841 protein-coding genes, 6 tRNA genes, 1 other RNA gene and 1 riboswitch (1 of these 849 only partly in view) are annotated in these 922746 nt (G+C 62.3%); of the genes, 428 read left to right on the top strand and 420 right to left on the bottom strand.

The window, feature by feature from the left end; all coding sequences use genetic code 11:
- Window positions 1-349: 349 nt before the first annotated feature.
- Window positions 350-1645: a tyrosine--tRNA ligase gene (tyrS, locus tag EGJ68_RS00005; RefSeq protein ID WP_123032542.1), complete on the bottom strand. Its 1296-nt coding sequence runs from the start codon at window positions 1643-1645 to the stop codon at window positions 350-352.
- A 158-nt stretch (window positions 1646-1803) separates the two neighbouring features.
- On the opposite strand from tyrS, the gene EGJ68_RS00010 reads away from it, so the two are divergent.
- The gene (locus EGJ68_RS00010) at window positions 1804-3228 is read left to right on the top strand and encodes a peptidoglycan DD-metalloendopeptidase family protein (protein WP_123033948.1); all 1425 of its coding nucleotides are present in this window, start codon (window positions 1804-1806) and stop codon (window positions 3226-3228) included.
- Between the two features lies 1 nt (window position 3229).
- Window positions 3230-4366, top strand: a complete 1137-nt coding sequence (locus tag EGJ68_RS00015) for an anhydro-N-acetylmuramic acid kinase (RefSeq protein ID WP_269845654.1) — start codon at window positions 3230-3232, stop codon at window positions 4364-4366.
- Between the two features lie 17 nt (window positions 4367-4383).
- Here EGJ68_RS00015 and erpA read toward each other — a convergent pair whose 3' ends face one another.
- The 4 genes from erpA to argC form a co-directional block, all read right to left on the bottom strand.
- The gene (gene erpA / locus EGJ68_RS00020) at window positions 4384-4737 is read right to left on the bottom strand and encodes an iron-sulfur cluster insertion protein ErpA (protein WP_027950439.1); all 354 of its coding nucleotides are present in this window, start codon (window positions 4735-4737) and stop codon (window positions 4384-4386) included.
- 68 nt (window positions 4738-4805) lie between these two features.
- Complete coding sequence (locus EGJ68_RS00025; protein WP_123032543.1) at window positions 4806-5240, bottom strand: bactofilin family protein; 435 nt, start codon at window positions 5238-5240, stop codon at window positions 4806-4808.
- Complete coding sequence (locus EGJ68_RS00030) at window positions 5227-5979, bottom strand: DUF6776 family protein (protein WP_158283432.1); 753 nt, start codon at window positions 5977-5979, stop codon at window positions 5227-5229. The genes EGJ68_RS00025 and EGJ68_RS00030 overlap by 14 nt, the downstream gene beginning before the upstream one ends.
- Before the next feature lie 7 nt (window positions 5980-5986).
- On the bottom strand, window positions 5987-7018 hold the full coding sequence (gene argC, locus EGJ68_RS00035) for an N-acetyl-gamma-glutamyl-phosphate reductase (protein ID WP_123032545.1): 1032 nt from the start codon (window positions 7016-7018) through the stop codon (window positions 5987-5989).
- A gap of 141 nt (window positions 7019-7159) precedes the next feature.
- Here argC and EGJ68_RS00040 point away from each other — a divergent pair, with 141 nt between their 5' ends.
- The 4 genes from EGJ68_RS00040 to EGJ68_RS00055 all read left to right on the top strand — a co-directional run bounded on the left by EGJ68_RS00040 (window position 7160) and on the right by EGJ68_RS00055 (window position 10657).
- Window positions 7160-7579 carry a CopD family protein gene (locus EGJ68_RS00040; protein WP_123032546.1) on the top strand — a complete coding sequence of 140 codons (420 nt, stop codon included), beginning with the start codon at window positions 7160-7162 and terminating at the stop codon, window positions 7577-7579.
- Between the two features lie 91 nt (window positions 7580-7670).
- Window positions 7671-8951 carry a glutamate-1-semialdehyde 2,1-aminomutase gene (gene hemL / locus EGJ68_RS00045; RefSeq protein WP_123032547.1) on the top strand — a complete coding sequence of 427 codons (1281 nt, stop codon included), beginning with the start codon at window positions 7671-7673 and terminating at the stop codon, window positions 8949-8951.
- A 15-nt stretch (window positions 8952-8966) separates the two neighbouring features.
- Window positions 8967-9974 (top strand): porphobilinogen synthase, encoded by a 1008-nt coding sequence (hemB, locus tag EGJ68_RS00050; RefSeq protein WP_123032548.1) that lies wholly within the window; start codon window positions 8967-8969, stop codon window positions 9972-9974.
- A gap of 8 nt (window positions 9975-9982) precedes the next feature.
- Window positions 9983-10657 carry a delta-aminolevulinic acid dehydratase gene (locus EGJ68_RS00055; protein WP_233248616.1) on the top strand — a complete coding sequence of 225 codons (675 nt, stop codon included), beginning with the start codon at window positions 9983-9985 and terminating at the stop codon, window positions 10655-10657.
- Window positions 10658-10663: 6 nt separating this feature from the next.
- Here the strand turns inward: EGJ68_RS00055 and EGJ68_RS00060 are convergent, their stop codons facing one another.
- On the bottom strand, window positions 10664-11284 hold the full coding sequence (locus EGJ68_RS00060; RefSeq protein ID WP_233248617.1) for an NUDIX hydrolase: 621 nt from the start codon (window positions 11282-11284) through the stop codon (window positions 10664-10666).
- 80 nt (window positions 11285-11364) lie between these two features.
- Between EGJ68_RS00060 and EGJ68_RS00065 the strand changes: the two genes are divergently transcribed.
- The gene (locus tag EGJ68_RS00065) at window positions 11365-12843 is read left to right on the top strand and encodes an ATP-binding cassette domain-containing protein (protein WP_123032550.1); all 1479 of its coding nucleotides are present in this window, start codon (window positions 11365-11367) and stop codon (window positions 12841-12843) included.
- On the opposite strand, the gene EGJ68_RS00070 is transcribed toward EGJ68_RS00065, so the two are convergent.
- On the bottom strand, window positions 12840-13277 hold the full coding sequence (locus EGJ68_RS00070; protein ID WP_123032551.1) for a tetratricopeptide repeat protein: 438 nt from the start codon (window positions 13275-13277) through the stop codon (window positions 12840-12842). The genes EGJ68_RS00065 and EGJ68_RS00070 overlap by 4 nt on opposite strands.
- Window positions 13277-15556, bottom strand: coding sequence for a penicillin-binding protein 1B (mrcB, locus tag EGJ68_RS00075; protein WP_233248618.1), 2280 nt, complete (start codon window positions 15554-15556; stop codon window positions 13277-13279). Before mrcB ends, EGJ68_RS00070 begins: the two co-directional genes overlap by 1 nt.
- Window positions 15557-15621: 65 nt before the next feature.
- Here mrcB and EGJ68_RS00080 point away from each other — a divergent pair, with 65 nt between their 5' ends.
- The gene (locus EGJ68_RS00080) at window positions 15622-16620 is read left to right on the top strand and encodes an adenosine kinase (protein WP_123032553.1); all 999 of its coding nucleotides are present in this window, start codon (window positions 15622-15624) and stop codon (window positions 16618-16620) included.
- Between the two features lie 32 nt (window positions 16621-16652).
- Here EGJ68_RS00080 and EGJ68_RS00085 read toward each other — a convergent pair whose 3' ends face one another.
- The gene (locus tag EGJ68_RS00085; RefSeq protein WP_123032554.1) at window positions 16653-19043 is read right to left on the bottom strand and encodes a DNA polymerase II; all 2391 of its coding nucleotides are present in this window, start codon (window positions 19041-19043) and stop codon (window positions 16653-16655) included.
- Window positions 19044-19113: 70 nt separating this feature from the next.
- On the opposite strand from EGJ68_RS00085, the gene EGJ68_RS00090 reads away from it, so the two are divergent.
- Window positions 19114-19458, top strand: a complete 345-nt coding sequence (locus tag EGJ68_RS00090; RefSeq protein WP_123032555.1) for a pentapeptide repeat-containing protein — start codon at window positions 19114-19116, stop codon at window positions 19456-19458.
- A 9-nt stretch (window positions 19459-19467) separates the two neighbouring features.
- Here the strand turns inward: EGJ68_RS00090 and EGJ68_RS00095 are convergent, their stop codons facing one another.
- Entirely contained in the window at window positions 19468-20505 is a 1038-nt protein-coding gene (locus EGJ68_RS00095) for a DUF2333 family protein (protein ID WP_123032556.1), read from the bottom strand.
- A 27-nt stretch (window positions 20506-20532) separates the two neighbouring features.
- Entirely contained in the window at window positions 20533-21000 is a 468-nt protein-coding gene (locus EGJ68_RS00100) for a copper chaperone PCu(A)C (protein ID WP_123032557.1), read from the bottom strand.
- A 152-nt stretch (window positions 21001-21152) separates the two neighbouring features.
- Between EGJ68_RS00100 and EGJ68_RS00105 the strand changes: the two genes are divergently transcribed.
- The 5 genes from EGJ68_RS00105 (at window position 21153) to prmA (ending at window position 26323) form a co-directional block, all read left to right on the top strand.
- Window positions 21153-22865: a protein-disulfide reductase DsbD family protein gene (locus EGJ68_RS00105; protein WP_123032558.1), complete on the top strand. Its 1713-nt coding sequence runs from the start codon at window positions 21153-21155 to the stop codon at window positions 22863-22865.
- 238 nt (window positions 22866-23103) lie between these two features.
- Window positions 23104-23547 carry a type II 3-dehydroquinate dehydratase gene (gene aroQ / locus EGJ68_RS00110; RefSeq protein ID WP_123032559.1) on the top strand — a complete coding sequence of 148 codons (444 nt, stop codon included), beginning with the start codon at window positions 23104-23106 and terminating at the stop codon, window positions 23545-23547.
- Between the two features lie 25 nt (window positions 23548-23572).
- Window positions 23573-24034 carry an acetyl-CoA carboxylase biotin carboxyl carrier protein gene (accB, locus tag EGJ68_RS00115; protein ID WP_123032560.1) on the top strand — a complete coding sequence of 154 codons (462 nt, stop codon included), beginning with the start codon at window positions 23573-23575 and terminating at the stop codon, window positions 24032-24034.
- A gap of 43 nt (window positions 24035-24077) precedes the next feature.
- Window positions 24078-25430: an acetyl-CoA carboxylase biotin carboxylase subunit gene (gene accC, locus EGJ68_RS00120; protein WP_123032561.1), complete on the top strand. Its 1353-nt coding sequence runs from the start codon at window positions 24078-24080 to the stop codon at window positions 25428-25430.
- Entirely contained in the window at window positions 25430-26323 is an 894-nt protein-coding gene (gene prmA, locus EGJ68_RS00125) for a 50S ribosomal protein L11 methyltransferase (protein WP_123032562.1), read from the top strand. The genes accC and prmA overlap by 1 nt, the downstream gene beginning before the upstream one ends.
- 11 nt (window positions 26324-26334) lie before the next feature.
- On the opposite strand, the gene EGJ68_RS00130 is transcribed toward prmA, so the two are convergent.
- Entirely contained in the window at window positions 26335-27174 is an 840-nt protein-coding gene (locus EGJ68_RS00130; RefSeq protein WP_123032563.1) for an SDR family NAD(P)-dependent oxidoreductase, read from the bottom strand.
- Between the two features lie 137 nt (window positions 27175-27311).
- Here EGJ68_RS00130 and dusB point away from each other — a divergent pair, with 137 nt between their 5' ends.
- The 5 genes from dusB to coq7 are packed head-to-tail and all read left to right on the top strand — an operon-like array spanning window position 27312 to window position 32161.
- Window positions 27312-28298: a tRNA dihydrouridine synthase DusB gene (gene dusB / locus EGJ68_RS00135; protein WP_123032564.1), complete on the top strand. Its 987-nt coding sequence runs from the start codon at window positions 27312-27314 to the stop codon at window positions 28296-28298.
- Window positions 28295-28603 (top strand): DNA-binding transcriptional regulator Fis, encoded by a 309-nt coding sequence (gene fis / locus EGJ68_RS00140; protein ID WP_123032565.1) that lies wholly within the window; start codon window positions 28295-28297, stop codon window positions 28601-28603. Before dusB ends, fis begins: the two co-directional genes overlap by 4 nt.
- A 17-nt stretch (window positions 28604-28620) precedes the next feature.
- The gene (gene purH, locus EGJ68_RS00145; protein ID WP_123032566.1) at window positions 28621-30195 is read left to right on the top strand and encodes a bifunctional phosphoribosylaminoimidazolecarboxamide formyltransferase/IMP cyclohydrolase; all 1575 of its coding nucleotides are present in this window, start codon (window positions 28621-28623) and stop codon (window positions 30193-30195) included.
- Window positions 30196-30209: 14 nt separating this feature from the next.
- Complete coding sequence (purD, locus tag EGJ68_RS00150) at window positions 30210-31493, top strand: phosphoribosylamine--glycine ligase (protein WP_123032567.1); 1284 nt, start codon at window positions 30210-30212, stop codon at window positions 31491-31493.
- Window positions 31494-31516: 23 nt separating this feature from the next.
- Window positions 31517-32161: a 2-polyprenyl-3-methyl-6-methoxy-1,4-benzoquinone monooxygenase gene (gene coq7, locus EGJ68_RS00155; protein WP_123032568.1), complete on the top strand. Its 645-nt coding sequence runs from the start codon at window positions 31517-31519 to the stop codon at window positions 32159-32161.
- 61 nt (window positions 32162-32222) lie between these two features.
- Here coq7 and EGJ68_RS00160 read toward each other — a convergent pair whose 3' ends face one another.
- Entirely contained in the window at window positions 32223-32651 is a 429-nt protein-coding gene (locus EGJ68_RS00160; protein WP_123032569.1) for an OsmC family protein, read from the bottom strand.
- Between the two features lie 120 nt (window positions 32652-32771).
- On the opposite strand from EGJ68_RS00160, the gene crp reads away from it, so the two are divergent.
- Window positions 32772-33416: a cAMP-activated global transcriptional regulator CRP gene (crp, locus tag EGJ68_RS00165; protein ID WP_123032570.1), complete on the top strand. Its 645-nt coding sequence runs from the start codon at window positions 32772-32774 to the stop codon at window positions 33414-33416.
- On the opposite strand, the gene trpC is transcribed toward crp, so the two are convergent.
- From trpC to EGJ68_RS00180, 3 genes are read right to left on the bottom strand one after another with little or no spacing between them, the layout of a single operon-like run.
- Window positions 33413-34216, bottom strand: coding sequence for an indole-3-glycerol phosphate synthase TrpC (gene trpC, locus EGJ68_RS00170; protein ID WP_123032571.1), 804 nt, complete (start codon window positions 34214-34216; stop codon window positions 33413-33415). The genes crp and trpC overlap by 4 nt on opposite strands.
- Window positions 34216-35262: an anthranilate phosphoribosyltransferase gene (gene trpD, locus EGJ68_RS00175; RefSeq protein WP_123032572.1), complete on the bottom strand. Its 1047-nt coding sequence runs from the start codon at window positions 35260-35262 to the stop codon at window positions 34216-34218. Before trpD ends, trpC begins: the two co-directional genes overlap by 1 nt.
- Window positions 35262-35855 (bottom strand): anthranilate synthase component II, encoded by a 594-nt coding sequence (locus EGJ68_RS00180; protein WP_199227884.1) that lies wholly within the window; start codon window positions 35853-35855, stop codon window positions 35262-35264. The genes trpD and EGJ68_RS00180 overlap by 1 nt, the downstream gene beginning before the upstream one ends.
- A 285-nt stretch (window positions 35856-36140) precedes the next feature.
- Here EGJ68_RS00180 and EGJ68_RS00185 point away from each other — a divergent pair, with 285 nt between their 5' ends.
- Window positions 36141-38459 (top strand): TonB-dependent receptor, encoded by a 2319-nt coding sequence (locus tag EGJ68_RS00185; RefSeq protein ID WP_123032573.1) that lies wholly within the window; start codon window positions 36141-36143, stop codon window positions 38457-38459.
- Between the two features lie 61 nt (window positions 38460-38520).
- On the opposite strand, the gene EGJ68_RS00190 is transcribed toward EGJ68_RS00185, so the two are convergent.
- From EGJ68_RS00190 to EGJ68_RS00210, 5 genes are read right to left on the bottom strand one after another with little or no spacing between them, the layout of a single operon-like run.
- On the bottom strand, window positions 38521-39402 hold the full coding sequence (locus EGJ68_RS00190; RefSeq protein WP_123032574.1) for a class I SAM-dependent methyltransferase: 882 nt from the start codon (window positions 39400-39402) through the stop codon (window positions 38521-38523).
- The gene (trpE, locus tag EGJ68_RS00195; RefSeq protein WP_123032575.1) at window positions 39399-40889 is read right to left on the bottom strand and encodes an anthranilate synthase component I; all 1491 of its coding nucleotides are present in this window, start codon (window positions 40887-40889) and stop codon (window positions 39399-39401) included. The genes EGJ68_RS00190 and trpE overlap by 4 nt, the downstream gene beginning before the upstream one ends.
- Window positions 40886-41566 carry a ribulose-phosphate 3-epimerase gene (gene rpe / locus EGJ68_RS00200; protein ID WP_123032576.1) on the bottom strand — a complete coding sequence of 227 codons (681 nt, stop codon included), beginning with the start codon at window positions 41564-41566 and terminating at the stop codon, window positions 40886-40888. Before rpe ends, trpE begins: the two co-directional genes overlap by 4 nt.
- A 55-nt stretch (window positions 41567-41621) precedes the next feature.
- Complete coding sequence (gene murU / locus EGJ68_RS00205) at window positions 41622-42317, bottom strand: N-acetylmuramate alpha-1-phosphate uridylyltransferase MurU (RefSeq protein WP_123032577.1); 696 nt, start codon at window positions 42315-42317, stop codon at window positions 41622-41624.
- Window positions 42314-43342 carry an aminoglycoside phosphotransferase family protein gene (locus tag EGJ68_RS00210; RefSeq protein ID WP_123032578.1) on the bottom strand — a complete coding sequence of 343 codons (1029 nt, stop codon included), beginning with the start codon at window positions 43340-43342 and terminating at the stop codon, window positions 42314-42316. Before EGJ68_RS00210 ends, murU begins: the two co-directional genes overlap by 4 nt.
- 43 nt (window positions 43343-43385) lie before the next feature.
- Here EGJ68_RS00210 and EGJ68_RS00215 point away from each other — a divergent pair, with 43 nt between their 5' ends.
- The 5 genes from EGJ68_RS00215 to EGJ68_RS00235 all read left to right on the top strand — a co-directional run bounded on the left by EGJ68_RS00215 (window position 43386) and on the right by EGJ68_RS00235 (window position 50931).
- A complete protein-coding gene (locus EGJ68_RS00215; RefSeq protein ID WP_123032579.1) occupies window positions 43386-45791 on the top strand; it encodes an LPS-assembly protein LptD in 2406 nt (801 codons plus the stop codon).
- Complete coding sequence (locus EGJ68_RS00220) at window positions 45781-47061, top strand: peptidylprolyl isomerase (protein ID WP_123032580.1); 1281 nt, start codon at window positions 45781-45783, stop codon at window positions 47059-47061. Before EGJ68_RS00215 ends, EGJ68_RS00220 begins: the two co-directional genes overlap by 11 nt.
- Before the next feature lie 73 nt (window positions 47062-47134).
- Window positions 47135-48124, top strand: a complete 990-nt coding sequence (pdxA, locus tag EGJ68_RS00225; protein ID WP_408609900.1) for a 4-hydroxythreonine-4-phosphate dehydrogenase PdxA — start codon at window positions 47135-47137, stop codon at window positions 48122-48124.
- A 124-nt stretch (window positions 48125-48248) separates the two neighbouring features.
- Window positions 48249-49517, top strand: a complete 1269-nt coding sequence (locus tag EGJ68_RS00230) for a hypothetical protein (protein ID WP_123032582.1) — start codon at window positions 48249-48251, stop codon at window positions 49515-49517.
- Entirely contained in the window at window positions 49510-50931 is a 1422-nt protein-coding gene (locus EGJ68_RS00235) for a hypothetical protein (protein ID WP_123032583.1), read from the top strand. Before EGJ68_RS00230 ends, EGJ68_RS00235 begins: the two co-directional genes overlap by 8 nt.
- A gap of 24 nt (window positions 50932-50955) precedes the next feature.
- On the opposite strand, the gene EGJ68_RS00240 is transcribed toward EGJ68_RS00235, so the two are convergent.
- From EGJ68_RS00240 to EGJ68_RS00275, 8 genes are all read right to left on the bottom strand, one after another.
- On the bottom strand, window positions 50956-52047 hold the full coding sequence (locus EGJ68_RS00240) for a DUF1972 domain-containing protein (protein WP_123032584.1): 1092 nt from the start codon (window positions 52045-52047) through the stop codon (window positions 50956-50958).
- Window positions 52048-52387: 340 nt separating this feature from the next.
- Window positions 52388-53326 carry a sulfotransferase family protein gene (locus EGJ68_RS00245; RefSeq protein WP_158283433.1) on the bottom strand — a complete coding sequence of 313 codons (939 nt, stop codon included), beginning with the start codon at window positions 53324-53326 and terminating at the stop codon, window positions 52388-52390.
- A 13-nt stretch (window positions 53327-53339) separates the two neighbouring features.
- Window positions 53340-54371: a sulfotransferase family protein gene (locus EGJ68_RS00250; protein ID WP_123032586.1), complete on the bottom strand. Its 1032-nt coding sequence runs from the start codon at window positions 54369-54371 to the stop codon at window positions 53340-53342.
- Window positions 54341-55258 (bottom strand): NAD-dependent epimerase/dehydratase family protein, encoded by a 918-nt coding sequence (locus tag EGJ68_RS00255; RefSeq protein ID WP_123032587.1) that lies wholly within the window; start codon window positions 55256-55258, stop codon window positions 54341-54343. The genes EGJ68_RS00250 and EGJ68_RS00255 overlap by 31 nt, the downstream gene beginning before the upstream one ends.
- Complete coding sequence (locus tag EGJ68_RS00260) at window positions 55255-56469, bottom strand: glycosyltransferase (protein ID WP_123032588.1); 1215 nt, start codon at window positions 56467-56469, stop codon at window positions 55255-55257. The genes EGJ68_RS00255 and EGJ68_RS00260 overlap by 4 nt, the downstream gene beginning before the upstream one ends.
- Window positions 56447-57340, bottom strand: a complete 894-nt coding sequence (locus EGJ68_RS00265; RefSeq protein WP_158283434.1) for a hypothetical protein — start codon at window positions 57338-57340, stop codon at window positions 56447-56449. Before EGJ68_RS00265 ends, EGJ68_RS00260 begins: the two co-directional genes overlap by 23 nt.
- Window positions 57341-57690: 350 nt before the next feature.
- Window positions 57691-58551: a sulfotransferase family protein gene (locus EGJ68_RS00270; RefSeq protein ID WP_123032590.1), complete on the bottom strand. Its 861-nt coding sequence runs from the start codon at window positions 58549-58551 to the stop codon at window positions 57691-57693.
- The gene (locus EGJ68_RS00275; protein WP_123032591.1) at window positions 58551-59894 is read right to left on the bottom strand and encodes an oligosaccharide flippase family protein; all 1344 of its coding nucleotides are present in this window, start codon (window positions 59892-59894) and stop codon (window positions 58551-58553) included. Before EGJ68_RS00275 ends, EGJ68_RS00270 begins: the two co-directional genes overlap by 1 nt.
- A 442-nt stretch (window positions 59895-60336) precedes the next feature.
- Between EGJ68_RS00275 and EGJ68_RS00280 the strand changes: the two genes are divergently transcribed.
- Together EGJ68_RS00280 and EGJ68_RS00285 are read left to right on the top strand one after the other, a co-directional pair.
- Window positions 60337-61455: an undecaprenyl/decaprenyl-phosphate alpha-N-acetylglucosaminyl 1-phosphate transferase gene (locus EGJ68_RS00280; RefSeq protein ID WP_123032592.1), complete on the top strand. Its 1119-nt coding sequence runs from the start codon at window positions 60337-60339 to the stop codon at window positions 61453-61455.
- Complete coding sequence (locus EGJ68_RS00285) at window positions 61452-62774, top strand: Wzz/FepE/Etk N-terminal domain-containing protein (protein ID WP_123032593.1); 1323 nt, start codon at window positions 61452-61454, stop codon at window positions 62772-62774. Before EGJ68_RS00280 ends, EGJ68_RS00285 begins: the two co-directional genes overlap by 4 nt.
- On the opposite strand, the gene EGJ68_RS00290 is transcribed toward EGJ68_RS00285, so the two are convergent.
- Both EGJ68_RS00290 and EGJ68_RS00295 read right to left on the bottom strand, forming a co-directional pair.
- Window positions 62725-63441, bottom strand: coding sequence for an ABC transporter ATP-binding protein (locus EGJ68_RS00290; protein ID WP_233248620.1), 717 nt, complete (start codon window positions 63439-63441; stop codon window positions 62725-62727). The genes EGJ68_RS00285 and EGJ68_RS00290 overlap by 50 nt on opposite strands.
- Window positions 63438-64211, bottom strand: coding sequence for an ABC transporter permease (locus EGJ68_RS00295; RefSeq protein ID WP_123032594.1), 774 nt, complete (start codon window positions 64209-64211; stop codon window positions 63438-63440). The genes EGJ68_RS00290 and EGJ68_RS00295 overlap by 4 nt, the downstream gene beginning before the upstream one ends.
- 157 nt (window positions 64212-64368) lie before the next feature.
- Between EGJ68_RS00295 and rsmA the strand changes: the two genes are divergently transcribed.
- Genes rsmA through EGJ68_RS00315 form a run of 4 tightly spaced genes read left to right on the top strand, consistent with a single transcriptional unit; the run spans window position 64369 to window position 67645 of the window.
- Window positions 64369-65157, top strand: coding sequence for a 16S rRNA (adenine(1518)-N(6)/adenine(1519)-N(6))-dimethyltransferase RsmA (gene rsmA, locus EGJ68_RS00300; RefSeq protein WP_123032595.1), 789 nt, complete (start codon window positions 64369-64371; stop codon window positions 65155-65157).
- Window positions 65154-65585, top strand: a complete 432-nt coding sequence (gene apaG, locus EGJ68_RS00305; protein ID WP_233248621.1) for a Co2+/Mg2+ efflux protein ApaG — start codon at window positions 65154-65156, stop codon at window positions 65583-65585. The genes rsmA and apaG overlap by 4 nt, the downstream gene beginning before the upstream one ends.
- Before the next feature lie 9 nt (window positions 65586-65594).
- Complete coding sequence (locus EGJ68_RS00310) at window positions 65595-66431, top strand: symmetrical bis(5'-nucleosyl)-tetraphosphatase (RefSeq protein WP_123032596.1); 837 nt, start codon at window positions 65595-65597, stop codon at window positions 66429-66431.
- The gene (locus EGJ68_RS00315; protein WP_123032597.1) at window positions 66428-67645 is read left to right on the top strand and encodes a multifunctional CCA addition/repair protein; all 1218 of its coding nucleotides are present in this window, start codon (window positions 66428-66430) and stop codon (window positions 67643-67645) included. The genes EGJ68_RS00310 and EGJ68_RS00315 overlap by 4 nt, the downstream gene beginning before the upstream one ends.
- A 4-nt stretch (window positions 67646-67649) precedes the next feature.
- Here the strand turns inward: EGJ68_RS00315 and folK are convergent, their stop codons facing one another.
- The 3 genes from folK to tsaD form a co-directional block, all read right to left on the bottom strand.
- Window positions 67650-68165, bottom strand: coding sequence for a 2-amino-4-hydroxy-6-hydroxymethyldihydropteridine diphosphokinase (gene folK, locus EGJ68_RS00320; protein WP_123032598.1), 516 nt, complete (start codon window positions 68163-68165; stop codon window positions 67650-67652).
- A complete protein-coding gene (gene folB / locus EGJ68_RS00325) occupies window positions 68162-68524 on the bottom strand; it encodes a dihydroneopterin aldolase (protein WP_123032599.1) in 363 nt (120 codons plus the stop codon). The genes folK and folB overlap by 4 nt, the downstream gene beginning before the upstream one ends.
- A 129-nt stretch (window positions 68525-68653) precedes the next feature.
- On the bottom strand, window positions 68654-69679 hold the full coding sequence (gene tsaD / locus EGJ68_RS00330) for a tRNA (adenosine(37)-N6)-threonylcarbamoyltransferase complex transferase subunit TsaD (RefSeq protein WP_123032600.1): 1026 nt from the start codon (window positions 69677-69679) through the stop codon (window positions 68654-68656).
- Window positions 69680-69917: 238 nt separating this feature from the next.
- Between tsaD and rpsU the strand changes: the two genes are divergently transcribed.
- The 7 genes from rpsU (at window position 69918) to EGJ68_RS00365 (ending at window position 76648) form a co-directional block, all read left to right on the top strand.
- Entirely contained in the window at window positions 69918-70133 is a 216-nt protein-coding gene (gene rpsU, locus EGJ68_RS00335) for a 30S ribosomal protein S21 (protein ID WP_027950376.1), read from the top strand.
- Between the two features lie 34 nt (window positions 70134-70167).
- Window positions 70168-70623, top strand: a complete 456-nt coding sequence (locus tag EGJ68_RS00340; RefSeq protein WP_123032601.1) for a GatB/YqeY domain-containing protein — start codon at window positions 70168-70170, stop codon at window positions 70621-70623.
- A 117-nt stretch (window positions 70624-70740) separates the two neighbouring features.
- Window positions 70741-72582, top strand: coding sequence for a DNA primase (gene dnaG / locus EGJ68_RS00345; RefSeq protein ID WP_123032602.1), 1842 nt, complete (start codon window positions 70741-70743; stop codon window positions 72580-72582).
- A 121-nt stretch (window positions 72583-72703) separates the two neighbouring features.
- Window positions 72704-74515: an RNA polymerase sigma factor RpoD gene (gene rpoD / locus EGJ68_RS00350; RefSeq protein ID WP_123032603.1), complete on the top strand. Its 1812-nt coding sequence runs from the start codon at window positions 72704-72706 to the stop codon at window positions 74513-74515.
- 73 nt (window positions 74516-74588) lie between these two features.
- Window positions 74589-75599 carry a glycosyltransferase family 2 protein gene (locus EGJ68_RS00355; RefSeq protein ID WP_123032604.1) on the top strand — a complete coding sequence of 337 codons (1011 nt, stop codon included), beginning with the start codon at window positions 74589-74591 and terminating at the stop codon, window positions 75597-75599.
- A 140-nt stretch (window positions 75600-75739) separates the two neighbouring features.
- Window positions 75740-76486, top strand: coding sequence for a hypothetical protein (locus tag EGJ68_RS00360; RefSeq protein WP_123032605.1), 747 nt, complete (start codon window positions 75740-75742; stop codon window positions 76484-76486).
- Window positions 76487-76571: 85 nt separating this feature from the next.
- Window positions 76572-76648 (top strand) — tRNA-Ile (locus tag EGJ68_RS00365).
- 37 nt (window positions 76649-76685) lie between these two features.
- Here the strand turns inward: EGJ68_RS00365 and EGJ68_RS00370 are convergent.
- Window positions 76686-78917, bottom strand: a complete 2232-nt coding sequence (locus EGJ68_RS00370; RefSeq protein WP_123032606.1) for a hypothetical protein — start codon at window positions 78915-78917, stop codon at window positions 76686-76688.
- A gap of 228 nt (window positions 78918-79145) precedes the next feature.
- On the bottom strand, window positions 79146-79604 hold the full coding sequence (locus EGJ68_RS00375) for a nuclear transport factor 2 family protein (protein ID WP_199227885.1): 459 nt from the start codon (window positions 79602-79604) through the stop codon (window positions 79146-79148).
- Window positions 79605-79748: 144 nt separating this feature from the next.
- Here EGJ68_RS00375 and EGJ68_RS00380 point away from each other — a divergent pair, with 144 nt between their 5' ends.
- A complete protein-coding gene (locus tag EGJ68_RS00380; protein ID WP_123032607.1) occupies window positions 79749-80363 on the top strand; it encodes a DUF4136 domain-containing protein in 615 nt (204 codons plus the stop codon).
- Window positions 80364-80383: 20 nt separating this feature from the next.
- On the opposite strand, the gene EGJ68_RS00385 is transcribed toward EGJ68_RS00380, so the two are convergent.
- From EGJ68_RS00385 to EGJ68_RS00395, 3 genes are read right to left on the bottom strand one after another with little or no spacing between them, the layout of a single operon-like run.
- On the bottom strand, window positions 80384-80932 hold the full coding sequence (locus tag EGJ68_RS00385) for a DUF2058 domain-containing protein (protein WP_123032608.1): 549 nt from the start codon (window positions 80930-80932) through the stop codon (window positions 80384-80386).
- Between the two features lie 48 nt (window positions 80933-80980).
- Entirely contained in the window at window positions 80981-81826 is an 846-nt protein-coding gene (yghU, locus tag EGJ68_RS00390; protein WP_123032609.1) for a glutathione-dependent disulfide-bond oxidoreductase, read from the bottom strand.
- Window positions 81827-81829: 3 nt separating this feature from the next.
- Window positions 81830-82627, bottom strand: a complete 798-nt coding sequence (locus EGJ68_RS00395; protein WP_123032610.1) for a hypothetical protein — start codon at window positions 82625-82627, stop codon at window positions 81830-81832.
- A 161-nt stretch (window positions 82628-82788) separates the two neighbouring features.
- On the opposite strand from EGJ68_RS00395, the gene EGJ68_RS00400 reads away from it, so the two are divergent.
- Window positions 82789-83502 (top strand): YebC/PmpR family DNA-binding transcriptional regulator, encoded by a 714-nt coding sequence (locus EGJ68_RS00400; RefSeq protein WP_123032611.1) that lies wholly within the window; start codon window positions 82789-82791, stop codon window positions 83500-83502.
- Window positions 83503-83508: 6 nt separating this feature from the next.
- On the opposite strand, the gene EGJ68_RS00405 is transcribed toward EGJ68_RS00400, so the two are convergent.
- From EGJ68_RS00405 to EGJ68_RS00420, 4 genes are all read right to left on the bottom strand, one after another.
- The gene (locus tag EGJ68_RS00405; RefSeq protein WP_158283435.1) at window positions 83509-85254 is read right to left on the bottom strand and encodes a DUF885 domain-containing protein; all 1746 of its coding nucleotides are present in this window, start codon (window positions 85252-85254) and stop codon (window positions 83509-83511) included.
- 64 nt (window positions 85255-85318) lie between these two features.
- Complete coding sequence (kynU, locus tag EGJ68_RS00410; protein ID WP_123032613.1) at window positions 85319-86548, bottom strand: kynureninase; 1230 nt, start codon at window positions 86546-86548, stop codon at window positions 85319-85321.
- Window positions 86545-87411, bottom strand: a complete 867-nt coding sequence (locus tag EGJ68_RS00415) for an alpha/beta hydrolase family protein (protein ID WP_123032614.1) — start codon at window positions 87409-87411, stop codon at window positions 86545-86547. The genes kynU and EGJ68_RS00415 overlap by 4 nt, the downstream gene beginning before the upstream one ends.
- On the bottom strand, window positions 87408-88016 hold the full coding sequence (locus EGJ68_RS00420; protein WP_123032615.1) for a hypothetical protein: 609 nt from the start codon (window positions 88014-88016) through the stop codon (window positions 87408-87410). The genes EGJ68_RS00415 and EGJ68_RS00420 overlap by 4 nt, the downstream gene beginning before the upstream one ends.
- 102 nt (window positions 88017-88118) lie before the next feature.
- On the opposite strand from EGJ68_RS00420, the gene EGJ68_RS00425 reads away from it, so the two are divergent.
- The 3 genes from EGJ68_RS00425 to EGJ68_RS00435 all read left to right on the top strand — a co-directional run bounded on the left by EGJ68_RS00425 (window position 88119) and on the right by EGJ68_RS00435 (window position 91985).
- A complete protein-coding gene (locus EGJ68_RS00425; RefSeq protein ID WP_123032616.1) occupies window positions 88119-89063 on the top strand; it encodes a cyclase family protein in 945 nt (314 codons plus the stop codon).
- Between the two features lie 67 nt (window positions 89064-89130).
- Window positions 89131-90516 (top strand): glycerophosphodiester phosphodiesterase family protein, encoded by a 1386-nt coding sequence (locus EGJ68_RS00430; RefSeq protein WP_158283436.1) that lies wholly within the window; start codon window positions 89131-89133, stop codon window positions 90514-90516.
- Between the two features lie 14 nt (window positions 90517-90530).
- Window positions 90531-91985: a sulfatase family protein gene (locus EGJ68_RS00435; RefSeq protein ID WP_123032618.1), complete on the top strand. Its 1455-nt coding sequence runs from the start codon at window positions 90531-90533 to the stop codon at window positions 91983-91985.
- Here EGJ68_RS00435 and EGJ68_RS00440 read toward each other — a convergent pair.
- Window positions 91972-92988 carry an NADP-dependent oxidoreductase gene (locus EGJ68_RS00440; RefSeq protein WP_123032619.1) on the bottom strand — a complete coding sequence of 339 codons (1017 nt, stop codon included), beginning with the start codon at window positions 92986-92988 and terminating at the stop codon, window positions 91972-91974. The two genes, EGJ68_RS00435 and EGJ68_RS00440, sit on opposite strands and share 14 nt — an antisense overlap.
- Before the next feature lie 186 nt (window positions 92989-93174).
- Between EGJ68_RS00440 and EGJ68_RS00445 the strand changes: the two genes are divergently transcribed.
- Window positions 93175-95226 (top strand): BCCT family transporter, encoded by a 2052-nt coding sequence (locus EGJ68_RS00445; RefSeq protein WP_123032620.1) that lies wholly within the window; start codon window positions 93175-93177, stop codon window positions 95224-95226.
- Here the strand turns inward: EGJ68_RS00445 and EGJ68_RS00450 are convergent.
- On the bottom strand, window positions 95223-96443 hold the full coding sequence (locus tag EGJ68_RS00450; protein WP_123033955.1) for a lytic murein transglycosylase: 1221 nt from the start codon (window positions 96441-96443) through the stop codon (window positions 95223-95225). The two genes, EGJ68_RS00445 and EGJ68_RS00450, sit on opposite strands and share 4 nt — an antisense overlap.
- A 140-nt stretch (window positions 96444-96583) precedes the next feature.
- Between EGJ68_RS00450 and EGJ68_RS00455 the strand changes: the two genes are divergently transcribed.
- Window positions 96584-97756 (top strand): PQQ-dependent sugar dehydrogenase, encoded by a 1173-nt coding sequence (locus EGJ68_RS00455; RefSeq protein ID WP_123032621.1) that lies wholly within the window; start codon window positions 96584-96586, stop codon window positions 97754-97756.
- 78 nt (window positions 97757-97834) lie between these two features.
- Window positions 97835-98080, top strand: a complete 246-nt coding sequence (locus tag EGJ68_RS00460) for a TIGR02647 family protein (protein ID WP_027950356.1) — start codon at window positions 97835-97837, stop codon at window positions 98078-98080.
- Window positions 98081-98121: 41 nt separating this feature from the next.
- Here the strand turns inward: EGJ68_RS00460 and EGJ68_RS00465 are convergent, their stop codons facing one another.
- A complete protein-coding gene (locus tag EGJ68_RS00465) occupies window positions 98122-98982 on the bottom strand; it encodes an SDR family oxidoreductase (protein ID WP_123033956.1) in 861 nt (286 codons plus the stop codon).
- A gap of 187 nt (window positions 98983-99169) precedes the next feature.
- Between EGJ68_RS00465 and EGJ68_RS00470 the strand changes: the two genes are divergently transcribed.
- The 3 genes from EGJ68_RS00470 (at window position 99170) to EGJ68_RS00480 (ending at window position 101383) form a co-directional block, all read left to right on the top strand.
- Entirely contained in the window at window positions 99170-100048 is an 879-nt protein-coding gene (locus EGJ68_RS00470) for a DUF1295 domain-containing protein (RefSeq protein WP_123032622.1), read from the top strand.
- A gap of 67 nt (window positions 100049-100115) precedes the next feature.
- Window positions 100116-100655, top strand: a complete 540-nt coding sequence (locus EGJ68_RS00475) for a YaeQ family protein (RefSeq protein WP_123032623.1) — start codon at window positions 100116-100118, stop codon at window positions 100653-100655.
- Window positions 100656-100747: 92 nt separating this feature from the next.
- Window positions 100748-101383, top strand: a complete 636-nt coding sequence (locus EGJ68_RS00480) for a thermonuclease family protein (RefSeq protein ID WP_123033957.1) — start codon at window positions 100748-100750, stop codon at window positions 101381-101383.
- Window positions 101384-101411: 28 nt separating this feature from the next.
- Here EGJ68_RS00480 and nei read toward each other — a convergent pair whose 3' ends face one another.
- Window positions 101412-102233 (bottom strand): endonuclease VIII, encoded by an 822-nt coding sequence (gene nei / locus EGJ68_RS00485; protein WP_123032624.1) that lies wholly within the window; start codon window positions 102231-102233, stop codon window positions 101412-101414.
- 184 nt (window positions 102234-102417) lie between these two features.
- Here nei and EGJ68_RS00490 point away from each other — a divergent pair, with 184 nt between their 5' ends.
- The 5 genes from EGJ68_RS00490 to EGJ68_RS00510 are packed head-to-tail and all read left to right on the top strand — an operon-like array spanning window position 102418 to window position 108435.
- Entirely contained in the window at window positions 102418-103437 is a 1020-nt protein-coding gene (locus EGJ68_RS00490) for an ABC transporter permease (RefSeq protein WP_027950351.1), read from the top strand.
- 3 nt (window positions 103438-103440) lie between these two features.
- A complete protein-coding gene (locus tag EGJ68_RS00495; RefSeq protein WP_123032625.1) occupies window positions 103441-104508 on the top strand; it encodes an ABC transporter permease in 1068 nt (355 codons plus the stop codon).
- Between the two features lie 25 nt (window positions 104509-104533).
- A complete protein-coding gene (locus EGJ68_RS00500; protein ID WP_123032626.1) occupies window positions 104534-106486 on the top strand; it encodes an extracellular solute-binding protein in 1953 nt (650 codons plus the stop codon).
- Between the two features lie 3 nt (window positions 106487-106489).
- The gene (locus EGJ68_RS00505; RefSeq protein WP_123032627.1) at window positions 106490-107461 is read left to right on the top strand and encodes an ABC transporter ATP-binding protein; all 972 of its coding nucleotides are present in this window, start codon (window positions 106490-106492) and stop codon (window positions 107459-107461) included.
- Complete coding sequence (locus EGJ68_RS00510; RefSeq protein WP_233248622.1) at window positions 107458-108435, top strand: ABC transporter ATP-binding protein; 978 nt, start codon at window positions 107458-107460, stop codon at window positions 108433-108435. Before EGJ68_RS00505 ends, EGJ68_RS00510 begins: the two co-directional genes overlap by 4 nt.
- A 254-nt stretch (window positions 108436-108689) precedes the next feature.
- Here the strand turns inward: EGJ68_RS00510 and EGJ68_RS00515 are convergent, their stop codons facing one another.
- Together EGJ68_RS00515 and EGJ68_RS00520 are read right to left on the bottom strand one after the other, a co-directional pair.
- A complete protein-coding gene (locus EGJ68_RS00515) occupies window positions 108690-110336 on the bottom strand; it encodes a WS/DGAT/MGAT family O-acyltransferase (protein WP_123032628.1) in 1647 nt (548 codons plus the stop codon).
- Between the two features lie 61 nt (window positions 110337-110397).
- On the bottom strand, window positions 110398-111795 hold the full coding sequence (locus EGJ68_RS00520) for an MFS transporter (protein ID WP_199227886.1): 1398 nt from the start codon (window positions 111793-111795) through the stop codon (window positions 110398-110400).
- Between the two features lie 111 nt (window positions 111796-111906).
- Here EGJ68_RS00520 and EGJ68_RS00525 point away from each other — a divergent pair, with 111 nt between their 5' ends.
- The 5 genes from EGJ68_RS00525 (at window position 111907) to EGJ68_RS00545 (ending at window position 117451) form a co-directional block, all read left to right on the top strand.
- Entirely contained in the window at window positions 111907-113304 is a 1398-nt protein-coding gene (locus EGJ68_RS00525) for a M20/M25/M40 family metallo-hydrolase (protein ID WP_123032630.1), read from the top strand.
- A gap of 101 nt (window positions 113305-113405) precedes the next feature.
- Window positions 113406-113945, top strand: a complete 540-nt coding sequence (locus tag EGJ68_RS00530) for a peptidoglycan-binding domain-containing protein (RefSeq protein ID WP_158283437.1) — start codon at window positions 113406-113408, stop codon at window positions 113943-113945.
- A 107-nt stretch (window positions 113946-114052) separates the two neighbouring features.
- Window positions 114053-114910 (top strand): ion transporter, encoded by an 858-nt coding sequence (locus EGJ68_RS00535; RefSeq protein ID WP_123032632.1) that lies wholly within the window; start codon window positions 114053-114055, stop codon window positions 114908-114910.
- 187 nt (window positions 114911-115097) lie between these two features.
- Window positions 115098-116585: a SulP family inorganic anion transporter gene (locus tag EGJ68_RS00540; protein WP_123032633.1), complete on the top strand. Its 1488-nt coding sequence runs from the start codon at window positions 115098-115100 to the stop codon at window positions 116583-116585.
- Between the two features lie 14 nt (window positions 116586-116599).
- Window positions 116600-117451: a universal stress protein gene (locus EGJ68_RS00545; RefSeq protein WP_123032634.1), complete on the top strand. Its 852-nt coding sequence runs from the start codon at window positions 116600-116602 to the stop codon at window positions 117449-117451.
- A 31-nt stretch (window positions 117452-117482) separates the two neighbouring features.
- Here EGJ68_RS00545 and EGJ68_RS00550 read toward each other — a convergent pair whose 3' ends face one another.
- Entirely contained in the window at window positions 117483-118304 is an 822-nt protein-coding gene (locus tag EGJ68_RS00550) for a sulfite exporter TauE/SafE family protein (RefSeq protein WP_233248623.1), read from the bottom strand.
- Between the two features lie 195 nt (window positions 118305-118499).
- Here EGJ68_RS00550 and EGJ68_RS00555 point away from each other — a divergent pair, with 195 nt between their 5' ends.
- Window positions 118500-119111 carry a fumarylacetoacetate hydrolase family protein gene (locus EGJ68_RS00555; protein WP_233248624.1) on the top strand — a complete coding sequence of 204 codons (612 nt, stop codon included), beginning with the start codon at window positions 118500-118502 and terminating at the stop codon, window positions 119109-119111.
- Window positions 119112-119195: 84 nt separating this feature from the next.
- Complete coding sequence (locus EGJ68_RS00560) at window positions 119196-119747, top strand: HNH endonuclease (protein ID WP_123032636.1); 552 nt, start codon at window positions 119196-119198, stop codon at window positions 119745-119747.
- A gap of 6 nt (window positions 119748-119753) precedes the next feature.
- On the opposite strand, the gene gcvT is transcribed toward EGJ68_RS00560, so the two are convergent.
- Window positions 119754-120863, bottom strand: coding sequence for a glycine cleavage system aminomethyltransferase GcvT (gene gcvT, locus EGJ68_RS00565; protein WP_123032637.1), 1110 nt, complete (start codon window positions 120861-120863; stop codon window positions 119754-119756).
- Between the two features lie 191 nt (window positions 120864-121054).
- On the opposite strand from gcvT, the gene EGJ68_RS00570 reads away from it, so the two are divergent.
- From EGJ68_RS00570 to EGJ68_RS00585, 4 genes are all read left to right on the top strand, one after another.
- Window positions 121055-121582 carry a shikimate kinase gene (locus tag EGJ68_RS00570; protein ID WP_233248625.1) on the top strand — a complete coding sequence of 176 codons (528 nt, stop codon included), beginning with the start codon at window positions 121055-121057 and terminating at the stop codon, window positions 121580-121582.
- A 342-nt stretch (window positions 121583-121924) separates the two neighbouring features.
- Complete coding sequence (locus EGJ68_RS00575; protein ID WP_027950336.1) at window positions 121925-122146, top strand: PA3496 family putative envelope integrity protein; 222 nt, start codon at window positions 121925-121927, stop codon at window positions 122144-122146.
- A 113-nt stretch (window positions 122147-122259) separates the two neighbouring features.
- Window positions 122260-124137, top strand: a complete 1878-nt coding sequence (locus EGJ68_RS00580) for a B12-binding domain-containing radical SAM protein (protein WP_123032638.1) — start codon at window positions 122260-122262, stop codon at window positions 124135-124137.
- 29 nt (window positions 124138-124166) lie between these two features.
- Window positions 124167-124373 carry a type II citrate synthase gene (locus EGJ68_RS00585; RefSeq protein ID WP_123032639.1) on the top strand — a complete coding sequence of 69 codons (207 nt, stop codon included), beginning with the start codon at window positions 124167-124169 and terminating at the stop codon, window positions 124371-124373.
- Window positions 124374-124389: 16 nt separating this feature from the next.
- On the opposite strand, the gene EGJ68_RS00590 is transcribed toward EGJ68_RS00585, so the two are convergent.
- On the bottom strand, window positions 124390-125739 hold the full coding sequence (locus EGJ68_RS00590; protein ID WP_027950333.1) for a glutamine synthetase family protein: 1350 nt from the start codon (window positions 125737-125739) through the stop codon (window positions 124390-124392).
- Window positions 125740-125851: 112 nt separating this feature from the next.
- Here EGJ68_RS00590 and EGJ68_RS00595 point away from each other — a divergent pair, with 112 nt between their 5' ends.
- The 5 genes from EGJ68_RS00595 (at window position 125852) to EGJ68_RS00615 (ending at window position 131714) form a co-directional block, all read left to right on the top strand.
- Complete coding sequence (locus EGJ68_RS00595) at window positions 125852-127135, top strand: NAD(P)/FAD-dependent oxidoreductase (protein WP_123032640.1); 1284 nt, start codon at window positions 125852-125854, stop codon at window positions 127133-127135.
- Between the two features lie 7 nt (window positions 127136-127142).
- Complete coding sequence (gene epmB, locus EGJ68_RS00600; RefSeq protein ID WP_123032641.1) at window positions 127143-128165, top strand: EF-P beta-lysylation protein EpmB; 1023 nt, start codon at window positions 127143-127145, stop codon at window positions 128163-128165.
- Between the two features lie 219 nt (window positions 128166-128384).
- Window positions 128385-130574, top strand: coding sequence for a catalase/peroxidase HPI (katG, locus tag EGJ68_RS00605; protein ID WP_123032642.1), 2190 nt, complete (start codon window positions 128385-128387; stop codon window positions 130572-130574).
- Between the two features lie 17 nt (window positions 130575-130591).
- Window positions 130592-131059, top strand: a complete 468-nt coding sequence (locus EGJ68_RS00610) for a Dps family protein (RefSeq protein WP_123032643.1) — start codon at window positions 130592-130594, stop codon at window positions 131057-131059.
- Between the two features lie 145 nt (window positions 131060-131204).
- On the top strand, window positions 131205-131714 hold the full coding sequence (locus tag EGJ68_RS00615; protein WP_123032644.1) for a nuclear transport factor 2 family protein: 510 nt from the start codon (window positions 131205-131207) through the stop codon (window positions 131712-131714).
- A 5-nt stretch (window positions 131715-131719) separates the two neighbouring features.
- On the opposite strand, the gene EGJ68_RS00620 is transcribed toward EGJ68_RS00615, so the two are convergent.
- The 4 genes from EGJ68_RS00620 to EGJ68_RS00635 all read right to left on the bottom strand — a co-directional run bounded on the left by EGJ68_RS00620 (window position 131720) and on the right by EGJ68_RS00635 (window position 136588).
- A complete protein-coding gene (locus EGJ68_RS00620; RefSeq protein WP_158283438.1) occupies window positions 131720-132937 on the bottom strand; it encodes a cytochrome P450 in 1218 nt (405 codons plus the stop codon).
- Window positions 132938-132981: 44 nt separating this feature from the next.
- On the bottom strand, window positions 132982-133341 hold the full coding sequence (locus EGJ68_RS00625) for a DUF3127 domain-containing protein (protein WP_123032646.1): 360 nt from the start codon (window positions 133339-133341) through the stop codon (window positions 132982-132984).
- Between the two features lie 176 nt (window positions 133342-133517).
- Window positions 133518-135014: an AMP-binding protein gene (locus EGJ68_RS00630; RefSeq protein ID WP_123032647.1), complete on the bottom strand. Its 1497-nt coding sequence runs from the start codon at window positions 135012-135014 to the stop codon at window positions 133518-133520.
- Between the two features lie 86 nt (window positions 135015-135100).
- Window positions 135101-136588 carry an AMP-binding protein gene (locus tag EGJ68_RS00635; RefSeq protein WP_123032648.1) on the bottom strand — a complete coding sequence of 496 codons (1488 nt, stop codon included), beginning with the start codon at window positions 136586-136588 and terminating at the stop codon, window positions 135101-135103.
- A gap of 79 nt (window positions 136589-136667) precedes the next feature.
- Here EGJ68_RS00635 and EGJ68_RS00640 point away from each other — a divergent pair, with 79 nt between their 5' ends.
- The gene (locus EGJ68_RS00640; protein ID WP_158283440.1) at window positions 136668-137840 is read left to right on the top strand and encodes a cytochrome P450; all 1173 of its coding nucleotides are present in this window, start codon (window positions 136668-136670) and stop codon (window positions 137838-137840) included.
- An 8-nt stretch (window positions 137841-137848) separates the two neighbouring features.
- Here EGJ68_RS00640 and EGJ68_RS00645 read toward each other — a convergent pair whose 3' ends face one another.
- Genes EGJ68_RS00645 through EGJ68_RS00660 form a run of 4 tightly spaced genes read right to left on the bottom strand, consistent with a single transcriptional unit; the run spans window position 137849 to window position 141989 of the window.
- Entirely contained in the window at window positions 137849-138361 is a 513-nt protein-coding gene (locus EGJ68_RS00645) for a ferritin-like domain-containing protein (protein ID WP_123032650.1), read from the bottom strand.
- The gene (locus EGJ68_RS00650) at window positions 138358-139212 is read right to left on the bottom strand and encodes a thiamine pyrophosphate-dependent enzyme (protein WP_123032651.1); all 855 of its coding nucleotides are present in this window, start codon (window positions 139210-139212) and stop codon (window positions 138358-138360) included. The genes EGJ68_RS00645 and EGJ68_RS00650 overlap by 4 nt, the downstream gene beginning before the upstream one ends.
- Window positions 139209-140906, bottom strand: coding sequence for a 2-oxoacid:acceptor oxidoreductase subunit alpha (locus EGJ68_RS00655; protein WP_123032652.1), 1698 nt, complete (start codon window positions 140904-140906; stop codon window positions 139209-139211). The genes EGJ68_RS00650 and EGJ68_RS00655 overlap by 4 nt, the downstream gene beginning before the upstream one ends.
- Before the next feature lie 3 nt (window positions 140907-140909).
- The gene (locus EGJ68_RS00660) at window positions 140910-141989 is read right to left on the bottom strand and encodes an NAD(P)-dependent alcohol dehydrogenase (RefSeq protein WP_123032653.1); all 1080 of its coding nucleotides are present in this window, start codon (window positions 141987-141989) and stop codon (window positions 140910-140912) included.
- Between the two features lie 196 nt (window positions 141990-142185).
- Between EGJ68_RS00660 and EGJ68_RS00665 the strand changes: the two genes are divergently transcribed.
- The 4 genes from EGJ68_RS00665 (at window position 142186) to EGJ68_RS00680 (ending at window position 148632) form a co-directional block, all read left to right on the top strand.
- Window positions 142186-145974: an EAL domain-containing protein gene (locus EGJ68_RS00665; RefSeq protein ID WP_123032654.1), complete on the top strand. Its 3789-nt coding sequence runs from the start codon at window positions 142186-142188 to the stop codon at window positions 145972-145974.
- Window positions 145975-147287: 1313 nt separating this feature from the next.
- Window positions 147288-147434 carry a hypothetical protein gene (locus EGJ68_RS18050; protein ID WP_158283441.1) on the top strand — a complete coding sequence of 49 codons (147 nt, stop codon included), beginning with the start codon at window positions 147288-147290 and terminating at the stop codon, window positions 147432-147434.
- Window positions 147435-147581: 147 nt separating this feature from the next.
- Entirely contained in the window at window positions 147582-148100 is a 519-nt protein-coding gene (locus EGJ68_RS00675) for a hypothetical protein (protein WP_123032656.1), read from the top strand.
- 76 nt (window positions 148101-148176) lie between these two features.
- Window positions 148177-148632: a hypothetical protein gene (locus EGJ68_RS00680; protein ID WP_123032657.1), complete on the top strand. Its 456-nt coding sequence runs from the start codon at window positions 148177-148179 to the stop codon at window positions 148630-148632.
- 185 nt (window positions 148633-148817) lie between these two features.
- On the opposite strand, the gene EGJ68_RS00685 is transcribed toward EGJ68_RS00680, so the two are convergent.
- From EGJ68_RS00685 to bioB, 12 genes are all read right to left on the bottom strand, one after another.
- On the bottom strand, window positions 148818-149012 hold the full coding sequence (locus EGJ68_RS00685) for a ribbon-helix-helix domain-containing protein (protein WP_123032658.1): 195 nt from the start codon (window positions 149010-149012) through the stop codon (window positions 148818-148820).
- 675 nt (window positions 149013-149687) lie between these two features.
- Window positions 149688-149927, bottom strand: coding sequence for a hypothetical protein (locus EGJ68_RS00690; RefSeq protein ID WP_123032659.1), 240 nt, complete (start codon window positions 149925-149927; stop codon window positions 149688-149690).
- Between the two features lie 211 nt (window positions 149928-150138).
- The gene (locus EGJ68_RS18445; RefSeq protein ID WP_123032661.1) at window positions 150139-150360 is read right to left on the bottom strand and encodes a helix-turn-helix transcriptional regulator; all 222 of its coding nucleotides are present in this window, start codon (window positions 150358-150360) and stop codon (window positions 150139-150141) included.
- Between the two features lie 148 nt (window positions 150361-150508).
- The gene (locus tag EGJ68_RS00705) at window positions 150509-151231 is read right to left on the bottom strand and encodes a hypothetical protein (protein WP_123032662.1); all 723 of its coding nucleotides are present in this window, start codon (window positions 151229-151231) and stop codon (window positions 150509-150511) included.
- A gap of 13 nt (window positions 151232-151244) precedes the next feature.
- Window positions 151245-152507, bottom strand: a complete 1263-nt coding sequence (locus EGJ68_RS00710) for a tyrosine-type recombinase/integrase (protein WP_123032663.1) — start codon at window positions 152505-152507, stop codon at window positions 151245-151247.
- A 193-nt stretch (window positions 152508-152700) separates the two neighbouring features.
- A tRNA-Pro gene (locus tag EGJ68_RS00715) sits at window positions 152701-152777 on the bottom strand.
- A gap of 82 nt (window positions 152778-152859) precedes the next feature.
- Window positions 152860-153066, bottom strand: a complete 207-nt coding sequence (locus EGJ68_RS00720) for a DUF3094 family protein (protein WP_123032664.1) — start codon at window positions 153064-153066, stop codon at window positions 152860-152862.
- Between the two features lie 133 nt (window positions 153067-153199).
- Window positions 153200-154999, bottom strand: coding sequence for an acyl-CoA dehydrogenase C-terminal domain-containing protein (locus EGJ68_RS00725; RefSeq protein WP_123032665.1), 1800 nt, complete (start codon window positions 154997-154999; stop codon window positions 153200-153202).
- 172 nt (window positions 155000-155171) lie between these two features.
- Entirely contained in the window at window positions 155172-155843 is a 672-nt protein-coding gene (gene bioD / locus EGJ68_RS00730) for a dethiobiotin synthase (protein ID WP_123032666.1), read from the bottom strand.
- The gene (bioC, locus tag EGJ68_RS00735) at window positions 155840-157417 is read right to left on the bottom strand and encodes a malonyl-ACP O-methyltransferase BioC (RefSeq protein ID WP_123032667.1); all 1578 of its coding nucleotides are present in this window, start codon (window positions 157415-157417) and stop codon (window positions 155840-155842) included. Before bioC ends, bioD begins: the two co-directional genes overlap by 4 nt.
- The gene (gene bioF / locus EGJ68_RS00740; RefSeq protein WP_233248626.1) at window positions 157410-158579 is read right to left on the bottom strand and encodes an 8-amino-7-oxononanoate synthase; all 1170 of its coding nucleotides are present in this window, start codon (window positions 158577-158579) and stop codon (window positions 157410-157412) included. The genes bioC and bioF overlap by 8 nt, the downstream gene beginning before the upstream one ends.
- A gap of 11 nt (window positions 158580-158590) precedes the next feature.
- Complete coding sequence (gene bioB / locus EGJ68_RS00745) at window positions 158591-159625, bottom strand: biotin synthase BioB (RefSeq protein WP_123032668.1); 1035 nt, start codon at window positions 159623-159625, stop codon at window positions 158591-158593.
- 77 nt (window positions 159626-159702) lie between these two features.
- On the opposite strand from bioB, the gene EGJ68_RS00750 reads away from it, so the two are divergent.
- Window positions 159703-160422, top strand: a complete 720-nt coding sequence (locus EGJ68_RS00750; protein ID WP_123032669.1) for a ComF family protein — start codon at window positions 159703-159705, stop codon at window positions 160420-160422.
- 50 nt (window positions 160423-160472) lie between these two features.
- A complete protein-coding gene (locus tag EGJ68_RS00755; protein ID WP_123032670.1) occupies window positions 160473-161459 on the top strand; it encodes a serine/threonine protein kinase in 987 nt (328 codons plus the stop codon).
- A gap of 67 nt (window positions 161460-161526) precedes the next feature.
- Here the strand turns inward: EGJ68_RS00755 and EGJ68_RS00760 are convergent, their stop codons facing one another.
- On the bottom strand, window positions 161527-162255 hold the full coding sequence (locus tag EGJ68_RS00760; RefSeq protein ID WP_123032671.1) for an acyltransferase: 729 nt from the start codon (window positions 162253-162255) through the stop codon (window positions 161527-161529).
- Window positions 162256-162357: 102 nt separating this feature from the next.
- Between EGJ68_RS00760 and trmB (EGJ68_RS00765) the strand changes: the two genes are divergently transcribed.
- Together trmB (EGJ68_RS00765) and cysE are read left to right on the top strand one after the other, a co-directional pair.
- Complete coding sequence (trmB, locus tag EGJ68_RS00765; protein ID WP_233248627.1) at window positions 162358-163008, top strand: tRNA (guanine(46)-N(7))-methyltransferase TrmB; 651 nt, start codon at window positions 162358-162360, stop codon at window positions 163006-163008.
- Window positions 163009-163036: 28 nt separating this feature from the next.
- On the top strand, window positions 163037-163879 hold the full coding sequence (cysE, locus tag EGJ68_RS00770) for a serine O-acetyltransferase (RefSeq protein ID WP_123032673.1): 843 nt from the start codon (window positions 163037-163039) through the stop codon (window positions 163877-163879).
- 8 nt (window positions 163880-163887) lie between these two features.
- Here cysE and hemE read toward each other — a convergent pair whose 3' ends face one another.
- From hemE to EGJ68_RS00820, 10 genes are all read right to left on the bottom strand, one after another.
- Window positions 163888-164958: a uroporphyrinogen decarboxylase gene (gene hemE, locus EGJ68_RS00775; protein ID WP_123032674.1), complete on the bottom strand. Its 1071-nt coding sequence runs from the start codon at window positions 164956-164958 to the stop codon at window positions 163888-163890.
- Window positions 164959-164989: 31 nt separating this feature from the next.
- Window positions 164990-166411, bottom strand: coding sequence for an FAD-dependent oxidoreductase (locus EGJ68_RS00780; protein ID WP_123032675.1), 1422 nt, complete (start codon window positions 166409-166411; stop codon window positions 164990-164992).
- 21 nt (window positions 166412-166432) lie between these two features.
- The gene (gene gltB, locus EGJ68_RS00785; RefSeq protein WP_123032676.1) at window positions 166433-170875 is read right to left on the bottom strand and encodes a glutamate synthase large subunit; all 4443 of its coding nucleotides are present in this window, start codon (window positions 170873-170875) and stop codon (window positions 166433-166435) included.
- Between the two features lie 120 nt (window positions 170876-170995).
- The gene (aroB, locus tag EGJ68_RS00790) at window positions 170996-172096 is read right to left on the bottom strand and encodes a 3-dehydroquinate synthase (RefSeq protein WP_123033962.1); all 1101 of its coding nucleotides are present in this window, start codon (window positions 172094-172096) and stop codon (window positions 170996-170998) included.
- A gap of 68 nt (window positions 172097-172164) precedes the next feature.
- Window positions 172165-172686: a shikimate kinase AroK gene (aroK, locus tag EGJ68_RS00795; RefSeq protein WP_084639025.1), complete on the bottom strand. Its 522-nt coding sequence runs from the start codon at window positions 172684-172686 to the stop codon at window positions 172165-172167.
- Window positions 172687-172703: 17 nt separating this feature from the next.
- A complete protein-coding gene (gene pilQ / locus EGJ68_RS00800; RefSeq protein ID WP_123032677.1) occupies window positions 172704-174863 on the bottom strand; it encodes a type IV pilus secretin PilQ in 2160 nt (719 codons plus the stop codon).
- A 23-nt stretch (window positions 174864-174886) separates the two neighbouring features.
- Window positions 174887-175414: a pilus assembly protein PilP gene (locus tag EGJ68_RS00805; RefSeq protein ID WP_408609901.1), complete on the bottom strand. Its 528-nt coding sequence runs from the start codon at window positions 175412-175414 to the stop codon at window positions 174887-174889.
- Between the two features lie 7 nt (window positions 175415-175421).
- Window positions 175422-176036 (bottom strand): type IV pilus inner membrane component PilO, encoded by a 615-nt coding sequence (locus tag EGJ68_RS00810; protein WP_123032679.1) that lies wholly within the window; start codon window positions 176034-176036, stop codon window positions 175422-175424.
- 3 nt (window positions 176037-176039) lie between these two features.
- Window positions 176040-176606 (bottom strand): PilN domain-containing protein, encoded by a 567-nt coding sequence (locus EGJ68_RS00815; protein WP_123032680.1) that lies wholly within the window; start codon window positions 176604-176606, stop codon window positions 176040-176042.
- Window positions 176606-177670: a pilus assembly protein PilM gene (locus tag EGJ68_RS00820; protein WP_027950635.1), complete on the bottom strand. Its 1065-nt coding sequence runs from the start codon at window positions 177668-177670 to the stop codon at window positions 176606-176608. The genes EGJ68_RS00815 and EGJ68_RS00820 overlap by 1 nt, the downstream gene beginning before the upstream one ends.
- Window positions 177671-177846: 176 nt before the next feature.
- On the opposite strand from EGJ68_RS00820, the gene EGJ68_RS00825 reads away from it, so the two are divergent.
- Window positions 177847-180303, top strand: coding sequence for a penicillin-binding protein 1A (locus tag EGJ68_RS00825; protein ID WP_123032681.1), 2457 nt, complete (start codon window positions 177847-177849; stop codon window positions 180301-180303).
- A gap of 43 nt (window positions 180304-180346) precedes the next feature.
- On the opposite strand, the gene EGJ68_RS00830 is transcribed toward EGJ68_RS00825, so the two are convergent.
- Entirely contained in the window at window positions 180347-181600 is a 1254-nt protein-coding gene (locus EGJ68_RS00830; RefSeq protein WP_123032682.1) for a malic enzyme-like NAD(P)-binding protein, read from the bottom strand.
- 173 nt (window positions 181601-181773) lie between these two features.
- Window positions 181774-181989 carry a 50S ribosomal protein L31 gene (rpmE, locus tag EGJ68_RS00835; protein ID WP_027950632.1) on the bottom strand — a complete coding sequence of 72 codons (216 nt, stop codon included), beginning with the start codon at window positions 181987-181989 and terminating at the stop codon, window positions 181774-181776.
- A 176-nt stretch (window positions 181990-182165) separates the two neighbouring features.
- Between rpmE and EGJ68_RS00840 the strand changes: the two genes are divergently transcribed.
- The 15 genes from EGJ68_RS00840 (at window position 182166) to EGJ68_RS00910 (ending at window position 196125) form a co-directional block, all read left to right on the top strand.
- Window positions 182166-184364, top strand: coding sequence for a primosomal protein N' (locus tag EGJ68_RS00840; protein ID WP_123032683.1), 2199 nt, complete (start codon window positions 182166-182168; stop codon window positions 184362-184364).
- A 112-nt stretch (window positions 184365-184476) separates the two neighbouring features.
- On the top strand, window positions 184477-186162 hold the full coding sequence (argS, locus tag EGJ68_RS00845) for an arginine--tRNA ligase (RefSeq protein WP_123032684.1): 1686 nt from the start codon (window positions 184477-184479) through the stop codon (window positions 186160-186162).
- The gene (locus EGJ68_RS00850; RefSeq protein ID WP_123032685.1) at window positions 186163-186729 is read left to right on the top strand and encodes an SPOR domain-containing protein; all 567 of its coding nucleotides are present in this window, start codon (window positions 186163-186165) and stop codon (window positions 186727-186729) included.
- A gap of 78 nt (window positions 186730-186807) precedes the next feature.
- On the top strand, window positions 186808-187347 hold the full coding sequence (hslV, locus tag EGJ68_RS00855) for an ATP-dependent protease subunit HslV (RefSeq protein ID WP_027950629.1): 540 nt from the start codon (window positions 186808-186810) through the stop codon (window positions 187345-187347).
- 9 nt (window positions 187348-187356) lie between these two features.
- On the top strand, window positions 187357-188685 hold the full coding sequence (gene hslU, locus EGJ68_RS00860) for an ATP-dependent protease ATPase subunit HslU (protein WP_123032686.1): 1329 nt from the start codon (window positions 187357-187359) through the stop codon (window positions 188683-188685).
- Between the two features lie 14 nt (window positions 188686-188699).
- On the top strand, window positions 188700-189092 hold the full coding sequence (locus EGJ68_RS00865; RefSeq protein ID WP_123032687.1) for a gamma-butyrobetaine hydroxylase-like domain-containing protein: 393 nt from the start codon (window positions 188700-188702) through the stop codon (window positions 189090-189092).
- 57 nt (window positions 189093-189149) lie between these two features.
- Window positions 189150-189899, top strand: a complete 750-nt coding sequence (ubiE, locus tag EGJ68_RS00870) for a bifunctional demethylmenaquinone methyltransferase/2-methoxy-6-polyprenyl-1,4-benzoquinol methylase UbiE (RefSeq protein WP_123033964.1) — start codon at window positions 189150-189152, stop codon at window positions 189897-189899.
- Between the two features lies 1 nt (window position 189900).
- The gene (locus tag EGJ68_RS00875; RefSeq protein WP_123032688.1) at window positions 189901-190545 is read left to right on the top strand and encodes a ubiquinone biosynthesis accessory factor UbiJ; all 645 of its coding nucleotides are present in this window, start codon (window positions 189901-189903) and stop codon (window positions 190543-190545) included.
- The gene (ubiB, locus tag EGJ68_RS00880; protein WP_233248628.1) at window positions 190542-192209 is read left to right on the top strand and encodes a ubiquinone biosynthesis regulatory protein kinase UbiB; all 1668 of its coding nucleotides are present in this window, start codon (window positions 190542-190544) and stop codon (window positions 192207-192209) included. Before EGJ68_RS00875 ends, ubiB begins: the two co-directional genes overlap by 4 nt.
- 43 nt (window positions 192210-192252) lie before the next feature.
- Window positions 192253-192660 carry a phosphoribosyl-AMP cyclohydrolase gene (gene hisI, locus EGJ68_RS00885; protein ID WP_123033966.1) on the top strand — a complete coding sequence of 136 codons (408 nt, stop codon included), beginning with the start codon at window positions 192253-192255 and terminating at the stop codon, window positions 192658-192660.
- Window positions 192657-192977, top strand: a complete 321-nt coding sequence (locus EGJ68_RS00890; protein WP_123032689.1) for a phosphoribosyl-ATP diphosphatase — start codon at window positions 192657-192659, stop codon at window positions 192975-192977. The genes hisI and EGJ68_RS00890 overlap by 4 nt, the downstream gene beginning before the upstream one ends.
- A 33-nt stretch (window positions 192978-193010) precedes the next feature.
- The gene (gene tatA / locus EGJ68_RS00895; protein WP_123032690.1) at window positions 193011-193238 is read left to right on the top strand and encodes a twin-arginine translocase TatA/TatE family subunit; all 228 of its coding nucleotides are present in this window, start codon (window positions 193011-193013) and stop codon (window positions 193236-193238) included.
- A gap of 9 nt (window positions 193239-193247) precedes the next feature.
- The gene (gene tatB / locus EGJ68_RS00900) at window positions 193248-193628 is read left to right on the top strand and encodes a Sec-independent protein translocase protein TatB (RefSeq protein WP_123032691.1); all 381 of its coding nucleotides are present in this window, start codon (window positions 193248-193250) and stop codon (window positions 193626-193628) included.
- Window positions 193625-194377 carry a twin-arginine translocase subunit TatC gene (tatC, locus tag EGJ68_RS00905; RefSeq protein ID WP_123032692.1) on the top strand — a complete coding sequence of 251 codons (753 nt, stop codon included), beginning with the start codon at window positions 193625-193627 and terminating at the stop codon, window positions 194375-194377. Before tatB ends, tatC begins: the two co-directional genes overlap by 4 nt.
- Complete coding sequence (locus EGJ68_RS00910) at window positions 194377-196125, top strand: ABC transporter transmembrane domain-containing protein (RefSeq protein ID WP_123032693.1); 1749 nt, start codon at window positions 194377-194379, stop codon at window positions 196123-196125. Before tatC ends, EGJ68_RS00910 begins: the two co-directional genes overlap by 1 nt.
- A 180-nt stretch (window positions 196126-196305) precedes the next feature.
- Here EGJ68_RS00910 and EGJ68_RS00915 read toward each other — a convergent pair whose 3' ends face one another.
- The 5 genes from EGJ68_RS00915 to EGJ68_RS00935 form a co-directional block, all read right to left on the bottom strand.
- Entirely contained in the window at window positions 196306-197670 is a 1365-nt protein-coding gene (locus EGJ68_RS00915; RefSeq protein ID WP_123032694.1) for an NAD(P)(+) transhydrogenase (Re/Si-specific) subunit beta, read from the bottom strand.
- A gap of 2 nt (window positions 197671-197672) precedes the next feature.
- On the bottom strand, window positions 197673-197954 hold the full coding sequence (locus tag EGJ68_RS00920; protein ID WP_123032695.1) for an NAD(P) transhydrogenase subunit alpha: 282 nt from the start codon (window positions 197952-197954) through the stop codon (window positions 197673-197675).
- A 1-nt stretch (window position 197955) separates the two neighbouring features.
- Window positions 197956-199098 carry a Re/Si-specific NAD(P)(+) transhydrogenase subunit alpha gene (locus EGJ68_RS00925; protein WP_123032696.1) on the bottom strand — a complete coding sequence of 381 codons (1143 nt, stop codon included), beginning with the start codon at window positions 199096-199098 and terminating at the stop codon, window positions 197956-197958.
- 305 nt (window positions 199099-199403) lie between these two features.
- Window positions 199404-200060 (bottom strand): ChrR family anti-sigma-E factor, encoded by a 657-nt coding sequence (locus EGJ68_RS00930; RefSeq protein WP_123032697.1) that lies wholly within the window; start codon window positions 200058-200060, stop codon window positions 199404-199406.
- A 13-nt stretch (window positions 200061-200073) separates the two neighbouring features.
- Window positions 200074-200673: a sigma-70 family RNA polymerase sigma factor gene (locus EGJ68_RS00935; RefSeq protein ID WP_233248629.1), complete on the bottom strand. Its 600-nt coding sequence runs from the start codon at window positions 200671-200673 to the stop codon at window positions 200074-200076.
- A 199-nt stretch (window positions 200674-200872) separates the two neighbouring features.
- On the opposite strand from EGJ68_RS00935, the gene EGJ68_RS00940 reads away from it, so the two are divergent.
- The 3 genes from EGJ68_RS00940 to EGJ68_RS00950 are packed head-to-tail and all read left to right on the top strand — an operon-like array spanning window position 200873 to window position 204154.
- The gene (locus tag EGJ68_RS00940; protein WP_123032699.1) at window positions 200873-202132 is read left to right on the top strand and encodes an NAD(P)/FAD-dependent oxidoreductase; all 1260 of its coding nucleotides are present in this window, start codon (window positions 200873-200875) and stop codon (window positions 202130-202132) included.
- Window positions 202129-202884 (top strand): DUF1365 domain-containing protein, encoded by a 756-nt coding sequence (locus EGJ68_RS00945; RefSeq protein WP_123032700.1) that lies wholly within the window; start codon window positions 202129-202131, stop codon window positions 202882-202884. The genes EGJ68_RS00940 and EGJ68_RS00945 overlap by 4 nt, the downstream gene beginning before the upstream one ends.
- A 1-nt stretch (window position 202885) precedes the next feature.
- Window positions 202886-204154, top strand: coding sequence for a class I SAM-dependent methyltransferase (locus EGJ68_RS00950; RefSeq protein ID WP_123032701.1), 1269 nt, complete (start codon window positions 202886-202888; stop codon window positions 204152-204154).
- Here EGJ68_RS00950 and EGJ68_RS00955 read toward each other — a convergent pair.
- Genes EGJ68_RS00955 through EGJ68_RS00965 form a run of 3 tightly spaced genes read right to left on the bottom strand, consistent with a single transcriptional unit; the run spans window position 204130 to window position 209008 of the window.
- Complete coding sequence (locus tag EGJ68_RS00955) at window positions 204130-206427, bottom strand: ATP-dependent DNA helicase (protein ID WP_123032702.1); 2298 nt, start codon at window positions 206425-206427, stop codon at window positions 204130-204132. The genes EGJ68_RS00950 and EGJ68_RS00955 overlap by 25 nt on opposite strands.
- Window positions 206420-208102, bottom strand: a complete 1683-nt coding sequence (locus EGJ68_RS00960; protein ID WP_123032703.1) for a VRR-NUC domain-containing protein — start codon at window positions 208100-208102, stop codon at window positions 206420-206422. Before EGJ68_RS00960 ends, EGJ68_RS00955 begins: the two co-directional genes overlap by 8 nt.
- A gap of 6 nt (window positions 208103-208108) precedes the next feature.
- Window positions 208109-209008: a DMT family transporter gene (locus EGJ68_RS00965; RefSeq protein ID WP_123032704.1), complete on the bottom strand. Its 900-nt coding sequence runs from the start codon at window positions 209006-209008 to the stop codon at window positions 208109-208111.
- A gap of 125 nt (window positions 209009-209133) precedes the next feature.
- On the opposite strand from EGJ68_RS00965, the gene nhaC reads away from it, so the two are divergent.
- On the top strand, window positions 209134-210624 hold the full coding sequence (gene nhaC, locus EGJ68_RS00970) for a Na+/H+ antiporter NhaC (RefSeq protein ID WP_123032705.1): 1491 nt from the start codon (window positions 209134-209136) through the stop codon (window positions 210622-210624).
- Window positions 210625-210626: 2 nt separating this feature from the next.
- Window positions 210627-211100 (top strand): acyl-CoA thioesterase, encoded by a 474-nt coding sequence (locus EGJ68_RS00975; protein ID WP_123032706.1) that lies wholly within the window; start codon window positions 210627-210629, stop codon window positions 211098-211100.
- Here the strand turns inward: EGJ68_RS00975 and epmA are convergent.
- Entirely contained in the window at window positions 211071-212030 is a 960-nt protein-coding gene (gene epmA, locus EGJ68_RS00980; protein WP_123032707.1) for an EF-P lysine aminoacylase EpmA, read from the bottom strand. The genes EGJ68_RS00975 and epmA overlap by 30 nt on opposite strands.
- A gap of 21 nt (window positions 212031-212051) precedes the next feature.
- Window positions 212052-212621, bottom strand: coding sequence for an elongation factor P (efp, locus tag EGJ68_RS00985; protein WP_123032708.1), 570 nt, complete (start codon window positions 212619-212621; stop codon window positions 212052-212054).
- 151 nt (window positions 212622-212772) lie between these two features.
- On the opposite strand from efp, the gene EGJ68_RS00990 reads away from it, so the two are divergent.
- Window positions 212773-214608, top strand: coding sequence for a GTPase (locus tag EGJ68_RS00990; RefSeq protein WP_158283442.1), 1836 nt, complete (start codon window positions 212773-212775; stop codon window positions 214606-214608).
- On the opposite strand, the gene serB is transcribed toward EGJ68_RS00990, so the two are convergent.
- Window positions 214588-215826, bottom strand: coding sequence for a phosphoserine phosphatase SerB (serB, locus tag EGJ68_RS00995; RefSeq protein ID WP_123032710.1), 1239 nt, complete (start codon window positions 215824-215826; stop codon window positions 214588-214590). The genes EGJ68_RS00990 and serB overlap by 21 nt on opposite strands.
- 130 nt (window positions 215827-215956) lie before the next feature.
- Between serB and EGJ68_RS01000 the strand changes: the two genes are divergently transcribed.
- A complete protein-coding gene (locus EGJ68_RS01000; protein ID WP_123032711.1) occupies window positions 215957-217204 on the top strand; it encodes a hypothetical protein in 1248 nt (415 codons plus the stop codon).
- Window positions 217205-217223: 19 nt separating this feature from the next.
- Here the strand turns inward: EGJ68_RS01000 and EGJ68_RS01005 are convergent, their stop codons facing one another.
- From EGJ68_RS01005 to EGJ68_RS01025, 5 genes are all read right to left on the bottom strand, one after another.
- Window positions 217224-217955 (bottom strand): SDR family NAD(P)-dependent oxidoreductase, encoded by a 732-nt coding sequence (locus EGJ68_RS01005; protein WP_123032712.1) that lies wholly within the window; start codon window positions 217953-217955, stop codon window positions 217224-217226.
- Between the two features lie 127 nt (window positions 217956-218082).
- Entirely contained in the window at window positions 218083-219816 is a 1734-nt protein-coding gene (locus tag EGJ68_RS01010) for an N-acyl-D-amino-acid deacylase family protein (RefSeq protein WP_123032713.1), read from the bottom strand.
- Between the two features lie 120 nt (window positions 219817-219936).
- Window positions 219937-220599, bottom strand: coding sequence for a TetR/AcrR family transcriptional regulator (locus tag EGJ68_RS01015; RefSeq protein WP_123032714.1), 663 nt, complete (start codon window positions 220597-220599; stop codon window positions 219937-219939).
- Window positions 220600-220602: 3 nt separating this feature from the next.
- Window positions 220603-222855, bottom strand: coding sequence for a DNA topoisomerase IV subunit A (gene parC, locus EGJ68_RS01020; RefSeq protein WP_123032715.1), 2253 nt, complete (start codon window positions 222853-222855; stop codon window positions 220603-220605).
- A gap of 75 nt (window positions 222856-222930) precedes the next feature.
- Complete coding sequence (locus tag EGJ68_RS01025; protein WP_233248630.1) at window positions 222931-223776, bottom strand: cyclic nucleotide-binding domain-containing protein; 846 nt, start codon at window positions 223774-223776, stop codon at window positions 222931-222933.
- Window positions 223777-223871: 95 nt separating this feature from the next.
- Here EGJ68_RS01025 and EGJ68_RS01030 point away from each other — a divergent pair, with 95 nt between their 5' ends.
- Window positions 223872-224441, top strand: a complete 570-nt coding sequence (locus EGJ68_RS01030; RefSeq protein ID WP_123032717.1) for an FKBP-type peptidyl-prolyl cis-trans isomerase — start codon at window positions 223872-223874, stop codon at window positions 224439-224441.
- A 2-nt stretch (window positions 224442-224443) separates the two neighbouring features.
- Window positions 224444-224896, top strand: a complete 453-nt coding sequence (locus tag EGJ68_RS01035; RefSeq protein ID WP_233248631.1) for a GNAT family N-acetyltransferase — start codon at window positions 224444-224446, stop codon at window positions 224894-224896.
- Here EGJ68_RS01035 and dtd read toward each other — a convergent pair.
- Both dtd and typA read right to left on the bottom strand, forming a co-directional pair.
- Window positions 224883-225329, bottom strand: coding sequence for a D-aminoacyl-tRNA deacylase (gene dtd / locus EGJ68_RS01040; protein ID WP_123032718.1), 447 nt, complete (start codon window positions 225327-225329; stop codon window positions 224883-224885). The genes EGJ68_RS01035 and dtd overlap by 14 nt on opposite strands.
- Before the next feature lie 15 nt (window positions 225330-225344).
- Complete coding sequence (gene typA, locus EGJ68_RS01045; protein ID WP_123033968.1) at window positions 225345-227156, bottom strand: translational GTPase TypA; 1812 nt, start codon at window positions 227154-227156, stop codon at window positions 225345-225347.
- A gap of 413 nt (window positions 227157-227569) precedes the next feature.
- Here typA and glnA point away from each other — a divergent pair, with 413 nt between their 5' ends.
- The 5 genes from glnA to trmL all read left to right on the top strand — a co-directional run bounded on the left by glnA (window position 227570) and on the right by trmL (window position 232849).
- Entirely contained in the window at window positions 227570-228976 is a 1407-nt protein-coding gene (glnA, locus tag EGJ68_RS01050) for a glutamate--ammonia ligase (RefSeq protein ID WP_123032719.1), read from the top strand.
- 133 nt (window positions 228977-229109) lie between these two features.
- On the top strand, window positions 229110-229649 hold the full coding sequence (locus tag EGJ68_RS01055; protein WP_158283443.1) for a DUF4124 domain-containing protein: 540 nt from the start codon (window positions 229110-229112) through the stop codon (window positions 229647-229649).
- 255 nt (window positions 229650-229904) lie between these two features.
- Window positions 229905-230972 carry a nitrogen regulation protein NR(II) gene (glnL, locus tag EGJ68_RS01060; protein WP_123032721.1) on the top strand — a complete coding sequence of 356 codons (1068 nt, stop codon included), beginning with the start codon at window positions 229905-229907 and terminating at the stop codon, window positions 230970-230972.
- Window positions 230956-232365: a nitrogen regulation protein NR(I) gene (gene glnG, locus EGJ68_RS01065; protein WP_123032722.1), complete on the top strand. Its 1410-nt coding sequence runs from the start codon at window positions 230956-230958 to the stop codon at window positions 232363-232365. Before glnL ends, glnG begins: the two co-directional genes overlap by 17 nt.
- Window positions 232366-232384: 19 nt before the next feature.
- Window positions 232385-232849 carry a tRNA (uridine(34)/cytosine(34)/5-carboxymethylaminomethyluridine(34)-2'-O)-methyltransferase TrmL gene (gene trmL, locus EGJ68_RS01070; RefSeq protein WP_123032723.1) on the top strand — a complete coding sequence of 155 codons (465 nt, stop codon included), beginning with the start codon at window positions 232385-232387 and terminating at the stop codon, window positions 232847-232849.
- 53 nt (window positions 232850-232902) lie between these two features.
- Here trmL and secB read toward each other — a convergent pair whose 3' ends face one another.
- Genes secB through EGJ68_RS01085 form a run of 3 tightly spaced genes read right to left on the bottom strand, consistent with a single transcriptional unit; the run spans window position 232903 to window position 234144 of the window.
- A complete protein-coding gene (gene secB, locus EGJ68_RS01075) occupies window positions 232903-233418 on the bottom strand; it encodes a protein-export chaperone SecB (RefSeq protein WP_027950586.1) in 516 nt (171 codons plus the stop codon).
- 24 nt (window positions 233419-233442) lie between these two features.
- A complete protein-coding gene (grxC, locus tag EGJ68_RS01080; RefSeq protein ID WP_123032724.1) occupies window positions 233443-233721 on the bottom strand; it encodes a glutaredoxin 3 in 279 nt (92 codons plus the stop codon).
- 9 nt (window positions 233722-233730) lie between these two features.
- Window positions 233731-234144 carry a rhodanese-like domain-containing protein gene (locus EGJ68_RS01085; RefSeq protein WP_123032725.1) on the bottom strand — a complete coding sequence of 138 codons (414 nt, stop codon included), beginning with the start codon at window positions 234142-234144 and terminating at the stop codon, window positions 233731-233733.
- A 243-nt stretch (window positions 234145-234387) separates the two neighbouring features.
- Between EGJ68_RS01085 and gpmI the strand changes: the two genes are divergently transcribed.
- The 5 genes from gpmI (at window position 234388) to EGJ68_RS01110 (ending at window position 240153) form a co-directional block, all read left to right on the top strand.
- Window positions 234388-235944, top strand: coding sequence for a 2,3-bisphosphoglycerate-independent phosphoglycerate mutase (gpmI, locus tag EGJ68_RS01090; protein ID WP_123032726.1), 1557 nt, complete (start codon window positions 234388-234390; stop codon window positions 235942-235944).
- Window positions 235945-235948: 4 nt separating this feature from the next.
- Window positions 235949-237109: a murein hydrolase activator EnvC family protein gene (locus EGJ68_RS01095; protein ID WP_123032727.1), complete on the top strand. Its 1161-nt coding sequence runs from the start codon at window positions 235949-235951 to the stop codon at window positions 237107-237109.
- Window positions 237110-237195: 86 nt separating this feature from the next.
- Window positions 237196-238503 (top strand): S41 family peptidase, encoded by a 1308-nt coding sequence (locus tag EGJ68_RS01100; RefSeq protein WP_123032728.1) that lies wholly within the window; start codon window positions 237196-237198, stop codon window positions 238501-238503.
- 3 nt (window positions 238504-238506) lie between these two features.
- Window positions 238507-239340 carry a divergent polysaccharide deacetylase family protein gene (locus EGJ68_RS01105; RefSeq protein WP_123032729.1) on the top strand — a complete coding sequence of 278 codons (834 nt, stop codon included), beginning with the start codon at window positions 238507-238509 and terminating at the stop codon, window positions 239338-239340.
- A 3-nt stretch (window positions 239341-239343) separates the two neighbouring features.
- Complete coding sequence (locus tag EGJ68_RS01110; RefSeq protein WP_199227887.1) at window positions 239344-240153, top strand: DUF3667 domain-containing protein; 810 nt, start codon at window positions 239344-239346, stop codon at window positions 240151-240153.
- 55 nt (window positions 240154-240208) lie between these two features.
- Here EGJ68_RS01110 and EGJ68_RS18450 read toward each other — a convergent pair whose 3' ends face one another.
- The 5 genes from EGJ68_RS18450 to EGJ68_RS01135 form a co-directional block, all read right to left on the bottom strand.
- Window positions 240209-240463: a cysteine-rich CWC family protein gene (locus tag EGJ68_RS18450; RefSeq protein WP_199227888.1), complete on the bottom strand. Its 255-nt coding sequence runs from the start codon at window positions 240461-240463 to the stop codon at window positions 240209-240211.
- A gap of 27 nt (window positions 240464-240490) precedes the next feature.
- Window positions 240491-241201, bottom strand: coding sequence for a pseudouridine synthase (locus EGJ68_RS01120; RefSeq protein WP_123032730.1), 711 nt, complete (start codon window positions 241199-241201; stop codon window positions 240491-240493).
- Between the two features lie 10 nt (window positions 241202-241211).
- Window positions 241212-241481, bottom strand: a complete 270-nt coding sequence (locus tag EGJ68_RS01125; RefSeq protein ID WP_123032731.1) for a hypothetical protein — start codon at window positions 241479-241481, stop codon at window positions 241212-241214.
- A gap of 23 nt (window positions 241482-241504) precedes the next feature.
- The gene (locus tag EGJ68_RS01130) at window positions 241505-242011 is read right to left on the bottom strand and encodes a nitroreductase family deazaflavin-dependent oxidoreductase (RefSeq protein ID WP_199227889.1); all 507 of its coding nucleotides are present in this window, start codon (window positions 242009-242011) and stop codon (window positions 241505-241507) included.
- Window positions 242012-242125: 114 nt separating this feature from the next.
- Window positions 242126-242581 carry a MarR family winged helix-turn-helix transcriptional regulator gene (locus EGJ68_RS01135; protein WP_233248632.1) on the bottom strand — a complete coding sequence of 152 codons (456 nt, stop codon included), beginning with the start codon at window positions 242579-242581 and terminating at the stop codon, window positions 242126-242128.
- Window positions 242582-242791: 210 nt separating this feature from the next.
- On the opposite strand from EGJ68_RS01135, the gene EGJ68_RS01140 reads away from it, so the two are divergent.
- Window positions 242792-244345, top strand: a complete 1554-nt coding sequence (locus EGJ68_RS01140) for an amidohydrolase family protein (protein WP_123032733.1) — start codon at window positions 242792-242794, stop codon at window positions 244343-244345.
- Window positions 244346-244581: 236 nt separating this feature from the next.
- Here EGJ68_RS01140 and EGJ68_RS01145 read toward each other — a convergent pair whose 3' ends face one another.
- From EGJ68_RS01145 to EGJ68_RS01150, 3 genes are all read right to left on the bottom strand, one after another.
- Window positions 244582-244971, bottom strand: a complete 390-nt coding sequence (locus EGJ68_RS01145; RefSeq protein ID WP_123032734.1) for a RidA family protein — start codon at window positions 244969-244971, stop codon at window positions 244582-244584.
- A gap of 100 nt (window positions 244972-245071) precedes the next feature.
- Window positions 245072-245296 (bottom strand): hypothetical protein, encoded by a 225-nt coding sequence (locus EGJ68_RS18055; protein ID WP_158283444.1) that lies wholly within the window; start codon window positions 245294-245296, stop codon window positions 245072-245074.
- A gap of 507 nt (window positions 245297-245803) precedes the next feature.
- On the bottom strand, window positions 245804-246466 hold the full coding sequence (locus EGJ68_RS01150; RefSeq protein ID WP_123032735.1) for a YoaK family protein: 663 nt from the start codon (window positions 246464-246466) through the stop codon (window positions 245804-245806).
- A 179-nt stretch (window positions 246467-246645) separates the two neighbouring features.
- On the opposite strand from EGJ68_RS01150, the gene EGJ68_RS01155 reads away from it, so the two are divergent.
- Window positions 246646-248427 carry an SLC13 family permease gene (locus tag EGJ68_RS01155; protein WP_123032736.1) on the top strand — a complete coding sequence of 594 codons (1782 nt, stop codon included), beginning with the start codon at window positions 246646-246648 and terminating at the stop codon, window positions 248425-248427.
- Between the two features lie 21 nt (window positions 248428-248448).
- Here the strand turns inward: EGJ68_RS01155 and EGJ68_RS01160 are convergent, their stop codons facing one another.
- Window positions 248449-249216, bottom strand: a complete 768-nt coding sequence (locus EGJ68_RS01160; protein WP_233248633.1) for an EAL domain-containing protein — start codon at window positions 249214-249216, stop codon at window positions 248449-248451.
- Between the two features lie 122 nt (window positions 249217-249338).
- Here EGJ68_RS01160 and frdA point away from each other — a divergent pair, with 122 nt between their 5' ends.
- The 6 genes from frdA to frdD all read left to right on the top strand — a co-directional run bounded on the left by frdA (window position 249339) and on the right by frdD (window position 256301).
- Window positions 249339-251162 (top strand): fumarate reductase (quinol) flavoprotein subunit, encoded by a 1824-nt coding sequence (gene frdA / locus EGJ68_RS01165; RefSeq protein WP_233248634.1) that lies wholly within the window; start codon window positions 249339-249341, stop codon window positions 251160-251162.
- Entirely contained in the window at window positions 251159-251911 is a 753-nt protein-coding gene (locus EGJ68_RS01170; protein ID WP_123032737.1) for a succinate dehydrogenase/fumarate reductase iron-sulfur subunit, read from the top strand. The genes frdA and EGJ68_RS01170 overlap by 4 nt, the downstream gene beginning before the upstream one ends.
- A 146-nt stretch (window positions 251912-252057) precedes the next feature.
- Complete coding sequence (locus tag EGJ68_RS01175; protein WP_123032738.1) at window positions 252058-254172, top strand: TonB-dependent siderophore receptor; 2115 nt, start codon at window positions 252058-252060, stop codon at window positions 254170-254172.
- Window positions 254173-254188: 16 nt separating this feature from the next.
- A complete protein-coding gene (locus EGJ68_RS01180; protein ID WP_199227890.1) occupies window positions 254189-255301 on the top strand; it encodes a PepSY-associated TM helix domain-containing protein in 1113 nt (370 codons plus the stop codon).
- 245 nt (window positions 255302-255546) lie between these two features.
- Window positions 255547-255954: a fumarate reductase subunit C gene (locus EGJ68_RS01185; RefSeq protein ID WP_123032740.1), complete on the top strand. Its 408-nt coding sequence runs from the start codon at window positions 255547-255549 to the stop codon at window positions 255952-255954.
- 2 nt (window positions 255955-255956) lie between these two features.
- Window positions 255957-256301: a fumarate reductase subunit FrdD gene (gene frdD / locus EGJ68_RS01190; protein ID WP_123032741.1), complete on the top strand. Its 345-nt coding sequence runs from the start codon at window positions 255957-255959 to the stop codon at window positions 256299-256301.
- 15 nt (window positions 256302-256316) lie between these two features.
- Here the strand turns inward: frdD and hisF are convergent, their stop codons facing one another.
- The 4 genes from hisF to hisB are packed head-to-tail and all read right to left on the bottom strand — an operon-like array spanning window position 256317 to window position 259071.
- Entirely contained in the window at window positions 256317-257090 is a 774-nt protein-coding gene (hisF, locus tag EGJ68_RS01195) for an imidazole glycerol phosphate synthase subunit HisF (RefSeq protein ID WP_123032742.1), read from the bottom strand.
- A gap of 3 nt (window positions 257091-257093) precedes the next feature.
- Window positions 257094-257828 carry a 1-(5-phosphoribosyl)-5-[(5-phosphoribosylamino)methylideneamino]imidazole-4-carboxamide isomerase gene (gene hisA / locus EGJ68_RS01200; RefSeq protein WP_123032743.1) on the bottom strand — a complete coding sequence of 245 codons (735 nt, stop codon included), beginning with the start codon at window positions 257826-257828 and terminating at the stop codon, window positions 257094-257096.
- Window positions 257822-258472: an imidazole glycerol phosphate synthase subunit HisH gene (gene hisH / locus EGJ68_RS01205; protein ID WP_123032744.1), complete on the bottom strand. Its 651-nt coding sequence runs from the start codon at window positions 258470-258472 to the stop codon at window positions 257822-257824. The genes hisA and hisH overlap by 7 nt, the downstream gene beginning before the upstream one ends.
- Window positions 258473-258477: 5 nt before the next feature.
- A complete protein-coding gene (gene hisB / locus EGJ68_RS01210) occupies window positions 258478-259071 on the bottom strand; it encodes an imidazoleglycerol-phosphate dehydratase HisB (protein ID WP_123032745.1) in 594 nt (197 codons plus the stop codon).
- A 276-nt stretch (window positions 259072-259347) separates the two neighbouring features.
- On the opposite strand from hisB, the gene arsS reads away from it, so the two are divergent.
- Both arsS and EGJ68_RS01220 read left to right on the top strand, forming a co-directional pair.
- Window positions 259348-260307 carry an arsenosugar biosynthesis radical SAM (seleno)protein ArsS gene (gene arsS, locus EGJ68_RS01215; protein ID WP_123032746.1) on the top strand — a complete coding sequence of 320 codons (960 nt, stop codon included), beginning with the start codon at window positions 259348-259350 and terminating at the stop codon, window positions 260305-260307.
- Window positions 260308-260356: 49 nt separating this feature from the next.
- A complete protein-coding gene (locus tag EGJ68_RS01220; protein ID WP_123032747.1) occupies window positions 260357-262519 on the top strand; it encodes an FAD-dependent oxidoreductase in 2163 nt (720 codons plus the stop codon).
- A 37-nt stretch (window positions 262520-262556) separates the two neighbouring features.
- On the opposite strand, the gene EGJ68_RS01225 is transcribed toward EGJ68_RS01220, so the two are convergent.
- Window positions 262557-263423, bottom strand: coding sequence for an alpha/beta hydrolase (locus tag EGJ68_RS01225; protein ID WP_123032748.1), 867 nt, complete (start codon window positions 263421-263423; stop codon window positions 262557-262559).
- 112 nt (window positions 263424-263535) lie between these two features.
- Here EGJ68_RS01225 and mutY point away from each other — a divergent pair, with 112 nt between their 5' ends.
- Window positions 263536-264582, top strand: a complete 1047-nt coding sequence (mutY, locus tag EGJ68_RS01230) for an A/G-specific adenine glycosylase (protein ID WP_123033974.1) — start codon at window positions 263536-263538, stop codon at window positions 264580-264582.
- A 15-nt stretch (window positions 264583-264597) separates the two neighbouring features.
- Window positions 264598-264873, top strand: a complete 276-nt coding sequence (locus EGJ68_RS01235; RefSeq protein ID WP_123032749.1) for an oxidative damage protection protein — start codon at window positions 264598-264600, stop codon at window positions 264871-264873.
- Here the strand turns inward: EGJ68_RS01235 and EGJ68_RS01240 are convergent, their stop codons facing one another.
- From EGJ68_RS01240 to EGJ68_RS01255, 4 genes are read right to left on the bottom strand one after another with little or no spacing between them, the layout of a single operon-like run.
- Window positions 264874-265995, bottom strand: coding sequence for an AI-2E family transporter (locus EGJ68_RS01240; RefSeq protein WP_123032750.1), 1122 nt, complete (start codon window positions 265993-265995; stop codon window positions 264874-264876). It abuts the gene before it with no gap.
- Complete coding sequence (locus tag EGJ68_RS01245) at window positions 265992-266291, bottom strand: hypothetical protein (RefSeq protein ID WP_158283445.1); 300 nt, start codon at window positions 266289-266291, stop codon at window positions 265992-265994. Before EGJ68_RS01245 ends, EGJ68_RS01240 begins: the two co-directional genes overlap by 4 nt.
- Window positions 266260-266772 (bottom strand): hypothetical protein, encoded by a 513-nt coding sequence (locus EGJ68_RS01250; protein WP_123032752.1) that lies wholly within the window; start codon window positions 266770-266772, stop codon window positions 266260-266262. Before EGJ68_RS01250 ends, EGJ68_RS01245 begins: the two co-directional genes overlap by 32 nt.
- On the bottom strand, window positions 266769-267068 hold the full coding sequence (locus EGJ68_RS01255) for a glycine zipper domain-containing protein (RefSeq protein ID WP_123032753.1): 300 nt from the start codon (window positions 267066-267068) through the stop codon (window positions 266769-266771). The genes EGJ68_RS01250 and EGJ68_RS01255 overlap by 4 nt, the downstream gene beginning before the upstream one ends.
- 162 nt (window positions 267069-267230) lie before the next feature.
- Between EGJ68_RS01255 and EGJ68_RS01260 the strand changes: the two genes are divergently transcribed.
- The 4 genes from EGJ68_RS01260 (at window position 267231) to EGJ68_RS01270 (ending at window position 270378) form a co-directional block, all read left to right on the top strand.
- Window positions 267231-267306, top strand: a tRNA-Phe gene (locus EGJ68_RS01260).
- 767 nt (window positions 267307-268073) lie between these two features.
- The gene (locus EGJ68_RS18060) at window positions 268074-268688 is read left to right on the top strand and encodes a hypothetical protein (protein WP_158283446.1); all 615 of its coding nucleotides are present in this window, start codon (window positions 268074-268076) and stop codon (window positions 268686-268688) included.
- Between the two features lie 159 nt (window positions 268689-268847).
- Window positions 268848-269306: a hypothetical protein gene (locus tag EGJ68_RS01265; RefSeq protein WP_123032754.1), complete on the top strand. Its 459-nt coding sequence runs from the start codon at window positions 268848-268850 to the stop codon at window positions 269304-269306.
- A 19-nt stretch (window positions 269307-269325) separates the two neighbouring features.
- Window positions 269326-270378, top strand: a complete 1053-nt coding sequence (locus EGJ68_RS01270; RefSeq protein WP_158283447.1) for a catalase family peroxidase — start codon at window positions 269326-269328, stop codon at window positions 270376-270378.
- Window positions 270379-270412: 34 nt separating this feature from the next.
- Here EGJ68_RS01270 and EGJ68_RS01275 read toward each other — a convergent pair whose 3' ends face one another.
- The 5 genes from EGJ68_RS01275 to EGJ68_RS01295 form a co-directional block, all read right to left on the bottom strand.
- A complete protein-coding gene (locus EGJ68_RS01275; protein ID WP_123032756.1) occupies window positions 270413-271426 on the bottom strand; it encodes an LLM class flavin-dependent oxidoreductase in 1014 nt (337 codons plus the stop codon).
- 172 nt (window positions 271427-271598) lie between these two features.
- The gene (locus EGJ68_RS01280; RefSeq protein WP_123032757.1) at window positions 271599-271880 is read right to left on the bottom strand and encodes a sulfotransferase; all 282 of its coding nucleotides are present in this window, start codon (window positions 271878-271880) and stop codon (window positions 271599-271601) included.
- A gap of 380 nt (window positions 271881-272260) precedes the next feature.
- Complete coding sequence (locus tag EGJ68_RS18455; protein ID WP_199227891.1) at window positions 272261-272362, bottom strand: hypothetical protein; 102 nt, start codon at window positions 272360-272362, stop codon at window positions 272261-272263.
- Between the two features lie 81 nt (window positions 272363-272443).
- On the bottom strand, window positions 272444-273019 hold the full coding sequence (locus EGJ68_RS01290) for a gamma-glutamylcyclotransferase (RefSeq protein ID WP_233248636.1): 576 nt from the start codon (window positions 273017-273019) through the stop codon (window positions 272444-272446).
- 233 nt (window positions 273020-273252) lie between these two features.
- Window positions 273253-273762 carry a DUF4124 domain-containing protein gene (locus EGJ68_RS01295; RefSeq protein WP_158283448.1) on the bottom strand — a complete coding sequence of 170 codons (510 nt, stop codon included), beginning with the start codon at window positions 273760-273762 and terminating at the stop codon, window positions 273253-273255.
- Window positions 273763-273938: 176 nt separating this feature from the next.
- Here EGJ68_RS01295 and EGJ68_RS01300 point away from each other — a divergent pair, with 176 nt between their 5' ends.
- The 8 genes from EGJ68_RS01300 to EGJ68_RS01335 all read left to right on the top strand — a co-directional run bounded on the left by EGJ68_RS01300 (window position 273939) and on the right by EGJ68_RS01335 (window position 281425).
- Window positions 273939-275126, top strand: a complete 1188-nt coding sequence (locus EGJ68_RS01300; protein WP_123032760.1) for an acyl-CoA dehydrogenase family protein — start codon at window positions 273939-273941, stop codon at window positions 275124-275126.
- 43 nt (window positions 275127-275169) lie between these two features.
- The gene (locus EGJ68_RS01305; protein ID WP_123032761.1) at window positions 275170-276261 is read left to right on the top strand and encodes a Rieske 2Fe-2S domain-containing protein; all 1092 of its coding nucleotides are present in this window, start codon (window positions 275170-275172) and stop codon (window positions 276259-276261) included.
- Between the two features lie 85 nt (window positions 276262-276346).
- Entirely contained in the window at window positions 276347-276775 is a 429-nt protein-coding gene (locus tag EGJ68_RS01310; RefSeq protein WP_123032762.1) for a potassium channel family protein, read from the top strand.
- On the top strand, window positions 276775-277263 hold the full coding sequence (locus EGJ68_RS01315) for a GNAT family N-acetyltransferase (protein WP_123032763.1): 489 nt from the start codon (window positions 276775-276777) through the stop codon (window positions 277261-277263). Before EGJ68_RS01310 ends, EGJ68_RS01315 begins: the two co-directional genes overlap by 1 nt.
- Before the next feature lie 83 nt (window positions 277264-277346).
- Window positions 277347-278432 (top strand): sensor histidine kinase, encoded by a 1086-nt coding sequence (locus EGJ68_RS01320; protein ID WP_123032764.1) that lies wholly within the window; start codon window positions 277347-277349, stop codon window positions 278430-278432.
- On the top strand, window positions 278432-279235 hold the full coding sequence (locus EGJ68_RS01325) for a LytR/AlgR family response regulator transcription factor (protein ID WP_123032765.1): 804 nt from the start codon (window positions 278432-278434) through the stop codon (window positions 279233-279235). Before EGJ68_RS01320 ends, EGJ68_RS01325 begins: the two co-directional genes overlap by 1 nt.
- 81 nt (window positions 279236-279316) lie before the next feature.
- Complete coding sequence (locus tag EGJ68_RS01330; protein ID WP_123032766.1) at window positions 279317-279703, top strand: DUF6394 family protein; 387 nt, start codon at window positions 279317-279319, stop codon at window positions 279701-279703.
- Window positions 279704-279709: 6 nt separating this feature from the next.
- Window positions 279710-281425 (top strand): potassium channel family protein, encoded by a 1716-nt coding sequence (locus tag EGJ68_RS01335; protein WP_123032767.1) that lies wholly within the window; start codon window positions 279710-279712, stop codon window positions 281423-281425.
- Here the strand turns inward: EGJ68_RS01335 and selD are convergent, their stop codons facing one another.
- The 4 genes from selD to EGJ68_RS01355 form a co-directional block, all read right to left on the bottom strand.
- A complete protein-coding gene (gene selD, locus EGJ68_RS01340) occupies window positions 281426-283630 on the bottom strand; it encodes a selenide, water dikinase SelD (RefSeq protein WP_123032768.1) in 2205 nt (734 codons plus the stop codon). It lies immediately after the preceding gene.
- Window positions 283624-284727, bottom strand: a complete 1104-nt coding sequence (mnmH, locus tag EGJ68_RS01345; RefSeq protein WP_123032769.1) for a tRNA 2-selenouridine(34) synthase MnmH — start codon at window positions 284725-284727, stop codon at window positions 283624-283626. The genes selD and mnmH overlap by 7 nt, the downstream gene beginning before the upstream one ends.
- Window positions 284728-284735: 8 nt before the next feature.
- A complete protein-coding gene (gene rdgC / locus EGJ68_RS01350) occupies window positions 284736-285641 on the bottom strand; it encodes a recombination-associated protein RdgC (RefSeq protein WP_123032770.1) in 906 nt (301 codons plus the stop codon).
- A gap of 113 nt (window positions 285642-285754) precedes the next feature.
- Window positions 285755-286027: a hypothetical protein gene (locus tag EGJ68_RS01355; protein WP_158283449.1), complete on the bottom strand. Its 273-nt coding sequence runs from the start codon at window positions 286025-286027 to the stop codon at window positions 285755-285757.
- Between the two features lie 212 nt (window positions 286028-286239).
- Between EGJ68_RS01355 and EGJ68_RS01360 the strand changes: the two genes are divergently transcribed.
- Window positions 286240-286680 (top strand): VOC family protein, encoded by a 441-nt coding sequence (locus EGJ68_RS01360; protein ID WP_123032772.1) that lies wholly within the window; start codon window positions 286240-286242, stop codon window positions 286678-286680.
- Window positions 286681-286697: 17 nt separating this feature from the next.
- Here EGJ68_RS01360 and EGJ68_RS01365 read toward each other — a convergent pair whose 3' ends face one another.
- On the bottom strand, window positions 286698-287399 hold the full coding sequence (locus EGJ68_RS01365) for a glutamine amidotransferase-related protein (RefSeq protein WP_123032773.1): 702 nt from the start codon (window positions 287397-287399) through the stop codon (window positions 286698-286700).
- Window positions 287400-287519: 120 nt separating this feature from the next.
- Here EGJ68_RS01365 and EGJ68_RS01370 point away from each other — a divergent pair, with 120 nt between their 5' ends.
- The 3 genes from EGJ68_RS01370 to EGJ68_RS01380 are packed head-to-tail and all read left to right on the top strand — an operon-like array spanning window position 287520 to window position 291460.
- Window positions 287520-288107, top strand: a complete 588-nt coding sequence (locus tag EGJ68_RS01370; RefSeq protein ID WP_199227892.1) for a phosphatase PAP2 family protein — start codon at window positions 287520-287522, stop codon at window positions 288105-288107.
- Window positions 288107-289180, top strand: a complete 1074-nt coding sequence (locus EGJ68_RS01375) for an MJ1255/VC2487 family glycosyltransferase (RefSeq protein WP_123032774.1) — start codon at window positions 288107-288109, stop codon at window positions 289178-289180. Before EGJ68_RS01370 ends, EGJ68_RS01375 begins: the two co-directional genes overlap by 1 nt.
- A gap of 33 nt (window positions 289181-289213) precedes the next feature.
- On the top strand, window positions 289214-291460 hold the full coding sequence (locus EGJ68_RS01380) for a tetratricopeptide repeat protein (protein ID WP_233248637.1): 2247 nt from the start codon (window positions 289214-289216) through the stop codon (window positions 291458-291460).
- Between the two features lie 18 nt (window positions 291461-291478).
- Here EGJ68_RS01380 and EGJ68_RS01385 read toward each other — a convergent pair whose 3' ends face one another.
- The 4 genes from EGJ68_RS01385 to EGJ68_RS01400 form a co-directional block, all read right to left on the bottom strand.
- Window positions 291479-292069: a YceI family protein gene (locus tag EGJ68_RS01385; protein WP_123032775.1), complete on the bottom strand. Its 591-nt coding sequence runs from the start codon at window positions 292067-292069 to the stop codon at window positions 291479-291481.
- 96 nt (window positions 292070-292165) lie between these two features.
- Complete coding sequence (gene parE, locus EGJ68_RS01390; protein ID WP_123032776.1) at window positions 292166-294061, bottom strand: DNA topoisomerase IV subunit B; 1896 nt, start codon at window positions 294059-294061, stop codon at window positions 292166-292168.
- 83 nt (window positions 294062-294144) lie between these two features.
- Window positions 294145-294984: a 3',5'-cyclic-AMP phosphodiesterase gene (cpdA, locus tag EGJ68_RS01395; protein WP_123033978.1), complete on the bottom strand. Its 840-nt coding sequence runs from the start codon at window positions 294982-294984 to the stop codon at window positions 294145-294147.
- A 5-nt stretch (window positions 294985-294989) separates the two neighbouring features.
- The gene (locus EGJ68_RS01400; protein ID WP_123032777.1) at window positions 294990-295454 is read right to left on the bottom strand and encodes a DUF1249 domain-containing protein; all 465 of its coding nucleotides are present in this window, start codon (window positions 295452-295454) and stop codon (window positions 294990-294992) included.
- 203 nt (window positions 295455-295657) lie between these two features.
- Between EGJ68_RS01400 and EGJ68_RS01405 the strand changes: the two genes are divergently transcribed.
- Window positions 295658-297079, top strand: a complete 1422-nt coding sequence (locus EGJ68_RS01405; RefSeq protein WP_123032778.1) for a TolC family outer membrane protein — start codon at window positions 295658-295660, stop codon at window positions 297077-297079.
- A gap of 37 nt (window positions 297080-297116) precedes the next feature.
- Window positions 297117-297734: a class I SAM-dependent methyltransferase gene (locus EGJ68_RS01410; RefSeq protein ID WP_123032779.1), complete on the top strand. Its 618-nt coding sequence runs from the start codon at window positions 297117-297119 to the stop codon at window positions 297732-297734.
- Between the two features lie 6 nt (window positions 297735-297740).
- On the opposite strand, the gene EGJ68_RS01415 is transcribed toward EGJ68_RS01410, so the two are convergent.
- The 3 genes from EGJ68_RS01415 to EGJ68_RS01425 are packed head-to-tail and all read right to left on the bottom strand — an operon-like array spanning window position 297741 to window position 300818.
- Window positions 297741-298817 carry a prenyltransferase/squalene oxidase repeat-containing protein gene (locus EGJ68_RS01415; protein WP_123032780.1) on the bottom strand — a complete coding sequence of 359 codons (1077 nt, stop codon included), beginning with the start codon at window positions 298815-298817 and terminating at the stop codon, window positions 297741-297743.
- Window positions 298814-299530, bottom strand: coding sequence for a class I SAM-dependent methyltransferase (locus EGJ68_RS01420; RefSeq protein WP_123032781.1), 717 nt, complete (start codon window positions 299528-299530; stop codon window positions 298814-298816). The genes EGJ68_RS01415 and EGJ68_RS01420 overlap by 4 nt, the downstream gene beginning before the upstream one ends.
- A complete protein-coding gene (locus tag EGJ68_RS01425; RefSeq protein WP_123032782.1) occupies window positions 299517-300818 on the bottom strand; it encodes a glycosyltransferase family 4 protein in 1302 nt (433 codons plus the stop codon). Before EGJ68_RS01425 ends, EGJ68_RS01420 begins: the two co-directional genes overlap by 14 nt.
- Window positions 300819-301049: 231 nt before the next feature.
- Here EGJ68_RS01425 and rfbA point away from each other — a divergent pair, with 231 nt between their 5' ends.
- From rfbA to EGJ68_RS01440, 3 genes are read left to right on the top strand one after another with little or no spacing between them, the layout of a single operon-like run.
- Window positions 301050-301955, top strand: coding sequence for a glucose-1-phosphate thymidylyltransferase RfbA (gene rfbA / locus EGJ68_RS01430; protein WP_123032783.1), 906 nt, complete (start codon window positions 301050-301052; stop codon window positions 301953-301955).
- Window positions 301945-302493: a dTDP-4-dehydrorhamnose 3,5-epimerase gene (rfbC, locus tag EGJ68_RS01435; RefSeq protein ID WP_123032784.1), complete on the top strand. Its 549-nt coding sequence runs from the start codon at window positions 301945-301947 to the stop codon at window positions 302491-302493. Before rfbA ends, rfbC begins: the two co-directional genes overlap by 11 nt.
- A 35-nt stretch (window positions 302494-302528) precedes the next feature.
- Window positions 302529-303305, top strand: coding sequence for an SDR family NAD(P)-dependent oxidoreductase (locus tag EGJ68_RS01440; protein WP_123032785.1), 777 nt, complete (start codon window positions 302529-302531; stop codon window positions 303303-303305).
- A gap of 4 nt (window positions 303306-303309) precedes the next feature.
- Here EGJ68_RS01440 and rfbB read toward each other — a convergent pair whose 3' ends face one another.
- Genes rfbB through EGJ68_RS01470 form a run of 6 tightly spaced genes read right to left on the bottom strand, consistent with a single transcriptional unit; the run spans window position 303310 to window position 311756 of the window.
- Window positions 303310-304377 carry a dTDP-glucose 4,6-dehydratase gene (rfbB, locus tag EGJ68_RS01445; protein ID WP_123032786.1) on the bottom strand — a complete coding sequence of 356 codons (1068 nt, stop codon included), beginning with the start codon at window positions 304375-304377 and terminating at the stop codon, window positions 303310-303312.
- Window positions 304370-305251, bottom strand: coding sequence for a dTDP-4-dehydrorhamnose reductase (gene rfbD, locus EGJ68_RS01450; protein WP_199227893.1), 882 nt, complete (start codon window positions 305249-305251; stop codon window positions 304370-304372). The genes rfbB and rfbD overlap by 8 nt, the downstream gene beginning before the upstream one ends.
- Window positions 305248-306093: an alpha/beta hydrolase gene (locus tag EGJ68_RS01455; protein WP_199227894.1), complete on the bottom strand. Its 846-nt coding sequence runs from the start codon at window positions 306091-306093 to the stop codon at window positions 305248-305250. Before EGJ68_RS01455 ends, rfbD begins: the two co-directional genes overlap by 4 nt.
- Window positions 306094-306109: 16 nt before the next feature.
- Complete coding sequence (locus tag EGJ68_RS01460; protein ID WP_123032787.1) at window positions 306110-307048, bottom strand: branched-chain amino acid transaminase; 939 nt, start codon at window positions 307046-307048, stop codon at window positions 306110-306112.
- A 2-nt stretch (window positions 307049-307050) separates the two neighbouring features.
- Window positions 307051-309951: a bifunctional [glutamate--ammonia ligase]-adenylyl-L-tyrosine phosphorylase/[glutamate--ammonia-ligase] adenylyltransferase gene (glnE, locus tag EGJ68_RS01465; protein ID WP_123032788.1), complete on the bottom strand. Its 2901-nt coding sequence runs from the start codon at window positions 309949-309951 to the stop codon at window positions 307051-307053.
- 23 nt (window positions 309952-309974) lie between these two features.
- The gene (locus EGJ68_RS01470; protein WP_123032789.1) at window positions 309975-311756 is read right to left on the bottom strand and encodes a GspE/PulE family protein; all 1782 of its coding nucleotides are present in this window, start codon (window positions 311754-311756) and stop codon (window positions 309975-309977) included.
- 135 nt (window positions 311757-311891) lie between these two features.
- Here EGJ68_RS01470 and EGJ68_RS01475 point away from each other — a divergent pair, with 135 nt between their 5' ends.
- From EGJ68_RS01475 to argA, 4 genes are all read left to right on the top strand, one after another.
- Complete coding sequence (locus tag EGJ68_RS01475) at window positions 311892-312572, top strand: TIGR00153 family protein (protein ID WP_123032790.1); 681 nt, start codon at window positions 311892-311894, stop codon at window positions 312570-312572.
- A 9-nt stretch (window positions 312573-312581) separates the two neighbouring features.
- On the top strand, window positions 312582-313859 hold the full coding sequence (locus tag EGJ68_RS01480; protein ID WP_123032791.1) for an inorganic phosphate transporter: 1278 nt from the start codon (window positions 312582-312584) through the stop codon (window positions 313857-313859).
- Window positions 313860-313946: 87 nt separating this feature from the next.
- On the top strand, window positions 313947-315098 hold the full coding sequence (argE, locus tag EGJ68_RS01485; protein WP_123032792.1) for an acetylornithine deacetylase: 1152 nt from the start codon (window positions 313947-313949) through the stop codon (window positions 315096-315098).
- Window positions 315099-315203: 105 nt separating this feature from the next.
- Window positions 315204-316508, top strand: a complete 1305-nt coding sequence (gene argA, locus EGJ68_RS01490) for an amino-acid N-acetyltransferase (RefSeq protein WP_123032793.1) — start codon at window positions 315204-315206, stop codon at window positions 316506-316508.
- Here argA and EGJ68_RS01495 read toward each other — a convergent pair.
- The 4 genes from EGJ68_RS01495 to EGJ68_RS01510 are packed head-to-tail and all read right to left on the bottom strand — an operon-like array spanning window position 316500 to window position 322131.
- On the bottom strand, window positions 316500-316826 hold the full coding sequence (locus EGJ68_RS01495; RefSeq protein ID WP_123032794.1) for a DUF3240 family protein: 327 nt from the start codon (window positions 316824-316826) through the stop codon (window positions 316500-316502). The genes argA and EGJ68_RS01495 overlap by 9 nt on opposite strands.
- The gene (locus EGJ68_RS01500; protein ID WP_123032795.1) at window positions 316819-319887 is read right to left on the bottom strand and encodes an efflux RND transporter permease subunit; all 3069 of its coding nucleotides are present in this window, start codon (window positions 319885-319887) and stop codon (window positions 316819-316821) included. Before EGJ68_RS01500 ends, EGJ68_RS01495 begins: the two co-directional genes overlap by 8 nt.
- A gap of 1 nt (window position 319888) precedes the next feature.
- On the bottom strand, window positions 319889-320908 hold the full coding sequence (locus tag EGJ68_RS01505; RefSeq protein WP_123032796.1) for an efflux RND transporter periplasmic adaptor subunit: 1020 nt from the start codon (window positions 320906-320908) through the stop codon (window positions 319889-319891).
- Window positions 320905-322131 carry a TolC family protein gene (locus EGJ68_RS01510; protein ID WP_123032797.1) on the bottom strand — a complete coding sequence of 409 codons (1227 nt, stop codon included), beginning with the start codon at window positions 322129-322131 and terminating at the stop codon, window positions 320905-320907. Before EGJ68_RS01510 ends, EGJ68_RS01505 begins: the two co-directional genes overlap by 4 nt.
- 191 nt (window positions 322132-322322) lie before the next feature.
- Between EGJ68_RS01510 and ilvD the strand changes: the two genes are divergently transcribed.
- Window positions 322323-324167 carry a dihydroxy-acid dehydratase gene (gene ilvD, locus EGJ68_RS01515; protein ID WP_123033981.1) on the top strand — a complete coding sequence of 615 codons (1845 nt, stop codon included), beginning with the start codon at window positions 322323-322325 and terminating at the stop codon, window positions 324165-324167.
- A gap of 34 nt (window positions 324168-324201) precedes the next feature.
- Entirely contained in the window at window positions 324202-324888 is a 687-nt protein-coding gene (locus EGJ68_RS01520; RefSeq protein WP_158283450.1) for an FkbM family methyltransferase, read from the top strand.
- Window positions 324889-324903: 15 nt separating this feature from the next.
- Here the strand turns inward: EGJ68_RS01520 and EGJ68_RS01525 are convergent, their stop codons facing one another.
- The 6 genes from EGJ68_RS01525 to EGJ68_RS01550 all read right to left on the bottom strand — a co-directional run bounded on the left by EGJ68_RS01525 (window position 324904) and on the right by EGJ68_RS01550 (window position 331190).
- Complete coding sequence (locus EGJ68_RS01525; RefSeq protein ID WP_123032799.1) at window positions 324904-325656, bottom strand: cytochrome b/b6 domain-containing protein; 753 nt, start codon at window positions 325654-325656, stop codon at window positions 324904-324906.
- Between the two features lie 85 nt (window positions 325657-325741).
- A complete protein-coding gene (locus EGJ68_RS01530) occupies window positions 325742-328180 on the bottom strand; it encodes a penicillin acylase family protein (RefSeq protein ID WP_123032800.1) in 2439 nt (812 codons plus the stop codon).
- Between the two features lie 11 nt (window positions 328181-328191).
- Window positions 328192-329067 (bottom strand): DUF6279 family lipoprotein, encoded by an 876-nt coding sequence (locus EGJ68_RS01535; RefSeq protein WP_123032801.1) that lies wholly within the window; start codon window positions 329065-329067, stop codon window positions 328192-328194.
- Between the two features lie 23 nt (window positions 329068-329090).
- The gene (locus EGJ68_RS01540; protein ID WP_123032802.1) at window positions 329091-329531 is read right to left on the bottom strand and encodes a VOC family protein; all 441 of its coding nucleotides are present in this window, start codon (window positions 329529-329531) and stop codon (window positions 329091-329093) included.
- A gap of 5 nt (window positions 329532-329536) precedes the next feature.
- Window positions 329537-330487, bottom strand: a complete 951-nt coding sequence (locus EGJ68_RS01545) for a pyridoxal-phosphate dependent enzyme (RefSeq protein ID WP_123032803.1) — start codon at window positions 330485-330487, stop codon at window positions 329537-329539.
- Between the two features lie 19 nt (window positions 330488-330506).
- Window positions 330507-331190 carry a hypothetical protein gene (locus EGJ68_RS01550; RefSeq protein WP_123032804.1) on the bottom strand — a complete coding sequence of 228 codons (684 nt, stop codon included), beginning with the start codon at window positions 331188-331190 and terminating at the stop codon, window positions 330507-330509.
- Window positions 331191-331254: 64 nt separating this feature from the next.
- On the opposite strand from EGJ68_RS01550, the gene EGJ68_RS01555 reads away from it, so the two are divergent.
- Together EGJ68_RS01555 and cuyB are read left to right on the top strand one after the other, a co-directional pair.
- Window positions 331255-332601 (top strand): alanine/glycine:cation symporter family protein, encoded by a 1347-nt coding sequence (locus EGJ68_RS01555; protein WP_123032805.1) that lies wholly within the window; start codon window positions 331255-331257, stop codon window positions 332599-332601.
- A gap of 12 nt (window positions 332602-332613) precedes the next feature.
- A complete protein-coding gene (gene cuyB, locus EGJ68_RS01560; RefSeq protein ID WP_199227895.1) occupies window positions 332614-333336 on the top strand; it encodes a cysteate racemase in 723 nt (240 codons plus the stop codon).
- Here the strand turns inward: cuyB and leuA are convergent.
- On the bottom strand, window positions 333318-334991 hold the full coding sequence (gene leuA / locus EGJ68_RS01565; protein WP_123032806.1) for a 2-isopropylmalate synthase: 1674 nt from the start codon (window positions 334989-334991) through the stop codon (window positions 333318-333320). The two genes, cuyB and leuA, sit on opposite strands and share 19 nt — an antisense overlap.
- A gap of 354 nt (window positions 334992-335345) precedes the next feature.
- Here leuA and EGJ68_RS01570 point away from each other — a divergent pair, with 354 nt between their 5' ends.
- The 6 genes from EGJ68_RS01570 (at window position 335346) to EGJ68_RS01595 (ending at window position 340195) form a co-directional block, all read left to right on the top strand.
- Window positions 335346-335825, top strand: coding sequence for an EVE domain-containing protein (locus tag EGJ68_RS01570; protein ID WP_123032807.1), 480 nt, complete (start codon window positions 335346-335348; stop codon window positions 335823-335825).
- Complete coding sequence (locus EGJ68_RS01575) at window positions 335822-336310, top strand: Lrp/AsnC family transcriptional regulator (protein WP_123032808.1); 489 nt, start codon at window positions 335822-335824, stop codon at window positions 336308-336310. Before EGJ68_RS01570 ends, EGJ68_RS01575 begins: the two co-directional genes overlap by 4 nt.
- A gap of 112 nt (window positions 336311-336422) precedes the next feature.
- Complete coding sequence (locus EGJ68_RS01580; protein WP_123032809.1) at window positions 336423-337205, top strand: SDR family NAD(P)-dependent oxidoreductase; 783 nt, start codon at window positions 336423-336425, stop codon at window positions 337203-337205.
- A gap of 36 nt (window positions 337206-337241) precedes the next feature.
- Entirely contained in the window at window positions 337242-338462 is a 1221-nt protein-coding gene (locus EGJ68_RS01585; RefSeq protein ID WP_123032810.1) for a multidrug effflux MFS transporter, read from the top strand.
- Window positions 338463-338532: 70 nt separating this feature from the next.
- Entirely contained in the window at window positions 338533-339540 is a 1008-nt protein-coding gene (locus EGJ68_RS01590; protein ID WP_123032811.1) for a cysteine synthase A, read from the top strand.
- 34 nt (window positions 339541-339574) lie between these two features.
- On the top strand, window positions 339575-340195 hold the full coding sequence (locus EGJ68_RS01595; protein ID WP_123032812.1) for an NADPH-dependent FMN reductase: 621 nt from the start codon (window positions 339575-339577) through the stop codon (window positions 340193-340195).
- A gap of 19 nt (window positions 340196-340214) precedes the next feature.
- On the opposite strand, the gene EGJ68_RS01600 is transcribed toward EGJ68_RS01595, so the two are convergent.
- The 4 genes from EGJ68_RS01600 to EGJ68_RS01615 form a co-directional block, all read right to left on the bottom strand.
- Window positions 340215-341408 carry a GGDEF domain-containing protein gene (locus tag EGJ68_RS01600; protein ID WP_158283451.1) on the bottom strand — a complete coding sequence of 398 codons (1194 nt, stop codon included), beginning with the start codon at window positions 341406-341408 and terminating at the stop codon, window positions 340215-340217.
- A 24-nt stretch (window positions 341409-341432) separates the two neighbouring features.
- Window positions 341433-342089 carry a thiol:disulfide interchange protein DsbA/DsbL gene (locus tag EGJ68_RS01605; protein WP_123032814.1) on the bottom strand — a complete coding sequence of 219 codons (657 nt, stop codon included), beginning with the start codon at window positions 342087-342089 and terminating at the stop codon, window positions 341433-341435.
- A 111-nt stretch (window positions 342090-342200) separates the two neighbouring features.
- Window positions 342201-342836 (bottom strand): c-type cytochrome, encoded by a 636-nt coding sequence (locus EGJ68_RS01610; RefSeq protein ID WP_123032815.1) that lies wholly within the window; start codon window positions 342834-342836, stop codon window positions 342201-342203.
- A 35-nt stretch (window positions 342837-342871) separates the two neighbouring features.
- On the bottom strand, window positions 342872-343165 hold the full coding sequence (locus EGJ68_RS01615) for a c-type cytochrome (protein ID WP_027949943.1): 294 nt from the start codon (window positions 343163-343165) through the stop codon (window positions 342872-342874).
- A 115-nt stretch (window positions 343166-343280) separates the two neighbouring features.
- On the opposite strand from EGJ68_RS01615, the gene yihA reads away from it, so the two are divergent.
- Window positions 343281-343952 (top strand): ribosome biogenesis GTP-binding protein YihA/YsxC, encoded by a 672-nt coding sequence (yihA, locus tag EGJ68_RS01620; RefSeq protein WP_123032816.1) that lies wholly within the window; start codon window positions 343281-343283, stop codon window positions 343950-343952.
- A 156-nt stretch (window positions 343953-344108) separates the two neighbouring features.
- On the opposite strand, the gene polA is transcribed toward yihA, so the two are convergent.
- The 5 genes from polA to EGJ68_RS01645 are packed head-to-tail and all read right to left on the bottom strand — an operon-like array spanning window position 344109 to window position 349863.
- Window positions 344109-346841 (bottom strand): DNA polymerase I, encoded by a 2733-nt coding sequence (gene polA / locus EGJ68_RS01625; RefSeq protein ID WP_123032817.1) that lies wholly within the window; start codon window positions 346839-346841, stop codon window positions 344109-344111.
- Window positions 346842-346862: 21 nt separating this feature from the next.
- On the bottom strand, window positions 346863-347525 hold the full coding sequence (locus EGJ68_RS01630) for an SCO family protein (protein WP_123032818.1): 663 nt from the start codon (window positions 347523-347525) through the stop codon (window positions 346863-346865).
- 13 nt (window positions 347526-347538) lie between these two features.
- Window positions 347539-348438 carry a heme o synthase gene (cyoE, locus tag EGJ68_RS01635; protein WP_123032819.1) on the bottom strand — a complete coding sequence of 300 codons (900 nt, stop codon included), beginning with the start codon at window positions 348436-348438 and terminating at the stop codon, window positions 347539-347541.
- Window positions 348439-348447: 9 nt separating this feature from the next.
- On the bottom strand, window positions 348448-349110 hold the full coding sequence (locus tag EGJ68_RS01640; RefSeq protein ID WP_123032820.1) for a hypothetical protein: 663 nt from the start codon (window positions 349108-349110) through the stop codon (window positions 348448-348450).
- Between the two features lie 3 nt (window positions 349111-349113).
- Entirely contained in the window at window positions 349114-349863 is a 750-nt protein-coding gene (locus EGJ68_RS01645) for an SURF1 family protein (RefSeq protein ID WP_233248638.1), read from the bottom strand.
- 92 nt (window positions 349864-349955) lie between these two features.
- Between EGJ68_RS01645 and EGJ68_RS01650 the strand changes: the two genes are divergently transcribed.
- Window positions 349956-350210: a DUF2909 domain-containing protein gene (locus EGJ68_RS01650; RefSeq protein ID WP_199227896.1), complete on the top strand. Its 255-nt coding sequence runs from the start codon at window positions 349956-349958 to the stop codon at window positions 350208-350210.
- 5 nt (window positions 350211-350215) lie between these two features.
- Here the strand turns inward: EGJ68_RS01650 and EGJ68_RS01655 are convergent, their stop codons facing one another.
- From EGJ68_RS01655 to coxB, 4 genes are read right to left on the bottom strand one after another with little or no spacing between them, the layout of a single operon-like run.
- Window positions 350216-351187, bottom strand: a complete 972-nt coding sequence (locus EGJ68_RS01655; RefSeq protein WP_123032822.1) for a cytochrome c oxidase subunit 3 — start codon at window positions 351185-351187, stop codon at window positions 350216-350218.
- Window positions 351188-351231: 44 nt separating this feature from the next.
- On the bottom strand, window positions 351232-351792 hold the full coding sequence (locus EGJ68_RS01660) for a cytochrome c oxidase assembly protein (protein WP_123032823.1): 561 nt from the start codon (window positions 351790-351792) through the stop codon (window positions 351232-351234).
- Window positions 351793-351823: 31 nt separating this feature from the next.
- Window positions 351824-353386, bottom strand: a complete 1563-nt coding sequence (gene ctaD, locus EGJ68_RS01665; RefSeq protein WP_123032824.1) for a cytochrome c oxidase subunit I — start codon at window positions 353384-353386, stop codon at window positions 351824-351826.
- Between the two features lie 15 nt (window positions 353387-353401).
- Entirely contained in the window at window positions 353402-354505 is a 1104-nt protein-coding gene (gene coxB / locus EGJ68_RS01670) for a cytochrome c oxidase subunit II (RefSeq protein ID WP_233248720.1), read from the bottom strand.
- A gap of 371 nt (window positions 354506-354876) precedes the next feature.
- Between coxB and EGJ68_RS01675 the strand changes: the two genes are divergently transcribed.
- On the top strand, window positions 354877-356202 hold the full coding sequence (locus tag EGJ68_RS01675; protein ID WP_123032826.1) for an MATE family efflux transporter: 1326 nt from the start codon (window positions 354877-354879) through the stop codon (window positions 356200-356202).
- A gap of 99 nt (window positions 356203-356301) precedes the next feature.
- Window positions 356302-357531, top strand: a complete 1230-nt coding sequence (locus EGJ68_RS01680; protein ID WP_123032827.1) for a cytochrome P450 — start codon at window positions 356302-356304, stop codon at window positions 357529-357531.
- Between the two features lie 54 nt (window positions 357532-357585).
- Here the strand turns inward: EGJ68_RS01680 and cuyA are convergent, their stop codons facing one another.
- Window positions 357586-358596, bottom strand: a complete 1011-nt coding sequence (gene cuyA, locus EGJ68_RS01685) for a D-cysteate sulfo-lyase (RefSeq protein ID WP_123032828.1) — start codon at window positions 358594-358596, stop codon at window positions 357586-357588.
- Between the two features lie 227 nt (window positions 358597-358823).
- Between cuyA and EGJ68_RS01690 the strand changes: the two genes are divergently transcribed.
- Entirely contained in the window at window positions 358824-361118 is a 2295-nt protein-coding gene (locus EGJ68_RS01690; RefSeq protein WP_123032829.1) for a TonB-dependent receptor, read from the top strand.
- A gap of 16 nt (window positions 361119-361134) precedes the next feature.
- On the opposite strand, the gene EGJ68_RS01695 is transcribed toward EGJ68_RS01690, so the two are convergent.
- Window positions 361135-361395, bottom strand: coding sequence for a YheV family putative zinc ribbon protein (locus tag EGJ68_RS01695; protein WP_123032830.1), 261 nt, complete (start codon window positions 361393-361395; stop codon window positions 361135-361137).
- A gap of 78 nt (window positions 361396-361473) precedes the next feature.
- On the opposite strand from EGJ68_RS01695, the gene EGJ68_RS01700 reads away from it, so the two are divergent.
- A complete protein-coding gene (locus EGJ68_RS01700; protein WP_123032831.1) occupies window positions 361474-362031 on the top strand; it encodes a gamma carbonic anhydrase family protein in 558 nt (185 codons plus the stop codon).
- Between the two features lie 40 nt (window positions 362032-362071).
- Here the strand turns inward: EGJ68_RS01700 and aroE are convergent, their stop codons facing one another.
- The 5 genes from aroE to EGJ68_RS01725 all read right to left on the bottom strand — a co-directional run bounded on the left by aroE (window position 362072) and on the right by EGJ68_RS01725 (window position 366778).
- Entirely contained in the window at window positions 362072-362911 is an 840-nt protein-coding gene (gene aroE, locus EGJ68_RS01705; protein ID WP_123032832.1) for a shikimate dehydrogenase, read from the bottom strand.
- A 42-nt stretch (window positions 362912-362953) separates the two neighbouring features.
- Entirely contained in the window at window positions 362954-363859 is a 906-nt protein-coding gene (gene hemF / locus EGJ68_RS01710; protein ID WP_123032833.1) for an oxygen-dependent coproporphyrinogen oxidase, read from the bottom strand.
- Between the two features lie 75 nt (window positions 363860-363934).
- Window positions 363935-364492, bottom strand: coding sequence for an L-threonylcarbamoyladenylate synthase (locus tag EGJ68_RS01715; protein WP_123032834.1), 558 nt, complete (start codon window positions 364490-364492; stop codon window positions 363935-363937).
- A gap of 33 nt (window positions 364493-364525) precedes the next feature.
- Entirely contained in the window at window positions 364526-365668 is a 1143-nt protein-coding gene (gene dprA / locus EGJ68_RS01720; RefSeq protein WP_123032835.1) for a DNA-processing protein DprA, read from the bottom strand.
- Window positions 365669-365743: 75 nt separating this feature from the next.
- Window positions 365744-366778 carry a LysM peptidoglycan-binding domain-containing protein gene (locus tag EGJ68_RS01725; protein ID WP_123032836.1) on the bottom strand — a complete coding sequence of 345 codons (1035 nt, stop codon included), beginning with the start codon at window positions 366776-366778 and terminating at the stop codon, window positions 365744-365746.
- A gap of 217 nt (window positions 366779-366995) precedes the next feature.
- Between EGJ68_RS01725 and def the strand changes: the two genes are divergently transcribed.
- From def to EGJ68_RS01750, 5 genes are all read left to right on the top strand, one after another.
- Window positions 366996-367502 (top strand): peptide deformylase, encoded by a 507-nt coding sequence (def, locus tag EGJ68_RS01730; RefSeq protein ID WP_123032837.1) that lies wholly within the window; start codon window positions 366996-366998, stop codon window positions 367500-367502.
- 1 nt (window position 367503) lies between these two features.
- Window positions 367504-368478, top strand: coding sequence for a methionyl-tRNA formyltransferase (fmt, locus tag EGJ68_RS01735; protein WP_123032838.1), 975 nt, complete (start codon window positions 367504-367506; stop codon window positions 368476-368478).
- Complete coding sequence (gene rsmB, locus EGJ68_RS01740) at window positions 368478-369776, top strand: 16S rRNA (cytosine(967)-C(5))-methyltransferase RsmB (protein WP_199227897.1); 1299 nt, start codon at window positions 368478-368480, stop codon at window positions 369774-369776. Before fmt ends, rsmB begins: the two co-directional genes overlap by 1 nt.
- Before the next feature lie 85 nt (window positions 369777-369861).
- Window positions 369862-371238, top strand: a complete 1377-nt coding sequence (gene trkA / locus EGJ68_RS01745; protein WP_123032839.1) for a Trk system potassium transporter TrkA — start codon at window positions 369862-369864, stop codon at window positions 371236-371238.
- Window positions 371239-371248: 10 nt separating this feature from the next.
- On the top strand, window positions 371249-372697 hold the full coding sequence (locus tag EGJ68_RS01750) for a TrkH family potassium uptake protein (RefSeq protein WP_123032840.1): 1449 nt from the start codon (window positions 371249-371251) through the stop codon (window positions 372695-372697).
- 10 nt (window positions 372698-372707) lie between these two features.
- Here EGJ68_RS01750 and EGJ68_RS01755 read toward each other — a convergent pair whose 3' ends face one another.
- Genes EGJ68_RS01755 through djlA form a run of 3 tightly spaced genes read right to left on the bottom strand, consistent with a single transcriptional unit; the run spans window position 372708 to window position 375383 of the window.
- Window positions 372708-373472 carry a hypothetical protein gene (locus EGJ68_RS01755; protein ID WP_123032841.1) on the bottom strand — a complete coding sequence of 255 codons (765 nt, stop codon included), beginning with the start codon at window positions 373470-373472 and terminating at the stop codon, window positions 372708-372710.
- On the bottom strand, window positions 373469-374560 hold the full coding sequence (locus EGJ68_RS01760) for an endonuclease/exonuclease/phosphatase family protein (protein WP_123032842.1): 1092 nt from the start codon (window positions 374558-374560) through the stop codon (window positions 373469-373471). Before EGJ68_RS01760 ends, EGJ68_RS01755 begins: the two co-directional genes overlap by 4 nt.
- Before the next feature lie 37 nt (window positions 374561-374597).
- A complete protein-coding gene (gene djlA, locus EGJ68_RS01765; protein WP_123032843.1) occupies window positions 374598-375383 on the bottom strand; it encodes a co-chaperone DjlA in 786 nt (261 codons plus the stop codon).
- 124 nt (window positions 375384-375507) lie between these two features.
- Here djlA and glyQ point away from each other — a divergent pair, with 124 nt between their 5' ends.
- From glyQ to EGJ68_RS01780, 3 genes are read left to right on the top strand one after another with little or no spacing between them, the layout of a single operon-like run.
- Window positions 375508-376452 (top strand): glycine--tRNA ligase subunit alpha, encoded by a 945-nt coding sequence (gene glyQ / locus EGJ68_RS01770; RefSeq protein WP_123032844.1) that lies wholly within the window; start codon window positions 375508-375510, stop codon window positions 376450-376452.
- A complete protein-coding gene (gene glyS / locus EGJ68_RS01775) occupies window positions 376449-378536 on the top strand; it encodes a glycine--tRNA ligase subunit beta (RefSeq protein WP_123032845.1) in 2088 nt (695 codons plus the stop codon). Before glyQ ends, glyS begins: the two co-directional genes overlap by 4 nt.
- A 54-nt stretch (window positions 378537-378590) precedes the next feature.
- On the top strand, window positions 378591-379892 hold the full coding sequence (locus tag EGJ68_RS01780) for a DNA recombination protein RmuC (protein ID WP_123032846.1): 1302 nt from the start codon (window positions 378591-378593) through the stop codon (window positions 379890-379892).
- Here EGJ68_RS01780 and EGJ68_RS01785 read toward each other — a convergent pair whose 3' ends face one another.
- From EGJ68_RS01785 to EGJ68_RS01835, 11 genes are all read right to left on the bottom strand, one after another.
- Window positions 379893-380228, bottom strand: a complete 336-nt coding sequence (locus tag EGJ68_RS01785) for a hypothetical protein (protein WP_144079855.1) — start codon at window positions 380226-380228, stop codon at window positions 379893-379895.
- Between the two features lie 224 nt (window positions 380229-380452).
- Window positions 380453-380836 (bottom strand): hypothetical protein, encoded by a 384-nt coding sequence (locus EGJ68_RS01790; RefSeq protein ID WP_123032848.1) that lies wholly within the window; start codon window positions 380834-380836, stop codon window positions 380453-380455.
- Window position 380837: 1 nt separating this feature from the next.
- Window positions 380838-384080 (bottom strand): response regulator, encoded by a 3243-nt coding sequence (locus EGJ68_RS01795; protein WP_123032849.1) that lies wholly within the window; start codon window positions 384078-384080, stop codon window positions 380838-380840.
- Window positions 384070-386211 carry an Hpt domain-containing protein gene (locus EGJ68_RS01800; RefSeq protein WP_123032850.1) on the bottom strand — a complete coding sequence of 714 codons (2142 nt, stop codon included), beginning with the start codon at window positions 386209-386211 and terminating at the stop codon, window positions 384070-384072. The genes EGJ68_RS01795 and EGJ68_RS01800 overlap by 11 nt, the downstream gene beginning before the upstream one ends.
- Window positions 386204-387313 (bottom strand): methyl-accepting chemotaxis protein, encoded by a 1110-nt coding sequence (locus EGJ68_RS01805; protein WP_123032851.1) that lies wholly within the window; start codon window positions 387311-387313, stop codon window positions 386204-386206. Before EGJ68_RS01805 ends, EGJ68_RS01800 begins: the two co-directional genes overlap by 8 nt.
- Complete coding sequence (locus EGJ68_RS01810) at window positions 387310-387870, bottom strand: chemotaxis protein CheW (protein ID WP_158283452.1); 561 nt, start codon at window positions 387868-387870, stop codon at window positions 387310-387312. The genes EGJ68_RS01805 and EGJ68_RS01810 overlap by 4 nt, the downstream gene beginning before the upstream one ends.
- A gap of 1 nt (window position 387871) precedes the next feature.
- Window positions 387872-388282, bottom strand: coding sequence for a response regulator (locus EGJ68_RS01815; protein ID WP_123032853.1), 411 nt, complete (start codon window positions 388280-388282; stop codon window positions 387872-387874).
- A gap of 105 nt (window positions 388283-388387) precedes the next feature.
- Window positions 388388-389023 carry a hypothetical protein gene (locus EGJ68_RS01820; RefSeq protein ID WP_123032854.1) on the bottom strand — a complete coding sequence of 212 codons (636 nt, stop codon included), beginning with the start codon at window positions 389021-389023 and terminating at the stop codon, window positions 388388-388390.
- Window positions 389016-390272: an AAA-type ATPase lid domain-containing protein gene (locus EGJ68_RS01825; protein ID WP_123032855.1), complete on the bottom strand. Its 1257-nt coding sequence runs from the start codon at window positions 390270-390272 to the stop codon at window positions 389016-389018. Before EGJ68_RS01825 ends, EGJ68_RS01820 begins: the two co-directional genes overlap by 8 nt.
- A gap of 6 nt (window positions 390273-390278) precedes the next feature.
- Complete coding sequence (locus tag EGJ68_RS01830; protein WP_123032856.1) at window positions 390279-390986, bottom strand: TSCPD domain-containing protein; 708 nt, start codon at window positions 390984-390986, stop codon at window positions 390279-390281.
- Window positions 390987-391000: 14 nt separating this feature from the next.
- The gene (locus EGJ68_RS01835) at window positions 391001-393148 is read right to left on the bottom strand and encodes an adenosylcobalamin-dependent ribonucleoside-diphosphate reductase (protein ID WP_123032857.1); all 2148 of its coding nucleotides are present in this window, start codon (window positions 393146-393148) and stop codon (window positions 391001-391003) included.
- A 377-nt stretch (window positions 393149-393525) separates the two neighbouring features.
- Here EGJ68_RS01835 and EGJ68_RS01840 point away from each other — a divergent pair, with 377 nt between their 5' ends.
- A complete protein-coding gene (locus EGJ68_RS01840) occupies window positions 393526-394737 on the top strand; it encodes a thiolase family protein (RefSeq protein ID WP_123032858.1) in 1212 nt (403 codons plus the stop codon).
- A 2-nt stretch (window positions 394738-394739) separates the two neighbouring features.
- Window positions 394740-395141, top strand: coding sequence for a Zn-ribbon domain-containing OB-fold protein (locus tag EGJ68_RS01845; RefSeq protein ID WP_123032859.1), 402 nt, complete (start codon window positions 394740-394742; stop codon window positions 395139-395141).
- Window position 395142: 1 nt separating this feature from the next.
- On the opposite strand, the gene EGJ68_RS01850 is transcribed toward EGJ68_RS01845, so the two are convergent.
- Both EGJ68_RS01850 and EGJ68_RS01855 read right to left on the bottom strand, forming a co-directional pair.
- The gene (locus tag EGJ68_RS01850; protein ID WP_123032860.1) at window positions 395143-395916 is read right to left on the bottom strand and encodes a sulfite exporter TauE/SafE family protein; all 774 of its coding nucleotides are present in this window, start codon (window positions 395914-395916) and stop codon (window positions 395143-395145) included.
- Window positions 395913-396407: an MOSC domain-containing protein gene (locus EGJ68_RS01855; protein WP_199227898.1), complete on the bottom strand. Its 495-nt coding sequence runs from the start codon at window positions 396405-396407 to the stop codon at window positions 395913-395915. Before EGJ68_RS01855 ends, EGJ68_RS01850 begins: the two co-directional genes overlap by 4 nt.
- 353 nt (window positions 396408-396760) lie before the next feature.
- Here EGJ68_RS01855 and EGJ68_RS01860 point away from each other — a divergent pair, with 353 nt between their 5' ends.
- The 4 genes from EGJ68_RS01860 to EGJ68_RS01875 all read left to right on the top strand — a co-directional run bounded on the left by EGJ68_RS01860 (window position 396761) and on the right by EGJ68_RS01875 (window position 401095).
- Window positions 396761-397321 carry an outer membrane protein gene (locus EGJ68_RS01860; RefSeq protein ID WP_158283453.1) on the top strand — a complete coding sequence of 187 codons (561 nt, stop codon included), beginning with the start codon at window positions 396761-396763 and terminating at the stop codon, window positions 397319-397321.
- Between the two features lie 221 nt (window positions 397322-397542).
- Window positions 397543-398829, top strand: a complete 1287-nt coding sequence (locus EGJ68_RS01865; protein WP_123032862.1) for a helix-turn-helix domain-containing protein — start codon at window positions 397543-397545, stop codon at window positions 398827-398829.
- A 411-nt stretch (window positions 398830-399240) separates the two neighbouring features.
- Window positions 399241-400578: a S41 family peptidase gene (locus EGJ68_RS01870; protein ID WP_158283454.1), complete on the top strand. Its 1338-nt coding sequence runs from the start codon at window positions 399241-399243 to the stop codon at window positions 400576-400578.
- A gap of 16 nt (window positions 400579-400594) precedes the next feature.
- Window positions 400595-401095 (top strand): hypothetical protein, encoded by a 501-nt coding sequence (locus EGJ68_RS01875; protein WP_158283455.1) that lies wholly within the window; start codon window positions 400595-400597, stop codon window positions 401093-401095.
- A gap of 27 nt (window positions 401096-401122) precedes the next feature.
- Here the strand turns inward: EGJ68_RS01875 and gyrB are convergent, their stop codons facing one another.
- From gyrB to dnaA, 4 genes are all read right to left on the bottom strand, one after another.
- Window positions 401123-403540: a DNA topoisomerase (ATP-hydrolyzing) subunit B gene (gyrB, locus tag EGJ68_RS01880; RefSeq protein ID WP_123032865.1), complete on the bottom strand. Its 2418-nt coding sequence runs from the start codon at window positions 403538-403540 to the stop codon at window positions 401123-401125.
- Between the two features lie 156 nt (window positions 403541-403696).
- On the bottom strand, window positions 403697-404803 hold the full coding sequence (gene recF / locus EGJ68_RS01885) for a DNA replication/repair protein RecF (RefSeq protein ID WP_123032866.1): 1107 nt from the start codon (window positions 404801-404803) through the stop codon (window positions 403697-403699).
- Between the two features lie 9 nt (window positions 404804-404812).
- Window positions 404813-405919 carry a DNA polymerase III subunit beta gene (gene dnaN / locus EGJ68_RS01890; protein WP_123032867.1) on the bottom strand — a complete coding sequence of 369 codons (1107 nt, stop codon included), beginning with the start codon at window positions 405917-405919 and terminating at the stop codon, window positions 404813-404815.
- 25 nt (window positions 405920-405944) lie between these two features.
- A complete protein-coding gene (gene dnaA, locus EGJ68_RS01895; RefSeq protein ID WP_123032868.1) occupies window positions 405945-407435 on the bottom strand; it encodes a chromosomal replication initiator protein DnaA in 1491 nt (496 codons plus the stop codon).
- Between the two features lie 529 nt (window positions 407436-407964).
- On the opposite strand from dnaA, the gene rpmH reads away from it, so the two are divergent.
- From rpmH to EGJ68_RS02055, 32 genes are all read left to right on the top strand, one after another.
- Entirely contained in the window at window positions 407965-408099 is a 135-nt protein-coding gene (gene rpmH / locus EGJ68_RS01900; RefSeq protein WP_027949988.1) for a 50S ribosomal protein L34, read from the top strand.
- A gap of 15 nt (window positions 408100-408114) precedes the next feature.
- Complete coding sequence (gene rnpA, locus EGJ68_RS01905; RefSeq protein ID WP_123032869.1) at window positions 408115-408519, top strand: ribonuclease P protein component; 405 nt, start codon at window positions 408115-408117, stop codon at window positions 408517-408519.
- Window positions 408519-408755 (top strand): membrane protein insertion efficiency factor YidD, encoded by a 237-nt coding sequence (yidD, locus tag EGJ68_RS01910; RefSeq protein WP_123032870.1) that lies wholly within the window; start codon window positions 408519-408521, stop codon window positions 408753-408755. Before rnpA ends, yidD begins: the two co-directional genes overlap by 1 nt.
- An 8-nt stretch (window positions 408756-408763) precedes the next feature.
- Entirely contained in the window at window positions 408764-410491 is a 1728-nt protein-coding gene (yidC, locus tag EGJ68_RS01915; protein ID WP_123032871.1) for a membrane protein insertase YidC, read from the top strand.
- A gap of 57 nt (window positions 410492-410548) precedes the next feature.
- The gene (gene mnmE, locus EGJ68_RS01920; RefSeq protein WP_123033986.1) at window positions 410549-411904 is read left to right on the top strand and encodes a tRNA uridine-5-carboxymethylaminomethyl(34) synthesis GTPase MnmE; all 1356 of its coding nucleotides are present in this window, start codon (window positions 410549-410551) and stop codon (window positions 411902-411904) included.
- A 493-nt stretch (window positions 411905-412397) separates the two neighbouring features.
- Entirely contained in the window at window positions 412398-414296 is a 1899-nt protein-coding gene (mnmG, locus tag EGJ68_RS01925) for a tRNA uridine-5-carboxymethylaminomethyl(34) synthesis enzyme MnmG (RefSeq protein ID WP_123032872.1), read from the top strand.
- A 1-nt stretch (window position 414297) separates the two neighbouring features.
- Entirely contained in the window at window positions 414298-414951 is a 654-nt protein-coding gene (rsmG, locus tag EGJ68_RS01930) for a 16S rRNA (guanine(527)-N(7))-methyltransferase RsmG (RefSeq protein WP_123032873.1), read from the top strand.
- A 25-nt stretch (window positions 414952-414976) separates the two neighbouring features.
- A complete protein-coding gene (locus tag EGJ68_RS01935; protein ID WP_123032874.1) occupies window positions 414977-415780 on the top strand; it encodes a ParA family protein in 804 nt (267 codons plus the stop codon).
- 11 nt (window positions 415781-415791) lie between these two features.
- Window positions 415792-416685 carry a ParB/RepB/Spo0J family partition protein gene (locus tag EGJ68_RS01940; RefSeq protein ID WP_123032875.1) on the top strand — a complete coding sequence of 298 codons (894 nt, stop codon included), beginning with the start codon at window positions 415792-415794 and terminating at the stop codon, window positions 416683-416685.
- Between the two features lie 237 nt (window positions 416686-416922).
- A complete protein-coding gene (locus EGJ68_RS01945) occupies window positions 416923-417294 on the top strand; it encodes an ATP synthase subunit I (RefSeq protein ID WP_158283456.1) in 372 nt (123 codons plus the stop codon).
- Between the two features lie 3 nt (window positions 417295-417297).
- The gene (gene atpB, locus EGJ68_RS01950; protein ID WP_123032877.1) at window positions 417298-418176 is read left to right on the top strand and encodes a F0F1 ATP synthase subunit A; all 879 of its coding nucleotides are present in this window, start codon (window positions 417298-417300) and stop codon (window positions 418174-418176) included.
- A gap of 39 nt (window positions 418177-418215) precedes the next feature.
- Window positions 418216-418452: a F0F1 ATP synthase subunit C gene (gene atpE, locus EGJ68_RS01955; RefSeq protein ID WP_027949997.1), complete on the top strand. Its 237-nt coding sequence runs from the start codon at window positions 418216-418218 to the stop codon at window positions 418450-418452.
- Between the two features lie 72 nt (window positions 418453-418524).
- The gene (locus EGJ68_RS01960) at window positions 418525-418995 is read left to right on the top strand and encodes a F0F1 ATP synthase subunit B (protein ID WP_027949998.1); all 471 of its coding nucleotides are present in this window, start codon (window positions 418525-418527) and stop codon (window positions 418993-418995) included.
- A 13-nt stretch (window positions 418996-419008) separates the two neighbouring features.
- Window positions 419009-419545: a F0F1 ATP synthase subunit delta gene (locus EGJ68_RS01965; RefSeq protein WP_123032878.1), complete on the top strand. Its 537-nt coding sequence runs from the start codon at window positions 419009-419011 to the stop codon at window positions 419543-419545.
- A gap of 16 nt (window positions 419546-419561) precedes the next feature.
- On the top strand, window positions 419562-421106 hold the full coding sequence (gene atpA / locus EGJ68_RS01970; protein ID WP_123032879.1) for a F0F1 ATP synthase subunit alpha: 1545 nt from the start codon (window positions 419562-419564) through the stop codon (window positions 421104-421106).
- A gap of 15 nt (window positions 421107-421121) precedes the next feature.
- Complete coding sequence (gene atpG, locus EGJ68_RS01975; RefSeq protein WP_123032880.1) at window positions 421122-421985, top strand: F0F1 ATP synthase subunit gamma; 864 nt, start codon at window positions 421122-421124, stop codon at window positions 421983-421985.
- A 77-nt stretch (window positions 421986-422062) separates the two neighbouring features.
- Window positions 422063-423460, top strand: coding sequence for a F0F1 ATP synthase subunit beta (gene atpD / locus EGJ68_RS01980; protein ID WP_123032881.1), 1398 nt, complete (start codon window positions 422063-422065; stop codon window positions 423458-423460).
- A gap of 23 nt (window positions 423461-423483) precedes the next feature.
- Window positions 423484-423912, top strand: coding sequence for a F0F1 ATP synthase subunit epsilon (locus EGJ68_RS01985; RefSeq protein ID WP_027950003.1), 429 nt, complete (start codon window positions 423484-423486; stop codon window positions 423910-423912).
- 175 nt (window positions 423913-424087) lie between these two features.
- Window positions 424088-425455 (top strand): bifunctional UDP-N-acetylglucosamine diphosphorylase/glucosamine-1-phosphate N-acetyltransferase GlmU, encoded by a 1368-nt coding sequence (glmU, locus tag EGJ68_RS01990; RefSeq protein ID WP_123032882.1) that lies wholly within the window; start codon window positions 424088-424090, stop codon window positions 425453-425455.
- 3 nt (window positions 425456-425458) lie between these two features.
- Window positions 425459-427288 (top strand): glutamine--fructose-6-phosphate transaminase (isomerizing), encoded by a 1830-nt coding sequence (glmS, locus tag EGJ68_RS01995; RefSeq protein WP_123032883.1) that lies wholly within the window; start codon window positions 425459-425461, stop codon window positions 427286-427288.
- An 86-nt stretch (window positions 427289-427374) separates the two neighbouring features.
- Complete coding sequence (locus EGJ68_RS02000) at window positions 427375-428376, top strand: ArsJ-associated glyceraldehyde-3-phosphate dehydrogenase (protein ID WP_123032884.1); 1002 nt, start codon at window positions 427375-427377, stop codon at window positions 428374-428376.
- Window positions 428377-429606, top strand: coding sequence for an organoarsenical effux MFS transporter ArsJ (gene arsJ, locus EGJ68_RS02005; RefSeq protein ID WP_123032885.1), 1230 nt, complete (start codon window positions 428377-428379; stop codon window positions 429604-429606).
- Between the two features lie 61 nt (window positions 429607-429667).
- Window positions 429668-430351: a response regulator transcription factor gene (locus tag EGJ68_RS02010; RefSeq protein WP_123033987.1), complete on the top strand. Its 684-nt coding sequence runs from the start codon at window positions 429668-429670 to the stop codon at window positions 430349-430351.
- A gap of 40 nt (window positions 430352-430391) precedes the next feature.
- Complete coding sequence (locus EGJ68_RS02015) at window positions 430392-431615, top strand: sensor histidine kinase (protein WP_158283457.1); 1224 nt, start codon at window positions 430392-430394, stop codon at window positions 431613-431615.
- Between the two features lie 120 nt (window positions 431616-431735).
- The gene (locus EGJ68_RS02020; RefSeq protein WP_123032887.1) at window positions 431736-433418 is read left to right on the top strand and encodes a phosphoethanolamine transferase; all 1683 of its coding nucleotides are present in this window, start codon (window positions 431736-431738) and stop codon (window positions 433416-433418) included.
- A 38-nt stretch (window positions 433419-433456) separates the two neighbouring features.
- Complete coding sequence (locus EGJ68_RS02025; RefSeq protein WP_123032888.1) at window positions 433457-435409, top strand: LTA synthase family protein; 1953 nt, start codon at window positions 433457-433459, stop codon at window positions 435407-435409.
- A complete protein-coding gene (locus EGJ68_RS02030; protein ID WP_233248639.1) occupies window positions 435409-435813 on the top strand; it encodes a diacylglycerol kinase in 405 nt (134 codons plus the stop codon). Before EGJ68_RS02025 ends, EGJ68_RS02030 begins: the two co-directional genes overlap by 1 nt.
- Before the next feature lie 136 nt (window positions 435814-435949).
- The gene (locus tag EGJ68_RS02035; RefSeq protein WP_233248640.1) at window positions 435950-436342 is read left to right on the top strand and encodes a disulfide bond formation protein B; all 393 of its coding nucleotides are present in this window, start codon (window positions 435950-435952) and stop codon (window positions 436340-436342) included.
- 118 nt (window positions 436343-436460) lie between these two features.
- Window positions 436461-437291, top strand: a complete 831-nt coding sequence (locus EGJ68_RS02040; protein WP_123032889.1) for an enoyl-CoA hydratase/isomerase family protein — start codon at window positions 436461-436463, stop codon at window positions 437289-437291.
- A 10-nt stretch (window positions 437292-437301) separates the two neighbouring features.
- Window positions 437302-438933, top strand: a complete 1632-nt coding sequence (locus EGJ68_RS02045) for an acyl-CoA synthetase (protein WP_123032890.1) — start codon at window positions 437302-437304, stop codon at window positions 438931-438933.
- Window positions 438934-438977: 44 nt separating this feature from the next.
- Window positions 438978-440795 carry an acyl-CoA dehydrogenase gene (locus EGJ68_RS02050; RefSeq protein WP_123032891.1) on the top strand — a complete coding sequence of 606 codons (1818 nt, stop codon included), beginning with the start codon at window positions 438978-438980 and terminating at the stop codon, window positions 440793-440795.
- An 82-nt stretch (window positions 440796-440877) separates the two neighbouring features.
- Window positions 440878-441792: a hydrogen peroxide-inducible genes activator gene (locus EGJ68_RS02055; RefSeq protein ID WP_123032892.1), complete on the top strand. Its 915-nt coding sequence runs from the start codon at window positions 440878-440880 to the stop codon at window positions 441790-441792.
- A 55-nt stretch (window positions 441793-441847) separates the two neighbouring features.
- On the opposite strand, the gene EGJ68_RS02060 is transcribed toward EGJ68_RS02055, so the two are convergent.
- Both EGJ68_RS02060 and EGJ68_RS02065 read right to left on the bottom strand, forming a co-directional pair.
- Window positions 441848-442216, bottom strand: a complete 369-nt coding sequence (locus EGJ68_RS02060) for a hypothetical protein (protein ID WP_123032893.1) — start codon at window positions 442214-442216, stop codon at window positions 441848-441850.
- 71 nt (window positions 442217-442287) lie between these two features.
- Window positions 442288-443310: an SPOR domain-containing protein gene (locus EGJ68_RS02065; RefSeq protein ID WP_123032894.1), complete on the bottom strand. Its 1023-nt coding sequence runs from the start codon at window positions 443308-443310 to the stop codon at window positions 442288-442290.
- A 127-nt stretch (window positions 443311-443437) separates the two neighbouring features.
- On the opposite strand from EGJ68_RS02065, the gene uvrD reads away from it, so the two are divergent.
- Entirely contained in the window at window positions 443438-445588 is a 2151-nt protein-coding gene (gene uvrD, locus EGJ68_RS02070; protein ID WP_123032895.1) for a DNA helicase II, read from the top strand.
- An 89-nt stretch (window positions 445589-445677) separates the two neighbouring features.
- On the top strand, window positions 445678-446847 hold the full coding sequence (locus EGJ68_RS02075) for a TRAP transporter substrate-binding protein (RefSeq protein WP_123032896.1): 1170 nt from the start codon (window positions 445678-445680) through the stop codon (window positions 446845-446847).
- Here the strand turns inward: EGJ68_RS02075 and EGJ68_RS02080 are convergent, their stop codons facing one another.
- The 3 genes from EGJ68_RS02080 to EGJ68_RS02090 are packed head-to-tail and all read right to left on the bottom strand — an operon-like array spanning window position 446848 to window position 449160.
- The gene (locus EGJ68_RS02080) at window positions 446848-447240 is read right to left on the bottom strand and encodes an acyl-CoA thioesterase (RefSeq protein ID WP_027950023.1); all 393 of its coding nucleotides are present in this window, start codon (window positions 447238-447240) and stop codon (window positions 446848-446850) included.
- Window positions 447241-447286: 46 nt separating this feature from the next.
- Window positions 447287-448648: a TRAP transporter large permease gene (locus EGJ68_RS02085; protein ID WP_123032897.1), complete on the bottom strand. Its 1362-nt coding sequence runs from the start codon at window positions 448646-448648 to the stop codon at window positions 447287-447289.
- The gene (locus tag EGJ68_RS02090; protein WP_123032898.1) at window positions 448648-449160 is read right to left on the bottom strand and encodes a TRAP transporter small permease subunit; all 513 of its coding nucleotides are present in this window, start codon (window positions 449158-449160) and stop codon (window positions 448648-448650) included. Before EGJ68_RS02090 ends, EGJ68_RS02085 begins: the two co-directional genes overlap by 1 nt.
- A gap of 101 nt (window positions 449161-449261) precedes the next feature.
- Between EGJ68_RS02090 and yaaA the strand changes: the two genes are divergently transcribed.
- Both yaaA and EGJ68_RS02100 read left to right on the top strand, forming a co-directional pair.
- Window positions 449262-450041 carry a peroxide stress protein YaaA gene (yaaA, locus tag EGJ68_RS02095; RefSeq protein ID WP_123032899.1) on the top strand — a complete coding sequence of 260 codons (780 nt, stop codon included), beginning with the start codon at window positions 449262-449264 and terminating at the stop codon, window positions 450039-450041.
- A 44-nt stretch (window positions 450042-450085) separates the two neighbouring features.
- Window positions 450086-451549 carry a flavin-containing monooxygenase gene (locus EGJ68_RS02100; protein WP_123032900.1) on the top strand — a complete coding sequence of 488 codons (1464 nt, stop codon included), beginning with the start codon at window positions 450086-450088 and terminating at the stop codon, window positions 451547-451549.
- A 6-nt stretch (window positions 451550-451555) separates the two neighbouring features.
- Here the strand turns inward: EGJ68_RS02100 and EGJ68_RS02105 are convergent, their stop codons facing one another.
- From EGJ68_RS02105 to EGJ68_RS02115, 3 genes are read right to left on the bottom strand one after another with little or no spacing between them, the layout of a single operon-like run.
- Window positions 451556-452725, bottom strand: coding sequence for a GNAT family N-acetyltransferase (locus tag EGJ68_RS02105; RefSeq protein WP_123033990.1), 1170 nt, complete (start codon window positions 452723-452725; stop codon window positions 451556-451558).
- A 5-nt stretch (window positions 452726-452730) separates the two neighbouring features.
- Window positions 452731-453603, bottom strand: a complete 873-nt coding sequence (gene ubiA, locus EGJ68_RS02110; protein WP_123032901.1) for a 4-hydroxybenzoate octaprenyltransferase — start codon at window positions 453601-453603, stop codon at window positions 452731-452733.
- A 33-nt stretch (window positions 453604-453636) separates the two neighbouring features.
- Window positions 453637-454263 (bottom strand): chorismate--pyruvate lyase family protein, encoded by a 627-nt coding sequence (locus EGJ68_RS02115; RefSeq protein WP_199227900.1) that lies wholly within the window; start codon window positions 454261-454263, stop codon window positions 453637-453639.
- Window positions 454264-454495: 232 nt separating this feature from the next.
- Between EGJ68_RS02115 and EGJ68_RS02120 the strand changes: the two genes are divergently transcribed.
- Both EGJ68_RS02120 and EGJ68_RS02125 read left to right on the top strand, forming a co-directional pair.
- Window positions 454496-455866, top strand: a complete 1371-nt coding sequence (locus EGJ68_RS02120; RefSeq protein ID WP_123032903.1) for an FAD-dependent oxidoreductase — start codon at window positions 454496-454498, stop codon at window positions 455864-455866.
- Window positions 455867-455904: 38 nt separating this feature from the next.
- Window positions 455905-456441 carry a DUF1415 domain-containing protein gene (locus tag EGJ68_RS02125; RefSeq protein ID WP_269845658.1) on the top strand — a complete coding sequence of 179 codons (537 nt, stop codon included), beginning with the start codon at window positions 455905-455907 and terminating at the stop codon, window positions 456439-456441.
- A 6-nt stretch (window positions 456442-456447) separates the two neighbouring features.
- Here EGJ68_RS02125 and recG read toward each other — a convergent pair whose 3' ends face one another.
- The gene (gene recG / locus EGJ68_RS02130) at window positions 456448-458535 is read right to left on the bottom strand and encodes an ATP-dependent DNA helicase RecG (protein WP_123032905.1); all 2088 of its coding nucleotides are present in this window, start codon (window positions 458533-458535) and stop codon (window positions 456448-456450) included.
- Window positions 458536-458691: 156 nt separating this feature from the next.
- Here recG and EGJ68_RS02135 point away from each other — a divergent pair, with 156 nt between their 5' ends.
- Together EGJ68_RS02135 and EGJ68_RS02140 are read left to right on the top strand one after the other, a co-directional pair.
- The gene (locus EGJ68_RS02135; RefSeq protein WP_123032906.1) at window positions 458692-459591 is read left to right on the top strand and encodes a Rossmann-fold NAD(P)-binding domain-containing protein; all 900 of its coding nucleotides are present in this window, start codon (window positions 458692-458694) and stop codon (window positions 459589-459591) included.
- Window positions 459578-460018 carry a hypothetical protein gene (locus EGJ68_RS02140; RefSeq protein WP_123032907.1) on the top strand — a complete coding sequence of 147 codons (441 nt, stop codon included), beginning with the start codon at window positions 459578-459580 and terminating at the stop codon, window positions 460016-460018. Before EGJ68_RS02135 ends, EGJ68_RS02140 begins: the two co-directional genes overlap by 14 nt.
- On the opposite strand, the gene EGJ68_RS02145 is transcribed toward EGJ68_RS02140, so the two are convergent.
- From EGJ68_RS02145 to EGJ68_RS02165, 5 genes are all read right to left on the bottom strand, one after another.
- Window positions 460015-460398 carry a RidA family protein gene (locus EGJ68_RS02145; protein WP_123032908.1) on the bottom strand — a complete coding sequence of 128 codons (384 nt, stop codon included), beginning with the start codon at window positions 460396-460398 and terminating at the stop codon, window positions 460015-460017. The genes EGJ68_RS02140 and EGJ68_RS02145 overlap by 4 nt on opposite strands.
- Entirely contained in the window at window positions 460395-462548 is a 2154-nt protein-coding gene (spoT, locus tag EGJ68_RS02150; protein ID WP_123032909.1) for a bifunctional GTP diphosphokinase/guanosine-3',5'-bis pyrophosphate 3'-pyrophosphohydrolase, read from the bottom strand. Before spoT ends, EGJ68_RS02145 begins: the two co-directional genes overlap by 4 nt.
- Before the next feature lie 35 nt (window positions 462549-462583).
- Window positions 462584-462844 (bottom strand): DNA-directed RNA polymerase subunit omega, encoded by a 261-nt coding sequence (gene rpoZ / locus EGJ68_RS02155; protein ID WP_123032910.1) that lies wholly within the window; start codon window positions 462842-462844, stop codon window positions 462584-462586.
- Window positions 462845-462961: 117 nt separating this feature from the next.
- Window positions 462962-463582 carry a guanylate kinase gene (gmk, locus tag EGJ68_RS02160; protein WP_123032911.1) on the bottom strand — a complete coding sequence of 207 codons (621 nt, stop codon included), beginning with the start codon at window positions 463580-463582 and terminating at the stop codon, window positions 462962-462964.
- Window positions 463583-463667: 85 nt separating this feature from the next.
- Window positions 463668-464522 (bottom strand): YicC/YloC family endoribonuclease, encoded by an 855-nt coding sequence (locus EGJ68_RS02165; protein WP_123032912.1) that lies wholly within the window; start codon window positions 464520-464522, stop codon window positions 463668-463670.
- Between the two features lie 191 nt (window positions 464523-464713).
- Here EGJ68_RS02165 and rph point away from each other — a divergent pair, with 191 nt between their 5' ends.
- Window positions 464714-465433, top strand: a complete 720-nt coding sequence (gene rph, locus EGJ68_RS02170) for a ribonuclease PH (protein WP_123032913.1) — start codon at window positions 464714-464716, stop codon at window positions 465431-465433.
- 6 nt (window positions 465434-465439) lie between these two features.
- Here rph and EGJ68_RS02175 read toward each other — a convergent pair whose 3' ends face one another.
- Window positions 465440-466204: an exodeoxyribonuclease III gene (locus EGJ68_RS02175; protein WP_123032914.1), complete on the bottom strand. Its 765-nt coding sequence runs from the start codon at window positions 466202-466204 to the stop codon at window positions 465440-465442.
- Between the two features lie 118 nt (window positions 466205-466322).
- On the opposite strand from EGJ68_RS02175, the gene pyrE reads away from it, so the two are divergent.
- The 3 genes from pyrE (at window position 466323) to EGJ68_RS02190 (ending at window position 469349) form a co-directional block, all read left to right on the top strand.
- Window positions 466323-466967, top strand: coding sequence for an orotate phosphoribosyltransferase (gene pyrE, locus EGJ68_RS02180; RefSeq protein ID WP_123032915.1), 645 nt, complete (start codon window positions 466323-466325; stop codon window positions 466965-466967).
- A 37-nt stretch (window positions 466968-467004) separates the two neighbouring features.
- The gene (locus tag EGJ68_RS02185; protein ID WP_233248641.1) at window positions 467005-467676 is read left to right on the top strand and encodes a hypothetical protein; all 672 of its coding nucleotides are present in this window, start codon (window positions 467005-467007) and stop codon (window positions 467674-467676) included.
- A 113-nt stretch (window positions 467677-467789) separates the two neighbouring features.
- Window positions 467790-469349 (top strand): arylsulfatase, encoded by a 1560-nt coding sequence (locus EGJ68_RS02190; RefSeq protein WP_123032917.1) that lies wholly within the window; start codon window positions 467790-467792, stop codon window positions 469347-469349.
- Window positions 469350-469431: 82 nt separating this feature from the next.
- On the opposite strand, the gene slmA is transcribed toward EGJ68_RS02190, so the two are convergent.
- From slmA to coaBC, 4 genes are all read right to left on the bottom strand, one after another.
- On the bottom strand, window positions 469432-470070 hold the full coding sequence (gene slmA / locus EGJ68_RS02195; protein WP_123033991.1) for a nucleoid occlusion factor SlmA: 639 nt from the start codon (window positions 470068-470070) through the stop codon (window positions 469432-469434).
- 84 nt (window positions 470071-470154) lie between these two features.
- Window positions 470155-471057, bottom strand: a complete 903-nt coding sequence (gene argB / locus EGJ68_RS02200) for an acetylglutamate kinase (protein ID WP_123032918.1) — start codon at window positions 471055-471057, stop codon at window positions 470155-470157.
- 45 nt (window positions 471058-471102) lie between these two features.
- Window positions 471103-473664 carry a phosphomannomutase/phosphoglucomutase gene (locus tag EGJ68_RS18290; protein WP_123032919.1) on the bottom strand — a complete coding sequence of 854 codons (2562 nt, stop codon included), beginning with the start codon at window positions 473662-473664 and terminating at the stop codon, window positions 471103-471105.
- Window positions 473657-474862, bottom strand: coding sequence for a bifunctional phosphopantothenoylcysteine decarboxylase/phosphopantothenate--cysteine ligase CoaBC (gene coaBC / locus EGJ68_RS02210; protein ID WP_123032920.1), 1206 nt, complete (start codon window positions 474860-474862; stop codon window positions 473657-473659). Before coaBC ends, EGJ68_RS18290 begins: the two co-directional genes overlap by 8 nt.
- A 102-nt stretch (window positions 474863-474964) precedes the next feature.
- Here coaBC and radC point away from each other — a divergent pair, with 102 nt between their 5' ends.
- The 5 genes from radC to EGJ68_RS02235 all read left to right on the top strand — a co-directional run bounded on the left by radC (window position 474965) and on the right by EGJ68_RS02235 (window position 477525).
- Window positions 474965-475639 (top strand): RadC family protein, encoded by a 675-nt coding sequence (gene radC / locus EGJ68_RS02215; protein WP_027950177.1) that lies wholly within the window; start codon window positions 474965-474967, stop codon window positions 475637-475639.
- A gap of 140 nt (window positions 475640-475779) precedes the next feature.
- Window positions 475780-476016, top strand: coding sequence for a 50S ribosomal protein L28 (rpmB, locus tag EGJ68_RS02220; RefSeq protein WP_027950178.1), 237 nt, complete (start codon window positions 475780-475782; stop codon window positions 476014-476016).
- Window positions 476017-476042: 26 nt separating this feature from the next.
- Window positions 476043-476198, top strand: coding sequence for a 50S ribosomal protein L33 (gene rpmG / locus EGJ68_RS02225; protein ID WP_027950179.1), 156 nt, complete (start codon window positions 476043-476045; stop codon window positions 476196-476198).
- 66 nt (window positions 476199-476264) lie between these two features.
- Window positions 476265-477077 carry a bifunctional DNA-formamidopyrimidine glycosylase/DNA-(apurinic or apyrimidinic site) lyase gene (mutM, locus tag EGJ68_RS02230; RefSeq protein ID WP_123032921.1) on the top strand — a complete coding sequence of 271 codons (813 nt, stop codon included), beginning with the start codon at window positions 476265-476267 and terminating at the stop codon, window positions 477075-477077.
- 58 nt (window positions 477078-477135) lie between these two features.
- Entirely contained in the window at window positions 477136-477525 is a 390-nt protein-coding gene (locus EGJ68_RS02235) for a hypothetical protein (protein WP_199227901.1), read from the top strand.
- Here EGJ68_RS02235 and coaD read toward each other — a convergent pair.
- Window positions 477522-478004: a pantetheine-phosphate adenylyltransferase gene (gene coaD, locus EGJ68_RS02240; protein WP_123032922.1), complete on the bottom strand. Its 483-nt coding sequence runs from the start codon at window positions 478002-478004 to the stop codon at window positions 477522-477524. The genes EGJ68_RS02235 and coaD overlap by 4 nt on opposite strands.
- Window positions 478005-478078: 74 nt before the next feature.
- Complete coding sequence (rsmD, locus tag EGJ68_RS02245) at window positions 478079-478675, bottom strand: 16S rRNA (guanine(966)-N(2))-methyltransferase RsmD (protein ID WP_123033993.1); 597 nt, start codon at window positions 478673-478675, stop codon at window positions 478079-478081.
- Window positions 478676-478748: 73 nt separating this feature from the next.
- Here rsmD and ftsY point away from each other — a divergent pair, with 73 nt between their 5' ends.
- The 6 genes from ftsY (at window position 478749) to trmB (EGJ68_RS02275) (ending at window position 483599) form a co-directional block, all read left to right on the top strand.
- Window positions 478749-479906 (top strand): signal recognition particle-docking protein FtsY, encoded by a 1158-nt coding sequence (gene ftsY / locus EGJ68_RS02250; RefSeq protein ID WP_199227902.1) that lies wholly within the window; start codon window positions 478749-478751, stop codon window positions 479904-479906.
- Window positions 479903-480565 (top strand): cell division ATP-binding protein FtsE, encoded by a 663-nt coding sequence (gene ftsE, locus EGJ68_RS02255; RefSeq protein WP_123032924.1) that lies wholly within the window; start codon window positions 479903-479905, stop codon window positions 480563-480565. The genes ftsY and ftsE overlap by 4 nt, the downstream gene beginning before the upstream one ends.
- Window positions 480562-481536, top strand: a complete 975-nt coding sequence (gene ftsX, locus EGJ68_RS02260) for a permease-like cell division protein FtsX (RefSeq protein ID WP_158283458.1) — start codon at window positions 480562-480564, stop codon at window positions 481534-481536. Before ftsE ends, ftsX begins: the two co-directional genes overlap by 4 nt.
- Before the next feature lie 91 nt (window positions 481537-481627).
- Window positions 481628-482482, top strand: coding sequence for an RNA polymerase sigma factor RpoH (rpoH, locus tag EGJ68_RS02265; RefSeq protein ID WP_027950186.1), 855 nt, complete (start codon window positions 481628-481630; stop codon window positions 482480-482482).
- Window positions 482483-482532: 50 nt separating this feature from the next.
- Window positions 482533-482910: a DUF423 domain-containing protein gene (locus EGJ68_RS02270; RefSeq protein ID WP_123032925.1), complete on the top strand. Its 378-nt coding sequence runs from the start codon at window positions 482533-482535 to the stop codon at window positions 482908-482910.
- Window positions 482910-483599 (top strand): tRNA (guanosine(46)-N7)-methyltransferase TrmB, encoded by a 690-nt coding sequence (gene trmB / locus EGJ68_RS02275; protein ID WP_123032926.1) that lies wholly within the window; start codon window positions 482910-482912, stop codon window positions 483597-483599. The genes EGJ68_RS02270 and trmB (EGJ68_RS02275) overlap by 1 nt, the downstream gene beginning before the upstream one ends.
- 31 nt (window positions 483600-483630) lie before the next feature.
- On the opposite strand, the gene hemW is transcribed toward trmB (EGJ68_RS02275), so the two are convergent.
- Genes hemW through EGJ68_RS02315 form a run of 8 tightly spaced genes read right to left on the bottom strand, consistent with a single transcriptional unit; the run spans window position 483631 to window position 489759 of the window.
- The gene (gene hemW, locus EGJ68_RS02280) at window positions 483631-484776 is read right to left on the bottom strand and encodes a radical SAM family heme chaperone HemW (RefSeq protein ID WP_123032927.1); all 1146 of its coding nucleotides are present in this window, start codon (window positions 484774-484776) and stop codon (window positions 483631-483633) included.
- Complete coding sequence (gene rdgB / locus EGJ68_RS02285) at window positions 484776-485399, bottom strand: RdgB/HAM1 family non-canonical purine NTP pyrophosphatase (RefSeq protein ID WP_123032928.1); 624 nt, start codon at window positions 485397-485399, stop codon at window positions 484776-484778. Before rdgB ends, hemW begins: the two co-directional genes overlap by 1 nt.
- The gene (locus EGJ68_RS02290; protein WP_233248642.1) at window positions 485399-485830 is read right to left on the bottom strand and encodes a DUF4426 domain-containing protein; all 432 of its coding nucleotides are present in this window, start codon (window positions 485828-485830) and stop codon (window positions 485399-485401) included. The genes rdgB and EGJ68_RS02290 overlap by 1 nt, the downstream gene beginning before the upstream one ends.
- Before the next feature lie 10 nt (window positions 485831-485840).
- Window positions 485841-486431 carry a methionine biosynthesis protein MetW gene (metW, locus tag EGJ68_RS02295; RefSeq protein WP_123032929.1) on the bottom strand — a complete coding sequence of 197 codons (591 nt, stop codon included), beginning with the start codon at window positions 486429-486431 and terminating at the stop codon, window positions 485841-485843.
- Complete coding sequence (gene metX / locus EGJ68_RS02300) at window positions 486431-487567, bottom strand: homoserine O-succinyltransferase MetX (RefSeq protein ID WP_123032930.1); 1137 nt, start codon at window positions 487565-487567, stop codon at window positions 486431-486433. Before metX ends, metW begins: the two co-directional genes overlap by 1 nt.
- A 10-nt stretch (window positions 487568-487577) precedes the next feature.
- Window positions 487578-488165 carry a YggT family protein gene (locus EGJ68_RS02305; protein WP_123032931.1) on the bottom strand — a complete coding sequence of 196 codons (588 nt, stop codon included), beginning with the start codon at window positions 488163-488165 and terminating at the stop codon, window positions 487578-487580.
- Window positions 488162-488995, bottom strand: coding sequence for a pyrroline-5-carboxylate reductase (proC, locus tag EGJ68_RS02310; protein ID WP_123033996.1), 834 nt, complete (start codon window positions 488993-488995; stop codon window positions 488162-488164). The genes EGJ68_RS02305 and proC overlap by 4 nt, the downstream gene beginning before the upstream one ends.
- A gap of 59 nt (window positions 488996-489054) precedes the next feature.
- Window positions 489055-489759 carry a YggS family pyridoxal phosphate-dependent enzyme gene (locus EGJ68_RS02315; protein WP_123032932.1) on the bottom strand — a complete coding sequence of 235 codons (705 nt, stop codon included), beginning with the start codon at window positions 489757-489759 and terminating at the stop codon, window positions 489055-489057.
- A gap of 122 nt (window positions 489760-489881) precedes the next feature.
- Between EGJ68_RS02315 and EGJ68_RS02320 the strand changes: the two genes are divergently transcribed.
- Complete coding sequence (locus EGJ68_RS02320; protein WP_027950197.1) at window positions 489882-490916, top strand: type IV pilus twitching motility protein PilT; 1035 nt, start codon at window positions 489882-489884, stop codon at window positions 490914-490916.
- Between the two features lie 24 nt (window positions 490917-490940).
- The gene (locus tag EGJ68_RS02325) at window positions 490941-492074 is read left to right on the top strand and encodes a PilT/PilU family type 4a pilus ATPase (RefSeq protein WP_123032933.1); all 1134 of its coding nucleotides are present in this window, start codon (window positions 490941-490943) and stop codon (window positions 492072-492074) included.
- Window positions 492075-492077: 3 nt separating this feature from the next.
- On the opposite strand, the gene ruvX is transcribed toward EGJ68_RS02325, so the two are convergent.
- The 9 genes from ruvX to EGJ68_RS02370 all read right to left on the bottom strand — a co-directional run bounded on the left by ruvX (window position 492078) and on the right by EGJ68_RS02370 (window position 500758).
- On the bottom strand, window positions 492078-492530 hold the full coding sequence (ruvX, locus tag EGJ68_RS02330) for a Holliday junction resolvase RuvX (RefSeq protein ID WP_123032934.1): 453 nt from the start codon (window positions 492528-492530) through the stop codon (window positions 492078-492080).
- Window positions 492523-493107 (bottom strand): YqgE/AlgH family protein, encoded by a 585-nt coding sequence (locus EGJ68_RS02335; protein WP_123032935.1) that lies wholly within the window; start codon window positions 493105-493107, stop codon window positions 492523-492525. Before EGJ68_RS02335 ends, ruvX begins: the two co-directional genes overlap by 8 nt.
- Before the next feature lie 52 nt (window positions 493108-493159).
- Window positions 493160-494005: an energy transducer TonB gene (locus tag EGJ68_RS02340; protein WP_233248643.1), complete on the bottom strand. Its 846-nt coding sequence runs from the start codon at window positions 494003-494005 to the stop codon at window positions 493160-493162.
- Window positions 494006-494017: 12 nt separating this feature from the next.
- Entirely contained in the window at window positions 494018-494971 is a 954-nt protein-coding gene (gene gshB / locus EGJ68_RS02345; protein ID WP_123032936.1) for a glutathione synthase, read from the bottom strand.
- Between the two features lie 85 nt (window positions 494972-495056).
- Window positions 495057-495794, bottom strand: coding sequence for a 16S rRNA (uracil(1498)-N(3))-methyltransferase (locus EGJ68_RS02350; protein WP_123032937.1), 738 nt, complete (start codon window positions 495792-495794; stop codon window positions 495057-495059).
- A 10-nt stretch (window positions 495795-495804) separates the two neighbouring features.
- Window positions 495805-496632, bottom strand: a complete 828-nt coding sequence (metF, locus tag EGJ68_RS02355) for a methylenetetrahydrofolate reductase [NAD(P)H] (protein ID WP_123032938.1) — start codon at window positions 496630-496632, stop codon at window positions 495805-495807.
- Between the two features lie 7 nt (window positions 496633-496639).
- The gene (gene ahcY, locus EGJ68_RS02360; protein ID WP_123033998.1) at window positions 496640-498031 is read right to left on the bottom strand and encodes an adenosylhomocysteinase; all 1392 of its coding nucleotides are present in this window, start codon (window positions 498029-498031) and stop codon (window positions 496640-496642) included.
- Window positions 498032-498590: 559 nt separating this feature from the next.
- Complete coding sequence (gene metK, locus EGJ68_RS02365) at window positions 498591-499745, bottom strand: methionine adenosyltransferase (protein ID WP_123032939.1); 1155 nt, start codon at window positions 499743-499745, stop codon at window positions 498591-498593.
- Window positions 499742-500758, bottom strand: coding sequence for an ArsR/SmtB family transcription factor (locus tag EGJ68_RS02370; RefSeq protein WP_123032940.1), 1017 nt, complete (start codon window positions 500756-500758; stop codon window positions 499742-499744). Before EGJ68_RS02370 ends, metK begins: the two co-directional genes overlap by 4 nt.
- A 183-nt stretch (window positions 500759-500941) precedes the next feature.
- Between EGJ68_RS02370 and tkt the strand changes: the two genes are divergently transcribed.
- From tkt to EGJ68_RS02395, 5 genes are read left to right on the top strand one after another with little or no spacing between them, the layout of a single operon-like run.
- Complete coding sequence (tkt, locus tag EGJ68_RS02375; RefSeq protein ID WP_123032941.1) at window positions 500942-502945, top strand: transketolase; 2004 nt, start codon at window positions 500942-500944, stop codon at window positions 502943-502945.
- 4 nt (window positions 502946-502949) lie between these two features.
- Entirely contained in the window at window positions 502950-503969 is a 1020-nt protein-coding gene (locus tag EGJ68_RS02380; RefSeq protein WP_233248644.1) for a glyceraldehyde 3-phosphate dehydrogenase NAD-binding domain-containing protein, read from the top strand.
- Between the two features lie 27 nt (window positions 503970-503996).
- The gene (locus EGJ68_RS02385; RefSeq protein ID WP_123033999.1) at window positions 503997-505148 is read left to right on the top strand and encodes a phosphoglycerate kinase; all 1152 of its coding nucleotides are present in this window, start codon (window positions 503997-503999) and stop codon (window positions 505146-505148) included.
- Window positions 505149-505185: 37 nt separating this feature from the next.
- On the top strand, window positions 505186-506241 hold the full coding sequence (gene fba, locus EGJ68_RS02390) for a class II fructose-bisphosphate aldolase (RefSeq protein WP_123032943.1): 1056 nt from the start codon (window positions 505186-505188) through the stop codon (window positions 506239-506241).
- 23 nt (window positions 506242-506264) lie between these two features.
- Window positions 506265-507200: an alpha/beta hydrolase gene (locus EGJ68_RS02395; RefSeq protein ID WP_158283459.1), complete on the top strand. Its 936-nt coding sequence runs from the start codon at window positions 506265-506267 to the stop codon at window positions 507198-507200.
- 200 nt (window positions 507201-507400) lie between these two features.
- Here EGJ68_RS02395 and EGJ68_RS02400 read toward each other — a convergent pair whose 3' ends face one another.
- Complete coding sequence (locus EGJ68_RS02400; protein ID WP_123032945.1) at window positions 507401-507997, bottom strand: YhgN family NAAT transporter; 597 nt, start codon at window positions 507995-507997, stop codon at window positions 507401-507403.
- A 124-nt stretch (window positions 507998-508121) separates the two neighbouring features.
- On the opposite strand from EGJ68_RS02400, the gene EGJ68_RS02405 reads away from it, so the two are divergent.
- The 3 genes from EGJ68_RS02405 (at window position 508122) to EGJ68_RS02415 (ending at window position 511542) form a co-directional block, all read left to right on the top strand.
- Entirely contained in the window at window positions 508122-509267 is a 1146-nt protein-coding gene (locus EGJ68_RS02405) for a transglutaminase domain-containing protein (protein WP_123032946.1), read from the top strand.
- 158 nt (window positions 509268-509425) lie between these two features.
- Window positions 509426-510580, top strand: a complete 1155-nt coding sequence (locus EGJ68_RS02410; RefSeq protein ID WP_123032947.1) for an aspartyl/asparaginyl beta-hydroxylase domain-containing protein — start codon at window positions 509426-509428, stop codon at window positions 510578-510580.
- Window positions 510577-511542 carry a class I SAM-dependent methyltransferase gene (locus EGJ68_RS02415; RefSeq protein WP_123032948.1) on the top strand — a complete coding sequence of 322 codons (966 nt, stop codon included), beginning with the start codon at window positions 510577-510579 and terminating at the stop codon, window positions 511540-511542. Before EGJ68_RS02410 ends, EGJ68_RS02415 begins: the two co-directional genes overlap by 4 nt.
- A 38-nt stretch (window positions 511543-511580) precedes the next feature.
- On the opposite strand, the gene EGJ68_RS02420 is transcribed toward EGJ68_RS02415, so the two are convergent.
- The 7 genes from EGJ68_RS02420 to serA all read right to left on the bottom strand — a co-directional run bounded on the left by EGJ68_RS02420 (window position 511581) and on the right by serA (window position 521611).
- On the bottom strand, window positions 511581-511871 hold the full coding sequence (locus EGJ68_RS02420) for a hypothetical protein (protein WP_123032949.1): 291 nt from the start codon (window positions 511869-511871) through the stop codon (window positions 511581-511583).
- A gap of 135 nt (window positions 511872-512006) precedes the next feature.
- Window positions 512007-514853 carry a TonB-dependent receptor domain-containing protein gene (locus EGJ68_RS02425; RefSeq protein WP_199227904.1) on the bottom strand — a complete coding sequence of 949 codons (2847 nt, stop codon included), beginning with the start codon at window positions 514851-514853 and terminating at the stop codon, window positions 512007-512009.
- Between the two features lie 269 nt (window positions 514854-515122).
- Entirely contained in the window at window positions 515123-515593 is a 471-nt protein-coding gene (locus EGJ68_RS02430; RefSeq protein WP_123032950.1) for a hypothetical protein, read from the bottom strand.
- 14 nt (window positions 515594-515607) lie between these two features.
- Window positions 515608-518580 (bottom strand): TonB-dependent receptor, encoded by a 2973-nt coding sequence (locus EGJ68_RS02435; protein WP_123032951.1) that lies wholly within the window; start codon window positions 518578-518580, stop codon window positions 515608-515610.
- Between the two features lie 96 nt (window positions 518581-518676).
- On the bottom strand, window positions 518677-519666 hold the full coding sequence (locus EGJ68_RS02440) for a FecR family protein (RefSeq protein WP_123032952.1): 990 nt from the start codon (window positions 519664-519666) through the stop codon (window positions 518677-518679).
- Between the two features lie 127 nt (window positions 519667-519793).
- Window positions 519794-520306 carry an RNA polymerase sigma factor gene (locus EGJ68_RS02445; RefSeq protein ID WP_233248645.1) on the bottom strand — a complete coding sequence of 171 codons (513 nt, stop codon included), beginning with the start codon at window positions 520304-520306 and terminating at the stop codon, window positions 519794-519796.
- Window positions 520307-520381: 75 nt separating this feature from the next.
- Entirely contained in the window at window positions 520382-521611 is a 1230-nt protein-coding gene (gene serA / locus EGJ68_RS02450) for a phosphoglycerate dehydrogenase (protein WP_123032954.1), read from the bottom strand.
- 110 nt (window positions 521612-521721) lie between these two features.
- Here serA and EGJ68_RS02455 point away from each other — a divergent pair, with 110 nt between their 5' ends.
- A complete protein-coding gene (locus tag EGJ68_RS02455; protein ID WP_233248646.1) occupies window positions 521722-523122 on the top strand; it encodes an FAD-binding oxidoreductase in 1401 nt (466 codons plus the stop codon).
- Window positions 523123-523130: 8 nt separating this feature from the next.
- Here the strand turns inward: EGJ68_RS02455 and rpiA are convergent, their stop codons facing one another.
- Window positions 523131-523805 (bottom strand): ribose-5-phosphate isomerase RpiA, encoded by a 675-nt coding sequence (gene rpiA, locus EGJ68_RS02460; protein WP_123032956.1) that lies wholly within the window; start codon window positions 523803-523805, stop codon window positions 523131-523133.
- A gap of 156 nt (window positions 523806-523961) precedes the next feature.
- Between rpiA and ilvA the strand changes: the two genes are divergently transcribed.
- Window positions 523962-525494: a threonine ammonia-lyase, biosynthetic gene (gene ilvA / locus EGJ68_RS02465; protein ID WP_123032957.1), complete on the top strand. Its 1533-nt coding sequence runs from the start codon at window positions 523962-523964 to the stop codon at window positions 525492-525494.
- A gap of 293 nt (window positions 525495-525787) precedes the next feature.
- The gene (locus EGJ68_RS18065) at window positions 525788-525934 is read left to right on the top strand and encodes a hypothetical protein (protein ID WP_158283460.1); all 147 of its coding nucleotides are present in this window, start codon (window positions 525788-525790) and stop codon (window positions 525932-525934) included.
- On the opposite strand, the gene EGJ68_RS02470 is transcribed toward EGJ68_RS18065, so the two are convergent.
- The 4 genes from EGJ68_RS02470 to EGJ68_RS02485 all read right to left on the bottom strand — a co-directional run bounded on the left by EGJ68_RS02470 (window position 525921) and on the right by EGJ68_RS02485 (window position 527285).
- Window positions 525921-526526: a 5-formyltetrahydrofolate cyclo-ligase gene (locus EGJ68_RS02470; RefSeq protein ID WP_123032958.1), complete on the bottom strand. Its 606-nt coding sequence runs from the start codon at window positions 526524-526526 to the stop codon at window positions 525921-525923. The two genes, EGJ68_RS18065 and EGJ68_RS02470, sit on opposite strands and share 14 nt — an antisense overlap.
- A gap of 8 nt (window positions 526527-526534) precedes the next feature.
- A non-coding RNA gene (ssrS, locus tag EGJ68_RS02475) (6S RNA) lies at window positions 526535-526714 on the bottom strand.
- Window positions 526715-526755: 41 nt separating this feature from the next.
- Window positions 526756-527079 carry a cell division protein ZapA gene (locus tag EGJ68_RS02480; protein ID WP_027950225.1) on the bottom strand — a complete coding sequence of 108 codons (324 nt, stop codon included), beginning with the start codon at window positions 527077-527079 and terminating at the stop codon, window positions 526756-526758.
- Window positions 527076-527285, bottom strand: a complete 210-nt coding sequence (locus EGJ68_RS02485; protein WP_027950226.1) for a TIGR02449 family protein — start codon at window positions 527283-527285, stop codon at window positions 527076-527078. The genes EGJ68_RS02480 and EGJ68_RS02485 overlap by 4 nt, the downstream gene beginning before the upstream one ends.
- A gap of 172 nt (window positions 527286-527457) precedes the next feature.
- Here EGJ68_RS02485 and EGJ68_RS02490 point away from each other — a divergent pair, with 172 nt between their 5' ends.
- From EGJ68_RS02490 to EGJ68_RS02515, 6 genes are all read left to right on the top strand, one after another.
- Window positions 527458-528069 (top strand): UPF0149 family protein, encoded by a 612-nt coding sequence (locus EGJ68_RS02490; protein ID WP_123032959.1) that lies wholly within the window; start codon window positions 527458-527460, stop codon window positions 528067-528069.
- Window positions 528070-528105: 36 nt separating this feature from the next.
- A complete protein-coding gene (pepP, locus tag EGJ68_RS02495; protein WP_123032960.1) occupies window positions 528106-529428 on the top strand; it encodes a Xaa-Pro aminopeptidase in 1323 nt (440 codons plus the stop codon).
- Window positions 529425-530666, top strand: a complete 1242-nt coding sequence (ubiH, locus tag EGJ68_RS02500; RefSeq protein WP_123032961.1) for a 2-octaprenyl-6-methoxyphenyl hydroxylase — start codon at window positions 529425-529427, stop codon at window positions 530664-530666. The genes pepP and ubiH overlap by 4 nt, the downstream gene beginning before the upstream one ends.
- Window positions 530659-531894 (top strand): UbiH/UbiF/VisC/COQ6 family ubiquinone biosynthesis hydroxylase, encoded by a 1236-nt coding sequence (locus tag EGJ68_RS02505; protein ID WP_123032962.1) that lies wholly within the window; start codon window positions 530659-530661, stop codon window positions 531892-531894. The genes ubiH and EGJ68_RS02505 overlap by 8 nt, the downstream gene beginning before the upstream one ends.
- 111 nt (window positions 531895-532005) lie before the next feature.
- Window positions 532006-532395 (top strand): glycine cleavage system protein GcvH, encoded by a 390-nt coding sequence (gene gcvH / locus EGJ68_RS02510; protein WP_123032963.1) that lies wholly within the window; start codon window positions 532006-532008, stop codon window positions 532393-532395.
- Complete coding sequence (locus EGJ68_RS02515; RefSeq protein ID WP_123032964.1) at window positions 532392-533591, top strand: class I SAM-dependent rRNA methyltransferase; 1200 nt, start codon at window positions 532392-532394, stop codon at window positions 533589-533591. The genes gcvH and EGJ68_RS02515 overlap by 4 nt, the downstream gene beginning before the upstream one ends.
- Here EGJ68_RS02515 and EGJ68_RS02520 read toward each other — a convergent pair.
- Window positions 533572-534228: a histidinol-phosphatase gene (locus EGJ68_RS02520; RefSeq protein WP_123032965.1), complete on the bottom strand. Its 657-nt coding sequence runs from the start codon at window positions 534226-534228 to the stop codon at window positions 533572-533574. The genes EGJ68_RS02515 and EGJ68_RS02520 overlap by 20 nt on opposite strands.
- A 109-nt stretch (window positions 534229-534337) precedes the next feature.
- On the opposite strand from EGJ68_RS02520, the gene EGJ68_RS02525 reads away from it, so the two are divergent.
- Together EGJ68_RS02525 and ptsP are read left to right on the top strand one after the other, a co-directional pair.
- Complete coding sequence (locus EGJ68_RS02525) at window positions 534338-534832, top strand: RNA pyrophosphohydrolase (protein WP_123032966.1); 495 nt, start codon at window positions 534338-534340, stop codon at window positions 534830-534832.
- An 11-nt stretch (window positions 534833-534843) separates the two neighbouring features.
- Complete coding sequence (gene ptsP / locus EGJ68_RS02530; protein WP_123034001.1) at window positions 534844-537114, top strand: phosphoenolpyruvate--protein phosphotransferase; 2271 nt, start codon at window positions 534844-534846, stop codon at window positions 537112-537114.
- On the opposite strand, the gene EGJ68_RS02535 is transcribed toward ptsP, so the two are convergent.
- The gene (locus tag EGJ68_RS02535; protein ID WP_123032967.1) at window positions 537092-537898 is read right to left on the bottom strand and encodes an NRDE family protein; all 807 of its coding nucleotides are present in this window, start codon (window positions 537896-537898) and stop codon (window positions 537092-537094) included. The genes ptsP and EGJ68_RS02535 overlap by 23 nt on opposite strands.
- A 150-nt stretch (window positions 537899-538048) precedes the next feature.
- On the opposite strand from EGJ68_RS02535, the gene lgt reads away from it, so the two are divergent.
- From lgt to EGJ68_RS02585, 10 genes are all read left to right on the top strand, one after another.
- Window positions 538049-538861, top strand: coding sequence for a prolipoprotein diacylglyceryl transferase (lgt, locus tag EGJ68_RS02540; protein WP_123034002.1), 813 nt, complete (start codon window positions 538049-538051; stop codon window positions 538859-538861).
- Window positions 538858-539691 (top strand): thymidylate synthase, encoded by an 834-nt coding sequence (locus EGJ68_RS02545; RefSeq protein WP_123032968.1) that lies wholly within the window; start codon window positions 538858-538860, stop codon window positions 539689-539691. The genes lgt and EGJ68_RS02545 overlap by 4 nt, the downstream gene beginning before the upstream one ends.
- A gap of 2 nt (window positions 539692-539693) precedes the next feature.
- Window positions 539694-540221 carry a dihydrofolate reductase gene (locus EGJ68_RS02550; RefSeq protein ID WP_123032969.1) on the top strand — a complete coding sequence of 176 codons (528 nt, stop codon included), beginning with the start codon at window positions 539694-539696 and terminating at the stop codon, window positions 540219-540221.
- A gap of 249 nt (window positions 540222-540470) precedes the next feature.
- Window positions 540471-541259 (top strand): DUF3450 domain-containing protein, encoded by a 789-nt coding sequence (locus tag EGJ68_RS02555; RefSeq protein WP_123032970.1) that lies wholly within the window; start codon window positions 540471-540473, stop codon window positions 541257-541259.
- Window positions 541256-542647, top strand: coding sequence for a MotA/TolQ/ExbB proton channel family protein (locus EGJ68_RS02560; RefSeq protein WP_123032971.1), 1392 nt, complete (start codon window positions 541256-541258; stop codon window positions 542645-542647). The genes EGJ68_RS02555 and EGJ68_RS02560 overlap by 4 nt, the downstream gene beginning before the upstream one ends.
- A 14-nt stretch (window positions 542648-542661) precedes the next feature.
- On the top strand, window positions 542662-543183 hold the full coding sequence (locus EGJ68_RS02565) for a MotA/TolQ/ExbB proton channel family protein (RefSeq protein ID WP_123032972.1): 522 nt from the start codon (window positions 542662-542664) through the stop codon (window positions 543181-543183).
- Window positions 543184-543208: 25 nt separating this feature from the next.
- Window positions 543209-543613: an ExbD/TolR family protein gene (locus tag EGJ68_RS02570; RefSeq protein WP_027950242.1), complete on the top strand. Its 405-nt coding sequence runs from the start codon at window positions 543209-543211 to the stop codon at window positions 543611-543613.
- 5 nt (window positions 543614-543618) lie between these two features.
- Entirely contained in the window at window positions 543619-544035 is a 417-nt protein-coding gene (locus tag EGJ68_RS02575) for an ExbD/TolR family protein (RefSeq protein WP_123032973.1), read from the top strand.
- A gap of 5 nt (window positions 544036-544040) precedes the next feature.
- Entirely contained in the window at window positions 544041-544646 is a 606-nt protein-coding gene (locus tag EGJ68_RS02580) for an energy transducer TonB (protein ID WP_123032974.1), read from the top strand.
- Window positions 544647-544651: 5 nt separating this feature from the next.
- Complete coding sequence (locus tag EGJ68_RS02585) at window positions 544652-545989, top strand: tetratricopeptide repeat protein (RefSeq protein ID WP_123032975.1); 1338 nt, start codon at window positions 544652-544654, stop codon at window positions 545987-545989.
- 72 nt (window positions 545990-546061) lie between these two features.
- Here the strand turns inward: EGJ68_RS02585 and EGJ68_RS02590 are convergent, their stop codons facing one another.
- From EGJ68_RS02590 to EGJ68_RS02610, 5 genes are all read right to left on the bottom strand, one after another.
- Entirely contained in the window at window positions 546062-546268 is a 207-nt protein-coding gene (locus EGJ68_RS02590) for a cold-shock protein (RefSeq protein WP_027950246.1), read from the bottom strand.
- A 210-nt stretch (window positions 546269-546478) separates the two neighbouring features.
- Window positions 546479-547453 (bottom strand): glucokinase, encoded by a 975-nt coding sequence (locus EGJ68_RS02595; protein WP_123032976.1) that lies wholly within the window; start codon window positions 547451-547453, stop codon window positions 546479-546481.
- Entirely contained in the window at window positions 547450-548898 is a 1449-nt protein-coding gene (pyk, locus tag EGJ68_RS02600) for a pyruvate kinase (protein ID WP_199227905.1), read from the bottom strand. The genes EGJ68_RS02595 and pyk overlap by 4 nt, the downstream gene beginning before the upstream one ends.
- A complete protein-coding gene (glpQ, locus tag EGJ68_RS02605) occupies window positions 548895-549941 on the bottom strand; it encodes a glycerophosphodiester phosphodiesterase (RefSeq protein WP_233248647.1) in 1047 nt (348 codons plus the stop codon). Before glpQ ends, pyk begins: the two co-directional genes overlap by 4 nt.
- Window positions 549942-549954: 13 nt before the next feature.
- Window positions 549955-551415, bottom strand: a complete 1461-nt coding sequence (locus EGJ68_RS02610) for a coniferyl aldehyde dehydrogenase (RefSeq protein WP_123032978.1) — start codon at window positions 551413-551415, stop codon at window positions 549955-549957.
- Between the two features lie 223 nt (window positions 551416-551638).
- Between EGJ68_RS02610 and EGJ68_RS02615 the strand changes: the two genes are divergently transcribed.
- The gene (locus EGJ68_RS02615) at window positions 551639-552028 is read left to right on the top strand and encodes a hypothetical protein (RefSeq protein WP_233248648.1); all 390 of its coding nucleotides are present in this window, start codon (window positions 551639-551641) and stop codon (window positions 552026-552028) included.
- 111 nt (window positions 552029-552139) lie between these two features.
- On the opposite strand, the gene EGJ68_RS02620 is transcribed toward EGJ68_RS02615, so the two are convergent.
- The gene (locus tag EGJ68_RS02620) at window positions 552140-552847 is read right to left on the bottom strand and encodes a TetR/AcrR family transcriptional regulator (RefSeq protein ID WP_123032979.1); all 708 of its coding nucleotides are present in this window, start codon (window positions 552845-552847) and stop codon (window positions 552140-552142) included.
- Window positions 552848-552973: 126 nt separating this feature from the next.
- On the opposite strand from EGJ68_RS02620, the gene EGJ68_RS02625 reads away from it, so the two are divergent.
- The 8 genes from EGJ68_RS02625 to EGJ68_RS02660 all read left to right on the top strand — a co-directional run bounded on the left by EGJ68_RS02625 (window position 552974) and on the right by EGJ68_RS02660 (window position 562725).
- Window positions 552974-554422 (top strand): sodium:solute symporter family transporter, encoded by a 1449-nt coding sequence (locus EGJ68_RS02625; RefSeq protein ID WP_123032980.1) that lies wholly within the window; start codon window positions 552974-552976, stop codon window positions 554420-554422.
- Between the two features lie 123 nt (window positions 554423-554545).
- Window positions 554546-556795: a TonB-dependent receptor gene (locus tag EGJ68_RS02630; protein ID WP_123032981.1), complete on the top strand. Its 2250-nt coding sequence runs from the start codon at window positions 554546-554548 to the stop codon at window positions 556793-556795.
- Window positions 556796-556856: 61 nt separating this feature from the next.
- Window positions 556857-558410: a class I adenylate-forming enzyme family protein gene (locus EGJ68_RS02635; RefSeq protein ID WP_123032982.1), complete on the top strand. Its 1554-nt coding sequence runs from the start codon at window positions 556857-556859 to the stop codon at window positions 558408-558410.
- 4 nt (window positions 558411-558414) lie between these two features.
- Window positions 558415-559281: an alpha/beta fold hydrolase gene (locus EGJ68_RS02640; RefSeq protein WP_123032983.1), complete on the top strand. Its 867-nt coding sequence runs from the start codon at window positions 558415-558417 to the stop codon at window positions 559279-559281.
- A 69-nt stretch (window positions 559282-559350) separates the two neighbouring features.
- A complete protein-coding gene (locus EGJ68_RS02645; protein WP_123032984.1) occupies window positions 559351-559734 on the top strand; it encodes a nuclear transport factor 2 family protein in 384 nt (127 codons plus the stop codon).
- Window positions 559731-560186 carry a YbaY family lipoprotein gene (locus EGJ68_RS02650; RefSeq protein ID WP_123032985.1) on the top strand — a complete coding sequence of 152 codons (456 nt, stop codon included), beginning with the start codon at window positions 559731-559733 and terminating at the stop codon, window positions 560184-560186. Before EGJ68_RS02645 ends, EGJ68_RS02650 begins: the two co-directional genes overlap by 4 nt.
- An 83-nt stretch (window positions 560187-560269) precedes the next feature.
- On the top strand, window positions 560270-560569 hold the full coding sequence (locus tag EGJ68_RS02655; RefSeq protein WP_158283461.1) for a hypothetical protein: 300 nt from the start codon (window positions 560270-560272) through the stop codon (window positions 560567-560569).
- A gap of 35 nt (window positions 560570-560604) precedes the next feature.
- Window positions 560605-562725 carry a TonB-dependent receptor gene (locus tag EGJ68_RS02660; RefSeq protein ID WP_123032987.1) on the top strand — a complete coding sequence of 707 codons (2121 nt, stop codon included), beginning with the start codon at window positions 560605-560607 and terminating at the stop codon, window positions 562723-562725.
- Here EGJ68_RS02660 and EGJ68_RS02665 read toward each other — a convergent pair.
- Window positions 562713-563228 (bottom strand): GNAT family N-acetyltransferase, encoded by a 516-nt coding sequence (locus EGJ68_RS02665; protein ID WP_123032988.1) that lies wholly within the window; start codon window positions 563226-563228, stop codon window positions 562713-562715. The genes EGJ68_RS02660 and EGJ68_RS02665 overlap by 13 nt on opposite strands.
- A gap of 128 nt (window positions 563229-563356) precedes the next feature.
- Between EGJ68_RS02665 and EGJ68_RS02670 the strand changes: the two genes are divergently transcribed.
- The 3 genes from EGJ68_RS02670 to EGJ68_RS02680 are packed head-to-tail and all read left to right on the top strand — an operon-like array spanning window position 563357 to window position 565923.
- A complete protein-coding gene (locus EGJ68_RS02670; RefSeq protein ID WP_123032989.1) occupies window positions 563357-563920 on the top strand; it encodes a UbiX family flavin prenyltransferase in 564 nt (187 codons plus the stop codon).
- A 43-nt stretch (window positions 563921-563963) separates the two neighbouring features.
- A complete protein-coding gene (locus EGJ68_RS02675) occupies window positions 563964-565178 on the top strand; it encodes an MFS transporter (RefSeq protein WP_233248649.1) in 1215 nt (404 codons plus the stop codon).
- On the top strand, window positions 565159-565923 hold the full coding sequence (locus EGJ68_RS02680; protein WP_123032991.1) for an SDR family oxidoreductase: 765 nt from the start codon (window positions 565159-565161) through the stop codon (window positions 565921-565923). The genes EGJ68_RS02675 and EGJ68_RS02680 overlap by 20 nt, the downstream gene beginning before the upstream one ends.
- A gap of 6 nt (window positions 565924-565929) precedes the next feature.
- Here the strand turns inward: EGJ68_RS02680 and EGJ68_RS02685 are convergent, their stop codons facing one another.
- Window positions 565930-566676, bottom strand: a complete 747-nt coding sequence (locus EGJ68_RS02685) for a cupin domain-containing protein (RefSeq protein ID WP_233248650.1) — start codon at window positions 566674-566676, stop codon at window positions 565930-565932.
- Between the two features lie 125 nt (window positions 566677-566801).
- On the opposite strand from EGJ68_RS02685, the gene EGJ68_RS02690 reads away from it, so the two are divergent.
- Entirely contained in the window at window positions 566802-567776 is a 975-nt protein-coding gene (locus EGJ68_RS02690; protein ID WP_123032992.1) for a 2-hydroxyacid dehydrogenase, read from the top strand.
- An 11-nt stretch (window positions 567777-567787) separates the two neighbouring features.
- Here EGJ68_RS02690 and EGJ68_RS02695 read toward each other — a convergent pair whose 3' ends face one another.
- The 5 genes from EGJ68_RS02695 to gor are packed head-to-tail and all read right to left on the bottom strand — an operon-like array spanning window position 567788 to window position 574694.
- Window positions 567788-568669, bottom strand: a complete 882-nt coding sequence (locus EGJ68_RS02695) for an AraC family transcriptional regulator (protein ID WP_123032993.1) — start codon at window positions 568667-568669, stop codon at window positions 567788-567790.
- Window positions 568666-569550, bottom strand: coding sequence for a DUF4340 domain-containing protein (locus EGJ68_RS02700; protein ID WP_123032994.1), 885 nt, complete (start codon window positions 569548-569550; stop codon window positions 568666-568668). Before EGJ68_RS02700 ends, EGJ68_RS02695 begins: the two co-directional genes overlap by 4 nt.
- On the bottom strand, window positions 569547-572381 hold the full coding sequence (locus tag EGJ68_RS02705) for a Gldg family protein (protein WP_123032995.1): 2835 nt from the start codon (window positions 572379-572381) through the stop codon (window positions 569547-569549). Before EGJ68_RS02705 ends, EGJ68_RS02700 begins: the two co-directional genes overlap by 4 nt.
- Complete coding sequence (locus tag EGJ68_RS02710) at window positions 572378-573316, bottom strand: ABC transporter ATP-binding protein (RefSeq protein WP_123032996.1); 939 nt, start codon at window positions 573314-573316, stop codon at window positions 572378-572380. Before EGJ68_RS02710 ends, EGJ68_RS02705 begins: the two co-directional genes overlap by 4 nt.
- A 19-nt stretch (window positions 573317-573335) precedes the next feature.
- The gene (gor, locus tag EGJ68_RS02715) at window positions 573336-574694 is read right to left on the bottom strand and encodes a glutathione-disulfide reductase (protein WP_123032997.1); all 1359 of its coding nucleotides are present in this window, start codon (window positions 574692-574694) and stop codon (window positions 573336-573338) included.
- Window positions 574695-574806: 112 nt separating this feature from the next.
- Between gor and EGJ68_RS02720 the strand changes: the two genes are divergently transcribed.
- A complete protein-coding gene (locus EGJ68_RS02720; RefSeq protein ID WP_123032998.1) occupies window positions 574807-575847 on the top strand; it encodes a DUF481 domain-containing protein in 1041 nt (346 codons plus the stop codon).
- A 1-nt stretch (window position 575848) separates the two neighbouring features.
- On the opposite strand, the gene EGJ68_RS02725 is transcribed toward EGJ68_RS02720, so the two are convergent.
- The 3 genes from EGJ68_RS02725 to EGJ68_RS02735 all read right to left on the bottom strand — a co-directional run bounded on the left by EGJ68_RS02725 (window position 575849) and on the right by EGJ68_RS02735 (window position 578871).
- A complete protein-coding gene (locus EGJ68_RS02725; RefSeq protein WP_123034006.1) occupies window positions 575849-576925 on the bottom strand; it encodes a 3-deoxy-7-phosphoheptulonate synthase in 1077 nt (358 codons plus the stop codon).
- 81 nt (window positions 576926-577006) lie between these two features.
- Window positions 577007-578440 carry an MFS transporter gene (locus EGJ68_RS02730; RefSeq protein WP_123032999.1) on the bottom strand — a complete coding sequence of 478 codons (1434 nt, stop codon included), beginning with the start codon at window positions 578438-578440 and terminating at the stop codon, window positions 577007-577009.
- Between the two features lie 35 nt (window positions 578441-578475).
- Window positions 578476-578871 (bottom strand): TFIIB-type zinc ribbon-containing protein, encoded by a 396-nt coding sequence (locus EGJ68_RS02735; RefSeq protein ID WP_123033000.1) that lies wholly within the window; start codon window positions 578869-578871, stop codon window positions 578476-578478.
- A gap of 197 nt (window positions 578872-579068) precedes the next feature.
- On the opposite strand from EGJ68_RS02735, the gene EGJ68_RS02740 reads away from it, so the two are divergent.
- Both EGJ68_RS02740 and EGJ68_RS18070 read left to right on the top strand, forming a co-directional pair.
- Window positions 579069-579698 carry a c-type cytochrome gene (locus EGJ68_RS02740; RefSeq protein ID WP_123033001.1) on the top strand — a complete coding sequence of 210 codons (630 nt, stop codon included), beginning with the start codon at window positions 579069-579071 and terminating at the stop codon, window positions 579696-579698.
- A gap of 144 nt (window positions 579699-579842) precedes the next feature.
- Complete coding sequence (locus tag EGJ68_RS18070) at window positions 579843-580454, top strand: hypothetical protein (RefSeq protein WP_158283462.1); 612 nt, start codon at window positions 579843-579845, stop codon at window positions 580452-580454.
- Window positions 580455-580505: 51 nt separating this feature from the next.
- On the opposite strand, the gene EGJ68_RS02750 is transcribed toward EGJ68_RS18070, so the two are convergent.
- Window positions 580506-581606, bottom strand: a complete 1101-nt coding sequence (locus tag EGJ68_RS02750; protein ID WP_123033003.1) for a PQQ-dependent sugar dehydrogenase — start codon at window positions 581604-581606, stop codon at window positions 580506-580508.
- Window positions 581607-581669: 63 nt separating this feature from the next.
- Between EGJ68_RS02750 and EGJ68_RS02755 the strand changes: the two genes are divergently transcribed.
- Window positions 581670-582113, top strand: coding sequence for a hypothetical protein (locus tag EGJ68_RS02755; protein ID WP_123033004.1), 444 nt, complete (start codon window positions 581670-581672; stop codon window positions 582111-582113).
- A 19-nt stretch (window positions 582114-582132) separates the two neighbouring features.
- On the opposite strand, the gene hemN is transcribed toward EGJ68_RS02755, so the two are convergent.
- Both hemN and EGJ68_RS02765 read right to left on the bottom strand, forming a co-directional pair.
- Complete coding sequence (gene hemN / locus EGJ68_RS02760) at window positions 582133-583551, bottom strand: oxygen-independent coproporphyrinogen III oxidase (protein ID WP_123033005.1); 1419 nt, start codon at window positions 583549-583551, stop codon at window positions 582133-582135.
- 85 nt (window positions 583552-583636) lie between these two features.
- Complete coding sequence (locus EGJ68_RS02765; RefSeq protein ID WP_123033006.1) at window positions 583637-586498, bottom strand: S8 family serine peptidase; 2862 nt, start codon at window positions 586496-586498, stop codon at window positions 583637-583639.
- A gap of 233 nt (window positions 586499-586731) precedes the next feature.
- Here EGJ68_RS02765 and EGJ68_RS02770 point away from each other — a divergent pair, with 233 nt between their 5' ends.
- The 4 genes from EGJ68_RS02770 to EGJ68_RS02785 are packed head-to-tail and all read left to right on the top strand — an operon-like array spanning window position 586732 to window position 590635.
- Entirely contained in the window at window positions 586732-587964 is a 1233-nt protein-coding gene (locus EGJ68_RS02770) for an amidohydrolase family protein (protein WP_123033007.1), read from the top strand.
- On the top strand, window positions 587961-588926 hold the full coding sequence (locus EGJ68_RS02775; RefSeq protein WP_123033008.1) for a Rieske 2Fe-2S domain-containing protein: 966 nt from the start codon (window positions 587961-587963) through the stop codon (window positions 588924-588926). The genes EGJ68_RS02770 and EGJ68_RS02775 overlap by 4 nt, the downstream gene beginning before the upstream one ends.
- A 1-nt stretch (window position 588927) precedes the next feature.
- Complete coding sequence (locus EGJ68_RS02780) at window positions 588928-589809, top strand: SDR family NAD(P)-dependent oxidoreductase (protein ID WP_027950282.1); 882 nt, start codon at window positions 588928-588930, stop codon at window positions 589807-589809.
- A 43-nt stretch (window positions 589810-589852) separates the two neighbouring features.
- Entirely contained in the window at window positions 589853-590635 is a 783-nt protein-coding gene (locus EGJ68_RS02785; protein ID WP_123033009.1) for an acetoacetate decarboxylase family protein, read from the top strand.
- Window positions 590636-590701: 66 nt separating this feature from the next.
- Here EGJ68_RS02785 and katG (EGJ68_RS02790) read toward each other — a convergent pair whose 3' ends face one another.
- A complete protein-coding gene (gene katG / locus EGJ68_RS02790) occupies window positions 590702-592918 on the bottom strand; it encodes a catalase/peroxidase HPI (RefSeq protein ID WP_123033010.1) in 2217 nt (738 codons plus the stop codon).
- 271 nt (window positions 592919-593189) lie between these two features.
- On the opposite strand from katG (EGJ68_RS02790), the gene EGJ68_RS02795 reads away from it, so the two are divergent.
- Both EGJ68_RS02795 and EGJ68_RS02800 read left to right on the top strand, forming a co-directional pair.
- Window positions 593190-594377: a GGDEF domain-containing protein gene (locus EGJ68_RS02795; protein ID WP_123033011.1), complete on the top strand. Its 1188-nt coding sequence runs from the start codon at window positions 593190-593192 to the stop codon at window positions 594375-594377.
- 66 nt (window positions 594378-594443) lie between these two features.
- Window positions 594444-595643 (top strand): iron-containing alcohol dehydrogenase, encoded by a 1200-nt coding sequence (locus EGJ68_RS02800; RefSeq protein WP_123033012.1) that lies wholly within the window; start codon window positions 594444-594446, stop codon window positions 595641-595643.
- Window positions 595644-595708: 65 nt separating this feature from the next.
- Here the strand turns inward: EGJ68_RS02800 and EGJ68_RS02805 are convergent, their stop codons facing one another.
- Together EGJ68_RS02805 and EGJ68_RS02810 are read right to left on the bottom strand one after the other, a co-directional pair.
- Window positions 595709-596602: an alpha/beta hydrolase gene (locus tag EGJ68_RS02805; protein ID WP_123033013.1), complete on the bottom strand. Its 894-nt coding sequence runs from the start codon at window positions 596600-596602 to the stop codon at window positions 595709-595711.
- Between the two features lie 24 nt (window positions 596603-596626).
- Complete coding sequence (locus EGJ68_RS02810) at window positions 596627-597889, bottom strand: MBL fold metallo-hydrolase (RefSeq protein ID WP_233248651.1); 1263 nt, start codon at window positions 597887-597889, stop codon at window positions 596627-596629.
- Here EGJ68_RS02810 and EGJ68_RS02815 point away from each other — a divergent pair.
- Window positions 597873-598757 (top strand): DMT family transporter, encoded by an 885-nt coding sequence (locus EGJ68_RS02815; protein WP_123033014.1) that lies wholly within the window; start codon window positions 597873-597875, stop codon window positions 598755-598757. The two genes, EGJ68_RS02810 and EGJ68_RS02815, sit on opposite strands and share 17 nt — an antisense overlap.
- 15 nt (window positions 598758-598772) lie before the next feature.
- On the opposite strand, the gene EGJ68_RS02820 is transcribed toward EGJ68_RS02815, so the two are convergent.
- From EGJ68_RS02820 to EGJ68_RS02830, 3 genes are all read right to left on the bottom strand, one after another.
- Entirely contained in the window at window positions 598773-600353 is a 1581-nt protein-coding gene (locus EGJ68_RS02820) for an AMP-binding protein (RefSeq protein WP_123033015.1), read from the bottom strand.
- 18 nt (window positions 600354-600371) lie between these two features.
- Window positions 600372-601331: an alpha/beta hydrolase gene (locus EGJ68_RS02825; protein ID WP_123033016.1), complete on the bottom strand. Its 960-nt coding sequence runs from the start codon at window positions 601329-601331 to the stop codon at window positions 600372-600374.
- A 151-nt stretch (window positions 601332-601482) separates the two neighbouring features.
- Entirely contained in the window at window positions 601483-602517 is a 1035-nt protein-coding gene (locus EGJ68_RS02830; RefSeq protein ID WP_123033017.1) for a medium chain dehydrogenase/reductase family protein, read from the bottom strand.
- A gap of 190 nt (window positions 602518-602707) precedes the next feature.
- On the opposite strand from EGJ68_RS02830, the gene EGJ68_RS02835 reads away from it, so the two are divergent.
- The 3 genes from EGJ68_RS02835 to EGJ68_RS02845 are packed head-to-tail and all read left to right on the top strand — an operon-like array spanning window position 602708 to window position 605613.
- Complete coding sequence (locus tag EGJ68_RS02835) at window positions 602708-604321, top strand: glycerol-3-phosphate dehydrogenase/oxidase (RefSeq protein WP_233248652.1); 1614 nt, start codon at window positions 602708-602710, stop codon at window positions 604319-604321.
- A 50-nt stretch (window positions 604322-604371) separates the two neighbouring features.
- A complete protein-coding gene (locus EGJ68_RS02840) occupies window positions 604372-604743 on the top strand; it encodes a DUF805 domain-containing protein (RefSeq protein WP_123033020.1) in 372 nt (123 codons plus the stop codon).
- Between the two features lie 12 nt (window positions 604744-604755).
- Window positions 604756-605613, top strand: coding sequence for a putative RNA methyltransferase (locus EGJ68_RS02845; protein ID WP_233248653.1), 858 nt, complete (start codon window positions 604756-604758; stop codon window positions 605611-605613).
- Window positions 605614-605646: 33 nt separating this feature from the next.
- Here the strand turns inward: EGJ68_RS02845 and EGJ68_RS02850 are convergent, their stop codons facing one another.
- Entirely contained in the window at window positions 605647-606495 is an 849-nt protein-coding gene (locus EGJ68_RS02850; RefSeq protein WP_158283463.1) for a hypothetical protein, read from the bottom strand.
- Window positions 606496-606695: 200 nt separating this feature from the next.
- On the opposite strand from EGJ68_RS02850, the gene EGJ68_RS02855 reads away from it, so the two are divergent.
- Window positions 606696-607094 carry a DUF6165 family protein gene (locus tag EGJ68_RS02855; RefSeq protein ID WP_123033027.1) on the top strand — a complete coding sequence of 133 codons (399 nt, stop codon included), beginning with the start codon at window positions 606696-606698 and terminating at the stop codon, window positions 607092-607094.
- 68 nt (window positions 607095-607162) lie between these two features.
- Here the strand turns inward: EGJ68_RS02855 and EGJ68_RS02860 are convergent, their stop codons facing one another.
- Window positions 607163-608257: a glycosyltransferase family 9 protein gene (locus EGJ68_RS02860; protein WP_199227906.1), complete on the bottom strand. Its 1095-nt coding sequence runs from the start codon at window positions 608255-608257 to the stop codon at window positions 607163-607165.
- 92 nt (window positions 608258-608349) lie between these two features.
- Here EGJ68_RS02860 and EGJ68_RS02865 point away from each other — a divergent pair, with 92 nt between their 5' ends.
- The gene (locus EGJ68_RS02865; protein ID WP_158283464.1) at window positions 608350-609066 is read left to right on the top strand and encodes a 3-deoxy-D-manno-octulosonic acid kinase; all 717 of its coding nucleotides are present in this window, start codon (window positions 608350-608352) and stop codon (window positions 609064-609066) included.
- 22 nt (window positions 609067-609088) lie between these two features.
- Window positions 609089-610111, top strand: a complete 1023-nt coding sequence (locus EGJ68_RS02870; RefSeq protein WP_123033028.1) for an NAD-dependent epimerase — start codon at window positions 609089-609091, stop codon at window positions 610109-610111.
- Here the strand turns inward: EGJ68_RS02870 and EGJ68_RS02875 are convergent.
- Window positions 610084-611175, bottom strand: coding sequence for a glycosyltransferase family 4 protein (locus tag EGJ68_RS02875; protein WP_123033030.1), 1092 nt, complete (start codon window positions 611173-611175; stop codon window positions 610084-610086). The genes EGJ68_RS02870 and EGJ68_RS02875 overlap by 28 nt on opposite strands.
- A 125-nt stretch (window positions 611176-611300) precedes the next feature.
- Here EGJ68_RS02875 and EGJ68_RS02880 point away from each other — a divergent pair, with 125 nt between their 5' ends.
- A complete protein-coding gene (locus tag EGJ68_RS02880) occupies window positions 611301-613316 on the top strand; it encodes a glycosyltransferase (protein WP_123033032.1) in 2016 nt (671 codons plus the stop codon).
- On the opposite strand, the gene EGJ68_RS02885 is transcribed toward EGJ68_RS02880, so the two are convergent.
- The 3 genes from EGJ68_RS02885 to lpxL are packed head-to-tail and all read right to left on the bottom strand — an operon-like array spanning window position 613301 to window position 616333.
- A complete protein-coding gene (locus EGJ68_RS02885) occupies window positions 613301-614377 on the bottom strand; it encodes a CDP-glycerol glycerophosphotransferase family protein (RefSeq protein WP_123033035.1) in 1077 nt (358 codons plus the stop codon). The genes EGJ68_RS02880 and EGJ68_RS02885 overlap by 16 nt on opposite strands.
- A 48-nt stretch (window positions 614378-614425) precedes the next feature.
- Window positions 614426-615325 carry a lysophospholipid acyltransferase family protein gene (locus tag EGJ68_RS02890; RefSeq protein ID WP_123033037.1) on the bottom strand — a complete coding sequence of 300 codons (900 nt, stop codon included), beginning with the start codon at window positions 615323-615325 and terminating at the stop codon, window positions 614426-614428.
- A 60-nt stretch (window positions 615326-615385) separates the two neighbouring features.
- Entirely contained in the window at window positions 615386-616333 is a 948-nt protein-coding gene (gene lpxL, locus EGJ68_RS02895) for an LpxL/LpxP family Kdo(2)-lipid IV(A) lauroyl/palmitoleoyl acyltransferase (protein ID WP_123033038.1), read from the bottom strand.
- 131 nt (window positions 616334-616464) lie between these two features.
- On the opposite strand from lpxL, the gene waaA reads away from it, so the two are divergent.
- Window positions 616465-617754 (top strand): lipid IV(A) 3-deoxy-D-manno-octulosonic acid transferase, encoded by a 1290-nt coding sequence (gene waaA / locus EGJ68_RS02900; protein WP_123034010.1) that lies wholly within the window; start codon window positions 616465-616467, stop codon window positions 617752-617754.
- Here the strand turns inward: waaA and EGJ68_RS02905 are convergent.
- From EGJ68_RS02905 to EGJ68_RS02915, 3 genes are all read right to left on the bottom strand, one after another.
- Window positions 617751-618284: a chalcone isomerase family protein gene (locus tag EGJ68_RS02905; RefSeq protein ID WP_123033039.1), complete on the bottom strand. Its 534-nt coding sequence runs from the start codon at window positions 618282-618284 to the stop codon at window positions 617751-617753. The two genes, waaA and EGJ68_RS02905, sit on opposite strands and share 4 nt — an antisense overlap.
- A gap of 7 nt (window positions 618285-618291) precedes the next feature.
- A complete protein-coding gene (locus tag EGJ68_RS02910) occupies window positions 618292-618843 on the bottom strand; it encodes a DUF2878 domain-containing protein (protein WP_123033040.1) in 552 nt (183 codons plus the stop codon).
- 65 nt (window positions 618844-618908) lie between these two features.
- A complete protein-coding gene (locus EGJ68_RS02915; protein WP_158283465.1) occupies window positions 618909-619493 on the bottom strand; it encodes a nuclear transport factor 2 family protein in 585 nt (194 codons plus the stop codon).
- Window positions 619494-619722: 229 nt separating this feature from the next.
- Here EGJ68_RS02915 and EGJ68_RS02920 point away from each other — a divergent pair, with 229 nt between their 5' ends.
- From EGJ68_RS02920 to EGJ68_RS02940, 5 genes are all read left to right on the top strand, one after another.
- Window positions 619723-620385: a TetR/AcrR family transcriptional regulator gene (locus EGJ68_RS02920; RefSeq protein WP_123034011.1), complete on the top strand. Its 663-nt coding sequence runs from the start codon at window positions 619723-619725 to the stop codon at window positions 620383-620385.
- 141 nt (window positions 620386-620526) lie between these two features.
- The gene (locus tag EGJ68_RS02925; RefSeq protein ID WP_123033042.1) at window positions 620527-621552 is read left to right on the top strand and encodes a zinc-dependent alcohol dehydrogenase; all 1026 of its coding nucleotides are present in this window, start codon (window positions 620527-620529) and stop codon (window positions 621550-621552) included.
- A gap of 37 nt (window positions 621553-621589) precedes the next feature.
- Complete coding sequence (locus EGJ68_RS02930) at window positions 621590-622888, top strand: alkyl sulfatase dimerization domain-containing protein (RefSeq protein ID WP_199227907.1); 1299 nt, start codon at window positions 621590-621592, stop codon at window positions 622886-622888.
- Between the two features lie 33 nt (window positions 622889-622921).
- Window positions 622922-624181: a sulfotransferase family protein gene (locus tag EGJ68_RS02935; RefSeq protein ID WP_233248654.1), complete on the top strand. Its 1260-nt coding sequence runs from the start codon at window positions 622922-622924 to the stop codon at window positions 624179-624181.
- A 4-nt stretch (window positions 624182-624185) separates the two neighbouring features.
- A complete protein-coding gene (locus EGJ68_RS02940) occupies window positions 624186-624938 on the top strand; it encodes an SDR family NAD(P)-dependent oxidoreductase (protein WP_123033044.1) in 753 nt (250 codons plus the stop codon).
- A 64-nt stretch (window positions 624939-625002) separates the two neighbouring features.
- Here EGJ68_RS02940 and EGJ68_RS02945 read toward each other — a convergent pair whose 3' ends face one another.
- The gene (locus EGJ68_RS02945; protein ID WP_123033045.1) at window positions 625003-626364 is read right to left on the bottom strand and encodes an aminotransferase; all 1362 of its coding nucleotides are present in this window, start codon (window positions 626362-626364) and stop codon (window positions 625003-625005) included.
- Between the two features lie 207 nt (window positions 626365-626571).
- On the opposite strand from EGJ68_RS02945, the gene EGJ68_RS02950 reads away from it, so the two are divergent.
- The 6 genes from EGJ68_RS02950 to EGJ68_RS02975 all read left to right on the top strand — a co-directional run bounded on the left by EGJ68_RS02950 (window position 626572) and on the right by EGJ68_RS02975 (window position 634800).
- Window positions 626572-627921 (top strand): glutamine synthetase family protein, encoded by a 1350-nt coding sequence (locus tag EGJ68_RS02950; protein WP_123033046.1) that lies wholly within the window; start codon window positions 626572-626574, stop codon window positions 627919-627921.
- 107 nt (window positions 627922-628028) lie between these two features.
- A complete protein-coding gene (locus EGJ68_RS02955; RefSeq protein ID WP_123033047.1) occupies window positions 628029-628739 on the top strand; it encodes a carbonic anhydrase family protein in 711 nt (236 codons plus the stop codon).
- 146 nt (window positions 628740-628885) lie between these two features.
- Window positions 628886-631351, top strand: coding sequence for a TonB-dependent receptor (locus EGJ68_RS02960; RefSeq protein ID WP_158283466.1), 2466 nt, complete (start codon window positions 628886-628888; stop codon window positions 631349-631351).
- A gap of 9 nt (window positions 631352-631360) precedes the next feature.
- Window positions 631361-632278, top strand: coding sequence for a tyrosine-protein phosphatase (locus tag EGJ68_RS02965; protein ID WP_123033049.1), 918 nt, complete (start codon window positions 631361-631363; stop codon window positions 632276-632278).
- Window positions 632279-632379: 101 nt separating this feature from the next.
- The gene (locus EGJ68_RS02970; RefSeq protein ID WP_123033050.1) at window positions 632380-633564 is read left to right on the top strand and encodes an acyl-CoA dehydrogenase; all 1185 of its coding nucleotides are present in this window, start codon (window positions 632380-632382) and stop codon (window positions 633562-633564) included.
- Between the two features lie 87 nt (window positions 633565-633651).
- Window positions 633652-634800 (top strand): alpha/beta hydrolase family protein, encoded by a 1149-nt coding sequence (locus tag EGJ68_RS02975; RefSeq protein WP_123034013.1) that lies wholly within the window; start codon window positions 633652-633654, stop codon window positions 634798-634800.
- 2 nt (window positions 634801-634802) lie between these two features.
- On the opposite strand, the gene EGJ68_RS02980 is transcribed toward EGJ68_RS02975, so the two are convergent.
- The 9 genes from EGJ68_RS02980 to EGJ68_RS03020 form a co-directional block, all read right to left on the bottom strand.
- On the bottom strand, window positions 634803-635630 hold the full coding sequence (locus EGJ68_RS02980; RefSeq protein ID WP_123033051.1) for a M48 family metallopeptidase: 828 nt from the start codon (window positions 635628-635630) through the stop codon (window positions 634803-634805).
- Window positions 635631-635721: 91 nt separating this feature from the next.
- Complete coding sequence (locus EGJ68_RS02985; protein WP_123033052.1) at window positions 635722-636810, bottom strand: Rieske 2Fe-2S domain-containing protein; 1089 nt, start codon at window positions 636808-636810, stop codon at window positions 635722-635724.
- A 102-nt stretch (window positions 636811-636912) separates the two neighbouring features.
- Complete coding sequence (locus EGJ68_RS02990) at window positions 636913-638241, bottom strand: NTP/NDP exchange transporter (protein ID WP_233248655.1); 1329 nt, start codon at window positions 638239-638241, stop codon at window positions 636913-636915.
- Window positions 638238-639170: an aldo/keto reductase gene (locus tag EGJ68_RS02995; protein ID WP_123033053.1), complete on the bottom strand. Its 933-nt coding sequence runs from the start codon at window positions 639168-639170 to the stop codon at window positions 638238-638240. The genes EGJ68_RS02990 and EGJ68_RS02995 overlap by 4 nt, the downstream gene beginning before the upstream one ends.
- A gap of 75 nt (window positions 639171-639245) precedes the next feature.
- Entirely contained in the window at window positions 639246-640079 is an 834-nt protein-coding gene (gene pbpG, locus EGJ68_RS03000) for a D-alanyl-D-alanine endopeptidase (protein ID WP_123033054.1), read from the bottom strand.
- Window positions 640080-640159: 80 nt separating this feature from the next.
- Window positions 640160-641164 (bottom strand): NAD(P)H-dependent glycerol-3-phosphate dehydrogenase, encoded by a 1005-nt coding sequence (locus EGJ68_RS03005; RefSeq protein ID WP_123033055.1) that lies wholly within the window; start codon window positions 641162-641164, stop codon window positions 640160-640162.
- Entirely contained in the window at window positions 641161-643506 is a 2346-nt protein-coding gene (locus EGJ68_RS03010) for a glycerol-3-phosphate 1-O-acyltransferase (RefSeq protein WP_123033056.1), read from the bottom strand. The genes EGJ68_RS03005 and EGJ68_RS03010 overlap by 4 nt, the downstream gene beginning before the upstream one ends.
- A complete protein-coding gene (locus EGJ68_RS03015) occupies window positions 643503-645188 on the bottom strand; it encodes an HAD-IB family hydrolase (RefSeq protein ID WP_123033057.1) in 1686 nt (561 codons plus the stop codon). Before EGJ68_RS03015 ends, EGJ68_RS03010 begins: the two co-directional genes overlap by 4 nt.
- Before the next feature lie 77 nt (window positions 645189-645265).
- Window positions 645266-645721 (bottom strand): nuclear transport factor 2 family protein, encoded by a 456-nt coding sequence (locus tag EGJ68_RS03020; protein WP_123033058.1) that lies wholly within the window; start codon window positions 645719-645721, stop codon window positions 645266-645268.
- 153 nt (window positions 645722-645874) lie between these two features.
- Here EGJ68_RS03020 and EGJ68_RS03025 point away from each other — a divergent pair.
- A tRNA-Val gene (locus EGJ68_RS03025) sits at window positions 645875-645951 on the top strand.
- 238 nt (window positions 645952-646189) lie between these two features.
- Entirely contained in the window at window positions 646190-648364 is a 2175-nt protein-coding gene (locus EGJ68_RS03030) for a glutamine synthetase III family protein (protein WP_123033059.1), read from the top strand.
- An 83-nt stretch (window positions 648365-648447) separates the two neighbouring features.
- On the opposite strand, the gene EGJ68_RS03035 is transcribed toward EGJ68_RS03030, so the two are convergent.
- From EGJ68_RS03035 to EGJ68_RS03045, 3 genes are all read right to left on the bottom strand, one after another.
- Window positions 648448-648714, bottom strand: coding sequence for a hypothetical protein (locus tag EGJ68_RS03035; RefSeq protein ID WP_123033060.1), 267 nt, complete (start codon window positions 648712-648714; stop codon window positions 648448-648450).
- Window positions 648715-648776: 62 nt separating this feature from the next.
- A complete protein-coding gene (locus EGJ68_RS03040; RefSeq protein WP_123033061.1) occupies window positions 648777-648944 on the bottom strand; it encodes a DUF1328 domain-containing protein in 168 nt (55 codons plus the stop codon).
- Between the two features lie 75 nt (window positions 648945-649019).
- The gene (locus tag EGJ68_RS03045; RefSeq protein WP_123033062.1) at window positions 649020-649667 is read right to left on the bottom strand and encodes a BON domain-containing protein; all 648 of its coding nucleotides are present in this window, start codon (window positions 649665-649667) and stop codon (window positions 649020-649022) included.
- 450 nt (window positions 649668-650117) lie between these two features.
- Here EGJ68_RS03045 and EGJ68_RS03050 point away from each other — a divergent pair, with 450 nt between their 5' ends.
- On the top strand, window positions 650118-650366 hold the full coding sequence (locus tag EGJ68_RS03050; protein WP_158283467.1) for a PRC-barrel domain-containing protein: 249 nt from the start codon (window positions 650118-650120) through the stop codon (window positions 650364-650366).
- 37 nt (window positions 650367-650403) lie between these two features.
- On the opposite strand, the gene EGJ68_RS03055 is transcribed toward EGJ68_RS03050, so the two are convergent.
- From EGJ68_RS03055 to EGJ68_RS03085, 7 genes are all read right to left on the bottom strand, one after another.
- The gene (locus tag EGJ68_RS03055) at window positions 650404-651762 is read right to left on the bottom strand and encodes a sigma-54-dependent transcriptional regulator (RefSeq protein WP_199227908.1); all 1359 of its coding nucleotides are present in this window, start codon (window positions 651760-651762) and stop codon (window positions 650404-650406) included.
- Window positions 651756-652631 (bottom strand): crotonase/enoyl-CoA hydratase family protein, encoded by an 876-nt coding sequence (locus tag EGJ68_RS03060; RefSeq protein ID WP_123033064.1) that lies wholly within the window; start codon window positions 652629-652631, stop codon window positions 651756-651758. The genes EGJ68_RS03055 and EGJ68_RS03060 overlap by 7 nt, the downstream gene beginning before the upstream one ends.
- Before the next feature lie 9 nt (window positions 652632-652640).
- Entirely contained in the window at window positions 652641-654251 is a 1611-nt protein-coding gene (locus EGJ68_RS03065) for a tRNA-dihydrouridine synthase (protein ID WP_123033065.1), read from the bottom strand.
- Window positions 654252-654368: 117 nt separating this feature from the next.
- Window positions 654369-655859, bottom strand: coding sequence for a protein adenylyltransferase SelO (locus EGJ68_RS03070; protein WP_123033066.1), 1491 nt, complete (start codon window positions 655857-655859; stop codon window positions 654369-654371).
- Between the two features lie 18 nt (window positions 655860-655877).
- Window positions 655878-657386 (bottom strand): DHA2 family efflux MFS transporter permease subunit, encoded by a 1509-nt coding sequence (locus EGJ68_RS03075; protein ID WP_233248656.1) that lies wholly within the window; start codon window positions 657384-657386, stop codon window positions 655878-655880.
- A complete protein-coding gene (locus EGJ68_RS03080; protein ID WP_123033067.1) occupies window positions 657383-658450 on the bottom strand; it encodes an HlyD family secretion protein in 1068 nt (355 codons plus the stop codon). The genes EGJ68_RS03075 and EGJ68_RS03080 overlap by 4 nt, the downstream gene beginning before the upstream one ends.
- A gap of 6 nt (window positions 658451-658456) precedes the next feature.
- On the bottom strand, window positions 658457-658900 hold the full coding sequence (locus EGJ68_RS03085; RefSeq protein ID WP_123033068.1) for a MarR family winged helix-turn-helix transcriptional regulator: 444 nt from the start codon (window positions 658898-658900) through the stop codon (window positions 658457-658459).
- Window positions 658901-659117: 217 nt separating this feature from the next.
- Here EGJ68_RS03085 and EGJ68_RS03090 point away from each other — a divergent pair, with 217 nt between their 5' ends.
- A complete protein-coding gene (locus tag EGJ68_RS03090) occupies window positions 659118-660986 on the top strand; it encodes an N-acyl-D-amino-acid deacylase family protein (protein WP_123033069.1) in 1869 nt (622 codons plus the stop codon).
- Between the two features lie 10 nt (window positions 660987-660996).
- Here the strand turns inward: EGJ68_RS03090 and EGJ68_RS03095 are convergent, their stop codons facing one another.
- The gene (locus EGJ68_RS03095) at window positions 660997-662853 is read right to left on the bottom strand and encodes an AsmA family protein (RefSeq protein WP_158283468.1); all 1857 of its coding nucleotides are present in this window, start codon (window positions 662851-662853) and stop codon (window positions 660997-660999) included.
- A gap of 74 nt (window positions 662854-662927) precedes the next feature.
- On the bottom strand, window positions 662928-665603 hold the full coding sequence (locus EGJ68_RS03100) for a TonB-dependent receptor (protein WP_123033071.1): 2676 nt from the start codon (window positions 665601-665603) through the stop codon (window positions 662928-662930).
- A gap of 125 nt (window positions 665604-665728) precedes the next feature.
- Between EGJ68_RS03100 and EGJ68_RS03105 the strand changes: the two genes are divergently transcribed.
- The gene (locus tag EGJ68_RS03105) at window positions 665729-666049 is read left to right on the top strand and encodes a DUF6482 family protein (protein WP_123033072.1); all 321 of its coding nucleotides are present in this window, start codon (window positions 665729-665731) and stop codon (window positions 666047-666049) included.
- Between the two features lies 1 nt (window position 666050).
- Entirely contained in the window at window positions 666051-667403 is a 1353-nt protein-coding gene (ppnN, locus tag EGJ68_RS03110) for a nucleotide 5'-monophosphate nucleosidase PpnN (protein WP_123033073.1), read from the top strand.
- Here the strand turns inward: ppnN and EGJ68_RS03115 are convergent.
- The 4 genes from EGJ68_RS03115 to EGJ68_RS03130 form a co-directional block, all read right to left on the bottom strand.
- A complete protein-coding gene (locus EGJ68_RS03115) occupies window positions 667391-670306 on the bottom strand; it encodes a diguanylate cyclase domain-containing protein (RefSeq protein WP_123033074.1) in 2916 nt (971 codons plus the stop codon). The two genes, ppnN and EGJ68_RS03115, sit on opposite strands and share 13 nt — an antisense overlap.
- Window positions 670307-670465: 159 nt before the next feature.
- On the bottom strand, window positions 670466-672625 hold the full coding sequence (locus EGJ68_RS03120) for a PQQ-dependent dehydrogenase, methanol/ethanol family (protein WP_123033075.1): 2160 nt from the start codon (window positions 672623-672625) through the stop codon (window positions 670466-670468).
- Between the two features lie 134 nt (window positions 672626-672759).
- Window positions 672760-674373, bottom strand: coding sequence for a Na/Pi cotransporter family protein (locus tag EGJ68_RS03125; protein WP_123033076.1), 1614 nt, complete (start codon window positions 674371-674373; stop codon window positions 672760-672762).
- Window positions 674361-674816 (bottom strand): acyl-CoA thioesterase, encoded by a 456-nt coding sequence (locus EGJ68_RS03130; RefSeq protein ID WP_123033077.1) that lies wholly within the window; start codon window positions 674814-674816, stop codon window positions 674361-674363. Before EGJ68_RS03130 ends, EGJ68_RS03125 begins: the two co-directional genes overlap by 13 nt.
- Before the next feature lie 299 nt (window positions 674817-675115).
- Between EGJ68_RS03130 and EGJ68_RS03135 the strand changes: the two genes are divergently transcribed.
- From EGJ68_RS03135 to mmsB, 5 genes are read left to right on the top strand one after another with little or no spacing between them, the layout of a single operon-like run.
- A complete protein-coding gene (locus EGJ68_RS03135; RefSeq protein WP_123033078.1) occupies window positions 675116-676534 on the top strand; it encodes an aldehyde dehydrogenase family protein in 1419 nt (472 codons plus the stop codon).
- A gap of 12 nt (window positions 676535-676546) precedes the next feature.
- The gene (locus EGJ68_RS03140) at window positions 676547-677707 is read left to right on the top strand and encodes an acyl-CoA dehydrogenase family protein (RefSeq protein WP_027950956.1); all 1161 of its coding nucleotides are present in this window, start codon (window positions 676547-676549) and stop codon (window positions 677705-677707) included.
- A complete protein-coding gene (locus EGJ68_RS03145) occupies window positions 677704-678492 on the top strand; it encodes an enoyl-CoA hydratase (protein ID WP_123033079.1) in 789 nt (262 codons plus the stop codon). Before EGJ68_RS03140 ends, EGJ68_RS03145 begins: the two co-directional genes overlap by 4 nt.
- 10 nt (window positions 678493-678502) lie before the next feature.
- Window positions 678503-679615, top strand: coding sequence for an enoyl-CoA hydratase/isomerase family protein (locus EGJ68_RS03150; RefSeq protein ID WP_123033080.1), 1113 nt, complete (start codon window positions 678503-678505; stop codon window positions 679613-679615).
- 20 nt (window positions 679616-679635) lie between these two features.
- Window positions 679636-680526 (top strand): 3-hydroxyisobutyrate dehydrogenase, encoded by an 891-nt coding sequence (gene mmsB, locus EGJ68_RS03155; protein WP_123033081.1) that lies wholly within the window; start codon window positions 679636-679638, stop codon window positions 680524-680526.
- A 65-nt stretch (window positions 680527-680591) separates the two neighbouring features.
- Here the strand turns inward: mmsB and EGJ68_RS03160 are convergent, their stop codons facing one another.
- The 9 genes from EGJ68_RS03160 to EGJ68_RS03205 all read right to left on the bottom strand — a co-directional run bounded on the left by EGJ68_RS03160 (window position 680592) and on the right by EGJ68_RS03205 (window position 692515).
- A complete protein-coding gene (locus tag EGJ68_RS03160; protein WP_123033082.1) occupies window positions 680592-681074 on the bottom strand; it encodes a type IV pilin protein in 483 nt (160 codons plus the stop codon).
- 126 nt (window positions 681075-681200) lie between these two features.
- Window positions 681201-682679, bottom strand: coding sequence for an amidohydrolase family protein (locus EGJ68_RS03165; RefSeq protein ID WP_123033083.1), 1479 nt, complete (start codon window positions 682677-682679; stop codon window positions 681201-681203).
- A 488-nt stretch (window positions 682680-683167) separates the two neighbouring features.
- Complete coding sequence (locus EGJ68_RS03175) at window positions 683168-683644, bottom strand: type IV pilin protein (RefSeq protein WP_123033085.1); 477 nt, start codon at window positions 683642-683644, stop codon at window positions 683168-683170.
- Entirely contained in the window at window positions 683644-688419 is a 4776-nt protein-coding gene (locus EGJ68_RS03180; protein WP_123033086.1) for a PilC/PilY family type IV pilus protein, read from the bottom strand. The genes EGJ68_RS03175 and EGJ68_RS03180 overlap by 1 nt, the downstream gene beginning before the upstream one ends.
- Window positions 688420-688448: 29 nt before the next feature.
- Window positions 688449-688952, bottom strand: coding sequence for a hypothetical protein (locus EGJ68_RS03185; protein ID WP_123033087.1), 504 nt, complete (start codon window positions 688950-688952; stop codon window positions 688449-688451).
- Between the two features lies 1 nt (window position 688953).
- Window positions 688954-690111, bottom strand: a complete 1158-nt coding sequence (locus EGJ68_RS03190; protein ID WP_123033088.1) for a PilW family protein — start codon at window positions 690109-690111, stop codon at window positions 688954-688956.
- Entirely contained in the window at window positions 690108-690674 is a 567-nt protein-coding gene (gene pilV / locus EGJ68_RS03195) for a type IV pilus modification protein PilV (RefSeq protein WP_123033089.1), read from the bottom strand. The genes EGJ68_RS03190 and pilV overlap by 4 nt, the downstream gene beginning before the upstream one ends.
- Window positions 690665-691318 (bottom strand): GspH/FimT family protein, encoded by a 654-nt coding sequence (locus EGJ68_RS03200; protein WP_123033090.1) that lies wholly within the window; start codon window positions 691316-691318, stop codon window positions 690665-690667. Before EGJ68_RS03200 ends, pilV begins: the two co-directional genes overlap by 10 nt.
- Window positions 691319-691603: 285 nt before the next feature.
- Window positions 691604-692515: an AEC family transporter gene (locus EGJ68_RS03205; protein WP_123033091.1), complete on the bottom strand. Its 912-nt coding sequence runs from the start codon at window positions 692513-692515 to the stop codon at window positions 691604-691606.
- 146 nt (window positions 692516-692661) lie between these two features.
- Between EGJ68_RS03205 and EGJ68_RS03210 the strand changes: the two genes are divergently transcribed.
- From EGJ68_RS03210 to recD, 4 genes are read left to right on the top strand one after another with little or no spacing between them, the layout of a single operon-like run.
- Entirely contained in the window at window positions 692662-692862 is a 201-nt protein-coding gene (locus EGJ68_RS03210) for a hypothetical protein (protein ID WP_123033092.1), read from the top strand.
- A gap of 14 nt (window positions 692863-692876) precedes the next feature.
- Window positions 692877-696161, top strand: coding sequence for an exodeoxyribonuclease V subunit gamma (gene recC, locus EGJ68_RS03215; protein ID WP_123033093.1), 3285 nt, complete (start codon window positions 692877-692879; stop codon window positions 696159-696161).
- A complete protein-coding gene (gene recB / locus EGJ68_RS03220) occupies window positions 696154-699606 on the top strand; it encodes an exodeoxyribonuclease V subunit beta (RefSeq protein ID WP_158283472.1) in 3453 nt (1150 codons plus the stop codon). The genes recC and recB overlap by 8 nt, the downstream gene beginning before the upstream one ends.
- Entirely contained in the window at window positions 699603-701372 is a 1770-nt protein-coding gene (recD, locus tag EGJ68_RS03225) for an exodeoxyribonuclease V subunit alpha (RefSeq protein WP_123033095.1), read from the top strand. The genes recB and recD overlap by 4 nt, the downstream gene beginning before the upstream one ends.
- Before the next feature lie 166 nt (window positions 701373-701538).
- Here recD and EGJ68_RS03230 read toward each other — a convergent pair whose 3' ends face one another.
- Entirely contained in the window at window positions 701539-705588 is a 4050-nt protein-coding gene (locus EGJ68_RS03230) for a hypothetical protein (RefSeq protein WP_158283473.1), read from the bottom strand.
- Between the two features lie 255 nt (window positions 705589-705843).
- Here EGJ68_RS03230 and EGJ68_RS03235 point away from each other — a divergent pair, with 255 nt between their 5' ends.
- Together EGJ68_RS03235 and EGJ68_RS03240 are read left to right on the top strand one after the other, a co-directional pair.
- Entirely contained in the window at window positions 705844-707523 is a 1680-nt protein-coding gene (locus EGJ68_RS03235) for a M28 family peptidase (protein ID WP_123033097.1), read from the top strand.
- A 23-nt stretch (window positions 707524-707546) separates the two neighbouring features.
- Window positions 707547-707909: a YajD family HNH nuclease gene (locus EGJ68_RS03240; protein WP_123033098.1), complete on the top strand. Its 363-nt coding sequence runs from the start codon at window positions 707547-707549 to the stop codon at window positions 707907-707909.
- A 24-nt stretch (window positions 707910-707933) separates the two neighbouring features.
- Here EGJ68_RS03240 and EGJ68_RS03245 read toward each other — a convergent pair whose 3' ends face one another.
- The 5 genes from EGJ68_RS03245 to EGJ68_RS03265 all read right to left on the bottom strand — a co-directional run bounded on the left by EGJ68_RS03245 (window position 707934) and on the right by EGJ68_RS03265 (window position 713852).
- Complete coding sequence (locus EGJ68_RS03245; RefSeq protein ID WP_123033099.1) at window positions 707934-709331, bottom strand: phosphotransferase family protein; 1398 nt, start codon at window positions 709329-709331, stop codon at window positions 707934-707936.
- Window positions 709331-710596: an acyl-CoA dehydrogenase family protein gene (locus EGJ68_RS03250; RefSeq protein WP_123033100.1), complete on the bottom strand. Its 1266-nt coding sequence runs from the start codon at window positions 710594-710596 to the stop codon at window positions 709331-709333. The genes EGJ68_RS03245 and EGJ68_RS03250 overlap by 1 nt, the downstream gene beginning before the upstream one ends.
- A 129-nt stretch (window positions 710597-710725) precedes the next feature.
- Window positions 710726-711676: a methylmalonyl Co-A mutase-associated GTPase MeaB gene (gene meaB / locus EGJ68_RS03255; RefSeq protein ID WP_123033101.1), complete on the bottom strand. Its 951-nt coding sequence runs from the start codon at window positions 711674-711676 to the stop codon at window positions 710726-710728.
- The gene (locus tag EGJ68_RS03260; RefSeq protein WP_123033102.1) at window positions 711676-712101 is read right to left on the bottom strand and encodes a cobalamin B12-binding domain-containing protein; all 426 of its coding nucleotides are present in this window, start codon (window positions 712099-712101) and stop codon (window positions 711676-711678) included. The genes meaB (EGJ68_RS03255) and EGJ68_RS03260 overlap by 1 nt, the downstream gene beginning before the upstream one ends.
- Window positions 712101-713852 (bottom strand): methylmalonyl-CoA mutase family protein, encoded by a 1752-nt coding sequence (locus EGJ68_RS03265; protein ID WP_123033103.1) that lies wholly within the window; start codon window positions 713850-713852, stop codon window positions 712101-712103. Before EGJ68_RS03265 ends, EGJ68_RS03260 begins: the two co-directional genes overlap by 1 nt.
- Window positions 713853-714033: 181 nt before the next feature.
- On the opposite strand from EGJ68_RS03265, the gene EGJ68_RS03270 reads away from it, so the two are divergent.
- Window positions 714034-714918, top strand: coding sequence for a helix-turn-helix transcriptional regulator (locus EGJ68_RS03270; protein ID WP_123033104.1), 885 nt, complete (start codon window positions 714034-714036; stop codon window positions 714916-714918).
- Between the two features lie 28 nt (window positions 714919-714946).
- On the opposite strand, the gene EGJ68_RS03275 is transcribed toward EGJ68_RS03270, so the two are convergent.
- Together EGJ68_RS03275 and EGJ68_RS03280 are read right to left on the bottom strand one after the other, a co-directional pair.
- On the bottom strand, window positions 714947-715714 hold the full coding sequence (locus EGJ68_RS03275) for a crotonase/enoyl-CoA hydratase family protein (protein ID WP_123033105.1): 768 nt from the start codon (window positions 715712-715714) through the stop codon (window positions 714947-714949).
- A 471-nt stretch (window positions 715715-716185) separates the two neighbouring features.
- On the bottom strand, window positions 716186-716530 hold the full coding sequence (locus tag EGJ68_RS03280) for a putative signal transducing protein (protein ID WP_123033106.1): 345 nt from the start codon (window positions 716528-716530) through the stop codon (window positions 716186-716188).
- A gap of 254 nt (window positions 716531-716784) precedes the next feature.
- Between EGJ68_RS03280 and EGJ68_RS03285 the strand changes: the two genes are divergently transcribed.
- Window positions 716785-717408 carry a hypothetical protein gene (locus EGJ68_RS03285; RefSeq protein ID WP_158283474.1) on the top strand — a complete coding sequence of 208 codons (624 nt, stop codon included), beginning with the start codon at window positions 716785-716787 and terminating at the stop codon, window positions 717406-717408.
- Between the two features lie 208 nt (window positions 717409-717616).
- On the opposite strand, the gene EGJ68_RS03290 is transcribed toward EGJ68_RS03285, so the two are convergent.
- From EGJ68_RS03290 to EGJ68_RS03305, 4 genes are all read right to left on the bottom strand, one after another.
- A tRNA-Arg gene (locus EGJ68_RS03290) sits at window positions 717617-717693 on the bottom strand.
- Between the two features lie 134 nt (window positions 717694-717827).
- Window positions 717828-718448, bottom strand: coding sequence for a DUF4136 domain-containing protein (locus EGJ68_RS03295; RefSeq protein WP_123033108.1), 621 nt, complete (start codon window positions 718446-718448; stop codon window positions 717828-717830).
- Between the two features lie 111 nt (window positions 718449-718559).
- The gene (locus tag EGJ68_RS03300; protein ID WP_123033109.1) at window positions 718560-719612 is read right to left on the bottom strand and encodes a DUF3080 family protein; all 1053 of its coding nucleotides are present in this window, start codon (window positions 719610-719612) and stop codon (window positions 718560-718562) included.
- Window positions 719613-719714: 102 nt separating this feature from the next.
- Window positions 719715-720350, bottom strand: coding sequence for a glutathione S-transferase family protein (locus EGJ68_RS03305; protein ID WP_123033110.1), 636 nt, complete (start codon window positions 720348-720350; stop codon window positions 719715-719717).
- Between the two features lie 142 nt (window positions 720351-720492).
- Between EGJ68_RS03305 and EGJ68_RS03310 the strand changes: the two genes are divergently transcribed.
- From EGJ68_RS03310 to EGJ68_RS03335, 6 genes are all read left to right on the top strand, one after another.
- Window positions 720493-720918, top strand: coding sequence for a c-type cytochrome (locus EGJ68_RS03310; RefSeq protein WP_123033111.1), 426 nt, complete (start codon window positions 720493-720495; stop codon window positions 720916-720918).
- A gap of 145 nt (window positions 720919-721063) precedes the next feature.
- Window positions 721064-722206, top strand: a complete 1143-nt coding sequence (locus tag EGJ68_RS03315) for an efflux RND transporter periplasmic adaptor subunit (protein ID WP_158283475.1) — start codon at window positions 721064-721066, stop codon at window positions 722204-722206.
- On the top strand, window positions 722206-725349 hold the full coding sequence (locus tag EGJ68_RS03320) for an efflux RND transporter permease subunit (protein ID WP_123033113.1): 3144 nt from the start codon (window positions 722206-722208) through the stop codon (window positions 725347-725349). Before EGJ68_RS03315 ends, EGJ68_RS03320 begins: the two co-directional genes overlap by 1 nt.
- A gap of 136 nt (window positions 725350-725485) precedes the next feature.
- Complete coding sequence (locus tag EGJ68_RS03325) at window positions 725486-726472, top strand: AraC family transcriptional regulator (protein WP_123033114.1); 987 nt, start codon at window positions 725486-725488, stop codon at window positions 726470-726472.
- A gap of 182 nt (window positions 726473-726654) precedes the next feature.
- Window positions 726655-727425 carry a class II aldolase/adducin family protein gene (locus tag EGJ68_RS03330; protein WP_123033115.1) on the top strand — a complete coding sequence of 257 codons (771 nt, stop codon included), beginning with the start codon at window positions 726655-726657 and terminating at the stop codon, window positions 727423-727425.
- 9 nt (window positions 727426-727434) lie between these two features.
- Window positions 727435-728364 (top strand): TauD/TfdA dioxygenase family protein, encoded by a 930-nt coding sequence (locus EGJ68_RS03335; RefSeq protein WP_123033116.1) that lies wholly within the window; start codon window positions 727435-727437, stop codon window positions 728362-728364.
- Window positions 728365-728381: 17 nt separating this feature from the next.
- On the opposite strand, the gene EGJ68_RS03340 is transcribed toward EGJ68_RS03335, so the two are convergent.
- A complete protein-coding gene (locus tag EGJ68_RS03340; protein ID WP_199227909.1) occupies window positions 728382-728783 on the bottom strand; it encodes a ubiquitin-like protein in 402 nt (133 codons plus the stop codon).
- A 26-nt stretch (window positions 728784-728809) separates the two neighbouring features.
- Window positions 728810-730807, bottom strand: coding sequence for a DNA helicase Rep (rep, locus tag EGJ68_RS03345; protein ID WP_123033117.1), 1998 nt, complete (start codon window positions 730805-730807; stop codon window positions 728810-728812).
- Between the two features lie 174 nt (window positions 730808-730981).
- Here rep and EGJ68_RS03350 point away from each other — a divergent pair, with 174 nt between their 5' ends.
- Window positions 730982-733015, top strand: a complete 2034-nt coding sequence (locus tag EGJ68_RS03350; RefSeq protein ID WP_123033118.1) for a PhoX family protein — start codon at window positions 730982-730984, stop codon at window positions 733013-733015.
- A gap of 45 nt (window positions 733016-733060) precedes the next feature.
- Here the strand turns inward: EGJ68_RS03350 and EGJ68_RS03355 are convergent, their stop codons facing one another.
- The 6 genes from EGJ68_RS03355 to EGJ68_RS03380 all read right to left on the bottom strand — a co-directional run bounded on the left by EGJ68_RS03355 (window position 733061) and on the right by EGJ68_RS03380 (window position 739882).
- The gene (locus tag EGJ68_RS03355; protein WP_123033119.1) at window positions 733061-734263 is read right to left on the bottom strand and encodes an acetyl-CoA C-acyltransferase; all 1203 of its coding nucleotides are present in this window, start codon (window positions 734261-734263) and stop codon (window positions 733061-733063) included.
- The gene (locus EGJ68_RS03360) at window positions 734260-735492 is read right to left on the bottom strand and encodes an acetyl-CoA acetyltransferase (protein ID WP_123033120.1); all 1233 of its coding nucleotides are present in this window, start codon (window positions 735490-735492) and stop codon (window positions 734260-734262) included. The genes EGJ68_RS03355 and EGJ68_RS03360 overlap by 4 nt, the downstream gene beginning before the upstream one ends.
- Window positions 735489-737168 carry a class I adenylate-forming enzyme family protein gene (locus EGJ68_RS03365; RefSeq protein ID WP_123033121.1) on the bottom strand — a complete coding sequence of 560 codons (1680 nt, stop codon included), beginning with the start codon at window positions 737166-737168 and terminating at the stop codon, window positions 735489-735491. The genes EGJ68_RS03360 and EGJ68_RS03365 overlap by 4 nt, the downstream gene beginning before the upstream one ends.
- 3 nt (window positions 737169-737171) lie before the next feature.
- Window positions 737172-738086, bottom strand: a complete 915-nt coding sequence (locus EGJ68_RS03370; RefSeq protein ID WP_123033122.1) for an NAD(P)H-dependent flavin oxidoreductase — start codon at window positions 738084-738086, stop codon at window positions 737172-737174.
- Between the two features lie 105 nt (window positions 738087-738191).
- Window positions 738192-738986, bottom strand: a complete 795-nt coding sequence (locus EGJ68_RS03375; protein ID WP_123033123.1) for a DUF1295 domain-containing protein — start codon at window positions 738984-738986, stop codon at window positions 738192-738194.
- A complete protein-coding gene (locus EGJ68_RS03380) occupies window positions 738983-739882 on the bottom strand; it encodes an SDR family NAD(P)-dependent oxidoreductase (RefSeq protein WP_123033124.1) in 900 nt (299 codons plus the stop codon). The genes EGJ68_RS03375 and EGJ68_RS03380 overlap by 4 nt, the downstream gene beginning before the upstream one ends.
- Before the next feature lie 165 nt (window positions 739883-740047).
- On the opposite strand from EGJ68_RS03380, the gene EGJ68_RS03385 reads away from it, so the two are divergent.
- The 5 genes from EGJ68_RS03385 (at window position 740048) to EGJ68_RS03405 (ending at window position 747337) form a co-directional block, all read left to right on the top strand.
- The gene (locus EGJ68_RS03385) at window positions 740048-741574 is read left to right on the top strand and encodes a carotenoid oxygenase family protein (protein ID WP_123033125.1); all 1527 of its coding nucleotides are present in this window, start codon (window positions 740048-740050) and stop codon (window positions 741572-741574) included.
- Window positions 741575-741693: 119 nt separating this feature from the next.
- The gene (locus EGJ68_RS03390) at window positions 741694-744015 is read left to right on the top strand and encodes a TonB-dependent receptor (protein ID WP_123033126.1); all 2322 of its coding nucleotides are present in this window, start codon (window positions 741694-741696) and stop codon (window positions 744013-744015) included.
- 159 nt (window positions 744016-744174) lie between these two features.
- Entirely contained in the window at window positions 744175-745116 is a 942-nt protein-coding gene (locus EGJ68_RS03395) for a winged helix-turn-helix transcriptional regulator (protein WP_123033127.1), read from the top strand.
- 74 nt (window positions 745117-745190) lie between these two features.
- Entirely contained in the window at window positions 745191-746882 is a 1692-nt protein-coding gene (gene paaN / locus EGJ68_RS03400; protein WP_123033128.1) for a phenylacetic acid degradation protein PaaN, read from the top strand.
- Between the two features lie 26 nt (window positions 746883-746908).
- Entirely contained in the window at window positions 746909-747337 is a 429-nt protein-coding gene (locus tag EGJ68_RS03405) for a nuclear transport factor 2 family protein (RefSeq protein ID WP_123033129.1), read from the top strand.
- Between the two features lie 22 nt (window positions 747338-747359).
- Here EGJ68_RS03405 and EGJ68_RS03410 read toward each other — a convergent pair whose 3' ends face one another.
- Entirely contained in the window at window positions 747360-748862 is a 1503-nt protein-coding gene (locus EGJ68_RS03410; protein ID WP_123033130.1) for a YifB family Mg chelatase-like AAA ATPase, read from the bottom strand.
- Between the two features lie 49 nt (window positions 748863-748911).
- Complete coding sequence (locus EGJ68_RS03415; RefSeq protein WP_123033131.1) at window positions 748912-749172, bottom strand: accessory factor UbiK family protein; 261 nt, start codon at window positions 749170-749172, stop codon at window positions 748912-748914.
- Window positions 749173-749477: 305 nt separating this feature from the next.
- Between EGJ68_RS03415 and EGJ68_RS03420 the strand changes: the two genes are divergently transcribed.
- The 3 genes from EGJ68_RS03420 (at window position 749478) to EGJ68_RS03430 (ending at window position 751857) form a co-directional block, all read left to right on the top strand.
- The gene (locus tag EGJ68_RS03420; RefSeq protein ID WP_123033132.1) at window positions 749478-750152 is read left to right on the top strand and encodes a TorF family putative porin; all 675 of its coding nucleotides are present in this window, start codon (window positions 749478-749480) and stop codon (window positions 750150-750152) included.
- 62 nt (window positions 750153-750214) lie between these two features.
- Window positions 750215-750553 (top strand): P-II family nitrogen regulator, encoded by a 339-nt coding sequence (gene glnK / locus EGJ68_RS03425; protein WP_027949730.1) that lies wholly within the window; start codon window positions 750215-750217, stop codon window positions 750551-750553.
- 32 nt (window positions 750554-750585) lie between these two features.
- On the top strand, window positions 750586-751857 hold the full coding sequence (locus tag EGJ68_RS03430) for an ammonium transporter (protein WP_123033133.1): 1272 nt from the start codon (window positions 750586-750588) through the stop codon (window positions 751855-751857).
- 60 nt (window positions 751858-751917) lie between these two features.
- Here the strand turns inward: EGJ68_RS03430 and EGJ68_RS03435 are convergent, their stop codons facing one another.
- Window positions 751918-752934 carry an alpha/beta fold hydrolase gene (locus tag EGJ68_RS03435; protein WP_233248657.1) on the bottom strand — a complete coding sequence of 339 codons (1017 nt, stop codon included), beginning with the start codon at window positions 752932-752934 and terminating at the stop codon, window positions 751918-751920.
- A gap of 102 nt (window positions 752935-753036) precedes the next feature.
- On the opposite strand from EGJ68_RS03435, the gene glnT reads away from it, so the two are divergent.
- Both glnT and EGJ68_RS03445 read left to right on the top strand, forming a co-directional pair.
- Entirely contained in the window at window positions 753037-754389 is a 1353-nt protein-coding gene (glnT, locus tag EGJ68_RS03440) for a type III glutamate--ammonia ligase (RefSeq protein WP_123033134.1), read from the top strand.
- A 135-nt stretch (window positions 754390-754524) separates the two neighbouring features.
- A complete protein-coding gene (locus EGJ68_RS03445) occupies window positions 754525-755136 on the top strand; it encodes a TetR family transcriptional regulator (RefSeq protein WP_123033135.1) in 612 nt (203 codons plus the stop codon).
- Here EGJ68_RS03445 and EGJ68_RS03450 read toward each other — a convergent pair.
- The 5 genes from EGJ68_RS03450 to EGJ68_RS03470 are packed head-to-tail and all read right to left on the bottom strand — an operon-like array spanning window position 755119 to window position 759655.
- Window positions 755119-755913, bottom strand: a complete 795-nt coding sequence (locus tag EGJ68_RS03450) for an ABC transporter ATP-binding protein (RefSeq protein ID WP_123033136.1) — start codon at window positions 755911-755913, stop codon at window positions 755119-755121. The two genes, EGJ68_RS03445 and EGJ68_RS03450, sit on opposite strands and share 18 nt — an antisense overlap.
- Complete coding sequence (locus tag EGJ68_RS03455; protein WP_123033137.1) at window positions 755913-756935, bottom strand: ABC transporter substrate-binding protein; 1023 nt, start codon at window positions 756933-756935, stop codon at window positions 755913-755915. The genes EGJ68_RS03450 and EGJ68_RS03455 overlap by 1 nt, the downstream gene beginning before the upstream one ends.
- A gap of 28 nt (window positions 756936-756963) precedes the next feature.
- Window positions 756964-757770, bottom strand: a complete 807-nt coding sequence (locus tag EGJ68_RS03460; RefSeq protein WP_123033138.1) for an ABC transporter permease — start codon at window positions 757768-757770, stop codon at window positions 756964-756966.
- A 6-nt stretch (window positions 757771-757776) separates the two neighbouring features.
- The gene (locus tag EGJ68_RS03465; protein WP_123033139.1) at window positions 757777-758790 is read right to left on the bottom strand and encodes a fatty acid desaturase; all 1014 of its coding nucleotides are present in this window, start codon (window positions 758788-758790) and stop codon (window positions 757777-757779) included.
- Window positions 758783-759655 carry a sugar phosphate isomerase/epimerase family protein gene (locus EGJ68_RS03470; protein WP_123033140.1) on the bottom strand — a complete coding sequence of 291 codons (873 nt, stop codon included), beginning with the start codon at window positions 759653-759655 and terminating at the stop codon, window positions 758783-758785. The genes EGJ68_RS03465 and EGJ68_RS03470 overlap by 8 nt, the downstream gene beginning before the upstream one ends.
- A gap of 403 nt (window positions 759656-760058) precedes the next feature.
- Window positions 760059-760162, top strand: a riboswitch (guanidine-I (ykkC/yxkD leader).
- 63 nt (window positions 760163-760225) lie between these two features.
- Here EGJ68_RS03470 and EGJ68_RS03475 point away from each other — a divergent pair.
- From EGJ68_RS03475 to EGJ68_RS03510, 8 genes are all read left to right on the top strand, one after another.
- Window positions 760226-761266: a putative urea ABC transporter substrate-binding protein gene (locus EGJ68_RS03475; protein ID WP_123033141.1), complete on the top strand. Its 1041-nt coding sequence runs from the start codon at window positions 760226-760228 to the stop codon at window positions 761264-761266.
- Between the two features lie 59 nt (window positions 761267-761325).
- Window positions 761326-762144: an ABC transporter permease gene (locus EGJ68_RS03480; protein ID WP_123033142.1), complete on the top strand. Its 819-nt coding sequence runs from the start codon at window positions 761326-761328 to the stop codon at window positions 762142-762144.
- Window positions 762144-762920, top strand: coding sequence for an ABC transporter ATP-binding protein (locus tag EGJ68_RS03485; RefSeq protein WP_123033143.1), 777 nt, complete (start codon window positions 762144-762146; stop codon window positions 762918-762920). The genes EGJ68_RS03480 and EGJ68_RS03485 overlap by 1 nt, the downstream gene beginning before the upstream one ends.
- Before the next feature lies 1 nt (window position 762921).
- Window positions 762922-763641 carry an urea amidolyase associated protein UAAP1 gene (locus tag EGJ68_RS03490; protein WP_123033144.1) on the top strand — a complete coding sequence of 240 codons (720 nt, stop codon included), beginning with the start codon at window positions 762922-762924 and terminating at the stop codon, window positions 763639-763641.
- 10 nt (window positions 763642-763651) lie between these two features.
- Window positions 763652-764293, top strand: a complete 642-nt coding sequence (locus tag EGJ68_RS03495; protein ID WP_123033145.1) for an urea amidolyase associated protein UAAP2 — start codon at window positions 763652-763654, stop codon at window positions 764291-764293.
- A gap of 72 nt (window positions 764294-764365) precedes the next feature.
- Window positions 764366-767977: an urea carboxylase gene (gene uca / locus EGJ68_RS03500; RefSeq protein ID WP_123034018.1), complete on the top strand. Its 3612-nt coding sequence runs from the start codon at window positions 764366-764368 to the stop codon at window positions 767975-767977.
- Window positions 767974-769779 (top strand): allophanate hydrolase, encoded by a 1806-nt coding sequence (gene atzF / locus EGJ68_RS03505; RefSeq protein ID WP_123033146.1) that lies wholly within the window; start codon window positions 767974-767976, stop codon window positions 769777-769779. Before uca ends, atzF begins: the two co-directional genes overlap by 4 nt.
- A gap of 92 nt (window positions 769780-769871) precedes the next feature.
- Window positions 769872-770210, top strand: coding sequence for a P-II family nitrogen regulator (locus tag EGJ68_RS03510; RefSeq protein ID WP_027949744.1), 339 nt, complete (start codon window positions 769872-769874; stop codon window positions 770208-770210).
- A gap of 32 nt (window positions 770211-770242) precedes the next feature.
- Here EGJ68_RS03510 and EGJ68_RS03515 read toward each other — a convergent pair whose 3' ends face one another.
- The 6 genes from EGJ68_RS03515 to lptM are packed head-to-tail and all read right to left on the bottom strand — an operon-like array spanning window position 770243 to window position 774979.
- On the bottom strand, window positions 770243-770953 hold the full coding sequence (locus tag EGJ68_RS03515) for an HAD family hydrolase (protein WP_123034019.1): 711 nt from the start codon (window positions 770951-770953) through the stop codon (window positions 770243-770245).
- Between the two features lie 4 nt (window positions 770954-770957).
- Window positions 770958-771872, bottom strand: a complete 915-nt coding sequence (gene xerC, locus EGJ68_RS03520) for a tyrosine recombinase XerC (protein WP_123033147.1) — start codon at window positions 771870-771872, stop codon at window positions 770958-770960.
- Window positions 771869-772576 carry a DUF484 family protein gene (locus EGJ68_RS03525; RefSeq protein WP_123033148.1) on the bottom strand — a complete coding sequence of 236 codons (708 nt, stop codon included), beginning with the start codon at window positions 772574-772576 and terminating at the stop codon, window positions 771869-771871. The genes xerC and EGJ68_RS03525 overlap by 4 nt, the downstream gene beginning before the upstream one ends.
- Before the next feature lie 39 nt (window positions 772577-772615).
- Window positions 772616-773446 carry a diaminopimelate epimerase gene (gene dapF / locus EGJ68_RS03530; RefSeq protein ID WP_123033149.1) on the bottom strand — a complete coding sequence of 277 codons (831 nt, stop codon included), beginning with the start codon at window positions 773444-773446 and terminating at the stop codon, window positions 772616-772618.
- Between the two features lie 13 nt (window positions 773447-773459).
- Window positions 773460-774710: a diaminopimelate decarboxylase gene (gene lysA / locus EGJ68_RS03535; protein ID WP_123033150.1), complete on the bottom strand. Its 1251-nt coding sequence runs from the start codon at window positions 774708-774710 to the stop codon at window positions 773460-773462.
- Window positions 774711-774724: 14 nt separating this feature from the next.
- Window positions 774725-774979 (bottom strand): LPS translocon maturation chaperone LptM, encoded by a 255-nt coding sequence (gene lptM / locus EGJ68_RS18460; RefSeq protein ID WP_408609889.1) that lies wholly within the window; start codon window positions 774977-774979, stop codon window positions 774725-774727.
- A gap of 69 nt (window positions 774980-775048) precedes the next feature.
- On the opposite strand from lptM, the gene EGJ68_RS03545 reads away from it, so the two are divergent.
- Window positions 775049-776053, top strand: coding sequence for a DUF3187 family protein (locus tag EGJ68_RS03545; RefSeq protein WP_158283476.1), 1005 nt, complete (start codon window positions 775049-775051; stop codon window positions 776051-776053).
- A 40-nt stretch (window positions 776054-776093) separates the two neighbouring features.
- Here EGJ68_RS03545 and argH read toward each other — a convergent pair whose 3' ends face one another.
- The gene (argH, locus tag EGJ68_RS03550) at window positions 776094-777497 is read right to left on the bottom strand and encodes an argininosuccinate lyase (RefSeq protein ID WP_123033152.1); all 1404 of its coding nucleotides are present in this window, start codon (window positions 777495-777497) and stop codon (window positions 776094-776096) included.
- A gap of 113 nt (window positions 777498-777610) precedes the next feature.
- Between argH and EGJ68_RS03555 the strand changes: the two genes are divergently transcribed.
- The 6 genes from EGJ68_RS03555 to EGJ68_RS03580 all read left to right on the top strand — a co-directional run bounded on the left by EGJ68_RS03555 (window position 777611) and on the right by EGJ68_RS03580 (window position 783629).
- Complete coding sequence (locus EGJ68_RS03555; protein ID WP_123033153.1) at window positions 777611-778669, top strand: sensor histidine kinase; 1059 nt, start codon at window positions 777611-777613, stop codon at window positions 778667-778669.
- Entirely contained in the window at window positions 778666-779394 is a 729-nt protein-coding gene (locus EGJ68_RS03560) for a LytR/AlgR family response regulator transcription factor (RefSeq protein WP_123033154.1), read from the top strand. The genes EGJ68_RS03555 and EGJ68_RS03560 overlap by 4 nt, the downstream gene beginning before the upstream one ends.
- 90 nt (window positions 779395-779484) lie before the next feature.
- Window positions 779485-780417 (top strand): hydroxymethylbilane synthase, encoded by a 933-nt coding sequence (gene hemC / locus EGJ68_RS03565; RefSeq protein WP_123033155.1) that lies wholly within the window; start codon window positions 779485-779487, stop codon window positions 780415-780417.
- Complete coding sequence (locus EGJ68_RS03570; protein ID WP_123034021.1) at window positions 780407-781183, top strand: uroporphyrinogen-III synthase; 777 nt, start codon at window positions 780407-780409, stop codon at window positions 781181-781183. The genes hemC and EGJ68_RS03570 overlap by 11 nt, the downstream gene beginning before the upstream one ends.
- A complete protein-coding gene (locus EGJ68_RS03575) occupies window positions 781180-782379 on the top strand; it encodes a uroporphyrinogen-III C-methyltransferase (protein ID WP_158283477.1) in 1200 nt (399 codons plus the stop codon). The genes EGJ68_RS03570 and EGJ68_RS03575 overlap by 4 nt, the downstream gene beginning before the upstream one ends.
- A gap of 2 nt (window positions 782380-782381) precedes the next feature.
- On the top strand, window positions 782382-783629 hold the full coding sequence (locus EGJ68_RS03580) for a heme biosynthesis HemY N-terminal domain-containing protein (protein WP_123033157.1): 1248 nt from the start codon (window positions 782382-782384) through the stop codon (window positions 783627-783629).
- An 8-nt stretch (window positions 783630-783637) separates the two neighbouring features.
- On the opposite strand, the gene ubiD is transcribed toward EGJ68_RS03580, so the two are convergent.
- The 3 genes from ubiD to trxA form a co-directional block, all read right to left on the bottom strand.
- Entirely contained in the window at window positions 783638-785143 is a 1506-nt protein-coding gene (ubiD, locus tag EGJ68_RS03585; protein ID WP_123033158.1) for a 4-hydroxy-3-polyprenylbenzoate decarboxylase, read from the bottom strand.
- A gap of 80 nt (window positions 785144-785223) precedes the next feature.
- The gene (rho, locus tag EGJ68_RS03590) at window positions 785224-786492 is read right to left on the bottom strand and encodes a transcription termination factor Rho (RefSeq protein WP_123033159.1); all 1269 of its coding nucleotides are present in this window, start codon (window positions 786490-786492) and stop codon (window positions 785224-785226) included.
- A 245-nt stretch (window positions 786493-786737) separates the two neighbouring features.
- Window positions 786738-787064: a thioredoxin TrxA gene (gene trxA / locus EGJ68_RS03595; RefSeq protein ID WP_027949757.1), complete on the bottom strand. Its 327-nt coding sequence runs from the start codon at window positions 787062-787064 to the stop codon at window positions 786738-786740.
- Between the two features lie 159 nt (window positions 787065-787223).
- Between trxA and EGJ68_RS03600 the strand changes: the two genes are divergently transcribed.
- Window positions 787224-787490, top strand: coding sequence for a GIY-YIG nuclease family protein (locus tag EGJ68_RS03600; RefSeq protein ID WP_233248658.1), 267 nt, complete (start codon window positions 787224-787226; stop codon window positions 787488-787490).
- Here EGJ68_RS03600 and EGJ68_RS03605 read toward each other — a convergent pair.
- A complete protein-coding gene (locus EGJ68_RS03605) occupies window positions 787474-789372 on the bottom strand; it encodes an ABC-F family ATP-binding cassette domain-containing protein (protein WP_123034023.1) in 1899 nt (632 codons plus the stop codon). The genes EGJ68_RS03600 and EGJ68_RS03605 overlap by 17 nt on opposite strands.
- 51 nt (window positions 789373-789423) lie before the next feature.
- On the opposite strand from EGJ68_RS03605, the gene EGJ68_RS03610 reads away from it, so the two are divergent.
- Window positions 789424-789912 (top strand): TIGR02444 family protein, encoded by a 489-nt coding sequence (locus EGJ68_RS03610; protein WP_123033160.1) that lies wholly within the window; start codon window positions 789424-789426, stop codon window positions 789910-789912.
- A 76-nt stretch (window positions 789913-789988) separates the two neighbouring features.
- Window positions 789989-790756, top strand: coding sequence for an FKBP-type peptidyl-prolyl cis-trans isomerase (locus EGJ68_RS03615; protein ID WP_123033161.1), 768 nt, complete (start codon window positions 789989-789991; stop codon window positions 790754-790756).
- Here EGJ68_RS03615 and EGJ68_RS03620 read toward each other — a convergent pair whose 3' ends face one another.
- The 3 genes from EGJ68_RS03620 to gshA form a co-directional block, all read right to left on the bottom strand.
- A complete protein-coding gene (locus tag EGJ68_RS03620; RefSeq protein WP_123033162.1) occupies window positions 790757-791245 on the bottom strand; it encodes an Rsd/AlgQ family anti-sigma factor in 489 nt (162 codons plus the stop codon).
- A gap of 84 nt (window positions 791246-791329) precedes the next feature.
- A complete protein-coding gene (locus EGJ68_RS03625) occupies window positions 791330-791824 on the bottom strand; it encodes a disulfide bond formation protein B (RefSeq protein WP_123034024.1) in 495 nt (164 codons plus the stop codon).
- Window positions 791825-791858: 34 nt separating this feature from the next.
- Window positions 791859-793448 (bottom strand): glutamate--cysteine ligase, encoded by a 1590-nt coding sequence (gene gshA, locus EGJ68_RS03630; RefSeq protein WP_233248659.1) that lies wholly within the window; start codon window positions 793446-793448, stop codon window positions 791859-791861.
- A 345-nt stretch (window positions 793449-793793) separates the two neighbouring features.
- On the opposite strand from gshA, the gene EGJ68_RS03635 reads away from it, so the two are divergent.
- Window positions 793794-795350 carry a ShlB/FhaC/HecB family hemolysin secretion/activation protein gene (locus tag EGJ68_RS03635; protein ID WP_233248660.1) on the top strand — a complete coding sequence of 519 codons (1557 nt, stop codon included), beginning with the start codon at window positions 793794-793796 and terminating at the stop codon, window positions 795348-795350.
- A gap of 192 nt (window positions 795351-795542) precedes the next feature.
- A complete protein-coding gene (locus EGJ68_RS03640) occupies window positions 795543-796685 on the top strand; it encodes a PilT/PilU family type 4a pilus ATPase (RefSeq protein WP_123033165.1) in 1143 nt (380 codons plus the stop codon).
- A 19-nt stretch (window positions 796686-796704) separates the two neighbouring features.
- Here EGJ68_RS03640 and EGJ68_RS18075 read toward each other — a convergent pair whose 3' ends face one another.
- From EGJ68_RS18075 to moaA, 4 genes are read right to left on the bottom strand one after another with little or no spacing between them, the layout of a single operon-like run.
- Complete coding sequence (locus tag EGJ68_RS18075) at window positions 796705-796911, bottom strand: hypothetical protein (protein ID WP_158283479.1); 207 nt, start codon at window positions 796909-796911, stop codon at window positions 796705-796707.
- Between the two features lie 7 nt (window positions 796912-796918).
- Entirely contained in the window at window positions 796919-798373 is a 1455-nt protein-coding gene (locus EGJ68_RS03645) for a vWA domain-containing protein (RefSeq protein ID WP_233248661.1), read from the bottom strand.
- Window positions 798366-799307 carry an AAA family ATPase gene (locus tag EGJ68_RS03650; RefSeq protein WP_123033166.1) on the bottom strand — a complete coding sequence of 314 codons (942 nt, stop codon included), beginning with the start codon at window positions 799305-799307 and terminating at the stop codon, window positions 798366-798368. The genes EGJ68_RS03645 and EGJ68_RS03650 overlap by 8 nt, the downstream gene beginning before the upstream one ends.
- A gap of 21 nt (window positions 799308-799328) precedes the next feature.
- Entirely contained in the window at window positions 799329-800339 is a 1011-nt protein-coding gene (gene moaA, locus EGJ68_RS03655; protein ID WP_123033167.1) for a GTP 3',8-cyclase MoaA, read from the bottom strand.
- A 109-nt stretch (window positions 800340-800448) separates the two neighbouring features.
- On the opposite strand from moaA, the gene EGJ68_RS03660 reads away from it, so the two are divergent.
- The gene (locus tag EGJ68_RS03660) at window positions 800449-801519 is read left to right on the top strand and encodes an SMP-30/gluconolactonase/LRE family protein (protein ID WP_123033168.1); all 1071 of its coding nucleotides are present in this window, start codon (window positions 800449-800451) and stop codon (window positions 801517-801519) included.
- On the top strand, window positions 801516-802895 hold the full coding sequence (locus EGJ68_RS03665) for an SLC13 family permease (protein WP_123033169.1): 1380 nt from the start codon (window positions 801516-801518) through the stop codon (window positions 802893-802895). Before EGJ68_RS03660 ends, EGJ68_RS03665 begins: the two co-directional genes overlap by 4 nt.
- A gap of 43 nt (window positions 802896-802938) precedes the next feature.
- On the opposite strand, the gene EGJ68_RS03670 is transcribed toward EGJ68_RS03665, so the two are convergent.
- Entirely contained in the window at window positions 802939-803418 is a 480-nt protein-coding gene (locus EGJ68_RS03670) for a peroxiredoxin (RefSeq protein ID WP_123033170.1), read from the bottom strand.
- 51 nt (window positions 803419-803469) lie between these two features.
- On the opposite strand from EGJ68_RS03670, the gene EGJ68_RS03675 reads away from it, so the two are divergent.
- Window positions 803470-804153: a class I SAM-dependent methyltransferase gene (locus EGJ68_RS03675; RefSeq protein WP_123033171.1), complete on the top strand. Its 684-nt coding sequence runs from the start codon at window positions 803470-803472 to the stop codon at window positions 804151-804153.
- Here EGJ68_RS03675 and EGJ68_RS03680 read toward each other — a convergent pair.
- From EGJ68_RS03680 to EGJ68_RS03690, 3 genes are all read right to left on the bottom strand, one after another.
- Window positions 804131-804793, bottom strand: coding sequence for a TetR/AcrR family transcriptional regulator (locus tag EGJ68_RS03680; protein WP_123033172.1), 663 nt, complete (start codon window positions 804791-804793; stop codon window positions 804131-804133). The two genes, EGJ68_RS03675 and EGJ68_RS03680, sit on opposite strands and share 23 nt — an antisense overlap.
- 22 nt (window positions 804794-804815) lie before the next feature.
- Entirely contained in the window at window positions 804816-805289 is a 474-nt protein-coding gene (locus tag EGJ68_RS03685) for a phasin family protein (protein ID WP_233248662.1), read from the bottom strand.
- Window positions 805290-805461: 172 nt separating this feature from the next.
- Window positions 805462-806037 carry a hypothetical protein gene (locus tag EGJ68_RS03690; protein WP_123033173.1) on the bottom strand — a complete coding sequence of 192 codons (576 nt, stop codon included), beginning with the start codon at window positions 806035-806037 and terminating at the stop codon, window positions 805462-805464.
- A gap of 227 nt (window positions 806038-806264) precedes the next feature.
- Between EGJ68_RS03690 and EGJ68_RS03695 the strand changes: the two genes are divergently transcribed.
- Window positions 806265-807458 (top strand): efflux RND transporter periplasmic adaptor subunit, encoded by a 1194-nt coding sequence (locus EGJ68_RS03695; protein WP_123033174.1) that lies wholly within the window; start codon window positions 806265-806267, stop codon window positions 807456-807458.
- Window positions 807459-807460: 2 nt separating this feature from the next.
- On the top strand, window positions 807461-810586 hold the full coding sequence (locus tag EGJ68_RS03700) for an efflux RND transporter permease subunit (RefSeq protein WP_123033175.1): 3126 nt from the start codon (window positions 807461-807463) through the stop codon (window positions 810584-810586).
- A 52-nt stretch (window positions 810587-810638) separates the two neighbouring features.
- On the opposite strand, the gene EGJ68_RS03705 is transcribed toward EGJ68_RS03700, so the two are convergent.
- Both EGJ68_RS03705 and hslO read right to left on the bottom strand, forming a co-directional pair.
- Entirely contained in the window at window positions 810639-812198 is a 1560-nt protein-coding gene (locus EGJ68_RS03705) for a phosphoenolpyruvate carboxykinase (RefSeq protein WP_123033176.1), read from the bottom strand.
- Window positions 812199-812344: 146 nt separating this feature from the next.
- Entirely contained in the window at window positions 812345-813241 is an 897-nt protein-coding gene (gene hslO / locus EGJ68_RS03710; protein ID WP_123033177.1) for an Hsp33 family molecular chaperone HslO, read from the bottom strand.
- Between the two features lie 203 nt (window positions 813242-813444).
- Between hslO and EGJ68_RS03715 the strand changes: the two genes are divergently transcribed.
- The 3 genes from EGJ68_RS03715 (at window position 813445) to EGJ68_RS03725 (ending at window position 815576) form a co-directional block, all read left to right on the top strand.
- On the top strand, window positions 813445-814311 hold the full coding sequence (locus tag EGJ68_RS03715) for a TIGR03619 family F420-dependent LLM class oxidoreductase (RefSeq protein WP_123033178.1): 867 nt from the start codon (window positions 813445-813447) through the stop codon (window positions 814309-814311).
- Between the two features lie 83 nt (window positions 814312-814394).
- Complete coding sequence (locus tag EGJ68_RS03720) at window positions 814395-815270, top strand: DMT family transporter (protein ID WP_123033179.1); 876 nt, start codon at window positions 814395-814397, stop codon at window positions 815268-815270.
- Window positions 815271-815300: 30 nt separating this feature from the next.
- A complete protein-coding gene (locus EGJ68_RS03725; protein ID WP_123033180.1) occupies window positions 815301-815576 on the top strand; it encodes a polyhydroxyalkanoic acid system family protein in 276 nt (91 codons plus the stop codon).
- Here EGJ68_RS03725 and EGJ68_RS03730 read toward each other — a convergent pair.
- Both EGJ68_RS03730 and EGJ68_RS03735 read right to left on the bottom strand, forming a co-directional pair.
- On the bottom strand, window positions 815569-816702 hold the full coding sequence (locus EGJ68_RS03730) for a patatin-like phospholipase family protein (RefSeq protein WP_123033181.1): 1134 nt from the start codon (window positions 816700-816702) through the stop codon (window positions 815569-815571). The genes EGJ68_RS03725 and EGJ68_RS03730 overlap by 8 nt on opposite strands.
- Window positions 816629-817630: an AraC family transcriptional regulator gene (locus tag EGJ68_RS03735; RefSeq protein ID WP_123033182.1), complete on the bottom strand. Its 1002-nt coding sequence runs from the start codon at window positions 817628-817630 to the stop codon at window positions 816629-816631. Before EGJ68_RS03735 ends, EGJ68_RS03730 begins: the two co-directional genes overlap by 74 nt.
- A 110-nt stretch (window positions 817631-817740) precedes the next feature.
- On the opposite strand from EGJ68_RS03735, the gene EGJ68_RS03740 reads away from it, so the two are divergent.
- Window positions 817741-818922 (top strand): ferritin-like domain-containing protein, encoded by a 1182-nt coding sequence (locus tag EGJ68_RS03740; protein ID WP_123033183.1) that lies wholly within the window; start codon window positions 817741-817743, stop codon window positions 818920-818922.
- A gap of 69 nt (window positions 818923-818991) precedes the next feature.
- Here the strand turns inward: EGJ68_RS03740 and rpsT are convergent, their stop codons facing one another.
- A complete protein-coding gene (rpsT, locus tag EGJ68_RS03745) occupies window positions 818992-819261 on the bottom strand; it encodes a 30S ribosomal protein S20 (RefSeq protein ID WP_123033184.1) in 270 nt (89 codons plus the stop codon).
- A 160-nt stretch (window positions 819262-819421) separates the two neighbouring features.
- On the opposite strand from rpsT, the gene EGJ68_RS18385 reads away from it, so the two are divergent.
- Window positions 819422-820060 carry a TetR/AcrR family transcriptional regulator gene (locus EGJ68_RS18385; protein ID WP_158283480.1) on the top strand — a complete coding sequence of 213 codons (639 nt, stop codon included), beginning with the start codon at window positions 819422-819424 and terminating at the stop codon, window positions 820058-820060.
- Between the two features lie 12 nt (window positions 820061-820072).
- Window positions 820073-821071, top strand: a complete 999-nt coding sequence (locus EGJ68_RS03755) for a tyrosine-protein phosphatase (protein WP_123033186.1) — start codon at window positions 820073-820075, stop codon at window positions 821069-821071.
- Here EGJ68_RS03755 and EGJ68_RS03760 read toward each other — a convergent pair whose 3' ends face one another.
- Together EGJ68_RS03760 and EGJ68_RS03765 are read right to left on the bottom strand one after the other, a co-directional pair.
- The gene (locus EGJ68_RS03760; RefSeq protein ID WP_123033187.1) at window positions 821072-821344 is read right to left on the bottom strand and encodes a hypothetical protein; all 273 of its coding nucleotides are present in this window, start codon (window positions 821342-821344) and stop codon (window positions 821072-821074) included.
- Between the two features lie 275 nt (window positions 821345-821619).
- The gene (locus EGJ68_RS03765; protein ID WP_027949782.1) at window positions 821620-821841 is read right to left on the bottom strand and encodes a hypothetical protein; all 222 of its coding nucleotides are present in this window, start codon (window positions 821839-821841) and stop codon (window positions 821620-821622) included.
- 173 nt (window positions 821842-822014) lie between these two features.
- Between EGJ68_RS03765 and EGJ68_RS03770 the strand changes: the two genes are divergently transcribed.
- Both EGJ68_RS03770 and dinG read left to right on the top strand, forming a co-directional pair.
- Window positions 822015-823184: a 1-acyl-sn-glycerol-3-phosphate acyltransferase gene (locus tag EGJ68_RS03770; RefSeq protein WP_123033188.1), complete on the top strand. Its 1170-nt coding sequence runs from the start codon at window positions 822015-822017 to the stop codon at window positions 823182-823184.
- On the top strand, window positions 823178-825310 hold the full coding sequence (dinG, locus tag EGJ68_RS03775; RefSeq protein WP_123033189.1) for an ATP-dependent DNA helicase DinG: 2133 nt from the start codon (window positions 823178-823180) through the stop codon (window positions 825308-825310). The genes EGJ68_RS03770 and dinG overlap by 7 nt, the downstream gene beginning before the upstream one ends.
- A gap of 87 nt (window positions 825311-825397) precedes the next feature.
- Here dinG and EGJ68_RS03780 read toward each other — a convergent pair whose 3' ends face one another.
- Window positions 825398-826771, bottom strand: coding sequence for a VOC family protein (locus tag EGJ68_RS03780; RefSeq protein ID WP_123033190.1), 1374 nt, complete (start codon window positions 826769-826771; stop codon window positions 825398-825400).
- A 327-nt stretch (window positions 826772-827098) separates the two neighbouring features.
- Complete coding sequence (nhaR, locus tag EGJ68_RS03785; protein ID WP_123033191.1) at window positions 827099-827989, bottom strand: transcriptional activator NhaR; 891 nt, start codon at window positions 827987-827989, stop codon at window positions 827099-827101.
- Window positions 827990-828158: 169 nt separating this feature from the next.
- On the opposite strand from nhaR, the gene purE reads away from it, so the two are divergent.
- The 5 genes from purE to EGJ68_RS03810 are packed head-to-tail and all read left to right on the top strand — an operon-like array spanning window position 828159 to window position 831345.
- A complete protein-coding gene (purE, locus tag EGJ68_RS03790; protein WP_123033192.1) occupies window positions 828159-828656 on the top strand; it encodes a 5-(carboxyamino)imidazole ribonucleotide mutase in 498 nt (165 codons plus the stop codon).
- Entirely contained in the window at window positions 828653-829747 is a 1095-nt protein-coding gene (locus EGJ68_RS03795; protein WP_123033193.1) for a 5-(carboxyamino)imidazole ribonucleotide synthase, read from the top strand. Before purE ends, EGJ68_RS03795 begins: the two co-directional genes overlap by 4 nt.
- A gap of 1 nt (window position 829748) precedes the next feature.
- Entirely contained in the window at window positions 829749-830693 is a 945-nt protein-coding gene (locus tag EGJ68_RS03800; protein WP_123033194.1) for a sodium-dependent bicarbonate transport family permease, read from the top strand.
- 2 nt (window positions 830694-830695) lie between these two features.
- Complete coding sequence (locus EGJ68_RS03805; RefSeq protein WP_123033195.1) at window positions 830696-830998, top strand: P-II family nitrogen regulator; 303 nt, start codon at window positions 830696-830698, stop codon at window positions 830996-830998.
- 29 nt (window positions 830999-831027) lie between these two features.
- Window positions 831028-831345, top strand: coding sequence for a YqcC family protein (locus EGJ68_RS03810; protein ID WP_123033196.1), 318 nt, complete (start codon window positions 831028-831030; stop codon window positions 831343-831345).
- Window positions 831346-831449: 104 nt separating this feature from the next.
- Here the strand turns inward: EGJ68_RS03810 and fadA are convergent, their stop codons facing one another.
- From fadA to EGJ68_RS03840, 6 genes are all read right to left on the bottom strand, one after another.
- The gene (gene fadA, locus EGJ68_RS03815; RefSeq protein ID WP_123033197.1) at window positions 831450-832625 is read right to left on the bottom strand and encodes an acetyl-CoA C-acyltransferase FadA; all 1176 of its coding nucleotides are present in this window, start codon (window positions 832623-832625) and stop codon (window positions 831450-831452) included.
- Between the two features lie 27 nt (window positions 832626-832652).
- Window positions 832653-834800 (bottom strand): fatty acid oxidation complex subunit alpha FadB, encoded by a 2148-nt coding sequence (gene fadB, locus EGJ68_RS03820; protein WP_123033198.1) that lies wholly within the window; start codon window positions 834798-834800, stop codon window positions 832653-832655.
- A 190-nt stretch (window positions 834801-834990) separates the two neighbouring features.
- The gene (locus EGJ68_RS03825) at window positions 834991-836898 is read right to left on the bottom strand and encodes an SLC13 family permease (protein WP_123033199.1); all 1908 of its coding nucleotides are present in this window, start codon (window positions 836896-836898) and stop codon (window positions 834991-834993) included.
- A 17-nt stretch (window positions 836899-836915) separates the two neighbouring features.
- On the bottom strand, window positions 836916-837863 hold the full coding sequence (locus EGJ68_RS03830; RefSeq protein ID WP_123033200.1) for a haloalkane dehalogenase: 948 nt from the start codon (window positions 837861-837863) through the stop codon (window positions 836916-836918).
- A complete protein-coding gene (locus EGJ68_RS03835; protein WP_123033201.1) occupies window positions 837860-838837 on the bottom strand; it encodes a PA2778 family cysteine peptidase in 978 nt (325 codons plus the stop codon). Before EGJ68_RS03835 ends, EGJ68_RS03830 begins: the two co-directional genes overlap by 4 nt.
- Window positions 838834-839208 carry a PA2779 family protein gene (locus EGJ68_RS03840; protein WP_123033202.1) on the bottom strand — a complete coding sequence of 125 codons (375 nt, stop codon included), beginning with the start codon at window positions 839206-839208 and terminating at the stop codon, window positions 838834-838836. Before EGJ68_RS03840 ends, EGJ68_RS03835 begins: the two co-directional genes overlap by 4 nt.
- Window positions 839209-839378: 170 nt before the next feature.
- Here EGJ68_RS03840 and EGJ68_RS03845 point away from each other — a divergent pair, with 170 nt between their 5' ends.
- Complete coding sequence (locus EGJ68_RS03845) at window positions 839379-840089, top strand: NUDIX hydrolase (protein ID WP_199227910.1); 711 nt, start codon at window positions 839379-839381, stop codon at window positions 840087-840089.
- A 32-nt stretch (window positions 840090-840121) separates the two neighbouring features.
- Here EGJ68_RS03845 and EGJ68_RS03850 read toward each other — a convergent pair whose 3' ends face one another.
- The 5 genes from EGJ68_RS03850 to EGJ68_RS03870 all read right to left on the bottom strand — a co-directional run bounded on the left by EGJ68_RS03850 (window position 840122) and on the right by EGJ68_RS03870 (window position 846927).
- Window positions 840122-840307 (bottom strand): hypothetical protein, encoded by a 186-nt coding sequence (locus tag EGJ68_RS03850; protein ID WP_123033203.1) that lies wholly within the window; start codon window positions 840305-840307, stop codon window positions 840122-840124.
- A 51-nt stretch (window positions 840308-840358) separates the two neighbouring features.
- A complete protein-coding gene (locus tag EGJ68_RS03855; RefSeq protein WP_123033204.1) occupies window positions 840359-841606 on the bottom strand; it encodes a ribonucleotide-diphosphate reductase subunit beta in 1248 nt (415 codons plus the stop codon).
- Window positions 841607-841658: 52 nt separating this feature from the next.
- Window positions 841659-844541 carry a ribonucleoside-diphosphate reductase subunit alpha gene (locus tag EGJ68_RS03860; RefSeq protein ID WP_123033205.1) on the bottom strand — a complete coding sequence of 961 codons (2883 nt, stop codon included), beginning with the start codon at window positions 844539-844541 and terminating at the stop codon, window positions 841659-841661.
- Window positions 844542-844831: 290 nt separating this feature from the next.
- The gene (gene argF / locus EGJ68_RS03865; RefSeq protein WP_123033206.1) at window positions 844832-845743 is read right to left on the bottom strand and encodes an ornithine carbamoyltransferase; all 912 of its coding nucleotides are present in this window, start codon (window positions 845741-845743) and stop codon (window positions 844832-844834) included.
- Window positions 845744-845772: 29 nt separating this feature from the next.
- On the bottom strand, window positions 845773-846927 hold the full coding sequence (locus EGJ68_RS03870; protein WP_123034027.1) for an aspartate aminotransferase family protein: 1155 nt from the start codon (window positions 846925-846927) through the stop codon (window positions 845773-845775).
- A gap of 318 nt (window positions 846928-847245) precedes the next feature.
- Between EGJ68_RS03870 and grxD the strand changes: the two genes are divergently transcribed.
- From grxD to lipB, 12 genes are all read left to right on the top strand, one after another.
- Window positions 847246-847575 (top strand): Grx4 family monothiol glutaredoxin, encoded by a 330-nt coding sequence (gene grxD, locus EGJ68_RS03875; protein ID WP_123033207.1) that lies wholly within the window; start codon window positions 847246-847248, stop codon window positions 847573-847575.
- A 110-nt stretch (window positions 847576-847685) separates the two neighbouring features.
- Window positions 847686-848942: a glutamate-5-semialdehyde dehydrogenase gene (locus tag EGJ68_RS03880; protein ID WP_123033208.1), complete on the top strand. Its 1257-nt coding sequence runs from the start codon at window positions 847686-847688 to the stop codon at window positions 848940-848942.
- Window positions 848939-849616: a nicotinate-nucleotide adenylyltransferase gene (gene nadD, locus EGJ68_RS03885; RefSeq protein ID WP_123033209.1), complete on the top strand. Its 678-nt coding sequence runs from the start codon at window positions 848939-848941 to the stop codon at window positions 849614-849616. Before EGJ68_RS03880 ends, nadD begins: the two co-directional genes overlap by 4 nt.
- A 20-nt stretch (window positions 849617-849636) precedes the next feature.
- Window positions 849637-849972 carry a ribosome silencing factor gene (rsfS, locus tag EGJ68_RS03890; protein WP_027949802.1) on the top strand — a complete coding sequence of 112 codons (336 nt, stop codon included), beginning with the start codon at window positions 849637-849639 and terminating at the stop codon, window positions 849970-849972.
- A complete protein-coding gene (gene rlmH, locus EGJ68_RS03895) occupies window positions 849972-850442 on the top strand; it encodes a 23S rRNA (pseudouridine(1915)-N(3))-methyltransferase RlmH (protein ID WP_123033210.1) in 471 nt (156 codons plus the stop codon). Before rsfS ends, rlmH begins: the two co-directional genes overlap by 1 nt.
- Window positions 850443-850477: 35 nt before the next feature.
- On the top strand, window positions 850478-852358 hold the full coding sequence (gene mrdA / locus EGJ68_RS03900) for a penicillin-binding protein 2 (RefSeq protein WP_123033211.1): 1881 nt from the start codon (window positions 850478-850480) through the stop codon (window positions 852356-852358).
- Window positions 852351-853496: a rod shape-determining protein RodA gene (rodA, locus tag EGJ68_RS03905; RefSeq protein WP_123033212.1), complete on the top strand. Its 1146-nt coding sequence runs from the start codon at window positions 852351-852353 to the stop codon at window positions 853494-853496. Before mrdA ends, rodA begins: the two co-directional genes overlap by 8 nt.
- Window positions 853497-853522: 26 nt before the next feature.
- Window positions 853523-854515 (top strand): lytic murein transglycosylase B, encoded by a 993-nt coding sequence (gene mltB, locus EGJ68_RS03910; protein ID WP_123034028.1) that lies wholly within the window; start codon window positions 853523-853525, stop codon window positions 854513-854515.
- A complete protein-coding gene (locus EGJ68_RS03915; RefSeq protein ID WP_123033213.1) occupies window positions 854512-855336 on the top strand; it encodes a septal ring lytic transglycosylase RlpA family protein in 825 nt (274 codons plus the stop codon). The genes mltB and EGJ68_RS03915 overlap by 4 nt, the downstream gene beginning before the upstream one ends.
- A 72-nt stretch (window positions 855337-855408) precedes the next feature.
- Entirely contained in the window at window positions 855409-856572 is a 1164-nt protein-coding gene (locus EGJ68_RS03920) for a D-alanyl-D-alanine carboxypeptidase family protein (protein WP_123033214.1), read from the top strand.
- Window positions 856573-856581: 9 nt separating this feature from the next.
- Complete coding sequence (locus EGJ68_RS03925; RefSeq protein ID WP_123033215.1) at window positions 856582-856851, top strand: YbeD family protein; 270 nt, start codon at window positions 856582-856584, stop codon at window positions 856849-856851.
- A 2-nt stretch (window positions 856852-856853) separates the two neighbouring features.
- The gene (lipB, locus tag EGJ68_RS03930; protein ID WP_199227911.1) at window positions 856854-857489 is read left to right on the top strand and encodes a lipoyl(octanoyl) transferase LipB; all 636 of its coding nucleotides are present in this window, start codon (window positions 856854-856856) and stop codon (window positions 857487-857489) included.
- Here the strand turns inward: lipB and EGJ68_RS03935 are convergent.
- From EGJ68_RS03935 to EGJ68_RS03965, 7 genes are all read right to left on the bottom strand, one after another.
- Window positions 857476-858732, bottom strand: a complete 1257-nt coding sequence (locus EGJ68_RS03935) for a cytochrome P450 (protein WP_123033217.1) — start codon at window positions 858730-858732, stop codon at window positions 857476-857478. The genes lipB and EGJ68_RS03935 overlap by 14 nt on opposite strands.
- 39 nt (window positions 858733-858771) lie before the next feature.
- Entirely contained in the window at window positions 858772-859674 is a 903-nt protein-coding gene (locus EGJ68_RS03940; protein WP_123033218.1) for an MBL fold metallo-hydrolase, read from the bottom strand.
- A 41-nt stretch (window positions 859675-859715) separates the two neighbouring features.
- The gene (locus EGJ68_RS03945; protein WP_123033219.1) at window positions 859716-860783 is read right to left on the bottom strand and encodes an LLM class flavin-dependent oxidoreductase; all 1068 of its coding nucleotides are present in this window, start codon (window positions 860781-860783) and stop codon (window positions 859716-859718) included.
- Window positions 860784-860851: 68 nt separating this feature from the next.
- Window positions 860852-863050, bottom strand: a complete 2199-nt coding sequence (locus EGJ68_RS03950) for a TonB-dependent receptor (RefSeq protein WP_123033220.1) — start codon at window positions 863048-863050, stop codon at window positions 860852-860854.
- A gap of 65 nt (window positions 863051-863115) precedes the next feature.
- Window positions 863116-864732: an AMP-binding protein gene (locus tag EGJ68_RS03955; protein ID WP_123033221.1), complete on the bottom strand. Its 1617-nt coding sequence runs from the start codon at window positions 864730-864732 to the stop codon at window positions 863116-863118.
- 13 nt (window positions 864733-864745) lie between these two features.
- A complete protein-coding gene (locus EGJ68_RS03960) occupies window positions 864746-865423 on the bottom strand; it encodes a TetR/AcrR family transcriptional regulator (RefSeq protein WP_123033222.1) in 678 nt (225 codons plus the stop codon).
- Window positions 865424-865450: 27 nt separating this feature from the next.
- Window positions 865451-866626, bottom strand: a complete 1176-nt coding sequence (locus EGJ68_RS03965; RefSeq protein WP_199227912.1) for an iron-containing alcohol dehydrogenase — start codon at window positions 866624-866626, stop codon at window positions 865451-865453.
- A 156-nt stretch (window positions 866627-866782) separates the two neighbouring features.
- Here EGJ68_RS03965 and EGJ68_RS03970 point away from each other — a divergent pair, with 156 nt between their 5' ends.
- Genes EGJ68_RS03970 through EGJ68_RS03985 form a run of 4 tightly spaced genes read left to right on the top strand, consistent with a single transcriptional unit; the run spans window position 866783 to window position 870633 of the window.
- Window positions 866783-868417 (top strand): acyl-CoA mutase large subunit family protein, encoded by a 1635-nt coding sequence (locus EGJ68_RS03970; protein WP_123033223.1) that lies wholly within the window; start codon window positions 866783-866785, stop codon window positions 868415-868417.
- Window positions 868418-868427: 10 nt separating this feature from the next.
- Entirely contained in the window at window positions 868428-868814 is a 387-nt protein-coding gene (locus tag EGJ68_RS03975) for a cobalamin B12-binding domain-containing protein (protein ID WP_123033224.1), read from the top strand.
- Window positions 868815-868830: 16 nt separating this feature from the next.
- Window positions 868831-869808, top strand: a complete 978-nt coding sequence (gene meaB, locus EGJ68_RS03980) for a methylmalonyl Co-A mutase-associated GTPase MeaB (protein WP_158283481.1) — start codon at window positions 868831-868833, stop codon at window positions 869806-869808.
- A 24-nt stretch (window positions 869809-869832) separates the two neighbouring features.
- Entirely contained in the window at window positions 869833-870633 is an 801-nt protein-coding gene (locus EGJ68_RS03985) for an enoyl-CoA hydratase/isomerase family protein (RefSeq protein WP_123033226.1), read from the top strand.
- Between the two features lie 8 nt (window positions 870634-870641).
- Here the strand turns inward: EGJ68_RS03985 and EGJ68_RS03990 are convergent, their stop codons facing one another.
- The 4 genes from EGJ68_RS03990 to EGJ68_RS04005 all read right to left on the bottom strand — a co-directional run bounded on the left by EGJ68_RS03990 (window position 870642) and on the right by EGJ68_RS04005 (window position 876712).
- The gene (locus tag EGJ68_RS03990) at window positions 870642-871172 is read right to left on the bottom strand and encodes a response regulator transcription factor (protein ID WP_123033227.1); all 531 of its coding nucleotides are present in this window, start codon (window positions 871170-871172) and stop codon (window positions 870642-870644) included.
- On the bottom strand, window positions 871165-872487 hold the full coding sequence (locus EGJ68_RS03995) for an ATP-binding protein (RefSeq protein ID WP_123033228.1): 1323 nt from the start codon (window positions 872485-872487) through the stop codon (window positions 871165-871167). Before EGJ68_RS03995 ends, EGJ68_RS03990 begins: the two co-directional genes overlap by 8 nt.
- Window positions 872488-872567: 80 nt before the next feature.
- Entirely contained in the window at window positions 872568-875657 is a 3090-nt protein-coding gene (locus EGJ68_RS04000) for an efflux RND transporter permease subunit (protein WP_123033229.1), read from the bottom strand.
- Complete coding sequence (locus EGJ68_RS04005) at window positions 875657-876712, bottom strand: efflux RND transporter periplasmic adaptor subunit (RefSeq protein ID WP_158283482.1); 1056 nt, start codon at window positions 876710-876712, stop codon at window positions 875657-875659. Before EGJ68_RS04005 ends, EGJ68_RS04000 begins: the two co-directional genes overlap by 1 nt.
- Before the next feature lie 163 nt (window positions 876713-876875).
- On the opposite strand from EGJ68_RS04005, the gene EGJ68_RS04010 reads away from it, so the two are divergent.
- Entirely contained in the window at window positions 876876-878453 is a 1578-nt protein-coding gene (locus tag EGJ68_RS04010; RefSeq protein ID WP_123033230.1) for a peptide chain release factor 3, read from the top strand.
- A 3-nt stretch (window positions 878454-878456) separates the two neighbouring features.
- On the opposite strand, the gene EGJ68_RS04015 is transcribed toward EGJ68_RS04010, so the two are convergent.
- The 5 genes from EGJ68_RS04015 to EGJ68_RS04035 form a co-directional block, all read right to left on the bottom strand.
- Window positions 878457-878942, bottom strand: coding sequence for a glutathione peroxidase (locus EGJ68_RS04015; RefSeq protein WP_123033231.1), 486 nt, complete (start codon window positions 878940-878942; stop codon window positions 878457-878459).
- A gap of 86 nt (window positions 878943-879028) precedes the next feature.
- Window positions 879029-880210, bottom strand: a complete 1182-nt coding sequence (locus EGJ68_RS04020; protein WP_123033232.1) for an acyl-CoA desaturase — start codon at window positions 880208-880210, stop codon at window positions 879029-879031.
- Between the two features lie 69 nt (window positions 880211-880279).
- Window positions 880280-881107 carry an endonuclease/exonuclease/phosphatase family protein gene (locus EGJ68_RS04025; RefSeq protein ID WP_123033233.1) on the bottom strand — a complete coding sequence of 276 codons (828 nt, stop codon included), beginning with the start codon at window positions 881105-881107 and terminating at the stop codon, window positions 880280-880282.
- Between the two features lie 106 nt (window positions 881108-881213).
- Window positions 881214-882557, bottom strand: a complete 1344-nt coding sequence (locus EGJ68_RS04030) for a glutamine synthetase family protein (RefSeq protein ID WP_123033234.1) — start codon at window positions 882555-882557, stop codon at window positions 881214-881216.
- Window positions 882558-882658: 101 nt separating this feature from the next.
- A complete protein-coding gene (locus EGJ68_RS04035; protein WP_123034031.1) occupies window positions 882659-883507 on the bottom strand; it encodes a helix-turn-helix transcriptional regulator in 849 nt (282 codons plus the stop codon).
- Window positions 883508-883648: 141 nt separating this feature from the next.
- On the opposite strand from EGJ68_RS04035, the gene EGJ68_RS04040 reads away from it, so the two are divergent.
- Window positions 883649-884704 carry an AraC family transcriptional regulator gene (locus tag EGJ68_RS04040; RefSeq protein WP_158283483.1) on the top strand — a complete coding sequence of 352 codons (1056 nt, stop codon included), beginning with the start codon at window positions 883649-883651 and terminating at the stop codon, window positions 884702-884704.
- A gap of 4 nt (window positions 884705-884708) precedes the next feature.
- On the opposite strand, the gene EGJ68_RS04045 is transcribed toward EGJ68_RS04040, so the two are convergent.
- Complete coding sequence (locus tag EGJ68_RS04045; RefSeq protein WP_123033236.1) at window positions 884709-885326, bottom strand: transglycosylase SLT domain-containing protein; 618 nt, start codon at window positions 885324-885326, stop codon at window positions 884709-884711.
- Window positions 885326-887038, bottom strand: coding sequence for a proline--tRNA ligase (locus tag EGJ68_RS04050; protein ID WP_123033237.1), 1713 nt, complete (start codon window positions 887036-887038; stop codon window positions 885326-885328). Before EGJ68_RS04050 ends, EGJ68_RS04045 begins: the two co-directional genes overlap by 1 nt.
- Window positions 887039-887346: 308 nt before the next feature.
- On the opposite strand from EGJ68_RS04050, the gene EGJ68_RS04055 reads away from it, so the two are divergent.
- The 16 genes from EGJ68_RS04055 to EGJ68_RS04130 all read left to right on the top strand — a co-directional run bounded on the left by EGJ68_RS04055 (window position 887347) and on the right by EGJ68_RS04130 (window position 899150).
- Window positions 887347-887781, top strand: coding sequence for an HU family DNA-binding protein (locus EGJ68_RS04055; protein WP_123033238.1), 435 nt, complete (start codon window positions 887347-887349; stop codon window positions 887779-887781).
- 194 nt (window positions 887782-887975) lie between these two features.
- The gene (locus EGJ68_RS04060) at window positions 887976-888278 is read left to right on the top strand and encodes an FmdB family zinc ribbon protein (protein ID WP_123033239.1); all 303 of its coding nucleotides are present in this window, start codon (window positions 887976-887978) and stop codon (window positions 888276-888278) included.
- A 45-nt stretch (window positions 888279-888323) separates the two neighbouring features.
- The gene (aspS, locus tag EGJ68_RS04065) at window positions 888324-890102 is read left to right on the top strand and encodes an aspartate--tRNA ligase (RefSeq protein WP_123033240.1); all 1779 of its coding nucleotides are present in this window, start codon (window positions 888324-888326) and stop codon (window positions 890100-890102) included.
- Window positions 890103-890195: 93 nt separating this feature from the next.
- Window positions 890196-890714 carry a crossover junction endodeoxyribonuclease RuvC gene (gene ruvC / locus EGJ68_RS04070; protein ID WP_027949824.1) on the top strand — a complete coding sequence of 173 codons (519 nt, stop codon included), beginning with the start codon at window positions 890196-890198 and terminating at the stop codon, window positions 890712-890714.
- Between the two features lie 15 nt (window positions 890715-890729).
- Window positions 890730-891344, top strand: coding sequence for a Holliday junction branch migration protein RuvA (gene ruvA, locus EGJ68_RS04075; RefSeq protein WP_123033241.1), 615 nt, complete (start codon window positions 890730-890732; stop codon window positions 891342-891344).
- Window positions 891344-892402 (top strand): Holliday junction branch migration DNA helicase RuvB, encoded by a 1059-nt coding sequence (gene ruvB / locus EGJ68_RS04080; RefSeq protein ID WP_123033242.1) that lies wholly within the window; start codon window positions 891344-891346, stop codon window positions 892400-892402. The genes ruvA and ruvB overlap by 1 nt, the downstream gene beginning before the upstream one ends.
- Complete coding sequence (gene ybgC / locus EGJ68_RS04085) at window positions 892399-892812, top strand: tol-pal system-associated acyl-CoA thioesterase (protein WP_123033243.1); 414 nt, start codon at window positions 892399-892401, stop codon at window positions 892810-892812. Before ruvB ends, ybgC begins: the two co-directional genes overlap by 4 nt.
- Before the next feature lie 15 nt (window positions 892813-892827).
- Window positions 892828-893538, top strand: coding sequence for a protein TolQ (gene tolQ, locus EGJ68_RS04090; RefSeq protein ID WP_123033244.1), 711 nt, complete (start codon window positions 892828-892830; stop codon window positions 893536-893538).
- Window positions 893539-893576: 38 nt separating this feature from the next.
- Window positions 893577-893969, top strand: coding sequence for a protein TolR (gene tolR / locus EGJ68_RS04095; protein WP_123034033.1), 393 nt, complete (start codon window positions 893577-893579; stop codon window positions 893967-893969).
- Window positions 893966-894757 (top strand): cell envelope integrity protein TolA, encoded by a 792-nt coding sequence (gene tolA, locus EGJ68_RS04100; protein ID WP_233248663.1) that lies wholly within the window; start codon window positions 893966-893968, stop codon window positions 894755-894757. Before tolR ends, tolA begins: the two co-directional genes overlap by 4 nt.
- On the top strand, window positions 894757-896058 hold the full coding sequence (gene tolB / locus EGJ68_RS04105; protein ID WP_123033245.1) for a Tol-Pal system beta propeller repeat protein TolB: 1302 nt from the start codon (window positions 894757-894759) through the stop codon (window positions 896056-896058). Before tolA ends, tolB begins: the two co-directional genes overlap by 1 nt.
- 50 nt (window positions 896059-896108) lie before the next feature.
- A complete protein-coding gene (gene pal / locus EGJ68_RS04110) occupies window positions 896109-896633 on the top strand; it encodes a peptidoglycan-associated lipoprotein Pal (protein ID WP_123033246.1) in 525 nt (174 codons plus the stop codon).
- 14 nt (window positions 896634-896647) lie between these two features.
- Complete coding sequence (gene ybgF, locus EGJ68_RS04115; RefSeq protein WP_123033247.1) at window positions 896648-897604, top strand: tol-pal system protein YbgF; 957 nt, start codon at window positions 896648-896650, stop codon at window positions 897602-897604.
- Window positions 897605-897617: 13 nt separating this feature from the next.
- Complete coding sequence (queE, locus tag EGJ68_RS04120) at window positions 897618-898313, top strand: 7-carboxy-7-deazaguanine synthase QueE (RefSeq protein WP_123033248.1); 696 nt, start codon at window positions 897618-897620, stop codon at window positions 898311-898313.
- Window positions 898297-898998, top strand: coding sequence for a 7-cyano-7-deazaguanine synthase QueC (gene queC / locus EGJ68_RS04125; RefSeq protein WP_123033249.1), 702 nt, complete (start codon window positions 898297-898299; stop codon window positions 898996-898998). Before queE ends, queC begins: the two co-directional genes overlap by 17 nt.
- A 76-nt stretch (window positions 898999-899074) precedes the next feature.
- A tRNA-Lys gene (locus tag EGJ68_RS04130) sits at window positions 899075-899150 on the top strand.
- Between the two features lie 23 nt (window positions 899151-899173).
- Here EGJ68_RS04130 and EGJ68_RS04135 read toward each other — a convergent pair.
- The 3 genes from EGJ68_RS04135 to surE (EGJ68_RS04155) form a co-directional block, all read right to left on the bottom strand.
- Entirely contained in the window at window positions 899174-900268 is a 1095-nt protein-coding gene (locus EGJ68_RS04135) for a tyrosine-type recombinase/integrase (RefSeq protein WP_123033250.1), read from the bottom strand.
- Window positions 900269-900483: 215 nt separating this feature from the next.
- Complete coding sequence (locus EGJ68_RS04145; RefSeq protein WP_123033251.1) at window positions 900484-901350, bottom strand: phage integrase N-terminal domain-containing protein; 867 nt, start codon at window positions 901348-901350, stop codon at window positions 900484-900486.
- 1719 nt (window positions 901351-903069) lie between these two features.
- Window positions 903070-903849, bottom strand: a complete 780-nt coding sequence (gene surE, locus EGJ68_RS04155; protein ID WP_123033253.1) for a 5'/3'-nucleotidase SurE — start codon at window positions 903847-903849, stop codon at window positions 903070-903072.
- 120 nt (window positions 903850-903969) lie between these two features.
- Here surE (EGJ68_RS04155) and EGJ68_RS04160 point away from each other — a divergent pair, with 120 nt between their 5' ends.
- From EGJ68_RS04160 to EGJ68_RS04185, 6 genes are all read left to right on the top strand, one after another.
- On the top strand, window positions 903970-905214 hold the full coding sequence (locus EGJ68_RS04160) for a thiolase family protein (protein ID WP_123033254.1): 1245 nt from the start codon (window positions 903970-903972) through the stop codon (window positions 905212-905214).
- Window positions 905211-906749: an AMP-binding protein gene (locus tag EGJ68_RS04165; protein WP_123033255.1), complete on the top strand. Its 1539-nt coding sequence runs from the start codon at window positions 905211-905213 to the stop codon at window positions 906747-906749. Before EGJ68_RS04160 ends, EGJ68_RS04165 begins: the two co-directional genes overlap by 4 nt.
- Window positions 906750-906838: 89 nt before the next feature.
- Complete coding sequence (locus EGJ68_RS04170) at window positions 906839-907561, top strand: GntR family transcriptional regulator (protein ID WP_123033256.1); 723 nt, start codon at window positions 906839-906841, stop codon at window positions 907559-907561.
- Between the two features lie 211 nt (window positions 907562-907772).
- Window positions 907773-908513, top strand: a complete 741-nt coding sequence (locus EGJ68_RS04175) for an SDR family NAD(P)-dependent oxidoreductase (protein ID WP_158283484.1) — start codon at window positions 907773-907775, stop codon at window positions 908511-908513.
- A gap of 222 nt (window positions 908514-908735) precedes the next feature.
- The gene (locus EGJ68_RS04180; protein WP_158283485.1) at window positions 908736-909518 is read left to right on the top strand and encodes an SDR family NAD(P)-dependent oxidoreductase; all 783 of its coding nucleotides are present in this window, start codon (window positions 908736-908738) and stop codon (window positions 909516-909518) included.
- A 259-nt stretch (window positions 909519-909777) separates the two neighbouring features.
- Window positions 909778-910416 carry a GntR family transcriptional regulator gene (locus tag EGJ68_RS04185; protein ID WP_158283486.1) on the top strand — a complete coding sequence of 213 codons (639 nt, stop codon included), beginning with the start codon at window positions 909778-909780 and terminating at the stop codon, window positions 910414-910416.
- 42 nt (window positions 910417-910458) lie between these two features.
- Here EGJ68_RS04185 and EGJ68_RS04190 read toward each other — a convergent pair whose 3' ends face one another.
- The 9 genes from EGJ68_RS04190 to EGJ68_RS04230 form a co-directional block, all read right to left on the bottom strand.
- Window positions 910459-911652 (bottom strand): thiolase family protein, encoded by a 1194-nt coding sequence (locus EGJ68_RS04190; RefSeq protein WP_123033260.1) that lies wholly within the window; start codon window positions 911650-911652, stop codon window positions 910459-910461.
- Window positions 911653-911656: 4 nt separating this feature from the next.
- Window positions 911657-913111 carry a pyruvate carboxylase gene (locus EGJ68_RS04195; protein WP_123033261.1) on the bottom strand — a complete coding sequence of 485 codons (1455 nt, stop codon included), beginning with the start codon at window positions 913109-913111 and terminating at the stop codon, window positions 911657-911659.
- A 6-nt stretch (window positions 913112-913117) separates the two neighbouring features.
- Complete coding sequence (locus tag EGJ68_RS04200; protein WP_123033262.1) at window positions 913118-914485, bottom strand: acetyl-CoA carboxylase biotin carboxylase subunit; 1368 nt, start codon at window positions 914483-914485, stop codon at window positions 913118-913120.
- Between the two features lie 8 nt (window positions 914486-914493).
- Window positions 914494-915021 carry an acetyl-CoA carboxylase biotin carboxyl carrier protein gene (gene accB / locus EGJ68_RS04205; protein WP_123033263.1) on the bottom strand — a complete coding sequence of 176 codons (528 nt, stop codon included), beginning with the start codon at window positions 915019-915021 and terminating at the stop codon, window positions 914494-914496.
- A 1-nt stretch (window position 915022) separates the two neighbouring features.
- A complete protein-coding gene (locus tag EGJ68_RS04210) occupies window positions 915023-916804 on the bottom strand; it encodes a pyruvate, phosphate dikinase (RefSeq protein WP_123033264.1) in 1782 nt (593 codons plus the stop codon).
- 2 nt (window positions 916805-916806) lie between these two features.
- Window positions 916807-917412, bottom strand: a complete 606-nt coding sequence (locus EGJ68_RS04215) for a hypothetical protein (protein WP_123033265.1) — start codon at window positions 917410-917412, stop codon at window positions 916807-916809.
- Between the two features lie 3 nt (window positions 917413-917415).
- Window positions 917416-918900 (bottom strand): class I adenylate-forming enzyme family protein, encoded by a 1485-nt coding sequence (locus EGJ68_RS04220; protein ID WP_123033266.1) that lies wholly within the window; start codon window positions 918898-918900, stop codon window positions 917416-917418.
- 2 nt (window positions 918901-918902) lie between these two features.
- On the bottom strand, window positions 918903-920459 hold the full coding sequence (locus EGJ68_RS04225) for a hypothetical protein (protein WP_199227913.1): 1557 nt from the start codon (window positions 920457-920459) through the stop codon (window positions 918903-918905).
- Window positions 920460-920536: 77 nt separating this feature from the next.
- On the bottom strand, window positions 920537-921298 hold the full coding sequence (locus EGJ68_RS04230) for a PEP-utilizing enzyme (protein WP_123033268.1): 762 nt from the start codon (window positions 921296-921298) through the stop codon (window positions 920537-920539).
- Window positions 921299-921681: 383 nt separating this feature from the next.
- Between EGJ68_RS04230 and surE (EGJ68_RS04235) the strand changes: the two genes are divergently transcribed.
- On the top strand, window positions 921682-922491 hold the full coding sequence (gene surE, locus EGJ68_RS04235) for a 5'/3'-nucleotidase SurE (RefSeq protein ID WP_123033269.1): 810 nt from the start codon (window positions 921682-921684) through the stop codon (window positions 922489-922491).
- Window positions 922492-922553: 62 nt separating this feature from the next.
- Window positions 922554-922746, top strand: partial view of an efflux RND transporter permease subunit gene (locus EGJ68_RS04240; RefSeq protein WP_123033270.1) — the beginning only. The gene runs 2237 nt beyond the window's last position; 193 of the gene's 2430 nt are visible here — the first part of the coding sequence; its start codon is at window positions 922554-922556; its stop codon lies off the right edge, out of view.

Here is a 922746-nt window from a genome sequence, read left to right on the forward strand (position 1 = left end):
TGTCTTCGTTTCTTTGTTAAATAGCCCAGGGCCGCCGGGGCCGTGGTGTCCGCCAAGATACTCTCTTCAGCGGGGACGCGTATTATACCGATGAGCCGCTTGTTGGCAACAGCTTTTTGCAAATTTTTGCGCAGAGCCAATGCCGAGACTTCATCTTACTTATACCTTCTAACCAATTGAAAGGCTTGAAGATCTAAGCTCCTCTCCGCCGTGCCGCGTCAGGGTCACTGCGAAGGGAGGCGAACTATACGCAGCCCCCCGGTAACGCGCAATACCCAAGACGAAAAATAAGTTGAAAAACTCACCTGCACCTTGGCCACTAATTGCTCAACCCGCACAGCCAGCGGCTTCAGCGGTAGAACAGGTGATATTTCTTTTTGCCCAGACGCACCACGAAATAGCGGCCATGGAGTGCATGAGTCGGCTCGAACACCGCCGCAGGGCTCTCATTTTCAGCCCAACCGACCGGGCTGCCATTGCAGAGCACGGCGTTGCGTATGAGTGCATCCTTGACCTGCTTGCCGGAGGCCGCCATGCCTGCCTCAGTCAGCAGCTGGGTCAGCGTGGCCGGCAGCGCATCCGCGGCCGGCAACTCGGATGCAGGCAGGCCATCAAGGCGCAGCTGCTCCAGGTCCGTCGCTGACAGGCTCGCCAGGTCGTCATTGAACAATGCCTCGGTAATGCGTTGCGCCGCGGCCAGACCCTCATCTCCGTGGACCAGCGCGGTCACTTCGCGCGCCAAAACGGCCTGCGCTTCAGGGCGCCCCTGGCGCTGCTCATCGGCCTGCTGCAACGCATCGATTTCCGCCACAGGCAGGAAGGTGAAGTACTTCAGGAACCGGTAAACGTCCACATCCGCCGTGCCCAACCAGAACTGGTAGAAGGCGTAGGGCGAGGTTCGAGCCGGATCCAGCCACACCGTCCCGGACTCCGTTTTGCCAAACTTGGTGCCGTCAGCTTTGGTAATCAACGGCATGGTGAGGCCGTATACCGCGTTGCCGTACATACGCCGGGCGAGATCAATGCCGCCGGTAATGTTGCCCCACTGGTCAGACCCGCCAATTTGCAGCCCACAACCATAGCGCTGACTGAGTTCCGCGAAGTCGAATGACTGCAGAATCATGTAGGTGAACTCGGTGAAACTGATGCCACTGCCTTCACGCTCGATGCGCTGCTTGACTGACTCTTTCTGGATCATGGCATTGACCGAGAAGTGCTTGCCGACATCCCGCAGGAACGTGAGCACATCCATGTCCCGGGTCCAGTCCAGATTATTGACCACAACGGCCGACGCCTCACCGGCATCGAAATCGACGAAACGGGACACCTGCTGGCGAATCTTGTCGACCCAGCCGGCAATAACGTCGGGCGTATTGAGTTGCCGCTCAACCGCCTTGAACGAGGGGTCCCCTATCAACCCTGTGGCGCCACCGACCAACGCCAGCGGGCGGTGGCCCGCCAACTGAAAGCGGCGCAGCATTAAAAGAGGCACCAGCGAGCCGATATGCAGGCTGTCCGCAGTGGGATCAAAACCACAGTAGAGCGTACGCACGCCGCCATCAAGCCAGCCGGGCAGCTGGTCTTCACCGGCTGCCTGGAATATGAGGCCGCGGGCTCGCAGGTCGGTCAACAGGGCACTGCTCATCAGGCAACTCCTGGATATAGTAGAGGAAGGTATGAATGGGGGCGCAAACCATACAATAAGGTTCTCAAAAAGCAAGACGTTAAGTGCGCCCACCCCCTGTCAGCCGCCAAAAATCTTTTATATACTCAAAGGCCTACAAAGCACAGCTCATAACGTTTATGCAGAAATCGGGAAACTTTCGCGGGGCCACGGTCAACCCGCCAGCAAAGCAGGCACCACACCGCAAGCACCTGATTGCCGTCGGGGTGTTATCGGTCCTGGTGGCCGCAACCACCATCCTCACCCCATCAGGTGACGTCGCCGCCAACCGCGAGGACCGGGATGACCTCGGCATGGCGCTGGAAGCCGATGTGCTGGCGCCCATCGTGGTCGGTGAGGCGACGGAGACGTCGCCAGTACCCTCCGCCTCGGCTATCCCCGCCGAGCCCGTCATCGCTGCAGTGGACACACAGCCTGACTGGCGCGAAGAGACCGTCCGCCGAGGCGACAATCTGTCGCTGATTTTCAAACGCGCCGGTTTTAATTCGTCGGATGTATACCGGGTCGTCAACGAGGCCCCCGAGGGCAAGGCGCTGTCGCGGATATACCCTGGCCAGACCATCGCTTTCCTGGCAGCCGAAGACGGCAGCCTCAAGGCGGTGAAGCACGTGATTTCCCCTCTCGAGTCCGTTACCTACCAGCGCCGTGAGGCAGGTTTTGATACGGAACGTGAGATCCGCCAGACCGATATCCAGGAAACCTGGGTCAGCGCCGAGATCACCTCGTCCCTGTTCATGGCCGGCCAGGACGCCGGACTGTCCAGCGGACTGATCATTGAGCTCGCCAATATCTTCGGTGGCGTCATCGACTTTGTACAGGATCCACGCAAGGGCGACACCTTCCACGTCATTTACGAAGAAGTGCTCCTCGACGGCGAAAAATACCAGGACGGCACCATCCTCGCCGCTTCGTTCACCAACAAGGGAAAGACCTTCAACGCGTTCCGCTTTGAAGACCAGGACGGCCACGTTGCCTACTACAACGAGGAAGGCATCAGCATGCGCAAAGCGTTCCTGCTGGCCCCGGTAGACTTCACCCGCATCAGCTCCAATTACAACCCGCGCCGACTGCACCCCATCTACAAGACCACGCGACCTCATCGCGGCACGGATTACGCAGCGCCCACGGGTACACCCGTGTACGCAGCCGGTGACGGACGAGTTATCAAGTCCGGCTTCACCCGGGCCAACGGCAACTACCTCTTCGTGCAACACGGTGACCGCTATGTCACACGCTACCTGCACCTGCACCAGCGCAAGGTGAAGCAGGGGCAGCGCGTGATGCAGGGCCAGGTTATCGGGTCGGTTGGCTCGACCGGGGCCGCCACCGGGCCTCACCTGCACTATGAATTCCTGATTGACGGTCAACATCGCGACCCGCGGAAAGTGCACCGGGAACTGCCCAAGGCAAAAACCCTGGCAGCGGCCGAGTTACCGGCTTACCGCAGCGCCATTGCCGATGCCTCGCAGCAGCTTGCCGGGCTGCAGGAGGATCGTCGACTCGCCATGCGCAGTAACGACAGCAGCACCGCCGCCGCGCGCTGAGGTGTCCGGCGGCGACCTGTGCATAGGGCTCATGTCCGGGACCAGCATCGATAGCATTGATGCTGTCCTTGCCCGCATTTCTGATCACGGGCTTGAAATACAGGCGACGCTGGAGCACCCCATTACGCCCGTACTGCGCCAGGCAATCGCCGACATCAGCCAGCCGGGCGACAACGAAATTGAACGCATGGGTGTGCTGGACCGCCAGCTGGGCGCTGCCTTTGCAGAGGCCTGCGATGCCCTGCTGCAGCGCGCCAGGGTGCAGGCCGCCGACATCATGGCGATCGGCAGCCACGGCCAGACCATTCGGCACCGGCCGCCCTCAGCAGGCAACGACACGGCGTTTACCCTCCAGATCGGCGACCCGAACACCATTGCCGAGCGCACCGGCATCACCACAGTCGCGGACTTCCGACGCCGCGATGTCGCCGCAGGCGGCGAAGGCGCTCCCCTTGCGCCCGCTTTTCACGCGGCCGTGTTCGCCAAAACGAACGTGAACCGGGCAATCATCAATATTGGCGGTATCGCCAATATCAGCCTGCTCGCGGGCGACGCACTACTCACGGGTTATGACACGGGGCCGGGAAACACGCTGCTGGACCACTGGGTGCACCAGCACCGCGGCGAGCGCTACGACCGCGACGGCGCCTGGTCTGCAGAAGGCACGGCACACAAGCCACTCCTGGAGCAACTGGGCACACACCCCTATCTCGCTTGTCGAGGCCCGCGCAGCACCGGCAAGGAAGCGTTCAACATGGCGTGGCTGACTGACTGCCTCGGCGCGGCACCCGAGGCCAGCCCCCAGGATGTGCAGGCGACCCTCGCGGAATTTACCGCGCAATGCATAGCTGACAGCATTCTCGACAGCGGACTGCCTGTGCAGGAGGCTTACGTGTGCGGCGGCGGCGCCTACAACACCGACCTTATGCGCCGACTCTATCGGCGTCTGCAGCCCGCGCAGCTCTATTCAACGGCGGAACTGGGGCTGGCACCGGAGTGGGTGGAGGGTGCCGCGTTTGCCTGGCTGGCGTGGAGAACGCTGCATGGAGCCAGCGGCAACGCCGCCGCCGTGACCGGTGCCGAGGGCGCGCGCGTCCTCGGTGGCATCTATCCTGGCGCGGAACGTCTACGCCGCTGAAGAGCGGCCAGCAGGAGTCAGATAGAAAATGATGCGCCGCAACCGCAGGTGGTCGTGGCATTGGGGTTGTTTATGACGAAGCGCGCACCTTCCAACCCCTCGGTGTAGTCAACCTCCGAGCCGACGAGATACTGAAAGCTCATCGGGTCGACCAACACAGAAACACCTTCCCGTTCGATCACGGTATCGTCTTCCGCGCCGCTGTCCTCGAATGTAAAGCCGTACTGGAAACCCGAGCAGCCGCCGCCGGTAATGTAGACACGCAGCTTCAGCGAAGGGTTTTCCTCCTCCTCCACCAACTCGCGCACCTTGTTCACGGCACGGGCGGTCAGATTGATCCCGGCGGGATTGAATGCTTCAGCTACCGACATACCTTTCTCCGGGGCACACGTTCCCCCGCAATGACCATAATGACACTATTATGGTAAGTCCGACTATTTTAGTCAACTTTAGCAGCGGCGTCCTGCTGCCCAAGAAACACTGCCGCGGGTGCCGCGGAGGCCTCTTCCGGCTCCATACAGTGCAAGAGGCGCCCATTGACTTCCGCGCCCGCCGCCATCTCGATAATGTGGTAGTGCACATCCCCGGAGACGCGCGCGCGCGGCGCCAGCTCCAGATGGCTGGTCGCATGCACGGCCCCTTCAACGGCGCCGTTAATCATCACCCGGGGGGCGCGGATTTCACCCTGGATGCGGCCGGCCTCCACCAGGCGGACCACCGCATCGGCACCCGGCGCAGCGAGCACATCGCCCACCACTTCGCCCTCGATTTCCAGATTGCCACTGAAGTGAATGGTGCCAATAAACCGTGTATCGCGAGATATCAGCGTCGTGCCTCCGGCGACTGCGGACGTCCCGCGTTTATTTCCCCACATGTGTAAACCTCTCCTGTACCTGCCACGGATATTGCTCGCGCACTTCCGCCTTGCGCGGTGCGGTCACGGTCGCCACAACGCTGACGGCCTGCGGTTCAAAGCCTTCAGGCAACACAAGGTCGCCCTCTATCGACTGGAAATAGCGAAAACGCAGGGGCAGCACGCTATGCTCGATATCGGGGCTCAACTCAAACAGCGGATAACTGCGCGCCTGACCCGCCTGCTGACCGGTAATCTCAGCATAAAGGTCCCCTTGCAGGGTACTGTGTTTGCGCGCCTCCTGCTGCGCCACAATGCGGAAGCCGTAACGACCGGGCTCATCCCGCAGCACCAGCTCAATCGAACGCAAGCTGAAACCCTGGGCAATTTCACCGGGGGTCATCAGGCTGCGATAAAAGCGCACCCCCTCCTCCAAGCCGGCGATCAACTCCTTCTGCTCGGCCAGTTCTTGGCGCACAAGCTCCAGTGCGGCGCGGTCCACGTCATGCCGCGCGGCCATCACACCCACCTGCCGATTCAGCTCCGCGCTGTCCGCCAGGGCGGCGCGCAGTGCCTTGCCCTGCTCACGGTATTTCACCGGATCAATGCCAGAGCCACTGAATGCGGCCTGACGACCGAGTAGAAACCCCGCCAGCAACACGATTGATGCGGCAAGGGCCAGCCCCAGAACCACGAATTGATGATGCCGGACATGGTAGCGCCGCACCACCGTGCGGTAGCGCTCCGCGCCACTGCTCACAGACACCTCAAGGCAACAAACCCACCTGCTGCAGACCGCGGGTTTCCGGCAGGCCGAACATGATATTCAGGCACTGCACCGCCTGTCCGGAAGCGCCTTTCACCAGGTTGTCGATCGTGGACAGCACCACCACGGTATCGCGGCCCTGCGGCACATTGATGGAAAGCTGGCAGCGGTTGGCGCCCTTGACTGTACGCGTTTGCGGGAACACGCCAGCCGGCAGGACATCGACGAAAGGCTCCCCGGCATAGTACTCCTCAAAGAGAGCCTGCAAACCCTCGGCGGGCTCGCGCAGGCGCGCAAACAACGTCGCATGAATACCCCGCACCATTGGCAGCAGGTGCGGTACGAAGGTGACCGCGACCGACTCCGTCGTGGCCTCCGCCAGCCCCTGTTCAATCTCTGGCAGGTGGCGGTGACCACCCACCCCGTAGGCCTTGAAACTGCCCGAGATCTCGGTCAGCAGGTTATCGATTTTGGCCTGACGCCCTGCGCCGCTGGCGCCGGAGGCGGCACTGGCTATGAGACTACCGGGGTCAACCTTGCCCGCCGCCAGCAGCGGCAACCATCCAAGCTGAATGGCGGTAGGGTAGCAGCCGGGGCAGGAAAGCAGTTGCGCGTCGCGAATTTTCTCGCGGTGGACTTCGGGCAGCCCGTACACGGCGCGCTCCAGCAACTCGGGGCTGGCATGGGGTTCACCGTACCAGCGCGACCACAGCGCGGCATCGCGAATACGGTAATCTGCGGACAAATCGATAACGCGCGTACCCGCCGCCAGCAGCTCGGGCACCGTATGCATGGCCACATTGTGCGGTGTGGCAAAGAACACCACATCGCACCCCGCCAACAGCGCCGCATCGGGCTCTGCGAAGATCAGGTCGTAGATGCCACGGAGGTTCGGATACAGATCGTCCACCCGGCGACCCGCCTCGGCGCGCGAGGTAATCGCGACCACCTCCACATCAGCGTGAGACGCCAGCAAGCGTAACAACTCAACACCGGTGTACCCGGTGCCGCCCACAATACCTGCCCTGATCATTCGCCCTCCTGAAATACAACACATTCAACAGACCCGCGCAGGCGGCCTGCCAGCAAACAGCTTAGTATAAGAGCAAATTCACCGCAGATAACTGTTAATATTGGTTTTCCACCGCAACCCTGGCTCACGGACTCGCCCTGCATGCTATGGCTCAAGGCATTTCATCTGATTTTCATGGTCTGCTGGTTCGCCGGCCTGTTCTACCTGCCGCGCATACTGGTGTACTTCGCTGCCAGCCCGGATGCGGCCACCCGCGCCCAGTTGGCGGTCATGGCACGCAAGCTCTACCGCTTCGTCACCCCGTTCATGGTGCTCACAGTCGCCTTTGGCCTGGCGCTGATCGGCACCAACCCGGGCTACTATCTGGCGAGCGCGTGGCTGTGGCTGAAACTGGCCGGCGTGGTGTGCCTGATACTGTACCATCTGCAGTGCGGTCGCTATGTGCGTGAGGCAAATGCCGACAGCAACCGGCACGGCCATGTGTTCTACCGCTTCTTCAATGAGATTCCAGTGCTGTTTCTCTTCGCCATCATCATTCTGGCGGTTGTGAGGCCGCTTTGACGGAAGCCGGGCAAGGTTGTCTATACTGCCAGCGAACCGCAATAATCCGCGCGCATACCACCCGCAATCACAGGAACCAGGAACCGACTGCATGACCACATCACAGCAACTTTTCGAGCGCGCCCTGCAGCACATCCCGGGGGGTGTGAACTCCCCGGTACGCGCCTTCAAGGCGGTGGGCGGCACCCCCGTGTTCGTCGACAGTGCAGACGGCGCTTACCTGTACGACTGCGAAGGGAAACGCTACATCGACTACGTGCTGTCCTGGGGGCCGATGCTCATGGGCCACAATCACCCACACGTGCGTGAAGCGGTTATCCGCCAGGCGGCCAAAGGGCTCAGCTTCGGCACACCCACCGAGCTGGAAATAGAGCTCGCTGACCGCATCTGCGACATCATGCCCGGCATGGACCTGGTGCGCATGGTCAACTCGGGCACGGAAGCCACCATGAGCGCCATACGCCTGGCGCGGGGCTTCACCGGGCGCGACACCATCGTGAAATTTGAGGGTTGCTATCACGGGCACTCGGATTCACTGCTGGTGAAGGCGGGCTCCGGGGCACTCACCCTGGGCGTACCCAGCTCACCCGGTGTGCCCGCCGCACTGGCCGACCACACCATGACCCTGACCTACAACGACATTGATGGCCTGCGCCGCGCCTTCGCCGAGCACGGCGACAGCGTCGCCTGCATTATTGTGGAGCCGGTTGCCGGCAACATGAACTGTATTCCCCCGCAGCCGGGCTTTCTGGAGGCACTGCGCGAGGTGTGTGATGCGCACGGCAGCGTGCTGATTCTGGACGAGGTCATGACCGGGTTCCGTTTCGGCCTGCAGGGCGCTCAGGGCTTCTATGGTATTGACGCGGACCTCACGTGCCTGGGCAAGGTGATCGGTGGCGGTATGCCAGTGGGTGCGTTCGGCGGCAAGCGCCACATCATGGAACAGATTGCACCGCTGGGGCCGGTTTACCAGGCCGGCACGCTTTCGGGCAACCCCATCGCCATGGCGGCGGGCCTGGCGACCATGGAGGTTATCTCAGCTCCCGGTTTCTACGAGCCCATTTTCGAGCGCACGACGCAACTCTGTCGTGGCATGGAGCAGGCCGCAGCGGAGGCCGGGGTGCCCTTCACCACGAATCACGCAGGCACCATGTTTGGCGGCTTCTTCACCAATGCCGCCAATGTCAGCAACTATCAGCAGGTGATGGCCTGCGATGGTGCCGCTTTCAACCGCTTCTTCCACCTGATGCTGGAGGCCGGGGTGTACCTCGCGCCGGCGTCCTACGAGGCCGGCTTTACCTCCGCGGCCCACAGCGACGACGATATCGAACAGACCCTCACCGCGGCGCGCAGCGCGTTCGCCGGCCTCTGACCGGAGATTCCTGCCATGTTCCAGAGCCCCAGGGGCCCATTCCCCGACACCCGCATGCGGCGGCTGCGTGCGCACGCGTTCTCCCGTCGTATGGTGCAGGAGCACGCACTCAGCCCCGCGGACCTGATCTTCCCCGTGTTCGTGCTGGAGGGGCGCCAGCAGCGGCAAACCGTTGCCTCGATGCCAGGCATCGAACGCCTGAGCATTGATCTGCTCACCGACCTCGCGCGCGAAGCACATGGCCTCGGCATTCCCGCACTGGCGCTTTTCCCGGTCGTCCCTGGCGAGCACAAGAGCCTGCAGGCCGAGGAAGCCTGGAACCCCGACGGTCTCGTGCAGCGCACAGTCAAAGCGTTGAAAGATGCCGTGCCAGACCTCGGCGTAATCACCGATGTTGCGCTGGACCCTTACACCACGCATGGCCAGGACGGCATCATCGATGCGCAAGGCTACGTGCTCAACGACGTCACCAGTGAAGCGCTGGTGCAACAGGCCCTCTCCCATGCCGAAGCCGGCGCCGATATCGTGGCCCCGTCGGACATGATGGACGGTCGCGTGGGCGCGATACGCCGTGTGCTTGAGCAGCACAATCACCCCAACACACTGATCATGGCCTATGCGGCAAAATATGCCTCGGCTTACTACGGGCCATTCCGCGATGCAGTCGGGTCCGCCGGCAACATCAAGGGGGGCAACAAATTCAGCTACCAGATGGATCCTGGCAACAGCGATGAGGCGCTGCACGAATGTGCCCTCGACCTCGCCGAAGGTGCCGACATGATCATGATCAAGCCCGGCATGCCCTATTTGGATATCGTGCGCCGGGTCAAGGATACCCTGCAGGCGCCGACCTTTGCCTATCAGGTGAGTGGTGAATACGCCATGCATATGGCGGCCTTCCAGCAGGGGTGGCTGGCACAGGAGCCGGTTATGCTGGAGTCACTGCTGGCCTTCAAGCGCGCGGGCTGTGACGGCATACTCACCTACTTCGCGCTGCAGGCGGCACGCGCGCTACAGGCCTAGCCACCGGCATGAAAAAGCGGTGGTGGCACACCAGCAGGCTGACGGCTCTGGCCATCGCCCTCGCAGCCAGCGCTGCACTCGCGGGCGGCGCGGCTAAAGACACCAACGACAGCGCCCCCATGGCGCCAGAGGCATCCTGCCTGTGCCTGTGGCAGGGCGGTTTCGCGGATGTACAGGCGACCACCGACCTGGTGGCGACGGTGACCGTGGTCCAGGGCAAGGGCAATTCACTCGACCTGACCGTGGACACCATCCTGCGCGGGCGCGAATACAATGAGACGATTCGGCTGTGGCTGCAGGCGCGTGATTACTGCCGCCCCGAAGCCGAACTGTTCCCCGCCGGCAGTCGCTGGGTCATGGCGCTGCAGCGCATCACAGACACCGTTCCCGGCGGCTTTGACCCGCTGACCCCGAATATCAGCTACGGCCGGATTGGCGACTACACCCTGTCCAGCTGCGGCGGTTACTGGCTGCAGCTGCATGACGGGCGGGTGACCGGGAACCTGGTGGATGCGCCGCGCTGGGAACACGAGCCGAAAATGACACCCGTTTTGCTGGAGCTGTTGAGCGCCTATATCCGCGGCGAGGTGAGCCGTGAAGCCTTGCAGGAAGCGAGCCGCGAGGACCCCGCCCTGCGGGAGTTGATGCTCGACACCAGCGAATTCCTGCGCGACGTGCGCTGAGCGCGACTAGCGCCTGCGCCAGCTGCGGCGCCGCTCGCGGCTGCCTTCGACGAGGTCCATCAGCTCATCCAGCATCGCCAGCGACAGGCCCCATATACGGTATTTGCCGTAGAGGTAGCAGGGCATGTTCAGGGTAATGCGGTTACGTTGCCAACGCATGGTGTCGCGGTTGGCGTTGTCGAGAAGAAACTCCAGCGGCACCCAGACCACTTCGGCCACCTCGTAATTCAGCTGGAAGTGTGCGTTGCGATCCATGCGGAACACAAAAGGACTCACCGCCATGCCCAGCGCGCTCCGGCGGGGCCGCGCATTGAGGTCGGACAGCCGCCCGATACAGCGCGCCTGCCGGGCCAGGTCCAGCCCCACCTCTTCCTGCGTCTCACGCAGCGCCACCGCGTAGCCGTGAGCGTCACCCGGATCCATACGTCCACCGGGGAACGCCATGTGCCCGGACCAGGGGTCCCCCTCCCTTTCCGCGCGCTTGATCATTAGAATGTGCAGCTCACCCTCTCGCACCTGCAGAACGAGCGCCACTGCCGAGCGCTTCATCAAAGGCCGCAACCACGGCCGGCCCGGCCGGTGTGCGGCCAGGCGGTTTTCGATCATGTGCAGCAGAGAGACAGACACCGGCGGAATCCTGCAGACTGGCCCGTGATTAAGCCAGCCGAGGCACGCCATGACAAGCCGCCGACAACCGGGAAACCCGCATGACCGATCAACAGACACTGCTTGAATTGCGCGATATCAACCTCGTCTACCGCGCACAGCCGGCCCTCAGGCAACTCAACTGGACATTGCAGAGCGGCCAGCACTGGGCCTGTGTGGGGCCAAATGGCAGCGGTAAAACCAGCCTGGCCCGCATACTCAGCCACCAGGCCACGCACTTCTCGGGCAGCTACCACAGCTCGGAGCAGCTGCTCGCCAACGGGGTTGCCTACGTGTGTTTCGAGCAGGCCCAGGCGCTGTGCGCCCGGGACCGCAAGCTGGATGACTCTGAGTACCGCGCGGACGCCGCCGATCCCGGCACACGTGTGCGGGATATCATTCTGGACGGCAAACCTGCCGATGAACAGTTTCAGGCCTGGATAACCCGGCTGCGCATCGAGCACATTCTGGACCGCGGCCTGCGCTTTATTTCCACGGGCGAGATGCGTAAAACGCTGCTGGTGCGCGCCCTGCTCAGCAATCCGGCACTGCTGATACTCGACAGCCCGCTGGATGGCCTGGATCACGCCAGCCAGCAGGCCATGCACACAGCCATCGAAGCCCTGCTAGAGGGGCAGCAAAGCCTGCTTATCCTGTGCCGGCAACTGGAGGATATTCCCCGCGCCGTAGATCAGGTATTGGTTCTGGATGACGGCCAGGTGTTGTGTCAGGGCGCACCGGATGAGGTAATGGAACGCGCGGAAGTACAGCAGCTGCTGGCCCCGCCTCTGCCGCCGTTCACCGCCTTGCCGGCACCGGCACCACGCCCCTACCAGCTGCCTGAAGGCCCGTTACTGGAGCTGCGCAATGTGGGCGTGCGCTACGGTGAGCTGACCGTGCTGCAACAGCTCAACTGGCGCTTCGACCGCCACCAGCATTGCTGCGTTTCCGGGCCCAACGGCTGCGGCAAAACCACCCTTCTCAGCCTCATTACCGGCGACAACCACAAGGCCTACGGGCAGGACATCACGCTCTTTGGCCGCAAGCGCGGCAGCGGCGAAAGCATCTGGGAGATCAAGCAGAAGTACGGTCAGCTCGACACACAGTTACAACTCAATTTCGCCCGCTCCATGAAGGTGGTAGAGGTCGTGGTATCCGGGTTCTTCGACAGTGTGGGGCTGTTTGATGACTGGGGCGATCTGCAACGGCGCGGCGCTGAGGCATGGCTCACTGCATTGGGTATCGGTGACCTCGCGGGTCACAGCTACGACACCCTGTCCTTCGGCCTGCAACGCATGGTTTTGCTGGCCCGGGCCATGGTGAAGTCGCCCCTGATATTACTGCTGGACGAGCCTACCCTGGGACTGGATGGCAGCCACCGCAGGCGGCTGCTGCAGGCAATAGACCACATCGCGGCGCACAGCGACACCCAGATCATTTTTGTCAGCCACTCTGCCGGCGATATTCCCGCCTGCATCAATCAGCACCTGCGCTTTGAGCCCTCCACCGAGGGCTTTCAGGTGATCTGCGAAAACCGCTAGCGCGACAAGGCCCGCAACGCCGCGCACTCACTCTCGCTGCGGCAGTACAGGGTGCCGCGGGCGGCTGTTGCGCGGGCCTGCTCTGTCTGGCCCTGTGCGGCGTAGGTGCGGGCCAGCTCCAGGTAGAGCTCTGCGCTGTGGGGGTCGATACGTTGGGCGCGTTCGAGCAGGGACAGTGCGCCATTGTAGTCGCCCCCGGCGCTCGCGGCGCGTGCCTTGCCAAGCAGCCCGCCGTAGGCCGCGACAGCGTTGGGCTCAGCCGCCGGTGGCGGTTGTGGCGCAACCGGGGGTCGCTTGTCCTCTTGCACCACACCCGGTTCGGGACGCGTCTCTATCGGTGCCGGGCCCTGCGGCGTGGAGTAGATGCTACAACCGGACAGTACCAGTAACCCCGCCAGCAAGGTGCTTCGGCGCAGCCATATCACGCAAGACATCAGGAATTACCCCCAAAGAGCGACTGAAACCAGTCGCGAATCGTGTTGCTTTTGCTCCCGGCGCTGCACTGCGTGCGCTCGCGGGGTTCAGAACCCACCACGAAAGGCATGAGACGCGCACCGGGACAACCCTCCCCCGTCAGGTAGCCGGTTGTGCTGTCTATCCATTGCGGCTGCATATCCTCCGGCATGCGATAACCGAGGGAACGCTGGCTGGCATTGGCCATGAAGTGCGACCAGACTTTCAGTGCACCCGTGCTGCCCGTAAGGCCGGTCGCGCTGTTGTCGTCGCGCCCCACCCAGGTCACCGCCAGCAGATCGCCGGAAAATCCGGCAAACCAGGAGTCACGACCCTCGTTGGTGGTGCCGGTTTTGCCAGCCGCCTGGAAGCTGTTGTCGAGGTAGGCGTAGGCACCGCGGCCGGTGCCCTCACGCAGCACCTCGCGCAGCGCATAGTGCAATAGGTGCACCGCCTGCAGGCTGACTGTGCGGTCATACTCAAGCGGATAGCGACGCAGGGGCTCACCGTCGGCATCGACAATTTCACGGATACTGCGCAGCGGCATGCGGAATCCGCCGGCGGCGATGGTCTGGTACATGGCGGCCATGTCCATCGGCGAATATTCGCCGGCGCCGAGAGTGAGCGCCGGCACTTCCGGAATATCGCCCTCCAGGCCAAGCCGCCGCATCATGTCGGCGACCCGGTCTATGCCGATATCCAGGCCCAGGCGCGCCGTCGCCAGGTTGTAGGAATTGGCCAGGGCGCGATGGAGTAAAACCTGCCCGTGGGCCTGGCGGTCAAAGTTGCGCGGCTCCCAGACGTCACCATTGGGCACGGGGACACGCAGGGGGGTATCTGCCAGGGGCGTAGCCAGCGTGTAGCGGCGCGGTTGCTCCAGCGCCGCCAGGTAGACCGCCGGTTTGAGCAGGGAGCCGGCAGGCCTGCGCGCGTCCAGGGCGCGATTGAAGCCGGCATAGCGCACTTGTCGCCCTCCCACCAGGGCAGCCACCTCTCCGCTGTCGAAGCGGGTGACCACCGAGGCGGTTTCCAGCTTCCCGGCACCGTCGACCTGCTGCAGGATCGCGGTGCTGCTGCGTTCCATCTGGCGCTGCAGCAGCGGGTCGAAGCTGGTGAAGATGCTCAGGCCCAGGGTAGTGAGATCCTCCTCCCGGTATTCCAGACGCAACTGCCGGCGCACCAGGTCGAGAAAGGCCGGAAAGCTGTCGCGCACACCACTGCGGTTGTTGAGGTCCAGAGGCATGCCCTGGGCCACAGTCGCCTGCTCGCGAGACACCAGACCCTGCTCCACCATCACCTCGAGCACCACGTTGCGGCGCGCCTTGGCGCGCTCCGGGTTGCGCAGGGGGTTATAGAGTGACGGTCCCTTGATCATGCCCACCAGCAGCGCCTGCTGGTGCAGTCCCAACTGCTGCAGCGGCCGGTCGAAGTAATGCCGGGCGGCCAGGGCGAAGCCGTGGATGGCGCGCGGCCCCTCCTGCCCCAGGTACACTTCGTTCAGGTAGCTCTCAAGAATCTGCTCCTTGCTGAAATGCAGCTCGAGCAGCACCGCCATCACCACTTCGGTCAGCTTGCGCACAATCGTGCGCTCCGGGGTGAGGTAGTAGTTCTTGACCAGCTGTTGGGTGATCGTGCTGCCACCGGCCACCACCTGCCCGGAGCGCAGGTTGCTCAGCGCGGCGCGGGCAATACCGGTCAGGGAAAAGCCCCAGTGTTGGTAGAAACGCTGATCTTCCACCGCCAGCAGGGTGGCGCGCAGGCTCTCGGGCACGTCGTCCAGACGCACCAATATGCGGTCCTCGCCGTGGTGCGGATAAATGCCGCCGATCTGCACCGGGTCCAAACGCATCAGGTCCACAGTGCCGTTGGCGTCACGCAGCACCGCAATACGGTTGCCCTGCACTTCCAGGCGCACCAGCCGCGAAGGCTCGCGCTCCCCGGGAAAACTGAACCCCCGGGTATACAGGTCGAAGCGATTGCCCGCTCGCGACACATCCCCGGGGCGCCGCGCTGTGCCCTGCTTGCGATAGCCCAATACCTGCAGCTCCCAGGCGAGGTCGTCAGCAGACAGGGCAGCCCCCGCGAACAGCTCCAGCGGGCGGGCATACACCTTGGCGGGGAGCTCCCACATCTTGTCGGTAAACGTGGAGGTGATACGCACATCAAGATAAATCACCACCAGCAGGCCGAGGGCGCAGGCAGCAAAAAACAGCTTGAGGAATGGACGACGGGTTCTGGCCATGGGAGGAGTGTAACGCACGCCCGCTTTCATTTGACTGGGGGATCGGGATAATAGCGGCCTGAACCGGAGGGAGCCACAGGCACATGAAGAAATACACGATCTACGGCATGGGTGCAGCCCTGGTCGACACCGAAATCCAGGTGCAGGACACCGAACTTGATGCCATGGGGGTCGACAAGGGCCTGATGACACTGGTCGACGAGTCCCGCCAGGCCGAACTGCTGGCGCAGCTGGAGGGCCACCTGGTGAAAGCGAGCCACGCCAGCGGCGGCAGTGCGGGCAATTCCATGATCGCGGCCGCCCAGTTCGGTGCTCCCACTTTCATGAGCTGCAAAGTCGCCGACGACGCCGATGGCGCCATCTACGTGCAAGACCTCGAACAGGCCGGCGTGGCTCACAGCATGGCCCAGCGGCCAGCCGGCACCACCGGCAAATGCCTGGTACTGATTTCCCCGGATGCCGAGCGCAGCATGAACACCTTCCTCGGTATCAGCGAAACCCTGTCGGTTGAGCAGCTGGACTCCGGGGCACTGGCTGACTCCGAGTACCTGTATATTGAAGGCTACCTGGTCACCTCAGACACCGGGCGCGCCGCCGCCATCCGTGCCCGGGAGTTGGCCGAGGCAGCGGGCGTGAAGACGGTGCTGAGCTTTTCCGATCCGGGCATGGTGGAGTTCTTCCGCGAGGGCCTGCAGGCAATGATCGGCACGCAGCTCGACCTGGTATTCTGCAACCGGGACGAGGCCCTGTGCTGGGGCGACACCGACGACCTGATTACGGCGATGGAGCGTCTGAAGCCGGTGGCGCGTCACTTTGTCGTCACCTGCGGGGCCGACGGTGCCCTGGCCTGGGACGGCGACACGCTGCACGAAATCCCACCCCACCGGGTGCAAGCGGTGGACAGCAACGGCGCGGGTGACATGTTTGCCGGTGCCTTTCTCTACGCCATTGGCCGGGGCGAGGACTATGCCACGGCGGGCCGCTTTGCCAGCCTCGCCGCTGGCTCGGTGGTCGCCCGCTACGGCCCGCGGCTGCCGGCGGCTGACTACCCGGCCCTGCGTGCCGAATTCTTCGGCGACTGAACGGCGTCCTCGGGCGCGGTGACGAGACAGGCTCAGAACAGATCCATCTGGCGTCCGGTAACGGTGGCGAAGGAGGTATCGAGAAAGCCAAGGATACCGTCCACGACCGGCGCCAGCTGCCGCTCCAGATAATGCCCGTAGTCCAGCGGCGCCGAGTGCGCCGCCGCGGGTTCGGGCCCGGCCGCGGTGATCACGTACTCCACCCAGTCACCGCGCGCCGGTGGCGGCAGGCCGTGGTCCGCGTAGCGACGTGCCGCCTGCACATGCGGCGGTACGTTGCGCTCGTAGTCCACCAGGCGACGGCGCAGACGTTTACGATAGACAAGATCTGCATCGTGCTCTCCCGCCAATACAGACGCGACCAATTGCTTCAGATAGTCCTCCCAGGGCTGGTCGAGGAACACACGTCGATACAACGCCTGCTGGCAGTCGCGGGCGAGCCGGGTCCAGTCGGTGCGGACGTTTTCCAGCCCCTTGAAGACAACACGCTCATCACTCCCGGTACCCACCAGCCCCGCGTAGCGCTTCTTCGAACCTTTCTCCGAACCGCGAATGGTCGGCATGAGAAACCGCCGATAGAGCGTTTCAAACTCCAGCTCCAACGCGCAATTGAGCGCGAACTCGCTGTGCAATCGGCGTTGCCACCACTGGTTGAGGTCGCGCTGCAGGTTGCGGCCGGCGGCCTCGGCATCTTCGTCGCAGCCAGCATCGGCGATCCACACGAACACAGAATCCGTGTCACCGTAAATCACCTGATGCCCAAAAGCTTCGATGCGCTCCCGGGTCTGCAACAATATCTCGTGGCCGCGCCGCGTGATACTGCTGGCGAGGCGGGTATCGAAAAAGCGACAGCCCGGGCTACCCAGCACGCCGTAGAACGAGTTCATGATGATCTTGATCGCCTGCGCCAGCGGCACGTCCCGGGCCAGCTTGGCGGCGTCCCGCTGCTGCCAGAGCGTTTCGATGAGCGCCGGCAGGATATGGCCCTCGCGGGAAAAACGTGCGCCAGCGAAGCCCGGCACCGTCGCCTCGCCCTCTTCCTCGGCCAGTCCGAGCGCGAGACCCAGCGGGTCGATACAAAAAGTGCGGATAATACTGGGGTACAGGCTCTTGAAGTCCAGCACCAGCACATGCCGGTAGAGACCGGGCTGCGACTCCAGAACAAAGCCTCCCGGGCTCGGATCCTGCTCGCGCTGGGCATTGGGGGCGACATAACCGGCCCGGTGCAAACGCGGCAGGTACAAGTTGTCGAAAGAGGCCACAGAGCCGCCGAGACGATCCGGGTTCAGACCCGTCATCGCACTGCGCGCAACGACAAAGTCCAGCAGGCGCGTGTGAGCAAATATCTCCGACACCAGCTCACAGTCGCGCAGGTTATAGGCCGCAAGCTGTGCCTTGTCCTCCCGGAACAGCCGCCCGATTTCCTCGCCGCGCCCCGCGCCGTGCAGCAGCTTGCCGGCACCGAGCAGTTCGCGGGCCACCGCATCCAGGGCGAAACTCTCGAAACGGTAGAAAGCCGCGCGTAGCAGCTCAATGCCGTCGAGCAACAGCCGTCCCGACAGGCGGGCTGCACGCCGCTCGCCGTCTTCATCCAGCGTACGCCAATGAATAGCCGTACCCGCGCGCCCCAGGCGCAGAGGCATATCCAGTGAATCGGCAAGGCGTTGCAAGTACCAGGCATCAAAGTTGACCACGTTCCAGCCGATCAACACGTCTGGGTCCACCTCCTCGATGAAGGCAAGAAAACGTTCCAGCACCGCGCGCTGTGTGGGCAGGGTTTCGACATGCTCGCCGACGTTGCCCGTGCCCACCATGAACACCCGGCGCAAGGCCGCCGCCGGCCCTGAAGCGGCGTCCGCCGCAGAGGTGACATGTACGGCGATGGAATACAGCTGGAGCCCCTGCATGGCGGTTTCAATATCAAAGGAGGCCATGGACAACTGCGGACGCACGGCGGCGGAGCGCAGCAAGGGGTCGCGCATGTAACTGTAGCCGTTGCGCCGCTCAAGTGGCCCGTGCAACTGCACGCCACCGGCAATAAAACGCTCCATCAGGTACCGATCAGCGGGGTTGATGTCCGCTTCCAGCGGTTGCGCGCCGCGCTCCTGCAACCGATCGGCGAGCGTGCGTGACTGGCGGTACGTGGGGCTGTACACGCCGACCACAGGCTGTAGCGCGAAATTGCGCAGACGCAGGGGCTTCAGTTCCACGCCCGGCTGCAGTAAAAGCAGCGCCCGGTGCTGGTCCGCCTCGTCCTCGGCGAGGAAAAATACGGCGCGTTCGCCGCGAATTTCCACCTGTACCGGGCCCTGTGGGGTCGCCAGCCACAGTTCGACTATCAGGCCTGCGGGGCTGTCGCGCCACTGCCGGGTGAGCAAAAAACCGCCCAATTCCACGGGCTGTTGACCCGGCGCGCTAGGCATAACGCAGCCGGTAGCTTAAGCTACCGAGCATCACATCAACTGGCACATGCCCGCCCTCTGGAAGATCACAATGAGTAAACCTGAAATCAAACAAGACCCGCTCTACCGGCTGTTGCGCAATGAAGACATCAAGGGCTTCAACGAGCAGCGAGACGCACTGGACACGCGCGAGCTGCGCAGTGGCGACTACCGCGGACGGGATCTGCGTAACATGAACGCGCGCGGGCTGGATTTCAGCAACTCCTATTTCCGCAACGCGGACCTCAGCGGTATCGACTTCCGGGAAACCAACCTCGAGGGCGCCAGCTTGCTCGACGCCAAGCTCTCGGGAACCTATTTCCCCGAGACGATCAGCGCAGACGAGATCCGGCTTTCCCTGGATACTGGCACCCGGCTGCGCTACGACCGCCGCTAAGCGCCCCCGCTAGCCCTGTGCCAGCAGGTCGCGCAGGTCAATCATGGCGGTGTTGGCCCGGCTGATATAAGACGCCATCACCAGTGAGTGATTGGCCAGCAGGCCAAAACCGCTGCCATTGAGAATCATCGGGCTCCACACCATGTCCTGGGTAGCCTCAAGCTCACGGATGATCTGCTGCACGCTGACCTGCGCGTTTTTGTTGGCCAGCACATCCGCGAAGTCCACCTCCACCGCCTTGAGGAAGTGAATCAAGGCCCAGGCCGTACCCCGCGCCTCGTAGAATACATCGTCTATTTCCAGCCAGGGGGTGCTGACCAGCATCTCCGCGGGCGCGGGTGTTGACTGGCGAGCGTTGTCATCCCCGGCCAGATCAGTGTTCAAACGCCGCTGCCCAACGCTGGCGCTGAGCCGCTGGGACAGGCTGCCGAGGCGGGAGCTCACGCTGGCAAGCCAGTAGCGCAGGTTATCGGCGCGCGCATAAAACTGTGCGTCGCTGTCGTCGTCATCCTCAAGGCGCACCAGATAGCTGTGCAAATACTTCACCCCGTCGCGGTACTGGGCTTCAGTCGCGGGCAGAATCCAGCTGTCGGAATTGAAGTTGAGCTGGGGCTCGGCGAGGGACAGATCAGGGTCTTCGCGCGACTGGGACTGCGAGCGGCTGAATACTTCGCGCATTGCGCGCGCCAGATCCCGCGATTGAATCAGCACACCGAATTCCCAATTGGGGATATTGTCCAGCCACACACCGGGCGGAGCGACATCGTTACTCAGGTAGCCACCGCGCTTTTCCAGCAGTGTTTCCATGGCGCCAATCAGCGCCGCGGTAGTGGTGGAGCCCACGGCCACATCACCCGCCGAACGGGTTGAATAGGCATTGGCTCGCTCGGTCACATCAAAGGGGGTCGGGGTCAGGCTCCAGTAGGCCCCCACCAGCACCGCCAGCACCAGGTAAACCAGTACCGCAGCACCCAGGCGCCGCAACCAGACACCACCCGGCGCCGCTCCGTCACGCCAGTTGGCAACGCGATCCCGCAATCCTGTCATGGTCGTTTCTCCCTGGCCCGCGGGCCGTCAGTGATGCCGGTGTGAGTCGTGCCCCTGAGGGGCCGCATCGCGCCGCGTCTCGGCGGACGTGCAGATTGGCACACCGTCGATGGTCAGGCACAGCTCCACCGCGTCGCCAACCGCCGGCATGGCGGTCAGGTCGAGCAACATGAGGTGCAGGCCACCGGGGGCGAACGCCCGCGACGCCCCTGCCGGAATCCGCACCACCGACTGCTGCTGCATGCGCATCATGCCGTCGACTTCCAGGGTTTCGTGCAGCTCCACGCGCCCGGCGATGGCGGCACTGGCAGCGGTCACTTCAATGACCTCAGCGCCGGTATTGCGCACCACCAGATACGCGGCTGTGCGCGTCTGCGTCGGCGGCAGTGCTCGCACCCAAGCGTCCTCAAGCAGCGCTTGGGCGAGTGCCCCGGGAGCGACCGGCAGTGCAAATACCGCCAGCAACAATGCGGCACGGATACCCTTCTGACTCACTTTTTTACTCCTGCAATGAAACTATCACAACCCGACAGGCTCAGATTATAACACTTGCGCACCGGGCGGTTGCCGGCAATTCGTTGGGCCGCCCGGCTCAGGCTGCTACAATCGCGACGCGGCATGCGGCCGCCACCGTAGAAGGATTCTTCATGCGTTTTCTGCTTGCCAGCCTGCTCTGGTTGTCCAGCGGGCTGGCCCTGGCCCAGCTGCCCACTGGCGCGCCGGCGGCGAACCCCTTTGCACAGCCCGATTTCCTGCCGGTGGAGGAAGCCTATCAGCTGGCGGTGGAGGCTACACCCGAGGGCCGCCTGCGGCTCCACTGGCGTATCGTTGAGGGCTACTACCTCTATCGGCACGCCTTCGAATTTCGCCTGGAACACGCCGGCAAACCCCTTGCCACAGAGGCGGATGTGCCGTCCGGCCTCGCCCGCAGCGACGAATTTTTCGGTGATGTAGAGGTGTACTACAACGAGGTAGACGTGCGCCTCGACACGCAGGAGCCGGTCACGTTTGCCAGGCTGACGGTGCAATCCCAGGGCTGTGCGGATGCCGGACTGTGCTATCCACCACGCACGGAAGTGTTCGACATCGATTTCGCCAGTCGCCAGGTGAGCCCGGTGGCCCAGGCCCCCGCGCTGCCCGCCACCAACAACGCCACCGCCGCCAACACCCTGTTGAGGTTGCCGTATATGCTGCTGCTCGCCTTTCTCGGCGGCGCCATCCTCAACCTCATGCCCTGCGTATTCCCGGTCCTGTCGCTGAAAGTGCTCGGTTTCGCCAACAGCAGCCGCCACGAGCGTCTGCAACACGGCTGGCTGTACACCCTCGGGGTGGTCGCCAGCTTCCTTGCCGTGGCCGCCGTGCTGATTGGGTTGCAGACAGCCGGGCAGGCCGTGGGCTGGGGATTCCAGTTGCAGTCACCGGGCTTCGTCATCGCGCTCGCCTATCTGTTCCTCGCCATGGGCCTTGCCCTGTCTGGCATGATCCAACTGGGCAACAGTGTGATGAACCTGGGGGGCAGCCTGGCCGGGCGACAGGGATCGGTAGGCAGTTTCTTCACCGGGGTGCTCGCCGTGGTGGTTGCAAGCCCCTGCACGGCACCCTTCATGGGCACGGCGCTGGGATTTGCGCTGACGCAACCCGCACTGGTGTCGCTGTCCATCTTCTTTGCACTGGGGGCGGGCATGGCAGCACCACTGTTGCTGCTGAGCTACAGTGGCCGGGCGCGCGACTGGCTGCCACGGCCCGGCGCCTGGATGGAAACACTGAAACAACTGCTCGCCTTCCCCCTGTACGCCACGGCCATCTGGCTGCTATGGGTGGCAGGGCGACAAACCAGCGTGGACACCATGGCTGCAGCCCTGAGCGGTGGCCTGCTGCTCGCGTTGGGACTGTGGTTGTGGCAAGGCGGGGCGGCACGCAAGCTGCTCGCGGTGGCCTGCCTGCTGGGCGCCGTTGCGCTGGGACTGTGGCGGATTCCGGCGCCCGAGGCCACGGTAACGGCCGGGGATACCGTGCTCGTATGGTCGGAGCAGGAAGTCGAGCGCCAGCGCCGTAGCGGTCGCCCGGTGTTCGTTGACGTCACCGCTGACTGGTGCATCACCTGTATTGCCAATGAGCAGGGTGTTCTCTATACAGACGCGGTGCAGGCGGCGTTCAGCGAGCATAATGTTGCGTTCCTGGTGGCTGACTGGACCAATTACGATGCCGATATCGCCAGTTACCTGCGCAGCCACGGCCGTTTCGGTATCCCGCTGTACGTACTCTACCCGGCGGACCCGGCTGCTGCAGCGGTTCTCCTGCCACAGGTGCTGACGCGCGGCACGGTCATCAGCGCGCTGGAGGGCCTTTCAGCAATTTAGGCCCAGATCGCCCCATTTTCCTCACCATTTACTGACATTTCCCTGCTTTTCGCCTACTTTCAGCAAACTGGCGCAGAATGCGCGCTGCGCCGTCGCCATCTCCCGGAAAGAGGAAAAAATCGGCTAAATAGCGGCTAACATCCTCTATTTTCTAAAAAATGCTGCGCGAACATGGACAGCCAGCGGTTTTTCAGCCAGACTTCGCTGAGACGGGTTACGAGCATACGGGCAGGTAAACATGGCCACCATTCTGGTTTTACACGGTCCCAACCTGAACCTCCTGGGGGAGCGTGAACCAGCCGTTTACGGCCACACCACGCTGGCGGACATCAACAACAGGCTGACCCATGTGGCAACGGAGCAGGGGCACCACCTGCTGGCCATGCAAAGCAACGCCGAATACGAGCTGATCGAGCGCATCCACGATGCCCGCCGCGAAGGGGTGAACTTCATCCTCATCAACCCCGCCGCATTCACCCACACCAGCGTCGCTCTGCGCGATGCGCTGGCCGCCGTCGCCATACCTTTCATAGAAGTGCACCTGTCCAATACCCATGCCCGGGAACCCTTCCGCCAGCACTCCTACTTTTCAGACCTGGCGGTGGGCGTGATCTGTGGAATGGGCGCGCACGGCTACGAACTCGCATTGCTGGCGGCCCTGCAGCGCCTGGAACAACCCTGAAACAAAAACCAGAGAGAGCCCTATCATGGACATTCGCAAAGTTAAGAAGCTGATCGAATTGCTGGAAGAGTCCAACATCGATGAGATTGAAATCAAGGAGGGCGAGGAGTCTGTCCGCATCAGCCGCAACAGCGCACAGCCGCTGATGGCGGCCTACGCGCAGCCCCCCGCGCCTGCGCCCGCACCGAGTGCGCCGGTGGCAGCGGCGGCCCCCGTTGCAGAGGCCTCGGCCCCCAGCGCACCTGCTCACAGCGGCAATGTTATCACCTCGCCGATGGTGGGCACCTTCTATCGGTCACCATCGCCCACGTCGGCCGCTTTTGTTGACGTAGGCCAGAGCGTCAAGGTCGGCGATGTCCTCTGCATCGTTGAGGCCATGAAAATGATGAACCAGATCGAGGCAGACAAGTCCGGCACCATTGAGGCAATCCTGGTCGACAACGGTGAGGCGGTCGAATTCGAACAGCCTCTGTTCTCCATCGTCTGACACAGCCCCCGGCGCCTGCGCGCCGCAAGCAGAGGAATACATCATGGCCAAGCTGGAAAAGGTTCTCATCGCCAATCGCGGTGAGATAGCCCTGCGGATTCTTCGAGCCTGCAAGGAGATGGGCATCAAGACCGTAGCGGTGCACTCCAAGGCAGATCGCGAGTTGATGCACGTGCGCCTCGCGGATGAATCAGTCTGTATCGGCCCCGCGGCCTCGACTGCAAGCTACCTCAACGTCCCGGCCATCATCAGCGCCGCCGAGGTGACCAATGCAAGCGCCATTCACCCGGGCTACGGGTTTCTGGCAGAGAACGCCGACTTCGCGGAGCAGGTGGAGAAAAGCGGCTTCATCTTTATCGGCCCGAAGGCTGACACCATCCGCCTGATGGGTGACAAGGTATCGGCCATTGACGCCATGAAGAAGACCGGCGTGCCCACAGTGCCCGGTTCTGACGGCCCACTCACGGACGATGCGGAGCGCACACTGGATATCGCCCGGCGCATTGGCTATCCGGTGATCGTCAAGGCTGCCGCTGGCGGCGGCGGCCGCGGCATGCGGGTCGTGCATAATGAAGCGGCGCTGCTGAACTCGGTACAGCTCACCCAGGCGGAGGCCGCGGCGGCCTTCGGCTCCGGCGTCGTTTATCTGGAGAAATTCCTGCAGAAACCGCGCCACGTGGAAGTGCAGGTGATCGCTGACGGCCAGGGCCACGCCATTCACCTGGGCGACCGCGACTGCTCCTTGCAGCGGCGCCACCAGAAAGTGCTGGAGGAAGCGCCGGCACCTGGCGTCGACGAGCACCTGCGTGCGCAAGTGGCTGAAGCCTGTGTGAATGCCTGTATCGAAATCGGCTACCGCGGTGCCGGCACCTTCGAATTTCTCTACGAAGACGGCGGCTTTTACTTCATTGAGATGAACACCCGGGTGCAGGTCGAACACCCTGTCACCGAGCTGATTACCGGCATCGATATCGTGCGTGAACAACTGCGTATCGCCAGCGGCCTGCCCCTTTCCGTCACCCAGGAGCAGGTCGCCTTCCGCGGACACGCGTTCGAGTGTCGCATCAATGCCGAAGACCACCAGACGTTCATGCCCTCGCCAGGCAAAGTCACCACGTTTCACGCGCCCGGTGGCCCCGGCATTCGCGTCGATTCCCACCTGTATGACGGCTATACGGTGCCGCCCTTCTACGACTCACTGATCGCCAAGATCATCAGTTACGGCGAGGACCGCGAGATCGCCCTGGCGAGAATGCGCCAGGCGCTCGATGAATTGGTTATCGAAGGTATTCGCACCAACACGGCACTGCATCGGGAACTGGTTCGGGACCGCTCCTTCCAGGCTGGCGGAGTAAGTATTCACTACCTTGAAAGCAAGCTGGAAGACTGGAACTAGTGAGCTGGCTGCAACTTCGACTGGACACCAGCCCGGCGCTGGCAAACGCGCTTGAGGAGCATTTGCTGGCGGCAGGTGCGGTGGCGGTGACCATGGAGGACAACGCTGACCAGCCGGTGCTGGAGCCCGGCGTGGGCGAGACCCCACTGTGGCAACAGACCCGGCTCACGGGCCTGTTTCCCGCCGATACCCACATGCCCGCGGTGCTCGCCCGCATCCCTGAAGCGCTGCTGCAGGGATGCAATCAGCGGGTGGAAATCCTGGAAGACAAAGACTGGGAGCGCGAGTGGATCAGCCACTACCAGCCCATGCGTTTCGGCCAGCGCTTGTGGGTGTGCCCAAGCTGGATGGACCCGCCGGAGCCGGACGCCGTCAACCTGCTGCTCGATCCGGGTCTGGCGTTTGGCACTGGCACGCACCCGACCACCGCATTATGCCTGGGCCAGCTTGAACAGCTAACGCAACCGGGTCAGACCGTGGTCGACTATGGCTGTGGCTCTGGCATCCTGGCGGTGGCCGCCCTCAAACTCGGCGCCGAGCGCGGCCTGGGTGTGGATAACGACCCGCAGGCACTGGTCGCGAGCCGCGAGAACGCCAGGCGCAACAGCATTGCCGAGGAACGCTTCACGGTCACCCTGCCGGATGTGCAGACCAACGCCGCCTGGCGGGGCCAGGCCGATGTGGTAGTGGCAAACATTCTTGCCGGGCCGCTGGCGGAGCTTTCAGATACGCTGCTCAGCCTGCTCAAACCGGGGGGCACCCTGCTGCTGTCCGGCCTGTTGCAGAACCAGGCCGCCGTGTTGTGCACACATTACGCACCCCGCCTCACCCTGCACGTGGCAGGAGAGCGCGAGGACTGGGTTTGCCTGCAGGGCACGCTGCCCGCCGCCTGACCACTCGCAAGTCAGCCCTCGCGGCCCAGAACCCCCGCCATCGCCTCCTCGCCGAACAGATGGGTCAGCCCACCGGTCATGTCGGGGTGCCGCCGCAGGCACTGGCCGCCATCCACATTGAAGCACTGCCCGGTCACCCAGGACGACTCGGGACCCGCCAGATAGCGAACACTGGCGGCAATATCTTCCGGTTCTCCGGGACGCTGCAGGGGTATCTGCTCTTTGAACGCCTGAATCATCTCGGGGCTGGCAAACAGATCACCCGTGGCATCACTGCGTGTCAGCCCCGGGCGTACCGCGTTGATACGCAGGCCCAGATAGGAAAGCTCGTCAGCGGCGGAACGCACCAGGCCTTCCAGCCCAGCCTTGCCCGCGCAGTAGGCCGACAGCCAGGGAAACGGCATGCCTGCTGTGGTTGAGGAAATGCATACGATGCTACCGCCGCGCGCCATCACCGGCGCCGCGTGTCGTACCGCGAGAAAAACGGATCCAATATTCAGGTCCAGCTCCTGGCGCAAGCCATCCAGGTCCTGCAGCAGCAGCGGCTTGAAGCCACCACCGCCCACCGTGGGTACCACAATATCCAGGCGTCCGGCTATGGCGTGCGCCATATCCACCGCCCTGCAGACATCATCCTGTTGCAGCGCATCGCCGGGGCAGAGACTGACCTGTCCGCCCGGCACCGCCTCCAGCAACGCCTGGCGCACTGCCTGCAGTGCCTCCTCCCGGCGCCCCATCAATACCACAGCCGCCCCGTCCGCCAGCAGGGCGCGTGCGCACGCAGCGCCGATACCACCGGCACCACCGGTTACCAGAGCTGTTTTACCCTGCAAAGCATTCACTGTCGTCATAAGTCATCCTTATTGATTATTGGCTGCAACGATCCCGAGTTTAACGCGCAACACACATCCACCACAGTGCGCTTTAACCCCGCGCCACGGTGGCGTATCATACGCTGCTTCCTGAAGCGACCTCACAGCCTCCCCCAATGCCGCGAATCGGGCCCTACACACTCACCAACGCCGTTGCCCTGGCGCCCATGGCGGGCGTAACCGACCTGCCGTTCCGGCAACTGTGCGCCCGGCTCGGTGCCGGCCTGGTGGTGTCCGAGATGGTCAACAGCAATCCGCGTCTGCGCAACACGGACAAAACCCGCCTGCGCACGCGCCACGACGCTGAAATCGAGCCGCGCTCGGTGCAGATCGCCGGCAACGATCCGCAGCAGATGGCCGAGGCGGCACGCTACAACGTTGCGCTGGGCGCGCAGCTGATCGACCTCAATATGGGCTGCCCGGCAAAAAAGGTCTGCCGCAAGGCGGCCGGCTCTGCGCTGCTGGCTGATGAATCGCTGGTGGAAAGTATTCTGCGCGCCGTGGTGGCCGCCGTGGCCGTGCCAGTCACACTCAAAATACGTACCGGCCCCGCGCCGGAATCGCGCAACGGTGTGAGCATCGCGCGTATTGCCGAGGATGCCGGCATCGCCGCCCTCGCCGTGCATGGCCGCACCCGCGCCTGTGCATTTCGCGGCCACGCGGAATACGACACCATCGCCGACATCGTGGCGGCGGTCGATATGCCGGTCTACGCCAACGGCGATATCGATTCCGCCGAGAAAGCCGAGGCCGTGCTCCGCCACACCGGGGCCGCCGGAGTCATGATCGGCCGCGCCGCCCAGGGCCGCCCCTGGCTATGCGGGCAGATCGCCGGGCGACTGGCCAGTGGCGTGACACCTTCCGCGCCGTCACTGGAACAACAAGTCGCCCTGCTGCACAACCACGTTCGCGCCCTGCATGCTTTCTACGGCGACTTCCTCGGCCCGCGCATTGCACGCAAGCACGTTGGCTGGTTCCTGCAACACCAACCACAGTGGCTGGCACACCGGGCCGCCTTCAACGCCCTGACCGACAGTAGCGCCCAGCTTCACATGATTGATTGTCTCTTTACGCGCACCGGCGCAGAGAACCTTGCAGCATGAAAGACCTCGAACCACCCTCGCTACATCCCGACACCCAGCCCGCCAGCGCTCACCCCGAGCCCGCACCCGAGCGACTGCACGATGCCGTGGCGCGCGCCGTGGGCGAATACCTTGAAGCGCTGGATGGCCAGTCGACAACCGACTTCTACAATCTGGTACTGGCCGAGGTGGAGGCACCGCTGCTGCGCGCGGTCATGGACTACACCCGCAACAACCAGACCCGGGCGTCCCACATGCTGGGGCTGAACCGCGGCACGCTGCGCAAGAAACTCAAACAGTACCAACTCATTTCCGACAAAAGCTGACAGGCAACCCAAAAACCATGAGCGACTCTCACCTCGTACCCGTTCGACGCGCACTCATCAGCGTCTCCGATAAAACCGGCATCGTCGAATTCGCCACCGAACTGCAGGCGCTCGGCGTGGCGCTGCTCTCGACCGGCGGCACCTATCGCCTGCTGCGCGACAGCGGCCTTGAGGTCACCGAAGTGGCAGACCACACCGGCTTCCCGGAAATGATGGACGGACGCGTGAAGACCCTGCACCCGAAGATCCACGGCGGCATACTGGCGCGGCGCGGGCAAGATGACGCGGTAATGGCCGAGCATGGTATCGACGCCATCGACATGGTGATCGTCAACCTCTACCCCTTCGAGGCCACGGTCGCCAAGCCGGATTGCACCCTGGAAGACGCGGTGGAGAACATCGACATTGGCGGGCCCACCATGGTGCGCGCCGCGGCGAAGAACCACCGCTGGGTAAACATTGTGGTCAACGCCGGCGACTACACACGCATCATCGAGGAAATGCGTACCCATGAGGGCGCCACCACACTGGCAACCCGCTTCGACCTCGCCATTCGCGCCTACGAGCACACTGCAGCCTACGACGGCGCCATCGCCAATCACTTCGGCAAACTCGCCCCCGGCGGTTCGCCGGTGTTCCCGCGCACGTTCAACACCCAATTCCACAAGGCACAGGAGATGCGCTACGGCGAGAACCCGCATCAGAAGGCCGCCTTCTACGTTGAGGCACAGCCGGCCGAGGCCGGCATCGCCACCGCCCGGCAACTGCAGGGCAAGGCGCTGTCCTATAACAATGTGGCGGATACCGATGCCGCGCTGGAGTGCGTGAAAAATTTTGCCGAACCCGCCTGCGTCATCGTCAAGCACGCCAACCCCTGCGGTGTTGCCGTGGCCGCAAACCTGCTGGAGGCGTACAACCTCGCCTTTGCCACCGACCCCGAATCTGCCTTTGGCGGCATTATCGCCTTCAATCGCGAGCTGGATGCCGAGACGGCGCAGGCCATTGTGGAACGGCAGTTCGTAGAGGTGATTATCGCGCCCGCGGTCAGCGCCGGGGCACAGGAGGTAGTGGCGGCCAAGCAGAATGTGCGGGTGCTCGCCTGTGGCAACTGGAGCGACAGCCAACCGGCCCTGGACTACAAGCGGGTGAACGGTGGCCTGCTGGTGCAAGACCGCGACCTGGGTATGGTTGAGCGTGGCGATTTGCGCATTGTCAGCAAGCAGCAACCCACGCCGCAGCAGATGCTGGACCTGCTGTTCGCTTGGAAAGTCGCCAAATTCGTCAAATCCAACGCCATCGTCTACGCCACCAATGGCCAGACGGTGGGTGTGGGCGCCGGGCAGATGAGCCGCGTGAATTCGGCGCGCATCGCCGCCATCAAGGCCGAGCACGCGGGCCTCGCCGTGCGTGGCTCAGTGATGGCGTCCGACGCGTTCTTCCCCTTCCGCGACGGCATCGACAACGCTGGCAAGGCAGGTATTGCGGCGGTTATCCAGCCAGGTGGCTCCATTCGTGACGAGGAAGTCATTGCCGCCGCTGATGAACACGACATGGCCATGGTGTTTACCGGCATGCGCCATTTCCGCCACTAAGCGAGAGAGCATTGATGAAGATTCTGGTGATAGGCAGCGGTGGCCGCGAACACGCGCTCGCCTGGAAGGCCGCACAGGGCGACACCGTCGATTGTGTTTACGTCGCGCCCGGCAATGCTGGCACCGCAACGGAACCGGGGCTGCACAATGTGGCCATCGACAGCATGGACTTTGCCGGGCTCGCCGGGTTTGTTGAGTCCGAGGGCATTGCGCTGACGATCGTCGGGCCCGAGGCACCGCTGGTCGCCGGCATAGTCGATTATTTCAGTGATCGCGGCCTGCGCTGCTTCGGCCCGCGCAAAGGTGCAGCGCAGCTGGAGGGCTCCAAGGCGTTCACCAAGGACTTCCTCGCCCGCCACGGTATTCCCACCGGGGCCTACGCCAACTTCACCGAACTGGAACCTGCGCTCGCCTACCTGCGCGGCCAGGGTGCGCCCATTGTGGTGAAAGCGGATGGGCTGGCGGCAGGCAAAGGCGTGATCGTTGCCGAAACCCTCGCCGAGGCCGAGGCCGCCGTCACCGACATGCTCTCGGGCAACGCCTTTGGCGATGCCGGCTGCCGCGTGGTGATTGAGGAGTTTCTGGCAGGTGAAGAGGCCAGCTTTATCGTGATGGTGGATGGCAAGAACGTGCTGCCCATGGCCACCAGCCAGGACCACAAACGCATCGGCGATGGCGACACCGGCCCCAACACGGGCGGCATGGGCGCCTACTCGCCGGCACCGGTCGTCACCGATGCCGTGTTCCAGCGGGTGATGGATGAGGTCATCCTGCCCACCGTGCGCGGCATGGCTGCCGAAGGCAATGACTACACAGGGTTTCTTTACGCGGGGCTGATGATCTCCTCCAGCGGCGTCCCCAAGGTGATCGAATACAACTGCCGTTTCGGCGATCCGGAAACGCAACCTATTATGCTGCGCCTGCAATCCGACCTCGCCGGCCTGTGCAATGCCGCCCTGGACGGGCACCTGGACCGCGCCACCGCCACCTGGGACCCGCGCTGCGCTATTGGTGTGGTACTGGCCGCCGGCGGCTACCCGGGCGACTACGCCAAAGGTCTGCCCATTACCGGGCTGGACCACCCTTTCCCGGAGACGGTCAAGGTGTTCCACGCCGGTACTGCCCTCGCGGGCGATGAGGTGGTCACCAATGGCGGCCGGGTGCTCTGCGTCACTGCGCTGGGCGAGGACATCGCCGCCGCCCAGCAACGCTGCTACGACGCCGCGCAGTATATTCACTGGGACGGCGTCACCCGGCGCAACGATATTGGTTGGCGGGCGATCGCCCGCTATAGTTAGCCTCCACCGTGAGGGAGCGTGCCATGCACAGCCGACAACTGACCTTCATTGATCGCCTGCTGGGCGAGGCCGACACCGTACTGCGAACCCTGAGCAACCGGGGCCGACCGGCCACGCGGCCGTCACCTGCAGATGGACACCGCGACAGCGCGCTCAACCCGGCCCAACGCAGCCATGTGGCCGGTCTCATGCGGGTCAACCACACCGGTGAAGTGTGCGCGCAAGCGCTCTATCAGGGGCAGGCGCTCACGGCGAAACTGCCCACGGTGCGCGAAGACATGCGCGAAGCGGCACGCGAGGAGGAAGACCACCTGGCCTGGTGCGCCCAGCGCCTGCAGGAACTCGGCAGCCGCCCCAGCCACTTGAACCCGGCCTGGTATGGCATGTCATTTCTGCTCGGCGCCAGCGCCGGCGCAATCGGTGACAAGTGGAGCCTGGGCTTCGTTGCTGCAACCGAGGAACGGGTCTGCCGCCACCTGCGCGATCACCTGCAACAACTCCCGGCGGACGACCGCAAATCCCAGTTGATTCTGCAGAAAATGCTGGAGGATGAAGAACGGCACGGGGAGAACGCCCTCGCCGCAGGCGGCGCCGAGCTGCCCGCACCGGTCAAGGACCTGATGAGCGCCGTTTCCCGTCTGATGACCCGCAGCAGCTACTACCTGTAACAGGGCACGCGCGGTTTACCTCACCGCTGCCCACCAAGATGTGGGCAGCCACGATGCCGCCTCAGGCGGCAGCAAACGCCTCGATGGCAAAACTGTGGCTCATCGCCACGCCCGCAGCGCCCAGCATGATCGACGCCGAGCAGTACTTTTCCGCCGACAGCTCGACCGCGCGCTGCACCTGCTTTTCCTTCAGCGCCACGCCCGTGACCACGAAGTGCATGTGAATGCGCGTGAACACGGCGGGTACGGCATCCGCCCGCTCGGCCTCTATTTCCACACGGCAATCGACAACCTGCTGCCGGGACTTCTGCAGCATGCTCATCACATCAAACGAGGAGCAGCCGCCCACGCCCAGCAACAGCATTTCCATGGGACGCGGCCCCAGGTTGCGCCCACCGAGGTCCGGTGGGCCGTCCATCACCACGCTGTGCCCACTGCCGGACTCGCCCAGGAACATGACCCCGTCCACCCACTTCACGGTTGCCTGCATCGCACTACGTCTCCTGATTTCACGTCGCCGCGAGCTTAGCACAGGGGTTTACGTTTTACTTGCCGCAGGCGTGGGGTAATATTGGTGGCTAGGCCGTGTAAGACAACAGGAAACCACAGCATGCTCAAGCATCAGGTCACCAGTGCCATTCCAGGGGTCGAGAACTTCCTTCGCCACTGCAATCGCTCCATCTACCGGGCCAAGCATGCCATCCTGCAGGAGGGCGCCGACTGTGACCGCCTGTTCCTGATTCTGGACGGTTCGGTGTCGGTGATGGTGCAGGACGAGAACGATGCCGACCACATGATGGTGGTGAGCTACCTGAACGCCGGGGATTTTTTCGGCGAAATGGGGCTGTTCGGCGCCAGCGAGGAAGTGCGCAGCGCCATGGTTGTGGCGCGCGAGCAGTGTGAAGTGGCGGAAATATCCTACGCGCGCTTCCACCAGATCCGCAGCCACTACCCGGATATTCTGTTCGCCATCGCCAACCAGATGGGTATGCGCCTGCGGCAGACCACACGCAAGCTCAAGGACCTCGCTTTTGTCGATGTTTCCGGGCGCATCGCCCACACGCTCATCGACCTCTGCAAACAGCCCGATGCCATGACACACCCCGACGGCATGCAGATCAAGGTGACCCGCCAGGAACTCGGCAAGATCGTCGGTTGCTCGCGGGAGATGGCCGGGCGGGTCCTGAAAAACCTGGAGGAGGAGGGCCTGGTGGCTGTCTCCGGCAAGACCATGGTGGTGCTGGGCACCCGCTAGCCGGGGAAGAACATCGCCCGCAGTTTCTCACCGGGCTCAGGCGCACGCATGAACGCCTCACCCACCAGGAAGCTGAATACACCCGCCTCTTGCATAACAGACACGTCGTCCGTTGTGTGTATGCCGCTTTCGGTGACCACCACGCGGTCAGCCGGAATATGCGGCAGCAGGCCAAGCGTGGTATCGAGCGTCGTCTGGAAGGTATGCAAATCACGGTTGTTGATGCCCAGCAGGGGCAAGCCGAGGTCAAGGGCGCGCTCCAGTTCGGCGCGATCGTGCACCTCTACCAACACGTCCAGCCCGTAGTCTGCTGCCGCAGTCGCGAGTTCGCGCATTTGCGCGTCCTCCAGCGCCGCGGCAATCAACAGCACCGCATCGGCACCGATGGCCCGCGCCTCCACGACCTGCCACACGTCCACCGTGAAATCCTTGCGCAACACGGGCAGCGCACAGGCCGCGCGCGCCTGCTGCAAAAAGGCATCACTGCCCTGGAAGAAGTCGACATCCGTGAGCACCGACAGACAGGCCGCCTTGCCACTTTCATAGCTGCGAGCAATCGCGGCCGGATCAAAATCAGCGCGAATCACGCCCTGGCTGGGCGAGGCTTTTTTCACCTCGGCAATCACCGCGGGCTGTGCCGCATTGACGCGCTCCCGCAGCGCCTGCACAAAGCCCCGCGGCGCTGATTGCTCGGAGATACGCGACTCAAGATCTGCCAGGGAGTCGCGCCGACGCCTTGCCGCCACCTCCTCGTGTTTGCGCGCCAGAATCTGACGCAGAATCGTTGGTGCAGCAGCCATCAGGCGTGGCCTCCCTGGCTCATCATCTGCGTGAAATCGATAAACTCTTTCATTTTTTCCCTTGCTTGACCCGTCGCGATCAGGTCCTCGGCCAGCGCCACGCCATCGGCAATCGTAGCCGCGAGTCCGGCGACATAAATGGTGGCACCGGCATTCAGGGCGATCATCGCTGCCGCCTTCTGCGCCGCGGGTGTGTCGCGGCCCGCGAGCGCTGCGCGAATCAGCGCTGCCGACTCCTCTGCGCTCGTAACAGACAGCCCGTCGAGACTCTGGCGCTCGAGTCCAAAGTCTTCGGGCGCAATACGATAGGTTGCAATGTTACCGCGCACCAGCTCCGCGACTGCGGTGCCGCCGCTCAAGGTGATTTCGTCAAGACCACCTTCGCCGTGCACCACCAGCGCATGCTCGCTCCCCAGGAGTTTCAACACTTCAGCGAGAGGCCGGCACAGGTCGGGGTCGAATACACCGATCACCTGGCGGCGCACACCTGCGGGATTGGTCAACGGGCCCAGCACATTGAACAGGGTGCGCATGCCCAGTTCACGGCGGGGGCCGATGGCGTGGCGCATCGCGGCGTGGTGCGCAGGCGCGAACATGAAGCCCAGGCCCACACTGTCGATCGCCCGGGCGACCTGCGCCGGGGTGAGATCCAGGGGCACACCCAGGTTTTCCAGCAGGTCGGAGCTGCCCGAGGTACTCGAGACAGAGCGATTGCCGTGTTTCGCCACCTGCGCTCCAGCCGCCGCCACCACGAAGGACGCCGCTGTCGAGACGTTGAACAGGTTTGCACCGTCGCCACCGGTGCCCACCAGATCCACGAGGTGCTCTCCCGTCACCTGCACCGGCGTAGCCAACTCGCGCATGACCTGCGCGGCACCGGCGATCTCGTCGGTGGTTTCACCTTTCATGCGCAGCGCGACCAGCAGAGCGCCGATCTGGGCATCCGTGGCGCCCCCGGACATGACCACACGCATCACGTCCGCCATCTCATCGCGTGCGAGCGACTGGCGCTCAACCAGACGGGCGAGTGCTTCCTGTAATGTCATCAACGGGCCTCCAGTTGCAGGAAATTGCGCAGCAGGTCGTGCCCGTGCGCAGTGAGAATCGATTCGGGGTGGAATTGCACGCCCTCCAGCGCATACTCGCGATGCCTGAGGCCCATGATTTCATCCACTTCCCCGTCGGCAGTTTCCGTCCAGGCGGTGACTTCCAGGCACGCCGGCAACCCGTCGCGCGCCACCACCAGGCTGTGATACCGCGTGGCTTCAAAGGGCTGGCTCAAGCCGTGAAACACACCCTGCCCGCGATGATGGATCAGGGACGTCTTGCCGTGCATCACCTGTCGCGCACGCACCACGCGGCCACCGTAGACCTGCCCCAGGCTCTGCATGCCCAGGCACACACCGAGAATGGGCAGCTTGCCGGCATATTCGCGGATAACGTCCATGGAAATACCCGCCTCGTTGGGCGTGCAGGGGCCGGGCGAAATCACGACCCGGGTGGGGGCAATGGCCGCCACATCGGCAACAGTGATTTCATCGTTGCGCACCACCTGGACCTCTGCACCGAGCTCGCCAAGGTACTGGACGATGTTCCAGGTGAAGGAGTCGTAGTTATCGATCATCAAAATGTCTGGCATGGTCGTCCCTTGCGGCGTGGGGCCGCAGTTTACCATGCCTCAAAGGTAGGCGAGCAATGTCCTTGCCGGTCAGCCAACCGGCCACAGGCGTCCCGGGTACTGTCCGATCAGACCCGGCGTCGCAGGCGGCAACCGCCTAACACAATAAGGTGACATGCGTATATTTATTCACTGGCATGTACTTTTTTTAAAACCCTGCCTACTATACGGCCGACCCGGGTTGCCCAACCGAACCCCGGGGTCGAATAAGCCGAAAATTTACTGCGGAATAGAGTTGACCATAATATGAGACAGAAAAAGGCCTACACACCAGCGCGAAAAACACTCCTGGCAGTTGCCGTGACCACGGTGGCGACTCCCGTTCTCGCGCAAATGCAGCTCGAAGAGATCATTGTTACGGCACAAAAGCGCACCGAATTGGTGCAGGACATCTCCGCAACAGTCAACGTGGTGACCGGAGAAGCCATTGAACGCTTTTCCGCCCTCAGTTTCATTGACCTGGAGCAACAAACCGCCGGTGTCACACTGTCGGCGCCGAACGCGCGCAACTCCAATATCTCGATGCGCGGTATCAGCATTGACCCGGAAGCCGGCGCCGCCAGCGCCGTGGACGTATACTGGAACTCGGGCATTGTGCGAGCAGACAATGCTTTCACCCAATTGTACGATCTCGAGCGTGTGGAAATCCTGCGTGGCCCCCAGGGCACGCTACAGGGTGCAACGTCACCGGCCGGCGCCATCAACATCATCACGCGCCGTCCAGACCTGTTTGAAACCAATGGCTATGTGCAGATGACCGTCGGCGACAACGACGGCCTGAACACGCAGGCTGCCTGGACGGGCCCGCTGATTGAAGGAAAGCTCGGCGTGCGTGTTGCCGGGGTTTACGACACCAACAATTCCAGTGATGTCAACAACATCACCAGCGGGCTGGACGACCCGGAGGCGGAGTCAAAATCCGGTCGCATCACCGCGAACTGGCTCCCCACCGATGATCTCGACGTAACGCTGGTATGGCAGTATCTCGATCGCTACATTGAGGACAGTAAAGCGGTTTCCGGTGTAGATGCCCTCGGCGAACGTCCCACGCTGAATGACGATGACAGAATTGCACTGGGTAAATACAACAATTTTGGTGAAATCAAATACGACCTCGCCAACCTGCTGGTGAACTGGACCGTGGGCGATCTCGAGCTGGCTTCGGTGACCGCCTATCAGAACTCGGATAAACCAGCCGGTACAGAAAACGACCGTGCGCACTATGTCACCAACCCGGAAGCCCTGACACACCAGAACACGCTGACCGCAGTGGAGAGCTATTCCCAGGAATTCCGCCTCAGCTCGTCGGGCAATGACTTCTGGGATTATATCGTCGGCGTTTATTACAACGAACAGAACACGACGACGCAGTTCAGCAGCAACACCACGATTACCGACGGACCGGAAATCTCCTTCCTCAGCTCGGGTGTATTGCCGGTCGATGGCAAGGAGCTGGCTGTATTTACCTTCAACACCTTCTACCTGACCGACGCCTTGCAGCTGGAAGCGGGCTTGCGCTGGACCGATTATGATCGCTTCCGCGCCAGCACCATCAACTATGACTCGCTCAATTATCTGCCACCTGCCCTGCTGCCTTTCGCGCCACTGGTGGAATCCAGTATCGCGGCGGCTTTCCCGATCGAAGGCGTTTCCGAACGCAACCAGAAAGGTGACGAGACGGCGGTAACCGGCTCACTGAAACTTCGCTACGCGCTGAATGACGATGTTTCGGTCTACGGTGCCTACAACCGCGGCTATCGCCCCAGCGGCATTTCCATTACGCCCAGCCCGAACGTGGTATTCCTGCCCAACGGCGAGGACGACCTGTTGCATGACGAAGAAACCAGTGATGCGATCGAAGTGGGCTTCAAGAGCCGCCTGCTCGATGGCCGCGCCACCTTGAACGGTGCCGTGTATTACCAGCAGTTCGATGGCTACATCGGCTTCACACGCGGTATCCAGGTGCTGGATGACTCCGGGGCCCCGGTCGACATCGTCGGCGGCTTCATCTTTAACGGCGACGCCACCACCTACGGTGTGGAGTTTGACGGCCGACTGTTGATCACAGAGCAATGGGTTACCGGCGCCAGCTTCAGCTACGCCAAAGGTGAATGGGACGATGGTGCAAGCAAACCCTGCAACCAGCGCGAGCCCGGCGAAGTGCTCGGGTCCTGTGACATCAAAGGCGACCCCATCGGTGGCGAGCCCGAGCTGTCCCTGTCGCTCAACTCCGAGTACACCTGGCCGCTGGAGTCGACTGAGGTCTACCTGCGCGGTTTGTACAAGTTCACCGATGAGCGCCTGAATACGGAAGCCTCAGCCGGTATCGGCGCCGTACGTGAGAGCTTCGATTCCTACAGCATCTTCAACCTGTACGCCGGCTGGCGCAGCGCGGATGCCAGCTGGGATGTCTCGGTATTTGCGAAGAACCTGCTGGATGATGAAACCGTCAACTACCAACAGGGCCCAGACCAATATGACCTGGCACTCAGCGGCGGATCCTACACGCAAATCAACCTGGTGCCCCAGCGCACCTTCGGCGTGACCGCACGGTATAACTTCTAAGCGTCAGCTCAACTCACCCCGCTAGCGTTCCATCGCCCCGCCCGCAAGGCGGGGCAGTGTTCTAGCGGGGCTTTTCCAGCACCAACACATCCTGAAAAAACGCACCCGGCACCTCTTTCCAGTTGCCCGGGTAGTGCGCTGCCACCTTCAATTCGTTGCTGCCAAGCAGGCTGTCCAGCCCCGCGGGGGTAATGCCTATGGCTTCCTCGGGCACCTCCACCCAGCTCGGACAAAGCCAGTCGGAGGCGCCGTAGGCGGGCTGATCGAACACCCAGCGCTCAAGAGGCGTGGCGTGAAAACGCGCAGGGGCTCCTGCGGCGCGCGGCAGGCTCGCAGCGTAATCCTCGTCCAACAGGAACACGGTCACCAGCGCCTTGCCGCCGGGCTCCAGCACACGTGCCAACTCTGCCATATAGAAGCGCGCATCCCGCTCATTGAAATGCGTCCACACCGAGAGGGCTGTTACCAGCTGCTGACTCGCGTCGGGCACTGGCCAGGGCACGCCGACGGCTGGCTGACCGGGGGCGTAGAAGGGGTTTGCCGTGTCGAGGTGCAGGAAGCGGTAGTGATCTCCACTGTAGTGCTGACGGCAGAATTCAAGCTGCTCGGCGGCTACATCCAGGCCCGTGTAGAGGCCACCGTTGCCCAGGAACGGCTCGCAGGCAATCGCCAGCAGGCCGGAACCGCAGCCGGCATCAAGCAGGCGCAGGTCCTGCCGCCAACCCATGTGCTGGCCAATCAGCGTCTGGAAAATACCGATGACATGCGCCCATTCAGCATAGGCATACTTGCCGCCCCGACGGCGCTTTTCCCCGGGTATCAGGCGCAGATTGCGGGTGCGTAGCACACGCGCCTGATCCTGCGGCAGGTAGGCAGCGTCAAGCAGGCCGTAGGGATTGTCGCAGCGTGCCAGCAGGGCTTGCAGCTGCTCCCGGTCGTTCACGGTGACTCAAGCCCCGCCAACACCATGGAGGCTGCGCGGAACATGGCACGCGCCTTGTTGTGCGTTTCCTTCCACTCCAGCCGCGGCACCGAATCCGCGACCACGCCCGCGCCCACCTGCACATACAGTGTGTCGTTCTTGATGACCGCGGTACGAATGGCGATCGCCGTATCCATCTCACCCGCCCAGGATAAGTAGCCGACCGCGCCGCCGTACACACCGCGCTTCACCGGCTCCAGTTCGTCGATGATTTCCATGGCGCGGATTTTTGGCGCGCCACTCAGGGTGCCGGCAGGCAGTGTTGCCCGCAGCACATCGATGGCCGACTTGCCGGGCGCCAGCTGACCACTGACATTGGACACAATATGCATGACATGCGAATAGCGCTCCACAGCCATTTTATCGCTCAGCGCGACAGAGCCGATACGCGCGATGCGGCCGATGTCGTTGCGGCCCAGGTCAATCAGCATCAGGTGCTCGGCGATCTCCTTGGGGTCCGCCAGTAACTCCGCTTCCAGTGCCTTGTCCTCGGCTTCACTGTGTCCGCGGCGGCGGGTGCCCGCCAGTGGGCGCACAGTCACCTCGTTATCCTGCAGCCGCGCCAGAATCTCGGGGGACGACCCCACAATGTGGAAGTCACCCAGATCCAGGTAGTACATATAGGGTGAGGGGTTCAGGTTGCGCAGGGCGCGGTACAGGTTCAGCGGTGGCGCGCTGAACGGCACCTGCAGGCGCTGCGAGGGCACCACCTGCATGACATCGCCCGCCAGCACATAGTCCTTGATGCGTTCCACCACCTGCGCAAAACCCGCCTCATCGAAATGCGAGCGGGCGGACGCCTCCAGTGCATCACTGTTGGCACCGGCCAGCGCCACGTCAGGCAATGACGGCATGGGCTCGCGCAAGCGCAGCGCCAACCCGCGCAAACGCGCCTGCGCTGAGGCCAAGGCGGAAGGCTGTTCCGGGTCCGCGTTGACGATCAGGCGAATGGTGCCCGACAGGTTGTCGAAGACCAGCACTTCCTCGGACACCATGAGCAGAATATCGGGATTGCCCAGCTCGTCGGCGGGCGCGCTGTCGCGCAGGCGCGGCTCCACGTAGCGCACGGTGTCGTAGCCGAAATAGCCCACCAGGCCGCCGTGGAACACTGGCAATCCGGCATCCGGCGCGCTGCGGTAGCGCTGCTGGAATGCCTCGACATAGTCCAGCGGGTCGGTTACGTCAGCCCGCTCCACCACTGCGCCATCCACCAGCACTTCCACCCGGTTTCCAAACACCCGCAACAGGGTGCGACAGGGCAGGCCGATAATGGAGTAGCGCCCCCATTTCTCCCCGCCCTGCACCGACTCGAAGAAGTAGGAATAGGCTCCTTCACCCAGCTTGCGGTAAGTACTGACCGGTGTTTCCAGGTCCGCCAGCACCTCAATGCTAACCGGAATCCGGTTGTAGCCCTGTGCCGCCAGGGCATTAAAGTCCGCTTCGTTCATTCCGGCTGTTGCACCTCAGCCAGCGCCGCCCGCATGTCCGCAATCACGGCGCGGTAGTCGGGCGCGTTGAAAATGGCCGAGCCGGCGACGAAGGTGTCTGCACCTGCCGCGGCGATGTCGGCGATATTGCCTGTTGTCACCCCGCCATCGATTTCCAGCCGAATGTCGTAGCCCGAGGCATCGATCAGCGCCCGCGCCTCGCGCAATTTGTCCAGGGTACCCGGAATGAAGGATTGACCACCAAAGCCAGGGTTGACGGACATCAGCAGAATCATATCCACCTTGTCCATCACATAGCGCAAGGCCTCAAGGCCGGCATGAGGGTTGAAGACCAGCCCACTCTTGCAGCCCGCATCGCGAATCATTTGCAACGAGCGATCAACGTGGGTTGAGGCATCGGGATGAAAGGTAATGTAGCTTGCCCCCGCTTCGGCAAAATCGCCGATCAGCCGATCCACCGGGCTCACCATCAGGTGTACGTCGATAGGCGCGCTGACACCGTGCTTGCGCAGGGCCTTGCACACCATCGGGCCGATGGTGAGATTAGGTACATAGTGGTTGTCCATAACGTCGAAGTGCACCACATCGGCGCCTGCGGCGAGCACTGCATCCACTTCTTCCCCGAGACGGGCAAAATTCGCCGAGAGAATCGACGGTGCAATCAGGTAATCGGCCATGTACTGGCTCCGGTATCAGGACAGGCCGCTATTCTAGCTGCTAAGTGCAGACAGATCATCCCGTGCCGCCACTGGCCGCGCTGAGCCTCGCGTCCAGTGTCTGCAAACGCTCGGGCGTACCGACATCAGCCCAGGCGCCGACAAAATGTTCGCCTGACACACGCTTACCGGCAATCGCGGCATCCAGCAGGGGCCGCAAGGGCCGTTTGCCCGGCGCCATGCCGACAAAGAAACCGGGGCTGAAAACGCCGATACCCGCGTAGGTCAGGCCTGCGGCCTCGGGCGGCCGGGCCACTACGCGGCCCGCTGCCGTGAGCTGAAAATCACCCAGCGGGTGCTGCGGTGGGTTGTCGACCAACACGAGATGCGCAGCGTCAGCGGGCAAGTGCGTGTGGGTCAGCAAGCGCTGTAGCGGGTATTCGGTCCACACATCGCCGTTCACCACCAGAAACGGGGCCTCCCCCAGTAGCGGGAGCGCACGCTGTATGCCCCCCGCCGTCTCCAGTGGTTCCGGCTCACGGGAGTAGCGGATACGCACACCCCAGCGCCTGCCATCGCCGCACCAGTCGATAATCTGCTGCCCCAGGTGCGCGACATTGATCACCAGATCATCCAGGCCGAGCGCGGCGAGCGCCTCGATATGGTAGGCGATCAAGGGCTGGCCACCCACCTGCAACAAGGGTTTGGGGGTATGCTCGGTCAGGGGCCGCATGCGCTCGCCAAAGCCCGCAGCCAGAATCATCACCTTCATCCCCGACTCCAGGGCTGACGCCGGATAACGGGCAGCAAGCGGCGCTCAAACCAGGCGCCCGCCACATCCAGCGCCGCATCCTCCCCGGCATACAGCGTGAAGGCTTCCTGCACGTAATCGACCACCCGGGGCAGATCCTGTAAATACTGCGTCTTGCCCTCGCGCAGCGCCAGCCGGGCAAAGGTCCCCAACACTTTCAGGTGCCGCTGCAGGCCCATCCAGTCAAACCAGCGCAGGAACGTAGCGTCGTCTACCGCCGGCAACAGCGCGGCGTCACACAGGGCATCGCGGTAGGCCAGTGCCCAGCCCACCACCCGCTCCCGGGGCCAGCGGACGTAACAATCCTTGAGCAGGGAAACGGCGTCGTAGGTGGCGGGCCCGAGCACCGCGTCCTGGAAATCGATCACGGCGAGCTGCCCATCCCCTGTGCACATCAGGTTGCGGCTGTGAAAGTCCCGGTGCACCAGCACCCTTGGCTGGGCCAGGGCGCTACCGATAAGCAGGCCGTCCAGCTGCGCCAGCAGCGCCAGCTCGTCCTCCGAGAGCGACAAACCCAGTAACGCGGTCACGAACCATTGCGGGAACCGTGCCAGCTCCTCAGCCAGCAGCACATTGTCATAGGCAGGCAGCGCCAACGCATCGTTGGCCAGGTTTGCCATGCGCTGCTGCACGGCCAGCGCGCGCTGGTAATAGTCGTCCACAGAGTCGACCGTCAGGACATCCTGCAACAGGCGATCGCCCAGGTCCTCCAGCAGCATATAGCCCTGTTCGATATCCGCCGCCAGTAGCCGCGGAACGCGCACGCCCCCCGTTTCCAGCTTTTGACGGATGGCGAGAAATTCGCGGTTCTTCTGCGTTGCCGGCGGCGAATCGACGGCCATGTAGCGCTGCCCGGGTGTGTGCAGCCGGAAGTAGCGACGCTGACTGGCATCCCCTGCCAGCGGCTGCAAGACGGCCTCCCCGGCAGCCCCCACCGGCAACACATTCAGGGCCCAGGGCAACAGCCCGCTTGGCGGTAGAGACATCGGACGCTCCCGCAATGAAAAAGACCCGGACAAGCCGGGGGCGATGCATTATCATCCCGTTTTACGCCAGAAATTGCACCTAAGCCTGATGATTCCGCCCTCGCAAACTCCCGAACGCTCCCGGTTGCGCCACCTCGCTATTGTGCTTGGCCTGCTTGCCATGGGCGCGGTAGCCGATGATGCAAAGGAACTGGATTGGGTGTCCACAGGGGAGACGCCCGAGGCGGAGCGGGACGCGCAGTGCCTGCGTTGCGGCGGCCGCTATGTGGACCCACTGGCGGAGTCGGACCCGGACGACAGGCCTGAAATCTCCGACATCCGGGCCCGTGCCACCGAGTCCGAACTGCAGGGCGACGATGTCTACCTGCGTGGTGGTGTCAGTGTCGACCAGGGTTATCGGCAATTGCGCGGCGAAGACGGCTATTTCGATCGCGCCGAACGCGAAGGCACCGTGAGTGGCGGCATCACCCTGCGCGAACCGGGGGTGCTACTGCGTGGCGAAGAGGCGAGCTACTCCGCCAACAGCGGTGAAGCCAGTATCCGCGACAGCGAGTTCGTACTGCACGCGCAGCACCTGAACGGCAGCGCCGCACAGTTGCGGCGCGCGGCGGACGGCACGCTGTACATCCATGATGGACGACTCTCCTATTGCGCGCCGGATGACGAAGAGTGGGCGATGCGCGCCGACAGCATCAAACTCGACCTGGTAGAAGGGCTGGGCACGGCAACCGGCGCCAAGCTGGACGTGGCGGGAGTACCCGTGCTCTACCTGCCCTGGGTGCGCTTCCCACTGGACGACCGCCGGCGCAGCGGCCTGTTGTGGCCGGACATCAGCTCCGACACCAACGGCGGGCTGGACCTCGCCGTGCCGGTTTACCTCAACCTGGCCCCCAACTACGACGCGTTGTACACCCCGCGCTTTATTCAGGAACGCGGGCTGAACCACGAAATTGCAACCCGCTATCTGAGCCGCAACACCGGCATGTGGTCGGTGGGTGGCACCTGGATGGGCAGCGACGACCGCTACGCCCGCGAACGTCCGGATGCCGGCGACGACTCACGCTGGCTGGCCAACGTCCGCCAGAACGGGCTGTTCGAGCAGCGCTGGCGCTCGCGCATCGACTACTCGCGGGTGAGCGATGTCGATTACTTCAAGGACCTCAACACCTCCAATCTCGACACCAAGCGCCAGACCAGTCTGTTGCAGCTGGGGTCACTGGACTATCTCGGTGACCAGTGGCTGATCGGCCTGGAGTTACAGGAGTTCCAGTCCCTCGCCGACGACCTGGACAATGATTACCAGAAGCTGCCGCAGATCACGGCACGCTACCGCAACGAGAACACCCCTTTCAATATCGCCCCCATCTTCCTCTCCCAGTACTCCTACTTCGACTCCAACGAGGACGTGGTCACCGGCCAGCGAGTGTACATGGAAGGCGGCGCGGTCTATCCCATGCTGTGGCAGTACGGCTTTCTCAACTCCACTGCCAAGTATCGCTACCTGGAGTACGAGCTGAACGATAACGGGCCACTCGGCGACGACAACCCCTCAGCGGGCTCGGCGCTGGCCAGCCTCGATGGCGGCCTGTTCTTTGAGCGGTCCACCAGCCTGGCCGGCAAGCCGCTGCTGCAAACACTGGAGCCGCGCGCCTACTACCTGATCAGCGAATACGACGACCAATCGACACAACCCGACTTCGACAGCGCCGAGCTCACCTTTACCTATAACCAGCTGTTCCGGGACACCCGCTTTTCCGGACGCGACCGGCTGGACGATGCCAACCGCCTCTCCCTCGGCCTCACCACGCGCTATATCAGCGCCGAAGATGGCCGCGAGTACCTGAGCGCCAGCGTCGGGCAGATATTCTACCTGCGCGACCGACGCGTGCGCCTGGATCCGGATGACACGGCGCTCGATCAGTCCACCTCCGAGATGGCCGCAGAGGTGACATTCACTCCGAACAAGCGCCTGAGCCTGCGCAACAGCCTGGTGTGGGACCCCGATAGCGGCAACATGAACGCCGGCAGTGCCTACGCCAGCTACCGGCGTTCCGACAACGCCCTGTTCAATGTGGGTTACTCCTACCGTCGCCCCGTCAACCTGGTCGACAGCGATATCGTCACGGAACAGGCGCACCTGTCCGCTTACTACCCTGTGAACAACCGCTGGAGCGTATTCGGCGCCGTCAACTTCAGTGTTGAGGGCAGCACGAGCGTGGAAGATATGGTCGGAATCGAATACGATAGCTGCTGCTGGCGCGTGCGCCTGCTGCATCTGCGCTACATCGATACGGCGCCGGGCCAGGATCCGGATTTCACTGATCCCAGCCTGGAGCGGCGCTACTCCACACAGGTCCAGGTCCTGCTGAAGGGCATGGGCGGCTTTGGCAGCCGGGTCACCGACCTGCTTGAAGACATGATTCGAGGTTTTGACGAACGTGACTATTAAATCCGCACTGTTGGCCGCGGGGCTTGCCGCGACACTGCTCATTGCCGGCCAGACGCAAGCTCAAACCCAGATTCTCGATCAGGTGGTGGCCATCGTCGACGACGATGTGATCATGGCCAGCGAGCTGCGCGAGCGCGTTGCCGCCATTACCCAGAGCCTGGAAGCGCGAGACGTCGAAATGCCTCCGGAAGACGTCTTGATCCGTGAAACACTGGACAGACTAATCCTGGAGAGCATCCAGCTGCAGCTTGGCAACCGGGTGGGCGCGCGTATCTCGGACGCCCAGCTGAACCAGGCCATGGAGCGCGTCGCGGCGCAGAACCGCATGAGCCTCGCGGACTTCAGCGCAGCACTGGAGCAGCAGGGCCAGTCCTACGCCGCCATGCGTGAGCAGGTACGCCGGGAAATGATCATCCAGCGCGTGCAGGCCGGCAACGTGAACCAGCGCATCCAGATATCCGAGCAGGAAGTCCGCAACTTCCTCGCATCGCCCGAAGGCCAGAAACTGACCCAGCCGGAATACCGTATCCTCCACGCACTGCTGCCGCTGCAGGAAGATGCACCGGCCGACGAGGTGGATGCCGCGCGCAGCTACCTGAATGGCCTGCTGCAACGCATTCGCCGCGGCGAAGCCTTCGACCAGGTGATTTCCTCCAACGATGGTCGCTACCCGTTTTCCGGCGGCGACCTGGGCTGGCGCAAGCTGGAAGACCTGCCCAGCCTGTTCAGCGACGTCGCCCCCGGCCTTGAGGTGGGCGCCACATCAGACCCGATCCGCAGTCCCTCGGGCTTGCACCTGATCAACCTCGCGGATATGCGCGGCGGCGAGCAAATGGTCAACCAGACCCGTGTGCGCCACATCCTGGTACAGCCATCCGAAATCATGACAGACGAGCAGGCCGAGGCCCGCGCAGAGGAATTGAGAAACCGTATCCTGCAGGGCGAGGACTTCGCCGAGCTGGCAAAAGAGTACTCCAAGGACATCGGCTCTGCTGCCGAGGGCGGTGACCTGGGTTGGACCACACCGGGGCAGATGGTGCCCGAATTCGAGGCTGCCATGGCCGATACCGCCGTTGGGGAGATATCCGAGCCGGTAAAAAGCCAGTTTGGCTGGCACATCCTGGAAGTGATGGAGCGCCGCGAGCAGGACATGACTGCCCAGGCCATCCGCAATCGCGCCACCGAAGCACTGCACCAGCGCAAGTACGACGAAGAGCTGGACGCCTGGCTGCGCAAAATCCGCGATGAAGCCTTCGTCGACATCAAGTAAGCACCGCGTGGCAACCCCCAGAATTGCCATCACCGCCGGGGAGCCGGCGGGCATCGGGCCCGACATTGTCGCGATGATGGCGCAGCAGGCATGGCCCGCTGAACTGGTGGTGATCGCCGACCCCGAACTTCTGCGCCAGCGGGCGCAGACGCTGGGTTTGCCCCTCACGCTGCAGACAGTGGACTTCTCTGCCCCCGCCAGAGAACAGGCGGCAGGCACTTTGACCATATTGCCTGCGGTCGGCACCGACCCGGACGCTGCGCATGTGAATGCAACGGGTTTGATCGCTCCGACCCTGGCAGCGCCCGTAGAGCCCGGCATTTTGGATCGCAATAACGCCGCCTATGTGGTGAAAACCCTGGAGCTGGCGGCGGACGGCTGCCTGGCAGGGGCCTTCGATGCCATGGTCACTGCGCCCGTACAGAAATCCATTATCAATGATGCTGGCATCCCCTTCAGCGGCCACACGGAGTTTCTCGCCGCAAGGACAGCAACCGAGCACGTAGTCATGCTCCTCGCTGCCGGCGAGTTGCGCGTGGCGCTGGCCACCACGCATCTGCCACTGGCTGATGTCCCCGCTGCAATCACCAGCGACTCACTGGCGCGTACCCTGCGTATTCTGCACGCAGACTTGCAAGGCAAGTTCGGGATTGACCAGCCGTGCATCGCGGTGCTGGGCCTCAACCCCCACGCGGGTGAAGGGGGTCATCTGGGCGGCGAAGAGATAGAGGTGATTACGCCGTTGCTGGAGCGGTTGCGCGCCGAGGGCATGCACCTGCTTGGGCCCTTGCCTGCGGATACGGCCTTCAGCCCCAAGTTGCTGGCACAGGCGGACGCTTACCTGGCCATGTTTCACGACCAGGGGCTGCCGGTGTTGAAGTATGCGGGCTTCGGCAATGCGGTGAATATCACGCTGGGGCTGCCGATTGTGAGGACCAGTGTGGACCATGGGACGGCGCTGGATTTGGCGGGGACGGGGCAGGCGAGTGACGGGAGTTTGCGGGCGGCGTTGGGGTTGGGGATTGAGTTGGCCGGAAAACGAGACACAGGCGCATCGCCATAAGAATTTTACTGTAAGCTTCTGGGAAGATGAGCATCACATCCATGTCAGCACGGCAGCGACAGACCCGGCAGCTACTTATGCAAAGTATCGGCATTACCCTTAGAACTCTGCGTCCAAAGCCACGATGAATACGCCAATAAGCAATCGCGAGTTTCTGCAAGCCCTTGGACTTGCGCTAACCTCTATCGCGGCCAGCGCAGCCCTGCTACTTCCGGCCTACCTGTTACTCGTGCCTGTACTCCACCCAGAGTTCAAGCCCTACATCGATCAGCAAAAGGCAGATGCGATTACGATCCCCGGCAACCTCTTCCGACCGGTGGTGTTCGGGGATGGCGGCCTTGAAGGCTCGGTCGCAGTCATCAGTGAACTGGCTGAAATAGCGCCCGAAGATCACGCAGTGCTGGTGCACCGGCGTCTGTTCCAGGCTGACCAGTTTCCCTTTCTTCGTTACCACATTGAAGGCCGCAACCCGGCACTGCGTATCATGTTGTTCTGGCAAAGAGCAGACACGCCCGGGGAAAATCACTTCGCGGAGCTGGATTATTCAGGAGATGGGCCGCAACTTCACAACCTGCTACGTAACGAAGAGTGGCGGGGGACGATTACCGAACTGGCGGTGGGGTTTTTTGGGGATTTGCGCGGGGGTACGGTCAAACTCCACCGCGTGGAGCTGATGCCCTACAGTCACAGCGGAATTCTGCGGACGGTGTGGGCAGAGTGGACTGCGTTTGCGCCGTGGGACCAACGCTCAATCAATGCCTACCGCGGAGTGCCCAGTGGAGCATTGATGTATCCGGTGCCGGCAATAGCCATTTGGCTGGCAACCAGCATGATCGTCATCCTGCTGCTGCGCCAGTTTACCCGTCGTGACAATCAATCGTCCCCCCTCTGGCTGCCCGCAATCCTTGCCACCGGGCTGGCGTGGGCATTTCTGGACGGCCTCTGGCTGCAGCAGCTTTTCCGTCAGAACACTGAAACCCGCCACCTATTCGCGGGCAAGGCACTGCATGAGAAAAAGCTGGCGGATTGGGATGGGGAGTATTACGCGGCAGCCCATGTAATCAAGCAACAATTGGCTATCTCGGATGCCATAGTCTCGATATACCGAGACCGGGAGCAGAGAGCTTTTGCGGAAAGGCTGCGCTTTCATCTGCTTCCAGAGGTGAAGACCTCCATACTGCCCACGATCACCCCTTGGCTGGCCCATAAAGCCAATGAAGAGTTTGACCACGTTATCATCCTGACGGGACCGGAAAGCACCGTACAAACGGATGCCGAAGTGCAAAGGGTCCTAACTAACCAGAATACAGCGAGGTGGGAACGCGTCTTAGGCGACGGCCCGGTAGCCCTGTACGCTACTCACCGTAAAGCAGGAAAGGCTACCCATGACTAGCACTCTACCTGCGATACTGGTTGCCCTATTACTACCCTGGCTACTCGGCTGCCAGCTGGCCAGGTGGCTGATGGGCGCAACGCACCCTCTGTCCAGTTGTCTGGGATATGGTTATCTGCTGGGATTGCTGCTGGTGACGTGGACGATCAAAGCCTGCGACGCGCTCGCTCTGCCACTGCAATTCTGGTCAATTACGGCCGTACTATTGCTGACGACAGGCGTAGCCTATGGGGCCCTATATCGCTATGGAGGTTCCACCTATTCAGCCGCTGGCCTCCAACCTGCGCGCCCACCTAAACACCTCCCCTCCCTCTGGAAGATCGGCATCGTTGGCATGCTGAGTCTGGCTACCGTAGGCCACTTCGTCGGGGTCACCCATGAGCTTCTGTTGAGGCCGACATTCCCCTGGGATGCCTGGAGCTCTTGGCAGCCGGAGGCGATCCAGTACTTTGACCACCGATCGCTATACGCACCTGTAGATACGAATCGCAACTATGGCGAACTGACGACACTCACGCTGCTGTGGATGATGCTAGCCAGTGGTGAAACCCACCAGCCACTGTTGCACCTACCTTGGCTTTGCATCTATGGCGCACTGGGTTTGGTCGTTCATGGCCACTTGCAAGAGCGCTGCGGAGCGCTTGGCGCCGCAGTCGGTGGTTATTTGGTGCTGAGCCTGCCCTATCTCAACATACACACTGCCCTGGCCGGCTATGCGGATATCTGGATCGCGGTCATCTTCACGGCGGGTATCCTCTCGCTGCACAGGTATCTGCAAACCCGTCGTATCGGAGAATTGGCCCTCTTCCTGCTCATGATCATCGTTTGCGCCCAGTCCAAACGGGCAGGCGCCGGTTTTGCCATCGCACTGCTGGGCGTAGCAGCCATCACCTGGATGCTCCATGCCAAAAGGATCGTCGCATTACTGATTGGCAGTCTAGGCGCTCTGGGGTTGGCCGTGCTTGTATTGGTTATTACCGGGAACCTTGACCTGGAGATTCCACTCAGCCCCTCACGCACCTTGACGTTCTCCGCTAGCGAGTTACGGGTCACGGACCTATTCTTCTTCCACCTATCCGCGGAATGGCACCCAGAATCCTTTGTCCAAGCAATATTCCAGTATTCCAGCTGGCACCTGACCACCTGGTACTGGTGCGCAACTGCGCTACTGATGGTTGCCCTGCGCCGGTGGCAGGCAATGGCCAGTCCTGAAAGTCTCGGCATATTGCTGGGCCTGGGGGTGACTCTGCTGTTTTTCTATCTGGAGCCAAGATCGGCTCTTGACCAAACCCGACTATCCCGGGTACTGCTATACCTGTTGCCACTGGCCATCGTGATGTTTATCAGCCAAGCTTCTTGGGTGGCATCGCGTGCAACAATTCCGGCGATGCGGCAAGGCCTGGAACGTCAATAACAGGCTGGGGCACGCGCAGCCAGTTCAGACTCGTTCGATGAGGTCAAAATAAGCACGCCCCACTTGCTCCCAGGTATAACGCCGCCGGGCGATTTCGATCATGGCACAGCCTATCTCGCTAGCGCGTGCGGGGTCCAGGCCCTCGACCTCTTCAACCAGCGCCTGGGCGCTACTGAAATAGGCGGCGCGATCTTCTGTCGTACACCGATTGAAACGGCAGCCATGGGCAACGACCGGAATGCCGAAATGCATCATCTCGACAAGCGATGGATTCGTGCCTCCTGCCGAGTGCCCATGCACGTAGGCTCGCGCCCCGTCGCGTATCCAGCGTAAATGCCCCGGATCATAAATCGGATCGAGCAGACACAGATGGGGCGAGGCACCGAAACGCGCTCGCAGACCGCGGCCATACTCACTCTTGCCCCAATTGCCAACAAAGACCAGCGGTCGATCGGGCATGCGGACGAAGGCCTCGAGAATCATGGTGATGTTGTTCTCGGGCTCGATTCGGCAGAGTGAGAGCGTATAACCCTGCGGCAACACCAGCCCAGGCACCGCGACCGGCTCCGCTCCCAGGGCATGATCACCGCCATAAGCAATGACGTGACACTCCGTGTCATAGATTTCACGTACATATTCTGCAATTGCGGTATTATCGGCGATAACAACATGCGACCAACGCACAGCGGCCCACTCTGACCAGCGTAGAATGAGCCTAGCGATCCCGGTCCACTTCTCGCGTTTCCATTCGACCCCATCGATATTAGTGACTATACGGCTGCGCGAAAACGCCCGCAGAAACGGCAGGACGAGCGCGCCCGATACCCCGAGCAGAAGGATCACACCCGTCCGCCGCCGCACTGCGTCAATGAGCGACAAGATATCGTAGGCTATCGACTGCGGACCATTGGCATCAAGGCTGATATAACGCAAATTGGCCCCTTGAAACCGGGCAGGACGCGTCTCGAATGCCCTCGCCGAACAATATACGCTCAATGTCGCATCGATATCATGCCGCGCATGAAAGCGCACAAGGTTTTCCGCGAGTGTCTCAAATCCGCCATAGTTTCCGGGTACACCCACCGTGCCAAGGATGCTCCAATCCGCTCTGCTCATCACGGAGGCTCGCTCACGACGAGTGCGCCCAGAATGGGAAATTCGCATTCCACCTTGGTAGCGGCAAGGGAAAGCGGCGTTTGCACATAATCCAGAAAAGCCTCACCGTGACCAAGCTTCGCTAATTTCCCTAGTCGGTGGGAGGTCGCCGGAGGTGTCATGCAAGCCACTTCATAGATACGTGCAGCACGTTCTCAGGAAAGCGCCTCAGCAGGCGCAACCCCGTCGCACATCGTGACGATCCACTCGCATGCGACCATGAGACTACCTCCTTTAGAGGAAGGTTGCGTAGGCTGATCCAGGGGAACTGAAAACCTCCAGTTTTCCAAAAATATCATTATCACACTAATGATGTCTCAGTGAGCCACTTCGGAAAAGAATCTGACACCATCTGCGTAGGCAAGGTGATCAATTGAGCGCGGAGCGCTGCATTTGATGGTGCGTAATATTTGGTTAGACGATCTGATATATGCTGGCTCTCTGCTATGTCTACTTGGGTAGGTCTCTCATTCAATTTGGCGTATACACTTGAAATTCCAAGCTTAAGGCCTGGATGACGATTTAAGATCGGAGCGAAAGTGCCATATGCTCGTAGCGCGAACGCATGCATCCATGCATTCTTGTGGTCTCGAGTCTTGTTTTCCTGCCTAAACTCCATATGCTTAAAATAGTTGGAATCTATATCGGCAAAAACTGATAAATCTTGCAAGTAACGGTTCGGATCCTCCATGAGATTCTCAAAAAACGTTATCCTGATGCGCTGACCAAAAGTTTCGATCCATGGATCTAAATAGTCAGCGTATTTGCCGCCTTCGAGCCCGAACCAAGGGTCATTAGCGCGAACCGCTAGAGCTTCCTTTGTCAACTTTTCGCAATCCGATAGGTACTCGGTAATTGTTACGCCGCGATCTAATTTCTGCAACGATTTCATATAATGAAAATGGGAGAAGAAGCGCGTTACCGGGTCACGAAACAAGACAACGATCTTCACGTTTGGTAGGTGTGTGTTAATTTCTCTTGCGACTGCGGCCCCTCCGTTGAAATATCCCGGTGTGCTCTCGATTATTAACCGCTCGTGGGCGCAGTGCGAGAAATAGCGAGAATAATCAGAAAAAGGTAATGGTCGCTCGTTATAGCGAAGCGGTAAAAAGTGGCATGTTTCCTTAATTGAGGAAGAGCATACTTGCGGATGCCCCGACAGGTAGCGAAACAGTGAGGTTGTTCCTGCCTTTGTTACACCAGCCACAATCAAATTCGGAATGATTTGTCGATTCGGCATACCCATATACTTGCTAGGCGTTTAGGCGTCGAATTATTGTTTTGGAGAGGCTTTGGAAGCGCCTCGTGTTCATAATTAAATTTGCCAGAATCTTGAAGGGTAAACTAAACGCCGCACAAACCCTACCCAAAATACTTGCACGACTATTAGAGCATTCATATCCACGATACTCCATTATTACGCTCAGCCGCTTTTCACAAATTTCGATTTCTGTACTGCTAAGTCCACCGATTTTCCAGGCTCCTATTCGCGAAGCGTCAAAGCCGAAGGAAAATGTTTCATCTTGATTGGCAGATGAACCCTCGCGCCGCACATTTAGCATCGAAGATTCGTAATTAATTCCAAGCTGTCTGCAAAGCAATTTTAAACCTTTTTCGGGGTCTTGTAACAGTTGCTCGTATTTTATCTCAAAAAAGCGATCGCTGACTTTAAGTTTATCAGCTTGGCGCATCACTGCTCCCCACAGTCGAGAAGTCATAGATGGATGATAACTGCCCCATGCCACGAGTGATCTCTTGATTGGAATTTTGCTGTCCGTGAGAAAGCGGCGACGCCAGCGGTTCTTTTGAGAAAGCATAACGTCTCGAGGATCCCTATATATGTGAATCACACAAGCGTCAGGAAAGGCTCGCAAAATTTTAGATGCGGTAAAGATGTATCTGGGAGTTTGTTCGCAAAATATCTGCTTGCCAGCTTTTTTCGTCTCGTACTGGAGCAAGGTTTTGTATAGTATCATTTGGTTTTTAATGTCATGTTTTTTAATTATTTTTTTAACCTCGGCTTCAAATCGAACCGGTGACCCCTCACAAAAAACCCCATCGCGTATTGTTGTCATAATGCGCGAGCCAAATGCTACGAGCTTATCCTCAGACGCTATAAAGTTTGAGGACATATCTTTAGGGTCTATTAAACGCTCAAAGACTTGGAGTTCAGGGAACGTATAAACTCGGCTGTGGTTTCCGAGCACATTACCCAGCATCGTCGTCCCGCTGCGGCTGTTACCGACAACGAAGATCATTTTGCCTGCTCTCGGATCCAGTGCCATGTGTCCTCTATTCCACGTTCAAGTGAGATTTTAGGCTGCCAGTCAAGACGACTGCGGATCGCAGAGATATCGAGCACCACGCGTGGGACGTCGAAGCCACGTCCGGGCCGGAATGTGGGGATGACCTGCCGACCCGTCACCTCTGCGATGATTTCGAGAACTCTGCGGATGGATTCGCCTTCGCCGCTTCCTGCGTTGAATATCCCTGTCAGATTCGATTTGCCGCATTGCGCGCAGAGCTCCGCAAGGTCGGAGACGTGGATAAAATCGCGGACGACACTGCCATCACCCCAGATCTGTATTGGCTCATCATGCGCGATGCGCGACAAGAAGGTGCCGATCACACCCTGAACCCCGCCATGTCCCTGACGCGAACCATAGGGGTTCGATGGCCGCAGGATCATCGGCGAGAGACCATGCAAATGCGACTCCATCAGGATATATTTCTCGATCGCGGATTTCACCACCCCGTAGGAGCTAATCGGGCGCTCAGGATGCGACTCACTCACCGGGTTCGTTTCGGGTGGGCCATAGATAGTGCCCCCTGACGAAAGGTAGACCAAGCGCCTCACCTCGGCGTTGCGCATCAGTTCGAGCAGGCGCACGGTCCCGATCAGGTTGCCTTGGATATCAGCCACAGGATCAAGATTGGAGGTCGACGGGACCGACGTACTGAGGAAGTGATAGACCACATCCACATCGACGAGCGCCTCGGCCAATGTGGCGGTGTCGGCGAAGTCGCCCCTCCGGAAATCCACCGCCGCTGGAGAAGGGCGAAACCGCTCCGGCGTGCGGTCGTAAACTCGCACAGCGATCCCTTGCTTAAGCAGGCGATCCACGAGATGTGACCCGATGAAGCCGCTGCCGCCAATCACCAGACCTCTCATCGGGCCACCTTTTTGTAGATCCGGTGTAGATCTGCATAAATCCTTGTGTCGTTGAATTGCGCGGCCACATAGCTTTGAGCCGCCGCTCCCATCTCAAGCAGCGTCGTGTCCGGCAGAGCGCAGACCCCGCGCATACATGTCCGTAGCGCTTCAGCGTCAAGAGGGTCAAACAGCCAGCCATGCGCTCCATCTCCGACGAGTTCGGGAATGCCGCCGCGCTCGGCCCCGATCACCGGCTTGCCTGCAGCAAAGGCTTGCAGGATGACATAGGGAAAATTCTCGTGCCAGAGTGAGGGTACGACCACGGCGCGCGCGCCGCGCAGCCATTCCTTGAGTGTCTCGCCCCAGGCTGGGCCGACCACGCGCACATTGTCGAGCGTCTGCGCGACCTGTTCGAGCGCTGCTCGATCGGGCCCGTCGCCGACGATGACGACGGGTACATCGGGTGCCCGCTGCGCCGCCTTTACAAGCACATCCACGCCCTTTTCTTCGATCAGCCGCCCGAAATAGAGCATATAATCCCCAGCGTGTAAGGTCACGTGATGGGCTGTGGCGTCAAACGGGTTGCGCAGGAAATCCATGGCCACCCGTCCCTTGCCCCAAAACTCCTCGGTCTTGTCGGCCATGAAGCGGCTGGCAAAGAGAAAGCAATCCACATTCTTCCGCCACAGGTCGAGTCGACTATGCACATAACCCTCCAGCATGGATACCGCGCTCACTGCAACACTGTCATGGCAGCAGCGGTTGCGCAAGGCGCTGTGAAACCGACCACCCTTGCAATCTTCGCACAGGTGTCCGTGATGGAACAGCTTGTAATTTGGACAGATGTGTTTGTAGTCGTTGCACGACAGCACCACGGGAACACGCGCCTCGCGAGCCGCGTCCAGAATCCCGGGGGTGAGGCGACCGTAGATGGCAAAGGCGTGCACGATGTCTGGGCGGAAATCGGCGATCAACCGAGCCATCGCATCCCGCGCGTTGCGGTTGTAGATCACACGGGGGACTCGTGCGATCTTGGACAGCAGATTACCGCCGGCATAATGAGCGACCTGCGGGAAATACGCGGCATGGGGGGCGTCGAGTCCGTCCTCGGCACAGGAAAACCGCGCCACCTCATGCCCGTTCGCCTCCAGCAGTCGCCCGATTTCGTGACAAAATACCTCGGCCCCGCCTTGCACGGTGTAGTTGTTATGGGCGAGGAGGATACGCATGGTTATTTACCTTTGCTCGATCGCAGAAATCAGAAATCAATAAAAACAAGAACAGGAAATAAAGACTAAAAAAGAAGTCAGAAGCCACAGTCCTAAAAAAGCTCATATATAATATCAAAAATACCAAAAACAAAACTTGGAGGGTAGGCCGGCGAGCTCTCAGGGCGTATTTAATAGTCAAATAAACAAGAAATACGTAAATTAATAATCCGAGAAAACCATATTCACCAAGTATGGCTCCAAACCCACTGTCGAAGACCCCTGTCATATCAACTACGGTTGACCAATGCGATATACCAATAATAACGTAAGCTGCGGAGCCTTGTGACATTGAAGATCCGAACATTCCACCACCAACGCCGAACGGGAAAAACTCCGTCGCCAAAGACCAGCCCCCGAAGAGCATGGCGGCGCGAATATAACGCAGATCCCCAGATAAAGTATTCTCTATTTTAAAGACGGTCTCTTCAAATGCTATAAACTGGGAAAGAAAACCCAAAACCACTATAATTCCAAAAGATGCCACGGCAATCTTCTTTGGCACGGAGATGCGCGCGGATAAAATCAGAAAAGCAAAAACAATAGCCACCAGAAACGTTACTGATCGAGATTCGGAGAATAGAAGCAGAAAAAAGAACAGTGAAGCTGTCAATAAGCTTCTTTTATAAAAAACAAAATATAGTAGCAGCACACTAGACGCAGCCGCGGCTCTGTTGGCGTTGAGAGAAAAGCCCATTAAGCGAGATACGTCTAATTCGTATGTTGTACTTGGGAGAAGGCCTTGGAAGAAGCTGGGAAACAATAGAGAACTTAAACAGCCAACAACATGAATAAACGCAAACACCTTTATTGCGGGCTCCAAGTCGGACATTGTCACATACCGGGCTAAAAAAAATATCAGTATAAACTTCGAGAAAATAATTGAGCTAACAACGGATTTTGATAAAGAAGGGTCCAATGCACCTAAACTGGAGATAATCGTGAATAACATCACGCTTAAGAGAAAGCTGAGGTGACTTATTTTTATTCTAAAGTTTATAATCGTCGACGCAGTAACTGAAGCAGCTAAAACTAAAACTAAAACGTCAAAAAGGAGTCTAAAAGGCAGATCGGTAACTCTCGAAAGAAAGACCTGAAAATATACTAGCAGAATGATGAATAGTATCAATAATGTCTTCGACGCAATTCTTTTCTTGACAGGTGCGATATCTGCTTCGATTATCATTGCTTCCGCGTCACTTTTTTTGTAATGAGCAACTTCGTTTCCTCGGCAACGTAGACGCTTTTAATATCCACCACACCCTTTGAAAATTTCTTAGAAATGATCCGCCCCATTGGCCTCAATATTCTGTAAATTACAGGGCGATGTATCGTTTTCATCGCGAGCCAGCGTCTTACATCTTTATATACCCTATGAAGCCTCGGGCATTTATATGAGTACGTCTTGTTGCTGTGGCTCATGACAATGCTCTCCGGGTGAGCGAGCCCGACGAAATCGCAAACACGGTTCACCACCTGCTCCGGATCTTTTCCTAGACCGTCAAAGTCAAGGACAAGCAAGTTGTTTCCAAAGGCCTTGCGCCAGAGGCCGATGTAGTGATCTGCTCGGCAATGATCCAGGGCACGCCACTGAACCTCGGTGTTTTCCGTAACGCCTTCTGCGTTCTGTTTCGCCACATAAGTATCGAATGTCATCTCTGCTGGTATCATCCCGCGACCTTGAAAGAAGCGGTAGGCTGAAATCATGCGTTCTATCGGGTCGCGCACAACGATGACGGCCTTGGTATCAGGATGCAAAGATGACAGGCGCAATGGCGTCTCGCATCCAATGTAGTCGGGGCTGGCGTCTAGCAGAACGGGCCTTTCCGGATTCTGGAAAAGGGTCAGGTATTCATCGAGATTTTTTCCATCGAAGCGTATTGGCGCGTTGAGCGGGTACTCAGGATCAAGAAAAAAACGCAATTCCTTTAGTTTTCCAGCTGCAATCCGGGGATGCTGAGCTAACCAGTCAAAAAGCGAAGTGGTCCCGGCTTTTGGCTGTCCTGCTATCAGAAGGATTGTCTTGCCGTCCAACTGGGCCATCAATGGCGCCCCACTGGAAAAACGGAGACCCCCAAACGTAGCCTGATCACCACCGTCGAATATATATTCATACTCGCGACCGCCACCGCACTCGCAATTGCCGCGCCGATCATGCCATGCTCAGGGATCAGCAACACGGCGCAGCCGAACATGAGCAGCATAGACAGCATCGATGCGTTGCTAATATCCCGCTCGTGTGCCGTCATCATCAAGAGATAGCCCACCGACCCGGTAATCGTGTTCACCGCCTGTCCCAACGCCAGGATCGCCAGCGCGGTGCCGCCCTTGACGAAATCCGGACCGAACAGCCCCATCACCCAATCCCCGGCAAAGATCAGCAGGACAAAGAGCGGGCTTGCCGCCAGCGTGATGAGCAGGGCAAAGCGGCGGGCTAAGCAGCCCAGCATCCCGATCTCTCCTCGCACGTGAAGTTCCGCGAATTTCGGTGCGATCACAGTGTTCACGGCCGTCAGAAAAAAAGTCACCAGCATCGCCACCCGCGTGGCCGCGCCAAAGATCCCGGCCTCTTCCGCCGTGCCCCATATGCCAAGCAAAAATAGCGGTGCCCAGGGCAGGATGCCGCGGTTAATGATTGACATGGTCCAGAGCGGGCGGCAGCTTTGCCAAAGCGTCGCGCGTTCGAAGGCCGGGGTGGCGGCACCGACACCCGCCACGTTCGCGCGCCACATCGCCCAGCCGATCACCGCCGCCGTCCCGGTCCCGAGCACATAGGCCATCGCCGCACCCGGCACGCCGAAGGCTGTCACCAGCGGCCAGATCAGCACCAGCGCGACCCCAGGGTAGAACACCCCCGAGACCAACATCGAATTACGGATGCGTTTGAGCCCCTTAAGACTCTCGGCCAAGAGGGTCATCGTGGCAAAGCTGAAAATCCCAAGGCTCATGACCCGCAGCGAAGGAGCCAATGCAGGCTCGCCAAAGACATAATCCGCTATCCACGGGGCCAGCATGAGGACCAGCCCCGCCGCCGCAAGGCTCGTGCCCGCCGCTATCCGTATTCCTATCCGGAAGACGCCGAGCACCCTGTTCCAGTCGCCGCTACTCGCGCCGGCAGCGACAAAGCGCAAAAGTGTGTTGTCGAGCCCAAGTTTCGACAACACCGCTCCGATCATGACTACCGACAACGCGAGAAAGTAGAGTCCCGCCCCTTCGGTACCCAGCAGCCTTCCGATCGCCACGTTGAGGGCAAAGGCGAGGCCCGCCCCTACCGCTCTTAGCAGGAAAGCCAAGGACGCGCCCATGAGCACTTCGGCAGTATGATCGTCCAGCCTGATGAAGAACTGCCTTCGAATACGCTGAGCTGCTTCTATCAGAGGCGACATAGTAGTTAGCTGTGATCATGTAATGGGTTCACCGATGGGCTATTACGGCCAATCGTTGGTAGACAGTGGAGACTAGCATGAGGCTTAAGCCAACTGTACCAGTTTGGCCATGGCAATTGATCGCTGCTTGGTCCCCTGATGTCTTGGGAAAAAGGGCTCGGGCTCGGTCACTTCCTGCCAGCGCCCCTGCCGCCGCTTGCGCCGCCGGATTTTCGGCAGGCACACACCACAACCTGCCGCTCAAAGTTCTCGCGGGCAGCAACCTTCATGCGCGGGCGCGTCGCCTCTGCATACCATTGTCAGCCAGAGTCAATCATGCAGTCAGTTGTCTGCCTGAATCCCTCGATTCTCCTGTATCTACAAGTGACTTACAAACATACTGTGTTGGTCATTTCGCAAACCCAACGGTATATTCCCAACGAAATCAGCATCACAACATCCCATGTCGCCAATGCTACTCCAAGCCACGCTCTCCTTCTGCCTGACGCTGTTCTGCATCTGGGCCCTGAGCCCCATTGCCACACGTCTGGGACTGGTGGATGCCCCCAATCACCGCAAACAGCACGAAGGCTCCATCCCGCTGGTGGGTGGCATCGCCATCTACCTGGCACTGCTGGTAGCCACTCTCCTATGGGGGCAGACGCAGGGGGGCAACGAGGGGCCGAGAACCGACATAATTTATGTTTTCTTGGCGGCCGGGGGCATGCTGGTGGTACTGGGAATACTGGATGATCGCTACAATCTGAGCGTGCTTACCAGGGTCTTGGCCGAAATCGGCGTGGCACTTTTCCTGATCGAAAGTCTGAACCTGCGGTTGTCCAACCTCGGCGATTTCGCGGGGTTGGGCAAGGTCAAGCTCAGCGCTTGGCTCAGCTACCCCTTCACCGTGCTGATCATCTTCGTAGTGATCAACGCCTACAATATGCTAGACGGCATGGACGGCCTGCTGGGAATAATCGTACTGATCACGATTTTTGCTTTCCATTTGTTCAGCGGATTGCCGCCCGGCCTGATTACGATTATTGTGAGCGCCGCATTGGTGGCGTTCCTCATCTCTAACCTGGGGCTGGCACCGTTCATCCCGAAGTCCTTCCTGGGCGACGCGGGTTCCAAACTGCTGGGCTTCATCGTTGTAGCCCTGACGCTGTCTGTTACGTCCGCCCAGATCGGCCAGGTTCGCTATCTACAGCCGGTTACCGCCGTGTATCTCCTGGGCCTGCCCCTGTTCGACATGGCCTTTACCACACTGCGCCGGCTACAGAACGGCAAATCCCCGATCCGAGCGGACAATACTCACATCCACCATCTGCTGCGGGCACTGGGATTGTCGGAAAAGCGAGCATTGCTATTGATCTGTAGCGTGGGTGCTTCCATCCCTCTTCTCGGCCTGATGCTGGCAAGGGCGAACACGCCGGAATCCTACCAGTTCAGCATTCTGGTGGGTGCCTTTATCCTGTACTGTATCGTCATGAGCCAGGCTTGGTATGTAGCGAGCAAACGGACGCAGCAGGTTTCAATAAACCAGGTCACCATTGAACTCAATCACACGGACAACGAATGACGCAACCCGGCAACCATCCTTCGCTATCGCAGCCACCGCTGCCCGCATGGGCCGATGACGAAATCGACCTGTTCGAGCTCGTCGTAGGCCTGTGGCGGCGCAAGTGGGTGGTGCTCGCCGTGATCGCGGTGGCGCTCGCGCTCGCAACAGCCTATCTTTTGCTTACCACCCCTGTGTACGAATCCTCCACCCGCCTGCGCCCCCCCCTCGCCTCGCAGCTTGCAGCCATCAACGAAACCGGTCAGTTGACACTTAGCCCTGAAGAAGCCTTCGGCCGCGTCATCTTTGAAGCGCGGGCCATAAGCACGCAACGGCAGGTTTTTGATGCGTTCAGTGAGCGCCTTCTGCCGCCGAGTGGGCGCACTGATGCTCTGAAAGAGCAATATTTTCTACTCCAGTTCCTTCCGGCTTCCTCGGCTAAGGTTGATGGTTTAGCCAAAAATGATGTTTTGGCGGAAACCACAGTCGCCATCACGTTTAAGCACGCTGACAGCCAGTTGACCGCCGATATCTCCAATGCGCTCGCGACCGCCGCACGCAGCCGAGCTCGTGAAGGTGTGCTGGATGACTTGCGAGTAGTCATGGAAACCCGCGTCCGGGCCCTGGAATCCCGTATCGTCCTCGGCGCTGATGAGCTCAAGAGGAACGATCAAGACACGGTTGTGCAACTGGAGGAGGCGGATGAACTGCGCCGGAGAGAACTAGAGGACCAGATTGCCGCCCTGACCCGCAAAACCCGTCAATTGCGACTGGACAAGGTCACCGAGCTGAAGGAGGCTCTGGCCATTGCTCGCGACCTGGGAATAGAAGACCCGGTAACAATGCACATGATGTCAAACCGCGACGGCGGCAATGAATCCGTGGCTTTCCGGGCGGAGCTTTCGGACGGCACACGGGACCCCCTCTATCTGCGCGGCAGCCGCATGCTGGAGGCCGAACTTGCCGCCTTGGAACAAAGAACGTCGGATGCTCACATGGAGCCGCGCCTGCGGGATCTGCAGGAGCAGCTGGATCTGCTGGAGAAAAATCGCCGCATTGAGCTGCTGCAAGGCCGAGAGAACTATGAGGCGCTAGCCGAGAATACCGGTGCTCTGCGCGCGGAAATCACCCAGTTGCGTAATTTCCTTGCGGCAAGCTACGCCGATGTAAAGATGGCCAGAGTGGACAAAGAGGCTGTTGCGCGCAAAACGCCGATCCGACCCAAAAAGGCACTGACGGTGGCGATTGCACTCGTTGCGGGCACAATGCTCGGCGTATTGATCGCTCTGGTTATGGCCGCCGTGCAGAACCGCCGCCAGGCTGCCGATACCGCGCAATAACCTCCTCAGGGGCACCCTCAGCACGCAGTTGCCCCTGCTCAATCCACACTGCCCGGTCACAAAGCGCCTTTAGCTGACCTTCGGCGTGCGACACGAACACAACGGTCTGCTCGCCGCCCAGGCGCTGCTGCATGGCGCCCAGCGCCTTGTCGCGAAACTGCGCATCCCCCACGCTCAACACTTCGTCAATCAGCAAGATGTCCACCCGCGTGAGCAGGCCACTGGCAAACCCCAACCGGGCGCGCATGCCGGAGGAATAGGTTTTCACCGGCTCCTCGAAGGAGTCACCCAGTTCAGTGAACTCGCGAATCTCGTCGAGGCTGGCCAGGGCGTCGCGTTTGCTCACACCCTGCAGCATGGCGGAGAGCAAGGCATTGTCGCGGCCAGAGAGGGAATCCTGAAAGCCCAGCCCCAGGCTGAGCAGTGCGCAGCTGGCCCCCGCGCGGCGGCGAATCAGCCCCTGGCGGGGCTCGATGATGCCGGCCATCAGGCGCAGCATGGTGGTCTTGCCGGCCCCGTTGCGGCCGACAATACCCAGGGTATCCCCCGGCATCACGCGCAGCGATACATTGTCCAGTACATGGTGCAGTCCGTGATCAAAGCTGCTCTTGCGGGCCATATAGTGGTGGGATACGCCCACCAGCTCCAGCATGGGCTGCCCGCTCATGAGGTGATCACCCGCAGCGCAATGAACCGGCTGTGGCGACGCAGCAAAAACAGCCCGGCCAGGGCCGCCAGCAGCGCAACACCGCCCACAATGGCCAGGTGCACCGCATTGGGTGCTACACCGGCCAGCATGATCTGCCGGTAGGCATCAAGCAAGAACGCCAGCGGATTCAGCGTGAGCACCCAGTACGTCATGGCGGGGTCCAGATCACGCGGGTCCCAGAACACGCCGGAGGTAAACATGAGAAAAATCGTCGCCATCGATATGAACACGTGGAAATCGAACACCCAGCACACCAGATAGGCGGCGAACAGGGAGCAGGCCACAATCAGCAGGTAGTTCACGAGCATCACCGGCAGCAGCCAGCCCCACACCAGGGATGGGGTATAGCCTTTGGCAAAGAGCACCACGAACAGCAGGAGGAATACAGCCGCCTGCTTGTAGAGGCCCTCCTGAATGGTGGCCAGGGGGAACAGGCTCTTGGGAATATCCACCCGGCCGACGAGCCCCTTGCTGCCCAGAATGCTGCGCGAGGCCTGGTTCAACGACTTGGAGAACCAGACAAAAGCCAGCTGACCACACATCAGGAACACCACAAAATCTTCCTTGCGATTCTGCAGGATAAGCTCGAAGACCACATAGAACACCAGCACATACAGGAGGGGTTCCAACACCCACCAGACGTAGCCGAAAAAATAACGGGATGCATCGGCCTTCAGGGACAGGCGCGCCATGGTGTCGATGAGAGTGGCGTAGTGCGAGAGTGTCATGCGGACATCGGGTAGCTGGTGGATAACGGGCGGCAGTATAGCAGCCGCTGCAGGTGATGTGCGCGACTGCCGGGCGTGCTGCGGACCGCCCCGGGCGCACGATGCGCCACAACCTGAATGCGTACACTTTGGCGCGCAGGGCCCGTACAATGCCCCCATGAAAACTGCCCACACTCCCCGCAAACGCTTCGGCCAGAACTTCCTGCAGGATGCGGGCGTCATCGCCGGCATCGCCAACGCCATACATCCACAGGCCGGCGAACACGTGGTGGAAATCGGCCCCGGCCAGGGTGCACTGACGGCGGCGCTGATCAACCGCGACATACGCTTCGACGTGGTGGAGCTGGACCGCGACCTGACCACAGGCCTGCTCGCCGCCTTCAGCATCTACCCCGGCTTCAAGCTGCACAGCGCAGACGCACTGGCCTTCGACTTCGCCTCGCTGGCGCGCGATGGCGTGCCGCTACGCGTTGTAGGCAACCTGCCCTACAACATTTCCACGCCACTGCTGTTTCGCCTGCTGGAATTCGCGCCGCTGGTGCAGGATATGCATTTCATGCTGCAACTGGAGGTCGTCAACCGCCTGGCCGCTGCGCCGGGCAATAAGCACTGGGGTCGCCTCGGCATCATGGCCCAATACCATTGCGCGGTGGAGCACCTGTTCGATGTGCCGCCGGAGGCCTTCTATCCGCCACCGAAAGTACAATCTGCCATCGTCAGGCTAACCCCGTACCAACAATCGCCGTGGCCAGAGTGTGACGAAGACAACCTGCGCCGCATTGTTCAGTCCGCGTTCGCCCAGCGCCGCAAAACCCTGCGCAACAATTTAAAAGGTATACTCGCGGACCAACAACTGGAGCAGCTCGGGATCGACCCTGGCGCGCGCGCCGAGACGCTGGAGCTGCTGGACTTTATCCGCCTGGCCAACCACCTGAGCGACGAATGAAAAGCATGGAAACCAACGCACCTGGCACTTTCGACCCCAATCTGGTGAACATTGATGTGGTCACCAGCTATCTTGCCCGCCACTCCCGCCCGGCGGACCAGCAATACACCTTTGCCTACACCATCACGATTCGCAACACCGGCAGTGAGCCGGTACAACTGCTCTCGCGGCACTGGATCATCACTGACGCCGACGGCAGCCAGCAGGAAGTGCGCGGAGAGGGCGTGGTTGGCGAACAACCGGTGATACAGCCGGGCGCCTATTTCCGCTACACCAGCGGCACAACGCTCGCCACGCCCGTGGGTTTCATGGAGGGCAGCTACACCATGGTCGTTGCCACAGGGCATGAACAGAAAGTGGACAGCTCCCACCGCTTTGATGTGCCGATTCGCGCCTTCACCCTTCACACCCCGACCGCGTTGAACTGAGGTTTCGGGGTGGCAACCTATGCAGTCGGTGACATACAGGGGTGCCTGCAGCCGCTCAAACACCTGCTCAAGCGCGTGCAGTTCAACCCCGACCGCGATGTGCTCTGGTCAGTCGGCGACATCGTCAACCGCGGGCCCAAGTGCCTGAAAACACTCCGCTTTCTGTACGATATGCGCGACAATCTGGTGATGGTGCTGGGTAACCATGATCTGCACCTGCTGGCGGTTGCAGCCGGGGTACGGTCGCCCTCCCCCTCTGACACACTGGGCAAGATCCTCGCCGCGCCGGACCGCGACAGACTCATGAACTGGCTGGCCCACAGGCCACTGCTGCACTACGAGCACGGCTACACCATGGTGCATGCGGGTATCCCGCCGCAGTGGAGCGTGGAAGACGCCATGCACCGCGCCTGGGAGGTGGAGGCGGTACTGCAGAGCCCGGACTGCATCGCGTTTCTTGCCGCCATGTACGGCAACGAGCCGGCCGTGTGGTCGGATGAACTGCAGGGTATGGACCGACTGCGGGTGATCACGAACTACCTGACGCGCATGCGCTACTGCAGCAAAAAGGGCGTTCTTGACCTGGTCAGCAAAGGGCCCATCCCCAACCCGCGGCCTGAGGGCGACAGCAGAAAAGTCTCCCCCTGGTTCAGCCACAAGAAGCGCAAGACGGCAGGGGACAAAGTCATTTTCGGGCACTGGGCATCCATCGAGGGCTCGACTGACAGCCCGAATACCATTGGCCTTGATACCGGCTGCGTCTGGGGCGGCGCCATGACCCTGTACAACCTGGATAGCGGCGAGCGCACCTGCTGCCCGTGCAAGAATGGACGCTGCCGCAAGTGAACACCTACCTGGTCGGCGGTGCGGTGCGCGATGCGCTGCTGGACTACCCCTGTAGCGAACGCGACTGGGTGGTGGTAGGGGCAACACCCGAAACCCTCCTCGCCCAGGGCTTTCAACAGGTGGGCAAGGACTTCCCCGTGTTTCTACACCCTGAAACAAAGGAAGAGCACGCGCTGGCTCGCACAGAGCGCAAGCAGGGGCACGGCTATACCGGCTTTGCCGTACATTGCGACCCGGCGGTGACGCTGGAAGAGGATCTGCAGCGTCGCGACCTGACGATCAACGCCATGGCCCAAGACGAAGCAGGACACATTATTGACCCCTACGGCGGGCAGGAGGACCTGCGCCGGCGTGTGTTGCGCCACGTGTCCGACGCTTTCGTGGAAGATCCGCTGCGGGTACTGCGCACAGCGCGTTTCGCCGCCCGCTATGCCCACCTCGGTTTTTCGGTAGCGGCGGAAACGCTGGAATTGATGACGGAGATTGTGAATCAGGACGAATTGGCGCATCTGCCGGCGGAACGCGTGTGGGTCGAAACGCAGAAAGCCCTCGGCGAGCGTAGCCCCGACATCTTCATTACCGTACTCCGCGATTGCGGCGCGCTGCGTGCCCTGTTGCCCGAAGTGGACGCCCTGTTCGGCGTGCCGCAAAGCCCGCAGCACCACCCCGAGGTCGATACGGGCCTGCACACGCTGATGGTGTTGCAGCAGGCGGCGCAGCTGAGCCCGGCCGCCGACGTGCGCTTTGCCGCCCTGCTCCACGACCTCGGCAAGGGCATCACACCACAGGCCGAGTGGCCGCGGCATATCGCACACGAGCAGCGTGGTATCGCCCTGGTGCGCGATGTCTGTGAGCGCTTGCGCGCGCCCAATCAGTACCGGGACCTGGCCCTGCAGGTCTGTGAGTTTCACCTGCTCTGCCACCGCGCGCAGGAGCTGCGCGGCAAAACGCTGCTCAAACTGCTGCGCGGCACCGGCGCACTGCGTCAACCGGACCGGTTCGACGCTTTTCTGGCGGCCTGTGAAGCAGACGCACGCGGGCGTGCCGGCAGTGAAATGAAGGCGTATCCGCAGGCGGACTACCTGCGCGAAGCCCTGCGCCGGGCGCGGTCGGTGAGCGCCGAAGGCTTCGTGGCGCAGGGGCTCAGCGGCAAGGCCATCGGCGAGGCGCTGGCGGCGGAGCAGACCCGGCTGCTCGACGACATGCGCCAATAAGCCGCTACTCTGCCCGGGATATCCACCGCCCCTGCCAGGCAAAATCCACCCGTACGAGTGTCTGACTTTGCTGCTGGTAGCCGCGCCAGAGCGTCGCATAGCTCAGGCCATTGCCCGGGTGCAGGGCGGTCGGCGCCAGTTCGGCCAGGGGGCGCAAAACAAAAGCGTTGTCGAGAATCTCCCCGCGCGGCAGGCTGATGCCGTCGTGCTCACCCACGAGGTCACCGTAGGTGAGGATATCGATATCCAGGCGGCGGGCAGAAAAGCGGGTCGCGTTTAAAGGGCGTCCGTGCTCAGTCTCGATCTGCCGCAGACGCGCCGCCATGGTGGCGAGGGGCAGGGTGGTATCTACCGCGACCACCATGTTCAGAAAAGGCTGGCCATCAAAACCGATGGCCGCGCTGTCGTAAACCGGCGACAGCTCGAGCGCACCAAACAGGGCCTGCAGGGCATCCAGGCCAGCTACCAGGTAGCGCTGACGCTCTATATTACTGCCGAGCCCGAGGAACACCTGCGTCACGCCGGCATAACCCCGCGCTCAATCAGTACACCCACATCCCGCGCCTGCAGCACGGCGCCGGGCTTGCACACCCGCAGGCGCAGCCAGGGTACGGCGAACTCCGCCAACACCCGTTCAGCGAGCTGCTCGGCGAGCGCTTCCAGCAACTCGAAGCGCGAGGCTTCAACCAGGTCGATCACCCGCTGCGACACCGCTGCGTAGTCCAGCGCGCGCTCGATGGCGTCGCCCTCGGCTGCTGGCCGGTTGTCCCAGGCCATCTCAAGGTCGATCAGGAGGGTTTGGCGGATACCGCGCTCCCAATCGTAAACGCCGATCACGGCATCGGCGCGCAGTTCGCGGACAAAGACGATGTCTACCACCGGGGCTGTTCCGGCGCCGCGCAGGGGCGAGTACAAGTATCTCGGGGCATAGTGAGGGCCTTGAAAATGCAGTAGGGCATGATACTGGCATCATCGACGCCCGGCCAGTAACCGCCCCCCAGGTACAAACTAAAGCGGGGCCAACTCGGTCATCGGCCAGCGCGGCCGCACGGTTGTGGCGGGGCCATCCACCTGCCCTGCCGCCAGCCGCTGGGCGCCGGCATAGGCAATCATGGCGCCATTATCGGTGCAGAATTCTGGGGCCGGGTAGAAAACACGGGCGCCCACCTTGGCCAGCGCGGCCTGCAACTGTGCCCGCAGGTTGCGGTTGGCGCTGACACCACCCGCCATAACCAGCGTTGACAGCCCCTCCTGCTCCAGCGCGCGACGACACTTGATCACCAGCGTGGCGACAACCGCTTCTTCGAACGCGCGGGCAATATCGCACTTGTCCTGATCAGTCAGGCCGGTCGCGTCGCGGCAGGCATTCACAGTATTCAGCGTGAACGTTTTGAGGCCACTGAAGCTGAAGTCGAGACCCGGGCGATTCACCATGGGGCGGGGGAAATCAAAGCGCGCCGCATCGCCCGATTCAGCCAGGCGGGCAATGTGTGGACCACCGGGGTAGGGCAGGCCGAGCATTTTGGCCGCCTTGTCAAAGGCTTCACCTGCGGCATCGTCAAGCGATTCACCCAACAACCGGTACTGGCCAATACCATCGACGCGCACCAGCTGGGTGTGCCCCCCGGAGACCAGTAGAGCGACAAACGGGTACTGCGGATGCTCGTCCTCCAGCATGGGCGCCAGCAAGTGGCCTTCCATATGATGCACACCCAGCGCCGGGATGTTCCAGGACCAGGCCAGTGTCTGGGCGAGGGTGGCACCCACCATCAGGGCCCCCACCAGTCCGGGGCCTGCCGTGTAGGCAATGCCATCCAGTTCCTCGGGAGCAGTAGCCGCGTCGCGCATGACCTGGTGCACAAGCGGCAGTGCCTTGCGCACATGGTCACGCGAGGCCAGCTCCGGCACCACGCCACCATACTCGACATGGATATCCACCTGGCTGAACAGGGCGTGCGCCAGCAGCCCACGCCGGGTATCGAAGATGGCCACGCCGGTTTCGTCGCAGGAGGTCTCCAGGCCCAGAATTCGCATTGCAGCTCCCTATTTTTTGCAGGCTGCGATAATAGCGGGTTGCCGGCGCGGGCGCGAGGCGCACTGTACCCGGCGGGGCCCGCCGGCTGGCAACCCGGGACCCTGCCAGGCCGCCCGGAACCCGCCTCATCGGGCTTTGCAAATGCGGCCACTTGGGTATAGAATGCGCGACCTTTTACGGCTCTACGCCCCGGAAGGGGTGCTCAGGCCACGAATAGACTACACAGGTAAAGAGTTAATGCCGCATATCAAATTGAAGGAAAACGAGCCCTTTGACGTCGCCCTGCGCCGTTTCAAGCGCTCCTGTGAAAAGGCTGGCGTACTGGCTGAAGTACGCAAGCGTGAGCACTACGAGAAGCCCACAACCACCCGCAAGCGCGCTGCAGCCGCTGCGGTAAAGCGCCACCTGAAGAAGCTGTCACGGGAAAACCGCAAGCGCGTCCGCTTGTATTGATCCCTTCCCCGGCAGCACCCAGGCACCTTCGCCCATGAGCAGCGCCACACTCACTGAAACCGTCAAGGCCGCCATGAAAGCGGCCATGAAGGCACGTGACAAGGAGCGGCTCGGCACTATCCGGCTGATGCAGTCGGAGTTCAAGCGCATAGAAGTTGACGAGCGCATCGAAATCGATGACGCCCGCGCCCTCGCCGTTCTCGACAAAATGATCAAGCAGCGCCGCGACTCGGCGCAGCAGTATCAAGCAGCCGAGCGCCCCGAGCTCGCCGCCCAGGAAGAGCGGGAAATTACTGTCATTCAGGAATTCCTGCCCAGCCAGCTGAGCGATGCCGAGCTCGACGCGTTGATCGATGCTGCCATCGCTCGCGCCGAGGGCAGCGGCATGCAGGCCATGGGGCCTGTGATGGCGGAGCTCAAGCCACAACTGCAGGGCCGCGCGGATGTCGGCGCAGTCAGCAAGCGGGTCAAGGCGCGACTGACCGCCTGACCGGCCGCCATTGCGGCCCGATCGACACTCATAATCTGCCGTCCGCCTGCACACCGCTGACAACCCTCCGCCACCGTGCTTCAATGGCCGGCTACACTGAGCACTGCTGACCCTCTGATGGCCGGACGCATTCCACAAAAGTTCCTCGACGACCTGCTCGACCGCGTGGACATCGTGGAAGTGATAGACCGCCGGGTGAAACTGAAGAAAACCGGCAAGAACTACAGCGCCCGCTGCCCCTTTCACGAGGAAAAAACCCCCTCTTTCAGCGTCAACCCCGACAAGCAGTTCTACTACTGTTTTGGCTGCGGTGCCGGCGGCAATGCCCTCGGCTTTGTCATGGATTACGAGAACATGGACTTCCCCCAGGCGGTGGAGACGCTGGCCGGCAGCCTGGGCCTGGAAGTGCCTCGGGAGCAGACGCGCCCGGGCAGCTCGCAACCGAGCCGCGAGGAGACCGGAAAGCCACTGTATGCGCTGCTGGAACAGGCCGCACGCTACTATCAGAAGCAACTGCGCACCCACCCCGAAGCCAGCCGCGCCGTCACCTACCTCAAGCAGCGCGGCCTCACCGGTGAGATTGCCAAGCGCTTTGACTTGGGCTTCGCCCCGCCAGGCTGGGATAACCTCCTGCAAGCCCTGGGCAGCAGCGAGGAGCAGCGCAAACTGCTGCTCGAGGCCGGCATGCTGGTGCAGAACGAGGCCGGGCGCACCTATGACCGTTTTCGGGACCGCGTCATGTTTCCCATCCGGGATCAGCGTGGCCGCATTATCGCCTTCGGCGGCAGGGTGCTCGGTGACGACAAGCCCAAGTACCTGAACTCGCCCGAAACCCCGGTTTTCTCCAAGGGACGTGAGCTTTACGGGCTCTACCAGGCGCGCCAGGCCAACCGCAAACTGGAGCGGGTACTGGTGGTGGAAGGCTACATGGATGTGATCGCGCTGGCGCAGCACGATATCACCCAGGCCACAGCGACTCTGGGTACCGCCACCAGCCAGACCCACCTCGAGCGGCTGTATCGGCTGACCCCGGAAGTGGTGTTCTGCTTCGACGGCGATGCCGCAGGGCGCAAGGCGGCGCTGCGCGCTCTGGAGACCGTCCTGCCGTGCATGGAAGACGGCCGCCAAGCGCGCTTCCTGTTCCTGGATGAAGGCGAGGACCCGGACACACTGGTGCGCAAGCTCGGCAGCGAGGCCTTCCGCGAGCTGGTCAAGCGCGCCACACCGCTGGAGGCCTTCCTGTTTGACGCGGTGAGCGAAGGGCTGGATACGGCCACTCTGGAAGGGCGCGCACGCCTGAGCAAACTCGCTCTTCCCTGGCTGCGCCAACTCCCCGACGGCGTGTTCCGTCAACTCATGTTCCGCGCCCTCGCCGAGCGCACCGGCCTCACCGTGGCCGAACTGATGCATCTGGAGGCACCGCCAGCGCCCCCCAGCGCGCCGCCGCATGAGCCGCCGCCAAACGAGGAGACAGGGAGCCGGGGCCCGCGGCAGCGCAGCCCCACCAGCCGCGCGCCGCTGGGCTATTCGAACCTGGCGCAAGCCGCGATCGCCCTGCTTCTACATCAACCGGATATCGCGCCGCGCGTGAAACTGGAACCACTCACAGCGCTGGAAGGCGAGGACATCGTGCTGCTGCGCGAGCTGCTGGACCTGCTGCAGCGCCGCCCCGACTCCAATACCGCCATGCTGCTGGGCCACTGGTACGGCACGCCCGAAGGTGAACTGCTCAGCAGGCTGGCGGGAGAGGAGCGCCTGATCCCCCGCGAAGGGATTGAAAAGCAGTTCACCGATACCCTGGCGACACTGGTACAGCGGCCCCAGCGCAGCGAACTGTCGGCCCGGGTCGACAAACTGAAAGCGACCAACTACGCTGAAATGAGCGAAGCGGACAAGCAGCAACTCCGGGACTTGCTCAAGGAAAAGCAGCGCCTCGACGAGGCACGCAAAAAGTCCTGAACCCGCCACCCACGTGAACGCGCTGCAATTATTACCGGGGATTGCACTGGAGGGGAGGCTCCGTTCCGGCTATAATTTCCGGCTACGTTTTTTTTGTATTTTATTCGAAGGTGTCCGCCGAATGACCAACGCCGCCCAACAGCAGTCCCGGCTCAAGGATCTTATCGCCCGAGGCAAGGATCAGGGCTACCTGACCTACTCCGAAGTCAACGATCACCTGCCCGAGGATATTTCCGATCCGGATCAGGTTGAAGACATCATTCAGATGATCAATGACATGGGCATTCAGGTGTTCGAAGTGGCACCGGACGCCGATGAACTGCTGATGACCGAAGGCGACAGCTCTGCCGATGACATCGCCGCGGCAGAAGCCGCTGCGGCACTCGCCGCCGTGGAAACAGAAGCCGGTCGCACCACTGACCCCGTGCGCATGTACATGCGCGAAATGGGCACCGTTGAGCTGCTTACCCGCGAAGGCGAGATCGTGATCGCCAAGCGCATCGAAGAAGGTATCCGCGAGTTGATGGCGGCCCTCGCCCACTACCCAGGCGCCGTCAAGCAGATTCTCGATGAATACGATCAGGTCACTCGCGAAGAGCGCCGTCTCGGCGACGTGATGATCGGCTATCTTGACCCGGCAGACCATGTGCCGTCCGCTGCGGAAGTGGCGGAAAGCAACAATAACAATGATCAGGACGATTCCGATGAGGAGACCGAGTCCGGCCCCGATCCGGTAGAAGCGAAAAAGCGCTTCACGGCCCTCAAGCGCCAGTTCACGAAAACCGAAAAAGCGATTGCTGCCAAAGGCCGCAACGACAAAACCACCATCAAGGAAATGGAAAAGCTGGGCGAGCTGTTCAAGTTCTTCAAGCTGACACCGCGGGTGTTCGATCCCCTGATGGAGTCGCCGCGCGCCGTGCTGACTGCCGTGCGCGAGCAGGAACGCCAAATCATGACCATCGCTATCCGCGACTGTGGCATGCCGCGCAAGGATTTCATTACCACGTTCCAGGGTGCCGAGTCGGATCTCAAATGGATCACGCGGCAGACAAAGGGCAAGAAAGACTATGTCCCCCGCCTCACCGCACAGAAGGACACCATTCTGCGCTTGCAGCGCCGCATTATTGCCGTGGAAGAGCAGTGCGGCCTGTCGGTAAACGAAATCAAGGACATCAACCGCCGCATGTCCATGGGCGAGGCCCGTGCGCGCCGCGCCAAGAAAGAAATGGTCGAGGCCAACCTGCGCCTGGTGATCTCCATCGCCAAGAAATACACCAACCGCGGCCTGCAGTTCCTCGACCTCATTCAGGAAGGCAACATCGGCCTGATGAAGGCCGTAGACAAGTTCGAATACCGTCGCGGCTACAAGTTCTCCACTTACGCCACATGGTGGATACGCCAGGCGATTACCCGCTCGATTGCCGACCAGGCGCGCACCATTCGCATACCGGTGCACATGATCGAGACGATCAACAAGCTGAACCGGATTTCACGCCAGATGCTGCAGGAGATGGGCCGCGAGCCCACGCCGGAAGAGCTTGGCGAGCGCATGGATATGCCCGAAGACAAAGTGCGCAAAGTCCTCAAGATCGCCAAGGAACCCATTTCCATGGAGACCCCCATTGGTGATGACGAAGACTCGCACCTGGGCGACTTCATCGAGGACAGCACGATCAGCTCGCCCATCGAGGCCGCCACGGGCCAGGGGCTGCAAGAAGCCACCAAGGATGTTCTGGCGGGCCTGACCGCGCGGGAGGCCAAGGTGCTGCGCATGCGTTTCGGCATCGACATGAACACCGACCACACGCTGGAAGAAGTGGGCAAGCAATTCGACGTAACCCGCGAGCGAATCCGCCAGATAGAAGCCAAGGCGCTGCGCAAGCTGCGCCACCCCACACGCTCGGACTATCTGCGCAGCTTCCTGGACGAGTAACCCGCAAGGCTGTTGCGGCGGGCCATGGACGGCTTGCCGCCAGTGCCCCCCGCCGTACCGCTGGAGCCTGAACATGCCCCTCTCCCTGTGCATGATCGTCAAGGACGAAGCGTTTTTCCTTCACGATTGCCTGGCCGCTGCCGCCCCCCACGTCGACGATCTGGTTGTGGTAGACACCGGCTCCACAGACGACAGCAAAGGCATCGCTGCCGAATTCACCGACCGTGTATTCGATTACACCTGGCACGATGACTACGCCGCCGCACGCAACTACTCCCTGGAGCAGGCACGCTGCGACTGGATTCTGGTACTGGACGCAGACGAACTCGTCACCCCGGATGACTTCGCCGCGCTGCGCCGGCTGACCGAAAGCACAACGCAGGATGGCTTCTTCCTGCAGCAGCGCAATTACAACAACGACCAGTCGGCTTTTGGCTGGCAACCGGCGCAGGATCTGACGCTCAGCCGTGGTTTTACCGGCTTCACCGTCAACCCCATTCTGCGCCTGTTCCGCAACCAGCCCGACATTCGCTACGCCGGCAGCATCCACGAGACCGTTGACGCGGCCATAGCGGAAGACCGACAAGGGACGCTCGATACGCCGATTCACCACTATATCGATGCCAATCCTGCGCGCCCGCGCAGCGCACGCTCACTGCGCTATCTGGAATTGATGGAGCGCGAACTGGCGGCTGCACCCAGCGGCAGGCTCTACAGCATCGCCGCAACCAGCGCCATGTATCACGCCAACGACTTCGCACGCGCGCGTGACTATTTTATACGAGCCGCGGAAATGGGCTATCGCCCCGGCCACAGCCTCGAAGGCGCGGCGGAGGCCTGCTACCGTGCACAGGACTTCGGTGCCGCCAACGACCTCTACCAACGCGCTGACGCCGCCGGGCACCGCACGCCCTCCATGTGCCTGAACCGGGCCAACCTCGCCGTCAAGGCGGGGGATCATCAACGCGCGGCAGCACTGCTGCAGACGTGCCTGGATCTGGGCGGCTTGAGTGCGGAGATCAATGCCGTGATTCAGCGCAATATCGAAGGCCTGCAGGCACACTCGGGCAAGCATAGCGCCTGAGCAAAACACTCTGCGACCAGCCACCACCGCGTCCTGCGGCTGGCCGCAAATTGACACGCCCCCTTCATGACCTACGCTTAATGCATGCCGATGTGTGTCTCACTGGCATAGCCCTCATAACAATTACAGGAAATAGTGGCATGAAATCAGTCATTTATACCGTAACAGCAGCGCTAGCCATGGGCGGCGCCACAGCAGCACCGACTCTCGCCCAAAACGCCATGAGCGCACAACCCGTTGAACTCTATGCCTGCACCTTCAAGGAGGGAAAGGGATTTGGCGACCTCGAGAACGCCAACAAAGGGCTGAAAAAGTGGGCATCCAAACACAGCCGCGGCTATAACGCCTGGATGATCACCCCTCAGTTTCGTGCCGGAGAGGAAGCCTTCGACGTCGGTTTTATTGGCGCATACGCCAACGCCGAGGACTTCGGCTCACAGATGGATAAATGGGTAAATGAATCGGGAGAGGTCTCACAGGCGTATGTCGACGCCCTGGACTGCAGTCACGGATTGATGGCGTCCTATACCGTTCTGGAACCCGAGGGAGGCCCCGATGGCGGGGTCGTCTGGTTTGCTCGCTGTTCCCTCAACGATGACAGCAGTATGGCCGACGCGATGGCCGGCCACACAATCGTCAGTGACATGATGGTGGATATGGAGGCGCCCGGCGCGAGCTGGATGTTTGCGCCATCTCTGGGCGGTGGTGACGCCGAATTTGACTATTACCATGTCGCCGCCTGGCCATCCTATCCGGCGCTGGGCAAAGCTTTTGAGGCGTACATGAACGGCGGCGGAATAGCCCGGGCCAACGCCGCAATGGCCGATGTGGCACACTGCAGCTCGCCCAACCTCTACGATGCCGTGAAACTTGTTGCTGCCCCCTAGACAGTCAGACCCGCCGCAATCATAGGTCCATTCGGGGCTGTGACTGCGCCGGGTTCTTCTTTATAATCCCACCCCTTGCTTTATCGGGCCTATAGCTCAGTTGGTCAGAGCAGTCGACTCATAATCGATTGGTCCCAGGTTCAAGTCCTGGTGGGCCCACCAATTTCACAGTGTCTATTCTCGGCGGATAGGTGACAGTTTATTCCGATCCATAGCGATTCCGGCCGGGTGGAATTCGGCAGACGACAGCCGCCACGCTCAACAGCAGCAAAGCGAGCCACAGGGGCGGTAATGTCGGCACTGCTGTCGGGCGCTCATCTGATAACAGCAGAATCACGCCGCTAAAATTCGAGTCCAGAGCCCCTGTTAAACGGGTTGTCAGAGGATACGAGGCATCGAGCCGCTGCTCGCGGGTCGATAGCGTGATGTCCTCGGTATTGAGTCCACCACTGAGGGGATCAAAAGTCACCCTTACCAACCGCGGTTTGTAAAGTGGCGTCTCTAGGTCGATCGCCAGCACCGCCGGTTGGGACGCGCATGCCCCATCGGTCCCGATACCCGCAGTACTGGCAATGGAAACGCCGAAATTGATCTCGCTGGGCCGGATACCATTGTCCGGCGCGCCGTTAATGGCATTAATCAATTCCCGCTCAATCGGGCCATCACCATAGACCAGCACCCCGGTTCTTCCCGCCGACGTAACATCGCAGAACTCCACAGAGAATCCATCCTCGAGAGTCACTGTAGTGGCTCCAATGGGCGTGTTCTGTGGCGCCACAGAAAGGGAAATCAGCTCCCAGCCGCCATCCAACTTGTCAGTGCCCGAACCGTTATCCTGTAGCAGGTTGAATGGGTTCGCGGTGCCAATAAGCAACTCGTCTCCATCCGCCACCATGGTCCTGATGCCGTAGTTCGCGGCATTCCCGAGACCATTGAGACTCTCGGCAAGTGCGGCACTGTCTGGCGTATTGAAAAAGTACAGATCAGCGCCGGTAAACGTGCCCAGAGCAGCGTTAGCGAGCAGCCCGGTCGGCAGCCCCGACACGGATTGGGGCAACGTGAAGATACCGCTCGCGTCCATCGTACCGACCCAAAGGCGATCGTCGAAGACTGCCATTGTCCACGTGTAATTGTTGGCGAGATTGCCGAAGCCTGGAAGCCCGCGCAGAATTGGCCCCAAATTGTTGGCTTCGGTATTCCACTCGCCCGTGCTCACATCAAGAACGGGCATCGCCTCGTAACCGTAAAGCACGTCGATTTGGGGGCTACCGGCACCGAAACCCGTGCCCCGAAATATACTGATCGCCCGCTCGCTGTTGAGAATGTCTTCGGTGGTGGGCGCCCGGGGCGTTGTTGGCGTTGCGATTGTTCCAAGGACGGAAGCATGAGCCAAGGTGCTGGTGCCCGGCACGTGCATGGAACCCCAAAACAAAAAACCGTCAAAGGAGGCGAGTGCGCCCAGACCGTAAACAGCAGCTGTGATGGGGTCAGCCTCGTAATCGTTCACAGAGAATTGTTCAGTCCATAATGTAGCGTCACTGGTGTCTAGCTGGCCATCCGCATCAATGAGCGGGCTCATATAGAGAGCAGCATTCGTTGTACCTGCGTCTGGCCAGGTCGTCACAAAAATTCGGCCCTCGTGCTCCACCAATTCCCCAACCTCAGAACCGGTTTCCCCTACCTCCTCGAAACTCAGTGGCGTCGCCGCGTTGCCTGTCCAGCGAAGCACTCTTCCCGTTCCATCAGTAAACCCAACGCCGGCGTACAGTTCATCCTGAATGAATCTGAATTTTCGAATGTTGGTGTAGTCAGGAAAATTCCCACTTGCAATGAACGCGTCGGTTGCCGAATCAAAGGCAAACACATTGATACCACCTGCGAGGGAGACGCCGGCGAAAAGCACGACCCCATCCTTTTCACCCGCAGCGCGTATTCCGATGGTCTGCTGTAATCGACCCTCATCCGATGCATCCACGTCGAGAGCCAGCAGCGAATCAACTGCACGATCAAAAACATAAAGGCTTGGTACGCGAGCATCACCCAGCGCAGCAGGCAATGGTGGGCTGGAGGCGCTGTCGCCAAACTCACAAGCATAGGCATCGTTGTCGACAGGGGTCGTGGTGTCCAGAAATGTGCCCAAAACGAGACACAGAGTATTTGCCACCGTACCGAAGTAAATCTTGTCACCAACAGGAACCATTCCCCAGACATACGCCTCGTTGGTCTTGCTGTCTGCGATGCCGGCATAATCCTCATCGGGAACGGCCGAAGCCAGCACGGTAGCGGTGGTGGTGATACCACTCGACCGCTCTGACAGCAACACTTCACCATTGCCCGTCTGCGCCGCAACGGAGCCATTGAGCAGGCCCTGAGCGAGTACAGCAACGATTGTTACAAGGGGAATTTTTTTGACGACGGCGGGTATAAGCATGAATCTCTCTCTAAGGACAACCCGGCGTTGACGTCAGTTTCTAGAAGTGCGGCCAAGGAACGAAAACGAACATACACGTGACGGGGAAAGCAATCAACCGAAGAGGCGCTTCAAGGTTCTGTGTAACGAGCAAGGAGACAATTAAACGCACTGACTCGCTTCGCATTCGATCATCAAATCCATCAGAACCCGACCAAATCCTCAGTAAATGATAAAGAGACTCTTTTTTTATCGATGAGCCTGCGTCTCCACATGCAGCCTGCTCAACCGAATCGCACTGATGCGCCAGCTGCCCTGCCACAGCACGTAGCGCTCGTGGTAATGACCGTAGCCGTGCAGGTAGCGAAACGGCAGCGCTGAGCCTGGGCCGGGCCAGAGTTTGTCCTCCATCGCCCAGATACCCGTTGCCTCGGTGGGTGACAGGACCTCGATTTCCGGCGAATGCCCGTGGTGCACGGTAATCACGTCCTGCAGCGCAGGTGCGAGCCCCGCAACGTATTCCGCGGCACCGCAGATAAGCTGGGAATCATCGCGCTGGCCGCTGGCGTCGCGCATATCAGCCACCAGGTCCGGCGTGAACACCGCCTCGTAGCCCGCCCAGTCCTTGCAGTCCAGGGTACGAAAATAGCGGCCCTTGAGCTGATGTACCGCGTGGACGATGAGCATCCGTTCAAGTTCTGTCATCATTTTTTTCTCCATTCACGCTGTGCCCGCAACAACCTCGCACTCGAGGTGACCTGATTATGCCCGGTGCTGCGCTCACATGGCACTGAACGCAGCGCAACGCTATGATGACCTACTCGCCTGCCAACAACCCAGGAACCCAAGGTCATGTCTCACCGCTTTCCGTACCCTCTGTGGCCCGGCGCCGCGTTCATGGCGCTGCTGTTGGCCCTCACCGCGTGCAGCAGTCAACCAACCTTCACCGTTGACTATGCCGATGACACAGACTTCAACAGCTTTCGCAGCTACCGCTGGTACGATGACATTCACGGCTCCGAGCTCGCCGGGTACCGGCAGTACAACAGTTCCGACAAGCGCGTACGCACCTATGTCGACCGCGAACTGAAAGCCCACGGCCTGCGCGAGAGCACCACGGAACGCGCCGACCTGTGGGTGAACTACCACATTTCCAAAGAGCAGCAGATGCGGATTGACAGTTTCAGCCGCTACCCGTCAGCGGGTATGCACGGCGGAGTGGGTGTGGGCACCTATGGCTCGGCGGTGAGCCTGGGCTACAGCTCCGGCCCGAGCGTCAGAACCTACAAGGAAGGCACAGTCGTGCTGGATATTATTGATCCGCGCAGCAGCAAGATCATCTGGCGCGGCATCGCCGAGGGCCGTCTGAAAGAGAACATGTCGATCAACGACAAGAACCGTGTGGCTTCCGAGGTTGCCAGCGAACTGCTGGCCGACTTCCCGCCGAGCCCTGCGCCCGCCCCATAACAGCGGGGGCACCTGCGCCATCACCACATGAGGTCGTCGGGTATCTCGTAGTCCTTGTACCAGTCCTGCTCCTCGGCGCTGAGGCCCGTAGCGTCCGCCTCGCTGCAGATAATCACTCGCGCGGCATCGCGTTCGGCAATTTTCTCGGCGATGGGGCGCGGCAGCATTTCGTACTGATCACCCTGTTTGACAATGGCGACGTTGCCCGCTGCCAGCTGCTTCTGATCCATACTGGTGACGTAGAGCTTCTTCACGCGGGTGCCATCGGTGAAATTGAAGCCCACATCACCCTTGCCACGCGGCAGTTTGTGGTTGGCGACCAGCTGCTTGATCTGCGCGTTGATCGCCTTGCGCGATGCCTCAGCATTACGCGCCTCGTTCAGCTCACGGTCGCGTTCAGCCTTGCTCGCCTGTGCCAGGCGTGCAGCCTCACGGGTTTCCTCTGCCGGGTCATGCCCACCACGGCGCGCCACATTGGCCTGCTTGCGCTTGTCCTTGGCCAAACGCTTGGCCTTGGCCGTATCCGCGAGGCCCGCCTGCAACAATTGATCCTGTAGTGAACCCGCCATCAGACCCGGCCTCCCACACCGCGACAACACCTGCTTGACCCCATCATGCTACTCATCCAGATCCTGCGCCGAATGGCGTTCGGGGTGGCGTTTCTCCTCGTCACCCCAGACGCGGTTCACCCGGCGCCCGCGCTGCACCGCGGGCCGCTCGGCAATGTCCCTGGCCCAGCGGTTAACGTGTACATAGGAGTCCACATCAAGAAACTCTTTCGATTCATACAGGTTGTCGAGCATCAGGCCGCCATACCAGGGCCAATTCGCCATGTCGGCGATGGTGTAGTGGTCGCCACAGAGGAAGCGCCGCTCAGCGAGGTTGCGGTCCAGCACGTCGAGCTGACGCTTCACCTCCATGGTGAAGCGGTTGATCGGGTATTCGAGTTTCTCCGGCGCATAGGCATAAAAATGGCCAAAACCACCGCCCAGGTAGGGCACACTGCCCATCTGCCAGAACAACCAGGAAAAGCATTCCGCACGAGGGCCGGCGTCTTCCGGCAGGAATTCGCCGAATTTCTCCGCCAGGTAGAGCAGTATCGCGCCGGACTCGAACACCCGCGTGGCCGGGTCGGTGCTGCAATCCAGCAGTGCGGGAATCTTGGAGTTGGGATTGACCTCGACAAAGCCGGAACCGAACTGATCGCCCTCAAGGATGTTGATCAACCAGGCATCATATTCCGCGCCCTGGTGACCCAGTGCCAGCAACTCCTCCAGTAACACCGTCACTTTCACACCGTTCGGCGTGGCAAGGGAGTAGAGCTGCAGCGGGTGTTCGCCGCGAGGCAGTGTGTGGTCGTGCGTGGCACCTGCGATGGGCCGATTGATATTGGCAAACCGGCCGCCATTGCCGGGCTCCCAGGTCCATACGTTGGGTGGCACGTACTCGTTTGACTCACTCATGCCTTACTGCTCCTGTGGTTGCTGCGCCGCGGCGGGAACCCGCAACGGGTGTTGATAGACGCCGGCGTTGCCGGTACTGCGCTGGGTAGCGGTGACCTGCAGCTCGAAATCGCCCGCACCGTGCAGGGTGAGCGTGCCGGAAAATTCGTTTTCGACCCCGGTGAATGCCAGGGCTTGCTGTGCCACAGGCTGACCCGCCTGCAACACCTGCAGCACCACGCTGAAATCACTGACCGGCCAGAGGCCGTCGCGGTCGAGAGGGCACCCGCAGAGCATGGTGACCTGGGCGGTAACGGTAAGCGCCTGCGCGGCGAGCTGGTAGTCGACCAGATCCACAATCAGCCCGGACATATGCAGAATCACCGGACGCTGCGCGCGATCTTCACCCGGCAACAGCCACAGGCTCAGTGCTGTCGATTGCGCGCTTTGTGCTACGCCCAAGGGCCCGGTCACGACAATCTCCACCCGGGTAGGCCGCGCAAGCGCCAGTTCGGCATTGAAGCTCGCCGGTTCGCCTGTTGTCACCGAATGCCCACGCACTTGCGGCTCTTGCATCAGGGCAGCGGTATCTCCGGTGCCGCCCTCCAGCGGACCGTGCGCCAGGACCTCGCCGGTTGCCGCCGCGCGCACCTGCACCTGCAGCCCGCCCACCTTGCTGCCGATAAACTTGGCATCGTCACTACGTACCAGCACTTTCAGTGGCGTAAGCACGCCATCTTCTGCTGCCCACGCCTGTGGCTGCAGGATCAGCAGCACCAGGCAGGCAAGCGCCTGCAATGTCACTGGCATGCGGTTTTTCATAGGCTCCTCCATGTGCGCTGCGCGCAGCGTTGCCGCCGTAGTCTAGCAGGCTCGCGGGAGTCCGTAACCGGCAGTTTCGCCTGACCAAGGGGGCCGGTGCTTGTCAAGCCCCCGGGGGCAGGCCCTATAATGCGCGGCTCTGTGACTAACGGGACCAGCACATGGGCCGCGCCTACCAGAACCGCAAAGACTCCATCGCCAAGACATCCGACGCCAAGGCCCGGGTGTACAGCAAGTACGCTCGGGAAATCTACGTCACCGGCAAATCCGGCGGCACCGACCCGGATGCCAACCTCGCGCTGCGCAGCCTGCTTGAGCGCGCACGCAAGGACCAGGTACCTGCGCATGTGATCGAAAAGGCGCTGGACAAGGCCACCGGGGGCGGCGGCGAAGACTTCTCGGTCGCCCGCTATGAGGGTTTCGGACCGGGTGGCACCATGGTGATTGTGGAATGCCTGACCGACAACCCGAACCGCACCTTCGGCGATGTGCGCCACTGCTTTACCAAAACCAAGTGCAAGCTGGGCACACCGGGTAGCGTGAGCCACCTGTTCGACCACAGCGCCATTCTGGTTTTCCCGGGGGATGACGAGGAAGCCGCCCTGGAGGCGCTAATGGATGCCGATGTGGACGTGACCGACATTGAGTGCGAGGAGGGACGCGTCAGCGCCTTCGTACCCCATACCGAGCACTTCAAGGCCCGCCAGGCGCTACTCGACGCCTTCAGCGAGCTGGAGTTTGAAGTCGACGAGGTACAGTTTGTCCCCCAGGCGTCGGTGGCACTTGAGGGCGAGGATGCGCAGGTCATGGAGCGCCTGCTGGATATGCTCAACTACCTGGACGATGTGCAGAACGTCTATCACAACGCCGCCTGAGCACGCTCACAGGGCGGCGCGCTGAGCCTCAATCCAGTCTTCGACCACGTCTTCCAGAATCGCAATCGCGACAGAGCCATTCCCGACTACAACGTCGTGGAAAGCGCGCAGATCAAAGTCATTACCCAGCGACTCCTGCGCCCGCGCCCGCAGCGCCTGAATGCGCAACTCGCCTATCTTGTACGCCGTGGCCTGGCCGGGCCAGGTTATATAGCGGTCCACTTCCGATACCACCTCTGCCTCTGACAGCGCGGAGTTTTCCAGCAGGTAGTCGATGGCCTGCTGGCGCGACCAGCCAAACGCGTGCAGGCCGGTATCGATGACCAGCCGGTTGGCGCGCCATATCTCATAGGTCAGGCGCCCGAAGTCACTGTGCGGGTTGGTGTAGAAGCCCATCTCCTTGCCCAGGCTTTCAGCGTATAAACCCCACCCCTCGCCGAACGCAGCGTGATACAGCGGGCGGCGGAATGCGGGCAAATCAAGCTCCAGCGCCAATGCCGACTGGTGGTGATGACCCGGCACGGCCTCGTGCAGGGTCAGCGCCTCCAGTGCGTACAAGGGCTGCGACTGAAAGCTGCTGGCATCGATGAAGTACACCCCGGCGGTGCGCCCGTCTGCGGGGCCACTGACGTAATAGGCACCGCGCCCCGGTGCATTGCGGATTTCATAGGTATTGCGTGCGAGGTGGCCGAAAAAGCGCGGCATCATGCCATCGGCGCGCTTGGCCACCAGGGCGGTTTTCTCCATCAGCTCCTGAGCGGAGCCAGCGTAGGATTCAGGGGCCGCGCGCAGTTGGTCGAGGAAGCCGCGGAAACTGCCCTCAAAGCCAGTGCGGGTGATGATCTCCGCCATTTCACTGCGGATACGCTCGGTTTCCCGCAGGCCCAGCTGGTGGATCTCCTCCGCGCTCAGGTCCGTCGTGGTGAAATAATTCAGAAGGTACGCATAGTAGGCGTCGCCACCCGGTACGCTGGTAATGCCCACCTGTTCACGACACGCCGGCAGATAGCGGTCGCGGTAAAAGGCAAGCAGTTCGCGGTAGGCGGGCAACACGGCGTTGGCGACAAGCGCCTTCCCGCGATCGCGCAAGCGTGCATGCTCGCTGTCCGGCACGGCATCGGGCAGCGCAATAAAGGGCGCGTACAGGCTGCTCTGCTCGGGGCTTGCCACCAGCAGCTCGGCAATGCTCGCCTCCACACCGCCCAGCGCACCGCAGTGCTGCGTGAACCCGCTGTTCACCCCGGCCTGCAGCGCGGCCATCTGCTCGCGGTTGTAGCGCGGGAAGTCGGCAAGACTGACCAGGTACTGTTCGTAGTCCGCAAGCGTCCCAAAGGGCATGTTCGCCGGCGCATTGGCGAAGTAACTGTGGTAACCGAACAGGCTGGTGATAGGGAACAGGTGGTCCTGGTAGCCGTAGCTCGCGCGTTCCGTCTCACGCTCGTAGCGGAACAGTCGCGCGCTGATGGCATCCTGGCCGGTGAGCGCGCCGGCATCAATTCCGTCCAGCCGCTCCAGCATCTCTGCATTGAACTGGCGACGCCGTTCGCGGCCCGCCGGGCTCAGGTCGGGTAATTTGCCTGCGGGGCGGAAAGCGTCCGGGTCGGTACGAAAGAACACCTGCTCCTGCGTCGCGCGCGCCCAGTAATCATCCAGCAGTGTGTGCAGTTGCTCGCGGGCCTCCGCCGTCCAGGCAAGCGGTGAAAAAAAAGCAACGGCAATGAGCAGGGCTCGGTGGCGCAATAAGCAGGGCATGGCAGTCTCCGGCAGGCAGGGTCGCGGCAGCGGCAGGATAGCAGCAGCCGGGACGAGAGGGTATTCAAGTGACCCGGGGGCGCTCACTGAAGCGTGCATCGCGGTAGGCCTCGGTGGCGAGAATGTGCCGCAACCGGTCAAGCGCATAGGCCACGTCAGAGAAGCTGTTGTACAGCGGTGCAAACCCGAAACGCACCACGTCCGGCTCACGGAAATCGACAATCACCCCGGCGGCAATCAGGGCCTGGGACACGCCCCAGGCCTGAGGGTGCGACAGCGCCACCTGACTGCCACGGCGCGCCGCATCCCGCGGCGTCAGCAGGCGCAGCACCCCACCGTGCAGTTCTTCCTGCAGGCCGTCGATGAAATAGCTGGAGAGCGCAAGCGACTTTGCGCGCAGGGCGGTCATCGACACACCCGCAAAACAGTCCAGAGCTGTGTCCAGGGCGGCCATACCGAGGATGCCCGGGGTCCCGGCAAGGTAGCACTGCACCCCCGCCGCGGGGCGATAACCCGGCTCAAAGGCAAAAGGCTGCGCATGTCCCAGCCAGCCACACAGCGGCTGCGCCACCTGGTTTTGATGACGCGATGCCAGGTAGACGAAGGCCGGCGCGCCCGGCCCGCCATTGAGGAACTTGTAGCCGCAGCCCACCGCCATATCCACCTGCCACGCATCCAGTTCAATCGGCAGCACACCGGCGCTATGGGCCAGGTCCCAGAGGACAAGGATGCCCCGGTCATGCGCCGCATGCGTCAGGGCCTGCATATCGAGCAGGCGTCCGTCGCGGAAATTCACCTGAGTGAGCATGACCACGGCGACATCCTCGTCCATGGCGCTGATCAACTGCTCCGGCGGCACATTGCGCACCGAGCAGCGCGCCGTACCGAGCAGGTCACTGATGCCCTGGGTGAGGTACAGATCGGTGGGGAAGTTGCCCTCTTCGCTGAGAATCACGGTGCGCCCGGGCCGCAACTGCAGCGCGGTGGTGAGCAGCTTGAACAGGTTGACCGAAATACTGTCGCAGCAAATTACCTGCCCGGGACCAGCGCCGAGCAGCCCGGCAATTTTTTCGCCAACGGCAACCGGCATCCCGATCCAGTCGTGGCGATTCCAGCTGCTGATGAGATCCTGGCCCCACTCGTCGCGAACTAACTGCGCCAGCCGCGCCGGTACGGCAGCCGGCAGCACACCGAGTGAGTTACCGTCGAGGTAGACGGTGTCTGCGGGCAGCTGAAAACGCCCGCGCAGATACCCCAAGGCATCGTCTGCATCCAGTGAGGTGGCGTCTTTCATGGTTGCTCCAGCACATCGTTCAGTGCCCGCACAAGCGCGGGGAAAGCGGCTGTACCCGGGTGAATCAGGTCGAAATGGCCCGCTCCCTCCACAACCCGCATGTCAGCTGCGGTGATCGCCCGTGCCTGCGTGAGAGGCACAATGGGGTCGGCACTGCCATGCAGCAGAATGGTCGCCTGCGGCAGGGTCAAGTCCCGCGGGGACGCGGCAGCATAATGCGCGGGCACCTGGTCGGGCTGTCCGCCGAGAAAGCGCACAGCGGCCTGCTGGCAGCTGTTATTGCCCGCTGCATAGTCGTGAAGGTCGGTGATGGCCGCAAGCCCGACGACCCCGCGCACCCGCAGGCCAGCCTCGCCATCGCCGGGTAACGCTGCACTCGCCCACAGCGCGAGCTGACCGCCCGCGGAGTGCCCGGCAAGCACCACGCGTTGCAGGTCCACATGGGCCGGGCGCAGTTCACGCAGCGCCTTAACCGCCACCAGCACATCCTCGGCACTGCCCGGCCAGCCGCCGCCGGGCTCACCCAGCCGCCGGTATTCAGGCGCCCATACCGCGAAACCCGCCGCGGCAAGCGCGCTGGCCAGCGGCGCGATATGTGCCACGTCGTACGCCTGCAGCCAGCAACCGCCGTGCACCAGAACCACCACCGGGGCCGGTTCATGGGCAACAGACGCCCGCCAGAACCGGGCGTACTGGCTCTGTGCCTCACCATAGGCAAACTGCCCACTGTGCGGTGCTGACGGTGTTGCCAGCACCTCGGCAAAGCCCACGGGCATGGCGACCTGCTCAGCGCTCGCAGTCGCTGCCAGCCAGGTCAGCGGGATATGCAGCAGAAGCGCCTGCAGGCGGCAACGCAGGCTCACGGGGCACAGCGATACAGGCCGGGATTACGTACCTGCATCACCCCGTTGGCCTGGTGCACAAAGCCCACGTTCATCCGCGTGGCCGTTGCCGGGACACTCACCGGGATACGTACCGTGAACCAGTCCGTCTGCCCCAGATGCGGCTCGTGCTCCAGGGTGCTCTCCAGCATCAGGCGGTCACCTCCCATCACCGGGTCAGGGTCGCCCCAGATAAGAATCTGCGCACCGCCGCCACGCTTGAAACCGTGGATAACCTCATGGGTATCCAGCGCCAGTTTCAGCTCCGCCTGAAACAGCAACTGCTCGCCTCGCAAGGGACGGGCTCTGGGGGCCTGGCTGAACTTGAACCACGGCTGGGTGGCAATTTTCTCGATCGTCAACACGCCGTCATCCACTTGCGTGGTGAAAGAGGGCTCGCCGGCGTGCTGTGAGCCGGACCAGGGGCGCCGGGAACCGCTTTCACCCTCACTGGCAAAACCCGGATTGCCCAGCAGGTTCTCGCTCATATCGCAGGCGCTCACCGCCGGGGCTGAGGCCTGGGGCACCGGCGCACCCGCCTGGCAGGCGGCCAGTAGCGCGGACAGCAGCGCAACAATGATTTTCATGACGGGTGAATCCTCTTGGTCGACGGGGTCAGGCACCGTATGCTATCCCAGAGCGGCTGAGGACTACAGGCCGCAACGATAACAAGACTGAGGAACCTCGGCATGCAAGCTTCACGCAAGGCTCAACTGCGAACACTTCTGGCAGCACTGTTGCTCACCACCCCGGCACTGGCGGATGACTGGTACCCCTCTCGCCACGGCGCGGATGACACTCTGGGCGCCATCAACTTCCTCTCACCGGAGATTGTCGTGGAGGCCGCGCGGCTGGTTACCACCGGTAAAACCTACGCCCTGGGCGTACCGACAGGGCCAAACTCACCCGCCTACGGGCCGCGCCGCTACGCCATGACAGTGCTGCAGCTGGATGACGGCCTGGGCACACCGATGGCATCGAATCGCATTACCTCCAACGACGACCTGCTGCAAACCTGGATGGGCATCGGCAGCCAGATCGATGGCCTCGGCCACCTCGGCATCGATCATCGCTACTACAACGGCAAGCACGCCAGCGAATTCGTCACGGTGACTGGCCTGACCACGTTCAGCATCGACCGCCTGCCTCCCATCGTCAGCCGCGGCGTCCTCTTGAACATGGCCGCGCACTTCAACCAACCCGTGCTGGATGCTGGCACTGTGTTCAACAGTGACGACATCAAGGCCGCCGCCAGCGCCCAGAATGTGCGCCTGAAACAGGGTGACGTGGTGCTGTTCCATACCGGCTGGCTGTCTATCGCCGACAGCGACCCGGCCCGATTCATGGCGGGCGAACCCGGCCTCGGTGAGGACGGCGCGCGCTACCTGGGAGAGCTTGGCGTGGTGGCGGTCGGGGCCGACACCTGGGGGCTCGACGCCCTGCCCGGCGACAAAGCCGATGAACTGTTCCCGGCACACCAGGAACTGCTCGCACGCCAGGGCGTTTACGTGCTGGAAAACATGGACACGCGCGCCCTGGTGGCGGACCAGGTGCAGGAGTTCCTGTTTGTGCTCGGGCAGCCGCGCTTTGTCGGTGCCGTACAAGCCATCATCAACCCGGTCGCTATTCGCTAACGAGACGCGAGAGATTGTCACGGAAATTGCGTAGCGTCATGCGCCTCCTGCCAAGGAACCCTTCACTGTGAATACATTCCGATCGCTGTTTTTTCCTGTCGTCATTGCTTTACTGGCTGGCTGCTCCGATGGCAGTGATAGGCCGCCACCGCCACCAGTGGCGCCCTCATCTCTGAGCATAGCGCCCACCGCCATCCCCGAGGGTGCGCCCGGGGAAATGAATGCGCTCCGCTTCCGGGTCAGCATGACCGAGGCTCAGCCGGCCCCCGTGCGTGTGCGTTACCGCACAGAGGCCGACAGCGCACAGCCCGATATCGACTTCCTGCCTGCCGACGGTGAAGTCACCCTCGAGCCGGGGACACTCAGCGCCGCTATCACCGTTGATGTGTTTGGCAACGCCGCTGACGAGCCGGCCAAGACGCTGCGCCTGGTTTACACCGTTGACGGCAACGCCGAAGCCACCGGGGAGGCGGCGCTGGGCACCATCGCCAACGACGATGCACAGTGCACAAGCCCGGCGCTGAAAGAACCCAATCCCTGGCGCGTGTTCGGCGCCGATCCGCTCAACTACGCGCACCGTGGCGGTGTTATCGACTTCCCCGAAAACACGCTGTATGCCTACGCCGAGGTGGCCACGATTGGCGCCGACGTGCTGGAAATGGACGTTTACCAGACCCTCGATAACGAACTGGTGATTCTGCACGACCTGAGCGTGGATCGCACGACCAATGGCCAGGGGCAGGTTGTGGACCTGACGCTGGCTGAGCTACGCGAGCTCGACGCCGCGTACTGGTTTGTGCCTGGCGCTGGCACACCGCGCGATCGGCCGGAGGCCGACTACGTGTTTCGCGGTATCGCCACCGGCGATCGCCCGCCACCCGCCGGATACAGTCGTGAAGATTTCCGTATCCCCACCCTGGAGGAGGCACTACAGCGCTTTGCGGGGAGTCTGCTGAACGTGGAATTGAAACCCGACCTGGACGGCATCGGCGACTACGAACAACAGATCGCAACCTTGCTGCTGCGCTACGGGCGCACAAGCGACATCATCGCGGCGTCATTCGTCGACGAAGCCGCCACGGCCTTCAAGCAGGCTGCGCCCTGCATCCCCACCTCCGTACCACTGGGCCAGGGCACTGGTCTGGTACTGGCCGCACAGGGGCCCGGCATAATCCCGCCGGTGCCGGAGCACGTTTCCTTCCAGGTGCCACCTGACACCAGCCAGATTACCGGCGACGGGCAGCTGCCCGACGGCTTTTTCCTGCAGGTTGTGAACGAGGATTTTGTTGCCGACGCACACGCCGCCAACCTGGCCGTTCAGGTGTGGACCATCAATGCCTGCGAAGACATGCTGCAGATGATGGCGCTGGGGGTCGATGCTATAATGACTGACCGTCCCGTGCTCCTGCAGTCCCTGCTGGACACACCACCTTCTGAACGCCGCTGCGACTGACGAGAACCCATTCCATGCACCGCCTCTCCTGGCTACCCGGCCTGCTGCTGTGGCTTTGCGCGGCGGCACCAAACGCTGCGGGCATCAGTCTGCCAGAACAGAACTTCTCGCCAGTGCAGGCGCAGCGCCTGAACATTGTGCTTATCACCGCGGACGACCTGGGCAAGTCTCTCGGCGCCTACGGCGATCCACTGGCGCAGACACCCAACCTGGACGCGCTGGCGGCCCAGGGTGTGGTCTTCGAGCGCGCCTGGGTCACGCAGGCATCCTGCAGTTCATCGCGGGCATCCATGCTCACCGGGCTCTATCCACACCAGCACGGACAGATCGGCCTGGCCGGTCAGCATGAAGAATTCCGCTTGCGACCAGGGCTCGCCACACTGCCCGGCTTGTTGCGCTCGGCGGGTTATTTCAACGGTATTATCGGCAAGCTTCACATCGACCCGCCCGCGGCGTTTCCGTTCGACCGGCGCTGGAACGACCAGAACGGCGCCATAGAAAGCCGCGATGTGCGCCGCGTCGCCCGGGTGGCGGGCGACTTTGTCCGCCAGCGAGGCACAAAGCCCTTTTTCCTCTACGTGAACTACTTCGATCCGCACCGCCCCTACGACAGCGAGGCAGACCAGTTCCTGGGGCTGCCCGTCGCCCCCTATACCGCCGAGGATGCTACCCCGCTGCCATTTCTGGGTATCGACAGCCCGCAGATTCGCAGCGAAGTCGCCTCCTACTACAACGGCATCAGCCGGCTGGATACCGGGGTGGGGTTGCTACTCCAGGAACTGAAGCGCGCGGGGGTGCTTAACCGCACCGTGGTGGTCTTTGTCAGCGACCACGGAGCGCCCTTCAGTCGCGCCAAAACCACTGCCTACGAGGCGGGCGTGGCCGTGCCGCTGTTCATTCACTGGCCGGGCACCAGCCGCGCGGGACTGCGCAGCGAGGCGCTGGTATCGACGGTGGACCTGATGCCCACCCTGTTGGAAGCTGCGCGGATAACCCCGCCGCGCACCGAAGGTCGCTCATTGCGCCCACTACTCGGCGGCACTACACCCGCGCAATGGCGCGGCGTATTGTTTGCAGAGTACAACGCGCACGCACCGGAGCATTTCTACCCACGGCGCGCCGTGCGCACGGCGCGTTACAAGTTGATCCACAACCTCGACAGCGCCTGCCGCAACCCCCTGAGTTATATCGGCAATACACGCCTGAGCCCTACGGTGCGCCCGGCACCCGGCTGGAACCCGACCTACCGCAACCTGTTCCACCCGCCGGAATTCGAACTCTATGACCTGCACAACGATCCGTTCGAAACCAGCAACCTGGCGCAGAAACCGTCTCAGGCGCAGCGCCTGGGCAATATGCAGGCGGCGCTGATGCAGTGGCGCCAGCGCACCGGCGACCCGCTGCTCAACCCGGGGGAAATTGCCCGCCTGAAGAGTGCACTGGGCGTCGGTTGCGTCAGTCGTCGCTGACCCGCACCACCAGCTTGCCCCTGTTGCCGCCGTCGAACAGCAGGTTGACCACCTCGGGGGCCTGCTCCAGGCCATCGATCACGGTTTCCTGATGCTTCAGGCGGCCCTCGAGGTACCACGTTGCCAGCTCTTGCGTAGCGGCTGGGAAACGGTCCATGAAGTCAGAGACAATGAAGCCACGCACTTCAATACGACGCATGAGGATGGATGAGAAATCCGCGCGCATCGGTTCGCCGCTGTTGTAGCCGGAGATCATGCCACACAGGGGCATGCGCCCGAACAGGTTCATCCGCGCCATCACCGCTTCCATGATCTCGCCCCCCACGTTCTCGAAATTGACGTCGATACCGTCCGGAGTGGCTGCCGCCAGCTGTTCACGCCAGTCGCTGGCTTTGTAATCCACCGCCGCGTCGAAACCGAGTTCATCCAGCAGATAGCGGCACTTCTCTTCGCCGCCGGCAATCCCGACAGCGCGGCAGCCGCGAATCTTCGCGATCTGCCCGACCACCGAACCGACCGCACCGGCAGCGGCGGACACCAACACTGTCTCTCCGACCTGGGGACGGCCCAACTCCAGTAAGCCGAAGTACGCAGTCAGCCCGGTCATACCGCAGGCACCGAGCATCGCCGACAGCGGAATGGGCAGGTTGGCGGGCAGTACCGCCATGGCATTCTCCCCCTCATCAGCCAGGCAATAGTCCTGCCAGCCAGTCAGGCCCATGACATGATCGCCCACCTGATAGCGGTCGGACTCGGACTTCACCACCACACCAATGCCGCCACCGCGCATCACTTCACCAATGGCAACCGGCGGCATGTACTGGTCCATGTCACTCATCCAGATACGGTTGGTCGGATCCAGACTGAGGTATTGCACCCGCACCAGTGCCTGCCCCGGGCCCGGTTCAGGCGCGGGTTGGGTGGCAAAATCGAAATGGCTGCGCTCAATGCGGCCAGTGGGGCGCGCCTTGAGGCGGAATTGGCGGTTCTCGGGAACAGTCATCGGGGGTCTCCGTTATCAACTCGAACGCCCCGGCAGGAACGCAGGGGAGCAGGCGAAGCTGCACAGTAACAGAATTGCCCACTGCGCCCCACTTTGCCGCGGTACACCTGTGCGGCCCCGTCTGCTACCCTGCTTGGCGCTCCCGTGAATTGAGTCCGACCTTGAGTGCGGGCTGAGGAACCCTGCATGAACGAGGCGCAAACCGCCGTAATACCCCGCTCTACAGTCCTGCTTCCGGTGTTTATTCCGGCGCTCGTGGTGATTGTGCTGCTTGTTGTCGGCACTATCAGCAGCCCGGATCTCGCGGGACAATTGTTCAGTTCGTCCCTGGCCTGGATTACCACCACCTTCGGCTGGTTTTACATGTTGTCGGTGGCATTCTTCCTGATGTTCATTGTTGTGGTGGCCTTCAGTAGCTGGGGCAATATCAAGCTGGGGCCAGACCACGCCGACCCGCAGTACAGCTTCCCCGCCTGGTTCGCCATGCTCTTTTCCGCGGGCTACGGCATTGCGCTGCTGTTTTTCGGCGTCGCCGAGCCCGTGCTGCATTACTCATCCCCACCCGCGGGCGCCGCAGAAACGGTGAACGCGGCGCGCCAGGCCATGCAGATTGCCTTTTTCCACTGGGGCTTTCACATCTGGGCCATTTACGGGCTGGTGGGCCTGGTGCTAGCCTATTTTGCCTTCCGTCACGGCCTGCCCCTGTCCATCCGCTCGGCGCTCTACCCGCTGATCGGCGACCGTATCCACGGGCCGATCGGCCACGCGGTGGATGTGTTCGCGATCCTCGGCACCATGTTCGGCATTGCCACCACGCTGGGGCTGTCGGTCGCGCAGATCAACGCCGGCATCAACTACCTGTGGCCGCAGATTCCCGTCAACGTCACCGTGCAGATCATCGCCATCGTGGTCATCACCGGGCTGGCGATCTTTTCCGTGGTGGCCGGCATGGACAAGGGCGTCAAGCGGCTATCCATCCTCAACATGGCACTGGCAGTGGCGCTGATGTTGTTCGTGTTCAGTGTGGGCCCCACGGTGCACATTCTGGAGAGCTTCCTGCAAAACACCGGCAGCTACCTGAACCACATCGTCGAGCGCACTTTCAACCTGCAGGCCTATTCGCGCAGTGACTGGATTGGCAACTGGACCCTGTTCATCTTCGGCTGGACTATTGCCTGGGCGCCCTTCGTCGGCCTGTTCATTGCCAAAATCAGCCGCGGTCGCACCATCCGGCAATTTGTCGTGGGCGTGATGTTCGTACCCACGATATTCACCTTCATGTGGTTTTCCATCTTCGGCGACACCGCCCTGCACCTGATCATGAACGAGGGCTATCACACCTTGATCGGCGAAGTGCAGGCAGACCATGCCGTGGCGCTGTTCAAGCTGTTCGAACGGCTGCCCTTTTCTGCAGTGGTCTCGTTCCTGACGGTGATTCTTATCGTCACCTTCTTTGTCACCTCCTCAGACTCCGGTTCACTGGTGATTGATTCCCTCGCCTCAGGGGGCGCTCCTGTGACGCCGGTTTGGCAGCGCGTGTTCTGGGCCAGCAGCGAAGGCGCTGTCGCGGCGGCGCTCCTGCTCGCCGGCGGCCTCGGCGCACTGCAAACCATGACCATCGCCAGTGCCCTGCCGTTTTCCCTGATCATGATTGCCGCGGCGCTGGGCATGTGGCGTGCGCTGGTCATTGAGGGCCACCACCACACCAGCCTGAACACCGGCGTGCAAACCCGCCTGTCCGGCACCACAGGCCGCGGCCTGTGGCGGCGACGTTTGGCGGGGCTGGTTACATTCCCCGGCAGGGAAGACGTTGAGCAGTTCGTTACCACGACTGTGCGCAAGGCCATGTGGCGTGTACAGCGCGAACTCGACAAGCAGGGCTGGCACGCAACGCTGCATGAAGAGGAAGCGCCCGCCCGGCTGTGGCTGGAGGTGACCAAAGAGGAGGCCGTGGACTTCATCTACGAGATTCGCCTGCTGGAGCACAGCCTGCCCCACTACGCGTTCCCGGAGATGACACATCACGGCGCGGACGTTGCGCATTACTACCGCGCCGAAGTGTTCCTGCGCCGGGGCGGACAGTCCTATGACATCTACGGCTTCGACCAGCACGACATCATCACGGACATCCTCGACCAGCTGGAGAAACACCTGCATTTCCTGCATATCTCCCCAGCCAGCCTGCCCTGGAACATGGCCGAGCACGATGACATGTTACGGCCGACGCTGGAGAGCTAGCCCTCCCCCGCAGGCTCCTGCATGGTGCCGTGTGCTGCCTCCTGCAGGCGCTGCTGGATCTCCGCGCTGGGGTACCCATCAGCCACGGCGCCCACGCTGCGCTGGAAGCGACTGAGGGCGGCGCGTGTTCCCGAGCCGAACAGGCCGTCCTCGGCGCCGGCGTCGAAACCCAGTGCATTCAGCCCCTGCTGCAGAGCCAGCACATCCGCGCGCGCCAGCGGCTGCTGCCCCCCCGGCGGCGCCTGCTGCAGAGGCCCGGCGCCGGCGATACGGTCTGCCAAATGCCCCACCGACAGGGCGTAGGACTCGGAGCGGTTCCAGCGCATGATCACGTCGAAATTGTCATACACGAGAAACGCCGGTCCCGACGCGCCGGCGGGTACCAGCAGCGACGCCTGCAGCTCCGCGGTGGGCAGGGCTGCGCCGTCACTGCGCATCACCCCCAGACGCGCCCACTCGGCGAGCGGCAAGGCCTCGCCGGACAGTGCCAGCTCGTAGCGAAACCCCGCTGGCAGACGCACTTCACGGCCCCAGCGCAGCGCTGGAACCCAGCCCAGATCGCGCAGGAAGCGCGCGCCGGACGCCAGGGCGTCGCGCTCGCTGCGCCACAGGTTGATTTGGCCATCGCCGTCTCCGTCAACCGCATAGCGCAGATAGTTGGAGGGCATGAACTGGGTGTGTCCCACAGCGCCAGCCCATGAGCCTTGCATGTCGACAGGGCTCAAGCCCTCCCGCTCCAGCAACTGCAGTGCGGCGATGAATTCAGTGCCAAAGAAATCGGCGCGGCGGGTGTCGCAGGCCAGGGTCGCCAGTGAGTCGAGCGTGGGCATGCGGCCGAGATAGGAACCGAAATTGGTCTCCAAACCCCAGAAGGCGACGAGGTAATGACCGGGTACGCCGTATTCCCGCTGTAGCTGTGCAAGGAACTCGCGGTGTTGCGCGTACAGCGCCCGCCCCTGCTCGATGCGGCTCTCGGACACCCGCGCATTGAAATACTGGGCGAAGGTCTGGACGAATTCCGGCTGCTTGCCGTCCAGCTCCAGCACACGCGCCTGCTGCTGCAGCGTAGGCACCACATCATCCACAATCTGCGCTGCCACTCCAGCTGCTCGCGCCTGTCCCTGCAGGGCCTCCAGGCAAGCCGCAAAACCTTCTTCCGCCCGGACCGAAACACAGCCCAGCAGGCAAACTACAACAACAACCGCGCGCAACAACATGACACCACACATCCGGAACGATTACCGACGATACTTACACCCGCAGGTACAGGAAGCAAGATCCATCTGGCCTTGGGAGACTTCGAGAATCCGTACACAAGTCGCTATACTGTGCTCCGAACTGTCACTGAGAGAGACTCATGCGAGCCCTAGCCAGAACACTACTCCCCTGCGCCCTGCTGCTGTTTGCCGGCGCTGCCTCCGCTCAATCTCAGGAAGTCCGCCATTCCACTTACCATGACTACCGCATAGTGCCGGTGGTGGACGGCTTGGTTCGCCCGTGGTCCATGGCGTTCCTGCCCGGCGGCGATATGCTGGTGACAGAACAGCCGGGGCGCCTGCGCGTTGTGCGCGAGGGCCGCTTGCTGGAGCAGCCTGTGAGCGGCGTGCCGGAGGTCTTCTACGAGGGCCAGGGGGGCCTGCTGGATGTCGTTCTGCACCCGGACTTTGCCAGCAATCGTCTGCTCTATCTGTCCTACTCGAAGCCGCTGGAGGATGAAGAGTCCACCACGGCGGTCATTCGCGGCCGCTATAGCAATGGCGCACTGAGCGATGTGGAAGAGGTTTTCGTGGCGCAGTCCCGCGGCCGCGGGCACTACGGTTCCCGCCTGGCGTTTGACGAGCAGGGCTATCTGTTCATCAGCGTGGGCGACCGCCAGGTACCGCCCACAGGCGACCTGGCCGCGCATCCCGCACAGCAGCTCTCGGATCATCACGGCGTGATCGTCCGTTTGCACGACGACGGTCGCATACCTGCCGACAACCCGTTCGTGCAGGACGCCAAGGCACTGCCGGAGATCTGGAGTTACGGCCACCGCAACCCGCAGGGCATGGCCCTGGATCGCGCGAGCGGCACCCTGTGGATCACCGAGCACGGCCCCCAGGGGGGCGATGAGCTGAACCGCATTACACCCGGCGCAAACTACGGTTGGCCTGTGATCGGCTACGGTGTCAACTACGGCGTCGGCACCACCATTCACGCCACCACACACGCAGACGGCATGGAACAGCCGCTGAAGATCTGGGTGCCCTCGATTGCCACCTCCGGCCTGGCACTGTACCGGGGCAGCGCCTTCCCCAACTGGGACGGGTACCTGTTTGCCGGCGGCCTGTCCGGACAGCAACTGACATTGCTGGGCATGGAGGACGGCAAGGTTGTACACGAGGAGACCCTCGCGCGCGACATCGGGCGCCTGCGCGACGTGCGCACCGGACCGGACGGATATCTCTACCTCGCGCTGGACGATAGAGGTGCGAAACCCTCGGCCATTGTGCGCCTGGAGCCGGTGCCCATTGCGCAGCGCTTCGAGTGACTCGCATTCGCAACCGCTGTGCGCGCGGCCACGGCGTATTTCCGCTATGCTGAAAGCCCGCTCATACGAGAGAAGACCATGACCCTGCCCAGAGAACAGATAGAGGAAATCGAATTGCTGCTGAAGTTCGACCTGAGCAGCGCGCAAGTGGGCCTCAAGGTGCACAGCAATGCGAATCCGGAGATGATTGCGGCGGCGCAGCGCCTGTACGGCAAGGGCCTGATCGACCAGGAAGATGGCGGCTTCCTCACGCCACTGGGGCACGAAGCCGCCGAACACCTGCAATTCGTCGCGCAGATTCTGGGGGCCCCCACCACTGCATAAGCGCCGCGCAGCGGCCCCACTGCCTGTGGCAACCCCGACGTCTAGGGGCGGCTGCGCGCCAGCACCTCAGTAGCCATGCCCTCAAGGACCCTGAATGTCGCCAGTGGGTCCTTGCGCTTCAATTCCAGCAGGCCCATTTCTGGCCCATTGCCCACCTCGATTTCTTCCGTGCCGTTGCAGAAGCCCTGCAGTATCACCCGGGCACATTCGACGACATCCATGCCATTGTCGACATCGTCTTCAACATCGCCCGCCTCGGCGCCACTGCCTGTCAGCGCCTGTCGGGCAATATCGGTGCGAATGTAACCCGGCACTATGGTCGTCACCTTGACACCCAGGTGCGCCACTTCGGTGCGCAAGGCGTCAAAGAAACCCATTACTGCATGCTTGACCGCACAATAGCCGGTGCGCAAAGGCGCCCCCACCTTGCCGGCCACGCTGGCCGTGACTGCGATACGCCCCTGGCCGCGCGCAACCATGTGCGGCAGCACCTGTTTGGTCAGGGCAATCTGCCCCAGCACGTCCACCTCGAACAGGCGGCGATAGACGTCAAGGTCTGTGTCCAGGCAAATCGAGCGCTGGGAAATACCCGCGTTGTTGATCAGCAGATCAATCTGGCCGAAGTGCGCCAGCACGCCATCGACCGCGGCCGGCATGGCCTCGGCGGCGGCCACATCCAGCGGCTGCACGAGCACATCGTTGGGGAAAGCTCCCGCCTCAATGCACTGTTGACGCACTGACTCCAGCCTGTCACGGCGGCGCGCCGACAACACCAGCCGCGCACCTGCGGCAGCAAACTCGACAGCCAGCGCCGCCCCAATGCCACTGGAGGCGCCGGTAATCCACACGACCTGTTCAGCAAACACCTCGGCAGGGGCAGGCGTTGAAGGAGCATCTGTCATGAGCATTCCTCGATTGGAGAACAGCCCGCATTATCTCCGTGAACACCCGCGCAGGGCAAAACTTTCGGCCGGCCCTGCCTGGAGCGGCCCTGCCTGAAGCGGCCCTGCCTGAAAATGCCTGTGCTAGTCTTGCCCTTCAGGATGGGCGCCGAACACGGGGCCCCACGAGCACTGCGGAGATACCGGCATGGGGCAAACACTGCTACGTTTTGGCGTTGTTCTCGGTCTCGGCCTGGGTATGGCCGCCGCGGGCAGCCACACCGGCACGAGCTGGCAGGGAATACCGGTGTTCGCCCTGTGTGCATTGCTGGCGTTCACAATCCAGTGGCTGGCCTTCCTCCCTGCCTGGCGACTGCAAACCGAAGCCTTCTACGACCTGACCGGCGCCCTCACCTACCTGTCAGTCACCTGGCTGGCCGTGGCCCTGACACCCGACCAGAACGCGCTGGGCCTGTTGCTGGCAGGCTGCATCAGCCTGTGGGCACTGCGCCTGGGCAGCTTCCTGTTTCTGCGCATTCGCGCCGATGGCAAAGACTCCCGCTTCGACCGGATCAAGCCCTATGCCGGCCGTTTCCTGTTCACCTGGACCCTGCAGGGGCTCTGGGTGGTGATTACGGCCGGCTGCGCACTGGCGGCCATCACCAGCGGGCGTGCAGCCGAACCCGGAGGCCTGGCGATCACCGGGTTCGCCCTATGGCTGTTCGGCTTTGTGGTGGAGGTGGTCGCCGACCAGCAGAAGCGGCGTTTTCGACACACAAACGGCGAGGAGCGCTTCATCAGTACAGGGCTCTGGGCCTACTCCCGCCACCCCAATTACTTCGGTGAGATCCTCCTCTGGCTGGGCATTGCACTGATGGCCCTGCCGACACTTGCAGGCTGGCAGTGGGCCACGCTGATCTCACCGCTGTTCGTGTTTCTGCTGTTGACCCGGGTCAGCGGCATACCGCTGCTGGAGCGCAAGGCGGAACAACGCTGGGGGCAAAACCCGGACTGGCAGGCCTACAAGGCGCGGACACCGGCGCTGGTACCACGCCTGCGCGCCCGCAACACCGTGCCGCGTGCCTGAAGTGCCGCGTGCCTGAGCCGCTGCGCTGGGCTATAGTGCCCACCCGCCTCACGAGCAGTTCCGTACCATGGCCCTGAAATCGACCATTTTCAAAATGGACCTCAACGTCGCCGACCTCGACCGTCACGTCTATGGCGATTTTCCACTCACACTGGCGCGCCACCCCTCGGAGACTGAGGAGCGCATGATGCTGCGCGTTCTGGCGTTTGCCCTGCATGCCAACGAGCAGTTGAGCTTTGGCCGCGGTATCAGCACCGACGACGAGCCCGACCTGTGGCAGAAAGACCTCACGGGTAGCATCGAGCTGTGGATCGAGCTCGGCACGCCCGACCCTGACCGGTTGCGCAAGGCCTGTTCGCGCGGGCAGAAAGTGATTCTATACACTTACGGCGACCGCGCGGTACCGGTGTGGTGGCAGAAGCACGGCGCCGCCCTGGAACGGTTCAAACATCTCAGCGTCTGGCAGGTTGACGACAGCAGCCTGCGCAGCCTGGCAGACATGGCCCGCCCGGGGCTGCAGTTGCAGTGCACCATCAGTGACGGCGAAATCATGGTGAGCAGCGAAGGGGAGACCCTGAGTATGACGCCGAGCTCGCTGAAGGCCTGAAACCCAGTGCCGTGCCGCCGTGCGCTCGCGCCAACGGCTGCGGTATAGTGCCACCTGACCCGACACACGCCACGCCTATGAAACGCTTCTCCATGCTCTCCCCCCGTAATCTGGTGCGCATCGCCGTGGTGTTGCTGGGCCTCAGCCTGTTCCAGCTCGCGACCGACGGCGAAATCAACTGGCACAGACAGGCACTGGACACATTCTCCGGCACTCGTGGAGAAGACACTGGCTGGGGCAAGGCGGTGGACTCGCTGGAAACCGCAGGCGCCGCGCGCGAGGGGCAAGCGCCCACACAGTTCGACCTCACCGGCCGCGTGGTCAGGATCGCCGATGGCGATACCCTGTCGCTGCTGGATGCAGGCAACACGCAGCACAAGGTGCGTTTTTACGGCATTGACGCACCCGAGAGGGACCAGCCCCACGGCGATCGCGCCCGGGAGGCGCTGGTCGCGCTGGTGTCGGGAAAAAGCCTCGGCGTGGTGGTCATTGAAGAGGACGACTACGGCCGCAAGGTCGGCACGGTATATGCCGAAGGGCGCAACGTGAACCTGGCAATGGTGCAGCAGGGCCACGCCTGGTGGTATCAGTATTTCGCGCGCCAGGAGCACGCCCTGGAGGCCGCCGAACGCGACGCGCGCTCGGCGCGACGAGGTCTATGGGCGGCCGATGATCCGATGCCACCCTGGGACTGGCGACGCCAACAGCGCCTGAACAGCAGCCGCTAGCAAGCGGGTGCAGCTCGCCCGCCGGCCATCACTCCACTTGGCATACAGGGCAGAAGTAAAGGCGCCGGCTATTGAACTCCCTGCGAACAATGCGGCTGCCGCAGCGGTAGCAGGGTGACTCCGCACGCCCAAACACGGCAAACCGGCGCTGCTCCCACTCCAGCGCACGGCGCTGCAGCGATCGCGCCAGCGGTGCCGCCAGGGTCACGCCTCCCGTGTGGTAGCTGCGCCGACTGATAGCCAGCGTCGCGCGCGCCAGTCGGCCACGCTCACCGGGGCTCAGGCTCGCCGCCCGCCGCAGCGGATGGAGGGAAGCTGCATGCAGGATTTCGCTGCGCAAATAATTGCCGATGCCGGCAAGGAAACCCTGGTCCAGATACAGGCTGGCGAGTTTGCGGCCGGTGAATTGCGGGCTCTGCAGGCGCTGCGCTATCGTCCGCCAGGCAAGGTCCGCGGCCATGATGTCGGGGCCCAGACGGGCCAGAAAAGGATGCAGCCCGAGCTCCTCTACTGGCCATACGCTGATATCCGAGGCGCTGTAAAGAATGGCGGAGTCAGTTGCGGTTTGCAGCAACAGGCGCAGGGAACGCCTGCTCTCGGGCAACGCGTGCCCTGACACCACGCGCCAGACCCCGTAGAGCTGATTGTGTGAATACACGGTGAGACCGTGCTCGAAGTGCACCAACATGGCCTTGCCCCGGGTTTCCACTGCCTGCACCCTGTGACCCTGCAACTGTGCCGCCACTTTTTGCAGGCGCGGCAAACCGACCCGCACGGTTTCCACCCTGCGCCCCTCCAGTACAGCAGCAATCCTGTCCGCCGCACGTCGGATCTCAGGGCCTTCTGGCATCGTTTACCTCTATCCCTACAGGGTGTTTTCACACCGCCCACAATGTCATGGCTTACGCGGCAGGCGCCAGAGCGGATGAGATCGCGACCAACGCTTTGCCCGAGGGTGGCTTTGTGGCACCATCCAACGTCACGCTGGCGCACCGTACAGCAGGGAACACGACCGAGGCGACACCGGACATCGCATGCGCGACTACTTTCTCAGACGCCTGTTGCTCGTTCCCCCCACACTCATTGGCGTGACCATTATCGTCTTCGCCATTACCCGCCTGGTGCCGGGCGGCCCGCTCGAACGCGCCATCATGGAAACCCAGCAGATGAACCTGTCCGGCGGCGGCTCGCAAATGGCGGGGCAGGGTATGGCCATTTCCGAGGCACAACTGGATCGCCTGCGTGAGTACTACGGCTTCGACAAGCCCGTACTGCAGAGCTACGCCGCCTGGCTGGGCAAGGTGCTGCGCGGGGATCTGGGCAGTTCCTATCGCTACAACGAGCCGGTCTGGGACGTGATCAGTGAACGCTTTCCCGTGTCGCTCTACTACGGGCTGGTGACCCTGGTGATCACCTACGCCGTGTGCATACCCCTGGGCATTCTCAAAGCCATACGCCATCGCACCTTTGTCGACAATATCAGCTCGGTGCTGATCTTCATCGGCTATGCCATTCCCGGCTACGCCCTGGGCTCACTCCTCATACTGCTGTTTTCGGTACGCCTCGATTGGTTTCCCATGGGTGGGTTCGTCAGTTACGACTTTCGGGACCTGTCCCCGGGGGCACAGGCGCTGGACCTGCTGAGCCACTCGATACTGCCCCTCATCTGCTACCTCGTGGGCAGTTTTGCGCTGGTCACGCTGCTACTCAAAAACCACCTGATGGACAACCTGGCGGCGGACTATATACGCACCGCAATCGCCAAGGGGGTCTCGTTCCGGCAATCGGTCACCCGTCACGCCGTGCGCAACTCGCTGATCCCCATCGCCACCACCTTCGGCCAGAACATCACCCTGCTGGTCTCCGGCTCATTCCTCATTGAAACCATTTTCGATATCGACGGCTTTGGCTTGCTGGGCCTGACCGCCATCCTCGATCGCGACTACCCGGTGGTCATGGGCGTGGTACTGCTGGCCAGCCTGTTGCTGCTGATCGGCAACATTCTCTCGGACATTCTGGTCGCGCTGGTCGATCCGCGGATACGGTTCCAGTAGACCGTGCTGAACCTCACCCCACAAACGCGCAAGAAGCTCCGGCGCTTTCGGCAGATCAAGCGCGGCTACTACAGTTTCCTGATCCTGGCGGGCCTCTCGGCACTGCTCGCCTGCGGCGAACTGCTGATCAACAGCCGGGCCCTGGTGGTCAGCTACCAGGGCGAGCTGTATTTCCCCACTTACGGTGACTTCCATCCGGGTACCGACTTCGGCCTCGACTACCAGTACGAAACCAACTACCGTGAATTGCAGACGCGCTTTGCCGCGGCCGATGAGGGCGACTGGCTGCTGCTGCCTCTGGTGCCCTACAACCCCTACGAGAACAATGCCGCCGGCGGCGTGTTCCGACCCCTGCCACCCAGCGCTGAAGCGCAGCATTACCTCGGCACCGACACCACCAGCCGCGACATCCTGGCGCGGCTGTTCTACGGCACCCGCATCGCGCTGCTGTTTGCCCTCGGCTTTACGCTGTCCGTCTACCTGATTGGCATCGCCATAGGGTGCGCCATGGGCTATTTCGGTGGCATTTTCGACCTCGCACTGCAGCGGGTGATTGAAATCTGGTCCAACGTGCCCTTCCTGTACATGGTCATTATCATTTTCTCGGTCATTCCCTCGACGGTGGCGGTGCCAACCCGCATCAGCATTCTGCTGCTGGTGATGGTGCTGTTCTCCTGGACGGGCATGACGTACTACATGCGCACTGAAACCTACAAGGAAAAGGCCAGGGACTACGTGGCGGCCGCGCGCATTATCGGGGCCTCCAACACGCGTATCATCTTCCGCCACATCATGCCCAACGTGCTGTCGACACTCATCACCTTCATGCCTTTTACAGTGGTAGCGGCCATTTCCGCTATCACAGCGCTGGATTTCCTGGGTTTCGGGCTGCCCGTGCCCACGCCCAGCCTGGGCGAGTTGCTCAAACAGGGCACCGCCAACCTGCGCACCGCACCGTGGATCGTGATCTCAGCCTTTGGCACGCTGGTGGCACTGCTGACGCTGGTGACCTTTATCGGCGAAGCCATCCGCGAATCATTCGACCCAAAGACCTTCTCCGTTTACCGCTAGGGCCAACGCACATGAGGAACCTGCCATGAGAAAAATCCTGTACTGCCTGCTGCTGGGCCTGTGCGTTGCGGGCTGCAGCGAATCGCCCGAGGAACAACCGGATAACGCTGACAGCACTGGCGCTGCCGATGTCACGGCAGAGGTCGAGGCCTTCTACGCCGCCAACCCGGATTTCTTCAGCTTCAAGAGCCCGGCTGACTTACCCACTGGCCTGGTGTGGGAAAACAACGACCATCTGCCCGAGATCGGCTCACCCGAGGCGGTGAAGGGCGGCACGCAGAACGCCGCGCTACAGGACTTCCCACGCACATTGCGTACGGTAGGACCGGATTCCAACGGCGGCTTCCGGACTTTCCTGCTCGACGACACCACCATGACCATGGCCCATGTGCACCCGGACACGCGAGACCTCTACCCCGGCCTGGCCGAATCCTGGGCAATCGATGAGGAATCGCGCACGGTATACGTCAAGCTGGACCCGGCAGCCCGCTTCTCCGATGGCGAGGCCATTACCGCGGACGACTTCCTGTTCATGTTCTGGTTCTACCGCTCGCCCTACATCATGGCGCCCTGGTACAACAACTTCTACAGCACCACCTACAGCAACATCACCCGCTACGATGACCACACCCTGTCCATTACTACCCGCGAGCTGAAGCCTGACCTGGACGAGCGCGTGTTGCTGCTGCGGCCCATCCCCCAGCACTTCTACACGGATATGGGTGAGGACTTCGCCGAGCGCTACCAGTGGCGTTTCGAGCCCACCCCCGGCGCCTACGTGGTGCGCCCGGAGGATGTGCGCAAGGGCCGCTCCATCGCCCTCACACGCAACAAGGACTGGTGGGCGAAGGACAAGAAATACTGGCGCTACCGCTTCAACCCGGACCGCATCCAGTTCACTGTCATCCGCGACGACGCCAAGACCTTCGAAGCATTCAAACGCGGTGACATCGACCAGTTCGGGCTGGGCCTGGCGGAGTACTGGTACGAAAAGCTGCCCGACAGCGACCCTGATGTGCAGGCCGGCTATATCCACAAGGTGATGTACTACAACCAGCGCCCGCGCCCCAATTTCGGCCTGTGGATCAACACGGCGCAGCCCCTGCTGAACAATCAGGACATCCGCCTGGGCATCAATTACGCGACCAACTGGAGCCTGGTGATTGAAAAGTTCTTCCGCGGTGACAACACGCGCATGAACACCTCCCACGAAGGGTTTGGCGAATTTACGCACCCCACCATCACCGCCCGCGCGTTTGATATCGACAAGGCACAGGCGCACTTTGCGGCGGCCGGTTTCAACACACGCGGTGCCGATGGCATTCTGGTCAATGCCGAGGGCCAGCGCCTGGCCTTCACTCTCTCGACCGGCTACGAGAGCCTGCGTGATGTCTTGACCATATTACGTGAAGAGGCCGCCAAAGCCGGCCTGGAGCTGCGTATCGAGGTGCTGGACAGCACTGTTGGCTGGAAGAAGGTGCAGGAAAAACAACACGACATTTTCTTCACCGCCTTCGGCGTCTTCCTTGAGCTGTACCCCCGTTTCTGGGAGCACTACCACTCGGACAACGCGTACGACAAAGCCTTCCTCGAAGACGGCAGCGTCAACCCCGAACGCAAGCTGAAAACCCAGACCAACAACCTGGAGAGCTTCGCAATCGCGGAGATGGACGCGCTGATTGAGCGCTATCGGCGCTCCAGCGACCAAGACGAAATGGTCCGGCTCGCGCATCAGATGACTGAACTGCATCACGCCCACGCCTCCTTCGTCCCCGGCTTCTACCAGGGTTTCTTCCGCATTGGCCACTGGCGCTGGCTGCGCTACCCCGAGGGTTTCTCCCAGAAACACGCCGCGGGCCCGGGCGATGCTTTCGTGCACTGGATCGACACCGACATGAAAACGGAAACAGAAGCCGCCCGCCGCGAGGGCAAGGCCTTCGACCCGGTTATTACCGTGTACGACCAGTGGGCGGAGTGAGCCGTGGCGCTGCTTGAAGTCGATCAGCTGATCACCGAATTCGCCACCGATGAAGGCCTGGTGCGCGCGGTTGACGGTGTCAGTTTCGAAGTTGAGGCAGGCGCCACGCTGGGCATTGTTGGCGAATCGGGCTGCGGCAAGAGCGTGACCGCGCTGTCGATGATGCGCCTCCTGCCGCAGCCCATGGGGCGCATTGCCGGGGGCAGCATCACCTTCCAGGGCACTGACCTCACCCGGCTGGACATTCCCGCGATGGAGAAAGTCCGCGGGCGGCGCATCGGCATGGTGTTTCAGGAACCGATGACCGCACTGAACCCTGTGCACACCATCGGTCGCCAGCTCACCGAGGGCATGTTACTGCACAAGGTCTGCGAGCCCGCCAATGCCCTGCGCGCCGCCGCCGATATGCTGGATCGCGTGGGTATTCCCTCGCCAGACCTGCGCTTGGGCGAATACCCCCACCAGTTGTCCGGTGGCATGCGCCAGCGGGTGGTGATCGCCATGGCGCTGGCCTGCGAGCCGGACCTGCTGATTGCCGACGAACCCACCACCGCACTGGATGTGACCATTCAGGCACAGATCCTGGAATTGATCGCCGACCTGCAGCGCCGCATGGGGATGGCGGTGATCATGATCACCCATGATCTCGGCGTGATTGCGGAAACCTGCGAGCAGGTGGTAGTGATGTACGCGGGCAAGGTCGCGGAACAGGGCAGTGTCTTTGATATTTTCGACCGCCCGGCACACCCCTACACCCGCGGCCTGTTGGCGTCCATTCCAAGGCTGGAAACGCCGGCAAAATCGCGCCTGGGCGTCATTGAGGGCATGGTGCCCGGGCTGCGCGACCTGCCCATCGGCTGCCGCTTCGAAAACCGCTGCGAGCACGCCATCGACCGCTGCCGGGAGCAGGTACCCGCAGCGGAACTGGTAGCCGCGGGGCATACGGTCAGTTGCCTGCGGTGGCAAGCACTGTGAGCGCGCCACTGCTGGAGGTAAACAACCTGCACATGCACTTTCCCGTGCGCGAGGGCCTGTTCCTGCGTGCCCGCGCCTTCAACCGCGCGGTCGACGGCGTATCATTCAGCATCAACCCGGGCGAAACCCTCGGCCTGGTGGGCGAATCGGGCTGCGGCAAGTCGACTCTCGGCCGCTGTATCACGCGCCTCTACAAGCCCACTGGCGGCAGTATCCACTTCGCCGGACAAGACATCACGCAGATGCGCGCGCGCCGCCTGCGCCCGCTGCGCCAGGACATCCAGATGATCTTCCAGGACCCGATGGAGTCGCTGAATGCGCGGCACACCGTGGGCGACATTCTGGAGGAACCGTTCATTGTGCATGGCATCGGCGACCGCCTCTGGCGGCGCAAGCGGGTCGCGGAACTGCTGAACATCGTGGGTCTGCCGGCGCGTTCAGCCACACGCTTTCCCTTCGAGTTTTCCGGGGGCCAGCGACAGCGTATCGGCATAGCGCGCGCCATCGCCCTGAACCCGAAGCTGGTGATCTGCGATGAACCGGTATCGGCGCTGGACGTGTCAATCCAGAGCCAGATCCTCAACCTGCTGGTGGATCTGCAGCGGGAGTTCAACCTCGCCTACCTGTTCATCGCTCACGACCTCGCCGTGGTCAAGCATGTGTCTGACCGGGTGGCAATCATGTACCTGGGGAAAATCGTGGAAACCGCTGCCGGTGAAACGCTCTATCGGGAGGCGGCACACCCTTACACCCAAAGCCTGATTGCGGCGATTCCCGTTCCCGACCCGCACCGACGCGCACAGCGTGAGGTGTTGCATGGCGACGTGCCCTCACCCATCAACCCACCACAGGGCTGCAGCTTTCACCCGCGCTGCCCGCGCGCCGAGCCCCGCTGCAGCGCCACCGAGCCCGTGCTCGCCCCGCTGGCCGACACACATCTGGCGGCCTGCCATCTGCTCGCACGCGATGGCTGAACACCGCCACCTGATCGGGCAGCGCGCCGATCCCGTATACTGCCCTGCACTCTGGAGACTATGACATGACTGAGAACCACAGGGCTGAGAACGCCAGCAAGCCCACCCCCAAACAACATCCCCGACTACCGTGCCGTGGCTGCTTGCCCGATTGCCGCAACTATGCCCTTTGCGAGGGTGCGCCGTGGCGCATTGCGCCCGATGGCACCCTCAGCGCACCGCTGCACCGCGGGCCGGCATACAGCGGCCAATAGCTAAGCCCTCGGTTTGCGTGGGCCACGACTGGCGGCGGCCGCAGGCACTTTCCTGCCCTTGGGGACCGCCTTTCCGGGCGCCGGTTTTTTCCGTATGGGCTTTGTGGTCGCGCGAGTCACAGCATCCTTTTTGACTTTCGTGCGACCCGGGCTTGCCTGGCCAGGGGGCACGCTCGATTTTGTTTTGGCCGCGGGCTTTTTGCGTGCCGTTGCCTTTTTCCTGCCCCCGCGCAGGGGAGCTTCGGCGGCGGCCTGCAACTCCTGGTAGGCGCGCTGCAAGCACAGCTCATAGAACCCGGGGTCCGGCATCATGGCCCGGCACGCCTGAAACGACACCGCAATCTGGCCATCGTAGCTGGTTACCGCGTGAAACAACCCCATGTTGTCGATGCAGGGGCCCAGCCCATAGCTGCGCACCACGTGTGCACCACGCATATACAAAGGTACCTGCGGGCCCGGCACGTTGGTCACGATCGTATTGAAAATCGGCTTCATGCCCGCCATCAGGCCGGAACCCAGCGCCGCCCGCACACCCAGCGCAGCCAGCTCGGCGGGCAGGCTGTGCGTCATGTCAGTCATGAAACGGGCACCCACTGCCTCGTGGTAGGCCTTGGAGCCCACAGCGTCCCGGTGCACGCTGCGCAGCCGCTCCAGGGGGTCGGCCACATCGGACCCCAGCGGCACCGTCATCATCGACACCTGGTTGCCGCCGGTTTTTGCCTCATCGAGGCTGCGCACATTGACCGGTGCGCCGGCCACCAGGCTCTTCGCGGGCAATTCCCTCTTGTCCATAAGGTACTGACGCAAGGCCCCACCCACAATGCTGAGAATGGCATCGTTGACCGTGGCACCGGGCACGGCCTCGCGGGCCTTGCGAATCACCGCGAGGTCGAAGTCGGCGGCGCCAAACACACGGTGCGGCGATACCGCCGCATTAAAACGGGTGCGCTCCTTGTCGCCCAGCGTGCGGAATTTCTTCGCCTTGACCCCCTCGTGCACACGCCGCCAAGCCGGAATACCCTGCCCCACCATGCGCGCCAGGCGAAACGGCGCTTTCATATTGGCCTTGTAGGCGCGCCACAACATCTCCGCCTGGCTGGGTGGTGAATCCAGCAGCGGCGGCGCTGCGGGGCGCGGCGGCGGAGGCGTGGCGGTGAAATCGTGCAGCGCGGAAATCAGCTCCACACCGGAGGCGCCATCTATGGCGGCGTGGTGTACTTTGAGCAGCATGGCATAGCAGCCCGGCGGCAGGCCCGCCACATTGTCCAGCCCCTCAATGATATAGGCCTCCCACAAGGGGCGCGCCCGATCCAGGGGGCGGGCATGCAGGCGCGCCGCCAAAATAGAAAGCTGTCGCCAGTCGCCCGGCTTGGGCAGGGCAATGTGCCGCACATGAAATTCAAGATCGAAGCGATCGTCGTCCACCCAGTAGGGCTGGTCCAGGTTCAGTGGCACCATGGCCAGCTTGCGCCGAAACACCGGGGAACGGTCCAGCCGTTCCGCAAAGGTCTGGAGGATATCCTTGAAGCGCACCACATCGCGGCCGGTAGTGGCGGGATCATAAATCAGCAACGGCGCGATATGCATTGGTGAGTTGTTCATTTCCGCATACAGAAACGTTGCGTCGAGCCCACTGAGTTGGTGCATGTCGTGCCTACTCCCGGTCAAATACGGGCCGCCTGCTGCGCGCCCTGCTGTGAGTATAGCCTCAGTCGCGACGCTTGCGCGTCACCGTCAACCAGTCCAGGACGATGCCTGCCCCCGGGGTGAAGCGCGAGATCCTGTACACAACCTGCAGCAAGTCCGGATGCTGGCGCACACGCAGCTCCACGGAGCGGGGGATAAACCAGGCCAGGATAATCCCGCGCAGCAACCCGGACACCAGAAAGATCAACACCACCGGGTGCAGGGGTTGCCAGCTGGCGGGCAACCAGGCGGCAATCTCGGCAAGGTGGCCGGCGAGGTAGCCGCCAAACAGGGCCCCACAGAAAATGCCCACCGCACCCAGTGACGACTGCACTGCGGCGTAGCTGGCGAAATCCGCCCGCGGTGGGCGCAGATCGTAGAGGTAGTTCGCCGTACTCAGGGTAAAGCCGCCCCAGGCCAGCCCCGACAACACCTGCACCAGGAGCAGGTAGCCAAAGTCGCTGGATACAAGCCAGAGTGCCGGCACCACCGGCAACAGCAAGCTGCTCGACACCATCACCCAGCGGTTGCCCCAGCGGTCACAGATGCGCCCCCACACAGACAGGGTGAAGAATTGCGTGAGGATGGCGACCCCGGTATTGGCGGCGAACTGCCAGTAAGTGAAGTTCAGGTCGCGCAACATGTACACGCTGAAAAACGGGGCCGAGATGGCGACCGCCGACTGCATGCCGGCGATGAACAGGCTGTATTGATAGAAGGTCTTGTCGCGAAATGCCTCGCGCACCCGGCTCAGGGTCGTGGTAAAGGATATCGCGGCGCGCTCGCCACTGTGGTCGGGGTCGTGCATGCGACGTAGCTGGTGGGCGGATGTGCTGCGACCCACTGCCGCGAGCAAGAACAGGGCGCCGAAACAGAGCCAGGCCAGATCGTAACGCTGGAACAGACCGAGCAGGGCGCCGCCGCCAGCAAACACGGTAAAACTGGTAATCATTGTCAGCCGTGTGCGCCCGGCGAAGAAAGCGCCGCGACGTCGCGGCGGCACCACACTGCCCATCCAGCCGCGCCACTGGGGCTGCACAAAGTTGGCACTGGCCTGGTAAAGCATGGCAAAACCGATCAGCCAGGTCACGGCGTTGTCGGGCCGCAACAGCGCAATACCCGCCATGCCCAGCACCGCCAGCGCTTGCACGACCACGCCGGTGACGATAGCCCGGCGGCGCGAGAACCGTGGACACAACCATACCGATAACAACTGGAACAGCGCCCCGGCCAGCTGCGGGGCCGCCATCAGCCAGCCCATCTGCGCCAGGCTGGCACGCAGGGAGACCGCAAAAGCACCGAGGTAGTTATCGCAGATGCCGGTCATCACGGAACTGGAGACAGCGTCGCGGCGCGAGCGCGACAAGGTATCGCGCAGCCAGACATTGCGCCGCTGGGTGGCAGGAGGCGTTGTGTTCACGGAAATCCTCGATCAGTCACCGAATAGCATACGCCAAAACCTGCACACGACCAGCGGCAGAGCGCGGTGAATGTGCTAACCTTTTTCACAACAGCCCGCAGAGAAACTGTCATGACCCTTCGAAATTTGATCAGCGGCGCCTGCCTCGCGTTGCTCGCCACACAAACCGTTGCGCAAGGCGACGATGAGCACGCGCGCAAGGCGTTTGAAATCTACAAAACGATTGTTGAAGTGGATACCTCAAAGGCCCAGGGCAACACGCCGCGGGTGGCCCGCTACCTGGCAGACGAACTCATCGCGGCGGGATTCCCGGAAGACGATGTGCGGGTGGTGCCAAAAGGCGATTTCGCCACGCTCATCGCCACCTACCGGGGCGATGGCAGCGCCGGCCGCAAGCCCATTCTCTTTCTCGGCCACCTCGATGTGGTCGAGGCACTGGCAGAGGACTGGGAGCGCCCGCCCTTCAGCCTGACCCAGGATGATGTGAACTACTACGCGCGGGGCAGCATCGACAACAAGTTTGGCGTGGCACAGCTGACCGCCACCTTCATTCGCCTGCGTCGCGAGGGTTTTGTGCCGGATCGCGACCTCGTCCTGGCGTTTTCGGGGGACGAGGAAAGCGGCATGACGACCACGCGCATGATGGCCTACGAAATGCCGGAGCTCGCCGAGGCCGAGTTTGCCCTGAACTCCGATGCCGGGGGCGGCGACCTGGATGCGAGTGGCAAGGCCGTGAGTTACAAGATTCAGGCAGCGGAAAAAACCTATGCCACCTGGGAGATTACCGTGCGCAACCCTGGCGGCCACAGCAGCCGGCCGCGGGACGACAACGCCATCTATGAACTGGCCGACGTCATCAAGGCCATTGAGGCCCATCGCTTCCCGGTCATGTGGAGCGAGATGACCCTATCCTATTTCCAGAATATCGGCGAACAACTTGGCGGGGAACTCGGCGAAACCATGGTGCGCTTCGCCTACAACCCGGACGATGAACACGCCGCCGAGCAGCTGCGTACCGAGCCGTCCTACGTGGGTTCTACCCGCACCACCTGCGTGGTGACCATGCTGCGCGCCGGACATGCGGAAAACGCCCTGCCCCAGTCCGCCACCGCCACGGTGAATTGCCGCATATTTCCCGGCGTCAAGGCTGCGGACATCCAGGCGGAACTGGAAGCGGTGGTCGCCAACACCGGCGCCGAATTCGAACTCCTGGCAGAGGCAACGGAAAGCCCCATTTCAGAATTGCGCGCCGATGTGGTTGCGGCGGTGGGCAAGGCCGTACACAGCCGTCATCCTGACCTGCGGATTATCGCCTACATGTCGTCCGGTGGCACCGATGCCATGCACTTTCGCAGCGCAGGCATACCCACCTGGGGTGTGGGCAGCATTTTCATGAACCCCGACGAGATGTACGCCCACGGGCTCAACGAGCGCGTGCCGATCAAAGCCTTTGACGAAGCACTGGATCACTGGAGTATCATCATCCGCGACCTGACCGGCGCCGAATGAGCCGCGCAACTGCAGGCACCACCGTACTTACCGCCCGCGGGCAATCAAGAGGTCATGACACCATGCGTCAGCCGCAGCCATGCACACCACAACCCTCCCGAATGCGAGGCGTAACACGGGCACTCGCCGCACTCACCCTGCCGCTTCTGGTGGCAACGGCACATGCCGATGCCCTGATCCAGAGCATCGAAACCGACCTCACCGCCCTCGGCTACCAGACAGGGCCTGTGGATGGCGTGGAGACCGTGGAGACACAGATCGCCATTTCCCAGTTCCAGGCGGACAATCAGCTTGAGGTGACCGGAACCGCAAGTCCGCAGCTGGCCGGCATCATCAAGTCCAAAACCAGTAGCGGCACCGCCAGCGCGCAGGCGGCGGCCCCGGCCGAAACGGAGCAGGAATGCCTGCAACGCAAGGTCGCCGAAGCCGAACAGGCAAAGCAGCAGAAAAAGGGGTTGATGAGCCTGTTCAACACCGTGTCGCGCACCGCCTCGCGCTACGGTGGCGGCAGCGAAATCGCCAGTGATATCTCCGAGGCCAGCCGGGACATTGCTGACGCCAATGCGACGAAAGAGGATTTCGAGCAGGCCGCGCGGGACCTGGGACTGTCACAGGGCGAGATTGACAGCTGCCGCAACTGAGCCCGCAGCCCCTGAAACTCCGCTTCCGCCGCGCGCACAGGCGACTGTTCAAGGCGGTCGCCGCACTCTAGAATCCCCCGCTCACAGATCGACTCAGGCAACACCCCATGTCCAGCGCTTCCCTCTCCTCCACCGGCTCCGGTCTGCTGCGGCGCATTGAATCGAGCCGCCTGTTCCAGGGTGCGGTCATTGCCATCATTCTGCTGTCCGCATTGACCATCGGTGCAAAGACCTACGACCTGCCGCCGCTGGCGGAGCGTTCACTGGGTTTCCTGGACACGGCCATCACCCTGTTTTTCCTTCTGGAAATCCTGTTTCGCTTCGCGGCCTGCCCCGACAAACGGCGCTTTTTCCGCGATGGCTGGAATATTTTCGACACCCTGGTGGTGATCGGCAGCCTGATACCCCTGGACAACTCACAGGCCGTGCTGCTGGGGCGACTGCTGCGGGTCTTCCGGGTACTGCGTCTGGTCTCCGTGGTGCCCGAGCTGCGTTTCCTGATCAATTCGTTGCTCAAGGCCATACCGCGCATGGGCTACATCGCCCTGCTCATGTTTATCATTTTCTATATCTATGCGGCGGTGGGTTCCATGCTGTTCGCCGAGGTGGACGAAACACTGTGGGGCGATGTCGCCATTGCCATGCTCACGCTGTTTCGCGTGGCCACCTTCGAGGACTGGACGGATGTCATGTACGCCACCATGGAAGCCTATCCGCTCAGCTGGTTCTACTACCTGACCTTCATTTTTCTCACCGCATTCATCTTCCTCAACATGATGGTGGGGGCCGTGTTGGGTGTGATGACCGCTGAACAAAATGCCCGTGAGGCACAGCAGGCCCACGATGAGCGCGACCTGATTGTGCAGCAACTGAACGACGTGCAAGAACAACTGCGCCTGCTCACCGCTGCCGTGGAACAGGGCCGGGGGACAGCCAGCCCTGAAAAGGTCCCGCTCAAGGACTAGACGACCCTTGCGGCTGCACAACAGACTGCCGGGCAATCCCGGTAGAAGTTCACATCGCAGTGGCGACCCCCGGCTGGTTGCCGGATAATCCGCCCCCTCCAACACTGCCGACAACCACCCGGAGCTGCAACGCGCCGGGGCACACTGTTTTCGGCGCTCACCCACTGCTGGCAAGAAGACCGAAAGCATGCTCGACACCATAAAACAGGACTGGCTGGGCAACGTGCGGGGCGACCTGCTCGCCGGCCTCGTTGTTGCACTGGCGCTGATACCCGAAGCCATCGCCTTCTCTATCATCGCCGGCGTGGACCCGAAAGTGGGCCTGTATGCCTCTTTCTGTATCGCTGTGGTGATTGCCTTCACCGGCGGCAGGCCGGGAATGATCTCCGCCGCCACCGGCGCCATGGCCCTGCTGATGATCACGTTGGTCCGGGAGCACGGTCTTGAGTACCTGCTGGCCGCCACCGTATTGACGGGTGTGCTGCAGATTGCCGCGGGCTATTTGAAACTGGGCTCGCTGATGCGCTTCGTGTCGCGCTCGGTGGTCACGGGCTTCGTCAACGCGCTGGCCATCCTGATTTTCATGGCGCAGGTACCGGAGCTCACCGGGGTGACCTGGCATGTCTACGCCATGACGGCCGGCGGGCTCGGCATCATCTACCTCTTCCCGTGGCTGCCGGTGGTGGGCAAGCTCGTGCCCTCACCGCTGGTGTGCATTCTCACCCTGACCGCAATCGCGCTGCTGCTGGGCCTGGATATCCGCACGGTGGGCGACATGGGTGACTTGCCGGATACCCTGCCGGTCTTCCTCTGGCCGGATGTGCCTCTGTCGCTGGACACCCTGCGCATCATTTTCCCCTATGCCGCCGCACTGGCCGTGGTCGGCCTGCTGGAGTCGATGATGACCGCCACCATCATCGACGACCTCACCGACACCGAGAGCGACAAGAATCGCGAGTGCAAGGGCCAGGGCGTCGCCAACATCGGCGCCGGCCTGCTGGGCGGCATGGCGGGCTGCGCCATGATCGGCCAGTCGGTGATCAACGTGAAATCGGGTGGGCGCGGCCGCCTGTCCTGTTTTGCCGCCGGCACGCTGTTGCTGATCATGGTGGTGTTCCTGGATGACTGGATCAGCCAGATTCCCATGGCAGCGCTGGTGGCGGTGATGATCATGGTGTCGATCGGCACCTTCTCCTGGGATTCGCTGCGCAACCTGAAGTCACACCCGCTGTCTTCCAGTATTGTTATGGTTTCCACGGTTGTCGTGGTAGTGAGCACTCACAATTTGGCGCTCGGAGTGCTGGTGGGCGTACTCCTTGCCGCCCTGTTCTTCGCCAACAAGATCAGCCGCTTCATGCTGGTGCGCTCCGCCGATGCCGGCGACGGACACCGCATCTACACGGTCATCGGTCAGGTGTTCTTTGCTACCGCGGACGGCTTTACCGCAGCATTTGACTTCAAGGAAGCATTGGAGCGTGTCACTATCGACGTCAGCGGTGCACATTTCTGGGACATTACGGCCGTGTCGGCCCTCGACAAGGTAGTGATCAAATTCCGCCGCGAAGGTGCGGTGGTGGAGGTGATCGGCATGAACGCCGCCAGCGCCACCATTGTCGACCGCTTCGGCGTACACGATAAACCCGATGCCAGCGACCCGCTGCTGGCCGGACACTGACCGGGGAGATGGCCATGCACACCATTATTGCCTGCATCGACGGCTCCGCCAGCACCGAGGCCATCAGCCTCGCCGGGGCCTGGGCGAGCCAGCGACTGGAACAACCCCTGACACTCCTGCACGCGCTGGAAAAGCCCGCTACGCCCCCCGCAGCGGACCTGTCCGGCGCCATTGGCCTGGGCAGTCGCGAGCATCTGCTGGAAGAACTGACCGCACTGGATGAGCGGCGGGAGCGACTGGCCCTGGAGCATGGCAAGCACCTGTTACAGGCCGCCGAGGCGACCGCCAGGGCTGCCGGTGCCGCCGAAGTCACCCAGCGCCAGCGCCACGACGACCTGGTTGGCTCACTGGCGGAGCTGGAAGAGGAGGCGCGCCTGGTTATTCTCGGTCGCCAGGGCGAGGACCACGCCGCTGAGCAGCACGCCATCGGCTCTCATCTGGAAAGTGTGGTGCGCCGCATTCAGCGGCCTATCCTCGTTACCTTGCGGGCGTTTCGCCCACCGCGCTCGTTTATGATTGCCTTTGATGGCAGTGCCACGGCACAAAAAGCCCTGAGTCGCGTGGCGGGCAGCCCCCTGCTGGCCGGTCTACCCTGCCATCTGGTGTCGGTAGGACCACTATCAGACGAGCAACAGCACCAGGTAAACGAGGCGACAGCAACCCTTTCCAGTGCCGGTTTCAGCGTGACCACCGCAACACTGGAGGGCGAAGTGCAAACCGCACTCAACCGCTACCACCGCGAGCAACAGGTGGACCTGATGGTTATGGGGGCCTGGGGCCACTCGCGGATTCGCCAGTTCTTTGTCGGCAGCAACACCACACGCATGCTGAGCCAGGCGGAAATGACGCTGCTGCTGTTGCGCTAGCCGCGCAGCGAGCTGCCGCAAAGTTGCGCCATTAGAGCGCGCGGTACAGCATGCGGCTGGCCACCAACACCAGAAACACGCCAAAGGCCAGATTGAGGTGACGCGCGCTGAGCCGGTGCGCCAGCCTGGCACCCAGTGGCGCCGCCAACACCGTCATAGGGGCGATGCAGGCGAGGCCGGGCAGGCTGACAAACCCCAGGCTCCCCGGCGGCAGCCGGTCGTCACCCCAACCGGTTGCCACATAGGCCAGGGCGCCGGGCAGGCTGATCAGTAAACCAAACAGGGCGGAGGTGCCCACCGCGCGGTGTATGCCGTGACCGAGCAGAGTCAGTACTGGCACGCTGAAGGTCCCGCCGCCGATACCCATCATGCTCGACAGGCCGCCGATACCCAGTGGAAAAAGTCGCGCCAATCCACCGGGGGACAGTTCGCGTCCGGGCGCGGGATTGCGACCACCGAACAGCAGCATGCGCAGGCCCAGCAGAATCGCCACGCCACCAAACACCAGTGCCAGCACATTGCCGTGCAGCCGTGAAGCGAGCCAGGCACCGAACACCGCGCCGCAAAAGATCAACGGCCCCCAGCTGCGGGCAAGCCGGAAGTCCACCGCGCCACGCTGGTGGTGTGCCCGCGCAGAGGATAGCGATGTCAGCACAATGGTCGCCAGCGATGTGGCGACGGCGATATGCATGCGGATTGCCGGGTCGACCCCCAGCGCACCCAGCGCGGTATCCAGCGCCGGCACGATCACGATACCCCCACCGACGCCAAGCAGGCCCGCCATGACACCCGCCAGCACCCCGGTAGCCAGCATTGTCAGCACCAGTGGCGCCCAGTTCATCCACTCCGTCATTGCCCGCGTTCCTGTTACCCGGCTTGCGGTGAGCCCGCATAGCGCGCGAGCGAGACGTCGAGTTTACACCATGCGCCAGGTCATGGCCTCGATGAGCAAGGGCCTGTTGCCCGCGAAGGCAACTGCCCTGTATTGCGCAAGGCGCCTGGGTGGACCATGCTGCATAGCCTTAGCCCCGCAGCAAGGACTCTTCGCGTGCACAGTATTTGCCTCAACCAACGTTTCCTCCAGCCTTCGAAGATCGTCTGTATCGGCCGCAACTACGCCGCGCACATCAGTGAGCTCGGCAACGACGTGCCCGATGACATGGTGGTGTTCATCAAGCCCAATTCCGCTCTGGGTGACACACTGTATGCCGAGCGCGGGGAGCCCTTGCACTACGAAGGCGAAATCGTGCTGCTGTGGGAAGCCGGCAGCTTCAGTGCGGTCGGCTTCGGGCTGGACCTCACCCGGCGCGCCTTGCAAAGCACGCTGAAAGCCAAGGGATTACCCTGGGAACGCGCCAAGGCCTTCGATGGCGCGGCCCTCTGCAGTGAGTTCGTCGCACTCAACACGCCGCTGGAAGCTCTGGCACTGGAACTGTATGTCAACGACAAACTGCGTCAGGCGGGCAACGTGGGCATGATGCTCTATCCGCCACCCGCAATTCTGGCGAACCTGGTGGACTTCCTCACCCTGGAGGATGGCGACCTGGTAATGACGGGCACCCCCGCCGGCGTGGGCGAGGTGCGGCGTGGTGATCGATTCCACGGCCGCATACTGGCGGGTGACACGCTGCTGGTAGAGGGTCGCTGGACAGCCCGCTAGCCAGTTCCCACTGCCGGCATTCTGCGCGATTGTAAATGTCGCGTATGTTGGGTAGCTTTAGGGGACCCCACGGAGTGGCGACCCATGCAAAACATCCTGAAACTGGACGTCGCAGGACAACCACGCGGTTGGCTCAGCGCACAGGAGGCGGTGTCTGCGTACGCGCGCGGCGACGTTGTCTACGGCATCGGCGAGCCGCTGCCGCCCATGTTCGGTGGCATTCAACGTCTCACCGGGCAGCGCTCAACCATTCACCTGCAGCCCATCATCGCGCTGCAGGGGCGGGTTCGGCCCGGGTTCAGCCTGCCGCTATGCAACCGCACACTGTTCCGACGCGATGAGCACCGCTGCCTGTATTGCGGCCTGCAGTTTTCGCGGGCGGAGCTGACCCGGGACCACGTGCTGCCGACATCCCGCGGCGGCGATGATCGCTGGGAAAACGTGGTGGCGGCCTGTCGCCGCTGTAACTGGGCCAAGGACAATCGCACGCCGGAAGAGGCGGGCATGCCGCTGCTCGCCGTGCCGTTCCGACCCAATACCTGGGAGTGGCATTTCCTCAGCCGTGACCGGGTACTGGCCGACCAGATGGACTATCTGTCACAGCAGTTTCGCGCGCCGCGCGACTGGGCGCACTGAGCGCCTTCAGCCGCGAAAGTAGCGCTGGGGCACGAAGGGCATGCTGACCACCGTGACCGGCAGCGCCTTGCCACGTACATCGACCGCCAGCCGGGTGCCGGGCTCGCCCAGCGAGCGCTGCACGTAGGCCATGGCGACAGGTCCGCCCAGCGTGGCGCCAAACCCCGCCGAGCACACTTCCCCCACCTGCTGCCCTTGTTCATCGAGCACCGCCTGACCCTCGCGTACCGGCCGCTTGCCCTCTACCTGCAACCCCACGCGGCGCAGCGGCGGCTTGTTCTCGATCAGTTCGAAGACACGCTGCGCACCCGGAAAGCCACCGGCGCGCGCGCCACCGGGACGGCGTGCCTTGCCCACCGACCAGAGCAGCCCGGCCTGTACCGGGTCGATGGTCGGGCTCAACTCATGACCGTACAGGCAGAGGCCGGCTTCAAGCCGCAGGGAATCGCGCGCACCCAGCCCTACCGGTGCCACCCCGGGTTCGGCTAACAGGCGGCGGGCGATGGCCTCGGCGTCTGCGGCAGGCAACGATATCTCGAAGCCGTCCTCTCCGGTATACCCGGAGCAGGTGATATACACCTCTACGCCATCCAGCACGGCGGATTGTCCGTGCATGAAGGTCAGCGAGGCGAGTTCGGGGCACAGTCGACAAAGCACCTCGCGTGCGCCAGGCCCCTGCAGGGCGAGCAGGGCCTGCTGCTCGAGCACCTCGAGTGTCTGGCCCCGAAGGTGGGCCTGCACATGGGCGATGTCCTGCGCCTTGCAGGCGGCGTTGACCACCAGGAAAAAGGTGTCCGGCCCCCACCGGGTAATGATCAGATCATCGCGCACCCCGGCGTCATCGTTGGTGAACAGGGCATAGGTCTGGCAATGCTCGCCCAGCCCGACCACATCGGCGGGAACGAGCGTTTCCAGCAATTCAGCGCTGCCCGCCCCGCGCAACACCAGCTGCCCCATGTGCGAGACATCAAACAGCCCGGCTGCCCGGCGGGTATGCTGGTGTTCGCGGATAATGCCATCCGGGTACTGCACCGGCATGTCGTAGCCTGCGAAGGGCACCATGCGGGCGCCCAGTTCCCGGTGCAGTGCGTCGAGCGGAGTATGCTGCAATGTCATCGGCATGCCTTGTGTGATTCGTCCAGGAAACCAGCCAGCACTCTACCCAGTGGCCCGCAGCCGCGCAACAAAACGGCGCCAGATGCAGCCGCCCACAACCGCGCGCCTCGCGAGTGCGCGCCGCGCGGGTGCCACTTCCCAGCGGCCCGGCGCCAGCGGATAATGGTCCCTCACGCGCAACAGGATTCCCCGTGCACGACTCGGTACCACAAACCATCAGCCTTATCGGCATGCCGGGTGCCGGCAAGAGCACCGTAGGCGTACTGCTGGCCAAACTGGCCGGGCTGGACTTCAATGACACCGACCTGGCCATTCAACGGCACGCCAACGCCACCCTGCAGGAGATCGTCGACGCGCAGGGATATCTCGCACTCAGGGCACTGGAAGAAGAAGTGCTTCTCACCGTACCCCTGGCGCACAGCGTCATTGCCACCGGCGGCAGTGTGGCCTACAGCCCCGCCATCATGCAGCGCCTGCGCGCAGCGGGGCCGGTGGTGTACCTGCAGGTCGAGCTTGCAACACTTTGCCAGCGCATAGCGGCCGCACCGCCGCGAGGCATCGCCAGCGACAGCGCGCACAGCTTCGCCGATGTGTTCCGGGAGCGCACACCTCTCTACGAACGCTATGCCAGCCACACCGTTACAGCCAAAGATGGCGACCCGCAATCCACGGCGCAGCAGATCCTGCAGCTTCTGACAGCGGCCGCGTCGGCACACTGACCACGGACGCCACCGAACACGTCCAGGCACACAACGGACAGCCCGCAACGGCGCCTGTTACCTGTCTGCGCCGGCGCTGGCACGGTGGCATGCGCTTTGCAGAGTGCTGCGCATGGTGGCCCGTTAACTATCGGTCAGGGAAGACAGACTACAGGGACGTAGCCTCGCGTACAGGGACAGCCCGGGAAGGGCACGGGCCACCACACTTACCCGAAACCTCCGCCGGGGGCCTCGCAGGCGCCGGAATTTTGTTATAAATGCCACAAAATTTTGATTTACTCGCCGAAAACGCTGAGTGATATTGCGCCGAAATCGAGGCTGTAAATCATCAGGAGGTGATTTATGACTGAACGCACGCAGGAACAGGCAAACTCCGACAGCCTGGACGACATATTCGAACCCGCGCTGCTGGACATGAGCGACGACGACTTCGACGATGCTATCCCGGTATCCACCGAGAAGCAGCGCCTCGCGGAGAAGCGCCGGCGCGCGGAACAGCGGATTGAACAGCGTCGGCTGCGCGAAGAACTGGGCTACTACGACCTGGAACTGGGCGACTTCTAGCACACACCGGTGGGCGCGGATCAGCGCCCACCGCGTCTCCCGGTTGCCGAAATTCTGGGCATTGCTCCCGCAATTCGCTACATTGCAACGTCACTCTTGCTGGAGCACGCCGCGTGCAGCGCCCCGTCTGGCTACTGAGCATGGACTCAGAGCAATTCAATGCCCCGCCCACCACCACCGCGGGCCTGTCATCTTACTACCGGCGCTACGGCGCTCGCAGTGCCGAAACCCATATCGACCTGGTTCACTTCCAGCACGCCGATGACATTGAGCGCTGGCTCGGCGCGTGGTCCGCGACCGGGCCAGCACAGGTGCGCGCGGCTGCCGCGGCGGGCCTGCGGCCCACACTCGGCTTCAGCGTCTATACGTGGAATGCGGCCGAATTTCTGGCGCTGGCTCGCCAGCTGCGCCAGCTGGCACCGGAGCTGACCCTGATTGCCGGCGGCCCACACGTACAGCAGGCAGAGGACTACGTGGGTGAAGAGGCCCTGGACGTTGTATTCCTCGGCGAAGCCGAGGTGACTCTGCAGGAGTTCCTCGACAGCGCAACACCGGCCGACTGGCCGCAGATCAACGGACTTGCCTACCTGCAGGAGGGTGCCGTGGTACGCACGGCGCCCCGCGAGCGCTGCCGCGAACTGGATACCTTCCCCTCACCCCTTGATGTGCTGGAACTGACCCACCCGGATGGCCGCCCGCGGTATGACGCCATCGCCTACGAAACAAGCCGCGGCTGTCCTTTCAAATGCGCTTTCTGCGAGTGGGGTACCGGCGCCATCGGCAGCAAGATGTACCAGTGGTCGCTGGACCGTGTGCGCAGCGACTGGGAAAAGATTGTTGCCGCCGGTATCGCCAATATCTGGCTGGCGGACTCCAACTTCGGCGCCCTCAAGCAGGATCTGGCAAAGGCACAAATGATCGTGGAACTGAAAGATCGAACAGGGCTGCCGCGCAGCTTCGCCACATCCTGGTCAAAGAAGCACAGCCGACAGGTGCAGGAAATTGCCCTGCTGCTGCACCGCAACCAGTTGCTGCCCCACTATCAGCTCGCCCTGCAGACCCTCACGCCCGAGGCGCTGCGGCTCAGCAACCGGCAGAATATGAGCGCCAATGAGTACCAGCCAATTGCGCGACAAATGTCCGAACAGGGCGTGCCGATCGCTGCCGAACTCATCTGGGGTCTGCCGGGTGACAACCTGGCGGATTTCGAGCGCAATCTGGATACGCTGCTGGCGACGTTCCCCAACATCAACATTTTTGGCTATACCTTGCTCCCCGGCACCGAATTCTATGCGCGGCGCGAGGAATATCGCATCGAAGCCATTCCCGTCGCCGGTTATGGCAAGGCGAAGGGTGAATACGTGGTGGGCTGTCACAGCTTTTCACGCGATGAGGGCGAGGAGGGCTATTTCCTCATCAGTGCCCACATCCTGCTGGTACACGGCTATATCATGCCACTGACCACGCGGCTGCTGGCGCTTGCTGGTGCCGTGCCGGTATCACCGCTGCTGCGCGAATGTCTGCGCGCCATCATCGCCGTGGTACAAAGCGAGTTGTGTGAGCTGGACCCGGGTGATCGCATGGCGGTTTATGAACAGCGCAACGCCATTTATCTGGCGGCGCTCGCCTCTCCCGAGCTGCTCTACAGCACGCTCACACAGGTGATCGCGGCGCATTGCCGCGCGCATGGACAGAATCCGCAGCCCGTATTGCAGGTACTGGCGCTGGACCGCGCCCTGTGCCCCCGGGTGGGGCCAGAGCAGGACACGCTCGAGCACTTCGACTTCGCCGCCGACCAGGTGCAACAGGCGCTCTCGGCCATGAACCTGCCGGGGGAGAGCCTGGCACAGGAGCCCTGCACCCTGCGCGTCCGGCACCCGGGCGGCGTGGGTGACATCCTGCGCGATGCCGATGGTGGCAGCTGGTTGCGCGGGGTTGTGCTGGCTCGTGAAGATAGCACTTCAGCTACACTGGCAGTCGCGCTAGCATAGGCGGGTATTCACAGGGGAGTTGTTGGGTCATGCCAGAATTGAAACGCGAAGTCCGGCCGGTGGAAGTCAATTATGTGTGCGATGCCTGCGGCAAAGGCATGATGGCGGCCTGCGGCGACATGGACCCGAAAACCGGTAACATCGACCACCGTTGCATGATCTGCAACCACCAGCAGGTTTTCACCTGGCGCCCCTACCCCCGTATCGAGCACATCGGGCTCGACGAGAAACTCTAGGCCACCAGGGCTGACACTACACCTGCAACAGCAGGTGCTCGCGCTCCCAGGAGCTGATCACCCGGTTGAACTCCTCGAACTCGTCCAGCTTCACCGCGGCATAGGCTCGCAGGAAAAGATCGCCAAACATGTCCTGCAATTCTGCCGTGTTGTGCAGGTTGCGCAGGCCTTCCTCGAGTGTACGAGCTACCGCCACATCGTCTTCGTTTGCCGTGCCCTGGTGCGGCTCGGTGGGGCTCAGCCCCTGCTTCATCCCCAGATAGCCGCTGGCCAGGGTGGCGGCAATGGCGAGGTAGGGGTTGGCATCGGCACCCGGGAACCGGTTCTCCACCCGGGTCGCCTCAGGCGGCCCCCAAGGCACTCGAAAGGCGGTGGTGCGGTTGTCCATGCCCCAGTTCAGGTTGATCGGGGCGGCAATTTCCGGCGCCAGACGGCGATAGGAGTTCACATTGGGGGCGTACAGGCTTATCAGCTCCGGGGTGTAGCGCTGCAGACCGGCAATGTAAGACAGAAACGCCGGCGTGTGCTTGCCGTCGCTGTCGACAAAAATATTCTCGCCGCTGCCGGCGCGCACCACGCTCTGGTGAATGTGCATGGCGCTGCCGGGTTCGCTCTGCATGGGTTTGGCCATGAAAGTCGCGTACATGCCGTGCTTGTGTGCAGTTTCACGCACCGTGCGCTTGAACACAAACACCTGGTCGGCGAGGGACATGGCGTCGCCGTGCAGGAAATTGATTTCCATCTGTGCCGCGCCATTCTCATGGATCAGCGTGTCCACCTGCAGTTTCTGTTCGTCGGCGTAATCGTACATGTCCTCGACAAAGTCCTCGAACTCGGTCACGGCATCAATGCTGTAGGACAGTCGCGCCGACTCGCGACGGCCTGAACGCCCCTTGGGTGGCATCAGCTCGTAATCCGGGTCGGTATTCTTGGCCACCAGGTAGAATTCCACTTCGGGTGCCACCACCGGCTGCAGCCCCTCCGCTGCATACAGGTCGAGGATATGGCGCAGTACATTGCGCGTCGACAACGGGTGGCGCTCGCCCGAGCGTTTGTAACAGTCGTGGATAATCTGCGCCGTGGGCTCACGCGCCCAGGGCACCACCCGCAGCGTTGCCGGGTCCGGCTTGAGGATCATGTCCGCATCGGTGGGCTCGACGAAATCCCAGTGGTCATCGGAGTACTCCCCGGTGACGGTCTGGATCATGATGCTTTCCGGTAATTTGGGGTTACCCATACTCAGGAACTGGTGCGCGGGGATGAACTTGCCACGCGCATTGCCGGTCATGTCGGGGACCAGACACTCGACTTCCGAGATCTTGTGCTGCTTCAGCCATTCGTGAATGGCCTGGGTGTCGGTGCTCATACACATTCCATAGTGGGCAAGCGCTTGAGTTTGCAGCACTGCCTGCGGCGCCGCAAGGGCCTGACCGCCGGCAAAATGCGGCTTTTGGCGCAACATTCCGTATAATCACCGCATGCAATCCCGATCCCACATCGACTCCTGGTACGCCGCCACGGCCAACCTGAGCCTGTCCTTTCCCCCGCTGCGCGGCGCGGCCACGGCGGACGTGTGTATTGTGGGCGGCGGCTACACCGGCCTGTCGGCTGCCCTTCACCTACGCCAGCGCGGCTACAGCGTTATTTTGCTGGAAGCCAACCGACTGGCGTGGGGGGCATCGGGCCGCAACGGCGGGCATGTGGGCACAGGCCAGCGCGCCGGGCAGGCACAACTGGAAAAGTGGGTGGGCCAGGCGCAGGCACAGGCGCTGTGGCAGCTGGGGCTGGAAGCGGTTGAGACCGTGTGTGACCTGGTCGCCGAGCACAACATCGATTGTGACCTGCGCAGCGGCAATCTGCATGTCGCCTCCAAGCCCGGCGATGCCGCTGAACTCGCCGCCGAGGTCGACCACCTGAACCGGGTCTACCACTACGACGACCTCCGCTACGTGGAAGCCGATGAGCTGGCAGGGATGACCTCCGGGCAGGGTTTCCATGGCGCAACGCTGGACAGCGGCGCACGCCATCTGCACCCGCTCAACTATGCACTGGGGCTGGCACGCGCCGCCGCCGACGCCGGCGCCACCCTGCATGAAGGGAGCCGGGTGACGCACTACCGGGAAAACGGCAAAGTGCAGGTGTCCACCGCGGCAGGCAGCGTCAGCTGCGATTACCTGGTGCTGGCCTGCAATGGCTATCTGGAGCGCCTGGAGCCGCGAGCGGCTGGCCGCATCATGCCCATCAACAACTACATGCTGGCGACCGAGCCGCTGTCGGACGCGCTGGCGGCACGCCTGATTCGGGATGACTGCTCCATGTCAGATACGCTGTTTGTGGTGAACTACTGGAAGCTGTCCGCCGATCGCCGCCTGCTGTTCGGTGGCGGTGAATCCTACAGCCGGCGCTACCCGGCGGACATCAAGGGCTTTGTACGCAAGTACATGCTGCGTATCTATCCGGAACTGGCGCAAACCCGCATCGACTACGGCTGGGGCGGCACACTCGCTATCACGCTCAACCGCATGCCCGATTTCGGTCGGCTGTCCCAGGGCGTGTTTTACGCCCATGGCTATTCCGGGCACGGCGTACCCACCGCTACTCTGGCGGGCAAGCTGCTGGCAGAAGTGATCAGCGGCAGCGCCGAGCGCTTTGATGTCATGGCCAGCGTACCCTCGCCGCGCTTTCCGGGCGGCACCCTGCTGCGCTGGCCCGGCCTGGTGGCCGGCATGCTTTTCTACAGTTTGCGCGACCGGCTGGGCTGAGCAGCACATGTCGTCCCCGATCCCCCTGCACAACACACTGGCCTCCGGCACCGACTGGCAGGCCGCGCTGCGCGACCTGATCAGCTCACCCGCTGAACTCTGCGCCGCCCTGGAGATCCCCCCCGCGGCACTGGGCTGGAGTGAGGCAGCTCGCCAATCCTTCCCGTTGCGTGTACCGCGCGCCTTCGTGTCGCGCATGCGGCGGGGCGACCCACGGGACCCCCTTCTGCTACAGGTGCTTGCCGGGGCTCAGGAAATGCAACCAGCGCCGGGGTTCAGCGCCGACCCGACCGGTGAAACCGGCAACGCCAACCCGCATCCGGGCATTATTCACAAGTACCACGGGCGCGTATTGCTGATCATCACCGGCAGCTGCGCCATTCATTGCCGGTATTGTTTCCGCCGGCATTTCCCCTATGCCGATAACCAGAACAGCCGCAGCGAGTGGTCTACCGCGCTGGAGTATATCGCGCGGGATGAGAGCATCAGCGAAGTCATATTGAGTGGCGGCGACCCGCTGATGGCCAACGACAAACAACTGGCAGCACTGGTGACACAGATTGCCGGCATTGCGCACGTACGCCGCCTGCGGGTGCACACCCGCCTGCCGATTGTCATCCCCCAGCGGATCACCGAAAGCCTGCTGCAGGTCCTCACCCCCTCACGTTTGCAGAGCACGGTGGTGGTACACAGCAACCACGCCAATGAAATCGACACCGAGGTGGCAGCGGCCTTTGCTCGCCTGCGCGCAGCGGGCATCACCCTGCTCAATCAGGCGGTGCTGCTGGCAGGCATCAACGACTCGACGGCAGCGCAGGTCGCACTCAGCGAACGCCTGTTTGAGGCGGGCGCACTGCCCTATTACCTGCACCTGCTCGACCGGGTGGACGGCGCCGCACACTTTGAAGTGGACCGCGCACAGGCCCTGGCGTTGCACCGGGAGATGGCTGCACGACTGCCCGGCTACCTGCTGCCACGGCTGGTGCAGGAGGTTCCCGGGGCGCCCTCCAAACTCGATGTAGGGACCTGATACAGCACACGCTGCACTCCTGCACTCCTGCGCTCCTGCGCTCCTGCGCTCCTGCACTCCTGCGCTCAGCGGCCCTTTAGTAATCCTGTAAAACAGTACATTAATTTCTTAATAATCAATTTTATAGGACACATAATCCGTGCCATAGTCACTAAGCACCTCAAGGCAACGTATCGAGCGTTTCCATCAACAATTGCCAAGGTGCGGGAGGGATTAGCAATGAGCAAAACAGCGTCAGATCAAGCGGGCAAATGCCCGGTCATGCACGGCGGCAGCACCAGAATGGGCGATTCACCCATGGCCTGGTGGCCGGATGCACTCAACCTCGACATTCTCCATCAACACGACCGCAAGACGAACCCGCTGGGCGAGTCGTTCGATTATGCAGAAGAATTCAACAAGCTGGACCTGGCCGCCCTGAAGGGCGACCTGCACGCGCTGATGACCGACAGTCAGGCCTGGTGGCCTGCCGACTGGGGCCACTACGGTGGCCTGATGATTCGGATGGCGTGGCACGCCGCGGGCACCTACCGCATCGCCGACGGTCGCGGCGGCGGCGGCACTGGTAACCAGCGTTTCGCCCCCATCAACAGCTGGCCGGACAACGTGAGCCTGGACAAGGCGCGCCGTCTGCTCTGGCCTGTGAAGAAGAAATACGGCAACCGCATTTCCTGGGCCGACTTGATCATCCTGGCGGGCACCATGGCCTATGAGTCCATGGGACTGAAGATCTACGGCTTCGCCGGCGGGCGCACCGATATCTGGCACCCGGAGAAGGACACCAGCTGGGGTTCCGAGCAGGAGTGGCTGGGCAAGAGTAACGAGCGCATGCATAGTGACCGTCAGGACACGCTGGACAACCCGCTGGCGGCGGTGCAAATGGGCCTCATCTACGTGAACCCGGAAGGCGTTGACGGCCAGCCCGACCCACAGAAAACCGCCCATGACGTGCGCCTCACCTTTGCCCGCATGGCAATGGACGACGAGGAGACGGTGGCACTGACCGCCGGCGGCCATACCGTGGGTAAATGCCACGGCAACGGCGATGCCTCGGTTCTGGGCCCCGACCCGGAGGGCACCGACTTCGACGCACAGGGCCTGGGCTGGCACAACCCAACCCGCACCGGCTACGGTCGCGACACCGTCACCAGCGGCATTGAAGGCGCTTGGACCACGCACCCCACACGCTGGGACAACGGCTACTTCTACCTGCTGTTCACCTATGAATGGGAACTGAAAAAGAGCCCCGCCGGTGCCTGGCAGTGGGAGCCCATCGATATCAAGGAAGAGGACAAACCGGTCGATGTTGAGGACCCGTCCATCAGATTGAACCCCATCATGACCGATGCCGACATGGCCATGATTGTCGACCCGGCCTACCGCAAGATTTCCGAGCGTTTCTACAACGACCCGGCTTATTTCTCCGACGTGTTCGCACGGGCCTGGTACAAGCTCACACACCGCGACCTGGGACCGCGCAGCCGCTACCTGGGCCCGGATGTGCCGCAGGAGGACCTGATCTGGCAGGACCCGATACCCTCGGTGGACTATGCATTGGATGCCGCAGAAATTGCCGACTTGAAGCAGCGCTTGCTGAACAGTGGGCCCAGCGCGGCGGAGCTGATCGCCACCGCCTGGGACAGCGCACGCACCTTTCGCGGCTCGGACTTCCGCGGCGGTGCCAACGGCAGCCGCATCCGGCTGGCACCGCAGAAGGACTGGGAGGGCAATGAGCCGGAACGCCTGCAGAAGGTATTGGGTGCGCTTGAGCACGTGCGGGCGGGCCTGACCAAACCGGTAAGCATGGCTGACCTGATTGTGCTTGCCGGCAGCGCCGCTGTCGAACAGGCCGCACACGCTGCAGGGGTGAAGGTGACCGTGCCGTTTGCGCCCGGCCGCGGTGATGCCAGCGCAGAGTTGACCGACGAGGATGCTTTCGCCGTGCTGGAGCCGATTCACGATGGCTTCCGCAACTGGCTGCAGCGCGACTACAGCGTGTCCGCAGAACGCCTGTTGCTGGACAGGGCTCAGCTGATGGGCCTGACTGCACCGGAAATGACGGTGCTGATCGGCGGCATGCGTGTTCTGGGCACCAATCATGGTGGGCGTGCCCACGGCGTACTGACAGACCGCGTCGGCGTGCTGAGCAACGACTTCTTCGTCAACCTCACCGACATGCGGTATATGTGGAAGCCTACCGAAAACGGTGACTACACAATCTGCGATCGGCAAACGGGGGAAACCCGCTGGAGCGCCACGCGCGTGGATCTGGTGTTCGGTTCCAACTCCATCCTGCGGGCTTACGCTGAGGTGTACGCACAGGATGACAACAGGGAAAAGTTCGTCCACGACTTCGTCAACGCCTGGACCAAAGTCATGAACGCAGATCGTTTCGACCTGAAAAACTGATTAAAGGAGTGACACACATGACCGACATTGATATTGGCATCTCCAGTTCCGACCGTGCCCGTGTGGCGGAAGGCCTCAAGCGGTTGCTGGCAGATTCCTATACGCTCTACCTGCAAACCCATAACTTCCACTGGAACGTGACCGGACCGCAGTTCCGTGAGTTGCACCTCATGTTCGAGGAGCACTACACCGAGCTGGCTACCGCGGTAGATGACATCGCTGAGCGAATTCGCACGCTCGGCGAGGTTGCCCCGGGCACCTACAAGGCCTTCGCGGAACTCAGCTCCATCCAGGAAGTGGATGGTGTGCCTGCAGCCACTGACATGATTGAAATACTCAACCGTGGGCACGAGCAGGTGGTCAAAACCTGCCGCAATGCACTGGGGCCGGCACAGGAGGCGGATGATGAATCGTCCGCCGCGTTGATCTCCGACCGCATGCGCATCCACGAAAAAACCGCATGGATGCTGCGCGCAATGCGCTGAAATCCTGGCAGGTAACACTGCACCAACCTCTGCCCCGTGGTTCAAGAAATTGCCGGGGCAGAGGGTTCCCGTGCCGCGCCAATTACAGCCGAGGACGTATCCGGTAAGCTCGTAGCGAGAACGTTTTCACGCCGAGGAAACCACCATGTCCAACCACAGCGCCGCCCCGCAGGCCTCTCTGCAGACTCTGCTCGACAAGCAGGCCATTCGCGAACTCAAATACCGCTACCTGAATGCCTGTGATGACAAGGCCCCCGAGACCGTAGCGGCCTGCTTCGCGCCTGGCCCGGTGGCGATCAACTTTGGCCACATCGGTGAATTCGCCAACCGCGAGGATTTTGTCGCCGTGTTTGTGGCGTTAGGTTGCCATGAACACATCGTTGACATGCACCACGCGGAAAACATGATCGTGGAGATGACCGGCGCGGACAGTGCCAGCGCGCGCGTCGGCCTGCGCTTTCACAGCATCAATACGCGGGACCAAACGACCGTACAACTCGGCGGCTTCTACAATGACGAATACCGCCGCATCAATGGTGAGTGGCTGATCAGCGCCAGCACTTTCACCGTGCGCTCGGCGCTCATCACTGATTACAGCAGCGGCAGTGACGCCGTAGTCTGGGCAGGCAACCAGATGCCGTCGCAGGCCGCCTGAGCGCGCTACTCCCCTGGCAGCACCTGATCGAACAGCACCGGCAGTTCCCGCACGCCACGCAGTACCGCCCCCTGCGGCCCGGGCTGCGCCGGGTCCGCCAACCGCAGCCCCGGCAAGCGGGCCAACAACGCACTCAGGGACACCTCAATTTCCGCGCGGGCCAGGTGCGAACCGAGGCAGAAATGCGGACCGCCACCAAAGGTGACCGATTTGTGATGGGCACCCCGGTCGAGCCGAAAGGTGTCGGCATCGGCAAACACCGCCGGGTCGCGATTGGCCGTGGCGTTGCCGTACAGCAGTGGTGAATTTGCGGGAATGGTGACACCCGCCACAACAATCTCCCGCTCGGTGTAGCGCGGCTGCAGGCAAACCGCCCCATACAGCCGCAAACCCTCGTCCACGGCTGCCGTGTGCAGGGCTGGCTCGGCCTGCAGTTGCTGGCGCAAGGTATCGTCCCGCAAAACCGCCCAGAGCAGGCTGCCTAGCGACAAGTACGTGGTGTCTGCGCCGGCCGGGAAAATGAGGCGCACGAAAGAAAAAATCTCCTCATCCGTGAGCTGTTTGCTCTCCACCTCGGCAGTCGCCAGCAGGGAGAGCAGGTCATCACGGGGATGGGCGCGACGCTGTCGCACGATGGGTGCGAGGTACGCGGTGATTGCAGCGCGTGCCTCAAGCGCCAGCCCGGGATTCCAGGGGAACTGGAACAGGCCCTGTAACCACTGGTGCAGCTCGGGCTCATCTGCCACCGGAATGCCCAGCAGGCCGGTAATCACCTTGAAGGGGTAACGGTGGGTATAGGCCGCCACCAGGTCCACGCCGGTCTGGCCTGTCAGGCCGTCGATCAGCTCATCCGCCAATGGCCGCAGCAGCGTACTGATGCTGCGCCGTATGGCACCCGGGTGAAACGCACCGGATACCAGCAGGCGGTTGACGCGGTGTTCATCACCCTCCATGCAGAGCAGCGTCTTGCCCTGGGCGGGTTCGGAATGCCTGCGGTAGGCCCGGGCGGCGGGCACGCCCGCCTCGTTGCGATAAAGCGCGGACACATCATCGTGACGCAGAACAATCCAGGCGGTTTCACCCAGGTAGTTGACTGGTACCACGCGCTGGCCGGCAGCGCGCAGCTCAGCCATAAGCGGGTGGAAATCGGGCAGCGGATCAATCGCAAAGTCGATTTCCGGGAAAAACCGTTCACTGGCGGTGACACAGGTGCCGGTGCTCATGCTCTTATGCTCTTCTGGCCCCATCAGGGCCTATCATGCACCGCCTAGAACGGAATGTCGTCATCCGTTGGGCCCGGGTCACCAGCCTGGTAGGGCATCCCCGCGTAGTCATCCTGGCCCTGATTCTGTGCTGGTGCGCCGGCGGCGCTGATCTTCCAGCCCTGCAGGTTGTTGAAATACCGGCCGTTGTACTCCCGTCCGCGAATATCGAAGGTTACCGTCACTTCCTGACCAGGCTGCAAGCCCTCAAGCAGGCTGATCTTGTCCTGCACGAATTCCAGGCTGATGTCCTGGGGATACTTCCCGTCCTCAACCGTCACGACCATTTCACGCTTGGTAAAGCCGCTGTTGAAGGTTTGGGGTTCCTGAATGAGCTTGATCTTGCCGGTGAGGTCGTAGGCCACGCGAGTGGGACTCCTTGAGTGGGGTTGAAACATTCGGCCATTACGCCGCAGCCGTGAGACTGCAGGCGCATTCGAAACAGGCGCCGATGTACAGAGTGTTCCAGTTTAGTGGGACGTAGGCAGGATGTGTAGGGCGCGGGCCAAATTGATGGAGCGAAACGCGGCGCAGCCCGATCTCACTCGGGAAACAACAGCATTCGCAAGCGCTTGCGGTCAATCTTGCTGGTGCCCGATTGCGTGCGTGGAAACCTGTCGACCAGGGCAAAGCGCACCTCGCCCCACTGCGAGAACTCCTGCCCCACGTGGTCAAGGCGGTCCTGGCTGGGCATTTCGGGGGCCTCCATCGCGACCACCGCCTCGGGTTCACCGGCCGCATTAACACCCGCAAACAGGCAGATGTAATCGACCTGCAGAATATTCTGTAGATTCGCCTCAATGGGTGCTACCGCGATTTTTTGCCCCCCAAGATTGACCACATCAGCGGCACGACCCAGCACACGAATCCTGCCATCTTCACGCCGTATCGCGAGGTCACCCGGATAAAAATAGCCCCCGCGAAACACAGCATGCGTTGTTTCTGGATCGCCCAAATAGCTCTGCGCATCCAGTTCCGTCAGCTTGATGCGCAAGTTGCCCACTTCATTGGCTGCACAGCGTTCATGCAACTCATTCTCTACCTCAACCTGACGCGTTCCGTGCGATGTGAACCAAGGTCCAGCTGCTGGCGTTTCCAGCTCTTCAAACAAAACACCAATATTCAACTCTGTGCAGCCATAAATACTGCGCACACGAAAAAACCGGGCGAGTGTTTTCGTCACCTTGGCCGATGTGAAGCCGCCGCCTACTGAGACGGCGGGCAGAGGGGTAAATTGCTCCGCCACCTCCTGCAAGGCGTCACTCTGGCTGAGGGTCATGGCTTGATCGGGGAGCAGGGTCGTATTGGTAAAACCGCTGGCAATCATTTTTTCCGCCCAGTCTGGACGCTGCTCGAAAATAACAGTGGCACCACAAGACCACACAGCAGGAGGCATCTTGAAGCCAATGGCAGTCCACAAGCCAAAGCCGAGCATATGATATTTGGTTGAGCTGTCGAACGCCTGATGGGCCCGCCGCTCTCTGTCCGATTCACGCTGCGTACGGCCAGGCTTGAACACCTTTTTATATTTTCCCGTTGTTCCCGATGTATAAAGAATATGCCCGTATTCACCCGCACTTTCTGCCAAGGCAGGCACGTCGAGTGCGCTGGAAGTCTCATAGAACGGCTTGTTCATCGCATAAATAGGGGCCAAGTCCGCCCCCTTCGGCACAGCCCCCTCTGCGGTACTGACGACAATGGCACGCATGCTCCCAACCTCAAGTGAGGCGAGTACATCCAGCGATGCGGCGCAAATCGTCGTGTACCCAAGCGCCTGCAAGGCAATGGTTGCCACCCAACAGTCCGCAAGGTCGTGTATTCTGATCGCCACTGTTCCCGGCGCTGGAGGAACAGACGCTGCGAATTCCCTTGATGCCCTGCCAATAGCACCGGCAAATGCAAGGTATGAGATTGGGTTTCCATTGTGGATGACAGCTGGCGAGCCAGGGGTCTGGGATGCAAAATCGAAAATGTACTCTGCAATGAACATGTGGTTTGCCTGCAAAGCCAACTCATTAATTAGAGGGACATTGTACATCGCACTCGCCCACTGACTGGAACTGTGGTGAGTGCGCCATCAGCCGCAACATCCGCATGAAACAGTTTGTGCCAAGCGGGCTGCCGTTAGTCGGGAAAAACGAGACTCCGCAGACGCTTGCGGTCAATTTTGCTGGTACCGGATTGGGTGCGAGGGAATGCGCTCAGCAGGGCAAAGCGCACCTCGCCCCACTGCGAGAACTCCTGCCCCACGTGGTCAAGCCGGTCCTGGCCAGGCAATTCGGGGGCCTCCATCGCGATCACCGCCTCAGGCTCACCGGTCGCCGCCATCCCGGCGAACAGACACACATAATCGACCTGCAGGATGTCCTGCAGGTTGGCCTCAATGGGCGCGACAGCCACTTTTTGCCCGGCCAGGATCACCACGTCGGCCGCACGCCCCAGAATACGAAAGGCCCCATCCTCACGCTGTACCGCGAGGTCACCGGGATAAAAGTACCCCTTGCCGAATGCCCCATCGGTGGCTTCCGCGTCGTCCAGGTACCCATCGGCATCCAGTTCAGTCAGCTTGACGCGCAGTCGCCCCTCTTCGTTGACTGCGCTCACCTGCCCCTGGTCATTCTCCACTTCCACCACGCGGGCACCCGTAGACTTCATCCAGCTGAGGTGTGCCGGTAGCGAGTAATCGTGATACAGCACACCCAGCCCCACCTCCGTACACCCGTACGAATTGACAAGGTCAAAGTACTGGCCAAGCACGGCGGTCACCTTCGCCGACACGAAGCCGCCGCTCATCGCAAAAGCGGGGCGAGCACCCTGCCGGGGCGGCAGGCTTCGCAGACTTGCGCATTCACTCAGCTTCAGCGCCTGGTCCGGCAGTAACGTTGCCCGTGTTACCCCACTGGTGACAAATGGTTCAGGCCAGTCGCTGCGCTGGTCGAGAATCGCCGTACCCCCCACTGACCACACGGAAGAGGGTGCCTTGTAGCCATTACCGGTCCACAACCCAAAGCCCAGCGCGTGATACCGGGTTGAACTGTCGTAGGCCTGAAAGCCGCATCGCTCGCGGTCGGCCTCTCGCTGTGTGCGGGCCGGCACCAACACCTTCTTGTACTTTCCTGTTGTGCCCGAGGTATAGAGAATATGCCCGCAAGCCTGCACATCCTCCGACAACTCCGGAACATCAAAGCCCTGCGCATCGTCAAACAGGGGCCGATCCATGGCATACACCGGTGCCAGACCTTGTGCGGCCTGCACATCCTCCTCAGAGGCACTGACGATAATGGCCCGCAGATTCCTCACCTCGAGCGAAGTCAGCACATCCAGCGATGCAATACAGATCGTGGTATATCCCCGCGCCTGCAGCGCAAGCGTTGCCACCCAGCAGTCCGCGAGGTCATGTATCTTGATCGCCACGGTGCCGGAGGGCAACGCTATCTGTTGTGCAAGCTCTGTGCTGGCCCGGGCAATCGCGCCGGCAAACGCCCGATAGCTTATCGCCTTGCCGTTGTGGATGAGCGCGGGCGCGGTCGGGGTGCGCGAAGCAAAGTCGAAAATGTACTGGGCGATGAACATGGGTGTCTCTACAAACGGCTCACGGGTTGAGCACGCCATTTTACACCGCCGCGTGGCCAATGACCCAGAACACTGCTAATTTAGGGGTAGATAATAGATCCGCTGGAGATCTATGCCCATGCCTGCCGCCGAACTGCACGATTTTGCCTACGAGGACTTCGCCGGGAATGCCCTGCACACCCTGTTGCGGGAAAATCGCGAGCGCGGCCCGGTGCAGCCCGCACTGTTCGGCGGGGAACCCGCTTTTCTTATCTGCGGCCACCAGGCGCTGGCGGAGGCCTTTCGCGACAACAATCAGTTCCCGCCCGCCGATGCCTACCGCATCACGATAGAACCCGTGCAAGGCGTCACCTTCCAGACCATGGAGGGAGCGCAGCATCGGCTGTACCGACGTCTCGCCACGCCCGCATTCCAGTCGCGCGTGGTGGACGCCATGGAGCAGGACGGTCTGGCTCGCATAGCCCACGAACTGATTGATCGGCTCGGCACGCGTCGCAGCGCCGACTTTGCACACGATTTCACCCACCGGGTGGCGTTTGCCGTGATCAGCCGTATGCTCGGCATTCCCACTGACAGGGAGGATGATTTCCGCGACTGGGCGGTGGGCTTTCTCGAATTCCCGCGCGACCCCGTGCACTCGCGCAAGTGCGCCGAACAAATCACACACTACCTGCTGCCCATTCTGGCTGAGCGCAGGCGTGCGCCCCGCGACGACATTCTTTCCGGCCTTGTGGCGGCGGAGGTGGATGGACGCAGGCTTACTGACGAGGAAATTCTCGCGCACATCCGCCTGTTGTTCAGCGCAGGCGCCTCGACAACCACGGATGCTCTGGGCAACCTGGTCTATACGCTGCTGGCAGAACCAGCGCGCTGGCAAGCACTGTTGGCCGAACCCGCGCTCCGCGCAGGGGCGATTGAGGAACTCCTCCGCTGGGAGACACCGGTGGCGATATTGCCACGGCTATCGGCGCCCCGCACTGTTGTCTTCCACGGCACAGAGATCCCTCCGGCTACCTTTTGCCTGTTTGCGATCGCCGCGGCCAACCGGGACCCCGCGGTGTTTGATCAACCAGACGTGTTCGATATGCACCGGGACAGCAGCAAGAAGCTGCTCAGCTTCGGCCCCGGTCCGCGCCTGTGCCCGGGCATGCACCTGGCGCGGCGGCAGCTCGCCGTGGCGCTGGATGTCATACTCGAGCGCTTGCCGGGCCTGCACCTGCTGGAGCCGGAGGACGCAGTGCCGCGAGGGGCTATTCTGCGTGGGCCGGCGCGACTGGCGGTGGGGTGGTAGACCCACCCTCAGGCAGGCAACTGTGGGTCATCTTCATCCAGCCGGTGATGCTCTGCCGGCTCGTCAAGTTGGGCAATCATTGTCTGCAGCGCCGCCGCGTGTTGCTCTTCCTCGGCGGCGAACCCTGCCGCCACGCGCCTGGTTTCCGAGCACAGACTATCGCTTGCTACCTGCCGGTAATACGCCGCCGCATCCTGCTCCTTATGCAAAGCAAGGTGCATGGCCTCGACAAGGCTCATACGATAGTGCAGCGCCTCGTAACTGGCGCTCTCCGGTGCCTCGGGGTCGGGCCAGGCATACTCCCAGGGCTGCAGCTGCGGCAGCACGTGGTCGCCGGCAAGTTCCGCCACCTCCTCCAGGTGTTGCCCCGCTTCGCAGGCCATGCGCTGGAAAAACGCGGCAGCGTCGCCATTGTGGTGTGCGGCCAGCGATTCGGACAGCTCCAGATAACGCTCCCGGGCCTCACTCTCAAGGGCCAGTGAGTGCGCCAGAAATGTTGCCAACTCGGTATGCAACGTCATTGCGCCGCAAAGGCCGCGGCAAGCGCAGCCAAAGCCTCGTTCTCGTTCTTGTTCTTGTTCTTGTGAATATGCAAGGGGGGTGGCCAGGTTGCACGCGGCTCGCGGTAGAGCAAGCCCGTCGCAAACCCGTCGTCCGCCAGAAACAAGCGCGCCGCCAGATCCGCACTATCCAACGGAGGCTCGCTGCGTTCATGCACGATGGCCTTCCAGTCAGTCTGTTCCGGACAGAACGTGATGCATTGCGAGAGGACATGGATAAAACTGAAGCCCTCAAACTCAATTGCCTCTGCGATCAGCTTCGCCATCTGGTTGGGGTTGCCGGAATAAGCGCGGGCAATCCACGGGGCGCCGGCGGCCAGGGCAATCGCCGCCGGCTTGAAGGGCCGCACGCCCGGCCCATGGGGCGTCAGCTTGCTGTGATCCCAGTCCATGGGGGTGGTGGGTGAGGCCTGCCCTTTGGTCATGCCGTACACCTCATTATCCATGGCGATATACACCAGGTTCACGTTGCGCCGGCAGGCATGCAGGAAGTGATTGCCACCGATTGAAAAGCCATCCCCATCGCCGCCGAGGGCGATGACGGTAAGTTCAGGCCTCGCGACTTTCAGGCCCTGCGCAACAGCAAGGCCCCGCCCGTGCACGCCGTGAAAGCCGTAGGCATCCACATACGCCGGCAAGCGCGACGAGCACCCGATGCCCGAAACCAGCACACTGTTGTCTTTGTCGATGGCAAGGGCCGCCATGGCCTTGGTAATGGCGTTGAGTACGGAGAAATGACCGCAGCCGGGGCACCAGATCGGTTTTACTGCCGATTTGAAACTCTTTGGGCTTACCGCAATGGGTTCGTTCATGCGTCCTGCCTTGCGCCGACCGCTTCGGCGATCGTGTGTGGATTGAGGGGCACGGGGCCGGGAATCGCCAGGCTTTCCAGCGGCAGGTCCAGGCGGCCTTTCAGGTAATGGTAAAGCTGCGCACTGTGATTCTGTTCCACCACGACCACACGCGAGCACCCGGCCAGGGCAAGCTCCAGGCCAGAAACGGGCAGCGGTGAAAGCAGTCGCAAGGCGACCGTGCGCACCGGCGCGCCCTGCTCAGCGAGCCGCGCAGCGGCCTCGTCGAGGGCGGCGCTGGCGGAGCCGAAGCTGACCAGAGCCGTATCACCCTTGCCGACACAGCGTCCCCAGTCCGGGCCGTAATCGAATGACTCCAGCTTCCGGCGGCGCTTGTCGAGCTGCTCGCGGTGATCCGATGCACGTGCCGAGGGTGTGCCGCGCTCGTTGTGTTCCAGGCCATCCGCCGTGTAGCGCGCATCAGCATCCCCGGGATGTGCAAGCGTGGAGACACCGCTCGCCGTGAGCCGGTACCTCAGATATTCATCGGTTGTGGATGGCGTGGGTTCCGCTGCCGCCAGAGCCGCGGGCAGCCTCGGGGGCGCAACCACGGCAGTGGACTGGCCGAGAAACTGGTCCGACAACACAATGGCGGGCACCTGCAGAGCCTGCGCGAGTTGCACCGCCCAGGCGGTCGCAGACGCACAATCCGGTATATCGAGTGCGGCCAATACCAGGTGCGGCGCATCGCCGTGAAGACCGTGCAAGGCGATATCGAGATCGGCCTGCTCCGATTTTGTGGGAATACCCGTGGACGGGCCGCCCCGCATCACATTAAGCAGCGTGAGCGGTGTTTCACTGGCAACCGCCAGACCGAGACTTTCACTCATGAGTGCCAGACCGGGGCCCGAGGTGGCGGTAAACGCCGGCACACCGCCAAACGCCGCACCGATGGTCATATTAATCGCTGCCAGCTCATCTTCTGCCTGCATCAGATGACCGCCCACGGCCTCCAGCCCGCCGGCCAGCCATTCAAGGGCATCCGAGGCCGGCGTAATCGGATACGCGGCGGCAAACCGAACCCCGGCTGACAGCGCGCCGAAGCCCGCCGCCTGATTGCCCGTAAGGCACCAGGCGCCGCTGGCATCACGAGCAGGCAAAGGCCTATCGATGTCTTTGGACGCGGCGTAACCCGACGCAATGCAGGCTCGCGCACCATCGCGGTAGGCCTCCGGTTTATTCGCCAGTTTTGCCAGGGCCTGTTCCAGCAAAGCACTCATGGGCAGGCGCAACAGATGCCCCAGCAAGCCGGCGGCCACCATGTTCATGCGGCCCTCGGGGTGACTGCTGCTGGCGAGCTGTGCGAAAGCGTGGTGTATCACAGGCAAGCCCCTGAGGGATGCGGGAATGCGCTCGCTGTCTTCACAGATCACCACCGTGTCCGGGCCGGCAATGATCTCATCCTGAAAGCGGTCGAAGTTCACCCAGTCCAGGGCCACAATGATGTCGTAACGGCCGGCGGCGGTGTAACGCTCGTGATCGGTAAACTTGAGTAGCGCGGCAGCCTCGCCACCGCGAATCTGGGGGCCGAACGCCTTGCGCAACAGCCCCCGTCCGCCACAGCGCGCCCAGGCCTTGAGCAAAAGCTCACCACAGGAGATCACTCCGGCACCACCCGCGCCGGTGATGGCTATCGACAACTGCGTGTCGCCCACGCTTTATCGACCCATGCTGAGCGCGATCTTCAGCACACCGTCACGCTGGTGCGAAAACAGGTCATAGGCCGCGACGATATCATCAAGCGCGTAGCGGTGCGTCACCATGGGCTTCAAATCCAGCCTGCTGGACTCGATCACACTCATCAGCCGCCGCATTCTCTCCTTGCCGCCGGGGCACAGGCTGGTGACGATCCGGTGATCGCCCAAACCGGCGGCAAAGGCACCGAGCGGTATGCTGAGGTCGGTTGAATACACACCGAGGCTGGACAGCGTCCCACCCGGCTTCAGCACACGAAGCGCCGACTCGAAGGTCTGCTGTGTGCCAAGAGCCTCGATGGCTGCATCGACCCCGCGCCCACCGGTGATGTTGAAGATCTCTGCCACCACGTCCACCTTGCGGAAATCCAGCGTGATATCGGCGCCCATCTGTCGGGACATCGCCAGCCGCTCATCGATGCCGTCAACCGCGATAATTAGCCCGGCTCCTTTCAGCCGGGCGCCCGCGGTTGCACACAGGCCGATAGGGCCCTGCGCAAACACCACCACAATGTCGCCAATGTTGATACCGGCGGACTCGGCGCCGGCAAAGCCGGTGGACATGATGTCCGGGCACATCAGCACTTCTTCATCGCTGAGCCCGTCCGGTACCGGCGCCAAATTGGCCTGGGCATCGGGCACCAGAATATATTCCGCCTGGGCACCATCAATGGTATTGCCGAAGCGCCAACCACCCATGGGTTTGTAACCATGGGCGTGGTGGCCGCCATCCTGTGATGGGCAACCATCCTGGCACGCATAGGACGTGTAACTAGGGCAGATGGCACCGGCGATCACCCGCTGGCCCTCGCGGTAACCCCGCACATTTTTCCCGAGCTTTTCGATAACGCCCACGGGTTCGTGCCCAACGGTAAGCCCACTCTCAACCGGGTATTCCCCTTTGAGAATATGCACATCGGTGCCACAAATGGTGGTGGTAGTCACTCGCATCAGGGCATCGTTATCACCGACATCCGGTATGGGCTTGTCCTGGATCTCAATTCTGCCCGGTTCCACAAACACTGCCGCTTTCATCATTACCATGACCGCACGCTCCTGGTTGCCTGTACTTTCAAGCTAGCAAGCGTTTTCAAGCGCCGCAAACGGGGAAAGGCTTTCCATTGATGCAGATCAGGAGGAGTGCTTTGCTGACCCGCAGAGGCAGAATTTTGACCTGCGCTAAGCCCGTCAGTCATGAATGCTAGCTCCCTCGGTGGTGTAAAATGGTCAACCTTCCTTTATGGATGAGGATTTCGTGGACGCTCGCGCCTTTACCCCAAGCAGTCTTGCCAGGCTCGCTCTTGCTGTAGTTCTCTGGTGCTTGATAGCAGGTGCCGCCTCAGCACCTGAAAAAATGGTGTTCAACCTGCTCAGTCGTGACGAGGGGCTGTCGCAAGTCACGGTCAACGATATTTTTCAGGACTCCCGGGGGTTTGTCTGGTTTGCGACCGAAAATGGCCTCAATCGCTATGACGGTCGCAATGTGCTGCAGTTCCAAGCAGACCCGGCCGATCGGGGCGCAATTGCCAACGATTTCGTCTGGTCTATCGTCGAAGATGCCGCCGGCGATCTGTGGCTGGCAACCGAGGGTGGGGGGCTGGTCCACTGGCAACGCGCTAGCGAAACCTTCAACAACATCGTGGTGCCTGGGGAAGATCTGGACCCCAGAAAACGGTTCGCTCGTCAGGTGATGATCGATAGCGCTGGCTCGCTGTGGGTTGGCACTCGCGGAGCAGGCCTGCTGCGGTTTGATGGCCGGGGAGAATTTTCAAACCATTACCCATTGGGGAGTGAGCAACAGTCTTCGGCAGAGGACGATGTTATTTACGCGCTGCTGGAAATAGCGGCGGGAGAATTTCTGGTGGGGGCCAGTAGCGGCCTCTACAGCTTCATGCTCGAAACCGGAGCCTTTGAAAAATTGCCGGGAAAATACGTCGACGTCTCTACACTATATATCGACGGAAAAGGCCACCTCTGGATTGGCACGTTGGAACAGGGGCTGGTGCGGAAAAACCTCAAAACCGGAGAAGAGCTGGCTTTTAATACCGGCTCCTCGCCGCCTGCCAGGCTGGCCAACAATGAAGTCCGCGATGTACAGGAAGACGCGGAGGGTCGCATATGGGTTGCGACACACGACGGCTTGCATCTGTTTTTGGGGGAGGCGCACGGCTTCCAGGTGTATCGTCAAAATGACCGGGACCGGCATAGCCTTTCCGACAATCAAATCATGTCGTTGCACCAGAGCGAAGACCACGTGTTGTGGGTGGGCACACGTCTAGGCGGCGTAAACCGGTGGAATCCCGATAGCTGGAAGCTGGGCGCCCTGACTCCGCCAGCACTGGACAATGCCGCGGTACTGGCATTTGAAGATGCTGGAATAGACGATACCTGGGTCGGAGCTTTCACTACCGCACTGCTTCAGCTGAGTGCAGAAGGAAAAGTCCTTAGAAAATTTGATCACGATAGCGGGTATGTCGAACGCGGGAATGCACCGGTATCGGCACTTTTAACAGACAGTGAAAGCCGCCTCTGGATTGGCACAATGGGAGAAGGTCTGCAGATGTATCTGCCGGACCAGAACCAATTGCACGCGCTGCGCCATGACCCCGCAGATGACCAAAGCCTGGGTGCAGATAGCGTGATGAGTTTGTACGAGGATAGCCAGCATCGCATTTGGGCCGGCACATTTGGCGGTGGCTTGTCTTTGATAGATCCCCAGACATTAACCGCGACACGCTATGTTCAGGGCACGCGGATCAGCGCTATCCGTGAAGATAGTTCCGGTGCTTTGTGGCTGGGGACGGATGGCGAGGGGCTGATTCGGCTTGAGCCAGACTCAGGCGCCGTTCACAGATTCCGGCACTCGGCGGATACCGCCGGAAGCCTCGGTTCTGATCTGATATTTTCCCTGCATATATCGCAAGACAGGTCCCTGTGGATAGGCACCTCCGGCGCCGGGCTGGTTCGGCTACTCGACACCGAGGATTGGAACCGGGAGCCCGTTTTCGAGCACCTGACCACAGGAAGAGGTTTAGCCAACAATGTGATCTACGGTATTTTGGAGGACTCGCAGAGACAACTCTGGCTGAGCTCAAATCGCGGCCTTATGCGCTTCAACCCGGAATCAGGGAGCATTCGCTATTTCCCTCGGGCAATTGGTTTGCAGAACGAAGAGTTCAATTTCGGCGCTTACCACAAGCGCCGAGACGGGCGGTTTTTATTTGGCGGAACTGGCGGCTACAACGCGTTCGACCCCATGGATTTTGGTGACCTTGATCAAGGGCCGAGAATTGCCCTCACGAGAATTGAAGTGGCCAACAAACCCCTTCAGCCCGTCGCAGCACTGGCGCGCAGCGGAGGACTGGAGCTTGATTACGACGAGAATGCGATCACTTTCGAATATGCGGCGCTCAGCTTTCTGGCTCCGGAAAGTAATCTCTATTCCGTGAAACTTGAAGGATTCGATCAAGACTGGACAGCGCCCAGCAAACGCATGCACAGCACCTACACCAATCTGGATGCTGGTCGTTATGTGTTCCAGATACGTGCCGCGAACGGCTATGGCGCCTGGAGCAAAACCCCGTTTGAGGTGGGAGTGGTTATTAACGCGGCGCCCTGGGCAACGCCGCAGGCTTATTTTGTCTACTGTGTGTTGATCAGTGCCTTGTTATACGGCTTTTTCCGTTGGCGGTTACGGGTTATCGAGCGCGAGGCCCGCATTCGCCAGCTGGCATTTTATGATCGTCGTACCGGTTTACCGAACCTTGACCTGTTTACGCAGCGAACGGCGGCGGCATTGAGCGAAACCCGCGAGGATGAGCGTTCCCTGGTGGTCATTACACTCCGACTCAAGACAATCGCAAGGCTACGAAATATTCTGGGCCTTGGCTCAGTGGATGAACTGCTGAGTACCGTAGTGCCGCGACTGACACAGCAATTGTTCGGGAGCGGACAATCGACCACAACATGCGACCTGGCTCGGATAAGCGAAACTGAGCTGGCGGCCTATGTCCTGTTAGACGACCCGAAAAGTGAAGCGGGCATCTGGGCAAACCGCTTATGCAAGGCGATCTCCAGCCCTATTTATCATGATGGTCGCCAACTGCATGTTTCGGTATTTGCAGGTATCGCCACATTTCCACAGGACGGGACCACCGCAACCAAATTGATAGAGTCTGCCAGCACGGCCGCTCAGGATAACGATGTCGGGCAAGCGGAGAGCTTTGCCTTCTACGATCGCAGCATGACCAAGCGCGCGATCGAGTTGCTCAGTTTGGAGAGCGACCTGCGCCAGGCCATTCGCGAGGATTCACTGGAATTGTATTTGCAGGGCAAGTTCGATTGTGCCGGCGTGCTTGTTGGCACAGAGGCGCTTTGCCGATGGAAGCACCCCGAGCGAGGCAGCATTTCGCCGGGCATTTTTGTGCCCCTTGCGGAAGAATCTGACCTCATCATGGAACTGGATGCGTGGGTGATCGGGCAGGTCTGGCGTCGCTTGCACCATTGGCAGACAAAATACCGGAACGTGTTCAGCATTGCTGTCAACGTGTCGGCGGATACTTTTGTCACGGGCCGCATTTTCGCTGTTCTGGAAAGACTCAGGGACCAGTATCCACTTGACCCTTCGTTGCTGGAAATCGAAATCACCGAATCGGTACTCGCCAGTGACCTGGAGAGAGTGACGAAAGCATTACTGCGCATCAAAGATCTGGGGCACATGCTCTCTCTGGATGACTTTGGCACCGGCTATTCTTCATTGACCTATCTGCAGCGATTCCCCATCGATAAACTCAAAATCGACCAGGCATTTATTCGGGATATCGAAACAAAGACTGACCAGCAGGCCCTGTGCAAAGCCATTATCGCATTGGCGCAAAGCCTGAACCTGCAAACCATTGCCGAGGGCGTCGAGACACAGACACAACAGGACTTGTTGGTGTCACTCGGCTGCGATCGGTTGCAAGGCTTTCATCTTCACCGGCCGGAGCCGATTGCTGACTTTGAACGACGTTTTTCCACTAGGGTATGATTCAGGAATCGGTTGGGCGGGCATCGATCAGATAGATAGATCACGCCTGTGAGGTGCCGAATAGGATTGACCGTGGGTCATTTTGAGTGGGCGTTGCGGCGTTCGGCGGGGACCATCGACCGAGGATAGACAACGGGGTAAATGGTCGGTGTGAGATGGCCCGAATAGTAGCCATAACCCATTGTTTTAATTGATTTCAGGTATCGAAAAGTTTAACAAGTACCCCCAAAAATACCCCCAAGTCTTTTTGTCACCACCTTTTCACGCCAGCCGGTCGGGGGTCTCAACCTTAGCATTCCTTAACTTAACTATATCTCCGTCATAGACCTGTGCTCCCCATTTTGGAAGCGTATAAGTGAGGCTCCCCCGGCGATGCCCAGCCTAGACACTCCGGGTCTTGAGGCTCCCGACTATGCGAGTGGTTTAAGTTACAAGTGTCTGGACAGCTATCGCACTGCGTGCGGGATTGGCTCGCTGATTTATGTTATTTTCAGGTTAATTCTAATAACAGGTCAGCCCCTATGAGCGGTGAATTATTCCAGATAGCCTTTACTTTGGTATTCCAAATCCCATTGGCGTTGGTGGTTTGGGGGTGGGGTCGAAGATACGATAAACGCTATGTTTTGGCCACCATACTAACTTTGATACCTTTAATTGGTGTGTTCTATTTTTATTGGTACATCTACAAAACTGTCCGCTACCTGTTGGACATGGCGCGTCCCGAACCCATGGGGTGACAACAACCTGCGCTTTCCTAATGAAACTAGCTAAGGTTCTTTGAAAGCGTTTCATTTCGCGGGGGCGCTGAGTCGCGGTATTCTGCTAGATACCTTCACCCGGTTGCCTGGTTGTTGTTTATGACTGAACAAAGGTACTCCCCAGCACCAGCCGCACGGGGGCGCGGAGTCGTGAATAACGGGAGTTTTTCGGTACTGCTAGGGGGTGGTGGTTCATGCCCGCCGTTCGCTCGAACAATGCAACCACATAGTGAAAAATCTCATATATGGCGGGGCTTTACGCTTCCTAGCCCCCGTAGCGTCAAACTGTCCGGGAGTACCTTCGGACACGTCCGGTCATGTTCGCCGGACACCTGTATTTTGAAAACTGAATTTTTACGGCGAGAAAAAAGACTACCCACGCGGTTTTGCTGGTGAAGCCCTTTTGACTTTTACCCACCCACCGCCGTGCGGCGCGCACAAAAATAGTACAGATTAGTGTGACAGCGACTATAGGCGCGGTTTCCGGTATGCCGGTCAATCACTTTCTGCCTACCCCCCCCCGGCGGTGGACTATGCTGGTGCTACACTCAAACCATGAAACCAGCCAACAACAAGCCCGCTCAGACACGCCAGGAAGCCGCTGAACGGCGCTCCCATCACAAGCTCATCGCGTGGGTGTTCCTGCCGGGCGCTCTGCTGGGCTTCGGAGCGGCTGTACTGGTGATGGATCGGTGGGGCTAGAGACGCACCGCTATGCAAAACAAATATTGTCCCAACTGTGGCGCGCCTCTCGATAAGCCGGGCAGCCTCTGCCGAGACTGCCTTGGGATTGGTGAGCCTAGCAATAAAGCTGAAGATACCAAGCGCATCAGACGGAGTGCAGGGGGTATGCCACGCTGGTTACGCAGATTGCTTCGAGGATCAGTAATCATTCTCTTGCCCTTTGTTTTGGTAGGGGGCGCGTTGTTCGTCGCAATAACTACCGAAAACAAACGAAGCCAGGCGCAGAGTGCGGAATACGAAGCCAAAAAAGCAGAGCGCATAGCCGGAGAGGAAGCAACCCGAGCAGAAATTGAGGAGCGCAGGCTAGCCAGTTCTGAAGAGGAGGCTGAGTGCAAGGCTGACTGGCAGTGCTGGGCAGAGCGTCATTCACTCAGGGCCATTCTGTCTTGCCAGCCGCAAATTGAGAATCAGGCAAAATATGATTTCCGTTGGACGGATAGCTGGCTTCAGCCGAAGTTCTCACGCGTTAGTGCAACAGAGAAGAAAAATATCTTTGTTTACTCAGGGGACAGTTTGCAGTTGCAGAATGGCTTCGGCGCATGGGAAAACCATATCTATCGGTGTCGCTACAACGTCGAGGCTGAAAATGTAGACTTCGTTGAGGTCAAGCCGGGCCGTCTATAATCTCCGCCCGTGCGTCTAGCATCTAGATAGAAAAATATTGCCCCCGACCGAGGGGTCATGCAGACAAGGACTTGCCATGAATACGGAACTAAATTTCGCTCTGCTCGCGGTCCTTCTAAGTACCATAGTTTATTTTCAATTGAAGGACTTCAGAACTCAGTCTATTGAACGAACAGCAGCATTGAACCGGATTTATGAAATTGCAGCACGACTAGATCACTACGAAATCCAACTGGCAATTAGTGGACGCGAGCTTAGGATAATCCTGATGCAGGAGCATAGACCTGAGAAGCTGGAGGAAGCTGAAAATCTGCACGGAAAGCTTCACAATGTCAGAATGCAAATCCTTTTCTTAAAAGCAGACTTAAAAGAGCTATCTCAATTCCTAGACATTAAGAGCGACAACTATGAAATAACAGGTGCTTTCAAAAAAGCCGCGGAAATCGAGAAAAAATCGGAAAACTTGCTTGAAGAGGCTGGTATCTGGAGCCGCCGCTCCATCTTGGTTTCTGCTACAAACAGTAAGCAGTGACAGCCAGATCCTTCAGTGTAACAAGGTGGCGATTGAAGAAACGGCGACGCTCTTTATGGAGTTAAACAGATTTTCTAAGATGAGTACTGCGTTTAGGAGCGTGGCATACCTTGAAAGATGTCCCCAAGTACCCCTCCCGCGTAACTCCCTTTTTATGGGCTGAGAAAATCATCACTCTAAGCCTTTTATGGCTTCTGAAAATCATCACTCTGACAGCGCACTAACTCGCGCTCGATAGCCAGGCGCACGAACTCCGAACGGTTGCGGTGCTGGTGGTGACTGCCCTGCGCCATGACTCTATCCACGGCGGCAACGGTGGCCGACTCCACGGATACAATCAGGCGTTCGGGGTTTCTCAATCGACGTGGGTTAGTGCTCACGGCTTCAACTCTCCTGTGCCAGGGTATCTCCGGTAGAATTTATGGCGATAGGCGACTCAATTCTGCACCCGCCCGCTTGCCATTGACTGCTCTGGAGCTCCATTGAAAGGGGTACCCCCTTGGTAAATATATAAAGGCGTCCACGTTATGGACTAAGCGGTGCCCACCCATCGGACCCGTTTCTGGACCGACTGGTACCTTCCAGCGTCGTCCCGCGCCCTTTGTCGTCCCCGTTTATGGACCGAGCCTAGTCCATGTTCTGGACTGGGTGTTTTGATAGCTTCCAATGAGAATTGCCTCGGCGGCTTATTTGTCGGCGGCACCTCTAACTTACCCTCGCAATCATGTATCTGCACCCATGCCAGCGCATACAAAGCGCATTGCCCGCCAGGATTGGTAAACTTGCCCTCCCGCGTTTTTACTATCAACTCAGCATTCAATAGCTCTGCTACCGCCCGGCTGATTGTCTGCCGTGAACGCCAACCTCGCTTGCTCAGCGTCGAGTATGCGACCTGTAGATCGCCGTTATTCCTGCCGTTGAATTGGCATGCCAGGTCCATCAGCAGCTTTGCGCCAGCGCCAGACAGGTTGCAATAATCTGGATGCTCCCAAACCACACGGGGCAGCGCACCATGACCCGCTCCACTACCCGCACGCCCCTTTGACTTTGTGTAACTACGCCCCATGATCGCCACCACTGCGCCGAAGTATCAGCACGAGGTTGTCCGGCTCACTATCGTAAAGCTCCACTAGCGGGTCCCCGTTCATGATGCGCTGGCGTGCTTCCTGCTCACTATCCGCAGAAACGGCAACATGCACTATCGTTGTGTGACGCGCCTCGAAAACGTAGGTAAACTTGCCGTGGCTGTACTGGTTAGCGCCCTGTGCCGGGGCGCTGGCTTCTCCCTCTCTCATCTCCCCACCTCCACCACCTGCAAGCCGTCCAATTTGGCCTCGGAATCGACTGAATCAGCGCGACTAGCGGCATACCCCTTACTGATGGGCCGGTGAGCGTAAAGCGGGCATTTGGGGGACGTACACGCGCTGATTTGCTGTCGCCAGTTACCCTCCGCCATTGGGTCATAGATACACTCGCGGCACTTATCGTTGATTGCCTTACGCAAGCTCATACAGCCCCCTTCACTTGGTCGCGCTCAGCGATACGGGACGCTATCCAAGTTTGCACCTCAGCAGCCACCCATGCGGATGCGCGGGTACCTATCTTCACGGGACGCGGGAATGTTCCTGCCTGAATTTCAGCGTAGATTGCACTGCGCTTTTTGCCGGTCGCGCTTTCGACTTCCGGCAGGCGCAATAGCGTAGTGGAGTTGTTCGGTTGTATTGCCATGCTTCCGGCCCTCCGTGGGCGTTATTGGATACATGGACAGGATGACGCTAAACCCGAGGGCAGATAATTAGCGAAAAATATGGGAAGTTACGTTTTTTGTGCTAATCCTCCTATTAAAGAATATTCTGTCGACCGCGACCTACGGATATCAAAAAATATTGTCCGCTTCGGTTTCCTTTGGTACTCCCTTCGTACACCTAACGACATCCGCAGCAGTAAAAGTACAGTCGAACAGAAACGAGGTAATATCTGCGACAATTTCTCGCTTCCACTGCCCCGTCTTCCGCATGATATGTCTCGAAAGTACTCTAACAAAGTAAACGCGGTCTGCCTTGCCCCCCCTTACCTGAGTTAAATGAGCTGGATCGTAGTGGAAGCTCTCCATTATAGCTTCCCGCATAGCCATAATTGGTTTCAAAGGATCATTCTGGGGCATTATGCTTTCCAGCTTAGTGATAAGACCCTCCTCCCCACCCTGACTACTACCCCCGCTTATAAGATCAAAGTAAGACTCATCGGGTATACATAATCCGGCTGGCATGTTTATCCAAAGGTCTTGTAACTCATCCAATTTACGGACAAACGATTCTCTCCAGGTGAGCACTTCGGCCTGAGTACCATACTTTTTATCAGTGAATTTTCTACAGCAAATAATCAGCACGAATAAGTCTTGTTGGCCGCGCACCGGGTCGCCTTCAAAAAACCTCCCAGCTCGACGCCAGACATGAGAAAGACTTGGTGAAATCAAAGCTTGATATGCTTCGTTAGCGTGCTTGATCTCTAAATCATGAGGATCATCAGGGTAACCTTCTATCACCGATCTCGCGTAATCGTAGGTTTGGGCCTCCAACCATTCCGGGCAATCGTTCATGAGAGAATCCTTTCTATAAAGAGTTGTCAGGTCGGCGGTTTTCTAGCGCACCAAATTCACCCACCACAACATTACCACCCTGAGCCTGCACCCGGAGCACATCAAGGTAGTCTGCCCACCCCTGCATCATGGTACGGCGGCCTTCTATGTGACTGGTGCGGTTGTAGGCTCTACCATTGGCATCGCGGACGGCGTGCGCTAACTGGTGCTCTATCCAGTCCACCCTATACCCCAGCGTTTCATCTAGCAGCGTGCGCGCCATTGCACGGAAGCCGTGCGGTGTCATGGTGTCCTTGTCGTAGCCGATAGTACGCAGCGCAATTCTGACAGCGTTATCAGACATACAGCGACTAGCACCCCTCGCACTTGGGAAAACATAACGCCCCCGGCCAGTCAGCGGTTGCAGCTCCCGCAGTATCTCCTGAGCCTGAGCCGATAGCGGCACAACATGGGGCAGCTTCATTTTCATTCGTTCGGCGGGCAGCTCCCACTGTGCGGCGTCCCAATTTATCTCTGCCCATTCCATTGCGCGAATCTCTCCGGGGCGCTGAAACAATAGTGGAGACAACAGCAGTGCAGCCTTAACCGTCGGCGTGCCCTCGAAGCCGTCCATAGCCACCAGCAGCTTACCGACGCCAGCAGGGTCAGTAATGGCGGCATGGTGCTTTTTAGCTCGCTTGGGGGTTAGTGCGCCTTTCAGGTCGGCGGATGGGTCACGCTCCGCCCTGCCGGTGGCGACGGCGTAACGGAACACCTGTCCGGCGGTTTGCTTGGCACGGTGGGCAATGTCATACGCGCCCCGGCTCTCAACACGGCGTAGTGCCGCCAGTAGCTCTGGTGCGGTAATAGATGCGATGGGCCGGGCACCTAGCGGCGGGTATAAGTCTTTTTCGAGAATGCGGCCTGTGCGGTCACGATAACTAGCTGACTTGGTGGGCATTACTTGGTTGAACCACTCACGGGCCACAGCTTCAAAGCTATTGGATGACGCTAGGTGTTGAGTCAGCTTCTCAACCTTGCGCTGATTGCCGGGGTCAATACCTTCCGCCAGCTTTTCGCGTGCCTCTTGGTGGCGCTTGCGCGCCGTCGCCAGGCTTACGTCGGGGTATACCCCAAGTGACAGCAGCTTTTCCTTACCAGCGAAGCGGTACTTGTAGTGCCACAGCTTACCCCCGGCAGGCTTCACCAGCAGGAACAGCCCGCCCCCGTCCGCCAGCTTGCGCGGCTTCTCCGTTGGCTTGGCCTGTTTCACCTCGGTTGCTGTTAGCTTTGCCATACCCTGCACTCCCGTTGAAGGTGCGCCGATTTGGGGGTATCGCACTTGGGGGTATGCAAAGTACCCCCAGAATTACCCCCACTTTTTGAGGATTCTACCGAATACCCCCGGACGGCTATGGAATGAGTATATACAAAAAAGCCCTGATTCACAGGGCCTTAGGGACGTTTGCGGATGTTGTTGGATGGGTAAATGGTCGGTGTGAGAGGATTCGAACCTCCGACCCCTTCGTCCCGAACGAAGTGCGCTACCAGGCTGCGCTACACACCGAGTTTTTGAGGAGCGCAAATATACCAGAGCCCCGTGCGGGAACCAAGGGCCTCTCAGTTGCGCCGGGCCTGCTCGCTTAACTTCAGTAGATACCAGCCCACTTGGCAATCAGCTGACTCATCAGGCTGAAGCCGACCACCACCACCATCAGCAGCACCAGCAGCCTCATGGGCTTAAACGGCTTGCGCTCTACCGAATTCACGCCGCGGGTGACGAATTCATCCACCTTCGCCTGATCTTCAGGGTACAGGCGAGGCTGGTTATCTGGTTGGGCATTTTGATCCGACATCACATCCTCCCGGTAGCAGGTAACATATTCTCCCCGCATGCCGCGGAAATGTCACGCGTCTGCCATGGTCTCGCCCAGATCAGATGGCGCAATGGCCCGCGGCAGAACGCACGGGCCAAACGCCGGGCCAGAATCAGCCGGCCACATCAAACAACGCGTCGGGCATATCCATGAGGTTTTCGGCGCCGGAGAGCAGTGCCTGCTTGTGCGCGAGCGTACGCGGCAGCAAACGGTCGAAGTAGAATCGCGCGGTCAACACCTTGGCCTCATAGAAGGCGGTATCACCGTCGGCAGCGGCCATTTTCTGCCGCGACAGCACGGCCATGCGCGCCCAGAAGTACGCGAGTGTGACGTAGCCGCTGTACATCAGGTAATCAACCGCGGCGGCACCCGCTTCATCCGGATTCTGCATCGCTTTCTCGCCAATTTTCAGCGAGAGCTCCAACCACTCGTCCTTGTAGGTCTTGAGGGCGCTGGTGAACTGCTCATCGGCCGCATCGGTGTTGGCGTCGCAGAAGGCGCCGATGATCTCGGTGAAGCCCATCAGCAGCTTGCCACCGGAACCAAGTACCTTGCGTCCAATCAGGTCGAGCGCCTGAATGCCGGTGGTGCCTTCGTAAAGCATGGCGATGCGTGCGTCGCGCACAATCTGCTCCATGCCCCATTCCTTGATGAAGCCGTGGCCGCCGTACACCTGCACGCCCAAATTGGCCGCTTCATAACCGGTTTCGGTCACAAACGCCTTGGCAATAGGTGTCAGCAGCGCCAGCAGCTCGTCAGCCGCCTTGGCGTCGTCCTCACTGCCGGTGTGCACGATATCACCCTGCTGGGAAAGGAAATACAGCAACGCGCGGCTGCCTTCCACAAAGGCTTTCTGCGTGAGCAGCATGCGGCGCACATCGGGGTGCACGATGATGGGGTCAGCGGGGCCATCCGGGTTTTTCGGGCCAGTGAGGCTGCGCATGGCCAGGCGGTCGCGGGCGTAGGCCAGCGCACCCTGGTAAGACAGTTCACCGTGGGCCAGGCCCTGGATCGCGGTGCCGATACGCGCGGTGTTCATGAAGGTGAACATGGCATTCAGGCCGCGGTTGGGTGGGCCAATCAGGTAGCCGGTTGCGCCGTCGAAGTTGAGCACACAGGTCGCGGAAGCTTTGATACCCATTTTCTTTTCAATGGAGGCGCAGTGCACACCGTTGCGCTCGCCCAGGCTGCCATCGTCGTTCACGTTGAACTTGGGCACAATAAACAGGGAAATACCCTTGGTGCCTTCGGGCGCATCGGGGAGGCGCGCCAGCACAATGTGAACGATGTTCTCCGCCATGTCGTGCTCACCGGCACTGATGAAGATTTTGGTGCCGGAGATGGCGTAGCTGCCATCTGCCTGAGGCTCGGCCTTGGTGCGCAGCAGGCCGAGGTCGCTGCCACAATGAGCCTCCGTGAGGCACATGGTGCCGGTCCAGCCACCCTCGACCAGTCGCGTCAGGTACTTCTGTTTCTGCGCCTCATCGCCATGCTCTTCGATCGTTTTGATGGCGCCGTGGCTGAGACCGGGGTACATCAGCCAGGACCAGTTGGCGGTGCCGGCGAGTTCGTTGGCGACAATGCCAAGCAGGTCGGGCATGCCCTGGCCGCCGTAGGCGGTATCGGCAGCCAATGCCGGCCAGCCGTTAGCCACGAATTGCTGGTAGGCCTCGGGAAAACCCTTGGGTGTGGTGACAACGCCATCCTTCCAGCTGCAACCTTCTTCATCACCCGGCTCGTTGAGCGGTGACAACACGTTCTCGGCGAACTTGGCGCCCTCTTCCACGATGGCATCCATCAGTTCTTGCGTGGCTTCTTCATAGCCAGGCAGGCGCTTATACAGAGCCTCGGATTCAAGCAACTCGTTCATCACAAACCGGATATCCCGGAGCGGCGCTTTATACTGCGGCATGCTGTTACCTCGCAATGCAGGTGGACCCATGTTTTCGGTGCTCACATTTTGCGCGAATTACAACCGAAGTCAAATATCTTTTGCAGAATTTGCCAGGCAGCGCACAGTGGCGAGTGAACAGCCCATACCGGTAGCTGGTGCTGAGAGGAGCGCGCCGAACACAGCCCGAAAGTTATAAAAGTGGCTTTATATCAATATGTTGCGCGGCAGCCTCGGGGTCGAAAGGCGACAGGTGGGGCAGCTCACCCAGCAGGGGCGCCGGCAACAGTTGACGCAATGTGTCCACATTTTCCTCGTGGCAGGACATGCGCTCGCCGGGCTGATTGGCCACCCAGCCAGCCAGACGCAGGCCATCGGCGCGGATGGCTTCGGCGGTGAGCAGGGCGTGGTTGATACAACCGAGACGCATGCCCACTACCAGGATCACATCACTTCCCAGTGCCACAGCGAGGTCAGCCAGGGTTTCACGCGGGCCCAGTGGCACGCGCCAGCCGCCGGCACCCTCCACCAGCACCAGGTCCGCTCCGCTGGCAAAAACACCCCGACAGAGCCCCGCCAGGCGCTCCACCTGCAGGCGCTTGCCCACGCGCGCCGCGGCGATGTGGGGAGCAATGGCGGGCTGCAGGGCCACCGGATTGACCTGCTCGTAGGGCAGGGACATATTCATGGCCGCCTGCAACGCGAGCGCGTCTTCATTGTGCCCCTGCGCGTCACAGCCCGCTGCCACCGGCTTGACTGCTGCGGTGCGCAGCCCCCGCGCCCCGGCCGCGTGCAGCAGCGCGCAACTGACCGCTGTCTTGCCCACTTCGGTGTCGGTGCCGGTCACAAAATACCTGCGGCTCATGGCTTCTCCAGTGTCCCGTAGATGACATCATAGGTGGCGGGCAGCCCACTGGGCTCGCGCCATGTTTCGTAGGCCCGCACCATGGCCGCAAGGCGCTGGCGGCCAGTCAGGCCGGACGGGCGCTTGCTGTTCATATTGTGCGCACCCAGCGTTTTCAGCTCGTGCAGGAGTTCCGTCGCCTTGTCATAGCGCAGCACGATGCGCTCGCTCTGCAGCGTGAGACGCACGCCGGGGGTGGCATCGGCGGCGGCCTGTAGCAGTGCCGGCGGCAGAAAGTCATTCACATGCTGGCCGCCGTCCGCCGCCGCCCAGGCCTGTCGCAACTCGTGCAGGGTCGCCGGGCCGAGGGAGCTGAAAAAGCACCGCCCACCGGCAGCCAGTACCCGGGCCAATTCGGCAAACAGCAGGTCCGGGCGGTAGCACCACTGAAAGGCCAGGCTGCTGAACACAAGGTCTATGGAACCCGCTGCCAGGGGTAAAGCTTCGGCATCCCCGGCGACCCAGGCGGTGCCCTCGGGGTGCTGGGTACGCGCCCAGGAGAGCATGCCCTGAGCGAGGTCCAGGCCAATATAATCGGCCTCCGGATAGCGCGCGGCCAGCTGTGGCTGGAAGTAGCCTGTACCACAGCCGAGGTCCAGCACTGTGGCGGGGGGGCTGCCAAGCGGAGGATGTAGACGAAGCAAGCGCTCACCCACATCACGTTGCAAGGCGGCAACGCTGTCATAGCGCGGTGCGGCGCGGCTGAAGGATTGGGCAATCGCCTGCTTACTGACCGGCGCCTGCTGGGCTGCCAGCGTGGCTTCGGTGCCGGGGGCCTCGTACGCAACAATACGCTGCAGGGCACTTGCCAGCGCAACCGGCGCCGCGAGGGGCAGCGCGTGGCATGTGCCCGGCCAGGTCTCTACGGAGGCCGCTGCTGTTCCCGCCAACAGCTCACGCAGGCGCTCACCAATGACGTCAGGCACCAGCGCATCCGCGCCGGCAAGCAAATGCTGCTGCGGGCAGGTCAGCGCGGGGAGCACGCTGCGCATATCCAGCTCCGCCAACCACTGCAAGCCCGCAGCCAGCGCGGGCGTGGACCAGCCAGTACTCTGCGCGGCCAGCTGACGGGCCAGTGCCCGCTCCTCGGCATGCCCCTGGCACTGCAATGTGATGAAACGACGTAAGGTACGCGCAGGATTGCGCGCCAGCTCATGCTGAAAACTCGCCAGCTCTGGAGGCGCCACACCCGGCCAGCTGCCCTCGGCACTGAATCGCGGGTTACTGGCCACGGTGACCAGCCCGCTTGCGCGCTGCGGCGCCTGGGTTGCCAGCGCAGCCGCCAGCTGCCCGCCCAGCGACCAGCCAACGTATACGGCCCGCGATGGCGCAAGGGCCAGCACCTGGTCCACCACCTCGTGCACCGAGGCAACAGGACGCCAGTCAATCAAAGTCACGTTCGCCCAGCCACGCAGGGCAGCGAGCAAGGGGCGCCAGCAATCACTGCTGCCCGCCCAACCGTGCAGCAGCACCAGGTCTACCGATGAGGGCTGATTCGCGCGCAGGTACTCGGCGGTGACGGGTACATCAGGCACCTGACCAGCACTCCGCCAGCGCGTCCAGCAGCGCGCTGACCTGCGCCGGGGAGTGCGCGGCAGTCAGTGTAATACGCAGGCGCGAGGTGCCGGTGGGCACCGTGGGCGGGCGAATGGCACTGATCAAGAAGCCGCGTTCACGCAGGCGCTGGCTGAGACGCATGGCGCGCTCGGGGTCACCCACCAGCAGCGGCTGGATCGCACTGGATGACGCCATCAGCGGCAAGCCACTCTGCGCGGCGCCGCGGCGAAACAGGTCGATCAGCTGCTCAAGGTGCGTGCGGCGCCAGGCTTCCTCACCCAGCAGTTGCAACGCAGTGAGGCTCGCGGCTGCCAATGCGGGTGGCATGGCGGTGGTGTAGATGTAATTCCGTGTGGACTGGATAAGCGCCTCGATGAGCAGTTCGCTGCCCGCCACAAACGCACCGGAGGTGCCCAGTGCTTTGCCCAGGGTTGCCATCAACACCGGCACATCGCGCTCAGTCAACCCTGCCGCCTGCAGGCTGCCGGCACCACTCGCGCCGTGTACACCGAAGCCGTGGGCATCATCGACCATCAGCCAGGCCTGGTGGCTGGCGCAGGTGGCCGCCAGCTCTGCCAGCGGTGCGGTGTCGCCGTCCATACTGAACACGCCGTCAACGGCAACCAATGCGGGTCCGGGGGCCGCGCCGAGTTTGCGCGCCAGGTCGGCGCAGTCGTTGTGTGCGAAACGGCGCAGCCGTGCGCCGCTGTGCAGGCCACCATCCAGCAGGGAGGCATGGTTCAAACGGTCCTGGAGTACGGTATCACCGGGCTGCAACAGGGCCTGCAGCACGCCGGTATTCGCGGCGTAGCCGCTGGAGAACAACAGCGCCCGCGGCCTGCCGGTAAACGCGGCGAGGGCCTCTTCCAGTTCGCGGTGCGGGCCGCTGTGGCCACACACCAGGTGCGATGCCCCGCTGCCCACTCCCCAGCGCTCGGCAGCAGCGCGCAGGCTGGCAATCACCTTGGGGTGGGCAGCAAGGCCGAGGTAGTCGTTGCTGCAGAAATTGATGTACTCGCGCCCGGCGAGCCGCACCGCCGGCCCCTGCGCCGACTCAAGGGTCAGGCGCTGGCGATACAGTCCGGCCGCACGGCGCGCCTCCAGCACCGCCCGCAGACGTTGCGGAAAGGCCTCCTTCACGGCGTCGGCGGCTAGTGCGCCACCGCGGCTGCGTCGTAGAACTGGGGCGTCGGCACCGCGGGAGCACTGTCCACCTCGCGCTGCTCCGGACGAATGCCCAGACGCTGGAATAACGCCATGTCGGCATTCGCCTGCGGGTTCGGCGTGGTGAGCAGCTTTTCGCCGTAGAAGATGGAGTTGGCGCCGGCAAAGTAGGCCAGTGCGTGCATCTGCTCGTTCATTGACTCGCGCCCGGCGGACAGGCGCACGTGTGACGCGGGCATGAGAATGCGCGCCACCGCAATGGTGCGAATAAAATCAAAGGGATCCAGGTCTGCCTCATCCGCCAGCGGCGTGCCCTCTACCCGCACCAGCATGTTGATGGGCACGCTTTCGGGGTGCTCGGGCAGGTTGGCCAGTTGCTGCAGCAGGCCGGCGCGGTCGCGCTGCGACTCGCCCATGCCCACAATGCCGCCGCTACACACTTTCATGCCCGCCTCGCGCACATGGCCGAGCGTATCGAGCCGATCGTTATAGGTGCGTGTCGTAATCACTTCCCCGTAATACTCAGGAGAGGTGTCGAGGTTGTGGTTGTAGTAGTCGAGACCGGCCTCTGCCAGCTCCCTGGCCTGCGCCTCGGTAAGCATGCCCAGAGTCATGCAGCTCTCCAGGCCCAGTTCGCGCACCCCTTTGACCATGGCCACCACATAGGGCATGTCGCGCGCCTTGGGCGAGCGCCAGGCGGCGCCCATACAGAACCGCGTCGCGCCGCTGGATTTCGCCGCCTGCGCCTGCGCCAGTACTTTCTCCACCTCCATCAGCTTTTCCGCTTCCAGCCCGGTGTCGTAACGGTTGCTCTGCGGGCAGTAGGCGCAATCCTCGGGGCAGGCGCCGGTTTTGATGGAAAGCAGCGTGCTCACCTGCACCTCGTTCGGGTCAAAATAGGCGCGGTGCACGCTGTGCGCGCGAAACAGCAGATCGTTGAAAGGCAGCGCCAGCAGCGCCTCGATGTCTCCGCGGCTCCAGTCGTGGCGAAGGGGTGCGGGCGCGGTGGCAGGAGCATTCATGACGGATATCCATGGCAATAGACTAGAACACGACATGATAAGCCGCGGCGGCGCGCTGTCAACCTGGAGCGTGACCTTTGGTTGACAGATGGGGCCGCCGGCTGCTGGACGGGCTGTTTCCACAGCTTTGCCTGTTATGCCGGCTGCCGAGCGCCAGCCACCTGCCCCTGTGCGCCTGTTGCGCCGCGCAGCTGGTGGAAAACCACGCGTGCTGTCGCTGCTGTGCGCTGCCGCTGCCGGACGACAATACGGAGTTGTGCGCGGCCTGCCTACAACGCCCGCCGGCCCTGGACCGGGTTATCGCGCCCTTCCTGTACGAGCCGCACCTCGGCTACATCATCGCTCGATGGAAGTTCCAGCGGGAACGGCGCCTGAGCGGTTTGCTGGCGGAACTCTGGCTGTCCACGGTGGAACCACCGCGGGACCGCGACTTGCTACTGCCTGTGCCGATTCACTGGCGCCGGTTACTGGGCCGCGGTTTCAACCAGGCCACGCTGCTGGCAATGGCACTGCAGGACCGCGACCCCGGCCTACGGCCACTGCCGCTGCCCGTGCGCGTGCTGCGCCGGACGCGCGCAGCGCCCGCTCAAGCCACCCTCACGGCACACCAACGCGCGCACAATCTGCGCGGTGCGTTTGCCCTGGGGGCGTCAGTAAATGGACAGCGCATTGCCGTGATCGACGATGTGATGACCACCGGGGCCACCGCCGAAGCCATCGCCAGGTTGCTGAAGAGCGCCGGCGCAGCGGATGTGCAACTCTGGTGCCTGGCTCGCACCCCGCCTCCGGCGACCTGATACACTGCGCGCGTCGCACCGCTGGCCGCGGTGGAGCCTGGAGCACCCTGATGACCCCTGCCGAACACCCTTACGATCGCCTGTCACCCGACTGTGTTATTGATGCCGTCGAGTCCGCCGGTTACCTCTGCGACGCGCGCCTGCTGGCGCTGAACAGCTATGAAAACCGCGTCTATCAGGTAGGCATTGAGGACGCACAACCACTGATTGCCAAGTTCTATCGGCCGGGGCGCTGGACGGACGAGCAGATTCTGGAAGAACACGCCTTCAGCCTGGAGTTGCAGGACGCGGAAATCTCCGTGGTCGCACCACTGGTTGACGCCTCCGGCAACAGCCTGCACCGGCACGAAGGCTTTCGCTTTGCGCTTTTTCCGCGCCGCGGCGGCTACCCGCCGGAACTGGATAACATGGACAGCCTGCTGGTGCTGGGCCGCACGCTGGGCCGCATCCACACTGTGGGCGCCAGCGCACGCTTCCAGTACCGCCCCACACTCAGTGTCGAGAACATGCTCACACACAACCGCGGCTACCTGTTGGAGCACTTTATTCCCCGCGACCTGCAGCCGGCCTACGACAGCCTCACCCGCGACTTGCTGGCGGTGGTTCTGCCACTGTACGGCGAGGTGCAGGACGAAGACCTGATCCGCGTGCACGGCGACTGCCACATCGGCAACATACTCTGGCGCGACAACTGCGCGCACTTCGTCGACCTGGACGACTGTTGCATGGCACCCGCGGTGCAAGACCTCTGGATGTGCCTGAGCGGCGAGCGTCATGAACGCGAGCTGCAGCTGGCCGAGCTGATAGAGGGTTACAACGAATTCGGTGATTTCGCACCGCGCCAGCTGCGCTGGATAGAAGCACTGCGCACCCTGCGCCTGGTCAACTACGCCGCCTGGCTGGCCCGCCGCTGGAGCGACCCCGCCTTTCCGCGCAGCTTCACCTGGTTCAACACCGAGCGCTACTGGGCGAGCCACGTGCTGGAGCTGCGCGAACAGCTCGCGGCGCTGCAGGAAGAGCCCCTGCGCCTCCTCTAGCGCAGGGCCAACGTGTGGGGGTGCGGCCGGCCAGGTGCGGCCGGCCAGGGGCGGCACGCGGAATAAACTACCTCCCCGACGCTCCGGCGGGATAAACCACCGACCACAGCCAGCGCAGCAGCGAATTCTCGCGCAGCACCTCGCGGTCAACCGCATCAAAGAACGCCTCCGCGCCCGCCGGGTCGGCAAACAGATCCATACGGGTGGTAAAACCGCGTTGCGGGTCCAATTCCTTTACCACCCGCGCCGGGTTCCCGGCTACCACCACATTCGCCGGCACATCCCGGGTCACCACGGCCTGCGCCGCCACCACGCTGTTGGCACCAATGGTGACGCCCTTGAGCACGGTGGCGTGATCACCCAGCCAGACGTTGTCACCAATATGTACCGGGGTGGGCTCCGGGGCGCGCGCCGTGCGGTCGTACAGCGTGTGCCAATCCGAATCCGTGATGTAGGACCCGTTTGCCATCATCACCCCATCACCAAGCACGATTTCGTCACTGGCACTGAGCCGAGCGCCCGGGCTCATCAACACACAGTCGCCAATCTGAATACGTCCCTGTCCCGCCTCGCGGCCCCACACGCCTATCTGCACCCGGTGCATGGGCTCCCCGATCGCTGTGAAACAGCGCCCGATTCGAATATTGGCGCCGGAAATATGCACGTACCAGGGCTTCATGATGGTGTGATGCGACCCCAACTCGGTGCAGCGCGGGCGCAGGAAGTAATCCGCATACCAGCGCCGGTAGCGCAGGTAGAGTTGTTTTAGCCAGTATGGGCGCAGGTCCTGGTGCATGGTGCAATTCCCTGTTGGGTCGTGGTAGCGCGGCGATTTATGATGACAACCCCGCTGGCGCAACTCAAGCGCCCGCCTCACTGTTACAGGAGCCGACCCCGCGTGCAAGCTTCATCCCGCCCGGTCATCAGCAACCAGCAGGGGCTGCACCCGCGTCTGGCACAGACCGTGCGCCGCCACCTCGAACAGCCCTGCCTGAGCCCGCTGGCCGCTCATAACAGGGCCGCGTGGGACACGCTGGCACAGCAGCTGGCAAGCGACCCGCGGCCGCTGGTGCTGGATTCCTTCTGCGGCACAGGCATGAGCACCGCGCAGCTGGCCACCGCGCACCCGCAGCACCTGGTCATCGGCATCGACCGCTCCGCGCACCGGCTGGCACTGCACCAGGGCGAGCACGGGCAGTATGTGTTGCTGCAGGCGGAGTGCGAGCCGCTGTGGCGGGAACTGGCAAGGGCCGGGTACCGCGTGGATTTTCACTACCTGTTATACCCCAACCCCTGGCCCAAGGCGCGCCACCTGCAGCGGCGTGTTCACGGCCACCCGGGTTTTGCCGACCTGCTGGCGCTGGGCGGCCGCGTGGAGCTGCGCTCCAACTGGCCGCTTTATGTGGAGGAATTCGGTGTGGCGATGCACCTTGCCGGGGTTCGGGGCTGTGTACAGACGGTGCCCGAGGCCCCGCCCCTGACGCGCTTTGAAGACAAGTACCGGGCCAGCGGCCACACGCTGTGGCGGTATCAGGGGCGTATACGCTAAAGTATGCGCCCGGAAACGAGGAACTGACATGCCCATCAGGAAAGCCGATCCAGTCTGGGACCGGATAGTGCGCGAAACGCAGCAGCATGCGGCGGAAGAACCGATACTCGCCAGCTATCTGCACGCCACCATTCTCAACCACAACAACCTGGAGTGTGCACTGAGCTTCCATCTGGCCACCCAGCTGGACAGTCCAACCGTGTCCTCCCTGTTGTTGCGCGAGGTGATTCTCGAAGCACTCAAGGACGATGCCAGCCTGCGCAAGGCCATTCGCGCCGACCTCCTTGCGGTCGAAGAACGTGACTCCGCCTGCCAGGAAATCTACATACCCTTCCTGTATTTCAAGGGCTTTCATGCCCTGCAAACACACCGCGTGGGTCACTGGCTGTGGCAGCGCGGACGCCACTCCCTGGCGCTGTTCTTCCAGAACCGGGTGGCGGTGGAGTTCGCCGTGGATATTCACCCGGCAGCCAAACTGGGCAGCGGCATCATGCTGGACCATGCCACCGGCCTGGTGATTGGCGAAACTGCCGTGGTCGGCAACGATGTTTCGATCCTGCAATCCGTCACTCTGGGGGGCACGGGCAAGGAACACGGTGACCGGCACCCGAAAATCGGCAACGGTGTGCTGATCAGTGCCGGGGCAAAAATTCTGGGCAATATCCGGGTGGGCGACGGCGCCAAAGTGGGTGCCGGCAGCGTGGTGCTGGACGAAGTGCCACCGCATACCACCGTGGCGGGCGTGCCGGCCAAGGTGGTGGGCAAGCCGGCATCACAGTCACCCGCGCTGGAAATGGACCACAGCTTCTGCTGCGACCCCGAGCAGGAACTCGCCTGCGACGACGCGGCCCAGGCGCAACGCCAGCGCTGACGCGGCCCTCAGTCGTTGTGGTGGTACTGGGGCGAGAACTCCTGCACCGCATCCACAAAGGCAGTAACGTGATCCGGGTTCACACCCGGCGTGATGCCGTGGCCCAGGTTGAACACATGGCCGGGGCCGTGGCCATAACCCGACAGTATGCTCGCTACCTCCTCACGGATACGCGCTGGCGAGGCATACAGCATGGAGGGGTCCATATTGCCCTGCAGGGCGACCCGGTCGCCCACCTGGGCGCGCGCTGCGCCAATGTCCGTGGTCCAGTCGATTCCCACCGCCTGCGCGCCGGCATCGGCGATGGCGGGCAGCCACTGGCCTCCACCCTTGGTGAAGATGATCACCGGCACTTTGCGCCCATCGGCCTCGGTAGGCAGGCGGCTGACGACGCGCTGCATGTACTTCAGTGAGAATTCCTTATAGCCGGCAGCACTCAGGGAACCACCCCAGGTGTCGAAGATCTGCAGCGCCTGGGCGCCGGCATGCACTTGCTCGGTCAGGTAATCGGCCACCGCATCGGCCAGCAGCGCCAGCAACTGGTGCATGAGTTCAGGCTGGTCATAAGCCATGGCCTTCACCCGGGCGAAATCCTTGGAGGAGCCGCCCTCCACCATGTAGGTCGCCAGCGTCCAGGGGCTGCCGGAAAAACCGATCAGCGGTACGCTGCCATTCAGCTCACGGCGAATGGTGCTCACCGCATTCATGACATAGCCCAGGTCATCCGCCGCCTTGATCGCCTTGAGCCCCGCGAGGTCCGCTTCGTTGCGCACCGTCTTGCGGAACTTGGGGCCTTCGCCTTCTTCGAAGTACAGGCCCAGGCCCAGCGCGTCGGGCACGGTGAGAATGTCGCTGAAAAGAATCGCCGCATCCATCGGATAGCGACGCAGCGGCTGCAGGGTGACTTCACAGGCCAGCTCGGCGTTCTTGCAGAGGTCAAGAAAGGAGCCCGCCTGTTCGCGGGTGGCGCGATACTCAGGGAGATAGCGCCCGGCCTGGCGCATCATCCACACCGGGGTGCGGTCGACGGGCTGGCGTTGCAGGGCGCGCAGGAAGCGGTCGTTCTTCAGTTCGGTCACAGGGTCTCCGTGTGCAGATTAGCGGCCAGGTTCAGACCTCGAGAAAATCCAGAATGCCCTCGGCGGCCTGACGTCCTTCCCAGATAGCGGTCACCACCAGATCGGAACCGCGCACCATGTCACCACCGGCAAATACCTTGGGGTTGGTGGTCTGGAAGCGGTACTCCTGTTCCTCCGGGGCGACAACGCCCTCCCATTCATTGACCTGTACACCCAGCTCGCGCAGCCAGGCGGGTGGGTCGGGCTGGAAACCAAAAGCAATGATGACCGCGTCCGCTTCCAGCACTTTCTCGCTGCCGGGCACAGGCTGAGGCCGACGGCGGCCACCGGCATCCGGCTCGCCGAGTTCGGTTTCCACCATCTTGACGCCGCAGGCACGGCCGAAATACTCGACAATCTCGATCGGCTGGCGGTTGAACAGGAACTCCACACCCTCTTCGCGGGCATTGGCCACTTCCTTGCGGGAGCCGGGCATGTTCACTTCGTCACGACGGTAGGCGCAAATCACGTGCTCGGCCTGCTGGCGCACGGCCGTACGCACACAATCCATAGCGGTGTCGCCGCCGCCGAGCACCACCACGCGTTTGCCCTTGAGGTTCACGTAGTCCGCCGGCTCCTGCGCATAACCCCGGTTGTGATTCACGTTACCGATAAGGTAGGGCAGCGCCTTGTGTACGCCGGGCAGGTTTTCGCCCGGGAAGCGCCCCTGCATCGCCTTATAGGTTCCCATCCCGAGGAATACCGCGTCGTATTCTTCCATCAGCTCGGCCACGCTGATATCGCGGCCCACCTCGGTGTTCAACCGGAACTCGATACCCATGCCCTCGAACACCTCGCGACGGCGCACCATCACGTCTTTCTCCAGCTTGAATTCCGGAATACCGAAGGTCAGCAGGCCACCGATTTCCGGGTAACGGTCAAACACCACGGGCGTAACGCCGGCACGGGTCAGCACGTCAGCACAGCCCAGGCCCGCAGGGCCCGCACCGATAATCGCGACTTTCTTGCCAGTAGGCACCACCTTGGACATGTCCGGGCGCCAACCCATGGCGAGCGCCGTGTCGGTGATGTATTTCTCGGAGGAGCCGATAGTCACCGCCCCATAGCCGTCGTTCAGGGTACAGGCACCCTCGCAGAGACGATCCTGCGGGCAGACGCGCCCACACACCTCCGGCAGCGTGTTGGTCTGGTGGCTGAGTTCCGCCGCCTCGAACAGGTTGCCCTCACTGACCAGCTTGAGCCAGTTGGGGATGAAGTTGTGTACCGGACACTTCCATTCGCAGTAGGGGTTGCCGCACTCCAGGCAACGGTGCGACTGTTCCGCCGCACGGTCAGCCGAGAAGGATTCATAGATCTCGACGTACTCTGTCTTGCGTGTCTCCACGCTTTTCTTGTTCGGGTCCGTGCGGCCCACGTCGATAAACTGGAAGTCATTCGACAAACGCTTGCTCATAACGCTTTCGCCTCCCGGCGCCTAGTCGGTGTTACGCAGACGTGACAGCAGCTGGTTAAAATCTGCCGCCTTTGGCTTGACCAGCCAGAACTTGCCCACGTAATCCTCAAAGTTATCCAGCAACTGGGCACCCCAGGCCGACCCGGTTTCCTGCGCGAACTCACGAATCGTGGTGCGCAGGTGGTTGCGGTAAGGCTCCATGTACTCGGAGTTGACCCGGTGAATATCCACCAGTTCGCTGTTGTACTTGTCGATAAATGAACGGTCCTGGTCCAGCACGTAGGCAAAACCACCGGTCATCCCGGCGCCGAAGTTCACGCCCGTGGGGCCGAGCACGGTCACCGTGCCGCCCGTCATGTACTCGCAACAATGGTCACCCGCTCCTTCCACCACCGCCTGCGCGCCGCTGTTGCGCACGGCAAAACGCTCGCCGGCGATGCCAGCGGCATACAGCCTGCCACCGGTGGCGCCGTAGAGGCAGGTGTTGCCGATAATCACCGTGTCCTGGGAGCGGAAATTGGCATCCCGTGCGGGGTAGACCACCAGCTTGCCGCCGGCCATGCCCTTGCCCACATAGTCGTTGCAGTCACCCTCCAGATACATGTGCAGGCCGCCCGCGTTCCACACGCCAAAACTCTGCCCGGCGGTGCCGGTAAGACGCAGCACAATCGGGGCATCTTCCATGCCGTTGTTGCCGTAGCGCTGAGCGATCTCACCTGAGAGCCGCGCGCCGATGGAGCGGTCGCAGTTGGTCAGGGCAAATTCATACTCGCCACCGCTGCGTGATTCGATCGCGGGCAAGGCCGCAGCCACCATGGCCTCGGCTTTCTCCGCGCGGTCGAAGGGGTGATTGGCAACCACCTGGCAGTACTCGGGCTGCCCCTCGGAGCCGGCATCCTTGTGCAGGATGGGGCCCAGGTCCAGGCGCGCCTGTTTCGGCGTATTGCCGGGCAGCCGTTCCAGCAGGTCGGTACGCCCGATCAGGGCCTCCAGGGATGGCACACCCAGGCGCGCCAGCCACTCGCGCGTTTCCATAGCGATGAACGTGAAGAAATGGGTGACCATTTCGATGGTGCCGTTGAAGTGGTCCTGGCGCAGCTTTTCGTTCTGCGTGGCAACACCGGTCGCACAGTTGTTCAGGTGACAAATGCGCAGGTATTTACACCCCAGCGCCACCATGGGGCCCGTGCCGAAACCGAAGCTCTCGGCGCCCAGTATCGCCGCCTTGACCACATCCAGCCCGGTTTTCAGGCCGCCGTCGGTCTGCAGACGAATGACACCGCGCAGCCCATTGCCGCGCAGGGTCTGCTGCACCTCGGCCAGGCCCAGCTCCCAGGGCGAACCGGCATAGCGGATGGAGGTGAGTGGGCTGGCAGCGGTGCCGCCATCGTAGCCACTGATGGTAATCAGGTCCGCATAGGCCTTGGCAACGCCCGCCGCGATGGTCCCCACGCCAGGCTCGGACACCAGCTTCACCGACACCAGCGCCTTGGGATTAACCTGCTTGAGGTCAAAAATCAGCTGCGCCAGGTCCTCGATCGAGTAGATATCGTGGTGCGGCGGGGGAGATATGAGCGTGACGCCCGGCACCGAATAGCGCAGACGTGCAATCAGCTCGTTCACTTTACCGCCGGGCAGCTGCCCGCCTTCACCGGGCTTGGCGCCCTGCGCCACCTTGATCTGCAGTACCTCGGCGTTCACCAGGTAATGCGGGGTAACGCCAAAACGGCCCGAGGCGATCTGCTTGATTTTCGAGCTGCGCTCGGTGCCGTAGCGGGCGGGATCCTCACCGCCTTCACCCGAGTTGGAGCGCGCACCCAGCCTGTTCATCGCCGCCGCCAGCGCCTCGTGCGCCTCGGGGCTGAGCGCCCCCAGTGACATGCCGGCGGAATCGAAGCGCGGCAGAATGGCCGCAATCGGCTCCACCGCATCGAGTTCCAGCGGTTTGGCCGCCAGCACCGGTTGCAGCAGGTCGCGAATCGTCGCTACCGGGCGTGAATTGACCAGCTCGGCGTAGCGTTGATAGATCGCATAATCCCCGGTAGCAACCGCCTGTTGCAGCGTAGTGACCACATCGGGGTTGAAGGCGTGGTATTCCTGCCCGTGCACATATTTCAGCAGACCGCCCTGCTGCAGCGGCTTGCGCGGGTTCCAGGCCACTTTTGCCAGACGCTGCTGGTCGCCTTCCAGTTCCGCAAAGCCGGCGCCTTCTATGCGCGAGGCCACGCCGCAGAAGGCGGTATCCACCACTTCGCGCGCGAGCCCTACGGCCTCGAACAACTGCGCGCCGCGGTAGGAGCTGACCGCGGAAATGCCCATTTTGGACATGATCTTGAGCAGGCCCTTGTTGATGCCCTTGCGGTAGTTCTTGTAGCAGGTGCTCGGTTCGCCCAGCAGTTCACCATCGCGGATCAGGTCCTCGAGCACGCTGTAGGCGAGATAGGGATAGATGGCCGTTGCGCCAAACCCGAGCAGGCACGCCACCTGATGGGAGTCGCGGGCACTCGCGGTTTCAATCACCAGGTTTGCATCACAGCGCAGGCCCTGGCCAATCAGGTGGTGGTGCACAGCGCCGGTCGCCATCAGGCTGTGAATCGGCAGGCGCTCACGCGCGATCAAGCGGTCGGAGATAATCAGAATGGTGGCACCCTTGCGCACCGCCTGTTCCGCGGTATCCACGAGCCGGGCCACCGCCTGCTGCAAATCCATCTCGGCGGGGTCGTAGGTGCCATCGATATCGCACACTTCAAAGCCGGGCCGATTCATTGTCAGCAGCGTGTTGAACTTGCCCTGCGACAGGACCGGCGAGCTCAGAATCACGCGGTCGGCGTGCTCCGGACCTTCGTGGAACACGTTCTTTTCCGCGCCGAGATCGGTCTCCAGCGACATCACGATGGCCTCGCGCAGCGGATCGATCGCGGGGTTCGTCACCTGGGCAAACTTCTGCCGGAAGAAGTCGTACAGGGGCCGTTCATGGCGCGAGAGCACGGCCATGGGCGTATCGTCGCCCATGGAGCCCACCGCTTCATTGCCTGACTCCGCCAGCGGGCGCAACACCTGGTCGCGCTCCTCAAACGTCACCTGGAACATCTTCTGGTACGGCATGAGCATGTCCGGCTCAATACCGGGCGCCTGCTCACCGCCAAAGGTTCCTTCTACATGGTAGGAGTTTTCCTTCAGCCAGCGCTTATAGGGATGACGGTTCTTCAAGCGGTTGTCGATATCGGCGGTGTGCAGCATCTCGCCGGTTTGGGTATCCACCATGAGAATCTGGCCGGGGCCGACGCGCCCCTTGGCGATCACGTCTTCGCTGCGGTAGCCGTGGGTGCCCACTTCCGATGCCAGGGTGATAAAGCCGTCCTTGGTCTTGACCCAGCGCGCCGGGCGCAGGCCATTCCGGTCCAGCAGGCAGACAGCGTAGCGTCCGTCGGTGAGCACGATGCCGGCAGGGCCGTCCCAGGGCTCCATGTGCATGGAGTGGTATTCGTAGAAGGCGCGCAGGTCCGGGTCCATGTCCTCCATGTTCTGCCACGCAGGGGGAATGAGCATGCGCAGGGCACGCGGCATATCCACACCGCCGGTCAGCAGCACGTCGAGCATGTTGTCGAGGCTGGAGGAGTCGGAGCCGGTGCGGTTCACCAGCGGCGCAATAGCACTGATGTCGGGCAAGCGGTCGGTCTGGAAGAGGGCGGTGCGCGCCTCGGCCCAATTGCGGTTGCCGTCGATGGTGTTGATCTCGCCGTTGTGAGCCAACAGGCGGAAAGGTTGCGCCAGCGGCCAGCGGGGCATGGTGTTGGTGGAGAAACGCTGGTGAAACACGCAGATCGCGGTTTCCAGACGCTCATCGTCCAAGTCGTGGTAGAAGCGCGGCAGGTCGACCGGCATCACCAGACCCTTGTAGGCGATCACACGCCCCGAGAGGCTGCAGATATAGAAGTCGGGGTCGCTCTGGTTGGCCATCTCGGCTTTGCGCCGCGCCACAAACAGGCGGGTTGAAAGCTCGTCCGCTGTGAGGCCAGGCGCGCTGAAGAAGATCTGTTCAATGCGCGGCAGGGTGGCGAGGGCGATTTCGCCACACACGCTGCTGTCCGTGGGTACCTCGCGCCAGCCGACAACCGTCAGCCCCTGATCGACAAGCGCCTGCTCCATGGCGGCGCGCGCGGCGGCAGCGCGGGCTTCATCCAGATTGAGGAATATTTGCCCGACACCAAAAGGGTCGTCCAGCTCTGCGCCAAAGGCTTCGCGCGCCAGGGTGCGCATGAAGGGCACCGGCATCTGCAACAGCAGGCCACAGCCGTCACCGGTCTTGCCGTCCGCGGCAATACCGCCGCGGTGCGTCATGCAGGTCAGCGACTCGATGGCGGTCTGCAACAGACGATGGCTGGCATCGCCCGCACTGTGGACGATCAGGCCGAAGCCACAGTTGTCGCGGAATTCTTCAGGGCTAAACAAGCCTGCACTCATACTGTGTCCAGAATAGGTAATGAAAACAAACGGTTACACCGACACGCCCCGTGCCTCGGCAGCACTCGGGCGAAAGGGGGAGGTCATTTTACACAGTTGGGCAGCGCGGAACAAACCGCCTCAACAGGCGCTCTCCGCGCTGGCTGCGGCGGCACCCAGCAAGCCCTCAAGCTCCTGCGTTGTAACGTCAGCCACAACGCAGGCCTCACCGATGGCACGCAGCAGCACCAGGCGCAACTGGCCGTCCACGACCTTCTTGTCGCGCCCCATAAGGTCGATGAACATGGCCGGGGACATACCCGCAGGCACATCCAGTGGCAGCTGCGCGGCGCGCAGCAAGGACTCCAGCCGCGCCACTTCTTCCGCAGCCACCCAGCCACGGCCCACCGACAGGCGCAGCGCCAGCAGCATGCCCACCGCCACCGCCTCCCCGTGCAGCCAACTGCCATAGCCCTGCGCGGTTTCAATGGCGTGGCCGAAAGTATGCCCGAGGTTCAGTATCGCGCGCACGCCACCCTCACGCTCATCGGCCGCGACCACACTGGCCTTCAGCGCGCAGCTGCGCTCTATGGCCTCCGCCAGTGCGCTGTCATCACGGGCGAGCAGCCGCGGCATCGCCTGCAGCAACCAGGCGTAGAACTCCGCGTCACAGATCAGGCCGTACTTTATCACCTCCGCGAGTCCTGCGGACAGTTCGCGCGCGGGCAGTGTATGCAGACTGTTGGTATCGATCAGGACGGCGCGCGGCTGGTGAAACGCGCCGATCATGTTCTTGCCCAGCGGGTGATTGACGGCCGTCTTGCCGCCCACGGAAGAATCCACCTGGGCGAGCAGTGTTGTCGGCACCTGAATGAACTCGACGCCACGCTGGTAGCAGGCTGCCGCGAAGCCCGTGATATCACCTACCACCCCACCGCCCAGGGCAATGAGGGTGGTACTGCGGCTGTGGCGATCCGCCAGCAGGCGCTCCAGAATGTGCTCAAAGGTTGCCAGTGTCTTGTGCTGTTCGCCGTCAGGCAGGATGATTTCCGTGATGCGGCGGCCCTCGCCCAAGGCTGCACGCAAGCGCTGCACATAAAGCGGCGCCACCGTGACATTGCTGACGATAGCCACCTCGCGCCCGCGCAAGTGCCCGAGCAGCAGCTGCGGGTCGGAAAACAGGTCGCGGCCGATGTAGACCGGATAGCTGCGCTCAGCCAGATCGACATGGACGGTATGCATGATGACAGACACGGGGGTACTCCAGGGCAAAGAACCGCTATTCTAGCCTTGCGATCCCCACCCTGTCTTTAGTGCTCGGGGGAGAGCGCCTCCATCAGACGCTGGGCGACAGTGCGCGGGCTGCAACCGTCAGTATCGATGACGTAGTCGGCAATTTCACGATACAGGGGGTCGCGTACCGCAAACAGCTCGCGCAGCACGGTGGCCGGGTTGCCGGTCTGCAACAGGGGACGCTTGCGGTCGTTGCGCGTGCGACGGGTCTGCTCTTCGACTGTGGCGTGCAGATAGATCACGAAACCGCGCTTGCCCAGGGCATCCCGGTTTTCCGGCCGAATGATAACGCCGCCACCGGTGGCCAGGACGATATCGTCCATCTGCGTCATCTCCTCCACCACCTGCTGCTCGCGGTCGCGGAAACCGGACTCACCCTCTACGTCGAAGATCCAGGGGATATCCGCGCCGGTGCGATGCTCGATTTCGGTATCGGTGTCCGCAAACGCCAGACCCAGCTGGCGTGCGAGGTACTTGCCGATGGTGCTCTTGCCGGCCCCCATGGGGCCGACCAGAAAGACGCGGTGCAAATCTGGCATGGGACGTGAAGCGCGCCCTAATCCAGCAGACTGTCGGCGAGAATACGCGGAGTAATAAAGATCAGCGTTTCCGTTTTGGTCTTGGAGTTGGACTCATTGCGGAACAGGCGACCCACGTAGGGAATATCGCCAAAGAACGGCACTTTGGTCACCGACTCGATGTCTTCGGTGCGGAACACGCCGCCCAGCACGACCGTTTCCCCGTTGCCTACCAGCACCTGTGTGGTCAGCTCGGTGGTGTCGATAGACGGAATGAAGCCGCCCTGACCACTCGGCACCAGGTCGCCCAGTGAATCCTGAGTAATGATCAGATCGAGCAGGATACGATCATCGGGCGTGATGTTCGGTGTCACGTCGAGCTGCAGCACCGCTTCCTTGAAGGAGGTGGTGTTCTGACCGCTGAGCGAGCCCTCCTGATAGGGAATTTCGGAACCGGACTTGATAATCGCCTTTTGCTTGTCGCCGGTAATCACCTTCGGCTGGGACACCACCTCGCCATTGCCTGCTGCTTCCAGAGCCGACAACTCGGCGGTCAGAAACAGATCTTCACTGGTGAACCCAATGGCGAAACCACCCGCCTTGGAGGCAACACCCAGGTCGACCATCAGGGCGCCGGGGAAATTGACGCTGCTGGCCGTGCCGTCAATGACCGACTGGTTGATCGCCGCCACGTTGGCGGTGTCGCCGGAGATGGACACGGCATTGCCGTTGACGTCCGAGTCGACAAAGCCGCCGCCCCATTCAATGCCCAACTCCTGCTCCAGGTCGGACTGGGCGATAACAATACGCGCCTCAATCATCACCTGGCGGATTGGAATGTCCACGAGGTCAATAAGGTCGCGGATTTCCGCCAGTTTGGAAGCGGTTTCCGTCACGATCAGAGAATTGGTGCGGGGCTCCACAATCACCGAGCCGCGTGGGGAGATCAGCGTACCGCCGTCTTCCGAACCCGCTTCAAACAGGCTCACCACACTTGCCGCACTCGCATAGCGAATGCGAATGAACTCGCTCTGCAGCGGCGCCAGTTCGGCAATCTGCTTGTTGGCTTCAATTTGCTGGCGCTCACGTTCGGCGATCTCGGCCGCCGGTGCCACCATCAATACGTTCCCCACCTGACGCTTGTCCAGGCCCTTGGTGCGCAGCACCAATTCCAGTGCCTGGTCCCAGGGTACGTTCTGCAGGCGCAGGGTAATGCGGCCAGAGACCGTGTCGCTCGCCACCAGGTTGAGTTCGGTAAAGTCGGCAATCAACTGCAGCACCGCACGCACTTCGATGTCCTGGAAGTTCAGTGAGATACGCTCTCCGACATACGTGAACTCGTCGCGGCGCTCTTCCAGTTCCTTCTTGGTGAGGGGCTTGACCGCAATCACGTACTGGTTATCGGTCTGGTAGGCGAGGTAATCGAACTCACCCGTCGTTTTCAGGGTCAGGGTAGCACCGCGCTCCGCACTGTTGACGTCCACGCTGGTCACCGGCGTGGCGAAATCCGTCACGTCAAAGCGGCGCATCAGGTGTTCCGGCACGCTGGTGTCGAGGAACTGAACGCGAATATCCCCGCGCTCACTGAACACGTTGACATCCACCGACGGGTTGCTGAGCTCAAGGGTCAAGCGCGCCTCGCCACCGCCAGCGCGCTGGAACTGCAGGTCGTTGATTGAGGAGCGCTCGCGCGCGACCTGTTCCACACGGGCGGTGAGTGCATTGGGATCGCTGGACGGCTTGACGTAATCGCCGCTGCTTTCCTGGCCCACCACCAGGAACAGGCTATTGCCTTCAATGCGGGTTTCGTAGGGCACCAGCTTGACCAGGTTCAACACGAGGCGCGTTCGATCACCCGACTCCAGCACGACCACGCCAGTGGCGTTGCCGTAGGGCAGGGAATAGCTTTTCTGCGGCAGGGCACTGCGTGTACCCGGGAAGTCGATGGCGATACGCGCCGGCTTCTCGATGGTGTAGGCCTCCATCGGAGGCGGCGTTTCATCGAAATCCAGCCGCACCTCGATCTTGCTGCCGGGGCGCGAAGCGAACTCGATATCTGTCACTGTCGGCGCTGCCAGCACGGCCTGACCGAAGAGGCTGAAAACCAGTAATGCTGCCAGCCGTTGCAGTGCAAAACCCCGTCTGCAAGATCCCTCTTTCACGGCACTATTCCCCAAATTTGCTGTATTTTTCAACATGGCTGTCACCAATGGCCCCTGCGTCAGATGCCGCTTAGATCGATTGTCCGCGGACGCTCCACCCACCCGTCTGCGGTACCGTCACTGACGATCTCTACCACCGCTACGAAGGTATCCGTCATCTCGACGATCCGGCCGTGGTTGCGACCCAGGTAATTCCCGAGGCGCACGCGGTGTACCCCTCCATCCGGGTCCCGGATGAGGGACCACTGTGTTCCTCCGCGCTCCAGCGACCCCACCATCGTCAGCGAGTCGAAGGTGTACTGCTCGAGGAACTCGCGAGCCCGCTTTTCATCGGGTTTGATCGCGCTGATTGCCTGCATTTGCGTGATGTCGCGCACCTCTACAGGACGGTCAAAGGGGCTGCGCAGCGCGGTGGCACTGTAGGCAAACGCCTCGTAGGCCTGAAAAGTCGGAATCGGCGCAATGATGCCGCCCGGCCGCGCACGCTTCTCCGCCATAAAGGCATCGAGGTCACTGAAACTATCCGATCCGCAGGCTGTCAGCAGCAGGGCTGCAGATACCGCAACTGCGGTCAGGCGCCACTCCATGCTCATGCTAGCCCTCTCCATCCTTGTAGCGATAGGTCTTGGCAGTAATGCTCATGTTGAGCGCGTTGCCGTTACCCGACGGCGCCGAGATTGAAAAATCGTGCAGCGTAACAATACGCGGCAGACCCGCCATGCCGCTGATGAAGGCCCCCAGGTCGTGGTAGGAACCTGTAGCCGTGATGGCAATCGGCAGCTCGACATAGAACTCGCGCGCCTGTTCCGCCTGCAGTGCAATACTGTTGATTTCCAGGCCGTTCATGAGGCCCTTGTTGGTGATGTCCTCCAGCAGCCCGGGCACTTCGGTGTCGCTCGGCAGCTGGCTGACCAATGCACCAAAGGACTCTTCCATTTCCACCATCTGCGCCTTGTAGGCCTCGAGGTTGGCCGCCTGGAAGGCCTTTTTCTCATAGTCCTGGCGCAGACGTTCTTCCTCGGCCTGCACGCCGCCCAGGGTCAACTGCAAATCCTTGATGTGGTAGTAGTAACCGCCCGCGACCACCACTATCAGCAGCAGCACACAGAGCACCGCCTTGACCGCCGTGGGCCAGGAGCCGACATTATCGAAATCGATGTCGTTGACATCAAACTCGCGGAGACTGCGCAGGGTATCTTCGAATGCCATGCCTTAACCTCCCGCGCCGCCATCGGATTCGGGCAATTGCACCTTCACCTTGAGATTGAATGTCGCGGCCTGATCGCCGTACTGGGTTGCTGCGCGCACCGAATCGAGGTTGGGCTGCTGCAGCCAGTCGGACGAATCGAGGCGCCGCATCAGGCTGGACACCCGGTTGTTGGATTCCGCCACCCCGATCAAAACGATCTCGTTGTTGCTGCTCTGCAGGCTGGTGTAGAAGACGCCGTCAGGCAGTGTGCGCACCAGCTGGTCCATCACGCGCACAATGATTGGCCGATTGCCCTGCAACTCCTGGATGACACGCATCCGGTCGATCAACTGGTTGCGACGACGCTCCAGCTCACGGATCTCGTCAACCTGGCGGTCGAGCACACGGATATTTTCCGTCAGGTACTCATTGCGGGCTTTCTGGTGGTCAATCTGGCTGTTGACGATGCGGTCACCGAGAATCACCACGCCCACGCCCAGCAGGCCGATCATGCCCAGCAGGGCGAGAAACTCTTTCTTTCGCTCCGCCCTGCGTTCCTCACGCCAGGGAAGGAGATTGATTTGCGCCATCAGTCAAAGCTCCGCAAGGCGAGGCCACAGGCGATCATCATCGCGGGGGCATCGCTGCTCAGGGCAACCGCGTTGACCCGGGAAGAAATCGTCATTTCGGCAAACGGATTGGCAACAGCCGTCGGCGTACCCAGCTTTTTCTGCACCAGGTCGACCAGGCCGTCCATGGAGGACACGCCACCTGCGAGGATGATGTAGTCAACGTCGTTGAACTGGCTGGAAGAGAAGAAGAACTGCAGCGAACGTGCCACCTGCTGCACCACAGCTTCCTTGAACGGCGTCAACACTTCCGGCTCGTAGTCATCGGGCAGGCCGCCCTGCTTCTTGGCCAGGCCGGCTTCTTCCAGCGGCAGACCATAGCGACGCATGATCTCGTCGGTCAGCTGCTTGCCACCGAACAGCTGCTCGCGGGTATAAATGGTTTGGCCGTTGTTCAGCACGCTGAGCGTTGTCATGGTGGCGCCGATATCCACAATCGCCACCATGCTTTCCAGTTCCAGGTTGAGCTGGCGACGGATCAGGCCGTAGGCTCGCTCCATGGCGTAGGCCTCAACGTCCATAATGCGCGCCGTGAGATCGGCGCCTTCGATGGCGTCCACCCGCGAGTCGATCGTTTCACGCCGACAGGCCGCGAGCAGCACCTCAACGTGATTGGCGCGTTCCGGCGAGGCACCCTGGATTTCGAAGTCGATGGCCACCTCATCCAGCGGGTACGGAATGTACTGATCCGCCTCCAGCGTGAGCTGGGTTTCCATGTCGTCCTCATTGAGACCAGACGGCATGTCGATGATCTTGGTGATCACCGAGGAACCGGCCACCGCTGCCGCCACCGCCTTGAGCTTGGTGCGAGACTGTGCGACGACGGCTCGAACGGCGTTGGTCACGCCCTCGATATCGTTCACGTTTTTCTCGATGACCGCGTCCACCGGAAGCGAACTGACCGAGTAGCTTTCTACTCGATAGCGCCCCCCGGACTGGCTAAGCTCCAGCAGCTTGACCGTTGTGGAGCTGATATCCAGCCCCAACACCGACACCGACTTTTTCTTCCCTAGAATGCCAAGCAATTCGTTTTCCTATGCGTATCACTGACTTAGCTTGTTTTTATACACTACTACATTAATTTGTAGATATAGCATAATCAATACTGCAATCAAAAGCGAAAATACGCTTATAATTACCAAATGTTGCCAAGCCCCCTCCCAACTACAGTAATACAAGTCACTGCTTTGTAAAGGAATAAATGGGTTTCCTCCGCTTTTTATTGCGCTCTTCCGTGCTTGGCCTGTTGGGCTTGAGCTGGCTGCTTGCGGGTGTGTATCTCTACCTTGACCCCGGCCTGCCCGATGTGGAGACCCTGCGCGACGTCCGCCTGCAAACCCCGATGCAGGTCTATACACGCGATGGCGACCTGATTGGACAGTTCGGCGAGCAGAAGCGGAATCCACTGCGTTTTGAGGACATTCCGCCGCAATTTGTGCAGGCGCTGCTGGCCGCGGAAGACGACCGCTTCTTCACTCACCGGGGCGTTGACCTCGCCGGGCTGATGCGTGCGGTGTCGGAGCTGGCACTGACCGGAGAGAAAGGCTCGGGCGGCAGCACCCTGACCATGCAGGTGGCGCGCAACTACTTTCTCAGCCTGGAGCGCACCTTTACCCGCAAGTTCAACGAAATTCTGCTGGCCATCAAAATCGAACGCGCGCTGGAAAAGGAGGAAATTTTCGAGCTGTACTTCAACCGGGTATTCCTCGGCCACCGCGCCTACGGTTTCGAGGCCGCGTCGCAGGTGTATTACGGCACCGGCATCGGCGAACTGACCCTGGCGCAACACGCCATGCTGGCCGGCATTCCCAAGGCACCTTCGCGCAACAATCCGATCAGCGGCCCCCAGGCCAGCAAGGAGCGCCGCGACTGGATTCTGGGACGCATGCTGTCACTGGGCTATATCGAGCAGGCGCACTGGGCGGCCGCCGTGCAGGAGCCTGCCAGCGCCCAACACCACGGCGCGCAGCTGAGCTTTGCCGCGCACTACGCCGCCGAAATGGCGCGCCAGGAAATGCTGGAGCGCTACGGCATGTCGGCCTACACCGACGGCTATCACGTCTACACCACCATCCACAGCGAACTGCAGCAGCTGGCCCAGCAAACCGTGGTCAACGGACTCATGACCTACGACCGACGTCACGGCTACCGCGGACCGGAACGTCAGCTGCCGCCTCCGGCAGACGCAGGACAGGCAGACGGCCGGGCCACGGCCACCTGGCTAGCCGCGCTGGCAGACACACCGGTGGTAGCGGGCCTGACGCCGGCAATTGTCACCCGCTTGCGCGAGGACCGGGTTGACCTGCTGTTCAGTGATGGCTCCTCGGGCGAGCTGCTCTGGGATGACGGCCTGCGCCAGGCCAACCCCTACCTCACCGAGAACTCCATGGGGCGCGCGCCGGCCAGTATCGCCGATGTCGTCAGCGCCGGGGATCTTATTCGCGTACAGCGCAAAGACGACGAACGCTGGCATCTGAGCCAGGTGCCAGCCGCTCAGGCAGCACTGGTGTCACTGAACCCCGACAACGGCGCCATCGTCAGCATCGTTGGCGGCCTCGGCTTCGAGAGCAGCAAATTCAACCGCGCCACCCAGGCGCGACGCCAGCCCGGTTCCAGCTTTAAACCCTTTGTTTACTCCGCTGCACTGGAGGCGGGATTCACCGCCGCCAGCATCATCAACGATGCGCCGGTGGTGCTGGAAGACACCGCGCTGGAAGACATCTGGCGGCCCGAGAACGATGGCGGCCGCTTCTACGGCCCCACGCGGTTGCGCTGGGCGTTGACCCAGTCGCGCAACCTGGTCTCCATACGACTGCTGCAACAAATCGGGGTGCCGGAACTGATTCGCCACGTGGCGCGCTTTGGTTTCGATACCAGCGAGTTCGCACCGGATCTGTCTCTGGCACTGGGCACCCATGTCATGTCGCCACTGCAACTCGCGACGGCCTACGCGGTGCTCGCCAATGGCGGCTACGCAGTACAGCCCTTCCTGATCGAGCGCATTGAGGATACAGACGGCAACGAGGTGTTCGCCGCTGCGCCGCCCACCGTGTGCCGCGATTGCCCACCAGCGCGCAACCTGGAGAGCGCCGCACCGGAGCGGGAACTGCGCATGGAGGAAATCCTCGCCGGCGCAACGGAAGCGGACAGCACCGCACCCCCCCGCGCCGAGCGGGTGATGGACGAACGCAGCAATTTCATCCTCACCAGCATTCTGCAAGACGTTGTTAAACGCGGTACCGGGCGACGCGCCCTCACACTGGGACGCGATGACCTCGCCGGGAAGACCGGCACCACCAACGGGCCGATGGATGCCTGGTTCTCGGGTTACAACCGCGACGTGGTCACCACGGCCTGGGTGGGCTTTGACAACTACACGCCACTGGGGCGGCGCGAGTTTGGTGGCACGGCGGCACTGCCCATCTGGATCGACTACATGCGCGGAGCCCTGCGCGACAGTCCGGATGTTCAGCCACCCCTGCCGCCGGGCGTCGTGCATGTGCGCATTGACCCGGATACCGGCCTGCTGGCACGCCCGGGGCAACAGGACGCTATTTTTGAGTATTTCAGGGAAGACCGTGTGCCCGCACCGAGCGGGGGCACAGGCGATGCCGGCCTGCGCGGCACCACGGAAGATCTGGTCAGGGACATTTTCTAGCCGGGGCGCCGGACACGCCGCAGCCGCGGAGAGGGCGCCTGGTCTACACGGCGCCTGGTGCGTAATTCTCGGGGTAGGGCACGCGGGCCACGCCGCTGTCGACCGCCGCACGGGCAACCGCCGGGGCGATATGTTGCAGCAAGCGAGGGTCGACCGGCTTGGGAATGATATAGCGGGGGCCAAAGCTCAATTCCGTTTCTCCGCAGGCCTTCAGCACCGAGGCGGGCACTGGCTCGCGCGCCAGCTCACTGAGCGCCTTGACGGCGGCAATCTTCATCGCCTCATTGATGGCACTCGCGCGCACATCCAGCGCCCCGCGGAAGATAAAGGGAAAGCCGAGCACGTTGTTCACCTGGTTGGGGTAGTCAGAGCGCCCGGTCGCCATGATCAGGTCATCGCGCACGCTGTGTGCGAGCTCCGGGCGGATCTCCGGATCCGGGTTGGAGCAGGCAAACACAATGGGACGATCCGCCATGGACAACAGCATATCCGCGCTTAGCAGATCCGCGCCCGACAGGCCTACAAACACATCGGCGCCGCGCACGGCATCACTCAGGCTGCGCTTGTCGGTGTTGTTAACGAACTCCTGCTTGTAGCTGTTAACGCCTTCGCGACCGGCGTAGATCACGCCGCGGCGATCGAGCATATAGATGTTTTCCTGCTTCGCGCCCATGCTCAGAAGCAGGCGCATGCAGGCGATGGCCGCCGCGCCCGCGCCCAGACAGGTGATCACGGCGTCTTCCAGCCGCTTGCCCTGAATCTCGAGCGCGTTGATCATGCCGGCGGCGGTCACAATGGCAGTGCCGTGTTGGTCATCGTGGAAAATGGGGATGGCGCAGCGCCGCGCCAGTTCCGCTTCGATTTCGAAGCATTCCGGCGCCTTGATGTCTTCGAGATTGATACCGCCAAAGGTGTCGGCAATATTGGCAACGGTTTCAATAAAGCTGTCACTGTCCTCGGTATTCACCTCGATATCCACCGAGTTGATGCCGGCAAACCGTTTGAACAACAGCGCCTTGCCCTCCATCACCGGCTTGCTCGCCAAAGCACCCAGGTTACCCAGGCCGAGCACCGCGGTACCGTTGCTGATCACGGCAACCAGATTGCCCTTGCCCGTGTACAGGTAGGCAGCATCGGCATCGGCGGCGATTTCACGACAGGGCTCGGCCACACCGGGGCTATAGGCCAGCGCCAGCTCGGCCTGGGTTTCCGCAGGCTTGGTCAGCTCCATGCTGATTTTTCCGGGAATCGGCTCCGCGTGGTAGTCGAGGGCCGCCTGTCTGAAGTCTTTGCTCATAGTTGGAAATCCGCTGATCACTGCGCTTGCGGGAGGGACGCAAGAGAATATAGAAAAGCGCTGGCAGCCACAAGCGCACGCATTCTAGTCGTTTCTATCGGGCACAAAAAAGCCGGGAACCTCGCGGTGCCCGGCCCTGGTCGCAGGCTGCCAAAGCAGCCCGCAGACGCCACTCAGCGCGAAGCGCCGCGAGCGCCAAAACGCTTCTTGAAGCGGTCGACCCGGCCGCCGCTATCGAGTACTTTCTGCTTGCCGGTGAAGAAGGGGTGACACTGCGAGCACACGTCGATGTGAAAATCTTCACAACGGGTGGAGCGCGTGGCAACCACATTGCCGCAGCTGCAAGTGGCGGTAACCGCCTCGTACTTCGGATGAATTTCTGCTTTCATGGTGTTGCTCCTGTTGATTGGCACCGCCACCCGAGCCTGTCGGGCACCGCACCGGACTTGTGGAGGTAACGCGAAAAAATAGGCGCGCATAGTACCAGACACAGCGGCCGGCGCAAGCCCCGCAGTTGCGCTATTATGCGCGGCCAATCCACACCCGCACTACGCTGAGAGGCGCGATGTCCATTCTTCGCCTGGCCATTTCCTGTCCACTGCGCTCGTTGTTCGATTACCTGCCCCCCGCGGAACTGACGGCAGAGGCCCTGAACGGTTTGCAACCGGGTGTGCGGGTCAAAGTGGACTTCGGTCGCCGCCAGCTCCAGGGCTGGCTGATCGAGGTCGCTGCCGAATCGGCAGTGCCCGCAACGTCGCTGCGCGCAGCTCAGGCTGTCGTCGACACCACCCCCCTGCTCTCGCCGGGTGTCTTGCAACTTTGCCGCTGGGCTGCGGATTACTATCAGCACCCCCTGGGGGAGGTGCTGGAAGCCGCATTCCCGCCCGGCCTGCGCCAGGCGCAGAGCCACCAGCCACCGGGGCAGCCAGGCTGGCGCCTCAGCCAGCGCGGCAAAGGCCTGCCCGAGGGCGCACTGCAGCGTTCACCGCGGCAGGCCGAGGCGCTTGCCCTGCTGCAAAACGCCGATGAACTCGCCACCAGCACGCTGCGTGCCAATGGCATCAGCGCCGGCATCCTGCGCCAGCTGGAACAGAAGGGGCTCGCCGAGCGCTGCCTGCTGGCTCCCGGGCATGCCCTCATTACTCCCCAGCCCGGTCTTCCGCTGAACGGCGAACAGGCACAGGCCCTGCAGGGCATACTGGCGCACTACGGTCAGTTCCACTGCAGCCTGCTGGAGGGCATAACCGGCAGCGGTAAAACTGAAGTGTACCTGCAGCTGATCGACCACTGCCTTGCCAAGGGCCAACAGGCGCTGGTGCTGATACCCGAAATCGGCCTCACACCGCAAACCCTGGCGCGCTTCACCGAGCGGTTTGGCAGCGGCATTGCCGTGCTGCACTCGGGCCTCAACGACACTGAGCGCTACGCCGCCTGGGAGGCGGCGCGCACGGGTGCCGCATCGATTGTGGTGGGCACACGGTCGGCCATTTTCAGCAGCCTGTTGCGGCCGGGCCTGATCATTGTCGACGAAGAACACGACGGCTCCTTCAAGCAGCAGGACGGGTTCCGCTACTCGGCGCGTGACCTCGCCGTCAAACGGGGGCAGCTGGAAGGCGCAACGGTTGTGCTGGGCAGTGCCACACCGGCGCTGGAAACCCTGCATAACGCCCTGCAGGGCCGTTACGGGCACCACCGCCTGACGCGCCGCGCGGGTGCCGGTGAGCTGCCCGCGCTACGCGCCATTGATGTCCGCCGCGAGGCGCTTCAGGGTGGGCTCTCCGGGGCCCTGCGCGACGCCATTGAAAGCACTCTGCAAGCGGGGCAGCAGGTACTGCTGTTCCTCAACCGGCGCGGTTATGCCCCGGCGTTGCAATGTCACGACTGCGGCTGGATTGCCCAGTGCACGGCCTGCGACACCCGCATGACCGTGCACCGCCGCCAGCGCCGGCTGCGCTGTCACCACTGCTCGGCCCACGTGCGCCTGCCACAGGCCTGCCCGGCCTGCCACAGTACGCGCCTGCTCACCAATGGTCTGGGCACCGAACAGACCGAAGACGTATTGCGCAGCACCTTCGGGGCCTGGCCGATTCACCGCGTCGACAGCGACTCCATGCAGGGCAAGGGTGCCATGCAGGCGCTGGTGGCAGAGGTGCAGCAGGGTGCCCCGTGTATTCTCCTCGGCACCCAGATGCTGACCAAGGGGCACCACTTTCCCGGCGTCAACCTGGTGGCGGTTATCGACGCCGATGCACTGCTGTTCAGTGCCGACTTCCGCGGCGAGGAGCGCATGGCCCAGCTGCTGACACAGGTGGCAGGGCGCTCCGGCCGCGCTGGTGATGCCGGCGAGGTGCTGGTGCAAACCCACTATCCAGACCACCCGTTAATGCTGGCGATGCTCACCGAGAGCTATGCAGAACAGGCGCGGCGCCTGCTGCAGGTGCGCCAGGAACACGGCATGCCACCCCACGGACGCCTCATTTTACTGCGCACCGACAGCCCGGCGACGGAAACGGGCGAACAGTTTCTCGGCGCCGTGCGCCAGCAAGCAGAACCCGGGCTGCTGCCGGGTTGCCGACTGATCGGCCCACTGCCATCCCCCTTGCAGCGACGGGCCAACAAATTCCGCAATCAACTGCTGGCCATGGCGCCGGATGTGCGCCGGGCGCAGCAGCTGGCCAGGCTGCTGGTGCATTGCGCCGAGCAGCACCCCGCCCGCCAGGGGCTCAGCTGGTCCATCGATGTCGACCCGCTGGACCTGGGTTGATCGCCGCCTCGCGCTGGCCATAGGCGGGCATTTGCGGCGATAATGGCGCGCTGCCGTTCAGGCACGCCAGCACCCACCCAACCCAGAAAATGCAGGTAGAGCCCCCCAGGAAATGAAGGAACAATTGTCACAGCTGATCCAGCAGGCGCTGGATGCATTGGTCGCCGAAGGCCGGCTCCCAGAAGCAACGCGGCCGACCATCGTCATCGAGCGCACCCGGGACGCCAGCCACGGCGACCTGGCGAGCAACGTGGCACTCACACTGGCCAAGGGTGCGGGCTACAAGCCACGCGATCTCGCGGACATGATCTGCCAGGCGCTGCCGGCGTCATCGCTGATCACCCGTACCGAGGTGGCCGGGCCGGGCTTCATCAACTTCTTCCTGTCCGGAGAGCGCAGCCGCGCGGTGGTGCAGCGCGTGCTGGCCGAGGGCGAGCGCTTTGGCCACAGCGATAGCGGTGCGGGCCGCCGCGTGCAGGTCGAGTTCGTGTCCGCCAACCCCACCGGGCCACTGCATGTCGGCCATGGCCGTGGCGCTGCCGTGGGCGACAGTATCTGTCGCCTGCTGGCCGCTACCGGCTGGTCGGTGGCGAGCGAGTTCTACTATAACGATGCCGGTGCACAGATCAGTAATCTGGCGCTGTCCGTACAGGCGCGCTGCCGTGGCCTGGGGCCGGACGATGCCCAGTGGCCGGAGGACGGCTACCGCGGCGACTATATCGCCGATGTGGCCGCCGCCTACCTGGCGGGCGAGCAGATCGACGCCAGGGATCGCCATGTCGACGGCAAGGGCGACCCGAATGATCTCGATGCCATCCGCGACTTCGCCGTGGCCTACCTGCGCCGCGAGCAGGACCTTGACCTGAAGGCCTTTGCCGTGAATTTTGATCGCTACTTCCTGGAGTCGTCTCTGTACGAGTCAGGCGAGGTTGAAGCCACCGTGGCGCGGCTGATCGCCAACGGCCATACCTATGAAGAGGATGGGGCCCTGTGGCTGCGCACCACGGCTTTCGGCGACGACAAGGACCGGGTGATGCGCAAGCGGGAGGGCGGTTACACCTACTTCCTGCCAGACGTGGCTTACCATCTCAACAAGTGGCAACGCGGTTTTGAGCGCGTGATCAACGAACAGGGCGCCGACCACCACAGTACGGTAACGCGGGTGCGAGCCGGCCTGCAGGCACTGCAGGCAGACATCCCGCAAGGCTGGCCGGACTACGTGCTGCACCAGATGGTGACCGTGATGCGCGATGGCAGCGAAGTGAAGCTGTCCAAGCGTGCGGGCAGTTATGTCACCCTGCGCGACCTGATTGACGAGGTGGGTTGTGACGCCACACGCTATTTCCTGGTGGCCCGGGCCCCGAGTTCCCAGCTCACCTTCGACATCGACCTGGCGCTGTCACAAAGCAACGACAACCCCGTCTACTACATTCAGTACGCCCATGCGCGCGCCTGTTCCGTGCGCGCCAAACTGGCGGAACACGGCTGGGACTGGCAGGCCGAGCGCGGCCTGGCCGCACTGGCGCGGCTGCAGGAAGAGCAGGAGAAGGCACTGCTCAAGCGCCTCGACCAGTATCCGGAGGTGGTGGAAGCCGCGGCCACCGCCAGCGAGCCGCACACGGTGGCAAACTACCTGCGCGAACTGGCCGCCGAATTCCACAGCTTTTACAACGCGCATAAACTGCTGGTCGATGATACTGAGCTGCGCGATGCCCGTATTGCCTTGAGTGAAGCGGTGCGCCAGGTGGTGGCCAACGGCCTCGGCCTGCTGGGCGTGAACGCGCCGGAGGCCATGTAAGTGGCGCGCGATGCCGGTGGTCGGGGCACGCGCAGCGGCGCACGCCGCAAACCGCAGGCGGCGCGACGCAAGGATAACAGTGGCGCAGCAAGCCCCTGGCGCTGGTTCGGCGCCGGTGTTGGCACCGGGGTTTTTCTCAGCCTGCTGCTCTATCTCGGCACGCTGCCGCCGGGCACACAGCCGGCACGCGAACCCCAGGAAGCCGCTGTCGCGGAAGCGCCACCGAAACCCCGCTTCGATTTCTACACCATGCTGCCGGAGCAGACGATCGACGTGGAGGTAGAACCCGCCGAAGGGGCACAGCAACCCGATGTCGCTCCGCCCCCCGCCGAGAACTACGTGCTGCAGGCGGGCTCTTTCCGGCAGCGCGATGACGCCGACCGGCGCCGGGCCGAGCTGCTGTTGTTGGGGCTGGAACCCAACGTGGAAGAGTCCACCGGTGACAACGGGCGCTGGTTCCGGGTCTATCTCGGGCCGTATACCACCCATGCGCAGATGAGCCGTGCCCGCGGATTGACCGCCGCGCAGAACATCGACACCCTGTTGCTGAAGCGGGGCCGGCCCTGACATCTGCGCCGCCCGCGTGCGGCGCGCGCTTGAATTCCCGCCACGGCTCCCCATATCTGGAGCAACAGGAGACTTATCGTGGAACAGTATCGAGGTACAACCATCCTCTCAGTGCGCCGTGGCAACAGCGTTGTCATTGGCGGTGACGGGCAGGTGTCACTGGGCAACACCGTCATGAAGGGCAACGCGCGCAAGGTGCGCCGGCTGCACAAGAACAAGGTGCTGGCGGGCTTCGCCGGTGGCACAGCTGATGCCTTCACCCTCTTTGAGCTGTTTGAAGCGCAACTGGACAAGCACCAGGGCCACCTGGTGCGGGCCGCCGTGGAACTGGCCAAGGCCTGGCGCACCGAGCGCTCCCTGCGCCGCCTGGAAGCCCTGCTGGCAGTCGCCGACAAAGAAACCTCACTGGTCATCACCGGCAACGGCGATGTCATCGAGCCCGAAGACAACCTCATCGCCATCGGCTCCGGTGGCCCCTTTGCGCAATCCGCCGCGCGCGCCCTGCTCGACAACACCGAACTCGATGCCCGCAGCATCGTGGAAAAAGGGCTGAATATCGCTGGCGACATCTGCATCTACACCAACCACAACCAAACCATCGAACAACTCGACTATTAGGCCCTCCGCATGTCCAACATGACGCCCCGAGAGATTGTCCACGAGCTGGACAAGCACATTATCGGCCAGCAAGACGCCAAACGGGCTGTTGCCATCGCGCTGCGCAACCGCTGGCGGCGCATGCAGCTGCCCGAGGCACTGCGGGCGGAAATCACGCCCAAGAACATACTCATGATCGGCCCAACCGGCGTGGGTAAAACCGAGATTGCCCGGCGACTGGCGAAACTGGCGAACGCACCGTTTGTCAAAGTGGAGGCCACCAAGTTCACCGAGGTGGGCTACGTGGGCCGCGACGTGGAATCGATTATTCGCGACCTCGCCGACGTGGCGGTGAAGCTGTACCGCGAGCAGGAAATGCAGCGCGTGCGCTTCCGCGCGGAAGAAGCAGCCGAAGAGCGGCTGCTGGATATTCTGCTGCCCCCGGCGCGCGGCGAAGGCACAGAGAGCAACAACGGCGCCAGCACGCGGCAATTGCTGCGCAAAAAACTGCGCGAAGGCGACCTTGATGACAAGGAGGTGGAGGTCGACCTGGCCAGTGGCGGCGCCGGGGTAGAGATCATGGCACCCCCGGGCATGGAGGAAATGACCAACCAGTTGCAGAGCATGTTCTCCAACCTGTCGCGCCAGCAGAGCAAAACCCGGCGCATGCCGGTAAAAGCCGCCCTGAAAGCCCTCACCGACGAGGAGGCGGCCAAGCTGGTGAACGAGGAAGACCTGAAGCAGCGCGCCATTCGCGAAGCAGAGCAGAACGGCATTGTGTTCATCGACGAGCTCGACAAGGTGGCCAAGCGCGGTGAAACCGCGGGCGCGGACGTCTCCCGGGAAGGTGTACAGCGCGACCTGCTGCCGCTGATTGAAGGCTCTACGGTAAGCACCAAGCACGGCACCATCAAGACCGACCACATTCTGTTCATTGCCTCGGGGGCGTTTCATCTGGCCAAGCCCTCCGACCTGATCCCCGAACTGCAGGGCCGTCTGCCCATCCGCGTGGAACTGGAATCGCTCACCGCCAGTGACTTCGAGCGCATCCTCACCGAACCGGACGCCTCTCTGACCGAGCAGTATCAGGCACTGCTGGCCACCGAAGGCCTGCAGGTCACATTCACGCCGGACGGGCTGCGGCGGATTGCCGAAACCGCCTGGCAGGTGAATGAGAAAACCGAGAATATCGGCGCTCGCCGCCTGCATACCGTGATGGAGCGCCTGCTGGAACAGGCATCCTTTGGCGCTGCCGATGCCGGGTTGCAGCAGCAGCCGCTGTCTATCGATGCCGACTACGTCAACAGCCAGCTGCAGGCCCTGAGTGAAGACGAAGATCTGTCGCGCTTTATTCTCTAGGTTGAGGTACCACCATGACCGACCGCGCACCGCGCCCCATCGACATTCACCTGCACCGCAAGTCACGGGAGCTGGAGCTGGTTTACAGCGAGGACGAACGCTATCGCCTGCCCTGTGAATACCTGCGGGTGTATTCCCCCTCTGCCGAGGTGAAGGGCCACGGCCCGGGACAGGAGATACTGCAGACCGGCAAAATGCATGTGGCCATTACCGACATTCGGCCGGTAGGCCACTACGCGCTGCAGCTGGTGTTCGACGATGGCCACGACACCGGGCTCTATTCCTGGGACTATCTTCACGACCTGTGCAGCCGCCGCGAAGCGCTGTGGCAGGACTATCTCGATCGCATGTCCGCCGCCGGTGCTACCCGCGACCCCCAGGTACAGGTCATCCAGTTCCAACCCTGACCGCAGGGCCAACATCGCGCTACAATGACCGCCCTGTTGTATGACGGCGGAGGCCGCATGAGCGATAAACGCACCACCCATTTCGGTTACCGGGAAGTCGAGGAAGATGCCAAGGCCGGCCTGGTGGCCAATGTTTTCCACTCGGTGGCGGGGCGTTACGACCTGATGAACGACCTCATGTCCGGCGGCATTCACCGTATTTGGAAGCGCTTCACCATTGAACTGAGCGCCGTGCGCGGCGGACAGTCGGTGCTGGATATCGCCGGTGGCACCGGCGACCTGGCGGCAAAATTTGCCGACATCGTCGGCCCCACTGGCCGCGTGGTGCTGGCAGACATCAACGAATCCATGCTCAATGTGGGCCGGGACAAACTGCTGGACCACGGCTACCAGGGCAACCTGGAATTCGTGCAGGCCGATGCGCAGCACCTGCCCTTTCCGGACGACAGTTTCGACTGCGTCAGCATCGCCTTTGGCCTGCGCAACGTCACCGACAAAGACCTCGCGCTACGCTCCATGTTGCGCGTACTCAAGCCCGGCGGGCGGCTGCTGGTCCTGGAGTTCTCCAAGCCCGCCAACCCGTTGCTGGAAAAAGCCTACGACAGCTACTCCTTCCGCGTGCTGCCTTTCATGGGCAAGCTGGTGGCAGGGGACAGCGACAGCTATCAATACCTGGCGGAGTCCATTCGCATGCATCCGGATCAGGAAACCCTGCTCGGCATGCTGGAAGACGCTGGCTTCGTCAATTGCGAATACCACAACCTCACCGGTGGTGTGGTTGCCCTGCACCGGGGTTTCAAGGCCTGACATGGCGGCCGCCGGCATTGATCCAACGCTGACCACGGCGGCACTGGCTGCCCTGGAAGAGGCACTCAACCGCGCCCTGTCACTGGACACGGCGGGCCAGCAGCAGCTGGGCCGCCTGGCCGGATGCACCTTCGCCATCGAATGCACCTCACCGGCAATCAATGTCTACCTGCAACCCGGCGTGCAGCGCACCCGCCTGCTGGGCTTCCACGATGGCCCCGTCACCACACGCGTGCGCGGTGCAGCCGCCGATTTCGCCGAGCTGGCGGCTGCCAGTGACCCGGCTGCCACTCTGATCAATGGCAACCTCGCCTTGCAGGGCGACAGTGCGCCACTGATCGAGCTGCAGGGCATCATCGGGCGCCTGGACCTGGACTGGGAAGCCCCGCTGGTAAATGTACTGGGGGACGTTGCGGGGCATCAATTCGCGGAGTTCCTGCGCGCCGGCTTCAGTGCCGGCAGCGCCGCCTCGAACAGCCTGCTGCGGCAACTCGACGAATTTATCCACGAAGAGGCGCGCCTGACGCCGCCGCGCCTCGAAGTTGAAGACTTCTACAGCGACCTGCAATCGCTGCAACAGCGCGTGGAGCGACTGCAGTCGCGGCTGGAGCGGCTGCGCAAGCGCATGCGGGACACGCACGCGTGAGCGCCGGGCTGTTCTCCCGCAGCCGGCGGCTGCTGCTTATCCTGCGCGTTGCCGGGCGCTATCGGCTGCAGGAATTTGTTGCCGCCGAGGGTTTGCCTGCCACCGCACGCCTGTTGCTGCGCCTGTCACCCTGGCGCAACAGCCACCCTGGCATGAACCGGGGTGAGCGCCTGCGCCGGGCACTGGAAGAGCTGGGCCCGGTGTTTATCAAGTTCGGCCAGCTGCTCTCCACCCGCCGCGATCTGCTCCCCGCCGATATCGCCGATGAACTGGCACGGCTGCAGGACAAAGTGCCCCCCTTCGACGAAACACTGGCCGCGGGGATTATCGAGTCCGCCCTGGGTGAACCGGTCGACACCCTGTTCGCAGGCTTCGAGGCCGTGCCCATGGCCTCGGCGTCGGTGGCACAGGTACACGGCGCCACGCTGCATAGCGGGGAAGAGGTGGTGGTGAAGGTGCTGCGACCCGACATCGAGCCGGTCATCCGTCAGGATCTCGCCCTGCTGTATACCCTGGCGCGACTGGTCCAGCGCTTTTTACCGGACGGCCGTCGGCTGCGCCCGGTGGAAGTGGTCGCCGATTACGAGCTGACCATCCTCGACGAACTGGATTTGCGCCGCGAGGCCGCCAACGCCTCGCAGCTGCGGCGCAACTTCGAAGGCAGCGATCTTGTGTATGTACCCCAGGTGCACTGGGACTACACCCGCAGCAATGTGATGGTCGCCGAGCGGATCAGCGGCATCCCGGTCACCGACATGGCGGCGCTGGAGGCGCGCGGCACCGACTTGAAGCTACTTGCCGAGCGCGGTGTGGAAATCTTCTTTACCCAGGTGTTTCGCGACAACTTTTTCCATGCCGATATGCATCCGGGCAATATTTTCGTCAATGCAACGGACCCGGCCAACCCACGCTACATCGCGGTGGACTGCGCCATTGTCGGCAGCTTAAGCGATGCCGACCAGTATTACCTGGCGCGCAACCTGCTCGCCGTATTCCAGCGCGACTACCGCGCCGTGGCCGAGCTGCACGTGGAGTGCGGCTGGGTGCCGCCGGACACGCGCGTGCAGGATTTCGAGTCAGCCATGCGCGCTGTCTGCGAGCCGGTATTCGAGCGGCCGATCAGCGACATCTCCTTTGGCCAGCTGCTGATCTACCTGTTCAGCACCGCGCGCCGCTTCGATATGGAAGTGCAGCCCGCCCTGGTGCTACTGCAGAAAACCCTGCTGAACATAGAGGGCCTGGGGCGTCAGTTGTATCCCCAGCTCAACCTCTGGGATACCGCGCAGCCTTTCCTTGAGCGCTGGGTACAGGAACGCTACTCCCCGCAGTCGGTGTTGCGACGCCTGCAACGGCATGTGCCCTCCTGGCTGGAGCAGCTGCCGCAGGTGCCGGACGCCGTGCTCGATAATTTGCAGCGCAAACACGCAGCACCCGGCCCGTCCCGCCAGCAGCAGAAGCAGCAACAGCGTGTGTTGACCGCGCAAAGCGCGCAGCGCCAGCGTGTCGCACGCCGCCGCGCTGCCGCGGCAGCACTTGCCGCTGCCGGGCTGGTGCTCGCGGTGCCCGGCGGCTGGGCCTTCATCGCCGCTGCGCCAGTCGCCAGCTGGTTGCTGCTCGGCGCTGCCCTGGTGCTGCTCTGGCCGACCTGCAATCGGGGTGAATAGGCGGGCTCTGGCCGGTGTGCCATAATGCTGGCCTATGGACACCATGACATCTGAAAACACCGCAACCTTGCTGCAGGCCGTGCGCTGGAACGATCAGGGCCTGGTGCCCGCGGTCGCTCAGGATGCCGCCAACGGCGATGTGCTGATGCTTGCCTGGATGAATGCGGAAGCGCTGCAGCGCACCGCGGAGACAGGCCGTGCCGTGTACTGGTCGCGCTCGCGCCAGGCCCTGTGGAGCAAGGGCGAAAGCTCCGGGAATGTGCAGCTGCTGCGCGAACTGCGCCTGGACTGCGACGGCGACACCGTGTTGCTGCGCGTCGAGCAACTGGGCGGCGTTGCCTGCCACACCGGGCGCCGCCACTGTTTTTATCAGCGCTGGAGCGGTGACAACTGGGAAGTTACCGACCCGGTGCTAAAGTCCCCCGAATCCATGTACGGAAACACACCGTGAACAATGTTCTGCAACAATTGGACGCGATACTCGCGGCGCGCCGTACGGCAAGCCCGGAAAGTTCCTACGTGGCCAGCCTGCACCACCGGGGTTTGAACAAGATTCTGGAGAAAGTGGGGGAAGAGGCCACCGAGGTGATCATCGCCGCCAAGGATGCCGGCGAAGACCCCCAGGAACTGGTCGGGGAAGTGGCTGACCTCTGGTTTCATACCCTGGTCATGCTCTCTCACCTGGAGCTGGATTCCGGGGCGGTGCTGGAGTGCCTGGCACAACGTTTCGGCGTGTCCGGGCTGGACGAGAAAGCGTCTCGCGGTTGACCGCGACATCACTATCATACAACGGAGACACTCATGGGTATCGGTGGCATCAGTATCTGGCAATTGTTGATCATTCTCGCCATTGTCATCATGTTGTTCGGCACCAAGCGCTTGCGCACGCTGGGCAGTGACCTGGGCAGCGCGGTGAAAGGCTTCCGCAAGAGCATTCAGGACGAAGACAGCGGCAAACAGGACGCCGAGAGCAAGGACGCCGCAGAAGACAGTGCCGGTGACGCGCGGAGCGACAACAGCAAGCCGTGATACAGCACCATGTTTGACATCGGTTTCGCCGAGCTATTACTGATTGGCGTGGTGGGCTTGCTGGTGATAGGGCCGGAACGGCTGCCCTCCACGATCCGTACCGTTAGCGCCTGGGTCGCGCAGATTCGTCGCGGCTTCAACCAGATCCGCAGCGAGGTGGAGCAGGAACTGCACAACGATGCCGTCATGCAGGAGCTGCGCAAAACCGGCAGCGACCTGAAACGCGACGCGCAGCAGGCCGGTGATTCCTTCAAGACAGCCACCGGAGGTAGCACGGCTACCGGGCCCGCCTCCACGGCAAGCTCCGGGCAGGCGAACCCTGACTCAGCCGCCGGGGCGGCCAGCGATGGCGAGACCACGAGCCGCGCACAGGAACCTCCGGAGAAATGAACGACGAGACCGAGGACCAGCCACTGCCCCTGGTTGCGCACCTGACCGAGCTGCGCGATCGCCTGTTGCGCGCATTGCTCGCCGTGCTGATCGTGTTCATCGCGCTGTTTCCGTTCGCCAACGAAATCTACAGTTTCGTCTCCGAACCGCTGCGCGCGCTGCTCCCTGAGGGGACTTCCATGATCGCCACAGACGTGGCGTCACCCTTCCTCACGCCGTTCAAGCTCACCCTGGTCGCCGCCATCTTCATCGCCATACCCTACGTGCTGTACCAGGCCTGGAGTTTTATCGCGCCCGGCATGTACCGGCATGAAAAACGCCTGGCGGTTCCACTGCTGGCGTCCAGCGTGCTGCTGTTCTATGCCGGCGCAGCCTTTGCCTATTACGTCGTGTTTCCGCTGGTGTTCGGCTTCTTTACCAGCGTGGGCCCGGAAGATATCGCCATCATGACCGACATCAACAGCTACCTGAACTTTGTGCTCAAGCTGTTTTTTGCCTTCGGTATTTCCTTCGAGATTCCCATCGCGGTCGTCATCATGATCTCGGCGGGTATCACTACCCCCGAGGACCTTGCACGCAAACGGCCCTATGTCATCGTCGGCTGCTTCGTCTTCGGCATGCTGCTCACCCCGCCGGATGTGATCTCCCAGGCTTTGCTGGCGGTGCCCATGTGGTGCCTGTTTGAACTCGGCATCGTGTTCGGGCGCATCATAAAACGGCGCAGTGCTGCCGCGGCAGACGCGGAGTAATGGGCGAAAAGCGCAGCCGCAGCCTGTCACCGCTGCTGGCCATACTGCGTTTCCTGCTGCCCTACCGGGGGCGCCTGCTGGCGGCGGGCACGGCGCTTATCTTCACCGCGGGCGCCACCCTGTTCCTGGGCCGCGGCATCCAGCTGCTGATTGACGAGGGTTTCAGCGGTGGCACCCGTGCAGACCTCGCCAATGCCATCGGCGTTATTCTGGTGATTGCCGCAGCCATGGCGGCAGGCACCTTTGCCCGCTTCTACTTTGTGTCCTGGCTCGGCGAGCGGGTGAGCGCCGACATACGCAGCGCGGTGTTCGACAACATCATCCACCTGGACCCGGGGTATTTCGAAACCAACCGCAGCGGCGAGATCATGTCGCGCCTCACCACCGACACCACGCTGCTGCAGACCATCATAGGCTCTTCCGTGAGCATGGCCCTGCGCAGCGGCCTCACGTTGATCGGCGGCCTGGTGCTGATGTTCATCACCAATATCCAGCTGAGCCTGATTATCACGGTGGCGGTACCATTGGTGCTGCTGCCCATCCTGTTCTTCGGGCGACGCGTGCGGCGCCTCTCCACCCAGAGCCAGGACAGCATTGCCAGCGTGGGCAGCTACGCCGGTGAAATCATTCAGCACATACGCACTGTGCAGAGCTACACCAGTGAGAGCCGCGAAAGCGCCGCCTTCGGGCGGGAAGTGGAGCACGCCTTTGCCATCGCCCGCCGACGCATTCGCCAGCGCGCCCTGCTGGTGGGCGCCGCCATCCTGCTGCTATTTGGCGGTATGGCCGCTATGCTCTGGAGCGGCGGGCAGTCGGTCATCAGCGGTGAAATGAGCGGCGGCGAACTGGGGGCATTCGTGTTCTATGCGCTGATGGTGGGCTCCGGATTCGCCACCATCTCAGAGGTGTGGGGCGAACTGCAGCGCGCGGCCGGTGCCTCCGAGCGCCTGCTGGAGCTACTGCAAACTCACAGTGAAATCGTCGACGGCAGCAGTAGCTCTGTGCCCCAGCGTGCAAGCCTGAGCTTGCGCGATGTTACCTTCGCCTACCCGGCGCGCCCCGCCGACCCGGCGCTGAAGAGCCTGTCACTCAAGATCGAGGAAGGTAAAAGCCTCGCTCTGGTCGGCCCCTCCGGCGGCGGCAAATCCACTCTATTCCAGCTGCTGCTGCGCTTCTACGACCCGCAGGATGGCGCCGTGCTCTTCGACGGCGTGGACCTGCGCGAGCTGCGCCTGCAAACCCTGCGCCAGCAAATCGCCCTGGTGCCACAACAGCCGGCGCTGTTCACCGGCACCGTGCGCTACAACATTGCCTACGGTATGCCCGCCGCCAGCGCGGAGGAGGTCACCGCCGCGGCCAGGGCTGCCCACGCCCACGAGTTCATCCAGCGCCTGCCCAACGGCTACGACAGCGAACTGGGCGAGCAGGGCGTACGCCTCTCCGGTGGCCAGCGCCAGCGCATCGCCCTGGCCCGCGCCATCCTGGCCAACCCCCGCGTACTGTTGCTCGACGAGGCCACCAGCGCCCTGGACAGCGAGAGCGAGCACCAGGTGCAACTCGCGCTTGAGGAGCTGATGCGCAACCGCACCACGGTGATCATCGCCCACCGCCTGTCTACCATACGCCACGCGGACCGCATTGCAGTGCTGGACAAGGGGAAGCTGGTAGCCACGGGAACGCATGAGAGCCTGCTGCGCGATTCACCGCTGTATGCACGGCTGGCGAGCTTGCAGTTTCGGGAGCAGTGAGCGCCCCTATCTTTTTGTGTACCGCTGTTTATAAAAGCGCGGACATGCAAGCGGACTTCACGGCGGCACAGGTCCGTGGGGATGTTACCGGCAGCCACAGACCAGCTTGTCCAGACCCAGACATCATCTGCAAACGCTAATCCCCCGCGGGCGCAATCGCACCCGCGGGCCAAGAACGGCTTAGCTGAACTCGCGGATCAGGCCACCGATGCTTTCTTTCGCATCGCCGAACAGCATCCGGGTGTTCTCTTTGTAAAACAGAGGATTTTCGATGCCGGCAAAGCCAGAGGCCATGGAGCGCTTGAGCACGAATACGGTGCGCGCCTTGTCCACATTGATGACCGGCATGCCGTAGATGGGGCTGGACTCCACTTCCCGCGCGGCGGGGTTCACCACGTCGTTGGCGCCGATCACAATTGCCACGTCCACGGTTTCCATGCGCGGGTTGATCTCGTCCATTTCCAGCAGCTGGTCGTAGGGTACGTCCGCCTCCGCCAGCAGCACGTTCATGTGACCCGGCATACGGCCCGCCACCGGGTGAATACCGAAGTTCACTTCGCAGCCGTTTTCTTCCAGCAGCTCACACAGCTCTTTTACCACGTGCTGGGCCTGGGCAACCGCCATGCCGTAGCCGGGTACAATCGCCACGCTGCTCGCCGCTTCCAGCACGTAGAAGGCGTCTTCCACGGAGATGGGCTTGATTTCGCCCTCTACCACGGTCTCCGCACTGCTCACGCTGCCAAAGCCGCTGAACAGCACGTTGCTCAGGGAGCGGTTCATCGCCTTGCACATGATTTGCGTGAGGATGATACCGGAGGCGCCTACCAGGGAACCGGCCACAATCAGAATGTTGTTGTTGATGGCAAAACCCGCCGCACAGGCTGCAAGGCCTGAATAGGAGTTCAACAGCGAGATCACCACCGGCATGTCGGCGCCGCCGATGGGAATCACCGCCATGATGCCAAACAGCAATGACAGCGCGATGATGGCGTAGAGCCACTGGCTGTTCTCGGGCTGCAGGCAGAACATAACCGCGCTGGCGAGAATGGCCAGCACCAGCAGGCTGTTGACGATCTGCTGGCCACTGAACGTAACGGCGCCACTGCCAATCTTCTCGCTCAGTTTGCCGTAGGCGACCAGCGAGCCAGTGAAGGTGAGGCCACCGATCAGGATGGACAGCACGATGGTCACCAGAATAAAGGTGTTGCTGTCGCCGGCACCCAGCGCTGCGGCGCCTACCAGCAGGCTGGCCATACCGCCAAAGCCGTTGAACAGCGCCACCATTTCCGGCATCGAGGTCATCTGCACCAGACGCGCTGTGGCAGCACCGATCACGCCGCCAATAACCATGCCCACCAGTATCCACTGGAACTCGACGATACCCTGGTCGATCAAGGCCGCGACAATCGCCAGTAGCATACCCACGGCGGACAGCAGGTTACCCTTGCGCGCCGTGGCCGCAGAGCCGAGCAACTTGAGGCCGAAAATAAACAGGGCCGCCGCGATAACAAACGCCAATTGAATGGCCAATCCGGTTGCACCCATGATTATTTACCCCTCTTCTTGAACATCGCCAGCATGCGGTCGGTCACCATGTAACCACCCACCACGTTGATTGTCGCCAGGGCAACAGCGGCTGCACCCAGCCACTGGGCCATGTCGTGCTGGCCGGTACCCGCCAGGCTGATGGCGCCTACCACGGTAATGCCGGAAATAGCGTTGGCACCAGACATCAGCGGCGTGTGCAGCGTTGCCGGTACCTTGTTGATCAATTCGAAGCCCAGGAAAATGGACAACATCAAAATAAAGGTCAGGAATACGGCTTCCATATCAGTTGCCCCCCTCCAGGATGTTCTTGATGGTTTCGTTTGTGACTTCACCACCATGCGTGATGATGCAGCCGGGCAGGATGTCGTGCTCAAAGTCGATCTTGAATGTGTTGCTTTCCTTGTCCCAGGCGTCATCGACCAGGTTGAACAGGTTGCTCGCATACATGTGGCTGGCGTCGCGGCACACTTCGTTGGGCAGGTTGCCCTTGCCGATGATCGTCACGCCGTTCACGGTGACCACTTCATTGGGCACCGAGCCTTCCACGTTGCCGCCAGTTTCAGCGGCCATATCCACGATCACGGAGCCGGGCTTCATGCCTTCCACCATGTCTTTGGTGACAATCACGGGGGGCTTGCGCCCGAATACCTGGGCGGTGGTAATCACCACGTCGGAATCGGCAATGGTTTCCTTTTGCGCATCGCGCTGCTTCTGGATCTGCTCCGGGGTCAATTCGGTGGCGTAGCCACCGGCGGTCTCGCCGGTTTGTCCGAGGTCGATATCAAGGAAGGTGGCGCCCAGTGAACGGACCTGCTCGGCAACCACTGGGCGGGTATCAAAGGCCGTTACCCTTGCACCCAAGCGCTTGGCAGTGGCAACCGCCTGCAGGCCTGCCACGCCGGCACCGATAATGAAGACTTTCGCAGGCTTCAACGTCCCCGCGGGGGTCATCATCATCGGGAAGATTCGCGGCAGGTGAGTAGCAGCCTGCAGCACCATGACATAGCCCGCGAGGTTGGCCTGGGAGCTCAGCGCATCCATTTTCTGGCTACGCGTGGTGCGCGGAATCATTTCCATGCTGATGGCAGTGACACCGTGCTGCTGCAGGTTACGCACCAGATCGTGCTCGTTGAACGGGTCGAGGTAGCTGATGTGAATACAGCCTTTCTTCATGAGCGCGATGTCGGCCTTTTCTGGCTTGCGCAGGCGCAACAACATATCAGCGTCACGGAACAGGCCCTCGCGATCGGTGGTCAGGGTGGCCCCGGCGGCAGCGTATTCCTCGTCCGTAAAACCGGACCCAAGGCCCATCCCATTTTCAATCACCAGCTCAGCACCCAGACGACACAGCTTCTTGGCCGTCTCCGGTGTGACCGGCACCCGGTTCTCGCCCGGATGCGTCTCCCTCGGAATTGCGATGCGCATAGTTTTTCCTACCCCGTTTTCAAGCGTGTCGGTTATGAATTCTGCGGATATTGTGGCCGGAACGGCAGGGTCTGAGCGTTATTCTCTCTCTTCCAGCGACCCTTTACCCAGCTCTCCCAGTTTTTCGGCACGGGACTGTAGCACAGAGACTCCCGCCAAGGAATTATGCCTAATATTCACCAGAGGAATAGTTGCACAGTAAACATTGGCCAAAATGATGGGAGAGTATTGCATCGGCGCGCGACAGTCGCATCCCGTAAATCGGGTATGACCAGAAAAAAGCCCCCGGAAGGGGGGCTTGCCATTCAGCCTGCGCGCAGCTGCAGGAACGGGTTCATCCAGCGGTATTTCCAGCCGGTAAAGCGCAGGGGAGCATCCAGCACCGCCAGACAAATACAGTCCTCGGACTGCAGCGCCGTGGGAGCGTGAGTATCGCTGGCTTCACGGAACAGGAAGTCACCCTCGTGGTAACTGCCGGCTGCATCGGAAAAACCACCCTGCAGAACAAGTGTCATTTCCGAGCCACGGTGCGTGTGCTCAGGAATCTTGCCACCGGCCTTGATGTGGTACAGCGCGAACTCGTAACCCGGGTCGCCGGTTTTCAGGTAGCTGATACCCAGCGACGAGGTGATCTTGTTCCAGGACAGCTCGGAAAAGTCACCCTTCATCAGGCGCTGCAGCAGCGCGGGCAAGCGCCCCACAGCCGGATCCTGCGCGCGCCGGTAACTGAGCGGCGGCTCCTCGTCCAGCCGCGCGAGCACCGTATTGAGCAGTGCATCACCGACCGGAACCGGCGTGAGGCTGTCGAACAACACAGCACCCAGATCCTGCAGGCGGGCGCTCTGCTGCTGGCACTGCGGGCAGTAATTGAGGTGCGCCGAGATACAGGCAGACTGCGCCAGTGGCAGAATGCCAGCCACGTACTCGGTCAGTAGGTCAACGCTGGGATGAAACTTGGCCATGATAATCTGCTGCTTACCTGTCTATCTGAATTTGCAATTTCTGGATCGCCAGCCGCACCCGTGACTTCACGGTTCCCAGCGGGAGATCCAACTCTGCCGCTGCCTCGGCATGCGACTTCCCTTCCATGTACACCTTGGCGAGTATCTGCGCCTGATCCGGAGGCAGCGTACCCATCAACGCGTGAATGGTGTCCCGGCTACGCCGACTTTGCAGCATGGCAAACGGCTCGCTCGGCTCCTGGTCTGGCATGAAGTCGTCCGCCGCCAACGGCGTGTCGAACTTCTGCAGGCGGCGGAACATATCCGTCCGGCAGTTGCGCGCTATCGTATACACCCACGTACTGGCAGCGGCCTTCTCCGGGTTGAACGCTGACGCTTTCTGCCAGGCCTTGAGCATGACTTCCTGCACCAATTCGTCTGCATGCGCCGCTGAGAGGCTTGACCCGGACAGCGCAAACGACTTGATCAGCGGTGCGAAGTGGCGAAAGAAGCGCGTAAACGCTGCTCTGTCACCGGTCGCAGCGATTTGAGTAAGGCATTCGCTCCACTCGTCGGTGCGCCGCCCGGTAGGGCCTTCCCAGCCGTCCGAAGCACTGCCGTTCCTTTTTTCCACCAATACACCCGCTTTTTTTTGACTGTGTTCAGGCCAGTATACGCCCCCGCCGGATAAGCGGATCAACTCACGCTATAAATAAGTACTATGATCCAGCGACAGCATGCCGGCGTAATCTGGCCATCAGGTAAACATTCAGGCACACGAGCTTGCAGTCGCCCAGCGAACCGCTGCCATCTTGCCGGGAGGAATCACACCATTGGATATCGCAGTTATCGGTTCGGGCATTTCCGGCTTGTCCTGTGCCCACTATCTGAGCCGCCAGCATCGCGTGACCGTTTTTGAAGCGGGCACACAGATCGGCGGACACACGGCCACTGTCGACGTCAAACTCGGCACACGCCGCTATGCGGTCGACACCGGCTTTATTGTCTACAACGACTGGACCTACCCCAACTTCATTGCCCTGCTGGATGAGCTGGGCGTCAGCAGCAGGCCCACGGACATGGGCTTCAGCGTGAACGACATCGAAAGCGGCCTGGAATACTCCGGCAGCAGCATCAACACCCTGTTCGCCCAGCGTCGCAACCTCGCCTCCCCGCGCTTCCTCGGGATGGTGCGCGACATCCTGCGCTTCAACCGTGAGGCGGTCGCCGACCTGGACGGTGGTTTGCTGCAGGCGGGGGAAACGCTCGGGCACTACCTCGAACGCAAGCGCTACGGCGCCGCATTCAGCAGCCACTATCTGGTACCCATGGCGTCAGCGATCTGGTCGTCAGACTGTGCCAGTGTGACCGACTTCCCGCTGGAGTTTTTTCTGCGTTTTTTCCGCAACCACGGCCTGCTCTCGGTCAATAACCGGCCTCAGTGGCGGGTTGTGGAAGGTGGCTCGCGCGAATACCTGCGGCCGCTCTGCCAGCGCTTCGAAGACCGTATACACACGGCCAGCGAGGTCACCCACATCAATCGTGACCCACGCGGCGTTGACGTGTCCCTGCGTGACGGCCGCAGCTTCCGTTTTGATCAAGTCGTGATTGCCACACACTCCGACCAGGCCCTGAATATGCTGGCGGATGCCTCGCAGGAGGAACGCTCGATTCTCGGCGCGTTGCCCTACCAGAACAATGAGGTGGTGCTGCATACTGATGTGCGTCTGCTGCCCCGGAACCGCAAAACCTGGTCGAGCTGGAACTACCGCCTCGGGGTGGATTCCGGCCGCGCAGTGGTCACCTATAACATGAACATCCTGCAGGGCCTGAATGCACCGGAGACTTTCTGCGTGACCCTCAACGACACGGCCTCCATCAACCCCAACCGCATACTGGGGACCTTTAACTACGCCCACCCGGTATTCTCCCTCGAGGGTATCAAGGCCCAGCAGCGCTGGCAGGATATCAATGGCTCGCGCAACACCTGGTACTGTGGCGCCTACTGGCACAACGGCTTCCACGAAGACGGCGTGGTGAGCGCGCTGCGCGTGGCGGACGGCATCAACCAGGCGGTCAAGGCCGCCGCGTGAAGTCCAGGCTATACCAAGGCACGCTGCACCACCGTCGGTTCGTGCCGCGCGCGCACGCCTTCAGTTACGGCGTGTTCATGCCCTGGATATGCCTGGACGAGTTGCCGCAGCTGTTCGCCGGGCGCTGGCTGTGGTCCAGCACACGCTGGGCGCCAGCCCGCTTCCTGCGCAGCGACTTTCTGGGTGATCCCGCCCTGCCTCTTGCAGAAGAGGTGAGACGCCGCATTCGCGAAGAAACCGGCGCCGCACACAGCGGGCCCATTTACCTGCTCGCCAACCTGCGCTACTTCGGTTACCAGATCAACCCGATAGCCTGCTACTACTGTTTCAATGAGGATGAGAGCCGGCTTGAATACCTGGTAGCAGAGGTCACCAACACGCCGTGGGACGAGCGCCACAGCTACGTGTTGCAGGGCCCGGACGCAGGAAGCTGGCTGGAGCGGGAATTTGACAAGGCGCTGCATGTGTCGCCCTTCAACCCCATGGACATGCGCTATGTGTGGCGCAGCAACACCCCCGGGGAGCGCCTGGCCATTCACCTGGCCACGGAGACGGCAGAAGGCCGCATTTTCGATGCCAGCCTGAGTATGCGTGCCCGTCCCATGACTGGCCGCAACCTGAACCGCATTCTCTGGAGCTACCCACTGATGACACTCAAGGTAGCCCTGGGTATTTACTGGCAGGCCTTGCGCCTGTTTATCAAGGGGGTGCCCGTGCACGACCACCCCGGTTCTAGAACGTCTGGAGCGTAATATGAACGACATGAGTGTCAGCCAGGTGCGGCTGCAAACCAAGGCCGGCAAGCGCTGGTCCAACCATCAGCTGGCGCGCAAGCTGCTGCTGCGCGTACTCGGCAACTTCACGGTTGGCAGCCTCACCCTGCACGATGGTGGCGAGACATTCCGCATCGGCAACTCGCAGCGCGAAGGCGAGCCTCACGCGGAAGTGACGGTGCACAACCCCGCCGTCTACGGCAAGCTGCTGTCCGGCGGCACCATAGGCTCGGGCGAAGCCTACATCGAAGGTGACTGGTCCACCCCCGACCTGACCACCGTGACACGTCTGTTCAGCGCCAACATGCTGACCATGGAAGCCATGGAGGGCGGTCAGTCCTGGCTGGTGCGTCTGGGCCTGAAGCTGGCCCACGGCATGAATCGCAACACCCATTCCGGTTCACGCCGCAACATCGCCGCCCACTACGACCTGGGCAACGACTTCTTCCGCCTGTTCCTCGACCCGACCATGATGTATTCAGCGGCGATTTTCCCCGACGCGGACGCCTCGCTGGAAACCGCTTCGCTGGCCAAGCTCGATGAGATCTGCCAGCAGCTGGAGCTTGAGCCCGCCGATCACCTGCTGGAAATAGGCACCGGCTGGGGCGGCATGGCCATTCACGCCGCGCAGCACTACGGCTGCCGGGTCACTACCACCACCATCTCCACGGAACAGTACAAGCACACCTGTGAGCGCGTTGCCGAGCTCGGCCTGGAGGATCGGGTTACCGTGCTCTGTGAGGACTACCGCACCCTCACCGGTCAGTTCGACAAGCTGGTTTCCATCGAGATGATTGAAGCGGTCGGGCACCAGTTCTACGGCACGTATTTCGCGCGCTGCAGCGAACTGTTGAAGCCTCACGGCAAAATGGTAATCCAGGCCATTACCATCAGCGACCAGCGTTATCAGCAGGCGCGCGACACCGTCGACTTCATCAAGCGCTTCATTTTCCCGGGGGGCTGCCTGCCATCGCTGGCGGTGATTGCCCAGCACCTGGCGCGCGACACCGATATGCAGATGGTACACCTGCGCGATATCACGCTGGACTACGCGCGCACCCTCGCCGCGTGGCGCGAGCGCTTCATGGCGCAACTCGACACCGTGCGCCGCCAGGGCTTTGATGACCAGTTCATTCGCATGTGGGAGTTTTATCTCTGTTACTGCGAAGGGGGGTTCCGGGAGCGCATCATCGGCACCGTGCAGCTCGCCTTTGCCAAGCCCGGCTACCGGCCACCCGCAGTCGGATAATCCCGATACTCCCACCAGGGCGGCAGCAGCTGGCGCCAACCCGGGTCGGCGTAGCGAGCGTCTACAAGCAATGCCTTGCCGCGGTCGGTGCTGGTGCGCACCACGCGGCCGAGAGCCTGGCTGATCTTCTGCACCGCAGGGTATTGGTAGGCGTAGGCGAAGCCACTGCCGTAGCGACTGCCGTATAACTGGCGCAGCTGCTCGTTACCCGGGCTCAGCTGGGGCAGACCGACACCCACCACCACCACGCTGGACAGTTCATCGCCTGGCAGGTCGATGCCTTCGCCGAAGGCGCCACCCAGCACACAGAAAGCCGCCACATCCCGTGCCTGCTGCAGCAGCGGCAGCAACTCTGCCCCGCCCTGCCCGGCGCGGCCCTGCACCCAGCGTTGGCGCCCGTCCGGCCAACCCTGCTCCAGCATGAGCTGCATACAGGCCTCCAGGTAGCGATAGGAGGGGAAGTAGAGCAGGCAGTTACCCGGCTCGCTGAGCAGCCATTGACGCAACAGCGCAGCGAGCACCGGCAAGCTCGCTGCGCGCTGCTGCAGACGGGTATCCACATGCGTGGCAATTTGCACCTGCAACTGGTCGCGGCTGAAAGGCGAGGGCGTACACCAGGCGACAGCGCCCGCCTGCAGCCCCAGGGTATCCAGCGCCCACCGCTGCGGACTCAAGGTGGCAGAAAAGGCGACCAGAGCGTGCATCGCCTGATGGCGAAGGGCCAGCAGTCGCGAGGGCTCCAGGCAATGCACCCGCAGCAGCAGGCCCTGGGGCCCGGTGCCACGCTCCAGCTCCAGGCGAAATTCACTTCCCCAGCACTCCAGCAGGCGCTGCCACTGCAGCGCCAGGAAGTAGACGTCGCGCAGTGCGGGCCGCGACTGCAGCACAAAGGCGTCCAGCGCCTGCTCGGCGTTGACGGCCTCAACACACTCGGCCAGCGCACTGGCCAGCGTCTCGGGCACCGCATCCAGCCAGTGTCCATCGGGCGTTGACCAGTCCAGCTTCAACAGGGCCAGCAGCTGGCGGTTGAGCCGCTCCAGCACACGCCGCGTGGCCGCAGGCGCCTCGCGCCGGGCGGTCATCACCAGCGCCTTCGGCAATTCGGCGCCGTACATGCCCCGGGCGCGATCGGGCAAGCCATGGGCCTCGTCCAGCAACACGGTCCAGCGCCCGCCGCTCGCCGTCAGGTGCTCTGCCAGGTTCGCGGTGGGGCTGAAGATGTGGTGTACGTCCGCCACAATCACATCCACCCAGGGCACCAGGTCCAGGCTCAACTGATAGGGGCACACCGCGTGCCGCCCGGCAATATCCGCGAGCCCTTCGCGGTCCAGCAGGGGCGCTTCAAGCGCTTCATCCAACGCCGCCGGCAGGCGATCATAGTAGCCGCGGGCATAGGGGCAATCATCCGCGTGACAGGCCTTGCCTGGTGCCAGGCAGGCCTGCTCTTTGGCTGTGAGACTGAGTGCATTGCCGGCATAGCCTTTCTCCACAAACCGCGTCATGGCCTGCTCCGCCGCGCGTCGCCCGCTGATGCGCGTAGTGGCAAATACCACCCTGTCATGACGCCCGGTACCCAGCGCCTTCAATGCGGGGTAGAGCACCGCGGCGGTCTTGCCAATGCCGGTAGGGGCTTCCAGCAACAGCTGACCCGCCTGATGAATGCACTTGTAGACCCGTTCGGATAGCTCACGCTGACCGGCCCTGAACTGTGCATGAGGAAAGGGGAGCGTAGAGAGGCTGACATCGCGCCGCTGCAAACGGCGCTGCACCTGTGCCAGCCACTGGCTGTAGCGCCGGAGCGTCGCATGCAGGAACGCATCCAGTTCCGCGCGGCTGTAGTCCTGGCGCAAGGGGTATTCCTCGTCGGTATCGAGCTGCAACCAGGTCAGTTGCACGGCCATCGCTGGCAAGTCTTCGCTGGCCGCTATCAACGCGGCATAGAGCCGGCCCTGGGCCAGGTGCAGCTGCGTCACCGAGGCCGGAATACGTGCCGGATCAACGCGGCAGGTCTTGATTTCCTCCACCAGCCCCTGGCTGTGGTCGTAGCCGTCTGCGCGGCCTGTGACCTGTAGCGCCGGCAGCCCGGCACCCCCGTCCCAGACACACTGCACGGGGAATTCGGCGCGGTAGCTCGCCGGGCGCCGGCGATAGATTCGCTGGTGCCCCTCAATACCCTGCTGACCGGTGGGAGACGGGGTGAAACGGTGATCAATATCGCCGCTGCGATGGCAGAAAAGCACCAGGTCACGCACGGTGACGCGCTGCTCATTCATCGGTCCAGACCACCCGCGCCACCCTTGCCGGTATTCCCTGCTCGCCAAAAAACTGCAACCAGCGGCGCTGACTGTGCTGCAGCTGGTCGCCAGGGCCCTTGACCTCAATCAGGCTGTAGTCGCCGGGCCTTTCACCCAGGGCGATCAGGTCGGGGAAGCCGCGCCGGTTTTCACCCGGATCAAACAACATACGCTCCCACACCGCCAGCAAGTGGTCGGCGGGCACGCAGGCCAGCACGCGGGCGAGCAGGTCTGTCGTCAACAGCGGCCAGCTGACCCAGCGACACTGATAACCGAAGAAGCGCGCCAGGGCAGCCTGCAGCTCTACCTCGAGATCCCCGGCTGCCAGTTCCTGCAGGCGGGTACCAAGCGCGGTTTCGCGGCGGGCGCGAAACGCCGTTTGATACATATCGGCAGGCACCGCCTGGAAGGGGTTGTGAAAAGCGCCGGGCACCGGCGCAAAAATCTGTTCCCAGAAGGCCAGGCCAAACAGACTGTTGAACAGGCTGTTCTCGACGTAGTGCACCGACACCCAATCCTTTGCGAGGTGCTCGGCCACAGCGCGCTCCACCCGCGCATCCGTCCGCGGCAGCTGCAGGTCCACCATCGGCACCGTGCGGCGTCGCCGCGGCGCGGCTGCAACACCGAGCTTACGCTGCAAGCGCGGCAGAATGCGCTGCGCCGCATCGCGCTCCTCCTCGCACCAGGGGCTGGCCAACAGCTCTGTGCAGGCGGCCTGGGCGGCCTGCCACTGTTCGCGCTGCTCCAGCACGCGCACATAACGTTCACGCGCCGGGTGCAGCTGGCTGCGCTGATAGAGCTGTGCCGCCAACGCCCACTCGCCGCGTCGCTCCAGATTGCGGCCCAGGCGGTTGCACAGCATCCAGTAGCGGCGTTCGCTGGGCGCATGCTGGGGCGCCGCACGCAGCAACTGCTCCGCCAGCAAGTTGAACCCCTCAGCGTCTCCTGCGTCCTCCAGCAGCCAATGCAGATCCGCCAGCTCGCCCAGCTGCTGGTACTCATCCACCGCTTGACGACAGGAAAAACGACGCTGCTGCCGGGTGAGTGCGTAAGGGTAGTAGCGGGCGATACCCAGATCACTGAGCACAAAGTCAGTGAGGCTTTGCCGTCGGTTGCCGAAAAACAACAGCTGGAACAGGGCCACAGACTCCACCCCCAACGGTGCCACAAGTCGGTCATCGGCTGCCGTGCACAACGCATCGAGCAGTGTGCACACGGGCAAATCGAGGGCCGCCACTTCCTCGACCCACTGCGCCTTGCTGCGCTGTGCCGACGAACAAAGAGACCCCTGGAAAGCACGCCGCCACTCGGGGAGGGTAAACAGGCGGCCCAGATCCTGCACGTCCAGCGACGCTTCGCTCGCCTCCTCGGGCGCAAGCAGCAGATCGAGCGCCTGCAGCTCAGCCAGCAGTGGTTCGATTGCGCCGATCTCGGGGTAGGAGAGCTTCGCCACGCGAAACCAGGGGCCGACACGGGAAACCAGCCGCACGTAAAGGCACTGTGCCGGCTCGGAGGCACTGCGCCACTGTGCCAGCCACGCACGCTCCGCCGGGCTCAGCAGGTCATCATAGAGCGCTTCAACGGTGTCACACAGGCGCTGGAAGTTGTCCCGGTAATAGCGCGGTGCGAGCACCGGGGGCTCAGGTGCGGACATCGGCGGCTAGGCCTCGCGGGGCGCTTTCGGCCCGCCCGTCTGCTGCAACAGCACCCCGGGGATAATCAACGCCAGGCCAACCAGCGTGGCCGGGTGAATCGCCTCGTCCAGCACAGTGGCAATAAACACCAGCGAGAACAGCGGGGAGAGGAAAATCAGGTTGCCGATACGCGCCACCGAGCTGGTGAGGCGCAGCGCGCTGGACCAGAGCGCAAAGGTGATGCCCATCTCGAACAGGCCGACGTACAACGCGGCCAGCAGGCCGGTTGTGCCACCGGTGGAGAGCGTTGAAAACAGGCTGCACACCAGCCATGCCGCGGGTGTGGCCAGAAGAAAATTCAGGCACAGGCTGACCAGCGGATCACCCTGGTTGCGCGTATTGAGAATCCAGTACAGTGCCCACACCAGTGTACTCCCCAACGCCAGGCCCACGCCGGGCAAGCTGCTGAACTGCATGGCAAAGGGCTGCCCCTGCGTCGCGATAATCACCACACCGCTGTAACCCAGCGCCACCGCCAACAGGTCGCGGCGCCCCAGCCGCTGCCCCAACAACGGCACTGCCAGTAATGCCAGCGTGATGGCCCAGGTGTAGTTGATGGTCTGGGCCTGCTGCGCAGGCAGCAGCGCGTAGGCGTGGAGCAGAACCAGATAGTAGAGCAGCGGATTGATTGCCGCCAACAGCAGATAATAGCCGGGGCGCTGACGCAGGGAGCTCCACAGCTGGCGCTGCCGGCCCTGCCAGCAGACAATGGCCAGCAGCGCGAGCGCGGACGCGGAGACCGACCAGGCAACCAGCTGGAATACGTCCAGTTCGCGCAGCGCGAGCTTGAAGGCGGTGGCCGCGGTAGACCACAAAAGCACCGCGCTCAAACCCAGATACAGGGCCTTGCGATCATTCGTTACCACAGTGCCGCCATTGTTCGCCTCCCTCTCCCGGCGTCGCCCATGCTGTACCCGGGCTGTAGTTTAAGGCATTCTTCTGCCCTGAAGATGCCGATTCAGTCCCCGCCGCAACAACGCGAGAACCTCTCTTGAGTGACCAGACGCCTCACTACCGTCCGCTGACCACCGGCCTTGCGCTGACCCCGGTGGTATTCCTGACCGTGCTGCTGGCCGCTTCGGTCTACCTGTTCGGCTCGGATTCGTCCTACGGCGCCAACCAGATTGCGCTACTGCTGGCCGCCTGCGTGGCAGCGCTGGTGGGCAAGCGCATCGGGCTCACCTGGCACGCCACCCAGGAAGGCATTATCCACGGCATTTCCGTAGGCCTGGGGCCCACGCTGATCCTGCTGTCGGTGGGTATGCTGATCGGTACCTGGATACTCTCTGGCACCGTGCCTGCCATGATCTACTATGGCGTCGAGATACTCAATCCATCGGTCTTCTATGCCGCCAGCGCCGCTATCTGTGCCATTGTGGCGGTGAGTATCGGCAGCTCCTGGACCGTTGCCGGCACCCTCGGTATCGGCCTTATGGGTATCGCCGGCAGCTTCGGCCTGTCACCGGCCATCACCGCTGGCGCCATTGTGTCCGGCGCCTACTTCGGCGACAAGCTCTCACCCATGTCGGACACCACCAACCTCGCGGCGGCCGCCACCGGCGTCGACCTGTTCGACCACATTCGCCACATGCTCTGGACCACCGTGCCCGGGTTTACCCTGGCATTGCTGGGCTTTCTGCTGATCGGGGGCGGCGAGGCTGCAACCCCCGAGGAAATCGCGGCCCTGCAAACAAGCCTGTCACAAGAATTCGATATCGGCTGGCACCTGCTGTTGCCGCTGATCCTCATGCTGGGGCTTATCTACAAGCGCTTCCCCGCGTTTCCTTCCATTGTTATCAGCGCGCTGGTGGGCGCCGTGTTCGCGGTGCTGTTCCAACCCCAGGCCGTGCGCGAGCTGGCCGGCAACAGCGCTGAGCTCAACCAGGCCGCACTGCTGCTGCAGGGCGTGTGGATCAGCCTGTTCGACGGCTATGTCGCCAACAGCGGCAACCGTTTTCTCGACGACCTGCTGAGCAAGGGCGGCATGAGCAGCATGCTCAACACGGTGTGGCTGATTATCTGTGCACTGGCCTTTGGCGGCGCACTGGAGCGCACCGGCATCCTCGACCACCTGTTGCGCAAGATCCTGCAACGGGTACACAGCGCGGCGGGGCTGGTGGGGGCGACGGTCGGCACCTGTGTCGCCACCAACGTGCTGGCGGCTGACCAGTTCATTTCCGTTGCCCTGCCGGGGCGCATGTTCCGCGATGAATACGCACGTCGCGGCCTGTCGCGGCTGAACCTGTCGCGCACCCTGGAGGATTCCGCCACCCTCACCTCGGCCCTCATCCCCTGGAATACCTGTGGCGCCTACATGTCAGCCACACTCGGCGTGGCCACCCTGAGTTATGCGCCCTTTGCCTTTTTCAACCTGCTGTGCCCGCTGCTGGCTATCGGCTATGCCTTCTTCCACTTCGCCCAGAAGCCCCTGGAAGCTGACGCCGCCCCCACAGCGAGCCAGGCAGCGGGCCAGGGCGCGTGAGCATGGCGGCGCTGGTGTGGGATCATCCGCAGCCCTTCACTCTGCCAACGCAGGTGGCGCCCGCGGACATCGACGGCCTGCAACACACCAATAACACAGTGTACGTGAAATGGTGCGAGCAGGTGGCCTGGGCCCACTCTGTACACTTGGGCCTGGACCTGGACAGCTATCGCCGGCTGGACCGCGCCATGGCCATCACCCACAGTGAGTACGACTACCTGCAGGCCTCGCGCGAAGGTGATGAGCTGATTGCCGGTACCTGGATCGTCAGCTGGGATCGACGCCTGACCATGGAACGCCGCTTCCAGATCCAGCGTCCGGCGGATGGCGCCACATTGTTGCGCGGCATGATGCGCTTTGCCTGTATCGAGATCAGCAGCGGACGGCCCCGGCGCATGCCGGCAGAATTCATCGACGGCTACGGCCCGGCCGTGCTCACTGCGCCCTCAGCAGCGCTCCCAGGAAAAGGCCAGTAGACGCCGTATATCGGTTTCCCCGCTGGCCAGCAGCAACAGCCGATCCAGCCCCAGCGCAACACCGCTCACTGCGGGCAAGCCCGCCGCCAGCGCCGCCAGTAAAGCCTCATCCAGCGGCCGCTCAGGCTGCCCGGCCGCCGCGCGCTGTCGATTGTCCGCCTCGAAGCGGGCGCGCTGCTCCACCACATCATCCAGCTCGTGGTAGCCATTGGCCACCTCCACACCGTCGATGTAGAGCTCGAACCGTTCGCCCACCACCTCGCCATCGCGCTGCGCCAGCCGGGCGAGGGCGGCTTGGCTGGCCGGGTAATCGTAGACAAAACACAGGCCCTGCCCCGCCAGCCAGGGCTCCACAGCGTGCGTCAGCAACAGGTCCAGCCACAGGTCGCGGCCGCCGGCCAGGGTGCCCGGGTCGGTCAGCTGGCGTGCGGTGCGCTGCAGCGTGGCAATGTCGGCAGTAAACGGGTCAAGCTGCAGGCAGCGCTGGAACAGCTCCCGGTAGGTGAACGCCTGCCAGGGCCGCTCACCCAGGCAGCTGCACACCAGTGCCGCCACCTCCGCCATCAGCGCGTGATGATCCATGCCCGGGCGATACCACTCCAGCAAAGTGAATTCGGGGTTGTGGCGGCGCCCGGCTTCACCATCGCGAAACGCCTTGCAGATCTGGTAGATGGGGCCACTGCCTGCCGCCAGCAGGCGCTTCATGGCGTATTCGGGCGAGGTTTGCAGAAACCGCGGCGCGTGGGTCAGCGATTCCCCGCGCTCCACGAGCAGCGGCTCAATGGCCGGGTCGGTAATGCCGCGTGAGCAAAGAAGTGGTGTCTCGACTTCGAGCACGCCGCGAGCGGCAAAAAAAGCGCGAATCTGCGCCAGCAGCTGGGCGCGCTGGCGCAGTTGCGCAAGGGCTGCACCGGGCCGCCAGTCACTCATATGCTGCGCCGGGGGCGTAGCCTACTTGCTGACCCGGTTCTGATACTCACCGGTGCGGGTATCCACCCGAATCACTTCGCCGGTGGTGACAAACAGCGGCACCTTGACCACCGCCCCGGTGCTCAGCTTGGCCGGTTTGCTGCCCCCCTGCGCCGTATCACCCTTGAGGCCCGGATCGGTTTCCACAATCTCCAACTCGACGAAGTTGGCAGGTGCCACCGACAGCGGCGTACCGTTGTAGAGTGTGACCTCGCAGCCGTCCTGCTCCTTCAGCCAGAGGTAGGAATCACCGACCGCCTTGGCATCAGCCTGGTGCTGCTCGAAGGTATCGGGCTCCATGAAGTACCAGAATTCACCGTCGGTGTAGAGGTATTCCATGGACCGGTCCATGACGTCAGCGCCCTCCAGGCTTTCGCCCGACTTGAACGTGCGCTCCCAGACCCGGCCTGTTTTCAGGTTGCGCATGCGCACCCGGTTGAAGGCCTGGCCCTTGCCGGGTTTCACAAACTCGTTTTCGAGAATGCTGCAGGGGTCGCCATCCAGCATGACCTTGAGGCCTGGCCGGAATTCATTGGTGGAGAAATTCGCCATAACAGGTATCACACTACTGTAAAATTTGGCCGCAATGATACCGTACCCTGCAGCTCCCGGCGATATTGCAGTGGCGATTACCTGCCCGGATGGGCTACTCTTGATAGCGCTTGCTAACGAACAGGGAAGGGTGTGATGGGAGGCCATGACCGTGACTGACAAGGCACCCGTAAAACTGCGGATTCCGCGCCAGGATCTGACCACGTTCAGCCATTTCCCGCTGACCGGGGCCGACGCCGCCGAATGGGCCTCCGGGCTCCCGGTAACCAGCGCCCGCGAAGTTGCCCAGACGCTCGCCACCATCCTCGGGGAACTGAACCGTGTTGTTCTGCCGGCCGTCGAGCGCTACGCCGTGCTCGAAGCGATTCGACCCAATATGAACGTGGCCGTCGCCAGCCTCTCGCGCAAGGTCATCAACCAGCCTCTGGTCATGCCGGACGAGCCGCGCCAGCTGGCGGAACTCTCGGATCAGCTGTTGGGGCTTGCCAGCACGGCCTACACATTGGTTGCCGTGCACGCACTGCGCGACCGCGACACCCTGGTCGGCGTGAATCCGGCGCGGTTGATGTGCGAGGCACTGCAGCGTGCCATTGACCTCACGGCGGGAAAGATTTTCCAGCATTTCCTGCTCTACCAACCCGGTGAGAACCGCGCCTGGCAGACGCTGCATCAACTGTATCACCTGGCGGAGCGGCAGCACCTCACGCGTCTGCGCGTCGATGACGGTCACGAGGGCATCACTACCGTGCAGGCCACCTGGTTGCGCCCGCTGCTGCTCTCCTGCTGCAAGCCCAACCAGGTTCGCCAGGGCGACCTGATCGCCATGTTCCGTTGCCTGCTCGAATGGGGCGGGGAGGCGGAAACCAGCGAGGATGAAGAGGCCCTGTTCGCCGTCGATATTGACGCCGACCAGCCGCCCACCTACGCCAAGAACCCACGTTTTGCCGACCAGCCCACCGGCATGCGCCTGCTGGATACCAGTGCGCTGGTGGTGCACTTGCGCGCGATCGCGGCAGAGTCGGAAGAAAACGGGCGCCGCGATGTGGTGTTCGACAAGGACGTCCGGCTGCACCACCATATTTTGCTGCACATGATTGAGGCCCTGTCCTCGGTCAGCATGCGCAACTTCCACCGCACGCCGGTGCAGCAGAAGCTGCATGTGACACTCGGCCTCAGCAACGCCCACTACTTCTCCGCCGGCAGGCAGAACTTCGCCGAGGTACTGCATGGCAAGGGCTACCAGCCACCGCCCGGCGAGCGCGTTGCCGGCAACCCGTTCCTGGTTGCGCAGAAACGTCGCGATCCGTGGGTGGAGGCCGCGCCGGACGATATTTTCAGTGGCGAGGAACAGGCTCAGCCGGACGCCCCCGAAGCGGGCGGTGACATTGCCGTGGACCCCGGCACCCGCGCCCGGTTGCTGAGAGAAGACGACAGCGCCCCCATGGCGGATGCCGAGCGTTTTCGCCAATACGCCATCAAATCCATCAACGCCAGCCCTGGCGGCTACTGCCTGGCCTGGGAGGAAAGCCCGCCTGGCATCATACGCAGTGGTGACCTGATCTGCGTGCGCGAGGATGACCATCCCAACTGGGTTCTGGCGACCATCCGCTGGGTGAGCCAGCTGGAAGGCAAGAGCACGCTGGTCGGGGTAGAGCTGTTGAGCCCGACGGCGGAACCGTGGGGCGCGCGAATACACGCCGAGAGCGGATTGTCCGAGCCCATTCGCGTGTTGCTGCTGCCGGAAATCAAGCTGGTCGCCCAACCCCCCACACTGATTACGCCGCGCAGCGGTTTCCGCGAAGGCCAGGGGTTGACGCTGCTGCACCACGGCGCCACACGCAACGTGCGCCTGCAGCGCCTGGTGGCAGCCACGGGTGCCTACAGCCAGTTCGAATTCCGGGAAGCGGCGGCAGACCAGGCCGAGGACGTGAAAGAAGCGCGCGGCTTGCCAGCCTCGCCTTTCCACTCAATCTGGTCGGATATCTGACACCGCAGCCGGCTGGTAACGGTCGGAAATTCCCAACAGGTAAAGAATGGCGTCCAGCCCCAGGGTGGATATGGACTGCTCCGCTGACTGCTGCACCAGCGGCTTGGCGCGAAACGCTATGCCCAGCCCCGCGATACTCAGCATGGGCAGGTCGTTGGCGCCGTCACCCACCGCGATGACCTGCTGCAGGTCGATGCCCTCCCGCGTCGCCAGCTGGCGCAGCAATGCGGCCTTGCGCTCACCATCAACGATCACACCGCTGACGTTACCGGTGACCACACCCTGCGCAATATCCAGTTCATTGGCGTGCACGTAGTCGATGCCGAGCTGCTGCTGCAGCCAGTGGGCAAAGTAGGTAAAACCGCCCGAAAGTATCGCTGTCTTGTAGCCCAGCGCGCGCAGGGTAGCGATGAGATGACGTGCCCCCTCGGTAATGCACAGGTTCGCGGCAACCTCTTCGAGCGCAGATTCGGGCAGACCCTTGAGCAGGGCGACCCGTTCGCGAAAGCTGGCCGCGAAATCCAACTCACCACGCATTGCACGTTCCGTGATCGCACTGACCTGTTCGCCAACGCCCGCCAGGCGTGCCAGCTCGTCAATCACCTCGGCCTCGATCAGGGTGGAGTCCATGTCAAAGGCAACCAGACGTCGGTTGCGGCGGTACATGTTGTCTTCCTGAAAGGCGAGGTCCACCTCGAGCGCGCTGGCCACCTCCAGCAACTCACGCCGGAATGCGGCCACATCGGACACGCTGCCGCGCAGTGAAAACTCTACGCAGGCCTTGCTCAACGGCGGGAGCTCACCCAGCGGAATGCGCCCGGACAACCGTGAAATGCCATCGATACCCAAGCCGTGGCGCGAAAAAACCGCACTCACACGCGCCAACTGGTCGGCTGTTATTTTCCGCGCCAGCAAGGTGGTGATATAGCGCGCACGGCCCTGTGCCGCCACCCAGTCACCGTAGCTGTCCGCCGTAACCTGCTCCCAGCGCAGCTGCAGTTGCCGGCTGGCCGCAAATGCCTGCAGAGCGTTCTCGATATCCTTGCGCGCCGCGCCCGTGGGAATTTCCAGCAGCAGCCCCATGGAGAGCGTGGCGTGAATGACCGCCTGCCCGATATCCAGCACATTCACCGCGTACTCGGCGAGCAACCCGGAGACCCCGGCAGTAATGCCCGGCTTATCTGCACCGGAGAGGGTAATCAGGACGATATCGTTCACGAGTTGGCGGGTCCGGCTGACTGTAAAGCGCCGTATTCTAACCCTGCACCGTGTGCGGCGAAACCGCTGCGCGCAGGGACCGCGGGCTTGGTTTATACTCGCCACTTTATCGACAGGGAAGCCACAGCGCGTGAGCAACCGATTCCGCGACGCAAGCCTCAGCCATCAACTGGCACTGATCGCCGGACTGGGTTGCCTGCTCATCAGTCTGGCGCTGGTTGCTCTGGCGGCCACTTCCAGCCGTCACATGCAGAAGGTGCAGCAGGCGGAATTCGGCGATGCGCTCGCGCAGCAAATTGCCCGACGTATCGGCGTTGCCCTGGAAACCGGCGACCTGCTTAATGTGGCCGCGTCGCTGCACCGCTTTGTCGAGTCCTCCTCCGCCGGCAAAGTCGCCATTTTTGACGTGGAAGGGCGGGCACTCGGTGAGGCCGGGGAGCTCGACGGCGAATTCCTTGCGGACTATCGAGCCCCCGTGCTGATCGGCCCCGATGTGGCCGGAGAAGTGGTCATCACGCTGAGCACAGCAGTGGCTGAAACCGCCCGTATACGCTTCCTCCTGAGCCTGTTCGGGCTCTCCATTGTGCTCAGTCTCATCGTCTATGCGTTTACCCGCAAGGCGGCGCTGAGCTTGCTTGCCAGCCGCCTGCAACGGCAGGCACGGAGCATTGCACTGGAGGAAAACAGCAAAGCAGCGCTGCCCGCCAACGAACTGCTGCAGTTGCAGCACCACATCAGCGCGCTGCCCATGGAGCTGTTGCGGGCGCGCAACGGCACGGGGTCAAACCCTGCCAACTATCGCGACACCGCCGTGCTCTACCTGCACCTGATCAGCCTGGCGGACTATATCGACACGCTGGACGAGGCATCCCTGCACCGCTACACCGACCGTTTGCACCAGATTGTCTATGCCGCCGCGGGCTTCTACGGCGGCCACCTGCAAGTGGTGCGGCAATTCGGTTTGGCGGTGTTCTTCAGCGGCAGCAGCAACGGCGGCAGCGCGGCCTTCCGGGCAGCCTGCTGCGCCTGGCTGGTGCGCAACGTCAGCAAGGCCGTGGAGAAGAAAATGAGCCTGTCGCTGGGGATGGCCATGGCGGTCGCCCAGAGCGAACTGGGGCGAGGTGATGAAACCGACATCTACCCGGGGCTGTATATCCAGTCTACCCTCGACGAGCTGCAGACCCTGTGCAGCAGCAAGCCACCGCAGGTCATGCTCTCACCCGGCGTGTGCGAGGACATCGACGTCAGCAGCCGGCTGGAGCAGCGCCCCAGCGAACTCGGCGATTATGCCATTCTGGAAGAATTCCTGAACCCTTACGACGACCTGCTGGAGCGGCAACTGCGGCTGACGCTGAAGCGCCTGGGCGACCCGCTCTAACCCGACTCGCCTCTCGCCCTCACCAGAGGCTGCGCCCACCGTCGATGGTGTGATCCGCACCCGTGATGTAGCTGGCGTCGTCCGATGCCAGAAACAGCACCAGCGTGGAGATCTCGTCCAGGCTGGCCGGACGCTGCAGGGGTATGGCCTGCATCTGTTCCGGTGTACCACCGGAGAACATCCCCGTATCCGCCACGGCGCCCGGGAGTACGGCGTTGACCCGAATGCCGGCAGGCCCAAGGTCATGAGCGGCGGCCTGGGTGAGGCCCCGAATCGCGGCCTTGGAGGCACCGTAAATGGCGAGCGTGGGGATGCCGCGGATACCGGCCAGGGATGACAGGTTGACGATGGCCCCCCCCGTGCCCTGCGCTTTCATCACCGGTGCCACCCGGCTGATCCCCAACCAGCTGCCGAACACATTCACTTCAAGCAGCCTGCGTACCCGCTCCGGCTCAACCTCATCGACCGGACAAGAGAAGAACAGCGCCGCATTATTCACCAGCACATCAATACGTCCGAACCGAGCCGTTGCCGCTGCTACCACGGCATCCCAGTCTGCCTCGCTGGACACATCCTGGTGCACAAAGCAGGCCTGTGGCCCCAATTCCGCAGCCAGTGCCGCGCCGGCGTCATCCTGCACGTCGGTCAGCAGAACATTGGCGCCTTCTGCCACAAACCGGCGCACGTGATTGGCGCCCATGCCCTGGGCGGCGCCGGTGATGATGACGGTCTTGCCGCTGAATCGTTGCATGGCGTGTGCTCTCCGGAAACTGAACGCTCAGAATAGCCGCGCGAGGCCCCGCTGTGACCCCCCGTTCAGGTGATGGCGGGAGAAAAATGGCGGGTGAGAACTGCGCACACCCGCCACCCGCAAGCGCTTACGCCGCGACGCTGGGAGCCAGCATTTCGCCGGGGCGAGCCGGTGTACTTTGCTGCCCGTCGAAGGTCACCTCACCATTGACCATGGTCAGGCGCATCGGCGCCGCATCGCGGCTCCAGCGCCAGGTGAAGCCGCCCTTGCCGTCGGGTACATCGTAAACCCGCTTCATCTCGCGTTCCTGCACCTCATCAAGGCTGAAAACCGTGAGGTCAGCGCGCTTGCCCGCCTGCAGTACACCGCGATCATGGAAGCCGAAGTGGTTGGCGAGCTTGCCCGTCTGAATGTAGACCGCTTCTTCCACCGTCAAGTCACCCGAACGCACGAAGTCGGTGAAGAGTTTGACGTTTTCACCCCCGCCACAGAGCATCTGACCGTGCGCACCGGCATCGCTGATATTCCCGACCGAGTAGGGGTCGCGCATCAGGCTCAATACCATATCGCGGTCACACTCGAACGGCGGCATGGTCACGGTAGACTGCAGGCCATTGGCCAGCAACCATTCCGCCATCGCATCGGAGGGGTGCGGCGCACCAATCTGCTGCTGGTACTCACCGAGAGTGAGATGCGTGGGCCCCACGCCATTGTCCGAATTCATGAGCAGCAGGTGCGCAGCACGACCTTCGGGAAATGGCGAAAACTCGAATGCCTTGGTGTTCCAGGATTCACGGGCACGCGCACGCCAGTCGGGGTCACGCAGCACCGCTTCCTTGGCCGCGTCACCCTCGGCGGTCACCACTTCGTGCCATACATAGTCGTTGGACTGCGCGAAAATCAGCGAGCTTTGCACGCTCATGGTTGAGGTGACCGCGATGTGGGCGTAGCCCGTCCAGAAGTCGCGGCCTTCACGCTTGAACTGCTCATGCAGCTCCACCAGCGGTGCCTGGATACCCATCATGTCGCGCTGGAACACCAGTGTGGGCAAGCCCGCCCATTGCACACGCAGCGGCATGCCTTCGGACAGCTTGGCGATGCGACGCATGGTGTCTGGCGCAGTCATGTTGCGGAAAGTATCCACAATTACCTGCAAAGTGCTTCCGGGGTGTCGGCTGATTACCGCCATCAGAGACTGGAGTTCATGATCATCGGCCTGCAGGGAAGGCACGGGGCGATCCTGGCCGTCGTGATCGAACAGATTGGTGGACATGCCCAGCGCTCCGGCCGCCAGCGCTTCATCCAGCAAACCACACATCTGCTCCACTTCAGTCGGCGTTGCAGCCCGGTCCCAGGCTTCAAGGCCCATGACCGCCAGACGCAGGGCGATGTGGCCGCAGAATGCCGCATAGTTGGCCGGCAGCTTCACGTTGCGCACCATGGAATCGCGATACTCGGGCCAGCTGCGCCAGTCCCAGGGCAGTGACTTCAGAAACGGTTGCTCGGGAATATCCTCGAAGAAAGAGAAAATGCCCACCACCTCGCGTCGGGCCGCCTCGTCATCGGAGACCGGCGCCACGGAAAAACCGCAGTTACCCATGATTAGCGAGGTGACACCGTAACCGGGGAGGGGATCGAGCTCTTCGTCCCACCACATGGCCCCGTCAAAGTGCGTGTGGCTCTCGATAAAGCCGGGGGAAACAATGCAGCCGGTTGCGTCCACAACCGTCTCATCGGCGGCGGGCGTCAGGCCCGGCGCCACCTCTGCAATTACGCCCTCGTGCACGCGTACGTCCGCTGCGAACCCCGCAGCCCCCGTGCCATCTACCACAGTACCGTTACGAATCAGTGTCTTGCTCATTATTGTCACCACCTCTTTACTGTATTTATCGAATCAGGAGGGTCGCGGACGCTGAGCTGTCGATGCAAAGCCGACCGCGCTGACAAACAGTCTAGTTATTTTTAATAATACTTTCCATAATTATTTTCCGGCTTCTTCCTCCAACACGGCGATGATCGAGCGGAAGCCCAGCTCGAGCACCGCTTCACGCCGGATGCCGGGCAGTGCGGCACCCACGCCTGCGAGCCAACCCGCATCGGCCTGGTCCGCTGACAGCCCGGGCGGCGCCAGCCGGCGCGCTGGCTCAGCAAAGTCCTCGATGTAGATAAGCCCCATAGCCTGACTGGTTACCCACGCCAACAACAGGGCCGCGCGCTGCTCGTCGAGCTGCAATGACTCCAGCACGTGCAGCAGCGGTGTCACGATACGCTGATAGGCCGGAGTGGCCCGGCCTTCGATGGAAATCATGCGCAGTGCGACCGGGTAACGCTGGCAGTGACGGGCCAGCGCCCGCAGCCAGGCCAGCAACTCGTCCTGCCAAGGCGCGCCACTGCGCAGGGCAGGCATGCGAAACAGGCCGAATGTGTGGTCGGCTACCGACTGCAACAGCTCGCTGGTATTCGGGTAGTGGTTGTACAGCGACATGACCGGCACTTTGAGCTGCGCCGCGACGTCCGCCATGCTCACTTCATCGGGCGCAGCGTCCTCCAGCAGCAACAGCACCGCTTCGATGACTTTTTCGCGGCTGATCTTCGCGGGGCGACCGCGACGTCGAGGGGTTGGCACCGGACGCTGCACAGGCACGGGCTACTCCACCCGCATCCCGTCCACCTTCTGGAATCCCCGCGGCAGCTTGTTGCCGCGCCGGCCGCGCTCGCCGCGGTAATGTTCCAGCTCGGTGAACTTGAGGGTGAGGTGGCGCTTACCCGCCTGAATCACCAGTGACTGGGTTTCATTGATGACCTGCACGGTCACCAGGAATTCTTCCCGTGCCTGCACGCGCGCCGAAGGAATGCCCAGTATCTTGTTGCCTTTGCCACGCGCCAGCTGGGGCAGGTCCGCCAGTGGGAAGACCAGCAGACGCCCCTCATTGGACAACGCCGCCACCCAGGCCGCGTCATTCTGCGCCGGCACGGGCGAGGGTTGCAGCACACGGCCACCCTTGGGCAGCGAGAGCACACCCTTGCCCGCACGGTTCTTGGTTTGCAGATCAGAATACACGGCGACAAAGCCGTAGCCGGCATCGCTGGCCAGCAAGAAGCGTTGCTGCTCATCCGCCAGCAACAGGCCTTCAAAAGTGGCCCCGGAAGGCGGGTTGATACGGCCGGTCACGGGTTCACCCTGGCCGCGCGCCGAGGGCAGGTTGTGCGAAGCCAGCGTGTAGGCGCGGCCGGTGGAGTCGAGTATCACCGTGGGCTGGTTGCTGCGCCCGCGGGCGTCGAGCTTGAAGGCGTCTCCGGATTTGTAGCTCAGACTTGCCGACTCCACCTCGTGGCCCTTGGCGGCACGGATCCAGCCTTTTTCCGACAGCACCACCGTAATCGGGTCAGCGCTCATCAGTTCCAGTTCGCTGAACGCTCGTGCCTCGTCGCGGCTGGTCAACGGCGAACGGCGATCGTCGCCGTACTGCTCTGCCGCCGCCTGCAGCTCCTTGCGAATGAGGGTTTTCAGACGAGCCTCGCTGCCCAGAATGAGCTGCAGTGAGTCGCGCTCCGCGGCCAGTTCGTCCTGCTCGCCACGGATCTTCATCTCCTCCAGCTTCGCCAGGTTGCGCAGCTTCAACTCGAGGATCGATTCGGCCTGGGTGTCAGTGAGGCCAAAGCGAGCCATCAATGCCGGCTTGGGCTTGTCCTCGGTGCGGATGATATGAATCACCTCGTCGATATTCAGGTAGGCAATCAGGTAGCCTTCCAGAATATGCAGGCGCTTGAGCACGCGCTCCAGACGGTATTCCAGGCGCCGGCGGACGGTTGCCGTGCGGAAGGCCAGCCATTCGCGCAGAATGCGGTCCAGTGACTTCACTGCGGGGCGGCCATCCGTGCCGATCATGTTGAGGTTAACCCGGTAGGTTTTCTCCAGGTCGGTGGTGGCGAACAGGTGGCTCATCAGCGCTTCACCGTCCACCCGGTTGGAGCGCGGCACTATCACTAACCGCGTCGGGTTTTCGTGGTCCGACTCATCGCGCAGGTCGGCCACCATGGGCAGCTTGCGCGCCTGCATTTGCCCCGCAATCTGCTCCAGTACGCGGGAACCCGACACCTGGTAGGGCAGGGCACGCACAATGATGTCACCGCCTTCGCGCTCCCACACAGCGCGCATGCGCAGACCGCCGCGCCCTGAGGCATACAGGGCACGAATGTCTTCCCGGGGCGTGATGATCTCGGCTTCCGTGGGAAAGTCCGGCGCCTGCACAAACTCGCAGAGTTCCTCCAGCGTGGCCCGCGGGGATTCCAGCAGGTGCACGGCGGCGCTGACCACCTCGCGCAGGTTGTGCGGCGGGATATCGGTCGCCATACCCACCGCGATGCCGGTGGTGCCGTTGAGCAGCACGTTAGGCACCTGCGCCGGCAACACTGAGGGCTCATCCATTGTGCCGTCGAAGTTCGGCACCCAGTCCACCGTGCCCTGGCCCAGCTCCCCCAACAGCACCTCAGCGTAGGCAGTCAACCGCGATTCCGTGTAGCGCATGGCAGCGAAGGACTTGGGATCGTCCGGCGACCCCCAGTTCCCCTGGCCATCCACCAGCGGGTAGCGGTAGCTGAAGTCCTGCGCCATGAGCACCATCGCCTCGTAGGCGGCGCTGTCACCGTGCGGGTGAAACTTGCCGATCACGTCGCCCACGGTGCGCGCGGATTTCTTGAACTTTGCCGTGGCCTTCAGGCCCAGCTCGCTCATGGCATAGACAATGCGCCGCTGAACCGGCTTCAACCCGTCGCCGATGTGCGGCAGCGCGCGGTCGAGGATGACGTACATGGAATAGTCCAGATACGCTTTTTCCGTGTACTGATGCATCGAGACCTGCTCGATGCCATCGTTGTCAATTTCCACTATATCGGACATGCAAAAAAGCCTGTTTCCATAATCTCAGGAGTAACAGCTGCCGCCGCACAGGGGTGCGGCTCCGGCAGCCGGCGCTCAGCGTTCGTGCGGGACGTTGCGTGTGGCAACCAGTTGCTCGTTGAGATTGACAATCGAATTGGCCATATCCACCAGCAGGCTGTGAATGGTGGCCGGGTTGTTGGCAATGAGGTCGGTGAACTGCTCCTTGCGCACCTTCACTACGGAGCAGCGGGTGCGCGCGCGCACCGTGGCACTGCGGTCGGACTGGGTGAGCGCCGCCATGGCACCGAAGATTTCCCCTTCATTGATGCGGCCCACTACGACATCGTCCACGAGCACGTCGGCGCTGCCGGCAGAGAGGTTGAACACGTAGTCGGCGCGCTCACCCTGCTGGATGATCACGTCACCCGGCTGGAATTCCTCGAAACCCGGCGTCGCCAGCCCTGACTCGGGGGTATTGGCCGCCGTGATACGCAGCATGAGGCCCGCATAAGTGACCAACAGACGGGTCCACACCTTGGTGGCCGCCGTGTTACTGAACACTTTTTGCATGAGTTCCAGGCCTGGAAACGCGTAGAGGCTGGCACCGGCCTCACTGCCGTAAACCACAGCCATATTGGCGTTGCTGGTGCCGGCAATATCCGGCAGCAGGAGGTCGCCCTCGTCGAGCAGGTAGACCGTGCGGCCGAGGTAGCGGGCGGTGAGTGAACCGCTTGCGACGAGATAGAACCGGGTAGCATCAAAGCCGCGGAACGAGCCGTTGCGCACCGCCTCCACCTGTACCTGCACGGGCTGGATGTCGACACTCTCGATCAGCGCCGACACCAGTTCCTTGAACTGCTGGTTGAGGTGGGTAAAGTCGGGAGAAAGTTCAGCGTTTGCCAGCATCACCGTGCTCTTCGTCAGTCTTCGCAAGGCCATGGGCCCACCTTCGGCAGCCGCGCAGGCCTACCCTGTCTGCCGGCGCCGAACAGCCCCCGCATACTACCAACTATTCAGGCACCGGAGAATCGCCAATGCAGCGATTTGTCGCCGGGGACAATGCCACCCGGGCTGCCGGGCATGCTAACATCGCCGACTTTACTCTCGCGGATCGTACCACAGTGAAAATCAGCCAAGACACCGTTGTTACCTTTCATTACTCGTTGCACAACACTGCCGGCGACGAGCTGGAATCCTCCCGAGGCGGCGACCCCAGCGCCTACCTGCACGGCGCCAACAACATTCTGCCGGCACTGGAAGCCGCGCTGGAGGGGTTGGAGACCGGCGCGCAGACAGACATCGAGCTGACACCCGCAGACGCCTACGGCGAGCGCAGGGAGGGCCGCGAGCAGAAGGTGCCAGTAAAGCACCTGGTGTACCACGGCAAACTGCGACCGGGGATGACCGTGCAGCTCAACACCAGCGAGGGGCGCCACCCCGTGACCGTGCTCAAGGTGGGCCGCCACAGCGCCGAGATCGACACCAACCACCCACTTGCCGGGCAATCACTGCGCTTTGCTATCGAGATCGTCGAGGTCCGCGAAGCCAGTGCCGAGGAGCGGTCACACGGCCATGCGCACGGCGTCGGCGGACACCACCACTGAGCGTGAACGGGCACTGGCATAACAGCCGGTTCGAGGCGCTGACGGCGGCTGAGCTCTATGCAGTGCTGCAGCTGCGCCAAGACATCTTCGTGGTAGAGCAGGCCTGCGTGTACCGCGATCTCGACGGTCTCGATGCCGAGAGCTGGCATATGCGCTGCGTGAGCGGAGAGCAGGCGCTCGCCTATCAGCGCTGCCTGCCGCCGGGTCTGAGCTACCCCGAGAGTTCGCTGGGGCGAATTGTCGTGGCTACCAGTACCCGAGGCACGGGCCTGGGCCGCGAACTGGTGCAGAGAGGCATCGACTTCAACCTGGCACAATGGCCGGGTGCGGGCATTGCCATCGGCGCCCAGGCCTACCTGCGCAGCTTTTACGCCAGCGTGGGGTTTGTGGCGGCGGGCGAGCCATACCTGGAGGACGGCATCTTCCACATCCACATGCAGTTCAAGCCGGGCTAGATTCCAGCAGGAACGTCACCGGGCCATCATTGACCAGGCTCACCTGCATATTGGCACCAAATTCACCGGCAGCCACGCCGGCATGGCGCGCGCGCAGCTCGGCCAGCATCCACGCGTAGAACGGCTCGGCCTCGGCCGGCGCCATGGCGGTGGAGAAGCCCGGGCGCAGGCCCTTGCCGGTATCCGCAGCGAGTGTGAACTGGGAAACCAGCAGCACTTCTCCGCCCACGTCCGTCACGCTGCGGTTCATGCGCCCGTCCGCATCGGGGAAAATCCGGTAGTCGAGTATGCGCTGCAGCAGGCGCGCGCCCGCCTCACGCTGATCGCCCTGCTCCAGCCCGAGAAACACCAGTAAACCGCTGCCGATTACCCCGACAGAGCGCTCACCCACGGTCACTCTGGCCGTGGTCACGCGCTGCAGCAGGGCCTTCATGCCGCTGACCGCGCCTCAGCCACGCCCGGCACGACGCCGCTCGTGTTCCAGCAGGAGCTTCTTGCGCAGGCGAATGCTCTCCGGGGTGACTTCAACCAGCTCGTCGTCCTCGATGAATTCCAGCGCCTGCTCCAGACTGTGGCGCACGTGCGGGGTCAGCGTCAGCGCCTCATCCGTTCCGGATGCCCGCACGTTGGTCAACTGCTTGCCCTTGATCGGGTTCACGGTGAGGTCGTTGCCACGACTGTGCAGGCCAATGATCTGACCTTCATACACTTCCACGTTGGGGCCGATATACAGGCGTCCGCGGTCCTGCAGGTTGAACAGGGAGTAGGCCAGTGTCTTGCCTTTCACCATGGACACCAGCACGCCGTTGCTGCGCTTGGCGATCTCCTGATTCTTCACCGCACCGTAGTGGTCGAACACGTGGGTCAGAATGCCGCTGCCTGAGGTGAGGGTCAGGAACAGGCCGCGGAAACCGATCAGGCCACGCGCGGGGATAATGAATTCCAGACGCACCCGGCCCTTGCCGTCCGGCGTCATGTTTTCCAGCGAGGCACGGCGCAGGCCCAGCTCTTCCATGATGGCGCCCTGGTGCTGCTCCTCACAGTCGATCACCAGCTGCTCGTAGGGCTCCTGCATCACGCCATCGATTTCTTTCTGAATCACCTCGGGGCGCGAAACACCGAGCTCAAAGCCTTCGCGACGCATGCTTTCGATCAGCACCGAGAGGTGCAGCTCGCCGCGCCCGGATACCTTGAACTTGTCCGGTGAATCGCCCGGCTCAACCCGCAGCGCCACGTTGTGGATAAGTTCGCGCTCCAGGCGCTCCTTGATGTTGCGGGTCGTCACGAATTTGCCTTCGCGGCCGGCGAACGGCGAATCGTTCACCTGGAACGTCATGCTCACGGTGGGCTCATCCACGGTTAGCGGCGGCAGCGCCTCCACGGTAGCGGGGTCGCACAACGTGTCGGAAATATTCAAGCCCTCGATACCGGTCACACAGACAATGTCGCCGGCCGCGACGGACTGAACTTCCACTCGTTCGAGCCCCATGTAGCCCATGACCTGCAGCACGCGCCCGTTGCGGGTTTTGCCTTCGCGGTCGATGACCGTCACCTGGGTGTTCGGCTTCAGGGTGCCGCGGGTTACGCGGCCGACGCCGATAACACCGACATAGCTGTTGTAGTCCAGTGCACTGATCTGCAGCTGCAGCGGCCCCTCGCGATCAACCGCAGGAGTGGGCACCTTCTCGATAATGGTCTCGAACAGCGGCTGCATATCGTCCGCCATGTCCTCGTGGTCGAGGCCGGCTATCCCCTGAATGGCAGAGGCGAACACAATGGGGAAGTCGAGCTGCTCATCGGTGGCCCCGAGGCGATCAAACAGGTCGAAAACCTGGTCTACCACCCAGTCGGGACGCGCGCCCGGGCGGTCCACCTTGTTGATGACAACAATCGGGTTAAGGCCTTGCTCGAAGGCCTTGGAGGTCACAAAGCGAGTTTGCGGCATGGGGCCGTCTACCGCATCCACCAGCAACAGGACGGAATCCACCATGGAGAGTACGCGCTCGACTTCGCCGCCAAAATCGGCGTGTCCGGGCGTGTCCACGATGTTGATGCGGTAGTCGTTCCAGCGAATGGCCGTGTTCTTGGCCAGAATGGTGATGCCGCGCTCCCGCTCCTGGTCGTTGGAGTCCATGATGCGCTCGGCCCCCTCGGAGCGACGATCAAGTGTCCCCGACTGATTCAGCAGGCAGTCCACGAGCGTGGTTTTGCCGTGGTCAACGTGGGCGATAATGGCGATGTTGCGAAGCTTCTCAATCAAGGGGAATTCCTCAAACCGGTCACCCGGCAGCAAAAAAGGCGGCGGATTATACCTCAGCACCACGGCGAGCGCAGAATCCGTTTCCGGTGATAATGCGGTATTCAGCCGCAATACCCTGCGTGGCACCCGCAGCGGACACCTGCAGCCGGTTTGCGCCCAAGCCGTGACGCACCAAAATAATGCACTCGTGCATCAAAATAACGCACCGGTATAGCGCACGGCCGGACCGGCAATGATAAACTGCGGCAAAACAGGGGCTTAGGCCCCTCAGAATTCTGGCATGGGTTTTGCTCCTAGGAATCCTGCCAAGATTCGCTGGCCGCTGACGGGGCGCTCGCAAGCAACCGCCGCACCAGGAACACGCACTGCGCCGAACACTGTGGCACGACTTTACACCCCATGGAGGACATCCAATGTCAGAGCACACTCTGAACCTGATCAAGAATAGCGAAGCAAAATGGGTTGACCTGCGCTTCACGGACACCAAAGGCAAGGAACAGCACGTCACCCTGCCCGCAAGCGCCGTGGACGATGATTTCTTTGAAGATGGCCAGATGTTTGATGGCTCCTCCATCGCCGGCTGGAAAGGCATCAACGAATCCGACATGATCCTGATGCCGGACGACAGCACTGCCGTTCTCGACCCCTTCACCGACGACACCACCGTTATCCTGCGCTGCGACATCGTTGAGCCCAGCACCATGCAGGGCTACGAGCGCGACCCGCGCTCCGTTGCACACCGCGCCCAGGAATATCTGAAGACTACCGGCATCGGTGACACCGCGTTCTTCGGCCCCGAACCCGAGTTTTTCGTTTTCGATGACATCAAGTGGCACGCGGACATCTCCGGCGCCGGCTACGCTATCAGCTCATCCGAGGCAGCCTGGTCATCCAACCTGCATCAGGAAGACGGCAACACCGGCCACCGCCCGCGGGTCAAAGGCGGCTACTTCCCCGTACCTCCAGTGGACTCACTGCACGACATCCGCGCAGCCATGTGCACCGCGATGGAGCAAATGGGTCTGGGCGTTGAAGTACACCACCACGAAGTGGGTACCGCCGGCCAGTGTGAGATCGGCGTCAAGTTCAATACGCTGGTGAAAAAGGCGGACGAAGTCCAGATCCTCAAATACTGCGTGCACAACGTGGCACACGCCTACGGCAAAACGGCAACCTTTATGCCCAAGCCGCTGGTCGGTGATAACGGCTCCGGCATGCACGTCCACATGTCCATCTCCAAGGACGGCACCAACACCTTTGCTGGTGACGGCTACTCCGGCCTGTCGGAAACCGCGCTGTACTACATTGGCGGCGTAATCAAGCACGCCAAGGCGCTGAATGCCTTCACCAACCCGGCGACCAACTCCTACAAGCGCCTGGTGCCTGGCTTTGAAGCGCCGGTGATGCTGGCCTATTCGGCCCGCAACCGCTCAGCGTCGATTCGTATCCCCTACGTTGCCAGCCCCAAGGGCAAGCGCGTGGAAGTGCGTTTCCCCGACCCGGCAGCCAACCCCTACCTGGCGTTTGCGGCCCTGCTGATGGCCGGCCTGGACGGCATCCAGAACAAGATCCACCCCGGCGATGCCGCCGACAAGGATCTTTACGACCTGCCGCCCGAGGAAGGCAAGGCCATCCCCACCGTGTGCTCCAGCCTGAGCGAAGCGCTAAAGTCGCTTGATGAGGACCGCGGCTTCCTGACCGCCGGCGGCGTGTTTACCGACGATATGATCGATGGCTACATCGACCTGAAATCGGCAGACATTGAACGTCTGAACATGACCACGCACCCGGTCGAGTTCGACATGTACTACTCCGTGTAAAACGCGGATTGCTGTTGCAAGGCCCGCCATGTGCGGGCCTTTTTTTGCGCTACTGCTGGCGCATCTGGCGTAGGGCGCCCGGGAAATGTCTGCTAAGGTTGTCTCACGTTGCCGCTTGCGAGGCCCACCGCCGATGATTCGTTTCCTCCTGTTATTGTCACTGCTGCTCTCAGCCACCGTGCAGGCCAACCAGCCCATCTACAAATCCACCGATGCCCAGGGCAATGTGGTCTACACCGACAAGCCCCCCGCGGAAGGCACCAACCGGGAAGAGGTGAAATTGCAGCGCCTGAACACACAGCCGGCACCCGAGATGCGGAGCACACCGCGGGCGCCGGCACGCAGCAGCGCGGCAGCGGCGACCGTGGAACGGAACGTCACTATCACCTCGCCTGCGGACCAGACCGTCATTCCCATGGGGCAGCAGGGCGACTTCACCGTGGAAGCTACGACGACACCCCCCCTCGGCGCCGGCGAGGCGCTGCAACTGCAGATCGATGGCACGCCTGCAGGCGAGCCCCAGGCCAGCGGTCGCTGGGCCCTGACCAACGTGCTGCGCGGTGGGCACGCGCTGAGCGTGGTGCGCCTGGGTGCCGACGGCACCGAACTGGCGCGCTCCGCCTCGGTCCACGTGCAGGTGATGCGCCCCTACAACATCCAGAACCGCAACTAGCCCCACGCTGGACATCCTGGCCTCCGTCGCGCACTATAATGGTGCAATTCATTCGTGCGCGCTGAAGAAGTACACGCCGGCCTCCCGAGAATCGCGGCCAGCGCCGACTGCCACGCATAAAGTAAGCACACACTTACCCTGAAAACTCAGTTTTAAGCGGCACGATTAGGAGAAGTAAGCCCTTAAGGGAAGTTGGCGTCATTCTTGCTTTGCCAACAGGCGTACCGCGCTCAGGCGGTCAATCATGGGGCAGGCATGCAGCAGAGACCCGACATTCTGGACCACATCAGCACCGGCGTCATCGCCCTGGATGCACAGCTGCGCCTGACAGCCATCAACTCCGCTGCCGAAGCGCTGCTGGAAGCCTCGGCCACGCGCGTCATGGGCGCACATGCCAGCCACCTGGTCCTGCATGCGACAGAACTGCTGGAAACCCTGAAGCACGCACGCAGCACCCGTGCGACTCTCGCGCGCCGCGGTATGTTACTCACCACACACGCCGGCCAGGAAGTGCAGATCGACCTGATTGTCACCGCCATCCAGGGGGAGCAGGGTGACAGCCTCTTGCTGGAGCTGATCCCGATTGACCGGCTGCAGCGCATCAGCCGCGAAGAGAGCATGTTGCACGCGCAGGAAACCACCCGTGCGGTGATTCGCGGCCTGGCGCACGAAATCAAGAATCCGCTGGGCGGGGTGCGCGGCGCCGCCCAGTTGCTGGCCAAGGAGCTGCCCAACGAGGAGCTGGCCGAATACACACGCATCATCATCCGCGAAGCGGATCGCCTGCGCGACCTCGTCGATCGGCTGCTTGGCCCCAACCAGCGACTGGCCATCGAGCCGGTCAATATTCACGAAATCATCGAGCATGTGCGCAACCTGATCTCAGCCGAGGTGAACAACGCGGTAACCATCAACCGCGACTACGATCCCAGCCTGCCACCGCTGCCGGTTGACCGCGCGCAGCTCATTCAGGCAGTGCTGAATATCATGCGCAATGCTTTGCAGGCGGCGTCTTCGCCGGAGGCGTGCACGATTCTCCTGCGCACACGGTCGCAGCGCCAATTCACGATCGGCGGTCACCGCCACCGGCTGGTCTGCCGTGTGGACATTATCGACAACGGGCCGGGCATTCCCGCCGAAATACAGCAGGCGATTTTCGTGCCCATGGTGACAGGCAGGCCCGATGGCACGGGGCTGGGGCTTTCCATCGCCCAATCCATCGTCAACCGCCACGGCGGCCTGCTGGAATGTAGCAGCGAACCGGGCAACACACGTTTTACACTCTATTTACCAATGGAACAGAGCCATGCAGAGACACGCTAAAGTCTGGGTCGTGGATGATGACAGCTCTATTCGCTGGGTGCTGGAACGCGCGCTCAGCCAGGCCGGCATCGACAACGAGAGCTTTTCCGATGGCGACCAGCTCATCGAACGCATGCTATCGGAGCGGCCGGACGTCATCATCAGCGACATCCGCATGCCCGGCATCGACGGCCTCGACCTGCTGACACGCATCAACGACGAGCACCCGGAACTACCGGTCATCATCACCACCGCCCACTCGGACCTGGAAAGCGCCGTTGCCTCTTACCAGCGCGGTGCGTTCGAATACCTGCCCAAGCCTTTTGATATTGACGAGGTGGTAGCCATCACCGAGCGGGCGCTCGCCCAGGCGCGGGAAAAACGCGGCGAAATGACGCTCCCCGAGGCGCTGCCGGAAACCGAAATCATCGGCGAGGCACCCGCCATGCAGGAGGTGTTCCGGGCCATCGGGCGCCTGGCGCAAAGCAACATTACCGTGCTGATCAACGGCGAATCCGGCACCGGCAAGGAACTGGTGGCGCGGGCGCTGCACCGCCACAGCCCACGGGCCCAGCGTCCGTTCATTGCCCTGAACATGGCGGCCATTCCCCGTGACCTGATGGAGTCAGAGCTGTTCGGCCATGAAAAGGGCGCTTTCACCGGCGCCAACAGCAAGCGGGAAGGGCGCTTCGAGCAGGCCAACGGCGGCACCCTGTTCCTCGACGAAATTGGCGATATGCCGGCGGAGACCCAGACCCGCCTGCTGCGGGTGCTGGCAGACGGCGAGTTTTACCGTGTCGGCGGACATACCTCGGTGAAGGTGGACGTGCGTATTATCGCCGCCACCCACCAGGACCTCGAGGAACGCGTGCAGCGCGGTGACTTCCGTGAAGACCTGTTCCACCGTCTGAACGTCATCCGCATTCACATTCCGCGGCTGGCGGAGCGCCGGGAAGACATACCGCGGCTGATGAAGTTCTTCTTCCGCAAGGCCGCAGAAGAGCTCGGCGGGGAGCCGAAAATCCTGCTACCCGACACCGAGCGTTTCCTCATCGCACTCGCCTGGCCCGGCAACGTGCGCCAACTGGAGAACACCTGTCGCTGGCTGACCGTCATGGCGTCAGGGCGCGAAATTCACCTGCGCGACCTGCCGCCGGAGCTGGGCAAGGTCGCCACACCCGTCGCCGGCGGCACCTCGTCGCAGTGGAACGAGCAACTCGGGCAGTGGGCGCGCAAGGAACTGCAGCAGGGCAAGCATCATATTCTGCGCCAGGCAGTACCGATGTTCGAGCGGGCGATGATTGAAGTGGCGCTGGCGCAAACCCAGGGCCGCAAGCGCGACGCGGCTGAGCTGCTGGGCTGGGGCCGCAACACCCTCACACGCAAAATGAAAGATCTGGATATGAGCGACTGAGGGACGGCATACTGCGCGCATGCTGAATATCGTCCTGTACGAACCGGAAATTCCGCCGAATACCGGCAACATCATTCGCCTTTGCGCCAACACCGGCTGTCAGCTGCACCTGATCGAGCCACTGGGCTTCGAGCTGGATGACCGCCGTCTGCGGCGCGCAGGCCTCGATTACCGCGAGTTCGCCAAGGTCTGCGTGCACCCCACCCTGGACGCCCTGCGCAGCAGCCTGCCGCAATCTCGCCTGCTCGCGGTGAGCACGCGCGGCACCACACCGCACCACCAGGCACAATTCCGCGCCGGCGATGCCATTCTGCTGGGACCTGAAACCCGGGGGTTGCCGCAAGCGCTGCTGGCATCACTGCCAGCAGAGCAGGTGTTGCGCATACCCATGCGCACAGACAGCCGCAGCCTCAACCTGAGCAATGCGGCGGCCATTCTGTGTTACGAGGGCTTGCGCCAGCTGGGATTCCCCGGGCTGGAATAGGCGGTGCGAGGGGGATGGTCGGCCACACCCGCCGGGCGTGGCCGGAGTACTGCTTAGTGTTCCGTGGCGCTCGCGGTACCTGCAGCCGGTGCCTCGCCCTGCTCCTGTGAGCGCGCCAGCGCCTGCATGTACAGGCCGTCGAAGTTCACCGGAGCGAGCATGACCGGGGGAAAGCCGCCCTTCACACACAGCGAATCGATGTTTTCGCGGGCATAAGGGAAAAGGATATTCGGCGCAGCGGTCGCCAACACCCGGCGCAGGTTCTCACCGTCAAAACCCTTGATCAGGAAAATACCCGCCTGCTGGATTTCCACCAGAAATGCGGTCTCTTCTTCCATTTTGGCCGTGACCGTAATCGTCAACACCACTTCATAGTTGCCATTTTCGTCGATGGCATCGCTCTTGGTGTTGAGGTCGACATTGACCTTCGGCTGCCACTGCTTGCGAAACACGCCGGGGCTGGCCGGTGATTCAAAGGACAGATCCTTGTTGTAAATACGCTGCAACACGAACTGCTGTTGTACCGCTTCATCTGCGGCGCCTGCTGCGGGTGCTTGTTCATCGGCCATTGAGCCGTCCTCCATCGGGTTGTGTTAACGGCCGGGGGCGGGTTGCGCCTGGGCCAATAGGGAATCGAGACGGCCCTGGCGCTCCAGCGCCACCAGCTCGTCGCAGCCGCCGACGTGTACGTCGCCGACCCAAATTTGCGGTACCGTGTGGCGCCCGCTCAGGCGCTCCATCTCGGCGCGTTTGGCGCGGTCACCGTCCACCGGGATGTCGAGAAATTCCACGCCCTTGCCCGCCAGCAGGCTGCGCGCACGCACGCAGTAGGGGCAGAAGCGAGTTGTGTAAAGCGTTACCGGCGCAGTCATGGCGGGGGCCTATTTGACCGTGGGCAGCTGCAGGTTGCTCCACTCCAGCATACCGCCACCCATCTTGTAGACCTTTTCGTAGCCGGCGGCTTTGAGCTGCTTGCCCGCGGAAGCCGCGGTCTGGCCCATCTTGCACACCAGGATCACAGGGCGCTGCCGGTACTTGCCCAGCTCGTCCATGCGCGCGGGCAGCTTGGCCGCCGGTATGTTCAGCGCATCGACAATGTGCCCGCTCTTGAAGTCCGCGGCATCGCGCAGGTCGACAAAGATGCCCTCTTCCGCGTTCACCAGCGTGATGGCCTGCTGCGGGGTGAGTGCGGGGCCGGACTTGCGCGCCTCGTGCATCACCAGCATGACGACAACCGCCAGCAGTGCGGCAAAAACCACCCACTGCTGCATAAAGAATTCAATAAACAGGGCCATAACCGTGTCGCGTGCTCACCTTTGAGATTACGTTCGAACGCCGGCCCGTGTGCGAGTTGCACCAAACACCAGCGGGCGGGCTGCAGAAAAGGCCGCAAGTATACAGCCTATGCCCGGCGGCAACCAGCCACCCCTGACAGCCCCCTGCGCAGGTCGGGCCGCCTGGAGGCGATGCGATTCCCCCGTCGACAGGGTAGAATGGCCAGCCCCGGCCACACGCGACCACCGGAGCACGGATTGAGCATGAGCAACGCCCGTAAAACACCCACAGTACTGATCATTCTCGACGGCTGGGGCCACCGCGAAGAGGCGCGCGACAACGCCATCGTGCAGGCCAACACGCCAGTGTGGGACCGGCTCTGGCGCGACGCACCGCACACGCTAGTCTCAGGTTCGGGGCTGGATGTGGGTTTGCCGGCGGGCCAGATGGGCAATTCCGAGGTGGGCCACATGAGCCTGGGCTCGGGCCGGGTGATCTACCAGAACATCACCCGTATCGACCAGGCCATTGCCGATGGCAGTTTCGACCGCAACCCGGCCTACACCGGTGCCATCGATGCCGCGGTTACCGGTGGCGGCGCGGTGCATGTGCTGGGGCTGCTCTCGCCCGGTGGTGTACACAGCCACGAAGACCACATTCTCGCCGCCGTGCGCCTGGCCGCAGCGCGAGGCGCCAGCCGGGTTTATCTGCACGCCTTCCTCGACGGACGGGATACCCCGCCGCGCAGCGCCGAGGCATCGTTGATTCGCGCCGAAGCACTGTTTAACGAGCTCGACTGTGGCCGCGTGGCGAGTATTGTCGGACGCTACTATGCAATGGATCGCGACAACCGCTGGGAGCGCATCGAACAGGCATGGCAACTGCTGACCACTGGCAGTGCCGCACACCGCGCGCCTACCGCGCAGGCCGCGCTGGCAGCCGCTTACGCCAGAGATGAGAACGACGAATTCGTGTTGCCTACCGCAGTGGGGGCGGAGGGCGAGGAGAGTGCCGCGATTCGCGATGGCGACTGCGTACTGTTCATGAACTTCCGCTCTGACCGTGCGCGCCAGCTCACCCGCGCTTTCACCGACCCCGCCTTTGCCGGTTTCGAGCGGGGCCACGTGCCGCTGCTCGCAGGCTTCGTCACCACCACCGAATACGCCGCAGATATCGACGCACCCTGCGCGTTTCCCCCCGAGCACCTCGACAACGTGCTCGGCGCCTACCTGGGCGAGCAGGGCAAAACCCAGCTGCGTATAGCCGAGACTGAAAAATACGCCCACGTCACCTTCTTTTTCAGCGGTGGACGGGAAGACACCTTTCCGGGCGAAGAACGCATCATGATACCGTCGCCAGACGTTGCCACCTACGACCTCAAGCCCGAGATGAGTGCGCCCGAGGTGACCGACAAGCTGGTGGAGGCTATCCACAGCGGCCACTACGACTTCATCGTCTGCAACTACGCCAACGGCGACATGGTCGGCCATACCGGCATCTTCGGCGCTGCAGTCAAGGCCGTGGAAGCGCTGGACACCTGTCTGGGGCGGGTGGAGGCCGCTCTGCTGGAGGTGGGCGGACAGGCCCTGGTAACCGCCGATCACGGCAACTGCGAGCAGATGCTCGACTACGAATCCGGCCAATTGCATACCCAGCACACCACCGAGCATGTGCCCCTGGTGTACATCGGCCAGCGGCCCTGTGAACTGGACGCGGCCGGCGGCATCCTGGCTGACATTGCGCCCACCCTGCTGTGCCTTATGAACCTTGCACAACCGGCAGAAATGACCGGGCACAGCCTGGCCGACTGCAAGGCGTAGGGCCATGCTGCGCCTGCGCCGGCACTGTGCAGGCCTGATACTGGCCGTGGGCCTGCTCAGCCCGCCACTGGGAACCCCCGCCTGGGCGGAAGGCGAAGAGGATGCCGCGCGCGCCAGCCTCGCCGAGCTGCAGGCCCAGATAAAGTCAGTCACCAACCAGCTGGACCGCGCGCGCAACCAGCTCAGCACCGAACAGAAGCAGCTGCGCGAAGCGGAACGGCGCCTGGGCCAGTTACAGCAGGCCATCGGCAACAACCGCGAGGCCATCCGCAACACCGAAGCCGAACTAGCATCGCTTGCCAGCCGCAGCGCCGAACTGGAAGCCGCGCGCGACCGCCAACAGGTGCGCATTGGCACGGAACTGCGCGCCGCCTGGCAAATGGGCCAGCAGGGCACGGTGAAAGTGCTGCTGAACCAGGAAAGCCCGCATACCGTGGCACGCGCCATGGCCTACTATCGCTACTTCTTCCAGGCGCGCAACGAACTCGTCGTCACTTACCGTGCCACGCTTGCCGAACTGGCTGCCGTGGCGGCACGCAGCGAAGCCGCCGCCCGGCAACTGGGCGAGCAACAGGCAGAACTGCAAAGCCAGCAGGAAGCGCTGTTGGCCTCGCGCGCAGAGCGCGAACAGGCCATTGCCGCGCTCGCCACCAATATCCGCAACAAGGATGATGAGCTGCAGCAACTGGAGCGGGACCGCGAGGAGCTGGAGCAGCTGCTGGAATCGATCAAGCAGGCCATCGTGGAAATCGAGCTGCCGGCGGATTACAAACCCTTCGCCAGCCGCAAGGGCAGCATGACCTGGCCCGTGGATGCGCGTCGCAACAACAGTTTTGGCGCCAGCCGGGGCCTGGGCGGCATGCGCTGGCAGGGCATCAACCTGACCGCCGACGAAGGCAGCACCGTGCGTGCCATTCACCATGGCCGCGTTGTGTTCGCCGACTGGTTGCGCGGCTCCGGCCTACTGCTGATCGTCGATCATGGCGATGGCTACATGAGCCTCTACGCCCACAACCAAAGCCTGCTGAAAGAGGTGGGGGAGTGGGTGGCACCGGGTACACCGGTGAGCACTGTGGGCAGCAGCGGCGGCCTTGAGCGGGCGGCCCTGTATTTCGAAATCCGCAAGGATGGCAAGCCTCTCGATCCGGTTGCCTGGTGCCGCTAGAGCCCCGCGCTAGCGCGGTTTCAGCCGGAATCGGTTACACTGCACACTTTCACCTGGCAACGGCGCAACGCCGACGGCGGTAACCCATGCACTCACAGTTTTCTCCCCTGGCAGCGCTGCGCAATGCGCTTCTGGCCTGCTTTCTGGGAGCGCCCGCAGCGCTGGCACAGCACACACAGCAGAATGCCGAACTGCCATTGGACGAACTGCGCACCTTCGCCGACGTGTTCAACCAGATCCGCATTGGCTACGTGGAGGAAATCGACGACAGCACGCTGCTGGAATACGCCATCCAGGGCATGCTGATGAACCTGGACCCGCACTCGGCGTACCTGACCGAAGAGGCGTTTGAAGACCTGCAAAGCAACACCAGTGGCGAGTTCAGCGGGCTGGGCATTGAAGTGGGTATGGAAGATGGCTACGTGAAAATCGTCGCGCCCATCGACGGCTCCCCCGCCGCCGAAGCCGGGCTGATGAGCGGCGACCTGATTCTCAAACTGGATGGCAAGCAGGTCAAAGGGCTGTCCTTGAATGAAGCCATTGAGCTGATGCGTGGCCCCAAGGGCAGCCCGATCGAGCTGCAGATTGGACGCCCCGGCGCCAGCCAGCCCTTCGACATCACCCTGAAGCGCGACACCATCAAGGTCGCAAGCGTGCGCGAGCGTTTCCTCGAGCCCGGCTACGGCTATATTCGCGTGGCCCAGTTCCAGACCGGCACCGGCGATGATGTCGGCGCTGCGCTGGAGCGGCTCATGGCCAAGTCGTCGCTCAAGGGCCTGGTGCTGGACCTGCGCAACAACCCCGGTGGCGTACTGGGTGCGAGCGTGGATGTGGCGGGGTTGTTTATGGATGGCGGGCTGGTGGTCTACACCGAAGGTCGACTGGCGAACTCCGCAATGCGTTACGCCGCCGATGCCGGTGACGTCAGTAATGGCGCGCCACTGGTGGTGCTCATCAACGGTGGCTCGGCGAGCGCATCCGAGATTGTTGCCGGCGCACTGCAGGACCAGAAACGCGCCGTGATCATGGGCACCGACAGCTTCGGCAAGGGCTCCGTGCAAACCGTGATGCCCATCTCGGAATCGCGCGCCGTCAAGCTGACCACCGCGCTCTACTTTACGCCCAACGGGCGCTCCATTCAGGCGGCAGGCATTGAGCCGGACATTATCGTAGAGCGCGCGCAGGTCACCGCCTACGACACCTCCAACCAGATTACCGAAGCCGACCTCACACGCCGGCTGGATAACGTCAACGGTGAAACACGCCGTAGCCAGCGCCCGTCGGAAGGCTTACTGGGTACCGACAACCAGCTTTACGAAGCTCTCACATTGCTCAAGGGGGTCAACATCCTCGGCCTGCGCAGCGCGCCCGCGAGCGCCGCTGGCGACGGCTGAAGCGTGCGGCAAGGCCTGCTGCTGGCGCTGCTGTTACCCCTGGCAGCCTGGGGTATGCGCCCGCTGGACACGCCGCAGGCCGTACCCGAAACCAGCGGCCTCGTGGGCGCGCCCTACACCGCCCCGCTCGCCGGGCCACCACCTGCCTTTGTGTTGCCGGCGGGCAACCCGGCCACACTGGTTATCATCATCGACGACCTGGGCAATCGCCTCAAGGAAGGGCGCCAGACTGTGGCCCTGCCCGGGCGCATCAGCGTCGCCGTGCTGCCGCACACACCCCACGGGGCGCGGCTGGCAGAGGAAGCCTACCGGGCGGGTAAAGACGTCATGCTACATGCCCCCATGAGTACGCTGGATCAGCGCCCGCTGGGCCCGGGTGCCCTCACAGCGGATTTGTCTGAATTGGAGTTCCGCAACACGCTGGGCGCTGCGCTGGCGAGCGTGCCCCATGTGCAGGGGGTGAACAACCACATGGGCAGCGGCCTGACCCAACAGGCGGAACCTATGCGCTGGTTGATGACAGAGCTCACCGAACGCCAGCTCTATTTCGTGGATTCACGCACCCACAGCGCTACCGTGGCCGCCGCCGCCGCAGCCGAAGCCGGCCTGCCGCACCTTTCACGGCAGGTGTTCCTCGACAACGTCGCCCAGCCCGCGGCCATCGCCGAGCGCTTCGTGGATGCGGTAGAGCAGGCCCGACGGCGCGGCATTGCAGTGGCGATTGGGCACCCCTACCCGGAGACCATCGCCTTCTTGCAAACGGTGCTGCCCGGGCTTGAGGCGCAGGGCATACACTTGGCGACAGTGTCAGAGGTGTTGGCACTGGCCGTGCACTAAACTATGCCTATGACGATTCCAGAGCCACGCTATTGCGACAACTGCCAGGCCTCCCTTCATGGCGACTTCTGCCATCAGTGTGGCCAGGAAAAAAAGAGTTATATTCGCAATCTCAGCGGTGTCATCACAGAGTTTTTCGGTGAGTTCAGTAACTGGGACACGCGAGTCTGGCGCACGCTGTTTCCCCTTTGGTTTCGACCCGGTTACCTGAGCCGACGCTACGTTTCCGGCCATCGGGTGCCCTATGTACCACCACTCCGACTGTACCTGTTTACCTCAATTCTCGCTTTCCTGACGTTTACTCAGCTCACACCGCCAGACATTGTGACAATAGAGCGCGCACAGGTTGCGCCGGAACTGGCGGCGAATGCCCAACTGCAAAGCCTGCTGGAAAACCCGCAACTGGCCATCAACCGGTTTTTCCGCCTGGCACCGCAGGTCATGTTTATTCTGTTGCCCTCCTTTGCTTTGCTGCTAAAGCTGCTTTACCTGCGGTCGGGGCATTACTACACCGAACACCTGATCCTGGCGTTGCACAGCCACAGCTTCGTATTGCAGATGCTGGTGTTTTACCTGACGACAGCGACGCTGGGGGAACTGCTGGGGATACTCTGGCTGGGCACTGGCCTGTCCTGGCTGGGCACGCTCATTCTTTGCTGGATTCCAGCCTACCTACTGCTTAGCCAGAAGCGCTTCTACCGACAGCGCTGGGGCAAGACTCTGCTGAAATTCTCGATCACCGCTGCACTCTATACCCTGCTGCTGCTGACAGCCTTTGTGGGCGTGGTTCTCTTCAGCGTATTTTCCGCCTAGCTGGACTGTGCGCATGCGTGAGAACACACTCTCGCAGTCCAGCGAGTGCGTGGCCCTACTGCCTGCAGCGAGCCTTGAATACTGCGGGGTTCTGGTTGTAAAGCCGCACGCATGCCTGACAAATGCAGGCTTTTTGCCTTGCCGCAGCCGGCACCAGGGCAATCAGGCCTGCTGGAATGCTCGCGCTCGCACACCAGCAAGACTGGGTGCTACCGACTCCGCAGGCATTTGATTCACCGCAAAGCGGACATCGCGTTGCATTGCCACTACCCGCCGCCTTACATTCCGTCGTCATTTCATGCTCTTGCATATCGCAGCACCCAATTTTTATGGGAAATCACTTATATGCTGTCTGCGCAAGCTCAAGCGCAGTGAGGTGCCTTGAGGCTCCCGGCTGCAGTTCGCCGAGGAAAACAGGCCCCACTGATACCCGATGCAACGACAGCACCTTGTTGTCAAAATAACCGAACATCCGCTTCACCTGGTGGTACTTGCCTTCAACCAGCGACAGCCTGCACCGGTACTCGGAGAGTATTTCCAGCTGTGCGGGCAGCGTGGTGATGCTCTCATGCGCAAAGTATATGCCGGCGTTAAACGCCGTGACATATTCTCCTGTCAGCGGCCTGGCAACACGCACCTCATAGACCTTGGCAACACGGGCGTCCGGCGAACTTAATGTGCGCGACCACTTGCCGTCGTTGGTCAGCAGCACCAGGCCGGTGGTATTGAAGTCCAGCCGACCCGCAATATGTAGTTCTCCCTTTTGCGGATGTTGCAGAAGATCCAGTACCGTAGGATGTTTGCTGTCCTTCGTCGCACTGACTACGCCCGCCGGCTTATGCAGAGCGAGATACACTGACTGCGCATTGCGCAGACAAACACCATCAAGCTCTACCCGGGTAAATTTTGACACCGGCTCATTGATGGAACGCGCCGTTAGGTTATCCAGAAGAATGCGTCCCTGAGCGATCAACAGTCGTACATCAGCCATCGAGAAGGCGCTGTGCTGGCTGATGAAGCGATCGAGCCGGGTAGTGGAGGACTTCATGGCGCCGCTGCTATAGCGCGTGACGCTTCTTCACGCGCTGCATTTCACGCAGGATGGTAACGAGTTTGTAGGTGCCCCAGGCCATGACGGTGCCGCCGGCTCCCAACAGCATGCTGACTACACCGGGGTCGTTGAGCAGCGGGTGGAAGGCATTGCCATTGGTGGCGAATTTTCCATAGAGGCCCAACCCGAACATGATGGTGCCCGGCGCCTCAATAAGCTGCACTCTAACCAGCTGCCGTTTCAGGGCCTCGAGTTGTTCTTCGGGTTTATGCTGCATGCGCTACGCTCTGCTGACTATATTCAAAATTCGCTACCCGCCACATCCTCAATCTCGAACACCGGCAGAATTCGCGGGTACTGGTTGGCCCACTGCTGATACCGTGTGTAGACAGGTGCATACTGGCAGCACAAGGCGAATTTTTCATCGCGTTCGGTGCCTTCGAGCAGCCGTGTTTTAATGTCGTAGTTCTTGCGTTTGTAGCGTATCCCCGCCTCGGGCCTGGCGCGAAGGTTGTGGGCCCAATGCGGGTCCCTGCTGGTGCCACCTCGCGAACCGACAACCAGCAGCTTACCATCGCCGGTGGGGAATACCGGCAGTACCGTAGAGCGCGTCAGGCCGGATTTGCGGCCAACTGTGGTGAGAATGCAAGGGTTGTTGTAGCCCGACTTATCATCTTTGGTAAAGACCCAGATGATCGGCGAGAACGAAAACCAACGGACGCAGAACACGTCGAACAGGCGGCCGGATTCGGAGCCACCGAACCACCGGATGAAGCGCTGTATTGGCGATACTTTCATTGTTTGCATCCTTTTGGTTCCTGCCACATAACGCCTGACGGCCACCACGAAGACTCGCCGAGCGCCTCCACTGAAGGCAATCTCCTGACAGAGTGAGCAGGCGCCTTATCAAGGCTCTAGCCCTCAAATTGCGCCCAATAAATCCAGAAATACATCCAGTTTTTTGCCATCAACGTTCTTGAGGAGTGTTTCCGACTTGGCATTCAGGGTAACAGAGGCGTTTTCAAACAACTCCTCTCCCGCCGGCGTTATGCGCACCAGGCTTACTCGCGCATCCCGCTCGTTGAACTCTTTTTGCACAAGGCCTATTTTCTCCATCGGCATCAGCATTCTGGTAATACCGGAGGCTGTTCGCTCCAGCGCGTCAGCAATATCTATGCGCCGCAGAACATGATCGGGAGCCCTCATCAGGCTCCGCAATACCATGTATTCGGTTAACCCTATGCCATGAACCGCGCCCAGGCTATTGTCCAAATGCTTGGATATAAGGGCCGTTTTAGCCCACAGGGCAATTGAGATTGCCCCATATTTTGACGCTAACTCCATTGTCATATACCGCTCATATACTTGATCTTTCAAGTATATGCGAAGAGACCTGCTTGTCAACGGGTATGTGAAGCAATGATAATTTCAACAACCGCATTGGAGACGAAGATCACACCCGGAACTGCCGCTCAGAGCGAGCCCCACGGCCAGGCTCAAAGGTGGCTTGCCTCTATCGTAAAGAGCACTTTTTGTCTCAGGCGCTGAACACGTCAGGCTCCTGTGCCGGCTCCTGGAGTTAGAAATTTGAAGAAACTACTGAAAATACTTGTCCTCGGGCTGCTGTCTACCATCGCGGCGCTGGTCCTCGCGTTGACCCTGCCTTTGGCTGAACCACCCTCGACTACCCTTTCGGGCCCGGTTGCTCTAACCGGTGTGACCATCATTGATGTGGAACGGGGCGAGGCGGTAGCGGATCAAACCGTAGTGATCCGCGACGGGGTTGTCGAACATGTCGCGCCTCGCTCCCAAATACAGCTACCTGCGGACGTTCGTCGTGTGGATGCAAAGGGGCAATACCTGATTCCCGGGCTGTGGGATATGCATACGCATTCCATCAAGCGTTCTCCGCAGTTCCACCATGCGTTGTACATCGCACAGGGCGTCACGGGCGTGCGTGACATGTCGGGTTGCCTGTCCGGCAACGACGCCTACTGGGCGTGCCCCAGTGATCGTCGCCGTTGGACAAAGGAGGCCGTGCGCGGCGAACGGGTGGCGCCTCGGTATGCACTGCAGAGCAGCTACCAGACGAACGGCGGCAACGAAGTGCCCGGTGGCTTTCCTGCCTTCTTTCGACTGCAGGGGCCCGCCGATGCTGAAGAACTGGCCGGTTTCTACCGGGATCAGGGCGTGGATTTCATCAAGACCTATTCCGAGCTGACGCCGGCACAGTTCTCGTGGGTTGCACAAAGTGCCAGCAATCATGGTCTTGCGATTGCCGGGCATCGCCCTTTGCGCGTGTCGTTGGCAGATGCACTCGCAGCGGGTCAACGTTCCTTCGAGCATGGACGTTTGTTTCTTTTTGAGTGCTTTGACGGTGCAAAGGCATTTCGTAGCGCCCCGGAACCGCTGGCCATCTACGACGCAACATTGCGGCAGCGCCTTGTGGATGAGCGAAATAGCGAAGCCTGCGCGTTACAGATGCAATCCATGGCCGCTGCAGGTGCCTGGTGGGTGCCGACCCTGACCACATTGAGGATGCCGGTAACGGCCACCGAACCTGTTGCGACGAGCGATCCGCGACTGACGACAGTGCCGTGGTTACGGCGTAAGCTGATGTGGGAGCCGGATGCCCGCCGCGCTGCGCGGGAGCCTGTGCGAAGCGACGGGCGCAATGCACATGCAGTCTTGTTTGATCGTGCCTCGCAGGATGTTGCTCTGGCCCACGCGGCGGGAGTTCGCCTGCTGGCGGGCACCGATACCACCGACACGCTGGTTTTTCCGGGGTTCAGTCTGCACGACGAGCTGCAAATGATGGTGGAGGCCGGGCTGAGCCCGCTTGAGGCACTGCGCAGTGCTACGCTCCACGCGGCAGAGTTTGCGGGTGTCCGTGCGCTGCACGGTAGCATTGCACCGGGGCAGGTAGCTGATCTGGTACTGCTGGAAGCCAACCCACTCACGGACATCGCTCATACACGACGCATCGCCGGGGTGTTTTTCGCCGGACATCATTACGATGACAGGGCTTTGCGTGGCCTGCATGATTTCGCTGGGGGCCAGGCGGTCAGCCCAAGAGCAAACCTGCGCCTGCTGTGGGACCTACTGGCCAGTCCGTTGATGCGCCGCCAGTTGGTGGACTGAATAACGGTGAGCTCAGGCGCGCGCTTCTGAGCGAGTGGCAAAAATCGGTGCCAGGCTCGACTGGAAGGAATGTTGACACATCGACGATCATGGAAAGGCCACTGTCTACTGATTGTGGGCAACTCGGCGACCGAACGCTCAGTCAACGGGCCGTGACGTACCGGCATAATCATTGAGCGCCGCTGCGTTACTGTCCCAGTGACCGGGACTTGTAGAATGCCCCGCTAGACGCCCCTTTACAGATGAGCGATGCATTTAATTTCAATTTTTAGTTCCGGTTGAACCAGTGCGACTACCTGAACGACTGTTTGGCTAACTTCGGGCATACTTCCATATGCAGATTCTCTTTCCTCATATACTGCGTCCACGTTCTCCATCAACTCACTCATGTCTGTAACGAAAAACGTTTCATCGACAATATTTCCCATATCTGCCCCAAACTGGGACAAAACCTGTTTCATGTTTGAGTAGGCAATAGCGGTTTGTTCGGCAATATCAGCTGGCACGATTCCGCTCTCGCTTATCCCAACCTGTCCCGCCATGTAAAGCACGTTTCCAACTTGAGTGCCTTGTGCAATAAAATCTTTAAACGGACCATTTCGATAGGTTTTTTTTTCAATTTTCATTGTTGATTAATCCTCTAAGCAATTGAGGCCAGCACTGAACCAACCAAGAATAAAATTACAGTGAAGGGCTTCAATTGACGCATCTCAAGAGTTGTAACGCCTAGCTCACTGGAGAAGGAGCATCAGCGACTGAGCGCGGTGCAGCTACTGGTTCTGTGTATTCTTGTTTCATTACTACAGCACCAGCAATAACGTCATGGATTGCACGTTTTCTTTTGTTGAAAAGCAAAACTATAAACTCACGCCAGACCCAAAGCTGGTTAACTGTGTCTACCAAGACATACCAAGCGGGGAGCAAGGGCAGTATGTATTCAAAACGCTCCATGCACCCCGCACTTGGCTCATGTGCTGACAGGGTAAATAACGCAAAACCTAGATCAACAGATGATCCCAGAAAAGCTTACTTAAGCCAAATCTTACCTTCATCAGGAGGGGTACCCCTTATCCCGACAGCCATCTTCCCAAGAGTAGATCCAAACTGATAATGGAATGCGACCATCGCTGGTATGACCATATTCAAGCTACTGCATAAACTGTTATCCATAGAGATTTAATAGTTTTTCGCTCCTCAAACGCGGCGCCTACCCCAACATCCGGGTCGCCCATCGCCAAATGAAAAAATGATTCCGAGATTTATGGCAGCAAAAAGCAGCCCCATACAAAAGCAAAGCATCAATACGATATTCAAATAAGTTCGAAAATCGACCCGGGCTCTTCGAATACGAAACTCTTCCATACTCGATCTCGCGGGTTCTACCACACGCCTGTGGCCCAGGCACAACACGCGCTGCGGCGGCGGGGCCACCTGGAGCTGCGGGATACCTACAATGCGCTAAGCGCGCACTTTTGCTCTGTAGGTGGAGTACGACAGGGCGAGTAACAAGCAGATGCTGGCCGGAATGGCGAGCGCGTAAAAACTCAAGGCCGCAAACAAGACGGCTCCCAGAGTGCCGCCCACAATAAAGCCGACAATAATCAACAGGAACAGTGTGGCCTTGCGCCTATCGAATTCTTCCCCCCGCAATCTGGCGCCAAGCATAATCCCCAGGTCGGTGAAAAGACCGGTGACGTGAGTGGTTCGAACCACCGCGCCACTGTAAGTGGTCGCCAGAGCATTCTGCAGGCCGCAGGCGATAGAGGCCAGATAGTGGCCGGGCGAGGCCCCCTGGGTCAGGAAAAAGATAGAGCCGAACAGCAAGGCCGCTTCCAGGCAAAGCAGGCCACTGTAGTTATGCCCCAATTTCAGGGCGCCACTGCGCAGAAAATAGCCAGATATCACCGCACCCGCAAGAAAGCTCACCAGAATCATCAGTAAGTGCAGTGCGGCGAACACGTCGGCGTTCACCAGCCCAGTGCCTAGAAGTGTCGCTGTGCCGGACAGGTGGGAAATGGATTGGTGCTGGAAGCCCAACAAGCCAATGGCATTCACCAGGCCTGCCACCAGGGCCAGGACAAACGCGCCATACTCAACCCACCTGGGCAACTTGGTAATCACATAACCCCCCAAAGCAGCGAGTGCTGAAAAAAAACACGTTCGGGTGCAGGCCAGGAACCGGCGCTCAGACCCGTCCAGCGGCCCTTTATAACAAAAACAGCTAGAACAAGCGCGAACCATTCCTTTGTCGGCCACTGGTTTCCCGACTACTATCTGCCAACTTTCGCGGAGACAACATCATGATGTGGCAGGGCTGGCTTTCACTGGGTTTGGTGGGGGCGGTGCTCGCCCTGCTCATTGCCACCCGGCTGCGCCCCCACGTGGTCATGCTGGCCGCACTCACTATACTGGTTACTACCGGCGTGCTGAGCGCCGGTCAGGCGCTGGCGGGGTTCGCCAATGAAGGGCTCGCCACGGTCGCGGCCATGTTCGTGGTGGCCGGCGGCATTCAAGCCTCCGGCGGAGCGGAGCTGATTGTGCAGCGGCTACTGGGCCGGCCCGCCAGCACCCGCGGCGCCATGCTCAGGCTGTTTGCACCCGTCGCCCTGCTCAGTGCCTTTCTCAACAACACGCCCATTGTCGCCACCATGATCCCCGCGGTGAACAGCTGGTCGCGGCGTATCGGTGTGGCACCGTCCAAACTGATGATTCCCCTGAGCTACGCGGCCATCCTCGGCGGCACTCTTACGCTGGTAGGCACCAGCACCAACCTCGTCGTGAATGGGCAGTATCGCAGCCTGACGGGTAGCGACGGTTTCTCCTTGTTTGCGATCACGGCAGTCGGCCTGCCCGTCGCCCTGGCGGGTGCGGCGTTCATGTGGCTGTTCTTTGCCCGTTGGCTGCCGGAGCAGCGGGACGACGCGCCCTTTGCCAACCTGCGCGAGTTCACGCTGGAGGTGGCCATCGCCGCGGGCGGGCCGCTGGCGGGCAAAACCGTTGAACAGGCGCGGTTGCGACATCTGGTGCGGGTCTACCTGGTTGAGGTGGAACGTGAGGGGCAGGTTATTTCACCCGTGGGCCCGGAAGAGCTGCTTTGCGGCGGCGACCGGCTGGTCTTCGCTGGCGACACAGAGGCCATTGCGGATTTGCTGCGCATCAACGGCATTGAGCCTTCAACCCAGGCCGACGAGTACGGGCCATCGCAGAACCGCACTGGCAGGCACTTGGTGGAAGTGGTGGTATCGCCACACTGCGCGGCCGTGGGCCAGGCCATTCGCGATGCGCAGTTTCGAGACCGCTACGGCGCTGCGGTCTTGGCGGTGGCGCGCAATGGCGAACGCCTGCGCGGCAACCTCGGCAGCACGGAATTGGCGGGGGGCGATACACTGCTGCTGGAGGCGGGCCCGGACTTCGTTACCCGGCAGCGCCACAGCCGCGATTTCCTCCTGGTGAACGACCTCGCCACTGAACCACCGCGTCACCACCGCCTCTATCTCGCCTGGTTTATCCTGCTGGCTGTGGTGGTGGCTGCCGGCACCGGTTTAACCAGCATGCTCAATGCGGCACTGATCGGCGCGTTACTCATGCTCTTCACCGGGTGCTGCTCACTGGAGCAGGCAGAGCGCAGCCTGGACATGGGGGTGTTGCTCACCATTGGCGCATCCTTTGCCCTGGGAGCCGCACTGGAGCAATCTGGCGCGGCGCTGGTTCTGGCGCAGGGGTTGATCACTCTGGGAGGCGACAGGCCATGGCTGCTGTTGATGCTCACCTACTTCACCGTGTCACTGCTCACTGAAGTCATCACCAATAACGCCGCCGCCATTCTCATGCTGCCCATTGCCCTCAGCATCACCGCGAGCGCAGGGCTAGACCCAACGCCTTTTGTGCTGGCGATCATGATGGCGGCCTCGGCCAGTTTCGCCACACCGCTGGGCTACCAGACCAACCTCATGGTGTATGGCCCGGGCGGTTACCGCTTCACCGACTTCCTGCGCGTGGGTGTGCCCATGAACCTGTTTATAGGCGCCGTCACCCTGGGCGTACTGTTACTCGGCTGGCCGCTGCAGGCGGGCGCTGCATAGCGAGCCCCCAGCTGTGAGCATTTAAAGGTCGCTGAAATCCACCTCAGGCAAGCGTTCAAACCCGGGGCGGGCGAAGAAGTAGCCCTGCATCAGTGACACCCCCGCGTCGCGCAACCACAGCATTTCCTCGCGCGACTCCACGCCCTCGGCAAGCGGCGTGATATTCAGGTCGCGGCACAGATTAATACAGTTTCTGGTAATGCACTGCCGCGCGTGGTCATGACTGATATTGCGAATGAGCCCCATATCGATCTTCACCAGGTCAGTCTGGAAATCGGCCAACAGACTCAGGCCCGCGTAGCCCGCGCCGAAGTCGTCAATCGCAGTGACAAAACCGAGTTTCTGGTAATAGTCGACAATGCGCTTGATGAAACCACCATCCTTAACACGCTCAACTTCCGTGAATTCGAACATGATTTGGCGGGTGGGGAAACCGTACTTGCGCGCAGCTTCCAGGGTAGTCCGAATGCAGCGCTCTGGCTTATAAACGGCGTTGGGAAGAAAGTTGATGCTGAGCATGGCATCAACCTCCAGTTCTGCGGCCAGGGAAATCGCCTTGATGCGACACAACTGGTCGAACAGATAGCGATTGTCCTCGGTGACATTTTTGATAACCGAATAGGCGGACTCTTCATTCAAACCACGAACCAGCGCCTCGTAACCGAAGATAGTTTTTTTCTGCAGGTCAACGATAGGCTGGAAGGCCATGGTGAAGTCAAAGCCGAGGTCGTCATCGCCCGCACATTGGCCGCATGCCAACCGGTCATCGATATTGAGAATATCATCCACGCTTGCCTCCTCGCTGGATGCTCCGGGAAACGGTGACTGAAAAAAAACGGATGCCAGGGCTTGCGCCGACGCTCTGGCTGCTGATTTTCATCGCATTGCATCCCGCAGGATGAGCGGTGAGAATGCAACAAAATGCAACACCACGCAATGACGCCTGCAAGAGGGCCTTTGCCATGAACCAGCAGACGGCAGACATCGTAATCGTGGGTGGCGGGGGTGCGGGCCTGCGCGCGGCGATTGCCGCAGCCGAGGCCAACCCAGGCCTGGATATTCTGTTACTTTCCAAGGTGTACCCCATGCGCAGCCACACCGTGGCGGCGGAGGGCGGCTGCGCTGGCGTCATTCAGCCACACGACAGCGTGGACGCGCATTTTGACGACACCGTCGCGGGGGGTGACTGGCTCTGTGACCAGGACGTGGTAGATTATTTCGTGCGCCACGCCACGGAGGAGAACCTGCGCCTGGAGCACTGGGGCTGCCCCTGGAGCCGCAAGCCGGACGGCAGTATCAACGTGCGCGCCTTCGGCGGCATGCAGATAGAACGTACCTGGTTCGCCGCGGACAAGACCGGCTTCCATATTCTGCACACGCTGTTCCAGACCTCGCTCCAGTACCCGGCCATTCGACGCTGTGACGAGTATTTCTGCACCGACCTGCTGGTGGAAGACGGTCACTGCGGTGGCCTGCTGGCTATCGACATGCGCAGCGGCGAGCAGACATTGATAGCCGCCTCGGCCGTCATTCTCGCCACCGGCGGCGCGGCACGCGTCTACCGCTACAACACCAACGGCGGCATTGTGACCGGCGATGGCATGGCGCTGGCCTACCGCCAGGGCGTACCCCTGCGCGACATGGAGTTCATGCAGTACCATCCCACCGGCCTGCCGGGCTCCGGCATTCTGATCACCGAGGCGGCGCGTGGCGAGGGCGGCGTACTCACCAACCGCGATGGCTACCGCTACCTGCAGGATTATGGCCTGGGCCCGGAAACCCCGCTGGGCCGGCCCCAGAACAAGCAGATGGAGCTGGGGCCCCGCGACCGCCTCAGCCAGGCCTTCTGGCACGAACAGCTTGCCGGCCGCACCGTGGCCACCGAGCGGGGCGAGGCGGTGTACCTGGACCTTCGGCACCTCGGCGAACAGCATATTCAGGAACGGCTACCCTTCATTCGCGATCTCGCGCGCACCTACGTCAACGTGGACGCAGTGCGTGAACCGATTCCGGTGCGACCCACGGCCCACTACACCATGGGGGGCATTCAAACCGACCGCCATACCGCTACCTGCCTGCCCGGGTTGTATGCGGTGGGCGAGTGCGCCAGCATCGGCCTGCATGGCGCCAACCGATTGGGATCCAACTCACTGGCAGAGCTGAGTGTATTCGGGCGGCTGGCCGGGGAACAGGCGGCCGACCGTGCGGCGCAAGGGCATGCGGTGAACCCACAGGCGCTGCGCCAGCAGGCCGAAGCACGAGCGGTTGAGCGGGAAGCCCTGCGTACGGCAGACGGCCCGGAACGTCTTCCGGTGCTGCGCGATGAAATGGCCGCGTCGATGGAAGCCGGCATCGGTATATTCCGCAGCCCCGCAAGCATGACCGCAACCACGGAGAAAATTGCCGAACTCAAGGCGCGCTACCAGCAACTCGGCCTCCGCGACCGCAGCCGCGCCTTCAACACCGAATGGTTGCAGGCCATCGAGCTCGGCTTTCTGCTGGACGTGGCGGAAGCCATGAGCTACTCCGCGCTCGCGCGTCAGGAGTCCCGCGGCAGCCACCAGCGTCCGGAGGATTTCCCGGTACGTGATGACGCGCACTTCCTCCGCCACAGCCTGGCCCAACAACAGCGTGGCGGCGCACCCGCTATCAACTGGCAGGATGTGGTCATCACACGCTCGGCACCGGGTGAACGGCATTATGGCGGCAAGGCGACAGGGGAGGCAGGCACGTGAACGGCACTCTCGAACTGGTCGTCACGCGCTACCTCCCGGAGCAGGACACGCAGCCCCGGGAGCAAAGCTACACGGTGCCCTATGGGGAAGACATGTCCGTACTCGACGCGCTCAACTACATCAAGGACGAGCTGGACCCGTCGTTGAGCCACCGCTGGTCTTGCCGCATGGCGATTTGCGGCAGCTGCGGTGTGATGGTGAACGGGGAGCCGAAACTGTCCTGCAAGACGTTCCTGCGCGACTACCGTAAGGCGGGGGTGGTGAGAGTGCGCGCGCTCGACAACCTGCCGGTGGAGCGAGACCTGATTGCGGACATCAGCGGCGTGGTCGAGCATATCGAGGCGGTGAAGCCGTGGTTGATACGCCACAATTCAGCTCCCGCCAGCGAGGCACACACGCAAACCCCGGCACAGATGGCGCGCTACCACGCCTTCAGCCAGTGCATCAATTGCGCGCTGTGCTATGCCGCTTGCCCACAGTTCGGGCGCAACCCCGAGTTCCTGGGCCCTGCCGCGCTGACCCTGGCGCAGCGCTACAACCTCGATTCCCGGGATGAAGGCAAGGAAGAGCGCATGCCCTGGCTGAACGCCACCGAAGGCGTGTGGAGCTGTACCTTCGTCGGCTACTGCTCGGAAGTCTGCCCCAAGGATGTCGACCCGGCTTCGGCCATCAACCGCGGCAAGGTGGCATCGGACATCAACTACGGCGTGAACGTGTTCCGCCTGTTGCGGGGCAAGGGCGACGCCTGAACCGCGACAAAAACCTCCTCTCGCTTGCGCTGATGAAGCGCGGTTCGTTGACGTTATTGCAAATCGTAATGATAATACATATCATTTACGTTATTGCAGTGGCAGTGGCCGCGGCGTTTACCGGTCGACATCAATGAGGGGGTTCAATGAAAGCGGTTTCGGGCGAACAGTGGCTGACAGGGGCGTTGTTACTGGGTTTGTGGCAGGGTGCAACCGCCGTGGCGGAGGAAAGCACACCGGCACTGGAGGAGCTGGTGGTCTACGGCGCGGGCTACCGCACGACCGGGACCAAGTCGGACCTGCTGCCCATGGATGCTCCGATGAGTTACGAAATCTACGATGGGGAATTACTTGCGCGCCGCCAGGTGGACACCGTCAACGAGGCGCTGCGCTACGTGCCCGGGGTGACACCGGAGAATCGCGGCACGGTCACCATCTTCGACCAGTACACCATTCGCGGCTTCGACAGCTACTACAACTACTACGATGGCCTGCCCCTGCAATACAACAACCTGTGGAACCTCGTTCCGCAGGTTGATGCCTTCGCCACGGAGACAATTGAGATACTCAAGGGCCCCACCTCGGTACTGTACGGGTCCGCGCCGCCCGGCGGCATGGTCAACCAGACTGCCAAGCAACCCCTGGCAGAACAGCAAACCCTGTTGCGCCTGCGCAGCGGCAGCAGTGACCTGCGCGAGATAGGCCTCGATACCACCGGCCCGGCCAGCGACAGCGTCAACTACCGCCTCGTCGCCCTGTGGCGGGAAAGCGACGGACAGCAGGTCACCACGGAAGAGGAGCGCCGCACGCTGGCACCTTCCCTGACCTGGGACATCTCCTCGCGCACACGCCTCAACGTCAACCTCTATTATCAGGACGACCCGGCTCTCGTGCCCTCGACACCGCTGCCGGCCCTCGGCACGCTGTATCGCGCCGACTACGGGCGCTTGGGCGTCGATGCATTCGCCGGGGATCGTGCCTGGTCGGGCATGGAGCGCGAAGTCATCCTGTTGGGTTACAAGCTTGACCACGCCTTCAACGAGCAGTGGTCCTTCCTGCAGAACTTCCGCTATACGGATGCCGAGGCCCTGCAGAAAAATACCTACAACTACGGGCTGCAAGTCGATGGCCGCACGCTTACCCGCAGCGCCTACTTCACAGACGAAGCACAAGAGGGTTTCGTGGTAGACAACCAGCTGGCCTGGAGCACGAAACTTGCGGGCGCCTCCCACCGTGTTCTGCTCGGCGTTGAATACCGCGAGCTGGATTCCGACATCCGCTACGGCGACACCCTGGGCTTCGCTACGCCCGCCATTGACCTGGCGGCACCCAACCACAGTCTGTTCGACCCCGCGAGCCTGCCGCTGGACAGCTATACCGAAGGCCACCGTATCGAACAGGAGCAAGTGGGCGTCTACCTGCAGGATGAAATTCGCTGGCAGGCGCTGACGGTGGTGGCCGGCCTGCGCTGGGACGACTACGAGAGCAGTGATGTCGCCGAGAACAACTATCTGGGGTTCGCCTACGGCAGCACCACCAAGATCGACCAGGACGAAGTCAGCGGCCGCCTTGCCGCCATGCTCCATTTGAACAGTGGCTGGGCACCCTACCTGAACTATTCAGAATCCTTCGAACCCACCTCCGGCCAGGATTCCCTCACCGGCCAGGCCTTTGAGCCGACCACAGCGGAGCAGCTGGAAGCGGGTGTGAAGTATCAGGCGACAGACCGCGACCTCACCCTGACTGCTGCGTGGTTCGACCTGCGCAAGCAGAATGTGGTGGTAAACACTCCTGACTTCATGCAGTACACCCAGAACGGCGAAGTGAAGTCAGAGGGGGTAGAACTGGCGCTGAACACCCGACTCGGGCCGCAGTGGACGCTAGACGCTACCGCCACCTGGCTGGATATTGCGGTCACCGATAACCCCCTGAACCCGTCGCTGGTGGGCAACACACCGGTGTGGGTCGCAGACCGCCAGGCGGCACTGTGGCTGGGCTGGGAGCCGTTGCCCTCGCTGGCGTTCAACGCCGGCGTTCGCTACGTGGGTGAAAGCCAGCTGGACGCGGCAAACACCGATACCCTGCCATCCTACACGCTCTACGATCTGGTGGTTTCCTGGGCTATCGACGACACCTGGGAGCTGGGCCTGAGCGCCACCAACCTCACCGACGAAACCTACGTGGGTGCCTGTTATGACGCCAGCAACTGCTGGATGGGTGTCGAGCGCCGCGTGGAAGCGGTGCTCAACGCGCGCTTCTGACGCCGTGCGTCGCTGGGTGTTCAAACTGCACAGCGCGCTGGCATTGCTGGCGCTGCTGCCGCTGTTGCTGATCGTGTTGACCGGCAGCCTGCTGGTATTCAAGTTCGAAATCGACAGCCTGCTCATGCCGGGCCAGGTGCTGGTGCAGCCTCCCGAGGATGCCCGGCGCCTGCCGCTGGACGAGCTGATGGCGCGTATCAACCGCGCCCAGCCCGACTACGAGCTGGGCAGCTGGGAGCTGTTCGACGATGCGCGCACCGCTGACCGCGTATACCTCATTCGGCGCGGCAGCGAGCATTGGTTCAAGGCGCACCTGAACCCCTACAGCGGCGAGCTCCTCGATCAGCCAGCGGGGCTGCACCACGCCCTGACCGACTGGCTGCTTAACCTGCACTACACGCTGCTGCTGGACGGGCGCTTCGAGTCCGCTCCGCATCTGGGCTTGATCGTGGGTTTGCTGGCCGCCATTTGTCTGAGTGCCCTGGGGATTTCCGGGCTGATCCTTTACCGGCGTTTCTGGCGGCACTTCTTCAGCTTTCGCCGGGACCATCGGCCAATGGTGGTAACGCGCCAGCTGCATCGCCTGCTCGGCATCTGGAGCTCGCCCGTTCTGCTGCTGGTGGGTTTGACCGGGCTCTACTTCAACGCCGTTGCCTACCTGGAGGAGTCCGGGGAGCACATGGAGGGCGGGCACCACATCATGCAGGAGCGCCTCTATAACGACAGCCTGGATTTCGAGGCGCTGCTGGCAGACAGCCACCAGCAGATCAGCGGCTTCGAGCCCACCTACCTGCTGTTCCCCTTCGAGCCCGGTCAGGCCTTCACCGTGTTCGGTGCCGTGCCCGGCATGAGCATACTGGCCAGCGAATACGGCTCTGCCGTGAGCTACGATGCGCAAAGCGGTCACGTCGAGGTGGCCTACGACCTGCGCGAGCAGCCGCTGCTGGCGCGCGCGGTCGACAGCTTCCGCAAGCTGCATTTCGGCCACTTTGCCGGCCTGCCATCGAAAATCATCTGGGCGCTGGGTGGCCTGTGTCTGGTCGCCATGCCGCTCACTGGGGTGGCGATGTGGTACAGCCGCAAGCGCCGGCAATGGACGCGGCGGGGCACCACCGTACAGCCCGCGTAGCAACGCGTCAGCAGTAAATCCCTCCATGCCAGTAGCGATGCCTTGGCGCAGAGAGTCGCGGTAAAGGAGTGGCGATGAAGAAGATGCGGGAGAGCACAGGCTCTGCTACTGTCCCTGTATTGGCCGACACCAAGGGCACCCACCATTGCCCACAGCGTGCGTGAGCATAACACCACGGCAGCCTGCACACGCGTCGGACAGCAACCACGGCGTACAACCCGTCCGCTTGGTGCGAGGTAAAGGCGATGCGTAAACCCTGGCAACCCCGTCAGCCACGCGACTGGTGGCTGCACAACCCGGCCTACCGCCGCTATATGCTGCGGGAGGCCACCGCGCTGCCCCTGCTGCTGTACACCCTGCTGTTGCTCACTGGTATCTACCAGCTCGCGCGCGGGCCGGTTGCCTTCGGCGCCTGGCTCGCCTGGCTGCAAACACCGGCGATGCTCGTCCTGCAGGGCATAGCACTCGCCGCCGCGCTGCTGCACGCGGTCACCTGGGTGGCGCTGGTGCCGAAGATTCTGGTGATTGACAGCGACCGCCTGCGCATTGCCCCACGGCATGTGCTGCGCGCCCATCAACTCGCTGCGCTGGGCTGCAACCTGGGCCTGATAGGCGCCACACTGTGGTTGCTGTGGCCGGCTGGAGGGCACTAGCGATGCGCCGCTCCCACGAACCCATCAGCTGGTCACTGTTTGGCGCCGGTGGCATGCTGCTGGCGCTTATTGGCCCCGGGCTAATTGTCAGTACGCTGTTGCTGCCATGGCTAACGCAGGATCCGCAGGCCCTCTACGTCAGCTTCAGCGCCGGGCTGCGTCATCCACTGGGCACCTGCGCGGCGCTGGCTGTGGTTGCCTTGCCCCTCTACCACACGGCACATCGTCTGTATCACGGCCTGCACGACCTGCATATCACCGGGCCAGGCTGGCTGCTGGGTGGGGTTTTCTACGGCGGGGCAACTGTGCTCAGTGCACTGTGTGCGTTCTGGCTGCTTGCGCTGTAGCCACGCACGTGGCGGCTAGCGGCGGACTTCGATGCCCCGTTCTGCCATATAGGCCTTGGCCTCGGGTACGGTGTATTCCGCAAAGTGGAAAATGCTCGCCGCCAGCACGGCATCGGCGCCGCCGAGCAAAATGCCGTCCACCAAGTGCTGCAGGTTACCCACACCGCCGGAGGCGATCACCGGAATATCCACGGCATCGGTAATGGCCCGCGTCACGCCCAGCTCAAAGCCGTTTTTGGTGCCGTCGCGGTCCATGCTGGTAAGCAGGATTTCCCCGGCCCCCAGCTCCGCCATCTTCACCGCCCAGGCCACCGCGTCAATGCCGGTGGGTTTGCGCCCGCCGTGGGTGAATATCTCCCAGCGCGGCTTGCCCTCCACATCGGCCACGCGCTTGGCGTCAATGGCCACCACAATGCACTGGGCACCGAAGCGCTGCGAGGCCTGACGCACCAGCTCCGGGTTGTGAATCGCGGCGGTGTTGATGCTGACTTTGTCGGCGCCGGCATTGAGCATGGTGCGGATGTCATCGACTGAGCGAATGCCGCCGCCTACCGTGAGCGGGATGAACACCTGTTCGGCAATCTGCTCAACCGTGTGCACCGTGGTCTCGCGGCCCTCGTGGCTGGCGGTGATGTCGAGAAAGGTGATTTCATCGGCACCCTGCTCGTTGTAGCGGCGGGCGATTTCCACCGGGTCACCCGCGTCGCGGATCCCGACGAAGTTGACGCCCTTGACCACACGGCCGTTGTCGACATCGAGGCAGGGGATGATGCGCTTGGCCAGGCCCACGCGTCAGCCCGCCGAGTCACACAGGCGCTGAGCTTCAGCCACGTCCAGCGTGCCCTCGTAAATAGCGCGACCGGTAATGGCGCCGCAGATGCCCTCGTGGGCCACGGCCCGCAGGGCGCGAATGTCATTCATATTAGTGATGCCGCCAGAGGCGATGACCGGAATGCTGGACGCACGGGCCATGCCCAGCGTGGCTTCCACGTTCACACCCTGCATCATGCCGTCGCGGGCGATATCGGTATACACGATGGCAGACACACCATCTGCCTCAAACTGCCGGGCGAGGTCTGTCGCCAGCACCGTGGACACTTCCGCCCAACCGTCGGTGGCCACCAGGCCCTCTTTTGCGTCCAGGCCGACGATCACCTTGCCGGGAAAGGCGCGGCAGGCCTCGGCCACAAACGCCGGTTCCTTGACCGCCTTGGTGCCGATAATCACGTAGTCCACGCCGGCACGCACGTAGTGTTCGATGGTGTCGAGGCTGCGAATACCGCCGCCGATCTGGATCGGCAGGCCGGGGTAGGCCGCCGCGATCGCGGTCACCACCTCGCCATTCACCGGCTCGCCGGCAAAGGCGCCGTTCAGGTCCACCAGGTGCAGGCGCCGGCAGCCGGCGTCTACCCAGCGCCGGGCAACGGCAACCGGGTCATCGGAGAACACCGTGCTGTCCTCCATCAGGCCCTGGCGCAGGCGCACGCACTGGCCGTCCTTGAGGTCGATAGCGGGGATAATCAGCATGCGGGAGTCCAGTTGATGAAGTTGCGCAGCAGTTGCAGCCCGGCGGTGTGACTCTTCTCCGGGTGAAACTGGGTGGCGAAGAGGTTGTCGCGGGCCAGTGCAGCGTCGGCACACACACCGTAGTCGACGCTGCCGGCAAGCAGCGAACGGTCGGTGGCGGTGACGTAATAGCTGTGCACGAAATAAAAGCGGGTGGCATCCGGAATACCGTTCCAGAGTGGGTGCTCACTTACCTTGCGAACCTCACTCCAACCCATGTGCGGCACCTTCAGGCGCTGCCCGTCGGCGTCGTGCAACGGGTGACCGAAATGACGCACCGTACCGGGAATCACGTTCAGGCAGTCTACGCCGCCGTTTTCTTCCGAGTGGCTCATCAGCGCCTGCATACCCACGCAAATGGCCAGTACGGGCTTGTGCTGTTCGGTCAGCGCCACCTGCAACAGTTCGTCACAGCGCAGGCGACGTATCTCTGCCATGCAATCACGAATGGCGCCGACGCCCGGAAACACCACACGGTCCGCCGCGCGAATCTGCTCCACGTCGTGGGTCACCACCACCCGCTCGGCGCCCACATGCGCCAGCGCACTGGCCACCGAATGCAGGTTGCCCATGCCGTAGTCGATCACTGCCACTGAAGCGCTCACGGGTGTTACAGCACGCCCTTGGTGGAGGGCATCATACCGGCCATGGCCGGGTCTGCCGACAGCGCCATACGCAGTGCACGGCCAAAGGCCTTGAACACCGTTTCGATCTGGTGGTGGGTATTGTCGCCGCGCAGGTTGTCGATATGCAGCGTCACTTGGGCGTGATTGACGAAGCCGTGGAAGAATTCCTGGAACAGGTCCACATCGAAACCGCCCACGGACGCGCGCGTGAACGGGATGTGATACACCAGCCCGGGCCGACCCGAGAAGTCCACCACAACACGAGACAGCGCTTCATCCAGGGGCACGTAGCTGTGGCCGTAGCGCACAATGCCTTTCTTGTCGCCCACCGCTTTGGTAAACGCCTGGCCGAGGGTGATACCGATGTCCTCCACCGTGTGGTGGTCATCGATGTGCAGGTCACCCTTGGCGTGGATGTCCAGGTCGATCAGGCCGTGGCGCGCGATCTGGTCCAGCATGTGCTCGAGGAAGGGTATGCCGGTGTCGAATTTCGCCTGGCCGGAACCGTCGAGATTCACCGTCGCGGTGATCTGCGTTTCCAGCGTGTTGCGAGTTACACTCGCCTTGCGCTCAGACATGCTGTTCTCCAGAACCTGCACGGGCGGATGGGACCGGGGCGTGCCCGGAAAAGCGCGCCATTATAGAAGAAAGCGGGGGCGAATTCACCGTTCTATCCACCGCGTTCTATGCGCCTCGGGCACACGCACCGCTGGCATCGACAGCGAACAACCGCCAAACCGTGCCGCCAGCTGCTAAACTGCAGCGCGCCCGGTAACGTAACAATGTACCACCCACCGCATCCAAACACGGCAGACGCAACCTCCGGGGCACTGCCGCAAAAGGACTCAACGCTCATGCATGCCACCCTACCGCTGCTGGAAGCCACCGATTTCCCCACCATCAGGCGCGGCGACCTGCAAACCCTGCAGGTCAACCTGGGCTACCTGTGCAACCAGAGCTGCGTGCACTGCCACGTCAACGCCGGACCCACGCGCACCGAGATGATGAGCGACGACCTTATCGAGCTCATCCCACGGGTATTGCAAGCACGCGACATCTCGCTGCTGGACCTCACCGGCGGCGCACCGGAAATGCACCCGCGTTTTCGTGACCTGGTGGCCGCAGCCACCGCCCAGGGCGTGAAAGTGATAGACCGCTGCAACCTCACCATTCTGCGCGAGCCGGGTTACGAGGATATGGCCGCTTTCCTGGCACAGCACCGGGTCGATATCGTGGCCTCCATGCCCTGTTATTCACCGGCCAACGTTGACCAGCAACGCGGCAACGGGGTGTTCGACAAGAGCATTGCCGCCCTGCAGGCGCTGAACGCCCTGGGTTACGGTCAGCCCGGCAGCGGCCTCGCGCTGAACCTGGTGTACAACCCGCTTGGGCCCAGCCTGCCCCCCAATCAGCAGGCGCTGGAAGCGGACTACAAGCGGGAACTGCGCGCCCATTTCGATATCGAATTCAACGCGCTGTTCACGCTGGCCAACATGCCCATAAAGCGCTTTGGCAGCACGCTGGTTTCCAAAGGGCAATTCGCGAGCTACATGCAGTTGCTGAAAGATGCCTACCAGCCCGGCAACCTGAACGGCGTGATGTGCCGCTCGCTGGTGAGCGTGGACTGGCAGGGCTACCTGTACGACTGCGATTTCAATCAGCAGCTGGACCTGCCCCTGCCCGGACAGGGCAGCCGACCCGAGCTGCACAGCCTGCTGGTTGCCGACGTGCGCGGCGCGGAGATACGGACCGCCGACCATTGCTATGGCTGCACCGCTGGCCAGGGCAGCAGCTGCGGTGGCGCGCTGAACTGAGCTACCCCACAACCGGGTGCCCTCGGCGGCTCCCCCAAGGATAACAACGGTGAACCGAAAGCTCTTGATTGTGCTGGCCCTGCTCGGCCTCGTGCTGGCATTTTTTGCCCTTGGCCTGCACAACTACCTGACCCTCGACCAGCTAAAAGCCAGCCAGGCCCGGTTTGCCAACCTGCTGGCGGCACACCCGGTGGCGGTTCCAGCGGCCTATTTTGGCATTTATGTGGTGGTCACAGCGCTCTCCCTGCCGGGTGCTGCCATTATGACGCTGGCCGGCGGCGCGCTGTTCGGCCTGGGTTTCGGCCTGCTGCTGGTGTCCTTCGCGTCCAGTATCGGCGCCACTCTGGCTTTCCTCGTTGCCCGCTTCCTGCTGCGCGACAGCGTGCAGCACCGCTTCGGCGAGCGCCTGCGCGCCATCGACCGCGGCATTGAGCGCGATGGCGCGTTTTACCTGTTCACCCTGCGGCTGGTGCCCGTTTTTCCGTTTTTCATCATCAACCTGTTGATGGGCCTTACCCGCCTGCGCACCTGGACGTTCTACTGGGTCAGCCAGGCAGGCATGCTGGCGGGTACCGCGGTGTATGTGAACGCCGGCACTCAACTCGCCGGCATTGAGCGTATCGGCGACATTCTTTCCCCGCAGTTGCTGCTGTCATTTGTGTTGCTCGGCCTTTTTCCCTGGGTCGCCAAGCTGTTGGTGGGCACCATACAGCGCCGCCGCGTGTACCGGCGCTGGCAGCGGCCGGCGCGCTTCGACCGCAACCTGGTAGTGATTGGGGCAGGCGCCGGCGGTTTGGTGTCTGCCTACATCGCCGCGGCAGTGAAGGCGAAAGTCACCTTGGTAGAAGCGCACAAGATGGGAGGTGACTGCCTCAACTACGGCTGTGTACCGAGCAAGGCACTGATCAAGAGCGCCAAAGTGGCGCAGCAAATGCGCCACGCCGATGCATACGGACTCAACCCCGGTGAGCCACAGTTCAGCTTTCCCGCCATCATGGCGCGTATCCACCGCATCATCGCCGCCATCGAGCCTCACGACAGCGTGGAGCGCTACACCGGCCTCGGCGTGGAGGTGCTGCAGGGTTATGCCCGCATTATCGACCCCTGGACGGTGGATATCGCCTTGAACAACGGCGGCACACAGCGCCTGACCACCCGCTCGATCGTGATTGCCGCCGGGGCCGCGCCGCTGGTGCCGGACCTGCCCGGGCTGGAAGACGCGGGGTATGTCACCAGCGATACCCTCTGGGAGCGCTTCGCCGAGCTGGACGCTCTACCGCAACGCCTGGTGGTAATGGGCGGCGGGCCGATTGGCTCCGAACTCGCCCAGGCCTTCGCCCGGCTCGGCGCCCATGTCACCCAGGTAGAACGCGGCCCCCGTATCCTGCCGAAGGAAGACCTGGAGGTCGCCGAGTTGGCGCGCGAGGCGCTGATGGCAGACGGCGTGCAGGTGCTCACCGGACATACGGCGTTGCGCTGTGAGCAGGACGCGGGCGAAAAGCGGCTGATCGTGGAACACGCCGGCACCGAGCTGGCCGTGCCCTTCGACCAGCTACTGGTATCCGTAGGCCGACAGGCGCGGCTTACAGGCTACGGCCTGGAGGAGCTCGGCATTCCGACCAATCGCACTGTGAACACCAACGACTATCTGGAAACCCTCTACCCCAACATCTATGCCGCGGGGGATGTCGCCGGGCCCTACCAGTTCACTCACACCGCAGCACACATGGCGTGGTACGCGGCCGTAAACGCGTTGTTCGGGCAATTCAAGCGCTTCAAAGTGGACTACGCTGTGATCCCCTGGACCACCTTCATCGACCCGGAGGTGGCGCGCGTGGGCCTGAGTGAGCAGGAGGCCATCGACCGCGGCATCCCCCACGAAGTTACCCGCTTCGAGCTCGCCGAGCTGGACCGGGCGATCGCCGACAGCGCCACCCGGGGCTTTGTGAAAGTGCTCACCGTGCCCGGGCGCGACCGTATTCTGGGCGCCACCATCGTTGGCACTCAGGGTGGCGATCTGCTGGCGGAGTTTGTGCTGGCCATGCGTCACGGCCTGGGGTTGAACAAAATCCTCGGCACTATCCACACCTACCCCACGCTGGCCGAAGCCAACAAATACGCCGCCGGCGCGTGGAAGAAGGCCCACGCACCGGAGCGCGTCCTGCGTTGGCTGCAGCGCTACCACCAGTGGCGGCGCGGCGGCACAGACTAAGAGCGCAACGCCCCGGAGGCCTGCAACGTCGCGCCTGCTACCCCGCCGGGGCCTGCAGGTAACGCTGCAGAAACGTGTCGGCGGCGGGCAGCGCGCTGCCCACGGTCAGGAAAGTGAGAATGTGACCGCGGGCCGGCAATCGCTCCAGCTCCACCGGCACATCGTGGGCTTGCAGGGCGCTGACAAACTCTTCGGCATGGTCGATGGTCACCAGGGTATCGGCGCCGCCGTGGAACAGGTAGAACGGCGGCGCGCCCGCGTGCACCCGCGTCACCGGGGAAGCAGCGGCAAAGGTTTCCGGAATTTCCGTGATGCGCCCACCCAGGAATTGTGGCACCAGCTTGCCCCCGGGGTACTTGCGCAAATCCATGGGGGAGCCGCCGGCGATTACTACCGCCGGGCGTGTCTGCGCACCGCCCCAGGGCCTGTCCAGATCATCCCCGGTGCCTGCCGCCAGCGCCATCAGGCTCAACAGATGCGCACCGGCCGAGTAGCCGAAGGCGGCGATACGTTGTGTATCCAGCTGCAGTTCCAGTGCCTCGCGGTGCAGCCAGTGCATGGCCTGCTGCAGGTCGTAGACCTGCGCGGGGTATTTTGCTTCGGGGGCAAAACGGTAACTGGCGTTCATCACCACATACCCCTTACCCACGTAGTAGCGCGCCAGGCGCGTCATGTCATCGCGGCTACGCCGCTCCCAGCCACCACCGTGCACCAGCAGCATCCCGGGAAAAGGCCCTGTGCCCCGGGGCCGGTAAACATCGGCCTCCAAAGGCTCCGGCCAATCTGGCGGAGTGTAGATAACCGTGTTTATCGCCACGGCGGGCTGCTTCTGCCCCAGTACCACGCCACAGCCAGCCACCGTGAGTGATGCGGCAGCGACCACGGCGGCAACCAGCAACTTCATCGTTTGCAAACCGTCTCTACTTTCATCATGTCCAATTTACGCAACGGGAAAGGATTCGGCCCTGTCCGGGTGATAACGCTATGTGCCAGCGGAACTGCAGTACACTACGCTGATGCCTAAACAACCTTCATTCGCCGGGCGCGTGCTCACCTGGTTTGACCAGCACGGTCGCAAAGACCTGCCCTGGCAATACGATACCAGCCCCTACCGGGTCTGGGTGTCGGAGATCATGCTGCAACAAACCCAGGTGCGCACGGTTATTCCGTATTTTGCGCGTTTCATGCAGCGCTTCCCCGATGTGCAGACGCTGGCGGCAGCGCCCACCGATGAGGTCCTCCACCTGTGGACCGGGCTGGGGTACTACGCGCGGGCGCGCAACCTGCACCGCGCGGCACAGCAGGTGTGCAGCGAACACGCCGGCAGCTTTCCAGACAACCTGGAAGGACTGCAGAGCCTGCCCGGCATCGGCCGTTCCACCGCCGGGGCGATCCTCGCCATTGCCTTCGCGCAACGGGCGTCCATTCTGGATGGCAATGTAAAGCGCGTACTGGCGCGCTATCACGCGGTTGCCGGCTGGCCCGGGCAAACGGCCGTGCACCGCCAGCTGTGGGACTTCGCCGAGCAGCACACACCGCAGCGCCGCGTGGCCGACTACACACAGGCCATGATGGACCTCGGGGCCACCCTGTGCACACGCAGCCGGCCCCGCTGCGCGGACTGCCCGTTACAGGACAGCTGCAGCGCACATGCGCAGGGTCGTGAGGGTGAGTTCCCGGGCAAGAAGCCGCGCAAGGTGTTGCCGGTTCGCTCGACCGTGTTTCTGATCCTGCGTGACCGGCAGGGCCACGTGCTACTGCAACAGCGCCCGGCGAGCGGCATTTGGGGAGGGCTGTGGTGCTTTCCCGAACTGGATTCGGTTGAGGCCGCCGCCCCGTGGTGCCGCGACCGGCTCGGCCGCGAACCTGCGGCAACGCTCCCGGGACCGCCGTTTCGTCACACCTTCAGCCACTACCACCTGGATATTCAGCCCCTGCACGTGCAGCTGGCAATACAACCCGAGGCCGTCATGGAAGCCAGTGACCAGCTCTGGTATAACGTGCAAAAACCCCTTGAAATCGGCCTTGCCGCACCGGTCGCCCGGTTGCTGGCAAGCCTCTGACCGCGGAGCATACACATGTCCAGAACCGTATTCTGCAAGCGCTACCAGCAGGAACTGGAAGGCCTTGACGCACCACCCTACCCCGGCCCCAAGGGCCAGGATATTTTCGACAATGTGTCGAAACAGGCCTGGAACGAATGGCAGGCGCAACAGACCATGCTGATCAACGAAAAGCAGTTGAGCCTGATTGACCCCGCGACGCGCAAATACCTGCAGGAGGAAATGGACAAGTTCTTCGCTGGGGAAGAACACGACCGTGCCGAAGGTTATGTGCCGCCCTCGAACAGCTGATCAGGCGCGAGTCTCGATCAGCTGCATCCAGTAGCGCAGCACAGTGGTCTGGCCGAAGGCCAGCTTGAGGCACACCAGCAGCGGCACCGCGAGCAGCACACCCACAAACCCCCACAGCCAGCCCCAGACCAGCAGCCACACCAGAATCACCAGTGGGTTGAGCCGCATGTTGCGCCCCAAAACCAGCGGCGTGATCACCTGCGCTTCGACCAGGTTGATACTGAAATAGACCAGGGCCGGCAGCAGGGCATAGGCCACCGGGCCGTACTGCACCACACCGGCCAGCAACAGCAGCACAACGCCCAGCAGCGGGCCCACGTAGGGCGCAAAGTTCAGCATGCCCACCATCACGCCCCAGAGCAGCGGGTCCTGTACACCCAGTACCCAGAGCACGCCCCCCACAGACAGACCCAGGCAGGCATTGATCAGGCTCACCGTGAGAATGTAGCGCGACAGCTCCACCTGTACCGTGTGCACCAGCTCAAGGGATGCGCGCTGGTCGTTAATCCCGGGGAATATCTCCACGAAGGCGGTAAACAGGCGCGAGCCGAAAATGAGCAGGAACAGAATCAACAGGACTGTTGTGAATAGCTGGGCGATCGCCACCGGTGCCGCACCCAGGGTGGCCAACAATAACTCCAGACCGCCCTGTTTGAGGCGCTCGCTCACCCGGTCCGGCCTGCGTTCACCCTTCTCGCCATCGTTGCTCTCAGCCTCGTCGCTGTCACCGCCAAACAGGCCGAAGAAGCTGAAGCCCTCCTCCGGCTGCGGGGGTTTCTCTGCCTGGGGTGCAAGCTTGTCGGTGAGATTGTCCACCTCATCCGAGAGCTTCTCGGTGAGCCGCGGTATCGCTTCCGCCCAGCGCTGCGCCGGCTCCGCGAGCTGGCTGCCGAGCAAGCTCAGGGGGCCGCCAATGAGCGCCAGAATAAGCACCGCCGAAACCGTGCGCGGCACATAGAACCGCTTCAGCAGTTTTACCAGGGGGTTCAAGAGCAGGGCAAAGAACAACGCCACGAATACCGGCATCAGCAGGCTCTTGGCGAAATACACCGTGTAGAGCACCGCCAGTGCAGCGAGGATGCGCAGTGACAGAGTGCCGGGAGGAACACGCGCTTCACTCATGGTAGCGGGCTACCTCCGCTGAATACGGCACGCAGAATGTTACGCGGCAACAGGGGCCAGAGCCGCACGCCGTGGCGCAGCAAGCGGGAGGCACGTGGATTGCGAACACTGGCCGACAGCACCCGATCCACGATGAACCCGGTCAGGAAACCACCGCCCACCAGCCAGCCAGGGTGCGCCGCCCGCAGGTAGGCAATCCGCCCCTCACCGTTGGCCTGCAGCTGCTGCCAATGCGCATCCAGCCGACTCTCCGCGGCTTGCAACTCACGGATTCTCTGCTTGCGGCTTGTTGCCATTGTCCGCCTCCATTATGGCGCGCAACTGGCGTCGGGTCGCCGGCAGTGCAAGGCTGCGGGCATAACGCCGCGCCGCCAACCACAGCAGCAGTAAGGCCGATGCCTGTAGCCCGGTAAACGCCACCAGCCCCAGCGCCACCGATTCCAATGCGGCATACGCCCACCACGCCAGCAACACGCTTAAACCCAGCCAGGCAAAGATCACCAGGGGCACCACGGCCAACACGACCAACGCCAGCCGACCGGCATCGCCGACAGCCAGCTGCAACTCCAGCAGCGCGAGCCGGGAAAACGCATTGCCCGCCTCCAGAGCTTGCTGCAGTAGCGCCTGCCAGTTTCGCAACTCGGCTTCCAGACCTGCACCCGCGCGGGCGACGTCACCTTCACGGGCCTGCTCGTTGGCGGCAGCGCCGGGTTCAGCTGCGTGGCTGTGCTCACCTGCAGCGGGATCCCGCGCAGGCTCCTCGGGTACCGGGCTCAATGCCGAGACAGCAACCGCGAGACCAGCAAGCCTGCAAAGAAGGCAATGCCTATGGTCGCCAGGGGTTTGTCGTGAACGTAGCGCTCCACTTCGTGGCCGAGCTCATCGGCTTTGTCCTTGCCTTTGAGCAGTTGCTTCATGGCATCTTGCTTGAGATCCAGGCCCGCCGCCTCTGCGGCCTGGCGGAAATGCTGCTGGGCCTCCAGCATGTTCTGGTAGGCGGCCATTGCGGCCTCTTTGCCGGAATCCAGCTCCTGCTGCTGCGCGGAGGTTTTCTTGCCAGTGGACTCTGCCATGTCAGCTCCTTCGTCTACCGCTATCCATTTGTCCGTGCCCTCAGCATAGCCCAAGCGGCGGGTAGTCGCATCTTCACCGGGATGTCATCAAGCCACCCCACCACCGCTTGACTCCCGCAGCCACTACGGTTTTAATACGCACCCTCCGCAATAGCAGTACATGCCCGGATAGCTCAGTTGGTAGAGCAGGGGATTGAAAATCCCCGTGTCGGCAGTTCGATTCTGTCTCCGGGCACCACCTATTCCGTACCTTTCCTGCCAGCTGCAGCAAACAGTGCCTGGCTGACGACGGCAGCAGACCGCGCTCAGGGCGCCTGTATTTTTTGTCGGTGGCGCCTTCCACCGCACGGCCAGCATCCTGAACCGCCTCATCGATATTCTCGCCGGCCTCCCCCGGTGGCCCGTTGTTGTCGCAAGCCGCAATGCAGCGTCATCACCGCTGCGCCGAGCTCCGCACAGGCACCTCGGCAATGGTTAAAGCACTCGATCACATTGCCGTTGTAGGCCATCGCAGTTATTTCACCAGCTCGCGCTGGAGGGCCTCAACACCACGATTGATTTCGTCCAAAGCAACCTGTCGAACTTTGGTCACCGAGCACACTTCAGCAAGCTCTGCATGTAACTCTACTTCCTCTAGCAATGCGATTGCGCTATCGCCCTCGCGCTCGGCAGCGCGCCGATAATTAGAAGGCCCGGCTCAGCTGCGTGAGAGTCAATCTCATTGTGTTGCCACCACCGCGGACACTGCAGTCGCCCCAGCGGTCTGTCAGTTTTTTTTACACACCGAGGTGGCTGGCATGCCCCTGTTCGCTGACGCGCCCGCCATTACTGCATTGGCACGATTTTTGCGTAACCGCAGTCAAACTTGCATGGGGTACCGGCGTGGATTTTGGTTGCGAAAAGCTCCCGCAGCCAGGCCGGATAAACCGACCCCTTTCAAGCCTGAAGCAAACATTCAAAGAACAAGGCGACACACAGTCGTCAACTAATAGGGGAGCCCCTGTAATGAAGCGTGTATGTTGGCCATTTCTAGCGTTGGTAACGTTATTTTCCGTCAATGCCTTGTCGGCGGTCTACGAGGAGGAGTTCGCCTCGGGGCAGGCTTATCCGACCGGGCAACCACAGTTCGACAACTGGGTTTCATTCACAGGAGAACTGAGCTCTGGCGTTTGGCGCTCGGTGACGCTGTCCGGCAGCAACGATCTCACCGGTCTGTCCTGTAATGATCAAACAGTAGCAACACAGATTGCCGCGGCGCTAGCTGACACATCCACCGAGAATGCTTCATTTTCCTGCGAAGGCAACACCTGGAATGTGGGGCTATGCTCTATCGGTACGGAGCCGGGAACACCTCGCGCCCTGGGCGTCAATCTAGGTGAATGCTCCTGCGGCGCCGGATATGCAATTCGGCCCGCTATTGGCAACACCAACTGGGGGGGAGTAGGGACCGCGACTTGCGACGGCCCCACGCAAACCATGCGCCTGGAGTTCACCGAAGGCGAACTTCGCGCGGTGCCTACGCTGCCGCAATACTGGCTCTACGCGCTTCTCGCCTTGGTCGCAGGGCTGGCTGCTGTTGCATTCCGTCGCCAACGGGCGGTTTTCCGCGATAGCAACTGACCACGTTGCACGAGACCATGCCATAGAGCACTTGCGCGTCGTTGGCGCCGAAGGTTTTGGCGCTGACCGGGCCGCGTGTAGCGCGAAGCCACTGCAGTATACTGTCGGCTTTTTACGCTGCTGCAAGCCAGCAACGGCGGGCGAGGGCGAAGCATCAAAATGAAACTACACCACCACGTCTCCCGCCAGCCATTTACACCACCCAGTGAACGGCAGCGTCTATTCCTCCGGTATCTTGTTTCCATCCTCGTCGATCTTGTCGTGTTGAACCTGTGCGCGGAGTATTGGCAGCCTGTACAGATTTCCTCGTTCAGCGTAACGCTGGTGGCGGCTTTGCTGCTGCAATTGCTACTCCAGGGTACATTGGTGGTCGAGCACCGTATTGCGGCGTGGTTTGTCGGTCGCAGCGGCTTCCTGTGGGGCTTCATCCGCATCCTTTCTATGTGGCTGGTGTTATTCCTCTCCAAATTCGTGATGTTGTGGGCCATTGACCTGGCGCTTGGTGATTCGTTTGTGTTTGGCGGCCCACTGCACGGCGTCGTGACGTTCATCGCCGTGATCGTGGCCATGGTGGCCGCCGAGGAATTCATCGACCGCATTGTGCGCCGCCTTGCTTGAATACCCCATGAGGTTCTACATGCTTTTTCACAACAGACCAAAATATACCCTGGTCACGGCATTGCTGATGGCATGCACGGCGTACGCCAGCAGTGCCACCACGGACGATACTGAGGCCGCACAAGTGGCAACGCCTCCAACAGTCAGCACCGCCTCTCCAGCGACAGCGAACGCCACCGACTTCATTGAGATCTTTGCAGCGCTCAGTGGCGCGCATCCGGGGGTCCGCAAAGGACACGCCCGAGGTGTTTGCGCGGCGGGGCGGTTCCTGCCCGACGAGGAGGCAACAAAACGCTTCACGTCACCGTTATTCGCCGCGGAAGCGCCCGTGATCATTCGCTTTTCCATGGCGGGCGGCAACCCGCAGGCGGACGAACGCGCTCTCAGCCCGCGTGGCATGGCCGTGCAAATCCAGTTGCCTGATGGCCAGGTGCACCAGCTGGCCGGCCTGTCCACACCGTTGTTTGCGGGCAAGAATCCAGAGCAGTTTCTGGGTCTGCTCCGTATCAATCACTTGATACAAACCGGCGCGGCCACCCCTGAGGATCGCGAGCGCTACCTGGCCGCCAACCCGGAAGCTGCCCGGCAGGGCGCCTGGGTGCGGGCACGTGCGCCAGCGGCGGCGTACACACGGGACAGCTACTACGGCATACACACCTTCCATGCGGCACAGGCGGACGGCACGATACAGCCCTTCCGCTGGCAATTGGTTCCCGGCGAGGGGGAGATGCGCCTGACGGAAAGCGAGCGGGAAGCACTGCCTGCCGCCTTTCTTGAGGAACGGCTCGCACAGACCCTGAGCGAGCAAGGAGAGGCGTGGTTCGAATGGCGATGGATACTGGGGCAGCCCGGGGATACTACCAGCGATCCTTCGCAGTTGTGGCCGGATGAACGGGAGGCGGTCACCGTGGGCCGCTTGCAGCTCACTGAGGCTAGCGGCAGCACATGCGACCCGGTCAACTTCGATCCCAACCGGCTGGCCAGTGGTGTAAACCCCGGTGACGACCCGGTGCTCGCGCTACGCTCGGCTGCCTATGCAATTTCCCAAGGCAAGCGCCTCGCCAACCAGTGACGTGAGCAACGGCTGCCCGGCCTGAATGTGCGATTCAGGCGGGCATGCCCCACAGCGGCTTGACCCCGTTGCGCGGCAGGTGCGGCAACACCTGTTCCTCGAACAACTGCAGCATGGCCCACCCCCGCGCAGGGTCAATGCCACCAAACAGGGGCGTGAGATACAGCGAGCTGTGGTCGCCCAGCGCATTGGCCATGGCCACTACTTCTTCCGGGCGCAACACCTTGTAGGCACCGCTTTCGCGCACTGTGTCGGCCGTCATGCCGCCCGCATAGGGGCCCTGTGGCGTGCCGTAGGCGTCAGCGGTCCAGCGGGAGTAGGAATCCAGCACATGCAGGATATGCGGTGCGATCCACTGCCAGTCTGCCTCGGGGTCTTCGGATACCCAGAGAAAAGTAGGCCCCTGTTGCGGGTACGGGCCCGGGTCCGGCTTCTCCAGCCGCAGGCACTCGTCGCGGTAGGGTTGCCACACTTTGGGTGGGAACAGGGGCACAAGAAAGCCATCGGCAATATGGGCGGCGATGCGCGCCACTTTCGGCGCCATGCCACCCAGCAGAACGGGCACCGGCTTGACGGGCACCGGAGATACCAGGCAGGGCCGCCCCTCGTGCTCAAAGGGCTCGCCGGCCCAGGCCTGTTTCAGCAAGCGCGCGGTATTGCAGGTAACCTCGAAGCGCTCTTCCACGCGCTGCCCGTACATGGCGAACTCGACCGGGCGGTAACCGAAACCCAGGCCGAGCTGCATGCGCCCACCACTGGCAAGCTGGGCTACCGCCAGGTCTTCCGCCAGCCGCACCGGGTCATACAGCGGCGCGAGCAACACCGCGGTGCGCAATGCCACCTGCCGGGTGCGGCCCGCCATCGCCGCGGCCAGAACCAACGGCGATGGGTTATAGCCGTCGTCCGCGCAGTGATGCTCACCAAAACCCAGCACATCAAAACCCACCCGGTCGGCCCACTCGGCCATATCCAACGCTGCGACATAGGCCGCTTCCCTGCCCACACCGAACGCGGGGGTGCGCATATCGAAAATCATCACCAGTTCCATGGCGTTGCTCCAGACTTGGGCATTGTGTGAAAGTCTACTGCATCAATAGCAACGCAGGGGCCAAACCGGTTTCAGCGGTCGGAAACGATGGGGCGCCATCGTCACCTACATAAATCGCGTCCTCACGTCACCCGCCTTGCACAGGCTTGGTGTGCAACCCTATTCCGCTTATCTACCCTTTATAACCAAGCGCCGCCTGGAACCCATTGTCCATAATGGACTTAATGATCCCCTGCACAGCCTCAGTATCGTTGATATTCGGGAACGGTTCCTGCGGCATGGGCACGTCAAGGAACTCACAGAGTGGCTCCCAGCCATCTGCCACTTCGAAAACCAGCAGTCGCTCAGGGTCAATGGCTGCCCTGACATCGGCAACATGTTCATTGAAGCGCCTGATAAGATGATCATGATCGTGCATCCGGCCATCAAAGTAGCCGTTGATTGTCGCTTTCAAGTAAGCGCCCGCGTCCGTGCCAGGCTAATGGTGGGCGAGGGCGGCGTAGCTGGTGCAGGCCGATAGAGCCAGCACCAGCAACACGACTATCAGCACCCTTCCAGACATTGCGGCGCGCCCCCACATATTCACTGAATGCCAACTCGCTTTCCCTGAATTTCATATTATAGAATTCCGGCCGACGGCAACCAGATTGCAACCCGACGCTCCATGCCGATCGTTAACACCATGGCTACAGCAGTGTTGCCATCGTCGTCGTACTCTTCATCGCCATCATCGTACTCAACGAGGTTGGCTTCAGAATAGGGCGTTTCGTCCAGGCCCACACCGACAGCGAGGCCAAATCACTTACCGGCTCGATCCAGGCCAGCATTCTGGGTTTACTGGTTGAGCTGCTGGATGCGGCGCAGACGCGCGGTGTCGCGCTGACGCATTGGGGCGGGTAACGCCACCAGCGCAGCACGATCATAGGTTGCCTGCACATCACCCAAGAGACCCGGCGGTCGCGTGAATAGCTATTTCATAGTGTTGCCAACGCTCGTGCCAGAAACCGGGTTCCATGTTCACTCCCGTTTGCGCAATGCGCGTTCGAGGCCAAATACATGAGCATCTTCTGCTTCCAGCGCCCGCAATGCCGCAGCGAGCTGCAGCAGGTAATCCCGGTTGGATCCACTCGGGCCAACGGAGGCACTGATTTGCGCGGCAATATCCGCCTCGCTGGCGGGCCCAAGGTATGCGGGGTTATCGGCGCCTGCAATATACACTAACGCCTCTTCGCGAGGCCCCTCTTCGAACTCGAGCGTCACCACAACACGCAAGTAGCCGTTTTTTTCCCGATGGTCGAGGTGTTCAAACACGTCCGGCGTAATCTCGAATGCCATGCCCTGGCACAGCGCGCCCTCGCTTGCGACCAGTGTGACAACACGGCCAGGTGCCGTGGGCGTACCGCGGTGATCGTGAGACCCCTGCCAGAATCGCCGTTGCCAGCCGCGGATCCCCGCGGGGCGGCGCTGCAGGTAGGGAAAGTCTACCTTGTAGATCAAAGAGCCATAGCCGAACAGCCACAGACGCTCGTGGCTGGCGAAGTACTGCATAGCGCGGTTCTGGACGACGGTGTTGGCATCTGTCAATGTCGTCATGGCGCGCAGCGGCCTTCGCTGGGAGCCACTGAGAAAGACTGCATAGCTGGCATATCAGCCACCCTCCGGGTCTTCAGACACCCAGAGCATGTCGGGCATTGCCGCTTCCCTGCCCACACCGAATGCCGGTGTACGCATAGCGAAAATCATCATCCGTTCCATGGCGTTGCTCCAGACTTCGGCATTGTGTGAAAGGCTGCTGTATCAGTGACAACGCAGGCGCCAAACCGGTTTCAGCGGTCGGAAACGATGGGACGCATCAGCTGGCTGTTGCGCCCGGGAAGAATACCCGGCAGTGGCTGCGGGGTTTGCAGGGGCGGAAGCGCGTCGGGCCGGTGCGGCGGACGCGGCCTGTGTCCGGGGCGCCAGGGAACACCCACGGGCGGCAGGTAAACAGGCACATAGCGTATCACTTCAGGCGCAGGCTGCTGCCGGGTGGACTGAGCATCCACTTGCGCCCGCAGCCGCGCCACCTCGCGCTCGAGTTCACGCTCGCGACGGCTCTCCGCCAGTCGATCTGTGCTGTAACGCATGGCCTTCAGCTGTTGTTCTGCCGCCGCCGGGTCACCTGCTTCGGGAGCGCGAATACGCAGCACTTCGGTGTTGCCGCTCTCGGCGGGTGGCACGTCCGAAAAATGCACCGTGCCGTTGGGCCCCTCGGAACGATAAACGGTGGTATCTGCCGCCATGGCCATGGTGGCCGCGAACAGGAGAACGATGGCTGACGTCAGCGAATGGTGCATGTCTTCATTATAGATCAGTTGACAGATCAGGGGGCTCTCGTTACTCGCATCGGATCTGTTGACATGGATCAACCCTCACGCTTTTCGGCCCTGTTTATACCGCAGATGAGGTATGAGCGACTTGCCTGTGGAGGGGGATAGTCGGTATCAACGTAACACGGACTCGGAGAATAACCATGACCGCACAACAACTGAACGACATCGACCGCCTCTACGCCAGCGCCCGCAAGATGGTACCCGCCCTGCGCGAGCGCCAGAATGAAGCCGCCAGCCTGGGCCACCTGCCCGAGGCTACCGTGCGCGACATGCAGGAAGCGGGTTTCTTCCGCATCATGCAACCTGCCCGCTTTGGCGGCTACGAGATGGAGCCGGAAGTGTTTTTCCGTGTACAGATGACGCTGGCCGAGGGCTGCATGTCCACGGCCTGGGTGTTGGGCGTGGTGGCCATTCACAACTGGCAGCTGGCACTGTTCGATGAACGCGCCCAGCAAGACGTGTGGGGCGAAGATACCAGCGTGCTGATCTCCTCTTCCTATATGCCCGTGGGCAAGGTCACGCGGGTGAAAGGCGGCTACCAACTCAGCGGCCACTGGGGTTTCTCCTCCGGCTCCAAACACTGCGGCTGGGCCTTCCTCGGCGCCATGATTCCCGCCGAGAAGGAAGGCGAAGCGCCTGACTACCGCACCTTCCTGGTGCCGCGCAGCGACTACCAGATCGTCGACAACTGGGATGTAAGCGGCCTGGAAGGCACCGGCAGCCACGATATCGTGGTGAAAGATGCATTTGTGCCGGAATACCGCACACACCGCTCAATTCACGGCTTTGAGTGCAACAGCCCCGGCAATGCGGTCAACACGCACCCCATTTTCCGTCTGCCCTTCGGCCAGATATTTGTGCGCGCTGTGTGCAGTTCGGCCATCGGTGCGCTGCGCGGTGTGACCGACAGCTACGTGAAAGTAAACCGCGAGCGCGTGGGCCTGAACGATGGCAACAAGATCGCCACTGACCCGGATGCGCAAATGGCCCTGGCCAACGCCATCGCCACGGTGGATGAGTGCGAAACCATCATGTTCCGCAACTTCGACTCCATGCTGGACGCTGCGCGCGAAGGCAGCTCCCTGCCAATGGAAGAGCGCATCAAAATGCGTTTTGACGCCGCCCGCGTAGGTGCCAAGTGTGCCGATGCGATCAATGCCATGTTCATTGCCTGCGGCGCCCAGGGTATCCATCGCGGCCATCCACTGAACCGCGCCTGGCTGGATATCAACGCAGGGCGCACCCACGTAGCCAACAACCCCTTCAAGTTCGGCCGCAACCTCGGCGGCAACCTGATGGGGCAGCCCAACACCGACTTTTTCCTTTGATTACAGCAACCATAAAACGCAGCTGACTGCAGCGGAGAAAACCATGACTGTTCAACAGAAAATCGAGCCCTATATCATCAAGGCCGAGCCACGGCCAGAGCGCTACGCCCGTGGCTGGTACGTGATCGGCAATGCCGCCAGTGTTACCACCACTCCGCGCATGCTGGAAGTATTTGGGACCAAACTCGTCGCCTACCGCGGTGAGGACGATGGTGCGGTACACATTCTGGACGCTTACTGCCCCCACATGGGCGGCGACTTAAGCGGCGGCAAGGTCTGTGGCAATTCCGTGGTGTGCCCCTTCCACCTGTGGAGCTGGGGTGCGGACGGCGTGTGCGACGATATCCCCTACGCCAAAAAGATTCCCGACAAGGCGGTGATCAAATCCTGGCCCGTGCTGGAACGCAACGGCCTGGTGCTGGTGTGGCAGGACCCGGAAAACAACGCCCCCATTCCCGGCCAGGAGCCGGCGGAAATGGCAGACTGGTACTCGGGCGAGTGGACCGACTGGGAAATGCGCGCTATCCCCATTGAAACCCTGGGTCGCGAGCTGGTGGACAACATGGCAGACATGGCCCACTTCGGACCTATCCACTACTCCACGGTGAAATCCTTCCGCAACACCATGGACGGCCACAAGTTCGTCCAATACATGGTCGGTGGACACCAGATTCTCACCGAGGGTGACGCCGGGCTGATCACCAGCGTGGCGACCTACGAGGGCCCCGCCTACATGACCACCACCATGACCGGCAGCATGGATGGTCACCCCATGACGGTACACCTGCTGGTCAGCCATGTGCCGGTGGACATGGAGAACTTCATCATCAACTTCGGTGTGATGATGCGCAAGGACCCGAGCATGAGCCCCGAGGAAAACCAGAAGATGCTGGATGAGTACACGGAAAAGAACATCGAGTCGTTCCATCAGGACGTGGCGATCTGGAACAACAAGTGCATCATCGACAACCCGCTGATGTGCGATGGCGATGGCCCCATCCATCTGGTGCGCAAGTGGTATAGCCAGTTCATGACCAACGTGGCAGACATCCGCCCCGACCAGATCAAGGCGCGTGAGCACGTGACGATGGAAGGTCCCACTGTCGAGGAAGTGCTGGCGGCTCAGCAGCAGTAACCAGCGCCATTTTTGCGCCGGAGTGCCTCGCGCGCGCCGGCGCTTTTTTCGTTAAACTGGCGGAAATTAGTGTGGAGCATCGCGCTTGTTCGCTCTCGTTGCCGTCAATATGCTCATCGTCATGCTCACCGTGGCGATCCACTACGAGTTCCTGCACTGGATGACGCGCTTGCTGCCGCGCCTGAATATCGTGCACCGGGCGCGCATTGTGGTCGGGGTCGCCGGCGCCATGGTGGCGCACTCCATTGAAGTCTGGGTGTTTGGTGTCGCCTACCACCTCATGATCAATACGCCGGGCTGGGGGGCACTGCACGGGCAGTTTTTCGACGGTTCCCTGTTGGACTGCATTTACTTCTCCTTCACCGTTTTCACCACACTCGGCTTTGGCGACATCTTTCCGGAGGGCAACCTGCGCTACCTGATCGGCATTGAATCACTGACCGGGCTGGTCCTGATTACCTGGACCGCCTCTTTCCTCTACTACGAAATGCAGCGCAGCTGGAGCGGTACCTGATGAGCACGCTCACGATTCGCCAGGCACGCCCGGCCGATTGCCCGCTTATCCTGCAGTTCATTCGCGACCTGGCACTCTACGAGCGGGCGCTGGATGAAGTGCAGGCCACCGTGCCACAGCTGGAAGCGCTGCTGTTCGGCGAAAACCCGCGGGTCTACGGTGTTATCTGCGAGGAGGATGGCGAGGCCCTGGGCTTTGCCCTGTACTTCTTCAACTTTTCCTCCTGGCTCGGGCGTCTCGGACTGTACCTGGAAGACCTCTACGTCAACCCTGCGCAACGCGGCAAGGGCGCGGGCAAGGCGCTGCTGCGCCATCTGGCGAAAGTTGCGGTTGCCGAAGGCTGCGGTCGTTTCGAATGGAACGTACTGGACTGGAATGAGCCCGCCATCCGCTTTTACGAATCTTTCGGCGCACGGCCCCAGAGCGAATGGACGGGCTACCGCTTGACCGGAGAAGCACTGCAGGCTTTCGCAGCGGGCAAGGGCTGAACCGGCGTCCACCGCGATGAAGTGACAGTACGCTGCGACGAACCGGGGTGAAGCCAGACCGTTGGCCGGCGTATACTCTAGCCATGCGCACCTCGGACCTTCTACAGAACAAGACAATTCTCTTCTGGGCGCTCCAGGCGGCGGGCTGGAGCGGCTGGGGCGTGTCCTATTACCTCGGCATTATGGTGTGGAGCAAACCGCCCGAAGGGTATGAGTTCTACCTGCCGCTGGTGAGCGTCATCGGCATTGGTTTCACCCTGCTGCTGCGCAGCCTGTACCGGCGTACCTGGCACAGGGCCCTGCCCTGGCGCGGCGTTGCTCTACTTGGTGGCTCCTACCTCGCCGCGCTGGCCTGGATGGGCCTGCGCGCCACCCTGTTTCAGCAGATGTTCCCGGATGAACAACTGGGCAAGCCGGACATGGCCTGGTACAACTATTTTTCGGGCACGGTATCGGCTTTCTGGGTGATGCTGGTGTGGAGCGTGCTGTATTTCGGCATCAAATATTATTTGCTGGTACAGGCGGACAAGGAACGCCTGCTCACGGCCATATCGACGGCACAACAGGCGCAGCTGAAGATGCTGCGCTATCAGCTCAATCCGCATTTCCTGTTCAACACGCTTAACGCCATCTCCACGCTGATCCTGGAACAGGAAACCCAGCTGGCCAACACCATGGTCGGCCGTCTGAGCCGCTTTCTGCGCTACTCACTGGAAAACGACCCGATGGAAAAGGTCACGGTGGCGGAGGAGTTTGAAGCCCTGCGCCTGTACCTGGATATCGAGAAGGTGCGTTTTGGCGAGCGTCTGCAATTGCACTTTGACCTGCCTCCCCAGGCGCGCGAGGCCTTGATGCCATCCCTGCTGCTGCAACCGCTGGTGGAAAACTCCATCAAGTATGCAATCGCAACGGCCGTCAAAGGCGGCAGCATCGGCGTCAGCGCTGCGCTGGAAAATGGCGAGCTGGTGCTCGCCGTGGCGGATGATGGCCCCGGGCTGGATATGCGCGTGGGGCGCAATGCCAAGGGCGGCGGAGTGGGGCTGGGCAATATCCGCGACCGGCTGAGTGCACTGTACGGTGAGAACCAGAGCTTCCGGCTCGGCGCAACCGAGCCACATGGCCTTACCACCACAATTCGTATACCACTGGAATACAAGGAGGCGCGCTGATGCAGGCCCTGTCCACCGTGATTGTCGATGATGAGGACCTTGCACGACGCGGACTCGCGCTGCGACTGCGCAACATTCCGGACATCGACATCGTCGCGGAATGCAGCAACGGCCAGCAGGCCCTGCAGGCCATCGCCGAGCACGAGCCGGACCTGCTGTTTCTGGATATCCAGATGCCGGGCATGGACGGCTTCCAGGTGCTGTCGGAACTGCAGGCAGACACCCTGCCCATGGTGGTTTTTGTCACCGCATACGACACCTACGCCGTGGATGCCTTCAAGGTCCACGCTGTGGACTACATCCTGAAACCCATTGAAGAAGAGCGCCTGCAGGAGGCCGTGGAGCGAGCCTGGCAGTTCAACCAGCAACAGGCCTCGACCCGAGACAAGGCCAGGCTGATGAACCTGGTCATGGGCATGACCGGCGCCAATGCGCAGACCGTAGAGGCCATGGCAGAGTCCGGACGCCAGGGCTGGCCAGAAAAACTCACGGTGCGCGACGGCAATGCGATCCACTTCATCAAAACCGTCGACATCGCGTGGATCGATGCCGCGGGCGATTACATGTGCATCCACGCCGGCGGCAAAACCCACATCATGCGGGTCACAATGAAGGAGCTGGAAGCCATGCTCGACCCCGCACGCTTCCTGCGGGTACACCGCAGCACCATCGTCAACGCCACCGGCATTACCGGTGCCGAGAGCCTGGACAGCGGCGAGTACCTGCTGCACCTGGATACCGGCGCCCGCATCAAGGTCAGCCGGGGCTACCGCGACCGGGTGCGCGCGCTGCTGGAAAGCTGAAAAGACGCCTGTGCACAGGGCTGGCAACTGCTGCGGACTCGCGCATAATGGCGACAGGCCAAGGCAGGGGATGCAACAGCTATGAACATGAGCAAAGTGGTATTCGGTTTTTTCGTGTTGCTGGCGGTAACACTGAATTTCGGTTTTTTCATCGGCGACATCGACAACCCGCAACACCACGATGTGTACGAGCTGTTTGCGGCACTGGTGGTAAGCCTGATCGCCACCGTACTCAAGTTCGGTGAGCGCTCGCAGATGGGAGCGATCCTGCTTGCCTCCAGTCTGGTCGTAAACCTGCACCTACTGGCCGCAGCCGTTGTGTGGGCCATTGCCGTGCATGTGATGGAGGTGGGGCTGACACCGCGTGTCATGGCGTCCATCGTGTCACTCTCCGGCGGCGCGCTGCTCGCCAACCTGGCATCACTGGTGCTGCTCACCCTGGATACGGCCGGGCTCAGCCGGAAATAACCCGCCATGAGCCGGCACGTACACAAGTCTCTGGTCTTCCTGTTCCTGCGGCGCATGCGCATGCCGCTGGTCATACTCATCACCGCCTACGCCATTGCCACCGTCGGCTTCACCCTGATTCCCGGCGTGGACGACCAGGGCAAGCCATGGCGCATGAGTTTTTTCCAGGCCTTCTACGTGGTCAGCTACACCGGCAGCACCATCGGATTCGGCGAAGTACCCTACCCGTTTTCCCCGGGTCAGCGCCTGTGGACCATGGTCAGCATTTACCTCACGGTCATTGCCTGGCTGTTCTCCATCGGCTCCATTGTTTCCCTGCTGCAGGACCCGGCCTACACCCGCGCCCTGCGCCGCGCGCGCCTCGCCTGGAAGGTGCGCAACCTCAACCAGCCTTTCTACCTGGTGTGTGGTTACGGCGACACCGGTCGCATGTTGACCAGCGCACTGACTGACCGTGGCTACCAGGTGGTAGTGATCGAACACAACCAGGAAAAGGTGGAAGCGCTGGAAGTGGTGGAGTTCATGGCGCCGGTCACCGCGTTTTGCATGAATGCGAACCTGCCCGACAACCTCATCGAGGCGGGGTTACGAAGCCGCTGGTGTACGGGGGTTATCGCGGTGACCGGCGAGGGGCATATCAACTTGAAGGTGGCCATCAGCGCCACGCTGCTCAATCACAAGGTGGCCGTGTACGCCAGCGCCGACACGCGCAACGATGCCGACAACATGCGCTCCTTCAACACCGACTGCGTGGTCAATCCGGTGGAGGAATATGTGCGCCGGCTGGAACTCGCCATCGACAAGCCCGACCTGTTTCGCCTGTACCACTGGCTCAATTCCGGCCCCGGCGCACGCCTCACCCGGGCCACGCCGATCCCGCGCGGCAAGTGGATCGTGTGCGGCTACAGCCGTGTAGGCCGTGCGGTGTACCAGTTGCTGCGCGAACGCGGGATGGATGTCGCGGTAATACACCCGGACCCGGAACAGGCCGGCTGCCCCCACGGCACGGTGGCCGGCCGTGGCACCCAGGCGGAAGAATTGAGCGCCGCTGGCGTTGAAGAGGCGGTGGGCATCGTTGCCGCCACCAGCGATGACGCCGACAACCTGTCTATCCTGATCACAGCGCGGGCCCTGAACCCGGAGCTGTTCCACGTGGTGCTGGAAAACGGTCTGTCCAGCCACGCGCTGTTCCGGGCGGCGGAACCGGACTTTCTGGGCCAGCCCAGTATGGTGGTGGCCGGCACCATTCTCAGCCGCATCAGCTCGGGGCTGGTGGAACCCTTTATCCAGCAGCTGTTACAGCTGAACAACGACACTGGCCGCGACGCCCTGGCGCGGTTTCTGCGGCAACAGAATGACCACCCGCCGGAGTTCTCCTCGGGCCGTATCAGCAACCGTCGCTCGCCGGCCCTGGCCCGCGCGCTGACCGCCGGCCAGCGTATTACCGTGGGTAACCTGCTGGCAGACCCCAGCAACTGGCGCGAGCGCCTGCATCTGGAAGTGGTGATGATTCGCAAGCAGAAAGAGGACCTGCTGTTTCCCGCCGATGATGTGCCGCTGGAAATGGGTGACCGCCTGTTGCTGGCGGGCCGCGACGGTGAAGCGCAACGCCTGCAGGCAGTACTGGAAAACGATCAGCGCCTGGAATACCTGCTCACCGGCCGGGATCGCCAGCACGGCGTGTTCTGGCGATGGCTGGAACAGCGCAGCGGCAAGGCTTGATCAGCGGCAGCGGATGGGCTCTGTGCCGGCACTGAGCGGGACGATCTCACCGATCTCGGCGGCATCTGGGTAGCCCGCCTCATGCAGCGCTGCCAGCAGGCCCGCAGCCGCCGCTTCCGCCACGCCCAGTAACAGCCCACCGCTGGTCTGCGGATCGAACAGAAGGTCGTAGCGCGGGTCGGTCGCCGCGCCCGCGCCGCTATTGCGGGCGTTGGCTTCATGCATGGTGCTGCGGCGTCCCGCCGCCAACTGCGCCAGTGCCCCCGGGAGCACAGGCAAGGCCCCCAGCTCCAGCACGGCGCCCTGCTCCGGGCGCAACATTTCCTGTAGATGCCCCCAGAGACCAAAGCCGGTGACATCGGTTGCCGCACTGGCACCCTGCGCCAGTGCCACACGCGCTGCCGTGTAGCTGCTCTGCAGCATACTGTCGATCGCGCTGTGCAGGTCGCGGCCATCGGCCTGCAATTGCATATGGGCGGCAAACAGGGTGCCGGTGCCCAGCGGCTTGGTCAGTAGCAGACGGTCGCCCTCGCGCAGGGCCCGCTTGCGCAGGAACTGGCCCGCGCCGCCCATGGGCTCGCCGCTCACGGCAAACCCCAGCGCCAGTTCCGGGCCCTGCAGGCTATGACCTCCCACCAGCTGGCAGCCCACCGCCGCAAATTCATGCAGCGCACCGGCCAGCAGCTGCACCAGGTCGCGCTGTTGCACAGACGGGCCGCTGAACGGCAGGGTCAGCGCCGCCAAGGCCGTGGTCGGCTGAGCACCACTGGCGTACAGATCGGACAGGGCGTGATTGGCGGCGATGCGTCCCATCAGCCACGGGTCCGACACCAGGCCGCGTAAAATATCGAGGCTCTGCAACTGAATACCGCCTGCCGGGGTTGTCACCACGGCCGCGTCCTCGGCACCGTCCGCCGTGGGGCAATGTTGCGGATACCGCTGGCGCAGCTCGGCGAGTGCCGCCGCCAGCCGGTCGCCACCCACCTTCGCGCCGCAGCCACCGCAAGGTGCCTGCGTGGCGGCGACGAGTGTTTCGGGCAGAGTATCCGCAGGCGCGTCTGACATGTGTTCGGGCAATGCCGCGAACTGCGCCATGAAACGACGATCAATGCGGTCTTTCCAGCGCCACGCCCAGGCGCCGCTGGCAACAAACGGGCCCCGCTCGGCGACCGCTCGACGCTCTCCCAGCGACAGCAGGGAGAGAAAACGTTGCTGCGGCCGATGTGCGCGCAGCGGGCGCTGCAGCAGCAGGTTGCGCAGGTTGGCTGCAAGCACCGGCGCCTGACGCACGGCGTACACACCGGCCTTGGGCCGGGGGTGTTGCAACTGTGTGGCGATATCCCCGGCGGCGAACACCACGGGATCGTCCACTGACTGCAGGGTGTCGTGCACGGCCAGGAAGCCGCCTGGCACGGTGCGCAGTCCGCTGGCACCTACCCAGGGCGCGGCCGCTGCACCGGTACACCAGAACAGCGCATCGAACGAGGTGCTACCGCCGTTTGCCACCGTCAGCTGGCCCGCGCGCACCGCACTCACGCGGCTCGCGCAGTGCACCGCAATACCCGCACGTGAGAGCGCTTGCTTCGCCGTGGCCCTGGCGCGGGGGTGGTAGCCGGGCAGGATGTCTGCAGCCGCGCAAAACAGGCTGAAGGCGGGTGCGCGATCGCGCAGGCGGTGTGCCATGGCCAGCGCCAGCTCAACGCTGCCGGCGCCGCCCCCCACCAGGGCGATATGCCTGGACGACACGCAGTCCCCCTGCAACAGCGTGGCTTCCAGCGCCTGCCAGCGCGCCCAGAATTCCGCCACCGGCTTTACCGGCGTGGCGTGCTCACGCGCGCCCGGCACGCTGTCCAGGTCGGGCTGGGAGCCAATGTCGAGGCTCAGTACATCGTAACCGAGGACAGGACGACCGGGCAGGCCCAATTGGCGTGCACGGGTGTCCAGCGCGTTGACTTCGGCCTCGATGAAGCGCGCGCCAGCCCATTGGCAGAGCCGGGCGAGGTCGATGTGGGTTTCCGCAAAACGGTAGTGGCCGGCGAGCAGGCCAGGAAGCATGCCCGAATAGGGCGTATGGCTCGAGGGCGACACCAGGGTGATGCGCAGCCCGCCGATGGGCCGCATGGCCAGCATGCGCAACGCCAGCGCGTGTGCATGTCCACCGCCTACCAGCACCAGGTCACGCTGCACGCTGCTGACTGTCAGCAAAACAGTTGGCTCCGAGCGTAGTCGACCACCTGCTGGCGATTGCCGCGGAACAATTCCGTGCCATCGCGCTGTGCCAGCTGGTAGCTGTACATCGGGTCGTAATAGGCTTCTAGCAGCTCACGGATCCAGCCCCGATGCACCTGGGGGTCGCCCCTGCTGTGCTGCAGGTCAAACGCCTGTTCCATGGTTGCACGCAGCGCCTGGTGGCGCGCGCCGCCCAAACGCTTGCGAATACCGTCCAGCCCTTCCAGCAGGCGCGCCCGGTGCAGGGCGGGCCCTTCGACAGTCCCGTGGCGGAGCGCGTAGCGAGCGCCCAGGTCATTGATGTAGTCATCGAGGATCACCGCCACGCGCTCCTCCAACGGCTCCTCCACCACCAACAGCGGCGCCTGCTGCATGTGTTGCCGAAGATTCTCGGGCAGCGCCAGGCGCCCGATAAGGCGGCCCTCGTCTTCCAGCACAACCGGGCCGGAACGGCGCGCGAGCTGCTGCAGAAAAGCAATACTGACGGCGTTTTCAAAGTCGATCTGGCTCGGTTGGGGCTCCGGCAGGTGGCCAAAACTCGAGCCGCGGTGGCGGGCCATGCCCTCCAGGTCCAGCGCACCCTGCAGCGCGTGAATGACGCGGGTTTTGCCGGTGCCGGTACGGCCGCTGACCAGTACCAGGCGCGCCTGCTGCAGTGAGTGGGCCAGCTCCTCCAGCAAGAAACGGCGCAGCGCCTTGTAGCCGCCTTCGATACGGGGGTAAACAATGCCCTCATCGGCCAACCACTGCTGCACCGTCTGCGAGCGCAGACCACCGCGCCAGCAGTACAGATAGCCCTGCGGGTGGCGGCGGGCAAACTCGCACCAGGCGGCAACCCGGCGCTCGCGCTCGTCACCGGCCACCAGCCGGTGGCCCAGGGCAATGGCCGCGTCCTGCCCACGCTGCTTGTAGCAGGTGCCTACCTGGGCACGCTCTTCATCGGTCATCAGCGGCAGGCTGGTGGCGCCGGGGAAAGCACCGTGCGCGAATTCGCCCGGCGAACGCAGGTCCATGAAGACAGCCTCGTCCAGGAACAGGCGGCGGTAGTCGGCGCTTACCGGCAGGTCAGCCACGTGCAGCGTTACTCCATTTCTCCACCGAACAGGTCTATGACCCGCTCCTGCAGACGGGTTACCAGGTCCGACATCAGCGCAAAATCCGCATCCAGGCGCGCAGCGTGATCCGCTTCCGGCAGATCTTCGTTTTCCTTCAGCAACTCATCCGAGAATTTCAGGCGCCGCAGACAGAGGTCCTCTGCCAGTACCAGCGATACCCGCTCCTCCCAGCTGAGCGCGAGGCGCGCCACCTGCTTGCCGGCATTGAGGTGAGTCTCCACCTCTTCACCCAGCAAATCAACGCCGCGACAGCGCACTACGCCGCCTTCATCGCCGGGCTCGCGCAGTTCGCACTCTTCCCCCAGCGCGAAATCCTGAGGCAGGCTCTGGTGGGCCAGCCACGCCGTCATGCTGGCGGTTGGCGCATTGTTGACCTGTGGCAGCACCACCGGGAAGCTGCCGATGCACTCGCGCAGCAGGTTCAGGAACTCCTCGGCGCGGGCCGCGCTGGTGGCATCGACAAACACCCAGTTGGCGCGCGTATCGATGTAGGCGTAGAGATACGCAGAACGGGTGAAGGCGCGCGGCAGGCAATCGAGAACAATCTCGTCCTGCAGCGTCAAACGTTCCTTGCGGTACACCTTGCGCCCCTGGTCGTCTTCAATCGCCGCGACCTTCTCCGCCAGTTGTTCGCGCACTACAGTGGACGGCAGCAGACGCTCCTCGCGACGCAAGCGCAACAGGAAACGGCCGTCAACCGGATGCACCAGTGCTTCTGTCTCACCACCCAATGCCGGCACCCAGCCCAGGGATACCGGCTGGGTAGCCGCACAGTGCTGGAAGAGGCGCTGTGCCAACTGGGTTTCGAGTTGCTCGGCTGCAAGGGAAAAAGGCGTTGTGAGGCGATATGCCCGCACGTTTTTGAACCACATAAGATACTCCGCTGGGGGCCGCCGGTCGCGGCGGTGAAAAAGGCGGATTGTACCTCAAGGAGTGCGGCGGTATGGCCTTTGCTAGCTGCAAGGCGGTGGTCGGTCAATCGCGACTAGTGCTCCAAATCGCTGTGACAGAGCATTAACATGTGATTGTAGTGATCAAGGGTGTATCCGTGGAGAGTTTGGATGTCGCCAAAATCCGGGTACTGCACATGGATGGCCCGGCTCTCCCCATCGTAGACAAGCGCGGTGGGATGGCCTCTTTCGAGTTGTAACAACTGCCAGGGCAGAAGGACTGCAGCATCAGTGGGTACACGGAAAATACTGCCTTCATTCATGCGCGCTTCGCCACTGAAAGGTATCGCTCGATTTCGATCATTCATGCCACGTATCCTCTTCCAGCATTACCGCTTCAGATCCATTTTTCCGCTGGATTTTTTCCTCAACTTGCACACTACTTAAATGCAACATCTGTGAGAAGTGAGGCCTTACCAAACGTTACGGAGTTCAGTGGCTCGCTGAACAGCCTCTTTACGGCTGACTTGCAGCTGTGGACTGACACCCATAAAGTACGCCTCACACTAAGGAGAACCACATGCAATACCTGCACACCATGGTCCGCGCCAGCGACCTGGACGCTTCGCTGGACTTTTACTGCGACAAGCTGGGGCTGGTGGAAGTGAACCGCTACGACAGCGAGGGCGGGCGCTTCACCCTAGTCTACCTGGCCGCTCCGGGCGATGTCGAGCACGCCAGCACCGCGAGCAGTCCGTTGCTGGAAATCACCTGGAACTGGGACCCGGAAAGCTACAGTGGCGGCCGCAACTTCGGCCACCTGGCGTACCGCGTGGAGGATATCTACGCCCTCTGCCAGCGCCTGCTGGACGCGGGCGTCACCATCAACCGCCCGCCGCGCGATGGCCACATGGCCTTTATCCGCTCCCCGGATGGTATTTCCGTTGAGCTGCTACAGGCCGGAGACAGCCTGCCGGCCGCCGAGCCCTGGGCCTCCATGCCCAATACGGGCACCTGGTAGCCCCGCGGGGTGCAGGCTTACTTGCGCAGAAACGCGAGTATCCAGCGCCCAACGCGCTCCGCTTCGGCGTCTTCCGCCAGCGAAGCCATGCCGCGAGTGTAGGCCTCTTCACCAATGCGCTCACGGCGAAATTGCATCACCTCCTGCGCATATCCCGGCACGAACTCGGGGTGCCCCTGGAACGTGAGTATGTGCTCACCTACCTGGCAGACAGCATTTTCACAGAACTCGCTGCCGGCCAGCACGTCGGCGCCCAGAGCAGGGCTCACCACCTGATCCTGATGGCTGACCAGAATGGCAAACGCGGCAGCCCCCTGGTCGTGCCAGGCAGGCAGCTGCTGGAACCGGTGCTGGTGGATACCCACACCCCAACCCTTGGGTGATTTTTCCGTTTTGCCGCCCAGCGCCTGCGCCACCAACTGGTGACCAAAACAGATACCCACCAGCTTTTTCCGCCGGGCGTGCAGCTCCCGCACGAAATCCAGCAGGCGGGCAATCCAGGGGTCAGTGTCGTACACGCTGCTTTTGCTGCCGGTAATCAAGTAGCCGTCCACTTCGTCGATATCCTGCGGGTAAACGCCTTCCTGCACATCGTACACGCGAAACTCGATGGCCGGATCGAGCCGACCCAGCAAGGCGATGAACATATCGGGGTATTCCCCGAAATCCGGCACCCACTCTGGCCTTACCGCGTCGGTCTTCAAAATTCCCAGTTTCACCCTGCGCTTCCTGTATTACCCAACGGCTGAAACGAGCATGGTAGGAGAGCCCCCGTCCACTGTAAATTATTAATGCTCAGCCGCCCTGCGGAATTCTTAAGCGGCGGGGCCGACAAATTCATGAAACCGTCACACCGCTGTCATGCGGTTGCCATGCGGCAGCGCAACACTGGGCCCATGAAGCTGCTCAATGCCATGCACAGGCTCGACCTTCACCTGCTCACCCGCATTTTTCCCCAGGGTGAGCGGCGCACGGTGCGCCCTCTCGCGCGTGCGCTCTCTCGCTCCGGAGACGGCTACCTGCACGTGCTGGTGCCGATGCTGCTGTGGCTGCTCAACGCTCCCTACGCCGAGGGTTTCGCCACAGCGCTGGCTGTGGCCCTTGCGGCGGAACGCACACTCTACTGGACCCTGAAAAACAGCCTGCGCCGGCCGCGGCCGCAAGTTGCCGTTCCGGGTTTCCGCAGCCTGATCACGGCATCCGATCAGTTCAGCTTTCCCTCTGGGCATACTTCAGCGGCCTTCCTGCTGGCGACGATGCTTACCCTGTTCTATGGCGGCCCCTTCGCAGTGGTGTTCGCCTGGGCCTGCGGCGTGGCGATGTCACGGGTTCTGCTCGGCGTGCATTTTCCCGGTGATACCGCCGCGGGAGCGATCATGGGCGCGGGCTCGGCACTGCTCACCGCAGGATTGCTGGGGCTGGCCTGATGCGCATACTCTACGGCGTGCAAGCGACCGGTAACGGCCATATCAGCCGGGCACGGGCAATGGCCGAGGCGTTTCGCGGGCTGGATGTTGACGTGGTCTGGCTGTTTTCCGGGCGCGCGCCGGAGCAGCTCTTCGACATGGCGCCGTTCGGCAATTACCTGCACCGGCGCGGCCTGACCTTCGCCACCGAAGACGGCAGAGTTCGCTACCGGCGCACGGCAAGCCAGAACAACCTGCTGCAGTTCCGGCGGGATATACGCACACTGCCCCTGCAGGGTTTTGATCTGGTGGTCACCGACTTCGAGCCTATCGCAGCGCGCGCCGGGCGCAGAGCGGGCATACCCACCATCGGCATTGGCCACCAGTACGCCTTTGGCGGGGCCACGCCCACCCCGGCGGGGCATTGGCTGGCCCGACGGATCATGCAGTATTTCGCGCCCGTGGACAGGGGCATTGGCCTGCACTGGCACCCGTATGCCAGCAACGTGCTGCCACCCATCCTCGACTTGCCCGCACTCGACACCCGGCCACAGGAGCATGTCGTCGTCTATCTGCCCTTCGAGGACGCGCAGCGCGTGATTGACGTACTGCAACAGCTGCCAAGGCAGCGTTTCGAACTATTCGGGCCAGGCTTGCCGGAGGCCACATTCGGCAACGTAAAGCAGCACCCGGCGCGGGTTGCCACCTTCAAGCAGGCGCTGGCGAGTTGCGCGGGCGTTATCTGCAACAGCGGCTTCGAACTGGTGAGTGAGTGTCTGCATTGGCGCAAGCCGGTGCTCACACGGCCCCTGCAAGGGCAACTGGAGCAGCTGGCCAACGCCATGGCCCTGCGCCAACTCGGCTACGCCAGCGTGGCAGAGGAGCTGACGCCCGCCGCATTGCGCACCTGGCTGGCCCGACCGACACCACCGCCAACACTACATTACCCGGATGTCGCGGCGGTTCTGGCCCGCTGGCTGGCGGACGGCGCGAGCGGTGAAACAGGCTCGCTGCAGCGCCAGTTGTGGGGGCGCACATTGCAGCCACGGGAAAACTCGCGCCCCATACTTGGGAATCAGCCGGCCATGGGTTAGCCTGACGCCTCTTCAGGTCGAGGTATTCACACCGTGCTGCGCACACTCTTTATCTTCTGGCTGGCACTCGCCGCGCAGGTTCACGCGTCCGTTGATTTTGTCGGCGGTGAAAGTTGCACCAGCTGCCATGCGCAAGAGCACGCGCTGTGGCAGGGATCACACCACGACCTGGCGATGACCACGCCAACGCAGGACACGGTGCTGGGCGACTTCGACGAGGCCACCTTCACCCACCGCGACGTTACCACCACATTCTTCCGCGAGGGTGACCAATGGCTGATCCGCACGGCAGGTGAAGACGGCAAACTGGCCGATTTTCCGGTGCGCTACACCTTCGGTATCTATCCACTGCAGCAATACCTGCTGCCGCTCTCCCGTGGACGCTTACAGGCCTTTGAAATTGCCTGGGATACGCGCCCGGCGGCAGAGGGCGGGCAGCGCTGGTTTCACCTGAATCCGGAAGAGATCACCGATCACACAGACCCGCTGCACTGGACCGGACCCTACATGAACTGGAACACGCGCTGCGCCGAGTGCCACAGCACCGAGGTGGAAAAGCGCTACGACGCTGCCACACGCAGCTTCGATACCCGCTTCAGCGCGGTAGACGTGAGCTGTGAGGCCTGCCACGGCCCCGGAGAAGCGCACCTTAGGCTGCTGGAAAACGGCGGCGCCGCGGAAGTCGAGGGGGCCGGTTTCCCGCTTTCGCTGGGCCAGCGGGGCGACTGGGCCTTCAAAGACGGTGCCGCCATCGCCAGCCGGCTGGAACCGCTGGAGGCAAACACGCAAATCGACAGCTGTGGCCGCTGCCATTCACGGCGCGGCACCCTGGGGGAATACCACTACGGCAAGCCGCTGCTGGACACCCACCGACTGGCGCTGCCGGAAAGTCCGCTTTACCATCACGATGGGCAAATACGTGACGAAGTCTTTGTGTACGGCTCCTGGGTGCAGAGCAAAATGCATCAGGCCGGGGTGGTCTGCAGCAACTGCCACGAGCCCCACAGCCTGCAGCTGCGGGCCCCCGGTAATGGGGTCTGTGCGCAGTGTCACCAGGCGGCAGTCTACGACCAGCCGGCGCACCACCGTCACCCACAGGCCTCCAGCGGTGCGGCCTGTGCCAACTGCCACATGCCGGAAACCACCTACATGGTGGTGGACCCGCGTCGCGACCACAGCATGCGCATTCCGCGGCCCGATCTGAGCGTGACCATGGGCGTGCCCAATGCCTGCAACCAGTGTCATACCGACAAGGACGCCAACTGGGCGCTGGCCGCGGTGCGCGACTGGGGCGTGAACTTCACCGACTCCAGCTCCCACCCCGCACGCGCCCTGCAGCGATTGCATGAAGGCCAGGTGCAGGCCGTGCCTGATGTGGAGCAGCTGGCGGCGGACGGCAGCACAACCCCCATCATGCGCGCGACGGCCTTGACCGCCTTGGGACAGGCGGGTGTTGCGCCTGCGCCCGAAGCACAGGCACTGCTGCAATCCAGCGAACCCCTGCTGCGTCTGGGCGCGGTGCGCCGCCTCGCCAACCAGCCACTGCAACAACGCTATGGTCTGCTGCAGCCGCTGGTGAACGACAGCGTCACGAGTGTGCGCATGGCCGTCGCCGAGAGCCTCGCACAGGTGCCCCTGGCACAGCTGGCAGAGCCCGATGCCGAGGCGTTGCGCCAGCTGTTTGCTGAGTACAGCGCCATCCAGGCGGAGCACGCCGACATGCCCGGTGTTCAGCTGCAGCTGGGCATGTTCCTGCTCAACCGCGGCGACCTGCCAGCCGCTGAAAAGGCCTACCGCGAGGCGCTGCACCTGAATCCACAGCTACTGCCGGCACGCCTGAACCTCGCCGACCTGCTGCGCCTGCTGCAGCGCGAGGACGAGGCGCGCAGCGAATTGCAGACGGCGCTGGCCATTGCGCCGGATAACGCTGCGGCACTGCACGCTCTGGGGCTACTGGAAACCCGCGCGGGCAAGCGGGAGGAGGCCATGGACTACCTGCGGCGGGCGGCTGAACTGGAAGAGCAGGGCACGCGCCATCGCTACGTGTATGCCATCGCCCTGCACGACAGCGGCGAGATAACACAGGCCATTGCCACACTGGAGGCGGTGCAACGCCAGGCGCCGGGCAACGCGGATATCCTGTTGGCGCTGGTCAACTATACCGCCAACAGCGGGGACCTTGAGCGGGCCCGCCACTGGGCAAAGCTGCTGCTGGCCAGCGACCCGGACAACCCCAGTTACCGCGCGCTGCTGAGCCGCCTGGAGGGCACCCGCCAGTAAACGGCAATGCCGGCGGAATCAGCCGCCGGCCGGGGCAAACACCAGGTTGAACGTCACCGGCACGGCGGTGCTGATCGCGTCCAGACCGGCAACCGACTGCAGCGCCTGCACGCCCGCGGCGAGACCGAAGGTCTCGGCATTGATGACCACCGGGCGCGCACTGATTACCCGCAACAAACTGCCCTCGGTACCGGTAACCAGCACCGGCACGGCCAGGCTGGCCTCCTTATCGTGCAGCGTGAGCACCACTTCAATGTCGGTGGATACCACGCCGCCATCAGTCACGATATCCAGTAGTTCCGGGGACACGTTGGCGCTGATATTCGCCGCGGGAAACTGCGCCGTTTTGAACAGCAGCTCGCGCATGCGCTCGTTGCGGATGGGAATCATCGTTTCCACGCTGTCGAGGTCGATGCCCACCTGCACCTGCCCCTCGGCACTGACAAACCCGACCAGCGAGGTAAAGTGATGGCTCTCGGCAATCGCGTCATTCTTGATCGACAGGAAATCCACACTGGACCGGCTGTTGTCCAACTCCCACTGGGCCTGGGCCAGCGTGCTGCCCAACAGCATGGCTGCGGCGAGCAGCCCCTTGCCTATCATCTTCATTGCCTTGCCTCCATCGTCACCGTGAATTCGCTCCAACTATAACGACTTTGAGCGCAAAGTCCGCTGTCAGTTCACATTGCAGAGCTCAATCGGGCGCTAACTGAGAACCGCGATGTCCGCCAGGTCGCCCTTGCTCTCCAGCCAGGCCTTGCGATCACCCGCGCGCTTTTTCGCCAGCAGCATATCGAGCATGCTGTTGGTTTCATCGCCGGCATCGATCACCAGCCGCACCAGACGGCGCGTATCCGGGTCCATGGTGGTTTCGCGCAGCTGCAGCGGGTTCATCTCACCGAGGCCCTTGAAACGCTGTACGTTGACCTTGCCCTTCTTGTTCTCAGCCTGAATGCGATCCAGCACGCCCTGCTTCTCGCTTTCGTCCAGCGCGTAGAACACCTCCTTGCCCACGTCGATGCGGTACAGGGGTGGCATCGCCACAAACACGTGGCCCGCCGTCACCAGAGGGCGGAAATGGCGCACGAACAGGGCGCAGATCAGGGTGGCGATGTGCAGGCCGTCGGAGTCGGCATCCGCGAGGATGCACACCTTGTGATAGCGCAGGCCGGAGAGGTCGTCACTGGCGGGGTCGATGCCCAGAGCAACGGAGATATTGTGTACCTCCTGCGAGGCGAGGATTTCCTGTGAATCCACCTCCCAGGTATTGAGGATCTTGCCGCGCAGCGGCAGGATGGCCTGGAATTCGCGGTTGCGCGCCTGCTTGGCGGAACCACCGGCCGAATCGCCCTCCACCAAGAACAGCTCACCGCGGGTCGGGTCCTCGCCGGAACAGTCTGCCAGCTTGCCCGGCAGGGCCGGGCCCGCGGTGACTTTCTTGCGAGTGACCTTGCGCGCCGTGCGCAGCCGGTTCTGGGCGTTGTTGATGCACAGCTCGGCAATGCGCTCGGCTTCGCCGGTGTGCTGGTTCAGCCACAGGCTGAAGGCGTCCTTGGCCACGCCGGACACAAACGCCGCCGCCTCGCGGGACGACAGCCGCTCCTTGGTCTGGCCGGAGAACTGCGGGTCTTCCAGTTTGACCGACAGCACATAGCAACAGCGATCCCAGATATCGTCAGGCGCCAGGCGCACACCCCGGGGCAGCAGGCTGCGCAGCTCGCAGAACTCGCGCAACGCGTCGAGCAGGCCGGTGCGCAGCCCGTTCACGTGGGTACCGCCCTGCGCGGTGGGAATCAGGTTGACGTAGGACTCGGCCACCACTTCCCCGCCTTCCGGCAGCCATTGCACCGCCCAGTCCGCCGCCGCACTGCGGCCACTGAAGCTGCCGACAAAAGGCTGCTCGGGTACGCAGGGGAAGTCGATGGTGGCGTCGCAGAGGTAGTCGGTCAGGCCGTCTTCGTAATACCACTCGTCGGTCTCGCCCTTCTTTTCATCCCGAAAGGTCACCCGCAGGCCGGGGCAGAGCACAGCCTTGGCGCGCAACACATGCTGCAGCCGCATGACGGAGAAGTTCACCGAGTCGAAGTATTGCGGGTCCGGCGTGAAGTGGATGGCGGTGCCCGTGTTCCGCTTGCCGCAGGTGTCGATCACTTCCAGCTCGCTGGCTTTTTCGCCCCCGGCAAAGGCCATGCGGTAGACGCTGCCGTCGCGGCGAATGGTGACCTCAAGGCGCAGGGAAAGGGCGTTGACCACCGACACCCCGACACCGTGCAGGCCACCGGAGAACTGGTAGTTCTTGTTGGAGAACTTGCCCCCGGCGTGCAGGGTGCTGAGAATCACTTCCACCCCGGGGCGCCCCTGTACCGGGTGAATGTCGACCGGCATGCCGCGGCCGTCGTCACTGACCGTGATGGCGCCGTCGCGGTGCAGGATCACATCGATACGGGTCGCGTGACCGGCCAGGGCCTCGTCGACACTGTTGTCGATGACCTCCTGGGCAAGATGGTTGGGGCGTGTGGTGTCGGTGTACATGCCGGGGCGCTTGCGCACCGGCTCAAGCCCGGTGAGGACTTCAATATCTTCCGCGGTGTAGTTGCTCATGCCTGCCTGTGGTTTCCTGAAACTGCGTTAGTCGAGCCGGCTGCATTGTACCCCAGCGGCAGGGCAGCACGCCCGTTTCCAGCCTAATCCTGCAGATAACCGCCGGAATTCAGGTCCACGGTAAAAGAAACGTCCCAGACGCGGGACACGCCGGATTCAATACGGCCATCGGCATGCAATGCCAGCCAGCGGTAGCCCGGTGGCAGGGTATCGGCCCGGAAGTTGTCGCTGTCGGGGGCAAACTGCACGCAGGTTGACGGCGAGCCGAGCAGGCGCAACCCCCGCCATTCACGATCCACCTCTTGGTGCACATGGCCCCAGAGCACACCGCGCGCCGCGGGGAACTCCGCCAACACCGCAAACAGCGCATCTGCATCGGCGACGCGCTGCTCATCGAGCCACTGGCAGCCGATCGGCTGAGGATGATGGTGCAGGCACACGAGGCTGTACAGGTTCTCATCCGCAGCCAACGCCAGCGCCCGCCGCAACAGCGCCAGCTGCTCTTCACCCAGATAGCCGCCCACTTCGCCCGGCACCTGGGAATCGAGCATCACCAGCTGCCAGCAACCAAAACGGATGTCGTTGCTGAGCAAGGCGCCGCTGGTGTCCACCTCGACCATGCGCGCGCGATCGTCATGGTTGCCCGGCAGCCAGAATTGCGGCGCATCGAAGCGATCAAAATAGCCGCGCAGACGCTGGTAGGCTTCGAGAAAACCGTGGTTGGACATGTCGCCGGTGCCCAGTACCGCATCGACCTGCGGCTGCTCGCGCAGCGCCAGGTCGATCACGGCCTGCAGGGAGTGGTCGGTATCCATGCCCAGCAGCGTCTCACCTGCCTCACGGCACAGGTGGGTATCGGTCAGCTGCAGCAGGCGCACCACGCTACCGGATACGGGCACTACCTGGCGTTTGAGTTCAGCCACTGCCATCAACGCCCGGCATTCTGGCCCGGCGTCGCAGTCGGCAACTGGCCGAGACCATTGGCCTGACAGTGCGCCAGCCAGTCACCGAGGAACTGATTCTGTTGCAGCTTCTCGTCCTGCTGGAACATGTGCGCGTTGGGGTAACTGTAGCGCGCCTGGATGCGGCTCTGGGACTGGAAAGCCCCGACTTCGAGCATGCCCGCATCGTGGTAGGCGCGGACATCAATGACCAGCCGGCGCAGCCAGCGGTCCTCGCCGTGCACCTGGTGCAGGCGAAAAAACGTGGTGTATCGACTGCGCTCCAGCACCTCCAGACGCACCCGCGCCTCGCCGAGCGCAAATTCGCGAACATTGGCCTGCTCATAATCCGGGAACAGGCGCAGCAGGCGCGCGTAGTTGGCCTCACACAGCGCGTGCAGGTGTTTCAGGTCCATTTTAAAAGGGCGCTTGCGAGCCCGCTGCACTGCCATCGACCTTGTCCTGTACCGATAATAGCCCGCCGCAGGCGCACAAGGTGGCGGCGCAGGCCCTTTGAAAACGCCGAGTGTAGCACTTGTCTCCGGGAAAACCGCGAGTATATTACCGCTTTTGCGACCCGGTTAACGCATGCGGTGAGCCGCTCAGGCTGCTACACTCGCACTCGCTATAGCACAGGCAGGACAGAGGATTCAGAATGAGAAAGACAGGAGCCGCATTGCTGGCGCTGACACTCTGCGCGGGTGTCGCTCCCGCCGGGGCGGAGTCCCTGCGCGACATCTACGAGCTGGCACTGGCCAACGATGCGCAATTGAAAGCCGAAGAGGCACAGTACAAAGCCAATCTGGAGACAGAGAACCTCGGCCTGTCGGCACTGTTGCCGCAAGTAAACGCCAACTACAACTATACGGACGTCGATCGCAGCTCCACCGACGAGAGCTTTTCTGTCGACGGCGGCATCGGCGGTGGCCTGGAAACCGTACAGACGATTACCGATATCGAGACCACCCGTGACGGCTACGAAGTCAGCCTCAACCAGGCCCTGTTCGACCTGCCGGCCTGGTTCACCTTCCAGTCGGGCAAGGAATTCACCAAACAGGCTGAGGCGACCTTCGCCGCCAACCAGCAAAACCTGATTGTGCGTGTGGCAGAGGCCTACCTGCTGGTCCTGCGCGCGCAGGACAACCTGGCGGCATCGCGCGCTGCGGAAAAAGCATTCGAGCGTCAGCTGGAGCAAACCCAACAGCGTTTTGAGGTGGGGCTGATCGCCATCACGGACGTGTATGAAGCGCAGGCCGCCCGCGACCTCGCCCAGGTCAACCGCATCGTCGACGAAAACAACGTCTCCGTTGCGCTGGAGCGCCTGTCGGTGCTCACGGGCCGCGCGCACAGTGAACTCGACGTGCTCAGGGACGACTTCGCCGTCAACCCGCCGGTGCCCGCTGATCGCGCTGCCTGGGTGGAGTTTGCCCTGGAAAACAACTTCAGCCTGCAAGCATCACGCTACGCCGAGGAGGCCGCCCGCCAACTGGCCAAGGCCAACAAGATGGAGCACGCGCCGCGATTGAGCGGCAGCTACACCTACTCCGACTACGAGACGGAGGGCGACCTCACCCGCACGCCCGCCACCGGCTTCGAGACCTCACCCGACAGTGAGCTGGACGAGAATGTCTGGCAGATTCGTCTGGATGTGCCGCTCTACAGCGGCGGAGCGGTCAGCGCCAGCCGGCGCCAGGCGGCACAGGAATTCAACGTGGCGCGGGAAAACCGCATCAACCTGGCGCGCACCACCGTCACGGATGCGCGTTCACTGCACATGACGGTTATCAGCGATGTCTCTCGCGTCGCGGCACGCGCTCAGGCCATTGTGTCGTCGAAGAGCGCCCTGGACGCAACCCAGGCCGGCTACGAAGTGGGCACCCGCAACGTGGTCGACGTACTCAATGCGCAGAACACACTGTTCGCCGCCGAGCGCGACTACGCCAACAGCCGCTATGACTACATTCTCAACAGCATGCGGCTCAAGGCCCAGGCTGGCCTGCTGAGCCCGGAGGACGTCTATCGCCTTGACGAATCTCTGGAGTCACCGCCGCCGCCCACAGCCAGCACCACACCCTGAGCGGCAGGAGCAGCGGCACCGCTGCTCCATACCCACCATGCCGGCTCAACTACCCCCCGACATCGACGCCATCAAGGGCTTCCTGCACCCGGACGAAGCCCAGGCACTGTATCGCTGGGCGCAGTCCAGCAGCTCCGCAGGCCCGATTCTGGAAATAGGCAGTTATTGCGGCAAGTCCACGCTGTATTTGGGATTGGCGGCGCACGAAAACGGCAGCACCGTATTCGCGCTGGACCACCACCGCGGCTCAGAAGAGCACCAGCAGGGCGAAATGTTCCACGACCCGGCACTCTATGATGCGGAGATGGCGCAGGTGGACACGTTCCGGGCGTTTCGCCACAACATTGAGCGCGCCGGCCTCAACGACACCGTCGTACCCGTGGTTGCGGGTTCTGCCGCTGCCGCCCGTCACTGGCAAACCCCGCTGGCCATGGTCTTCATTGATGGCGGCCACAGCCTGGATGCGGCGCTCACTGACTACCGTTGCTGGGCCGGGCACATCAAATCCGACGGTATCCTGGCCATTCACGATGTCTACGCGGATGCGGCAAAGGGTGGGCAGGCGCCGCGCGCCATTTACCGGCTGGCACTGCAATCGGGTTTATTCGCGTTGCTTGAGCAGGTTGAAAGCCTGGCTGTGCTGCGCCGGCTCTGAGCCGGCCTACTGATCCCGGCGGGCGCGCGCCGTCATGTCGGCATCATCTGGCACCAGCTGCACGCGGGTGAACAGCTGCGCCGCCGGCGTGTAGCCGGTCAGCGCATCGGCCGCCAGCAGCACCGCCGCCGCGGTCCAGGTCGGTTGCTCATCCGGCCAGAGCAGGTCTTCAACGAACTGATAGCCGGTCCAATAGGCGCCATCGTCAGAGCGCCACTGGTGCAACCAGCTATAAAGCTCTACCGCCCGCGCGTGGTCGCCCGCGGCGAGCAGCGCCATCACCAGCTCACAGGACTCGGCGACCGTGACCCAGGGCTCATCGGAGACACAGCGGCAGCCCAGACCGATGTGCACGAACTCCTCCCAGCGGGCCGCCAGCCGCGCCCGCGCAGGCGCGCCGCTGAGAGCACCGGACAGCACCGGGTAGAACCAGTCCATGGAAAAGCGTGCCTTGCTCTCCCAGCTGCGGTCGAAACGCTCCGGACGCTGGCGCAGTGCGGCGCCAAGCCGGGCTCGCGCCGCAACCCATTCCGGCCGTGGGTCCCCCAGCGTGATTGCCATGTTAATGGCGCACTCCAGGCTCTTGTAGATTGAGCTGCAGCCCGTCACCAGAGCATCGCGCAGCGGCTCACCGGCGGTGTTGACCGCCCAGTCGATGTCGCCGTGGGGGCTCTGTAACGCCAATACGAAGTCCATTGCACCCTGCACCGTGGGCCACATTTCCTGCAGGAAGGCGCGGTCGCCGCTGATCAGGAAGTGATGCCAGACACCGGTCGCTACATAGGCGACAAAATTGGTTTCACGCCGATGGTTGTTGTCTACAACGTCGCCCCGGTAGGCAGCCCACCAGCTCCCGTCGGGCAATTGGCGCGCCGCCAGCCAGCGATAGGCGTGCACAGCGGCCGCGTGTTCACCGCCAATGGAGAGGCCCATCGCGGCTTCCACATGGTCCCAGGGGTCGGTGTAGCCGCCGTCGAACCAGGGAATTTCGCCGCTGGGGCGCTGGCACTTGAGCAAGTACTCGACCGTAGGTCGCAGGAATTCCTGTGGAAACAGACCACGGCTGAGGTACAGGCCACTCACGAACGAGCCTCCGCGCGAAAATAGAACACCTCACTTTTGCCCAGTACCGGGTTCAGCCAGCGTTCCAGCGTGCGGGTGAAGCGGGGCGCTTGCAGCAGGTCCCACACCAGCAGCCGGTGGTATTGCCGCACCAGCCAATGTTGCTCACCCTCGCGCCAGAGCAGGCAGCGCAACCACCAGTAGGGCGCATGCAGGGCATGGGCACCGTGGCGGTGAAAGCCAATGAACCCACCGCGCTCGATTTCAGCCCACAGGGCATGGCGGCGGAAGATACGCAGGTGACCGCCCGGGGTCTGGTGATAACGCGTGCTCAACAGCCAGCACAGACGCTCCGGCCAGCGGCGCGGCACACTGACACAGAGCAGCCCACCCGGCTTCAGCACCCGGCGGATCTCCACCAGTGCGGCGCGATAGTCCGGAATGTGCTCCAGCACCTCAGAGCAGATGACTTTATCGAAACTGGCATCGGCAAAAGGCAGGCAGAGGGCAGAGGCCTGGGTCAGGTGCAGTTGCTTGTCCTCTGCCCCGGGCTCGATAAAGTCGGCGGCGCGGGACTGCGCCGTGCACAGGTCGCCATGCGACAGGTCGACACCCACCGCCTGCACCGGCGCCTCGGCATAGGCGGCGATCACGTGCCGCCCTTCGCCGCAACCCAGGTCCAGCACGCGGTCGCCAGGCTGCAGGGGGAAATAGCCAAAATCAACGGTCTGCATCGGCAATCACTTTGCGGTAATAGGCTTCCATGTCGCGGGCGCAGACGTCCCAACTGAATTGCTCGAGAATGCGCTGGCGCCCCGCGCTGCCCAGGGTGGCACGACGTTGCGGGTCCTGCAGCAGGCTGTCGATGGCCTCGGCCAGCGCCTCGGCATCACGCACCGGCACGAGCACACCGGCATCGCCCACCACTTCCGGCAGCGCGCCGCCGTTAGTGGAGATTACCGGCACACCGCACGCCATGGCCTCGCCGGCGGGGAGGCCAAACCCCTCGTAAATGGAGGGCACCACCGCAATGGCGGCCTCGGCGTAATAGCGCACCATGTCGGCCGTGCTGATGCCGTTGACGCAGCGGATGTGTGCGCTGATCCCAAGGCGTTCAATCAGGCGCTCCGTGCGCCCACCGGGTTCCGGCTTGCTCACCAGCAGCAATTCCAGCTCCGGATAGCGCGGCAGCAGGCGCGCCAGCGCCAGGAGCAGGTAGCGCAGGCCCTTGAGGGGGGCGTCGGCGGAGGACGTGGCCATCAGGCGCAGCGGTTGCCGGGCGACCTCCGGCAACGGTCGAAACTCCTCCGTGTCGATGCCGTTGTGCACCAGAGCGATGCCCGCGGGCTGCAAGCCGAAGTCGCGGGCGATGTCCTGCCGCGAGCAGTCCGACACCGTCACCACGTGGTGCAGTTGCGTAATCACCTTCTGCTGCATGCGCAGGAAAGAGTGCCAACGCCGGATGAGCAAACGCTGATGCCAGCGCCGCGCGGCGGACAGGGCAATACGCAGGTCGCTGGTGATGGGGTGGTGCACCGTGGTCACCAGCGGCAGCCCCATGGCCTGCAAATGCAACATACCGTAGCTCAGGCTCTGGTTGTCGTGAATCAGGTCGTACTCGCCGCGGTGCTCGCGCAGGTACTTCACCACGCGCCGGCCAAACGTGTAGGGTTCGGCGAAGCCGCCGGTCAGCTTGCTCAGCCATTCAATGATGTTGCTCATGGAGCGCAGGTGCCGCGGGCGCAGGGAATACAAGCCGTTTTCGAACAGGTCCAGGCTGGGCAGCTGAATCAGGCGCACGCGCGGGTCGAGCTCGGGGTAAGGCGGGCCGGAGATCACATCCACCGTATGCCCTGCATCCACCAGCGCCTTGCTCAGATACTTGATGTATACCCCCTGACCACCCGCGTGGGGCTTGCTGCGATAGCCCAGCAACGCAATCCGCAGTGGCCGCAGGGCAAGCGCCTCAGGCGGTGGGGAACAGGCGGGGTCGGCGGGCGCAGCTGCCGGGGGACCGCTCACTACTGTGTCTAGCTGCCTGATAACGGCGCCTCTGTCCTGTACCGTTGGAAAGGGGCAGGCACCAGGCCCGCCGTTATCACCGCGGAGAGCGCGGCAACGAGAGGATTCTAGCAGTGTCGCACGGGGGGAGGCCAGTCCCGAACCTGGTGAACGGCACTGATCGCCGCGGCTTGTCGTCAATTGAGCGCGTTTTCCCGTATAATCGCCGCTTTTCAACTGACCGGATCGGGTATGACCGCTTCGCAGTACAAAGGGATAATCCTCGCCGGCGGGTCTGGCACCCGCCTGCACCCACTCACCAGCACCGTCAGCAAGCAGCTGATGCCGGTGTACGACAAACCGATGATCTACTACCCGCTGGCCACGCTGATGCTGGCGGGTATCACGGATATCCTGGTCATCACCACGCCGCGCGATCAGGCGGCCTTCAGCGACCTGCTGGCAGATGGCAGCCAGTGGGGCATCAACATTCAGTACACGGTTCAACCCAGCCCGGACGGCCTGGCTCAGGCATTCCTGCTCGGCGCAGATTTTATCGGTGCCAGCCCCTGTGCGCTGGTGCTCGGCGACAACATTTTCTACGGCGGCGGTTTCACCCAGAGCCTGCGCAATGCCGCCCAGAGCCAGTCGGGGGCCTCGGTATTCGCCTACTACGTGCAGGACCCGGAGCGCTACGGTGTTGTCAGCTTCAACGCCCAGGGGGTCGCCGTGGACATCGAGGAGAAACCCGCGCAGCCACGCTCCCACTACGCCGTGACCGGCCTCTACTTCTACGACAATGCGGTAGTGGATATTGCCCGGGGCATTCGACCTTCGGCCCGTGGCGAGCTGGAAATCACCGACGTCAACAAGGCCTACCTGGCGCGCGGCGATCTGCGGGTAGAAGTGATGAGCCGGGGCACCGCCTGGCTGGATACCGGGACGCACAACTCGCTACTGGATGCGGCCAACTTCATCCGTGTGGTGGAGGAGCGTCAGGGCCTGAAAATCGCCTGCCCCGAGGAGGTTGCCTACCGTATGGGGTACATCAATGCCGACAAACTGCTGGCGCTGGCGGCGCCGCTGGAAAAAAGCGGCTACGGACTCTACCTGAAACAACTGCTGGAACATGACGGGGTATTGGGCAATGACGTTTGAACCCACGCCATTGGCCGGTCTGTACGTGCTGGAACCACGTGTTTTCGGCGATGAACGGGGCTTTTTTCTCGAGAGCTGGAATGCGGCAACCTTTCGCGACGCCGGCCTCGACGTCAGCTTCGTGCAGGACAATCACAGCCGCTCGGCACAGGGTATCCTGCGCGGGCTGCACTACCAGACCGAACAGCCACAGGGCAAACTGGTACGCGTCACCTCCGGCGCGGTGTTTGATGTGGCGGTGGATCTGCGTCGCAGCTCACCGACGCTGGGCCAGTGGTACGGCCTGGAACTGAGTGCCGCCAACCACCGCATGCTCTGGGTGCCCCCGGGGTTTGCCCACGGTTTTTATGTGTTGTCCACGTTTGCCGATTTCCAGTACAAATGCAGCGACTACTACCACCCCGCCAGTGAAGTCTCACTGGCCTGGAACGACCCTGCGCTGGCCATCGAGTGGCCCGTTCCAGCGGGCGAGTCGCCGACATTGTCGGCGAAGGATGCCGCCGGCGAAGCCTGGGGCAACATTCCACTGTTCGACTAGCGAAGGGCCGACACGCACAATCGCGGAGAGCTTATATGCCACAGGATTATTTTCAGCTACAGGGTCAAACCGCACTGGTCACCGGCGCTTCCAGCGGCCTCGGGGCACATTTTGCCCAGGTGTTGTGTGCCGCTGGCGCGCGCGTGGTCCTTGCCGCACGGCGCAGCGACAAGCTCGCGGAACAGGTGGCGGCACTGCAGGCCGCCGGCGGTGACGCAGGCGCCATTACCCTGGATGTCACCCGCCCAGACAGCGTTGCCGGCGCCTTCGCCCAGTTCGAGCAGGAGTGGGGGCAGCTGGATATCCTGATCAATAACGCCGGAGTCGCGAGTGACCCGATCAAGTTCCTCGAAACCGGCGAGCAGGACTGGTATCACATCATCGAAACCAACCTGAACGGCGCCTGGCGTGTTGCGCAGGCAGGGGCGCGCCACATGGTCCGCGGCGCAGCAGGCGGCAGTATCGTCAATATCGGGTCGATCTATGGCCTGCATACGGGTGCGCTTAAAGCCGCGTATAACGTCTCCAAAACCGGTGTCGTGCAGCTCACCAAATCCATGGCCATAGAGCTGTGCCGACAGAACATCAGAGTCAACGCCCTGTGCCCTGGCTGGTTCCTCACCGACATCAACAGTGATTACTTCCAGACCGAGAGTGGCGAGCGCTACATCAAGACCATTCCTGCGCAGCGCCTGGGCACCATGGATGACCTCAGCGTGCCGCTGCTGCTGCTCGCAAGCCGGGCCGCCGGTGGCTACATGAACGGGTCGGTGCTCACCGTTGATGGCGGCCTTGCTGAAAGGCCGATTTGAACACTCAACGCACCAGCAGCGGGCGCCACCAGGCCTCGTTGCCGAGAAACCAGTCAATGGTCCGTTCTATACCGCTCTCGAAGGTCTCCTGCGGCGTATAGCCCAGCTCAGCGCTGATACGGCTGGCGTCGATGGCATAGCGCCAATCGTGGCCCGCGCGGTCTTCGACGAAGTGAATCAGGGAGCGCGCTGCTGCGCCGCGGGCACCCGGCGCGTCGGGGAAGCGCGCCGCGAGCGCCGTATCCGCCGCAAAGCGCTGATCGAGTTGATCGCAAAGCAGCTCCACGATGGCCAGGTTGTGCCACTCGTTATTGCCGCCGATGTTGTAGCTTTCACCCACCGCACCAGACGCAAGTACCAGATCGATGCCACGACAGTGGTCTTCCACGTAGAGCCAGTCGCGGATATTGCTGCCGTCCCCGTAGACGGGTAGCGGGCGACCGCGCAGCACATTGGTCAGGCACAGCGGAATCAGCTTCTCCGGGAAATGCCAGGGGCCGTAGTTGTTCGAGCAGTTGCTGGTGGTTACCTGCAACCCATAGGTGTGGTGATAGGCACGCACCAGGTGATCGGAGGCCGCCTTGCTCGCTGAATAGGGTGAGTTCGGCTGGTACTGCTGCGCCTCGTGGAAGCCGGGGTCAACCGGGTTCAATGAACCGTAGACTTCATCCGTGGATACATGATGGAAGCGGTGCTCGCGGGCCCCGGGGCCGTCCAGCCACACCGAGCGCGCGGTCTTCAGCAGGCTGTGGGTGCCAATGATATTGGTTTCGATAAACGCATCCGGCCCGCTAATGGAGCGATCAACGTGGCTCTCGGCGGCAAAATGCACCAGCGTATCCACACGGTGCGTGCGCAACAGGTCCGCCACCAGGGCCTCATCGCAGATATTGCCGTGCACAAAGTGGAACTGTGCCTGCCCTTCCAGAGCGGCAAGGTTCGCGCGGTTGCCGGCATAGGTCAGTGCATCCAGTGCCACCAGCGCGTCGTCGGGGTAGCGGCGGCGCCAGTAGTGCAGGAAATTGGCGCCAATAAAACCGGCACCGCCGGTCACCAGCAGCGATTTAGGCATCGGCGGACTCCTTCAATGCCTGCAGCATGCTGCGCAGCTGCACCCGCCAGTGAGGGGGCACACGCTGCAGCGCCTCCCAGGTGGACTGCTTGTCCAGTATGCTGCAGGCCGGGCGCCGCGCCGGCGTCGGGTAGGCGCTGGAGGGAATGGGCTGCACGACAGGCTGTTGACGCAACAGGCCCAGAGCAGTCGCTTCCTCGGCAATGGCGACCGCGAAGTCGTACCAGCTGCAGACGCCGGCATCGCTCCAGTGATACACACCCTGCAGCAACGGCTGATCAACAGCGCTCCACAGGGCGGCTGCGAGGCCGCGCGCCCAGGTGGGCGTGCCGACCTGGTCGCACACCACCGACAGGGTGTCTCGCTCGCGCATCAGGCGCAGCATGGTCTTGACGAAATTGCTGCCGTAGCAGGAATAGACCCAACCGGTGCGCACAATCATTGCGCGCGGGTGCGCGCGCTGGACCGCCCGCTCGCCCGCCAGTTTACTGCGGCCATAGGCACCCTGCGGCGCCGGCGGGGCATCCGGCAGGTAGGGATGGCCAGAGTCACCCGCAAACACGAAATCGGTGGATATGTGGATCAGCGCCGTGCCGGTGCTGGCGCAGGCAGCGGCGAGGTGCCCTGGCCCGTCTGCATTGATCGCCCGGGCCAGCGCTTCTTCTTCCTCCGCCCGATCCACGGCGGTGTAAGCGGCGGCATTGAGCACCACATCCGGGCGCAGCTCGCCAAATACCCGGCGCACCGCCTCGGGGTCAGTGATGTCCAGCCCACGGCGGTCCAGCGCCACCACACGCACGCCGGCAGGGGCGGTTGCCTGCAGCTCGCAACCGAGCTGACCCGCGGCGCCGGTAATCAGGGCCGTGGCTGTCACGCCCGCGCTTGCATCCAGGCAGCGAGCTCGGCAAAAACCTGCTCGCGCTCTGGTTCGTTGAAAATTTCGTGGTAGAGCCCGGGATAGAGGCGCAGCGTGACATCATCGGACCCAACCCGTTCACTGATGGCGCTGGAGCCGGAGGGTGCGGTCATCACGTCGGCTTCACCGTGCATGATCAGCAGCGGTAGCGTGATCTCGGGCGCCCGCTCGTTGACTTCGGCCATAGTGGCGAACAGCTCGCGCACCAACCGCGCGCTGACTTTCCCGTGGTGCACCAGTGGGTCTGCCTCATAGGCCGCCACCACCTGCGGGTCGCGGCTGACCTGGCTGGCATCGAGTTTGAGCATGCCGAGTGTAGGCCAGAGCCAGGCCAGCAACCGGTTCAGCCACAACAGGGGGCGCGCAGGCGGCTCGGATACCGCCAGCGCCGGCCCGGAAAGCGCTGCGCCGGCGAAACGCGATTGTGCGTCCAGCAGCAGCCGCGCGGCAATCAAACCACCCAGGCTGTGCCCGAGCAGAAAACACGGCACCCCGGTGTACCAGTCGTCAATCTGACTGCGCAGGGCCAACAGTGGCTGCAGGTAATCGGCAAAGGTGTCCACGTGGGCCCGATGGCCCGCAGAACGCCCGTGGCCCACGTGGTCGGAGGCGACCACGGCGTACCCGCAGCGGGTGAAATGGCCGGCGAAATGCTGGTAACGGCCGCTGTGTTCCCCAAGGCCATGGGCCAGAAGAATCACGCCGCGCGCGGGCCCGTTGGCCCGCCAATGGCGATAGAAGGTACCGTCGTCCAGCTGGCTTTCAGTCACCGGCGGTGGCTGGGGTGTGTGCTCTGGCACAGGAAGTACCGGTCGCCTAGGCGACCGGCGTCAGCCACTCGGGGTGTTGCGGGCGATTGCCACGCACCGAATCGAAGTACATGGCCTGCAGCTTCTCGGTAACGGGCCCACGGGCACCGCTGCCGATTTGCCGGCCGTCAAGCATGCGGATGGGCACAACCTCGGCAGCAGTGCCGGTGAAGAATGCTTCGTCGGCGATGTAGACCTCGTCCCGGGTAATGCGCCGCTCGCGAATCTGGTAGCCGAGTTCCGCCGCGAGGGCGAATACCGTATTGCGGGTGATACCGTCCAGGCAGGAGGTCAGGTCCGGGGTGAATATCTGATTATCGCGCACGACAAACACGTTCTCCCCACTGCCTTCCGCCACATAGCCCTCATTGTCCAGCATCAGCGCTTCTTCGGCGCCGCTGTCCAGCGCCTCGCGCAAGGCCAGCATCGAGTTGATATAGTTGCCGTTGGCCTTGGCTTTACACATGGTGATGTTGACATGGTGGCGCGTATAGGACGAGGTGCGCACCTTGATACCCCGGTCGCGGGCTTCCGGATCCATGTAAGAAGGCCACTCCCAGGCGGCGATCATGACGTGGGTCCGCAGCTTGTCGGCGCGCAGCCCCATACCCTCGGAGCCGAGGAAGCACATGGGGCGCAGGTATCCTTCGGTCAGCTTGTTCTCGCGCACCACCGTGCGCTGGGCCTCGTTTAGCATGGCCTTGTCGTAGGGCATCTCCATGCCGAGGATGTGGGCCGACCGGAACAGGCGGTTGGTGTGCTCTTCCAGGCGGAAGATACAGGTGCCGCGATCGGGCGTGTTGTAGGCGCGCACGCCCTCGAAGACACCCAGGCCATAGTGAAAGGTGTGGGTGAGGACATGGACTTTCGCCTCACGCCATGGCACCAGTTCGCCATCCATCCAGATGACCCCATCGCGGTCTGCAAAATTGGGTGCTGCACTCATGTTCAGTCCTGCTGCTCGGTTAATCCTGACGGCGCCGGAAACAGGCGCTGCCACACGGCTTCCACACTGGCCCGCTGTTCTCGATACCGCTCGCCACCCACCCGGCCGGGCAACTGCTGCAAAGCCAGCTGGTGAGCGGCAGACCGGAACGCCAGATACGCCCCCACCAGCGTGCTGCTCTCGTGCTCGCTGAGCAGGCCGGCAGTTGCCAGGGTTTCCAGAATGCGGATGTTGTCCGACCAGCGCACCAATTCAGGCACACGACGGGACCACGCCAGAACCGCATATTGCACCATAAATTCAATATCAACGATACCTCCAACGCCCTGTTTCAGGTCGAAATCCTCGCCATCCGGCAGCTGTGCGGGCAAAAGCTCACGACGCATGCGCGCCCGCATGGCCACCACCTCCTCTGCCAGCGCAGCGGCGTCCCGTTCGCGCTCCAGAATTGACCGGCGCACCGCGTCCACCGCGTCAGCTACCACCGGGTCCCCGGCCACGTGCCGGGCGCGCACCAGCGCCTGATGCTCCCAGGTCCACGCGCTCTCCTCCTGATAGCTGCGAAACCCTTTCAGAGAGGTCGCCAACAGGCCCGAGGCGCCTGAGGGCCGCAGCCGCATATCCACTTCATAAAGCTGCCCCAGGGTCATGCGGGTTTCCAGGATATGGATAATGCGCTGTCCGAGCCGGGTGTAGAACCGGATGTTGTCGATACTGCGTTCGCCGTCGGTGACGCCCTGGGCGTCCGCGTCAAAAATGAAGACCAGGTCGAGATCCGAGCTGTAGCTGAGCTCAATGCCCCCCAGCTTGCCGTAGCCAAAGACCGCAAAGCCCGTGCCGCTGCTCTCCCGCGACGGCGCACCAAAGCGCGCGGTGAGGTCGCTCCAGGCCACGGACAGCACATGCTCCAGGATGACGTCGGCTATCCAGGTGAGCTTGTCGCTCACCTGCATCAACGGCAGGCGTCCTACCACTTCACTGGCGGCCACACGCAGCACATGTGCCGCCTTGAAATAGCGCAGCGCATCCATCTGTCCTTCCAGGTCATCCGGCGCGAGCCGCGCAACCTGTTGCCGCAGTGCATCGGCCAGGCGCGACTTGTCCGGCGCCGTATAGAGACTGGCCCGATCCAGCAGCTCATCCAGCAGCACCGGGTGGCGCTGCAACTGCTCGGCAATCCAGGGGCTGGCATCGCAGAGCAGCACGAGGTCGGCCAGCGCGGGTGGGTTCTCCAGCAACAGCGCGAGATATGCGCTGCGGCGCAATACGGCGGTGACAAAAGGCAGAATACGCTGCAGCGCGCGGTCGGGGTCGCTCGCCTCCGCACACGCCAGCAGCAGGCGCGGCATGAACTGCTGCAGGCGCTCGCGCCCCTCGGCCTGCAGGGTGGCCACACGACTGCTGTCACGCAGCGCCTGCAAACGCTCAAGACTGTCTGATGCGTCGCGATAGCCGAGTTCAGCGAGCGCCGCTGCGGTTAGATCGTCGCCCCAGAGCGGCAGCTCGTCGGCTGTCGCGGCTTCTTCATCGCTTTCAGGCTCGGCGATCAGGTCGCGAAAATGCTCGGCAACGCGACGGCGGTGCGCCGCCAGCGCCGCCAGATAGGCGGGCCAGTCCGCACAGCCCATCACCGTTGCCATGGCCTGCTGCTGCAGTGCATCCGTCGGCAGCGCCTGGGTTTGCTGGTCCAGGTAGCCCTGAATGGCGTGCTCGCTGTCGCGCAGGAACAGGTAGGCGGTGCGCAGATCGAACACCGCTTCGGGCGGCAGGCAGCCCAGTGTGCACAGCTCCTCCAGGATCAGCAGCAGCTCGCGTTGCTGCAGCGCCAGGTCGCGGCCACCGCGAATGAGCTGGAAGCACTGGGCGATAAACTCGACCTCGCGGATGCCACCGTGGCCCAGTTTGACGTCATCCTGCAGCCCGCGGCGGCGCACCTCGCTGTTGATCATCTGCTTCATGCCGCGCAAGCTTTCGATGACGCCGAAATCCACATAACGGCGAAACACAAAGGGGCGCAACATATCCATCAACTCGGCGCCGCGCTGTGGGTCCCCGGTGATGGGACGCGCCTTGATCAGTGCGTAGCGCTCCCAGTCGCGGCCCTGCTCCTGGTAGTACTCTTCGAGGGCGGCGAAGTTCACCGCAAGGGAACCGCTTTCCCCATAGGGGCGCAGGCGCATGTCCACGCGGAACACGAAACCGTCGGCAGTGACCTGATCCAGGGCATTGATCAGGCCCTGGCCCAACTTGGTGAAGAACTCGGCATTGCTGATGCTGCGCCGCTCACCATCGGTGTCTCCTGCTTCCGGGAACGCGAAGATGAGATCGATATCCGACGAGACATTGAGTTCCCGCGCGCCCAGCTTGCCCATGGCAATCACGATCAGCTGCTGCGCCTCGCCGTTGCGGGCGCTGCGCGGCGTGCCGAAGCGCGCCTGCAGCTGAGCCGTGAGCTGTTCCTGCGCCAGTGCAATGCAGGATTCGGCCAGCGTCGAGGTATCCCGCACGGTTTCCAGCGTATCCGCACTGCGACAGAAATCGCGCCACACAATGCGCAGCATATGCCGCTGCCGGAAGCGACGCAGCACCGGGTTCAGTTCCGCACCGGGTTCGGCGAGCCAGGTGCGCAACTCGGCAAGCATGTCTCCCGGCTGCAGTGCGCGCTGCAGCAAACCCGAGGACAGCAACTCGGTGAGCACAGCGGGCTGGCGGCGCACGGTCTCGGCCACGAACGGGCTGCAGGCCAGGACCCGGGCAAGGGGGCCGGCGAGTTCTGCCGCGGACGGCGCAAGCGCTGTCTCCAGCGCACGCACGGCGCCGGCATCGGGATGATCCTGAATACGCTGCCATGCAGTTGCCGCGGCGGTCGCCAGGCTCGAGGTTAAGGCGTGGGTGTCGATCATCGGCAGAGACTTCCGTTGGCGAGTCAGGCGTCGAACAGGGGGGCGACGCGCATCACTTCTTCTATGGTGGTGTGGCCCGAAGCCACCCGCGCGGCGCCAGCCAGCCGCAGCGTGCGCATGCCCTCGGACATGGCCACCTCACGCACTTTGCGTGACTCCATATCGGGCACAATGCAGGCCGCCACCTCGGGACTGTTGACCAGCAACTCGTAAATGCCCTGGCGCCCGCTATAACCGGTCTCCCGGCAGGCACGACAGCCCACGGGGCGCGCCACCTGCGCAGGTGCCGGCAGCGGAAAGGGGTGCACCAGTTGCTGCCAGGCCTCTTCGTCCACCGGCTCCAGTACCTTGCACTCGGTACAGAGCACACGAACCAGCCGCTGGGACATGATGCCGCGCAGGGTGGCCTTGATCAGATAGGCGGGCAGGCCCAGCTCCAGCAGGCGCGCTACCGAGCCGGGGGAGTCATTGGTGTGCAGCGTCGACAGCACCAGGTGGCCGGTCAGCGCCGCCTGCACTGCCATATGCGCGGTTTCCAGGTCGCGTATCTCACCCACCATGATGATGTCCGGGTCCTGCCGCATCAGCGCGCGCACACCCGTGGAGAAATCCAGCTTGATGCTGTGATTGACCTGCATCTGGTTGAAGCTGTCCTCAACCATCTCGATGGGGTCCTCGATGGTGCACACGTTCACGTCCGAGGTGGCCAGGCGGCGCAGGGTGGAATAGAGAGTGGTGGTCTTGCCCGAGCCAGTGGGCCCGGTCACCAGTACAATGCCGTTGCCGTGGGAGGTCATCCGCTGCCAACGGTGCAGGTCCTCGTCTTCCAGCCCTAGCTGGGCAAAACTCTTCTGCAACAGCTCCGGATCGAAAATCCGCATCACCAGCTTTTCGCCAAATGCTGTGGGCAGGGTCGACAAGCGCAGTTCCACTTCGCCCCCGGTCTGGGGCGAGCGCGTTTTCAGGCGTCCGTCCTGGGGCCGGCGTTTCTCCGCTACATCCATGCGCCCGAGTATCTTGATACGGCTGGTCACGGCGGCGCACACCTGCTGCGGCAGTTCGTAGACATTGTGCAGCACGCCGTCGATGCGGAAACGCACATGGCCCACTTCCCGGCGGGGCTCGACGTGAATATCCGAGGCACGCTGTTCAAAGGCGTATTGCAACAGCCAGTCGACAATCGTCACCACGTGCTGGTCGTTGGCGTCGAGCTCATGCATGGCGCCCAGTTCCAGCATCTGCTCGAGGTTGGTCACCCCGGGTGCCGCACTGTGGCTTACGCCGCTGTGACGGGCGCCCCGGACCGAACGCGCCATACTGTAGAACTCGGCGGTGTGGCGGGTGATGTCGCGCGGGTCCGCCAGCACACGTCGAATCGGTTTACGCAGCACATGCTCGAGATTGCGCTCCCAGCCGCGGATCCAGGGTTCCGCGCTGGCTATCACCACATCGTCCGTGTTCACTTCCACCGCCAGAATACGATGCCGGCGCGCAAACTCGCGCGACATCACCTCGGCCACGGCGCTGACGTTGATCTTCAGGGGGTCAATATCGTACACCGCCTGCCCGGTGCGCTCGCTCAACCAGCCGAGCAGGGCCTCCATATCCAGCGGTCTGCCGCTGCGCGCGGCGTCCGCCAGCTTTTGCTCAGCCAGGTAGACCAGCGGATGGATGCTGCCCACGTTGACCTTGAGTAGGCGATCGCGATCCGCTGCGGACACACGGCCCGCAGTGTGCAGCTCCTCGGCCAGAACATGCAGCTCGAGGGATCTCTCTGCGTATTCAGGGCCGAACTGGGTGGTCATGGCGTTGCGCCTCTCTGCTGGCTGGATACAACATGCGCGCATGCTAGCACAGGCGACTGCCGCTGCGCGCCGCACGGTGTGACAGGAGCAGCCCCCTCACCTATACTTCGCGCCTTGCCCACAGGAGAGCACCGAATGCCCAGCTCGAACCCGCTAAGCAGCCTCTTTGGCCGATCGCCCATCGGGCCCATTCAGGAGCATATGCAGGTGGCCAACGACGCCGCGCAGCTGCTCCCCGCATTCCTGGAAGCTGCCCAGGACGATGACTGGAAGCTGGCAGAGGAGATCTTCCGGCGCATCGGCGAAGCCGAGGAGGCCGCCGACAAACTCAAGCGCTCCGTGCGCCGTCACCTGCCCAACAGCCTGTTCCTGCCGGTGCCCCGCACCGACCTGCTGGAGCTGGTGACCATTCAGGACCACGTAGCAAATACGGCAAAAGACATCGCCGGCCTTATGCTGGGCCGCGAAATGCGCTTTCCCGAGAAGCTGGAAAAACACCTGCTGGAATTTGCGCGCGCCTGCACCGCCACCTGCGAGCAGGCGCTGGTCGCCATTCGCGAACTGGACGAATTGCTGGAAGTGGGCTTTACCGGCCGCGAAGTGGTGCGCGTTGAAGGCCTGATCAAGGAACTGGATAAACTGGAAGGGCGCACCGACAAGCAGTCCAAGGCACTGCGGGCGCGGCTCTTCAAGCTGGAAAGAAAGCTCTACGCGGTAGACGTGATGTTCTATTACAAGGTGATTGAACTGCTTGCCGGGCTGGCGGACTCCGCCGAACGGGTAGGTCACCGACTGCAGATACTGATGGCGAAATAGGACACAGGCATGGAAATCATCGCGGAACATGGCACGCTGCTGCTGATACTTGCCTGTACGTTCGGGTTCTTCATGGCCTGGGGCGTGGGCGCCAACGACGTCGCCAATGCCATGGGCACCTCGGTGGGATCGAAAGCGCTGACCATCAAGCAGGCCATTCTGGTTGCCATGGTATTCGAGTTCCTGGGCGCCTACCTGGCGGGGGGCGAAGTGACCGCCACCATTCGCCAGGGCATTATCGATGCCGACTCGATGGCCGACAGGCCGGAATTGATGGTCTACGGCATGCTATCGGCGCTACTTGCGGCCGGCACCTGGCTGATGATCGCCAGCATCAAGGGCTGGCCCGTGTCGACGACCCACTCGATTGTCGGTGCCATTGTCGGCTTTGCCGCCGTGGGTATCGGCGTGGACGCCGTACACTGGGAAAAGGTCGGCACCATCGCCGCCAGCTGGCTGGTGTCGCCGCTGCTCGCGGGCACTATCTCCTTCGCCCTGTTCATGAGCGTGAAGATTCTCATCCTGGATACTGAAGACCCCTTCCAGCGCGCCAAGCGCTTCATTCCCGTGTACATGTGGATGGTGGGCTTCATGATTTCCATGGTAACCCTGCTCAAGGGCCTGAAGCACATCGGCGTGGAAATGGATCTCGGCCTGGGCTCCAAGTTTGCCAACGCGGTGCCCCTGTCCTTCCTGATTGGCCTTGTAGTTGCCGCGCTGGGTGGCGTCCTCGTCAACCGCATAAAGCCGGTGCCCAACACCCAGCATCGCTTTGCCAACGTGGAGCGTGTGTTCGGCATCCTGATGATATTCACCGCCTGTGCCATGGCCTTCGCCCACGGCTCCAACGACGTGGCGAACGCGGTAGGACCGCTGGCAGCCGTTGCCAACACGGTCATGTCAGGTGGCATGATTACCTCCCAGGCACCTTTGCCCTGGTGGATTCTGCTGGTCGGTGCCATGGGGATCGTGGTGGGTCTGGCGACCTATGGCTGGAAAGTCATCATGACCGTCGGGCGTAAAATCACCGAACTCACCCCCAGCCGCGGCTTTGCCGCAGAGCTGGGCGCGGCCTCCACGGTGGTGCTGGCCTCCGGCACCGGGCTGCCCATCTCCACCACGCACACGCTGGTGGGGGCTATCCTGGGCGTTGGTTTCGCCCGCGGAATTGCGGCACTGAACCTGCGCACCATCGGCACCATTTTCATGTCCTGGATCATCACCCTGCCTGCAGGCGCTGCGCTTTCAATCATCTTCTTCTTCACCTTCAAGGGCATCTTCGGCTGAGCCACCTCCCCGGGCACTGATTGACTCGATCAGTGCCCCCCGCTACCGTCAGCCGACCCCCCACGGGCAACCGCAGGCAGCCGCGCAATGTCACACCACGACAAGCACATCATCAGCCAGCTTCGCGCCCTTGTCGGCACGCCGTCTGTCAGTTCCACGGACCCCTCCTGGGATCAGGGTAACCGGGCAGTCATAGAGCTGCTGGCGGGCTGGCTGTCGGCGCTCGGCTTTCGCACCGAAATCATGGATGTGTCGCCCGATGGGCAGAAAGCCAACCTGATTGCCACGCTGGGCAGCGGCCCGGGCGGTTTGGTGCTGGCGGGGCATACCGATACGGTGCCGTTTGACGAGGGTCGCTGGCGGTCAGACCCGCTGCAGCTTACCGAGCGCGACCAGCGCCTGTATGGCCTGGGCAGCACGGACATGAAAGGCTTTTTCCCCATTGCCATCGCCGCGGCACGCGCATTCGTGGACAAACCACTGCAGCAACCGCTTATCATTCTCGCCACCGCCGATGAAGAAAGCTCCATGGACGGTGCGCGGGCACTCGCTGCCGCGGGGCGCCCCCGGGCCCGCGCCGCCATCATCGGCGAGCCGACCTCACTGAACCCGGTGCGTCTGCACAAGGGCATCATGATGGAGGCCATCGAGGTCACCGGGCTCGCCGGGCACTCCTCCAACCCGGCACTGGGCGTCAGCGCGCTGGATGTGATGCACGAGCTGATGAGCGAACTGATGCAATTTCGCCACCAGCTGGCGACCGAGCACGCCAATAGCGCCTTCGATGTCGCTTTTCCCACCCTCAACCTGGGCTGCATACACGGGGGCGACAGCCCCAACCGGATTTGCGGCCGCTGCGAACTGCACTTTGACCTGCGCCTCACACCCTCCGCCGCCGCCGCGGGTGTGCGCGAGCAGTTGCAGCAGCGCCTGCAGACACTGGCCCATGCGCGTGGTGCCGGGATTGCCCTGCGCTCACTGGTAGAGCCGGTGCCACCCTTCGAACAGCCGGCAAACAGCGAGCTGGTGCGCCTGGCAGAAAAGCTCACCGGGCACAGCGCTCTGGCCGTTGGCTTTGCCACCGAGGCTCCCTTCCTGCAAGCCATGGGTATGGAAACTATCGTTATGGGGCCCGGCTCCATTGACCGCGCGCACCAGCCGGACGAATTCCTGGAGCTGAGCCAGATCCAGCCCTGCGTCGACCTGCTGCAATCCTGCATCGCGCACTACTGCCTGTGACCAGAGCGGGCAGGCCGCACACGCCGTGAAAATTTGCATTAGTCGGCGCGGCCCGCATTGGGTACTCTTGGCACACCATCGTCACTGACAAACGGAACCGACCACGTGACTACCCCCGGCCGCAGCCATATTCGCTGGTTCAGGAATACGGCGCCCTACATCAACACGCACCGGAACCGGACGTTTGTCCTGATGCTGGGGGGCGATGCTGCCCAGGATCCCAACTTCCCCACCATTTTGCATGACCTGGCGCTGCTGCACAGCCTGGGCGTGCGGCTGGTGCTGGTACACGGTAACCGCCCGCAGATCGACAACAGGCTGGCGGCGGCAGGCATCGAAAGCCGTTTCCACGACGACATGCGCATCACCGACAGCGCCACCATGCACCACGTGACCGATGCCGCGGCCTCGCTGCGCGCACAGATCGAGGCACTGCTTTCCATGGGGCTGCCCAACTCACCGATGCAGGGCGCGCGCATGCGCGTGTGCTCCGGCAACTTCGTGACCGCCAGACCCCTGGGGGTTGTGGACGGGGTGGACTTCCAGCACACCGGTCGCGTGCGGCGCATCGACAGCGCCGGCATCCAGCAGCAACTGGCCGCCGGCTCCGTGGTGCTGCTGTCGCCGCTGGGCTATTCCCCCACCGGGGAGATCTTCAATCTCATGCTTGAGGATATCGCCGTGCACTGCGCCGCCGGCATCGGCGCCGACAAACTGGTGTTGTTCGGCAATGGCGCGGGGATTGCCGGCGACGACGGCGCCCTGCTGCGCCAGCTCACCGTCGCCAACATCAGTGCCGTTCAAGGGCAGGATGCCGAGCAGACGAAACTTCTGGCCACAGCGCGCCGCGCCTGCATGGCCGGCGTATCACGCTGCCATATCATCAGCTACCGGGACGACTGCGCGCTGCTCGAGGAGCTGTTCACCCACGATGGCAACGGCACGCTGGTCGCGAAAGACGACTACGAGCAGACCCGCAGTGCCAGCATCGATGATGTGGGCGGCATACTGGAGCTGATCGAGCCGCTGGAGCGCGAAGGCGTGTTGCTGAAGCGCTCACGGGAACTGCTGGAAAATGAAATTCGCCAGTTCCGCATTATCGAACGGGACGGACGCATTATTGCCTGCGCGGCACTCTACCCCTTTCCCGAGGAGAACTGCGGCGAGGTGGCGTGTATTGTCTCCCACCCCGACTACCGGGGCGGGCAGCGGGGGCAGCGCCTGTTGCAGGAAATCGAGCGTGAGGCACGCGTGCAGGGCCTGGACCGGGTGTTTGTACTCACCACGCAAACCGCGCACTGGTTCCTGGAACAGGGTTTCGAGGAGCGCTCGCGCGATGCGCTGCCGGCGCAGAAGCAGGCGCTATACAACCTGCAACGCAACTCCAAGGTGTTTTTCAAGTCACTCTAGCGGCGGCGTTAGCGGGTCACCTCCGATATGGCCGGACTCCAGTACTGGCTGTACCCAGTAACGCAGCCGATCGCGCCCGGCAACCGGCGCCAAAGCCGCCAACAGGGTGGGGCGAAGGGCCGGGTCATGCAGCACCTCGAAACGGCTGATACGCCGCGACCCTTCCACCTGTTCCGCCAGGCTGAGGCGACTGTGCTCGCGACTGAAACCACTCACCGCGGCGACCGTGAAACCGGCAACCGCGGGTAAGGACATCAACGCATCGACCATGTCGTCGTGTACTTCGCGCGGCACCAGAAGGACCAGCAAGTCAGTCATGGCGGCGTTTCTCCCGATACTGGTACAGGACGGGTAACAGGAACAGCGTGGTCACCGTGGATGTGAGCAGCCCACCGACAACCACAATAGCCAATGGACGCTGCACTTCGGCACCCGGGCCGCTGGCAAATACCAGCGGTAGCAGGCCAAAAATAGCCGTGGTGGCCGTCATCAACACCGGACGCAGACGCTGACTGGCGCCGGCACAGATGCGCGCTGGCAGCCTGCCCGGCAAATGCCTCTGTTGCTGGAAATGACTGACCATCACCACACCGTTCAGAACGGCCACGCCCAGCAAGGCAATGAGACCCACCGAGGCCGGCACAGACAGGTACTCACCACTGAGAAACAGTGAAATCACCCCGCCCATGAGGGCGAACGGTATATTGCCGAGGATGATGCCGGCCAGCGCCATGGAGCCAAAGGTGGCAAACAGGATAAGCAGTATCAGAACCAGCGCGACCGGCACCACCAGCAACAGGTTACGGGTGGCACGCTGCTGATTCTCGAACTCGCCGCCATATTCCAGCCGATAGCCCGCGGGCAGCGATACCTCAGCGGCCAGCACCTCACGGAGCTCCTCCACGAAACCCACGACATCGCGCCCTTCCACGTTGACCGTCACCACGCCGAAGCGACTGCCGCGCTCCCGTTCGATCAACAGCGGGCCCTCAGCATAATTGAGGCTGGCCACGTCGCCCAGTGTTGCGAGGCTGCCATCGGGCAGGGCAACACTGCGCGCGGCGAGGTCAGCCACCGTTGCCGGTACGGCGACTGTCTGTGAGCCGGCCGCCAGCGTTACCGGAATGCGCCGCTTGCCCTGACGCACTTCAGAAATCACAGTCCCCTCGATCTGGCTGCGCAGGTACTCAGACAGGCCCTCCACCGTGAGGCCGTGGGCCGCCGCCAGCTCGGGCTTTACCTCGAGATTCAAGAACTTGCCGCCCTCTGTCACAGAGGCCTGAACATCCACCGCGCCCTCGACTTTGGGTATCGTCCGCGCGATGCCCTGCATCAGGTTGGCAATCTGCATCAGGTCTTCACCGTAGACCTTTACCGTCACATCGCCTGTGCTTCCCGTAAGCATCTCCGAAACCCGCATCTGGATCGGCTGCGTGAAGCCCACATTCATGCCGGGGAAGCCCTCCAGCACCTTGCGCACCTCCGCCTCCAGCTGGGACTTGCTGGCAAAACGCCACTCGTCCGGTGGCAACAGCTCCATGAAAACATCCGTCTCGTTGAGCCCCATCGGGTCCAGCCCCAACTCGTCGGAGCCGGTGCGGGTAACAATCTGGCGAATCTCGGGCACGCCGGCCAGAAGCGCGGCACCCACCTGGCGATCAAGCTCGACCGAGGCGGGCAGGGAAATGCTGGGGGATTTTTCCAGCTGCACGATCAAGTCACCTTCATCAAGCACCGGCATGAACGTCTTGCCCATCAACAACAGGAAGACCGCACTCACTGCCAGCAATACCCCGATGCCGAGCAGCATGCCCAGGGGCCGCAGCAGAACACGCTCCAGAGCAGACTCGTAGGCCCCTTGCAGACGCAGCATGAACCGCGGCATGCCAGCGCTTTGCCTGCCCAGCATGAGCGAGGCCGCAACCGGAATAAGAGTGAGAGAGAGCGCCAGCGCGGCCAGCATGGCGTAGACAATGGTCAGCGCCACCGGCGTGAACAGCTTTCCCTCAAGGCCACTGAGTGTGAGCAGCGGCGAAAACACGATGATCACGATCAGTGTGCCGGAGACCACAGGCAGTGCCACTTCCTGCGCCGCGCGGTACACCACGTGCAGGCGCGGCAGGCCAGTATCTTGATTCAGCCGGCTCAGCGTGTTCTCCACCACCACCACGGAAGAGTCCACCAGCATGCCAATCGCGATCACCAGGCCGCCCAGGCTCATCAGATTGGCTGTCAGGCCGGTGCCGGACATCAGGAGGAACGTGGCCAACGCCGCCAGCGGCAGCGACATGGAAACCACCAGCGCCGCGCGCAAATTGCCGAGGAATACGGTCAGCACAGCCACCACAAGTAGAATGGCCTGAAACAGGGCACTGGAGATGGTGCCGATGGCCGTGCTGATCAGCCGTGCGCGGTCGTAAAACACGTTGATTTCAGTGCCAGCGGGCAGGGTTTGCGCCAATTCATCAAGGCGCGCCTTGACCCCCTCCACAACCGCCCCTGTATTGCTGTCGCGCAGTGCAATCACCAGGCCCTGCACGGCTTCCTCGCCGTTGCGCGTGACCGCACCGTAGCGTGCCAGATGGCCGATGGCCACATCGGCAACATCGCCCAGCCGATACACCCCACCGGGCCCGGAGCGCACGACGATATCCTTCAGCGCTTCCAGGGAGTGCACCTGCCCTTCAACCCGCACCACCAGCACATCGTTGCCCAGCAGCATGCGGCCAACCCCGGCGTTGAGGTTCTGCGCCACAATCGCCGCCTCGAGTTCCGCAATGCCCAGGCCGAGTTCGGAGAGCACCACCGCATGCGGCGTGACCTGATAGGTTCTTGCGTAGCCGCCGAGCACATTCACATCGGCCACCCCGGCAACCGTGCGCAGGGCAGGGCGTATCTCCCACTCGAGCAGCTGGCGCTTGTCCTGCAGCGACAGGTCGGGGTTCTCGATAGTGAACATGAACATCTCGCTGAGCGGCGTGCTCATCGGCGCAAGGCCGCCCTCAACCGCGAAGGGCAGCTCGTCGAGGATGCCCGCCAGCCGTTCGTTCACCTGTTGACGCGCCCAGTAGATATCCGTACCGTCAACAAAATCCAAGGTGATGTCGGTAATGGCGTATTTGGTCGTGGAGCGCAGCATCGCCTGTCGCGGAATGCCCAGCAACTCCGTTTCCAGAGGGTAGGTCACGCGCTGTTCGATTTCTTCCGCCGTCATTCCCGGCACTTTGAGAATGACCTTGACCTGCGTGGGCGCGATGTCGGGATAGGCATCAATCGGCAGATTGAGCCAGGCACGCAGGCCCAGCCCCGCCAGCATCAATGCCATCACACACACGAACAGGCGCTGGGTGAGGGAAAAGCGAACCAGCTGTTTCAGCATGTCACTCGCCACCCAGTCCCATGAGCACGCCCTGTACCGCGGATACTGAGCGGCTCAGCACGGCACGGCCCGCCAGTGGCGTGTCAGAGGTTACAGCGTAATCATCGCCCACCGGCTGCAACAGCGAGACCGGGGCCAGCTGCAACACACCATCGCCACGCAGCAGTACGTGTGCCTGTTCCTGCCAGGTGAATACCGCCGAGCGCGGCAGCAAATACGCGTCCTGACGGTAAAGCGGCGTTGCGCTGACTATGCGGTTCAGCTGCACCCCGCAGGATGCGTGTATCGCCTCACTCCAGGCGACCAGGGAAAAGCCTCGAGCAACACCTTCCAGCTCGTCTATAGCCAGACGACAACCATCGAGCTGTACACCGCTCAAGCGATCGGCATTCTGCATGGGCACCAGCAGCTGCAGGCGCAGGTCATCCGGCGCCACAAACCCGGCCACATCATCTCCCGCGAGCAATGCCGTTTGACGATGGTCGTATTCTATAAAACCGCTGATGGGCGAGTGCAGGGTGATGGACTCCACGTCATCCTGCGGAGGGTCCACCAACTCCATGAAGTGACGCATGTGCTCGTATTCCAGCTGCAACGCCAGATAAGTGTCAACGATGGCAACCCACTGCTCCTCCGCCAGCGCCTGTTGCTCATAGGAAGCCCGGTTACGCTCATAGCGCGCCTCGGCACTGCGGTAGCGCCGGTGCATAGCCTCGAACTCAAGCAGGAAGTGGTGGATTTCCGGCCCCTCCAGCACGACGAAGGGTTCCCCGGCGACAACCTGCTCGCCATTGCGTACCAGATAATGCGCTCGTCGCACGTCCCGCGGCAGCTGAATACTGTACTGGCTGCCCGTGCGGTGCATCACCTGCGCCCGTACAGCAGGCCCCGGCACGTCCGTGACGCCGGTCACGGGCGTATAGGCGAGCTGCAGTTCGCCCAGGGCCGACAGCGGCACATCGCTGCTGTAGGCCGCCAGCGGCAACCACACGACGAGCAGCATCCAAACCGGTTTGATCATAAAGCTAATCCCGCTGTTTGCCGCAGACGTGCGGCATTATGCTCTATTTCGGCGTCTATCAGGGCCGCTTCGCTGCGTCGCTCAAGCACCTCCAGCAAGCGGCGGATAACCAGCTCCACTTCCATTTCGCTGCTAGAGCGCAACGTCAGCAGCTGCGCCTCGATGCGCTGGCCGATACGCGCAGACTGCAGCAGCAGTTCACGGCGCTCGCGCAACCGCTGAGCTTCGGCTGAGAGCGTTATCCACTGCGTGCGGATGCCGGTGCGCAGGCTGTCCCGCTGCAGGCTGAAATCGCGACTGAGCGATGCTCGCTGAACTTCAATGGCTCGGCTGCTGACCCCGAAAAAGGTCAACGGCAGGTCGACAGCCACACCGTATTGATTCTCTGCGGGTCCCGGTCCATTCAGGCTGCGCGCTGTGAGGGCCAGGTTCCAGTCGGCAGCTGCCGGATCTGCCAACGCGATGAGTGCCTGCTGTTGATCGCGGCCCAGTTCCAGCAAGGCCAGCTGGGGGTGCTGAGTGTAATCGGGCTCGGCGGGCAGGGATGCGGTTTCCGCAATCTGCCTGGGTAGCGCCGGCAAACCCGTGAGGGCTGAAAAGCTGGCCTGAGCGGCGCGTCTCCTGGCCACGCCGTCGGCCACCCTCAGTTCGGCATCGAGCCTTTCCTGGGTGAGCAATAATGCGGCATAGCCCGGTATGGCGCCGGCGTCTGCCTGCAACGCGGCGCGCTGCTCCAGCTCCAGTATCAGTGCCGCGCGCGCACGCGATTGCTCCAGCTGCAGCGTCGCCAACCGATGTTCCCACACTGCATCGCGAATCAACCCGGAAAAAAACCAGGCCCGATAACGCTGCTGCATCTGTTGCAGGCTCTGCTGCAACGCCCCGAGATCCGCGTCAACATCGCGGCGCAGGGATGATTTGAAAGGCAGGTTCAATGCGATTTCGGTTTCATCCGTGCCCAATCGCTGGTCACTTTGCAAGCGGCTGGCAGACAACGACGGCAGCGCCGCCAACATGCCATCGTCACCCGCATCCGCTCCCACCACCTCAGCGCCATACCCGTGGTAGCTCAACGTCGTACGCAGCACCTCGCTCAATTCGAGGTCGCTGGCGAGCTGTGCCTGGGCAGGTACCGCACACCCGAGGCCACAGCAAACGAGGATAACCCTTACACCCTGACGCATGCCTCCCTGCCTCACAAATCGACCCTTCTTGTCTTCCATTGAAACACCTCCGCGGGGAAACATCCTTGCGGCATATCATGGTCTCTGCTGCCCGGTTACCTGCCATGTTTACGAAAACACCGCGCGGACGCAATGCACACTGTCCCCGACACGGCGATTTTTGCTATTCTGCCACGCTTGCCAGCGCTGCTTCGGCGGCACACCTGTTGACTGAATACACCGAGACCTCCATGCCCGATTACCGCTCGAAAACCTCCACCCACGGCCGCAACATGGCGGGTGCCCGCGCACTGTGGCGCGCCACCGGCATGCAGGACGGCGACTTCGGCAAGCCCATTATTGCCGTGGTCAACTCCTTCACCCAGTTCGTGCCAGGCCATGTGCACCTGAAAGACCTGGGGCAACTGGTGGCTCGGGAAATTGAAGCGGCGGGCGGTGTGGCCAAGGAATTCAACACCATTGCGGTGGATGACGGTATTGCCATGGGCCACGACGGCATGCTTTACAGTCTGCCCAGCCGCGACATCATCTCCGATTCCGTGGAATACATGGTCAACGCGCACTGCGCAGATGCCATGGTGTGCATTTCCAACTGCGACAAGATCACTCCCGGCATGCTGAACGCGGCCATGCGCCTCAACATCCCGGTGGTGTTTGTCTCCGGCGGCCCCATGGAAGCGGGCAAGACCAAGCTTTCCGAGCATAAGCTGGACCTGATCGACGCCATGGTCATCGCCGCCGACAACGACGCGACGGACGAGCAGGTGGCGGAGTACGAGCGCTCCGCCTGCCCCACTTGTGGCTCCTGTTCCGGCATGTTCACGGCGAATTCCATGAACTGCCTGACCGAGGCCCTGGGCCTCAGTCTGCCGGGCAACGGCTCCACACTGGCCACGCACGCCGACCGCGAGCAGCTGTTCCGTCGCGCAGGCCGCGTGGTCGTGGAGCTGTGTCGGCGGTACTACCAGCAGGACGACGCCAGTGTGTTGCCGCGCAACATCGCCAGCTTCAAGGCTTTCGAAAACGCCATGAGCCTGGATATCGCCATGGGCGGCTCCACCAATACCATTCTGCATTTGCTGGCAGCCGCGGAAGAAGCCGAACTCGACTTCACCATGCAGGATATCGACCGCCTGTCGCGCCGTGTGCCGCAGCTGTGCAAGGTGGCGCCGAACACGCCTCTCTACCACATGGAAGACGTGCACCGCGCCGGCGGCATCATGGCCATTCTGGGCGAACTGGACCGCGCCGGCCTGCTGCATCGGGACTGCCCCACTGTCCACAGCCCCAGCCTCGGTGATGCGCTGGACAGCTGGGATATCGTGCGCAGCAACGACGCAGCCGTACACGCGTTCTACAAGGCTGGCCCCGCGGGCATCCCCACCCAGGTGGCATTCAGCCAGAGCACGCGCTGGCCAAGCCTCGACCTCGACCGCGAGGGTGGCTGCATTCGCAATATCGCGCACGCCTTCTCGCTCGAAGGTGGCCTCGCTGTGCTGTTCGGCAACATCGCCGAGAATGGTTGCGTCGTGAAGACCTCCGGCGTGGATGACAGCATTCTCGTTTTCTCCGGCCCCGCCTACATTTGCGAAAGCCAGGAAGGCGCGGTCGAGGACATTCTCGGCGATAAGGTGCAGGCCGGCGATGTGGTGATCATCCGCTACGAGGGCCCGCGGGGCGGGCCGGGTATGCAGGAAATGCTCTACCCCACCAGCTACCTGAAATCGAAAGGCCTGGGCAAGGCCTGTGCCCTGCTCACGGACGGGCGCTTCTCAGGCGGCACCTCGGGGCTGTCGATCGGCCATGCTTCGCCGGAAGCAGCGTCTGGTGGTGCCATCGCACTGGTCGAGCCGGGTGATATCATCGATATCAACATCCCCGAGCGCAGCATCAACGTGCGCCTGAGTGATGCGGAGCTCGCCACCCGACGCGCGGCCATGGACGCTCGCGGCAAGGAGGGCTGGAAGCCCGCTCACGCCAGGCCGCGCAAGGTCAGCCCGGCATTGAAGGTGTATGCGAGCATGGTCACCAGTGCCGACCGCGGCGCTGTCCGCGACCTGTCCCTGCTCGACTGACATACAGACACTGCCTGCGGGAGTCGAAGCGACAATGAACCCCTTCAAGATTCTCAGCGCCATCAGCTCGGGCAGTTTCAAAGGCCACTTCGGCCAGTACGGCGAAGATGTCATTGTGCGCAAGCTGGTGAAGCCCAATCGGGGGCCCGGGCGCTATCTCGATCTGGGTGCATTTCACCCGTTCCGCTTTTCCAACACCGCCTACCTGTGGATGTGCGGCTGGCAGGGCGTGAACGTGGACGCCAATGCCAACAGCATTCGCCTTTTTGACCGGGTGCGCCGCGGCGACAAAAACATCTGTGCCGCCGTGGTCAGCGAAGCGGAGATCGCCAGCGGCCTGACCGAGGTGAACCTGATGCTGCCCCAGGTGACCAAGACACGCGACGGTATCAGTGCGCTGGGATCCATCAGCAGCGACCGGGCAGAACTCAAGGCACTGGTGCGGGCCGTGCCGGTACCCACCTTGAGCGTCAACGGCATCCTGGCCGAGAATAGCGGTGAGGATATTCGCTATATCAACATCGATATCGAAGGCTACGATGAAAAAATCGCCTGCGATATCGATCTGGCACGCTTCCGTCCAGAGGTCATCTCCGTGGAAGAGTACGGCCCCAATCTGGCGGCACTGGTCAACAGCGTGGTCTGCCAGCACCTGCAGGCGCATGACTACCAGCTGTTCGCCCGCGCCGGCTATACGTCTATTTACGTGCGCGAGGGTTGAGCCACCGCGCCGGCATCAATCGCGCGGCTCACGGGAAAACACCTTCTGGCCGGAGAACATCGCCGATATCAAGCCGTTGCGCTCACGCAGCTCGGTGATGACCACGGCGGCGATGTGCAGCGGGATGGCGAACAGCAAGCCCCAGAAACCCAGCTCATGCAACTCGATGAAGGGCTTGCGGAAATCACGCATGGCCGCGTAGGCCTCGGCATCGAGCAGGGCGGTTTGCGCCGGCTTCAGGCCCGCGAGTTGTTCGCCGCTGGCACCCGCAGCCGCCACCCACTCCAGGAACAGATGGCCAAAGGGCGGGAAATACAGGTCAGTGCCCGCCAGCACCAGCCCGGTGACACATTGATTAACCAGCAACAGCAGCATGGCGGCGACCATGAGCCGCCCGGCCGGGTTGTGCCCGCGGTAGGCCGGTGGGTCGCCGGCTCGCACACCGCGCAGGTAACCCAAAAGCGCCCGCCCGTAGCCGCGTCCACCCGGGAGCACAGCCGACCAGCGCGCATAGCGGTTGCCGACAAAGCCCCAGGCAATGCGCCAGAGCAAATTGACAGCAAACACATAACCGATCCAGACGTGCACGGTTTTCAACGTCACCTTGCCCTCGCCACTGACGCCCAGCGCACCGGCGTTGAGGATGACCACGCCCACGCCGAGCAGACCGACGATGCAGAGCACGTTGAGCCAGTGGAACCAGCGGGTGGTGACATCCCAGACCGGGTACGCCCTGACCTCCTCCCGTTTTGCGTGTTCTTCGCTCATAAGTAGCATCCTGACAGGCCTGTAGGGCTTATCGTGTGCACTCCCAGTCTGAAGATTTCCTTAACGCGGACGGGTGTCCTGCCCGTTAATCCGGCACCAGGCGGGTTTCCGTACGCGCATGGGCCCTCACCTGCGCCGGACTGAACCACCAGGGCCTGCGCTCACCGTCCGCCCAGAGCTGGGCCTGATCGTTCTGGTGACGCTGGAAGTGCCGCTCGACCACGCCACCGGCCAGTATTGCTTCGACCTTGTCCGGGTCGGCAAAATCCACCACCAGCTTCATTGACGCGAAAAAGACCGCAGCAAAGGGCTTTTCGAACGCGTAAATACCGCGGTTGAGCGTTTCGCCGCTGCCACTGCGCTGAATTTGGAAACTGCCGGCCAGTCCACTGCCGAACCCACTGGGGCGCAACGGACTAACGAAGCGCAGGGTATGTGCGGTGCCCCAACGCCAGGCGGCGGGATCACTGCCCTGCTGTTCCTCCAGCAGCGCGCGGGCGCGGGGGGCCGCCGCGCGAATAACATCCTCCAGCGATTCGCGCTGCGCAGCCGTGCCGCGGTCATCAAACCAGTGTGCGTCTGGGGTTGCCAGCAGGGCTTCGAAACGCTGCTGCCAGAAATACCAGGTGCCAAGCATTTTTGCCGCCAGTTCCTTGCCCAGCTCGTCGGTGAAGGTGCCCAGGGCAATTTCCCGATACAGCGCCTGGTAGATCAGTGGTGCCGGGCTGTCGGCTCGGTCGACGCCGTCCCAGCTGGACAGCAATGTGTGCAGATCAGCCTGCGCCGGCTCGTTGGCCAGCGCATCGAGGATATGCGGGAGCAGGGTATCGCTCTGCAGGTTGCGGTCATCCGCCATCAGCGCCCAGTGGTCAGCCACTGTCATCTGGCTCGCCTGGTTGAGTACCTGGCCCATGCGACGATAGCGGTAATCCGGTGAGACATAGTTGGTGTAATACCAGGGGAAATCGGCTGGCCGGGTATCGTGGTTGGCCGTACCTACCCAGCCGTCTACCGGGTTGAACGCCCCGGGCATGCGCGCCTTGGGAATCCAGCCAACCCAGTCGTCGCTGCCATCGGCGGGCACCGCGCGCGGCAGGCTGCCATCGCCGCCGGCGCGCAGGGGCAGTGCCCCCGATGCCCGGTGCCCGATATTGCCCTGGTCGTCGGCGAACACGAAATTGAACATCATCAGGTCGATATCCTGCACGCGAGCATCAAACGCCTGTGCATCCGGCGCATCGAGCAGGCCCTCAATACCCAGCTGTGGCGCGTGCTTTTCCCAGGCCGTGGTACGCAGTACCAGCACCCTGTCACCCCCTGAACCCAGGCCCTGATGGTCGCTGATCACCGGGCCGCGCGTGGTGTAGCGCACAATCAGAGGGTGTTCGCGCATGCCGCCCGGGGCGTCGCCATCCTTGACGGTAATCCGCTGCTCACTGCGCCGGAACGGCAGGCTCCGGCCACCCTCCAGGTAGTGCTCCGGATTCTCGGGGTCCAGCGTCTCGACATACACGTCCTGCACATCACCGTAGGCATTGGTAACGCCAAAGGCGACATGTTCGGTGCGCCCCAGCAGCAGGCCGGGCAAGCCAGGCAGGGTGGCACCCACAGCCTGGATACCCGGTGCAAACAGGCCCACCGGGTGAAACATGCCGGGCAGGATACGGTTATCCAGGTGCGGATCGTTGGCCAGCATGGCGTGGCCCGATGCGCTGCGTGCCGCGCTGATCGCCCAGTTGTTGGAGCCGATGCCACCGTTGCGGGGCGGCTCCGGCGCAAACAGCAACTGGACGCTGCCAAGACCGTGCGCAGCGCCGGTTGGTGTGGGCGCGGCAGCGATATCGCCGGGGCTGCCCTGCTCACCGTCGGTTGCGGGTGCGCTGCGGTTGCGATTGCGCATTAACGGCATCAGCTCTGCCGCCCGTTCCGCACCCAGCTGATCCGCCAGTTGCTGGGCGAGCATTTCCGCCTTGAAATTGGTGGCGTGGGTGTAGTGGACAAAGTGAATCAGCCCTACCAGGTCCGCCAGCTCCCAGGGGCGCGCTTCCAGCCCGATGACACCCAGCTCCAGCGGGTGGTCACCGGCGTGCGCATCGACATAGGCATTCACCCCGTCCACGTAGGGCTGCAACCAGGCGCGGCTGGTTGCACTCAATTGCTCCGTGTGGCGCCGACTGTTGTGCTCAATGCCCAGCACGCGCATGCGAATATCGCTGGCGAGGCCCGCTTCGCCGATGCTCGCTGCCAGATGCCCCTGCCAGGTGGCGCGGAACAGCTCCATCTGAAACAGGCGGTGCTGAGCCGTGACAAAGCCCTGGGCACGCAACAAATCCGGCGTGTTTTGGGCAAAAATGTAGGGAATACCCAGCTCATCGCGCAGCACAGTGACGGGGGCGCTGAGACCCGGCAAAGCCAGATCAACTCCCTGGGCCGGCACCGCAGAGGAGCTCACCTGGAACCACACAGCCCCGGCCGCAATAACACCGGCAAAACCCAGCGCCAGCAGGATTCGTCGCAATAACATGAAAAATCTCCTCAAGCCTCGTCGGCGGTCGTCGCTACCTGGCTGCCCTTGGCAGGGCCCTGCTCTACCAGTGCGACCAGGTCTTCGCGCAACTTGCCAAGCTCTCGACGCAAATGGGCATCCTGGCGCTCGGTGCGCGAATTCACCAAATCGATTACTGCAAGCTGGATCACCTCCGTGTTCGCGTCCCAGATTGTGCGGTACTCGATGGAAACACTCTGCCGACGCTGCGCCACAGCCTGACGCAGTGATGTCTGCCAGTCGTGTTCGCGCTGCAGCAACATATCGAGGCGGTCCAGCCAGGCGGCACGCTCGGCCAACCACACGCTATCCGAACGACGCAGGTTTGCGCAGGCCACCGCAAGGCGCGTTTTCTGCTCAGTCTGCAGGCGGCCCAGATAGCGGCGCAGGTTGTCTTGCAGGCGTTCACAGGCATCGTCGCGGTAGTGCGCGTCATCGCGCTCCAGGTATTTTTCCTCGTACTCCGCCTGCTGCTCGCGCAGCGCCAGCATGAATTCCTGCACCTGTTCTTCCCGCAAGGCATCACCCAGCACCAGCATCCAGTCCAGCGCCCGGTGCTGCAGCCGGTCCAGCGCCTGCTCGGCCTCCAAGGTCAGTGCCGTAAGCTGGTCCCGGGTCACTGGTTGTTCCAGGCTGCGCTCAGCTCGCTCCAGCAGCTCGAGATAGCGGGGCAGTTCGTCCTGCCGGTGCCAGGCGAGAAACGGCTGCAGTTCATTTTCCAGCAGCGCATCCTGGCTGCGGTCAAGACTGACATAATCGCCCAGATACCAGGGTACAAAGAAATCCAGCCGGTTGTAGAAGAACTGCGTGCTACTGCAGCCTGCAAGCAAGGTGAGCAGCAGGCATGCAACCAGCGTACGCGACATCCTCGGCCGCAGCGCCAAAGGTTTCACGGGTAATCAAGCCCGTCGCTGGCAAACAGCAGCTCGATATTGCGAAATGCCTTGAACTCGAGGTAATTGCCAGCGGGATCACAGACAAAGCAAGTTTGCTGCTCGCCACGCCGCTCGGCGAAGCGCACGGTGGGTGCAATCGCAAATTCGATGCCAAGCGCCTTCAGCCTGGTAATCAACCGCTGCAGGTCGTCCCAGGGCAGCACAACGCCAAAGTGCGAGGCGGGTACGTCCTCCCCATCCACCGGGTTGCGCGCCAGCGTTGGCATGGCATCGGCGGCCACCAGGTGCGCCACCAGCTGGTGACCCCAGAAGTCGTAGTCTATCCAGCGCTCGGAGCGACGCCCGCGCGGGCAGCCGAGCAGCTCTGCGTAGAAATGGTCTGCTGCCTGCAGGTCGTCAACCGGAAGGGCGAGATGAAAACGGGGATAGTCCATGCCGGTCACCAGGGGAGGTTATCGAGGTCGAGATTGCCGCCGCTGATGACTGCCACCACACGACGCCCGCGGAAACGTTCCGGGTGGGCCAGCAACGCTGCGAAACTGACCGCACCAGAAGGCTCCACCACGGTTTTCAGGCGGCTCCACTGCAGGCGCATGGCCTGCACGATCTCGGCATCGGACACCGTGAGGATGGTGTCGACGTGACGCTGGATAATACCGAAATTGATAGCGCCCAGTCCCGCCAGCAGGCCGTCGGCAATCGTGCGAGGCGCCACCGACGGTTGCAGCGCGCCGAGGCCAAAGGAGCGGAAGGCGTCGTCGGCCCCCTCCGGTTCAGCCGCCACCACTTCGACGTCGGGGCGCAGATGCTTGACCGCGAGGGCGACACCAGACAGCAGGCCGCCACCCCCAACAGGCACAACCAGTACATCGAGGTCGGGTACCTGCTCCAGCACCTCCAGCGCCAACGTACCCTGGCCGGCAATCACACGCGGGTCGGCATAGGGGTGCACCACGTGGGCACCGGTGGCCGCCACCACACGCTCCAGCGTCTGTTCACGCGCCGCAAGCGTGGGTTCACATTCGATGATCAGGCCACCGTAAGCGGCAACCGCGGCCTTTTTCACTGCCGGCGCAGTCGCTGGCATGACGATATGGGCCGCGATACCGCGTTCACGTGCCGCCTGCGCCAGCGCGGCGCCATGATTACCCGACGAGTGCGTAGCAACGCCGCCCGCCGCCTGCGCGTTGGTCAGGCCAAATACCGCATTGCTGGCACCGCGCGCCTTGAAGGCACCCACCTTCTGCAGGTTCTCGCACTTGAAATGCACGTCCGCGCCGGTGACGTCATTGAGCAGCCCGCTGCTGATGACCGGCGTGCGATGCACACGGTCGCGGATGCGCGCCTGGGCCGCGGTAATGGCCGCGAAATCGGGGGCCGTCTCCGTCATGCCCTGCACTCGCCGCGGCTCAGGGGCCGGCAACAAACTGCAGGCGCCAACCCGCTCGACGCCATACCAGGTACCCGAGCAGAAAATTGGTTTGCAACAACAGGCTTAATATCCATTCAAAGGCGTCCTCCATCGAGTCGTACAATACACCATCCCATGCCTGCAGCACGACCGTGAGCAGCCCCAGCGCAAGCAGCAGACAACAGACCCCGTACATACTCGCAGCGAGGCCGCTGATGCCCGCCACGCGCCCAGAGCCCCGCCTCAACTCGGCGGCGAACAAGAGCTGGGCGAGAAAGGTGAAAGAGAAGAACAGCACCGTGCCCGCGCGCCGCTGAAAGCGCCAGGCATCTCCAACTTCACCCAGTACGGTGACGTACAGAATCAGGCCCACGCTTGCCAGCAGGCCCAGCCAAAGCATCCAGCGCAACCCGCGCGCGGCGCAGCCATCACCCTGCAATGAGCGCAACCACGCATAGTTGCACCACCAGTAGAGTGCTAGAACGACCGCAGCGGGCAGCATGGTGGCGCGAAACAGGTAGCTGGCCGGCGGCTGCCTGCCCGTGGCGCTGATTGACGTGCAGCTGTCGAGGTAGGGGTTACACCAGTCCACGTGCCCCTGGCTGGCCGCCACCAGCCAGGTGAGATGCACGGCAGCAAAGGGCAGGAGTGCCGCGAGCAGCGCAATGAGTCGCAGGTTCATGCCCCGGAGTTTAGCACCGCCCTGTGCTATTCTGCCGACTTTTGCCACCCGGAGGGCAGCGTCAATGGAATCTCTGCAACAGCTCGCGGCGAGCTTTGCCAACGCGGTCTGGGGGACACCATTGGTGGTACTGTTGCTGGGCGGCGGGCTGTTCTTTGCGCTCTACTCACGATTTTTACCCTACCGGCATTTTGGCCATGCCATCGGCATCATGCTGGGTCGCCACGATACGCCGGGAGAGCCCGGCGAGTTGAGCCATGCCCAGGCGCTGGCGGCGGCCCTCTCGGGCACCATGGGCATGGGCAATATCTCCGGCGTTGCCCTGGCGATTGCCGCGGGTGGCCCCGGCGCGGTGTTCTGGATGTGGATGTCGGCGCTGGTGGGCATTGCAACGAAGTTTTTTACCTGCACCCTGGGTGTCATGTACCGCGATACCGACAGCGCGGGACAGCTGCAGGGCGGGCCCATGTACATCATCCGCGAGGCGCTGCCGCGGGCCTTCTATCCGCTCGCCATCCTGTTTGCGCTCGCCGGCCTGATTGGCACCCTGCCCATTTTCCAGGCCAACCAGCTCACCGCTCTCATACGGGACAACCTGTTCGCGGGCCAGACACCGGCCAGCGCCAACCTGCTTATCGGCTGCGTCATGGCCGCCGTGGTAGGCATCGTGGTGTTCGGCGGGTTACAGCGGGTGGCGAAAGTGGCAGTCACCCTGTTGCCGCTGATGATCATCACCTACCTGGGGATGACGCTGTACCTGCTCCTGCTGCACAGCGACCGGATACCCGGCTTGCTGGCCAGCATCGTCAACGAGGCATTCAACCCCCAGGCAGTCGGGGGTGGCCTGGTGGGCGTCATCCTGATCGGTGTGAGCCGCGGTGTGTTTTCCAATGAGGCGGGCGTGGGCACCGAGGTCATGGCCCACGGTGCCGCTCGCACCAACGAGCCTGTGCGGGAGGGCCTGGTCGCCATGCTCGGGCCAGTGGCTGACACGCTGATTGTCTGCACCTGCACCGCGCTGGTCATTTTGCTCGCCGGCACCTGGCAGGACCCCGGCAACCTGTCCGGCATTACGCTCACCGCGAATGCCTTCCGCCAGGATCTGGGCAGCCTGGGCAGCGGCCTGTTGCTGTTCGTGACACTGATCCTCGCCAGCACCACCATGTTCACCATGTGGTATTACGGCGCCAAGTGTTTCGGCTTCCTGTTCGGCGCCAGGCTCCAGCACTACTACCGCTGGTTTTTCGTGCTGGCGGTGATTTTCGGTGCCAGCGTGAGTATTGATATCGTGTTCAACCTGATTTCCGGTTCCTACGGCCTGATGGCGATTCCCACCATGGTGTCCACGCTGCTGCTGGCGGGCAAGGTGCGAGCAGCGGCACGGGAATACTTCCAGCGACACCCCTACTAAGTGGAACAGACCGTGGAGAACAGCGAAGCAGCAGCCAGGATTGCCGGCATCATGGGCGGCATGGGGCCCGAAGCCACCGTGGATTTCATGGCGCGCGTACTGGCGGCCACCGGCGCAGCCACCGACCAGGAGCACATCCACATGCTGGTGGACCACAACCCGCGCGTACCCGACCGGCACGCGTCCATCAGCGGCAGCGGCCCGGATGCGGCACCTGAGCTGGCGGCCATGGCGCAGCGCCTGGAGCGGGCCGGTGCCGACTTTCTGGTGATGGTCTGCAACACCGCGCACGCGTACTCCCGCGAAATTCGCGCTGCGGTCAACATTCCCTTTATCAGCATTGTGGATGTGGTGATGGATGCCGTGCGCAGCCAGCCCGGGGACTGCATCGGAGTGATGGCCGCCGACGGCTGCCTGCAGGCCGGGCTGTATCAGCAGGCACTGCTGAGCGCGGGGCGCGAGCCATTGCTCTGGAACCGTGTCGAGCAGGCGCGCTTCATGGGCCTGCTCTACCGGATCAAAGCAGGGGAGCGCAGCCCGGAAGTACGCAGCGGTCTGCAGGCCCTCGCCGCCAGCCTTGAGTTCAACGGCGCGGACCTGTTGCTCGCCGCGTGCACGGAGATCCCGCTGTTGCTCGGCCCTGCCGATACCGGCGTGACCCTGTTGTCCTCGACAGACTTGCTGGTCGCGCGAACCGTGGCGCTGGCCCGCGGCGACTATGCCGCTGCGGTCTGACCCTGGCCCGCGGCGCGGTTGATCGCGCCGAGAATGCCCTCGAGCGACGCCTGGATAATGTCCGGGCTGCGGCCCACGCCACAGTGGCGCTCGCCGTCGATATTCAGCTGGATATAACACACCGCTTCCGCATCGGCGCTCTGGCTGAGGGCGTGCTCACTGTATTCAACCAGCACAATCTGGCGGCCTGTAAAGCGCTGCATGGCATCCACGAATGAAGCCACCACGCCGTTGCCGGTACCGGTAAGGGCATGGCGCACCGCGCCCTCGAAGAGCTCGGCCTGCAGCTGGTCGACGCCGTCGGCGCGACTGACCTGATAGTCACCGAGGCGCCACTGACCGGACCCGCTCAAGTAGGTGCGCTGGAACAGATCGTGAATCGCCTCGGGGGTCACTTCGGACTCCTGTACCTCGGCAAAAGCCTGCACCGCCGCGCTGAAATCTATCTGCAACCAGCGCGGCAGTTCGTAACCGTAATTGCTCTCCAGCACGTAGGCGATGCCGCCCTTGCCCGACTGGCTGTTGATGCGGATGACCTCCTGGTAGGAGCGGCCGATATCCGCCGGGTCAATCGGCAGATAGGCCACCTGCCAGGGCGCCTGCTGCTCGCGCCGCGACAGGCACTTCTTGATCGCGTCCTGGTGGCTGCCGGAAAAGGCCGTGAACACCAGCTCGCCGGCGTAAGGGTGACGCGGGTGCACCGGCAACTGGGTACACTCTTTCACCGTCTGGATGATCTCGTCCATATGGCCGAGCTGCAGTTGCGGATCCACACCCTGGCTGTAGAGGTTCATGGCCATGGTGACGATATCCATGTTGCCGGTGCGCTCACCATTGCCCATCAACGTACCCTCGACCCGGTCTGCACCCGCCAGCACACCCAGCTCCGCCGCGGCGACGGCGCAGCCCCGGTCGTTATGGGTATGCAGGGAAACCCGCAGGGCCTCGCGATTCTGCACATGGTCACAGAACCATTCAATCTGGTCCGCGTAGACGTTGGGCGTACTCATCTCCACCGTGGCCGGCAGGTTGATGATCACCGGATGCTCCGGCGTGGGCTGCCACACGGCCGTCACCGCATCCACTACTTCCACGGCGAAATCCAGCTCGGTACCGGTGAAGCTCTCCGGCGAATATTCGAACACCCACTCGGTCTCCGGGTAGCGCGCCGCCACGTCGCGCACCAGCTCGGCGCCCTTGACCGCAATATCAATGATCCCCTCACGGTCCAGGCCAAACACCTGTTCGCGCTGTACCGTCGAAGTAGAGTTGTAGACGTGCACAATGGCGCGGCGGGCGCCGCGCAGCGCCGCAAAGGTTTTCTCGATCAGCTCCGGGCGCGCCTGAGTCAACACCTGGATGGTGACGTCGTCAGGAATACGTTTGTTCTCGATCAGCTCACGGCAGAAGTTGTAGTCGTGACTGGATGCGGACGGAAAACCGACCTCGATTTCCTTGAAGCCTATCTTCACCAGCTGATCCCACAGGCGGGATTTTTGCCGCCCGGTCATCGGCTCGATCAGGGCCTGGTTACCGTCGCGCAGGTCAACGCTGCACCAGCGTGGCGCCTCGGTAATCTGCCGATCGGGCCAACGGCGCGACGCCAGGCGCACGGGGGCGAAGGGCGGGTATTTGCGATGATCGAATTGGCTCATGGGCCTCTGTCCTCTGTCCATTTTGCCGCGTGCGGCGAATACAGGCGGCTGTGCATCCGTGGGTCGCGCAGGGTCGTGTCCTGCCGGACCAGCTCTCGTGGAGCCCCGTGCCTGCGTTGAGCTTCCCCGGTAAGGACGCTCTGCAGCGGCAACGGATGCTGCATCAGCCGAGTGCGTAGTATAAACCCTGCCGGTGGGCGAATTGCTGCAAAAACACGCCCGTGGCCGTATAATTTTAGAGTAAAATATCAATAAATTACATTTTAGTGGCTATAATCACTATTATATGCCTGCGCGCTGGCGTGCACAGGCAATTCCAGACAGACCAGATGAACCGGAAAGGAGGGTAACGCCATGGCCTGCTGGCTATTGAAAACAGAGCCGGACACTTTCAGTCTTGAGGACCTCGCGGCGCGCCCGGCACAAACCGAACCCTGGGACGGCGTACGCAACTATCAGGCGCGCAACTTCCTGCGCGATGGCATGCAGGCGGGTGATGACGTGCTGATCTATCACTCCAGCTGCGCGGTACCGGCAGTCGTGGGCCTGGCCGACGTTGTGGGCCCGGCGCGGCCCGACCCGAGCCAGTTCGACCCTGCTTCGCCCTACCACGATCCGCGCAGCGAGCGCGACAATCCGCGCTGGGTGCTGCGCGATATTCACTACCGCAGTCACCTGCCGCGGCCGCTGCCGCTCGCCGAACTCAAACGCCACGCCGCCCAATTCGAGGGCTTCGCCCTGCTGCACCGCAGCCGACTGTCAGTCATGCCGGTGGCACCTGAACACTACCGCCTGATCCTGCAACTGGCGGCGACACCGGGGGAGAGCGCGTGAAGCTGGACCGTATCGATCGCCGTATCCTGGATGTCCTGCAGCGGGATGGCCGTATCAGCAATCTCGACCTCGCCGAGCGCGTTGGCCTGTCGGCCACACCCTGCGCGCGCCGGGTGAAACGGCTGGAGGACTCGGGCCTGATTCTCGGTACCGTCACCCTGCTGGACCAGTCTCGCCTGGGACTTAAACTGACGGCCTACATCGGCATCAGCATGGATCGCCACACCCCGGACCGCTTCGACGCCTTCGAAGCGCAGGTACGCGACTTCCCCGAGGTCATGGAGTGCTCCGTTGTGACCGGGCAGAGCGCCGATTACCTGCTGAAAGCGGTGATACCGGACATGCAGCACTACGAGCGCTTCCTGCTCGGCAAACTCACCCGTATCCCCGGTGTTACCGGCGTGCATTCCAGTTTTGAGTTGCGACGGGTGGTACAGAACACCGTGCTGCCGCTGGACCACGTGGAGAGCGACACCGAGGTCTGAGACCCGCCGGCAGTGGCCGCGTACCGAATGGCCACTTCCCCTGGCCAACCTGGCCCTTGCCCCGGCTTTACGATTGGACGCATCATGGGGCAGACAGCAAGGGAGCCGTGCCATGCTTGATATGCAGAACAAAGTGGCCCTGATCACCGGCGGCGCGAGCGGTATGGGGCGCATCATCGCCCTGCGCCTGGCGGCGCGCGGCGCCAGAGTGGTCATCTTCGACGTCAATGAGGCAGGGCTTGAGGCCACCTGCGCAGAACACGAGCGAATTCATGCCCTGCACTGCGACATTGGCGACCTCGATGATGTCGAAAAGAAGGTCGCGCAGGTCGAACAGGGAACCGGGCCGATCGACCTCCTGGTCCACGCCGCCGCACTGATGCCGAGCCACAAGCTTGTGGACCATACCCATGCGGGCATGGAGCGCCTGTTCCGCATCAACTATTTCGGCACCACCTACATGATACGCAGCGTGCTGCCGTCGATGCTCGCGCGTCGCAGCGGCCGTATCATCGCCTTTGGCTCGGTCGCAGGCTATGCGCTGGTCACCCACATGGGCGGCTACTGTGCCACCAAATCCGCGGTGAACACCTATGTGGAAATCCTGCAGAACGAACTCCGCGACTCCGGTGTGCAGGTCCATCTGGTGTGCCCACCGCCGGTCAATACACCCCTGATCGACCAGACACTGGCGACCGACAGCCCCGCCAGCCTGATTGAAGCGAAGCAATCGGGGCGACTTTCCGACCCGGAGAAAATCGTCACGGCAATCGAGAAAGGCGTGGCGAAGAACCGCGACATCATCTACCCCGGTGAGGCGCGCCTGCTCATGCTCTGGCATGCACTGCTGCCGCGCCTGTGGTGGAAAACGGTGCTGAAGTTCGAGAAACAATGACCCGATCGGCAGTGCGCATGATAGCATCGCCGACCCATGAGCTCCCGACACCTCACTGCTGACTCACCCTGGCTGTTGGCCTTGCTGGCAACGCTGGTCGCCCTTGGGCCACTGAGTGTCGATATGTACCTGCCGGCAATGCCGGCCATGCGCGTTGCCCTGGCCACCGATGTGGGCAGCGTACAACTGACCTTGAGCGCCTACCTCGCCGGCTTCGCGGTGTTCCACCTGTTCTGCGGCCCCCTGGCCGACCGCTATGGCCGCAAACCGGTCATCACCGCCGGCACGCTGCTGTTCATTGTGGCCTGCGTGGGGTGCAGCCTGGCGACCACGATAGACGAATTGCTTGCCTACCGGTTCCTGCAGGGCATTGGTGCCTGCGTGGGGCCAACGCTTGCCCGCACCATCACGCGCGACCTGTTCGGACCACGCCGCGCCGCCCGCGCCCTGTCGCTCATTGCCATGCTGATGGCCCTGGCACCCGCGGTGGCGCCGAGTCTCGGCAGCCTGTTAACGGTGTTCTTTCCGTGGCGCAGCATTTTCGTGTTTCTGGGACTCTACGGCGCGCTGATACTGCTCGTTCTCAACCGCTACCTGGGGGAATCCCTGCCGGTGCGCCAGAGCCTCCATCCGGGCACCATTGCGCGCAACTATGGTGTGCTGCTGCGCAGTGGGCCTTTCATGACCGTCGTGATCAGCAGCTCCTTCGTCTACGCCGGCATGATGGTCTACCTCGCCTCATCCGGCTTCGTGTACATTGAAATGCTGCAGCTGCCGGTCAAGTACTTCGGGCCCATCTTTCTCACCACGGTCGCCGGCTATATCGCGGGAAGCGCGGTGAGTGCACGTCTGGCAAGCCACCTCGATTCCATGCGAGTGCTGCTGATTGGCACCGTGGTCGTTGCTGTCGCCAGTCTGAGTATGGCGATTACAGGCACGCTGTTTGACACCCGCGTTGCGGCGCTGGCCATCCCGATGATGCTCTACACGGCGGGCATGGGCCTCACGCTACCCCATGCCATGGGCCTCGCGCTACAGCCCTATCCACACATGGCAGGCACCGCCTCGGCCTTGCTCGGCTTCATCCAGATGGCTGTATCGGCCGCCGCCGGCGGCCTGGTCGGCCTGTTCCTGCACGACTCACCGCAACCGATGCTGCTCGGCATATTACTGCTGGGGCTGACCGGGCTCGCACTCGCGCTGCAGGCGAGCCGACTACACACACGCGCCGCCGACACCGGGCAGGCCGCAAACTGAGCTGCGCGAACACTGACCGGCTGTAGCGGCTGTGGCATACTGCGCCTTCTTTTTTACGGAGAAACCGGCCGTGGCGAGCGCTGCAGATGTCACCCAGCTTATCGGCAACACGCCGCTCTTATATCTGCGGCAGGCATCGGAGCGCACCGGTTGCCGTATTTTTGGCAAAGCCGAGTTCATGAACCCCGGTGGCTCAGTGAAGGACCGCACGGCTCTTGGCATCATTCGCGCGGCGGAAGCCAGCGGCGAACTGCGCCCGGGCGGTCGCATCGTCGAGGGCACCGCAGGGAATACCGGCATTGGTTTGACCCTGCTGGCCAACGCCCTGGGCTATACCAGTACCGTGGTGATGCCCATCAGCCAGAGCCGCGAGAAAATCGACACTCTGGAATTGCTCGGTGCCGATTTACATCTTGTCCCGGCCACGTCCTACAGTGAGCCCGGCCACTATATCCACACCGCCCAGCGACTGGCAGAAAAATTCGCCAGCAGCGAGGCCGCAGGCGCGGTGTGGGCAAGGCAGTTCGACAACCTGGCCAATATGGCAGTACACCGCGACACCACCGGCGAGGAAATCTGGCAGCAAACGGAGGGCGAAATCGACGGGTTCATTTGCGCCGTGGGCACCGGCGGCACGCTGGCGGGCGTTTCCCAGGCACTCAAGGCGCATCGCGAGAGCATTACCATCGGTCTCGCTGATCCACAGGGCGCTTCGCTGAGCCACTATTTCAACTGCGGTGAACTCAGGCCCAGCGCGGGCAGTTCCATCATGGAAGGCATCGGCATCAACCACATCACCGGTAACGTGGCACAGGCCAGAGTGGATACCGCCTTTACCGTAACCGATGAGGAAGCACTGCCACTGCTATTCGACCTGCTGCAGCACGAAGGGCTTTGCCTCGGTGGCTCGGCCGGTGTCAACATTGCCGGTGCGGTGAAGCTCGCCGAACAGCTGGGGCCCGGGCACACCATCGTTACCATCCTCTGTGACTACGGCAACCGCTACCAGAGCAAACTGTTCAACCCCGCGTTCCTGCACAACAAAGGCCTACCGGTACCGCCCTGGCTGGATATCTGACCAACACAACCCCCTGAAAATACGGAGACCCCACATGAAACTGGGCATTATCAGCGGCAGTCATCGACCCGATTCACAGAGCGCCAAGGTAGGCCGCTACATCAAGCACACCCTGCTGGAGCAGACGCTCTGCGACGACGTCTGGTTTCTGGACCTCGGTGGCAACCCGCTGCCGTTGTGGGAAGAGGGTGTTTGGGACCCGGAAGATGCCCGCTGGCAGGGAATTCTCGACCCGCTGCGCACCGAGCTGCACAGCTGTGACGGCCTGATCGTTATCGCACCGGAATGGCACGGCATGGTGCCCGCCGGCCTGAAGAACTTCCTGCTGTTATGGACATCGGGCGGTGAACTGGCCCACAAACCGGCACTGATCGTCACCGTGTCGGGCTCCATCGGGGGCTCTTACCCCGTGGCAGAGCTGCGCATGAGCGGCTACAAGAACAACCGCCTCTGCTTCATACCCGAGCACCTGATCGTGCGCAACGTCAACGGCGTGTTCAACGCCGACGACAAGGACAACGACCAGGACCCGCACACCTACCATCGAGACCGGCTCATCTACTGCCTGGAGCTGCTGCGGGAATACGCGCTGGCAATGCGCCAGGTGCGCGCCAGCGGCAAAGGCGCCCTCGACGTGTACCCGAGCGGCATGTAAGACCGGCGGAGCGGGGCACTCACTGCGCGGGGGCCCACACCTCAACACGGTCCCGACCGTTGTCCTTGGCCCGGTAGAGGGCCTCGTCCGCGCGACTGAGAAGCAGGTCGATGGTATCGCCCTGCCGCGCCTCGGTAATGCCAGCACTGAAGGTCACGCTCACCGCGCTGCTGCCGGCGTGCAGTGCGGTTTCGGCCACCGCAAGCCGCGCCCGGTCGAGTAGTACCCGCGCTTCCTGCGGAGAGCTGTCCGGCAGCAACAACACGAACTCCTCGCCGCCGTAACGTGCCAGTACATCCGTCTCCCGCAGCTGCCCCTGCCAGGCGTCGGCAAAGTGGCGCAGTGCCTCGTCGCCGAAACTGTGGCCGTAGCTGTCGTTCAGGCGCTTGAAGTGGTCCAGGTCAATCATCGCCAGGCACAGGGAATGCCTCTGCCGCAGAGCGCGTGCCAGATCGCGCTCGGCCACCGTGCGAAAAGCGCGACGGTTCAGCAACCGGGTGAGGTCATCGCGAGTAGCGAGATATTCAGCGCGGATTTGATGCGTGCGCCCCACGGCCAGAATACGCTGCATGGTCATCAGCGTAGCGCCAACGAACCCCATCACCAGTGCGGGAATACCGAAATTGTAGGGCAACAGATAACTGTAGGACTCGAGGGGAGAGACGTAGGGTTCGCCCTGCCACCAGTCGTGATAGCCGTGGAACCCGCGCAACAGCACCACGGCACTGTACAGCAGCAAGCTCACACCGAGGAGCACCTGGGCAGGTCGCGTGGCGGGATCCTCCCGACTCTTGAGCAGCAACCAGATGGCCTGCACTGGCAGGAGCCCGGCGATGGTGGAGTAGACCCCCATCAGGAAGTCGGAGTTACCGCTGGTCATCCAGTAGTGGATATTGAAAGCGACCATGACACCAACACTGACGGGCACAATCCACCAGGGCAGTGGCCGACCCATGAAGTGGAAGATGCCAATCAGGAACAGTGCCTCGCCCGCAAGCTGGCCCGCATTGCCCAGCACATTGAGCACCGGGCTGCCGGTGGCGATAAAACCGAAAAAGAGCACGATGCCGCCGATCAGCGTCCAGCTGCCGGCCATCCAGAAAACCGGGCCGGCATAAGGGCGCGACACATACCAAAGAGCGGTGGAGGAGACCGCCACTGCCAGCAGCAGGCAAACGCCCAGCAGCATTGGCGAGTAATAGATGGCCTCCACGGCGCCCCCGTTACGCCTCCCGGCTCAGGCGGCGGCGGGTGCCGGCTGTGCGGCGCGTTCTTTCTCTATGAGGAAGTCAGCCAGTTTCAGCATATTTGCCTGGCTACCCGCCTTGCGAATGCTGATACGGTACTTGCCGTTGACCATCATTTCAGGCGTACCGGTGATTTTCGCCGCCCGGGCGCGGCTGTTGGCCTGGCGCACCTGGCTGCTCACACCGAAGGAAGAAAACGCCTTGTCGAAATCATCACCGCTCACGCCATTGGAGGTGAACAGCTTGCGGATCTCCGCTTCTGACCCCAGGCGCTTGCCGTCGACGTTCATGGCCTGGAACATGACTGTGTGCAGTGAATCGAGAACGCCCAGCACATCGGCGGTGTAGTACATGGCAGCGTGCAGCTCCATGGGCTTGTTCCACACGGCGGGGGAGCCTTTAAAGTCGACATCTTCCGCCAGGGTGTCCTTCCAGCGGCTGATCAACGGGTCGAAAGTGTAGCAGTGGCCGCAGCCATACCAGAAGAATTCGACCACTTCGATCTTGTCCGGATCTGCCGTGCGCAGTGCCGGCACGATCAGGTCATAGTGCGTGCCTTCCTGCCAATCGGTGGTAGCGGCATCCTGAGCTGAGGCTGCGAGCGGGGCCAGCAGCACGAGAGCAAGAGCGAGAAAACGCGTAAACATGAGATTCTCCATTGTCAGATTACCGTTATCAGACCACGATTCCGGCGGCCTGTTCTACTCCGGATAAAAAAGGTGGCTCGATGGCCACCTTTTCAACAGCTGCTGGAAGGCTTACTTCAGGCCTGCCGCGTAGCTGGCAACGGCTTCGATTTCCATATCGCTGAGGCCGAAGGCGTTGGCGCGCATGATTTTGGTATCGCCATCATTGGTGCGCCCGGTGGGGTCTTCGTAGCCTTTACGGTAGGCGCGCAATTGCGCCGCGATGTACTCGGAGTGCTGTCCGTGCAGCGCGGGGTAGCCCGCCAGGGCATTACCCTTGCCGGTCGGCGAGTGGCAGCCGCTGCAGGCGGCCACCTTGCGCTCGGCGATCCCGGCGCGATAGACCTTCTCACCCAGCGCCACCAGCGCCGGATCTGCCTGGTTACCCGTCACCGCCTTGCTCGCATAGTACGCGGCGATATCAGCCAGTTGCTGATCGGTCATGTCGTCAACCTGGCCGGCCATGGTGGGAATGGGGCGGGCGCCATCGCGAATGTCCATCAGCTGCTTGAGCAGATAGCGCTGCCCCTGGCCTGCCAGTTTGGGGAACGTGGGCACCGGACTGTTACCATCGGCACCGTGGCAGGCACTGCACATCTGAGTGAGTGGCTCACCGGCGGCGGCATCGCCGTCGAGGAACGGCGTAGCCGCACCGGCGGTGTGTGCAAAACCCACCAGGGCTGCACAGAGAACAAGGGCTTTCTTCATGACACTTCCAGACAGGAACGTAGAGTAACGGCGCCTTACTGCGCCGGCGTGGACATGTACGTGATCAGGGCTGCATAGTCCTCATCCGTGCAATCAAAGCACATGCCCTTGGGCGGCATGGCATTCAGGCCATTCTTGACGGACGTTACCAATGCATCCATGCCTTTCTCCATTTTCGGAGCCCAGGCGGCGGCATCACCGGTTTTAGGCGCACCAGCAACACCGGCGTTGTGACAGACCGCACAACTCTTGTTGTACTTGTCCATGGGCGGCTCAGCCATTGCGCCGGCGGCAACAACCATGGCGCCCACTGCCAACAATTTTTTCATGCTACACCTCTGCTTCATGCTGCGGGTTAGATGGGACGCGGAGATTTCCGTCAGTCCCGGGAAAGCTGTGGCATTATATACGAGATACCCCATGCAAAAAAGGCAAGCGCACCTCATGCAGTCAACCGCCCCGGACCGGCCCGACTACCGCAGCGCCGGTTTCCTGACCAGCGCCAGCCGGCTCTCCCAGTGCCCCGAGGACGCGGGCTGGGAAGTGGCCTTCGCCGGTCGCTCCAACGCTGGAAAATCCTCTGCAATCAATAGCTTAACCGGGAACTCAAAGCTTGCGCGTACCTCCCGCACCCCCGGGCGCACGCAGTTGATCAATTTTTTCAGCCTCAGTGAGACGCAGCGCCTGGTCGACTTGCCCGGCTATGGCTTCGCCAAAGTCCCCCTCGCGGTGAAACAGGAGTGGACCAAACAGCTGGAAAATTACCTGCAAAAACGCGAGAGCCTGCGCGGGCTGATTCTGCTCATGGACGTGCGCCATCCACTGCAGGCCTTTGACCAGCAAATGCTCAACTGGGCAGTGAGCGCCGGCATGCCGGTCCACATCCTGCTTACCAAGGCGGACAAGCTCAAGAATGGCCCCGCACGCGCGACCTTGCTGCAGGTACAACGGACACTGCAGGTGCACGGCGACAGCGTTACCGTACAACTGTTCTCCGCCCTGAAGCACAGTGGCCACAAGGAGCTGGTCGCGGTGTTAAATGCCTGGCTGACCGACCTCAGCGTCTACGAGGACGAGGAGCACGACGCGGGCGAAGAGGACGAATCCGGCACATAAAAAACCCGGCTGCCCGTAGGGGGACAGGCAGCCGGGACAGCTTGGGTCTCTGGGGAAGAGACTTGCCCCGCGAGTGGCTCATGGGGAGGAGCCTGCGGAGCAGTAGCAGCATGCTACGAATAATGAGACCGGGTTCGCTGCGGAAAGTTCCACCCGCTAGTGCGCTTCATCCCAATTTTTTCCGGAACCCGCTTCCACCAGCAACGGCACGGCGAGTTCAGCCGCGTCGCTCATCAGCCCGCACAGGGTGTCACAGACCTGCTCGACCGCCTCTTCGGCCACTTCCAGCACCAGTTCGTCATGCACCTGCATGATGGTACGGGCGTCCACATCCGAGCCCTGCAACCAGCCGTCCACCTGCAACATGGCGCGCTTGATAATGTCCGCAGCCGTGCCCTGCATAGGCGCATTGATCGCTGTGCGCTCGGCGGCCTGCGCGCGCATCTTGTTCCGGGCGTTGATTTCCGGCAGGTACAGCCTGCGCCCGAACAGGGTTTCCACGTAGCCCTGCTCGCGGGCGCTGGCGCGGGTGCGGTCCATGTAGTCCTGCACCCCGGGGTAGCGCTCGAAATAGCGGTCGATGTATTCCTGCGCCTCGTGGCGCCCCAGGTGCAGTTGTCGTGCCAGCCCGAAGGCTGACATGCCATAGATCAGGCCAAAGTTGATGGCCTTGGCCTTGCGCCGCTGTTCCGCAGACACGGCATCCAGGGCCACACCAAACACCTCCGCGGCGGTGGCGCGGTGCACGTCCAGCCCCTCGCGGAAAGCACGTAGCAGCCCGTCATCGGAAGACAGGTGCGCCATGATGCGCAGCTCAATCTGGGAGTAATCCGCGGCCACGATGCGGTAGCCCGGGGGCGCAATGAAGGCCTGGCGGATACGTCGACCTTCCTCGGTACGGATCGGAATATTCTGCAGGTTCGGATCGGAGGAGGACAGGCGCCCGGTGGCCGTCACCGCCTGGTGATACGAGGTGTGGATACGCCCCGTGCGCGGGTTCAGCAGCTCCGGCAGTTTGTCGGTATAGGTGGATTTCAGTTTGCTCAGGCCCCGGTACTCCAGCAACACCCGCGGGAGTGGGTAATCCAGGGCAAGTTCCGCCAACACCTCCTCGGCTGTTGATGGCGCACCGGTCGGTGTTTTGCGCAGCACCGGCAACTCCAGCCGCTTGAAGAGGATCTCACCGAGCTGTTTGGGTGACCCCAGGTTGAAGGCCTCGCCGGCCAGATCATGAGCCTCAGCTTCCAGCTGCTGCAGGCGCTCACCCAGCTCGCGGCTCTGCTGCTGCAGCAGTTCCCGCGACACCAGCGCACCCGTGCGCTCGATACGCGACAACACCGGCACCAGCGGCAGCTCGATGGCGGTGTACACCGCGGCGGGCCCCTCCAGTTCTGACAACCGGGGCCACAGCGCCTGGTGCAGGCGCAGGGTGATATCCGCGTCCTCTGCCGCGTAGGGGCCGGCATCCTCCACCTTGACCTGATTGAAGGTCAGCTGTTTGGCGCCCTTGCCGGCAATATCCTCGAAGTGGATGGTCTTGTAGCCGAGATACTTCAGCGCCAGGCTGTTCATGTCGTGGCGGGTCGCGGTGGAATCCAGCACATAGGACTCGAGCATGGTGTCGTGACGAATACCGCGCAGATTGATCCCGTGGTTGGCCAGCACACTGGCGTCATACTTCAAATTCTGCCCGACCTTGGCGCGCGCCGGGTCCTCCAGCAAAGGCTGCAACATGCCCAGCACCTCATCGCGATCCAGCTGCGCCGGCGCGCCCAGATAATCGTGGGCCAATGGCACATAGGCGGCCTCACCGGGCTCTACCGCAAAGGAAACGCCCACCACCTGCGCCTCCATGTAATTCAGGCTGGTGGTCTCGGTGTCGAAGGCAAACAGCTCCGCTGCCTGTAACTGCGCCAACCAGCGCTCCAGCGCCGGCATGTCGGTCACAACCTCCCAGTGGGTATCCGGCTGTGGCTGAACGTCGGAATCAGCGGCTTCAACCCCCTCAACGTTCCCCAACAATTCCTCAAGCCAGCTGCGAAACTCCAGCCGGGTGTACCACTCGCGCAGTGCGGCATTGTCCGGCTCGCCGTTGTGCAAGGCCTGCACCGATTCTTGCAGCGGTACATCCAGCTTGATCGTCGCCAGCTGGTAGGACAAGTAGGCGCGCTCGCGCTCCGCCTCCAGCTTGGCCGCCATGCTCTTGGCACCGCGGAAGTTCAGGGTCGCCACCTGATCCAGCGCCGCATAGATGTCATCCAGGCCACCCAGGCCCTGCAACAGGGCCAGTGCGGTTTTTTCCCCCACACCCGGTACGCCGGGAATGTTGTCCACCTTGTCGCCCATCAGCGCGAGGAAATCGATAATACGGGAGGGCGGTATACCAAATTTCTCTTCCACGCCGGCTTCGTCCAGCCGCGTATCGGTCATGGTATTGACCAGCGTGGTGTGCGCATTCACCAGCTGTGCCATGTCCTTGTCACCGGTGGAAATCACCACCGGCCGGCCGCACTCGGAGGCCTGGCGGGCAAGGGTACCGATCACATCATCAGCTTCAACACCGGGTTCACAGATCAATGGCAAACCCATGGCCCGCACAATGGCATGGATCGGTTCTACCTGGGCGCGCAGCTCGTCCGGCATGGGCGGCCGTTGGGCCTTGTATTCGGCGAACAGTTCGTCGCGAAAGGTCTTGCCCTTGGCATCGAAAACCACCGCCACCGGGCTTTCCGGGTAATCCTTGAGCAGACGGCGCAGCATGCTGATAACGCCCTTCACCGCTCCGGTGGGTTCACCGGTGGAGGTGTTGAGGGGTGGCAGCGCGTGAAAGGCCCGGTAGAGATAGGAGGAGCCGTCCACCAGGACGACAGGCGCGGTGGTATCAGCCATGACGGCCTCCTGTTGCAGGGCTCAATGGTCCCAGAGATAGCGGATAGAGCGGTAGGTCAGCTTCATTTTCGCCAGATCCAGCGGGGCCTTGAAAAACGCGTGGTAGTCGCCGCGAGGGTTGATCAGGACCACATTGGCGCTGTGGTCCACCAGATAGTTCTCGTCCTGACCGGGCACCTTGCGAAACGGCGTATTCAGGGCCGTGGCAAAGCGATGGATGTCGAGAAACTCGCCGGTAACACCGACAAACTCGGGGTTGAAGAAGGGCACATAGCTGGCGAGCTGTTCCACCGTGTCGCGGGCGGGATCCACCGACACCATGACCACCTGGGTGTCTTCCACTTCCGTGCCTTCAAGCGCTTGCACAAACTGGTCGAGGAACGCCATGGTGGTGGGGCAGATATCGGGACAGTAGGTAAAACCGAAGAAAATCAGCGTCCACTGGTTCTCGAGGCTCGCCGGCACAAAAGGTTGGCCGCGGTGGTCGACCAGCGCAAAATCACCCATGTCACGGGGTGTTTGCAGCAGAAACGCGCCGTTGGCCTGCATGTCGGCTGCCGTCATTACACGTGGCTGGTTGATGCGGTTCACGAAACCGGCAACGATCACCAGAATAAACACCAGCACCCCGATAACGGTCCAGCGAATACCGCGGCTCTGGCTGGGTGTCTTGCTGTCGCTCATGGTGGTTAGATCCTCAGGCAGCAGTCATGGGAAAAACATAGTGGTCCACCAGCATGACCACGAACAGGGCCATCAGGTAGATGATCGAGTACTTGAAGGTTTCCATGGGCGCAGCCGGGTTGCGGTTGCGCATCAGCTCAATGGCCCAGTAGAGGAAACCGCCGCCGAGTACCACGGCGCCCAGCAGGTACAGCGGCCCACTCATGCGGGTCACAAACGGCAGCAGGGTAATCAGGAACATGAGAACCGTGTACAGGAGGATATGCAGGCGGGTGAAGGCATCGCCGTGCGTCACCGGCAACATCGGTATATCCACCGCCGCGTACTCTTCCTTGCGGTGGATTGCCAGGGCCCAGAAGTGCGGCGGTGTCCAGGCAAATATTATCAGCACCAACAGCAGCGCGTGGCCGTGTATCTCCCCGGTAACGGCGGTCCAGCCGAGCAGGGGTGGTGCCGCGCCGGCAAGGCCGCCGATCACGATATTCTGCGGCGTGGCACGCTTGAGAAACAGGGTGTAGACAAAGGCATACCCCACCAGTGAGGCAAAGGTCAGCCAGGCGGTCAGAGCATTGATCCAGATAAGCAGAATGGCCATACCCGCCCCGCCCAGCACCAGGGCGAACACGGCGGCCTGCAGGGTACCGACCCGGCCCTGGGCCATGGGGCGCTTGCTGGTTCGCGCCATACGCTGGTCAACCCGCTGGTCGACAAGGTGGTTCACGGCTGCCGCCGCGCCGGCACAGAGGGCGATGCCGAGATTCCCCAGAATGAGCGCGTCCAGCGGCACCATACCAGGCACCGCCATGAACATGCCGATTACCGAGGTGAGGATCATCAGCAGGACAACATTGGGCTTGGTCAGCTCCTTGTAGTCCCGCCAGGTGGCTTTGGCTGTTGCGGCCATGTCAGTCATTGCGCTGGTTCAGTCCCCGGAGTTCTTCAGCAGGAATTTCAGATCAGAGATCACATCTTTGTAACTGTCGCTGGCATCATACGTCATCATCACCCAGCCGGCAGGGTCTACCAGATACCAGAGGTCGTCTTTTGCACGGGTTTCAGGGAACAGCTGAGGCCAGCTGGCGCCGTCCAGACGGACGATGACCAGCCCACCGTGCTCCTCCGCGAGCAGGCCCGCAAAGCCCGCCGGTGCCGGCTTGTTGTCGCTAAGGTCGCTCACCCCCAAAGTCGTGTCCGCAGGCGCGCGATCCGTTATCAGCATGCGCCGCACACGGGGGAACTCCTTGCCCAGGGCGAGGTGAATCTGGCGCGTCAGGTACAGTTTGCGCTCACACGACGCACCACATTCGGCGCTGTCCTGCGTCACCAGCAAGGTCCACTGGTGATCGACGTTGCTCCAGGGCAGTGGCGTGCCGGTGGGTGACAGCAGACGGGCTTCGGCCAAGGCACGCGGCGGGTCCAACAGCGTGCCGCGATTTGCGGTACCGAGCATGCCCACGATATCCAGCTCGCCGCGCGCCACAAACCACCAGAGCCACGTCGCCGCCAGCACCATGATCACGGGGATACCGGCGATGAGCAGGATCACCAGACGGCTGTTGTTCGCTCCCGCTGTGGGTTCCTGCATCGGTCAATCCTCTCGGCGTGTAATGAGCTGCCACAGGTTGGAACTGCGCAGCAGAAAAAAGAGCAGCAACACGGCGGCCATAGTAAACCACTGCACCGCATAGCCCTGGTGTTTTTCCGGGCTGGCGTTGACCACAGGCCAGTCTGCGGTGAGCGCCGCCGGCTCGTTGGGGTCAATGCGCACCAGCCAGGGGTACAGTTCGGCATCACTGACGGTGGCAACCAGTGGCTGCAGGGCCTGCATGTCCACGGCCTGGATGCGCACCGGCCAGGGCGGCGCAAGCTGCTGCTCGGCCAGCAGGTACGGTGTGCCGGGGGATACATACAGGTGACCGGTGACACTCGAGACACCCGCTGGCTCGGGAACGTCGGGAAGCGTCAGGCGCGCGGGGTCGCTGGCTACCCAGCCGCGGTTCACCAGCACCAGCCGCTGCGTGTCCGCCAGACGGAACAGGCCTACCACCTCATTGCCATACCTGCCGCGATACATGCGATTGTCCAGTAGCAGGTAGTCGCCGGGCAGGAACTCACCGCGCAAGTGAACGCGACGGTAGGCCAGTGCTTCAGCCGGCTCCGCGGCAAGCTCGCTCAGCCGCACGGGGGCTTCACTCTGACGCTGCGCCCAGCGGGACTCCAGCTCGCGCTTTTCGTCCGCCCGCTCCAATTGCCAGAAACCCAGAGCGACAAGGGCAGGAAAGAGCAGGGCGGTAAACAGCGTAATGCGCCACTCCAGATCCAGTTTCAATGCTGCCATGCCTCAACCCCGTTCAGTTAATGTAGCGCCGTATGCAACAGCCATCGAGGCTGCTGGTTTATACTGCTGCGTTTCTGGAAAGGAGCAGGACATTGTTGAAATTGATGATCATCGGTTTGATGCTGGCGCTGCTGGCTAGCCTGGGTAGCGGATTCTACTTCCTGATGGTGGATCAGGGCGACAAAAACAGCCGTCGGACCTTCCATTCGCTGGGTGTGCGCCTGGGCCTCGCGCTGACCCTGGCGGGTCTGGTGGTTTACGGCGTAGCCACAGGCAAACTGGGCCACCGCAACCCCTGGGACGCCGGACCTCGTCCGGCCGCCCAGGCGCAGGACACCGCTGACTGAGCTCCCTACAGGATGTACACGAACAGGAACAGGAACACCCACACCACATCGACAAAGTGCCAGTACCAGCTTGATGCCTCAAAGCCGAAGTGATCATCGGCGGTGAAATGGCCGCCCCTGACCGAGCGCAGCCACTGGATCAACAACATGGTCATACCCATGACGACGTGGAAGCCGTGGAAGCCGGTCAACATGAAGAAGGTGGAACCGTAAATACCGGAGTTCAGGGTCAGCCCGAAGTGTGCGTACGCTTCGTAGTATTCCAGCGCCTGCAGCGCAACGAAAAGCATGCCCAGGGCAACGGTGATGCCCAGCCAGATATTGAACTTGCGCTTGTTGCCGTCGAGCAGGCCCATGTGTGCAACGTGCACGGTGAAGCTGGATGACAGCAGCACGATGGTGTTCCACATGGGCAGCCAGAGATACCACGCCGCCGCTTCGCCGAACGCCATGCTCTGCTCGTAGCTCTGGAAAGTGCCCATGTTGGCAACCGGCTGGTTGGCGACCCCGCCCACAGCTTCCTGTGGCGTCAGCGGCATCGGCCACTGGTAGTTGAACCCTTCCCAGAGCAGGTGGTTCATGCGGCCGCCTTCGCCTTCACCGGCGAGCCACGGACCTACCAGCGTACGCACATAGAACAGCGCGCCAAAGAACGCGAGGAAGAACATGACCTCGGAAAAAATAAACCAGAACATGCCCAACACGTAGGACTTCTTCAGCTGGGCGCTGTTCAGGCCCGCCCGGTTTTCCTTGATCGCCATGCGGAACCAGCCGAACAGCGTTGCGGAGAAAAAGAACAGGCCAAACCAGAATATGCCCCAGGAACCGGTGGTCGCACCGTCGCCAAAAGTCATGTCGTTCATCACACTCGCGGCCCCGAACGTGCTCAGGATCAGGCCGATCGTCGCGCACACCGCCAGTTTGCTTTTTTCCGGTACGTAGTACTTCTCGTACTCTGTTGAACTCTGGGTTGTCATTGTGTTTCTCCGTTGTCTATCACGCAGCCCCCCCGGACAGCGTGTCAGCGTGCAGCGATAGCGCCGCCCACCATATCTGTAACATCAAAAATCGTGTAGGACAGAGTGATCGTGTGAATGTCGCTGGGCAGATCCCGGTCGATGATGAACTGCAGCGGCATTTCTGCCGCGCTGTCGCCATCCAGCGGCTGCTGATTGAAGCAGAAGCACTCTGTCTTGTGAAAGTAGGCCGCGGCTCGCGACGGCGACACACTGGGAATGGCCTGCGCCACCATCGCCTCGGGCAGCGGGTTGCGCGCGTGGAACACGGTATCGTTGCTCGCACCCGGGTGCACTTTCATCATGGTGACCGAAGGGCCGAAGTCCCAGGGCATGCCCTCGTTGTTGGTGGCCACGAACTGGATGGTCACCGTACGCGACTCATCGATGCCGGCCTGCACCGATGTGTAGGCCTCGCCATTGGTTTTGCCGTTGATACCGAGCGCATCACAGAGCACGTCGTAAAGTGGCACCATGACCACGAAGACAAAAGCAAACATGATCACGGCGGTCGACGCCAACTTGACGACAGTGTCGACAACCGGATTACTACTTACTTTCAACATGTGATGCTCCTCTATCCCGAAAACAAAACCGTTAGCGCACCTGCGGCGGCGTTTCGAACGTGTGGTAAGGCGCCGGGGTGGCAACCGTCCACTCCAGGCCTTCCGCGCCTTCCCAGGTTTTCGCTTCACTGGTGGGCTTGCCCGCCACAATGGTGGCAACCACGTTGTACAGGAACAGGATCTGCGAGGCACCGTAGATGAAGGCGCCGATGCTGGACATCATGTTGAAGTCAGCAAACTGCAGTGCGTAGTCCGGAATCCGCCGCGGCATGCCGGCGAGGCCGACGAAGTGCTGCGGGAAGAACGCGATGTTGAAGCCGATGAACGAGATCCAGAAGTGGGTCTTGCCCATGGTTTCGCTGTACATGCGGCCACACCACTTGGGCAGCCAGTAGTACACCGCAGCGCTCATGGAGAATACCGCACCGGCCACCATCACATAGTGGAAGTGCGCGACCACGAAGTAGCTGTCGTGGTACTGGAAGTCCGCGGGCGCAATGGACAGCATGAGGCCAGTGAAGCCGCCAATGGTGAAGAGCACCAGGAATCCCATGCAGAACAGCATCGGGGTTTCAAAGGTCATGGCACCACGCCACATGGTGGTCACCCAGTTGAATACCTTCACCCCGGTGGGCACCGCAATCAGCATGGTGGCGTACATGAAGAACAGCTCACCGGCTACCGGCATGCCTACCGTGTACATGTGGTGTGCCCACACGATAAACGACAGAAAGGCGATGGCGGCGGTGGCGTAGACCATGGAGTCGTAGCCAAACAAGGGCTTGCGGGCAAAGGTGGGGATGATTTGCGAAACCACACCGAAGGCCGGCAGAATGATGATGTACACCTCGGGGTGGCCGAAGAACCAGAAAATGTGCTGGAACAGTACCGGGTCACCACCGCCGGCGGCGGAGAAGAAGCTGGTACCGAAGTGAATATCCATCAGCATCATGGTCACGGCGCCCGCGAGCACCGGCATTACCGCCACCAGCAGGAATGCGGTGATCAGCCAGGTCCAGACGAACAGCGGCATCTTCATGTAGGTCATGCCGGGAGCCCGCATGTTCATCACGGTGGCGATGATGTTGATCGACCCCATGATGGACGACAGTCCGAGCACGTGAATGGAGAAAATGAAGTAGGTAACCGACGGCGGCGCGTAGGTGGTCGACAGCGGCGCGTAGAAGGTCCAGCCGAAGTTGGGCGCCCCGCCTTCCATGAACAGCGTTCCCGCCAGAATCAAAAACGCCGGCGGCAGGATCCAGAAGCTCCAGTTGTTCATCCGTGGCAGCGCCATGTCCGGCGCGCCGATCATCATCGGAATCATCCAGTTGGCGAGACCGACGAAGGAGGGCATGATCGCCCCGAACACCATCACCAGACCGTGCAGGGTGGTCATCTGGTTGAAAAAGGCGGGTTCTACCAACTGCATGCCGGGCTGGAACAGCTCGGCACGGATAATCATGGCAAACGCGCCGCCCAGAATGAACATGGAAAACGAGAACCACAGGTACATGGTTCCGATATCTTTATGGTTGGTGGTGAACAGCCACCGGCTAAGGCCCTTGGCAGGACCGTGATGATGATCGCCCATCGTTAACTCCTCCAATTAGCCTTTCTTGTGGTTGTACACATCAATGGGCTGCACCATATCACCCATATTGTTGCCAAACGCGTTGCGCTGATACGTGATCACCGCCGCCATCTCCACATCGTTGATCTGCCCACCGAAGGCCTGCATCGCAGAACCCGGCACGCCGTTGATACCAATTTCCAGATGACCACTGACGTCACCCATGGCGACTGCGCTGCCGGCGATTGCGGTACCTACACCACCCTCACCGTTGGCACCGTGACAGGCCAGGCAGTTGCGCTCGTACACCGCTTTGCCACGGGTCATCAGCTCGTCCATCGTGAACGTTTGCGCCATCAGGTCGCGGATTTCAGCTGCCTCGACCTTTTTGGTTTCCAGCCAGCCGGCATACTCTTCCTTGCTGACCACATTCACGACCACCGGCATGAAGCCGTGGTCCTTGCCGCACAGCTCGGCACACTGGCCACGATAAATGCCCTCTGTGCTCGCCTTGGTCCAGGTTTCGTTGATAAAGCCGGGAATAGCATCCTTCTTTACTGCCAGCTCGGGCACCCACCAGGAGTGGATAACGTCATTCGCCGTCACAAGGAAGCGCACCTTGGTATCGACCGGAATCACCAGCGGCTCATCAACTTCAAGCAGGTAGTGCTCGCCCTTGTCAGCCGTGTTGTAGATTTCGCCCTGCGGGGTACGCAGGTTGCTGAAGAACGAGACGTTCTCGCCATTTTCATCGAGATATTCGTACTTCCACTTCCACTGGTAACCGGTGATGAGGACGTCCATTTCGGCATCGTCAAAATCATAGATTTCCAGCAGCGTGGACGTAGCAGGCACCGCCATGCCAATCAGAATAAGAAAGGGGACAACCGTCCAGGCAATTTCCACCTTGGTGCTCTCGTGGAACGTGGATGGTGTAACGCCACGCGACTTACGGTGGTAGTAGATGGAATAGAACATGACCCCGAAGACCAATGCGCCGATGATGACGCAGATCCAGAAGATCAGCATGTGCAGGTCGTAAATGCTCTGGCCGATTTCGGTGGCGCCGGGTGCCATATTCACCTGGTTTACCTTGTCACCCGCAGCTGCGGCACCGGCACTCGCCAGGCCAAGCAGCATGAGCACAGGACCAAGCGCCAGCTCACGCAGTCTGTTCGCTTTCAACAACATTTCCCGTGTCTCCCTCATTTTCACAATCTCTCCCCCGGCCGGTGGAGCACACCTTTCTTCCTGCAGACACGCCGTGCAGCGTGCTTTCCAAGCGACCACGGGCACATTGCGCCAGGGGGCCGCAGCCCTTCATCATGGGAAGGGAGGAATGGGGTAGATGCTTGTTCCAGCCAATTTTCAAGCCCCTGCGACCAAGTGCCGCATCTCGAGCCGCGCCGATTATAGCGAAACTCTTGAGCAAAAAATACTAAGATGCTGATTTTGTGAGGGTTTGCCGACTGCCCGTGAAGACGGCGTCGGGAGCCGCCAGAGCGCTAGATATGGGTGCCGCAACATCGCTTGACCACAAAATATGGCAAATCGCCTGGCCGGCAATTCTGTCCAACATTTCCATTCCCCTGCTCGGGTTGGTCGATGCGGGCATACTGGGGCATCTGGACGATACGCGTTATCTGGGTGCCGTCGCCATCGGCAGCGCGCTGCTCTCCTTCCTTTACTGGGGTTTCAGCTTCCTGCGCATGGGCACAACCGGGCGTGTTGCGCGCGCGCTGGGCGCCGGCAGTGAGGCGCGTGCCAGCCTGGAACTGTACCGCGCCGGTGTGCTCGCCCTGGCGCTGGCGGGGCTGGTCTGGCTGCTCCACCCGCTCTGGTTGCAAGCGGGGCTGGCACTCATGGCGCCGGACGCCACACTGCTGCCCCTGGCGGACAGCTATGCGCGCATCCGTATCATCAGTGCGCCGGCGGTGCTGGTGACCTATGCCATCATCGGCTGGTTCATCGGCCACGGCGATACCCGCTGGCCCATGTGGGTACTGATCGTCACCAATCTGGCCAATATCGCACTGGATGTGCTGCTTGTGGTGGGCCTGGGCTGGGCCAGCGATGGTGCCGCGCTGGCCACCGTGCTCGCCGAGTACGGCGGGCTTGGCCTCGCCCTGTTCGCCGTGCGCCAACGCCTGGCACCGCTGGCGGCACCGAGCCGGAGGGAGCTGCTGAACCTGCGCGCCTATTCTGCCCTGATGCGCAGCAACAGCCATCTCTTCGTGCGCACCATCACCTTGCTCGCCGCCTTTGCCTTTTTTACCAGCATGGGTGAGAAACTGGGCACGGCCACACTGGCCGCAAACGCGCTGCTGATGCAACTGCTGTTACTCACCGCTTATGCCCTCGATGGCTTCGCCTATGCCGCGGAGAGCCTGGCGGGTAATCGCGCAGGTGCCAACGACTCGGGGGGGTTCTACCGGGTTGTGCGCCGCTGCGGCCTGTGGTGTGCCGCCTCTGCAGTGGCCCTTAGCATCGCGTTTCTAATCCTGCAGCTACCCCTGTTCCGGCTGCTGACCAGCCTGCCTGACGTGCTGCTGGTGCTGGACCAGCACCGACTGTGGCTGGTGCTGCTGCCACTGGTGGCGGCGCCTACCTACCTGCTGGACGGCGTGTTTATCGGCACCGGCGAAACACGGCCCATGATGCGCACCATGCTGGCCAGTGCACTGCTCGTTTACCTGCCTGTCTGGTATGTCACCCAACCCTGGGGCAACCACGGCCTGTGGCTGGCATTTACCCTGTTCAACACAGCGCGTGGACTGACCCTGTATTACAGTTACCGACGTTTGTCGGAATGCGGCGGCTGGTTTCAGGCACGATAATGCTGGCGCACTTCTCGCTGAAACGTCCAGGCTGTAGAGAACACGGAGGGGTGTGCTAATCTCCGCGGCACACCGTTGCACCCGCTGTGAGCCTACACCATGAATAGCTGCCCTTTCTCCGACCGCCTGCTGCACCTCGACAACTTCTCGCAGGGCACGCCCAGAGAAGCCATTGCTGCCCTGCGCAGCGAACAGCGCGTTGCCTGGCAAGCAGACGAACACGCCACGGGTGGGCACTGGCTGGTACTGCACAAGGCGGATATCGACACCGTGCTGCGCGACCCGGGTACATTTTCCAGCAGTTTCGGTCCACTGCTGGAGGATTTCCCCGAGGAACTGCTGGCCATGCAGCGCCAGGCGATGACCTTCCTCGACCCGCCCGAACACCGCTCTCGCCGCGCACTGGTCGACTACGCTTTTCGGCCTGGCATGCTGGAGGCACGCCGCGAGATGATGCAGGCGAAAGTCACCGCCATCATCGACAACATCATAGAGCGCGGGGAATGTGAGTTCGTCAGCGAGGTGGCCATGCACCTGCCAATACACGTCATGTTCACTCTGCTTGGCGTGCCCGAGGAGGACTACGCGTATCTGGTACCCACCATCAACACGGTGACCCTCGCCAACGACCCGGACTACGCGGGCAGTCGCGAGGAGGGCTGGGCGGCGTCGGCACAGATGGTGGCCTGGGCGGCAGCCTTTGCCGCCAAAAGACGCGAACAGCCCGGGAATGATATGACCGCCGAACTGCTCGCGGCGGAAATCGACGGACGCCGCCTGAGCAATGAAGAATACGGGGTCATTTTTCAGGGGCTCATGATTGGCGGCACCGAGACCACACGCAACACGTTGTCGTGGCTGATTCGTGAGCTCATCCGTCACCCGGAGCAATTGGCGTTGCTGCGTGCAGACCCGGCGCTGATACCGGCGGCCGTCGAGGAAATATTGCGCTATCGCAATACCGTGGTGTACACCCGGCGCACCGCGATGCGCGATGTGGAGTTAGCGGGACAACACATTGCACAAGGCAGCAAGGTCGTCTGCCTGCTGGCAGCTGTCAACCGTGACCCGGCCTGCTTCGACCACCCGGATACATTTGACATCACGCGTGATCCAGCGCAGACGCGCCGCGCCATGCGCACATTCGGCTTCGGCGTGCATGTCTGCCCGGGACAGCATCAGGCGAGAATGAACCTGGAAATGATGATGCAGGAAATCCTCTCGCGCATGGATGACCTGAGGCTATTGGGGGAACCCACCCACTTCCGCTCCAATTTCATGGACGGCTTCAAGCGCATGCCGCTGGGTTTCAGCAAACGGACACATTAGAGCTCCGCCGCAGCGGACGCCCCGGCGGCGCAAGCCCAGCCCTGTACGCCGCGATCACCGGTAACTGGTAAAGCCGAAGGCGGCACGATAGCCAAATAGCGCCTGGCTGCCGCCGGTGTGCAGAAAGACCACATCATCATCCGGCTGATAGCGACCGCACCGCACCAGGTCGATCAGTCCGGCCATGCCCTTGCCGGTATAAACCGGGTCGAGCAGGATACCTTCGAGTTCAGCGAGCAATGTTATGGCTTCGAGTGTCCCTGCCGTGGGGACGCCATATCCTTCGCCCACGTAGCCGCAATTTACCTGTACCTGCTCTGCCGTGACGATCTCACCCAAGCCCATCAGCGCCGTGGTCTGATTGGCCAGCGCCAGCACGTTGCGATGCTGGACCGCGTCCGGCGCCCGCACTCCAATGCCAAGCACGGGAATTCCGCTGTTTGTAGCGACCATGCCAGCTACCAGCCCTGCCTGTGTGCCGGCACTGCCCGTGCCATGCACCAGCTCACGTATCATTAACCCGCGCTCATTGGCCTGCACCAGCAACTCCAGAGCGGCATTGGCGTAGCCAAGGGCTCCTGTTGCATTGGAACCACCGCCTGGAATCACATAAGGCCGGGCTCCCTCTGCCTGCAGGCGTTGTGACTCGGCGGCCATCGCGGCATTCATGTCAGTGCCGCCCGGGTACAGAGTAAGGTGCGCACCGAACAGCTCGTTCAGCAGGACGTTACCGTTGTAGTTGTAGTCGGGATCTTCGCTGGCGGTGCGATCCTCCAGCAGAATGTGGCAGGCCAGCCCCTGCCGGGCGGCAATCGCCGCGGTCTGGCGCGCATGGTTGGACTGGGTGGCACCCTGGGTAATCACGCTATCCGCACCCTGCGCCTGCGCATCCGCCAGCAGGAACTCCAGTTTGCGCGTCTTGTTGCCTCCGCCGGCCAGCCCGGTGCAATCATCACGTTTGATCCAGAGACGGGGACCACCAAGGTGAGCACTCAAGCGCTCCAGCGGCTCCAGCGGTGTGGGTAGGTGGGCAAAATGCAGTCGCGGAAAGCGGGACAAATGCATAGCTAGGGGTCCAGTAGGTAAACGTATCGACGATCTTAAACGGGCTCGTGCACCAGCGCCAATGAACTCCGGTACTGTCCGGTACACCACGCTGTCCACCACGGCACAATATCCGCCCCCCGGCGCTGCTGCACACCACGGAGTGGGTCAAATTGTGCTGCGGTCTGCTATTATTCGCGGCAGCAGATCGCAACGATCCCCTTTCTCCATATAAGAAGGTACGCCCAATGCTACAAACCGCATTCAAACCCCGCCTGACATTTGCCGCACTGCTCGTGCTTTCAGTCAACGCCGCCGCCCAGGGTACCGGCATGCTGGAGGAAGTGGTGGTTACCGCGCAGAAGCGCACCGAGAGCCTCACCGATGTACCCATTTCCATTGCCGTCATGAGCAGCGAAGCGCTGCAGAAAACCGGTGTGCGCCAGGTGCGTGAGCTGGCTGAGTTCATCCCCAACATGAGCATCTCCGGCGGCAACGACAGCGCGACCGCTGTGCGCATCCGCGGCGTGGGTGCAAACACGCGCAATATCGGTTTCGATACGCGGGCCGGCGTCTACGTGGACGGCGTGTACATGGGGCAATCGCCGGCACAGAACATCGAGATTCTCGACCTCGAACGCGTGGAAGTGGCGCGCGGCCCGCAGGGCACACTGTTCGGCAAGAACACGGTGGCGGGCGCCATCAGCATGGTCACCAAGAAGCCGACTCAGGAGCAGGAGCTTCTGGTCACCGGGGAAATGGGCAACTACGACTCCTACCGCGTTTCCGCCATCGCCAACCTGCCGCTGGGCGAAAATGCGGCGGCGCGATTCTCGGTAGTTGATCACCATCGCGATGGCTTCATTACCAACGTCACTACTGGCACGCAGCACAACGAGCGCGACGGCACTGCAGTGCGCGGCCAGTTTGCCTTTGGTGGCGAAAACTACGATGTCAACATCGCCGGCGACTATCTGGAGTCGGACCGCGTGTCCTCATGGGGTGTGGCCATTTCCGATTGGTCAGGCAGCGTGCCCAACACCGTGTCGCCCAACGATTTCCGCATCGACAACAACATCGACAACTCGGAAGAGCGGGAGATCTGGGGGGTATCGGCCACGGTCAACGTCGACCTCGGCAGCGACTACCGCCTGACCTCCATTACCGCCTACCGGGATACCTGGGTTGATCGCGGTCAGGATACCGACCACTCCTTCCTCAACCTGCTGCGGGTGGAATACCCGGATGCCTACGAGCAGACCACCCAGGAATTCCAGATTTTCTCGCCCGACAGTGGCCGCCTGAAGTACGTTGCCGGGCTGTACATTTACGACGAACAGGCCAGTTCTTCGCGCCGCGCCATTATCGGCGACGAGATCGGCATCGTGTTCGAGGGCCTGGCACCGCCACTGGCGCCTTTCGGCGCACAGTTTGACGGCGCGGGCGTGGGCACCTTCGCCGATGTAGACACACGCAGCTATGCGGTGTACGTGAACGGTACTTACGACCTCACCGAGCATCTGACACTCGGCTTCGGCGCGCGCTACACCGAAGAGACTCGCGAGGTGGATTTTGACCTGATCGGCGACATCGTCGACCTCGGCTTCCTGCAGGTTCCCGGCGCTGCGATCTTCGGCGTTGCGGTCGGCCCCGTGGTGGGCGACCAGACCGTCGCCAACTTTCAGGACGAAAACGACTACGACGACTTCTCGCCGATGCTCAGCCTGAGCTATGCCCTCGGCGATGACAGCAACATCTACCTGAAGTATTCCGAGGCCTTCAAGAGCGGCGGCTACAACGTGGACTTCGTGACCACCAGCGCCCTCACCGACGGGATTGATTTCGATCAGGAAACCGTCGAGGCCTGGGAAATCGGCCTCAAGGGCACCGCCATGGAAAACCGCCTGCGCTACAACCTGGTGGCATTCCAGATGGATTTCGAGGACTACCAGTTGAACCAGTTCGTGCAGCTGGACAACAACACCTCCGCCATCACTATCCGCAATGCCGCGGAAGTGCGCTCGCGGGGTGTGGAAGCCGAGCTCACCTACTTCCCCGGCAACAGCCTGATGCTGCAGGGTGCGCTGGGCTACAACGACGCCGAGTTCGAATCCTTCCCCGGTGGTTCAAGCGTACGCAACCCGGCCGGCATCGGTGCCGACCTGGCGGGCAACAAGCTACCTGACGCGCCGGAGCTGACCGCGGCCTTCGCCATCCAGCATAACCTGGCGCTGCCCGACCTGGGTGCCGAGTTCGTTACCCGCGTGGACTGGACCTACACCGACAGCTTCTATGCCACCGAGGACAACGTGTCCTTCGCGCGCCCGGGCAGCAGTCTGGAGTGGGGTGAAATCGACAGTTACTCGTTGCTCAATGGCCGCATCGGTATTGAGGCGGACACCTGGTCCGTGTTCCTGTGGGGCCGCAACATCCTGGACGAAGGCTACGAGGAAACCTGGACGTCTGACTTCCTGGGCACCGTCGGCCGCTTCCCCGGCGACCCACGCACCGTCGGTGTTGAGGTCTCCTACCGCTTCCTCTAAACCTTCGCGGGCAGGCTCACTCCTGCCCTTTGTCACTGCCTGACGGGTCGAGAATCCGCACGACCGCCGCCTGCGTTTCCACACGCCGCGCGGCGGGGCGGCTCACCCGGGTGGGCGGCTCGACGGGGCCGCCTTCTTTGGGGCGCGGATCGCTGAACCCACAGGCGACGCATTCCCTCAAGTCACTCTCACGGTCCACGACTATCGTGTCCATGGCGCTGCAGCGCGGGCAGACCGCGCCCGCAATAAAGCGCCTGTTCTGGGCTGGTGTCGACATACGAGTTTCCGGGCCAGCATCGGCTGGCGGGCTGTTGAGACAGCCGCTATTGTAGCAGGATCGAACAAGGAGCTTATTATGCCTCACAACACCACAACCAGCCTGCGCAGCTTCGGCGGCCACACCCCCAGTCTCGGGCAGCGTGTACTGATAGACCCCAGCGCCGTGGTCTTGGGAGACGTTGAGCTGGGCGATGATGTTTCCGTCTGGCCACAGGCGGTGATCCGGGGCGACATGCACCGCATTCGCATTGGCGCGCGCACCAGTGTGCAAGACGGCAGCGTGTTGCACATCACCCACGCCGGTCCCTACAACCCGGATGGCTGGCCGCTGCTGATCGGCGCTGATGTCACGATCGGCCACAATGCCACCCTGCATGGCTGCACCATCGGCGACCGGGTGCTGGTGGGTATGGGCGCGACGGTGATGGACGGCGCGGTGGTGGAGAGCGAGGTCGTGATCGGCGCGTGCGCGCTGGTCACACCCGGCAAAACGCTGCGCAGCGGCTACCTGTACGCGGGCAGCCCCGCGCGCGAGATGCGCGCACTGAATGACAAGGAGCTCGACTACTTCCGCTACAGCGCGGCCAACTATGTGCGCCTCAAGGACCAGCACCTGGCCGAGCTCGCGCGCTGATTCCCGGCGCCGGGCAAAAAGACGGGCCGCCCGCAATGCCTCAGGCGGCTGCCAGTAAATGCCTCATCTGGGCGATAACCGGCTGGGTGGCAGGGCGCACCTGGCGCCAGCGATAGAACGATTCCGCCGCCTGCTCGACCAGCATACCCAGCCCGTCCGAGACCGCCCAGGCCGTATTCTGTGCCGCCCAACGCATGAAGGGGGTGGGGGCAGCCCCGTAGAGCATGTCGTAGCAACAACTGCGCACGGTCAACTGGATATCGGGCAGCGCAGGCATTTCCCCCGACAGGCCAGCACTGGTTGCGTTGATCAACACGTCCACCGCCAGTCCGTCCAGCGCCTCCAGGCCACCGCCCTGCACCGGGCCGAGATCGGCAAACGCATCCGCCAGGGCTTCTGCCCGCGCCGCGGTACGATTGGCGATCAACAGGGCGGCGGGACGTTCGCTCAGTAGCGGTTCCAGCACACCGCGCACGGCACCGCCGGCGCCGATGATGGCGATGCGACGCCCTTGCAGTTGCCAGCCGAGATTGGCCACCATGTCGCGTACCAGGCCGATGCCATCCGTGGTGTCGCCAGAGACTGCGCCATCGGCGCCGACACTGAGAGTGTTTACCGCACCGGCCCGCCGCGCGCGCTCGGTGAGGGTATCGGCGAATGCGCAGGCTTCCTGCTTGAACGGTACAGTAACGTTGAGACCTTTGCCGCCACTGTCGAAAAAGCAGCGTGCAGAGCGGGCAAAGTCATCCAGCTCTACGCGCACGGCGCGGTAGTGCAAGCGCTGATCGCACTGCTGTGCAAAAGCGGCGTGGATGGCCGGCGACTTGCTGTGCTTGATGGGGTTGCCGAAGACGGCGTATTTGTCGGGCTGCGCAGTCATGATGCGTCTGTCCACCGCGTTGTCAAATGGGCCTGTGAGGCGTTATTCATGCAACCAGTCCCGGTGCTGCAGATAGTAGTCTGTCAGCTCGGCTTCCGGAGACCCCGCATCGGGCTGGTAGTTGTACTCCCAACGCACCAGCGGTGGCAAGGACATGAGAATGGCTTCGGTGCGCCCGTTCGACTGCAGGCCGAACAGGGTGCCGCGATCAAATACGAGGTTGAATTCAACATAGCGGCCACGGCGATACAGTTGGAACTGCCGCTCGCGCTCACCCCAGGGCTGGCCCTTGCGACGCTGTACAATCGGCAGGTAAGCGGGCAGGTAGGAATCGCCTACGGCGCGCATGAACCCGAAGCAGCGCTCAAAGCCTCCTTCACTCAGGTCGTCGTAAAACAGCCCCCCCACACCCCGCGGTTCCTGGCGGTGTTTGAGGTAGAAATACTCGTCGCACCAGCGCTTGTAGCGAGGATACACATCATCCCCGAAGGGCGCGCAAGCGTCTGCCGCCACCTGATGCCAGTGTCTGCAATCCTCGCGGTTACCGTAATAGGGCGTGAGGTCATAGCCACCGCCAAACCACCAGACCGGCTCGGCGCCGGCTTTCTCCGCCACGAACAGGCGCACGTTGGCATGCGACGTGGGTACATAGGGGTTCTGTGGATGAATCACCAGTGACACACCCATGGCCTGGTAGCTGCGCCCGGTGAGTTCCGGGCGGGCCGCCGTTGCCGAGGGCGGCAGGTGCTCGCCCATCACGTGGGAGAAATTGACCCCGGCTTTCTCGAATACCGCGCCATCGCCGAGCACCCGGCTGCGGCCACCGCCGCCCTCGGGCCGCTGCCATGCGTCGGTGATAAAGCCGGCGGCACCGTCCTCCAGCGCCAGCGCTTCACAGATACGATCCTGCAGCGCCAGCAGGTAGGTCTTGACGTCTTCAACGTGCATGGCGGTAAGGTCCTCCCGTTCGGCGCCGCCATTATACGCATGCCATCGGCTGGCTTGCACCGGCGCGACCGCCCCTCAGGAGCGCAGCACCCGGTCGGTCTGCAGGTCGCGGATCACCGACGGCCGCAGCGCGCCACCCAGTGGGCCGGGCAGGATGCCATCCAGCTGGCCGCGAAAGTACCGATGGATCTGGAAGAGGGACAGGGCAGGGCGACTGCCGCCGGGATTAGCGGAGGTCGACACCAGCGGTCCGCCCCACGCGGAACACAGCGCTACCATGCCCGGATGGGCCGTCACCCGCACCGCCACCGTGTCGCGCCCACCGTGCACCCAGGCCGGCACCAATCCATGGTGGGGAATCAGCCACGTAGTGGGGCCGGGCCAGGAAAGCGCCAGTTTCTGCCGCTGGGCTTCGGTGAGCGCGCCCAACAGCGCGCCAACCTGCTGCAGGTTCGCCGCAATCAGGATCAGCCCTTTCTCCACCGGCCGCTCCTTGATCTCCAGCAGACGGGCAACCGCATGCGGATTGTCAGGATCGCAACTCAGGCCCCAGACCGCTTCGGTCGGGCAGGCAATTACACCCCCATCGGCAAGGGCGCGCACGGCGGCGTTGAGCTGCAGGGCAGAGGGCATGTGATGTGACTCCTGATCATAGAAGGGCGAAATTTAGCGACTCTCCCCGGGGGTGGCAAGCCCGGACTGGCAGCGCAGGTAGCGCCCCGCCTCCCGCAGCACGCTGCCCTGCGCTTCCAGCATCGACAGGGCGGACAACACCTCGGGCAGCGGCCTGTCCGATGCCGCGACCAGCGTGTCGACATCCACGCCTTCGGCACTTATCAGTGCCAGCAGCCAGTGCGGCGTCGGCGGCGGGGCGACCGCGGGAGACGTCGGGGACAGCGACGGACGGGCGTCGAACAGGGGCCCGAGATTGTCGACCACATCATCGATGCCCTGCACCAACACGGCGCCATCGCGCAACAGATGCAGGCAGCCGCGGCCACCCGCGTGCCCGGGAAACCAGGGCAGCGCAAACACCTCGCGTCCCTGTTCCAGGGCGGTATTCGCCGTAATCAGCGAGCCGCTGGGCAGAGCGGCCTCGACCACCAGCACACCGAGCGAGAGGCCACTGATAATGCGGTTGCGGGCCGGAAAGTGGCCCGGCAGGGGCGGTGTCAACGGGGGAAATTCGGTAACCAGACAACCTGTCTGCAGCAGTTCCGTGGCCAGCGCGGCATGTCGCCGCGGATAGACCGCCTCGATACCCGTTGCCATCACGGCTACCGACGCGCCGCGAGCGTTCAGCGCGCCGCGATGCGCAGCGGCGTCTATGCCCAGCGCCAGCCCGCTGGTCACCGCAAGGCCCGCCGCCACCGCATCCGCCGCCAGCTCAGTTGCCGCACGCAGGCCAACGGCGCTGGCCTTGCGGCTGCCCACCACCGCGAGCTGTGGCATCGTGAGCGCCTCGATTTGCCCTCGGGCGTACAGGAATGGGGGCGGGTCGCTGATCGTGGCCAGCAAAGGTGGATAACCCGGTTGCCCCAACACCAGCACCCGTGCGCCAAACGCCCGCAGCCGGTCGTGCTGCTGATCCACATCCACCAGCGCCTGCGGGTGCCTGCCCCGACGGCGGACCAGCGCAAGATCCTGCACCGCCGCCGGGGTTGCACCCGCGGCGACCAGTTCCGGCGGGCTGGCCTGTAAAAGCGCTTCAGGGGAGTTGAAGTGCTGCAGCAGGCCCCTGAGTTGACGGCGCGGAACATGCGGGAGGCTGTGCAGCAGGAGGCACTGACGAGCGTGATCGGTATCCATACATCATCCTTGACGTAGTCTCCGTTGTCGGGGGTATTGCCTGGCGGCAGTCAATCCGTGACCACCGCGCTTACTTCAGGGTTTTTTCACCCTGTCCATGACTTTCAGCGGCCGGTTGGCGCGCAGCACCAGGGCGTAGCTCGCTTTCTCGAACACCTCAAACACCATCAGCAGGCCCGCGCGCGTATCGGGCAGGGTCACGTTCTGCCGCGCCACTTCATCGAACACCAGGCCACCAACCTGGTAGATGGCAAGCACATGCCCAACCTCGAGGCCTTCGCGCTCACCGCGGTTCAGCACCACGATATCGCCCTGGCCGATCTGGCTGACACCGCCGTCCACCGCGATCATGTAGCCATCATCAACCTCCACGCCCGGTGCCCGCGGCTGGAAGGTGGCGTCCAGTACCTGCTCGCGCTGCGGCAGCAGACGGTCGGCGATACGCACTTCTTCCGTTACCCGGGTCACCGTGAGCTCGGTGACTTCGTCACGGTTGCTGCTCACCAGCCTGGCGTTGCCGATATCCACTGCCTGGTAGCCGAGCAGTTCGCCGGTGATCGGATCGCTGTAGGTATCACCCGAGCGGAAAATTCCGAAGGTGCGCTCGCCGTCCGGGAACGGGCCGCGGCCATACACGCGGTCACCGGGAGCAGCGATCAGGCGGCCCTGATCACCCGCCACCACGTAGGCTGAATTGTTCAGTGCGTCGGCATCGAGAATGCGGTGGCCTTTGAGGAACGCACCAATCTCGTCGAGGGGAATGATGGGGATCGCCAGGTCCAGCGGGCTGACCCGCACGCCCGGGTCCAGTTTCACGTCGCGGCCGCGGCGCAGCTGCAGCCGGGGCTCGCCGTTTACCCAGGTCAGGTAGAGTTCGTCGCCAGGGTAGATCAGGTGTGGGTTGTCGATTTGCGGGTTGACGTCCCACAGCTCAGGCCAGCGCCAGGGCTGACGCAGATACATGCCCGAAATGCCCCACAGCGTGTCGCCGCGCTTGACCACATACACATCGGGAACGTCTTCGTTGAGTTCCACTGCCGCGCTGGACAGCGCGGCGAAAAACAGGCTCCCGAGCAATACGAGGCACACCGTGAATGACTTCGCTCTCATGATTCGTTCCAGCCCGTCCCTGTTATCATCCGCCCGCCGCAAGCCGCAGGCGTGCACTTCCCCATGCCAGCGTGCGGCACGGCGCCAACACGGCACTGGGCACCACCTTGCCAGCAGCGATATACTAGGCACAGTTTGCGGCGGGCATGGGTCCGTGGCAAGCCCCAATGTGACTAATTCACCATTGCTCGGTTGAGCCCCGAAGGCAGCTAACTCCATGGCAGTACTCGACATTCTGGAATTTCCTGACCCACGCCTGCGCACCCGCGCCACGCCCGTTCCGGTCGTGACGGACGCCACACGGGCACTGGTGGATGACCTGTTTGAGACCATGTACGCCGCCCCGGGCATTGGTCTGGCGGCTACGCAGGTGAATGTGCACCAGCGTGTGCTGGTCATTGATGTGAGCCAGGATCACAGCGAACCGCTGGTTTTCATCAACCCGGAAGTGACGGTGCTGGACGCTGAACTCGGCGAATACGACGAGGGCTGTCTGTCGGTGCCCGGGTTCTATGAGACGGTGCAGCGCCCCCAGCGCATCTCGGTGACCGCACTGGACCGCAAAGGCGACACCTTTACGCGGGAGCTGGACGGCCTGCTGGCGGTGTGCCTGCAGCACGAAATCGACCACCTCGACGGCAAATTGTTTGTGGACTACATCTCCCCGGTAAAACGCCAGCGTATTCGCAAGAAGCTGCAGAAAGAACAGCGGCGCCAGGCCTGACGTGGCCAACACACCCTTGCGGATACTCTTTGCCGGCACGCCGGACTTCGCCGCCGTGCACCTGCAGGCACTGCTGCACAGCAGCCATGAGGTGATCGGCGTCTACACGCAACCAGACAGGCCGGCGGGGCGCGGCAAGAAGCTGCAGGCCAGCCCGGTCAAGCAGCTGGCGCAACAGGCGGGCTTAGCCCTGCGCCAACCGGCCAGCCTGCGCAACCCCGAGGCACAGGCCGAGCTGGCCGGATGTGCCGCAGATGTGCTGGTGGTGGTGGCCTACGGACTGATTCTGCCCCAGGCGGTCCTCGATGCGCCCCGGCTGGGCTGCCTCAACGTACACGCTTCCCTGCTGCCGCGCTGGCGCGGCGCTGCGCCCATTCAGCGGGCGATTGAGGCGGGTGATGCGGAAACCGGCATTACCATCATGCAGATGGATGCCGGTCTGGATACCGGCGCCATGCTCGCCACGGCGCGCTGCCCCATCGACGCGACCACCAGCGCCGCCAGTCTGCACGACCAACTTGCCGCGCTCGGTGCGCCCCTGTTGCTGCAGGTACTGGACGACTTGCCCGCCTACCTGGCGACCGGCAGCGCACAGGACGATCAGCTCGCCACCTACGCGCACAAGATCGACAAGGCCGAGGGCGCACTGGACTGGCGCCTTCCGGCACCCGAGCTTGCGCGCCGGGTGGCGGCGTTCAACCCCTTCCCCGTGTGTTACGGCCTGCTGAACGGCGAGCGCGTGCGGGTCTGGGCCGCCAGCCCGGCAGCGGCTGCCACCGGCGCGGAACCGGGCACCGTGCTCGGCGCCAGTCGCGCGGGCATTGAGGTGGCTTGCGGCAGCGGCAGCCTCATACTGCATACGCTGCAACTGCCCGGCGGACGCGCGCTGCCCGCCGCCGACATACTCAACGCGCACGCCGGGCTGTTCGCCGTCGGAACCCGGTTTCAGCCGGCCCCCGCACAGGCGACGGGCTGATGCCCCTGGATACCCGGGCAGCGGCGGCGCGGGCGATCGCCGGGGTACTGCAGGGCGGCTCGCTGAACACACTGCTACCCGCCGCGCTGGAGACCGTCAGCAACCGTGACCGCGGCCTGCTGCAGCAACTCTGCTACGGCACCCTGCGGCTCTACCCGAGGCTGCAACCCCAGCTGCAGGCCCTGCTGAGCAAACCCCTGCGCAGCAAAGACAACGACATCCAGGCGCTGCTGCTGCTCGGGCTCTATCAGCTGGAAGATACGCGCATTCCGGACCACGCCGCCGTGGCCGCCAGCGTGGGTGCCACCCGCGCCCTGCAAAAAGACTGGGCACGCGGCCTGTGCAATGCGGTGTTGCGGCGCTTCCTGCGCGAGCGCGACAGCCTGGCCGACGCACTCGACCCGGCGGCGCGATCGGCCCACCCGCAGTGGCTCTACAGCGCGTTGCAGCAAGACTGGCCGGAACACGCCGAGGCCATCATGCTGGCCAACAACGAGCAACCGCCAATGGTGCTGCGCAGTAATGCGCGGCGTGTTTCCCGTGAGCAGTACCTGCAACGGCTCACAGACGCAGGGTTCGCCGCGCAAGCCGGGCTGCTGGCGCCGGAATCCATTTATCTCGATGTGCCCGCTGATGTCGGCCTGCTGCCCGGTTTTGCCGAGGGTCTGGCCAGCGTGCAGGACGAAGCAGCACAGATGGCCGCGCTGCTGCTGGCACCCGCCAGCGGCACACGGGTACTCGATGCCTGCGCGGCACCGGGCGGCAAAGCCTGCCACCTGCTCGAGCGGCAGCCGGACATCGCGCTCACTGCCATGGATGTCGACAAGGCGCGGCTGACGCGTGTGCGTGACAACCTGCAACGCCTGCAACTGCAGGCCGACGTGGTTCACGGCAACGCGGCAGAACCGCCTGCAGACATGCCGGCGCAGCACTTCCAGCACATTCTGGTCGACGCACCCTGTTCCGCCAGCGGTGTTATTCGCCGTCACCCGGATGTAAAGCTGCTGCGGCGGCCCGAGGATATCCCCGCGCTCGCCGCCCAGCAGTCAGCCATCCTCGATGGCCTGTGGCCGCTACTGGCCCCGGGCGGCACGCTGCTGTACGTCACCTGCTCGGTACTGGAAGCGGAAAACAGCACCGTAGTGCAGGCATTCCTGCAGCGCACTGGGGACGCAGAGCTTCTGCCGCTGCAGCTGGGCATTCCCCGCGCGGCGGGCTGCCAGATATTGCCCACCCGCGACGGCCCGGACGGCCTGTTTTTCAGCCTGTTGCGGCGACGCAGCGAAAGCCTGCGCTAGAGTGCAGTATTCCACCCCCTGCACCCTTACATTTTCCGGGGCTTTTCATTAAGGTGGCGGGAATTTCAGGGGGACAGCCCCAACCATGAAGATCATCATACTGGGGGCAGGCCAGGTAGGCGGCACCCTCGCCGAGCACCTGGCGAACGAGCAGAACGACATCACCGTGGTCGACACCGACGGCGACCGCCTGCGCGAACTGCAGGACCGCCTGGACATCGGCACGGTCAATGGCAGCGCCTCCCACCCCGACACCCTGTACCAGGCCGGCGCCGACGACGCCGACATGCTGATCGCCGTCACCAACAGCGACGAGATCAACATGATGGCCTGCCAGATCGCACACTCGCTGTTCAACACGCCCACCAAGATCTCACGCGTGCGTGCGCCCAATTATCTGGCACACCAGGAAAAGCTGTTCACCCCGGACAACATCCCCGTGGATGTGATCATCGGCCCGGAACAGCTGGTGACCAAAAACATCGTGGAGTTGATTGCCAACCCCGGCGCGCTGCAGGTGCTGGACTTTGCCGATGGCCGCATCCAGCTGGTGGCGGTGCGCGCCTTCCACGGCGGCCCCATCGTCGGCCACGAGCTGCAGGACATCCGCACGCACATGCCGAAGGTGGATACCCGGGTGGCGGCCATTTTCCGCCGCGACCGGGCCATTATTCCAGAGGGCGACACGGTGGTGGAAGCGGATGACGAGGTGTTTTTCATCGCCGCCCGCAAGGACATTCGCAAGGTGATGTCCGAGCTGCGCAAGATCGACAAGCCCTACCAGCGCGTGATGATCGCCGGCGGCGGCAATATCGGCGCCACTCTGGCACAGAGCATTGAACGCGACTACCAGGTGAAGGTAATCGAGCAATCCTACCCGCGCTGCCGGGTGCTCTCGGAGTCGCTCAAACACGCCATCGTGCTGCACGGCAGCGCGTCCGAACCCGGCCTGCTGACCAGCGAAAACATCGAGTCCACCGATGTGTTCTGTGCGCTCACCAACAACGATGAGTCCAATATCATGATGTCCATGCTGGCCAAACGCATGGGCGCCAAAAAAGTCATCACCCTCATTACCAACCCCGCCTATGCCGACCTGGTGGGGGACGAAATCGACATCGCCATTTCACCCCAGCAAATCACCATTGGCAGCCTGCTCACCCACGTCCGCCGCGGTGACATCTCCAATGTACACTCCCTGCGCCGCGGCGCTGCCGAAGCCATTGAAGTGACCGCACGCGGCGATGCCTACTCGTCCCGCGTGGTGGGCCGGCGACTGGATGAGATCAACCTGCCCGATGGCGTCACCATTGGCGCGATTGTCCGCGGCGACGAGGTGTTGATTGCCCACCGGCATGTGCTGGTGGAAGCCGACGACCACGTGGTGCTGTTCCTCACCGACCGCAGCCGCATTTCCGCCGTGGAAAAGCTGTTCGCGGTCGGTTTCGGTTTCTTCTCCTGAGGCCCGCGGCGTGCACCTGAGCGTAACACTGCGCATTCTGGGCATGCTCTTGATGCTGTTCAGCAGCACACTGCTGGTGCCCATGGGCGTTGCCCTGCTGGACGACGACCACACTATCTCCAGCTTTGCCAGCGCCCTCGCGCTCACCTTCAGCGCCGGGTTCCTGAGCTGGCTGCCGGTGCAACACGTGCGTCACGAACTGCGTATTCGCGACGGCTTCCTGGTCACCTCGCTGTTCTGGACGGTGCTCGGCCTGGCCGGCTCACTGCCCTTCATGCTGACCGCGGGGCTGGAACTGAGCGCCATGGATGCGATCTTCGAGTCGATATCCGGGCTCACCACCACCGGCGCGACGGTTATCACCGGCCTCGATACGCTGCCGCGTTCGATCCTCATCTACCGTCAGTTGCTGCAGTGGCTGGGGGGCATCGGCATCATCGTGATCGCGGTGGCGGTGCTGCCCATGCTGGGTATAGGCGGCATGCAGCTGTATCGCGCAGAAATCCCCGGCCCCACCAAGGACCGCAAGCTTACACCGCGCATCGCGGAAACCGCCAAGGCACTGTTTTTCGTCTACCTCGGCCTGACAGCGGTGTGCGCACTGGCCTTCTGGGCCGCCGGGATGACCGGTTTCGACGCCGTGGCACACGCGTTTTCCACCGTGGCGATTGGCGGCTTTTCCACCCACGATGCCAGCATGGGCTACTTCCAGAGCAATACCATTCTGCTCATTTGCAGCCTGTTCATGGTAATTTCCGCAATGAATTTCGGCCTGCACTTTCTGTCCTGGCGCCGGCGCAGCCTGGCGGGTTACCGGCAGGACTCGGAATCACGCTTTTTCCTTGGCGTCCTGCTGATCGGGGTCGCCGTCACCTGCAGCTACCTTATCCTCACCGACACCCTGTCACTCAGCGACAGCCTGGTACACGGCCTGTTCCAGACCATATCCATCACCACGACAACCGGCTTTGCCACGCAGGACTTCGCCACCTGGCCCACCTTCCTGCCGATCATGCTCATCATGTTTTCCTTCATGGGCGGCTGTGTGGGTTCCACCGCGGGCGGCATCAAGGCGGTGCGCCTGATGTTGATCGCCAAACAGGGCGTGCGCGAGCTCAAGCAACTGGTCCACCCGAAAGCGATAATTCCGCTGAAGATCGGCAAACACCGGGTAGAAGCCTCGGTAGTCAGCGCCGTGTGGAGTTTTTTCGCGGTTTACATGTTCGTGTTCGTGACCGTGATGCTCGCCCTGCTGGGCACCGGTATGGACTTCCTCACGGCATTTTCCGCGGTGGCGGCGTCGATCAACAACCTCGGCCCCGGGCTGGGGGACGTGGCGGCCAACTATGCGAGCATTACCCCGGTGGCCAAGGGCCTGCTGTGCCTGGCCATGCTGCTGGGACGCCTGGAGATTTTCACGCTGCTGGTGCTGTTTACACCGATGTTCTGGCGCCTGTAAGCAGCAGCGTTCAGTCGAAAATAGTGAGCAGACGCCGCAGCAAACCCAGCACCAGGTAGAAAAAACCCAGCGGCAACAGAATCGATTTCAGTACCAGCGACATCAACAGGTTGATCAGACTGGCGGCGAACTCACTGACCTGGTCGCCCAAGGCCTTGATCCGCTGGCGCACATCCAGCGCATCCAGGCCGCGCGCCGAGCCCTCGGCGAAGGCACTGGCCTCATCCAGCTCGCTGTGAAACCCCTGCACGGACTGATACTGAGCCGCCTCGTTGTCCTTGAGAAAGACGGTGTCCACCCAGCCATTGGCCAGCACCACCAGCACCAGTGCGAAGCGCAGTACCGCCATCACCAGAAAAAAACGCCAGGCGATCGCGGCCTGACGCGCTGAGCCCCACAGTGCGGCTGCCAACCCCACCGCACCCAGCAGCGTGAGCAGGATATTGAAGCTGATGTGTGACACCACCAACAGCAGGATTTTCTGCAGGGCGAGGGCGCCGAGCGCCACCATCATCACCGCCGAAAAGCGCTCAATCAGGTCGTTCACCGGATCCAGCAACTCGCCCACGGTGAAAGTCAGCAAGAACGCATTCACCTCCGTACCCTGCAGCAGCGACACCAGCGCATTGATGCCCCGTGCGGTGGCATAAATCGCGCCGGAGGCGACCAGCGCGGCGTCAAGATATTCCGTGGACACACGGTCCAGGGTACCGCTCCAGGCCACGGCGCACAGTGCCGGCACGGCCAACAGCAGTGCCCAAAGGTGCCGGTTCACAGCGCGTGCTTGCCGGGCATCGGCACATCCGCCGCACTGACCTGTTTGGCCTCTGTGATCGAACGTGCCAACGCGTGGTCTTCGCGGGTGGCGTCCAGCCCTTCCTGATCGGCTCCGCGGGCCGGGGTAAATACCAGCTCGGTGAACAGCGCGAAATGATCGGAGCCGATCGGTGGCAGACGCCGCAGGGTACGCAGCGTGAAATGTGCGCTGTGAAACAGGTGGTCCAGCGGCCAGCGCAGGAAAGGATAGTCGGCGTGGAAGGTGTTGAACATGCCGCGCCCCACCCGGGGGTCCAGCAGACCGCTGATGGCGCGGAACAGACGAGTAGTGGCAGACCAGGCCACATCGTTGAGGTCACCCGTCACAACCACCGGCAGGCGGCTGTCCACCACGCTGCGCGCCACCATCACCAACTCCGCATCACGCTCGGCCGACTCGGGGTTCTCCGTAGGGCTGGGGGGTGCGGGGTGCAGGAAATGCAGCCGCACCTTGTCGCCGGAGCGCAGGGTGACCACCGCGTGCATTGAGGGAATGCCGTCTTCAACCAGATACTCGATGCTCGTATCGTCCATGGGCAGACGGGAATACACGTGCATCCCGTAAAAGTTGTCCAGCGGACACTTCAGGCTGTGGGGCATCACCGGCTCCAGCATGTCAAGCTGGTCCTGCCACCACTGGTCCGACTCCAGCGTTACCAGCACATCCGGTTGACAAGCTTGCACCAGCTGCAACAGGGGCTGTGCGTTGCGGTTGGTGGCCAGCACATTGGCCGTCATGATGCCCAACCGCACGCTGGGGTCGTCATTGCGCGCGGGTTTGACCTCTTTGCGCCAGAGCGGGGTGTAGGGCGCTATCCACCAGAGCTGCCAGAGCAGGCAGGCCGCGGTCACCGCCAGCAACCCCCAGCTCACGGGCGCGGTGAGCGCCAGCAGCGTGCACTGCGCCAGCAACAACAGCACGGCGGCAACCGCCAGCAGCAGGCGCGGAAAGTCCATCCCGCGCACCAGCCAATGCGGATGGCGCCACAGCGGCAGCAGCGTGGCAAGAAGCAGTAGCAGGGTCGCGGCAGCGAGGGTCATCGTCATGGCAGCTGTCTCGAAGGGTTAGGCCCACAGGGCCGGCCTATTTGCGCGAGCGTGTAATCAATTCGTACGCCGCGGTGATTTCCTGCGACTTCTCGGTGGCAACCTTGAGCATATCGTCCGGTACACCCTGGGCGATGAGCTTGTCCGGGTGATTTTCGCTCATCAGCTTGCGGTACGCTTTTTTGAGGTCGCGATCATTCACCTCCGGGCTTACCCCCAGCGCCGCATAGGCCGCCTGCAAGCGGTCCGGCCCGGCGGGCTGTGCACCACCACCCTGGTGGAACTGGCCCTGCGCCTGTGCCATGCGCAGCAGCTGCTCAACGTGGGCCGGGCTGAAGCCCAGCAACCCGGCGATGTTGTCGAGCACGCGCCGTTCCACAGCTTCAATGCCATGGTCCACCACCGCGAGAGACACCAGGAACATGAGCAGGGTCTGGCGCAGCGCCATCTGACGGCCGCAAACGGCCTGGAAGCCGGCAACACAGGCTGCCACATCAAACGCCGGTTCCGCGCCGCGCTTGAACAGTTCAATGGCGCGCTGGCGCTGGGCACTGGTCAGGCCCATCTGCCGGATAATCATTTCGGTGTGATCGATCTCGCCCTTGGAAATGCGACCATCGGCCTTGGCCAGGTGGCCCAACAGCAGGAAGATGGTCTCGAAGAACCGCTCCTTGATGCGCGCGATATTCTCGGGCGAATGCGCTTCCATGGTGCGACGCAAGCCGCGGTCAAACTGGTGGCCGAGAAACAGGCCAACCAAAAGGCCGATGGGACCACCAAGCAACAGGCCGAGCAGGCCCGCCACCACTTTGCCGTAAAACATACTGCTCCTGCGGCCGGCTCGCGGGGCCGGCGTGACTGACGAGAACAAGGAAGCCCGCATATAATGCGGGCTGAAGTGGCTGTATACTACCCAGCTTTTTTGCGAACCGCGAACAGGTGTTGCCGTGTCTCCAGCTCCATTGTCCTTTCAGGACCTGATTCTCACCCTGCAGCAATTCTGGGCCGAGCAGGGTTGTGTGATCCTGCAGCCACTGGATATGGAGGTGGGTGCAGGAACGTTTCACCCCGCCACTTTCCTGCGCGCCATTGGTCCCGAAAGTTGGAACGCCGCCTACGTTCAGCCGAGCCGGCGGCCCACCGATGGCCGCTACGGCGAAAACCCCAACCGGCTGCAGCACTACTACCAGTTCCAGGTGATCATGAAGCCCTCGCCGGCTTCCTTTCAGGAATTGTACCTGCAGTCGCTGCAGGCACTGGGTATCGACACCGGTATACACGATGTCCGTTTCGTCGAGGACAACTGGGAATCCCCGACGCTGGGCGCCTGGGGCTTGGGCTGGGAGGTCTGGCTGAATGGCATGGAGGTCACCCAGTTTACCTATTTCCAGCAGGCCGGCGGACTGGAGTGTTATCCCGTAAGCGGCGAGATCACCTACGGGCTGGAGCGCATTGCCATGTACCTGCAGGGCGTGGACAGCATTTACGACCTGGTGTGGACCCGCGGGCCTTCCGGCACCGTGAGTTACGGCGACGTGTTCCACCAGAACGAAGTGGAGATGTCGCGCTACAACTTCGAGGAGGCCGACACAGACTGGCTGTTCGCCCAGTTCGACCACTGCGAGAATGAAGCCCAGCGCCTCATCGACGGCAATCTGCCCTTGCCGGCGTACGAGATGGTGATGAAGGCATCGCACACGTTCAACCTGCTCGATGCACGCCACGCCATTTCCGTCACCGAGCGGCAGCGCTACATTCTGCGCGTGCGCACGCTGGCGCGCGGTGTGGCACAGGCCTACTTCGATGCGCGTGCCGCGCTCGGCTTTCCCCTGGCCGAGGAGGCACTGCGACAGGAAGTACTCGCCAACACCCGGCAGGAGGCACAGGCATGAGCCAGACGGACACACTGCTGGTAGAGCTGGGTACCGAAGAGCTCCCGCCCAAAGCACTCAGAGCGCTGGGCACGGCCTTCCGCGACGGCATTGTTGCCGGGCTGGCACAGCGCGGCCTTGAACACGGCGCGGTGCAGTGGTTTGCCTCACCGCGCAGGCTGGCGGTACTGATTGACGCGGTGGCCCTGCAGGCGCCCGATCGCGAGCAGGAGGTTCAGGGGCCGCCAGCCGACAAGGCCCGGGACGCGCAGGGCAACTGGACACCGGCCGCCCTCGGTTTCGCCCGCAAGCAGGGCCTGGAACCGGACGCACTCTCGGTGGTCGACACACCCAAGGGGCCGCGCTTGTGTCTGCGCACCACGCTACGCGGGGCGCAGTTGCGCGCTGACTTCAACGACATCATTCACGCGAGTATCCGTGAGCTGCCCATTCCCAAGCGCATGCGCTGGGGTGCCAGCAGGGTGGAGTTTGTGCGCCCGGTACACTGGGTGGTTGCCATGCTGGGCAGTGAATCCGATTTCGGTTCGGTGCTGGGCCTGCCGACCGGCAACACAACCCGTGGACACCGTTTCCACAGCAGCGGCGAGATCCGCTTGCAGCGCCCGCAGGAGTATGTGGAGAAACTCGCCGCGGCGAAGGTGATTGCAGATTTCGATGAACGCCAGGCGATGATCCGCGCGCAAATCGAAGTGGAGGCGAGTGCACTGCAGGCGCAGGCGGTTATCGACCCCGACCTGCTCGACGAAGTCACGGGACTGGTGGAATGGCCGGTCGCCCTCACGGGTAACTTCGAGTCGCGATTCCTCAGCGTGCCTGCCGAGGCGCTGGTGTCCTCCATGAAAGAACACCAGAAATATTTCCACCTGGTAGACGCCGACGGCGCCCTGCTGCCGCACTTCATCACCCTGTGCAATATCGAAAGCACTGACCCGGCACAGGTGATTGCGGGCAATGAAAGGGTGATCCGCCCCCGCTTGAGCGATGCCGCTTTCTTTTTTGAAACCGACAAGAAGCAAAGCCTGTATTCCCGGCTCGACGGGCTGCGTAACATCGTTTTCCAGCAAAAACTGGGCTCGCTGTATGATAAATCACAACGCGTAGCGCGGCTGGCCGGGGAACTCGCTGCCCTGCTGGGCAGCAACGCAACGGATGCACAGCGGGCAGGCCTGCTGTGCAAAGCCGACCTCGGCACGCAGATGGTGCTGGAGTTCGCCGACATGCAGGGCATCGCCGGGGCCTATTACGCACGCCACGATGGTGAATCCGAGAATGTGGCCGCCGCGGTGGAGGAGCACTACTGGCCGCGCTATGCAGGTGACCGCTTGCCAACCGGGCTTACCGCGGCGGCGGTGGGTGTAGCGGACCGGCTGGATACCCTCATGGGTATTTTCGGTATCGGCCAGCCGCCCACCGGCTCGCGCGACCCCTTTGCACTGCGCCGTGCATCACTCGCGGTGTTGCGCATTCTGGTCGAGAAAGAGCTGGACCTGGATTTGCGTACCTGCCTGGCACTGGCGGCAGACGGTTATGCTCCGGGAACGCTGCTGGAAGGTACCGCAGACCAGGTGCTGGACTACATGCTGGAGCGCTTCCGGGCCTGGTATGAAGAGCTGGATATCCCCGCGGAAGTCTTCCGCGCAGTGAGCGCCAACAAACCCGGCAGGCCCCTTGATATACAACGTCGAGTACTGGCCGTGCACGCCTTCAGCCGGCTGCCCGAGGCGGCGGCGCTGGCGGCCGCCAACAAGCGGGTAGGCAACATCCTGGACAAGCTGGAGGCCGGATTTGCCTTCGGCGAGGCCCGTGACGACCTGCTGCAGGACCCGGCGGAGCAGGCCCTGGCGGAAAATCTGGCCACCCTCGGCAGCACCAGCGAAGCACACCTGGCGGCGGGCGCCTACAGCGAAGCGCTGTCCTGCCTGGCCGCACTGCAGGGTCCCGTCGATGCGTTCTTCGACGACGTAATGGTGAATACCGAGGACACTGCCCTGCGCAACAACCGCCTGAACCTGCTGCACAGTCTGCGCGAGCGCTTCCTGCGCGTGGCGGATATCTCGCTGCTGGCGGTGCCGCGGCAGAGCTAGCGGAGGTCGCCCATCAGCCCCCTGGAAAGCCCCTGGTTACTGCCCGCTGTCGGCATGCTTGGCGGCTTGACCGCGGGCCTGATTGCGGCCTTGCTGTGGCGGTTGCGGCTGCACCGCCAGCAACAGGCGGAACAGGCGCAACAGCTGGCCCAGCTGGGACAGCGCCATCAGAGCCTGCGCAGCGAGTACGACCGCCTGCTCAGCCGTCAGCGGGAGCAGGCACGCCAGCACGCCGCACAACTGGAGCTCCTCAACAGCAACCGGGACCAGTTGAAGCTGGAATTCGAACACCTGGCCCACCGTATCTTCGAGGCGCGCGGACGTCAGTTCACCGACAACAGCAAGGCGGAGCTGGGGCAACTGCTGCAGCCCTTTCGCGAGCAGATCAGCCACTTCCAGCAGCGCATTGATCGCGTGCACTCGGAGTCCGTGCAGGGGCAGGCGGCCCTTGAGGCCGAGCTGCGCAAGGTGCTGGAGATCGGCCTGGCCATGAGCACCCAGGCGAGCAACCTCGCCTCGGCACTCAAGGGCGACAAGAAAACCACCGGAAACTGGGGCGAGGCTCAACTGGAGCGCACGCTGGAAGCGGCTGGGCTGTTACCCGATGAACACTACGTCCTGCAGGCGGCACTGCGCGACGACCAGGGCCGGCGTCGACTACCCGATGCCCTCATCCTGCTGCCCGACAACCGTCATCTGGTAGTGGACAGCAAGGTGTCGCTAGTGGACTACGAAGCGGCGGTTGCCGCAGACACCGAGGCGGAGCGCGACGCGCGTCTGAACGCCCACGGGCGTGCGGTGCGCCAACACATCGACGACCTCGCGGGCAAAGAGTACGCCAACCTGCCGGGCCTGGGCAGCCCGGATTTTGTGCTTATGTTCATGCCGATTGAACCCGCCTGGATTGAGGCGATGCGGCACAACCGCGACCTCTTCGGCTACGGCTATCAGCGGGGCGTGGTGCTGGTGTCACATAGCACATTGATGCCGGTGCTGCGCACGGTCGCCAATCTGTGGATTGTGGAGCGCAGCAACCGCGAGGCACAGGAAATCAGCCGCAGTGCCGGTGACCTCTACAATCAGGTCTGTACGGTGGCCGAGCGTCTGCAGCGTTTGGGTAACACGTTGCAAACCGCAGCCAATCAATACAACAGCACGGTCCTCGGCCTCAGCGGGCGGCAGGGTCTGGCGGGCAAGGTCGATCGTTTCCAGCACCTGTCTACAGCCACCAGCAAGACGATGCCCACGCTGGACCCGCTGCATCTGGATATCGACGTGGACCGGCTTACCGCTATCGACCGCGGCTCGCGCACGGATGACCCGGCACCGGAAAACGGCGATGAAAGCGCGGAGTAGTCAGGCCGCATCATCCGCCGGGCGGCGCTCACCATTGCGAGCCACCATTCGAATGGTGCGCTGACAGGTTTCCAGCCAGGTGGCCGCCGGCTCGGTTTTCAGTACCCGTACGCAGCCACGCTCCGTAACGCAGGCAATACTCGTTTTATTCGGGGTCCAGTCGCCCTCGGAGAGGCGCGGTTTCCGCTTGCTGTAAAACCAGAGTCCGCGACGATCCTGCATAACATAGCGCGCGTCTTCAGGCAGGAAGACCTTGCGCCCGTCAATCACCGCAAAGACTTCCAGGTCATCCCGCTGGCTGGACCCCAATGTGGCCGTAGGTGTGATAGTAAACATGGCTGCGCCCCCCGCAATGAACTGAAATTTCTTCCGACGCTGCACAATGGCAACGCGCCCAGTTATAGGCAGGCAGCCCGGACCTGACAATGCGCGGAAAAGCGATTTTTCGTCACATTTGGAAAAATGTGGTGTTTTCCGCCCAATTATTTACGTGGAAGGGGTTTTCGGTGAGGAAAATGGGGGCTTTTTGTGCCATTTCTTTACATGGCGGTGATGTGCACTCAACCCTCTCGCGGCAGATCTGACTCCGCCGCAAGCAGGTCAGGGACCTGGCAGCGCCGTTCATCAATCAGGGCCACAGGCACCGCGTCTTCGGTCAATGCATCGGTCAGCTGGTCTGCGGTAAGACGGCGGTACACCAGTGGCAGAGGGCCCAACGGCAGGGCCCAGTAGCGGACATCCTGCCCCTGTAACACCGCATAGACCCGGGCCGACTGGGCGGCGCCGAGCACTGGAATCGCCGCGCCGCGCCAAACCAATGTCTGCGAGGAGACTTCGGGCACCGCGACGACCTCTGCCAGGCAATTCAACGGCAGCACCCAAGTGGTGCCATCGACACGCGGCAGCAGCACGCTGGGTACACCGTTATCGGCCTGGGCCTCCATATCAGGACACGCGCAGCGGGTAGCCGGTCAGCTCCGCAATCTGCTCAACCAGTTGTGGGAAGTTGAACGGTTTACCCATGTAGCCACTGCAGCCCGCCTGCTCGGCGAGCGCGCGGTGCTTGGGCCCGGTGCGCGAGGTCACCATGATCACGGGGATGGCCTGCAGCCGCGGGGCACGGCGAATTTCGCGCAGCGTCTGGATGCCGTCTTTCAGGGGCATCTCGATATCCAGCAGGATCACATCCGGCAAGCGGTGCAGGCCCGTCAGCAGCTCAATCGCGGCGAGACCATTTTCCGCCGTGACCGTCTCCACCCCGAGGCTTTGCAACTGGCTGGTTGCCACCATGCGCTGGGTGCGCGAATCATCCACCACCATCACCAGCAGGTTGACATCGGCCACCGGCTCCAGCGACAGGGCGGGCACCGATTCGGCGGCCTGTCGGGTCACCAGCTGGTTGAGGTTGAGCGCCACAATGGCCTTGCCATCGGCGCTGGTGGTGCCACCGACAACCCAGGGCAGGTTGGCAAACTGGCTACCGAGGGAACGGATCACCAGCTCCAGTGCCTCCTCAACCCGATCTACCGCAATGGCCATATGCCGTTGCCCCGCGCCCGCGACAATAACCGGTACCGTGGCACCCCAGTTATCGCGGTCTGGCAGTGGCACACCCGAGCACAGACCAGCCAGGTACGCGGGTTCGCAGCGACGCCCCAACAGGGGCAGGTCGGTCTGCTCCTGCACTGCCTGCAGAAACTCATCCACCGGTACATGCTCAACGCCAATCAGGCCATCGAAGGGAATGGCGTAAGCCGTGTCGGCAACCGTTACCAGCAAGGCACCGTTGACGCTGATATTGGAGGGCATGCGAATGCGGAAGGTGGTGCCGCGGCCGAGGTTGGACTCGATCTCGATGTCGCCACCAATACGCTGCAACTCGCCCATCACGATATCCATGCCCACACCGCGGCCGGATATCTCGCTGATCTTGTCCGCCGTGGAAAAGCCGCGGTGGAACACCAGGCGCTGGGCCTCGCGGTCGCTCAGGCTGTCTACATCCACGTCCAGACCCTTTTTGCGTGCCTGTTCACGCATGCGCTGCGGGTCGATGCCGCGGCCATCGTCGCTGAGGGACACCACATAGTCCGTACCCTGTTTACGCACATCAATGCTGATGACGCCGGTGTCCGACTTGCCGGCACTGATACGCTCCGCGGGGGGCTCGATACCATGATCCAGCGCGTTGCGTACCATGTGCTCGAGAATGATCTGGCAACAGGCGTGGCTGTCGCGGTCGAGCTTGCCCGCTTCGCTGATAACCCGGAAATTGACCGCCTTGCCCAGCTCCGCACTGACCGTGCGCACGATGCGGCGCAAGCCAGGCATCAGTCGGGAAACCGGCACCACCCGCGCCGCGCGGATGGACGACCCCAAGGAGGCGACCATGCCGGCCTGCTGTTTCAGCAGTGCTTCCGCCGCCGACGTATGCCGCCCCGCCAGTCGCGCCAGTTCGTCGAGGTCGTCCACCGCTTCCCGCAGGATGCTCGCCGCCTCGTGGATGTCGGAGTACTGGTCCATTTCCAGTGCATCAAGTTCAGCACCGGGCCCGCTGCGCGTGGCCGTGGCACTGAGCAGCGCGCGGTCGGAGATACGCCCGATGTGGGTGCGCAGCGACCCGAGCCGGCTCAACAGCTCGCCGGTAGCGCGTTTGCTCTGCAAGGTGCTCTGGGAGGCGCGCACACCGAGCTTCTGCACCTCATTGCCCAGGTTGAGCAGGTAATCGAGGGCGTCGGGGCTGATGCGGATAGTCTGCTGGGCGCCGAGGGCCTGGGCGCCGGCATCGGCGATCTTGCGGTCCTCCCGGCGCTGACCGGGCGCCAGTGGCTGCAGCTGCGCGACGCCGCTGCTCGCGGTGCCACCCTCACTGGCGGCTGGCGCGGGCGCGTCCTGCTGCAGTGGCAGCTCGCTGGCCACGTCGTTGCGGGTGTGCTGGATATGATCATAGCCACGCACTGTCGCGTCCAGCCAGGCGTTGATAATGCGGAAGTACTGCACCTCGCCGCCGGACTCACAGGGCAGCCGGTCGAGCAGGGTTTCGAAATTGTGAATCAGCGTACCGTAGCGTTGCAGGCCCACACCCTTGGCGATGCCCTTGAGGGTATGCAGGACGCGGGATACCTGCTGCGGTGCTTCCGCCGCGGCCGGCTCGCGCTCCCAGGCGCCCAGCCCGTCCTCCAGTTTCTCCAGCTCGGTGCCGGCTTCTTCAAGGAACGCATCGAGAAAATCCGGGAACAGTTCGCTGCCACCGCGTGTGCTGAAGTTGAAGGTGATATCGCGCGGCACGCACCAGGACAACTCAGCCGACGCCGGATCGATGGGCTCGGGGACCGGCGCTGGTTCCGGGGCCGCTTCCGGTTCGTGCTCCGGCTCCAGTTCGGGTTCGGATTCGCGCTCCAAATGCGGCTCCAGCTCCCGTTCGGGTTCGTGCTCCAGCTCTGGTTGCAACTCCGGCTGCGGCGCGGTCTCTGGCTCGGCCGCGGCGGATGGCGGCGCTGTCGCAAACTCTGGGGAGCGCGTCGGTGTCGACGGTTCGGCAGCAAACGCCGTCGCAGCGTCCACTTCCGTTTCCTGACCTGCGGGCGGCACAGGTTTCTCCGCCGGCGGCACGGCCTTCACGTCCTGCTCGACGGCAGCGGCAGCGGACTGCGCCGAGGCCGGCGCGCCGGATGCCTCCACCGCAGCCGACAAATCGGCCTCGTCGCGCTGTATTGTACTGGGCAGGGCAGGGGGCGGCCCCAGGTGCAGGACGTCGGCCCCTGCGAGGTGCGCCAGTGCAGCGCTGTCCGCCCGTCGGTCGGCACCCCGGGCGTGGCGCACGGCAATAAACTCCTGTCGCGGCGCCTCGGGGCGCCCGGCACCGCCGTCTCCGCCACGACCGCCGTAGATGCCACTGGAGTCACTGACCGAGGTCAATACGATTTCTTCTTCGATGAAGTCCGACAGATCATCCGCGACCGCGCCACCCATCATGTGACGCGCGCCCAGCTGGGCTTCCTGATCGCTGAGCGCGACACCCGGGCGGTGCAGGCGCTCGCCGGCCACGGCAAACAGCTTTTCCTCGGGCTCATCCAGGCGCCGGCTCAGCAGCCAACGCAGTGCGTGCTCCCCCCACTGCGCAAGCAGCGGCTGTGCCCAGGGCTCCCGCAGCAGCTCCTCGACTGTGGGCTCGTTCTGCTTATCGTCCATCGGCGCCCCCCCGGCCAAGGTTCATACAGCGATTGCGTAAATCCCGGACCCGCCTCACATCAAAATCGCCGGCACCGCCGCAGGTGGCGACCAGTTCCGGCAGTGCCTCCAGCACTTCCTCGAGCAGGCCCGGCAGCGCGGGATCCATGGGATGCTGGCCTTCCAACACCCGATCGAGAAGATCCTGCACGTCCCGGCCCAGGTCACCGAGGGTAAACAGGCCGACGGCGTTACCGTTGCCCTTGAAGGTGTGGAAATGGCGACGGATTTCCCGCAAGCGATCGTCGCGTGCCGGCGCCGCCACCCAGGCCGGCAGCTCGCTCTGCAACCGCGCGATAATCTCCTGCGACTCCTCCAGAAACACGTCGCGGAAGGCTGCGGGAATGGTTTCAGTGCGTTCTTCAGGCGCGGGGTCGGCGGTCGTCTGTGACGGGGCGGCGTCTGCCGGTTCCGGCGCGGGCGCGGGCTGCAAACAGCCCGCCTCGCGTTCCGCCGCGTCGAGCAGGTTTTGCAGCTGTTCGGGGGCCGCCGCCGGGTCAAGGCCGAGGCTCTCAAAATACAGCGACAGCCAGGCCAGTGCCTGCGCAAAATGCATCGCTGCCGGCTCATCCGTTGTGAAGGGTTCGCGCGCAGCAACCAGCCAGCGACCCAGCAGGCCCGCTACAGAGGCCGCTCGCAGCATACCCTGATGCGCCAGCGCCTGCTCCATGCTGCGCAGGTCGTCCGCCGCCGTCTGTCGCAGCTCAACGTCATCACCTTGCTGCAGCTGCTCCTGCAGCTGGTTAAGGCGGGCAGACGTGGCAAATATCAAAGGCGCCAGTACGGCGAACGAAGGCGCGACGCTTGATTGCTCGCCGTGCAGCAGCACGCGCCTGGACACCGCAAGGTGTGTATCCACCAGGGTCCGCGCCAGGGTCAACACAGCCTGCCGACAGCGCCCAGGGTGCTCGGCAAGGCGCCCGGCGCAAAGCTGCTCCAGGAGGTCGCCCGCACCGCGCAGATCCTCAGCGAGCAGCTCCTCGCCAGCGGCAATCAAGCGCAAGCGGATGCTTTGCAACTGCGCGACTGCCTCCTCGGGATGCGGCGCGCGCCCCGTGGCAACCGCCTCCATGTCCGCCTGCTCCAGCGTGTCAATCAACCCGGCAAGTCGCGCGGCTGCCGCGTTGCAGGCGGCCAGCAGGGCATCGCTGTGAATCAGGCCGCGCTGTGCATCGCGCAGGGTGTGCCCGGTCAGACCAAACACCTTCCACACGTGCGCCACATAAAGCGGCTGTACCGGGCAGGCGGCCATGTAATACAGCGCCTGTTGTATATACGCGGGGTAATCCATCGCCGGGTCCGCCGCGCTGCCGTGCTCGCGCGCGTATTTCACCATGAAGGCACCGGCCTTGAAGATCTGCGCGATGCACTCGTCCGGCTCGGCCAACTCCGCGGCCAGTGCTTCACACAGCGCAATCAGCAACAGCCAGAACGGCTCCTGCACTGTGCCCGTCATGAATCCCTGCATTTTTTGCGCGATGCGCGCCAGCGTGCGCGCACTCTCTGCACCGGGTCGCGAACCCAGTACACCCTTGGCGCCCTGCAGGTAGGGGGCCAGCATCACATCGGCGCCGCGCCGGATTGACTCTTCGCTCGGCCGCTGCGCGTTGCTGGTGATACCGCAGTCGACAGGCAGGGTAAAATGGAAGAACAGAGCCGGGGGCCGCAGCACTTCCCCGGCCCAGCGACGCAGGTCATTGACGCAGGGCTCCAGGCCGCGCCCACTGTCCAGGCGCAGCTGCTCGACGTGGTCGAGATAGGCGGGCAAGGTTTTGATCGCCCGCATCAGGCCCCCCATGACCAGGTTGCGTCGCTCTGCAACCACGTCGCCACGCAACAGGCGCAGGAACCCGCGCTCCATCTCCAGCGCGAGCATCTCCGCCTTGTGCAACCGCAGGGCGCCCAGTGCCGCCGTTATATGGTGTACCGACCACAGGCAGTGCAGCAGGGGTTCGCGACGCTGAATATCGCGGCTAAAGTCGATCAGCGCCGCCTCTGCCGCATCCAGCGACGTCTGCAGTGGCTCGCGCAAGCGACGCAGATCTACCCGGTCAATGCCCTGGCGCGCGGTGTTTGCCTGCTGTTCAGACATTCAGGGCACTGCCCGCGCTGTCCACGCGCAACCGGGCCAGGTTGCGGCCGAGGGTAGACAGTGTCTGTTGCAGTGTGGCAATCCCCTGCTGGGTGGCTTCGGCACCTTCACGCAGGGCACGGTTCTGCTCCCGCACCTCACCCAGCAGTCCGTTCAGGCGCCGCACGGTATCGGCAGACTGCTGCGTGGTATTGCCGAGGGAGTCGACCTGATCGAGCAGGTAGGCGGCGCCGTGATTGATGTCTTCCAGCGACGCATCGATACGCTCCACAAACTCGAGGATGGTGACGACGGCGCCCACCGTGTGCTCCAGGCTGTTCAGGTTCTCCGCCGACAGGTTCTGCAGCATGCGCACTTCCGAGGTGATCTTGCGTCCCTCGTCTTCCGCTTCGCGCAGCAGGTCGCCAATCGCTTCGGCAATACCGAGAAAGGGCCGCCCGTGCTCACCGGCGCGCTCGGCCTCAATGCGCGTATTGATGGCGACCACCGATATGCGCGTGTTGAGCGACTGGATGTATTCCGCCGCCGTGGTCACTGACTGGATCAGCTCGCCCTGGCGCTTGGCGGATTTGGAGGTCTCCTGCATGGATTCGCGCACATCCGAGGAGGCGCGCGCCATATCCGTGGCGAGTGTCTGTCCGCGGCTGACCAGCTGACGATGGCGCCCCATGGCTTCTCGCGCCTGTTTACTGATGCTGGTCATGTCCTCGGCCGCCTGCACCTCACGCGACAGCGCGGATTTCACTTCCTCCAACTGACGCCCCATACCGGCGCTGGTTTCACTGTGCCCGAGGCTGCTCTTGCCGAGCTTGTGCAGCTCCGCCGCAAGCCCCTCGAACGGCACCCGAAGCTCGGAAACAAGTTCGCGCTGCCTGGACAGTGCGGTATTCAGTTGCTCGGCAATGGCTGCGGTCGCCGGCGCGGCACTCTCGGCGCGCGCGGTGAGGTCGCCGTCCGCCAACCGACGCAAGGCGACGAGTACACCCTCGTCAGCGCCCGCCGCTGCACCGGCACCACGGCGAGCTTGCCACAGCAGAAAACCGGTAATGCCCTGGGCAATCAACAGGACGATGACAACAACGAGCAAAACGGTCTGACTCATGGTACAGCTTCCTCAACAGGGTCAGCGGGCAGGGCACTGGTATCGGCAAGCGCGCCACTGGCAAGCAATCGGGCGCCGTCCAGCAGGCCGAGAAACTCCTCGCCACGCTGGAACCCGCCATCGCAGCACTCCGCCAACAGGCCCGCAAGCGGGATCGCGCTGCAGCGCTGTGCCAGGGGCAAGGTGATGTTGCCGCGCACCTGGCTCAAAGTGACACCGAAGTGCAGGCCGGGTTGACGAAAGACCAGGCAGTACTCGCGCCGCCTGCCCGGTGACAGGCGCTCGGCGAACAGGGTATCACCACAGAATACCGGCAGCAGCTCGCCCTGGTGGGCCGCCACGCCAAGCACCCAGTTGCAGGTGCCTGGAATACGGGTCAACGGCGGCAGGGCAATCACGGTATCCACATCGCCGTGGGCAACGACCAGTGGCACACCGGCTATGCCGATTGCTGCGCCAGACCAGGTCGGTTCTTCCGCCGCGACGGGGGGCGGTACCGTGGCCCGCTGGGCATAGCGCTGATGCAACGCCTGCAGGGCAGTAAAGGCCCCTTCCACCTCAGGCCGCCTCGTCCGGCCGGGTGTGCTCATGGATCAACTGACGCAGCACCGGGTCGGGCGGAATCTTGCTCACATGTGCGTTGGCGCCCCGCGCCTGGCCTCGGGCAATATCGAAAATACCGTCGGAGGAGGAGAGCAGCACAACCGGTAAATCGCGGGTATCCTCTGCGTGTCGGATCAGGCTGCAGGTCTGGTAGCCGTCCAGCTCCGGCATGGTGATATCCAGAAACACGATATCCGGCTTGAAGCGTCGCAGCAGAGCGAGCCCCTGATAGCCGTCCTCGGCGGTTTCCACCTCGCAGCCCATCTGCTTGAGCGTATGCGACATCATCATGCGGATGGTCTTGGCATCGTCGATGATGGCCACACGGATGCCGCTGACATCCTGGGCCTCGTTGTGATCAGGCATAACTTCTCTCGCGCGTTACTGTGCATCACAGTATTTTAGTAGTGCCTCCGCGACTGCAAGCACTAATTTGCCTTTTTTCGGTAAAAGGCGCAGCTCGCGGACGTTTCAGGAGGATTCCGGGAAAAGCACGCTGCGAAACGGCTCCATGTGGCCGGCCTGGAAGTCTTCCCACTCGTAGACATTGAATTGCTGCATGAGCTTGAGGCAGCGCTGGAAGACCAGGTCGGCATCGTAGCTGGAGGGGGGAATGGCATACTGTTCTGTCAGCAGGGCAAAGATGCGCGAGGCGATGTCGCGGCGCCCGCGGTCCTCGCGGTACAGCAGGTGTTCGACGGGTGAGCCCACAATAGGCGAGCCGTAGACGAGAAACGCCTCCCAGCGCAACGCGTCGTGTTCCGGCCCCAGCTGCGCGACCAGCAGCTTGACCAGCCGGCGCAGTTCCGCGCGGTCGGGCAGCTGGTCCTGCTGCAGCCAGCGGCGCACTTCGAGCTCTTTCCACGCCGGATTGATCGCGAGCACACCAAGCACACGGCCTTCGATACGCGCAGGCACCACGGCCGCCAGATCCAGCAACAAATTGAGCCGTGCGGAAAAACCCAGAGGGGGGGCAAGCGGCTCCTCACCCAGTGCGGCGAACGCGCTCGCGAGTGCCGCCGGCGTCGGGCGCTCGCTGCCCGGTGTGAACTCCGGCGCGTTGCTGCCGGTGGTAGGCGCGCTGTGGACCCGCGGCTTTCTAACCATGGGCCACCGCCTGCGCAGCGTGACCTTGCGCCTGCAAGCGCCGACTGTAAGTCGGGCGGGAGACCCCGAGCAGGTCGGCGCGCTGCGCCATGGTCGCCTGCTCACGGCAGTCTTCGAGCAGCGCCAGCAACAGCGCCTCGGCTTCGTCGAGCGGACTGTTTCCGCCCTGGCCCAGGCCGCGCACCCAGTCCGTTACCAGGCGAGCGGGCTCCATCCACGCCGCGCAGCTGCTGCGCTGCGCCTGGCGGCCTTCGATACCCGGGCGCCAGCGCGACAGCTTGCGCCGCGGCACCTGCAGGAAACTGGCCGCAAGCCCGCGGTCGCCGGCGTACCGACCCAGCGCGGCAAGCACCACCTCGTCCTGCAGCCAGCTCCCGAGGGGCAGAGCCTGTTCATTGTGCACACACTGCTGCAACAGATCAGCCAGGGCCTGCCTCAGCTCTTCCAGCGCACTCGGCGTGTAGCTTTCCGTCTCGCGGTCGCGCCGCCGCAGGGGTGAAGCCACGCCGGCACTGCGCGAGCGGTCACCAAGCGCCAGCTTCAGTTCCACGGGCGTCAGCCACGCACCGCCGGGGCGACGCTCCAGCGCGTGCACCACGCGCTGGCGGATCTCGCTGATATTGCCGTGCCAGGGGTGTTCACGCAGCGCCTGCTCCGCTTCCGGCGTAAAGCCCTTGACCACCACATTGCGCAGGGCGCACTCCTGAGCAAGGATCTTGTGTGCCCAGCGCAGAATGGCCTGCTGGCGGTGGCGCATGGGCGGCACCCGGATCGGGTAGGCCGCGAATACACTCGCCAGCCGCGGTTGCAACTCGCCGCTGGCGAGCAGGTTGCTGAGGCTATCCGGAAACAACGCCACGAAACGCATGGCGGGCAGGTAGGTGGGCGGCTCACTGTCCAGAACCTGACGCGTCGCAATCTGGCGAGCAAGGCGCAGCTGGGCATCGGCGCTCATCAACTGGGGCGATTTGAACACCAGGGTTTTCCCCGCACCGCCCTGCAGGGCGTGGCGTATGCGGCGATTGGCATCGTCACGGTTGCGGAATTCGCGGCAGTCGATGGCGACCAGCGTGTCCGGGCTCAACCCTGCGCGCGTATGGAAAATGCGCGCGATGTACATTTTACCGGTGCCGCGTGCTCCCACGATTGCCACCGGCGTGTCAGTACGTGCGAGAAACGCCGCCTGGTCAACCGCGCCCTCCATGTTGTCGAGAACATAGCCATCCAGGTTGTCGCCCCGCCCCGGCAAGCGCGGTTACCCGCACTTGGAATCGGCACAGTTGAGACAGGTCATGCAGCCGTCCATCAACACCACGGCCTGGGTGTTGCACTTGTAACAGAGGCTGGCACCGGGCGGGAAGGCGGGTGCATCGCCTGCCGCATCGTCCGCGGCCCCATTGGCGCTCTCGCCCATGAGCTCGCGGCGTTTTTCCTCGAGGAACGTCTGCTGGTGTTCGTCCAGCTTGCTGTCGATAAGGCCGATGTGCTTCATGTGGTCTTCGATGGCATAGCCAATCTCCGCCACAATCGATGGCATGAACACGCCGCCTTTCTTGAAGTAGCCGCCGCGCGGATCGAACACCGCCTTCAACTCCTCTACCAGGAAGGTGGCATCGCCGCCTTTACGGAATACCGCGGAAATCAGGCGGGTGAGGGCAACCACCCACTGGAAGTGTTCCATGTTCTTGGAGTTGATGAACACCTCGAAGGGCCGGCGCAGCTCATGCTCGGTACCCTCATTGAGAATCACGTCGTTCACCGTGATGTACAGGGCATGCTCGGACATCGGCGTCTTGACCTTGTACGTCGACCCCACAAGACGCTCGGGACGCTGGAATGCCTCGTGCATGTGTACCACGTTGCTGGCCGGCACGGCCTCGCGATCACCGGACACCGGTTCCGGCGTCGCGCCCTTGGGCACCACTTTGTAGCCTACTATTTTGCTGCCAATTTTGACCGTCATCGCTGTCTCCGGGCTCAGAACTTGCCGTAATAACCTTCTTTCAGGGCATCGAACAGATTCGCGGCCGTGTGCATTTCGCCGTCGTACTCCACCTGCTCGTTGCCTTTCAGCTCCACCGTGGAACCATCCGCCAGCGTGAACTGGTAGAGCGTATTCTCGAGGTCCTGCTCTTTTACCAGCACGCCCTGGAATGCCTCAGGGTTGAAGCGGAACGTGGTACAACCCTTCAAGCCCTCACCGTGGGCATACAGGTAGATGTCTTTGAAATCCTCGAAGGGATAGTCCGTGGGAACGTTCGCGGTTTTGGAGATGGAGGAGTCCACCCACTTTTGCGCCGCCGCCTGAATATCCACGTGCTGCTTGGGGGTCACGGCGTCGGCGACGATAAAGTAGTCGGGGAGCTTCTCCTCGTCGCGCTCGCTGTAGGGCATGGCGCGGGGGTTCACCAGGCTGCGATAGGCCAGCAGTTCGAAGGAGAACACGTCCACTTTTTCCTTTGTCTTGCGCCCGGAGCGAATCACGTTGCGGGCGTAGTGGTGCGCGAAGCTGGGTTCGATGCCATTGCTGGCGTTATTTGCCAGCGACAATGAAATGGTGCCCGTGGGCGCTATCGACGAGTGATGGGTAAAGCGCGCACCGCGCTCCGCCACGCGCTCCACCAGCTCCGGCGCCACCGCGGCAACGCGCTGCATGTAGCGGCTGTAACGCGCATGCAGGACCCGTCCTGGCAGGCGGTCACCCACAGCAATGCCGTCACGCTGCATTTCCGGGCGCGCCGCGAGCATTTCAGGGGTGACCTCGAACAGGTCGTCCATGATCGGCGCAGGGCCTTTTTCCTCGGCCAGTTGCACACCCTGTTCCCAACCCACCAGCGCCATTTCCCGCGCCACTTCTTCGGTGAAGGTCAGGGAGTCTTCATCGCCGTAGCACATGCCGAGCATGGTGATGGTGGACCCCAGCCCCAGGAAACCCATACCGTGACGACGCTTGTAGGCGATCTCGTGACGCTGCTGCTCCAGCGGCAGGCCGTTGATCTCCACCACGTTGTCGAGCATGCGGGTAAACACAGCGACCACATCGCGATAGCGATCCCAGTCAAACCGGGCCTGGTCGGTGAACGGGTCCAGCACCAGGCGGGTCAGGTTGATGGACCCCAGCAGGCAGCTGCCGTAGGGGGGGAGGGGTTGTTCGCCACAGGGATTGGTCGCACGGATATCTTCCAGCCACCAATTGTTGTTCATCTGGTTGACGCGGTCGATGAGAATAAAGCCCGGCTCGGCGAAGTCGTAGGTCGAGGCCATGATCATGTCCCACAGCCGGCGCGCCGGAACCGTCTTGTAGATGCGGCAGGCCACCTCACCGCGGTCATTGCTGACATAACCCTGGGTAACCGGGAAGTGCCGCCACAAAATACTGCTGTCGTTTTCCAGGTCGAGCCCGTCGCCCTCCACTTCTTTCACGGTCATGGGGAAGCTCAGCGCCCAGTCCGCCTCAGCCTTCACCGCTTCGATAAACTCATCGGTAATCAGCAGGCTCAGGTTGAACTGCCGCAGCCGGCCGTCTTCGCGCTTGGCGCGAATAAAGTCCATTACATCGGGGTGGTGGATATCGAACGTGCCCATCTGGGCGCCGCGACGCCCGCCAGCCGAGGACACGGTAAAGCACATGCGGTCGTAGATATCCATGAAGGACAGGGGGCCAGAGGTGTAGGCCCCGGCACCACTCACGTAGGCACCGCGCGGACGCAGGGTGGAGAATTCGTAGCCGATGCCACAGCCCGCCTTGAGCGTCATGCCCGCTTCGTGGTTTTTCTGCAGGATGTCATCCATGGAGTCGGTGATGTTGCCGGACACCGTGCAGTTGATGGTGGAGGTCGCAGGCTTGTAGGCCTCAGCACCGGCATTGGAAATGATGCGGCCGGCGGGCAGTGCCCCATTCTGCAGGGCCCAAAGGAAGCGCTGGTACCACTGTTTGCGCGCGGCGTCGGTGTCTTCCACGTCCGCCAGTGCACGGGCGATGCGTTTCAGGGTATCGGCGATGTCCTTGTCGACCGGCTCGCCATTGCGATCCTGGAGGCGGTATTTCTTGTCCCAGATATCCAGCGATGCGTCCTGCAACCCGATATCAACCACCGTATGTAACGCCTTGACCACTTCTCCCATGACCTCTTCCCCGTGTGTGCTGGCAGCGCTACTAGTGTGCGGGAAGGCGGCGGCCAAGAGCAAGGCAAAAGCCCCATATGGCGGGCACTTTTTTAGGCCGGACACCAGATATAGTGTTGCGCGGGGTGGACAGACTGGCCGGAATCGACTGCTTTACCGGCGCATAGTCCACAGGACCGCCGCCCTGCGCCATGCGCGAAATCAAGAAAACGGCGCCCCGCGGGCCGCGGCTGGTTTTCTCCATGATCGGTTCATTGCGCCAAGCCGCCTGCGCTTTTTCCTGCTCCGCTACGCCCGCAGGGCTTGGGTGGCGTGCGCTTCTGTCCCATCATGCCCGACAGAGTCAACCGCGATGTACAACGGGAGGGGAGGCGCGAGTGAGTTTGACAGGCAAGGCGGCGATTGTGGGCTGTGCCCAGTATCGGCCGGAAAAATACGCAACCGCGCCACAGATGTTTCACCTTGAGCAGATGGCGGACCTGGCACGCCTGGCATTGATTGATGCCGGGCTGACACTGCAGGACATCGACGGTCTGGCGGTGAACGGCGCGCATTTCAACGAGGCCACTGCCTTCGTGCCAGCGGTGGTGGCAGAGTACCTGGGGTTGCAGGTTGGCTTCGCCGAGACGGTGGACCTTGGCGGTACCAGTGCCGTGGCCATGGCCTGGCGCGCGGCCGCCGCCATTCAGCTCGGGCTGTGCCGCGCCGTTCTCTGCGTGATACCCGGGCGCCTCACGCCGCCGGACCCGGACGCCGACCCTGCCGCCTTCGCGGCGGCGATGCAGCTGGGCGGCCACAGCCAGCGCTTTGGTGCACCCGAGGCGGAGTTTGACCTGCCTTATGGGCACCTGGGCCAGAATACCGGCTACGCCATGATCGCCCAGCAGTATGCACACCGCTACGGCTACGATGCCGCCGCCATGGCAGGTATCGCCGTGGCCCAGCGCAGCAACGCGCAGGCGAACCCGGAAGCGCTGTTCCATGGGCATCCCATCACGGTGGACGATGTGCTGAACAGCAAGGTGGTGGCAGACCCACTGCACCTGCTTGAAATCGTCATGCCCGTTGCCGGGGGTGCCGCGTTTATCGTCGCCAGCGACGACCTGGCGCGCGATTGCCGCCATCGGCCCGTGCGCATTCGCGGTTGCGGCGAACAGCTGGACTTCAAATCACCCAGCTACGCCCGGGACATGACAGTGACACCCATAGCCCGCGCGGCACAGCGCGCGTTCGGCATGGCGGGGCTGACGCCCGCCGATATGGACATGGCGCAAATCTACGACTGCTACACCATCACCGTGCTGCTTAGCCTGGAGGATGCCGGATTCTGCGGCAAGGGTGAAGGCATGGCGTTTCTGCGCGAGCACGATCTCACCTGGCGCGGCGATTTCCCCCTCAACACCCACGGCGGCCAGCTGTCCTTCGGTCAGGCGGGCGCTGCCGGTGGCATGTCGCAGCTGATCGAAGCGGTCACCCAGATCCGCGGAGATGCCGGCGAACGCCAACTGCGAAAACACGATACCGCCTTCGTCTCCGGCACGGGAGGCGTGATGAGTGAGCAGGGTGCACTGATCCTGACAGGAGCCTGAAGATGAACGCAATGATCCCCCGGGCCACCGACATTAGCCGGCCATTCTGGGATGGCTTGCGCGAGCAACGCATCCTCATCCCGCGCTGCCAGCGCTGCAGCGGCTGGGTCTTTTATCCGCGTCGCCACTGCACACATTGCGCCTCGCATGACCTGGCGTGGACGCCGGTATCCGGCGCGGCAACCCTGTGCTCCTTCACCATCGCACGGGTCCCCACGCTGCCCGGATTCACCGGCCCCGATCCGCAGAACCTCGCCATCGTTACGTTCAGCGAGGGGTTCAACATGAACAGCGCGCTGACCGGCGTGGCACCAGACGACATGTGGATTGGTATGCCGCTCAGGCCTGTATTTGACACCATGAACGACGCGGGTCACACCCGCCTGTTGTTCACGGCTGCCTGAGCTACACCGGCAAACCCGAGGCACTGCCGAGCAACGCATCGACCGCCTGCCACAGCAGGCGCAAGGCCAAAACGGTCAACACGACATTGAGCAGGCGGCTAAAACGCCGGTCGCTGATGGCGCCCAGCAGACGCACCCCCAGCCAGGTGCCCGCAAAGCCCGCGGCGATCATCGCCAGGGCGAACCCCAGCCAGTCGCGGAAAATAAAGCCGGCGGCGCCGAACACCAGCAACTTCGGGGCGTGCTGCAGCACCATGGCGAGCGCAAAGGTCGCCACCGTGCGGTACCGGTCTGTCTGGGTCTGCTTCACGAAGGCGGCTACCAACGGCCCGGTTGCGCCGACGAACAGACTGGCGAAACTGGTGAGGGCGGCGGCCGCAAAGGTGCCCGTGGCCCCCAGCGCAGCGCGGGGCAGAGGCGGGCCCCAGCAGAGGTACAACACGAACAGGCCAATGGTGAGCTGCCAGATCGCGGCGGGCAAGCTGACCAGCAGCAGTGCGCCCGCCAGCACACCCAGGGCAACACCCGGCGCGAATGCGCGCAGCAAGCGCCAATCGACATGCCGCCAGGTGAGTGCGGCCCGTCCGCCGTTGGAGCCGAGCTGGATGAGCCCGTGCACGGGAATGATGATGGCGGGCGGCAGCCACAGTGCCAGCAACAACAGCAACAGCACGCCACCGCCGGCACCCAGCGTTGCGGTCAAGAGTGAGGTCAGAGTGGAGCAACCCAGCAGCAGGACGGTTGTGGCAACATCAAGCCCGGGCGGAATGATCACGTCAGCTGCAGGGTGCCCTGTGCGGGTGCCGGCGCAAACCGGCCCTGTTGCCCCACCTCCAATGCGCCATCACTCAACACGCGACAGCACACGCCCCCTCGCCAGTCTGGCCTGAGCGCCGCCTGCAGACCCTGATAGGCGGCGTCCATGCGCCGACAGGGGTCCGTCTCGCGGGTTATCTCCAGGGTGAGGCTGCCAAAGTGCAGCAATTGGCCCACCGACTCCGGCCCGAACACCACACCGCTTACCAGGAGGTTGGCGCGGCGCTGCGTCCAGGGGAGCACAGTACCGAGCTCCGCGCAGGCCGCTTCCCAGCTTTCCAGGCTGAGCACGGTGACCTGGCGTTTGCCGGGGCGGCCACGAGCGTCACCCTGAACACCCGCGCGACAGGTGACAGGGGCGCTGGACAGGCTTGCCATCGGCGCGGCAGAGCGTTCACGGATAGCAATTCCACACAATTCAATTGGGACGATGGCAAGCGACGCTGTCATGACCACTCCGATGGTAAACGCTTGAGTCCTGAAGACGGACCGGAGGCCTATTGTGGTCTGCAAACTGGGGCAATGGAAGCTGTCGCCCACCCTGACAACCTTGGGCCACCGGAGGGAGAGGATACGTGCGCGGTCCGCCCAGTTTCCCCGGGAAGATAGGTACGAACCTGTAAGTCCATACCTCTCAGTATCAACAAAAGGGTTCGATCTCTCAGGTCAGGACGCTCTGCCGCGAGTTTCCATGAACACTGTGCGTTCGCATCAGGACCGAAGGCGTCGACAGACCACACCAGCCGACGCGGTCCTGAACCGGTACACATGTTCACACAACATTGACAGAGGAGATGACCGCTATGAAAAACGACTGTTTACTCCAAAGAACGGCGCTGGCTGTGCTGATTCTGGGCTACAGCACAGTGGGGATGGCTCAGGATTGGTCGAGCAGCATTGCTTTGGCTCTGGGACAAAAGCAATTGAAAAGCCGCGACTGGGAGCAGGCCGACGAGCAAGACAGCATAGGCCTTATCATGGACTTTCAGCGCAATAACTTGCCTTTTTCCATCGCCGTTGATGTCCTCGCCAGCGGCGTTGATAAAAGCGGCAGCGCTGACCCGTACGAAGGATACACGGCAGAATTACACCTTGGTCTGCGGCGTAGCCTTGCTCTGGGTAACAGTGGATTTCAGGTCTACGGCGGTGCCGGCATGGCATTAGGCCATGCAGAAATTGAACTGACAAACCCATTACGCTCGGGCGATGGGCGCGGTGTCGGCTACTGGGCAGGCGCAGGGCTGCGCTATGAGATCAGTTCGCGCTTCTCCCTGGGCGCCGACCTCCGACAGTCGGCGATTGACATAAACGGCACTGCCACTGGGGGACGCCAATTCAGTTTCACCTTCATCTACACCCTTTAGCAAGTCGTGGGTGGCAACATTGCCACAACAACCACACGGTAGCTGAGGGTGGCCCTGGAACAGGCACAGGGATTCAAATAAAAATAACGATCAATGCCTGACAGACAGCTCGCCGCACCAACACCCTGCGTGATCTCGATGCAACGGCCCATGTGAGAGGCAAAGGTCTGTTCGACGATACTCAATCGCACCCAGTTCTTTTACAATTGGTACTCGCCGGTATGGCAACAGCAATGACGTGTCGCCAACGGAACACAAAAAGCGGTGCTTCGCGCGGCAATCAGCTGTCTACAGTTCCGGGGGCCTACCAAACCGTGATTCAAGCACTACCCATTCTGTACGTACTCGCGGCGGGGCAGGGCATCTTTCTCGCCTTTACGCTGATCACCACGCGTAATGGGAATACTCGAGCGAATCGATACCTCGCGGCGTACATGCTGGTTTTCGTTTGCGCGCTCGTCGACTACGCCCTTGATACCGCGGGACTCACGCGCGACTACATCTGGCTGCGCACTCTGCTTTGGCCAAAAGAATTTCTCTACGGTGTGTTGATTTACCTCTACTGTCGCGAAATGACACAACCAGGCCTACCACAGTCACTATCTTTGCGGATCGCACTCTGGGGGCCACCATTTTTACACTGCTGTGCGGCGTGGCCTCTGCTCTGGCTGCGCCCAGAATTACAATATGCGATTCTCACGAGCGAGGGTGGCCTACCCGATTTTTACACTCTTTGGCAGCTGCTACTCGGAGACATCGAGCTGTTTGTCACTATCGCGCATCTTTCGTTGTTGTTGCTCTTGAGTATTCGTCTGCTGATCAACCACAGGCGCCATGTGCTGGAGTCCTGTTCGAACACGGAGAAGGTCAGCCTGGACTGGTTGCGCAACATCTTGTTGGGCACACTGGTTGTCTACCTGGTGTGGCTGATGGAAGAGTTTTTCACGTCGAGCCTGGTTTTGCGTCATGAAAATTTGGATGTCGCCCTCGGCTTGAGTATGGTCTGTTTGATTTATGCGCTTGGCTGGCTGGGCATTCGCCAACCCAGAGTGTTTATCCAGCCCATACCAATGGTGATCGATGCAACGAACACACCGCCCATCGTTGCAAGCAACCCGCCGGCGGGAGCCACCGAGAGCGGCAAATATGCCCGTTCGGCGCTGTCCGAAGAACTGGCCGAGGCGCTGATTGAAGAAGCGCAGCTTGCAATGGTAAACAAGAGCCTCTACCTCAGTCCGACCCTTTCGCTGGCCGAATTGGCAGACAACTTGTCAGTGTCGACCAACTACCTCTCTCAGGCAATCAACCAGAAGTTGGGACAGAACTTTTTCGACTTTGTGAATGCATATCGAATAGAGCATACGCTGACTCGTCTTAAAAACAGTAATGACTCCGTGTTAAGCATTGCAATGGACGCAGGCTTTAACAGCAAATCTGCATTCTATGCCGCGTTTCGCAAACATAAAGGCCTCACCCCCGGCGCTTATCGAAACCGACAGCCGACCTGAACCCATCCATCTCGCCACACTCGGCAAACTCGCATCGGTTTCTCGAGAGTATCAGGAACCGCGCGCAGCCCGATAACCCATTGTTTTAATTAGTGTTTTTTTGCTGCGAGTCGTGCTGACCTGTAAGGCTGCACTGACACCCTTCACAAAAATAGTTCGATCTCTCAGGTTCGGACGAATTCCTCAAGGTTTATATAAAAACTATCGGAGTCGGCGGTACTCACATCCAGAAACGACCAACCTTGAGGTCACGAAATGCGAAACACACCACGAACAACATTAACGACGATATTCCTTGGCTCCATTCTTGGTGCCTGCGGCGGCTCTGGCGGCGGTGCAATAGTGCAAAACCCCGGGGCGCCCGACCCGTCTCCGAGCCCCGACTCAACGATTACGGAAAAGTACCGGGGAGTGTGGCGGGCGGATGCGTATGGCCGCGCGCTGGAGATCACTAGCGACAGCCTCCGCCTCTACGACTTTACGAGCGAATACTGCTTGCTCGCAGTCGATGAGACGGATGTCAATTTAGCGGATATCGAAGGCCTGTTCCGCATCGCAGCCGGTCAGCTAGAAGACTTCGGAAGCAATGGAACGGCAACATTTTCTGCACCCGGCACGCTCTATGATTCTGTCACTGATCTGCCAGCGGTCTGCGCGGATAGCGTACTTCCCGGTCCTGACGGCCGTGGGTACCAGCGCAACCCGGAACGAGAACTGGCGATCTTCTATCAACTTGTGAATGAGCTTTCCATCTACCCAGAGCTGCGCGAGCGCGATGTTCTGAGCCTCTACACAGAACAGGCGGCACTGTTGAGCGATCAGAGTAGCGACGATGATCTCGCCGAGGCGCTGTTTCAGCTCGTGGCCCCCTTTGCAGACATTCACATGACGGTAGAAGGTGACTTTGGTGCGATTAAGGTACTCAACAAACCGACCCTGGTCACTCTGCTTTTTAATGAGTGGCTTGAACTGGAGGGCGCACTGCCTCCGTTGTCACAGCAACAGGTTCAATCTGCGAACGCTTATATTGACGGGCAACTGGAACTGGACCGCAGTATTACACTTTCCTACCTGTCGGAGCAGACAACCGTTCGCAGTGCGGCAAACGGGCTTGTTCACTGGTCGAGCGCGGACAACGTCGGTTATCTCGCCATTGACGCCATGCTGGGTTTTGCTGATAGCAACGACAATGGTGCGGAATTGTCCGCGGTTGATGCTGCAATGGATCAAGTTCTCGACGATCTTCAGGATGTCGAAGCGCTCGTTGTGGATATCCGCCGGAACGGCGGGGGAAAGGACTTCGTAAGTCTCGCCATTGCGAGTCGTTTTGCTGCCAATAATACCCTGGTTTACCGCAAGCAGGCCCGTCTGGGACAGACGCGTACCCCATTGCGGGATATCCATATTTCCCCTCGCGGATCTCGCCAGTACCTTGGGCCGGTATTTCTCCTGACTAGCGCTACCACGGCGAGCGCGGCGGAAACCTTCACACTTGCCATGCGCGCCTTACCGCAAGTCACTGTTATTGGCGAAGCCACGCAAGGTGGTCTTTCAGACCAACTGGACAAGCGTCTGGGCAACGGCTGGAGTGCGTCGGTAGCCAACGAATTCTACGTGTCTCCAGAGGGAGAACTGTTCGAAACGCGGGGCATACCGGTGGATATCGCGGTTCCACAGTTCAGCCGCGAGGCCAGGCTGAGCGCGGTAGATGCGGGGCTCGAAGCCGTTATCGCAAGATTGAATGATTAGTCCAGGGGAGCGGGTGATGCAAACACAAAACGCGCGAAGAATGTTAAGTGTGCTGCTGCTGGTTTCAGCGATCGCACTGTCATCGCTGGTTCCGGGCGGTCCCATCGAGAACCGTGATTTTTCACACATGGCGCCAGCGACTCTGCTGTTGTTCAACATTTTCCTGACGGCTCTGGGTTTGGGCAGCTTTTTAGTGGTCGTCGGGCTATTGCGCGGAATGAGCCGCGCCTGGCCCTTGAGCTTTTGGGCGGCTGCAAGTTATCTGACAATTTATATCGCAGATCTCATGGGGTGGTTTCCTCAGTCACCGACCCCCATGTCCCCGGCCCTTGTTACCGTCGAGGGACTTGGTGTCGTGTTGGCGTTGTCGATGCTGTGGATTAGCTCACACCATGGCCCGGAAACCCACAGCCTATCTGAAGAGCCGTCACTCAACCTCGGGGCGGGCTTTTGGCTCGCCATGAGCGCCCTTGCGCTGGGTATCGTGATTTTTGCGACCTCTTCGGCGACTGGGTAACCTCATAACCGACAACTGCCGGACCCACTACACATCCAAATTCGCCACCGACAGCGCATTCTCCTCGATGAACTCACGCCGGGGCTCCACATGGTCGCCCATCAGTGTGGTAAAGATCTGGTCCGCCGCGATGGCATCCTCGATCGTTACCTGCAGCATGCGGCGCGCTTCCGGGTCCATGGTGGTTTCCCACAGCTGCTCCGGGTTCATTTCACCCAGGCCCTTGTAGCGCTGGATGTTATAGCCCTTGCGCGCTTCCGCCATCAACCAGGTGAGGCCTTCCTCGAAACTGCGGGTGGGGAAAGTCTTCTCGCCGCGCTGGAAGTAACCGTCTTCATCGATCAGCGTGTTCAGGGTTTCACCCAGCGCGACCAGGCTGCGGTATTCACCGGAAGAGAAGAACTCGTGCCGGTACTCGGTTTCCGTTTCCACACCGTGTGCCAACAGCTTCACCACGGGGTAGTGGGTCTGCCGCTCCTGATCGCGCCGCACGCTGACCGTGTATAGAGCTCCCTTGGGCGCCACTGTTTGTAAGCACTCACTTAAACTCTCAGCAAAGGCGATCACAGCGGCCTCGTCGCGCATTTGGTCGAGGGTCAGGCTGGCGCCGTAGACCATCTGCCAGAGCACCGGCGGGGCATACAGGCGGCCCAGGCGGTCAATGGTGGCCGCGACCTTGCGGAACCGCTCCACCAGCTCTTCCAGGCCCGTGCCAGTAATGGGGGGTGCCTCGGGGTTTACCACAATAGCTGCACCGTCCAGAGCAGCCTGGGTCAGGTAGCGGTTGAGTGCCTCATCATCTTTCAGGTACTGGCCCTGTTTGCCGCGCGAAATCTTGTACAGCGGCGGCTGGGCGATGAAGATATGCCCGCGCTCAATGAGTTCGCGCATCTGGCGGAAGAAGAAGGTCAGCAGCAGCGTGCGGATGTGGGAACCATCGACGTCCGCATCGGTCATGATGATGATGCTGTGGTAACGCAGCTTCTCCGGGTTGAACTCGTCCTTGCCGATACCACAGCCCAGCGCCGTGACAATCGTGCCGACTTCGGCTGAACCCAACATCTTGTCAAACCGGGCCTTCTCGACGTTGAGGATCTTGCCCTTGAGGGGAAGAATCGCCTGGAATTTGCGGTTGCGGCCCTGCTTCGCAGAGCCACCGGCCGAGTCGCCCTCTACCAGATAAATTTCCGACAGCGCCGGGTCCTTTTCCTGACAGTCGGCGAGCTTGCCTGGCAGGCCGGCAATATCCAAAGCCCCCTTGCGCCGCGTCATCTCGCGGGCCTTGCGCGCCGCTTCCCGCGCGCGAGCCGCATCGAGCATCTTGCCGACAACGGCACGGGCTTCACCGGGGTTTTCCAGCAGGTAGTCGTTGAAGTAGGTGTTCATCGCCTGCTCAACGGCTGTCTTCACCTCGGAGGACACCAGCTTGTCCTTGGTTTGCGAGGAAAACTTGGGGTCTGGCACTTTCACCGAGATGATCGCAGTCAGACCTTCCCTGGCATCGTCGCCGGTGGTGGACACCTTGGCCTTCTTCGCCATGCCCTCGCGTTCGATATAGCTGTTCAGACTGCGGGTGAGCGCGGCGCGGAAGCCCGCCAGGTGGGTGCCTCCGTCGCGCTGGGGGATGTTGTTGGTGTAGCAGAAGATGTTTTCTGCAAAGGCATCATTCCACTGCAGCGCCACCTCAACCCCAATCCCGTCCTCCAGATCCACCTGAAAGTGAAACGGCTTGTTCACCACGGTCTTGTTGTTGTTCAGATAATCGACGAAGGCGCGCAGACCTCCATCGTACTGGTAGTTCTCCTCGCGGCCCGAGCGCTCATCTTTCAGGCGAATATTGACACCGGAGTTGAGGAAAGCCAGTTCGCGCAGGCGTTTAGCCAGCTGGTCAAAGTGGAAGAGAATGTTGGTAAAGGTATCGGGGGAGGGGTGAAACCGTACCGATGTGCCCGTACCTTCCGTATCCCCGATAACCGCCAGCGGTGCCTGGGGCACGCCGTGGTGGTAGATCTGCTCGTAGCGCTTGCCCTCGCGGCGAATGGTCAGCACCAGCTCCCGAGACAGCGCGTTGACCACTGACACACCTACGCCGTGCAGGCCCCCAGAGACCTTGTAGGTGTTGTCGTCGAACTTGCCGCCCGCGTGCAGCACGGTCATGATCACTTCCGCGGCGGAAACACCTTCCTCGTGCATTTCCGTGGGAATACCACGGCCATCGTCACTCACGGTGACCGACTCATCCGGATGAATCACGATATCCACCCGGCTGCAGTGTCCTGCCAGAGCCTCATCGATAGAGTTATCCACGAGCTCAAATACCATGTGGTGAAGGCCGGTGCCATCGTCTGTATCGCCGATATACATGCCCGGACGCTTGCGGACCGCATCAAGGCCCTTCAGGACCTTGATACTGGAGGAATCGTAGTTTTGCTCGTTGTCTGTCATTGGATAACTCTCTTCTCTCTGCTACCGACGCGCCACTGCACACTCGGCTTATAATTTCGACGCCAGATCCTGGAGCGCGCCGTCTTGAACCTGTAACTCCAGCTTCGCGCAACCGTCGCGCATCCACTCCATATCACCCGGAGCGGCGCTTTCGACTTAACTCGCAGCAACAGTCTGCTGCGAAACAGTGCCCTGTTCCACGTGGAACATCAGGGGCTTTACGCCATCAGGCCACATCCCCGCGAGGTCGTTGGCATCTACACAGGTGATAAACACCTGCGCCTGCAACGCCGTAAGCGCCTCACAGACTAGCCTGCAGTGCTGTGCATCCAACTCCGACGGCAAATCATCCACGAGGTACACGCACTCCCGTGGCTGTGCCTCGGACATAATTTGTCCCTGCGCCAACTTCAGGCCACACACCACCAGCTTTTGCTGGCCCCGTGACAAGGTTTCCGCCGCTGAGTACCCGGACACCGTAACACGAAGGTCAGCACGCTGAGGACCCACATGCGTGTACCCCTGCTCACAATCGGCAACTTCACTGGCAGCCAGGGCCGCCGAGTACTCGAGAGACTTGTCCCAACCCTTGCGATAACGCAGCTCCAGGCCTTCGAGCGCAGGGGAAAGTTCGGCCATAATCGCTCGAAATCGCGGTGCAAGTGCCTCAAAGTAAGCCTGCCTGAACACGTGAATCTGTTCACCAGAGGTGGCCAACTCACGGGTCCAAACCGACAACTCGGATTGTCCCAGTTTACCACGCCGCAAGAGCTTGTTGCGCTGTTTTACGCACCGCTGAAATCGCTGCCATTCAGTAAAAAAGCGTTGTTCCACGTGGAACACACCCCAGTTCAGGAACTGGCGGCGCGCAGCAGGGCTACCCGTGAGCAAGTCAAAGGAGGCAGCGTTCAACACCTGGAGGGGTAGATGGGCAACCAGCTCCGCGACCGACCGCACCTTTTCGCCAGCCAGCTTTATCTGCAACTCCCCGCTGACATCGCGCTGTACGGCAACTGCCGCGCGCTGACCCGCAGTGGAAAACTCGGTAACTCCATACACCGTGCAACGTTGCTCACCGTGGGCGACCAGAGTGCGTGGCGTACCGGCGCGGAAACTGCGCGACATGCCCAGCATGTGCACAGACTCAAGAATACTCGTTTTGCCGCTACCGTTGGGACCGAAGAATATGTTGACCTGTCCCAGCTCGCGGAGCGCGACCTGAGACAGATTCCGGATATGGTGGATCTGCAGTTGGGTTAACAAAAACGCCTTTTACAACCGCATGGGCATGACAACGTAAAGCGAATCGCCGTCTTCCGATTCCTCCAGCAATGCGCTGCTGTTGGGGTCAGAGAGCGACAGTTTGACTTGCTCACCGCTAAGCACCCCAAGCACATCCAGCAGGTAGCTGACGTTGAAACCTATTTCTACCGAGTCACCCTGGTAATCGACAGATACCTGTTCCTCCGCCTGTTCCTGCTCAGGGTTGTTGGCGACGATTTCGATGACGTCGGGGGCGACCTTCAAGCGTACGCCGCGGTACTTCTCGTTGGAGAGAATCGCGGTGCGGGTAAAGGCTTGCCGCAGCTCCAGGCGCGAACCCAACACGATCTTGTCGGCCGCGCGGGGCAGTACGCGCTCGTAGTCGGGGAACTTACCGTCCACCAGCTTCGATGTGAAGGTGAAGCCCTCGGTGGTGGCTCGCAGGTGATTGCTGCCCAGCACGACCGCGATATCCTGATCTTCTTCGAGGAGCAGACGGGATAATTCAAGTACGCCCTTGCGCGGCAGAATGACCTGGGTGTCCTCGTCTACCGGAACGGGCGAGGGCAGCGTACACATTGCCAGACGGTGGCCGTCGGTGGCGACCACGCGCAAGCGACCGGCCTTGAGTTCCAGCAGCATCCCGTTCAGGTAATAGCGCACATCCTGCTGCGCCATGGCGAACGCGGTGCGGTCAATCAAACGCCGCAGTTGACCCTGCTTGACGGTAAAACGGTGCGTACCAACACCTTCTTCGACAGCGGGAAACTCCCTGGCGGGGAGCGTGGACAAAGTGAAGCGGCTGCGCCCAGAACGCACGGTCACTTTGCCGTCTTCAACGGTGAATTGTATTTCGCTGCCTTCCGGCAGCGACTTGCAGATATCCACCAGCTTGCGGGCGGGCACGGTCACTTCGCCTGGCGCAGAAACCGGAGACGGTAGTGCGACGCGCCCTACCAGTTCAACTTCCAGGTCGGTCCCTGTGAGTGACAACTGGTCGCCTTCCAACACCATCAGCACGTTGGACAGAACCGGCAGCGTCTGCCTCCGCTCAACCACACCGGCAACCAGATTAAGGGGCTTGAGCAATGCATCCCGTGAAATCGAGAACTTCATAAATCCAGGTTCCTTCGGTACGCGCCTACGTCGTGAGTGAGCGCAGCAAGTTTTTGTAATCTTCCCGAATATCAGAGTTGGTTTCGCGAAGCTCCTTTATTTTACGGCATGCGTGCAATACTGTCGTGTGGTCTCTGCCACCAAAACTGTCGCCGATTTCCGGCAGGCTGTGGTTGGTCAATTCCTTGGCCAGCGCCATAGCCATCTGCCGTGGCCGTGCCACCGAACGGCTGCGACGCCGCGACATGAGGTCGGCAACCTTGATCTTGTAATACTCAGCGACCGTGCGCTGGATGTTATCCAGGCTGACCTGCTTGTCCTGCAGTGCCAGCAAATCCTTGAGGCTCTCCTTGACCAGGTCAACATCGACCGGCCGACCAGTGAAGTTAGCGCTCGCTATCACTCTTTTGAGCGCGCCCTCAAGCTCTCTCACATTGGAACGAATACGCTGGGCGATGAAGAAGGCGGCATCCGGGGGCAGGGTAATACGCGACTGGGCGGCCTTGTTCATGAGAATCGCGACGCGGGTTTCCAGCTCGGGCGGCTCGACAGCCACGGTGAGCCCCCAACCAAACCGCGACTTCAGGCGCTCTTCAAGGCCATCTATTTCCTTGGGGTACCGGTCGCAGGTGAGGATCATCTGCTGACCCCCTTCAAGCAGGGCATTGAAGGTGTGGAAGAACTCCTCCTGAGAGCGATCCTTCTTGGCAAAGAACTGGATATCGTCGATCAGCAGGGCATCAACCGACCGGTAATAGCGCTTGAAGTCGCTGATCGCATTCAGTTGCAGTGCCTTCACCATGTCCGCTACGAACCGCTCGGAATGCAGGTACACCACCTTGGCCTCAGGGTTCTGGTGCTTCAGTGCGTTACCGACCGCATGCATCAGGTGGGTTTTACCCAAGCCCACCCCTCCGTAAAGGAACAGGGGGTTATAGGCCTCACCCGGGTTTTCAGCCACCTGGCGCGCCGCCGCCAGCGCGAGCTGGTTGGATTTGCCTTCCACGAAATTGTCGAAGGTATAAGTGTCGACGAGATTCTGCTGCTGTGTATCATCCGGGGCCGACCGACCGCGCAGGGCAGGCGCCGCCAGGCCAAATGCCTGCCGCGGTGCCGGTGGCGCAACCGCCTGCATTCTCGGCGCCGCTACACTGCGCAGCGCAGTGGCACCGCCACTCACTGCATAGCCGGATACTGCCGGCGCCGCAAAAGCATTCCCATTGTCGACGAAGCTGCGCGCTGGCTGCACCGCGGAGGGCTGTTCGAGATCCCGACCCTGACCGATTTCCAGCGCCAATTGGGGCACCTCGGCAGGCGCGATCTGTTGCAATAGCTCCCTGATCCGCGGCGCAAACTTGTCGCTGACAAAATCCTTGATGAATCGGTTGGGCGCAAACAGTGTCAGTTGTTGACCATCCTGGCTGCTCTGCAGCGGGCGAATCCAGGTGTTGAACTGCTGGCTTGGCAACTCGTCCTGAAGACGACTGATACACTGCTGCCATATGACGTCTGGCAAAATACTCCCCTTTGAAGGCCCTTAACTGACCCCCACAACAACTCACTCGCAAGTCGCGCGGCGTGTATCCGCGCGTTGATGACACTTCGGGCTTTTCGATCCCGATGTCGAGATAATACTCTCCCAAGGATGAGTTATCCACACCTCAACGAGTTTTTTTTGAAAGTTATTTTTTCATATAAATCAGATATTTAAGAAAAATATGCCTATTTTTTAGGCGCGGTTTATGAAACCGTAATGTGAACACATGATCTGTGTATAACTTGTGTATATCTTTGGGGCAAGGTGTGCGCTGTTTGCTGCGAAGCCCGTCACCACTGTCTTTCACGCCTCGCTCTGGGGGCCGCATCACAGCGCCTGTCAGGCGTTGAAATAAAGCTGCAGGTGAACATTGAATTTGGGGCGCCCTTTCTCTAGAATACCCAACCTTTTTGCGGCCCGGTACTCCACCGTGCTTCCCGTGCAGCACCAATCACGGGACGGGCGGAGCATCAGCCTTCTATTTATTACCTCCTACTGGAACAGAGTCATGAAGAGAACATTTCAGCCCAGCGTCCTGAAGCGCAAGCGCACCCACGGCTTCCGCTCCCGCATGGCCACCAAGAACGGCCGCCTGGTACTCAGCCGCCGTCGTGCGAAAGGCCGCAAGCGCCTGTCTGCCTGATGCCGGAGAGCCTTTGTGGGCGCAGCCGCTGAGAGCGAACCGACAACTGCGGCTTTCGGCAAATGCCGGCGCCTGTTGAATGCGGCCCATTATCGGGCCGTTTTCGATGGAGCCACAGTGAAAGCTTCGCATCGAAACCTGCTACTATTGGCGCGTCCCGCGGACGGCGCAGAGAGCCGGCTGGGGTTGGTGATTGCCAAGAAGAACGTGCGCAAGGCCGTGCAACGCAATCGCATCAAACGCGTGGTACGGGAATCGTTCAGGCACCTGCCCGCTACAGCGCAACCTCTTGATATCGTTTTTCTGGCGCGCCGCGGCCTGGACGATCTGGACAATGCTTCACTGTTCGCCACGCTGGAAGCACAATGGCAAAAGCTGTCACGACACACCGCCACCGCCCCACGGGCGCGAGACCACTGATGCGTCGTCTTTTCATTGCCCTGATTTCCTTGTACCGGTATGCCATCAGCCCATTTCTGGGCAATCACTGCCGATTCTATCCGAGCTGCTCACATTACGCTCAGGAAGCCATCGAATTGCACGGCGTGGTGCGGGGCTCCTGCCTCACACTGCGCCGGCTTGGCAAATGCCACCCCTGGCATGAGGGGGGCGCCGACCCGGTGCCGCCCTGCAAGCACACTCACCGACAAAGCTGATACCCGCTATGGATTTCCAACGTACTCTGCTGATCGGCGCCATCGCGCTACTTTCGTTCATGCTGTTGACCGAGTGGGTCGCGTTCAAGGATGCCAAAACCACCGCAGCGCAGCCGACTGCCAGCCGCCTGATCAGCAGTGAACCCGATGGGCTACCCGCAACGGGCAGTGAGCTGCCACTCGCCGTACCCGCCATTACCGCGCCGGGCACTGGCGACGAGGACCTGCCGCAAGCGCCCGAAGCCATTGCCGAGCAGCAAACCGCTGCACCCGTGGCGACAGAGAGCGGCACCGGCAGCGACATTATTACCGTACATACAGACGTCCTGCAGGTTGCCATCGATCTACAGGGGGGTGACATCGTGGAACTCGCCCTGCCGGAGCATCTGGAAGACATCGACGCACCTGATCAGCCCTTCGTGCTACTGGAACAGAACGAACGCCGTATTTATGTCGCGCAGAGCGGCCTGATCGGGCCCAACGGCATCGACAGCGAATCACGCGCGCATTTCACAACCACGCAGTCACGCTACGAGCTGGCACCCGGCGCCGACGAACTTCAGGTCGACCTGCTGTGGCAGAACGCGCAGGGGCTCTCCGTTACCAAACGCTTCACCTTGCGCCGCAGCGATTATTTGCTGACCGTCAGCTATATTGTCGACAACCAGACTGGCGAGCGCTGGCAGGGCAACCTGTTCGGCCAGATCAAGCGCGACAGCAGCAAACCGTCTACTGTCGATTCCAGCGGCATGGGCCTGCAGCCCTTCCTGGGTGCAGCCATTACACAGCCGGATGAGCGCTTCACCAAATTCACCTTCAAGGACATGCAGGAAGAGCCGTTCCGCGAGCAACTGCCTGGCGGCTGGATAGCCATGATCCAGCACTACTTCCTCAGCGCCTGGATTCCCGCAGCGGACCAGAGTCACACCTACAGCACCCGGGTCACCGCTTCCGGCTTCAACATCGCCGGCTTCACCAGCCCGGCGCTGGTCGTAGATTCGGGTGAACAGGGTGCCGTCAGCGCAGGTTTCTACGCGGGCCCGAAAGACCAGTACCGGCTGGCGGAAATTTCCCCGTATCTGGACCTGAGCGTCGACTACGGGTGGCTGTGGTGGATTGCGCAGCCACTGTTCTGGCTGCTGATCAAGATACACAGCTTTGTAGGCAACTGGGGTGTCGCCATTATCCTGCTTACGGTGCTGATCAAAACCGTGTTCTTCAAGTTGTCAGCCACCAGCTATCGCTCGATGGCCAACATGCGTCGCGTTGCGCCGAAAATGCAGGACATTCGCGAGCAATACGCTGACGACAAGGCCAAGCAAAGCCAGGCCATGATGGAGCTGTACCGCAAGGAGAAGATCAACCCGATGGGAGGCTGCCTGCCGGTACTGGTGCAAATGCCGGTGTTCATCTCGCTGTACTGGGTGCTGATGGAGAGTGTTGAACTGCGCCACTCACCGTTCTTCCTGTGGATCGAAGACCTCTCGGTAATGGACCCCTACTTCGTACTGCCCCTGTTGATGGGCGCCAGCATGTGGTTCATGCAGAAGCTCAACCCGCCACCGCCGGATCCCATGCAGGCGAAAATCATGCAGTGGCTGCCGGTCATCTTCACCTTCTTCTTCCTGTGGTTTCCGGCAGGCCTGGTACTGTACTGGGTGGTCAACAACCTGCTCTCAATGGCGCAGCAGTATGTTATTACCCGGCAAATTGAAAAGTCGGACGCCAAAGCCTAAGCCTGGTATCGCCCCCTGCGGGGCGCTGCACGGCTGGCGTACACTGCCGCTGTGACCATCGCGCACGACAATTCGGAAACCATCGCCGCCATCGCCACCGCTGCCGGTCGCGGTGGCATCGGCATCGTGCGCCTCTCGGGCCCCGCAGCAGCCGCTATCGCCGAGCGTATTACCGGCAAATCGCTAACACCGCGACACGCACATTTCAGTGTCTTCAGGGATGCACAGGGTGAGCCACTCGACAGCGGTATCGCCCTCTATTTCCCTGCGCCTCACTCCTTCACGGGCGAAGATGTCGTGGAACTGCAGGGGCACGGCGGCCCGGTGGTGCTCGACCTCATTGTGGCTGCCTGTCTCGCTGCCGGGGCACGCCAGGCACGAGCCGGGGAATTTTCCGAGCGCGCCTACCTCAACGACAAACTGGACCTTGCCCAGGCCGAGGCCATCGCGGACCTCATCAACAGCACCACGGCACAGGCTGCACGCAACGCACACCGCTCTCTGCAGGGAGCGTTCTCAACGGAAATCGATCACCTGGTAGCGGAGGTAACACGCCTGCGCATTTACGTGGAAGCCGCCATCGATTTCCCGGAGGAAGAAATCGATTTTCTCGCCGATGGACACGTCGCCGACTCACTGCGAGCGCTACAACAACAGCTGGCAGCGGTCATGGCCTCGGCACAACAGGGGAGCCTGCTGCGCGAAGGTATGAAGGTGGTGATAGCAGGGAAACCCAATGCGGGAAAATCAAGCCTGCTTAACGCGCTCGCCGGCCAGGACAGCGCCATTGTCACCGCCATTGCCGGAACCACCCGGGATATCTTGCGCGAGCATATCCAGATCGACGGCATGCCGCTGCATATTGTTGATACAGCGGGACTCCGGGCCAGCGAGGACGCGGTGGAACAGGAGGGGATTCGCCGTGCCCAGCGGGAAATCGCCAGCGCGGATCGCATACTCCTCGTAATCGATATGACCGACTGCAGTCCACTGCCGGATGACCTCTGGCCCGGTTTTCCACAGACATCGGTACCCATCACACGTATCCACAACAAATGCGACCTCGCCGGGGAGCCGCCCGCGATCACCGGCTCCGGTGATGACGTCACGCTGCAGCTGTGCGCACGCTCTGGCGCTGGCATCGACCTGCTGCGTGACCACTTGAAACAATGTATCGGCTACACCGGCGCGTCGGGAGATGCCTTCAGCGCGCGGCGCCGGCATCTACAGGCCTTGCAGGCGGCCGCCGAGCATCTGGAAAACGGCCGGCTTCAACTGGAGGAGGCGGGCGCCGGCGAATTGCTCGCCGAGGATCTGCGCCAGTGCCACGACGCCCTGGGAGATATCACCGGCAGGATGACCAGTGATGCATTGCTGGGAGAGATTTTTTCCAGCTTCTGTATCGGCAAGTGAGCCCGGCGCCGTTCCCTGTCTCTGTACCCCCCACCGCACAGGCTATACACACCTTATACAGCGCATCGCGGCATAGACGGCGTTGAGGGTATAAACCTGTTGATAACCCGCGGTAGAAAACGGGCATGAGCTGGGGAAAACCTCCTGTGTGCAGTTGGGGTGACGCATACGGGGTTGTTTGGTCCCCAGCCCGTGCACAGAGACACCACGCCAGGAACAGGGCTTGCAACGGTACTTTTCATTGCCGCAAGTGAATGAAACATAGGGATTAATAGGCCTTACACACAGAAACTGTCGACCTATTCAATAACAACATCAGTTCTATTCTTTCATTCCCAATACCTATTTACTTAAATATTTATAAACATCATTTTCAAGCGCGAAAGCATTCAGGCTCCACGAACAAAAACACAGAACATCTTTTGAACAACCGGGTTCCCGGACGTATAATCGCCGGCCCGGTGACGAGCTGCCGGGCAGGAGGCGCACAGGCGTGGAATACCAGCAGAACTTTGATGTGATTGTGATCGGCGGCGGCCACGCTGGTACCGAAGCCTGTCTGGCCGCCGCGCGCATGGGGTGTCGCACGCTGCTGTTGACGCACAGTGTGGATACCTTGGGGCAAATGTCCTGTAACCCCGCGATTGGCGGTATTGGCAAAAGCCACCTGGTGCGGGAAGTGGATGCACTCGGTGGTGCCATGGCGCGCGCTACGGACCGCGCCGGCATCCAGTTTCGCGTGTTGAACGCGCGCAAGGGGCCCGCCGTGCGGGCGACACGCGCCCAGGCCGACCGTGTGCTGTACCGCAACGCCATTCGCGAGATCATTGAAGCCCAGCCCGGCCTGTCGATTTTTCAGCAACCCGTGGATGACCTGCTGGTAGAGCACGGCCGCGTCGCCGGCGCGATAACCCAGATGGGCCTGATATTTCGTGCGCCCACCGTGGTGTTGACCACCGGCACATTCCTCGGCGGAAAAATCCACATCGGCCTGCAGAACAGCTCTGGCGGCCGGGCAGGTGACCCGCCCTCCATTGCCCTGGCGCAGCGACTGCGCGAAATGCCTTTTCGCGTCGATCGCCTGAAAACCGGGACACCGCCGCGTATTGATGCGCGCAGCGTGGATTTCAGTTCACTGGAAGAACAGTGGGGCGACAGCAATGCGCCCGCCATGTCGTTCCTCGGCAGTGTCAGTGAGCGTCCGGAGCAGCGCTGCTGCTGGATCACACACACCAACGAGCACACTCACGACATCATTCGCGGTGGCCTGGATCGTTCGCCCATGTACTCCGGCGTGATTGAGGGCGTCGGGCCACGCTACTGCCCGAGCATTGAAGACAAAATTCACCGATTTGCCGGTAAAGCCTCGCATCAGGTCTTCATCGAGCCCGAGGGCCTGACCACCAGCGAACTCTATCCCAACGGCATTTCCACCAGCCTGCCTTTTGATGTGCAGCTGGCGCTGGTACGTTCCATTCAGGGCTTCGAGAATGCGCACATCACACGGCCCGGTTATGCCATCGAGTACGACTACTTTGACCCGCGTGACCTCAGCTATTCACTGGAAACCAGGGCGCTCCCGGGTCTCTATTTTGCGGGCCAGATCAACGGCACAACCGGCTACGAGGAGGCCGCGGCCCAGGGTCTGCTGGCCGGCCTGAATGCCGCGCTGGCCGTGCAGGGCAAGGCGCCGTGGTGCCCCCGGCGCGATGAAGCCTACATCGGCGTACTCGTGGATGACCTCATCACCATGGGTACACTCGAGCCCTACCGCATGTTCACCTCCCGCGCCGAGTACCGTCTGCTGCTGCGCGAAGACAACGCCGATCTGCGCCTGACGGAAACAGCGCGCAGCATGGGCCTGGTCGATGACCAGCGCTGGGCACGCTTCGCACGCAAGCGCGATGCCATTGCCTGCGAAACCCAGCGCCTGGCGACCACCTGGCTGCATCCGGGAACGTTGGAGGCGGCAGCGCTCGCGCCCAAACTGAAGGCGCCGCTGTCGCGGGAATACAGCCTCGCGGATCTGCTCAAGCGCCCGGGTATCGGTTACGCCGATGTCGCCGGCCTCAAAGGGCAGGCACTGGAAGATGAGCAGGCCTCTGAGCAGGTGGAAATCCAGGCTAAATATGCCGGTTATATCGACCGTCAGCAGGACGAGATTGCGCGCTTGCGCCGCTATGAGGAAACGCCGTTGCCCGCATCCCTGGATTACCAGGCGGTGGATGGCCTGTCTCACGAGGTGCGTCAGAAGCTCACCGACGCCCGTCCAGAAACCCTCGCCCGCGCCGGCAGGATTCCGGGTGTGACCCCTGCGGCGGTGTCGCTGCTGCTGATTTACCTGAAGAAGCGCGGCGCCCTCGAGCGCAGCAGCGACCGCATAAGCGCCTGATTTGGACGCTGCACTTGCGCGCCAGCTGACCACGGGGCTCGACAGCCTGAGTGTAACAGCCACCACAGCGCAGCAGAAAATGCTGCTGGACTACCTCGCGCTGCTGAAGAAGTGGAATGCCGCCTACAACCTGACGGCGATACGCGATCCCGCCGCCATGGTGACGCGGCACCTGCTCGACAGCCTGGCGGTGGCACCCTGGCTCACGGGTGAGCGCTGCATTGATGTGGGTACCGGCGCCGGATTACCCGGTATACCCCTGGCCATTCTGTTTCCCCAGCGTGAGTTCGATCTGCTGGACAGTAATGGCAAGAAAACCCGTTTCCTGTTTCAGGCCAAAACCGCTCTCGGTCTGGATAACGTCACCGTGCACCACGCGCGGGTAGAAAGCTTCTCGCCAGACTGCTGCTATGATGTGGTGCTCTCCCGGGCGTTTGCGTCACTCTCCGATATGCTGGCAGGAACCCGACATTTACTCTGTCCGGGCGGGGTTTTGCTTGCCATGAAGGGCGCGCGCCCCGATGATGAACTGGTGTCGATTGAGCGCCACTGCGCCGTGCGACACATTCGGCCCCTGTCGGTGCCGGGGCTTGACGAGCAACGCCACTTGGTAGAACTTGCCCTGTTGCCGTCAATCGACAATCTGCAGCGGTAATAGCCGACTAAACGGGGAGTGGGCCTTGGCACGAGTTCTTGCAATTGCAAACCAGAAGGGCGGGGTGGGTAAAACCACCACCTCTGTCAATTTGGCCGCATCCCTTGCCGCAATGAAAAAACGCCTGCTGCTGGTGGATCTCGACCCGCAGGGCAACGCCACGATGGGCAGTGGTATCGACAAGCACGGTGTTGAGCGCAGTATTTACGATGTGCTGGTGCACCGTGCCCCGGTACATTTGATCACCCGGCGCGTACCCGAGGGTGGCTTTGATGTGTTGCCATCCAATGACGACCTCACTGCGGCCGAAGTGGAACTGATGGGGGTGGAGCAACGCGAACGGCGACTTAACACTGCGCTGCGTGAGGTGGCGTCAGCTTACGACTACATTCTTATCGACTGCCCTCCGTCCCTGAACATGCTCACCCTCAACGGCCTGGTTGCGGCGGATGGCGTCGTGATCGCCATGCAGTGTGAGTACTATGCCCTTGAGGGCCTCTCGGCATTGGTCAATACCATTCGCCGCGTGGCGGAGTCGGTGAACCCGTTGTTACAGATCGAGGGCATCTTGCGCACGCTGTACGACCCCCGCAACAGCTTGACCAACCAGGTGTCGAACCAGTTGCACGAGCATTTTGGTGAGGCGGTCTACCGCACGGTGATTCCGCGCAACGTGCGTTTGGCCGAGGCGCCGAGTCACGGCCTGCCGGTCATGTATTACGACCGCCACTCGCGCGGCTCGCGTGCTTACATGGCCCTGGCGGGTGAGCTTATTCGCCGTGAAGAGAAGCGCAGCATCGCCACTGGCAGTGCCGCGACCAAGGTATAGGAGAGCAGAGGATGTCAGCCAGAAAACGGGGATTGGGGCGCGGGCTGGATGCGCTGCTCGGTGCCGGTACCCAGCCCCGCGAACTGCCTGAAGGGGAAGTGTCGGCCGCCGGTGGTGACGCGCAGCAACAGGTGCTGAAAGACCTGCCGGTGGATCTGATACAGCGCGGGAAATACCAGCCGCGGCGCGATATTGACCCCGAATCCCTGCAGGAACTGGCTGACAGCATTCGCGCCCAGGGCATCATGCAGCCCATCGTGGTGCGCCCCGTTGCCGAACGCAAGTACGAAATCATTGCTGGTGAACGCCGTTGGCGGGCCGCACAGCTGGCTGGCCTTGACCACGTCCCGGCGGTCGTTCGCGATGTCAGCGATGAAGCGGCAATCGCCATGGCGCTGATCGAGAACATACAGCGCGAAGACCTCAACCCGATCGAAGAGGCGATAGCGCTGCAGCGCCTGCAGCAGGAGTTTCAGCTGACGCAGCAAGAAGTGGCTGACGCGGTGGGTAAATCGCGCTCCACCGTGACCAACCTGCTGCGCTTGATGTCGTTGCAGAGTGATGTGCGCCTGTTGCTGGAGCGCGGTGACCTGGAAATGGGTCACGCCCGTGCGCTGCTCGGCATTGAGGGTACGGCGCAATCGCAGGCTGCCAGAACCGTGGTGGGCAAAGGTCTCTCAGTGCGACAAACTGAAGCCCTGGTGCGCGGGCTACTGGCGCGACAGGACCAGCCGACCGAAGCGCCGCCGCGCATGGACCCGAACATCCGCCAGCTGCAGGATGACCTGTCCCAAAAGATCGGTGCACGGGTGCAGATCCAGCACGGCGCGAAAGGCAAGGGCAAGCTCGTGTTGACTTATAACAGCCTGGATGAGCTGGACGGTATACTGAGCCATATTCGCTAGCGCCCGGCCTCATTACCACAGGATGTAGTGGCTCGCTGTGCGGGAACTACCAGATAGCGTGTGTGACCTTCCAATCGCGGCAAAACGAGGCAAACTGGCGCCAACATGCTGCCAACGTCAGCGATATTTCGTGCCGCCAAGGCGGTGATTCGGTTGAACCTGCCACCCAATGCCCCTATAATGCGGGCGCCCAAAACGAGGAACAATCGTGTGGCAGGCGTCCATCGCATAGCCCTGATGCAGTTGGCCACGCTCGTTCCTTCATGCCTGCTGGTCTGGCTGGCGCTTGATGAAACGACAGCACTGTCATGGACGTGCGGCGGTGTGGTGGCGGTAGTGCCGCAGGCGTGGTTTGCCCTGAAGCTGTTTCGCGCGCGCGGCGTGCGACCGGCAACGGAAATCGCACGCTCTGCGCTGAGCGGCGAAGCCGGCAAGTTCCTCTTGAGCGCGGCGGGATTTGCCGCGGTATTCGCATTGCTGCGGCCGATAGAGCCGGGGGCAGTGTTCGCCGGATACGGCGTGATGTTGATAGTGCAAACGATAGGAAGCTGGCGGATGCTGATGTCCCGCGAGCAGAAACAAACCGAAACACCGAAACAAGAGTTGTGATCGATGGCAGGCGAAAACCAGACGGTTTCAGAGTACATTGTCCACCACCTGACCAACCTGACCTATGGCAAGCTGCCTGCCGGTTATGAGCGCTACGATGGCTCCATCATCGGTGATGGCGGTGCGTGGGTTATGGCACACGGCGGCGCTGAAGCGGCTGATATGGGTTTCACGGCGATCCACGTGGATTCCATGGCGTGGTCGATCGGTCTCGGTATCGTATTCAGCTGGCTTTTCTACAGTGTGGCGAAAAAAGCCTCTTCCGGTGTGCCCAGCGGCCTCGGCAGCGCCGTGGAAATGATTGTCCAGTTTGTCGATAACACCGTGCGCGATACGTTTCACGGTCGCAACCCGCTTATTGCACCGCTGTCCCTGACCATCTTCGTCTGGATTTTCCTGATGAACCTGATGGACCTCGTGCCGGTGGATATCGTGCCTGAGTTGATGATGTTGCTGGGTGTGGAATACCACAAGATCGTGCCATCCACCGACCCGAATATCACCTTTGGTATGGCCATCGGCGTGTTGATTCTCATCCTTTATTACTCGATCAAGGTCAAGGGTTTCGGGTTTGCCCGGGAACTGGCAATGAACCCGTTCAACCACCCCCTGTTCATTCCCGTGAACCTGTTCATGGAGATCGTCGGCCTGCTGGCGAAGCCTTTCTCTCTCGCACTGCGTCTGTTTGGCAACATGTACGCGGGCGAAATGATCTTTATCCTGATTGCAGCCCTGTTCAGCGCCGGTGTGGCCTGGATGGCGCCGGCAGGTATCCTGCAGATCGGTTGGGCGATTTTCCATATTCTGGTAATCACCCTGCAGGCTTTCATCTTCATGGTGCTGACGATTGTGTATCTCAGCATGGCCCACGAAGACCACTGATTCACCTTTAACTTTGGTTATTAACGCTAGGAGAAAATCATGGAATTAGTTCTTATTGCTGCTGCAATTATGATCAGCCTCGGTGGTCTGGGTGCGGCTATCGGTATCGGCATGCTGGGCGGCAAGCTTATCGAAGGTTCTGCACGTCAGCCTGAGCTGGCTCCCAAGCTGCAGGTTACCTTCTTCCTGGGCGCGGGCCTTGTGGACGCGATTCCGATTATCGGCGTAGGTCTGGCTATGTACCTGATCTTCGTTGTTGCCCCTGGAATGGCTTGAGCACGACCAACAACGCAACCGTGAGCGGGGTGGCTGTACTGGCTGCCCCACCATATCTGTGAGGAGTATGGCGTGAATATCAACCTTACGCTTATCGGACAGGTCATCGCCTTCTTCGGCTTCGTCTGGTTCTGCATGAAGTTTGTCTGGCCGCCCATCATTGCGGCCATGCAGGAGCGCGAAAAGAAAATCGCGGACGGCCTGGCAGCCGCCGATCGTGCCAGCCACGATCTGGAACTGGCGCAGGAGAAAGCGCTGGAGCGTTTGAAGGAAGCCAAGCATGAGGCGGCCGGTATTGTCGACTCCGCCAACAAGCGTGCCAGCCAGATTGTGGAAGAAGCCAAAACAGCGGCGGTGACGGAAGCGGAGCGGGTGAAAACTGCTGCGCGCTCGGAGATCGAGCAGGAAACGAACCGTGCCCGCGAGGCACTGCGTTCGCAGGTTGCCGTGTTGTCTTTGGCCGGTGCCGAAAAAGTGCTTGGCGCAACGATTGATCAGGACGCGCACGCGGACCTGGTCAACAAACTGGCTGCAGAGCTTTGATGGTGAGGACGTTATGGCCGAACTGACCACGCTGGCCCGCCCCTACGCGAAGGCGGCATTCGAGTACGCTCGTGACAGCGAGAGCCTGACCGAGTGGCTGCCGCAGCTGCAACTGGCTGCTGCCGTTAGTCGCGACAGCCGCATGCAGGCGCTGTTGCGCAACCCGGAAAAAGACGGGCCGCAGCTTGCCAGCGTGCTGGCAGACGTGTGCGGTGAGCAGCTCGGCGATGCCGTGCGCAAATTTCTGGGTGTGCTGGCGCAGAACCGGCGCCTGCTTCTGTTGCCACAGATCACCGCGCTGTTTGCCGGTTACAAGGCGAACTTCGAAAAGTCAGTGGATGTAGAGGTTGTTTCCGCGTTTGATCTGGCGGACGACATGACCGACAAGCTGGCCTCCGCCCTGAGTACGCGTCTGGAGCGGAAAATAAACGTGCACACCACAACAGACCCCGATCTGTTGGGTGGTGTGTTGATCAGGGCCGGCGATCTGGTGATCGATGGTTCGGTACGCGGCAGGCTGAACAAGCTGGCCGCGGCAATGAATTTGTAGGATTGAGGAACAGAGCATGCAGCAACTGAATCCGTCAGAAATTAGCGAGATGATCAAACAGCGCATCGACCAGCTCGATGTGTCATCCGAGGCGCGCAACGAAGGTACCGTTGTTTCGGTAACCGACGGTATTATCCGTATCTACGGTCTTACCGACGTGATGTACGGTGAGATGATCGAGTTCGAAGGCGGCATCTTCGGGATGGCGTTGAACCTCGAGCGTGACTCGGTCGGCGCGGTTATTCTCGGCGACTACAAGAACCTGGCCGAAGGCCAGTCTTGCCGCTGCACCGGCCGCATTCTCGAAGTGCCGGTGGGCCCCGAGCTGCAGGGCCGTGTTGTCGACGCGCTGGGTAACCCCATCGACGGCAAGGGTCCGATCAACGCCAAACTGACCGATGCACTGGAAAAAGTCGCGCCGGGCGTTATTGCCCGCCAGTCGGTAGACCAGCCGGTGCAGATCGGTTTGAAAGCGATCGATGCCATGGTGCCGATCGGCCGCGGCCAGCGCGAGCTGATCATTGGCGATCGCCAGGTGGGCAAGACCGCCATCGCCGTGGACGCGATCATCAACCAGAAAGGTACCGGCATTAAGTGTATCTACGTAGCGATCGGCCAGAAGGCCTCCTCCGTCGCTTCGGTAGTGCGCAAGCTCGAAGAGCATGGCGCCATGGAGCACACCATCGTGGTGGCCGCGACGGCGTCGGACCCCGCAGCCATGCAGTTCCTGGCACCTTTTGCCGGTTGCACCATGGGCGAGTACTACCGCGACCGCGGTGAAGACGCGCTGATCATCTACGACGACCTGACCAAGCAGGCCTGGGCGTATCGCCAGATCTCCCTGCTGCTGCGTCGTCCGCCCGGCCGCGAAGCCTACCCCGGTGACGTGTTCTATTTGCACTCGCGTCTGCTGGAGCGCGCGGCGCGGGTCAACGCTGACTATGTCGAGCAGATGACCAAAGGCGAAGTCAAAGGCAAGACCGGTTCGCTGACCGCACTGCCGGTGATTGAGACCCAGGCCGGTGACGTTTCCGCGTTCGTACCGACCAACGTGATCTCCATTACCGACGGCCAGATCTTCCTGGAAGCCGACATGTTCAACGCGGGCGTGCGCCCGGCGATGAACGCCGGTATTTCGGTATCTCGCGTGGGCGGTGCTGCACAGACCAAGATCATCAAGAAGCTGTCCGGCGGTATTCGTACTGCACTGGCCCAGTACCGTGAGCTGGCGGCCTTCTCCCAGTTCGCGTCTGACCTGGACGAAGCCACCAAGGCCCAGCTGGATCAGGGGGAGCGCGTGACCGAGTTGATGAAGCAGGGCCAGTATGCGCCGCGCTCCATCGCCGATATGGGCGTTGTGCTTTATGCGGCCAACGAGGGTCATCTGCGCGGTGTGGAAGTGAACAAGATTCGCGATTTCGAAGCGTCTCTGCTGTCGTTCATGCACAGCGAATACGGCGACCTGATGAAAAAGATTGTCGACACCGGCGATTACAACGATGAGATCGAGTCTGCCTTTAAAACGGCGATCGAAAAGTTCAAGGCCACGCAAACCTGGTAACCCCGAGGACCGCAGATGGCAGTCGGAAAAGAAATCCGGACGAAGATACACAGTATCCGGAGCACGCAGAAGATCACCAGCGCCATGGAAATGGTCGCGGCGAGCAAAATGCGCAAGGCCCAGGAGCGTATGGCCCTGGGCAAGCCCTACGCGCGGCGGATGCGGTCGGTGGTCGGCCATATTGCCAACTCCGCACCGGAGTATCGCCACGCCTACATGATCGAACGCGAAGTGAAACGCGTCGGTTTTGTGGTGGTGTCCACGGATCGTGGACTCTGCGGTGGCTTGAACATCAACCTGTTCAAGGCCACGGTGAAAGCCATGAAAGGCTGGGCCGACCAGGGTGTGGGTATCGACCTGTGCCTGATCGGTGCCAAGGCGGCAGCGTTCTTCAAGAGCTATGGCGGTAACGTCACTGCTGCCGTGCGCGACATTGGCGAGGAGCCCACGCTGGGCGACCTTATCGGCAGTGTGAAAACCATGCTCGATGCCTACGAAGAGGGGCACATTGATCGCCTGTTTCTGGTCAGCAACGAGTTCGTCAACACCATGACCCAGAGCCCCAGTGTCGAGCAGCTGTTGCCGCTGCTGGCAGAAGACAGTGCGGAAATGAAGCACCACTGGGACTACATCTACGAGCCGGATGCGATGCAGCTGCTGGAAAGCCTGCTGACTCGTTATATTGAATCGCAGGTGTACCAGGCCGTGGTCGAAAACGGTGCCTGCGAGCAGGCGGCGCGGATGTTGGCGATGAAGAACGCAACCGATAACGCTGGTGAGCTGATTGACGACCTGCAGCTGATCTACAACAAGGCACGGCAGGCGGCGATCACGCAGGAGCTGTCAGAAATTGTCAGCGGCGCGGCGGCCATCGGCTAGGACGTAACCTATTCGGTAGCGCCGCGTGCTCGCGGCACTGCCACCCAGAATTGAACTTTGATGCAGAGGATCCGAACATGAGCAGCGGACGAATCGTACAAATTATCGGTGCCGTGATCGACGTGGAGTTTCCACGCGAAGACGTACCCAAGGTTTACGATGCACTGTTGGTTACCGAAAAAGGCCTGACCCTGGAAGTCCAGCAGCAGCTGGGTGACGGCGTCGTGCGCACCATTGCCATGGGCTCCTCCGAAGGCGTGAGCCGGGATCTGGCCGTGGAAAACACCGGTGCCCCCATCGCTGTGCCGGTCGGTATTGAAACGCTGGGCCGCATCATGGACGTCCTCGGCAATCCGATTGACGAGTGCGGGCCCATCGGTGAACAGGAGCGCGCCTCCATTCACCGCAAAGCGCCGGCCTATGACGAGCTGGCCGCTTCGGAAGAGTTGCTGGAAACCGGCATCAAGGTTATCGACCTGGTCTGCCCGTTTGCCAAGGGCGGTAAAGTCGGCCTGTTCGGCGGCGCCGGTGTGGGCAAGACCGTGAACATGATGGAGCTCATCAACAACATCGCCACCGAGCACTCGGGCCTGTCCGTGTTCGCGGGTGTGGGTGAGCGTACTCGTGAAGGTAACGACTTCTACCACGAGATGCAGGAAGCAGGCGTCGTCAACGTCAAGGACTTCCCCAAGTCCAAGGTGGCGATGGTTTACGGCCAGATGAATGAGCCGCCCGGTAACCGTCTGCGCGTTGCCCTGACTGGCCTCACCATGGCCGAGAAGTTCCGCGATGAAGGCCGCGACGTACTGCTGTTTGTCGACAACATCTACCGCTACACGCTGGCCGGTACTGAAGTGTCCGCATTGCTTGGCCGTATGCCCTCCGCGGTGGGCTACCAGCCCACGCTGGCAGAGGAAATGGGTGTGTTGCAGGAACGCATCACCTCCACCAAGACGGGCTCTATTACCTCAATCCAGGCGGTGTACGTGCCTGCGGACGACCTGACTGACCCGTCACCCGCAACCACCTTCGCCCACCTGGATTCCACCGTGGTACTGTCGCGTGACATCGCCGCCAAGGGTATTTATCCCGCGGTAGATCCGCTGGACTCCACCAGTCGCCAGCTCGACCCGCTGGTGATTGGCCAGGAGCACTACGATGTGGCCCGCGGCGTACAGACGGTGCTGCAGCGCTACAAGGAACTGAAGGACATCATTGCCATCCTCGGTATGGACGAATTGTCTGAGGAAGACAAGCAGACAGTGGCCCGCGCGCGCAAAATCGAGCGTTTCCTGTCCCAGCCCTTCCACGTTGCGGAAGTGTTCACCGGCGCGCCCGGCAAGTATGTTTCCCTGAAGGATACGATCACGGGCTTCCAGGGCATTCTGGCCGGCGAATACGATCACCTGCCGGAGCAGGCCTTCTACATGGTCGGCAGCATCGATGAAGCGATTGAGAAAGCAGGCAAGCTCTAGGGCTTGAGCGAGAGGGTCTGGAGATGGCAATGACAATTCACTGCGACATCGTCAGTGCGGAGGAGGAGATTTTCTCCGGGCTGGTGGAAATGCTCGTGGCAACCGCCGAACTCGGCGAGATGGGCGTCAGCTACGGCCACGCGCCGCTGTTGTCCTCATTGATCCCGGGGCCGATCCGTATCGTCAAGCAGGGCGGTGACGAGGAAGTGTATTACGTATCGGGCGGCTTCATCGAAGTACAGCCCGGCGTGGTCTCCATCCTTGCCGATACCGCGCTGCGTGCCGGTGATGTTGACGAAGCAGCCGCCGAGGAAGCGCGCCGCGAGGCCCTGCACACGCTCACCAATCAATCCGGCGATTTCGACTACGGCCGTGCGTCCGCGCAGTTGGCTGAAGCTGCGGCGCAGCTTGCCGTGCTGCGCAAAATGCGCAACCGCGCGGGCCGCGGGTAAGCGCACCTTCCAGGCCCTGTCCAACAGGGCCTTTTTGTTCCACTTCACACTTTTTGCCATGGCCTGAACAATCAGGTTGTTTCCATTTTTCCTCGCGTTAACATGCGTGTTGTCCGGTAGAGCCGCAGCTCCGGCTATTGGCTGGCTACCCACGCTATAACTAAGGGAATCCGCTATGACTCTGGAAGTTATCATTCTGGCTGCTGGCCAGGGGTCACGCATGCGCTCCAGCACCCCCAAGGTATTGCACCCTCTCGGCGGCAAGCCGTTGCTCCAGCATGTTGTCGACGCTGCGCGCAGCCTCAAGCCCACGGCTGTCCATGTGGTCGTGGGGCACGGGGCGGAGGCCGTGAGGGAAGCCATGGCGGGCAATGCGCTGAACTGGGTGGAACAGACCGAGCAGCTCGGCACCGGGCACGCCGTGTTGCAGGCACTGCCCGCGCTGGCTGCCGACAGCACGGTGCTGGTGCTCTATGGGGATGTTCCCCTGGTTTCCACACCCGTGCTGCAGGCGCTGGTCGAGGCCGCGCAGCAGGCGCCGGCACTACTCACCGCGGTGCTGGAGGATCCGACCGGGTACGGTCGCGTGCTGCGCGATGCTAGTCACGAGTTTCGCGCTGTGGTTGAGCACAAGGACGCCAGCGCCGACGAGCTGGCGGTGACGGAGGTGAATACCGGCATTCTCGCGGCCCCCGCAAAACTCCTGCAGCGTTTCCTGCCGCAGGTAGGGAACAGCAACCAACAAGGCGAGTACTACCTTCCTGATGTGCTCTCATTGTCGGTTGCCGAAGGAATCGCTGTGCGCACGGCGAGTGTTGCCGACCCACTGGAGGTAGTGGGCGTGAACGACCAGCTGCAACTGAGCCGGCTGGAGCGCGAACTGCAGCGGCAACGGGCGGAGGCGCTGCTCCTCGCCGGTGTACGCCTCGCCGACCCGGCACGCATTGATATCCGTGGTGAACTGCGCTGTGGGCGCGACGTGTTCATTGATGTGAACTGCGTCTTCATTGGTAGTGTCGAGCTGGGAGATGGTGTGCATATCGGCCCCAACTGCGTGATCATCGACAGTCAGGTGGAAGCCCGCAGCGAAGTGTGCGCCATGAGCCACTTGCAGCAGGCCGTAGTCGGCGGTGCGTGCACCGTGGGGCCCTACGCGCGACTGCGGCCGGGAACAGAGCTGGCAGCGGAGGCGCGCGTGGGCAACTTCGTGGAAACCAAGAAGGCGCGCATCGGCGCCGGCAGCAAGGTCAACCACCTGTCCTATATTGGCGATTGCGAGATGGGTGCCGGTGCCAATATTGGCGCCGGCACCATTACCTGCAATTACGATGGCGTCAACAAGCATATTACCCGGATCGGCGATGGCGCCTTTGTTGGTTCCAACGCGACACTGGTAGCACCGCTGGTCATCGGCAGTGGTGGCTTTGTCGCGGCGGGCTCCACCATCACCCGCGAGGTGCCACCGGCGGAACTGGCGGTCGCGCGCGGCAAGCAGCGCAATATTCAGGGCTGGAAGCGGCCCGGTAAAGTGAACAAGGACTGAATCATGTGTGGAATTGTGGCGGCAGCAGCGCGGCGTGAAGTGTCGGAGATTCTGCTTGAAGGCCTGCGGCGCCTGGAGTACCGCGGCTACGACTCGGCCGGTATGGCACTGGTAGACAACGAGCGCAACCTGCTGCTGCACAAGCGGCAGGGCAAAGTGGCGGAGCTTGAACAGGCCCAGGCCATGGACCCGAAGTACGGCTGCGTGGGTATAGCGCACACGCGCTGGGCTACCCACGGCGTGCCGTCTGCCGCCAACGCACACCCGCACATTTCCGGGGAGCGGGTTGCCGTGGTGCACAACGGCATCATTGAAAATCACGAAACGCTGCGCAAGGAATTGCAGGACGCGGGTTACAGTTTCCAGTCCGGCACGGACACGGAAGTCATTGTGCACCTGCTGTACCAGCAGCTCGACGACGGGTGCAGCCTGCTCGAGGCGTTTCGCGCTGTGGTCCCGCGCCTGCAGGGTGCCTATGCGCTCGCCGCTGTGGATACGCAACACCCGGATGAAGTGGTGGGTACCCGGGAAGGCAGCCCGCTGGTGGTCGGCGTGGGGATTGGTGAGTACTTCCTCGCCTCGGACCAGCTCGCCCTGCGCCAGGTCACCGACCGCTTTATCTATCTGGAAGAAGGCGACCTGGTGCGCATTACCCCGACCTCCCTGGAGATTCTGACTCGTGCAGGCGAGCGGGTTGAGCGCCGTATGACGCAGATCTCCGCGCTGGAGGAAACCACAGGGCTGGGTGACTACGAGCACTATATGCTCAAGGAAATTTACGAGCAGCCCCGTGCCCTGGCCAATACCATTCCCGTGGCGGGTACCCGCGATATCGATGACAGCGTGTTCGGCAGTGAGGCCGGTGCGCTGTTCGACCAGGTGCGTGCCGTACAGATAGTCGCCTGCGGCACCAGCTACCATGCGGGTATGGTGGCGCGCTACTGGCTGGAAGAGCTCGCCGGACTTCCCTGCACGGTGGAGGTGGCTTCCGAGTTCCGCTACCGCAAGCGGGTGCCCTTGCCCGGCACACTGCTGGTAACCGTTTCCCAGTCCGGGGAAACCGCAGACACGCTCGCTGCCCTGCGCGACGCCACGGAAGACGCCTATATCGGCAGCCTGGTTATCGCCAATGTGGACCACAGTTCCCTGGTGCGCGAATCAGACCTGGTTTTTCTCACCCGGGCCGGCACCGAAATTGGTGTCGCCTCCACCAAGGCCTTTACCACCCAGCTCGCCGCTTTCCTCATGTTGACGTTGGTGCTGGGCCGACGCCACGCGCTGTCGGCGCAGGCTGCAAGCGAGCTGGTATCCGCCCTGCACAAGCTGCCCGACTACGTGGAGCAGACCCTGCACCTGGATCCGGTCATCAAGCACATGGCCACCGCGCTGATCATGAAACACCACGCGCTGTTTCTGGGCCGTGGTATCCAGTACCCGATTGCGCTGGAAGGAGCACTGAAGCTCAAGGAAATTTCCTATATCCATGCGGAAGCCTACCCGGCGGGCGAGCTTAAGCACGGTCCTCTGGCGCTGGTGGATGCAGACATGCCGGTTATCGCTGTGGCGCCGGGCGACGCCCTGATGGAGAAGCTCAAGTCCAACCTCGAAGAGGTGCGTTCGCGCGGCGCGGAGTTGTATGTCTTTGCCGACGATGCAGCGCATTTCGCGCAGGAATCGCGTGTCCACGTTATTTCCCTGCCCAGCTGCCCGGAGTTGCTGAAACCTATCGTCTACACCGTTGCCCTGCAGTTGCTGGCTTATCATGTTGCGGTGCAGAAGGGCACCGACGTCGACAAGCCGCGGAACCTGGCGAAGTCGGTGACGGTGGAATAAGTCGGGCCGCGGCTCTTTCTCAGCGCGGTCTTCATCAGTAATGCACGACAGAACTCTCACTTCCCCACAGAGTCGGAGGAATCCCCGTGTCAGTTAACATCGGCATTAACGGTTTCGGGCGCATGGGCCGCCTGACCCTGCGCGTCCTCTTTGAACAGGCGGACGTGCGTATCGTGCGCATCAATGATCCCGCGGCCGATGCGGCCACCCATGCACACCTGATGAACTTCGATACCGTGCACGGCCGCTGGCAACACGAGGCAAGCTCTGACAGTAACGCCCTGATCATTGGCGACCAGCGGGTCGCCGTCACCGCGAACACGGCCATCAGTGACACCGACTGGTCCGGCTGCGATGTGGTGATTGAAGCGTCCGGCCGGATGAAAACCCGTGCCCTGCTGCAGGCTTATCTCGACCAGGGCGTGCAGCGCGTGGTCGTAACCGCACCGGTGAAGGATGAAGGCGTACTCAATGTGGTCATGGGAGTGAATGATGACCTGTACGATCCCGCAGCGCACCCGATCCTGACGGCCGCTTCCTGTACGACCAACTGTCTTGCACCGGTGGTAAAAGTGATCCACCAGCACTTGGGTATCCGCCACGGCAGCATGACCACGATTCACAGTGTGACCAACACGCAAACCATTCTGGATGCCGCGCACAAGGATTTGCGGCGGGCACGCGCCTGCGGCGAGAGCCTGATACCCACCACAACGGGCTCCGCAACGGCGATCACGCATATCTTTCCCGAGCTCAAGGGCAAGCTGAACGGGCATGCTATCCGGGTACCGTTGGCCAACGCCTCCCTCACGGATTGTGTTTTTGAGGTCGAGCGCGCCACCACTGCGCAGGAGGTGAATGCGCTGCTGGCGCAGGCAGCTGCGGGTGAGCTGCAGGGTATTCTGGGTTACGAGGAACGCCCGCTGGTATCGATCGACTACAAGACGGACCCGCGTTCCAGCATCATTGATGCCCTGTCTACGCTGGTGGTGAATGGTACACAGGTAAAAGTCTACGCCTGGTACGACAATGAGTGGGGCTACGCCAACCGTACGGCTGAATTGGCGCTGAAAGTCGGCCGCCCGTAAGTGCTGAGCCAGCTCTCCCCCGCTATTCGGCAGTACCTGGTGGTCACGGCCAATTACTGGGCGTTCACGCTCACCGATGGCGCTCTGCGCATGCTGGTCGTGCTGCACTTTCATGGGCTCGGCTATTCGCCACTGGATATAGCGCTACTGTTCCTCTTCTACGAAATTTTCGGCGTCATCACCAACCTGTTGGGGGGGTGGCTGGGTGCGCATTGGGGTCTCAACCGCACCATGAACATCGGCCTCGCGCTGCAGGTGGTGGCGCTGTCTATGCTGCTGGTGCCGCCGGCCTGGCTTACGGTTGCGTGGGTGATGGCGGCACAGGCGTTGTCGGGTATTGCCAAGGACCTCAATAAAATGAGCGCCAAAAGCGCTATCAAGCTGCTGGTACCGACAGATGCGCAGCATCAGCTTTACCGCTGGGTGGCGATTCTCACCGGGTCCAAGAATGCGCTCAAGGGCGTGGGCTTCTTTCTCGGCGGCGTACTGTTGATGTGGCTGGGTTTTGCCGGCGCCGTGACGGCGATGGCCTTGGCGCTGACACTGGTCTGGTTGCTGAGCCTGCTCCTGCTGAAACAGGATCTTGGCAAGGCGGCGAAAACACCCGCGTTCCGCGATGTGCTTTCCAAGAGTCGCGCTATCAATATTCTCTCTGCCGCGCGCCTGTTTCTGTTTGCCGCGCGCGATGTCTGGTTTGTTGTTGCCCTGCCGGTTTTCCTCTCTCAGACGCTGGGCTGGAACCACGGCCAGACGGGTGGTTTCCTCGCCCTTTGGGTGATGGGCTACGGTTTGGTGCAGGGCCTGGCACCGCGTATTACCGGCAATACCTCGGGAGTCGTACCCGACGGCCAGGCTGTTACCGTGTGGGCGGCTGGACTCACGCTGCTGCCCGGCGGTATTGCGCTAGGGCTACTCTATGGCCTTGATCCGGCCGCCTTGCTTGTCGTTGGTCTGCTGCTGTTCGGCGCGGTATTTGCCGTGAACTCCTCAGTGCACAGTTTTCTGATCGTCAGCTACGCGCGCAGTGACGGCGTGTCGCTGGATGTGGGCTTCTATTACATGTCCAATGCCATGGGGCGCCTGGTCGGTACCTTGCTCTCCGGCTGGCTGTTTCAGCTGGCGGGGCAGGGCAGCGCCGGGTTGCAGGCGTGTTTGTGGGCCTCGCTGGCCTTGCTGTTGCTGGCTACGGTTGTTTCGACCCGCCTGCCGCAATATGCCCGGCGGGTTTGATGAGGTATTGTGGCAGCTGCAACAACGCTGCTGAAACAGCCGCAGCCCCCTTGAGGTGACCATGGCCGACCGCTTGCTCATTGTAGAAGACAATCGCGACATTCTGGCGAGTGTGGTCGATTACCTTGAGCTCAAGGGGTTTGTCGTGGATGCGATAGAAAACGGCCAAGCCGCCCGCGCGCTGATTCAGGCGAATCACTACGATCTGGTGGTGCTTGATATTGGCCTGCCGGGTATGGATGGCTTCACGCTCTGTGCCGAGTTGCGCCAGCGCGACAGAAACCCGCTGCCGGTCATTATGCTCACCGCCCGCGATGCCGTAGAGGACCGGGTGCTCGGTTTTGAAGCGGGCGCCGACGATTATCTGGTGAAGCCTTTCGCCCTGCCCGAGCTGTACCAGCGCATAAAGGCGGTATTGAAGCGCGTACAACGCCGCTATGAACCTGTCCTGCAGGTGGGCGACCTGTCGCTGAACACCGAAACACGGCAAGTGACCCGGCAGGGCCAGGCCATCAAGCTGGATCGCAAAGGCTATGCGCTTCTCGAGCTGCTGATGAAGCGCTGGCCAGAGGTTGTGCCGCACGAGGACCTTAACCACACCCTGTGGGGTGACGAACCGCCGGACAGCGCCGCGCTCAAGTCACATATCTACCGCTTGCGGCAGGCAGTGGACGGGGCCTTCACCGGCGCGATGATTTGCAATGTCGCAGGTACTGGTTATGCCCTCGTCGCCGATGCCCAGTAGATTTCGCTACTCTATCCGCGCGCGTTTGCAATGGAGTGTGATGGCGCTGATTGTGTCGATCACCGCACTGTGTGGTATTTGCATGGTGTTGTTGGTGTTCTGGTTCGAGCGCACGCTGTTCTATAACCATCTGGTCAGCGACCTGGAGCGCTACATCGAGGAGTACCACAGCGCGCAATATGCCATGAGTATTCCCCGCGGGGATATCACGTTCTACAAGTTGCCAAGCACTGATCATGCCTTACTCCCGGAGGCGTTTCGCTACTATCCCGAGGGCAATTTTGAAGTACTCAGCGGGCCTGGTGCCCACAGCCTGATCGTGCGGAACAGGGCCCCTTGGGTGTATGTCCTGGCGCAGGACCAGAGTGAGTTCGAACGGCTGGAGTTGCTGGCGGGGGCCGGTGTTGTGTTCGGCTTCTTGCTCATCAACGGGCTTGGCTATTGGCTGTCGCGCTATATTGCCTCGCAGGTGTTGCTGCCGGTCATGTCACTGGCCTCTGCGGTCAAGGCGGACCCGGGATCAGGGCGCAGCCCCGGGTTCAATCCTGACGACTATTCCAAAGATGAAGTGGGCGACCTCGCGCAGGCCGTCCAGGGCTATGCCGATCAGGTGGCGGATCTGCTGGAGCGCGAGCGGCAGTTTACCGCGGATGTCAGCCACGAGTTGCGCACGCCGATGATGGTGATTCAGGCCGCCTCCGACGTACTGTCCGAGAGCACAGGTGACAACCCCGCACAGCAGCGCGTCTTGTCGCGCATTGAGCGCGCCATCAAGGACATGCAGCAACAGATAGCGTTATATCTGCAGTTGGCGCGCGACCCCGGCGAGAGTCAAAGCGATGACGACTGCACCTTGTCGGAAGCAGCCAACGCCGCAAAGCAGTTGTGGAAGAGCAGGGCGGATGAGCAGGCCATTGCCCTGAACTGTGTGTGTGAACCCGGCGCCTCTGATGTGCGAGTGTCTCAGGTATTGATCAGCGCAGTACTCAACAACCTGCTGCACAACGCCCTGAACCACACCCAGGCCGGGGTAATTGCCATTGAAGTGAACGGCGGGAGTATTGCAGTTCGTGACACCGGCAGTGGTATCGACCCCGGCGTTGCTGCACATATCTTTGAGCGCGGTGTGCGTTCCCCCCAAGGCCCCGGTTCGCGCTACGGCCTGGGCTTGTCTATCTCCAAGCGCATCTGTGATCATCAAGGCTGGACACTGAACGCACAGCCCAATAGCCCAAAGGGCACCATCTTCACCTTAACCGTTTAATGCCTTCCCGGCCGCGGTCTGTGACTTTTTTGTCACTCCGCGGTTTCTAGACTCCTCCCCCATCGCTGCACCTGTGGCTGCCAATCCGGCACCCACCTGCAGTCCCCTGGAGTCCCGAACATGCTTGCAAACCCTCTTGGCATGAGCCGGTTCACGCTGCTGCTGGCGGTGTACTTCGTGCTGGTTATCAACCTTCCCCTCGCGGCGCGGCTGGTCACGATTCTGCAGCACACCGAGGGTCTGAGCCTGGGCATGGTGCTGTCCCTGCCGCTGTTCTTCGGCTCGGTGTTTTATCTGCTGTTCAGTTTCTGGACCTTTCGCTACCTTGCCCGGCCTTTTGCCGTTTTGCTGCTGCTTGCTTCCTCGCTGGTCAGCTACGCGATGTACTACTACGGCACCGTGTTCGACATGGAAATGATCCGCAACCTGGTGGAAACCAACCCGGGTGAAGCGCGCGCCTATTTGAATGCGAACCTCGCGCTCTGGTGGCTGTTCACCGGGGTTGTGCCGGCAGTGATTTTTGCTCTGTTGCCACTGCGCAGCCAGTCACTGGCGCGGGAACTGGGTAGCAAGCTGCTCTCCATGACCATTGCAGTCGCTGTTGTGTTGGGCGTCGCAGCCCTCTACTACAAGGATTACGCATCCCTCGGTCGGAACAATCGCGAACTGAACAAACTCATTATCCCCACGCATTATCTCTACAGCGCGGGTAAGTTCGTGAGTCGAACCTATCTCGCAACTCCGCGTGCGCATCAGGCGCTGGGCGAGGATGCCCTGGTGGCAGACCGGGCGCACAACCGAAAAAAACGCCTCACCGTGCTGGTACTGGGCGAGACGGCTCGCGCCCGCAACTTTGAACTGAACGGCTACCCGCGGCCGACCAACGCTTTCACCCGTGACCTTGGCATGGTGTCTTTCCAGCAGGTTGCCTCCTGTGGCACTGCCACGGCGGTGTCAGTGCCCTGCCTGTTTTCGCGACTGGACCGCAGTAACTACGACCCGGCACTGGCGAAGACACAGGACAACCTGCTGGATGTGCTGCAGCACGCGGGTGTTCAGGTGCGCTGGCTGGAGAACGACGGTGGCTGCAAGGGCGTGTGCGCCCGCGTACCCACTCAGGCGTTTGAACCCCGCCCCGGTGAGCCCTTCTGTGAAGGAGAGTATTGCCAGGACGAAGTTCTGCTCGGTGGTTTGCAGGCACAACTGGCGGCACTGGAGCAGGAGGATACGCTCATTGTGCTGCATCTCGCCGGCAGCCACGGGCCCACCTACAACCAGCGCTACCCGGACGCCTTTCGCCGCTTCACGCCGGACTGTCCGCGCAGTGACATACAGAACTGTTCAGACCTGCAGATCGTCAACAGCTACGACAACACCCTGTACTACGACGACTACGTGATGAGCCGGGTGATTGCCCAGCTTGCCGAGCAACCGCAGTGGCAGACGAGCTTGCTGTATGTCTCTGACCACGGGGAGTCGTTGGGGGAAAACGGCATGTACCTGCACGGCATGCCCTATGCACTGGCCCCCGCAGAGCAAACCCATGTTCCGATGCTGTTGTGGATGTCGCCGGAGTTCTCCTCAGCGCAGGGTTACGACGGTGGCTGTGTGGCGCGGGTCGCCGCGCAGCAGAGCCTGTCGCACGACAATGTATTTGATGCCGTGCTCGGCCTGATGCGAGTGAAAACCGGCCTCTACAGGGCGGAACACGACATGCTCAGCCCCTGTCGGCAGGTGGCATTGGTGGCTCAGGCCCACGACAACCCCGATGCCTCACCTGCACTTGACGGTGGCCGGGGTTGATCCCCGCTGCACCCCCGACACCCGACAGGATGCACCCAATGTCTCGTTCTCTACCAGTCGCCGTCGAGCGCCTGATTCGACCGCTTTGGCTTTTTCTGTTCGGCGGCCTCTTGCTGACCACCGGCAGTCGCCTGGGCCTCATGTTGTGGCAGGCAGGGCGTATCGATGACGCGTCCACCGCGCTCACCGTGCTCGGTTTCGGTGTGCGTATCGACCTGGTGATGCTCTGCTACTGGCTGATTCCCGCGGTGCTGCTGTTACTGGCCCTGCCTTGCCGCTACCGCCGTGCACCGATGCATCTCTGGCTGGCGGCAGGCTGGGGATTGCTGGCGTTCATGGAGGCGGTTACACCGGGTTTTATTGCCCAGTACGATCTGCGCCCCAACCGGCTGTTTGTTGAATACCTGCAGTACCCGCAGGAAGTGTTCGGTATGTTGCTGGGTGGTTTTCAGCTGGAACTGGCGTGCGGCCTGCTGGTGTTACTGGCGGCTCCCTGCGTGGCGTATGTCACCCTGCGACAGTTTGCGCGCTCCGATGGAAAGCCCGCGGCGCTCGGCGTGCGGTTGGTGGTCATCGTGGTACTGCTACCGCTGCTGGTGCTCGGTGCCCGGGGTACGCTGCGTCACCGGCCCATCAACCCGGGCTTCACCGCCTTCAGCAGCGATGCCCTGCTCAATGACCTTACCCTGAATTCGCTCTATTCGGTGGCCTGGGCCGTGCGCGCCATGGGTAGCGAAATCGATGCCTCCCGGCTCTATCCCCAGCTGCCCGACGCTGTGGTGTTTGCCGAAGTGCGCAAGGCCACAGGCCTGCCCGAGACGCAGTTTCTGTCGCCCCGCTATCCCACCTGGCACGAACAGAAGCCTTCGGTAGCGGCACCGCGATTGCGCAACCTGGTGATTGTGCTCGAAGAAAGTCTGGGCGCGCAGTACGTGGGAACGCTGGGCGGCGACACGCTCACGCCGTCTTTCGATGCGCTGGCGGAAACCGGTTGGCTGCTGGAGGAACTCTACGCCACCGGGACCCGTTCTGTGCGCGGCATTGAAGCGGTGGTGACGGGGTTTGTACCCACGCCCGCGCGCAGCGTGGTGAAGCTGCCGCGCTCACAGCAGGACTTCTTTACACTCGCCTCCCTGTTTGGCACACGCGGCTACGACACCTCGTTCATCTATGGCGGCGAGGGCCATTTTGACAACATGGCGAGTTTCTTTCTTGGTAACGGCTTTCAGCGGGTTGTTGACCGACGGCACTATGAAAACCCCGAGTTCATGGGTTCCTGGGGCGTGTCCGATGGCGACCTCATGCGCAAGGCGCACGATGAGTTCACCCGCCTGCATGCGGAGGGCAAGCCCTTCTTCAGCCTGGTGTTCAGCTCATCCAACCACACACCGTATGACTACCCGACGGATGCGATAACGCCGGTAGAGCTGCCCGCGAACACCAAGCGCAACGCTATCCGCTACGCCGATCACGCCCTCGGCGAGTTCTTTGCCCTCGCCCGGGACAGTGGTTACTGGGACGACACCCTGTTCCTAATTGTGGCGGATCACGATGACCGCGTTTTTGGGCGCCAGCTGGTGCCGATTGAACATTTCAGGATACCGGGCCTGATTATCGGCAAAGGCATTGTGCCGCGGCGTGATCCGCGGGTGGTGAGCCAGATTGACCTGCCCCCAACTCTGCTCTCCCTGCTGGGCATTGCATCGCAGCACCCCATGGTGGGTCACGATATCACCATGCTACCTGATGCCTACGAGGGCCGCGCCATCATGCAATACGGGGCAAACCAGGCGTATTGGCGGGGGCAGGAGGTGGTAGTCACTCAGCCCGAGCGCCCCGTCACCACCTATCACTTCGACCGGGAAAGCTTTTCCCTGACTCCCGCGCCGGCAAATCCCGACCTCGAACGCGAGGCACTCGCTCACGCGCTGTGGGGCAGCCTCGCCTACCGGCGCGGTTTGTATCCCCCACCTATCAACGGAGAAGACTAGTGCCGAAACCCGCGACAATCGACACAACACCGGACTACACGCCCGGGCAAGCTCCGCGCACAGGCCTTGCACGGGTGCTGAGAGCGTTTGTGCATTCCTGGCGAGGCCTGCGCTATGCATTCCGGCACGAAGCGGCTATCCGTCAGGAATGCGCGGTGCTCGCCCTGGGCTCAGTCATCGCCGTCTGTGCAGACCTGACGCCCTCCGAGGCTGCCCTGCTACTATGCAGCCTGCTTTTCCTGCTGGTCGTGGAACTGCTGAATTCCGCTGTGGAGGCAGTGGTGGATCGCGTGGGAAAGGATTATCACCCCTTGAGCGGCGCCGCCAAGGATATGGGCTCGGCGGCGGTTCTGCTGTGTTCGTTGGGGGTGGGGTTGCTGTGGGTGGTTACGCTGGCGGGTTGACCGCAAAGTGAGAGCCCCATAGCACGGTACCTGTTATAGCCAATCGTGTCGGGCTGTTTATATACTGGGGCATCAAGGTGTGCTGAACCTGAGCACGCATTCAGTTCCTGAACCACGCAGCTGCAGGGCCCCTTACATGTTCAGATACGACTTCTACCAAAACCATCTCCGCGCTTTGGGCATCATTGCGATCATCGTCAGCATCGGTGCCTGGTCGCTGGACTGGTTTGACGTGGTCTATGCCTGCCCGTTCTGTCAGGTGCAGCGCACGGTTATTGGCCTGTTGGGTGCCTTGATGCTCCTGGGCTCCAGCCATTTCATCGTCAAGTACTTTGCCTCCGTCATCGGCTTCTTTGGTGCCGGCGTGGCGATGATGCAGCATTTCCGTGGCTGGGTGAGAATCCACAAGGGGGAGTTCACCTGGTACGAGCCCATTTACCTCGACGCCTTTCTGCTGTCTTTTGTCGCCATGTTCATCATCATCGCCCAGGTCTGGCTGCTCTGCCTGCGAGACGTGAAGAAACCGTAACGCCTTTTCAGCCGCACCACACCGTCTGAGCCACTCATGGGCTGGCCTTCTCGCCGGCGCGCAGGTACTGTATCGGCCATACTAACGAACCTTAATTAGCTGACCTGGGAGCTGCGACATGAAGACGCTGCAAACGCTACTGACCGACACATCGGACAAGATATTCACCATCACGCTCAACCGTGAAAAAAACCTCAACGCCCTGTCGTCACTGGTGCTGGAGGAGCTGGAGACCGCGCTCAACTCAGTGCGGTCCGACCCGGAAGTGTCGGTGATTGTGATCAAGTCAACCGGACGGGCCTTTTCCTCAGGCTATGAGCTCGGCAGTGAACACTGGGTAACCTCGCAGTATCCTGGACACAGCGACGACATTGATTTGCAGGCAGATCGCCGGGATATCCACGCTTTGGTGGACTACTGGATGCGGATGTGGCGCTACCCCAAGCCGATGGTGGCGCAGGTTCAGGGTGATTGCCTGTCGGGGGCGGGGGAACTCCTTGCCGTGTGCGACCTCGCCATCGTCAGCGAACGCGCGCGCTTCGGTCACCCGGCAGCCTGCGACCTGGGCATTCCCCCGTCCATCATGTTCTGGCCCATTTTGATTGGCCTGCGCAAAACCAAGGAACTGTTGCTCACCTCGAAGCTGATTGATGCCCGGGAAGCGCAGAGCATCGGCCTGGTCAACGAGGTGGTGCCCCACGATGAGCTGGAAGATCGCGTACAGGCGGTTGCGGCCAAGATCGCCAAGGCGCCCTCGGACAACTCCATTCTGTTGAAAAGCATTTCCAATACCTGGTTCGAGAATATGGGCATGCAACAATCCATCCGTACCGGTGCGGATATCGACGCGATCTACCACCAGAATCGCAGTTACACGGATTTCTTCAGGACGCTGGAAGACGAGGGCGTGAAGGCCGCTTTTGCCAAACGCGCGCGCCTGTACAGCTAAGGAGACCGATATGAGCGCCGCAATGAATGGCAGCCTGCCAATATGCAGCAGCTACGAAGCGTTGTGCGAGCAGTTTTCGTGGTCGATACCGGAGATGTTCAATATCGCGGATGCAATCTGCGACCGCTGGGCCGCCGATGAGCAACGCGTCGCCATCACCTTTGAAGACAGCGATAAACAGCTTCATCAGATCACCTACCGGAGCCTTCAGCGCCAGTCCAATCGACTCGCGAACCTGTTCGCATCTTTGGGTGTTGTACGTGGCGACCGCATCACCGTGTGCCTGCCACAGCGGCCGGAATGTGCGATCTCGCACATCGCCTGTTTCAAGTCCGGGATTGTTTCCTGTCTGGCTTCTGTGCTGTTTGGCGAGGAGGCGCTCAAGCACCGGATCAATGGCAGCCGGTCGCGGCTGTGCATTGTCGATGCGGATAACTACGCCAAAATCGAGAACATCTTCGATGACTGCCCGTCCCTGGAACACATCGTGGTGGTCGGGGAAGTGGATGCCGACCGGCCATTGGGCTTTTATACGGCAACCCGGGAGCTGTCCGACGCGTGGGTGAATGTCGCTACGCGCGCCGAAGAGCCGGCGTGGATCAATTACACCTCGGGCACCACGGGTTTGCCCAAAGGTGTGGTGATGCCGCACCGAGCGGTCCTCGGTAATGTGTCCGCATTCGAGTACCTGTTTGACTACTTCCCGCAACCCGGCGATGTCCTCTGGTCACAGGCCGACTGGGCGTGGGTGGCCGGGTTTGCGGATATCTTCCTGGTGGGCACCTTCCATGGATGCAGGATCGTATCCACCAGCATGAAAGGCTTCGACCCGGTTGAGGCCTTCCGTATCCTGTCGGACCACGAGGTGACCGTGTCGCTTCTCACACCGACCATGTTGAAGCTGATGCGTGAGGCCAGCGCGCGGGTCGAGACAGACAAGGTGCAGTTGCGCGTGGTGCTGTCGGGCGGGGAGGCGGTGGGGGCCGAGCTGGCCGCATGGGCGGATGAGCATTTCAATCTCACGATCAATGAAGGCTTTGGCCAGTCTGAATGCAATGGCATGATTGGCAGTAATCCCAAGCTCATGGCGGTACGCCATGGCTCACTGGGCAAGCCCACCCCGGGGGCGGTGTGCGCCATTGTCGGCGAGGATGGCAATGAGGTCGCCGATGGTGAGCGGGGCAATATTGCGATTCAGCGGCCTCACCCCGCGATGTTCCTTTATTACCTGGATGACCCCGAGGCAACCGCCGCGAAATTCAGTGGGAACTGGATGCTCACCGGCGACATCGGTAGCCGAGATGCCGATGGTTACTTCTGGTTTCATGGGCGCTCGGACGACGTGATCACCAGCTCGGGTTATCGCATCGGCCCCACGGAAATCGAAGACGTTCTGCTCTCCTCGCCGGAAGTCAAGATTGTCGCGGTTGTCGGTGTGCCCGACGAAAAGAGGACGGAGCTTATCAAGGCTGTGGTCGTCCTGGCCGAGGGCGCGGAGCCGTCGGAGGCGCTCACGGCGTCGCTGCAGGCCCTGGTAAGGAACAAGCTCGCCAGGCATGAGGTGCCGCATATCATCGAATATGCCGACAGCCTGCCAATGACCGCCACAGGCAAAATTCTGCGGCGGGAACTTCGAGGCTAGCGCGCGCCGCCGCTGATTGACCTTTTTACTGTTAAGGATGAACGATGCAAGTCCCGTTGCTGAATGACCGCGATATCGAGTTTTTGCTGTTCAGGGTATTTGACACCACCGAAGTACTAAACCGTGAGCGGTATAACGAGCACACGCTGGAAACGATCCGCATGACCTTGCAGACCGCCAAAAGCGTGGCAGAGAAATACTTCTTCAATCACTACGCCAAGGGTGATGCGCAGGAACCGGTCTTCGACGGCAACACCGTGACCACGGTGCCGGAGACCAAACAGGCCTGGTCGGCCTTTGCGGATGCCGGTTTTTTCGCCGCCACCTGTGATTTCGCCGAGGGCGGCATGCAGTTGCCGTATATCGTCATGCGCGCGGCGAACGCCTACTTCTACGCGGCCAACCCGGGAACCGCCGGTTACTGCCTGTTGTGCATCGCGGCGGCCGACCTGCTGGAGACCTTTGGCACTGACGAGCAGAAAGACCGTTATCTGGCGCACATGCGGTCTGGTCGCTTCACCGGCACCATGGCCCTCACCGAGCCGGCGCAGGGCTCCGCGCTGCAGGATATTTCGACCCGGGCCAGGCCGGCGGATGACGGTACATACCGGCTGTTCGGCCAGAAAATGTATATTTCCGGTGGCGATCACGACCTGACTGAAAACATCATCCATATGGTACTGGCCAAGACGGTGTGCCCGGATACGGGCAAGGAAGGCATTTCGCTGTTCATTTGCCCCAAGGTGCAGGTGAACCCTGACGGCACACTGGGCGAGCGCAATGATGTCGCTTTGGCCGGTCTGTTGCACAAGATGGGCTTCCGTAACGCCACCTCCACGGTGCTCAATTTCGGCGAGCAGGCGGGCGCCGTGGGTTACCTGCTGGGGGACCTCAACAAGGGCCTCGCGCACATGTTCCAGATGATGAACGATGCGCGTATCGCGGTGGGTCTGTTTGCCACGGCGCTGGGCTATCAGGGCTACAACTACTCCCTGCTCTATGCGAAGCAGCGCAAGCAGGGCAGAACGTCGCGTCTCGCCAAACAACAGGACAGGGGCGCACAGGTTGAGATCATTGAGCACGCGGATGTGCGTCGTATGTTACTCACGCAGAAGGCCTACGCAGAAGCGTCACTGGCAATGACGTTCTACGCCAGCGTGCTGTTTGAAGACAGTCGCTCCGCGCCTGCCGTGGCCGACCGTGAAGCCGCTGCGGCCCTGCTCGACCTGGTGACCCCGGTGATCAAGTCCTGGCCGTCCAAATACTGCCTGGCGGCGAACGACCTGGCGATACAGGTGCTCGGTGGCGCCGGCTATACGCGGGACCATCTGGTTGAACAGTACTACCGCGACAACCGCCTGAACCCGATACACGAGGGCACCGAGGGTATTCAGGCCATCGATTTATTGGGGCGCAAGGTCGGTGCTGAAGGCGGAGCGGTTTTCAGGCGCCTGATCGAGACCATCGAAGCCGACCTGCGGCGCGGCTTGGGTGATGGCCATGCCACAGTTGCGGAAATCTCGGCGGAACTGCAGCGTGCGGTCACCGCGCTAGCCCACGTCACCGACACCCTGCAGCCCGAAATCGCCCGCGAGCGCGCGGCGGGCCTGGCAAATGCCACCGTCTACCTGGACCTGTTCGGGCGCGTTTTTGCCGCCTGGATGTGGTTGAAGCAGGCGCTGGCGGCTGCCGCCTGTTTGCGCGACGATGACCTGTCACCGGCAGAAGCAGATTTTTATCAGGGCAAGTTGCAAGCCGCCAGGTTCTTCGCGCACTGGGAGCTGCCGAAGTACCAACATGAAGCGGAGATTCTGCTGCAGCGTTATGATGAACCACTGAACATGCCTGCGGCATGGTTCTAGTCGGCTGACGGTTGTGTGGTGTGTATAGGCCGTGTGCGGTAGGGTGCAGGCACGTCTCGCGTTTGAGGAGCATTGAAGGCGCATGATTTCCTTCAAACAGCTGCGCTACGCGCTCGCCGTGGCCCATACCCTGCATTTCAAGAAGGCGGCGGAGCAGTGCGCGATTTCCCAGTCAGCCCTCAGCACGGCCATTGCCGAACTGGAGTCGCAGCTGGGTGTGCAGCTGTTCGAGCGCGACAACAAGAAAGTGCTGGTGACACCGGTGGGCGAGCAGATCCTGGCACGTGCCACGGCAATTTCCCTTGAGATGGACGATATCTACCGCCTCGCCACAGTGGCCCGGGAGCCGCTGAGTTTTCCCATGACCATGGGCGTTATCCCCACGATCGGCCCCTATCTGCTGCCCAAGGTTCTGCCTGCCGTGCGCCGCGAATACCCGGAGTTTCGCCTCACCATCGCCGAAGAGCAGTCTCATGTACTGGTGGACAAGGTGCGCAGCGGCGAGCTGGACACCGCTGTGCTCGCGCTGCCCTATGCGCATGAAGGCCTGCTGGACTTTCCGTTCTGGGACGAGAACCTGGTGGTGGTGACCCACCGTGATAACCCGCTGCACCTGCCGTCACCGGTGCGCGCGGTGGACCTGCGCGAGGCGCGCCTGATGCTGCTGAAAGACGGGCACTGCCTGCGGGACCATGCACTGGCCGCCTGTCATTTACAGGCGTCCAGCCTGGATGAAACCCTGGAGGGTGCCAGCCTCTACACCTTGATCCAGATGGTGGCGGGTCATATGGGTTCCACTCTGGTACCGGAGATGGCGCTGGACCAGTTACTGTCGGGGAGTTCGGAGCTGGCGGCTATCCGCCTTGAGGAGCCGGGCCCTCACCGCAGCATTGCGTTTATCGCGCGGCCCAATTTTGGTGGTGTGAGCAACATCATGTCATTGCGCGTTCTATTTCGGACCGCACTAAAAGAGCACGCCAAGTCGCTATCGGCCTGAGTTGGCCGGAAGAGAGGGTGCCGCGGCGTGTCAGCCGACGGCACCCGGTCGTCCATCAGCCGGGGTTGGCTGCGCGGAATTCGCGGATCTCGGTGTTGAACTGTCCTGCCAGCGCCTCTTCGGCAGAGACCGCTTCGTTATAGGCTGCCACATCTGCCTCGTAAGCCGCTTTCAGCGACTCCGCATCTTTCGCCTTGCCTTCCTCAATGGTCTTTTTGGCGGCGGTGAACTGGGTCTCCAGGCATGCCATGTATTCCAGGTTGGCAGCCTGGAAGGTCTTCACCGCCTGTTGGCCGGCAATCATGTCGTCCATGGTGGCAGAGCCACCGTTGGGCAGAGTCGGGGATTCTGGCTGCACGCATTCAGCCATAGCCATGGAACTGCCCAGTGCCAGCACTGCCAGCAGGGATTTTGCAACGTTCATGCTCGTACTCCTTATTGGATGGTGGGCAAACCTTAGCAGCCCGGCGGGTAACTGCCAAGATGGCGCCCGGTTCATTCCTTGCCGACCCAGAGTTTGGACAGGCTGTACTCACGTTCCAGCTGCCGGGCAACCGTCTGTGCCGCGCTGTCTGACGCCAGGCCGATAACGCGCACACGGTAGAACGTTTCACCGTCGCGCTGGGCGCTGCTTACCGTCACGCGGCCGGCACCTGGCTTGATGCGGCTGGACCAGCGCTCGGCCACGCTGCGTTCACTGTAGCTGCCGAAGTTCACGAACCAGTCGCCGCTGGCAGCAGGCGCCGGTTTGGCGGCGGCAGGGGCCGCTTCTGGCGCCGCCGGCTTGCTCGCAGCGGCGGGTGTGGCCCGCGCCGTGGCCGCGCGCTGCGCCGTAAGCTGTTGCTCAAGGCCGGCCAGCGTGTCGCTGAGCTGGCGGTTTTCATCGCGCAGGGCCGCCAGGTTATCCGACAACTGACTGTTCTCGGCCTGCAGGGTTTCCAGGCTGGCGCGGGCATCGCTGACATCATCCGGTTTCGCGGCCACCGCCAACTGCGCCTGCAGTTCGCGAATCTGCTGCTCCATTGCCGCGCGCTGTTTCATCACGCCGTAGCCACCGGCTGCCAGCAACACCAGTGCCAGGGCGGCAACCGCGATCAGGCCAATCGGCCAGGTATCCGTGAAGCGTGCGGGTTGGGTGTCATAGCGGACCTCTTCCTCGAACTCGTCCTCTTCCCAGCCATCTTCATAGTCGCTGTTGTCAGGGCTGGCATCGTCTCTGGCATCGATATCGGGATAGCTTGTTGTCTGGGGCAGCGGCCTGGTCTGCCCGGTGACAGGCAACACGGGTGGTACGGGCGGTACGGCGGGGGCCGGTGGGTTATCGCTGTCGTACTCAGCGAGGTCATCCAGAATGTCGTCCTCGAGGGCATCGCCGCGGCCTGCGTCTCCGCTGTCTTCCTCACTGTCATGGGAGAAGCTGGGGAGGTCGTCATCGCTGGCATCGTCATCCATCCAGGGCGTCCAGTCCTGATCCGCGGAGTCCTCCTGGTTGGGATCGTCGCGCCTGTTATCGTTCATCTATTCACTCCGCTGTGCCGTTTGGCCTTTGCGGATAATACCAGAGGCCTGCCCGCAATGCGCTCGGCGATGCAATCGACGGGCAGGAGTTCGTTCGCGCGCGGCAGAATTTCGGTAGAATAGCGCGATGGACGTATCCGATATTCTCTCCCCACTGAATGCCGCCCAACGTGAAGCGGTGGCTGACGAAAGCCCAAACCTGCTGGTGCTGGCGGGCGCCGGCAGCGGCAAGACCCGCGTGCTGGTGCACCGTATCGCCTGGCTGATTCGCGCCCAGGATGTGTCGCCCTGGTCCATTCTTGCGGTCACGTTTACCAACAAGGCGGCGCGCGAGATGCGTTCGCGCATTGAGGAGGTTCTGCAGCTGCCTGCCCACGGCATGTGGGTGGGCACGTTCCACGGCCTCGCTCACCGGCTGCTGAAGGCGCACTGGAAAGAAGCTCGCCTGCCGCAGAACTTCCAGATTCTCGACAGTGACGATCAACTGCGCCTGGTCAAACGTGTCTGTCGGGAGCTGGACCTGGATGAATCCCGCTGGCCGCCGCGCCAGGCGCAGTGGTTCATCAATGCGCAGAAAGATGAAGGTCTGCGTGCCGCACACGTGGAGGTGCCGGCGGGCGATCTGTTCGGGCAAACCATGTTGCAGGTGTATCGCGCCTATGAAAGCGCCTGCGAGCGCGCCGGCATGGTGGACTTTGCCGAGCTGCTGTTGCGCGCGCACGAGCTGTGGCTGCACAGCCCGGCGGTGCTGAACCATTATCGCGATCGCTTTCGCCAGATCCTCGTCGACGAGTTCCAGGACACCAACACCATTCAATACGCGTGGCTGCGGGTGCTCGCCGGTGATCGCATTCCGGTGGTCGCGGTGGGCGACGACGACCAGTCCATCTACGGCTGGCGCGGGGCAAAGATCGAGAATATCCAGCGCTTCGGTGATGATTTCGCCCACACCCACACGGTGCGGCTGGAGCAGAATTATCGTTCGACGCAGACCATCCTGCGCGCCGCGAATGGTGTTATCGCGCACAACGCCGGGCGGCTGGGGAAGGAGCTGTGGACGGACGGGGAAGAGGGGGATCCCATCGCGCTGTATGCCGGGTTCAACGAACAGGATGAAGCGCGTTTCATTGTCGAGCAGGCGGAGTCCTGGATCAATGAAGGCCGCGAACGCGCTTCGGTGGCGATTCTGTATCGCTCCAATGCGCAGTCGCGGGTGCTTGAGGAAGCCCTTATTCGCAACGCGATTCCCTACCGTATTTACGGAGGCCAGCGCTTCTATGAGCGCCTGGAAATTCGCAACGCGCTGGCTTATATGCGATTAATTACTAACCGGGGAGATGACGCCGCGCTTGAGCGCGTAGTGAACACTCCGCCCAGAGGCATCGGCAGCAAAACGCTGGAAACCGTGCGCGAGATCGCGCGCGAGCGGGGCGTACCGATGTGGCGGGCCATCGACCTCGCGCGGGAGGAAAAGCGTCTGCCACCGCGGGCCCTGGGCGCGCTGGAGGGTTTTCAGATACTTATCAACGAGCTCGACTCGGGTACCGATGAACTGACCCTGGACGAGCTGGCGGAACAGGTGATCACAGGCTCCGGGCTGGTGGAGTTTCACCGCAACGAGAAGGGAGAAAAAGGTCAGGCCCGAGTGGAGAACCTGGAGGAACTGGTGAGCGCCGCGAAGCAGTTCAGCCCCCAGGGTGACGAACTCTCGCCCCTGCAGCAATTCCTGGACAGCGCGGCCCTTGATGCCGGCGACGCCCAGGCGGATGACTTTGAAGACAGCGTGCAACTGATGACACTGCACTCTGCCAAGGGCCTCGAGTTTCCCCTGGTGTTTCTCGCGGGCATGGAAGAGAATCTGTTTCCGCACCGCATGTCGCTGGAGGAACCCGGGCGCCTGGAAGAGGAGCGACGCCTGGCCTATGTGGGCATTACCCGGGCCATGCAGCGCCTGGTCATCAGCTACGCCGAGTCACGGCGCATCCACGGCAGCGAAAGCTACAACACGCCGTCGCGCTTCATTCGGGAAATTCCTGTCGACCTGCTGCAGGAGGTGCGCCTGCATACCAGCATTAGCCGGCCGGTAAGCAGCCTCACGCAGGCCCGCGTGCCAGACACGGGGCTGAGCCTGGGGCAGCGGGTTTACCACCCGGTGTTCGGCGAGGGCACTGTGCTCAACTTCGAGGGCGGGGGTAATAACGCCCGTGTACAGGTGAACTTTGACGCCGAGGGCAGCAAGTGGCTGGTGCTGCAATACGCCAAGCTGCAGTTGCTGTGAGCGGTACGCAGGGCAGTTTGTTCGCACCGGCATGGGTGCTATGCTCACTGCCCCTAAGCAACTGATTTTCCAACGATAAGCAGAACAATATGCCGCAGTCCCGCACCGAACATCGCTATACCCCCGCAATCATCCTGTTGCTGCTGGCGGCTTTGGTGCTGGTGATTGGCTTGTGGGCCGCAGAGCGCGCCGGGGGCGTGAGTGCCCTCGCCGGGCGCGATGGCGTGCAGGCGGGCAGTGGTGGTGAACAGGCCCACTATAGCTGGAAAATCGTTACCACCTGGCCAAAGAACTTTCCCGGCCTGGGTGCGGGCGCCGAGAATTTCGCGCGCATGGTGGGCGAAATGAGCAACGGTCGCCTCACGGCCAGGGTGTACGGTGCGGGTGAGATGGTGCCCGCATTTGAAGTGTTCGATGCCGTGAGCCAGGGCGTGGCCGATGCCGGACATGGCGCCGCCTACTACTGGAAGGGCAAGATCCCGTCCTCCGTCTTCTTCACCGCCATTCCCTTCGGCATGACCGCCCAGGAGATCAATGCCTGGCTGCACTACGGCGGCGGTCTGGAGCTGTGGCGGGAGGCCTATGCGCCGGCCAATATCATTCCCTTTGCCGGTGGCAATTCCGGGGTGCAGATGGCGGGCTGGTTCCGCACGGAAATCAATTCACTGGCGGATTTGCAGGGCCTGAAAATGCGCATCCCGGGCCTGGCGGGCGATGTGTTCACGGCCGCCGGTGGCACGTCTGTGCGCATATCCGGCGGTGAACTCTATACATCGCTGCAGACCGGCGTGATCGACGCCGCCGAGTGGGTAGGCCCCTATAACGATCTGGCGCTGGGCCTGCATGAGGTGGCCAAGTATTACTATTACCCCGGCTGGCACGAGCCGGGTGCGATGCTGGAACTGATCATCAACAAGGACTCCTACGAGGCCCTGCCGCCAGACCTGCAGGCCATTGTGACCGCGGCGGCACGCGCGGCCAACCAGATGATGCTGGATGAGTTCACCGCGCGCAATAACGCGGCGCTACAGGAGCTGGTTGATAGACACGGCGTGCAATTGCGGCAGCTGCCCGACGATGTCATGCGGGCGCTGCAGCGGGCCAGCGAGCAGACCATGCAGGAGCTGGTGGCCAGCGATCCGCTGGCGGCGCGCATTTACGCCTCGTTTCTCACGTTTTATGAGGGTGTAAGAGCCTACCACCACATTTCCGAGCAGGCCTACATCAACGCACGGGACGAGGTGCTGGACGCGCAGTGATCAGCGCTTGATGGCGCGGGTGCGGCCTTTTTCGTCGATCGCCACGAACACGAACTCGCCCTCGGTCACTTTTATCGGCTCGCCATCGTGCTTGGAGTTGATCCACACCTCAACCACGATGCGTACCGAGCTGCGCCCCACCTCCAGCACATCGCTGTAACAGCTCACCACCGCGCCCACGTGCACGGGCGTCAGAAACGCCATGCCTTCAATGGCCACTGTGGCAACGCGGCCGCCGGCCACGTCGGCAGCGGTGATGGCGCCGGCCATATCCATCTGCGACAGCAGCCAGCCGCCGAAAATGTCGCCCTCGGCGTTGGTGTCCTTGGGCATCGCCACGGTTTGGATGGACAGTTCGCCTTGGGGTACCGGTGTGTCGTCTATGTCGTTCATGTGTTGCCCGAATTCGTTTGCCAGAAAAGTGTGTACGCAGCAGGCGCTATTTCAGCGCAGCCGGCAACCAGGTTGCCAGCGGTGGCCATATCCAGAGGGCCGCCAGTACCAGCAGCTGGATCAGTATAAAAGGAATGACTCCACGGTAGATAGCGCTGGTGTGCAGAGCCGCCGGAGCCACCCCCCGCAGGTAGAAGAGGGCAAAGCCGAACGGGGGCGTGAGGAAAGAGGTCTGCAGGTTGAGGGCGATCATGATACCCAGCCAGATGGGGTCGAGCCCCATCATCAGCAGTACCGGCCCAACAATGGGCACCACCACGAAGGTGATTTCGATAAAATCGAGAATGAAGCCGAGCAGGAAGATGACCAGCATCACAATGAGCGTAGCGCCGAACACGCCGCCGGGCATGCGATCAAACCAGTGGTGAATGAGGTCCTCACCGCCGAAACCGCGGAACACCAGTGAGAACACCGCGGCCCCGATCAGGATCATGAAGACCATACAGGTCACCTTCATGCTGTCGATAACCGTCTCCCGCAACCGGGCGAAGGGCATCTCGCGCTTGATCCAGGCCAGCAGCAGCGCGCCCGTTGCCCCCACACCCGCGGCTTCCGTGGGCGTGGCGGCCCCGGCGAGAATCGAACCCAGCACCAGGCTGATCAGCGCCAGCGGCGGGGCGAGGCTGCCCAGTATTTCTGCGGCTGACACCGGCGCAGTTTCCACATTCGGTGCCCGCCGCGGGTTCAGGTGGGCAACTCCGATGATGTAGGCCAGATACAGAGCCACCAGCAACAGGCCAGGCAGCAGCGCGCCCATGAACAGGTCGCCCACGGATACGGTTTTCGGGTTGAAGATACCGACGTTGAGCTGCGCTTGTTGATAGGCGTTGGAGAGCACGTCCCCCAGTAGCACCAGTGCGATAGAGGGCGGGATGATCTGCCCCAGTGTGCCGGTAGCGCAAATCGTGCCTGCTGCCAGCGCGGGGTCATAGCCCCCCTTGAGCATGCTCGGTAGCGACAACAGCCCCATGGTCACTACCGTGGCCCCGACAATGCCGGTGCTCGCCGCGAGCAGCATACCCACCAGTACCACGGCGATGCCCAGCCCCCCGGGGAAAGCACCGAAGCTGCGCGACATGGTGCCCAACAGCTGCTCCGCGATGCGCGACTTCTCCAGTATCACGCCCATGAGAATGAACAGGGGGACGGCAATCAGGGTATCGTTGTTGATGGTGCCGAATATCCGCGCGGGCAATGCGGCGAGAAAGGCCGGGTCGAAATGCCCGGCAATGATGCCTACCGCAGCGAAGGCCAGCGATGCCCCCGCCAGCGTGAAGGCCACGGGAAAGCCCAGCATGAGCAGCAGGCAGATGCAGGCAAACAGGTACAGCGCGATGGTACCGTCCATTACCCGGTCTCCCCGACGAGGTACAGGGTGTTGCGCAGGGTTTCCGCGAGTGCCTGCAGAAACAGGTTCACAGCCAGCAACGGCAGCAGGGTCTTGAGCAGAAATACCGCCGGAATGCCGCCGGGTTCCGGCGACGTCTCACGGATTGCCCAGGCAGCTGCCACGTAGTCCCAGCTCATGAACAGCAGGAAAGCGCACAGGGGCAACAGGCAGGTGACACCCCCCAGGCTGTTGATCCACGCCTTGCCGCGAGGCGAAAACTGCCGGTAGAAAATATCCACACGGACATGGGCATCGTGCTTCAGTGTGTAGGCGGCACCCAGCATGAACAGGCAGCCGTGCAGGTACATGATGGCTTCCTGCGCCATAATCGAACCGGTGTTCAAGCCGTAGCGCAACACCACGACGGCCGTGGTCACCAAGGCCATCGCCAGTATCAGCCAGGCGAGCAGGCGCCCGGAGGCTTCGGTAAACCGGTCGATGAAATGGGCCACACGGGCGAGCAGACGCATCTGTTATTGGTCTTTTTGAACAAACCGGTGCAGGGTATCATAGGCCGCTGTTTCAGGCGAAAGCTGTGTTCCCGGCACGCGCCATCCACGGAAAACGTTTCATGCTGACACTCATCTCACCAGCCAAGACGCTGGACTTCGAAACTCCTGCCCACACCCGCAAGAACACGCAGCCCCAGTTCATGCAGGAGGCCGCCGAGCTGGTTGAGGATGCCCGCAGGCTCGCCCCCGAGGATATTCGTGAGCTGATGGGCGTAAGCGACAACATCGCCCAACTCAACCACGCCCGCTTTCACAACTGGGCACCGCCTTTCACCCTGGACAACGCCAAGCAGGCGTTGCTGGCATTTCGCGGAGACGTCTACACCGGCCTCGATGCGGATACGCTAACCAGTGCCCAACTGGCCTTCGCGCAGCAGCATCTGCGTATTCTGTCTGGCCTGTATGGCCTGTTGCGCCCGTTGGACCTGATGCAGCCCTACCGGCTGGAGATGGGCCTGCGCTTTGCCAACCGTGGCGGCAGCAACCTGTACCAGTTCTGGGGCGATGCCATCACGCGCAATTTGAATGCCCAGTTGGGCAAGAGCGGCAGCCCGGTGCTGGTGAACCTGGCGTCCAACGAGTACTTCAAGGCCGTGCGGCCGCGTGCACTCGACGGGGAGGTGATTACACCCCAGTTCAAGGAGCTGCGGCACGGCAAGTACAAGATCATCAGTTTTTATGCGAAAAAAGCCCGCGGGCAAATGGCGCGCTTCATCATCGAGAACAGCCTGAACGAGCCCGAGGCGCTGCGCGATTTCGGAGCCGATGGCTACCGTTACAATCCCAAGGAGTCGGGGCCGCGGGAACCGGTGTTCACGCGCGAGGCGGCGCCAAACTGACGCCACTCGGCCGCTGTGACATATAACCATAACAGGAACAGTGCATGAGTCACTCGAACAGCCACCAGGTCATTATTATCGGCGCCGGCATGTCCGGCATCTGCATGGGCGTGCGCCTGAGGGAACTGGGAATCGACGATTTCGTGATTCTGGAAAAATCCGCGGGCGTGGGCGGCACCTGGTACGACAACACCTATCCCGGTGCCTGCTGTGATGTGCCCTCGGTACTCTACAGCTACTCGTTTGAGCCGAATCCGAACTGGTCGCGGAAGTATTCTCCCCACGATGAAATTCGGGCCTACTTTGAACACTGCGCGGACAAGTACGGCCTGCGTGACCGGCTGCGCCTGTCGACTGCAGTGCACAGTGCCGACTTCGACGAGGCCGCCGGCGAGTGGCAGGTGACCCTGGAAGGCGGCGAGCTGCTGCGCGGCCGTGCGCTGGTGAGCGGTCTGGGCCAGTTGAATATTCCCAGCACCCCGGCGTTTGCCGGCGCGGAAACCTTTGCCGGCGAGCAATTCCACTCCGCGCGCTGGCGCCACGATATCGACCTGCAAGGCAAACGTGTGGCGGTCGTCGGCAACGCCGCCAGCGCACTGCAGTTCATCCCGCACGTGGCGCGCAAGGCGGCGCAGCTGTATGTCTACCAGCGCAGCGCGAACTATGTGGTGAAACGCAACGACAGTGATTACTCCGAGGGCGCCAAGCGCCGCTTTGCACGTTGGCCCTGGCTGCAGAAACTGCACCGGGCCGCTGTGTACCTGCGCGGAGAGCTGCTGTTCTACCCGGTGCTGCGCAATAGCCGCCTGCTGCGCCCGCTGTGGGAGAAATGGGCGCGCGATCACCTGCAGGAACACATTGATGACCCCACCCTGCGCAGAGAGCTGACGCCGGACTACCCGGTCGGCTGCAAGCGTATTCTGGTTGCGGATGATTACTATCAGGCATTTGCCCGCGACAACGTGGAATTGGTGACAGCGGCAATCACCGCTGTGGATGCCGACGGCGTGGTGTCGGCAGATGGCGAGGCGCGCCCTGCCGATGTGATTATCTACGCCACGGGTTTCAACACATCGGCCATGCTGTCCGGCGTCAATTTCGCAGGCAGCGGCGGGCGCAGCCTGGCCGAGGCCTGGGCGCAGGGCGCGGAAGCCTATCGCGGCGTGTGTGTGACGGGCTTCCCCAATCTGTTCATGCTCTATGGCCCCAACACCAACCTCGGCAGCAACTCGATCATCTTCATGGTGGAGCGTCAGGTGCGCTACGCGGCGGCCTGTATCGAAAAACTCCTCACGCATGATCTGCATGCGCTGGACGTGAACGCCGCGGCGATGCGCGCCTACAACGACCACATGCAGGGAGAGCTGGCCGGTACGGTGTGGGTAGCCAATTGCGACAGTTGGTACAAGAACGCCGCGGGCAAGGTGGTCAACAACTGGCCCAATTCCACGCTCTATTACTGGTGGCACATGCGCGGGCCGGACTTCGCCGACTTCGATATGCGCTGACGCGGTTCAGCTCTCGCGGCGAAACGGCAGCAGGCTTGCGGCGTCTTCCCGGTAGGCCTCAATATGCGGACGCTCCCGGCGGGTGAAATCCGCAACCGCCTCAGCCAGCCGCGGGTCGGCGATCCAGTGGTTGGAGTAGGTGTGTACCGGCTGAAAACCGCGCTGAATCTTGTGCTCGCCCTGGGCGCCCGGGTCAAAGCGCTGCAGCCCCTCGGCAATACAGTACTCAATGCCTTGGTAGTAGCAGGCTTCGAAGTGCAGGCAGTCGAAGTCGGCGCTGCAGCCCCAATAGCGGCCATACAGAGTGGTGGATGAGCGGAAGTAGAGGGCGGCGGCCACCGCTTGCCCGCTGTGCCGCGCGACCACCATGATCGCCTGCTCCCCCAGAGAGGCCGCCGTCTGCAGAAAGAAGTCCCGGGTGAGGTAACCGCCGTGGCCGCTGCGCCGCGCGTAGGTCGTCTGGTAGAAGCGGTGAAACTGTTGCCAGTCGGCTGCCGATATCTCGGCGCCGCGCAGCAGTTGCAGGCTCAGCCCCTGCTGCGCCACGCGTTCGCGCTCGCGACGCAGGTTCTTGCGTTTGCGGCTGGCAAACCCGGCGAGAAAATCATCAAAGCTGCCGTAGTTGGCGTTGAACCAGTGGAATTGTGTGGTCATGCGCTGAGGTAACCCGGCCGCCAGCAGCCGGTTGGAGGTGTCCTCATCCGGAAACAGCAGATGCCAGGATGACAGGCCGCGCGCGCTGGCGAACTCCTCAATGGCGGCCCTTGCGGCTGGCCACAGGTTGGCGGCATCTTCCCCGTCGGCCACACACAGGCGCGGCCCGGTGGCCGGGGTGAAGGGTACGGCGGACACCAGCTTGGGGTAGTACTCCAGTCCCGAACGTTGCCAGGCGTCCGCCCAGGACCAGTCGAAGACGTATTCGCCGTAAGAGTGCGCCTTCAGGTACAGCGGTAACAGGCCAACCAGCTTTGCGCCCCGGCGCAGCAGCAGGTGGCAGGGTTGCCAGCCGGTATCTGCGGTTGTGCAGGCGGTCGTTTCCAGGCCGTATAAAAAGCGGTGTTGCAGAAACGGGTAGTCGCTGCCGGCCACCGCATCCCACTCGGTGGCGTTGACCCGCGCAAGGCTGTCGATGAATTCCGCAGTCGGCGGCGCTGGCGCTGTGCTTTCGGTGGTCACCGCGCTCACGCCGGGGCGCTGAAGAAATAATGCAGTGCAATACCCATGAATAGTGCCAGCCCCACCCAGTTGTTGTGACGGAACGCGCGGAAGCAGGCAGCGCGGTCGCGCCCGCGTATCAGGTACTGGTGATAACCGAATAGCAACGCGGCGACAAGTACGCCCAGGTAATAGGCAGCGCCCAAACCGAAACGCTGTCCGGCCAGCAGCCAGGCGAGCAAGCAGAGCGCCTGCAGGGCACCGATGACCAGTCGGTCCGCGTCACCGAACAGCACCGCCGTGGATTTGATCCCCACCTTGATATCGTCGTCCCGGTCGACCATGGCGTACTGGGTATCGTAGACCATGGTCCACAACAGGTTGGCGAGATAGAGCAGCCAGAGCGCTGAGGGCAACGCCTCCAGCTGGGCAGCAAATGCCATGGGAATGGCCCAGGAAAATGCCGCCCCCAAAACCACCTGTGGCCAGTAGGTGTAGCGTTTCATGAAGGGATAGGTAGAGGCGAGCAGGAGACCGACCACCGAAAGCAGGGTGGTCAGGGTATTGGTCAGCAGCACCAGTCCGAAGGAGGCCAGGCATAGCAGCAGGAACAGGGCTCGAGCCTGGGTCACCGTCACCGCACCGGTGACCAGCGGGCGCTCGCGGGTGCGCGTCACGCTGCCGTCCCAGTGTCGGTCGGCAAGATCGTTGACGATGCAGCCCGCCGAGCGCATGAGCAGCGTGCCGAGGCAGAAGATGATGACCAGGCGCGGCTCAGGCGTGCCCTCTGCGGCTATCCACAGCGCGCCGAGGGTCGGCCACAACAGAAGCAGGGTGCCGATGGGCCGATCGAAACGCACGAGTTTGAGCAGGGCGGAAGTGGAAATGGTTGCGGACATGCTGCGTGGGCTGTGGCGAGACGAGCGGCAAGCTTACTGCTTTATGCGGTGGATTGCAGCGCTCACTGTGCCGCGCCGGCTGCGGTGTACCGCCAGCGAGGCGTCCCAGGGCGTAAACCCCTGCAGGAAAACTTCACTGACCAGCAGGCGTTTGCCCCTGATATCGAAGCAGGAGCGCCGCGCCCAGGCTGGCCCTTCCTGGCGCACCCAGGGCGCCATGTAGGCACTGTGGCCGCTCAGTCGCGCCAGCTCGAAGGGGCTTCTTTGCATGCCGGGGTAACGAAACAGAATCGCGCCCAGCGAGCGATGCTGCAGCTTGCGCAGGTGGGCAAGCTCGCCGTTCAGGCTGCTGATCGGGAACACGCTGCGGGCGAACACTACGGCCTGCCCGTCGAGCCGGAGCAGCACTTCGCGCACCAGTGCGCGTTGGCGTGCCGGTACCTGCAGCAGGCGCTGTTCAGACGGCAGCGGCACCTGCCAGCCTTGATAGAGCCTGTGCACGCTGAACGTACCTGCGTCGAGGGCGACCAGGCGTGCGGTCAGTGAGCCATCATCAAGCAGCCAGCGGCGGCGGGCCGCCGCCAATTGGGTGCTGGTGAATTGTTGCTCTGGGCGCCACAGTGGGTCGCGGCCTGAGTCTGCCGGCAGGGGGGCGGGCACGATAACCGGGTCTCCGGAAATACAAAGGCGCGAGCATGCGCCAGCTGCGTTGGGCATGCAAGGGTGTTAAACCAGCGCGAAGTTCTGTCCAGCCCCAGCCCGCAAAGCGCTTGCACAATTTTCCCGTAACTCTATAGTGTTTTGCTCCTAATCAGGTCGTCTTCCGCCACCGGCAATTGCGCGTGGCACAGGCGCTGACGACCCGCGTAACCGAACGAGAGTGAGTGTCATTATGAGCAAGTGGGAATGCATAGTCTGTGGCCTGATCTACGACGAAAAAGAAGGCTGGCCGGATGATGGCATTGCGCCGGGTACCAAGTGGGAAGATGTGCCCGAAGACTGGCTGTGCCCCGACTGCGGTGTGGGCAAGGAAGATTTCGAATTGATCGAGGAGTCCCCGGTCGACGAAACACCGCACCACGAGGAGCCGGTTGCAGACAAGGTTCACCCGCCGGTGGTGATTATTGGCACCGGCCTGGCCGGTTATGGTGTGGCCAAGGAGTTCCGCAAACACGACAGCGAAACCCCGTTGATCCTCATCACCTCCGACGATGGCCGCTCCTACTCCAAGCCCATGCTGTCCACCGGCTATACCAAGGACACCAGCGCGGACGACCTCGCCCAGCTGGACGCCGGATCCATGGGCAAGCAGCTGAAAGCCAGTGTGTGGACCATGACCCACGTCGCCGGCATCGACACCGCCAACCAGATTATCAAGGTCGGTGATGCAGAGACCGTGATTCACTACGGCAAGCTGGTGCTGGCGCTGGGCGCGCAGACCATTCAGCCGCCCATTGAAGGCGATGCGCTGGAACTGGTGTACTCGGTGAATGACCTGCTCGACTACGATGACTTCCGCACTGCGATGCAGAAGAACAGCGTGCGCAAGGTGTGCATCATCGGGGGTGGCCTGATCGGGTGTGAATTCACCAATGACCTGCTGAATGGCGGCTACGAGGTGGAGGCGGTTGACCCGCTGGGTTACTGCCTGCCCACGCTGCTGCCCGAGCCCGCTGGCAAGGCGGTGCAGGCGGCTCTGGAGGCCAAGGGTGCCCGTTTCCATTTTGGCCCGCTGGTCACCGCGGTCAATCGTGGCGAAGAGGGCGTTGTGGTGAGCCTGAACAATGGCGAGCGCATTACCGCCGACATCGTGGTGTCCGCCGTGGGGGTACGCCCGCGGGTAGACCTGGCCAAAGCCGCCGGCCTCGACGTAAACCGGGGTGTGGTGACCAACCGCCTGCTGGAGACCAGCGCAGCCAACGTTTACGCCCTGGGCGACTGTGCCGAAGTGGCGGGCCACGTGCTGGTCTACGTGGCACCGCTGGTAGCCTGTTCCCGCGCGCTGGGCAAGACTCTCGCTGGTGAGCCCACGGAAGTGGTATACCCACCCATGCCGGTGACCATCAAAACGCCGGCCTGCCCGGTTGTGGTGGCACCGCCGGCGGTGGGCGCCGAGGGCGAATGGCAGATCGACGCTGACGGCAGCGATGTGCGCGCGGAGTTCCGCAATGCCGCGGGCGAGCTGCTGGGCTTTGCGCTCACCGGCGATGCCACCAAGGCTAAAATCGAGCTGCAGAAAGCCCTGCCGGCCATACTGCCCTGAGCCACGGCGCGCTGGACGCCGGGCGAGCCCGGCGGCAACTGGAGGCCTGGCTGGAAACCGGGGTGGTCGGGATGAACCTGTGCCCCTTTGCACGGCCCCTGCTGGGGTCGCCGGCGTTGCGTCTGGTGGTCTGCGACGCGGATGACAGCGCGGCGGGGCAACGCGTAATGGCCAGCTGCCTGCTGGCGGAATTCGACCTGCTCCTGCGCAGCGACGAGGATGAAGTCGCCACCACTTTGCTGGCCTTCAGCGGGGGGCTGGCGTCTTTTGACGACTACCTGGATTTTCTCGACCACGCCAATGCGCTGCTGGTGGCTGCGGGACTTGAGGGCATTGTGCAGTTGGCAAGTTTTCACCCGCAGTACCAGTTTGCCGGTGAGCCCCCGCAGGCTGCGAGTCATTTCAGCAACCGCGCGCCGCTGCCGGTGATACACCTGCTGCGGGAGGACATGCTGGAACGGGCGCTGGCCTCCTGGCCAGACCCCGAGCGCATTCCCGCGGAGAACGTTGCACGCCTGAACAGCATCGGCCGCGCGGCGCTGGCGGCACAGCTGGCCGCGTGGCAGGCGCTCTGAGCGCAGCTACACCTCGGCAAATTTCTCGCGATTCGCTGTCCAGCGCTGGATCAAGGCGTCGATGATCTCCGGGTCACCCTGCTGCAGCGTGTGGGCAATGGCGTGCACAGTGTCCAACAGGTGATTGTGTGCCGGCAGCTCGGCGATGCGAAACGCGAGCAGGCCGGTTTGTCGCGTGCCGAGCACTTCGCCGGGGCCGCGCAGTTCCAGGTCTTTCTCGGCAATATAGAAGCCGTCGTTGCTTTCCCGCATGGCGACCAGACGCTGCTGGCCGCTGCGCGACAGGGGTGACTGGTACAACAGCACACAGTGGCTGGCGCCACCGCCGCGGCCCACGCGTCCGCGCAGCTGGTGCAGTTGCGCCAGCCCCAGCCGCTCCGGGTTCTCGATGACCATCAGGCTGGCGTTGGGCACGTCCACACCCACTTCGATGACCGTGGTCGCCACCAGCAGTGCAATCTCGCCGCCCTTGAAAGCCGCCATCACGGCCGCTTTCTCGCCGGGCTTCATGCGCCCATGCACCAGACCGACCTGCAGCCCCGGCAGGGCTTCACGCAGCAGTTCGGCGGTGGCCTCCGCTGCCTGCGCCTGCAGCGAGTCACTCTCTTCGATCAAGGTGCACACCCAGTAAGCCTGTCGCCCGCTGGCGCAGGCGCCGGCCACGCGAGCGATAACCTGTTCGCGGCGCTGGCTGTCGATCAACACCGTGGTCACCGGCTCGCGGCCCGGCGGCAGTTCATCAATGACCGAGAAATCGAGGTCGGCGTAGGCGACCATGGACAGTGTGCGCGGAATGGGAGTGGCGGTCAGCACCAGCTGGTGTGGCCGGCCCTCGGCGCCAGCTTTCTGGCTCAGGGCGAGGCGCTGATGTACGCCGAACTTGTGTTGCTCATCGACCATCACCAGGCCCAGGCGCTGAAACGTCACGCTCTCCTGAAACAGGGCGTGGGTACCCACCGCAAGGGCCGCCTCGCCGGCGGCGAGCCGCGCGGTCGCCGCTTCACGGGCTTTACCTTTCACCCGCCCACTGAGCCACTCCACACCAATGCCCAGAGGTGTGAACCACGCCTCGAAGTTGAGCCGGTGCTGCTCAGCAAGGATTTCGGTGGGCGCCATGAGCGCAACCTGAAAGCCATTGGCGATGGCCTGCAGGGCGGCGTGGGCCGCCACCAGGGTTTTCCCCGAGCCGACATCACCCTGCACCAGGCGCAGCATGGGTATGGGGCGGGCCAGATCCGTGGCGATTTCTGCCATGACACGCTGCTGTGCCCCGGTCGGGCTGAAGGGCAAGCGCTGCAGCAGCGTGTGCTGCAGGCGCTGCCCTGCGTCGCTCGCCAGTGCCGGCGCGGGGGTGGCCTGCTGGCGCGCGCGCAGGCGCAGCAGTGACAGATGGTGGGCGACGAGTTCCTCCAGAGCCAGGCGCAGCTGCGCCGGGTGCCGACCCTCCAGCAGGGCGTCCAGCGGGGCATCCGGTGGCGGCGCGTGCAGGTATTGCAGCGCCTGTACCAGCGTGAAGGCTTGCCGGCTGCCGGCGGGCAGCAGGTCGCGTGGCTGGGCGCGCTGCAGAAAGCCCAGGGCCTGGCTGCACAGCTTGCGCCATTGCGCCTGGCCAATGCCGGTGGTGGTCGGGTAGACCGGTGTGAGCGTTGCCGGCTGCGCGCCACCAGTGGCGCTACCAGGCTCTCCCGGCTCCAGCACGCGGTACTCCGGGTGAAAGATCTCGAAGCCGTTGGCGCCACGCCTTACCTGGCCAAAGCAATGTACGCGGGTGCCGGGCTGCAGGCTGTTTTTCTGCGCGGCACTGAAATGGAAGAAACGCAGTGTCAGCGTGCCAGTACCGTCCTGAATGCGCGCGACCAGGCTGCGACGCCGGCCGAAGACGATATCCGCCAGACGCACCTCGCCCTCTACAGAGACTTCACTGCCCTCCTGCAGGCCGGCAATGGGGGTGATACGTGTGCGGTCCTGGTAGCGTAAGGGCAGGTGGAAAAGCAGGTCCTCCACCTGAGTGACGCCATAGTCTGCCAGCTGTTGCGCCAGCTTGGGGCCAACACCGCGCAAAGCCGTCAGCGGAATGGGCTCAAGCACTGCCACGGTGGGTGTCCTTGGCCGCCCGCGGACACAAGCCTCGCAACGATGCACGGGGCGCGGCTTGGTGGGCTCGTCGGTGAAGACTACAGTACACTGGAAACACGCAGGCGAGCCCGTTCGGGTGAAAGCCCGTTAGTGTAACCAGTCAGGGAAGGCAAGATGAAGAGCAAAAGTGTGCTGATTGTGGGTTGTGGCGATTTGGGCGCGCGCGCGGGTAGTCTGTTACTCGAGGTCGGCTGGTCCGTCACCGGCCTGCGCCGGGACACCAGCAGGCTCCCCGCGGGGTTTGCGGGCCTCGCCGCCGACTACGCCGCAGCGAATGCTGATCTCTCCGTGCTGGAGGCGCTGGCGCCCGATTTCGTGTTGTTGACCCTGAAACCGGCAGGCGGCGGTGTTGAAGGCTATCAGGCAGGTTTCACCCACGCCGTGCGCACCGTGCTTGATGGCCTGGGTTCGCATCGTCCCGCCGGCATCCTGATGGTGTCGAGCACACGCGTGTACGCGGAGGCTGAGGGGGGCTGGGTGGACGACGACAGCGCGCTGACGACCAATGACCCCGCCGCACTCGCCATCATCGACGCCGAGCAGCTGTTGTTCGATTCGCCGCACCCTGCTTGTATTGTGCGCAGCTCGGGTATCTATGGCGACCCGGACGGTTTTCTGCTGCGGCGTATCCTGCGGGGTGAGTTGTGCCCCGAAAGCCCGGTACGCTACGGCAATCGCATCCACCGGGATGACCTGGGTGGCCTTCTCGCCTGGTTGTTGCAGCAATGGGCAGAGGGTGTAGCACCGGCACAACGCATGATCGCTGTGGATAACGACCCCGCACCGCAGTTCGAGGTGGAGACCTGGCTGGTGCAGGCGCTGGGGCTGACCAAATGGCAGGAAGGCGCGTCAACGCCGCGCGGTGGTGGCCATAAGCGCTGCCGTAACATTGCCTTGAGCGCGAGCGGCTATGTATTGCGTTACCCGGATTATCGCGCCGGTTATACTGCCGTGGTGCAGGCACGCAGTGAAACGGCAAAAACCGGAGTGGATAATCACCATGACCCTGAGTGAAATCTGTTTGCGAGCCGCAGGAGCCTGCTTCCTGTGTGTCGGTTTAACGCATATCGCGGCAGCGCAGGTCGGCCTTCCCGCCAACGCGGTGCAGCTCACATCCAGCGAGATTGAGGCCGCCTTCGCCAACGTGCGTGATAACGCTGAAGTGCAAGACGGCAGGGGTGGCGAGGCAGTGAATCACTGGTTTGCGGATGGCCGTTTCACCAGTGAGTGGCGCAGCGCGGCAGGGCGTGGCACTGTCAGCGGCTATTGGCGCGCCGTTGATGACAGGCGCTGTATCATTATTGAGACGGGTTTGCCCGAGCGTGCGGGTGTGGAGGAATGCACACCCCTGTACCGTCTCGATAACCAGTATATTTCCGTTAACGCAGCGGGCACTGTGCACGGCCTGCACACGCTATCGCCGATAACCACGGCAGACTAGACGACCAGGATCGCCTCGATCTCAATCGCGACACCCTTCGGCAAACCCGCCACCTGGACACAGGCACGTGCCGGAAAAGGTGGCTGCAAAAACTCTGTCATCACGTCGTTGACCGCTGCGAAGTCGGCCATATCCGTCAACGAGATGTTGATTTTGACGGCGCTGGCAAGGCTGCCACCGGCGGCATCGGCTACGGCTGCCAGGTTGCTGAACACCTGGCGTGCCTGGGCCTGGATGTCACCGGCAACCAGCTCCATGGTGCCCGGCACCAGTGGAATCTGGCCCGACAGCCACACCGTGTTGCCGACTTTGACCGCCTGTGAGTAGGGCCCGATAGCCTCGGGTGCGTTCGGGGTAGAGATGATGGCTCGATTGGTCAACGATTTGCTCCGGGTTTCGGGCGCTTTGCAGGCGCTTCATTCTTGAGTCGGGACACGCGTCGCACGGAGTTTACCGTGCGCAGGCGCTTCATGATATTGGCGAGGTGAACGCGATTGTTGACCTGCATGGCGAGGTCGACGTAGGTGAACTGGTAGTCCTTGTCTTCCGTGGAGATCTTTTCGATGTTCACGCCCATGCTGTTGATACGGGTGGCGAGCACCGCAATCATGCCGCGACGGTTTTCCACCTCAATGCGCAACTCGGTAAGGTACTCCCCCTGCACATGGTCGTCCCAGCGCAGGGCCACCAGGCGCTCGCGGTTCTCGCGCATTTCCGCAAGGTTCTTGCAGCGCTCCCGGTGCACGACCACCCCTTTCTCGGAACTGAGATAGCCTTCGATGGGGTCGCCGGGGATGGGGTGGCAGCAGCGCGCATAGGTGACCATGAAACCCTCAGTGCCGCGAATGGCCACGGGTTGCTGCTTGCGGTTGGCGGGCTCCGAGGATTCGGCGAATTCGCCGAGGATCTGTTGCGCGGTGATAGGCGGCAGGCGGTTGCCGCGGGCGATGTCTTCCAGCAGGTCGTCCAGGGCGCTGTAGTCATGGCCGGCGAGGTAGTCCTGCAGGCGGTCTGTGGGCAGCTGCTCCAGGTTGCTGTCGAAGGCCTGCAGCGCCTTGTCGAGCAGACGTTTGCCCAGCGCCACGGAGTCTTCCCGGGTCTGGTGCTTGAGGAAATGGCGGATGTTGGTGCGCGCCTTGGCGGTTACCGCGTAGTTGAACCAGGACGGGTTGGGCCGTGCGCCCGGCGCGGTGAGGATTTCCACCGTTTGCCCACTTTGCAAGGGCTCCGACAGCGGCGCCAGGCGCCGGTTGATCCGACACGCCACACAGCTGTTGCCGACGTCGGTGTGCACGGCAAAGGCGAAATCCACCGCCGTGGCGCCGCGTGGCAGCTCGAGGATGCGCCCCTTGGGCGTGAACACGTAGATTTCGTCGGGGAACAGGTCGATCTTGACGCTCTCGATAAACTCCAGAGAGTTGCCGGCCCGTTGCTGCATTTCCAGCAGGCCCTGTACCCATTCCCGGGCCCGAGCGTGGCTGCCGTTGGCGGATTGGCTGTCGCTCTTGTAGAGCCAGTGCGCGGCAATGCCGTTGTTGGCCATCTCCTCCATTTCGCGGGTGCGAATCTGGATTTCGATGGGCACACCGTGCATGCCCATCAGCACGGTGTGCAATGACTGGTAGCCGTTGGCTTTGGGAATGGCGATGTAGTCGCTGAACTCACCGGGTACGGGCTTGTACAGGCTGTGCACCGAGCCGAGCACCCGGTAGCAGGTATCCACCGAATCGACGATGATGCGGAACGCGTAGATATCCATGATTTCCGAGAAGGATTTCTTCTTGGATTTCATCTTGCTGTAAATGCTGTAGAGGTGCTTCTCGCGCCCGATCACCTCAACGTCGTGCCCCTCCTGTTCCAGGGTGGACTCGATCTGGTGGCGAATCTTGTCCACCAGTTCCTTGCGGTAGCCGCTGCTGGCGCGGATCGCCGCCTGAATACGCGAGGCGCGCATGGGGTAGAGCGCGCTGAAGCCGAGGTCTTCGAATTCCATGCGCACCGCATTCATGCCCAGGCGCATGGCGATGGGGGCGTAGATTTCCAGGGTTTCGCGGGCGATGCGGCGCGCCTTGTCCTGCGGCAGCACGCCGAGTGTGCGCATGTTGTGCAGGCGGTCGGCCAGCTTCACCAGAATCACGCGAATGTCGCGCGCCATGGCCAGCGCCATTTTCTGGAAGTTCTCGGCCTGCTTTTCTGCCAGCGAGCCGAACTCCATCTGCGTGAGCTTGCTCACGCCATCCACCAGCTCGGCGACCGCCGGCCCGAACTGGTTGCCGATGGAATCCTTTTCGATGCCGGTGTCTTCAATCACGTCATGCAGCATGGCGGCCATCAGGCTCTGATGGTCCATGTGCATGTCGGCGAGGATGCCGGCTACTGCCAGGGGGTGGGTGACGTAGGGCTCACCGCTGCGGCGGATCTGGCCGAAATGTGCCTGCTCGGCGAAGTAATAGGCGCGGCGCACCTGCTGCGCCTGCGCCGGGTTCAGGTAGCTGCGCAGGGTGGAGTCGAGGGCGTCTATGGTCTGCATGTTGTGTTACCTGCTTACCATGGAGGCCCGAGCCATTACAGCGACTCGTGAGACCCCATGACTTCAGCGAGCTCCTCTTCCGCGTCGCGCTCTTCTTCACGCGAGAGGATGGAGGAATTGATCAGCCCTTCGGCAATCTCGCGCAGCGCGATCACAGTGGGCTTGTCCGACTCTTCCTCGACCAGGGGGTCTTTGCCGCCGGTGGCGATCTGGCGGGCGCGCTTGCTGGCGACCATGACCAGTTCGAAGCGGTTGTCGACGTTTTCAAGGCAGTCTTCTACGGTTACGCGTGCCATGTGCTGGTGATTCCTGTCAGGGTGAACGAACCCTCAATTATACCCGGATACACCCCCGGAGTGTATAGCGCGCTGGCGCCGTGTGGCGGTGTGAATAATACGGCAGTGTGCGCCGAGTCAGGGTTGCAGCAGTCCCTGCAGCAACTCGCTGAGGGCCTGTTGCTGGCGCGGTGTTTGCAGGCGGTGGCTGAGTACGATGGCTTCCAGCTCGGCGAGGGCAGTCTCGAAGTCATTGTTGACCACCAGGTAGTCGGACTGCACATAGTGCGACATTTCCTCCACTGCTTCTGCGAGGCGGCTGGCAATCACGGCGGGGTCGTCCTGGCCGCGGCCCGTGAGGCGCTGCTCCAACGCCTCACGCGAGGGTGGCAGAATGAAAATGCCGCAGGTGTTGGGCAGCAGGCGTTTGACCTGGGCGGCGCCCTGCCAGTCGATTTCCAGAATGACGTCGGTACCCGCGGCGAGCTGTGTTTCCACCCAGCCCTGGGAGGTGCCATAGAGATTGCCGAAGACCCGCGCGTGCTCGAGAAATTCGGCTTCTTCCAGCATGCCCAGAAACGTTGCTTCATCGACGAAATGGTAGTTGACGCCGTCCTGTTCACCGGGGCGCTGGGCGCGGGTGGTGTGCGACACGGAGACCTGCAGCGCCGGGCTGCGGGCCAACAGGGCATTAACCAGGCTGGTTTTGCCGGCACCGCTGGGTGCGGAGACGGTGTACAGGGTTCCGGTGCCTTTCATGAGCTGCGGCTGTCCTTGTTGCGTGCGAGGTACGAATGCAGTTTACACGCTGCGTGGTGTAAGTGGGGTGGCTTCCGCCACCGGATTATTCGATATTCTGGATCTGCTCCCGCATCTGCTCAATCAGCACCTTGAGTTCCACCGCGGTGTGGGTGCTGCTGCTGGCTATGGATTTCGAGGACAGGGTATTGGCCTCGCGGTTCAGCTCCTGCATGAGGAAGTCGAGCCGGCGCCCGCAGGGCCCCCCTTTATCCAGCGTGCGCTGCACCTCGCCGATATGGGCCTGCAGGCGGTCCAGCTCCTCGTCGACATCCGCCTTCTGTGCCAGATACACCAGCTCCTGTTCCAGGCGGCCCTGATCGACCTCGACCTGCAGCTCGGCCAGGCGCGCCTGCAGCCGGGTACGCTGCTGTTCGCGCAGGGCGGGCACCAACTGCCGCGTGGCAAGGGTAGCGGCTTCCACCAGCGTCAGGCGCTCGCGAATCACCGCCGCCATCTTGGCCCCCTCCCGGGCGCGGTTGTCCAGCAGGCTGGCGAGTGCGGCCTCGAATAGCGCAGTGGCGCCCTGAAGCAGCGCCGCCTCATCCGTCTGCGCGGTGGCGCATACACCTGGAAATTGCAGCAGTTCCAGAGGATTGATGGCCTGCGCGTCGGGCAGCAGGGCGCGCAGCTCGGCTGTGGCGTCGAGCACCTGCTGCAGCCGGGCGCGGTCTATTTCCAACGTAGCGGCCTGCGCGCTGCCGGCCTGAAAGCGAAACTGGCAGTCGAGCTTGCCCCGCGCGAGGCGCGCTGTGGCGCGCTCCCGCAGCCGCGTTTCAACATTGCGCAGCGCCTCGGGCAGTTTGAAGCTGCAGTCGAGATAGCGGTGGTTTACGGTGCGCACCTCGACGGTCAATTCACCGCCACCCACGCTGGCGCTCTCCCGGGCGAATGCGGTCATGCTGTAAATCTCTGCCACTTGCCGGCCTCGCTGATTGTGTGAGCGGGCAGTCTAGCAGCCTCTGCGGAAGGCTCACACCGGCGTTGCCCATGGCGGTCATACCTGCAGCCAATTGCAGCCGGTGTTGCGCATGCTCTGCATGCGGCCTGCGGCTCGCGTATACTGGCGCGCCACCCTATTGGAGATACCTCATGCAACGACCCAGCGGCCGCGCGCCCGCCGACCTGCGAACCGTTTCCCTCACCCGCGATTTTACCTGTCACGCCGAAGGCTCGGTGCTGGTCGAATTCGGCGCCACGCGCGTCATCTGCACAGCCTCGGTGGAGCCGGGCGTGCCGCGGTTTCTGCGGGGCACCGGCAGTGGCTGGGTGACCGCCGAGTACGGCATGCTGCCGCGCTCTACCGGGTCGCGCATGGATCGCGAAGCGAGCCGCGGCAAGCAGGGCGGCCGCACACTGGAAATCCAGCGCCTGATTGGTCGTTCACTGCGCTCGGCGGTCAATCTGAAAAAGCTGGGGGAGTTCACCATCACCGTCGACTGTGACGTGATCCAGGCCGACGGCGGCACGCGCACGGCGGCCATTACCGGTGCCTGTGTGGCGCTGGTCGATGCCCTGAACCACCTGCAACGCAAGAAGTTGATTACCACTGATCCGCTGTTGCAGATGGTGGCTTCGGTGTCCGTGGGTGTATTCCAGGGTGAGCCGGTACTGGACCTGGACTACCGCGAGGACTCCCGCGCCGACACCGACATGAACGTGGTGATGGGCGAGGACGGCGGTTTTATTGAGGTGCAGGGGACCGCCGAGGGGCAGCCGTTCCAGCGCAGTGAGATGAACGCCATGCTGGACTTGGCAGAGAGCGGCATTCGCGAACTGTTTGCCGCCCAGAAACAGGCGCTGGCAGGCTGACGCGGCTCAGACCTCGATGTCGTAATCCATGATGACCGGGGCGTGGGAGGAAAACACCCGCGCCTTGTAGATGGCGCCGTAATCCACGGCGTACTTCAGGCCCTTGGAAATGACCTGGAAGTCAGTGCGCCAGCCGTTGCTGCCAGGCTCACCCTCTGGCCACCAGCTGAACTCATCCCGGTCTGAGTTGATTTCCCGGAATGCGTCCACGTAACCGCCATCGAGCAGTTCGTCCATCCATTGCCGCTCTTCGGCCAGGAAGCCGGGAACGGTGCTGTTGCGTTCGGTATCCTGCACATCAGCCGCGGTGTGCGCCAGGTGCCAGTTACCGCAGATGATGAACTCGCGGCGCTTATTGCGAACCTTCTGCAGGTGGTTCTGCAGCAGTCCGTAGAATTCCGTCTTGCGCGCCAACTGCTCGGCGTTGCCCGGCTCGGCGTAGGGGGCCAGCAGGCAGCCCACGCTGAGGTTTTCGTAGTCAGCCTGAATGTAACGGCCTTCCATGTCGAAGTCCGCGAACCCCAGCCCGGTCATGATCGCTTTCGGCAACTTGCGACAGTACACCGCCACGCCATTGGACTTGCCATCGACGTGGTCGTAGAAGTAAGCGTTGTATTCGCGCGGGAAGTAGAGATCGTCGCGCAGGTCGTATTCGGTGCAGCGCAAATCCTGAATGCAGATGAAATCGGCGTCCTGCTCGTTCAGCCAGTCATAAAATCCGTTACCGGCGGCGTTCTGGATGCCGTCGGCACTGAAGCTGATGATCCTCATTCTTGGCCCCTTGCTGAGAGAGCGTGTATCATGGAGCTGCCCATGATACCGGCGTCGTCTGGCAAGCATAACCCCAAAATGCCCAATTCGCAGCCTTTACTCCCGCTCGGAGTTGTAAATGAACGCATATCAGCAGGAGTTCATCGAGCTCGCCCGTCGTCACGATGTTCTCAAGTTTGGTGAATTCACCCTCAAGTCGGGTCGCGTCAGCCCCTACTTCTTCAATGCCGGCGCGTTCGCCAGCGGCGCGGCTCTGGCCACGCTCGGTCGTTGCTACGCCCAGAGCATTGTGCAGGCCGGGATAGAATTCGACGTATTGCTCGGGCCGGCCTATAAAGGCATCCCGCTGGCCGCCGCGACGGCCGTGGCCCTCGCGGACCACCACGGGCGCGACGTGCCCTTTGCGTACAACCGCAAAGAGGCAAAAACGCACGGGGAGGGCGGCATGCTGGTCGGTGCGCCTTTGCAGGGGCGTGTGCTGGTGATCGACGATGTCATTACCGCCGGCACCGCCGTGCGTGAGGTCATCGGCATGATCGAAGCGGCGGGGGCCCGCCTGGCCGGTGTGGCCATCGGTCTCGACCGGCAGGAGCGCGGCACGGGAGCAGCCTCTGCCATCCAGGAACTTGAGCGGGAGCAGGGCACTCCGGTACTCAGCATCATCAACATGGGCCACATCATCGATTATCTGCAGGCGGCGGGCGATGCCTACACCGGGGTGCTGACCGCCATGCGCGCCTACCGACAACGTTACGGCGTGTGACTTGTTGCGTCGGCTGGCAACCTCTATATTGGTCGCCATGAAAAGACCGGTCTTCATGCAGCTTGTCGGCGGGGCCCTGTTCACTTGCCTGATTGCCCAGGCGACGGCACAGGGCGGCAACCTGTACCGCTACCGCAATGACCAGGATGTTGTCGTGGTGGATGACAGCGTGCCGCCGGAATTCGTCGCGCGCGGCTATGAAGTGCTGAACGAGCGCGGCGCGGTCATTCGCGTGGTGCCCAGGGTCCTCACCCCCGAGGAACTCGCCGACGCCACCCTGCAAACCCGTCTGGAAGAGGCGGCGGCGCGTGAAGAGCAGCGGCTGCGCAAGTGGGACCAGACACTGCTGCTGCGCTATAGCTCCATCGAGGACATCGAGGCACACCGCGACCGCGCACTCGCCGACTTGCGCCTGCGTGTGGGCATCCTCAAAAGCAACCGCCGCAATTTCAAACAGCAGATCGAGAATTACCAGTCCCAGGCCGCCGATCTCGAGCGCCGTGGCTACGAAGTCGACGAGGCGCGGCTCAAGGCCATCGCCAGCCTGCAAAAGGAACTGGCCGCAACCGACCGCCAGATCGCCGATCGCAATGTAGAAGTAGAAGAAGTTCGCGCCAGCTTCGAGGCGGACATCGAGCGCTTCAAGATGCTGGAAGAGGCGGTGCGCCTGCGCCGCGAACTAAGCTCCAGGGCCGCTCAGGCCGATTAGTCGGGGGCGCCCAACGTTCACGAATCTGTCGCTCATTTGCGCTTGCACTTGCACTTTTGTATCAATGTGTAATGCTTGAGGTGTTGTTAATAAAAAGTTGCGAGGCAAACCCAATGCACAGATCAATACAACGCGTCGGGCTTTGCCTTGCGTTTCTGGTGGCGGTGTCCACCGGCTCGGCCCTGGCGGCCGACAAACCGAACATCCTGGTGATCTGGGGTGATGACATCGGCCAGTCCAACATCAGTGCCTATACCCGCGGCCTGATGGGCTACAAGACACCGAACATCGACCGCATTGCCAATGAAGGCATGTTGTTCACGGATTACTACGGGGAGCAGAGCTGCACCGCCGGTCGAGCCTCCTTCATCATGGGGCAATCGGTGTTCCGCACCGGGCTCTCCAAGGTAGGCCTGCCAGGCGCTGAACTGGGCATGCAGGAAGAGGATCCGACCATCGCCGGGCTGCTGAAAAACCACGGCTACATGACAGGCCAGTTCGGCAAGAACCATCTGGGCGACAAAGATGAGCATCTGCCGACCAACCACGGCTTCGATGAGTTCTTTGGCAACCTCTATCACCTGAATGCGGAAGAGGAGCCCGAAAACGAGGACTACCCGACAGACCCCGCCTTCCGTGAAAAATATGGCCCGCGCGGTGTCATCCGCTCCTATGCTGACGGTCGCATCGAAGACACCGGCCCGCTGAGCAAGCGGCGCATGGAAACCGTTGACGATGAAACGGTTGCTGCGGCGAAAGACTTCATTACCCGCGCAGTGAAAGCCGATACCCCCTTCTTCGTCTGGTGGAGCGGCACGCGTATGCACTTCCGCACCCATGTCAGCGACGAAAAAATGGCGATGGTGAAGAAGCAGTACCCCCACGCGGATGAATACACCGCCGGCATGATCGAGCACGATATGCATATCGGTGAGTTCCTCACGTTGCTTGATGAGCTGGGTGTGGCAGATAACACCCTGGTGTTCTACTCCACCGACAACGGCCCGCATATGAACACCTGGCCGGACGCGGCGATGACACCCTTCCGCGGTGAGAAGAATACCAATTGGGAAGGCGGCTGGCGGGTACCTGCCGCGGTGCGCTGGCCCGGCAAGATCCCGGCTGGCAGTGTTTCCAACGACATCATGCACCACATGGACTGGCTGCCCACCTTCCTGGCAGTCGCGGGCGAGCCCGATGTGAAGGAGAAACTGCTCAAGGGGCACCGCGCGATCAACCGCAAATACAAAGTGCACCTGGATGGTTACAACTTTCTGCCTTTCCTTACCGGGGAAGCCGAGACCGGGCCGCGTCGCGAGATTTTCTACTTCTCAGATGACGGTGACCTGACGGCTCTGCGTTACAACGCGTGGAAGCTGGTGTTCCTGGAGCAGCGCGTAGCGCAGACACTGCAGGCGTGGCAGGAGCCGTTTGTGGAGTTGCGTTTGCCTTACATCTTCAACCTGCGCCGCGATCCCTACGAGCGCGCCCAGATCACCTCCAACACCTACTATGACTGGATGCTGGACAGGGCTTATCTGCTTGTTCCTGCGCAAGATTATGTGGCGCAATTCCTGGCGACCTTCAAGGAATACCCGCCGCGTCAAAAAGCCGCCAGTTTCTCGCTGGACCAGGTGATGGAAAAACTGACGACGCCCGCCGGGAATCCCTGAGGCGATCGATGAGGACCCCGCGGGCGAAAGTCCGCGGGGTTTTTTTATGCACGAAATACGGGTGGTTAAGTGAGTTGCCCAGCTAGTTGGCTATGGAGGAGTCGGTCTGTGCAGACTGTGGTGACGTCACGGCCTGGCGGAAAAAGCCGTTGAGCAACAGCGACCACTGTTCCTGCCAGTTCTCGGTGGGTGAGCGGGTGAAGCCGCTGCGCACGAACTGGGCGATACGCCCTTCGGCGGTCGCCATGAGCAGGTTGGCGGCGGCGGGTAGTGGAATGACCGGGCGCAGCCCCTCGCGCAATTCCGCCTCCCGCAGCACCTGTTTCAGCTGTGTTTCGTAGCGGTCGAAAAGCTGTGCCACGCGCTGGTGCAGACGGTCGTTTTCCCCGGCAAGGGCATCGCCGGTGAGTATGCGGGTAATGCCCGGGTTGCGTTCGGTGAAGGCCAGCAGCAGCAGCAACATCTTCTCGCAGCGCCTGGCCACGCCGGGTTCCTCAGTGAGAATGAGGTTGATGCGGGAAAACAACGTGTCTTCAATGAACTCGATCAGCCCCTCGAACATCTTTCCCTTGCTGGGAAAATGACGGTAGAGCGCGGCTTCGGAAACACCGACCTCACGCGCCAGACCGGCGGTCGTGATGCGATTGCCAGGGCTGGCCTCCAGCATCTGGGCAAGGGCTTCCAGGATTTGCTGACGGCGTTGGGATTTTTTCGGCGGCATGTCGCTCACGATCAATGACGGGTGCCCTAATGCTATCGGCTCACCGGAGCGGCTGCAACACGCGAAATGTTCCCGTGTCCTGGTTTAGCCCGCGCGACCGGTAATCAATGTGCCAATGCCGGTGTCGGTGAAGATCTCCAGGAGCACCGCGTGCGGTACACGGCCGTCGATGATGTGCGCACTCGCCACACCGGACTTGACTGCATCCAGTGCGCAGCCGATTTTTGGCAGCATGCCGCCGCTGATGGTGCCGTCTTCTATCAGCCCGTCCACCTGTCGTGTACTTAGCCCTGTGAGAATGTTGCCCTGCTTGTCCAACAGGCCAGAGACGTTGGTGAGCAACATGAGTTTTTCCGCGCGCATGACCTGGGCGATTTTGCTGGCTACGAGGTCTGCGTTGATGTTGTAGGTGTTGCCGGCATGGTCTACGCCAATGGGTGCGATAACGGGAATGAAGTGGCTACCCAGAATCACATTGAGCACTTCCGTGTCGATCTGGTCGACTTCACCCACATGGCCTATGTCGACGATCTCCGATGCGCCGAGCTCGGGACTGTAGCGGTTTACGGTGAGTTTGCGCGCGCGAATCAGCTGGCCGTCCTTGCCGGTGACACCAATGGCCTTGCCGCCGGCACGGCTGATGGAAGACACGATCTCCTTGTTCACGCTGCCGCCGAGCACCATTTCCACCACGTCCATGGTTTCGCTGTCCGTTACCCGCATGCCGTTGACGAACTCGGTGTGGATATTGAGTTTCTTCAGCAGCTCGCCAATCTGTGGGCCTCCGCCATGCACCACCACCGGATTCATGCCGACCAGCTTCATCAGCACGACGTCCCGGGCGAAGCTTTCATGCAGCACCGGGTCCACCATGGCATTGCCACCGAACTTCACCACGATGGTCTTGCCCGTGAAGTGCTGGATATAGGGCAATGCTTCGGTCAGTACCTGGGCGATGTTAAGGGCGGATTCACGGTCGAGCGACATAGTCTTTCCTGCGGCGGACTCTGGGCGAGCGGAGTGGGTATCGGGTTATTCGGGGAGGGTGAGCTGTGGCGACACCACGGCCATCTGGTCCCGGAAATCGGTCATGATAGCGCGCAAGCGCTGCTCTGTGGAGGCCTCGAAGCGGGCGGTGAGCGCCGCCGACGTGTTGGATGCACGCACCAGGCCCCAGCCGTCGTTGAAATCGACGCGCAGGCCATCGAGTGTGTTCACCTTGCCCTCCGGGAAGTAGGCGCCATCCACCAGCTGTTGTACCAGTGCGAACTTGTCATCATCTGGAACCGGGATGAGAATCTCCGGCGTGTTTGCCGACTGCGGCAGGGCATCGAGCATGTCGTCAAGGGTCTGGTTCTGGTTGCTGAGTATTTCCGCCAGGCGTACGGCCGCGTACATGCCGTCATCAAAACCATACCAGCGTTCGCCGAAGAAAATGTGCCCGGAAAATTCGCCGCCGAGCATCGCGCCGGTTTCCAGCATTTTTTCCCGCATGAAGGCGTGCCCGGTTTTCGACAGCACAGGTCGACCACCGTGCTCGACAATCAGCTGCCCCAGGTTGCGGCTGCACTTCACGTCAAATACCACGTCCGTGCCCGGGTTACGGGATACGACGTCTTCGACATACAGCATCATCAACTGATCCGTGCGCAGTATCCGGCCGGAGCCCGTCACTACGGCAATGCGGTCACCGTCACCATCGAAGGCAACACCCAGGTCGGCGTGGTTGTGACGCACGGCCGCCGCGAGGTCGGACAGATTTTCCTCGCGGCTGGTATCCGGGGAACGGTTCGGGAAGCGCCCGTCAATTTCGCAGTACAGTTGCATGACATCACAACCGAGTTCCGCAAACAGCTGCGGCGCGATGTCGCTGGTGGCCCCGTTGCCCGCGTCCACCACCACCTTCAGGGGAGCGGGCAGGGTGATGTCGCTGATAATTTCCTCGAGGTAGGCGGGCAGTGGATCCGCTTTTGACGCCTTGCCCCGGCCCTCCCTGAAGTCACCGGACAGCGCGGTTTCGCGTATGCGCTGCATCAGGCCTGTCGAGCTGGGTGCGTTCTTCAGCACGATTTTGAGCCCGTTGTAGGACGCCGGGTTGTGGCTGCCGGTCACCATGACGCCGGAGCGGGTTTGCAGGGTGCGCGTTGCAAAGTACAGCAGCGGTGTCGGCACGACACCGATGTCGATAACCTCGCGACCCGTACTGAGCAGCGCCTTGATCAGGGCCGCTTTGATGCGGGGGCTGGATGTTCGCCCGTCGCACCCTACGATCAGCGCGGTTTCGTTGTTGTCGGCCGCGATGGTGCCCAGCGCACGACCGATCAGGCTGACGGTGGTATCGCCCAACTCTCGCTCGGCCTGTCCACGAATATCGTAGGCGCGGAATATCTGTGCCGGCAGGAAGTGCTCGGCGTTGACCACGGGGTCGTGAGAGAGGTCGGCGTTCTCGAGTTCGACGTGAGTGTCGGTGCTGCCGAGATCGGGCTCTTCCTCCACCAGGTGCGTACGCTGGAACAGCGGATGCATCAGGTGGTTGTCGGACTGGCTGGTTTTCGGCGGCTCGGGTTCTTCCTCCTCTTCGTCGAGAGGTGCATGACCGCTGTGTTCTGTGAGCAGTTTGCGCAGGTGCTCTCCGAGGGGAACCAGGTGCGGCAGGTGCAGCTGTACCTGGCCACGCAAGCCGGCACCGCGAATGATATGGGCAACATCGCTGACCAACAGGCCGGGTATCCGTGCGGCCAACAGCAACAGGCCACCGGTGATACCGAGCAAAATCAGGGCCAGCAGGAGCAGTACCGGTAGGCGGGTGATGTGGAACTGGGCGATAAGGGAATTCGATGGCGTGAACACCAGCTGCCAACTGGTGTCCGGGACGGTATACACCACGCGGTACGCATCGCCCGGTGCCTCGGCGCTGCCTACGGTGATCAGCTCCACACCGTTTTCCACATGGCTCTGCTGCAGGGTCACCTGCCCATTGGCTGGGTCGGCCAGCTCCAGCCAGCGCGGGATAAGGGCTTTATCGAAGGTCCCGAGGATTACGGTCTGGCGCCCCGGCCTGTTGTCAGCACGCACCAGTTGTGCCATGGACGTGTAGATCTGGCCGTCCGCGCGGTAGGTTTCCGGCTGGCTCGGGTCACCTGTGGTAGCACGGCGCACCAGGTCGAGTTCAATGTGGTTGCGTAACTGATGGCTTGACCCGCTGAGGCTGGCTGTGCCCAGGTCGCTGAGCAGCAGTGCACGTACCTCGCTGAACTCTGGGAAGAGTCGCAGGATCTGCCGCTCAAGCGGCGCTACCGTCGCCTCATCGGCAACCAGCAGCTGCTGCCCAAGTGCGCTGTCGGAGACCTGCTGCAGGCGTTTGCGCAGGTCCGCCGCGACCTGCGCCAGGGCGCGCGCCTGTTCGCTGGCAATGATATTCACCGCGGCGCGGGTATGCCGATCCTGCAGTTCGGCATCGCGCAGCAGGGCGAGGTAACCGAACCCGAGCAGCACCGGCAAGGTGATGGTGAGCACGGCGATCAGGAGTATGCGGTGCAAGGTCGCCTTGCTGGCGACAACCCCGGCAGCGGTGTTCTTGATGCCTTTAGCCATCCGGCGCCTCCATGCGCTGTGCGATCAGGGCTATCAGCTCGCGCGCAATGGTTGACTTGCTCGCCTGCGCCAGCGCGCAGCTGCCCTGCTGCCAGAACACGGTTACGGCATTCTGGTCACTGTTGAAACCAATGGCCGTATCGGAAACATCGTTGGCGACGATCATGTCCAGTTTTTTACGCTCGAGTTTGCCTCGCGCATACTGTTCCAGATCGTGTGTTTCCGCGGCAAAGCCCACGGTGAAAGGCGCCTGCGCATGGCCGCTCACGGTGGCCAGGATATCCGTGGTGCGCTCCAGTTCGAGGGTGAGGTGCTCCGCGTCCTTTTTTATCTTGCCTGCGGCGACTGTCGCCGGCCGGTAGTCCGCTACAGCGGCGCAGGCGATGAACAGGTCGCATTCCTTCACCCGCTCGAGGCAGGCGTCCAGCATCTGGGCCGCACTCACAACATCCACGCGTTCTGCGTGCTCGGGTGTGGCCAGCTGCACGGGTCCGCTGATCAGGGTTACCTGCGCGCCGGCATCCACGGCCGCAGCGGCCAGGGCGTAGCCCATCTTGCCGGAGCTGTGATTGGAAAGGTAGCGCACAGGATCGAGTGCTTCACGAGTTGGCCCCGCGGTGATCACAACGCGGCGGCCGGCCAATGCGCCGTTGGCAAACAGGCCGGCAGCGGCCAGCGCGATATTGACGGGCTGTTCCATGCGTCCGGGGCCTACATCCCCGCAGGCCTGCTCACCCGAGGCCGGGCCCACCAGTGACATGCCCCGGTCCTGGAGCGTGTCGATGTTGGCGCTGGTGGCGGGGTCGCGCCACATCTGCTGGTTCATCGCGGGCGCGACCAGTTTTGGCGCCGCGGTGGCGAGGGCAACGGTAGTCAAGAGGTCATCGGCGCGCCCACTGGCCAACCGGGCGATCAGGTCTGCGGTAGCCGGCGCAATAATCAGCAGGTCGGCCCAGCGCGCCAGTTCGATATGCCCCATGCCGAGCTCGGCCTCGGTGTCCAGCAACTCGGTGTGAACCGGGTGGCCGGAGAGTGCCTGCAAGGTCAGCGGCGTGATGAATTCCTGCGCGCCCCGGGTCATCACGACCCGCACGTCGGCGCCGCGCTCCTTGAGTTGGCGGACGAGCTCTGCCGATTTGTAGGCGGCGATGCCGCCGCTGACGCCGAGCACAACATTGCGATTGAAAAGATGTGCCACTGCGGCTACCCAACTGGGACAATAAGTTGTTTTCAAAGGCGAACAATACCATCACGACAGGTGTTTTGACACCGCAGGGCCGAAGCCAGGGAGGGCGTCGCCATGTCAATCAGGAATTGGGCCGCGGGGGAGGGCCCGCGGGACAAGCTGCTGCAGCGTGGCGCGAGGACGCTTTCCGACGCCGAGTTGCTCGCCGTGTTGCTGCGCACCGGGCGCCGCGGCTACTCCGCGCTGGATCTGGGGCGCGACCTGTTGCAGCGCTTCGGCAGCCTGGGCGGGCTGCTGGGCGCAAGCCAGGAAACGTTGCTGGAGTATCCGGGGTTGGGGTCTGGCAAGTACGCGTTGCTGAAAGCCGGGCTCGAGCTCGCCCGGCGCCACGCGCTGGAACAGGCCCGCGCCGGGAGTGCCCTGTGCAGCCCCCAGGCGACGCGGCAGTTTCTGCAGCATCATCTGGGTGGGCAGCCGCGGGAAGTCTTTACCTGCCTGTTTCTCGACAACCAGCACCGCATCCTGCGATGCGAGGATCTCTTTTTCGGCACGCTGGATGGTGCTGCCGTATACCCGCGCGAGGTGGCGGTGCGCGCGCTGCAATACCATGCAGCGGCGGTGATTCTCGCTCACAACCACCCCTCCGGCATCGCCGAGCCCAGCCACGCGGACCGGCGCATCACCGAGCGCCTGCAGGCGGCCCTGGGTCTGCTGGATATCCGCGTGCTGGACCACGTCATCGTGGGGCGTGGCCAGAGCTATTCCTTTGCCGAGAGCGGGTTGCTGTAGCGTGTATTTCGCGGCTGGTTTTGCTTGCGATGCGTGGGGTGTTCTGGTATAAAGTCGCGCTCCGCGCGGCCGGGGTACCCTTTCAGACCCGTTTGGCCACACAAATTCGACAAGTCCCGTGGTATATGGGAGAGGCAATCATGGCAAGAGTATGTCAGGTCACCGGCAAGCGCCCGGTCACAGGAAACAATGTATCACACGCAAAAAACCGCACGCGCCGCCGTTTTTTGCCGAACCTGCACCACCACCGGTTCTGGGTTGAATCCGAGAAGCGCTTTGTCTCCCTGCGTGTTTCCAGCAAGGGCATGCGTATCATCGACAAGAAGGGCATTGATCAGGTGCTGAGCGACATTCGCGCCAGCGGCGTCAAGGTCTAAGCGGCGAAGTCTGAAGGAGAATAGCCATGAGAGACAAGATCAGAATGATTTCGTCAGCGGGTACAGGCCATTTTTATACCACTGACAAGAACAAGCGTACCACCCCGGACAAGCTGGAAATGAAGAAATACGATCCAGTTGTGCGCAAGCACGTCATGTATAAGGAAGGCAAGATCAAGTAAGCGCGTCTCGCCTCCAGATGCGTAGGGAACCCCGGCCTGTGTCGGGGTTTTTTATGGCCACGCAACATGCCTGAACTGCCCGAAGTCGAAACGACCCGTCGCGGTGTGCTGCCCTGGACCGAGGGGCAACGCGTGCTCGCCGTGGACATCCGCGAACCCCGCCTGCGCTGGCCAATACCGGATGACTTGCCGCAGCGGCTCTGCGGTCAACATATCACCGCAGTTGAACGTCGCGCCAAGTACCTGCTCTTTCACACCGCCGCCGGCAGCCTGTTGGTGCACCTGGGAATGTCCGGCTCCCTGCGCGTAATCCGCGATAACAGCCCTCTGCTGCGTCACGACCACGTGCAGATCACGCTCGCCAGCGGTGATCGCCTGCGTTACAACGACCCCCGGCGCTTCGGTTGCATGCTTTGGCTGGCTCCCGGCGAATGTCACCCGCTGCTCTCCGGGCTGGGTCCGGAACCGCTGTCCGAGGCTTTCAGCGGCGAGCTGCTCCATGCGCGCGCCCGCGGCCGCCGCGGTGCCGTGAAGCCGTTTCTGATGGACGGCAAGGTGGTTGTGGGTGTGGGTAATATTTACGCCAATGAGGCGCTGTTCCTCGCGGGCATTCGTCCGGATCGCCCCGCGGGCAAGATCAGCCTGGCCCGCTACCAGCGTCTGACTGTGCATGTGAAGCAAGTACTTACTTCCGCTATAACGCAGGGAGGGACGACTCTGCGCGACTTCGTGGGCGGTGACGGTAAGCCGGGCTACTTCGCGCAGCAGCTCGCGGTCTACGGCCGCGGCGGCAGGCCTTGCACCCGCTGCGCGCGCCCCCTGCAGGAGGTGCGGCTGGGCCAGCGCAGCACAGTGTATTGCGTGGCCTGTCAGCGCTGAACAGGCTACACTCTGGGTCTGTCTGGGTGGGGACGTCTGTCCCGCGGGGGAGTGAACAATGAAAACCAATGACCTTAATCGCCGGCTCGCGTCTGCTGCTTTGGCTGTATGCCTGACGGCGCCTCTATTGGCCGTGCCGCAACAGGCTGCGGCGCAAAACGCCGTGGACGAAAGCCCGTCTGCCGGTGCCATGGTGGGGGATCTGCTGATTGCGCGTCCTATTGGCGCGGTGATGACCGTGGGTGGCACGGCCGCCTGGTTGGTCAGCCTGCCCTTTACCCTCCTCGCGGGTCACGCCGGGGAAGCGGCCGAAACGTTGATGGTGGGCCCGGCGGAAGCCACCTTCATGCGTTGCCTCGGCTGCCGCGAAAGCGGTTATACCAACAAAGACATCGACCGCAATCGCGCACGCAAGGCCGCCGCCGCGGCTGAAGAAGCCGGCAACTAGCGAAAACGTTCCTGCAGGGCCCGGGCCACCGGCTCGGGCACGAAAGGCGTGATGTCGCCGCTGAGAGCGGCGATTTCGCGCACCAGCGAGGACGAGATGTAGGACAGATGCTCCGAGGGCGTCAGGAAAATGCTCTCGAATTCCGGGTCCAGCGCGCGGTTCATGTTGGCAAGCTGGAATTCGTATTCAAAATCCGCCACGGCGCGCAAACCGCGCAGTACACAGCGTGCCCCCTGACTGTGTACGAAATCAATCAGCAGGTTGCTGAAGCCCACCACCTCCACGTTGTCCAGATGCTGCAGCGAGGCCTGGCACAGCGCCACGCGCTCCTCCAGGTTGAACAGCGGCGTCTTCTTTTCACTGTGCGCAATGGCCACCACCACTTTGCCAAACAGGCGTGCGGCCCGTTCCGTCAGGTCGACGTGACCGTTGGTGATCGGATCGAACGTGCCCGGGTAAATGACCGTGTGTGAATTCATGCAGGGTACTCAGCGCTGAAAGACCAGCCGCGGATGGTAAACACTCACTGTAGCCGGTGCAAACGCCCCCGGCGTCACGCCGTGGTGCGGAACACGCGGTAGCGCACCGCGCCGGAGGTTTTATCGCGATACAGTATCCAGTCTGCCGGTAGTGCGGCTTCCGGCTCGGTCGCCGCGGTTTCAATGTAGATGCTCGCTCGTGGAGCGAGCACGCCGCTCTGTGCCAGCAGCGCACAGACAGGTTCCACCAGTTGCAGGGCAAACGGCGGGTCAATGAACACGATATCCCAGGGGCCGGCCCCCGAGGCCAGCAGGTCAAGCGCGCTGCAGCCATGGCAGCTGGCGCGGGCAGCGCCATCCAGGGTAGCCAGGTGGCGACGGATCTGCGCCAGGCTGGCAGCATTGTTGTCGACAAAATCGCAGTGACGCGCCCCGCGGGAAAGCGCCTCCAGCCCGAGCGCGCCGGAGCCGCTGAACAGGTCCGCGCAGCGGGCATCCGGCACCTCGGCCGCCAGCCAGTTGAACAGGGTTTCCCGCACGCGATCACCGGTGGGCCGAAGGCCCTCCGCGGCGTTGAAGAGCAGTTTGCGGCCGCGCCAGCGCCCGCCGATGATACGCAGGCTGCTGCTGGCGGTTGGCGGCTGCTTGGCCGGCCGGCGCCGTGCTGTCATTTCGTCGCTCCCCCGAGCAGTGGTAGGATACGCTGTCCTGCGGATGCCTCCCGCGAATTTTATCACGAGACCCATGAAGTTTTTCAAACGCAGTAAGAAGACGTCTGCGCCCGGCGTGCCTGAAGCCGATACCCGCGCGAACGAAGATGTCGCGCCCGCGGAGCGCGAGTCCGGCAGCGCGGACGACGTCGTCGCCACCCCGGTGCCCGCGGCCGAGGCCCTGGTACCAGCTCCCGAGCCTGAGCAGGCCGCGCCGGAGCCGGTACAGCAGCCGGCCGAGCGTCCGGTGGCGGCGGCGGAGGCCGGCTTCTTCGCCCGCCTGCGGCGCGGCCTCGGCAAGACCAGCAACACCCTGGTCGAGGGACTGGGAACGCTGTTTTTGGGGCGCAAGGAGATCGACGCCGAGCTGATGGAAGAGCTGGAGTCGCGCCTGTTACTGGCTGATGCCGGCGTTGACGCCACCGTCGAGATTATCGGGCGCCTCACCCAGCGTGTTTCGCGCAAGGAGCTGACCCGGCCGGAGGCCCTGCAGCGCGCCCTGCAGGAAGAGCTGTTGAGCCTGCTTCAGCCCTGCGAAATGCCGCTCGATGTGAGCGACCACAAACCCTATGTGATTCTCATGGTCGGCGTGAACGGCGTGGGCAAGACGACCACGATAGGCAAGCTCGCGCGCCGCTTTCAGGCCGAAGGGCGCTCGGTCATGCTGGCCGCTGGTGATACCTTCCGCGCCGCGGCGGTCGAGCAGTTACAGGTGTGGGGTGAGCGGCATAATGTGCCGGTCATTGCCCAGCACACCGGCGCCGATAGCGCGTCCGTGATCTACGATGCGCTACAGGCAGCTCAGGCGCGCAACGTGGATGTATTGATTGCCGATACCGCCGGGCGCCTGCACAACAAGGACCACCTGATGGAAGAGCTGCGCAAGGTGGTGCGCGTGATGGGCAAGCTGGATGCCGCAGCGCCGCACGAGGTCATGCTCGTGCTGGATGCCGGCACCGGCCAGAATGCACTGGCCCAGGCCAGCCAGTTCCAGCAGGTGGTGGGGGTGACTGGGCTCACCCTCACCAAGCTGGACGGCACCGCCAAGGGTGGTGTGATCTTCGCCATTGCCCGCAAGCTGGGGTTGCCGATTCGCTTTATCGGCGTGGGCGAAACAGCGGACGACCTGCGCCCGTTCGCGGCGGAGCCGTTCATTGACGCCCTCTTTGCAGGTGCCGATCAGGCGCCATGATCACCTTTGATCGTGTCAGCAAGCGCTACGCTGAAGGGCACGAGGCTCTGAGCGAAGTCAGCATGGATATTCGCCAGGACGAAATGGTGTTTCTCACCGGGCATTCGGGTGCCGGCAAGAGCACGCTGCTGCGGTTGATCATGCTCATTGAACGACCTTCACGCGGGCAGGTTATTGTCGACGGCCTGAACCTGGCCAAGGTGAGGGAGCGCGGTATTCCCCGCCACCGGCGCAATATCGGCGTGGTGTTCCAGAACCACCAGCTGCTGTTCGACCGCAGCGTCTTTGACAACGTTGCCCTGCCGCTGGTCATTGGTGGTTACGAACACCGGGAAATTGGCCGCCGTGTGCGTGCAGCGCTGGACAAGGTAGGGCTGCTGACGAAGGAGCGTGCGCTGCCGGTGACGCTCTCCGGCGGTGAACAGCAGCGAGTGGGCATCGCCCGCGCGGTGGTGGCGCGCCCGCGGATTCTGTTGGCGGATGAGCCCACGGGCAACCTCGACCCGGTGCTTTCGGCGGAGATCATGCAGTTGTTCGAGGCCTTCAGCCAGGTGGGTGTCACGGTGTTGATCGCCAGCCACGACCTCGCGTTGATCTCCCGCCTGCGCCACCGCATTCTGACCCTGCGTAACGGCCGCCTGGTGGGTGCGGGGTCATGAGCGTCGCCGAGGGCAAGCCGCGTCGCGATGGCGCCAGTGCTCGTCGCACGCGCCTGCGCCATTTACTGCAGGGCTGGCTGGCCCACCACCGGCTATCTGCCGCGGATAGCCTGGCGCGCGTGCTTGATCACCCGTTTGCCAGTGCCCTCACCTGGCTGGTAATCGGCATTGCGCTGGCGCTGCCGGCTGCACTGACCGTGGCGCTGGACAATGCCCGGGCGCTCAGCGACCGCTGGGACAGTCCGGCGCAACTGTCTCTATTCCTGGGTGGCTCGGTGGGTGGCGAGGAGGCGCAGGCCCTGCAGGATACGCTCCAGCAGCGGCCAGACATCGAACAGGTGGTGTTTGTCTCGCGCGATGATGCACTCGCCGAATTCAGCGCCCTTTCCGGATTTGCCGATGTGCTCGAGACACTGGAGCGCAACCCGCTCCCGGACGTTCTGCTGGTGACACCGGTGCCCGGTAGCGACGCGCTGGCGCCGCTCTACGAACAGCTCAAAGGTGACCCGCGCGTCGCGGAGGTGGTGCTGGACATGGCCTGGCTGGAGCGACTGAATACCCTCATGCAGCTAAGTCGGCGCGTGGTGCTGGCGCTGGGTAGTGTGCTGGTGGCGGGAGTGGTGCTGATTCTGGGCAACACCATCCGCCTGGCCATCGAGAGCCGGCGCGAGGAGATCGTGGTGATCAAACTGGTCGGCGGCAGCAATGCTTTCGTGCGCCGCCCCTTCCTCTACACGGGCCTCTGGTACGGGGTAGGGGGAGGCGTGTTCGCGGCGCTGCTGGTGGCCTCGGCGCTGTGGTTTCTCGGCGGGCCGGTGACACGCCTCGCCGAACTCTACCAGAGCAATTTCCGGCTGGGCGGTCTGGGCATCATGGGCAGCCTGAATCTGGTCCTCATTGGCGGCGTACTGGGGCTGGCGGGCGCGTGGCTGGCGGTGACCCGGCACCTGCGTTTGATTGCTCCGCGCTAGGCAGGACACGCCTTGCAGGGAACTTTTCCGTCGTTAGCACTCTAATACAAAGAGTGCTAGAATTCGGCACATGACAGAGGGGAAACATCGCATGAGCAAAGCGTTGCTGCCGGTCGACCAGATGGTCCCGGGTGCCAATCTTGCCGCCTACGTGCAGGCCGTAAGCACCATTCCGCTGCTGACACCGGAGCGCGAGAAGGCGCTGGCGGAAGACCTCTTTTTCAACAGCAATCTTGAGGCCGCGCGCGAGCTGGTCATGTCGCACCTGCGCTTTGTGGTGCACATCGCGCGCAGCTACTCCGGCTACGGCCTGTCCGAGGCCGACCTCATTCAGGAAGGCAATGTAGGCCTGATGAAAGCGGTCAAGCGCTTCAACCCGGAAAAGGGCGTGCGCCTGGTGTCGTTCGCCGTGCACTGGATCAAGGCCGAGATGCACGAGTTCATCCTGCGCAACTGGCGCATCGTCAAGGTCGCCACCACCAAGGCCCAGCGCAAACTGTTTTTCAACCTCCGCGGTGCGAAGAAAGACCTGTCTTGGCTCAGTCACGAAGAAGCGCAGGCGGTAGCGGATGACCTGGGTGTTGATATCGCCGAAGTGCAGCGCATGGAAGGCCGGCTCAGTAGCCGTGATGTCGCCTTTGATTCGCCGGTAGGGCAGGACGAAGACGACGCCTGGCAGGCACCGCAATACTACCTGGAAGACCAGCGCAGCGACCCCGCCCTGTCTGTTGAGTCGGACAATTGGCAGGAAAACAGTGAAGAACAGCTCTACCACGCATTGTCCGAACTGGATGAGCGCAGCCGCGACATCCTCGCCCAGCGCTGGTTGGCGGAGAAAAAGGCCACGCTGCACGAGCTGGCGGCCAAGTACGAGGTGTCTGCGGAGCGCATTCGTCAGCTCGAACAGAACGCCATGAAGAAATTGCGCAGCGCTATCGCCGCCTGAAGCATCCCCGGGGGTGCTACACTGCACCCCCCTGTTTTTCGGAGCCTCCCATGGCGCAGTTTTTCATTGCCAGCGCGGCTATCAGCGGCGCCCTCGCCGTCAGCTTTGGCGCCTTCGGTGCCCACGCCCTGAAAGCCCGGCTGGATAGCTATTCCCTGGACGTCTTCGAGACCGCCGTTCAATACCACTTTATTCATTCTCTCGCCCTGCTCGGGGTAGGCATCCTGCTGGTGCAGAACAGCGAGCTGGCCCTGCTGCGCAGCAGTGGCTGGCTGTTCCTGCTCGGCATGCTGCTGTTTTCCGGTAGCCTCTACGTGCTCAGCCTGTCGGGCCTGCGCTGGCTCGGTGCCATTGCGCCACTTGGTGGCCTGTCGTTTATCGCCGCCTGGGGTTGCCTGGCGGCCGCGAGCTGGAAACTGGCTGGCTGATGAGTGACAACAGCCAGCGCCCCATTCGCAGCTACGTACTGCGCATGGGGCGGCTTACCACCGGCCAGCAACGCGCCTGGGATACCTACTGGCCGCGCTACGGCCTGCTGCATGGCGATGGCATGCTCGATTACCAGAAGGTGTTTGGTCGCGACGCGCCGCGTGTGCTGGAAATCGGCTTCGGCATGGGGCAATCCTTCGTCGAGATGGCCGCGGCAGCGCCCGCGACGGACTTTATCGGCATTGAGGTGCACCGTCCCGGCGTGGGGAAAATGCTGCACAGCATGGCCGAGCGCGGTGTGGAAAATATCCGCGTGTACTGTCACGACGCGGTGGACGTGTTGCGCGACTGCATTGCCCCCGGCTCGCTCGATACCATCCAGATCTTCTTCCCCGACCCCTGGCACAAAAAGCGCCACCATAAGCGGCGCCTGATCCAGCCGGCTTTTACCGCAACGCTGGTGGACTACCTGAAGCCCGGCGGCGTGCTGCACCTGGCGACCGATTGGGAAAACTACGCGCAGCAGATGCTGGACGTGCTGGATGCCACCCCGGGCCTGGTCAACCAGGCGTCCGATGGGCTGTATGTCCCGCGCCCGGCACACCGACCGCTGACCAAGTTCGAGCAGCGCGGCGAGCGCCTGGGGCACGGCGTCTGGGATCTCATGTTCTGTCGCAGCGTCGACTGAAGCCCAGCCGTGCGCGCCCGAGGGGATGCCCTCAGGCGAGGAATTCCGTAATCACCGAGTCGAGAAAGCGGCGCCCCAGGGCGCTGGCGCGTACCCGTGTGCCCTCCTGCAGCAGCAGGCCGCGAGCGGTCAGTGTATCCAGTGCCGGTTGCAGGGTGGATGGCGGGAGTCCGGTGCGCGCCGTGTAGTCCGTCAGGGCGAAGCCGCTGTTCAGGCGCAGGGCGTTGAGCATATATTCGCCGGGCTTTTCGGCGTCTGCCAGCCACTGGGGCTGGACGCGCCAGTCGCCCGCCGCCGCGAGGTAAGCGTCCGGCTGGCGCCGTTTGGCATAGCGCAGAATACGGCCATCGGGGAAACTCACCTTGCCGTGCGCGCCCGCCCCGATACCCAGGTAGTCGCCGAACTGCCAGTAGTTCAGGTTGTGCCGACACTGCTCACCGGCCGCGGCCCAGGCCGATACTTCGTACTGCTCCAGGCCAGCCGTCGCGAGCTGGACCTCGCCGGCATCCTGAATATCCGCCAGCACGTCCTCCACAGGCAGCATGGGCGGCTGTTTGTAGAAAACCGTGTTCTGCTCGATGGTCAGCTGGTACCAGGAGAGGTGCCCGGTGTGGTAGCCAGTGGCCGTTGCCAGATCGGCCATGGCCGCGCTTGCACCCTGCGCGGGCAGCCCGTGCATCAGGTCGAGGTTGATACGCTGAAACCCTGCGCGGCGCGCAGCGCTTACCGCGGCGTGCGCTTGATCACTGTCGTGCACCCGGCCCAGCGCCGTGAGCTGTTCATTGCGAAAGGACTGTATGCCCAGCGACAGGCGGTTGATGCCGGCAGCGCGAAACCCCGCAAACTTCTCCGCCTCCGCGCTGCCCGGGTTGGCTTCCAGAGTGGCTTCGAGAGTGTCCGCCAGCGCTACCCGCTGCCCGATACCCTGCATCAGTCGACCGATGCCGGCAGCGCTGAACAGGCTCGGTGTACCGCCACCGATGAACAGCGTCTGGATCACGCGGCCCTGCACGAAGGGCAGGTCGGCCTCGAGGTCTGCCAGCAGGCTATCGATATAGGCCGTTTCCGGCAGGTTGCTGGATTCGTGTGAGTTGAAATCGCAGTAGGGGCATTTGCGCTCGCACCAGGGCAGGTGCACATACAGTGCCAGCGGGGGTAGTTGCAGCAGTTCGCCCATCAGGGCGCCGGCTGTTGCAGACGGCGCTCCAGTGCCGCTGCCAGCTGCGCGCAGGCCTGTGCCCGGTGGCTCACGCGGTTCTTGGTGCGCGGAGCCAGCTGCGCCGCGCTGCAGGTGAACGCGGCGACGTGAAACAGCGGGTCGTAGCCAAAACCGCCCTCACCCTGGGGGGTCTCGAGAATATGGCCTTCCCAGCTTCCCTGGCAAATAATCGGCGTCGGATCACCGGCGTGGCGCAGGTACACCAGCACGCACTGGTAGCGTGCGCTGCGTTCCGGCCACGGCACGCCCTGCAGCGCGGCCAGCAGCTTGCGATTGTTGCCTTCGTCGCCCGCCCCGGAGTAACGCGCCGAGTGAATACCCGGCGCGCCCTGCAGGTAATCCACTTCCAGCCCGGAATCGTCGGCAATAGCCGGCAGGCCGGTGTGTTCGGCGGCGGCGCGCGCCTTGAGGAGGGCGTTTTCCACAAACGTGAGCCCGGTTTCCGCCACATCCGGCACGCCGAATTCCGACTGTGCCTGTAGCAGGAAGCCCAGCGGGTCGAGAATGCGTGACAGTTCCGCCAGTTTGCCGGGGTTGCCACTTGCCAGCACCACGGCCTGTGCGTTGCGTGCGCTGCTCATCAGTTAACGTACAACTGGTGGCGATGCTCGAAACGATAGGTGGTATCGGCGCCTTCGGGGCGGAAATCAATCTCGAAAAAACGCCACTCTTCGTTGATGAAACCGAATTCCGCTATGTAATAGATGGCGCCGCTCTCCCGCACTTCGAGGAACTCCAGGGATTCACCGGTTATCAGGTCGCGTGTGTAGCCCTGAATCATCATCGCCCGCGCCTCGGTGCCATCGCCAACGTGCTCGCGAACCGCGAGGTTGAGAATAGCCCGGTTCTTGCCGCGGGTGATGCCATAGCTGGCGGCGACACGCGGGTCGAGAAAGGTGGTGTTGACCACGCTGTAGTGCAACTCGTAGGGGCCGAAGCGCTCGGATTGCTGGGCGCTGGCGGTGCTGGTGAGCACCAGCATGATCAGTGTCAGGCAAAATTTCTGGATCATCGTTCTCTCCTCAGCGGCTGATGAGATAGATCGCGGTGACGGCGAACAGGTTGGGCCAGGCGCTCGCCAGCAGCGGCCGACGCAGGGTGTTGCCGACCATATCGCGGGCGAGTATGCGGATGCCCCGCTCCTCACACAACGCTTCAAAATCCGTCACCGTGCAAAAGTGGATATTGGGCGTGTCATACCAGTTATACGGCATGAAACGGGAAACGGGCATGCGGCCCCGTGAACCCAAATACAGCCGGCAGCGCCAGTGCGCAAAATTGGGGAAGGTGACGATGCCCTGACGACCGATGCGCAGCATTTCCTCCAGCACGCGGTCCGGGTAGTGCACCGCCTGTAGCGCGTGTGCCATCACCACGGTATCGAAACTCTGGTCGGGGAAGTTGTCGAGACCCGCATCCATATCCTGTTCAACAATATCCAGGCCGCGGGAAACGGCATTGGTGATCTTGTCCGGGTCGATTTCCAGGCCCAGGCCGCGCACCTGGCGCTCCTTCGCCAGGCGTTGCAGGAATTCGCCGTTGCCACAGCCGAGATCGAGTACTCGTGAGCCGGGCTCGATCCAGCGCTGGATATGCGTGAGGTCGAGGCGCATCAGCAGTCTCCCCGCACGCGCTGCATATACGCCGTGAACAGCGCCAGATAACGCGGAATGGGCATGAGGAAGGCGTCGTGTCCCTCATCGGCCTCGATTTCCGCATAGGTCACGGGCCGGTCGGCGGCGATCAGTGCATCCACGATCTCGCGCGAGCGGCTGGGCGAAAACCGCCAGTCGGTAGAGAACGACAGCACCAGGAAGCTGCACTGTGCGCTGCGGAAGGCCGCCACCGGGTCGTCACCGTATTCACGGGCCAGGTCGAAGAAGTCCAGTGCCTGTGTCATCAAAATATAGGTGTTGGCGTCGAAGCTGCCGGAAAACTGGCTACCCTGGTAGCGCAAGTAACTCTGCACCTGGAATTCGGCGATCTCCTCTTCACCCAGCTCGAGACTGCCGGAACGCAGGTCGCGACCGAACTTGTTGGCCATGGCATCGTCGGACAGATAGGTAATGTGGCCGACCATGCGCGCCAGCGCCAGCCCCTTGGCCGGCAGTGTGTTGTGCGTCAGGTAGTGGCCCTCGGCGAAGTCGGGATCGGCCTGGATAGCCTGCCGGGCGATCTCGTTGAAGGCAATATTCTGGGCGCTCAGGCGCAGCGCGGAGGCGATCACGACACAGTGGCGCAGGCGCTGCGGGTAAAGCAGTGCCCAGCGCATGGCCTGCATGCCACCCAGGCTGCCGCCGACCACGGCAGCCCAGCAGTCGATACCGAGCAGGTCCGCTAAACGGGCCTGGCTGTGCACCCAGTCGCGTACCCGCAGTGAGGGAAAGTCCGGGCCCCAGGGCGCAGCGGTGTTAGGGTTGATGCTGACCGGGCCGGTAGAGCCGTGGCAGCCGCCGAGATTGTTCAGGCTCACCACAAAAAAGTGGTTGGTGTCGATCGGTTTGCCCGGCCCAATGCACTCGTCCCACCAGCCGGGTTTGCGGTCGTCGGCGCTGTGGTAGCCGGCTGCGTGATGGTGGCCGGAAAGCGCGTGGCATACCAGAATCGCGTTGGAACGCGCGCTGTTCAGCGTGCCGTAGGTTTCGTAGACCAGCTCGTAAGTCGCCAGTACACGGCCACAGGCCAGCGTCAGCGGCTCCTCGAAACGGGCGCGCTGTGGCGCGACAATGCCAACGGTCGAGGTTTTCACGCGGCGACGTTCAGAGCCCGATAACCAGGGCCGCAGGCAGGCCCGCCGCTGCCGCCATGTGTCCGAGCGCAATCTGGATCACGTTGATCAGGATGAACACCAGGATCGGCGAGAAGTCGATGCCGCCCATGTTCGGCAACATGCGGCGAAACGGCGCCATCACCGGCTCGGTGAGCTGGAAGAGCAGCAACAGCGCCGGGTGCCGGCCGCCGGGTGCGATCCAGCTGAGAATGATCATGGCCAGCAGGGCAAAGAAATAGATATTCACCAGCAGACCGACAACGCCCAGCACGGACCACACGAGCAGTGTCATTATCCCCGGTGGCCCCAGGCCATTCAGCGCCAGCAGCGCGACAATCGCCGCCATCTGCAGCAGCAGCGCGAGCAGCAGTGTCGACAGGTCCAGGCCCCGGTAGGCGGGAATCACGCGGCGCACCGGCAGCACCAGCGGGTTGGTGACCTTGGCCAGAAACTGGCTCACGGGGTTGTAGAAGTCGGCTCTGACCAGCTGTAACAGGAAGCGCAGCAGGATGGCCAGCAATGCCAGATTGAGCGCCGTTTGCAACAAATAGGCCGCGATATCACTCAGTGCGTTCATGGTGTCTCCTGCTCCGATGCGGCAGCCATGTCTGCGGCCCGCTGTTGCGCTGCGGTCATGGCGTGTGCCACCAGGTCGCGCAGCCCTTCGTGCTCGAAACACTCCACCGCGCGCTCAGTGGTGCCACCGGGGCTGGTGACGCGGCGTCTCAACTCCACCAGATCGACATCACTCTCCAGCGCCATGCGCGCCGCCCCAAGACCCGTCTGTCGGGTGAGGGCGGTGGCGCAGTCGCGAGACAGGCCCATGGCACAGCCGGCGTTGATCATGGCTTCCATGAACAGGAAGAAATACGCCGGGCCACTGCCAGACAGGGCGGTGATCGCGTCCAGCAGGGCTTCCTCATCGACCCACTGGACCAAGCCCACCGCGCCGAGAATGTTGTCGGCAAGGGCGCGCTGATCGTCGTTCACATGCGCATTCGCATACAGGCCACTGGCACCGGCGCCGAGCAGGGCCGGTGTATTGGGCATGCAGCGCACGATGGCCGTTCCGCTACCCAGGGCGTTCTCTATACTCGCAACGGTGGTGCCCGCAGCGATGGAAATGACCAGCGCTCCGCGCGCGCGAACCGTTGCGGCGATGCTCGCCAGCGCCGCGTGCATGACCTGTGGCTTGACTGCCAAGATGACCACATCGGCGTTGGCGCAGGCTTGCGCGTTGTCGTTGTGGACATTGATTGGGCCGAGCCTGCGCAGGTTGGTCAGGCTCTCCGCGGAGGGGTCGGCGGCGTGCAGGTCAGCTGCGGAATGGCCGCTATCAAGCAGGCCCCCGATAATGCTCGAGGCCATATTGCCGGCGCCGATGAGAGTAATAGCCGCGTTGGTCATAATTCGTGTGTCGGTTGGTCTGGGGAAGGCGGCAGTATACACGCCGTGGCTGGGCGAAATCATCCGCTCCCGCGCGTGCTGCGGGGGCCGAAAATATCCGTGCCCACGCGCACCATGGTAGCGCCTTCGGCGATGGCCGCTTCCAGGTCGCCCGACATGCCCATGGACAGTGTGTCCAGCTGTGGCAGTGTTGCCTGCAGGGCGGCCAGCGCTGCCTGTAGCCGCGCGAAGGGCAGGCGCTGTGCGGCAAAGGTCTCGGCGGGTGCAGGGATGGCCATCAAACCGCGCAGTTGCAGCCCTGGCAGTTGTGCCACCGCAGCGGCCAGTTCCGCCAGTTCACCCGGCTCCACGCCGGACTTGCTGTTTTCACCGGAGATGTTCACCTGCAGGCACACCTGCAGGTCGGCCAGCTGCGGCGGGCGTTGTGCGCTGAGGCGCTGGGCGATTTTCAGCCGGTCCACACTGTGCACCCAGTCGAAATGCTCGGCGATGGCGCGGGTCTTGTTGGACTGGATCGGCCCGATGAAGTGCCAGCAGAGGCCGAGATCGGCCAGCGCCTCGACCTTGGCCAGACCTTCCTGCAGGTAATTCTCGCCGAAATCCCGCAGCCCCAGCGCAGCCGCGGCGCGCACCTCGTCCGCCGAGCGGGTTTTGCTGACGGCGAGCAGACGTATCGCCCCCGGCGCGCGCTGGCTTTTTTCCGCGCTGAGTCGTACTCTTTCGAGGAGCCTGGAAATCCGTTGAGTGAGCTGTTCGTTTTGCATGAGGCAGATGGTAGCGGATTCCGCTACTGCCAGGCGAGTTGAGAATAATCGGTTGCCGCGCCATGAGGTGTGAGCAGCAGTATCCGGCGCTCGCGCCGGACCGGCCCAGAGGGAGTGGAACGGTGGATATTACAGAACTTCTCGCGTTCAGTGCCAAACAGGGTGCATCGGACCTGCACCTGTCTGCCGGCCTGCCGCCGATGATCCGGGTCGATGGCGATGTGCGCCGCATCAACCTGCCGCCGATGGATCACAAGCAGGTGCATGATCTCATCTACGACATCATGAACGACAAGCAGCGCAAGGACTACGAGGAGTTCCTGGAGACCGACTTCTCCTTTGAAGTGCCGGGTGTCGCGCGCTTCCGGGTGAACGCTTTCAACCAGAACCGCGGCGCCGGCGCGGTATTCCGCACTATTCCCTCGAAAGTGCTGACCATGGAAGACCTGGGCATGGGCCCGGTTTTCCGCGATATATCCATGATGCCGCGCGGGCTGGTGCTGGTGACCGGCCCCACCGGCTCGGGCAAGTCCACCACCCTGGCGGCCATGGTCGACCATATCAACGACAACAAATACGAGCACATCCTCACCATCGAAGACCCGATCGAATTCGTGCACGAAAGCAAGAAGTGCCTGGTGAACCAGCGCGAAGTGCACCGTGACACGCTGGGTTTTTCCGAGGCGCTGCGTTCCGCCCTGCGTGAAGACCCGGACATCATTCTGGTGGGTGAAATGCGCGACCTGGAGACCATTCGTCTGGCGCTGACCGCCGCCGAAACCGGTCACCTCGTGTTCGGCACCCTGCACACGACCTCGGCTGCCAAAACCATCGACCGCGTGGTGGACGTGTTTCCGGCGGCGGAAAAGTCCATGGTGCGCTCCATGTTGTCCGAGTCACTGCAGGCCGTTGTCTCCCAGACTCTGCTCAAGCGGTCCACTGGAGGCCGGGTTGCGGCGCACGAAATCATGCGCGGCACCTCGGCTATCCGCAACCTGATTCGCGAGGACAAGGTGGCGCAGATGTACTCTGCCATCCAGACCGGGCAAGCCCTGGGTATGCAAACCATGGATCAGTGCCTCAAGGACCTGGTGGATCGCCGCATCATTACCCGTGACATCGCGCGAGAAAAGGCGCGTATGCCGGAAAACTTCTAGTACTCAAGGATGGGAGATCGGGCCATGTTGATTGATGAGTTGTTGCAACGGGTCGTCAAGGAGCAGGCCTCCGACGGTTTTGTCACGGCCGGCGCGCCGCCGAGTATCAAGATTGACGGCCAGATCTACCCGATCAGCAAGGCCCGGTACACCGATGAGCAGACCCGCGATATCGTGCTTTCGACCATGAACGAGCGGCAGCGCGAGGAGTTCCTGCGCAGCCACGAGTGCAACTTCGCCCTGGCGGTGCCCAATCTGGGTCGGTTCCGGGTCAATGCCCTGGTGCAGCGCGGTAGCATGGGCCTGGTGGTGCGTCGCATCCACACCGAGATTCCCGAGATTACCGAGCTGGGGTTGCCGCCGATCATCAAGGAACTGTCCATGACCAAGCGCGGTCTGGTGATTTTCGTCGGCGCCACGGGCACCGGCAAGTCCACTTCACTGGCGGCGATGGTGGGTTACCGCAACCAGAACAGTCGCGGTCATATCATCAGCATTGAAGACCCGATCGAGTTCATGCACGACCACGGCAACTGCCTTGTGACCCAGCGCGAAGTAGGCGACACTGAATCCTTCGATGTCGCCCTGAAGAACACCCTGCGCCAGGCGCCCGATGTGATCATGATCGGCGAGGTGCGTTCTGCCGATACCATGGCCCAGGCGCTGACGTTTGCCGAAACCGGCCACCTCTGCCTGTGTACTCTGCACGCCAACAATGCCAACCAGGCACTCGATCGCATCCAGAGCTTCTTCCCGGCCGACCTGCACTCCCAGGTGTGGATGGACCTGTCACTCAACCTCAAGGCCATGGTGGCCCAGCAGTTGCTCCCGCACAAAGAGGGCAAGGGGCGCACGCCGGTGGTGGAGGTGTTACTCAACTCGCCATTGATTCAGGATTACATTCGCAAGGGCGATGTGCACCTGATCAAGGATGTCATGGCCAAGTCCACCGAGCAGGGCATGCAAACCATGGACCAGTCGTTGATTGAGGCCTACAAGTCCAACCGCATATCGCGCGAGGATGCGGTGCGCTACGCCGATTCGGCCAACGATGTGCGGCTGATGATCAAGATGTTCGACAAGGGGCAGGACTCGGGCGCGGACGACCTGGACTTGAGCTTTGACGAGTCGGATCGCGGCAAGCACATGGGCCGCTAGGCTCTAGTTATTCGCCTGTTCGGCCAGCCAGGTCTGCAGGATCAGTTCCGCCGCGTAACTGTCCACCGGTGCGGCGCGATAGTCGCCCCGGTGGCCCTGTTCGCGCTGTGCCGATTTGGCGGCATAGCTGGTCAGGCGCTCATCACTCATCTCCACCGGCAGCCCCAGACGCCCGTGCAGACGGCGCGCGAACTTGCGTGCCCGCAGTGCCAGCGGACTCACCGTGCCGTCCATGTTCAGCGGATCTCCCACGACGATCAGCCCCGGCTGCCACTCCGCGACCAGCGCGGCGATTTGCCCCCAATCGGGAATGCCATCGCGGGCCTGCAGTACGCACAGCGGCTGGCTGGTGGCGAGCAGGGAGTTCCCCACCGCAACGCCGATCTGGCGCAGGCCGTAGTCAAAAGCCAGTACGGTGGCGGCGCCGGCGCGCGCGCCGTGTTGTTTTTCAGGCATGGCCCGCCTGCGCGCTGATGAGATTCATATCGATGCCCAGTCCTCCGGCAGCCGCGGACATCCGCCGATGCCAGGGTGTCGCGAACAGAATATCGCCGTTGGCGGGCGCGGTGAGCCAGCTGTTGTGCGACAGCTCTTCCTCCAGCTGGCCGGCTGACCAGCCGGCATAGCCCAGGGCGATAAGGTAGTCACTGGGGCCGCTGCCAGCCGCGATCGCCACCAGAATATCCCGTGAGGTGGTCAGGGTGAGGTCCTCGGTCACCTTGAGGCTGGCGTCCCAGTTCTGGCGGGCGCCACGGTGCAATACAAAGCCATGATCCAGCTGCACCGGCCCGCCAGCCATCACCGGCTCATCGCTGAAGTCGCGACAGGCCTCTATTTTCAGGTGCTCGAAGATCTCGGCGACGTTGAGGTCCAGCGGCTGGTTGACCACCAACCCCATGGCGCCGCTTTCCCCGTGCTCGCAGAGGTAGGTTACGCTGTGCGCAAACAAGCCCCCTTCGAGGCTGGGCATTGCCAGCAGAAAGTGGTCCCGCAGGCAGGCGCCGCTGTGGGTAATGGTGGTGGAAACAGGCATGTTTTCGGGTGTTGACCTCAGGGTGAACGGTACCGGTTGCGTGGCGGCGTCTTCACTCTGAGCTTAGCCGGTTTTCTTCAAATTGCCACGTGCGCACGATTTCCAGCTTGTCAGTGGTGGCACGCAGCGCGGCGGGGAAGGGGGCAAACGGCGCGGCCATGCGCACAATCTTCATTGCCGCCTCATCGAGTACGGCGTAGCCCGAGGAGCTCAGGATGCGGAGGTCCTCCAGGCGTCCTTCGTAATTGACCACCACCAGCAATTGCAGGCTGCCGTAGAGGCCGTAGCGTATTGATGCTTCCGGATAATACTGGTTGCCTACAGCCTCCACCCGCCGCCGCCAGTCGTGCAGGTAGGCGGCGTCGATGGCTTCCTGCGCCGACACCGCACTGAGGCGGCGCACGCGGGGCGCACTCGACAGCGTGGTCTGGTCTTCGTCGATATCGACGTCGGCCTGTTCGCTGACCAGCCGGGCGGTGAGGCCGACTGGCTGCGGCGCTGACATCGGAGCCGCCTCCCGCTGCTGCACCCGCTCTGCTGCGGCCTGTTCGCGGCTGCTGCGCGCGCTCAAGGCGCTGTCACTGGCACTCGCATCGGCCGCCTCGCTCGCTTCCCGGGCTTCGGCCTGCAGGGGCGCGCCGGAGGAGCGTCCTCCGGTGCGGTCCTCGGCGGCTGAACTGCCGCTGCCCGCCTGGTTGAACTGGGCGAGGTGGGTGATCTCCTCCGGCGTCAACGCGGCGCGATGCTGGGCGAGAGTAATCGCCAGCTGCGGCGGCTGGGGTGAGGGCGACTCGAAACCGAACCCCAGTCCCAGCAGCAGAATGAGGTGCAGGGCACCGGCCAGAAACAGGGCGATGGTAAAGGTGTTGTCCGCAGTGGGCGCGGTGGTCGTGGACACGTGTTGCCGGCCCTAGCGGGCGGCCAGCTCCGCGGCAATACAGTCCATGAGCTGGCCGCCGATATCGACATCGTAGGCACGCTCTATTTCCTGAATGCCGGTGGGGCTGGTCACGTTGATTTCCGTCAGGTAGTCACCAATGATGTCCAGGCCGACGAAATACAGGCCGCGCTCGCGCAGGCTGGGGCCGACCTGCTCGGCGATCCAGCGGTCCCGCGCTGACAACAGCTGCGGCCGCCCCGTGCCGCCCGCGGCAAGGTTGCCGCGGGTTTCGCCCAGTGAGGGAACCCGCGCCAGGCAGTAGGGTATGGGTTCGCCATTGATCATCAGGATGCGCTTGTCGCCTTCGGTGATTTCGGGAATGAAGCGCTGTGCCATGATGGTGCGCTTGCCGAAATGCGTCAGCGTTTCCAGAATGACGTTCAGGTTCGGGTCGCCGGGTTTCACCCGGAAGATGGACGCTCCCCCCATGCCATCCAGCGGCTTGAAAATCACGTCGCCGTGCTCGGTCTGGAAGGCTTTCAGGCGCCGCGTATCGCTGCTCACCAGCAGCGGCGGGCAGCACTGGGGGAACTGGGTGGCAAACACCTTCTCGTTGCAGTCACGCAGGCTGTGGCAGCGGTTGACGATAAGGGTGCCTTCGCGCTCCGCGGCTTCGAGCATGTAGGTTGCGTACACATACTCGTTGTCGAAGGGCGGGTCCTTGCGCATGAGGATAGCGTCCAGCTCGGTGAGGTCCTGCACCTGCGCGTTGCCCAGCGTGTACCAGCTTTCCGGGTCGTGGAACACGGTCAGGTGGGACATGCTGGCGCGCGCCTTGCCCTGTTCGAGGAACAGGTCACCGGGCTCCATGTAGTACAGCTGCCAGTCTCTGGCCTGGGCGGCCCAGAGCATGGCCATGGTGCTGTCCTTCTTGAACTGGATCCGGGAGATGGGATCCATTACAACGCCGATCTTGATGGTCATCAGTGCTTTCCGCGATTGGGTGTTGCCGTAAAGTACGCAATGGGTGTGTCCTGCGCAAGCGTGAACCCCGCGCAACACGGCCCGCCTAGCGGGGCAGGCACATATCGCCCCAGTGGGCTTGCAGTATGGCCAGTGCGGCCAGGGGTGCAGTCTCCGTGCGCAGTACCCGGGGCCCCAGGGCGAGCGGCAGGAAACCGGCGGCCATTGCCGTGGCAATCTCCGCTTCGCTCAGGCCACCCTCAGGGCCGACCAGCAGGCTGAGCGACGTTGGTGAGCTCGCCGTGGCGGGCAGGGGCGAGGCGCGGTGATGCAGCACCAGGCGCTGTGTATCTTCGCAGTCACCGGTCCAGCCCGGCACCGTGCCCGGCGCATGCACCTGCGGCAGGCAGCTGCGGCCGGACTGTTCGCAGGCACTGATGGCGACCTGCTGCCAGTGTTGCAGCTTGCGGGCCTCCCGTTCGCCGCGCAGGCGCACTTCGGTGCGCTCGGTATAGAGCGGCGTAATCTCGGCCACCCCGAGTTCGGTAGCCTTCTGCACCACCCAGTCCATGCGCTCGCCGCGCGATACGCCAATGCCCAGGTGAATGCGCAGCGGCGACTCCACCAACCCCGGCTGACCCTGCTCCAGGGCGACGGTGACCGCACGTTTGTCGGCGCTGACAATGGTTGCCGGGAAATCCACACCGCTGCCGTCAAACAGGCAGAGTGCATCTCCGGGGCCCATGCGCAGCGCCCGGGCCAGGTGCTGACTGGGGCCGGGCTCAAGCACCAGCGTGGCGCCACCACTCAGTGTCTGCACCGTGAAAATGCGAGGAATCCGCACTACCGCGACCCTACAGCCCCAGGTTGTTGCGAATCTGCCGCGTGGGCTCCACCTGGTTCATGGTGTAGAAATGCAGGCCCGGAGCGCCGTTCTCCAGCAGGGTCTGGCAGAGCTGGGTGACCACATCGACGCCGAACTGACGGATGCTCTCTTGGTCGTTACCGTAGCCCTCGATGCGCTGGCAGATCCAGCGCGGGATTTCGGCGCCGCAGTTGCGCGAAAAGCGCGCCAGGTTGGCGAAGTTGGTGATGGGCATGATGCCGGCCACGATGGGTTTGTCGATGCCGATCGCCGCGCATTGGTCGAGAAAATAGAAATAGGATTCCACATTGTAGAAGTACTGGGTAATGGCGCTGTTGGCACCGGCATCCAGTTTTTCCTTCAGGAATTGCAGATCGCTGTTATAGCTCTCCGCTTGCGGGTGAATCTCAGGGTAGGCTGCCACCTCGATATGGAAGTAGTCGCCACTGTGTTCGCGGATGAATGACACCAGCTGACTGGCGTACACCAGCTGGCTGGCGCCTCCCATACCCGAGGGCATGTCCCCGCGCAGGGCGACAAGCCGCCGCACCCCGAGTTCACGGTAACGCTGCAGCAGGTCGCGGATGGTGTCTTCGCCGTCACCGCCGAAGCTCAGGTGCGGGGCGACATCAATGCCCTGCTCGCACAGCGCCGAGACCACACCGAAGGTGCTGTCACGCGTGGATCCGCCGGCGCCATAGGTCACCGAGAAGAAGCTGGGGTCCAGCGCCTGCAGAGCGGGTGTCGTCCGCTCCAGCAGGGCCGTTTTGCCATCCGCCGTCTTGGGCGGAAAATATTCAAAGCTGATTGTGGGCATGCTGCGCCTAGTACTTGTAGCTGTCGGGCTTGAAGGGGCCTTCCTGCTTCACGTTGATGTACTCCGCCTGGGCCGTGGTCAGTCGGGTGATGACGCCGCCAAAGCCGGCGACCATGTGTGCGGCCACTTCCTCGTCCAGCTTCTTCGGCAGGACTTCCACACGCAGTGCCGCGGCCTTCATTTCGGGCTCGAGGTTGGCGAAGCGGCGCTCGTACAGGTAGATCTGCGCCAGTACCTGGTTGGCGAACGAGCCGTCCATGATACGCGAGGGGTGGCCGGTGGCGTTGCCCAGGTTCACCAGGCGGCCTTCAGACAGCAGAATCAGGTAGTCGCTGCGGGCGTCGTCGCGGTATACCTTGTGCACCTGCGGCTTCACTTCTTCCCACTGCCAGTTGCGGCGCATGAAGGCGGTGTCGATCTCATTGTCGAAGTGGCCGATGTTGCAGACTACGGTGCCGGATTTCAGTGCGCGCAGCATGTGCTCGTCGCACACGTTGTAGTTGCCGGTGGTGGTGACCAGCAGGTCGACGTTGCCGAGAATGCCATGGTCGATACCGTCGGCAGTGCCGGTGTTAACGCCGTCGACGAAGGGCGATACCACCTCGTACCCATCCATGCAGGCCTGCATGGCACAGATCGGGTCGATCTCGGTAACACGCACGATCATGCCTTCCTGGCGCAGTGACTGGGCGGAACCCTTGCCCACGTCACCGTAGCCGATCACCAGCGCCTTCTTGCCGGCGAGCAGGTGGTCCGTGCCGCGTTTCACGGCATCGTTCAGGCTGTGACGGCAGCCGTACTTGTTGTCGTTCTTGGACTTGGTAATGGAGTCATTGACGTTCACCGCAGGGATCTTGAGCTCGCCGCGCGCCAGCATTTCCTGCAGGCGATGGACGCCGGTGGTGGTTTCTTCGGTAACGCCGTGGATGCGGTCGAGCATGGCGGGGTATTTCTGGTGCAGCATGCCGGTCAGGTCGCCGCCATCATCCAGTACCATGTTGGCGTCCCAGGGCTTGCCATCCTTGAGGATGGTCTGCTCCAGGCACCACTCGTATTCTTCTTCGGTTTCGCCTTTCCAGGCGAACACGGGTACGCCGGCGGCGGCGATGGCTGCGGCGGCGTGGTCCTGGGTGGAGAAGATGTTGCAGGATGACCAGCGTACTTCGGCACCCAGTTCGATCAGGGTTTCGATGAGTACCCCGGTCTGGATGGTCATGTGGATGCAGCCGAGGATTTTGGCCCCCGCCAATGGCTGGCTGGCGCGGTACTTTTCGCGCATGGCCATGAGTGCGGGCATTTCGGTTTCAGCGATGTCGAGTTCGCGGCGGCCCCAGTCGGCCAGTGTGATGTCGGCGATTTTGTAGTCGGGCTTGTTGTCGAGTTTGGTCACTGTGCTCATGGTCATGTCCTTCCTGCTGGTTGCTTCGATTGCTACTGTTTGTGTTTCGTGTTTCGTGTTTCGTGTTTCTGGGTTGGGCGCGCTGTAGTGCGGCCCCGCTTGCCGTCCCCCGCGGGCGACCGGGCCGGGCGGCCTGCGGCTGCCCTCACTGCGGAGCCCGCTCCGGGCCCCGCCCCGACGCGCTTCCTGCGCGGCGGGGCTTTCCGGCACATCCCTGTGCCTCCAGGCCCTGCGCCGGCGCCTTCGTTCGGCGCCCTCTACGGTCACCCGCGGGGGACGGCAAGCGGGGCCTCAGGCTCCTGCCAAATCGACGATCTGGCTGGAACGGGATCACTGCGTCCGGCACATCACCTTACCGAGCGGACTCTGTGCAGCACCGCATTGACTGAACCCGATGTGGCACCCAAGTGAGGCGCGGCGGGCTCGTCAGGGCTTTGCGGGACTGTCTGAAACATGGATGTTTCAGACAAGCCTACAGGGACGTATTCACGGCGTGTCCCGCAAAGCCCTGACGAGCCCGCAGTGCCGTCCTCACAGAGTCCCCACCAAAGTAGGCGCATCACATCGCCCGGCGCAATACCTCCGCTTTATCCGTCCGCTCCCAGGTGAAATCCGCGTCCTCCCGGCCAAAATGCCCGTATGCTGCAGTTTTACGGTAAATGGGCCGCTTCAGATTGAGCATGTCGACAATGCCCTTCGGACGCAGGTCGAAATGCTCGCGCACCAGCTTCACGATGCTGGCATCGGAAAGCTTGCCGGTGCCGAACGTGTTGATCGAGATTGACGTAGGCTCTGCCACTCCAATCGCGTAGGACACCTGAATCTCGCAGCGGTCTGCGAGGCCGGCGGCAACAATGTTCTTGGCCACATAGCGCCCGGCGTAGGCGGCGGAGCGGTCGACTTTCGAGGGGTCCTTGCCCGAAAACGCGCCGCCACCGTGGCGCGCCATACCGCCGTAAGTGTCGACAATGATTTTGCGTCCGGTGAGGCCGCAGTCGCCCACGGGGCCGCCGATGATGAACACCCCGGTGGGGTTGATGTGGTAGCGCGTATCGGCGCTCAGCCACTCGGCGGGAAGCACTTCCTTGATAATGAGGTCCATCACCGCCTGGTGAATATCGGCCTGGCTGATGCTCTCATCGTGCTGGGTCGACAGTACCACGGCATCAATGCCGACCGGCTGGCCATTCTCGTAGCGCAGGGTCACCTGGCTTTTGGCATCGGGGCGCAACCAAGGCAGCGTGCCGTGCTTGCGCAGCTCCGCCTGCCGCTCTACCAGACGGTGGGCATAGAAGATCGGCGCGGGCATGAGGGTGTCGGTTTCATTGGTGGCGTAGCCGAACATCAGGCCCTGGTCGCCGGCACCCTGTTCCTTGTCGTCACCGGCATCAACGCCCTGGGCGATATCCGGGCTCTGCTTGCCAATGGCGTTGAGGACCGCGCAGGACGCGCCATCGAAGCCGACTTTCGAGCTGTTGTAGCCGATGTCCAGCACGACGTTGCGCACCACGTCCTCGAGGTCGACATAAGTTTTGGTGGTCACCTCACCGGCAATCACCACCATGCCGGTCTTGACCAGGGTCTCCACCGCGACACGCGCATCGGGGTCGTCGACAAGGATCTTGTCGAGGATGGCGTCGGAAATCTGGTCGGCCATTTTGTCGGGGTGTCCTTCGGACACTGATTCGGAGGTGAAAGTCGCGTACTCGCTCATACCGTGGTTCCTGTCGCTGTGTGTGGGTGGCCGAAGAGGCGCACCTGTATCTGAAATCCGTTGCGCTGTGCCAGATAGACGCTGGCGATGTCGGTCAGTCCGGCATCGCTGGCCCAGGCTGCGAGGTCCTCGGGGGCAAAGCCCAGCCAAAGATCACCGCAGTTTTCCCGCGCCCAGGCCTGGTCGTGGCGGCACAGGTCGGTAACCAATACCACGCCGCCGGGTGCCAGGCAGGCGGCAACGTCGTGCAGTATCTGCTGTGGCTGTGGCGTGTGGTGCAGCACCATATTGATGACCACGCAATCTGCCTGCAGGCTCGCCAGACGCTCGTGTCCGGTGTCGCCGTGCACGAATTCAATGTTCTCCAGTGCAGCCGTGGTGCTGCGTGCCCGTTCGAGCATGGCCGCGGTGTTGTCCAGCGCGACCACGTGCCGGAAACGGGGGCCCAGGGTCAGCAGGAAGCTGCCGTCACCCGGGCCCACTTCCAGTGCGGTGTCGAAGCGGGCGAGCGGGGCGTCCCGCAATACCTGGGCTACGGTGTCCGCGTATTGTTCGTAGCTGGCGATAAGGTCTTGCTGCTGGCGGAATTTGTGCGCGTTGTCGGTGAAGAAATGGCGTGAATTGGCCTCTCGCTGGCGTTGTACCTGCTGCAGGCGTTGTTCCAGCAGTTCGGGCAGGGGCACGGCATCCAGCGCATCGAAGATCTGTTGCTGCAAGGCGTCCAGACCCGGCTGTTGGCCGAGCTCGCTGCGCCGATAGAAAATGGAGTTGCCTTCTCGTCGGGAGGCGACCAGCCCCATGCCGGCCAACACTTTGAGGTGGTGGCTCAGCGCGGGCTGACGGGTTGCAAACAGGGCGCACAACTCGGAAACGCCGAAGGAGTCGTTGCGCAGCACGCGCAGGATCTGCAGGCGCAACGGATCTGCGCTGGCCTTGCACAGGCTGGCCAGGGATTCGATGCGCGCTTCGGGACGGGTGTCCAGCGCGTCGGGTTGTCGGGTCGCGGTGAGCATGGCGGCGGAGTGTAGCAGGCAATGCAATCTATATCAAAAAAGTTTGATATAGGTGCGCGTTGCGTCGCGACGGGCAGAATAAGCGCGCAATAGTTGGGTGATTTGTTTGCCGTGGGCCGCCGCTTACGCGAAAATGACGCCCCCTTGTTTACCGGCCTCAGCGCCTAGCCACGGAGCACGCCAATGCCATCCCGCTTTGAACTCGCCAACGCCATTCGTGCACTCAGTATGGATGCTGTCCAGCGCGCCAACAGTGGTCACCCCGGTGCACCGATGGGAATGGCGGACATCGCCGAGGTGCTGTGGAACGATTTCCTGCAGCACAATCCGGCGAACCCGCAGTGGCCCAACCGCGACCGTTTCGTATTATCCAACGGTCACGGCTCCATGCTCATTTACTCCCTGCTGCACCTGAGCGGCTACGAACTTCCGCTGGAGGAGCTGCAGAATTTCCGTCAGCTGCACAGCCGTACGCCGGGGCACCCTGAGTACGGCTACGCGCCCGGCGTGGAAACCACGACCGGTCCGCTGGGTCAGGGCATCAGTAATGCCGTGGGCATGGCGCTGGCGGAGAAGGTGCTGGCGGCGCAGTTCAACCGGCCCGGGCATACCGTGGTGGATCACCATACCTATGTTTTCCTCGGCGATGGCTGCCTGATGGAGGGTATTTCTCACGAGGTCTGCTCCCTGGCGGGTACGCTGGGGCTGGGCAAGCTGATCGCTTTTTACGACGATAACGGCATTTCGATCGATGGCGAGGTCGAGGGCTGGTTCACCGACGACACGCCCGCGCGGTTCCGTGCCTACGGCTGGCAGGTTATCCCCCGCGTTGACGGCCACGACCCGGACGAGGTGCGCCAGGCGATTGCCACTGCCCGCGCCGAAGAAGGTATGCCCACACTGATTTGCTGCAAAACCATCATCGGCAAGGGCGCACCGAACAAGCAGGGCACAGAAGCCTGTCACGGTGCTCCCCTGGGTGTGGACGAGATTGCGGCGGCGCGCGAGTCCCTGGGCTGGACGCATGGTCCCTTTGAGATCCCCGAAGCAATCTACGGTGGTTGGGATGCCCGCGCTGCGGGTGCCACGCGGGAGGAGGATTGGGAGGCCGCCATGGCAGCCTATGCAGAGGCGTATCCGGCCGAGGCGGCACAGCTGCGCCGGCGGCTCGCGGGGGATCTGCCCGAGGGGTTTGCCGCCCAGGCCCAGGCGTGGATTGACCAGTGCCAGGCTGAGGGGCAGAGCATTGCCTCGCGCAAGGCCTCGCAGAATTGCCTGGGTACTTTCGGTCCGCTGCTGCCCGAGCTGCTCGGTGGCTCGGCGGATCTCGCCGGTTCCAACCTCACGCTGTGGCAGGGTGCGCAGGGTGTTACCCAGACCGACGCCGCTGGCAACTACATCTACTATGGTGTGCGCGAGTTCGGCATGTCCGCCATCATGAACGGTATCGCCCTGCACGGCGGCTTTGTGCCCTACGGCGCCACCTTCCTCATGTTTATGGAATACGCCCGCAATGCCGTGCGCATGGCGGCGTTGATGAAGCTGCGCACTATTTTCGTTTACACCCACGACTCCATTGGCCTGGGCGAGGACGGCCCGACTCACCAGCCGGTGGAACAGCTCACGGCACTGCGCGCCACACCCAACCTGCACACCTGGCGGCCCTGCGATACGGTCGAGTCCGCCGTGTCCTGGAGCGCCGCGCTGCAGCGCGTCGCGGGCCCCACCGCGCTGATCTTCTCGCGCCAGAATCTCGCGCATCAGGCGCGCTCTGCAGAGCAGGTGGCCGCGATTGCGCGCGGTGGCTACACCCTGGTTGATTGTGACGGCCACCCCGAGTTGATCCTCATCGGCACCGGTTCCGAGTTGCAGCTTGCCGTGGACGCCGCTGCCCGCCTGAGCGCTGCCGGGCGCCGCGTGCGCGTGGTGTCGCTGCCCTGTGCGGAGCTGTTCATGGAACAGGACGCGGCCTACCGCGAGGCGGTACTGCCCAGCGATGTGCTGGCACGGGTCGCCGTAGAGGCTGCCCACGCCGACTACTGGTACAAGTTTGTCGGCCTCGACGGCCGGGTTGTGGGCATGACCACCTTTGGTGAGTCGGCTCCCGCCGCCGATCTGATGGCCTATTTCGGCTTCACCGTGGATGCGGTGGTCGCTGCGGCCGAAGAGGTGCTGCTGGGAGACTGAAGCGGTGTTGCGTCTCGCCATCAATGGCTACGGCCGCATCGGGCGCAGTATTCTGCGTGCGCTCTATGAGGGGCGGCAGCGTGAGCACCTGCAGATTGTCGCCATCAATGAACTGGCCGATGCGCGCACGGTCCTCCACCTCACGCGCTACGACAGCACCCACGGCCGCTTCGCGCTGCCCCTGAGTGGTGGGGTGGGGGAGCTGCATATCGACGGCGACCCAATCGCCCTGCTCAGCCAGCCGGATGTGTCGCGCCTGCCCTGGGCAGAACAGGGCGTTGACCTGGTGCTCGAGTGCACCGGCGCCTTCAGTGACCGTGCTACCGCGGAACTGCATCTGCGTGGCGGCGCTTCGCGTGTGCTGTTCTCGCAGCCCGCACAAACCGATGTTGATGCGACGGTGGTGTTCGGTGTGAATCACGACACACTGCAGCCCGATCATCGTATTGTCTCGGCGGCCTCCTGCACCACCAATGGCATCGTGCCGGTGATCGACGCACTGCACCGTGCGCTGGGTGTGGCCTGTGGCACCATCACCACCATCCACTCGGCGATGAACGACCAGCCGGTGCTGGATGCCTACCACCATACCGACCTGCGCAAGACACGCGCGGCATCCCAATCGATTATTCCCGTGGATACCGCGTTGGCGCGGGGTATTGAGCGCATTCTGCCGGAGCTTGCCGGGTGCTTCACGGCCCAGGCGTTGCGGGTGCCTACGCAGAATGTGTCGGCCATGGACCTCACGGTGCAGGTGACTCGTGATACCAGCGAGCAGGATGTGAACCGCATTCTGCGCGAGGCCGCAGCGAGCGCTTATCACGGGGTACTGGGTTTTACCACGGAGCCGCTGGCGTCCTGCGACTTCAATCACGACCCGCGCTCCAGTATCGTGGATGCCAGCCAGACCCGGGTCAGTGGCCGGCGCCTGGTGAAAGTGCTCACCTGGTTCGATAATGAATGGGCCTACGCCAACCGCATGCTTGATGTGGCTGCCTGGTGGGGTGGCCGCAATGTTGACTGACTGCGCAGGAGTGCAGAGATGAAGCTGATGTCCGACCTCGATCTGACCGGCAAGCGGGTGTTGATTCGCGAGGACCTGAACGTACCTCTGAAAGCGGGTCAGGTGAGCAGTGATGCGCGCATTCGGGCGGCACTTCCCACCCTCCGCCAGGCACTGGACGCGGGCGCGAAAGTATTGATCATGTCGCACCTGGGTCGTCCTGAGGAGGGCGTGTTCGCCGAGGCGTTTTCGCTCGCCCCAGTCGCTGAGCGCTTGTCGGAACTGCTGGGTCGCCCGGTGTCGCTGCTGCGCGACTGGCAGCAGGGCGTGGCGCTGGACAACGGCGAGATCGCCCTGCTGGAGAACGTGCGCTTCAACCCGGGCGAAAAGAAAGACGACGAAACGCTGTCTCGCGCCTACGCCGCGCTGTGCGATGTGTTCGTCATGGATGCCTTTGGCACCGCTCACCGCGCCCAGGCTTCCACCCACGGGGTGGCGCGCTTTGCGCCGGTGGCCTGCGCCGGCCCGCTGCTCGCGGCGGAACTGGAAGCACTGGACAAGGCGCTGGCCAACCCGGCCCGTCCACTGGTGGCGATTGTCGGCGGCTCCAAGGTGTCCACCAAGCTGACCGTACTCGAGACCCTGGCCGACAAGGTGGACCAGCTGGTGGTCGGCGGTGGCATTGCCAACACCTTTCTCGCCGCCAGCGGCAAGCCAGTGGGGAAGTCGCTGTGTGAGCACGACCTTGTTCCCGCGGCCCAGGCGCTGATGGCGAAAACACATATTCCCCTGCCTGAGGATGTGGTGACCGGCAAGGAGTTTGCGGAATCCGCCGCGGCGGAAACCAAGCCCGCCGGCGCCGTGGCCGACGACGACATGATTTTCGACATCGGCCCGCAGGCGGCAGCGGCGATTGGTGACATTCTGGCCCAGGCGGGTACCATTCTCTGGAACGGCCCGGTGGGTGTATTCGAATTCGACCAGTTTGCGGGCGGCACCGAGGCGCTGGCCCACGCCATTGCTGCGAGCTCCGCATTTTCCCTCGCCGGTGGTGGTGACACGCTGGCGGCGATAGACAAGTTCGGCATTGCCGATCGGGTGTCCTACATTTCCACCGGCGGCGGCGCTTTCCTCGAGTATGTCGAGGGCAAAACGCTGCCCGCCGTTGCCATGTTACAACAGCGCGGGGACGACGCCTGAGGGCGCACCTGCACCAGAACCCATCGAGGATAGACCTATGGCACTTATCAGTATGCGTCAGTTGCTGGATCACGCCGCAGAGTTTGGCTACGGCGTGCCGGCGTTCAATGTGAACAACCTGGAGCAGACCCGCGCCATCATGGAAGCGGCGGATGCCACCAACTCGCCGGTCATCATGCAGGCCAGTGCGGGTGCGCGCAAATACGCCGGCGCACCGTTTCTGCGCCACCTGATCCAGGCCGCCATCGAAGAGTTCCCGCACATCCCCGTGGTCATGCACCAGGACCACGGTGTATCACCCGCCGTGTGCCAGCGCTCCATTCAGCTGGGCTTCAGTTCGGTGATGATGGACGGCTCCCTGGGCACTGACGGCAAGACCCCCATGGATTACGACTACAACGTGGACGTAACACGCCGCGTGGTGGAGATGGCACATGCTTGCGGCGTGTCGGTGGAGGGCGAGCTCGGCTGCCTGGGCTCGCTGGAGACCGGCGAGGCGGGGGAGGAAGACGGTGTCGGTGCCGCGGGCAAGCTGAGCCATGAGCAGATGCTCACCGACCCCGAAGAAGCGGCGGCCTTCGTGGCCGCCACGGGGGTGGATGCCCTGGCCATTGCCTGTGGCACCAGCCACGGTGCCTACAAGTTCAGCCGTCCACCCACGGGCGATATTCTCGCCATCGACCGGATCAAGGAGATCAATGCCCGCATTCCCAATACCCACCTGGTGATGCACGGCTCCTCCTCAGTGCCGCAGGAGTGGCTGGCGATCATCAACGAGTTTGGCGGCAACATCCCGGAAACCTACGGCGTACCGGTAGAGCAGATACAGGAAGGTATCCGCCACGGCGTGCGCAAGGTGAATATCGATACCGACCTGCGCCTGGCCTCGACCGGTGCCGTGCGCCGTTTCCTGGCCGAGCACCCCGCCGAATTCGACCCGCGCAAGTTCCTCGCCGTGACCACCACCGCAATGAAAGACATCTGCGTGGCGCGATACGAAGCCTTCGGCACCTCCGGCCATGCCGACAAGATCAAGGTGCGCTCGCTGATTGCCATGCAGGAAGCCTACGACGCGGGCCAGCTGGGCTCGTAGACCCGGTCGCTTACGGCCGCAAGGTGGCTCCCAGCGCCGCAAGCCTGCAGGCACTGCGCAACGCGCTGCCCCGTTTCGGCGGGGCCTGCGACCACCCCGGCCTGGAAGCGTATCTGGCCTTCTACGGCCTCGACTTCAGCGCGCCGTCTCACGCTTACCGCCACCGCGTGGGCCGGGTCGCCTCCGGTCGCTACGAACTGGCCGTCCAGTGCTGGGAACAGCCCGGTGCGCGGCACACCCTGCTGCTGGTGCACGGCTTTCTGGACCATGTGGGCCTCTACCGCCACCTCATAGGCCACGCCCTGCAGCGCCAGTGCAATGTCATTGCCTTCGACCTGCCGGGGCATGGCCTCTCGACGGGCACACCGACAGCAATTGGCGACTTCAGCGAATACGCCGACGCGATCCAGGCGGTGCTCGAAGCGGTGGATGTGCCGCCGCTGCCCCTGCAGGCATTGGCCCAGAGCACCGGCGGCGCGGCCCTGGTCGCCTACGCGCGACAGTGCGCCGCCTGGCCTTTTACCGGCACCGTTCTCCTCGCGCCGTTGCTGCGCCCCGCGGGCTGGCTGCGTGTGCGAGCTGCCCATGCGCTGGTCCACCGGTTTGTGGATACCGTGCCCCGCGGCTTTGCACAGAATTCGTCCGATGCCGGCTTTCTCGCCTTCGTGCGCACCGACCCTCTGCAATCTCGCCGTATTCATGTGAGCTGGGTGGGCGCACTGCGCCGCTGGCTGGCGGATTTGCCCATCGCTGACCTGGGTGTGGGCCCGGCTCTGCTGGTGCAGGGCGATGCTGACGGTACGGTGGACTGGCGTTTCAACCTGCCGCGCTATGGCCAGCTGTTTCCGGGGCTGCGGATTGAGTTGCTGCACGGTGCGGGGCACCAGTTGGCGAATGAGTCACGGGATTTGCGGGAGCGGTATTTGCGGCAGGTGGCTCGGTATTTGGGGTGGGTTTGAGTTTTGTGGCCTGTAATTACGGGGTGCCCTGAAGTCGGCTCTGGGGCTGTTGGCGCTCTCAAGGGCACGCCGTGAACCCCTCCATGGGGGCTTGATGAAAACATCCCTGTTTTCAACAGCCCTTGAGAGCGCCAACACCCCCAGAGCCTGGCCTGGGTGGTTCACGGAGCTCTGCGGCACCCGGTTTGTGGCACCACTACTCACCCCCCCGCCAGGTTGAGAAACTTCTGCACCCCATCAAAAAACATCTGCACGGAGATGATCACCAGAATCATCCCCATCAAGCGCTCCATCGCCAGCAAGCCGCGGGCACCGAGCGCTTTCAGCAGCAGCGGCGCCATCATCAGCAATGCGGCACACACGCCCCAGGCGCCCACCACCGCGATCGTCCAGTCCACCATCCGCTCCGGGTCCTTGTGCACCAGCAGCATGGTGATCGCCAGCGCCGAAGGCCCCGCCACCATGGGTATGGCCAGCGGCACGATGAAGGGCTCGCCATCCGGCGTGTCGCCCATGAGGCCGTAGGGGGAGGGGAAAATCATGCGCAGCGCAATCAGGAACAGGATGATCGCACCGGCGATGCTGATTGACTCCTGTCGCAGGTTCAATACGTCGAGCATGGCGGAGCCGGCGTACAGGAACAGCAGCAACACCACCAGAGCAATCACCAGTTCCCGGAAGATCACCCATTGCCGGCGCCGTGGTTCTACATCCTTCAGCACCGACAGGAAGATGGGCACGTTACCCAGCGGGTCCATGACGAAGGCCAGAGTGACAAAAGCAGAAATGGTATCCATGTTAACTCCGAGGCTGCAGCGCGCAGTGTAACCCGCGAGGGTGGCAGGGCAGTAGGGTCGTGGTCAGCGCGTGCAAGGCGGGCCGGTGCTATGCTTGGGCAAAAGGCTGCCGGAGGGTTGAGGTATGCAGCGGCTTATGGAGAAGCTTTTGCGCGCGGGTGTCGGGCTCGCCGCCATTCTGGTACTGGGTGCCTGCGTGGCGCAGCCGCCGGTGGAGCGCGCCGTGCTGGTGAGCAACAGCGAGCTGCTGTCGGGAAGCCGGCTGGGCGTGGCGGCGAGCGCTCGGGCGCCGGCTGCAGCTCTCACCGCCGTGAATGCCGATATGCGCGATTTCCTGCGCCAGCACGTGCCCGAGGGGCTGGGGGCCACGCGTACCATCGCGTTGATTCTGCAGGCGATTCTGGATGACGGTCTGCAGCTGCGCTACGACAATTTTCGTACCCTGACGGCGGCGGAGGCCTTCGACAGCCGTGAGGGGAACTGCATGTCCTTTACCAACCTGTTCGTGGCGCTGGCGCGTGAGGCAGGTATCAAGGTGCATTATCAGGAGGTGGAGATACCGCCTTCGTGGACCGCAGAGGGCGACACCTGGCGCTACAACCTGCATATCAATGCGCTGGTGAAACTGCCGGGTGCGGAGCAGGTGGTCGATTTCAATCTGGGCGACTACGACCCCGCACTGCACAGACGCGTGTTGACTGACGAAGAGGCGCTGGTGCGCTATCACAACAACATGGGTGTGCACTGGATGACCGCAGGTGAGCGCGAGCGTGCGTTCCTGCAGTTCCGCGAGGCGCTGCTGCTGCGGCCACGCACGGCGCATGTCTGGACTAACCTCGGCACGCTGTATCGTCGCGGGGGTGATCTGGCTGCCGCCGAATCGAGCTACCTGCGTGCGGTGGAACTGGCCGATGATGCGGCGGCCAGCAGCAATCTCGCGCGCCTGTATGCGGAGCTGGGTGAGCAGGCGCTGAGCGACTGGTATCGGGGTCGGGTGCAATTGTTCCGTCAGCAAAACCCCTACTATCTGCTGCACCTGGCGCGGGAAGCCTACGCGTCTGCCGACTATTCGACGGCGGATCGGCTGTTGCGGCGTGCGATTCGCAAACAGCCGCAAGAGCACGAGTTCTATCGCTGGCTGGGCCTTAACGATCTGCAGCAGGGGGATACACGTGCTGCTGCAGCGCATTTCGCCCAGGCACTGGCGCACGCCGACGCCGAGTCGGGGGCACGCTACCGGCACAAGCTGGACCTGCTCGCCGGCCATTGAGCCGCGCTGGGTCGTGCAGAGTTCCCCCGGGCCCTCAATTACGCCGTGCCCTCTGGTAAACTTCGCGTTTTGACGTTGACCGGGGCGGGGAGCTGCATGAGTGTATTGCGATTGAGAGAGAGCGGCGTTGCGGCAGCCTGCCGTCCGGGGGTGCTCGCGTGAGCGGCCAGCCACAGCAGCGCCTGCAGGCGGCCCTGGAGGCCTTGCGTGCGGGGCGGGCGGGTGAAGCGGAGGCGCTGCTCGATGAGCTCACCCGGGCTGGCAACGCGGCGGCCTCCACCTGGCTGGCACTGGCCTTTGCGCGCGTGAATCTGGACCGGGCGGAAGAGGCACTGCTGGCCGTCGACCGTGCCTTGCAGCTGGAGCCGCGCAACATCCGCGCGCTGTTGTTCAAGGCAGACCACCTGGATCGCCTGGGGCGCGATCGCACGGCCCTCGGCTTCTATCAGGGCGCGCTGCGCGTGGCGTCGAGTATGGCGCAGATACCGGAAGATGTGCGGCGCGGGCTGGCGCGTGCCGAAGAGGTGTGCGACCGCTGGGCCGCGCACTACGAGAATTACCTGCTCGAAAACCTGGAGGAGGCGGGTTTCAACCGCGCCGAGTTTCCACGTTTCGCGGAATCGCTCGATATTGCCTGCGGCAAAGCGCCGGTGCAGTTGCAGCAACCTACCCGTTACTATTTCCCGGGCCTGCCACAGCGCACCTTTTACCCCCGGGAGGCGTTTCCCTGGGCAGCGGCGTTGGAGGCACAAACCGCACAGATTCGGGCCGAGCTGCTCGCTGTTATGGCGGACGGTGCGCACTTTCAGCCCTATCTGGAGTCGGACCCGGACCAGCCGCAGTTGAATACCAGCCGCAACCTCGACGCCATGGACTGGAGCGCCTGCTATCTGTGGCGCGATGGTGTGCGTGTGGAGGCGCTGGCGGAGCGCTGTCCCCTGACGTTCGCCGCGCTGGAGCAGGTGCCGCTGTGTCGGGTGCCCGGGCAGATGCCTTCGGCACTGTTTTCCCGCCTGGCACCGGGGGCGCGTATCGAGCCCCACCACGGGGCAGTCAATACCCGGCTGATCTGTCACTTGCCCTTGGTTGTGCCGCCCCAGTGTGGCGAGTTGCGCGTGGGCAATGACCGGCGCAGCTGGCGCGAAGGCGAGCTGCTGGTGTTTGACGACACCATGGAGCACGAGGCCTGGAACGACAGCCGGGAGGAGCGGGTGGTACTGCTGTTCGACATCTGGCGGCCGGAGTTGGGTGAGGCGGAGCGCCACTGGGTGGCAACCATGCTGCAGGCCGTCAAGGCCTACGAGGCAACATGAGTGCTCAGGGGCCGGCCGCACACGCGGGCGCCTGGGATACCTACTGGCGGGGCACCCGGGAGCATGCTGCACACCGCGAGGGCGGGCCACAGGAGCCTGTGCTGGAAGCATTCTGGGCGACATTTTTCGCCGCGCAACTGGGCGCGCGCGCAACGCCTTCGTTACTCGATCTCGCCTGTGGTCATGGCGCCGTGACCGGCCATGCCCTGAAGGTGTCTCCGTCACTGCTGCCGCACTGTAGCGATTACTCATTTAACGCCTTGCGGGGCCTGCAGCAGCGCTACCCCAGCGCACGCTGCATTGCGGCCGACGCCAGCAATACCCCCTTTGCCGATGGCGCCTTCGACGTGGTGGTCAGCCAGTTCGGCGTTGAGTATGCGGGCCCCCAGGCAGTGTTCGAGGCCGCCCGGCTGGTGGCTCCCGGTGGCTCGCTGGGGCTGTTGCTACACTTGGCGGGCGGGGCTATTTACCGGGAGTGCGAGTACAACCGCGATACCGTGCGCGCCCTGCGTGAGCTGGATATCTTGAGCCTGGCGCGAGGGGCGTTTGATGCCGGATTTGCGTTGAATGCGGGTACCGGCAGCCCCGACGCCTTCAAAGCCGCAGAGCGGGCTTTCACGCCTGCGGTCAGGGGTCTGGAACAGTTACTGCAGAGCCGTGGCGCGCAGTCTGCGGGAGGGCTTCTGCAGCAGCTGTATCAGGACATTGCGCAGATGTACCGGCGCATGTCGGCCTATGCTCTGGATGATATCCGCAACTGGCTCGACGGCATGGACCTGGAGCTCACCGCCTACAGCGGCAGGATGCAGTCGATGCTGGATGCCGCGCTCAGTCAGCAGGCCATCGACGCCACAACACGACGGCTTGCGGCCGACGGGTTTGCCCTGAGGGACTTGTCGCAGCTGCGGGTGTCTGCCGGGGCGCACCCTGCCGCCTGGGCGCTGGTCATGCAGCGCGGCTAGAGAACCTGCCCGGTTTTTTAAGGGTTGTAGTCTGCTGCTCAGCCGCCCGCAGGGCCGGCGCTCTGTGCACTGTTGTTCTGGATGCTGTTGGTCGCATCGCGGCTGTCCTGTGATTCCTGCTTCCACTGGGCGTCTGTTTTGCACACGCGTGTGCCCAGACGTGTGCCGGTCTTGATGACATTGCGGCAGGTCATGTTTTCATTACTGGCGACGGCCTGGGCCGGTGTCGTGCCGTCGGCTCCGGCTGTTTGTGATGTCCCGGTGCTGGAGCATGCTGCCAACATCGATAGGGCAGCGCCGAGGGCGCAAAGCGCGAATGAACGGTTCATGTTGATCTCCTGAGGTGTCAGCGCAGTCTCAACTGCGTTGTATTTAAGGTAAATCCACTGAAAAAAACCCGGCCTGGGGCCGGGTCTGGTCTTGCACCGTAGGGCGGCCGTTGCCGGCCGCCCGCAGGAAGTCGCTTAGAAGCTGACGCTGACGCCTACGAACATGTAGCGACCGAGTGCGTCGTACATGCCGGGGAAGACGTTACCGTTACCGTTGATAGACGGCCCGGCGGCGTTGCCCGCAACCGGCGGCTCTTTGTCAGTGATGTTGTTCACACCCAGACGGAGAGAGGCGTTCTCGGTGACATCCCAGGTGCCGGCCACGTCAAGGTAGTTGACGGAAGGCAGGTCCAGGTTACCGTTCAGGTCGGTCACTGAGCTGATGTGGCGCCAGTAGGCACTGACTGCCAGGTCCCAGGGCGTCATCCAGGTAGCGCGCAGGTTGTTGCGGAAGTCAGGTGTGGGGTATCCACACTCGCCGCCCCAGTTACCTTTGCAGTCAACAACCGGTGCACCTTCGAGTTCCTGCTGGTCCCAGGTGTCGATGATGGACATGGTGTTGTTGAACGACAGGCTGCCCATGTCACCGATGGTCACATCGTAGTCGACGATCACGTCCCAACCGGTCACTTCCTCGATAGCGAGGTTGTCCAGCAGGGCTACGATCTGGCCACTGGAAGCGACTTCGGAGCCAATCCACAGGTCACCGCGCGTGGCGTTACGCTTCACGTTTTCGCAGAGCGCGTCGTTGCCATCCAGACACTGGTTGAGGATGAACTCGGGGCCCAGGTTGTTGATGCCCTTCTCGATTTCGATTGAGTAGTAGTCAACGCTCAGTACCAGGCCGTCAACGAACTCGGGCGACCAGATGAAGCCCACCGAGTAGGTATCGGACTCTTCCGGCGCCAGTTCGGTGTTACCGCCCTGGAGGTAGTTGTACTGACCGGCGAAGGAGTTGAGGATGTTGCCGTACTGGGCAGCCGTTACACCGGTGCGAGCGCAATCTTCCAGGCTACGCTCGGGGGTGGCGCCACCACAGGGGTCCACGTCCATGTCGAACAGGTTCAGGCCCTGGGGCAGGAACAGTTCGCGGATGTTGGCAGCACGCACAGCGCGCTGGAAGCTGGCGCGCAGCTTCACGTCCTGGTTGATTGCCCAGCCGCCACGCACACCGTAGGTATCGGTGGTTACGCCGGTGGAGTAATCAGAGTAGCGGTAGCCCAGGTCCAGGGTGATCTCCTCGGCGAAGGCGGCGCCTTCCACCAGAGGAATGCTGGCTTCCATGAAGTATTCAGTGACGTCATATTCGCCGTTAACGGCGTTGGTGGCGCCACCCTGACCGGCACCCAGACCGAGGCGGAAGCCTTCGTCGGGGTTGAAGTTCAGCGTTTCCTTGCGGTATTCAGTACCGATGACCACTTCCACGCCGTTGTTGGCGGAAGGCAGCTTGAGGCCGTAGTCGCCCAGGCTACCTGCAACGAACGCGTTGAAGACTTTCTGCGTGGTGGTGCCGCGTGCGAACAGGGGCAGGGTCAGGTATTCAGCAGCAGCGGGGTCAACAGCACCGGTTTCCCAGATGTTCCAGGGCACACAGTTGGTGTCGCTGCCGTCAACCACAGACTGACAGGTGATGTTGCCATCGTCGTCCAGCACCGCGTCCAGCGCGTTGCGAATCTTGGTGTTGGACAAGTCGTTGTTGTAGGTGTTTTCCATGCTGACTTCTGAATAGAGGCCAGACACGTCATAACGCCAGGTGTCGTTGATGTCGCCACGGAAGCCGAGCACACCGCGGAAGGAGGTGTGACGCAGGTCCTGATTACGCGGGCCGCCTTCAACGTTACGACGCAGAACAACCACATCCTGCGTGTCGCCCGGGCCGAGGCCGTTGGCGCCGCAAATCACGCCAACCTGCTGGTCGGACAAGAACGGGTTGTCACAGGAGATCGGCACGTTCAGGCCGAACGCGCCAGAGGGCGCGATCTGCGCGTTGCTCTGGTTGTCCATGAACATGAGTTCGGTGTAGGTCTCTACGTGTTCGTTGATCTGGTAGCGACCAAAGGCACCGGCGGTGTAACGCTCGTCGGGGCGCTGGTAGTAGTTCAGCGGGCCGTAGTTGTACACCTCGCTGGGCTGTACCAGTTCGTTGCCGGAAACACGGTAGGGATCGGCGGTGCCAACGATAAAGGTACCTGCGGCGCTGGTGCCGGAACCGAAACAGCCGCTGGCATCGTTGTTCAGTGCACAGGCGCTGTAGTCGCGGGCGCTCTGCAGCACGGCGTCAATTTCACGGTAAGTGGCGTAGGCGGTCACGTTGCCGCGGCCGTTATCGAAGTTGCCACCCATGACCAGCGACCAGTTCTGGATTTCGCCGTCGGTGTTGCTGCCGTCAGGGAAGGGGAAGCCCGCATCGCCGACGATCTGCTGCAGGCCGCTGTTGTCGTTGTCGTGCTGGTACTGGCTGAACTGGTAGTCGAACTGCACGCCTTCGAAGTCGTCAACCATCACGAAGTTGACAACACCGGCGACCGCGTCGGAACCGTAGGTGGCGGAGGCGCCACCGGTCAGCACTTCAACGCGCTGGATCAGGGCTGCCGGGATCTGGTTGATGTCGGCACCGGTACCGCCTTGCAGCGGCGAGCCCGCGGGCAGGCGACGGCCGTTGACCAGTACCAGGGTGCGCTCGTCACCCAGGTTGCGCAGGTTCAGGGTAGCGGTACCCGTTGCGCCGTTGGAGGTGGAAGAGTTCTGGTTGGAGTAGACCTGTGGCAGGTTCTTCATCAGGTCTTCTACGCGGGTGGTGCCCTGGAACTTGAATTCCTCGGCATCTACCTGGGTAACCGGGCTGGCGGAAACCAGGTTGGCCCGCTGAATACGGGAACCGGTGACAACCACTTCTTCCAGCATCAGCTGGTCGTTCTGGGCGTTGGCCACAGTCGGCATTACCGCCGCTGCGCTCATGCCCAGAGCAGCTGAAACTGCCATGGTCAGACGATTTTTCCTCAACATATCAATACCCCTGTACTTGACTGTAAGCATGCTAATCCGGTGGCCAATGCCACTGGAGACGAACATTAAACGAATTCAGCGGCCGGTTCCTCAGAGTTCCCTGTCACTTTTGTGACTTATTTACGAAAAACCTCGGGAACTCGGCAAATTACCAGAAATGACCTGACCACATGGCAGCAGGCCGCTGATATCCCTGCAGTTTCAGTGGCCCGGCACGAGTGTCGCGCAGCGCAGGTTCTGGTCCCTCAGCGCACCCGGCTGACGCCGACGGTCTTGTCGGTGGAGGTCACGGTCATTTGATAGAAGCCGAAAAAGTTCTTGTCGATAACCACCGCGGTGTCATCGCCACGGTGCATGTAGCGCCCGGGCAGGCGTTGACGCCAGACCTGGCCATTATCGAGGTAGAACAGGGTCTCGCCAGACCAGCCGTCGAAAGGCTGTTTGATGTGTGACTCGATGCGGATGGACTCTTCCGCAGCGATAACTTCCGGATTGGTGCGCAGCATGGCGGGCGCCTCGGCGGCGGTGTAGTTCACCAGCCAGCGATTGAGCGCCGCGCGCTCGTCTGCGCTGAGCTTGTCGAGCCCCGCCGCCTGGTACTCTTCCTCGGACATCAACTTCTGGACCCCCGGGAATTCGCTGCCCGGTTCTGCGCTGGCGCCGGGCACGCTGCAGGCGAGGGTGAGAAACAACAGGGGTGTCAGTGCGCTGCGCATGGGTGGGGCTCCGGTCAGAAGCGCTGACTGATACGGGTGTACCAGAAGCGCCCCCTCAGTTCGTGGGTGCGGGCGTCGATATTATCGTTAAACGCTGACGCCGCCAAAGGGGCGGCCTGGTCGAACAGGTTGTCGATGCCGAGTGTGAGGCGCAAACCCGAAAGCACGTCGAACACATAGCTGACCTGCATGTCGTGCACGGTCCAGCTGTCGATTTCCCGCGTCAGGGTGCTGCCCGGGACCGTCTCTTCCAGGGCACTGACGTGATGCATATCGTAACTGGCCAGCCACCGCTCGCGCTTCCAGCGCAGGCCCAGCTGGCCTTTCCATTCGGGTATGCCGCCGAGTCCCTCGGACGCCTCGTCGCGGAAAGTGCCTGCCAGATCCACGTCGGGGCCGCCGTCGCCGGGCTGCGAGAGGTATTCATGGATCCAGGCTCCGGTGCCGGTGACCGACACCTGCCCCCAGGGCTGGTCGGGAAAATAATAGGCCAGGCTCAGGTCCGCGCCGCGCACCCGGCGCTTGCCGAAGTTGACGTTGTTGGCCGTTACCCGGGTGAGGTTGCCCCGCGCATCGCGTTGTACCTGCTCGCCGAAGGCCCCCGTCGCGGCATTGCGGTCAACGAGGGTTTGCGCGCTGGAGCTCACCACATCTTCCTGGCGGATCTCGAAGAAATCCAGGGAGACGCGCAGGCCGGGTAACACCACGGGCGTCCAGATTGCCCCGGCGCTCACTGAGTTGGAGGTTTCCGGGTTGAGGTCCGGGTTGCCGCCCTTCACCGTCAGGAATTGATTGCGCGAGGCATCTGCGAGTTGTGTGCACCCGGGTAGCTGGCCGACATTGGCGGCAATGGTGCAGGGATCGGCGATAAACGCCTGTTGTTCGCTGTTGCCTTCGTAGAGCTCGTTGAGGCTGGGTGCACGAAAGCCCATCGCATAGCCGCCGCGCAGTGTGAGTGAGGGCCCCAGCTGCAGTTTCAGCCCGATCTTGGGGTTGGTGCTGCTGCCGAAGTCGCTGTAGGCAGAGTGACGCAGCGCCGCCTCCAGCTGCAGGTTGCGACCGCCGCTGGCGTTGCTCCAGAGCGGTATGCGGCTTTCCCCGTAGAGTTCGAGTATCTTGCGATCGCCCCGGGTGGGCTGGAAATTGGTAGCGCCGATGGTGCCAATGGAGGCCAACCGCGGGTCTGGCTGCTTGGTGGTCGATTCGTGGCGAAATTCAACGCCCAGCGCAAGGTCGCCTCGCCCCGCGGGCAGGTTAAGCAGCGCATTGCTCAGGTTGAGGGCCGCACTGGAGAGCGTGGTGTCGCCCCGAGTGCGTCCATCGAGCCGCAGGTAGTCCACCTGTTCGTCCGTGATGCTGCCCGCTGGTCCCATAATATCCACCGGCACGCAGCCATCCACCTCCGCACCCCGGCAGCCCGCAGCGGGGCCCAGCGCGCGCCGCAGCCGGTTGGCGTCGACCAGGTTGGTGACGGTTTCCCAGGCCTCACTGCGACTCCAGTTCACCCCGATATCCCAGTGCCAGTCGGCGTACAAGCCCTCGACAATGGCGCTGAGACGGCCTACGCGAGACTCGTTTTGCTGCATGCGCCCGGGAAACTCCAGCAATCTTCGCCGAACATCGGTTATTTCCTGATCGAAGTCATTGTAGATATTGTCCGCGGCAACACTCAACGGCATCTGCTCGAAGCCAGTGAAGATGGGCGTGGGCGCCAGCGTGGCGCGGGCACTGGTTTGCAGGTAGGTGGCCTCAAGCAGCGTGGTGACCTGTTCACTCAGGTCGCGGGTGACACTGGCGTACACGCTGCTGCGACGCAGGGGTACCACGGCCGAGGTAAAGGCCTGGTAATTGAACAGGTCCTCGCTGCCTGCCGGGCGGTAGCCGTTGCCCTCGGCGATCAATGCACTGCCATCGGGCAAGACCACACGCGCATCGGCGGTGGCGCTGGAGCGCAGGTCAGTGCCTCCGAGGTGGCGGGTGTCGGCGCTGGCGGACACCGAGCGGTCGCGACTGAACAGCGGCTCCTGCTCGTAGTGCGTGGCGCTGATGAACACGCCACCGTCGCGGAAGCTGTTGCCATACTGCAGTGTTTGTGTGGTCGTGGTGAGGTCGCCACGGCTGCTTTCGCCCACATAGGTTTCCGCCAGGAAGCCGTGAAAATCGCGTTTCATGATGATGTTGACGACACCGGCGATCGCGTCCGAGCCGTAGATGGCGGAGGCGCCGTCCTTGAGTATCTCGACGCGCTCCACGGCGGCGGGAGAAATGCTGTTCAGGTCGACGGATTCGCCGGCCAGCCCGTCGTTGGCAATGCGGCGACCGTTGATCAGGATGAGCGTGTTGCTGGCGGGCAGGCCGCGCAGGGTCACGGTTGCCGTGCCGTCGCCGCCGTTGGAGATGGCCGTGCTGGTGGAGTTGCCGATGACCGCAGGTACAAAACGCAGCAGCTCGCCCAGTGTTTGTGCGCCGCTGCGCTCGATATCGGAGCGGGCGTACACCTCGACCGGCGCGCTGAAGCGGTTGGGATCGCGGCGGATGCGCGAGCCTGTGAGCCGGCTGCCATACACGTAGGTCTGTTCCATGCCGGGTTCATAGATGGGCAGCGCAACCGCCCCCGGCGCGGTGCCTTCGCAGCGCTCTTGGGGGCAGTCACTGGAATAGATGGCGACGATGCGCTCGTCGATCAGCTCCCAGTTGAGCTCGCTTTCCGCCAGCAGTCGGCTGAGGGCATCGTCCCGCGTCAGCTCACCGACCAGCGTGGGGGCGGACAGGTGCCGGGTGAGGCGGTCGGAAAAAACAATGGGGGTGTTGCTCTGGCGACTGAACTGGATGAGGGCTGCGGACAGCGAGCTCTCGCGTATGTCGTAGTGACGGACAGGCTCCGCCGCCGCCACGTGCTGCGTCCAGCCGAACGCAATGGAGATCGCCAGCCATGCCGAAACGATACCCTGCGCGATAAAACCTGTCGCCCGGGACGCGGCAAGCATTTTCCCACCCTGCCAGATTGCTGGTTGCAACGTACTGATAATGCGAGAGAAATTATGTTGACCGGAGAAGCCAGTCAGGCAAGGGTTCGTTATATCCTACTGCGGGGATTTCAGCAACTGCACTGAGCCGTTGCCGAGCGGTACTACGCGCAGCCCGAGACTGCGTTCCAGGGCCTGCACAACGGTATCCGGGTGGTCCAGGCTGAACACACCGGACACGGTGAGCTCGGCCACTTCGCGCTCGCTGATGAGAATGCGCGTATTCGAATAGCGCGCCATTTCATCCGCCAATTCTGCCAGCGTGAGGGCTTCGGCGATAATTTCTCCCCGCTGCCACGCCAGGTAGCGGTCTGTATCCACACTGCGGCCCGTTCCGAGGGCGCCATTGCGGCCGGTTTCCAGGTGTTCGTCGGCTTCCAGCAGCACGCTTTGCGGCGCAGTGCCACCCGCGGCCAGGTTGCTTATGCGCACCACCCCGTCACTGACAGTGACGGCGGTTGAGTCGGCGCGGCGGTAGACATTGAAGGCGGTGCCCACGGCGGTGACCGTGGTGTCACCTGCGCTGACTGAGAAGGGGCGCTTGGGGTCGTGCGCGACATCGAAGAACGCTTCACCTTTTACCAGAGTCAGTGCGCGGGCACTCCCGGTGAAGGCCACATCCAGTCGGCTGTCCGTGTTCAGGGTGACCTGTGAGGCATCGCTGAGCGTGAAGGTGGCTCGCTCGCCGTGGGCGGTGCGCAGGGACTCGTTGCCGCCCGATTCGCGGTTCAGGGGTAGCAGCACAAAGGCCATGGCCAGGCCCGCTGCCAGGGCGACGGCCCCGGTCAGCCATTGGCGCCGGGTGGGTTGTGCGCGAGCCGGGGCGGTGGCCGGTGGCTCTGCCTCCAGCGGGAGATGGCGCACACTGCCGAGGTCGTCCCAGAGTTCCAGCATCAGGTCCATGGCCTGGCGATGGCCCGCGTCAGCGGCGAGCCAGAGGGCAAAATCGCGGTGATCCTGATCGTTGGCCTCGCCACGGAAACGCGCAATCCACGCCAGGGCGGCGTCGCAATGCTGCTCGAATTCCTCTGTCAACGTCTGGTTCATCGCTTCCCCAACGCCCGCCGGTTGTTGTATCCCGGGGTGCGCACACCCACGCAGGGGTGCTGCCTTATGTTATGACCTGTTAGTGTAACGAGAAACCTGAAAGTTCCCTCAAGTAAATATTTCCCATTCATCCGTTTTCGCCCGGTGGATACAGCGCAGCCAGGCGTTTGCGGCAATGTTGCAGCGCCTGCAGGATGTATTTCTCCACGCTGGAGACGGAAACCTGCATGGCATCGGCGATCTCGCCGTAGGACAGGCCGTTGCGCCGATGCAGCAAAAACGCCTGGCGCACATTCAGAGGCAACTCTTCCACGGCCGCCATGATGAGGCTGAGTTTTTCGCGCGCGCCAAGAATATGTTCGGGTGAGGCCGCACTGCCGTTGATATCCGGCGCTTCACCTTCATCGGCTTGCTGGCGTTCGCCGTGCATGAACTGCAGGTGCAATTTGCGCCGCCGCAACTGATCCACGGCCAGGTTGGTGGCGACCTGGAAAAGAAAGGCCCGGGCGTTGTCGAGAGTTTCCGGGGATTGCAGTCGATGCAGGCGCAGAAAGGCTTCCTGGGCGACTTCCGCGGCGTCTTCCGGGCTGTCGAGTTTGCGCGCCAGATAGCGCTCCAGCGCACTGCCGTGGTCATTCACCAGGCGCGCGAGAAAGGCATTTTTGCTGTTAGCTACGACCGTGATGGTGAAACCCTCGTAGTAGCGCGGCGTGCCCTAGAATAGTACGCGACTGCGGATCGTACCGTCTATGCTGGCCAGTTTGGCCAGGGCCACGTCCGAATACTCGGCGTCCACGTCGATCACCACGTAGCCCACCGCCTCATTGGTCTGCAGGAACTGCGCCGAGACGTTGATATCGTACTCGGAGAAGACGCGGTTGATGGCGCTCATGACACCGGGCACATTGTGGTGAATATGCAGCAGGCGATGGCTGCCCTCATGCTCCGGCAGGGACACCTCGGGGAAGTTGACCGACGAGGTTGTGGCGCCGGTATCGCTGTAGCGTGCCAGCTTTTCGGCAACCTCGACACCGATATTGGCCTGTGCCTCCACCGTGCTGCCGCCAATGTGCGGCGTAAGGATGGCGTTGTCGAAGGCCCGCAGTGGCGATACGAATTCTTCATCGTTGGAGCGCGGTTCCACCGGGAACACATCGATGCCGGCACCACCGAGGTGGCCGGATTCGAGGCTCGCGGCCAGGGCTTCGATGTCCACCACCGTTCCCCGCGAGGCGTTCAGCAGAATGCTGCCCCTGGGCATCTGGTCCAGCTGCGCGGCCCCGATCATGTTCCGTGTGCCGCGGGTTTCCGGTACGTGCAGACTGACGACATCCGACTGGGCCAGCAGCTGATCCAGCGAAGGCAGCTGGCGCGCGTTGCCCAGCGGCAGCTTGCTGACCACATCGCAGAACTGTACCTGCATGCCCAGGCCCTCGGCGATCACGCCCAACTGCATGCCAATATTGCCGTAACCGACGATACCCAGACGCTTGCCCCGTATTTCATAAGCGTTGGTTGCGCTTTTCTGCCATTCGCCGCGGTGCGCGGCTGCATTGCGGGCGGCGACGCCGCGCAGCAGCAGAATGGCCTCCGCGATCACCAGCTCCGCCACGCTGCGCGTGTTGCTGAAGGGGGCGTTGAACACGGCGATGCCGCGCCGTGTTGCGGCTGCGAGGTCCACCTGGTTGGTACCGATGCAGAAGCAACCCACGGCAACCAGCTTGCGCGCCGCGTCCAGCACATCGTCCGTGAGCTGGGTACGGGACCGAATGCCGACGAAGTGGGCATTGGCGATCGCCTTTTTCAGGTCGTCTGGCGCCAGGGCTTTCTGATGCTGCTCGATATTGTCGTAACCGGCGTTGCGCAGGGTATCCACCGCTGATGGGTGAACGCCTTCCAGCAGCAGGAAGCGGATTTTACTTTTTTCTAGCGACTTGGGCGCCATACGCGGTAATGCTCCCTGGACGGTGTAGGGTGGGCAGGATTAAGCAGGCGCGTATGCTACCATATCGCGCCCTGTTTGCGCCCCAACCCATTCGACTGCGGAGTAGCCCTGTGTCCAATATCAGCCCGGAAATACTGCAGGCGTTACAGGCCTGCGTTGGCGAGTCGCGCGTGTTGACAGACCCGGACTCCCTGGCGCTGTACGGGCGGGATTGGACCCGGGCCCATGCTCCGGCACCCTCGGCGGTGGTACTGCCCGGCAGTATCGCCGAGGTGCAGGCAGTGGTGGAGCTGGCGGGAGCGCTGCAGCTGGCTCTGGTGCCCTCCGGCGGCCGCACTGGACTCAGCGGTGGCGCCATGGCCTGCCAGGGGGAGATTGTCGTCGCGCTGGACCGCTTGAACCGCATCGATGATTTCAACCCGGTCGACCGCACCGTGCGCTGTGGGGCGGGCGTCGTCACGGCGCAATTGCAGGCCTTTGCGGAGGAGCAGGGCCTGTTCTACCCGGTCGACTTCGCTTCCAGTGGTTCCAGCCAGATTGGCGGTAATATTTCCACCAATGCCGGGGGCATCAAGGTCATCCGCCACGGCATGACCCGCGACTGGGTGGCGGGCCTTAAGCTGGTCACCGGCAGCGGCGAGCTGCTGGATCTCAACCGCGGGCTGGTGAAAAACAATGCCGGTTATGACCTGCGCCAGCTGGTCATTGGTGCCGAGGGCACGCTGGGCATTGTGGTCGAGGCCACCATGCAGTTGGCGCGGCCCCCGCAGAACCTGACGGTGATGGTGCTGGGCGTGCCGGATATGGCCGCCGTGATGCAGGTGCTGGAAACCTGGCAGGGGGCCATGGACCTGCAGGCCTTTGAATTCTTTTCCGAGCTGGCCCTGCAGAAGGTGGTGGCGCACCAGGGCCTGCAGCGGCCCTTCGAGACCCCTGCCGCCTTCTACGCGTTGCTCGAGTTCGAACAGCACACCGAGGCGGATCTCGATCAGGCCATGGCACTGTTCGAGCACTGCGTGGAGCAGGGTTGGGTTGTGGACGGGGTGGTCAGCCAGAGCGTGGCTCAGGCGCAGGCACTGTGGCGCCTGCGCGAGGATATATCCGAGACGATTTCCCGCTGGACGCCTTACAAGAACGATATCTCCACCACCATCGTGCGCGTGCCGGACTTTCTTGCCGAGGTGGAAGCGGTGGTGACGCGGGCCTATCCCGACTTCGAAATCGTGTGGTTCGGGCACATCGGTGACGGCAATGTGCACCTCAATGTGCTCAAGCCCGACGCGCTGCCCATGGCTGAATTCCAGCAGCGTTGCGGGGAAGTGAGCCGCTGGGTCTTCGAAATTGTGCAGCGCCATGAGGGCAGTGTTTCAGCGGAGCACGGTGTGGGCCTGCTGAAGAAAGCGTATCTACACTACAGCCGCAGTGCAGCGGAAATCGCCATTATGAAGCAGATCAAGCAGGTCTTTGATCCGCAGGGCATCATGAACCCGGGCAAGATCTTCGACCTCTAGCCGCAGCCTCAGGAGGCGCGCAGGGTTTCCACGCCGTCGGCTGTGCCCAGCAGCAGCACATCCGCCGGCCGCAGGGCGAACAGCCCATTGGTGACCACGCCGGTGATGTTGTTGATCTTCGCCTCCATGGCGAGGGGCTGCGGGATGGAAAAGTTGTGCACATCGAGGATGACATTGCCGTTGTCGGTCACCACGCCTTCGCGGTATATCGGGTCGCCGCCCAGCTTGACCAGCTCCCGGGCTACGTGGCTGCGTGCCATCGGAATGACCTCGACCGGCAGCGGGAACTGCCCCAGGGTGTGCACGCGCTTGCTCGCGTCAGCGATGCAGACAAAAGTGCGTGCCACCGCGGCAACAATTTTCTCTCGCGTCAGGGCCGCACCGCCGCCCTTGATCAGTTGCAGTGCCGCATTGGCTTCATCGGCGCCGTCGATATAGAAGTCGACCTGCGGCACACTGTTCAAATCGCTCACATGGATGCCGTGCTGGCGAAGCCGTTCGGCAGACGCTTCGGAGCTGGCGACGGTGGTGTTGATTTCGCCGCGCAGGCCGGCGAGCAGGTCGATGAACAGGTTTGCCGTGGAGCCGGTGCCGATGCCGAGCACCGTGTCGCGCTCCAGCTGTGGCCGGATGTAATCCAGTGCGGCCTGTGCAACCGCCTGCTTGAGCGCGTCCTGTGTCATTCTCGCCTGCCTGTCAGCTCGTGGAGCAAAGAGTATAGAGCATAACAGGCAGCGTCTGGCCGAAAGCGAAAAAACGCTCGCTCGTCGGCGATCAATGCTGAAAATCCTCACCAGCTCCATTACCATGTCGGGCTGGCTTTTTACTGGATCACGCTTATGCCCACCTCGTATATCAAGCGCATTCTCGACGCTCGCGTGTACGACGTTGCGCGCGAGACACCTGTGGATGAAGCCATGCTCATGTCGCGGCGCCTGGGGAACCGGGTGTTGTTCAAGCGTGAGGATCTGCAGCCTGTGTTCTCTTTCAAGTTGCGCGGCGCCTACAACAAGATGCAGAAGCTCTCGGCTGAGCAGCGCGCCTGTGGCGTGGTCGCCGCCTCGGCCGGAAATCACGCTCAGGGGCTGGCCATGGCGGCGCAGCACATGGGCGTCAAGGCCACGATCGTGATGCCGCGCACCACGCCGCAAATCAAGGTTGATGCGGTGCGCAACCGGGGCGCCAAAGTGGTGCTGCATGGAGATACCTTCGACGAGGCATCGGTGTACGCGCAAAAGCTGGTCGCGGAAAAGTCCATGGTGTACGTGCATCCGTTCGACGATCCGGATGTGATTGCCGGGCAGGGCACGGTGGGTATGGAAATCGTGCGCCAGCTGCAACGTCCGCTGGACGCTATCTTCGTGCCGGTGGGTGGCGGTGGGCTGCTCGCCGGTGTCGCCGCGTACATCAAGTACGTGTGGCCTGAGACGCGCCTGATTGGTGTCGAGCCGGAGGATGCTGCCTGCCTGCAGCTGGCGCTGCGCAAGGGCCGGCGCGCCGTGTTGCCCGAGGTGGGCCTGTTTGCAGACGGCTGCGCCGTGGCGCAGATCGGCAAGGAGACCTTCCGCGTCATCCGCAGCACGGTGGATGAAGTGATCACCGCCAGCACGGATGAAATCTGCGCCGCGATCAAGGATATTTTCGAAGACACCCGCGGCATTGCCGAGCCCGCGGGGGCACTGGCGCTGGCGGGCTTGAAGAAATATGTGGACACCACCGGTGCGCGCGATCAGGACCTGCTGGCCATTGTCAGCGGTGCCAACACGAATTTCGATCGCCTGCGCTACATCTCCGAGCGTACGGAAATTGGCGAACACCGTGAAGCGGTGATCAGTGTCACGATACCCGAACGCCCCGGCAGCTTCCGCACCTTCTGCAGCGCGCTTGGGCGACGCAATATCACGGAGTTCAACTATCGGTATTCCGATGCGGGAGCGGCGCTGGTATTCCTCGGCCTGTCGGTGATTCCGGGCGGCAACGACCTGAGCGATTTACTGCAGGACCTTGCGGCACAGGGCTACGCAACGGAAGACATGACCAACAACGAAATGGCCAAGCTGCATATTCGGCATATGGTGGGTGGCAGGGCGCCCGCCGACCTGGCGGACGAGGTGGTGTTTCGCGTCGAATTCCCCGAGCGCCCCGGGGCGTTGCTGAAATTTCTCTCCGGTCTCGGCCAGCGCTGGAATATTTCCCTGTTTCATTATCGCAACCACGGTGCCGCTTACGGACGCATCCTGCTGGGCGTGCAGGTGCCTCGAGCCGAACGCAAGGCGTTTCGTGAGGTGTTGCAGGGTGTTGGCTACCCTTGGTGGGACGAAACCGACAATCGGGCCTATCAGCTGTACCTCGGGCAGCCCCAAAAGGGGTAGTGCGCGGGCGCTGATCAGGAAAATCTCCAGTTTTCAAGGGTTTCGGGGTTCTCTTTCGAGAAACGCTGAGCTACACTCTTGAATGTTTGTGAAATAGTGCCAAAAAAGGTCTGGATAAAGGCCGAAAAGAGCCGAAAAGGCCGCAAGTTTTAGCACACGTATTTGGCAAACAGATAACAGCGATGACCGCCTGGGTTGTTCGGGCGCCTCATCGGGGGTGCGGTGCAGTTTGTCGCCTGGTGCGAAACAAGGCATCGCCGTGGGTTGCGAGAATTGTGTAAAAGAGTGTTGCTGTGAAGAGTAAGCCGGATTTATTCCTCGTGATCGCCGCCGCCTTCGGGTTCGGCGTACTGATCACTATGTTGTTGCCACTATCCGCCAGTGACTCTGTTGCGTCCCCCGCATCTGAGCTGCAGGCCGGCGTCATCATCGAGAAGTGAGTCGCTCGCGGGGTTGCGGCGGACAGGGCGTGAGGCCGTTTTCGGTCAGCACCCACTGCAGGGCCACGTCCCAATGTTGCATCGCCAGGCCGTTGATTTCCTGGCAGTCGTAAGCAAGCCCCACCCGTAGCGGCCCCCAGGCATCGGCCAGGGTGCGATCGTAGAACCCGCCCCCCATACCCAGGCGATAGCCATCGCGCTGCCAGCCCACCAGTGGCATTACCACAACATCGAGTTCGGCAACGGCAATCGCGTCGGCTTGTGCTGTTGGTTCCGGGATGCCGTAGCGGTTGTTCTGCAGGGACGCGTTGTCTCGCCACGCGCGGAAGGTCAGCGTGCGGTGTTGCGTCAACACCGGCAGGTAAACCCGCTTGCCCGCGCTACGGCAGGCATCGGCCAGTGGTTGGGTGTCGAGTTCACCGTCGTTGGGCCAGTACAGGCCGATCCGGTATGCGGCGCTCCAACCCGGCAGGCCGCTGATATGTTCTGCGGCGGCCCACGCTGCGGCGTCGCGCCGAGCGGGTTCTATGCTTTTGCGCTGGCCGCGAAGCTGGCGCCGCAGCGCGCTGCGGGCGTCTGAATCAGTGGGCATGTGAAAGGTGGATTCCCGGCATGGCGTTGACAGAGTTGCCCTGAACCCGACGGTTCAAGGAGGAGGGCCCTGCACTGTATCAGGCTTTCCGGTCAGTGCCGGACATGCACACCAACAGCAACGAGGAACCTCCGGGTATAGACTTATCGGCTCGAGGACTGTCTGCCTGGCGCCTATGCCAGGGATCCAGTACGCAGTATACACGACTTGCAGGCCGGCCTGGGGGCAGTCAGCTGATTTCCAGCTGCCGCAACTGGTACAGCGCCTCGTCAACCTTGCGTTGCAGGCTGGCTACCGCGGTGTTGTCCACGTCCTCGCTGACCGCGGGCGCCGCACCCTGGCCGGAGGCCTTGAGCAGCTCGTGGCTGATGTTGAGTGCCGCCATCACCGCAATGCGCTCCAGGCCAATCACCTTGCCGGTGTCGCGGATGGCGCGCATCTGCTTGTCGAGGTAGCGCGCGGAAATAATCAGCTCGGCCTGCTGGTCCTCGGGGCAGGCCACCTGATATTCCTTGTCCAGAATATGCACCGAAACGGTGTTGACCGTACTCACTGGCGTTGCTCCATAGACCGCAGGCGCGCGATCATCGCTTCGACTTTGTTGCGCGCCAGATCGTTCTTGCTGATGAGGTCCTGACGCTCCAGGCGCCAGCCATCATTCTCGCGTTTCAGGCGCTGGTTTTCGCGGTTGAGATCCCGGCACAGGGCGATCAACTCGTCAATTCTGGTCTCCAGAGTCTGGAGTTGGGTATCTGCCATGACGTGCTACTTGGGCTGTCTGGATATAGGGCTTACTATAGAGCTGGCTGTGAGACAGGTCAACGCAGCAAAAGTTTTTATATTTCAATGGCCTGCCGACCCTTTCGCAGTATCCGGTAGAGGTGCAGGGGTGGTTTTTGCCAAAAAGTGGCCGCAACAGGGAGTAACTTGGATGTTCGACAGGCTGCCCGGTGACACCGGGTTGTTTGACTTCGATGACGTTGCCGACCAGCTTCTGGAGCAGGGCGTCAGCCTGTCCCCGGCGGAGGTGCACGGTTGCCTGGTGGGCCTGCTGGCGGCCGGCCACGACCCGGAGCCGGGTGCCGGGCTCAACGCCCTCAACCAGGCGCTGGACCTGGACCTGCATGGCGCCCTGGCGGATGAAGTGATGCAGCTTTATGCGCACTGCAATGCCGCGCTGGTGGATGACGTATTTGATTTTTCCCCCCTGTTGCCTGACGAAAGCCACGAGCTGGCGGTGCGCACGGCATCGCTCGCCGACTGGTGTCGCGGTTTCCTCACCGGCTTTGCGCGCACGGTGGCTGCCAGTGGCACCGGAGGCGAAACCCTGCCGGGCGACAGTACGGAGATTCTGCGCGACTTCGCGGCCATGGCCCAGGCCAGTGCCGACGAGCATGATGAGGACGATGACGAGGCGGAAGAGGCCTATTTCGCGCTGGTGGAATACCTGCGTGTGGCCGCGGTGAATGTTTTTCTCGACACGCGCGGGCGGCAGGACGACCGCGAGCGCTCGCTCAAGGGCAAGCCGGATGCCTTACATTAAAAGCTCGAGTGTGGGCAAACGGCGAGGGCGGTTGACGTGAAGATCAGCCGACAGGAGTTCGCACGCCGCCGCCAGCGCCTGATGGCGTTGATGGAGCCGAACAGTATTGCCATCGTTCCCGCGGCCCGCGAACAGTTGCGCAGCCGCGATACGGAATACCCTTTCCGGCAGGACAGCGATTTCCACTACCTCTGTGGTTTCCCGGAACCGGGCGCCGTGTTGGTGTTGATTCCCGGTCGCGGGCATGGCGAATACGTGTTGTTCTGCCGTGAACGCGACCCGGCGCTGGAGCTGTGGCACGGTTACCGTGCCGGCCCCGAGGGCGCCTGCAGTGACTATGGCGCGGACGACGCGTTCCCGATCGGTGATATCGACGACATCCTGCCCGGGCTGATCGAGGGGCGCGACCGGGTCTATTACTCCATGGGGCGCAGTGCAGATTTCGACCGCCGCATCATGGCCTGGGTCAACCTCATTCGCAGCAAGGAAGCCAGCGGCTCGGTGCCCCCCGGCGAATTTACCGATCTCGACCACATGCTGCACGACCTGCGCCTGAAAAAAAGCGCTGCGGAGCTGCGCCTGCTCGCGCACGCGGGCGAAATCACCGCCCGGGCACACAGTCGCGCCATGCGCCGCGCCGCACCCGGGGTTTTCGAATACCAGCTGGAGGCGGAACTGCTGCATGAATTCGCCCAGGGTGGCGCGCGCTTCCCCGCCTACCCCTCCATTGTGGGCAGCGGCCCCAACAGCTGCATTTTGCACTACACCCAGAATGCGCGGGCCATGCGCAAGGGTGAGCTGGTGCTGATTGATGCGGGTTGCGAATACCAGGGCTATGCGGCGGACGTCACCCGCACCTTTCCGGTGGATGGGCAGTTTTCACGTCAGCAACGGGCGATCTACAGCGTCGTGCTGGAGGCCCAGCAGGCGGCCATCGCTGCGGTGCGGCCCGGCAATCACTGGAATGCCCCGCACGAGGCCACGGTGGAGGTGATCACCCGCGGTCTGCGTGACCTGGGCTTGCTCAGCGGCGAGGTGGCCCATTTGGTTGCCGAGGGGGCCTACCGCCCGTTCTATATGCACCGCGCCGGGCACTGGTTGGGCCTGGATGTGCACGATGTCGGCGATTATCGCGTGGCGGGCACCTGGCGCCAGCTGGAGCCGGGCATGGTGCTGACAGTGGAGCCGGGCATTTACATCGCGCCCGACAACACCGATGTTGCAGCGCGTTGGCGCGGAATTGGCATACGCATCGAAGACGATGTTGTGGTCACCGAGGAGGGTTGCGAGGTGCTGACCGCGCAGGTACCGCGGGATCCCGACGAGATTGAGGCCCTGATGGCGGTGGCACGCGGATGAGCGAGCGCGATGTGGTCATCGCCGGTGGGGGGATGGTCGGTATCAGCCTGGCACTCGCCCTGGCGCGCCGGCTGCCCGAGCAGGTCCGGATTACCCTGGTAGAGGGTTTCGCACTGCCCCCGGCTGCCGCGGCCGCCCCCGACTATCACCCTGCCTTCGACGCGCGCTCCACGGCGCTGAGCTACGGTTCCGAGCAGATCTACCGGGCGCTGGGGCTGTGGCCACTCCTGCAGCGCTGGCTGTGCCCGATTGAAACCATTCATGTCTCCAGTCGCGGCCATTTTGGCAGCAGCGTCCTGCGCGCGGTGGATTACGACTGGGATGCTCTGGGTCACGTGGTCGAAAACGCCTGGCTGGGGCAGGCGCTGTTGCATGCCTTGCGCGCCGAGAATCGCGTAGAACTGCTCAATCCGGCACGGGTAGTGGACGCCAAGCCCGCTCGGGAAGGCGTCACCCTGGCCCTGGATGGCGACGGTCCCGCGGCGTTGACCACGGCCTTGCTGGTGGTGGCCGATGGCGCTGATTCGGGCCTGCGTCAGCGACTTGGCGTTGCCGCGACGGAGAAGCCCTATCGCCAGCACGCACTCATTTGTAACGTGGCCACCGCCGAGCCCCACGCCGGCTGCGCTTTCGAGCGCTTTACCGACGAAGGGCCACTGGCACTGCTGCCGCTGCTGCCGGCCGCCGGTGCCCGGCACCGCAGCGCGTTGGTGTGGACCTTGCCGCCGCAGCGCGCTGCGCAGCTGCTGGAGTGCCCGCAGGAGGACTTCCTGACTGCCCTGCAGCAGCGCTTCGGCTACCGGCTCGGGCGCCTGCAGCAGGTGGGCGCTCGCCACGCCTACCCGCTTGCCCTGCGCCACTGTGAGGAGCAGGTGCGCGCGGGCATTGCGGTGATGGGCAATGCGGCGCACGCGCTGCACCCGGTGGCCGGGCAGGGTTTCAATCTGGCTTTGCGCGATATCTGGGCCCTGTGTGATGTGCTTGCGGAAGGCATTACCCAGGGTCATGGTCCGGGTTCGCTCGCGGTTTTACAGCGCTACCGGGCGCGGCAGCAGGGCGACCAGCGTCGCACCATTGAATTCAGCGACCGGCTGCCCGCACTGTTCATGCACAGCGATCCGCTGCTGGCACTGGCGCGAGACCTCGCCCTGTCGGGGCTCGACTGGGTGGCCCCGTTGAAGCGCGCTTTCGTTGCACAGGCTGCGGGCATGCAGGCACTGGAGGCCGTTCATGACTGAGTTGCCGCCCTGTGATGTGGCGATCATCGGCGCGGGCATCGCCGGCACTGCGCTGGCGTTGGCGCTGTCTGGCCACGGGCTGCGCATCGTGCTGATTGAGGCGCAGGGCACCGAGCGCACCGCGCTGCCGGCGGCACTCTCCCTGGAGAGCTTCGATCCGCGCGTGGTCGCGCTCAACCCGCGCTCGCGGGGTGTGCTGCAGGGACTGGATGCCTGGCAGGCGGTTGCCGACTACCGGCTGTGCGCTTACCGGCACATGACGGTGTGGGATGCCGAAGGGACCGGGGCCATTGATTTCGACAGCGCGGACGTGAATGTGGAGGCGCTCGGCTATATCGTGGAAAACCGGGCGCTGGTCGCGGCACTGCTGCACCGGCTGGCGGCCTGTGCCGATGTTCGGGTGCTGGCGCCGGAGTCCCTGGCTGGCTGCGAACGCGGCGCGGAGGGCAGCATGGCGCTCACGCTCGCCTCCGGCGCGCGCCTGCGGTGTGGGCTGGTGGTGGCAGCGGATGGTGCGCTCTCCCGGGTGCGCGAGTTGCTCGCCTTCCGCACGCGGGAATGGGACTACGGGCATCACGCCATAGTTGCCACGGTGCAGGTAGAGCACCCTCACCAGGCAACGGCCTGGCAGCGCTTCCTGCCCAGCGGTCCGCTGGCTTTTCTGCCCTTGCCGTCCACCGCGTCCGCGCACTATTGCTCGATTGTCTGGTCGTTGCAGTCCGCGCGTGTCGAGGGCTTGCAGGCACTGGACGAGGCCGGATTCTGTGCCGCGCTGGAGCGGGCTTTTGAAGGTCGCCTGGGGCGGGTCCAGGCCTGTTCCCGGCGCTACGCTTTTCCGCTGCGTCAGCGCCACGCGGTCGATTACATCCAGCCGGGTGCGGTGCTGGTTGCCGATGCCGCGCACACCATCCATCCGCTCGCGGGGCAGGGCATTAACCTGGGTCTGCAGGACGTCGCGGTGCTGGTGGAAGAGCTGCTGCGCGCGGCGCAGCGCGGCGAACCGCTGGGCAGCGTGGAGGTGCTGCGCCGCTACCAGCGCCGGCGCAAGGGCGAAAACCTGGCCATGATGGCGGCCATGGATGGCTTCAAGCGACTGTTCGAGCAACCCGCACTGCCGCTGCGCTGGCTGCGCAATGCCGGCCTGCGCGGCGTTGACCGTGCCGGCCCGCTGAAGCACCAGCTGATGCGCCAGGCAATGGGTCTAGGCGCCGCCAAAGCGATGCAATAGCCCGCGCCACGCATCCTCTGCGCAGCGCAACACATTGTTTTTCGGAAGCCTCCCGGTAGAATGCGCGTTTCCCCGTCGGCCGTCGCCGATCACTGTACGAGAGGATGCACCATGAGCATGACCCCGAGTGAACTGAAGTATGCGAGCAGCCATGAGTGGGCGCGCCTGGAAGAAGATGGCACCGTCACCATCGGTATCAGTGACCACGCACAGGAAGCGCTGGGCGATGTTGTGTTTGTCGAAGTGCCAGGCATTGGAGATCGCCTTGCTGCCGGCGATGAAGCCGGTGTGGTGGAGTCGGTCAAGGCCGCGTCCGACATTTATGCGCCGATCAGTGGCGAAGTCATCGCCGTCAATGAAGCCCTGGAAGATGAGCCGGAAACTGTGAATGCCGATCCCTACAACGATGGCTGGTTTTTCCGCCTGCAACCGGACGACACCAGCGAGCTGGAGAAGTTGCTGAGCGCCGAGGACTACGCCAACCACTGTGCCGACGAGTGAGTGCTGACCTGTTCCTGCGGACGGGTGCCGACCGGCGCCTGGCTGCGGGGCACCTCTGGGTATTCTCCAACGAAGTCGACGTTCAGCGCAGCCCGCTGCAATCCTTTGCCGCCGGCGATGTGGTTCAGGTGCGCCGGGCAGATGGCGCCCTGCTCGGTTCCGCTTACATGGAGCCCCAGTCGCTGATCTGCGCGCGCGTGTACGCGCACGGCCTGCAGCAGGCTCTGTCCGCCGACTGGCTTGCACCGCTGGTGGCGAGAGCCCTGGCCAGCCGCGAGGCGTTGCTGCCGGGTCAGTGTTACCGGCTGGTGTATGGAGATAGCGACGGTATCCCCGGTCTTGTGGTTGATCGTTTTGGCGCATACCTGGTTATGCAGTTTCACAATGCGGGCATTGAGCAACACGAGTCTGCGGTGATCGAGGCTTTGCGGCGTGTGCTGAACCCGGCGGGCATCCTGCTGCGCGCGGACAGCCGCAGCCGCCGCGAGCAGGGGCTGGTCGAACGGGTGGAGGTGGTGTTCGGCGAGGTGCCGGAGGTGGTGAAACTGCAGGAGAATGGTGTGGCATTCGCGGCGCCGGTATTGCAGGGGCAGAAAACGGGCTGGTTCTATGACCATCGCATGGCCCGTGCGCGGCTGCGCGACTACGCACCGGGCCAGCGCGTGCTGGATGTGTACAGCTATATCGGCGGCTGGGGTATTCAGGCGGCCGCCTGTGGCGCCAGCGAGGTGCTCTGCGTGGACAGTTCGGCAACGGCACTGGCAGGGGTTGCCGCCAATGCGCGCTTGAACGGGCTGGAGGACCGGGTTGCGGTACGTCAGGGGCAAGCGGCGGAGGTGCTGCAGACCTTGCGCAGCGAAGGCCAGCAGTTTGACCTGGTGATTGTCGACCCACCCGCCTTCATCCAGCGTCGCAAGGACATCAAAAAAGGCATCAAGGCCTACCAGCGCATCAACGAGCTTGGCCTGGCACTGCTCAGCCCTGGCGGGGTGCTGGTCTCCGCGTCCTGTTCCATGCATCTTTCGCGCGCCGATCTGGTGCTTGCGGTGCAGGGCGCGGCGCGTCGCAGCGGCTGTGAATTGCGCGTGCTGGAACAGGGCGGGCAGGGGCCGGATCACCCGGTACACCCACTCATCCCCGAAACTGATTACCTGAAATCGGTGTTTTCCCGGCGGCTTACGCCCGCAGGGATATAACCGGCCAGCCCTCAGCCACCGCGCGCGCCCGCAGTGTAGCGTCGGGGTCCACGGCCACCGCGAAATCGACACATTCCAGCAGCGGCAGATCGTTGTGGGAGTCGCTGTAGAACCAGCTCCCGGCCAGGTCCAGTTGTTTGTTATGCAGCCAGCCCTGCAGCCGCAGCACTTTGCCGTGATGGTATGACGGAATGCCGACGGGTTCACCGGTATAGCGGCCATCCACCAGTTCCGCGTCGCAGGCGAGCAGGTCATCGATGCCCAGGGCGTCGACGATAGGCCGCGTGATGAAGTGGTTGGTTGCCGTGATCACCAGCAGGTGATGTCCCTGCTGTCGGTGGTTGGCGATGAGGTCGCGGGCGCGGGGCAGCATGATCGGTTCGATCTTTTCGCGCATGAATTGCCGGTGCAGCGGTGCCAGCTCTTCCGGTGAGCGCCCGGCGAGCGGGCCGAGTGCGAAGCGCAGGTAGGCGTCGATATCCAGCGTGCCTGCCTGGTAGTCCCGGTAAAAGCGCTCGTTCTCTCGGGCAAAGCTGTCGCTGTCCACCAGCCCCTGTTCGCACACGAATTGGCCCCACAAGTGGTCGCTGTCGCCGCTGATCAGGGTGTTGTCGAGGTCGAAAATGGCAAGTGTCATGGCGTGCTCCAGGCTGGCGCGAGGATAGCGTGGCCGGCCCGTAGAGTAAATTTCTCAGACACCGGAAAGTGTGGAACAATAGTCGGTCGCATAATAAGGATGGTATCCGGTGATCGATTCAGAGGGATTCAGGCCCAACGTTGGGATCATACTGGCCAACGATGCAGGTCAGCTCTTGTGGGCGCGCCGCATTGGTGGCCGCGACGCCTGGCAGTTTCCTCAGGGCGGCATCAACCGGGGTGAAACCCCCGAGGAGGCCCTTTATCGGGAGCTGCACGAAGAGGTTGGCCTCGCGCCCGAGGCGGTAAACGTGGTGGCCGCCACCCGCGGTTGGCTGCGCTACCGCCTGCCACGGCGTTTCGTGCGCAAAGACCAGAACCCGCTGTGTATCGGCCAGAAACAGAAATGGTTTCTGCTGCATCTGCGCGCGACAGACGACGCCGTGTGCCTGAACGCCAATCAGAAGCCCGAGTTCGATCACTGGCAATGGGTGAGTTACTGGTACCCGTTGAACCAGGTAGTGGCCTTCAAGCGCGAAGTGTACCGGCGCGCCCTCAAGGAGTTGGCGCCGCCGCTGGCGCGACTCACGGATGTGCCTGGCTGATGGCGGCCATGATGCTGGAGACCCTGCGCAACATTGTGCAGGAGGTGAACGCTGCCGAAGGGCTCAATGACGCGCTGCAGATCATCGTCAAACGGGTCCGTGATGCCATGGGCACCGAGGTCTGCAGCGTGTATATGCGTGATGAAGCCAGCGGACGTTTCGTGTTTCGCGCCACCGAGGGCCTGAACGCACTACAGGTGGGGGCGGCGAGCCTGGCCCCGGGTGAAGGCCTGGTCGGCCTGGTGGCCCAGCGCGAGGAGCCGGTCAACCTCGAGAACGCCGAGAGCCACCCCAGCTTCCAGCTGCTGGAAGGCTTGGGTGAGGAACCCTTCCACGCCTTCCTCGGTGTACCCATTATCCACCAGCGCGATGTTCTCGGTGTGTTGATCATTCAGCAGGCCAAGCGGCGCCGGTTCGACGAAAGCGAAGAAGCTTTTCTGGTCACAATGTCGGCGCAGCTGGCGGCCGTGATCGCGCACGCCCGGGTTACCGGCGCGGTGCAGGAAGAACTGCTGGGTGGTGCTGCCGCCCCCGCGCGGATCAACGGTATCCCCGGCGCGCCGGGGGTGGCGATTGGCACGGCGGTGGTGGTTTCGCCGGTGGCCGACCTCTACGCCGTACCGCGCAAGACGGCCAGCAACCGGCGCCAGGAGCTGCGTGCGTTCAAGGCGGCACTCGCCAGCGTGCGCGCGGACATCCAGGGTGTCTCTGATAACCTGCGTGGCGAAATGAGCGCCGAGGATCACGCGCTGTTCGATGTGTACCTGGGCATTCTCGATGACTCCGCCATCGGTGGTGAGGTGGCGGGCCTGATCAAGGCCGGGCAGTGGGCCCAGGGGGCCTTGAGCGAGGTGATGATTCGTCATATTCGTCATTTCGAACGCATGGAGCACAGTTACTTGCGCGAGCGTGCGGTGGACGTCAAGGATCTGGGTACGCGAGTACTCGCTTACCTGCAGGACGCCGCCCGCAATGAGCAGGCCGCTTACCCCGCGCACACCATTCTGGTGGGAGAGGAGCTGACAGCGTCCTCCCTCGGCGAGATACCCCGGGAGCAGTTGGCCGGGCTGATATCTGTGCGCGGTTCGGGCAATTCGCATGTGGCGATTCTTGCCCGCGCGATGGGTGTGCCCACCGTCATGGGCGCGGTCGATCTGCCCTATACCCGCCTGCAGGACCGGGAGCTGGTAGTTGACGGCTACAACGGCATTGTGCATCTGAACCCGCTGCCGGACGTGCGGGCGCGCTTCCAGGACGTGGTCGACCAGGACCAGGCCATGTCTCGGGACCTCGAGTCCCTGCGCGAGCTGCCCTGCGAAACCGTGGATGGCCACCGCCTGCCGCTCTGGGTCAACACTGGTCTGATGGCCGATGTCACGCGCTCGCTCGAGCAGGGGGCAGAGGGCGTCGGCCTCTACCGGACGGAAGTGCCGTTTCTTCTGCGTGACCGTTTCCCCAGTGAGGAAGAGCAGCGGCTGATCTACCGCGAGCAGCTTGCGGCCTTCGCGCCGCGCCCGGTGACCATGCGCACACTGGATATCGGCGGCGACAAGGCCCTGCCGTATTTTCCGATAGCCGAAGACAACCCCTTCCTGGGCTGGCGCGGCATTCGCGTGACGCTGGATCACCCGGAGATTTTCCTGGCCCAGGTGCGCGCCATGCTCAAGGCCAACGCAGGTTATGGGAACCTGCGCATCATGTTGCCCATGATCAGTAACATCGCGGAATTCGAAGAGGCGCTGGAGCTGATTCATCGCGGGCATCGGGAAATCGTGCAGGAAGGCACGGAGGTCGCCCTGCCCCCCATTGGTGTCATGGTCGAGGTGCCCTCGGCGGTTTACCAGGCGCGCGCCCTGGCGCGGCGTGCCGACTTCCTCTCGGTCGGCAGCAATGACCTCACGCAATACCTGCTGGCGGTGGATCGCAACAATGCGCGGGTTGCCGGCCTTTATCACGCCTATCATCCGGCGGTGCTACAGGCGCTCTGCATGGTGGCGGAAGCCGGCGCGGCAGAGGGCAAACCCGTGAGCATCTGCGGTGAGCTCGCCGGTGACCCCCTGGCCGCCGTACTGTTGATGGCCATGGGTTACGGCGTGTTGTCGATGAATGCCACTGCGCTGCCGCGGGTGAAGAAGTCCCTGCGCAGCCTGACACACGCCGAGGCTCGTGAGTTGTTGGCCGAAGTGATGCTGCTGGAACACGCCGGAGCGGTGCAGTCGCGGCTACAGACCTTCATGGCGGCACACGGCCTGCAGCAGTTTATTCACGCCCCGCTTGGCTGAGCGTGACCGGGAACCGGTAGGCCTTGCACGCCGCCTGTTTTCCGGCGGGATCGAACTGGCATTCACGCCAATCAAGTAGGGCGCCATCCTCATGATCCGGCCGTTGTAGCCACAACGTGGTACACGCCCGCGTGCCGTAGTCCGGGGTCACGATGAACTGTGCGGACAGACGGCGGTCCATGCGCGCCGCCTGCTCCGAGGGATGCAGCGCGTGCTCCGGCGCCAATTCGCGGTCAGACACCGTGGCCTGCAGTGTGTCGTGGTCAACGGTGCCGCTATCGACCACCGCCGCCAGTCGCGAGCGTGCCCGCAACAGCTTGGGCCAGGGCGTATCCAGGCGCTCGTTGCTCAGGCCGTAAATGCCCGGCGACAGCGGCTTCGCGGACTCCCCCGCGAGCCGGTTACTGTAGTACCAGAGCTCCTCACTGTCGCCGACCAGCAAGTTAAATCCCGCGTAGTCTTCCGCGGCCAGCGCCACTTGGCGCAGGTAGCCCTCGGCGGACAGGTCCGCCGCAAGAAAGTTGACCGCCAATTCTCCCCGGGAGCGCGCGGCGGGGGCGGTTTGCGCGGGGTCGCGAAAGTTGGTGACGGCGGCGAAGCGCCCGGTCTCTGTCACACCCATCCAGGTGCCGCCGGCCTCCAGGTCCCGCCCTGCCAACAGTGTGGGGTGATCGCTCCAGAATTCGGCAGCCGCCGTGGGGCGGTGATGGAATTCATCGCGGTTGGCCGCGAGCAGCAGCGGCGTGGCGGCGAGCACTTTCCAGCCGAGGACAATGAGGCACATGGTCACGCTTCCTTTGACAGCAGCGCTCATCCTGCCACCGGCAGTGAGAATTGTGAATCGCGCGCCGGTGCCGGATAATGCCCGCTCGCAGTGCGGAAGGTGGCGAAAGTCTACGCCGCGCAACGCGCCCTCGAGCAAGGACCGAATGCCATGTTGCCCTATCCCGATATCGACCCCGTCGCCGTTTCTCTGGGCCCGATCCAGGTGCACTGGTATGGCCTGGCCTATCTGGCCGGGCTCGCCTTTGCCTGGTGGTTGGGCGTGCGGCGCAGCCGGCGCCCGGATGTACCGCTGTCGCGCGAGCAGGTGGATGACCTCATTTTTTTCAGCGCTCTCGGCGTCGTTCTCGGTGGACGCATCGGCTACGCTTTGTTTTACGGCGGTGAGCGCCTGCTGCAGGACCCACTGTGGTTGTTGCAGGTCTGGCAGGGCGGTATGTCGTTCCACGGCGGCATGCTCGGTGTCATCATCGCGGTTGCCTGGTTTGCCCGCAGCCGCAATATCGCTTTCGGTGCGGTGCTGGACCTGGCGGCGCTGCTGACTCCCATGGGGCTGGCCCTGGGTCGCCTGGGCAACTTTATCGGCCAGGAACTGTGGGGCCGACCCACGGATGTGCCTTGGGCCATGGTGTTCCCGGCAGACCCGCTGCAACTGGCGCGGCACCCGTCGCAGCTCTACCAGTTCGCGCTCGAGGGGGTGCTGCTGTTTGTTGTACTGCTCCTGTTCAGCGCTCGTCCGCGTCCCATGTGGGCGACTTCCGGTTTGTTCGCCCTGGGTTACGGATGCCTGCGGTTTATCGCGGAATTCTTTCGCCAGCCGGATACGCACATCGGCTTTCAGGCCTTTGGCTGGCTTACGCGCGGGCAACTGTTGTGCCTGCCGATGATTGCGCTGGGGCTGTTCTTGTTGTGGTGGGCCTACCACCGGCAGGCGCCGGTGGGCGGCGGGAGGAAAATGGCATGAAGCAGTATCAGCAACTGCTGCAGGATATTCTTGATAACGGCGTCGCCAAGGGTGATCGGACGGGCACCGGTACACTGTCGGTGTTCGGGCGTCAGCTCCGGCACGATCTGGCGGCGGGCTTTCCGCTGCTGACGACCAAGAAGCTGCACCTGAAGAGCATCGTCAACGAGCTATTGTGGTTTTTGCGCGGCGATACCAACACCGGTTGGCTGAAAGCCAATGGCGTCAGCATCTGGGATGAGTGGGCCACGGAGAGTGGCGACCTCGGCCCCATCTACGGCGCCCAGTGGACGGCCTGGCCCACCCGCGACGGCGGCACGATCAACCAGATCGACTACGTACTGCATTGCCTGCGGCACAACCCGGACAGCCGGCGCATCCTGTTTCACGGCTGGAACGTGGAATTCCTGCCGGATGAAACCCTGAGCCCCCAGGACAACGCGCGTGCCGGGCGCATGGCGCTGCCGCCCTGCCACCTGCTGTACCAGTTCTACGTGGCCGAGGGACGGCTGTCCGCCCAGCTGTACATCCGCTCCAGTGATTCATTTCTCGGCTTGCCCTACAACATGGCCAGTCTCGCCCTGCTGACCATGATGCTGGCGCAGCAATCCGACCTGGTGCCGGGGGAAATCATCATCTCCACCGGCGACTCCCACCTTTACAGCAACCACCTGCAACAGGTGGCGGAGCAGCTGGCGCGTGAGCCGCGGGCGCTGCCGCGCCTGGAGATCCTGCACCGTCCGCCCACTATCTATGACTATTGTTTCGAGGATTTTCGTCTCGACGGCTATGACCCCTATCCGCACATCGCCGCGCCGGTGGCGGTGTAGCCATGTCTGTGCGCATTGCCCTGATGGTCGCTGTGGCCGCGAACGGTGTCATTGGTCGCGACAATGCACTGCCCTGGCACCTGCCCGACGACCTGCAGTATTTCCGCCGTACCACGATGGGCAAACCGGTGGTGATGGGCCGCAAAACCTATGAGTCGATCGGGCGCCCGCTGCCCGGCAGGCCGAATATCGTCGTGACAAGGACCCCGGGCTGGCACGCCGCGGGTGTGGCGGTGACCGATACGGTGCCCGCTGCGCTCGCGCTCGGGCGCGAGCTGGCCCTGGCGGAGGGTGTGGAGGAGCTGGTGGTGATCGGTGGCGCCATGATTTATGCCGCAGCGCTACCACTTGCCCAGCGTCTTTATGTTACGGAAGTTCACGCGGATATCGACGGAGACACCTGGTTTGCGCCAGTTGACGCCGGGGAGTGGCGGGAAATCAGCCGCGAGGAGCGTCCAGCTACGGAAGACAATCCATACCCTTACGCGTTTGTCTGTTTAGAGCGCCGCGGGTCCGATTGTGACACTTAGTTGACGCGAACAAACGTTACTTTGGGCTTTTTCCGCCGTTAAGTTTGTCACCTATCTACACGTTTATGAAAAATGGCCGCAGGACCGTGGTGGATTGATTGAAAATACCGGGGTATTGGGTTTAAATTCTTCACCTCGGTTTACCGTTACTTATTTTTTCACTATAAACGTAGCAGCAACGTGGATAGCACAGCAGCACGCTATCTCGGCACTGAATCACTCTAGTTGGAAATAGGAAGCTCAATTCCCATGACTATGCATCGATTGAAGAACGTATTGATCGCTGCGCTTGTCGCAACGGGCACCCTCGCGGGTAGCGCAGCGGCAGTGCAAGCCAATACCCTCGACTCCGTTCTGGAGGTGGGGGAAGCCCGCAACGAGGCGGCGCGCAAGTCGCAGCAGAAAATCGACCGCCTGGCCGATGAGACGCGTGACCTCCTGTCCGACTACAAGTCGGTCATGAAGCAGGTTGACGGCCTCAAGGTCTACAACGCGCGTCTGCAACGCCAGATCGACAACCAGATGGCTCGCATCGCGGACATCGAAGAGTCGATCAATGAAGTCACCGTGATTCAGCGCCAGATGACCCCGCTGGTGATTCGCATGATTGACGGCCTGGAGCAGTTCATCGAACTGGATGTGCCGTTCAACCTCGAAGAGCGCCGCGAGCGCATTGCCTTCCTGCGCAGCAACGTGGATCGCTCCGACCTGACGGTTGCCGAGAAATTCCGTCAGGTGCTGGAAGCCTACAATATCGAGTTGCAGTACGGCCGTGGCTTTGACAGCTACAGTGCTGCTATCGACATCAACGGCACGACGCGCGATGTCGATTTCCTGCGCATTGGCCGCCTGGCGCTGGTTTACCAGACCACTGACGGCACCGAGAGTGGCGTCTGGAACAAGGAAACGAGTAGCTGGGAGCCTCTGGATTCCGGTGACTACGCCAACGCCATCCGCAAGGGTGTGCGTATTGCCAAGCGTCAGGCCACTATCGAACTTCTCAACATGCCCGTTGCTGCACCGGAGGCTGGACAATGAAAGCGCTTAACACGATTTTTTCCGCCCTGGTATTGGGTGGAGCGCTGGCCGTATCCGGCGTAAGCATGGCCCAGGAAGAGCCTGCGCGCGATGCCGCCAGCCTGAGTGAGCTCCTCGGCCTCGTAAAGCAGGGCCAGGCGCAGGAAGCGCGTGAAAACGCCGAGCGTGAGCGCCGTTTCAGTGCTGACAAGGCCAACCAGGCCAAGGCGCTGGAGCAGGCCAGAGCCGAGCGCGCGCGCCAGGAGCAGTTGTCTACCACGCTGGAAGCCAAGTTCGAAGAGAACGAGCTGCTGGTTGCTGCCAAGCAGGAGCAGCTGAAGGAGCGTCTGGGTTCACTGACCGAGCTGTTTGGTCATTTGACCGCTGCAGCGGGTGACCTGTCTTCCAACATCGAAGTGTCTCTGGTGTCGGCACAGTACCCCGATCGGGAGCTGTTCCTGAAAGAGCTGATTGCCAAGATGAGCGGCTCCGACAAGCTGCCGCGTATCGAGGAAATCGAGCGTGTCTGGTACGAAATGCTGCGTGAAATTACCGAGACCGGCAACGTTGTGCGCTTCAATACCGAGGTTGCCACAGCGACCGGCGAGCGTACCGACCGCGAAGTGGTCCGTATTGGTGCCTTCAACGTTATCGACACCGATGGCAATTACCTGGCCTTCAACAACGGTAACCTCAGCGTCTTGCCGCGCCAGCCTGCTGGTCGCTACAACGCCTGGGCAGAAGAGTTGGCCAATGCCGACAGCGGCATCCACCAGTTTGGTATCGACCCCACCGGTCCTACCGGCGGCTCCTTCCTTGCGGCGATCATCGACAGCCCGACGCTGGAAGAGCGCTGGCATCAGGGCGGCTATGTGGGTTACGCGATTACCGCAGTGGGTGTGTTTGCCTTCATCCTCGCACTCTTCCGCCTGATCGTTTTGTCCGCTGTTGGCGCCAAGGTCAGCAGCCAGCTGAAAAGCAAGACGGCCAACACCAACAACCCGCTGGGTCGCGTGCTGAAAATCCACGAGGACAACCCGGCGATGGATGCGGAGACGCTGGAACTCAAGATGTCCGAGGGTGTCATGCGTGAAACGCCCAAGCTGGAGTCCGGTCTCACCCTGCTGAAGATCATTGCCGCAGTGGCACCGCTGATGGGTCTGCTGGGTACGGTGACGGGTATGATCATCACCTTCCAGGCGATCACCATCTTCGGCGCTGGCGATCCCAAGGCCATGGCTGGCGGTATCTCCTCCGCACTGGTTACCACCGTACTGGGTCTGCTGGTTGCTATCCCCACCGTTCTGCTGCACACCATTGTGAATGGCCGCGCCCAGCGCATCATCCACGTGTTGAACGAGCAGGCGACCGGGATTGTTGCCGAGCACTCTGAATCCAGCGGCAAATAAGCAGAGGTTCGACCATGTCGGGAGGAATTATTGAAGGCACTCTCGCCTTTATGGACAAAGGCGGGGATGTGCTCTGGCTCATCGCCATCCTGGTGTTCGTGATGTGGACGTTGATCTTTGAGCGGCTTTGGTACTTTACCTTCGCCTGGCGCAAAGAGGCCTTTGCCATCATCAACACCTGGGAGGCGCGCACCGAACGCAAGTCGTGGAATGCGAAGCAGATTCGCGCCCGGCTACTGTCCCGGAGTCGCGAGGCCATCAACGCCAACCTCCCGATCATCACCACCATGGTCGCCCTGTGTCCGCTTCTGGGTCTACTGGGCACCGTGACAGGCATGATCGAGGTGTTCAACGTGATGGCCGTGACCGGTGGTGGCGATGCCAAATCCATGGCGGGTGGTGTAGAGCGATCTACCATCCCCACCATGGCAGGCATGGTGGCTGCCTTGTCCGGGCTGTTCGCGAACACCTACCTGAACCGCGTCGCCACGCGGGAGCAGGAATTCCTACAGGATAATTTGACGTCCGATCACTGATCGGACGCTGACAGGTAGCAATCAGATGCGCAGACTTGCAAAACAGCAGGAAGACGAAGGAGCAGAAATCGACCTGACGCCGATGCTGGACGTCGTGTTCATCATGCTGATCTTCTTCATCGTTGTCGCTTCGTTCATCAAGGAGGCCGGCATTGAAGTCAGCCGGCCAGACAGCGCCAAGTCGGACCCCAGTGATGCCACCAGCATTCTGGTGAACATCCGCAGTGACAACCAGATCTGGATGGAAAACCGGCGTGTTGATGCCCGGGCTGTTCGGGCGAACATTCAGCGCCTGCTCGCCAATGATCCGGAACAAGCGGTGACGATCAAGGTCGAAAAAGGTGCCAAGGCCGGTGCGGTCGTGGACGTGGCGGACGCGGCGCGTGAGGCCGGGGCTGGCGCGGTCAACTGGGCCAGCGAAGGGAAATAGGATCCATGAGCATTCGAGATAACGCAGCCAGAAAGGCCGCGGCGGACGAGGGCAATATCGACCTGACGCCCATGTTGGACGTCGTGTTCATTATGCTTATTTTCTTTATCGTCACATCCTCCTTCGTCAAGGAGCCCGGCGTAGAGCTGCTCAAGCCACAGGCAACGACCACCGAAGCCTGCGAGCGGGGCACCATTATTTTCGCCGTGGATGACCGCGGAGAGATCTATTACGACAAGAATCGCGTGTCTCTGGATCGCGCGGCCCGCCTGGCAGAGGGTGCCAAGAAAGAAGCGCCGCAGGCGAATATTGTAGTACAGGTAGACCGTGACACGCCCGCGTTTGCAGTCGAGCAGCTGGTTGACGAAATCCGTCCGCTGCTCACGGCTCCGCCCTGTATTTCAACGGATGACGAGGTGTAAACGGAATGGGCAGCAGCTTTGTTAGGGTACTGGTGGGTGCACTGGTAGCGATCCCTGTAGCGATCGGCCTGTTTTTCGTGATGCAGAGCCTGATCAGTCGCGAGTATCAACAGGAAGATATCGAAAGCCGTAAAATTGCGGATATCGTTGTGCCCGAAACCGAAATCGAGGTCAACGTGGCGCAGAAGAAGCCGGAGAAGGTCGAGGATCCCGAAGAACCGCCACCGGAGCTGGACACGCCGGATATGGACATGGATATGGACATGAATGTGGTCAACACCGCACCGCGCGCGAGCGTGGACGTGTCGATCAGCTCGTCCGGCATGTCCAGCGGTGATGGCGAGTATCTGCCGATCGTCAAGGTGGCGCCAGTCTACCCGCGCCGTGCACAGACACGGGGCATCAGCGGCTACTGCATCGTCGAATACACGGTAACCCGCAACGGATCCATTCGCGATCCCCGAGCGGTGGATTGCCAGCCTTCGGGCGTATTCGAGTCCGCTTCAGTGAAGGCGGCAGAGAAGTTCAAGTACAAGCCGCGGGTGGTCGATGGTGAACCGATTGAGGTGGCCGGCGTCCAAAACAAATTCACCTACGAGCTGGAACAGTGAGCGTTATGAAATCGTACGATCCCACACGCTGGTTACGTTCGGCGATGTTGGCACTGCCTCTCGCCGCCACGCCCGTGGTGCTCGATCAGGTCGGCGCCGAATTTGGCCTCGCACCCCAGGCTGCGGCGTTTGCCCAGGAAGGCGGTGGTGACCAGCGCGAAACACGCCGTACGCCGGCGCTGCGCAACGCCGTCTATGAGAAGCTGTCCGAGGCACAGGCGGCTGCAGAAGCACAGGATCTGGCCGGCGCGTCGCGCGTGCTGGACGAGATGCTGGGCGCGGGAGGCAAGAACGAGCTGAACAGCTACGAATTGGCCAATGTCTACAACCTCTACGCGTTCATCCATTACTCGCGTGAGGATTACAACAAGGCACTGCAGGCCTACGAAAATGTGGTGCGTCAGCCGGATATCCCGCTGGCGATGGAAATTAATACCCGTTACACCATTGCCCAGCTGTATTTCGTGCAGGAGCAGTGGCAGCAGGGTGTCAATGCGCTGCTGTCCTGGTTCGCCATGACCGACAACCCGCCAGAGGACTCCTACGTGTTGCTGGCGCAGGGTTACTATCAGCTCAACGACTACCCCAAGGCCCTGAACAATGTTGAGAAAGCGATCAGCATGTACAAGGACAAGGCCAAGGTGCCGAAGGAGCAGTGGTACAACCTGGCTCGCTTCCTGTACTTCGACAAGAACGACGTCACCAACGCGGTTCGTGTGCTTGAAGAGCTGCTGACCCACTATCCCGACAAGCAGTACTGGGTGCAGCTGTCGCACATGTACGGCGAGCAGAAGCGCGACAGCGAACAACTCGCGGCGATGGAAGCGGCCTACGTGCAGGAGATGCTGGACAAGGGCTCAGAGCAGGTCACCATGGCCTATCTCTACCTCAATGCCGAAGTGCCTTACAAGGCGGCCAAGGTGATGGACAAGGGCCTGGGCAACAAGTCGGTCGAGGCCACCTCGCGCAATTACGAAATTCTCGGCAACGCCTATCGCCAGGCGCAGGAAATCGACAAGGCGATCCCGGCGATGGAAGAAGCCGCGGCGCGCTCGGAAGACGGTGAGCTGTACACGCGGCTGGGTAACATCTATCTGGACGGTGATGAGTTCAAGAAGGCGATTGATGCCATCACCAAGGGCCTCGCACGGGGCGGCGTGAAGCGTCCGGATACGGCGCGCCTGGTGCTGGGTATGGCTTACTTCAACGACAAGCAGTACGAGAAGGCCCGCGAGGCATTCAAGGCTGCCGGCCGTGACGAGCGTTCAGCCAAGTTCTCCAAGCAGTGGATTCAGTACATGGATTCCGAGCTCGATCGTCAGCGTCAGCTGCAGGAAGGCTAAACCGGGCCACGTGGCCTGAAAAAAAGGAGCACTGAGGTGCTCCTTTTTCTTGGGGTCGAGAAATGCTCAGGCTTAGACCGGTGTGACGTTCTCTGCCTGTGGGCCTTTCTGACCGTTGGTGACGGTGAACTGCACTTTCTGGCCATCAGTGAGGGTTTTGAAGCCATCGCCCTTGATTGCGCTGAAGTGTACGAACACGTCGGGGCCGTTTTCGCGCTCGATAAAGCCGAATCCCTTGGTCTCGTTAAACCACTTAACGGTGCCGGTTTCTGTAGACATATGTGTTACCTGTATAACTTGGGAAAGCCCGGTTCGGGGCTCCAGGGGTTAGTCACTATTTATGTTCAACGTACCGAGGAACTTAAGGGAACTTCGACCACGCGCATAAATACCACTGATTTCTCAGCTTAAAGGAGTTTAGCACCGGGTTTTGCAGCGGGTATCTGCTGTGCGGCAAATATTTTGGGCAATATTACGCGTTTGCCAACGCTAACAGGCTGGGTCTGCCAGTGGCGCGCGACCCGCACCCACGAGCCCCGGGTAGGGGTGGGTGATGACCGAGACCACGCTATGCTCCAAGGTGGACTGCAGTGGGCCGCGATCGTGAAAGCAGGACAGAAAAGCGCTGCGTTGCAGGAAGGGCACCATTCTCGGCACAATGCCTCCCGCCAGATACAATGCGTCATACGCCCCGTTCGCCAGCACAAAGTTGGCGCTGGCTGCGCCGAGGAAGGCGCAGAACTGCTCTAGCGTTGCGACACACAATGGGTCGCTGCCGGCGATGCCGCGGGCGCTGATGCCTGCGGGGTCAAGATCCTCGGTTACTTTGCCCTCAGCCTCGCCCAGCGCCAGGTACAGTCGTCGCAGGCCGGCGCCGGAGAGCAGGAGCTCAGCGTAAATCCGCGGGTGGTGGCGTTGCAGGACGGGCCACAACGCCATCTGCGCCGCGCCCAACGGCGCGAGGTCCATTTGTCCGGGCTCACAGGCGACGGCAACGGCACCGGCGGCACGCCTGTCGAGTACGGCGCCACCAAGGCCTGTGCCGGGGCCCAGTACAGCCAGCCGCGCGGGCTTTTTTGCCCGGCCCGTCTGTAGCGCGGTGCAGTCCTGTGGGCGCAGCCACGGCAGAGCACACGCGTTGGCCTCGAAGTCGTTCATCAGGCCCAGTTGGGGTATGCCGAAACGTTGCGCCAGCTCCGCGCCGCGCAGCTCCCAATCGATGTTGATCATGCGGGCGTTATTGCCGCTGGGCGGTGCCGCTACCGCAATGCAGGCTTCCCGGGGTGCGTCTGCGTCCACTTCCCGGAACCAGCTGTCCAGTACAGCGCTGAAATCGGCATGGCTGGCGTTCTGGTAAACACGCAGGGCCTGCAGGCTGCCATCGCGAGGGTCGAACAGCGCCACACGGCTGTTAGTGCCGCCGACGTCCGCAACCAGTCGCAGCTCCGTGCTCGCGCTGGTCATGGCACCGAAAGAATTTTCAGGATGTTGGTGGAGCCCGGCCGGCCCATCACGGAGCCCTTGGTCAGCAGCACTGCGTCATCCTTGTGCAGTTGACCTTCATCACAGAGGAACTCGATCGCGCTGGCTTCGATGGTTTCCGGGTCAAACACGCTGGCATCGAAGAACAGGGGCACCACGCCGCGGCACAGGCACAGGCGCTGCAGGGTTTCGCTGCGGTGACTGAGGGCGAAGATCGGCAACCCGGATGACAACCGCGACATCTGCAATGGCGTGGTGCCCGACTCTGTCAAACAGGCGATACCGCGTACAGCACTGTAGTGATTGGCCGCATAAATGGCCGACATGGCGATGGCTTCCTGCGCGCTGGAGAACTGCTTGTCCAGTCGGTAGCGCGAGGTGCGGGCGACGGGATGCCGTTCAGCACCGAGGGCGGCATCGGCCATTGCACTGACCACTTCCACCGGGTAGTTGCCGACAGCGGTTTCGGCAGAGAGCATGACGGCGTCGGTGCCATCGAGGACCGCATTGGCAACATCGAACACCTCCGCGCGGGTGGGCATGGCGCTGTTGATCATCGACTCCATCATCTGTGTCGCCGTGATCACCACCCGGTCCATTTTACGCGCCCGGGAAATGAGAGTTTTCTGCAGGCCGATGAGTTCGGCGTCCCCGACCTCCACGCCGAGGTCACCGCGCGCGACCATGATGCCGAAGGACGCATCGATGATGCCGTTGAGGGTTTCGTCGTCATAGACGACCTCAGCGCGTTCGATCTTGGCGATAATCGCGGGGGTCAACTGATGTGCGGCGAGTAGCTCCCGGGTCTGGAGGATGTCCAGCGCGCTGGAGACAAAGGACACGGCGACGAAATCAGGTCGCACCTCCGCCAGGCTGTCGATGTCCGCGATGTCCTTGGCGGTGAGGGCCGGCGCTGCCAGCCCGCCTCCCAGGCGGTTGATACCCTTGCGCGAACCCAGTGTGCCGCCTACCAGCACGGTGCACTCAACCGCTCCGTCCACAACCTCGTCCACGCGCAGCCGCAGTCGCCCGTCATCGAGCAGCAGGGTGTCACCGTGAAATACGCTGCTGGTCAGCTCCCGGTAGTCGAGCCCGACGCCGGAGGCGTCACCCTCGCCCTCACCCAGAGCGAGATCGAGGCGGAAGCGGTCTCCATTCTCCAGCTTCACGGAACCGTTGCGGAAGGTGCTGATGCGAATCTTGGGGCCCTGCAGGTCGGCGAGAATGCCCACATAGCGCCCTGCAACCGCGGCCTGTTTGCGAATGCGTTCAGCAACCAGGGCATGCTGCGCCGCCGAGCCGTGGCTGAAATTCAAGCGGAATACGTTCACGCCCGCGTTGATCAGGCGGCCGATCATGTCTTCCGACTCACTGCCCGGGCCGATGGTGGCAACGATCTTGGTGCGTCGATTCACTTTGGGTGTCACTGTGGGGTCCTGTGCTGGCGGTGGTGTTGCAGGAAAGTGCGGGCGAGGTCGGGAAAGTCAGTGAAAGCCCCGTCTACACCCAGTTCGAGGAAAAAGAGCTGTAACAGCGCGTCGAAGCTGTCGATACCCGCTGGCAGCGCATCGGCGCGGAATGTGTACGGGTGCACCTGCAGGCCGCGCGCGTGCGCCAGAGCGACCAGTTCACTGAGCACGGGTTCTCCGTGTGCGTTTCGCCCCAGATAGATCTGCTCCACCCAGGGGCCGATGCCGTCGGCGTAGCCCGCGACGGCGTCGAGCCCGTCGGCTGTTTGCAGGAATGCATAGTCGACAGCGCTGTCTTCGCCCCAGCCGGGGTCGGCAATCAACTGAATCAGTGGCAGCGGCGTTTTCAGCTCGTGGCGCAGGTAGCGCAGGGTGTCATCGTCGAAACACTGCAGGAATACCTGCTCACTGCGCTGGTCGTAACCTTTCTCGCGCAGCACATCCAGCACCCTTTGGGCGATGTTGTAGCCTTCGTTGCGGTGAAAGCGGGGTGACTTGAACTCGATGTAGAGTCCGGTGCGGCGCTGTCGGCTGCGATCGAGACCGCTGATCAAGTCGATCTCCTCGGCCAGTGTGGGCACGCGGAAATCACCCGTATGCGCGGGAAAACGCCCCGGGTACACCGCTTGCCCGTCGCTGTCCAACCGCTCCTGCGCGCGCAGGTTGCGGATCTCGGCCAGCGTGAAGTCAATGGCATAGTAGCGTCCGTCTGCCCGGGCGCGGTCGGGGAAGCGCAGCGCGACATCTGTGGTCGACTCGAGGTGAATGTCGTGGAGCACTACGGGCACGCCGTCGCGGCTCAGAACAACGTCCTGTTCGATGAAGTCGGCGCCCATGGCGTGCGCCATAGCTTTCGCGGGCAGGGTGTGTTCGGGCAAGTAGCCGCTGGCCCCGCGGTGGGCGATCACGATAGGAGAAGAGGCAGCGGCTGTCATAGCCGCCCATGGTAGCAGGATAGCGCTGATCAGCGCGAGATGACGCAGCCGCTGCAGGCGCGTCACCCGCCCGGTCCGCTTACTTCTTGACCTGCATGCTGATGGTCTTCTCAGTCGCCTTGCCATAGGGTGGCAGCATGCCCCCGAGCTTGCCCACATTGACCCCGGCCTGGCGATAAATGGATTTCGCATGGCTGAAGGTACGGAACCCCTTTTCACCGTGGTAAGCGCCCATGCCGCTGGGACCGACGCCGCCAAAGGGCAGCTCTTCTTGCATGATGTGCATGATGACATCGTTAATACAGGCGCCGCCTGAGGTGGTTCGTGTCAATACGGCACGTTCTTCGTCCTTGTCCTGCCCGAAGTAGTAGACTGCCAGGGGTCGCGGATTCGCGTTGACGTAATCGATGGTTTCGTTGAAATCCTTGTAGGTGCGAATCGGCAGCAGAGGCCCGAACAGTTCCTCCTGCATGACCTTGAGATCCTCCGCCGGCTGTGCGATCAGCGTCGGGGGAATCTTGCGGCTGCCTTCCCCAGCCTCAAAATCCTCGCCGGCGGGGTTGATGGGAATGGTACGGGCACCGCGTTCCTCGGCTTCCTTGAGGTAGCCGGTCAGCCGCTCATAGTGGCGCTCGTTGACGACGGCGGTGTACTCCGGGTTGTTGAGGATGCTGGGATACATTGCAGTCACGGCTTTCTGGGCAGCAGCGATCACGGCATCCAGTTGTTCCTCGGGAACCATCAGGTAGTCCGGCGCCAGGCAGATTTGCCCCGCATTCAGGGTTTTACCCAACATGATGCGCTCGAGGCTCTTCTCGATATCAGCGCTGCGCGAAACAATGACCGGGGACTTGCCGCCGAGTTCCAGCGTCACGGGCACCAGGTTGCGTGCCGCGGCTGCCATGATGTGCCGTGCGACCGAGGTGGCGCCGGTGAACAGGAGGTGGTCAAAGGCCAGTCCCGAAAACGCCTGGCCGACTTCCGGCCCGCCGGTAAACAGGGCAACTTCTTTTTCGTCCCAGGCTTCGGCCACCATTTCAGCCATCACTTCGCTGGTTGCGGGGGTAAACTCCGAGGGTTTGATCAGGGCACGGTTACCTGCGGCGAGGATACCGGCCAGAGGGCCGAAGGTCAGGTTGACCGGAAAATTCCAGGGTGAGATGACCCCCACCACGCCAAGTGGCTGGTACTCGATGCGCGAGCGTCCGCCGAGCAGGTTGAGCGGGAACATCGTCGGCCGCCGCTCTGGTTTCATCCATTTGCGCAGATGCTTGCGTGCGTGCTTGAGGGGGGTGACTGAAGCGGCAACGTCCGTCAGCAGGCTGACTTCCCGCGCGCGGCAGCTGAAATCGCTGTCCAGCGCCGCCACCATCTTGTCCTGATATTTCAATAGTACGTCTATACCGCGATCTATGCGGTCGATGCGCGTTTCCGCGGACACCTCGCCCTCGCGCAGGTAGTCCTGGCGTTGTGCCTCCAGCACCTGTTGCATGCGCTGCTCGATGTCTTCGATGGATCCTGGGGTCTGCGGTGCGTTCATGGCTCTTATCCTCTGGTGGGCCCGTGCCTGAGCGTCCAGTATAGAAGGCTGCAGGGGCAATGATAACCGCAACCACGGGTTTATTCTGGCCACAGCGGAGGGCGTAGGCAGGTCGTCCAGGCCCGGCCAGGCAGGGCCCGCTGGGTTGCCTGTCCCGGACTACCCGTCCCGGACTACGCGTCTCGGACTTGGCAAATTGCGGGGCGCCTGTTAAAACACGCGCATGAGCAGAGACACCGACCAGCACCCCATCGCCGCATCGCCTGCTACAACCAGGCCTGACCTTGATGACCCGCGCACCCCCTCGCCGCCCTATGGCTATTCCCGCGAGTGCCATTACGGGCGCGAGCAGCAGGTGCATATTGTGGCCGAGTTTCACGCGCACAAGATCCGCCCCAGCCGCATCGCCTACCGCGTGGGTATCGACATTGCCTTTATCGAGGCATTAATTGCGGGAGAGCTGGAGCCTGAGCGCTTTCCGCGCCTGGTAGCTCACTACCGCCGGCAGCGCTTCCAGCAGCGCATGCACGACAGTGTGCGCCTGAACGGTGTTTCCCGGTTTGAGCAGCAGCAACGCATCGAGCGCGACTTCCAGCGCGAAGTGGATTTGTAGCCGGGGTCAGGGCGCCTTGTTTTTCGGCGCCGCTTTCTTTCCCGCCCGAACCTTCAGCCAGGCACCGCGCGCATTACCCGGGTGGCGGCGTCAAGCCACTGGGTCATCGGGTTACCCTCCGGTTGCCTTGGTCGCATGCAGGCGCTGCGGCGCGCAGCCAGACCCGTTTTTTCCGCTGCGGCCGCACACTTCACGAAAGCCGGCGGCGACAAAGGGGATCATGTGATCGTAGGCGGCTTCAAAGTCAGCTGAGAGGCACTTGCCCCCCGACAGCTTGTCGATGCGACCGGTTTGCGCCAGAGTCAGGGTGAGTGCGCCAGACAGGTTGTGGTAGCACCAGTAGATGTCTTCATCGCGCGCCCCGGGCAGGGCTTTGCGCAACGCCGCGATGAATGCGCTGACCAGGCTGTCGAACAGCTTGGACATCATCCGTGGACCCCAGTAGGGCGAGTTGTTGATGTAGGCGATCAGTGCCAGATAGTTCTGCCAGCCCGGGTCTCCGGTTTCCTGGGCCAGTTCCAGCGGGCGCAGAAAGGCCTCGATAATCTGCTCGACAGTTGGCCCCGCTGCATCGGCTGATGCCTGGCAGGCCTCCAGGGCATCCAGTCGCGCGCTATTTAGGTGTGCAGCGCGGCGTTCGAAAACCGCATTGAACAGATCCAGCTTCTTGCCGAAGTGGTAGCTGGCGAGGGCGACATCGACCCCGGCATTGTTGGCGATCTGACGCAGGGTGACGCCATCGTAGCCGCGCAGGGCGAACAGCTCCTCCGCGACATCCAGAATGCGCTCTCGTTTTGGTGCTTGCCGGGTCTTTGTCATGCCAGAAAACCGCCTTCAGTGGGGCGGACAATAGCATAGTTTATTTTTCAACGCTTGTTGAAATACGGCATGGCTTTCGTCAGACTTGAGCGTCTGCCAATAACAATATGCGATGAGAGTGCGACCATGACCCCCGATCTTTTCAAGTACGCCATGTCCCTTGCCTACGTGATTCTGGTGTTCTGGCTCTCCTGGGTAGGTATGCGCAGAACACGCGATATTCGTGGCTTCTCCATCGGCAACAAGGACATGAACCCTTACCTGATCGGCATCACCCTGGCGGCCTCCATCGCTTCCACGGCGACTTTTGTTATCAATCCGGGGTTTGTGTATAGCCACGGCTTGAGCGCCTACCTGCATTACGGGCTCGCTGGATCCCTGGGCATTCTCAGTGCCTTCCTGCTGCTGACGCGGGGGTTTCTGCGCCTCGGTGAGAGCAATAATGCGCTGACTATTCCGCAGTGGATCTTCTACCGCTACAACCACCGTGGCTTCAGTCTGTTTTTTGCGTGTATCAACCTGCTCTCGATTACCTTCGTGGTGCTTATCCTGGTGGGCTGCAGCCTGCTGTTGACCGGCCTGTTTCCGGTGGAGCAAAAAACGGCGCTGGTCCTCGTGCTGCTGTTCGTGTTTGCCTATGTGTTGATGGGGGGCACCTACGCGCACGCGTACACCAACACCCTGCAGGGCGTGATGATGCTGGCCATTACGGTGATTCTGGTGGCGCAGGGCTGGAAGTATCTCGGTGCTGATCCAATGGCCGCGCTGCGCGCTGTCGACAGGGGTTACGCCGATGCGTTCAACGCGGGCAGTGACCTCTATTCGGATTTCTTCTCGGTGTTTGTCAGCGGTTTTGTGGTGACCTTCGCCCTGATGCTGCAACCCCATATTCTCACCAAAGTGCTCTATTTGCGCAGTGAGCGCGACATCGGCAAATTCATCGCCACCACCGTGGTGGTCGGCAGTGTCTTCACCCTGATGCTGATGATTGGTTTCTACGCGCGCCTGGCGGGCCTCGACATTCCAGAGCAAGACACGGTTGTGCGTGAATACCTCCTGTTCGAATTCGGTAGCTCGCTCTGGGGTGAGTATGTGCTCGTATTTATTTTCCTCACCCTGCTGGCGGCGGGCATGAGCACACTGGACGGCATCCTGGTGTCGCTGTCGGCGATGGTGGTGAACGACATCGTGCAGCCCCTGTACGGCGAGCGATACAACGCGCTTGCGCTCTCCCGGTACGTACTGGTCGGGGTAGGCGTGCTGGCCGTCGTGCTGGCCTGGAATCCGCCGCCGCTGATTGGCCTGTTTGCGCAGAAGGGGGTGTACGGGCTTGCGGCCGCGTCGCTGGTGCCGGTTCTCTTCGGGGTGCTGGTGCGGCGCCATATTCCGCTCTGGGTGGTCGTGGGTGCGGCGCTGATCGGTCTTGTCGGGCATCTGGCGCTGAACCTGTCGGGCGCCGTGCGCAACCCCGCCGTGTCCGCCAGTTACGCCATTCTGTTCTCACTCGGTTACGGACTGCTGGGGCTGTGGTGGACCCGTGTGCCCGCGGACGAGGCAATTCCCGGCAAGCGCTGAGACCGGTGCGCTTGACATTTCAACAAACGTTGAATATCTTCGCCGATGTAATTCAACAAGTGTTGAGCCTGCCTTCAAGGCCGGCTCAAGAAAAACGATAAAATAACGATCAAGGTGGATATCATGACAGCATTTGCTCCGCGCTCCGCTATTGCGCTCGCCGTTTCCCTGGCTTCCGCACTGCCCTTCTCGACCGCCCAGGCTCAGGACGGCCCGGCGCTGGCGCTGGAAGAGGTGGTTGTCACTGCCCGTCGGCGGGCAGAAAACCTGCAGGATGTGCCCATTGCCGTTACCGCGCTGTCGGGCGACGCACTGCGCCTGCGCGGTGCCTCCGACATCAGTGAGCTGGCGCAGATCATTCCCAGTGTCACGCTGGAGCCATCGCGCGCCACCAGCACGACACTGACGGCTTTTATCCGCGGCGTTGGCCAGCAGGATCCATTGGCGGGCTTCGAGCAGGGCGTAGCGCTGTACCTGGACGATGTCTACATCGCCCGGCCCCAGGGCGCCCTGCTGGACATTTACGATGTTGAGCGGGTGGAAGTATTGCGCGGGCCACAGGGCACGCTGTACGGGCGCAACGCTGTGGGCGGTGCCATCAAGTATGTGACGCGCCGCCTGAGTGACGAAACTGACCTGCGCCTGAAGGCTTCCTACGGCAGCTACGGCCAGCTCGACCTGGTGGGTACGGCATCGGCGCCGGTGACAGATACCTTCCGTGTGGGGGCAACCGTGGCCTCACTGACCCGCGACGGTTACGGTGAGAACCTGACCACGGGTGACGAGCACTACGACAAGGATCTTTTCGCCTGGCGCGCCAGCGCGGAATGGCTGCCGAGCGAGAACTGGCTGGTGCGCCTGGCCTACGACAAGCTCAATGACAAGACCAACCCGGTCGCCGGCTACCGCCCCTTTCCCGGTGCCGTGAGTGGCGTGCCGGTGCTGTCTGACCGCTACGACACCACCGCCGGTGCGCAAGATTCCGTCGCCACCGCGGGCATCAACGGCAATAATGAAATCGACGCCGAGGGTGCCATGCTGTCGGTGGACTGGAACGTCAGCGACACCACTACACTGCGCTCTATCAGTGCCTGGCGCGAAGACTACACTGAATCCGTGATCGATTTCGACGGCCTCGAGGTGATCGATTTCGACGCGCCAGTGATCTACGACAACGAGCAGTTCAGTCAGGAATTCCAGTTGCTCTACAATACCGAGCGCTGGAACGCGGTGGCAGGTTTCTATTATCTCGACGCCACGGCCGCCAATGATTTTGACGTTGTGCTGGGGCAGATCGGCCCGGTGACTGCCTACACCGGCGGCACTGTGGATACCGAGGCCTGGTCTGTGTTTGCCGACGTCACCTACCGCCTGACCGACGCCCTGGCGCTGTCTGTCGGTGGCCGCTACACTGAAGACACGCGGACGGCAGACATTTTCCGCGGCACCTACCTGGGCTTCGGTTCACCGTTCTTCGACAACGACAGCGCATTGCTGCTCGCCACCACCAGCGACTACGAAGCGGAAAAAACCTACACTGACTTCTCGCCGCGGGTGAACCTGAGCTACACCCTCAACGATGATGTCACTGTGTATGCCAGCTACAGCCAGGGTTGGAAGGCCGGCAGCTTCGACCCTCGGGGTGCCAACTTCGCCAGCCCTGAAGTGGAGCGCGGTTTCGACCCGGAAACGCTCGATTCCTGGGAGGCGGGCCTGAAGAGCACCTGGCTGGATGGCCGTGCACTCACCAATATTGCGGTGTTCTACAGCGACTATCAGGACATGCAGATCCCGGGTTCTGTGGGTGTAGACAGCGATGATGACGGCATCAATGATGGCTTCGTCGGCACGGTAACCAATGCCGGCCAGGCCGAGATCTCCGGCATCGAAGTGGAAGGCAACGTGCTCCTCAACGAGCACTTCAGTGTGCAGCTGGCGATGAGCCTGCTCGATGCGGAAATCAAGGAGTGGTTGCTCAACGGAGTCGACGTGGCGGATCAGCGCGCGGTGCAGAACACGCCCGAGGAAATGCTCTATCTCGGGCTCACCTACACCACGGATTTCGCGGCCGGTGACCTGACCGCCAAGCTGAACTGGTCCTACAAGGGTGATATCACGCAGTTCGAGGCCCCGGTGCCGGTGATTGACCAGGAAGCCTACGACGTGATCAATGCCAGTATTGTCTGGATGAGCAGCGACGAGCAGTGGCTGGTGGGATTGCACGGCAAGAACCTCGGCGATGAAGAAATCAAGACGGCCGGTTATTGTTTTGGCGACGGCGGCTGTGCCTCCTCGCTGGGACTGGAAAATAACACCACGGTGTTCTATGCCCCTCCCCGCACGCTGACCGCCACAGTGGAATATCGGTTCTGAGGCCTGCCTGTTGCCCCGGCCTTCGGTCGGGGCGTTTGTGAGCACACGAAAGGTATAAGCTGTGACTGGATTTGAGGCACCGGTGCCTTTGTTGCCGGAAATTCTTGCATTGCATGGCCGCTGGCGAGCGCCCCGGCCTGCTGTTATCTGCGGTGATAGCACGCTCGACTGGCGTGCATTTACGGCTGCCAACCACCGTTTCGCGCACGGCCTGCTGGCCCGTGGTGTGGCCCCGGGCGACCGGGTAGGTGTGGTCATGTGCAATGGTCTGCCCATGCTACAGGCGCTGTTTGGCACCCTGGCAGCGGGCGCCGTGTCGGTGCCCATTAACCTGTCAGTGAATGACGCGGCGCTGGTTGCCATGCTGGCGGACGCCGGAATCAGTGCGCTGGTGGTGTCACCGGACCAGCAGGCGCGGTTGACGCCACTGCTGGCGCAGTTGCCGGACACCCTCCAGCTCGCCCTCACCAGCGGCCCCGGCGATACGCACTGGACCGCGCTGGACGAGTTTTGTACGGGGCATGCGGAGACCTTGCCCGAGGCGGCCCGCAGGCTCGGTGCGGATGCGCCCTTGAACATCATCTACAGTTCCGGTACCACCGGGTTGCCCAAAGGCATTCTGCACAGTCATCGCACGCGGCGGGACTGGGCCTACGATCTGGCCATCGCCCTGCGCTACCATGGCGCCGCGCGCACCCTGCTGACTATCGGCCTGTATTCGAATATCTCCTGGGTTGCGATGCTCTGCACGCTGTTGGCCGGCGGCACGCTGGTGCTGCAGGAGCGCTTCGACCCTGCGGCGTTCGTCGCCACCGCGGCGCGCGAGCGCATTACCCACACCGCCATGGTACCCATCCAGTTCCAGCGGGTGGTAGAGCACCTGCAGGCCAAAGGTGGTGACGTCAGCAGCCTGCAGGCCATGATGAGTTGCGGCTCGCCGCTGCGCGAGGGGCTCAAGCGCGATATTTTTGCCCATTTTCCCTGCGGTATCATTGAACTCTATGGCCTTACCGAGGGCATCATCACCACGCTGGAGCCGGAGGATGCGGAGGGACGCTGGGCATCGGTGGGGCGCCCGCTGATTGGCACGGACTTGCGTATTCTGGATGAGAATAGCCGGGAGTTACCCCAGGGCGTGGCGGGAGAGATTGTCTCGCGCGGACGTATCAGCATGCCCGGGTACTGGCGTCGCGACGATGCCAACGCCGAGGCGGAGTACATCGACGCCGCCGGGCGCCAGTGGTTGCGCTCCGGGGATATCGGCTACGTGGACGAAGAGGGTTTTCTGTATATCGTCGACCGCAAGAAGGACATGATTCTGTCCGGCGGCCAGAACGTCTATCCTCAGGATATCGAAGCCGTCCTGGTGCAGCATGCGCAGGTAAGCGATGTGGCTGTTATCGGCATACCCAGTGCGCGTTGGGGGGAGTCCCCGCTCGCGCTGGTGGTGCCGGCACCCCATGCGACAATAGCCGCGGACGAGCTGCTGGCCTGGGCCAATGCGCGCCTGGGAAAACAGCAGCGGCTTGCCGACCTGAAATTCATCGACGCCCTGCCGCGCAACCCCAACGGCAAGATTTTGAAACGGGAACTGCGGCTGCAGTTCGGGGAGTAAGCCCATGAGTGGATTTACCGACCTCTGGTATCGCAGCAGCGATGGCCTGAACTTGTACGCCCGCGATTACGCCGGGCCGGATGTCGATGCCCCGGTTGCCCTGTGCATGCATGGCCTCACGCGCAACTCAGCCGACTTTGCCGGCTTGGCGCCGCATCTCGCCCAGCGCTATCGCGTAGTGGTTGCCGACCAGCGCGGCCGCGGCCGTTCCGCGTACGATCCGGAGCCCGCGCACTACCAGCCTCTTACCTATGTTCAGGACATGTTCCGCCTGCTGGATGAGCAGGGTGTGCAACAGGTGTTACTGGTCGGCACATCCATGGGCGGCCTGATGGCGATGATGATGGCGGCAATGCAGCCGGCGCGGACCAGCGCCATTGTGCTCAACGACATCGGCCCCGAGGTCGAGCCGGCGGGGCTGGCGCGCATCAAGGCCTATGTGGGGAAAGCGGAGCCGGTGGCTGATTGGGCGGCCGCCGTGGCACAAACCCGGGCCATCAACGGCGATGCGTTTCCCACCTTCTCAGCCGATGACTGGCTGCACTTCGCCCGGGCGCTCTATCGGCCGCAGGCGCAGGGTAAAGGCCTGGAGCTGGCCTATGATCCCGCCATCGCCACGCCGTTGGCTGCGGCAGAAGGTGCCGCTGTCCCGCCGGATCTCTGGCCGGTGTTCGACGCCATTGCCACGTTGCCAATACTGGTGTTGCGCGGCGCGCATTCCGACATTCTCTCCAGTGCCGGGCTGCAGGCCATGCAGCAGCGCAAGGCCGACCTGGCTGTGGCCGTCGTCAATGACCGCGGCCACGCGCCCACCCTGGATGAACCTGAAGCGCGCACAGCAATCGATGCCTTCCTGACGCTATCCGCCTGATCACGGTCATGGACAGCGCGCCCGCCCGGTGGCATCGTTGTCGCGATGGATGAGTATGAAGGATCGAGTATGCAGGTATTGGCGCGTTGGCACGAGATTGTGCGCAGTGGAGATCCGGGTGGACTGGACGCCATTCTGGCCGACGATTGCGTGTTCTGGTCGCCCGTGGTGCACCGCCCCCAGGCAGGTCGCGATCTCACACGGCTTTACCTGACCGGAGCCCTCGCGGTATTCAATGACAGTTTTCACTACGTGAAAGAGGTGGTGGCAGCGCCTCATGCCGTGCTCGAGTTCAGTTGTGACATCGACGGCATTACGGTCAATGGGGTCGATATCATCACCGTGAATGACGCAGGCCTGATCACCGAGTTCAAGGTGATGGTGCGCCCGCTCAAGGGCGTCAACCTGTTGCATGCCAAAATGGCCGCAATGCTGGAGCAATTGTCTGCATGAGGAAGAGAGCGATGTGGGGCGAACAGGCGGGAAAAGGTCTGGCAGCATTTCTGGTCGCCGGGATGCTGAGCGCCTGCGGGCAGACCGCGGAGGATACGACGATAGAGCAGGGGGCGGGGGTGATCGAAGGCACCGTCATGTATCGGGAGCGCATGATGTTGCCGCCTGATGCACAGCTGGAGATCAACTTCGAGGATGTGTCGCGGGCGGATGCACCCGCCACGGTGCTGGCTACCGTGACGCAGTCCACCGCAACGGCGCCGCCCTGGCCTTTCCGTATCAGCTACGACCCGGCAACGCTGGATTCCCGGCATCGCTACGGGTTGCGTGCCACGGTGCGTCACAAGGACCGTTTGCTATTTACCTCTGACACGTTCGTCGATGCCTTCGCCGAGCAGGCACCGGAGATCGTGCTGGTGCGGGTGCCTGGCAAGCCGGACCCGCAGTCGTAGCCGGCTTGCCAGTTGTGCAGTAAAGATGGCCTGTATTCGCCGCTGCGTTTATACTCGCGGCTCCTGTGGTATGTAATGTCGCCATGTCGTCTCAGTTAACACTGACAGCAAGAGCCCGTCGCGCCGCCCGTCTGGTAGCGGTGCTCGCGCTGTTGTGCGTCAGTGGTCTGCAGGTTCTCGAGGCCAGTCATACCCACGGGTTGTCCGATGCGCAGGCCGAGTGCCTGCTGTGCAAGTCATCGGCCCCTGCAGCAGTGTCTGCGGTGCCCGCGCTGGCGCTGTTCCTGCTGCTGGTGGCGTGCTTTACGGCCGCGCCACGTGCCGCGCAGGTCGCTCCGCGTTACCTTCCACTACAGGCCCGAGGCCCCCCGCATTACTTCTGACTAAAGAACCCCATTGTCTTTTTCAGGAGTAGATCATGAAACGTTTTATGCCTATTGCACTGGCTGTGGCCAGTGCAAACGCGGCGGCGCAGTCGCTGCCAATCGAACACGTGCTGGTAACGGCACCTTTAAGCAAGCAGGAAGCCGAAACCGCCTTGCCGGTGACTGTATTGACGGGCGATGACTTGCGCCGCAGCGCGCGGTCGACGATTGGCGATACCCTCGGTGACATGCCCGGGTTGGCCAATGCATCTTTTGGCCCCGGTGTCGGCCAGCCCGTGATTCGTGGGCAGCAGGGACCGCGGGTGACCGTGTTACAGAATGGCACCAGCAGTGCCGATGCCTCGGCGGTGAGTGCCGATCACGCGGTGTCTGTCGAGCCCCTGCTGGCAAACAGCATTGAGGTGCTGCGGGGGCCCGCGACCCTGCTGTATGGCGCGGGGGCCATTGGTGGTGTGGTCAATGTGATCGACAACCGTGTGCCGCGCACCCGTATTGACGGTGTGGAAGGCGGTGTGGAGCTGCGCCATGACGGCGCCTCCGACATGGACACGTCGGTGCTGCGCCTGGACGGTGGCAGCGGCGATATCGCCTTCCACCTGGATGCCCTTTACCGCGACTGGAACGATCTGAGCATTCCCGGCCTCGCGGCGCGGGAAGGCGATCACGACCATGACGAGGAACACGACGGCGACGAACACGACGGCGAGGAGCACGGTGAGGAAGAGACAACCGATGGTTACGTTGGCAATACGGGCGGCCGCACACGCAATGTGACTGCCGGCGCCAGCTACCACTTCGACCGCGGCCTGGTAGGGCTGGCAGTGGCCCGGCTGGAGAACCGCTACGGTATTCCAGCCGGCGCCCACGAGCACCATGAGGACGAGCACGGCGAGGAGGATCATGAGGAGCACGAAGAGCACGAAGAGCACGAAGAGCATGAGGAAGAAGAGGGCGGCATAACCCTGGACGTGGAGCAGACGCGCTACGATCTCGTGCTGGAACTTGCGGAACCGCTGCCCGGCTTTGAATCGCTGCGCGGCACGGTCACCTATACCGATTACCAGCATGCGGAAATCGAAGGCAATGGCGAAGTAGGCACGCTGTACAACAATGAAACCTGGGAGACCCGGGTCGAGATGGTGCACGGTGAGATCGGTGGCCTGCGTGGTGCGCTGGGATTGCAGGCACGCAGTGGAGAGTTCAGCGCTATTGGTGAAGAGGCCTTTATCCCGGTAACCGACAGCACCGACTTCGGCGTTTTTCTGGTGGAGGACTATCGCACCGGTGACTGGCTGTTCGAGGCCGGCCTGCGTGTGGACCGGGATGAACGTGACCCCGCGGCGCAATCCTCCGGTGCGCGCGATTTCACCGCGTTCAGCGCTTCGGGTTCAGCGATATTCAATGCCTCCCCGGACTGGCAGTTGCGCTTGTACCTCGCCCGTTCCGAGCGCGCGCCCTCCATTGAAGAGCTGTTCTCCAATGTCGATGGTACCGGGCCGGAGAACTGGGTTGCGCACGCGGCCACAGCGGCCATCGAATTGGGTGATCCGGACCTCGACACGGAAGTCTCGAACAACGTGGACCTCTCCCTCCACTGGCACAACGGCAACAAGGATCTCGAAGTTACCGTGTTCCACAACGACTTCAGTGACTACATTACCCTGATGAACACCGGTGCCGAGGTGGATGAACTGCCGGTGCTGGCTTACGTGCAGGATGACGCCACGTTCTACGGCGTGGAAGTGAACGCCCAGTTCGGTCTGGGAACCTTTGTCGGTGGCGAGGTGGGGTTGGCCCTGTTCGGCGACATGATTCGCGGCGAGCTGGACAATGGTGACGATGTGCCGCGACTGCCGCCGCACCGTATTGGCGGCCGCCTGAGCTGGTCGACGGATGTGCTGGAGGTGTGGACACGGGTGCAGGACGCCGCCAGCCAGAATCGCCCCGGCGTCAATGAGGAAGCCACGGCAGGCTACACGCGCTGGGATCTGGGCGCCGACTACCGGCTGGCGCTGGGTGACTCCGAGCTGACGCTGTTTCTGGCCGCGCGCAATTTGGGAGACGAGGAAATCCGCCTGAGCACCTCGTTCCTGCGCGATGTGTCGCCGGAGGCAGGCCGCTCGGTGGAAGCGGGTGTGCGTTACCGCTTCTGAGCGTCCTCCCATCCATAGAGGCACAGGGCCTCGGCCTCGGGTGTGAGTTGAATCATCGATTCATACGCGAAGCCGAGGTGATCCAGCAGGCTGCGCGAGGCGTGGTTCCCCGGCGTGACAATGGCGACCAGCCGTTGCAGGCCAAGGGGCCCCCTGGCATAGTCCAGCACTGCCTGTGCCGCTTCCAGCGCCAGCCCGCGGCCACGGGCTGCGGGTAGAAATCCGTAGCCGATATCCACATCGGTGAGCGTGGGGCGCTGCACCAGGCCGCAGATCCCCAGCGGTTCGCCTCCCTCACACGGCCTTACCGCCCACAGTCCAAAGCCGTTCTCCCGGTAGCTCGCCAGCGGACCGTCTCGCAGGTACTGTCTTGCCTGATCCAGGGAGCGCACACCGCGATCGGCAATGTGCTCAATGAAATCGGGATCGTTCAGCAGTGCCAGCACGAAGGGCGCATCGTCTTCGCTGAGCGGGTCTATCAGGAGTCGCGGTGTGTGCAGCATGGCCTGTTCATCCGTTGAGAAGAGATACGACAAGGGTACTACAGCGTCCTCGTGGGCAGTGCCCGGACAGTGAAATCAAACCGGGGTGCTGGTAAAGTGCGGGGTCTTTCGGCGCGGCAGGGCAGAGCATGGCACAGCGGATCATCGTCGGCATCAGCGGCGCCTCGGGGATCGTCTACGGAGTGCGAGCGCTGGAATTGTTGCGTGATTGCGGGGTGGAAACCCACCTGGTCATCACCAAGTCAGCGGAGCTCACCCTGCATCATGAGTTGGACATGTCGCTCGATGCGCTCAAGGCGCTGGCGAGCGAGGTACATCCCATACGCAATGTCGGCGCCTCCATCGCCAGCGGCTCCTTTCGCACGGCGGGTATGCTGGTTGCACCCTGCTCGGTGCGCACCATGGCGGAAATTGCCACCGGAGTGACGTCCAGCCTGCTCACCCGGGCGGCGGATGTTGTGCTCAAGGAGCGTCGGAGGCTGGTGTTGATGGTGCGCGAAACGCCCTTGCACACGGGGCATTTACGTACGCTGACCCAACTCTCGGAGATGGGTGCGGTGATCGCGCCCCCCGTGCCCGCGTTCTACGCTCAGCCGGAATCCCTTGATGCCATGGTTACCCAGACCGTGGGCCGGCTGCTGGATCTGTTTGCGATCGATTCAGAACAGGTCAGGCGCTGGCAGGGCGGGTGAGGGCCGTGCGCACCTCCATTGTGCCCCGGCTCAAGGCGGCCTGATGCCGATTCTGTTTGGTGTGGTACTGCTCGACCTGATCGGCTTCGGTATCGTCATCCCCATCCTGCCGTTTCTATCGCCACAGCTCGGCGCATCGAAAATCGACATTGCCCTGATCATTGTCAGCTATGCCGTGTGCGCTGGTATCTCCGGCCCCTTCTGGGGGCGCCTCTCGGACCGTCGCGGGCGCAAGCCGGTGATCATGATCTGCCTCGCCGGGGCTGCCGTGTCCTACGTCATGCTGGCGCTGGCAACTGAGCTCTGGATGATTTTTGCCGCGCGCGCCTTCGCCGGCATCATGGCGGGCAACCTGGGTGTAGCCTCGGCCATGATGAGCGATATCACAACACCCGAAAAACGGGCGAAAGGCATGGGGCTGATTGGTGCCGCCTTTGGCCTGGGGCTGGTGCTCGGGCCACTGCTCGGTGGGCTGCTGGCGGGCGACAGCGGCAGTTTCATGCTGCCTTGCCTGGTGGCCGGTTGCATGTCGATGCTGGCCATTCTGGCGGCGGGGCTCTTCTTGCCGGAGTCGGTCACGGCCCAGCGCCGCGCCGCCCACCGTCAGGCGCATCGCGATGGCTCGCGCCAGTCCACGCTGGCCATGCTGCGTGCCACCGGCAATCGCTTGCTGGTGCTGCAATATGTGCTGCATGCCGCCGCCATCAGCTCGGTGACTTACCTGGTGCCCCTGTGGCTGGGGGATGTGCTCGGCTGGGGCGCACGCGAGGTGGGGCTGGTGTTTGGCGTACAGGGGGCGATCATGGTGGTGCTGCAGGGCGGCTTGCTCGGTGCGCTGGTGCGCTGGCTGGGTGAGTGGCGCCTGTTGCGCCTGTCGGTTGCGGCCTTCATGGCCGGCCTGTGTCTCGCTGTGGTGGCGGCTGGCATGCCGTTGATGCTGGCCGCGGTGTACATCGCCATGTCGGGCTCCACGCTGTGCATGCCGTTGCTGAATACCATCACCAGCCACCGCACCCCCGCGGACCTGCGCGGCCAGATGCTTGGCACCACGGCGTCGGCAGCCTCCTGGGGCCGCGTTGTCGGCCCCTTGTCGGCGGGCGCCAACCTCTCCCTGTTCGGCTATACCGGTGCCTGGTTGGGCTGTATCGTTGTGGTCAGTCTTTACCTGGCCTGGGCGCTGGGGCCGCATCCGGCCTCTGCCGCATCAGAGGATTCATCACTGGAGGAGAACCCCCCGCATGACTACCCAACTGTTTGATCTGAGCGGGCGCATTGCCCTGGTGAGCGGCGCCAGCCGCGGCATTGGCGAGGCCATTGCCCGCCTGCTGGCGGAGCAGGGCGCGCACGTTATTGTCTCCAGCCGCAAGCTGGAGGGTTGCCAGCCGGTGGCCGACTCGATCGGCGCCGCCGGTGGCAGCGCAGAAGCCCACGCCTGTAACGTCGGGAGTATGGATGACATTCAGGCCCTGTTCGCGCACATCCGCACGGCGCACGGACGACTCGATATCTGCATCAACAATGGTGCCACCAATCCGTATTTCGGCCATGTACTGGACACGGATCTGGGTGCTTTCCAGAAAACGGTCGACGTGAATATTCGCGGCTACTTTTTCATGTCGATCGAAGCGGGCAAGTTGATGCGCGAGCAAGGCAAGGGTGCCATCGTCAACACCGCCTCGGTCAACGCCCTGCAGCCAGGGCCAATGCAGGGGATTTACTCGATTACCAAGGCGGCGGTGGTCAACATGACACAGGTGTTCGCCAAGGAGTGTGGCCCCCTGGGTATCCGCTGCAATGCGCTATTGCCGGGTTTGACGAAAACGAAGTTCGCGGGGGCCCTGTTCAGCAACGACGATATCTACCAGGCTGCGATCGAGAACATACCCCTGCAGCGTCACGCGGAGCCGGAGGAGATGGCCGGTGCTGTGCTGTACCTGGTGTCGGACGCCGCCAGCTACACCAACGGCGAATGCATCGTCGTGGACGGCGGGCTGACCATCTAGCCCGCCTCAGGCACTGCGCAGGTAGGTGAAACCGCCTTCCTTGACGTACAGCTCGCAGTAGTCGTCACTGATCGGGTTGACCGTGCCACCTGCGGGAATACGCAGCCAGCAATGCGTGCCGTAGTACCCGTGTTCATCGGCGAAGCTGCCGCGCAACACCAGGATCTCCGCACCCTGAGGGAAGTTGATCTGGCCGATCGCAGACGGCTCGTCCCAGCTCTCCAGGCGCATGAAGTCGGTGTAGGGTTCCTGGGCGTAGAGTTTCTTCCAGCTGGTGTTCTTGCGTATCGACGGCTGCCAGGGCGTATTGTGGGTCGCTATGGCAATGTGTTCACGGTCGTGCCCGGGATACTGCCGCAGTTTCACGAACAGCAGGCAGCCCTCGCGTGAGAAGGGTGCGTGCTGGAATCCTTCAGGATTCAGCAGGTAGCTGCCGGCGGGCCAGTCGCCGTGTTCATCGGAGAAAACACCCTCCAGCACCAGAATTTCCTCCCCCTGGGGGTGATCGTGAGCGGGGAAGATGGCCCCTGGCTCATAGCGCACCAGCGAGGTCACCTGCCCCGATTCTGACTGCCCCACGCGGTGCAGGCGTTTGCGCAGCACGTGGCCGCCTGGACTGGGTGTCCAGTCCAGGGTTTGCGGGTCCACTGCGGTGCGCAGGGAGAGGTCGCCGTTGAGGGCAACGCGGTTGTCGGCCATGTTGATACCTGTGAGAAAGTGAGGGATGTGTGCCGGCAGGATTTTGGACTGCATCGAAAGGGCGTTGTTCCTGAAGCGATTATCATAATCGGATTGGCGGCGGACACAAACTCTGTTTATACGGGCTTTAACGCCTGCTGTGCTGTTTTCTGTCATGGCCTTTACGGTATGCTCGGTGCATGGAGAAAAAAGTATTCGTGACACATGAGCTGCCCGGCGAGGTTATTCACCAGCTGTCGGGTCTCTGTGACGTCAACGTCTGGTTGGGGCCGGGATTGTTGCCGGCAGAAGGGCTGCGCGAGGAGCTGGCGGGCTGTGAGGGTGTAGTCTGCCTGCTCACCGATCACATGGATCACGCGCTGATCGAGTCGCTCCCGGATCTGCGTTTTGTTTCCTCGATGTCAGTGGGGGTGGACCATGTTGATGTGGCGGCGCTGACGGCGCGAGGCATCCCGCTCGGCCACACGCCGGGTGTGCTGGTGGAGACCACCGCAGACACCGCCTTTGCGCTGCTGCTGGCTGCGGCGCGGCGCGTGTCGGAAGCCGACCGCTTTGTGCGTCAGGGTGAGTGGCGTCGCGAGAATCGCTGGTCGCCGGATTTTTTCACCGGCAAGGACGTTGCCGGGGCAACCCTGGGGCTGATTGGCCTCGGCGCAATCGCCCAGGCGGTGGCCCGCCGCGCGCAGGCTTTTGGCATGCGTGTGGTGGCCTGGAATCGCACAGCGCGTGACGTTCCCGGCGTCAGCAACCTGCCCCTGGAAGCGGTGTTGGCAGAGAGTGACTTTCTTTCGGTCCACCTGGCGCTGACCGCGGAGACCCGCGGACTGCTCAATGCCGCGCGCATCGGCAGCATGAAACCCGGTGCCGTGCTGGTCAACACCTCCCGCGGTGGCATTGTCGATGAGGGGGCGCTGGCCACTGCGCTGTCCAGCGGGCGCCTGTATGCGGCAGGCATCGACGTGTTTGCTGAAGAGCCGGTGCCGGTCGACAACCCCCTGCTGTCTTTGCCCAATGTGGTGCTGACACCGCACATTGGCAGCGCGACTGCCCACACCCGGGTTCGCATGGCGGATATTGCCGCCACCAACGCCATCGCGGCGCTGCAGGGAAAACCCATGCCCCATTGTGTGAACCCCGAGGTGTACGCGCGCTGACGGGTGCGACGCTATTTGCGTACTGAACTGCGGTAGGCCCGCGGCGACAGGCCCACGGTCTGTTTGAACAGGCGGGAAAAATACAGCGCGTCTTCGTAGCCCACAGCGGCAGCAATGGCCTTCACACGCATTTCCGTGCTGTCCAGTAGCTGGCAGGCATATTCAATTTTCATGTGCAGGAAATGCTTGATCGGAGAGTACCCGGTCAGGGCCTTGTAGCGGCTGGCAAAATGGTACTTGGACAAGTGAGCGATGCCGGCCAGCTCCTCCAGCTCCAGGCTGGTGTGGATACTCTCCTGCATGGTCTGCTGGATGGCCTCGAGGTCCAGTCCGGCGGGGTGGCTGGCGCGCTGGCGCGCCGCCTCGAGTACGATCTGGGTAAACAGGTGGCGACACTGGTTGGCGGCATTGACGAACGCCGAGCTGCTGTAACCGGTGCGATTGACCGCCAGCAGGTTGTGGAAAGCGGCGATCAGGCTGGGCGCGATGCCCGCCTTTATCACGGGATGCCCCTCGCGATAGCCGAGGTATTCCATGAACAGTGCGCTGCTGATGCCCTGAAAGTGTATCCAGTAGATGCTCCAGGGGTGGTCGCGGCCGGCGCTGTAACTGTGTGGCAGACCCTGCGGTAGAAGAATCAGGTCTCCTGCACTAATCGTATGGCGCTGGTCCCCCAGGCGCAAGCTGCCGTTGCCGTCCACACAGTAGAGCAGCAGGTTGTCGTCGTGACGCAGGCGGCGCATGCGGTGGCCCCGAGCGTGCGGGTAGTAACCCATGGCCGTGGGATAGCAGTCGCGCGTCAGCGGGTGCCGGTGGAGCTTTTCCAGCATGAAGGCGGGGGTGAGAAAGCGCACCCCCTCCGATGGCAGAGGCCACTTGGACGTGCTGCTCATGGGCCGCCGTTGAGGCGTTGTGTATCCAGCGTGCGCAGCCGGTCGAAGCTGTAGGCGCTTACGGTGAAGAACCGGTCAAAGCGGGCATCGCGCACAAAATGCTGCTCGCCCAGGGCGTAAAATGCCAGTTCGCGGCTCGCTTCCGGTTGCTGCGCAACCAGGGTGAAGTCGGGTGCTCGGGCGACAAGCTGCCGGCGCTCGCGCTCACCGGCAACGCCATCAACCTGCAGGTTGGCCAGCCCCGACAGCAGCGCTTCCAGTTCGCGCGGCTCGGGTTGCGCCCCTGTTGCCGTCTCCCAGTCAGCGCCCCGGCGTATCAGCTCGAACCCCGCGCCGGTAATACGCTGCGGGGTAGGCACGTGCAGCAGGGTGGCGTCCAGCCAGCCCGCTGCCGAGGCCGGCGCATCAAAACGGCTCAACGGCAGGCTGTAAATGGCGTCGTCGCCATCGCGTCGGGCATGAACCTGCCGATACGCCGGCGCTGTGCCGAGGAACACGGTGCTCTCTGCGTTGTTCACGGTGGTCATATGGATACGGCGCTGATAGCGGTAATCTGCCACCTCGAAACGCTGCCGGGCGGGAACTGTCGTGGCTACGGGAAAGCCGTGCCGCGCCTCGGTCAGTGCCACCAGCAGTTTCTCGACGCGGGCCGTATCGGCAGGCAGACCGCCCAGCGCCGGCAGCTGCCAGCTTCCGCCCTCGCGGCGCAGCGTCACCTGCATACCTTCAGCGTCGCCGATGGCTATCGTCGCGATTTGCTCCGGTTTGAAGGCGACCAGAACCGCCCCCGTCTGTGCTGGCGCAGACGTTTCCTGTGGCCAATAGACAGCGGCGGTAATGGCGCACTGAATCAGCAGTATCAACGCCAGCGTGCGGATCACAGCCCTAGCCTCCGCCGATAGGCACGGCGTCGCAGCAGGGTGCGCAGCCGGTGCACAGCGGCCAGCGTCAGCAACCACGCCACGGCGCAGGCGTAATTCAGATATTCGATCCACTGCTGCGCCTCGCGGCTCATCGGAGGCAGTGTCCGGTTGAAGTGTGCCCGGTTGCGGATGGCCAGCAGTGAGGCATCCTGCAGCGACCACTCGAGGGTGTTCATGAACAGCGCCAGCGGGCTCAGGTACTGGGTGCCCGCCGCTGCGACCATCGCATTGAGCATTTGGTCATCCATGAAGTCGTTGGAACTGAACACCACCAGGCGCGCGGACTCCACCGATTGCTTGAGCAAGCCCCTGGGTCCGGATGCGTTGTCCGTCTCCCGCGGCGGTGCTCCCCGCGCAGCAAAGGCGGATGTGAAGCGGCCCTCCAGCACGGCGCCGAGAACGAAGCTGTCGCGCACGCCCTCCACGGGGAACTGCGGGACGCCCTGGCCGTCCTGCTGCGGCAGTATGTCGCGGTTTGCAGAGGCCCAGGCCTGCCCGGTGCTGCGCAACAGGGTCGTGCTGCGCAGGCCCGGTACCGGCTGTACCTCCATCGGCACAGCCCAGCCGAAGGTCAGCTGCGGTAAGTTGGCGGTAATCGGGTGCCCGGGGTTCAGGGCGGGCGGCCTGATGTCGACAAAATACGGGTAATCGATCATCTGGACATCGCGAAATTCGTAGTCGCCAACCCGGCGCACTACGGGCGCGGGAAATGGCGCATTCTGCTCATCCAGCACCAGCTTGGGCGTGAGGTGTATGCCGTGTGTCGCCAGCCAGGCGTCCAGCCCGCTCGGGTAGTCCAACAAGCGCATGTCACCGTTACTGAGCTCGACACTGAACGGCGAAGTCGCCAGCACCACGGTGCCGCCGCGCATCAGGAACTGGTCGATGGCGAACAGGCTGGCGGTATCCAGCTCCAGCGGCGCGACCACTGCGAGTATGTCTGCATCGGGGTCGACACTGCCATCCCTGAGCTGTTCGGCACGAATGCTGTAGTCCCGCGTGATGGCCTGTTCCAGATTGGCAAAGGTGGGTGCACCGAGGTGAAAGCGCGCCATCTGTTCGTTCAGTTCTGGCGCGGCCAACGCGACTGTTCGGGTCAGGCCGCCGGCGAAGCGGCGCAGTCCCGCTTCCAGTACGGTAACAAAGTCATCTGCCTCGAACGCATCGGTGGGCAGCTGCACCACCTGGCGCTCATCTTCCAGGGTCAGGTAGAACCAGAAACGCTGCTCGTCTCCCAGCCCGGCAATCATGGGCTGGAACCCCCAGGTGTCGGCGAGGTGCCGTGCCAGTGCACCGTCGTTGGCCTCGGGCTCCTCAAAGCGATAGCTGAACTTGCCCGCAGATTTTTCCACCTGTGCATCGAGCTGCACCTGAATGGCATCGCGATAGCGGCGCAGTCGCTCGGGCAGCAGCGCATGGGGTGAGACGTAGGCCACCAGCTCGATCGGTTGGTCGATGGTGCGGAACAGATCGTCGCCGAGCTGGTAATTCTGCAGCACATCACGAATTGCCCGAGTCAGGTCAAACTCGGGATTGCGCAGGCGGACCTCGGCTTCGGTATTGCCCGCCGTGCGCACATCGATGAGGTCGGTAAATCCGAGGGTGGTGAACTCATCGCCGTATTGCACCAGTACGTGAAACCAGGCATTGACCAGGGTCGACTGATAGCGGTCTGCCACCTGCAGCGGGGTGGCGCTCATCTCGTAGCGATCCCGGGCTTCGCGTTCCAGTTCGGGCTGTCTGGCCGGGTCGATGAACTCCACTCGCACCCCGCCGTCACTGGCGCTGGCGTACTCCTCCATCAGGTCGCGCAGCTGCGGCACCAGCGGTGCCAGCAGAGGGTGCGTGCGTTCACTGAAATAGCCGCGTATCAACAGGGGTTCGTCCAGCCGTGCAAGGAGCTCCTTGGTGGTGCTGGAAAGTGAGTACAGCTTGCCTTCGGTGACATCCAGCCGCAGGCCGGACAGCGGCTGCAGCCACACATTGGCCAGCAGGAGGTTGATCAGGAGCAAAACCATGGCTGCCGTGGCACGGCGCTGTTTCGGGCTGCGTGCATCCGGGGCACGGCGCTCACGCTCCAGACTGAAGGCGTTGAGGGCGAGAAAGCCGATGACAAGGCTCAGGCCCCAGGTCAGATCGCGCAAGTCGAGCACGCCGCGAGTGACATTGTCGAAGCGCGCACCACTGCCCAGCAGGCGCAGCCACTGGGCAGCGCTGTCGGTCGCGAGGCCGGTGAGGGTGCTGCTGCCAATCAGGTAGAGCAGGCCGCACACCAGGCTACTGCCCATCAGGCTGACGATGGGATTGTCGGTGCGCGCCGACACAAACAGCCCGATGCTGATATACACCGCCCCCAGCAGAAGCGAGGCCAGATACCCGGCAACCACCGGCCCCCAGTCCAGGTCGGCCATGAGTGCCGCGCTGACAGGCAGAGGCAGGGTGGTCAGTAGTGCCAGCAGCAGCAGACCGCTGCAGGCAAAAAACTTGCCGAGCACGAATCGCCAGATACCCACCGGCTGCACCAGCACATGCTCCAGTGTGCCGGTGCGGCGTTCCTCGCTCCACATGCGCATGGTCAGTGCAGCGCTGAGTGGAATCAGCAGCAGCGGCATCCAGTCAAACAGCGGGCGCACATCGGCGATATTGCGGGCAAACCAGGATTCGACCCAGAAGAAGATAAACAGGGTGAGCCCGGCAAACGCGGCGAGAAACAGCCAGGCCACCGGCGAACCAAAGAACAGCCGCACTTCCTTCTGTGCAACGCGACGGATGACGCTGTTTGTCGTCACGGTCCCGGCTTCCCCGACGTTGCTTCCCGGAAAATGCTGTCGAGGTCGCGCAGCTGTGGCTGCAGCTGAAACAGGCTGGCGCCCGCTCGCACCACACATTGCGCGATGTTGTTTGCCGCGGTGTCCGGGTCTGCATTCTCGCGCAGCGTGAGCACCCAGCTCTCCCCCTCGGCGATGTCTGCGCGTGGATGTACCGCGGCAATTTGCGGCAGTCGGCGCAGCCAGCGCTCCAGTTCGGGCTCTTCGGTGCCGGCGCGCAGCACCAGCGTGCGGCTCTCGCGCAGAGTGGCGAGGGGCGCATCCAGTACCAGGCGACCGGCGGCCATGACCAGCACCCGGTCGCACACCGCCTCAACCTCCTGCATGACGTGAGTGGACAGTATCACAGTGGCCCGTCGCGCCAGACGTCGCAGCAAGTCGCGCATTTGCGCCGTTTGCCCGGGGTCCAGGCCGTTGGTGGGCTCGTCGAGTATCAGCAGCTGCGGTTGCCCGAGAATGGCCTGTGCCACACCCACGCGCTGACGCAGGCCGCGGGAGAGCTGGCTGATCGGGTCCAGCGCGCGTTCCCCCAGTGACGTGGCGGCAATGGCCTCTTGCAGTGCGAGCGGGCGCTCACGCCGTGGTATACGTTTCAGGGTTGCGACGTAGTCCAGGTAATCCGCTACCAGCATTTCCGGGTAAACGGGCAGGTGCTCCGGCAGGTAGCCTAGGCTTGCCTGTATCGGGTGGGCGTTGTTCGCCATATTGATGCCGGCAATCGTGACAGTGCCGGCAGACGGTTCCAGGTAGCCGCTGAGCATGCGCATGATGGTGGTCTTGCCGGCGCCGTTGTGGCCCAGTAATCCAACCACTTCATTGGTGCCTATCGCGAACGAAACGTTGTCCACGGCCTGCGTGCTGCCGTAACGGCGGGACAACGATTCGACGGCGATCATGCGGGAACCGTTGCCTCGCTCAGTCTTCGTGCCAGGGCTCGCGCATGGTGACGAACTCTTCGGCGGCGGTGGGGTGAATGCCAATCGTGGTGTCGAACAGGGCCTTGGTCGCACCGGCGCGGAGGGCGATAGCCATCCCCTGCACAATTTCCCCGGCGTCCGGGCCCATCATGTGCAGCCCCACCACGCGGTCGCTGGCCTTGTCGACGATGAGCTTCATGAAGGTGTGTTCGTCGCGGCCGCTGATGGTGTGTTTCATCGGGCGGAACGTGGCTTTGAACAGGCGAATATGGCCGAATTTGGCGCGTGCCTGTTCTTCAGTGAAACCGACTGTGCCGATGTTGGGCTGGCAGAACACGGCGGTGGGAATGAAGTCATAGTCGACCTGTTGGCCCGCTTCGCCAAACTGGCGGCGTGCGAACGCCATGCCTTCTGCCAGCGCTACCGGTGTCAGTTCCATGCCACCGGTCACATCACCCAGGGCGAAGATGCCGGGCTCATCTGTCTGGAAGTGCTCGTCCACGGCGATGGTACCGAACTCAGTCAGCTTGACGCCGACCTGTTCCAGGCCCAGGCCATCCAGGTGCGGTTTGCGCCCGGTCGCGTAAAGCACGGCATCGGCGGTGAGTCGCGTGCCGTCCGTCAGCTCCAGTTCCAGACCGTCCGCGCCGCGGGTAATGGACTCCACATTGACTTCAAAGCGCAGGTCGACACCGGTCTTGGCAATTTCCCGCGCCGCGTGAGCGCGAATGTCTGCATCGAATCCGCGCAGGAACAGTGGGCCGCGATACAGCTGCGTGACGCGGGAACCCAGCCCGTTGAAGATGCCGGCGAACTCCACGGCGATATAGCCGCCGCCCACGATGACCAGGCGCTCCGGAAAATGCTCCAGATCGAACACTTCATTGGAGGTAATGGCCAGCTCGCTGCCCGGGAATTCTGGAATATGCGGCCAGCCGCCGGTGGCGATGAGAATCTTGCCGGCGCTGTACTCACGCTCGCCAACAGCCACAGTGTTGGCATTTACAATGCGTGCCCGACCGTCGATGACGTCGGCACTGGCCCCCTTGAGCATCTTGCGGTAGATCGCGTTCAGTCGGGAGATTTCGGTCTTCTTGTTGTCGCGCAGCGTCGCCCAGTCGAAGGCGGGCTTGCTGCTGTCCCAGCCGAACCCCTGTGCGTCTTCAAAGGCCTTGCCGAACTCGGAGGCGTAGACGTAGAGCTTCTTTGGTACGCAGCCGACGTTGACGCAGGTGCCGCCCATATAGCGGTCCTCGGCGATCGCTACACGCGCGCCGAAGCTTGCTGCGATGCGCGCCGCGCGCACGCCGCCGGACCCCGCGCCGATAATAAAAAGGTCGTAGTCTTTCTCGCTCACAATTCTCTCTCCCGGTTAGAGCGGCCAGTTTATCAGCCCTTGAGCATACAGATAAGGTGAAGCAAATCCTGTATTATAGGCTGTTCATTGCGAATTCAAGGAACTGGGGAACATGAAGCGGATTTTTCACTCTCTGCGCCTGGGCGCCGTTGCCGTCGCGCTCGCTGCGGGCGTGCTCGCAGCGAGCGCACTCGCAGCTGACGAAATCGTGTTGAAGAACGGTTCACGCATCCTCGGCACCGTGACCGGCGTGCGCGACGGCGTGGTAACCGTGGACACCGAGTTTGCCGGCACGCTAAAAGTGCAGCAGGATCAGGTCGAGAGCTTGCGCAGCAGCGAGTCGATTGTGCTCAAGCTCGCCGACGGTACGGTCGTTGAGGAGCCTTCGCTGCGCGTAGAAGAAGAAACACTGCTGCTGGCGTCAGAGAGCGCGCCTGTGGCTACGGTCCCGCTGGCCGACCTTGCGATCAGTGACCCGCAGCCCTGGGAGCTGGGGCACGGCTACCGCTGGAAGGGCCAGGTCAGCCTCGCACTTGAGATGCAGCGCGGCAACACCGATACCGATGAATTGGACTACGGTATCGAGAGCGTCTGGCGTAGCCTGGAGGATCGCTACACCCTGCGCTTTGACGGCGAAGAAGACGAAGCGAATGGCGTCAAGAACGCGGAGAACTGGACGGCGCTGGGCAAGTATGACCGCTTCCTCGAGGGGCCGCTCTACTGGGGTGTGAACGCGTCGGCCGAACACGACAAGTTCTCTGATCTCGACCTGCGCTACTACGTGGGTCCCTATATCGGCCGCCAGTTCCACGAAAGGCCGTTGCTGACACTCTCTGCTGAAGTGGGTGGTGTGTATGTCGATGAGGACTACATCGTTGCTGAAGACCAGGATTATCTGGGTATGAACTGGTCGGTGGATGCCACCAGCAACTACATCAGTGAGGATTCCCAGCTGTACCTGAAGCACACCGGCATCTGGAACCTCGACCAGACCGAAGATGTGATTCTCGACCTGACCCTGGGCCTGTCATTCCCGCTGCTGTTCAACATCGACGGGGCGGCCGAAATCCTGCTCGAGTACGACTCCGGCTTGCCCCCCGAGGTGGAGAGCCTGGACCAGACCTATCGTTTCCGCGTGGGTTACAGCTGGTAAATCAGTCGGGCTGGCTGCGTCGCACGGCTGCCGCCAGCTGTTCCAGCAGGGGTACGGTGTGCGCCAGTGCCAGGCAGGCATCGGTGATGCTCTGGCCGTACGTGAGTTGCTCGCGGGCTGCGATGGGCTGGTTGCCCGCCACCAGGTGACTCTCCAGCATCACCCCGCGAATCGCCCGTTGCCCCTGTTCCATCTGGTCACACAGTGACGACACCACCACCGCCTGGCGCGCCGGGTCCTTGTCGCTGTTGCCGTGACTGCAATCCACAATCAGTGAGGCGGGCAGCTCGTGCCGGGCCAACGCGGTCGCCGCGGCGTGCACGGCTTCGGCGTGATAGTTGGCGCCAGTGGCACTGCCGCCGCGCAGGATCAGGTAACCGTGTGGATTCCCCGTGGAGTGGAGAATGGCCGGCGTGCCCTCCTTGGTCAGCGAGGGAAACCAGTGGCTGTGGCGGGCGGAGCGAATGGCGTCGATGGCGACATCGATGCTGCCGTTGGTGCCATTCTTGAAGCCCACGGGCATGGACAGGCCCGAGGCCAGCTCACGGTGTATCTGGCTTTCCACGGTGCGCGCGCCAATGGCGCCGAAGCTCACCAGGTCGGCGTAGTACTGGCCGAAAGTGGTATCGAGGAATTCGCTGGCCGCGGGCAGGCCGAGTGCAGCCACATCCAGCAGTACGCGCCGGGCCTGCCGCAGGCCCTTGTTGATACGGAAGCTGCCGTCCAGATCCGGGTCGTTGATCAGACCCTTCCAGCCCACGACCGTCCGTGGTTTCTCAAAATACACCCGCAGTACCGGCAGAATCGCGTCACTGAGCGGGGCGCAGGCGGTTTGCAGCTGGCTGGCAAATTCCAGCAGGGCCGCGGGGTCGTGTACCGAGCAGGGGCCTACGATCGCCAGCATCCGGCGATCTTCGCCGGCGAGAACGCTCTCGATGGCTCGCCGTGCGCCCGCGATCTCATGGCGCTGCGCGGAGGGTAGCGGCAGCTCCTCGGCCAGCACCCAGGGCGTGATAAGCGGTTGAGCGCCGTGGATGCGAACGTCGTCGGTGGGATCTGCCGCGCTGTGGTCTTTCATCAGAATACCGTTCGGGAAAAAAGAGCGGTGCATTGTCACCCACGGCCGCAGGCCCGACAAGTTCGGGCGGGTGGGGGCACCTCAGCTTTCGGGTGCCTGCTCGCGTCGCGCCGCGATTTTTGCCTGTATGGCTTCCACGTGCGCCTGGCTGCTGCGCACCCGGGAAATGATCCACAGGGCGACCAGCAGGGGCGGTATAACACCGAGGCCGAGCGCGTAGACCAGGCCGTGCTGTGTGGCGAGTGGCACATCTCCCGGGCGCATGCCGGTTTCCAGCCCGATGATATCCAGTGCCAGCCCGCCGTAGAGTGGCCCCGCGACCGTCGACAGCTTGCTGACAAAGTTGATGACCGAGAAGAATCCGGCTTCCTGGCGCACGCCATGGTCCAACTCGTGCTCGTCGGTCAGGTCGGCCACAATCGACGTGCTGTTGACCAGACGCACCATGAACAGATACATGAACAGCAGCATGAAGACGAAGTTTAGCGCGAACACCAGATTCCCACTGTCGGCGGGTAACCAGCCGAAAAGCTGCAATGGGTACAGCCACAGGCAGTTGAGAATCAGGCCTGTGAGTGACAGCTGTACCAGGCGCTGTTTGGAAAACCGCCGGCCCAGCGGGCCCATCGTGAGTATCGCCAGTGCCACGCCCAGAAGTGTGGGCAGGGAGAGGATGATGGAGATCTCGGCGGCGGAAAAGGCCCAGAAGAACGTCCACACCAGAATATTCAGTGTGCTGATGACGCCATAGGCGGTGGTGGCGGCAATATCATAGCCAATGAGCAGACGGAAATTGCGGTTGCCCAGCGTGCGGCGCAGATCTGAAAACAGCGTCCACAGCGTTGTGTGGTCCGCTGCCCCCGGTTGAGCCACTTCCGGTTGTATGTGGTGGCGCGTGCCGAGCGTACTGAGGGTGGCCATAACCCACACCACCGCGCAGGAAAGCATGCCGTAGAGTGGATAGCGCTCTGGATTAAAGCGGCCATCGACACCGCCCTGCTCCGGAAAAATGAAGGTTAGCGCCAGGGCGGGCAGCAGTACGGCACTGAGGAACATGAACCCCATACGCGCCCCCAGCACCTGGCTGCGCTCGTGATAATCACGGGTGATCTCGGCGGACAGTGCAAGGTGGGGGATGGCGAAGGTGGTGACGAAGGTGCGCACCCAGAGCGACCAGAAAAGCAGCCAGCCTGCGAGCCAGGCGCTGTTGTCCACGACGGCCTGTGGCGGAGCGAACAGGCCGACAAAACCCAGCCCCAGCGGCAGTATGCTGAGGGCCATGAACGGATGACGACGCCCATGGCGGCTGCGCAGGCGGTCGGACAGTGAACCCACCAGCGGGTCGGAGATGCCGTCCCACACCAGGCTCACCGCAATAATCAGGCCGGTGACTGTTCCGCTCAGACCCAACACCTGGGTGTAGAACAGCAATATGAACATGGTGTACGCGGCTTCTTTGACCGCGCCCACGGCGCCGCCAGCACCGTACCAGACACGTGTGCGCAGGGATGTCATGCCGTTGCTCTCGCTGTGCTCGTTGCCGCCTGGTCCTAGCGCGCCCCCCTGATCATGCTGCGAAAGCGGTCCATCAGTGTTTCGTGTTTGTAGTCGGTAAATTCGCCCGCATCCATGAACAGGCCGTGCTCGCTACAGGTTTCATACCAGATGTGCGGCTGTTTCGGGTCGGAGGTCTTTTCCATGTCCCGGTGACAGCGGGGGCAGGCGATGTCTTCCACAGAATCCCATTTGCGCCCTTCATCGGCGAAGCCCGTATCCACGGCATCGCCCATCCAGCGGGCTTTCAGCTGGTCAGCCTCGCCCGTGTCGAACCACAGTCCCAGGCAGTGGCTACAGCGATCGACCGTGATGTCGCCGTAACTCACCTCGTTCATGCCATGGCCACACTTGGGGCATTTGAGGCTGTGTTGGTCCGGGTTGTACTCCATGTCTCTTCCTGCTCAATGCTGTAGATGCTTGTGCGCAGCGGCGGGAACCGCGTGGCCGAGTCTAGCGCAGCGTTTTGCATTTGTCCCCCTTCCGCTGGTCCGCCTTTTGTCGCGTCGCAGATGCCTCGCGCCGGATACTCGCGTGCAGGAAAAACTGGTAAATTCTTGCCTCTCACAGCGTTGATCAGGTAGCCCGCATGCATTCTTTGTTCCCGCCGTTGTTAGGCCTTTTTCTCGCAATCATGGCTTTTGTAGCGCGCGCTGATGAATCTGACGGTGCCGCGCTGTATGCGCCTTGTGCCGCCTGCCACGGCGCCGCGGCCGAGGGCAACGTTGACCTGCGGGCGCCGCGCCTCAATCACCTGCGACCGGTCTATATCCTCGCCCAGCTGGACAAGTTCCAGCGCGGCCTGCGCGGTGGCAACGAAGCGAGCGTGGCGGCGCAGCAGATGGCGGAGTCGAGTGACCTGTTGCCGACGGTGGCGCGTTTGCCCGAGCTTGCCTTCCATATCAGCGAATTGACCAGCCCTGCGTCTTCGTCAACGTTGCAGGGCGGTGACCCGATTGCAGGTGGCAAGTCATTTATGCGCTTGTGTGGGGCCTGCCACGGCGCCAACGCGATGGGTAACGTTGCGCTGAACGCACCGCGCCTTGCCGGTGCCGATGATTGGTACCTGCTGGCGCAGTTGCAGGCATTTCGCGAAGGCCAGCGCGGGCGACACCGCGAAGATCGCACCGGTCGACAAATGCGCAACATGGCGGCGATGCTGAGTGACGAGCAAGCCCTGCAGGATGTCATCGCTTATATACGCAGTCAGCAGGAGTGACCCTCGCCGGGTGTGGCGCTCGATAGACAGCTGAAAGTTCTCACTTCAACGCCTGAGACAGATCAATAAATAGGCATTGCTTACAGGATAATTACGCCTACACTGAAGGGGTGGTACCCGTTTATCCATTAGAGTGAATTGCCCATGCTGGAAAAAGAAATGTCTCAAGCTGTGAAAATGGCTGAGCAGGCGAATAAGAAGGTCGAGCAGCTGCAAAAGAAACTGCTTTCCGAGACGGAGAAGGCGCACGCGAAGGTCAAATCTGATCTCACAGCGGCACGCAAGAAGCACACCGCTGCCAATACGCGGCTGAAAAAGGCACGCAGTTCACTGCGTGGCAAATCGAGCACGGCCAATCAGAAGCGAGTGGAAGAGCTGGTCAAGCAAGTGCAGGATCTGGCGGAATCGGTAGCCAAAATGGCCAAAGCCGCCTACGCGTCTTTTGAAAAACTTGTGCCCATCCAGGCTGATCTTGCACTCGAGTCGCGCCGTGCCCAGGCTGCCGATAAAGCAGCGTCCATGGTGGAAAAGGCGGCGGCGCGGCGCAAGTCTGCGAGCAAGCCGGCAGCGAAAAAGAAGAAAGCTGCCAGCAGCAAAGCCAAGGCGCCAACCAAGCGCAAGACTGCGGCGAAGAAGGCAGCTGTGAAGAAGGCGCCCGCCGGGAAAAAGGCGGTGGCCAAGAAAGCGCCTGCCAAGAAGGCGGCGCCCAAGAAAACCAGAGCCAAACGCGCCCCGAAGAAAGCCAGCGCCAGCTGAATCGCGTAAGGCACTCCGCGCCTCTGTGCCAGGGCAGAGAGGTGCGGCGTATTAGCGCGCCGGTGTCACCCGAATCAGGGCGCCGTCCTCTGCGTCGGTGAGCAGATACACAAAGCCGTCAGAGCCCTCCCTTACATCCCTGATTCGCTCGCCGAGCTCCGAGAACAACGGTGCCTCATCCACAATCGCACCATCCTCCAGGCTGAGCAGGCGCACTTCTTTGTCTACCAGCGCGCCCACCAGCAGCTTGCCCTGCCAGGCCGGGAACTTGTCACCGCCATACCAGGCGAAGCCCGACGGCGCGATGCTCGGTACCCAGTAGTGCAGGGGCGGTGCCATGCCCGGTAGTTGTGTGAAAGGCGACACATAGGCGCCACTGTAGTCCACACCATGGGTGGCTGCAGGCCAGCCATAGTTGCTGGCGGCCTGCAGTACATTCACTTCGTCACCGCCTTTCGGACCGTGTTCGTGCAAGTACACGGTGCCGGTGCTGCGATCCAGCGTGAGGCCCTGCGGGTTGCGATGGCCGAGCGTCCAGACGCGCTCGCTGCCAGTGGTGCGAAACGGATTGTCCGCGGGCACGCTGCCATCGTCGAGGATGCGCAATACCTTGCCCAGCTCGTTGCTGCCGTTCTGCGCCTGCTCGCGGAAATCAAAACCGTCGCCTGTGGCCAGCAACAGGCTGTTGTCGGGCAGGAACAACAGTCGCCCACCGTAGTGCTGTGCCGTGTTCTTCTTGTCGCTTACCCACAGGATATCCGCACCCGCGACGAGCGTGTCGCCCTCCAGCCGGGCGCGGTAGATGGCCGTGCCATTGGCCGCGCTGTCCCCCTTGGCGTAGCTGAGGTACACCAGCTGATTGGTAGCAAACTGCGGGTGTAGCAGGATGTCGAAAAAGCCGCCCTGGCCTGCCACAAACGTTTGTGGCACGCCGCCAATGGCCGTTTGCTTGCTGCCGTCGGCGCTGATATGCAGAAGTGCGCCCCCGCGCTCAGTGACCAGGAAGCTGGCGTCGGGCAATTGTGCAACGGACCAGGGGTGCTGCAGACCCTCTGCGAGAGGCTCAAGCTGATAGTCTGCGGCGGTGGCACGCAGGCTCAACCAAAGTGCGGTAAGAGCGAGAAAGCGAAAGGTGACAGAGAAAACAGGCATGGGCTTTTCCTTTGCGGGGCGCCGGGTCATTATAAACACTCCCTGCACTACCGGTAGTCGCCCATGATTCGTGTCCTGAAAGCTTTTTTCCCCGCGGTGTTGCTTGCCTACGTAACCGCCAGCCTGCTCGCCACGCAGACAGTGCTCGCCAATCTCGGCGATATGGGGGTGGTCGTGCCCCTGGCGGTGCGGCTGGAGGCCAGCCTGCACGACTTGCTCGGCATGATCGCCTATTTGCTGCTTATCCTGCTTGCCTTCGTGCTGGCGATGCCCGTGGCGGCGGGCCTGGTGCGCGCGCACCGAGTGCCTGGGCCGAGGGTTTTCTGGTTTACCCTCGCCGGGTTTGTCGGCGTGCTGATGTTGCATCTGATCATGCGGGAGGTGCTGGGCATCTGGGTTATCGCTGCGGCGCGGGAGTGGCCCGGTCTGCTGCTACAATGCAGTGCGGGCGCGCTGGGAGGGTGGCTGTTCAGCATCATGAGTCAAGCACATCCTGCGCAAGCCTGAGCGCAACGAGTGTGCTGCCCTAGATGATGCGCGAGAACCGGCTCCCGGTGAGCTGTGTGTGGTCGATATAGGCGTCAAACTCCATGCACAGGCGGCGCACCAGCAGTCGCCCGGCGGGTAGTACGCGGATACCACCCGGGTGCAGATCGATCAGGCCGTCGCGCGCCAATGCGGGCAGCCGTTCCAGCTCTTGTGCAAAATAGTCCACAAAACGTATGCCGAACGGTTCTTCGATGACGGCGTAGTCCAGGGCAAAGTTGCAGATGAGCTCATTGATCACTGCCTTGCGCAGCCGGTCGTCGTCGGTGAGAGTGATACGCTTCGCCAGTGGCAGCTGGCCCGCCTCGATCGCGCGGGTATAGGATGCCACATCCTTGTGGTTCTGGAAGTGATTGTTGCCGAGCGCATTGATGGCAGACACGCCAAAGGCCAGCAGATCGCAGTCCTTGTGTGTGGAGTAGCCCTGGAAGTTGCGGTGCAGCGTGCCCTGCATCTGGGCGAGAGCCAGTTCGTCTCCGGGGAGAGCGAAATGGTCCATGCCGATGTATTCGTAGCCGGCTGCCAACAACTGCTCGATGCTCTGGTGCAGGATGGCCATTTTCACGGCCGGCTCGGGAAGTTGCCGTTCGTCAATCTGGCGCTGCGTTTTGAACATCTGTGGCATGTGCGCATAGTTGAACAGTGAGAGGCGGTCCGGCCGCAGGGCGATGACCTGTTCAAGGGTGCGGGCAAAGGAGTTTTCGCTCTGGCGCGGCAGCCCGTAAATCAGGTCCATGCTCAGCGACTTGAAGTGCTCGGCACGAATGGCGGCTACCAGCGCTGTGACTTCATCCACGCTGTTGAAGCGATTGACGGCCTGCTGCACGTCCGCATCAAAATCCTGTACGCCCATGCTCACGCGGTTGAAACCGAGGCGGCGCAAATGCGCGATACGGGTGGTAGCCATACCGCCCGGGTGGATTTCGATGGAGAACTCGCCGCTGTCGTCATCTGCCAAGTGGAAGTGGCGCCGGGTCTGTGCCATCAGTTCCTGCATCTCGGCGTCCGAGATATAGGTGGGGGTGCCGCCACCCCAGTGCAGCTGGCGCACCGTGCGATCCGGGTTCACATGCTCTGCCTGCAGCGCGATTTCGCGGTATAGCACCTGCAGGTAGTCGGTTGCCCGTTGCCGGTTCGCAGTGATGATCTTGTTGCAGGCGCAGTAGTAGCAGACGGTGTTGCAGAACGGGATATGAAAATACAGCGACAGCGGTGCACTCGACACGTTGCTGGCCTGTATCGCTTCGCGCCACAGCGAGTCGCTGACATCCTCCTGAAACTGGGCGGCGGTCGGGTACGAGGTATAGCGCGGCCCCGCGAGGTTGTAGCGCGCGATCAGCGCGGGGTCCCACAGGGAGTCGCCGGTCAATTGGGCTTGAGCCACGTGTAGCGCGGTCATGGTACCTGGCCTGTTGCAGAATCAGCGCGCAGTGTAATGCGCGCGCGCCCGCAACCGGTTGACCTGCATCAAACCATCGCGTGGCTCAACGCTCCCTGGGCACGCCGCGAAACTCGGAGACCACGTTGGCGTTGGCATCAGGGCCACTCGGCAGGCGGATGAAATGCTCAACTGGAAAGTCGAGCGCATCGCGGTCGCGGTCGAGCACGATCAACCCGGGTTCGTCGGTGGTCAGCCAGGCGCCACAGGCCTCGCCCGCATCGCAAATGAACAGGTCGTTGTCGGCGTCAGTGCCGGCAAATACCTGATAGGTGCCGTCCGGCAGGTCCTGGAAGCGGAAGGCATAGCGACCCGCTTCCGCGCGTGCCACGCTTTGTGCAATCGCGGCGTCCGTGGCGGGGTCGTAGACGATTATGTAGAGCACCCCGACGTCCGCCACCGCGGCATCGCCCACGGAGAGCAGTGCGCGAATCTGCAGGCTGTTGGCACTGGAGCGCGCGCTCACCGTCGCTGAGTAAAGGCCGTCAGCCAGGCCGCTGCGGTCAACCTGCAGCCGGTAGCGGCCCAGGCCAGCGGTATCGACCTCCAGCGCGCTGACGCTGAGCCAGCTGGCGTCGCTGTCGAGACCCAGCACCTGCAGATTGCCGCTACCGCCGTTGCTGAGGGTGATGTCCAGTTGCTCCCTGGTACCGCCAAAGTTGAGCGACTGGCTGGACGCGCGCAAGGTGGCAGGCGGCGTGAACGTTTCGCCGATACTGGCCAGCGCGGCTTCCACCGCCTTGCGTGCGTTCACCAGTCCGTGCCCGTAAAGATCGTCGCGGCCAGCGCTGCCAAGGTCATCGGTGAGGTTGCCGCTCTGCAGCAGGGATTCCAGCTGCGGGCCATCCAGCTGCGGATTGATACTCTTCATCAGCGCGATAACGCCTGACACATGCGGTGCCGCCATCGAGGTGCCGTTGAGGAAGGTGTAGGCGAACTCCACGCCGCCGGCGTCGGCGGAGCCGCCCGTACTGAGGATACCGTCTGGGTAGCCATCGCCGTTGAAATCGGTACTGCCATCACCACCGGGCGCGCTAATGTCGATGGAGCTACCGCGGTTGCTGTAGCTGGCAATCTCGCGCTGTAAATCTACCGCCGCAACGGAAATAACCCCGTCGTATGCCGCTGGATAGGCCGGTGCACGGGTGGCCTCGTTGCCGGCCGAGGCCACCACGATGGTGCCGCGTTCGCGCAACTCGCGGTACAGGGCCTGATTCATCTGGCTGAAACCCTCACCGCTCAGGCTAAGGTTGATGATAGCTGCCGTGGCTGGGGGGAAGGTGCCGGAGTCGTTGGCGAGACCGGCGGCGAAGCGCACGGCTTGTGCCACGTCGTAGGACGTGCCGCCGCCGTCATCGAGTGCCCGCAGGGGCATCACGCGAGCGCCCCAGGCGACGCCGCTGACGCCAATGCGGTTGTTGCCCCGCGCCGCTACAGTGCCGGCAACGTGTGTGCCGTGAAAGCGGCTATTGCCCGGGTTGGCGCGGTTACCCGGGTCCTCGGGGTCGGGGTCGATACCGTCGCCATCGGCTGCGGGGTCGCGCACGAAGTCGTAGCCTGCCACCAACTGGCCCGCCAGATCGGGGTGATTGGACAGGATGCCGGTATCAATGACCGCGACGACGACGCCCGGATCGCCAATGGTCACATCCCAGGCTGCGGGAAGACCAATCAGCGGGTAGTGCCATTGCAGATCGTAGGCGCTGTCGTTCGGCTCCAGCGCGGTGTGCAGACGGTAATTGGGTTCAACGTGGCGCACGTCAGGCTGCTGGCGCAGTTGCTTGACGCTGATGAGCGTCTCCCAGCGCTCGCGGCGGGCGCTGTTCTGGAAGTCGTCTATGCGGCGCGCAGCCGTGCCCAGCCGCTGTCGTTCTGCCTGGCCGGCCAGAATTTCCAGCAGACGCGCGCGGCCGGGGCCGCCAGCACGTTCCTGCATACCCATCTGGTAGGCCAGATCGGCGTGAAAGAAGCCCGGCGCGAGGATCTCGCTTTCCGCGAATTCCACGATGATTTCGCCGGGCACCAGCTCGGCATCCGTGCGTGGTGCGCTGTCGAGTGCCGGGCTGCCGACCGCCAGAATATAGTTGGTTGCACCGAGAAACGCCGTCACATTCACCAGGTAAGTGCCGTTTTCCGGCGCTGTAACCGTTTCGATTTCGCCGGTTTCCACCGAGAAATCGATCACTTCTCCCGCCTCGTTGTAGAGATACAGATCCGCATCCGCGTCTTCAAAGCCCGCGACCAGCAGGGTCACCGATTGGGCCGCCAGTAGTTCCAGGCGGAAGTAGTCGTCGATGTCACCCCTGAGTTGCGAGCGTCCCTCGGCCCCTGTTCCCGGTTGGTTGATATAGCCGCCCAGGGTGACCGGGTTGGCGAGCGCTTGTGCGCTGCCCGGCGTATCGTTTGGCGTGTAGAGGCTGGCGGTGTCGTTGGTGTCGCCGTCAACGGCCTGGTTGCTGGAGGCGAGCACGGTGCCGCTCAGGTCCCAGCGGCTGACTGCCTCCCCGGTGACCGTAATACTGGCGGATGCACTGGCGCTCGCCCCCTGGTTGTCGGTCACGCTCAGCGAGAAAGCGAGGACGGTGTCGGCGCCAACGGTGGGCGCTGTGAAGCGGGCGGTGGCCGTTTCCTCGCCGACAATGGCCACGGTCGGGCCTTGTGTCTGGCGCCATTGATAGCGGCTGATACTTCCATCGATGTCACGTGAGCCGCCGCCGTCGAGCGTAACCTCGCTGCCACTTGCCACGGAAGACGGGCCCAATACCTGTGCAATGGGTGGTTGATTGGCGGCTGGCTGGGTTTCACCGTTGCCCCCACCGCCGCCGCAAGCCGCGAGCAATGCGGCCAGCCAGAGCCCGCAGAAGAGTCTGGTGCTCAATCGGCTGGCGCTGTAGATGTGCTGTGGCATGGTAATGATTTCCGCGAACGTCCCCGGCAGTATAGCGACAAATTCCGGCCTGCAACCCTGCGGGTTGCCGTGTCGCTTGCGCCGTCTGATTCCGTCCAGCCACTGCCCAGGAAAAGCCGTGGATTTGTTGCTTTTGGAAAGGCATTGCTCTAATTTGTACACACGTGTGCAATTTTTGTGCAGCGCCCATTCATCAACAATAATGCAATGGTTATTTGCAGAGAGAGAAGGTCATGTCCGATAAATTGATAGTGGTGTCGTCCGACTGCCACGCCGGCCTCCATATCGCCGACTACAAGCCCTATGTTGAGTCCAAGTATCACGACATCATGGACACCGCCGTGCCGGTGCAGATCGAGATCACGGACAAGGCGGAGCAAAGCTTCCTGATCAAGGAAATCAACGATGCCTGGCGCGAGCCCATCAAGAAGCAGCTCACCGGCGCATGGGACTACGACGAGCGTATTGCCATGCTGGCGCAGGATGGCATTGCGGCTGAGGTGATTTTCCCCGACGGTATTACCGAGATGAACACGCCACCTTTTGGTGCGGGGCTGGGGCTTTCGCCGCGCAATGCGGTGCCGGAACTGCAGTGGGCGGGCGCGATGGCTCACAACCGCTGGTTGGCCGAGTTTTGTGCCAACGACCCGGCCCGGCATATCGGCGTCGCTTCCATTCCCTTGTTGTGGGATGTCCAGCAGGCGGTGGATGCCGTGCGCTGGTGCGTCGACAACGGTCTGAAGTCCGTCATGATCCCGACACTCTGGGGTGACAATGACCCCTACCACCATGTGAAGTACGACCCGTTCTGGGAAGCGTGCCAGGAGCTGGGCGTGATTGTTCACTTTCACTCGGGCCCGGCACCGCAGCCTGAGTACTTTGGCGAGCAGTGGCCAATGGAAGACCTGAGCGACAAGCTGCCGGGTGCCATGGGCATTTACGTGTCCGAAGTCATGTGGTGGTTGTACCGCCCACTCACGTTCATGATCTGGGGCGGCGTTTTTGAGCGTTTCCCGCGGTTGAAGGTCGTGCTCACGGAGGGGGGTACGGTGTTCATGCTGCCACCCTGGTTGCGTTTGCTGGACCACAATTATTTTGATGTACAGTTCTCGGCCAAGCTGGGCGACTTCCGCAGCCACCTGTCGATGTCCCCGGGTGAATATTTCCAGCGCAACGTCGCCGTCGGCGCCTCCTGTGTGCCGCGCGCAGACATCGAGCTACGCAATATCATCGGCATCGACAAGATGATGTGGGGCAGCGACTATCCGCACCCCGAAGGAACCTGGCCGCACACGCAGGACTATTACCTCAATACATTCGCCGGTGTCCCAGAGGCGGACGGACGCAAGATTCTCGGCGAGAACGCGATTGCCTGGTACGGACTCGATCGCGCTCGCTTGCAGGCAGTGGCCGACAGAATCGGCCCCAGCAGCGCTATTTTCCACGCCACGGGGGAAGCCGCATGACAAAAATCGTCGAGGCCTGCGAGGCAAAAACCAATACCACGCCGGAGTTTCCGATGGGGTGGTACTCTGTGGCGCGCAGCCACGAGCTGCAAGTCGGGGAAGTGACGCGTGTGCACGCTTTCGATCGCGAGTTTGCGCTGTATCGCACGCGGTCGGGCCAGGCTGTGTTGCAGGATGCGTTCTGCCCGCACCTGGGTGCCCACCTGGGCGTCGAGGGGCGTGTCGTCGGTGAGTCCCTGCGCTGCCCGTTCCACGGCTGGCGTTTCGATACGCAGGGCCAGTGCGTGGAAATCCCTTACTGTGACGAGATTCCGGAGCGTGCGCGTGTTCGCACCTGGCACACGGAAGAGGGCAACGGTGAGGTCTACATCTGGTTTCATCCACAAAACCTGGCGCCCAAGTGGCCCCTGCCGCAGTTGGTGGAGCTCAGCGATGAACACTGGACCGCACCGCGCTACGCGGAGTTTGAGGTTCCCGCCCATATCCAGGATATTGCGGAAAACTCCTGCGACCCGGTGCATTTTCGCTACGTGCACAAACAGCCCGATGTGCCGCCCTCGGAGGTCACCATTGATGAAGACGGACGCACGCTGCACCTGCGTTCGGATTCCAGCCAGTCGCAGTTCCCCAACCAGTTGCACGCCATGGTGCTGAACCCGGGCCTGGCGGTGGTGCGCACCAGCTACGGGCCTAACGCCGAAATGGTGGTGTACAACAGTGCGCAGCCGATCGATCGGCACACCACGCTGCTGCGCTGGACCCTGACTGTGCGCCGTGAGATTGAAGACCTGGCAGGCGATGATGTGATGAAGGGCATTATTGCCGGCATCCAGGACGACTACCCGATCTGGGCCAACAAGGTGCACAAACACAAGCCGGTGTTCTGCCGGGAAGACAAAACGCTGGTGATGTACCGCAAGTGGGTGCGCCAGTTCTATATCAACGCTGAGGATGTAAGCTGATATGCGCGATTTTACAGGCAAGGTGGCCGTGATTACCGGTGGTGCGAGCGGGGTGGGCCGGTCACTGGCGTTTGCCCTCGGCCGTCGAGGAGCCCGCATAGTGGTGGGCGACGTCGATGAAACGGCCATGGCCGATATCGATCAGGCATTGGCTGCGGAGGGTATCGAGGCACGGGTGGCGCATTGTGACGTCACCAGCGCGGCCAGCCTCGAGAGTCTCGCGAATGTGGCCACTGAACATTTCGGTGGCATTCAGCTGGTATTTGCCAACGCGGGCATTGGTGCGGGGGAGTCCGGCGCCATGTGGGACTACTCCGAGAAGGACTGGCAGTGGTGCTTCAACGTTAATATCTGGGGTGTTATCAATTCTATCCGCGTGTTCATGCCGCGCCTGATAGCTGCCAATGAGCCCGCTCACTTCGTGGTCACTGGTTCGGGCAACGGCGCGCTGTTGGTGTTCCCGGATGCCCCTATCTACACTGCGAGCAAGGCTGCGGTGCACGCCATTACCGAAAACCTGCACTATCAGGTGCAGGCGGCACAGAGCCCGGTGAAGGTGAGCGCTTTGTTCCCTGGCCCACACGTGGTGGAGACGGGCCTCTTCAACTCCGGCCGTGTGCGCCCGGAGGCGTTGAAGAAAGAGGTCGAAGGCAATGCATCCGGTATCAGTTCCGTTGATGACATGAAGCGTATGGCCGCGGAGTACGGTATCGAATTGCAGACCACGCATCCCGATGAGGTGGCGGCAATGGCCGTGGCGGGGCTGGAGGAGGACGCTTTCTGGCTGCTGGCGACAACGCCGGAAACTGACGAAAAAATTCGCGCCCGGGCGGACATGATCCTCAATCGCACAACGCCGGCGCCCAATATGGTGGGCGGCTGAACGCTATCCCCGATCTTCATAAACAGAATAAGGAAGAGAGCCAATGACCTCAGCAGAAGGTGCCCCCCAGGGCAATACGGGCGATATTGCCAACTGGCCGATGCTCAAGATTGTGTATCGCACCGACCCCGAAGCAGTCGCCGCGGTGTTGCCTCCGGGTATTACCCCGGGGGCCGACCCATACGTCAACCTCACCATTTACAACGTGCCGGTGCCGGACGAGCCTGAATACGGCATTTTGCAAACCGTGAATGCGGATTACGATGGCGTCGCGGGCGAGTACGCGCTCGGCTACGGTATCGACCAGGAGTCGGCCATCTTCATCAGCCGCGACCACAATGGCCAGCCCAAATACCCCTGCGAGACAGATTATTACCGGTTGGGGTCTGCAGTGCGCGCGCGCTGCACACACCAGGGCTACACGTTTGTCGAGTTTCGCGGTACCGCGAGTGGCGAGAACGAACCACAAGCGGAGTTTGATCTGAACGAGTGGTGGGTGAAGTTCTCTCTCGCAGTGGGCGCCATGCCCGATGCTGCCAACGGCTATGATTTTCCGCCCCATGTGGTGCATGTGTTGAGCCGCTATGGCTGTGCCTGGAAAGAGCGGGTCGATGGCGAGCTGGTGCTGCACGACAGCCCCTGGGACCCGCTGGCGAGCCGCCTACCCCTGCGTGAGCAGATCTCGGCGCACCTCTGGTGGCCCACCTTTCTGGGGCGCGACATCAAGCTCGCCGGCAAGCTGGACCCGGAGGCGTTCAAGCCCTTTACAGATACGATTTCCGGCTCGCGCTGGAAGGGAAGCCAGGGCGGCCCTCTGCGTAGCTGAAGGTAGCGCCAAAAAAAACGGCCTACCCCATGAGGGGCAGGCCGTTGTATGCGGTGGGCGTGAGCCCTAGCGCAGATCGAAGCGGTCCAGGGTCATCACCTTGGTCCAGGCTGCAACGAAGTCATTCACGAACTTCTCCTGTGCATCGTTGGCGGCATAGACTTCGGCGATGGCACGCAGCTCCGAGCTGGAACCGAACATCAGGTCGACGGGCGTCGCCGTCCACTTGAGCTCGCCACTGGCGCGGTCACGGCCCTCGTACACTCCTGCCGTGTCTTCCGACTTGGACCACACGGTGCCCATGTCCAGCAGGTTGACGAAGAAGTCGTTGCTCAGTGTACCCGGGCGACTGGTGAAGACACCGTGGTCAGCATCACCCGTGTTGGCATCCAGAGCCCGCAGACCGCCCACCAGCACCGTCATTTCCGGTACAGACAGTGTCAACAGGTTGGCCCGGTCGACCAGCTGGTCGGTGGGCGAGCGCAGGACGTCGGCGCTGTAGTAGTTGCGGAAACCATCAGCTTTCGGCTCAAGTGGCGCGAAGGAGGGTGCATCGGTCATCTCCGCCGTCGCATCGGCACGACCGGGCACGAAGGGCACGTCGACTTTCACGCCCGCCTCCTTGGCCGCCTGCTCAATGGCAGCCGCACCGCCGAGGACGATCACATCAGCCAGCGACACCTGCTTCTTGCCGCGTCGTTGTGCATCGTTGAACTCGGTTTGTACGGACTCCAGTGTGCTCAACACCTTGGCCAGTTCCCCGGGGTTGTTCACCGCCCAGTCTTTCTGCGGTGCAAGACGAACCCGTGCGCCGTTGGCGCCACCGCGCATATCGGAGCCGCGGTACGACGAGGCCGAAGCCCAGGCGGTGCGGATCAGTTCAGGCCCGGTGAGGTCGGTGTCGAGAATCGCTTCCTTCAGTTCGCGGATGTCCTTGGCATCCACCAGCTCGTAGCTCACCTCGGGTATCGGGTCCTGCCAGATCAGCACTTCCTCTGGTACATCGTCACCCAGGTAGCGGGCGCGCGGGCCCATGTCACGGTGAGTCAGCTTGAACCAGGCGCGAGCAAAAGCGTCTTCAAAGGCCTTGGGGTTCTCCAGGAAGTTCTGGGAGATCTTGCGGTAAGCCGGGTCAAACTTCAGTGACAGGTCGGTGGTGAACATGATGGGCTGGTGTGCCTTGCCGGCCACGTGCGCATCCGGCACGGTGTTGGCGGCCTGGCCGTCTTTCGGCACCCACTGGATGGCACCTGCGGGGCTGCGGGTCTGCTCCCATTCAAAGGCGAACAGGTTGCTCAGGTACATCATGCTCCACTGCGTGGGAGCTGCCGTCCAGGCACCTTCCAGACCGCTGGTCACGGTGTCTTCGGCGTTACCTTTGCCACAGGAGTTCCTCCAGCCAAGGCCCTGTTCCTCCAGTCCCGCAGCGGCGGGCTCGGGGCCGACACAGTCGTCTGGCTTGTGCGCGCCGTGTGCCTTGCCGAAAGTATGGCCACCGGCGATCAATGCCACGGTCTCCTCATCGTTCATGGCCATACGGCCAAAGGTGTCGCGGATGTCCTTGGCGGCCAGCAGCGGGTCGGGGTTGCCGTTGGGGCCTTCGGGGTTCACATAGATCAAACCCATCTGCACCGCAGCCAGCGGGTTGGCGAGCTTGCGGTCACCGCTGTAGCGTTCGTCGGCGAGGAATTCATCTTCCGGTCCCCAGTACACCAGGTCGGGCTCCCAGTCATCTTCGCGACCACCAGCAAAGCCGAAGGTCTTGAAGCCCATGGACTCCATGGCCACGTTGCCGGCAAGGGTCATCAGGTCTGCCCAGGAAATGCTGCGGCCATATTTCTGCTTGATCGGCCACAACAGGCGGCGGGCCTTGTCCAGGCTCACGTTATCAGGCCAGCTGTTCAGCGGTTCGAAACGCTGCTGGCCGCCGCCCGCACCGCCGCGTCCATCCGCGATACGGTAGGTGCCCGCCGCGTGCCACGCCATGCGAATGAAGAATGGACCGTAATTGCCGTAGTCTGCAGGCCACCAGTCCTGCGAAGTGGTCAGGACGGCTTCAACGTCTTCCTTCACGGCATCCAGATCGAGCTCGTTGAAAGCTGCCGCATAGTCGAATTCCTCGCCCATCGGGTTGGATTCCGCGGCATGCTGGCGCAGCGGCGAAAGGTTGAGTTTCTCTGGCCACCAGAACTGGTTGGACATGGGCGCTTGCTGGGCGCTGGCGATGCTGGATGACACGGCAAGTGCCACCGCTGCGAGCAAAGGTATTTTCTTAGTATGCATTGCAACCTCCTGGGTAGTTACGCAAGTCAAAACACGGCGAGTGCCGCGGGTGGCGACATTCGAGGTTGCACCATAACGTGCTTGAGGCTCATTGACATACTAAAAAAAAACGCAAGAACCAATCGATATTTTCGATCTACCATTGCGTTCCCGCTTTGCCGCGCGGTATATCGGAGGGGCGCGGTGATCTGCCTTCGCCTTGGAAGCGGCTTGCGCCCTGATCGCGTACAGGTAATTATGCGGGTTCGATTTTGGGTGGGGAGCTGTCAGTTTGATCTTGAGTGCTGTGCAGGCGCTGCAATTGACTCTGGTCGTGGTGAGCCTGGTGTTTGCCGGAGCGTGTTTTCTCGGGTGGCGCCTGTTTGAGCACCCGCGACACGCGTTGATCTGGAGTGGCGCGTTTCTGCTCGCCGCACTGCAGTACGGCTTGAACCTGATGCGCGATGCGGCGCCGTCCTACGAGTGGTGGTGGGTCACCGTCAATGTGGTGTCGTGCCTGCTGGTGCTGGGTGCCGTCCTCGGCCACAGGGTGAGGCTGGGCCTCGCATCGCCCGCCTGGGCGCTGCTTGCGATTGTTGCGGCAGTTGCTGTCATACAAGTGGTGTTCACGCTGATATTACCGCGTGATGATGTGCGCGTTGCCCTCGGCCCCGGGTTTGCCTGCATCGCCTTCCTGCACATCGCCTGGGTGCTGCATCGGCACGGGCCGGAGCCGCGGCTTGCCCAATACGTGGCCGCCGGTGTGCAGCTGTCGTTTGGTCTGGCCCAGGGGCTGGCGGCAATCGTCGCCCTGCAGTTCGGGCAGGAGTCAACGGCGCAACAGCGGGACGCCTATAATCTGGTCAACTTCGCGTTGATGCCCACCTTCTTTGTGGCGATGGGAGTGACCGTGATTTTCCTGCTTGCCACCGACCTGTCCAACCGGCTGCGCCTGCAGGCCATCACCGATCAGTTGACCCAGGTTGGCAATCGGCGCGGTTTCCTGATCGCGGCGGACCTGCTGATGTCTGGCGCGCGTCGCCACCAGCGCCCCCTGGCCGCTGTCCTGGCGGACATCGACCACTTCAAGCAGATCAATGACCGGTACGGGCATGCAGTAGGCGACAGAACGCTGGCGCATTTCTCGCAAATATTGCGCGACTGTGTGCGCAGCGCGGATGCCATAGGCCGCGTGGGGGGTGAGGAATTCGCTATCATGATGGGCGACTCCAGTACCGAGGATGCCGGTCGCATGGTTGCCCGTGTGCAGCAGATGTTGCTGGAAAGGCCGCTACTGGAAAGCGGGCAGGTGATTGCGCTGACTGCAAGCTTCGGCATTGCCGAGCTGCACGGCGAAGACGACAAAGAGGACCTGCTATTGCGAGCGGACCAGGCCCTGTACGAAGCCAAGGCATCGGGCCGTGACGCCGTGCGTGTGGCCGGCAACCGGCATCTCGTGGGTATGGTATCTCATGGCTGAGTTGACCATACTGACCGGCGCAATCCTGTTCGCATAACCATAAAGCTCAATTATCCGGAGTTCAGAATGTCGCTGCGCAAAGTCAAACACGCCCTCACCCTGTTCTTGATGAAGACCCTCGCGGGGCTCGCGCCCTCGCCAGCCTATATGGTGTATCTCGGTTCTGGCAGTGCCGCACAGCTCTGCCGGCATATTGTGCGCAGCGGGGCCGGCAAGCTGCTGGTAGTGACCGACAAACCCCTGCGTGAGCTTGGTATTGTCGATCAGGCCACGGCAGCTCTGGCCGATGCAGGCTTGTCCATGGTGGTGTATGACGGCGTGGAGCCAAACCCGACCTATGCCCAGGTTGCCGCTGGCCGCGCCCTGATGCGCGAACACGGCTGCGATGCGGTATTGGCAATTGGCGGTGGCTCCTCCATTGATGCCGCCAAGATCATCGCCGCCTCGGCTACCAGCGAGGAGGACCCGAAAACCTGGGTGGGCTTTGGTAAGGTCAAGCACGACGTGCCGACGTTGTACGCTATCCCCACGACGTCTGGCACCGGCTCCGAAGCGACCATGGGTGCCGTGATTTCCGACTCCGTGAGCCATGAAAAAGGTGTGATATCCGGATCCCCGCTGTTGCCGGCGGCGGTTGCCCTTGATTCTGATCTCATGCTCGGCATGCCGGCGCCGATTACCGCCGCCACGGGCATGGACGCGCTGACGCACGCGATTGAGGCGTTCATCTGCGTGTGGGACCGGGGCACACGCAAAGCCCATGCGAGCATGGCGGTGCGGTTGATCTTCGCCCATCTGCGGGACGCCGTGGCCGATGGCAGCAACCGCGAAGCACGTGATGCCATGGCGCTTGCGGCCTACTACGCGGGTATCGCCATCAATCAGGTGAACGTGGGCAATGTGCACGCGATCGCACATCAGATCGGCGGCAAGTACGGTATTCCCCACGGTCTTGCCAATTCCCTGGTACTGCCGCACGTATTGAATTTCTGCCGCACAGAATCCGAGCAGGACCTGGCAGAGCTTGCCGTGCTCGCCGGTGTTGGTGAGTCCGGTCAGGATGCCGCGCGACTGGCAGGCCAGTTTATTGATGCGGTCGTGCAGTTGCGCGCCGACGTGGGTATGCCGGATACCTCGGACCGTATCCGCCCGCAGGACTACGGCTACCTCACCGACCTGGCGCTGAAGGAATGTGAGAGCTATCCGGTGCCCAAGTTGCTGGAGCGCGATCCTACCCTGGCGATTCTGCGCGCAATTACGGCCTGAAGCCAAAGTAACGTCGCCCTGCAGCGGCGCTTGTGCACGCCGCCCGTTACGGTGTAGCGGCAGGCTTAGCGTCGCCCTGTCGGGTGCAGGGTGTCCAACCACTGACGGGTCAACGCCATAAGGTGCTGAAAATCCTTGCCGGGCCCCTGTGAACAGGCGAAACCGTGCTCGGCGTCTGCATAGTGCTGCAGGGTCAGCGGCACACCCGCATCTTTCAGGGCGGACCCCAGTGCCCGCCCCTCGTCACGCAGTGGATCGCGCTCGGCGGTGACCAGCAGGCAGTTTGGCAGGGTGTGCAGGTCGTCGCGCCCTGCCAGCAGGGCACCGGCGGCCGCTGCATCTTCGGCTCCCTGCCCCGCCAGCCAGGTATCCCAGAACCAGCGCATGATGCCGGTGGTGAGGGTCTGTCCACGTGCACGCTCGATATACGACGGGTAGGGGCGGCTGTAGTGGTCCACGACCGGGTAGATCAACAGTGCGCCCGCCAGCTGCGCGAGCATGTCGGGGCCGAGTGCCAGCCCGGTGCAGGCGGCAAGGTGGCCGCCCGCGCTGTCGCCGGCGAGTACGAAGCTGCCATTGCTGGGGCCGATGCTCTCGACATGACGCGCCAGCCAGTGGGTAGCTGCCAGGCAGTCCTGCAGGGCAGCCGGGCAGGGGTGTTCAGGCGCCAGCCGGTAATCCACGGCGACCACGGTGCAGCCGGTGTGTTCACGTAGCTGCTGACAGAAGGGGTGGTGGCTGATGAGGTCGCCAATGACCCAGCCTCCGCCATGGAAATAGATAATCAGGGGTTTGCTGGCGCCGACTTTGCTGCTGTACATCCGCGCCTGCAGTTGCCCGTGTGGCCCCGGCAGCTGCAGGGTACTGCAGGCGGCGTCGGTGAACTTCCCGCGCCAGGCCTGCGCGTTGGTGTGCCGGTAGTAGCGGCGCGTGGCCCAGACTCTCAGTGCTTGCAACATGGTGCGAAGGCGTGCTCCAGCGGATCAGTCGAAGGCGATGGATTCAGGGAGCTGGAAGTACCAGCGCACGCCCGCGTCGTCGGTGTTGAAATCGATCTGGCGCCGGCGCCGCAGGCAGTTCAGGTGGGCGATGGTTTCCCCCGTGGCCAGGCTCAGGTGGTGCTCGGTGATCTCGCGTTTGAACAGGGCGGGAAAGCAATCGACGACCCGCTTCGGCGCGGACAGGTGATCGTAGAGCTGGTTGAGCTCCTTCTTGTGCGTTTCTATCAGCTGGGTCAGGCGCACATGCAGGCCGTAAAACGGTGCTTCGTGGGCGGGCAGGACCAGCAGGTCTTCAGGCAGCAATTCGCGAATGCGGGCGCAGGACTGCAACCACTCCTGTAGCGGGTCACTGTCCGGCTCAGTCGGGAATACGCTGACGTTCGGCGTGATCCGCGGCAGCACCTGGTCGCCTGAAATCAGCAGCTTCAGCGCCGGGCAATACAGGCAGGCGTGCTCCGGTGAGTGCCCGCTGCCCACAATCACCTGCCAGTAGCGCCCGCCAATGGTCAGCGTTTCGCGGTCCTTGAGGCGGTGGAAGCTGTCCGGCAGGCGATACACGGCGCGACCGAAGCCGCCAAACGCGCGGCGATAGTTATCGATCTGTTCCTCGCTGTAGCCCGCAGCCTTGAAGTAGCGAATCGCCACCTCGGGAGCCGGCTTGCCGGTGTCACTCACCAGGGAGCGACACATCAGATACTCCTCCCGTGTCATCAGCAATTGGCAATCGAAGCGCTCGGTCAGCCAGCCGGCCAGACCCACGTGATCGGGGTGCATGTGCGTGCAGATCACCCGTGTGATGCGCTTGCCGCTGAGGAAGCCGCTGAACAGGGTCTCCCAGATTTCCCGTGAGCGCGGCAGGTCGAGGCAGGTGTCGACCACAACCCAGCCATCGCCATCCTCGAGCAGCCAGATGTTGATGTGATCCAGGCCCATGGGCATAGGGAAGCGCACCCAGTAGACGCCCTCGGCAACCTGCTGCGGCACACCCGGTTCCGGATTGATGGCGCGCGTCCAGGGGTAGGTCAGGCCGGCGTAGTTTTCGGGGTTGGCGACGAGCATTGAGGGTTCCAGGCTGAAAGAGGCGAGTCGGCTATGTTCGGCGTTGGTGGCGGGAAAGTCCAGCATGCGGCGTTGGGGCAGCGCGGCATACAAACGCGCAAGGTGCGACAGCGTGCTTTTCATCCCCGCACTTCTACCGTATTCTGCGCGTTTTTCCGGCGGACCTGTCATGTCAACGACCGACACGCTGCGCCTGCTGTTGCTCTCCTCGCTGTGGGGCTTTTCTTTTATTTTCATGCGTGTGGCCGTGCCCGAATTCGGTGCCCTGCCGCTGATTCTGGTACGCATGCTGCTGGCCACGCTGTTGCTGCTGCCGCTGCTCTGGCGCCGCGATTATCTGCGGCTTGTGCGCGCCCATGCCTGGCCCCTGTTTCTGGTGGGGTTGACCAACACAGCACTGCCGTATTCCTTCCTCGCCCTGGCCACGCTGCGCCTTGAGGCCGGTGTCACCTCCCTGATCAATGCGGCCACGCCCATCTGCACCGCGTTGTTGGGCGCGGCGTTCTTCGCCACGCCCATCGTGCGCAGGCAGGTACTCGGGCTGGCACTGGCCTTTGCCGGCGTCGCCGTGTTGTCTGCCGGACGGCTGGACTTCAGTGCCGGCGGCGATGGTTGGTTTATTGTGTCTGCCTTGGCGGCAACGCTCTGCTATGGGTTCGCGGGCAATTATTCACGCACACGGCTGGCCCACCTGCCGACCCGGGTGCTGGCTGCGGGCAGCTGCGCTGCGAGCGGCGTGATCCTGTTAGTGCCCGGGGTATTGTTGTGGCCTGCGGAGCCGGTGAGCGGTATGGCCTGGAGCGCCGCCGTGGGCCTCGGTGCCGTGAGCACAGCGGCAGCGCTGCTGCTTTACTTCGCCCTGCTCTCCAGTGCGGGCGCCACGGCGACCTCCACCGTGACCATGCTGGTGCCGGTGAGTGCGCTGGTCTGGGGCTTTGTGCTGCTGCAGGAACCGATCACCCTGCAGGTGTTGACCGGCATGGCGATCACCCTGCTGGGTACCGGTATTGCCACCGGCGTGCTCCGGTCATGGCGACGCAGCGCCCCGACGTGAGCACGCCCTGGGGGGCTAGCTGACGCTGCGTTGCTGATCGCTCCAGTAGCGGGCGCGTACGGCTTTCTTGTCGGGTTTGCCCACCGGCGTCAGGGGAATGCCATCCACGTAATCGACACTCTTGGGTGCCTGCACCGAGCCTTTGGTGTCCTTTACCAGCTGTTTCAGCTCGGCAGTCAGTCCTTCGTCAGCGGCAATGCCCTGCTTCAGTACCACCACCGCCTTGACCGCCTCACCCCACTGCGCGTCGGGTACGCCAATGACCGCCACCTGCTGCACTGATGCATGGCGACTGAGCACATCCTCCACTTCTCTGGGATAGACGTTGAAGCCGCCGGTGACAATCATGTCTTTGGTGCGGTCGACGATGTGCAGGAAGCCATCTTCGTCCAGGCGCCCGACATCTCCGGTGTGCAGCCAGCCGCCGGCAAAGGCTTGAGCGGTGGCGTCGGGCATGTCCTTGTAGCCAGTCATGATCAGCGGGCCGCGCACACAGATCTCACCAGGCTCGCCGTTTACCACCGGGTTGCCTTCGGGATCCAGCAGGGCCAGCGGCACCCACGGGGACGGCCGACCACAGGCACCGAGACGCTCGGGTTTGCTCAGGTCGTGCTCTTGCCGGCGCATATTGGCCACCACCATCGGTGCCTCCGACTGGCCGAAGAACTGGTAGAACACCTGTCCCCACAGCTCGATGGCCTGGCGCAGGCGCGCAGGGCTCATCGGTGAGGCGCCATAGAAAATGGACTGCATGCTGGACATGTCGGCGCTCTGCGCGCGCGGCGAGTCGAGCAGAAAGTACAGCATGACTGGCACCAGCATGGTGGCGGTGATGCGATGCTGTTCCACCATGTCAAAGAATGCATCCGGGCTGAATCCCTGCATGACGTAGAACGCGCCGCCCTTCTGCAGCACGGGAATGAAGAATGCCGCGGCAGCGTGGGAGAGCGGGGTCGCAATCAGCATGCGCAGGTCGTCCGGGAACTCCCATTCGGCCAGTTGAATCTGGGTCATGTAACTGGTGACGCGAAAGCTGCTCATCACGCCTTTGGGTCGCCCCGTGGTGCCCCCGGTGAAATTGATGGAAGAGATATCCTCCGGGCTGACGTCGGGGGCCACCAGGGGCTGTGGCGCGAAGCTGTCGGCCAGCGCCAGGTAGTCGGTGCCCTGTGCGCTGGGGCCAAAAGCCAGCAGGTGTTTTACCCCCGGTACCCGCTGCTGCAGTGCGCTGGCGTGCTCTTCGAATGTGGTGGGGTCGTAGATCAGTGCGTCAATCTCCGCGGCCTCGAGCACATAGGCGTGGTCATCCAGTGATCCCAACGGGTGCAGCGGCGTGCCGATACAGCCGTTGAGCTGCATCGCCGCGATATTGGCCAGTACCTCCGGGCGGTTGCCGGAAATAACGGCGACACGGCTGCCTTTGCCCAGGCCGGTGGCCTGCAGTGCCTGCACCAGCTGGCTGGTGCGTTCACGCACTTCGCGGTAGGTCGCCACTTTGTCGCCAAGGAACAGGCAGGGCTGGTCGTGATAACGGTTCAGACCCTCTATCAGCAGCTGCGGCATCAGTGGAGGCTGGTAGAGTTTCTTATTATCCATGGCTGACCCCCGAGCTTGCTAGTGTTGTGCGTCGACGCAAAGCCCGCGGGCCAGTGCGGTGAACATGTCTGCTACGCCCCGCTTGCTGAGGGCGGCATCGACCACCATGCTGGAGCCGTGAAAAGTGCCCGGATAACAGTGGATCTCGGTGGACACACCCGCCGCGAGCAAGCGCTGGCCATACACGAGTGCTTCATCGCGGAGAGGATCGAATTCCATGACGGTGATGCAGGCCGGGGGCAGGCCCGTCAGATTGTCTGCGCGCGCCGGGGCGGCCAGTGCGGGAACGTTGTCCGCGCCACGCCGCAGTGCATCGCCCAGGTAGTAATCCCAGCTTTGCTCGGCGTTGGGTCGGTGCCAGATAGGTGTGTCGGTAAAGGCCTGCATGCTGGGGGTGTCCAGCCGATCGTCCAGAACCGGTATGGAGAGGAACTGGTAGCATAGCGCCGGCCCGTTCTCGTCGCGCGCGCGCAGGGCGCAGGCAGCCGCCAGGCAACCACCGGCGCTCTGCCCGATGATCCCGAGGCGCTTGACGTCGATGCCGAGTGTGTCCGCATTGCCGCGCGTCCAGGTCAGTGCCGCGTAGCAGTCATCAAGCGGCCCGGGGAAGGCGGTCTCGGGAGACAGCCGGTAGTCAACCGAGACGACCACAATACGCAGGTTCTGGCTTATGGCGAGACAGGTGGCATGTTCGCTTTCCAGGTTGCCGAACACAAAGCCGCCACCGTGCAGGTAGAGCAACCCAGGCAGGGCGCCCTCGACACCTTCCGGGCGATAGACCCGCACGGTAACATCGGGGGCGCCGTTCTCACCCGGTACGGGGTGGTCGTTGATACTCGTGCCGCTGGTGTCCAGCGCTTCGTTGGCAGGCCCCACTATGGCGTCCATGGTGGCGCGCATCGTGGCCGGGTCTTTCAGGTCGAAGGGTGGCAGTAGTTCCAGAATCGGACGCAGCTCGGGATCGATATTGTATTTCATGGTGGTTGGTGACCTCCTTTTATAGTGGGGTTATTGTGTGACGTGCCGCCAGTGCTGTCACCTGCCTGGCAGCGTCTCGAGTGCAAGTATGGAAACCCCAGAGCAGCTTTCTTGCATGGCACAGTGCCCATCCGGGTTGCCGTGAGGGCACTCACCCCTGGCAGTCCAGCACGATCTTGCCGGCCACCGCGCCGGCATCGATCAGCCGGTGCACTTCGGCGGCATCGCGCAACGGGCGGACTTCAGCAACGGCAGGGTGCAGACGATCATCGCCCAGCCACTGCATGAGGGTGGCGACGTCAGAGCGGAATTCTTCAGGCAACTTTTTTCGCCGGCTGAGAATATTGTAGAAACTTGAGCTGCGCCCATCCGGCAGCAGGCGCCACAGCCCAAGCAGCTTGGCAAATCCCCATAGCAGGCTGGGTACACTTTCGTCCCCCGTGGTGACCTGCAACGCCCCGAACCCCACCAGGCGGCCGCCTTTTGCGACACACCGGTAGGAGCGCGACCAGGACTTGCCGCCGATGGTGTCGAATACGGCCTGTACGCCTTTGCCCTGGGTGAGGCGCTGAATTTCAGCGACGAAGTCGGTGTTGCGATAATCGATGGGGATGGCACCGAAACTGCGCACGAGGTCGTGCTTGCTCTGCGATGCCGTGCCGTACACCGTTAACTTCAGTTCGCGTGCCAGCTCCAGCAGCGCCGTGCCCACTGCGCCACCGGCGGCGTGGACCAGGATAGTATCGCCCGGTTGCAGCGTGCATTCGCGGGTCAGCATCTGCCAGGCTGTGGTGTAGGAAAGCATCATGCACACGGCCTTTACCGGGTCCAGGCCGGCAGGGCAGGGCACTACCTGGTCTGCATTCACGCACAGGTACTGGGTATAGCCGCCAATGGCTGGCATATCCGCTACCGTGTCGCCCACCTGGAATGTGCTCACACCGCTGCCCAGCGCGTCGACGACACCCACCCAGTCGTAGCCTGGGGTAAAGGGCGGCTTTTCTTTCACATCCACATACTGTCCCTGGCGCACGATGGTGTCTGTAAACCCGGTTCCGGCCGCCAGAACTTTCACCCGCACCTGCCCTGGGCCGGGCTCAGGGAGTGTGTGCTCCGTCACCAGGCGCAGATTTTCCGGCCCGCCAAATGCGGTGAGCTCTATGCGTTGCCATTCTGTTGCGGTCATGCCTGTTTGTCCTTGATCGAGTGAGCAAGCGAGTATGTCGCCGCAGGAGGCCTCTGTCTAATCTGCTTGCGCAGGCGATGCTTGGTCTGGTGGCCGCAGCTGACGTATGCTGGTGGCGGAGGTGCTTCCGGTTTCTCCCCCGGGAAGACTGTACAGCGCTGCCATCCCAAAGGTCCAAGGAGGTTATGGAGTGACCACTTCGCTGCGCCAGACGAACCTTGCGAAGCTCGCCGGCCAGGAGTTTGATGTGCTGGTGGTAGGCGGCGGCATCAATGGTGCTGTATCTGCCGCCGCGCTGGCGGGCCGTGGTGTCAACGTGGCGCTGATTGAGCGCGAGGATTTTGCCAGCGGCGTCAGCTCGCAGTCATCCAACCTGGCCTGGGGCGGGATCAAGTATCTGGAAAGCTACGAGTTCCTGCTGGTCAACAAGCTGTGCCGCTCACGCAACGAACTCATGCGCGCTTACCCCTCCACGGTAAAGGAAATCCGTTTTTTCACCACCATTCAGAAAGGCTTCCGTTGGCCGCCGCTGGTGATTTTTCTGGGGAGTCTCCTGTACTGGGTCATGGGGCGTTTCAAGACGGCCCCGCCACGCTATGTGAGCGCTCGCAAGCTGGAGGCGACTGAGCCCGTTATCAACACCCGGCAAGCTGCTGGTGGCCTGGAATACTCCGACTGCTACCTCTACGACAATGATGCCCGCTTTGTATTCGGCTTTGTGCGCAAGGCACTGGACTATGGCTGTGTGGCGGCCAACTACGTTGCGGCGACATCGCTGCGGCGCGAGCAGGGGCGTTGGCTGGTGGAGGCGCGGGACACGGTTAGCGGTGAGGTGTTCACGATTGCCGCCAAAGCGCTGGTGAACGCAGCGGGTCCCTGGCTGGACACCTTCAATCAAGCGGCGGACATCCAGACCGGGCACCACCATGTGTTCTCCAAAGGTATTCACCTGATTGTTGACAGGGTCACCGACAACAAACGGGTGCTGACGTTCTTTGCCAGCGACGGCCGCCTGTTCTTTCTCATTCCAATGGGCTCCCGTACTTGCGTGGGCACCACCGATACGCGGGTTGACTCGCCGGAAGTGGGTGTCACCGATGAGGACCGCGATTTCGTTCTCTCGAATATCAACGCCCTGCTGGACATGGATCCACCCCTGACCCGTGACAGCATTATTTCAGAGCGCTGCGGGGTGCGCCCACTCGCCGTGGGCGGCGACGATGGCAGCGCCGACTGGGTACAGCTTTCCCGCAAGCATGTACTGGAAGTGGACCGGGAGCGGCAGCACATCAGTATTCTCGGCGGCAAGCTCACGGACTGTCTGAACGTGGGCAATGAAGTGGTTGCCGAGCTGGTCAAGCTGGGCATCAACGTGCCGGACCCCGAGGCCTGCTGGTACGGGGAACCTCCTGCCGAGGTGCACGCAGAATACTTGCGCCAGGCACGGCTGATGCAGCTGGATGCACTCACCGCTCCCACATCGTCGGAACCCTTGAGCGAACGCTTCTGGCGCCGCTATGGCCAGGCGGCCTTCCACCTGCTGGAGCGAATCCGTGCCGATCGCAGCTGTGCCCGCCTGCTGATTGGCCGTGCCGAATACACCCGTTGTGAAATGGAGATGACGGCACAGCGCGAGATGGTGGTGAAACTCGAGGATTTCATGCGTCGGCGGTCCAAGATCGAACTGGTACTGCGGCGGAACGAGATTGTCGAGGCACCGGGTTTGCGTCGCGCAGCAGAAATCCTGTTCGGGGAAGAGGCCGAGCAGCGCCTGACGGAATACGTTGCCGGGGATTTGGACTAAACTGTTCGGCGGGAAACGATACGCATCACGATGATAAGAAGGGGAAGGGAATGGATTGGTATCTCGACATACTGAAGAACAAGTACGCACAGTTCACGGGGCGCGCGCGGCGCAAGGAATACTGGTACTTCGTGCTGTTCAACCTGTTGGCGAGTATTGCGCTGGGCGTCATTGACGGCATCACCGGCACCTACAGTGATGATGCCGGCCTTGGGCTTCTGGGGGGCATCTATGCGTTGGCGGTGTTCATTCCTTCAATCGCAGTGGCCATGCGTCGTTTGCACGATACCGGTCGCTCTGGGTGGTGGTTGCTGCTGGCCCTGATTCCCATTCTGGGATTCCTTGTGCTACTGGTATTCATGCTGCTGGACAGTGAGCCGGGTGACAACCAGTACGGTCCGAATCCGAAGGTGGGGGTGTAGGACACTCAAGGTGTGGTGGGAAGCGTATTGATCACGCCCTTCAACGATCTGATATGCCCGCTGGACGGCTTGCCGCTCACTGTCAGCCACGCGAGCTGGCGCTGCCCCAGCGGGCACAGTTTCGATATCGCGCGGCGCGGCTACGTCAACCTGCTCGCCGTGCAGAACAAGCGCTCGCGCGACCCGGGTGACAGTCAGGCAATGGTCGCGGCGCGCTCGCGTTTCCTCAACGCGGGACATTATCAGCCGCTGGCTGCCGCGGTGGCACATCAGGTACTGGAATCCGCGTCCCCTGCCGCGCCTCTGAGCTGCATTGATGCCGGTTGCGGTGAGGGCTACTACCTGCGTGAGCTGGCCCGGGCAGCCGGTGGGGCGCGGCCGCTGACACTGGGTGGCGTGGATATTTCCAAGTGGGCCGTGCAGGAGGCAGCACGGCAGGACAAGCGCATGGCATGGATGGTGGCCAGCAACGCCGGCCTGCCCGTCGCGACCAGCAGTGTGGACAGGCTGCTTTGTTTGTTCGGGTTTCCCGTTTATGCGGAATTTGCACGTGTGTTGAAGCCAGCAGGAGAACTCCTGCTGGCGGAGGCGGGGCCCGCGCATCTGAAGGCGCTACGAGAAATTATTTACCCCGCGCTGAAACGGAAGCCTTTTTCCCCTCGGGCTTGCCTTGACGGGTTCCGCTTGCAGGCAGAACAGGCTGTACAGTTCAGGGTGGAGCTTGAGGGTGCGCAGTCAATTGCAGACTTACTGGCCATGACGCCACACATGCATCGTGCGCCTTCCGAGGGGCGCGCAGCGGCCCTGGCACTGAATTCTTTACAGGTGGTCGTGGATGTACGCTTAAAGCGTTTGGTCCGCGAAAACTAGTTTCGGGCGCACTGCAGATCGCTGACGGCTCGCCTATCTGTCCAGAGTTGAGAGCTGCCCGCGCCGCGTTCGCAAGGCAAGGATTAGCAACAAGGCAGCAAGCAGTGCGAGCATTGCCGCCGACATCATCGGCACGGCTACGGGGCTGGCGCCCTCGCCTCTGAAGGTAGCGACGTTGCGCAGGATCTGCAGCAACTGCGGTGTTGCGTCGACGTCGTCTTCATGGCCGAGGTCAGAGTTCAGGTGAATGCTGACGCCCTGGCCGATGTTCAGGTAGGCCAGTGCATAAGCGGTGAGGCAATCCCCCGTGGGGTCGTCGTCCATGCTGCGCGAAATCACGGTGATTGCGCCTGGTTTCAGATCGGTGCAACTGCCGCCGTCAGCGTCTTCAGCAGCGTCCCAGGTTGTCGGCAACCCGGCTGCGAGCGGGTGGTCACCTTGTAATACAGTGTATGTGCCGGAATAGTTGTAATCGACGTAGCTGGTGTAGTCTGCAGGCAGGATAGGGTCCAAACCCAACTTGATGTCATCGTCCATGTCGTAGATCACCCATTCGGTGCTCGCGAATGTGCCACCACTGCGGATAAATTCTTCGAGTGCCGCGTAGGCGGGGCTGTTTTCGTCATCCCCCAGTTCGTAACCATATTCATAGCCATTCAGCAGGATCACGACATCAAACGCACTGAGATTCGGATTGTCGCCTTCCCAGTCATAGTAGGACAGTGACGTCACAGTATGGCCCGCACTCGTCAAGTCATCCTCGACCTCTGTTCCGTAATCGTCATCGAGTATGAGGATGTCGGCAGCTTGCGCGTAATTAATGGTGAGCGGGGCAATCAGAACCAATATAAGCAGTAGTGGACGTTGTATTCCAAACTTCACAGCGCAAGTTTCCTTCATCTTTTGCAGTGAGAATACAGGGCCGCAGGAGTGACGACAAGCGAGACAGCCGACTGAGACAACGCGTTGGGCGGTTACGCTGCTGCCCCCGGGGGGTGGCAGCGCCGGTCGGTTGGCATAGAATACGGACCTTGAGCATCGCCTCTCGCGATGCGCCTGTTCTCCGGCAAGCGAGTGTTCACATGACTGATGTAATTACCGTCCCCGTCTCCTTCGGTGAAGTGCTGGACAAGATCACGATTCTGGAAATCAAGTCCGAGCGCATCAGCGATCCCGCCAAGAACGCCAACGTCGTCACCGAGCTGGAAGCCCTGAATGGTATCTGGTCGGCCGCTGTGGCGGATGAGTCGCATATTGCTGAACTGCGGGCACAACTGAAGGCGGTCAACGAATCGCTCTGGGTGATTGAGGACGATATCCGTGATTGTGAGCGTGCACAGGAATTTGGTGCCACGTTCATCGAGCTGGCGCGCTCGGTTTACTTTACCAACGACAAACGTGCAGCTCTGAAAAAGTCGATCAACCTGGCACTGGGTTCACGCTTTGTGGAAGAGAAGTCCTATCAGGATTATACGCAGTAGCGCGGGCAATCGAGTGGTAGGTGCGTAGCTGCCAGCGGTGCTCTGGCGCGCAACCTGATAGCCAACCGCTAGACCGCTGGCGCGGAATGGGCCTGCACCCATTGGTCCAGTTTCGCCGTCGCATCCGCGACAGTCACCAGTTCCATCGCCCCGGCCACCTCCACTTTGCTGCCCCAGCGGGCCTCATCAACATCGCTGCTGCGGAATTGCCGCAGTGCCTGGGGGTAGCGGTTTACACACCAGTGCAGGGAGTTGTAGGGACCTGAGCGCAGGGGGTTGCTGGCGGCGAACAGGCCCAGCACGTCGGTCCCCATGCTACTGGCAATATGTGCGGGACCAGTATCGGGCGCCACCAGCAGGTCGGCCTCCGCCAGCAGGGCCGTGAGCTGTTTCAGTGTGTCCTGGCCACAGATGTTGTGTGCGGTGTTGCGCATGGCGGCGGTAATGGCGGCACAGGTTTCGCGCTCGAAGGGTGCGGGGCTGCCCACCAGAATGACGTGCATGCCGTGCGTGTCCATGGCGTGATCGGCGAGTGCGGCGTAGTGTGCCACCGGCCAGTTGCGCAGAGGGTGGCTGGAGCAGGGGCTGATGACCAGGTTGCGCCGGTCCTGTGCCAGGTGCTGCCGGGCAAATGCGCGGTCTTGTTCGCTCAGCGGAATCTCCCAGCGCGGCGCCGCCGGCTGCAGGCCCAGGGGTTGCAGAAAACTCGCCAGGCAGTCGCGCACGTGTTGGCTGCGCGCGGGTGGGATACGCCGGTTAATGCACAGTCCGTGGCCATCCTTGCTGCGTGCGCGGTCGTAGCCAACCCGCAGGCGGGCTTTCACCAGCAGGGAGGCGAGATTGGCGCGCGCTGCCACCTGCATGTGCAGCAGCGCATCAAAGCGCCGACCGCGCAGGCTGCGCCAGAGCTCGCGGTAACCGCGCCAGCCGGCGCGCTTGTCGAACACGATGAACTCCACGCCGGGCAGGTCGCCGAGCAAACGCGCCTCGAGTTTGCCGATGATCCAGGTCAGGCGCACGCCCGGCAGCTGTTGTTGCAGGCTCAACACAACGGGCACTACGTGGGTGACGTCGCCCAGCGCCGACAGGCGCAGCAGACAAATGGATTGTGGTGTTGGCGACATGGCGGAGTCCAGACGCAGTAGAGCTCTGTGCGTCATCATTGCTACACTGCGCGCATTCTATCCGAGTCGCCCGCTGCGGTCTGCACCACTGCCGTTGGCTACGGTGGCGGGTACCGAGGACGTTGACGGCCGTGAGCGGCGTGACAGAGCACATTGTTTCCGGAGATGGGTCCCTGCTGCTGTGCAATCCGGCGATCGACGGTGTACACGCGGCCTGGCTGGACCCGCAGTTCTGGGGTGAGCGCGCACGTCCGGTAGTGGTCGGTGGGCGTGGTGGTGCCAGTTTTGTGGATGCCGATATGGGTGAACTGGTGCTACGGCAGTATCTGCGTGGCGGCTTCATGGCGCGTATAGCGCACCGCAGCTACGTATTTACCGGTTTCCGTCGCTGTCGCTCGCTGCGGGAATTCCGTTTGCTGCAGCGCCTGCGGGAGCTTGGCTTGCCGGTGCCCGAACCGGTGGCAGCGCTGGCGGAACGCAGCGGCCTGTTCACCTGCCGCGCGGCCATTCTGCTGCGGCGCATCCCCGAGGCAGTGCCGTTACCGGCATCTCCGGCACTGCAGGAGCCGCAACTCTGGCAGCGCGTGGGTGCGCAGCTGGCGGCGTTTCACGCGGCGGGCCTGGACCATGTGGACCTGAACTGTGACAACGTGCTGCACACGCCAGAGGGCATCTGGCTGATTGATTTCGACCGCTGCCGCCTGCGCCCCCCGGCACGCCGCTGGCAGCAGGCCAATCTCGACCGTTTGCAGCGCTCGGTTGTGAAGCGCTGTGTGCAGTTGTCAGAGCGGCAGCGCGAGTCACTCTGGGCAGACCTCTTGCGCGGGTATCAGGCGGCCTGCGAGTGATGAAAAGGCGTCAGGAGAGACGATGAAAGTATTGGTGACCGGCGCCGCCGGGTTCATTGGGTGTGAAACGGCACTGCAGTTGTTGGCACAGGGCCACGAAGTGGCCGGCATCGACAATCTCAATGATTACTACGATGTCACGCTGAAACAGGCCCGTCTCGCGCGCTTGCGCAGTCAGCCCGGTTTCAGTGAAGCGCTGTTTTGTCTTTCGGATGCGACCCGCCTCCGGGAGTGGTTCAGCCACTTTCGCCCGGATGCCGTGATTCACTTGGCGGCACAGGCCGGGGTGCGCTATTCGTTGTCACACCCACAGGCCTACCTGACCTCCAATCTGGTGGCCTTTGGCAACATGCTGGAATGTTGCCGGCACTTTCCGGTAGAGCACCTGGTTTACGCCAGCAGCAGCTCGGTGTATGGCAGCAATACCCGCCAGCCCTTCAGCGTCAGCCACAGCGTGGATCATCCGGTGTCGCTCTATGCCGCAACCAAGAAAGCCAATGAGTTGATGGCCCACTCTTACAGCCACCTCTACCAGCTGCCGACAACCGGTTTGCGTTTCTTTACCGTCTACGGGCCCTGGGGCAGACCAGATATGGCCCCGATGATTTTTTGCCGCAAGATTCTGGCGGGGGAGCCACTGGACGTGTTCAACCACGGACAGCACCGCCGTGACTTTACCTTTATCGACGACATCGTCGACGGAATTCTCGGCGTGCTGGCAAAGCCCCCGGAGCCGAATCCGGCGTGGGATGCCATGGCGGCTGATCCTGCAACCTCCAGCGCACCCTACCGTATCTTCAATATCGGCTGTGAGAGTCCGGTGCACCTACTGGAGTTTATCGAGCTGCTTGAGCAGCGTCTGGGGCGCAGCGCAGAGAAGAACATGCTGCCGATGCAGCCGGGGGATGTGGCGGAGACGTATGCCGATGTCAGTGCCCTGCGTGAGCTTACCGGCTACGCCCCGCGTACCGGCGTCGCCGAAGGCGTAGCGCGGTTTGTCGACTGGTATCTGGAGTATTACGGGGCTGCAGCCAGCCGCTCCTGATACCAGGCATAGGTATTTACCGCCGTCTGCTCGGCGTTGAATTCGCGCTCGATACGCCGGCGCGCGTTGTCAGCGCGCTGCGCCGCCGCCGCGGAATCCTCCAGCGCGTTGCGCATAGCGGTTGCCAGTGCAGGGGCGTTGCGCTGCGGCACCAGCAAACCGGTTTCTCCGTCTGCCACCAGCTCCCGGGTGCCACCGGCATCGGTGGCGACGACGGGCGTTCCCACGGCCATGGCTTCAATGACGACCCGCGGCAGGCCCTCACCGCTTTCCGAGGCCGATACCAGCAGGTCGGCGGCGCTGAGGATCCGGGTGACGTCATTGCGGTAGCCGGTGAAATGTATGCGCTCGGGGTGCTGGCAGCGTGCGGCCCGCTCGCGAACCGCGGCATTGCTGTCTACGGAGCCAATCAGCAACAGATGGCTGTGCAGCGCGGATGGCAGGGCGTCAAACGCCTCCAGCAGCGTGAGTGCCCCTTTCTTGGCGCTGTTGCGGCTGATGCAGCACAGTGTTTTCGCCCCCGGCGGTATGCCCAGGTCAGCCAGCATCGCCGGCTCCACGTTGTACCAGGCAAGCTCGTGCCCCTTGTGGATTGCCTTGAGTTTCTCGGGTGGCAGTCGCAGCCAGAGGAAGCGCACGTCAAGCAGTGCGTCGCGAATGGCGTGAGCAACACACATGATGCCGTCAAGGCGCGGGTTGAGGAAGGTCATCCAGGCTTCCGGCTTGCCATATCCGACACCGGTTGTGACGCCGCGATAGGCGAGCAGGCGCGCACGATGGCGACGCGCAGCGCGCAGCATGCAGGTCACGGCGCGCGAGTTGAACGCCTGCACGATATCGTAGTCGCCCTGGTAGACCGTCTCGCGGATCAGCGCGGTTGCCGCGCGGTCGAATCGGCCGCTGATTTTGAGGGGAATCACCTCCAGCCCCGCCTCGAGGAGCAGGCCGTGGTAGCGCCCCGCCGGGTTACTCATGACCGCGAACTGCTCCATGCGCTGGGCGAGGCGAATGAACAACTCCGTCTCCGGGCGATCGGCACAATCGGTAATGCAAAGTGCTTTCATGGGCCGGGTCCTGTGTCGACGTTGGAATCCGCGGGAGCACCTGCGCTATAGTAATGGCGCGGTTGGCGGCCCCGGTGGGTCGGCGTTTACCACAATGGCCACGCAGATCGACGAGAGTATACACAATGATTTCATCGGCACGAGGCCAACAGCTGCTGGCGGGCCTGGCGGTCGCCGGGTTTGCCGGGTCCCTGCTCTACTCCAGCCTGTTGTCCGCCGCCGTTTTTCTGCTCGCACTGGCCGCTGCACTGCCCGCGCTGCGCCGGCGGCTCCACGCCAGCGGGTGGGAGCGCCCGCGGGAACTGCGCCTGCTGCATTTCGCCTGCTGGTTTCCCGTAGCGGTTTTTCTGTGCTTCTGGCTCGCCAGCGGGTTTGATTACCGCGCGTTGAAGGAACTCGACGGGCCGGCCCGCCTGTTGCTGTTCTGGCCCCTGGTGCTGGCGCTGTGCTGGTCGACTCTGGGGGCCCGTCACCTGTTTGCAGGTTTTGCGCTGATGGCCCTGGGTGCGGCTGTGCATGCCGCGGCGAGCATGTGGCTCGGAGGGCCACCTTCGCCGGGTGAGCCGTTGCGGGCGGGTCTCTGGTTGAACCCCATTACGCTCGGCAACCTGTCGCTGTTCGCCGCCGCCGTGTTGTTGTCCGCCGCACTGTACTGGCAGCGTTTGCAGCAGCCACGCTATACCGGTCTGGCGCTCGCCTTGGCGGCAGCCGCACTGGTTGCCGCGCTGCTCACCCAAACCCGCAGCAACCTGCTGGCACTGCCCCTGTTGCTGGCCGTGTTACTGCCGTTGATGGGCTCGCGTCAGCGCGTGCTTGCCGTACTCGCGGGGCTGGTCTTCCTGGCGCTGACCGTCGCCGGCAATGACCGCTTTCTGGAAACCGTTGCCAGCCTGCAGGCGGGCGACTTCGATGTGCAGACCGCCTCGCGGCTGGCTATCTGGCAGATTGCCTGGGGTGAGTTTGTCGGCCACCCGTGGCTCGGTGGAGGGCTCAATGCTTACCACGATGCGGTACAGGCGGCGGCTGTGGCGGGCACGTTGCCGCAACCCGATTTCGTGCTGGACTGCTGCACCAGTCATGCGCACAACGATCTGCTGCAAAGTCTTGCCACCCGCGGCCTGCTCGGGGGATTGAGCTGGTTGCTGTTGCTGGTGATACCGGCAACGGTATTTGCACGCCACCTCCGCGCATCGGAGCCGGCGGTCGCCTTTGTCGCCTCGGTGGGTGTGTTGCTGCCAGTTGGCTACGCGGCGTTTGGTCTGACCGAGGCGGTGTTTTCCCGCAGCCTGTTTATCACGTTCTATCTGCTGACGCTGGCTGCCTGTGGTGCGGCGCTGGTGACCGAGCTGCGCCGTGCCTGCCAGCGGCAGCGCAGCGTGCGTGTGTCGGTGATCGTTATCACCAAGAATGAGGAAGAACATATCGGCGCCTGCCTTGCATCGGTGGCGGGTGTGGCAGATGAGATTATCGTGGTTGATAGTGGCAGCGACGACGCCACCGTGGCGATTGCGCGTGAGCATACAAGCCACGTTATTGAGACCGACTGGCCCGGCTTCGGCATACAGAAACAACGTGCGCTGGAGCGTGCCAGCGGCGACTGGGTGTTGTCGATTGATGCTGACGAGCGTCTGACCCCCGGGCTGGTGGCCGAAATCAATCATGTGCTGGCGGCGCCAGCTGCTGATGCCTACTGCCTGCCCTGGGCGGTGACCATCTACGGTACCCGGCTGGATTTTGGCCGCAGTGGTCGCGCGCCGCTGCGGCTGTTCCGGCGCGCCGGGGTACGCTTTTCCGACGCCCTGGTGCACGAGAAGATCCTGCTGCCGGAGGGTCGCCGTGTGCGCACCCTGCGTGGACGGCTGTTGCACTTTACACACCGGGATTTCGGCCACGCCCTGCAGAAGGGTGCGCAGTACGCCTGGCTAGGTGCGCAGGAGAAACACCGTCAGGGCAAGCGCGTGCGCTCGCTGCTGTACCCATCGGCTCGGGGGGTGCTGACCTTTGTCCACGTGTATCTGTTGCGGCTGGGCGTTCTCGATGGGCAGGTGGGCTTTCTGTCTGCGGTGCTCTACGCCCAGGTGAGCTTTAACAAATATGCCGGTCTCTGGACGCGGGATCGCCCGCGCTACGGCGCTGACTGAGCGGTCACCGCCAGGGCTTTGCGCAAGCGACGCCGCATCTTCAATTTCCGCCACAGGTTCAGGGGTTTCGCTCTGGGGGTGGGCCCGGCGGCCAGCACTTCGTCCACGGCGTCCAATACCCGCGCGCTGGAATGTCCGTCGCGGAAGGGGTGTAGTTCCTCGCACAGCGCACGTGCAGATTGCAGTAGTGCAGGCGGCCTTTCCAGCGCCTGTGCCAGCGCCGGTTCCACCGCTTCCACGTCCTGTACATCCAACAGGTAGGGCCCCGCCATGCGGCTGCGGTAGGTGACCACAGGCCGGTCGAGGAACATGAACTCGAACATGATGGAAGAGGTGTCGCAGAGCATGACGTCGGCCTCGGGCAGCAGCGGCAGCAAATCTGCATTGCTTTCCACGAAGCGCAGGTTGGGCCCGCTCATGTCGCGGTAGCGTTGGACGATCTCTGCGTCCATTTTTGGGTGCAGGGTGACGATGAAACGCCATTTACCGGTTGTTGCCAACCTTCCGATAACCCCCGCCAGTGCCGGTGCGGAGGTGATGTTGCGACTGAACGTGGAGGCGAAGAACACCACCGGCGGCTCACCCGTGGCGCGCAGGCGCGGTCCGGCGGGTGCGGCCGCGCTGAACAGGGGGTCCAGCTTGGGCCAGCCGGTGCGGCTCACTCGGAAGTGACCGTGCTCGGCGGCCAGCGCGGAGAACTTCGCGGTGTCGGTGCCGGCGTGGGTGCAGTAGAGGTCAAACCAGCCGCGGATCGTGTAGTGATCGCTGGCGTCTTCCGTGGCGTGCCCACGCTTGTTGCGCGCCAGGCCGTGAAAAACCTCCACCTTGATGCCAGGGAGAAAGTGCGGCACCCAGTCGCCCGGCACAAAGGTGGCCACCGCAGGATAGGCGCGCGCCTCATCGACTGTGCACAGCAGGTGTTCATCGGGTTGCAGCGGCGCGTGACTGCACCCGGCAACGAACCAGGCAACCTGGCCTCCACGGCGGCGAATTTCGGCTTGCAGCGGGCGCAGGATGGAGTAGGCGTAGGGCTGGTTGACGAAGAACAGGTAGTGGCGCATGCGGCCCCGGGGCTCCGGCTGGTGGAGCGAAGAGTTTAACACAGGGCCTCAGGGTGATTGGCGATAGGGGTCCGGCTGGCCGGGGGGGCGGTGGCGGAAGCGTTTGTATTCCCACTGGTACTGTGCGGGTGCCTCACGTACACAGGCCTCCACGGAGCGGTTCAGCGCCCCGGTCGCTACAACGGGGTCCGGGTCGGCAATGTCGTCTTCGCAGCGTCGCACCACCAACCGGAAACCGCGGCTGTCGGGCAGGCGTTGGCACCAGGTCATCAGTGGCACAGCAGCAGACTTCTGCAGCAGTTTGCTCACCAGCGTCATGGTGCGTACCTCCATGCCGAAGAAGGGGGCATAGGCACTGCCGGCAGCGCGCGGACTCTGGTCGGGCAGAATGCCCGAGACCTCTCCCTCGCGCAGCAGGCTGATCAGGCGCGTCAGGCCGCGTCGGTCTCCCGGTACCAGCTCCGAGCCGTGTCGGCTGCGGCTCGCTGTCATGTAGGCTTCAAATCCGGGCAGTGACGGGGGGCTGTAGAGCGCAGCCATCCGGTAGCGCGAAGAAAAATACAGGCCGCAAAGCTCCCAGTTGCCCAGGTGCGGCGCGAGCAGGAGCAAGCCCTTGCCGCTCGCTCGTGCCTCTGTGAGCAGCTCTTCGCCTTCGATTTCCTGCACCAGGCCCAGGCAGCGCTCTACCGGCCACTCCCAGATCAACGGAATTTCCATCGCCACGCGGCCCGTGTGCTCCAGGCTTTCACGCGCCAGCAGCTTGCGCTCGCGCTCGCCAAGCTCCGGGTAGGCAATGGCGAGGTTGATCTGCGTCACCCGGTTGGAGCGGTTGGGAATACGCCCCATCAGGCCACCCAGCAGGGCGCCAATACGCTGCGCCGTGGCCAGGTTCAGTTTGCCCACCAGCCGGATCAGGCCAATCAGTAGACGTGCGCGTGTCAATGCCATGTGTCGAGTGCCCAAACGGTGCCTGCGAGGGTAAACGCTATCACCCTGGACGCAGGCATGCTATGCATCCCCTCGGTAGAGGTCGGGGTCCTGAGGGCCGGGGCGTGTCTTGAAGCGCCGGTGCATCCACAGGTATTGCTCGGGGTGGCGGCGTACTTGCTCTTCGATCGTGGCATTGATCAGCGCAGCATCGGCGAGGTCATCCCCGGTTGGAAAGTTCTCCAGTGGTGGGTGAAAGTAGATATCGTAGCCTACGGCATCCGTGCGACGAAAGTGACTGAAGGGCAGCACCGCACAGCCGCTGCGCTCGGCGATACGCGAGGTCGCCGTGATCGATGCTGCTTCAACGCCGAAGAAGGGCGCAAATACGATGCCCTTGCGGCCGTAGTCCTGATCAGTGGCATACCAGATCGTGCGATTCTCGCGCAGCCGGCGAAGCAGGCCGCGCAGGTCCTTCGCCGAAAGGGCCACACCATAGTGCCGCTCCCGCGCCCGCGTCATCACCGCATTGAGCAGTGCGTTGTTGTGGTCGCGCTGCATGACATCGGCCTCGACAAACCGGGTGGCCAGCGTGCCGCATAAATCCAGCGAACTGTAGTGCCCCCCAAGCGCCAGGATACCCTTCCCCTTCTCCAACGCGCGGGTCACATGCTCAAGGCCGTGCACACGCGTGGTGGCCAGGAAGGCTGCAGGGTTGCGGAACCAGGCGAGGCCGATTTCCAGAATTCCTATTCCGTTCGAGTGGAACGCACGCCGCGCGAGGTGCACCTGTTCTTCGCGGCTGAGCTCGGGAAAACACAGCGCGATGTTGACCTCGGCAATGTGCCGGCGCCGGGGCAGAGTGCGGTAGGCCAACTCGCCGACGCCTTTGCCCAGCCACCATTGCACGCGCAGGGGGAAGCGCGCCAGCAGCCACATCAGACCGATCAGCAGCCAGGTGGGCCACCACGTCGGGTGCAGATAACTGCGATATTGCGTATCGCGGGTGCGTTGCCGTGTCGTGCTCACGTGGCGGCATACTCTCGCTGCTGAATCGGGGCCCAAGTTTAGCAGCCCCGCGGGGGCAGGCGGGAATAGTTCCACAGCAGGTGGCCCGGGCTTTGGGTAGAATGTGCGCAGAGTTTGTTATCGGAATCGCCATGCTGCGTGCGTTGTACTCTTTCGTGTTCCGCCTCGCACTGCCTTTTGTGCTACTGCAGCTGTGGTGGAGCAGTCGCGGCAGTGCCGGCCCTCATGACAACTGGCGCGAGCGCCTCGGTTGGGTGTCGCCAGCTCCGGCACCTGTGGTCTGGGTGCACGCCGTGTCGGTGGGTGAGACCATCGCCGCGGCGCCGTTGGTGAACGCGTTGCTGCAGCGTCACCCCGGCTGCCGGATTTTGATGACAGCGATGACCGCCACCGGTTCCGCGCGCGCGCGCGCCCTGTTTGGCGACCGCGTGTTATACGCCTACTCCCCCTACGATACACCCGGTGCCGTGTCGCGCTTCCTCGACCGGGTGCGTCCCGCGGCATTGGTGATCATGGAAACGGAGCTGTGGCCGAACATGGTCGGGCTCACTGAAGAGCGTGGTATTCCCGTGGTGCTGGTGAATGCGAGGCTGTCGGAGCGCTCGGCGCGGGGCTACCGGCGTATCGCCGGGCTGGTGCACCCGATGGTGGCGCAGCTGGCCTGGATTGCCGCACAGGGCGCTGATGACGCGCGCCGTTTCCGCGCCATTGGCGCCTCGCCCGAGCGTGTGTCGGTCACCGGCAGTATCAAGTTTGATGTTGTTGTCGACCAGCATTTGCGAGCAGCGGCACTGCGATTGCGCGCGCAGCTGGGAGAGTCGCGGCCGGTGTGGATTGCCGCGAGCACTCACGATGGAGAAGACGAACAGATTCTTGTCGCCCATCGGCAGGTGCTGCAACACCAGCCGGATGCGCTGTTGATGCTGGTGCCGCGTCATCCGGAGCGTTTCGATGCCGTGGCGCAGCGTGTGCAGTCGCAGGGTTTTACCCTTACGCGCCGGTCTGCCGCCTCGTTAGCCGCCGCTCAGGTGTACCTCGGCGACACCATGGGGGAGCTGCTACTACTCTACGGCGCCGCGGACATCGCCTTCGTCGCGGGCTCGCTGATTCAGCGCGGTGGACACAATCCGTTGGAGCCGGCGGCCTGGGGGCTGCCGGTGCTGGCGGGCCCGCACGTTTTCAACTTCGAGGCAATTTACGCGGCATTGGACGAAGCCGGTGGACTGGTGGCGGTACAGGGGGCTGAAAGCCTCGCCAACGCGGTGCTCGCGCTGTTTGCCAACGCGGAGCAGCGGCGGCTCACGGGGACATCTGCATCGGCCTTGATCGAGGCGAACCGTGGGCCTTTGCAAGCGGTGCTGGAAGGTCTGGCGCAACATCTGCCCGTGCTCAGTGACAATCCCAACACCGGCGGAGGCTAGAGGCTGCCGATCAACGCTTCGCGGAGGGCGGGACGGCTGGTGTCCGGTGAGAGCCAGATGGCGACGAACTGCTCACCAAAATCAGCATCGTCGATAACGCCCAGTTTCTCGCCGTTGAAGTAGAAGGTGCTGCGGTTGGCGGTGTCGATTTCCAGGGCAATCACGTCGTTTTTGCCCACGTCCGGCCACAGGGTGGTGAGCTGCTTCAGCCACTGGTCGCGGCGTTCATGGGACAGCTGCAAGTGGTCCCATTCCTCACCAGTCTGCTCGACCAGCGCCTGTGCGGCGAAATCCCGCAGGTACTGGATTTCCAGCCGCAACGGACGCTGGGCGTTCTCGTAGCGCCCGTTTTCGGTATACAGCCGTGAATTGTACACCGACCAGAACATCACGTTGAGACGCGCCTCGCCGACCAGTTGCAGGTTTTCCACCGGCGACGTTGCGGTTGCCACAGGCGTATTGCTGGCGGCCGTCGACACGGTAAGTGTGCAGGCAAGACTGAGTAAGAGGCTCGTACACAGGCGTTTCATGTTGCAGTCACTCCTTGGCCTGAAAGAGACGTTGCTGCAGGTAGTATAGCGTGGGCAGTGCGAGCGACCAGATGGCAGCCATGAGCAACAGGCTCTGCCAGAGCGGCCAGCCAAATTCCACCGCACCCAGGCGGCTACCGGCGTAGTAGTTGAATGGGAGCACCAGCGCGCCGGCGGCGGCTGTGAGCCAGGGGCGCGTGGCGAAGAACACCAGGCTGCGCCCCAGGGTGGTGGCAAACGCCAGCCACAGGCAGCAAAGCCATAAAGGAAGGAAGACCCCACCGGGGAACTGGAAGACACCTACGGCACTGAGGCCGGCATCGACGCTCATGCCAATGCCGCCCAAGAGGCCCAGTTGCCGGAGCTCGCGCAGACGCTGTGGCACGAGCGCAAAATGCAGGCCGATCATCCCGAGGGTGACGGCCAGCAGCGCGTCCTGACCCAGCACAGCGCAGAACCAGGTGGTCTGGAACCAGAGGGCGTTGAACCACGCCTTTTCCGTCAATTGGCGGGCAAAAGGCAGTGGAACGGGTGGATTGTCGGCGAGGGGGTTGCTCATGCGGGTGATCCCACGTGATCGGTGTGTTGTTACGCCGCCCCCCGGCCGCCGGATCAGCCTGTCGGTCAGTGGCCTGGTTTGGTGCCGTGCACGCCCAGATAGTGCGAACTCAGGCTAGGCACGGCGTCCAGCGGCTCATTGATCTCGTAGAGGCGCTCGTAGCGGGTCTCACGGATGAGCCAGCGACCATCTTCTTTCACGTAGCGGTCCCAATAGAGCGCCGTGCCGGTGGTGAGCGACTTGTAGTCCAGCTGCCACATGTGGTCTGCCAGGTACCAGATGCCGGTGGCTTCGGTGGCGCTGAGAATCTGGATCTCCGGTTGGTGGCCGTTGTGATGGCCAATGGTGCCGGCATTGAAGGCGCCGCCGATGTTGGCCAGATAGTCATCACGACCGTCGACCTTCCATTCGTAGGTGCCACCCTTGAAGTGTACCTCAACATCCCGATGGAACAGTGGGGCCAGTTCTTCCAGGTTGGCAGTGTCGATGCAGCGAAAATAGGTGTGCTTGAGCTGTTTGATGGCTTCGAGGTCCATCAACTGTTGAATATTGCGGCGCAGCCCCTCGAGGTCGGTGCCGGTGGCTTCCAGCGGCAACCCTTCCTTGATGCCCATGGTGGTCTTGTTCAGTTTCTGGCGTTCTGTGCTCATGGTTCCCTCCCCGGGTTTATTGTCGTCACGCCGCAGTCTAAGCGGCGCACCGACGGGGGTCACCACGGCGGAGGCTGAATAGTTAAGCCCTGCGCGGGGTTGTCGTGAACTTCGCATCCAAACGGGTTCAGGCAGCGGCGTATATCCCCGGAAGGCGAGACTTGTCGCCGGCGGCCTCGTTATACTGGTGGCCACGGCCGATCCGAAGCAGCGGTATGACAACAGCCCGATGACAGCAAGCGCCGGCAACAAACAGCACAAGCGATCCTCGCAGACCCGCGACACACTGATTGCCACGGCGGAATTGCTCTATGCCAGCCGTGGGATTGATAGCGTGTCACTGAACGAGATTCTGGCCGCCTCCGGGCACAAGAATCGCAGTGCCATGCAGTACCATTTCGGCAACCGCGAGGGCTTGCTGCAGGCGATCATTGATCGTCACTCGCAGCAGGTGTACGCGCTGCGCGCCGCCTTCATGGACAGCGTCGATATCACGACCTGTTCCGGCCCGGCACTCGCTGCCCGCGTGTTTGTGCAGCCCATCGCCGATTACATGGATGCCGAAACGGCCGGCATTCACTATGTCAAGATACTGTCACAAATGACCGTGCAGAACACGGCATTGATCTATGGTCTCAAGAAAGCACCAGTCACCTTGACCATGGACCCGAGGCACCGTCGTATTGCCGCGGAGGCGCTTTCCCATCTGGGAAAAACGGAAGCGAACCGCCGCACTTTTCTATCCGTGGGCATGGTGTTTCACTCGCTGGCGGATATCTATCGCCTGAAGGATATCGCTGATAAGCCGGATGAGTTGTCTGATCGGCGCCGGATGGTCGAACAGGTTGTCTGTGCCCTGCAGGCTTACTACGCAGCCCCCGCCTGGCATTAGGTGGGGGTGATGCAGTGCCCGGTCGGCGGTTCAATAATCCACGATACCGTTGCGCCATATTAATGCGTCTGCATTAATATTTGCATGGCGGGGCGGTTGGGCGATATTGTTTTCCCACTGTGACCAATCGGGTGAGCCGCCATGACAACCATTCCACTGGCACGCATACATGCCCCCAATGACGTCAGGCTCGATACCGTCGAGATGCCGCGAGCGGGGCCGGACGATGTCCTGATCCGCGTGGAGCGCTGCGGTATCTGCGGCTCCGACATCACTTATGCAAAGTTGGGTGGCATTCCGGGCACGGTCAGCCCGTTTGCGCTGGGTCACGAATTTGCCGGGGAGATCGTTGAGACCGGGGCGAATGTGGCGCACCTGGCGGTGGGTGACCGGGTGGTGGTCAACCCTGAGGCCGCGGCAAACCGTATCGGCAGCTCCGGTTTGCGGGGCGCCTTCTCGCCCTATATCGTGTTCGAAAATGCCGCCGCCGATCCACAGGGCATTCTGCCCCTGCCCGCAGGTCTCGACTACGACCTCGGGGCGCTGGTGGAGCCATTGTCAGTTGGCATGCATGGCGCCAATCAGGGCAAGGTGACGCGTGGCGACAAGGTCGTGATCTTCGGCGCTGGCCCGGTGGGGCTGGCGGCCGGTGTAGCGGCTAAATATTTCGGGGCCGAGAGTGTGGTGATTGCCGACCTCTCCGAGCGCCGCCTGGCGGTGGCGCGCGAGTTGGGGCTGCAGACTTTCAGTGCGGGCAGCGAGTCTCTGACTGCGTTTCTGCGCCGGACGCATGGCACGGTGACCAACGACCCCCTGCTCGGCGAACAACCGGCCACCGATGTGTTTATCGAAGCAACGGGGGTTGGCGCGGTCTTCACGGAACTTTGCGAGAGCGCGCGCAAAGGCGCCCGTATCGTCGTGGTGGGTGTGCATTTCCAGCCTGTTGAACTCAACATGATCAATCTGTTGATGAAGGAGCTGGTGATCACGGCGGCCACGCAATATCCCGTGGAATTCCCCGATGTGCTGGACATGCTCCAGTCGGGCGCCGTGGATGTGCGCCCGATGATCAGCCATCACTTTCCCCTGTCGCAGTTTGTCAGCGCCTTTTCCCAGGCGCAGAAACCGGGTGAAGCGGTCAAGGTCATTGTGGACTGCCAGGCATAATGACAAGCAGGGTTAGCTGCCCGACGAGGTTACCAGCATGCGTACACCCATCTACAAAACACGCCGCGTAGCGCCTGCCGCGGCAGAGTTCGACCAGAACCACCGGCGGGTCAACGACTTTATCGTCATGTCCGAAGGGGCGTCGAACGTTTACCTGATTGAAACCCCCGACGGTGCCATTCTGATCAACAGCGGCATGGGCTTCGAAGCGCCCGTACACCTGCACAACCTGCAGTCGCTATCGAACTTCACCGATGTGAAATACCTGATAACAACCCAGGGCCACGTGGACCATGTGGGGGGCGTGCAGTTCTTTCGCGACCGCCATCCCGGATTGAAATACATTGCGCACGCGGGCAACGAGGAGCACCAGCAGTACGACCAGCGCCTGGGTGCCTTCCGCAATGCGCGCTCTGCGTTCCGCTTCCAGGACGACTTCATGGGCGTGTTCCAACGCTATGCGCAGGCCGGCTACACCGATATCAACGCCCAGGATCGCCCCACGCCGGATCTGGTTTTCGAGAGCCGCCACGCCTTCTCCCTCGGCGGCCTGGAGGTCGAGTTGATAGCGGCGAAAGGTGCGGAGACCAACGATTCCCTTGTGGTATGGCTCCCCCAGCACGGTATCGTGTTGACCGGCAACCTGTTCGGCTGCCCATTCGGTCATTTTCCCAACCTGGTGACTATCCGCGGCGATCGCTACCGGGATGCACTGACCTGCGCTGCGGCCGCACAGACTGTTCTCGACCTCAATGCCAGTTTGCTGCTCTACGGCCACCACGAACCCGTTGTGGGCGCGAAGGTCATTCGCGAGGAGATCGAGGCCTACCGAAACGCGTTGCTCTACGTGCACGACCAGGTTGTTGCAGGCATGAACGCGGGCAAGGACCTGCACACGCTGCAAGCGGAAATCGAACTGCCCGCTGCCTACGAGGTAGGGCAGGGCTATGGCACAGTGTGCTGGAGTGTGCGCGCCATCTGGGAAAACTATGCGGGCTGGTTCAAGCATGAATCCACCACCGAGCTGTACGCCGTGCCGCAGCAACGTATCCACAATGATCTGGTGGAGCTGGCCGGAGCGGACGCCCTGTTGCAGCGCGCCCGCGACAAGCATGCACAGGGTGAACCCGAGGCCGCACTGCACCTTCTCGATATCCTGCTCAACCATGACGCAGCCAATGACGATGCGCGCACACTGGCGGTAGCGGTGCATGAGGGCTTGTTGGCAGATGCCAGGCAGTTTGCCCACACCGGGAACTTCTGGCTCGAGGGCTGGCTGGAAAACCGGATCAAGAGCCTCAAGGGCACCGACACACCCGCGCTGCAATTCAAGTAGACCGCACATCATTCGCACAAGGAGTCGATGCAATTGGCTGATATCTATATTGACGACCTCGCGCACCCGGTACTTACCGACGCGCAGCGTGCAGCGCACGAATACACGTGCTCCCTGCAGGTGGACCTCGACCCGGCCGCCATCATGGCGGAAGCCGAGGCCACGACCGGCTTGCAGGATTGGGGCGCGATGGACTTCCTCGAACGCCTGGAACTGCTCTGCGACGAATGGCGTGCCGATGACGGCCTGACCCCTATTGGCCGTATGAGCCTGCGCGGCAAACTGCTGCAGCATGCAACGAGCCGCCTGTTAATTCACGATATGTTCAAGCGGCATCCGGAAATCCACGACATCCAGATCAAAGAGCCGATTATCGTCGCCGGCCTGCCGCGCTCAGGGACGACACACCTGCTCAACTTGATGGCGGCCGATCCGCGCCTGCGGGCCCTGCCGCTGTGGGAGTCCTATGAGCCGGTGCCGCTGCCCAGTGAAGCCGACAACGGCGCCGCTGTCGACCCGCGTTACCAGCGCTGTGAAGAGGCCTGGCAGAACATGCAGCTGATGACGCCTCACCTGGCCGCCATGCACCCGATGAACCCCGATCATATCCACGAAGAACTGGAGCTGATGGGGCCAAATTTCGCGTCTTACAATTATGAGTGGCTGAGTTTTTCCCCGCGCTGGCGCGACCACTACTATCGGGAAGATCAGACGCCGCACTACGCGTACATGCGCGATGTGCTGAAGCTGCTCACCTGGCAGCAACGCGATACCGCACGGCCGACACGCTGGGTGCTGAAATGCCCGCAGCATCTGGAGCAACTGCCGGTACTGCGCAAGATCTTCCCGGATGCCACCGTGGCGGTGACCCACCGTGATCCGGTGGACGTGATTCAATCCTCGGTCACCATGCTGGCCTACGGACAGCGCATGAGCCGCAAAACGGTCATGACCACGGCGTTGCTGGATTACTGGAGCGACCGGGTGGAGCATCTGCTGCGCGCCTGTATGCGCGACCGCGCTGCCTATCCCCCGGCGCAGTCCATCGACGTGCCGTTTCGCCAGCTCATCCGCGATGACGTGGGCATGGTCGAGCGCATCTATCACAAAGCCGGGCTGGCAATGACCGATACCGCGCGCACCGCCCTCGCTGCCTTCGCCACGGAGCACCAGTCCGACTACGGCCGCGTGCGGTACGACCTCAAGGGCCAGTTCGGTATCAGCCCCGATGAGCTGCGAGAGCGGTTTGATTTTTACTTTGATGCCTTTCCCTTTTTGCGCAAGGAAGACTGAGCCGATGCAAAATTCAGTGACTTACAACTACGCGGGCGCCCGCGTGCTCGTGACCGGCGGCACCAGCGGTATCGGCTACGGTATCGCCAGCGCGTTTGCAGAAGCCGGTGCCACGGTAATGATTACCGGAACCCGGTCAGGCCCACAGGACTACAAGGACACGGACCTGGCTGCCTTCGAGTACCGGCAATTGCGGCTCCAGGACACCGACGCGATACTGGCACTGGCGGCAAGCCTCGACGGGCTGGATATTCTGGTCAATAACGCCGGCGCCAGTATGCCCGCAGGCGATGAATGGACGCATGAAGGCTTCGAGGAGTCGGTGCGCGTCAACCTGCTGTCTGCCTTTCACATGGCGCGGGCCTGTCTCGATCACCTGAGCAACAGCACCCTGAGTGGCGGTGCCAGTGTTATCGGCATTGCCTCGCTGACCTCGTTCTTTGCCAATGAAATGACCCCGGGCTACGGGGCGGCGAAGGCCGGTATCGCCCAAATGGCGAAGTCCATGGGCCTGACCTGGGCGCGCCATGGCATTCGCGCCAACGCCATCGCGGCCGGGCTTACCGACACGCGCATGACCGGCTTCATGAAGGATATTCCCGAGATGAACCAGCCGATCATTGACCGCACGCCCTTGCAGCGCTGGGGCCAGCCGGCGGACATCGCCGGGGCTGCGTTGTATCTGTGCAGCGAGCAGGCAAGCTTCGTCACCGGGCAGACCCTGATTGTCGACGGCGGTTACACTCTCGGGGTGTAATCGCCCTTGTGGCTCGCTGAGCTTCGGCTGGCCGCGGTAGCCGCTGGGTGACGGGTTCAGTCTGCTACGCCACGCCGTAATGCGCCGCGGTTTCGTCCAGTGCCTGCAGCAGCTTCGCCACCAATGTGTCGATCTCTTCCCTGCTGCTGACCAGAGGCGGCGCCATGATCATGGCGTCACCGGTCTGGCGCACCATCAGCCCGTTGCTGTTGGCGCGGTCGCGACAGTGCACCGCGGCCTGGCTGTCGGGAGCCAGGCGAGCCCGGGTGTTTTTGTCGCGCACCAGCTCCACAGCAGCAAACATGCCCTTTCCGCGTACCTCGCCGACAATGGGGTGGTCTTGCAGGGCTTGCAGCTGGCTCTGGAAGTGGGGAGCGATCTGTTCTGCGGCAGTGTGGATGATGTTGGTCTCGCGCAACGTACGCAGGGTGGCGAGGCCTGCGGCACAGGAGGCCGGGTGCCCGGAGTAAGTGAGTCCGTGGGTGAATTCGCCGCCATGGGCCAGCAGTACATCCGCGACCTGGTCGCTGATCATCACGCCGCCAAGGGGAATGTAGCCATTGGTGATGGCCTTGGCGAAGGTCATCAACTGCGGGCGAATGCCATAGGTATCACTGCCAAACCACTGCCCGGTGCGACCAAAGCCGCAGATGACTTCGTCGGCAATGAGCAGAATGTCGCGGTCGTCGCAGATCCGCTGGATCTCGGGCCAGTAGGTGTCCGGGGGGACGATCACACCGCCGGCACCCTGTATCGGTTCGGCGATGAAGGCGGCGACGTTGTCCTCGCCGAGCTCGTCAATCTTGGCTTCCAGCTCTCGGGCCACCTGGATGCCGAATGCGTCCGGCGACAGGTCACCCCCCTCGGCGAACCAGTGGGGCTGGTTGATGTGGTGCACGTAATTCAGGCCCCACACCTGCTGGTGCATGGGGCTCATGCCGCCCAGGGAGCCGGCGGCAATAGTGGAGCCGTGGTAGGCGTTTCTGCGACTGATAAAATGCTTTTTGTCGGGTTTGCCCAGCAGGTCGTAGTAGCGGTGCACCAGGCGAATATTGGTATCGTTGGCTTCCGAGCCCGAATTGGTGAAGAAGACGTGGTTGAAGCGCTCGGGCGTGATCTCGACCAGCGCCTTGGCCAGCTCGACCGCGGGCTGATTGGAACAGCGGAAAAAGTTGTTGTAGAAGGGCAGCTCCTGTAACTGCCTGTAAATGGCCTCGACGATCTGGTGCTGGCTGTAGCCAAGGTTGCAGCACCAGAGGCCGGACATGCCGTCGAGCAGCTTGTTGCCGTCGGTATCGTAGATATAAATGTGCTCTGCGCGGTTCACAATCCGGCCGCCGCTGGCCGCGTAGTCACGCAGATCAGTAAACGGATGGAAGTGGTGTGAGCGGTCGAGTTCTTTGAGATTGATAGCGTCGTTGTGCATGCCAGCGGTCCTGTGTTTCTGCGTGGGCCCGATATAGCCGCGCAGGTGCAGAGCGTAGTTTAATGTACAGTAGGCTCAGTGTGGCACAGGGCCACAGCGAATCCACTACCGCCATCAGGTGTTTTTGTCCGGGGCGATCCGCGCCCGCGCCCCGCAGGGCGCTGTAGGCGGATTGCCCGGCGAGAAGCACACAGGAAGCCAGACACAATGGAGAATGCGCAGCAGCACTTGCAGGACTTTCTGCAGGGCAACCCGGATATCGAGGTGTTCGAAGTCATGCTGCCGGATATCGGCGGTGGCCTGCGTGGCAAATGGGTAAACCGCGACAAGATCCACAAAGTGGTAGCCGGTGAGTTAAAGCTGCCGGCGAGCTCGGTGGCCTTTGACGCCTGGGGGCGCGATATCGAGGCCTGGATAGCCACCGGTGGTGACGGTGACGGCTATTGTGAAGCGGACGTGAGCACGCTGGCACGTGTGCCATGGATGCCCCGCGCCACCGGCCAGGTGATGCTGTCCATGCGCGAGGCGGATGGCAGCCCTGGTGCGCTCGACCCGCGCTTTCTCCTGCGCAACATCCTGCAGCGCTTTGCCGAGCGGGGCCTTACCCCGGTGCTGGCAACGGAAATGGAATTCTATTTGCTGGGCCCTCACAACGACGCACTGGGACGCCCTCAGCACACGCAGTCAGACCGCGTGGGTGGGCAACTGCATGCCGGGCAAACCTACGGCCTGGATACCATGGCGGATATGGCGCCACTGATGCATGACATACGTGATGCCTGCGCCATCCAGCAGCTGCCGGTGGATACCCTGATCAAGGAAGGTGCTCCGTCGCAGTACGAAATCAACCTGTTGCACTGTCCAGACGCCCTTAGGGCCTGCGACCAGGCGGTCATGTTGCGGCGGCTCATCCGCGGCGTGGCTCGCAATCATTCACTGCGCGCCACGTTCATGGCGAAGCCGTTTGGTGACCTCGCAGGGAACGGTATGCACGTGCATTGCAGCGTGCTGGATGACGATGGTAAGAACCTGTTCGATGACGGTACGGGCAGCGGTACCCGTCAATTGCGCCAGGCGATAGCGGGTTGTCTGGCCAGCATGGAGGACTGCATGCTGTTGTTTGCGCCGCACCTGAATTCCTACCGCCGCTTCCATCGTGGCACGCACGCCCCCGAAGCTCCCTGTTGGGGCTACGAGAACCGCACGGTCTCGGTGCGAGTGCCGGCGGACCAGTCGCTGGCAACGCGGATCGAGCACCGGCTCGCCGGCGCGGATGCACACCCGCACCTGGTGGTTGCGGCCATTCTGGCGGGCATGCTGCACGGGATTGAGAATCAGTTAGAGCCACCGCCGCCCGTGGTCGGTAATGCCTACGATCAGGTGGCACGCACGCTGCCGCGGCATTGGCCGGATGCGGTGGAGCGCTTTCGCAACTCCAGCTTCATTCGCGAACATTTCGGTGCCGAATTTCAGCGTGTGTTCACGCTAATGAAAGAACAGGAAATGCACGAGTTCGACCGTCAGGTGACTCCTCTCGAATACGACACCTCCTTGTGAAAGGTGTAAGTAAGGTAAATACTGATAAAAAACGATTAAAAATCGAATAGATCGACCAATATGCGGCCGGTAGTCTGTGCGCACCTATCCTCAGTAAGGAGCTGACCATGAAGACACTCAGAACATTCACCCAGGCACTGGCGATGACGGCCGCCCTTGGGGCAATTGCCCCCATTGCCACCGCGCTAGAGGCGCCGGTTACGCAAACGGCGATGACTCAGGCGGCTCTGAGCCCGGCCGATGCAGTGTCGATGCTGAAAGCGGGGAATGAACGTTTCGTGGATGGCGACATGCTGCAGCGCGATCTGTCCGACCAGGTTGAGGCAACGGCGGCGGGCCAGTATCCGCACTCGATCGTGCTGGGCTGCATCGATTCCCGCGTTCCCCCGGAGCTGGTGTTTGACCAGGGGCTCGGTGATATTTTCAGCCCGCGCATCGCCGGCAACGTGGTAACGCCTGAACTGTTGGGCAGCATGGAGTTCGCCGCTGCCGTCGCAGGTTCCAAGGCGATTGTAGTGCTGGGCCATACCGCATGCGGTGCGGTAAAGGGGGCCTGTGACGGCGTGGAAATGGGTAACCTCACCAGCAACCTGGCACATATTCACGCCGCGGTGGAGGCGGTGCCTACCACCAGTGGCCCGCGCGATTCCAGCAATAGCGAATGGGTGAATGAAGTGGCAGAAAAGAACGTGTCGTTCACGGTTGCCAAGATCCTGCAGGACAGCCCGGTACTCAAGGGCCTGGTCGATCAGGGCAAGCTGACAGTGGTCGGTGCCATGTATGATGTATCCACCGGTGAGGTGGACTTCCTCGACTGATCCTCTCCTCTACAGCCGCGAGTGTGCCTGCGCATGCTTGCGGCTGCAGCGTTGTCACTAAACTTTCACTCGCCTGCCATCGCCAATTCATAAACAGATATCACTCTGGTTACGTTTTTTGACGCAACCTCACTGGAGTGATGTACATGTTCGATCCTTGTCGCAGCAGACTGACAGCCGCCGTGCTGGGAGCACTTTCCTGCACCACGCATGCCGCTGACACCGCCCTCGAAGAAACCGTGGTAACGGCTTCACCGATCAAGCAGTCCGAGTCGGCCGCGATTCTCGCCAAGCGCGACGCGCTGAATGTTCTCGACGCTATTTCTGCCGATTCCATCGGGCGTTTCCCGGACCAGAACCTGGCCGACTCGCTGGCCCGCGTACCGGGCATAGCCATTGAGCGCGACCAGGGTCAGGCACGCTATGTGAATTTACGCGGTGCGCCCTTCCGCTACACAGCCATTGCATTCGATGGTATTGACGTGCCGGGGGCGGAAAACGGCAGAATTCCGCGCTTTGACAGCTTCCCTGCGGTGATCACCCGTCAGCTCACGGTTAACAAAGCGATTACGGCGAACATGCCGGGTGAGGCCGTCGCAGGTTTCATCAATATCGAAACCCACAGTCCCTTCGATAAAGAGGGCCTCGGTCTGGCTTTTGACTTTGGCTTCGGCGAACAGGACCTGGGTGGCGGGGATGTGGAGAAGTCCAATCTCCGCGTCTCCTGGTCTGGCGAGCAGTTGGGTTTGCTGGGTTTCTTTTCGCGCAACAACCGCGAACAAATCACCGATAACCGCGAATACGAATTCGAGCTTGCACCCTCCGGCGAACGGCTTACTAACGAACTGGACTTTCGCAGCTATAAGATCGAGCGCAGTGACGAGGCTTACGGCGGTACACTGGAATACCGTGGTGAGGGTCGGGTATCCCGCCTTTACCTGACCAGTGTTTATAGCGAATTCGTCGACAAGGAGGAGCGGAACCAGCTGGTGTTCAGTTTCCTCGCGCCTCAGGCGGGACTGCAGGCTGATAACGCGCCGCTGTCGGTCAATCGCCTGCTGGAAGACGGTATCTATGACAATTCCACGTTTACCAATACCCTCGGTGCTGATTTCCGGCTGGCGGGCTTTGACATCAAAACAGCCTACAACTACACCGAAACCGAGTACCTCGTTGACTTGCCGATACTCTACCAGGCGGCGGGTTTTGCCGGGGTTTCCGCCAACGGCCCGGTGCCCTGGCTCGGCAGCTATGACCTGCGCGACGAGACTGACCCCCTGCTGTACCTCAACGGTGATCCGTCAGACTCGGTTTTCCTGAGCACGTTTGGCCTGGGTGTCTACAACCCGCTGGATCAGACGGTCGACAAGTACAAGCTGGATCTCACGCGCGGTGTGGGCCTGTTGGGCGACAACAGTACGCTGGCACTGGGCCTGCAACTCGATCAGCGTGAGGCCCGGGGCGGTGCGCTGACCCAGGGCCTGGGTGCATTCCCCGTTGACCAGCTGAACCCCAATGACTTCAACACGGGACAACGGTGGCAGGCAAACACCGCCAACACGATTGGCGGTACCTATTTCGACAACCCTGCACTGAACGCCGCGTGGCGTGCCACCGGGGTCTACCCGGAGAGTGTTGTGCCCGCCAACAACGTGGTAAACCTCGACGAGGACATCCTCGCTGCCTACGGCATGCTGACCAGTGAATTCAGCTGGGGCAGCGTGATCCTCGGCCTGCGCGTGGAGCAGACTGAAGTGGACAACACCACGGATGGGCGCACGGTGTCATCGGACTTCACCAACTGGTTGCCGAACGCCCATGTGAACGTCGATCTGGCTCAGGATCTCAGACTGCGCGTGTCGGCGAGCACGGGGGTGAATCGCCCTACCTACAATGAATGGCGTGCCTCCGCTTCCGTGGACCCGATAGATCGCGAGATCAATGGCGGTAATCCGCGTCTCGACGCTGAGGAGTCCTGGGGGTTCGACAGTTCGCTCGAATACTACGTTGAAAATGGCGGCCTGGTTTCCGCGGCAGTTTTTTATCGCCAAGTGGACAACGTCATCTATGCGGATGCCAGCGGTGTAGACGCCGGGCTTTACGCACCGGAATTTGCTGGTGAAACCTGGCAGTACGTTGGATTTCTGAATGGCAGAGATGGCGTGTTCAGCGGCGTTGAGTTGAATGCCGTGTACTTTGCCGACGCCTTGCTGCAAGGCCTGGGTCTGAGTGCCAACGTGACCCTCGCCGATAGCGAGTTCACCCGGCAGAACGGTGACACGGCCAGCCTCCCCGGCACCTCTGACATGATCTGGAACGCGGCGCTGTTCTATGAAAACGATGGCTTCTCGGCGCGCCTGAACTACAGCTGGCGCGATGAGTGGATCTCGCCACTGGAAGACCCCTCCGAGTTCTGGGGAGAGATGGAGCGCCTGGATGCGCAAATCAACTACACGCTGCCTGTGCAATGGCTGGGTGCCGAAACCATGTTGTACGCCAGTTTCAACAACCTGACGGACGAAACCGATGTACGCTACGCCGGCAATGGCACGTTGAACCAATCAGAGAGCTACGGCATGCACTATCTGCTGGGCCTGCGCGTCAACTACTAGGAGGGAGATATGAGCATGCTACGTTCCGCGATTCTACTCCTCGGTTGTGCTTTCGCACTGGGTGCCTGGGCGGAGAGGGCGCCCGCACCGGTGCCTGTTACAGCGGACCTCGCCGCCAGTAGTGACACCCTGCGCAGCTATCGGCGCCTCCTGCCACTGGAAGGTGGCTCCAATTTCCGTGACCTGGGGGGCTATCCGACTGAGGATGGGCGAACTGTGAAACGGGGCTTGTTGTTTCGTTCCGGCGCAATGACCGGCCTGACCGAAGCCGATGCGGTGTATCTCGAACAATTCGGCTTCCAGGCCGTGGTGGACTTGCGCTCCACTGAAGAACTCGATTTGTATCCGAATCGCTGGGCGCGGGGCGCCGGTGTGAACTATCTGCATCACCCGTACTCGATGCTGAACCTGATGCGCGACCAAGGTGCCGAGATCGGCTCCGCACAGGGCGACTACAGCCCGATGTACCGCTACATGCAGGTGTTTCTCAAGCCGCAGCTCAGCCTGTATTTTGACACCCTGCTGGCGGGCAAGGTCCCCGCCGTGGTGAACTGTTCTGCCGGCCAGGATCGAACCGGGGTGACCTCGGCCCTGTTGTTGACCGCGCTCGGCGTTGAGCGTGAGCTGGTGATTGAGGATTACCTGTTGTCTACGGACTTCCGTCGCCCCGGGGTGGAGCGCGGCGACGTCGACTTGGAGGAGGCCGCCGAGACCAATGCGTTTGCCGCCATGATGTTGCAGCATGGCGGCGGTACCCGCGACGAACGGCCCAATTCGCTGGTGACGCCGCAAGGTGTGCCGTTTATCACCTTTACCCTGGATGCCATCGAGCAGAGCCATGGCAGTGTGGCGGCCTACCTTGAGCAGGAACTCGGTGTCGACGCCACGGCGCTTGAGCGCCTGCGCGGTCTCTATCTCGAAGGCTAACCGGCGGCAACGCTCCCGGGCGGGGCCGCTTTACGCACCACTTTGTCGATTCCGGCAGGGCTGCTATCGTAAGCGCTCTGGATATCGGTCAAAGGTGTTACATGGAAGCGGGAAAGCGCTGGCAGCGGCTCAACTGGGAAGATCCCTTCCTGCTTGAGCAGCAGTTGTCGGATGAACAGCGCATGGTGCGTGACAGCGCGCGCCAGTACGCACAGGAAAAGCTGCGACCACGCGTGCGCGAGGCCTTTCGCCACGAGGACACCGATCTGGCGATTTTTCGTGAGATGGGTGACCTCGGGTTGCTGGGTAGCACCATCGACGGTTACGGTTGCCCGGGCGTCGACTACATCAGTTACGGGCTGATTGCCCGGGAAGTCGAACGCGTGGACTCTGGCTACCGTTCCATGATGAGCGTGCAGTCGTCGCTGGTGATGTATCCCATCCATGCCTATGGCAACGAGGCACAACGCGAGCAGTATCTGCCACGCCTTGCCAGCGGCGAGTGGATAGGCTGCTTCGGCCTCACCGAACCCGATTACGGCTCCGACCCCGGCGGCATGATTACCCGTGCGCGCAGTGTGGCGGGCGGTTATCGGCTCAGCGGCAGCAAGATGTGGATAACCAACAGCCCGGTGGCCGATATTTTTGTCGTGTGGGCGAAGACCGACGACGGCAAGATTCGCGGGTTTATCCTGGAGCGCGGCATGGAGGGCCTGAGCACACCCACAATAACGGGCAAGCTGGCCCTGCGAGCGTCAGTGACCGGGCAAATCGTGCTGGACGACGTGTTCGTGAGTGAGGCCCAGTTGTTGCCCGGCGTGGCGGGCCTGAAAGGCCCGTTCGGCTGCCTCAACAACGCCCGCTACGGTATCGCCTGGGGCGCTTTGGGTGCCGCGGAAACGTGCTGGTTCGCGGCGCGGGAGTACACCCTGGAGCGCAGCCAGTTCGGGCGCCCATTGGCCGCCACGCAACTCGTGCAGCTGAAGCTGGCGGATATGCAGACCGAGATCAGCCTCGGTCTGCAAGGCTGCTACCGCGCCGGGCAGCTGCTCGATGCCGGACAGATCGCCCCGGAACTCATTTCCCTGATCAAGCGCAATTCCTGTGGCAAGGCGCTGCATATCGCGCGTCAGGCGCGGGACATGCTGGGGGGCAATGGCATCTCCGACGAGTATCCCGTCATGCGCCACATGGTCAATCTCGAGGTGGTGAACACCTACGAGGGTACGCACGATGTGCACGCGCTGATACTCGGGCGCAGCCAGACCGATATACCCGCATTCTGAGCGGAGCATGCGGTGCGCGCTGGCGAGAGCGTGCCGGGTTCGTTGACACTCAAGCGCTTGCCGCACAACACAGGTATCGATACGTTCATGAAAACCTTACTGAAAGTTCTGCTGGTTCTGTTTCTTGTGGTTGGCCTGGTGCTCTGGGTGCTGGCCACGGGCAAGCAGCCAGAGCCCTTTGTTCCCGGCAGCGAGAGCGCGGCGCGTGTGCAGCCCGGCCCGCTGCCGGTGGTCAGGGTGGAGCGCGATTACGTGGACACCTCGCGGCCTGCGAGCGCCAACGGCGACTATCCCGGGGCCGACGAGCGGCGTTTAGAGACCACGCTGTGGTACCCGAACGACCGGCAGTCGGCGCCGTATCCGCTGCTGGTATACAGCCACGGTTTCTCATCCTCACGACAGGAGGGGGAGTCGCTGGCGGCCTACCTGGCGAGCCATGGCTACATTGTTATTGCCCCCACCTTTCCCCTGACCCATATGCGTGCCCCTGGTGGACCCCGGGTACAGGATGTGGTCAACCAGCCGGGTGACGTGACCTTCCTGATTGATGAGTTACTGGCGGCTGCCGAGGACCCCGGCAGTGTATTGTACCAGCAGGTCGACCCCGAGCGGATCGGCGCGCTCGGCCTGTCCCTTGGCGGGCTCACCTCGACGCTGGCGGCTTTTCACCCGCAACTTCGTGACCCGCGCATCACGGCCGCGCTGTCTATCGCCGGCCCCACGTTCGTATTCACCGATACGTTCTATCGCCATCACCCGCTGCCGTTTTTGATGCTGGCGGGAGATATCGATGCCATTGTGCCGTGGGAAGACAATGCCCAGCCGGTGCCTGAGCAGGTTCCGGGTGGTGAGCTCGTGACGCTGCGCGGTGCCTCCCATGCCGGGTTTGCCGACCCCGCTGCCATGATGCGCTGGCTTTCCAACCCGGATGCCGTGGGCTGCTGGATTGTGCAACGCTCCATGGGCGACAGCCAGGAAGAGCCCTGGTACGACCTGATAGGGCCGCCGGAAATGGGCATCAACTACAACGCGGACTCGGCGCTGTGCACGATGGACCCGCTACCGGACGCGATGAACCCGCTGCGCCAGCAAATGCTCACGCGGGTTGTGGTGGGCAGCTTCTTTGATCGCGAGTTTTCACGCTCCGCAGCCACGCGAGAGGCGGCCGACCGCTACTTGCGGGAGGTGCTCGCAGAAGAACTCCTTGAGGCCAGCTATGTACGGGCCGCCGACTGACGCTACTGGGCGTCCGCGGTGAGTACCTGAATCGGCTGTATGTTCGCCTTGCTGCCCGTCGGGTTCAATTGCCGCATATCGTTGGCCATGGCGCCCAGGGCCGCTTGGCGGTTGCCCGGCGCGGGATGGGTGCTGAGGAATTCAGGTGGCCGGTCGTCGCCGCCCACTGAGCCCATTTTTTCCCACAGGGTGACGGCGGCATCCGGGTCGTAACCGGCGCGCACGGCAATCTCCATGCCCAGCTGGTCAGCTTCCAGTTCTGCGGTGCGGCTGTTGGGCAGCTCCAGGGCCAGCTTGGCGGCAACTGCAGCACCGCCCATGGCGGCCGCAGGACGATCGGACATGGCCCCCACGGCGACCACACCCAAGGTGGTGGCCATGGCCCGGGACATACGTTCAGCGGTGTGGTTCGCCAGCGCGTGGGAAATCTCGTGGCCCATGATCTGGGCGAATTCGGCATCGGTCAGCTTCAGTTGCTCGAACAGGCCGGTATAGACCGCCATACGCCCGCCGGCCATGCACCATGCATTCACCGTGTCCGGGTCGTCGATAACTGCCACACTCCACTCCCAGTCAGCCGAGCGCGGATATTCCTGCATGGCCACGGTCACCAGTCTACCGGTAATGGTGGCAACGCGTTTGGCCAGCGCTTTGTCGCTGGACAACTTGTCCTGCTTGTCGAGGTCGGAAACGGTGCTCAGATAGGCGGTGCGCGACTCCACGATCGCCGCTTCCGGGGAAATCAGCATGAACTGGGCCCGGCCCGTGGGGCTGGTGGCACAGGCGCTGAGCAGGCAGGCCGCAGTGGCCAGAATAAACCATCGTTTCATGGGCGGGTCCCTCGCAATATGACGGCCAGTTTAGCCGATTTCCGCGAGGGTTTTGACCCGCCAGGGATTTGCCGGTTCCTCGGGGGGCGGCCTAGAAGGGCAGGCCGTCGTCGATCGCGTGGCCGGCTTCCTTGGGCGTGATCAGGCCCTGAGTGAGGTGCGTACCGTTCACTTCCCGGCGGATGTCGGCGGCCTGTTCCGGGGTGGCAAAGAACTGGGAATACCACTTGCGCCCGGTTTTGAAGGGCCCGTCGGTTTTCATCTGCATGATTTTCAGGGCTGGCCGTTTGTGTTTCCACACGTTGAAGTCAGCGGCAAAGGCTTCCAGCGCGTTGGCCTGGAACTGCTTGGCGGCTTCCTTGTCCAGTTCGCTGGCGGGGGATTCCGCGCCGCGGTACAGCACGGCGTGCCAGGCTTTGACCTTGCCATCTTCTACCGGCGTGTTGGCAATCAGCTCGAACATCACCGCGTCACCGAACACCTGCTTCGAGAGCAGCACACCGGGTCCTGTGTACCAGGTGGTGGTATACAGATAGGTGTTATAAAGCTGCATTGGGCCGCCCTGGCGTTGGATATACACCTGATCATTGAGCTCGTTTTCGAAATACTCACAGGGTGCGCCGTGGGTTGGGCCGAGGTGACGGCAGTCGGCCATATTATCGATGATTTCCTGGGGGTGAATTTCCAGCTCACCCAGATGGTCGAGCTCCCACTGCACCCACTGCGGGTCATCCCACTGCTTGAGCAGGGGCGCATCGTAATCCGGCGCACGCCCATCCGGGTCGTACCAGGCCATTACGCAGCCCATGTTGTCCACCACCGGGTAGGAGCGTATGGACGCGGATTTCGGGTAGGGGCCGTCGGAGTAGGGGATATCGTCGACATCGCCGTCGCAGCTGTAGCGCCAGCCGTGGTAGGGGCAGCGAATGGAGTCCCCTTCAATCTGCTCGCCGTTCTTGACGATCATGGCGCTGGTGCTGGCGGTCAAGTGAGTGCCCATGTGCGCGCAGTAGGCGTCCAGCATGACCGGTTTGCCGCTCTCGCCACGGTACAGGGCCAGGTCCTGGCCGAAGAAGCGCACGGCCATGGGGCCGGCGTCCAGTTCCTTGCTTTCCGCGACGATAAACCAGCCGCGGGGATAGATGTTGGGTCCGAGATTGTAGTCAGCCGCTGTGGCCATGGTATTGATCTCCGAGTAATGCACGATGCCCTGCAGTATAGCCCTCGTGGGCGCTGGGGCCACGGTGGGTCGCCTCGCCGGGGCCACGCGGCGTGGCTTGGCTCAACTATTTGGTGCGCTGGTTGCTGTGCTGGCCGCGCCCGGGCTGTGCGCCCGCTCAAAGCGGCGCCCGAGGTAAATACCGGTCAGGCCCCAGCAGGCCGCAACGCCGGCACCGATCAATGCGAGTGCCGCCATGCCCAGTCCAAAGCCCTGGGTGAGCGCGGTGAACGCCCAGGCATTCAGCATGTCTCCTCCCCGGTAGACCACAATATCAATCACAGGTTTCGCCTTGAAGCGCGTTTCCCGGTCAACTGCCGTGAACAGCATCTCGCGCGCCGGACGGGAAATGGCATAGTTGCCTGCCCGGCGTGCAATCTGCACGACCACAACCACCGCTGCCACAGGGGCGGCGGCGAGGAGCAGCATACCGGCGCAGATAAGCACCGGCACCGATGCCAGTGTGAAGGGCAGCCCCAGATGATTGGCCATGCGCCCCGTGGCGAAGGCGGCAACCAGTACCGTCAGCGTGTTTACCACCAGGTCCATACTGGCCCAGATCTGCGCCCGGCGCCCCTCGGAGTAGTCCGCCAGCAGATTTTTCAGCTCGAAATAGACGAAGGAGCTGATGCTGGTATACAGGAAAATGAACAGGGCGATGCCCCACAGGTAGCGGTTGCGACGAAAGGCGGAGAATCCGGCGAAGGGGTTGCCGCCGAGTGCCGCCAGCGCGCCCGCAGGTGTCTGTTCCGGGGAGCCTTGCAGGGCCCCGTTCTGTTGCCGCTGCAACACGGTTATCAGGGGCAGGGTGAGCACCAGCATGAGCGCCGCGATCAACAGCAGCGGCTCGGTGCCCCTGTCGCCTGCCAGCAGCGTGACCAGAGCGGGGCCCCCGATCGCGCCAACACTGGCCCCCGCGCCGATGAAGCCGAACAGGCGCTTCGACTGGGCCCTGGAAAAACAGTCCGCCATCAGGCTCCAGAATACGGAAATGTGAAACAGGCTGAAGACGCTGATCCAGACGTAGAAGGCCTTGTCTATCAGGGTGATACGGGTGCCACCGCTGGCGGCAAGGTAGAAGAGCACGAAGCTCAGGGCAAAGCCCCCGTACACGCCGGGCACCAGGTGCTGCAGCCGTATACGCGCGACAGCGGCTCCGTACAGCGATACCGCCGCCGTGCTGAAAAAGAAGGTGAAGGTCCACAGCCAGCTGACTTCCGCATCGCTCCAGTTGCTGGCCATGGCATCGCGCACCGGCCGCAGCAGGTAGTAGGCTGCCATCAGGGTGAGCACCAGCAGAAAGGACGTGAGCGTGGCGCTCACTTCCCGGGGTTCAACCTCACAGGCCAGCGACAGCAGGCGTTGTAGTGGCCGGCGCGGCGTTGGTTTCAAGCCGTTGCCTTGAGCGCGGCAAAGGCTCGCAGCATTTCCTCCCGCTGCGCGGCATTCGGCACAGGACCAACGCCGGCCTGCATGTTATCGCGCATGTGTTTGGGGCTTGACGTGGCCGGAATGACACAGGTGACTGCGGGATGGCCGAGAATGAACTTGAGGAAAAACTGGCCCCAACTGCTGCAGCCCAGTTCGGTGGCCACTGGCGGCAGCGCGGCACCGCGGCTGGCGGAAAACAGCGCACCGCGCTGGTAGGGACGGTTGATCATGGTGGCGATGCCGCGCTCCGCCGCTGTGGGCAGCAGTTCTTCCTCCGCCCGACGGTCGGCAATGTTGTAGCTGAACTGGACAAAGTCCAGCGGCTCTGCGCGCATCACGCGCAGGAATTCGGCGTGATCGCGCCCGTGAGACGTGGTGATACCGAGGTAACGCACCTTGCCCTCATCTTTCCAGCGCTTGAGCGTGTCGAGCTGGGTGCGCCAATCCGTCAGGTTGTGCACGGCAATAAGGTCGAAACGGTCCACGGCCATGCGCTGCGCCGATTGCTGCATCTGGGCGACACCCGCCTCGCGGCCCTCGGTCCAGACCTTGGTGGCCGCAAACACCGGCGGGCGTGCCGGCATGGCGCGCAGCAGGTCGCCAACCCGTTGCTCGGCCTTGCCGTACATGGGGGACGAATCAATGACCGTGCCGCCGCCGGCAAAGAAGGCTTCCAGCACCGTCATCAGTGGCTGCGCCGCTGCGTCGCCGGCCGCTACGTCAAACGTGCGCGATGTGCCCATGCCGATCACCGGGAGCGCTTCCCCCGAGCTTGGAATGTTGCGCACGATAGCCGCGGGTGTTGCGCCTGAGGCTGCGGCCTGCAGGGGTAGTGCGTGGGCCGCCGCGAGGCTGGCACTGAGGGACAGAAGCTGACGACGACTGAGCATGGCGGGCCTCTTTCGGCTGCAAATGACGCTTCAGTGTTTCAGGCCCGGTCCTGTCGGGTCAAGCAAGCCGTGCCTCTAGCGCCCGGCCAGCAGCCAGCGGCGCAGGCGGTTGGAATCGCCGAAGGGGGTCAATTTGCCGAAGGAGTTGAGTAGCACGATCGACACCGGTTCGCCTTCGATGGTGGCCTGCATCACCAGGCAGCGGCCGGCTTCATTGAGATAGCCGGTCTTGCTCAGGCCAATCTGCCAGTTCTGGTTCTTCAGCAGGCGATTGGTGTTGTTGTAGTTCAGCAGACCGCGCTGTGCGAAGGGTTGGACGGCCATGCCCTTGGTCGTGCTGGCCGTAGCGATAAGTGGGTACTTACCAGCAGCGCGCACCATGATGGCCAGGTCGCGTGCCGTGGACTGGTTTCCAGCATGCAGGCCGGCGGGGTCGGCAAAGCGGCTGTTGCGCATGCCCAGCTGTTCAGCCTTGCGGTTCATGGCCTGGACGAAGGCGGCGAGCCCACCTGGGTAGGTGCGGCCCAGGGCGCTGGCGGCGCGGTTTTCCGACGACATGAGCGCCAGCAGGAGCATCTCTTCGCGGCTCAGGGTTGCGCCGTAGTCCAGGCGCGAGCCGGTCTGGCGCACGACATCGCGGTCCTCCCGGGTCACGGTAATGGGTGCGTCCAGGGGCAGCCCGGCATCCAGCGTGACCATCGCGGTCATCAACTTGGTGATGGAGGCGATGGGCCGCACAGTGTCGGTGTCCTTGCCGTAGATGATTTCGCCTGATCCATCCAGAACCAGCGCCGAGGCTGAGCGCAGGTCCGGGTTACCGCTCAAGTGAGAAAACTTGCCGGCGCTGGCTGTCTGAGAGGTGAGCACACAGAGTGCAAGCAGCCCGATGGCCAGCGGCAGGTTTTTCATGGGCGTTTCCGTGTGGTCGCTTTGGCGCCATTCTGCACCAGAGCCTCGTCGGGAGAAAGAGGCCGCTGCGTAAAAGCCTTTTAACCCGGTTCGGATTCGGCGCCGGCGGTCACCCGCAGTAGCCCGCGAAAGATGCGCTGGGCCGAGGTTTCACCGCTGAGCACCTTGTAGACGTCGCTGGCGATCGGCATTTCCACACCGTACTGCTCCGCCAGTGCCATCACCGCCGGTGCACTTTTGGCGCCCTCTGCCACCATGAACATCTCGGCAGCGATGGTTTCCAGGGTCTTGCCCCGCCCCAGCTCCATGCCGACGTGGCGGTTGCGGCTTTGCGCGCTGGTGCAGGTAGCGATCATGTCGCCCATACCGGCGAGGCCCGAAAACGTTTCAGCCCGGCCGCCCATGGCGCAACCGAGGCGGGTGATTTCTGCCAGGCCGCGAGTGATGAGTGCGGCGCGGGTGTTGTCGCCGGCACCCAGGCCGTCGCCCATACCCACGGCGATGGCGATGATGTTCTTCAGCACGCCGCCCAGTTCGCAGCCCACCACATCCGTGTTGGTGTACACGCGGAACAGGCCGCTGGAGAACAGGCACTGCAGTTCACGCACGATGATCGCGTCTTCCATGGCGATGACACTCGCCGCCGCCTGGCCGGCCATGATCTCGCGCGCCAGGTTGGGGCCGGTGAGTACACCCACGGGATGGCCGGGCAGCACCTCGGCAATAATTTCTGTCATGCGCATGCGGGTATCGAGCTCCAGGCCCTTGGTCAGGCTGATGACCGGTACCCAGGGGCGAATGTGCTCGCGCACCTCCTGCAGCACGCTGCGGAAGTTCTGCGATGGAATGCCCATCACGATCACGTCTGCCCCCGCTACTGCCTCGCCGATATCCGCCGTGGCCTGCAGCTTTTCCGGCAGTCGGGCCCCGGGCAGATAGGTTTCGTTACTGTGCTGCTGGTTGATCTCACGCACCGTTTCCGGGTTGCGCGCCCAGAGTGTGGCGGGGGCGTTGCGGGCCACCAGGGCGGCGACTGTGGTGCCCCAGGAGCCGCCGCCGAGCAGGCCGACTTTCAGGTTGTTCATTGCAGGGATTCCTTGGTTCGGTCACGGCCCGTCAGGCCGAGGGCGCGGATGACCTCGAGGCGCCGTTTCAGTGCGCGCAGCTGCCTGGCCAATGCCTGTCGGCGCGACGCCAGCTCGGGGTCATCGCCGCCGGCCAGCTTGCGGTGCTCCAGCATCCGGTAGCCGTTGCGGAACAGCAGTTTGCCGATTGACGAGGCGCTGCTGATGCGGCGCTGCAAATAGAGCTGTTGGCCCAATGTCAGCGCCTCGGTAACGCACTGTTGGCTCTCCAGTGGCGCATCACCGGCGCGGGCTGCCAGGTCGGACACCACCGAATACGCCTCCACGTAAGTGAGCAGCGTGACATGCGCCACCACCGGGGTCATGCCCAGCAGCAGTTGGGTGAACCCCCCCGGCGTGGTGGCCGGCAGTGACTCCCAGTCCGGGTGATAGCGGGCCAGCTCCTCGCGGATCTCCTGGTGGAACTCGGCGCTGGGCGCATAGAAGAACTCGAACTTGAACAGATCCCGCAGCTCATCGACTTCTGTCCAGAATGTTGCCAACGCATCGACGTCCTTGCCTTCAGTAGATTTGACCAGGGCCAGTTCGATGATCGCCTTGTTGACGAAAAAGTGAATGACCGTGTTGCGGTAGTAGCTGGCGACCGGGTGCTGTTCCAGTGCAATGGCGTATACGTCTTCGGGCCCCTCGTCGTAGCGAGCGACAATGCCCTCGTTGATCATGATGCCGAGCAGGCCGTCCATCTGCTCGGCATAGCCGCGATCAAAGTCGGCGGAGATGCGCAGCGAGCGCGCCTCTGCCCAATCCAGCAGCGCGCGCAGGTCCTCAACTACCTCGGCCTCGGTCAGCGCTTTGGGCGCGGCGCCGAGCAGGCTCATGGTGACCAGTGAGGGGAAGGTGATGGGGGTGACACGGTTGGCTTCTACTGCCACTTCGAAAGCGATCTTGGACAGGGCCAGGCTGTCATCCGGGTCCGGTGCTGAGGGCAGCACAACCGGGCTGCCGATATCCATGTAGATCTTGCCCATGGGGCGTGCCAGGCTGCGCACGTAGCCGATGAACCAGCGCAGTGACTCCGCCCCCTTGCCGCGCCCGGTTTGCTCGGTGGCGTACTCCTCGACATCGCGAATGAGGTCGTAGCTGATCGAAATCGGGATGATGTGAATGTCCCGCGCGTCGGTGGCGTGGCAGGCCTCCAGGGCATACTTTAGCAGCCCGTAGCGTGGCGGCATGAGCTTGCCCAGCCGTGAACGTGTGCCCTCGAAAGACCAGTTCATCGGGAAGCGCTTTTCCATCAGGTAGCCGATGTAGTGGCGCAGTGTGAGCTTGTACAGGGCGTTGTCACCAAAACTGCGTTTGATAAAGATGCCGCCAGAGCGGCGTATCAGGAAACCCATGCCGGCAAAGGCGATATTGGCACCGCCGAACATGTGCGGCATGGGGAAGTCGTTGTCGTAGAGCACCTTGGGCACCACCATACCGTCGAGGTAGGTTTTGTGGGTCCAGAGCAGCATGGAGGGGTGGTCGCGCACGGTTTGACGCATGGCTTCCACCGCCTGCGGGTCACAGACGATTTCCCGCTCGTAACCCAGGCGCAGACAGAAGCTGCAGAAGCTCGCCCAGACATCCAGCCAGAACGTGCCGGGAATGGAGATCATTTCCTCCATGTAGACAGAGGCCTTCTTCAGCAGCGCTTCGCGTGTTGTGCCCTCCTGTTTGGCCAGTTGTTCCAGGGCTTCGTTGTAGCTGCGATTGGCCCGCAGGCTCTCGGCAACATAGCGCGGCACCTTGTAGCGCCCACCCTGCAAACGCCGCTCGGCAATATCCAGCACCACAGCGGCCTGTCGGGCGACGAACGTGCCGAATGCTGTGCTGTCGGCGTTGCTCTCCTGGGCGTATTTGTGGTGGTAGCGTTGTCGCAGGTTGCCCAGCGAATCGGGTTCGCCACACACCAGGTGCATGCGCTCGGGTTCCTGTTCGGCAATGCGCCGGGCACGCCGCGCGCTGGGGCGCCGCGGGTCACCTAGCACCAGGTCGCGCAGCTGTGGCCCGGCGTTGATGGCGGCCAGCGGTGGCGTCCAGGCAACCCGCAACGGGGCAATGGTTACCTCGTCAGGCAGCGACAGGTGCTGACGCAGTTCGCGTGTATCAATGCCGCGTCGGTCGTCCCCCAGGTCAAGGGTGAGCTGTTCGCAATCCCGGCCATCGCCCGCCAACGCATGCTGCGCTACCCAGCGCTGCAGCAGTTGCTCTTCAAAGCGATTGCGGGTGTCCAGCAGGAACAGCACGGGGGCCGCACCGGAAGGCCATGGACAATGGTCCAGTTTGCCCTCCAGGCTCACTGACTAGGCACCCCGCCGGCGCGGTTCTTGGGCTTTGCCTTGGGCCGCGCTTTGACGGTTCGACCGCGCGTGGCGGGGGTGTTGGCGCGTTGTTGTGTCGCGGGCGTCTTCTTGGCTGCCGGGCGTTGCGTCTTCGTGGGAGTCGGCGCCTTTGTCTTTGCCGTCGTCTCACCTTTTGCTTTTGCCTTGACCGGTGTCTTGCGTTTGCCCGGCGGCCTGCCACGGCGCGGGCTGGTGGTCTCTGCCACCGGTTCCAGCGGCTGCCCGAGCACCGTGAGCATACGATTGCGCACATCGCGGATGTGTGTGTTCAGGTCGCTCGCCTGCCACTTTCGAGTGTCGATGGGCTCCAGGACCTCCACGTCGACCGTGGCGGGGCGGAACACGAAATCGCCCTTGGGGGCGACATCCCCCGCATTGCGTATCACAATCGGAATGATCGGCACGCCAGCCTGCATGGCGAGGTGGAATGCACCTTTCTTGAAGGCGCCAAGGCGCGGCGAGACGCTGCGGGTGCCTTCGGGTGCCAGTACAACCGACTTACCCTCATCGCGCATGGCTTCAACCAGCGGTGTCATCGCATCGATCGCACTTGCCGCGTTGGCGCGGTCAATCATCACCACGCCGGCGAACTCCAGCACCCGGCCGATGACGGGCAGTTTGCGAATCTCCTGTTTACCTACCCCCGCCATGTCGCTGCGCAGCAGGCTGGCGATGACCACCACATCGGCCTTGCTCTGGTGGTTGAAGATGAATACCGCGGGGCGGTGTGACCACAGGTGTTGCTTGCCCTTGACGTTGAGGTCCAACCCGATCAGTGCGCTGGCGGTGTCGGCAAACAGCGACAGTGAAAAATTCAGTGACTGACGCCGGGAGCGGGTAAGAGCGTAGACGGGCAAGCCGGCCAGAAAGGTGGGCACAAGGCTCGCCGTTGCAGCGGCCGATCTCAGGTACAGCGACAGGGAAGGGCGGCCGCGGCTGGAGAATCTGGCCACGGGCCAGTGCCTGTCGCGAGCAATACCCAGCAGCCGACTGTTCGGATTCAGCACGCGGGGCAGGGCAACGCGTTCCAGCAACAGCAGATCGTCGTGGCTGTCGCTATAGAAGAAGCTCTGGTCCAGGTCGGCACCCTGTTCGCGCGCCAGTTGCTCGGCGGCGTCGACTTTACCCTGGCCGAAACAGGTGGGCCTGATCACGTCGCCGGTGAACAGGCCGTCCTTGACCTCTAGCTCCGTACACATGACGTGATCAATACCCAGGTCGCGCGCAGCGGGCGTTACCTGATAGGGCGTGGCCGAAGATATCACCGCCACGGTATGGCCTTTGGCGAGGTGGGCATTGATCAGCGCTCGCGACTCGGGGTAGATGCGTCGCGCCAGCTGGTCCTGATAGAGCGTTTCCCCGAGTTCCTCGTAGCTGGCTTCGGTGATGCCGCGCAGGAACTGCGTGGTCACGGTCATCATGGCGGAAAAGCCCAGGTTTCCGAGCCCGAAGCTGGTCATGGCCTGCGCCAGCTCCAGCAACTCCCGCACCTGCAAATCACCGCGGCGCAGCTGCTCACGAATGAAGGAGGTTGCCGAGTAGCCGGAGATAATTGTGCCGTCGAAATCGAATATGGCGGCAACCTGTGGACCGTCCGGCGCGGCCGCAATATCCTTGAGAAGTTGTTGAATACTTGCCATGCGTATCCCCGTCGCGCCAGTGCGTGGCTGCCTGGTGTTTTCCCAAGCATATCATCCCGTCGATGTCAGGGAAGTGCTCAGGCAACCGGCGTCAGGGTGCCGTCTGCGGCGACCTCCATCAGGGCGTTGCGCGGGTCATCGGTTTCCCAGTGGCCGCGCAATGACAGGAGTTTTCCGGCATCGTCAACGTGGTAGGTGAAAACGCCATGCACCTTCTGTTGCAGGGTTTTGCCCTCGCCGCCATCAATGGTGATCGTCAGGTTAACCAGGTTGGCCACCTCGTTGCCCGCGGCAAACGATTCGAGTATCTCGATACGGATATCAACCGGCGCGATGAAGTTATCCCAGAATGCTTCCCGCGCAGCTGGCCCCCGGTGGCCGTTCCCTGCCGGGTCAATGTGCGAGACACCGATCGGGTCTTCGATAATGGCGTCTTCCGCGTAGAGTGCGAGCCAGCCGGCCTTGTTCTTGCTGTGAACGTACTCTCTCGACAGCAGGGCGGCACGACGCGCCGGGTGTTCTTGATCAAACATGCCAGTGTCCTGTTATTTGAATGACTGGACGCTGCAGTGTATACGCATTCGGATTTCCGGCGCCAGAGGTGGCGTGGTGACAGCGCTGCAGGGGTCAGGTTGAAACAGGTTGAGGATTCCTTGCGGCAGCTTTATAATCCCGCTCCTCACGACAGGACCATAGCTCAGTTGGTTAGAGCGCTACCTTGACATGGTAGAGGTCGGCGGTTCGAATCCGCCTGGTCCTACCATCCTAGTCCTCCGGCACCATCCCATCGTTAATGATGAAGAGCCAGCCCCGATTGGCGCCCCGTTTTGGTGCGCCGCGCGCAATAAAGCAGCTTTTCATCCTGCCGCCTGAAGGCAGCGAGCCAGTATGGCCGCAGGTCGCCAGAAGTTTCCTTTAATAAACAATACCCTGCGTTGAGCGGGGAGCTTTGGCCTGTTTATTGCTTGGACTACCTACCTTTATCTGAGCCAGGAACAGACATGAGTGCCAATGCATCCCGCCTGCAGGCGATACAAAACATTTCCAACCGCAAACCCATAGCCGTTGAGAAGCCGGACCCTCTGGGAAACATCTGGGCCGAGGATGTCTTTAACCTGGCTCGCATGGAATGGGCGCTGTCAAAAACAGCTTTCAAGGCGATGAAGAAAACCGTGCAGACCGGCGGGCCACTGGACCCGGCTACGGCGGATGTGGTGGCCGCAGCCATGAAGGAGTGGGCGGTATCCAAGGGTGCCAAGTTCTTCTCACATATCTTCTACCCGATGACCAATATTACCGCTGAGAAGCACGACGGATTCATCATTACCAATCCGGATGGCGGCGCGATTACCGAATTCTCGGGTAGCCTGTTGATAAAGGGCGAGCCCGATGGTTCCTCGTTTCCCAACGGCAGCCTGCGCATGACGAATGCGGCACGCGGCTACACAGCCTGGGACCCCACCAGCCCCGCGTTCATCATGCATACCGACAACGGCGCTACCCTGATGATTCCCAGCGTTTTTATGTCCTGGACGGGGGAGGCACTGGACAAAAAGATACCGCTGTTACGCTCGAACGCGGCTATGGACCTCGCGGCGCAGAAAGTGCTTCGCCTCATGGGCGAAACGGAGATTGCCACGCTCAACTCCAGCTGCGGTGCCGAGCAGGAATACTTTCTGGTCGATACCCATTTCGCCAATAGCCGCCCCGACCTTCTGCTGGCGGGTCGTACGCTGTTTGGTGCCTCGCCAGCGAAAGGGCAGGAATTCGACGACCACTACTTCGGCGCCATTCCCGCGCGTGTGCAGGTTTTCATGCAGGATTATGAAGACCAGTTGTATAAACTGGGCATCCCTGCCAAAACCCATCATAACGAGGTGGCTCCGGGGCAGTTTGAAATTGCGCCGTACTTTGAGGCTGCCAATGTGGCCGCTGATCACCAGCAGTTGATGATGACGCTGATGAAGTCCACCGCGAAGAAACACGGATTCATGTGTCTGCTGCATGAAAAGCCCTTCGCTGGCATCAACGGCTCAGGCAAGCACGTCAACTGGTCGGTCGGCAATTCCACCCAGGGCAACCTGTTGGACCCCGGGAAAACGCCGCACGAGAACCTGCTATTCCTGTTGTTCTGTGGCGCTGTCATCCGCGGCGTGCACCTGTACGGCCCGCTGCTCAGGGCCGTTATCGCTTCCGCCTCCAATGACCACCGCCTGGGCGCAAACGAGGCACCACCGGCCATTTTGTCTGTCTACCTGGGCGACCAGTTGGAGAAGGTGTTCACTGACATCAAGGAAGGCAGAGTCAGTCAGAAAAGCGATGGCGGCGAAATGGACCTGGGATTGGCGCAAATCCTCAATTTTGAACGTGACCCGGGTGATCGGAACCGGACATCACCCTTCGCATTCACGGGCAACCGCTTTGAATTCCGGGCGGTGGGCTCTTCCCAGTCAGTGGCCGGCCCGCTGGTCGCCATGAATACCATGTTGGCTGACTCCCTGGGCTGGATTGCCGAGAAGCTTGAGGCAGAGCTGGGCAAGGGCAGCAACCAGGCTGAAGCGGTGGTTACCGTGCTCAAGGCGCTGATGAATGAACACGGCAATGTGGTTTTTGGTGGCGATGGCTACTCCGCCGAATGGCATGAAAAAGCGGTTACGGAGCGCGGGCTGAAGAACATACCGACCACTGCCGATGCGCTTCCTGCCCTGCGAGAAGAGTCGGTTGTTAAACTGTTCGAACGCACGGCTGTTCTTAGCCCGGTTGAACTGGAAAGCCGGTTCGAGGTGTATTCCGAGCAGTATGTGCTTTCTATCGAAGTCGAAGCAAAATTGGTCATCGACATGGCCAAGACCTTGATCTATCCCGCCGCTGTCAGCTACCTGTCAACGCTGGCAAGCACCGGTACAAACATGGCAAGCATCGGTGTGGAGCTCGATCAATCAACGGCCAAAACGGTGGCAGCACACGCCAATGCCATGATGGAAGCAGTAGGCAAGCTGAGCGCGGCCATGGAAAAGGAGGACTTTAGCTCAACAGAGGAGCATATGCAGTTTTGTGCGAAGGAGGTTCGCGGCCTGATGAATGAGGTTCGATCACATGCGGACGCTCTTGAGGCAGAGGTCGCCGACGAGTTGTGGCCGCTGCCGAAATACCAGGAGATGCTTTTCATCAAGTAAGTCATGGTGGGCGCTGCCGAGCTTTTGGCCGGCGAGGCGGGGCCCACCTTATCAGCTCATTACGCGTTCTTTGCCCTTCATTTTCACTTCCCTTTGAAGCCGTCCACAATCGCTTGCAGGCGCGATTCACTGGCGTTTTTTGCTTCTTTCAGCTGTTTACCCGCGTCATCAATTTTATCCTGTAGCTCCCGCGTACGGCTCTTCATTTCCGTCTGCAGGTCGGCGCGCGCCTTCTCGCTCTCCGCCTCGGCCATCTTGCGTTCCGCCTCGGCTTGCTCCGCATCGATTTTGTGATTCAGTTGCTCAATGCGTTTTTCAATCATTTCGGTAGCAGAATCGAGTAGTGACATAGGTATTTCTCCGTGAAGTTGGCAAAGTGAAGCCGGGGTCGTGCCAGACCCCGGCAACGTACTTACGGTGACGGCGGTTTGCGGCCAGACACCAGGTGGATGACCAGCAGAATGATGCCGATCACGAACAGTACCCAGGATATCTGCCCGGCGATGGCGGCGATGCCGGATGCGCCAAGCAGGCCGGCAACAAGGCCGACAACCAGGAATATAAGTGCCCAATACAGCATGGTAGTTCTCCTTTTTAGTGGTGCTTCTGGTGATAAACGGCGGCGCCAGTGGCGCCACCGGTGCTGCGTTGTTTATCAGCTGTTTACCTGCAGTTCGTTGTTCACGCCTGTCACACCATCAACCTGACTCGCAATTTCGCCGGCGAGGTCTTTCTCTGCAGAGCTATCGATACGACCACTGAGGGTGACTTCACTGCCGGTCGTATCGACGTTGATCTGCAGCCCGCTGGTTTCGCTGTTGGCCAGCAGCAGGGTTTTCACCTCGGCCGTGAGGGTCGCGTCTTCAACGCGTTCCGAGAAATCGCGGCCATTCTCGTTGCCACGGGTGTCATCGGCCACCGTCAGGCGGTTGGTCACGTCCGTGATCCCTTCTACACCCTGAGCGAGTTCACCGGCCAATTCCTTGCTGACCGTAGAATCTACCGCCCCGGTCAGGACGACCGCGCCATGGGCAACGTCAGGGTCAATGGTGAAGTTGTTCAGGTGCCGGTTGAACAGGTATACGGTTTCCAGCTTGCCTTCCAGCCAGGCGTCGCTGGCTTGCTGCTCAAAGTCGGTAGCCGTCGAGGTCTCGCTGTCCTCCGCGACGGCCGGCGTCGGCGCTGTCACTGTGTTCGCCGTGTGACTTTCATCGTGATCGCTGGCATGCAGCGGAAGCGAAAGAAGCGAGCCTACGGCGAGGCTGGCACAGAGCATTCTGGCGGGTTTGCGTGTATCGATCATGTGTTACTCCTTGGTTGCGCCTGAGGTATCGCCGACTTTGATCTGTGGCGATACGAGCGGCTGTCGGGGAGGGTGAAGCGAGAACCATGCCAGCAATGTACGCCTCGGTCCGTTTTGCAAGCCGCACCGTCGCCGACGAAGCGGGTTGCCCTTGTGCGCGAGTCGGCCCGAAAGCCGCGTGGGCAGGGCGTTCTGCGGCGGGAGCGATCGCGTTGCCGCACGTGCCTCAGGGCTGGCGATGGCGCCACGGGAGCCGCCCCGGGTCGGCTGGGGGTGGGGCACCGGGTTTGAAAAAATGACTGCTCGCAGGCGATTTTTTTACAAAATGTGCTGCGTCCGCTGGTTGGCGTCGCGGGCGGCCGGCGCAATTGCGCGCCGCAGGGCGGCCCGGATGGGTTGGTGCGAAACCTGCATGGTAGAGGGGGAGAGAGGTTTCAAGAGGGTGTCGATGTGGACCAGGGAATGCCATCCTCCAATCTGCTGGGAGCCCAGGTTTATACCGCTGACGGCGTGGAGATTGGAGTGATCTCGGAATTGCAGATTGATCCCGCGGCAGGGATCGTCAGATTTGCGTGCATAACCCGGCCCGAGGGGGACGCCGTGCTGATGCCCTGGGCGGCGATGTTTCGGGTGAAACACAAGCGCGGCTTCGTGTTGACCCACCGGGGCGAGGAGCTGTTGCAGGAAAACAAGGATTAGCCAGTAGCCCTCACAAGCGGTGCCCGGGGGCTTCCGGTCAGTCTTTTTCGTCGTATTCCTTGAGTTTGTTGTACAGCGTTTTCAGGGCAATGCCGAGTGCTTCGGCCGCCTCCTTCTTGTTGCCGTCGCAGGCCTCGATGGTGGCCAGGATTTGCTGCTTTTCGGTTTGTTGCAGAGATTCACCCACCGAAATACGCAGATACTCGCCGGCCTGCTCAATCTGCCCCTCAGGCAGATGTTCCGGCTCCAGCGTCTGTTCCGCGAGGATGTAGGCCCGTTCCACGGCACTTTTCAGTTCGCGCACATTGCCCGGCCAGGGGTAGGCGACGATTGCTTCGATGGCATCCTGCGAGAAGCGTTTTGCATTGTCGTGTTGGGCGTTGAGCTCATGCAGAAACGCATGCGCGAGCCCCGCCACGTCGCGCTCACGCTCGCGTAATGGCGGCATGCGCAGGCAGAACTGGGCGATGCGAAAGTAGAGGTCCTCGCGCAGCAGGCCGTCGCGAATGGCCGTTTCCGGGTCGCGGTTGGTGGCGGCGAGGAAGCGCACATTCATGGTGAGGTCCTGTGTGCCACCCACCCGGCGGAACTTGCCGGTTTCCAGAACGCGCAGCAACTTGACCTGCAGGTCCAGCGGCATTTCACCCACTTCATCCAGCAGCAGCGTGCCTCCTTCGGCCCTTTCGAAGTAGCCCGCGTGGCGTCGTTCGGCGCCGCTGAAGCTGCCCTTTTCGTGGCCAAAGAGTTCACTTTCGGCCAGCTCGCTGGCAATGGCGCCACAGTTCATGGCCACGAAGGGGCCGCTGGAGCCAGACATCTGGTGCAGCGTTTGCGCAGCCAGCTCTTTCCCGGTGCCGCTCTCGCCGACGACCAGCACGGTGGCGTTGGAGGGCGCCACTTTGCGTACCACGCGATAGAGCTTGCGCATGGCCGGGGAGTTGCCGCGCATCATGCCGAACTGATCGATGGCGACACTGTCGTCGACACCGGCCTGTGTGCGCTGCTGCTCATATTCCTGGCTGATGTCCTCCAGCAGTTCCGAGACGAATTCGGTGTCCAGCGGTTTGCGGAAAAAGTAGCTCGCCTGCTCGCGAATGCCACGCTGCGCCCGGGCCGGGTCGTCGTCGTGATGCATCAGGGCGACATCGGTGTGATCCTGCAGCAGGCTTTCTTTGCCCAGCAGTTCAAGCCCGTCACCATCCGGCAGGTCCAGCGCAACGAAGGCCACTGCGGTAGCGCTGGCCTTGTCCTTTAGAGCGGCCCGGCTCTCGGCGATGGAACTGCAGTGCAGCACGTCAAAGCCCTTGTCCGTGAGCAACGTAGAAAGTGACTGGACGGTATCCCCGTCGGGGTCGATGATCAGGCCCAGTGGCACCGGGGCGCTTGGCGTTACCACCAGGGGTAGAAGTCAGGCATGGCGGATGCCTTGCTGCGGAAGGCCGGCTCGCGCTTTTCGCGGAAGCTCGCAACGCCCTCTTTGCCGTCATCCAGACTGGTGTAGAACATGGCAATGGAGTCTACCTCGTGCGCCGTGCGGGGGTGCTCGGCGGCGGCGTTGCGGTAGAGCATCTGCCGGGCCAGCGCTATGGCAACCGGAGAGCGGTTGCTGATGATGCGCAGCGCCAGCGCCCGCGCGGCGGGCAGCAATTCGTCGGGGGCGTATACGGCTTTCACCAGGCGACCGGTAAGGGCTTCCTGTGCATCGAAGATGTCGGCCGTGTACACCCACTCCAGTGCCTGCTGAATGCCGACGATACGTGGCAGGAACCAGCTGGAGCAGGCCTCGGGCACGATACCGAGCTTGCCGAACACGAAGCCGATGCGCGCGCGGTCGGAGGCCAGTCGAATATCCATGGCCAGCGTCATGGTGGCGCCGATGCCCACCGCGGGCCCGTTGATGGCGCCGATCACGGGCTTCGTGCAGTCAAAAATCGCGAGCGTGACGCGGCCGCCTGTGTCGCGCACGCCGTCAAGAATTTCGGGGTCGTCACCGCGTTCGCGCACATCGTCGATGGTGGGTGTGAGCGACTCGTCGAGACCAAAGGGGCTGCCGTTCTCCGACAGGTCCATGCCGGCGCAGTAAGCGCGCCCGGCGCCGGTTACCACAATGGCACCGATGGCATCGTCGTCGCTGGCCCGGCCGAAGAAGTCGATGAGCTCGTGGGCCATCTCCACGGTGAAGGCATTCAACTGGTCCGGGCGGCTCAGGGTGAGGGTGCAGACCCGGTCTTCTATGTGGGTGGTGAGTGTCTGGTACTGATACATGGTGATCTCCTAGAGGAAGGGCCCATCGACGCAGCCGCGGCGTCCATCGGGTGCGGCACAGGCACCGCAAATGCCCACCCCGCATTTGGTGAGGTAGTCGATGGCGCTGAAGATCTGCTCCGGCTTGCAGAACTCGCGCTGCACGGCTTCCGCGGCGTGTACCATGGGCTCCGGCCCACAGTTGTAGAAGACCAGCGCGCTCCGTTCAGCATCGCTCATGTTGCTCAGCCGTTGCCGCAGCAGCTCGGTCACGCGGCCGTGGAAGCCGCTACTGCCGTCGTCTGTTGCCACGTGCAGGTCGGCGATTTGCGCGCACTCGTCGAGAAAGTAAAGCCGGTTTTCACTGCGTGCGCCAACAAAGATTTCTGCATTGCCGAAATCCCGCGCAATCTGGTACACCGCCGCCAGCCCCGTGCCCCCGGCAACCGCCATGATGCGGGCGTCATCCGGCGGCTCGACTGGCACGCCGTGTGGCCCGCGCACATAGGCTTCGGTGCCCACTGGCAGGTCCATGAGCGTGTGGGTGAACTCGCCCAGGTCGATGACAACCAGTGAGAAGGGGTCGTCAGTCAGCGCCGAGAAGGGCTTTTCGCCCAGGCCCGGAATCCACAGGAAGATAAACTCCCCGGCCTGCACATTGATTTTGCGGTCGAAGGTGAGGATGGCGATATCGTCGCAGACCCGCTGGTTGCTGACCAGCGATACCGGGCGGAACTGCATGTCGATGTCGTAGCGTACCAGGCTTTCGGCGCGGTCCTGTGTGTGGTCCAGGTCCAGCTGCAGCGTGTGGAAGTAGGCCTGCATGTCGGCGGTGGTCATGCCCACCAATGCTGAGCCGACACCCACCACGCTGGCACCGGCGTCGAAGAAGGCGCGCACATCGGCCGCGCTGCTGGCACCGCCACAGCCGATCACGGGCAGCCCCGTGGCGGCGACAACCTCCCTGACGCATTTCAGGGCGATGGGCAGCACGCCCTTGCCGGACATGCCGCCGGCACCATTGCTGAGCACGGGGTGACCGTGTGCAGAGGTGTAGCCGGGCCCCAGGGTGTTGATGGCACAGAGCGCGTCAGCGCCGCCCTCGGCAGCGGCCTGAGCGATTTCGGCAATGTTCGGCGTGTTGGGGGTGAGCTTGGGGATGACGGGGATATCCACCACGGCTTTCACCGCGGCGGTAATGGCACGCACCATCTCCGGGTCCTGGCCCATGGCCATGCCGTAGCCCGTAGCGTGCGGGCAGGACAGGTTCAACTCGAGGCCGTCGGACACCGGGGCGAGCAGCTTTGCCACCTCGACGAATTCCTCGAGGCTGCCGCCAAAAATAGAGGTCAGCAGGAAGCGGTCCTGCGGCACACGCAACTGGCCAAGCAGCGCCACGGATTCTTCGGCGCCGGGGTTGGTCAGCCCCACGGCGTTCACAAAACAGCCCGGGGCGTACTGGCTGAGCACGGGTTCACGATTGCCGAGGCGCGGCTTCAGGCCGATGCTCTTGGTAGTGACGACGCCCACTTCGGGCATGTGGTCGAAAACATACTGGATGATCGACGTCGCCGTGGTCACGATACCGGACGGAATCGTGAAGGGCCCGGAAAGGGTCTTGCCGAAAAATTGCGTAGTCAAGGTGTCACTCGAAGCATGGGCTGGGTGAAGCCGGCATTATACTGCCTTGCCCCAGTCGAGTCGAAACACGGGGCGCTGCGGGCCCCGACCGGGGCATCAGCTGCGCGCACCGGCCGCTCAGGTACCGCAGAACGTCTGGTAGACACGCTGTCCCTCCTCGGGGGGCAGGGCCAGCGCACGGCTCGCCGGCTGCCACTGCGTGGGCGCCGCCAGGCGTTCGACAAGGGTGTGGAAGGGCGCAAAGTCGGCGTTGTCGGTGGCCGCTGCCAGCGCCGCCTCGACCAGGTGGTTGCGGGCTATGAATACCGGGTTCGCACGGTACATCGCGGTCTGGCGCTGTTGCGGATCGCACGCTTCTCGCGCCAACCGTTCCCGCCACTGTGCCAGCCAGGGGTCGAACGCGTTGGGCAGTTTATACACCTCGCCAATAGCCTGCGGGTTGCCGGGAACGGGGTGCGCCAGGTCTGCCAGGCGGCGGAAGGTCAGGGTGAAGTCAGTGGCGTGCTCTGCCATCAAGGTGTAGAGCTGCTCGATCAGCGCCGCGTCATCGGCCTGTGGTTCGCCCAGCCCCAGTTTGGCATTCAGGCCCTCGGTGTGTGCCTGGAGGAAGTGGTCGCTGAAGGTATCGACGGCAGCCTGCGCCAGGGCCACAGCCTGCTCGGCATCGTTGTGCAGCACCGGGACCAGAGCCTGCGCCAGCGACGCCAGGTTCCAGTGGGCGATGCCGGGCTGGTTGCGATAGGCATAGCGCCCACCGTGGTCGATGGAGCTGAATACGGTGTCCGGGTTGAAGGCGTCCATGAAGGCACAGGGGCCGTAGTCAATGGTTTCTCCGCAGAGCAGCATGTTGTCGGTGTTCATGACGCCGTGGATAAAGCCCAGCAACTGCCATTGGGAGATCAGCCTCGCCTGCGCCTGGATAACGGCGTTCAGCAGTGCCAGCGCGGGATTTTCGGCTGTAGTCTGCTCCGGGAAGTGGCGCTGCAAAGTGTAGTCCACCAGCAGGTGAAGCCCCTCGGTGTCCTTGCGTGAGGAGAGATACTCAACGCTGCCGATACGCAGATGGCTGCTGGCTACCCGTGCCAGAATAGCACCGGGCAGCGCGCGATCGCGCATGACGGGCTCTCCACTGGCCACGGCGGCCAGTGCCCGGGTGGTGGGCACACCCAGTGCGGCCATTGCCTCACTGACGATGTACTCCCGCAGCACCGGGCCCAGCGGTGAGCGCCCGTCCCCGCCGCGCGACCAGCGGGTGGGGCCGGCGCCTTTCAATTGCAGGTCAAACAGCCGCCCCTCGCCATCGCGCAGTTCGCCCAGCAGAATGGCTCGGCCATCACCGAGTTGCGGGTTGAAACCACCGAACTGGTGCCCCGCATAGGCCGCCGCCAACGGGTGGGAGCCCGGTGTTATGGCGTTGCCGGCGAGCCATTCAGTGCCGGCAGGCGAGGACAGCCAGTCCGCGTCCAGGCCCAGGCGCTGCGCCAGCGCACGGTTGACGCGGATCGGCGCAGGCGCCGCCACCGGAGTGGGCTCCAGGCGCTGATAGAAACGCTCGGGTAGCTCGGCGAACGTGTGTTCCAGGGTGGGAGGTGTGCCGGTGGGGGTCATGAGGGAGCTCTCTCCGGATCAGGCTTCCACGTCTGCAGCGCTGGCCTGACGAATGTGTTTTGGAACGCGCAGCAGCAGTACCATGGGGATGGCGGCCAGGTTTACCCACATCAGCAGGTGGAAGTCGTTCACATACGCGATTTCTGCCGCCTGCCGGCTGACGGTGGCGATGAGTTCCCCTGGCAGCGCGGCCAGCGTGCCTGGGTCGTGCACCCCCTGCGGCAACCCCGATTCCGGTGTCAGCCGCGCAGCCAGCTCCTGCTGGTTGATCCACATATTGCGGGTCAATAATGCCATGATCATGGAGACACCGATACTGCTGCCCAGATTCCGCGACAGGCTGAACAGCGCCGCCCCCTCATCGCGCAAATGCGGCGCGAGGGTGGCGTAGGCGAGTGTCGTTGTTGGAATGAACACCAGCCCCAGCCCCAGCCCCTGCACAAAGCCGGTAATGGCCAGCGTTGTCTGCCCTACCTCCAGGGTGAAGCGGGCCATCTCGGCCAGGGTGAAGCTCGCGGTGCACATGCCAACAATGATCAACAGCCGCGGATCAATGCGTTTCATGAGCCTTGCGACCACCATCATGCCGAGCATGGTTCCCACACCGCGAGGCATCAGTACCAGGCCGGTGGTGACCGCCGGGTAACCCTTCCACACTTGCAGGAACGGCGGCAGCAGGGCCATGGTTGCCAGCAGTACGATGCCCACCAGGAAGATGAACAGAACGCCGGTGACGTAGTTGCGGTCGCGAAACAGTTCAGGTGAGACAAAGCGCTGGTCACTGGTGAAGGTATGTACGGTAAACAGGTACAGCCCGAGGCAGATCATGACCGCGTAAAGCTGTATCTCCAGCGACTCGAACCAGAGCACGTGTTCACCGCGGTCGAGCATCAGTTGCAGCGCGCCCACGGCCACTGCCAGCAAACCGAACCCGAGCAGGTCGAAGCGTTTCTCCACGGTCGCGGTTTTGGGTACGAACCAGTAGATGCCGATGAGCGAGGCAACACCCAGCGGTACATTGATGTAGAACACGTAGCGCCAAGAGTAGGTATCGGTCAGCCAGCCGCCGAGGGTGGGTCCGAGAATGGGCCCGATCATGATGCCCATGCCCCAGATACTCATGGCGGAAGCATGTTTTTCCTTGGGGAAAGTGTCCAGCAGGATGGACTGCGAAAGTGGCGCGAGTGACGCCCCGAAAGCACCCTGTGCAACGCGCCACATCACCATCTCGTTGAGGCTGTTGGCCTGGCCGCAGAGCATGGAGGTCAGTGTGAATCCGGCAACCGACCATAGCAACACCGAGCGGCGGCCGAAGCGCTGCGCCATATAGCCGACCGGCAGAGTCATGATGGCGGCGGTAACAATGTACGAGGTCAGGATCCAGATGACCTGGTCGCTGCTCGCGCCGAGGCTGCCCTGCATGTGCGGCAGGGCCACGTTGGCGATGGTGGTGTCAACGACCTGGATGATGGTGGCCGGCATAACGCTGGCGGCCACCAGCCACGGCGCTACAGTGCGCGGGCTCACAGCGGGTTGGCAGCCACCTGGTTCCCGCTGTGTGCGGGCTGCACTTGCGCATTCGCCAGTGGTTCGGAGGGCTCCGTGGCAATACGTACTTGAGCGCTCATGCCGGCGCGCAGCACTGCATCCTGCGGTGCGCTTTCCAGCCGCAGGCGTACGGGGATGCGCTGCACCACCTTGACCCAGTTACCGCTGGCGTTCTGTGCGGGGATCATCGCGAACTCGGAACCACTGGCGGGGCTCAGGGTGTCAACCCGCGCCCGCAGAACCTGCCCCGGATAGGCATCAATGGTTACCTCGGCAGTTTGACCGGGCCGCACGTGCGTCAGCTGCGTTTCCTTGAGGTTGGCTTCAATCCAGATGTCGTCGGTGGCCATAAGAGTCACCACCGCAAAACCGGCCATCGTCATTTCACCCAGCTGGGGTACTTCATTGGCCACCGTACCAGCGGCGGGTGCGGTGATGCGTGTGCGTGAGAGCTGATAGCGTGCCCGGTCAAGCTGCGCCTGCGCCACTTGTATATCGGCCTGTGCTTCCAGCGGCATCTCCGGGCTGCCACCCAGTGCCGCACGCAGCCCTGCCAGCTTTTGCTTGTTGATGGCAATTTGCGCCTGCGCGCGTGCGAGCCGCTGGCGGGACTCGTCCAGGTCAGCCTCGGAGATTGCCGAAGGCCCCATGCGCTGGTTGCGCGTCAGCTGGCGCTGGTAGAACGCGGTATCTTCCTCTGCCTGGCGGATCTCCGCCTCAACCTCGGCATAATCCGCCCTGCGGACCATGATCTGGTTCTGTACCTGCGCCAGATGGGCCTCGGCTTCGGCTACCGCGAGCTGGAATGGCTGGTCCTCCAGTTGCACCAGCAGTTGTCCCGCCTCAACCGGTTGGTTGGGTTGCACCAGTACGGCCTTGACGATGGCATTTACCTCGCTGGACAGGGCCAGCTTGTTGGCCTTCACGTAGGCGTTCTCGGTGCTTATGTTGCCTTGCCCGCCCAGCATGAACCAGGCAACAGCCAGCGCGCCGGCAACCAGGCCCGCACCCATCAGCAGGCGTCTTTGCACTAGCAGTGACATGCTTTTCTACTCCTCTCTGCCCAGGTTCAGGCGAATGCGTTCCAGCAGTGATTTCAATTGCACGATTTCGTCGAAGGACAGGCCTGCCAGTGCCTCGCCACGGGTGAGTTCCGCCAGCTCGCGTAGCGTAGTCAACGCGGGCTGCGCCGCAGCCGTCAGGTAGATGCGAAAACAGCGCCGGTCCTGTTCGTCCCGGCGGCGCTCCAGTAGGCCCTCCTGCTCCAGTATGTCCAACTGCCGGGTCAGGCTGATGGGTGCCACATCCAGTCGCTCGGCGAGCTCTGCCTGCTTCACGCCCTCTTCCCTCGCCAGGGACCACAGTACCTGCCACTTCGAGCGGGTCAGGCCATGGGCCCGGGCGCGACGGTCGTAGTTGCGTCTCAGCAGGCGAGCCGTGGTGTGCAGTTCGAAGCTGAGCTGGTCGGTGGCGTCGTTGCGCGCGCGGCTCACGTGCGTGCCCTCTTGGTTGTAGGGTGGCTTATTATAAGCATGCTTATGAAATTATCAAGCGAGAGGGCGGCATGACCAACACCGCGAGCAGGGGGTCTGGTGCACAGCTGGCGTAACATCCCGCACTGCGGAGCGCTTTACTACACCTCTCGCCAATGGCAGATTGTCCTTACCCATGACAACAGCCCCCCGCGATAGGGCACGGAGCCAACACCACATGAGCACAACCTGGGACACCCTGATCACCGACGCACTGGTTTTCGATGGCAGCGGCGAGGCACCCACTACGGTCGATATCGCTATCCGGGACGGTAAGGTGGCGGCTCGCGGTGCCGGGCTGCCCCGCACCGAAGCGGCCCGCGTGATCGATGGCAGCGGCCAATGGCTGATGCCAGGCCTGCTGGATATTCACACACACCTCGATCTGGAGGTGGATCTTGACCCCCGTTTACCTGAGGTGGTGCGCCACGGCACCACGACAGTGCTGGTAGGTAACTGCAGCCTTGGCACCTGCTTCGGCCAGCAGGTGGAGGGTGAACAGAACCCTATCGTCGACTGCTTTACCCGGGTGGAGAACATCCCGAAAAAGGTGCTGAGCAAATGTGTGGAGGCAATAACCTGGGACAACACCGGCGATTATATGGATCACTTCGACAATCTCGCGCTCGGTCCCAATATTGGCGCCTTCGTGCCTCACTCCATGTTGCGCGTCGAAGTGATGGGGCTGCAAAACAGCATCAGTCGCAAACCCACCGATGCCGAGCTGGTTCGCATGGAAACCCTGTTGGACCAGGCGATGGAGCAGGGTTACCTGGGCTTGAGTACCGATGGCCTTCCCTTCCACTATCTCGCCAACGAGCCGCATACAGACCAGCGTATTCCCACCCAGTTTGCCGGTTACACGGAGCTCAAGCGTCTGCTTGGGGTGGTGCGCCGGCGCGACAGGGTATGGCAAACGACGCCGCTGATCGAGAATCGCGCCAAGGGCATGCTGTATTTCCTCTTCAGTAGTGGCCGGCTGTTCGGCAAACCACTGAAAACATCGGCTTTGTCGGTGATGGAGTTCGTGCTTGCGCCCAAGGCGTCCAATGCGTTTCTTGGCCTATCGAAGTTGATCAACAGTGCATTGCTGAAGGGGCGCATTCACTTTCAGGCTCTGGGTACTAATTTCCGCCTTTGGTCAGATGGCATTGTCAGCCCCGTATTTGAAGAATTGCCATCCACCTGCAAGCTTATCGCCAAAGAGTACGATGATGTTGCCGGCCGTCGCGCGCTACTCGACGATCCCGAATTCATCGCCGAGTTCCGCCGCGATTGGGAGCACGGTCGCAAGGGGCGCAACCTGGCAACCCTCAAAGCGAAGCTGGGGCTGCCGGATAAGCTGGTCATTCGTGACCTTGATCGCATGATCTTCGATGGCGCACCGGTGGCGGACTGGGACGGAGAGAGCATGCAGCAGGTCCTGGATCGGCTGCAGCGAGTGCAACGTGGCCAGGCAGGCGAGGCGCGCTCGGAGGACGAGCGGGAAGCATTTGCGCGATTCCCCGCCCCCACGGGAGATGAAGTCGACTTCATGCTGCATCTGCTGCGCGAGTACGACAAATCGTTTCGCTGGTGGGTGGACGTGGGAAACAAGGATAATCGCGCGACCCTCGGCTACTTGCTCCACCCCAGCGCGCTGCCGGGCTTCAACGACTCAGGCGCCCACCTCACCAATATGGCATTTTTCGACGGCAATCTGATGTCGCTGAAGCTGGCGCAGGCCGAGAGCCTGGCGACGGTTGCCACCATGGTGCGGCGCCTGACTCGTGAACCCGCTGAATTTTTTGGCCTGGACGTGGGCAGCCTGGAAATCGGTGCGCAAGCGGACATCACAATGCTGGACCCGGCGGCGCTGCAGGGCTGGGACAGCAATGACCATCGTGCCTTCATCCACCGTGAGCTGTTTGATCACAAGCAGATGGTGAACCGCTCCGATGGCGTAGTCACCCGGGTGTTGATTCAGGGCGAGCCAGTGTGGCAGGAAGGTAACTTCACTGAAGTGCTGGGCAGCCGGCGGCTGGGGCGGGCGTTGCGGGCTGCCTGACCGCTGCAACCTAGTTGCCGTCGGAGTCCTTGCCTTTAAACAAGCGCTGCAGGAAGCGCCCGCCTTCTTCCTTTGCCTTGCGCTCGAGTTCATTGCGGGTCAGGGAAGCGATGATGTCTTTGCTGTCGACGCGGCACCAGCTGGCCGGGCTGCCGTCGAGGGTGCCACTGCATAGCACGGGCCAGCTGATAGCGGTGAGGCGCTCATTCACTCGACAGGCCGGGTCGAGTTCGCTGAGGGTGGGCGCAAGCCGCGCACTGAATGTCGCGTTGAAAGCGTTGCTGTTGAGATCCAGGCTACCGGTCCCGCGCAACCCAATGTGTTCTAGATTGGCCTGCAGCGGGTCGAGCTGCGCCTTGCCTTCGCCCAGCGTCACACGTGCACTCAAGTCTTCGAAGGTGCTCTGCTGTGGCAGTTGCGCGCTCAACGATGCCTGATTGACCTGTGCAACCACCTCGCAGAGCATGCGCTCCACCCCGAATTGCTGCAGCACCATGTCACGGGTTGTCAGGTTCAGCGGGCCCTGCAGATTCTGCAGCAGTGTGTCGCTGGTGTTGCCACGGCTTTGCAGTTCCCAGCGTGCGTCCGCGAGCCCGGTGAGCAGCGGCTCCGACTCCAGCGCCGCGAGCAGTGCTGCGCTATCCAAACCGGTGAGTTCACCGCGGGACGACAATACGGCGGTGGCGCGGTGCGCATCCAGACTGCCGCTGGCGCTCAACGCCCCGCCATGCAAGGTGCCGGTGATGGTGTCCAATTTCAGTACGCCTTCCAGCGCCCGCAGGCGCAGGCGCAGGTTGTTGATCGTGTGCGGCCCGAACACGGCGCGCTCAACCTGCAGGTCGGCCCGGGTGTCGGCGAGGCGGATGGCGTCCAGCGGCAGTGCGGTGTCTTCACCGTCAGTGTCCGTGTTTGCGGTAGCGGCAGCATCTGGCCCGGCCAGTAGCAGCAGCGCGGGGTCCAGCAGGTTCAAGCGCAGCTTCGCATCAATTTGCGGGCTTTCGAAACTGCTGTAAGCCAGTGTGCCCTGACCGGTGATTTCACCGCTTGCCAGCTCCAGAGCCAGTTGGGCCCGCTGGGTGTTGATACCGATCGTGCCGCTGGCCTGGAGTTTCACCGGTTCCGGGGTGGCCCCGGCGATGGTGACAGTGAGTGCTTCCACTGTGGCCGTGCTCTGGTCGGCACTGACCGTAAAGCGGGTTTGCAGCGTGATAGCGAGGGCTTGCTCGCCTGCGATCTCCACGTTCGCACCGAGTTCGGCAGGCCGGCCCTCAAGGTTGATGTCATTTGCTTGGAGCGAGGGAATGTCGATGACCTGCGGTGCTGCGCCATTGGGCTGTAGCAGGCGCACGCGGGCTTCACTCACGGTGACATTGGCGATATTCAGGGCCAGCGGCAGGCCCAGTGCCGCGCCCGCGCCGGCCTCGGCACCGGCGCGCAAGGCTTGCCGGCGCTGCACGTAGAAGGCCTGCAGCTCGGCATCGCTGAGGCCGGCGGTGGTGCTGGCGGGTGCCGCTTCGGCCGCGGGCACGGTCACTTCAAGGCCGGCCAGCTCAATGCCCTTGATGGCCACCTCCTTCGATAGCAATGGCAGCAGGAAGACGTCCACCGACAGCCGCTGCACGCTGATGTCCGGCTGTTGCTCACCCGGGAGTTGCAGCTCGGTATCCTCCAGTCGCAGCGACAGGCGGGGCAGCAGCGACAGCCCGGCATCGCCGTTTACCCGCAGTTTGGCGCCACTGCGCTCTTCCAGCGTTTCCGTCGCGATCTGTATCAGCCGCGCTTCGTCCAGAAGCAGCGGCAGGAGTGCTGCGATCGCGAGCACCAGCACCAGCGGAATGGCAACGATGTAGATCAGTAGTCTGGGCATGCGAGCAACCATCGTGAAAAACCGTCTCACGATGGTAGCAGAAATCGCCGCGCATCCGCGCGTTGCGCACAGCGCTAGAAGTTGTAGCCCAGCGCCATACCGTAGGTTCTCGGCTCGATCGAGAAGACATTGGTGAACAGGCCTGAAGACGGATCGGTGACATACATGGCCACCAGGTGGTCGTCATCAGCAATGTTCTTGATATAGGCCCGGGCGTACCACTGCCCGTCTGCCGAGGTGTAGGTAGCCTGTGCGTTCCAGATGTCCCAGGCGTCAATGCGGTCGATGGGGCGATTGAACATTCGCGCATACATGGCGTCTTGCCAGTAGTAGTCCACACGCAGTGACAGTGCGCTGCTATCGGCAAACGACAGGTTGTACTGCGCGCCCAGACTCAGAGACCACTCCGGGGCGTTCTGCAACTGGTTGCCATCCAGGTTCTGCGCAATGCCATCGGTAATCGGCACACCGGCCGCCGTCAGCGCACTGCAGCTGGTGAACGGTGAGCCAAACTGCGCGGCGTAGACGTCCGGCGCCAGCAGGGCCACACAGTTGGATGCGTTGGACAGGTCCTTGAGCAGGGTGACGTCGCTGCGCCCTGCGGTGGGATCGCGGGTATCGAAGCTCTCAAAGTCCTGCACTTCGGTGTTCAGGTAGGCGAGGTTGGCGTTGACGACCCAGCTCGCATTCGGGGCAAACACCAGCTCCGCCTCGCCCCCCCAGATCTGCGCATCGGTGTTTTCGTTGAACGACGTGCGGTTGACGATCTTGGATACCTGCATGTCGGTGTAGTCGTACAGGAAGGCGCTGAAGTTTGCCTGCAGGGTGTTGTCGAGCAGCGTGTTCTTGGTGCCGATCTCCAGCGCGTCGACGAACTCCGGCGCGAAGTCGGGCTTCTGGCTGGGGAACTGCACGGGGTCGAAGGGCGGGTTGAAGCCGCCGCCCTTGTACCCGCGGGACAGGGAGGCGTAAGCCAGTGTGTCGGCCGTTACGGACCAGTCGATAACGATGCGCCCGGTGGTTTCCCGCCAGTCGTTGCTGGCGCGCCGCGTGGCAGTGGGAATGGGCAGGTCTGCGCCCAGAGGCTGTAGTACGGGGGCGCCAGTCACCGGGTCGTTGTTGAAGAGGATCTGCCGGTCTTCGATGGTTTTGCGGTCGTGGGTGTAGCGCGCGCCTACGGTGAGCTTCAGCGTGTCAGTCAGCTCGTAGTAGATTTCACTGAACAGCGCCTGCGAACGAATGCCGTAGTCACCGGTTTCATTATTGAATTGGGGGCCCACCCAGCCCACCCCTTCGAGGCCCAGGGCTGCCGCGGGAAACACACTGGCGAAGTAGTCAAAGCCGGATGAGAACACCCAGTACTGATTGTCCAGTTCAACATCCATCCAGAAACCGCCGACGAGAAAGTTCAGTGGCCCGTCAAAATCGGACTGCAGACGCAGCTCCGCAGATACCTGCTCCGAGGACTGGTTGGATTGATCGTAGGCTTCAAGGCCCGGACTGAAGGAGTCGATATGGCCGCCAACACTCCCGGTGGAATTGGCTGAAGGCGCGGAAATGGGCCACAGTCCATCGGCATACAGCGTGCCAGCCGCTGTGGGCGCGACCACCGGCAGCAGTGTCGGAATGGGAAAGGGGTCCGTTACGGTCCACTGGTAGTCCATTTGCGAGAGCACGGTGGTGTCCTGGTAGCCGCCGACAAAGGCCAGCGTGTAATCACCCAGTTCCTGCGCAATGTTCAGGGTCACCAGTGTCTCATCGGCGCGGTAGAGGGGCTCCCGCTCGCTGGCCACCTGGCGCAGGTCCCGGGGTACCTCGCCGCGCACGTTGGAGCCGAGTGTGAAAGCGCCTAGCGGACCGAGCAGGGCGTTGGACGCCAGGATGTTGGACAGCTGCGACGACGGGTTGGGTACATCGAAATCGAGGCGATCGGGCAGACAGCCCATGACGCCACTGGGGTCGTTCTGGCACAGCGTTTTCTGGCTGCGGGTGCGTGTACTGTCTTCATCGAACCAGGACAGCATCAGGTCGACCTGCGTGGTATCCGTCGGCACCCAGCGCAGGGATGCACGCAGCGATACCTGGTCGCGGCCATCGACATCGCTGCCGTTGTACACGTTCTCCGTGTAGCCCTCGCGGTCCAGCCACAGTCCCGCGAAGCGCAGTGCCAGGCTGTCGGTCAGCGGCAGGTTGATGGCGCCACTGAGTTTCTTGTGATCGTAGTTGCCGTACTGCCCCTCGAGGTTGCCTTCCCAGCCATCGAGGTTCGCCGGCCGGGTAATCATGTTGGCGGCGCCGCCGGTCGAGTTGCGGCCATAGAGCGTACCCTGCGGTCCACGCAGCACGGACACCTGCTCGATGTCGTAGTATTCGGTTTCGAACAGGCGCGGCGAAATTAACGGGACTTCGTTGACATGCACGCCCACACCGCTGTCTGCGGACGCCGCAACAAGGTTGGTGCCTACGCCGCGGATCTGGAAGTTATTACCGGTGAAGTTGCCCTTGGTGTATGACACGTTGGGCGCGGTGAAACGCATGTCTGCAAAGCCGTTGATTTGCTTGCTGCGCAGGGCCTCTTCGTCGAACGCGGTGATGGCGATGGGCACATCCTGCGCCGACTCGGCCCGTTTCTGTGCTGTAACGATGACCTCTTCCAGTTGTGCCTGTGCAACAGTCGGCAGCGCGCTGGCGCCGACGGCAATCAGCGTCGGCCACAAGTGGCGCAATGTGACGTAAACAGCGTTTTTCATTCCAGCTCCTGAATTATCATTATTGGTGTCAAGTTATGCTGGCCCGATGCGGGTTGTTTCAAGTTTATGCACAATCAGGTTAACGTAGCAACTTGGCAAATTTTTTGGCCGCAAGGGAAAAGCCGGTGAAAATCACGCTTCAACAACTGCAGCACAGTGTGGGTTTAGCCCGCGTTGTCATTCATTCGCTGGATTTCAGCATTTACCTCGCCTATGCCGATTTCGGTGGCGATCCGTTGTTGGTCACCGAGGCCGACGGCAAGCCACTGCGCACGCACAACATTACCGCGATGAAGCAGCGCCTGGCAGCGGTGCCCGTCCCGGCCCTGTTTCTGCGCCACCAGAGCGCTTACGATGAAATGGTGGGGCAGCCGGTGCGCGCCGGCGACAACAGTCTGGAGGTACCGCTTTCCCGCGATTGGGGTGACTTCCCGGAAGATCAGTAAGGTGGACAAGCGCGCACACGCCATCGTCAACCCCATTCATTCTCTCAACCTGCTCTCGCAGGCGGAAATAGAGGCCTTCACCACCACCCGCGGGGAGCTGTTCGACCTCTACCGGCGCTGTGCACTGGCGATTCTCAACACTGATAGCAACAAGGACGACGCAGCGAAGATCTACGCCGACTTCTCGGACTTCGACCTGCACTTTGTGCCACAGCCACGCGGCTTGCGCCTGGAAGTGTTCAATGCCCCGGCGCAGGCCTTTGTTGACGGGCGCATGATTCGTGGCCTGCGGGAACACCTGTTCGCCGCGCTCCGTGACATCGTCTACACGGAGATTCGTCACGCGGCTCAGTCGGTAGACGGCGCGGCAGACCCTACCGATCAGGTGTTTCGTATTCTGCGCAACGCCGATGTTGTGCGCCCCAACCAGGAGCCCCGCCTCGTGGTGTGCTGGGGCGGCCATGCCATTCCGCGCGACGAGTACGACTACGCCAAGGCAGTGGGTTACGCGCTGGGCTTGCGCGGCCTGGATATCGTCACTGGCTGCGGTATTGGTGCCATGAAGGGCCCGATGAAGGGCGCCGCTGTTGGCCACGCCAAGCAGCAAATCAAGAGCGGCCGCTATGTCGGTATCAGTGAACCCGGCATTATCGCCTCAGAGTCCCCCAACGCGATCGTCAACGAACTGGTGATCATGCCCGATATCGAAAAGCGGCTGGAAGCCTTTGTGCGGCTGGCGCACGCGATTGTAGTGTTTCCCGGGGGTGTCGGGACGGTGGAGGAAATCCTGTACCTGCTGTCTATCCTGATGCATCCCGACAACGCGCAGAGTCTGCCGCTGGTATTCGCGGGGCCGCAGCGCTGTGCCGAGTACTTCAGTGAGCTGGAGAGGTTCCTTGTCGGTTGCCTGGGAGAGGGTGTTCGCGATCATTACCGGGTCATACTGGGTGCCCCCGATCAAGTGGGCGCAGCCGTGCGCAAGGCGGTGCAGACCCAGCACGTGCGGCGACGCAAGTTGCAGCAGGCCTACTATTTCAACTGGGAACTGGCGATTGCCCCGGCGCTGCAGCGGCCTTTTCTGCCCACCCACGAGAACATGGCGGCGCTTGACCTGCGTTCGGCGCTACCCGGTCACGAGCTTGCCAGCCAGTTGCGCTGTGCGTTTTCAGGCCTGGTGGCGGGGAATGTAAAGACCTTCGGCATTGAGCAGGTGGCGCGTCACGGGCCGTACCAGTTGCACGGCGACGCCGTGTTACTTCAGCACATGGACCGCCTGCTGCGTCTGCTGGTCAAGGAGAAGCGCATGAAACTGGGTGAGGGTGAGTTCGACTATCAGCCCTGCTATCGCATTTGACCGTCGTTTTCCTCGATACGCACCCGGTCGCGGCCGGCGGCCTTGGCCGCATAGAGCGCCTGGTCAGCACGCTGAATCAGTTCATCCGGTGTGCCTTTCTCCGCAGGCCAGGCAGTGGCGCCACCGACACTGACAGTCAGGTAGTCTGAAACCGGACTGTTGGCATGGGGGATTTTCAACTCCTTCACCAATGAGCGGATACGCTGAGCCACCTGCGTCACGGCGCCCACGTCGGCACCGGGTAGCAGTGCCAGAAACTCCTCGCCGCCGTAGCGCGCCACGAGGTCTTCATCGCGCAATACGCCGGACTGCAGCGCTTCGGCCACCTTGCGCAGGCACTCGTCCCCGGCGATGTGGCCAACGGTGTCGTTATATTGTTTGAAGCAGTCAATATCCAGCATGATGATACTGACGGGTGCGTGCTGCTCGGCGCACTGCGCCCAGGTGCTGCCCAGGTTTTCATCCAGAAAGCGTCGGTTGGCAAGCCCGGTGAGGCTGTCGATGCGGGAGATTTCCTGCACCTTTGATAGTGCAATCTGCAGTTCGCGCGTTCGCCGGTTGACCAGAAGCTCAAGCTGTCGCTCGCGCAGCATGGCGCGACGAATGGCCAGGAGGTAGAGGCGATGGGCGAGCAGCACTGTAAGCAAGCCGGCGATGATCCGGAACCACCACGTCTGGTACCAGAACGGTGCGCGGTATATGTCCAGGTTCACTTCCGCGCCGCGTGGCGATGCGTCCTGGGCGGCGTCGTGGTTGGATGCGGCAATCCGCAGGGACAGAGACCCCGCAGGCAGGCCGGTAAAGTAGGCGGTGCGCCGGCTGCCAACCCGGTGCCAGTCGCGGTCAAAGCCTTCCAGCAGGTATTCGAAGCGCAGTGTGTGTGGCGCACCCAGTCGCGGCACCGTGTAGTCCACTTCCAGGGTGGAGGCATCGGCGGGCAGCAGCAACGGGTCCGCGAGAGGGATACGCTCGCCGTTCACACGCACCGCCTCAATCAGCGGCGGCGGCGGAGGCGGCAGGGTGCTGAAATCTCCCGGCACGACAGCCACCAGCCCCTGGTTGGTCGGGAACCAGAGCCGCCCATCGCGTGCCTTCCAACCCGCGGGCTGAAAGCCACCGAGGAACTGGGCGGAGAGCAGTCCGTCGGTTTCATCGTACAGCCTGGCCCGGAAGCGTTTCGACTCGCCGCGCGCGACCGCGTTCAGCGCCGCGCGCTCAACCGAGACCAGCCCGTCGGCACCGCTCATCCACAATCGTCCGGCGTCATCCTCGAGAATAGCCAGCACGGAGAGCTGCGGCAGGCCGTGCTCCAGCGTGAACTGAAACAACTGGTCTCCCTCCAGTCGTGACAGCCCCGACTCTCTGCTACCTATCCAGACCACACCTTCAGCATCGGTATACGTTGTGCTTACCAGGTTACTGCCCAGGCCTTCTTCTTCGGTCCAGAGCGTATAGCCGTCTCCTGTGAGTTGCATCAGGCCACCGTTGCTGGTGAGCCAGAGGCGCCCCAGCGCATCGCTGCGGATCTCCCGGAGCAACGTGGCCGGCAGGCTTGTTTCCTCAACAAAGCGCTTCCTGCGCGCGTCAAACCATACCAGCCCGCCATCGGTGACGACCCAGAGGCGACCGCTGGCATCGCGTTGCAGTCCCATAACGTGGCTATTGATCAGGCCTTGTTCCTTGCTGTACTGCGTGACTGAGCCGTCGCTGCGCAGGTGGTTCAGCCCCCCGCCAAAGGTGCCTACCCAGAGTGAGCCGTCGGGCTCCGCAAGCAATGATGAGATGTCGTTGCTGGACAGACCCTGGTCGCGGGTGAATTGGGTAACCTCATGATCGGTGCTCAGGCGGAATAGTCCGCTGCCTTCGGTGCCCGTCCAGATGCTGTCGTCCGGGGCTTGTGTGACCACGAAGGTGGCGGCAGCAAGGCCCTCCGCCGGGCCAAATTGCAGGAAGTCGCTGTCGCGCAGGCGGTGAACACCGTGCATGGTCGCCGCCCAGACGTTGCCCTCGGCATCCTCGGTCAGCTCGAAAACATAACCTGGCTGCTTGGTGGCGAGCGGGAAGGCCTCCAGAACGCCATTCTCTCTCACCCGCCAGAGGCCATCGCCATAAGTTCCCAGCCACAGATTGCCGTGGCGGTCGCGCAGCGCCGAATGCAGAGTCATCCCCGTCTGCAGCGCCGCACTCTCGTGGACTATCGGCCCGGACTCGGTCAGGCGGTAGGTGGTACCTGCCGCCGTCGCCGCCATGGGCCCGAGCTCGGGGTCATTGTGGAGCAGGTGTACCTGGGTCGAATCCAGGCCGCTGCCCTCGGTGAAGTTGGTGAAGCGGGCACCGTCAAAGCGACTGAGCCCGTTGGTCAGGGTGCTTACCCAAATGGCGCCGCCCGGTTCTTCCAGCAGGCGGAAAGTCCGGTTGTCCACCAGGCCATCATCCTGCGTCCAGCTGCGCATCTCCTTGCCGCGCAGTCGCGACAGGCCCTGGCTGGTTGCGAACCACAGTGTGCCGTCGGCGGCGGGCAGCACATCGTGCACAATGTCGTCGCTGAGCCCCTCCGCTGTTGTATACGCCGTGAACGCCCCGTCGACATAATGCAGGACACCTCCGCCGTAGGTGGCGAGCCACATGCTGCCGTCATCGAGGATTTCGATGTCGCGGATGTCGTTGGAGCGAAAAGCCGGTTGATTCTGCTTGTTGAAGAGCGTGAAGCTGACGCCGTCGAAGCGCGCCAGGCCGTTCTTGGTTCCCAGCCAGAGGAAGCCTTCCTGGTCAGACCTGGCAATCCAGACGGTATCGGAGGGCAGGCCCTCCTCGCGGCCGAAGCGGTCGAAGAGGTACTGGCTGGGCAGGCGGTCCGGGTTCAGCGCAAAGCCGGAAGGCGATAGCAGGCCCGCCAGCAGCAACCACGAGAGGGGTAGCCAGTTGCGCAGTAACCGGATTGTTGTGCGTGAAGAGTTCAGGATGGAGCCACCATCTTGCCAAGCGAGGCAGGATACGTCAGTGGCGTACAGGCCACAACGTGTTACATCAGTTGCTGTGACCCTGTTCGCGTTCTGGCAGGGTCAATCCGTGGTCGCGTCCCGGCGCACCAGCCATGCGGCGAGTTGTGCCGCCTTGTCTGTGAGATAGTTGCGCGCGCGGGCCAGCCAGCCCTGCTCCGTGCGCAGCGCGTAGTCCTCGTGAGCACGTGAAATCACATAGGCGTGGATGTTGTCTACCTGCGCGGCATCGAGCACATCATCAAAGCGTGGCATGCCGGCCTGCTCCATCAGACCTTCCCGGACCACAGCGGCAAAGTTCTCGTGCCACACCGGTGCCAGATAGCGCAGGTCGGGGATGGAGCCGTCACCTACCACGTCCGCGCCGTGGCAGCGGGCACAGAAGCGGTTGAACAGGTTGCGCCCTTCGGCGATCTGGTCCTCGCTCGCCTCCGGCATGGGGGGTGGCGAGGGGCGTTCGACGGTGGGTGTCACGGGCAGTGCGCCGGATGCGCCGAGTTTGAAAGCGACCAGCCGGTTGTTGGGGTTGCCGGTGGGGTAAGTCTTGCCCATGTTCATCATCAGTGCCCCGCCGCGCCCGGCCGTGACCGCGATGTATTGCTCGCCGTTGACCCGATAGCTGATCGGCCCGGCCATGACACTGGTCTCCATCGGGAAGGTCCAGAGCAGCTCGCCAGTATCGGCGCGTACGGCGATGAAGCGCCCGTCCGAGGTGCCTTGGAACACCAGGTTGCCGCCGGTGGCCAGTACCCCGCCATTGTGCGTGTAGGGGTGGGGCAGCTTCCAGGCCGCTTGCTGGCGTACCGGGTCCCAGGCCAGCAGGCTGGCCTTGGGCAGGTGCGTAAGCATGGCCTGGGTGAAGGCCTGGGAGTAGGCCTCACCGGTGAGTTCGTAGCCGGTGTTGTAGTGGCGCCGCAGGTGCTTGTAGTCAACGGCATCGATCTCGTTAAACTCCATGCCCATGTCCAGCTCCGGGATGTACAGTAAACCGGTATCCGGGCTGTAGGCCATGGGGTGCCAGTTGTGCCCGCCCATGGCGGAGGGGAACACCATGGCGGGCTCACCGTCGTAGTCCTGCCCCGGGTTTTCCTGGGGACGGCCGGTATCAAGGTCGTAGCCACTGGCCCAGGTTACGGTGGTGTAGGGCTCTGCGGAGAGCAGTTTGCCGGTTTCGCGGTCCACGATGTACACAAAGCCGGCCTTGGGCGCATGCAGTATCACTTTGCGCTGCTTCCCCTCCCAGGGGATTTCCGCGAGTGTCATCTGCTGGCTGGCTGTGTAATCCCAGTTGTCGCCCGGCACCTGTTGGTAATGCCAGAGGTATTCTCCGGTATCGGGGTTCAGGGCCACGATAGAGGTGAGATACAGATTGTCTCCGCCCCCCGGGCTGCGGATGCGCCGGTTGTGCGGCGCACCGTTACCTACGCCAAGGTAGAGCTGGTTGAACTCGGGGTCGTAGACGATGCTGTCCCACACCGTGCCGCCGCCGCCATACTGCCACCACTCGCCATTCCAGGTTTCAGCCGCGCGCTCCATGGCGGCGTTCTCAAAGCCGTCGGCAGGGTTGCCGGGCACGGTGTAAAAGCGCCAGGCCAGTTCCCCGCTGGCGGCATCGTAGGCGCTGACGAAACCGCGAGTGCCAAACTCGGAGCCGCCATTGCCAATAAATACCTTGCCCCGGGCCACACGCGGCGCGCCGGTGATGGAGTAGGCCTGGTTCGGGTCGGTGGTCTGTGCCGACCAGCGCAGGGTGCCGGTGGCGCGGTCGATGGCGATGAGTCGGCCGTCCAGCGTGCCGATATACAGCAGGTCGTCCCAGGCGGCGAGCCCGCGGTTCAGCACACCACAACAGGCCGTAATGCTTTTACTGCGCGGCACCTCGGGGTCGAAGGACCAGAGCATGTCGCCACTGGCGCCGTCTACCGCGTAAACAGTGTTCCAGGCGCCGCTGAAGTACAGAATGCCGTCGATTGCCAGGGGCGTGGACTGCAGGCCGAGGTGCGTGTCGGTTTCAAAGTACCAGGCCATGCCCAGATCCGACACATTGCCGGCATCAATCTGATCCAGCGGTGTGAAGCGTTGTTCGCTGTAATCGCGGCCGTAGCTCAACCAGTTGTCCACATCGTTGCCGGCGGCGAGCAGGCGCGCTTCAGTAACGGGTTCAGCACTTGCCAGGCCAGTAAACAGGCTGGCGAAAAGACAGGATATAGCGAGGAAACGCATGCGATCAGGCACTCTTGCGGATTATCGTTGGGGTCAATTCTGACCTATTGGGCCGGAAAAACCCGGTTGTGGCCATGCTTCCCGGCAGCGCCCCGGGACGTGGCGTAAATACTTGAACTTTCCCGGGTGCCGGGTCACGTCGCCTCCGCGGGCGTGGGTTCATTGTTTTCCGCCGTGGCCGCTTGTGGATAGATCACGTCGGCGATGTGGAGAATACGCTTGGCGCTGTCTTCAAGCAGGGCCACCACATGCAGCCTGCGTGTGGCCTCTGGTGCGCTCAGCAGGCCAGAGCCGATCTGCTCCAGCAACTCGGCCCGCCGCTGTCGGCGCAGGCGTTTCAGTAGCTGCTTGCGCTCCAGGCGCGCCTCCAGGGTCATTTGTTTGAGTTCGCCGCTGCGCATGAGGCCCAGCAGTGCCTCCTGCAGAGCGGGAGTCAGCGCTGCGTTAATGTCTGCTTGCGGAATTTCCGCCAGTTCCAGGAACAGGTCGCGCAGTTGCATGCACTCTTCGCGCACCCAGTTCAGGTTGAGAAACTGCTCGGACAGGCCGTTGTCGAGGTGCTGGGCACCAATGCGGTTGCCGTATTCGGCGATTGCCGCCAGCAGCACACCGGTGTGCAGTGTTTCTTCTGCCGCCGGTTCCCGGTCCGGATCGATGATTATTCCCCCGCGCGAGAGCAACTGCTTGAACACGCGCTTGATTTCGGAGTGCATGGCATTCACGCCCATCGCCGGCAGGGCCAGCACCGTGTCGTCGAGGTAGCGTAGCCGTTCGGAGGTCAGTTCGGGCTGCTTCACCCAGCGCTCTACCAGGCGCAGCAACCGGTCCGCAAGCAGCCACATCAGCAGCAGGCCGAGCAGGTTGAACAATGTGTGGAAAAGCGCCAGCCCGGTGCTGATATTGGTGCGCCCGCCACCGCCGCCGGAGAGCTGCTCTGACACCCACCACAGCGGGCCCAGCAGGATCAGCGCAATCAGCCCCGTGAACAGTTTTTCCGCGACATGCACCAGCGCCAGGCGGCGCGCGTTTGCCGTGGCACCAATGCTGGCCAGCAGGCTGGTAGCGGTGGTGCCGATGTTGGCACCGATGACGAGTGAGGCGCCCAGCAACGGCGTTAGCACCCCCGTTACCGATGCGGTGAGCACGATGGCCAGCGCCGCGGAGGACGATTGAATCAGGGCGGTGAGCAGGGCGCCGAACAGCACGCCGAGCACAATGCCGATGGCCCCGGAGGTTCCCAGGCGTTCAATGGGTATCCAGTCGGCAACGTCAATGAAGGCATCGCGCAGCATGCCCAGGCCGAGAAACAGCAGGCCAAAGCCCGCGAGGGCGATGCCGATATGTGCTGCGCGACGGTTGTTGCCAAACAGTTTGAGCAGCATACCGAGGCCAATCAGCGGCAATGCCACCACCTCAACCTTGATGCGCAGGCCGATGAGGGCGACGATCCAGGCCGTCATGGTGGTGCCCACGTTGCTGCCGAAGACCACCCAGGCAGCCTGTTTCAGCCGCAGCATGCCGGCGTTGGTGAACCCCAGAGTGGCAACGATGACGGCGCTGGATGACTGTACGACGGCGGTAATGCCGAAGCCGGCGAGCGCCGCGCGCAAGCGGGTGCGGGTGGAGCGTTCCAGAAATCCCTGCAGTGCGTTGCCGGCGGCGGCTTTGAGACCGTCGGTCATCATGGACATGCCCAACAGCAGCAGCCCCAGCCCCCCGAGGGACAGCGTCATTGTCATCCAGGCCATGGTGGGCTCACCGCGGGCGCTGTGACCTGGGCGCGGAAATCATCGGGCACCGCCACCACCCGGTGTGTCTGGTAGTCGAAGAACAGCAGGGTGGTTGCGACCCGCGCAATCTCCTCGCTGCTGTCGTCCTTGCTGATGCGGTAGACGAACTGGAAGCTTTTCTGCTCAACCTCACGCGCCCCCAGTTCCACCCGCAGCCGGTCGCCATAGTCCGCTTCCGCCAGGTAGGCGGTTTCCGCGTGCGCCATGATCAGCCCCGCCTCTTCGAAGGCGATCGCCTTGCTGTGGCCGAGCTGGCGGATAAAGCGCAATTGCGCCTCCATGGCAATGGAGAGCAGGCGGTCGGCGCCCAGGTGGTTGGCCGCATTCACGTCGCTGTAGAGCACGTCATAGTGGGTTGCGAAGAGAAAGTGTTCGGGCAGGATGATGGTTCTACGTGGCATGGCCAGGCTCGTCCGGTTTCTGGGGTGGCGAGCGCAGTCTAGCGCTGGTAGGTCCAATTTGCATGATGCGTACCCGAGCGGGCCTGCCGTCGGTACGCGGGCGACGGGCTCTGTGGCGCCTCTGGTTACTTAAATAGGTCATAATAAGGGGATCGGGCAGCAATATAGTCCATATATATCGCAACTTTCTCCCTTTGACGGGTAGCACGGCGAGCGTAGTCTGCTCGGCTACTATAAGAGTTCCGACCGCGCACCGCAGCCGGAACCCCGCAATCACGTGTTCGACAGGAGTACGCCCCATGGCGACAACCCAGCAATCCCAGGAACCCAATGCCGTGCAGCAGGAAATTGCGGCGATGATGGAACGCGCTCGCGTGGCTCAGGCAGCGATCGAGCATTACACCCAGGAGCAGGTGGACGAGCTGATTACCGCCATGGTCTGGTCGGTGGCGCGTGAAGGTGTTTCGGAAAAAATTGCCCGTTTTACGGTAGAGGAAACCCAGCTCGGTAACTACGACGGCAAGTTCCTCAAAATCCACCGCAAAACCCGTGCAACGCTCATGGATATTCTCCACGACAAATCCGTGGGCGTGATCGAGGAAGACCCGGTACGCAATATCATCAAGATTGCCAAGCCGGTGGGCGTGATCGGTGCGCTGTCGCCGTCCACCAACCCGGAAGCGACCCCGGTGATCAAGGCCATCTCCGCAGTAAAGGGCCGCAACGCCATCATCATTGCACCGCACCCGCGCGCAAAGCTGACCAACAAAATGATCTGCGATTACATGCGCGAGGCCATCGTTGCCATGGGCGCGCCGGCGGACCTGGTGCAGAGCATCGATGTGCCCTCGCTGGACAAGACCAACGAGCTGATGCGCCAGTGCGACCGCATTCTCGCCACCGGCGGTGAAGCCATGGTGTCGGCGGCCTACTCTTCCGGCACGCCGGCGCTGGGTGTCGGCGTGGGCAACGCGGTGATCACGGTCGATGACACGGCCAATCTTGAGGAAGCCGCAGAAAAGATCCGCATCTCCAAAACACTGGACCTGGCAGCCTCCTGCTCGTCGGACAACGCCGTGCTGGTGTTTGAATCCATCTACGACGAGTTCCTGGAAAAACTCAAGCACGAGGGCGGTTTTATTGTCGACGGGGATGACAAATCGAAGCTGCAGAGCGTGATCTGGCAGGACGGGCACCTGAATGCCGCCATCGTTGCCCAGCACGCCACCACCATCGCCGGGCGTGCCGGCATTGATCTGCCGGAGGGCAAGCAGTTCTTTATCGTTCCGGAAGTGGGGGCTGGCCCGGATTACCCGTTTTCCGGTGAAAAACTCACGGTCACGATGGCCTTGTACAAGGTGCGCGACATCGACGAGGCCATCGAGCTGACCAACCGTATTCAGGCCTATCAGGGCCAGGGTCACAGCTGCGGTATCTACTCCAACAACGACGACAACATTCTGAAGCTGGCCCTCGCCACGCGCACCTCGAGGGTGATGGTGAACCAGCCACAGTCTGCGTCCAATAGCGGCAACCTGTGGAACGGCATGCGCCAGACCTTCTCGCTGGGCTGCGGTTCGTGGGGCGGCAATAGCATCAACCACAACATTACCTGGCGCGACCTCATCAATGAAACCTGGGTGTCCAAACCGCTGGCGCAAACCAAGGTGATACCGCCTGACGCAGAGCTGTTCGGCAAAGTGATAGACCGCTTCTGAGGAGGGTTGACCATGGATTTTTCCATCTCTGAAGAGCAGCAGGCGTTTGTCGACAGCGCCCGTGCGTTTTCCGATGGTGTGCTGGCGCCGCAGGCGGCGCAGTGGGACGAAGAGTCCTTCTTCCCCAAGGATGTGCTGCGCCAGGCCGGAGAGCTGGGCTTTATGGGCATGTACACGCCTGAAAGCGCGGGTGGCCTTGGCATGGGGCGTCTGGATGCGAGCCTGATTGTGGAGGAGCTGGCGCGCGGTTGCACCACCACCGCCGCCTTCCTCACCATTCACAACATGGCGACCAGCATGATCGGCCATTACTGCAGCGACGCTGTGATCGAGGCCTGGTGCCCCGAGCTGGTCAGCGGCGAGAAGCTGGCCTCCTATTGTCTTACAGAGCCCGGCGCGGGTTCCGACGCCGCCTCCCTGCGCACCTCCGCCCGGCGCGACGGTGATGACTACGTGATCAACGGCAGCAAGGTGTTCATTTCCGGTGCCGGTGAGACCGACGTGCTGGTGGTGATGCTGCGTACCAGCGACGATGGCGCGCGCGGCATTACCGCGGTTCTGGTGCCGGCGGACGCCGAGGGCATCAGTTACGGCAAGAAGGAAGCCAAGATGGGCTGGAACGCCCAGCCTACCCGCATGGTCACCTTTGACGACGTGCGGGTGCCGGTGGCAAACCGCCTGGGTGCCGAGGGCCAGGGTTTCTCCATCGCCATGATGGGGTTGGATGGGGGGCGCATCAATATTGCCACCTGCAGTGTGGGTACGGCGCAGCAGGCGCTGGAAGAGGCCACGGCCTATGTGCAGGAGCGGCGGCAGTTCGACACGGCCATCGCCGACTTCCAGCACACCCAGTTCAAACTCGCGGACATGCTCACCGAGCTGGTTGCGGCGCGGCAGATGATTCGTCTCGCCGCCAGCAAGCTGGACAACAAGGACCCGCAGGCGACCACCTACTGCGCAATGGCCAAACGCTTCGCAACCGACGTGGGCTTTCAGGTCTGCAACGATGCCCTGCAGTTGTTCGGCGGCTACGGTTACATCCGCGAATACCCCATGGAGCGCCACGTGCGCGACACGCGAGTGCATCAGATACTCGAGGGTACCAATGAAATCATGCGCGTCATCGTGGGGCGCAAACTGTTAATGGAAGGCGCACTGGAGGTCATCAAATGAGCCTGAGTACATCGGAAAAATTGAAAGTCGAGGTTCGCGGTCACACCGCGCTGGTTACCATCGACAACCCGGCGGCCAACACCTGGGACACCGAGAGCCTGCCCGCCCTGCGCGATCTGGTCGCGGCCCTGAACAGCAATCTGGATATCTACGCGCTGGTGCTGACCGGCGCCGGCAGCAAGTTCTTCTCCGCCGGGGCGGACCTCAAGCTGTTTGCCGATGGCGACCCGAAAACAGCCGACCGCATGGCCGGTTTTTTTGGCGAGGCCTTTGAAGCGCTGGCGGATTTCCGCGGCGTTTCCATTGCCGCGGTGAACGGCTTTGCCATGGGCGGCGGTCTGGAAGTGGCGCTGGCCTGCGACCTGCGCATTGTCGAAGAACAGGCGCAACTGGCACTGCCCGAGGCCCGGGTAGGCTTGCTGCCCTGCGCCGGCGGCACCCAGCGCCTGGCCTGGTTGGCCGGTGAGGGCTGGGCCAAGCGCATGATTCTTTGTGGCGAGCGCATCAACGCGGCCACGGCGGAGCGCATCGGTCTGGCGGAAGAAGTGGTCGGCACCGGTGAAGCGCTGGAGCGTGCCCTCGCTCTGGCGGAGCAGGTCTGCGAACAGAGCCCCAGCTCCATCGGGCGCTGCAAGCAGCTGATTCACTCGGCTCGCGACAAGGCGATCGGCGATGGCCTGGCGGCAGAGCGCGAACTGTTCGTCGAGCTGTTCTCCACGGAAGACCAGCGCGAAGGCGTGAACGCGTTTCTCGAGAAGCGCAAACCCGAATGGAAAAACCGCTAAGGATTCAAGCATGTCAGATGCCCCTGTCATCGTTGAGGTTGTGGAATGTGCCGGGCGCAAGCTTGGCCACCTCACCCTTAACGTGCCGAAAACCCTCAATTCACTGACCCTGCCGATGGTCGACACGCTACAGGAACAACTGGACGCGTGGCGCGACGACCAGGAGATTGGTGCCATTCTGATTGACGGCAGCGGCGAGAAGGCTTTCTGTGCCGGCGGCGATGTGCAGGCCCTGCACCGGTCCGCTACCGCGACGCCGGGTGGCCCCTGCGAGGAGGCAGAGGCCTTTTTCGCGCGGGAATACCGCATGAACTATACCCTGCACACCTACCCCAAGCCGATCATCTGCTGGGGGCACGGTATTGTCATGGGCGGCGGCCTCGGGGTAATGGCCGGCTGTTCGCATCGCGTGGTCACCGAGGCCACGCGTATCGCCATGCCGGAAGTCACCATCGCGCTGTTTCCGGATGTGGGCGGCAGCTGGTTCCTCAACCACATGCCCGGCAAATCGGGGCAGTTCCTCGCCCTTACTGGCGCGTCTATCAACGCGGCGGACGCGGTGTTCACCGGTCTGGCGGACCGCTTCATTGCCAGCGAGCATAAGGGCGCAGTGCTGGAACAGTTGCGGCGCAGCAACTGGGCGGATGATTGTGCGGCCAACCACGCGCGCGTGCGGCACATTCTGCGACCGCTCACCGAACAGAGTATTGCCAGTATGCCGGGCGGGCAGGTGGAACCGCACCTGAGCCGGATCAATTCCCTCTGTGACGGCGATGACGTACATCAGATAGTGGACAATATCGTCAATCAACAAACCACCGACCAGTGGCTGTCCCGTGCGCGCGATGGTCTGGCACACGGGTCGCCGCTGGCGGCGCTGTGGATCAGTCGTCAGCTGCAGGAAACCCGGCACAGTTCACTGCGTGAGGTGTTTCAGGCGGAACTGCAGCTCGCCACCAATGTGGTGCGCTACCCCGAATTCGCGGAGGGCGTGCGCGCCCTCCTGCTGGACAAGGACCGCAACCCGGCCTGGGCCTTCAAGAGCACGCGCGAGGTGCCCCAGGCGCTGATCGACGGTTTCTTCACGGCCCCTTGGGCAAACAACCCGCTGGCCGACCTCTAATCGCACAGGAGAGATTCACCATGGCGCAAGTTGCATTTATCGGCCTTGGCAATATGGGCGGGCCTATGGCCACCAACCTGATCCACGCGGGCCACAGCGTCACCGTATTCGACTTGTCGGAGGCGGCCTGTCAGCAGTTGGCGGAGGCGGGGGCGCTGGTGGCCGCGTCAGCCGTCGATGCAGTGGCGGGTGCCGATTACGTGATTTCCATGCTGCCGGCAGGCAAGCATGTGGCCAGTGTGTACCTGGGGGAAGACGGCCTGCTGGCACGCCTGGGCACAGAGACCACCGTACTCGATTGCAGCACCATAGACGCCGAAACCTCACGTGAAGTTGGCAAGGCAGCGGCGGCCCTGGGCATCGGTTTCATGGATGCGCCGGTCTCTGGTGGCGTTGCGGCCGCGGCTGCGGGCACGCTGGCCTTCATGTGTGGCGGCGACGCGGCGACGTTCGAGAAAGCGCGGGTGATTCTGGCGGGCATGGGCAAGAATATCTTCCACGCCGGCCCTGCCGGTGCCGGCCAGGTGGCCAAAGGCTGCAACAACATGCTGCTGGCGATTCACATGATCGGCACCTGTGAGGCGCTGGAAATGGGGGTGCGCAATGGTCTGGACCCGGCGGTGCTGTCGGAAATCATGCTGGCGAGTTCAGGTCGAAACTGGTCGCTGGAAGTCTATAACCCCTATCCGGGCGTGATGGAGAAAGCGCCGGCCAGCAATGGCTACAAGCCCGGCTTTATGGTCGATCTGATGGCCAAGGATCTCGGGCTGGCGATGGATATTGCCAGTCAGAGTGGTGTGGACAACCAGATGGGGCAGCTGGCGCGGGACCTGTATACCCGTCTGCAGGGCGCGGGCATGGGGCAGCAGGATTTCTCCAGTGTGCTCACCCTGCTCGAGCAGAAAAACTGAGGCCAGGTACAGTCCGCGGAGCGCCTGCGCTCCGCGTCTTGTTGGTTAACGTGGCTTGCGCGGTCTCAGGCGTCCCAGGTCTGTTCAGCCCAGACAATAGTGCCGTCGTTATTGCGGTCCCAGGATTTCTGCCCCAAATGGTTGAGCCGTAGTGCGCCGTCGTCTTCCTGGCGGCTTCCTGTAACAGGCCTTGCCTGCAGCACGTAGCCTTTGGCGTCAGCCGATTCGATGGTCAACTGATAGTCGGAAGCCCTGTTAAACAGCCCTTCTCGACGAAAGATTTCAGAGGAGGGCGTCGCTGGCGTGGGCGCACCGTGCTCTGTGGCCCCGGCGTAGGTGCCGCCAAGCGCTAGGTGCTGCTCCATCGCGCCGGCCAGGGCCAGCAGTGCGGCCTTGGCGTTCGAGCGGTTTTCGCCGGCGGAGCGATCCTGGTAGGCGGGTAGTGCCAGAGTGACCGGTATCGCCAGCATCGCCAGAAAAACGACGGCAAGCAATCGGTCGAGCAGCTTGAAACGTTGGGGGGTGGCCGTGCGTGATTGGCGAGTCATCTGAGTGTACCCTCGCTGGGTGTCTAGTTCTCAGGACCTTAGATACACGATAGCGCCGAATTTGACGATGATTTCCGCCAGGCACGTTGCCAGGATGTGATGCGACTCACGTTTCCCGGCACAGGGTCACGACGGGTCGCCCTGCCACCGCATCAGGTTGATGAACTCCCGCCGCGTTTTCGGCCCGTAGGTCTGAAAGTGTGGGTCGGGCGCGCTGCGGTAGGCGGCGCGCTGCAGCGCCACGGAATCGAGGTTGAAGCGCGGCATCAAGTCTTTTACGTGCTGGCCGTAGGGCTGCAGTGCATTCAGCCCGAAAACCTTGGCGCGCAGGGCGGCCGTCATTTTCGGGTAGCCGTACATGGCTTGCAGCTTGTCGGCAATCTGGAAGGTGCGAAACGCCTGTATCTGGTCCTGCGGCGAGCCGTACCAGATGGAGTCGGTGCCCCAGAGCACATTGTCTTCGCCGACGTAGGTGAGCAGCTTGCCCAGGGCGTGTGCGGCGCTGTCCGGGTCGCGCATCAGGTAGCGCCAGGTGCTGCCCATTTCCGCATACACATTGCTGTTGGCTGCGATGTTGTTGTCGCGCAGGGACGTGACCAGGGCGTCCACCCCGTCTTCACGGTTGGGGTCGTAAGGCCCCTCGGCACTGCCCGCAACGTAGCCTGAGTGGTACACCAGAAAGCTCATGTCCGGGTAGCGACGGGCCACCCGGCCGATGTCGGCGCAGGTGGAGTGCTCATAGGACTCTTTGCCGAAGGGCAGGCCCTTGTGAATGGCAACGATTTTCACCCCCAGCTTGCGCGCTTTCTCCAGAAAGGGGATGCCGGTGTCTTCATCGTCCAGCCAGAAGCCTTTCCCATCCGGGCCCCACTGCGTGTAGGTTTTCCACGCGGCAACGCCCCAGTGTTCGGCCAGTTCATCCATGGCGTCCAGATCGCCGTCCTGATTGGGGTTGACGCGGCCGTGCAGAAGCAAGCGGTGCGTGCCCTGCATCTGCTCGACGATTTCCGCCGTGGCCGCCGCTTCCTCGATCGTCAGCGGCTCGGCATCGGAGCGTGAAGGCACGAAGGAAAGCACCATCAGGTCGGTATCCGAGTCGAGGAAAACATCCTGTACGAACTGCTCCGCGTTGAAGCAGTCGAGGTAGGCGCGCCCGGGCCCTTCTCCCGCCGCACAACGGGCGTTGGGTAGACCACTCAGCGGACGGGCAGCGTCCGGCAGTTGTTCAGTCCAGGCGCCGGTGGGATTCACGAAGTGGCCCTGCACATCAAAAATGAACTCGTTGCCGCCCACTTGCGCGGCGGCCAGTTGCTGGTCCCACTGCGCGTCGGGCTCGAGCTCGAAATAGCCACCGCGCTCGCCGCCGCTGGCATAAGCTCGATTGAAGGCCAGCAGCGTGGTGGCGGCACCGCAAGCGCTGGTGAGAAAGGCGCGTCGCCCGAGTCCGCTGTGGCGCGCGGCGGCATCTGCTGCGTTGCGTGCCAGCCGGTTGGCGTGGTGGTGGATCGCCTCTAGCGGGATGGGCATGAACTCGCCGTTGGATGTGGTGTCGAGCTTTATCGGCAGGCGAATGCCGTCTGGGTCCTGTGGGATGCGCAGGGTCATGAGTTTCCTCCGAGTCAGCGGTAGAACTCACGTTATGGTAGAGCATTTTCTCCCATGGGGCAGTGTCGGCGGGACAGGATTGACAGCGTCGAATAGGTGGCGAACGGCTCCGCTTTGATCATGTACATTGAGAGACTGACCTGCTTCAGTCATCATCCAGGTTGTTCTTTTCAATCCTCAGCAGAGTTGAATCGCTGCGAACAAAAATCCGGTACTCGACCAAAAAGCGTGTGCCGGTAAACTTGTATACCCTTGAGTCGTGCTCCCACACGGCCTCTACAGTTCGCAATTGCACGTCGGGAACGGCGTGCTGTGCCGCGGCGAGCACGGCCGGTGGTGCAAAGCTAGCCGCTTGCTCCGAAGGCGCAGCGGAGGTCACCCTCGTGTCAGTCTCGGTTGCACTCGCTAGTGCCACGCAGACCCCTAGTGAGAGTGGGATGAATAACCTGGGGAGCATAATTTTTTGTCCTTGTTGCTTTACCTGGGGCCTAGCGGTTCCAGGTAAGTTCGGCGGTTGTTACCGAGCCGTTGTTGTCTTTATCCCAGGATTTCTGCCCCAGGTGATTCAGGCGCAAGATGCCGTCGCCCGCTTGACGTGCTCCAGCGATTGGCCTCGCCTGCAGGACGTAGCTGTCGTTGGTCGCCGACTCAATCAGGAGTTCGTAGAGGGCGTCACCATCGAAGGGCGCGCGGCTGGGGAAAACATCCGGGGACGGAGCAGCCGGGGTTGCTGCGCCGCCCAGCGTGGCGTTCGCAAACGTATAGCCTCGGCCATAGTGGCGCTCCATTGCCTGGGCGAACGCCAATAACGTGGCCTGTGCGTCAGCCCGGTTTGCGCGCGTCACATGCTGCTGATAGGAAGGTAAGGCAATAACGATGATGATAGCCAGGATCGCGAGCACGATCATTAGCTCTATCAGTGTAAAGCCTGTCGATGTTTTGGCGTTGAAATTTGCTCGACCCATTATCTCGCCTTCATCCAGTAGGTTTTGCTCGGATTGTTACACCAGTTGTCAATCGGACCATCTTCTCCGTTCAGCTTCACTACAAGTCTTCTACCCTGCGGGCAGCTAGCGCCGACATCGATGTCGTTATCACCGGCTTCCGTGTCAGGTGAGTCGGAGTCTGGTGACGGGTCCGGATCAGGTTGCGGCGCGAGAATCGCTGCCTGATCGACGATGGACGTCGTTTCCAGCGTTACGCGCTTGTTGAGTCCACCATCTTCAAGTTCAAGGATGTAGGCTCGCGATGTGCCCGCGGCAGGCCTGCAAGAAAGACTGTCGCCGCCAGGCGCGTATGTAGTGACAATGACCTTGTCGTTGGCAATCAAGGGCGCGGACAGCGCCTTTTCACCTGCAACCGTCAGGTTGACGTACCACCCGCTGGCATTGTTAAGCAAGGCCTGCGCGCTGTTGAGCTCAGCACCGCTGGCTGTGGCCAGAATATTGTCTGAGGCGTTATAGAGATCCTCGAGCGTCAGCTTCGGGTAAGTGTTTGCTGAGCCAAACACATCGGCCTGGCGGATCATAAATATTTTGTTTTCGGCAAGCAGTCCAAGCGGTGATGGCCGGAACCCGGATCCGATTACAACCGCCAGTTCCGGGCCTGCAGGCCCCTTGACCAAAGCGATGCTAGGCGCAGTGAAGAAGCGACGATTCTCGGCAGTGCTGTTCTCACCATCACCCACACCGAGGTCCGCGATGACGCCACCTTTGACCAATTCATCAGCGGTCGAGCCGTTGGTGATGTCGAAGCGCCACAGCTGGCCTCCCGTATCTGCAAGGAAAAAACTGTCTGCCAGCCCGTCAACGGTAACGTCGATTACAGACGGTGTAGAGGGGAAGGAATAGTCCATGTCGTTGAAGTTTGTGTTGGCACTGTCCATGTCGGTGTGTCCTCCCGCCCACACGAGTGATCCATCGTTGGCATCGACAATGTAGACGGCCCGGCCTTGGGTATCCCTTTCACGTGATTGGGCATCGTCTTGAGACGGGTCGTAGCCGCCTGAAAAAATCAGCACATCCCGTGCATCCTGCTCGTCTTTGAGACGGATCATGGTCTTGATCGGTCGCGACCAGGTCTGTCCCAGCTCGCCGAAGTCATCGCCATTGGCTTGTTCTTCGCCGCCCTTGATGGTCCACAGAATTTTCGGGTTCGCACGATCCGTGGCGTCCAGGGCGTAGTAATTGCGGCCACCGCGACGCATACCTGCATACAAATAAACCTTGTCACCGGCGTTGGTCTTTATCCCGTCCCGGTTCGCATCCAGCACCCAGCTGGTAAGCGTGAGGTCCATCCCGTAGGGACGGTTGGTGCTTGACGGGTTACTGCGCAGCGTTGCCTGCTGCGGAAGTAGCGCTTCAGGAATAAACGCGAAGGTCTCTACACCAGTGCTGCCGTTGATGGCGTGTACCACCCCTGCATTCGAACCATAAAACAGTTCTACATCAGGTTCGGCCTCCGAGCCGCCATAGGTGATTGCGAGCGGCCGGGAGTGCAAGGGGTCACCAAAGTAAAAGCGGGACTCCAGCGTCGTGTTGTCTTCGTCCTCGTCATCCACGTCACGACCTCGCACCCAGTCGATATGTTCCTCGAATGCGCTGTCCTCAAAGTTTTCAAGACCGAACATATCCTGTGTCAGTGCGGTATTCTCAGGCCTGATGCGATTGACGGTGGAGGCAAGTGATGTCACACCCTCCTGTTCGATATAGGTGTAGAGTTTGCGCTGGTCGTAGTTCGGTGCCTTCTCGGCAGCACCCCCCTTGTCCACGTTGGCGCCATCGACCTCGCTACTCCAGAAGCTCTGTGCAGATGTAGAGAAAAATCCGGTTTCTGCGTCAATGGCGATGTTATCGTCTACGTCCAAAACCTCGCCGTCACCATTCAGTGTGTAGCGCTTCAGGTTTCCCTTCCAGCGTGGCCGATTGTCCGGGCGGAATACGGCAAAGTAGAGTTGGTTGAGATGCGATAGCTGGTTGAACTCGTTGATCGCCGCAACGGGCGCCACGAAGGAGGAATCGGTTTTCAGGACATCGCCAATAATCGCACGAATCTCGGAGACGAGCTCTGTCGCCGTACTCGCAGTGGTGGAGATGCCTTCCCCTGCCTCGGCTACATCCTCGAGCCAGTCCGAACTGAAGTTGAAGCCGACGGTGTGCGTGCGCACTGTTTGTTGCAAATTCAGGTCGGGCATAATGTCTTCATTGGCCATATGCGCGACAAGTTCCTTCACGCAGAACTCTCCCGAATCCAGACCATTGTTGTCGCAGCTGGTGTCACCGGTAAAGCTGCGAATCAGCGCCGTTGAATGGGGGTAGTTGGCTTCACCATCTGTCATCAGAATGATGTGGTTCTGTATCTGGCAAGGATCAACGATCGGCGTCTGGTACATCGGTTCTCCACCAATGCCCGAAATATTTTCTTCTCGGCAGTCGCTGTCGTTGAGGTCTTCAACACTGCAGTCGTTGGGGCGGTTGGTCTTGAAGGTGCCGGGGACCATAGCTAACTCGGAGGTGACGCGAGCGTAATGAAACGGGCCGCCCGCCACACTGGAATTACCGCGGGTTCTTCCCCAGTTGACCGACTGGCCGGTGTAGTAGCGAGCGGCCTCGTAAAGCGTGTCTTGTATCGGTGTCCAGCCCTCTGCGTTCAGGTCGCTGACAATGGTTTTCAGCTTCTCCCGCACCGTATCTGGCTTGCTCCCCGCTGCGCTGCGCACCTGAAGAATCAGGCGTGGTGCATATGCCGGGTTTTCATCATACGTCTGGAATTTTCGGTCGCTGCCGTCGTGTCCAAAAATACTGACTGCGATTGCATTGCCGTTTTGCCAGCCTTGGCGATTGACAACACGCTGCAGCAATGAAGAGATGTCGGGTGAGCGGTAAACAGAGTTGTTGGACCAACTCTCATCAATGTCCCAGCGGATGTAGTCACTACCATAGTTGCGCTCTGAAATATTTCCATCTCTAGATGAGTAAGTGTCTGCATCGTCGCTGAGTTCCGCGTAAACGCGCCATTCAGCAGAGCCGTTGTCATTTTTGCTGGCGGTGAGTTCGATGTGCGCGGAAAGCAGTGTATCCCCGCGCTCCAGCGGCAACTGGTCAAAGCGTAAGCCTGCCCAGAAATCTTCGTCTATCTCAATCTCATCATCGTTGGTGTCGACATCGTCATCATCATCCTGCTCCGCATCACTGGAGCTGCCGGCGGTACTTAGCGTGATGTTGCTTGTGAAGCATGTTTGCGCAGGTACGGAGCCCTCTTCGTAATTTACAACCAGCGTGGCCGCACCGGAGGATGCCGCATCGTAGGCTTCGACCGGCAAAACACCCCCGTCTCCTTCCACCAGTAGCACCAGTGCATTTCCTCCGCACCAGTCGGAGCGGTTAACGACATTTTGCAGAAGCGTCTTGAGTTCCGGTGTTTGCACGGTATCACCGGCCGCCACATCCATGTCGCCAAACCATCGAACGGTGCCGGTAACAAGATTGCGGCTGCTGATATTTCTCGTCGTGGCCTGGAAGGGAGCCGCGTCCCCGGTGTTTTCCACGGCGAGGTGCCAGTCGTGGTTGATGTCAGCTCCCCGGGCAGCAGTAAATTGCACATAGGCGCTGCTAATCTTCGCGCCACGGGGTATGTTCACGTCGGTAAAGCGAAAGCCCGCATCAATTGGTTGATTTACCGCGGGTGTGCCGGATCCGACCTGATAATCGATGTTGAGTTGCGGGGCTTTGTTGCGATCGTCGTTGCGGGAGCGAAACTTTCGATTGCCATCGCTGGAGCGCCCGGGTACCGGGTCGAAGAAGAAGACCATATCGTCTTCGCCGTTACTCGCGTCGGGATCCCAGCTACTGTGGTTGATTATCTCATGAACAATGTTGCTGATGTTGGGCGAGTCTACAGTCTCGTCTTCATCGACAGACTCTGAAATTGTCCAGTCCAGTTTCGCGTTGGTGCGGCTTCGATCACGCACGGTGCGTCCATTGCTGGAGCCGAAATTACCGGAATCTCTCGGCTCACCGGCGATCCGGATGTAAACGGGATCATCTTCATCGCGATCGGTATCGTCTTCGCCGACAAGCCGGATAAAGGCATTTACGATAGTTGCGCCTCGCGGTACCCCCACACCCTGGAAGCGCAAGCCAACGCTGTTGTCTTGCTCGTCGAGGAAGTCGAGCTCGTCATCGTTTCTGTCGAGATCGTCACGGTCGTTCCCGTCCTGTTCGGCGTCATCGTTGTTGCTGCTGACTCGTACCTGCACGGCTTCTGTGGACGCCGCGTTTCCCGCACTCAGTTGGCTGACGAGGCTGATGGATTCACCATCCAGTACAACCGCCCCCGAAGCGCGTATCTCCAGCCCGTCATCATCACTGTGGGATGGCCGAGAGAGTGTTGAGATTATTCTGGACGCGCCGCTTTCCTCATTAATATAGGTCACCGGATAGAGTACCGGTCCGCCTGGGTTGGTGAACCGCATGAGCCCAACGTTGACGTTGTTGAGTTCGTCGAGAATCTGGAACATACCGTCCTTCATGTTGTCCAGGCGGCTCTTTCCAGTGCCGGGGACGGTCGAATCCATGGACCCAGAGGTATCGATGATGAATAGGACGTTGGGGCGCGCTTCGCTGTTCTCGACTTGGCCAAAGAATATCTCTGTGTCGTCGGCCTGGAGTGATCCCGCCAGCACGCAAGTTGCCAGCACGGTCGCGCAGCGTGCCAGATAGCGTTTCTTCTCGCTAAGCATTGAATTTTCCCCGGTTGGTGTTTTCGTTGTCAGTTGAGCCTGGGTGCCAAACGGCGAATGCCCTGCACATGGATGCTGTCGAACTTTTCGTTGTCTCGCGTAGCGCTGGCGCGCAATTCGAAGTGTAAGCTCCGTAATCCGGGGCTGCCGATAACCAGGTCGTTGCCCAGGACCGGAATGTCACCTGCATAGCGAGTTTCTACCGACAGTGATAGCTCAGTATCAGCGTCATAGGTCATCTGCACTGCCGGCCATGCGATTGAAGCCGGGTCCTCGCTATTTGCCTTGCCCAGCCCGGCAATGAATGCCCGCACCAGTTCCTGGTCGTCGTTGACCACCGTCTCAATGGCGGATTCAGCGCCCTGAAATGATATTTCTCTGCCTTCTCTTGTTGTTGCCGTCTTCACCTGGGCACTGCTGATCTCCATGACGGAAAAGCTTAGGGTTGTGGTAAGCAGCAAGAGAACCAGGACAACAAGCATGACAACACCCTGCTCCCGAAGGCCATTTCCATTCGAGCGCATGTTCTCCATGTTAATTCCCTCTTGCGCTGAATGGTGCGGCGTTACGCAATGTGATTGCAGTGCTGAAGACTTCGCGCAGAACCCTGCCTCCATTGTGTCCAACGCCTCCGCCGCTAGCCGCTGCCACTGTAGTATCCAGTAGTGAATAGCTGCGGGTATCCGGGGTTTCGATGACGTCCTCAAACGTTTGCAACAGCACTGCAAAGTGCACAACGGTTACCGCATCGTAATTCTCGCCGCTGTTGAGTATTGCGTCGGATGGATCGACCTGCCGCTGGTTGCTAGTGCCTTCGATTCTGTGCTCAAGCTTGATTTGCATGGCTTCAACGCCTTCAATCATCTCCGTAGAGCTGCCTGCTGTTTGACGATATAAGGCGTAGACTGGTTTCTGGCTGCGTTTGCGGCCGGTATCTGCGACGTACCAGAAGACATCTCTGAACAGCAGAATCTGAGAATTCGTTGCGTAGGCAACGTCGAACGCCGTCACAGAGTTCTGTGGTGTGTCCAACGTCACGGTGTGAGGGTTGTTCGCTGTAGTCGGCGTGCAATTTGGGACGTTTGAGACGCGCAGCAAGTTTGCGGTAATTTTGCAGCCGGTGAGAACCAGGTCGCTGTTCTGCTGGATCGCACAGCCCGGATTGGAGCGAAGATTTACGCTAGTGTCCCCTGGGGATACCGGGGAGGTCAGGTTAGTGGGTAGCAGCTCACCCGTACGCAGGCTCAGGACGTCGCTGCCCGCGCGAGCTCTGGTTTCTATGGAGTCGTCGCCTCCGGCTGACATTGTGGTAGGCAAGGCGGGCGTGTTCGCCCAGGCGGAAGAGGTTTTCTCGTAGGCTCTAACCCCCCAAAGCGGGTTTTCCGCGCCCGCTATGCCGCTGGTGTTGGTCATGTTGGAAAGGAATACGCCGCCCGTATTGCAACCCCAAAAGTGGACTTTACGCAGGTCTTCACTGACTAAATCTACGGCCAGGCGCCCGCCGTCCTGAAGGCGGGCGAGTGACCGCTCAACGGCGGTGGCTTTCTTGAGCGACAGGAAGGCGGTGGTGCCTCCCAGAAGCAGAATGGCGCCAATCACCAGCGCAATCATTAGCTCGATGAGACTAAGGCCTTGATCTCTCCCTGCGGGTAGTCTCCGGGTCTTCCGGCGACGGCTTGATGATTGCGTCATCGCTGTATCACGCTGGTCATGGCAACAGTGCGCGACAGGTTGGAGCGTGAAGTTGAGCCGTCTGCTGCGTTGTTGTTGTCCCAGTCACGCTCGCGCCAGATTACGGTGACGGTGTACTCCTCTCCGTTGCGTGTTACCGAGGCCGCGGCATCCGGCAGCGTAGGCCGGTAATCGTCGATACCTGCAAGGTTGGCAAAATGTTGACTCCATTGCCTGAGGTCTAGTGCGGCGCTTTGCGTTGGAGTGCAGCCCGTGATGCTGGTTGCGCAATCCGGAGCGGCGGGGATGTCGGACAGCTGCATTGCCGAGACATGGATTAGATAAGCGCTCAGTGCATCACGGTTTGCGCGCATCTGATCGAGCAGTTCTGCTGCGATATTGATGGCCTGTGTACGATACAGGGCACCACGGTTTGCCTCAAAACTGCGCAGCTGTACGCTGATAATACCCATCGTGCCGATGGTCACAATCAATAGTGCCACCAGCACCTCAATCAGGGTGAAGCCTCGGTGGGGCCTTCGCGGAATCGAAGCTCGCCGCTGCAATTGGCTGCTTAAGTGCATTTGGTGGGTGCTCCGCGGTCATCTTCCGCAATACCATCACCATCCTCATCAGTCGCGAGTCGCGTATGGCCTACGCCGTTGAGGTTGATTGCCCTGGCCTTGTCAGCGCCTCTGCTGTCGCAGATAACAAAGGTCCCTCCCTCGGCAAATCCCAGGCGTCCTGAATCCTGGAGCATTATCCAGTCGCTATAGTCAAAGTTGTGACTACGTATCGTTACGCCCTCGGCGGCCGCCTCTGTGATTTTGAGCAGTATTTCATTGCCATCGCGCGCACCATTGGCGCCAATGCCGCCTCCTGCGCCATCGTCGACAAAGACGATCCAGCCGGATTCCCAGTCACTGCCGGCGCAGATGGTGCCATCAGCGGATGCGCAAAGGGCGACATGGGACCTGCGGGTGCTGGCTTCATTGCGTGCGAGGGCGATGTCTGAGCCGAGACGGCCTGCCGCGGCCAGCAGTCGGGAGTTTTGCAAGCTCGTGCTAAAAGCAGGGCCGGCGAGGGCCAGCAGTGCCGCTGCGATGAGTAGCACGATCAGGAGCTCCAGTAACGAAAATCCACCCTGACGAACGAGTTTCGCATGCTCGGAAAAATGTGTTGACACGTTTGTAACAAGTGTTACAATCACGAAGATTATTTCCTGCATGTTTTGTTAAGTGGGGTGAATACGCAACTTTGGGCTGCAATGCCAGTGTTTGCTCCATGTGCTTGCCGAATTTGCGGCACGGTTCACATTTTCAACTGTTCTCCAGCTGCCACGGTATTCAGTTGAGTCGAAGCCGTTTGCGGTTAACCGCTGTGCGACGTTAACGGGTTCGTTACATATTGCTCGCGGTGACGGCCCGCGGTCGGCACCCGCGCAGACCTTCCCACCCGCGCGCTCGGTGATGACAGACGGTGCAGATGTTTACCTCATGGGGCGAGAGTGGTGTCAGGTGCTGTGGCTTAGCAACCAGTACAGGGTCGGCAGGCTGGCCAGCGAGATCAGGATGCCGATCCCAATCAGGCCGGTGACCAGGCGCGGTGCGAGGCCCGCCATGATGGCGATGGTGCCGGCGGAAATCATCGGTGGCATAGCGGCCTGAAAGACGGCGACCTGCGTGGCCAGCCCACGCTGGCCCCAGGCATGCCACAGCAGATAGGTGCACAAAGGCATCAACAGTAATTTGATGCCCAGGGCAATGGCCAGGGTCAGCCGCTCGCTGCGCGCCAGGCGGATGCTGATCTGGAAACCTACCGCCACCATAACCAGCGGCACGAGCGTTGCGGCGACACTGGTGATGAGCTGTCCGGCAAGGGGCGGCAGGGTAACGCCGCGCAGTGCGAGGCCGGCGAGCAGGGCCAGGAAGGGGGGAAAGCTGAGGATACGCCTGGCGATGGCGCCGGCTGAGGGCGCGTCGACCTGCGGGCTGTAAAGAGCCGCAATCACCACGGCATAGCTGGACAGCGCAAGAAACGAGCCTAGCTGGTCGTAGACCATGGCGTAGGGCATGCCCGCAGCGCCAAAAAAGGACTGCACCAGCGGAAAGCCAAGGTAGGAGGTGTTGCCCAGGGGCAGCACGATCAACAGCGCGCCCACCACCTCCCGCGGCCAGTGCAGCAGGCGGCCCAGCACTATGACCAGTGGCACCACCAGCAGCATCAGCAGCCACGGTGTGATGGTTGGGATCAGCAGCGCGCTGGAAAAGGTCAGCAGTGGCACATTGCTCAGGATGACCGCCGGCAGGGCCACGTTCAGCGCGTAGGCGTTGAGTGCCACCGCGGTGTTCTCGGGCATGCCCCGCACCCGGCGCAGGCACAGGCCGATGCCGAGGTAGGCGAGGATCAGCAGGAAATTGTCCATGAAGGCGGTGTTGCTCGTCAGCCGGACCTTACATGGTAAGCAAGCGGGGCGGGAATGGGTAGTCGCGCATCACATGCCTTTGCAAATGCCGCCAACGCGGCTACGCTGGCGGGTCATTTCCCTGCCAAGTGAGCCTCACCCGAACCATGGATTCCAACGCCCTCAAACTGCATTGTGACGCGCTGGCACAACAGGGTTACACCCTCCTGCCGGGCTTCCTGTCCGCGGCCCAGTTGCAGCGCATCAAAGGCCTCTTCGACCAGTGGCTGGGTGGCCATCGGGGGCGCAATACGTTTGAGGGGCAGTCCACCGAGCGCATTGACACGCTTGCTGCTCGCGAAGGCTGAGGAAGCGGGCGGGCATGATCCACGTTTTCCCCTCCAACCGTCTTGAGCACCTGGCCGGCGCACTGGCCACCCTGCTCAACGTGCCCGCTGCCGCGCCATTGGCGCCCGAACATATTCTGGTACAGCACCGGGGCATGCAGCACTGGCTGAGCATGCAGCTGGCGCAGCATCCGCAGCGGGGCATCGCCATGAACCTGCAGTTTCCACTGCCGGTGCGCTTCATGTGGACGCTCATCCGCGCGGTGCTGGGAGAGCATGTCGTGCCCGAAACCTCGCCCTACCAGCGCGAGGTACTGGTCTGGCGGATCCACGAGCTATTGGGTCGCGCGGCAGTGACCGCAGAGCCGGCATTCGCTGAGCCCACGCGCTACTGGCAACAGCAGTCAGAGCGGCAACAGCCCTTGCGCCGCTATCAGTTGGCGGAAGAGCTCGCAGACCTGTACGAGCAGTACCTGATGTACCGCCCGGACTGGATTGAGGCGTGGGACCGCGGTGCCCGCGGCGCGCGCGAACCTGCCGCGAATGAGCCGCTGCACTGGCAGGGCCTGCTGTGGGGGATGCTGGCCCGTGAGGTGCCGGGTCATCCGGTGGCGTTGTTGCGTGAAGCCATGCGGCGTCTTGTGCGGCCGGTGCCGGGGCTGCCCGAGCGGTTCTTCGTGTTCGGCGTCAATTCCCTGGCACCGCTGTGGCTGGAGTTTCTGCAGGCGCTTTCCGCGCAGCAAGGTGTCGATATTTTTCTGTTGTACCTGAACCCCAGCAACGAGTTCTGGCAAGAGGCGGCGAGTGAGCGCCAGGTCGCCCGCCGCCGCGCCCAGTGGCTGGATACACACGACAGCGAGGCAGGCTTTCTCGAGGAGGTGGGCAACCCGCTGGTCACCAGCCTGGGGCAGCAGGGCCAGCAGTTCGTGCGCCTGCTGGCGGACTGGGCCGACAGCGAGACCGCGCTGTTTGCGGAACCTGAAGCCAGTACGGTGCTCGCGGGGCTGCAGCGCGACATGCTGCAGTTCGTCGATGGGCGCGACAGCTGCCATGCCAGCGAGGGCTCTGCGAGCCCAGCGGCGTCCTCCGACGATTCGATTACCATCGCCACGGCGCACAGCGCACTGCGCGAAGTGCAGGGGCTACACGACTGGCTGTTGCACCGGTTCAACGCTGACCGCAGCCTCAAGCCCCGCGATGTGGTGGTGCTGTGCCCGAACGTGGAGGACTATGCGCCCTTCGTGGAGGCTGTATTCGCGGGCCGCTACGAGGGGCTGGGCGATGATGTGCCGCCGCTGCCCTGCTCGATTGCCGACCGCAATCCAGGGGACGCCGACCCCACGATTGCCGCCTTCCTGGCTCTGCTGGAGCTGCCCGATGCGCGCCTGCAGGTGAGCCAGGTGCTGGGCTGGTTGCAGGTGCCGGCAATCCAGCAGTGTGTGGGTGTCACGCCAGCGGAGCTGGTGCGTATCGGCCACTGGCTGCAGGCCGCCGCCGTGCACTGGGGCCTGGATGGCGCGCATCGGCAGGCGTGGGTGCCCGGTGTGGCGGGTGATGATTTCACCTGGGCCCAGGGCCTGGAACGCCTGTTACTGGGCTTCGCCTGGGGCGACGAAGAAGTTGTGCTCGCCGAGCGCTTGCTGCTGCCGCAGGTGGAGGGCGCGGATGCCCTGCTGCTGGGGCGCCTCTGTGCGTTTATCGGTGCCTTGCACGCGCTGCGCGATGACCTCGCTCAGGCGCGCGGTATCGCCGACTGGCAGGCATTTCTGCACGAGCGCCTGCGGCTTGCCTTGTTAGCCCAGGGCGGCGCGCTGGATGCCGCGCACGAGGATTTGATTGCCGTGATCAAGGAGCTGGGTGAGCAGGCCCGGGCAGCGGGCTTTGCTGATGAGCTGCCGCTGGTGGTGGTGCGCCATGTGCTGCAGCGCAACCTGCAGAGCCCTACGCGCACCGGGCGCCAGTTTCTCACCGGGCAGGTGACCGTATGCTCCATGGTGCCCATGCGCTCCATTCCTTTTCGGCTGGTGGCGGTGCTGGGCCTGAACGATGGCGATTTCCCCCGCCAGCGCCCGCCACTGGGCTTCGACCTGATGGCGCAGGACCGCCCGCGTGCCGGAGACCGTTCGCGCCGCGGCGACGATCGCTACCTGTTTCTGGAGGCGCTGGTTTCCGCCCGCGATGCCCTCTACCTCAGCTACCAGGGCCGGGATGTGCGCAACAACAGCGAACGCCAGCCGTCGCTGGTGCTCGAAGAACTGTGCCGCTACCTGGAGGCGTCGTCTGTCTGGCAGCGTGAAGACCTGTGGACGCTGCCGCTGCAGCCTTTCAGCGCACAGAACTATGCGGGGGCCTTGCGCACTTTCGATCCCCACTGGCAGCGCCTCGCCGTGCCGCTGGCGGCTCCGGTGCGATTAGTCACCTTGCCGCCGCCGGAGACACGGCCCGAGACGTTGCCACTCACCGCGCTGGTAAAAGCGCTGGAACACCCCGCGCGCTATTTTGCCGAACAGCGCCTGGGCCTGGCACCGGGCCGCGCGGCCACAGCCGAACTCAGCGACAGCGAACCCTTTGTCAGCAGCCACCTGGACCGTTACCGCGTGCAGCAGCTTATCGTTGACCGTCTGTGGGCCGATGATCCCGCAGGGCTGGACGAGGCATTGCGGCGGGAGCGCTTGTCCGGCCGCCTGCCGGCGCACCCAATGACCGCGGCACAAATCGACACATGGCGCGAACAGGCCGATGGTTTCGTGCAGCACTTGCAAGCGCACTCGGCACCGCCTGCGGGCGAAGCCGTCGCATTGGACATGCACGGCCTGCAGCTCACGGCCACCTTGCCCCGCGGGGTCCAGGGAGACCTGCTGTTTGCCCGCCTGGCGAACCCGAAGGCCAGGGACTACCTCACCCTCTGGTTGCATCACCTGCTGGCCAACAGCCTGGCCCCCGCAGACACCGTGGGCTACTTTCGCGGTAAGGACAAGGGTGTGCTGGAGCTGCATGCGTCGTCGCTGCCCCAGGCGCAGGCCCAGAGGCTGTTGGCTGACTGGTGTGCGTTGTGGCAGCAAAGTTTGACCACACCCCTGCCGCTGCATGGCAGCCTGGGGTTGGCGGCAGCGGAGGACGATTTCATTCAGGCTCGCTTCCCCGCGCTGTGGCTGGGCGGCTACCATAACGCCGGCTTGAGTGAAGATCCCTGGCACGCCTGGTTCTGGCCCGAGCCGCCGGACGCGCAAACGCTACAGGCGCAACTGCTGCCCTTGTATGCCCCCATGCTCGAACACATCGAGCACAGCGAGATTGCGCTGGAGGTCGCCGGTGGCTGAGCCCTTGTGCGCCCATACGCTGCCGCTGCAGGGGCGACAGCTGATCGAAGCCAGCGCCGGTACCGGCAAGACCTTCAATATCGCCCGGCTTTTCCTGCGCCTGCTGGTAGAGCGGGAACTGCCCGTACAGCAGATTCTGGTCATGACGTTCACCCGCGCGGCCACGGCGGAGCTGAAGGCGCGTCTCGCACAGGCGATCAACAGCGCGCTTGAAGGCTGGGGTGCGGGCAGCTCAGAGCCTTTCTTTGCTCACCTGCATGCGCAACAGCCCGCAGCCAGAGCGCGAGCGCTGCTGCGCCGCGCCCTGCTGGAGATGGATGAGGCGGCGATATTCACCATCCACGGCTTCTGCAAGCGCGCATTGACGCAGCAGGCGTTTCGCAGCGGTATCAGCTTTCACGCGGATATGGAGGCCCAGACACGCAGCCTGATTCTGGAGGCACTGCAGGACTGGTACCGGCAGCAAAGTCAGGAGGCCGGGTTTGTGGACCTGTACGGGTTGTGGAGTGGTCCGGAGGCGTTCTTTGCCAGCTGGGGGCGCGTAATTGCCGGTACGGAGCCGGTGCAGGCGCCGGCGATGCCTGACCTGGGCAGTGTCTGGCGCGACCTGCGTGCGGCCTGGTCTGAAGAGTCAAAGGCCTTTCACGACCTGGATGTTGCCAAACGACGCTCGGCACATACGCGGGCCGAGGCCGAGGCCGTGCTGGATGCGCTCAGCACAGCACTGGAAGCCGATTGGCAGGCAGCGCCAATGGTGCAGCTGGCGTCGATGCTAGCGCCCAAAACCTATGTGAATACCGATGCCAAGCAGAAGCGTATGCCGGCGCTCTACGCGCTGATGCAGCAGCTGCCCGCGGCGCTGCGCGCGCATCGGGCCGCCTTGGCACAGGCCGGGATCGACTTCGCCCGTAAACACCTGGCCGCAGCCAAGGATCGACTGGACCAGCTGGATTTCAGCGACCTGGTGTCGCGGCTGTGGCTGCGGCTGCAGGATGCGCAGCATGGCCCGGCGCTCGCGGCGGCCCTGCTGCAGCAGTACCCCGTGGCGCTGGTGGATGAATTCCAGGACACGGACCCCGAGCAATACGACATCCTCAATGCGATCTATCGAAGCGACCTGCAGCCGGCACCCTTGCTGTGTATGATCGGCGACCCGAAGCAGGCGATTTACGGCTTTCGGGGCGGCGATGTATTTGCCTATCTGCAGGCGCGCGAGGATGCCGATGCGCAGTGGGTGATGGACACCAACTACCGCTCCACGGCCGACGTTATCCGCGGCTATAACCGCCTGTTCTACGGTCGCGAGCTGGCCGCAGCAAGCGGAGCGGAGGTGTTCGGGTTCGGTATCGACTACCACCCGGTACAGGCGGGGCGTGCCGAGCTTGCGGGCCTGGAGGACCCGGCCCCGCGGGGCAGTTTCCAATGGTGCCTGTTGCCCCTGGATCCTGCTTTGGCCGGTGCCGACAAGCGGGGTGCCGGCTATACCCGGGCAGGTCAGCAACACCTGGCGCGCTGGTCCGCGCGGGAAATTGCGCGCCTGCTGGGTGAGGCTCGTGTGGACGGCGCGGCGCTGTCGCCGGCGGATATTGCCATTCTGGTGCGCGACCGCTTTGAAGCAACGGAGATGCAGAACGCGCTGCGCGAGGTGGGGCTGGACGCCGTGTACCTCAGCGCCTCGGACAATGTGTTCAACAGCGAGGAGGCGGCCAGCCTGCAACAGGCGCTGCAGGGCATTCTGCACCTGGAAGACGATCAGCTGCTGGTCGCGGCGCTCGCTACGCCCTGGCTGGGTTACGACACCGCGGCACTGCATGCGCTGCGCCAGGACGAGCACCGCTGGGCTGCGGCCTGTGCCGAGTTGGCGGCTCTGCGCCAGCAGTGGTTTGGCCAGGGTTTCATGAAAATGGCTCTCGGCTTGTACCAGCGCCACCTGCAGCCCTTGCCTGCCCGGCATGAACGCACGCTCACCAACGGCCTGCATCTGCTGGAGCTGCTGCAGGCGGCCAGTCAGCATCACCGTCAACCGGAAGCACTGCTGCACTGGTTTGCGACGGCGCGGCTGGAGGCCGAGGGCAGTACCGGAACGGAAATCCAGCAGCTGCGCCTGGAGAGTGATGGCACGTTGATTCGCCTGGTCACGCTGCATGGCGCCAAGGGCTTGGAGTACCCAGTCGTGTTCCTGCCCTTTGTCAGTTATGGGCGGGACGAAGGGCGCCAGCGACCGGGTATTGTGCGCTACCACCAGCGGGATGATTTCAGTGCCCGGCACGCGCTCGAACCCACGGAGCAGGAGTTGGCGTATTACCGGGAAGAGCAGGCCGCTGAGGATATACGCTTGCTGTATGTCGGGGCGACGCGCGGCGTGCGCCGGGTTTACCTGATGGCGGCGGCATTCACCAGTCTGCGCACCTCGCCGCTGGCGCGCTGCCTCAGCGCCGTGAGTTGGGAGGCGCTGCAGAATCAGGTAGAGGGCATGGTTGCCGCCGGTGACTGCATGAGCCTGCTGCTGGACGCGCCGGCGTCATCGCCCGCGGTTGCCGCCGCAGCCGCACCGGCAGCGGCCCTGACGCCGGCGCACTTTACCGGGCGCATTGAGCGCGACTGGTGGCTGTCGTCATTTTCCGCGCTGACCCGCAATGTGCGCCACGGCGGGTTGTCGACACCGGACCGTGACGGTGCCGCGGCCCCGCTAGCAGACCCTGCGGCGCCGGCTTCTGGCGAGCTGCGCTTTGCGCTGCGCCGCGGTGCGGAGGCGGGCAACCTGTTACACGACGTACTGGAACACCTTGATTTTCAGCACCCGGATTTCGAGCAGGCGCTGGACCAGGCGGAACGCCGCTACCCCAATCTGCTGCTGGGGCAGGCCGATTGGCGCACGGCACTGACGCAGTGGGTGACGCAGCAGCTCGCAGCACCGCTGCCCAGTGGTGCGCGCCTTGCGGACCTTGCGCACCACAGCACCCTGCGTGAAGTGGAATTCTACTTTCCCATGCAGGGCACCGCCGACCCTGATGCGCTGGGGCGTATTCTCGTCCGCCACCGCAAGGGTAGTGAGGCGCCGCTGCCTGCTCCGGTCCGGCTCAAGGGCATGATGCACGGCTATATCGACCTCGTGTATGGCTGGGAGGGTCGCTACTACGTGGTTGACTACAAGTCGACGTTCCTCGGCTCCCGCCTCGGTGACTATAACGCGGCGGCACTGGCGGCGGATGTGCAGCACAACGTCTACGACCTGCAGTATCTGCTGTACACGCTGGCCTTGCACCGTTATCTGCGTACCCGCCTGCCGGACTACGACCCGGCCCAGCACTTGGGTGGCGTGCACTACCTCTATTTGCGCGGTTTGCACCCTCAGGGCGATACCGGGATTTATCATCGCGTTGTGGACCTGGAGGCGCTGGCGGCCCTCGATGCGTTTTTCCAGGCGCGGGAGGCCAGCGCATGAATGTCTTCGGCGAAGGCACTGGCCTCGACCGCGCCCTGGCACAGGCGCTGTGCCGATTTTATGGTTGCGAGGCCGACTGGTTCACGCTCACCGTCATGGCGACCAGTCAGGCTTTACAGGAAGGGCACAGTTGCCTGTTCCTCCCGGATTGGGCCGGGCGCGGCGTGGCCGGTTCAGCCGTGGGCAGCACCTTGCCGTCACTGGATGACTGGTTACAGCAGCTGGCGGCGCTGCCGCTGGAGCCGGGCCGTAACACTCCGCTGGTGCTGGATGGGGAGCGCTTGTACCTCCGCCGCTACTGGCAGTTCGAGCAGAACCTGGCGGCGGCTTTGCGTCCGCGTCTGCAGACCTCGCCGGTGGCACACCTGGAACGGGCTCGCGCGGTGCTGGACACGCTGTTTCCCCCGCGCACGGTCGGTGAGCCACCGGACTGGCAGAAGGTGGCGGCGGCCAATGCGTTGCTACAGGCGTTCACGGTGGTTGCGGGTGGACCGGGTACCGGCAAAACCTACACCGTGACCCGCTTGCTTGCCTGTCTGATCGCCTGCCTGCCCATAGAGCACGACGCGCCACTGGTCATTCGCATGGCGGCGCCGACCGGCAAGGCCGCACAGCGGCTCGCCGAGTCCATCGCCGCGGCGCGCACCGAACTCGCGGGCCTGGTGCCCGCGGCGGTGCTGAGTGCCATTCCTGATAGCGGCACCACCCTGCACCGTCTGTTAGGCGTTGTACGCAACCGCCCGGGTTTTCGCCACAACGCCAGCAACCCGCTGCAACTGGATGTTCTGGTGGTAGACGAGGCTTCCATGGTCGACCTGCCACTGATGACACGGCTGTTTCAGGCGCTGCCTGCGCGCTGTCGCGTCATACTGTTGGGCGATCCCGACCAGCTGCCCTCCGTGGCGGCCGGCTCCGTGCTGGCAGACCTGGCCGCGCTTGCACCCTGTGATTACAGCGCGCAACGCCTGGCGGCGCTCGCCGGGCTCGGCGTCACGCTGGACGCCGCGGAGCCGGGTGCCGTGGAAGCGAACTACCTGACCACGCTGCGCCAGAGCCGTCGCTTCGACGCCAGCGGCGGCATCGGCGAGCTGGCGCGGCAGGTACTCGCCGGTGACGGCGCCGGGAGCTTACAGACGCTCACCACAGCCGGCGACGTACTGGCCTTGCAGGACAGGAGGCGCAGCGCAGCAGCTGTCACCCGCTGGCTCGATACCCACTACAGGCCAATTGCGGAAGCACGCTGCCTTGATGATGCCTTCCAGGCACTGCAGCGCTTCCGTATTCTGTGCCCGGCGCGCGGCGGCCCCTGGGGCGTGGACGCAATCAACCGCGTGGCACTGGCGCGCATGAACCCGGCGGGGCTGGTGCACTACTGCGGCAAGCCCATCATGATTACCCGCAATCACCACGACTTCGGTTTGTACAACGGCGATGTTGGTCTGCTCTGGCCAGATGATGATGGACAGCTGCTGGCCTGGTTTCCCGTGGCCGGGGGTTTTCGGCCCATGGCGCCGGGACGACTGCCTGAGCACGAGCTGGTGTACGCGATGACCATTCACAAAACGCAGGGGTCTGAGTTTGATCGTGTGGCTCTCGTGCTGCCTGAGCAGCCGAGTGCAGGCCTGACACGTGAATTGCTGTATACAGCGATCACCCGTGCACGCAACGCGCTGGAGGTCGTCGCGAGCGAATCCGTATGGTCTGCTGCCGTCGCGCAGCGTGTACAGCGAGATTCCGGGCTGGCCGCTCTGTTGCAACTGGAATAGGCGGGCGGTAATGGGACGATTGTCCGATGCATGCGGGTCTGCTCTCTGAGGCGCAGGCCGGCGCCGTACGGCACCATCCGGGAGCCGATCTTGCCTGCCTGCTTGGTTGACCTGGAGATTGTCGAGTGTGGCTGCGGGGCGATACGCGCTCGCTACTCCATCAGGGTCACGGGGTGGCGGTAGGCGCTTTCGCCGCCCACACGCCGTGCATGCCATACGCCCGCCATCCCCAGGCGACCCAGCGCAGCATCTGGTTCGCCAGCCAGAGTGCCCAGATCAGCATCACCGCGCGGTACACCATGAGGTCGACGCTGAACACGGTGGCGGTGGGGAAGCCGTTCTGCCCGGCACGGTCCTGGAAGAAGTTATACCGGTGTGACCAGCTGTTGTTGCCTGTCACCAACATGTCGGGGCTGGACAGCAGGCCCAACGGAATCGCGGAGACCAGGGTAAGCAGAGTGATGAAGGCGCCAATGCCCAGGGCCACCTGCATCAGGTTGAATTTCAGCCGGCTCATGGCAGCGGGCTGGAGGCGCTGCCGGAAGGCCAGCAGGAACAGGAATCCGGCAACCACCAACACCCCATAGCTGTTCACCGTGGACAGCCCGATACCCAGCAGCAGCCAACCGGGCAGGCCGATGGGAATACCGGTTGCGAGGCGTTTGTTCAACTGGTTCAGCAGCAGGGCGCCGAGGACGATGACGCAGAAAACCCCCCAGTACAACATGGCTGGCCCGATGGGCGGACCACTCAGGTAGAGCGGCCAGCGGTCCTGCGGCAGGGTGTAGGTGAGCGAGATATTACTGGCGCCATCGGGCAGCTCTACCCGGGGTGACTCACTCCGCCAGCCGCTGCCGCCGTCCTCTTCGAAGGTAACGCCAATCCGCTGCTCGCCAGGTTGCAGTGACACACTGACGGTATTGCCCTTGGGCAGGCTCAATTCGTTGCCGTTGTGGCTCAGGGCGGTAACGCGGCTCCCGGTGGGCAAGGTGAAGCTGTAGTCTTGCCCCATGCTGGCCTTGACGTTCAGGCTGAGCTGACTCTGACGCAGTGCGGCACCGTGCTGGAAAGATAGATTAACCGCTTCTGTTGTGAAGGTGGGCCCGGCAATACCCTCGGGCCGGCTGAAGTTCAGAGTGAGCGATTCACCCGGCCAGGGTTTCCACAGGGGTTGCAGGCTGTCGGCGCCACCGACCGGGCGCGTGGGTGGCAGCCCCTCGTGACTCACCCGCCACAGCGCCGAGGGCCGCACACGCCAGGTTTCGACATAGTGTTCTCCTGCTGCCGCCTGCAGTTGCAACTGGCTCTGCGGGTTGATGCTGGACTCCCAGCTGATCTGTCGCTGGCGGTCGCTGAATTGCAGCTGCGCCTGCCCGCCGGAAAAGTTGATGGCCTCCGAGAGAGGCCGCTCAACGGTCAGCAGAGGAACGTCCACAGCGACCGGACCCGATGTGGGGGCAAGCCGCGTGACCCGTGTGACCACGCGCCATTGCAGCCCGATATCGAACTCACGGTGTACAACGAAGAACGGGGTTATGGGGTCGGGCGTGATGCGATTGCCGGCTTCCTGGCGCGCCGCCGAGAGCGCGCGCAATGACAGCGTGCCGGACGGCACCCGCCCATCCACCAGACCGCTCAGTTGCCAGTGGGTTGTGCGGGTGTTGAGGTTGTGAATTGCCAGCGGCAGGCTGACGCTGGCAATGTCGCTCTGCAGCGCGCCACTGAGGCTGACCACGTGTGGCCCCCGGGTCAGGCGCACGGACAGGTAGCCCTCGTGCAGGCGTGCGGTGGCATCGGCGCCATCTACCTGCAGGCTGGACACCTGCCACCCCTCGCGCGGTGTGGGAAGTTGCAGGAGCACATCGGCGGCGGCGTAGGCGCTGAAGCCTATGCTCAGGGTGTGGCGCGTGGTCGTGATCAATCCTTCGTCGAGCGCTACACAGTGCGGGGCACAGGTCGGCGGCTGCAGCAACCGCTGCTCCAGCTCGTTGAGTAATTGCGCTGAAGGGAACGCCTGTGCCGCAGCGGGCTGTGGCAGGCCTGAAAACACCAGGCCGGCTGTCAGCGCCATGGCCGCGGTACAGGCGGCGGGCACCGCCAGTGCGCCACTTGCGGTCGGGTCTGTGTCGGCCGGTGGATTGCGCAGGGTGCGCACCAGCGCGCTCATCAGCACCCCGGCATAGGCGAGGGTGAGCAACACGCCAAGCACGCGCCAAAGCCGTGTCAGCCACGGCGGGCTGTACATGACGGAGAGTGATGCAGCTTGCGACACGGGGCTGGCAGACTGCAGCGTCACACTGTTCCAGAGCCAGTTTGGTGCCCCCGGCCCGGTTTGTACACGGTCTGTCTCGCCCAGCAGGTAGGCATTCTGCTGGTTCCGCGCCGGGGCTTCGGCCGCGAGCATCTTCCCTTCCAGGGTCGCACGCGGGGCCATGGCCGCGATGCTTTCCACTGCGAGGTCGCTGGCCACGGAGCGCGCATTGTGGTCAAACTGAGTGGCGTAATCATATACGCCCACGGAACTTCGCTCGAGAGACGGGTAGATGGCCAGACGGAAATTACTGATGGAAAAGGCCACCAGGGCGAGGACTGCGGCGATGCAGGTGAGAGTGGTGGCAACGGTGACGCCGCGCCGGATTCGCCCGTGCGCGATGGCGGCGAGCGGCAGCAACAGCAGGAGGGTCGCCAGCAGTGCGGTGGGCATGCCCGGCTCGTGGTAGGCGGTGAGCAGCGCGGCAATCGCCAGCGCTGCCGCCTTGAAGCCGAGGAGCTTGCGCGTAGCGGCCACCAGCACCAGCAGCAGGAAGATGTCCCAGAGGTCCCAGCCGCTCAGCCAGGTGCCGCGTATGTCCTCGACGCCGGCTGCGTGCAGTACGCGCCAGCCGGGGGGGATATGCAGGGTGGCGCTGAAGGTATCAGCGCGGCTTTCCCAGCCCGTCGCCGAGAACTGCGTGGGGGATGCGATACGGGTAACCGCCTCCAACGCAATTTCAGGGCTGCGAATTTCCACGCCTTCACCGCCTGCGTGCTGCGTCACCAACACCGGGTGGCCGGATACTTGCGCGCGGCCGAGCCGGGTGTCGGGCTGTGTGTTAAGGCGCCACTCGTTGCGCATCGCACCCGTGATGGATTCCACACCGGTAAGCGCGTCGCCGTCAAAGTCCAGCCACAGGTTGCGGGTCACCGACAGCGTATTGTTCCCGGACGACTGGTCGCCGCGATACTCGGTGTTGATCTGCAACGTCGTGTCCGCGCCCAGGCGCCAGGTGGGAAGCTCTTTCCATTCCTCCGGTACGGGTGCCTGTGAGGTGTCGATGCCCGGTGCCCCGGAAAGCGTGACCTGTCGCAGGTTGCTGTCAGCGGCGAAACTCAGGTATTCCACAGCGGGCCAGCTGTCGTCATGCCGGTTTGTGGTCAGCTGCTCCGCGCGCTGTAAAAACCGCGCCTGTGCGATCAGCGTGTGGCGCCCGGCGCTCAACTGAATGCGCAGGTCACCGTTGTCTTCAATGCGGGCGGGCAAAGGGGAGTCGATACCCATCAGCGCCGTGTTCGGCCAGGCCAGCTGCCCCAACTGAACGTCGCGCGGTTCGCCGCTCACGGTCATCACCACGCGTGTCTCCAGCGTCATAGGTACACCGTCCGTCAGCTTGCGGAACACCTCCACCTGCAGCGAATTACTCTGTTTCACCGGGACGGCGGCGCTGTCGCGCCCGAGAATAAGCTGCGCGCCACGGCGTTCCGTGTTTGCCGGCTGCCCGGCCTCGGTGACCTTGAGCAGGGCGATACTTTCCGGCAGCGGCAAGCTCGCGGGCCGGCGCTGCCAACGGAACTGGCCGGCGATCTCGTGTTTGCCCCGGGGTAGCAGAGCATGGGGGGTGCCGGCCCGGTCCAGAACGGCGGCGCGGCTCCCGTTCACGGTCACCCTCAGCGGCCAGTTGCCCGCGCCCCCGGGCAGCGGCACCAGGGCGTCATCGCGAAATACCTCCACCCGGTAATTGAAGGACATTCCGTCTGCACGCAGGTCCAGCGCCAGCTGGCCGGGCCAGATGCACACGCGTTCAGAATGCTTTGCGACCACCCGGGGGCAGGTGTGGTCCGGGTGCTTTTCCAGTACCCAGTCCTCCCAAGCGCTCAATGCCGCCGGATCAGCGGCGGCATGCAGGCTGGCGAGCAAGCTCACGAGGCAGGCCAGGTATCTGATGGCAAGGCGAGGCATGGGCATCTCCGCAGCGGGCGCGCGCTTGCGCGTAAACGTAAACATAAACATAGCATCCCCGCAGCTGGCCTGTTCAGGAAGTCGTATCCTCCCACAGGCTGATGCGATTGATTAGTGAGCTTGTCGGTGCTCCGTGTGCTCTGTCCATGTGGTAAGTGTTCCCCCGGGTGGAAGGCGGGGGAAAGCGGATTGCGCTTGCGCTGGGGGTCATTCATGCTAATGACCTGTGTTCCGCAAAGGCATTGAGGTTTTTTCATGGTGATTCGCACCGCACTGTTCGCATTATTCGCCCTCGGCGTGCTCGTGGCCTGTTCCACCAGTACGGGTCCTGATACCTCCGCCAACGAGGCAATTGAAGCCGATCGTCTCCATGAAATCGTCAAGCTACTGGCGTCGGACGAGTTTGGCGGCCGTGCCCCCGGCACTGCCGGCGAGGACAAAACCGTGTCCTACCTCATTGAACAGTTCGAGGCCATTGGTGTGGAGCCCGGCGGCCCGGATGGGCAATGGACTCAGGCCGTGCCGATGATGCGCACCTTGCTGGAATCACCGCAGTTGGCGTTTACTTACCCCCAGGGTCAGGAAAAGCTGATGCAAGGCGAAGACATTGAAGTCAGCACGGTACGCGCCACGCAGCGCATTGATGCCCGGGATATCCCACTGGTGTTTGTCGGCTTCGGGGTGACGGCGCCTGAGCGCGACTGGGACGACTACGGCGACATCGACCTGACCGGCAAGATTGCCGTGTTCCTGGTGAACGACCCGGACTTCGCCGCTGCGCCCGATGAGCCCGTTGCCGGGCGTTTCGGCAACCGTCGCATGACCTATTACGGGCGCTGGGCCTACAAGTACGAAGAGGCCGCGCGGCGCGGTGCGCTGGGGGCCCTGGTCATTCATGAAACCGAGGCCGCCGGTTACGACTGGAGTGTGGCGGCTGCCGGCGCCGGCGAACGCGTAGCGCTGGCGGGCAATACCAGCGGCCCGGTGCCGGTCGCGCTGCAAGGCTGGCTGCATGAGGGCGCCGCTACCCGGCTGCTCGCCATGGCGGGTCACGACCTGGCCACACTCCGCCGCGAGGCACGCCAACCTGACTTCCGCGCTTTTGAGTTGGATGGCGTGCGCTTCAGCGCGCAATCAAGCGTCAACATCACCCGTTTTGACAGCCGCAATGTACTGGGCTTGCTACCGGGCCATGCGCGGCCGGATGAGGTGCTGATGGTCTCGGCACACTGGGATGCCTACGGGGAAGGCCCCGCGGATGCGCAGGGCAGAACGGTGCGAGCGGGGGCCAATGACGATGCACTCGGCACTGCAGGCGTGCTGGAAATTGCCCGTGTGCTTAAAGCCGGGCCGCCGCTGGAGCGCAGCGTGGTATTCGCTTTGTGGACGGCCGAGGAATCGGGCCTGGTCGGGTCCAGGGCCTATGCGGTGGACCCGGTGTACCCGCTGGCGACCACGGTAGCGAATTTCACACTGGATATCCTGCAGACCGCGGGTGCGGCCCGCGACGTGATTTTGGTTGGAGAAGGCCAGAGCAGCCTGGAAGATGACCTGGCGCGTGTTGCCGCGCAGCAGGGCCGTTATGTGACGCCCGAGAATCTCCCCGAGAATGGCCTGTTCTACCGCGCAGACCACTTCTCCCTGGCGCGAGCGGGTGTGCCGGTACTGCTGCTGATGGGCATCGCGGGGGGTGCTGACCTGGTGGACGGTGGCCGCGCCGCGGGCAATCAGTGGATAGCTGACTACGTGGGTAACTGCTATCACAAACCCTGTGACGCCTGGTCCCCCGACTGGGACCTCACCGGTGCCGTGCAGGATATTGAGCTGTTCCGCCAGTTGCTGGAGGACCTGGGTAACGCCACGCGCTGGCCGCAGTGGCGCGCCGAATCCGAGTTCAGGGCGGTGCGCGAGAGCAGCGCGGCAGCGCGACCTTAAGCAGAGTTTACGGGAGCATCATCATGTCCTCTGCAAAAAGCTTTGAGCAAGTCCGGGCCGAACAGCTGGAGTACAACGCCAGGCGCGAGTCGGGCTACCGCGAACGTGCGCTGAAACTCTACCCCTGGATCTGTGGCCGTTGCGCCAGGGAGTTCGACCGCAGGAACCTGTCGGAACTCACCGTGCACCATGTCGACCACAATCACGACAACAACCCGAGTGACGGCAGTAACTGGGAGCTACTCTGTCTCTATTGTCATGACGAAGAGCACAGCAAGTTCGAAGCCTATGTGCGCTATGGCAGCAGCAAGGAAAAAAAGGGCCAAGCCGCCACCCACCAGCCGTTTGCAAATTTAAAGGCAAACATGGATGGCAAAAAGGATTGAACGATGTGCGCGCGAGCGGCCGTGTCAGTCAGTCCCCCGCAGCGCAGGGTAGCGCGGCTGGTCGATGCTCAGTTGCCCGGCGACGGTAGATCGCAAGTGTGCTGCCAACCCCGGCGTGGTCAGCTCAAGCCCTTTGCGCAGCTCGCGACTGAGCTGCCAGCGCAAGTCATCCAGCGAGCCTTCGCCGAACAATGCGCTGAGCCGTTGTTGTTCCGAGTGGGCGAGGGCTGGGCCGTACAGCAATTCCCGTTGCGCAATACCCAGGGAATTGGCGGCGACCTTTGCCAGAAAGCCAAAGCGCTCGTCCCCCCCACCCGCAACGTCTTCCGTCAGAAATGTTCGTACCCCTTCCAGAAGTTCGGCAGGCATCGGTAGCTGTGTGCCCTCAGCCAGTTTGATCTCGGGCGGTAGTTCGAAGTCGCCGGGAATCAGCAGATTCACGCAGTCCATCTGGGCTTCGGAGGAACGTCGCCCAATCACCGGGCGCTCCAGGCTGGGCGTGTCGCCGGTGCGCCAGGTGTGGGCCATGTTGAGCGTTGTGATGGACCACCAGAACGAGCCGAAGACCTGCCAGAAGCGCAGCTCTTCCTCACTGACCGTGATGCCGGACGTTTCCTCGTAGCCTGCCAGAAGATCTTCGATGGTGCCGAAACCGCCTACCGGCAGGTCATCTTTACCGAAGCGCCAGGAGTTGACGCACAGCCAGCCGAGGTCGCGGACGGGGTCACCAATCTGGGTCAGTTCCCAGTCCAGCACTGCGACGATGCCGGATTCATCAATCATCAGGTTGCCGTTGCGGAAATCACCGTGAACCAGCGTTTGCCGCGTATCCGCTGGCAGGTGTTCCAGTAGCCAGCGCGCGGTGAAGTCGATCATGGGCACCGGGATATCCAGCACGCGGTAGGCATCCCAGGTCTCTTGTACCAGCGCCGCCGGACTCACAGTGGGTAGACTGGCTGCGGTATCTTCATCGATTTCAATCGCGTGCAGGCGCGCCAGCACATCGCCGCACTGCCTGGCCAGGTGTGGCCTGACGCCGGCCAGAGCCTCGGAGCGCACGATGCGCTGGCCCAGTGTTTCGCCATCGAGCCACTGCATCAGGAAGCCTGAACCCAGCTCGTCACTGTCTTTGAGGAGGTAGACCACACCGGGTACGGGAATACCGGCCTTTTCTGCGAGCTGTAGCAACTTTGCCTCAGTTGCGAGTCCAACCTGGCCTGGAATGGGGGCGCCCTTCTCGCTGGTCGGGCTGCGCCGGAATGCGTAGCGCCGCTGCCCCTCCTCAGTCGCGACGCGCAGGCGGTAGGTTTCCTGGCTGGCGCCGGCCGTCAACTGCTGACACTCTTCAATGCGCTGAAAACCGTCCAGTTCACGTTCCAGAACCGTCTTCATGGCGTTTAAGAAGCGGGAATCCACTGACATCAGCTCACACCTTTTGGTTTGTCTTGTTTCATGAAGCCGAACAGATAGCCCGCCACACGACGCATCTGGATTTCGTCGGCACCTTCAGTGATGCGGTAGCGTCGGTGGTGGCGGTAGATATGTTCAAACGGTTTGTAGCGCGAATAACCCATGCCGCCATGAACCTGCATTGCGGTGTCGGCGGCTTCACAGCAAAGTCGGTTAGCCTGGTAGTTGCAGATGGATACTTTGTCGGACACGGAGAATGCGCCGTCCCGATCCATGAGCCAGGCTGTTTTGTGAATCAGAGCGCGTAACATCTCGCAGCGCGCCTGCAGGTCCACGAGTGGAAATTGTATCGCTTGATTGGTTGCCAGTGGCTTGCCAAAGGGTTTCCTTTCCCGCGCGTGCTTCACCGCTTCATTGACGCAATATTGTGCGGCACCCAGGCTCGAGGCGGCCTGGCGAATACGGTTTTCATTGAAGAAATGTTGCACCACTTGCAGGCCTTTGCCCTCACCACCGAAGATGGCCGATGCGGGCACACGCACATCGGTCAATGAAACGCGGGCATGGTCCGAGGGCATGTTGAAGGTCCACAGGTACTCTTCAATCTTGAGTCCAGGGGCATCCATGGGCACAAGGAAAGCGGTGATCCCGGTGCCATCACCCGGTTTTCCAGAGGTTCTGGCCATGATCATATCGCAGTGCGCTGTGTGCACGCCGGTGTTCCAGGTTTTCTCCCCATTGATGACCCAGTGGTCACCGTCCTTGACGGCACCGGTTTCCATCCAGGTGGCATCCGAGCCGTGTGCGGGCTCGGTAATCCCGAAAGCAAACCCGCGGGTCGCATTTTTCAGCCCGTCCAGCCATTCGGCTTTCTGTGCTTCCGTGCCGTACTCAAGCATCAATAGCAGGCCAATATTATTGCCGACGATCGAATGCTCATTCTGCAGGTCGTTGTGCAGCCCCAGGCCTTTGGCGGCCAGGTGCTCGCGGATAATGGCCATGCCGAGGTTGCTGCCGTCGCGACCCCCGTGCTCGGCCGGGAAGGGGTAGCTGAAGATGCCTGCGGCGATGGCCAACTGCTTTGCCTGGTGCAGTAGCGCCTCCCATTGCTCGTTGGGGAGGCCGTCTCGCTCCCAATCGGTTCGCGCATCCTCCCGGCGATGATCAAAGAAACGGATGTTGTCGTCGACAGCCTCGAGAGGCTTGATCTTTGCGTCTATGAAGGTGTCGAGCTCGTGCAGGAACGCGCTAATATCGTCTGGAATATCAAAGTTCATTGTTTTGATCCAACAAGTATCTGCCTAGTTTGGCACAACATTGGTTTGTTTCCGAGAAGGTTTCGCGGAGTTCGAGTTTTCGTGGCTCAGCGCCCTTCCACTGACACGCCAGGTGAGTGACCGGCTGCTTTAGATGTCCGGGTCTTTTTGCCAATTTTGAATCAGTAACTGTGATGCGCGGTAGGGGTCCATTTCCCGTTTCTCAACGGCGCTGAGTATTGCGGGGTCGGCGTTTCGCCGGATGCTGCGCATGATTTCTGTACAGGTCAGCGTGAGGGCTTGTTCGCGTTCGCGCTGGGCCGAGCGCAGACCAAACTCACCGGTGTGCTGTAGCATGGCCTTATGCTGGTCTATGGCATCCACGATCTCTGCTATGCCCTCATCTTTTACGGCAACGGCGCGCAGCAGTGGCGGTGACCAGTGTTCGCTACTGAGTGCTTTCGACTCGGCACGAAGATGCAACATCAACTCAAATTGTCTGTAGGTGTCTTCGTAGCCGTCGCGGTCAGCCTTGTTGATCACGAAAAGGTCCCCGGCCTCCATCAGGCCGGCCTTGACCGCCTGTATTTCATCGCCGAGGCCGGGCACCCCAACGATCACGGTTGTGTGGGCCAGTGCCACCACGTCAATCTCGTCTTGCCCCACGCCCACGGTTTCTACGAGGACGAGGTCGTAACCCATGGCGTCGAGAATCAGGCAGGCATCGTGGGTTGAGCGCGCCAGGCCGCCGGCCTGACCGCGAGTACCAATGGAGCGAATGAACACGTCCGGGTCCAGGGTGTGTTTACCCATGCGCACGCGGTCACCGAGAATCGCACCCCCGGTGAAGGGGCTGGAGGGGTCAATGGCGATGACCCCAACGCGGCGTCCGCGCCGGCGTTGTTCGCTGATGAGCGCGTTGACCAGGGTCGATTTGCCGGCGCCGGGTGGGCCGGTAATGCCGATGATGTGCGCCTTGCCCGTGTGTGGAAATATCTCTGCCAGGCTGCGCGCACCGCGCGGGTCACCGTCGTCGAGCCAGCGGATGGCGCGCGCACCGGCGAGAATAGTGCCCTTCAATAATTCCTTGGCAACATCCATCAGGCATCGGCAGCCAACTGCTGTGCCCACCACTCATTGAGGTAGGCGACGATATCGCGGGTGTCGGACCCCATGGTGAACGTGCGATCAACCCCCGCTTCTTCCAACAGCGGGCGGTCCTCTTCCGGAATGACGCCACCGGCGAGAAGGAGTTTATCGCCGGCGCCGGCTTCACGCAGGAGTCGCGCCAGCTTGGGCAGGTTGCGGGTATGGCCGGCGGACAGCGTGGAAATACCGACCACGTCCACATCTTCCTGAATGGCGGCTGCCGCCACCATTTCCGGTGTTTGTTTGAGACCGGTAAAAATGACTTCCATACCGGCTTCGCGCAATGCGTGGGCGATGATGGTGATGCCGACGGTGTGGGTGTCCATGCCGAGTTTCGCCAGCAGTATACGCAGTGGGCGTTGATGTGTGTTGGTCATCAGATGCCCCCCAGCTGGCTATCCGAGCCGTATTCGCCAAACACGTCGCGCATGGCATAGCAGATTTCGCCGTGCGTGGCGTAGGCTTTTACCGCCGCCAGGCAGGACTCCATCATGTTACTGCCATTGCGCGCGGCTTCACGGACTTGCTCCAGTGCATTGTCCACCAGGGCTTGATCCCGTCGCGCGCGCAGATTGCGCACTTTTGCCACCTGCTCCGATTCCATCTCGTCGTTGAGCCGGAATATGTTGATCTCGCGCTTTTCCTCATCCAGTTTCAAGTGGTTCACACCGACCCAAAGGCGCCGACCCTCTTCAATGTCACGGTTGCGCTCATATTGCTCGCGTCCGAGCGCCCGCTGAAAGTAGCCGGTTTCGATGGCTTTCAAGGCGCCGCCCATATCGAAAATCTTGTCCATCTCTTCGAAGGCCGCGTTTTCCATTTGCTTGGTCAGGCTTTCAACATAATAGGAGCCGGCCAGTGGGTCGATGGTTTCCGCCACGCCTGTTTCGTGCGCCACGATGTGTTGCAGTGCTGCGCCCACGCGAATGGCCTCTTCAGCGGGCAGCGAGTGGGCCTCGTCGTGCAGTGGCGTGGTCATGTTCTCGCCCGCGCCGCCCAATGAACAGGCGGTGGCCATGATCGCCAGACGGCCGATGTTGTTCAGCGGCTGCTGCAGCGTGAGTGCGGTGGTGGTGGGCGAGGTCATCATACGAATTTTCATGGCCTCGGGTTTGGTGGCGCCGTAGCGATCGCGCATCAGTCGCGCCCAGCACTTGCGGAAGGCGCGCAGTTTGCATATGCCCTCGAAAAAGTCCATGTCTACGTTGACCACAAAGTGGAAGTAGGGAGCAACCGTGTCGATGTCGAAGCCCCGCTCCAGCGTGGCGTCGATATAGGCGCAGGCGATGGCCAAACTGAAGGCGATTTCCTGAACCGGGTTGGCTTTGGCCGGCTGCAGCTGAGCCGAGATAATCGAGATCGGCGCCCAGTTCGGGTGGTTCTTGATGATGTATTCGATGCAGTCCGTGGCGAGTCGCAGGCCGTGCTCCGGCGGGTAGATGTAGCGCCCGACACAGGTGTATTCGATCAATATGCCGTTGACGATATGCAGCACGAAGTCTTTTGGGTCGACGCCCTTTTTCTCCAGGGCGGCGATGATCATCGCCAGGTTGACGGGCTGTGGCGCATTACACACGCTCATCAGGTATTTGAGCTGATCGAAGGGCAGGTCAAAGGCCTCCTCCAGGTCTTCCAGGCTGTCCAGCGCCATACCGGCGCGGCCGACTTCGCCCTCCACCATCGGGTCATCGCTGTCGTAACCGTTGGTCGTCGCCAGGTCGTATTCCAGAATAAGCCCCGACAGGCCCTGGTCCAGCATATAGCGCGCGCGCTTGGACCAGCTCTGCCCCGAGCCGAAGCCGGTCACCTGGGTCATGGTCCAGAACCCCGAGCGGTGTCCGTTGGGCCCGGTGCCACGGGTGTAGGGATATTCGCCCGGGAAGCCGACATCGTCCTTGTAGTCAAAACCCAAAGCGTCCAGGTCGGCGGGGGTGTACAGCGGATTGATCGGCCATTTGAGCGCCTGGGTCAGGAATTCTTCCCGGCGTTCGGGGTTGGCTGCGACAAATGGCCCGCGGGTTTCGCTTTCCCAGCGTGCCACCTCTTCTTCGATCTCGCTCTTGGTGGCCCGGTCCCTGGTGGTCTGGTCTTTAACTGTTGGGTCAAGCGTGCTGACCTTCTGCTTCATGTTGATCTCCCGGTGTTATCGACCCATGTTTTCGCAGTTGCCTTGACGCGGCGCTACGTCATTTTTTTACAAGGCACTTATTAGAGTCCGGTGGTGCTTCAGGTGCAACGGGGGCAGGACTGACGCCGACGATTAATGCCGCTATTTCGATAGTAAGCGCACAAAATGATAATCTTGGCAGATGCTCAATAATTCAGGTCCAATCAGTGTGCGCCAGGCCCAGACCCGCGAGGATCTGGTTGTGGCGTCTATCGTCTTGCCCGGTGTTCACGCAGAGCTGTGCGCGTTCCCGGAATTGAGCGCGGAGACCGTGCGGGGAGTCGAGACGCAGTCGGTGTTGTCGCTGGGCTTGTCGAGCTTGCTGGAGGCGGCGGAAGGCCGTTTCGCCACAACCGGGGCGCCGCGGTTTACCCGCTATGGCGCCCTGAATTTCCGGCCGGCGGGGGTGCCGTTTGAGGTGCGGGTTTCCAAAGGGCACTACCACACGGTTCGCTGCCGTTTTGAGCCCGATGCCGCATGGATTGGCCCCGTTGCTTCAGGTGCCCTGAGCGACGCGCAGCTTGAGGCCTGTTTCGATATCCATTCGCCGCGCATTGAGGATGCCATGTTGCGCTTGGCGGAAGAACTCACTGCACCAACGCCAGACAGTCGAGCCCTGGCGGGTGCCTTGGTAAAAGCGATCGCCATTGATTTGGCGCGTTACCTGGCGGATGCCGACAGGCACGCGATGCAGGCAGGCAGCGGATTGGCGCCGCGGCATCTGCGACGCGTTTTTTCGCGCATGGAAGAGCTTGGGCCGGCACCCCGCGTGGATGAGCTCGCGGGGCTTTGCGGTCTGAGCCGCTACCACTTCATGCGGGCCTTCAAGCAATCGGTGGGCGAAAGCCCTGCGGCCTACGCCAACCGGGTAGTGATGAAGCACGCAAGAAATTTGCTCGCCTCGAGTGATCGACCTGTTGGCGAGATCGCCGCGCTATTGGGTTACTCCAGCGCGGCGGCTTTTGCGGTGGCGTTTCGTCGTACCAGTGGTCGTTCACCGAGTGCCTGGCGGGCCTGTATACGTTGAGCTTGCGCCAGGCTGGAAAGCGGGGTGCTTATTTGCCCTTCCACACCGGCGCGCGTTTCTCAGCGAACGCGGTTGCGCCCTCGATGGCGTCCTCGCTGACAAAGACCGGCTGCAGGAGTTTTTGTTGCTCAGCGAACATATTGCCGGTGTTCCAGTCCTGGGCCTTGGCAACCACCTGCTTGCTGACGGCAACAGCGAGTGGACCATTGGCTGCGATCTTGGCCGCCAGTGCCTTGGCGGCCTCAAGCGCCGTACCACTTGCCACCACCTGATTGATCAGGCCCAAATCATAGGCGCGTTCGGACGTGATGAAATCCCCGGTCAGGGCCAGCTCCATGGCGAGTCGCGAGGGAATCTGTTTGGGCAGTTTAACGAGGCCGCCGGCACCCGCAACAAGCCCGCGTTTGACCTCCGGAATGCCAAACTTGGCGTCCTTCGCGGCAACAATCAGGTCGCAACTGATAGCGAGCTCAAACCCACCGGCGAGGGCGTAGCCTTCTACGGCACAAATCAGCGGTTTGCTCGCGCTGTATTCACACACACCGGCAAATCCGCGGCCCTCAACCACGGGAACTTCGCCGGTCACAAAGGCTTTCAGGTCCATGCCTGAACAGAAAGTGCCGCCGGCGCCTGTGATAATCGCAACACGGATATCAGGGTTGCTTTCCAGCTCGTCAATGGCCTTTGCCACGCCCACAGCGACGGCCTTGTTTACCGCGTTCTTTGCTTCGGGGCGGTTGAGGGTAATGGTCATCATGCCGTCCGCAATATCAACAATGACTGCTTCTGTAGACACAGTAGTCTCCTTATTTGGGTTGTTTAACCTGATGAACAGCGCCGACAAGGCGCGTCCGTCACCGTATGGTGGGGAACCTTATACATCGACACGGCGACGGGGAGCAATCGTATTAGTCGCAAGTCAGCTCGTGGAGGGGGGCTCCAAGTGCCGAGGCGAGGAGATATTCACAGGTGACTAATTGAGTACGGCCTGAATTGCCCACATGCCCGAAAGCACCACGCCAAACGAGCCTATGGTGGATGCGGAGGCGAATATGATGGAGCCGAAGGGTTCTTGTATCCATGCCAGAAAGCGTTGACCACGTGACGGTGCGGTTGTCCGGTTAGTGTGGTGCTGGTCTTGGTGCATGCTCAGTGCTCCGTGCTTGGGCATTGGAACAACCCGGTTGGCGGTGGCGGTGAAAGAGCAGGCAGGATACTGGTTTATGGTTTAAGGTAAAGTCGAATAATCAACACTTTATGTCAGTTTTTAACGATGATTTTTTTTGTGCCGAGCGCGGTTGCAAAGAGACTCCGGTTCATGGCCGCACTTCCAACAGGCTTCAAAGGAAGGATCATTGTCCTCACCGCAGTTCGTGCATCGCCACGGCACCGTGCTCTTTGCACCCAGCGAGCTCTCGATCAGCGTCTTCGCCCGCTCGTAATCAGCGTCGTTGACGACCCACAATTCCGGCCACACCTCAAGCGGGGGCAGCCCTCCCATCCCTCCTGCGGCAAACTCGTTTTTCAACGTTACCTCAATTCCAGCCGACTCAACGATATTCCTGAAGTTGGCAACGATGAGCCTGTTTTCGTTCGAGTAAAGTAGTCGCATTGATCCGCTCCCGGCACCGGCATTTCAACCGCAGTTTTTATAGCCGCCCAGACACCTTACCATGAGTTTTTGGACTCGGCTGTTGCCAATTGTGTACCTCACACGCTGCTGGAATACAGCAGGAAGCTGAACAAACGGCGGGTTGGCCGAAGCCGGGTTGAACTTGCAAAATGCAGCATCCGGTCCGATGCTGTAGACAAGATATAGAGAGTGGTGCCGGGGGGCGTCGTAGCCACGCAGGGAGGGTGATTATTGTGTCAATTCGTTTTGTTCACCGCGGAACACGTTCGGCAAGCAGGCTGGCATGGGGGCTGATTCCGCTCGCGATCATCATTGGCGTTCTGCTGCTGCTACGGCCACCGGCAAGTGATCCCGGTGCAACAGCTACCCAGCTCGAATCTCGACCCGGTGCAGTATTGCTCGCGGTTAACGCCGCCGGGAGCGCGGCAGCTGCGTCGCCGGGTTTTGTGCCACCAGCCCCGGCGCGGCGCGACCAGGTGTTGCAGCGACTCAGTCAGTTCCGGGCTGATTACAAACAGCTGGCGCCGGCGATGGCAGTGCGCTATCAGCCGGATTCGCCGGACAGCGCAAAACTGGCGGATGTTCTCACTCAGGCATTATCCCAATATGGACTGGATCGCGGCACTGCCACCACCGAGCCAATACCGGACGTCGGCGGTGAAAGCGGGAGCGCGTCGATTGTTGTCCACACCGCGCAGGGTGACGAAGAGGCGGTCCGTCGGCTGCTGCAGGCGCTCGCGCCCTATTTCTCCGCGCAGGTGCTGTTGCTCTTCGACGATACCCGAATCAGCGAATTGACGCTGCGGATCATGTCTGCGCCGGCATTCACCGAGGATGGCCTCGCCGTCTTCCAGTAGCTCTCGCCGATGCCCTGCTGCGGGCCCTGGATTGCAGAGCCTGAATTCCCGGACCCGCTTTAACAGGGCACGCAATGCGCCCGATAGTGGATGTGGGCAGGGAATGGAGCTATGCAGCAGCAATATCCGCTGAAATGGTCGAGTAAGTGAAAAGCATAGAAAAGACAAGTCTGTAAAGGATGTCTCCGGTACAGACCCCGACAATTTATGGCCCGCCCGAGAGGATTCGAACCTCTGACCTCTGCCTCCGGAGGGCAGCGCTCTATCCAGCTGAGCTACGGGCGGAAAACGGCAGTTGCGGCTGGCTGGCGCCAGTATCCCGCACCCCTGTGAGGGGAGCGGACTATAGCAAAGCCCGCCACGGCGCTCAATAGAGCAATGCCGGGCGCTACGCCGGGTTCAAGCGCGTTTCCATCCCGCTATTCTTCGCCCGCAGCCCCGGGCCCGGGCGGAAAGGCCGCAAAGATCACTTCCGCCGCCTCGTTGTAGCGCTGTTGGTCCTGCAGCTGCTTGCCGGTCAGGCGTGAATGGGTGACGCCGCGCCAGACGGAGCGCTCCATCTCCGGGTCGATCATGTCGACGATGAAGGTGCCCTCGGTATAGTCGCGTACGCTCACCTCCGTGGACATGCCCATGCATGACCAGCAATTGTAGTAGCTGTAGCGGTTGTAGCCGTAGTACATGCCCATGTAGCCGGGACGGTCGTAGGTCTGCACATCGGTCTTGAACTGGGTGAGCAGGTGCCAGCTGACCAGCATGTCGGCGGCAGCCGCGTCTTCCACCAGTGTTATGCCTTTCAGGGACAGGGCATGCCGGATGGCGGTGTCAACGCGGTCTTTCTGGATATCGCTGAGTTGCAGGGGGTTATCGCCTGCCACACTCCCGGAATCTTCAAGGAACGCCACGCTGCGAACCTGGCTGAAGTCGTAGCTTTGGTCGTAATCCACATCGGGTTTGGGCGGGCCACTGGCGCAGGCCAGCAACAGTATGCTGAGGCCCCCGAGCAGGGCGATTTTGGACGTTTGGTATACAGTTTTCACGCGGTACCCCTTGCGGTTGTGTGTTCTGAGGCAGTGCTTTCCATCACTGCTTGGACTCGCCCTTCGCCACGGAGTTTCCCGGGATGCCAAATAGAGTACGTCCCCGGCTCTTCAACCGGCTCGCCTCCCGGCCCCGCCACAGGGCTCCAGCGTGGCCTGCAGCGCCTTCACATGCTGCCGGGGTGCCTCTGTCCAGCGCGACAGGCTGGCGTCACGCTGGGCCTGCCAGCTTTGGTAGGCCGGGGGCAGGGCGGGGGCCACTTGCTGTTCCAGTTCGTGCAGGAGTGGCAGCAGGTCGTGCTGGCGGCGGCCGAGGTTTGCGGACCACGGTTGCACGTCGCCCACAAAGAACTTTTCTATCACGGTGTTCAGTGTGTCTGCCGCCGCGGGCCGCAGGTCGCCGCGGCAAAGTGGCCCCTCGGCGCGCTGCGCGGCCAGCACCGCATTGCCAGCCGCCAGCCAGCCCTGTTGCAGCGCCAGTGCTCTGAGTAGCGCGCCGCCATCGCCCAGCGCGACTTCGCTGAGCTGTATCTCGAACGCCATATTGTCGGCACGGTAATCGCCCGCGAGCCAGCGGCGCACGCTGGCATTGATGTTGGAGAGCGCGGTGAGTGGCGCGCTGCTGGTATTGGCGGGATACTGGCCCAGGGTCGACGGCGGCCGCCACAGGGCGCGATACTCTGGCCCGCCGAGGGTGGCGTTGAAAATGAGCGCCGGCAGTTGTCGCCGCTTCTGTGCATGGGCACTCGCCAGCAGGTCGGCGAGTGTGCCTTCCCCCTGGCTGCGCTGGTAGTCGATGCATTCGGGGGCCAGCTGCAGGAATTCCAGCTCCAGTAACAGGCGCTGGGAGGCGCTCGCCATGAGGCCCAGGCTGCTGTTGCGTTTGCCAATGGTCACCTGCACTGCGCAACCGGTGAGGGCGAGAAAGTCCAGGGTTCCCAGGTTGCCGCTTTCCAGCGTCAGCTTGAGTTCGCTGCGGTGGGGTAGTCGTGGCAGAGTGACTGGGGTTGCGGCCGGCGCGGGGTGCCCCAGGGTGCGCTCCAGCCGTTGCACATAGTCCGCGAGTGCCGCGTCTGGTGAGGGCTCGGCGCAGGCAACAAGCGTCAGCGCACCGGCAAGGAATGCGGTACGCAGGAGCCGGCGTTGCGGGGAACAGGCGTGCATGGCGCTGTTATAACCGAATTAGCACGGCCGCGCTGCGGGCAAATGTGAGCACGCTGCAGTCTGCCACCTCGTTGCCGGGTGCAGCGCTGCCCTTGCGCCGTGCTATTGGTCGCCTGCGGATTCCAGGGCGGCCTTGGCCCGTGGCAGCCAGGCGTGGATATGCCCGCACTCTTCGGGTACGGCGGCCTTGATCCAGCCCGCAAACTCGACGCAGATCAGCAGGTCGATATCCGCCATGGAAAAGTGCTCGCCGGCGAGGAAGGTGCTCTTTGCCAGTGCGCGGTCCACCATGCGCCAGCCACCCTCCAGGCGCTGCTTGCCCCGGTCCACCAGGGCTGGAATCTGCGCCACGTTCATCGGCCCCGGGAGCGCGCGGTCGGCAAACGCGGGGTTACCGTTGCGGAATACCTCGGCAATGGCGTGGAAAATGCTGTTGAACAGGCGGTGGTTCCAGCTGATCACCTGGGCCTTCTCCAGCGGCGTGGTGCCGAGCAGGGGTTTCTCGGGATAGAGCGCCTCCAGGTAGACGCAGGCGCCGATCACTTCGGTGAGCACCGTGCCGTCATCCAGTGCCAGGGCGGGCACAGTGCACATCGGATTGACCCTGCGGAAGTTTTCTTCGAACTGTGCCTGCTTCATCATATCGACTTGCTCGGTGTCGAGAGCGATACCCTTGTAGTCCAGGAACAGCTGCAGGCGGCGGGGGTTGGGGGCGGGGTCGTAGGTATAAAGCTTCATGCGGCTTCTCCAGGTGATGTCCGGTGTGCGCGCTATAGTACGGGCAAACCGCGCACCGGTGCCAGCAGTGCACAATGCCGAGTTTTCCCCCGGCGCATAACTGGCTATAATGCGCGGCCAGTAAATAGAGGACTCCATTGTGATGAGCCGAATTGTAGTGAGTATCGTGGCGCTGTGTGCCGCAATGGCAGCCGGTGCAATTGAACTGTCTGACAGCCAGCGGTCAGCCATCGAAGAACGCATCAAGCCCATGGGTGAAGTCTGCCTGCAGGGCGATGCCAGCTGCGGCGGCGCGGCGGCGGTGGGCGGTGCAGCCATGGCGCGCTCCGGTGAGGAAGTGTACAACGCGGCCTGCATGGCCTGTCACATGACGGGTGCGGGCGGTGCGCCGGTGGTGGGCGACGTCACGGTGTGGGCCGATCGCATAGTCAAGGGCATGGAAGTGTTGCATGACCACGGCATCAACGGTATTCCCGGCACCGGCATGATCGCCAAGGGCGGCTGCATGAGCTGCTCTGACGAGGAAGTCATGGCGGCGGTAGACTTCATGGTGGACAACAGCCAGTAAATCACTCCGCCACGATAAAGCCGCCCCGCTTCGGCCGGGCGGCTTTTTTGTGCGCGATGGTTTCTAGTCGGTTCAGCAGCATGCATGTTTTTGCCCCCCTGTGCTCTGTTACAGTGGGTGCACTGACCACAACCGGAGGTGCCGCGTGTCACGCTTGAAGCTCTTGATTCGTGCTCCGGCAGTCTGTTCCCTGCTCCTGCTCGCAGCCTGTTCCGAACCCCCATCCACGCCGCCGCCGGTTGGCGTAGTGGTGGATACGGTGCGGGTGGAGCCCTATCAGGCGCAATCCGTGTACGTGGGGCGCCTGGTGGCGCGCGACGACGTGACCATTCGCGCCAGTGTCAGCGGCTACCTGCAGGAGCGCAGCTTCAATGAGGGTGAGCAGGTGCAGGCGGGGGATGTGTTGTACGTTATCGACCCCTCTGAGTATGCGGCTGCGCTGGCCATTGCCCGGGCTGACCTGGCGTCAGCCAAGGCCAACCAGACCAATGCGCAACGCAATTATCAGCGCGGCCTTGAGCTCTTACCCAAGAACGCGATTTCCCAGGTGGAGATGGACAATCTCACGGCGCAGAAACTGGATGCCGACGCCCGCATCGAGTCCGCGCAGGCGCAGGTCACTGCAGCCGAGGTGAACCTGGGCTTCACGACCATCAAGGCGCCCATCTCGGGCCGCATCGGCCGCAGCCAGGTGAGCCCCGGAGACCTGGTAGGCCCGAGCAGCGGTGACCTGACCACGCTGGTGAGCATCGATCCCATCGAGGCGCTGTTTCAGGTGTCGGAGGCGACCTACATCGACCAGATCAGCCAGCGGGTGACCGCCAACCCGACGGTGGATGACCTGAAGAGTATCGAGGTGACCCTGGAGCTTGCCGATGGCCTGCAGTACCCGGAGGTGGGTCAGATTGACTACTTCGGCAACCGCATTGACGCCGCCACGGGCACCATGGAAGCCCGCGCACGCATCCCCAACCCCTATGGCCTGCTGGTGCCCGGGCAGTATGTACGCGTCACTCTGCAGGACACGGCACTGAAGGATGGCCTGTTTGTGCCTCTGGCGGCGGTGCAGGCTGACCAGCAGGGTGCCTTTGTGCTGGTGGTGACAGAGAATGGCACGGTGCAGCGCAGTAATGCAGAGCTTGGAGAGCGCCTGGATGACAGGGTGCTGGTCACAGGCGGTCTGCAGGCAGGCGACCGCGTGATCGTGCGCGGGCTGCAACAGGTGCGGCCGGGCATGCCGGTGACCATCACCGCGACGGTGGGCGTCGCCGCCGACGAGGGCAGCTGATGTTCAGTGCCTTCTTCATCCGGCGGCCCAAGTTTGCGCTGGTAATTGCCATTGTGCTCACCCTGTTGGGTACCCTCGCGCTGCGCCTGTTGCCGGTCAACGAATACCCCCCCATTGCGCCCCCCAACATCGTGGTGTCCGGTGTGTACCCGGGCGCGGCGGCCGAGGTGGTGGAGATGGCGGTGGGCGCCCCTATTGAAGATGCGGTAAACGGGGTGGAGGACATGCTCTATATGTCCTCCAAGAGCGCCAATGACGGCAGCTACTCCCTCACCATCACCTTTGCCATTGGCACGGACGCCGACATGGCGCTGGTGCGGGTACAGAACCGGGTCAAGCTGGCGGAGCCGGCCCTGCCCGCGGAGGTGACGGCTCGCGGCCTGCAGATTGTAGAGCGTGCGCCGGACATGCTGAAGATCATCAGCTTCACGTCGCCGGACGAATCGCTGGACTACAAGTTCCTCTCCAACTACGTGAAGATCAATGTGGCGGGGGCGCTGAGCCGGGTGCCAGGTATCTCCGGTGCGACCGTGATGGGGCAGGCGGACTACGCCATGCGGCTCTGGCTGGACCCGGACAAGATGGCCAACCGCAGCCTGTCGGTGACGGATATCCAGGCGGCATTGCGTGAACAGAACGTGCAGGTGGCGGCCGGCAAGATCGGCGGCCCACCCTTCGACCAGCGTATGGAAACCGAGTTTACCCTGCGTGTGAAAGGGCGCCTGCAGGATGTGCAGGAGTTCGAGAACATTGTGCTGCGCGCTCGCCCGGATGGTTCTGCCATTTACCTGCGCGATGTGGCGCGGGTGGAACTGGGGCAGTCCTCCTACGGATTCTACGGGGAGATCAGTGGTCGCCCGGCGGTCAACGTTGCCCTGTACCAGGCTTCGGACGCCAATGCGCTGGAGGTGGGCAAAGCGGTGGATGTGCTGGTGGCGGACCTGGCGCAGGCCTTCCCGGCGGGCATGGCCTACCAGATCAACTACGACACCACACGTTATGTGTCGACGGCGGTCTCTCAGGTGCTGCAGTCCCTGCTGGTGGCGGTGTTGCTGGTGGTGCTCATCACGTTCCTGTTTCTGGGCAGCCTGCGCGCTACCCTGGTGCCGGCGGTGACTATCCCGGTATCACTGGTGTCATCGCTGGCGGTGCTGTTCCTGCTCGGCATGTCGATCAATACCATGACCCTGTTCGCCCTGATCTTGGCGATTGGCGTGGTGGTGGATGATGCCATTCTGGTGATTGAAAACTGCGATCGGCACCTGCGCGAAGACCCGGAGCTGCAGCCGCGGGATGCAGCCCTGCAGACCATGCGCGAGGTGGGTGGGGCGATTATTGCGACCACGCTGGTGTTGCTTGCCGTGTTCCTGCCGGTGGCGGCGTTGCCGGGCATCACCGGCGAGATGTACCGCCAGTTCGGCGTCACTATCTGTGTGGCGGTGGTGTTTTCCTCCATCAACGCGCTCACCCTCAGCCCGGCCCTCTGCGCCCTGTTACTGCAACGGGGCGGCCAGCGCGACGCGGGCTGGTACCGGTTGTTTCTGGCTGGCTTTGCGCGCGTTACCGGCGGTTACACGCGCGGTGTGGACTGGGTGCTGCGCAAACTGCTGGTGGTGGGGCTGATTTTTGTGGCGTGGATGGGTGCGCTCGCGGTGGGGGTGATCGCCACGCCGACCGCGCTGGTGCCGGATGAGGACAAGGGTGCGCTGCTGGTGAACATCCAGTTGCCGGATGCCGCGTCTCTGTTGCGTACCCGCGATGCCGTGCGCAAGGTGTCGGATATTATCGCTGCCGATGATGCCGTGCAGAGTGTGACCGAGGTGACCGGGTTTTCCATCCTTACCGGTGCCATGGCGAGCAATGCCGCCACCCTGTTCGTGGTGCTCAAACACTGGGACGACCGTCAGCGGGCCGAGGAGCTGGTGTTCGCTGTGGCGCAGCGTATCAATCAACAGGCATTTTTGCGGGTGCCAGAGGCGCAGGTGGTGGCCATTGCGCCTCCGGCCATTCCGGGCATGGGGGCGGTGGGCGGCCTGGAGTTGATGCTGCAGGATACGCTGTCGCGCGGGCCAACCGAGCTGGCCACGGTGCTCAACAATTTCATTGTGGAGAGCAACGCACAGCCGGCCCTGGCCGGCGTGTTCAGTACCTTCCGCGCCAACGTGCCCCAGTATTTTATCGACGTGGACCGGGTGAAAGCGAAGAACCTGGGGGTGCCCTTGAGCGAGGTGTTCCTGACCCTGCAGGCGCAGCTGGGCTCCCTGTATATCAACGATTTCAACAAGTTCGGCCAGACTTACCAGGTTACCATGCAGGCAGACGCTCCGTTTCGCGCGGACCTGGAAGGTCTGGAGCACTTCTACGTCAAGTCTGGCAGCGGACAGATGGTGCCCCTGAGTACCCTGGTGCGCAGTAGCCTTACTCTGGGCCCGGACGTCACCCAGCGCTACAACCTGTACCGCGCCGCCACCGTACGCGGCAGCGTCACGCCCGGTTTCAGCAGTGGCGACGGTATGCGGGCCTTCGAGGCGGTGGCCGCCACCTTGCCCGCCGGTTACCGCGTGGCCTGGACGGGCGCGGCCTTCCAGCAACAAGAGGCAGGCAACACGGCGTTACTCGGCTTTGGTCTCGCCCTGGTGTTCGTCTACCTGTTCCTGGTGGCGCAGTATGAGAGCTGGTCGGTCCCCATCGCTATTATCCTGGTGGTGCCTATGGCGATTGGCGGGGCGATTCTGGCGCTGCTGCTGACCGGGCAGGCGCTGAACCTGTACGCCCAAATCGGGCTGGTGTTGCTGATTGCCATGGCGGCGAAGAACGCCATCCTGATCGTCGAATTCGCCCGGCAGCTGCGCGAGGAGGCAGGCCGCGGCATCGTCGAGGCCGCGGCGGAAGCGGGTCGTTTGCGCTTTCGCGCCGTGTGCATGACGGCGGTGTCTTTCATCCTCGGCATCCTGCCGCTGGTGTTCGCCAGCGGTGCCGGAGCGTTCGGTCAGCGTTCGCTCGGCATCACCGTGTTTGGCGGGATGCTCGCGGCGCTGCTGGTGGGTACGTTTTTCATTCCCGGCTTCTATGCCATTGTGCAAATCGCGCGCGAGCAGCTGAAACAGCGCCTGGGTATCGGCGCGCGGGATCAGCGCGGCTAGCCGGCAGGGTTTGCATCAGGTGCGAGGTTGGCGGGCCTGCGCAGTCATCGGGTGTGCTGGTCGCCGCCAGCGGGGGCACTTATACTTCCGGTGACTGTAAAGAGGTGGGCACGGTATCAACACTGACGCACGCTATATGGCCTGGCTACTGGATTTTCTGGCCGGTGAAGGGCTCGACGCCGACGCGCTGGCGCGCGCCCACGGTATCTGTGTCCAGAAGCTGTATCGCCCGGAAACCCGTATCAGTGATGCCAGCCACCGGGGCATTCTGCGTGACGCGCAGGCGCGCTTTCAGGGCGGCTCGCTGGGCCTGCAGCTGGGTTTGCACCGCTCGATTGCCACGCTGGACCAGCTGGCCTATCTGATGATGAGCAGTGCAACGCTGCGTGAATCCATTGAGCACGGCCTGCGCTTCCAGAACTACCCCGGCCGCTTCTCGGGCTTTCACGTGGTGACCGCATTCAGTGAAATCGAGGGGCAGGGTTGCTATCAGATCCACGCCCACGACAGCCTGGCTGACCTGCGCCTGCTGGTGGTGGAGGAGCTGCTGGCCGCCATCGTGACCACCTCGCGCTGGGTACTGGGCCGGGCACTGCCGGTCACCGCCCTCAAGGTGGATTACCCGGCGCCTGCCCACCGCGACGAATACACGGCCATTTTCAACGCGCCCGTGCAGTTCGACAGCGCGGCCATACAGCTGTTTTTCAATGCCGATATTCTGGACCAGCCCCTGCCCCACGCCAGCCCCCAGAGTGCGGCCCTCTATGCCCGGCTGTGTGAGGAAACCAGCATCAGCCGCAACCAGGGCGACATCGCCTGGCGCCTGTGGCGGATCATCGTCGACAACCTCGCGGAACCGCCCAGCCTGGAGGCCTGTGCCTCACTGTTGCACTGCAGCGTACGTACGCTGAGCCGTAAATTGCAGGCCCAGGGTTGGCAGTACCAGCAGCTGGTTGATCAGGTGCGGGAGATCCATGCGCGCCGCTACCTCAGCCATCCCGGGCTCAGCGTCACGCACATTGCGCATCAGCTGGGGTACGCCGACAGTTCCGGGTTTCACCGTGCCTTCAAAAAGTGGACAGGCCTCGCCCCGAGTGAGTACCGGGCCCGCCTGTTTGCCTGACCCGCGGATGGCGTAATCGGCCATGCAAGTGGCAATATTCGCCATGCCGGAAATCGTGTGCCTCACTATGCTTCACGGAATAACCCTGGCCCGGGCCGTTTGCCATGCCCAGAGGCCGGTTGAACCGGATCAGTTGTAGACTGCAGTCAGTTCATTCACTCGCCAGACAATGGAGTTGCGCCATGAAAAAATATGACGGTTTGAATCAGGCCATGGTGGAGCGCTTCGCCCCCAAGCCCGGTCGGCACGCCCTGCTGCCCGAAATGAGCGCGAAAGCCCAGGTAGCGCTGATGTGTCGCATGATGTTTCGCGAGGGATGGAACGAGCACATTGCCGGGCATATCACCTGGCGCCAGAGCGATGGCAGCATACTCACCAACCCCTGGGAGCTGGCCTGGGATGAGCTGACCGCCAGCGACATCATGACGCTGGACGCCGAGGGCAATATCATCGATGGCGAGTGGAACATTACTCCGGCCATCGGTCTGCACCTGCAGCTGCACGATTTGCGTCCCGATGTGCATGTGGTGATTCACAACCACACGCACTGGAGTGGCATCTGGGCCAATTTACAGCGCACGCCACCGATCTATGACCAAACCGGCGCCCATTGCGGCCTGGAACTGCCGGTCTACAACGAATACAGCGGCACCTTCGAGGACGAGGCGACCACGCTGTCGGCCGCCGAAGCGCTGGGCGACTCCAAGTGGGCGCTGCTGGCCAATCATGGCGCGCTGGTGGTGGGTAAAGATCTGCGCCAGGCGCACCTGCGGGTTATCACTCTGGAATGGCGCTGCAAACGTGCCTATGAGGTGGAGTTGCTCGGCGGGGCTGAACCCCTCAGCGACGAGGTGGTGGAAAAGGTCAGCATCACCGATGGCAATGGTTTCCCCTTCTGCTTTGAAGCCATGGCCCGTCGCGAACTGCGCCTTGACCCCAGCATTCTGGAATAGGGAAACCGTATGAGCCTTACCGTAAAACCGCTTGCCAACATTGGCGCTGAAATCAGCGGCCTGGATATTAACGAGCCCGTTTCCGAAGCGCTGGCGAAAGAGCTGAAAGACCTGTGGTATGAATATGGTGTCTTGCTTATCCGCGGCCAGAGCATCACCCCGGAAAATCAGATCGCGTTCAGCCGTACCTTTGGTCCGCTGGAAATACACCCGCTCAAGGCAAAGACCTCGGAGGCGAACCCGGAGCTGTTCGTGCTGGAAAACGGCGGTGACAAGGACCAGTACGCCACCGCGTTCTACAAGGGGGAGAAGATTGTCGGACGCCTGGACTGGCATATCGACCTGCACTACACGGGCAAACCCAATCATGGCGCGCTGCTGACGGCCGTCACCGTGGCGGAGGAAGATGGCCTGACCGGTTTTGGCGACCTCAGCAAGGCTTACGACGCCCTGGATGACGATACGAAAGCCCTGCTGGAAAAGCTGGAAGTGGCCTATTGTTTCAGCATGCAGCGCCGCCACATGCGCTACGTCGATCTGGAAGGCTACGAGCCCGGGCCCTACAGCCCACGCAAGCCGTCAGACGTGGGCTTTCCGGATTTCCCGGATGCCGTCTATCCCGCCGCGCACAATCATCCGGTAACCGGTCGCAAGGTGTTGGGCATTGTGGAGCAGTTCCTGGATCGGGTGATCACCCCGCAGCAGTTCGGCCTGTCCAACGATGAGTCCATCGAGCTGCTGGAGATGCTGGTAGCACATACCCGCAAGCCGGAGTTCCACTACTTCCACCAATGGCAGCAGGGTGACCTAGTGCTGTGGGACAACTGGCGCATCATGCACTGCGCCACAGGCACCAAGCCCGGCGTGCGCCGTGTGATCAACCGCACGACCATCGAGGGCAACACCATGCTCGGGCGTGTACTGGGGGCCGAACGGTAGCCCAGGCCCTGTACCTGTCAGTCGCTCTGGCGCTGAGCGGTGGAACGCGATCGCACGGCACCCAGAGCGGCCAGTACTAGTGCCATCAGCGTGAGTGTCCACAGGGGGAGGGCAGGCACGGCTTCGGCGACAAAACGCAGGAGCAGGATGGCCTCTTTCTGGATGCTGTAGTCGCTGAGGGTGCGGCCGTCCTCCAACTCTTTGTCGGCAAAGAAGAGGCGCTGACGGGTCGGTGTAACGCCCTCCCGCTCGAGGATTTTCTGCTTCACATTTTCGATGCTGTCGCTGGGTTCTACATCCAGGGTAATCGTCTTGCCGGTCGGGGTCCTGACGAAAATCTGCATGGCAGCCGCGTGTTGTGCGCTCAGGCAGAGCAGCAGGATCAGGCAAACGTGTTGCACTGTGCGACTGGATGGCATGTGTAGAGGTCTCCTTTACCTGTGCTTCACGCAAACAGCGATTTCAGACTGCTCAGCGTCTCTGTGGCACGCTGTTCATTGGCTTCGGCGGTGTCGGCATCGCCGCCCTGCCATTGCAGGTCTTCCGCGGGCAGTTCATCGAGGAAGCGGCTGGGTTCGCAGCGCAGTTGCTCACCGTACTGGCGGCGTTTCAGCGCCATGGTCATGGTCAGGGTCTCGCGGGCACGGGTAATGCCGACATAGGCCAGCCGTCGCTCCTCCGCGATATTGTCTTCTTCGATACTCACCCGGTGCGGCAGCAGGTTTTCCTCCATGCCGATGATGAATACATGGGGAAACTCCAACCCCTTGGAGGCGTGCAGGGTCATCAACTGCACGCTGTCCGGCCCTGCCTTTTCTTCTTCCTGTTGCTCCAGCAGGTCGCGCAGTAGCAGGCGGCTCACCGCTTCGTCCAGGCCAATCTCTTCGTCCCGCGTGACCCGTTCCAGGCTGTCGATCAGAAACGTGACGTTGCCCATGCGGCGCTCCGCGACATCTTCACTGGAGCTGATTTGCAGTAGCCAGTCAGCGTAGTCGATATCCCGTACGAGTTGGCGTATGGCGCCAATGCCGTCGCCGCCGGCGCTGCGCCGGCGCATTATGCCCAGCCACTGGTTGAATTCCCGCAGCCGTTTCAGGCCAGCCTCCGGCAGGGTGCTGGCATCAACGTGCTGCAGCGCCTGGCTCAGGCTGCAGTGACGTTGCGTGGCGCAGGTGCCCAGTGCCTCCAGTGTGGAAGGGCCCAGCTTGCGGCGCGGCACGTTGGCGATGCGCAGGAAGGCGTTGTCGTCGTTCTCGTTCACCAGTAGCCGCAGGTAGGCCATGATGTCCTTCACTTCGTTGCGGGCAAAGAACGAGGTGCCCCCGCTCAAGTGGTAGGGCACCTGCTGCTGTTGCAGCGCCAGTTCCAGCAGGCGCGACTGGTGGTTGCCGCGGTAGAGAATGGCGTAGTCGCCGAAGCGGGTGCGTTTGCGCAGTTTGTGGTCGAGGATCTCGGCTACCACCTGGTCCACTTCCTGTTGCTCGTCGGCGCAGCGCAGCACACGCAGGGGCTCGCCGGCCCCCAGTTCGCTCCACAACTGTTTCTCGAACACGTGTTCGTTGTTGGCGATGAGCGTGTTGGCCGCCTTGAGAATACGCGCGGTGGAGCGGTAGTTCTGCTCCAGCTTGACCAGCTTCAGGCCGCGGAAGTCGGTTTGCAGCTGCACCAGGTTTTCCGGGCGTGCGCCGCGCCAGGCGTAGATCGACTGGTCGTCGTCACCGACCACGGTGAGCGCGCCGCGCAGGCCCACCAGCTGGCGCACCAGCAGGTACTGGCTGGCATTGGTGTCCTGGTACTCGTCCACCAGCAGGTAGTGCAAGCGGTTCTGCCACTTCTCGAGTATGTCGGGCTGGTGTTCGAAGAGCACCGTGGGCAGCAGGATGAGGTCGTCAAAATCGAGTGCGTTGAAGGCTTTCAGTGCGCGGCGGTAGCGCTGGTAGGCCTGGGCGAACAGCATGTCGGCCGGTGAACTGGCCTGCGCCAGGGCGGCTTCGGGCAACAGGCGGTCGTTCTTCCAGTTGGAGATGCGCTGCTGGATAAGCCCGGCCTGGTCGCCCTCGGCCCCGTGTTCCTGAATCAGCAGATCGTGGATCAGTTTGCGGCTGTCCTCGCCATCGAAGATGGAAAACCCGGTTTTCATACCCAGGGCCTTGCGCTCCTCGCGGATGATTTTCAGCCCGAGCTGGTGGAAGGTGCTCACGGTGAGCCCTTCCGAGGCCTGTGCGCCGAGTAGCCCGCCAACACGTTCTTTCATCTCCCGGGCCGCCTTGTTGGTGAAGGTCACTGCGGCGATACGGTCGGCCCGAATACCACAGTCCTGCACCAGATAGGCGATTTTGCGGGTGATCACGCTGGTCTTGCCGCTGCCGGCACCTGCGAGTACCAGCAGGGGGCCGTCGATGTAGCGCACAGCCTCGCGCTGGCGGGGGTTGAGCTGGGTCACGTGGGTGTCTTTCAGGTGCTGCCTATGGCTGCGCAGTGTAGCAGGATTTTTCCATCATCCGTGCCCGTGGCGTTTCCCGGGGCGCAATACTTTGGTCATACTGGCCGTTTATAGTACCGCCACAGGTCAACCGACAGCGCGCCTGGCGCGCACTGCCTCACTGCTGGAGTTTCCATGCCCGAACGCTTTATTCCCGGCCACGCCGACCCCGCCTTTGCCGCGAATGAGGAGCCGCTGCGTGAGCCGGTGGCACAGCCGGACTTTCAGCAGGTGGTAAGTGCTCGCTATCAGCGCCGGGATTTCCTGCGCGGAGGCGTTGGCCTGACCCTGGGCGCAATGTTCGGTGGCCTGCTGCCAGCGCGAACGGTGCAGGCGTCTGCTGGCGCCAGCGCCGCATCCTCGCGCCTGGGCTTTCCGGCGGTGGCTGTGGGCAGCGCGGACGCGGTGGTGGTGCCGCCGGGTTATCGTGTGCAGGTGCTGTTGCCCTGGGGTGAGCCGCTATGTGGTGAGTACCCTGCTTTCGCTGCGAGTAACGGCGCCGCGGAGCAGGCCCAGCAGATGGGCTCGCATCACGATGGCATGCATTTCTTTCCGCTGGCGGGCAGCTCGTCTGAAGGCCTGCTGGTGATGAATCACGAGTATGCGGAGCCGAGGTTTCTGCATGGGGGCGCAACAGGGCTGGAGCTCAACGCGTTTGACGTTCCGCTGCGGGCAGACGGCAGCCGCGATTCGGCGCAAGTGCTCAAGGAGATTCATGCCCACGGGGTGAGCGTGGCGCATATTCGTCGCGATGCACACGGCGTGTGGCAACTGGTGCGCGACGTCCGGAACCGGCGCATTACTGCGGCGACACCCATGGCCATCAGCGGGCCGCTGCGCGGGGACCCGCGCCTGCACACGGCATGGAGCCCGGAAGGCACACAGGCGCGCGGTACCCTCAACAACTGCGCGCACGGTGTGACCCCCTGGGGTACCTACCTGGCCTGCGAAGAAAACTGGCGCTATTACTTCGTGCGCGACGCGGGCCCCGCGCCGGTATCGTTGACCCGCTACGGCGTGGAACCACTCAGTGCCTGGCGCTGGCACCTGGCCGCGGGCAATGCAACAGATGACCCCGGCCAGTTCGCGCGGTTCGATGCCAGCCGGCGCGCGGAGTCGGCCCAGGGCGACTTTCGTAATGAGCCCCATGCCTTTGGCTGGGTGGTGGAAATCGACCCCTTTGATCCACAGAGCGCACCGGTGAAACGCACTCACCTCGGGCGTTTTGCGCATGAAGGGGTCATTTTTGCGCCCGCTGTGGAAGGCCGCCCTCTGACCCTGTACTCGGGCGATGATGCCCGGTTTGAGTACGTCTATAAATTTGTGTCCAGCCGCCCGTACCACGCCGCTTCCGCCGATGGTTCGCTACTGGACGAGGGAACACTGTATGCAGCGCGCTTTTCCGGCGATGGCAGCGGCGAGTGGCTGGCGCTGGTGCCCGGTGAAAACGGACTGACGGCGGCGAAGGGCTTTGCCACGATTGCCGACATTCTGCTCAACACGCGCGGAGCGGCAGACCTGGCGGGGGCCACTCCGATGGATCGTCCCGAGTGGGGGGCGCTGGACCCGGCAACGGGCCAGGTGTACTTCAGCCTGACCAAGAATGAACGACGCAAGCCGGAGCAGGCGGGTGGGCCGAACCCGCGCGCCCGCAATGCGCACGGCCAGATTGTGCGCTGGCGGGAGGCCGCAGACGATCATACGGCAACAACGTTTGAGTGGGAGCTGTTTTTACTGGCGGGCAAAGCACAGGAAGGCCTCGACCTGCATGGTGAGCCGCTGACGGAGGATGGCAGCCTCTCCAACCCGGATGGACTCTGGTTTGACGGTGACAGGCGCCTGTGGATACAAACGGATATTTCCGACCAGGACCTCAATACGCGCGGCTGGTCTACGTTTGGCAACAATGCGCTGCTGGCGGCGGACCCTGATACCGGCGAAGTCAGGCGCTTCCTGGTTGGGCCTCGCGGCGCTGAGATCACCGGCTGTGTCGGCACACCTGATGGCGCAACGCTGTTTGTGAATGTCCAACACCCGGGGGCGTCGACCAGCGCACACGACTTTGCCCGCGGCCGCTTGCAGAGTTACTGGCCCGACGGCGGCCCTGCGATGCCGCGCTCGGCAACGCTGGTGATCACGCGGGAGGACGGGGGCGTGGTGGGTGCCTGAGTGTCAGGCGCTTGTTCGGGAGAGCGGCGTGCTTTCCGCGCGGCCTCAGGACAGGCGCTCAATCAGTAAGGCGCATCCCGTACCCGCAGCCCCGGCTGCCGAAACCACTCCCCGCTGCAGGCCGCGCCGCTCCAGCTCATCCAGCAAGGTGCCTGCCATCATGGCGCCAGTCGCTCCCATGGGGTGCCCCAGGGCAATCACGCCACCGTTCACGTTGAGCTTGTCCTCCGCGATGCCCAGCTCGCGCATGGCAACCACACTCACCGCGGCAAAGGCCTCATGAATTTCGAACAGGTCGATATCCGCGGCGCTCAGTCCCTGCTCGGCGAGCAGGGTGCGGGTTGCTTCCACACAGCCGCTCAGCACCTGCAGCGGGTCGGCGTTGACCGTGGCCGACGCCACAATGCGCGCTCGGGGCCGTGCGCCATTGCGCTGCCCCCAGGCCTCGTTGGCAATCAGCACCAGGGCGGCGCCATCCGCCATGGCGGGTGAATTCCCTGCTGTGTGGATGTGCTCGACGGCGGCAAGCTGTGGGTGACCGGCTAGTTGGAAAGCGTCAATGCCTGCAGCGCCGGCTTTGGCAAATACCGCGGGCATCTCAGCCAGCTGCTCAAGGGTGGTGTTTGCGCGAATGCACTCGTCGGTGCTCACCACGCTGCCGTCTTCCAGCGTGATGGGCACGATTGAGCTGAACCAGCCCTGCTCGCGGGCCTGCGCGGCGCGTTGCTGGCTGGCCAGCGCGATGGCATCCGCCTCGGCGCGGCTGATACCGTGCAGCGTGGCAATCAGATCGGCGCCATTGCCCATCATCAACATGCGGCACTGGGCGGCAAATTGCGGGTCGGTGAACACCCGTGCCTTGTCTGCGAGCATGGGCACCCGCGACATCATTTCCACGCCGCCGGCAACGGTCACCTCGGCCTGTCCGGCGCCAACCTTCAGTGCCGCCAGGGCCATGGCATCAATGCCGGAGGAGCAGTAGCGGTTCACGGTGAGTCCGGGCACCGAGCCGGGCCATCCGGCGTAGAGGGTGGAGTTCTTGGCGATATTCCCGGCCTGTTCGCCCGCCTGGGTGACACAGCCGAGAATGACATCGGCCACCTCGCCCGGCACGAGGCCGGTGCGATCCACGAGGGCCGCATAGAGTTGCTGCAACAGCGCCTGGGGCGTGAGTGCATTGAGGCTGGCGCCTTCCTTTGCGCGGCCGCGGGGGCTGCGCAGGGCATCATAGATCAGTGCGCTTTTCATGAACCGACTCCAATAATCAGGCTGACACAAGTGGTGGCGCTACCACCGAGGTTGAAGGTCGCCATGTTTTGCGCGCGCGCAAGCTGGTAGCCGCCGGCCCGGCCGCTCACCTGCCGGGCGCAATCCAGGGCCATGCGCACGCCGGTGGCGCCCACCGGGTGACCGAGGCCAATCAGGCCCCCGCTGGGGTTGATGGGGAAGTCGCCTTCGCGGGTGATGCGGCCGTCTTCCACCGCCTTCCAGCTCTCCCCCGGCGCGGTAAGCCCGCTGTGGTCTATGGCCATGTATTCGGTGACGGAAAAGCAGTCGTGGGTTTCCAGGCCGTCGAGGTCGCTGATGTGGCTGAATCCGCCGCGATGCAGGGCATCCTCCATCATGGTTTGTACGTGCGGGAACAGCAGCGGCATGCCGGCACTGAGCTGCAGTTTGCGCTCCAGCAGAATGGGCGCAGAGCGGTGGCCCCAACCCTTGATGCGCGGTATGTCGGCCAGTTTCAGGCCGAGCTTCGCCGCGTGCTCGCGCGCGGCGCGCTCACTGGCAAGAATGACGCAGGCTGCGCCATCGGTGATTTGCCCGCAGTCCAGCTTGCGCACGCGGCCCTCGATAACCGGGTTCAGTCCGTCGTTCTCGCTGAAGCAACCGGCCGGGAACTGCCATTCGCGGGTCTGTGCGTTGGGGTTGTCGCGCGCGTTGCTGAAGTTGATTTCCGCGATACGGGCGAGGTGCTCGCTCTGGATGCCGTGGCGCTGCTGGTATTCGCGTGTGATGCGGTCGAACAGGTGCGGCCAGGGGTAGTCGCAGTCGGTGGCTTCGTGCCCCTGCCAGGCGGCAGCCCCCAGGTACTCGGCGCCGGTTTTGCCGTTCACATTGCGCATGAACTCCAGGCCCAGCACGCAGGCCACGTCATAGTGTCCGGCTTCAATATCGCGCATGGCGCTGAGCATGGCGATAGAGCCCGAGGCACAGGCGGCCTCATGGCGCGAGGTGGGAATGGCTGCGAGTTCCGGGTGCAGCTGGCCGAAGAAACCGTTGATCAGCCCCTGCCCGGTAAACAGCTCGCCGACAAAATTGCCCACGTGGCCCACCTCGATTTGTGCGGGCTCGATGCCGGCGTCGGCGATGGCGCCGTCCAGCGCTTCGGCGAACATGTCGTAGATTTCCAGGCCTTCGCGGGCCCAGTTGCGGCTGAAGTCGGTCTGTTTGCCGCCCAGGATGTAAACGTTGCTCATGTTGGGTTTCCTCGTTCTTTGACCTGTGCCTGCAGTTCGCCGCGCACCACCTTGCCTACCGGGTTGCGGGGCAGAGCCTGGAACACCTCCAGCCGCTCCGGCAGCTTGAATTTCGCGATGCCCTTTTCCTGCAGCCAGGCGCAGAGTGCTGCCAGCGTCGGCGGCGTGGTGTCTTCCAGGGCGACCACGCAGGCGCAGATCTTCTCTTCCAGGTCCGCATCCGGATAGCCGCAGACTGCCGCCTCGGCAAGCCCCGGGAAGCCCTCCAGCAGGGTGTCCAGCTCTGCCGGCGAGATCTTCATGCCGCCGCGGTTGATGATGTCCTTGCAGCGGCCAACGATGCGGTAGTAATTGGGTGGCTCGCCGGCGATTTCCACCAGATCCCCGGTGCGGAAAAGGCCGTCTGCGGTAAATACCCCCTCACCATCGTGATCCAGATACCCGTCGAATACGGCGGGCCCGCCGATGCACAGCTCTCCGGGGACACCGGCCCGGGTGATTTCGGCGCCGGACTCCGGGTCGATAACCCGCGTGGTGATGGATTCGTGGGAGTGCCCTTGCCAGGGCATGTTCGGAGCACCGAAGCGTGGAAACAGGCTGGCGCGGTATTCGGGTGTTGCCGCCACTTCGGGAGTAGAGAACAGGCTGATGCCTTCATTGGAGCCATAGAAGTTGATGATCGGCTTGCCGTACTCCCCTTCGATGACCTGAATCATCGCCGGTGACAGCGGCACGGAGCCTGAGCCGAAGGCCCGGATGGCACTGAAGTCACACTGCTGCCACAGCGCCGGTTGTTGCGCGAGCCGGTTGAGCAGCGCCGGCGGTGCAATGGTGAAGTTGACGCGCTCGGCCTGGATCTGGCGCAGGAACAGGGGTGGGTCCATGGGCTGGTGCAGCACCAGGGGGCAGGCGTGAATGATGGCGGGAAACAGGAATCCGCCCAGCGCCGCCATGTTCACCAGCGGGAACGGCACGAGCAGCGTCTCACCGGGCTGGTAATTACCGGCTGCCATCGTGTTGCGCGCCATGGCGCGCCACATGTTGTGTGAGCGTGGCACGCCCTTCGGGGTGCCGGTGGTGCCCGAGGTCCAGACTACGGTGAGGATATCGTTGGCGCTGGCCGGATGCTGCGCCCGGTGCGCGCGCAGGGCGGTCAGATCGTCGGGTGAAACGGGCCGGTCGAGGTCCAGTTCTGTGCCGAAACGCCAGATGGGTAGGTCGGGAAGGGCGGTTTGGGCTCGCGCGGCCAGGTCCTGGTCGCGGAACTGCCCGAGGGTGATCACGGCTGCGGGCTGCAGGGCCCGGGCAAAGCCGGCCAGCTCATGCCCGCCGTATTGTATGGGCAGGGGTGATATCACCACGCCCAGCTTGCTGGCGGCGTAGTAGGTGACCACCAGCTCGGCAATGTTCGGCAGCTGCACCAGAATGCGGTCGTCATGGCGCAGCCCGAGTGCCAGCAGTTGCGCGGCGAGGCGGTCACTCAGCGTGTCCAGCTCGGCAAACGTGATGCGCCGTGCGGGCAGGCCCGTCAACTCGGGTTTACTGGGCTGGTCGACCAGCGCCGTGCGTTCGGGCACGGCGGCGGCCTGAGCGGCGAGGATGTCGTGCAGCGTCTCCTCGCCCCAGTAGCCGGCCTGGGTGAGTGCGTCGATACGGGCTTTTGGACTGGTTTGCATGGTTTATCCCTCGCAGGCGGCGTGGTACTCGGTTTCCAGTCGGTCGACCAGATCCGCAATGGGCAGAATATCGCGTATCGCCCCCACGCCCTGGCCGGCAGACCACACATCCCGCCAACGCTTGGCATCGCTGGTGGAGGCGGCGATATCGATTTTCTTGCCGTCTGGCATATTCTCCGGATCGTAGCCCGCGGCCACCAGGCTGGCGCGCAACCAGTTGGCTTTTACGCCGGTCAGCGCTGCAGAGCAGACGATATCGGCACCGGTGGCATCCACCACCATCTGCTTGTAGGCGGGGTCGGCCATACTTTCCTGCGTGGCGATAAAGCGCGTGCCCATATACGCGTAGTTGGCTCCCAATACCTGAGCGGCGCGCACACCGCGACCGCTGGAAATGCCGCCGCCGAGCACAATGTCGCCGGGCCAGAACTGGCGCACTTCCTCTACGAAGGCGAAGCCGGCCTGCTGCCCGGTGTGGCCACCGGCGCCGGCCGCGACCAGCACCAGCCCATCGACACCGGCCTCGACGGCCTTGGCAGCAAAGCGCGTGTCGATCACATCCGCGAACACCTTGCCGCCATAGCTGTGCACGGCTTCAATGGCTTCACGGGGGCTGCCCAGGGCGGAAATGACCAGCGGGGCCCGATACTTCACGGCCAGTTCCAGATCGTCGAAGCGCCGTGTATTGGAGCGGTGCATCATCAGGTTGATAGCCCAGGGCCCGTGATCCTCCCCGCCCGTCGCCGCGGTGATGTCCTGCAGCCAGCGCTCCAGTTCCTCCGTGCTGCGGGCATTGACCGACGGAAAGGTGCCCACGATACCGGCGCGGCAGCTGGCGATGACCATTTCCGGCCCGGATTGCAGGAACATGGGTGCCTGGAATACGGGGAGCCTGAGTGTACTGAGTGATGTCGGCATAACGGGCGTCCCGAGTTACTTTTATTAAAAGACCACCATGGTAGTCGTGAATGTGATGGGCGACAAGGCATGGCCGTCGCCCGGCCGTCTCACACCGTTGCGGTCCTAGGCAGGCCGTTTGGGCGGTAGCGGAATCAACCCGCTGGTTCGTGCCATATACTCGGCGTAGCCGGGCTTTTCCCGGGCCAGCTTCTTGTCCAGCGTTTTCTGCCCGGTGACGTTGACCACCAGATAACTGTAGGCCAGCGGGCCGATGACGGTGAGCCAGCCCAGCGGCACTTCGCAGGCGACCAGCCAGATTCCCCACCACACACAGAGCTCACCGAAATAGTTGGGGTGCCGCGAGTAGCGCCAGAGCCCGGTGCACAGCACCGTGCCGCGGTTTTCCGGCTGGGCGCGAAAGCGCCGCAATTGTGCGTCCGCCACGGTTTCCACTACCAGCCCCAACAGCCAGAGCAGACTGCCCAGCATGGCCAGCAGGCCGATTTTGCTGGTGCCGGCAAACAGGCCCACCTGCACCGGCAGAGACGCCAGCCAGAGGACAACAGCCTGCAGCAGGAATACCTGGCGCAGGCTGAGCCAGATGAACGCGCGTTCGTTGTTTACCCAACTGCGCAGCTTGGTGTAGCGCGGGTCCTCGCCATGCCCCCAGTTCCGGCCGATAAGATGGGCTGTGATGCGCAGTGCCCACAGCAATACCATGGCCAGTAACACCCATTGCAATGTGTTGTAAGCCGGCGCGAGCGCAAACGCGGTCAAGGTGACGGCGACAATGATCAGCGCGAAAAACATATCGATGATGCTGACATCGCGCAACGGAATGCTCGCCAGCCACAGCGCCAACGCACAGGCCAGGGCTACGGCCGCAGTAGCGCTGAATAAGGTCAGTAAATCCATCATTGGGCAAGGTCTCCGGCAAAATCGAGAAACAGGGCCATGGCGGAATCAAAATCCTGTGCTGGTGGAGTGGCGGCAAGTCGAGTCCAGGCGGCCTCCATCGCTTGCGGGCTGTCGCCTGACTCAACGGCTGCACTGATCAGGTTGCGTGCGCGGGCCAGGCGTCCACCGCCCGCAACGAGCACCTCCCCGTTGAGTGTGCAGCCATCACTGACCAGCCATGCGACCACCGGCGCCACGGCCTCTGCCGGCAGTTGACCGGCCAGCCCGGGTGGCAGGCTGCTGCGGGTCATGGCGGTGTTGGCGAAAGGCGCAAGGGTATTTACCCGTACGCCATGCGGCGCGCCCTCCAATGCCAGGGCGCGACACAGGCCGATCACTGCAGCTTTCGATGCCGAATACGCGGGCAGCCCGTGTTCGCCGTGCAGGCCGGCAGCGGAGCTGCTCACCACAATGGCGCCGCTGCCTTGCCCATACAGATGGCGGAAGGTCGGATGCAGCAACCAGGCGGTGCCCATAAGGTTGATGTCGATGATGCGGCGAAATTCGTCGAGGCTCTGTTTGTGAAATGAGGAGGCTTCGGACACGCCCGCGTTGGCGATGACAATGTCCAGCCGGCCGTAGTGCTCAAGGGCCGTGGCCAGCAGGTCTTCGCCACAGCGCGGGTCGGCGGCATCGCTGTAGTCGGCAACGGCGCGGCCACCCTGTGCCACGATGTCGCGCACCACCGCATCCGCGCTGTGCACCGCTTCGCCGCTGTGGCGCCGGTTGTTTACCACCACCTGCGCCCCCCGGCGCGCCAGGTCCAGTGCATAGGCGCGGCCCAGCCCTTTGCCGGCGCCCGTCACAACGGCAACTTTGCCGGCGAGTGTGGTCTGCGCTGTGGAATCTGCTGACATTATTTTTGTTACTTGTATAAAGAGACTTTAAGTCTATCCTGACTGCCGGTGCCTCGCAAGCACGTAGCATTTGATACTTGCATAAAAATACTCACTATCTATAATCAAGCCAAATCCAAGTGCGGCAGGGTGTATCCCGGCTGCCAGATGCCCCGGGGGAACCCTATGCAAAGCCTGAGCAAATTTACCGAATACCCTTCCGTTGAGCAGTGCATCGGCGGGGTAACCCAGTTTGCGGATGCGCCGTCCTGGATCTACACCCTCGACAATCCCTACCTGCACGGGGTGTATGCGCCGACGACTGATGAACTCGATGTGTCGGGCCTGGCGGTGGAAGGCGAATTGCCGGCTGATCTCGAAGGGGCTTATTTCCGCAACGGTCCCAACCCCGTATTCGAGCCGAAGAACCGCTATCACCCCTTCGATGGCGACGGCATGGTGCACGGCGTGTACTTCCGCGACGGACAGGCGGCCTACCGCAACCGGTACGTGGATACGCTCGCATTGCAGGGAGAGCGCGCCGATGGCCGCTCCATCTCACCGGGGGTGATGGGCCCGTTCGACTACTCGCTCTCGCCCTTCGGCATCAAGGACACTTCGAACACGGATATTTTCATTTATAACGGCGACCTGATGAGCCTCTGGTACAACGCCGGTCACCCGTACAGACTGGATGCCCAAACGCTTGACACCAAGGGCTATTATGACCTTGAGGGCCGTGCGCAGCGACGCATGTCGGCGCACTCAAAGGTAGATCTGGCGACCGGTGACTTGCTGTTCTTCGACTACGGCGACCAGCCGCCCTACATGACCTATGGCGTGGCAGACCCCAGTGGCAAACTGAAGCACGAGGTGGCCATTGACCTGCCGGGCCCACGCCTGCCGCACGACATCGGTTTCACCACGAACTATACGATCCTGCACGACCTGCCCTTCTTTCACGACATGAATGTGCTGCGCCAGCACGGCTATCGTGTGCTCACGTTTCATCGCGATATCCCCACGCGCTTCGGCTTGATCCCGCGCTACGGTGCGGGCAACGAGGTGCGCTGGTTCGAATGCGAACCCTGCTATATCCTCCACACCAGCAATGCCTGGGAGGCGGGCGACTGGGTAATCATGGATGGCTGCCGCTCCACCAACCCCATGCCGGAAACCAAGCCCGGCGAGGGAGAGCTGGCGTCAATGCTGGCCTACATGCGCCTGGAGGCCAATAACTACCGCTGGCGCTTCAACCTGCGCACGGGTGAGGTGCGTGAGGGCCCAATCGACGACCTCAACACCGAATTCAACAAGACCAACCCGCTCTATCACGGTCGCGCGAGCCGGTTCGCCTACCATCAGCACATTCCTCTGCACCACGAGGGCGGGCTCACATTGCGCTTCACCGGGCTGGTGAAATACGACAACGAAACCGGCAAGCGCTGGCAGTGGAATTACGGTCCGGGTGTATTCGGCAGCGAATCCGTATTCGCACCGCGCCGTGGCGCCACGGCGAGCACGGCGGAGGATGACGGGTATGTGATTACCCTGGTGACCGACAGCAACACCTGGCAATCGGATTGCCTGGTATTCGACGCCCGCGATATCGAGTCCGGGCCAGTCGCCCGGGTGCGCATGCCGCATCGTGTGCCCTACGGGTTCCATGCGACCTGGGCGCGCGGCGAGGACCTGTGGCGCGCCGCACAGTAACGGGCACGGCGTGTCCGATATTGTATTTCGGCCAGCTTGCGATAAACTAAGTTCATTAATGCAAGTAACAAGGCGGGGTGGCTCCCGCCCCGATAATCATAAAACCCTGCGAGGCTACCATGACGCATTCCAAACTCCGTATTGCGATTCACACTCTGGCGACTGTGCCTTTTGCCCTGCCGATGCTGGCCCATGCCCAGCAACAGCTCGAAGAGGTGGTGGTCACCGCCGAAAAGCGTGAACAGAGTATCCAGGATGTCCCCCTGTCCGTGGCGGCGCTCGCGGGCGACGACATCGAAGTGGGCAAGATCAGTGGCTTGAATGACATTGCCTTTCGCACGCCGGGCCTGACCTACAACCAGTTCAGCATCGGCGAGCCGCGCATTTACATTCGCGGTATCGGCAACAGTTCGGATTCCGCCGGCAGCGACCCGGCGGTGGGCGTGTTTCTGGACGAGGTCTATATCGGCCGCACGGGGGGCGTTGGTTTCGACTTGTTCGACCTCGAGCGCATCGAGATCCTGCGTGGCCCGCAGGGGACGCTGTATGGCAAGAACACCAACGGCGGCGCGATCAATATTGTGACCTCCCGTCCCAGCCAGGAAACCGAGGTGCGCGTGCGCGTGTCCACGGGCACTGACCAGCTACGACATTTCCAGGGCCTCGCCAGCGGCGGCTTGACTGACAAGGTGGCGGGCAAGATCGTCTACTCCTACCGCGACCGCGATGGCTACGGCCGCAACGTCATCACCCCCGGCGACATCAGCACGCTTGGCAACCTTTCTCAAAGCACCATCATTGGTCCCAGCATCGGCGCGGAGGGTGCCGGGGAGCGGCGTGACGACGCGCGTTCGGTCAACGTACGCGGCCAGCTGTTGTTCGATATTACTGAGCGCGTTGATATGCTGCTGAGCGCTGACTACGCGCGCGATGAAACCGCCGGTCCCTGTCGTCACATCCAGAACGTGGACAACGCCATTGCCGGCCTCGGCCCGTTCTGGGAGCTCAATATGTCGGACGAGTACAAGGCCGATGAGCGCCATTGTGCAAGCCAGTTCGACACCTCGCAGAAGCGTGAGGTCAACGGCGTCATGGCGCGCCTGGAGGCAGACCTGGGTTGGTCCAACCTCACCTCCATCACGGCCTGGCGCTCCAGTGAATACAACTGGGTGGATGATCTCACCGGGCTGCCGTTGAACAACCTGACGGCACCGTCTCCGCCCGGCGTGCCCCTGCCTCCGGGCTTCTTCACCACGCCCGGCAACGTGATCAACGGTGCCGAGGAAGACGCCTCGCAGTTTTCCCAGGAATTCCGTTTGGCCGGCAACACTGATCGCTTCAACTGGTTGGCTGGCGTGTTCTTCATGGAAGAGGATGTAGAGCGCGGTGAGGAATTCTACACCCAGTACAGCACCCCGCTGCAGGGGCTTGGACTTGCGGCCGTAGGCGATGTGCTGTTTACCCAGGACAACACCACAACCAGCTATGCCGTATACGGCCAGGTCGACTGGTCCTTCACCGATCAGCTGACACTGACCTATGGCGTGCGCTGGGCCGAGGACGAAAAGGAGATCACTCAGAACTCCATCGACCTGCTGGGCACCACGCCTTCCGGGGTGCCGCTGATCCTGCCGTCCTTTGCCGCGCCCGTGTCGGCCGATGATTCGTGGTCGGAAGTGACGCATAAACTGTCTCTGGCCTACCGGCCAACGGATGACCTGATGCTCTACGCCACGTACTCCGAGGGCTTCAAGAGCGGTGCCTTCCAGTCACAGACCAACCTCGCCAGCGTGGCAACGCAGCCGGTAGACCCGGAGGTGGTGGAAAACATCGAAGTGGGCATGAAGTCCTCGTGGTGGGATCGTCGGCTGCAGTTCAATCTCTCCTACTACGACATGGACTACGAGGACCTGCAGGTGTTTGAGCTGAACAGCCGTTTCCTGCTCGTGCTGCTGAATGCGCAGGCGGAATCGAAGGGTGTGGAGGCCTCAATCGACCTGGTGCCGATCGAAAACCTGACCTTGAACGCCAGCTACAACTGGAGTGACGCCACCTTCAAGGAGTTTACCAACTCCAATGGTCTGGACCTTGCCGGTCGCGATCTGCCTTTTGCACCGGATGCTGCCCTCACCACAACGGCCAATTACCGGGTCAACCTCAACAATGGCAGTGCGCTCGATTTCGGCGTCAGCTACAGCTGGAAAGACGAATATTTTACCGGACCACAGAATCGGTCGGTGGAGCGTCAGGCGGCGATTGAGCTGCTGGACGCCAGTGTCAGCTGGACGAGTGCAGATGGTTCCCTGGCGGTGGACGTATGGGGCAAGAACCTGAACGACGAATTACAGGTCAGTAGCCGTATCGTCGACCCTACCGGAGTCACCTCCGAGTATTACATGCCGCCGCGTACCGCGGGCGTAACGCTGACCAAGAGCTTCTGATTACGGCGTGCGGCTTCGGGGCTTGCACCCCCGTAGCAAACATGTGGTGTGTTGCAAGCCCAAATGCGAACGACGCGGGTGGAGGCTCGCGTCGCTTTCACCTAAGATGCTCGCCATGAAAACGCCACACTTCACCGTCAATCCTGCCTGTGGCCACGCATGGACAAACTGAGAACCCGCGCCAGTTCTATCAACCGTGCCCTGGACCAGGTAGGAGACAAATGGTGTCTGCTGATCATCCAGGAAGTGTTCTGGGGCGTGAATACGTTCAGCGGCATGCTCGAGGCCACCGGCGTATCTCGCGGCGTGTTGTCCAACCGGCTCAAATGGTTGCAGGCGCAGGATTGCCTGCGCAAGCGTGTTGCCACAGGGGGAGGCCGTCACCCGGTCTATCACCTCACCCGCAAGTCGGTCGACCTGTACCAGATGTCGCTGATGGCGGTGGCCTGGGAAGAGCGGTATTTTCCGCCGCCAGAGGCGGGCAAGGTGCATTTGCGCCACCGGTCCTGTGGCAACACCCTGCACCCGCGGTTGCGCTGTGGCACCTGCCGGCAGGACGTACACGGGCGTGATGTCGCCTATCACCCTGGCCCTGGTGCCACCCGCGATATACGCGACAAGAAAGTGCGGCGGCGTTCCTCACTGTCGGCGTCGGACGTGCCGGGGGAGCACAGCGTGTACCGCAACCTGATCGATCTGGTAGGAGACCGCTGGACGGCAAACCTGATCGCGCTCGCCTTCCACGGTTTGCAGCGCTTCGACGAGTTTCACCAGGAACTGCCGGTGGCGACCAATATTCTTGCCGACCGCATGCGGTTTCTGGTCCAGCAGGGCGTTTTTGTTACACGGCCTTATCAGCAGCGGCCGCTGCGTCAGGGGTATGAGCTCACCGAAAAGGGCTGGGATCTGTTCCCTTACTTCCTGACGTTACTGCAGTGGGGTGATCGCTGGTGTGACCCCAGCGGTGCGGGTCGCCCCATGTGTCTGACCCATACACTGTGTGGCGAAAACCTGTACGGTGAGGTGGTCTGCAACCACTGTGGTGAAGAGCTCAGCGCCCACTATGTCGATTTCAGTATCGGGCCAACGCAAGACGTATAGCTCGTTACTTGCATAAACATACTGTGCTGTGACACTGTGCACGGCGAGAACCGTAACAACCCACGGAGAGCCCGATGAGCGCCCTGTTCACCAAGCACCAGGACCTGTTAAGCAAAGCGCTGGATGCCTGCAGCCACCGTTACGCCTGGAGTGGCTGGCCGGAAAACCCGAGTAGCAAGATTCACGGCGACGAAAAGCCTGCGGCAGGATTGGCGCGCTTTGAAGCGCTGCTGGGGCAGGATTTTCCGCTGGTGCAGCCGGGAGAGGTGGCCCGGGTGGGGGAGGAAGTGTCGCCTTACACGGGTGAGCCGCTTGGCGTGCGCTACCCCCGGGCCGACCCCGAGGTGCTCTTTACGGCCATCAACTCGGCGCGCCCCGCCTGGGCGGCGGCCACACCGGAAGCGCGGGTCGGCGTGTGCCTGGAAATCCTGCAGCGCTGTGGCGAGCAGCTGTTTGAGAATGCCCATGCCACCATGCACACCTCCGGGCAGTCCTATGTGATGGCCTTTGCCGGCAGTGGTGCCAACGCCCTGGACCGCGGCCTGGAGGCACTGGCCTATGCGCACAAGGCCATGCAGGATGTACCGGCCACCGCGCACTGGGAACGCAAGTTCGGGCGCGATGGTGTTGCCAGCCTGCACAAGCGCTACCGCCTGGTGCCGCGTGGCATCGGTGTGGTGATCTGCTGTGCCACGTTCCCGCTGTGGAATACCTACCCTGCGCTGTGTGCTTCGCTGGCCACGGGCAACCCGGTGGTGCTGAAACCCCACCCCGCGGCGACTTTGCCAGTCGCACTCGTGGCGCGGGTTTGCCGCGAGGTGCTCGCGGAAGCCGGCTACGATCCCAACCTGGTCACACTGGCCGCAGATACACGGGCGGAGCCCGCCACGCTGCCGCTGATTCAGCACCCGGACACCGCGATTATCGATTTCACCGGCAGCCCCCGCTTTGGCAGCTGGCTGGAGCAGAACTGTCCGGGCAAGCAGGTCTATACGGAAACCGCCGGCTGCAATTCCGTGGTGCTGGAATCCACGGATGACCTGCAGGCAACGGCACGTGCGGTGGCCCACTCGCTGTGCCAGGCGTCGGCCCAGATGTGCACCAGCGTACAGAACATTCACGTGCCCGCCGCGGGAGTGCGCGTTGCCGGTGAATGGGTGCCGCATGCGGAGGTCGCGGCGGCCATCTGCCGCGCCGTGGACGGCTGGCTGGCCGATCCGCGTGCCGCGGCAACCCTTTGCGGCACGTTGTTTGACCCGGCGGTGCAAAGCAACGTTGATCGTTACCGCCAGCTGGCTGCCGCGCAGCAGCGGATACTGCGTGACTCCGCGCCCTATGAAAACCCCGGCTTCCCGGCGGCGCGCACGGCAACGCCGCTGGTCATTGCCGCCAGCGAGGACGATCGCGACTGGTATCGGGAGGAAGTCTTCGGGCCGGTGTCGTTCCTCATTGCCAACGCCGATGCCGAGGCCTGCCTGCGGGATGCCACCGGCAACGCCCGCGACTGCGGCGCCATCACCTCCCATGTGTACTCGACAGATGCAGAGTTTCTTGCCCGGGCCGTGGATGCCTATCACGCGGCGGGCGCATCGGTTGCCTGCAACCTGACCGGCATGCCGATCAACTTTGCGGCCGCCTACTCGGATTTTCACGTCACCGGCCTGAACCCGGCGGGGAATGCCTGCCTCGCCGACCTGGCGTTTGTCAGCAACCGGTTCCGCATAGTGCAGAGCAAGTTCATGGGGGTGGCGCCGGCGTCTGCCTGAGCGATGCAGCAGGAGAGGGTGAGATAATGAGTACAGAGGAACTGCTGAAGATCGCGTATCAGCACGTCGCGGCGGAGGGGGCTCGGGATTACGCGGCCACATTGGCCACGCTGGAGGCCGATCCGGTCTACGAGCTGTTTCCGGTGGGGTTGCGCATGCGCGGTATGACTGCGGCCGAGCGCTACTATCGGCATTTCTTTGACAACGTTGCCCCCTGTTTTGACCCGGACAGCATGGTGCTGCACGGCGAGTGGCCGGGTAAAACCGGTGTGGCCATCGAGTACACGGTACGCTACCGCTTCCCCGACGGACGACAGAAGCCTTTTCGCATTCTCGGTATTCTCACGTACGGCAGCTATGCGCTGACCGGCGAGCGGGTGTATGCGGACGAAGAGCTCCTGCGCATCATGTTTGCCCCGATCTGGGATGAGATGGAGCCCATCAGCGAGGGCTGAACGCGGCGCAGCCTCAGGCCGGTCAGGTAGACATCTTGGCCTGCCTGAACGCCAGGGCCTCGGTGACATGCTGCAGGTCGATGCAGTCGGCACCCTCCATATCCGCCAGCGTCTGCGCCACACGCAGGCTGCGATGCAGGCCGCGCCCGGAAAGCTGCAGCGCATCTGCCGCCTGCTCCAGCTGCCGACGCGCCTCGGGCCGCAATACACACCGTGTCGCCAAAGCCTGTGCCGACAGCGCGGCGTTGGTGCATCCCTGACGCGCCTGCTGTCGTTGTCTAGCCGCCAGTACCCGCTCCCGCACGGCGGCCGACGCTTCTCCTTTTGCGTGTGTTTCCAGCAGCAGACGAGCCGCCAGCCGGTGCATGCTGACGTGCAGATCAATACGGTCGAGCAGCGGCCCCGACAGGCGGTGCCGGTAGCGCTGGATGTGCTCGCTGGTGCAGCGGCAGCTGTGTTCCGGGTCGCCATAGTAGCCGCAGGGGCAGGGGTTCATCGCGCCGATCAGTTGAAACCGCGCAGGGTAGGTGAATTTATGTGCGGCGCGGGAGAGTGTGACGGCGCCGGCCTCCAGCGGCTCACGCAGCATTTCCAGCGCCTGGCGGCTGAACTCGGGCAGTTCGTCGAGGAACAGCACGCCGCCATGGGCAAGGGAGGCCTCGCCCGGGCGTGGTCGGGCGCCACCGCCAATCAATGCTGCGGCGCTCGCACTGTGGTGGGGGTGGCGAAAGGGCCGCCGCCACAGATGCTCCACGCTGGTGCTGTCGTGAAAGCTGTGCAGGGCCGCGCAGGTTAAGGCCTCCTGCGTGTCCGGCGGCGGCAACAGGCCGGGCAACCGGCTCGCCAGCAGCGTTTTTCCTGTACCCGGTGGGCCCACCAGAAGCAGGTTGTGATTGCCCGAGGCGGCTATTTCAAGTGCACGCCGCGCCAGCGTCTGTCCGGCAACCTCCATCAGGTCGGGGTAGGGCATGGCAGAATGCGGCGGTGGCCGGTGTTCCTCTACTGTGAGCCTGTGGCGGCCGTTGAGGTGAGCGCACAGTGTGAGCAGGTCCTCTGTGGCGATGATGCGACTTCCGGGTACGGCAGCGGCCAGCGCCGCACTCGCCGCCGGGGTTACCAGTGCGCGCCCTGCGGCGCTGCAGGCCAGCGCTGCGGGGATAATGCCCGGCACCGGTCGCACGGCACCGCTCAGGGCCAGTTCCCCGACAAATTCGTGGTCGGTGAGAGCCGATGCGGGCAGCTGCCCGGAGGCGGCGAGAATGCCCAGCGCGATGGGCAGGTCGAAGCGGCCACCTTCCTTGGGCAAATCGGCGGGTGCCAGGTTGACGGTGATACGCCGGTCGGGAAACTCGAAGTGGGTCTGCTGCAGTGCGCAGCGCACGCGGTCGCGGCTCTCGCGCACGGCGGTTTCCGGTAACCCGACAATCTGGAAGGAGGGCAGCCCGTTGCCGAGGTGGGTTTCCACCTGAACCAGGGGCGCTTCTATTCCCACCGCAGCGCGGCTGTAAATAACGGACAGTTCCATGGCTCATCCTTGAGCACAGACCCTCATTGCCTGCAAACAGTATGACGGGTCAGGTTTTTGCCTGTGAGGCCTCGAATTCTTTGGTCAGGGTTTCCAGCTCGGACTCCAGCTGTGCGACGCGCGCCCGGGTTCTGGCCAGTATCGCGGCCTGGGCATCAAATTCCTCCCGGCTGACAACATCCAGCTTGCCCAGCGCCGACTGCGCCAGGGCGCGGGCTCCCTTGTCGACCTCGGCGCGCAGGCCGGGACTGCCGACCAGTGCCGACATCTGCTGCAGTACCTCGCCGAGTGGCGGCGGTTTGAGGGCCATGACGCGTGAATCCTTAGCCAGCCAGAACAGGGTGCAGTGTAGAGGAATTGTAAAAAGACGCACAGATCATCTTGGTGCACCAATTGAGTGCGGCGCTCGGTATTGGTGCGCAGTGTGCCCGGTGAGGCCGGCCCAGAAAGGTGCCGCAGCGGTGCCAAAAATATATAAGCCATTGTAATTAATAGATAAATAGATGATTGGCACAGCACCTGCAAAGCTCGGACTGCAAGAGCGAATTATGCAGATCAGAAAAGTTCCGTGCCGAGCACACATTTTTTTGACTGCCAAACCAAGGAGAATGACACATGCTGCACAAAAAACTGCTTCCCGCTTCCGTCGCCGCCGTCCTGTTCGCAGGTGCTGTTTCTGCCCAGGCGGAAATCAGCGGTAACGTCACCCTCGCCACTGACTACGTGTTCCGTGGTATTTCGCAAACCGACGAGAAGGGCGCCATTCAGGGCGGCTTTGACTGGTCCGGCGATACCGGCCTGTATGCCGGTATCTGGGCCTCCAACGTCGCCTTCGGTGGTGCCACTACCGAGATGGATTACTACTTCGGCTACGCCGGTGAAACCGACGGCGGCTTCGGCTACGACGTGGGCTTTTTCTACTTCGATTACGAGGGTGAGTCGTCCCTCGACTACATCGAATACGCCCTGGGCCTGAGCTACGCCGACTTCAGCGTTGGTTTTGTGTACTCGGACGAGTTTGGTGATGGCGGCCCCGAGTACATGTACTACTCGGCCGGTTATTCCCTGGGCCTGACCGAAGCCCTCAGCGTGGACTTCAACATTGGCTTCACTGATACCGACCAGGACGACTACTGGGAAGCCGGCGCTGACAGCTACACAGACTATGGCGTCACCTTCGGTTACAGCGCCATGGAGCTGGATTTCGCCCTCGCGTTGATCGGCACTGATCTGGACGATGTGGAAGCTGCGGACGACCGCATCGTGTTCTCCATCTCGAAGAGCCTGTAAGCGTTTCGGGACTGAAACTTACGGCGCCCCACGGGGCGCCCTGCTGATACCTGGAGACTGACATGAAATTAATAACGGCGATCGTCAAGCCATTCAAACTGGACGACGTGCGCGAAGCACTTTCCGAGATCGGTGTACAGGGCATCACTGTCACCGAAGTGAAAGGCTTTGGGCGCCAGAAGGGGCACACCGAGTTGTACCGGGGTGCGGAGTATGTCGTGGATTTCCTGCCGAAAGTAAAGATTGAAGTAGCGGTAGCCGAAGCGTTGGCCGAGAAGACCATCGAGGCCATCACCCGGGCTGCCAACACCGGCAAGATCGGTGACGGCAAGGTGTTCGTGTCCACGCTGGAGCAGGTGATTCGTATTCGTACCGGCGAGACCGGCGAAGACGCCATCTAAATCCACCGAGACTAACTACGAGAGTGATTCCCATGGAAAACCAGATATTTGAATTACAGTACGCGATGGACACCTTTTATTTCCTGGTGTGCGGCGCCCTCGTGATGTGGATGGCGGCCGGCTTCGCAATGTTGGAGGCGGGCCTGGTGCGCGCCAAAAACACAACGGAAATTCTGACCAAGAACGTGGCGTTGTACGCCATTGCCTGCACCATGTACCTGATCTGCGGTTACCAGTTCATGTACGACGGTGGCTTCTTCCTGTCCGGTGTTACCACCGTGGCGCAGATGGACGATGTGGCAGTCGCCTCCGTGCTGGCAGACTCGGCAGAAGCAGGGTTCGGCGGTGATTCGGTGTACTCCGGCGCGTCCGACTTCTTCTTCCAGGTGGTGTTTGTCGCCACGGCGATGTCGATTGTGTCCGGTGCGGTTGCCGAGCGCATGAAGTTGTGGGCGTTCCTGGCCTTTGCCGTCGTCATGACCGGTTTCATCTACCCCATCGAGGGCGGCTGGACCTGGGGTGGCAAGGCAGTTCCGTTCATCGGTGAGCTGTCCTACAGCGACTACGCCGGCTCGGGCATTGTGCACCTTGCTGGTGCGGCTGCAGCACTTGCGGGTGTTCTGCTGCTCGGTCCGCGCAAGGGCAAATACGCGGCTGACGGTTCGGTCAAAGCCATTCCCGGCGCCAACATGCCGCTGGCCACGCTTGGCACCTTCATCCTCTGGATGGGCTGGTTCGGCTTCAACGGTGGCTCAACCCTCAAGCTGGGTGGTATTGCCGTCGCCAACGAAGTGGCCAACGTGTTCCTGAACACCAACGCCGCTGCTGCCGGTGGCCTGATTGCGGCATTGCTGCTGTCACGCCTGATCTTCGGCAAGGCCGATCTGACCATGGCCCTGAACGGCGCGCTCGCCGGCCTGGTGGCCATTACTGCCGAACCGGCTGATCCCACGCCGCTGCTGGCGATGATCATCGGTGCCATCGGTGGTGTGATCGTGGTATTCAGCATCGTGGCGATGGACAAGGTGAAGATCGACGATCCGGTGGGTGCTATCTCGGTACACGGTGTCGTGGGCATCTGGGGCATCTTCGCGGTCCTGCTGTCCGACCCTGACGCGACCTTCATGGGTCAGCTGGTAGGTACTCTGGTGATCTTTGTCTGGGTCTTCGGCGCCAGCCTCATTACCTGGGCCATCCTCAAGGCGGTCATGGGTGTACGGGTCAGTGAAGAGGAAGAGTACGAAGGTGTCGACATGTCCGAGTGCGGTATGGAAGCCTACCCGGAGTTTGTGGCACAGAAGTAAGCAACAGCTTGCGGGCGCATTGATGCAATGCGTGTTTGGGGGCCTTCGGGCCCCCTTTTTTTATTCTCGGGCGGTCGCGGCGAGTAGCTCGCTGACGGCCGCAAAGATGCAACGTGTTTCCTCGGGCAAGCGACCGGGCCCACCCGCCACATGGCCAAAGCGCGACGCTATTACCCGGCATTCCATGCCCAGAGAGGCGGCATCGCGCATGGCGTCCTCCGCGGTGAAGTAGAGGTCGCTGCTGGAAGGCATGAGGATGCCGGGCCCGTGTGAACGTGCTTTTTCACCAGCCGCAGGCAGCAGGTTTGCGCTCTGCCAGGTACGCAGCTGCAGCAGCAGGTCGTTGGCATCCTGGCTCAGGTGATCTTCCACCCAGTACTGCAGCAGGTCCTCGATGCTGGCAAACCCCAGGTTGCGATAGAGCTCGTCGCGGAAGAACGCCTGGCTGTAGGCCCAGCCCGCGTAGACCGTTGCGAAGGCGCTCAGTCCACGCGCGGGCGGTGCCTTGTAGTGTCCCTCGGCGAAGCCCGGGTCCGCAGTGAGTGCGGCTGCCACACCTTCCAGGAAAACCCGGTTGTGGGGATAGCATTTTGCCGTTGCACACACGGCCAGCACGCTGTCCGCGGCGACCGGGTATGCCCGCGCCCATTGCAAGGCCTGCAATCCACCCATTGACCAACCCATAACCAGGCGCGGGGTGGCGCCGCCAAAGCGCGCTGTCAGGAGCGCCTGCTGAGCGGTGACGTTGTCGGCAATACTGGTGAGCGGAAAGTCCGGCCCCGCCTGGGGTGGGGGTGTGTTACTGGGCGAACTGGATTCGCCGGCGCCAAAGAGGCAGGGAATGATCACGCAGTAATCGCCGCCCCCCAACGGGCTGGCCGGGTCGTCGACCCAGGGGCGGTTGCCGGCGCCTGTACCACCGTAGTAGGTGGGCAATAGCACGAGGTTATCTTTTGGTGCGTTCAGTGCACCAAATTGGTGGTAGTGCAGCCGTGCGTTGTGTAACACCGCGCCGCTTTGCAGCACGAAAGCGCCCAGATCATGCTCATGCTCCTGCCAATATACCTTATTTATCAATGGGATGACTCCTTTTGTGCGCTTGCGAATTTAAACATACATTCTGGCATGTTTCTTGGATGCTTTCCTGTAGCAAGAAACATTCCCGTCTATGGAGCTCTTATGGAAATTGAACAGTTGAAACAACGGTGCCTGGAACAGGGCGTTAAATACGGCATAGCGAGCTACGTGGATATTCACGGCGCGAGCAAGGGCAAGTTCGTGCCGGTTGGCCATTTCAAGCAAATGTTCGCCGGCTCGGAATTGTTCACCGGTGCCGCGCTGGATGGCGTGCCACAGGACATCGCCGACAACGAGGTGGCCGCCATGCCGGACATGGCCTCAATGCAGCAGTGCCAATGGAACCCGGAGCTCGCCTGGTTCGCCAGCGACCTGTATCTGGATGGCAAACCCTTTGAAGCCTGCTCCCGCAGTATTCTCAAGCGACAGTTGGCAAAAGCAGCGTCCATGGGGTTCACCTTTAACCTGGGGATAGAAACCGAGTTCTTCATCTTGCGCCAGGCTGAGGATGGTCGCCCCGTACCCTTCAGTGACCGCGACACGCTGGGCAAGCCCTGCTACGACATTCCCACCATGATGGACAATATCGGCATCATTGATGAATTGGTACAGGCCTTGAGTGGCATGGGTTGGGGTGTTTACTCCTTTGACCACGAGGACGCCAACGGTCAGTTCGAGATCGACTTCAACTACGCCGATGCCCTGACCATGGCCGATCGCCTGGTGTATTTCCGCTTGCTGGCCAATGAGATCGCGCGCAAGCACGGCGCGTTCGCCAGCTTTATGCCCAAGCCCTTTGCCGATCGCACAGGGAGCGGCGCGCACTACAACATGTCGCTGGCCAGCGCGGAATCCGGGCAGAACCTGTTTGCTGTGTCCGCGGAAGATGACCGCTATGCCTGTGGCGTCTCCGAGCTGGCGTATCAGTTCATCGGGGGTGTGCTGCGCCACGCCAAGGCGATCAGCGCTGTGGTGGCGCCGACTGTGAACAGTTACAAGCGACTGGTGCGCCAGGGCAGTATGTCCGGCTCCACCTGGGCGCCGGTGTTCTGCTGTTATGGCAACAACAATCGCACCAATATGTTGCGCATTCCCAGCGCAGGCGCGCGCGTAGAGTGCCGGGCACCGGATATCGCCTGCAACCCCTATCTGGGTGCTGCGCTGATGCTCGCCGCCGGATTGGAGGGTATTGAGCAGGGTATTGACCCGGGCCAGCCACACCGGGAAAACATGTACCACTACAGCGATGCCGAAATCGCCGCGGCGGGTATCGAGTGCCTGCCCAAGACGCTCTCCGAGGCCACCGATGCCATCGCCGGGGATGAGCTCGCCTATAAGGTGCTCGGTGCCGATATGCACAAGGCCTTTGTCGACTTCAAACGGGCCGAGTGGGATAGCTACCACAACACCGTATCCGACTGGGAGGTGGCACGTTACCTGCGCCTCTTTGGCTAAACACAGTCGGGCTCCCCGGTGCGGTGCGTTGCATCGGCCGGGGTTCAGTGTGTCCAGGCCTGGTATGCCGGGCGTGTGCTTGCCTTTGGGTGCGGTGCACTTACACTATAGGCTCTTTCACGGGCGGGGCGAAACATGAGGCGAACCAAGGAGGATGCGGCAAAAACCCGGCAGAGCCTGGTGGACGCGGCACTCAAGCTCTTTGGCCAGCGCGGCTACAGCGGCACGACCCTGCGTCTTATTGCGGACGAGGCGGGGTGTTCCCGCGGGCCGATTTACTGGCATTTCGCCAGCAAGGAAGAGTTATTCGAGGAAATCCTCGCCTATTCGCAGCTGCCTCTGGAGCGTCTGGTCGCCCTGCATCACGAAGCGATTGACCCGCTGGCTGCTGCAGCGGAATTTTCCCGGCAGTGGTTGCGCATGCTGCTGGATGACAGCTACTTTCGCCAGTCCTTCGAGATCTTCCTCAACAAGACCGAGTTTACCGAGGCGGTATCCAAAACCCTGGCGCGCGAGCGGGCGCTGACGGCGTCACTGATTACCACTTTCGCTGACTGGGTAGAGCGCTATCGTGCTGAACACGGCGTGACGGGGGCAAGTAGCAGTCGCACGGTGGCACTGTCCCTGTATGCCTATCTGATGGGGCTGACGCAAAGCTGGTTGTTCGATTCCGGTATTACGGATCTGGACAACAACCTCGAATTCTTTGTCGGCGAGTTCCAGCGACTGCTACGTACAGGCGAGTGATTGCGAGCGCATCATCTGGCGTATCTTGCGCTCCAGGTAACGGTACTCTTCGAAGTCCAGTATGGCATCGCGGTCATCGCTGCTTTTTTCCAGCCCGGGGCGAATGGTCTCGAGAATACGACCTGGCCGCGTGCCCATGAAGAACACCACGTCACCCAGGTAAAGTGCTTCTTCGATGTCGTGCGACACCATGAGTACGGTGGTGCGCTCCTGGTGCACGATTTCCAGCAGCAGGCTCTGCATCTGCCAGCGGGTTTCCGGGTCCAGGGCGCCGAAGGGTTCGTCCATCAGCAGCAGTGAGGGGTTGCTGGCCAGACTGCGCGCGATGGCAACGCGCTGCTGCATGCCACCGGAGAGCTGGTGTGGGTAGGCGCGTTCGAAGCCGCCCAGTTTCACCGCCTTGATGAAATACGGCACCACGCCTTCACGCAGGCTGAGCGCTTCCCCGCGGGCCTTGAGGCCGAACGCCACATTCTCCTCGACGGTCAGCCAGGGGAAGGAACTGTAGTTCTGGAACACCATGCCCCGGTCGATGCCGGGGCCGTGAACGGCGCTGCCGTCGACGACGATCTCACCGGCGTCCTGCGTTTCCAGGCCGGCGATAATCCGCAACAGTGTGGATTTGCCGCAACCGGAGGGGCCGAGCAACACCCCGACACCGGTTTTTGGCAGTTCGAAGTTGATGTTGTCCAGGGCGGTCAGGGTCTGCCCCGAGCGCAGCAGGAAATGCTTGCTGACGCCCGAGACAGTAAGTCCGCTGTGTGTCGCGTCGCTCATTATTTCAGCGCCGCTGCCAGCGGGGTGGTGTCGACGCCGGCTGCCATCGGCATCGCCTTGTCGATGAAGCCGAACTTCAGCCACCAGTCGGTGGTGACATCCCAGTGGTTCTGCATGCCGTCGGAGACGATACCCAGCGGTAATTCACCGGCTTTCAACCCCATGAAAATGGCGGCCTGGTCGCGATCGAATACAAAGATACCCCCTTTGAGGATCTCTCCGGTGCTGCCCAGTACCTGCTCCACATCGGCAACGGTAAATTGCAGGCCGTCGGCGATAATCTGGTTCGCCTCTGCGGTGTTGGCCTTCCAGAAATCAACGGCGTTGAAGTAAGCGCGCGTGAGCTTCGCGGCATCCTCAGGGCGTTCTGCCATGAAGGCCGTGCTCATGTACAGTGCATCGCCCAGCATCGCCGTGGTGATGTACTTCTCTTCGGTGGAATCTGCCGCGACGGTCGCACCTGGCATCGCTTCAAGTACTTGCGAGCCAAAGGGTTCCCAGAATTCGGCGGCCGCTGCGGTGCCGCCGACCATGGCGCCCACCGCATCATCCATGATCAGGTTGGTGAAGGTGACTTCATCAATGCCGACGCCGTTGTCCGTGAGCCACTCGGCCATGAAAATCTGCGTCAGACCGCCTTCCAGCACGGCGACTGTCTCGCCTTTGAGTTGCTCCGCGCTGGTGATGCCCGGTGCGAGGACGATCTTGTCTGTGCCGTAGGACGGGTTGGTATAGGTGACCAGTTTGATGCCAACGTCTTTGTCGGCGGCGATGGGGCCGTATTCCGCCGTGCTTGAGGTGGCGTGTAATTCACCTGCCGTCATCAGGGCAAAACTTTGGTAGGGGTCTTCGATGATGCTGATATCGAGCTCCAGGCCTTCAGTGAGGCCTTTCTCCTTGGCGATGAACCAGAAGCCGTAGCCGGGCCAGGAAAAAAGCGACAGTTTTACAGGATCTGCCGCTTGCGTGGCGGACCCCAGGGCGAGGGCCAGAATGGCAATGCCGGATCGAATGTAGTGCATGGTGGTACTCCTTTGCGGTTGAGTGCTGCTAGTGGGACTCGAGGTAACGAAACGCAGTGCGATGCAGCAGTTTGAACAATGCGTCAAAAAGCAGGCCCAGCAGGCCAATAACCAGAATGCCGGCCATGATGTCGTCGATGTGCACGAAGCGTTTGGCACGCATCATCATGGCGCCGATGCCGTCGGTGGCTGCGACGATCTCGGCAATCACAAGGTAGGTCCAGCTCACCGCGAGCATCTGCCGCAGCACATCGAGGTAGCCGGGCAAGCTGGACCGCAGGGTCACAGACAGCAGGATCTGGGGCGCGCGCAACCCGAGGGTGCGAGCCGTTTCTATATAGACCCTGGGTACCAGTCGAGTGACGTCGGCGAGCATGATGATGAGGAAGAACAGCACGCCGATCACCAGCAGGGCGATCTTCTGCTCGTCTCCGGTGCCCAGCCACATGAGCAGCAGGGGAATAAAGGCCGGGGCGGGCAGGTAGCGGAAGGCGCTGGCCAGGGGGCCGATAACCCGATCCACCGGGCGATAGGCGCCCATCAACAAGCCGAGTGGCAGGGCGATCGACACGGCGATACCAAAGCTCAACAGAATGCGCTTCACGCTCGCCCAGATGTCGCTGGCGAAGTCCTTTTCCACCAGCAGCTCATAGAGGCTGGTGAAGACTTTTTCCGGGCCCGGGAACAGACGCGGCGGGGCGATCTCGGCGTGGGCGGCGAGCCACCAGCCACCAATGAAAAGCATCCAGCCCAGTGCGCCAAGCAGTGTTCGCGAGCCGAGCACGGCTGCGGCCTTGTCGCTCATGCGGGCAGTTTTGTCGTTGGCTTCGGTCATCGTGACTTAAAACGCCGTGAGAAAGCTGAGTGCATCGACGCCCACGGCACGGCCTTCCCTGAGAGACGCCTTGACCTCATCGGCGCCGTACTCCTCGGCGTAAATCCGCGACACACGGTGCTTGTGAAAAGCGCGTGCCTGCTCGGCGAAGCCCAGGGTCTGTGCCTCCACGGCCGGCTGCAGGGTGCTGTGCAGCTCAGGCAGCCGGTACCAGCCCAGCGTAGGCTTTTCGTGGTGTGCATTGTGGTAACAGAAGTTGAGCACCAGCAGGTTGATAGCAGGAAAACGATGGGAGAGCAGGTTGCTGTAGGTGTTGGCCTGCTCGTACTCGGCATCACCCTTGTGCGGGAACACGGTGTCGGTGTCGTCGAGGTTGAAAATGACTTCGTAATTGTGCTGGTAGCAATCCATGAAGCGCAGCGCGGTAAACAGCAGCAGTTGGGCGAGCGCGTAGAGCAGGAAAGCCACGGGGCTGATGACCAGTACCAGGGCCAGAATGGCGCTGCGTATCAGCAGTACCCGCAGTACACGCCCGCGCTGCGCCCGCTTGGATTCGATCACCCAGGGCGCAATGACGAGCATGGTGTGCATCATGATTTCAACGGCGGGGATATAGGCCCACTCCGCTGCGTGTACCACCTTGGCCAGTGCGGGGTGACGCTTGAGGAAGCTGCGATAATCCCACACTACGGGGTCGTAATTGTCGACGTGATGGCGCATGTGCTTGTAGCGGATATCCTCGAAGCGGCCATAGCAGCTGCCGGCTACCCAGTTCAGCACCTTGCCCAGGGCGGCGTTCGCTTTCGCCGACATGAATACCGCGTTGTGGCCGCAGTCGTGGAGAAGGTATGCGGCGATGAGCATGCTGTGTGCGAGCGCGATAACGCCCACCGCATTGACGGCGGCGTTTGCCTGGAACAGGGCGAGCCAGCCGCCTGTGTAGGCGAGTGCAATGTAGGCCAGAACCAGAACGGTGTAGTGCGCGCCCGCAGGGTCGCGCAGTTTGAAGACGTCACGCATGACGGGCCTCCTTGTGGGCAGGGGTTTGTGACCAGAGCGCGAAGTGCCTCTGTTCCTCGGCGCCGATCCAGCGGTTGAGATCCCACAGGTCGGCGATGGGTGCGTTGGTGAAGGGGAGGTGGTGCAGGTAGCCGTCCGGGCCGAACTCCGGCGTGAGTGTGGTTTCGTCGTAGCCACGCGCCTGTTGCGCGGACCAGATGGCCTCCCAGCAGCGTTGATGGCTGGCCAGTGCCTCGGCGTACTCGGGCGCGCCGGGGTGCGGCACCTGCGGCCCCTGGTCGTAGCCCACCCGGCCGTGTACGTGGTGGGCGTGTTCAGCGGCGAGGGTGATGGCATCCCATTCGCTGTCCATCAGGCGCTCGCTCACAACCACCCAGTGGCTGAAGTCGCAGGTGATTTTGATGTCCGGCAACTGCTCTAAAATGGCTACCGTGTTCCAGGGGCAGTAGAAGCTGCGCCCGCGGTGGGTCTCGAAAGAGCAGAGCACCCCGTGTTTGTCGGCGATGTCCATGGCGGCCTGGAAGAAGCGCACACTGTCTTCGATCGGCCAGGCATCGCAGCCCCCCATGACATTGATGAAGCGGGGCGCGAGTGGTTTGCCGAGGACGATCTGGGCCTCGAGGTCTTCCAGGTGTTCACTGATGCTGGCACGTCGGCGCGGCACATAGGAGCCTGCAGTACAGATCTCCTGGATCCACTCCAGTCCGTGCGCTTCCAGCGCCGCAGCCAGTGTCTTCAGGTGGCCGGGCGCGCTGTGCAAGGCGGGCGCCTCGAGCCCGGCGAAGCCGGCGGCCCGGGCCAGCTGGGCGCCCTGGTCGATGCTGCCGGTATGTCCCCACAGGGTTTTAAAGGTACGTAATTGCATGCTCTGGTCCTGGCTTTGGTGCTTGCTTAAGGGCGAGCAACTTCCATGCCAAGATGTATGTATAATTCTAACGTATTGATATTAATGAATAAAATAGAATTCTGGCGGAGTCTGGAAAAAACAGCGCTGCGCTGTTGTGCACCGTGTGGTGCACACGGTGCGTCTGTTTTGGTGCACGGCGCCAGACGCACCGGACGGTGTGCAAGGTCGATGTTCGTCAGGGTCGGCAGCCGTCTGCACCGCAGTGCACCGGAATGGGGCGGCGCATGAAAACGGTGCGTTTTACGGTGCGCGATGGCTCTCGGGGGTTTATCATTGCCCCTGTCGTTGGGCTTTTCAGGACATGGCACGGTTCCTGCTTTGACCTTGCTGTCCGTACTCCTGACAAGACGCGACACGCAAACCAATAGAGCGCTAGGGTTCCGACCGCAAGCATTGCGGTGACTGGTCCGAGAGCACTCGACCTTTCGGTGAAGGGTTACACGGCGGGACAAAAGCCCGGGAGAACTGAAGGCGAAATGCCGGGGGTACTCTGTGATTAACCGACCAAACCCGACTGAGAGGTACACCATGAAGCGTATTAGTTTATTCCTGCTCCTGTTGCTGTTGTCGACCACAGCCTCGGCCCGCGACAGTTTCAAGATCTGCTGGTCGATCTATGTTGGCTGGGTACCCTGGGCCTACGGTGCCGATCAGGGCATTGTCGACAAGTGGGCCGACAAGTACGGCATCGATATCGAGGTGGTGCAGATCAACGACTACATCGAATCCATCAACCAGTACAGCATGGGTGAGTTCGATGCCTGCACCATGACCAACATGGATGCGCTGACCATCCCTGCCGCTGGTGGCGTTGACAGTACGGCGCTGATCGTTGGTGACTTCTCCAACGGCAACGACGGCATTGTGCTCAAGGGCAAGGACTCACTGGCGGATATCAAGGGCCAGACCGTCAACCTGGTGGAGTTGAGCGTGTCTCACTATCTGCTGGCGCGCGGCCTGGAAAGTGTCGGCCTGACGGAGCGTGATGTTGAGGTCGTGAATACCTCGGATGCCGATATGGTGGCGGTGTATGCCACACCCGGTGTGACCGCAGTGGCAACCTGGAACCCGCTGCTGAGTGAAGTGGCCGCCATGCCAGACAGCCATCGCGTGTTCGATTCCTCGCAGATTCCCGGCGAAGTGATCGACCTGCTGATCATCAACACGGAAACACTGGCGGCGAACCCGGCACTGGGCAAGGCGCTTACCGGCGCCTGGTACGAAATCATGGCGCACATGAGCGGTGGCGATGAGCGTGCAACCGCCGCCAAGACCTTCCTCGCAGAGCTTTCCGGTACTGACCTGCCGGGCTTTGAGTCGCAGCTGGCCAGCACCGAAATGTTCTACACCCCCGCAGAAGCGCTGGCGCTGACCAATAGCGAGCAGGTTAAAGAAACCATGCAGACCGTTGCCGAGTTCTCACACAAGCACGGCTTGCTGGGTGAGGGCGCACCGGATGCCACCTTCATCGGTGTCGAGACCCCGGCGGGTGTGTACGGCGACAGCAACAATATCAAGCTGCGCTTTGATCCAACCTACATGCAAATGGCTCTGGACGGCGAACTCTAGGCACATCGCTGTGCGCGGGGGCATGGTGCCCCCGCGACCCGCTCTCGCAAGGAAGGATCATGAAGCGCCTCATCAACCAGACACCTGCGCCGATGCTGCGCGTGCTGCTGGGCCTGCTGCCCTTTGTGCTGCTGGTGCTGCTGTACATGTTCGCCTCGGAGGCGCGGCTGACAGAGAACCCCTCTGACAAGCTGCTGCCAAGCTTTACCCAGATTGGCGATGCCATTGAGCGCATGGCTTTCGAGCCCAGCAAGCGCAGTGGAGATTACCTGTTCTGGGAGGACACCCTGAGCAGCCTCACCCGTCTTGGGATGGGCGTGCTCATTGCGTCTGCGATCGGACTCGCGCTGGGCCTGTTTACCGGGGCCTTGCCGCTGGTGTCCGCCTCTGCCAGCCCGCTGCTCACGGTCGTCTCGTTGATTCCGCCGCTGGCGATTCTGCCGGTGCTGTTCATTGTGTTCGGTCTCGGTGAGCTGTCTAAGGTGGCCTTGATCGCCATTGGCATTACCCCGTTCATCGCGCGCGACATACAACGGCGCACGCAGGAGATTCCCTCTGAGCAGCTGGTGAAGGCGCAAACCCTCGGCGCCAACACCAGCCAGATTATCTGTCGGGTGCTGCTGCCGCAGTTGATGCCGCGCCTGGTGGATGCCGTGCGGCTGTCGCTGGGTGCCGGCTGGCTGTTTCTCATCGCGGCGGAAGCCATCGCGGCGACTGAGGGGCTGGGCTATCGCATCTTTCTGGTGCGGCGCTATATGGCGATGGACGTCATCCTGCCCTACGTGGCCTGGATAACGCTGCTGGCGTTTGTGATCGACGCGCTGCTCGCAACCCTCAGCCGTCGCCTGTTTCCGTGGCACCATCACGGAGGCCAGTGATGATTGAAGCGCGCAATCTGTGGAAGAAGTTCGGCGACAAGGTGGTGCTGGAACGCATCAATCTGCAGGTGCAGGAGGGTGAGTTCGTTACCCTGGTGGGCACCTCCGGTTGCGGCAAGAGCACCTTCCTCAACATGCTGCTGGGCACCGAGCCTGTCAGCAGCGGCGAATTGCTGCTGCACGGCAAGCCGGTGCCGGGTGAGCCAGGGCCGGATCGCGGCATCGTGTTCCAGCAGTACTCGGTATTCCCGCACATGACCGTGCTGCAAAATGTCATGGCGGCACGCGGCTTTGCCCGCCGCAGCCTCACCGGTGCACTGTTTGGCAGCGCGCGCCGCGAGGCGCGGGAAGAGGCTCTGGGGCTGCTCGAAGAAGTGGGCCTGTCCCACGCGCAGGGCCTCTATCCGGCAGAATTGTCCGGTGGCATGCGCCAGCGCCTGGCGATAGCCCAGGCGCTGCTCGGTCGCCCTGGTATTCTCCTGCTCGACGAGCCTTTCGGGGCGCTCGATCCCGGCATCCGCGCCGACATGCACGACCTGGTCTTGCGGCTCTGGCGCCAGTACCGGCTCACGGTATTCATGGTGACGCACGACCTGAAAGAAGGCTTCTACCTTGGCACCCGTTTGTGGGTGTTTGACAAGACGCGGCACGACCCGCAGGCGCCGAATGCCTACGGGGCCACCATCACCTACGACCTCCCGGTAGGCAAGATTGACCGGGATACCCTTTCCGATATCGATCGCGACCTGGCGCGCGCAGTCACAGAGACGGCCTGACATGATGAACGCATGGGATTACGAAACCGAAATCGCCCCCGGGGGCCATTGGTCACTGCGCCTGCGCAGAGGCACCGAAATGCGGCTTACCGACCTGGCGGGCAACGCCAACCTCGGCATGCTTTTTTACAACCCGGAGAACCTGCTGGAACGGTATAACGCCCCCGACACGCTGAAATGCCAGCACACCTTCAAGCTGACCCGGGGTCACTGCCTGTATTCGGATATGGGCCGTATATTCGCCTCTGTCATCGAAGATTCGGCTGGCTGGCATGAAACGGTCTGCGGCAATTCACACGCCGAGCATGTGGCGGCGCGGTGGGGTGGACGCGACTATCAGGCAGACCGCAATGACTGGCACCAGAACGGTCACGATGCCTTCCTCGTTGAACTGGCCAAATACGGGCTTGGCGCAGCGGACATGGCGGCGAACATCAACTGGTTCAGCCGGGTGGCCACCGATGCCAGTGGCAACCTGCGCTTGCTGCAGGACCACAGCCCTGCCGGCAGCCACGTGAAGCTGCGTTTTGAAATGGACACACTGGTGTTGCTGCATGCCTGCCCACACCCCCTGAGTCAGGCGTTGGCTTACCCGCGCAGCCCTGTGCGCATTGCCCTGGGCAAGGCGGACCCGGTAGCGGAAGACGACGCTTGCCTGAACCACTGCGAAGAGAACCGTCGGGGCTTTCGCAACAATATGCTGTATCACCTGGGACGTTGAGGAGCCCGTCATGTTGACTGAAAGTGCACGTCTTCCCGAAGAAGCAAGCGATCGCACCACCGTGCCGGCGGGTGATTATTACCTGGGGCGCCTGAACGCCGGTCAGACTCTGCGCATCCTGGATAGCGAAGGCAACCAGGCGGCCGATACGCTGTTTTACAGCGCCGACGACAGCAGTGAGCGCTACAGCGCCGCCGACACCATTCGGGAGCAGGGCAATGTCTACCTGACCGCGGGGTCGGTACTGCGTTCCACCCGCAATACCCCCATGCTGGAAATTGTTGCCGACACCTGCGGCCGCCACGACACGCTGGGGGGGGCTTGCGCCAGCGAGAGCAACACGGTGCGCTACGACCTGGAAAAACGCTGCATGCACTCCTGTCGCGATAGCTGGATGCTGGCCATTGCCGAACACCCGGAATACGGCATTGGCAAGCGCGACATTGGCCACAATATCAATTTCTTCATGAACGTGCCGGTGACGGAAGCGGGCGGGCTCACCTTCGAGGACGGTATTTCCGCGCCGGGTAAATATGTGGAAATGACCGCATTGATGGACGTGGTGGTGCTCATATCCAACTGCCCGCAGCTGAATAACCCCTGCAACGGTTTCAATCCGACACCCGTTGAGGTGTTGGTCTGGGATCACTGAATTCGATAACCCCTGTGGTGGACGACCACAACAGGTAGCGACAAGACGGGACGACCCGCGCCAGGTTTGATGATGTTCGACACAGTACTTGTAGCCAACCGCGGAGCTATCGCCACCCGCATCCTGCGCACGCTGCGCCGACTGGAGATCCGCTCTGTCGCGGTGTATGCGGCGTGCGATGCCGAAAGCCTGCACGTGCGTCAGGCGGACCAGGCCTTCTGTCTGGGTGAGGGCGGCGCCGCAGACACCTACCTCAACATGGACCGCATTCTGGAAGTGGCGCGCGAATGCGGCGCCCAGGCAATTCATCCCGGCTACGGCTTCCTCAGTGAGAACGCCACCTTCGTCGCGCGTTGCGAGGCAGAGGGCATCGCGTTTATCGGTCCGACGGCGGAGCAGATGCAGGCCTTTGGCCTCAAGCACCGGGCGCGGGCGCTGGCGGAGGAGGCGGGCGTGCCGTTGCTGCCGGGCTCCGGATTGCTCGACAACCTCGCCGCGGCCGAGCAGGAGGCGGCGCGCATTGGCTACCCGGTGATGCTGAAAAGCACGGCTGGCGGCGGCGGCATCGGCATGCAGCTCTGCCACGATGCGCAGGAACTGGTGGGTGCCTTTGATTCCGTGCGTCGCCTGGGTGCCAACAACTTCGCCGATGACAGTGTGTTCCTGGAAAAATTCATCGCCTCGGCCCGTCACATCGAGGTACAGATCGTGGGTGATGGCCAGGGTAAGGCGCTGGCGCTGGGGGAACGCGATTGCTCCAGTCAGCGCCGCAACCAGAAAGTGGTAGAGGAGTGTCCGGCCCCCAACCTGGACGACGCCACACGCACCGCCCTGCACAGTACCGCCGAGCGCCTGCTTTCCAGTGTGGCCTACCGCAACGCGGGCACCGTTGAATTCATCTTTGACGCCGAAACTGCGGCATTTTATTTTCTCGAAGTGAATACGCGCCTGCAGGTCGAGCACGGCGTCACGGAGGAAGTGTTCGGGGTCGACCTGGTCGAGTGGATGTTGCGCATTGCGGCCGGAACACCGCCAGAGCTGGACGCCGAGCGGGCGCTGCTGGCGCCGTCCGGACACGCGATTCAGGTGCGCGTCTACGCCGAGGACCCCTGGCTGGACTTTCAGCCCTGTGCCGGGTTGCTCAGCCACGTGCAGTTTCCCGCCGGCGATGGCGTACGTATAGACCACTGGATTGAATCCGGCATTGAGGTTCCGCCCTTTTTCGACCCCATGCTGGCCAAGGTCATCGTGCATGCCGATGATCGCGCCGCGGCGCTGCAGAAGCTGCAGCACACGCTGGACGCCATTGAGCTGTATGGCAGTGAGACCAATTTGGACTACCTGCGTGCCCTGAGCCGCGATGCAACGCTGGCGCGGGGTGAGGTGACCACGCGTTACCTGAATCGTTTCAGCCACACCCCCGCCCGCGTGGACGTGCTGCAGGGTGGCACCCAAACTACCCTGCAGGACTACCCGGGCCGCCAGGGGCACTGGGATGTGGGTGTGCCACCCTCCGGCCCCTTCGACAGCTACTCGTTCCGCCTTGCCAATCGCCTGTTGCAGAATGCGGCGGACGCGAGTGCCCTGGAAATCACCCTGCAGGGACCACAGCTGCGTTTTGCCGTGGCGACACAGATAGTGATTGCCGGCGCCGAGATCGAGGCCACGCTCGATGAGCAATCGGTGCCCCAGTGGCAGGTGGTTACCGTGGGCGCGGGCCAGACGCTGCACCTGGGTCGCGTGCGCGATTCCGGTGCGCGTGCCTATCTTGCCGTGCGCGGGGGGTTTCAGTGTCCAGAGTACCTCGGTTCACGCTCCACATTTACGCTGGGCCAGTTTGGTGGCCACAACGGGCGGGCCCTGCGCGCCGGGGATGTGCTGCAGCTGACTGCGGGCCCGGTTGCTGCGCCGGCGCAGGAGTTGCCCGCCGCGCTGCGTCCCGACATCAACCGGCAGTGGCAGGTGAGGGTGATCTATGGGCCCCACGGCGCCCCCGATTTCTTCACCGATGCGGATATCGCCACGTTTTTTGCCACTGATTGGGAAGTGCACTACAACTCCAGTCGAACCGGCGTGCGCCTGATCGGGCCTAAGCCCCAGTGGGCACGCGCTGACGGCGGTGAAGCGGGCCTGCATCCCTCGAATATCCACGACAACGGTTACGCTTTCGGCACCGTGGATTTCACCGGTGACATGCCGGTTATCCTCGGCCCGGATGGCCCTTCACTGGGCGGCTTCGTATGCCCCGCAACCGTCATCACCGCGGATTTGTGGAAGCTGGGGCAACTGCGTGCCGGCGACAGCCTGCGTTTCGTCGCCGTCTCCGTGGCACAGGCCGTGGCACTGGAAGCCGCCCAGAGCGAGGCGATAGACGCCCTGGCTGCGGTGCCTTGCGAGTGGCAACCGGCTGCGCCGGAGTCGCCGGTTCTGGCGCGTTTTCCTGCCGAGGTGTTCGGTGACGAAATTGTCTGTCGCGCGGCGGGGGATCACTTCCTGCTGGTGGAATACGGTGAACAGGCCCTCGATATTCGCCTGCGCTTCCGCGCCCATGCGCTGATGCAGTGGCTGCAGGCCTATGCGCTTCCCGGGTTGCGCGAGTTGATCCCGGGCATCCGCTCGCTGCAGATCCATTTCGACAGCCAGGTCCTCAGCCACGCAGCGCTGCTGTCGCATCTGGAGCGGGGAGAGCGGGACCTGTCCACACAGCTCGCGCAGCTGAGCGTGCCTTCGCGCATCGTGCACCTGCCGCTCTCCTGGGATGATGAGGCCTGCCGGCTCGCTATTGAGAAGTACACGCAGTCCGTGCGCAAGGATGCGCCCTGGTGCCCGAGCAACCTGGAATTCATTCGCCGCATCAACGGCCTGGAGGATATCGAGGCCGTGAAGCGCATTGTTTTCGATGCCTCTTATCTGGTCATGGGCCTGGGCGATGTTTACCTCGGCGCACCGGTGGCCACGCCGGTAGACCCCCGACACCGTCTGGTGACCACCAAGTACAACCCGGCACGTACCTGGACGGCGGAAAACTCCGTGGGCATTGGCGGCTCCTACCTCTGTGTGTACGGCATGGAGGGGCCGGGCGGCTACCAGTTTGTCGGCCGCACCCTGCAGATGTGGAATCGTTACCGGCGCACCGCGGAGTTCGAGCAGCCCTGGCTATTGCGCTTCTTCGACCAGATCCGCTTCTACGAGGTGAGTCACGCTGAGCTTGAGCAAATCCGCCGCGATTTTCCGCAGGGGCGCTATCCGCTGAAGATAGAAGAGACACAGTTTTCGTTGGCGGATTACGAGGACTTTGTCGCCAGTAATGCGGGCGCCATCGACAGCTTCCGCGACCACCGTCAGCAGGCTTTTGCCGCCGAACTGGCCCAATGGCATGCCAACGGTCAGTTCAATTTTGCTGAAGAAGATGTGCCGGAAGCGGTGACCGAGCAGAGCTGGCCCGACACGGCAACGGTGGTAGACAGCCCGGTTTCCGGCAGCGTCTGGCAGCTGAACGTGCAGGTAGGCGACAGTGTGCGCCGCGGTGAGCCGCTGGTGGTGCTGGAGTCGATGAAGATGGAGATAGCGGTCTTTGCGCCCTGTGATGCTGTTGTCAGCCAGGTTTTGCTGTCACCCGGTAGTCGGGTCGCTGCAGGGCAGGCCCTGGTGGTCCTTGAAGACAGTGAAGGAGCTTCGCTATGAGCCGCAACATGACGATTCCCGGCCTGCGGGCGGCGTATGCGGCAGGTGAACTGACGCCCGGTGCGTTGCTGGAGGAGATTCGCCAGCGTGCTGCAGAGTACGCGGCGCATAACATCTGGATACACCTGTGCAGCGCTCGGGAGCAGGCGACATGGGTGGATGCACTGGCGGATCGCGACCCGGCAACGCACCCTCTGTGGGGGGTACCGTTTGCCATCAAGGACAACATCGACCTGGCTGGTATACCTACCACCGCCGGTTGCCCGGCGTTCGCTTACACGCCGACGCAGTCTGCTCGCGTTGTGCAACAGCTGCTTGCTGCCGGTGCCATTCCTGTGGGCAAGACCAATCTTGACCAGTTTGCCACGGGCCTCAATGGCACGCGTTCGCCCCACGGTCCCTGCCACAACGCCTTCGCCCCCGATTACATTTCCGGTGGTTCGAGTTCCGGCTCGGCGGTTGCGGTGGCCCTGGGTCTCGCCAGTTTCAGCCTGGGCACGGACACGGCGGGCTCCGGTAGGGTACCGGCCTGCTTCAATAACCTGGTGGGCCTGAAGCCCACCCGGGGACTGTTATCCGCCAGCGGCTTGGTTCCCGCCTGTCGCAGCCTTGATTGCATCAGCCTGTTCGCCCTCGACACCGATGATGCAGAGCGGGTGCTCACCTCGGCAGAAGGCCACGACGCCGAAGATGCCTTCAGTCGCCGCAATCCCTTTGCCAATACCACGCGACACTACGGGATGCGCACCGGGCCGCTCAGGATCGGGGTACTCGACGACGCGCAGCTGCAATTCTTCGGTGACCGTGACTACGAAGCCGCCTACCGGCAGACGCTGGCCGCGCTGACGGCTGCCGGCATTGAACTGGTCACGGTCGATTACGCGCCCTTCGACCAGGCCGCGCGCCTGCTCTACGACGGCCCGTGGGTGGCGGAGCGCTATATCGCCTGCGAGTCGATGCTGACGACGAATCCCGCAGCCATCCATCCGGTGGTGCGGGGCATTGTGGCGCAGGGCGAGGCGCCGCGGGCAACGGAGCTGTTCCAGGCACAGTACCAATTGGCTGCGTTGCGCCAGCAGTGCGAGGCGGCGGTGGCGGGTCTGGATTGTCTGCTCACACCCACCGCGGGGCGCCTGTTCAGTATTGCGGAGTTACTCGAGGAGCCGGTGTTATACAACGCACAACTGGGCTATTACACCAATTTCATGAACCTGCTGGATATGGCGGCGGTTGCGGTACCGACAGCGTTTACGGCACAGGGCCTGCCCTTTGGCGTCACGCTTGCCGGCCGCGCCTTCGACGACCGCGCGCTACTGTCGATTGCCAATCGCTTGCGGGCGCTGCTGCCCTTGCCGCTGGGTGCACTTGAGCTGGATCCGGTTGCCAGCGCGGCGCCCGCGGTGGCCAATCCGGCGTACACGGAGCTTCTGGTGTGCGGTGCGCACCTTGAAGGCCTGCCGCTGAACTGGCAACTGGTTGAGCGCGGTGCAACGCTACTTGCGCGTACGCAGAGCGCCCCCTGCTACCGGCTGCATGTGCTGGCGGGCGGGCCGCCGATGCGTCCCGGCATGGTGCGGGACGAAGCGGGAGGCCAGGCAATCGAGGTGGAGGTGTGGTCCATCCCCACGTCCGAGCTGGGCAGTTTTGTCGCGGGCATTCCCGCGCCTCTGGGTATCGGCAAGGTAGAGCTGGCTGACGGACGCTGGGTCAGCGGCTTTATCTGTGAGCCGCAGGGGGTATCGAGCGCCACCGAAGACATCACCCACCTCGGTGGCTGGCGCGCCTGGCTGGCTGGGCGGTAATCGCCCCGGCTTGTCGTGAACGGCAGGGGCTGTGCCCACTGGCCAGTCTATGGCGTATACTGCTGGCTTTGCCGATTTTCGGAGATGCTTGCATGAAACTGGTTACCGCCATCATCAAACCGTTCAAAATGGACGACGTGCGCGCCGCACTTGCGGAAATAGGCGTGCAGGGAATCACCGTTACCGAGGTCAAGGGCTTCGGGCGCCAGCGTGGGCATACGGAGCTGTATCGGGGTGCGGAGTACGTGGTGGATTTCCTGCCCAAGCTGAAGCTGGAAATTGCGGTGGGAGAAAGCCAGGTGTCCTCAACCATAGACGCCATCATCCAGGCGGCCAATACCGGCAAGATCGGCGATGGCAAGATTTTCGTGACCGAGATGGAACAGGTTATCCGCATTCGCACCGGCGAGACGGGCGAAAACGCCATTTAAAATGCCAGTCGGGGGCGCCTAGCCGGGGGCGCCTAGCCGGCCGTACCCAGTCCCGCGATGGCGGCAGGCAGGTCGCGCAGTGCGGTCACCTCGGCATCCGCCCGGTAGTCCGCAGGTTCCCAAGGCGCGCTGGCAAGATTCACCCAGACGGTGCGCAGGCCAACCTGCTGCGCGCCGAGAATATCGTGCTCCGGATTGTCGCCCACGTGCACAATTTCGCCGGCCGCCGCACCGGTGCGCGCCAGCGCCGCGTGGAACATGTCGGCCGCCGGCTTGCTCGCCCCCACATCCTCGGCGAGAAAAGCGAAATCGAAATACTCCGCTGCATCGGTTTTGTAGATGTCTGCATTGCCGTTGGTCAGCGCCCCCAACCGGTAGTCACGGGCCAGTCGCTGCAGTACCTCCAGGGCCTCTGCGTACAACTCCACCTTGTGGCGCTCCTGCAAAAAAGCGGCGAAGGCCTCGCGCGCCCCGGCCTCGCTGTCGGCCTCGCTGTAGCCCGCTGCGCGCTGCAGCTCGAACAACATGCGCACACGCATCTGACTGACGTGATGAGCCAGCTCCGGGTGCTGTTTCCACACCCGCTTCTTGAATTCCCACAGGCTGTCGTGGTCGTGCTGTTCGATGCTCCCCGGGCGGTGTTGCAGCAGCCACTCACGCTGCGTCTGTTCGGCACGCAGCAGTGCGGGCTCTACATCCCACAGGGTGTTGTCGAGGTCGAAGGTAATTACGCGTATGGCCATCGGCTCAGTCTCCGCCGGGCTTGCGCCGGCGCGCACGCGGGTGCGCTGCATCGTAGACCTTGGCCAGGTGCTGGAAGTCCAGATGCGTGTAGATCTGGGTGGTGGCGATATTGGCATGCCCCAACAACTCCTGCACGGCACGCAGGTCACCACTGGACTCCAGCATGTGGCTGGCGAAGGAGTGGCGCAGCATGTGCGGATGCACATCCTGATACATGCCCGCGCGCCGGCCCTGCAGCCGCAAGCGATCCTGAATATTGCGCACGCTGATACGCGAGCCTCGCTGGCTCAGGAACAGGGCCGGGTCGGTACTCTGCGGGCGCACCTGCAACCAGCGTTCTACCGCGGCGAGCGCTACCGCGCCGACGGGCACTGTGCGTGTCTTGCGCCCCTTGCCGGTGACAGTCAGCAATTGTTCGTGGCGATCAATGTCGCCAACGTTGACGGCGGCCAGCTCAGCCAGGCGCAGGCCGGAAGAATAGAAGAGTTCGGCAATAGCGCTGTCGCGGCGCGCGGTGAGGTCATCGTCACTGAATTGCAGATAGCGGTTGACCTGATCGGTATCCAGTGTCCGCGGCAGGCGGCGCGGTTGCCGGGGTGCCTGCACGGCGGCGGCCGGGTTGCGGCTGTGCCCTTGTTCCCGGCCCAGATAGGTAAAAAAGGAGCGTACCGCGGAGAGCGCGCGCTGGATACTGCTGCCGGCAAGGCCCTGGCGGCGCAGCTGGCTCACCCAGGCGCGAATATCGGCCTCGTGCAATTCGGCAGGGTCGGTGCGCCTGCGCTCGTCACAGCAGGCGATCAGGCTCGCCAGATCGCGCTGATAGTTGCTTACGGTGTGTGGTGACAGCTGGCGCACATCGCGCAGGTAGCGAATAAACGCCTCACTGGCCGTTTGCAGCGCCGTTGTCTCCGCTGTCATGCCCGCGCCGGCGCTTCCAGGCGGGGCAGAAGCCGCACCAGGACCTCGGCAATGTGTTGCAGGAACAGGGTGCCCATGGCGCTGGTGTAGTGGTGGGCATCCGAGCTGCCCACGGCAATGACCCCGATCTCTTCCTCGCCGAGTAGCGGCATCACGGCTGCGGAACCCACGCTGCCAGCCCCCTCGAAGAGGAAGTCGAGTTCTTCCCGGCGCAGGGGGCCGCAGACTGCCTTGCGGCCGCGGAGTAGCGCGCCGACGGCGGCCTGGGCGGTTTCCGCAGGCACCACGCGCACACCATCAGACGCGCTGGCCGGGTCGCCGAAGAGGATGATGCTTGTATGCTCAACATCAAAGTCGTCCTGCATGGCACGGCGATAAGCCGCGCAGAGCGCAGGCACGGACTCGGCCTCCAGCAGCGCCAGCACCAGGTGCCGGGTCTGCTCGTACAGCTTGTCGTTACTGCGCGCATTGGCGGTGAGCGCATTGAGTCGCTGGCGCATCTCGGTGTTGCGCTCGCGCAGTACGCTGACCTGTTTTTCCACCAGAGATACCGCGCTGCCCGAGGCGTGGTTCACGTGCAGGAAGTCCAGCATGTCCGGGTGGCGCTGCAAAAAGTCGCTGTGATTCTTCAGGTATTCGCGAACGCTGTCGTCGGTCAGTGCGTTGCTGTCGGCAGTGATGGCCGGTTCCTTCCTGGCTGACATGGTCTGGTCTCCGTTATCCCCGGCGCGCCTGTGCCGCCGTCATATTCTGATACTGCCCTCGAACACAACGGCTGTCGGGCCGGTCATGGTCACCGGCTTGCCGGGGCCCGGCCAGTGTATCTCAAGCTTACCGCCAGGCAGGTGAACTGTCACGGTATCACGCAGCCAGCCGCGCAACATGCCATAGACCGCCGCCGCGCAGGCGCCCGTGCCACAGGCCAGCGTTTCGCCCGCTCCGCGCTCGTAAACGCGCAGCTTGATCTCCTGCTCTGAAAGAACCTGCATGAAGCCGGCATTGGCCCGCTGCGGGAAGCGCGGGTGCCGTTCGATGGCCGGGCCAAGCGTGGCGACCGGTGCAGCGGCCGTGTCGTCGACGCGCACTATGGCGTGGGGGTTGCCCATCGACAGCGCGCCGATCTCCAGTGGCTGGCCGTTTACCTCCAGTACGTAGTGGTCTGCCGTGGCATTCGCTATCAGGGGAATGCGCGCGGGCTCGAAAATCGGGGCGCCCATATCGACTTCCACATGATGCTTGTCGCGCAGCCGCAACTCCAGCACACCGCCGGCGGTCTGCACGCGGATAACGCGCTTGCCGGTCAGCTGTTTGTCGCGCACGAAGCGCGCGAAGCAGCGGGCGCCATTGCCACAGTTCTCCACCTCGCTGCCATCGGCGTTGAAGATACGATAGCGAAAGTCCACCTCGGGGCTGTCTGGCGTCTCCACCAGCAGCACCTGGTCGCAGCCGATGCCGAAGTGCCGGTCGGCAAGACGCCGTATGTCGTCTTCACGCGGTTGGTAGCGCTGCGTGATCAGGTCGATGACCACAAAGTCATTCCCCGCGCCGTGCATCTTGGTGAACTTGAGCAACATTGCCGAGTATTCCTCAGGCCGGCAGGCGGCATTCGCGCCGCAACAGGTCTTCAAGGGTTTCGCGCGCGCCCACAACGTGCACGGCGTCACCATCCACCATTACCTCTGCGGCGCGCGGCCGGCTGTTGTAATTGGAGCTCATGCTGAAGCCATAGGCGCCGGCACCGAACATGGCCAACAGGCTGCCTTCGCGCAGACACAGGGTGCGCTGCTTGCCAAGAAAGTCCCCGGTTTCGCACACGGGCCCGACGATATCCCAGGTGGCGTTGATGCCTTCAGCCGCCGCATGACTCGGCTGGATATCCAGCCACGCCTGGTAGAGCGCAGGGCGGATCATGTCATTCATGCCCGCATCGACCAGTGCGAAATTGTGCTCGGGGGTCTGCTTGAGGTACTCCACCCGGGTCAGCAGAAGGCCGGCTTCCGCGGCAATCGAACGCCCCGGCTCGAATATCAGCGGTAACCGGCGTTCGCCCAGCGCTTCGCGTATGGCCCCGATATAGTCGGCGATAGCGGGCGGCTGTTCGTCGCGGTAGCGCACCCCGAGGCCGCCACCGAGGTCGAGGTGGCGGATTTCGATGCCTTCGTCTGCCAGCGTATCGACCAGCAGGAGCAGGCGCCGCAGGGCGTCAATAAAAGGGCTGAGCTCGGTCAGCTGCGAGCCGATATGACAGTCCAGGCCGCGCACGTCGATGTGCGGCAGCGCCACAGCGCGACGGTAGAGCGGCAGTGCTTCGTCGACACCCAGGCCGAACTTGTTTTCGCGCAACCCCGTGGAAATGTAGGGATGGGTGCGCGCATCCACGTCGGGGTTCACCCGAATGGAAACCGGCGCCTGCAGGTTCATCTGCGCGGCGACGCGGTTGAGCACCTCGAGCTCCGCCGCGGATTCCACGTTGAAACAGTGGATGCCCAGCTCCAGCGCTCTGGCCATCTCCTCGGCCGTTTTGGCCACGCCGGAAAACACGGTTTTCGCCGGGTCACCACCGGCGGCAATCACGCGCTCCAGTTCGCCCACGGACACGATGTCAAAGCCTGCGCCGAGCCGTGCCAGCACATCGAGTACCGCGAGGTTGGAGTTGGCCTTGACCGCGTAGCAAATGAGGTGGGGCCAGTCAGCCAGGGCATCCTGGTAGGCCCGCAGCGCCGTTTCGAGGGCGGCGCGTGAATACACATAGCATGGCGTGCCGTACTGCTGGGCGATGGCGTCTGCGGTGACGTCTTCGGCATGCAAGATGCCGTCACGGAACTGGAAAAAACTCATGGCTCTCTGCGTACTCAATCGGTTGCGGAAGAAGGTGCTGTGCCAGCCGGCGGTGCACCAGCGGCGGGCGCTGGCGGAACGCTGACGGCGTCCGGGGGCGGCAGCTGCAGCGGGCCTGTTTGCCCGCAGCCCGCCAGTAGCGCCAGGGCGAGCAGCCAGTGAAGGCGCGTGTGAAGCATAACAAGGGTTCCGCTGTGAAAAGCGCGCAGTATACCCGAATTGACGTCGCGTTCTTGTGCGATAGAGGGTCGAATTGCACGCGGGATCATGGCAGGATTCCAGGCCCATGCTTCGTCGCGAGGCGCAGCCAGCTCTGAATCGTCCACGAGGGCCCACGCGTGCGTGTCATAGTTCCCCCGCTGTTATCGACACGGCAGTTCATCGGCTGCGGCCTGCTCGTCCTGTCGCTGTTACTGGACAACGCCGCACAGGCCGTTGAACCCCTCTACGGCAAGAACCTGACGCCGGTGGCTGGCCTTTTCGGTATGCCCTCGGCGCGCAGCGCGGCGCTGCTGTCCACGGGTGATGTGGCGTTCGCCGCGCACGGCGCTCTGGCCAGTCACGCCGTTTTTGATGCCTCAGCCTTCGAGGCGCTGCGCCTGGACGGTGAAACCCACCGTCTCGCCCTCGAGTGGCGCTATGCCTTTGCGCCGGGCTGGGAGCTCCAGGTGGAGCTGCCCTGGGTGAGCCACAGCGGTGGCTCGCTTGATTCGCTGATCGACGGCTGGCACAGCCTGTGGGGTATGCCGGATGGCGGCCGCGATACGGTGCCCCGGGACCAGCTGGATTTTCGTTACCAGTCCACCGCTGCGTCTCTGTCACTGCGCGACAGTGCCTCGGGGGCGGGTGATGTCACGCTCGCGCTGCAGCGCGCACTCGTCGATGACAATGAGTGGCAGGTGAGCGCGGGGCTCGGTTACAAGCTGGCGACAGGAGAAGACCGCGAGCTCCTCGGCAGCGGTGCGGAAGATGCTTTCGCGGTGCTGCGGGCCAACTGGGCGCCAGCCGGGAGTCGCGGGCAACTGTTCGGGCAGGCCGGCTACTTGCGCGCGGGCCAGATTGCAGGCCTGCAGGCCGTGCAGGAGCGAGACCTCTGGTTTGCCGGGCTGGGTATCGGCTGGGCAGTGCATGAGCGCGTGACCTTGCTGGCCCAGATTGATGCCCAGTCAGCGCCCTTGCAGAGTGATTTGACGGCCTTGGGCGCCACGGCACTGCTGCTGAATGTGGGTGCGCGCTGGCAGGTGAGCCCCCGCTGGGCGCTGGAGGCCGGGTTTATTGAGGATATTCGCGTAGAGACAGCCCCCGATGTCACCTTTCAGGCCAGCCTGCGCTTTACCCCTTGATGCGCCCGCGGCTGCACCGGGGCAGGCAACGGTGGCGCGCTTACGCCGGCCGTGCGTCGAGACGCTGCAGAGCAGTGCCGGCCGCGGCCTGCACCTGACGCGGTGCGGTACCCCCCAGGTGGTCGCGTGCGGCAACGGACCCCTCCAGGGTCAGCACATCGAACACATCCGCGGCGATGTCGGCGTGGAAGCTCTGCAGTGTGGCAAGTGACATCTCCGCCAGGTCGGCGCCGCTGGCCACACCGTGGGCGACGGCCTTGCCCACCACTTCGTGGGCATCGCGAAAGGGCAGGCCCTTGCGCACCAGATAGTCGGCGAGGTCCGTGGCGGTGGAAAACCCACGGCGTGCCGCTTCGCGCATCTGCTCGCTGCGGGGCCGGATGGCGGGGACCATGTCGGCGAAGGCGCGCAGGCTGCCCAGCACCGTATCGATCGTGTCGAACAGCGGCTCCTTGTCCTCCTGGTTGTCCTTGTTGTACGCCAGCGGCTGGCTTTTCATCAGGGTGAGCAGGGAGATCAGGTGCCCATTGACCCGGCCCACCTTGCCCCGCACCAGTTCGGGCACATCCGGGTTTTTCTTCTGCGGCATGATGGATGAACCGGTGCAGAAGCGGTCCGGCAGCTCAATGAAGTTGAACTGGGCCGATGTCCACAGCACCAGCTCCTCGGACATGCGCGACAGGTGGGTCATGAGCAGCGCGGCAAAGCTGCAGAATTCGATGGCGAAGTCTCGGTCTGACACCGAATCCAGCGAGTTGGCGGTGGGGCGGTCGAAGCCCAGGGCGCGCGCGGTCATATCGCGGTCGATGGGGTAGGTGGTGCCCGCGAGGGCGGCGGCACCCAGCGGCGACTGGTTGAGGCGCGCGCGGCAGTCCATGAGCCGGCCGTAATCGCGCTCCAGCATCTCGTTCCAGGCCAGCAAATGATGGCCGAACACCACCGGCTGTGCGGTCTGCAGGTGGGTAAAGCCGGGCATGATGGTGTTGCACTGGGCTGCGGCGAGCTCGATGGTGCCGCGCTGCAGGCGGGTGAGCTCTCCCGCAATGAGGTCAATGGCGGCGCGCAGGTGCAGTCGGATGTCGGTGGCAACCTGGTCGTTGCGCGAGCGGCCAGTGTGCAGTTTCTTGCCGGTATTGCCGATCAGCTCGGTCAGGCGCGCCTCGATGTTCATGTGCACGTCTTCGCGCTCGATAGACCAGCCGAAGTCACCCCGGGCAATCTCCGCTTCGACCTGATCAAGCCCGGCCTGGATCTGTTCGCGTTCCTCTGCTGTGAGCACACCCACCGCGCAGAGCATGTCGGCGTGGGCGCGCGAGCCCTGGATATCTTCCCGGGCCATGCGCTGGTCGAATTGGACCGATGCGGTAAAACGCTGCACGAATTGATCGGTGGGTTCGGCGAAGCGGCCGCCCCAGAGGGTGTTGGTGTCTGTCTGCTTGCTCATGTTGATCCGTATCTGGTTGGGGGCCCGCTGCAGGCCATGGCTGGCGTTCTGGCGCTTGTGCCGGTCGCGCTTGGGTGCAAGTATACCACCGGGGTGGACAAGGGTTGGTGCACATGCAGGATGTGGGGGAGCAACAGCTGGCGGCGCGAGCGCAGGCCTCGGGTGCGTTCTTCATTCCGGATCTCTGTGCACCGCGTGCACTCCTGTTTCTGGTTCTGCTCGCCGAGCTTATGGTGCTGATGTACACCCTGGCGGTCAGTAGTCTGCCGCGCTTCGACTGGACGGTGCTGGCGACCGGCTCGGTGCTGGTGCAATGGCTGGTGCTGGCGAGCGCCGTGGCCCTGTGCCTGTTGCGCGGCTGGTTTTCGCGCCACAGTCTGTGGTTGGCGGCGGCCGGCAGCATACTGCTCGTGGTGATAGTGACGGGCCTCTCCAGCGAGTTGATCCTGCGGTTTTACCCGGCGCTGATGGCGGATGCCGACGACCGTTGGTGGGTGTTGCGCAATACCCTGGTCGCCGCGCTGGTTGCCGGTATCGCCCTGCGGTATTTCTACCTGCAGCAGCAGCTGACCCTGCGCGAGCACTCGGAACTGCAGGCCCGCATTGATTCGCTGCAGGCCCGTATTCGCCCGCACTTTTTGTTCAACACCCTGAACAGTATTGCCAGTCTTATTGCTTCGCATCCCGAGCGCGCCGAGGCCGCCGTCGAAGATCTGGCAGAGCTGTTCCGCGCTAGCCTGCGTCATTCCGGACCGGGCGACACCGTCGCCGAAGAGGTGCATCGCTGCGAGCTGTACCTTGGTATCGAGCGCCTGCGCCTCGGCGACCGCCTGCAGGTGGACTGGCAGGTGGCTGAGGGCGTGGGCGCGCTGCCCATGCCCAGCCTCATCCTGCAGCCGCTGGTGGAAAACGCCGTGTATCACGGCATATCACTGTTGCCGGGGGGCGGGCTTGTTCGCGTTGTTGTGGCAGAGGATAACGGCGATGTGCATGTGGTGATCGAAAACCCGCGACCGGAGCCGCCCGCTGCCAGCCGTGGTGAGCGCATGGCGTTGACCAACATCGAGCAGCGCCTGCTGGCGCTCTACGGTGAGGCAGCAAGTTTGCGCCCGTGGGAAGCCCACGGGCACTTTCGCGTGGAATTACGCTACCCGGTGGAGTCGCTGGTGTGAAAGTCCTGCTGGTTGATGACGAGCCGCTGGCGCGCGAGCGCCTGCGTCGATTGTTGCAGCGACTGCGCCCCGAGGCCTGCGTCATTGAGGCGGATTCGGGAGAGGCGGCACTGGCGCTGTTGGCGCGTGAGGATCCCGCACTGGTGTTGCTGGATGTGCGTATGCCCGGCATGGATGGTATTGAGGTGGCGGCGGCCATGGACCGCTTGCCGGCACCGCCCGCCGTGATTTTTTGCACCGCGTACGATGAATATGCGCTCGACGCCCTGCGTCATCAGGCGGTTGCCTACCTGCTGAAACCCGTGCGTGAGTCGGAGCTCGCCCGGGCGCTGGCCACGGCCGGACGGGTCAATCGCGTGCAGCTGGCCGCATTGTCCGATGGTGAGCCAGCGGGTCGTTCCCAGGTGAGTAGCCAGGGGCACCGCGGCCTGGAGACATTGCCCATTGCCGAGGTCCGCTGCTTTATCGCGGAGCAGAAGTATGTGACGGCAGTCGCTCCCGGGCGTGAACTCCTGATTCAGGACGCGTTGAAGGATCTGGAGCAGGAGTTCGCCGCAGACTTCCTGCGCGTGCATCGCAACGCCCTGGTAGCCCGGCGCCACATCCAGCGCTTGCGGCGCGATACGCAAGGCGGCTGGTCGGTCGAGCTGGATGGCGTGGCCCTGCGACCGCAGGTCAGCCGCCGGCACCTGGCGGCCGTGAAGGCACGGTTACAGCAGAGCTGAGAACGCAGCCGCCGCTGCGGGCGGCCGGGCAAAGTCGCAGCGCCGGGACGTGGCTGGTATCATCGCGCCTCGCTCTGCAGGAACCTGTTCATGTCCCGTACCATTACCATCGCTACCCGAGAAAGTCCGCTCGCGCTGTGGCAGGCCGAGTTTGTTCGCGACGCCTTGCAACAAACCCATCCGGGCCTTGACGTACAGCTGCTGGGCATGACATCCCGCGGCGACCAGCTGCTGGATGTGCCGCTGGCCAAGGTGGGCGGCAAGGGACTGTTCGTGAAAGAGCTGGAAACCGCATTGCTCGATGGCAGCGCGGATATCGCCGTGCATTCGATGAAGGATGTCCCGATGGAATTCCCCGAGGGCCTCTGCCTCGGCGTGATCTGTGAGCGCGAGGATCCCCGGGATGCCTTTGTCAGCAACCACTATGATAATGTGGCTACGCTGCCGCCGGGCAGCATTGTCGGTACCTCCAGCCTGCGTCGGGAGTGCCAGCTGCGGGCGGCGCGCCCCGACCTTGAGGTGCGCTTTCTGCGCGGGAATGTGAACACGCGCTTGCGCAAGCTCGATGCGGGCGAGTACGACGCCATTATCCTCGCGACCGCCGGGCTGCTGCGCTTGCAGATGGACGAGCGCATTCGGCAGCGCATGCCGGTGACCGAGTCACTGCCCGCTGGCGGGCAGGGTGCGGTGGGCATCGAGCTGCGCAGCAGCGACCAGGAGCTGCTGACGCTGTTGCAGCCCTTACACAACGTGCCCACGGCGCTGCGGGTGACCGCGGAGCGTGCCCTGAACCGTCGCCTGGAGGGCGGCTGCCAGGTCCCGATTGCCTGCTACGCGGAACTGGAGTCGGGCAATGAAATGCTGTGGCTGCGCGGCCTGGTGGGCCGGCCGGATGGTGGCCTGCTGCTGCGCGCCGAGGCCCGGGCACCGGTGGCCGAGGCGGAGGCGCTGGGCATTGCCGTGGCGGAAGACCTGTTGGGGCAGGGCGCGGGCGCTATTCTGGCCGAGGTCTATGGTCGCTAGATCGGTGCTGGTCACCCGTCCCGCCGGGCAGGGCGAGCACCTGTGTTCTGCGCTGGCGGCGCGTGGGTTCACCGCGCATCACCTGCCCTTTTTGCAGCTGCAGCCCTTGACGCCCCTGCCCGTCGCCGAGCGGCTCCGTGTGCAGGCGCTCGATCGTGTGCAGCATGTCATTTTTGTCAGTGCCAATGCAGTCGGTTTTGGCATGCCGGTCATTGAGCGCTATTGGCCTCAATTGCCGGTTGGCCTGCACTGGTATGCGGTGGGCGAAGGGACGGCCCGCGCGCTCGCCGGTTTTGATGTAGTGGCTATGACACCCGGCGAGAACATGAGTAGTGAGGGTTTGCTCAATCTGCCAGGCCTGCGTGACTGTGCCGGAGAGCAGGTGTTGATCGTGAAGGGGCAGGGAGGGCGCGACACGTTGCGGCGTGAGCTCACCCGGCGCGGTGCCCATGTCGAGACCCTTGCGTGCTATCGTCGCCTCAGTCCATCCATGGCGCCGGGGGCTCTCGCCACCGCGCTGGCCGATTGGCAGATCGAGGTGATTTGCATCAGCAGCGGTGACGGCCTGAACACGATGCTGGCGTTGCTTAGCCCCGAAGAAACCACTAAGTTACAGGGAGTCACCTTGCTATTGCCCTCGCGGCGCGTTGCGGATGCGGCGATGGCAGCGGGATTCAAGCATTGTCTGGTTGCGGACAATGCCTCCGACGGTGCCATGTTGCGCGCCCTGGAGCACTGGAGCCCGGTGAAGGGAGAGAAGAAGTGAGTGATGAAAAAGACCTGACTGAAACATCCCCCCCAGTGGCAGCCGAGCCACCCCGGGGAGAGCCCGATGCCGCGCCTGAGCCGGCGCCCGAACAGCCCGCATCCCAGCTGGAGGCCGCTCCCCGGGCGCGCAGCGGCGGCGCCGTCGCCTGGTTCGCTCTGTTGCTGGTGCTCGGTCTTGCCGCGGCGGCCGCGTGGCTGGTGCTGCAGGCGCAGTCGCGTGAAGCCGCGGTGCTGCAACGTCTGGTGGAACTGGAAGAGGTCGATCACAGTGCCCAGGTGGTCGCCGCGGACGACGCGGAGATTCGTGCCGAGCTGCGTGCGCTTGAACGCAGCGTGCAGGATACGCTGGAGCAGCGCCTGAATACGGTACAGCCACAACTGCAGCGCCAGGCCGCGTCGGTGCGGGAGCAGGCTTCCCGCCTGCAGGCCCTGGAAACACGCCTGGCAGAGCAGCGCGCGGAGCTCGCGCAACTGCGCGGTGGCGATCGCGACAGTTGGCTGCTGGCTGAAGTTGAGTACCTGTTGCGGCTCGCCAACCAGCGGCTGATCATGGCCGGGGATGCCGTCTCGGCGCGGCGCTTGCTGCAAAGCGCGGACGGTATTCTGCGCCAGCTCGACAGCACGGCGCTACACCCGGTGCGGCGTGCGGTGGCGGAGGACCTCGCGGCATTGCGCGCACTGCCGGAGCTGGATGTCGAGGGTTTGTACCTGCGTCTCGGTGCACTGGTTGACCAGGTGGCCGGGCTGGTGATTTTCGAGCTGCCGGAGCGGTCGGACGGCCCCGAGGCAGCAGCGGCTGACACCTGGCAACAGCGCCTGCAGCAGGGCTATCAGCAGGCGCTGGCGACCCTGTCCAAATACATTGTGGTGCGCCGCCGTGAGGTGCCGGTCGAGGCGCTGGTGGATCCGCAGTGGGAAGGCCTGCTGCGCCAGAATCTGGTCATGCTGTTGCAGCAGGCACAGGTGGCGTTGTTATCGGGAAATCAGCCCCTGTACGAGGCGAGCCTGCAGCGCGCCCAGCGCTGGCTGACCGAGTTTTTCCTGGCGGACGAGGCGGCGGCAAGTGCCGTGGCAAACGAACTGGAGGATCTCTCCCATGAGGTCATTGCCGTGCCGCTGCCGGACATCTCCGCATCGCTGGCGGCGCTGAAGACTTACACCGAGCCGCGCCTGCAGCGCGACGGAGCGCAATAGTCATGCGTGGGCTGTTGATGGTGGCGCTGCTCGCGCTGTTGCTGGGAGTCGGGGTCGTTGCGCTGATCGAAAGCCAGCCCGGTTATGTGCTGGTGGCTTACGGGCATTACACCGTGGAGACCAGCCTGTGGGTGGGGCTGGTGCTGCTGGCGCTACTCGCCGTGCTGCTGTATGCGGCGATCGGCCTGCTGCGCAAGCTGCTTTCCGGTCAGCGCTCCATCGCCGGTTGGCTGGGCCAGCGCAAGACGCGCCGCGCGGCCCGGCTCACCCATCGCGGGCTGATCAACTTTATCGAGGGCAACTGGGAGCGTGCGCGGCGTCAGCTGATTGGCGGTGCCGAACACAGCGAGGTTCCGCTGCTCAATTACCTTATCGCTGCCCGCGCCAGCTTTCAGCTGAGCGAGCCGGACAAGATGCGCGAGTACCTGGGTGTGGCGGAGCAAGCGGGGTCGGATGCCGGTATCGCAGTGGAGCTCACCCAGGCCGAGTTGAAGTTACAGGGCGGGCAGTACGAACAGGCGGTCGCCACGCTGGAACGCGCGCGGCGCAATGCAGGCCGCCACCCGTACGTGCTGAAGCTGCTGCACAAGGCGTATTTCGGACTGGAGGACTGGGACGCGCTGCTCAAGCTGTTGCCGGAGTTGCGCAAACACGCCGTATTGGATGAGCCTGCATTGCTTGAGCTGGAGCGTACGGTGCATATCCGCCTGTTGGAGCACTGCGCCACGGCAGAGTCCGGCGATGTCCCGGCCGCGTTGCATCAGCGCTGGCAGGCAACCCCCACGACGCTGCGTCAGGACAAGGTGATTCTGCGCAACTATGTGGGCGCTTTGATTCATGCCGGCGATGCCAGTGGCGCGGCCAAGGTGATTCAGCGCGCACTGAAGCAGGACTGGGACGCCGATCTGGCGCGCCTGTTTGGTTACGTGGAGTTGCCGGATGCCGGACGTCAGCTGGCCCAGGCTGAAGCCTGGCTGCTAGACCACCCGCGCGATCATCAGTTGCTGCTGACCCTGGGGCGGCTGGCCTGTCGTCACGAACTGTGGGGCAAGGCGAGAGATTACTTTGAAGGCAGTTACCGGCAGCGGCGCACGGCGGAAGTGTGTGCGGAGTTGGGTCGATTGCTGGCCGCTCTGGGCGAAGACCGTGAGAGCGCTACGTACTTCCGAGAAGGCCTGTTGCTGCGTGAAAAAAGCCTGCCGTTGCTGCCGCAGCCGAAGCAGCACGCCCCCGCGCTCGCCGCCTCTTAGGCGCCGCGCTAACGCGGCTTGCCCTGCGGCGGCAGGTCGATGCCCAGTTCGTCCCACAACGCATCCACCCGCGCCTTGACCTCGCTGCTCATGACGATGGGGCTGCCCCACTCGCGGGTGGTTTCGCCCGGCCATTTGTTGGTCGCATCAAAGCCGACTTTTGAACCCAGGCCGGCCACCGGCGAGGCAAAGTCCAGGTAGTCGATGGGCGTGTTTTCGATGAACACACTGTCGCGTTGCGGGTCCATGCGGGTGGTCATCGCCCAGATTACATCCTGCCAGTCGCGGGCGTTGACGTCCTCGTCGGTGACAATCACAAACTTCGTGTACATGAACTGGCGCAGGAATGACCACACGCCCAGCATCACGCGCTTGGCGTGCCCCGGGTACTCCTTGCGCATGGTGACGATTGCCATACGGTAGGAGCAGCCCTCGGGTGGCAGGTAGAAGTCGACGATTTCCGGGAACTGCTTCTGCAGGATAGGCACGAAGACTTCGTTCAGCGCCAGGCCGAGAATGGCGGGCTCGTCTGGCGGCCGGCCGGTATAGGTGCTGTGGTAAATCGGGTCTTCGCGGTGCGTGATGGCCTCCACGGTGAATACCGGAAAGCGCTCGACTTCATTATAGTAGCCCGTGTGATCGCCGAAGGGGCCCTCATCGGCCATTTCGCCCGGCTCCAGATAACCTTCCAGGATGATCTCGGCGCTGGCCGGAACCTGTAGCCCGTGATCGCGGCAACCTGCGGTATAGCACTCGGCGAGTTCAGTTTTGGCGCCGCGCAGTAATCCGGCGAAGGCGTACTCGGACAGGCTGTCCGGTACCGGGGTAACGGCACCCAGCGTCGTGGCGGGGTCTGCCCCCAGGGCGATGGCAACCGGATAGCGCTGGCCGGGGTGCTGCAGCTGCCAGTCGCGATAGTCCAGGGCGCCGCCGCGATGCGACAGCCAGCGCAGGATCAGCTTATTGCGGCCGATAAGCTGCATGCGATAGATGCCGAGATTCTGCCGCGTCTTGTTGGGCCCGCGGGTGATCACTAGCGGCCAGGTGACCAGCGGGCCTGCGTCGCCGGGCCAGCAGGTTTGTATGGGGAGCTGGTAGAGGTCCACATCGTCACCACTTTTGGCGTGGAACTGGCACGGCGCATTGCGTACCACCTTGGGCCCCATGTTCATCACCTGCTTCAGCAGCGGCGCTTTCTCCCAGGCATCGCGCAGCCCCTTGGGCGGGTCGGGTTGACGCAGGTAGGCCAGTATCTCTCCGATCTCGCGCAGGGCCTGCACGTTCTCCGCGCCCATGCCCAGGGCCACGCGTGTCTGTGTGCCGAACAGGTTGGCCAGCACCGGAATGCGGCTGCCTTTAGGGTTCTCGAACAGCAGTGCGGGGCCACCGGCGCGCAAGGTGCGGTCGGCGATCTCGGTCATTTCAAGGTTGGGGTCCACTTCGTGGCGAATACGTATCAGTTCACCGCGTTGTTCCAGTACCGCAATGAAGTCACGAAGGTCTTTGTAGTTCACAGGCTGTCCTGGCGGGTGTTGCGGGCGAAGGGACAGTATAGCGTGTTGCGAAGCCGGCTCCTGCCGGCTCCGCAACAACGTTATTTACGTTTCATGGACATGAAGAATTCATCGTTGGTCTTGGTGTCCCTGAGCTTGTCGAGCAGGAATTCGATAGCCGGGCCATCTTCCATGCTGTGCAGCAGCTTGCGCAGAATCCACATGCGTTGCAGCTCTTCCTCGCCGGTAAGCAATTCCTCACGGCGTGTGCCGGAACGGCGGATGTTGATGGCGGGATAGACGCGCTTCTCGGCAATCTTGCGGTCCAGGTGCAGTTCCATGTTGCCGGTGCCTTTGAATTCTTCGTAGATCACTTCGTCCATCTTTGATCCGGTGTCGACCAGCGCGGTGGCGATGATGGACAGGCTGCCGCCTTCTTCGATGTTGCGCGCCGCGCCGAAGAAACGCTTGGGGCGTTCCAGCGCGTGGGCATCTACACCGCCGGTGAGTACCTTGCCGGAGCTGGGCACCACGGTGTTGTAGGCGCGCGCCAGTCGCGTGATGGAGTCGAGCAGAATCACCACGTCGCGCTTGTGCTCCACCAGCCGCTTGGCTTTCTCGATTACCATATCGGCAACCTGTACGTGGCGTGAGGGCGGTTCGTCGAAGGTGGAGGCAACCACTTCTGCGCCGCGCACGCCAACGGTGCGTTGCATATCGGTCACCTCTTCCGGGCGCTCATCAATCAGCAGCACAATGATGTAGCACTCGGGGTTGTTGGTCAGGATCGCCTGCGCGATGCTCTGCATGATTACCGTTTTGCCCGCTTTCGGCGGTGCCACCAACAGGCCGCGCTGGCCCTTGCCGATGGGGGCGACGAGGTCGATTACGCGGCCGATCAGGTCTTCGCTGCTGCCATTGCCTTTTTCCAGCATCAGGCGCTTGTCGGCGAACAGCGGCGTCAGGTTTTCAAACAGAATCTTGTGCTTGGCATTTTCCGGGCGATTGAAGTTGATCTCGCTGACTTTGAGCAGCGCGAAATAACGTTCGCTGTCTTTCGGGGGGCGTATCTTGCCCGAAATGCTGTCGCCGGTGCGCAGGTTGAAGCGGCGAATCTGGCTGGGCGATACGTAGATATCGTCGGGCCCGGCGAGATAGGAGCTGTCGGAAGAGCGCAGGAAACCAAAGCCATCCTGCAGGATTTCCAGTACACCATCGCCCGAGATGTCTTCGCCACTTTTGGCATGACGCTTCAGAATGGCAAAAATGATGTCCTGCTTGCGGGACCGGGCCATGTTTTCCAGGCCGATTTCCTTCGCAATATCAATCAGTTCCTGCGTGGATTTGGTTTTGAGGTCAGTTAGATTCATAGAAGAGCGCTGAGTTGTTGTTCGGGGAAGATGATCAATGCAAACGGGAGCGCTGCCGGGAAGCCGGACAGAGGCAACATGAATGCAGCGTTAAGTCGTTGGGTGGCAGAGTTATTATCGCGGCACGGGGCCGTGCAACGAAAACGAATGTAGCACGCTGTGTGAGAGGCGTCTAGGTTTTTTGCGGCTCGCCGCGCCGTGCATCCCGGGGTGGGTTACGGTGTGGCAAGCCGCTGCATTGCGTCCTAGATGGCTTCCTTGATGAAGTCCACGAGCTGGCTCTTGGACAGGGCGCCGACCTTGGTGGCCTCGGCGCTGCCGCCCTTGAACAGGATCAGGGTGGGAATACCGCGAATGCCGAACTTGGGCGGGATGTCGGGATTGGCATCGACATCGACTTTGCACACCTTGAGCTTGCCGGCGTATTCGGTGGCAATTTCATCGAGTACCGGTGCAATCATCTTGCAGGGGCCGCACCACTCTGCCCAGAAATCAACCAGTACCGGCAGGTCGGCATTGAGGACGTCGGCATCAAAACTTGCGTCGCTGACGTGTACGATATGTTCGCTCATGGTGCTCTCCAGTTGCTTTGGCGTGGTTACGACAGCCTGTGTGCTGCGGTTCACCGCCTGTCATAGAGGCGCAATGATACCATTGGGTCATGCGCGCACAACCGGCGAGCAGGAGTTTTTCGTTATGACCTTATATCACCTGATGCGGAATGTGCGCCGGTGACGGCCTGGGTGGTTTATCTGCTGCAGTGCGTTGATGGCAGCCTCTATACCGGCGTTACCGTCGACGTGCAGCGCCGGCTTGCCCAGCATAACGGTGAGCGCAGTGGCGGGCCCCGGTATACCCGCGGCCGGCGTCCGGTGCAGCTGCTCTGGTCGGAACCTGCTGATAGCCGCGCCGCCGCCCAGCGCCGTGAGGCGGCGATAAAACGCCTGCCACGCAACGCCAAACTCGCGCTGTGCCAGCGTGTCAGTTCGGTGGAGTGATGGCTTCCAGCTCTTCCTGCTGCGCCAGCCACAACGCTTCCAGCCGGGCCTGTTCCGCTTGCAGTGCGCCTTCCTGTTTCACCAGTTCCGCCACCTCGCCGGCGCTGTCGCCCTCGTAGAGCGCAGGGTCGGCAAGGCGGGCCTGCAGTGCCTGCAACCCCTGCTCAGCCTGCTCCATGGCTTTTTCGGTCTGCGTGACTTCGCGTTGCAGGGGCCGCAGCCGCTCGCGCTGCGCCGCCGCTTGCTGACGGCGCTCTTTGGCTGATGCCTCCGTGGCAGCCGGCGCACTCGCGGTGGGTGCATCACTGGAACGATAGCTGGCAAGAACCCATTTTTCATACGCGCGCAGGTCATCGTCGTAGTCCTCTACCACACCATCGTGCACCAGCAGCAATTCATCCGCCGTGTTGCGCAGCAGGTGGCGGTCGTGACTGACCAGAATCAGCGCGCCTTCATAGCCCTGCAGGGCCATTTCCATGGCGTTGCGCATGTCGAGGTCGAGGTGGTTGGTGGGCTCGTCCAGCACCAGCAGATTGGGCCGCTGCCAGACGACCAGCGCCAGTGCCAGGCGGGCCTTTTCACCGCCGGAGAAGGGGGCGATCGGCTGTGTGGCGCCGTCACCGCGAAAGTTGAAGCCGCCGAGGAAGTTGAGAATCTCCTGTTCTCTTGCCTCGGGGCTGAGGCGCTGTACATGCAGCGCGGCGCTGGCGCTCAGGTCCAGCGCTTCCAGCTGTTGCTGGTCAAAATAGCCGGTGCGGCAGTGTTCGCCGGCCTGGCGTGTGCCATTGAGCAGCGGCAGGCGGCCGATCAGGCTCTTCAGCAGGGTTGATTTACCAGCGCCATTCTTGCCCAGCAGGCCAATGCGTGAGCCCGGGCGCAGGACCAGGGTGACGTTGCTGAGTACCGGCGCCCCGGCATACCCCAGCTGCGCCTCATCCAGGCGCAACAGGGGGTCGCTGCTCTTGCCGGCCGCCGGGAAGACGAAATTGAACGGCGAGTCGATGTGCGCAGGCGCCAGTTGCTGCATGCGCTCCAGCTCCTTCAGCCGGCTTTGTGCCTGGCGCGCCTTGGTCGCCTTGTAGCGGAAGCGGCGCACGAAATCTTCGATGTGCGCGATGCGTTGCTGCTGCTTCTCAAAGCTGGCCTGCTGGTTGGCAAGCATTTCTGCACGCAGGCGCTCGTAGTCGGAGTAGTTGCCCTTCCAGGTCTGCAGCTGCTGGTTTTCGATGCTGAGAATGCGCTCGCAGGTGGCATCGATGAAATCCCGGTCGTGGGAAATCATCAGCAGCGTGCCGGGGTAGGCCTGCAGCCATTGCTCCAGCCACAGCGTTGCATCGAGGTCCAGGTGGTTAGTGGGCTCGTCCAGCAGCAGCATGTCCGAGGGCGTCATGAGGGCTCGCGCCAGGTTTAGGCGGATGCGCCAGCCCCCGGAAAAGTCGCTGACCGGGCGTGCCTCGGCTCCCGGTGCAAAGCCCAGGCCCTGCAGCAGGCGCTGTACGTGGCTGGCCGCGCTGTAGCCATCGGCTTCATCCATGGCGCTGTGCAAGGCTGCGGCGCGCTGGAAGTCGCCGGCCTTCTCGGCCGCTTCAAGCTCCGCACACAGGGTGGCGAGTTCGGCGTTACCCTGCAGCACGTAGCGCCCCGCGGTCTCCTGTGTGGTAGCCACTTCCTGGGCCATGTGCGCGAGTCGCAGGTTGTTCATGCCTTCGATATCGCCGCCATCGGCTTGCAGCGTACCCAGTAACATGGCGAACAGGCTGGATTTGCCACTGCCATTGGCACCGATCAGGGCCAGCTTCTGCCCCGGTTGCAGTGTCGCGTTGGCACGTTCGAGCAGCAACTTGCTGCCGCGCCGCAGTTCGATGTCGCGTAGTATGATCATCAGGACGCGCATTCTACGCGCAGCCCGTTTCTCTCACCAGCCGGGGCCGTGATGAATAATCCGCTGTGGGTGTTTTCCTTGCATCTTTATGAGCAACCCGGCGTTGCCGACGCCTGCCTCGCAGCGCAGGACCTGTGCGGTGCCGATGTGAACCTGCTGTTGTACGCGGCCTGGTTGTCAAACAACGGCCTCAACCTGCCGGCAGAGCAATGGCCGGCGCTGGATGCCCGTGTGGCAGAGTGGCGCCAGCGCGTGGTCACGCCGCTGCGTAGTCTGCGTCGCGACTGGCGAGCGCTGCCCGGGGCCGAACAGCTTCGAGAACAGGTCAAGACGCTGGAGCTGGCGGCGGAGCGGGCACAGCAGGCGGCGATGTGGGCCTGGCATGAGCAGCACGCCCAGTGTGTGCCCGCGGCCCGGCCGGCAGCGGAGCTGACCGCGGTGCTGGCGCGCCTGCTACCCACTGGAAACCTGGCGCCGGCTGCGCGGAATGCCCTGCAGCAGCGGCTGGCGCGGCTGCTCGCGGGGCCGGGGGTGGCATAGTGGTGGCTCGCGGTAGTATGATCTGCCGCCTGTCGGTTTTTCCGCATGTCCATTTATCTGACTCTTGGAATCCATTATGAAGAAATACGCATTGCCGCTTGCCCTGGTCGCTACTGTGACCTTGCAGGCCTGTAATCAGCAGTCTGCCCCCGAAGCGGTAGACAGCGCTGCGACTGTAACGCTGGAAGACAGCAACGAGCGCCTGAGCTATGGCATCGCCTTCGGGTTGGGCCAGCGCATGGCCGCAGATGGTGTACCCATGGACGTTGATGCGTTCAGCGCCGGTCTGCGCGATGCCATGGAAGGTGCCGAGCCGCGTATGACGCAGGAAGAAATCCAGACGGAGATGCAGGCCTACCAGGAGCGTGCCATGGCTGAACAGCAGGCGGCGATCGCTGCTGCGGGTGAAGCAAACCTGGCGGCCTCCGAGGCCTTCCTCGCAGAGAACGCGACGCGCGAAGGCGTTGTGGTTACCGAATCTGGCCTGCAATACGAAGTCATTGAAGCCGGCGAAGGCGCGAGCCCGAATGCCGAAGATACCGTGGAAGTCCACTACCGCGGTACGCTGGTTGATGGCACTGAATTCGACTCGTCCTACAAGCGCGGCGAGACGGTCAGCTTCGGTGTAGGTCAGGTCATCGCGGGCTGGACCGAAGCGCTGCAGCTGATGTCACCGGGTGCGAAGTGGAAGCTGTTTATTCCGGCGGACCTGGCCTACGGCCCCGGTGGTGCCGGCAACCTGATCGGCCCGAACGCGGCACTGGTGTTTGAAGTGGAGCTGGTGTCCGTTACCGAGGCGGGTGATGACGCCGCGGACCCCGCTGCGGAAGGCACCGAGGGCTGATCAGCCTGTACCCTCCGGCGCCTCCTGCATCTGGCGCCGGTGATTGCTGTGAAGGCCGGCGATGAGGCGGTCTTCCAGTACAAAGCGAGACTCCAGTAGCTCCCCCAGGGCAGACAGATCCCTGATCAGCGTTTCGGGGTATTGATCCCCACTGCCATATTTCTGCTCATAGGCAAGAATCACATCGGTTGTATCTGCAATATCCCCGATGAGTTTGGTGGCCAGCGCGCTGCCGTCGTCGCCGAAGGCTTCCGCTTCGTGCAGCAACTCGTTATAGACCTCGAAATGGCCCACTGAGACATAGTCCACCAGCAATTCGCATAGCTGACGCTGGCGCTGGGTAATGGATGCCGAGCCGGGTAGGTCATCACTCGCCACCACCAGGGCGGTGTAGCGGGCGAGCACGGCACGGCGTTCGCTGAGCCAGTTGGTGAGAAGAGATTCCACCGCATGAAATTGTTCGGCGGGGTTGTGATTGCGCTGTGGCATGCGGTCTGCTCTTGTGTTGCGAGTGATGGGTGCACCAACTATAGGCACAGGCCCGTGCCTCCCGCAAGCACGGGCCGCGGTGGATCAGCTGCGCCGCAGTGTCTGCCAGAGACTGGCGGCGGTGATCGCGATGAACAGCATCAGGGTCTGCTCCGGAATGCTCAGTCCCAGCAGTGTCCAGTGGGTTTCCGCACAATTGCCGTCGCCCATGAGCACCATGCTCAGGGTGTCCTTGAACGGCAGGGTTTCCAGCATATATTCCAGGCTGGGTCCGCAGGCGGGCACCTGGTCCGGCGGCAGGTGCTGCAGCCAGACATGACGCGCTGCCACGGCGCCACCGCCGATGGCGATCAGGGCGCACAGTGCGCCATAAACACGACGGCCCCAGTTGCGCGGATTGTGCAGTGCAGCCAGCAGCGCGATTACGCCACCGGCGATGACAAACACGCGCTGGGTCATGCACAGGGGGCAGGGGTTGAGCCCCACCTGGTATTCCAGATACCAGGCAAACAGCATGGCACAGAGTGCCAGTGCGGCCAGGCCGAAGTAGACCAGACGTGGAGTGAGCAGTGCGAGCATGGGTGTGAATCCTTGTGCGGCCGGTGCCGTCATTCTAGAACAGTGTGCGGTACTGGCCAAAGAAGCGCGCCAGGTATTCCTCGAAAGTCAGCTCGTCGCCGGCTTCAAGTTGCTGTTGCGCCGCCAGTGATTGCCGGGTTTCCTGCTCGAAACGCTGGCGGCAGGTATCCGACAGCGCCTGTGCGCGGAAGTGCCGTGCCCAGTGTTCACTGTAGGCCATCGCCAGGCGGAAGAACGGTAGATCGCGGTCACGCATCTCCGCGAGCACGCGTGCGGAGGGTGTGAGCGCACTGTCCTGCACTTTGGCCTGTTGTGCTGCCAGTGCGGCGCAGTAGCTTTCACTGGCGTGAGCGTTATCCAGCAGCTCGGCGATCCCCGTCATGTCGCGCAGCAGCTCGCCGGCCAGCTCTTCGAGGGAAGCATCACCCACAGCAGTGCGCAGCCGAAGCCCGGGTTCCCTGCCGCGATTGACCACGGTGCTGAGGTTGGCAGCCTGTAGTGCGCGTTCCGTATCGTCACAGACCGGGCTGTCCTCCAGCAGGCAGTGCAGCAGGAACGTGTCGAGGAAACGGATCTGGCTGGCGTCTATGCCCACCGGTGTGAAGGGGCTGACGTCGATGCAGCGGATCTCCACATATTCGATACCGGCGCGGCGCAGTGCCGCCAGCGGCGCCTCGCCGGGCTGGGTGACCCGCTTGGGCCGGATGGTGCTGTAGAACTCGTTCTCGATCTGCAGCAGGCTGTCGTTGAGCTGCTGGTAGTCGCCATTCTGGCCGGCAGGAAAGGCCTGATACGGGGGGTGCGGGTGCATGATGGCGTCCCGCAGTGCCAGCACGTAATTGTCCAGTGAGTTGTAGCAGACATTGAGGCCCTTCTGCGCCTCGCTGTTGTAGCCCAAGTCGCCCATGCGCAGGGCGGTGCCCCAGGGGCGATGCAAGGTGCGGCCGGTTGCGTCGAAGGGTTCCAGGCCCTGGGTGTCACGGCCGCGCAGGAAGCTGGCACACACCGCGGGCGACGCGCCGAACAGGTAGATCAGCAACCAGGAGTGGCGGTGGAAATTGCGTATCAGGCCCAGGTAGCGTTCCGTGACGTAGTCCTGCAGGGTGCCGGGATTGCCGGCATCATCCCAGGCGCGCTGCCAGTAGTTCGCTGGCAGAGAAAAGTTGTAGTGAATACCGGCGATGGTCTGCATCAGGCGGCCGTAGCGGTGGCCGAGGCCGTAGCGGTAGACCTTTTTCATGCGCGCGACATTGGCGCTGCCATACTCGGCGACCGGTATGCTGTCGTCTCCGTTGACGACGCAGGGCATGCTGGTCGCCCAGAGCAGCTCATCACCCAGCTGGCTGTAGGTGAAGCGGTGAATGTCCGCCAGTGTCTCCAGGCTTTCTTCAATGCCCGTATCCACGGGTGTGATGAATTCCATCAGCGCTTCAGAGTAGTCGGTGGTGATCGAGGCATGGGTGAGTGCCGACCCGAGGCCGGTGGGATGCGTTGTCTGGGCGAGGCGGCCCTCCGGCGTGATGCGCAGGCTTTCTTTTTCCAGGCCGCGCTGGATGCGCCGCAGCAGGTCAGCGTAGCCGGGCCCGGCCAGGGTCTGCAATTGGCTTTGCAAATGAGGGGTCAAAAGGAACTCCTTGTGGTGGCTGGGGGCACGCCGGGAAAGTGTCCCGCCGCCGGGGCGCGTGAAAGTGTAGCCGCCATTGCAAGGCGAGTACAGATTGCACTGCGATGTGATCGAAAGCCCGGTTGGGCATTGTTGTTGCGCGAACTTTGTGGCTATCCTGCAATCATGATACGCCGCGTCGACATCGCCACTTGCCTGCGTGTGCCTTGCCAGGTGTTCTGGCGCGGGTGCCTTTTGCTGGCATTTGTAGCCGGCAACGCGCACGGGCAGGGCGCTGCGCCTGCCTGCAGGCAGGCCCCGCAGCAGAGCGATTCGGCGAGCTTTCGCTTTGAGCCGGTGCCACAGATGGAAGCATTTCTGGCCACGATACCGGCGGGCGCGCGCATCGGCACTATCCGCCAGCGGCGTTTTGCCGTGTTCGATGCCGAGGATCCCCGGGAAGACAATGCGCTCTATCGCTGGGCCAATGACTTTCACAGCGTGACCCGGCACTGGGTCATTGAGGATCATCTGCTGGTGGCACCCGGTGAGGCCTACAGCGCCCCGCGTGTCGCGGAATCAGAGCGCATCCTGCGCAACCTGGGCTTCATTTACGACGCCCGGGTGCGGCCCTGGCGGGTGTGTGGCGAGATCGTGGACCTCGAAGTCATTACCCGGGACATCTGGACCTTTACCCCCATGCTTTCCGTGTCACGGCGCGGTGGTGAAAACACCTTTGCCTTCGGTTTTCGCGATGCCAATTTCCTGGGGACTGGCAAACAGGTGGTGGTACAGCGCGATAGCGATGAAGAGCGCGCCGGCACCACCTTGCGCTATTTCGACCCTGCGCTTGCCGGTTCGCGCTGGCGACTGCGTCTCTCGGTCGCCGATAACGACGATGGCTATGAACAGGGTGTAAGCCTCGTGCGGCCGTTCTTTTCCGTTTACGAACGGTGGTCGGCGGGCGCCAACCTGAATCGCTCCAAGCTGGAGGAGACACTCTGGTTTCGCGGTGATGAGCAGAACGAGTTTGACCACGAAATCGAATTTGCCAATGTGTTTGGTGGCATCGCCGCAGACAGCGGGGATCATGGTCGTGTGGGGCGCTGGTTGTTTGGCTACACCCTGGAAACCCACAGCTTCGCACTCAGTGATTCCGCGCTGCCCCCGGATACCCTGCCGGAGGATCGGGAATACAGCTATCCCTACATCGGTTACGAGTCCACCGAAGACCAGTTTGTGGAATTGCACAACTTCAACTACCTGGGCCGCACCGAGGATGTGTACGTCGGTGAGCGCTATTCCTGGGCGCTGGGCTGGTCCGCCGATACGCTGGGGGCCAGCCGTGACCAGCTGGTACTGCGCGGCAGCTATGCCAACACGCTGCTGGTCGATGCGCGCCGCCTCTGGCAGGTCGACAGCAGCGTCAGCGGTTTTCTCGGCGTGGATGGCAGCGGTTTTGAGAACCTGCTGTGGAGCAGCGAGACCCGCTATCACCATAAGCAATCCAGACAGTGGGTGTTGTTCAGCCGCCTGCGCCTCGACGTGGCCGATGGTCTGACCGGAGAGCGTCAGCTGACCCTGGGGGGCGACAACGGCCTGCGCGGCTATGACCTCTTCTATCAGACGGGGGATCGCGGTTTTGTGTGGAATCTGGAGCAACGCTATTACTCCGACTGGCATCCGTTTCGCCTGTTTCAGGTGGGCCTGGCAGCCTTTGTCGATGTGGGGCGTGCCTGGTTCGAGGGTGAGGATAATGGCGCCAATGGCGGGGTGCTGGCGAATGCGGGGATTGGCCTGCGGCTGAATTCCAGCCGCGCTGAAAAGAGCTCGGTGGTACACGTGGATATCGCATTTCCCTTTATGCGCGACGATAGCGTCAGTAGCCCCCAGATCCTGTTCACGGTCAGGGACCGGTTTTAGCGGTTTTCGCCGGCGCCACTGCGGTGACGTGGGTCGTCGTGGTGGGCAGGCCGCCGTTTGAACCGCTGACCCGCAGCCTGTGCTTGTCGAATGCGTGCGGGATGCTAGAGTGGTGCTTCGCCTGAGCGGAAGGCGGGGTTGAAGGATGAGTGTGCCGGTCGCGCGGCGGATCTTCCGGGGGGATAGTACAGCGTGCGTATTGCAGAATGGCTCAAGACACTGGCGAAAGAGCAGGGCTCCGACCTCTACCTGAGTACCGGGGCGCCACCCTGCGCAAAATTCCAGGGCAAGCTGCGCCCCATTGCGCGGGAAACGCTCAAACCCGGTGAAATCCGGGAAATTGCCTGCGAGTTGATGGATGCCACGCAGCAGGCGGACTTCGCGCAGGAGCTGGAGATGAACCTGGCGCTATCCCTGCCGGGGTTCGGGCGCTTCCGCGTCAATATTTTCATGCAGCGTAATGAGGTCAGTATTGTCGCGCGGAATATCGTGGCCGAAATTCCCCACTGGAAAGACCTGCGACTCCCCGAAAGCCTGACCGAAGTTGTCATGCGCAAACGTGGCCTCGTGCTGTTTGTCGGCGCGACCGGGTCGGGCAAGTCGACCTCGCTGGCCGCCCTCATCGACTACCGCAACAGCAACAGCGCCGGCCACATCGTGACCATCGAAGATCCGGTGGAGTATGTACACAATCACAAGAAATCCATCGTCAATCAGCGCGAGGTCGGCGTTGACACCCGCAACTGGCACAATGCCCTGAAGAACACCCTGCGCCAGGCGCCGGACGTGATTCTGATTGGCGAAATCCGTGACCGTGAAACCATGGAGCACGCCATCGCCTTCGCCGAAACCGGCCACCTGTGCATTTCCACTCTGCACGCCAACAACGCCAACCAGGCGCTGGATCGCATTATCAATTTCTTCCCTGAAGCCAAGCGCCAGCAGCTGCTGATGGACCTGTCACTGAACCTGCAGGCCTTTGTTTCCCAGCGCCTGATTCCCACCGTGGACGGCAAGCGCTGCGCGGCGATCGAGATTCTGTTGGGCACGCCGATGGTGGCCGACCTGATTCTCAAGGGCGAGATCGACGGTATCAAGGAAGTGATGGCGAAATCCGAGAATCAGGGGATGAAAACGTTCGACAGCGCGCTGCTGGAACTGTTTGCGGAAGGACTGATTTCCGAGGATGAAGCGCTGCGCAACGCCGACTCCCCCAACAATGTGCGCCTGAAGATCAAGTTCGCGCGCGAGGGGCAGCAGCGCGATTCAGGTGGCGCGTTCAAGCTCAGTGTGGAAGGCCTGGAAGAAGAGGACGAACCGCCCTCCATTTTTTAGGGAGGGTACTGCGCGGCAGTCAGGACATCAGCTTGGATACCAGCAACCCGGCGAAAATTGCCCACAGCGCGACGACCAGCACCAGTTGTCGTTTGCGTGACTTGGGTGGCGCCTTCGCCGGAGCCTTGCCGCCGATGTGAATGTCCGGTGAGCCGCAGGCGGGGCAGTAGCCGCGCTCGTCCAACCGGTTCCCCCGATAGCTGCATTGCCTGCAGTGATAACTCATGTTCACCCTACCGATTCATTTTCAGCAGTTGGTCCACAATGCGCTCCAGCTGCGTCAGGTTGTTGCACTCCGCAGCAAAATGGCAGGCGCTCAGGTAGCGCGGCATTTCCGAGTCACCCGTCCCCCAGGCCCGGCGCGACTCGGGATTTAGCCAGATCACCCGGCGGCTGCGCTGGTAAATGCTGCGCATGATGTCCAGTTGCGGGTCGCCGTGGTTATTCCTTGCATCACCTAGCATGATCACGGTGGTGCTGCTGTTGATGTCATCCAGCGCCAAGCGGGCGAAGTCCTGCAGGCTTTTGCCATAATCGGTCGCCCCGCCATAGCGCCAGTTGACCAGCTCTATCGCCTTGTCCACCGGGTGTTGCGCAAACAGCTCGCTCACTTCGCCGAGGTGGCTGGAAAACGCGAAGCTGCGCACTTTCGGCAGTACATCCTGCAAACTGTAGAGAAACAGCAGCAGGAACTTGGCGTAGGCTGCCACCGAGCCACTGACGTCGCAGATCGCCAGCAGCTGCGGCTTGTTTTTCTGGGTCCGCTTCCAGTGAGTATGGAACAGGATGCCGTCGTTGGCGATACCCCGGCGCAGGGTGCGGCCCATGTCGAGCTTGCCGCGGCGGTAGGTGCGCCGCTTGCGCGCATGGCGTTCGGCCAGTTTGCGCGCCATTCTCTGCACCAGCTCCTGCACCCGATGCTGGTAACGCAGCTCCAGGTTGCTGAGCCGTGTGCGGCGCAGCAGGTCATCCATGAAGCGGGCATTTTCGCCCTCCGCCTGTAACAGGTATTGTCGCTCCACATAGTCGCGGACCTGTTCGCGGAGGATGTCCCGGTAGCGGCGCAAGGGCTCCAGCGCGGGGCTGTCTTCCTGATCCAGGCGGACCAGGGTCCGGCGCAGTTGATCTTCACCCATGGCGTCCAGCATGCGGCGCGTGAACTGGCCTTTTTGAGTAAACATGCGAATCTGGCTCAGGCCGACGCTGGCCGCCGCCTCGCCCATGGCCAGGTTGAGCGCGGCGCTGTCATTGTCCTGTAGCTGCCGCAATAGCGGAGATGTCAGCAATGCCTGCAAATCGGCGTCAGTCTGTGCGGCCGTTTCCAGTAGCTGCGCGGCACTGTGGTCGGCATCGCCTTTTGGCATGCTCGCGGCTTCCGGACCGGACGGTGCCTCCTGCTCCCCTGTTTGGGTGGCGCGCTCTTCCCGGGTGCTGCTGAAGTCGGCCAGCCGTTGGTCGAAAAAGCGACTAAAACAATGCTGGAAAATGGCTTCCTCTGCTGGCGTTTTTGCCAGCGCCGCGGCCAGGCCATCGCGCAGCCGGTCGCGCCGGGCGTAGCCGAGCGTTGCGGCCACGTCCATGGCATCCAGTGTTTCCGCTGGCGATACACGGACATCGTGGCTGCGCAGCAGGCCAATGAAGTTGACCAGGTGGCTCTGCATGGCGCTGGACTGCGTGGGCTCAGCCATGCGCGGGCCGCGGCAGCAGCTCGCGCAGCGCACTTTCCGCCGTGTTGATGTCGTCCTCGAATTTGAGCAGCACATTGAGGGTGCTTTGAATCACCTGAGCATCCAGCTCACGGGCATGCAATAGCAGCAGGCTGCGCGCCCAGTCGATGGTTTCGGATATGGCCGGTGACTTTTTCAGGTCGAGATCGCGCAGCGAGTGGACGAATTCAACCAGTTGGTGCCGCAATTGCTGGTCGATATCCGGCACCCGGCTGAGCACGATCCGCTCCTCCAATGCCACACTGGGGAAGGGGATGTACAGGTGCAGGCAGCGACGCTTCAGCGCATCACTGATGTCCCGCGTATTGTTGCTGGTGAGGAAAACCATGGGTGTGACCCGCGCCTGCACCGTACCGATTTCGGGAATCGACACCTGATAGTCAGACAGAATTTCCAGCAACAGCGATTCGAATTCATAGTCGGATTTGTCGACTTCATCAATCAGCAGTATCGCGCCGCGCTCCTGCTGCATGGCCTTGAGCAGCGGCCTGGGCTCGAGAAACTCCTCCGAATAGAAGGTGTCGCCGAACTGGTGCAGGCGCTCCACGGACTCGGCGAGGCCCTGCGCTCCTTGCAACAAATCCCCGAGTTTTTCCTTGAGCACCTGCGTGTACAGCAGCTGCTTGCCGTATTTCCATTCATACAGTGCCTTGGCCTCGTCCAGGCCTTCGTAGCACTGCAGCCGAATCAGGGGCACATCCAGCAGCATGGCGGTGGTTTTTGCCAGCTCTGTTTTACCCACACCCGGGGGGCCTTCGACCAGAATCGGCTTGCGCAGCTGGAAGGCCAGAAAGACGGCGGTGGCAATCTTCGGGCTGCAGATGTAGCCAAAGGATTCAAAACCCTGCTCAATGGCCTCGATGGAGGCCAGCTGCGGAAAATCCTGGGTATGCACGGTGTGTCCTCGTCAGGGCGGTCAGCCGCCGGTGGCGTTCATGAAACGGAGAATCTCCGGTTCATCGCTGTGGGTGAAATGGTGTTTTTCCGGCTTCAGTGCGAGTGCGGCAACCAGCGCGCGGGCTATGTCGTCGCGGTTGCTGCCCGGTCGGCGCAACAGCGGGCGCAGGTCGACGGCGTGTTCGTTGCCAAGGCACAGCAACAGGCGGCCTTCCACCGTAAGTCGCACGCGGTTGCAGAGGTGACAAAAGTTGTTGCTGTGCGGCGAGATGAAACCGACCCGCGTGGCGCTACCCGGCATGCTGAAGTAGCGGGCCGGCCCGGCACTGCCCGTGGGTTCGCCCAGTGCCGTCAGCGGGTAGCGCTCTGCGATCCTGTGGCGCAGCGCCTCACTGCTGCAGAAACTCAGTGGCCTGCTGTGTTCGTCAATGCGCCCCAGCGGCATTTCCTCGATAAAGGCAATGTCGATAGCGCGTTCGCGGGCGAAGTCCACCAGGTCCAGCGCCTCGTCGTCATTGCGTCCGTTGAGAATCACGGCGTTCAGTTTGATGCGCGCAAAACCGGCGCCGGTCGCCGCATCGATGCCCGCCAGTACCTGATGCAGGTTGCCGGTGCGGGTCAGCTCGCGGAAGCGCTTGGGTTGCAGGCTGTCGAGGCTGATGTTGAGCGCGTTTACCCCCGCCCGTTGCAAGGCGTCTGCCATGCTGACCAGCCGCGAGCCGTTGGTGGTCAAGGCCAGTGTCTGCAGCCCGGGGAGGGCACCCAATCGTTCCACCAGTGAAAGCACATTGCGCCGCACCAGGGGCTCGCCGCCGGTCAGCCGTATCTTGCTGATGCCCAGGCCCACCCCTGCCTCCGCCACTCGGAACAGCTCCTCCAGGGAGAGCACCTCCGAGCGTGGCACGAACTGCATGTCCTCCGCCATACAATACACACAGCGGAAGTCGCAGCGGTCGGTGACCGACAGGCGCAGGTAGTTGATCCGGCGCTGGAAGGGGTCGACCAGAGGAGTCGGGCGTTCGGGCTTCATCACCGCAGTGTACTGGCTGTCGCGGCTTCTCTCTAGTCATGTTGCCTGTCGGGCTTTACACGGCGATGGGCTGTGGGCAGGATGCGAGCTGCAACTCCCGGAGACGACTATGCGCATAACAACCCTGCTGGCCTGGTCACTGGCTGCGCTGCCTGGCTTCTTTGCCCTGCCGCTGGTGGCCAGCGAGCACTGTGAACGGGTGGACGGTATCGTGTCCATCTGTGGTCTGGCCGCCCCGGAGGACCTGGTGCCTGCCCCCAACGGGCGCGACCTGATATTCGGGCAGATGGCAGGAAGCGGTGGCCTGTACCTGCTGGATACTCGGGACGACTCGGTCCACCCTCTGCTCGCGGTGCAGGAAGCCGACGCGCCGCGCGAGCTGTGGGGTGACCCGGCCTGCGTGCAGCCCACATCGCGGCTGGAAGCGCACGGCCTGGACATTCGCCGCCGTGCCGACGGTCGCTGGCAGGTGCTGGTGGTGAACCACGCCGAACGTGAATCCGTGGAGTTCTACGAGTTGCAGGCGCCCACCAGCGATCGGCCCCAGGCTCGCTGGCGCGGTTGCGCAGAGGCCCCTGCCGCGGCCAACTTCAATGATGTGGCCGGCCTGGCCGACGGCAGCCTGCTGGTCACCCACATGGCGGACCGGCGCTGGCAACTGGTCAACGCGCTGCTCGCCGCGCTGGGTCGCAACACCGGGTTTGTTTATCACTGGAGCCGCGACGACGGCTTCACGCCACTGTCTGCCACCCGGGCAGCGCACCCCAATGGCATTCTGCTGGCGCCCGATGAACAAAGCTTCTTCCTCAATGTTTACCTGGGCAACGCGCTGCAGCACCATGCGCTGCCCGGGGGCGCTTTGCTGGGGGCGGTGGCCGTGCCGAAACCGGATAACGCCAGTTGGGCGAAGGATGGGCAACTGCTGGTGGCCTCCCACGAAGGCAGCCTGTGGGAGATTTTTCGCAGCCTGTCGCAGGGCCATGAACGGCCCAGTGAGCTGCCTTTCAGCATTCTCTCGATAGACCCCGTTACGCTTTCGCAATCCACGCTGTTGCAGCGCTCCGGGCCGCCCCTGGGTGCCGGCACCGTTGCCCTGCAGCGGGGTGATGACCTGTATATTGGCTCTTACGTGGGTGATCGCATCATCCGCCTGCCCCTGCCGGAGCCGCAGCGCCCTTGATAGTCCTGCGTCGCCTTCTGCTCTGGGGCACACCGCCACTGGTGATCTGCTTCGCATTGTTGTTGCTCGCGGCGGGGTACAGCCAGGATATCGCGGTAGTCGCCATGGTCGCTCTGTGGTGTGTGCTCTGGTGGGTGTTTGAGCCGGTGCCGATCCCCGTGACATCCCTGCTGCCTATCGCGCTGCTGCCTCTGCTGGGGGTGTTGACGCCGGCACAGGTTGGACAGGCCTACGGTTCCCCCCTGATCCTGCTGCTGTTGGGCGGCTTCCTGTTATCCAAGGCGATGGAACACTCCGGTGCACACCGGCGGATCGCGCTGGGCATGGTGCGGCTGGTCGGCGCAGACAGCGGTCCGCGGCTGGTGCTGGGTTTCATGATCGCCGCCGCCAGCCTGAGTATGTGGATATCCAATACGGCAACCACCCTGATGCTCCTGCCGGTTGCGCTGGCGGTGCTGGAAGCCACCGACCGGCGCCGGGAGCTGGCCGTGCCGCTGTTGCTGGGCGTGGCCTATGCCGCCAGTGTGGGCGGTATCGGCACGCCTATCGGTACGCCGCCCAACCTCATTTTCATGCAAGTTTATGAACAGACCACCGGTCAAGCCATCAGCTTCACACGCTGGATGGGCTGGGCGGTACCGGTGGTGCTGGTGATGATCCCGCTGATGGCGCTGGCACTCACCCGCGGCCTGTCCGGCTCGGTGGCTGTGCAGCTGCCGACCACCGGTGCGTGGCGCAGCGAAGAGAAGCGGGTGCTGTGGGTATTCGGCCTCACCGCACTGGCCTGGATCACACGCAGTGAACCATTCGGTGGCTGGCAGGTGTGGCTGGACCTGCCTCAGGCCAATGATGCGTCGGTGGCGCTGCTGGCTGTTGTCGTGATGTTCGTGTTGCCCAACGGTTCCGGCGGGCGACTGTTGGACTGGGAGCGTGCAAGCACCATTCCCTGGGGTGTGCTGCTGCTGTTTTCGGGCGGTATCTGCCTGGCCAGTGGCTTCGTTGCCTCCGGTCTCAGCGACATCATGGGCGAAGCGCTGGCAGGCCTGACCGGTATACCGGTGTGGCTGCTGCTGTTGCTGGTGTGCCTGGCTGTGACATTCATGACGGAGACCACATCCAACACTGCCAGCACCACCTTGCTGATGCCGGTACTGGCGGCTGCCGCGGTGGCGGCCGACTTGCCGCCCGAGCTGATGATGGTGCCGGCGGCGATGAGCGCCAGTTGTGCGTTCATGTTGCCGGTGGCGACGGCGCCCAATTCTGTCGTCTATGGCAGCGGGCTGATTACCACGGCGCAGATGGCCAGAGAGGGGCTGTTGTTGAATGTGTTGGGTGCCGTGGTAATAAGCACCCTGTGCTTCATGCTGGTGCGCTAGCGCCTGTGGCCGGCGTGCGCGGCCACAGGGCGCCGGGCGTGCCCTAGAGCAGCGCCATCATGCTCTCGGCGGAGCTGACGTCTACGCCGGCACCCGGTTCCACGTTCAGGTGGGTGACGGTGCCGTCATCCACCAGCATGGCGAAGCGCTGGCTGCGCTTGCCCAGGCCAAAACCGGTGCCGTCGAGTTCCAGGCCCAGGGCAGCGGTAAAGTCGCCGTTGCCATCGCCCAGCATCAGCAGTGCCTCTGCGTTCTGCGCCTTGCCCCAGGCGTCCATGACGAACGCATCGTTCACCGCCATGCAGGCGATGGTGTCTACGCCCTTCGCCTTGATCTTGTCGGCGTTTACGACATAGCCGGGCAGGTGAGTGAGGCTGCAGCCCGGTGTGAATGCGCCGGGCACCGCGAACAGCAGGACTTTCTTGCCGGCAAAAATCTCATCGGTGCTGATGTTGACCGGGCCTTCGGCGCCCATGGTCTTGAGGGTTACTGCGGGGATCTTGTCGCCAACCTTGATGGTCATGTTACTCTCCTTGTCCCGAACGGGTTTGCCGTGGAGCGTGGATCATACCAGATGCACCGTGACTTGCACTGCCCACTCTGCGGCGCAGGCAGTGGGGCTTTCCATCAGGACCGCAAGCGCAGCTACCTGCGCTGCGAGCGCTGCTTCCTGGTGTTTGTGCCGCCCGAATTTCATCTGCCAGCCGAGGCTGAAAAAGCCGAGTACGACCTGCACCAAAACCGCATTGATGACCCGCGCTACCGCGCTTTCCTCGGACGACTGGCAACGCCACTGCTGGCGCTGCTGACGCCGGGTTCACGCGGCCTCGAGTTTGGCTGCGGCCCCGGCCCCGCGCTGGCTGCCCTGTTGCGCGAAGCGGGGCATCAGCTGGCCCTGTATGACCCGTTTTATTATCCCGATGTTTGTGTGCTGCAGCCCGGCTACGATTTCATCACCGCAACCGAGGTCGTGGAGCACCTGCACCAGCCGGGGGCTGAGCTGGACAGGCTCTGGGCGTTGCTTGCGCCCGGCGGGCTGCTCGGTGTGATGACCAAGCTGGTGACGGACCCCGAGGCGTTTGCCGGCTGGCACTACAAAAACGATGCCACGCATGTGTGTTTTTTCAGCCGCGAGACCTGGACCTGGTGGGGCCGCGTTCGGGGCGCCGAGCCCGTATTCGAGGCGGCGGATGTCATTCTGCTGCGCAAACCCTGCGATCACAGGCCGCTGCCCCTCAATCCTCCTGCAGCTGGCTGATCATGCCCTCGAAAATGGCCTGGCAATCCCGGTAGAAGGCCAACTGGGCATCGCCCAGGTAGGGCGCCACCATGGTGAGTAGCTGCAGCACGCCCTGATGCACAACGATGTGTGGCGCGCGGGGGGCGTGCAGCAGCTGGTCGTAACTCAGCCAGAACGTCAGCACCAGCGTCATGTTGTCCACGAGGCTCAGCAGCTGGTCGTCATCGGTATTGATGACCGCCTGTTCCAGCAGTTTGTGGCAGATGGCCAGCAAAGCGGAGCGTTGCAGTTGCAGCAAGCGACGGAAACCCTTGCGGATCGCGGGATAGCGCTGCTGAAGATCATCCAGGTTGTGGTACAGGAAGCGGTATTGCCACATCTCTTCCAGCACAACGTAGAGGTAGTACCAGTTGTCTTCTACCCGGCTGGGGTCGTTGCCCAACGGGCCCTCCAGCGGCGCTGTCAGCGTATCGGTCAGCGCCACCTCATATTGTTGGAACAGTTCGCCGATGATCTCGTCTTTCCCCTTGAAGTGGTAGTACAGGTTTCCGGGGCTGATATCGAGCTCATTGGCGATGTCGATCGTGGTCGTGTGCGCTTCACCCTCCTCATTGAACAGGGCCAGACTGGTGACCAGTATGCGGTCGCGCGTTTTCACCCTGTCGCTGTCGGGTGCGTCTTCAGGCGGGCTTGCGGCCGGCCGCAGGCTTGCTCTTCACGGCGGCGCGCCGTGTGGCGGCCTTCTTGCGGGCGGCTGGCTTGCGTGCGGGTTTGCCCTGGGCTGCGAGTGCGGCGCTCAAGTCGTCCACCTTGCGGGTCAGGCGATCGATTTTTTCGTGCAGGGCGAGCAGGTCTTCTCCCCGGGCGGGCAGCTGCATGTGAAAGCTCTCCCGCACCCGGTGAATGCGCTCCTCAACCGAGTTGCGAGCACTGCGGCCGCTGCTCAAGCCTTTGCGCGCCTCGTCCTCCAGCGCGGCGCCGGCCTTGACCAGGTCGCGGAACAGCTTGGGTGTTTCCACCCCGGCTTTCTCCATACGGTCCTGTGCCTCGTCGACGGCGCGTCCGTACGCGCCCACGCCGGCAAGCCAGATATTGCGGGCAATTTCGCCCGCCTTGTCAGTGACTTTGCTTTTATCGTTTTTATCATCGCTCACGTCGTCCTCCATTGCGCGGGGCGCATCGGGCCATCGGCCGGCCATTTAAGCAGAAAACCCGCAATCCGTGCCAGTCGTCAATTCTGTCCCCGGCGCGAATCTCAAGAGCAAAAAAAAGGGCCACAATGTGGCCCGAAAATCTCCCTGACAGGCAGGGAGTAGGGAACGTGGTTCAGGCTGCTGAGCGGAAGCTCACGGAGCCGCGCAGTTCGGCAAAGCGGCTGCGGGCCTGTTCCAGGCGCGCTTCCAGCTTCTTGCGGTCTTTCAGGGCGTCGAGTTCCAGCTTGGGCAGCTCAATATCGCCAATAATGTCTTTGGCGTCTTTCTCGATTTTGGTGCCACGCTTGACCAGGTCAGCGTAGGCCACTTCTGCGGCCTTGCCGCGCGCATCCAGACGAGCCTGCAGCTTGTCGAGGCGATCCTGCATTTCGTCGAAGGCCTTGCCGTAGAAGCCGAGGCTGGCGAGGAATGCATTGCGGCTTACCGTGCGTGCGCGGTCGCCGAGGCGGGCCGCTGACTTCTCGGTCTCCTTGGTTACCTTGGTTGCGCGGCGCTTGTAGGTGCGCACTTTCTTTTCGGCTTGAGCCACAGTGCTCTTGCTGGCGGCACGGCGTTTCGCCGGTGCCTTGCTGGCGGTGGCGGCCTTCTTCGGAGCAGCCTTGCGCTTGGCGGTCGCACGCTTGGGTGCCGCGGCCTGCGTGGATGCCGCAGTGCTGTTGGTAGCGGTGTTGGTGGTTTCGTCAGCCATGTCTCTACTCCTTGTGTGTTGGTTACGGTGCGTCTCTACACCGAACACGGGGCAAGGTACTGAAGAAAATTAGAATGTTCCTACTAGAAGCGACAAATTCCCCTTTTCCGCATCCGCGATGGGTTCCGGTGCGTAAATGCCGGAACAGGAGTAGCATTGCGCTGTCCAGATATTATCTTCTTTTTTACGGCGGTCGCAGGGTCGCTCACTTGCCCATCAGGTGATTCATGGATTGGAAAAACGCTCGCCCAGTGCTCGCGGCAGGGGTTGTCTTCGTGGCTGGTATTGGACTGTCGTGGTTGCTGCTCACCGGAAAGTCCGCGCCGGAGCCGCAGGATGTGCCGGAGCAAGCGGCGCCCATGGTCGACGTGGTGACGGTCGACCCCGTCCCACTCGCGCTGTCCGTGAGTACGCAGGGTACGGTGCAGCCGCAGCGCGAGATTGACCTGGTGAGCAGGGTGTCGGGCCGCATTGATACGGTGGCGCCGGACTTCGCCGCCGGCAGTTTCTTTCGCGAGGGCAGCCTCCTGGTCGGCATCGAGGATGTCGACTACCAGCTCATGATTGCGCGCATGGAGTCGCAGGTAGCCGCCGCGCGCCAACGCGTTGCCGAGGAGGAGGGCCGGGCACTGCAGGCGAAGCGGGAATGGCGCGACCTGGGCAACACCCAGGCAAACGCGCTGTTTCTGCGCGAACCGCAGCTGGCCTCGGCGCAGGCCGCGGTACGCGCCGCCGAAGCGGAACTCGCGGCGGCACAGCTGGACCTTGATCGCACACGGATTACGGCGCCGTTTGATGGCCGTATCAGCGAAAAATTTGTCGATGCGGGTCAGTATGTGGTGCCCGGCGCACGCCTGGCCCGTGTGTATGCTACGGAGTCCATGGAGGTTCGCCTGCCGCTGACGGACCGGCAGGTGGCGCTGATCGACCTGCCCTTGCACTTCCGCGCCGGCGATACGGCAGCGGTGCTGCCCGAGGTGCAGCTGCGTGCCACGTTCGGCGGGCGCGAGTGGACCTGGCAGGGGCGCATCGTACGCACCGATGCCAGCATTGATGCCCAGACACGCGTGGTCTACGCGGTGGCGGAGGTCACGGCTCCTTTCGCACCGGGGCCCGGGGGTGACCGCCCCCCACTGGTGCCCGGCCTGTTCGTGCATGCAACCATCGAAGGGCGCAGCCTGCCGGCGGTGGCGGGCCTGCCGCGCTCTGCGCTGCGCAGTGATGACACGGTGATGGTGGTGGATGCCCGCCAGCAGGTGGCTGCCAAGCCGGTAGCCGTGCTGCAGAGCGAAAGCGGGCAGATATGGGTGCAGGGGCTCAGCCGGGGCGATCGGGTGATTGTCCGCGAGCCCACGGCCACGATTGCCGGCATGCGGGTGGAGGTGAATGAAGTGGCGCGTGTCGCCGGTGCGGGGCGCTGAGGATGGGCGGTCCGGTTCGCTGGTTTATTCACAATCCCATCGCGGCAAACCTGCTGATGATTTTTCTGGTGGTAGGGGGGCTACTCAGTGTCCCCGCGCTGGACAAGCAGTTCTTTCCGCAGATTGAACTCAACCGGGTGAGCATTTCGCTGGTGTACCCCGGTGCCGGCCCGCGCGAAGTGGAGGAGCAGATTTGCGTGCGGGTGGAAGAGGCGGTGCACGACTTGAGCGGCGTGCGCGAGATCCGCTGCACGGCGCGTGAGGGCATGGGCACGGTGCTGGTCGAGGCAGAGCCAGATTACAATATGCAGCGCCTCTCGTCAGAGATCAAAACCCGGGTCGATGCCATCAACACCTTCCCGGTCGAAGCCGAGCGGCCTGTGGTCACCGAACTCGCTTATCGGCACTACATGGCGGCGGTGTCGCTGGCTGGCAACCTCGGCGAGCGGGACCTGAAGGGCCTGGGTGAACGGTTGCGCGATGATCTGGCCGCTCAGCCCCATGTATCGGTAGTGGAGTTGGATACGCCGCGCCCCTATGAGGTATCGGTCGAGGTTTCCGAGTACACCCTGCGCCGCTACGGGCTCACCTTCAGTGATGTGGTGGCGGCCATTCGCGGCTCCTCCCTCAACCTGCCGGCCGGTGCCATCAAGGACGCCGGCGGGGATATACGCCTGCAGACGCGTGGCCAGGCTTACGATCGCTTCGAGTTCGAGCAGATCCCCGTCGTCACGGCGCGTGACGGCACACAGGTTCTGCTGCGTGATGTGGCGACGGTGGTCGATGGCTTCGAAGATATTGACGTGCGCACCCGCTTCAACGACAAGCCCTCACACACCCTGCACGTATTCGTCACCTCCAACCCCGATACGCTAAAGACCAGCGAGGTTGTCCACCAGTGGGTGGAAGACACCCGCCCGGGACTGCCGCCGGGCGTGGAGTTGTCGGTGTGGCGGGATTCCTCGGTACCGTTCAAGGGGCGGGTAGACACCCTGTTGAAGAATGGCATCGGCGGGTTGGTGCTGGTGTTCCTGGTGCTGGTGCTGTTCCTGCGACCGCGGCTGGCAATGTGGGTGTGCGTGGGTATCGGCGTCGCTTTTGTGGGCACGCTGTTCCTGCTGCAGTACACCAATACCAGCCTGAACATGATCTCGCTGTTCGCTTTCCTGCTGATACTGGGCATTGTGGTGGATGACGCGATTATCGTGGGCGAATCCATACACGCCCGCCAGGTGGCGGGTGAGCGCGGTATCGCCGGTGCGGTCAATGGCACCCAGGCGGTGATCAAGCCGGTGATGTACGCCGTCATCAGCACCATGATCTTCTTCGTACCGATGTTTTTCATGCCCGGGGACATGGCGCAGGCGGCGATGGCGATACCGTCCGTGGTGATTCTGGCGCTGGCCCTGTCGCTGATCGAGTGCCTGCTTATCCTGCCGCCGCACCTGGCGCATATGCCTCCGGTGAAGCCCAGCCGCTTCGCTTTTCTACGGCGCCTGGAGGTGCAGCGGCTGCGGTTTGCCGATGGCATGACGCGGGTGGCCCGCCAGCGCTACCGTCCCTTCCTCGCCCTGTGCCTGCGTCACAACCTGTTGATCATGGCACTTTTTTTCGCGCTGCTGCTCATTAGCCTCGCCCTGTATGGTGGCGGCTGGCTACGGTCTGCGTTCTTCCCTTCCATCAACTCCGACTATGTGGTGGCTGAAATCGAGCTGCCCGAGGGCGGCGCCTTCGCCGATACTTTGAGCGTGCTGCGCCAGGTTGAGTCGGCGGCGCTGCAAATCAAGCAGGAGTACAACGAGGATCCCCGTTATACGGCCTTCGGCCCGGCAATTGGCCATATCGACTCCACGGGCAATGCCAATACGATAGAAGTGATCATCGAGACCGTGTCCGATGACGTGGATACCGGCGAGCTCTCCGAGCGCTGGCGCGAGGCGATTGGTGACCTGGGGCCGGTGCAGGATTTCAACCTGGACTACACCATCAACGAAACCGGCAAGCCGATACGCCTGGTGGCCACCGCTAATTCACTGGATGACCTCAAGGCGGTGTCAGCCGCCTTGCGTGAGGTGCTGCAGTCCTATGAAGGCGTGTACAACGTGAACGACACGCTGCAGGACCCGCAGGAAGAGATTGTGCTGGGCCTGAAGCCGGCGGCAGAGAACCTGGGCATTACCCTCGCCGACTTGGCCAGGCAAGTGCGCGAGGCATTCTACGGTGCCGAGGTGCAGCGCATTCCCCGCACGCGGGAGGATGTGCGGGTAATGGTGCGTTATCCGGAAGCGGAGCGTTTGTCGGTAGACAATCTGCAGGAGATGCGTGTGCGCACCCCGGCGGGTGGCGAGGTGCCGTTCGCGACGGTGGCCGAGGTGCAGTACGAGCCGGGTTACCTGACTATTGACCGCCTGAACCGCAAGCGCACGCTGGAAGTGTCGGCGGAAGTGGTGCCCGGCAGTGTGGTGCCGCGCGCTGTGGTAGACGCCATCCTGCGCGATCACCTGCCTCAGTGGAAGCGGCAGTTTCCGGGCCTCTCGCTGTCGCTGGATGGCGAGCTGCAGGAAGAATCAGCGTTCATGGATGCCATGTTGAAGTATCTGGTGCTGGCGATGCTGGTCATCTACGCCCTGATGGCGGTGCCTTTTCGTTCCTATTTCCAGCCGCTGCTGGTTCTGACCGCGGTGCCCTTTGGCGTGATGGGGGCGATCTTCGGCCACTTCATCCTGAACTGGGAGGTGAGCATGTTCTCCTTCCTGGGCGTGATTGCCTGTGCCGGTGTTGTGGTCAACGATAACCTGGTGCTGATCGATCGCATCAATCAGCTGCGGGCGGCGGGGCACCCCGTGCTCAGGGCGCTGTTGCAGGCCGGAGAAGACCGCTTCAGGCCGATTATTCTCACCTCCCTGACCACTTTCGTCGGTCTGTTGCCCATCATGGCCGAGACCAGCGTGCAGGCGCAGTTCCTGATTCCGATGGTGACATCGCTGGCCTTCGGTGTGCTTTTCGCCACCGGCGTTACGCTGTTGCTGGTGCCCTGCCTGTATCTGGTGGGTGAGCAGATAGGCGCAGGTGTGCTGCACCGCCGGCAGCGGTTACAGGATATGGTTGACCCTGTGCAGGGCCGGTAACAGGGGGATTGCCGACACGACGGCGCGTTGGCGCCGCGTGCCGGCAGCAGGCTCAGCTCGCCTGTGGCCCAGCGGCAACGATGGCCGCGGCGACGTCGAACTTCTTGATGTTTTCCTGGAACAGGGTGGCGAGTGTGCGCGCCTGCTCATCGTACGCCGCCGTATCGCCCCAGCTGTTGCGGGGGTTGGTGTACTTGGCGTCGACCCCGGGTATGGCGGTCGGGAAATCGAGGTTGAGAATGTCGAGGTGTTCCCGCGGTGCGTTCAGCAGAGATCCGCTTTGCGCCGCCGCCACGATCGCCCGGGTGACCGGGATCGGGAAGCGCGCGCCGGTGCCGCCGGGGGCGCCTGATCCACCGGTCCAGCCGGTGTTGATCAGGTAGACCTGGCTGCCGAAATCCTCGATACGCTTCATCAGCAGTTCTGCATAGTCACTGGCCGGGCGCGGCATGAAGGGGGCGCCGAAGCAGGTGGAGAACGTAGGGTGAATGCCCGCTTCTGCACCCAGCTCGGTAGAGCCGACACGCGCCGTGTAGCCGCTCAGGAAGTGGAACGCCGCCGCTTCCTTGGACAGAATGGACACAGGGGGCAGCACGCCGGACACATCGCAGGTGAGGAAGATCACGCACTTCGGCTCGCCGCCGGCGTTCGCTTCCGTGCGCTTGGCAACGTGCTCCAGCGGGTAGCAGCAACGGCCGTTCTCGGTCAGGCTGGTGTCGCTGTAGTCGGCGTGTCGATGACCGTCCAGCACTACGTTCTCGACAATGGCACCGAAGCTGATGGCATCCCAGATGACCGGCTCGTTCTTCTGGCTGAGGTCGATGGTTTTGGCGTAGCAGCCGCCCTCGATGTTGAACACCGCGCCCTTGGCCCAGCCGTGTTCGTCGTCGCCGATCAGGTAGCGTTCGGGGTCGGCCGACAGTGTGGTCTTGCCGGTGCCGGAGAGACCGAAGAACAGCGTTGTGTCACCGTCTTCGCCGACATTGGCCGAACAGTGCATGGACATGACGTCCTTTTCCGGCAGCAGGAAGTTCTGTACCGAAAACATGGCTTTTTTCATTTCGCCCGCGTAGCGCATGCCTGCCAGCAGGATCTTGCGCCGGGCAAAATTGAGGATGACGATGCCGTCGGAATTGCTGCCGTGCCGCGCCGGGTCACAGACGAAGCCGGGGGCATTCATCACGGTCCACTCCGGCTTGCGGCCGATGTTGTACTGCTTGGGGCGAATGAACATGTTGCGCCCGAACAGGTTTTGCCACGCCGTTTCCGTGACGACCCGCACCGGCAGGTAGTGATCGCTGTGCTCGCCCACGTGCAAGTTGGACACGAAGCGGTCGCGCTCGTCGAGGTAGGCTTCGACCTCATCCCACAACGCGTCGAAGCGCTCGGCATCAAAAGGGCGGTTGACCGGGCCCCAATCGATGCTGTCTTCCGTGCTGGGCTCGCGAACAATGAAACGGTCGGCGGGGGAGCGGCCAGTGCGCTTGCCCGTGGTAACCAGCAGTGCGCCAGTGTCGGCGAGGATGCCTTCGCCGCGCTTGAGTGCTTCTTCAACCAGCTGTGCCGTACCCAGGTCGGTGAATTCCCGGGGAGTGTTGCTTTCAAGGGTCATGGTGAGTCCTGTGTTACTGCTGCTCGGTGCAGCCCGCCGCTGTGGGCAGAGTTGCCTCTAGGGGTCTTTCAGGGGGCGTCATTATGTCAGAATCTCCCGGGTATGCGAACCGCATTATGGAAAATTTCGGCGATCGTCGGCGAGCCTCAGTGGATGGTGCCTGACGGGCCTGCCTGCAGCAGGTCCTGCAGCCCCTCCCGGTCGAAACGGTATTGCTGGTTGCAGAACTCGCAATCGACCTCGACGTGGCCCTGTTCGGCGAGTATCTCCTCCAGTTCGCGGGGCGGCAGCGCGGCGAGTGCGTTGCGGCTGCGTTGCATCGAACAGCTGCAGTGGAAGCGCACTGGCCGTGGTTCGAACAGGCGCACTGGGTCTTCGTGGTAGAGGCGGTGCAGCAGGGTTTCCGGTGCCAGCTGCAAGAGCTCATCCCCGCTCAAGGTGGCGGCCAGGGTGCTGGCATGTTGCCACTGCAGCGCACGCTGGTCTGCGCTGCGCTGGAGTTGAGCCGGAAGTTGCTGTAGCAGCAGCCCGGCGGCGTGTTCGCCATCGCTGGCCAGCCAGAGGCGCGTCTGCAACTGTTCCGATTGCTCGAAATAGGCATCCAGACTCGCTGCCAGCGAGTTCTCGGAGAGTGGCACGATCCCCTGGTAGGGCTTGCCCCGCAGCGGCTCGATGGTAATGGCGAGCACCCCGCCCGCGAGAAGCTGGCTGAATTCCCCGGACGTGGCGTGCTGGGCGCCGCGCGCAATCCCGCGGACCAGCAGCTGGTCACTGCACTCGGCCATGAGCAGCGGGACCTCGCCCTCACTGCGTGCCTGCAGCACCAGGCGCCCCTCGAATTTGAGCGTCGTGCTGAGCAGGGTGGCGGCAGCGAGAAACTCGCCGAGCAGCCGGGAGACGCCGGGGGCGTATTGGTGGACCGCCAGCAAATCTGCCAGGGTGTGGTCCAGCTGCACGATTTCACCGCGAATGTCGGCGTCGTCAAAGAGGAAGCGTTGGCTTTGATCGGCGTCGGTCTGGGGGATGTCCGGGGTGTCATTCATGGGGCAAGTGTAATCCTTTTGCCGCCATTGCTGGTCGTGGCGGCGGGTGGCTGCAAGTGGGGTCGCGGGGCAGGTTTAGTATTTGAGGCCGCAGGGCGCTATTTTAAAGCTTACCGTGACCCGGGTCATCCGCCGGAGTACAGTCATCGTACTTCTCAGGTGGCTGCACGGGTGGCCACACTACAATAGACAGGAGCGCCATAATGAGATTCAGCTACCAGATCGGCATGTGTGAGTCCGATCACTACGTCCCGCTGGCCAAGGCCGCAGAGCAGGCAGGCTATGATGGCCTGACCATCCCCGACAGCATTTGCTACCCGCAGGAAGCCAGTTCGAAATATCCCTACAACAAGGATGGTAGTCGTGAGTTTCTGGAAAGCGTGCCCTTTCTCGAAAGCCTGATTGCGGTCGCGGGCATGGCGACCGTGACCGAGAAGATTCGCTTCGCTACCTTTGTCTACAAGGTGGCTGTGCGCCAGGCGGCCATTGTCGCCAAGCAGGTGCAGAGCATACAGGCGCTCTCGAACAATCGCTTCGACTTCGGGGTGGGTATCAGCCCCTGGGAAGAAGACTTCGCCGTGTGTGACGTACCCTGGGAGAAGCGTGGCCTGCGCCTGGACGAGCAGATCGACATCATCCGCGGTCTGGAGAGTGGCGAGTTCTTCGGTTACAAGGGTGAAATCCACAACATGCCGGCGATCAAGATGACCCCTAAACCCACCGCGCCTACGCCCATTCTGGTGGGGGGGCACGCCGAGCCCGCGCTGCGCCGCGCGGCCACAGTCGGCGATGGCTGGATGTGTGCCGGGGCCGATATGCAGCAGCTTGAGTCCTACATCCGTCGCCTCAATGAATTGCGCGACGAACACGGTACCAGTGATCGGCCGTTCCGCATCTTCACTACCGGGCAGGATGCCTTTACCCGCGAGGGCATCGAAAAGCTGGAGAGCATTGGTGTGACCGACGTGGTGATCGGCTTCCGCAATGTCTACGAGCTGGAAGAGGACAAGCCGCTGGAGGAAAAAATTGCCATGTTGAACTGGTACGCCGGCGAGTTCATTAACAACTGAGCGCGCCCGCGGGGGCGCTGCGGCGCCCCGTAGGCGCGAGCTGGCGGATGCGCTAAAGTGCGCGCTTTTCCGCGGCCCTCGCCATGAATAATCTGCTGCTCTACGCCATTACGGTGGTGATCTGGGGTTCCACCTGGATCGCCATCAAGTTCCAGCTGGGCACAGTCGCACCCATGGTGTCCATTGCGCACCGTTCGATGCTCGCTGCGCTGCTTATTTTCTTCTACCTTATTCTGCGCCGCCGCCTGACGCCGTTGTCACGGCGCGACCACGTGATGGTGTTTTTCCAGGGGCTTTGCCTGTTCAGCGGCAATTATCTCTTTATCTACCCTGCCAGTGAGCACCTGGCCAGCGGTCTGGTGGCGGTGGTGTTTTCGACCCAGGTGGTGCTGAACATGGTCAATGGTGCGATCTTCCTGCGCTTGCCAATCAGCGGTCTGGTGGCCCTCGGGGCCGGTGTCGGTCTGGTGGGTATGGTGGGCGTATTCATGCCGCAGCTGGAGAGCTTCACCTTCGATGACGCCGGTTTTCGCGCGCTGCTGCTGTGTTTTGCCGGCACCTGCTGTGCGTCTTTCGGCAATATTTTCGCCGCACGCAACAGCCGGGACGGCTTGCCCGTGCTGGTGTGCAATGCGTGGGGCATGCTTTACGGCGCTCTCGCCCTGTACGCCTCGGCCCTGTTGCTGGGGGTGCCGATCACTGTCGACTGGGAGATCAGCTACCTGAGTTCGCTGCTGTACCTGGCGGTGTTTGGCTCGGTGGTGGCCTTCTGGGCCTATGTCACGCTCATTGGTAACATTGGCCCGGGCCGTGCGGCGTACAGCTCGCTGCTGTTTCCGGTGGTCGCACTGTTGATTTCCACGGTGTTCGAGGACTACCACTGGACACTGTTGGGCCTGGCCGGTTTTGGCCTGGTGCTGGCGGGCAACTGGCTGGTCATGCGCCGGGGCTCGGCGTAATCTTGGGTTTACATAGACAGGCATGCAATCATGGCGGGATTCCGGCTGACCAAACCTTACACCATGCCCAAGGAGGATCTGCGTCAGGCGGCGCAGCGCCTCGCGGACAGGTTGGAACGCGAACACGGCGTGCGCTCCCGCTGGGAGGGTGACAGTGTGCGCATGAAAGGCGGCGGCATCGATGGCAAGCTCTCCTTCCACGATGGCCTGGTCGATGTGTCCGTGCGGCTGGGGCTGCTGGCGTCGGCGTTCCAGCGGCCCCTGCGTGCCGAAGTCCAGCGCTACCTCGATGAAATGATCAGTTGAGCAGCGTCGCACCTGCCAGCGGGTCTGGCCCCGCCAACAGCGCCTGAAATTCCTCTGCAAGCGTCTCGCTGCGCGCAATGCACTCGCGCCACACGGCAGTGCGCGCCGCCGTGTCCAGACGGGTGAAATCCCTGCGGTCCGGAATCTTGCCACCCGGCAATGAGGCGACGAATTCCGGGGTTGGGCATAGCAGTACCAGGTCGTCCAGTGCATCCAGCCCCGAACGGCGCCAGGGCAGAAACTTGTCGAACCAGCCGGGGGTGAGGTCGGCGCGAAAGTGCGGGTAGAGAATCAGCCCGCTACCGCGGTAGTGGCGCAGGTCGAAGTGGTAATCAATGATGCCGCCATCCCAGTAGTGGCCTGCGGGTGCGCCGGCGATATTGCGCTCGCCCGCCAGTACAAAGGGAATCGAGCCACTGGCCTGCAGGGCGAGGGCGACTGTGGCGGGTCGCAGCGGGGTGTAGGTGGTGTTGAAGTCCGTCAGGGAGAGCTGGGGGGCTGGTTGCTCGCCGCTGTGGAACACCACGCGCTGGAAACTGGCACCCAGCAACCGGCGGTGGACACTATTGCCGAGAGCGGCAGCCCCCATGGCGGCACCGAGCAATGCCGGTTGCCTGGCGCCTGCCGGGCCTCTGCCGCGGGCGGTCACAATATGGGTGCGCCAGCGCGGGTGGCTGACCAGTGCGGTGCTGCCCTCGGCACCCAGCAGCGCGGCCAGTATCTGCGCGCTGGCGGCGCTGATTTCATCGGGCGGCGGCCTGGCACTGTAAGCCTGCTCCAGATAGGCCTGTTGAAAGCGCTCCAGCGCCGCGACCGGGTCGGCCTGCGCCAGGCAGGCGTGGCGCCAGGAGCCGATGGATGACCCCAGCAGCGACAGCGGGCGCTGGCCGCGTTGCAAGAAGTCGCCGAACAGCACGCGATCCAGCTGGCCCAGCACCAGCCATTTGGGGCCCCCGGATGCGCCCAGCAGGAGGCTGAAATGATCCGGGTGCCAGCCGTCCTTGCGCAGGCGCTGTGCCGCGCGTCGTCCCAGGTAAACGGCGAGTGAGCGCTTAGCGTTCAGTGCGCACCTCCCGCGGCGCGCGCCCGGTCCATTTCTGGTAGGCGCGCCGGAAGTTAGAGGCATCGTTGAAGCCCACCAGGTAGGCAATGGTGGACAGCGGCAGGCGGCTGTTCTTCAGGTAGCGGGTGGCGTGCTCCGCCCGCACCCGGTCCAGCAGCTGTTGGTAGGCAGTACCCTCCTGCTCGAGCCGGCGCCGGTAGGTGCGCGGGCTCAGGTTGAGGATGTTGGCAACCTGGGGCATCTGCGGGTACTGACCTTCCAGCTTGCGCAGCAGGCGCAGGGTCTGCTCCGACACCGAGTCATGTTCCTCCAGGTCCGCCAGCAGGCGCGCACATTCATTTTCGTACAGTGAGCGCAAGGCGGGGTTGGACAACGGCAGCGCAACGTCGAGCAGCTGGGCGTCAAAGGAGATGCGCCCCAGCGGGCAGTCGAAGTGCACGTCATCGCCGAACACCTCGTGATAGGTCGCGGCGTGCGGTGGCGGCGGGTAGGGGAGCTCTACCCGAACCACCAGGTTCTGCCGGTTGAGCAGGCCGCGCAGTGTGTTGAGCATGGCGGCGTACATCAGCTCGGTGCCGAATTCGGGCGGGTTGTCGGTGGGGAGTGTGACCGTGGTCAGCACGCAGCGTTGGGCCTGTTCCGTGAGCTCCAGCTGCAGTGAGGGTGACGACAACAGGTGGTAGTAGCGCATGAACAGCTCCATGACCTGCCGCAAGTCGCGACAGGTCATGAATGCCTGGCCGAGAATGGCGTGGGCACTCAGGTTCAGGCGCATGCCCAGGTGCAGGCCCAGTGCCGTGTCGCCGGTGAGTGCCAGGGCGTTGCTGACGAGGCGGGCAAAATCCTCTTCACTGACGCGCGCACCAATACCGGCGAGCCCGGAATCGGCCAGCGAGGTGCCGGCAAGCACGTCCTCGCGCGCAAACCCCCGGCTCTCGACCATGTCGATCAGGATCAGGATGTACTGTGCTGGCGCGCTGACACGGGGCATTCGTCTATTTGGCCACAAATAACCTTATTTTGACAAGACTTCACCTTGTTAGCCTGCGGGCGCTCGCACATAGTGAAGCGCAATGTCATTTTGATGTCAGGAGTACGGTTATGAAAGTAGAGTGGAGCTCCACCCCGCGCAAGATCCAGCGCTTCGCCAATGCCGATTACCCGCGTGAGAACCCGGATCTGGAGGATCTGCTGACCCCCGGTGATGTCGATCATATCGCCGAGATTTTCAGCACCCCGCTCACCGGGTCTTACAACTGGGACTACAAGGTGCAGGACGATCGCATCAAGAAGCTCTATGACCTCGGCAAGCAGCTCAACTGGGACCCGGAGATGGATATCAACTGGGACCGCCCCTGGCCAGACGAAGAGCGCATGCCCGAGCTGATGAACCTGCACACCTACCAGCCCTATCTCGACATGGACGAGCCCACACGCAAGGAATTCTGGCTGCACATGAATGCCTGGAGCCTGTCCCAGTTCCTGCATGGCGAACAGGGTGCGCTGCTGGTGGCATCGCAGCTGTGCTCCTGTGCCCCCACCCTCAATGCCAAGTTGTACGCTGCATCACAGACCTTCGACGAGGCGCGCCACGTCGAGGTCTTCAACAAGTACCTGCAGAAGCGCATCGGCGTGATGTACCCGATCAACACGCACCTCAAGGCGATCATCGACAAGATCCTCACCGATGCGCGCTGGGATATGAAGTTCATCGGCATGCAGCTGGTGATTGAGGGGCTGGCGCTGTCGGCCTTCAATACCACCCGCGAAACCACGCCCGACCCGGTGCTCAAGGATGTGGTGTATCTGGTCACACGGGACGAAGCGCGTCACGTGACCTTCGGCGTGAATTACCTGGAGGAGTTTGTCAAAACCCTGACCGACGAGGAGCGTGAGGAGCGCGCCCAGTTCGCTTACGAGGCCTGCGTGGTGAGCCGCGAGCGGCTGGTGGCAACGGACGTCTTTGCACACTTCGGCTGGGACGTGGAAGAGGCGCGCCTGCAGGTGCTGGAAGGTTTCGTCATGTCCACCTTCCGCAACCTCTTGTTCCAGCGGGTGATTCCCAACCTGAAGCGCATTGGTCTGCTGACCGACAAGATCCGGCCGAAGTTCGAGGCGCTGGGCATTCTGGAGTTCGAAAACCTGGCGACCGATGGCGATATCGACTGGACGCTGCTGGAGCGGCCTCTGGATACCAACGAGGCCCAGGGTTACGAGCAGAGCATGCTGGCGGAGTTCAACAAGCTGAAGGATACGCCCGAGGAGCCGCGCAAGGCGGGTTGAGGTCGCCTTCGGTCCTGCACAAAAAAGCCGGCTTCAAGCCGGCTTTTTTGTGGAATGCAGTGTCCCGAATCAGGCGGAGGCAAGTGCCTTGATCTGGGTATTGAGGCGGCTCTTGTGACGAGCGGCCTTGTTCTTGTGGATGATGCCCTTGTCGGCCATGCGGTCGATGACCGGTACGGCGCTGGCGTAGGCCGCTTTGGCCTGCTCGGCGTCGCCGGTGCCAATGGCAGCGATCACTTTCTTGATGTTGGTACGTACCAGCGAACGCAGGCTGGCGTTGTGGGCGCGACGCTTTTCCGCCTGGCGGGCGCGCTTTCTGGCTTGCGGGGAGTTGGCCACAATAGTTCCTCGTGGGTTAGCAAATTTCAGGAGGCGAGATTATTCACATAAGCCTGTGTCTTGTCAACCATGGGGCCGTATTCCCGGCGGGCTCGCTGCGCCTGCCGACGAAGCTGCGGTATACTGCGCATTTGACTCGAAAGCGGTGGAATTGCACGCCATGGTCGCCAAGCAGGAACACAGAGCCGAGCCCGCGAGCGGTACCGCCGAGCGCATTCTGGACGCGGCAGAAGATCTGTTCGCCAAAAAGGGCTATAAGGGCGCCTCACTTGGCGAGGTGGCAGAGCGCGTGGGTATTCGCTCTCCCAGCCTGTATAACCATTTTCGCAACAAGGAAGCGCTGTACCGCGCGGTACTGGGTCGTCTTCTAGATGACTTTGCGGCACCAATGGAGGAGCTGCACACGGCGCCGATTACCGACGAGCGCCTGTACCAGTGGCTCGAGGCGATTGTCCGCAAGCATCACGCCAACCCCAATCTGGCCCGGCTGTTGCAGCATGCGGCGCTGTCTGGCGGCCCGGGAACCAACGATCTTATCGAGCGCTTCTTTCGCCCCATGTTTCACGACGATGAAGGCCTGTTGCAGCCAGGCTTGCGTGCCCTGGGCGACGCCGGTCTGCGTCCCTGGGCGGTGATGGCCTTCAACAACCTGATCATGTCCTATGTAACCATGGCGCCGATGTATAGCGACCTGCTTGGGCAGGACCCGTTCAGCGACGAAGCGCTTGAGCGCCAGCTCACCCTGATAAAAACCCTGGTACAGGCGGTCATCGCCACCCCGTCGCCTGCAGCAAATTGATTCGGAGTTTATATGCCCCTACTGACCGACACAGTGCACATCTGGCGTGCGCCTGATGGTGACTACCACGTTGAGTGGGAAGCGAGTCACCCGCACACGCAGGTCACCGTCAGTCCTCTGGAAGCCGGTGCTGGCCTGCAGATGCACTATGAAGAAGCCGTACCGCGTATGCGGGTTCAGGGCCTGCCGGTGGGGCGTCGCCACCAGTTTCGCCTGCAGGATCAACATGGCAACGAGCTGGTCGCCATGGAGCGCCGACTCGGTATGCAGGGTACACCCAATTTCCGTGATTTCGGGGGCTACTGCACGGAGGACGGTAGGCGCGTACGCTGGGGCTACCTGTATCGGTCAGGCCAGCTTTCGCAGCTGACAGAGCAGGACTTGACCCTGCTGGACCACCTGCAGCTCGACCTGTTGTGCGATTTCCGGCGTGAGAGTGAGCAGAGTGCCAGCCCCAACCGTCTGCCCAGTGCGCGAGCGCCGCGGGTTGCCAGCGTGCCGATTACGCCGGGCAGCAACGACGCCGCCTTCGCTGACGGCCAGCTCGATCGCGGGGGGCGGCAACCGATGTTCGATTTCATGGTGGATATCAATCGCGACTTCGTCGAGGCGCAGAGCCCCGCCTATCGGCGTATGTTCAGTGAAATCCTGGCGCAGGACGATGCCCGTTTTCTGGTGCACTGCGCGGCTGGCAAGGATCGCACGGGCTTTGCCGCGGCGATTATCCTGATGGCGCTGGGTGTGTCCGGTGAGCAGGTCATGGCGGACTATCTATTGACCCGTCGCTTCTTTGATCCGCGTCAGGAGATAGACCGTTTGCGGGTCAAATACGGTTTTCAGTCGCAGGAAGATGACGCGATCATGCCGATGCTTGAAGTGCACGAAGCGTATTTGTCGCGCGCGTTGCAGGCGATTGCTGACTATGGGGACGTCAACAGTTACCTGGCCCGCGAGCTGGGGATTGGCAGCGCCGAGCGCGAAGAGTTGCGCCGGCGCTACCTCGAGGCCTGATTAGAGGGCGCTGCAGGCTGCCTTGGCGGCCTTGATCTGCTTGCGCTCACAGCTGTCGTTCAGCTCGTTGCCCGCACACCACTTGCGACGGTTTTCCCACGCGGTGAGGGTGGCGGTTTTGCCGTTGGAGCACTTCACCATGTACTCGGAATAGGCGGCGCCAGTGCTGGATTCATGGTTGCCCTGAAAAACAATGCTGGTCGGCTTGGCGGCAAAAGCAGCGGACGACAGGGCCAGCAGGGCAGAGACGGTGGCAATTTTGGCGAATTTCATGTTGGTTCCTCAGCGAACGGTTACGGTGTATGGCCAGCCTGTGACGGTGTAACACCGGCGGCGGGATGGCAGTAGTATACGTGTGTTCTACGTGTGTAGAACAGTTACAGATTCGTAACGCCGGGGATAAAAAAGTAACAGTGGGGATTGTCTCGGGTTTTCTGTATTCCCTAACTTTCTGATTTATATAAAATTATTGTGTAATTCATGGCGCCGGCCGCGCAGGCGCCTGAAGGTTACAAATGTTTAATGGGGCAGGTGCCTGGGTAACAGCGTCAGGCCATCGCGATCAGCACAAGGCCGACAATGGCGAGCAGAACGGATTGCCCGGCCTTGTCCAGGCGGAACAGGCCATACAGGTAGGCGAAGGGGGGAAGAATGAGAGCGCACAGGCCCCACGCGTAATCTTCCTTCCATGACTGAATCAGCAACAACACCCAGCTGAGCAACAGGGTGGCGAGGCCGAAGGTAAGTAGTGTTGCAGACGTGGCTTCCATGGTTCCTCCCAATAGGCACGCGGCTCCGTTGGAGCGGATTTGAGATTAGCAGAAGCCGGCTGTCATGTCAGCGCATGCGAAGGCCGGAGTGAGGCGCCCTGGCCGGATCTGGCGGATGACGTAACGGGGGAATTTGGGTATCGTGTGGCGCTGTTTTTCTTGAGGATATTGCTTTGAGTGATCCCTTTGCGGATATCCGTCCTTACCGTGATGAAGAAGTGCCTGCGGTCCTCGATCGCCTCCTCGCGGACCGGGAGCTGCTCGACGCGATTGCCAGTTTGAGTCTGGGCCGGGTGGCGCGCGTGTTGCCCGGCCTGGCCCGGCCTGTCGTGCGCTGGTATCTCGGCCGCCAGCTCCGCGGCGTGCAGGATGTCCATGGTATGCAGATGGTCATCAAGCATTACGTCGAGAAGGTGATCGACGATACCACCGCAGGCTTCAGCGTTTCGGGCCTGGATGAGCTGGATGTCTCGCGCCCCTGGCTGTTCATGAGCAACCACCGCGACATCGTCATGGACCCGGCCTTCACCAACTATGCGCTGCACCGCAGTGGCCACCAGACGGTGCGCATTGCCATCGGCGACAACCTGCTCACCAAGCCCTGGGTGTCGGACCTCATGCGGCTCAACAAGAGTTTTATCGTCAAGCGCTCGGTTGCCAGCGGGCGCGCGTTGCTGGCCGCTTCCCGCCACCTGTCCAACTACATCCGCCTGTCACTGCAGGAAGAGCGCGCACCGATCTGGATCGCCCAGCGTGAGGGGCGTGCGAAAGACGGCATCGACCGTACCGAGCCCGCCGTCATCAAGATGCTTGCGATGAGCCGCGATAAACAGACCGAAAGCTTCAGTGAGCTGATCAACGCGCTGGGCATCGTGCCTGTATCCATCGCCTACGAACTGGACCCCTGCGACGGCATGAAGGCGCGTGAAATGCACCTGCGCCGCACCACCGGCAGTTATGCCAAGGCCGAGCAGGAAGATGTGGCCTCTATCGCCCGAGGTATCTCCGGCCAGAAAGGGCGCGTGCATGTGGCCTTCGGTACACCGCTGGTGGGCGAGTTCGACGGGCCCGATGCCGTAGCAGCGGAAATCGACCGGCAAATTGTCTCGTTGTATTGCCTGCACCCCACCAACCTGCAGGCCTGGCAAATGCTGCAGGGCGATGCGGCCGTGGTACCAGCCACGCTCACGCGCGAGGCGGGCAGTTGCTCCGAGGCCGACTTCCGCGCCCGTATCGAGAGCCTGCCCGCAGAGCAGCGCCCCTTCGCTTTGGCCACTTACGCCAACGCCGTAGCCAGCAAGCTGGCACTGCACGCGGCGGCGGAGCCGCCAGCGTCTTGCTGAGCGATGCCCTCAAGGACCAGATTCGCGAAGCCTACGCCGCCATCACCGCCGCCAAGGGCCTGAAGCCGCGTTGGGGCCAGCGGCAGATGATTGCGGAAATCGCCAATGCGCTGGCTCGCATCAACCCGGAAACAGGCCGCGCGCGCCCGGAAACACCGGCCGTCTGCGTTATCGAGGCGGGCACTGGCACTGGCAAGACAATCGCCTACGCCGTCACCGCCATCCCCCTGGCGCAGGCGTTGGGGAAGCGACTGGTGGTGGCGACGGCAACCGTTGCCCTGCAGGAGCAGTTCGTCAACAAGGATCTGCCGGATATCCGCCAGCACAGCGGTCTCGAGTTCAGCTATACGCTGGCCAAAGGCCGCCGGCGTTATGTCTGCCTGTCCAAGCTGGATCATCACCTCGGCGGCAGCGGCGCCGGAGATGTGCTGCCCCTGTACCCCGATGAGTTCCAGGCGCCAGACAACGCCGAGGCACTGCCCGTGTACAGCGCCATGCTGGAGGCGCTGGGGCGGGGTGAGTGGGACGGTGACCGCGATAACTGGCCGGGCCAGGTGCCGGATGCCATCTGGTTCGGGGCCACCACCGATCACAGCCAGTGCAGTGGCCGGCGCTGTCCGAACATCAGTCAGTGCAGTTTTTTTCGCGCGCGGGATGCTCTGCAGTATGCCGATGTGGTGGTCGCCAACCACGATCTGGTGCTCGCCGACCTTGCCCTCGGTGGCGGGGCGATACTGTCAGCGCCTGAAGACAGCATTTATGTGTTCGATGAAGGTCATCACCTGCCCGACAAGGCACTGGGGCACTTTGCCAGTTTCTGTCGGCTGCACACCACAGTGCAGTGGCTGCAGGACAACCGCAAACTGCTGGTGCAGGCGGCGTCTGCCCTGGCGCCATTGACCGATATCGCCCGGCCGCTGGCAGCGCTGCCCGAGGTGATGGAGGAGGCGCAGAACGCCCTGCAGGTTGCGGAGCAAACGGTGGCCACTCTGTTCGCGGAACGTGCTCCGACCAGCGGGCGCAGCGACGAGCAGCAGTTGCGTTTCGCGCACGGGCGCGTGCCGGAACAACTGCAGCCTCTGGCGGCCGGCCTCGCCAGCCAGTTTCAGCAGATCAGCTCTGCGCTGGCGAAGATCGAGGCGCGCCTGGCGGAAGCGCTGGAGGAAGACGACTGCGGCCTGCCCCCCGGCGATGCGGAGACCTGGCACCTGAGCCTGGGTGGCCTGTTGAATCGAGCGGAATCCACGCTGGCTCTGTGGCGGGCCTACGCGGTGAGTGGCGAGGGGGAGGTGCCGCCTATGGCGCGCTGGATCACCCTGCTCGACGGTGGCGGACAAACCGGTTTTGACCTGCGCTGCAGCCCCATTCTCGCCGCCGATATCCTGCAGGAGTATCTGTGGTCACGCGCGGCCGGCGTGGTCATTACCTCTGCAACAATCACCGCCCTGCGTTCCTTTGACCGCTTCATTTTACATTCCGGCGCGCCGTCCGAGGGCGTCTTCAAGGTGGTGGCCAGTCCGTTTGACTATTCCCGGGCGACCTTGCGTGTGCCCGCCATGCCCTGCGACCCCGGTGACGCCGAAGCCCATACTGCGGCATTGATCGACCAGCTGCCCGGCTTGCTTGATCGCAAGGAGGCCAGCCTGGTGCTGTTTTCCTCCCGGCGGCAGATGCAGGACGTGCACGCGGGTGTCTCAGCTGCGTTTGGTCGCCTGCTGCTGATGCAGGGTGACGGCAGCAAACAGGAGATTCTGCGCCAGCACCGTGAGGCCGTGGATGCAGGGCGTGGCAGCATCCTGTTCGGGCTGGCCAGTTTTGCCGAAGGCGTTGACCTGCCCGGTGCCTACTGCCGCCATGTGGTGATTGCCAAGATTCCCTTCGCCGTGCCCGACAGCCCCATCGAGGCCGCTCTGGCGGAGTGGGTAGAGGCGCAGGGACGCAACGCCTTCATGGAAATCAGCGTGCCGGACGCGGCGCTGCGCCTGGTGCAGGCCAGCGGTCGCCTGCTGCGCACGGAGCAGGACAGTGGCCGGGTGACACTCATGGACCGTCGCCTGCTCACGCGCCGCTACGGCCAGGCCATACTGGATTCCCTGCCGCCTTTTAACCGGGAGTTGGGGCGCTAGAGCTGCCAGTTTAGGGGGAGTGGGGAGGCGCCCCGTCTTATGCTTGCCAGACGGAGCGCATGTGCGTACTTCGAGCGGTCAGCGACCCTAGCAGGCTGAGTTCGGATTGGGTTCGCTTACCGGCCCCCAGAATTCGACCTTGATCCCATCGGGATCATAGTAGAACACGATGCCGACATCGCCGACGCTGGCCCCGCCGCCGATCGGGCCCACCGGCTCAAACCCCAGGCGATTCATCTCGGCGATGGTCGCGTTCAGGTCGTCCACGTAGAACGCGATCCTGTCGATGCCAAGGTGGTTGACCGGCGGCCAGTAGGGAGGGGCGTCATCATAGGGGAGTCCCCACTGCCGTAGTTGCAAGGTTCCCCGGGGATCGCCGCCACTGGGAAGCGGGCGGTCGGTACCGGGGAGGCTCACGTCGACGCCCATGAATGCGACCCCACCGTCAAAGCCGTGCGCGCGCGCGAATTGACCGTAGCCATTCTGCGAGGCGCTCTCCACCTCGGTGAAACCCAGTAGCCGGTAGAACTGCCGCGACCGCTGCAGGTCAGCCACGTTCATGTTTGTGTTAACTAACCGCACCAGGTCGGGCCCTGCCGTCGCTGCGCCACTTTCCTCGATGAGCTTGAGGAACGTGCCATCGGGGTCTTTCAGGAACACAAAGCGCTCCCCGTTGGGGGCCATTGCAGGCTCCGAAACGAACTCCACGCCTCGCTCTGTCAGGTAGGCATAGTCGCCATCAAGGTCGGTCGTCGCGTAGGTCGCGTAAGCCATGCCGATGTGGTTCAGGCTGGCGTAGGGCCGGTCATCGCGGAACGAGCGGTCCCTGAACTCCACGGTATCAATCCACGGAGGCGCGCCCGTCAGGCTGGTCAGTGCAACAAAGATGCGATAGTCATCGGGGAACCCGAGTGATTGCGCAAAGCTTTTGCATTCCTCTGGGCCGGCGGGATAGATCTCGCCGGTGAGCCCCAGGGTGTTGTAGAATTCACGCTGCCTTGCCATGTTGCTGGTATTGATGCCGAAGTACATTTTGGCCCTGACATTGATATCGGCCTCGGTGTACTGCCTGACCCGGACATTGAGGCTGCCGTCCGGTTCGCCGAGAACACTCAATTCAATCGTGTTCTCCGGTTGTAGCTGCAAACGCACAGCGGCTTCCCCATTGTCGTCAAAGTCAGCCGGCTCCAGCACGTCTACACCGTTGATCTTGATCCTCGCGTCGAGGATGCCATCTTCCTGCAAGAAAATGGTGGCCGGACCGTCGATGGCCCGGAATGTGGACGAATAGCTCCTCGGTTCACCCTCCGCCGCCGCGTAGGTCTCCGGCCCAAAGCGGGTGAGGTAGGCTTCATTTGCCGAAGTGCCGGCCGCAAGTGTCAGGCAGCCTGCGAGCAAGGCGATTCCTGTCGCCCTGAGCTTGCTGGATGATCTTGGGCAGGGGTTCTTGATTTTATCCATACCATAATCTCCTGATGCTAATTCTTATCATGCTGCCGACGAGCATGTCCGCCTGTACCACGCGGGGGTCGACAACGCTTTGGGTGTTGCCTGATTGCGTTTCTCGTTCCAGTTCGTTGCAGGGCCACGGCGGCAGGGCCGAGTACAGGAAATATTCGCCATTGCAGTTGCTGTGCGGCGTGTATTTATCGGTGTAGTCGCAGCGGCCTGATTTGAGTATAGACACTTGCTTGTGTCCCGCAAGTTTATGTCGGAGTTGCCTTGCGCGGCCGTGCGCTTACCTTGCCGGGTGATATCAGTCTGGCTGACCCCGTTCCGACCGAACGGCTACTGGCTCGCCAGCGGCGTATTGACGATCTCCAGGGTTGCCGGATGTTGCAGGCGGCGCTCGGGTGAAATCGCGTAGAACACATCCACGAATTCCCGCGTGCGGCCGATGACGGCCACGCCGTACTGGGACGTCACGTATTCCTCGATGATGGTGGGTGAGGCAAACACTCCCAAACCGGTTTGCCCGAAGGATTTGAGTAGTGCGCTGTCATCAAATTCCGCCACGATCTCCGGGGTAATGCCGTGCTTTTCGAACCAAGCCTTGAGGAAGGAGCGACTGCCGGCCTTGCGGCCCGGGGCCAGGAAGGGCTTGCCGCTGAGGCTGGCGGGGAAATGCTCGCGGCAGGCAGCGGCCAGTTCGGGAACGGCAAAAAAAGTGAAACCGGATTCCAGGATGCGGTAGTTCCAGGCCTTGATATGGCTGCCGGAGGGCAGTGGCTGGTCGGTGATGATGCAGTCGAGGCGGCTCACCGCGAGCTCGGCGAGGAGTGTCTCCTGGTCGCCCTCGTGGCACTGCAGGCGCAGCTTGTCCACGGCTTTCAGGGCGGGTTGCAGCAGTCGGTTGGCGAGAATTTTGGGAATGGAGTCGGTGATGCCCACACGGAAGGTCTCGGCACTGGCACTTTCGGTCTGCAAAAGCTGGCGGATTTCGCGGCCGAGCTGGAAAATTTCGTCGGCGTGGGCGTAGATTTGCCGTCCCTGCTCCGACAGCCGCAAGCGCCGGCCCTCGCGGCGGAACAGCTTCACGCCCAGCTGCTCTTCGAATGCAGCAATTTGCCCGCTGATGGTTTGCGGGGTCAAATTGAGGCGCTTGCTGGCGCGGGTAATGCTGCCATCGGTGGCAACATGGAAGAAGTAGTAAAGGTGGTTGTAGTTGAGCGGCGTCATATCAGAAATAGTCGAATTGCTTATTTATAAAAATCGAATATATCATGGCTTTCGTCTTGTGTAGGATTCGCGCGTTTCATAGTCCGCCGGCCCCCGCCACAAGGATTCATGCCCGGGCACACAGACGCCCGCCAGCCGCAATGGCAGGACACGAGGGGAAACACTCACAATGAATGAACTTGTCGGTATCGTCATGGGTTCCCGTTCCGACTGGGAAACCATGCAGGGCGCCGCAGAGACCCTGGCTGAGCTTGAGGTGCCACATGCAGTCGAAGTGGTCTCGGCACACCGTACGCCCGATCGTCTGTTCAGCTATGCTGAGGCGGCAGAGTCCGTCGGGTTGCAGGTGATCATCGCGGGCGCCGGCGGTGCGGCGCATTTGCCGGGCATGCTGGCGGCAAAAACACAGGTGCCGGTGCTGGGCGTGCCGGTGCAGTCCCGCGCCCTGAACGGGCTGGATTCGTTGCTGTCTATTGCGCAGATGCCCGCTGGTATCCCCGTGGGTACACTGGCTATTGGCCGTGCCGGTGCGGTGAACGCGGCATTGCTGGCCGCCGCCATGCTCGCCAACCACGATCCGGCATTGCGCGAGCGGCTGCGCGCCTACCGCGCCCGTCAGTCAGACAATGTGCTGGCCCACCCTGATCCCAGAGTGCCCGTGTTGTGAATATAGGCATTCTCGGCGCCGGCCAGTTGGCGCAGATGTTGGCCCTGGCGGGGTACCCGCTGGGTTTACGCTGTACGTTCCTGGCACCTGAGCCAGCCCCCTGCGCGGCGCCGCTGGGACAACACCTGCGCGCGGGGTATGAGGACGAAGCTGCACTGGCATCCTTCGCCGAGTGTATCGACGTCGCCACCACCGAATTTGAGCATATCGCCCCGGTTGCACTGGAAGCGCTGGAACGTCGTGGATTGCTCGCCCCCTGCAGTGAAGCCATCCTGCTCTCCCAGGAGCGGCTGCAGGAAAAATCTCTGTTTACGCGCCTGGGGCTGCCCACGGCGCGTTACGCGGCCATCGATTCCGAGGCCGACCTGGAACAGGCGCTGGCGGTGACCGGTGTGCCGGCCATCCTGAAAACCCGCCGCATGGGCTACGATGGCAAGGGGCAGGCGTCAGTGGCGGCAGCTTCCGAGCTGCTGCCTGCCTGGGAGGCCCTGGGTCGCGTGCCGTGCATTCTGGAGGCGCGGGTTGCGTTTGACCGCGAGCTGTCGGTGATTGCGGTGCGCGGGCGGGACGGGGAATGCCGCACCTGGCCGCTGAGTGAAAACAGCCATGCGGAAGGTATCCTGCGTGTGTCATATTCTCTCGCCGATGACCCTATGGAGGGCCCCGCGCAGGATTACTGCGAGCGCCTGCTCGATGCGCTGGATTACGTCGGCGTGCTGGCGCTGGAACTGTTCCAGTGCGGCGACCGGTTGCTGGTGAATGAGTACGCGCCACGCGTGCACAACAGTGGGCACTGGACGATAGAGGGCGCGGTCACCTCCCAGTTCGAGAACCACCTGCGCGCTATCGCCGGCCTGCCCCTCGGGTCCACGGCAGCGGTGGCGCCCAGCGTCATGGTCAACGTGATAGGCGAGTGGCCCGCGGCGCGCGAATTGCTGGCGGTGAGCGGTGCCCATCTGCACGATTACGGCAAGTCGCCGGCGCCGGGACGCAAGCTGGGGCACATTACCCTGGTCGATCGTGACACGCAGGCCCTGCGGCAGCGCACTGCCGAACTGACCCGGCTCGTTGCCGGCGCAGCCGGCGCCTGATATGGACCCCGTTGTCCTCTTTTTCCTGCTGGGGGTCATTGCCGGGGTATTGCGTTCGGAGCTGCGCCTGCCGGTCCAGGTCTACGAGCTGCTGAGTATTCTGCTGCTGCTGGCCATCGGTATGAAAGGGGGCATTGAGCTTGCCCGCCAGCCCTTCCTGGAGCTGGTGCCGCAAATGGTTGCGGTGATTGCCATGGGGTTCATCCTGCCCCTGTTGAGTTTTCCTGTGCTGTTGAGTATCGGTCGCCTGCCGCGGGCTGACGCCGCATCCATAGCGGCTCACTATGGTTCGGTGAGTGTGGGGACCTTCGCCGTTGTCGTGGCCTACCTCGGTTCGCGGGAGATCGATTTCGAGGCCTACATGCCACTGTTTGTGGTGTTGTTGGAGATCCCGGCGATTCTCGTCGGTATCGTCCTTGCGAAAGGGCTGGCCAGCGGTGCAAAGCTGCGCGATTCAGCGCACGAAGTGCTGCTGGGCAAGAGCATCGTGCTGCTTGTGGGCGGCCTGCTGATTGGCTGGATTGCCGGGGAAGAAGGGCTGGCCAAGCTGGCCCCACTGTTCTTCGATCCCTTCCAGGGGCTGCTGGCGCTGTTCCTGCTGGAAATGGGGCTGGTGACCGCGAGCCAGATTGGCACACTGCGGCGCTACGGCTTCTTCCTGCTCGCCTTTGGTGTGCTGACCCCCGTGCTGTCGGCACTGGTCGGGCTCGGGCTGGGCTGGGCACTGGGTTTGTCGATGGGTGGTGCGGTGGTGCTGGCGACACTCGCCGCAAGTGCCTCCTACATCGCCGTGCCTGCAGCCATGCGTATTTCCGTCCCCGAAGCCAACCCGGCCTTGTCACTGGCGGCATCGCTGGGCGTGACCTTCCCCTTTAATGTACTGTTCGGCATTCCGCTGTACCATTGGTTCGCTGGCCAATTGTACGCACTGACCGGAGCCGCCTGATCATGGAACAACACCCCCGCCGCCTGCTGACCGTTGTCACCGAATCCACTATCGAGTCGCATCTGTTGCGCGATATGGAGCGCTGGGGAGCACACGGCTACACGATTACCGAGGCCCGCGGCAAGGGGGCACGCGGGGTGCGTGAGGGCAACTGGGAAGCCAATCGGAACCTGCGCATCGAAGTTGTCTGCGATGATGTGACCGCGGATCGCATTGCGGCCGGGTTACGCGAACACTATTACGACAACTACGCCATGATCCTCTACACCTGCGATGTGGACGTGCTGCGTCCCGAGAAGTTCTAACTCTCGCATTGATGCCCGTCGGAGAGCCCATGCGCACGGACGTAGCCGAAGTGCTGATTGATATCGAGGCCGAACTGCGGCGTCTGGCACTGTGGGATGCCACCCCGCCCCCGGCAGAGGCCCTGGCGTCCACAGAGCCGTTCGCCATTGATACGCTTACCCCGCCGCAGTGGCTGCAGTTCATCTTTCTGCCCACGCTGTATCGCATGCTGGAAGAGGGCGAGCCGCTGCCCGAGCGCTGTGGCATTGCGCCGATGGCGGAGGAGTTTTTTAGCGGGTCAGCACAGCCCACGGCGGAGTTGCTGGATGCGCTCAGGCGCGTAGACGCGCTGCTAAGCAGCGAATAAGACGTAGCAGGGCGCAAGGCCGCAAAGGGCTGCCCGTCGGAGAATCTTTGGATACGGCCGCCCTCTGGCGGAGGGCGGCCTCATCGGGTGACTGTCAGCGCGTCTCAGACGCGCTCGACGACTGTCGTAATACCCTGCCCCAAGCCAATGCACATGGTGGAAACCCCCAGGGTCAGGTTGCGATCCTGCATGACGGTCAGCAGAGAGCCGGTGATGCGGGTGCCGGAGCAGCCGAAGGGGTGCCCGAGGGCAATGGCGCCACCGTGCACGTTCACCTTGTCTTCCATGTCGTCCAGCAGGTCGAGGTCTTTCAGGACCGGTAGCGCCTGTGCGGCAAACGCCTCGTTCAGCTCGACCATCTCGATGTCCTTGATGGTCAGGCCGAGTTTTTTCAGGGCCTTCTGCGTAGAGGGTACCGGGCCATAGCCCATGATGGACGGGTCGACACCGGCCAGGGTCATGGCGCGGATACGCGCCACCGGCTCCAGCCCCAGCGCCTGCGCGCGCTCGGCCGACATCACGAGCATGGCTGAGGCGCCGTCGGAGATCTGTGACGAAGTGCCCGCTGTCACGGTGCCGCCCTGCGGGTTGAAGGCCGGCGGCAGGCTGGCAAGGCCTTCCAGGGTGGTTTCCGGACGGATGGTTTCGTCCTGTTCAACCAGCGTCAGCGCACCGGCGGCATCATGGCCCTCTACCGGAATGATTTCCCGCGCAAACTTGCCCTCCACCGTCGCTTTGTGGGCGAGCTGGTGTGAGCGCAGGCCCAGCTTGTCCTGCGCTTCACGGCCGATGCCGTGCATCATGGCGAGGTATTCGGCGGTCATGCCCATCATGCCGGCCGCCTTGGCCACGTTCAGCCCCAGCTTGGGGTTGATGTCGACATCGTCCATCATCGGCAGGTGGCCAAGGTGCTCCACACCGCCCACCAGGTACACGTCACCAATGCCGGCCATGATGTTGGCCGCCGCGGTGTGCAGGGCCGACATGGAGGAGCCGCAGAGGCGGTTGACGGTTTGTGCGGGAATGGTAAACGGCAGCTGCGCGCGCAGGACGATGTTGCGTGCCAGGTTCATGCCCTGTTCGCCGCGCTGCAGTACGCAGCCCCAGATCAGGTCGTCGATTTCGGCGACATCCAGTTTCGGGTTGCGGGCCAGCAGGCCACGGATCACGGCGACCGACAGGTCGTCCGCGCGCACGTTGCGAAAGCAGCCGTTCTTGGAGCGGCCCATGGCGCTGCGGGCGAAGTCGACGATAACGGCGTCTCTTGGATTCAGACTCACGATAATTCTCCTGTTTTCACCCGGTGCTCAGTAGTAGGTTTTGCCATCGGCGAGCATGGCCTGCATGCCGTCGGTGAGTTCGTAGGACTTGCCGAGGTGGGCAAACTGCTTCGAGGCTTCAGCGATGAATGCGAGCCCGACCGTATCCATCCAGCGGAAGATACCGCCGCGGAAGGGGGGGAAGCCGAGGCCGTAGAGCAGTGCCAGATCCGCTTCCGCGGGGGTGCCGACGATACCCTCTTCAAGGCAGCGCGCCATTTCCGTGGCCATTGGCAGCATCATGCGCGCGACGATGTCCTCGCGAGAGAACTCTGTGCGCTCCCCTTCGACCGGGGCGATCAGGCGGTAGACCTCTTCGCTGGCGGTTTTCTTCGGCTTGCCGCGCTTGTCGGGTACATAGTCGTAGAAGCCCTTGCCGTTTTTCTGGCCGTAGCGTTTGTTCTCGAACATCACTTCAGTGGCGGTCTTGAAATCCAGTTGCATGCGGTCGGGGAAGCCCTCCGCCATGACTTCCGCGGCGTGCACACCCGTGTCGATTCCCACCACATCCATCAGGTAGGCGGGGCCCATGGGCCAGCCCCAGCGCTCCATGACCTTGTCCACGGCCTGGAAGTCGGCACCGTCACGCACCAGCTTGGAGAAGCCGTCGAAGTAGGGGAACAGCACGCGGTTGACGAGGAAGCCGGGGCAGTCTTTTACTACGACGGCTTTCTTGCCCATCTTGTTGGCGTAGGCAACGGTGCGCGCAACCGCCCGGTCCGAGGTCTTCTCGCCGCGAATCACCTCGACCAGGGGCATGGCGTGCACCGGGTTGAAGAAGTGCATGCCGCAGAAGTTCTCGGGCCGCTGCAGCGCTTCTGCGAGGTGCGTGATGGAGATGGTTGAGGTGTTGGAGGCGAGGATGGTGTCTTCACCGATCTGCTGTTCGGTTTCCGCCAGCACCGCGTGTTTGACCTTGGCGTTTTCGACCACCGCTTCCACGACGATATCCACCGTATCAAAACCGGTGTAGGTCAGCGTCGGATCGATGCTGTTGAGCACGTCGCCCATTTGCGTGGGGGTCATCTGACCCCGGTCCACCCGCTTGGACAGCAGCTTGTTGGCCTCCGACAGGCCCAGGTCCAGCCCGTCCTGGTTGATGTCCTTCATCAGGATGGGGACGCCGCGGTAGGCCGACTGGTAGGCGATACCGCCGCCCATGATGCCGGCGCCCAGCACAGCTGCACGGCCAATTTTGCGGTCCGCCTGCTTTTCCCAGTCGCGGGCTTTCTTGCCCAGCAGCTGGTCGGCGAGGAAAACCCCCACCAACGCGGAAGCGACCGGCGTGACCGCCAGTTCCGCAAAGCCTTCCGCCTCCACCTTGAGTGCGTCTACCAGGCCCATGTCGCGGGCTTTTTCGATGACATCGACCGCTTTCACCGGTGCCGGATAGTTCTTGCCGGCCTGCTGCCCGACCATCGACTTCATGGTGAAGAAGGCCATCATGGCCTCGGTGTCGTTGAGTGGCAGCGGGCTGCTCTTGGCTTTCCGGCGTCCGGCGTAATCGAGCTTGCCGGCCATGGCGTGTTCCAGCGTAGCCAGGGCCACGGCGCGCAGTTCCTCGGGCGAGGCGACTGCGTCGACAGCGCCAGCTTTCAGGGCTTTGGCGGCGCGCTGTTCGGTGGCGCCGGCAATCCAGGTGGCCGCCTCGTCAACGCCAATGATGCGCGGCAGGCGTACCGTGCCGCCCCAGCCGGGCAGAATGCCCAGTTTGGTTTCCGGCAGGCCCACTTTGGCGGCCGTGCTCATGACCCGGAAGTCACAGGCCAGGCAGATCTCGAAACCGCCACCGAGAGCGAAGCCGTTGATCGCCACACAACTGGGGAATGGCAGGTCCTGCAGGCGATTGAGGTTGGCATTGTTGGCCGCAGTGAAGCCCTGTATTTCCTCGGGGCCGGCGCCAAAGATGCCGGTAAATTCGGTGATGTCTGCACCCACGATGAACACGGGCTTGCCACTGGTGACCAGCAGGCCGCTGAGACCACTCTGTGCTTCCAGCGCATCGAGTGCCTCAGTGAGGCTGTTGACGGTGGCCTGGTCGAATTTGTTGACAGACTCGCCCTTCAGGTCGAAATGCAGCTCGGCGATATCGCCATCGAGGCGGGTCACGGTGAGCGCGTCACTCTGGTAGATCATGTCGCTGTCCTGTGTGGAATGAACGGGGCTGGCTTCGGCCGCTTTGGCGCCGGGCCAGAGTCGAAGCGAGGCGTCATTGTAACGGTGAAAGCCGTAGGCGTGAACTGCAATGTTAGCACTGATAACACATGGATTGCCATGTGCGCCTTGCGGGACCGTTGCCGGTCGTGGCGAAGGTGTTCCAGCGCAGTTACAGGGGCCAGATGATCAGCAGCAGGGGCAGGCTGACCGCCACGACCAGAGCTTCCAGCGGCAGGCCCAGGCGCCAATAGTCGCCGAAATGAAAGCCGCCCGGGCCCAGAATCAGGGTGTTGTTCTGGTGCCCGATGGGGGTGAGGAAGGCGCAGGAAGCTCCGATGGCGACAGCCATCAAGAAACTGTCCGGGTTAACGCCCAGTGCCGCCGCAGTGCCCAGGGCGATGGGGCACATGACTGCCGCCGTGGCCGCGTTGTTCATCAGGTCGGAAAGGAACATGGTGGTCACCAGTATGATGCCCAGCACCAGCACCGCGTTGCCCTGTGCCACCGTGGTGAGCAGGAAGCGCGCAATCAGGTCAGCAGTGCCGGTGGTGGCCATGGCGCCCGCGACCGGCATCAAGGCCGCCAGCAGGACGATCACCGGCCAGTCGATGGCAGTGTAGACGTTGCGTGGTGGCACTGTGCGGAATGCCATTGAGGCCAGCACACCGAGAGCAAAGGACACCGCTGCGGGGAGCAGGCCGAAGGCGGCGCCACCCACCGCGACCGCCATGATCGTCGCGGCCATGACGGCCTTGCGCGGGCTGGGAATGCGCAGGTCGCGCTCTGCCAGCGGCACGCAGCCGAAGTCACTGGCGAACTCCAGAGTGGCGTTGGTCGGACCCTGAATCAGCAGCAGGTCGCCTGCGCGCAGGGGGAGTGCGCGCAGGCGCGAGCGGGAACGGTGACCCTCGCGGGACACCGCGAGCAGATTCAGGCCGTAGCGCGTGCGCAGCTGTATGTCGCTGGCCGAGCGGCCGGCCAGCGCGGCGCCCGGCAAGACGGCGAGTTCCGTGAGCACAGCCTCTTCGCGTTTTTCCGTCTGCTCATCTTCCTTTTCACCGGCGTCCGCGTCCTGGGTATCTGCGGCGGTGGTTGTCTCTGTTTCCGCCTCGGCCTGCATCGCATCCGCTGATGGAGTGGTCTGCTCGCTGTCGTCCTTGTCCTTCTCTTCGACTGTGGCCTCCGGTTTCACGGATTCCTCGAGTTTCAGGTCGAACCGCGACAACACGTCGCCCAGGGTGTCGGCATTGGTCTCCAGCACCAGAATGTCATGGCCGCGAATCTGGCGCCCGCCATGAGGTGTGCGCAAGCGGACTTCGTTGCGTACCAGGCCCACCACCTGGGCACCCGCATCGTCGAGTGCGGCTTCTACCTCACGCAGGCTCATACCAACGGCCTTGCTGCTCTCTGTCACCCGTGCCTCGGTGAGGTAGGCGCCGGTATCGAAATCCCCGGCGGCCTGCTGCTTGCGTGCAGGCACCAGTCGCCAGCCCAGCAGTACCACGAAGGCCACGCCACAGAGAGCAACAGCCAGCCCTACCGGCGTGAAGTCGAACATGCCAAAGGCCTTGCCGCCCGCCTCCGCGCGAAAGCCCGCAACGATGAGATTGGGCGGTGTACCGATCATGGTGGTCATGCCGCCGAGAATGGTGCCGAACGCGAGGGGCATGAGCGCACGCCCGGGTGGCAGGTTGTGGCGACGTGCGATCTGCAGCGCCACCGGCATCAGCAGCGCCATGGCGCCGACATTGTTCATGAAGCCCGAGAGCAGGGCGCCCAGGCCGACCAGCGCCGCGAGACTCGCCAGCGGTCCGGCCTTGGCGGGCAGCGCGCGCCGCGTCAGCACATCTACTGCGCCGGAGGCCTGCAGGCCGCGGCTCAACACCAGTACGCAGGCGACAGTAATAACCGCGGGATGGCCAAAACCGCTGAATGCCGCATCCGGCGCCACCAGCCCCGCCAGAACACAGGCCAGCAGGGTGCCCAGCGCCACCATGTCATGCCGCCAGCGCCCCCAGAGGAACATCCCCACGGACGCGCCCAGTATCAGCAGGATAAGCCCCTGATCGATGGTCATCGCGCGTTACCCATCACCTAACCGGGCGCGGCTGACGACAGCGCGTTGACGGTATCGGCGACCACCGCGGCCAGTGCCGCACCCTGCTCCTCCTGCAGGAAATGCCCCGCACCGGGAATCACCGGGTGCTCACGGCCTTGCGCGCCGGGAATGCGACGCTGGAATACCGGCGCCCAGGCGGCCGTCGCCGGGTCGCTGTCGCTGAAGGCCGTCACAAACGGCTTTTGCCAGCGGCTGAGGAAGGTCCAGGTGCGGCGATTCTCGGCGGCGCCTGCCATGTCGATGTCGGTTGGGATGAGGCTGGGGAACACCAGCGCACCGGCCTTGTAGCGTGCGTCGGGGAAGGGTGCATCGTAGGCCGCCAGCACAGCGGGGCTCAGCGGGGTGCAGGAGACGGCGCCGATAACCCCGGCAATGTCCAGATCCTCCGCGTCCCGCGTGGCGGCGACCCATTGTTCCACGATCTCCCCCGGCCACGGCTCCACGCCATTGGGCGGGGGCTCGCAACCGGGCAGCAGGGTGTTGGCGGCGACCACCGCGCTGAAGCGCTCGGGCATCTCGGCCAGCAGCGACAGGCCGATGGGACCGCCCCAATCCTGGCAGACCAGCACCGCGCTTTGGATATCCAGCGCGCGCAACAGCTCGCCGACCTGTGCCACATGGCCGGCGTAGCTGTAGTCGCTGCGCGCGGTGGGCTTGTCGGAGCGGCCAAAGCCGATCAGGTCTGGCGCTATGCAGCGCATGCCCCGGGCGCTGAGCGCGTGAATCATGTGCCGGTAGAGAAAGCACCAGCTGGGCTCACCGTGCAGCATGAGCACGATGCGCCCATCTCGCGGGCCGACATCCAGATAGTGCATGCGCAGTTGATCGTGCGTTTTATCTGCCACCATCTGGTAATTCGGTGCCCAGGGGAAATCCGGCAGGTTGCTGAAATGGTGGTCGGGCGTGCGCAGTACGGCAGTCATGGGTAAGGTATATCCTCTGTCAGTGTCCGGCAGTGATCCGGGTCGTTGGCCGCGAGTGCGCGCTGACGCGCAATGTCCGCTGCGGTGCGTGTTATGGCCTCCCTGACGGGGGCAGAGAGTTCTGGTTTAGCGCTGCGCGCAGGCGCGATGACCGCGTGCGCGGCAATCGGGCAGCCCTCGTGCAGCAGGAGGTCAGCGAAATTGTTGCGCGCGGGCATGTGCGACGTTTTTTGCTGCAGCACCTGTAGATAGAGCTGAGCAGCCCCTTTCGCGTCTGCGGCCGAGCGTCGCGCATTGGCGGTGGCAAAGAGCAGGTCCGGGTCGTGCGGCCAGCGCTGCAGAGCAGCCTCCCAGGTGACCACTGCCAGCGCGGCTGGCAACTTTGCTTCCTGTTGCGCGAGTTCAGGCCCGATGTTGCCAGCGGTGCCGCTCGCGGGTATTTCGCCCGGAGGCGGAATCACCAACCCCCAGAAATTGGCTAGCGCCCAGCTGCTGAAAAAGCGGCTCCAGCGTTCGTGTCGACGCTGCTCGGTGCCGGAGCGTAGCAGTACGCGCTCATTTTCCGGCTGGTAACCGACAACGACCGCGTAATGCCAGCGCGGCAGGGACGTCATCCCCAGGTTCTGCAGTACCAGTACGGGGTTGCCCGCCTCAAGCTCACTGAAAAGTGCCTCGGGCCCACCCTGTAGCGTGAAAGGAACACGACCTGAGCGGCGTGTGGCCGCCAGCAATTCGACCTGCAGGCTGCCCTCCCGGCCGGGCAGATAGGTCTGTGGCGCCAGCGCCTGTGGGCTGACGTCGACACCGCTGTGCACCAGCAGCGTGGCAAGCGCCGCAGGCCCGCACTGGAACGCCTCTTGGGGGAAAAAGGGCACTGTGGTGAGCTCGCTGGCTGTGGCGTCTGGCGGTGGCTGGGGGGTTGTGGCGCAGGCGTTGAGGAGAACAATCAGCGCCGGCGCCGCAAAGCGCCTCAAAACTTGCTGAAGACGTTGGTCAGGCCAACCAATTCAAGTACCAACAGCACCAGAAACAGCGCTCCGAGCACGCCCAGCGCGCCGCTGCCTGCGGGCAGCGTGTCCAGTTGTTGCGCCAGCTGCTGCAATTCGGCGGTGGACAATGCATTAACTCGTGCGAGGGTGTCCTGGGGGCTTACGCCCATCGCCAGCAAGTGCTGCTGCACCGTCTCACTGGCAAGAGCCGTCGTGACCTGACCCAGCGGCTCGCTTCGAGTTTGCTCGGCAAAATGGTTTGCAGTGCCGATGACCGCGGCCTGTGCGGTTCCCACCGTGCTCGCGACCAGAAGTGCTGTAATCTGCAGCAGTACAAGCAATCGGGATTTCAACATGACAGGTCCTCGTTGGCTGATTCGGTTCCCGGAGTATAGGCAAAAAGTGCCGGCCGGGTAAGGACGATGCGGTGGCTAAGCCGAACATAGATGTACCTTGGCAGGGCGCTGGCGCGGTTCCTCCCGGCGCAAGGGTTTATACTCTGGTTTGGTAGTAGAAGGAATTCAAAGTGACGACAGCTTCCAAGCGTGATTTCGCGCCAGACCTGGTGCCCGTCAAGGATGCCGCAACCGTGATTCTGGTGCGCGACCGCCTGTCGCAACCGCAGGTGTTGATCGGCAAGCGTGGATCGCGCGCTGCCTTCATGCCCAGCAAGTTTGTGTTCCCCGGTGGCGCCGTTGACGCCGGTGATGCCCACGTGCCTTTGGCGGGGCGGGTGGGGTCTGTATGCGCAAGCCGCCTGGCCGAGGCCGCCGCGCCGGACCGGGTGCATGCCCTGCAGGCCGCGGCGGTGCGCGAGGTGTGGGAGGAGTCGGGGTTGCTGCTGGGCGCACCGGGTGCCTGGCAGGGCGAGGTGCCACAGGACTGGGCAGATTTCAGTGCCCGCGAGCATCTGCCCTGTACGCGCAATTTTCGCTACGTATTTCGCGCCATCACGCCGCTCGGGGCGCCGCGGCGTTTCGACGCGCGTTTCTTCCTGGTGGACGCCAGTGCGGTGGTGGGTGACCCGGATGACTTTTCACTGGCCTCTGACGAGTTGTCACAGTTGCAGTGGATTGATCTTGAGCAGGCCTGCGGGCTGGATTTGCCGTTGATTACTGAAGTGGTGCTCGGAGAGGTGGCGGACATTATCACGCTGGAAGGGCCGCCGGAGTGCGTGCCCTGTTTTCGCAACGATGACGAGCAGCTGGCTATTCTACGCCGGCGCGCCAGGCCCTGATATCCCGGAGAAGTCAGCTCCACTCCTTGATATCAGTGCAAGACACGGTCTGAGCGCATTTCCGCCTGCAGCTCTGCCTGCTTCCCCGTTTCCTGTTGCTCGACGTGGTTGCGCAGCCGAGCCACAATGCGGTTCATCACATCAATGGTCTGGCTGATCTGATCCAGGGCGATGAGGACGTGTTCACTGTCTTCGGTCGGCTCGTCTTGTTTGTCCATGGCAGGTCCTCAAAAACGGGGGCAGCGACGCGAGCTGGCTGCCCCTAATGGTCAATCCCAGTTCAGCGCGCCGCCGGTCTGGTATTCGATGACCCGGGTCTCAAAGAAATTCTTCTCTTTGCGCAGGTCCATGATCTCGCTCATCCACGGGAACGGGTTCTGCACGCCGGGGAATTGCTCGGGCAGGCCGAGCTGCGACAGCCGACGGTTGGCAATGAAGTGCAGGTATTCTTCCATCATCGCGGCATTCATGCCCAGCACGCCGCGCGGCATGGTGTCGCGTGCATATTCGATCTCCAACTGGGTGCCTTCGAGAATCATCTGGATCACTTCCTGCTGAAAGGCCTCGGTCCACAGGTGCGGGTTCTCCAGCTTGATCTGGTTGATCACGTCGATACCGAAGTTCAGGTGCATGGACTCGTCGCGCAGGATGTACTGGAACTGCTCAGCAACGCCGGTCATTTTGTTGCGCCGCCCCATGGAGAGGATCTGGGTAAAGCCGCAGTAGAAGAAAATGCCTTCGGTAACGGCGTAGAAACCGATCAGGTTGCGCAGCAGGGTCTGGTCGTTTTCCGTGGTGCCCGTTTTGAAGCTGGGGTCCGACAGGTGGTGGGTATGGCCCAGGCTCCAGGTGGCTTTCTTGGCCACCGAAGGCACCTCGCGGTACATGTTGAAGACCTCGCCCTCGTCCATGCCCAGTGACTCAATGCAGTACTGGTAGGCGTGGGTGTGGATGGCCTCCTCAAATGCCTGGCGCAGCAGGTACTGGCGGCACTCGGGGTTGGTGATCAGGCGGTAGATGCCCAGCACCAGGTTGTTGGCGACCAGGGAGTCTGCGGTGGAGAAGTAGCCCAAGCTGCGCTTGATGATGCGCCGCTCATCCTCGGACAGGCCGTCGCTGCTCTTCCAGGTGGACACGTCGGCCGTCATGTTGATTTCCTGCGGCATCCAGTGGTTGGCGCAGCCATCGATGTACTTCTGCCAGGCCCAGTCGTATTTGAAAGGCACCAGCTGGTTGAGGTCGGCGCGGCAATTGATCATCGCTTTCTCGTCCACCGAGACCCGCGCTGCGCCCATTTCCAGTTCTTCCAGCCCGGGAGCTACATCGAGCGCTTCCACGGCACGCGCCGCGGCCGCCATGTTGGCCGCTGCGGTCGGTGCAACGGGTGCGGCGGCCGGAGCCGGAGCAGCCGCCGCGGCCACAGGTGCCTCTTCCTGCGGTGGCGGGGGTGGCGGCGCCTTGGCGGGTGCTGCAGCGGCGTGATTGTCGTCGGTGTGGTAGTCGTCCCAGCTCAACATGTGCTGTTGTCCTTTTGCCTAGTCTGTTGTGTCGGTGGTGATATGGCCCGCCTTACTGGCAGGCCTCGCAGTCCGGGTCATCGAGCGAGCACGCGGTCGGCACGGCCGCCGGCGCTGCCTGCACAGTCTGGCCGCCGGAGGACACCTTGTTCAGGTTGCCGGTGCTGATGGTGGATTTCTCCGTGCCGGTGGCCGCCAGCGAGCGCAGGTAGTACGTGGTTTTCAGGCCGCTGTACCAGGCCATGCGATAGGTGACGTCCAGCTTCTTGCCACTGGCGTTGTTGATGTACAGGTTCAGCGACTGGGCCTGGTCGATCCATTTCTGGCGGCGGCTGGCAGCGTCCACCAGCCAGCGGGGCTCCACCTCGAATGCCGTGGCGTAAATGGCCTTGAGGTCAGCCGGCACGCGGTCGATGGCCTGTACGCTGCCGTCGTAGTACTTGAGGTCGTTGACCATCACCCCATCCCACAGCCCGCGCGCTTTCAGGTCGTTCACCAGGTAGGGGTTGACCACGGTGAACTCGCCGGAGAGGTTCGATTTTACGTACAGGTTCTGGTACGTGGGCTCAATGGACTGCGATACCCCGGTGATGTTGGCAATGGTCGCCGTGGGCGCAATGGCCATCACGTTGGAGTTGCGCATGCCGCGCTCCCGCACGGCAGCACGCAGGCTGTCCCAGTCGAGTGAGGTGCTGCGATCGACCTGAATATAGTCGGCGCCGCGCTGCTCGATGAGTATTCCCAGCGAATCGATGGGGAAGATGCCCCGGCTCCACAGGGAGCCCTCGTAGCTGGAGTAAGCCCCGCGCTCGGCCGCCAGTTCACTGGAGGCCTCGATGGCGTAGTAGCTGATGGCCTCCATGGAGCTGTCGGCGAAGGTGACTGCTTGCTCCGAGCCGTAGGCGATGTGCTGACGGTAGAGGGCATCCTGGAAGCCCATCAGGCCGAGGCCGACGGGGCGGTGGCGCAGGTTGGAGCGCTCCGCCTGTGGCACCGAGTAGTAATTGATGTCGATGACGTTATCCAGCATGCGCACCGCCGTGCGCACGGTCTTGCGCAGCTTGTCGAGATCGAGGCCATTCTCGCCCACGTGCTGGGGCAGGTTGATGGAACCGAGGTTGCAGACCGCGATTTCGTCCTTGCTGGTATTGAGGGTGATCTCTGTGCACAGGTTGGATGAGTGCACAACGCCGACGTGCTGTTGCGGTGACCGCAGATTGCAGGGGTCCTTGAAGGTCATCCAGGGGTGGCCGGTTTCAAACAGCATCGCCAGCATCTTGCGCCACAGGTTCTGTGCGCGCACGGTTTTGTGCAGCTTGAGCTTGCCGGCGCGCGCCTGCTCCTCGTACCAGGTGTAGCGTTCCTCGAAGGCGCGGCCGTAGAGGTCGTGCAGGTCGGGCGCATCGTTGGGGGAGAACAGGGTCCACTCAGCATCGTCGAATACCCGCTTCATGAACAGGTCGGGGATCCAGTTGGCGGAGTTCATGTCGTGGGTGCGACGGCGGTCATCGCCGGTGTTCTTGCGCAATTCCACGAACTCTTCGATATCCATGTGCCAGGTTTCCAGATAGGCACACACGGCGCCCTTGCGCTTGCCGCCCTGGTTGACCGCGACGGCGGTGTCGTTCACAACCTTGAGGAACGGCACCACACCCTGGCTCTTGCCGTTGGTGCCCTTGATGTAGGAGCCCAGGGCGCGTACCGGGGTCCAGTCGTTGCCGAGGCCACCGGCAAACTTGGACAGCATGGCGTTGTCCTGGATGGCGCCGAAAATGCCGTGCAGGTCATCGGGCACAGTGGTGAGGTAGCAGGACGACAGCTGCGGGCGCAGGGTGCCGGCATTGAACAGGGTGGGGGTGGAGCTCATGTAGTCGAATGACGACAGCAACTGGTAGAACTCGATCGCCCGCGCCTCGCGGTCCGCTTCCTCGCTGGCCAGGCCCATGGCCACGCGCATGAAGAACACCTGGGGCAGCTCGATGCGCACATCGTTGCTGTGAATGAAGTAGCGGTCGTAGAGGGTTTGCAGGCCCAGATAGGTGAACTGCAGGTCGCGCTCTGGCAGCAGGGCCTGACCGAGTCGTTCGAGGTCGAATTGCGCGAGCTTCGGGTCCAGCAGCTCCAGTTCGATACCGCGCTGGATGTAGGCGGAGAGCGCCCTGGCGTAGAGCTCGCTCATTTCGCCCTGGGTGGCAGCCTGGGCGACGCCGAGAAAGCCCAGGGCTTCGGCGCGCAGGTTGTCGCAGAGCAGTCGGGCAGCCACGTAGGTGTAGTTGGGTTCCTTCTCGATCATGGTGCGCGCGGTAATCACCAGCGAGGTGGCCAGTTCCGCTGCGGTCACGCCATCGTACAGGTTGCGCAGGGCCTCATCGATGATCTGCGTGCTGCTGACGTCGGTGAGGTTGCTGCAGGCTTCCGTGACCACGGTGTGCAGGCGCTCCAGGTCCAGCGGCGCACGGCTGCCATCGGCCTGAATCACCGTGATGTTGCCCGCAGCCTCCTGTGCGGCAGGAGACAGGGCCTTGCGGGCGGCCCGCTTGCGCGCCTGCTCCTCGCGGTAGATGACGTAGTCGCGTGCGATCTTGTGTTCGCCGGCGCGCATCAGTGCCAGTTCCACCTGGTCCTGGATGTCTTCGATATGCACAGTGCCGCCTGATGGCATGCGGCGGCGGAAAGTGGCGGCCACCTGGTCGGTCAGCTTGGCCACGGTTTCGTGAATGCGGCTCGATGCCGCGGCTGTGCCACCTTCCACGGCGAGAAACGCCTTGGTGATGGCGACGGATATCTTGCTTTCTTCAAAGGTCACAACCATGCCATTGCGCTTGATAACACGCAGCTGCCCGGGTGCGGTTGCGGCGATACTGCCGGGCACCGGGTTGGCATCGCCACTGGACGGGGTGGCCGGGCTGCTGCTGGGGGTGGTTTCGGTGTGCATAGTGTCTCCGTGCGGCGCGGGGCTGGCGGCCTTTTTTGTTGTCGAGGCCCCACATATTGGGGTTTTTGAGAGGGCGACACACAAGATAAAGCGACCAGAGGGGCAATGCAAGGCCGCAAGGCTGGGTTTATCTTGTGGATAACGTGTGGGCGAAGGAGTAGGTCTGCGCCCACTTACCCCGCAGGCCGCTATCAGCTTGAAGTTGGCCTGACACGGTGGCCGGGGGGGCGGAATCTGGCCGCCAATGAATAATTTATTATAAGAATTCGGGGGGTTAGGTGCCCCGGTTATTAACCTCCCTGCAGCAGAAATTCCAGCAGCGCTTTCTGGGCGTGCAGCCGGTTTTCAGCCTCGTCCCAGATCACCGTATCCGGCGCGTCCATAAGGCCGGCACTGATCTCTTCGCCCCGGTGCGCGGGCAGGCAGTGCAGGTAGAGCGCATCGCTGGCTGCATGTGCCATCAGCGCCTCGTTGACCTGGAAGGGGGCAAACTGGCGGGCACGGGTCTGCTGTTCCTTCTCCTGCCCCATTGAGGCCCAGACATCGGTGACGACCAGGTCCGCATCGCGCACGGCAGTCACCGGGTCGTGGCTCAGTTCCACGCGGTCACGGTTGTTGTGCAGCAGGTCGGCGCGGGGCTCAAAGCCGGGCGGACAGGCGATGCGCAGCCTGAAGTCGAACTGCCGTGCCGCGTTGATGTAGGACTGGCACATGTTGTTGCCATCGCCCACCCAGGCCGCCGTCTTGCCGGCCATGGGCCCGCGGTGCTCCTGCCAGGTTTGCATGTCCGCGAGCAGCTGGCAGGGATGGAAGTCATCCGTCAATGCGTTGATCACCGGCACTGAAGAGTAGGCGGCAAAGCGTTCCACGATATCGTGGCCGAAGGTGCGGATCATCACTGCATCGACCATGGAGGAAATGACCCGTGCACTGTCTTCGACCGGCTCGCCGCGGCCCAGTTGGGTGTCCTGCGGCGACAGGAACATGGCGTGGCCACCGAGCTGCGCCATGCCGGCCTCAAAGGAGACGCGCGTGCGCGTGGAAGACTTGGCAAAAATCATCCCCAGCACCTTGCCCGGAAACTGACGCTGATCTTCACCGGCGCGGTGCGCTTTTTTCATGGCGCTGGCGCGGTCTATCAGTGCCTGCAACTCGTCGGGGCTGAAGTCGAGCAGGGTGAGGAAGTGCCGGGGTGACGCCATGGGATTATCCTGCAAAAGCGGTGCGGGCTTCACTCGAAGTCCCGGATCAGTTTAATGAGGCCTGCGGCCAGTTCGTCGAGGTGTTCGTCGCGACAGATGAGCGGGGGCAGCAGGCGGATGGTGTTGCCCGCAGTCACATTGATCAGTAGCCCGGCGGCCAGCGCGCGGCCGACCAGCTCGCCGCAATCGCGGTTCAATTGCACCCCGATCATCAGGCCGCGCCCGCGCAGTTCGACCAGGCTCTCGCAGCCCCGCAGTCCGTTTGCCAGCTGCTGCCGCAGGTGCGCACCGGCAGCGGTAGCGCGCTCGGCGAGCCCCTCGCTGACCACCGTGTTAACCACAGCCAGCCCCGCAGCACAGGCCAGCGGGTTGCCGCCGTAGGTGGAGCCGTGGTGGCCGGCCTTGAAGACCGTGGCCGCCGCCCCGTGCGCCAGGCAGGCGCCGATCGGTACGCCGTTGCCCAGGCCTTTTGCCGTGGTGATTACATCCGGAACCACGCCCATCCCCTGACAGGCAAAGTAATGGCCTGCGCGGCCATTCCCACACTGCACTTCATCCAGCATCAGGAGCCAGCCGCGATCGTCACACAGCGCCCGCAGGCCCTGCATGAAAGCGTCGTCGGCGACGCGAATGCCGCCCTCACCCTGAATGGGTTCCACCAGTACGGCCACCACATCCGGGTTGTTGGCGGCGATCTGCTGCACGGCGGCGAGGTCGTTGAGCGGCGCCCGGGTGAAACCCGAAACCAAAGGTTCGAAGCCGGCCTGGATCTTGCGGTTGCCGGTGGCACTGAGAGTTGCCAGGGTGCGCCCGTGGAAGGCGTTTTCGAAAACAATCACGGCGGGCTTGGCCACACCGCGCTGGTGGCCATACAGGCGGGCCAGCTTGATGGCGGCTTCGTTGGCCTCCGCGCCGGAGTTGCAGAAAAAGGCGGTTTCCATGCCGGACACCGCGGTCAAGGCATCCGCCAGCGCTTCCTGCCCGGCAATGTGGTAAAGGTTCGAGGTGTGCAGCAGGCGTGCGGCCTGTTGCTGGATAGCCTCGGTTACCGCGGGGTGGGCGTGGCCCAGGTTGGTGACACTGATGCCCGACAGTGCATCCAGATAGCGTCGGCCGTCGGTATCCACCAGATAGACACCTTCTCCGTGACTGAACGTCACGGGCAGCCTTGCATAGGTTTGCATCAACGCGGACACCGGTTCTTCTCCCAATGGCAGGGTCCAGGCAGGGCCCCAGAAACGCAAAAAGGCAGCGCTAGCTGCCTGTCAGAACTGAAATATTAGCGGGATTTCGTGAGCTTGGCAATTTTGTTGCCAGCGTTGCAGCCGGGTTCCGCCGGTGGCGAATAAAAGCAGGTCCGCAGTCCGCGACCTTCGTCCCCCCGCGGGTGCCCAGCGGTGGGCACTGGACGGCAAGCCGCCTGCGTTTTCACCTCAAATCAGGTAAACTTCTGTCTCAAGTTTCGGTCCAATCAGCAACCTCAACAACAGGCGTTAAACACCATGGATATTCTCGATACCATCAAGGAACAGATTCAGAGCAACAGCATCCTGCTGTACATGAAAGGTTCCCCCAATCAGCCCCAATGCGGCTTTTCAGCGCAAACGGTGCAGGCCCTCATGGCCTGTGGTGAGCGTTTCGCCTATGTGGACGTTTTGTCCAACCCCGATGTGCGTGCCAACCTGCCCAAATACGCCAACTGGCCGACCTTCCCCCAGCTGTGGATCAGCGGTGAGCTGATTGGTGGTTGCGACATCGTGACCGAAATGCACGCCAGTGGTGAACTGCAGACGCTGATCAAGGAAGCTGCGGCAGCCCAGAGCGCCAGCTGATTCTCTGCCCCGGGTGTTCCGGGTCCCAGCTCCTTTTCCCTTCGGTAGTTTGGCGCACCCGCGGCGGGCTTCAGGTATAATCGAGCGCGATCGCGGGTACGGGAACAGGAATGAGTATCGAGCACTACATGCAGGAATTGGGCGCTGCCGCACGGGCCGCGTCGCGGCAGTTGGCTGCATCGAGTACCGCACAGCGCAACGCGGCGCTGCTGGCAACGTGCGACGCGCTCGACGGTGCGCGTGTCGCGCTGGCGCAAGCCAATGCGGAGGATCTTGCCCGCGGTCGTGAGCGCGGCCTGGATGCGGCGCTTCTCGACCGGTTGGAACTCACGCCAGTGCGCATTGATGGCATGTTGCAGGGGTTGCGGCAGGTCGCGGCGCTCGCCGACCCGGTCGGCAGCATCAGTGACGTCAACCGCATGCCCAGTGGCATACAGGTGGGCCACATGCGGGTACCGCTGGGCGTTATCGGCATCATTTACGAGTCGCGGCCCAACGTCACTGTGGAGGCGGCCAGCCTGTGCCTCAAGTCCGGCAACGCGACCATTTTGCGCGGCGGCTCGGAGTCGCTGGCCTCCAACCGTGCCATTGCCGCCTGCATTGCCGCGGGGCTTGAGCAGGCGGGCCTGCCGGCGGCGGCGGTGCAGGTGGTGGACACCGCCGATCGCGCCGCGGTGGGTGCCCTGATCAGCATGCCCGAACACGTGGACGTGATTATCCCGCGCGGTGGTAAAAGCCTGATCGAGCGCATCAGCCGCGAGGCCCGTGTGCCCGTGATCAAGCATCTCGATGGTGTTTGCCACGTCTATGTTGATGCCGGTGCGGAGCATGCCATGGCGCTGGCGATTGCGGTGAACGCCAAGACTCACCGATACGGCACCTGCAACACCATGGAAACCTTGCTCGTCGACGCCAGTGAGGCGGCCGCCTTGCTGCCACAACTGGCCGCGGCATTTGCTGCCAAAGGGGTGGAATTGCGTGGCTGTGTGCGCAGCTGTGCGCTGTTGCCGGGCACGCGGGAGGCCACCGAACAGGACTGGTATGAAGAATACCTGGCCCCCGTGCTCGCCCTGCGCATTGTCGAGGGCCTGGACGAAGCCATTGCCCATATCAATCACTACGGTTCACAGCACACCGACAGCATTGTCACGCGCGATCACGGTCGCGCCATGCGATTCCTGCGAGAGGTGGATTCCAGCTCGGTGATGATCAACGCCTCCACGCGTTTCGCGGACGGGTTTGAATACGGCCTGGGCGCGGAAATCGGCATTTCCACTGATAAACTGCATGCCCGCGGGCCGGTGGGTCTGGAGGGACTGACCTCACGCAAGTACGTGGTATTCGGTGAGGGGCAGGTTCGCAGTTGAGGCCGTGGGAGGCCAGTGGTGCCCCGGTTGCCGTCCTCGGCGGAACCTTCAACCCCATACACAACGGCCACCTGCGCTCCGCGCTGGAGCTGGTTGAGCACCTGGGGCTCGCCCGCCTGCATCTTATGCCCTGCGCCACACCGCCGCACCGCGAAACACCGCAGTGCCCGGCCGCCCGGCGTGCCGACATGGTTGAGCTGGCGATTGGCGGCGAGCCGCGGTTGCGTTGTGACCGTCGCGAGCTGCAGCGCACCGGTACGTCGTGGACCATCGACAGCCTGGAGGAGCTGCGCGCGGAGTATGGGCCGCAGCGCAGCCTGAGCCTGGTGATGGGGTGCGATGCGGTGCAGGGACTGGATCGCTGGCATCGTTGGCAGGCTCTGCTGGAGTTTGCGCATATCGTGGTGATCGCGCGCCCCGGTTGGCACTTGCCAGCGCAGGGGGCGGTGGCGACTTGGCTCGCCGCACACGGTGTTGCCGAGCCTTCAGCTCTGCAGCAGCGGCCTGCAGGGGGTGTGCTGGTGCTGCAATTGCGGCCCCTGGCGATTTCCTCAACCGAGATTCGCGCCCTGTGTGCCAGCGGGCGGTCACCCCGTTATCTGCTCCCCGAGCCGGTACTGGACTATATTGAAAGGCATCAGCTGTATGCTGCTGCCACTGACACTCATTTTTGAACTGGAGAGACAAACCCCGGATGCAAGCCGAAAACCTGAAAGACCTCGTTACCAACGCCCTCGACGAGCTAAAAGGCGTCAATATCGCCACGCTTGACGTGCGCGAGCTGACCGACGTCATGGATTACCTGGTCATTGCCAGTGGCACCTCCAATCGGCATGTCAAATCGCTCGCCGACAACGTCTGTATGGAGGCGAAGAAAGAGGGAGTCCGGCCACTGGGGGTAGAGGGAGAAAACCCGGGAGAGTGGGTGCTCGTGGACTTTGGCGATGTGGTGGTGCACGTCATGCTGCCGGCAACGCGTGACTTCTACGACCTCGAGCGACTCTGGGTGGATACCCGGCCGAGTAGCTGATGCGACTGACGGTCATTACCGTGGGTGGGAAGATGCCTGCCTGGGTCAATGAAGGTGTGGCGGAGTACAGCCGCCGGCTGCCGCGCGAGATTCGTCTGGAATGGTGCGAACTGCCCCTGGCCCGTCGCGGTCGCGACACCAGCCCCGAGCAGCTGCGCCAGCGCGAAGGTGAACAGATTCTCAAGGCGCTGCCGGCGGGCGATACGGTCATCGCCCTCGATGTGCGCGGCACCGCCTGGAGCACCGAGCGTCTGGCGCGCGAGCTCACCGACTGGCAGATGGACGGCACGAATGTCAGCCTGCTGATCGGCGGCCCGGACGGCCTTTCCGAAGACTGCCTGCAACGTGCCCGACAGCGCTGGTCGCTGAGCGCGCTTACCCTGCCGCATCCACTGGTACGGGTGCTGCTCGCAGAACAGGTGTACCGGGCTTGGACAATCACTGCCGGCCACCCGTATCATCGCGCCTGACGCGTCAGCCAGCCACCTCGCGGGCCCTGCATTACATGCCACAACACATTCCACTTAAGGACCCCGGCGGTGAAGCCCGCATTTTCATTGCCCGCACGCTGTTTTCGGTGCTGCTGGTGCTGGCCTTGCTGGGTGTCATCCTGGCGCGCTATCACGACCTGCAAATCAACGACTACGAAATCTATCGCACCCAGTCCGACCGCAACCGTGTGCAGCTGCAACCGTTGCCACCCAAGCGCGGGCTGATTTACGACCGTAACGGCGTACTGCTGGCGGACAACCGACCCAGCCACATCCTGTCTATCGTTCGCGAGCGGGTCGAGGACATGGACGCCACGCTGGCCGACTTGCAGCAGCTGCTGCCCATATCGGAATCCGACCTGGAAAACTTCCAGCAGAAATTGCAGCGCCGCCGCCCTTACGAGGCGGTACCCCTGCGTTTTCGCCTGACCGAAGAGGAGCGCGCGTTGCTGGCGGTGAACCGCCACCGCATGCCCGGTGTCACAGTGGATGCACAACTGGTGCGGCACTACCCCCATGGCGCGCTGTTTTCCCACGCGGTGGGCTACGTGGGCCGGATAAACGAGCGGGAGGCACAGAGCCTGGACGAGCGCGACTACCGCGGCACCTTCCATGTCGGCAAGGTGGGAGTGGAAAAGTTCTACGAAGACCTGCTGCACGGGGAAGTGGGTTACCAGAACGTGGAGACCAACGCGCACGGCCGGGTACTGCGGGTGCTGGAGCGGTTTGACCCGGTGCCGGGCGCGGACATCACCCTGCATCTGGATTTTCAGCTGCAGCAGACTGCGTTGGCCGCGCTGGGCGAGCAGCGGGGTGCGGTAGTGGCCATCGATCCACTGAATGGCGGTGTGCTCGCGCTGGTTTCCACCCCCGGTTTTGACACCAACCTGTTCGTCAATGGCATCAGCTCCGCGGACTACAAGGCGCTGCGGGACTCCCCGGATGTGCCGCTGTTCAATCGCGCCATACAGGGCCAGTATCCCCCGGGCTCCACCGTGAAGCCGATGATGGCCATGGCCGGACTACAGGCGGGGCTGGTGACACCCGAGAGCACGGTTGCCGACCCTGGCTGGTACAGCCTGCCGGGCGACTCACGCCGCTACCGGGACTGGATCCTGAAGATACGCGGTACCGGCCACGCGCCGCGGGTGGACATGCACATGGCGGTCGCGGAATCCTGCGACGTGTATTTCTACGACCTGGCCCGGCGCCTGACTATCGATCGCATGCACGACTATCTGTCCGGTTACGGCCTCGGCACGCGCACCGGTGTGGATACCACCAATGAGCGCCCCGGCGTGCTGCCGTCCACGCGCTGGAAGCGCGACACCATGAACCAGCCCTGGTATCCGGGAGAGACTCTCAGTGCGGGGATTGGCCAGGGCTATATGCTGGCGACACCCATGCAGCTGGCGGCGGCGACCACCGTGCTCGCCACCCGGGGCCAATCACGCACCCCGCGGCTGCTGCGCAGCGTGGCGGGGCAGACGCAGCCCAACGAAGCGCGTGAGACGATCACCGCCCCCCCGGCCTATTGGGATGCGGTGCATGACTCGATGCGCGCGGTCGTGCACAGCGCCCGGGGCACGGCGCGCAAGATCGGCGAGGACATTCGCTACCAGATGGCGAGCAAAACCGGTACGTCCCAGGTGATCGGCATCGCGCAGAACGCCATTTATGTCGAGGCGGAGGTGGCGGAACGACACCGCAATCACGGGCTGTTCATTGCCTTCGCACCCTATGAGTCGCCCACCATTGCCGTTGCCGTGATCGTGGAAAATGGCGGCGGGGCCTCGGCCGCATCTCCCATCGCGCGGGCTGTGCTCGACGCCTGGCTGGTGGAAGAGGCCGCGCTGGACAGTGAAGCAACTGCGGGAGCGCTCGCCGATGGGTGATTATGTTCGTCAGTTGCAATTTCCCGGCGACAGCTCGGATCTCTCGCGTCGCGCCCCCCTGGCGCTGCGCCTGCACCTCGATGTGCCGCTGTTGCTGCTGCTGGTGGTGTTGACGCTGTTTGGCCTGGTGGTGCTCTACAGCGCCTCGGGGCAGAAAATGGCGGCGGTCGTGCGCCAGGGGCAGTACTTCCTGCTCGCCTACGGCGTCATGTTCCTTGCGGCACAGATCGACCTGAAGCGCTACCAGCGCTGGTCGCCCTGGTTCTACCTGCTCGGCGTGTTGCTGCTGGTGGGCGTGATTTTCTTTGGCGTTGGTGCCAAAGGGGCCCAGCGCTGGCTCTCGCTGGGCGGTTTCCGCTTTCAACCCTCGGAAATTCTCAAACTGGTGATGCCACTGACCGTCGCCTGGTATCTGTCTTCACGCACAGTGCCGCCGCGTTTCAAGTACGTGCTGGCCTGTCTGCTGCTGGTGGCCATCCCCTCGGTGCTGATCCTGCTGCAGCCTGACCTTGGTACTGCGCTGTTGATTGCTGCCAGCGGCCTGTTCGTGCTGTTCATGGCCGGCATTGGCTGGAGCTACATTGTGGGGGCTTTCCTGCTCGCCTGTGCTTCCGCATGGCCAGTATGGATGTACGTGCTCAAGGATTACCAGAAACAGCGCATCCTCACGCTGCTCAACCCCGAGAGCGACAAGCTGGGTGCCGGCTGGAATATCATCCAGTCGAAAACCGCGATCGGCTCCGGCGGCTGGGAGGGCAAAGGCTGGCTGAACGGCACCCAGTCACAGCTCGATTTCCTGCCGGAAAGCCACACCGATTTCATTATTGCCGTGCTGGCCGAAGAGTTCGGTTTGCGCGGAGTGTTGTTCCTCATGGCGCTTTACCTGCTCATTGTGCTGCGTGGCTTCTGGATTGTGGTCTATGCCAACAGCAATTTCGGTCGCATGGTCGCTGGCAGCATCACGCTTACGTTTTTCGTTTACATCTTTGTTAACATGGGGATGGTTGCGGGCCTCCTGCCGGTGGTGGGCGTGCCGCTACCGCTGGTCAGTGCAGGCGGGACTTCCGTGGTGACGCTGATGGCCGGCTTCGGTCTGTTGATGGCTATCGCCACAGGCGATTCAGGCCGCCCCCGATAAGGTAGGTGATTGGTGAGATTCTGCGCATGACGAAAGCGATGGCCTGCCGCCTGGTGGCTCTGTGGTGTTGTTGGCCGGTGTTAGCGGTTGGCGCCAGTACGGACTATGGCGATCTTGCTGCGGCGCGGGCGCTGGTCGACGAGCTGGTGGAGGAGCGCGGGTTCAACCGCGAGCAGCTGCTGCAGGTCGTGGCGAGCGCCGAGCGCCAGGAGCGTATTCTCGAGGTCATGGCCCGCCCCGCCGAACGGGTCAAGCCCTGGTATGAGTATCGGCAGATTTTCCTTACGGAACAGCGGGTTAGCGAGGGTCTGGCATTCTACCGTGCGCACGAAGACACGTTCCGCCGCGTGCAGGCGGAATTCGGAGTGCCACCGGAGATTGTGCTGGCCATTCTCGGCGTGGAGACCGCTTATGGGCGCATCACCGGAAGTTATCGCGTGTTGGACGCGCTGGCCACACTGGCCTTCGACTATCCGCGTCGGTCGGCCTATTTCAGCCGGGAACTGAAGAATTATCTGATCCTCACGCAAGAACAGCAGATGGATCCGCTCGCCCTTCAAGGCTCCTATGCCGGCGCCATGGGGTATGGCCAGTTCATGCCGAGTAGCTACCGCAGTTACGCGGTCGATTTCGATGCGGACGGTCGCATTGATATCTGGAACAATCCGGTGGATGGTATTGGCAGTGTGGCCAATTATCTGCGTCGCCATGGCTGGCGCAGTGGCGAAGGGGTGGTGGTGCCCGCGGCGGCATCCGACGAGGTGCCTGAGGCGTGGTTCGGCCTCGGCCTGGTACCCAAGCGCCGTGTGGATGAGCTGGATGCCGGGGGCCTGCACGCGCGGGCACCGCTGGACGGCGAAACACAGGTAACGCCTGTACGGCTGGAGTTGGAGGAAGGGTATGAATACTGGCTGGGCCGGCACAATTTTTACGTCATCACGCGCTACAACCACAGCGCCATGTACGCCATGAGCGTCTACCAGCTGAGCCAGCGCCTGGCCGCAGGGTTGGCGCCATGAGCCGGGCGAACCTGCTGCTGGTCGGGTTGCTGGCGCTGGTACTGGCCGGTTGTGCCACGCGTGGGCCGGGTGTTGTGACGGTGCCCGGCGAGCCGCCTGCTGCGCCGGGTGCCCAGGTCCAGGACGGTGCGCCTCCGCGCACCATTCACCCCGACGATGTTCTGGACGCTGTGCCACGGCCAGACCCGATACTCATCGTCGGCAACTTCAGTCCGTATACCGTCAACGGCGAAACCTATGAAGTGCTCTCCAGCCTCGCAAACTACCGTGAGCGTGGCATTGCCTCCTGGTACGGCACCAAGTTCGACGGCCAGAAAACGTCGAACGGCGAGATTTTTGACCTGTATGCGGCGTCCGCAGCGCACAAGACCCTGCCGATACCCTGCTATGCCCGCGTCACCAACCTGACAAACGGGCGCAGCATGATTGTGCGGGTTAACGATCGTGGCCCTTTCCACAGCGACAGGCTGATTGACCTTTCCTACGGCGCCGCGGTCAAACTCGGTTTCATGGAAGTGGGCACGGCGCCAGTTGAAGTAGAAGTGATCAATCTGGCCGGTATCGACGACCGCCGCAGCAACCCGGCAGGGCACTATCGGTTTGTGCAACTCGGTGCCTTTGGTTCCGAGTCTGCGGCGCAGCGGCTGCGTATCGAGTTGGCGGCACTGGTCACCTCGCCAATTGCGGTCAGCCCGGTGGAATCCGGCGCCGGTCGTCTGTACCGGGTGCGTATTGGCCCTGTTGCGGCAAACGAGGATATTCTGCAGCTGCAGCAACGTCTTGAAGCCAGTGGTTACAGTGGTACCCAGCTGCTGCCCTGACGCGGCGGGTTCGACCCGCCTTCCGGCGCTTGCTGCGCCATTCATGTTCCAACATTTCAGGCCCTGTTAGTTATGAAGCGTTTCCTGTTTTCCCTGCTGGTTGTTCTTGTCACCGGTTCCGCCTCGGCGGCCATTGTGCCGGCGCCGCCACAGGTGGCTGCCGAGGCTTACTTGCTGATCGACGCCGATACCGGCACCGTGCTGGCGGAGGGGAATGCCGATGAACCGCGACCACCGGCCAGCCTGGTCAAGATGATGACGGCCTACGTGCTTGCCGGTGAAATCGAATCCGGCCGGGTGGCCGCAGACGATAGGGTGACGGTAAGTCGCAACGCCTGGTCGCAGAACCCGGTGTTCAACGGATCGTCACTGATGTGGATTGAACCCGGCAAGGACGTTTCGATCAGCGATCTTGAACACGGCATCATCATCTCCTCCGGCAACGACGCCACGGTAGCGGTGGCCGAGCACCTTGCCGGCAGCGAGGATGCCTTCGCCGACATGATGAACAGTTATGCCAAGGCCCTGGGCATGACCAGTTCACATTTCGCCAATTCCCACGGCCTGCCCGCCGACGGTCAGGTAGTGACTGCTCGCGACCTCGCCAAACTGTCCGCGGCGATGATCAACGACTTCCCAGAGCACTACTCCCTCTACAAGAAGCGCGAGTTCACTTACAACGACATCCGCCAGTACAACCGCAACTCCCTGCTGGGAGAGGATCCTTCTGTTGACGGTATAAAAACCGGGTACACCAAGGAGGCGGGATACGGCCTGGTTGCCTCGGCTGAGCGCGATGGTATGCGCCTTATTTCCGTGGTTCTGGGAACCCGTAGCCCCACAGCGCGCAAGAACGAAACGCGTGGACTCCTCAACTACGGCTTCAGGTTTTATGAGACGGTAGAGTTGTTCAGTGCTGAACAGGAGTTGGAACAGCCGCGAGTCTGGAAGGGACTGCAGGACAGTGTGGCCGTTGGTGTGATGGAGGAGGCGCTGGTGACGCTGCCGCGAGGCCAGCGTGAAGCGATGGAAACGCAGGTCGAACTCAACGCCACCCTGATGGCGCCCATTGCCCGCGGTGACCAGGTGGGTACGGTGCGCCTGACCCAGGCGGGTGAAACGGTGTTCGAGGCGCCCGTCGTGGCGCTGGCCTCCGTGGAACAGGCCGGCTTCTTCGCCCGGGTATGGGATAGCATCCGCCTCTGGTTCAGCCAGTTGTTCAGCGTGGAGGGGTGAGGAGCCGCCATGACAGAGCAAGAGCCGCCGCGGATCGAGTTTCCCTGTGAGTACCCGATTAAGGTATTGGGGCGCAGTTCGGACGGGTTTCTCAACCTGATTGTGGAAGTGTTCGAGCGCCACGCCCCCGGTTTCGACCAGCAAACCATCACCGTAAAGGGCAGCGCCAAGGGAACCTTCACCTCGCTGACCATCACCATCACTGCCACTGGCCCTGATCAGCTGGAGGCCCTGCACCAGGACCTGCTGGCAACGGGCCAGGTGCAAATGGTGATCTGATCATGGACGTTGTCTGTCGCCGGCTGGCGGGGCGCGCCGATTACCTCACTACCCTGCAGGCAATGAAAACCTTCACGGACAACCGGGGCGCGGATACCCCGGACGAGCTGTGGCTACTACAACACCCGCGCGTATTCACCCAGGGCCAGGCCGGCAAGGCAGAGCACGTGCTGGCTCCCGGCGACATTCCGGTGATTCAGGTGGACCGGGGTGGCCAGGTAACCTACCACGGCCCCGGTCAATGGGTACTCTATTTACTGGTGGATTTGCGTCGCCGCGGCCTCGGCGTGCGGCAACTGGTCACCTTGATCGAAAACAGCATCGTGCAGGTCCTCGAGGCTTACGCTATCCACGCCGCACCCCGTGCCGATGCACCCGGCGTTTACGTCGACGGCGACAAGATTGCCTCGCTGGGCTTGCGTGTGCGCCGTGGCTGCAGTTACCACGGCCTTGCACTGAACGTGGACCTCGACCTGGAACCGTTTTTGCGCATCAACCCCTGTGGTCATGAGGGTCTGCGGGTTACCTCCATGGCCCAGTGTTTGCCGGAGGGAGGCACGCTGGATATGGACGAGGTGGGTAACGCTTTGTTGGCTCAGGTCAGTGCTGAACTCGGGAGCCCGCCTACCAGCGGATGACAAGCTGTTCCAGTCCCCGGAACATAAAGCCGGGGCGCCATTGGGGTTCACTTGTGGTGATCCGCATCTTGGGTAATCGTGTGGCGAGAGCTCTCAGGGCGATATCACCCTCAAGTCGCGCAAGCACAGCGCCCACGCAAAAATGTATGCCGCCGCCAAACGCCAGGTGGTGAGCGCCTTCCCTCCGGATATCAAAGTCGTTCGGCCGTGGAAAAACGCCGGGGTCGCGGTTCCCGGCAGCGAGTATCGCGAGCACGCGCTCCCCGGCCCTGACAATTTGGCCGCCAACCTCTGTGTCATTGAACGCTGTTCTATAGGTGGCGATAAGGGAGCTCTCGTAGCGCAGTATTTCTTCAGTGGCGGAGGGTGCGAGATCAGGTTCGTCTACCAGCTGCTGCCATTCTGCCGGGTGCTGTTGCAGCGTTAGAATACCATTGCCAATCATGTGTGCTGTGGTTTCAAAGCCCGCGCCAAATAGCGCGATCGCCACAGTCACCATTTCCCGATCGGTGAGTTTGCTGTCACCTTCGCGGGCATTCAGCAGGGCCGTAGCGAGGTCCTCCCGCGGCTGCGCCCGCCGACGCTCGAATATGGACTGGAAGAACTCCTCGAGGAAATCAATCTGGCGATTTGCCAGTGCGAGCTCTTCCTCGTTCAGCGCGCGCATTTCCAGAACCAGGAATGAGTCGGCGATGGCCTGGTTGAGTCGATCCAATAGCGCATCATCTGCCTCGCTTTCATCGATGCCCAGCATGTGGCACATGACGAGCGTGGGCAGGCGATAGGCGAAATCGTGGATCAACTCCATTTCCCGTTGCTCGGCGTAGCGGTCCAGCAGGCTGTGCGTTATTGCTTCAATGTCAGGGCGCATCTCGTTGACGCGCTTTGCGGTGAGTGCCTTGGATACCAGACCGCGAATTCTCGTGTGGCGCGGTGGATCCTGATAGACAAACACCTCCGAAAGCCAGCGATAGGACGAGTGAGAAAAAACGTCGAAGTCGGGGCCGTAATACAGCTGGATATTGCGTGTGAAATCCCCCTGACCAAAGTTCTTGCGATCAATGACAACTGAGCGAATATCGTCGTGTCGCGTTGCTATCCAGAAGCCCCCATCGCTCCATGCAAAGGGCGCTGCGGATCGCAACTTATCAAACACGGAGTGCGGGTCCGCGATGGTCGCGGGGTCGGTGGGGTCAAAATGTACCGTGGGTCGCTCTGCATGCCGGGCGGCTTTCGGTTGCATGGGCTGATCTCCTTCGTTTCAGGCAAGCCTGAGCGGCGCTCAGTTCTGTGTTTCGTATCTGGGTTGGAACGTTTCGTCATGCTGTTCAACCCAAACAAAATGGGCGCCGGCGAAGTGTGCGGGAACAACGCGCGCGCCAGTCGCCGCCGCCTGGGCGAGTATCTCGCGGCGGCTTGCTTGTGCCGCAGCCTGGTCCTCACAATAGACACTGTTCCAGCTCGGTTGAAAGATTTGCGCGGGGTGATGCAGGATATCTCCGACAAAAAGCGCCTGCTCGCCGCCATTCTCGAGTTGCAGAACGAGATGGCCCGGCGTGTGCCCCGGGTGTAATGTCAGCGTGATTCCCGGCGCGACAACATGGCCGTTGTCAACCAACTCAGCCTGTCCGGCATCAAGGACAGGCTGAACGCTGTCCTCAAACACGTTGGCATTTACCTCTGCGCCTACAGCGGAGGGTCGCGATGCGCTCGAATTGGTCGGATCCCAGTAAGCCGTATCGATTCGGGAAAAAAGGTATCGGGCGTTGGGAAAGGTGGGTACCCAGTTTTCACCTCGCAGCTCCGTATTCCAGCCGACATGGTCGATATGCAGGTGCGAGCAGATGACAATATCAATGTCCTCAGGCGTGAAGCCATCCGCGGCAAGGTTGGCCAGAAAGGGCGTGCTCAGTTGGCCAAACACGGGTATTCCCGGGCGCTGCTTGAGGTTTCCGGCTCCGGTATCGTAAAGGATCGTCAGATCACCTGCCTTGATGACCCAGCTTTGCAGGAAGGCATATATACGGTTGCTGTCTGCTCGATAGAACGCATTGGGTATCTTGTCGACGATCTTCGCAAACGCATCGCTGTCGAAGTCGGCAAAGAGGTCCTCCGGGCGTGCGAACTCACCCTGCCACTCCTCAATGTTGTACACCTGGAACTCGCCGGTGGTAAAACTCAACATGCCTCTTCCCCTTTGCTGTCGCCGCTGTTGCTATCGCGGGTTCAAGTTCGTATGACGCCCATGCGGCGCAATATGGGCAGAATTTCAACGCCAAGCCGTTGCAGGTCGCGCTCATAGTCCTGAAGAGTCAGCATGACGGCATCGACACCGCTGTTGTGTATCGCGCGGAGTTGCTCTGCCACCATTTCTGCGGTTCCGAGCAGCGGCAGACCGCCTCCACTTGCCGCGATCATGTTTTCGGTAAACTCGTCAAAGGAGCCGCTGCCTGCGCTGATGCCATCCAGCCAGTTGCGGGCCGCTTCGTCGTCTTTGTGTGCAATGATGCTCTGCAGTTCCTCCTGGGAGTCGGCCTCGGTGTCTCGCCACAAGAGAAAGGGAAATATGGCGGTTCGGACCTCGCGCCCCTGGTTCTGCGCCTGAGACTTGATGCTATCCACCAGTCGTGGCAACGCTTCAATGCTCGCGCCGGACATGAACGACCAGTCGCAGAGTTTTGCGGTCATTGCCTGGGCATCGGAAGAGATGCCGGCATTGGCGATTTGTGGCATTTTGGCGGGGCGAGGCAGGGAGACGCCGTTGTTGATTGAATACCAGTCTGAGCGGTGATTCAGCGGTTCACCCGCGGCATCCCAAAGGCCGCGCAGAATTTCGACGAATGCCGATGTGCGTTCGTAGCGGCGCGAGTGATCGTCCAGCTCCAGCCCCATCATCTCGAACTCTCTCTGGCTCCAGCCGCTGACGACATTGAGCCCCCACCGGTCGTTGCTGATATGTGCCAGAGTCGCGCCGACTTTTGCGATCACCATCGGGTGAAATAGTGGAACGTGCACTGTGGAGAAAACCTTTATTCTCTCGGTGGCACGTAGTAGTGCGGCAGCCCAGGTTGTGGTTTCCAGCGATGTGCCGAGATAGTTGGTTTCACCACCAAAACCGCGCCAACGACTGACGGGGAACAGGTAATCAAACCCCAGGGATTCAGCCAACAGGGCGATGCGTTCGTTGTTGGGATATTGCCACTGGTCAGCAACAACCCCGTGGGTTGAGATGGACGGCATGTTGGAGCAGTTGGGCATGAACACGCCCAGCGCGAGAGAGTTCTTTCCTGTCATGGTGTGCCCTTGTACAGCGCGTTGAACAGGGAGGTCGCTGCAGCCAGCTGGCCGCGGCGACCGACTTGTCAGAACTGGTACATGACAGTGGCGCCGTAAGTACGCGGTGGCAGCATGGAGCCCACACGTACCGAGTTGTACAGTGGCGCGGTGATGATGTTGTTGGAAATCACCTCTTCGTCCGAAAGGTTCCTGCCCCACAGGCTTACCATCCAGTTTCCACCCGCGAAGGCATAGTCGACGCTGGCGTTGAGCAGGCTGTACCCCTCCTGGTACGCGTCTTCCCTGTTCCACTCAGTAAAGAATACGTCATCCTGATAGTAGGCTTCGCCTCGCAGCCGCAGATCGCCGGTGCCCAGTTGAGTTTCGTAGTTGATGCCCAGTTTCGCGGTGTACTCCGGTGCATTTGGCAGTGTATTGCCGCTCAGATCCGCGATGGCAAAGCCGTTCGCGTAGTCGCCGTTGAAGAACTCCTTGTACTCCGCGCTCAAATAGGTCGCAAAGAAGTCAACGGACACGCCATTTCCCACACTCGCGTTCAGTTCGAGCTCCAGGCCATAGTTTTCCGCCTCAGCTGCGTTGATCGTGGTGACTGTGCTGGTGGCGTCAACAAAGGAGATCTGCAGGTCCTGATAGTCATAGTAGAACCCCGCGAGGGCCCAGGACAGCGTGCCGTCCTCTCGGCTCCACTTGTAACCGACCTCAAATGCATCCACCGTTTCCGGGTCCAGTGGATCGCTCAAGCTACCGGTATTGATGACCCCGGACTTGAAGGCTTGTGTATAGGTGGCATAGAGCAGCGAATCACTGTTACCACGGTACTCCAGGGTAAGCCTCGGTGTGATGTCGTCCCAGTCAGCAGATTTGTCGGTGTTGATGTCGATGGCGGCAGCGTCGAAGCGGAAGAAACCGGTGCCGTCACGCTCCTCGTAGTTGTAGCGCAAGCCGGCAATCACGGTAAATGTGTCCGTCACGGGGTAGGTGACTTCGGCAAACGCACCGTAGGCGGTAATGTCAACGTCGCCATTCTGTTCGTAGCGTCCGCTGTTGATGACGTCTCCGGTGGGTGTGCCGCAGAGATCGGGCGCAAGGACTATGCAGGAGTTTTCCAGTGGTACCAGAACATTGCCGTATAGTTCTTCCTCGAGGTACATGACGCCGGCGAGAATGTCGTAGCCCTCGCCGGAGTAGTTGAATACGAACTCCTGACTGAAGGAATCGCTTTCTTCTACGTAGTCGTTGCGACCAAAAAGGTTTTCCGCGGTGGAGTCGAGATCATCGCGGAGGAAGCGGTCCATTCCCTGCAGGGATGTAATCGAGCGCAGGCTCAGGGCTTCACTCAGGTCGAAGTTCAGGGTCAGTGTTCCCGCATAACCTTCGCGCTGGTTGATGGCTTCCTGGTCGGAATAAATGTCATACAAGCTACCACCGACATCGAAAACCGTGTCTGCACCAAGGAAAAGCACAGCGTACGGTGCACCGCCGGCGGAACCTTCGGATGGGCCAAAGTAGTGGAAGCCGAAATTGTTGTCATCTTCTTCGTAGTACTGCAGTGACAGGGTGGCATCCCAGTCTGCTTCAGGCTTGTAGGCAAAAGTAGCGCGATAGGCCTGGGCATCGCGGTCGTCAATTTCCGCTCCAGTGAACAGGTTGTCGCCGTAGCCATCACGTTTTTCGATCTTGGTTGCCAGGCGGATGCCCAGCTCCGGTGTGGCAGGGAGGTCGACAGCGCCTTCAAACGTGGTGAGGCCGTAGTTCCCTGCGGTGAAATTCGCAAAACCACCCAACTCCTCGCCGGGTTTGACTGTGACCAGGTTTATGGCGCCGGCAGTGGCGCCGCGACCATAGAGTGTGCCCTGTGGTCCGCGCAGTACCTCGACCTGCTCAAGGTCAAACATGCCGGCCAGTTGGGCCGCCGGCCGCGGAATGATGGCGCCGTCTTGCAGGAAGGCAACCGCACCTTCGCCACCGATGTCGATACTTGTCATACCGATGCCGCGGATGAAAACCCGCGCAAAACCGAACTGATCGCCGATGGACATGTTGGGTACGGCAACGTGCATGTCGCGTACGTTTTCGATACCGCCCGGCCCCAGCGCGTCAGCGCTCAGTACGTTGGCCCCACCCGAAAAGTCGTCAAGGCTGACCGCGCGTTTGGTAGCGGTTACCACGACTTCTTCGAGTGTATTCTGAGCGTGCGCGGAACCGGCGAAAGCCAGTGCTGCGAGGACTCCTGAAAAGATTGCATTTCTCTTGAATGGGTACATGTTGGATCCTCGTTATTATAGTGCGATTGACCGATGTGAAAGTAAGGTTTCCCGGTTTGAGCCAGCTATCGCAGTATCTCGCGGCGTAGTGAAACTCCGTGAGCTTCCCTGTCCCAACTATCGCTGGTGATCCCTTCGGCACGCAGCAAATGTTTCTGTACCTTGGCAGAAGGTGTTTTGGGAAGTTCCGGGAGGATGCGGATGTAGCGTGGAACCATGAAGTACGGCATTTTCTCCGCCAGGAAGTGCAGCAGCGCTTCGGGCTCCAGCACAGCACCCTCCACGGCGGCTACAGCGACCATGACATCGTCCTCTCCCACGCTGCTGGGGACGCCGTAGGCGGCCGCCTCACGGACTGCGGGAAAAGCGACCACTTCTGCCTCTACCTCGAACGATGAAATGTTCTCACCTCGGCGACGGATCGCATCTTTGCGTCTGTCGACAAAGTAGAAAAAACCCTCCTCATCCTGGCGGAAGCAGTCGCCTGTGTGGAACCAGCCGTTGCGCCAGGCTTCAGCGGTAGCCTCCGGGTTTTTGTAGTAGCCGTGGTTCATGCCCCAGGGCCGATCCGTGCGTACCAGCATTTCGCCGATTTCGCCCGTGGGGACTTCGCAGTCATTTTCATCGACCAGCCGCACCTCTACTCCCGCGCGAACTTTGCCGCATGTTCCGCGGCGGGTAGGATTGGGCTCTGACACGATGGGTGACGAAATCTCGGTCATGTTGAAAATGGTGTAGATGTCGATGCCGAAGCGCTCATGCATGTCCAGAGCTGTCTCGGTAAAGGGCACCATAAAGGCCCTGCGCAGATTGTGTTGGCGGTCGTTCTGAGATGGCGGGTGTTTTAACAGGAATGTTGCCATTACGCCCAGCAGGAATGCGGCAGTGGTATTTGTTTCCCTCACGAAGGGCCAGAAACGTTCTGTGCTGAAGTTTTGCATCACGGATATTGAGCCGCCGCGAGCCAGCATGACGAAAATGATGCCCATCCCCCCGATATGGAACAGGGGCATGTTGATCAGGAAGCGGTCATCGCCGGTAATGAAAGGCCAGCTTTCGGGTCCGGCGTTGGTATAGAGGTGCAGGTAAGATGAGAGCACCCCCTTGGATGGGCCGGTTGTCCCCGACGTATAGATGATGGATTGAGTATGCCAAGGCTCTATCGGGTGTTTGAGTTCGGGCAGCTCTGCGCGGTCGTCAGTGAGGCTTGCGAAGGGTTCCGCAGGCAGCTGTGTAGTCGCCTTGGTCTCCCCGATATACACGACCCGTTCGAGCAGGGCGGTATCCACGTCATCCAGGCGATGAATCAGGTCACCGTGGGCGATCAGCAGGCGCGCATCTGAATTGGCCAGCACATGCGCCAGCAGTCGACCCTTGTACGCGGTGTTGAAGGGCACGAACACGGCGCCCAGATAATTGATCGCGAAGAAGCTGAGGATGCCTTCGGCACCGCCGAAGAGCCACACGGCAACGTGGTCTCCCTGACTGACACCGCGGACGGCTAAGCCCGATGCAACACTGATCACCCGACGCCTTAGTTCAGCGTAGCTCCATGATGTGCCATCCTCGAAAACGGCGTAGGTGTGTTCGGGCTGATGTTCGGCCCAGTGTTCGATCAGGTCGCGGACCACACAGGCTTTTCTCGGCGGCACTCGCGGGTCTGTGCAGGGTGTGGCTGTCATGGGCAAGACTCCATTATTTTTTGTCGCCGCCGCGGCGCGCCGTGTCGTTGATACGACTGGCGCTGGCGTCCACAGTTCGCGGGCGCGGCAGCACCAGGCGCTCGATGCTTCTGATCAGGTGCGTGATGATTTCAGCTTCGGACCAGCGACCACCCGGTTGATACCAGAATGCGACCCAGCTCATCATGCCGCCAATGGTGGTGGCAGTGAGTACGGGGTCTTCAATGTCGAATTGACCGTTGCTGTGACCCTGGATCAGCACTTCTGCGAGGCGGTGGTCGAACAGCGAGCGCTTCTCTCGCACTTGTCGCGCCAGCGCCTGGTCCAGGTTTTTCTCTTCACGCTGGTAGACGACAATGTGTTCCTGGTTTTCAATGATGATCCTGGCGACCTGATCCACCATCAATTTCAACCGGTCCCAGCTCGTGCCCTTGGTCAAAAGACACTCCTCCAGCGCTTCCAGCGACAGCGTGATGCCTACTTCGGCAATGTCGTAGAGAATTTCACCCTTGTTTTTGTAGTAGCTATAGATGAAGGGTTTGGTGACCTGCAACTGCTCGGCAATGGCGTCAATGGTGGTCCCCTCATAGCCGGAGCGAAAAAACAAATGGCTCGCTTCGTCGCGGATACGTCGACGCTTGAACAGGGCCAGTTCCGCTTTGAGACTCTTGCCGGGTCGAACTCCGCTCACTACAGCTTTTCCTCTCGTTGTCGTTCGTCAGTACGCCATTTCCAGAACGGGCAAAACATCAGTGGCTGTTTTGATCTGTCGCGGGTTGGTACGTGACCAGAAATCGAGCATGGTGTACTCGGCGATCTGCTGCAGTTGTGTACGCTCGACACCCACCTCCGCCAGCGAACGAGGCATTCCCAGGTTGCGTATGAAGTCATCCACAACGTCGCTGGCGGCGCGCTCGGGTTGCCCGAAGCAGGCGCTGATGCGGCCCTGCCGATCACCGTTTGCCGGTGCATTGAAGGCCAGCACCGCAGGTGCCATCACGCAAGAACAATAGCCGTGGGGAACGTCACAGGTGCCGCCAAGAATGTGGCCGATGGCGTGGCTCAGACCCATGGGCACCCCGGCGGTGATGGGGATCATGGACTGCCACACGCCGATCTGGCACTTGAGACGGGCTTCCAGGTCGCCCGGGTCACGCTTGACCCGGGGCAGGCCCTCGGCGAGCAGTCGCAAGGCGCAGTCCGCGAGGCCGTCACAGAAGTCATTCGACTGCAGTGATCCCAATGTCTCCAGGGCGTGGTCTACCGAGCGCACTCCGGTCGACAGCCACAGCCACTCCGGTGTGTGCACAGTGAGGGCGGGATCCAGGATGATGCTTGTCGGTGCCATGTTCCGGTGTTCGAAGCCCTGCTTATGATGCACATGTTCGTCTGTAGCGCCACTGAGCGGGTTGAACTCACCACCTGAAAGTGTCGTCGGGCAAATGATTACCGGGACATCGGGGCCCTCGAATACCGGCTTGACGGTCTCACCCTTGTCATCGACATAGACGTGGTAGGGCTCGAGATCATCGTGTTCTCGCAGGTTGTGCTTAAGGCAGAGGCTGACAATCTTGCCTGCGTCCGTGATGGACCCACCACCAACGGTGACGATCATGTCGGCGTTCGCGTCCCGCGCCATTGCCGCGGCAGCGAGCACGGCGCTGCGCGGGGCATGCGGCGGCATGCCGTCGTAGGTGCCTGCAACGCGAGTGCCCAGCGCGGTCCGAATTCGACTGATTTCGTCTGTGCCCGTGTTCAGCGCGCGGCTGACCATGAGGAATACACGCTTTGCCCCCAGCCGTTCAGCTTCGCTGGCTATTGCCTGGGCGGCGGGTTCACCGATGAAGACTTTTTCTGTCGTGGTAAGTTCCACCACACTTGCTGGAATGCCCATGGCAACTCCCGAGTCTGAATTATTGTTAGATAGACCGCTTGAGTCAGAGCGTAAACTTTTTTTACTGGCAGTCAAGGAAAAAATATTACCGGTAGACAAAGCAAGCGAGGAGTACTAAATTGCGGTGGTCAGCCTGAACCCGACTATGGGCAGCCTATGAGCACAAATAACAAACAAGGCGGGGACTGGAAGTCTATCTCCGGCTTGCCCTTGAAGCAGTTCTACAGCGAGCACGATATTCCCCAGGCGTATCGCGAGCGCTTGCGTGCTGACCCGGGAGAGCCGCCGTTTCACCGGGGTGCCCATCCCACGGGGTATCGCACGAAGGCCTGGCGGATTTTTCAGCTGAGCGGGTTCGGCAAGCCCGAAGATGAAAACGAGCGGATTCGCTTCCTGCTGGAACAGGGCGAGACCGGTTTCATCATGGAGCATGACCGCAACACTGGAGATCATTGTTACAACGTGGATCACCCCGATGTGGTGGCGCGCCGCGAGGATGTGGGTCTGACTGGGGCTGTCATGCAGAGTGTGCGCGATATCGACATTTGCATGAAGGACCTGCCGCTGGAAACCAGCTACGGTCACGCCGGCGGCGCCGTTGTGCAGCATGCCCCTTTTGCACTGGCAGGTTACTGGACCGTCGCACGCCAGCGAGGTGTTGATCTTGCTCGATTGCCCGGCACCGGCCAGAGCGACTTTTTCCTCACCTACCTGGGATGCGTGACCAAGCAGCAGGTCCCGACTGCGGCGGGACTGCGCTTCAATGCCGATATCATGGAGTTTTGCAACGAGCACCTGCCGCGTTGGGTGCCCGTATCCATCGCGGGCTACAACGGTGCGGACACGGGGCTGAACGCCTATCAGGAACTCGGAGCGCTATTCGCCAATGCGGTAGAGTATCTGGAGGAAATCAAGCGCCGGGGCACAATGCCACTGGAGGCAGCCGCCCGCGCCTGTGGCGGTGTCAACTTCCGCGCATCCATGGACTTGTTTGAAGAGGCGAGCAAAATGCGGGCGGCTCGCCTTATGTGGCAGCAGCTGCTCCAACAGCGTTATGGCATCACCAACCCGAAGGTCGCCAACCTTCGCATTCACTGCGTTACCGCGGGTTCACGCATGACCTACCAGCAGCCGCTGAACAATATTGTGCGCGGCACGGTGATGGCCCTCGCCGCAGCTCTCGGAGGTGTGCAGTCACTGGGCGTCTCGGGTTACGACGAAGCGTTGTCGATCCCGTCAGAACACGCGCATCAGATGTCGGTGCGCATCCAGCAGATCCTGCAACAGGAGACCAATATCCAGGCGGTGACAGATCCCCTGGGAGGTTCTTACTACGTTGAAACACTCACAGCCGAACTTGTTGAGCGTGCCTGGGTATTCTTTGAAGAGATTCAGGAGCAGGGTGGATTTCTGGCCACGCTGGATTCCGGGTGGCTGCATGAACGTGCCGCGGAGAACCAGAGCGAGGACTTCCGTCAACAGGAGAGCGGCGAGCAGGTGATCATCGGTGTTACCGACCATAAAGATGACATATCACCGTTCGAAGTCGATGGCTTCATGGGGGTCGATGACGCGTATGACGTGGCGCTGGAGCGGTTGCATGATGTCCGCCGAACGCGTTACGAGGCTGGTGCCCACCGGGCATTGAAGGCGCTTGAGTCGGTGTGTCGCAGTGACCAGAATATCATGCCGGCGATGATGGAATCCTTGGAGGCGGAGGTGACTCTGGGCGAAATCGGTGACGTCTACCGCTCAGTCTTCGGTGACTGGGCAACGCCAATTCAGACCTGAGGCGATAAGAATGAACACAGCAGGAAAGCGTATTTTGATGGCAAAGACGGGGCTCGATGGCCACTGGCGTGGGCCGACCGTTGTAGCGAAAGCACTACGCGATGCGGGGTTCGAGGTCATCATGATTGGCATGGCCCGTCCCGAGGAGGTCATGCAAGCCAGCATTGATGAGGATGTAGATCTGGTAGGGCTGAATATCGGGGGGCATGTTGATGTGGCGGTCCGCGCCATCGGCATGGTGCGCGAGTCGCGTCCTGAGGTCCCCATTTTTGTTGGCGGCGTGGTTCCTCCGCATGCCAAGCGCAAGCTTGAAGGTCTGGGCGTTGAAGTCTACCCGCCGGGCAGTCAGCTTCCGGACATTGTAGCAGCCGCAATCCGGCTAACGGGTGCCGCCTGATTTGCAAGGCGTGGGTGTGAGCGAGCAGCCGGTACAGAACCTGTCAGAACTTTTTGAGCAAGCCTGCGCCGGTGATCGGGGTGCACTGGCGCGACTTATCAGTATTCTGGAGCGCGGTGGCGAGGCTGCGGCGCAGGTGGAACGGGCGTTGGCATCGCGCACCGCCCGCGGATACACGGTGGGCATAACCGGTGCGCCCGGAGCCGGAAAGTCCACCCTGGTCAACGTGCTGCTTGGAGAGGCACTTGCCGACGCTGGCCGTATTGCCTTGTTGGCGGTTGACCCCTCATCGCCGCTAAGTCGTGGCGCACTGTTGGGAGATCGGGTGCGAATGCACTCTCATGCTGCGTCAAGCGATGTATATATCCGCTCCATGGCCTCTCGTGGACAACTGGGTGGTCTGGCCGTTGCCACACGTAGTGCTCGGCGTTTACTTGAAGCCTGCAACTGGCCACTGGTAATTATCGAGACGGTGGGCGTCGGGCAGGTTGAACTGGATGTTGCCTCAACCACCGACACGGTTGTTGTTGTGCTCAATCCCGGCTGGGGCGATGAGGTGCAGGCGAACAAGGCCGGCCTCATGGAGGTGGCGGATATTTTTGTCATCAACAAAGCCGACAAGGCGGGATTGCAGGCAACCCGGCGGGACCTGGAGGGCGCGTTGGCCGCAATACCGCAGGAGCAGAGACCCACCATTGTCGAAACCGTTGCCACGGAGGGTCGTGGAGCGACAGACCTCTGGGCGGCAATTGTTGCGCACCGGAAACGCATTACCGCATCGGGTGAGCTATCCATGCGCCGAGATGAACAGCGTCGGGCCGAGCTCCGGGGGGTTATGGAGGCTCGCCTTGAGCTGGCCCTCGACAAGCTGTTTGCGTCCGATACTGTTTCCGAGCAACTGCGGGCTATCGGCCAGGGCGATGTAGACATCGTCTCGGCCGGTGATACCCTGCTTGTTGAGCTGTTCGACCGGCAAATGCCCAGTAGAACGTAAAAAGACATTCGAAGGCAGCCTGTCATGAATACCGCCAATCCCCTGTTGATCGAGCGTCACGGCCCTGTCGAGTGGCTGACACTGAACCGTCCTGAGCGCAGCAATGCGCTCAACGCCGCACTGGTCGATGCGCTGCTGGATTATTTTACCCAACTGCGCGAGCGTGAAGAGGTTCGTGTGGTGGTATTGCGGGCCGCCGGTCGGAACTTCTGTGCTGGCCTTGATCTGACGGAGCCCGGGTTCAGCCCGCAGCCACGTTCCCCCCAGGGTATCTGGAAGGTGCAGCGTCGCATCGCCGCCATCTATCAGGCGATGCGCGCATGCCCGCAACCGATTGTGAGCCTGGTGCAGGGTGCCGCCTGTGGTGGTGGCTTCAGTCTGGTGCTGGCCTCTGATGTGCGCATTGCCGCGGAATCGGCGCGAATGAATGCGGCCTACCTTTCCATTGGCCTGACCGGCTGTGACATGGGCAGTAGCTATTTCCTGCCGCGCCTGGTGGGTACCGCGCTGGCCTCGGAGTTGCTGCTGACCGCGCGGTTTATCCACGCACCGCGGGCACTGGCAACCGGTCTGGTATCGTCCGTGGTAGCCGCAGAGGAACTGGCAGCGGAAGCGCAGGGCTTTGTCGATGATATGCTGGCGGCGACGCCGATGGGGCTGCGCCTGACCAAAGAGGCGTTGAACTATGCGATTGATGCCCCAAGCCTGCAGAGCGCCATGGCCATGGAGGATCGCCACCAGACCCTGCTTGGCCTCAGTGAGGACGCGGCGGAGGCGGGGCTCGCCTTTGTCGAGAAGCGCGCCCCGGTGTTTCGCGACCGCTAATTGCCCGGTCAGCGGCGCACCGGACGTTTCTGCAGTTTGCGCTGCAGTGTACGCCGGTGCATGCCCAGCGCGCGGGCGGTGGCGGAAATGTTGCCATCGTTGGCATTCAGTACGCGCTGCAGGTGTTCCCATTCCAGTCGGTCGAGGGAGGGAGGCTGTGCGGCGTGTTCCGGCGCAGGCTGTTCGCCGCGAAAGGCCAGCAGGATCTCATCCACGGTTGCCGGCTTGCACAAGTACTGCGTTGCGCCCAGTTTGATGGCCTCAACGGCGGTGGCGATGCTGGAATAGCCGGTGAGCACCACCAGGCTGGCGGTCGGTGCTTCGCTGAGCAGCTCCGGCAGCGCGGCGAGGCCTGAACGGCCGGGCATGTTGAGATCGAGCAATATATGGCTGGGGGCAAATTCCCGGCAGCAGCGCAATGCTTCCTCGGCGCTGGCGCAGGCGCGACAGCTAAACCCCCGGCGCTCCAGCCCGCGGGCTAGCACGGCGCTGAAGGTGGGGTCGTCATCCACCAGCAGCATCCGCGCAGGGCTATTCATCGGCGGCCTCCGCCGGAACGGTGAGAGTCGCGAGGCAGCCACCGCCTGCGGGGTTTTCCAGCCGAATGTGTCCACCGTGGCGCTCTGCGGTGGCGCGCGCCAGAATCAGGCCAATGCCCAGGCCGCCGTTTGCTCTCGCCGTTGTGGCCTCGCGCGGCCCCAGGGACGATGGTGGCGTTGCGCTGGCGTTCATGCGCGCGAGCACGCCCTCAGGTGCGCCCGGGCCATCGTCACGCACCGCGATACTCACGCTGTGGGTGTTCCACGTAACCGTTACCGCAACGTGCTCAGCGCCGGTATCGGCAGCATTGTTGAGCAGGTTCTCCAGTGCCTGTGGCAGTGTCTGGTCGTAGGAGACCTGCGGTGCGGGTGGTTCGCCCGACACGTGCAACTGACAGGATACGCGCGGGCGCCTGGCCGCCCAGTGCTCGACGCAGCTTCGCGCCAGCCGGTCGGCGGGCCGGCGCTGGCGTGTGCCGGCGGCTGAAAGTTCCGCCGTGTTGCTGAGTTCGGCAAGAATCGTGCGGCATTGCTGCAGCTGCTTTTGCAGTAGCGCAACGTCATCACGTGCCTGATCGCCGAGGGACGTATCCTCTTGTAGTTCCTCTGCAAGCAACGTCATGGTGCCGAGTGGCGTACCCAATTCGTGTGCGGTGCCGGCGGCGAGGCTGGCAACCGCCAGAATCTGGTCGTGACGCAGCCGGTCTTCGCGCCGTCGCATTTCCGTGGCTTCCTGTTCCCTGAGCACCGCCGCCATGCGCACCACAAAGTAGGTGATCAGGCCGGCGCTGAAAAGGAAGTTGAACCACATGCCCAGGCTGTGCACGCTGCCCTGCTGGTGGCCCATGGCGGCGTGGGGCGAAAACAGCGGGAAGGGTACCCGAAAGTACAACAGCAGGCTGTAGGCGGCCACAGACGCCGCAGCCACCAGCCAGGTATAGCGCCAGGGAAGTACCGCTGCAGCGACTACGAGCGGCACAATGTAGTAGGAGATGAATGGGTTGTCGGCACCGCCGCTGTAGTACATCAGCGCGCTCCAGCCCACGACATCGACCATCAGCTGGGCAAAGAAGGTGCGGTTGCCGATGTCACTGGCCGTCGTGCTCCACCAGAGGCTGCCGATGGTAATGACCGCGAGCAGCACAAGGCTCGCGGTCATTCCCCACAGGCTTTGCGTGGTTCGACTCGCCAGCAACACGTAGGCCAGAACGCCCGCCTGGCCGAGCAGCGCGATGGCGCGGATGGCGAGCAGGCTGCGCAGGTTGGCCAGCGAGGGGCTGTAGGCGGATTGGCGTGGATGACTGGCTGTGTTCACAGGTGGAGTATACCGCCGTCACTCGGCCACAGGGAGCGGCAAAGCGTCGCAGACCCGGAGCAGGCCGTCATGCAAATGGCTCAGGCGGACGGCTTGTGCTCCTCCGGCGGCAAGCCCGTGCTCGCCACCGAGCGTGCCGCCAGCAAACGGTAAGCGGCAGGCACGACGTAGAGCGACAGCAGTGAGCCCAGCAGCATGCCACCGATCACCGCGAGGCCCAGGGGCACCCGGCTCTGCGAGCCCGCGCCGAGTGCCAGGGCAATGGGTAGTGTGCCGAGCACCGTGGACAGCGTGGTCATCAGGATGGGACGGAAGCGGGCCGCGGCGGCCTCTTCCACGGCATCGCTGATGCTCAACCCCGCCGCGCGGCGCTGGTTGGCGAATTCCACGATGAGAATACCGTTCTTGGTCACCAGGCCAATGAGCATGATCAGCCCGATTTCGGAGAAAATATTCAGTGTCTGGTTGAAGTACCACAGCGTAATGAGGCCACCGGTGATGGCCATGGGCACGGTGAGCATGATGGCGAGTGGGTCGCGGAAGCTCTCGAACTGTGCCGCCAGTACCAGGTAGATCAGCAGCAGCGCGAGTACGAACACGAAGACCAGGCTGCTGCCGGTTTCGGCGAATTCGCGGGATTGGCCGGCGAGTTCGGTGGTATAGCTTTCGTCCAGCACCTCGCTGGCCACTTCGCGCATGGCCCGAATGCCGTCGTCCAGCGCGACGCCTTCGGCGAGGTTGGCGGAGAAGGTGGCGGCGGTGAAACGGTTGAAGCGGTACAGCACCGGGGCGGAGCTCTGTTCACGGACCGTCACCAGGTTCGGCAGCGGTATCAGCGTACCGTCGGCGGCGCGTACGGAAAGCCGCGACAGGTCCGCCGGCTCGTTGCGCCCCCCGCGTACCAGCTGGCCGATGATTTCATATTGTTCGCCGTCTTTCAGAAAATAGCCGAAGCGCTGACCACTGAACGAGGCCTGCACGATATCCGCAATTTCACGGGTGTTGACGCCAAGGGCTTCGGCGCGGTCCCGGTCGATCTGCAGCACCAGTTCTGGCTGGTTGAACTTGAGATTGACGTCCACATAGCTGAATGCCGGGTGTTGTTGGGCACGCTCCAGAAAGCGTGGAATCACCTCGCGCACCTTCTCGAGGTCGGTGTTCTGCACCACGAACTGCACGGGTAAACCGCGCCCACCCACATTGATGGTATCGAACTGGCGCACGAATGCCTGCAGCTGGGGGAAGCTTGCCAAGGCTGCGGTGAGGTTGGCCGCCACTTGTGCCTGGGTTTGTTCACGCTCTTCCGGAGCCTTCAGCACGACGCGGGAGAAGCCCGTATTGACGGTGGTCGAGGAACCAAAGCCGGGCGAGGTGACGGTCAGGCGCGCACGCACGGCGTCTCCGCCGGCTTCGGCGATGAGTGTGTCCAGGTCGCGCATGGCCTCGGACATGTAATCGAACCCCGCGCCTTCCGGGCCGCGGGCAGAGACGAAGAGCTGGCTTCGGTCCTCCAGCGGTGCGAGCTCCTGCGGCAGGCTGCGGAACAGGGTGATGATCAATCCCAGGCAGGCCAGCAAGATGAAAGCGGCCCAGCTGCGATGACGCAGGAAGGCACGCAGAGAGGCCCGGTAACCGTCGGCCAGGCGCTCGAAGAACGGTTCCGTTGCGCGGTACAGCGCGGGGTGTTGTGCCCGGTTCTTGAGAAAGCGTGCACAGAGCATGGGGGCCAGCGTCAGCGCAACGAACGAGGAGATGATCACGGCGGCGGCGAGGGTGACACCGAATTCACGAAACAGTACACCGGTGAGGCCACCGAGGAAGATCAATGGAGCGAACACCGCCACCAGTGCCAGCGTGGTGGCGATCACGGCGAAAAAGATTTCCTTGACCCCCTCGGCCCCCGCGATCGCCGGCTTCTGGCCTTGCTCGATGCGCTTGTAGATATTCTCCACCACCACAATCGCGTCATCCACGACCAGACCAATCGCCAGCACCATACCCAGCAGTGTCAGCACGTTGATGGAAAAGCCTGCCAGGTACAAAACAAAGAAGGTGCCAATCAAGGCAATGGGAATGGTCAGGAGTGGGATGATGGTGGTGCGCCATTCCCGCAGGAAGGCGAAGATCGTGGCGCACACCAGCAACAACGCAATGCCCAGGGTCTGCATGACTTCGAGAATGCTGGCGCGAATGAAAGTGGTGGTATCGAAGCCGACGGCGACATCGACATCGACGGGCAAATCGCGTTCGATGATTGCCAGTCGTCGGTAGAACTCATCGGCAATCGCGATTTCGTTGGCGCCACTTTGCGGGCGCAGCACCACCCCGACGTTGGTGATGCCATCGCGGCGCAGTACGGTGCGTTCGTTCAGCGGTCCGATTTCAGCCCGGCCGATGTCGCGCAAGCGCACAAGGCGGTCACCGTCCTTGCGAATCACCCGGTTGTTGAAGTCTTCCGGGTCATCGCCCAGTCGACTGAGGGTGCGTATGTTGATGTCGATGGTGTTCCCTTCGAGCGTGCCGGTGGGCAGCTCGACGTTCGCCGCCTGCAACGCATTGCGCACATCGATGGCGGTCAGACCGTGGGCGACCAGCGCATCCGGGTCCAGCCACAGGCGCATGGCGTATTCCTTGTATCCCCAGATGTCCACCTGGCCCACGCCGGAGATGGTTTCGAAGCGGGACTTGAACAGGTTGTCTGCCAGTGCACTGAGTTCCATCAGGTTGCGCTGCTGGCTGCGCACGCTGAGGAAGATGATCGGGTCGCCGTCGGCATCAGCCTTGTAAATGGTAGGCGCCTCTGCCGCATTGGGAAGCCTGCGCATGGCTGAGCCTACCCGGTCGCGGATGTCATTGGCCGCTGTGTCCAGGTCGTCGCCCAGCGAAAACTCTGTGGTGACGGTGCTCAGGCCCTCGCGGCTTATGGAGGTCATGGTGCGAATGCCGGCGACCGTGTTGAGCTCTTCTTCCAGTGCCTCGGTGATCTGGCTTTCCACCACGCTGGCGTTGGCGCCAGGGTAGGCGGTCTGCACGGAGATGATGGGGCGCTGGGCCATGGGGAATTCGCGCACACCCAGTTCGCGCAGGCCAATCAGGCCGAAAACGATGATGACAATGGACATCACCACCGCCAGTACTGGACGGCGGATGCTGAGTTCGTGCAGCGCCATCAGCTCAAGTCCACAGCGGGCTGTATCGTCACCGGTTGCCCGTTGCGGATGGACTGGATGCCGGAGGTGATCACCTCCATGCCCGGCTCGAGGCCGCTCAGGATTTCGACGCGCTGCTCATCGCGAAAACCGGTTTCCACTTCATGGCTGACGGCAATACCGTCCTCCACGGTGAATACGGTGACCGCTTCAAGGTTTTGCAGCACCGCAACGCTGGGTACGACCAGCGCGGCTTCGTTGCGCGTGACCAGCTCTACGCGCGCGTAGTTACCGGGCAAGAGTACGCTGTCGGGATTTTCGACATCGGCGCGCACGGTGAGCGTGCGCGTCTCCGGGTGAACCCGTGGGTCAATGGCTCGCACCATAGCGGGGAAGGCATCGGCGTGCCCGCTTACGGTGAGTGACAGAGCCGTTCCGGGCACCACCTGCTGCCGGTAGCGCTCCGGCACGTTGAAGTCCACATGCAGGTCGGAAACGGTTTGCAACGTGGTGATCAGGGTGTCCGCTTCAATCAGGTCGCCGGTGCTGACATGGCGCAGCCCCAGCGTGCCAGCGAACGGGGCTTCTATGCGACTTTTTGCCAGCCGGGCTTTAAGTCGTGAGACTTCTGCGCGCAACACTTCGCGTCGGCTGATGGCATCATCCCGGTCGCTGGCCGTTACTGCACCCGTACCAAACAGGTTTTGCAGGCGGTCTGCCTGGGTGCTGGCGAGGGTGAGCTGTTCCTCCAGCGAACGCAGTTCTGCCCCCAGCTCATCAGACTCAATGAGAATGATGGGGTCACCCGCCTGGACGTTCTGGCCATCCCGGAACAGAATCTTCTCGACCTTTCCCCGCAGCTCACTGCGAATATTGATGGCCTGCTCCGCGGCCAAGGTGCCGTTGAAAAACAGCCGGCTCTCGAAGGCCTGAGGCTCCAGACGTTGTGTGCGCACGGCGGCGGCAGCGCGGTTTGGCGGCGCGCCGGCGGTGGGGCCGGAGGCGGGTTGCAGACGGGGCCAGAGCACGGCGCCAACGGCCGCAAGCGCCAGCGCGACGATGATAAAACGTTTCATGAGAATTCCTGTCTGCCGGGCGCAAAAACCGCTGAATAAGCAGCGCGAGTATAGCGCAAAAGTGACGCGGTTATTGACTCCATGCACAGCGCAAGGTTCCCGCGGGCACTGCCTGTTGCCGTCAAAGCGCGTATAATCCGCGCTTTTTCCAGCAGGTTCCAGCATGGCAGATTTGACAAAGGCAATTGCCAACCGACGCACTTTCGCCATCATCTCCCACCCGGATGCGGGCAAGACCACGATTACCGAGAAGCTGTTGCTGTTGGGCAACGCCATTCAGGTCGCCGGGAGCGTGAAAGGCAAGCGTGGCCCGCATGCCACCTCGGACTGGATGACGCTGGAGCAGGAGCGCGGCATTTCCGTGACTTCGTCGGTGATGCAGTTCCCCTATCACGGGCGCACCGTGAATCTGCTGGATACGCCCGGCCACGAGGACTTCTCCGAGGATACCTATCGCACCCTCACCGCCGTGGATTCGGCGTTGATGGTGATCGATGGCGCGAAAGGGGTGGAGGACCGCACCATCAAGTTGATGAGCGTTTGCCGTTTGCGCGACACACCAATTTTCAGCTTCGTGAACAAGATGGACCGCGATATCCGTGACCCCATCGAGCTGCTGGATGAAATCGAATCGGTGCTCGGCATTGCCGGTGCACCTATCAACTGGCCGCTGGGCATGGGGCGTGAGTTCAAGGGAGTGTACAACCTCTACACCGACATCATCCACGTGTTCACCCCGGGCCAGGGAAGCGTGCTGCCGGATGACCGGCGCATCGAGGGGCTGGGCAGCGCCGAAGGGCGGGCCCTGCTGGGAGATGATTGGGAGCACTTTGCGGAGGAAATTGAGCTGGTGCGCGGCGCCAGCCATCCCTTCGAGCGGGAGGCCTTCCTTGCCGGCAAGTTGAGCCCGGTGTTCTTCGGCACGGCGCTGGGCAATTTTGGCGTGCGCGAAATGCTCGACGATTTTGTCCAGTGGGCGCCGGCGCCTCTGGGGCGCGAGGCTGCGCAGCGTGAGGTGAGCGCCGCGGAGCCGACCTTCTCTGGCTTCGTGTTCAAGATCCAGGCGAATATGGACCCCCGTCATCGCGACCGGATTGCTTTTTTGCGGGTCTGTTCGGGGCGCTACGAAAAAGGCATGAAGATGCGTCATTCCCGCATCGGGAAGGACGTGCGCGTGGTGGATGCGGTGACGTTCAAGGCCGGCGAGCGCGTGCTGGTGGAAGAGGCCTTCGCCGGTGACATTATCGGCCTGCACAACCACGGTACTATCCAGATCGGGGATACCTTTACCGAGGGCGAAGAGCTGCAGTTCTCTGGTATTCCGCACTTTGCGCCCGAGCTGTTCCGCCGTATCCGCCTGCGTGACCCGATGAAGTCCAAGCAGCTGCAGAAGGGGTTGCAGCAGCTCTCCGAAGAGGGGTCGACACAGGTGTTCGCGCCGTTGAACTCATCGGACCTGATTGTGGGAGCGGTGGGTCAACTGCAGTTCGATGTGGTGGTGTATCGGCTCGCCGATGAATACAAGGTAGAGGCGGGCTATGAGCCCGTCAACGTCTACACCGCGCGCTGGGTGCACAGCGATGACCCGCGCAAGCTGGAGGAGTTCCGCAAGAAGGCCGCGGACCAGCTGTCCATCGATGGCGGCGGGCACCTAACGTACCTGGCGCCGACACGGGTCAACCTGTCGCTGATGGAAGAGCGTTGGCCGGATATCGCATTCCTGGCAACGCGTGAGCACTGACCCTCAGGGCAGCAGGGTTTCGATGTCGCGGGCGATGTCATCCGGGCGGGTAGTGGGCGCGTAGCGCTTGACCACATTGCCCTCGGTGTCGATGAGAAACTTGGTGAAGTTCCACTTGATGCCCTGGGATCCGAGCGCGCCGGGCGCCTGTTTTTTCAGGTGCTGGAACAGCGGGTCGGCTGTAGCGCCATTGACGTCGACCTTGGCGAACATGGGGAAGCTAACGCCATAGTTGACCTGGCAGAATTCCATGATTTCATCGTTGCTGCCGGGATCCTGTTTGCCGAACTGGTTGCAGGGAAAGCCGAGAACGGTGAAGCCGCGTTCGCGATAGGTTTCAAAAAGTTTCTCCAGCCCCGCGAACTGGGGGGTGAAGCCGCACTTGGACGCGGTGTTGACCACTAGCAATACCTTGCCGCGATAGTCTTCCAGAGTGGCAGCCTTGCCACTGGGCATAGCGCAGGTGAAGTCGTAAAGTGATTCGGTCATCGGGCGTCTCCTTGTCAGGGCGGGATGCCGCAGTGTAGCGCAGTCCCGCCGGTAAAGGTGTGTTACGTACCGCAGGGCCCGGGAGATCAGGCGCCCGCTGGAGAAGGCATCTGCAGCTGCTGCAGCAGCATGCCCAGCCGCTTGCGCTGGTTCTTCAGGGCATACTCCAGTTCTCGCAGCCGGGAGCGCAGCGTGGCGTGCTCCCACTTGTCCAGTATCTGCAGGCGGCGCGCCTCCAGGGCGTCGCCGAGGCCGGCGACCTTGCGCTCATAGCGCTCGGATTGCAGCGCCCGCCATTGGTTCACCGATTCGGTGAACAGCTGGTATTCGCGCTCCAGCAGTTCGCGCAGTGTCTCGTCGCCCGCTTTTGCTTCCAGTTCCCGGCGCGCACGCGCAAACTGGGTGTCAAGCAGGGCGCGCTGGATGCGGAAGTCCGGTACCTTCACCAGGTTGCTGGCGAGTCCAACGCTGGCACATAGCCGAATCATCCATTTGGTTGGATCCCACTGCCACCAGCGAATGCCGTTGCGGTAGTCGTTCTGGAAAATATGGTGGTAGTTGTGGTAGCCCTCACCGTAGGTGAGGAAAGCGAGGAAGCCGTTGTCCCGTGCACTGTTGGACTCGGTGTAAGGGCGGCTGCCCCAGAAATGCGCCAGCGAGTTAATAAAGAATGTTACATGGTGGTTGACCACCAGGCGCAACAGCCCGACCAGCAGGAGCGTGCCAATAACATCGCCCAGTGCCAGCCCGAGCAGCAGGGGCAGGCCCAGGTTCATGAAGGTAGTCACGGCCACATAGTGGCGGTGCTGCCACATGACGATGGGGTCACGCTCGAGATCCCGGGCGTTGCTGAAGTCGTTCTCGCCGCTGGGGTAGTCGCGCAGCATCCAGCCCATATGGCTGAACCACAGGCCACGGCCCGCGGAGTAGGGGTCCTGCTCGTTGTCATCCACATGCCGGTGGTGCCGACGGTGGTCGGACGCCCAGATCAGGATGCTGTTCTGCAGTGCGCCCGCACCCCACAGGGCAAAAAACCAGCGTAGCGCAGGATGGGCTTCATACGCTTTGTGCGCCCACAGGCGGTGGTAACCACCGGTGATGGACAGGCCGTTCAGGTACAGGAATACCAGCGCCCACACCCACTGGGCTGCGGAAAACCCCTGGTAAAAGCCCCACAGGGGAACCAGGATCAAGGCCAGTAGCGGGAAGCCAACGAAGATCACCGTGTTGACGGGAATCAAGGCGGGTTTAACAGCTTTCTCGGGCATGGATTGCAGTGCTCAGGCAGGTGAAAACAGGGAAAGGCATACTAGCGTGTCACGGTGAAAAAGTCTTGTTCAGGGAAGCTGCAGTCTTACCAATAGCGGGTTGTGGTCTGAGCTGTCCACCGGTATCGCCACGGCGGATGCGGTGTGCAGGCCTCGGACCAGAATATGATCCAGCGGATTGCCGAACACAGTGGTGCGTAGATCCGGCATGAAGGTGACCGGGCTCAGGTCGTGCCCCGCCATGAAGTCATCGAGCGCCTTGAGTCGGTTACTGTTCCAGGTGTTGAGGTCGCCCGCGATCAGCACGGGGCCCTTGTGTCGGTTGATCAGTGTGGACAGCGCGTGCAGCTGTTCGCGGTAGCGCTGCAGGCCAAAGCTGAAGTTCACTGAGTGAATATTAATGGCCAGCAGTCGCTCATCCCGGCCCACCAGCGGGTACTCTGTTACCGAAGTTGCTTTCGGTGTTTGCAACAGGGGCTCCACCGAGGAAAAGTCGCATTCAAGGCTCGGTGGGTAGCGGCTCAGCGTGAGTACGCCGGTCACATCGCTGGCGTTGCGGTAGCCGGGCGCGAAAGCCAGGAAGTCGGCCTCGGGCACCGTGCCGGGGATGGCCGCTGATACCGACGCCTCCTGCAGAAAGGCGAGTTCGGCACCGGTGGCAAACAGCTGCAAATCTTCCGCCCAGCCCGGGTTGTCGGCTTTCTGTATGTTCCAGCTCACGATTTGTATGTCCGGGCCAAGCGGTACAGCGGCCTGCCGCTGCTGTGCGCCCATCCCGGCCAGACACTCCGCCATGCCAGCGGGTTCCGCAACGGCAAGCCCGGCGTGGCACAGCAGCCCGGCGGCCAGCAAACGGGTTGCGGCACGACACAGGTGGCGGGCAAAAGCGGTATTCATGGCATCAGTATACTGCGTTACGGGTGGAGAGAAGGAGCGACTGACCGGCGACGTCAGTAGCCGTCACGAACGTTTGGACCGCGGGCGCCTTTGGAGGTTCCCTGGCTCAGGTGCGCTCGAGATAGGACTGGTATTCCAGCAGGGAAACACGGCGGCGGAACTCGGCCACCTCCTGTTCTTTGGTGAGGGTGAAAATGCGTTGCATTTCGCCACCGAGAGACGCGCGGATGAAGTCGGAGTTGTGGAACCGGTCCAGTGCCTCGTGCATGTAACCGGGCAGCGAGCCATTCTTCTGTGAATAGCCATCACCGCGGGTGGGACTGCCCGGCGAGGCCTGCGTTTCGATGCCCTCCAGCATTGAAGCCAGAATGACAGCGAGCAGCAGGTAGGGGTTGGCGTCGGCGCCCGGTACCCGGTGTTCGAGGCGCCTCGCGGCGTGGGAGCCGGCGGGTACCCGCACGGCGACCGTGCGATTCTCATAGCCCCAGCTGGGGTAAGTGGGTGCGTGGGTGCCCGCCTGGAAGCGGCGGTAGCCGTTGTAGCCGGGAGAGAAAATGATCATCGAGTCACTCATGTGCTGCAGGCAGCCGGCAATGGCTTGGTGCAGCAGCGTAGAGCCCCGTTCCGTGCCATCATCAAAGACGTTCCTACCCTGCGCATCGAGCATGCTCACGTGGACGTGCATGCCGTTGCCCGCCTCGTCCTCGAATGGCTTGGGCATGAAGCTGGCGACCAGCCCATGCTGGTGCGCAACACCCTTGATCAGGCGCTTCATCATCAGGATCTGTTTGGCGGCGAGCACCGGGCTGGGCACATGTTGCATGTTGATTTCATACTGGGACGGCGCGGACTCCTTGACCACGCCGTCAAAGGGCAGGTCCTGCAGTTCGCAGGCGATGCGGAGGTCTTCCATCATCTGCTGGTGCTGGTTCAGTACATCCAGCCCATACATGTTGCCCCCGACGGGCGAGCCACCGGCAGGTGACGGGCAAGTGTGCAGGGGTACCACGTTATCCCAGCGCACCAGGCTGAATTCGAGTTCGGCGGCTACTACGGGCGTCCACCCGGCTTCCTGGAAGCGCGATACCACCTGTTTGAGCACATGGCGCGGGTCGCCGAGGTAGGGCATGCCGTCGGCATCAAACATGGACAACATGATTTGCCCGTGCTGGCCGCCGGGTGACCAGGGTGTGGGCAGCAGCGAGCCCTCAACCGGGCGGCAGATGCCGTCGGCATCGCCGGAGGCAAACACCAATTCCTCGACATCACGGCCCCAGATATCGAGGCTCAGCGCGGTTTTGGGGAGTTTCAGCTCGCCATCGAAGATCTTGCCGAGTTTGTGCCTTGGTAGCCACTTGCCGCGCATGATGCCGTTACAGTCGGGCAGCAGTGCTTCGACGGTGGTAATCTCCGGGTGGGCCCGCAGGAACCAGTCGGCTTCAAGGGACATTCGGACACCGCGACTCAATCGTGTAAAGCGGCACTATCGGCAAAGTGGCTCCGGGCTTCAATGCCCCACCCGGGGCAGGTCACGTACTTGCGTCCGCCCAATCATTGCGAGGGCGCCATGTAGATGCGCAAGGGATCGTCACCCGCGGCCTGGCCGAGGCAAGTGAGTGAATTGATAAACAGCGAAAACAGGTCGGTTTGCGAACTGACATCCAGCTTGCGGTAGATGCTCTTGCGGTGCCTGCGCACTGTCTCCAGCGCAATGCCCAGACGGTCTGCGGAGGTGTCCGTGCCGTAGCCGCGCAACATCAGTTCGAGAACATCCTTTTCTCGCGGTGACAGCAGGGAAGCGCCGAAGGTGCGGAAGGCGAGATCGACCTGGTGGTCGATGCCGGGCTGGATAAGGTGGGTGACCGCGAAGTCGTCGTGTTCACTGTGGGACTTGATCAGCTCCGAAATCGGCTCTGCCAGCAGGTAGAGGGTTTCGTAGTCCTGTTCGGTGAAGGTGCCGTGACGCGGCAGGCGCATCATGCACACGTTGATCACGTTGCTGCCGCGCAGACGCGAGAGGTAAATGGCCTCGTCCACGGTACCCGTGTCGGCGTAGTAGTCGCGATAATACTGCGTTTCCCGCAGTTTGCCCGCCGTGATGCGCGACAAGCGGTAGAACTTTGAGCGCGGCTGATTCATGGAGGTCTGGTAGAAAGGGTCCTCCCGGTAGGGTCCGTCGAGATACGTGTCTACCTGCGAGGCCAGGGCGTTGTCGGGTATTTCGTGGTAGAGCACCTGCGGCGGCAGGTCCTTGTGATAGAGCCAAACTTGCGGGTAGTCGAAGCGAACCTGACCCTGGATGGCGGCGATGAGTGCGGGGAAAAATGCATCGGTACCGAGTGCGGAAATCGCCTGCGAAAGATCGCGGTTCCACTTGCTCAATTGTGCTATGTCGGTCATCGCAGTGGGTTTGCCTGAGGCTGCGTACAGGAACGCATAGTGGGCAGGCACGCGAAGCTTGTCAAATACCGGGACGGCGCGCTTGGGTTTCGCGGCGAGCACAGCCTATACTCCGGGTTCCAGAATTGTGCGGAGTGTCGTGTGAGCAATCGCCCTGCGTCGGTCACGCCGAAGTTCCCGTCCGAAGTGGTACCTGCCCCAATGGTCATGAGCCTGTTCAGGACCATGCAACAGGCGGGCGTAGCGCAGGGTCGCCTGCTCATTGAAGCCGGGGTCCCTGTGGACCCGCTGAGGGCCGCGTCGCCGGCCGGCTGCATTACACCGCGGCAGTACAGCAGGCTGTGCACGGTGGTGTCGCGACAACTGGCGGATGAGACCTTCGGCGCCATGCCGGACGCCACGACGCCGCCCGGTACCTTGCGCATGCTGGCCCTGGGCATGCTTGGTGGTGGTGCGCTGGGCGCGGCCATGCAGCGGGCCATCGAATTCAATGCCAGCTGTCGTGTGCGGGGCCGGCTGCCGCAGGAAAACCGCCTGTGGGTGCAGGACAGCGGCCGCCATGCCACGCTGGCCTATCTGGGCACGGGTGTAACGGCGCACCATCAGCACCGCGTGTTGGCGGGGCTGGCCATCTGGCTGCGATTCTGTGGCTGGCTGATCGGGCAGGAGATTGATGTCGTCAGCGCCAGTTGTGCCGGTCCGGCGCCGGAGCGTGACGACGCGCTGCGTCATTTCTTTCCCGGCCCGGTACGGTTCAATGCCTCGTCCAACACTGTGACATTCAGCGCCAGGCACCTGGAGGCCCCGATCGTTCGTGACGAGCGTCAGCTCGCAGAATTCATGGCGCTGGCACCCTACCTGCTGTTGTACGCGCCCGAGGCCTGTCACGACAGTGTTGCCCGCCGTATCCGGTTGCTCATAGACAACGCCCCGGACGCCGCGCTGCCCAGTTTCACAGCGTTGACAGTGCACCTGAATATGTCGGCCCGTACCTTGCGCCGACGCCTGGAGAGCGAGGGCACCTCGTACCAGAGAATAAAGGACACAGCCCGGCGTGATCGCGCCATCCGCCTGTTGCGCCAATCGCATCTTTCCATATTTGACGTGGCCGAGGCGCTTGGGTTCAGCGACCCCAGCGCATTTCACCGCTCATTCAAGAAGTGGACCGGGCGACCACCGGGTGAGTTTCGCTGCTAGTGGCTTACCAGGGCAGAGGGGCAGTGCGCCAGCGCCGGGCCCAGGCTTCGTACACTTTGTTGCTGTAGCGACGGCTGCCCAGGCTGCCGTTGTAGGCTGCCAGTGCGCGGTGCAGGTCACCCTTTTCCCGTTTCAGGTAAAATTGCAGGATACGGCTACCGTACTCGAAGTTGGTGCGGTTCAGTGTGAGGTTGTCCTCCGCGCGGCCGATCTCGTTTTTCCAGAACGGCATGACCTGCATCATCCCCTGGGCGCCTACCCGCGAAATGGCGAAGCGATCGAAGTGGCTTTCCACTTCGATAACGGCAAGCACCAGTTCCGGTGGCAGTGAGGCCCGCGTCGCTGCGGAGTGCACCTGACGCAAAATAAGAAGGCGCTCTTCCGGGTCATTGATAAAACGGGCCAGCCGGGCCGACATGTCGACCAGCCAGACCTCGGCATCGTAACGATCCTGGAAGCTGTGGGTGCTGTTGATGGTCTCGTTGAGGAATACGCGCAGGGCCTCGCGCTCTGCCGGGTCTTCCGGTTGCCCCTGGACGTTGTGGCCAGGGGCGAGCGCAAGAACGAGTGCGAAAACCGCCGTCGCCAGCCCGCGTGCCCCGCCGGCGCACCGGCTACGCATCAGCTGTGCAGGCGCTCGAGCACGCGCGGCAGCGCGTCAGCCAGCGGCAGCAGGGTGGCTTCCTCGTCGCGGCGACCCTTGTACTCCAGCTGCCCCTCGGCGAGGGTGCGGTCACCGATCACCAGGCGATGGGGGATACCGATCAGTTCCATGTCGGCGAACTTGACCCCCGGCCGTTCGTTGCGATCATCGAGCAGAACGTCGACGCCCGCTGCGCGAAACTGCGTGTAGAGCGCTTCTGCGCACTCGGCCACCGCGGCGGACTTTTGCATGTTGAGGGGTACCAGAACCAGCTGGAAAGGGGCCATGGCAGCGGGCCAGATTACGCCGCGTGCGTCGTGGTTCTGTTCGATGGCCGCGGCGACAATGCGGCTCACGCCAATGCCGTAGCAGCCCATGCTCATGGTGACGCTCTTGCCCTGCTCGTCCAGCACGGTGGCGTGCATGGCTTCACTGTATTTGCGCCCCAGCTGAAAGATGTGACCGACTTCAATGCCGCGACGTATCAGCAGATGGCCCTTGCCATCGGGGCTGGGGTCGCCCTCCACCACTTCGCGCAAGTCCTCAACCCGGCCCAGCGGGCAGTCCCGCTCCCAGTTCACGCCGGTCAGATGCACATCGTCGCGGTTTGCGCCACAGCTGAAATCAGCGAGCTGCGCAGCGCTTTGGTCAACGATGGTGGGCAGTGACAGGCCAACCGGGCCGAGGGAGCCAAAGCCGGCGCCACAGGCGGCGCGTACCGCCTCCTCACTGGCCAGTGTCAGCGGGTTGCCCACGTCTGCGAGTTTTTCTGCCTTCACGCTGTTCAATGTGTGGTCGCCGCGCAGCACCAGAGCGACCAGAGAGCCGGGCTCGGTGCCCTGCACCACGAGTGTCTTGACGGTCGCCGCCGCCGGCACCGAAAGCAGGGCAGTGAGGTCTTCAATGCTGCGCACGCCGGGTGTGGGTACCTCGCTCAGGGTGGCGCCGGGCGGATTCCGTTCACCACTGGGTGGCAGCGCCGTGGCCATCTCGATATTCGCCGCGTAGTCACTGCCATCGCTGAACGCAATGGCATCTTCGCCGGCGTTGGCCAGCACATGAAACTCGTGGGAGCCGCTGCCGCCAATGCTGCCGTTGTCGGCAATTACCGGTCGAAACTCAAGCCCCAGGCGGCTGAAGATGTTGCTGTAGGCCTGATACATCGTCTGGTAGGTGGTTTCCAGCGAGGCCTGGTCGATGTGGAACGAATAGGCGTCTTTCATCAGGAATTCGCGCCCGCGCATGATGCCAAAACGCGGGCGGATCTCATCGCGCACCTTGGTCTGAATCTGGTACAGGTTCAGTGGCAGCTGCTTGTAGCTTTTGACTTCGTTGCGGATCAGGTCCGTGATCACTTCTTCATGGGTTGGCCCGAGGCAGAAGTCGCGCTGGTGGCGGTCCTGTATGCGCAACAGCTCCGGCCCGTACTGCTCCCAGCGGCCGGACTCTTGCCACAGCTCTGCTGGCTGCACCACCGGCATGCTCACCTCCAGCGCTCCGCTGGCATCCATTTCCTCGCGTACCACCTGCTCTACCTTGCGCAATACGCGTAGCCCCAGCGGCAGCCAGGTATACAGCCCGGCAGCGAGTTTACGCACGAGGCCCGCGCGCAACATCAACTGGTGGCTGATGACCTCCGCATCGGCGGGCGTCTCTTTCTGGGTGCTGATCAGGTATTGGCTGGTGCGCATGCAAGGGTTCCAGGGCAGGGTTTACGAGCGGCTCAGTTTACGTCTGAAGGGCGCTGCGGTACAGCGCTCCCGGGGCGGTGCTTGCCGCCTCCGGGCGCCACTTTGCGCCCCCGGTGCGCCAAAACGGAGCAAAACGCAGTTAAAACAGCGTTTTTTTCGCCCTCGTGTCGCGAAAACCCTTGTATTGCAGCGTTTCATGGTTAATATCTTGCAGTAAGCCTGTTGGCAGCGGTGTTGTCGCGCGAGTGGCAGCAGTCAGTGTGGCTTGTACGCGGGTCCCTATTTAACAAAACGAAGGTTTAAAGACTATGGCGACGAAAAAAGCAGCAGCGAAAAAAGCACCTGCCAAGAAAGCGGCGGCCAAGAAAGTAGCCAGCAAGGCGGCACCGGCGAAAAAAGCCGCTGCACCTGCGAAGAAGGCTGCACCGCTGGTCAAGGAAAAACTTACCAAAACCCAGATTGTGGCTTCTATCGCCGAGAGCACCACCCTGAGCAAGAAGCAGGTGGGCGACGTGCTGGGCGAGCTGGAATCACTGATGGAGCGCAGCCTCAAGAAGCGTGCGGTAGGTGAATTCACGCTGCCAGGGCTGATGAAAATCACCACCGTGAAGAAGCCCGCCAGAAAGGCGCGCAAAGGCATCAACCCCTTCACTGGCGAGGAAACCACCTTCGCTGCCAAGCCTGCCAGCGTTGCGGTCAAAGTGCGCCCCCTGAAGAAAATGAAGGACTTCGCCGACAGCTGAGTACGGCCTGACTGTCCCGTCCCCGATACCGGGGACGAGGCTCCGCTACTTCCGCCTCTGCACGCTCCGGTGCAGGGGCTCGCTTCCCTCCTTGTTTTACTCTGGCTTTTGCGGTATTGGCCTGCGCCCTGCCTTGGGGTAAAATCCGCGCCTCCAATTTTTGCTGCCCTTTTTCCTACTGGCGAGTACACAAAATGCCAATATATGAGTACCAGTGTCAGGCCTGTGGCCATCTGCACGAGGCCCTGCGGAAAATCAGTGATGCGCCGCTGGTGGATTGCCCCGCCTGTGGCAAGGCGGAACTGCGTAAAAAAGTCTCTGCAGCCGGATTCCGCCTGAAAGGCGGCGGGTGGTATGAAACGGACTTCAAGACCAGCGGCAAGAAGAATCTGGTTGCCGGCGGCGACGACAAGAGCTCGGCGCCTGCCGCATCTGCCGCATCAGCGGACAGCGGCAGTGCCAGCGCGAAGGTCAGCGAGGCCAAGCCGGCCAGTTAGCTCCTCGGCCCCCGGGCCTCACTCGACACAGACGGAAACGGAATTATGCGCAGTCACTATTGCGGCGCCCTGGGCACGGCCGACATTGATCAAACAGTCACGCTCTGCGGTTGGGTGGACAGGCGCCGCGACCACGGTGGCGTGATTTTCCTCGATATGCGCGATCGAGGCGGTATCGTGCAAGTGGTGTTCGACCCCGACACCGAAGAGCATTTTCGCGCGGCAGACCGTGTGCGCAGCGAGTATGTACTCTGCGTAAAGGGGCGCGTGCGTGCCCGGGCGGAGGCCACCGTGAACCCGGCAATGGCGACCGGTGCGATTGAGGTGCTGGGCAAGGAGCTGGAAATCCTCAATGCCGCAGCCACGCCGCCGTTCCAGCTGGATGAGCACACCCAGGTGGGAGAGGACGTTCGCCTGCAGTATCGCTACATGGACCTGCGTCGTCCCGAAATGCAGAACCGCCTGATCCTGCGCGCCAAAATCACCACGGCGGTGCGCAACTTTCTGGACGGCGAAGGCTTTCTGGACATTGAAACCCCGATTCTTACGCGCGCAACGCCGGAAGGTGCCCGCGACTACCTGGTACCCAGCCGCACACACCCCGGCCAGTTCTTTGCGCTGCCGCAGTCACCGCAACTGTTCAAGCAATTGCTGATGGTCTCGGGTTTTGACCGCTACTATCAGGTGGCCAAGTGTTTCCGCGACGAAGACCTGCGCGCCGACCGCCAGCCGGAATTCACCCAGATCGATATCGAAACCTCGTTCATGGACGAGGACGGCATCATGGCGATCACCGAGCGCATGGTACGCCAGTTGTTTACATCGGTGCTGGCAGTAGACCTGGGGGAATTTCCGCGCATGTCCTGGGCCGAGGCGATGGAGCGTTTCGGTTCCGACAAGCCGGACCTGCGTATCGACCTGGAGCTGGTGAGCATTGATGACCTCATGCAACAGGTCGATTTCAAGGTGTTCCGTGGCCCCGCCGATGACCCGGCGGGGCGCGTCGCCGCGCTGCGGGTGCCGGGTGGCGCGGGTATCAGCCGCAAAGAGATCGACGACTACACACGTTTCGTGGGTATTTACGGTGCGCGTGGCCTCGCGTGGATCAAGGTCAACGACCTCGCCGCCGGCGTGGAGGGCCTGCAATCGCCGATCCTGAAGTTCATGCCGGAGGCGGTGGTCGCAGAACTCATGCAGCGCCTGCAGGCGGAAAATGGCGACATCATCTTCTTTGGCGCCGACAAGGCCTCGGTGGTGAATGAGTCCATCGGTGCCCTGCGCCTGAAAGTGGCGCAGGACCAGGGCCTGGTGCGCGATGGCTGGGCGCCACTCTGGGTGGTCGATTTCCCCATGTTCGAAGAGAACGCTGCGGGCGCGCTTACTCCCCTGCATCACCCCTTCACGGCACCTTCCTGCTCGCCGGAAGCATTGGCGGCCGACCCGGCAGCAGCGCTTTCCCGCGCCTACGACATGGTGCTCAACGGCACCGAACTTGGCGGTGGCAGTGTGCGTATTCACCAACGCGACATGCAGCAGGCGGTGTTCCGCATTCTCGGCATCAGCGACGAAGAGGCGGAAGAAAAGTTCGGCTTCCTGTTGCAGGCGCTGCAATACGGCGCCCCTCCGCATGGCGGGTTGGCGTTTGGCCTCGACCGGCTGGTTATGTTGATGACCGGCGCGCAGTCCATTCGCGATGTCATTGCGTTCCCGAAAACCCAGACCGCGCACTGCGCACTCACGGATGCCCCTGGCGACGTCAACGAGGCGCAACTGAAAGAGCTGAATATCCGCCTGCGGCAGGCGCGTGTGACGGGCGCTGACTGAGTGCCGGGATGCCTTGTGCGCCGGTTGGAACCGGGTTCATAATACTGTAAATTTATACAGACTCTGGTTTCAGCGCAGCGCTCGGAGCACACTATGGCGGTCATCCTCGGGATTGACCCCGGGTCCCGCAAGACGGGCTTTGGTATCATCAATCACGTTTCCGGGCGCAGTGAATACATCACCAGCGGCGTGATTCGCCTGCCGGCGGGTGAGCTGGCCGAGCGCCTGCGCATTATCTACCACAGTGTCACTGAGCTGGTGCAACTGCACTGTCCTGCGCAGCTCGCCATCGAGCAGGTGTTCATGGCCAAGAGTGCCGGCTCGGCGCTGAAGCTCGGGCAGGCGCGCGGCGCGGCGATTGTCGCCTGTGTTGCCCACGATCTTGCAGTCGCCGAGTACTCAGCGCGACAGATCAAGCAGGCGGTGGTGGGCACCGGCGCGGCCGATAAAGCCCAGGTGCAGCACATGGTGAAGGTCTTGTTGAAGCTCCCCGCCAATCCCCAGGAAGATGCCGCCGATGCCCTGGCGGCCGCTCTGTGTCACGCGCACAGTCAACAAAGTATGATACACATTGCCGGCGCCACCGCGGTGCGCCGGCGCCGCATGCGCTAGGAGGCAACCGCAGGAATGATTGGCAGGATTCGTGGCACTCTGGTCTACAAGCAGCCCCCGGACATTCTGGTGGACGTGGGTGGTGTCGGCTACGACATCCAGGTGCCGATGAGCACCCTGTTCCAGTTACCCGAGGTGGGTGCTGACGTGGCCCTGCTGACGCATTTTGTGGTGCGGGAAGACGCACAGCTTCTGTATGGCTTTATCGATGAGCGCGACCGCGCGCTGTTCCGGCAACTGGTGAAAGTGAGCGGCGTCGGCCCCAAGCTGGCGCTGACGATTCTCTCCGGTATGGATGCGGTCGCCTTTGCCCGTTGCGTCGAGCGCGACGACCTCTCGGCACTGGTCGCGCTGCCCGGCGTAGGCAAGAAGACCGCCGAGCGCCTGCTGGTTGAAATGCGCGACAAACTCAAGCCCTGGCTGGGCCAATGGGCGGGAGCGGATGCCGGGCAATCCGCGGCTGCCTGGCCCCCTGCCAGCAGTCGGGTGGCAGATGCAGAGGGCGCCTTGATTGCGCTCGGCTACAAGCCGGCTGAGGCCGCGCGCATGGTCGCCGCGGTGGACGACGACGAGGCGGCAGACAGTGAGGCGCTTATCCGTCGCGCCCTGAAAGCCGTGGTGCAGCGCTGATGATCGAGACCGACCGTTTGCTGGCCCCGCAGGTGACAGGGGACCGTGAGGACGCTCTGGACCGCGCCATCCGCCCGAAAACGCTGGCGGAATACGTTGGCCAGCCCGCCGTGCGCGACCAGATGGCTATTTTCCTGCAGGCGGCGCGCGGGCGTGGCGAGCCGCTGGATCACACGCTGGTCTTCGGCCCGCCCGGGCTGGGTAAAACCACGCTGGCCAGTATCATCGCCAATGAAATGGGGGTGTCGCTGAAGACGACCTCGGGGCCGGTGTTGGAAAAGGCGGGGGATATCGCCGCGTTGATGACCAACCTGGAGCCGGGCGATGTGTTGTTCATTGATGAGATTCACCGGCTCAGCCCCGTGGTCGAGGAAATCCTCTACCCCGCCATGGAGGACTACCAGCTCGACATCATGATCGGGGAGGGGCCCGCCGCGCGCTCCATCAAGCTCGACCTGCCACCGTTCACGCTGGTGGGCGCCACCACGCGGGCGGGGTTGTTGACCTCACCCCTGCGGGATCGTTTTGGCATTGTGCAGCGCCTGGAGTTCTATCAGGTCGAGGACCTCGCACAGATTGTGGCGCGGTCTGCGGCCATCCTCGGTATCGGCATGGACAGTCACGGTGCCCTGGAGATTGCGCGCCGGGCGCGGGGTACGCCGCGCATTGCCAACCGGCTGTTGCGCCGCGTGCGCGATTACGCCGAAGTGAAGGCCGATGGCCACATCACCGCCGAGGTGGCGGATCACGCCCTGGACATGTTGAGCGTCGATCACCGCGGTTTCGATCACCAGGATCGCCGCCTGTTGCTGGCCATGATCGAGAAATTCGACGGTGGTCCGGTGGGGGTCGACAGCCTGGCGGCCGCCATTTCCGAGGAGCGGGGCACCATCGAGGATGTACTCGAGCCCTACCTGATCCAGCAGGGATACATGGTGCGCACGCCGCGCGGGCGCATGGTGACACGCAGTGCCTACCTGCACTTTGGCCTGCCGGCCGCCAGCCACCCGGATTCGGCACAATTACCATTGGCGCCGGAACAGGACGACAGCGCGTGAGCACAGCGGAATTTTCGATTAAGCTGCGCGTATATATAGAAGACACCGACGCCGGTGGCATTGTCTACTATGTCAATTACCTGAAATTCATGGAGCGCGCCCGGACAGAGTTCATGCGCAGTCTCGGCTTTGGCAAGGATTACATCTTCAACCACGACCTGATGTTCGTGGTGCACGACGTGAGCGTTCGCTACCACCGGCCGGCTCGTCTGGACGATGAACTGCAGGTCAAGGTGCAGTTGCAGGCGGTGCGTGGCGCCACCATGAGCCTGCAGCAGGATGTGTGTCGCGACGGTGAACTGCTGGCGTCCGCCGGAGTCACGCTTGCCTGTGTCGGCCGCAATTCTCTGCAGCCGCAGCGTTTGCCTCGCGCCATGCTGGATACCCTGCGCCAAGCGCAGGTTCACTGAGGGGGAGCCCGACACTTGGAAGCGCAATTAAGTATTGTCCACCTGATTATGGAAGCCGGCGTTACCGTGAAACTGGTGATGCTGACGCTCCTGCTGGCGTCCATGGCCTCCTGGTACATGATCGTCCAGCGCTTTATCTATTTCCGCAACAGCCGCGAGGACATGTACGACTTCGAAGAGCGCTTCTGGTCGGGCATAGATCTCTCCCAGCTTTACCGGGAAGGCAACGAGCGCGCCGACAGTGGCGCGCTCATTGTCGGCATGGAGAGCATCTTCCGCGCCGGTTTCAAGGAGTTCTCACGGCTGGCCAAGCAGTCCGAGATGGATTCCGAGGCGGTTATCGAGGGCTCCCGCCGCGCCATGCGCGTCGCCATGCTGCGTGAGGAAGAGCGGCTGGAGAAACACCTTTCGTTTCTGGCTTCCGTGGGTTCCACCAGTCCTTACATCGGTTTGTTCGGCACGGTGTGGGGGATCATGAATTCATTCCGCGGCCTGGCCAACGCCACCCAGGCAACACTGGCCACGGTTGCCCCCGGGATCTCGGAGGCACTGATCGCAACGGCCATGGGTTTGTTTGCCGCCATCCCCGCCGTGCTGGCGTACAACCGGTTTTCCAACCGCATGGACAATTTCCTGAATCGCTACGACACGTTTGTGGATGAGTTTTCCAGCATCCTCTACCGGCAGGCCTATGCGCTGCGCTCGCGCGATCGGAAAGCCGGATAACCGCCGCCGTGTCCAGATCGCGCGACAAGCACCGTGCCATGGCCGACATCAACGTCGTGCCCTATATCGATGTCATGCTGGTATTGCTCATCATATTCATGGTTACGGCGCCCATGCTGATGCAGGGCGTTCAGGTCGACTTGCCCACTGCCGACGCCGACCCGGTGGAAAACCAGGACAGTGAGCCGTTGATCATTTCGGTCGATAGTGCAGGGCAGTTGTTCCTGAACCTGGGTGAGGAAGAAAGCCAGGCGCTTTCGCTGGCCACAATTACCCAGCGGGTGGGTGCGGTCATGCGCCGCAGCCCCGAGAAACCGGTGCTGGTATGGGGGGACCGCGCTGTGCCCTACGGTGAGGTGGTGACTCTGATGGCGGCCCTGCAGGAAGCCGGTGCACCCAGCGTTGGACTGGTGACAGAGCCACCGCAGTGAACTCGCTGTACGCCAAACCGGCCACGCCGCGCATCATCCTGCGCCCTGCGCTGGCTACCCTGGCGTTACACGCGCTGGTCATCTTCTTGTTGGCGGCAAACTGGACCTTTTCCGACGAGCGCGTGGTCAAGCCCAAGCCGGCACCCAAGGTGATCAATGCCACGCTGGTAACGCTCGCCGAGGCGCAGCCAAAGCCCGCGCCAAAACCGGAGCCCAAGCCTGTCGCCAAGCCGCCGCCGAAGCCTGAGCCCAAGCCTGTCCCCAAGCCGGTGGTAAAGCCCAAGCCGAAACCCGAACCGAAGCCGGCCCCCAAGCCGGCGCCGAAGCCCGAGCCAAAACCCGCGCCCAAGCCGGTTGAGAAACCCAAGCCAGAGCCCAAGCCAGAACCCAAGGGGCCCACCGCGCAGGAGCTGGCGGAACAGGCGCGGCAGGAAGCGGCCCAACGTGAGGCGGCGGCCCAGGCGGCGCGCGCAGCGGCGGCTGCGGCGGAACTGGCGGCGAGTTATGCCTCACTGATTCGCCAGACCGTCGAGCAGCGCTGGAGCCGCCCGCCCACCGCGCGCAACGGTATGGAGGTTTTGTTGTCCATACAGTTGATACCCACGGGCGAAGTGGTCAGTGTGAGCGTGTTGCGCAGCAGTGGTGACACCGCCTTCGATCGCTCGGCGATTGCCGCGGTCGAGCGTGCCGGCAATTTTCCGGAGCTGAAGAACCTGCCACCCCGGGAATTTGAACAGAACTTCAGGCGCTTTCGCCTGCTCTTCCGACCAGAGGATCTACGTTACTGATGAAACACCTGACAGCAGTGCTGGTAGCGACCGTGGTCGCGCTGGCAACCCTAAGCGCCCGGGCTGAGTTGGTGATCGAGATCACTCAGGGCATGGACAACCCCACCGCGATCGCTGTGGTGCCTTTTGCCTGGCAGGGCGGTGGCACCGCGCCCGAGGATGTGGCGCAGGTGATCGACAACGATCTGGCTCGCAGTGGTCAGTTCGACCCGGTCGGGCGCGGCGACATGCTGGCCCGTCCCTCCACCCAGCAGGAAGTGTTCTACCGCGACTGGCGAGCGATCAACACCGAATATGTCCTGATCGGGCGAGCCTCGGTGACCGGCCAGGTGCAGATGCGCATCGAGTACGAGCTCTTCGATGTCAATCGCCAGGCCCGGGTGCTTAGCGGCTATGAGGAGGGGCATGTGAATGAAGCGCGCATGCTGGCGCACCGCGTTGCCGATGAAGTCTATGAAACGCTGACCGGTATTCCCGGCGCCTTTGCCACACGGCTGCTGTATGTGTCCGTCACCCGCAATCCCGCTGGCAAGGACTTCTACCGTCTGACCCTGTCCGACTCCGACGGCGCGCGGCCCATCGTGTTGCTGGAGTCCCGCGAACCGATCATGGCGCCGTCCTGGTCACCGGATGGCAAACACATCGCCTACGTGTCGTTCGAGACCAGCCGCCCTGCTATTTACCGTCAGGAGCTTGCCAGCGGTGCGCGGGTGCAGCTCACCAACTTCCGTGGCCTGAACGGTGCACCGGCCTGGTCGCCGGACGGTAATTCCATGGCCATGGTGCTGTCGAAAGACGGTAACCCGGATATCTACCTGATGGATTTGCGCACCCGCGAACTCACGCAGTTGACCCGGCACTATGCCATCGACACAGAGCCCACCTGGATGCCGGATGGCCGCTCCATCCTGTTTACCTCGGACCGCGGTGGACGCCCGCAGATCTACCGCTACGACCTGCGCACCGGCGCGACTGAACGCCTGACCTATGAGGGCAGCTACAATGCCCGGGCGCGCGTGGCCCAGGACGGGCGCAACCTGGTTATGGTGCATCAGGCGGGGGGCCAGTTTCATATCGCGCTGCAGGACCTGGTCACCAACCGCCTGCAGATCCTCACCAGCACTGATCTGGATGAAAGTCCCAGTATCGCGCCCAATGGCTCTATGGTATTGTACGGCACCAAGTCCGGGGATCGTGGCATTCTGGCTGCAGTATCCGTGGATGGAGGCGTGAAATTCCGTTTACCGGCGCGCGAAGGCGATGTCCGTGAACCGGCATGGTCACCATATATGAGCCGCTAGCGCGGCTGTAGTAGCCAATGTCATTCATCTATTCGAAGGAAAGCAAAGCAATGAAACAACTGACTGTTGCCGGTAAGGTGCTGACCCTGCTCTTCGCGGCAGTGTTTCTGGTCGCCTGTTCTAGCAAGGACACCAAGGACGATTCCGCTGCGGCCGATGCCGCTGCTGCAGAGGCTGCGGCACGCTCCGCGGCCGAGCGCGCAGCGCTGGAAGACGCGGCGATGGCCGAGCAGCGCCTGCAGGACGCCGTGGCCGCTGTAGGGAATGTGTTCTATTTCGACTACGACAGCTCCACCCTGAAGCCCCAGGCGCAGGCAGCGCTTGACGCGCACATCGAGCTGCTGCGCACCAACGATCGCAGCGTGCGCCTGGAAGGGCACACCGACGAGCGCGGTACCCGCGAGTACAACATGGCTCTGGGTGAGCGTCGTGCCAACACGGTACGCGACTATATGGTCGTCAACGGCATTGCCAGCTACCGTATCGAAACGGTCAGCTACGGTGAAGAGCAGCCTATCGCATACGGTTCCGGCGAGGCCAACTGGTCCCAGAACCGTCGCGTTGAGCTGAAGTAAGGCGCGGGTAGCGCATGCTGCTGTTTGGCAAAGCGTTCACTCGAGCGCTGCTGGCAAACGGGCTGGCCCTTGTAGTCGGCCCGTTCTGCGTTCTGGCACAAGCCCAGGACTACATAGACGTGGAAGCTGAGCGCGCGGCGGCCGAGGGTCGTGCGGCGAGTTCCGCCCCTGCGTCCCGTTCGGCGGGGCAGGGTGCCCAGCCGGCACAAGCCTATCCGGTTACCAGCTATGGCATTGGCACGGCCACCAACCCGGAACAGTCCGCTTCCACAGTGGCTCCGGTCGCGCCAGCGCCTGTTGCCGCCGCTGGCGGTAATGCCGGGCAGTTGATGCTGCAGGTACAGCAGTTGCAGCAGGAGGTCATGCGCCTCAACGGGGTTGTCGAAGAGCAGGCTCACGAGCTGCGCACCTTGAAGAGCCAAAGCCTGGAACGCTATCTCGATATTGACCGCCGCCTGAGCCTGTTGGCCGGTGGTTCGGTCGACGGTGCAGAACTGCCAACCGCGGGCCCGGCTGCGGTGGATTCGACTGCGGCAGCAGCCCCTCGCCCCGAGGCGGCTGGCGCTGCTGCCACAACGGAGCAGCCCGGTGAGGCGGCGGCCTATCAGGCGGCCTATGCGCTGGTGCGCGGCCAGAAGTTCGATGAGGCCGTCAGTGCTTTCCAGCAGTTCCTGCGCGACTACCCTGCAGGCCGCTTCACCCCCAATGCACACTACTGGCTGGGTGAGTTGTATCTGGTTACGACCCCGCCCGATGTAGAGTCCGCGCGACAGTCCTTTATGTTGCTGCTTGATCTGTATCCTGCCGACTCCAAGGTGCCCGATGCCCTGTTCAAGCTGGGCAAGATCCACTTTACCAAGGGGAATCGGGATCGCGCCCGCGAGTTTTTTGATCGCGTCATCAATGAGTATGGTGCCTCCAACAGTGCGGCGGTGAAACTGGCTCAGGACTTCATCAACGAGAACTACTGACCCCGGTCAGCCCATGACAAGTACTTTATCGACCAGCGCCGGCCCGGCTCCTGATGCCGTCGGCGACCCCACGCTGCGGATCACCGAGATCTTCTACTCACTGCAGGGCGAAGCGCGTACCGTGGGCCTGCCTACCGTGTTCGTGCGGCTCACCGGATGCCCGCTGCGTTGCGTTTACTGCGATACCGCCTATGCCTTCAATGGCGGAGAGCTGCGCGCGATGTCCGGGGTGCTGGCCGACGTGGCTGCATACAGGCCGCGTTATGTGACGGTGACCGGTGGCGAACCCCTGGCCCAGAAAAACTGTTTGCCACTGCTGTCCGCGCTGTGCGATGCCGGTTACGAGGTTTCGCTGGAGACTTCCGGCGCATTGCCGGTGGACGAGGTGGACCCCCGCGTGGTGAAAGTGCTCGACCTGAAAACGCCCGCCTCCCAAGAGGCCCACCGCAATGATTACAGCAACGTACAGCACCTCACACCTCACGATCAGGTGAAGTTCGTGATTTGCGACCGCGCGGACTACGAGTGGGCACGCTTCAAGCTGGATGAGTACAACCTGGCGCAGCGCGTGTCGGATGTGCTGTTTTCCCCCAGCCATGGCCAGCTGCACGGGCGCGAGCTGGCGGCATGGATTCTCGCCGATAACCTCCCGGTGCGGCTACAGCTGCAGCTGCACAAACTGTTGTGGAACGATGAGCCCGGTCACTGAGCGCCCGGGCACGGGGCAGCGTGCGGTTATCCTGGTATCCGGCGGCCTGGATTCCACCACGGTGCTCGCCATGGCGTTGCGGCAGGGCTATGAGTGCTACACGCTGAGTTTTGATTACGGGCAGCGCCATCGCGCCGAATTGGTGGCGGCAGAGCGTGTATCGACCGCGCACCGCGGTGTACAGCACAAGGTCGTTACCCTCAATCTCGACAGCATCGGCGGTTCCGCCCTTACCGATCCCGCTATCGCCGTGCCCGAGGAGGCGACAACAGGAATACCGGTGACCTACGTGCCGGCACGCAACACCGTGTTCCTGTCCATTGCGCTGGGCTGGGCCGAGGTGCTGGATGCCCAGGCTATTTTTATCGGGGTGAATGCCGTGGATTACTCCGGCTACCCCGACTGCCGCCCGGCCTACATTACCGCCTTTGAGGAAATGGCCAATCTTGCCACCCGTGCTGGCGTGGAAGGGCGGCGGCTTACCCTGCACACGCCCTTGATGCATCTCTCCAAGGCCGAAATCATTGCCGCAGGTATCGGCCTGGGTGTCGACTACGCGCTCACCGTCTCCTGCTACCAGGCTACCGATGAAGGTCTGGCCTGCGGCCGTTGCGATGCCTGCCGACTGCGGCGCGACGGTTTCCTGCAGGCTGGCGTTGCCGACCCGACGCGTTACCGGGCATAGCGGGTCAATTGCCGGCGTTTGACGTAAAAAGCACTTGAGTTTTATGGTCAAATCCGTACTATACGCACCTCCTCCGGGGCCGTTAGCTCAGTTGGTAGAGCAGTTGGCTTTTAACCAATTGGTCGCTGGTTCGAATCCAGCACGGCCCACCACTTTCCCCTTCAAAATCAATTGCCTACCGCGCACCGGCGCTCTGGGTTCGGTGCCGCAGCACCACCAGTGCCGGAGTTTTGCCGGACTTTCCTGAACACACCCGATTTGCCGCCTCAATGAGCTCCTCCAGCTCCGGCGCGGAGTAGTGCGTGGTGATGTCGCCGTTCCTGTGGCCCAGCAGTATTTTCCGGGTTTCCAGGGGCACACCGGCCGCTCGCAGGCGGCGACCGAAGGTATGTTTCAGGTCGTGCACCCGGATCGGCAGGCCCAGCTTGCGCCGGACCGTTTTCCAGCCATTGTTGTTGATGCTGCGTACCGGACGGCCGTAGTAGGTGAAGACGCGCTGCGGGTGTTGCCCGCGCACGCTGTCGATCACTGACTTTGCCACCCGGTTCAGTACCACCAACCGATCCTCCCGGTTCTTGACCTTTGCTCCCGGAATAAGGAATACCGAGGTGCCCAGTTCCGGCACGTCGATCTCCCAATCCCACTGCAAGCTGCAGACCTCGCCATCCCGGCAGCCGGTGTTCACCTTGAACAGACACATCCGGCTCAGGTGATCCGGCAGCGCCTTGAACAAACGGTGTTGCTCCTCCCAACTGAGCGGGTAGGGGCGCCTGGCATCGTGTAGCGGCAGCAACTGTATCAGCGGTGCCGACTCCAGCCAGGTCAAACCGTGTTCATCCCGCCACAGCCGGGCACTGAGGTTGAGAACCCGGCGCACCGTGGCCAGGGCGCCGTTGACGGTCTTGTTCTTCTTGCCCTCCTTCTTCCTTTGATCTATGTAGGCCTGCAGTGTGCCCATATGGACCTGATGCAGCGGCAGTTCGCCGATGTACGGGTCCAGCTCTTTGAGATGGAAGGCGTAGGTCCGGAGGGTGGCCAGGTGGGTGTTCTCCTCGAGAAAGCGCGTGGCTGCCTCGCGGAAAATGCGCACCGGCCGTATGCCGAATACTGACGCCTGCCTGATCTCCTCAACCCGGCGGGCCAGTATCAGCTCCGCCGTTTTGAGTTCGCTCGTTCCAGTGCTTTGGTGAATGCGATGGCCGAGGACCTGCTTGTCGATATGCCAGATCCCACCCCGCTTCCGCAGCCCGGAGTTTCGATTGCGTCCCATAGTTCATCTCCTCGATGTCGTGCGGGACGCCCGTTGCACCGTTTATATTGGTCCACCCAGGCGTCCATTTCAAGGCGGTCGAAGGCAACACCCTGGCTGCCGATGCGAAGTTCCGTCAGGGCAGGGCGCACCTCCCGATTGAAGCGATTGCGGTCCATGCCCAGGTAGTCGGGGGCATCGCGGAGTCGGATGAGGCGGGGCTGGATCTGCATGGTCTATCTCCCCAGGTACACCGCGGTTATTTGCTCCCGGACATGGCCCAGCTCCCTGCTGATGGCCAGGCGCGCCTTTTGATCCGCCTGCTGCTGTGCCGAAGTGAGGTCCTTTTTGCTGGGCCCGCCGCCGTGTGGGGAAGGCCAGCCAGTGAGCTCCAGGTAGCGTTGCTGGGCGTAGGCATGGCGCAGGCCGTGCATTTTGGAGAGGCCGGCATTGGCCGTATGGCGCTCGTAGATCCTGAGCTGCTCGATATAGCTGCGCCCGCCGGGGATCAGGGCGCCCAGTCCAGCCAGCCGCTTGGCCTGTTCCAACAGGACGCGCTGCTTTTTGGTGCGGATCGGCACAGTGCGTTCCCGTCCGCCCTTGGTCCAGCTGGCCTTGAGATGGAGATGGTCGCCTCGATCCGCCCAGCGGGGCCGGATCTTGAGGGCTTCCTCCCTACGGAGGCCGAAGGCCTTCTGCAGGCGGAGGCTCATGCGCACATTCTCGTCCTTGACCTGGTCAAGTTGCTCCCGTGCCAGCCCCTTGGCCTTGCTGTTGTCGGACACGAACTGACGGTCCGGTATGCCATAGAAGTCATTGGAACCAGCCACCACGGCCCGCTTGTTAACCTTCTCCGCCCACCAGCGTAAACAGCTCATGCGGTTCTTGATGGTGCCGGGGGAGAGGTTTTGCCCCTGCCAGTGGTCGACCAGGGCCCTGACATGCTTCTGCTTCAGGGAGGTGGCCTGCAGCTGCCGGAAGCCCAGCTCGTGCAACTGGTTGGCGATGGCCGTCAGCTGCCGTTCCCGGCCAACTCGGGTTTCAAAGCTGCCTTCGTGGCTGTGCCGGCATAACATTTTCAGTTGGTAGTTCAGGTCGCGCATAGTGTTGATCCTTCGGTGAGTGTTTCTGATCACCTGGCAACAGAAGCTGCGCAGGCCCGCTAGGCGGAACGATCACGGGACACCAATCCCGGTTGACCTGAATGTGTCTGGCCATAGACAGCACGGTGTGTTTTCTAGGGAAAACTGGCCCGTGCAAACCAACGGTTATCCAGCCTGAGGCTGGGTGGAATTACCTCCTGAGTGAAATGGGCAGAACACGCTGACCGCCAGAGTGTTTGCGTGGTTAAAAAAGCAGTGGGCGGCCGAGGACGCAGCCCCCGGCAGCAACTGCGGCGTTTGAACAAACCCTTGGAAGAGCGGGATGGATTGGAAGGTGCGGCGACCCAGGCTGTGGGGCACCGTGATGGTTCGAAGATGGACCCGGTCATTACTGACTGCTGCGTCAAGAAAGGCCCTGGCTGACGCGTTCAGCAGATTCCAATACTACCGGAATCTGCCTACCCCGATTGCGACTGCAAGGTGGGGTCTCCTTGCCACTTTTCCGTAGTGGCCACGGGTAAATTCGCTACTGTCGGGAGTATAGACCAACAGATAATGCGTTTGTCACAAAAAACCCGGTCAAGTTGCGGCGGGGTTTTTTCCCGTCGCATCCGGACGGGGTTTGTGGTGCCAGTGGCACCACCTGCACCAAGTCCTGCCGGGTTACGGGTTGCGTGGGAATGAGACAGGTCTGGACGCTCTTTCGGTTGTTTCCGCAGAAACCAGGCGGTTCTGAGTGAGTGCTTGTTGCGGCATGGGCGGGGGACAGCGCCCACGTCACTACCCGCTGCGCTGGGCAGTGACTTGGGCTGGCATCGGCACGCAGGCGACAACTGATGGCTCTCAAAGCGAGGACCACGGCCGGGAGAACTGGAAACCCCGTCACTACAGGTCGGGGCTTTTGGTTCAAATGGACGCACTTGCGGTTAGGCGCGACGGATTAAGACGGTTCCGGCTGGAAACCCCGTCAGCTCTCGACGGACTAAGTGGTGCCATTGGCACCACTTACCCAACCCAGGGCGGGCGGGGTTTTTGGTAGACTTATCGGTGGTATTGAAGTAGGCGCCGCGGATGTTTCCGTTGTTGTCACTGTCGATGCTGTCCTGATTGATAGCTGTGACAGACGAGCGTGCAGGAGGGCTCGCAGAGTCTGAAGTTGGATCCCTTTTATCCTGAGCCTTGGATCGCCTGACATTGTCCCGTTCTAGTCGCTAGGGAACCCAGATTGAAGGTTAGCCCAACTCAAGGTTAGGAGTGGGCGCAGCCATTTCTACTATTCCAAAGAAGATATCGGGAACATTTTGCGACGACGAATATCCTAAACCATCATGCCGGCAGCCACCAGGAATGGACTGGAATGGAATTCAATGGGTACACTGTGGCTATTGAACTTCCATCAGACAGCTGGGATGCTAATACTAAAAAGGCATAACCCGGTGGATATTTACATCTATAATCGACAGCCTTTCGTGGTAGTCGCTGGGTCTGAACACTGCATGGCAAAAATAAAGTCCGAAATAAACAAGTCCCTCGAATCCTGGATATGGGACGCCGCCTGCTCTATCCGCGGGGCCAAGGACGCGCCGAAGTACAAGGATACAACTCCCCGCTGCGCTGGGTAGTGACGTGGGTCACATAGTCAGCTTATCGGGTTCTGAGTGACAAAGGCCAGGCACAGCTGGCCAGCCGCCTGCGCCACCATTTTTGCTACATACCGTGTTAATCGCGATTCAGTGTCATGCCGGAGAGAGCCGCGAACATCGCGCGGTTTGTCATATCCACCTGCAGTGGGCAGACGGAGATCGCCCCATCCGCCATCGCGCGCAGATCAGTGCCGTCCGCATCGCCGCCCGCATCCGGTTCCAGGTGAACCCAGTAATACGGTATCTGCCGGTTATCCACTCGGCCTTCGGTTTTGAACGCTCCGGGCGGACGCCGGCCCATGGACACGACCTGAACTCCGCTGACCGCGTCGGGGGTGACCGGTGGGAAATTAATGTTGACGAAGGAGCCGGCGGCTATCCCACGCTCAAGTATCTGCTCGACGACGGGTACGATATAACGTTCCGAGGTGTCCCAGGGCACATCGGCGCCACGCTCGAATACCTGGCTGAGTGCAATGGAGGGAATGCCCATCAGCGCCGCCTCCATGGCGACCGCGATTGTGCCGGAGTAGTGAATCTCATCCGCGAGATTACCGCCTCGATTGATGCCCGCGAGCACCAGCGTCGGCAGCTCTTGCATGATCTCCCGCAGAGCCATCAGGACACAGTCGGTGGGCGATCCCTTGATCGCGATATGCCGGTCGTCTAGCTGCCTGAGACGAATGGGAACGTGCATAGAGACCGAGTGGGAGGCTCCGGATTTTTCCTCATCCGGCGCGACCACCCAGACGTCATCACAGTGCTCTCTTACTGCTTTTTCGAGCAGTCGTATGCCTGGGGCATGGATACCGTCATCGTTGACGATCAGCACCCGGTGGTTGGCGAGTCGAGTCATTGTATTCTCTCCAGGACGATGCGCGGCATGCACCGGCGCAGTTGATAAGCAATCACGCAAGCATGGTACATTACTACTATTTTGTCATACAATAATTCGTCATCACAAAGGCGGAACAACATGAGCGATGTATACATAATCGGAGTAGGCATGACGCCATTCGGGCGCTTCCTGAATCGGTCGTTGACTGATTTGACAGAGGAAGCCGTGCGCCTGACACTTCGGGATGCCGTTCTGTCGCACGACGATATCGGCGCAATTACCTTCGCTAACGCGACTCAAGGTGCCATGGAGGGGCAGTTCGGTATTCGCGGGCAGGTTGCCCTGTCCGGACTGCCATTCGACAGCGTGCCTATCATCAATGTGGAGAACGCCTGTGCCAGTGCCTCCACGGCCTTTCATATCGCCATGACCCAGATACAGGCGGGGCAGGTGGATATCGCCCTCGCCATCGGCGCTGAAAAGATGTGCCACACGGACTCGACCCTTTCCATGGCAGCGTTCCAGGGTAGCTGGGACCGCGCCAACAGCGAGAATACTGTGGACAGGCTGGAAGCGATGTCTGCCGCTGTACCCACGCCCGAAGAAGAAGCGGCGCGCGAGAGCACACGCACCGTGTTCATGGACATCTACGCCGCCTTTGCCAAATACCACATGGGACGTTTCGGCACGACCCAGCGGCAGATCGCCGCCGTGGCCGCCAAGAACCACCGCCATTCGGTTGCAAACCCGCTGTCTCAGTACCGCAAACCCTTCACCATCGACGAGGTACTGGCCAGCCGGTTGATCGCCTGGCCGTTTACACTGCCAATGTGCTCGCCAATTAGCGACGGTGCCGCCGCCGCGATACTCTGCAGCGAATCGGCACTCAAGCGCATGGCACATCCGGGTCGGGCGGTAAAGGTACGGGCGTGCTGCTTGATGAACGGGGGACGCCGGGAGCACACCGAGATCGAGAAACATATCTCCCGCCGCGCCGCTCTCAGGGCCTACGAGACGGCAGGCGTGGCGCCGGCGGATATAGACGTCGCGGAATGCCACGATGCCACCGCCTTTGGCGAGATCCAGCAGAGCGAGAATATGGGGTTCTTCGACTTCGGCGAGGGCGGCCCCGGCGCGGAGAGGGGGGAAACCACTCTTGGAGGGCGCATACCTTTCAATCCCTCGGGGGGATTAGAATCCAAGGGTCATCCCATAGGGGCAACGGGCCTTGCACAAATTCACGAGTTGGTGACGCAACTGCGCGGTGAAGCGGGTCCGCGCCAGGTCGCTGGGGCAAAACTGGCCCTGCAGGAAAATGGCGGCGGTTTGATGGGTATCGAAGAGGCCGCGGTAGTTGTCAGCATCCTGGAAGCCTGCAGATGAATGTCGCACAGCTGCTGGAAAACACAGCCCTGAGTTACCCCAAACGACCTGCGGTCTCCGTTGGGTGCCGCGCAGTACTTGATTACTCGCAGCTCGGGGAGCGCACGGCCCGCCTCGCTTCCGCCATCAGGAACCATGCTGGCGACAGCATGACGGTTGCGATCACTACCCCGAATTGCCCTGAATACCTGGAAATACTCTATGCAACCTGGCATGCCGGACTGGCCGCGGCCCCGATGAATGCCAAACTCAGTGCGAGTGAGCTTGCTTTCATGGTGCGGGACTGCGGCGCGCGGCTGGTATTCACAAGCGCGGAGCAGGCCGCGGAACTGCAAGCACTCCTCGACGACGTGGCCATTCTGGTTCCTCGCAGCGCGGACTACCATGTCGCGCTGCAGTCACCGACCGCGGCTATCGCGGATCGGCAGACAAGTGACCTGGCCTGGATCTTCTACACCAGCGGCACCACCGGTAAACCCAAGGGGGCAATGCTTTCCCACGGCAATCTCATGGCCATGACGCTGGCCTACTATGCCGATATCGACTCTCTGGGAGAGCACGATGCGCTGCTCCACCTGGCGGCGACCTCCCACGCGTCGGGCCTGTTCGGATTGTCTTTCGTAGCCAAGGCCGGCAACAATGTCCTGCCAGAGAGTGGCGGCTTCGAAGCTGCGGAACTCGCCACTCTGATCAATCATTATCCGAAGCTCTCCTTCTTCATGCCGCCTACACTCCTGCGGCGTCTCGATCGCTATCAGGCACTTGTGCACGCAAACCTGGACAACGTGAAGGCGGTGCTACTGGGCGCAGCTCCCATCACCCCGGCGGACCTGCGTACCGGTTACGCGATGTTCGGGGCAAAACTGTGGAACGGCTACGGCCAGGGCGAAAGCCCCTGTACCATCACGGCCATGAGTAAGACCATGATCGCTCAGTGTATCCGCGAGCAACGCGAGGACCGCTTGGCATCCGTGGGTATTGTGCGAACAGGCCTGCGGATCGCCGTGCTCAATGATGAAGGCCAGCCACTGGCTCCCGGCGCGACCGGCGAGATTGCTGTCAGCGGCGCAACCGTCATGCAAGGGTATCTGAACCGGCCGGATGCCACTGCGGAAACGGTGGTTGCGGGCTGGCTTCGCACTGGCGACATCGGCCGTCTGGACGATGAAGGCTATCTCACACTGCTGGATCGGAAAAAGGACGTGATCATCTCCGGAGGCATGAATATCTACGCCCGTGAGGTTGAGGACGTGCTGCATGAGTCGAGCGATATCGCCGATATCGCCGTCATCGGCCTGCCGGATGCAGAATGGGGTGAAAGTGTACTTGCCATCGTAGTGGCGTCGCCCGGGTCAGTGCCGGATCTCGCGGCACTGGACGACCTCTGCCTGGCGCGCCTGGCGCGTTTCAAGCGACCCAAGTACTATTATCTTGTGGGCGACCTGCCGCGGAATGCCAGCGGGAAGGTGCTTAAGAGGCAGTTGCGCGATGAAATGACTCTAATAGATCCCGGCGCATTCCTCAAACCCCGGTAGTTACTGCCAAGAGTCGCTTGCCCTGTTAATATTCCAGATGGGAAAAGTTCTTTTACATTCGCGTTGACAGGATGCGGGGGAATTAGTGGATGAGCGGGTTGCAAAAAACGGAGCTGGGAAAATCAAAGAAACGCGTGAATAAAGGCGGCAATTCACCGGATATTATCGTCAACTGGATTCAGGAAGGGCTCTACAACGGTCGCTATGTGCCCGGGCAGAAGCTGGTGGAGGCGGACCTGATCGCGACCCTGAATATCTCTCGTGGCCCAGTACGCGAGGCCCTCAAGCGGCTGCATGGCAAGGGCATACTCAGGCAGATACCTTTCCGTGGTGCGCACATTCGCGCATTTTCTCGCAAGGAAGCCGCCGACCTGTTGACGGTCCTTGAACCCTTGACCTCCTTGATGGCCAAGCTGGCTGCGGAGGCCGTCGCAGCCGGGGTTTCGACACAGCCGCTGGCGGACATTCTGCAGTGGATCGAAAAGTTCCAACGCGGCAGCGTTAACGATGTGACCTTCGTTGGCAAGCGTCAGCACCTATACCAGACCCTAATGGAACTCGGTGGCAACGTTGAGCTGCCCTACATCATGCCCACGGCACAGCTACACCTACTGCGCCTGCAGTCATTTCCCTATCTCGACAACGAGCAGCGACAGCAGGTGATCGACGAGTACCTGCGAATTATTGACGCGGTACTCAATGGCGATGCGATCCGCGCCGCCCGGGTTGGCAAACAGCACGTACAGGCCGCGAAAAGGCGCGTGGCGTCACTTCCCGACGAAGTGTTTCCTGACTTCCGGGTCGGCGACTGAGATCTCCGGACGTTTTTCCTGCCGCGACTCGACCATGACCTCCGCAAGAGAGAATACGCTCGACCAGGCGCGGCTTGGGTGCTGTCCCCGCGCCTCCGCATTGACTTGCGTCGGTTCGCTATCGCGCTGAAGCCCCGTCTCATCTAGATCGCGCACCGGATGTATAAACTCGAATTATAAGAAAATTGCATAAAATGTGAGGTATTTAATTTTGGCGACACTTGTTCTTGGCGGTTCGCGGGGAATCGGGCTGGAAATCGCAAGCGCATTTGCGCGCGACGGCAATCACGTATTCATTAACTACGCTAACGATGATGCCGTCGCGGATGAGGCGGAACGACGCATCCTGAACGAAGGCGGAAGCTGCACACTGGTCAAGGCGGATGTGTCGACGCCAGCAGGCTGCACGGCGATTGCGCAAGCCGTACGACAAGTAGCCGGCCGCGTCGATCAGCTTGTGCACAGCGCTGTCATGGCTTACCCGACCAGCATCCTCGACGCAGAGCCCGCGCGTTTCGACAAGGCGGTGTCGGTGAATGGCCTGTCCCTGCTGTATATCACTCAAGCGCTGGCGGGCCTGCTAGTTCGCGGCAGCACTATTTTTTATTTAACAAGCCGCGGAGGCCGCACGGTGATCGAGAACTATGTCGCTGTCGGTGTCAGCAAAGCGCTTGCGGAAAGCCTCGTGCGTTACATGGCAGTGGAGTTGGCCCCGCGCGGTATCCGGATCAACAGCATCGCGCCGGGAATTGTCGAGACAGATGCCGTACGTGCAGTCTTCGGGAATAATGCGAGCAGTCTCGTAGCTCAGTCGGCGCAAAAGAATCCTAGTGGAAGGGCGGTGCAAAGCGAAGACTATGTCGCACTCATGCGTTTCCTAGCCTCACCGGCGGCCGAATATATCACCGGCCAAACTTTTTTCGTGAGTGGTGGAGCGAATCTGCACGCGTGACGACGATCCGGTATCTGCACCGGTGTCTTCAAGGAAATTATAGATAGTTGGCGGCGCGTCTGCCCTGAGGCCGCAGTCAGCTGTGCTGGAGTCCTGAGAGAGCGTGGTTTCGTCTGGACAAACGCAACAATATAGGACAGGATTGTCCTACCTAATGAGCGGCTGCGGTGCGGGAGTGCTTCCCTGGTTCCACAGCCACAATAAATGTATAAGGGAGATCATATGGGACGTTTACAGGACAAGGTAGCGATCGTCACGGGCGCCGGCTCGGGGATTGGACGCGCGTGCATGGAGCTTTTTGCCCGAGAGGGCGCGAAGGTTGTCGGATGCTCCAGGACGCAGAGTAACCTGGACGAGACGCTGGCCAACGTCACGCGTGACGGCGGCAAGGGTATTGTGGTGGCGGCGGATCTGTCCACGCCCGAAGGCGCGCAAAAGCTGGTGGATGCCACCATTGCCGAGTATGGACGCGTCGACGTGCTGCTTAACGGCGCGGGTGTCGGTTATTCCTGGGAGAAGACGCACGCAGGATCAATGGGTTCGGTGACGGACACTACCCCCGAAATGTGGCGCGAGGTCATGGCCATTGATCTCGATTCAATCTTTTACATGTCTCGGCTCGTGATTCCACACATGAAAGAGCAGGGTGCGGGGTCGATCATCAACATTTCATCCGTGCTGGGGGTCAAGGGGCACCCGGATGCCCATGCCTACACTACGGCCAAGGGCGCGATCGTCAATTTGACGCGCTCACTGTGCGCTGCCTACGCTCTTGATGGCGTGCGCGCGAACTGTGTCTGCCCCGGCTTTATCGACACCCCGATGATTGAAACGCATATCTCCCTGTTCGACGATGAGGCAGTGGCCGACCGCTTCTGCCCCATGCGCCGTACCGGTACCCCGAACGAGGTAGCATATGGTTGTGTTTATCTGGCATCGGATGAATCAACGTACACAAATGGTTCAATCATTTTGATCGACGGTGGCACTTCGGCGCGTATCTAGTGAGCAAATGCCCGGGGCCTGGCTCCGGCTCTGGGCACCCTGGTGTTACTATGCGGAGGCGCTTGGGGCACACAGCGGCGCTGTTTTGGTGGCCTGAAAAGTCGCAGGCAATTGATTCGAAAAGTGGCACCACTGGAAAAGTGGCGGCACCAGCAACGTGCTAGATGATATGGTAGAAAGCAAGAACAATTTGACGGGAAGCCGGCGAGAGCCGGAGGCGGCGGGTTCAAGCGTCTCTGTCAGTTCCCCGCGTCGCGTCATGGAAGCAATCCTTTCCGGTATCAAGAAGGGACGCTATGTCCCGGGACAGCGGCTTATCGAGGCTGACCTGACTCGTGAGTTGAAGGTCAGCCGGGGGCCGGTACGTGAGGCTTTCAAGCGACTAGCCGGCGAGGGCGTTCTGGTGCTGAACAAACACCGTGGTGCCTTCGTTCGCGCGCAGTCGCGTGACGAGGTCCGCGACATGATGTGTGTTCTGGAGGTACTGGCGGGGCTTGCGGCGAAGTTGGCCGCCCGTCATATCAATGAAGGCGACAATCGGCAACGACTACAGGAAGTTTTCGAATCGGCGATGCATGAGGGTGAGGAGGGCGAGACGCTTGCGTTTCTCGACGAACGACGACGCTTCTACGATACGCTGTACGACATCGGCGGTAATCGCGAGCTGCAGCACATGGTGCCGCGCATGCAGATCAGCCTGTTACGTCTGCAGTTCCAGGCCTTTGTGTCCCGCAAACAGCATGAAAGCCAGCTCAAGGAATTGCACTCAATGGTTGAGGCTGTTCTCATGGGCGATCCCAAAAAGGCCGAGCGCACCGCCCGAGCCCACCTGCGTCGCCGTCGACTCAGTCTCACTACATTGCCTGACGACGCTTTCGCTGCCGCAGCCCAGCACTGAACGACAGTAACGGCCGGGTGCCGTACGGAGCACTGCGAGCGGCTACAGGCGCCGCACCAGGGTAGCGTTTGCCATGCCACCGGATTCACACATGGTCTGTAAACCGTAGCGTCCGTTGGTTTCCTCAAGCGTTCTCAGCAGATTACCCAGCAGACGGCCACCCGAAGCGCCCACAGGATGTCCCAGGGCGATGGCGCCTCCAAACTGGTTGATCTTTTCCTGATCCGCAGCAAAGTGCTTTTGCCAAGCCAGCACTACGGACGCGAACGCCTCATTGACCTCGAAGGAGTCTATGTCATCGAAGGAAACCCCGGCGCGGCGCAGCAGCTTCTCTGTGGCCGGTATGATGCCGGTGAGCATAAACAACGGGTCGTCGCCGGTCACTGCGAAGGCTTCGACGCTGGCCCGCGGGGTTAGGTTGAGACGCGCGGCGGTGCTTTCCTCCGCAATGAGGACCGCACAGGCGCCGTCCGTGACCTGGCTAGAGTTGCCGGCACTGACGGACCAGTCGATTTCCGGGAACCTCTCCTGCATCGTCGGATCCCTGAACGCCGGTTGCAATGCTGACAGCTTGTCGAACGTGGTATCCCTTCGCAGTCCCTCGTCCCGGGCAACGGGTGATGAGTCGTGGTTGCGACTCGGAAGCGGCAGGATGTCCCGGGCCGTGCTCCCACTATCTTCCGCAGCGGCAGCAAGTTCATGCGAGCGCAATGCCAGTCTGTCCTGTTCCTCGCGGCTAATGTTCCATTTCGCCGCAATCAGTTCTGCGGCAATACCTTGACCCACGAGTCCCTCTGGATAGCGGGCATGGTGGGCACTGCCCATGTTGTCCTTGCCCATACGGTTCGCGCGCATGGGCACGCGGCTCATCATTTCCACGCCGCCGGCCAGGACGAGATCACAAGCGCCGGCGATTACGCCCTGGGCCGCGAAATCCACTGCCTGCTGGGCGGAACCACACTTACGATCCAGTGTCACCGCGGGCACGGATTCCGGGAAGCCGGCTGCAAGTACCGCCTGTCTGCCGATGTTTCCCGATTGTTCGGCCACCTGAACAACGCAGCCGGTGATGACATCCTCGATCAGCGCCGGGTCCAGGCGGTTACGTTCTACTATGGCCGACAGGACCTGCGCGTACAGGTCCACGGGGTGCCAGTGCGCCAGAACGCCCGATTCGCGGCCTCGCCCAAAGGGCGTTCGAATCACATCTACGATAACTGCGCGTCGGGTAGCCATGGCATTACTTCCTCAGAGTGACGCTGAGGTTCTGCGACTCAATCTGAACCAATGGCGCTTTCGCCACTTTCATCAATCGACCCACCTCTGCCAGTTCGGGTGAGGAGAGCATCGGGTAGTCCCGCTGCACCGGTCCCGCTTCGCGCATTCTCTTTAAATCCGCCTCTGGCATCAGCGCGCGCAAAATCAGCTCGTCCGGATCGCGAGTACCATACTCCTTGTAAAGCTCTTCCTCGGTCGGTTGCTGCGGTGGGTGTGCGGCGACCTTCTTCGCCCGTGGAGAACTCATGATGCGGTCGTAGATGTTTTGGTCGATCGGCGCTACCGGATCCCCGTAGAAACCGGCAGCATACTGGATGACCTCGTCAGGAACGATCTTGTACCGCTCGCCATTGACCATGTTGAGCACTGCCTGGATGCCAACCAGCTGGGAGAAGGGCGTCGCCATCCCCGGATAGCCCAGTTCGGCACGAACCTTGGCGGTCTCCATCAGCACGTCATCCATTCTGTGGCTCAGGTTGTGCTTGGCCATTTGCGCGCGCAGCGTACCGATCATGCCGCCTGGTATCTGGTGGCTCGCCGACAGCACATCGTACTCATGGGATTGGTTGACCAGAAAGCCGGCAGCCTTGCCGACCCTCTCGAAGTGTTCTGCGACTGGGGGCAGCAGGGACGTGTCGATGTTATGCGTATGCCCCAGCAGCTCGACGTTGCGAGCCATGATTTCGGTGGATGGCACCGAAGGTCCGTTCGCCATGGGGCGGCTAGCGGTGTGCAAAATCTTTACACCCAGTTCTATGGCGTCGCAATAGGCTTTTCCGGACATGCCCAGTATGTTGTTCGAGTGGAACTCAATCGGTTTACCGCGCGCGTTAGCCTGAATAGCCGGTATAAGAGTTTGCATCCGCTCCTTGTCCAGAACGCCGGCGGTATCGTAGAGGAGGATAGTGTCGATATCAGGGCAAACGGACAGTTTGTCAGCCTTGTCGGCGTAGTATTCATCGGTGTGTACGGGGCTGGATGTGAACATGATGGAGCCGGCAACTTCTGAGCCGAATTCCTTGGCCACTTTCGCCAGACGGTGCATCTTGTCGATGTTGAATAGAACATCGTAGATCCAGAAGGAGCGGCAGCCGTGCACGTTCAGTTGGCGCATCCACATGTCCATCATCGCATCCGGCGTTACACCAAAAGTTACCGAGGCATTGGCACGCATGCCTCCGCGAATCGGCGTGTTCGGCATGGCCTGGGTCAGCAGGTCAAGGCTCTCCCATGGGTCTTCACTGTTGACCCGGATCTGGACCTCGAACATCGAAGACCCCGCCAGGTCGATTACCCGAAAACCGCTTTTGTCCAGTGTCGGAGCCACAGGCAGGGCCATACCTGCACGCATCTGCATACCCCAGAGGCTCTGCTGTCCGTCCCGAAGTGTCTCGTCCAGAAATTCAATATGCGCCATTGCGCGTTACTCCTCTCGATTGGCGAACGCTTGCAGACCGGTTTGTTCCAGCCAGCGTGTGGTTATCAGGTTGTTGTGGAAATCCGGATGCCGAATGATGAAGTGCTGCAAAGGCATGTTGGTCTTGACGCCCGCAAGCGAGAATTGGCGGATCGCTTCGTCCATACGTAGCAGTGCTTCCGTGCGATCGTTTCCGTATACGATCAGCTTGCCGACCATGCTGTCGTAATAAGGGGGGATAAGCGCACCTTGGCTACAGAATGTGTCGAGGCGAACAAAGTCCATGTCCGGCGGCTCCCAGGTGGTAAGACGCCCAGGGCTGGGCAGAAACCCGTGATCCGGATCCTCGGCGTTAACCCGGCATTCGATGGCGTGGCCGTGGAGGACGATGTCCGATTGTTGCAGATCCAGGGCTTCACCGCCGGCGAGCCGTAGTTGCATGGCGACCAAATCTCGTCGTGAAATGAGTTCGCTCACTGGGTGCTCGACCTGGATCCTGGCATTGACCTCAATGAAGTAGAATTCACCGCGCTCGACGTCGAACAGGAATTCCACCGTACCCGCATTGCGGTAATTCAGGTCAGAAGTCAGCTTCACGGCGGCCGCATGCAGCTCGGCGCGAACTGTATCCGGCATGATTGTACAGGGTGCTTCTTCGATCAGCTTCTGGTAGCGGCGCTGCACGGAACAATCGCGCTCGCCAAAATGCAGCACGTTCCCTTCACCGTCACCGAAGACTTGAACTTCAACGTGCCGGGCACTCTCGACAAAGCGTTCGATGTACAGTGATCCATCGCCGAATGCTGCGCGTGCTTCTTCCGAGGCCTTGTTGAAAGATGCCCTGACGTCTTCTGGTCCTCGCGCGAAGAACATGCCGCGGCCGCCCCCACCCGCCGTAGCCTTCATGACCACTGGATAACCGATCTCACTTGCCGCGGCGCAGGCATCCTCTGCGGAGTCCAGTGCCGGGGTCCCCGGTACCAGGGGAACCCCGGATGCCTCTGCAATGCGGCGCGCACTGAGCTTGTCTCCCAGGGCCTCAATAGTTTCGGGACGGGGGCCGACAAACGCGATGCCGTTTTCCTCGCACAATCGGGCCAGGGCAGCTCTCTCGGACAGGAAGCCGTATCCGGGATGCAGGGCGTCACAACCCGCCCCCAGCGCTGCTTGCACGATCAGCCGTTCATCCAGGTAACTGCGTGTCGCTTCCGCCGGACCTACGATGACCGTGCGCTGGGCCATGCGCGCAGGGAGGCTTTCCGCGTCGGCCGCGGAGCTTCCGAGCACGGTCTCAATCCCGAGGGAGTGTGCCGCACGAAGAATACGCACCGCAATTTCGCCCCGATTGGCAATAAACAGTCTTGAAATAGCCATACTGCAGTCTATTCCGCAGGCTCGACGTAGAAGAGTGGTTGGTCGAACTCGACCATTTCCCCGTCCTCCACACAGATGTGCCGGACCGTGCCACGCATACCGGCATGCACAGGGGTAAACAGCTTCATAACCTCAATGAGGCAGATTTCAGTTTCATCATCGACCTCGGCGCCGAGTTCAACGTAGGGGGCTGCGCCAGGCTTTGGCGAGCGGTAAAAAATACCCAGATTTGGCGCCTTCACCACGACATAGTTGTCCGGAATTGGCGCACTCTCCGCTTTAGGGGTGGCGGTAGGCTGGGCCGGCGCCACGGCAGAGCCGCTGGAGGGTTGTTGGGGGACGGGAGCGGGCGCCGAGGTCACTGGAGCCGCTGGTGCCGGGGGCGTCTGGGTGCTTTGCCAGGGCGCTCCTGCGGAGTTCGGGTCGCGCGACAGGAATATCCTGAAGTCCTCTACCTGTAGCGCCAACTCTTGCCACTCGGAGTCGTCGAAGATCTGGATCAGGTTCTTGATCTCGTTTGCAGTCACGTTCTTCATGTCAGTCGTTCTCTATTGATGGACTTGATTCCGGCGTGCCCCCGGCATGGATTGCTGCCAGTAGCGCTGGCAGCGTGGGTTCGGCAACAATGTATTCGAGACCCGCTTGCAGCGCGGCCTTTACGCCCTGCTCACTGGCAATCGCACCACCACGAGCACCGCGTGCACCCTTTATAAGCGCCGGCAGGTTGGCGGGGTCCGCCGCGTCGTCGTTGCTTTCAAGGTCAAGCGTATCCTGCGGTGCCTCATCGGGACGGTACACGGTGAGGGGACTGTGTTCGTGTGCCCAGGACAACAGCTCGGCGAGGCGGTCGTCTTCAGTCTCGCAGGGAGTGACGACCTTCAGGGCGCCGGCGTAGATCTTGCCGTTCTCTCCATCCACGGTGACCGTCTGGCCATGTAGCGAAGTGACGGTGCCGACGCCACAGCCAACCACGCTCGGCAGTCCCAGTGCTCGGCCTACGACGGCGGCGTGGGAGGTGGAACCCCCTTGTTCCGTAATGACCGCTCGTGCCACCAGCATGCCGTGCACATCGTCGGGACTCGTCGTCGCGGTTGCCAGGACCACGTCCTCTCCATCATGTGCACGACGTTCGGCTTCATCCGCATCGCTCACAACCGTGCCGACGCCAATGCCATGCGATACACCAAGACCGCTGGCAAGAACAGTGGCGCCATTGCTCACGCCCTCACCCAATCGCGGACTGAGGATACTGCGAACCTGGTCGGGATTGACCCGACGGATGGCGTCTTCGATCCCGATAGTGCCTTCGCGGTACATATCCACGGCGATACGTACGGCGGCCGCGGGAGAGCGTTTTGCTGTGCGTGACTGCAGAAAGTAGAGTTTGCCTTGCTGTACTGTGAACTCGATGTCCTGGACTTCCCTGTTGGTACTTTCCAGAGTTTGGGCGGCATGGATCAGCGTCTTGTAGGCATCCGGCGCGGCGGTTTTCATGTCATCAAGGTGTCCCGGCGTATATTTGCCGGAGACGACATCCTCGCCCTGGGCGCAGCGCAGGTATTCTCCATAGGGCACCGGTTCGCCGGTGAGCGGGTTCCGGCTGAACAGTACGCCAGTTCCGCTGTTCTGGTCCAGGTTGCCAAATACCATGGCCTGAACGGTAACCGCCGTGCCCAAATTGTCCGGGATGCCATGGTGTTTGCGATAGCGCTTGGCCCGGCGCGATGTCCAGGAGCGGAAAACGGCTTCTATGGTGGCCTTGAGCTGCTCGGTGGGCGCCTCAGGGACGGCTTGGCCAGCTGCCTTCTCGATCCGCGCGCGCCACTCCGACAGATTCTCGTTCTCACCCAACTCCGGAACCGTGACCCTGAGCACAATCTCGCCGTAAAGCTCATGAAAGCGGCGATAGGTGTCGCGGGCAAATTTATCATCGCCGGACTCAACTGCGAACGCCTGCATGGTCTCGGCGTTTATGCCGAGGTTGAGAACGGTGTCCATCATTCCGGGCATGGAAATAGCTGCCCCGGAACGGACGGAGACCAGCAGTGGCGAATGGCCACAGCCATACGTCCTGCCCGTTTGTTCTTCCAGCCACTGCATCGCTGCCTGTAGCTGATCGTCCAGCTCCGCAGGCAGCTCACCGGTTTCCAGGTAGGCAGCGCAGGCCTCGGTTGTAATCACGAAGGCGGGCGGGACTGGCAGCCCCTGGCGCAGCATATGCGCGATCGACCAGCCCTTGCCGCCAATAAGCGACTTTTCGGGCAGGTTGCTGCCATCCAGAGCGAGCAGCCATTTGCCATGGAGTGGAGTGGCGGCCATGCTCAGAATTCCTCTCGTTCGCGGCCCATGATCCGGAGCAGATCCTCATGCAACTCGAACCAAACGGTGTGGTAGCTCTCCATGGTCGCGTCGCTGACCCAACGTATATCCCCATCCTCTGCCTTTTCGAGCGCCGAAAGCAGCTTGTTGCTGTATCGATTAAGACGGGGTTCCTGGTTGCCAAGGCGCTTAAGAATGATTTCGACCCGCTCGTGGATATCGCCAATGCGGTCGATGACTGCGGAGTCGTAGGCCTCGTCCGAATGATCGTTGGCCACGGTCTGACCACCAATACCGATGGTCTGCCATTCTGTTATGGCCTGCTTCAGGTCGTTGTTAATGCGTTCGAAGTCTTGGTAGGTCGCAACGAATTCTTCGTCGCGGCGCAAGCTCCCATAAGTCTTGCTATACGCCGACTTTAGCGTTATCTGCCCCGTTGGTGTCAACAGATATTTGCCGTTTGCCTCGCTTGCGCGCCCCCTGGCTACTGCGTGGCCCACGAGTTCTTTTACCGTGTCACTTTGGAGTCCGGTGATGGAGCAGATTTCATCCACCGTCGCGTACTTCTTTACGGCAATACCGTGCATTACTAGTTGTAAATCCTGCATTCTCTATACCTCGTCAGCGGCGGCGGAGTCGCGATCCACGATAATTTCGCGGACCTTTCTGCGCAGGATCTTGTTTGCTGCGCTCTTGGGGAGCTCCTGCCAGATTTCTACGTCCTTGGGACACTTGTAGCTCGCGAGGCGGGATTTTGCCCACGTGAGAACGACACCGCTGTCGAGATCCGGACGTCCGGACACGACTGCGTGCACGCGATCCCCCCATTTCTCATCTGGAAGACCAACCACGGCTGCTTCAACGACGCCATCGCAGGACATGAGAACGTCCTCGACTTCTCGCGGGTACACGTTAAAACCGCCGGAGATCAGCATGTCATTTTTGCGGTCTAGTAAGTAGAAAAATCCGTCTTCGTCCATGGTGCCGATGTCGCCCGTGTGCAGCCAGCCGTTGCGCATAGCCTCTGCCGTCGCGTCTGGCCGGTTCCAGTAGCCTGCCATTATCTGCGGGCCGCGCACACAAATCTCTCCGGTCTCTCCGGGAGGCAGCCGCCGATCATCATCGTCGAGAACTGCGACGTCCGCAATGACGAAGGGGCGGCCACAGGAGCCTATGCGGCCGTGGTCTTCGGGCTTAAGGCAGGTGATGACCATTGGGCTCTCTGCCTGCCCGTAACTCTGTGCAAACACCCTGCCGAAACGTGACTCCGCGCGTTCGAGCAGCCGGGGTGAGATGGGTGAGGCCCCGTAGGCGATTCGTCGAAAATTGAGGTTCGCCTCGTTTATACCAGGCACTTCAAGAATCATTGCCAGCATTGTCGGGACTAGGAATGTCAGGCTAGCTTGTGTATCTACTGCAAGCCTTACGAACTCTTCGGCGTCAAATTTGGGCATGATCAACGAGTGCGCGCCGCGACATAGTGCCGGCAGGAAAAAGGCACCTGATGCGTGGGCGATAGGCGCCGCATGAAGAAAGCTGTCGCCCTCCCGAATATCCGGAACCAGGTCAGTAAGAAAGGCGGCCAGCTCGCTGAGCTCGCCGCGGGTGGACAGTGTCACGGCCTTGGGCTGTCCGGTCGTGCCACCGGTAAAGCCCAATCGCAGCGGCGCATCCATGTCTCGGTCTACCGCACAGACGCTGCTGTCGCCCTGTTCGGTCATTAGACCCAGCTCTTCGCGGTCGATGACATATTCGACGTCACCGCTCAGCTGTTCGGCGGTGTCGTGAATTACCGCCCGGCTGCCACTCTCGCCCAACTTGAAACGATGGTCCTCGATGTTTTCGCGTGTATTCATCCCTACCCGCACCAAGCCGCACTTGGCCAGCGCGTAATAAACTACGAGACAGTCGATGCTGTTGGGTAGCATCACACCTACGCGATCGCCGGGTTCGAGTCCCATAGCAAGCAGGCTGTTACCCAGGCGGTTTGTCGAAGCGTCAAACTCGCGGAAACTGACCGTCCTGCCGCCTTCGCTCAGACAGGGGGCGTCGCCGAAGTGCCTGGCCGCTCGGCTTATCAGGCTACTGATTTGCATGGCTATCCCCTGTTGCTTTTCTGGCGGAGTGCTTCCACCTCGTCACGGCGCAGCCCGGCGCCCTTGCCAACCAGGTTCCGGGAGTGCTTCTGATAAAGTTTGTAGAGTGCGTCAGCCTCGGGCGTGTCATAGCGGTACTTGACCGAGGTTTCGCAGAAAAGTCGGTTTTCCGCCTTGTGCAGCTCCGGCTGAAACTTGCGAACACGCGCGTTGTACTCGTCAATGCTCAGTGTGCCCTCGGTAGTGCGATAGACATCCTTTTTCTCATCCAGGTAGGTTATGCCAGGTTCCACGCCGCCAACAGTAGGTGCATAGTCGCCATCAAGAAGAATCGAGTATGGAATGGGGGAATAAATGCGCGTCGGAGCATCGTTGTGCATCATCATCATGTATTCGTTGATCTGGTGACTGGGAGCTGCGCCGACACAGATTTCGCCAAGCGCATCCCGGCTATACTCATCGTTCAGCAGAGGACGGAAACGCTCGGCGCGGTGATCGATCTTGATCCAGTCCTCCGGATCGTAGCAGCCGGCAATGTGTGCCAGATCCTTGATGATTGCGTAATAGGTGAGGGCGCCCGCATCCAGCATCTGGTCCCGCGACCAACCTGCCATCTTCTGCCACAGGCGGCTCATTGCGTCTTTCACCTTGTCATTCAAATCAAGGAAGGTCTGGGCGAGTTCTTCCCGGCTGCCCATTCCGACCGGCAGGAATCCGTCGCTCAGAGGACCTGAGGTATACAGGCCGACACCGACTATGTTCTCGTCCTTGAACTCTGGATCTGACTCGAAGCTGCCCCAGTCATCCATGATATTGAAGTTGACGCCGCGGGTGGCCATGGTAACCGTGAGGTTGTTGTAAGGCACGGCCTCGGCAACGTCGTCCAACCATGGGAAGTCGTACTCCGCTATGTCGTTGAAGTCCCGAACAATCATCTGTCGGTCATCGCCCAGATTGTAAGGGCCGTGGTTGTGCAGGCTGATGCGACTTTCACAGGCAATGAGGAATGCATACTGTGACGCGGAAGCGACGAATGCCTGCGCTGCCTGATGCAGCGGGTCGCCGACTTTACAGTCGTACAGATCCGCGTGGAACACCTGCAACTGCGCTTCGGAGTGAATCTGGCCGCGGTGGCCGCCCTCAAATGCCGTCAAGTGCCCGGAATTGCGGCGGAAAGACAGCTCAAAACGCTTCCAGAAATCAAGGATATAGGCTACGTCTTCCGCGGCATCCTGTGGCCGCAGGAGTCCCATGTTGATCATCCACTCGCGGCCCAGCAAGTAAAAACAGGGAAGGCCCCACATGGCGATCGCGTTGGCTTTCGCGCCCATGTGGCGGGCACGGTCGCCAACTTCCTCCGCACTCATGTGGTCTTCGATCTTGCGCAGCAGAGCCGGGTAGCGGTAGAAAGCGTTGAGGTAGGACATCAACATGTAGGCCGGAACCGGGAACAGCTTGGATTCCTGCACGGTGCGGGTGACGCATAGCCAGTAGGTTTCATCGCCGTTAATCTGCAGAAGATTGTTGCTTTCCAGTAGTTGTGCGTAGTCGAGTTTCATCAGGTCATTCCCTTATTGCTATTATCGCAGGCGTCACGCGAGCTAAGGTGACACGGGCTATCTGTTAGTGGATGGCGTCATTCTTCACGTTTGGCTATGCGCCAGACGTTGCCAGTTACCTCACGCTTTGTCTGGCCCTGGTAATCCTCGGCTGTTTTGGCGCGGGCAGTGGATTCGATGGTCACCGTATCGCCTTCCATGATGCCATTGACCTTGGCGTTCATCAGGCAAGGGATGCCGTACTCCCTAGTCAGTATGCCCAGGTGCGAGCGAACGGTTCCACCGGCGCATATGACGCCTTTGAACTGCTCCAGAATTGGCGCTGTCAGGGTGCCGCCGGAATCGTCGATGACGGCAATCGTATTCTCAGGTACTCCCTCTGTGAGCCATTTCAGGACGCGGTCCGTGGAGCGGATATACCGGGCAATACCGGTGGTATTTTCCTTATACCGTACGACGTTGTCGCCGACGCCTCGGAGTTCGCGGCCTTCAGCATCCGGGTTGGCGAGTGGCGCATCGGGGTGTACGAAGCAAAAGGTGGCAAGGTCGGCGTCGCTAGTCCCGTCAGCTGGCTTGTAGGCGTCTGGGCGCTCCTTCTGAGAGATGCCTGCAGACCAGTCGTAACGATGACCGGCATCTACTAAAGTCCTGTCCACTGTCTCGAAATCTTTCTTGGTGATCAGTGTGGTGGCGTCGCCAAGCACGAAATCTTTCCATTCGGCGCCGGATTCTTCGAGGCGCTGACGGACGATCTCGTGCAGACTGCCATGAAAGGCAGCGACCACAGCAGAGGGGGATTCATCGCCGTATTTGTCGGTATCCAAGAATAGCTTGGTCATGGTCTTCTCCTTATTTGGATTATTGTTCCGATAAAGCTGTGCGACATTGTTCCTCAGTCGAGCTTTCAAGGGATATCTTGCAGTCTACATAGCGCCACCTAGTTATACAACATTGTAGTACAATAGCAATCATAGTAATTTCATTCCAGAGCTTGTTCAACTACCAAATCGGTCGATTCAGTTCATGGCACCACGGGTGCTAAAGCATGTTTCCACATTATGCGCCGTAAGTTGCGCAAAACATCTTGCGGGGCTTTCTCGGCAACGAATCTTGTTGTACAGTGCTGCTGTTGTACAATAATATTGTCCGACAATAAAGAATAAATTCAAGCGGGGGAAAGCGGTGCGTGTTCCGCGAATCCGCTAGGCTGCGAGGCAGTACCATGAGAGATCTTTCTGATCACCGCATTCTTTTGGTCAACGATGACGGCATTGATGCGCCGGGAATGAAGGTTCTGGAAGAAGTGGTGAGGCAGATTTCGGATGATGTCTGGGTGGTCGCACCAGATGGAAATCGTTCTGGTGCCTCGCATTCCTTGTCAATTGATTCTCCCATGCGCGTGTGCAAGCTGGATGACAGGCGCTTCGCCGTGAGTGGCACGCCGACGGAGTGCACCATGCTAGGTATTCACGAGCTCATTTCAGGCCGACGCCCCTCAGTCTGTATATCCGGTATCAACCGCGGGCCAAACCTTGCTGAGGATACGGCGTATTCCGGAACGATTGCCGCTGCACGTGAAGCCACCCAACTTGGGGTCCCCGCCATCGCCATCAGCCAGGTGTTTGCGCCGGGGGAAAAGAACTTTACGGTGGGTGAGGACCGAAAAATACACTGGGAAACGTCGCAGCGTTGGTGCCTGCCGCTGCTGCAGCAGTTACTACGACTGGAGCTGGACCCGGGGGTGTTCCTCAATGTTAATTTCCCCGGAGTTCCATCTGCGGAAGTAAAGGGCGTCAAGGTTACAATCCAGGGGCAGCGGCCGCCCGGCTGTTACATCCCCGAAAAGCGCTTGGATGGTGAGGGGAGTCCTTATTACCAGATCGTGCTGTCCTACGAGGATGGCGAGTCGCATCCAGACTCCGATTTGCGCGCAATTGCTGACAATTTCGTCTCGGTCACCCCTTTGAAGCTCGATCTAAGTTCTTTGGAGTACCGCGAGAAGTTGATAGCCATGCTTCCTGAGTCACTCTAGCTGCGTCTATCACTAATCAAATCAGCAAGTACCAGCACCACCATATAACAGAGGAATAGTCGATGGGTACAGTGCGTCACGCGATAGCCGTCTGGGCATTCAAAAACCAGGTGCTGGCCATCACGGCTATAATACTGATCACCGCGGTCTCGGCGGCAGGGTTGCCGCACGTTCAGATCAAGACCATATTCTCCGACATGTTACCGACCGGTCACCCGTATGCGGAGACCTTTCGGGACCATCCGAACTTCGGCA

It is taken from the genome of Haliea alexandrii (assembly GCF_003719295.1).
Taxonomy (GTDB): domain Bacteria; phylum Pseudomonadota; class Gammaproteobacteria; order Pseudomonadales; family Halieaceae; genus Haliea; species Haliea alexandrii.

Excerpts from the sequence above, each read along its gene's own strand:
- EGJ68_RS01315 (WP_123032763.1), top strand. The coding sequence starts at position 276,775 with ATGAGCACGCTCACGATTCGCCAGGCACGCCCGGCCGATTGCCCGCTT.
- EGJ68_RS02650 (WP_123032985.1), top strand. The coding sequence starts at position 559,731 with ATGAGGAAGAGAGCGATGTGGGGCGAACAGGCGGGAAAAGGTCTGGCA.
- EGJ68_RS02430 (WP_123032950.1), bottom strand. The coding sequence starts at position 515,593 with ATGCGCAGCGCACTGACACCCCTGTTGTTTCTCACCCTCGCCTGCAGC.
- EGJ68_RS03100 (WP_123033071.1), bottom strand. The coding sequence starts at position 665,603 with ATGAAAAACGCTGTTTACGTCACATTGCGCCACTTGTGGCCGACGCTG.
- EGJ68_RS00960 (WP_123032703.1), bottom strand. The coding sequence starts at position 208,102 with ATGTCCGCACCTGAGCCCCCGGTGCTCGCACCGCGCTATTACCGGGAC.
- EGJ68_RS03200 (WP_123033090.1), bottom strand. The coding sequence starts at position 691,318 with ATGCAGGAAATAATCTTCGTGATTGTAACACTTGTTACAAACGTGTCA.
- EGJ68_RS03700 (WP_123033175.1), top strand. The coding sequence starts at position 807,461 with ATGGGCGGTCCGGTTCGCTGGTTTATTCACAATCCCATCGCGGCAAAC.
- EGJ68_RS00130 (WP_123032563.1), bottom strand. The coding sequence starts at position 27,174 with ATGACGACAGTGAATGCTTTGCAGGGTAAAACAGCTCTGGTAACCGGT.
- EGJ68_RS02820 (WP_123033015.1), bottom strand. The coding sequence starts at position 600,353 with ATGGATAATAAGAAACTCTACCAGCCTCCACTGATGCCGCAGCTGCTG.
- EGJ68_RS03800 (WP_123033194.1), top strand. The coding sequence starts at position 829,749 with ATGGACCCCGTTGTCCTCTTTTTCCTGCTGGGGGTCATTGCCGGGGTA.
- EGJ68_RS03765 (WP_027949782.1), bottom strand. The coding sequence starts at position 821,841 with ATGGAAGCCACGTCTGCAACACTACTTACCTTCGGCCTCGCCACCCTG.
- ilvA (WP_123032957.1), top strand. The coding sequence starts at position 523,962 with ATGCCCACCTCGTATATCAAGCGCATTCTCGACGCTCGCGTGTACGAC.
- hemN (WP_123033005.1), bottom strand. The coding sequence starts at position 583,551 with ATGACCGCGCTACACGTGGCTCAAGCCCAATTGACCGGCGACTCCCTG.
- EGJ68_RS00530 (WP_158283437.1), top strand. The coding sequence starts at position 113,406 with ATGCGAGGCGTAACACGGGCACTCGCCGCACTCACCCTGCCGCTTCTG.
- EGJ68_RS00255 (WP_123032587.1), bottom strand. The coding sequence starts at position 55,258 with ATGAGAGGTCTGGTGATTGGCGGCAGCGGCTTCATCGGGTCACATCTC.
- polA (WP_123032817.1), bottom strand. The coding sequence starts at position 346,841 with ATGGCTGATACCACCGCGCCTGTCGTCCTGGTGGACGGCTCCTCCTAT.
- EGJ68_RS02595 (WP_123032976.1), bottom strand. The coding sequence starts at position 547,453 with ATGACCAGCGCGAGCACGGAGCTGCGACTGGTTGCGGACGTCGGCGGC.
- EGJ68_RS01320 (WP_123032764.1), top strand. The coding sequence starts at position 277,347 with ATGCGCACCTCGGACCTTCTACAGAACAAGACAATTCTCTTCTGGGCG.
- EGJ68_RS01355 (WP_158283449.1), bottom strand. The coding sequence starts at position 286,027 with ATGAATGATCGAAATCGAGCGATACCTTTCAGTGGCGAAGCGCGCATG.
- EGJ68_RS00260 (WP_123032588.1), bottom strand. The coding sequence starts at position 56,469 with ATGCGTATCCTCCTCGCCCATAACAACTACACCGTGCAAGGCGGGGCC.
- EGJ68_RS00265 (WP_158283434.1), bottom strand. The coding sequence starts at position 57,340 with ATGTCCGACTTGGAGCCCGCAATAAAGGTGTTTGCGTTTATTCATGTT.
- EGJ68_RS01640 (WP_123032820.1), bottom strand. The coding sequence starts at position 349,110 with ATGCAGGAACCCACAGCGGGAGCGAACAACAGCCGTCTGGTGATCCTG.
- pilV (WP_123033089.1), bottom strand. The coding sequence starts at position 690,674 with ATGCACTTAAGCAGCCAATTGCAGCGGCGAGCTTCGATTCCGCGAAGG.
- glnL (WP_123032721.1), top strand. The coding sequence starts at position 229,905 with ATGCAGCAGAGACCCGACATTCTGGACCACATCAGCACCGGCGTCATC.
- bioD (WP_123032666.1), bottom strand. The coding sequence starts at position 155,843 with ATGAGCCGCAGGTATTTTGTGACCGGCACCGACACCGAAGTGGGCAAG.
- ruvB (WP_123033242.1), top strand. The coding sequence starts at position 891,344 with ATGATCGAGACCGACCGTTTGCTGGCCCCGCAGGTGACAGGGGACCGT.
- hemB (WP_123032548.1), top strand. The coding sequence starts at position 8,967 with ATGTTCCAGAGCCCCAGGGGCCCATTCCCCGACACCCGCATGCGGCGG.
- EGJ68_RS03880 (WP_123033208.1), top strand. The coding sequence starts at position 847,686 with ATGAGTATCGAGCACTACATGCAGGAATTGGGCGCTGCCGCACGGGCC.
- EGJ68_RS02725 (WP_123034006.1), bottom strand. The coding sequence starts at position 576,925 with ATGAAAGACCACAGCGCGGCAGATCCCACCGACGACGTTCGCATCCAC.
- EGJ68_RS04055 (WP_123033238.1), top strand. The coding sequence starts at position 887,347 with ATGGCGACGAAAAAAGCAGCAGCGAAAAAAGCACCTGCCAAGAAAGCG.
- EGJ68_RS03035 (WP_123033060.1), bottom strand. The coding sequence starts at position 648,714 with ATGTCACTACTCGATTCTGCTACCGAAATGATTGAAAAACGCATTGAG.
- EGJ68_RS01805 (WP_123032851.1), bottom strand. The coding sequence starts at position 387,313 with ATGAGTCAGACCGTTTTGCTCGTTGTTGTCATCGTCCTGTTGATTGCC.
- trxA (WP_027949757.1), bottom strand. The coding sequence starts at position 787,064 with ATGAGCGAACATATCGTACACGTCAGCGACGCAAGTTTTGATGCCGAC.
- EGJ68_RS03720 (WP_123033179.1), top strand. The coding sequence starts at position 814,395 with ATGAATAATCTGCTGCTCTACGCCATTACGGTGGTGATCTGGGGTTCC.
- EGJ68_RS02905 (WP_123033039.1), bottom strand. The coding sequence starts at position 618,284 with ATGAAACGCCTGTGTACGAGCCTCTTACTCAGTCTTGCCTGCACACTT.
- EGJ68_RS00375 (WP_199227885.1), bottom strand. The coding sequence starts at position 79,604 with ATGATGACAGAACTTGAACGGATGCTCATCGTCCACGCGGTACATCAG.
- EGJ68_RS02995 (WP_123033053.1), bottom strand. The coding sequence starts at position 639,170 with ATGCTCAGTCGTCGTCAGCTTCTGTCCCTCAGTGCCAGCCTCGCGGCG.
- EGJ68_RS03205 (WP_123033091.1), bottom strand. The coding sequence starts at position 692,515 with ATGGACAATTTCCTGCTGATCCTCGCCTACCTCGGCATCGGCCTGTGC.
- EGJ68_RS02425 (WP_199227904.1), bottom strand. The coding sequence starts at position 514,853 with ATGGCAGTTTCAGCTGCTCTGGGCATGAGCGCAGCGGCGGTAATGCCG.
- EGJ68_RS03480 (WP_123033142.1), top strand. The coding sequence starts at position 761,326 with ATGAAGCGCCTCATCAACCAGACACCTGCGCCGATGCTGCGCGTGCTG.
- EGJ68_RS00975 (WP_123032706.1), top strand. The coding sequence starts at position 210,627 with ATGGCGGCGCTGGTGTGGGATCATCCGCAGCCCTTCACTCTGCCAACG.
- argE (WP_123032792.1), top strand. The coding sequence starts at position 313,947 with ATGTCACACCACGACAAGCACATCATCAGCCAGCTTCGCGCCCTTGTC.
- EGJ68_RS00070 (WP_123032551.1), bottom strand. The coding sequence starts at position 13,277 with ATGTCTTGCGTGATATGGCTGCGCCGAAGCACCTTGCTGGCGGGGTTA.
- ybgF (WP_123033247.1), top strand. The coding sequence starts at position 896,648 with ATGCTGCTGTTTGGCAAAGCGTTCACTCGAGCGCTGCTGGCAAACGGG.
- radC (WP_027950177.1), top strand. The coding sequence starts at position 474,965 with ATGTCAATCAGGAATTGGGCCGCGGGGGAGGGCCCGCGGGACAAGCTG.
- EGJ68_RS03030 (WP_123033059.1), top strand. The coding sequence starts at position 646,190 with ATGAGTGCCAATGCATCCCGCCTGCAGGCGATACAAAACATTTCCAAC.
- erpA (WP_027950439.1), bottom strand. The coding sequence starts at position 4,737 with ATGTCGGTAGCTGAAGCATTCAATCCCGCCGGGATCAATCTGACCGCC.
- EGJ68_RS03725 (WP_123033180.1), top strand. The coding sequence starts at position 815,301 with ATGGCGGGATTCCGGCTGACCAAACCTTACACCATGCCCAAGGAGGAT.
- EGJ68_RS02290 (WP_233248642.1), bottom strand. The coding sequence starts at position 485,830 with ATGATCCAGAAATTTTGCCTGACACTGATCATGCTGGTGCTCACCAGC.
- EGJ68_RS01300 (WP_123032760.1), top strand. The coding sequence starts at position 273,939 with ATGACCGCACAACAACTGAACGACATCGACCGCCTCTACGCCAGCGCC.
- EGJ68_RS00105 (WP_123032558.1), top strand. The coding sequence starts at position 21,153 with ATGCGTTTTCTGCTTGCCAGCCTGCTCTGGTTGTCCAGCGGGCTGGCC.
- EGJ68_RS00400 (WP_123032611.1), top strand. The coding sequence starts at position 82,789 with ATGGGCCGCGCCTACCAGAACCGCAAAGACTCCATCGCCAAGACATCC.
- EGJ68_RS00380 (WP_123032607.1), top strand. The coding sequence starts at position 79,749 with ATGTCTCACCGCTTTCCGTACCCTCTGTGGCCCGGCGCCGCGTTCATG.
- yidC (WP_123032871.1), top strand. The coding sequence starts at position 408,764 with ATGGATTTCCAACGTACTCTGCTGATCGGCGCCATCGCGCTACTTTCG.
- EGJ68_RS01410 (WP_123032779.1), top strand. The coding sequence starts at position 297,117 with ATGCCGGCTCAACTACCCCCCGACATCGACGCCATCAAGGGCTTCCTG.
- argH (WP_123033152.1), bottom strand. The coding sequence starts at position 777,497 with ATGAGCAAGCAGACAGACACCAACACCCTCTGGGGCGGCCGCTTCGCC.
- EGJ68_RS01690 (WP_123032829.1), top strand. The coding sequence starts at position 358,824 with ATGCTACAAACCGCATTCAAACCCCGCCTGACATTTGCCGCACTGCTC.
- EGJ68_RS02875 (WP_123033030.1), bottom strand. The coding sequence starts at position 611,175 with ATGAAAGCACTTTGCATTACCGATTGTGCCGATCGCCCGGAGACGGAG.
- EGJ68_RS02730 (WP_123032999.1), bottom strand. The coding sequence starts at position 578,440 with ATGACATCCCTGCGCACACGTGTCTGGTACGGTGCTGGCGGCGCCGTG.
- EGJ68_RS02560 (WP_123032971.1), top strand. The coding sequence starts at position 541,256 with ATGAAAGCGCTTAACACGATTTTTTCCGCCCTGGTATTGGGTGGAGCG.
- coq7 (WP_123032568.1), top strand. The coding sequence starts at position 31,517 with ATGCACAGCCGACAACTGACCTTCATTGATCGCCTGCTGGGCGAGGCC.
- EGJ68_RS04195 (WP_123033261.1), bottom strand. The coding sequence starts at position 913,111 with ATGGCGCATATTGAATTTCTGGACGAGACACTTCGGGACGGACAGCAG.
- EGJ68_RS01295 (WP_158283448.1), bottom strand. The coding sequence starts at position 273,762 with ATGCACCATTCGCTGACGTCAGCCATCGTTCTCCTGTTCGCGGCCACC.
- EGJ68_RS00450 (WP_123033955.1), bottom strand. The coding sequence starts at position 96,443 with ATGTTGTTGCGCGCGGTTGTTGTTGTAGTTTGCCTGCTGGGCTGTGTT.
- EGJ68_RS04000 (WP_123033229.1), bottom strand. The coding sequence starts at position 875,657 with ATGGCGCTGCACGAACTCAGCATCCGCCGTCCAGTACTGGCGGTGGTG.
- EGJ68_RS02940 (WP_123033044.1), top strand. The coding sequence starts at position 624,186 with ATGCAAAATTCAGTGACTTACAACTACGCGGGCGCCCGCGTGCTCGTG.
- secB (WP_027950586.1), bottom strand. The coding sequence starts at position 233,418 with ATGGCCGATGAACAAGCACCCGCAGCAGGCGCCGCAGATGAAGCGGTA.
- mutM (WP_123032921.1), top strand. The coding sequence starts at position 476,265 with ATGCCTGAACTGCCCGAAGTCGAAACGACCCGTCGCGGTGTGCTGCCC.
- EGJ68_RS03955 (WP_123033221.1), bottom strand. The coding sequence starts at position 864,732 with ATGACAGCCACACCCTGCACAGACCCGCGAGTGCCGCCGAGAAAAGCC.
- EGJ68_RS00645 (WP_123032650.1), bottom strand. The coding sequence starts at position 138,361 with ATGACGTTGCATACCGAGTTGGCAACATTTCTGGCGCACTCACTGGCC.
- EGJ68_RS00915 (WP_123032694.1), bottom strand. The coding sequence starts at position 197,670 with ATGGGTGCAACCGGATTGGCCATTCAATTGGCGTTTGTTATCGCGGCG.
- EGJ68_RS03130 (WP_123033077.1), bottom strand. The coding sequence starts at position 674,816 with ATGCCACGTAGAACCATCATCCTGCCCGAACACTTTCTCTTCGCAACC.
- EGJ68_RS01125 (WP_123032731.1), bottom strand. The coding sequence starts at position 241,481 with ATGCAGCATAAACCCGAAGAACAACTCGAGGCCCTGAAACGGCAGCTG.
- EGJ68_RS02090 (WP_123032898.1), bottom strand. The coding sequence starts at position 449,160 with ATGCGTCTGCTCGCCCGTGTGGCCCATTTCATCGACCGGTTTACCGAA.
- EGJ68_RS02740 (WP_123033001.1), top strand. The coding sequence starts at position 579,069 with ATGCATTCTTTGTTCCCGCCGTTGTTAGGCCTTTTTCTCGCAATCATG.
- EGJ68_RS03705 (WP_123033176.1), bottom strand. The coding sequence starts at position 812,198 with ATGACCCTTGAAAGCAACACTCCCCGGGAATTCACCGACCTGGGTACG.
- hslU (WP_123032686.1), top strand. The coding sequence starts at position 187,357 with ATGTCCAACATGACGCCCCGAGAGATTGTCCACGAGCTGGACAAGCAC.
- EGJ68_RS00370 (WP_123032606.1), bottom strand. The coding sequence starts at position 78,917 with ATGCTTATACCCGCCGTCGTCAAAAAAATTCCCCTTGTAACAATCGTT.
- EGJ68_RS00630 (WP_123032647.1), bottom strand. The coding sequence starts at position 135,014 with ATGTACAATGTCCCTCTAATTAATGAGTTGGCTTTGCAGGCAAACCAC.
- hisI (WP_123033966.1), top strand. The coding sequence starts at position 192,253 with ATGACATCTGAAAACACCGCAACCTTGCTGCAGGCCGTGCGCTGGAAC.
- EGJ68_RS03320 (WP_123033113.1), top strand. The coding sequence starts at position 722,206 with ATGTTCAGTGCCTTCTTCATCCGGCGGCCCAAGTTTGCGCTGGTAATT.
- tatC (WP_123032692.1), top strand. The coding sequence starts at position 193,625 with ATGAACGACGAGACCGAGGACCAGCCACTGCCCCTGGTTGCGCACCTG.
- crp (WP_123032570.1), top strand. The coding sequence starts at position 32,772 with ATGCTCAAGCATCAGGTCACCAGTGCCATTCCAGGGGTCGAGAACTTC.
- epmB (WP_123032641.1), top strand. The coding sequence starts at position 127,143 with ATGTCGTCCCCGATCCCCCTGCACAACACACTGGCCTCCGGCACCGAC.
- EGJ68_RS02640 (WP_123032983.1), top strand. The coding sequence starts at position 558,415 with ATGAGTGGATTTACCGACCTCTGGTATCGCAGCAGCGATGGCCTGAAC.
- EGJ68_RS02555 (WP_123032970.1), top strand. The coding sequence starts at position 540,471 with ATGACTATGCATCGATTGAAGAACGTATTGATCGCTGCGCTTGTCGCA.
- waaA (WP_123034010.1), top strand. The coding sequence starts at position 616,465 with ATGCTGCGTGCGTTGTACTCTTTCGTGTTCCGCCTCGCACTGCCTTTT.
- EGJ68_RS04230 (WP_123033268.1), bottom strand. The coding sequence starts at position 921,298 with ATGACCAAGCTATTCTTGGATACCGACAAATACGGCGATGAATCCCCC.
- EGJ68_RS01470 (WP_123032789.1), bottom strand. The coding sequence starts at position 311,756 with ATGACCACCCAGTTCGGCCCTGAATACGCAGAGAGATCCCTCGAGCTG.
- EGJ68_RS02585 (WP_123032975.1), top strand. The coding sequence starts at position 544,652 with ATGAAATCGTACGATCCCACACGCTGGTTACGTTCGGCGATGTTGGCA.
- EGJ68_RS01715 (WP_123032834.1), bottom strand. The coding sequence starts at position 364,492 with ATGCCCTCTGCCCTGCAGCTCAACGCCGCCGTGCGCGCCCTTGCCGAT.
- EGJ68_RS03180 (WP_123033086.1), bottom strand. The coding sequence starts at position 688,419 with ATGCTTAGCGAGAAGAAACGCTATCTGGCACGCTGCGCGACCGTGCTG.
- EGJ68_RS00805 (WP_408609901.1), bottom strand. The coding sequence starts at position 175,414 with ATGGAGTGGCGCCTGACCGCAGTTGCGGTATCTGCAGCCCTGCTGCTG.
- EGJ68_RS02620 (WP_123032979.1), bottom strand. The coding sequence starts at position 552,847 with ATGACAAAGACCCGGCAAGCACCAAAACGAGAGCGCATTCTGGATGTC.
- EGJ68_RS02825 (WP_123033016.1), bottom strand. The coding sequence starts at position 601,331 with ATGAAATACAATATCGATCCCGAGCTGCGTCCGATTCTGGAACTACTG.
- EGJ68_RS03015 (WP_123033057.1), bottom strand. The coding sequence starts at position 645,188 with ATGGCAAGTATTCAACAACTTCTCAAGGATATTGCGGCCGCGCCGGAC.
- tatA (WP_123032690.1), top strand. The coding sequence starts at position 193,011 with ATGGGTATCGGTGGCATCAGTATCTGGCAATTGTTGATCATTCTCGCC.
- parE (WP_123032776.1), bottom strand. The coding sequence starts at position 294,061 with ATGAGCAACTACACCGCGGAAGATATTGAAGTCCTCACCGGGCTTGAG.
- parC (WP_123032715.1), bottom strand. The coding sequence starts at position 222,855 with ATGTCCGATATAGTGGAAATTGACAACGATGGCATCGAGCAGGTCTCG.
- atpG (WP_123032880.1), top strand. The coding sequence starts at position 421,122 with ATGGCAGTCGGAAAAGAAATCCGGACGAAGATACACAGTATCCGGAGC.
- EGJ68_RS03460 (WP_123033138.1), bottom strand. The coding sequence starts at position 757,770 with ATGACCGAAGCCAACGACAAAACTGCCCGCATGAGCGACAAGGCCGCA.
- aroK (WP_084639025.1), bottom strand. The coding sequence starts at position 172,686 with ATGCCAGATTTGCACCGCGTCTTTCTGGTCGGCCCCATGGGGGCCGGC.
- rpmB (WP_027950178.1), top strand. The coding sequence starts at position 475,780 with ATGGCAAGAGTATGTCAGGTCACCGGCAAGCGCCCGGTCACAGGAAAC.
- rsfS (WP_027949802.1), top strand. The coding sequence starts at position 849,637 with ATGCAAGCCGAAAACCTGAAAGACCTCGTTACCAACGCCCTCGACGAG.
- EGJ68_RS00465 (WP_123033956.1), bottom strand. The coding sequence starts at position 98,982 with ATGACAGATGCTCCTTCAACGCCTGCCCCTGCCGAGGTGTTTGCTGAA.
- frdA (WP_233248634.1), top strand. The coding sequence starts at position 249,339 with ATGCAACAAAATGCAACACCACGCAATGACGCCTGCAAGAGGGCCTTT.
- EGJ68_RS01585 (WP_123032810.1), top strand. The coding sequence starts at position 337,242 with ATGAGCTCCCGACACCTCACTGCTGACTCACCCTGGCTGTTGGCCTTG.
- EGJ68_RS01700 (WP_123032831.1), top strand. The coding sequence starts at position 361,474 with ATGCCTCACAACACCACAACCAGCCTGCGCAGCTTCGGCGGCCACACC.
- EGJ68_RS00650 (WP_123032651.1), bottom strand. The coding sequence starts at position 139,212 with ATGAACGAACCCATTGCGGTAAGCCCAAAGAGTTTCAAATCGGCAGTA.
- arsS (WP_123032746.1), top strand. The coding sequence starts at position 259,348 with ATGCATGCCACCCTACCGCTGCTGGAAGCCACCGATTTCCCCACCATC.
- EGJ68_RS04035 (WP_123034031.1), bottom strand. The coding sequence starts at position 883,507 with ATGACCGACATAGCACAATTGAGCAAGTGGAACCGCGATCTTTCGCAG.
- trpC (WP_123032571.1), bottom strand. The coding sequence starts at position 34,216 with ATGGCTGCTGCACCAACGATTCTGCGTCAGATTCTGGCGCGCAAACAC.
- EGJ68_RS04010 (WP_123033230.1), top strand. The coding sequence starts at position 876,876 with ATGGCAGATTTGACAAAGGCAATTGCCAACCGACGCACTTTCGCCATC.
- EGJ68_RS01945 (WP_158283456.1), top strand. The coding sequence starts at position 416,923 with ATGCAGTTGGCCACGCTCGTTCCTTCATGCCTGCTGGTCTGGCTGGCG.
- EGJ68_RS03915 (WP_123033213.1), top strand. The coding sequence starts at position 854,512 with ATGAGCCGGGCGAACCTGCTGCTGGTCGGGTTGCTGGCGCTGGTACTG.
- EGJ68_RS00525 (WP_123032630.1), top strand. The coding sequence starts at position 111,907 with ATGACCCTTCGAAATTTGATCAGCGGCGCCTGCCTCGCGTTGCTCGCC.
- ahcY (WP_123033998.1), bottom strand. The coding sequence starts at position 498,031 with ATGAGCACAGTGACCAAACTCGACAACAAGCCCGACTACAAAATCGCC.
- EGJ68_RS00290 (WP_233248620.1), bottom strand. The coding sequence starts at position 63,441 with ATGAGCGGGCAGCCCATGCTGGAGCTGGTGGGCGTATCCCACCACTAT.
- EGJ68_RS01255 (WP_123032753.1), bottom strand. The coding sequence starts at position 267,068 with ATGGCAGAGTCCACTGGCAAGAAAACCTCCGCGCAGCAGCAGGAGCTG.
- EGJ68_RS01270 (WP_158283447.1), top strand. The coding sequence starts at position 269,326 with ATGCTTTTTCACAACAGACCAAAATATACCCTGGTCACGGCATTGCTG.
- EGJ68_RS01795 (WP_123032849.1), bottom strand. The coding sequence starts at position 384,080 with ATGGACGATAAGCAGAACGAGCCCACAGTCGAGGAGCTGCTGCGGGAG.
- rpmH (WP_027949988.1), top strand. The coding sequence starts at position 407,965 with ATGAAGAGAACATTTCAGCCCAGCGTCCTGAAGCGCAAGCGCACCCAC.
- EGJ68_RS03490 (WP_123033144.1), top strand. The coding sequence starts at position 762,922 with ATGATGAACGCATGGGATTACGAAACCGAAATCGCCCCCGGGGGCCAT.
- yidD (WP_123032870.1), top strand. The coding sequence starts at position 408,519 with ATGCGTCGTCTTTTCATTGCCCTGATTTCCTTGTACCGGTATGCCATC.
- EGJ68_RS00620 (WP_158283438.1), bottom strand. The coding sequence starts at position 132,937 with ATGAGCACCGGCACCTGTGTCACCGCCAGTGAACGGTTTTTCCCGGAA.
- EGJ68_RS03395 (WP_123033127.1), top strand. The coding sequence starts at position 744,175 with ATGGACAAACTGAGAACCCGCGCCAGTTCTATCAACCGTGCCCTGGAC.
- EGJ68_RS01240 (WP_123032750.1), bottom strand. The coding sequence starts at position 265,995 with ATGAGTGAAGCGCGTGTTCCTCCCGGCACTCTGTCACTGCGCATCCTC.
- EGJ68_RS00055 (WP_233248616.1), top strand. The coding sequence starts at position 9,983 with ATGAAAAAGCGGTGGTGGCACACCAGCAGGCTGACGGCTCTGGCCATC.
- EGJ68_RS03210 (WP_123033092.1), top strand. The coding sequence starts at position 692,662 with ATGGATTCCAACGCCCTCAAACTGCATTGTGACGCGCTGGCACAACAG.
- EGJ68_RS03450 (WP_123033136.1), bottom strand. The coding sequence starts at position 755,913 with ATGAGCGACGCGACACACAGCGGACTTACTGTCTCGGGCGTCAGCAAG.
- EGJ68_RS03675 (WP_123033171.1), top strand. The coding sequence starts at position 803,470 with ATGCACCGTGACTTGCACTGCCCACTCTGCGGCGCAGGCAGTGGGGCT.
- aroQ (WP_123032559.1), top strand. The coding sequence starts at position 23,104 with ATGGCCACCATTCTGGTTTTACACGGTCCCAACCTGAACCTCCTGGGG.
- EGJ68_RS03945 (WP_123033219.1), bottom strand. The coding sequence starts at position 860,783 with ATGACAGGAAAGAACTCTCTCGCGCTGGGCGTGTTCATGCCCAACTGC.
- dusB (WP_123032564.1), top strand. The coding sequence starts at position 27,312 with ATGCCGCGAATCGGGCCCTACACACTCACCAACGCCGTTGCCCTGGCG.
- EGJ68_RS02860 (WP_199227906.1), bottom strand. The coding sequence starts at position 608,257 with ATGATGACGCACAGAGCTCTACTGCGTCTGGACTCCGCCATGTCGCCA.
- EGJ68_RS02055 (WP_123032892.1), top strand. The coding sequence starts at position 440,878 with ATGATTTCCTTCAAACAGCTGCGCTACGCGCTCGCCGTGGCCCATACC.
- EGJ68_RS03355 (WP_123033119.1), bottom strand. The coding sequence starts at position 734,263 with ATGAAAAGCGCACTGATCTATGATGCCCTGCGCAGCCCCCGCGGCCGC.
- yghU (WP_123032609.1), bottom strand. The coding sequence starts at position 81,826 with ATGAGTGAGTCAAACGAGTACGTGCCACCCAACGTATGGACCTGGGAG.
- EGJ68_RS02710 (WP_123032996.1), bottom strand. The coding sequence starts at position 573,316 with ATGATCGCCGTCGAATCGTTGTCCCGCCGTTACGGCAGCACGCAGGCC.
- EGJ68_RS02335 (WP_123032935.1), bottom strand. The coding sequence starts at position 493,107 with ATGCCTGTTTCCACCACCATTACCCACAGCGGCGCCTGCCTGCGGGAC.
- purH (WP_123032566.1), top strand. The coding sequence starts at position 28,621 with ATGAGCGACTCTCACCTCGTACCCGTTCGACGCGCACTCATCAGCGTC.
- EGJ68_RS00435 (WP_123032618.1), top strand. The coding sequence starts at position 90,531 with ATGCACCGCCTCTCCTGGCTACCCGGCCTGCTGCTGTGGCTTTGCGCG.
- EGJ68_RS02980 (WP_123033051.1), bottom strand. The coding sequence starts at position 635,630 with ATGAAACGATGGTTTATTCTGGCCACTGCGGCCTGCCTGCTCAGCGCC.
- EGJ68_RS00780 (WP_123032675.1), bottom strand. The coding sequence starts at position 166,411 with ATGAGCAAGCGTTTGTCGAATGACTTCCAGTTTATCGACGTGGGCCGC.
- EGJ68_RS02950 (WP_123033046.1), top strand. The coding sequence starts at position 626,572 with ATGGAGAATGCGCAGCAGCACTTGCAGGACTTTCTGCAGGGCAACCCG.
- EGJ68_RS02505 (WP_123032962.1), top strand. The coding sequence starts at position 530,659 with ATGACTGAGTTGCCGCCCTGTGATGTGGCGATCATCGGCGCGGGCATC.
- EGJ68_RS01800 (WP_123032850.1), bottom strand. The coding sequence starts at position 386,211 with ATGTCTGAACAGCAGGCAAACACCGCGCGCCAGGGCATTGACCGGGTA.
- EGJ68_RS03390 (WP_123033126.1), top strand. The coding sequence starts at position 741,694 with ATGACGCATTCCAAACTCCGTATTGCGATTCACACTCTGGCGACTGTG.
- EGJ68_RS01095 (WP_123032727.1), top strand. The coding sequence starts at position 235,949 with ATGCTGCGCCTGCGCCGGCACTGTGCAGGCCTGATACTGGCCGTGGGC.
- rpoD (WP_123032603.1), top strand. The coding sequence starts at position 72,704 with ATGACCAACGCCGCCCAACAGCAGTCCCGGCTCAAGGATCTTATCGCC.
- EGJ68_RS00160 (WP_123032569.1), bottom strand. The coding sequence starts at position 32,651 with ATGCAGGCAACCGTGAAGTGGGTGGACGGGGTCATGTTCCTGGGCGAG.
- rfbC (WP_123032784.1), top strand. The coding sequence starts at position 301,945 with ATGACGTTTGAACCCACGCCATTGGCCGGTCTGTACGTGCTGGAACCA.
- rpiA (WP_123032956.1), bottom strand. The coding sequence starts at position 523,805 with ATGACACAGGACGCGCTCAAGCAGGCGGTTGCACAGGCCGCACTGGAT.
- EGJ68_RS01510 (WP_123032797.1), bottom strand. The coding sequence starts at position 322,131 with ATGGAAGACAAGAAGGGTCGATTTGTGAGGCAGGGAGGCATGCGTCAG.
- EGJ68_RS03620 (WP_123033162.1), bottom strand. The coding sequence starts at position 791,245 with ATGCCACAGCGCAATCACAACCCCGCCGAACAATTTCATGCGGTGGAA.
- queE (WP_123033248.1), top strand. The coding sequence starts at position 897,618 with ATGACAAGTACTTTATCGACCAGCGCCGGCCCGGCTCCTGATGCCGTC.
- pbpG (WP_123033054.1), bottom strand. The coding sequence starts at position 640,079 with ATGAAAAACCTGCCGCTGGCCATCGGGCTGCTTGCACTCTGTGTGCTC.
- EGJ68_RS02385 (WP_123033999.1), top strand. The coding sequence starts at position 503,997 with ATGTCCGACCTCGATCTGACCGGCAAGCGGGTGTTGATTCGCGAGGAC.
- EGJ68_RS02190 (WP_123032917.1), top strand. The coding sequence starts at position 467,790 with ATGCACAGATCAATACAACGCGTCGGGCTTTGCCTTGCGTTTCTGGTG.
- katG (WP_123033010.1), bottom strand. The coding sequence starts at position 592,918 with ATGCATACTAAGAAAATACCTTTGCTCGCAGCGGTGGCACTTGCCGTG.
- EGJ68_RS00675 (WP_123032656.1), top strand. The coding sequence starts at position 147,582 with ATGCCACGCTGGTTACGCAGATTGCTTCGAGGATCAGTAATCATTCTC.
- EGJ68_RS00180 (WP_199227884.1), bottom strand. The coding sequence starts at position 35,855 with ATGCCAGACATTTTGATGATCGATAACTACGACTCCTTCACCTGGAAC.
- EGJ68_RS00540 (WP_123032633.1), top strand. The coding sequence starts at position 115,098 with ATGCTCGACACCATAAAACAGGACTGGCTGGGCAACGTGCGGGGCGAC.
- EGJ68_RS02570 (WP_027950242.1), top strand. The coding sequence starts at position 543,209 with ATGCGCAGACTTGCAAAACAGCAGGAAGACGAAGGAGCAGAAATCGAC.
- EGJ68_RS03690 (WP_123033173.1), bottom strand. The coding sequence starts at position 806,037 with ATGGCTGACGAAACCACCAACACCGCTACCAACAGCACTGCGGCATCC.
- EGJ68_RS00830 (WP_123032682.1), bottom strand. The coding sequence starts at position 181,600 with ATGAGCAAAGACTTCAGACAGGCGGCCCTCGACTACCACGCGGAGCCG.
- EGJ68_RS02185 (WP_233248641.1), top strand. The coding sequence starts at position 467,005 with ATGAAAAGACCGGTCTTCATGCAGCTTGTCGGCGGGGCCCTGTTCACT.
- EGJ68_RS03495 (WP_123033145.1), top strand. The coding sequence starts at position 763,652 with ATGTTGACTGAAAGTGCACGTCTTCCCGAAGAAGCAAGCGATCGCACC.
- EGJ68_RS00690 (WP_123032659.1), bottom strand. The coding sequence starts at position 149,927 with ATGAGAGAGGGAGAAGCCAGCGCCCCGGCACAGGGCGCTAACCAGTAC.
- EGJ68_RS03555 (WP_123033153.1), top strand. The coding sequence starts at position 777,611 with ATGCAGGATGTGGGGGAGCAACAGCTGGCGGCGCGAGCGCAGGCCTCG.
- trpD (WP_123032572.1), bottom strand. The coding sequence starts at position 35,262 with ATGACATTACAGGAAGCACTCGCCCGTCTGGTTGAGCGCCAGTCGCTC.
- EGJ68_RS03755 (WP_123033186.1), top strand. The coding sequence starts at position 820,073 with ATGCCCCTACTGACCGACACAGTGCACATCTGGCGTGCGCCTGATGGT.
- rpmE (WP_027950632.1), bottom strand. The coding sequence starts at position 181,989 with ATGAAAGCAGAAATTCATCCGAAGTACGAGGCGGTTACCGCCACTTGC.
- EGJ68_RS02945 (WP_123033045.1), bottom strand. The coding sequence starts at position 626,364 with ATGCACAACGACGCTATCAATCTCAAAGAACTCGACCGCTCACACCAC.
- EGJ68_RS04015 (WP_123033231.1), bottom strand. The coding sequence starts at position 878,942 with ATGACCGAATCACTTTACGACTTCACCTGCGCTATGCCCAGTGGCAAG.
- rho (WP_123033159.1), bottom strand. The coding sequence starts at position 786,492 with ATGAATCTAACTGACCTCAAAACCAAATCCACGCAGGAACTGATTGAT.
- EGJ68_RS02665 (WP_123032988.1), bottom strand. The coding sequence starts at position 563,228 with ATGCTGCACACACCGCGACTCCTGATAGACCCGCTCAGCGAAGACGAT.
- gpmI (WP_123032726.1), top strand. The coding sequence starts at position 234,388 with ATGAGCAACGCCCGTAAAACACCCACAGTACTGATCATTCTCGACGGC.
- EGJ68_RS01175 (WP_123032738.1), top strand. The coding sequence starts at position 252,058 with ATGAAAGCGGTTTCGGGCGAACAGTGGCTGACAGGGGCGTTGTTACTG.
- EGJ68_RS01815 (WP_123032853.1), bottom strand. The coding sequence starts at position 388,282 with ATGCCTGATCACAACGAGGCCCAGGATGTCAGCGGCATCCGTGTGGCC.
- EGJ68_RS02830 (WP_123033017.1), bottom strand. The coding sequence starts at position 602,517 with ATGACCGCAACAGAATGGCAACGCATAGAGCTCACCGCATTTGGCGGG.
- EGJ68_RS03525 (WP_123033148.1), bottom strand. The coding sequence starts at position 772,576 with ATGTCAGCCAGGAAGGAACCGGCCATCACTGCCGACAGCAACGCACTG.
- glyS (WP_123032845.1), top strand. The coding sequence starts at position 376,449 with ATGAGCCAGACGGACACACTGCTGGTAGAGCTGGGTACCGAAGAGCTC.
- EGJ68_RS03840 (WP_123033202.1), bottom strand. The coding sequence starts at position 839,208 with ATGTTGAAATCCCGATTGCTTGTACTGCTGCAGATTACAGCACTTCTG.
- EGJ68_RS02930 (WP_199227907.1), top strand. The coding sequence starts at position 621,590 with ATGCGTACACCCATCTACAAAACACGCCGCGTAGCGCCTGCCGCGGCA.
- recD (WP_123033095.1), top strand. The coding sequence starts at position 699,603 with ATGAATGTCTTCGGCGAAGGCACTGGCCTCGACCGCGCCCTGGCACAG.
- EGJ68_RS18450 (WP_199227888.1), bottom strand. The coding sequence starts at position 240,463 with ATGCAAGAGCATGAAATGACGACGGAATGTAAGGCGGCGGGTAGTGGC.
- EGJ68_RS00280 (WP_123032592.1), top strand. The coding sequence starts at position 60,337 with ATGTCGCCAATGCTACTCCAAGCCACGCTCTCCTTCTGCCTGACGCTG.
- EGJ68_RS01965 (WP_123032878.1), top strand. The coding sequence starts at position 419,009 with ATGGCCGAACTGACCACGCTGGCCCGCCCCTACGCGAAGGCGGCATTC.
- trmL (WP_123032723.1), top strand. The coding sequence starts at position 232,385 with ATGCTGAATATCGTCCTGTACGAACCGGAAATTCCGCCGAATACCGGC.
- EGJ68_RS03470 (WP_123033140.1), bottom strand. The coding sequence starts at position 759,655 with ATGCAATTACGTACCTTTAAAACCCTGTGGGGACATACCGGCAGCATC.
- EGJ68_RS02630 (WP_123032981.1), top strand. The coding sequence starts at position 554,546 with ATGACAGCATTTGCTCCGCGCTCCGCTATTGCGCTCGCCGTTTCCCTG.
- EGJ68_RS01185 (WP_123032740.1), top strand. The coding sequence starts at position 255,547 with ATGCGTAAACCCTGGCAACCCCGTCAGCCACGCGACTGGTGGCTGCAC.
- tyrS (WP_123032542.1), bottom strand. The coding sequence starts at position 1,645 with ATGAGCAGTGCCCTGTTGACCGACCTGCGAGCCCGCGGCCTCATATTC.
- EGJ68_RS18070 (WP_158283462.1), top strand. The coding sequence starts at position 579,843 with ATGCTGGAAAAAGAAATGTCTCAAGCTGTGAAAATGGCTGAGCAGGCG.
- purD (WP_123032567.1), top strand. The coding sequence starts at position 30,210 with ATGAAGATTCTGGTGATAGGCAGCGGTGGCCGCGAACACGCGCTCGCC.
- EGJ68_RS01570 (WP_123032807.1), top strand. The coding sequence starts at position 335,346 with ATGGCCTGCTGGCTATTGAAAACAGAGCCGGACACTTTCAGTCTTGAG.
- atzF (WP_123033146.1), top strand. The coding sequence starts at position 767,974 with ATGAGCCGCAACATGACGATTCCCGGCCTGCGGGCGGCGTATGCGGCA.
- EGJ68_RS01440 (WP_123032785.1), top strand. The coding sequence starts at position 302,529 with ATGCCACAGGATTATTTTCAGCTACAGGGTCAAACCGCACTGGTCACC.
- EGJ68_RS00095 (WP_123032556.1), bottom strand. The coding sequence starts at position 20,505 with ATGACAGGATTGCGGGATCGCGTTGCCAACTGGCGTGACGGAGCGGCG.
- EGJ68_RS03975 (WP_123033224.1), top strand. The coding sequence starts at position 868,428 with ATGAACACAGCAGGAAAGCGTATTTTGATGGCAAAGACGGGGCTCGAT.
- EGJ68_RS03175 (WP_123033085.1), bottom strand. The coding sequence starts at position 683,644 with ATGGGTCGAGCAAATTTCAACGCCAAAACATCGACAGGCTTTACACTG.
- coaD (WP_123032922.1), bottom strand. The coding sequence starts at position 478,004 with ATGAATTCACACACGGTCATTTACCCGGGCACGTTCGATCCGATCACC.
- EGJ68_RS03645 (WP_233248661.1), bottom strand. The coding sequence starts at position 798,373 with ATGGCTGAGCCCACGCAGTCCAGCGCCATGCAGAGCCACCTGGTCAAC.
- argF (WP_123033206.1), bottom strand. The coding sequence starts at position 845,743 with ATGGCGTCACCCCGGCACTTCCTCACCCTGCTCGACTTCAGCCCCGAC.
- cyoE (WP_123032819.1), bottom strand. The coding sequence starts at position 348,438 with ATGACTGACATGGCCGCAACAGCCAAAGCCACCTGGCGGGACTACAAG.
- rlmH (WP_123033210.1), top strand. The coding sequence starts at position 849,972 with ATGCGACTGACGGTCATTACCGTGGGTGGGAAGATGCCTGCCTGGGTC.
- EGJ68_RS04165 (WP_123033255.1), top strand. The coding sequence starts at position 905,211 with ATGAATGTCGCACAGCTGCTGGAAAACACAGCCCTGAGTTACCCCAAA.
- EGJ68_RS01400 (WP_123032777.1), bottom strand. The coding sequence starts at position 295,454 with ATGGCAGTGCAGCGGGCTCGCAAGCGCCCTTTTAAAATGGACCTGAAA.
- ctaD (WP_123032824.1), bottom strand. The coding sequence starts at position 353,386 with ATGGGCGATCATCATCACGGTCCTGCCAAGGGCCTTAGCCGGTGGCTG.
- gyrB (WP_123032865.1), bottom strand. The coding sequence starts at position 403,540 with ATGACAGACAACGAGCAAAACTACGATTCCTCCAGTATCAAGGTCCTG.
- EGJ68_RS01545 (WP_123032803.1), bottom strand. The coding sequence starts at position 330,487 with ATGACGGAGACGGCCCCCGATTTCGCGGCCATTACCGCGGCCCAGGCG.
- EGJ68_RS00950 (WP_123032701.1), top strand. The coding sequence starts at position 202,886 with ATGAACGACATGAGTGTCAGCCAGGTGCGGCTGCAAACCAAGGCCGGC.
- yihA (WP_123032816.1), top strand. The coding sequence starts at position 343,281 with ATGCAGTCAACCGCCCCGGACCGGCCCGACTACCGCAGCGCCGGTTTC.
- accB (WP_123032560.1), top strand. The coding sequence starts at position 23,573 with ATGGACATTCGCAAAGTTAAGAAGCTGATCGAATTGCTGGAAGAGTCC.
- EGJ68_RS02165 (WP_123032912.1), bottom strand. The coding sequence starts at position 464,522 with ATGACCGCATTCGCCCGGGAGAGCGCCAGCGTGGGTGGCGGTGAATTG.
- EGJ68_RS03145 (WP_123033079.1), top strand. The coding sequence starts at position 677,704 with ATGAGCCTGAGTACATCGGAAAAATTGAAAGTCGAGGTTCGCGGTCAC.
- gshB (WP_123032936.1), bottom strand. The coding sequence starts at position 494,971 with ATGACCATCAAGATCGGCGTTGTAATGGATCCCATCTCCCGGATCCAG.
- EGJ68_RS03325 (WP_123033114.1), top strand. The coding sequence starts at position 725,486 with ATGGCCTGGCTACTGGATTTTCTGGCCGGTGAAGGGCTCGACGCCGAC.
- grxC (WP_123032724.1), bottom strand. The coding sequence starts at position 233,721 with ATGACTGCGCCGGTAACGCTTTACACAACTCGCTTCTGCCCCTACTGC.
- uvrD (WP_123032895.1), top strand. The coding sequence starts at position 443,438 with ATGGACGTATCCGATATTCTCTCCCCACTGAATGCCGCCCAACGTGAA.
- recC (WP_123033093.1), top strand. The coding sequence starts at position 692,877 with ATGATCCACGTTTTCCCCTCCAACCGTCTTGAGCACCTGGCCGGCGCA.
- tolB (WP_123033245.1), top strand. The coding sequence starts at position 894,757 with ATGAAACACCTGACAGCAGTGCTGGTAGCGACCGTGGTCGCGCTGGCA.
- EGJ68_RS03625 (WP_123034024.1), bottom strand. The coding sequence starts at position 791,824 with ATGCTCGCACTGCTCACTCCACGTCTGGTCTACTTCGGCCTGGCCGCA.
- EGJ68_RS02175 (WP_123032914.1), bottom strand. The coding sequence starts at position 466,204 with ATGAGGATCATCAGCTTCAGTGCCGACGGCATCCAGAACGCCGCCGGT.
- proC (WP_123033996.1), bottom strand. The coding sequence starts at position 488,995 with ATGACCAACGCGGCTATTACTCTCATCGGCGCCGGCAATATGGCCTCG.
- efp (WP_123032708.1), bottom strand. The coding sequence starts at position 212,621 with ATGGCGAATTTCTCCACCAATGAATTCCGGCCAGGCCTCAAGGTCATG.
- hisB (WP_123032745.1), bottom strand. The coding sequence starts at position 259,071 with ATGTCTGAGCGCAAGGCGAGTGTAACTCGCAACACGCTGGAAACGCAG.
- frdD (WP_123032741.1), top strand. The coding sequence starts at position 255,957 with ATGCGCCGCTCCCACGAACCCATCAGCTGGTCACTGTTTGGCGCCGGT.
- EGJ68_RS03660 (WP_123033168.1), top strand. The coding sequence starts at position 800,449 with ATGCGCATAACAACCCTGCTGGCCTGGTCACTGGCTGCGCTGCCTGGC.
- EGJ68_RS03310 (WP_123033111.1), top strand. The coding sequence starts at position 720,493 with ATGAGCCGAATTGTAGTGAGTATCGTGGCGCTGTGTGCCGCAATGGCA.
- EGJ68_RS02670 (WP_123032989.1), top strand. The coding sequence starts at position 563,357 with ATGGCACAGCGGATCATCGTCGGCATCAGCGGCGCCTCGGGGATCGTC.
- EGJ68_RS00245 (WP_158283433.1), bottom strand. The coding sequence starts at position 53,326 with ATGCCGAATCGACAAATCATTCCGAATTTGATTGTGGCTGGTGTAACA.
- EGJ68_RS02045 (WP_123032890.1), top strand. The coding sequence starts at position 437,302 with ATGAGCGCCGCAATGAATGGCAGCCTGCCAATATGCAGCAGCTACGAA.
- uca (WP_123034018.1), top strand. The coding sequence starts at position 764,366 with ATGTTCGACACAGTACTTGTAGCCAACCGCGGAGCTATCGCCACCCGC.
- EGJ68_RS00925 (WP_123032696.1), bottom strand. The coding sequence starts at position 199,098 with ATGCGCATCGCAATTCCGAGGGAGACGCATCCGGGCGAGAACCGGGTG.
- EGJ68_RS02440 (WP_123032952.1), bottom strand. The coding sequence starts at position 519,666 with ATGAACCAGACGTTGACAGAGGAATTCGAGCAGCATTGCGACGCCGCC.
- EGJ68_RS03340 (WP_199227909.1), bottom strand. The coding sequence starts at position 728,783 with ATGCCATCCAGTCGCACAGTGCAACACGTTTGCCTGATCCTGCTGCTC.
- EGJ68_RS01290 (WP_233248636.1), bottom strand. The coding sequence starts at position 273,019 with ATGACGACATTGACAGATGCCAACACCGTCGTCCAGAACCGCGCTATG.
- EGJ68_RS02720 (WP_123032998.1), top strand. The coding sequence starts at position 574,807 with ATGAAGCGGATTTTTCACTCTCTGCGCCTGGGCGCCGTTGCCGTCGCG.
- EGJ68_RS00615 (WP_123032644.1), top strand. The coding sequence starts at position 131,205 with ATGTCCAACCACAGCGCCGCCCCGCAGGCCTCTCTGCAGACTCTGCTC.
- EGJ68_RS03580 (WP_123033157.1), top strand. The coding sequence starts at position 782,382 with ATGCGTGGGCTGTTGATGGTGGCGCTGCTCGCGCTGTTGCTGGGAGTC.
- ruvA (WP_123033241.1), top strand. The coding sequence starts at position 890,730 with ATGATTGGCAGGATTCGTGGCACTCTGGTCTACAAGCAGCCCCCGGAC.
- EGJ68_RS02815 (WP_123033014.1), top strand. The coding sequence starts at position 597,873 with ATGTCAACGACCGACACGCTGCGCCTGCTGTTGCTCTCCTCGCTGTGG.
- EGJ68_RS03695 (WP_123033174.1), top strand. The coding sequence starts at position 806,265 with ATGGATTGGAAAAACGCTCGCCCAGTGCTCGCGGCAGGGGTTGTCTTC.
- EGJ68_RS00085 (WP_123032554.1), bottom strand. The coding sequence starts at position 19,043 with ATGCCTAGCGCGCCGGGTCAACAGCCCGTGGAATTGGGCGGTTTTTTG.
- EGJ68_RS00275 (WP_123032591.1), bottom strand. The coding sequence starts at position 59,894 with ATGTCGCCTCTGATAGAAGCAGCTCAGCGTATTCGAAGGCAGTTCTTC.
- yaaA (WP_123032899.1), top strand. The coding sequence starts at position 449,262 with ATGCTGACACTCATCTCACCAGCCAAGACGCTGGACTTCGAAACTCCT.
- gcvH (WP_123032963.1), top strand. The coding sequence starts at position 532,006 with ATGAGCATGACCCCGAGTGAACTGAAGTATGCGAGCAGCCATGAGTGG.
- EGJ68_RS03330 (WP_123033115.1), top strand. The coding sequence starts at position 726,655 with ATGAAAAAATATGACGGTTTGAATCAGGCCATGGTGGAGCGCTTCGCC.
- EGJ68_RS02550 (WP_123032969.1), top strand. The coding sequence starts at position 539,694 with ATGTCTGTGCGCATTGCCCTGATGGTCGCTGTGGCCGCGAACGGTGTC.
- EGJ68_RS04050 (WP_123033237.1), bottom strand. The coding sequence starts at position 887,038 with ATGCGCACCAGCCAATACCTGATCAGCACCCAGAAAGAGACGCCCGCC.
- mltB (WP_123034028.1), top strand. The coding sequence starts at position 853,523 with ATGACGAAAGCGATGGCCTGCCGCCTGGTGGCTCTGTGGTGTTGTTGG.
- EGJ68_RS03365 (WP_123033121.1), bottom strand. The coding sequence starts at position 737,168 with ATGCAAACCAGTCCAAAAGCCCGTATCGACGCACTCACCCAGGCCGGC.
- EGJ68_RS00710 (WP_123032663.1), bottom strand. The coding sequence starts at position 152,507 with ATGGCAAAGCTAACAGCAACCGAGGTGAAACAGGCCAAGCCAACGGAG.
- EGJ68_RS00295 (WP_123032594.1), bottom strand. The coding sequence starts at position 64,211 with ATGACACTCTCGCACTACGCCACTCTCATCGACACCATGGCGCGCCTG.
- cuyA (WP_123032828.1), bottom strand. The coding sequence starts at position 358,596 with ATGCATTTGTCCCGCTTTCCGCGACTGCATTTTGCCCACCTACCCACA.
- EGJ68_RS02100 (WP_123032900.1), top strand. The coding sequence starts at position 450,086 with ATGAGTCACTCGAACAGCCACCAGGTCATTATTATCGGCGCCGGCATG.
- EGJ68_RS02970 (WP_123033050.1), top strand. The coding sequence starts at position 632,380 with ATGGAAGCGGGAAAGCGCTGGCAGCGGCTCAACTGGGAAGATCCCTTC.
- EGJ68_RS01660 (WP_123032823.1), bottom strand. The coding sequence starts at position 351,792 with ATGTTGAAAGTAAGTAGTAATCCGGTTGTCGACACTGTCGTCAAGTTG.
- EGJ68_RS03385 (WP_123033125.1), top strand. The coding sequence starts at position 740,048 with ATGCAAAGCCTGAGCAAATTTACCGAATACCCTTCCGTTGAGCAGTGC.
- EGJ68_RS03920 (WP_123033214.1), top strand. The coding sequence starts at position 855,409 with ATGAAGCGTTTCCTGTTTTCCCTGCTGGTTGTTCTTGTCACCGGTTCC.
- spoT (WP_123032909.1), bottom strand. The coding sequence starts at position 462,548 with ATGCAGACCATAGACGCCCTCGACTCCACCCTGCGCAGCTACCTGAAC.
- EGJ68_RS02400 (WP_123032945.1), bottom strand. The coding sequence starts at position 507,997 with ATGGATACCATTTCTGCTTTTGTCACTCTGGCCTTCGTCATGGACCCG.
- lipB (WP_199227911.1), top strand. The coding sequence starts at position 856,854 with ATGGACGTTGTCTGTCGCCGGCTGGCGGGGCGCGCCGATTACCTCACT.
- rpe (WP_123032576.1), bottom strand. The coding sequence starts at position 41,566 with ATGGCCGATTACCTGATTGCACCGTCGATTCTCTCGGCGAATTTTGCC.
- EGJ68_RS02765 (WP_123033006.1), bottom strand. The coding sequence starts at position 586,498 with ATGCCACAGCACATCTACAGCGCCAGCCGATTGAGCACCAGACTCTTC.
- EGJ68_RS18075 (WP_158283479.1), bottom strand. The coding sequence starts at position 796,911 with ATGAGTTATCACTGCAGGCAATGCAGCTATCGGGGGAACCGGTTGGAC.
- EGJ68_RS03810 (WP_123033196.1), top strand. The coding sequence starts at position 831,028 with ATGCGCACGGACGTAGCCGAAGTGCTGATTGATATCGAGGCCGAACTG.
- EGJ68_RS02135 (WP_123032906.1), top strand. The coding sequence starts at position 458,692 with ATGAAGAGCAAAAGTGTGCTGATTGTGGGTTGTGGCGATTTGGGCGCG.
- EGJ68_RS00550 (WP_233248623.1), bottom strand. The coding sequence starts at position 118,304 with ATGACGGAGTGGATGAACTGGGCGCCACTGGTGCTGACAATGCTGGCT.
- EGJ68_RS01820 (WP_123032854.1), bottom strand. The coding sequence starts at position 389,023 with ATGGTTAGAAAGCCGCGGGTCCACAGCGCGCCTACCACCGGCAGCAAC.
- EGJ68_RS03410 (WP_123033130.1), bottom strand. The coding sequence starts at position 748,862 with ATGGAACTGTCCGTTATTTACAGCCGCGCTGCGGTGGGAATAGAAGCG.
- EGJ68_RS04220 (WP_123033266.1), bottom strand. The coding sequence starts at position 918,900 with ATGCAAATCAGTAGCCTGATAAGCCGAGCGGCCAGGCACTTCGGCGAC.
- pyrE (WP_123032915.1), top strand. The coding sequence starts at position 466,323 with ATGAACGCATATCAGCAGGAGTTCATCGAGCTCGCCCGTCGTCACGAT.
- EGJ68_RS02485 (WP_027950226.1), bottom strand. The coding sequence starts at position 527,285 with ATGGCAGATACCCAACTCCAGACTCTGGAGACCAGAATTGACGAGTTG.
- atpE (WP_027949997.1), top strand. The coding sequence starts at position 418,216 with ATGGAATTAGTTCTTATTGCTGCTGCAATTATGATCAGCCTCGGTGGT.
- EGJ68_RS01010 (WP_123032713.1), bottom strand. The coding sequence starts at position 219,816 with ATGAGCAAGACACTGATTCGTAACGGTACTGTGGTAGATGGCACGGGG.
- EGJ68_RS00440 (WP_123032619.1), bottom strand. The coding sequence starts at position 92,988 with ATGACTGTTCCCGAGAACCGCCAATTCCGCCTCAAGGCGCGCCCCACT.
- EGJ68_RS02685 (WP_233248650.1), bottom strand. The coding sequence starts at position 566,676 with ATGCAGTCCAAAATCCTGCCGGCACACATCCCTCACTTTCTCACAGGT.
- EGJ68_RS04180 (WP_158283485.1), top strand. The coding sequence starts at position 908,736 with ATGGGACGTTTACAGGACAAGGTAGCGATCGTCACGGGCGCCGGCTCG.
- trpE (WP_123032575.1), bottom strand. The coding sequence starts at position 40,889 with ATGAACGAAGCGGACTTTAATGCCCTGGCGGCACAGGGCTACAACCGG.
- EGJ68_RS04025 (WP_123033233.1), bottom strand. The coding sequence starts at position 881,107 with ATGAATACCGCTTTTGCCCGCCACCTGTGTCGTGCCGCAACCCGTTTG.
- EGJ68_RS00825 (WP_123032681.1), top strand. The coding sequence starts at position 177,847 with ATGGGTTTCCTCCGCTTTTTATTGCGCTCTTCCGTGCTTGGCCTGTTG.
- EGJ68_RS04060 (WP_123033239.1), top strand. The coding sequence starts at position 887,976 with ATGCCAATATATGAGTACCAGTGTCAGGCCTGTGGCCATCTGCACGAG.
- EGJ68_RS00090 (WP_123032555.1), top strand. The coding sequence starts at position 19,114 with ATGAGTAAACCTGAAATCAAACAAGACCCGCTCTACCGGCTGTTGCGC.
- EGJ68_RS02855 (WP_123033027.1), top strand. The coding sequence starts at position 606,696 with ATGACTGATGTAATTACCGTCCCCGTCTCCTTCGGTGAAGTGCTGGAC.
- pal (WP_123033246.1), top strand. The coding sequence starts at position 896,109 with ATGAAACAACTGACTGTTGCCGGTAAGGTGCTGACCCTGCTCTTCGCG.
- EGJ68_RS03455 (WP_123033137.1), bottom strand. The coding sequence starts at position 756,935 with ATGCACTACATTCGATCCGGCATTGCCATTCTGGCCCTCGCCCTGGGG.
- EGJ68_RS03245 (WP_123033099.1), bottom strand. The coding sequence starts at position 709,331 with ATGTCAGTGGATTCCCGCTTCTTAAACGCCATGAAGACGGTTCTGGAA.
- accC (WP_123032561.1), top strand. The coding sequence starts at position 24,078 with ATGGCCAAGCTGGAAAAGGTTCTCATCGCCAATCGCGGTGAGATAGCC.
- hisA (WP_123032743.1), bottom strand. The coding sequence starts at position 257,828 with ATGCTGATTATCCCCGCTATCGACCTCAAGGACGGCCAGTGCGTGCGC.
- EGJ68_RS02695 (WP_123032993.1), bottom strand. The coding sequence starts at position 568,669 with ATGAGCAGCACGTCCAAGTGGCCTCTGCCATCGGAGGGGGTGCGCTTT.
- rodA (WP_123033212.1), top strand. The coding sequence starts at position 852,351 with ATGGGTGATTATGTTCGTCAGTTGCAATTTCCCGGCGACAGCTCGGAT.
- EGJ68_RS00080 (WP_123032553.1), top strand. The coding sequence starts at position 15,622 with ATGAAGAAATACACGATCTACGGCATGGGTGCAGCCCTGGTCGACACC.
- EGJ68_RS01495 (WP_123032794.1), bottom strand. The coding sequence starts at position 316,826 with ATGACTGACTTGCTGGTCCTTCTGGTGCCGCGCGAAGTACACGACGAC.
- EGJ68_RS01865 (WP_123032862.1), top strand. The coding sequence starts at position 397,543 with ATGGCAACAGCAATGACGTGTCGCCAACGGAACACAAAAAGCGGTGCT.
- EGJ68_RS01985 (WP_027950003.1), top strand. The coding sequence starts at position 423,484 with ATGGCAATGACAATTCACTGCGACATCGTCAGTGCGGAGGAGGAGATT.
- surE (WP_123033253.1), bottom strand. The coding sequence starts at position 903,849 with ATGACTCGACTCGCCAACCACCGGGTGCTGATCGTCAACGATGACGGT.
- EGJ68_RS01330 (WP_123032766.1), top strand. The coding sequence starts at position 279,317 with ATGAACATGAGCAAAGTGGTATTCGGTTTTTTCGTGTTGCTGGCGGTA.
- EGJ68_RS00595 (WP_123032640.1), top strand. The coding sequence starts at position 125,852 with ATGCAATCCCGATCCCACATCGACTCCTGGTACGCCGCCACGGCCAAC.
- tatB (WP_123032691.1), top strand. The coding sequence starts at position 193,248 with ATGTTTGACATCGGTTTCGCCGAGCTATTACTGATTGGCGTGGTGGGC.
- EGJ68_RS02305 (WP_123032931.1), bottom strand. The coding sequence starts at position 488,165 with ATGAACGCACTGAGTGATATCGCGGCCTATTTGTTGCAAACGGCGCTC.
- EGJ68_RS02080 (WP_027950023.1), bottom strand. The coding sequence starts at position 447,240 with ATGAACGACATAGACGACACACCGGTACCCCAAGGCGAACTGTCCATC.
- EGJ68_RS01790 (WP_123032848.1), bottom strand. The coding sequence starts at position 380,836 with ATGGAGGCCCAGGCCGATAACGGTGTACCCAGCGTGCTGCTGCCGCGT.
- EGJ68_RS00250 (WP_123032586.1), bottom strand. The coding sequence starts at position 54,371 with ATGGCACTGGATCCGAGAGCAGGCAAAATGATCTTCGTTGTCGGTAAC.
- hemL (WP_123032547.1), top strand. The coding sequence starts at position 7,671 with ATGACCACATCACAGCAACTTTTCGAGCGCGCCCTGCAGCACATCCCG.
- epmA (WP_123032707.1), bottom strand. The coding sequence starts at position 212,030 with ATGAGTGACTGGCGGCCCGGTGCAGCCCTTGCGCAACTGCGCCAGCGC.
- EGJ68_RS03860 (WP_123033205.1), bottom strand. The coding sequence starts at position 844,541 with ATGCACACCGAAACCACCCCCAGCAGCAGCCCGGCCACCCCGTCCAGT.
- rpsU (WP_027950376.1), top strand. The coding sequence starts at position 69,918 with ATGCCGCATATCAAATTGAAGGAAAACGAGCCCTTTGACGTCGCCCTG.
- hemF (WP_123032833.1), bottom strand. The coding sequence starts at position 363,859 with ATGCACGTTGAAGACGTCAAGACCTACCTGCTGGCGCTGCAGGATCGT.
- EGJ68_RS00515 (WP_123032628.1), bottom strand. The coding sequence starts at position 110,336 with ATGCACCAACTCAGTGGGCTCGACGCAACGTTTCTGTATGCGGAAATG.
- EGJ68_RS00810 (WP_123032679.1), bottom strand. The coding sequence starts at position 176,036 with ATGGCATTCGAAGATACCCTGCGCAGTCTCCGCGAGTTTGATGTCAAC.
- fadB (WP_123033198.1), bottom strand. The coding sequence starts at position 834,800 with ATGATCTACCAGAGTGACGCGCTCACCGTGACCCGCCTCGATGGCGAT.
- EGJ68_RS01120 (WP_123032730.1), bottom strand. The coding sequence starts at position 241,201 with ATGAAGTCCTCCACTACCCGGCTCGATCGCTTCATCAGCCAGCACAGC.
- glnE (WP_123032788.1), bottom strand. The coding sequence starts at position 309,951 with ATGATCGACACCCACGCCTTAACCTCGAGCCTGGCGACCGCCGCGGCA.
- EGJ68_RS03730 (WP_123033181.1), bottom strand. The coding sequence starts at position 816,702 with ATGCCTCTAACTTCCGGCGCGCCTACCAGAAATGGACCGGGCGCGCGC.
- EGJ68_RS01375 (WP_123032774.1), top strand. The coding sequence starts at position 288,107 with ATGCGCATACTCTACGGCGTGCAAGCGACCGGTAACGGCCATATCAGC.
- EGJ68_RS03635 (WP_233248660.1), top strand. The coding sequence starts at position 793,794 with ATGGAAGCATTTCTGGCCACGATACCGGCGGGCGCGCGCATCGGCACT.
- EGJ68_RS18060 (WP_158283446.1), top strand. The coding sequence starts at position 268,074 with ATGAAGCGTGTATGTTGGCCATTTCTAGCGTTGGTAACGTTATTTTCC.
- metK (WP_123032939.1), bottom strand. The coding sequence starts at position 499,745 with ATGAGCGAGTACGCGACTTTCACCTCCGAATCAGTGTCCGAAGGACAC.
- EGJ68_RS03240 (WP_123033098.1), top strand. The coding sequence starts at position 707,547 with ATGTCCTCTGCAAAAAGCTTTGAGCAAGTCCGGGCCGAACAGCTGGAG.
- EGJ68_RS03970 (WP_123033223.1), top strand. The coding sequence starts at position 866,783 with ATGAGCACAAATAACAAACAAGGCGGGGACTGGAAGTCTATCTCCGGC.
- serA (WP_123032954.1), bottom strand. The coding sequence starts at position 521,611 with ATGGCGCCCAAGTCGCTAGAAAAAAGTAAAATCCGCTTCCTGCTGCTG.
- EGJ68_RS02435 (WP_123032951.1), bottom strand. The coding sequence starts at position 518,580 with ATGCTTGCCGCGTCCCGGGCGACAGGTTTTATCGCGCAGGGTATCGTT.
- EGJ68_RS01550 (WP_123032804.1), bottom strand. The coding sequence starts at position 331,190 with ATGAACCTGCGACTCATTGCGCTGCTCGCGGCACTCCTGCCCTTTGCT.
- EGJ68_RS03965 (WP_199227912.1), bottom strand. The coding sequence starts at position 866,626 with ATGGGCATTCCAGCAAGTGTGGTGGAACTTACCACGACAGAAAAAGTC.
- EGJ68_RS01370 (WP_199227892.1), top strand. The coding sequence starts at position 287,520 with ATGAAACCGTCACACCGCTGTCATGCGGTTGCCATGCGGCAGCGCAAC.
- gltB (WP_123032676.1), bottom strand. The coding sequence starts at position 170,875 with ATGAGTGCAGGCTTGTTTAGCCCTGAAGAATTCCGCGACAACTGTGGC.
- grxD (WP_123033207.1), top strand. The coding sequence starts at position 847,246 with ATGGATATTCTCGATACCATCAAGGAACAGATTCAGAGCAACAGCATC.
- EGJ68_RS18055 (WP_158283444.1), bottom strand. The coding sequence starts at position 245,296 with ATGGAGCGTTTTGAATACATACTGCCCTTGCTCCCCGCTTGGTATGTC.
- EGJ68_RS01100 (WP_123032728.1), top strand. The coding sequence starts at position 237,196 with ATGCACTCACAGTTTTCTCCCCTGGCAGCGCTGCGCAATGCGCTTCTG.
- EGJ68_RS03735 (WP_123033182.1), bottom strand. The coding sequence starts at position 817,630 with ATGCCCCGTGTCAGCGCGCCAGCACAGTACATCCTGATCCTGATCGAC.
- EGJ68_RS02050 (WP_123032891.1), top strand. The coding sequence starts at position 438,978 with ATGCAAGTCCCGTTGCTGAATGACCGCGATATCGAGTTTTTGCTGTTC.
- EGJ68_RS00575 (WP_027950336.1), top strand. The coding sequence starts at position 121,925 with ATGACTGAACGCACGCAGGAACAGGCAAACTCCGACAGCCTGGACGAC.
- EGJ68_RS01615 (WP_027949943.1), bottom strand. The coding sequence starts at position 343,165 with ATGAAAAAATTGTTGGCAGTGGGCGCCATGGTTGTTGCCGCCGGCGCA.
- EGJ68_RS03165 (WP_123033083.1), bottom strand. The coding sequence starts at position 682,679 with ATGACCCTGCGCATCCCACAGGACCCAGACGGCATTCGCCTGCCGATA.
- EGJ68_RS01785 (WP_144079855.1), bottom strand. The coding sequence starts at position 380,228 with ATGTTTACTATCACACCTACGGCCACATTGGGGTCCAGCCAGCGGGAT.
- EGJ68_RS02020 (WP_123032887.1), top strand. The coding sequence starts at position 431,736 with ATGCTTGCAAACCCTCTTGGCATGAGCCGGTTCACGCTGCTGCTGGCG.
- atpB (WP_123032877.1), top strand. The coding sequence starts at position 417,298 with ATGGCAGGCGAAAACCAGACGGTTTCAGAGTACATTGTCCACCACCTG.
- EGJ68_RS01725 (WP_123032836.1), bottom strand. The coding sequence starts at position 366,778 with ATGAGAGCGAAGTCATTCACGGTGTGCCTCGTATTGCTCGGGAGCCTG.
- EGJ68_RS03350 (WP_123033118.1), top strand. The coding sequence starts at position 730,982 with ATGCCCGAACGCTTTATTCCCGGCCACGCCGACCCCGCCTTTGCCGCG.
- EGJ68_RS02235 (WP_199227901.1), top strand. The coding sequence starts at position 477,136 with ATGAAAACCAATGACCTTAATCGCCGGCTCGCGTCTGCTGCTTTGGCT.
- EGJ68_RS00705 (WP_123032662.1), bottom strand. The coding sequence starts at position 151,231 with ATGAACGATTGCCCGGAATGGTTGGAGGCCCAAACCTACGATTACGCG.
- EGJ68_RS03985 (WP_123033226.1), top strand. The coding sequence starts at position 869,833 with ATGAATACCGCCAATCCCCTGTTGATCGAGCGTCACGGCCCTGTCGAG.
- EGJ68_RS03305 (WP_123033110.1), bottom strand. The coding sequence starts at position 720,350 with ATGAAGCTTTATACCTACGACCCCGCCCCCAACCCCCGCCGCCTGCAG.
- EGJ68_RS02800 (WP_123033012.1), top strand. The coding sequence starts at position 594,444 with ATGTCGCTGCGCAAAGTCAAACACGCCCTCACCCTGTTCTTGATGAAG.
- tolR (WP_123034033.1), top strand. The coding sequence starts at position 893,577 with ATGGCCGACATCAACGTCGTGCCCTATATCGATGTCATGCTGGTATTG.
- EGJ68_RS01835 (WP_123032857.1), bottom strand. The coding sequence starts at position 393,148 with ATGGGAGAAGTGGTCAAGGCGTTACATACGGTGGTTGATATCGGGTTG.
- EGJ68_RS00500 (WP_123032626.1), top strand. The coding sequence starts at position 104,534 with ATGAGAAAAATCCTGTACTGCCTGCTGCTGGGCCTGTGCGTTGCGGGC.
- EGJ68_RS01860 (WP_158283453.1), top strand. The coding sequence starts at position 396,761 with ATGAAAAACGACTGTTTACTCCAAAGAACGGCGCTGGCTGTGCTGATT.
- EGJ68_RS02065 (WP_123032894.1), bottom strand. The coding sequence starts at position 443,310 with ATGAACGATAACAGGCGCGACGATCCCAACCAGGAGGACTCCGCGGAT.
- EGJ68_RS03485 (WP_123033143.1), top strand. The coding sequence starts at position 762,144 with ATGATTGAAGCGCGCAATCTGTGGAAGAAGTTCGGCGACAAGGTGGTG.
- EGJ68_RS02645 (WP_123032984.1), top strand. The coding sequence starts at position 559,351 with ATGCAGGTATTGGCGCGTTGGCACGAGATTGTGCGCAGTGGAGATCCG.
- EGJ68_RS00910 (WP_123032693.1), top strand. The coding sequence starts at position 194,377 with ATGGGCGAAAAGCGCAGCCGCAGCCTGTCACCGCTGCTGGCCATACTG.
- EGJ68_RS01145 (WP_123032734.1), bottom strand. The coding sequence starts at position 244,971 with ATGAAAATTGAAAAAAAAACCTATCGAAATGGTCCGTTTAAAGATTTT.
- glmU (WP_123032882.1), top strand. The coding sequence starts at position 424,088 with ATGACTCTGGAAGTTATCATTCTGGCTGCTGGCCAGGGGTCACGCATG.
- EGJ68_RS03405 (WP_123033129.1), top strand. The coding sequence starts at position 746,909 with ATGAGTACAGAGGAACTGCTGAAGATCGCGTATCAGCACGTCGCGGCG.
- EGJ68_RS04045 (WP_123033236.1), bottom strand. The coding sequence starts at position 885,326 with ATGCGTAGCCGGTGCGCCGGCGGGGCACGCGGGCTGGCGACGGCGGTT.
- EGJ68_RS02535 (WP_123032967.1), bottom strand. The coding sequence starts at position 537,898 with ATGTGCCTCATTGTCCTCGGCTGGAAAGTGCTCGCCGCCACGCCGCTG.
- EGJ68_RS04210 (WP_123033264.1), bottom strand. The coding sequence starts at position 916,804 with ATGGCCGCCACTCCACTCCATGGCAAATGGCTGCTCGCTCTGGATGGC.
- EGJ68_RS00585 (WP_123032639.1), top strand. The coding sequence starts at position 124,167 with ATGCCAGAATTGAAACGCGAAGTCCGGCCGGTGGAAGTCAATTATGTG.
- EGJ68_RS02625 (WP_123032980.1), top strand. The coding sequence starts at position 552,974 with ATGACCCCCGATCTTTTCAAGTACGCCATGTCCCTTGCCTACGTGATT.
- EGJ68_RS00420 (WP_123032615.1), bottom strand. The coding sequence starts at position 88,016 with ATGAAAATCATTGTTGCGCTGCTGTCCGCGCTACTGGCCGCCTGCCAG.
- EGJ68_RS00840 (WP_123032683.1), top strand. The coding sequence starts at position 182,166 with ATGTCCATTCTTCGCCTGGCCATTTCCTGTCCACTGCGCTCGTTGTTC.
- EGJ68_RS02565 (WP_123032972.1), top strand. The coding sequence starts at position 542,662 with ATGTCGGGAGGAATTATTGAAGGCACTCTCGCCTTTATGGACAAAGGC.
- hslO (WP_123033177.1), bottom strand. The coding sequence starts at position 813,241 with ATGAATGACACCCCGGACATCCCCCAGACCGACGCCGATCAAAGCCAA.
- EGJ68_RS00815 (WP_123032680.1), bottom strand. The coding sequence starts at position 176,606 with ATGGCGCAAATCAATCTCCTTCCCTGGCGTGAGGAACGCAGGGCGGAG.
- EGJ68_RS01480 (WP_123032791.1), top strand. The coding sequence starts at position 312,582 with ATGGAAATCATCGCGGAACATGGCACGCTGCTGCTGATACTTGCCTGT.
- EGJ68_RS02755 (WP_123033004.1), top strand. The coding sequence starts at position 581,670 with ATGATTCGTGTCCTGAAAGCTTTTTTCCCCGCGGTGTTGCTTGCCTAC.
- EGJ68_RS02075 (WP_123032896.1), top strand. The coding sequence starts at position 445,678 with ATGCCGCAGTCCCGCACCGAACATCGCTATACCCCCGCAATCATCCTG.
- ftsY (WP_199227902.1), top strand. The coding sequence starts at position 478,749 with ATGAAGTTTTTCAAACGCAGTAAGAAGACGTCTGCGCCCGGCGTGCCT.
- mrdA (WP_123033211.1), top strand. The coding sequence starts at position 850,478 with ATGCCACAACACATTCCACTTAAGGACCCCGGCGGTGAAGCCCGCATT.
- EGJ68_RS00040 (WP_123032546.1), top strand. The coding sequence starts at position 7,160 with ATGCTATGGCTCAAGGCATTTCATCTGATTTTCATGGTCTGCTGGTTC.
- EGJ68_RS00210 (WP_123032578.1), bottom strand. The coding sequence starts at position 43,342 with ATGTCTCTACCGCCAAGCGGGCTGTTGCCCTGGGCCCTGAATGTGTTG.
- EGJ68_RS02025 (WP_123032888.1), top strand. The coding sequence starts at position 433,457 with ATGTCTCGTTCTCTACCAGTCGCCGTCGAGCGCCTGATTCGACCGCTT.
- EGJ68_RS03420 (WP_123033132.1), top strand. The coding sequence starts at position 749,478 with ATGCTGCACAAAAAACTGCTTCCCGCTTCCGTCGCCGCCGTCCTGTTC.
- EGJ68_RS01845 (WP_123032859.1), top strand. The coding sequence starts at position 394,740 with ATGAACGCAATGATCCCCCGGGCCACCGACATTAGCCGGCCATTCTGG.
- trkA (WP_123032839.1), top strand. The coding sequence starts at position 369,862 with ATGAAGATCATCATACTGGGGGCAGGCCAGGTAGGCGGCACCCTCGCC.
- EGJ68_RS03020 (WP_123033058.1), bottom strand. The coding sequence starts at position 645,721 with ATGTTTGATCAAGAACACCCGGCGCGTCGTGCCGCCCTGCTGTCGAGA.
- rfbB (WP_123032786.1), bottom strand. The coding sequence starts at position 304,377 with ATGCCTAAATCGCTGCTGGTGACCGGCGGTGCCGGTTTTATTGGCGCC.
- ubiE (WP_123033964.1), top strand. The coding sequence starts at position 189,150 with ATGAGCGATAAACGCACCACCCATTTCGGTTACCGGGAAGTCGAGGAA.
- dnaN (WP_123032867.1), bottom strand. The coding sequence starts at position 405,919 with ATGAAGTTCTCGATTTCACGGGATGCATTGCTCAAGCCCCTTAATCTG.
- glnA (WP_123032719.1), top strand. The coding sequence starts at position 227,570 with ATGTCAGAGCACACTCTGAACCTGATCAAGAATAGCGAAGCAAAATGG.
- EGJ68_RS03445 (WP_123033135.1), top strand. The coding sequence starts at position 754,525 with ATGAGGCGAACCAAGGAGGATGCGGCAAAAACCCGGCAGAGCCTGGTG.
- EGJ68_RS02805 (WP_123033013.1), bottom strand. The coding sequence starts at position 596,602 with ATGTTGCAAGCACTGAGAGTCTGGGCCACGCGCCGCTACTACCGGCAC.
- metW (WP_123032929.1), bottom strand. The coding sequence starts at position 486,431 with ATGCGCCTCGACCTCACGCATATCCAGCGCTGGATCGAGCCCGGCTCA.
- EGJ68_RS01535 (WP_123032801.1), bottom strand. The coding sequence starts at position 329,067 with ATGTCGCGTACGCTGGTTGCATGCCTGCTGCTCACCTTGCTTGCAGGC.
- EGJ68_RS02770 (WP_123033007.1), top strand. The coding sequence starts at position 586,732 with ATGTCCGATAAATTGATAGTGGTGTCGTCCGACTGCCACGCCGGCCTC.
- EGJ68_RS03870 (WP_123034027.1), bottom strand. The coding sequence starts at position 846,927 with ATGCAAACCTATGCAAGGCTGCCCGTGACGTTCAGTCACGGAGAAGGT.
- EGJ68_RS01645 (WP_233248638.1), bottom strand. The coding sequence starts at position 349,863 with ATGGCAGCATTGAAACTGGATCTGGAGTGGCGCATTACGCTGTTTACC.
- EGJ68_RS03280 (WP_123033106.1), bottom strand. The coding sequence starts at position 716,530 with ATGCGACTACTTTACTCGAACGAAAACAGGCTCATCGTTGCCAACTTC.
- EGJ68_RS01325 (WP_123032765.1), top strand. The coding sequence starts at position 278,432 with ATGCAGGCCCTGTCCACCGTGATTGTCGATGATGAGGACCTTGCACGA.
- EGJ68_RS00590 (WP_027950333.1), bottom strand. The coding sequence starts at position 125,739 with ATGAGCACCGACACCCAGGCCATTCACGAATGGCTGAAGCAGCACAAG.
- EGJ68_RS03855 (WP_123033204.1), bottom strand. The coding sequence starts at position 841,606 with ATGTTGAGCTGGGACGACTACCACACCGACGACAATCACGCCGCTGCA.
- EGJ68_RS02885 (WP_123033035.1), bottom strand. The coding sequence starts at position 614,377 with ATGCGCCACTACCTGTTCTTCGTCAACCAGCCCTACGCCTACTCCATC.
- EGJ68_RS01265 (WP_123032754.1), top strand. The coding sequence starts at position 268,848 with ATGAAACTACACCACCACGTCTCCCGCCAGCCATTTACACCACCCAGT.
- EGJ68_RS01505 (WP_123032796.1), bottom strand. The coding sequence starts at position 320,908 with ATGATCAAACCGGTTTGGATGCTGCTCGTCGTGTGGTTGCCGCTGGCG.
- moaA (WP_123033167.1), bottom strand. The coding sequence starts at position 800,339 with ATGAAGCCCGAACGCCCGACTCCTCTGGTCGACCCCTTCCAGCGCCGG.
- EGJ68_RS00360 (WP_123032605.1), top strand. The coding sequence starts at position 75,740 with ATGAAATCAGTCATTTATACCGTAACAGCAGCGCTAGCCATGGGCGGC.
- EGJ68_RS00865 (WP_123032687.1), top strand. The coding sequence starts at position 188,700 with ATGACCGACCGCGCACCGCGCCCCATCGACATTCACCTGCACCGCAAG.
- EGJ68_RS02315 (WP_123032932.1), bottom strand. The coding sequence starts at position 489,759 with ATGCAAAACGAACAGCTCACTCAACGGATTTCCAGGCTCCTCGAAAGA.
- EGJ68_RS03475 (WP_123033141.1), top strand. The coding sequence starts at position 760,226 with ATGAAGCGTATTAGTTTATTCCTGCTCCTGTTGCTGTTGTCGACCACA.
- EGJ68_RS03380 (WP_123033124.1), bottom strand. The coding sequence starts at position 739,882 with ATGTCAGCAGATTCCACAGCGCAGACCACACTCGCCGGCAAAGTTGCC.
- rdgC (WP_123032770.1), bottom strand. The coding sequence starts at position 285,641 with ATGTGGTTCAAAAACGTGCGGGCATATCGCCTCACAACGCCTTTTTCC.
- EGJ68_RS01235 (WP_123032749.1), top strand. The coding sequence starts at position 264,598 with ATGTCCAGAACCGTATTCTGCAAGCGCTACCAGCAGGAACTGGAAGGC.
- EGJ68_RS01675 (WP_123032826.1), top strand. The coding sequence starts at position 354,877 with ATGGGTGCCGCAACATCGCTTGACCACAAAATATGGCAAATCGCCTGG.
- ilvD (WP_123033981.1), top strand. The coding sequence starts at position 322,323 with ATGCCCGATTACCGCTCGAAAACCTCCACCCACGGCCGCAACATGGCG.
- pdxA (WP_408609900.1), top strand. The coding sequence starts at position 47,135 with ATGATGGCGCAGCAGGCATGGCCCGCTGAACTGGTGGTGATCGCCGAC.
- glnG (WP_123032722.1), top strand. The coding sequence starts at position 230,956 with ATGCAGAGACACGCTAAAGTCTGGGTCGTGGATGATGACAGCTCTATT.
- EGJ68_RS00680 (WP_123032657.1), top strand. The coding sequence starts at position 148,177 with ATGAATACGGAACTAAATTTCGCTCTGCTCGCGGTCCTTCTAAGTACC.
- EGJ68_RS02660 (WP_123032987.1), top strand. The coding sequence starts at position 560,605 with ATGAAACGTTTTATGCCTATTGCACTGGCTGTGGCCAGTGCAAACGCG.
- EGJ68_RS03070 (WP_123033066.1), bottom strand. The coding sequence starts at position 655,859 with ATGACCCCCACCGGCACACCTCCCACCCTGGAACACACGTTCGCCGAG.
- EGJ68_RS03515 (WP_123034019.1), bottom strand. The coding sequence starts at position 770,953 with ATGGCCATACGCGTAATTACCTTCGACCTCGACAACACCCTGTGGGAT.
- EGJ68_RS02920 (WP_123034011.1), top strand. The coding sequence starts at position 619,723 with ATGACAGCAAGCGCCGGCAACAAACAGCACAAGCGATCCTCGCAGACC.
- EGJ68_RS02880 (WP_123033032.1), top strand. The coding sequence starts at position 611,301 with ATGATTTCATCGGCACGAGGCCAACAGCTGCTGGCGGGCCTGGCGGTC.
- EGJ68_RS00480 (WP_123033957.1), top strand. The coding sequence starts at position 100,748 with ATGCTCTCCCCCCGTAATCTGGTGCGCATCGCCGTGGTGTTGCTGGGC.
- fis (WP_123032565.1), top strand. The coding sequence starts at position 28,295 with ATGAAAGACCTCGAACCACCCTCGCTACATCCCGACACCCAGCCCGCC.
- EGJ68_RS03360 (WP_123033120.1), bottom strand. The coding sequence starts at position 735,492 with ATGAGCAACGTTTACATCCTGGGCGGCAAACAGACCGACTTCAGCCGC.
- pilQ (WP_123032677.1), bottom strand. The coding sequence starts at position 174,863 with ATGTTGAAAAATACAGCAAATTTGGGGAATAGTGCCGTGAAAGAGGGA.
- dprA (WP_123032835.1), bottom strand. The coding sequence starts at position 365,668 with ATGGATACCGATCACGCTCGTCAGTGCCTCCTGCTGCACAGCCTCCCG.
- EGJ68_RS00560 (WP_123032636.1), top strand. The coding sequence starts at position 119,196 with ATGCAAAACATCCTGAAACTGGACGTCGCAGGACAACCACGCGGTTGG.
- ftsE (WP_123032924.1), top strand. The coding sequence starts at position 479,903 with ATGATCACCTTTGATCGTGTCAGCAAGCGCTACGCTGAAGGGCACGAG.
- ubiH (WP_123032961.1), top strand. The coding sequence starts at position 529,425 with ATGAGCGAGCGCGATGTGGTCATCGCCGGTGGGGGGATGGTCGGTATC.
- bioB (WP_123032668.1), bottom strand. The coding sequence starts at position 159,625 with ATGAATGCTCCTGCCACCGCGCCCGCACCCCTTCGCCACGACTGGAGC.
- EGJ68_RS01420 (WP_123032781.1), bottom strand. The coding sequence starts at position 299,530 with ATGCAGACCGTTGATTTTGGCTATTTCCCCCTGCAGCCTGGCGACCGC.
- hemW (WP_123032927.1), bottom strand. The coding sequence starts at position 484,776 with ATGGGCGAACTGCTGCAACTACCCCCGCTGGCACTGTATGTGCACCTG.
- EGJ68_RS01540 (WP_123032802.1), bottom strand. The coding sequence starts at position 329,531 with ATGGACTATCCCCGTTTTCATCTCGCCCTTCCGGTTGACGACCTGCAG.
- EGJ68_RS00240 (WP_123032584.1), bottom strand. The coding sequence starts at position 52,047 with ATGAGCAGAGCGGATTGGAGCATCCTTGGCACGGTGGGTGTACCCGGA.
- EGJ68_RS03740 (WP_123033183.1), top strand. The coding sequence starts at position 817,741 with ATGAAAGTAGAGTGGAGCTCCACCCCGCGCAAGATCCAGCGCTTCGCC.
- EGJ68_RS01030 (WP_123032717.1), top strand. The coding sequence starts at position 223,872 with ATGCAGCGATTTGTCGCCGGGGACAATGCCACCCGGGCTGCCGGGCAT.
- argS (WP_123032684.1), top strand. The coding sequence starts at position 184,477 with ATGAAGGAACAATTGTCACAGCTGATCCAGCAGGCGCTGGATGCATTG.
- purE (WP_123033192.1), top strand. The coding sequence starts at position 828,159 with ATGAATGAACTTGTCGGTATCGTCATGGGTTCCCGTTCCGACTGGGAA.
- EGJ68_RS00475 (WP_123032623.1), top strand. The coding sequence starts at position 100,116 with ATGGCCCTGAAATCGACCATTTTCAAAATGGACCTCAACGTCGCCGAC.
- ruvX (WP_123032934.1), bottom strand. The coding sequence starts at position 492,530 with ATGCCTGAAAAACAACACGGCGCGCGCGCCGGCGCCGCCACCGTACTG.
- EGJ68_RS02975 (WP_123034013.1), top strand. The coding sequence starts at position 633,652 with ATGAAAACCTTACTGAAAGTTCTGCTGGTTCTGTTTCTTGTGGTTGGC.
- EGJ68_RS03760 (WP_123033187.1), bottom strand. The coding sequence starts at position 821,344 with ATGAAATTCGCCAAAATTGCCACCGTCTCTGCCCTGCTGGCCCTGTCG.
- djlA (WP_123032843.1), bottom strand. The coding sequence starts at position 375,383 with ATGTTTTACGGCAAAGTGGTGGCGGGCCTGCTCGGCCTGTTGCTTGGT.
- EGJ68_RS01085 (WP_123032725.1), bottom strand. The coding sequence starts at position 234,144 with ATGGCCCTGTTTATTGAATTCTTTATGCAGCAGTGGGTGGTTTTTGCC.
- EGJ68_RS03940 (WP_123033218.1), bottom strand. The coding sequence starts at position 859,674 with ATGTTGAGTTTTACCACCGGCGAGTTCCAGGTGTACAACATTGAGGAG.
- apaG (WP_233248621.1), top strand. The coding sequence starts at position 65,154 with ATGAAAAGCATGGAAACCAACGCACCTGGCACTTTCGACCCCAATCTG.
- coxB (WP_233248720.1), bottom strand. The coding sequence starts at position 354,505 with ATGCTGCTTGGCCTGGCGAGTGCCGGTGCCGCAGCTGCGGGTGACAAG.
- EGJ68_RS01595 (WP_123032812.1), top strand. The coding sequence starts at position 339,575 with ATGAAACTGGGCATTATCAGCGGCAGTCATCGACCCGATTCACAGAGC.
- leuA (WP_123032806.1), bottom strand. The coding sequence starts at position 334,991 with ATGAGCCAATTCGATCATCGCAAATACCCGCCCTTCGCCCCCGTGCGC.
- EGJ68_RS02325 (WP_123032933.1), top strand. The coding sequence starts at position 490,941 with ATGTTGATTGATGAGTTGTTGCAACGGGTCGTCAAGGAGCAGGCCTCC.
- EGJ68_RS04030 (WP_123033234.1), bottom strand. The coding sequence starts at position 882,557 with ATGTCCCTTGAAGCCGACTGGTTCCTGCGGGCCCACCCGGAGATTACC.
- glmS (WP_123032883.1), top strand. The coding sequence starts at position 425,459 with ATGTGTGGAATTGTGGCGGCAGCAGCGCGGCGTGAAGTGTCGGAGATT.
- EGJ68_RS00490 (WP_027950351.1), top strand. The coding sequence starts at position 102,418 with ATGCGCGACTACTTTCTCAGACGCCTGTTGCTCGTTCCCCCCACACTC.
- EGJ68_RS00755 (WP_123032670.1), top strand. The coding sequence starts at position 160,473 with ATGACCCCTGCCGAACACCCTTACGATCGCCTGTCACCCGACTGTGTT.
- EGJ68_RS04185 (WP_158283486.1), top strand. The coding sequence starts at position 909,778 with ATGGAAGCAATCCTTTCCGGTATCAAGAAGGGACGCTATGTCCCGGGA.
- EGJ68_RS04200 (WP_123033262.1), bottom strand. The coding sequence starts at position 914,485 with ATGGCTATTTCAAGACTGTTTATTGCCAATCGGGGCGAAATTGCGGTG.
- ruvC (WP_027949824.1), top strand. The coding sequence starts at position 890,196 with ATGGCGGTCATCCTCGGGATTGACCCCGGGTCCCGCAAGACGGGCTTT.
- EGJ68_RS02925 (WP_123033042.1), top strand. The coding sequence starts at position 620,527 with ATGACAACCATTCCACTGGCACGCATACATGCCCCCAATGACGTCAGG.
- dapF (WP_123033149.1), bottom strand. The coding sequence starts at position 773,446 with ATGTTGCTCAAGTTCACCAAGATGCACGGCGCGGGGAATGACTTTGTG.
- EGJ68_RS01460 (WP_123032787.1), bottom strand. The coding sequence starts at position 307,048 with ATGAGTGCAGCACCCAATTTTGCAGACCGCGATGGGGTCATCTGGATG.
- hemC (WP_123033155.1), top strand. The coding sequence starts at position 779,485 with ATGTCCCGTACCATTACCATCGCTACCCGAGAAAGTCCGCTCGCGCTG.
- EGJ68_RS00665 (WP_123032654.1), top strand. The coding sequence starts at position 142,186 with ATGGATGAGGATTTCGTGGACGCTCGCGCCTTTACCCCAAGCAGTCTT.
- EGJ68_RS03570 (WP_123034021.1), top strand. The coding sequence starts at position 780,407 with ATGGTCGCTAGATCGGTGCTGGTCACCCGTCCCGCCGGGCAGGGCGAG.
- EGJ68_RS00215 (WP_123032579.1), top strand. The coding sequence starts at position 43,386 with ATGCATTATCATCCCGTTTTACGCCAGAAATTGCACCTAAGCCTGATG.
- EGJ68_RS03925 (WP_123033215.1), top strand. The coding sequence starts at position 856,582 with ATGACAGAGCAAGAGCCGCCGCGGATCGAGTTTCCCTGTGAGTACCCG.
- kynU (WP_123032613.1), bottom strand. The coding sequence starts at position 86,548 with ATGAAAGACGCCACCTCACTGGATGCAGACGATGCCTTGGGGTATCTG.
- queC (WP_123033249.1), top strand. The coding sequence starts at position 898,297 with ATGAGCCCGGTCACTGAGCGCCCGGGCACGGGGCAGCGTGCGGTTATC.
- rpmG (WP_027950179.1), top strand. The coding sequence starts at position 476,043 with ATGAGAGACAAGATCAGAATGATTTCGTCAGCGGGTACAGGCCATTTT.
- EGJ68_RS01130 (WP_199227889.1), bottom strand. The coding sequence starts at position 242,011 with ATGCAAACAATGAAAGTATCGCCAATACAGCGCTTCATCCGGTGGTTC.
- EGJ68_RS03135 (WP_123033078.1), top strand. The coding sequence starts at position 675,116 with ATGGCGACAACCCAGCAATCCCAGGAACCCAATGCCGTGCAGCAGGAA.
- rsmB (WP_199227897.1), top strand. The coding sequence starts at position 368,478 with ATGCCCCTGGATACCCGGGCAGCGGCGGCGCGGGCGATCGCCGGGGTA.
- EGJ68_RS02545 (WP_123032968.1), top strand. The coding sequence starts at position 538,858 with ATGAAGCAGTATCAGCAACTGCTGCAGGATATTCTTGATAACGGCGTC.
- EGJ68_RS03950 (WP_123033220.1), bottom strand. The coding sequence starts at position 863,050 with ATGTACCCATTCAAGAGAAATGCAATCTTTTCAGGAGTCCTCGCAGCA.
- EGJ68_RS04160 (WP_123033254.1), top strand. The coding sequence starts at position 903,970 with ATGAGCGATGTATACATAATCGGAGTAGGCATGACGCCATTCGGGCGC.
- EGJ68_RS02060 (WP_123032893.1), bottom strand. The coding sequence starts at position 442,216 with ATGAACGTTGCAAAATCCCTGCTGGCAGTGCTGGCACTGGGCAGTTCC.
- fba (WP_123032943.1), top strand. The coding sequence starts at position 505,186 with ATGGCACTTATCAGTATGCGTCAGTTGCTGGATCACGCCGCAGAGTTT.
- EGJ68_RS03090 (WP_123033069.1), top strand. The coding sequence starts at position 659,118 with ATGAGCACAACCTGGGACACCCTGATCACCGACGCACTGGTTTTCGAT.
- EGJ68_RS02690 (WP_123032992.1), top strand. The coding sequence starts at position 566,802 with ATGGAGAAAAAAGTATTCGTGACACATGAGCTGCCCGGCGAGGTTATT.
- EGJ68_RS00640 (WP_158283440.1), top strand. The coding sequence starts at position 136,668 with ATGCCTGCCGCCGAACTGCACGATTTTGCCTACGAGGACTTCGCCGGG.
- mmsB (WP_123033081.1), top strand. The coding sequence starts at position 679,636 with ATGGCGCAAGTTGCATTTATCGGCCTTGGCAATATGGGCGGGCCTATG.
- EGJ68_RS02840 (WP_123033020.1), top strand. The coding sequence starts at position 604,372 with ATGGATTGGTATCTCGACATACTGAAGAACAAGTACGCACAGTTCACG.
- EGJ68_RS00185 (WP_123032573.1), top strand. The coding sequence starts at position 36,141 with ATGAGACAGAAAAAGGCCTACACACCAGCGCGAAAAACACTCCTGGCA.
- EGJ68_RS03230 (WP_158283473.1), bottom strand. The coding sequence starts at position 705,588 with ATGCCTCGCCTTGCCATCAGATACCTGGCCTGCCTCGTGAGCTTGCTC.
- rpoH (WP_027950186.1), top strand. The coding sequence starts at position 481,628 with ATGAGCAAAGCGTTGCTGCCGGTCGACCAGATGGTCCCGGGTGCCAAT.
- EGJ68_RS01760 (WP_123032842.1), bottom strand. The coding sequence starts at position 374,560 with ATGACGATGACCCTCGCTGCCGCGACCCTGCTACTGCTTCTTGCCACG.
- trmB (WP_123032926.1), top strand. The coding sequence starts at position 482,910 with ATGAGTGACAACAGCCAGCGCCCCATTCGCAGCTACGTACTGCGCATG.
- EGJ68_RS03370 (WP_123033122.1), bottom strand. The coding sequence starts at position 738,086 with ATGCCGACATCACTCAGTACACTCAGGCTCCCCGTATTCCAGGCACCC.
- EGJ68_RS01680 (WP_123032827.1), top strand. The coding sequence starts at position 356,302 with ATGAATAGCTGCCCTTTCTCCGACCGCCTGCTGCACCTCGACAACTTC.
- EGJ68_RS01875 (WP_158283455.1), top strand. The coding sequence starts at position 400,595 with ATGCAAACACAAAACGCGCGAAGAATGTTAAGTGTGCTGCTGCTGGTT.
- EGJ68_RS01225 (WP_123032748.1), bottom strand. The coding sequence starts at position 263,423 with ATGAAGTTGCTGGTTGCCGCCGTGGTCGCTGCCGCATCACTCACGGTG.
- EGJ68_RS03375 (WP_123033123.1), bottom strand. The coding sequence starts at position 738,986 with ATGATGGATTTACTGACCTTATTCAGCGCTACTGCGGCCGTAGCCCTG.
- EGJ68_RS01275 (WP_123032756.1), bottom strand. The coding sequence starts at position 271,426 with ATGGAACTGGTGATGATTTTCGATATGCGCACCCCCGCGTTCGGTGTG.
- ptsP (WP_123034001.1), top strand. The coding sequence starts at position 534,844 with ATGCTGGAGACCCTGCGCAACATTGTGCAGGAGGTGAACGCTGCCGAA.
- EGJ68_RS03415 (WP_123033131.1), bottom strand. The coding sequence starts at position 749,172 with ATGGCCCTCAAACCGCCGCCACTCGGCGAGGTACTGCAGCAGATGTCG.
- dnaG (WP_123032602.1), top strand. The coding sequence starts at position 70,741 with ATGGCCGGACGCATTCCACAAAAGTTCCTCGACGACCTGCTCGACCGC.
- EGJ68_RS03040 (WP_123033061.1), bottom strand. The coding sequence starts at position 648,944 with ATGCTGTATTGGGCACTTATATTCCTGGTTGTCGGCCTTGTTGCCGGC.
- EGJ68_RS00405 (WP_158283435.1), bottom strand. The coding sequence starts at position 85,254 with ATGCCCTGCTTATTGCGCCACCGAGCCCTGCTCATTGCCGTTGCTTTT.
- EGJ68_RS04145 (WP_123033251.1), bottom strand. The coding sequence starts at position 901,350 with ATGCGCGACCTGAACTACCAACTGAAAATGTTATGCCGGCACAGCCAC.
- mutY (WP_123033974.1), top strand. The coding sequence starts at position 263,536 with ATGCCTAAACAACCTTCATTCGCCGGGCGCGTGCTCACCTGGTTTGAC.
- EGJ68_RS03335 (WP_123033116.1), top strand. The coding sequence starts at position 727,435 with ATGAGCCTTACCGTAAAACCGCTTGCCAACATTGGCGCTGAAATCAGC.
- EGJ68_RS01525 (WP_123032799.1), bottom strand. The coding sequence starts at position 325,656 with ATGAGCGAAGAACACGCAAAACGGGAGGAGGTCAGGGCGTACCCGGTC.
- EGJ68_RS01005 (WP_123032712.1), bottom strand. The coding sequence starts at position 217,955 with ATGCAACGATTCAGCGGCAAGACCGTCATCATCACCGGCGCCGCCCAG.
- aspS (WP_123033240.1), top strand. The coding sequence starts at position 888,324 with ATGCGCAGTCACTATTGCGGCGCCCTGGGCACGGCCGACATTGATCAA.
- EGJ68_RS00235 (WP_123032583.1), top strand. The coding sequence starts at position 49,510 with ATGACTAGCACTCTACCTGCGATACTGGTTGCCCTATTACTACCCTGG.
- EGJ68_RS02955 (WP_123033047.1), top strand. The coding sequence starts at position 628,029 with ATGAAGACACTCAGAACATTCACCCAGGCACTGGCGATGACGGCCGCC.
- EGJ68_RS00725 (WP_123032665.1), bottom strand. The coding sequence starts at position 154,999 with ATGCCGCAGTATAAAGCGCCGCTCCGGGATATCCGGTTTGTGATGAAC.
- metF (WP_123032938.1), bottom strand. The coding sequence starts at position 496,632 with ATGCCCACAATCAGCTTTGAATATTTTCCGCCCAAGACGGCGGATGGC.
- nei (WP_123032624.1), bottom strand. The coding sequence starts at position 102,233 with ATGCCAGAAGGCCCTGAGATCCGACGTGCGGCGGACAGGATTGCTGCT.
- nhaR (WP_123033191.1), bottom strand. The coding sequence starts at position 827,989 with ATGACGCCGCTCAACTACAACCACCTTTACTACTTCTTCCATGTTGCC.
- EGJ68_RS01555 (WP_123032805.1), top strand. The coding sequence starts at position 331,255 with ATGGAATCTCTGCAACAGCTCGCGGCGAGCTTTGCCAACGCGGTCTGG.
- EGJ68_RS02590 (WP_027950246.1), bottom strand. The coding sequence starts at position 546,268 with ATGTCTACAGAAACCGGCACCGTTAAGTGGTTTAACGAGACCAAGGGA.
- EGJ68_RS01245 (WP_158283445.1), bottom strand. The coding sequence starts at position 266,291 with ATGGCAACAAGCCGCAAGCAGAGAATCCGTGAGTTGCAAGCCGCGGAG.
- EGJ68_RS02575 (WP_123032973.1), top strand. The coding sequence starts at position 543,619 with ATGAGCATTCGAGATAACGCAGCCAGAAAGGCCGCGGCGGACGAGGGC.
- EGJ68_RS03935 (WP_123033217.1), bottom strand. The coding sequence starts at position 858,732 with ATGCAACCGAAAGCCGCCCGGCATGCAGAGCGACCCACGGTACATTTT.
- EGJ68_RS00955 (WP_123032702.1), bottom strand. The coding sequence starts at position 206,427 with ATGAATGAGCAGCGCGTCACCGTGCGTGACCTGGTGCTTTTCTGCCAT.
- EGJ68_RS00460 (WP_027950356.1), top strand. The coding sequence starts at position 97,835 with ATGACCCTGCCCAGAGAACAGATAGAGGAAATCGAATTGCTGCTGAAG.
- EGJ68_RS03150 (WP_123033080.1), top strand. The coding sequence starts at position 678,503 with ATGTCAGATGCCCCTGTCATCGTTGAGGTTGTGGAATGTGCCGGGCGC.
- aroE (WP_123032832.1), bottom strand. The coding sequence starts at position 362,911 with ATGACTGCGCAGCCCGACAAATACGCCGTCTTCGGCAACCCCATCAAG.
- rsmA (WP_123032595.1), top strand. The coding sequence starts at position 64,369 with ATGAAAACTGCCCACACTCCCCGCAAACGCTTCGGCCAGAACTTCCTG.
- dtd (WP_123032718.1), bottom strand. The coding sequence starts at position 225,329 with ATGAAGGCCCTGCTGCAGCGCGTGACCACGGCCAGAGTGACCGTGGGT.
- glnT (WP_123033134.1), top strand. The coding sequence starts at position 753,037 with ATGGAAATTGAACAGTTGAAACAACGGTGCCTGGAACAGGGCGTTAAA.
- EGJ68_RS02035 (WP_233248640.1), top strand. The coding sequence starts at position 435,950 with ATGTTCAGATACGACTTCTACCAAAACCATCTCCGCGCTTTGGGCATC.
- EGJ68_RS03270 (WP_123033104.1), top strand. The coding sequence starts at position 714,034 with ATGCTCAATAATTCAGGTCCAATCAGTGTGCGCCAGGCCCAGACCCGC.
- EGJ68_RS00610 (WP_123032643.1), top strand. The coding sequence starts at position 130,592 with ATGACCGACATTGATATTGGCATCTCCAGTTCCGACCGTGCCCGTGTG.
- atpA (WP_123032879.1), top strand. The coding sequence starts at position 419,562 with ATGCAGCAACTGAATCCGTCAGAAATTAGCGAGATGATCAAACAGCGC.
- EGJ68_RS01360 (WP_123032772.1), top strand. The coding sequence starts at position 286,240 with ATGCAATACCTGCACACCATGGTCCGCGCCAGCGACCTGGACGCTTCG.
- EGJ68_RS03060 (WP_123033064.1), bottom strand. The coding sequence starts at position 652,631 with ATGTATCAGTACCAGACACTCACCACCCACATAGAAGACCGGGTCTGC.
- gmk (WP_123032911.1), bottom strand. The coding sequence starts at position 463,582 with ATGAAAGGCACCGGAACCCTGTACACCGTCTCCGCACCCAGCGGTGCC.
- EGJ68_RS02890 (WP_123033037.1), bottom strand. The coding sequence starts at position 615,325 with ATGGCATTGACACGCGCACGTCTACTGATTGGCCTGATCCGGCTGGTG.
- EGJ68_RS00285 (WP_123032593.1), top strand. The coding sequence starts at position 61,452 with ATGACGCAACCCGGCAACCATCCTTCGCTATCGCAGCCACCGCTGCCC.
- EGJ68_RS03805 (WP_123033195.1), top strand. The coding sequence starts at position 830,696 with ATGGAACAACACCCCCGCCGCCTGCTGACCGTTGTCACCGAATCCACT.
- EGJ68_RS04170 (WP_123033256.1), top strand. The coding sequence starts at position 906,839 with ATGAGCGGGTTGCAAAAAACGGAGCTGGGAAAATCAAAGAAACGCGTG.
- EGJ68_RS02010 (WP_123033987.1), top strand. The coding sequence starts at position 429,668 with ATGGCCGACCGCTTGCTCATTGTAGAAGACAATCGCGACATTCTGGCG.
- EGJ68_RS04005 (WP_158283482.1), bottom strand. The coding sequence starts at position 876,712 with ATGAAACGTTTTATCATCGTCGCGCTGGCGCTTGCGGCCGTTGGCGCC.
- EGJ68_RS02405 (WP_123032946.1), top strand. The coding sequence starts at position 508,122 with ATGCAGCGGCTTATGGAGAAGCTTTTGCGCGCGGGTGTCGGGCTCGCC.
- argB (WP_123032918.1), bottom strand. The coding sequence starts at position 471,057 with ATGTCGCTCGACCGTGAATCCGCCCTTAACATCGCCCAGGTACTGACC.
- EGJ68_RS02520 (WP_123032965.1), bottom strand. The coding sequence starts at position 534,228 with ATGACACTTGCCATTTTCGACCTCGACAACACCCTGATCAGCGGCGAC.
- EGJ68_RS01055 (WP_158283443.1), top strand. The coding sequence starts at position 229,110 with ATGATTCGTTTCCTCCTGTTATTGTCACTGCTGCTCTCAGCCACCGTG.
- EGJ68_RS01385 (WP_123032775.1), bottom strand. The coding sequence starts at position 292,069 with ATGAAGATGATAGGCAAGGGGCTGCTCGCCGCAGCCATGCTGTTGGGC.
- EGJ68_RS01695 (WP_123032830.1), bottom strand. The coding sequence starts at position 361,395 with ATGTCGACACCAGCCCAGAACAGGCGCTTTATTGCGGGCGCGGTCTGC.
- EGJ68_RS18290 (WP_123032919.1), bottom strand. The coding sequence starts at position 473,664 with ATGGCTAAAGGCATCAAGAACACCGCTGCCGGGGTTGTCGCCAGCAAG.
- EGJ68_RS03850 (WP_123033203.1), bottom strand. The coding sequence starts at position 840,307 with ATGGACAAACAAGACGAGCCGACCGAAGACAGTGAACACGTCCTCATC.
- EGJ68_RS00425 (WP_123032616.1), top strand. The coding sequence starts at position 88,119 with ATGCAAGCTTCACGCAAGGCTCAACTGCGAACACTTCTGGCAGCACTG.
- xerC (WP_123033147.1), bottom strand. The coding sequence starts at position 771,872 with ATGACAGCGGAGACAACGGCGCTGCAAACGGCCAGTGAGGCGTTTATT.
- EGJ68_RS02870 (WP_123033028.1), top strand. The coding sequence starts at position 609,089 with ATGAAAGTATTGGTGACCGGCGCCGCCGGGTTCATTGGGTGTGAAACG.
- EGJ68_RS02420 (WP_123032949.1), bottom strand. The coding sequence starts at position 511,871 with ATGAACCGTTCATTCGCGCTTTGCGCCCTCGGCGCTGCCCTATCGATG.
- EGJ68_RS01405 (WP_123032778.1), top strand. The coding sequence starts at position 295,658 with ATGAGAAAGACAGGAGCCGCATTGCTGGCGCTGACACTCTGCGCGGGT.
- EGJ68_RS03830 (WP_123033200.1), bottom strand. The coding sequence starts at position 837,863 with ATGACTGCCGTACTGCGCACGCCCGACCACCATTTCAGCAACCTGCCG.
- EGJ68_RS00760 (WP_123032671.1), bottom strand. The coding sequence starts at position 162,255 with ATGCACCAGGACCTGCGCCCATACTGGCTAAAACAACTCTACCTGCGC.
- EGJ68_RS01520 (WP_158283450.1), top strand. The coding sequence starts at position 324,202 with ATGAACCCCTTCAAGATTCTCAGCGCCATCAGCTCGGGCAGTTTCAAA.
- surE (WP_123033269.1), top strand. The coding sequence starts at position 921,682 with ATGAGAGATCTTTCTGATCACCGCATTCTTTTGGTCAACGATGACGGC.
- rpoZ (WP_123032910.1), bottom strand. The coding sequence starts at position 462,844 with ATGGCACGCGTAACCGTAGAAGACTGCCTTGAAAACGTCGACAACCGC.
- EGJ68_RS01500 (WP_123032795.1), bottom strand. The coding sequence starts at position 319,887 with ATGCTGAAACAGCTGGTTCGCTTTTCCCTCACCCAGCGCCTGTTCGTG.
- EGJ68_RS02085 (WP_123032897.1), bottom strand. The coding sequence starts at position 448,648 with ATGGACGGTACCATCGCGCTGTACCTGTTTGCCTGCATCTGCCTGCTG.
- slmA (WP_123033991.1), bottom strand. The coding sequence starts at position 470,070 with ATGCCGCCGAAAAAATCCCAACGCCGTCAGCAAATCCTGGAAGCCCTT.
- EGJ68_RS01630 (WP_123032818.1), bottom strand. The coding sequence starts at position 347,525 with ATGAGCGACAGCAAGACACCCAGCCAGAGCCGCGGTATTCGCTGGACC.
- rdgB (WP_123032928.1), bottom strand. The coding sequence starts at position 485,399 with ATGAGCAGCGCACGCAACGCACAGGCCGTGGTGCTGGCAAGTGGCAAC.
- EGJ68_RS02270 (WP_123032925.1), top strand. The coding sequence starts at position 482,533 with ATGGCGCAGTTTTTCATTGCCAGCGCGGCTATCAGCGGCGCCCTCGCC.
- EGJ68_RS03615 (WP_123033161.1), top strand. The coding sequence starts at position 789,989 with ATGAAGAAATACGCATTGCCGCTTGCCCTGGTCGCTACTGTGACCTTG.
- EGJ68_RS02470 (WP_123032958.1), bottom strand. The coding sequence starts at position 526,526 with ATGCCCACTGATTCAGACGCCCGCAGCGCGCTGCGGCGCCAGCTTCGC.
- lptM (WP_408609889.1), bottom strand. The coding sequence starts at position 774,979 with ATGATCCCGCGTGCAATTCGACCCTCTATCGCACAAGAACGCGACGTC.
- EGJ68_RS03610 (WP_123033160.1), top strand. The coding sequence starts at position 789,424 with ATGAATAATCCGCTGTGGGTGTTTTCCTTGCATCTTTATGAGCAACCC.
- EGJ68_RS01530 (WP_123032800.1), bottom strand. The coding sequence starts at position 328,180 with ATGTTATTGCGACGAATCCTGCTGGCGCTGGGTTTTGCCGGTGTTATT.
- def (WP_123032837.1), top strand. The coding sequence starts at position 366,996 with ATGGCAGTACTCGACATTCTGGAATTTCCTGACCCACGCCTGCGCACC.
- EGJ68_RS03120 (WP_123033075.1), bottom strand. The coding sequence starts at position 672,625 with ATGCGTTTCCTCGCTATATCCTGTCTTTTCGCCAGCCTGTTTACTGGC.
- EGJ68_RS01655 (WP_123032822.1), bottom strand. The coding sequence starts at position 351,187 with ATGACAACCCAGAGTTCAACAGAGTACGAGAAGTACTACGTACCGGAA.
- EGJ68_RS01855 (WP_199227898.1), bottom strand. The coding sequence starts at position 396,407 with ATGACAGCGTCGCTTGCCATCGTCCCAATTGAATTGTGTGGAATTGCT.
- EGJ68_RS03605 (WP_123034023.1), bottom strand. The coding sequence starts at position 789,372 with ATGATCATACTACGCGACATCGAACTGCGGCGCGGCAGCAAGTTGCTG.
- EGJ68_RS02915 (WP_158283465.1), bottom strand. The coding sequence starts at position 619,493 with ATGAGCACAGAACGCCAGAAACTGAACAAGACCACCATGGGCATCAAG.
- EGJ68_RS00010 (WP_123033948.1), top strand. The coding sequence starts at position 1,804 with ATGCAGAAATCGGGAAACTTTCGCGGGGCCACGGTCAACCCGCCAGCA.
- EGJ68_RS00470 (WP_123032622.1), top strand. The coding sequence starts at position 99,170 with ATGGGGCAAACACTGCTACGTTTTGGCGTTGTTCTCGGTCTCGGCCTG.
- ubiA (WP_123032901.1), bottom strand. The coding sequence starts at position 453,603 with ATGTCCGCAACCATTTCCACTTCCGCCCTGCTCAAACTCGTGCGTTTC.
- cysE (WP_123032673.1), top strand. The coding sequence starts at position 163,037 with ATGCCCATCAGGAAAGCCGATCCAGTCTGGGACCGGATAGTGCGCGAA.
- EGJ68_RS02965 (WP_123033049.1), top strand. The coding sequence starts at position 631,361 with ATGAGCATGCTACGTTCCGCGATTCTACTCCTCGGTTGTGCTTTCGCA.
- argC (WP_123032545.1), bottom strand. The coding sequence starts at position 7,018 with ATGATCAGGGCAGGTATTGTGGGCGGCACCGGGTACACCGGTGTTGAG.
- EGJ68_RS04020 (WP_123033232.1), bottom strand. The coding sequence starts at position 880,210 with ATGCCCGAGAAAGCTGTTAAACCCGCCTTGATTCCCGTCAACACGGTG.
- EGJ68_RS03125 (WP_123033076.1), bottom strand. The coding sequence starts at position 674,373 with ATGGCCTGGATGACAATGACGCTGTCCCTCGGGGGGCTGGGGCTGCTG.
- lysA (WP_123033150.1), bottom strand. The coding sequence starts at position 774,710 with ATGAGTTTTTTCCAGTTCCGTGACGGCATCTTGCATGCCGAAGACGTC.
- EGJ68_RS03300 (WP_123033109.1), bottom strand. The coding sequence starts at position 719,612 with ATGCACGCCTGTTCCCCGCAACGCCGGCTCCTGCGTACCGCATTCCTT.
- EGJ68_RS04190 (WP_123033260.1), bottom strand. The coding sequence starts at position 911,652 with ATGGCTACCCGACGCGCAGTTATCGTAGATGTGATTCGAACGCCCTTT.
- EGJ68_RS00635 (WP_123032648.1), bottom strand. The coding sequence starts at position 136,588 with ATGGCGTGCTCAACCCGTGAGCCGTTTGTAGAGACACCCATGTTCATC.
- EGJ68_RS00930 (WP_123032697.1), bottom strand. The coding sequence starts at position 200,060 with ATGGCCAAGTTTCATCCCAGCGTTGACCTACTGACCGAGTACGTGGCT.
- atpD (WP_123032881.1), top strand. The coding sequence starts at position 422,063 with ATGAGCAGCGGACGAATCGTACAAATTATCGGTGCCGTGATCGACGTG.
- murU (WP_123032577.1), bottom strand. The coding sequence starts at position 42,317 with ATGAAGGTGATGATTCTGGCTGCGGGCTTTGGCGAGCGCATGCGGCCC.
- EGJ68_RS00445 (WP_123032620.1), top strand. The coding sequence starts at position 93,175 with ATGAACGAGGCGCAAACCGCCGTAATACCCCGCTCTACAGTCCTGCTT.
- EGJ68_RS02140 (WP_123032907.1), top strand. The coding sequence starts at position 459,578 with ATGACCCTGAGTGAAATCTGTTTGCGAGCCGCAGGAGCCTGCTTCCTG.
- EGJ68_RS01780 (WP_123032846.1), top strand. The coding sequence starts at position 378,591 with ATGCTTGGCGGCTTGACCGCGGGCCTGATTGCGGCCTTGCTGTGGCGG.
- meaB (WP_123033101.1), bottom strand. The coding sequence starts at position 711,676 with ATGGATGTTGCCAAGGAATTATTGAAGGGCACTATTCTCGCCGGTGCG.
- EGJ68_RS03780 (WP_123033190.1), bottom strand. The coding sequence starts at position 826,771 with ATGGATAAAATCAAGAACCCCTGCCCAAGATCATCCAGCAAGCTCAGG.
- EGJ68_RS03080 (WP_123033067.1), bottom strand. The coding sequence starts at position 658,450 with ATGTCACTGCTAGTGCAAAGACGCCTGCTGATGGGTGCGGGCCTGGTT.
- EGJ68_RS02655 (WP_158283461.1), top strand. The coding sequence starts at position 560,270 with ATGTCGTCTCAGTTAACACTGACAGCAAGAGCCCGTCGCGCCGCCCGT.
- EGJ68_RS01025 (WP_233248630.1), bottom strand. The coding sequence starts at position 223,776 with ATGGCCTTGCGAAGACTGACGAAGAGCACGGTGATGCTGGCAAACGCT.
- paaN (WP_123033128.1), top strand. The coding sequence starts at position 745,191 with ATGAGCGCCCTGTTCACCAAGCACCAGGACCTGTTAAGCAAAGCGCTG.
- EGJ68_RS02490 (WP_123032959.1), top strand. The coding sequence starts at position 527,458 with ATGTTCGACAGGCTGCCCGGTGACACCGGGTTGTTTGACTTCGATGAC.
- EGJ68_RS03260 (WP_123033102.1), bottom strand. The coding sequence starts at position 712,101 with ATGACCAACACACATCAACGCCCACTGCGTATACTGCTGGCGAAACTC.
- EGJ68_RS03465 (WP_123033139.1), bottom strand. The coding sequence starts at position 758,790 with ATGCGTGACGTCTTCAAACTGCGCGACCCTGCGGGCGCGCACTACACC.
- EGJ68_RS03185 (WP_123033087.1), bottom strand. The coding sequence starts at position 688,952 with ATGGAGAACATGCGCTCGAATGGAAATGGCCTTCGGGAGCAGGGTGTT.
- EGJ68_RS03160 (WP_123033082.1), bottom strand. The coding sequence starts at position 681,074 with ATGACTCGCCAATCACGCACGGCCACCCCCCAACGTTTCAAGCTGCTC.
- EGJ68_RS00230 (WP_123032582.1), top strand. The coding sequence starts at position 48,249 with ATGAATACGCCAATAAGCAATCGCGAGTTTCTGCAAGCCCTTGGACTT.
- EGJ68_RS03990 (WP_123033227.1), bottom strand. The coding sequence starts at position 871,172 with ATGAATAGCCCTGCGCGGATGCTGCTGGTGGATGACGACCCCACCTTC.
- ftsX (WP_158283458.1), top strand. The coding sequence starts at position 480,562 with ATGAGCGTCGCCGAGGGCAAGCCGCGTCGCGATGGCGCCAGTGCTCGT.
- EGJ68_RS04135 (WP_123033250.1), bottom strand. The coding sequence starts at position 900,268 with ATGGGACGCAATCGAAACTCCGGGCTGCGGAAGCGGGGTGGGATCTGG.
- EGJ68_RS00025 (WP_123032543.1), bottom strand. The coding sequence starts at position 5,240 with ATGTGGGGAAATAAACGCGGGACGTCCGCAGTCGCCGGAGGCACGACG.
- EGJ68_RS02040 (WP_123032889.1), top strand. The coding sequence starts at position 436,461 with ATGAAGACGCTGCAAACGCTACTGACCGACACATCGGACAAGATATTC.
- EGJ68_RS00660 (WP_123032653.1), bottom strand. The coding sequence starts at position 141,989 with ATGGTAATGATGAAAGCGGCAGTGTTTGTGGAACCGGGCAGAATTGAG.
- EGJ68_RS03005 (WP_123033055.1), bottom strand. The coding sequence starts at position 641,164 with ATGAACAACCTGAAAGTCGGCCTGCTCGGCGGCGGCTCCTGGGGCACC.
- EGJ68_RS02615 (WP_233248648.1), top strand. The coding sequence starts at position 551,639 with ATGAGCAGAGACACCGACCAGCACCCCATCGCCGCATCGCCTGCTACA.
- EGJ68_RS03045 (WP_123033062.1), bottom strand. The coding sequence starts at position 649,667 with ATGATCGATACACGCAAACCCGCCAGAATGCTCTGTGCCAGCCTCGCC.
- EGJ68_RS03140 (WP_027950956.1), top strand. The coding sequence starts at position 676,547 with ATGGATTTTTCCATCTCTGAAGAGCAGCAGGCGTTTGTCGACAGCGCC.
- EGJ68_RS01110 (WP_199227887.1), top strand. The coding sequence starts at position 239,344 with ATGCCTATGACGATTCCAGAGCCACGCTATTGCGACAACTGCCAGGCC.
- EGJ68_RS03190 (WP_123033088.1), bottom strand. The coding sequence starts at position 690,111 with ATGACGCAATCATCAAGCCGTCGCCGGAAGACCCGGAGACTACCCGCA.
- EGJ68_RS01155 (WP_123032736.1), top strand. The coding sequence starts at position 246,646 with ATGATGTGGCAGGGCTGGCTTTCACTGGGTTTGGTGGGGGCGGTGCTC.
- tsaD (WP_123032600.1), bottom strand. The coding sequence starts at position 69,679 with ATGCGAATTCTGGGCCTGGAGACCTCCTGCGACGAAACCGGCGTGGCC.
- EGJ68_RS01830 (WP_123032856.1), bottom strand. The coding sequence starts at position 390,986 with ATGACGGTCAAAATTGGCAGCAAAATAGTAGGCTACAAAGTGGTGCCC.
- EGJ68_RS02675 (WP_233248649.1), top strand. The coding sequence starts at position 563,964 with ATGCCGATTCTGTTTGGTGTGGTACTGCTCGACCTGATCGGCTTCGGT.
- EGJ68_RS01580 (WP_123032809.1), top strand. The coding sequence starts at position 336,423 with ATGCTTGATATGCAGAACAAAGTGGCCCTGATCACCGGCGGCGCGAGC.
- katG (WP_123032642.1), top strand. The coding sequence starts at position 128,385 with ATGAGCAAAACAGCGTCAGATCAAGCGGGCAAATGCCCGGTCATGCAC.
- EGJ68_RS02370 (WP_123032940.1), bottom strand. The coding sequence starts at position 500,758 with ATGCTCACCGCGACCCGACAACCCGACGCGCTGGACACCCGTCCCGAA.
- accB (WP_123033263.1), bottom strand. The coding sequence starts at position 915,021 with ATGAAGAACGTGACTGCAAACGAGATCAAGAACCTGATCCAGATCTTC.
- EGJ68_RS02120 (WP_123032903.1), top strand. The coding sequence starts at position 454,496 with ATGAGCAAGTGGGAATGCATAGTCTGTGGCCTGATCTACGACGAAAAA.
- lgt (WP_123034002.1), top strand. The coding sequence starts at position 538,049 with ATGTTGCCCTATCCCGATATCGACCCCGTCGCCGTTTCTCTGGGCCCG.
- EGJ68_RS02785 (WP_123033009.1), top strand. The coding sequence starts at position 589,853 with ATGACCTCAGCAGAAGGTGCCCCCCAGGGCAATACGGGCGATATTGCC.
- EGJ68_RS02960 (WP_158283466.1), top strand. The coding sequence starts at position 628,886 with ATGTTCGATCCTTGTCGCAGCAGACTGACAGCCGCCGTGCTGGGAGCA.
- EGJ68_RS00535 (WP_123032632.1), top strand. The coding sequence starts at position 114,053 with ATGTCCAGCGCTTCCCTCTCCTCCACCGGCTCCGGTCTGCTGCGGCGC.
- EGJ68_RS00385 (WP_123032608.1), bottom strand. The coding sequence starts at position 80,932 with ATGGCGGGTTCACTACAGGATCAATTGTTGCAGGCGGGCCTCGCGGAT.
- EGJ68_RS04215 (WP_123033265.1), bottom strand. The coding sequence starts at position 917,412 with ATGCAGGATTTACAACTAGTAATGCACGGTATTGCCGTAAAGAAGTAC.
- rsmD (WP_123033993.1), bottom strand. The coding sequence starts at position 478,675 with ATGACAGCACGGCGCCGGCCGGCCAAGCAGCCGCCAACCGCCAGCAGC.
- EGJ68_RS00455 (WP_123032621.1), top strand. The coding sequence starts at position 96,584 with ATGCGAGCCCTAGCCAGAACACTACTCCCCTGCGCCCTGCTGCTGTTT.
- EGJ68_RS00875 (WP_123032688.1), top strand. The coding sequence starts at position 189,901 with ATGGCGGCCGCCGGCATTGATCCAACGCTGACCACGGCGGCACTGGCT.
- EGJ68_RS00920 (WP_123032695.1), bottom strand. The coding sequence starts at position 197,954 with ATGGAAGCCGTATTCCTGACCTTTATTTTGATGTTGTCCATTTTCCTG.
- EGJ68_RS00720 (WP_123032664.1), bottom strand. The coding sequence starts at position 153,066 with ATGTCGGATCAAAATGCCCAACCAGATAACCAGCCTCGCCTGTACCCT.
- EGJ68_RS00065 (WP_123032550.1), top strand. The coding sequence starts at position 11,365 with ATGACCGATCAACAGACACTGCTTGAATTGCGCGATATCAACCTCGTC.
- EGJ68_RS02910 (WP_123033040.1), bottom strand. The coding sequence starts at position 618,843 with ATGAGCAACCCCCTCGCCGACAATCCACCCGTTCCACTGCCTTTTGCC.
- EGJ68_RS03430 (WP_123033133.1), top strand. The coding sequence starts at position 750,586 with ATGGAAAACCAGATATTTGAATTACAGTACGCGATGGACACCTTTTAT.
- EGJ68_RS02780 (WP_027950282.1), top strand. The coding sequence starts at position 588,928 with ATGCGCGATTTTACAGGCAAGGTGGCCGTGATTACCGGTGGTGCGAGC.
- EGJ68_RS03235 (WP_123033097.1), top strand. The coding sequence starts at position 705,844 with ATGGTGATTCGCACCGCACTGTTCGCATTATTCGCCCTCGGCGTGCTC.
- EGJ68_RS01475 (WP_123032790.1), top strand. The coding sequence starts at position 311,892 with ATGCCCAGCTCGAACCCGCTAAGCAGCCTCTTTGGCCGATCGCCCATC.
- EGJ68_RS01940 (WP_123032875.1), top strand. The coding sequence starts at position 415,792 with ATGTCAGCCAGAAAACGGGGATTGGGGCGCGGGCTGGATGCGCTGCTC.
- EGJ68_RS03825 (WP_123033199.1), bottom strand. The coding sequence starts at position 836,898 with ATGACCATCGATCAGGGGCTTATCCTGCTGATACTGGGCGCGTCCGTG.
- EGJ68_RS00545 (WP_123032634.1), top strand. The coding sequence starts at position 116,600 with ATGCACACCATTATTGCCTGCATCGACGGCTCCGCCAGCACCGAGGCC.
- EGJ68_RS03510 (WP_027949744.1), top strand. The coding sequence starts at position 769,872 with ATGAAACTGGTTACCGCCATCATCAAACCGTTCAAAATGGACGACGTG.
- EGJ68_RS02415 (WP_123032948.1), top strand. The coding sequence starts at position 510,577 with ATGAGTGCTCAGGGGCCGGCCGCACACGCGGGCGCCTGGGATACCTAC.
- EGJ68_RS03265 (WP_123033103.1), bottom strand. The coding sequence starts at position 713,852 with ATGAAGCAGAAGGTCAGCACGCTTGACCCAACAGTTAAAGACCAGACC.
- glnK (WP_027949730.1), top strand. The coding sequence starts at position 750,215 with ATGAAATTAATAACGGCGATCGTCAAGCCATTCAAACTGGACGACGTG.
- EGJ68_RS03250 (WP_123033100.1), bottom strand. The coding sequence starts at position 710,596 with ATGAACTTTGATATTCCAGACGATATTAGCGCGTTCCTGCACGAGCTC.
- EGJ68_RS01305 (WP_123032761.1), top strand. The coding sequence starts at position 275,170 with ATGACTGTTCAACAGAAAATCGAGCCCTATATCATCAAGGCCGAGCCA.
- EGJ68_RS01335 (WP_123032767.1), top strand. The coding sequence starts at position 279,710 with ATGAGCCGGCACGTACACAAGTCTCTGGTCTTCCTGTTCCTGCGGCGC.
- EGJ68_RS02775 (WP_123033008.1), top strand. The coding sequence starts at position 587,961 with ATGACAAAAATCGTCGAGGCCTGCGAGGCAAAAACCAATACCACGCCG.
- EGJ68_RS00340 (WP_123032601.1), top strand. The coding sequence starts at position 70,168 with ATGAGCAGCGCCACACTCACTGAAACCGTCAAGGCCGCCATGAAAGCG.
- EGJ68_RS18385 (WP_158283480.1), top strand. The coding sequence starts at position 819,422 with ATGGTCGCCAAGCAGGAACACAGAGCCGAGCCCGCGAGCGGTACCGCC.
- aroB (WP_123033962.1), bottom strand. The coding sequence starts at position 172,096 with ATGCATACCGTCCATGTCGATCTGGCTGAGCGCAGCTATCCGGTCTAC.
- EGJ68_RS03715 (WP_123033178.1), top strand. The coding sequence starts at position 813,445 with ATGAGATTCAGCTACCAGATCGGCATGTGTGAGTCCGATCACTACGTC.
- EGJ68_RS02680 (WP_123032991.1), top strand. The coding sequence starts at position 565,159 with ATGACTACCCAACTGTTTGATCTGAGCGGGCGCATTGCCCTGGTGAGC.
- EGJ68_RS18050 (WP_158283441.1), top strand. The coding sequence starts at position 147,288 with ATGAAACCAGCCAACAACAAGCCCGCTCAGACACGCCAGGAAGCCGCT.
- EGJ68_RS00355 (WP_123032604.1), top strand. The coding sequence starts at position 74,589 with ATGCCCCTCTCCCTGTGCATGATCGTCAAGGACGAAGCGTTTTTCCTT.
- tkt (WP_123032941.1), top strand. The coding sequence starts at position 500,942 with ATGCCATCCCGCTTTGAACTCGCCAACGCCATTCGTGCACTCAGTATG.
- EGJ68_RS04225 (WP_199227913.1), bottom strand. The coding sequence starts at position 920,459 with ATGAAACTCGACTACGCACAACTACTGGAAAGCAACAATCTTCTGCAG.
- EGJ68_RS03095 (WP_158283468.1), bottom strand. The coding sequence starts at position 662,853 with ATGCCCAGACTACTGATCTACATCGTTGCCATTCCGCTGGTGCTGGTG.
- EGJ68_RS02985 (WP_123033052.1), bottom strand. The coding sequence starts at position 636,810 with ATGGCCACAGCGGCTGACTACAATCTCGGACCCAACATCTATCCCCGC.
- EGJ68_RS03670 (WP_123033170.1), bottom strand. The coding sequence starts at position 803,418 with ATGACCATCAAGGTTGGCGACAAGATCCCCGCAGTAACCCTCAAGACC.
- EGJ68_RS00395 (WP_123032610.1), bottom strand. The coding sequence starts at position 82,627 with ATGAAAAACCGCATGCCAGTGACATTGCAGGCGCTTGCCTGCCTGGTG.
- EGJ68_RS02610 (WP_123032978.1), bottom strand. The coding sequence starts at position 551,415 with ATGAACGCACCGCAGACCCCAGGATCCATCGAAGACATCGAGCAGCGC.
- gcvT (WP_123032637.1), bottom strand. The coding sequence starts at position 120,863 with ATGACATTGCAGCATACTCCGCTCGACGCACTGCACCGGGAACTGGGC.
- EGJ68_RS00270 (WP_123032590.1), bottom strand. The coding sequence starts at position 58,551 with ATGGCCCAGTTGGACGGCAAGACAATCCTTCTGATAGCAGGACAGCCA.
- rph (WP_123032913.1), top strand. The coding sequence starts at position 464,714 with ATGCAACGACCCAGCGGCCGCGCGCCCGCCGACCTGCGAACCGTTTCC.
- EGJ68_RS18445 (WP_123032661.1), bottom strand. The coding sequence starts at position 150,360 with ATGGCAATACAACCGAACAACTCCACTACGCTATTGCGCCTGCCGGAA.
- EGJ68_RS01605 (WP_123032814.1), bottom strand. The coding sequence starts at position 342,089 with ATGTTTACGCGTTTTCTCGCTCTTGCTCTCGTGCTGCTGGCCCCGCTC.
- rfbA (WP_123032783.1), top strand. The coding sequence starts at position 301,050 with ATGACCGCTTCGCAGTACAAAGGGATAATCCTCGCCGGCGGGTCTGGC.
- EGJ68_RS01610 (WP_123032815.1), bottom strand. The coding sequence starts at position 342,836 with ATGAAGAAAGCCCTTGTTCTCTGTGCAGCCCTGGTGGGTTTTGCACAC.
- EGJ68_RS02580 (WP_123032974.1), top strand. The coding sequence starts at position 544,041 with ATGGGCAGCAGCTTTGTTAGGGTACTGGTGGGTGCACTGGTAGCGATC.
- EGJ68_RS02750 (WP_123033003.1), bottom strand. The coding sequence starts at position 581,606 with ATGCCTGTTTTCTCTGTCACCTTTCGCTTTCTCGCTCTTACCGCACTT.
- EGJ68_RS02015 (WP_158283457.1), top strand. The coding sequence starts at position 430,392 with ATGGCGCTGATTGTGTCGATCACCGCACTGTGTGGTATTTGCATGGTG.
- EGJ68_RS02735 (WP_123033000.1), bottom strand. The coding sequence starts at position 578,871 with ATGGAGTACAACCCGGACCAACACAGCCTCAAATGCCCCAAGTGTGGC.